The sequence below is a fragment of the Pseudomonas sp. BB438 genome (assembly GCF_057180225.1).
In genome coordinates this window covers 4,878,518-5,776,643 of sequence record NZ_CM170001.1, presented here as the reverse complement: position 1 = coordinate 5,776,643, position 898,126 = coordinate 4,878,518, and the positions used below count along the sequence as shown (strand labels likewise).

839 protein-coding genes, 13 tRNA genes, 3 rRNA genes, 1 other RNA gene, 10 pseudogenes and 2 riboswitches (1 of these 868 only partly in view) are annotated in these 898,126 nt (G+C 65.1%); of the genes and pseudogenes, 480 read left to right on the top strand and 386 right to left on the bottom strand.

The features are described 5' to 3' along the window. The 28 genes from AC1ZV1_RS26675 to AC1ZV1_RS26540 all read right to left on the bottom strand — a co-directional run. Positions 1–240, bottom strand: partial view of an ATP-binding protein gene (locus AC1ZV1_RS26675; RefSeq protein WP_484294374.1) — the 5' portion only. It extends 1,926 nt beyond the left edge of the window; only the first 240 of its 2,166 coding nucleotides appear in the window; its start codon is at positions 238–240; its stop codon lies off the left edge, out of view. Then, positions 237–842, bottom strand: coding sequence for a biliverdin-producing heme oxygenase (locus AC1ZV1_RS26670; RefSeq protein WP_484294373.1), 606 nt, complete (start codon positions 840–842; stop codon positions 237–239). Before AC1ZV1_RS26670 ends, AC1ZV1_RS26675 begins: the two co-directional genes overlap by 4 nt. 226 nt (positions 843–1,068) lie before the next feature. Next, complete coding sequence (locus tag AC1ZV1_RS26665; RefSeq protein WP_484294372.1) at positions 1,069–3,726, bottom strand: autotransporter outer membrane beta-barrel domain-containing protein; 2,658 nt, start codon at positions 3,724–3,726, stop codon at positions 1,069–1,071. A gap of 439 nt (positions 3,727–4,165) precedes the next feature. Beyond that, positions 4,166–5,866, bottom strand: coding sequence for an urease subunit alpha (gene ureC / locus AC1ZV1_RS26660; RefSeq protein WP_484294371.1), 1,701 nt, complete (start codon positions 5,864–5,866; stop codon positions 4,166–4,168). A 201-nt stretch (positions 5,867–6,067) separates the two neighbouring features. Further along, positions 6,068–6,373 carry an urease subunit beta gene (locus AC1ZV1_RS26655; RefSeq protein WP_484294370.1) on the bottom strand — a complete coding sequence of 102 codons (306 nt, stop codon included), beginning with the start codon at positions 6,371–6,373 and terminating at the stop codon, positions 6,068–6,070. After that, positions 6,370–6,876: an N-acetyltransferase family protein gene (locus tag AC1ZV1_RS26650; RefSeq protein WP_484294369.1), complete on the bottom strand. Its 507-nt coding sequence runs from the start codon at positions 6,874–6,876 to the stop codon at positions 6,370–6,372. Before AC1ZV1_RS26650 ends, AC1ZV1_RS26655 begins: the two co-directional genes overlap by 4 nt. A gap of 157 nt (positions 6,877–7,033) precedes the next feature. Further along, positions 7,034–7,336, bottom strand: a complete 303-nt coding sequence (locus AC1ZV1_RS26645) for an urease subunit gamma (protein ID WP_484294368.1) — start codon at positions 7,334–7,336, stop codon at positions 7,034–7,036. A 1-nt stretch (position 7,337) separates the two neighbouring features. Continuing rightward, positions 7,338–8,171 (bottom strand): urease accessory protein UreD, encoded by an 834-nt coding sequence (locus AC1ZV1_RS26640; RefSeq protein WP_484294367.1) that lies wholly within the window; start codon positions 8,169–8,171, stop codon positions 7,338–7,340. Positions 8,172–8,476: 305 nt separating this feature from the next. Further along, the gene (locus tag AC1ZV1_RS26635; RefSeq protein ID WP_484294366.1) at positions 8,477–8,929 is read right to left on the bottom strand and encodes a GNAT family N-acetyltransferase; all 453 of its coding nucleotides are present in this window, start codon (positions 8,927–8,929) and stop codon (positions 8,477–8,479) included. A 77-nt stretch (positions 8,930–9,006) separates the two neighbouring features. After that, on the bottom strand, positions 9,007–9,705 hold the full coding sequence (gene urtE, locus AC1ZV1_RS26630) for an urea ABC transporter ATP-binding subunit UrtE (RefSeq protein WP_484294365.1): 699 nt from the start codon (positions 9,703–9,705) through the stop codon (positions 9,007–9,009). 93 nt (positions 9,706–9,798) lie between these two features. Next, positions 9,799–10,653 carry an urea ABC transporter ATP-binding protein UrtD gene (urtD, locus tag AC1ZV1_RS26625; protein ID WP_484294364.1) on the bottom strand — a complete coding sequence of 285 codons (855 nt, stop codon included), beginning with the start codon at positions 10,651–10,653 and terminating at the stop codon, positions 9,799–9,801. Then, complete coding sequence (urtC, locus tag AC1ZV1_RS26620) at positions 10,650–11,729, bottom strand: urea ABC transporter permease subunit UrtC (protein WP_484294363.1); 1,080 nt, start codon at positions 11,727–11,729, stop codon at positions 10,650–10,652. Before urtC ends, urtD begins: the two co-directional genes overlap by 4 nt. Further along, entirely contained in the window at positions 11,726–13,312 is a 1,587-nt protein-coding gene (urtB, locus tag AC1ZV1_RS26615; protein ID WP_484294362.1) for an urea ABC transporter permease subunit UrtB, read from the bottom strand. Before urtB ends, urtC begins: the two co-directional genes overlap by 4 nt. A gap of 242 nt (positions 13,313–13,554) precedes the next feature. Further along, positions 13,555–14,823, bottom strand: coding sequence for an urea ABC transporter substrate-binding protein (gene urtA / locus AC1ZV1_RS26610; RefSeq protein WP_484294361.1), 1,269 nt, complete (start codon positions 14,821–14,823; stop codon positions 13,555–13,557). 237 nt (positions 14,824–15,060) lie between these two features. Beyond that, on the bottom strand, positions 15,061–15,654 hold the full coding sequence (locus AC1ZV1_RS26605) for a MarC family protein (protein WP_484294360.1): 594 nt from the start codon (positions 15,652–15,654) through the stop codon (positions 15,061–15,063). A gap of 101 nt (positions 15,655–15,755) precedes the next feature. Next, the gene (locus AC1ZV1_RS26600; RefSeq protein WP_484294359.1) at positions 15,756–16,100 is read right to left on the bottom strand and encodes a hypothetical protein; all 345 of its coding nucleotides are present in this window, start codon (positions 16,098–16,100) and stop codon (positions 15,756–15,758) included. 6 nt (positions 16,101–16,106) lie between these two features. Further along, positions 16,107–18,914 (bottom strand): hybrid sensor histidine kinase/response regulator, encoded by a 2,808-nt coding sequence (locus AC1ZV1_RS26595; RefSeq protein ID WP_484294358.1) that lies wholly within the window; start codon positions 18,912–18,914, stop codon positions 16,107–16,109. Between the two features lie 124 nt (positions 18,915–19,038). After that, positions 19,039–20,328: a phosphoribosylamine--glycine ligase gene (purD, locus tag AC1ZV1_RS26590; RefSeq protein WP_484294357.1), complete on the bottom strand. Its 1,290-nt coding sequence runs from the start codon at positions 20,326–20,328 to the stop codon at positions 19,039–19,041. 235 nt (positions 20,329–20,563) lie between these two features. After that, positions 20,564–22,171, bottom strand: a complete 1,608-nt coding sequence (gene purH, locus AC1ZV1_RS26585) for a bifunctional phosphoribosylaminoimidazolecarboxamide formyltransferase/IMP cyclohydrolase (protein ID WP_484294356.1) — start codon at positions 22,169–22,171, stop codon at positions 20,564–20,566. A gap of 87 nt (positions 22,172–22,258) precedes the next feature. Next, entirely contained in the window at positions 22,259–22,579 is a 321-nt protein-coding gene (gene fis, locus AC1ZV1_RS26580; protein ID WP_024766365.1) for a DNA-binding transcriptional regulator Fis, read from the bottom strand. Further along, positions 22,576–23,583 (bottom strand): tRNA dihydrouridine synthase DusB, encoded by a 1,008-nt coding sequence (gene dusB, locus AC1ZV1_RS26575; RefSeq protein ID WP_081515606.1) that lies wholly within the window; start codon positions 23,581–23,583, stop codon positions 22,576–22,578. Before dusB ends, fis begins: the two co-directional genes overlap by 4 nt. Positions 23,584–23,804: 221 nt before the next feature. Beyond that, on the bottom strand, positions 23,805–25,412 hold the full coding sequence (locus AC1ZV1_RS26570; protein ID WP_484294355.1) for a DUF3426 domain-containing protein: 1,608 nt from the start codon (positions 25,410–25,412) through the stop codon (positions 23,805–23,807). Between the two features lie 60 nt (positions 25,413–25,472). Further along, positions 25,473–26,351 (bottom strand): 50S ribosomal protein L11 methyltransferase, encoded by an 879-nt coding sequence (prmA, locus tag AC1ZV1_RS26565; RefSeq protein ID WP_484294354.1) that lies wholly within the window; start codon positions 26,349–26,351, stop codon positions 25,473–25,475. Positions 26,352–26,524: 173 nt separating this feature from the next. Beyond that, positions 26,525–27,874: an acetyl-CoA carboxylase biotin carboxylase subunit gene (gene accC / locus AC1ZV1_RS26560; protein WP_024766369.1), complete on the bottom strand. Its 1,350-nt coding sequence runs from the start codon at positions 27,872–27,874 to the stop codon at positions 26,525–26,527. Positions 27,875–27,891: 17 nt separating this feature from the next. Then, positions 27,892–28,359, bottom strand: a complete 468-nt coding sequence (gene accB, locus AC1ZV1_RS26555; protein WP_017518189.1) for an acetyl-CoA carboxylase biotin carboxyl carrier protein — start codon at positions 28,357–28,359, stop codon at positions 27,892–27,894. Positions 28,360–28,383: 24 nt separating this feature from the next. Then, complete coding sequence (aroQ, locus tag AC1ZV1_RS26550) at positions 28,384–28,827, bottom strand: type II 3-dehydroquinate dehydratase (RefSeq protein ID WP_484294353.1); 444 nt, start codon at positions 28,825–28,827, stop codon at positions 28,384–28,386. Between the two features lie 149 nt (positions 28,828–28,976). Then, positions 28,977–30,827 carry a protein-disulfide reductase DsbD gene (locus tag AC1ZV1_RS26545; protein WP_484297646.1) on the bottom strand — a complete coding sequence of 617 codons (1,851 nt, stop codon included), beginning with the start codon at positions 30,825–30,827 and terminating at the stop codon, positions 28,977–28,979. Positions 30,828–30,988: 161 nt separating this feature from the next. Next, positions 30,989–31,897, bottom strand: coding sequence for a LysR family transcriptional regulator (locus tag AC1ZV1_RS26540; protein ID WP_484294352.1), 909 nt, complete (start codon positions 31,895–31,897; stop codon positions 30,989–30,991). Between the two features lie 115 nt (positions 31,898–32,012). Between AC1ZV1_RS26540 and AC1ZV1_RS26535 the strand changes: the two genes are divergently transcribed. Then, entirely contained in the window at positions 32,013–33,104 is a 1,092-nt protein-coding gene (locus AC1ZV1_RS26535) for a polyamine ABC transporter substrate-binding protein (protein WP_484294351.1), read from the top strand. Positions 33,105–33,400: 296 nt separating this feature from the next. Next, complete coding sequence (gene speB / locus AC1ZV1_RS26530; RefSeq protein WP_484294350.1) at positions 33,401–34,363, top strand: agmatinase; 963 nt, start codon at positions 33,401–33,403, stop codon at positions 34,361–34,363. 105 nt (positions 34,364–34,468) lie between these two features. Here speB and AC1ZV1_RS26525 read toward each other — a convergent pair. Both AC1ZV1_RS26525 and AC1ZV1_RS26520 read right to left on the bottom strand, forming a co-directional pair. After that, positions 34,469–34,984: pseudogene (locus tag AC1ZV1_RS26525) on the bottom strand (methyl-accepting chemotaxis protein); the annotation flags it as partial. Between the two features lie 1,584 nt (positions 34,985–36,568). After that, positions 36,569–38,179 (bottom strand): GGDEF domain-containing response regulator, encoded by a 1,611-nt coding sequence (locus AC1ZV1_RS26520; RefSeq protein ID WP_484294349.1) that lies wholly within the window; start codon positions 38,177–38,179, stop codon positions 36,569–36,571. A 288-nt stretch (positions 38,180–38,467) separates the two neighbouring features. Between AC1ZV1_RS26520 and AC1ZV1_RS26515 the strand changes: the two genes are divergently transcribed. The 4 genes from AC1ZV1_RS26515 (at position 38,468) to speA (ending at position 43,100) form a co-directional block, all read left to right on the top strand. Then, the gene (locus tag AC1ZV1_RS26515; RefSeq protein ID WP_484294348.1) at positions 38,468–39,532 is read left to right on the top strand and encodes a DUF2333 family protein; all 1,065 of its coding nucleotides are present in this window, start codon (positions 38,468–38,470) and stop codon (positions 39,530–39,532) included. A 3-nt stretch (positions 39,533–39,535) separates the two neighbouring features. Further along, a complete protein-coding gene (locus AC1ZV1_RS26510; protein ID WP_484294347.1) occupies positions 39,536–40,075 on the top strand; it encodes an NUDIX hydrolase in 540 nt (179 codons plus the stop codon). A gap of 452 nt (positions 40,076–40,527) precedes the next feature. Then, positions 40,528–40,899, top strand: a complete 372-nt coding sequence (locus tag AC1ZV1_RS26505; protein WP_484294346.1) for a translation initiation factor Sui1 — start codon at positions 40,528–40,530, stop codon at positions 40,897–40,899. Positions 40,900–41,186: 287 nt separating this feature from the next. Continuing rightward, positions 41,187–43,100, top strand: a complete 1,914-nt coding sequence (speA, locus tag AC1ZV1_RS26500; RefSeq protein WP_484294345.1) for an arginine decarboxylase — start codon at positions 41,187–41,189, stop codon at positions 43,098–43,100. 105 nt (positions 43,101–43,205) lie between these two features. Here speA and AC1ZV1_RS26495 read toward each other — a convergent pair whose 3' ends face one another. From AC1ZV1_RS26495 to pdxR, 4 genes are all read right to left on the bottom strand, one after another. Next, the gene (locus AC1ZV1_RS26495; protein WP_484294344.1) at positions 43,206–43,904 is read right to left on the bottom strand and encodes an anaerobic ribonucleoside-triphosphate reductase activating protein; all 699 of its coding nucleotides are present in this window, start codon (positions 43,902–43,904) and stop codon (positions 43,206–43,208) included. Further along, the gene (nrdD, locus tag AC1ZV1_RS26490) at positions 43,901–44,047 is read right to left on the bottom strand and encodes an anaerobic ribonucleoside-triphosphate reductase (RefSeq protein WP_484294343.1); all 147 of its coding nucleotides are present in this window, start codon (positions 44,045–44,047) and stop codon (positions 43,901–43,903) included. The genes AC1ZV1_RS26495 and nrdD overlap by 4 nt, the downstream gene beginning before the upstream one ends. Positions 44,048–44,087: 40 nt before the next feature. Then, positions 44,088–46,112, bottom strand: a complete 2,025-nt coding sequence (locus AC1ZV1_RS26485) for a ribonucleoside triphosphate reductase (RefSeq protein WP_484294342.1) — start codon at positions 46,110–46,112, stop codon at positions 44,088–44,090. A 156-nt stretch (positions 46,113–46,268) separates the two neighbouring features. Beyond that, complete coding sequence (gene pdxR / locus AC1ZV1_RS26480) at positions 46,269–47,699, bottom strand: MocR-like pyridoxine biosynthesis transcription factor PdxR (protein WP_484294341.1); 1,431 nt, start codon at positions 47,697–47,699, stop codon at positions 46,269–46,271. A 263-nt stretch (positions 47,700–47,962) separates the two neighbouring features. Between pdxR and cbpA the strand changes: the two genes are divergently transcribed. Beyond that, on the top strand, positions 47,963–48,919 hold the full coding sequence (cbpA, locus tag AC1ZV1_RS26475; RefSeq protein WP_484294340.1) for a curved DNA-binding protein: 957 nt from the start codon (positions 47,963–47,965) through the stop codon (positions 48,917–48,919). Next, positions 48,916–49,218, top strand: coding sequence for a chaperone modulator CbpM (locus tag AC1ZV1_RS26470; RefSeq protein ID WP_484294339.1), 303 nt, complete (start codon positions 48,916–48,918; stop codon positions 49,216–49,218). The genes cbpA and AC1ZV1_RS26470 overlap by 4 nt, the downstream gene beginning before the upstream one ends. Before the next feature lie 36 nt (positions 49,219–49,254). Here AC1ZV1_RS26470 and AC1ZV1_RS26465 read toward each other — a convergent pair whose 3' ends face one another. Next, positions 49,255–49,815: an NADPH-dependent FMN reductase gene (locus AC1ZV1_RS26465; protein ID WP_484294338.1), complete on the bottom strand. Its 561-nt coding sequence runs from the start codon at positions 49,813–49,815 to the stop codon at positions 49,255–49,257. Between the two features lie 183 nt (positions 49,816–49,998). Between AC1ZV1_RS26465 and AC1ZV1_RS26460 the strand changes: the two genes are divergently transcribed. The 3 genes from AC1ZV1_RS26460 to AC1ZV1_RS26450 are packed head-to-tail and all read left to right on the top strand — an operon-like array spanning position 49,999 to position 52,106. Continuing rightward, entirely contained in the window at positions 49,999–50,739 is a 741-nt protein-coding gene (locus AC1ZV1_RS26460) for an NAD-dependent epimerase/dehydratase family protein (protein ID WP_484294337.1), read from the top strand. After that, positions 50,736–51,230, top strand: coding sequence for a cupin domain-containing protein (locus AC1ZV1_RS26455; RefSeq protein WP_484294336.1), 495 nt, complete (start codon positions 50,736–50,738; stop codon positions 51,228–51,230). Before AC1ZV1_RS26460 ends, AC1ZV1_RS26455 begins: the two co-directional genes overlap by 4 nt. Positions 51,231–51,251: 21 nt before the next feature. Continuing rightward, complete coding sequence (locus AC1ZV1_RS26450; protein ID WP_484294335.1) at positions 51,252–52,106, top strand: arylamine N-acetyltransferase family protein; 855 nt, start codon at positions 51,252–51,254, stop codon at positions 52,104–52,106. Between the two features lie 38 nt (positions 52,107–52,144). On the opposite strand, the gene AC1ZV1_RS26445 is transcribed toward AC1ZV1_RS26450, so the two are convergent. The 6 genes from AC1ZV1_RS26445 to AC1ZV1_RS26420 all read right to left on the bottom strand — a co-directional run bounded on the left by AC1ZV1_RS26445 (position 52,145) and on the right by AC1ZV1_RS26420 (position 56,677). Then, entirely contained in the window at positions 52,145–52,600 is a 456-nt protein-coding gene (locus tag AC1ZV1_RS26445) for a DUF2214 family protein (RefSeq protein WP_484294334.1), read from the bottom strand. 32 nt (positions 52,601–52,632) lie between these two features. After that, positions 52,633–53,676, bottom strand: a complete 1,044-nt coding sequence (locus AC1ZV1_RS26440; RefSeq protein ID WP_484294333.1) for a sensor domain-containing diguanylate cyclase — start codon at positions 53,674–53,676, stop codon at positions 52,633–52,635. Between the two features lie 17 nt (positions 53,677–53,693). Further along, on the bottom strand, positions 53,694–55,043 hold the full coding sequence (locus tag AC1ZV1_RS26435) for an MATE family efflux transporter (protein WP_484294332.1): 1,350 nt from the start codon (positions 55,041–55,043) through the stop codon (positions 53,694–53,696). A 64-nt stretch (positions 55,044–55,107) separates the two neighbouring features. Continuing rightward, entirely contained in the window at positions 55,108–55,509 is a 402-nt protein-coding gene (locus AC1ZV1_RS26430) for a YkgJ family cysteine cluster protein (protein WP_416746037.1), read from the bottom strand. Positions 55,510–55,628: 119 nt separating this feature from the next. Continuing rightward, on the bottom strand, positions 55,629–56,177 hold the full coding sequence (gene idi, locus AC1ZV1_RS26425; RefSeq protein WP_484294331.1) for an isopentenyl-diphosphate Delta-isomerase: 549 nt from the start codon (positions 56,175–56,177) through the stop codon (positions 55,629–55,631). Between the two features lie 50 nt (positions 56,178–56,227). Continuing rightward, on the bottom strand, positions 56,228–56,677 hold the full coding sequence (locus AC1ZV1_RS26420; protein ID WP_081515646.1) for a DMT family transporter: 450 nt from the start codon (positions 56,675–56,677) through the stop codon (positions 56,228–56,230). 126 nt (positions 56,678–56,803) lie between these two features. On the opposite strand from AC1ZV1_RS26420, the gene AC1ZV1_RS26415 reads away from it, so the two are divergent. Continuing rightward, entirely contained in the window at positions 56,804–57,205 is a 402-nt protein-coding gene (locus tag AC1ZV1_RS26415; protein ID WP_484294330.1) for an SRPBCC family protein, read from the top strand. Between the two features lie 138 nt (positions 57,206–57,343). Here the strand turns inward: AC1ZV1_RS26415 and AC1ZV1_RS26410 are convergent, their stop codons facing one another. Continuing rightward, positions 57,344–59,368 (bottom strand): oxidoreductase, encoded by a 2,025-nt coding sequence (locus tag AC1ZV1_RS26410; RefSeq protein ID WP_484294329.1) that lies wholly within the window; start codon positions 59,366–59,368, stop codon positions 57,344–57,346. A 532-nt stretch (positions 59,369–59,900) separates the two neighbouring features. Here AC1ZV1_RS26410 and fdnG point away from each other — a divergent pair. The 6 genes from fdnG to selB all read left to right on the top strand — a co-directional run bounded on the left by fdnG (position 59,901) and on the right by selB (position 69,186). After that, on the top strand, positions 59,901–62,978 hold the full coding sequence (gene fdnG, locus AC1ZV1_RS26405) for a formate dehydrogenase-N subunit alpha (protein ID WP_484294328.1): 3,078 nt from the start codon (positions 59,901–59,903) through the stop codon (positions 62,976–62,978). Between the two features lie 8 nt (positions 62,979–62,986). Next, positions 62,987–63,919, top strand: coding sequence for a formate dehydrogenase subunit beta (gene fdxH, locus AC1ZV1_RS26400; RefSeq protein WP_484294327.1), 933 nt, complete (start codon positions 62,987–62,989; stop codon positions 63,917–63,919). A gap of 93 nt (positions 63,920–64,012) precedes the next feature. After that, positions 64,013–64,639, top strand: coding sequence for a formate dehydrogenase subunit gamma (locus AC1ZV1_RS26395; RefSeq protein ID WP_484294326.1), 627 nt, complete (start codon positions 64,013–64,015; stop codon positions 64,637–64,639). Positions 64,640–64,764: 125 nt separating this feature from the next. Further along, positions 64,765–65,697: a formate dehydrogenase accessory protein FdhE gene (fdhE, locus tag AC1ZV1_RS26390; protein ID WP_484294325.1), complete on the top strand. Its 933-nt coding sequence runs from the start codon at positions 64,765–64,767 to the stop codon at positions 65,695–65,697. A gap of 166 nt (positions 65,698–65,863) precedes the next feature. Further along, positions 65,864–67,270: an L-seryl-tRNA(Sec) selenium transferase gene (selA, locus tag AC1ZV1_RS26385; protein WP_484294324.1), complete on the top strand. Its 1,407-nt coding sequence runs from the start codon at positions 65,864–65,866 to the stop codon at positions 67,268–67,270. Beyond that, positions 67,267–69,186 (top strand): selenocysteine-specific translation elongation factor, encoded by a 1,920-nt coding sequence (gene selB, locus AC1ZV1_RS26380; RefSeq protein ID WP_484294323.1) that lies wholly within the window; start codon positions 67,267–67,269, stop codon positions 69,184–69,186. The genes selA and selB overlap by 4 nt, the downstream gene beginning before the upstream one ends. Positions 69,187–69,312: 126 nt before the next feature. Here the strand turns inward: selB and AC1ZV1_RS26375 are convergent, their stop codons facing one another. Next, positions 69,313–70,767 (bottom strand): alpha/beta hydrolase, encoded by a 1,455-nt coding sequence (locus tag AC1ZV1_RS26375; RefSeq protein WP_484294322.1) that lies wholly within the window; start codon positions 70,765–70,767, stop codon positions 69,313–69,315. Between the two features lie 65 nt (positions 70,768–70,832). Further along, positions 70,833–71,303 (bottom strand): hypothetical protein, encoded by a 471-nt coding sequence (locus AC1ZV1_RS26370; RefSeq protein WP_484294321.1) that lies wholly within the window; start codon positions 71,301–71,303, stop codon positions 70,833–70,835. A 245-nt stretch (positions 71,304–71,548) separates the two neighbouring features. On the opposite strand from AC1ZV1_RS26370, the gene AC1ZV1_RS26365 reads away from it, so the two are divergent. After that, a tRNA-Sec gene (locus AC1ZV1_RS26365) sits at positions 71,549–71,644 on the top strand. An 82-nt stretch (positions 71,645–71,726) separates the two neighbouring features. Further along, entirely contained in the window at positions 71,727–72,143 is a 417-nt protein-coding gene (locus AC1ZV1_RS26360; RefSeq protein ID WP_484294320.1) for a hypothetical protein, read from the top strand. Between the two features lie 16 nt (positions 72,144–72,159). On the opposite strand, the gene AC1ZV1_RS26355 is transcribed toward AC1ZV1_RS26360, so the two are convergent. The 4 genes from AC1ZV1_RS26355 to AC1ZV1_RS26340 form a co-directional block, all read right to left on the bottom strand. Then, a complete protein-coding gene (locus AC1ZV1_RS26355) occupies positions 72,160–72,372 on the bottom strand; it encodes a DUF6434 domain-containing protein (RefSeq protein ID WP_484294319.1) in 213 nt (70 codons plus the stop codon). Positions 72,373–72,452: 80 nt separating this feature from the next. After that, the gene (locus tag AC1ZV1_RS26350) at positions 72,453–72,656 is read right to left on the bottom strand and encodes a hypothetical protein (protein WP_045216516.1); all 204 of its coding nucleotides are present in this window, start codon (positions 72,654–72,656) and stop codon (positions 72,453–72,455) included. Between the two features lie 67 nt (positions 72,657–72,723). Then, positions 72,724–73,353: a GrpB family protein gene (locus AC1ZV1_RS26345; protein ID WP_484294318.1), complete on the bottom strand. Its 630-nt coding sequence runs from the start codon at positions 73,351–73,353 to the stop codon at positions 72,724–72,726. A 125-nt stretch (positions 73,354–73,478) separates the two neighbouring features. After that, positions 73,479–73,895 carry an anti-virulence regulator CigR family protein gene (locus AC1ZV1_RS26340; protein ID WP_484294317.1) on the bottom strand — a complete coding sequence of 139 codons (417 nt, stop codon included), beginning with the start codon at positions 73,893–73,895 and terminating at the stop codon, positions 73,479–73,481. Positions 73,896–74,073: 178 nt separating this feature from the next. Here AC1ZV1_RS26340 and AC1ZV1_RS26335 point away from each other — a divergent pair, with 178 nt between their 5' ends. Next, a complete protein-coding gene (locus AC1ZV1_RS26335; RefSeq protein ID WP_484294316.1) occupies positions 74,074–74,511 on the top strand; it encodes a hypothetical protein in 438 nt (145 codons plus the stop codon). A gap of 30 nt (positions 74,512–74,541) precedes the next feature. Here AC1ZV1_RS26335 and AC1ZV1_RS26330 read toward each other — a convergent pair whose 3' ends face one another. From AC1ZV1_RS26330 to AC1ZV1_RS26290, 9 genes and pseudogenes are all read right to left on the bottom strand, one after another. Then, complete coding sequence (locus AC1ZV1_RS26330) at positions 74,542–75,225, bottom strand: M15 family metallopeptidase (RefSeq protein WP_484294315.1); 684 nt, start codon at positions 75,223–75,225, stop codon at positions 74,542–74,544. Next, positions 75,222–75,704 (bottom strand): glycine cleavage system protein H, encoded by a 483-nt coding sequence (locus tag AC1ZV1_RS26325; RefSeq protein ID WP_484297645.1) that lies wholly within the window; start codon positions 75,702–75,704, stop codon positions 75,222–75,224. The genes AC1ZV1_RS26330 and AC1ZV1_RS26325 overlap by 4 nt, the downstream gene beginning before the upstream one ends. Continuing rightward, a complete protein-coding gene (locus AC1ZV1_RS26320; RefSeq protein WP_484294314.1) occupies positions 75,680–76,054 on the bottom strand; it encodes a DsrE family protein in 375 nt (124 codons plus the stop codon). Before AC1ZV1_RS26320 ends, AC1ZV1_RS26325 begins: the two co-directional genes overlap by 25 nt. Beyond that, positions 76,041–76,534, bottom strand: a pseudogene (locus AC1ZV1_RS26315) (N-acetyltransferase family protein). Before AC1ZV1_RS26315 ends, AC1ZV1_RS26320 begins: the two are co-directional and overlap by 14 nt. Positions 76,535–76,548: 14 nt before the next feature. Further along, on the bottom strand, positions 76,549–77,109 hold the full coding sequence (locus AC1ZV1_RS26310) for a DUF4136 domain-containing protein (RefSeq protein WP_484294313.1): 561 nt from the start codon (positions 77,107–77,109) through the stop codon (positions 76,549–76,551). Between the two features lie 122 nt (positions 77,110–77,231). After that, positions 77,232–77,828: a DUF4136 domain-containing protein gene (locus tag AC1ZV1_RS26305; protein ID WP_484294312.1), complete on the bottom strand. Its 597-nt coding sequence runs from the start codon at positions 77,826–77,828 to the stop codon at positions 77,232–77,234. A gap of 53 nt (positions 77,829–77,881) precedes the next feature. Then, positions 77,882–78,652 (bottom strand): methyltransferase domain-containing protein, encoded by a 771-nt coding sequence (locus AC1ZV1_RS26300; protein ID WP_484294311.1) that lies wholly within the window; start codon positions 78,650–78,652, stop codon positions 77,882–77,884. Then, a complete protein-coding gene (locus AC1ZV1_RS26295) occupies positions 78,649–78,966 on the bottom strand; it encodes a nucleotide pyrophosphohydrolase (RefSeq protein WP_024766201.1) in 318 nt (105 codons plus the stop codon). Before AC1ZV1_RS26295 ends, AC1ZV1_RS26300 begins: the two co-directional genes overlap by 4 nt. A gap of 46 nt (positions 78,967–79,012) precedes the next feature. Next, complete coding sequence (locus AC1ZV1_RS26290; RefSeq protein WP_484294310.1) at positions 79,013–79,870, bottom strand: MaoC family dehydratase; 858 nt, start codon at positions 79,868–79,870, stop codon at positions 79,013–79,015. A gap of 205 nt (positions 79,871–80,075) precedes the next feature. On the opposite strand from AC1ZV1_RS26290, the gene AC1ZV1_RS26285 reads away from it, so the two are divergent. Both AC1ZV1_RS26285 and AC1ZV1_RS26280 read left to right on the top strand, forming a co-directional pair. Beyond that, positions 80,076–81,083, top strand: a complete 1,008-nt coding sequence (locus AC1ZV1_RS26285) for an AraC family transcriptional regulator (RefSeq protein WP_484294309.1) — start codon at positions 80,076–80,078, stop codon at positions 81,081–81,083. A 64-nt stretch (positions 81,084–81,147) separates the two neighbouring features. Further along, complete coding sequence (locus AC1ZV1_RS26280) at positions 81,148–81,552, top strand: EF-hand domain-containing protein (RefSeq protein ID WP_484294308.1); 405 nt, start codon at positions 81,148–81,150, stop codon at positions 81,550–81,552. Positions 81,553–82,165: 613 nt separating this feature from the next. On the opposite strand, the gene AC1ZV1_RS26275 is transcribed toward AC1ZV1_RS26280, so the two are convergent. Continuing rightward, complete coding sequence (locus AC1ZV1_RS26275) at positions 82,166–83,521, bottom strand: 3-oxoacyl-ACP reductase (protein ID WP_484294307.1); 1,356 nt, start codon at positions 83,519–83,521, stop codon at positions 82,166–82,168. Between the two features lie 167 nt (positions 83,522–83,688). On the opposite strand from AC1ZV1_RS26275, the gene AC1ZV1_RS26270 reads away from it, so the two are divergent. Further along, complete coding sequence (locus AC1ZV1_RS26270) at positions 83,689–84,966, top strand: acetyl-CoA C-acetyltransferase (RefSeq protein WP_484294306.1); 1,278 nt, start codon at positions 83,689–83,691, stop codon at positions 84,964–84,966. Positions 84,967–85,209: 243 nt separating this feature from the next. Here the strand turns inward: AC1ZV1_RS26270 and AC1ZV1_RS26265 are convergent, their stop codons facing one another. Then, on the bottom strand, positions 85,210–85,656 hold the full coding sequence (locus AC1ZV1_RS26265) for an Lrp/AsnC family transcriptional regulator (protein WP_484294305.1): 447 nt from the start codon (positions 85,654–85,656) through the stop codon (positions 85,210–85,212). Between the two features lie 166 nt (positions 85,657–85,822). On the opposite strand from AC1ZV1_RS26265, the gene yedA reads away from it, so the two are divergent. From yedA to AC1ZV1_RS26230, 7 genes are all read left to right on the top strand, one after another. Beyond that, on the top strand, positions 85,823–86,710 hold the full coding sequence (gene yedA / locus AC1ZV1_RS26260) for a drug/metabolite exporter YedA (RefSeq protein ID WP_484297644.1): 888 nt from the start codon (positions 85,823–85,825) through the stop codon (positions 86,708–86,710). 159 nt (positions 86,711–86,869) lie between these two features. Continuing rightward, complete coding sequence (locus tag AC1ZV1_RS26255) at positions 86,870–87,772, top strand: acyl-CoA dehydrogenase family protein (protein ID WP_484294304.1); 903 nt, start codon at positions 86,870–86,872, stop codon at positions 87,770–87,772. A 218-nt stretch (positions 87,773–87,990) separates the two neighbouring features. Beyond that, positions 87,991–89,010 (top strand): taurine ABC transporter substrate-binding protein, encoded by a 1,020-nt coding sequence (gene tauA, locus AC1ZV1_RS26250; RefSeq protein ID WP_484294303.1) that lies wholly within the window; start codon positions 87,991–87,993, stop codon positions 89,008–89,010. Between the two features lie 94 nt (positions 89,011–89,104). Then, positions 89,105–89,896: a taurine ABC transporter ATP-binding protein gene (locus AC1ZV1_RS26245; RefSeq protein WP_484294302.1), complete on the top strand. Its 792-nt coding sequence runs from the start codon at positions 89,105–89,107 to the stop codon at positions 89,894–89,896. Continuing rightward, on the top strand, positions 89,886–90,704 hold the full coding sequence (locus AC1ZV1_RS26240) for an ABC transporter permease subunit (RefSeq protein WP_484294301.1): 819 nt from the start codon (positions 89,886–89,888) through the stop codon (positions 90,702–90,704). Before AC1ZV1_RS26245 ends, AC1ZV1_RS26240 begins: the two co-directional genes overlap by 11 nt. Before the next feature lie 219 nt (positions 90,705–90,923). After that, positions 90,924–91,760 carry a taurine dioxygenase gene (gene tauD, locus AC1ZV1_RS26235; RefSeq protein ID WP_484294300.1) on the top strand — a complete coding sequence of 279 codons (837 nt, stop codon included), beginning with the start codon at positions 90,924–90,926 and terminating at the stop codon, positions 91,758–91,760. 283 nt (positions 91,761–92,043) lie between these two features. Then, a complete protein-coding gene (locus tag AC1ZV1_RS26230) occupies positions 92,044–94,083 on the top strand; it encodes an OPT family oligopeptide transporter (RefSeq protein WP_484294298.1) in 2,040 nt (679 codons plus the stop codon). 58 nt (positions 94,084–94,141) lie between these two features. Here AC1ZV1_RS26230 and betT read toward each other — a convergent pair whose 3' ends face one another. Continuing rightward, the gene (gene betT / locus AC1ZV1_RS26225; protein ID WP_484294297.1) at positions 94,142–96,100 is read right to left on the bottom strand and encodes a choline BCCT transporter BetT; all 1,959 of its coding nucleotides are present in this window, start codon (positions 96,098–96,100) and stop codon (positions 94,142–94,144) included. Between the two features lie 774 nt (positions 96,101–96,874). Between betT and AC1ZV1_RS26220 the strand changes: the two genes are divergently transcribed. Continuing rightward, positions 96,875–97,210, top strand: a complete 336-nt coding sequence (locus tag AC1ZV1_RS26220) for a hypothetical protein (protein WP_484294296.1) — start codon at positions 96,875–96,877, stop codon at positions 97,208–97,210. Positions 97,211–97,280: 70 nt separating this feature from the next. Here the strand turns inward: AC1ZV1_RS26220 and AC1ZV1_RS26215 are convergent, their stop codons facing one another. The 3 genes from AC1ZV1_RS26215 to AC1ZV1_RS26205 all read right to left on the bottom strand — a co-directional run bounded on the left by AC1ZV1_RS26215 (position 97,281) and on the right by AC1ZV1_RS26205 (position 100,491). After that, entirely contained in the window at positions 97,281–98,240 is a 960-nt protein-coding gene (locus AC1ZV1_RS26215; RefSeq protein ID WP_484294295.1) for a sigma 54-interacting transcriptional regulator, read from the bottom strand. 19 nt (positions 98,241–98,259) lie between these two features. Beyond that, complete coding sequence (locus tag AC1ZV1_RS26210; RefSeq protein ID WP_484294294.1) at positions 98,260–99,450, bottom strand: trans-sulfuration enzyme family protein; 1,191 nt, start codon at positions 99,448–99,450, stop codon at positions 98,260–98,262. Between the two features lie 261 nt (positions 99,451–99,711). Then, a complete protein-coding gene (locus AC1ZV1_RS26205; RefSeq protein ID WP_484294293.1) occupies positions 99,712–100,491 on the bottom strand; it encodes a MetQ/NlpA family ABC transporter substrate-binding protein in 780 nt (259 codons plus the stop codon). Between the two features lie 475 nt (positions 100,492–100,966). On the opposite strand from AC1ZV1_RS26205, the gene AC1ZV1_RS26200 reads away from it, so the two are divergent. Genes AC1ZV1_RS26200 through AC1ZV1_RS26190 form a run of 3 tightly spaced genes read left to right on the top strand, consistent with a single transcriptional unit; the run spans position 100,967 to position 103,578 of the window. Beyond that, complete coding sequence (locus AC1ZV1_RS26200) at positions 100,967–102,406, top strand: cytochrome ubiquinol oxidase subunit I (protein ID WP_484294292.1); 1,440 nt, start codon at positions 100,967–100,969, stop codon at positions 102,404–102,406. Between the two features lie 3 nt (positions 102,407–102,409). Continuing rightward, on the top strand, positions 102,410–103,417 hold the full coding sequence (gene cydB, locus AC1ZV1_RS26195) for a cytochrome d ubiquinol oxidase subunit II (protein WP_484294291.1): 1,008 nt from the start codon (positions 102,410–102,412) through the stop codon (positions 103,415–103,417). A gap of 11 nt (positions 103,418–103,428) precedes the next feature. Next, positions 103,429–103,578 (top strand): DUF2474 domain-containing protein, encoded by a 150-nt coding sequence (locus tag AC1ZV1_RS26190; protein WP_484294290.1) that lies wholly within the window; start codon positions 103,429–103,431, stop codon positions 103,576–103,578. A 123-nt stretch (positions 103,579–103,701) separates the two neighbouring features. Here the strand turns inward: AC1ZV1_RS26190 and AC1ZV1_RS26185 are convergent, their stop codons facing one another. After that, complete coding sequence (locus AC1ZV1_RS26185) at positions 103,702–104,913, bottom strand: MFS transporter (protein ID WP_484294289.1); 1,212 nt, start codon at positions 104,911–104,913, stop codon at positions 103,702–103,704. Between the two features lie 320 nt (positions 104,914–105,233). Here AC1ZV1_RS26185 and AC1ZV1_RS26180 point away from each other — a divergent pair, with 320 nt between their 5' ends. Genes AC1ZV1_RS26180 through AC1ZV1_RS26160 form a run of 5 tightly spaced genes read left to right on the top strand, consistent with a single transcriptional unit; the run spans position 105,234 to position 111,349 of the window. Then, on the top strand, positions 105,234–108,065 hold the full coding sequence (locus AC1ZV1_RS26180; RefSeq protein WP_484294288.1) for a xanthine dehydrogenase family protein molybdopterin-binding subunit: 2,832 nt from the start codon (positions 105,234–105,236) through the stop codon (positions 108,063–108,065). Further along, positions 108,058–108,597, top strand: a complete 540-nt coding sequence (locus AC1ZV1_RS26175) for a (2Fe-2S)-binding protein (protein WP_192211216.1) — start codon at positions 108,058–108,060, stop codon at positions 108,595–108,597. Before AC1ZV1_RS26180 ends, AC1ZV1_RS26175 begins: the two co-directional genes overlap by 8 nt. Positions 108,598–108,599: 2 nt before the next feature. Beyond that, positions 108,600–109,811 carry a c-type cytochrome gene (locus tag AC1ZV1_RS26170; protein WP_484294287.1) on the top strand — a complete coding sequence of 404 codons (1,212 nt, stop codon included), beginning with the start codon at positions 108,600–108,602 and terminating at the stop codon, positions 109,809–109,811. Positions 109,812–109,814: 3 nt separating this feature from the next. Further along, positions 109,815–110,786 carry an XdhC family protein gene (locus AC1ZV1_RS26165; RefSeq protein WP_484294286.1) on the top strand — a complete coding sequence of 324 codons (972 nt, stop codon included), beginning with the start codon at positions 109,815–109,817 and terminating at the stop codon, positions 110,784–110,786. After that, entirely contained in the window at positions 110,783–111,349 is a 567-nt protein-coding gene (locus AC1ZV1_RS26160) for a nucleotidyltransferase family protein (RefSeq protein ID WP_484294285.1), read from the top strand. The genes AC1ZV1_RS26165 and AC1ZV1_RS26160 overlap by 4 nt, the downstream gene beginning before the upstream one ends. 99 nt (positions 111,350–111,448) lie before the next feature. On the opposite strand, the gene AC1ZV1_RS26155 is transcribed toward AC1ZV1_RS26160, so the two are convergent. After that, on the bottom strand, positions 111,449–112,312 hold the full coding sequence (locus tag AC1ZV1_RS26155) for an alpha/beta fold hydrolase (RefSeq protein WP_484294284.1): 864 nt from the start codon (positions 112,310–112,312) through the stop codon (positions 111,449–111,451). A 65-nt stretch (positions 112,313–112,377) separates the two neighbouring features. After that, positions 112,378–113,502: a methyltransferase gene (locus AC1ZV1_RS26150; protein ID WP_484294283.1), complete on the bottom strand. Its 1,125-nt coding sequence runs from the start codon at positions 113,500–113,502 to the stop codon at positions 112,378–112,380. Positions 113,503–113,839: 337 nt separating this feature from the next. Here AC1ZV1_RS26150 and AC1ZV1_RS26145 point away from each other — a divergent pair, with 337 nt between their 5' ends. From AC1ZV1_RS26145 to AC1ZV1_RS26135, 3 genes are all read left to right on the top strand, one after another. Next, positions 113,840–114,832, top strand: a complete 993-nt coding sequence (locus AC1ZV1_RS26145; protein WP_484294282.1) for a TRAP transporter substrate-binding protein — start codon at positions 113,840–113,842, stop codon at positions 114,830–114,832. A 120-nt stretch (positions 114,833–114,952) separates the two neighbouring features. Then, positions 114,953–115,729 (top strand): ferredoxin--NADP reductase, encoded by a 777-nt coding sequence (locus tag AC1ZV1_RS26140; protein WP_484294281.1) that lies wholly within the window; start codon positions 114,953–114,955, stop codon positions 115,727–115,729. A gap of 229 nt (positions 115,730–115,958) precedes the next feature. After that, positions 115,959–117,509, top strand: coding sequence for a TerC family protein (locus AC1ZV1_RS26135; RefSeq protein WP_484294280.1), 1,551 nt, complete (start codon positions 115,959–115,961; stop codon positions 117,507–117,509). Positions 117,510–117,548: 39 nt separating this feature from the next. Here AC1ZV1_RS26135 and mscL read toward each other — a convergent pair whose 3' ends face one another. Beyond that, complete coding sequence (gene mscL / locus AC1ZV1_RS26130; RefSeq protein ID WP_484294279.1) at positions 117,549–117,965, bottom strand: large-conductance mechanosensitive channel protein MscL; 417 nt, start codon at positions 117,963–117,965, stop codon at positions 117,549–117,551. Positions 117,966–118,135: 170 nt separating this feature from the next. Between mscL and AC1ZV1_RS26125 the strand changes: the two genes are divergently transcribed. The 3 genes from AC1ZV1_RS26125 to radA all read left to right on the top strand — a co-directional run bounded on the left by AC1ZV1_RS26125 (position 118,136) and on the right by radA (position 120,263). Then, the gene (locus AC1ZV1_RS26125; RefSeq protein WP_484294278.1) at positions 118,136–118,378 is read left to right on the top strand and encodes an HP1242/YdcH family protein; all 243 of its coding nucleotides are present in this window, start codon (positions 118,136–118,138) and stop codon (positions 118,376–118,378) included. A 76-nt stretch (positions 118,379–118,454) separates the two neighbouring features. Continuing rightward, positions 118,455–118,697 (top strand): hypothetical protein, encoded by a 243-nt coding sequence (locus AC1ZV1_RS26120; protein WP_484294277.1) that lies wholly within the window; start codon positions 118,455–118,457, stop codon positions 118,695–118,697. A 186-nt stretch (positions 118,698–118,883) separates the two neighbouring features. Further along, positions 118,884–120,263 (top strand): DNA repair protein RadA, encoded by a 1,380-nt coding sequence (gene radA / locus AC1ZV1_RS26115; RefSeq protein WP_037015294.1) that lies wholly within the window; start codon positions 118,884–118,886, stop codon positions 120,261–120,263. 64 nt (positions 120,264–120,327) lie between these two features. Here radA and AC1ZV1_RS26110 read toward each other — a convergent pair whose 3' ends face one another. Further along, positions 120,328–120,696 (bottom strand): PilZ domain-containing protein, encoded by a 369-nt coding sequence (locus tag AC1ZV1_RS26110; RefSeq protein ID WP_484294276.1) that lies wholly within the window; start codon positions 120,694–120,696, stop codon positions 120,328–120,330. Between the two features lie 180 nt (positions 120,697–120,876). On the opposite strand from AC1ZV1_RS26110, the gene AC1ZV1_RS26105 reads away from it, so the two are divergent. The 4 genes from AC1ZV1_RS26105 (at position 120,877) to yjiA (ending at position 124,991) form a co-directional block, all read left to right on the top strand. Further along, the gene (locus tag AC1ZV1_RS26105) at positions 120,877–121,386 is read left to right on the top strand and encodes a DUF3015 domain-containing protein (protein ID WP_484294275.1); all 510 of its coding nucleotides are present in this window, start codon (positions 120,877–120,879) and stop codon (positions 121,384–121,386) included. 186 nt (positions 121,387–121,572) lie between these two features. Then, the gene (locus AC1ZV1_RS26100; RefSeq protein WP_301531436.1) at positions 121,573–123,639 is read left to right on the top strand and encodes a carbon starvation CstA family protein; all 2,067 of its coding nucleotides are present in this window, start codon (positions 121,573–121,575) and stop codon (positions 123,637–123,639) included. A gap of 12 nt (positions 123,640–123,651) precedes the next feature. Beyond that, positions 123,652–123,855 (top strand): YbdD/YjiX family protein, encoded by a 204-nt coding sequence (locus tag AC1ZV1_RS26095; protein ID WP_015478970.1) that lies wholly within the window; start codon positions 123,652–123,654, stop codon positions 123,853–123,855. A 137-nt stretch (positions 123,856–123,992) separates the two neighbouring features. Beyond that, entirely contained in the window at positions 123,993–124,991 is a 999-nt protein-coding gene (gene yjiA, locus AC1ZV1_RS26090; RefSeq protein WP_484294274.1) for a GTPase, read from the top strand. A 305-nt stretch (positions 124,992–125,296) separates the two neighbouring features. Here the strand turns inward: yjiA and AC1ZV1_RS26085 are convergent, their stop codons facing one another. Further along, entirely contained in the window at positions 125,297–125,983 is a 687-nt protein-coding gene (locus AC1ZV1_RS26085; RefSeq protein ID WP_484294273.1) for a GntR family transcriptional regulator, read from the bottom strand. 140 nt (positions 125,984–126,123) lie between these two features. On the opposite strand from AC1ZV1_RS26085, the gene AC1ZV1_RS26080 reads away from it, so the two are divergent. The 7 genes from AC1ZV1_RS26080 (at position 126,124) to AC1ZV1_RS26050 (ending at position 133,595) form a co-directional block, all read left to right on the top strand. Next, the gene (locus AC1ZV1_RS26080; protein WP_484294272.1) at positions 126,124–127,194 is read left to right on the top strand and encodes an ABC transporter ATP-binding protein; all 1,071 of its coding nucleotides are present in this window, start codon (positions 126,124–126,126) and stop codon (positions 127,192–127,194) included. 2 nt (positions 127,195–127,196) lie between these two features. Then, positions 127,197–128,108 carry an ABC transporter permease gene (locus AC1ZV1_RS26075; RefSeq protein WP_484294271.1) on the top strand — a complete coding sequence of 304 codons (912 nt, stop codon included), beginning with the start codon at positions 127,197–127,199 and terminating at the stop codon, positions 128,106–128,108. After that, positions 128,105–128,896: an ABC transporter permease gene (locus tag AC1ZV1_RS26070; protein ID WP_484294270.1), complete on the top strand. Its 792-nt coding sequence runs from the start codon at positions 128,105–128,107 to the stop codon at positions 128,894–128,896. Before AC1ZV1_RS26075 ends, AC1ZV1_RS26070 begins: the two co-directional genes overlap by 4 nt. Before the next feature lie 49 nt (positions 128,897–128,945). Then, positions 128,946–129,998 carry an extracellular solute-binding protein gene (locus AC1ZV1_RS26065; RefSeq protein WP_484294269.1) on the top strand — a complete coding sequence of 351 codons (1,053 nt, stop codon included), beginning with the start codon at positions 128,946–128,948 and terminating at the stop codon, positions 129,996–129,998. Between the two features lie 218 nt (positions 129,999–130,216). Then, positions 130,217–131,416 carry an amidohydrolase family protein gene (locus tag AC1ZV1_RS26060; protein WP_484294268.1) on the top strand — a complete coding sequence of 400 codons (1,200 nt, stop codon included), beginning with the start codon at positions 130,217–130,219 and terminating at the stop codon, positions 131,414–131,416. Further along, positions 131,413–132,912, top strand: coding sequence for an amidohydrolase family protein (locus AC1ZV1_RS26055; RefSeq protein WP_484294267.1), 1,500 nt, complete (start codon positions 131,413–131,415; stop codon positions 132,910–132,912). Before AC1ZV1_RS26060 ends, AC1ZV1_RS26055 begins: the two co-directional genes overlap by 4 nt. Before the next feature lie 11 nt (positions 132,913–132,923). Then, positions 132,924–133,595, top strand: coding sequence for a flavin reductase family protein (locus AC1ZV1_RS26050; protein WP_484294266.1), 672 nt, complete (start codon positions 132,924–132,926; stop codon positions 133,593–133,595). A gap of 77 nt (positions 133,596–133,672) precedes the next feature. Here AC1ZV1_RS26050 and AC1ZV1_RS26045 read toward each other — a convergent pair whose 3' ends face one another. Continuing rightward, the gene (locus AC1ZV1_RS26045; RefSeq protein ID WP_484294265.1) at positions 133,673–135,148 is read right to left on the bottom strand and encodes an APC family permease; all 1,476 of its coding nucleotides are present in this window, start codon (positions 135,146–135,148) and stop codon (positions 133,673–133,675) included. A 131-nt stretch (positions 135,149–135,279) separates the two neighbouring features. Beyond that, positions 135,280–136,773 carry an aldehyde dehydrogenase gene (locus AC1ZV1_RS26040; RefSeq protein WP_484294264.1) on the bottom strand — a complete coding sequence of 498 codons (1,494 nt, stop codon included), beginning with the start codon at positions 136,771–136,773 and terminating at the stop codon, positions 135,280–135,282. A 296-nt stretch (positions 136,774–137,069) separates the two neighbouring features. On the opposite strand from AC1ZV1_RS26040, the gene AC1ZV1_RS26035 reads away from it, so the two are divergent. The 4 genes from AC1ZV1_RS26035 to AC1ZV1_RS26020 all read left to right on the top strand — a co-directional run bounded on the left by AC1ZV1_RS26035 (position 137,070) and on the right by AC1ZV1_RS26020 (position 139,841). Beyond that, positions 137,070–137,819 carry a FadR/GntR family transcriptional regulator gene (locus AC1ZV1_RS26035; RefSeq protein WP_484294263.1) on the top strand — a complete coding sequence of 250 codons (750 nt, stop codon included), beginning with the start codon at positions 137,070–137,072 and terminating at the stop codon, positions 137,817–137,819. Positions 137,820–137,938: 119 nt separating this feature from the next. Next, on the top strand, positions 137,939–138,694 hold the full coding sequence (locus tag AC1ZV1_RS26030; protein ID WP_484294262.1) for a cache domain-containing protein: 756 nt from the start codon (positions 137,939–137,941) through the stop codon (positions 138,692–138,694). A 61-nt stretch (positions 138,695–138,755) separates the two neighbouring features. Next, the gene (locus tag AC1ZV1_RS26025) at positions 138,756–139,427 is read left to right on the top strand and encodes a YceH family protein (protein WP_484294261.1); all 672 of its coding nucleotides are present in this window, start codon (positions 138,756–138,758) and stop codon (positions 139,425–139,427) included. Positions 139,428–139,538: 111 nt separating this feature from the next. After that, the gene (locus AC1ZV1_RS26020; RefSeq protein WP_484294260.1) at positions 139,539–139,841 is read left to right on the top strand and encodes a hypothetical protein; all 303 of its coding nucleotides are present in this window, start codon (positions 139,539–139,541) and stop codon (positions 139,839–139,841) included. Between the two features lie 61 nt (positions 139,842–139,902). Here AC1ZV1_RS26020 and ssrA read toward each other — a convergent pair. From ssrA to AC1ZV1_RS25970, 10 genes are all read right to left on the bottom strand, one after another. After that, positions 139,903–140,260: a transfer-messenger RNA gene (gene ssrA, locus AC1ZV1_RS26015) on the bottom strand. Between the two features lie 74 nt (positions 140,261–140,334). After that, on the bottom strand, positions 140,335–141,012 hold the full coding sequence (locus AC1ZV1_RS26010) for a type 1 glutamine amidotransferase domain-containing protein (protein ID WP_484294259.1): 678 nt from the start codon (positions 141,010–141,012) through the stop codon (positions 140,335–140,337). Positions 141,013–141,098: 86 nt separating this feature from the next. Next, positions 141,099–142,112 carry a sodium:calcium antiporter gene (locus AC1ZV1_RS26005; RefSeq protein ID WP_484294258.1) on the bottom strand — a complete coding sequence of 338 codons (1,014 nt, stop codon included), beginning with the start codon at positions 142,110–142,112 and terminating at the stop codon, positions 141,099–141,101. 400 nt (positions 142,113–142,512) lie between these two features. After that, a complete protein-coding gene (locus AC1ZV1_RS26000) occupies positions 142,513–145,791 on the bottom strand; it encodes a carboxyl transferase domain-containing protein (RefSeq protein ID WP_484294257.1) in 3,279 nt (1,092 codons plus the stop codon). Positions 145,792–145,941: 150 nt separating this feature from the next. Continuing rightward, positions 145,942–146,208 carry a hypothetical protein gene (locus AC1ZV1_RS25995; protein ID WP_484294256.1) on the bottom strand — a complete coding sequence of 89 codons (267 nt, stop codon included), beginning with the start codon at positions 146,206–146,208 and terminating at the stop codon, positions 145,942–145,944. Positions 146,209–146,291: 83 nt separating this feature from the next. After that, positions 146,292–147,695: a sensor histidine kinase gene (locus AC1ZV1_RS25990; protein WP_484294255.1), complete on the bottom strand. Its 1,404-nt coding sequence runs from the start codon at positions 147,693–147,695 to the stop codon at positions 146,292–146,294. Further along, on the bottom strand, positions 147,692–148,369 hold the full coding sequence (locus AC1ZV1_RS25985; protein WP_484294254.1) for a response regulator: 678 nt from the start codon (positions 148,367–148,369) through the stop codon (positions 147,692–147,694). The genes AC1ZV1_RS25990 and AC1ZV1_RS25985 overlap by 4 nt, the downstream gene beginning before the upstream one ends. 181 nt (positions 148,370–148,550) lie before the next feature. Further along, complete coding sequence (locus tag AC1ZV1_RS25980) at positions 148,551–151,370, bottom strand: FAD-binding and (Fe-S)-binding domain-containing protein (RefSeq protein ID WP_484294253.1); 2,820 nt, start codon at positions 151,368–151,370, stop codon at positions 148,551–148,553. Between the two features lie 78 nt (positions 151,371–151,448). Next, positions 151,449–152,594 carry an FMN-dependent L-lactate dehydrogenase LldD gene (lldD, locus tag AC1ZV1_RS25975; RefSeq protein WP_484294252.1) on the bottom strand — a complete coding sequence of 382 codons (1,146 nt, stop codon included), beginning with the start codon at positions 152,592–152,594 and terminating at the stop codon, positions 151,449–151,451. A gap of 115 nt (positions 152,595–152,709) precedes the next feature. Next, entirely contained in the window at positions 152,710–154,386 is a 1,677-nt protein-coding gene (locus tag AC1ZV1_RS25970; RefSeq protein ID WP_484294251.1) for a lactate permease LctP family transporter, read from the bottom strand. Between the two features lie 345 nt (positions 154,387–154,731). Here AC1ZV1_RS25970 and AC1ZV1_RS25965 point away from each other — a divergent pair, with 345 nt between their 5' ends. Further along, positions 154,732–155,508 carry an FCD domain-containing protein gene (locus AC1ZV1_RS25965; protein ID WP_484294250.1) on the top strand — a complete coding sequence of 259 codons (777 nt, stop codon included), beginning with the start codon at positions 154,732–154,734 and terminating at the stop codon, positions 155,506–155,508. Positions 155,509–155,544: 36 nt separating this feature from the next. On the opposite strand, the gene smpB is transcribed toward AC1ZV1_RS25965, so the two are convergent. Continuing rightward, the gene (gene smpB, locus AC1ZV1_RS25960; protein WP_017518965.1) at positions 155,545–156,024 is read right to left on the bottom strand and encodes an SsrA-binding protein SmpB; all 480 of its coding nucleotides are present in this window, start codon (positions 156,022–156,024) and stop codon (positions 155,545–155,547) included. A gap of 154 nt (positions 156,025–156,178) precedes the next feature. On the opposite strand from smpB, the gene AC1ZV1_RS25955 reads away from it, so the two are divergent. Together AC1ZV1_RS25955 and AC1ZV1_RS25950 are read left to right on the top strand one after the other, a co-directional pair. Continuing rightward, positions 156,179–156,613 (top strand): type II toxin-antitoxin system RatA family toxin, encoded by a 435-nt coding sequence (locus AC1ZV1_RS25955; RefSeq protein ID WP_484294249.1) that lies wholly within the window; start codon positions 156,179–156,181, stop codon positions 156,611–156,613. After that, a complete protein-coding gene (locus AC1ZV1_RS25950; RefSeq protein ID WP_484294248.1) occupies positions 156,606–156,914 on the top strand; it encodes an RnfH family protein in 309 nt (102 codons plus the stop codon). Before AC1ZV1_RS25955 ends, AC1ZV1_RS25950 begins: the two co-directional genes overlap by 8 nt. A 70-nt stretch (positions 156,915–156,984) precedes the next feature. Here the strand turns inward: AC1ZV1_RS25950 and AC1ZV1_RS25945 are convergent, their stop codons facing one another. Continuing rightward, positions 156,985–157,521 carry an outer membrane protein assembly factor BamE gene (locus AC1ZV1_RS25945; RefSeq protein ID WP_484294247.1) on the bottom strand — a complete coding sequence of 179 codons (537 nt, stop codon included), beginning with the start codon at positions 157,519–157,521 and terminating at the stop codon, positions 156,985–156,987. Positions 157,522–157,617: 96 nt separating this feature from the next. On the opposite strand from AC1ZV1_RS25945, the gene fur reads away from it, so the two are divergent. Next, positions 157,618–158,022 carry a ferric iron uptake transcriptional regulator gene (gene fur, locus AC1ZV1_RS25940; RefSeq protein WP_003095216.1) on the top strand — a complete coding sequence of 135 codons (405 nt, stop codon included), beginning with the start codon at positions 157,618–157,620 and terminating at the stop codon, positions 158,020–158,022. Between the two features lie 147 nt (positions 158,023–158,169). Here the strand turns inward: fur and recN are convergent, their stop codons facing one another. Beyond that, positions 158,170–159,846 carry a DNA repair protein RecN gene (recN, locus tag AC1ZV1_RS25935; RefSeq protein ID WP_484294246.1) on the bottom strand — a complete coding sequence of 559 codons (1,677 nt, stop codon included), beginning with the start codon at positions 159,844–159,846 and terminating at the stop codon, positions 158,170–158,172. 196 nt (positions 159,847–160,042) lie between these two features. On the opposite strand from recN, the gene grpE reads away from it, so the two are divergent. From grpE to AC1ZV1_RS25890, 9 genes are all read left to right on the top strand, one after another. Then, positions 160,043–160,606 carry a nucleotide exchange factor GrpE gene (gene grpE, locus AC1ZV1_RS25930; RefSeq protein WP_484294245.1) on the top strand — a complete coding sequence of 188 codons (564 nt, stop codon included), beginning with the start codon at positions 160,043–160,045 and terminating at the stop codon, positions 160,604–160,606. Positions 160,607–160,696: 90 nt separating this feature from the next. Further along, positions 160,697–162,613 carry a molecular chaperone DnaK gene (gene dnaK, locus AC1ZV1_RS25925; RefSeq protein ID WP_484294244.1) on the top strand — a complete coding sequence of 639 codons (1,917 nt, stop codon included), beginning with the start codon at positions 160,697–160,699 and terminating at the stop codon, positions 162,611–162,613. Positions 162,614–162,735: 122 nt separating this feature from the next. Continuing rightward, positions 162,736–163,866 carry a molecular chaperone DnaJ gene (dnaJ, locus tag AC1ZV1_RS25920; RefSeq protein WP_088416373.1) on the top strand — a complete coding sequence of 377 codons (1,131 nt, stop codon included), beginning with the start codon at positions 162,736–162,738 and terminating at the stop codon, positions 163,864–163,866. A 57-nt stretch (positions 163,867–163,923) separates the two neighbouring features. Continuing rightward, positions 163,924–164,730 carry a 4-hydroxy-tetrahydrodipicolinate reductase gene (gene dapB, locus AC1ZV1_RS25915; protein ID WP_184592267.1) on the top strand — a complete coding sequence of 269 codons (807 nt, stop codon included), beginning with the start codon at positions 163,924–163,926 and terminating at the stop codon, positions 164,728–164,730. 188 nt (positions 164,731–164,918) lie between these two features. After that, positions 164,919–166,055 carry a glutamine-hydrolyzing carbamoyl-phosphate synthase small subunit gene (gene carA / locus AC1ZV1_RS25910; protein ID WP_296287044.1) on the top strand — a complete coding sequence of 379 codons (1,137 nt, stop codon included), beginning with the start codon at positions 164,919–164,921 and terminating at the stop codon, positions 166,053–166,055. A gap of 29 nt (positions 166,056–166,084) precedes the next feature. Continuing rightward, positions 166,085–166,738, top strand: a complete 654-nt coding sequence (leuE, locus tag AC1ZV1_RS25905; protein ID WP_484297643.1) for a leucine efflux protein LeuE — start codon at positions 166,085–166,087, stop codon at positions 166,736–166,738. A gap of 19 nt (positions 166,739–166,757) precedes the next feature. Further along, positions 166,758–169,979 carry a carbamoyl-phosphate synthase large subunit gene (gene carB / locus AC1ZV1_RS25900; RefSeq protein ID WP_484294243.1) on the top strand — a complete coding sequence of 1,074 codons (3,222 nt, stop codon included), beginning with the start codon at positions 166,758–166,760 and terminating at the stop codon, positions 169,977–169,979. Beyond that, positions 169,976–170,452: a transcription elongation factor GreA gene (gene greA, locus AC1ZV1_RS25895; RefSeq protein ID WP_017518953.1), complete on the top strand. Its 477-nt coding sequence runs from the start codon at positions 169,976–169,978 to the stop codon at positions 170,450–170,452. Before carB ends, greA begins: the two co-directional genes overlap by 4 nt. A gap of 10 nt (positions 170,453–170,462) precedes the next feature. Next, positions 170,463–170,867, top strand: a complete 405-nt coding sequence (locus AC1ZV1_RS25890) for a DUF4149 domain-containing protein (protein ID WP_484297642.1) — start codon at positions 170,463–170,465, stop codon at positions 170,865–170,867. Positions 170,868–170,909: 42 nt separating this feature from the next. On the opposite strand, the gene AC1ZV1_RS25885 is transcribed toward AC1ZV1_RS25890, so the two are convergent. Then, positions 170,910–171,224 (bottom strand): YhbY family RNA-binding protein, encoded by a 315-nt coding sequence (locus AC1ZV1_RS25885; protein ID WP_205337498.1) that lies wholly within the window; start codon positions 171,222–171,224, stop codon positions 170,910–170,912. A 78-nt stretch (positions 171,225–171,302) separates the two neighbouring features. Here AC1ZV1_RS25885 and rlmE point away from each other — a divergent pair, with 78 nt between their 5' ends. The 18 genes from rlmE (at position 171,303) to AC1ZV1_RS25795 (ending at position 188,881) form a co-directional block, all read left to right on the top strand. After that, entirely contained in the window at positions 171,303–171,926 is a 624-nt protein-coding gene (gene rlmE / locus AC1ZV1_RS25880) for a 23S rRNA (uridine(2552)-2'-O)-methyltransferase RlmE (RefSeq protein WP_484294242.1), read from the top strand. A gap of 201 nt (positions 171,927–172,127) precedes the next feature. Further along, a complete protein-coding gene (gene ftsH / locus AC1ZV1_RS25875; RefSeq protein ID WP_192293629.1) occupies positions 172,128–174,044 on the top strand; it encodes an ATP-dependent zinc metalloprotease FtsH in 1,917 nt (638 codons plus the stop codon). Positions 174,045–174,053: 9 nt separating this feature from the next. Then, positions 174,054–174,923, top strand: a complete 870-nt coding sequence (gene folP / locus AC1ZV1_RS25870) for a dihydropteroate synthase (protein ID WP_484294241.1) — start codon at positions 174,054–174,056, stop codon at positions 174,921–174,923. Continuing rightward, positions 174,920–176,260 (top strand): phosphoglucosamine mutase, encoded by a 1,341-nt coding sequence (gene glmM, locus AC1ZV1_RS25865; protein WP_484294240.1) that lies wholly within the window; start codon positions 174,920–174,922, stop codon positions 176,258–176,260. Before folP ends, glmM begins: the two co-directional genes overlap by 4 nt. A gap of 65 nt (positions 176,261–176,325) precedes the next feature. Beyond that, positions 176,326–177,081 (top strand): triose-phosphate isomerase, encoded by a 756-nt coding sequence (gene tpiA / locus AC1ZV1_RS25860; protein WP_484294239.1) that lies wholly within the window; start codon positions 176,326–176,328, stop codon positions 177,079–177,081. 2 nt (positions 177,082–177,083) lie between these two features. Beyond that, on the top strand, positions 177,084–177,476 hold the full coding sequence (gene secG / locus AC1ZV1_RS25855) for a preprotein translocase subunit SecG (RefSeq protein WP_484294238.1): 393 nt from the start codon (positions 177,084–177,086) through the stop codon (positions 177,474–177,476). A gap of 16 nt (positions 177,477–177,492) precedes the next feature. Beyond that, positions 177,493–177,578: transfer RNA gene (locus AC1ZV1_RS25850), tRNA-Leu, on the top strand. A 92-nt stretch (positions 177,579–177,670) separates the two neighbouring features. Beyond that, a tRNA-Met gene (locus tag AC1ZV1_RS25845) sits at positions 177,671–177,747 on the top strand. Positions 177,748–177,874: 127 nt separating this feature from the next. Further along, complete coding sequence (rimP, locus tag AC1ZV1_RS25840) at positions 177,875–178,333, top strand: ribosome maturation factor RimP (RefSeq protein ID WP_024765321.1); 459 nt, start codon at positions 177,875–177,877, stop codon at positions 178,331–178,333. 45 nt (positions 178,334–178,378) lie between these two features. Further along, positions 178,379–179,860: a transcription termination factor NusA gene (gene nusA, locus AC1ZV1_RS25835; protein ID WP_017518943.1), complete on the top strand. Its 1,482-nt coding sequence runs from the start codon at positions 178,379–178,381 to the stop codon at positions 179,858–179,860. A gap of 27 nt (positions 179,861–179,887) precedes the next feature. Then, positions 179,888–182,422, top strand: coding sequence for a translation initiation factor IF-2 (infB, locus tag AC1ZV1_RS25830; RefSeq protein WP_484294237.1), 2,535 nt, complete (start codon positions 179,888–179,890; stop codon positions 182,420–182,422). Between the two features lie 211 nt (positions 182,423–182,633). After that, positions 182,634–183,020 carry a 30S ribosome-binding factor RbfA gene (rbfA, locus tag AC1ZV1_RS25825; RefSeq protein WP_484294236.1) on the top strand — a complete coding sequence of 129 codons (387 nt, stop codon included), beginning with the start codon at positions 182,634–182,636 and terminating at the stop codon, positions 183,018–183,020. A gap of 3 nt (positions 183,021–183,023) precedes the next feature. Continuing rightward, a complete protein-coding gene (gene truB / locus AC1ZV1_RS25820; protein WP_484294235.1) occupies positions 183,024–183,938 on the top strand; it encodes a tRNA pseudouridine(55) synthase TruB in 915 nt (304 codons plus the stop codon). Between the two features lie 98 nt (positions 183,939–184,036). Next, a complete protein-coding gene (gene rpsO, locus AC1ZV1_RS25815) occupies positions 184,037–184,306 on the top strand; it encodes a 30S ribosomal protein S15 (protein WP_017518939.1) in 270 nt (89 codons plus the stop codon). Between the two features lie 169 nt (positions 184,307–184,475). Continuing rightward, on the top strand, positions 184,476–186,581 hold the full coding sequence (pnp, locus tag AC1ZV1_RS25810) for a polyribonucleotide nucleotidyltransferase (RefSeq protein ID WP_484294234.1): 2,106 nt from the start codon (positions 184,476–184,478) through the stop codon (positions 186,579–186,581). A 94-nt stretch (positions 186,582–186,675) separates the two neighbouring features. Further along, on the top strand, positions 186,676–188,094 hold the full coding sequence (locus tag AC1ZV1_RS25805) for a hypothetical protein (protein ID WP_484294233.1): 1,419 nt from the start codon (positions 186,676–186,678) through the stop codon (positions 188,092–188,094). Between the two features lie 195 nt (positions 188,095–188,289). Then, positions 188,290–188,637, top strand: a complete 348-nt coding sequence (locus AC1ZV1_RS25800; RefSeq protein WP_017518936.1) for a BON domain-containing protein — start codon at positions 188,290–188,292, stop codon at positions 188,635–188,637. A gap of 46 nt (positions 188,638–188,683) precedes the next feature. Continuing rightward, positions 188,684–188,881: a CsbD family protein gene (locus tag AC1ZV1_RS25795; RefSeq protein ID WP_017518935.1), complete on the top strand. Its 198-nt coding sequence runs from the start codon at positions 188,684–188,686 to the stop codon at positions 188,879–188,881. A 61-nt stretch (positions 188,882–188,942) separates the two neighbouring features. Here the strand turns inward: AC1ZV1_RS25795 and AC1ZV1_RS25790 are convergent, their stop codons facing one another. From AC1ZV1_RS25790 to AC1ZV1_RS25750, 9 genes are all read right to left on the bottom strand, one after another. Further along, positions 188,943–190,397 (bottom strand): rhomboid family intramembrane serine protease, encoded by a 1,455-nt coding sequence (locus AC1ZV1_RS25790; protein ID WP_484294232.1) that lies wholly within the window; start codon positions 190,395–190,397, stop codon positions 188,943–188,945. A gap of 73 nt (positions 190,398–190,470) precedes the next feature. After that, positions 190,471–190,758, bottom strand: coding sequence for a DUF2845 domain-containing protein (locus AC1ZV1_RS25785; protein ID WP_484297641.1), 288 nt, complete (start codon positions 190,756–190,758; stop codon positions 190,471–190,473). Between the two features lie 32 nt (positions 190,759–190,790). After that, on the bottom strand, positions 190,791–191,081 hold the full coding sequence (locus AC1ZV1_RS25780) for a DUF2845 domain-containing protein (protein ID WP_484294231.1): 291 nt from the start codon (positions 191,079–191,081) through the stop codon (positions 190,791–190,793). A gap of 11 nt (positions 191,082–191,092) precedes the next feature. After that, positions 191,093–194,221 (bottom strand): DUF748 domain-containing protein, encoded by a 3,129-nt coding sequence (locus AC1ZV1_RS25775; protein ID WP_484294230.1) that lies wholly within the window; start codon positions 194,219–194,221, stop codon positions 191,093–191,095. A 100-nt stretch (positions 194,222–194,321) separates the two neighbouring features. Beyond that, positions 194,322–194,936, bottom strand: coding sequence for a response regulator (locus AC1ZV1_RS25770; protein ID WP_484294229.1), 615 nt, complete (start codon positions 194,934–194,936; stop codon positions 194,322–194,324). A gap of 192 nt (positions 194,937–195,128) precedes the next feature. After that, positions 195,129–196,307 (bottom strand): acetyl-CoA C-acetyltransferase, encoded by a 1,179-nt coding sequence (locus tag AC1ZV1_RS25765; protein ID WP_484294228.1) that lies wholly within the window; start codon positions 196,305–196,307, stop codon positions 195,129–195,131. 98 nt (positions 196,308–196,405) lie between these two features. Then, positions 196,406–197,284, bottom strand: coding sequence for an oxygenase MpaB family protein (locus AC1ZV1_RS25760; RefSeq protein WP_484294227.1), 879 nt, complete (start codon positions 197,282–197,284; stop codon positions 196,406–196,408). An 82-nt stretch (positions 197,285–197,366) separates the two neighbouring features. Then, positions 197,367–199,304 (bottom strand): acetate--CoA ligase, encoded by a 1,938-nt coding sequence (gene acs / locus AC1ZV1_RS25755; RefSeq protein ID WP_484294226.1) that lies wholly within the window; start codon positions 199,302–199,304, stop codon positions 197,367–197,369. 62 nt (positions 199,305–199,366) lie between these two features. Further along, positions 199,367–200,458: a DJ-1/PfpI family protein gene (locus tag AC1ZV1_RS25750; RefSeq protein ID WP_484294225.1), complete on the bottom strand. Its 1,092-nt coding sequence runs from the start codon at positions 200,456–200,458 to the stop codon at positions 199,367–199,369. A gap of 103 nt (positions 200,459–200,561) precedes the next feature. Here AC1ZV1_RS25750 and AC1ZV1_RS25745 point away from each other — a divergent pair, with 103 nt between their 5' ends. Then, positions 200,562–201,536 (top strand): GlxA family transcriptional regulator, encoded by a 975-nt coding sequence (locus AC1ZV1_RS25745; protein ID WP_484294224.1) that lies wholly within the window; start codon positions 200,562–200,564, stop codon positions 201,534–201,536. Between the two features lie 43 nt (positions 201,537–201,579). Here the strand turns inward: AC1ZV1_RS25745 and pgi are convergent, their stop codons facing one another. The 11 genes from pgi to dksA all read right to left on the bottom strand — a co-directional run bounded on the left by pgi (position 201,580) and on the right by dksA (position 214,342). Then, complete coding sequence (pgi, locus tag AC1ZV1_RS25740; protein ID WP_484294223.1) at positions 201,580–203,244, bottom strand: glucose-6-phosphate isomerase; 1,665 nt, start codon at positions 203,242–203,244, stop codon at positions 201,580–201,582. 84 nt (positions 203,245–203,328) lie between these two features. Continuing rightward, a complete protein-coding gene (gene panD / locus AC1ZV1_RS25735; RefSeq protein ID WP_169936518.1) occupies positions 203,329–203,709 on the bottom strand; it encodes an aspartate 1-decarboxylase in 381 nt (126 codons plus the stop codon). A gap of 122 nt (positions 203,710–203,831) precedes the next feature. Next, the gene (panC, locus tag AC1ZV1_RS25730; protein WP_484294222.1) at positions 203,832–204,683 is read right to left on the bottom strand and encodes a pantoate--beta-alanine ligase; all 852 of its coding nucleotides are present in this window, start codon (positions 204,681–204,683) and stop codon (positions 203,832–203,834) included. Continuing rightward, complete coding sequence (gene panB, locus AC1ZV1_RS25725) at positions 204,683–205,480, bottom strand: 3-methyl-2-oxobutanoate hydroxymethyltransferase (protein ID WP_484294221.1); 798 nt, start codon at positions 205,478–205,480, stop codon at positions 204,683–204,685. The genes panC and panB overlap by 1 nt, the downstream gene beginning before the upstream one ends. A gap of 141 nt (positions 205,481–205,621) precedes the next feature. Further along, a complete protein-coding gene (gene folK, locus AC1ZV1_RS25720) occupies positions 205,622–206,107 on the bottom strand; it encodes a 2-amino-4-hydroxy-6-hydroxymethyldihydropteridine diphosphokinase (protein ID WP_484294220.1) in 486 nt (161 codons plus the stop codon). Further along, on the bottom strand, positions 206,104–207,507 hold the full coding sequence (locus AC1ZV1_RS25715; RefSeq protein WP_484294219.1) for a polynucleotide adenylyltransferase PcnB: 1,404 nt from the start codon (positions 207,505–207,507) through the stop codon (positions 206,104–206,106). The genes folK and AC1ZV1_RS25715 overlap by 4 nt, the downstream gene beginning before the upstream one ends. Positions 207,508–208,269: 762 nt before the next feature. Further along, positions 208,270–209,706, bottom strand: a complete 1,437-nt coding sequence (locus tag AC1ZV1_RS25710) for a sigma-54-dependent transcriptional regulator (RefSeq protein ID WP_484294218.1) — start codon at positions 209,704–209,706, stop codon at positions 208,270–208,272. A gap of 26 nt (positions 209,707–209,732) precedes the next feature. Then, positions 209,733–212,684: a sensor histidine kinase gene (locus tag AC1ZV1_RS25705; protein ID WP_484294217.1), complete on the bottom strand. Its 2,952-nt coding sequence runs from the start codon at positions 212,682–212,684 to the stop codon at positions 209,733–209,735. Further along, entirely contained in the window at positions 212,668–212,844 is a 177-nt protein-coding gene (locus AC1ZV1_RS25700; protein WP_015478907.1) for a hypothetical protein, read from the bottom strand. Before AC1ZV1_RS25700 ends, AC1ZV1_RS25705 begins: the two co-directional genes overlap by 17 nt. Before the next feature lie 84 nt (positions 212,845–212,928). Continuing rightward, on the bottom strand, positions 212,929–213,816 hold the full coding sequence (gene gluQRS / locus AC1ZV1_RS25695; RefSeq protein ID WP_484294216.1) for a tRNA glutamyl-Q(34) synthetase GluQRS: 888 nt from the start codon (positions 213,814–213,816) through the stop codon (positions 212,929–212,931). A gap of 82 nt (positions 213,817–213,898) precedes the next feature. Further along, entirely contained in the window at positions 213,899–214,342 is a 444-nt protein-coding gene (dksA, locus tag AC1ZV1_RS25690; RefSeq protein ID WP_015478905.1) for an RNA polymerase-binding protein DksA, read from the bottom strand. Positions 214,343–214,677: 335 nt separating this feature from the next. Between dksA and AC1ZV1_RS25685 the strand changes: the two genes are divergently transcribed. After that, a complete protein-coding gene (locus tag AC1ZV1_RS25685) occupies positions 214,678–215,850 on the top strand; it encodes a pyridoxal phosphate-dependent aminotransferase (protein ID WP_484294215.1) in 1,173 nt (390 codons plus the stop codon). Further along, entirely contained in the window at positions 215,850–216,557 is a 708-nt protein-coding gene (gene sfsA, locus AC1ZV1_RS25680; protein ID WP_484294214.1) for a DNA/RNA nuclease SfsA, read from the top strand. The genes AC1ZV1_RS25685 and sfsA overlap by 1 nt, the downstream gene beginning before the upstream one ends. 21 nt (positions 216,558–216,578) lie before the next feature. Here sfsA and AC1ZV1_RS25675 read toward each other — a convergent pair whose 3' ends face one another. Beyond that, positions 216,579–216,896, bottom strand: coding sequence for a Rieske (2Fe-2S) protein (locus AC1ZV1_RS25675; RefSeq protein ID WP_484294213.1), 318 nt, complete (start codon positions 216,894–216,896; stop codon positions 216,579–216,581). 257 nt (positions 216,897–217,153) lie between these two features. Here AC1ZV1_RS25675 and AC1ZV1_RS25670 point away from each other — a divergent pair, with 257 nt between their 5' ends. Genes AC1ZV1_RS25670 through AC1ZV1_RS25650 form a run of 5 tightly spaced genes read left to right on the top strand, consistent with a single transcriptional unit; the run spans position 217,154 to position 221,822 of the window. After that, complete coding sequence (locus tag AC1ZV1_RS25670) at positions 217,154–218,209, top strand: hemin-degrading factor (RefSeq protein ID WP_484294212.1); 1,056 nt, start codon at positions 217,154–217,156, stop codon at positions 218,207–218,209. Between the two features lie 10 nt (positions 218,210–218,219). Next, complete coding sequence (locus AC1ZV1_RS25665) at positions 218,220–219,113, top strand: heme/hemin ABC transporter substrate-binding protein (protein WP_484294211.1); 894 nt, start codon at positions 218,220–218,222, stop codon at positions 219,111–219,113. A gap of 50 nt (positions 219,114–219,163) precedes the next feature. Further along, positions 219,164–220,147: a FecCD family ABC transporter permease gene (locus tag AC1ZV1_RS25660; RefSeq protein WP_484297640.1), complete on the top strand. Its 984-nt coding sequence runs from the start codon at positions 219,164–219,166 to the stop codon at positions 220,145–220,147. Then, a complete protein-coding gene (locus AC1ZV1_RS25655; protein WP_484294210.1) occupies positions 220,147–220,914 on the top strand; it encodes a heme ABC transporter ATP-binding protein in 768 nt (255 codons plus the stop codon). The genes AC1ZV1_RS25660 and AC1ZV1_RS25655 overlap by 1 nt, the downstream gene beginning before the upstream one ends. Before the next feature lie 11 nt (positions 220,915–220,925). Continuing rightward, positions 220,926–221,822, top strand: coding sequence for a ChaN family lipoprotein (locus AC1ZV1_RS25650; protein ID WP_484294209.1), 897 nt, complete (start codon positions 220,926–220,928; stop codon positions 221,820–221,822). Positions 221,823–222,346: 524 nt separating this feature from the next. Here AC1ZV1_RS25650 and AC1ZV1_RS25645 read toward each other — a convergent pair. The 3 genes from AC1ZV1_RS25645 to AC1ZV1_RS25635 form a co-directional block, all read right to left on the bottom strand. After that, complete coding sequence (locus tag AC1ZV1_RS25645; RefSeq protein WP_484294208.1) at positions 222,347–223,147, bottom strand: cyclic nucleotide-binding domain-containing protein; 801 nt, start codon at positions 223,145–223,147, stop codon at positions 222,347–222,349. A 104-nt stretch (positions 223,148–223,251) separates the two neighbouring features. Then, positions 223,252–223,524: a TfoX/Sxy family protein gene (locus AC1ZV1_RS25640; RefSeq protein ID WP_045216847.1), complete on the bottom strand. Its 273-nt coding sequence runs from the start codon at positions 223,522–223,524 to the stop codon at positions 223,252–223,254. 229 nt (positions 223,525–223,753) lie between these two features. Next, positions 223,754–225,316 carry a bifunctional aminoglycoside phosphotransferase/ATP-binding protein gene (locus AC1ZV1_RS25635; protein WP_484294207.1) on the bottom strand — a complete coding sequence of 521 codons (1,563 nt, stop codon included), beginning with the start codon at positions 225,314–225,316 and terminating at the stop codon, positions 223,754–223,756. 214 nt (positions 225,317–225,530) lie between these two features. Between AC1ZV1_RS25635 and mrcB the strand changes: the two genes are divergently transcribed. The 3 genes from mrcB to AC1ZV1_RS25620 are packed head-to-tail and all read left to right on the top strand — an operon-like array spanning position 225,531 to position 229,028. After that, entirely contained in the window at positions 225,531–227,855 is a 2,325-nt protein-coding gene (gene mrcB, locus AC1ZV1_RS25630; RefSeq protein WP_484294206.1) for a penicillin-binding protein 1B, read from the top strand. Positions 227,856–227,871: 16 nt separating this feature from the next. Next, positions 227,872–228,699 carry a tetratricopeptide repeat protein gene (locus AC1ZV1_RS25625; protein ID WP_484294205.1) on the top strand — a complete coding sequence of 276 codons (828 nt, stop codon included), beginning with the start codon at positions 227,872–227,874 and terminating at the stop codon, positions 228,697–228,699. Then, positions 228,699–229,028, top strand: a complete 330-nt coding sequence (locus AC1ZV1_RS25620; RefSeq protein ID WP_484294204.1) for a YqcC family protein — start codon at positions 228,699–228,701, stop codon at positions 229,026–229,028. The genes AC1ZV1_RS25625 and AC1ZV1_RS25620 overlap by 1 nt, the downstream gene beginning before the upstream one ends. 6 nt (positions 229,029–229,034) lie before the next feature. Here the strand turns inward: AC1ZV1_RS25620 and AC1ZV1_RS25615 are convergent, their stop codons facing one another. After that, positions 229,035–229,484: a DUF4124 domain-containing protein gene (locus tag AC1ZV1_RS25615; protein ID WP_484294203.1), complete on the bottom strand. Its 450-nt coding sequence runs from the start codon at positions 229,482–229,484 to the stop codon at positions 229,035–229,037. A 403-nt stretch (positions 229,485–229,887) separates the two neighbouring features. On the opposite strand from AC1ZV1_RS25615, the gene AC1ZV1_RS25610 reads away from it, so the two are divergent. The 14 genes from AC1ZV1_RS25610 to AC1ZV1_RS25545 all read left to right on the top strand — a co-directional run bounded on the left by AC1ZV1_RS25610 (position 229,888) and on the right by AC1ZV1_RS25545 (position 245,294). Then, complete coding sequence (locus tag AC1ZV1_RS25610) at positions 229,888–231,618, top strand: acetolactate synthase 3 large subunit (RefSeq protein WP_026078709.1); 1,731 nt, start codon at positions 229,888–229,890, stop codon at positions 231,616–231,618. A 2-nt stretch (positions 231,619–231,620) separates the two neighbouring features. After that, a complete protein-coding gene (ilvN, locus tag AC1ZV1_RS25605) occupies positions 231,621–232,112 on the top strand; it encodes an acetolactate synthase small subunit (protein WP_017516326.1) in 492 nt (163 codons plus the stop codon). A gap of 44 nt (positions 232,113–232,156) precedes the next feature. Next, complete coding sequence (gene ilvC / locus AC1ZV1_RS25600) at positions 232,157–233,173, top strand: ketol-acid reductoisomerase (protein WP_017516327.1); 1,017 nt, start codon at positions 232,157–232,159, stop codon at positions 233,171–233,173. A gap of 149 nt (positions 233,174–233,322) precedes the next feature. Beyond that, positions 233,323–234,147 carry a CDP-diacylglycerol--serine O-phosphatidyltransferase gene (gene pssA / locus AC1ZV1_RS25595; protein ID WP_484294202.1) on the top strand — a complete coding sequence of 275 codons (825 nt, stop codon included), beginning with the start codon at positions 233,323–233,325 and terminating at the stop codon, positions 234,145–234,147. 57 nt (positions 234,148–234,204) lie between these two features. After that, positions 234,205–235,215: a protein-methionine-sulfoxide reductase catalytic subunit MsrP gene (gene msrP / locus AC1ZV1_RS25590; protein WP_484294201.1), complete on the top strand. Its 1,011-nt coding sequence runs from the start codon at positions 234,205–234,207 to the stop codon at positions 235,213–235,215. Beyond that, positions 235,215–235,823 carry a protein-methionine-sulfoxide reductase heme-binding subunit MsrQ gene (msrQ, locus tag AC1ZV1_RS25585; protein ID WP_484294200.1) on the top strand — a complete coding sequence of 203 codons (609 nt, stop codon included), beginning with the start codon at positions 235,215–235,217 and terminating at the stop codon, positions 235,821–235,823. Before msrP ends, msrQ begins: the two co-directional genes overlap by 1 nt. A 544-nt stretch (positions 235,824–236,367) precedes the next feature. Further along, positions 236,368–237,904, top strand: a 16S ribosomal RNA gene (locus AC1ZV1_RS25580). Between the two features lie 64 nt (positions 237,905–237,968). Next, a tRNA-Ile gene (locus AC1ZV1_RS25575) sits at positions 237,969–238,045 on the top strand. Positions 238,046–238,072: 27 nt separating this feature from the next. Then, positions 238,073–238,148, top strand: a tRNA-Ala gene (locus tag AC1ZV1_RS25570). A 229-nt stretch (positions 238,149–238,377) separates the two neighbouring features. After that, a 23S ribosomal RNA gene (locus AC1ZV1_RS25565) occupies positions 238,378–241,268 on the top strand. Between the two features lie 134 nt (positions 241,269–241,402). Then, positions 241,403–241,518: ribosomal RNA gene (gene rrf, locus AC1ZV1_RS25560) — 5S ribosomal RNA — on the top strand. Together the 16S, 23S and 5S rRNA genes with 2 tRNA genes alongside form the textbook arrangement of a ribosomal RNA operon. 219 nt (positions 241,519–241,737) lie before the next feature. Further along, positions 241,738–242,394: a paraquat-inducible protein A gene (locus AC1ZV1_RS25555; protein ID WP_484294199.1), complete on the top strand. Its 657-nt coding sequence runs from the start codon at positions 241,738–241,740 to the stop codon at positions 242,392–242,394. Next, positions 242,381–243,001 carry a paraquat-inducible protein A gene (locus tag AC1ZV1_RS25550; protein ID WP_484294198.1) on the top strand — a complete coding sequence of 207 codons (621 nt, stop codon included), beginning with the start codon at positions 242,381–242,383 and terminating at the stop codon, positions 242,999–243,001. Before AC1ZV1_RS25555 ends, AC1ZV1_RS25550 begins: the two co-directional genes overlap by 14 nt. Further along, a complete protein-coding gene (locus tag AC1ZV1_RS25545; RefSeq protein WP_484294197.1) occupies positions 242,994–245,294 on the top strand; it encodes a PqiB family protein in 2,301 nt (766 codons plus the stop codon). The genes AC1ZV1_RS25550 and AC1ZV1_RS25545 overlap by 8 nt, the downstream gene beginning before the upstream one ends. A 135-nt stretch (positions 245,295–245,429) precedes the next feature. Here AC1ZV1_RS25545 and mksF read toward each other — a convergent pair whose 3' ends face one another. Genes mksF through mksB form a run of 3 tightly spaced genes read right to left on the bottom strand, consistent with a single transcriptional unit; the run spans position 245,430 to position 250,292 of the window. Continuing rightward, complete coding sequence (gene mksF / locus AC1ZV1_RS25540; protein WP_484294196.1) at positions 245,430–248,264, bottom strand: Mks condensin complex protein MksF; 2,835 nt, start codon at positions 248,262–248,264, stop codon at positions 245,430–245,432. Beyond that, positions 248,261–249,025 carry an Mks condensin complex protein MksE gene (gene mksE, locus AC1ZV1_RS25535; protein ID WP_484294195.1) on the bottom strand — a complete coding sequence of 255 codons (765 nt, stop codon included), beginning with the start codon at positions 249,023–249,025 and terminating at the stop codon, positions 248,261–248,263. The genes mksF and mksE overlap by 4 nt, the downstream gene beginning before the upstream one ends. Continuing rightward, positions 249,015–250,292: an Mks condensin complex protein MksB gene (mksB, locus tag AC1ZV1_RS25530; RefSeq protein WP_484294194.1), complete on the bottom strand. Its 1,278-nt coding sequence runs from the start codon at positions 250,290–250,292 to the stop codon at positions 249,015–249,017. The genes mksE and mksB overlap by 11 nt, the downstream gene beginning before the upstream one ends. A gap of 217 nt (positions 250,293–250,509) precedes the next feature. Here mksB and AC1ZV1_RS25525 point away from each other — a divergent pair, with 217 nt between their 5' ends. From AC1ZV1_RS25525 to AC1ZV1_RS25465, 13 genes and pseudogenes are all read left to right on the top strand, one after another. Continuing rightward, a complete protein-coding gene (locus AC1ZV1_RS25525) occupies positions 250,510–251,115 on the top strand; it encodes a hypothetical protein (RefSeq protein ID WP_484294193.1) in 606 nt (201 codons plus the stop codon). Positions 251,116–251,351: 236 nt separating this feature from the next. Continuing rightward, positions 251,352–252,434, top strand: coding sequence for a hypothetical protein (locus AC1ZV1_RS25520; RefSeq protein ID WP_484294192.1), 1,083 nt, complete (start codon positions 251,352–251,354; stop codon positions 252,432–252,434). Between the two features lies 1 nt (position 252,435). Beyond that, positions 252,436–254,004 carry a hypothetical protein gene (locus AC1ZV1_RS25515; RefSeq protein WP_484294191.1) on the top strand — a complete coding sequence of 523 codons (1,569 nt, stop codon included), beginning with the start codon at positions 252,436–252,438 and terminating at the stop codon, positions 254,002–254,004. Between the two features lie 66 nt (positions 254,005–254,070). Further along, on the top strand, positions 254,071–254,538 hold the full coding sequence (locus tag AC1ZV1_RS25510) for a DUF6160 family protein (RefSeq protein ID WP_484297639.1): 468 nt from the start codon (positions 254,071–254,073) through the stop codon (positions 254,536–254,538). A gap of 114 nt (positions 254,539–254,652) precedes the next feature. Further along, complete coding sequence (locus AC1ZV1_RS25505) at positions 254,653–255,489, top strand: energy transducer TonB (RefSeq protein WP_484294190.1); 837 nt, start codon at positions 254,653–254,655, stop codon at positions 255,487–255,489. Continuing rightward, a complete protein-coding gene (gene rimI / locus AC1ZV1_RS25500; RefSeq protein WP_024766615.1) occupies positions 255,486–255,938 on the top strand; it encodes a ribosomal protein S18-alanine N-acetyltransferase in 453 nt (150 codons plus the stop codon). The genes AC1ZV1_RS25505 and rimI overlap by 4 nt, the downstream gene beginning before the upstream one ends. Positions 255,939–256,157: 219 nt before the next feature. Further along, complete coding sequence (locus AC1ZV1_RS25495; protein ID WP_484294189.1) at positions 256,158–257,546, top strand: flavin monoamine oxidase family protein; 1,389 nt, start codon at positions 256,158–256,160, stop codon at positions 257,544–257,546. Then, entirely contained in the window at positions 257,521–258,765 is a 1,245-nt protein-coding gene (locus tag AC1ZV1_RS25490; RefSeq protein ID WP_484294188.1) for a C69 family dipeptidase, read from the top strand. Before AC1ZV1_RS25495 ends, AC1ZV1_RS25490 begins: the two co-directional genes overlap by 26 nt. 64 nt (positions 258,766–258,829) lie before the next feature. Further along, a complete protein-coding gene (gene can / locus AC1ZV1_RS25485) occupies positions 258,830–259,474 on the top strand; it encodes a carbonate dehydratase (RefSeq protein WP_484294187.1) in 645 nt (214 codons plus the stop codon). Further along, positions 259,471–260,472, top strand: a complete 1,002-nt coding sequence (locus tag AC1ZV1_RS25480) for an isocitrate/isopropylmalate dehydrogenase family protein (protein ID WP_484294186.1) — start codon at positions 259,471–259,473, stop codon at positions 260,470–260,472. The genes can and AC1ZV1_RS25480 overlap by 4 nt, the downstream gene beginning before the upstream one ends. 68 nt (positions 260,473–260,540) lie before the next feature. After that, positions 260,541–260,885, top strand: coding sequence for a hypothetical protein (locus tag AC1ZV1_RS25475; protein WP_484294185.1), 345 nt, complete (start codon positions 260,541–260,543; stop codon positions 260,883–260,885). Positions 260,886–260,944: 59 nt separating this feature from the next. Further along, on the top strand, positions 260,945–261,637 hold the full coding sequence (locus AC1ZV1_RS25470; protein ID WP_484294184.1) for an SOS response-associated peptidase: 693 nt from the start codon (positions 260,945–260,947) through the stop codon (positions 261,635–261,637). Between the two features lie 48 nt (positions 261,638–261,685). Then, positions 261,686–262,354: pseudogene (locus AC1ZV1_RS25465) on the top strand (tyrosine-type recombinase/integrase); the annotation flags it as partial. Positions 262,355–262,550: 196 nt separating this feature from the next. On the opposite strand, the gene AC1ZV1_RS25460 reads toward AC1ZV1_RS25465, so the two are convergent. After that, the gene (locus AC1ZV1_RS25460) at positions 262,551–263,033 is read right to left on the bottom strand and encodes a hypothetical protein (protein ID WP_484294183.1); all 483 of its coding nucleotides are present in this window, start codon (positions 263,031–263,033) and stop codon (positions 262,551–262,553) included. Beyond that, entirely contained in the window at positions 263,024–263,824 is an 801-nt protein-coding gene (locus tag AC1ZV1_RS25455) for an RHS repeat domain-containing protein (RefSeq protein WP_484294182.1), read from the bottom strand. Before AC1ZV1_RS25455 ends, AC1ZV1_RS25460 begins: the two co-directional genes overlap by 10 nt. A 2-nt stretch (positions 263,825–263,826) precedes the next feature. Here AC1ZV1_RS25455 and AC1ZV1_RS25450 point away from each other — a divergent pair, with 2 nt between their 5' ends. From AC1ZV1_RS25450 to AC1ZV1_RS25425, 6 genes and pseudogenes are all read left to right on the top strand, one after another. Further along, positions 263,827–264,888, top strand: a complete 1,062-nt coding sequence (locus tag AC1ZV1_RS25450) for a hypothetical protein (RefSeq protein WP_484294181.1) — start codon at positions 263,827–263,829, stop codon at positions 264,886–264,888. Between the two features lie 5 nt (positions 264,889–264,893). Beyond that, complete coding sequence (locus tag AC1ZV1_RS25445) at positions 264,894–265,250, top strand: DUF2523 family protein (protein WP_081520099.1); 357 nt, start codon at positions 264,894–264,896, stop codon at positions 265,248–265,250. A 3-nt stretch (positions 265,251–265,253) separates the two neighbouring features. Next, positions 265,254–266,537, top strand: a complete 1,284-nt coding sequence (locus AC1ZV1_RS25440; RefSeq protein ID WP_484294180.1) for a zonular occludens toxin domain-containing protein — start codon at positions 265,254–265,256, stop codon at positions 266,535–266,537. Between the two features lie 239 nt (positions 266,538–266,776). Continuing rightward, a pseudogene (locus AC1ZV1_RS25435) lies at positions 266,777–268,059 on the top strand (phage integrase). Between the two features lie 88 nt (positions 268,060–268,147). Next, complete coding sequence (locus AC1ZV1_RS25430) at positions 268,148–268,396, top strand: type II toxin-antitoxin system Phd/YefM family antitoxin (protein WP_484294179.1); 249 nt, start codon at positions 268,148–268,150, stop codon at positions 268,394–268,396. Further along, positions 268,386–268,697, top strand: coding sequence for a type II toxin-antitoxin system RelE family toxin (locus AC1ZV1_RS25425; RefSeq protein ID WP_484294178.1), 312 nt, complete (start codon positions 268,386–268,388; stop codon positions 268,695–268,697). Before AC1ZV1_RS25430 ends, AC1ZV1_RS25425 begins: the two co-directional genes overlap by 11 nt. A gap of 85 nt (positions 268,698–268,782) precedes the next feature. Here AC1ZV1_RS25425 and AC1ZV1_RS25420 read toward each other — a convergent pair. The 10 genes from AC1ZV1_RS25420 to AC1ZV1_RS25375 all read right to left on the bottom strand — a co-directional run bounded on the left by AC1ZV1_RS25420 (position 268,783) and on the right by AC1ZV1_RS25375 (position 276,013). Continuing rightward, positions 268,783–268,859, bottom strand: a tRNA-Met gene (locus tag AC1ZV1_RS25420). Between the two features lie 176 nt (positions 268,860–269,035). Beyond that, entirely contained in the window at positions 269,036–270,136 is a 1,101-nt protein-coding gene (gene ychF / locus AC1ZV1_RS25415) for a redox-regulated ATPase YchF (protein ID WP_484294177.1), read from the bottom strand. A gap of 40 nt (positions 270,137–270,176) precedes the next feature. Further along, positions 270,177–270,761, bottom strand: coding sequence for an aminoacyl-tRNA hydrolase (gene pth / locus AC1ZV1_RS25410; RefSeq protein ID WP_484294176.1), 585 nt, complete (start codon positions 270,759–270,761; stop codon positions 270,177–270,179). A gap of 38 nt (positions 270,762–270,799) precedes the next feature. Then, positions 270,800–271,414, bottom strand: a complete 615-nt coding sequence (locus AC1ZV1_RS25405) for a 50S ribosomal protein L25/general stress protein Ctc (protein ID WP_484294175.1) — start codon at positions 271,412–271,414, stop codon at positions 270,800–270,802. A gap of 112 nt (positions 271,415–271,526) precedes the next feature. Next, positions 271,527–272,468 (bottom strand): ribose-phosphate pyrophosphokinase, encoded by a 942-nt coding sequence (locus tag AC1ZV1_RS25400; RefSeq protein ID WP_015478849.1) that lies wholly within the window; start codon positions 272,466–272,468, stop codon positions 271,527–271,529. A 53-nt stretch (positions 272,469–272,521) separates the two neighbouring features. Then, a tRNA-Gln gene (locus AC1ZV1_RS25395) sits at positions 272,522–272,596 on the bottom strand. A 61-nt stretch (positions 272,597–272,657) separates the two neighbouring features. After that, positions 272,658–272,732: transfer RNA gene (locus AC1ZV1_RS25390), tRNA-Gln, on the bottom strand. 31 nt (positions 272,733–272,763) lie between these two features. Next, positions 272,764–273,612 (bottom strand): 4-(cytidine 5'-diphospho)-2-C-methyl-D-erythritol kinase, encoded by an 849-nt coding sequence (gene ispE / locus AC1ZV1_RS25385; protein ID WP_484294174.1) that lies wholly within the window; start codon positions 273,610–273,612, stop codon positions 272,764–272,766. Between the two features lie 4 nt (positions 273,613–273,616). Next, the gene (lolB, locus tag AC1ZV1_RS25380) at positions 273,617–274,243 is read right to left on the bottom strand and encodes a lipoprotein insertase outer membrane protein LolB (RefSeq protein ID WP_484294173.1); all 627 of its coding nucleotides are present in this window, start codon (positions 274,241–274,243) and stop codon (positions 273,617–273,619) included. A gap of 3 nt (positions 274,244–274,246) precedes the next feature. Then, positions 274,247–276,013, bottom strand: coding sequence for a tetratricopeptide repeat protein (locus AC1ZV1_RS25375; RefSeq protein WP_484294172.1), 1,767 nt, complete (start codon positions 276,011–276,013; stop codon positions 274,247–274,249). 145 nt (positions 276,014–276,158) lie between these two features. Between AC1ZV1_RS25375 and hemA the strand changes: the two genes are divergently transcribed. The 6 genes from hemA (at position 276,159) to AC1ZV1_RS25345 (ending at position 281,557) form a co-directional block, all read left to right on the top strand. Next, on the top strand, positions 276,159–277,427 hold the full coding sequence (gene hemA, locus AC1ZV1_RS25370; protein ID WP_045211202.1) for a glutamyl-tRNA reductase: 1,269 nt from the start codon (positions 276,159–276,161) through the stop codon (positions 277,425–277,427). Further along, positions 277,424–278,506, top strand: coding sequence for a peptide chain release factor 1 (gene prfA, locus AC1ZV1_RS25365; protein ID WP_484294171.1), 1,083 nt, complete (start codon positions 277,424–277,426; stop codon positions 278,504–278,506). The genes hemA and prfA overlap by 4 nt, the downstream gene beginning before the upstream one ends. Positions 278,507–278,552: 46 nt before the next feature. Then, the gene (gene prmC / locus AC1ZV1_RS25360; RefSeq protein WP_484294170.1) at positions 278,553–279,383 is read left to right on the top strand and encodes a peptide chain release factor N(5)-glutamine methyltransferase; all 831 of its coding nucleotides are present in this window, start codon (positions 278,553–278,555) and stop codon (positions 279,381–279,383) included. After that, positions 279,377–280,132, top strand: coding sequence for a molybdopterin-synthase adenylyltransferase MoeB (locus AC1ZV1_RS25355; protein WP_484294169.1), 756 nt, complete (start codon positions 279,377–279,379; stop codon positions 280,130–280,132). Before prmC ends, AC1ZV1_RS25355 begins: the two co-directional genes overlap by 7 nt. Then, entirely contained in the window at positions 280,125–280,919 is a 795-nt protein-coding gene (gene murI, locus AC1ZV1_RS25350; protein WP_484294168.1) for a glutamate racemase, read from the top strand. Before AC1ZV1_RS25355 ends, murI begins: the two co-directional genes overlap by 8 nt. 116 nt (positions 280,920–281,035) lie before the next feature. Further along, positions 281,036–281,557 (top strand): acyloxyacyl hydrolase, encoded by a 522-nt coding sequence (locus AC1ZV1_RS25345; protein ID WP_484294167.1) that lies wholly within the window; start codon positions 281,036–281,038, stop codon positions 281,555–281,557. A gap of 165 nt (positions 281,558–281,722) precedes the next feature. Here AC1ZV1_RS25345 and phrB read toward each other — a convergent pair whose 3' ends face one another. The 4 genes from phrB to AC1ZV1_RS25325 all read right to left on the bottom strand — a co-directional run bounded on the left by phrB (position 281,723) and on the right by AC1ZV1_RS25325 (position 286,223). Then, positions 281,723–283,150, bottom strand: a complete 1,428-nt coding sequence (gene phrB, locus AC1ZV1_RS25340) for a deoxyribodipyrimidine photo-lyase (protein WP_484294166.1) — start codon at positions 283,148–283,150, stop codon at positions 281,723–281,725. Then, positions 283,147–284,097: a MerR family transcriptional regulator gene (locus tag AC1ZV1_RS25335; RefSeq protein ID WP_484294165.1), complete on the bottom strand. Its 951-nt coding sequence runs from the start codon at positions 284,095–284,097 to the stop codon at positions 283,147–283,149. Before AC1ZV1_RS25335 ends, phrB begins: the two co-directional genes overlap by 4 nt. A gap of 18 nt (positions 284,098–284,115) precedes the next feature. Further along, positions 284,116–285,075 carry a YbgA family protein gene (locus AC1ZV1_RS25330; RefSeq protein WP_484294164.1) on the bottom strand — a complete coding sequence of 320 codons (960 nt, stop codon included), beginning with the start codon at positions 285,073–285,075 and terminating at the stop codon, positions 284,116–284,118. Positions 285,076–285,239: 164 nt separating this feature from the next. Continuing rightward, a complete protein-coding gene (locus tag AC1ZV1_RS25325; protein ID WP_484294163.1) occupies positions 285,240–286,223 on the bottom strand; it encodes an NAD(P)/FAD-dependent oxidoreductase in 984 nt (327 codons plus the stop codon). A gap of 275 nt (positions 286,224–286,498) precedes the next feature. Here AC1ZV1_RS25325 and AC1ZV1_RS25320 point away from each other — a divergent pair, with 275 nt between their 5' ends. The 4 genes from AC1ZV1_RS25320 (at position 286,499) to AC1ZV1_RS25305 (ending at position 291,385) form a co-directional block, all read left to right on the top strand. Next, a complete protein-coding gene (locus AC1ZV1_RS25320; RefSeq protein WP_484294162.1) occupies positions 286,499–287,404 on the top strand; it encodes a TIGR01777 family oxidoreductase in 906 nt (301 codons plus the stop codon). 120 nt (positions 287,405–287,524) lie between these two features. Then, positions 287,525–288,547: a ferrochelatase gene (hemH, locus tag AC1ZV1_RS25315; protein WP_484294161.1), complete on the top strand. Its 1,023-nt coding sequence runs from the start codon at positions 287,525–287,527 to the stop codon at positions 288,545–288,547. A gap of 257 nt (positions 288,548–288,804) precedes the next feature. Further along, positions 288,805–290,166 carry a spinster family MFS transporter gene (locus tag AC1ZV1_RS25310; protein WP_484294160.1) on the top strand — a complete coding sequence of 454 codons (1,362 nt, stop codon included), beginning with the start codon at positions 288,805–288,807 and terminating at the stop codon, positions 290,164–290,166. Positions 290,167–290,269: 103 nt separating this feature from the next. After that, the gene (locus AC1ZV1_RS25305) at positions 290,270–291,385 is read left to right on the top strand and encodes a hypothetical protein (protein ID WP_484294159.1); all 1,116 of its coding nucleotides are present in this window, start codon (positions 290,270–290,272) and stop codon (positions 291,383–291,385) included. Between the two features lie 58 nt (positions 291,386–291,443). On the opposite strand, the gene AC1ZV1_RS25300 is transcribed toward AC1ZV1_RS25305, so the two are convergent. From AC1ZV1_RS25300 to AC1ZV1_RS25220, 17 genes are all read right to left on the bottom strand, one after another. Further along, positions 291,444–291,881: a type IV pilin protein gene (locus AC1ZV1_RS25300; protein ID WP_484294157.1), complete on the bottom strand. Its 438-nt coding sequence runs from the start codon at positions 291,879–291,881 to the stop codon at positions 291,444–291,446. Continuing rightward, a complete protein-coding gene (locus AC1ZV1_RS25295; RefSeq protein WP_484294156.1) occupies positions 291,878–295,846 on the bottom strand; it encodes a pilus assembly protein in 3,969 nt (1,322 codons plus the stop codon). The genes AC1ZV1_RS25300 and AC1ZV1_RS25295 overlap by 4 nt, the downstream gene beginning before the upstream one ends. Positions 295,847–295,856: 10 nt before the next feature. Next, entirely contained in the window at positions 295,857–296,435 is a 579-nt protein-coding gene (locus AC1ZV1_RS25290) for a pilus assembly PilX family protein (protein WP_484294155.1), read from the bottom strand. Continuing rightward, positions 296,432–297,202: a PilW family protein gene (locus AC1ZV1_RS25285; protein ID WP_484294154.1), complete on the bottom strand. Its 771-nt coding sequence runs from the start codon at positions 297,200–297,202 to the stop codon at positions 296,432–296,434. The genes AC1ZV1_RS25290 and AC1ZV1_RS25285 overlap by 4 nt, the downstream gene beginning before the upstream one ends. Positions 297,203–297,210: 8 nt before the next feature. Continuing rightward, positions 297,211–297,747: a type IV pilus modification protein PilV gene (gene pilV, locus AC1ZV1_RS25280; protein ID WP_484294153.1), complete on the bottom strand. Its 537-nt coding sequence runs from the start codon at positions 297,745–297,747 to the stop codon at positions 297,211–297,213. Next, positions 297,744–298,220, bottom strand: coding sequence for a GspH/FimT family pseudopilin (locus AC1ZV1_RS25275; protein WP_484294152.1), 477 nt, complete (start codon positions 298,218–298,220; stop codon positions 297,744–297,746). Before AC1ZV1_RS25275 ends, pilV (AC1ZV1_RS25280) begins: the two co-directional genes overlap by 4 nt. A gap of 334 nt (positions 298,221–298,554) precedes the next feature. Beyond that, positions 298,555–301,611: a multidrug efflux RND transporter permease subunit gene (locus AC1ZV1_RS25270; RefSeq protein ID WP_484294151.1), complete on the bottom strand. Its 3,057-nt coding sequence runs from the start codon at positions 301,609–301,611 to the stop codon at positions 298,555–298,557. A gap of 137 nt (positions 301,612–301,748) precedes the next feature. Further along, complete coding sequence (locus tag AC1ZV1_RS25265; RefSeq protein WP_484294150.1) at positions 301,749–302,891, bottom strand: efflux RND transporter periplasmic adaptor subunit; 1,143 nt, start codon at positions 302,889–302,891, stop codon at positions 301,749–301,751. 289 nt (positions 302,892–303,180) lie between these two features. Beyond that, the gene (locus AC1ZV1_RS25260) at positions 303,181–304,269 is read right to left on the bottom strand and encodes a methyl-accepting chemotaxis protein (RefSeq protein WP_484297638.1); all 1,089 of its coding nucleotides are present in this window, start codon (positions 304,267–304,269) and stop codon (positions 303,181–303,183) included. Between the two features lie 768 nt (positions 304,270–305,037). Then, positions 305,038–306,132, bottom strand: a complete 1,095-nt coding sequence (locus AC1ZV1_RS25255; RefSeq protein ID WP_484294149.1) for a DUF1513 domain-containing protein — start codon at positions 306,130–306,132, stop codon at positions 305,038–305,040. A 153-nt stretch (positions 306,133–306,285) separates the two neighbouring features. Further along, positions 306,286–307,347: an imelysin family protein gene (locus AC1ZV1_RS25250; RefSeq protein ID WP_484294148.1), complete on the bottom strand. Its 1,062-nt coding sequence runs from the start codon at positions 307,345–307,347 to the stop codon at positions 306,286–306,288. A 15-nt stretch (positions 307,348–307,362) separates the two neighbouring features. After that, a complete protein-coding gene (locus AC1ZV1_RS25245) occupies positions 307,363–308,787 on the bottom strand; it encodes a di-heme oxidoreductase family protein (protein ID WP_484294147.1) in 1,425 nt (474 codons plus the stop codon). A gap of 198 nt (positions 308,788–308,985) precedes the next feature. Further along, entirely contained in the window at positions 308,986–310,323 is a 1,338-nt protein-coding gene (locus AC1ZV1_RS25240; protein ID WP_484294146.1) for an imelysin family protein, read from the bottom strand. A gap of 360 nt (positions 310,324–310,683) precedes the next feature. Next, complete coding sequence (locus tag AC1ZV1_RS25235; protein ID WP_484294145.1) at positions 310,684–312,765, bottom strand: putative bifunctional diguanylate cyclase/phosphodiesterase; 2,082 nt, start codon at positions 312,763–312,765, stop codon at positions 310,684–310,686. Between the two features lie 192 nt (positions 312,766–312,957). Further along, complete coding sequence (locus AC1ZV1_RS25230; protein WP_045211147.1) at positions 312,958–313,539, bottom strand: superoxide dismutase; 582 nt, start codon at positions 313,537–313,539, stop codon at positions 312,958–312,960. 326 nt (positions 313,540–313,865) lie between these two features. Next, a complete protein-coding gene (locus AC1ZV1_RS25225; RefSeq protein ID WP_484294144.1) occupies positions 313,866–314,468 on the bottom strand; it encodes a LysE/ArgO family amino acid transporter in 603 nt (200 codons plus the stop codon). A gap of 3 nt (positions 314,469–314,471) precedes the next feature. Next, positions 314,472–314,876, bottom strand: a complete 405-nt coding sequence (locus AC1ZV1_RS25220) for an ACT domain-containing protein (RefSeq protein WP_484294143.1) — start codon at positions 314,874–314,876, stop codon at positions 314,472–314,474. A gap of 93 nt (positions 314,877–314,969) precedes the next feature. On the opposite strand from AC1ZV1_RS25220, the gene AC1ZV1_RS25215 reads away from it, so the two are divergent. Next, on the top strand, positions 314,970–315,875 hold the full coding sequence (locus AC1ZV1_RS25215; RefSeq protein ID WP_484297637.1) for a LysR family transcriptional regulator ArgP: 906 nt from the start codon (positions 314,970–314,972) through the stop codon (positions 315,873–315,875). Here the strand turns inward: AC1ZV1_RS25215 and AC1ZV1_RS25210 are convergent. Further along, positions 315,862–316,923, bottom strand: a complete 1,062-nt coding sequence (locus tag AC1ZV1_RS25210; RefSeq protein WP_484294142.1) for a saccharopine dehydrogenase family protein — start codon at positions 316,921–316,923, stop codon at positions 315,862–315,864. The genes AC1ZV1_RS25215 and AC1ZV1_RS25210 overlap by 14 nt on opposite strands. 194 nt (positions 316,924–317,117) lie before the next feature. Here AC1ZV1_RS25210 and AC1ZV1_RS25205 point away from each other — a divergent pair, with 194 nt between their 5' ends. Then, the gene (locus AC1ZV1_RS25205; protein ID WP_484294141.1) at positions 317,118–318,107 is read left to right on the top strand and encodes an NAD-dependent epimerase/dehydratase family protein; all 990 of its coding nucleotides are present in this window, start codon (positions 317,118–317,120) and stop codon (positions 318,105–318,107) included. 106 nt (positions 318,108–318,213) lie between these two features. On the opposite strand, the gene AC1ZV1_RS25200 is transcribed toward AC1ZV1_RS25205, so the two are convergent. Next, a complete protein-coding gene (locus tag AC1ZV1_RS25200; protein WP_484297636.1) occupies positions 318,214–318,504 on the bottom strand; it encodes a hypothetical protein in 291 nt (96 codons plus the stop codon). A gap of 252 nt (positions 318,505–318,756) precedes the next feature. Here AC1ZV1_RS25200 and AC1ZV1_RS25195 point away from each other — a divergent pair, with 252 nt between their 5' ends. From AC1ZV1_RS25195 to AC1ZV1_RS25180, 4 genes are all read left to right on the top strand, one after another. After that, positions 318,757–319,596, top strand: coding sequence for a kinetochore Spc7 family protein (locus tag AC1ZV1_RS25195; protein WP_484294140.1), 840 nt, complete (start codon positions 318,757–318,759; stop codon positions 319,594–319,596). 190 nt (positions 319,597–319,786) lie between these two features. Then, positions 319,787–320,014 carry a ferrous iron transporter A gene (gene feoA, locus AC1ZV1_RS25190; RefSeq protein ID WP_484294139.1) on the top strand — a complete coding sequence of 76 codons (228 nt, stop codon included), beginning with the start codon at positions 319,787–319,789 and terminating at the stop codon, positions 320,012–320,014. Positions 320,015–320,020: 6 nt separating this feature from the next. Then, a complete protein-coding gene (gene feoB, locus AC1ZV1_RS25185; RefSeq protein WP_484294138.1) occupies positions 320,021–322,315 on the top strand; it encodes a Fe(2+) transporter permease subunit FeoB in 2,295 nt (764 codons plus the stop codon). Next, positions 322,315–322,584, top strand: a complete 270-nt coding sequence (locus tag AC1ZV1_RS25180) for a FeoC-like transcriptional regulator (protein ID WP_484294137.1) — start codon at positions 322,315–322,317, stop codon at positions 322,582–322,584. Before feoB ends, AC1ZV1_RS25180 begins: the two co-directional genes overlap by 1 nt. Positions 322,585–322,689: 105 nt before the next feature. Here the strand turns inward: AC1ZV1_RS25180 and AC1ZV1_RS25175 are convergent, their stop codons facing one another. The 3 genes from AC1ZV1_RS25175 to AC1ZV1_RS25165 form a co-directional block, all read right to left on the bottom strand. After that, positions 322,690–323,739, bottom strand: a complete 1,050-nt coding sequence (locus AC1ZV1_RS25175) for an alkene reductase (protein WP_484294136.1) — start codon at positions 323,737–323,739, stop codon at positions 322,690–322,692. A 30-nt stretch (positions 323,740–323,769) separates the two neighbouring features. Next, the gene (locus AC1ZV1_RS25170) at positions 323,770–324,933 is read right to left on the bottom strand and encodes an MFS transporter (protein ID WP_484294135.1); all 1,164 of its coding nucleotides are present in this window, start codon (positions 324,931–324,933) and stop codon (positions 323,770–323,772) included. Between the two features lie 189 nt (positions 324,934–325,122). Then, positions 325,123–325,452: an ArsR/SmtB family transcription factor gene (locus tag AC1ZV1_RS25165; RefSeq protein WP_484294134.1), complete on the bottom strand. Its 330-nt coding sequence runs from the start codon at positions 325,450–325,452 to the stop codon at positions 325,123–325,125. Between the two features lie 129 nt (positions 325,453–325,581). Between AC1ZV1_RS25165 and AC1ZV1_RS25160 the strand changes: the two genes are divergently transcribed. Both AC1ZV1_RS25160 and AC1ZV1_RS25155 read left to right on the top strand, forming a co-directional pair. Next, entirely contained in the window at positions 325,582–326,175 is a 594-nt protein-coding gene (locus tag AC1ZV1_RS25160) for an acyl carrier protein phosphodiesterase (RefSeq protein ID WP_484297635.1), read from the top strand. Between the two features lie 75 nt (positions 326,176–326,250). Then, positions 326,251–327,111 carry a universal stress protein gene (locus AC1ZV1_RS25155; RefSeq protein ID WP_484294133.1) on the top strand — a complete coding sequence of 287 codons (861 nt, stop codon included), beginning with the start codon at positions 326,251–326,253 and terminating at the stop codon, positions 327,109–327,111. Positions 327,112–327,266: 155 nt separating this feature from the next. Here the strand turns inward: AC1ZV1_RS25155 and AC1ZV1_RS25150 are convergent, their stop codons facing one another. Together AC1ZV1_RS25150 and olsB are read right to left on the bottom strand one after the other, a co-directional pair. Further along, positions 327,267–328,034 carry a lysophospholipid acyltransferase family protein gene (locus AC1ZV1_RS25150; protein ID WP_484294132.1) on the bottom strand — a complete coding sequence of 256 codons (768 nt, stop codon included), beginning with the start codon at positions 328,032–328,034 and terminating at the stop codon, positions 327,267–327,269. After that, positions 328,034–328,789, bottom strand: a complete 756-nt coding sequence (gene olsB / locus AC1ZV1_RS25145; RefSeq protein ID WP_484294131.1) for an L-ornithine N(alpha)-acyltransferase — start codon at positions 328,787–328,789, stop codon at positions 328,034–328,036. Before olsB ends, AC1ZV1_RS25150 begins: the two co-directional genes overlap by 1 nt. Before the next feature lie 148 nt (positions 328,790–328,937). Between olsB and AC1ZV1_RS25140 the strand changes: the two genes are divergently transcribed. From AC1ZV1_RS25140 to AC1ZV1_RS25120, 5 genes are all read left to right on the top strand, one after another. Then, positions 328,938–329,834: an acyl-CoA dehydrogenase middle domain-containing protein gene (locus AC1ZV1_RS25140; RefSeq protein ID WP_484294130.1), complete on the top strand. Its 897-nt coding sequence runs from the start codon at positions 328,938–328,940 to the stop codon at positions 329,832–329,834. 105 nt (positions 329,835–329,939) lie between these two features. Then, on the top strand, positions 329,940–330,725 hold the full coding sequence (locus AC1ZV1_RS25135; RefSeq protein WP_484294129.1) for an oxygen-binding di-iron domain-containing protein: 786 nt from the start codon (positions 329,940–329,942) through the stop codon (positions 330,723–330,725). 116 nt (positions 330,726–330,841) lie between these two features. Next, entirely contained in the window at positions 330,842–331,969 is a 1,128-nt protein-coding gene (locus AC1ZV1_RS25130; protein WP_484294128.1) for a serine hydrolase domain-containing protein, read from the top strand. Beyond that, positions 331,966–332,313: an amidase gene (locus AC1ZV1_RS25125; RefSeq protein ID WP_484294127.1), complete on the top strand. Its 348-nt coding sequence runs from the start codon at positions 331,966–331,968 to the stop codon at positions 332,311–332,313. The genes AC1ZV1_RS25130 and AC1ZV1_RS25125 overlap by 4 nt, the downstream gene beginning before the upstream one ends. Positions 332,314–332,499: 186 nt before the next feature. After that, positions 332,500–333,099: a YceI family protein gene (locus AC1ZV1_RS25120; protein WP_484294126.1), complete on the top strand. Its 600-nt coding sequence runs from the start codon at positions 332,500–332,502 to the stop codon at positions 333,097–333,099. A 615-nt stretch (positions 333,100–333,714) separates the two neighbouring features. On the opposite strand, the gene AC1ZV1_RS25115 is transcribed toward AC1ZV1_RS25120, so the two are convergent. Next, positions 333,715–335,229 (bottom strand): MFS transporter, encoded by a 1,515-nt coding sequence (locus AC1ZV1_RS25115; protein WP_484294125.1) that lies wholly within the window; start codon positions 335,227–335,229, stop codon positions 333,715–333,717. A gap of 108 nt (positions 335,230–335,337) precedes the next feature. Between AC1ZV1_RS25115 and AC1ZV1_RS25110 the strand changes: the two genes are divergently transcribed. From AC1ZV1_RS25110 to AC1ZV1_RS25075, 8 genes are all read left to right on the top strand, one after another. Next, positions 335,338–336,243: a LysR family transcriptional regulator gene (locus tag AC1ZV1_RS25110; protein WP_484294124.1), complete on the top strand. Its 906-nt coding sequence runs from the start codon at positions 335,338–335,340 to the stop codon at positions 336,241–336,243. Between the two features lie 112 nt (positions 336,244–336,355). Continuing rightward, positions 336,356–336,931, top strand: coding sequence for a YceI family protein (locus tag AC1ZV1_RS25105; protein ID WP_484294123.1), 576 nt, complete (start codon positions 336,356–336,358; stop codon positions 336,929–336,931). Then, complete coding sequence (locus tag AC1ZV1_RS25100; RefSeq protein WP_484294122.1) at positions 336,928–338,085, top strand: phospholipase D-like domain-containing protein; 1,158 nt, start codon at positions 336,928–336,930, stop codon at positions 338,083–338,085. The genes AC1ZV1_RS25105 and AC1ZV1_RS25100 overlap by 4 nt, the downstream gene beginning before the upstream one ends. A 93-nt stretch (positions 338,086–338,178) precedes the next feature. Beyond that, positions 338,179–339,417: an acyltransferase family protein gene (locus AC1ZV1_RS25095; RefSeq protein WP_484297634.1), complete on the top strand. Its 1,239-nt coding sequence runs from the start codon at positions 338,179–338,181 to the stop codon at positions 339,415–339,417. 177 nt (positions 339,418–339,594) lie between these two features. Further along, entirely contained in the window at positions 339,595–340,188 is a 594-nt protein-coding gene (locus AC1ZV1_RS25090) for an HMG-box domain-containing protein (protein WP_484294121.1), read from the top strand. Between the two features lie 209 nt (positions 340,189–340,397). Then, complete coding sequence (locus AC1ZV1_RS25085; protein ID WP_484294120.1) at positions 340,398–340,976, top strand: DUF2846 domain-containing protein; 579 nt, start codon at positions 340,398–340,400, stop codon at positions 340,974–340,976. Between the two features lie 92 nt (positions 340,977–341,068). Then, entirely contained in the window at positions 341,069–341,650 is a 582-nt protein-coding gene (locus AC1ZV1_RS25080) for a DJ-1/PfpI family protein (protein ID WP_484294118.1), read from the top strand. A gap of 33 nt (positions 341,651–341,683) precedes the next feature. Next, positions 341,684–341,986, top strand: a complete 303-nt coding sequence (locus AC1ZV1_RS25075) for a ribbon-helix-helix domain-containing protein (RefSeq protein ID WP_484294117.1) — start codon at positions 341,684–341,686, stop codon at positions 341,984–341,986. 76 nt (positions 341,987–342,062) lie between these two features. On the opposite strand, the gene AC1ZV1_RS25070 is transcribed toward AC1ZV1_RS25075, so the two are convergent. Further along, positions 342,063–343,586, bottom strand: a complete 1,524-nt coding sequence (locus AC1ZV1_RS25070; protein WP_484294116.1) for a fumarate hydratase — start codon at positions 343,584–343,586, stop codon at positions 342,063–342,065. A 240-nt stretch (positions 343,587–343,826) separates the two neighbouring features. Between AC1ZV1_RS25070 and AC1ZV1_RS25065 the strand changes: the two genes are divergently transcribed. From AC1ZV1_RS25065 to AC1ZV1_RS25055, 3 genes are all read left to right on the top strand, one after another. Then, positions 343,827–344,954 carry a GGDEF domain-containing protein gene (locus AC1ZV1_RS25065; protein ID WP_484294115.1) on the top strand — a complete coding sequence of 376 codons (1,128 nt, stop codon included), beginning with the start codon at positions 343,827–343,829 and terminating at the stop codon, positions 344,952–344,954. After that, on the top strand, positions 344,947–345,885 hold the full coding sequence (locus tag AC1ZV1_RS25060) for an iron-sulfur-binding ferredoxin reductase (protein WP_484294114.1): 939 nt from the start codon (positions 344,947–344,949) through the stop codon (positions 345,883–345,885). Before AC1ZV1_RS25065 ends, AC1ZV1_RS25060 begins: the two co-directional genes overlap by 8 nt. A 182-nt stretch (positions 345,886–346,067) precedes the next feature. Further along, positions 346,068–346,841, top strand: a complete 774-nt coding sequence (locus AC1ZV1_RS25055; protein ID WP_484294113.1) for an enoyl-CoA hydratase-related protein — start codon at positions 346,068–346,070, stop codon at positions 346,839–346,841. 407 nt (positions 346,842–347,248) lie between these two features. Here AC1ZV1_RS25055 and pyk read toward each other — a convergent pair whose 3' ends face one another. The 3 genes from pyk to AC1ZV1_RS25040 form a co-directional block, all read right to left on the bottom strand. Beyond that, positions 347,249–348,700 (bottom strand): pyruvate kinase, encoded by a 1,452-nt coding sequence (gene pyk / locus AC1ZV1_RS25050; RefSeq protein WP_065084446.1) that lies wholly within the window; start codon positions 348,698–348,700, stop codon positions 347,249–347,251. Between the two features lie 106 nt (positions 348,701–348,806). Further along, on the bottom strand, positions 348,807–349,715 hold the full coding sequence (locus tag AC1ZV1_RS25045) for a universal stress protein (RefSeq protein WP_484294112.1): 909 nt from the start codon (positions 349,713–349,715) through the stop codon (positions 348,807–348,809). Between the two features lie 101 nt (positions 349,716–349,816). Then, positions 349,817–350,629, bottom strand: a complete 813-nt coding sequence (locus AC1ZV1_RS25040) for an outer membrane protein assembly factor BamD (protein ID WP_484294111.1) — start codon at positions 350,627–350,629, stop codon at positions 349,817–349,819. A gap of 99 nt (positions 350,630–350,728) precedes the next feature. Here AC1ZV1_RS25040 and AC1ZV1_RS25035 point away from each other — a divergent pair, with 99 nt between their 5' ends. From AC1ZV1_RS25035 to AC1ZV1_RS25025, 3 genes are all read left to right on the top strand, one after another. Then, positions 350,729–351,097 carry a hypothetical protein gene (locus AC1ZV1_RS25035; protein WP_484294110.1) on the top strand — a complete coding sequence of 123 codons (369 nt, stop codon included), beginning with the start codon at positions 350,729–350,731 and terminating at the stop codon, positions 351,095–351,097. An 87-nt stretch (positions 351,098–351,184) separates the two neighbouring features. Beyond that, complete coding sequence (locus AC1ZV1_RS25030; RefSeq protein WP_484294109.1) at positions 351,185–351,607, top strand: DUF4124 domain-containing protein; 423 nt, start codon at positions 351,185–351,187, stop codon at positions 351,605–351,607. A gap of 60 nt (positions 351,608–351,667) precedes the next feature. Next, a complete protein-coding gene (locus AC1ZV1_RS25025; protein ID WP_484294108.1) occupies positions 351,668–352,027 on the top strand; it encodes a PilZ domain-containing protein in 360 nt (119 codons plus the stop codon). A 71-nt stretch (positions 352,028–352,098) separates the two neighbouring features. Here the strand turns inward: AC1ZV1_RS25025 and AC1ZV1_RS25020 are convergent, their stop codons facing one another. The 8 genes from AC1ZV1_RS25020 to AC1ZV1_RS24985 form a co-directional block, all read right to left on the bottom strand. After that, positions 352,099–353,427 (bottom strand): DUF58 domain-containing protein, encoded by a 1,329-nt coding sequence (locus AC1ZV1_RS25020; RefSeq protein ID WP_484294107.1) that lies wholly within the window; start codon positions 353,425–353,427, stop codon positions 352,099–352,101. Beyond that, positions 353,424–354,434 carry an AAA family ATPase gene (locus AC1ZV1_RS25015; protein WP_484294106.1) on the bottom strand — a complete coding sequence of 337 codons (1,011 nt, stop codon included), beginning with the start codon at positions 354,432–354,434 and terminating at the stop codon, positions 353,424–353,426. The genes AC1ZV1_RS25020 and AC1ZV1_RS25015 overlap by 4 nt, the downstream gene beginning before the upstream one ends. Next, entirely contained in the window at positions 354,431–355,717 is a 1,287-nt protein-coding gene (locus tag AC1ZV1_RS25010) for a DUF4350 domain-containing protein (protein ID WP_484294105.1), read from the bottom strand. The genes AC1ZV1_RS25015 and AC1ZV1_RS25010 overlap by 4 nt, the downstream gene beginning before the upstream one ends. After that, positions 355,714–357,294 (bottom strand): DUF4129 domain-containing protein, encoded by a 1,581-nt coding sequence (locus AC1ZV1_RS25005; protein WP_484294104.1) that lies wholly within the window; start codon positions 357,292–357,294, stop codon positions 355,714–355,716. The genes AC1ZV1_RS25010 and AC1ZV1_RS25005 overlap by 4 nt, the downstream gene beginning before the upstream one ends. Continuing rightward, positions 357,281–358,258, bottom strand: a complete 978-nt coding sequence (locus AC1ZV1_RS25000) for a stage II sporulation protein M (RefSeq protein ID WP_484294103.1) — start codon at positions 358,256–358,258, stop codon at positions 357,281–357,283. Before AC1ZV1_RS25000 ends, AC1ZV1_RS25005 begins: the two co-directional genes overlap by 14 nt. Beyond that, on the bottom strand, positions 358,255–358,926 hold the full coding sequence (locus AC1ZV1_RS24995; RefSeq protein ID WP_484297633.1) for an RDD family protein: 672 nt from the start codon (positions 358,924–358,926) through the stop codon (positions 358,255–358,257). The genes AC1ZV1_RS25000 and AC1ZV1_RS24995 overlap by 4 nt, the downstream gene beginning before the upstream one ends. Before the next feature lie 154 nt (positions 358,927–359,080). Beyond that, positions 359,081–359,848 carry a hypothetical protein gene (locus AC1ZV1_RS24990; protein WP_484294102.1) on the bottom strand — a complete coding sequence of 256 codons (768 nt, stop codon included), beginning with the start codon at positions 359,846–359,848 and terminating at the stop codon, positions 359,081–359,083. Between the two features lie 135 nt (positions 359,849–359,983). Beyond that, positions 359,984–360,799: a DUF975 family protein gene (locus AC1ZV1_RS24985; protein WP_484294101.1), complete on the bottom strand. Its 816-nt coding sequence runs from the start codon at positions 360,797–360,799 to the stop codon at positions 359,984–359,986. A 142-nt stretch (positions 360,800–360,941) separates the two neighbouring features. Between AC1ZV1_RS24985 and sbcB the strand changes: the two genes are divergently transcribed. Then, a complete protein-coding gene (sbcB, locus tag AC1ZV1_RS24980) occupies positions 360,942–362,372 on the top strand; it encodes an exodeoxyribonuclease I (RefSeq protein WP_484294100.1) in 1,431 nt (476 codons plus the stop codon). Between the two features lie 68 nt (positions 362,373–362,440). On the opposite strand, the gene mvaT is transcribed toward sbcB, so the two are convergent. Further along, the gene (gene mvaT / locus AC1ZV1_RS24975) at positions 362,441–362,815 is read right to left on the bottom strand and encodes a histone-like nucleoid-structuring protein MvaT (RefSeq protein WP_484294099.1); all 375 of its coding nucleotides are present in this window, start codon (positions 362,813–362,815) and stop codon (positions 362,441–362,443) included. A 256-nt stretch (positions 362,816–363,071) separates the two neighbouring features. On the opposite strand from mvaT, the gene purU reads away from it, so the two are divergent. Next, entirely contained in the window at positions 363,072–363,923 is an 852-nt protein-coding gene (gene purU, locus AC1ZV1_RS24970) for a formyltetrahydrofolate deformylase (RefSeq protein ID WP_017519713.1), read from the top strand. Positions 363,924–364,008: 85 nt separating this feature from the next. Further along, positions 364,009–364,194: a hypothetical protein gene (locus tag AC1ZV1_RS24965; protein ID WP_484294098.1), complete on the top strand. Its 186-nt coding sequence runs from the start codon at positions 364,009–364,011 to the stop codon at positions 364,192–364,194. 3 nt (positions 364,195–364,197) lie between these two features. On the opposite strand, the gene gpgF is transcribed toward AC1ZV1_RS24965, so the two are convergent. The 3 genes from gpgF to upp form a co-directional block, all read right to left on the bottom strand. Then, complete coding sequence (gene gpgF, locus AC1ZV1_RS24960) at positions 364,198–365,196, bottom strand: glucosaminyl phosphatidylglycerol flippase (protein ID WP_484294097.1); 999 nt, start codon at positions 365,194–365,196, stop codon at positions 364,198–364,200. Between the two features lie 162 nt (positions 365,197–365,358). Continuing rightward, complete coding sequence (locus tag AC1ZV1_RS24955; RefSeq protein ID WP_484294096.1) at positions 365,359–366,660, bottom strand: uracil-xanthine permease family protein; 1,302 nt, start codon at positions 366,658–366,660, stop codon at positions 365,359–365,361. Between the two features lie 3 nt (positions 366,661–366,663). Continuing rightward, positions 366,664–367,302, bottom strand: a complete 639-nt coding sequence (upp, locus tag AC1ZV1_RS24950; protein ID WP_277368877.1) for a uracil phosphoribosyltransferase — start codon at positions 367,300–367,302, stop codon at positions 366,664–366,666. Between the two features lie 155 nt (positions 367,303–367,457). On the opposite strand from upp, the gene AC1ZV1_RS24945 reads away from it, so the two are divergent. The 3 genes from AC1ZV1_RS24945 (at position 367,458) to AC1ZV1_RS24935 (ending at position 370,057) form a co-directional block, all read left to right on the top strand. Continuing rightward, a complete protein-coding gene (locus tag AC1ZV1_RS24945) occupies positions 367,458–368,015 on the top strand; it encodes a hypoxanthine-guanine phosphoribosyltransferase (protein ID WP_484294095.1) in 558 nt (185 codons plus the stop codon). 2 nt (positions 368,016–368,017) lie between these two features. Further along, positions 368,018–368,494, top strand: a complete 477-nt coding sequence (locus AC1ZV1_RS24940; RefSeq protein WP_484294094.1) for a WbuC family cupin fold metalloprotein — start codon at positions 368,018–368,020, stop codon at positions 368,492–368,494. A 138-nt stretch (positions 368,495–368,632) separates the two neighbouring features. Next, the gene (locus tag AC1ZV1_RS24935) at positions 368,633–370,057 is read left to right on the top strand and encodes an aldehyde dehydrogenase family protein (RefSeq protein WP_484294093.1); all 1,425 of its coding nucleotides are present in this window, start codon (positions 368,633–368,635) and stop codon (positions 370,055–370,057) included. Here AC1ZV1_RS24935 and AC1ZV1_RS24930 read toward each other — a convergent pair. Further along, positions 370,041–370,958, bottom strand: a complete 918-nt coding sequence (locus AC1ZV1_RS24930; RefSeq protein ID WP_484294092.1) for a LysR family transcriptional regulator — start codon at positions 370,956–370,958, stop codon at positions 370,041–370,043. The two genes, AC1ZV1_RS24935 and AC1ZV1_RS24930, sit on opposite strands and share 17 nt — an antisense overlap. Before the next feature lie 208 nt (positions 370,959–371,166). Here AC1ZV1_RS24930 and AC1ZV1_RS24925 point away from each other — a divergent pair, with 208 nt between their 5' ends. From AC1ZV1_RS24925 to AC1ZV1_RS24915, 3 genes are all read left to right on the top strand, one after another. Continuing rightward, entirely contained in the window at positions 371,167–371,595 is a 429-nt protein-coding gene (locus AC1ZV1_RS24925) for a hypothetical protein (RefSeq protein ID WP_484297632.1), read from the top strand. Positions 371,596–371,693: 98 nt separating this feature from the next. Further along, positions 371,694–371,981 (top strand): PA4642 family protein, encoded by a 288-nt coding sequence (locus tag AC1ZV1_RS24920; protein ID WP_484294091.1) that lies wholly within the window; start codon positions 371,694–371,696, stop codon positions 371,979–371,981. 307 nt (positions 371,982–372,288) lie between these two features. Next, positions 372,289–372,690, top strand: a complete 402-nt coding sequence (locus AC1ZV1_RS24915) for a VOC family protein (RefSeq protein ID WP_484294090.1) — start codon at positions 372,289–372,291, stop codon at positions 372,688–372,690. A gap of 74 nt (positions 372,691–372,764) precedes the next feature. On the opposite strand, the gene mqo is transcribed toward AC1ZV1_RS24915, so the two are convergent. After that, positions 372,765–374,258 (bottom strand): malate dehydrogenase (quinone), encoded by a 1,494-nt coding sequence (gene mqo / locus AC1ZV1_RS24910; RefSeq protein WP_484294089.1) that lies wholly within the window; start codon positions 374,256–374,258, stop codon positions 372,765–372,767. Positions 374,259–375,060: 802 nt separating this feature from the next. Here mqo and AC1ZV1_RS24905 point away from each other — a divergent pair. After that, positions 375,061–375,648, top strand: a complete 588-nt coding sequence (locus AC1ZV1_RS24905) for a YajG family lipoprotein (RefSeq protein ID WP_484294088.1) — start codon at positions 375,061–375,063, stop codon at positions 375,646–375,648. Between the two features lie 69 nt (positions 375,649–375,717). Here AC1ZV1_RS24905 and AC1ZV1_RS24900 read toward each other — a convergent pair whose 3' ends face one another. Then, entirely contained in the window at positions 375,718–375,924 is a 207-nt protein-coding gene (locus tag AC1ZV1_RS24900; RefSeq protein WP_088419297.1) for a hypothetical protein, read from the bottom strand. A 262-nt stretch (positions 375,925–376,186) separates the two neighbouring features. Between AC1ZV1_RS24900 and AC1ZV1_RS24895 the strand changes: the two genes are divergently transcribed. Next, entirely contained in the window at positions 376,187–376,471 is a 285-nt protein-coding gene (locus AC1ZV1_RS24895; RefSeq protein WP_484294087.1) for a hypothetical protein, read from the top strand. Positions 376,472–376,508: 37 nt separating this feature from the next. Here the strand turns inward: AC1ZV1_RS24895 and AC1ZV1_RS24890 are convergent, their stop codons facing one another. Further along, positions 376,509–377,669 (bottom strand): 1-acyl-sn-glycerol-3-phosphate acyltransferase, encoded by a 1,161-nt coding sequence (locus AC1ZV1_RS24890; RefSeq protein ID WP_484294086.1) that lies wholly within the window; start codon positions 377,667–377,669, stop codon positions 376,509–376,511. Positions 377,670–377,799: 130 nt separating this feature from the next. On the opposite strand from AC1ZV1_RS24890, the gene AC1ZV1_RS24885 reads away from it, so the two are divergent. The 3 genes from AC1ZV1_RS24885 to AC1ZV1_RS24875 are packed head-to-tail and all read left to right on the top strand — an operon-like array spanning position 377,800 to position 378,879. Further along, complete coding sequence (locus AC1ZV1_RS24885) at positions 377,800–377,982, top strand: CPXCG motif-containing cysteine-rich protein (protein ID WP_484294085.1); 183 nt, start codon at positions 377,800–377,802, stop codon at positions 377,980–377,982. Then, a complete protein-coding gene (locus AC1ZV1_RS24880; protein ID WP_413350757.1) occupies positions 377,982–378,248 on the top strand; it encodes a putative signal transducing protein in 267 nt (88 codons plus the stop codon). The genes AC1ZV1_RS24885 and AC1ZV1_RS24880 overlap by 1 nt, the downstream gene beginning before the upstream one ends. 19 nt (positions 378,249–378,267) lie before the next feature. Continuing rightward, the gene (locus AC1ZV1_RS24875) at positions 378,268–378,879 is read left to right on the top strand and encodes an SOS response-associated peptidase (protein WP_484294084.1); all 612 of its coding nucleotides are present in this window, start codon (positions 378,268–378,270) and stop codon (positions 378,877–378,879) included. Positions 378,880–379,170: 291 nt separating this feature from the next. Here AC1ZV1_RS24875 and AC1ZV1_RS24870 read toward each other — a convergent pair whose 3' ends face one another. Beyond that, on the bottom strand, positions 379,171–381,303 hold the full coding sequence (locus AC1ZV1_RS24870) for a methyl-accepting chemotaxis protein (protein ID WP_484294083.1): 2,133 nt from the start codon (positions 381,301–381,303) through the stop codon (positions 379,171–379,173). A gap of 431 nt (positions 381,304–381,734) precedes the next feature. Here AC1ZV1_RS24870 and AC1ZV1_RS24865 point away from each other — a divergent pair, with 431 nt between their 5' ends. Continuing rightward, positions 381,735–382,556, top strand: coding sequence for a M48 family metallopeptidase (locus AC1ZV1_RS24865; RefSeq protein ID WP_484294082.1), 822 nt, complete (start codon positions 381,735–381,737; stop codon positions 382,554–382,556). A 93-nt stretch (positions 382,557–382,649) separates the two neighbouring features. Beyond that, positions 382,650–383,633, top strand: a complete 984-nt coding sequence (locus tag AC1ZV1_RS24860) for an NAD-dependent epimerase/dehydratase family protein (protein ID WP_484294081.1) — start codon at positions 382,650–382,652, stop codon at positions 383,631–383,633. Positions 383,634–383,755: 122 nt separating this feature from the next. Here the strand turns inward: AC1ZV1_RS24860 and AC1ZV1_RS24855 are convergent, their stop codons facing one another. From AC1ZV1_RS24855 to AC1ZV1_RS24830, 6 genes are all read right to left on the bottom strand, one after another. Then, positions 383,756–384,199 (bottom strand): ketosteroid isomerase-related protein, encoded by a 444-nt coding sequence (locus AC1ZV1_RS24855; RefSeq protein WP_484294080.1) that lies wholly within the window; start codon positions 384,197–384,199, stop codon positions 383,756–383,758. Positions 384,200–384,299: 100 nt separating this feature from the next. After that, positions 384,300–384,881 carry a TMEM165/GDT1 family protein gene (locus AC1ZV1_RS24850; RefSeq protein ID WP_484294079.1) on the bottom strand — a complete coding sequence of 194 codons (582 nt, stop codon included), beginning with the start codon at positions 384,879–384,881 and terminating at the stop codon, positions 384,300–384,302. A gap of 89 nt (positions 384,882–384,970) precedes the next feature. Further along, a riboswitch (yybP-ykoY riboswitch) is annotated at positions 384,971–385,090 on the bottom strand. Positions 385,091–385,133: 43 nt separating this feature from the next. After that, a complete protein-coding gene (locus tag AC1ZV1_RS24845; RefSeq protein ID WP_484297631.1) occupies positions 385,134–386,591 on the bottom strand; it encodes an amino acid permease in 1,458 nt (485 codons plus the stop codon). Positions 386,592–386,710: 119 nt separating this feature from the next. Continuing rightward, positions 386,711–387,712 carry a methyltransferase gene (locus tag AC1ZV1_RS24840; RefSeq protein ID WP_484294078.1) on the bottom strand — a complete coding sequence of 334 codons (1,002 nt, stop codon included), beginning with the start codon at positions 387,710–387,712 and terminating at the stop codon, positions 386,711–386,713. A 52-nt stretch (positions 387,713–387,764) separates the two neighbouring features. Beyond that, entirely contained in the window at positions 387,765–388,529 is a 765-nt protein-coding gene (locus tag AC1ZV1_RS24835) for a DUF1835 domain-containing protein (RefSeq protein WP_484294077.1), read from the bottom strand. Further along, positions 388,526–389,491, bottom strand: a complete 966-nt coding sequence (locus AC1ZV1_RS24830) for a 2-hydroxyacid dehydrogenase (RefSeq protein WP_484294076.1) — start codon at positions 389,489–389,491, stop codon at positions 388,526–388,528. The genes AC1ZV1_RS24835 and AC1ZV1_RS24830 overlap by 4 nt, the downstream gene beginning before the upstream one ends. An 82-nt stretch (positions 389,492–389,573) precedes the next feature. Between AC1ZV1_RS24830 and AC1ZV1_RS24825 the strand changes: the two genes are divergently transcribed. Further along, positions 389,574–390,203, top strand: a complete 630-nt coding sequence (locus AC1ZV1_RS24825) for a LysE family translocator (RefSeq protein WP_484294075.1) — start codon at positions 389,574–389,576, stop codon at positions 390,201–390,203. A gap of 63 nt (positions 390,204–390,266) precedes the next feature. On the opposite strand, the gene AC1ZV1_RS24820 is transcribed toward AC1ZV1_RS24825, so the two are convergent. Beyond that, complete coding sequence (locus tag AC1ZV1_RS24820; protein WP_484294074.1) at positions 390,267–391,442, bottom strand: thiolase family protein; 1,176 nt, start codon at positions 391,440–391,442, stop codon at positions 390,267–390,269. A 199-nt stretch (positions 391,443–391,641) separates the two neighbouring features. Between AC1ZV1_RS24820 and AC1ZV1_RS24815 the strand changes: the two genes are divergently transcribed. The 4 genes from AC1ZV1_RS24815 to AC1ZV1_RS24800 all read left to right on the top strand — a co-directional run bounded on the left by AC1ZV1_RS24815 (position 391,642) and on the right by AC1ZV1_RS24800 (position 399,904). After that, positions 391,642–393,324 (top strand): fatty acid--CoA ligase, encoded by a 1,683-nt coding sequence (locus AC1ZV1_RS24815; protein ID WP_484294073.1) that lies wholly within the window; start codon positions 391,642–391,644, stop codon positions 393,322–393,324. A 209-nt stretch (positions 393,325–393,533) separates the two neighbouring features. Further along, positions 393,534–395,411, top strand: a complete 1,878-nt coding sequence (locus AC1ZV1_RS24810) for a DUF1302 domain-containing protein (protein ID WP_484294072.1) — start codon at positions 393,534–393,536, stop codon at positions 395,409–395,411. A 166-nt stretch (positions 395,412–395,577) separates the two neighbouring features. Beyond that, the gene (locus AC1ZV1_RS24805) at positions 395,578–396,945 is read left to right on the top strand and encodes a DUF1329 domain-containing protein (RefSeq protein ID WP_484294071.1); all 1,368 of its coding nucleotides are present in this window, start codon (positions 395,578–395,580) and stop codon (positions 396,943–396,945) included. Positions 396,946–397,177: 232 nt separating this feature from the next. Further along, entirely contained in the window at positions 397,178–399,904 is a 2,727-nt protein-coding gene (locus tag AC1ZV1_RS24800) for a winged helix-turn-helix domain-containing protein (RefSeq protein ID WP_484294070.1), read from the top strand. A 286-nt stretch (positions 399,905–400,190) separates the two neighbouring features. On the opposite strand, the gene AC1ZV1_RS24795 is transcribed toward AC1ZV1_RS24800, so the two are convergent. Further along, the gene (locus AC1ZV1_RS24795; RefSeq protein ID WP_484294069.1) at positions 400,191–401,063 is read right to left on the bottom strand and encodes a hypothetical protein; all 873 of its coding nucleotides are present in this window, start codon (positions 401,061–401,063) and stop codon (positions 400,191–400,193) included. 163 nt (positions 401,064–401,226) lie between these two features. Here AC1ZV1_RS24795 and AC1ZV1_RS24790 point away from each other — a divergent pair, with 163 nt between their 5' ends. After that, on the top strand, positions 401,227–402,165 hold the full coding sequence (locus tag AC1ZV1_RS24790; protein ID WP_484294068.1) for an alpha/beta fold hydrolase: 939 nt from the start codon (positions 401,227–401,229) through the stop codon (positions 402,163–402,165). A gap of 144 nt (positions 402,166–402,309) precedes the next feature. Here AC1ZV1_RS24790 and AC1ZV1_RS24785 read toward each other — a convergent pair whose 3' ends face one another. Next, complete coding sequence (locus AC1ZV1_RS24785) at positions 402,310–403,149, bottom strand: metal-dependent hydrolase (protein WP_484297630.1); 840 nt, start codon at positions 403,147–403,149, stop codon at positions 402,310–402,312. A 121-nt stretch (positions 403,150–403,270) separates the two neighbouring features. Here AC1ZV1_RS24785 and AC1ZV1_RS24780 point away from each other — a divergent pair, with 121 nt between their 5' ends. The 3 genes from AC1ZV1_RS24780 to AC1ZV1_RS24770 all read left to right on the top strand — a co-directional run bounded on the left by AC1ZV1_RS24780 (position 403,271) and on the right by AC1ZV1_RS24770 (position 405,810). Next, positions 403,271–404,290, top strand: a complete 1,020-nt coding sequence (locus AC1ZV1_RS24780; protein WP_484297629.1) for an AraC family transcriptional regulator — start codon at positions 403,271–403,273, stop codon at positions 404,288–404,290. Positions 404,291–404,374: 84 nt separating this feature from the next. Next, positions 404,375–405,016, top strand: a complete 642-nt coding sequence (locus AC1ZV1_RS24775) for an MBL fold metallo-hydrolase (protein WP_484294067.1) — start codon at positions 404,375–404,377, stop codon at positions 405,014–405,016. A gap of 83 nt (positions 405,017–405,099) precedes the next feature. Further along, complete coding sequence (locus AC1ZV1_RS24770; protein WP_484294066.1) at positions 405,100–405,810, top strand: YiaD family glycine zipper/OmpA-like lipoprotein; 711 nt, start codon at positions 405,100–405,102, stop codon at positions 405,808–405,810. A gap of 82 nt (positions 405,811–405,892) precedes the next feature. On the opposite strand, the gene AC1ZV1_RS24765 is transcribed toward AC1ZV1_RS24770, so the two are convergent. The 4 genes from AC1ZV1_RS24765 to AC1ZV1_RS24750 form a co-directional block, all read right to left on the bottom strand. Beyond that, positions 405,893–406,804 (bottom strand): acyltransferase, encoded by a 912-nt coding sequence (locus AC1ZV1_RS24765; RefSeq protein WP_484294065.1) that lies wholly within the window; start codon positions 406,802–406,804, stop codon positions 405,893–405,895. Between the two features lie 83 nt (positions 406,805–406,887). Beyond that, entirely contained in the window at positions 406,888–409,014 is a 2,127-nt protein-coding gene (pta, locus tag AC1ZV1_RS24760; RefSeq protein ID WP_484294064.1) for a phosphate acetyltransferase, read from the bottom strand. Between the two features lie 74 nt (positions 409,015–409,088). After that, positions 409,089–410,279, bottom strand: coding sequence for an acetate kinase (locus AC1ZV1_RS24755; RefSeq protein ID WP_484294063.1), 1,191 nt, complete (start codon positions 410,277–410,279; stop codon positions 409,089–409,091). A 2-nt stretch (positions 410,280–410,281) separates the two neighbouring features. Beyond that, positions 410,282–410,614, bottom strand: a complete 333-nt coding sequence (locus tag AC1ZV1_RS24750) for a DUF3565 domain-containing protein (RefSeq protein ID WP_484294062.1) — start codon at positions 410,612–410,614, stop codon at positions 410,282–410,284. Between AC1ZV1_RS24750 and AC1ZV1_RS24745 the strand changes: the two genes are divergently transcribed. The 3 genes from AC1ZV1_RS24745 (at position 410,583) to AC1ZV1_RS24735 (ending at position 412,626) form a co-directional block, all read left to right on the top strand. Then, positions 410,583–411,068, top strand: a complete 486-nt coding sequence (locus tag AC1ZV1_RS24745) for an FKBP-type peptidyl-prolyl cis-trans isomerase (RefSeq protein WP_484294061.1) — start codon at positions 410,583–410,585, stop codon at positions 411,066–411,068. The two genes, AC1ZV1_RS24750 and AC1ZV1_RS24745, sit on opposite strands and share 32 nt — an antisense overlap. A gap of 218 nt (positions 411,069–411,286) precedes the next feature. Next, positions 411,287–411,772: a glutathione peroxidase gene (locus AC1ZV1_RS24740; RefSeq protein ID WP_484294060.1), complete on the top strand. Its 486-nt coding sequence runs from the start codon at positions 411,287–411,289 to the stop codon at positions 411,770–411,772. Between the two features lie 113 nt (positions 411,773–411,885). Beyond that, the gene (locus AC1ZV1_RS24735; protein ID WP_484294059.1) at positions 411,886–412,626 is read left to right on the top strand and encodes a nitroreductase family protein; all 741 of its coding nucleotides are present in this window, start codon (positions 411,886–411,888) and stop codon (positions 412,624–412,626) included. Here the strand turns inward: AC1ZV1_RS24735 and AC1ZV1_RS24730 are convergent. Next, positions 412,613–413,020 (bottom strand): tautomerase family protein, encoded by a 408-nt coding sequence (locus tag AC1ZV1_RS24730; RefSeq protein ID WP_484294058.1) that lies wholly within the window; start codon positions 413,018–413,020, stop codon positions 412,613–412,615. The two genes, AC1ZV1_RS24735 and AC1ZV1_RS24730, sit on opposite strands and share 14 nt — an antisense overlap. A gap of 107 nt (positions 413,021–413,127) precedes the next feature. Between AC1ZV1_RS24730 and AC1ZV1_RS24725 the strand changes: the two genes are divergently transcribed. From AC1ZV1_RS24725 to AC1ZV1_RS24710, 4 genes are all read left to right on the top strand, one after another. Next, positions 413,128–414,018 (top strand): LysR substrate-binding domain-containing protein, encoded by an 891-nt coding sequence (locus tag AC1ZV1_RS24725; protein ID WP_484294057.1) that lies wholly within the window; start codon positions 413,128–413,130, stop codon positions 414,016–414,018. A 73-nt stretch (positions 414,019–414,091) separates the two neighbouring features. Next, positions 414,092–414,682, top strand: a complete 591-nt coding sequence (locus tag AC1ZV1_RS24720; protein ID WP_484294056.1) for a TetR/AcrR family transcriptional regulator — start codon at positions 414,092–414,094, stop codon at positions 414,680–414,682. Between the two features lie 81 nt (positions 414,683–414,763). Then, on the top strand, positions 414,764–415,876 hold the full coding sequence (locus AC1ZV1_RS24715; protein ID WP_484294055.1) for an NADH:flavin oxidoreductase: 1,113 nt from the start codon (positions 414,764–414,766) through the stop codon (positions 415,874–415,876). Between the two features lie 320 nt (positions 415,877–416,196). After that, positions 416,197–417,156 (top strand): DegV family protein, encoded by a 960-nt coding sequence (locus AC1ZV1_RS24710; protein ID WP_484294054.1) that lies wholly within the window; start codon positions 416,197–416,199, stop codon positions 417,154–417,156. Between the two features lie 3 nt (positions 417,157–417,159). Here AC1ZV1_RS24710 and AC1ZV1_RS24705 read toward each other — a convergent pair whose 3' ends face one another. The 3 genes from AC1ZV1_RS24705 to AC1ZV1_RS24695 all read right to left on the bottom strand — a co-directional run bounded on the left by AC1ZV1_RS24705 (position 417,160) and on the right by AC1ZV1_RS24695 (position 421,196). After that, entirely contained in the window at positions 417,160–418,353 is a 1,194-nt protein-coding gene (locus tag AC1ZV1_RS24705) for a glycosyltransferase family 4 protein (RefSeq protein WP_484294053.1), read from the bottom strand. A gap of 83 nt (positions 418,354–418,436) precedes the next feature. Beyond that, positions 418,437–419,177, bottom strand: coding sequence for a sulfate transporter CysZ (gene cysZ / locus AC1ZV1_RS24700; protein ID WP_484294052.1), 741 nt, complete (start codon positions 419,175–419,177; stop codon positions 418,437–418,439). Positions 419,178–419,264: 87 nt separating this feature from the next. Then, the gene (locus AC1ZV1_RS24695; protein WP_484294051.1) at positions 419,265–421,196 is read right to left on the bottom strand and encodes a sensor domain-containing diguanylate cyclase; all 1,932 of its coding nucleotides are present in this window, start codon (positions 421,194–421,196) and stop codon (positions 419,265–419,267) included. A 427-nt stretch (positions 421,197–421,623) separates the two neighbouring features. Between AC1ZV1_RS24695 and trxB the strand changes: the two genes are divergently transcribed. Further along, positions 421,624–422,568 (top strand): thioredoxin-disulfide reductase, encoded by a 945-nt coding sequence (trxB, locus tag AC1ZV1_RS24690; RefSeq protein WP_484294050.1) that lies wholly within the window; start codon positions 421,624–421,626, stop codon positions 422,566–422,568. A gap of 160 nt (positions 422,569–422,728) precedes the next feature. On the opposite strand, the gene AC1ZV1_RS24685 is transcribed toward trxB, so the two are convergent. The 5 genes from AC1ZV1_RS24685 to folM form a co-directional block, all read right to left on the bottom strand. Further along, positions 422,729–423,067, bottom strand: coding sequence for a HopJ type III effector protein (locus tag AC1ZV1_RS24685; protein WP_484294049.1), 339 nt, complete (start codon positions 423,065–423,067; stop codon positions 422,729–422,731). 12 nt (positions 423,068–423,079) lie between these two features. Beyond that, a complete protein-coding gene (locus AC1ZV1_RS24680; protein WP_484294048.1) occupies positions 423,080–423,391 on the bottom strand; it encodes a DUF1244 domain-containing protein in 312 nt (103 codons plus the stop codon). Positions 423,392–423,517: 126 nt separating this feature from the next. After that, positions 423,518–423,889 carry a dihydroneopterin triphosphate 2'-epimerase gene (folX, locus tag AC1ZV1_RS24675; RefSeq protein ID WP_184593726.1) on the bottom strand — a complete coding sequence of 124 codons (372 nt, stop codon included), beginning with the start codon at positions 423,887–423,889 and terminating at the stop codon, positions 423,518–423,520. A 1-nt stretch (position 423,890) separates the two neighbouring features. After that, positions 423,891–424,439, bottom strand: coding sequence for a GTP cyclohydrolase I FolE (gene folE, locus AC1ZV1_RS24670; RefSeq protein WP_484297628.1), 549 nt, complete (start codon positions 424,437–424,439; stop codon positions 423,891–423,893). A 44-nt stretch (positions 424,440–424,483) separates the two neighbouring features. Next, on the bottom strand, positions 424,484–425,209 hold the full coding sequence (gene folM, locus AC1ZV1_RS24665) for a dihydromonapterin reductase (RefSeq protein WP_484294047.1): 726 nt from the start codon (positions 425,207–425,209) through the stop codon (positions 424,484–424,486). A gap of 144 nt (positions 425,210–425,353) precedes the next feature. Here folM and AC1ZV1_RS24660 point away from each other — a divergent pair, with 144 nt between their 5' ends. The 3 genes from AC1ZV1_RS24660 to AC1ZV1_RS24650 are packed head-to-tail and all read left to right on the top strand — an operon-like array spanning position 425,354 to position 427,354. After that, on the top strand, positions 425,354–425,809 hold the full coding sequence (locus AC1ZV1_RS24660; RefSeq protein ID WP_484294046.1) for a flavodoxin: 456 nt from the start codon (positions 425,354–425,356) through the stop codon (positions 425,807–425,809). Further along, entirely contained in the window at positions 425,809–426,279 is a 471-nt protein-coding gene (locus tag AC1ZV1_RS24655; RefSeq protein ID WP_484294045.1) for a cupin domain-containing protein, read from the top strand. The genes AC1ZV1_RS24660 and AC1ZV1_RS24655 overlap by 1 nt, the downstream gene beginning before the upstream one ends. Before the next feature lie 10 nt (positions 426,280–426,289). Next, the gene (locus tag AC1ZV1_RS24650) at positions 426,290–427,354 is read left to right on the top strand and encodes a hypothetical protein (RefSeq protein ID WP_484294044.1); all 1,065 of its coding nucleotides are present in this window, start codon (positions 426,290–426,292) and stop codon (positions 427,352–427,354) included. Between the two features lie 18 nt (positions 427,355–427,372). Here the strand turns inward: AC1ZV1_RS24650 and AC1ZV1_RS24645 are convergent, their stop codons facing one another. After that, positions 427,373–428,290, bottom strand: a complete 918-nt coding sequence (locus AC1ZV1_RS24645) for a LysR family transcriptional regulator (RefSeq protein WP_484294043.1) — start codon at positions 428,288–428,290, stop codon at positions 427,373–427,375. 113 nt (positions 428,291–428,403) lie between these two features. Between AC1ZV1_RS24645 and AC1ZV1_RS24640 the strand changes: the two genes are divergently transcribed. Then, complete coding sequence (locus AC1ZV1_RS24640) at positions 428,404–428,781, top strand: CidA/LrgA family protein (protein ID WP_484297627.1); 378 nt, start codon at positions 428,404–428,406, stop codon at positions 428,779–428,781. Beyond that, complete coding sequence (locus AC1ZV1_RS24635) at positions 428,768–429,454, top strand: LrgB family protein (RefSeq protein ID WP_484294042.1); 687 nt, start codon at positions 428,768–428,770, stop codon at positions 429,452–429,454. The genes AC1ZV1_RS24640 and AC1ZV1_RS24635 overlap by 14 nt, the downstream gene beginning before the upstream one ends. A 7-nt stretch (positions 429,455–429,461) precedes the next feature. On the opposite strand, the gene AC1ZV1_RS24630 is transcribed toward AC1ZV1_RS24635, so the two are convergent. Next, complete coding sequence (locus AC1ZV1_RS24630) at positions 429,462–430,175, bottom strand: WbqC family protein (RefSeq protein WP_484294041.1); 714 nt, start codon at positions 430,173–430,175, stop codon at positions 429,462–429,464. 436 nt (positions 430,176–430,611) lie between these two features. Here AC1ZV1_RS24630 and AC1ZV1_RS24625 point away from each other — a divergent pair, with 436 nt between their 5' ends. From AC1ZV1_RS24625 to AC1ZV1_RS24605, 5 genes are all read left to right on the top strand, one after another. Beyond that, positions 430,612–431,394: a class II aldolase/adducin family protein gene (locus tag AC1ZV1_RS24625; protein ID WP_484294040.1), complete on the top strand. Its 783-nt coding sequence runs from the start codon at positions 430,612–430,614 to the stop codon at positions 431,392–431,394. Further along, a complete protein-coding gene (locus tag AC1ZV1_RS24620; RefSeq protein WP_484294039.1) occupies positions 431,394–432,272 on the top strand; it encodes an alpha/beta fold hydrolase in 879 nt (292 codons plus the stop codon). Before AC1ZV1_RS24625 ends, AC1ZV1_RS24620 begins: the two co-directional genes overlap by 1 nt. Positions 432,273–432,371: 99 nt before the next feature. Beyond that, positions 432,372–432,665, top strand: coding sequence for a hypothetical protein (locus tag AC1ZV1_RS24615; protein WP_484294038.1), 294 nt, complete (start codon positions 432,372–432,374; stop codon positions 432,663–432,665). A gap of 111 nt (positions 432,666–432,776) precedes the next feature. Beyond that, positions 432,777–433,688 (top strand): SDR family oxidoreductase, encoded by a 912-nt coding sequence (locus AC1ZV1_RS24610; RefSeq protein ID WP_484294037.1) that lies wholly within the window; start codon positions 432,777–432,779, stop codon positions 433,686–433,688. 124 nt (positions 433,689–433,812) lie between these two features. Next, on the top strand, positions 433,813–434,580 hold the full coding sequence (locus AC1ZV1_RS24605; protein WP_484294036.1) for a crotonase/enoyl-CoA hydratase family protein: 768 nt from the start codon (positions 433,813–433,815) through the stop codon (positions 434,578–434,580). A gap of 37 nt (positions 434,581–434,617) precedes the next feature. On the opposite strand, the gene AC1ZV1_RS24600 is transcribed toward AC1ZV1_RS24605, so the two are convergent. From AC1ZV1_RS24600 to AC1ZV1_RS24590, 3 genes are all read right to left on the bottom strand, one after another. Continuing rightward, entirely contained in the window at positions 434,618–434,965 is a 348-nt protein-coding gene (locus tag AC1ZV1_RS24600) for a cupin domain-containing protein (protein ID WP_484294035.1), read from the bottom strand. A 51-nt stretch (positions 434,966–435,016) separates the two neighbouring features. Beyond that, entirely contained in the window at positions 435,017–436,438 is a 1,422-nt protein-coding gene (locus AC1ZV1_RS24595; protein WP_484294034.1) for an NAD(P)/FAD-dependent oxidoreductase, read from the bottom strand. 113 nt (positions 436,439–436,551) lie between these two features. Next, entirely contained in the window at positions 436,552–437,304 is a 753-nt protein-coding gene (locus AC1ZV1_RS24590) for an AraC family transcriptional regulator (protein WP_484297626.1), read from the bottom strand. Positions 437,305–437,608: 304 nt separating this feature from the next. On the opposite strand from AC1ZV1_RS24590, the gene AC1ZV1_RS24585 reads away from it, so the two are divergent. The 3 genes from AC1ZV1_RS24585 (at position 437,609) to AC1ZV1_RS24575 (ending at position 443,547) form a co-directional block, all read left to right on the top strand. Beyond that, positions 437,609–439,417: a DUF1302 domain-containing protein gene (locus AC1ZV1_RS24585; RefSeq protein ID WP_484294033.1), complete on the top strand. Its 1,809-nt coding sequence runs from the start codon at positions 437,609–437,611 to the stop codon at positions 439,415–439,417. Between the two features lie 22 nt (positions 439,418–439,439). Next, entirely contained in the window at positions 439,440–440,810 is a 1,371-nt protein-coding gene (locus AC1ZV1_RS24580; RefSeq protein WP_484294032.1) for a DUF1329 domain-containing protein, read from the top strand. 193 nt (positions 440,811–441,003) lie between these two features. After that, complete coding sequence (locus AC1ZV1_RS24575; RefSeq protein ID WP_484294031.1) at positions 441,004–443,547, top strand: LuxR C-terminal-related transcriptional regulator; 2,544 nt, start codon at positions 441,004–441,006, stop codon at positions 443,545–443,547. 21 nt (positions 443,548–443,568) lie between these two features. Here the strand turns inward: AC1ZV1_RS24575 and AC1ZV1_RS24570 are convergent, their stop codons facing one another. Further along, on the bottom strand, positions 443,569–444,378 hold the full coding sequence (locus tag AC1ZV1_RS24570; protein ID WP_484294030.1) for a SirB1 family protein: 810 nt from the start codon (positions 444,376–444,378) through the stop codon (positions 443,569–443,571). Positions 444,379–444,532: 154 nt separating this feature from the next. On the opposite strand from AC1ZV1_RS24570, the gene AC1ZV1_RS24565 reads away from it, so the two are divergent. Further along, entirely contained in the window at positions 444,533–445,567 is a 1,035-nt protein-coding gene (locus tag AC1ZV1_RS24565; protein WP_484294029.1) for a Glu/Leu/Phe/Val dehydrogenase family protein, read from the top strand. Positions 445,568–445,624: 57 nt separating this feature from the next. Here the strand turns inward: AC1ZV1_RS24565 and AC1ZV1_RS24560 are convergent, their stop codons facing one another. Together AC1ZV1_RS24560 and AC1ZV1_RS24555 are read right to left on the bottom strand one after the other, a co-directional pair. Next, on the bottom strand, positions 445,625–445,891 hold the full coding sequence (locus tag AC1ZV1_RS24560; protein WP_484294028.1) for a YebG family protein: 267 nt from the start codon (positions 445,889–445,891) through the stop codon (positions 445,625–445,627). A gap of 268 nt (positions 445,892–446,159) precedes the next feature. After that, positions 446,160–446,441 carry a DUF3509 domain-containing protein gene (locus AC1ZV1_RS24555; protein ID WP_484294027.1) on the bottom strand — a complete coding sequence of 94 codons (282 nt, stop codon included), beginning with the start codon at positions 446,439–446,441 and terminating at the stop codon, positions 446,160–446,162. Positions 446,442–446,610: 169 nt separating this feature from the next. On the opposite strand from AC1ZV1_RS24555, the gene AC1ZV1_RS24550 reads away from it, so the two are divergent. The 7 genes from AC1ZV1_RS24550 (at position 446,611) to AC1ZV1_RS24520 (ending at position 452,936) form a co-directional block, all read left to right on the top strand. Next, positions 446,611–447,090 (top strand): phosphate-starvation-inducible protein PsiE, encoded by a 480-nt coding sequence (locus AC1ZV1_RS24550; RefSeq protein WP_017519063.1) that lies wholly within the window; start codon positions 446,611–446,613, stop codon positions 447,088–447,090. 85 nt (positions 447,091–447,175) lie between these two features. Then, positions 447,176–448,147: an HlyD family secretion protein gene (locus AC1ZV1_RS24545; RefSeq protein WP_484294026.1), complete on the top strand. Its 972-nt coding sequence runs from the start codon at positions 447,176–447,178 to the stop codon at positions 448,145–448,147. After that, positions 448,129–449,301 carry an ABC transporter permease gene (locus AC1ZV1_RS24540; protein WP_484294025.1) on the top strand — a complete coding sequence of 391 codons (1,173 nt, stop codon included), beginning with the start codon at positions 448,129–448,131 and terminating at the stop codon, positions 449,299–449,301. Before AC1ZV1_RS24545 ends, AC1ZV1_RS24540 begins: the two co-directional genes overlap by 19 nt. A 9-nt stretch (positions 449,302–449,310) precedes the next feature. Continuing rightward, positions 449,311–450,444, top strand: coding sequence for an ABC transporter permease (locus AC1ZV1_RS24535; protein ID WP_484294024.1), 1,134 nt, complete (start codon positions 449,311–449,313; stop codon positions 450,442–450,444). A gap of 48 nt (positions 450,445–450,492) precedes the next feature. Beyond that, the gene (locus tag AC1ZV1_RS24530; protein WP_484294023.1) at positions 450,493–451,278 is read left to right on the top strand and encodes a 3-hydroxybutyrate dehydrogenase; all 786 of its coding nucleotides are present in this window, start codon (positions 450,493–450,495) and stop codon (positions 451,276–451,278) included. 147 nt (positions 451,279–451,425) lie between these two features. Next, entirely contained in the window at positions 451,426–451,959 is a 534-nt protein-coding gene (locus tag AC1ZV1_RS24525) for a sigma-70 family RNA polymerase sigma factor (RefSeq protein WP_484294022.1), read from the top strand. After that, the gene (locus tag AC1ZV1_RS24520; protein WP_484294021.1) at positions 451,956–452,936 is read left to right on the top strand and encodes a FecR domain-containing protein; all 981 of its coding nucleotides are present in this window, start codon (positions 451,956–451,958) and stop codon (positions 452,934–452,936) included. Before AC1ZV1_RS24525 ends, AC1ZV1_RS24520 begins: the two co-directional genes overlap by 4 nt. Positions 452,937–452,984: 48 nt before the next feature. On the opposite strand, the gene AC1ZV1_RS24515 is transcribed toward AC1ZV1_RS24520, so the two are convergent. Then, a complete protein-coding gene (locus tag AC1ZV1_RS24515; RefSeq protein WP_484294020.1) occupies positions 452,985–455,366 on the bottom strand; it encodes a DEAD/DEAH box helicase in 2,382 nt (793 codons plus the stop codon). A 90-nt stretch (positions 455,367–455,456) separates the two neighbouring features. Then, on the bottom strand, positions 455,457–456,344 hold the full coding sequence (locus AC1ZV1_RS24510; RefSeq protein WP_484294019.1) for a DMT family transporter: 888 nt from the start codon (positions 456,342–456,344) through the stop codon (positions 455,457–455,459). Positions 456,345–456,472: 128 nt separating this feature from the next. On the opposite strand from AC1ZV1_RS24510, the gene AC1ZV1_RS24505 reads away from it, so the two are divergent. The 5 genes from AC1ZV1_RS24505 (at position 456,473) to AC1ZV1_RS24485 (ending at position 462,811) form a co-directional block, all read left to right on the top strand. Further along, the gene (locus AC1ZV1_RS24505; protein WP_484294018.1) at positions 456,473–457,870 is read left to right on the top strand and encodes an aminotransferase-like domain-containing protein; all 1,398 of its coding nucleotides are present in this window, start codon (positions 456,473–456,475) and stop codon (positions 457,868–457,870) included. Positions 457,871–457,954: 84 nt separating this feature from the next. Next, on the top strand, positions 457,955–460,396 hold the full coding sequence (locus tag AC1ZV1_RS24500) for a TonB-dependent siderophore receptor (protein ID WP_484294017.1): 2,442 nt from the start codon (positions 457,955–457,957) through the stop codon (positions 460,394–460,396). Between the two features lie 281 nt (positions 460,397–460,677). Continuing rightward, on the top strand, positions 460,678–460,965 hold the full coding sequence (locus AC1ZV1_RS24495; RefSeq protein WP_484294016.1) for a DUF3649 domain-containing protein: 288 nt from the start codon (positions 460,678–460,680) through the stop codon (positions 460,963–460,965). Continuing rightward, entirely contained in the window at positions 460,962–462,488 is a 1,527-nt protein-coding gene (locus AC1ZV1_RS24490) for a PepSY-associated TM helix domain-containing protein (protein WP_484294015.1), read from the top strand. The genes AC1ZV1_RS24495 and AC1ZV1_RS24490 overlap by 4 nt, the downstream gene beginning before the upstream one ends. Continuing rightward, complete coding sequence (locus AC1ZV1_RS24485) at positions 462,488–462,811, top strand: DUF3325 domain-containing protein (protein WP_484294014.1); 324 nt, start codon at positions 462,488–462,490, stop codon at positions 462,809–462,811. The genes AC1ZV1_RS24490 and AC1ZV1_RS24485 overlap by 1 nt, the downstream gene beginning before the upstream one ends. A 176-nt stretch (positions 462,812–462,987) precedes the next feature. Here AC1ZV1_RS24485 and AC1ZV1_RS24480 read toward each other — a convergent pair whose 3' ends face one another. Further along, positions 462,988–463,863, bottom strand: coding sequence for a helix-turn-helix domain-containing protein (locus AC1ZV1_RS24480; protein WP_484294013.1), 876 nt, complete (start codon positions 463,861–463,863; stop codon positions 462,988–462,990). A 138-nt stretch (positions 463,864–464,001) separates the two neighbouring features. Between AC1ZV1_RS24480 and AC1ZV1_RS24475 the strand changes: the two genes are divergently transcribed. Continuing rightward, positions 464,002–464,895 carry a DMT family transporter gene (locus AC1ZV1_RS24475; RefSeq protein WP_484294012.1) on the top strand — a complete coding sequence of 298 codons (894 nt, stop codon included), beginning with the start codon at positions 464,002–464,004 and terminating at the stop codon, positions 464,893–464,895. Positions 464,896–464,977: 82 nt separating this feature from the next. Here the strand turns inward: AC1ZV1_RS24475 and AC1ZV1_RS24470 are convergent, their stop codons facing one another. After that, positions 464,978–465,952: a 2-hydroxyacid dehydrogenase gene (locus tag AC1ZV1_RS24470; RefSeq protein WP_484294011.1), complete on the bottom strand. Its 975-nt coding sequence runs from the start codon at positions 465,950–465,952 to the stop codon at positions 464,978–464,980. 224 nt (positions 465,953–466,176) lie between these two features. Then, positions 466,177–467,112, bottom strand: a complete 936-nt coding sequence (locus AC1ZV1_RS24465; RefSeq protein ID WP_017519048.1) for a LysR family transcriptional regulator — start codon at positions 467,110–467,112, stop codon at positions 466,177–466,179. Between the two features lie 310 nt (positions 467,113–467,422). On the opposite strand from AC1ZV1_RS24465, the gene AC1ZV1_RS24460 reads away from it, so the two are divergent. The 4 genes from AC1ZV1_RS24460 to AC1ZV1_RS24445 are packed head-to-tail and all read left to right on the top strand — an operon-like array spanning position 467,423 to position 472,240. After that, on the top strand, positions 467,423–468,916 hold the full coding sequence (locus AC1ZV1_RS24460) for an efflux transporter outer membrane subunit (protein WP_484297625.1): 1,494 nt from the start codon (positions 467,423–467,425) through the stop codon (positions 468,914–468,916). A gap of 1 nt (position 468,917) precedes the next feature. Continuing rightward, positions 468,918–471,119: an FUSC family protein gene (locus tag AC1ZV1_RS24455; protein WP_484294010.1), complete on the top strand. Its 2,202-nt coding sequence runs from the start codon at positions 468,918–468,920 to the stop codon at positions 471,117–471,119. A gap of 1 nt (position 471,120) precedes the next feature. Then, positions 471,121–471,321 carry a DUF1656 domain-containing protein gene (locus AC1ZV1_RS24450; protein ID WP_484297624.1) on the top strand — a complete coding sequence of 67 codons (201 nt, stop codon included), beginning with the start codon at positions 471,121–471,123 and terminating at the stop codon, positions 471,319–471,321. 13 nt (positions 471,322–471,334) lie between these two features. Further along, the gene (locus tag AC1ZV1_RS24445; RefSeq protein ID WP_484294009.1) at positions 471,335–472,240 is read left to right on the top strand and encodes an efflux RND transporter periplasmic adaptor subunit; all 906 of its coding nucleotides are present in this window, start codon (positions 471,335–471,337) and stop codon (positions 472,238–472,240) included. Between the two features lie 246 nt (positions 472,241–472,486). On the opposite strand, the gene AC1ZV1_RS24440 is transcribed toward AC1ZV1_RS24445, so the two are convergent. From AC1ZV1_RS24440 to yaaA, 19 genes are all read right to left on the bottom strand, one after another. Then, entirely contained in the window at positions 472,487–472,738 is a 252-nt protein-coding gene (locus AC1ZV1_RS24440; RefSeq protein ID WP_484294008.1) for a hypothetical protein, read from the bottom strand. A 31-nt stretch (positions 472,739–472,769) separates the two neighbouring features. Next, positions 472,770–473,657 carry a TIGR01459 family HAD-type hydrolase gene (locus AC1ZV1_RS24435; RefSeq protein ID WP_484294007.1) on the bottom strand — a complete coding sequence of 296 codons (888 nt, stop codon included), beginning with the start codon at positions 473,655–473,657 and terminating at the stop codon, positions 472,770–472,772. Positions 473,658–473,731: 74 nt separating this feature from the next. Continuing rightward, positions 473,732–474,388 carry a dual specificity protein phosphatase family protein gene (locus tag AC1ZV1_RS24430; RefSeq protein WP_484294006.1) on the bottom strand — a complete coding sequence of 219 codons (657 nt, stop codon included), beginning with the start codon at positions 474,386–474,388 and terminating at the stop codon, positions 473,732–473,734. An 85-nt stretch (positions 474,389–474,473) separates the two neighbouring features. Further along, entirely contained in the window at positions 474,474–474,860 is a 387-nt protein-coding gene (locus AC1ZV1_RS24425; RefSeq protein ID WP_484294005.1) for a hypothetical protein, read from the bottom strand. Further along, positions 474,860–475,690 (bottom strand): SDR family oxidoreductase, encoded by an 831-nt coding sequence (locus AC1ZV1_RS24420; protein ID WP_484294004.1) that lies wholly within the window; start codon positions 475,688–475,690, stop codon positions 474,860–474,862. The genes AC1ZV1_RS24425 and AC1ZV1_RS24420 overlap by 1 nt, the downstream gene beginning before the upstream one ends. Before the next feature lie 63 nt (positions 475,691–475,753). Further along, positions 475,754–476,218 carry a multidrug transporter gene (locus AC1ZV1_RS24415; RefSeq protein WP_484294003.1) on the bottom strand — a complete coding sequence of 155 codons (465 nt, stop codon included), beginning with the start codon at positions 476,216–476,218 and terminating at the stop codon, positions 475,754–475,756. A 171-nt stretch (positions 476,219–476,389) separates the two neighbouring features. Then, on the bottom strand, positions 476,390–477,832 hold the full coding sequence (locus AC1ZV1_RS24410; protein WP_484294002.1) for a mannose-1-phosphate guanylyltransferase/mannose-6-phosphate isomerase: 1,443 nt from the start codon (positions 477,830–477,832) through the stop codon (positions 476,390–476,392). A gap of 348 nt (positions 477,833–478,180) precedes the next feature. Then, positions 478,181–478,846 carry an alginate O-acetyltransferase AlgF gene (gene algF / locus AC1ZV1_RS24405; RefSeq protein WP_484294001.1) on the bottom strand — a complete coding sequence of 222 codons (666 nt, stop codon included), beginning with the start codon at positions 478,844–478,846 and terminating at the stop codon, positions 478,181–478,183. Positions 478,847–478,924: 78 nt separating this feature from the next. Next, a complete protein-coding gene (locus tag AC1ZV1_RS24400; protein ID WP_484294000.1) occupies positions 478,925–480,118 on the bottom strand; it encodes an alginate O-acetyltransferase in 1,194 nt (397 codons plus the stop codon). 13 nt (positions 480,119–480,131) lie between these two features. Next, a complete protein-coding gene (locus AC1ZV1_RS24395; RefSeq protein WP_484293999.1) occupies positions 480,132–481,694 on the bottom strand; it encodes an MBOAT family O-acyltransferase in 1,563 nt (520 codons plus the stop codon). A 337-nt stretch (positions 481,695–482,031) separates the two neighbouring features. Beyond that, entirely contained in the window at positions 482,032–483,147 is a 1,116-nt protein-coding gene (locus AC1ZV1_RS24390) for a mannuronate-specific alginate lyase (protein ID WP_484297623.1), read from the bottom strand. A gap of 92 nt (positions 483,148–483,239) precedes the next feature. Then, the gene (locus AC1ZV1_RS24385) at positions 483,240–484,652 is read right to left on the bottom strand and encodes an alginate O-acetyltransferase (protein WP_484293998.1); all 1,413 of its coding nucleotides are present in this window, start codon (positions 484,650–484,652) and stop codon (positions 483,240–483,242) included. A gap of 10 nt (positions 484,653–484,662) precedes the next feature. After that, positions 484,663–486,333 carry a mannuronan 5-epimerase AlgG gene (gene algG / locus AC1ZV1_RS24380; protein WP_484293997.1) on the bottom strand — a complete coding sequence of 557 codons (1,671 nt, stop codon included), beginning with the start codon at positions 486,331–486,333 and terminating at the stop codon, positions 484,663–484,665. A 104-nt stretch (positions 486,334–486,437) separates the two neighbouring features. Next, complete coding sequence (locus AC1ZV1_RS24375; protein WP_484297622.1) at positions 486,438–487,871, bottom strand: alginate export family protein; 1,434 nt, start codon at positions 487,869–487,871, stop codon at positions 486,438–486,440. A gap of 101 nt (positions 487,872–487,972) precedes the next feature. Beyond that, complete coding sequence (algK, locus tag AC1ZV1_RS24370) at positions 487,973–489,370, bottom strand: alginate biosynthesis TPR repeat lipoprotein AlgK (RefSeq protein WP_484293996.1); 1,398 nt, start codon at positions 489,368–489,370, stop codon at positions 487,973–487,975. 13 nt (positions 489,371–489,383) lie between these two features. Next, positions 489,384–490,556: a PilZ domain-containing protein gene (locus AC1ZV1_RS24365; RefSeq protein WP_484293995.1), complete on the bottom strand. Its 1,173-nt coding sequence runs from the start codon at positions 490,554–490,556 to the stop codon at positions 489,384–489,386. A gap of 38 nt (positions 490,557–490,594) precedes the next feature. Then, complete coding sequence (alg8, locus tag AC1ZV1_RS24360; RefSeq protein WP_484293994.1) at positions 490,595–492,076, bottom strand: mannuronan synthase; 1,482 nt, start codon at positions 492,074–492,076, stop codon at positions 490,595–490,597. A gap of 213 nt (positions 492,077–492,289) precedes the next feature. Continuing rightward, entirely contained in the window at positions 492,290–493,600 is a 1,311-nt protein-coding gene (gene algD / locus AC1ZV1_RS24355; protein ID WP_484293993.1) for a GDP-mannose 6-dehydrogenase, read from the bottom strand. 1,198 nt (positions 493,601–494,798) lie between these two features. Next, positions 494,799–495,578 (bottom strand): peroxide stress protein YaaA, encoded by a 780-nt coding sequence (yaaA, locus tag AC1ZV1_RS24350; protein ID WP_484293992.1) that lies wholly within the window; start codon positions 495,576–495,578, stop codon positions 494,799–494,801. A gap of 490 nt (positions 495,579–496,068) precedes the next feature. Here yaaA and AC1ZV1_RS24345 point away from each other — a divergent pair, with 490 nt between their 5' ends. From AC1ZV1_RS24345 to ubiT, 9 genes are all read left to right on the top strand, one after another. Further along, positions 496,069–497,460, top strand: a complete 1,392-nt coding sequence (locus AC1ZV1_RS24345; protein WP_484293991.1) for a PhoH family protein — start codon at positions 496,069–496,071, stop codon at positions 497,458–497,460. 255 nt (positions 497,461–497,715) lie between these two features. Then, complete coding sequence (gene moaC, locus AC1ZV1_RS24340; RefSeq protein ID WP_484293990.1) at positions 497,716–498,207, top strand: cyclic pyranopterin monophosphate synthase MoaC; 492 nt, start codon at positions 497,716–497,718, stop codon at positions 498,205–498,207. Further along, on the top strand, positions 498,204–498,452 hold the full coding sequence (locus AC1ZV1_RS24335; protein WP_484293989.1) for a MoaD/ThiS family protein: 249 nt from the start codon (positions 498,204–498,206) through the stop codon (positions 498,450–498,452). Before moaC ends, AC1ZV1_RS24335 begins: the two co-directional genes overlap by 4 nt. 4 nt (positions 498,453–498,456) lie before the next feature. Further along, the gene (gene moaE, locus AC1ZV1_RS24330) at positions 498,457–498,909 is read left to right on the top strand and encodes a molybdopterin synthase catalytic subunit MoaE (protein ID WP_484293988.1); all 453 of its coding nucleotides are present in this window, start codon (positions 498,457–498,459) and stop codon (positions 498,907–498,909) included. 187 nt (positions 498,910–499,096) lie between these two features. Continuing rightward, the gene (gene moaB / locus AC1ZV1_RS24325; RefSeq protein ID WP_484293987.1) at positions 499,097–499,651 is read left to right on the top strand and encodes a molybdenum cofactor biosynthesis protein B; all 555 of its coding nucleotides are present in this window, start codon (positions 499,097–499,099) and stop codon (positions 499,649–499,651) included. Beyond that, entirely contained in the window at positions 499,648–500,880 is a 1,233-nt protein-coding gene (locus AC1ZV1_RS24320) for a molybdopterin molybdotransferase MoeA (RefSeq protein WP_484293986.1), read from the top strand. The genes moaB and AC1ZV1_RS24320 overlap by 4 nt, the downstream gene beginning before the upstream one ends. A 55-nt stretch (positions 500,881–500,935) precedes the next feature. Then, positions 500,936–501,931 carry a ubiquinone anaerobic biosynthesis protein UbiU gene (gene ubiU, locus AC1ZV1_RS24315; protein ID WP_484293985.1) on the top strand — a complete coding sequence of 332 codons (996 nt, stop codon included), beginning with the start codon at positions 500,936–500,938 and terminating at the stop codon, positions 501,929–501,931. A 10-nt stretch (positions 501,932–501,941) separates the two neighbouring features. Then, positions 501,942–502,832 carry a U32 family peptidase gene (locus AC1ZV1_RS24310; RefSeq protein ID WP_484293984.1) on the top strand — a complete coding sequence of 297 codons (891 nt, stop codon included), beginning with the start codon at positions 501,942–501,944 and terminating at the stop codon, positions 502,830–502,832. Continuing rightward, positions 502,826–503,299 (top strand): ubiquinone anaerobic biosynthesis accessory factor UbiT, encoded by a 474-nt coding sequence (gene ubiT, locus AC1ZV1_RS24305; RefSeq protein ID WP_484293983.1) that lies wholly within the window; start codon positions 502,826–502,828, stop codon positions 503,297–503,299. Before AC1ZV1_RS24310 ends, ubiT begins: the two co-directional genes overlap by 7 nt. A 3-nt stretch (positions 503,300–503,302) precedes the next feature. Here ubiT and AC1ZV1_RS24300 read toward each other — a convergent pair whose 3' ends face one another. The 3 genes from AC1ZV1_RS24300 to AC1ZV1_RS24290 all read right to left on the bottom strand — a co-directional run bounded on the left by AC1ZV1_RS24300 (position 503,303) and on the right by AC1ZV1_RS24290 (position 506,322). Next, the gene (locus tag AC1ZV1_RS24300; RefSeq protein ID WP_484293982.1) at positions 503,303–503,671 is read right to left on the bottom strand and encodes a putative zinc-binding protein; all 369 of its coding nucleotides are present in this window, start codon (positions 503,669–503,671) and stop codon (positions 503,303–503,305) included. A gap of 138 nt (positions 503,672–503,809) precedes the next feature. Next, entirely contained in the window at positions 503,810–504,463 is a 654-nt protein-coding gene (gene narL, locus AC1ZV1_RS24295; RefSeq protein ID WP_192435315.1) for a two-component system response regulator NarL, read from the bottom strand. Continuing rightward, on the bottom strand, positions 504,460–506,322 hold the full coding sequence (locus AC1ZV1_RS24290) for a histidine kinase (RefSeq protein ID WP_484293981.1): 1,863 nt from the start codon (positions 506,320–506,322) through the stop codon (positions 504,460–504,462). Before AC1ZV1_RS24290 ends, narL begins: the two co-directional genes overlap by 4 nt. A 173-nt stretch (positions 506,323–506,495) precedes the next feature. On the opposite strand from AC1ZV1_RS24290, the gene AC1ZV1_RS24285 reads away from it, so the two are divergent. From AC1ZV1_RS24285 to AC1ZV1_RS24245, 9 genes are all read left to right on the top strand, one after another. Then, complete coding sequence (locus AC1ZV1_RS24285; protein ID WP_484293980.1) at positions 506,496–507,797, top strand: nitrate/nitrite transporter; 1,302 nt, start codon at positions 506,496–506,498, stop codon at positions 507,795–507,797. 12 nt (positions 507,798–507,809) lie between these two features. Then, positions 507,810–509,213, top strand: coding sequence for a NarK family nitrate/nitrite MFS transporter (locus AC1ZV1_RS24280; RefSeq protein ID WP_484293979.1), 1,404 nt, complete (start codon positions 507,810–507,812; stop codon positions 509,211–509,213). A gap of 96 nt (positions 509,214–509,309) precedes the next feature. Continuing rightward, positions 509,310–513,089, top strand: a complete 3,780-nt coding sequence (locus AC1ZV1_RS24275) for a nitrate reductase subunit alpha (RefSeq protein ID WP_484293978.1) — start codon at positions 509,310–509,312, stop codon at positions 513,087–513,089. A gap of 11 nt (positions 513,090–513,100) precedes the next feature. Further along, positions 513,101–514,648, top strand: a complete 1,548-nt coding sequence (gene narH / locus AC1ZV1_RS24270) for a nitrate reductase subunit beta (RefSeq protein WP_484293977.1) — start codon at positions 513,101–513,103, stop codon at positions 514,646–514,648. 5 nt (positions 514,649–514,653) lie between these two features. Further along, positions 514,654–515,394: a nitrate reductase molybdenum cofactor assembly chaperone gene (gene narJ / locus AC1ZV1_RS24265; protein ID WP_484293976.1), complete on the top strand. Its 741-nt coding sequence runs from the start codon at positions 514,654–514,656 to the stop codon at positions 515,392–515,394. Positions 515,395–515,396: 2 nt separating this feature from the next. Continuing rightward, complete coding sequence (gene narI / locus AC1ZV1_RS24260) at positions 515,397–516,083, top strand: respiratory nitrate reductase subunit gamma (protein WP_045210685.1); 687 nt, start codon at positions 515,397–515,399, stop codon at positions 516,081–516,083. A 103-nt stretch (positions 516,084–516,186) separates the two neighbouring features. After that, on the top strand, positions 516,187–517,005 hold the full coding sequence (locus tag AC1ZV1_RS24255; protein WP_484293975.1) for a peptidylprolyl isomerase: 819 nt from the start codon (positions 516,187–516,189) through the stop codon (positions 517,003–517,005). Positions 517,006–517,167: 162 nt separating this feature from the next. Beyond that, on the top strand, positions 517,168–518,154 hold the full coding sequence (gene moaA, locus AC1ZV1_RS24250; protein WP_484293974.1) for a GTP 3',8-cyclase MoaA: 987 nt from the start codon (positions 517,168–517,170) through the stop codon (positions 518,152–518,154). Positions 518,155–518,783: 629 nt separating this feature from the next. Then, entirely contained in the window at positions 518,784–519,560 is a 777-nt protein-coding gene (locus AC1ZV1_RS24245; protein ID WP_484293973.1) for an ABC transporter substrate-binding protein, read from the top strand. 531 nt (positions 519,561–520,091) lie between these two features. On the opposite strand, the gene AC1ZV1_RS24240 is transcribed toward AC1ZV1_RS24245, so the two are convergent. The 9 genes from AC1ZV1_RS24240 to AC1ZV1_RS24200 all read right to left on the bottom strand — a co-directional run bounded on the left by AC1ZV1_RS24240 (position 520,092) and on the right by AC1ZV1_RS24200 (position 531,939). Continuing rightward, positions 520,092–520,715, bottom strand: a complete 624-nt coding sequence (locus tag AC1ZV1_RS24240; protein WP_484293972.1) for a helix-turn-helix transcriptional regulator — start codon at positions 520,713–520,715, stop codon at positions 520,092–520,094. Between the two features lie 90 nt (positions 520,716–520,805). Continuing rightward, positions 520,806–521,936 (bottom strand): NAD(P)/FAD-dependent oxidoreductase, encoded by a 1,131-nt coding sequence (locus AC1ZV1_RS24235; RefSeq protein ID WP_484293971.1) that lies wholly within the window; start codon positions 521,934–521,936, stop codon positions 520,806–520,808. 13 nt (positions 521,937–521,949) lie between these two features. Continuing rightward, entirely contained in the window at positions 521,950–522,897 is a 948-nt protein-coding gene (locus AC1ZV1_RS24230) for an ornithine cyclodeaminase family protein (RefSeq protein ID WP_484293970.1), read from the bottom strand. Between the two features lie 187 nt (positions 522,898–523,084). Further along, positions 523,085–525,043 (bottom strand): methyl-accepting chemotaxis protein, encoded by a 1,959-nt coding sequence (locus AC1ZV1_RS24225; protein ID WP_484293969.1) that lies wholly within the window; start codon positions 525,041–525,043, stop codon positions 523,085–523,087. Between the two features lie 336 nt (positions 525,044–525,379). Further along, the gene (gene rhlB, locus AC1ZV1_RS24220) at positions 525,380–526,939 is read right to left on the bottom strand and encodes an ATP-dependent RNA helicase RhlB (protein WP_484293968.1); all 1,560 of its coding nucleotides are present in this window, start codon (positions 526,937–526,939) and stop codon (positions 525,380–525,382) included. A gap of 96 nt (positions 526,940–527,035) precedes the next feature. Further along, positions 527,036–528,193 (bottom strand): dipeptidase, encoded by a 1,158-nt coding sequence (locus AC1ZV1_RS24215; protein WP_484293967.1) that lies wholly within the window; start codon positions 528,191–528,193, stop codon positions 527,036–527,038. A gap of 78 nt (positions 528,194–528,271) precedes the next feature. Continuing rightward, positions 528,272–529,210, bottom strand: coding sequence for a GGDEF domain-containing protein (locus tag AC1ZV1_RS24210; RefSeq protein WP_484293966.1), 939 nt, complete (start codon positions 529,208–529,210; stop codon positions 528,272–528,274). A gap of 151 nt (positions 529,211–529,361) precedes the next feature. After that, on the bottom strand, positions 529,362–531,254 hold the full coding sequence (locus AC1ZV1_RS24205) for an acyl-CoA synthetase (RefSeq protein WP_484293965.1): 1,893 nt from the start codon (positions 531,252–531,254) through the stop codon (positions 529,362–529,364). A gap of 31 nt (positions 531,255–531,285) precedes the next feature. Then, positions 531,286–531,939 (bottom strand): alpha/beta hydrolase, encoded by a 654-nt coding sequence (locus AC1ZV1_RS24200; RefSeq protein WP_484293964.1) that lies wholly within the window; start codon positions 531,937–531,939, stop codon positions 531,286–531,288. Positions 531,940–532,450: 511 nt separating this feature from the next. On the opposite strand from AC1ZV1_RS24200, the gene AC1ZV1_RS24195 reads away from it, so the two are divergent. From AC1ZV1_RS24195 to pcsA, 5 genes are all read left to right on the top strand, one after another. After that, positions 532,451–533,479: an amino acid ABC transporter substrate-binding protein gene (locus tag AC1ZV1_RS24195; RefSeq protein ID WP_484293963.1), complete on the top strand. Its 1,029-nt coding sequence runs from the start codon at positions 532,451–532,453 to the stop codon at positions 533,477–533,479. Positions 533,480–533,595: 116 nt separating this feature from the next. After that, entirely contained in the window at positions 533,596–534,780 is a 1,185-nt protein-coding gene (locus tag AC1ZV1_RS24190; protein ID WP_484293962.1) for an amino acid ABC transporter permease, read from the top strand. A 10-nt stretch (positions 534,781–534,790) separates the two neighbouring features. Then, positions 534,791–535,888: an amino acid ABC transporter permease gene (locus AC1ZV1_RS24185; protein WP_484293961.1), complete on the top strand. Its 1,098-nt coding sequence runs from the start codon at positions 534,791–534,793 to the stop codon at positions 535,886–535,888. 12 nt (positions 535,889–535,900) lie between these two features. Further along, a complete protein-coding gene (locus tag AC1ZV1_RS24180; RefSeq protein ID WP_017522365.1) occupies positions 535,901–536,677 on the top strand; it encodes an amino acid ABC transporter ATP-binding protein in 777 nt (258 codons plus the stop codon). 247 nt (positions 536,678–536,924) lie between these two features. Then, positions 536,925–537,641 carry a phosphatidylcholine synthase gene (gene pcsA / locus AC1ZV1_RS24175; RefSeq protein ID WP_484293960.1) on the top strand — a complete coding sequence of 239 codons (717 nt, stop codon included), beginning with the start codon at positions 536,925–536,927 and terminating at the stop codon, positions 537,639–537,641. Between the two features lie 58 nt (positions 537,642–537,699). Here the strand turns inward: pcsA and AC1ZV1_RS24170 are convergent, their stop codons facing one another. Next, a complete protein-coding gene (locus tag AC1ZV1_RS24170; protein WP_484293959.1) occupies positions 537,700–538,656 on the bottom strand; it encodes a GlxA family transcriptional regulator in 957 nt (318 codons plus the stop codon). 123 nt (positions 538,657–538,779) lie between these two features. Here AC1ZV1_RS24170 and AC1ZV1_RS24165 point away from each other — a divergent pair, with 123 nt between their 5' ends. The 4 genes from AC1ZV1_RS24165 to AC1ZV1_RS24150 all read left to right on the top strand — a co-directional run bounded on the left by AC1ZV1_RS24165 (position 538,780) and on the right by AC1ZV1_RS24150 (position 541,338). Continuing rightward, entirely contained in the window at positions 538,780–539,262 is a 483-nt protein-coding gene (locus AC1ZV1_RS24165) for a nuclear transport factor 2 family protein (protein ID WP_484293958.1), read from the top strand. A 73-nt stretch (positions 539,263–539,335) separates the two neighbouring features. Further along, complete coding sequence (locus AC1ZV1_RS24160) at positions 539,336–540,037, top strand: glutathione S-transferase C-terminal domain-containing protein (protein ID WP_484293957.1); 702 nt, start codon at positions 539,336–539,338, stop codon at positions 540,035–540,037. Beyond that, entirely contained in the window at positions 540,034–540,339 is a 306-nt protein-coding gene (locus AC1ZV1_RS24155; protein ID WP_037006437.1) for a GIY-YIG nuclease family protein, read from the top strand. Before AC1ZV1_RS24160 ends, AC1ZV1_RS24155 begins: the two co-directional genes overlap by 4 nt. 63 nt (positions 540,340–540,402) lie before the next feature. Beyond that, entirely contained in the window at positions 540,403–541,338 is a 936-nt protein-coding gene (locus tag AC1ZV1_RS24150; protein WP_484293956.1) for a glutathione S-transferase family protein, read from the top strand. On the opposite strand, the gene AC1ZV1_RS24145 is transcribed toward AC1ZV1_RS24150, so the two are convergent. Then, a complete protein-coding gene (locus AC1ZV1_RS24145) occupies positions 541,319–542,245 on the bottom strand; it encodes a DUF4344 domain-containing metallopeptidase (RefSeq protein ID WP_484293955.1) in 927 nt (308 codons plus the stop codon). The two genes, AC1ZV1_RS24150 and AC1ZV1_RS24145, sit on opposite strands and share 20 nt — an antisense overlap. 171 nt (positions 542,246–542,416) lie before the next feature. Between AC1ZV1_RS24145 and AC1ZV1_RS24140 the strand changes: the two genes are divergently transcribed. Further along, positions 542,417–543,325 carry a hypothetical protein gene (locus tag AC1ZV1_RS24140; RefSeq protein ID WP_484293954.1) on the top strand — a complete coding sequence of 303 codons (909 nt, stop codon included), beginning with the start codon at positions 542,417–542,419 and terminating at the stop codon, positions 543,323–543,325. 162 nt (positions 543,326–543,487) lie between these two features. Here AC1ZV1_RS24140 and yejK read toward each other — a convergent pair whose 3' ends face one another. Beyond that, entirely contained in the window at positions 543,488–544,495 is a 1,008-nt protein-coding gene (yejK, locus tag AC1ZV1_RS24135; protein WP_484293953.1) for a nucleoid-associated protein YejK, read from the bottom strand. A 115-nt stretch (positions 544,496–544,610) separates the two neighbouring features. Continuing rightward, positions 544,611–545,975 (bottom strand): TAXI family TRAP transporter solute-binding subunit, encoded by a 1,365-nt coding sequence (locus tag AC1ZV1_RS24130; protein WP_484293952.1) that lies wholly within the window; start codon positions 545,973–545,975, stop codon positions 544,611–544,613. 134 nt (positions 545,976–546,109) lie between these two features. Between AC1ZV1_RS24130 and sbcD the strand changes: the two genes are divergently transcribed. The 4 genes from sbcD to AC1ZV1_RS24110 all read left to right on the top strand — a co-directional run bounded on the left by sbcD (position 546,110) and on the right by AC1ZV1_RS24110 (position 552,090). Further along, the gene (sbcD, locus tag AC1ZV1_RS24125) at positions 546,110–547,330 is read left to right on the top strand and encodes an exonuclease subunit SbcD (protein ID WP_484293951.1); all 1,221 of its coding nucleotides are present in this window, start codon (positions 546,110–546,112) and stop codon (positions 547,328–547,330) included. Beyond that, complete coding sequence (locus AC1ZV1_RS24120; protein ID WP_484293950.1) at positions 547,327–550,791, top strand: SbcC/MukB-like Walker B domain-containing protein; 3,465 nt, start codon at positions 547,327–547,329, stop codon at positions 550,789–550,791. The genes sbcD and AC1ZV1_RS24120 overlap by 4 nt, the downstream gene beginning before the upstream one ends. Beyond that, positions 550,791–551,246, top strand: a complete 456-nt coding sequence (gene aac(6') / locus AC1ZV1_RS24115; RefSeq protein ID WP_484293949.1) for an aminoglycoside 6'-N-acetyltransferase — start codon at positions 550,791–550,793, stop codon at positions 551,244–551,246. The genes AC1ZV1_RS24120 and aac(6') overlap by 1 nt, the downstream gene beginning before the upstream one ends. Positions 551,247–551,391: 145 nt before the next feature. After that, positions 551,392–552,090, top strand: a complete 699-nt coding sequence (locus AC1ZV1_RS24110) for a Dps family protein (RefSeq protein ID WP_484293948.1) — start codon at positions 551,392–551,394, stop codon at positions 552,088–552,090. A gap of 45 nt (positions 552,091–552,135) precedes the next feature. On the opposite strand, the gene AC1ZV1_RS24105 is transcribed toward AC1ZV1_RS24110, so the two are convergent. After that, positions 552,136–552,954, bottom strand: coding sequence for a PA3715 family protein (locus AC1ZV1_RS24105; protein ID WP_484293947.1), 819 nt, complete (start codon positions 552,952–552,954; stop codon positions 552,136–552,138). 29 nt (positions 552,955–552,983) lie between these two features. Further along, complete coding sequence (locus AC1ZV1_RS24100; protein ID WP_484293946.1) at positions 552,984–554,219, bottom strand: dienelactone hydrolase family protein; 1,236 nt, start codon at positions 554,217–554,219, stop codon at positions 552,984–552,986. 169 nt (positions 554,220–554,388) lie between these two features. On the opposite strand from AC1ZV1_RS24100, the gene AC1ZV1_RS24095 reads away from it, so the two are divergent. Continuing rightward, on the top strand, positions 554,389–554,931 hold the full coding sequence (locus AC1ZV1_RS24095) for a hydrolase (RefSeq protein WP_484297621.1): 543 nt from the start codon (positions 554,389–554,391) through the stop codon (positions 554,929–554,931). Positions 554,932–554,950: 19 nt separating this feature from the next. On the opposite strand, the gene AC1ZV1_RS24090 is transcribed toward AC1ZV1_RS24095, so the two are convergent. After that, positions 554,951–555,841 carry a LysR family transcriptional regulator gene (locus AC1ZV1_RS24090; RefSeq protein WP_484293945.1) on the bottom strand — a complete coding sequence of 297 codons (891 nt, stop codon included), beginning with the start codon at positions 555,839–555,841 and terminating at the stop codon, positions 554,951–554,953. A gap of 158 nt (positions 555,842–555,999) precedes the next feature. On the opposite strand from AC1ZV1_RS24090, the gene AC1ZV1_RS24085 reads away from it, so the two are divergent. After that, positions 556,000–557,523: an MFS transporter gene (locus AC1ZV1_RS24085; protein WP_484293944.1), complete on the top strand. Its 1,524-nt coding sequence runs from the start codon at positions 556,000–556,002 to the stop codon at positions 557,521–557,523. Position 557,524: 1 nt separating this feature from the next. Here the strand turns inward: AC1ZV1_RS24085 and rlmF are convergent, their stop codons facing one another. The 5 genes from rlmF to AC1ZV1_RS24060 all read right to left on the bottom strand — a co-directional run bounded on the left by rlmF (position 557,525) and on the right by AC1ZV1_RS24060 (position 563,107). Continuing rightward, positions 557,525–558,526, bottom strand: coding sequence for a 23S rRNA (adenine(1618)-N(6))-methyltransferase RlmF (rlmF, locus tag AC1ZV1_RS24080; protein WP_484293943.1), 1,002 nt, complete (start codon positions 558,524–558,526; stop codon positions 557,525–557,527). Positions 558,527–558,578: 52 nt separating this feature from the next. Next, positions 558,579–559,157, bottom strand: coding sequence for a VTT domain-containing protein (locus AC1ZV1_RS24075; protein WP_484293942.1), 579 nt, complete (start codon positions 559,155–559,157; stop codon positions 558,579–558,581). Between the two features lie 10 nt (positions 559,158–559,167). Continuing rightward, the gene (locus tag AC1ZV1_RS24070) at positions 559,168–559,464 is read right to left on the bottom strand and encodes a winged helix-turn-helix domain-containing protein (RefSeq protein ID WP_484293941.1); all 297 of its coding nucleotides are present in this window, start codon (positions 559,462–559,464) and stop codon (positions 559,168–559,170) included. A 45-nt stretch (positions 559,465–559,509) separates the two neighbouring features. Beyond that, positions 559,510–561,339, bottom strand: coding sequence for an SLC13 family permease (locus AC1ZV1_RS24065; protein WP_484293940.1), 1,830 nt, complete (start codon positions 561,337–561,339; stop codon positions 559,510–559,512). Positions 561,340–561,451: 112 nt separating this feature from the next. After that, positions 561,452–563,107 carry a thiamine pyrophosphate-binding protein gene (locus AC1ZV1_RS24060; protein WP_484293939.1) on the bottom strand — a complete coding sequence of 552 codons (1,656 nt, stop codon included), beginning with the start codon at positions 563,105–563,107 and terminating at the stop codon, positions 561,452–561,454. 251 nt (positions 563,108–563,358) lie between these two features. On the opposite strand from AC1ZV1_RS24060, the gene AC1ZV1_RS24055 reads away from it, so the two are divergent. Then, positions 563,359–565,266, top strand: a complete 1,908-nt coding sequence (locus AC1ZV1_RS24055) for a M14 family metallopeptidase (RefSeq protein ID WP_484293938.1) — start codon at positions 563,359–563,361, stop codon at positions 565,264–565,266. 51 nt (positions 565,267–565,317) lie between these two features. Here the strand turns inward: AC1ZV1_RS24055 and AC1ZV1_RS24050 are convergent, their stop codons facing one another. The 5 genes from AC1ZV1_RS24050 to AC1ZV1_RS24030 form a co-directional block, all read right to left on the bottom strand. Further along, positions 565,318–565,776 (bottom strand): hypothetical protein, encoded by a 459-nt coding sequence (locus tag AC1ZV1_RS24050; protein ID WP_484293937.1) that lies wholly within the window; start codon positions 565,774–565,776, stop codon positions 565,318–565,320. A gap of 54 nt (positions 565,777–565,830) precedes the next feature. Beyond that, complete coding sequence (locus AC1ZV1_RS24045; RefSeq protein WP_484293936.1) at positions 565,831–568,680, bottom strand: valine--tRNA ligase; 2,850 nt, start codon at positions 568,678–568,680, stop codon at positions 565,831–565,833. Between the two features lie 184 nt (positions 568,681–568,864). Then, complete coding sequence (locus AC1ZV1_RS24040; protein ID WP_484293935.1) at positions 568,865–569,236, bottom strand: DNA polymerase III subunit chi; 372 nt, start codon at positions 569,234–569,236, stop codon at positions 568,865–568,867. A gap of 19 nt (positions 569,237–569,255) precedes the next feature. After that, positions 569,256–569,684 carry a DNA polymerase III subunit chi gene (locus AC1ZV1_RS24035; RefSeq protein WP_024762886.1) on the bottom strand — a complete coding sequence of 143 codons (429 nt, stop codon included), beginning with the start codon at positions 569,682–569,684 and terminating at the stop codon, positions 569,256–569,258. Between the two features lie 160 nt (positions 569,685–569,844). After that, on the bottom strand, positions 569,845–571,332 hold the full coding sequence (locus AC1ZV1_RS24030; RefSeq protein WP_484293934.1) for a leucyl aminopeptidase: 1,488 nt from the start codon (positions 571,330–571,332) through the stop codon (positions 569,845–569,847). A 190-nt stretch (positions 571,333–571,522) separates the two neighbouring features. Between AC1ZV1_RS24030 and lptF the strand changes: the two genes are divergently transcribed. Next, positions 571,523–572,647, top strand: coding sequence for an LPS export ABC transporter permease LptF (gene lptF, locus AC1ZV1_RS24025; RefSeq protein WP_484293933.1), 1,125 nt, complete (start codon positions 571,523–571,525; stop codon positions 572,645–572,647). Then, positions 572,640–573,707, top strand: coding sequence for an LPS export ABC transporter permease LptG (lptG, locus tag AC1ZV1_RS24020; RefSeq protein ID WP_484293932.1), 1,068 nt, complete (start codon positions 572,640–572,642; stop codon positions 573,705–573,707). Before lptF ends, lptG begins: the two co-directional genes overlap by 8 nt. 57 nt (positions 573,708–573,764) lie before the next feature. Here lptG and AC1ZV1_RS24015 read toward each other — a convergent pair whose 3' ends face one another. Further along, a complete protein-coding gene (locus AC1ZV1_RS24015) occupies positions 573,765–574,280 on the bottom strand; it encodes an RDD family protein (protein ID WP_484293931.1) in 516 nt (171 codons plus the stop codon). 161 nt (positions 574,281–574,441) lie between these two features. Here AC1ZV1_RS24015 and AC1ZV1_RS24010 point away from each other — a divergent pair, with 161 nt between their 5' ends. From AC1ZV1_RS24010 to AC1ZV1_RS23980, 7 genes are all read left to right on the top strand, one after another. Beyond that, positions 574,442–575,989 carry an EAL domain-containing protein gene (locus AC1ZV1_RS24010; protein ID WP_484293930.1) on the top strand — a complete coding sequence of 516 codons (1,548 nt, stop codon included), beginning with the start codon at positions 574,442–574,444 and terminating at the stop codon, positions 575,987–575,989. A 544-nt stretch (positions 575,990–576,533) separates the two neighbouring features. Further along, positions 576,534–576,923, top strand: coding sequence for a type IV pilin protein (locus AC1ZV1_RS24005; RefSeq protein WP_484293929.1), 390 nt, complete (start codon positions 576,534–576,536; stop codon positions 576,921–576,923). Between the two features lie 5 nt (positions 576,924–576,928). After that, positions 576,929–577,480 carry a type IV pilus modification protein PilV gene (gene pilV, locus AC1ZV1_RS24000; protein ID WP_484293928.1) on the top strand — a complete coding sequence of 184 codons (552 nt, stop codon included), beginning with the start codon at positions 576,929–576,931 and terminating at the stop codon, positions 577,478–577,480. Then, complete coding sequence (locus AC1ZV1_RS23995) at positions 577,477–578,595, top strand: PilW family protein (RefSeq protein WP_484293927.1); 1,119 nt, start codon at positions 577,477–577,479, stop codon at positions 578,593–578,595. The genes pilV (AC1ZV1_RS24000) and AC1ZV1_RS23995 overlap by 4 nt, the downstream gene beginning before the upstream one ends. Beyond that, positions 578,592–579,080: a hypothetical protein gene (locus AC1ZV1_RS23990; protein ID WP_484293926.1), complete on the top strand. Its 489-nt coding sequence runs from the start codon at positions 578,592–578,594 to the stop codon at positions 579,078–579,080. Before AC1ZV1_RS23995 ends, AC1ZV1_RS23990 begins: the two co-directional genes overlap by 4 nt. A gap of 2 nt (positions 579,081–579,082) precedes the next feature. After that, on the top strand, positions 579,083–582,133 hold the full coding sequence (locus tag AC1ZV1_RS23985; protein WP_484293925.1) for a pilus assembly protein: 3,051 nt from the start codon (positions 579,083–579,085) through the stop codon (positions 582,131–582,133). 11 nt (positions 582,134–582,144) lie between these two features. Next, positions 582,145–582,645 carry a GspH/FimT family pseudopilin gene (locus AC1ZV1_RS23980; protein ID WP_484293924.1) on the top strand — a complete coding sequence of 167 codons (501 nt, stop codon included), beginning with the start codon at positions 582,145–582,147 and terminating at the stop codon, positions 582,643–582,645. Between the two features lie 118 nt (positions 582,646–582,763). On the opposite strand, the gene AC1ZV1_RS23975 is transcribed toward AC1ZV1_RS23980, so the two are convergent. Beyond that, a tRNA-Leu gene (locus AC1ZV1_RS23975) sits at positions 582,764–582,849 on the bottom strand. Positions 582,850–582,954: 105 nt separating this feature from the next. Between AC1ZV1_RS23975 and queA the strand changes: the two genes are divergently transcribed. The 6 genes from queA to AC1ZV1_RS23945 all read left to right on the top strand — a co-directional run bounded on the left by queA (position 582,955) and on the right by AC1ZV1_RS23945 (position 589,060). Next, positions 582,955–583,998: a tRNA preQ1(34) S-adenosylmethionine ribosyltransferase-isomerase QueA gene (gene queA, locus AC1ZV1_RS23970; RefSeq protein ID WP_484293923.1), complete on the top strand. Its 1,044-nt coding sequence runs from the start codon at positions 582,955–582,957 to the stop codon at positions 583,996–583,998. Between the two features lie 12 nt (positions 583,999–584,010). Next, positions 584,011–585,129 (top strand): tRNA guanosine(34) transglycosylase Tgt, encoded by a 1,119-nt coding sequence (gene tgt / locus AC1ZV1_RS23965; protein WP_448683882.1) that lies wholly within the window; start codon positions 584,011–584,013, stop codon positions 585,127–585,129. A 38-nt stretch (positions 585,130–585,167) separates the two neighbouring features. After that, positions 585,168–585,509: a preprotein translocase subunit YajC gene (gene yajC / locus AC1ZV1_RS23960; RefSeq protein ID WP_017522301.1), complete on the top strand. Its 342-nt coding sequence runs from the start codon at positions 585,168–585,170 to the stop codon at positions 585,507–585,509. Between the two features lie 64 nt (positions 585,510–585,573). After that, positions 585,574–587,436, top strand: coding sequence for a protein translocase subunit SecD (gene secD, locus AC1ZV1_RS23955; RefSeq protein WP_484293922.1), 1,863 nt, complete (start codon positions 585,574–585,576; stop codon positions 587,434–587,436). A 10-nt stretch (positions 587,437–587,446) separates the two neighbouring features. Continuing rightward, a complete protein-coding gene (gene secF / locus AC1ZV1_RS23950) occupies positions 587,447–588,364 on the top strand; it encodes a protein translocase subunit SecF (RefSeq protein ID WP_484293921.1) in 918 nt (305 codons plus the stop codon). A 159-nt stretch (positions 588,365–588,523) separates the two neighbouring features. Then, positions 588,524–589,060, top strand: coding sequence for a glycine zipper 2TM domain-containing protein (locus AC1ZV1_RS23945; RefSeq protein ID WP_017522298.1), 537 nt, complete (start codon positions 588,524–588,526; stop codon positions 589,058–589,060). Between the two features lie 205 nt (positions 589,061–589,265). Here the strand turns inward: AC1ZV1_RS23945 and suhB are convergent, their stop codons facing one another. Continuing rightward, positions 589,266–590,081, bottom strand: coding sequence for a type III secretion system regulator SuhB (suhB, locus tag AC1ZV1_RS23940; protein ID WP_484293920.1), 816 nt, complete (start codon positions 590,079–590,081; stop codon positions 589,266–589,268). Between the two features lie 146 nt (positions 590,082–590,227). On the opposite strand from suhB, the gene trmJ reads away from it, so the two are divergent. The 21 genes from trmJ to AC1ZV1_RS23835 all read left to right on the top strand — a co-directional run bounded on the left by trmJ (position 590,228) and on the right by AC1ZV1_RS23835 (position 608,890). Continuing rightward, positions 590,228–591,007, top strand: a complete 780-nt coding sequence (trmJ, locus tag AC1ZV1_RS23935) for a tRNA (cytosine(32)/uridine(32)-2'-O)-methyltransferase TrmJ (protein ID WP_236174186.1) — start codon at positions 590,228–590,230, stop codon at positions 591,005–591,007. After that, on the top strand, positions 591,000–591,779 hold the full coding sequence (cysE, locus tag AC1ZV1_RS23930; RefSeq protein ID WP_484293919.1) for a serine O-acetyltransferase: 780 nt from the start codon (positions 591,000–591,002) through the stop codon (positions 591,777–591,779). Before trmJ ends, cysE begins: the two co-directional genes overlap by 8 nt. A 140-nt stretch (positions 591,780–591,919) precedes the next feature. Then, a complete protein-coding gene (gene iscR / locus AC1ZV1_RS23925; RefSeq protein ID WP_484293918.1) occupies positions 591,920–592,414 on the top strand; it encodes a Fe-S cluster assembly transcriptional regulator IscR in 495 nt (164 codons plus the stop codon). 28 nt (positions 592,415–592,442) lie between these two features. After that, complete coding sequence (locus AC1ZV1_RS23920) at positions 592,443–593,657, top strand: IscS subfamily cysteine desulfurase (protein WP_484293917.1); 1,215 nt, start codon at positions 592,443–592,445, stop codon at positions 593,655–593,657. Between the two features lie 27 nt (positions 593,658–593,684). After that, on the top strand, positions 593,685–594,071 hold the full coding sequence (iscU, locus tag AC1ZV1_RS23915) for a Fe-S cluster assembly scaffold IscU (RefSeq protein WP_015478505.1): 387 nt from the start codon (positions 593,685–593,687) through the stop codon (positions 594,069–594,071). Between the two features lie 26 nt (positions 594,072–594,097). Further along, positions 594,098–594,421, top strand: coding sequence for an iron-sulfur cluster assembly protein IscA (iscA, locus tag AC1ZV1_RS23910; protein ID WP_017522292.1), 324 nt, complete (start codon positions 594,098–594,100; stop codon positions 594,419–594,421). A gap of 8 nt (positions 594,422–594,429) precedes the next feature. After that, a complete protein-coding gene (hscB, locus tag AC1ZV1_RS23905) occupies positions 594,430–594,951 on the top strand; it encodes a co-chaperone HscB (protein WP_253444824.1) in 522 nt (173 codons plus the stop codon). Positions 594,952–594,995: 44 nt separating this feature from the next. Then, positions 594,996–596,855, top strand: coding sequence for a Fe-S protein assembly chaperone HscA (gene hscA / locus AC1ZV1_RS23900; protein WP_484293916.1), 1,860 nt, complete (start codon positions 594,996–594,998; stop codon positions 596,853–596,855). A 6-nt stretch (positions 596,856–596,861) separates the two neighbouring features. Continuing rightward, the gene (fdx, locus tag AC1ZV1_RS23895; RefSeq protein ID WP_081515975.1) at positions 596,862–597,200 is read left to right on the top strand and encodes an ISC system 2Fe-2S type ferredoxin; all 339 of its coding nucleotides are present in this window, start codon (positions 596,862–596,864) and stop codon (positions 597,198–597,200) included. 14 nt (positions 597,201–597,214) lie between these two features. Beyond that, a complete protein-coding gene (gene iscX / locus AC1ZV1_RS23890) occupies positions 597,215–597,415 on the top strand; it encodes a Fe-S cluster assembly protein IscX (protein ID WP_296283592.1) in 201 nt (66 codons plus the stop codon). 250 nt (positions 597,416–597,665) lie between these two features. Further along, the gene (gene ndk, locus AC1ZV1_RS23885) at positions 597,666–598,097 is read left to right on the top strand and encodes a nucleoside-diphosphate kinase (RefSeq protein WP_017522287.1); all 432 of its coding nucleotides are present in this window, start codon (positions 597,666–597,668) and stop codon (positions 598,095–598,097) included. 27 nt (positions 598,098–598,124) lie between these two features. After that, positions 598,125–599,273 (top strand): dual-specificity RNA methyltransferase RlmN, encoded by a 1,149-nt coding sequence (rlmN, locus tag AC1ZV1_RS23880; RefSeq protein ID WP_484293915.1) that lies wholly within the window; start codon positions 598,125–598,127, stop codon positions 599,271–599,273. 16 nt (positions 599,274–599,289) lie between these two features. Continuing rightward, a complete protein-coding gene (pilW, locus tag AC1ZV1_RS23875) occupies positions 599,290–600,048 on the top strand; it encodes a type IV pilus biogenesis/stability protein PilW (RefSeq protein ID WP_484293914.1) in 759 nt (252 codons plus the stop codon). Beyond that, entirely contained in the window at positions 600,048–601,073 is a 1,026-nt protein-coding gene (locus AC1ZV1_RS23870) for a RodZ domain-containing protein (RefSeq protein WP_484293913.1), read from the top strand. The genes pilW and AC1ZV1_RS23870 overlap by 1 nt, the downstream gene beginning before the upstream one ends. A 1-nt stretch (position 601,074) precedes the next feature. Continuing rightward, entirely contained in the window at positions 601,075–602,187 is a 1,113-nt protein-coding gene (gene ispG / locus AC1ZV1_RS23865) for a flavodoxin-dependent (E)-4-hydroxy-3-methylbut-2-enyl-diphosphate synthase (RefSeq protein WP_484293912.1), read from the top strand. Between the two features lie 18 nt (positions 602,188–602,205). Then, the gene (gene hisS / locus AC1ZV1_RS23860) at positions 602,206–603,495 is read left to right on the top strand and encodes a histidine--tRNA ligase (protein WP_484293911.1); all 1,290 of its coding nucleotides are present in this window, start codon (positions 602,206–602,208) and stop codon (positions 603,493–603,495) included. A 23-nt stretch (positions 603,496–603,518) separates the two neighbouring features. Further along, complete coding sequence (locus AC1ZV1_RS23855; RefSeq protein ID WP_484293910.1) at positions 603,519–604,163, top strand: YfgM family protein; 645 nt, start codon at positions 603,519–603,521, stop codon at positions 604,161–604,163. Between the two features lies 1 nt (position 604,164). Then, positions 604,165–605,307, top strand: a complete 1,143-nt coding sequence (bamB, locus tag AC1ZV1_RS23850; protein ID WP_484293909.1) for an outer membrane protein assembly factor BamB — start codon at positions 604,165–604,167, stop codon at positions 605,305–605,307. An 83-nt stretch (positions 605,308–605,390) separates the two neighbouring features. Beyond that, entirely contained in the window at positions 605,391–606,878 is a 1,488-nt protein-coding gene (gene der, locus AC1ZV1_RS23845; protein WP_081515961.1) for a ribosome biogenesis GTPase Der, read from the top strand. An 81-nt stretch (positions 606,879–606,959) separates the two neighbouring features. Continuing rightward, positions 606,960–608,108, top strand: a complete 1,149-nt coding sequence (locus tag AC1ZV1_RS23840; protein WP_484293908.1) for a pyridoxal phosphate-dependent aminotransferase — start codon at positions 606,960–606,962, stop codon at positions 608,106–608,108. Further along, complete coding sequence (locus tag AC1ZV1_RS23835) at positions 608,096–608,890, top strand: amidohydrolase (protein ID WP_484293907.1); 795 nt, start codon at positions 608,096–608,098, stop codon at positions 608,888–608,890. Before AC1ZV1_RS23840 ends, AC1ZV1_RS23835 begins: the two co-directional genes overlap by 13 nt. 50 nt (positions 608,891–608,940) lie before the next feature. On the opposite strand, the gene AC1ZV1_RS23830 is transcribed toward AC1ZV1_RS23835, so the two are convergent. Next, the gene (locus AC1ZV1_RS23830) at positions 608,941–609,894 is read right to left on the bottom strand and encodes an aldo/keto reductase (protein WP_484293906.1); all 954 of its coding nucleotides are present in this window, start codon (positions 609,892–609,894) and stop codon (positions 608,941–608,943) included. A 132-nt stretch (positions 609,895–610,026) separates the two neighbouring features. Between AC1ZV1_RS23830 and AC1ZV1_RS23825 the strand changes: the two genes are divergently transcribed. After that, positions 610,027–610,359: a DUF5629 family protein gene (locus AC1ZV1_RS23825; RefSeq protein ID WP_026079405.1), complete on the top strand. Its 333-nt coding sequence runs from the start codon at positions 610,027–610,029 to the stop codon at positions 610,357–610,359. Positions 610,360–610,413: 54 nt separating this feature from the next. On the opposite strand, the gene AC1ZV1_RS23820 is transcribed toward AC1ZV1_RS23825, so the two are convergent. The 4 genes from AC1ZV1_RS23820 to leuA form a co-directional block, all read right to left on the bottom strand. Beyond that, positions 610,414–611,652 carry an OprD family porin gene (locus tag AC1ZV1_RS23820; RefSeq protein ID WP_484293905.1) on the bottom strand — a complete coding sequence of 413 codons (1,239 nt, stop codon included), beginning with the start codon at positions 611,650–611,652 and terminating at the stop codon, positions 610,414–610,416. Positions 611,653–611,733: 81 nt separating this feature from the next. Beyond that, entirely contained in the window at positions 611,734–613,116 is a 1,383-nt protein-coding gene (locus AC1ZV1_RS23815) for a spinster family MFS transporter (protein WP_484293904.1), read from the bottom strand. A 260-nt stretch (positions 613,117–613,376) separates the two neighbouring features. After that, a complete protein-coding gene (locus tag AC1ZV1_RS23810) occupies positions 613,377–613,859 on the bottom strand; it encodes a hypothetical protein (RefSeq protein WP_484293903.1) in 483 nt (160 codons plus the stop codon). Between the two features lie 74 nt (positions 613,860–613,933). After that, entirely contained in the window at positions 613,934–615,604 is a 1,671-nt protein-coding gene (gene leuA, locus AC1ZV1_RS23805) for a 2-isopropylmalate synthase (protein ID WP_484293902.1), read from the bottom strand. Positions 615,605–616,002: 398 nt separating this feature from the next. Between leuA and AC1ZV1_RS23800 the strand changes: the two genes are divergently transcribed. The 5 genes from AC1ZV1_RS23800 (at position 616,003) to AC1ZV1_RS23780 (ending at position 621,269) form a co-directional block, all read left to right on the top strand. Beyond that, complete coding sequence (locus AC1ZV1_RS23800; RefSeq protein WP_484293901.1) at positions 616,003–616,473, top strand: DUF2946 domain-containing protein; 471 nt, start codon at positions 616,003–616,005, stop codon at positions 616,471–616,473. Between the two features lie 106 nt (positions 616,474–616,579). Next, on the top strand, positions 616,580–618,676 hold the full coding sequence (locus AC1ZV1_RS23795) for a TonB-dependent copper receptor (RefSeq protein WP_484293900.1): 2,097 nt from the start codon (positions 616,580–616,582) through the stop codon (positions 618,674–618,676). A 53-nt stretch (positions 618,677–618,729) separates the two neighbouring features. After that, on the top strand, positions 618,730–620,100 hold the full coding sequence (locus tag AC1ZV1_RS23790) for a PepSY-associated TM helix domain-containing protein (RefSeq protein ID WP_484293899.1): 1,371 nt from the start codon (positions 618,730–618,732) through the stop codon (positions 620,098–620,100). A 138-nt stretch (positions 620,101–620,238) separates the two neighbouring features. Further along, the gene (locus tag AC1ZV1_RS23785; protein WP_484293898.1) at positions 620,239–620,727 is read left to right on the top strand and encodes a copper chaperone PCu(A)C; all 489 of its coding nucleotides are present in this window, start codon (positions 620,239–620,241) and stop codon (positions 620,725–620,727) included. Continuing rightward, positions 620,727–621,269 carry a GNAT family N-acetyltransferase gene (locus AC1ZV1_RS23780; RefSeq protein ID WP_484293897.1) on the top strand — a complete coding sequence of 181 codons (543 nt, stop codon included), beginning with the start codon at positions 620,727–620,729 and terminating at the stop codon, positions 621,267–621,269. Before AC1ZV1_RS23785 ends, AC1ZV1_RS23780 begins: the two co-directional genes overlap by 1 nt. Here the strand turns inward: AC1ZV1_RS23780 and AC1ZV1_RS23775 are convergent. The 4 genes from AC1ZV1_RS23775 to xseA form a co-directional block, all read right to left on the bottom strand. Continuing rightward, positions 621,250–621,639: a ribosomal maturation YjgA family protein gene (locus tag AC1ZV1_RS23775; RefSeq protein ID WP_484293896.1), complete on the bottom strand. Its 390-nt coding sequence runs from the start codon at positions 621,637–621,639 to the stop codon at positions 621,250–621,252. The two genes, AC1ZV1_RS23780 and AC1ZV1_RS23775, sit on opposite strands and share 20 nt — an antisense overlap. Continuing rightward, positions 621,639–622,475, bottom strand: a complete 837-nt coding sequence (locus tag AC1ZV1_RS23770; protein ID WP_484293895.1) for a peptidoglycan DD-metalloendopeptidase family protein — start codon at positions 622,473–622,475, stop codon at positions 621,639–621,641. The genes AC1ZV1_RS23775 and AC1ZV1_RS23770 overlap by 1 nt, the downstream gene beginning before the upstream one ends. Positions 622,476–622,651: 176 nt before the next feature. Next, positions 622,652–623,407 (bottom strand): M15 family metallopeptidase, encoded by a 756-nt coding sequence (locus AC1ZV1_RS23765; protein ID WP_484293894.1) that lies wholly within the window; start codon positions 623,405–623,407, stop codon positions 622,652–622,654. Between the two features lie 6 nt (positions 623,408–623,413). Then, entirely contained in the window at positions 623,414–624,793 is a 1,380-nt protein-coding gene (xseA, locus tag AC1ZV1_RS23760; RefSeq protein WP_484293893.1) for an exodeoxyribonuclease VII large subunit, read from the bottom strand. A gap of 148 nt (positions 624,794–624,941) precedes the next feature. Between xseA and guaB the strand changes: the two genes are divergently transcribed. The 4 genes from guaB to tadA all read left to right on the top strand — a co-directional run bounded on the left by guaB (position 624,942) and on the right by tadA (position 630,371). Continuing rightward, positions 624,942–626,411, top strand: coding sequence for an IMP dehydrogenase (gene guaB / locus AC1ZV1_RS23755; RefSeq protein ID WP_081515933.1), 1,470 nt, complete (start codon positions 624,942–624,944; stop codon positions 626,409–626,411). A 211-nt stretch (positions 626,412–626,622) separates the two neighbouring features. Beyond that, a complete protein-coding gene (guaA, locus tag AC1ZV1_RS23750) occupies positions 626,623–628,200 on the top strand; it encodes a glutamine-hydrolyzing GMP synthase (RefSeq protein WP_484293892.1) in 1,578 nt (525 codons plus the stop codon). Positions 628,201–628,458: 258 nt separating this feature from the next. Further along, positions 628,459–629,862 carry a multicopper oxidase family protein gene (locus AC1ZV1_RS23745; protein WP_484293891.1) on the top strand — a complete coding sequence of 468 codons (1,404 nt, stop codon included), beginning with the start codon at positions 628,459–628,461 and terminating at the stop codon, positions 629,860–629,862. Next, the gene (tadA, locus tag AC1ZV1_RS23740) at positions 629,850–630,371 is read left to right on the top strand and encodes a tRNA adenosine(34) deaminase TadA (protein ID WP_484293890.1); all 522 of its coding nucleotides are present in this window, start codon (positions 629,850–629,852) and stop codon (positions 630,369–630,371) included. Before AC1ZV1_RS23745 ends, tadA begins: the two co-directional genes overlap by 13 nt. An 83-nt stretch (positions 630,372–630,454) precedes the next feature. Here the strand turns inward: tadA and mltF are convergent, their stop codons facing one another. Beyond that, positions 630,455–631,933: a membrane-bound lytic murein transglycosylase MltF gene (gene mltF, locus AC1ZV1_RS23735; protein ID WP_484293889.1), complete on the bottom strand. Its 1,479-nt coding sequence runs from the start codon at positions 631,931–631,933 to the stop codon at positions 630,455–630,457. 290 nt (positions 631,934–632,223) lie between these two features. On the opposite strand from mltF, the gene purL reads away from it, so the two are divergent. The 3 genes from purL to AC1ZV1_RS23720 all read left to right on the top strand — a co-directional run bounded on the left by purL (position 632,224) and on the right by AC1ZV1_RS23720 (position 636,962). Continuing rightward, positions 632,224–636,120 (top strand): phosphoribosylformylglycinamidine synthase, encoded by a 3,897-nt coding sequence (gene purL, locus AC1ZV1_RS23730; RefSeq protein WP_484293888.1) that lies wholly within the window; start codon positions 632,224–632,226, stop codon positions 636,118–636,120. A gap of 80 nt (positions 636,121–636,200) precedes the next feature. Next, on the top strand, positions 636,201–636,461 hold the full coding sequence (locus tag AC1ZV1_RS23725) for a CDGSH iron-sulfur domain-containing protein (RefSeq protein ID WP_484293887.1): 261 nt from the start codon (positions 636,201–636,203) through the stop codon (positions 636,459–636,461). Between the two features lie 183 nt (positions 636,462–636,644). After that, positions 636,645–636,962 (top strand): YqfO family protein, encoded by a 318-nt coding sequence (locus AC1ZV1_RS23720; protein WP_017522254.1) that lies wholly within the window; start codon positions 636,645–636,647, stop codon positions 636,960–636,962. Positions 636,963–637,011: 49 nt separating this feature from the next. On the opposite strand, the gene AC1ZV1_RS23715 is transcribed toward AC1ZV1_RS23720, so the two are convergent. Together AC1ZV1_RS23715 and AC1ZV1_RS23710 are read right to left on the bottom strand one after the other, a co-directional pair. After that, complete coding sequence (locus AC1ZV1_RS23715) at positions 637,012–637,512, bottom strand: L,D-transpeptidase family protein (RefSeq protein ID WP_081515923.1); 501 nt, start codon at positions 637,510–637,512, stop codon at positions 637,012–637,014. Between the two features lie 53 nt (positions 637,513–637,565). Beyond that, positions 637,566–638,117 (bottom strand): NUDIX hydrolase, encoded by a 552-nt coding sequence (locus AC1ZV1_RS23710; protein ID WP_484293886.1) that lies wholly within the window; start codon positions 638,115–638,117, stop codon positions 637,566–637,568. A gap of 135 nt (positions 638,118–638,252) precedes the next feature. Here AC1ZV1_RS23710 and AC1ZV1_RS23705 point away from each other — a divergent pair, with 135 nt between their 5' ends. From AC1ZV1_RS23705 to AC1ZV1_RS23685, 5 genes are all read left to right on the top strand, one after another. Then, a complete protein-coding gene (locus AC1ZV1_RS23705) occupies positions 638,253–638,849 on the top strand; it encodes a CoA pyrophosphatase (RefSeq protein WP_401088184.1) in 597 nt (198 codons plus the stop codon). A 40-nt stretch (positions 638,850–638,889) separates the two neighbouring features. Continuing rightward, the gene (locus AC1ZV1_RS23700; protein WP_205337077.1) at positions 638,890–639,414 is read left to right on the top strand and encodes a gamma carbonic anhydrase family protein; all 525 of its coding nucleotides are present in this window, start codon (positions 638,890–638,892) and stop codon (positions 639,412–639,414) included. Further along, entirely contained in the window at positions 639,411–639,599 is a 189-nt protein-coding gene (locus tag AC1ZV1_RS23695) for a DUF1289 domain-containing protein (protein ID WP_484293885.1), read from the top strand. The genes AC1ZV1_RS23700 and AC1ZV1_RS23695 overlap by 4 nt, the downstream gene beginning before the upstream one ends. 66 nt (positions 639,600–639,665) lie before the next feature. Next, a complete protein-coding gene (gene purT, locus AC1ZV1_RS23690; protein ID WP_484293884.1) occupies positions 639,666–640,847 on the top strand; it encodes a formate-dependent phosphoribosylglycinamide formyltransferase in 1,182 nt (393 codons plus the stop codon). Then, entirely contained in the window at positions 640,844–641,572 is a 729-nt protein-coding gene (locus AC1ZV1_RS23685) for an SGNH/GDSL hydrolase family protein (RefSeq protein ID WP_484293883.1), read from the top strand. The genes purT and AC1ZV1_RS23685 overlap by 4 nt, the downstream gene beginning before the upstream one ends. A gap of 98 nt (positions 641,573–641,670) precedes the next feature. Here the strand turns inward: AC1ZV1_RS23685 and AC1ZV1_RS23680 are convergent, their stop codons facing one another. The 3 genes from AC1ZV1_RS23680 to AC1ZV1_RS23670 form a co-directional block, all read right to left on the bottom strand. After that, positions 641,671–642,984 carry an MFS transporter gene (locus tag AC1ZV1_RS23680; protein ID WP_484293882.1) on the bottom strand — a complete coding sequence of 438 codons (1,314 nt, stop codon included), beginning with the start codon at positions 642,982–642,984 and terminating at the stop codon, positions 641,671–641,673. 285 nt (positions 642,985–643,269) lie between these two features. Further along, positions 643,270–644,565: an HlyC/CorC family transporter gene (locus AC1ZV1_RS23675; protein WP_484293881.1), complete on the bottom strand. Its 1,296-nt coding sequence runs from the start codon at positions 644,563–644,565 to the stop codon at positions 643,270–643,272. A 42-nt stretch (positions 644,566–644,607) separates the two neighbouring features. Continuing rightward, on the bottom strand, positions 644,608–645,408 hold the full coding sequence (locus tag AC1ZV1_RS23670) for a cytochrome C assembly family protein (RefSeq protein ID WP_484293880.1): 801 nt from the start codon (positions 645,406–645,408) through the stop codon (positions 644,608–644,610). A gap of 221 nt (positions 645,409–645,629) precedes the next feature. Here AC1ZV1_RS23670 and ffh point away from each other — a divergent pair, with 221 nt between their 5' ends. The 6 genes from ffh to AC1ZV1_RS23640 all read left to right on the top strand — a co-directional run bounded on the left by ffh (position 645,630) and on the right by AC1ZV1_RS23640 (position 649,674). After that, positions 645,630–647,003 carry a signal recognition particle protein gene (gene ffh / locus AC1ZV1_RS23665; RefSeq protein WP_484293879.1) on the top strand — a complete coding sequence of 458 codons (1,374 nt, stop codon included), beginning with the start codon at positions 645,630–645,632 and terminating at the stop codon, positions 647,001–647,003. 144 nt (positions 647,004–647,147) lie between these two features. Then, positions 647,148–647,396, top strand: a complete 249-nt coding sequence (gene rpsP / locus AC1ZV1_RS23660; protein ID WP_017522237.1) for a 30S ribosomal protein S16 — start codon at positions 647,148–647,150, stop codon at positions 647,394–647,396. A 5-nt stretch (positions 647,397–647,401) separates the two neighbouring features. Then, on the top strand, positions 647,402–647,938 hold the full coding sequence (gene rimM / locus AC1ZV1_RS23655) for a ribosome maturation factor RimM (protein WP_484293878.1): 537 nt from the start codon (positions 647,402–647,404) through the stop codon (positions 647,936–647,938). Between the two features lie 26 nt (positions 647,939–647,964). Beyond that, positions 647,965–648,708 (top strand): tRNA (guanosine(37)-N1)-methyltransferase TrmD, encoded by a 744-nt coding sequence (gene trmD, locus AC1ZV1_RS23650; protein ID WP_024766884.1) that lies wholly within the window; start codon positions 647,965–647,967, stop codon positions 648,706–648,708. 43 nt (positions 648,709–648,751) lie between these two features. Further along, a complete protein-coding gene (gene rplS / locus AC1ZV1_RS23645) occupies positions 648,752–649,102 on the top strand; it encodes a 50S ribosomal protein L19 (protein WP_017522234.1) in 351 nt (116 codons plus the stop codon). A 158-nt stretch (positions 649,103–649,260) separates the two neighbouring features. After that, complete coding sequence (locus tag AC1ZV1_RS23640) at positions 649,261–649,674, top strand: acyl-CoA thioesterase (protein WP_484293877.1); 414 nt, start codon at positions 649,261–649,263, stop codon at positions 649,672–649,674. Between the two features lie 46 nt (positions 649,675–649,720). Here AC1ZV1_RS23640 and AC1ZV1_RS23635 read toward each other — a convergent pair whose 3' ends face one another. Together AC1ZV1_RS23635 and AC1ZV1_RS23630 are read right to left on the bottom strand one after the other, a co-directional pair. After that, a complete protein-coding gene (locus tag AC1ZV1_RS23635) occupies positions 649,721–650,398 on the bottom strand; it encodes a cyclic di-GMP-binding domain-containing protein, MshE-related (protein ID WP_017522232.1) in 678 nt (225 codons plus the stop codon). 98 nt (positions 650,399–650,496) lie between these two features. After that, entirely contained in the window at positions 650,497–652,341 is a 1,845-nt protein-coding gene (locus tag AC1ZV1_RS23630; RefSeq protein ID WP_484293876.1) for a cation:proton antiporter, read from the bottom strand. 89 nt (positions 652,342–652,430) lie between these two features. On the opposite strand from AC1ZV1_RS23630, the gene xerD reads away from it, so the two are divergent. The 5 genes from xerD to AC1ZV1_RS23605 all read left to right on the top strand — a co-directional run bounded on the left by xerD (position 652,431) and on the right by AC1ZV1_RS23605 (position 657,674). Then, positions 652,431–653,327 carry a site-specific tyrosine recombinase XerD gene (xerD, locus tag AC1ZV1_RS23625; protein WP_484293875.1) on the top strand — a complete coding sequence of 299 codons (897 nt, stop codon included), beginning with the start codon at positions 652,431–652,433 and terminating at the stop codon, positions 653,325–653,327. Between the two features lie 226 nt (positions 653,328–653,553). Beyond that, the gene (locus AC1ZV1_RS23620; protein ID WP_484293874.1) at positions 653,554–654,282 is read left to right on the top strand and encodes a disulfide isomerase DsbC N-terminal domain-containing protein; all 729 of its coding nucleotides are present in this window, start codon (positions 653,554–653,556) and stop codon (positions 654,280–654,282) included. A 174-nt stretch (positions 654,283–654,456) separates the two neighbouring features. Then, complete coding sequence (locus AC1ZV1_RS23615) at positions 654,457–655,761, top strand: homoserine dehydrogenase (protein ID WP_484293873.1); 1,305 nt, start codon at positions 654,457–654,459, stop codon at positions 655,759–655,761. 51 nt (positions 655,762–655,812) lie between these two features. After that, the gene (gene thrC / locus AC1ZV1_RS23610; protein ID WP_138215394.1) at positions 655,813–657,222 is read left to right on the top strand and encodes a threonine synthase; all 1,410 of its coding nucleotides are present in this window, start codon (positions 655,813–655,815) and stop codon (positions 657,220–657,222) included. 170 nt (positions 657,223–657,392) lie between these two features. Continuing rightward, entirely contained in the window at positions 657,393–657,674 is a 282-nt protein-coding gene (locus AC1ZV1_RS23605; RefSeq protein WP_484293872.1) for a DUF3509 domain-containing protein, read from the top strand. A 126-nt stretch (positions 657,675–657,800) separates the two neighbouring features. Here AC1ZV1_RS23605 and AC1ZV1_RS23600 read toward each other — a convergent pair whose 3' ends face one another. The 5 genes from AC1ZV1_RS23600 to AC1ZV1_RS23580 all read right to left on the bottom strand — a co-directional run bounded on the left by AC1ZV1_RS23600 (position 657,801) and on the right by AC1ZV1_RS23580 (position 662,684). Beyond that, positions 657,801–658,502, bottom strand: coding sequence for an ABC transporter ATP-binding protein (locus tag AC1ZV1_RS23600; protein WP_017522225.1), 702 nt, complete (start codon positions 658,500–658,502; stop codon positions 657,801–657,803). 3 nt (positions 658,503–658,505) lie between these two features. Beyond that, positions 658,506–659,273, bottom strand: coding sequence for a high-affinity branched-chain amino acid ABC transporter ATP-binding protein LivG (gene livG / locus AC1ZV1_RS23595; protein WP_081515899.1), 768 nt, complete (start codon positions 659,271–659,273; stop codon positions 658,506–658,508). Next, complete coding sequence (locus AC1ZV1_RS23590; RefSeq protein WP_484293871.1) at positions 659,270–660,526, bottom strand: high-affinity branched-chain amino acid ABC transporter permease LivM; 1,257 nt, start codon at positions 660,524–660,526, stop codon at positions 659,270–659,272. The genes livG and AC1ZV1_RS23590 overlap by 4 nt, the downstream gene beginning before the upstream one ends. Further along, complete coding sequence (gene livH / locus AC1ZV1_RS23585; RefSeq protein ID WP_484293870.1) at positions 660,523–661,446, bottom strand: high-affinity branched-chain amino acid ABC transporter permease LivH; 924 nt, start codon at positions 661,444–661,446, stop codon at positions 660,523–660,525. Before livH ends, AC1ZV1_RS23590 begins: the two co-directional genes overlap by 4 nt. 116 nt (positions 661,447–661,562) lie before the next feature. Next, the gene (locus tag AC1ZV1_RS23580; RefSeq protein WP_484293869.1) at positions 661,563–662,684 is read right to left on the bottom strand and encodes a branched-chain amino acid ABC transporter substrate-binding protein; all 1,122 of its coding nucleotides are present in this window, start codon (positions 662,682–662,684) and stop codon (positions 661,563–661,565) included. A 308-nt stretch (positions 662,685–662,992) separates the two neighbouring features. Between AC1ZV1_RS23580 and AC1ZV1_RS23575 the strand changes: the two genes are divergently transcribed. Both AC1ZV1_RS23575 and AC1ZV1_RS23570 read left to right on the top strand, forming a co-directional pair. Further along, positions 662,993–663,310, top strand: coding sequence for a DUF2288 domain-containing protein (locus AC1ZV1_RS23575; RefSeq protein WP_484293868.1), 318 nt, complete (start codon positions 662,993–662,995; stop codon positions 663,308–663,310). 66 nt (positions 663,311–663,376) lie between these two features. Then, complete coding sequence (locus tag AC1ZV1_RS23570; RefSeq protein ID WP_484293867.1) at positions 663,377–663,742, top strand: DUF5064 family protein; 366 nt, start codon at positions 663,377–663,379, stop codon at positions 663,740–663,742. 67 nt (positions 663,743–663,809) lie between these two features. On the opposite strand, the gene phnE is transcribed toward AC1ZV1_RS23570, so the two are convergent. The 4 genes from phnE to AC1ZV1_RS23550 are packed head-to-tail and all read right to left on the bottom strand — an operon-like array spanning position 663,810 to position 667,073. Further along, the gene (phnE, locus tag AC1ZV1_RS23565; protein WP_484293866.1) at positions 663,810–664,580 is read right to left on the bottom strand and encodes a phosphonate ABC transporter, permease protein PhnE; all 771 of its coding nucleotides are present in this window, start codon (positions 664,578–664,580) and stop codon (positions 663,810–663,812) included. Next, complete coding sequence (locus AC1ZV1_RS23560; protein WP_484293865.1) at positions 664,577–665,419, bottom strand: PhnE/PtxC family ABC transporter permease; 843 nt, start codon at positions 665,417–665,419, stop codon at positions 664,577–664,579. The genes phnE and AC1ZV1_RS23560 overlap by 4 nt, the downstream gene beginning before the upstream one ends. Then, the gene (locus tag AC1ZV1_RS23555; protein WP_484293864.1) at positions 665,413–666,219 is read right to left on the bottom strand and encodes a phosphonate ABC transporter ATP-binding protein; all 807 of its coding nucleotides are present in this window, start codon (positions 666,217–666,219) and stop codon (positions 665,413–665,415) included. Before AC1ZV1_RS23555 ends, AC1ZV1_RS23560 begins: the two co-directional genes overlap by 7 nt. Next, positions 666,216–667,073, bottom strand: coding sequence for a putative selenate ABC transporter substrate-binding protein (locus AC1ZV1_RS23550; RefSeq protein WP_484293863.1), 858 nt, complete (start codon positions 667,071–667,073; stop codon positions 666,216–666,218). Before AC1ZV1_RS23550 ends, AC1ZV1_RS23555 begins: the two co-directional genes overlap by 4 nt. 166 nt (positions 667,074–667,239) lie before the next feature. On the opposite strand from AC1ZV1_RS23550, the gene AC1ZV1_RS23545 reads away from it, so the two are divergent. Both AC1ZV1_RS23545 and AC1ZV1_RS23540 read left to right on the top strand, forming a co-directional pair. Beyond that, on the top strand, positions 667,240–668,139 hold the full coding sequence (locus tag AC1ZV1_RS23545; RefSeq protein WP_484293862.1) for an NAD(P)-dependent oxidoreductase: 900 nt from the start codon (positions 667,240–667,242) through the stop codon (positions 668,137–668,139). Continuing rightward, positions 668,136–668,927 (top strand): hydroxypyruvate isomerase family protein, encoded by a 792-nt coding sequence (locus tag AC1ZV1_RS23540; RefSeq protein WP_484293861.1) that lies wholly within the window; start codon positions 668,136–668,138, stop codon positions 668,925–668,927. Before AC1ZV1_RS23545 ends, AC1ZV1_RS23540 begins: the two co-directional genes overlap by 4 nt. Before the next feature lies 1 nt (position 668,928). Here AC1ZV1_RS23540 and AC1ZV1_RS23535 read toward each other — a convergent pair whose 3' ends face one another. Then, the gene (locus tag AC1ZV1_RS23535) at positions 668,929–671,091 is read right to left on the bottom strand and encodes a putative bifunctional diguanylate cyclase/phosphodiesterase (RefSeq protein WP_484293860.1); all 2,163 of its coding nucleotides are present in this window, start codon (positions 671,089–671,091) and stop codon (positions 668,929–668,931) included. 295 nt (positions 671,092–671,386) lie between these two features. On the opposite strand from AC1ZV1_RS23535, the gene AC1ZV1_RS23530 reads away from it, so the two are divergent. Next, entirely contained in the window at positions 671,387–673,045 is a 1,659-nt protein-coding gene (locus tag AC1ZV1_RS23530) for a phosphoethanolamine transferase (protein WP_484293859.1), read from the top strand. Between the two features lie 77 nt (positions 673,046–673,122). Here the strand turns inward: AC1ZV1_RS23530 and AC1ZV1_RS23525 are convergent, their stop codons facing one another. Next, on the bottom strand, positions 673,123–673,575 hold the full coding sequence (locus AC1ZV1_RS23525) for a universal stress protein (RefSeq protein WP_484293858.1): 453 nt from the start codon (positions 673,573–673,575) through the stop codon (positions 673,123–673,125). Positions 673,576–673,813: 238 nt separating this feature from the next. Further along, positions 673,814–676,666, bottom strand: a complete 2,853-nt coding sequence (rapA, locus tag AC1ZV1_RS23520) for an RNA polymerase-associated protein RapA (RefSeq protein WP_484293857.1) — start codon at positions 676,664–676,666, stop codon at positions 673,814–673,816. Between the two features lie 227 nt (positions 676,667–676,893). Between rapA and AC1ZV1_RS23515 the strand changes: the two genes are divergently transcribed. The 7 genes from AC1ZV1_RS23515 (at position 676,894) to AC1ZV1_RS23485 (ending at position 681,553) form a co-directional block, all read left to right on the top strand. Beyond that, positions 676,894–677,199: an aspartate-semialdehyde dehydrogenase gene (locus AC1ZV1_RS23515; protein ID WP_484293856.1), complete on the top strand. Its 306-nt coding sequence runs from the start codon at positions 676,894–676,896 to the stop codon at positions 677,197–677,199. A gap of 48 nt (positions 677,200–677,247) precedes the next feature. After that, the gene (locus AC1ZV1_RS23510; RefSeq protein WP_484293855.1) at positions 677,248–677,847 is read left to right on the top strand and encodes an alpha-ketoglutarate-dependent dioxygenase AlkB family protein; all 600 of its coding nucleotides are present in this window, start codon (positions 677,248–677,250) and stop codon (positions 677,845–677,847) included. Then, positions 677,844–678,005: a hypothetical protein gene (locus AC1ZV1_RS23505; protein WP_088419735.1), complete on the top strand. Its 162-nt coding sequence runs from the start codon at positions 677,844–677,846 to the stop codon at positions 678,003–678,005. The genes AC1ZV1_RS23510 and AC1ZV1_RS23505 overlap by 4 nt, the downstream gene beginning before the upstream one ends. Positions 678,006–678,207: 202 nt before the next feature. Then, the gene (ccoM, locus tag AC1ZV1_RS23500) at positions 678,208–678,318 is read left to right on the top strand and encodes a cytochrome c oxidase subunit CcoM (protein WP_024764625.1); all 111 of its coding nucleotides are present in this window, start codon (positions 678,208–678,210) and stop codon (positions 678,316–678,318) included. A 182-nt stretch (positions 678,319–678,500) separates the two neighbouring features. Beyond that, complete coding sequence (locus AC1ZV1_RS23495; RefSeq protein ID WP_484293854.1) at positions 678,501–680,489, top strand: FUSC family protein; 1,989 nt, start codon at positions 678,501–678,503, stop codon at positions 680,487–680,489. After that, on the top strand, positions 680,476–680,685 hold the full coding sequence (locus AC1ZV1_RS23490) for a DUF1656 domain-containing protein (RefSeq protein WP_484293853.1): 210 nt from the start codon (positions 680,476–680,478) through the stop codon (positions 680,683–680,685). The genes AC1ZV1_RS23495 and AC1ZV1_RS23490 overlap by 14 nt, the downstream gene beginning before the upstream one ends. Positions 680,686–680,698: 13 nt before the next feature. Then, complete coding sequence (locus AC1ZV1_RS23485) at positions 680,699–681,553, top strand: efflux RND transporter periplasmic adaptor subunit (RefSeq protein WP_484293852.1); 855 nt, start codon at positions 680,699–680,701, stop codon at positions 681,551–681,553. On the opposite strand, the gene AC1ZV1_RS23480 is transcribed toward AC1ZV1_RS23485, so the two are convergent. The 3 genes from AC1ZV1_RS23480 to AC1ZV1_RS23470 form a co-directional block, all read right to left on the bottom strand. Then, positions 681,537–682,712 carry an MFS transporter gene (locus AC1ZV1_RS23480; protein ID WP_484293851.1) on the bottom strand — a complete coding sequence of 392 codons (1,176 nt, stop codon included), beginning with the start codon at positions 682,710–682,712 and terminating at the stop codon, positions 681,537–681,539. The genes AC1ZV1_RS23485 and AC1ZV1_RS23480 overlap by 17 nt on opposite strands. Positions 682,713–682,854: 142 nt before the next feature. Beyond that, complete coding sequence (locus AC1ZV1_RS23475) at positions 682,855–683,325, bottom strand: MaoC family dehydratase (protein ID WP_484293850.1); 471 nt, start codon at positions 683,323–683,325, stop codon at positions 682,855–682,857. After that, positions 683,322–684,275, bottom strand: coding sequence for a lysophospholipase (locus AC1ZV1_RS23470; protein WP_484293849.1), 954 nt, complete (start codon positions 684,273–684,275; stop codon positions 683,322–683,324). The genes AC1ZV1_RS23475 and AC1ZV1_RS23470 overlap by 4 nt, the downstream gene beginning before the upstream one ends. 307 nt (positions 684,276–684,582) lie before the next feature. Between AC1ZV1_RS23470 and fadD2 the strand changes: the two genes are divergently transcribed. Continuing rightward, positions 684,583–686,271, top strand: a complete 1,689-nt coding sequence (gene fadD2, locus AC1ZV1_RS23465) for a long-chain-fatty-acid--CoA ligase FadD2 (RefSeq protein ID WP_484293848.1) — start codon at positions 684,583–684,585, stop codon at positions 686,269–686,271. Between the two features lie 160 nt (positions 686,272–686,431). On the opposite strand, the gene AC1ZV1_RS23460 is transcribed toward fadD2, so the two are convergent. After that, complete coding sequence (locus AC1ZV1_RS23460; RefSeq protein WP_484297620.1) at positions 686,432–686,668, bottom strand: HP1242/YdcH family protein; 237 nt, start codon at positions 686,666–686,668, stop codon at positions 686,432–686,434. A gap of 509 nt (positions 686,669–687,177) precedes the next feature. Between AC1ZV1_RS23460 and fadD1 the strand changes: the two genes are divergently transcribed. From fadD1 to AC1ZV1_RS23430, 6 genes and pseudogenes are all read left to right on the top strand, one after another. Beyond that, the gene (fadD1, locus tag AC1ZV1_RS23455) at positions 687,178–688,863 is read left to right on the top strand and encodes a long-chain-fatty-acid--CoA ligase FadD1 (protein ID WP_484293847.1); all 1,686 of its coding nucleotides are present in this window, start codon (positions 687,178–687,180) and stop codon (positions 688,861–688,863) included. A 39-nt stretch (positions 688,864–688,902) separates the two neighbouring features. Then, positions 688,903–689,727 (top strand): annotated as a pseudogene (locus AC1ZV1_RS23450) (cache domain-containing protein); the annotation flags it as partial. A gap of 150 nt (positions 689,728–689,877) precedes the next feature. Next, positions 689,878–690,633 (top strand): methyl-accepting chemotaxis protein, encoded by a 756-nt coding sequence (locus AC1ZV1_RS23445; RefSeq protein ID WP_484297619.1) that lies wholly within the window; start codon positions 689,878–689,880, stop codon positions 690,631–690,633. Positions 690,634–690,796: 163 nt separating this feature from the next. Further along, a complete protein-coding gene (gene hrpA, locus AC1ZV1_RS23440) occupies positions 690,797–694,816 on the top strand; it encodes an ATP-dependent RNA helicase HrpA (protein WP_484293846.1) in 4,020 nt (1,339 codons plus the stop codon). 30 nt (positions 694,817–694,846) lie between these two features. After that, positions 694,847–695,440 carry a nicotinamide riboside transporter PnuC gene (pnuC, locus tag AC1ZV1_RS23435; protein ID WP_484293845.1) on the top strand — a complete coding sequence of 198 codons (594 nt, stop codon included), beginning with the start codon at positions 694,847–694,849 and terminating at the stop codon, positions 695,438–695,440. Continuing rightward, positions 695,440–696,462 (top strand): AAA family ATPase, encoded by a 1,023-nt coding sequence (locus AC1ZV1_RS23430; protein ID WP_484293844.1) that lies wholly within the window; start codon positions 695,440–695,442, stop codon positions 696,460–696,462. Before pnuC ends, AC1ZV1_RS23430 begins: the two co-directional genes overlap by 1 nt. Here AC1ZV1_RS23430 and AC1ZV1_RS23425 read toward each other — a convergent pair. After that, positions 696,459–697,163, bottom strand: coding sequence for a glutathione binding-like protein (locus AC1ZV1_RS23425; protein WP_484293843.1), 705 nt, complete (start codon positions 697,161–697,163; stop codon positions 696,459–696,461). The genes AC1ZV1_RS23430 and AC1ZV1_RS23425 overlap by 4 nt on opposite strands. Positions 697,164–697,299: 136 nt before the next feature. Between AC1ZV1_RS23425 and AC1ZV1_RS23420 the strand changes: the two genes are divergently transcribed. Further along, positions 697,300–697,737, top strand: a complete 438-nt coding sequence (locus AC1ZV1_RS23420) for an HIT family protein (RefSeq protein ID WP_484293842.1) — start codon at positions 697,300–697,302, stop codon at positions 697,735–697,737. 19 nt (positions 697,738–697,756) lie between these two features. On the opposite strand, the gene AC1ZV1_RS23415 is transcribed toward AC1ZV1_RS23420, so the two are convergent. After that, complete coding sequence (locus AC1ZV1_RS23415) at positions 697,757–698,176, bottom strand: 3-isopropylmalate dehydratase (RefSeq protein WP_484293841.1); 420 nt, start codon at positions 698,174–698,176, stop codon at positions 697,757–697,759. A 175-nt stretch (positions 698,177–698,351) separates the two neighbouring features. On the opposite strand from AC1ZV1_RS23415, the gene AC1ZV1_RS23410 reads away from it, so the two are divergent. Continuing rightward, the gene (locus AC1ZV1_RS23410) at positions 698,352–699,416 is read left to right on the top strand and encodes a GGDEF domain-containing protein (RefSeq protein ID WP_484293840.1); all 1,065 of its coding nucleotides are present in this window, start codon (positions 698,352–698,354) and stop codon (positions 699,414–699,416) included. On the opposite strand, the gene AC1ZV1_RS23405 is transcribed toward AC1ZV1_RS23410, so the two are convergent. Together AC1ZV1_RS23405 and AC1ZV1_RS23400 are read right to left on the bottom strand one after the other, a co-directional pair. Beyond that, positions 699,398–700,441: an acyltransferase family protein gene (locus AC1ZV1_RS23405; protein ID WP_484293839.1), complete on the bottom strand. Its 1,044-nt coding sequence runs from the start codon at positions 700,439–700,441 to the stop codon at positions 699,398–699,400. The genes AC1ZV1_RS23410 and AC1ZV1_RS23405 overlap by 19 nt on opposite strands. 87 nt (positions 700,442–700,528) lie before the next feature. Then, positions 700,529–701,713, bottom strand: coding sequence for an MFS transporter (locus AC1ZV1_RS23400; RefSeq protein ID WP_484293838.1), 1,185 nt, complete (start codon positions 701,711–701,713; stop codon positions 700,529–700,531). A gap of 103 nt (positions 701,714–701,816) precedes the next feature. Here AC1ZV1_RS23400 and AC1ZV1_RS23395 point away from each other — a divergent pair, with 103 nt between their 5' ends. After that, entirely contained in the window at positions 701,817–702,719 is a 903-nt protein-coding gene (locus AC1ZV1_RS23395; RefSeq protein ID WP_484293837.1) for a LysR family transcriptional regulator, read from the top strand. Position 702,720: 1 nt separating this feature from the next. On the opposite strand, the gene AC1ZV1_RS23390 is transcribed toward AC1ZV1_RS23395, so the two are convergent. After that, a complete protein-coding gene (locus tag AC1ZV1_RS23390; RefSeq protein ID WP_484293836.1) occupies positions 702,721–703,233 on the bottom strand; it encodes an ankyrin repeat domain-containing protein in 513 nt (170 codons plus the stop codon). A gap of 426 nt (positions 703,234–703,659) precedes the next feature. On the opposite strand from AC1ZV1_RS23390, the gene AC1ZV1_RS23385 reads away from it, so the two are divergent. From AC1ZV1_RS23385 to AC1ZV1_RS23375, 3 genes are read left to right on the top strand one after another with little or no spacing between them, the layout of a single operon-like run. Then, positions 703,660–704,781: a beta-ketoacyl-ACP synthase III gene (locus AC1ZV1_RS23385; RefSeq protein ID WP_484293835.1), complete on the top strand. Its 1,122-nt coding sequence runs from the start codon at positions 703,660–703,662 to the stop codon at positions 704,779–704,781. Then, a complete protein-coding gene (locus tag AC1ZV1_RS23380; RefSeq protein WP_484297618.1) occupies positions 704,781–705,392 on the top strand; it encodes an RNA polymerase sigma factor in 612 nt (203 codons plus the stop codon). Before AC1ZV1_RS23385 ends, AC1ZV1_RS23380 begins: the two co-directional genes overlap by 1 nt. Next, positions 705,386–705,625 carry an anti-sigma factor family protein gene (locus tag AC1ZV1_RS23375; protein ID WP_484293834.1) on the top strand — a complete coding sequence of 80 codons (240 nt, stop codon included), beginning with the start codon at positions 705,386–705,388 and terminating at the stop codon, positions 705,623–705,625. The genes AC1ZV1_RS23380 and AC1ZV1_RS23375 overlap by 7 nt, the downstream gene beginning before the upstream one ends. A 73-nt stretch (positions 705,626–705,698) precedes the next feature. Here AC1ZV1_RS23375 and AC1ZV1_RS23370 read toward each other — a convergent pair whose 3' ends face one another. Then, complete coding sequence (locus tag AC1ZV1_RS23370) at positions 705,699–706,613, bottom strand: DedA family protein/thiosulfate sulfurtransferase GlpE (protein WP_484293833.1); 915 nt, start codon at positions 706,611–706,613, stop codon at positions 705,699–705,701. Positions 706,614–706,913: 300 nt separating this feature from the next. Between AC1ZV1_RS23370 and AC1ZV1_RS23365 the strand changes: the two genes are divergently transcribed. Beyond that, complete coding sequence (locus AC1ZV1_RS23365) at positions 706,914–708,230, top strand: OprO/OprP family phosphate-selective porin (RefSeq protein WP_484293832.1); 1,317 nt, start codon at positions 706,914–706,916, stop codon at positions 708,228–708,230. A gap of 168 nt (positions 708,231–708,398) precedes the next feature. On the opposite strand, the gene AC1ZV1_RS23360 is transcribed toward AC1ZV1_RS23365, so the two are convergent. Next, positions 708,399–708,863 carry an N-acetyltransferase family protein gene (locus AC1ZV1_RS23360; protein WP_484293831.1) on the bottom strand — a complete coding sequence of 155 codons (465 nt, stop codon included), beginning with the start codon at positions 708,861–708,863 and terminating at the stop codon, positions 708,399–708,401. Positions 708,864–709,008: 145 nt separating this feature from the next. Here AC1ZV1_RS23360 and AC1ZV1_RS23355 point away from each other — a divergent pair, with 145 nt between their 5' ends. Continuing rightward, complete coding sequence (locus tag AC1ZV1_RS23355) at positions 709,009–710,148, top strand: acyl-CoA dehydrogenase family protein (RefSeq protein ID WP_484293830.1); 1,140 nt, start codon at positions 709,009–709,011, stop codon at positions 710,146–710,148. A 42-nt stretch (positions 710,149–710,190) separates the two neighbouring features. Next, complete coding sequence (locus AC1ZV1_RS23350; RefSeq protein ID WP_484293829.1) at positions 710,191–711,372, top strand: CaiB/BaiF CoA transferase family protein; 1,182 nt, start codon at positions 710,191–710,193, stop codon at positions 711,370–711,372. 6 nt (positions 711,373–711,378) lie between these two features. On the opposite strand, the gene AC1ZV1_RS23345 is transcribed toward AC1ZV1_RS23350, so the two are convergent. The 3 genes from AC1ZV1_RS23345 to AC1ZV1_RS23335 all read right to left on the bottom strand — a co-directional run bounded on the left by AC1ZV1_RS23345 (position 711,379) and on the right by AC1ZV1_RS23335 (position 713,399). Continuing rightward, complete coding sequence (locus AC1ZV1_RS23345; RefSeq protein ID WP_484293828.1) at positions 711,379–711,876, bottom strand: SprT family zinc-dependent metalloprotease; 498 nt, start codon at positions 711,874–711,876, stop codon at positions 711,379–711,381. A gap of 169 nt (positions 711,877–712,045) precedes the next feature. Further along, positions 712,046–712,642 (bottom strand): Yip1 family protein, encoded by a 597-nt coding sequence (locus tag AC1ZV1_RS23340; protein WP_024764594.1) that lies wholly within the window; start codon positions 712,640–712,642, stop codon positions 712,046–712,048. A 160-nt stretch (positions 712,643–712,802) separates the two neighbouring features. Beyond that, positions 712,803–713,399, bottom strand: coding sequence for a DNA-J related domain-containing protein (locus AC1ZV1_RS23335; protein ID WP_484293827.1), 597 nt, complete (start codon positions 713,397–713,399; stop codon positions 712,803–712,805). 101 nt (positions 713,400–713,500) lie between these two features. Between AC1ZV1_RS23335 and ttcA the strand changes: the two genes are divergently transcribed. The 6 genes and pseudogenes from ttcA (at position 713,501) to AC1ZV1_RS23305 (ending at position 717,777) form a co-directional block, all read left to right on the top strand. Next, entirely contained in the window at positions 713,501–714,328 is an 828-nt protein-coding gene (ttcA, locus tag AC1ZV1_RS23330) for a tRNA 2-thiocytidine(32) synthetase TtcA (protein ID WP_017522174.1), read from the top strand. 19 nt (positions 714,329–714,347) lie between these two features. Further along, positions 714,348–715,019, top strand: coding sequence for a DNA-3-methyladenine glycosylase I (locus AC1ZV1_RS23325; protein ID WP_484293826.1), 672 nt, complete (start codon positions 714,348–714,350; stop codon positions 715,017–715,019). Between the two features lie 28 nt (positions 715,020–715,047). Beyond that, positions 715,048–715,812, top strand: a complete 765-nt coding sequence (locus AC1ZV1_RS23320) for an NAD-dependent protein deacylase (RefSeq protein WP_484293825.1) — start codon at positions 715,048–715,050, stop codon at positions 715,810–715,812. A 69-nt stretch (positions 715,813–715,881) separates the two neighbouring features. After that, a complete protein-coding gene (locus tag AC1ZV1_RS23315; RefSeq protein WP_484293824.1) occupies positions 715,882–716,508 on the top strand; it encodes a C40 family peptidase in 627 nt (208 codons plus the stop codon). Positions 716,509–716,588: 80 nt separating this feature from the next. Next, a complete protein-coding gene (locus AC1ZV1_RS23310) occupies positions 716,589–717,119 on the top strand; it encodes a C40 family peptidase (protein ID WP_484293823.1) in 531 nt (176 codons plus the stop codon). 15 nt (positions 717,120–717,134) lie between these two features. Continuing rightward, positions 717,135–717,777: pseudogene (locus tag AC1ZV1_RS23305) on the top strand (O-methyltransferase). A 39-nt stretch (positions 717,778–717,816) separates the two neighbouring features. On the opposite strand, the gene AC1ZV1_RS23300 reads toward AC1ZV1_RS23305, so the two are convergent. From AC1ZV1_RS23300 to AC1ZV1_RS23290, 3 genes are read right to left on the bottom strand one after another with little or no spacing between them, the layout of a single operon-like run. Further along, a complete protein-coding gene (locus tag AC1ZV1_RS23300; RefSeq protein WP_484293822.1) occupies positions 717,817–718,566 on the bottom strand; it encodes an SDR family NAD(P)-dependent oxidoreductase in 750 nt (249 codons plus the stop codon). 1 nt (position 718,567) lies between these two features. Next, positions 718,568–719,869, bottom strand: coding sequence for an FAD-binding oxidoreductase (locus AC1ZV1_RS23295; protein WP_484293821.1), 1,302 nt, complete (start codon positions 719,867–719,869; stop codon positions 718,568–718,570). Next, positions 719,866–720,267: a GtrA family protein gene (locus AC1ZV1_RS23290; protein WP_484293820.1), complete on the bottom strand. Its 402-nt coding sequence runs from the start codon at positions 720,265–720,267 to the stop codon at positions 719,866–719,868. Before AC1ZV1_RS23290 ends, AC1ZV1_RS23295 begins: the two co-directional genes overlap by 4 nt. A 39-nt stretch (positions 720,268–720,306) precedes the next feature. Between AC1ZV1_RS23290 and AC1ZV1_RS23285 the strand changes: the two genes are divergently transcribed. Together AC1ZV1_RS23285 and AC1ZV1_RS23280 are read left to right on the top strand one after the other, a co-directional pair. Continuing rightward, positions 720,307–721,194 carry a decaprenyl-phosphate phosphoribosyltransferase gene (locus tag AC1ZV1_RS23285; protein ID WP_484293819.1) on the top strand — a complete coding sequence of 296 codons (888 nt, stop codon included), beginning with the start codon at positions 720,307–720,309 and terminating at the stop codon, positions 721,192–721,194. Further along, on the top strand, positions 721,191–721,610 hold the full coding sequence (locus tag AC1ZV1_RS23280; RefSeq protein ID WP_484293818.1) for a divergent PAP2 family protein: 420 nt from the start codon (positions 721,191–721,193) through the stop codon (positions 721,608–721,610). The genes AC1ZV1_RS23285 and AC1ZV1_RS23280 overlap by 4 nt, the downstream gene beginning before the upstream one ends. Before the next feature lie 62 nt (positions 721,611–721,672). On the opposite strand, the gene AC1ZV1_RS23275 is transcribed toward AC1ZV1_RS23280, so the two are convergent. The 5 genes from AC1ZV1_RS23275 to AC1ZV1_RS23255 all read right to left on the bottom strand — a co-directional run bounded on the left by AC1ZV1_RS23275 (position 721,673) and on the right by AC1ZV1_RS23255 (position 725,853). Then, positions 721,673–722,371, bottom strand: a complete 699-nt coding sequence (locus tag AC1ZV1_RS23275; protein ID WP_484293817.1) for a pirin family protein — start codon at positions 722,369–722,371, stop codon at positions 721,673–721,675. A 125-nt stretch (positions 722,372–722,496) separates the two neighbouring features. Then, a complete protein-coding gene (gene tcyN, locus AC1ZV1_RS23270; protein WP_484293816.1) occupies positions 722,497–723,264 on the bottom strand; it encodes an L-cystine ABC transporter ATP-binding protein TcyN in 768 nt (255 codons plus the stop codon). Then, a complete protein-coding gene (gene tcyL / locus AC1ZV1_RS23265; protein WP_484293815.1) occupies positions 723,261–723,935 on the bottom strand; it encodes a cystine ABC transporter permease in 675 nt (224 codons plus the stop codon). The genes tcyN and tcyL overlap by 4 nt, the downstream gene beginning before the upstream one ends. After that, complete coding sequence (gene tcyJ / locus AC1ZV1_RS23260) at positions 723,932–724,732, bottom strand: cystine ABC transporter substrate-binding protein (protein WP_484293814.1); 801 nt, start codon at positions 724,730–724,732, stop codon at positions 723,932–723,934. The genes tcyL and tcyJ overlap by 4 nt, the downstream gene beginning before the upstream one ends. A gap of 110 nt (positions 724,733–724,842) precedes the next feature. After that, on the bottom strand, positions 724,843–725,853 hold the full coding sequence (locus AC1ZV1_RS23255) for a D-cysteine desulfhydrase (protein WP_484293813.1): 1,011 nt from the start codon (positions 725,851–725,853) through the stop codon (positions 724,843–724,845). A gap of 256 nt (positions 725,854–726,109) precedes the next feature. Here AC1ZV1_RS23255 and AC1ZV1_RS23250 point away from each other — a divergent pair, with 256 nt between their 5' ends. The 3 genes from AC1ZV1_RS23250 (at position 726,110) to AC1ZV1_RS23240 (ending at position 727,302) form a co-directional block, all read left to right on the top strand. Then, positions 726,110–726,544: a hypothetical protein gene (locus AC1ZV1_RS23250; RefSeq protein ID WP_484293812.1), complete on the top strand. Its 435-nt coding sequence runs from the start codon at positions 726,110–726,112 to the stop codon at positions 726,542–726,544. 98 nt (positions 726,545–726,642) lie between these two features. Continuing rightward, the gene (locus AC1ZV1_RS23245; RefSeq protein ID WP_484293811.1) at positions 726,643–726,849 is read left to right on the top strand and encodes a hypothetical protein; all 207 of its coding nucleotides are present in this window, start codon (positions 726,643–726,645) and stop codon (positions 726,847–726,849) included. Between the two features lie 201 nt (positions 726,850–727,050). After that, positions 727,051–727,302: a hypothetical protein gene (locus AC1ZV1_RS23240; RefSeq protein WP_484293810.1), complete on the top strand. Its 252-nt coding sequence runs from the start codon at positions 727,051–727,053 to the stop codon at positions 727,300–727,302. A 55-nt stretch (positions 727,303–727,357) separates the two neighbouring features. Here AC1ZV1_RS23240 and AC1ZV1_RS23235 read toward each other — a convergent pair whose 3' ends face one another. From AC1ZV1_RS23235 to AC1ZV1_RS23215, 5 genes are all read right to left on the bottom strand, one after another. Next, positions 727,358–729,358, bottom strand: a complete 2,001-nt coding sequence (locus AC1ZV1_RS23235) for an acyltransferase family protein (RefSeq protein ID WP_484293809.1) — start codon at positions 729,356–729,358, stop codon at positions 727,358–727,360. 262 nt (positions 729,359–729,620) lie between these two features. Continuing rightward, the gene (locus tag AC1ZV1_RS23230; protein WP_484293808.1) at positions 729,621–730,253 is read right to left on the bottom strand and encodes an ABC-type transport auxiliary lipoprotein family protein; all 633 of its coding nucleotides are present in this window, start codon (positions 730,251–730,253) and stop codon (positions 729,621–729,623) included. Then, on the bottom strand, positions 730,250–731,188 hold the full coding sequence (locus AC1ZV1_RS23225; protein WP_484293807.1) for an MlaD family protein: 939 nt from the start codon (positions 731,186–731,188) through the stop codon (positions 730,250–730,252). The genes AC1ZV1_RS23230 and AC1ZV1_RS23225 overlap by 4 nt, the downstream gene beginning before the upstream one ends. Next, complete coding sequence (locus AC1ZV1_RS23220) at positions 731,189–731,974, bottom strand: ABC transporter ATP-binding protein (RefSeq protein WP_484293806.1); 786 nt, start codon at positions 731,972–731,974, stop codon at positions 731,189–731,191. Continuing rightward, positions 731,971–733,116, bottom strand: coding sequence for an ABC transporter permease (locus AC1ZV1_RS23215; protein ID WP_484293805.1), 1,146 nt, complete (start codon positions 733,114–733,116; stop codon positions 731,971–731,973). Before AC1ZV1_RS23215 ends, AC1ZV1_RS23220 begins: the two co-directional genes overlap by 4 nt. A 130-nt stretch (positions 733,117–733,246) precedes the next feature. Further along, positions 733,247–733,468: riboswitch (cobalamin riboswitch) on the top strand. 287 nt (positions 733,469–733,755) lie between these two features. Between AC1ZV1_RS23215 and cobO the strand changes: the two genes are divergently transcribed. The 10 genes from cobO to AC1ZV1_RS23165 all read left to right on the top strand — a co-directional run bounded on the left by cobO (position 733,756) and on the right by AC1ZV1_RS23165 (position 742,785). Beyond that, entirely contained in the window at positions 733,756–734,367 is a 612-nt protein-coding gene (gene cobO, locus AC1ZV1_RS23210; protein WP_484293804.1) for a cob(I)yrinic acid a,c-diamide adenosyltransferase, read from the top strand. A gap of 28 nt (positions 734,368–734,395) precedes the next feature. Next, entirely contained in the window at positions 734,396–735,688 is a 1,293-nt protein-coding gene (locus AC1ZV1_RS23205; protein WP_484293803.1) for a cobyrinic acid a,c-diamide synthase CobB, read from the top strand. Then, positions 735,685–736,335: a 5,6-dimethylbenzimidazole synthase gene (gene bluB, locus AC1ZV1_RS23200; protein ID WP_484293802.1), complete on the top strand. Its 651-nt coding sequence runs from the start codon at positions 735,685–735,687 to the stop codon at positions 736,333–736,335. Before AC1ZV1_RS23205 ends, bluB begins: the two co-directional genes overlap by 4 nt. Next, positions 736,332–737,261: an adenosylcobinamide-phosphate synthase CbiB gene (gene cbiB, locus AC1ZV1_RS23195; protein ID WP_484293801.1), complete on the top strand. Its 930-nt coding sequence runs from the start codon at positions 736,332–736,334 to the stop codon at positions 737,259–737,261. The genes bluB and cbiB overlap by 4 nt, the downstream gene beginning before the upstream one ends. Beyond that, positions 737,261–738,262, top strand: a complete 1,002-nt coding sequence (gene cobD, locus AC1ZV1_RS23190; protein ID WP_484293800.1) for a threonine-phosphate decarboxylase CobD — start codon at positions 737,261–737,263, stop codon at positions 738,260–738,262. The genes cbiB and cobD overlap by 1 nt, the downstream gene beginning before the upstream one ends. Positions 738,263–738,306: 44 nt before the next feature. Next, positions 738,307–739,746 carry a cobyric acid synthase gene (locus AC1ZV1_RS23185; protein WP_484297617.1) on the top strand — a complete coding sequence of 480 codons (1,440 nt, stop codon included), beginning with the start codon at positions 738,307–738,309 and terminating at the stop codon, positions 739,744–739,746. Positions 739,747–739,799: 53 nt separating this feature from the next. After that, positions 739,800–740,321, top strand: coding sequence for a bifunctional adenosylcobinamide kinase/adenosylcobinamide-phosphate guanylyltransferase (gene cobU, locus AC1ZV1_RS23180; RefSeq protein WP_484293799.1), 522 nt, complete (start codon positions 739,800–739,802; stop codon positions 740,319–740,321). Then, positions 740,318–741,373, top strand: a complete 1,056-nt coding sequence (cobT, locus tag AC1ZV1_RS23175) for a nicotinate-nucleotide--dimethylbenzimidazole phosphoribosyltransferase (protein WP_484293798.1) — start codon at positions 740,318–740,320, stop codon at positions 741,371–741,373. The genes cobU and cobT overlap by 4 nt, the downstream gene beginning before the upstream one ends. After that, positions 741,370–741,957: an alpha-ribazole phosphatase family protein gene (cobC, locus tag AC1ZV1_RS23170; protein WP_484293797.1), complete on the top strand. Its 588-nt coding sequence runs from the start codon at positions 741,370–741,372 to the stop codon at positions 741,955–741,957. The genes cobT and cobC overlap by 4 nt, the downstream gene beginning before the upstream one ends. A gap of 105 nt (positions 741,958–742,062) precedes the next feature. Further along, complete coding sequence (locus AC1ZV1_RS23165; RefSeq protein ID WP_484297616.1) at positions 742,063–742,785, top strand: adenosylcobinamide-GDP ribazoletransferase; 723 nt, start codon at positions 742,063–742,065, stop codon at positions 742,783–742,785. Positions 742,786–742,975: 190 nt separating this feature from the next. Here AC1ZV1_RS23165 and AC1ZV1_RS23160 read toward each other — a convergent pair whose 3' ends face one another. Beyond that, the gene (locus AC1ZV1_RS23160) at positions 742,976–744,796 is read right to left on the bottom strand and encodes an acyl-CoA dehydrogenase C-terminal domain-containing protein (protein WP_484293796.1); all 1,821 of its coding nucleotides are present in this window, start codon (positions 744,794–744,796) and stop codon (positions 742,976–742,978) included. A gap of 185 nt (positions 744,797–744,981) precedes the next feature. On the opposite strand from AC1ZV1_RS23160, the gene AC1ZV1_RS23155 reads away from it, so the two are divergent. The 5 genes from AC1ZV1_RS23155 (at position 744,982) to AC1ZV1_RS23135 (ending at position 748,498) form a co-directional block, all read left to right on the top strand. Continuing rightward, positions 744,982–745,398 carry a MarR family winged helix-turn-helix transcriptional regulator gene (locus AC1ZV1_RS23155; protein WP_484293795.1) on the top strand — a complete coding sequence of 139 codons (417 nt, stop codon included), beginning with the start codon at positions 744,982–744,984 and terminating at the stop codon, positions 745,396–745,398. 74 nt (positions 745,399–745,472) lie between these two features. Next, positions 745,473–746,666, top strand: a complete 1,194-nt coding sequence (locus AC1ZV1_RS23150) for an MFS transporter (protein WP_484297615.1) — start codon at positions 745,473–745,475, stop codon at positions 746,664–746,666. Continuing rightward, positions 746,663–746,785: a hypothetical protein gene (locus AC1ZV1_RS23145; protein ID WP_484297687.1), complete on the top strand. Its 123-nt coding sequence runs from the start codon at positions 746,663–746,665 to the stop codon at positions 746,783–746,785. Before AC1ZV1_RS23150 ends, AC1ZV1_RS23145 begins: the two co-directional genes overlap by 4 nt. Before the next feature lie 48 nt (positions 746,786–746,833). After that, positions 746,834–747,391, top strand: coding sequence for a glutathione peroxidase (locus AC1ZV1_RS23140; RefSeq protein WP_484293794.1), 558 nt, complete (start codon positions 746,834–746,836; stop codon positions 747,389–747,391). A gap of 168 nt (positions 747,392–747,559) precedes the next feature. Next, entirely contained in the window at positions 747,560–748,498 is a 939-nt protein-coding gene (locus AC1ZV1_RS23135) for a DUF2167 domain-containing protein (protein ID WP_484293793.1), read from the top strand. Positions 748,499–748,760: 262 nt separating this feature from the next. Here AC1ZV1_RS23135 and AC1ZV1_RS23130 read toward each other — a convergent pair whose 3' ends face one another. Genes AC1ZV1_RS23130 through purM form a run of 3 tightly spaced genes read right to left on the bottom strand, consistent with a single transcriptional unit; the run spans position 748,761 to position 751,199 of the window. After that, entirely contained in the window at positions 748,761–749,477 is a 717-nt protein-coding gene (locus AC1ZV1_RS23130; RefSeq protein WP_081520136.1) for a DUF3108 domain-containing protein, read from the bottom strand. 10 nt (positions 749,478–749,487) lie between these two features. Then, the gene (gene purN, locus AC1ZV1_RS23125; RefSeq protein WP_484293792.1) at positions 749,488–750,138 is read right to left on the bottom strand and encodes a phosphoribosylglycinamide formyltransferase; all 651 of its coding nucleotides are present in this window, start codon (positions 750,136–750,138) and stop codon (positions 749,488–749,490) included. Then, positions 750,138–751,199, bottom strand: coding sequence for a phosphoribosylformylglycinamidine cyclo-ligase (gene purM, locus AC1ZV1_RS23120; RefSeq protein WP_236171633.1), 1,062 nt, complete (start codon positions 751,197–751,199; stop codon positions 750,138–750,140). Before purM ends, purN begins: the two co-directional genes overlap by 1 nt. A 213-nt stretch (positions 751,200–751,412) precedes the next feature. On the opposite strand from purM, the gene AC1ZV1_RS23115 reads away from it, so the two are divergent. Both AC1ZV1_RS23115 and hda read left to right on the top strand, forming a co-directional pair. Then, on the top strand, positions 751,413–752,453 hold the full coding sequence (locus AC1ZV1_RS23115) for a DUF2066 domain-containing protein (RefSeq protein WP_484293791.1): 1,041 nt from the start codon (positions 751,413–751,415) through the stop codon (positions 752,451–752,453). 145 nt (positions 752,454–752,598) lie between these two features. Further along, positions 752,599–753,303 (top strand): DnaA regulatory inactivator Hda, encoded by a 705-nt coding sequence (gene hda, locus AC1ZV1_RS23110; protein WP_024764559.1) that lies wholly within the window; start codon positions 752,599–752,601, stop codon positions 753,301–753,303. Positions 753,304–753,354: 51 nt separating this feature from the next. On the opposite strand, the gene AC1ZV1_RS23105 is transcribed toward hda, so the two are convergent. The 3 genes from AC1ZV1_RS23105 to arsC are packed head-to-tail and all read right to left on the bottom strand — an operon-like array spanning position 753,355 to position 754,724. Further along, positions 753,355–753,777 (bottom strand): DUF2069 domain-containing protein, encoded by a 423-nt coding sequence (locus AC1ZV1_RS23105; RefSeq protein WP_484293790.1) that lies wholly within the window; start codon positions 753,775–753,777, stop codon positions 753,355–753,357. Continuing rightward, the gene (wrbA, locus tag AC1ZV1_RS23100; RefSeq protein ID WP_484293789.1) at positions 753,778–754,374 is read right to left on the bottom strand and encodes an NAD(P)H:quinone oxidoreductase; all 597 of its coding nucleotides are present in this window, start codon (positions 754,372–754,374) and stop codon (positions 753,778–753,780) included. It abuts the gene before it with no gap. After that, complete coding sequence (gene arsC, locus AC1ZV1_RS23095; protein ID WP_484293788.1) at positions 754,371–754,724, bottom strand: arsenate reductase (glutaredoxin); 354 nt, start codon at positions 754,722–754,724, stop codon at positions 754,371–754,373. Before arsC ends, wrbA begins: the two co-directional genes overlap by 4 nt. 125 nt (positions 754,725–754,849) lie before the next feature. On the opposite strand from arsC, the gene AC1ZV1_RS23090 reads away from it, so the two are divergent. Together AC1ZV1_RS23090 and AC1ZV1_RS23085 are read left to right on the top strand one after the other, a co-directional pair. Then, complete coding sequence (locus AC1ZV1_RS23090) at positions 754,850–756,079, top strand: YihY family inner membrane protein (protein WP_484293787.1); 1,230 nt, start codon at positions 754,850–754,852, stop codon at positions 756,077–756,079. A 121-nt stretch (positions 756,080–756,200) separates the two neighbouring features. Then, positions 756,201–756,431 carry a hypothetical protein gene (locus AC1ZV1_RS23085; RefSeq protein ID WP_484293786.1) on the top strand — a complete coding sequence of 77 codons (231 nt, stop codon included), beginning with the start codon at positions 756,201–756,203 and terminating at the stop codon, positions 756,429–756,431. 4 nt (positions 756,432–756,435) lie between these two features. Here AC1ZV1_RS23085 and AC1ZV1_RS23080 read toward each other — a convergent pair whose 3' ends face one another. Beyond that, positions 756,436–756,831, bottom strand: coding sequence for a hypothetical protein (locus AC1ZV1_RS23080; RefSeq protein ID WP_484293785.1), 396 nt, complete (start codon positions 756,829–756,831; stop codon positions 756,436–756,438). Positions 756,832–757,016: 185 nt separating this feature from the next. Continuing rightward, positions 757,017–758,426 carry a PilZ domain-containing protein gene (locus tag AC1ZV1_RS23075; protein WP_484293784.1) on the bottom strand — a complete coding sequence of 470 codons (1,410 nt, stop codon included), beginning with the start codon at positions 758,424–758,426 and terminating at the stop codon, positions 757,017–757,019. 30 nt (positions 758,427–758,456) lie between these two features. Between AC1ZV1_RS23075 and AC1ZV1_RS23070 the strand changes: the two genes are divergently transcribed. Further along, a complete protein-coding gene (locus AC1ZV1_RS23070) occupies positions 758,457–758,927 on the top strand; it encodes a TlpA disulfide reductase family protein (RefSeq protein ID WP_484293783.1) in 471 nt (156 codons plus the stop codon). After that, positions 758,927–759,202, top strand: coding sequence for an acylphosphatase (locus AC1ZV1_RS23065; protein WP_484293782.1), 276 nt, complete (start codon positions 758,927–758,929; stop codon positions 759,200–759,202). Before AC1ZV1_RS23070 ends, AC1ZV1_RS23065 begins: the two co-directional genes overlap by 1 nt. Before the next feature lie 3 nt (positions 759,203–759,205). On the opposite strand, the gene AC1ZV1_RS23060 is transcribed toward AC1ZV1_RS23065, so the two are convergent. Together AC1ZV1_RS23060 and AC1ZV1_RS23055 are read right to left on the bottom strand one after the other, a co-directional pair. After that, positions 759,206–760,162 (bottom strand): hypothetical protein, encoded by a 957-nt coding sequence (locus tag AC1ZV1_RS23060; RefSeq protein ID WP_484293781.1) that lies wholly within the window; start codon positions 760,160–760,162, stop codon positions 759,206–759,208. 8 nt (positions 760,163–760,170) lie between these two features. Beyond that, positions 760,171–761,886 carry a proline--tRNA ligase gene (locus tag AC1ZV1_RS23055; protein ID WP_484293780.1) on the bottom strand — a complete coding sequence of 572 codons (1,716 nt, stop codon included), beginning with the start codon at positions 761,884–761,886 and terminating at the stop codon, positions 760,171–760,173. A gap of 111 nt (positions 761,887–761,997) precedes the next feature. Here AC1ZV1_RS23055 and AC1ZV1_RS23050 point away from each other — a divergent pair, with 111 nt between their 5' ends. After that, on the top strand, positions 761,998–762,405 hold the full coding sequence (locus AC1ZV1_RS23050; protein ID WP_484297614.1) for a PaaI family thioesterase: 408 nt from the start codon (positions 761,998–762,000) through the stop codon (positions 762,403–762,405). Between the two features lie 85 nt (positions 762,406–762,490). Here the strand turns inward: AC1ZV1_RS23050 and AC1ZV1_RS23045 are convergent, their stop codons facing one another. Beyond that, the gene (locus tag AC1ZV1_RS23045; protein WP_484293779.1) at positions 762,491–763,837 is read right to left on the bottom strand and encodes an OprD family porin; all 1,347 of its coding nucleotides are present in this window, start codon (positions 763,835–763,837) and stop codon (positions 762,491–762,493) included. A 715-nt stretch (positions 763,838–764,552) separates the two neighbouring features. On the opposite strand from AC1ZV1_RS23045, the gene AC1ZV1_RS23040 reads away from it, so the two are divergent. The 3 genes and pseudogenes from AC1ZV1_RS23040 to AC1ZV1_RS23030 all read left to right on the top strand — a co-directional run. Next, positions 764,553–764,978 (top strand): HIT family protein, encoded by a 426-nt coding sequence (locus tag AC1ZV1_RS23040; RefSeq protein WP_484293778.1) that lies wholly within the window; start codon positions 764,553–764,555, stop codon positions 764,976–764,978. A 3-nt stretch (positions 764,979–764,981) separates the two neighbouring features. Continuing rightward, positions 764,982–765,188 (top strand): SlyX family protein, encoded by a 207-nt coding sequence (locus tag AC1ZV1_RS23035; protein WP_484293777.1) that lies wholly within the window; start codon positions 764,982–764,984, stop codon positions 765,186–765,188. A 223-nt stretch (positions 765,189–765,411) separates the two neighbouring features. After that, positions 765,412–766,011, top strand: a pseudogene (locus AC1ZV1_RS23030) (POTRA domain-containing protein); the annotation flags it as partial. Between the two features lie 97 nt (positions 766,012–766,108). Here AC1ZV1_RS23030 and AC1ZV1_RS23025 read toward each other — a convergent pair. The 3 genes and pseudogenes from AC1ZV1_RS23025 to AC1ZV1_RS23015 all read right to left on the bottom strand — a co-directional run bounded on the left by AC1ZV1_RS23025 (position 766,109) and on the right by AC1ZV1_RS23015 (position 767,394). Next, the gene (locus AC1ZV1_RS23025) at positions 766,109–766,348 is read right to left on the bottom strand and encodes a cold-shock protein (RefSeq protein ID WP_484297613.1); all 240 of its coding nucleotides are present in this window, start codon (positions 766,346–766,348) and stop codon (positions 766,109–766,111) included. Positions 766,349–766,441: 93 nt separating this feature from the next. Beyond that, positions 766,442–766,705, bottom strand: a pseudogene (locus tag AC1ZV1_RS23020) (cold shock domain-containing protein membrane protein); the annotation flags it as partial. A 218-nt stretch (positions 766,706–766,923) separates the two neighbouring features. Beyond that, positions 766,924–767,394, bottom strand: coding sequence for a Dps family protein (locus AC1ZV1_RS23015; RefSeq protein WP_017522111.1), 471 nt, complete (start codon positions 767,392–767,394; stop codon positions 766,924–766,926). Positions 767,395–767,633: 239 nt separating this feature from the next. Here AC1ZV1_RS23015 and AC1ZV1_RS23010 point away from each other — a divergent pair, with 239 nt between their 5' ends. The 17 genes from AC1ZV1_RS23010 (at position 767,634) to nadA (ending at position 781,254) form a co-directional block, all read left to right on the top strand. Next, positions 767,634–767,903: an FmdB family zinc ribbon protein gene (locus AC1ZV1_RS23010; RefSeq protein WP_017522110.1), complete on the top strand. Its 270-nt coding sequence runs from the start codon at positions 767,634–767,636 to the stop codon at positions 767,901–767,903. 43 nt (positions 767,904–767,946) lie between these two features. Then, positions 767,947–769,725 carry an aspartate--tRNA ligase gene (aspS, locus tag AC1ZV1_RS23005; RefSeq protein ID WP_139092983.1) on the top strand — a complete coding sequence of 593 codons (1,779 nt, stop codon included), beginning with the start codon at positions 767,947–767,949 and terminating at the stop codon, positions 769,723–769,725. 73 nt (positions 769,726–769,798) lie between these two features. Continuing rightward, positions 769,799–770,545 carry a YebC/PmpR family DNA-binding transcriptional regulator gene (locus AC1ZV1_RS23000; protein WP_484293776.1) on the top strand — a complete coding sequence of 249 codons (747 nt, stop codon included), beginning with the start codon at positions 769,799–769,801 and terminating at the stop codon, positions 770,543–770,545. 116 nt (positions 770,546–770,661) lie between these two features. Beyond that, the gene (ruvC, locus tag AC1ZV1_RS22995) at positions 770,662–771,186 is read left to right on the top strand and encodes a crossover junction endodeoxyribonuclease RuvC (RefSeq protein WP_081520158.1); all 525 of its coding nucleotides are present in this window, start codon (positions 770,662–770,664) and stop codon (positions 771,184–771,186) included. Between the two features lie 34 nt (positions 771,187–771,220). Then, on the top strand, positions 771,221–771,826 hold the full coding sequence (gene ruvA / locus AC1ZV1_RS22990; RefSeq protein WP_236171604.1) for a Holliday junction branch migration protein RuvA: 606 nt from the start codon (positions 771,221–771,223) through the stop codon (positions 771,824–771,826). Between the two features lie 10 nt (positions 771,827–771,836). Next, a complete protein-coding gene (ruvB, locus tag AC1ZV1_RS22985) occupies positions 771,837–772,895 on the top strand; it encodes a Holliday junction branch migration DNA helicase RuvB (RefSeq protein ID WP_484293775.1) in 1,059 nt (352 codons plus the stop codon). Between the two features lie 52 nt (positions 772,896–772,947). Beyond that, a complete protein-coding gene (ybgC, locus tag AC1ZV1_RS22980) occupies positions 772,948–773,394 on the top strand; it encodes a tol-pal system-associated acyl-CoA thioesterase (RefSeq protein WP_081520161.1) in 447 nt (148 codons plus the stop codon). 1 nt (position 773,395) lies between these two features. After that, positions 773,396–774,091: a protein TolQ gene (gene tolQ / locus AC1ZV1_RS22975; RefSeq protein ID WP_045210353.1), complete on the top strand. Its 696-nt coding sequence runs from the start codon at positions 773,396–773,398 to the stop codon at positions 774,089–774,091. A 24-nt stretch (positions 774,092–774,115) separates the two neighbouring features. Continuing rightward, on the top strand, positions 774,116–774,580 hold the full coding sequence (tolR, locus tag AC1ZV1_RS22970; RefSeq protein ID WP_081520162.1) for a protein TolR: 465 nt from the start codon (positions 774,116–774,118) through the stop codon (positions 774,578–774,580). Beyond that, positions 774,577–775,632 (top strand): cell envelope integrity protein TolA, encoded by a 1,056-nt coding sequence (gene tolA, locus AC1ZV1_RS22965; protein WP_484293774.1) that lies wholly within the window; start codon positions 774,577–774,579, stop codon positions 775,630–775,632. The genes tolR and tolA overlap by 4 nt, the downstream gene beginning before the upstream one ends. Further along, positions 775,629–776,927, top strand: a complete 1,299-nt coding sequence (gene tolB, locus AC1ZV1_RS22960; RefSeq protein WP_236171599.1) for a Tol-Pal system beta propeller repeat protein TolB — start codon at positions 775,629–775,631, stop codon at positions 776,925–776,927. The genes tolA and tolB overlap by 4 nt, the downstream gene beginning before the upstream one ends. Positions 776,928–776,979: 52 nt before the next feature. Next, positions 776,980–777,486 carry a peptidoglycan-associated lipoprotein Pal gene (pal, locus tag AC1ZV1_RS22955; protein WP_017522099.1) on the top strand — a complete coding sequence of 169 codons (507 nt, stop codon included), beginning with the start codon at positions 776,980–776,982 and terminating at the stop codon, positions 777,484–777,486. Positions 777,487–777,492: 6 nt separating this feature from the next. Further along, positions 777,493–778,341, top strand: coding sequence for a tol-pal system protein YbgF (gene ybgF, locus AC1ZV1_RS22950; RefSeq protein ID WP_484293773.1), 849 nt, complete (start codon positions 777,493–777,495; stop codon positions 778,339–778,341). Between the two features lie 202 nt (positions 778,342–778,543). Continuing rightward, the gene (gene queE, locus AC1ZV1_RS22945) at positions 778,544–779,191 is read left to right on the top strand and encodes a 7-carboxy-7-deazaguanine synthase QueE (RefSeq protein ID WP_484293772.1); all 648 of its coding nucleotides are present in this window, start codon (positions 778,544–778,546) and stop codon (positions 779,189–779,191) included. Between the two features lie 37 nt (positions 779,192–779,228). Then, positions 779,229–779,903: a 7-cyano-7-deazaguanine synthase QueC gene (gene queC / locus AC1ZV1_RS22940; protein WP_484297612.1), complete on the top strand. Its 675-nt coding sequence runs from the start codon at positions 779,229–779,231 to the stop codon at positions 779,901–779,903. A 59-nt stretch (positions 779,904–779,962) separates the two neighbouring features. Further along, a tRNA-Lys gene (locus AC1ZV1_RS22935) sits at positions 779,963–780,038 on the top strand. Between the two features lie 157 nt (positions 780,039–780,195). Next, complete coding sequence (nadA, locus tag AC1ZV1_RS22930) at positions 780,196–781,254, top strand: quinolinate synthase NadA (RefSeq protein WP_484293771.1); 1,059 nt, start codon at positions 780,196–780,198, stop codon at positions 781,252–781,254. Between the two features lie 62 nt (positions 781,255–781,316). Here the strand turns inward: nadA and AC1ZV1_RS22925 are convergent, their stop codons facing one another. Then, positions 781,317–782,753: a M48 family metalloprotease gene (locus AC1ZV1_RS22925; RefSeq protein ID WP_484293770.1), complete on the bottom strand. Its 1,437-nt coding sequence runs from the start codon at positions 782,751–782,753 to the stop codon at positions 781,317–781,319. Between the two features lie 227 nt (positions 782,754–782,980). Between AC1ZV1_RS22925 and AC1ZV1_RS22920 the strand changes: the two genes are divergently transcribed. Both AC1ZV1_RS22920 and AC1ZV1_RS22915 read left to right on the top strand, forming a co-directional pair. Continuing rightward, on the top strand, positions 782,981–783,232 hold the full coding sequence (locus AC1ZV1_RS22920; RefSeq protein ID WP_484293769.1) for a sulfurtransferase TusA family protein: 252 nt from the start codon (positions 782,981–782,983) through the stop codon (positions 783,230–783,232). Positions 783,233–783,284: 52 nt separating this feature from the next. Beyond that, positions 783,285–784,364, top strand: a complete 1,080-nt coding sequence (locus tag AC1ZV1_RS22915) for an AI-2E family transporter (protein WP_484293768.1) — start codon at positions 783,285–783,287, stop codon at positions 784,362–784,364. A gap of 68 nt (positions 784,365–784,432) precedes the next feature. Here the strand turns inward: AC1ZV1_RS22915 and AC1ZV1_RS22910 are convergent, their stop codons facing one another. Continuing rightward, the gene (locus tag AC1ZV1_RS22910) at positions 784,433–784,903 is read right to left on the bottom strand and encodes a peroxiredoxin (protein ID WP_484293767.1); all 471 of its coding nucleotides are present in this window, start codon (positions 784,901–784,903) and stop codon (positions 784,433–784,435) included. Between the two features lie 12 nt (positions 784,904–784,915). Further along, entirely contained in the window at positions 784,916–785,473 is a 558-nt protein-coding gene (locus AC1ZV1_RS22905; RefSeq protein WP_484293766.1) for a glycine cleavage system transcriptional repressor, read from the bottom strand. A gap of 171 nt (positions 785,474–785,644) precedes the next feature. On the opposite strand from AC1ZV1_RS22905, the gene dapA reads away from it, so the two are divergent. The 5 genes from dapA to AC1ZV1_RS22880 all read left to right on the top strand — a co-directional run bounded on the left by dapA (position 785,645) and on the right by AC1ZV1_RS22880 (position 789,348). Beyond that, positions 785,645–786,523 carry a 4-hydroxy-tetrahydrodipicolinate synthase gene (dapA, locus tag AC1ZV1_RS22900; protein WP_484293765.1) on the top strand — a complete coding sequence of 293 codons (879 nt, stop codon included), beginning with the start codon at positions 785,645–785,647 and terminating at the stop codon, positions 786,521–786,523. A 13-nt stretch (positions 786,524–786,536) separates the two neighbouring features. Beyond that, a complete protein-coding gene (gene bamC, locus AC1ZV1_RS22895) occupies positions 786,537–787,727 on the top strand; it encodes an outer membrane protein assembly factor BamC (RefSeq protein WP_484293764.1) in 1,191 nt (396 codons plus the stop codon). Continuing rightward, on the top strand, positions 787,666–788,424 hold the full coding sequence (locus tag AC1ZV1_RS22890; RefSeq protein WP_246084954.1) for an MBL fold metallo-hydrolase: 759 nt from the start codon (positions 787,666–787,668) through the stop codon (positions 788,422–788,424). Before bamC ends, AC1ZV1_RS22890 begins: the two co-directional genes overlap by 62 nt. 29 nt (positions 788,425–788,453) lie before the next feature. Continuing rightward, on the top strand, positions 788,454–789,164 hold the full coding sequence (purC, locus tag AC1ZV1_RS22885) for a phosphoribosylaminoimidazolesuccinocarboxamide synthase (RefSeq protein ID WP_038803299.1): 711 nt from the start codon (positions 788,454–788,456) through the stop codon (positions 789,162–789,164). A 94-nt stretch (positions 789,165–789,258) separates the two neighbouring features. Further along, positions 789,259–789,348: transfer RNA gene (locus tag AC1ZV1_RS22880), tRNA-Ser, on the top strand. Positions 789,349–790,381: 1,033 nt separating this feature from the next. Here AC1ZV1_RS22880 and AC1ZV1_RS22875 read toward each other — a convergent pair. The 3 genes from AC1ZV1_RS22875 to AC1ZV1_RS22865 form a co-directional block, all read right to left on the bottom strand. After that, positions 790,382–790,750, bottom strand: coding sequence for a hypothetical protein (locus AC1ZV1_RS22875; protein ID WP_484293763.1), 369 nt, complete (start codon positions 790,748–790,750; stop codon positions 790,382–790,384). 96 nt (positions 790,751–790,846) lie between these two features. Further along, complete coding sequence (locus AC1ZV1_RS22870) at positions 790,847–791,194, bottom strand: carboxymuconolactone decarboxylase family protein (protein ID WP_017522075.1); 348 nt, start codon at positions 791,192–791,194, stop codon at positions 790,847–790,849. 138 nt (positions 791,195–791,332) lie between these two features. Next, on the bottom strand, positions 791,333–791,815 hold the full coding sequence (locus tag AC1ZV1_RS22865; RefSeq protein ID WP_484293762.1) for a GreA/GreB family elongation factor: 483 nt from the start codon (positions 791,813–791,815) through the stop codon (positions 791,333–791,335). Positions 791,816–791,939: 124 nt separating this feature from the next. On the opposite strand from AC1ZV1_RS22865, the gene AC1ZV1_RS22860 reads away from it, so the two are divergent. Then, positions 791,940–792,377: a hypothetical protein gene (locus AC1ZV1_RS22860; protein ID WP_484293761.1), complete on the top strand. Its 438-nt coding sequence runs from the start codon at positions 791,940–791,942 to the stop codon at positions 792,375–792,377. 6 nt (positions 792,378–792,383) lie between these two features. Here AC1ZV1_RS22860 and AC1ZV1_RS22855 read toward each other — a convergent pair whose 3' ends face one another. After that, positions 792,384–792,836 (bottom strand): RcnB family protein, encoded by a 453-nt coding sequence (locus AC1ZV1_RS22855; protein WP_484293760.1) that lies wholly within the window; start codon positions 792,834–792,836, stop codon positions 792,384–792,386. 264 nt (positions 792,837–793,100) lie between these two features. On the opposite strand from AC1ZV1_RS22855, the gene AC1ZV1_RS22850 reads away from it, so the two are divergent. The 4 genes from AC1ZV1_RS22850 to AC1ZV1_RS22835 all read left to right on the top strand — a co-directional run bounded on the left by AC1ZV1_RS22850 (position 793,101) and on the right by AC1ZV1_RS22835 (position 796,456). Beyond that, positions 793,101–793,469, top strand: a complete 369-nt coding sequence (locus tag AC1ZV1_RS22850) for an MbcA/ParS/Xre antitoxin family protein (RefSeq protein WP_484293759.1) — start codon at positions 793,101–793,103, stop codon at positions 793,467–793,469. Next, positions 793,470–794,234 (top strand): RES family NAD+ phosphorylase, encoded by a 765-nt coding sequence (locus tag AC1ZV1_RS22845; RefSeq protein ID WP_484293758.1) that lies wholly within the window; start codon positions 793,470–793,472, stop codon positions 794,232–794,234. Positions 794,235–794,311: 77 nt separating this feature from the next. Next, positions 794,312–794,521, top strand: coding sequence for a hypothetical protein (locus AC1ZV1_RS22840; RefSeq protein WP_484293757.1), 210 nt, complete (start codon positions 794,312–794,314; stop codon positions 794,519–794,521). 570 nt (positions 794,522–795,091) lie between these two features. Continuing rightward, complete coding sequence (locus AC1ZV1_RS22835; protein ID WP_484297611.1) at positions 795,092–796,456, top strand: DNA recombination protein RmuC; 1,365 nt, start codon at positions 795,092–795,094, stop codon at positions 796,454–796,456. 123 nt (positions 796,457–796,579) lie between these two features. On the opposite strand, the gene AC1ZV1_RS22830 is transcribed toward AC1ZV1_RS22835, so the two are convergent. The 4 genes from AC1ZV1_RS22830 to AC1ZV1_RS22815 form a co-directional block, all read right to left on the bottom strand. Beyond that, positions 796,580–797,926 carry an NAD(P)/FAD-dependent oxidoreductase gene (locus AC1ZV1_RS22830; protein WP_484293756.1) on the bottom strand — a complete coding sequence of 449 codons (1,347 nt, stop codon included), beginning with the start codon at positions 797,924–797,926 and terminating at the stop codon, positions 796,580–796,582. A gap of 88 nt (positions 797,927–798,014) precedes the next feature. Continuing rightward, positions 798,015–798,905 (bottom strand): metal-dependent hydrolase, encoded by an 891-nt coding sequence (locus AC1ZV1_RS22825; RefSeq protein WP_484293755.1) that lies wholly within the window; start codon positions 798,903–798,905, stop codon positions 798,015–798,017. 8 nt (positions 798,906–798,913) lie between these two features. Beyond that, positions 798,914–800,686 carry an SDR family oxidoreductase gene (locus tag AC1ZV1_RS22820; protein ID WP_484293754.1) on the bottom strand — a complete coding sequence of 591 codons (1,773 nt, stop codon included), beginning with the start codon at positions 800,684–800,686 and terminating at the stop codon, positions 798,914–798,916. Next, positions 800,683–801,567: a M24 family metallopeptidase gene (locus AC1ZV1_RS22815; RefSeq protein WP_484293753.1), complete on the bottom strand. Its 885-nt coding sequence runs from the start codon at positions 801,565–801,567 to the stop codon at positions 800,683–800,685. The genes AC1ZV1_RS22820 and AC1ZV1_RS22815 overlap by 4 nt, the downstream gene beginning before the upstream one ends. A gap of 390 nt (positions 801,568–801,957) precedes the next feature. Between AC1ZV1_RS22815 and AC1ZV1_RS22810 the strand changes: the two genes are divergently transcribed. Then, positions 801,958–802,656, top strand: coding sequence for a MerR family transcriptional regulator (locus tag AC1ZV1_RS22810; RefSeq protein ID WP_484297610.1), 699 nt, complete (start codon positions 801,958–801,960; stop codon positions 802,654–802,656). A 3-nt stretch (positions 802,657–802,659) separates the two neighbouring features. Here the strand turns inward: AC1ZV1_RS22810 and AC1ZV1_RS22805 are convergent, their stop codons facing one another. After that, positions 802,660–803,568: a LysR family transcriptional regulator gene (locus AC1ZV1_RS22805; RefSeq protein ID WP_484293752.1), complete on the bottom strand. Its 909-nt coding sequence runs from the start codon at positions 803,566–803,568 to the stop codon at positions 802,660–802,662. Between the two features lie 82 nt (positions 803,569–803,650). Here AC1ZV1_RS22805 and AC1ZV1_RS22800 point away from each other — a divergent pair, with 82 nt between their 5' ends. Further along, positions 803,651–804,109 carry a DMT family transporter gene (locus tag AC1ZV1_RS22800; RefSeq protein WP_484293751.1) on the top strand — a complete coding sequence of 153 codons (459 nt, stop codon included), beginning with the start codon at positions 803,651–803,653 and terminating at the stop codon, positions 804,107–804,109. A 39-nt stretch (positions 804,110–804,148) separates the two neighbouring features. Here AC1ZV1_RS22800 and AC1ZV1_RS22795 read toward each other — a convergent pair whose 3' ends face one another. After that, a complete protein-coding gene (locus AC1ZV1_RS22795; RefSeq protein WP_484293750.1) occupies positions 804,149–807,625 on the bottom strand; it encodes a PAS domain-containing hybrid sensor histidine kinase/response regulator in 3,477 nt (1,158 codons plus the stop codon). 229 nt (positions 807,626–807,854) lie between these two features. Here AC1ZV1_RS22795 and AC1ZV1_RS22790 point away from each other — a divergent pair. The 4 genes and pseudogenes from AC1ZV1_RS22790 to AC1ZV1_RS22775 all read left to right on the top strand — a co-directional run bounded on the left by AC1ZV1_RS22790 (position 807,855) and on the right by AC1ZV1_RS22775 (position 813,790). Next, positions 807,855–808,456: pseudogene (locus AC1ZV1_RS22790) on the top strand (GNAT family N-acetyltransferase). A 66-nt stretch (positions 808,457–808,522) separates the two neighbouring features. Beyond that, the gene (locus AC1ZV1_RS22785; RefSeq protein ID WP_484293749.1) at positions 808,523–809,374 is read left to right on the top strand and encodes an AraC family transcriptional regulator; all 852 of its coding nucleotides are present in this window, start codon (positions 808,523–808,525) and stop codon (positions 809,372–809,374) included. Positions 809,375–809,577: 203 nt separating this feature from the next. After that, positions 809,578–811,749 (top strand): TonB-dependent receptor family protein, encoded by a 2,172-nt coding sequence (locus AC1ZV1_RS22780; protein ID WP_484293748.1) that lies wholly within the window; start codon positions 809,578–809,580, stop codon positions 811,747–811,749. A gap of 166 nt (positions 811,750–811,915) precedes the next feature. Then, a complete protein-coding gene (locus AC1ZV1_RS22775) occupies positions 811,916–813,790 on the top strand; it encodes an MFS transporter (RefSeq protein ID WP_484293747.1) in 1,875 nt (624 codons plus the stop codon). Positions 813,791–813,852: 62 nt separating this feature from the next. On the opposite strand, the gene AC1ZV1_RS22770 is transcribed toward AC1ZV1_RS22775, so the two are convergent. The 4 genes from AC1ZV1_RS22770 to rdgC all read right to left on the bottom strand — a co-directional run bounded on the left by AC1ZV1_RS22770 (position 813,853) and on the right by rdgC (position 816,665). Further along, positions 813,853–814,062 (bottom strand): cold-shock protein, encoded by a 210-nt coding sequence (locus AC1ZV1_RS22770; RefSeq protein ID WP_045210321.1) that lies wholly within the window; start codon positions 814,060–814,062, stop codon positions 813,853–813,855. A 205-nt stretch (positions 814,063–814,267) separates the two neighbouring features. Continuing rightward, entirely contained in the window at positions 814,268–814,582 is a 315-nt protein-coding gene (gene sugE / locus AC1ZV1_RS22765) for a quaternary ammonium compound efflux SMR transporter SugE (RefSeq protein WP_484293746.1), read from the bottom strand. 138 nt (positions 814,583–814,720) lie between these two features. Next, on the bottom strand, positions 814,721–815,674 hold the full coding sequence (locus AC1ZV1_RS22760) for a bile acid:sodium symporter family protein (RefSeq protein ID WP_484293745.1): 954 nt from the start codon (positions 815,672–815,674) through the stop codon (positions 814,721–814,723). Positions 815,675–815,744: 70 nt separating this feature from the next. Continuing rightward, entirely contained in the window at positions 815,745–816,665 is a 921-nt protein-coding gene (gene rdgC / locus AC1ZV1_RS22755) for a recombination-associated protein RdgC (protein WP_017522054.1), read from the bottom strand. Between the two features lie 177 nt (positions 816,666–816,842). Between rdgC and AC1ZV1_RS22750 the strand changes: the two genes are divergently transcribed. The 4 genes from AC1ZV1_RS22750 (at position 816,843) to AC1ZV1_RS22735 (ending at position 818,807) form a co-directional block, all read left to right on the top strand. After that, positions 816,843–816,918 (top strand) — tRNA-Val (locus tag AC1ZV1_RS22750). Positions 816,919–816,931: 13 nt separating this feature from the next. Beyond that, positions 816,932–817,008 (top strand) — tRNA-Asp (locus AC1ZV1_RS22745). 258 nt (positions 817,009–817,266) lie between these two features. Beyond that, a complete protein-coding gene (bamJ, locus tag AC1ZV1_RS22740) occupies positions 817,267–818,007 on the top strand; it encodes a BamJ family beta-barrel-assembly machinery protein (RefSeq protein ID WP_484293744.1) in 741 nt (246 codons plus the stop codon). Between the two features lie 374 nt (positions 818,008–818,381). Next, positions 818,382–818,807, top strand: a complete 426-nt coding sequence (locus AC1ZV1_RS22735; protein ID WP_484293743.1) for a YkvA family protein — start codon at positions 818,382–818,384, stop codon at positions 818,805–818,807. Here the strand turns inward: AC1ZV1_RS22735 and AC1ZV1_RS22730 are convergent. Then, positions 818,795–819,553: a substrate-binding periplasmic protein gene (locus tag AC1ZV1_RS22730; protein ID WP_484297609.1), complete on the bottom strand. Its 759-nt coding sequence runs from the start codon at positions 819,551–819,553 to the stop codon at positions 818,795–818,797. The genes AC1ZV1_RS22735 and AC1ZV1_RS22730 overlap by 13 nt on opposite strands. Before the next feature lie 85 nt (positions 819,554–819,638). On the opposite strand from AC1ZV1_RS22730, the gene AC1ZV1_RS22725 reads away from it, so the two are divergent. The 3 genes from AC1ZV1_RS22725 to AC1ZV1_RS22715 all read left to right on the top strand — a co-directional run bounded on the left by AC1ZV1_RS22725 (position 819,639) and on the right by AC1ZV1_RS22715 (position 820,805). After that, a complete protein-coding gene (locus AC1ZV1_RS22725) occupies positions 819,639–819,956 on the top strand; it encodes a helix-turn-helix domain-containing protein (RefSeq protein WP_484293742.1) in 318 nt (105 codons plus the stop codon). Beyond that, the gene (locus AC1ZV1_RS22720; RefSeq protein WP_484293741.1) at positions 819,953–820,318 is read left to right on the top strand and encodes a hypothetical protein; all 366 of its coding nucleotides are present in this window, start codon (positions 819,953–819,955) and stop codon (positions 820,316–820,318) included. Before AC1ZV1_RS22725 ends, AC1ZV1_RS22720 begins: the two co-directional genes overlap by 4 nt. Positions 820,319–820,388: 70 nt before the next feature. Continuing rightward, positions 820,389–820,805, top strand: a complete 417-nt coding sequence (locus AC1ZV1_RS22715) for a sel1 repeat family protein (protein WP_484297608.1) — start codon at positions 820,389–820,391, stop codon at positions 820,803–820,805. A gap of 1 nt (position 820,806) precedes the next feature. Here AC1ZV1_RS22715 and AC1ZV1_RS22710 read toward each other — a convergent pair whose 3' ends face one another. Both AC1ZV1_RS22710 and AC1ZV1_RS22705 read right to left on the bottom strand, forming a co-directional pair. After that, entirely contained in the window at positions 820,807–822,555 is a 1,749-nt protein-coding gene (locus AC1ZV1_RS22710) for a bifunctional diguanylate cyclase/phosphodiesterase (protein ID WP_484293740.1), read from the bottom strand. An 89-nt stretch (positions 822,556–822,644) separates the two neighbouring features. Continuing rightward, on the bottom strand, positions 822,645–824,723 hold the full coding sequence (locus tag AC1ZV1_RS22705) for a carboxy terminal-processing peptidase (protein WP_484293739.1): 2,079 nt from the start codon (positions 824,721–824,723) through the stop codon (positions 822,645–822,647). A 138-nt stretch (positions 824,724–824,861) separates the two neighbouring features. Here AC1ZV1_RS22705 and AC1ZV1_RS22700 point away from each other — a divergent pair, with 138 nt between their 5' ends. Continuing rightward, positions 824,862–825,824 carry an NAD(P)H-quinone oxidoreductase gene (locus tag AC1ZV1_RS22700; RefSeq protein WP_484293738.1) on the top strand — a complete coding sequence of 321 codons (963 nt, stop codon included), beginning with the start codon at positions 824,862–824,864 and terminating at the stop codon, positions 825,822–825,824. Positions 825,825–825,879: 55 nt separating this feature from the next. Here AC1ZV1_RS22700 and AC1ZV1_RS22695 read toward each other — a convergent pair whose 3' ends face one another. The 6 genes from AC1ZV1_RS22695 to AC1ZV1_RS22670 are packed head-to-tail and all read right to left on the bottom strand — an operon-like array spanning position 825,880 to position 831,065. After that, positions 825,880–826,533 carry an HAD family hydrolase gene (locus tag AC1ZV1_RS22695; RefSeq protein WP_484293737.1) on the bottom strand — a complete coding sequence of 218 codons (654 nt, stop codon included), beginning with the start codon at positions 826,531–826,533 and terminating at the stop codon, positions 825,880–825,882. Then, complete coding sequence (locus tag AC1ZV1_RS22690; RefSeq protein ID WP_484293736.1) at positions 826,533–827,528, bottom strand: ABC transporter ATP-binding protein; 996 nt, start codon at positions 827,526–827,528, stop codon at positions 826,533–826,535. The genes AC1ZV1_RS22695 and AC1ZV1_RS22690 overlap by 1 nt, the downstream gene beginning before the upstream one ends. 1 nt (position 827,529) lies before the next feature. After that, on the bottom strand, positions 827,530–828,318 hold the full coding sequence (locus AC1ZV1_RS22685) for an ABC transporter permease (RefSeq protein WP_484293735.1): 789 nt from the start codon (positions 828,316–828,318) through the stop codon (positions 827,530–827,532). Further along, on the bottom strand, positions 828,302–829,144 hold the full coding sequence (locus tag AC1ZV1_RS22680; protein ID WP_484293734.1) for an ABC transporter permease: 843 nt from the start codon (positions 829,142–829,144) through the stop codon (positions 828,302–828,304). Before AC1ZV1_RS22680 ends, AC1ZV1_RS22685 begins: the two co-directional genes overlap by 17 nt. Beyond that, positions 829,141–829,950, bottom strand: a complete 810-nt coding sequence (locus AC1ZV1_RS22675; RefSeq protein ID WP_484293733.1) for an alkaline phosphatase family protein — start codon at positions 829,948–829,950, stop codon at positions 829,141–829,143. The genes AC1ZV1_RS22680 and AC1ZV1_RS22675 overlap by 4 nt, the downstream gene beginning before the upstream one ends. 56 nt (positions 829,951–830,006) lie before the next feature. Then, positions 830,007–831,065: an ABC transporter substrate-binding protein gene (locus AC1ZV1_RS22670; protein ID WP_484293732.1), complete on the bottom strand. Its 1,059-nt coding sequence runs from the start codon at positions 831,063–831,065 to the stop codon at positions 830,007–830,009. A 331-nt stretch (positions 831,066–831,396) separates the two neighbouring features. On the opposite strand from AC1ZV1_RS22670, the gene AC1ZV1_RS22665 reads away from it, so the two are divergent. Continuing rightward, positions 831,397–832,113 (top strand): UTRA domain-containing protein, encoded by a 717-nt coding sequence (locus AC1ZV1_RS22665; protein WP_054911168.1) that lies wholly within the window; start codon positions 831,397–831,399, stop codon positions 832,111–832,113. Positions 832,114–832,182: 69 nt separating this feature from the next. On the opposite strand, the gene AC1ZV1_RS22660 is transcribed toward AC1ZV1_RS22665, so the two are convergent. From AC1ZV1_RS22660 to minC, 6 genes are all read right to left on the bottom strand, one after another. Continuing rightward, entirely contained in the window at positions 832,183–832,584 is a 402-nt protein-coding gene (locus tag AC1ZV1_RS22660; RefSeq protein WP_484293731.1) for a GFA family protein, read from the bottom strand. Between the two features lie 61 nt (positions 832,585–832,645). Then, positions 832,646–833,935, bottom strand: a complete 1,290-nt coding sequence (locus AC1ZV1_RS22655; RefSeq protein WP_484293730.1) for a M18 family aminopeptidase — start codon at positions 833,933–833,935, stop codon at positions 832,646–832,648. A gap of 132 nt (positions 833,936–834,067) precedes the next feature. Then, positions 834,068–834,703, bottom strand: a complete 636-nt coding sequence (locus AC1ZV1_RS22650; RefSeq protein WP_484293729.1) for an RluA family pseudouridine synthase — start codon at positions 834,701–834,703, stop codon at positions 834,068–834,070. 76 nt (positions 834,704–834,779) lie between these two features. Beyond that, the gene (minE, locus tag AC1ZV1_RS22645) at positions 834,780–835,034 is read right to left on the bottom strand and encodes a cell division topological specificity factor MinE (protein WP_015478210.1); all 255 of its coding nucleotides are present in this window, start codon (positions 835,032–835,034) and stop codon (positions 834,780–834,782) included. Further along, entirely contained in the window at positions 835,031–835,846 is an 816-nt protein-coding gene (minD, locus tag AC1ZV1_RS22640) for a septum site-determining protein MinD (RefSeq protein ID WP_017522034.1), read from the bottom strand. Before minD ends, minE begins: the two co-directional genes overlap by 4 nt. Before the next feature lie 61 nt (positions 835,847–835,907). Further along, positions 835,908–836,861: a septum site-determining protein MinC gene (minC, locus tag AC1ZV1_RS22635; protein WP_484293728.1), complete on the bottom strand. Its 954-nt coding sequence runs from the start codon at positions 836,859–836,861 to the stop codon at positions 835,908–835,910. 144 nt (positions 836,862–837,005) lie between these two features. Here minC and AC1ZV1_RS22630 point away from each other — a divergent pair, with 144 nt between their 5' ends. Then, positions 837,006–837,938, top strand: coding sequence for a lipid A biosynthesis lauroyl acyltransferase (locus AC1ZV1_RS22630; protein ID WP_484293727.1), 933 nt, complete (start codon positions 837,006–837,008; stop codon positions 837,936–837,938). 45 nt (positions 837,939–837,983) lie between these two features. Then, on the top strand, positions 837,984–839,171 hold the full coding sequence (locus AC1ZV1_RS22625) for a patatin-like phospholipase family protein (protein ID WP_484293726.1): 1,188 nt from the start codon (positions 837,984–837,986) through the stop codon (positions 839,169–839,171). Between the two features lie 46 nt (positions 839,172–839,217). On the opposite strand, the gene AC1ZV1_RS22620 is transcribed toward AC1ZV1_RS22625, so the two are convergent. The 5 genes from AC1ZV1_RS22620 to AC1ZV1_RS22600 all read right to left on the bottom strand — a co-directional run bounded on the left by AC1ZV1_RS22620 (position 839,218) and on the right by AC1ZV1_RS22600 (position 843,589). Further along, on the bottom strand, positions 839,218–840,078 hold the full coding sequence (locus AC1ZV1_RS22620) for a pirin family protein (RefSeq protein WP_484293725.1): 861 nt from the start codon (positions 840,076–840,078) through the stop codon (positions 839,218–839,220). A gap of 140 nt (positions 840,079–840,218) precedes the next feature. Continuing rightward, the gene (locus tag AC1ZV1_RS22615; RefSeq protein WP_484293724.1) at positions 840,219–841,031 is read right to left on the bottom strand and encodes an MlaA family lipoprotein; all 813 of its coding nucleotides are present in this window, start codon (positions 841,029–841,031) and stop codon (positions 840,219–840,221) included. A gap of 4 nt (positions 841,032–841,035) precedes the next feature. Next, a complete protein-coding gene (locus tag AC1ZV1_RS22610; RefSeq protein WP_484293723.1) occupies positions 841,036–842,385 on the bottom strand; it encodes an alpha/beta fold hydrolase family protein in 1,350 nt (449 codons plus the stop codon). An 83-nt stretch (positions 842,386–842,468) separates the two neighbouring features. After that, complete coding sequence (locus AC1ZV1_RS22605; protein ID WP_484293722.1) at positions 842,469–842,954, bottom strand: N-acetyltransferase family protein; 486 nt, start codon at positions 842,952–842,954, stop codon at positions 842,469–842,471. Positions 842,955–843,022: 68 nt separating this feature from the next. Continuing rightward, positions 843,023–843,589 (bottom strand): hypothetical protein, encoded by a 567-nt coding sequence (locus AC1ZV1_RS22600; protein WP_484293721.1) that lies wholly within the window; start codon positions 843,587–843,589, stop codon positions 843,023–843,025. Positions 843,590–843,701: 112 nt separating this feature from the next. Between AC1ZV1_RS22600 and AC1ZV1_RS22595 the strand changes: the two genes are divergently transcribed. Continuing rightward, positions 843,702–844,064, top strand: coding sequence for a hypothetical protein (locus tag AC1ZV1_RS22595; RefSeq protein WP_484293720.1), 363 nt, complete (start codon positions 843,702–843,704; stop codon positions 844,062–844,064). Next, positions 843,947–844,396, top strand: a pseudogene (locus tag AC1ZV1_RS22590) (lysozyme inhibitor LprI family protein); the annotation flags it as partial. The gene AC1ZV1_RS22595 and the pseudogene AC1ZV1_RS22590, both read left to right, overlap by 118 nt. Before the next feature lie 34 nt (positions 844,397–844,430). On the opposite strand, the gene AC1ZV1_RS22585 reads toward AC1ZV1_RS22590, so the two are convergent. Beyond that, the gene (locus tag AC1ZV1_RS22585) at positions 844,431–846,029 is read right to left on the bottom strand and encodes a glycoside hydrolase family 17 protein (protein WP_484293719.1); all 1,599 of its coding nucleotides are present in this window, start codon (positions 846,027–846,029) and stop codon (positions 844,431–844,433) included. A gap of 74 nt (positions 846,030–846,103) precedes the next feature. Continuing rightward, entirely contained in the window at positions 846,104–846,325 is a 222-nt protein-coding gene (locus tag AC1ZV1_RS22580) for a DUF2061 domain-containing protein (protein ID WP_484293718.1), read from the bottom strand. 283 nt (positions 846,326–846,608) lie between these two features. Here AC1ZV1_RS22580 and AC1ZV1_RS22575 point away from each other — a divergent pair, with 283 nt between their 5' ends. From AC1ZV1_RS22575 to AC1ZV1_RS22510, 14 genes are all read left to right on the top strand, one after another. Beyond that, the gene (locus tag AC1ZV1_RS22575; RefSeq protein ID WP_484293717.1) at positions 846,609–847,463 is read left to right on the top strand and encodes a glycine betaine ABC transporter substrate-binding protein; all 855 of its coding nucleotides are present in this window, start codon (positions 846,609–846,611) and stop codon (positions 847,461–847,463) included. 438 nt (positions 847,464–847,901) lie between these two features. After that, entirely contained in the window at positions 847,902–848,660 is a 759-nt protein-coding gene (locus AC1ZV1_RS22570) for a hypothetical protein (protein WP_484293716.1), read from the top strand. A gap of 23 nt (positions 848,661–848,683) precedes the next feature. Continuing rightward, entirely contained in the window at positions 848,684–850,798 is a 2,115-nt protein-coding gene (locus AC1ZV1_RS22565) for a lipase family protein (protein ID WP_484293715.1), read from the top strand. Positions 850,799–850,802: 4 nt separating this feature from the next. Next, a complete protein-coding gene (locus AC1ZV1_RS22560) occupies positions 850,803–851,036 on the top strand; it encodes a hypothetical protein (protein ID WP_484293714.1) in 234 nt (77 codons plus the stop codon). 2 nt (positions 851,037–851,038) lie between these two features. Beyond that, entirely contained in the window at positions 851,039–851,815 is a 777-nt protein-coding gene (locus AC1ZV1_RS22555) for a hypothetical protein (RefSeq protein ID WP_484293713.1), read from the top strand. Between the two features lie 248 nt (positions 851,816–852,063). Next, positions 852,064–852,375: a DUF485 domain-containing protein gene (locus AC1ZV1_RS22550; protein WP_024763446.1), complete on the top strand. Its 312-nt coding sequence runs from the start codon at positions 852,064–852,066 to the stop codon at positions 852,373–852,375. Further along, complete coding sequence (locus AC1ZV1_RS22545; protein ID WP_484293712.1) at positions 852,372–854,027, top strand: cation acetate symporter; 1,656 nt, start codon at positions 852,372–852,374, stop codon at positions 854,025–854,027. The genes AC1ZV1_RS22550 and AC1ZV1_RS22545 overlap by 4 nt, the downstream gene beginning before the upstream one ends. A 75-nt stretch (positions 854,028–854,102) precedes the next feature. Then, a complete protein-coding gene (locus AC1ZV1_RS22540; RefSeq protein ID WP_484293711.1) occupies positions 854,103–855,893 on the top strand; it encodes a DUF294 nucleotidyltransferase-like domain-containing protein in 1,791 nt (596 codons plus the stop codon). After that, positions 855,890–856,516: a 3'-5' exonuclease gene (locus tag AC1ZV1_RS22535; protein ID WP_484293710.1), complete on the top strand. Its 627-nt coding sequence runs from the start codon at positions 855,890–855,892 to the stop codon at positions 856,514–856,516. Before AC1ZV1_RS22540 ends, AC1ZV1_RS22535 begins: the two co-directional genes overlap by 4 nt. Positions 856,517–856,637: 121 nt before the next feature. Beyond that, positions 856,638–856,796 carry a DUF3309 family protein gene (locus AC1ZV1_RS22530; RefSeq protein WP_017522017.1) on the top strand — a complete coding sequence of 53 codons (159 nt, stop codon included), beginning with the start codon at positions 856,638–856,640 and terminating at the stop codon, positions 856,794–856,796. 146 nt (positions 856,797–856,942) lie between these two features. Beyond that, positions 856,943–857,242 (top strand): hypothetical protein, encoded by a 300-nt coding sequence (locus AC1ZV1_RS22525; RefSeq protein ID WP_484293709.1) that lies wholly within the window; start codon positions 856,943–856,945, stop codon positions 857,240–857,242. 168 nt (positions 857,243–857,410) lie between these two features. Next, on the top strand, positions 857,411–858,223 hold the full coding sequence (locus AC1ZV1_RS22520) for an SDR family oxidoreductase (RefSeq protein WP_484293708.1): 813 nt from the start codon (positions 857,411–857,413) through the stop codon (positions 858,221–858,223). A gap of 240 nt (positions 858,224–858,463) precedes the next feature. Further along, a complete protein-coding gene (locus tag AC1ZV1_RS22515) occupies positions 858,464–858,889 on the top strand; it encodes a hypothetical protein (RefSeq protein WP_017522014.1) in 426 nt (141 codons plus the stop codon). Between the two features lie 45 nt (positions 858,890–858,934). Then, positions 858,935–859,264, top strand: a complete 330-nt coding sequence (locus AC1ZV1_RS22510; RefSeq protein ID WP_484293707.1) for a YnfA family protein — start codon at positions 858,935–858,937, stop codon at positions 859,262–859,264. Between the two features lie 223 nt (positions 859,265–859,487). Here AC1ZV1_RS22510 and AC1ZV1_RS22505 read toward each other — a convergent pair whose 3' ends face one another. From AC1ZV1_RS22505 to AC1ZV1_RS22490, 4 genes are all read right to left on the bottom strand, one after another. Continuing rightward, the gene (locus tag AC1ZV1_RS22505) at positions 859,488–859,718 is read right to left on the bottom strand and encodes a YheU family protein (RefSeq protein WP_484293706.1); all 231 of its coding nucleotides are present in this window, start codon (positions 859,716–859,718) and stop codon (positions 859,488–859,490) included. A gap of 72 nt (positions 859,719–859,790) precedes the next feature. Then, on the bottom strand, positions 859,791–861,017 hold the full coding sequence (locus AC1ZV1_RS22500) for an osmoprotectant NAGGN system M42 family peptidase (RefSeq protein ID WP_484293705.1): 1,227 nt from the start codon (positions 861,015–861,017) through the stop codon (positions 859,791–859,793). Further along, entirely contained in the window at positions 861,014–862,813 is a 1,800-nt protein-coding gene (gene ngg / locus AC1ZV1_RS22495) for an N-acetylglutaminylglutamine synthetase (protein ID WP_484293704.1), read from the bottom strand. Before ngg ends, AC1ZV1_RS22500 begins: the two co-directional genes overlap by 4 nt. A gap of 69 nt (positions 862,814–862,882) precedes the next feature. After that, the gene (locus tag AC1ZV1_RS22490) at positions 862,883–864,652 is read right to left on the bottom strand and encodes an N-acetylglutaminylglutamine amidotransferase (RefSeq protein WP_484293703.1); all 1,770 of its coding nucleotides are present in this window, start codon (positions 864,650–864,652) and stop codon (positions 862,883–862,885) included. Positions 864,653–864,784: 132 nt separating this feature from the next. Between AC1ZV1_RS22490 and AC1ZV1_RS22485 the strand changes: the two genes are divergently transcribed. Continuing rightward, entirely contained in the window at positions 864,785–865,267 is a 483-nt protein-coding gene (locus AC1ZV1_RS22485; RefSeq protein WP_484293702.1) for a MarR family winged helix-turn-helix transcriptional regulator, read from the top strand. Between the two features lie 17 nt (positions 865,268–865,284). Here the strand turns inward: AC1ZV1_RS22485 and AC1ZV1_RS22480 are convergent, their stop codons facing one another. Both AC1ZV1_RS22480 and mnmC read right to left on the bottom strand, forming a co-directional pair. Beyond that, entirely contained in the window at positions 865,285–866,034 is a 750-nt protein-coding gene (locus AC1ZV1_RS22480; RefSeq protein ID WP_484293701.1) for a sulfite exporter TauE/SafE family protein, read from the bottom strand. A 52-nt stretch (positions 866,035–866,086) separates the two neighbouring features. Then, positions 866,087–868,054: a bifunctional tRNA (5-methylaminomethyl-2-thiouridine)(34)-methyltransferase MnmC2/FAD-dependent 5-carboxymethylaminomethyl-2-thiouridine(34) oxidoreductase MnmC1 gene (gene mnmC, locus AC1ZV1_RS22475; RefSeq protein ID WP_484293700.1), complete on the bottom strand. Its 1,968-nt coding sequence runs from the start codon at positions 868,052–868,054 to the stop codon at positions 866,087–866,089. 106 nt (positions 868,055–868,160) lie between these two features. Between mnmC and pap the strand changes: the two genes are divergently transcribed. Then, entirely contained in the window at positions 868,161–869,666 is a 1,506-nt protein-coding gene (gene pap, locus AC1ZV1_RS22470; protein WP_484293699.1) for a polyphosphate:AMP phosphotransferase, read from the top strand. A 746-nt stretch (positions 869,667–870,412) separates the two neighbouring features. Here pap and lapD read toward each other — a convergent pair. Beyond that, positions 870,413–872,368, bottom strand: coding sequence for a cyclic di-GMP receptor LapD (gene lapD / locus AC1ZV1_RS22465; RefSeq protein WP_484293698.1), 1,956 nt, complete (start codon positions 872,366–872,368; stop codon positions 870,413–870,415). A 12-nt stretch (positions 872,369–872,380) separates the two neighbouring features. Beyond that, complete coding sequence (lapG, locus tag AC1ZV1_RS22460) at positions 872,381–873,082, bottom strand: cysteine protease LapG (protein WP_484293697.1); 702 nt, start codon at positions 873,080–873,082, stop codon at positions 872,381–872,383. 207 nt (positions 873,083–873,289) lie between these two features. Here lapG and AC1ZV1_RS22455 point away from each other — a divergent pair, with 207 nt between their 5' ends. Genes AC1ZV1_RS22455 through AC1ZV1_RS22440 form a run of 4 tightly spaced genes read left to right on the top strand, consistent with a single transcriptional unit; the run spans position 873,290 to position 879,699 of the window. Beyond that, positions 873,290–874,435, top strand: coding sequence for an efflux RND transporter periplasmic adaptor subunit (locus tag AC1ZV1_RS22455; RefSeq protein ID WP_484293696.1), 1,146 nt, complete (start codon positions 873,290–873,292; stop codon positions 874,433–874,435). Next, positions 874,432–877,542 carry a multidrug efflux RND transporter permease subunit gene (locus tag AC1ZV1_RS22450; RefSeq protein WP_484293695.1) on the top strand — a complete coding sequence of 1,037 codons (3,111 nt, stop codon included), beginning with the start codon at positions 874,432–874,434 and terminating at the stop codon, positions 877,540–877,542. The genes AC1ZV1_RS22455 and AC1ZV1_RS22450 overlap by 4 nt, the downstream gene beginning before the upstream one ends. A gap of 52 nt (positions 877,543–877,594) precedes the next feature. Further along, complete coding sequence (locus AC1ZV1_RS22445) at positions 877,595–878,287, top strand: heavy metal response regulator transcription factor (RefSeq protein WP_484293694.1); 693 nt, start codon at positions 877,595–877,597, stop codon at positions 878,285–878,287. A 32-nt stretch (positions 878,288–878,319) separates the two neighbouring features. Further along, a complete protein-coding gene (locus tag AC1ZV1_RS22440) occupies positions 878,320–879,699 on the top strand; it encodes a heavy metal sensor histidine kinase (RefSeq protein ID WP_484297607.1) in 1,380 nt (459 codons plus the stop codon). A gap of 75 nt (positions 879,700–879,774) precedes the next feature. Here AC1ZV1_RS22440 and AC1ZV1_RS22435 read toward each other — a convergent pair whose 3' ends face one another. Further along, positions 879,775–880,173, bottom strand: coding sequence for a YbaN family protein (locus tag AC1ZV1_RS22435; protein WP_484293693.1), 399 nt, complete (start codon positions 880,171–880,173; stop codon positions 879,775–879,777). Between the two features lie 55 nt (positions 880,174–880,228). After that, positions 880,229–880,816 carry a UPF0149 family protein gene (locus AC1ZV1_RS22430; RefSeq protein ID WP_484293692.1) on the bottom strand — a complete coding sequence of 196 codons (588 nt, stop codon included), beginning with the start codon at positions 880,814–880,816 and terminating at the stop codon, positions 880,229–880,231. Positions 880,817–881,012: 196 nt separating this feature from the next. Here AC1ZV1_RS22430 and recQ point away from each other — a divergent pair, with 196 nt between their 5' ends. From recQ to AC1ZV1_RS22400, 6 genes are all read left to right on the top strand, one after another. Beyond that, positions 881,013–883,157: a DNA helicase RecQ gene (gene recQ, locus AC1ZV1_RS22425; protein ID WP_484293691.1), complete on the top strand. Its 2,145-nt coding sequence runs from the start codon at positions 881,013–881,015 to the stop codon at positions 883,155–883,157. A 103-nt stretch (positions 883,158–883,260) separates the two neighbouring features. After that, positions 883,261–883,533 (top strand): hypothetical protein, encoded by a 273-nt coding sequence (locus AC1ZV1_RS22420; RefSeq protein WP_484293690.1) that lies wholly within the window; start codon positions 883,261–883,263, stop codon positions 883,531–883,533. 103 nt (positions 883,534–883,636) lie between these two features. Further along, positions 883,637–884,797, top strand: coding sequence for a GGDEF domain-containing protein (locus AC1ZV1_RS22415; protein ID WP_484293689.1), 1,161 nt, complete (start codon positions 883,637–883,639; stop codon positions 884,795–884,797). Between the two features lie 97 nt (positions 884,798–884,894). Continuing rightward, a complete protein-coding gene (locus AC1ZV1_RS22410; RefSeq protein ID WP_484293688.1) occupies positions 884,895–885,911 on the top strand; it encodes a DUF2804 domain-containing protein in 1,017 nt (338 codons plus the stop codon). 107 nt (positions 885,912–886,018) lie between these two features. Continuing rightward, the gene (slyA, locus tag AC1ZV1_RS22405; protein WP_484293687.1) at positions 886,019–886,453 is read left to right on the top strand and encodes a transcriptional regulator SlyA; all 435 of its coding nucleotides are present in this window, start codon (positions 886,019–886,021) and stop codon (positions 886,451–886,453) included. Between the two features lie 387 nt (positions 886,454–886,840). After that, on the top strand, positions 886,841–889,003 hold the full coding sequence (locus AC1ZV1_RS22400) for a FimV/HubP family polar landmark protein (protein ID WP_484293686.1): 2,163 nt from the start codon (positions 886,841–886,843) through the stop codon (positions 889,001–889,003). A gap of 111 nt (positions 889,004–889,114) precedes the next feature. On the opposite strand, the gene AC1ZV1_RS22395 is transcribed toward AC1ZV1_RS22400, so the two are convergent. After that, complete coding sequence (locus tag AC1ZV1_RS22395; RefSeq protein ID WP_484293685.1) at positions 889,115–891,301, bottom strand: patatin-like phospholipase family protein; 2,187 nt, start codon at positions 891,299–891,301, stop codon at positions 889,115–889,117. A 70-nt stretch (positions 891,302–891,371) separates the two neighbouring features. On the opposite strand from AC1ZV1_RS22395, the gene AC1ZV1_RS22390 reads away from it, so the two are divergent. The 3 genes from AC1ZV1_RS22390 (at position 891,372) to AC1ZV1_RS22380 (ending at position 893,399) form a co-directional block, all read left to right on the top strand. After that, on the top strand, positions 891,372–891,656 hold the full coding sequence (locus AC1ZV1_RS22390; RefSeq protein ID WP_484293684.1) for an Rdx family protein: 285 nt from the start codon (positions 891,372–891,374) through the stop codon (positions 891,654–891,656). Between the two features lie 125 nt (positions 891,657–891,781). Beyond that, positions 891,782–892,774, top strand: a complete 993-nt coding sequence (gene rfaD, locus AC1ZV1_RS22385) for an ADP-glyceromanno-heptose 6-epimerase (RefSeq protein ID WP_484293683.1) — start codon at positions 891,782–891,784, stop codon at positions 892,772–892,774. Between the two features lie 121 nt (positions 892,775–892,895). Beyond that, positions 892,896–893,399 (top strand): hypothetical protein, encoded by a 504-nt coding sequence (locus AC1ZV1_RS22380; protein WP_484293682.1) that lies wholly within the window; start codon positions 892,896–892,898, stop codon positions 893,397–893,399. Between the two features lie 168 nt (positions 893,400–893,567). Here the strand turns inward: AC1ZV1_RS22380 and AC1ZV1_RS22375 are convergent, their stop codons facing one another. The 3 genes from AC1ZV1_RS22375 to AC1ZV1_RS22365 form a co-directional block, all read right to left on the bottom strand. Next, positions 893,568–894,434 (bottom strand): DMT family transporter, encoded by an 867-nt coding sequence (locus AC1ZV1_RS22375; RefSeq protein ID WP_484293681.1) that lies wholly within the window; start codon positions 894,432–894,434, stop codon positions 893,568–893,570. A 102-nt stretch (positions 894,435–894,536) separates the two neighbouring features. After that, positions 894,537–894,878 (bottom strand): tRNA-binding protein, encoded by a 342-nt coding sequence (locus tag AC1ZV1_RS22370; protein ID WP_484293680.1) that lies wholly within the window; start codon positions 894,876–894,878, stop codon positions 894,537–894,539. A 74-nt stretch (positions 894,879–894,952) separates the two neighbouring features. Continuing rightward, positions 894,953–895,717, bottom strand: a complete 765-nt coding sequence (locus AC1ZV1_RS22365; protein ID WP_484293679.1) for an AraC family transcriptional regulator — start codon at positions 895,715–895,717, stop codon at positions 894,953–894,955. 139 nt (positions 895,718–895,856) lie between these two features. On the opposite strand from AC1ZV1_RS22365, the gene AC1ZV1_RS22360 reads away from it, so the two are divergent. Together AC1ZV1_RS22360 and AC1ZV1_RS22355 are read left to right on the top strand one after the other, a co-directional pair. Further along, positions 895,857–896,666 (top strand): UDP-2,3-diacylglucosamine diphosphatase, encoded by an 810-nt coding sequence (locus AC1ZV1_RS22360; protein ID WP_484293678.1) that lies wholly within the window; start codon positions 895,857–895,859, stop codon positions 896,664–896,666. After that, entirely contained in the window at positions 896,663–897,694 is a 1,032-nt protein-coding gene (locus tag AC1ZV1_RS22355; protein WP_484293677.1) for a glycosyltransferase family 4 protein, read from the top strand. The genes AC1ZV1_RS22360 and AC1ZV1_RS22355 overlap by 4 nt, the downstream gene beginning before the upstream one ends. Here the strand turns inward: AC1ZV1_RS22355 and AC1ZV1_RS22350 are convergent, their stop codons facing one another. After that, positions 897,695–897,943, bottom strand: a complete 249-nt coding sequence (locus AC1ZV1_RS22350) for a hypothetical protein (protein WP_484293676.1) — start codon at positions 897,941–897,943, stop codon at positions 897,695–897,697. Between the last annotated feature and the right edge of the window lie 183 nt (positions 897,944–898,126).

The following is an 898,126-nucleotide window of genomic DNA, read 5'->3' as shown; positions in this document are numbered from 1 at the left end:
CGGGCCTTCCTCAGCCAGTCCTTCGCCGAGCATCGCCAGCACGCTGGGGCCGACATCCGCCTCCGCCAGCGGCTCGCCCAGCGTCGGAGCAATACCCAGCAGGGTGCCGAGGTTGTCACTGAAGCCGAGTACGAGACCCTCAGCGTCGACGGCAATCAGGGCGCCGTGGGGCTGGATCGCCCCCGGCACATGGATGGGTTCGTCCTCGCAGTTGGCGAGGGTGACCGTCTGATCGCTCATGCCGGGACTGTCCGCTTGGGAGCAGCCTCGAGCACCCAGTCGCGAAACGAGGTGAAGGCGCGCACGGCGGCGTCCTGGGCGCGGGCGATGTCTTCGTCCGAGGTGACATGCTCGGCCAGCAGGCGCTGGAACGCGCCCCAACGCTCGCCAGTGTGCTCGCCGTAGCCTTGCAGCCAGCGCAGGGGCAGTGGCTCGAGCGGTGCCTTGAGACGTTTGTAGAGCACCCGTCCGCCGAGGGTTGCGCCTTCAGCCACGTAGGCGATGCCAAGGGCTTCGGCGACGCTGTTCGGCACTGGTGCGGTGGGGCAGTCGGGTAGCGCGTCGGTGAAATGCTCGCCGGCCAGCAGGTCGGCTTCCAGCCACTGGCTCTTGCCGCGACGCTGAAGGGCATCCTCGTGGTCCGGCCAGAGCGGCCAGAGCGCCTGCTCCAGCGGGCGCATCCAGCCCAGTACGCGGGCGGCGTGGTTGAGGTAGTCGGTGTGAGTCAGCGCGGTGGTGAGCGGGGAGCGGCTGTCAAGGTCGGCATGCAAGGCCTGGGTGGCGGCGCGCAGTGCGGCCAGAGCGGGCGAGATGCCCGGGCGTTCGTTCGGTTGCGACGTCATCGCCGTCATCGCGGGTCCACCTTTTTCTTTGAGCTGCAGAGCATAGCAGCTCAGGGTGGCTGACCGGTGTGCCAGGGAAAAGTTGATCGAATTGTCAGGCTTTCGGAGGGGCGCAGGCGTCTCCCTGCCGGAGCGGGCCATGCCCCACCTCGCGCGCATGGCGCGCTCCACAGGGACTGCAAAAGGCCGCCGCACAGTGTGTGCGGCGGCCTTGTTCACGGCGAGGTCAGAAGTTGACTTTCAGCCCCAGCGTCACCGCCTGGTCGCGGTAGCCGTTGTCGCCGTATTGCTTGCCCACTTCACCCCAGACGTTGACGCGGCTGTTCACCTTGCTGGTGGCGCCGAGTTTCACTTCGAAGATGTCGCTGGCACCGTCCATCTCGAACTTGGTGTTGCCCATCTTCGCGCCGAAGTCGTCGGTGTTGTGGATCCAGTTGGTTTCCACGTACGGCTCCACGCCGTAGGTGTTGGCGAAGCCACCGGCCTGGTTGCTGCGTACGGCGGCCCGGGCGCCCAGCCGGGTCATGATGTTGCCGTCGCCCTGGCTGGTAACCCTGGTGCCGTTGGCCTCGCGGTGGCTGTCGGCCTTCACGCCCATGTAGACGACCTGCGCCTGGGGCTGTACGTAGTAGGTGGCGCTCTCGGTCTTCGCCATGGTGAAGGTCTTGCCCGCCTCGATGGACGCGGTGATGCCCTTGGCGTCGTATTTCTCCTTGGCCAGTTGCTCGCCTTTCACCTGTGCGTCGAAGTCGTTCCACAGTACCCAGCTGTCGACATAGGCGCCGTTCTCGTCGTCCTTGTTCTCGTACCAGGTGCCATAGACGCCCAGGCTGTAGCCGTCGATCTCGCCCCGCGAGCGGTAGCCGGTGATGCGCGACTTGCTGGTCGAGTTGCCGTTGGCGTAGCCAGCCATCACACCGACGACCCAGTCGCCGTTGTCGGTCTGCTTGCGGTACAGGTCACTGCCCAGTTGCAGTACGTAGCGGTTGGACTCGGTCTTCAGCTGTCCGGTGCTGTCTTCCCAGCGGCTGGAACCATCGACGTTGCGCATCCACAGCATCGAAGTGACTTCCTTGCCGGTGTCCGGATCGACGTAGGTCAGGTTGCCGGTTCGGTCATGCAGGCGGTGCAGGAACATCGTGTTGGCTGCCGCCATGTTGGCGGTATAGCTGGCGCCTTCGGGCTGGCGCACACGGTCGTCGTCGCGAGGAACCGGCGGCACGGGCGTCGGATCGACGGGGCCAGGGCCCGGATCGATGGGATCCGGATCTTCCGGCTCCGGATCGGGGCCAGGACCGGGGCCCGGATCGATCGGGTCCGGATCTTCCGGTTCGGGCTCGGTCGGCTTGTAGGAGGTCAGGTACCAGTCGCTGTTCGCGCCGGTCGAGCCGACGAAGCTGCCGCCACGGCGCAGCACGTACTCGTAGCCGCCCTCGGTCACCCGGTCGGACTTGAACTCGCCGGCCGAAGTGCCGCCGACAGTGATCATCTGGATGCCTTCCAGGGTCTCGTCGCCGGGACCTTCGGTGTTGTTGACGGTGACGCGGGTCTCGCCCGAAGTACTGCCGGTGATGGCGAGCTTGTCGGTTTCCGAGGTGTCGTTGCCCAGGTAGGTGTTCATCACCAGGTGACCGCCACCGGTGAAATCACCGTCCACGGTCAGCGTCTTGTAGGTGTAGGCGCCATGCTCGTCGTGGCGGTCGTACACCAGTTGCGCGCCGTCGGTGAGTGCCAGATTGGTGAGATTGGAGTTGCCGGTCATGAACCAGTGACTGGAGGCGCCGTCCATGGCGAGGTCAATCACCCCGTCAGTGGCGGTGCTGGTGGTGCCGTTGAAGTAGGAACCGGCGGCCATTTTCAGGTCCAGCTTGCCCTGGTTCTGGGCAAAGAGGGCTACGCCCTTGCGGTTGGCTGTGTTCGCGTCAGCGTTGCTGTCGAGGACATAGACCCTGGCGCTGTCGGACGTGACGCTGGAGTCGGCGCCCTTGGCGTAGATCGCGTAGTTGCCGTCCTTGACCGTGACTTGGGTGTCACCCAGCAGATAGACCTGACTGCCCCGCGTCCCATCGCCATAGGCGCCCGCTTCGGCATAGATGCCGTACCCGTTGCCCTTGGTCGCCTCGGTGGCGTTGATGGTGCTGATGGTGGTGCTGCCCAGAGTGATCACACCGCCCTTGTTGGCGAAGACCGCATGAGCGTCCTTGCCAGTCGAGGTAATGACGCTGTTGTCGCCAATGGTCACCGACGCGCCGCCCAGGGCCTTGGTGTTGGTGTTGCCCGCATAGACGGCATAGCCGTCGCCGTATTCATAGACCGTCGATCCCAGGCTGAGCTCGGTGTTGGCGCCGTTGCCTGCACTGGTAATGGTCGCCCCATCGCCGACGACGATGCTGTTGGTATAGCCAGCAGCAGGCGAGGAGTTCGCCCTCACCCCCATGCCCTGAGTGGTAATCACTGCATTGTCGCCGACGGTCACGCTCGATCCATTGGTGTTGCGCGTCACGTTGATGCCGTCGGCGGAGGAGCCGGTCGTGACGATGTTGAGCTGGCCGAAGGTCATATGGTTGGTGCCGTTATTCACCTGAATGGCATCGGCCTTGCTGCCGCCGGTGGTGATGGACGTAGTCGCTTCGCTCAGGTTGAACCGGGTTCCGGAGTTGTTACCGTAGATGCCGAAACCTTGCATAGGTGCCAGCTTGCCCTCGGTAGTGCCGGTATTGATGACCAGGCTGGTCGTCCCGGCAGCCGGAGCGTCGTAGATGGTTGCATCGCAGGAGATGGATGTGTCTGTCGTAGTGCAACCAGCCAGAGCAGCCTGGCTCTGCCCGAAGAGGGCGACGGCCAGTGCCACATGCGTGGCCAGAAGGGTTTTCTTGAAGCGCATTGCAAACCTCCTTGCACCCGCCGCCAGAGGGCGATGCGGGGCGGATTCCCAGCGCCTTGGGCCTTTCCTGGCGGGTCTTCCGGAGGGGAGGTATCCGGATCGTTTCCTGATTCGCTGGACAGTGTGTGGAGGCATGGTCGCGAGCTTGTGCGCCACGCCGGATCCGCGGCCGGTAAGGGCTTTGCTGGATCAGTGGACACATTGTTCAGCGTGCGTTCAGACAGCCGAATAAGACGAATCTCAATCGGCGTAAGGCGGGGTAGGGGATCGGGAAAAGCTTGATTTATGGCAAGTGCGGAAGCCGGACCGGGCATTGCGCGCCGGTCCGCAATGGTGCAGCGGTACTTACTGGTTCAGCTCGCGCGCATCAGCGGAAACGAGAGAACGGGACTGGCAATGCGTCGCGTAGCAGGTGTGGTTCGTGCCGGGACGGAGCCTGTCAGAACAGGAAGTAGCGCTGCGCCATTGGCAGCACGTCAGCCGGTTCGCACCACAGCAGTTGCCCGTCCGCGCGCACCTGGTAGTTTTGCGCATCGACCTCGATGTGCGGCAGGTACGCGTTGTGGATCAGGTCGGTTTTCTGCACGCCGCGGCAGCCCTTCACCACGCCGATGGCCTTGTGCAGGCCCAGTTCGTGGTGCACGCCGAGGTCGAACGCGGCTTGGCTGATGAAGGTCAGGCAGGTGGTATGGCGGCTGCCGCCGAAGCTGGCGAACATCGGCCGGTAGTGCACCGGCTGTGGCGTCGGGATCGAGGCATTGGCGTCGCCCATCAGGCTCGCGGCGATGGCCCCACCCTTCAAGATAAGACTCGGCTTCACGCCGAAGAAGGCCGGGCGCCAGAGCACCAGGTCGGCCAGTTTGCCCACTTCGATGCTGCCCACTTCATGGGCGACGCCATGGGTGATTGCCGGGTTGATGGTGTACTTGGCGATGTAGCGTTTCGCGCGGAAGTTGTCGTTGCGCGCGCCGTCGCCGTCCAGTGCGCCGCGCTGCTTTTTCATCTTGTCGGCGGTCTGCCAGGTTCGCGTGATCACTTCGCCGACGCGGCCCATGGCCTGGCTGTCGGAGCTGATCATGCTGAAGGCACCCAGATCGTGGAGGATGTCCTCGGCGGCGATGGTCTCGCGGCGGATGCGCGACTCGGCGAAGGCCACGTCCTCGGCGATGCTCGGGTCCAGGTGATGGCAGACCATGAGCATGTCCAGGTGCTCGTCGATGGTGTTGCGGGTGAAGGGGCGGGTGGGGTTGGTCGAGCTGGGCAGCACGTTGGCGAAGCCGCAGGCCTTGATGATGTCCGGCGCGTGGCCGCCGCCGGCGCCTTCGGTGTGGTAGGTGTGGATGGTGCGGCCCTTGAAGGCGGCCAGCGTGGTTTCGACGAAGCCTGACTCGTTGAGCGTGTCGGTGTGGATGGCCACCTGGACATCCAGGCGGTCGGCCACCGAGAGGCAGTTGTCGATGGCGGCCGGAGTGGTGCCCCAGTCCTCGTGCAGCTTCAGGCCGATGGCGCCGGCGCGCACCTGCTCTTCCAGGGGCAGCGGCAGGCTGGCGTTGCCCTTGCCGGTGAAGCCGATGTTCATCGGGAAGGCATCGGCCGCCTGTAGCATGCGCGCCATGTGCCACGGACCGGAGGTGCAGGTGGTGGCGTTGGTGCCGGTGGCCGGCCCGGTGCCGCCGCCGATCATGGTGGTCACTCCGCTCATCAGCGCCTCTTCGATCTGTTGTGGGCAGATGAAGTGGATGTGCGTGTCGATGCCGCCGGCGGTGAGGATCATGCCTTCGCCGGCCATCACTTCGGTGCTGGCGCCCAGGGCGATGGTGACGCCGGGCTGGATGTCCGGGTTGCCGGCCTTGCCGATGGCGGCAATGCGCCCGTGCTTGAGGCCCACGTCGGCCTTGACGATGCCCCAGTGGTCGAGGATCAGCGCGTTGGTGATCACCGTGTCGACGACCTCGGCGGCGCAGCGCTGGCCCTGGCCCATGCCGTCACGGATGACCTTGCCGCCGCCGAACTTCACTTCCTCGCCGTAGACGGTGAAGTCCTGCTCCACCTCGATCCACAGGCCGGTATCGGCCAGGCGCACGCGGTCGCCAACGGTGGGGCCGAACATGTCGGCGTAGGCTTGTCTGCTGATCTTCATTGGGGCTCCTTGGCAGCCTGGATCTTTCAGTCTTCCGGGAATTCTGGCTGGGCGTTCAACCGTGCCCTCTCCCCCGCCCTCTCCCTGAAGGGAGAGGGAGCTGTCCGTGCCGGCTGAGGTTAAGGTTTCACCATGCTCCGAACGGTCCCCTCTCCCTTCAGGGAGAGGGTTAGGGAGAGGGGGCTCTAGCTGGCATGGCGGTCACAACGCGCCCATCACTCGCCCCGCAAATCCATAAACCTTCCGCTCGCCCGCCAGTTCGACCAGTTCCACGTCGCGGCTCTGCCCCGGCTCGAAGCGCACCGCGGTGCCTGCCGGGATGTTCAGGCGCATGCCGCGTGCGGCGTCACGGTCGAACAGCAGCGCGTCGTTGGTCTCGAAGAAGTGGTAGTGCGAGCCGACCTGGATCGGCCGGTCACCGCTGTTGGCCACCGTCAGGCTGAGCGTGCGGCGGCCGGCGTTGAGTTCGATCTCGCCGGGCTGGATGTCGTATTCGCCAGGGATCATGGGGAGCTCCGTGGGTCGAGGATCAGTTGCATGAACGTCAGGTCCAGCCAGCGGCCGAACTTCTGGCCCACCTGCGGCATCTGCCCGCTGGTGATGAATCCCAGGCGTTCGTGGAGGCGGATCGACGCCGTGTTGCCGCTCTCGATGGCCGCGACCATCACGTGCAGGCCCTGGGTGCGGGCGCGCTCGATCAGCGCCTGCATCAGCAGTGGGCCGAGGCCCTTGCCGCGCTGGTCGGCGCGCACGTAGACCGAGTGTTCGACTGTCTCGCGGAAGCCGTCGAAGGCGCGCCACGGGCCGTAGCTGGCGTAGCCCACCACCTCGCCGCCGTACTCGGCGACCAGCACCGGGAAGCCCTGCTGGGCGCGCAGTTCCAGCCAGGCGTGACGGTTCTCCAGGTCGATGGCGACCTCGTTCCAGATGGCGGTGGTGTTGAGCACGGCGTCGTTGTAGATGTCGCGCAGACTGCCGAGGTCGGCTTGGCTGGCGTCGCGGATGAGCATGGTGGTTCCTCTCTGTCAGAAATCGCTCAAGGCCGTAGCGAGCGCAGTGCAGGCAAGGCGCTCGTCGACGAGGTCGCGGAGTTTACGACTGTAAATGAGCAGACCGAGTCGGCGAGCAACGTCGCCTGCGCAAGCGCAGTAGGCATTGAGTGATTTCTCAGGCGATGGGCTGGTGAACGGTGACTAACTTGGTGCCGTCCGGGAAGGTGGCTTCCACCTGGATTTCCGGGATCATTTCCGGCACGCCTTCCATCACCTGTTCACGGTTCAGCAACGTGGTGCCGTAGTGCATCAGGTCGGCGACCGTCTGGCCATCCCGCGCGCCTTCGAGCAGCGCGGCGGAGATCAGCGCCACGGCCTCCGGGTAGTTGAGTCTTACACCGCGGGCGAGGCGGCGCTCGGCGACCAGGCCGGCGGTGAAGATCAGCAGCTTGTCCTTCTCGCGAGGGGTCAGGTCCATCTCAGGTGCTCCAGATTCGGGGAGAAACGGCCTCGCGGCCGAGCAGCGCGGGTCGCAGCCGGCGCCAGAGTTCGATGAGCCAGGCGCGGGCGTGCAGCGCCTCCTGGGTGAGGCAGCGGGCGACCACCAGGCCAGGCAGTTGGGTGAGGTTGCCGCGCCCCTGGCAGGGGACGGCACGGCAGGCTTCGAGCAGTGCCGCGTCGATCTGCCCGCTGGCGATCAGCGTCGCCATCACCGGGTGGCTGGCAAGGCCGATGGGCGAGTCGAGCAGGCGGTCGTTGCCCTCCACGCGCTGGCGTTCGTGCCACAGGCGCTGGCCATCGCGGTGGATGTCCAGGGCGGCGGAGAAGTGGCCATCGTTGAAGCGCTCGCCACTGGCCGGGCGGCCGAGAGCGACCACATCCCAGTAGAACAGCCGGGCGTCGGCTTCGAGGTCGATGCGCGTGGCCAGTTCAGTCTGCGCGCCGGAATAGACGATGGTTTCCTGCGGCAGCCATTCCAGCGTGGCACCGGGGCCGACGCGGATGTCCAGGTGCTGTTTCGCCGGGCAGTTGGCGCGGTACCACTTGGCCGCGCCGGGGCTGGTCAGTTGCGCCCAGCTGTCCGCGCCCGCGTGGATATCCAGTGTCAGGGTGTCGCCGCCGGCGATGCCGCCGGGTGGGTGCACGATGATGTGCTGGCAGACTTCAGGGCCTTCGGCATAGAGGTGCTTCTGCACGCGCAGCGGCCCCAGGTGACGGCGGGTCACCGGTCGTGTGCTGTCGCCGATGCGGGCGTAGGCCAGCTCCAGTTCGGCGTGCCAGGCGGGGTGGAAGAGGGTGGCCGGTGCGTTCATGGGCAGCTGCGAAACCAGGGATGCTCAGGACAGAGCAATCAGCGTGCCGGGATGCGCCAGGATAGTGCGCGAGGGCTTCTGATCGCGCTGCAAGGCGCAGCGGGCGGAGGTTTCAAACGAGACGGGGGTTGTCCGATCGGTCAGGTAAGGGCGCAGTTGCGGTGCATCACGGCAGTCTGCGCACTGCATTGGTGCGAAGGTTTGCTGCAGAAGCGAGCCATGCCCGCGATCGCGCGCACGGCGCGCTCCCACAGGGCGTTCATGTTGACTTGGCGCCAGGAGGAAGCGCCAGGCCGCAGGATCCGTCAGCCCAGCTGCTTGCGCATGTACACCCGGCGGAAGCCGTTCTCCAGCCGGCGCGCGTATTCCTGGTAGCCGTTCTTCGCGTACAGCTCGATGTTCTCCACCATGCGTTCGTTGGTGTAGAGGTACAGCGACTGGTAGCCCAGTTGCACGGCAGCTTCCTCGGCCTGCACCAGCAGCACGCGGCCGATGCCTTGGCCTGCGCACTCGGGCAGCACGGCGATGTTGTCGAGCAGGAAGCCCTCGTCAGTCTCGCGCATCACCAGCAGGCCGACCGGCGCGCCGTCCTGCTCGGCGATCAGCACGCGGTCCTCGGCGATGATCGCGTGGTAGTCGTCGAGCATCGGACCCGGCTTGCGGCCCAGCTTGGGAATCCACTGGGCATAGGCTGCCGCCACGCAGACCGCGGCGAATCCGGCGTCGTCGTTGACGGCGGGGCGCAGGGTGATCGGCATGGCAGGCTCCAGGAGAAACGATGACGGGGCCTGCCAGCTTGCCACCCGCCGCCGCCGTCCGCCAGTGACAGGTCGTCTCAGATCGCCACCAACCCCCGCACGCCATCGCGTTCCATGTCTGCGCCCCGGCCCTGCTGGACGATCTCGCCCCGAGACATCACCAGGTACTGGTCGGCCAGGTCGGCGGCGAAATCGTAGAACTGCTCCACCAGCAGGATGGCCATGTCGCCGCGTTCGGCGAGCTTCCTGATGACCGCACCGATCTCCTTGATCACCGAGGGCTGGATGCCTTCGGTGGGCTCGTCGAGGATCAGCAGGCGCGGGCGGCTGGCCAGGGCGCGGCCGATGGCGAGCTGTTGCTGTTGGCCGCCGGAGAGGTCGCCGCCACGACGCTGCTTCATCTCCCGGAGCACCGGGAACAGCTCGTAGATGAACTCGGGCACGGTCCTGGCTTCTTTCGCACTGAAACGCGACAGGCCCATCAGCAGGTTTTCCTCCACCGTCAGGCGCGGAAAGATTTCCCGCCCCTGGGGTACATAGGCAATGCCGGCGTGCACGCGCTGGTGTGGCTTGAAACCGGTGATAGGCTTGCCCTCCCAGCTGACCTTGCCGTCCTTGGCCGGCACCAGGCCCATCAGGCAGCGCAGCAGGGTGGTCTTGCCGACGCCGTTGCGCCCCAGCAGGCAGGTGACCTCGCCGATCTTCGCGTCGAACGACAGGCCACGCAGGATGTGGCTGCCGCCGTAGTACTGGTGGAGCTTGTCGACTTGCAGCATGGATTGGTTCCTCGGCTCTCTGCCGTGAGAGCACCGTTGTAGTCGTCGTGAGCTCGCCGTGTAGAGGCGGGTGCGAGTACGGCCGATTCAGCACTAGCGGCCGAGATAGACTTCGATCACCTGCTCGTTCGCCTGCACGTCTTCCAGCGAGCCTTCGGCCAGAACGTGGCCCTGGTGCAGCACGCTGACGTGGTCAGCGATGCTGCCGACGAAGCCCATGTCGTGCTCCACCACCATCAGTGAGTGTTTCCCGGCGAGAGACTTGAACAGCTCGGCGGTGAACTCGGTCTCGGCGTCGGTCATGCCCGCCACTGGTTCGTCCAGCAACAGCAATTGCGGCTCCTGCACCAGCAGCATGCCGATCTCCAGGAATTGCTTCTGCCCGTGGGAAAGCAGCCCGGCGGGCCGGTTGCGCGACTCGCGCAGGCGGATGGTGGTGAGTACTGCCTCGATGCGGTCCTTCTGCTCGCCGGAGAGCTTCGCGCGAAGGCTGGCCCATACCGACTTGTCGGCCTTCTGCGCGAGCTCCAGGTTCTCGAACACCGAGAGTGCTTCGAACACCGTGGGCTTCTGGAACTTGCGACCGATACCGGCCTGAGCGATCTCCACCTCGCTCATGCGGGTGAGGTCGAGGGTTTCGCCGAAGTAGGCCTTGCCGTTGTCCGGGCGGGTCTTGCCGGTGATCACGTCCATCAGCGTGGTCTTGCCGGCGCCGTTGGGGCCGATGATGCAGCGCAGTTCACCCACGCCGATGTACAGCGTGAGGTCGCGCAGGGCACGGAAGCCGTCGAAGCTGACGTTGATGTCTTCCAAGGTGAGGATGGTGCCGTGGCGCACGTCCAGCGGGCCGCTGGCGCTTGCACCAATGCCGATGGCATCGCGGCTTGCGCCCGGATCGCGGTTGGGGTCGTAAGCCGGTTCCAGCATCAGGTGGGGGACCGCTCTCATTGCTCTTTCTCCCGCTTGATCAGGCCGAGGATGCCGCGCGGCAGGTACAGGGTGACGACGATGAACAGCGCGCCGAGGAAGAACAGCCAGTACTCGGGGAAGGCCACGGTGAACCAGCTCTTCGCGCCGTTCACCACGCCTGCACCGAGCAGCGGGCCGATCAGCGTGCCGCGCCCGCCGAGGGCGACCCACACAGCGGCCTCGATGGAGTTGGTCGGCGACATCTCGCTGGGGTTGATGATGCCTACCAGCGGCACGAACAGGGCGCCGGCCAGGCCGCAGAGCACCGCGGAGAGGGTCCAGACGAACAGCTTGTAGCCGCGCGGGTCGTAGCCGCAGAACATCAGGCGATTCTCGGCATCGCGCAGGGCGGTGAGCACCCGGCCGAACTTGCTGCGCGCCAGGGCGAAGCCGATGGCCAGGCTCGCCGCCAGCAGCAGGACGATGGCGATGAACAGCGCCACGCGGGTGCCCGGTGCGGTGATGGAGAAGCCCAGGATGCTGCGGAAATTGGTGAAGCCGTTGTTGCCGCCGAAGCCCGTCTCGTTGCGGAAGAACAGCAGCATGCCGGCGAAGGTCAGCGCCTGGGTCATGATCGAGAAGTACACGCCCTTGATCCGCGAGCGGAAGGCGAAGAAGCCGAACACCAGGGCCAGCAGGCCGGGCGCCAGCACCACCAGGCACAGCGCCCAGAGGAAGTGCTGGGTGCCGGCCCAGTACCAGGGCAGTTCGGTCCAGGAGAGGAAGGTCATGAACGCGGGCAGCTGGTCGCCGGCCGCTTCGCGCATCAGGTACATGCCCATGGCGTAGCCGCCCAGGGCGAAGAACAGCCCGTGACCCAGCGACAGCAGGCCGGCGTAGCCCCAGACCAGGTCCAGCGCCAGCGCGACGATGGCGTAGCAGAGGATCTTGCCGGTCAGCGTCAGACCGTAGGCGGACAGGTGCAGCGCATGGCTTTCCGGCAGCAGGTGCAGCAGCGGCAGGATCAGCAGGGCGACGAGCGCCATGCCGACGAGGCTGGCGGTGAGTGTCGGGCCGGCCTTCTGCGCGGCCGTCACGGTGAGTGGCTGGTTCAATCGATGACCCTCCCTTTCAGAGCGAAGAGCCCCTGCGGACGTTTCTGGATGAACAGGATGATCAGCGCGAGGATCAGGATCTTGCCCAGCACCGCGCCGATCTGCGGTTCGAGGATCTTGTTCGCCACGCCCAGGCCGAAGGCGGCGAACACGCTGCCGGCGAGCTGCCCGACCCCGCCGAGCACCACCACCAGGAAGGAGTCGATGATGTAGCTCTGGCCCAGGTCGGGGCCGACGTTGCCGACCTGCGACAGCGCCACGCCTCCCAGGCCGGCGATGCCCGAGCCGAGGCCGAAGGCGAGCATGTCCACGCGGCCGGTGGGCACGCCGCAGCAGGCGGCCATGTTGCGGTTCTGGGTGACGGCGCGGACGTTCAGGCCCAGCCGCGTGCGATTGAGCAGCAGCCAGGTGAGGGCCAGCACGAACAGCGCGAAGCCGATGATGACGATGCGGTTCCACGGCAGCACGAGGTTGGGCAGCACCTGGATGCCGCCGGACAGCCACGCCGGGTTGGCGACCTCGACGTTCTGCGCGCCGAACAGCACGCGTACCAGCTGGATCAGCACCAGGCTGATGCCCCAGGTGGCGAGCAGGGTTTCCAGCGGGCGCCCGTAGAGATGGCGGATCACCGTGCGCTCCAGCGCCATGCCGATACACGCGGTGACCAGGAAGGCCACCGGCAACGCGAGCAGCGGGTACAGCTCCAGCAGGCCGGGTGCGAAGCGCTGGCAGAGCGACTGCACCACGTAGGTGGAGTAGGCGCCGAGCATCAGCATTTCGCCGTGGGCCATGTTGATCACCCCGAGCAGGCCGTAGGTGATCGCCAGGCCCAGGGCGGCGAGCAACAGGATCGAGCCCAGCGACAGGCCGCTGAAGGCTTGACCGAACAGGTCGCCCATCAATAGCCGGCGCTTGACCTGACCAAGGCTGGTGGCGGCGGCGGTGCGTACGGCATCGTCCGGCTCGACGGCGGGATCGAGCAGGTTCTCCAGGCGGGTGCGCGCCTGCGGATCGCCGGATTCGCCCAGCAGGCGCACGGCGGAGAGGCGCACCGCTGGAGCCGGGTCGGCCAGTTGCAGGTTGGCCAGGGCCAGTTGCAGGGCGGCCTTGACCTCGTCGTCGGACTCTTCGTTGAGGCGGTATTCGAGCAGTGTGCGTTGCGCCGGGCGAGCGCTCTTCTGCAACTGGCGCGCGGCTTCCAGGCGCACCTCGGCGCTGTCGGCGACCAATTGGTGGCTGGCCATGGCGGTGTTCACCAGGCCGCGCAGTCGGTTGTTCAGGCGCAGCTTGTCGGGCTCGCCGACCGGCGCAGCGCCACCGTCGGCGGGGTGATACTGCCCATCGTCACCGAGCAGGAAGGCGCGACCCTGGGCATCGACCGCGAGGCGGCCGGACTGGATGGCGTCGAGCAGTGGCAGGCGGTCGGCATCAGGCGCCGCGGCCCATTGCTCGAGCAATCTGGCGCGGGCGTCATTGTCGGCGCCGGCGAAGTCCTGCGCGGAGCTGGCGAAGGCGAACTGCGGCAGCAGCATGGCCAGCGCGAGGGCGCAGAGGCGGAGCAGGTGGAGCAAGGCAGTGGGCATGGCGGTTTTCCCTGAGAGGCGGGTGTGGGCGGATGCGCCCTCTCCCCAGCCCTCTCCCTGAAGGGAGAGGGAGCTGTCCGTGCCGCCAGATACGTCTGGCTTCAGCCTGCATCTGACTGCCGTTCTCCCGTCCGGGAGAGAACTGTCCGAGCCGGCTGACGCCTTGGCTTGATCTTGCGCCATACGGTCCCCTCTCCGTTCGGGGAGAGGGTTGGGGAGAGGGGCTTTCGGCCCGCTCCGGATCAGTTACTGCGCACCGCGTAGTCCGGCTTCTTGTCGTTGCCCGGAATGAACGGGCTCCACGGCTGGGCGCGGATCGGCTCGGGGGTCTTCCAGACGACGTTGAACTGACCGTTGTCCTCGATCTCGCCGATCATCACCGGCTTGTGCAGGTGGTGGTTGGTCTTGTCCATGGTCAGGGTGAAGCCCGACGGCGCCTTGAAGGTCTGCCCGCCCATGGCCTCGCGGACCTTGTCGACGTCGGTGGTACCGGCCTTCTGCGCGGCCTGCGCCCACATGTGGATGCCGACGTAGGTGGCCTCCATCGGGTCGTTGGTCACCGCCGTGCTGTAGTTGGGCAGGTTCTTGGCCTTGGCGTAGGCCTTCCAGTCCGCGACGAACTTGGTGTTCTCCGGGTTCTTCACCGATTCGAAGTAGTTCCACGCGGCGAGGTTGCCCACCAGCGGCTTGGTGTCGATACCGCGCAGCTCCTCTTCGCCCACGGAGAAGGCCACCACCGGCACCTCGGTGGCTTCCAGGCCCTGGTTGGCCAGCTCCTTGTAGAAGGGCACGTTGGAGTCGCCGTTGACGGTGGAGATCACCGCGGTCTTGCCGCCTGCGGAGAATTTCTTGATGTCGGCGACGATGGTCTGGTAGTCGCTGTGGCCGAACGGCGTGTAGACCTCCTGGATGTCCTTGTCGGCCACGCCCTTGCTGTGCAGGAAGGCGCGCAGGATCTTGTTGGTGGTGCGCGGGTAGACGTAGTCGGTGCCCAGCAGGAAGAAACGCTTGGCGGCGCCGCCGTCCTCGCTCATCAGGTATTCCACCGCCGGGATCGCCTGCTGGTTCGGCGCGGCGCCGGTGTAGAAGACGTTGGGCGACATTTCCTCACCCTCGTACTGCACCGGGTAGAACAACAGGCCGTTGAGCTCCTCGAATACCGGCAGTACGGACTTGCGCGACACGCTGGTCCAGCAGCCGAAGACCACCGCGACCTTGTCCTGGGTGAGCAGCTGGCGCGCCTTCTCGGCGAACAGCGGCCAGTTGGAGGCCGGGTCGACCACCACCGCCTCGAGTTGCTTGCCGTTCACCCCGCCCTTGGCGTTGATCTCGTCGATGGTCATCAGCGCCATGTCCTTGAGCGAGGTCTCGGAGATCGCCATGGTGCCGGACAGCGAATGCAGGATGCCGACCTTGATGGTCTCGGCGGCCTGGGAGCTGAACGGGAACAGACCGGTGAGCAGCAGGGCGCTCATGGCCAGCGTACTTTTCAACAGCGGACGACGTTTCATCGCGGCAGCCTCCTTGGCTATCCAGGGGCGGGGAGTTGCCGGCGCGGCAGCTTCCCGGGAAATGGGGCGATCCCCGAGCGGGATCGAAGCTGCCATCGCAGCATCCGTGCCAAACAGGCAAAAGCCTTGGCGCAGATGGGCTGCACGCGATTTTCTGTCGTAATGGTGAGGTTTTTCAGTGCGCAGCTTTGGTGCGCCGAACGTCCTTTGGTGCGCGGCGCTCCCCAAAGGAGCGCGTCATTGCGGGAGGAAGTAGCCGCGCACGCCGGTCATGATGATCTGCGCGGCGAGGGCGCAGACGAACAGGCCCATCAGCCGGCTGACGATCATCAGGCCCTGTTCGCCGAGGATCTTCTCGATCTTGTCGGAGAGGTAGAGAGTGATGCCTACCGTCAGGCAGGCCAGGAAGATCGCGGCCAGCGCGAGGAACTTGTGTTCCCAGTCTTGGTTCACGCCCATCACCAGCAGCGCACCGATGGTGCCGGGGCCGACGGTGATGGGAATGGTCAGCGGGACGATGGTGACGTCCTGCTGCACGTTGTCCGCCTGCACCGCCGAACGTCCCTGCGCCATGCCCAGGGCGGAGATGAACAGCACGCTGCCCGCGCCGATACGGAACGCATCGGCGGTGATGCCGAACAGAGTGAAGATGTAGCGTCCGAACAGGTACAGCAGCACGCTGGCGATCAGCGCCGCCAGGGCCACGCGCCAGGCCATGTGCTTGCGGTCGCGGGGAGCGAAGCCGCGGTTCAGGCTGATGAAGCAGGAGAGCACGAAGAACGGGCTGTAGAGCACCAGCATCTTCAGGTACACGCTGAACATCACTTGCATGGGAACGACTCGTCCGGATTGAGAGGGCGCGGCAGGGCAAAGCATAGCGGGTGGGGAAGCCGATGGCATTGCGGCGGGGCAAATGCCAGAACGCATTCGCGTCAGTGCAAGCTATCGGAGCGGGTGCGGAAATTGCCGGAGTAGCGGACCAGGGGCGGATGCTCCGCTGCTTCGAACTTGAAGATGACGGACCCTTCAAGAAACTTGTCAGGGCAGTCTGCCACTTTGGAAACGTAGTACCGCGGATCGTGTTTACGGAAGGCTTCCCGAAGAGGTTCAGGAATTGTCCCGGGGTATCCGTGGCTGATGAGAAACTTCTCGCCGTATTGCGCCTGGAACAGTTTGATTCGCCAGTAGCCGCTCTGGCTGAAGTCGATCATGACGTCGTCGATGTACTCGGCGTGTTCCCTTTCGCCCATGGAGTTGGTGTCGTCCGGATCGCTCATCAAGGCTCAGGAGGGTAAGGCGTCGCTCTGCTGGCGCAGACGGCGATCGCGCTCGCCGACCCAGTAGGCGACCAGCTCACGCAGTTGCGACAGCTCCACCGGCTTGGCCATGTGACCGTCCATGCCGACCAGCCGCGCGCGTTCCTTGTGTTCGCTGAGGATGTGCGCGGTGAGCGCCACCACCGGGGTGTGCGGGCGGTGTTCGCTGGCCTCCCAGGCGCGCAGGCGTTCGGTGGCGGAGAAGCCGTCGAGCACCGGCATCTCGCAGTCCATCAGCACCAGGTCGTACTGGGTGGATTTCATCGCGGCCAGGGCTTCCTCGCCGTTGCTGGCAGTATCGGGCTGCAGGTTGAGCTTGCTCAGCATGCCACGGATGACCTTGGTGGAGATGCTGTTGTCCTCGGCGACGAGAATGCGGAAGTCGCTGGGAGGGACGTTCGAGGCGGGCTCGCTGGCCGGCGAGAGGTAGTTGCTCACGCCGCTGGGGCCGCGCTGCGACAGCTCTTCGGCGAGGGTCGCCTTGAGCGTATAGCCGGCCACCGGCTTGGCGAGGATGCGCTTGATCCCGGCGTTGCGGGCGATGATCTTGCTCGGTGCGTTGCTGATGCCGGTGAGCATGATCAGCAGGATGTCGTGGTTGAGGTTCGGGTCTTCCTGGATCTTGGTGGCCAGCTGCATGCCGGTCATGCCGGGCATGTCCTGGTCCAGCAGGACCACGTCGAAGTACTCGCGCAGGTGCGCCTTGGTGCGCAGCTGGGCCAATGCTTCCTTGCCCGAGGACACCGCGCTGACGTTCATGCCCCAGGCGCTGCACTGCTGCACCACCACCTTGCGGCAGGTCTGGTTGTCGTCCACCACCAGCAGGCGTGCACCCTGCAGCGGGCTGTCGAGGTCGGCGCCGGCCTGGTCGATCTGTTGCGGGTCCAGCGGCAGGCTGAGCCACAGCAGGTTGCCCGCGCCTTCGGTGCTGTTGCCGCTCTCGACCCCGCTTTCTATTCCAAAGTCGCCGGACATCAGGCGGATCAGTTGGCGCGCGATGATCAGGCCGAGGCGGCTGCTCATGCGGGTAGCGGAGAGGAAGTCACGGCTGTGCAGTTCGGCGGTGAGCAGGGCCTGGCGGTCGGCGGCATCCAATGGGCGGCCGCTGTCCTGCACGGCGATGCGCAGGCGCGGGCGATCTGCTGGGCCGTCCAGCGCGACGACGAGGAGGATTTCGCCCTCGTCGGTCTGCTTGAACGCGTTGTCCAGCAGGCTCAGGACGGCCTGGCGCAGGCGCGTCGGGTCGCCGCTGACGATGCGCGGCACCTGCGGCTGGGTGAAGCTGATCAGCTCGACTTTCTGCTGTTCGGCCTTGGCGCGGAAGATCGCCAGGCAGTCCTCGATCAACGCACCGAGATCGAACTGCACCTCGTCCAGCTCGATTTGCCCGGACTCCAGCTTGGAGATGTCGAGGATCTCGTTGATCAGCGAGAGCAACTCGTTGCCCGCGCTGTGGATGGTCTGCACGTAATCGCGCTGCTTGGCCGACAGTGGGGTGCCGAGCAGCAGCTCGGTCATGCCCAGCACGCCGTTCATGGGGGTGCGGATCTCGTGGCTGATCTTCGCCAGGAAGTCGCCCTTGGCCTTCAGTTCGGCGACGTTGGCGGCGCGCTGGCGGCTGGCGGCGAACTGATCGTTCTGGATTTTCCGCTGGCGCTCTGCGAGGGCCAGGCTGAGCAGGAACCCGACCACCGCGGAGAGGCTCAGCAGGCCGCTGCCCAGCCATTCCGCGCGGGTCGCCGCGTAGCCCAGCAGCGATGGCAGGCACAGGCACCAGATCACCACGAAGAGCCCCATGCCGATGGCGAACAGGCGTGCCGGCCGGTAGGCGTGGATCCAGTAGTAGACCGCCACGCCGAGCATGCCCAGAGTCACCAGCGTGATCATCCCGTACACCAGGCTGCTGATCGACAGGCCGAGCACCAGGTTGAGCGCGACGCCCAGCAGCACCAACCCGGCGGTGCCGCCCAGCAACAGGCGCTTGAGCGGCAGGCGCGGGGTGAGGTCACGGAAGAAGCTCGCGGTGTAGCCCAGTGCGCAGAACAGCGTTACGACCAGGCAGGCCAGAGCGGCCATCGGTTGAAGCGACTGGTTGCTGCCGTACCAGGGGCTGAGCAGACCGAACAGGTTAAGGCAGGCCAGCAACAGGCTGACGTGCACGCCGGCCAGCCACAGGCCGCTGGCAACGCGGGTGTAGGCGAAGCGCACGAGGTTGTAGATCAACAGCATGGCCAGGCAGCCGATCAGCACACCGAAGTGCAGCGGGCGCTGGTCATTGCTCGGCTGGCCGGCGGCCTCGATGCTGATGTTCGGCCGCAGCGGCATCGTCGAGGCGAGGCGCAGGTAAAGGTCCAGCGGCTCGGCGGCGGTGCGCAGCGGGATCACCAGGTCGCTACTGAGCAGCGGACGCTGCACCGGGGAGAGGTTGCCGGCGCTCTTCTGCTCGAGCACTTTCTGCCCGTCGAGGATGAACATCTCGAAACTGTCCAGGCTCGGTGCGAACAGGCGCAACTGCTGGGGCTCGTCGTTGGCAGGCAGGCGGAAGTGCAGCCAGGTTGCGCCGGGGCCGGCGGGGGCATGCAGGTCGCTGATGTCGAGGGGGCTGAAGAGGGTGCGGTAGCGGGGGGAAATCACGTCCTGCAGTTGCAGGCGAGCGTCGCTGTCGTGGAGCTGGGACCAGCCGGGATCCTGGCTTGCCGCGTAGGTCGGGAGACAGACCAGAGCGGCCAGCAGCAAGCTGACGAGGAGTCCTGTGGCAGTCCAGAGCCGACGCACGGCGAAGTCCCTTCGGTAGTGAGTGGGCGGATTATAGCCAAGTGTGCTGAAGGCCGTAATCCACCCGGGCACGCCAGGACGGTGGGGAGAAGGCGTCCGGCGGGGGACGCCTCCGCCCGTCGGGTCAGTCCTCGCCGCGTTCGCGAGCGATGGCGCGGTAGCCGATGTCCTTGCGGTAGAAGCTGCCGTTCCAGCGGATCTTCTCTGCCAGACGGTAAGCCTGCTCCTGGGCGGAGGAGACGGTCGGGCCGATGGCCGTGGCGCACAGTACGCGCCCGCCTGCGGTGACGATCTGGCCGTCCTTGAGCGCGGTGCCGGCGTGGAACACCTTGCCGTCGAGCTTGGCGGCATCGTCGAGGCCCTCGATGACGTCCCCCTTGGCGTAGTCGCCCGGGTAGCCGCCAGCGGCGATCACGACGCCCACGGTGGGACGCGGGTCCCAGGTGGCTTCGACCTTGTCCAGGGCCTTGGCCAGGGCGGCCTCGACCAGCAGGACCAGCGACGATTCCAGGCGGACCATGATCGGCTGGGTTTCCGGGTCGCCGAAGCGGCAGTTGAACTCGATGACCTTGGGCGCACCGCTCTTGTCGATCATCAGGCCGGCATAGAGGAAACCGGTGTAGACGTTGCCTTCCTCGGCCATGCCGCGCACGGTCGGATAGATCACTTCGTCCATCACGCGCTGATGCACGTCGGCAGTCACGACCGGAGCGGGCGAGTATGCGCCCATGCCGCCGGTGTTCGGGCCGGTGTCGGCGTCGCCGACGCGCTTGTGGTCCTGGCTGGTGGCCATGGGCAGCACGTTCTGGCCGTCGACCATGACGATGAAGCTGGCTTCCTCGCCGTCGAGGAACTCTTCGATCACCACGCGCGAACCGGCGTCACCGAAGGCGTTGCCGGCGAGCATGTCGCGCACGGCGTCCTCGGCTTCGGCCAGGGTCATGGCGACGATCACGCCCTTGCCCGCGGCCAGGCCGTCGGCCTTGATCACGATGGGCGCGCCTTTCTCTTTCAGGTAGGCCAGCGCCGGCTCGACTTCGGTGAAGTTCTGGTAGTCGGCGGTGGGAATCCTGTGGCGCGCGAGGAAGTCCTTGGTGAAGGCCTTGGAGCCTTCCAGTTGGGCCGCGCCAGCGGTGGGGCCGAAGATGTCCAGGCCGCGCGAGCGGAACAGGTCGACCACGCCTTTGACCAGAGGGGCTTCGGGGCCGACGATGGTCAGCTGCACGTTCTTCGCGGCGAAGTCGGCCAGCGCTTCCAGGGCCAGCACGTCGATGGCGACGTTCTCGCACTTGGCCTCGGTCGCGGTGCCGGCGTTGCCCGGTGCGACGAAGACCTTCTGTACGCGCGAATCCTGCGCGACCTTCCAGGCCAGCGCGTGCTCGCGACCGCCGCTACCGATGATGAGTACGTTCATTGGAGTTCTCCTGAACAGTTCCGGCTTGGCCGGATTGTCGGGTATCGCTTCGCTCCACCCAACCTACGAATTCTCACGATCAGTCCGCTCTTCACGAACCAATCTCAAGGGGCGCAATCAGGCTCGTAGATGCAAGGCGCCCGGCCCTTCACCCAGCGGAGTTGCCTTCTGGCAATGAGCATGGGGGAAGGGCCGGGCAACGCCGCAGATGCGAGTCCGAGTGCGTCCTTACCACTTAGTGGCGGAAGTGGCGCATGCCGGTGAACACCATGGCGATGCCGGCCTCGTCGGCTGCGGCGACCACTTCGTTGTCACGCATCGAACCACCTGGCTGGATCACCGCAGTGATGCCGGCCTTGGCGGCATTGTCGATGCCGTCGCGGAACGGGAAGAAGGCGTCGGAAGCCATCACCGCACCTTTCACTTCCAGGCCGGCATGCTCGGCCTTGATGGCGGCGATGCGCGCGGAGTTCACGCGGCTCATCTGGCCGGCGCCGACACCGACGGTCTGGCGCGCCTTGGCGTAGACGATGGCGTTGGACTTGACGAACTTGGCGACTTTCCAGGCGAAGATCAGGTCGTGGATTTCCTGCTCGCTCGGCGCGCGCTGGGTGACGATCTTCAGGTCATTGGCGGTGATCATGCCGATGTCGCGGCTCTGCACCAGCAGGCCGCCGTTGACGCGCTTGAAGTCCCAGCCCGGCGCACGCTCGGCCGGCCACTCGCCGCACTCCAGCAGGCGTACGTTGGCCTTGGCGGCTACCACGGCACGTGCGGCTTCGGAGATTTTCGGTGCGATGATGACTTCGACGAACTGGCGCTCGACGATGGCCTGGGCGGTTTCGCCGTCCAGCTCACGGTTGAAGGCGATGATGCCGCCGAAGGCCGACTCGGTATCGGTGGCGTAGGCCAGGTCGTAGGCCTTGCGGATGCCGCCTTCGTTTTCCGGAACCACGGCCACGCCGCACGGGTTGGCGTGCTTGACGATGACGCAGGCCGGCTTGACGAAGCTCTTCACGCACTCCAGCGCGGCGTCGGTGTCGGCCACGTTGTTGAACGACAGCTCCTTGCCTTGCAGCTGGATGGCGGTGGAGACGCTGGCCTCGCCTTTCTTCGCCTCGACGTAGAAGGCCGCGCTCTGGTGCGGGTTCTCGCCGTAGCGCATTTCCTGCGCCTTGATGAACTGGCTGTTGAAGGTGCGCGGGAAGGCGCCGCGATCGTCGGTGGACAGGGTGTCGCGCGCCTGGTCGATGGTGCCCAGGTAGTTGGCGATCATGCCGTCGTAGGCCGAGGTGTGCTCGAAGGCCTTCAGGGCCAGGTCGAAGCGCTGGGCGTAGGTCAGGCCGCCGGCTTTCAGGGCGCTGACGATGCTGGCGTAGTCACCGGCGTTGACCACGATGGCAACGTCCTTGTGGTTCTTCGCCGCGCTGCGGACCATGGTCGGGCCGCCGATGTCGATGTTCTCGATGGCGGTCGGCAGGTCGCAGTCGGCCTTGGCCACGGTCGCTTCGAATGGGTACAGGTTGACCGCCACCAGGTCGATCGGCTTGATACCGTGCTCTTCCATGACTGCGCCGTCGAGGTCGCGGCGGCCGAGGATGCCACCATGGATCTTCGGGTGCAGGGTCTTCACGCGGCCGTCCATCATCTCCGGGAAGCCGGTGTAGTCGGCCACTTCCACGGCGGCGATGGCGTTGTCCTTGAGCAGCTTGTAGGTGCCGCCGGTGGAAAGAATCTCCACGCCAAGGGCAGCCAGCTCACGGGCGAAATCGACGACGCCGGTCTTGTCGGAAACGCTGATCAGCGCACGGCGGACGGGCAGGCGGGTGGTTTGGTCGGTCATAACGGCTTCCACAAAGGCTTCGGGCTTTTCGCGTGTCAGGCGTGGGCCCGGCTGACCTTCAGGTCGCGGGCCCGCGCCTGCCACCTGTCAGAGAAGATCGTACTGCTTGAGTTTCTTGCGCAGGGTTCCGCGGTTCAGCCCCAGCAGTTCGGAGGCTTTGGTCTGGTTACCCTTCACGTGGTTCATGACGGTTTCCAGCAGCGGTGCTTCGACTTCGCAGAGCACCATGTTGTACACGTCCGTGACCGGCTGCCCTTCGAGATGGGCGAAATAGTTGTGCAGTGCCTTTTCCACGCTGTCGCGGAGGGTCTGACCCTCCTGCGTCGGAGTGGTCAGGTGCTGTTTAAGGTTGGCGTTGTCGCTCACGGGTGTCATTCCACTCACTAATGTCTCGGTCATCGTTGTCATGCGGCCACCCCTTCTCCGTTATTGTGGCGCTCGGCGAAGAACTGCCTGACGCTGGCGCTCTGTGCATCCGTGTCCTGCAAACGATTGAACTGGGAACGGAACTCCGCCGCTCCCGGTAGGGTTGCGAGGTACCAGCCCACATGCTTGCGGGCAATTCGCACACCCATTTCCTCCCCATAAAACGCATGCAATGCAGCGAGGTGCTCGAGCAGGATGCTCTGTACCTCGTGCAGACTCGGCGCCGGCAACAGCTCGCCGGTGCTCAGGTAATGATCGATCTCGCGGAAGATCCAGGGATTACCCTGGGCGGCGCGGCCGATCAGCAAGGCGTCCACGCCCGTCTGCTCGAACACCTGCCGTGCCTTGCGCGGTGAATCGATATCACCATTGGCGAAGACCGGAATCGAAACCGCCTGCTTGATCGCTGCGATGGTTTCGTACTCCGCCTCGCCGGTGTAGAGGTCGGCACGGGTCCTGCCGTGTACCGCCAGCGCCTGGATGCCCGACTGCTCGGCGATCCGCGCCACCGTCACACCGTTCTTGTTCGACCGGTCCCAACCGGTGCGAATCTTCAGGGTGACGGGAACCTCTACCGCCGCGACCACCGCCTCGAGGATGTCGGCCACCAGCCGTTCATCCTTCATCAGCGCGGAGCCTGCGGCCTTGTTGCACACCTTCTTTGCCGGACACCCCATGTTGATGTCGATGATCTGGGCGCCGAGCTCCACGTTGCACCGTGCGGCTTCCGCGAGCATCTGCGGGTCGCCGCCGGCGATCTGCACCGAGCGTGGCTGATCCTCGTGGTCGTGCTGCAGGCGCAGGCGCGACTTGCGGCTGTTCCACAGGCGAACGTCACTGGTGACCATCTCCGATACCACCATGCCGGCGCCGAGGCGGCGGCACAGCTGGCGGAACGGACGATCGGTGACGCCGGCCATCGGGGCCAGGATCAGTCTGTTGGGCAGTGTGTAGGAGCCGATGCGTACCACCGACTGGTTTTCCATGGTCAATGGGGCGGGAACACCGAGACGCCGCGTGTTACGAGACTCGCGGATGCTGTCGGGGCCTGCCACCGGTGCTAGCAAAAAAGGGAGGGCATGATACCCGCTCTCGATGACCGGATAAAGGCGATTTTGGATAAATTCTGAACAATCCCGGGCTTAGTACCCCAGGTTGGAAGACGAGCGGAACTGGCGTTCTCAGGCGCTTTGAGCTACCGGCCGGGTTATTCCGGCGAGTGGAAGCTCAGGCTGTAGTTCACCGCTTTGGGGCCCGGGTCGAGGATGTCCAGGGAGATGTGGATCGGTGTCTGCGGCGGCATCTCGCTCTGTCCGGCAAGTTCGCCCGAAAGGTACTCGCTGGGCTTGAAGCGGCGGCTGGCGATCAGCTGGCCGTTCAGGTCGGCGAAGCGCATCTCCAGCAGCGGGAAAGGCTGGGAGAAGTTGGCGCGGTTGTAGATGATCGCGTCCACCACCAGTGCGCCGCTGAAGTCCGGGTGGCTGCGCACCACCAGGTTGCTGCTGCGGATCTGCTCCACGTCGACCTTGGAGGGCAGGGTGCAGCCCAGTTCCGGGCAGGCCTGGGCGAACCAGGGGCGGTACTGGTCCTGGCGGGCCAGTTCGTCGAAGTGATAGGCGATGTACTGGCCGGCGAGACCGGCCAGGGCCAGCAGCACCAGCAACAGCCAGAACAGGCGCCGGCCCCAGCGGCTTTTCGGCTTCTGCCAGTCGAGTTGCAGCGGCTCGTCGCTGAGATCGCTCAGGCCGTCGTTGCCCAGGCCAGGTTCCGCGCGGCGACTTTCTCCACGTTGCTCGGTCTGCGGTTCGTCGTCCTCGTCGTCCGTGCCGGGCTCGTCGTCATCGCGGCGTGCGCTGAAGGCGGGGAGCGCTTCGTCATCGGTTTCGGCGCTTAGCGGCGCCGGGTCGAGACGCGGTTCGTGCTCCGGCTCTTCCTCAGTCTCGTCTGGCCCGGATTCCTTGTCGGCCACCCGGCGCGCGCTGGCGGGCGGCGTCTCGCGCTCGTCGGCGGGCAGTTGGCCGAGGCTGGGTTCCTGGCGGGAAGCACGGCTGGCGCCACGTTGTTCCTCTTCCAGCAGGGCTTCGGCCCAGCGCTCGTCGTGCGGGTCGCGCTTCTCTTCCTGGCGGGTCTGCAGGGCTTCGCTGGGGCGCGGCGCGCGCTCGATGCTGAGGAACTCCTGGGACAGCTCGAACTCATCGAGCTTGGCCAGCTCCTCGTCGAGGTTGAGGCTGTCCAGATCGAGATCGTCGTGGATCCACAGCGTCTCGTCCTTTTTCGACGGCGCAGGGGCGGGCTTGGCAGGCTCGCGGGTCACGGTCGCTGCCGGCGCGATCACCGTGGCCGCGGCGATGACCGGGGCGGGCTCGGCAAGCGGCGCGGGTTTCGCTTCCACCTTTGCTTCGGCGATGGCGGGCTTTTCCGCGACATCGCTGGAGTGGCGTGCGGCATGGGGCGCCAGTGGCCAGCCGAGCGTGGCGGTGCCGGGAGCGCTCGGCGTGACGGGCTTTTCAGGCGCAACGGTGTTGACGGTCGGCGCGGGAGCGGGTGCCGCGGCGACCGGCTCCGGGGCTTTCGCCGGTGCGGCTTGAACGACTGGCTCCGGCGCAGGGGGCGTTTGGGGAGCCTCCACGGGCCGTGCCGGAGCGACGGTCGGTGCCGGCGCCTGGGGAGGCTCGTCCACCATGTTCTGCGGCGCGCTGAAGACTTTCAGGCAGGTTCCGCAGCGCACAGCACCGCTGGCCGCGCCCAGTTGCGCCGCGTTGACGCGGAAACGGGTCTGGCAATGGGGGCACTGGGTGATGAAGCTGTCGCTCATGCGGCGGTCCGGCGGAAAAATCTGGCAGTTAGTCTAACTCAAGCCCCGTGCGGCGGGCACTCAGCGGCGGCGGCCGCTGATGCGGATCCAGCCATCGCGCTCGGCGGTCGGGTCGAGGTCGAAGGCGCCTTCGTAGGCTGCACGCACTTCCTCGGCCTGTTCGGCGAGGATGCCCGAGAGGGCCAGCAAGCCGCCGGACTTCACCAGCCCGGTGAGCTGCTCTGCCAATGTGACCAGCGGACCGGCCAGAATGTTCGCCACCAGGACATCCGCCGGTTCTTTCGGCAGATCGGCGGGCAGATAGACAGGGAATTTCGCCGGGTCGATGCCATTGCGCGAGGCATTGTCGCGGGAGGCTTCCAGCGCCTGCGGGTCGATGTCGGTGCCGACCGCCTGCTCCGCGCCCAGCAGCAGCGCGGCGATGGCGAGGATGCCGGAGCCGCAGCCGAAGTCCAGCACCTGCTTGCCGACCAGCGCCTGGCCGTCCAGCCATTCCAGGCACAGGGCGGTGGTCGGGTGGGTGCCGGTGCCGAAGGCCAGGCCCGGGTCAAGCAGCAGGTTGACCGCTTGGGGCTCTGGTGCGTCGTGCCAGCTGGGAACGATCCACAGGCGGCGGCCAAAACGCATCGGCTTGAAGTTGTCCATCCAGCTGCGTTCCCAGTCCTGGTCCTCGATACGCTCGATCTGGTGCTGTGGCAGCTCGCCGCCGGTGAGGAGGGACAAGTGGGCGACCAGCGAGGCTTCGTCGGTGTCGGCCTCGAACAGCGCGAGCAGGTGGGTATGGCTCCACAGTGGCGTGGTGCCCAGGTCCGGCTCGAAGATCGGCTGGTCTTCGGCGTCCATGAAGGTCACGGAAACGGCACCCACTTCCAGCAGCGCATCTTCGTAGGTTTCCGCCTGATCCGGGGTGATGGCGAGTCGGACTTGAAGCCAGGGCATGGGGCGGTACCTCGATCGTGCTGGGATGGCGCTGGAAAAGACAACGGACCGCCTGGGCGGCCCGCCGATAAAGGCGGCAAGCTTACTGCACGGCACCGCGCCGCACCAGCGTGCCACAAAGCACAAGGGCCGCCCGGAGGCAGCCCTTGTGCTGGAGCGAGGCAAGGCAGGACTCAGTGCTTGTCCATGCCCAGCTTCTTCTCCAGGTAGTGGATGTTCACGCCACCCTTGCAGAACTCCTTGTCGCGGACCAGCTCCTTGTGCAGCTCGGTGTTGGTCTTGATGCCATCGACGATCAGCTCGTCCAGCGCATTACGCATGCGCGCCATGGCTTCATCGCGGTCCTTGCCGTAGGTGATGATCTTGCCCACCAGCGAATCGTAGTTCGGCGGTACGGCGTAGCCGCTGTACAGGTGCGAATCCACACGCACGCCGTTGCCGCCCGGTGCGTGGAAGTGCTTCACCTTGCCGGGGCTCGGCATGAAGGTCTTCGGGTCTTCGGCGTTGATCCGGCATTCCAGCGCATGGCCACGGATGACCACGTCTTCCTGCTTGATCGACAGCTTATTGCCCGAGGCGATGCTGAGCATCTCCTTGACGATGTCGATGCCAGTGACCATCTCCGACACCGGATGCTCCACCTGGACGCGGGTGTTCATCTCGATGAAGTAGAAGCGGCCGTTCTCGTAGAGGAACTCGAAGGTGCCGGCGCCACGGTAGCCGATTTCCACGCAGGCCTGGACGCAGCGCGCCAGCACTTCGGCGCGAGCCTTCTCGTCGATGCCCGGTGCTGGTGCTTCTTCCAGGACCTTCTGGTGACGACGCTGCAGGGAGCAGTCGCGGTCGCCCAGGTGGATGGCGTTGCCCTGGCCGTCGGAGAGCACCTGGACTTCCACGTGACGCGGGTTGGTCAGGAATTTCTCCAGGTAGACCATCGAGTTGCCGAAGGCCGCGCCCGCTTCGGTGCGGGTCAGCTTGGCGGACTTGATCAGGTCTTCCTCGTGGTGCACGACGCGCATGCCGCGACCACCACCACCACCGGCGGCCTTGATGATCACCGGGTAGCCGACCTCGCGGGCGATGGCCAGCGCGGTTTCTTCGTCTTCGGGCAGTGGGCCGTCGGAGCCCGGTACGGTCGGCACGCCGGCTTTCTTCATGGCGTCCTTGGCGGACACCTTGTCACCCATCAGGCGGATGACGTCGGCGCTCGGGCCGATGAAGGTGAAGCCCGAGCGCTCGACCTGCTCGGCGAAGTCGGCGTTCTCGGCGAGGAAGCCGTAGCCGGGGTGGATGCCCACGGCACCGGTGACCTCGGCCGCGGCGATGATCGCCGGGATGTGCAGGTAGGACTGCGCAGCCGGGGCCGGACCGATGCAGACCGCTTCGTCGGCCAGCGACAGGTGCATCAGCTCGCGGTCGGCGGTCGAGTGCACGGCCACCGTCTTGATGCCCAGCTCCTTGCACGCGCGCAGGATGCGCAGCGCGATTTCGCCGCGGTTGGCGATCAGTACTTTTTCCAACATCGCAGGTTCCCCGCGGTTTAAACGATGGTGAACAGGGGCTGGTCGAACTCGACCGGCTGGCCGTTCTCCACGAGGATCTGACCGATCACGCCGCTGGTCTCGGCCTCGATGTGGTTCATCATCTTCATGGCTTCGACGATGCAGAGGATGTCGCCTTTCTTCACGCTCTGGCCGACTTCGACGAAGTTGGCGGAGGTCGGCGAGGCAGCGCGGTAGAAGGTGCCAACCATCGGCGAGCGCACGGCGCCAGCGAGGTTCTGGGCAGCCGGGGCGGCTTCAGCGGCCGGCGCGGCAGCGGCTGCGGCGGCGACCGGAGCAGCGGCCGGCGCCGGAGCGTAGGCCGGGGCGGCAGCGTAGATCGGCTGGGCGGCGGTCTTGCTGTGACGGCTGATGCGTACGGATTCTTCGCCCTCTTTGATCTCCAGTTCGTCGATACCGGATTCTTCGAGCAGTTCGATCAGTTTCTTGACTTTACGGATGTCCATCAGTGTTCGCTCTCCCAGGTGAGGTCACGGGCGTTCAAGTTGTTCGAGGGCGGATTCCAGGGCCAGGCGGTAGCCTGTGGCGCCCAGACCGCAGATCACCCCTACCGCCACGTCGGAAAAATAGGAGTGATGCCGGAAAGGTTCACGTTTGTGCACGTTGGAGAGGTGCACTTCGATGAATGGGATGCTCACTGCGAGCAATGCGTCACGTAGCGCGACACTTGTATGCGTGAACGCGGCCGGATTGATCAGGATGAAGTCGACGCCTTCGTTGCGCGCGGCGTGGATCCGGTCGATCAGTTCGTACTCGGCGTTGCTCTGCAGGTACATCAGGTGGTGGCCGGCCTCGCGGGCGCGGCGCTCCAGGTCCTGGTTGATCTGCTCGAGGGTGACGGAGCCGTATTTGTCGGGCTCGCGGGTGCCCAGCAGATTGAGGTTGGGCCCGTGCAGTACCAGTAAGGTCGCCATCTGGATGCGGTAGTCCTTGTTCTTGGCGGGAAAAGATAGGGCGGGACTATGCCGGAAAGCTGGCGTGACTGTCCAGTCATGCCGGTTTTGCCGTAGATGTCAGCATGTTGCCAGCCGATTACGGCAAAACCGTTGCAGTCAATCTGGGGTCAGGAGCGCTTTCCCGCCTGATTGAGGCGGTCGGCGAGGGTGACGGCGTCGGTTTCGCCGATGATGCGCAGGTCGCTCCATTCGTCGCCTTTTGCCGAGAAGAACAGCAGCGCGGGCGGGCCGAACAGGTTGTAGCGATCGAGCAGGGCGCGCTGCTCCTGGGTGCTGGCGGTCATGTCGAAGCGCAGCAGGACGAAGCCGGGCAGCTGCGACTGGACTTCCGGGGCGGGCAGCACCTGGCGCTCAATGATCTTGCAGCTGATGCACCAGTCGGCGTACCAGTCCAGCAGCACCGGGCGACCGGCGGCCTGGGCGCTGGCCAGGGCTGCGTTGAGCTGCGCCGGGGTGGTGATGTTCTGCCAGTCGCCGGGAGTGGTCGTCGGCGGGCCGGCGTGCAGGCCTGGGGTACTGCGACCCAGCGGGTGCAGCGGGTCGGATTCGCCGCGCAGGGCGCCGGTCCAGGCGGCCACGGCGTAGACCAGCAGCATCAGGCCGAACAACTGACCGAGGCGCTGCAGGGGCTTCTTCGGCCCCAGTTCGAGGGTGCCAATGGCCAGGGCGACGCCGCCGGCCAGGGTGCCCCAGAGCGTCAGCGAAACCGGCCCGGAGACGAGGCGGTCGAGCATCCAGATGGCCACGGCCAGCAGCATGACGCCGAAGACGTTGCGCACGCCGTTCATCCAGGCGCCGCTCTTGGGCAGCAAGGCGCCGCCGCCAACGGCGAAGATCACCAGCGGTGTTCCCATGCCCAGGCCCAGGGAGAACAGCAGCAGGCCGCCGCCGACTGCATCACCGGTGCTGCTGATATAGAGCAGCAGGCCGGCCAGCGGGGCGGTGACGCAGGGCGACACCAGCAGGCTGGAGAGCACGCCCAGGGTCGCTGCGCCGGCGATGGAGCCGCCGCGCGTGTTGTTGGCCATGTTGTCCAGGCGCTCGCGCAGGAAGCCCGGCAGGCGCAGCTCGAAGGCGCCGAACATGGCGATGGCGAAGACTACGAAGAAGGCTGCGAAGGGGATCAGCACCCAGGGCGACTGCAGCATCGCCTGCAGGTTGAGCTTGGCGCCGAACAGGCCCATCAGGGTGCCGAGCACCGCGTAGCAGGCCGCCATCGGCAGCACATAGGCGAGCGACAGGGCGAGGCCGCGCATGCCGCCCGGGCGACCGCGCAGCACGACCCCGGAGAGGATCGGCAGCATCGGCAGCACGCACGGCGTGAAGGTCAGCGCCAGGCCCAGCAGGAAGAAGATCACCAGCGCACGGCCGAGCTTCTTGATCTTGCCCGGCTCATGGTCGCCCAGCAGGCTGGCCAGCGGGTTGCCCGAGGCGGCGGACGTGGCAGTGGCGGAGGGTGCGGAGCCGGTCACGACGCTGGCGGCCTGCCCGTCGGCGATCTGCAGGCGGGTGGTTTCCGGCGCGTAGCACAGGCCTTTGTCGGCGCAGCCCTGGTAGCTGACGACGAGGGTGAAGGGCTTGTGCTGCGGGTTGACCAGCGGTACGTCGATGTCGGTGATGGCGTAGTAGACGACGGTGTCGCCGAAGTAATCGTCGTGGTGCTGTTTGCCCGGTGGCAGCTTCACCTCGCCGACGCTCACGCCGCTGTCGGCGGGCTCGACCTTGAAGCTGAAACGGTGCTGGTAAAGGTAGTAGCCGTCGGCATTGATGAAGCGCAGCTTCACTTGCTGGCTGTCGCTGTCCTCGACGCTGACGCGGAAGGCCTCGGCCACCGGCAGGAAGTCGCCCTTGGCCGGTTGCCCGACGGCGAAGCCGCCCTTGTCGGCGGGTTTGTCGAACAGGCCGGCAGAGGCGGGCAGGGCGACGAGGAGCAGGAGCAGAGTGAGCAGGCGGCGCATGGACATCTCGCGGACTACGTAGTGGGCGGGCACACAGGTGGCGGGCATGATAGCGGAAAGCTTCCGGCACGGCCCGAGGCGTTGCCGGATCAGCTGTCACAAGACGTGATAGACGTTGTGGGACTGCGCCCGCGAGTCTCGGTTCCCCCAGCGCCGCTGCGTCAATCGGCCGCGCGCTGGCCAAAGGCGGCCAGCAGGTCGTCGACGAAGGCCTGCTCGGCGTCGCCGGGGTGGCGGCCGCGGTGGCGAGTGAGGCTGAAGTCCACGTCGAAGCCCAGCTCGTCCGCCAGCAGCTCGCGCAGTTGACCGCGCTCGATCCAGGGCTGGGCGACATGCCTGGGCAGGTAGCCGATGTGCGCGCCGGAAAGAATGAATGCCAGGCTGCCGTCCACCTGCTCGCAGCGCGCGCTGCTGCGGCTGGTCTGCAGCGGTTCGTCGGCAGCGATGAAGCGGTAGGGGTGCAGCACCTGGTCGGCGTCGGCGAGGGAGCCGCGGGTCGGTTTCTTTTCCTTGAACGCCGGATGGCCGGCGCCGCAATAGAGCCCCTGCGGCTCGATGAACACGCTAGTGTGCTCCAGCGCGGCCTGGGTGCCAGCGAAGTAGCCGACTGCCAGGTGCAGGCGATCCTGCAGCAACAGGCGTTCCAGTTCGGCGGGCGTGGCGGTGAGCAGGTCCAGGGTGACCGCCTCGTTGCGCTGGCGGAAACGCCGGATGGCGTCGGACAGCCGCGCCAGCACGCTCTCCTCCAGGCTTTCCGACAGGCCAATGCGTACCTCGCCGAGCAGTTTGTCCGCCACGCCGCGCGCTTCGTCACGGAAGTCCTCGATGGACAGGAACAGCCGCCGCGTCGCCTGCAGCAGGTGCTCGCCCTTGGGCGTCAGGCGGAAGCCCCCCTTGCCGCGTTCGCACAATCGATAGCCCAGCCGCGTCTCGAGCTTGGCCATCTGGATGCTGATGCTCGGCTGGCTCAGACCCAGTTCGCCCTGCGCGGCGCTGAAGCCGCCGCATTCCACCACGGTGACGAACAGCCGCAGCAGTTGCAGGTCGAGGTCGCGCAATTGGCTGAGCATGGCCTTCTCCAAACATTGTCATGGGGAAATGCCAAAGTAATTAACTTTGTATTTTTACAAAGTAAAGCCCGCCCCATGCTCGCCCCATAACCACAACAACTCCGAGGCGATGATCATGCGTGTGTTCTTCCGGGCGACTCTCGCGGCGCTGGCCGTGGCGCTGGCTGTGCCCCTGCAGGCGCAGGAGCGGGTGCTCAACCTCTATAACTGGGCGGATTACGTCGGCGCGGACGCCCTGCAGCGGTTTCAGAAGGAAACCGGTATCCGCGTCAAATACGACACCTTCGACAGCGCCGAGGTGCTCGACAGCAAGCTGATGACCGGCCGCAGCGGCTACGACGTTGTGTTCCCCGCCAGCAGCGGACTGGCCCGCGCTATCCAGGCCAAGGCGGTGCAGCCGGTGGACGACGCGCAACTGAAGAACGTCGCCAACCTCGACCCGGAACTGCTGGCCAAGCTGGCCGCCATCGATCCCGGCAACCGTTTCGGCGTGCCCTACACCTGGGGCACCGTGGGCCTGGCGATCAACAAGGACGCGGTGCTCAAACGCCTCCCCAACGCACCGCTGGACAGCCTCGACCTGCTGTTCAAACCCGAGTACGCCAGCCGCCTGGCCGACTGCGGCATCTCGCTGATCGACTCGCCGCAGGAAGTCATCAGCGTGGCACTGAATTACCTGGGCAAGTCGCCCTACAGCACCGACGCGGCCGATCTGGCCGAGGTTCGCCAGTTGCTGGAGAAGCTGCAGCCCAACGTGCGCTACATCGCCAGCGGCAAGCACATCAACGACCTGGCCAACGGCACGCTGTGCGTCGCCCTGACCTACACCGGCGACGCGCTGATGGGCGCCGCCCAGGCCAGGCAGGCGAACAAGCCGTTCGAAGTGATCTACCGGATTCCGAAGGAAGGCACGCTCATCTGGTTCGACACCATGGCCATCCCGGTGGACGCGCCGCACCCGCAGGAAGCGCGCGCCTTCATCGACTTCATGCTGCGCCCGGAGTCCATCGCCGAGCTGACCAACACCCTGTACTTCGCCAACGCCAACCTCAAGGCCACACCGTTGCTGAATGCCGATGTCGCGGGCGACCCGGACATCTACCCGGCGCCGGCCATGCGCCAGAAGCTGTTCGGCGAACAGTTGCTGACCTTGAAGCAGCAGCGCGAGCGCACCCGGCTGTGGTCGGCGTTCCGGACCCGTAGCTAAGGAAACCGCGGGCTTTCGTAGGGCGCATAACGCGCCAGCGTTATCCGCCGAGCCGAGCCAGGGCCGGCGCATAACCTGTTCCAGGTTATGCGCCCTACGTAGTTGAGTGCCTGGGACTCCCTCTCCCCCGCCCTCTCCCTAAAGGGAGAGGGAGCCGCTCGGAGTGGTCGGCAGACACGGCGTTCCGCCTGATGCCGATCAGTCCCCTCTCCCTTCAGGGAGAGGGTTAGGGAGAGGGTGGTCGTGCAGAAACCGAACCATCACGACAACACCACAAAGACATCGATGAGGACACCATGGACATCGCCCAGGACAACGACCAGGCCATTACCCGCGACAGCCTCTATGGCACCGCTGCCGAATCCACCTACGCCGGCGTCACCAGCTTCATGCGCCGCCGCTACAGTCGCGACCTGCGCGGCGTCGACCTGGTGGTCAGCGGCGTGCCCTTCGACACCGCTACCACCAACCGCCCCGGCAGCCGCTTCGGGCCGCGCGCGATCCGCGCCGCCTCGGTGCAGATGGCCTGGGCGCGGCATTTCCCCTGGGAGTTCGATCCCTTCGACCACCTGGCCGTGATCGATTACGGCGATTGCGCCTTCGACCACGGCGTGCCGCAGGGAACCCCGGACGTCATCGAAGCCCACGCCGCGCGTATTCTCGATGCCGGCTGTGCACTGCTGACCCTGGGCGGCGACCACTTCATCAGCTACCCGCTGCTCAAGGCCCACGCGAAGAAGCACGGCCCGCTGTCGCTGATCCACTTCGACGCCCACAGCGACACCTGGCCGGACGAGGATTGCCAGCGTATCGATCACGGCACCATGTTCTACCACGCCGCGCGCGAGGGGCTGGTCGACCCGGCGCGCTCGGTGCAGGTCGGCCTGCGCACCACCAATGATGACGTCATGGGGTTTCAGGTACTGGACGCCCGCGAGGTGCACCGCCAGACGCCGCAGGCCATCGCCGAGCGCATCCGCGCGCGGGTCGGCGACAACCCGGTGTACCTGACCTTCGACATCGACTGCCTCGACCCTGCCTTCGCGCCGGGGACCGGTACGCCGGTCTGCGGCGGGCTGAGTTCGCATCAGGCACTGGAAATCCTCCGCGCGCTGAGGGGCATCAACCTGGTGGGGATGGACGTGGTGGAAGTCGCGCCGCCCTACGACAGCGCGGAGATCACTGCCCTGGCCGGTGCGACCCTGGCGATGGAGATGGTTTGCCTGTACGCCGCGCGGCACAAGCTGGGCGAGCGTTAAGCCTTTCCTGGACGACGTTGGTAGCGGTTGACCGCCGCTGTTCCCCTGCAGGAGCGGGTCATGCCCGTGATCGCGCGCATGGTCCGCTCCTGCAGGTTTGCTCAGTTACACGCGGAAAGCCCTGACGGCGGTGTGCAGCGCGCCGCCCAGTTCCTGCAACTGCTCGCCCTGGCTGCGGCCCTGGCCGATCAGGCGCAGGTTCTCGCTGCCCAGTGCGTGGATGCGTTCGCTGTGGGAGCGGATCTCGCTGACCGCGCCGCTCTGGTGGGCTGAGCTTTCGGCGATACGTTCGGCCATGCTGGCGATGGTGCGGATGGCGCCGACCACTTCGTCCAGTGCGCCCTCGGCGGCGCCGGCCTGGTTGGCAGTGATCTCCGCATGCTCGACCTGGCTGCGCATGGCGTCCACCGACTGCCGGGCGGCCTGTTGCAGGCGGGCGGTGAGCTGCTGGATTTCCTCGGTGGCGCCGGCGGTGCGCAGGGCCAGTGAGCGCACTTCCTCGGCGACCACCGCAAAGCCGCGGCCCTGTTCGCCGGCCCGTGCGGCCTCGATGGCGGCGTTCAGCGCCAGCAGGTTGGTCTGCTCGGCGATGGAGCGGATCACCCCCAGCACATTGGCGATGGTGGCCGACTCTTCCGCCAGGTTCTCGATGGCCTGGGCGTTGCTCTGCACTTCGTCGACCAGGGCGCGCATGCCGTTTAGGCTGTTGCCGATGACCTGCTGGCCCTGCTCGACCGCCATGCCGGCTGCGTGGCTGGCCGAGGCGGCCTGACTGGCGTCGCCGGCCACCTGCTGGATCGCCGCTTCCATGTTGCCCAGCGCGTCGCGGATTTCCCCGGTGTCGCTGGCCTGGCGTTCGGCGCCGGCGTGCAGGCCGCCGCTGAGCTCGGCCAGGGCACGGCTGCTGCCGGCCACCTCCTCGGCCCGCTGGTGGATGGTGCCAACCAGGGTGCCCAGGAAATCGCGCAGACGGTTCAGCGATTCCTGCAGTTCCACCAGGTCGCGGGTGCGCGTGTCCAGGGCGATGGGCTGGGCGAAGTCGCCGCGTGCCCAGGTCGAGAGCGCCGGCACCAGTTGGCCGAGCACGCGCGCCAGGCGACGTTGCAGGGTATCGATGAGCAGCGCGGTGGCGAGGATCAGGGCGATCAGCGCGCCCTGGATGACGCGCACCTGTGCCTGGATCTTCGAGCGCTCCTCGCGGACCTGCGGCTCCAGGGTCGCCAGGGCCTGCTGCACGGCACCCACGCGCTGGGCGGTGGCATTGGCCAGTTCCTGGCGCTGGGCGATCAGCTGGCGGGTGCGGTTCAGTTCGTCGGGGTAGCGGCGCAGCACGCTGGCGAGCTCGCGCTTGAGGGTGACACCGCGGTCCTCGCTCTGTGCCTCGGCAGCCGGCTGGGATTCCAGCCCCATCATCGCGGCGAAGTCGTCGGAAGCGGAGGCCTGCTGCTCCAGTACGCCGAGCAACGGCAGGGCGTCGATGCGTTCGGCCAGTTGGCGCAGGGTGTCCAGCTCGCGCTGGATGTCCTCGGCCAGCGCTGGGTTGCCGCTTTCCACGAGTTTGGCGCGGGCGTGGGCCAGGCGGGTCAGGTGCAGGCCGGCCTGCAGCAGCGGGGTGCGGTATTCGCTGGCGGCGGGGTTCTGGCTGGCGTCGGCATAGGTGCCCAGCTGGTCGAGCGCGGCGAGCAGATCACGCTCGGCCTGCAGCAGCAGACCCTGCGGGTCGCCGGCGAGTTTGCCGGCAGCCAGCAACTGGTTGCCGCTGAACTGGCGCAGTTCGTCGAGGCTCTGGCCGAGCAGTTGGCTGAGGCGGTCCGGCAGTTGCGGCAGCTCCTCGGCCAACTCGTCCAGTCCCTGCTGGGCGGCCTTCTGCTTGAGCGCGTCACCGCTGGCGAGGTACGCCTGGATGTTCTGCGCGACCTTGCGCTCGAAGCCCTGGGAGAGTTCCAGGTAACGGTCCATCAACGTGAAGGGGCGCTCCAGGGCGCGTTGCGACCACCACAGGGTGGCGCCCAGCGCGAGGCACACGAGCAGGAGCAGGAAGGTGTTGAGGTTGGTGAGCAGCTTGAGGCGCATGGCAGGTCTCGACCGACAGCGAAAAACGGCGAGCCCTGAACCTATTGCAGTTTCGTTACTGGCTGATGACACGGTGCCAGCATTCGGTCGGAAAACAGCGCAGCAGAGCGCCGCGCCGGAGCGGCGGAGGAGTTACTTGTAGACCTCGACGCGGTTGCGGCCGCCGTGCTTGGCGGTGTACAGCGCCTCGTCCGCCTGTTTGGCGAGGGTCTTGATGTCCATGTCCTCGCCCAGTTCGGCGATGCCGCAACTGAAGGTGCAGGAGAGGTCGTGGGGTTGCGCGGGGTAGTGAATCTCGGCGAAACGCTGGCGTATCTCCTCCAGCACTTTGCGCGCGGCCACGGCGTCGGTGTCCGGCAGCACCACGGCGAACTCTTCGCCGCCGTAGCGGCCGATGTGATCGGTCTTGCGCAGGCGCTGCTTGAGGAACAGCGCGAGGCTCTTGATCACGCGGTCGCCCATGGGGTGCCCGTAGGTGTCGTTGACCCGCTTGAAGTGGTCGATGTCGAGCATCGCGAAGGTCAGCGGGCGCTCCTCGCGACGGGCACGAAAGCGCGCGTCGTCGAGCAACTGCAGGGTGTGGGTGTGGTTGTACAGGCCGGTCAGGCTGTCGCGGACCATTCGTGCCTTGAGGCTGCGCGCGCGGGCGGCGCGGTTGCGCACGGTAGCGATCAGGTGGCGCGGCTTGATCGGCTTGGTGAGGAAGTCGTCGCCGCCCTCGCTCATGGCGTCGAGCTGCTTGTCCAGATCGTCTTCGGCGGACAGGTAGATGATCGGCACGCTGACATAGCGCTCGTGCTGGCGGATGACCTTGGCCAGCTCGGTGCCCAGGCACTCGGGCATGTACATGTCGAGGATGATCAGGTCCGGCTGGAACTCGGCCAGTTCGGCCATCACCGACAGCGGCGCGGTGAGCGCGCGGGTGACGATGCCGGCGCTGTTGAGGACCATCTCGGTGTGCGCGGCCTGGGCGCGGGAGTCGTCGACGATCAGCACGCGGAACGGCTCGTAGTGCGCCACGCGGGTCAGCGTCTCGATCTTTTCCAGCAGGCCGGAGGCGTCCAGCGCGCCGCTGAAGAAATCCTGGCCGCCAGCCCGGGCAGCCGCCAGTCGGGTCGGCGTATCGGTTTCCTCATGGCTGAAGAACAGCACCGGCAGCTTCTGCTTGAGACCCGCCTGGGCTTCGTCGGCCAGCGCCAGGCCCTGGCCGTTGGCGAAGTCGATTTCCATGACGATGGCGGCCGGATGGCGGTCGGCCATGGCGGCGCGGAAGGCATTGGCGTGCTCGCAGGGCTGCGCGGCCATGCCGAAGAACTCCAGCTGCTGGGCGAGGCGCTCGGCACGCTCCAGGTCCTGCAGGGCCAGGTAGACGGGTTTGCGCAGCGGCGGCAGGTGGGTCTGCTCGAACTGGTCGCCATGGCGCAGGCCGGTGCGCGACAGGCGCTGCATCAGGTGGTTCAGCTCGGTGATCAGTTCGCTGGAGAGACGCCCGCGGTTGCCCTGCACGGCGCGCAGGCACTGGTCGATGGCCTTGGCCAGGTCGGCGTGCTCCGCCTGCTCGAAGCGCTCGGCGTAGCGCTGCAGGCGCAGGCAGGCCTCGGCCAGCTCGGCCATCCCCGCGCTGTTCCACTCCGACCGCGACAGGCGCTGCCAGACTTCCAGCAGGTGACGAGCCTGGTGAATCACCCGCTGGGCGAAGTGATGCTTGAGGCGGTCGAGGGATGGATCGTCGAGCTCGGTCATCGCGCGCTTCTTTATAGAGCCGTACCGGCGGCCTGCGGGGCGAAGTTGTTTCCGCCGTGATACACACTGATGGCCCTATGCTACCAATCCTTGGTGGCAATAACAGTGCCTTCGGTCAAACATCCGAAGCTTTGTAATTCGCACCATTACCTAGCACCATGCGCAGGGTAGGCTGCGCTGACCTGCCGCCGTGCGGCATGCTTGCGCCGGTGGACCTAAAATCCCGGCACCCTGGGGCCGGTTGCGGGTCCAAGCTATCTTCGAATTCGGGACATCAAGGAACTTGCCATGTGGAACTGGAAGAAACGCGGCTCCGTGCGTGATCGCGTGGATGACACGGTAGACAACGCTCGCGCCTATTTCGGCGGCCCCTGGCTGGGTCGCGTACTGGGCGGCCTGCTGGGTGTCTATGTGGTGATCTGCGGGGCGATCGGCTGGTACTGGAGCCAGGAGCCGGACCTCTTCCCCGTGCAGCAGAATGCCCAGGCCGCCGCCGAGCGCGCCGGTCGTCAGATGGTGGTGGGCTACACCACGGTGGAAACCCTCAAGGAAGTGGTTGCCACGCTGCTCAACAAGCCGGGTGGCTACCTGTCCAACGATATCTTCCCGCCGGGTATCTGGCTGGACAACATCCCCAGTTGGGAATACGGCGCGCTGGTCCAGGTGCGCGACCTGTCGCGCGCGCTGCGCAAGGACTTCGCCCGCTCCCAGTCGCAGTCCACTGAGGATGCCGACCTGGCGCGCGCCGAGCCGCGGTTCAACTTCGACAACAAGAGCTGGGCGCTGCCGTCCTCCGAGTCGGAGTACGCCGAGGGTATCAAGTCGCTGGACCGCTACCTCGCCCGTCTCTCCGCCGATCCGGCCGGTGCGCAGTTCTACGCCCGCGCCGACAGCCTGAACAACTGGCTGGGTGATGTCTCCACCCGCCTGGGCTCGCTGTCCCAGCGCCTCTCGGCCAGCGTTGGCCGGGTCAAGCTGAACACCAACATCACCCCGCTCAAACCGGTCACCCCGGGCCAGGCGCCGGAAGTCGAGGAAGTGTTGCAGGAAACCCCCTGGCTGCAGATCGACAACGTGTTCTACGAGGCGCGTGGCCAGGCCTGGGCGCTGTCGCACATCCTGCGTGCCATCGAGGTGGACTTCGCCGACGTGCTGGCGAAGAAGAACGCTACCGTCAGCGTGCGTCAGATCATCCGCGAGCTGGAGGCCGCCGAGGCGCCGCTGTGGAGCCCGATGGTCCTCAACGGCAGCGGCTTCGGCGTGCTGGCCAACCACTCGCTGGTGATGGCCAACTACATCTCCCGCGCCAACGCCGCGATCATCGACTTGCGCCAACTGCTGGCCCAGGGCTGATCGATGACCGGCATCAGCGACAAGGAAGCCGCCCACCGGGCGGCTTCGGACGCCGAGAAGATCGCCTGGGTCGACGAAGACGACCAGTTGCTGGGCAGCCTGCCGCGCGCCGAGCTGCGCGCGCGCGGGCTGATCGGCCGTGGCACCTTCATCCTGCTGTTCAACTCTGCCGGCGAGCTGTGCGTGCACCGCCGCACCCTGAGCAAGGCGGTCTACCCTGGCTACTGGGACCCGGCAGCCGGCGGCATGGTGCAGGCGGACGAGAGCTACGCCGAGTCCGCTGCCCGTGAACTTGAAGAGGAACTGGGCATCGCCGGCGCCCCGCTGCGCGCCCACGGCACCTTCTTCTTCGACCAGCCGGACAATCGCCTGTGGTGCGCGGTGTTTTCCGCCGTATCCGATGCGCCACTGCGGTTGCAGCCGGAAGAGGTGCTGGAAGCGAAATTCATCGACCCGCACCAGGCGCTGGCGGAGGCCAAGACGGGCACGCTGTATTGCCCGGACTCGCTGGCGGCGCTGCGCAAGTACCTGGTCAGTTTCTGACGCTTTAACCCGCGGCGGGCTGCTCTTCGTAGGAGCGAGCTTGCTCGCGAAGGGCTCCGCAGTGGGGCTTTGTTCGCGAGCAAGCTCGCTCCTGCAACAACCCTGCTGCGCCGGCATGTCGCCAAACCGCCGATCAATGACGCATTTTCGCTCTTAGCATTTGCCTTCAATGCTGCTAAATTGCGCGACCTTTCCGGCAGGGTCCTCCACCGGGAATTGCGCAGCCCCTGCCTGAGTGGGGCGTCGCGGTCGGCGCCAGCCGGCCATTCGTTGACCTGGCCCGGAAAGACCGGTTCAGGGGCGGCGAGCTAGAGCGGAACAAGGCGGAAAGCGGCGAGGGCGCGGAGTTTACGTCAGTAAATGAGCACCCCGAGACGGTTTCCATCGCTGGTCCGCCGACGCGCAGCCGACCATGAGCAGTGTCGTAGAGGCCAATCCTGGGGATAAGCCCGGTGGTCAAGAAAGCATCCTCCCTGTCCGCCCTTGGCGGGCTCGTCTACTCCACTGATGCCGGCCGGCACTGCCCGGACTGCAATCAGCCCATTGGCGCGTGCATCTGCAAGCAGGCCGAGATTCCGGCCGGCGATGGCATCGCTCGTGTGCGTCGTGAAACCAAGGGCCGCGGTGGCAAGACCGTGACCACGGTGACCGGCGTGCCGCTGGCGGCCGATGCGCTGAAGGACCTGGCCACCGCGCTGAAGAAGCGTTGCGGCACGGGTGGCGCGTTGAAGGACGGCATCATCGAGATCCAGGGCGACCACGTCGACCTGCTGCTCGAAGAGCTGACCAGACGCGGCCTCAAGGCGAAGAAATCCGGCGGCTGAACCGCCCTGCTGCTTGCCTGAAGGGGCACGCGACTCTCCCCTGTCGAGAACGGGTTCCAGGCGATGTGCGTCCCGCGCATGGCCGGCAAGCCCTTTCCCTAGATGGGAGATTTATCGGTGCGCCCCGGGCGCGTCGTCGGATTTTCCTAAACTTACCGCCAACACCGGCGGTCAACACGGCAACGTCACGAGGTCCGGCTAGGTTTACACCACCGGGCTTTGACGACTCACCCGCATGCCGGGCGGGCGCCAGCACACTTTCGCGCTATTTGAGGAGACCACCACGCATGGCCGCTAGACGGACCCGCAAAGACGACGGCAGCAACTGGACCGTGGCTGACAGCCGCAGCATCTACGGAATTCGCCACTGGGGTGCGGGCTATTACGCCCTCAACGACGCCGGTAACGTGGAAGTTCGCCCGCAGGGCGCCGATGCCCAGCCGATCGATCTGCATGCGCTGGTCGAGCAGCTGCGTGAGGCGGGCCTGTCGCTGCCGCTGCTGGTGCGTTTCCCGGACATCCTCCAGGACCGCGTGCGCAAGCTCACCGGCGCCTTCGACGCCAACATCGAGCGCCTGGAGTACAGCAGCCGCTACACCGCGCTGTATCCGATCAAGGTGAACCAGCAGGAAGCGGTGGTGGAAAGCATCATCGCCACCCAGAACGTCTCCATCGGCCTGGAAGCCGGCTCCAAGCCCGAGCTGATGGCCGTGCTGGCGCTGGCGCCGAAGGGCGGCACCATCGTCTGCAACGGCTACAAGGACCGCGAGTTCATCAAGCTGGCGCTGATGGGGCAGAAGCTCGGCCACAACGTGTTCATCGTGATCGAGAAGGAATCCGAGGTGCAGCTGGTGATCGAGGAGGCCGCCATCGTGGGTGTGCTGCCCCAGGTCGGCCTGCGCGTGCGCCTGTCCTCGCTGGCGTCCTCCAAGTGGGCGGACACTGGTGGCGAAAAGGCCAAGTTCGGCCTGTCCGCCGCGCAGCTGCTGTCGGTGGTCGACCGCTTCCGCGCCGCCGGGCTGGACCAGGGCGTGCGCCTGCTGCACTTCCACATGGGGTCGCAGATCGCCAACCTGGCCGACTACCAGCATGGCTTCAAGGAAGCCATCCGCTACTACGGCGAACTGCGCGCCCTCGGCCTGCCGGTGGACCACGTGGACGTCGGCGGCGGCCTCGGCGTGGACTACGACGGCACCCACTCGCGCAACGCCAGCTCGATCAACTACGACATCGACGACTACGCCGGTGTGGTGGTCGGCATGCTCAAGGAGTTCTGCGACGCGCAGGGCCTGCCGCATCCGCACATCTTCTCCGAGAGTGGCCGTGCGCTGACGGCGCACCATGCCGTGCTGATCACCCAGGTCACCGACGTCGAGCGTCACAACGACGAGGTGCCGACGATCACCGACCTGGCCGAACAGCCGGAAATCGTCCAGTGGCTGGCCGACCTGCTCGGCCCGACCGATGCCGAGATGGTCACCGAGACCTACTGGCGCGCCACCCATTACATGAGCGACGCGGCCTCGCAATACGCCGAGGGCAAGATCAGCCTGGCGCAGAAAGCCCTGGCCGAGCAGTGCTACTTCGCCATCTGCCGTCGCCTGCACAACCAGCTCAAGGCACACCAGCGCTCGCACCGCCAGGTGCTCGACGAGCTGAACGACAAGCTGGCCGACAAGTACATCTGCAACTTCTCGGTGTTCCAGAGCCTGCCCGATACCTGGGCCATCGGCCAGGTGCTGCCGATCCTGCCGATCCACCGCCTGGACGAGGAGCCGACCCGTCGCGCGGTGCTGCAGGACCTGACCTGTGACTCCGACGGCAAGATCACCCAGTACGTCGACGAGCAGAGCATCGAGACCAGCATGCCGGTGCACGATGTGAAGGAAGGCGAGGACTACCTGATCGGCACCTTCCTGGTCGGCGCGTACCAGGAAATCCTCGGCGACATGCACAACCTGTTCGGTGACACCGACTCGGTGAACGTCTACCAGAATGCCGACGGTAGCTACTACCACGCCGGCATCGAGACCCACGACACCATCGAGGACATGCTGCGCTACGTGCACCTGTCGCCCGAGGAGCTGATGACCCACTACCGCGACAAGGTCGCCGGGGCCAAGCTCACCGCACGCGAGCGGACGCAGTTCCTCGACGCGCTGCGCCTGGGCCTGACCCGCTCGGCCTACCTGTCGTCCTGATGGGCTGGCAGTCTGCTTAAATGAAAAGCCCCGCTTCGGCGGGGCTTTTTGCTTTTCGTAGGAGCGAGCGCTTGGGGCGGAGTTGAATAGTAGGAGCGCGGGCGTTCAGGCGTCGCGCAATTCGAAACTCGGGAACAGCGCGTGCAGCTCTCGCCAGAGATCAGGTGCGCCGTGGGGCGCCGGCGTGGCGATCAGCTCGGGATCGAGCTGGCGCCCGCTGCGTGCCAGTTGCACCACGAAGTTGTCCACCCCCATCCCGCGCAATGTCGTGGCCAGTCGGCGCAGGCGCTCCAGGTCGAACAACTGCCAGTGCACGGTGGTGCGGCACTCATGCTCCGCGCCGCTTTCCAGCAACAGCTCCAGGCTGCGCCAGTTGGCCAGGCCGCTGCGCTTCACGCCGGTGATGGCGTCCATGCCCTCGGCCAGCCCCTTCACGTCGAAGCCGACCCAGTCGGCATGGGGCAGTGCGCGGGCGAAGGCTTCCGGGCGGATACCGGCGCTGTGCAGCCCGGCACGGAAACCCAGCTCGCGTACGCCGGCCATGGCCCCCGGCAATGCGTTCTGCAGCGTCGCCTCACCGCCGCTGAACACCACCGCCTGCAGCAGGCCCTGCCGTCGCCGGAGGAATGCCAGGATGACGTCCCAGGGGATCTCCGACTCGCCACGCGGGCGAATCAGCTCCGGGTTGTGGCAGTAGCGACAGCGCCACGCGCAGCCCTGGCAGAACAGCACGCAGGCGAGCAGGCCGGGGTAATCGAGGGTGGTCAGGGGCACCAGGCCCCCGACCCTGAGCCTGGTGCTCATCGCGTCTCGCGGAAGTGACGGCGCTCGCGGTGCTCGGATTGCTTGCCGGCGTTGAACGCCGTCACCGGGCGGTGATAGCCCATCACGCGGGTCCAAACCTCGCAGCGTTGGCGTTGGCTTTCGGGCAGTTGGCTTGCGGACATCGGTCGTGCTCCTTTTGCGTGGATGAAAGTGAAAGGGGAATCAGCCGCCACAGCCACCACAGCTCGTGGGCGCGGCTTTCTGCAGCGCGGCTTCGTCGCATCGGGGGCAGAACTCGTGTTCGCCGGCGAGGTAGCCGTGGACCGGGCAGATGGAGAAGGTCGGCGTCACCGTCAGGTAGGGCAGGCGGAAGCGCCCGAGGGCGGTGCGTACCAGGGTCTTGCAGGCCTCGGCGCTGGAGATGCGCTCGGCCATGTACAGATGCAGCACGGTGCCGCCGGTGTACTTGCACTGCAGGGCGTCCTGCAGTTCCAGCGCCTCGAACGGATCGTCGGTGAGGCCCACCGGCAGTTGCGAGGAGTTGGTGTAGTAGGGTGCGTCCGGCGTGCCGGCCTGGAGCACGTCCGGGTGGCGCTTCCGGTCCTCGCGGGCGAAGCGGTAGGTGGTGCCTTCGGCCGGCGTGGCTTCGAGGTTGTAGAGATGGCCGCTGTCCTCCTGGAAGCGCACCAGCCGCGCCCGTACATGGTCCAGCAGTTCCAGCGCCATCTGCCGGCCGACCTCGGTGTGCAGGCCGTCGCGGTCATCGGTGAAATTGCGCAGCATCTCGTGCAGGCCGTTCACGCCGATGGTGGAGAAGTGGTTGCGCAGGGTGCCCAGGTAGCGCTGGGTGTAGGGGTAGAGCCCGGCGTCCATGTGCTGCTGGATGACCTTGCGCTTGACCTCCAGGCTGTCGAAGGCCAGCTCCAGCAGGTAGTCGAGTCGGGCGTAGAGGGCGGCAGCGTCGCCGCGATGAAGGTAACCCAGGCGCGCGCAGTTGATCGTCACCACGCCCAGCGAACCCGTCTGCTCCGCCGAGCCGAACAGGCCGTTGCCGCGCTTGAGCAACTCGCGCACGTCCAGTTGCAGGCGGCAGCACATGGAGCGCACCTGGTTGGGCTGCATGTCCGAGTTGAGGAAGTTCTGGAAGTAAGGCAGGCCGTAGCACGCGGTCATCTCGAAGAGGCGCGTGGCGTTGTCGCTGTCCCAGGGGAAATCATGGGTGATGTTGTAGGTCGGGATCGGGAAGGTGAACACCCGGCCGTGGGCGTCGCCTGCCTGCATCACCTCGATGTAGGCGCGGTTGATCAGGTCCATCTCGGCCTGCAGCTCGCCGTAGGCGAAGGGCATTTCCACGCCGCCGACGTAGGGGATCTGCTCGCGCAGGTCTTCCGGACAGACCCAGTCGAAGGTCAGGTTGGTGAAGGGCGTCTGGGTGCCCCAGCGCGAGGGCACGTTGAGGTTGTAGATGAACTCCTGCAGCGCCTGGCGTACCTGTTGATAACTCAGGTTGTCCTTGCGTACGTAGGGCGCCAGGTAGGTGTCGAAGGAGCTGAAGGCCTGGGCGCCGGCCCACTCGTTCTGCAGGGTGCCGAGGAAGTTGACCATCTGCCCCAGCGCGCTGGACAGGTGCTTCGGCGGCCCGGCTTCGACCCGGCCCGGCACGCCGTTGAGACCCTCGCTGAGCAGCGTGCGCAGCGACCAGCCGGCGCAGTAGCCGGCGAGCATGTCGAGGTCGTGGATGTGCAGGTCGGCCTCGCGGTGAGCGACGGCGATGCCTTCGCTGTAGACCTCGTCCAGCCAGTAGTTGGCGGTGACCTTGCCGGACACGTTGAGGATCAGCCCGCCCAGGGAGTAGCCCTGGTTGGCATTGGCGCGCACCCGCCAGTCTTCGCGCGACAGGTACTCGTTCATCGACGCGGCGACATCCACCAGCGTCTTGCGCTCGCGGCGCAGGCGGCCGTGGCGTTCGCGGTAGACGATGTAGGCGCGTGCGGTGGGGTAGTGACCGGCTTCCATCAGGGCGCGCTCGACCACGTCCTGCACCTGCTCCACGTCGAGGTTGTTCTGGGCGGGCAGGCGTGCCAGCACGCGGCGGGTCAGCTCCTCGGCGTGGGACGCGGTGAACTCGCCGCTGGCCTCGCCGGCGGCGGCAATGGCGCGCTCGATCTTGCTCGGATCGAAGGCTGCTGCGCTGCCATTTCGCTTGCGCAGGCTGGCGTGAAGGGGGGCGGTGCGTGTCAAGGGCATTGGCTTGATTCCACAACATGCTGTGTCTCGAGTTATTCAAGACAACAAGATGTTGTGGGAATCTAACGGCATCGCCGGTAGGGAAATTGACCTCGGTCAACGATGGGCGCCAGTCAATTTTTGCCATCGGAGGTATTGACCGACCCTGGCCCGATCTCAGCCCAGCAACGGCGCCAGCCGCTGTGCCAGGCGCCTGGCAAGCTGCTCGTCGGTGATATTGGTGAAGCTCATGATCAGCGCCGGCTCGTGCCGGGCTTCCACGCACCAGGCGTTCAGCGCCTGCAGGCCGAGCCCTTCGGCGTGGGCGCGGCGGGCGACGGCGAGGTCATCCTGGTCCAGCGCGCCGATCAGGTGCAGGCCGCCGGGCGTGTCGGCGAAGCGCAGGCGCTCGCCGAGGCGATCCTCCAGTGCACTGCGCAGCCACTGGCGGCGCTGGGCGTAGAGCGTGCGGGTGCGCTTGAGGTGACGGGCGAAATGGCCCTCCTGCATGAAGTCGCAGAGGGTTGCCTGCAGCAGTTCCGCGCAACCGGAAGGGAATACCTGCTGGGCGCGCACGAAGTCTTCCACCAACTCCGCCGGTACGACCAGATAGCCCAGGCGCAGCGCGGGGTAGAGCACCTTGCTGAAGGTGCCGGTGTAGAGCACGCGGCCGGCACGGTCGAGGCTTTTCAGCGCCGGCAGCGGGAAGCCGGCGTAGCGGTACTCGCTGTCGTAGTCGTCCTCGACGATCCACGCGCCGCTGCTGGCCGCCCAGTCGAGCAGGGCCAGGCGGCGCGGCAGGCTGAGGGCGATGCCGGTGGGGCTTTGCTGCGACGGTGTGACCAGGGCGAAGCGTGCATCCGGTGCCCGGGCGATGCCGTTTTCCACGCGCAGGCCATCGGCGTCCACCGCGACGGGCACCGGTACGCCGCCGGCCCGACGCAGTAGTTCGCGGCCGCGCGGATAGCCGGGGTCTTCGTGCCAGAAGCGCTGCCCGGGTTCGAGCAGGGTGCGGCTGATCAGGTCCAGGGCGCCCTGGTAACCGGCGCAGATGAATACCTGCGCCGGGTCGCAGGCGATGCCTCGGGAAATCCCCAGGTAGCCGGCGACGGCTTCGCGCAACGGCCCGTAACCGCAGGGTTCCGGGTAGGCCAGCATGGCGCCGTTCTGCTGGCGCAGGCGACGCGCACACAGGCGTGCCCAGAGAGCGCGGGGAAAGGCATCCAACGCCGGCACGCCGAGCTGGAACGGTCGCAGGGTCGGGCCGTGGGCAATCAGACCGGGCAGGGCGCGCTCCACGGTAGCCGGCGTGGCAACCATGGGTGGGGCGCCGGCGGTGCGCCCGGCCAACTGCGGCGACACCACGGTGCCCGCCGGCCCGCGCGCCAGCAGGTAGCCCTCGCTGGTCAGCAACTGGTAGGCCAGCTCCACGGTCCCGCGCGCCACCCCCAGTTCGCCAGCGAGCCCGCGCACTGGCGGCACCCGCTCGCCTGGGCGCAGTGCGCCGCGGGTGATGGCGTCGCGGATGCGCTCGTACAGCTGGCGGTAGATCGGCAGGCCATGGCTTGGGTCCAGTGGCTGGCGCAACGCATCGAGAGGGAGGTTCATGGCCTGGAGTAATCGCCTGGAAATGCGGAGTCTGACTATGCCATGCCCGGTATCAAGTCGTCGCGCCAGCGCCGATGCAGGATCAGCGTCTAGGCTTGCAGGCAGTGTTGAAAAGCAGGTGTCGCGACTCCATCTGTGTTTCCAGACCCGCTTTTTTCCACCTGTTCGCCTCGCAGTGCGCGCAGCGGCTTCGGCTGCCCGCGCAAATTCCCCGTGTACCAGGCGCCGACAGGTCCAACGCATGTGAGGAGTGACCGTTACCGATGGAATTCAAGGACTACTACGCGGCGCTTGGGGTCGAACCCGACGCCGACGAGAAGGCGATCAAGACCGCCTACCGCAAGCTCGCGCGCAAGTACCATCCGGACGTCAGCAAGGAGCCGGATGCCGAGGCCAAATTCAAGGATGTCTCCGAGGCCTATGAAGTGCTGAAGAGCCCGGAGAAACGCGCCGAGTACGATGAGCTGCGCCGCTACGGCCCGCAGGGGCCGCAGTTCGAGGCGCCGCCCGGCTGGCAGCCGCGCGGCGGTTTCGACGGCCCCCCGCCGGGGCATGAGCAGGACTTCAGCGACTTCTTCGAGCAGATTTTCGGCGGCCGCGCCGGCGGTTTCGGTGGCGCGCGCCAGCCGCAGGCCCACCGTGGCCAGGACGTGGAGATGGAAGTCCCGCTGTTCCTCGAGGAAACCCTGTCCGGGGACAGCCGGCCGATCAGCTTCAGCCTGCCCAGCTACGACGAGTACGGTCGCAAGCTGCCGCCGCAGAACAAGACGTTGAACGTGAAGATCCCCGTAGGCACCGCCGACGGCGAACGCATCCGCCTCAAGGGGCAGGGCGCGCCGGGTATCAACGGTGGGCCGGCGGGCGACCTGTACCTGGCGATCCGCCTGGTGCCGCACCCGGTCTTCGACGTCGATGGCCGCGACCTCATCGTCACCGTGCCGGTGGCCCCCTGGGAAGCCGCGCTCGGCGCCAAGGTGGAAGTGCCCACGCTGGGCGGGCGGATCAACCTCGGAATCCCGGCCAACAGCCAGGCCGGGCAGCGCCTGCGCATCAAGGGCAAGGGCCTGCCGAACAAGGGCGATAGCGCCGCCGGCGATCTCTACGCCGTGCTCAAGGTGGTGATGCCGAAGACGGCGGACGAAGCGACCCGCAAACTCTGGGAAGAACTGGCTGCCAAGGCGGCCTTCGACCCGCGTGCCGATTGGGGTAAACGCGCATGACGACGACAGTGATGCTGGTGGACCTCGACGAGCTCTGCCAGTCGGTGAACCTCCCCCGCGACGTGCTCGTCGAGATCGTCGAGGTGGGTATCGTGGAGCCCCGCGAACAGCGCGCCGGGCATTGGGTCTTCGACTACCAGGCGGTCAGCGTCGTGCGCCGCGCGGTGCGCCTGCGCCGCGAGTTCGAGCTGGACTGGCCGGGCATTGCCCTGGCGCTGCGGCTGCTGGACGAGGTGGACGAGTTGCGGGCGGAGAACCGCTACCTGCGCCAGCGCCTGGCGCGATTGCTCGAGGAGTGATGAACAGGCGCCGGCCGAAGCCGGCGCGTGTGTCGATCAGCGCGGCTGGTTCTGCACGATCCAGGCGGAGAAGGCATCGATGATGCTCTTCAGGAAGGGTTGCGTCTTCTCGGACAGCTTGCCGGCTTCGTCGAAGAAGCTGCCCGCACCGCCCAGGTAGGCTTCAGGCTGCTGCAGCACGGGCATGTTGAGGAATACCAGCGACTGGCGCAGGTGGTGGTTGGCGCCGAAGCCGCCGATGGCACCCGGCGAGGCACTCACCACGGCGCAGGGCTTGGCGTTCCACGCGCTCTTGCCATAAGGGCGCGAGCCGACGTCGATGGCGTTCTTCAGTACGCCGGGAACCGAGCGGTTGTATTCCGGTGTGACGAAGAGCACCGCGTCCGCGCTGGCGATGCGCTCGCGGAAGGCGGTATAGCTCGCGGGCGGCGTGCCCACGTCGAGCTCTTCGTTGTACAGCGGCAGGTCGCCGATCTCCACGATGGTCAGTTTCAGGTTGGCCGGCGCCAGTTCGGCGAATGCCTTGGCGATCTTGCGGTTCAGGGATTCCTTGCGCAGGCTGCCGACGACAACGGCAACATCGAAGACTTGGCTCATGGCGACTCCTCAGGATCGGGGTATTGAGCCGTTTGTTATAGACGATGAGCGTGACATTGCGCGGACATGGATCAAGGTTGGGGCATCATGTCCCAGTCGTTCCGAATGATCTTGGCTCTGTGGGATGGGGCATCGCTTCACTAGTGTGGCGACATGTCCCCACTGCCCGATCTGAGGTCTCCCATGTGCATGAAAGTCTTCTTTGCCGGTGCCAGCGGCGCCATCGGCCAGCGCCTGCTGCCGATGCTGCTGGAGCGCGGCTATCAGGTGCTGGCGATCAGTCGCAGCAAGGAACGTGCGGCCGCTCTCCAGGCAGCCGGGGCCCAGGCGCTGGTGCTGGACGTCTATGACGCGCAGGCCTTGCATGCCGCCGTTCAGGCATTCCAGCCGCGCTGGGTGATCCATCAGCTCACCGACCTGCCCGCCGGCCTCGACCCCGCGTTGATGCCCGCCGCCCTGCCGCGCAACGCCCGTGTCCGCCGTGAGGGCACCGCCAACCTGGTCGCTGCTGCCCGTGCGGCCGGTGTCGAGCGCCTGGTCGCGCAGAGCATTGCCTGGGCCTACGCGCCGGGTGAGTTGCCGCTGCACGAAGAGCAGCCACTGGATCGTGGCGCAGAAGGCCCGCGCGCCGTCAGCGTTGGCGGTGTGGTGGCGCTGGAAGACGCGGTACTCGGCGCGCGGCCGATGGAAGGCATCGTGCTGCGCTACGGCCGGCTCTACGGACCTGGTACCGGCACCGAAACGCCTGACCCGCGCCTGTCGGTACACGTCGATGATGCCGCCCGTGCCGCGCTGCTGGCGCTGGAGTGGGGCGCGCACGGAGCCTACAACGTGACGGAGCAGGACCTTGACGTCAGCTCGGCCAAGGCCCGCCACCGCCTCGGCTGGCAGCCGGGCTTCCGCCTGGCGGGAGCGACAGCGTGAACCTCGTGCTGGGGCGTGACGCGTGCACCGGGCTGGCGGTCGCGGCGGCTATCGCCGCTGGCGCGCTGCTCTGGCAGCCCTGGTCGAGGCCGCTGGTGAGCCTTGCCGACAGCCACGTCGGACATCCGGCCGGCGTGCGGCCGGCCACGCAGGTGACGCGCCTGTCCTGCGAGCCGCTGGCCGACATGCCCGGCAAGGTCGTGACCACGCTGCAGGTGGATTTTCCGCCCAACGGTTTCACCCCGGCGCACCGCCATCCCGGCGCGGTGACCGCCATCGTGCTCAGCGGACAGGTCCGCTCGCAGATGCAGGGCCTGCCGGCACAGACCTACGCTGCGGGCCAGACCTGGTTCGAGCCCAGCCGCGAGCTGCACCTGTTCGCCGAGAATCCCAGTGCCAGCGAACCCGCGCGCCTGCTGGCGGTGATCGTCAGCGACGATAAGTGCGGCCCGCTGGTCATCCCTGAACCGGCTGCCGACCACAGCCATTGAGCTTCGCGAAAGGAGACTCGCATGACCCCGCTCACCCCCTTCAGTGCGACCCAACTCGAGGCGACCCTGGCGCGCCTGGGCCTGTCGGCGGTGCGCCCGGCCCCGACGCTGGAGAACCTCGACCGGCTGATCGTCGCGGCGCTGCATCACCTGCCCTTCGAGAACCTCGATGTGCTGCTGGACAAACCCATCCTGATCGAGCCGGACGCGGTGTTCGCCAAGGTCGTCGAGGGGCGTCGGGGCGGCTACTGCTTCGAGCTGAACAGCCTGTTCGCCCGCCTGCTGAGCAGCCTTGGCTACCGGGTGACGCTGCTGGTGGCGCGGGTGCGCTGGGGGCTGCCGGCGGATGCGCCGCTGACACCGCAGACGCACCTGCTGCTGCGGGTCGATCTGCCCGACGGAGCGCATCTGGTGGACATCGGCTTCGGCGGCCCTGCCTCGCCCAGGGCTCTGCCGCTGCGCGTGAATGAAGCACTGCCCGGCGGCTGGCGCATCGCCGGCGCCCTCGACGATGAACTGGAGATGGCGACACGCTCGGCGTCCGGCTGGCAGACGCTGTACCGCTTCACCCTGGAGCCGCAGCACTGGGCCGACTACGGCATGCGCAACTGGTACACCTCGACCTTTCCGCAGAGTGTGTTCCGTCATTCGCTACGGGTTGCGCTCAGCGAGGAGGGCGCGCGGCTGTCACTGCTCAACGGGCAGTTCACCCGGCGCAGCGTGGAAGGCGAAGTCGAGCAGCGCAGCATTGTCAGCGCGGATGAGCTGCTGTCGGTGCTGCGCGAGCGCTTTCGTCTGTCAGGGCAGGGGCTGGAGGTGGGCGTGCTGCGCAGCCGGCTGGCCCAGTTGCTGGTGCCCAGCGTCCCTGGACAGTGATTGTCGGCCAATAGCGCGGAACGGTATCGCCCGCTCGCTCAGCCGATCATCCCGAAGCCGCGTGCCATCAGGGTCGCCAGAAGCGGCAGGATCATCAGCGCCAGCAGTTCGATGCGGAGGGTCATGATCACCAGCCTGGCTTGGCGCTCGCTCGGCATCGGAACGCGCCCGGCCTTGAGCTCGTTGCGCCAGTTGAGGAAGGTCATGGTTGGCAGGATCGATAGCAGGGCCACCAGCACGAACAGGCCGATCTTGGCGTGGAACAGGCTGTTGTGCAGGTAGTACTCCGGCCCCTTGGCGAACCAGACGACCCGTGCCGCGCCCGTCAGCAGCACCACACCGGCGCAGGTGCCGTAGGCCAGGTCGACGATCACCAGGCTGCGCGCCCGCGACAGGTCCAGCGGCAGGCGGAACAGCTGGTGCTCCAGCACCAGCAGGGCGAACAGGATGAAAATCGACAGGTAGTGCAGGTACGCGGCGATGGCTTGGGCCATGAGTGGGTCCTCTTCTGGGGCCTTTCTTCTGATCAGGCTGGGGCCGGCGGTGCGCTGAAGTTCACTCGGTTGCGCCCGGCCTGCTTGGCACTGTAGAGCGCGATGTCGGCGCGTTCCAGCGCCTGGTCGATGTGTTCTTCTCCCGCCAGCAGGGTACAGCCGATGCTCAGGCTGACCGGCAGCGGTCCGCCGGGGAGCTGTACCGGCTCGTGACCGATCAGCTCGCGCACGCGCTCAGCGACACGCTGCAGTTCCTCGCCATCCTTCACCTTGAGTAGCGCGACGAATTCCTCCCCTCCCTGGCGCACCAGCAGGTCGTCCGGCCGCAGCGCGGCGCGCAGGCGCCGGGCGCATTCGCAGAGCACCTGGTCACCGGCGGCGTGGCCGTGCTGGTCGTTGACTGCCTTGAAGTGGTCGAGGTCCGCGTAGAGCACGCCCAGTTGTGCCTGGCTTTCCCGCGCCAACCGGCATTCGCGGTCCTGGAAGGTGAGCAGTCCGCCACGGTTCCACAGCTGGGTCAGCGGATCGAGCAGGGCCTTGCGCTGTTCGCGGTCCATCTCCACGCGCAGGTCGCGGGTGCTCTGGATCAGACTGCGCAGTTGCAGGTAGCCCTCGGCGAGGGTGGCGAGGTCGCGGAAATTGGCCTGTTGCGCCGCCGTCATGCCGCGCGGGCGCGGGTCGATCATGCACAGGGTGCCGATCGCCTGGCCGTTGCCGGCGCGCAAGGGGCGTCCGGCGTAGAAGCGGATATAGGGTGGGCCGAGGACCAGCGGGTTGTCGGCGAAGCGCTCGTCGAGCGTGGCGTCGGGCACCAGCAGGGTGTCCTCGCCGAGAATCGCGTAGCCGCAGAAGGACACGTCGCGCTTGGTCTCGCTGGCGTCCAGGCCGATGCGGGCCTTGAACCACTGTCGATCCTGATCGATCAGGCTGATCAGCACGGTGTCCACCCGCACCAGGTCCTGGGTCAGCCGGACCAGGGTATCCAGGTAGTGCTCGGCCGGGGTGTCGAGCAGGTTCATCTCATCCAGGGTCTGCTGACGCTGGGATTCGTCAACGGGAATGGGACAAGCCGGCATGGAGTCTCCTCAACAGGTCAGGGGCTGGCAGGCGCCTGCCACGCGTCCTGGCGCGTCAGGCGCCAGGCATAGGCTGCGAGGATCACGCCGCGCAGCAACATGAAGCATAGGAAGGTTAGCCACAAACCGTGATTTCCCCAGCCTTGCAGCGCCAGGCCCAGCGGCAGGCTGGCTGCGCAGGCAAGCAGCATGGCGTTGCGCATCTCGCGGGCGCGCGTGGCGCCGATGAACAGGCCGTCGAGCAGGTAGCTCCACATGCCGATCAGCGGCAGGCAGGCGAGGTAGGGCAGATACCGATCGGCGGTGGCGCGGACGTCCGGGATATCGCTCTGCAGGGCGATGAACAGGTGTCCGAAGACGGTGAAGAAGGCGACGAACAGCAGGCTGGCGATCAGCGACCAGCCGCAGGTGACCACCAGCGAACGGCGCAGGGCGGTGCGGTCGCGGCCGCCAATGGCATGGCCGCACAGCGCCTCGACGGCGTGGGCCAGGCCGTCGAGGGCGTAGGCGGTGACCATGAGTCCGTTGAGCAGCAATGCGTTGGCCGCCACCGTGGCGTCGCCCAGGCGCGTGCCCTGCACCGTGAGCAGGAAGAACACGCCCTGCAGCGCCAGACTACGGATGAAGATGTCACGGTTGACCATCAGCAGCGGCCGCCAGCTGGCCCAGGCGCGCAGGCGCGACCAGTCCGGCATACCGGGGAAGCGCCTGAGCGAGCCACGGGTCAGCGCCAGGCCGAGCAGGGCGCCGCCCCATTCGGCGGTCACCGCAGCCTTCGCCGCGCCGGCCACGCCCCAGCCCAGCCCCAGCACGAACCACAGGCTGAGCACGATGTTGATGAGGTTGGTGGTCAGCAGGATCGCCAGCGGCGCGCGGGCGTTCTGCGTGCCGAGGAACCAGCCGACCAGCGCGTAGGTGGACAGCGCCGCCGGCAGGCCGAACAGGCGGATGTGGAAGAACTCGCGCGCCAGCGCATCCAGCGCGGCGGACGGGCGCATCAACGCCAGCGCCGGGCCGGTCAACGGTACCGCCAGCAGGCCGAGCAGCAGCGCCAGGCCGAGGGCGAGCAGCAGGCCCTGGCCGAGAATCCGCCGCAGGGCCCCGCCATCGTCACGCCCGGCGGCCTGGGCGGCGAATCCCGTGGTGCCCATGCGCAGGAAACCCAGCACACCGACCAGCAGGGTATAGAGCCCGCCGCCGACCGCCACCGCACCCAACTGGTGGGCATGCGGCAGGTGGCCGATCACTGCGCTGTCCACCAGGGTGACCAGTGGCACGGAAACGTTGGAGAGGATCATCGGCGCGGCAAGCGCCCAGACACGATGGTGGGTCGGCGAATGCCGCCAGGCTTCGAGCAGGGAATTCATGAGGGGCTCCTGAGCTGGCGCGCAGTATAGCGAGCCGGGGGCCCCTGGCTTCAGGCGGTGGTGATCAGGCCGTTTTCTTGCGGTAGGCGCAATAACCGGGGCGCGGGCCGACCTGCGGGTGGTTGCGGCAGGTGTCCGGGCGCTTGGTGTAGACGGTGCACAGGCGGGTCTTGCGGTCGAGGAAGTAGCAGTCGCCGTTGCTGGTGCGGGTCAGGGTGAAGATGCCGCTCTTCTGGTTGAAGCGCTCGACGACGCCTTCCTTCAGCAGGCGCTTGGCGATGTTCTTCGCCGGCTCGTCGCGCTCGAATTCGTCGACGACGCCGATACGGATCAGGTCGTTGACGTTCACTTCCGCCGGCATGGTGCAGCAGGTGGCGTTGCAGTCCTTGCACAGGCCCGACGTGTACTTGGCCCAGGTTTCCAGGCGGTCCAGTTCGGCGTTGGCGATCAGTGGTGGTTTTCTCATGGCGGCAAGTCAGTGCGGTGGCGCGAAGGCGCGCATCATAGTGGCCGGCGCGCAGAATTGCGCGGGCTTTCGACGACGACCCGCAGGGAACCGACGAGCTGAGCCGGGAAGGGAAGCGCTCAACGAGCTGCGAGGGCAGCGACTCCACCCTTGGCGTGCAGGTAGTCCTTGAAGGTCGGGTAGCAGATCAGGAACCAGGGTGTGAAACGCTGCGGCTGCGCCGCCATCTCGGCTTCCAGCTCGGCCAGGGCGATGTAGCGGAAGTCGTCGGCTTCAAGCGGGTCGGGCCGCGGCAGTTGTTCGTCGACGGCGCCGAACAGGTGACCGTATTCGTGTTCGGTCATCCCGTTGGCCAGGTCCAGTCGGTAGCTGAACTCGAACAGCTTGTGCAGCGCGCACTCTACACCCATCTCCTCGCGCAGGCGGCGCTCGGCGGCGTGCAGTGCGGACTCGTCCGGGTAGGGATGGCCGCAGCAGGTGTTGCTCCACAGTCCGCCGCAGTGGTACTTGCCCGCCGCGCGGCGCTGCAGCAGCAGTTCGCCGGCGTGGTTGAACAGGTAGACGGAGATGGCGCGGTGGCGCACGCCGAGATGATGGGCCTCGTGCTTCTCCATTGTGCCGGTCGGGTTGTCGTGTTCGTCGACCAGGACCACCTGGATATCAGTCATGAAAATCTCCTGCGGGTGAGCCATCCGTGCTCAGCGTAGACGGACGGGGTTCAGCCCTTGCGGATCATCCAGATGCCAACGGCGATGGCGGCCATGCCGGCGATCTTCAGGGTGCTCACCGGCGCTTCCTTGAAACCGGCCCAGCCAAAGTGGTCGAGCGCCAGCGCCATGCCCAGTTGGCCGGCGAGCACCAGCACCATGAACATCAGCGCGCCGACGCGCGGTGCGGCGAAGGCGGCGATGAAGATGAAGAACATCCCCAGGAATCCCCCGCACCACTGCCACCAGGGCATCCCGCGCATCGCCGCGAGGCTGGGGAATTCCCGGTTGGCCAGGGTCAGCGCGAGCAGACCCAGCATGCCGACGAAGAAGGAAATCAGCGCGGCGGCAAGCACGCTGGACACCTGTTTGGCCAACTGGCCGTTGATGCCGGCTTGCAGCGGCAGGCAGGCGCCGGCGATCAGCGGAAGGACGAACAACCACCAGGGCGGCGTAGGCATGGAAAACTCCGGAAATGCTCAGAAAGCAGGGCAGCGGAGGACTGGCCTGCGGTCGATCGAGAGGGGTTGGCCGCGTAGTATGCACCAGACCGGAGCATCGCTCCTGTCCCGATGGAGGTCCTGATCATGGCCACCCGCGCTTCCCGCGTGCTGAGCGTCCGTATCGAACGGCCGCGCGACGCGGCCTACGACTTCCTCGCCGACCCGAAGAACTTCCCGCGCTGGGCGTCCGGCCTGTGCAGCGCGATCGAGCCGCTGGAGGGGGAACTTTGGCTGGCGCAGACGCCACAGGGCCCGCTGCGCGTGCGCTTCTCGCCACGCAACGCGTTCGGCGTGCTCGACCATGACGTGCTGCCCGAGCAGGCGCCAGCCATCCATATTCCGCTGCGGCTGATCGCCAATGGCGATGGCTGCGAGCTGCAACTCACTCTGTTGCGCCAGCCGCAGATGGACGACGCGACTTTCGAGCGCGATGCGCAGTGGGTGGAACGCGACCTGCAGGCGATCAAGGTGCTGCTGGAGTCGTGATATCGCACTTCTCCTGTGGGAACGGGCCATGCCCGGGATCGCGGCACGGACCGCTCCTAGAGCATGTGCGCCACGTGTTCCGCTGGCACGGACGGAGGAGTGAACTCCGGCCTCGGCGAAACATCATGAATGACGTCGCTACAACCGCGCCGCCAGCTCCGCGCCCTCGCGAATCGCACGCTTGGCATCCAGCTCCCGCGCCACGTTGGCGCCGCCGATGACGTGGTAGCGCAGGTTCTCCGCGGCCAGCGTCGGCTGCAGCTCCAGCAGCGGCTCCTGCCCGGCGCAGATCACCACGTTGTCCACGGCCAGGCATTGCTCCCGGCCATCGATGCGCACATGCAGGCCGTCGTCGTCGATGCGCAGGTACTCCACGCCGCCGAGCATTCGCACGCCGTGGTGCTTGAGATGCGCGCGGTGCACCCAGCCGCTGGTCTTGCCCAGCCCGGCGCCGGGTTGGCCGGCCTTGCGTTGCAGTAGCCAGAGCTGGCGAGGTGGTGCGCTGGCGACCGGGGGGATCAGTCCGCCTGGCGTCGCATTGTCCAGGTCGATGCCCCACTGGCCGAGCCACTCGCCCAACGGTTGCGGGCCGTCGCGCTCGGTCAGCAGGAAGCTGGCGACGTCGAAGCCGATGCCGCCCGCGCCGATCAGCGCGACCTTCCCGCCCACCGGCGCGCCACGCAGCACGTCGAGGTAGCTGAGCACCTTGGCGTGGCCGATTCCGGCAATCGACGGCGTGCGCGGCCGGATGCCGGTGGCGACGATGACCTCGTCGTATTCGCCGCGCAGTTCGCCACGCTGGATGCGACGGCCCAACTGCACCTCGACGCCCAGCTCGCTCAGGCGCACGGCGAAGTAGCGCAGCGTCTCGTGGAACTCCTCCTTGCCCGGCACGCGCTTGGCCAGGTTGAACTGTCCGCCGATTTCCCCGGTGGCTTCGAACAGCGTCACCCGGTGGCCGCGCTCGGCGGCGACGCAGGCGGCGGACAGCCCTGCCGGCCCTGCGCCGATCACCGCGATGCGCTTGTGCACGCGTGCCTTGCGGTAGCGCAGTTCGGTCTCGAATGCCGCACGCGGGTTGACCAGGCAGCTGGCGCGGCGGTTGGCGAAGGCGTGGTCCAGGCAGGCCTGGTTGCAGGCAATGCAGGTGTTGATCGACGCGGCGCGGCCGGTGGCGGCTTTCTCCACGAATTGCGGGTCGGCCAGCAGCGGTCGGGCCATCGAAACGAGATCGGCGTGACCGTCGGCGAGCAGTTGCTCGGCGACCTCCGGCGTGTTGATACGGTTGCTGGCGATCACCGGCACGCGCAGTTCGTGGCGCAGGCGCGCGGTCACGTCGGCGAAGGCCGCCCGCGGTACCGAGGTGACGATGGTCGGCACCCGCGATTCGTGCCAGCCGACGCCGGTGTTGAGCAGATCGATACCGGCGCCTTCGAGGGCTCGGGCAACGGTGCGCACCTCGTCCCAGTCGTTGCCGCCCTCCACCAGGTCGAGCAGCGACAGGCGATAGCTGATGACGAAGCGCTCGCCCAGCGCACGGCGGGTACGGCGAACGATCTCCAGCGGCAGGCGCATGCGGTTGCCCAGGTCGCCGCCCCAGCGGTCTTCACGCTGGTTGGTGCGCGGGCAGAGGAACTGGTTCAGCAGGTAGCCCTCGCTGCCCATGATCTCCACGCCGTCGTAGCCGGCGGCGTGGGCAAGCTTCGCGCAGCGCACGAAGGCAGCAATGGTGCGCAGGATGCCGCGCTCGGACAGCTCGCGCGGGGCGAACCAGCTGATCGGCGACTTCACCGGTGAGGCCGAGACCACCAGGGGGTGATAGCCGTAGCGCCCGGCGTGGAGTATCTGCAGCAGGATGCGCCCGCCTTCGCGGTGTACCGCCTGGGTCAGGCGGCGGTGCGCTGGCACCTGCAGGCCGCTGGTGAGGCTGCTGCCCAGTGGCAGCAACCAGCCCTCGCGGTTGGGCGCAAAACCGCCGGTAATGATCAGCCCGACGCCGCCGCGCGCCCGCTCGCGGTAGTAGGCGGCGAGCTTGCCGAAGTCCCACAGGCGGTCTTCCAGCCCGGTGTGCATCGAGCCCATGACCACGCGGTTGCGCAGCTGGATGGAGCCCAGGTCGAGCGGGGCAAGCAGGTGAGGGTAGGGCGAGGCGGCGGACGACATGGAAGCGCTCTTGGACAATCAGGTCCTGCCACCCTAATGGGGCGGCAGTGGGTCGGTTAACGGCCCGGCTGCCGTGCCGTTCGGGCATTTCGGTCAAGCGCTTCGGTTGACAGGTGCGCCAGAGCTTCCAGACTGAACCTTATGGCAGGGCCTCGTGCCCCGATCGCAGGCTGAAGTGACGGAGGTCGTCATGAAAGCGATAAGAACAAGACATGCGCGCCATTACCTGCTCGCTGTCCTCATCGGCGTGGCCCTGCTCGGGCTGCACGAATCCCTCCAGCCGGATCGACAGCCATCCTCCTGCCGGCCCGACGGCGACAGTATCTCCTGCGCCTACCCGCCTATTGCCCATTTAGGGGTACTCAGCAGTCCGTTCTGAGTGACGGACTGACGCGCGTCAATGCGCCGCTGATTCCCGGCGTGCAAGGTCTGCCCCGCTCAAAGCTGGCGCATTGCGCCCGCTTGGCTATCTTTTAAGCAGCAAGGGTCCGGCCATGCACCGGACGTACGCTGCCTGATCAGGAGACGCACGATGGATATGAACCGTCGGCAATTTTTCAAGGTCTGCGCCGTGGGCCTTGGAGGATCCAGCCTGGCGGCACTCGGGATGGCACCCCCGGATGCATTCGCCGACCAGATCCGCCACTTCAAGCTTGCGCGCACCGTCGAGACCCGAAACACCTGCCCCTATTGCTCGGTAGGCTGCGGCATCCTCATGTACAGCCAGGGTGATGCCGCGAAGAACGTGGCGCAGAACATCATCCATATCGAGGGTGATTCCGATCACCCGGTCAACCGCGGCACGCTCTGCCCCAAAGGCGCCGGCCTGCTGGACTTCGTCCACAGTCCCAACCGCCTGAAGTACCCGCAGGTTCGCGAAGCCGGCTCCTCTGAATGGAAGCGCATCGGCTGGGACGAGGCGCTGGATCGCATCGCCAAGCTGGTGAAGGAAGACCGCGACGCCAACTTCATCGAGAAGAACGCCCAGGGCCAGACGGTGAACCGCTGGCTGACCACCGGCTTCCTGGCCGCGTCGGCGTCCTCCAACGAAGCGGGCTACATCACCCACAAGGTGGTGCGTTCCCTCGGCGTACTGGCGTTCGACAACCAAGCGCGTGTCTGACACGGCCCGACGGTGGCAAGTCTTGCCCCGACGTTCGGCCGTGGAGCCATGACCAACCATTGGACCGACATCAAGAATGCCGATCTGATTCTGATCATGGGCGGAAACGCCGCTGAAGCGCACCCGTGCGGCTTCAAGTGGGTGACCGAAGCCAAGGCGCACAACAAGGCGCGCCTGCTGGTGGTCGACCCGAGATTCACCCGTTCTGCGTCGGTGGCCGACTACTACGCGCCCATCCGCACCGGCACGGATATCGCCTTCCTCGGCGGTCTGATCAACTACCTGCTGGAAAACGACAAGTACCAGAAGGAATACGTGCACAACTACACCGACGTCTCCTTCATCGTGAAGGAAGGCTTCGGCTTCGACGACGGGCTGTTCAACGGCTACGACGCGGAGAAGCGCACCTACCCGGACAAGTCCTCCTGGCAGTACGAGCTGGGCGAGGACGGTTTCGCCAAGGTCGACCCGACCCTGACGCACCCGCGCTGCGTGTTCAACCTGATGAAGCAGCACTACAGCCGCTATACGCCGGACGTGGTGAGCAACATCTGCGGCACGCCCAAGGACATGATGCTCAAGGTGTGGGAGGAGATATCCACCACCGCGGCGCCGACCAAGGTCATGACCATCATGTACGCCCTGGGCTGGACCCAGCACTCGGTGGGCGCGCAGATGATCCGCACCGGCGCGATGGTCCAGCTGCTGCTGGGCAACATCGGCATGCCCGGCGGCGGCATGAACGCCCTGCGCGGTCACTCCAACATCCAGGGCCTGACCGACCTGGGGCTGCTGTCCAACTCGCTGCCCGGCTACCTGACCTTGGGGATGGACGCGGAGCAGGACTACAACGCCTTCATCACCAAGCGCACCAGCAAACCGTTGCGCCCGGGGCAGTTGTCCTACTGGCAGAACTACCCGAAATTCCACGTCAGCCTGATGAAGGCCTGGTTCGGCAAGTCGGCGACCAAGGAAAACAACTGGTGCTACGACTGGCTGCCGAAGCTGGACATGCCGGGCGCCGGCTACGACGTGCTGCGCTACTTCGACATGATGTACCAGGGCAAGGTCAACGGTTACTTCTGCCAGGGCTTCAACCCCATCGCCTCCTTCCCCAACAAGGCCAAGGTCAGCGCTGCGCTGTCCAAGCTGAAGTGGATGGTCGTGATGGACCCGCTGGCCACCGAGACCTCCGAGTTCTGGCGCAATGCCGGCGAGTTCAACGAGGTCGACAGCAAGGCCATCCAGACCACGGTGTTCCGCCTGCCCACCAGCTGCTTCGCCGAGGAGGACGGCTCCATCGTCAACTCCGGGCGCTGGCTGCAATGGCACTGGAAGGGCGCCGAGCCGCCGGGTGAAGCGCGTACCGACATCGCCATCATGAGTGGCCTGCTGCATCGCCTGCAGGCGGCTTATCGCAAGGATGGCGGCGCCTTCCCCGACCCGATCCTGGGGCTCGACTGGCCGTACCTGACGCCTGACGAACCCACGCCGGAAGAGGTGGCCAAGGAGTACAACGGCAAGGCTCTGACCGATCTCGTCGACCCTAACAACGGCATGGTCCTGGCGAAAGCCGGCGAGCAGCTCCCGGCCTTCGCGCTGCTGCGCGACGACGGCAGTACCGCCAGCGGCTGCTGGATCTTCGCCGGCTCCTGGACGCAGACGGGCAACCAGATGGCCCGCCGCGACAACAGCGACCCATACGCCATGGGGCAGACCCTGGGTTGGGCCTGGGCCTGGCCGGCCAACCGGCGCATTCTCTACAACCGCGCCTCGGCTGACGTCAGCGGCAAGCCGTGGGATCCGGTGAAGAAGCGTCTGGTGTGGTGGAACGGCAAGGCCTGGGGCGGCACCGACATCCCTGACTTCAAGGCCGATTCGGCACCGGAGGCCGGGATGAATCCGTTCATCATGAACCCCGAAGGCGTGGCGCGTTTCTTCGCCGTCGACAAGATGGCCGAGGGCCCGTTCCCCGAGCACTATGAACCGTTCGAGACGCCGATTGGCATCAACCCGCTGCACAAGAACCCGCAGGCGATCAGCAGCCCGGCGGCGCGGGTGTTCAAGAACGACATGGAGCTGTTCGGCAAGGCGGACGAGTTCCCCTACGCCGCGACGACCTACCGGCTTACCGAACACTTCCACTTCTGGACCAAGCATTGCCGCCTGAATGCCATCGTCCAGCCGGAACAGTTCGTCGAGATCGGCGAGGCGCTGGCCAAGGAACTCGGCATCAAGGCTGGCGACCGCGTGAAGGTCTCCTCCAACCGCGGATACATCAAGGCGGTGGCGGTGGTGACCAAGCGCATCCGTCCGCTGCAGGTCAACGGCAAGACCGTGCACCACGTGGGCATTCCCCTGCACTGGGGGTTCTCGGGTGTGGCGCGCAACGGCTACCTGACCAACACCCTGACCCCCTTCGTGGGCGATGGGAACACGCAGACGCCGGAGTTCAAGTCCTTCCTCGTCAACGTGGAAAAGGCGTGAGGTGACGCATGAGTAGTCAAGACATCTACGCCCGCTCCGCCACGACCTTGCCGTCACCCTCGGTGCGGCATGAGCAGGAAGTGGCCAAGCTGATCGACGTGTCCAAGTGCATCGGCTGCAAGGCCTGCCAGGTCGCCTGCTCGGAATGGAACGAGCTGCGCGACGAGGTGGGCCACAACCACGGTACCTATGACAACCCGATCGACCTCACGGACCAGTCCTGGACGGTCATGCGCTTCACCGAGCATGAGAATCCGGCCGGCAACCTGGAATGGCTGATCCGCAAGGACGGCTGCATGCACTGCGAGGAACCCGGCTGCCTGAAGGCCTGCCCGAGTCCTGGCGCGATCGTGAAGTACGCCAACGGCATCGTCGACTTCAACCAGGACCACTGCATCGGCTGTGGCTACTGCATCACCGGCTGCCCGTTCAACATCCCGCGCATCTCGCAGAAGGATCACAAGGCGTACAAGTGCACCCTGTGTTCCGACCGCGTGGCGGTAGGCATGGAGCCGGCCTGCGTGAAGACCTGCCCGACCGGCGCCATCGTCTTCGGCACCAAGGAGGACATGAAGGAGCACGCCGCCGAGCGCATCGAAGACCTCAAGTCCCGCGGCTTCGAGAACGCCGGCCTGTATGACCCGCAAGGCGTGGGCGGCACGCACGTGATGTACGTGCTGCACCACAACGACCAGCCCTCGCTGTACGCCGGCCTGCCCGACAAGCCTGCGATCAGCCCGATGGTCAGCCTGTGGAAAGGCCTCACCAAACCGCTGGGCCTGCTGGCCATGGCGGGCGTGGTGCTGGCCGGGTTCTTCCACTACACCCGCATCGGCCCCAACCGGGTCGAGGAGGATGAGGAAGACGGACCTGACCCGCAGGCGCAGGTGCACAAGGTCGACCCTTCGGTGCATGACTATGATCCGCGTACTCCACGCTGACCTTTCTTCCCGAACTGCCCCCTCTCCCTGCGGAGCGGGGCGCGCAGCCAGGGCTGGGGAGAGGGTGCTTGCAAGCTCTCCCAGGAGCCGAGCATGAAAAAAGACATACAACGCTACAACGCCAACGAACGGAGCAACCACTGGATGGTGGCCATTCTGTTCTTCCTTGCCGGCCTCTCAGGGCTGGCGCTGTTCCACCCGGCCATGTTCTGGCTGACCAACCTCTTCGGTGGCGGACCGTGGACGCGCATCCTCCATCCCTTTCTCGGGGTGGCGATGTTCCTGTTCTTCCTCGGCCTGGTGATCCGCTTCGCCCACCACAACCTGGTGGAGAAGCGCGACGTGCAGTGGCTCAAGCAATGGCGCGACGTGGTGATCAACCGCGAGGAAAACCTCCCGGAAGTCGGCCGCTACAACGCTGGACAGAAGCTGCTGTTCTGGACCCTGCTGCTGTGCATGCTGGTGCTGCTGGTGACCGGTTTCGTGATGTGGCGCGCGTACTTCAGCCACTTCTTCGGCATCGACCTCATCCGCATCGCTTCGCTGCTGCATGCCTTCGCTGCCTTTGTGCTCATCTGCAGCATCCTGGTGCACATCTACGCCGGACTCTGGGTGAAGGGCTCGATGGGCGCGATGCTCTACGGCTGGGTCAGCCGCGGCTGGGCGCGCAAGCACCACGCCGCCTGGCTGAAAGACGTGGACAAGGGCAAGGGTCACTGACGCCCGACGTAATCGCCGGCTGACACCTGTGTGTCAGCCGGCACAGACAGTTCCCACTCCCTTCAGGGAGAGGGCCAGGGAGTGGGGCGTTCAGGCCCCGCTCCGAACCCAACAAGGAGTCCTGCGTGTCAGGCCGAATTCTCGAACCCGGGCAGATCGAAGCTGCCGCCAACATCCCCCCGCTGTTCAACCTGCCGTCCCCCGATCTGTTTTCCCGCCGCGCCGCGCGCCTGCGCGAACTGGCGCCGGGCAATCCGCTGCAGGGCTACCTCGAACTGATCGCCGGTGTCTGTGAAACGCAGCAGACGCTGCTCGATCGCAAGCTGTTCCTGCCTTCACCGGACGCCGCCGCGCTGGCGCGCAGCCGCGAGCACCGCATGCCGCCGCTGGCCTATGAAGTGCTGGTGCGTGAGGGGGCGTGGCTGCCGCTGCTGGACGCCTTCCTCGAGGCTTACGAGCTCACCGCCAACCCGGCAGTCGTCGAAGCGCTGAAGACCCTGCGCATCGCCGACTCCGGCCAGCGCAAGGCCTGGGCCCTGGGCCTGCTCAACGGTCAGTTCGATCTGCTGCCGCCGGCGCTGGTGCCCTTTCTCGGCGCCGTGCTCCAGGTCGCCTTCAGCCAGTGGCTGCTGCAACTGCCCGACGACACCCTGGCGGAGACCGACAGCCAGACCCTCTGCCCGGCCTGCGGCGCCCCCCCGGTGGCAGGGATGATCCGCAGCCAGGGCAAGCATGCCGGGCTGCGCTACCTGTCCTGCTCGCTGTGCTCCTGCGAATGGCACTACGTGCGCGTGAAATGCAGCCACTGCACCGAGAGCAAGGGCCTGGCCTACTACTCGCTGCAGCGCGAAGGCGTCGCCAGCGACCAGGCGCCACTCAAGGCCGAAACCTGCCCCGGCTGCCAGTCCTACCTCAAGCAGTTCTACCTGCAGCACGACAAGCACGCCGAGGCCCAGGCGGACGACCTGGCCAGCCTCGCGCTGGATATCCGCCTCGCCGAGGACGGCTACCTGCGCACCGCGCCGAACCTGCTGCTCGCACCCGGCGGCTCTTCGTAGGGTGGGTGGAGTGCAGCGATACCCATGCTGCCGCCGCACAGGGCGTGATGGATATCGCTGCGCTCCACCGCATCCTGCAAAGGCATAGCTTCCACCTGGGCATCGGTCTTCTAGACTGATCCCAGCCATCGCCTCCAGCACATTGTTCCTAGCAGAAGGTTCGTCCATGACCTCGGTACGTTTGCCCTCCGTTGACCGGCTGCTGCGCAGCCCGGCCTGCCAGCCGCTGCAGCAACGCTATGGCCGCGAGGCCCTGCTCAAGACCCTGCGCGACCTGCTCGACGAGTTGCGTGAGCCCGCCCGCCACGGCCAACTGGCCGCTGTCGAGTTGGAGGAGTCCGTGCTCGCCGGCCGCGCGGGAGAACGCCTCGCCGCACACCACGCCAGCCGCGTGCGCCGTGTGTTCAATCTCACCGGCACCGTGCTGCACACCAACCTCGGTCGCGCCTTGCTGCCCGAGGAAGCCATCGAAGCGATCACGCTGGCCGCGCGTTATCCGCTCAACCTCGAGTTCGATCTCGCCACCGGCAAGCGGGGTGACCGTGATGACCTCATCACCGGGCTGATCCGCGAGTTGACTGGCGCCGAAGCCGTCACCGTGGTCAACAACAATGCAGCTGCCGTGCTGCTGGCGCTCAACAGCCTGGGCGCGCGCAAGGAAGGGATCATCTCCCGCGGCGAACTGATCGAGATCGGTGGTGCCTTCCGCATCCCCGACATCATGTCCCGCGCGGGTGTGAAACTGGTCGAAGTCGGCACCACCAACCGCACCCACGCCAAGGATTACGAAGCCGTCATCGGCCCGCGCTCCGGCCTGCTGATGCGGGTGCACACCAGCAACTACAGCGTGCAGGGCTTCACCGCCAGCGTCGCCACCCCGCAACTGGCGCAGATCGCCCACGCCCATGGCTTGCCGCTGCTGGAAGACCTGGGCAGCGGCACCCTGGTCGATCTCACCCGCTGGGGCCTGCCCAAGGAACCGACGGTGCAGGAAGCGCTGCGCGACGGTGCCGATATCGTCACCTTCAGTGGTGACAAATTGCTCGGTGGCCCGCAGGCCGGACTGATCCTCGGCAGCAAGGAACTGATCGGACGGATCAAGAAAAACCCGCTCAAGCGCGCGCTGCGGGTGGACAAGCTGACCCTCGCCGCGCTGGAAGCCGTACTCAATCTCTACCGCGATCCGGATCGCCTCGCCGAACGCCTCACCAGCCTGCGTCTGCTCAGCCGTCCGCAAGCCGATATCCGCGTCCAGGCCCAGTGCCTGGCGCCTGCCCTGGCTGCGCTGCTGGGCAAGGGCTGGAGCGTCAGCGCCGTGGATGCCCTGGGCATGATCGGCAGCGGTGCCCAGCCGGTCGCGCGCCTGCCCAGCGCCGCGCTGTGCCTGCGCCCGAACCAGCCCAAACGCCAGCGTGGCCGCGCGCTGCTGGACCTGGAGGAGCGCCTGCGCTGCCTTCCGATCCCGGTGCTCGGCCGCATCGATGACGATGCCCTCTGGCTCGACCTGCGCCAACTCGACGACGAGCCGGGCTTCGTCGCGCAACTGCCGCTGCTGGCCGAGGACGACGCGTGATCGTCGGAACCGCCGGTCATATCGATCACGGCAAGACGTCGCTGCTGCGTGCCCTTACTGGCATCGAGGGCGACCGACGCCCGGCGGAGCGCGAGCGTGGTATCACCATCGACCTCGGCTATGTCTATGCGGATCTGGGTGACGGCGCGCTCACCGGCTTCATTGACGTGCCGGGCCACGAGCGCTTCATCCACAACATGCTTGCCGGCGCCAGCGGTATCGACCTGGTGCTGCTGGTGGTAGCCGCCGACGACGGCCTGATGCCGCAGACCCGCGAGCACCTCGCCATCGTCCAACTGCTTGGTGTCCGCCGCGCCATCGTTGCGCTGACCAAGGCTGATCGTGTAGCGCGTGAGCGCGTTGAACAGGTCACCACAGACGTTCACGAACTGTTGGCGAGCGGTCCGCTTGCCGGTGCGATGATCCTTCCGGTGTCCAGTGTCAGCGGCGAGGGGATCGAGGCGTTGCGCGGAGCACTTGCCGACGCGGCACGTGACACCCGCGCACGCGCCGCAACCGGTGGCTTCCGCCTGGCGGTGGACCGCGCCTTCAGCGTCAGCGGCGCTGGTGTCGTCGTCACCGGGACGGCCTTTGCCGGCAGCGTGAATGTCGGTGACGAATTGCTGCTCGGCAACGCTGGCCGCCGAATTCGAGTGCGCGGCCTGCACGCACAGAACCGCGAAGCACAGCAGGCCCACGCCGGCCAGCGCGTGGCGGTGAACATCGCTGGCGAACGCCTCAATCTCGACCAGATTCACCGGGGCGACTGGCTGATCGCGGCCGAACTCCATGCGCCTACCACGCGCATCGATATCGACCTGAACCTGCTGCCCGGCGAAACCCGCGCCTTCGCCCACTGGACGCCAGTGCATGTGCACCTCGGCGCGCAGGACGTCACCGGCCGTGTCGCGCTGCTCGAAGGCGAGCGCCTGCAACCCGGTGAGCGAGCCTTCGCGCAACTGGTGCTGAATGCGCCCATTCATGCCGTGCACGGCGACTACCTCGTGCTGCGTGACCAGTCCGCGCAACGAACCCTTGGCGGTGGTCGCGTGCTCGATCCGTTCGCTCCCGCGCGCAACCGGCGCAGTCCGGAGCGCCTGGAGCAGCTGCGCACCCTGCAGGGCGCCGGTCTCGAAAGTGCCTTGCCGACGTTGTTGGCGCATGCCAGCAACGGCCTCGATCCTGCGCTGCTGGCGCGCCAGTTCAATCGCCCGCGTGACGGCTGGCAGTTGCCCGCTGAACTGGTGGAGATCAACACCCGGCTCGGTGCGCGGCTGTTCGCTGCCGAGCGCTGGTCGGCGCTGCAACAGCAATTGCTCGATGCCCTGCGACGCTTCCATGCTGAAGCCCCCGATGAGCTCGGTCCCGACCGCGACCGCCTGCGGCGCTACGCCTTCTCGTCATTGGAGCGACCGGTCTTCATCGCCTTGCTGGAAAGCCTGCTGACGACCGGGCACGTGGACAGCAGCGGTCCCTGGCTGCACGTGCCCGATCACCGCGTGCAGTTGGGCGAAGCTGACGAAATGCTGCGCGAACGCCTGTGGCCGTTGCTGCTGACCGGCGCCTTCGACCCGCCCTGGGTACGTGACCTCGCCCGTGAGCTGGGCGCGGAGGAAGGCGACGTGCGCCTGCTGCTACGCAAGCTCGCGCGCCTGGGTCAGCTGCATCAGGTGGTGAAGGACCTGTTCTATCCCGAACAGACCCTGCGCCAGCTTGCCAGCCACGCCCTGCATCTTCGCGACGAAACCGGCATCATCCGCGCCGCTACCTTCCGTGACCGGATCGGCATTGGCCGCAAGCGCTGCATCCAACTGCTGGAGTACTTCGACCGCATCGGCTTCACCCGGCGCTTCGGCAATGAACGACGGATCAGAGAAGATTCGGCGTTGGCGCAGACCGCTGACGAGAATTTCTGAACTCTACCTCGCTGTGCCCTTCGATAGTCCTGTTCACTACCGGGGAGTGGGTCCAATGAGCTCGTGGCTGATTCTGCTGTTCATCGCGGTCACCCTGATCGCCGTCGTCCTCGATCTGGGCAGGCGTTAGCGTTGCGGTAACACCTGGTCGACCCGTTGCACGAGGTAGTCGTAGAACGGGTTGGACGTCACCCGCTGGAAAAGATCCAGCCCGACGATCAGCACGCCGCGCTCGCCGCGAGGCGTGAGGGTGCCCAGGTGGATGCCGAAGTCTTCGCCCGGCTCCGGCTGTTGGCCATAGAGTGCGTCAGTGGGCGGGAAGGGCAACGCCACGTGGGACAGGGAGAACAGGTCGGGTGGGTAGCTTGCCGTCAGTGGCTGGCTCTCCTGTCGCTCGCTGTGGGCCGGCGTGTGCAGGGCTGAGGTCTGGCTGGAGCGGGGACTGTTGGAGATCACCGTCAGGTCATAGTTGCGCTCGCGCTCCGGCAGCAGACGGTCGCCGAGGCTGGCCATTTCGGGGCGCAGCAACGGTCCGTAGTTCAGCGATCGGTTGAGGTCGAACAGTACCAGTTGGCTGCCATTGTCCGGCAGGCGGTCGTACAGGTTGCTGATGACCGCTGGGGTGCTGACGGTGCTGTCGGCAAGGGACTGGAACGTGAGAACCGGTGGCAGGCGCGCGAGGCTTCCGCTGCGGCTGGCGCTTTCCAGGCTGACTTGCACCGCGTCGGTCAGCTCCACCGTCTGGCGTGCCGCAGCAATGGGGAAGGAGTTGTACTTGAACGGGTTGAACTCCGGCAGCACGCTCAGCCAGGCCGCCTTGGCGAAGGCTGGTAGCAGCGCCGGCAGGCCCGCCAGCCCGGCAAACTGGGCGTAGCGGGTGACGCCGATCATCGGCGAGATCAGCACCACCTGCTTCGGCATTGCGAGGCTCGGGTCGTCCAGCGCGTCCAGGCTGTATTTCATCGCCAGCGCGCCACCATTGGAAAAGCCCACCAGCAAGAGCGGCGCGCCCTTGGGGACTTGCGCAGAGGCTTCGCGCACAGCCAGCCGGGTGGCGGCCATCCAGTCTTCCCAGTCGGCGTCGGTGAGTCCTGCCGGCACCGTGCCGTGGCCCGGCATGCGGATGGCAATGATCACGAATCCCTGTTGGCGAAGGTGTTCGCCCAGGTGGCGCAGGCTGTAGGGCGAATCAGTCAGCCCGTGCAGCAGCACCGCCGCGCCGCGCACCTCTCCGCTTGGGCGCATCGCGTAAGAGCGGTTCCAGTCGGTGGCGAAGTGGCCGGGGTAGACCTCGCTTCGGTCGAAGTAGCGGTTATAGGCGACACGCTCGAAGGGCTGCAGGCTGGCGGCCATCTCCTTGCGCATCGCCTGCATCAGCCTCTCTTCGGCGGCAAGGTAGCCGGCCCAGTCCAGGCGGTCGATCTCGCTGCTGTGCAGATCGTCCGGCACCCAGGTGTGCCAGGGTTCCAGCGGCGGGATGTTGCGCAGCGCGGCGACCCGCAGCCCCAGCGCCAGTACGGCGATGGCGAGGATGATAATGGCGAGCCAGAGCAGCGCCCTGGTGAGTTTTGCGTTCAGCATGGAATTCCCTTGTCAGCGTGCGGGACAAGCATAGAGCGCCCGGCGCGACAAAGTCCGCTCATGGATCAGAGGGCCGAGACGGCCTCGACGTAAGCGGGGTTGCCGATGCCCACCTGAGCCCAGACCGGGCGCATCTCGTTGCCTTGGCGGTCATACTGCTCGTCGGCATCCCACAACGTGATGATCTGCCCCGGAAACAGGTACTCGCTATCGGTGTATTCGTGCGCGCCGGAGTCGTCCGCCGACGCGATCAGCGAGAACAACTCGGCGGCCGCCAGCGCAAAGACATCCACGCCCTGATAACGCGCGAGGTACTGCTCGCTCTGGGACAGCCCGATGAACCAGACGAGGCCCTGCTCGTCGCACTCGGTCTGGATCGCCGCTTGGCCGAAGTAGTCCGTCGGCCCGTTGGACGATTCCAGCGGGAAACCGATGGCGGCGAGCGCATCCCGCGCCACGCAACGCGAGTCGCCAAGACAGACCGGTCCGATTCCCTGGTGTGGGGAAATATCGAGGATGGGTAGAGTGGGCTTCATGCCGTGGAGCTCCCTGAGTCACTGTTAGCGAGGTTAGAGCACAGGCAGCCAGTTCGCCGCCTTTTTATGGCGTTTAAATGGCCTTTTGATGTTGTTTGGCCAAGATGCCATCGTCCAAGCGCGTGAGATCCGCCAGGCGACACGCCGCGCACTGCGGCATCGCTACGCTGGCATCTGGCATGCCAATAGTGGCAACATCCGGGCTCCCGCTTTCGCCGCTGCCCCCGCAGCCGGCTTCTGACCAGGGAAGGCAATCACGCCCGGTGGCGTGGCCGGGCTTCAAACCCGGTGGGGGACGGCAGCCGTTCCTGGGTGAGTTCGACTCTCACTGCCTTCCGCCAATTCCTCTCCTGTCGATATCTCCCCTGACCGTGCCCGCTCGGCTGGCTAAGCTGATCGTGAGGAACCGGCTGGAGGGGCGCCATGGTCAGACTGGACCTGTTTACCGAAGAGCATCTGGAGCTGAGCGACCTGTGGCGCTGGCAGGATGGTATGCGCGAGGACGCTTTTCTGGTGCCGCTGACGACGTCGGCGGAGGTGGCGCCCGGTGACTCTCTGCTGCTGGTGAGGGCGCTGTTCCGGCTGGCGGCTGGCGTCGAGGTGCAGGGGCTGCTGGCCTATGACCCGATCGGGCAGGACGTCTATGCAGTGCAGGTGCTCATCGGTCGCGACAGTTTTTCCATCAACAAGTACCTGCCGGAAGCTTCCTTCGAGGAAGTGCTGTCGCTGGCTGAGCGCCTGAAGGTCAGCACCGGCGGTGTGTTGCCGCTGCGCTACAGCGTGGTGCGGCAGGCGCTGGCGGTGCGGGATGGCCAGTTCACGCTGTGGCTGGGTCGTTGACTCCAGGGCGTTGCCTTCAGGGCTCACCGCGGCGGCGCCGCCACTCATCCACCACCGCCCCCATGTCAGCCGGCGCGCCGTTGCGTATCCAGGCCATGAAGTCGCGGTCGAAGTGGAAGTCGTCGCCGCAGTGCAGGGTCATGAAGCGGCGGACGTTCTGCGTGTTGCGGTAGTGGGCATCGAGCGGGGTCTGCCGGGTGATCGGGTCGCTGTGCCAGTCGAAGGCCATGGCGTCCATTCCTGTGGCTTGGAGAACACCCGTTATAGCGCAATCGGCAGCCGCAGGCGCGGTCTGCCGAGGCTGCGGGGTCACTGGCCCCACATCATCCGCTGTTGCTGCGCCGAGTAGTCGTCGCTCTGCAGGCGCACGCGGGTGGGCTGGCGTTCGAGGTTGTCTTCGCCGAAGGATTCGCGCACGGGGGACTCAATGGCGCTGAAGTGGCTGAAGTGCGGGGAATCGGCGCAGCCGACGAGGGTGAAGCAGGCGAAGGTGACCACGGAGAGCTTGAGCATGGGACTTTCTCCTGAAGGGGAGTCACGAGCTTCGGCCGGGTGGATTAACGACTGATTAACACCTCCCTCAGTGGCTGTCAGGGCCCTGCACTTCGCCGGCGCGGGCTGTGTCGCCTTCGCGGTCGCGATGGTGGTCCGGCGGGTTGAGTGCGCGACCGAGTATCTGCGCGACGACCTGGTCCTTGCCATCGGTATAGGCGTCGCGGTCGGTCGGAAAACGCTTCGCCAGTTCGCGCTTCACCTGCGCGTAGAGTTCGGCGTCTTCAGGGTGGCTGCGCAGCCAGTCGCGGAACAGCAGGCGGCGCGAGGCCTCGCCCAGGCCCATGACGTGGACGTGGTGGGTACGCCCGTTGCCTTGCGGTGGCATGCCTTTGACGAAGAACATCCGCGAGGTGTCGGGGTTTTCTGCCCAGTACTGGTAGCCGAGGCTTTGCAGCGGTTCGATCAACTGGTGTGGGTCGCTCTCCGGCGGCAGCAGCAGGAGGATGTCGATGATCGGCTTGGCGTCCAGCCCCGGCACGGCGGTGCTGCCGATGTGTTCGATGCAGAGGCCGGGGAGGTCGGTGACATGGGCAATGGCGTCGGCTTCCTCGGTGAAGCGTTGGGGCCAGTGGGGATCGGCAGGGACGACGTCGATTCGGTCCTGTTCGGCGTTGCTCCAGCGTTCGCCGTCGAATTCGGGAGCTTGCGGGGGCATGCGGGAACTCCAGCGGTGCGGTGATGGGGGCGAGGGTTGGAGGATGATTCTGACGCCGGAGTTCCGGGTGATCCTGCAGGGGGGCCGTGGGGGCGGGTATGGCCCGCTCCTGCAGGTCGGTCCTGTCAATCCAGTACGTTCTGCAGTACTTCGTAGATGACGCCGGTGGCGATGGTCACCAGCAGCAGGTCGGTGCCGGCTTGCTGCCACTCATAACCGTCGTAGTGGGGAAGTCGGCCCGTCAGGCGGCCGTCGAGCTTCTTGGCGATGCCTGGTGGCAGCGGCTTGCCGCGGGCGAGGTTTTTCCGGATGCCCGGCGGTAGCGCGGCGCCGGGGCTCCAGTAGCTGCGGTTGTCGTTGAGGATAATCTGAACGCCGCCGATGTCGATGCTCGGGCCGCCTTGCCAGTTGTTGCCCTGATTGCCGTGCTGGCCGCCCTTGTCGTGTCCTTTGCTCTTGCCCGGATCGGCCATCAGGAAGGGGCTGCTGCCCAGCACGGTGAAGCCGACGACTACCGCCAGCAGGGTATTGAATCTGGACATATCCGGGTTGCCTCCTCATTAAGCGTCCTGTAGTGCTCAGCGTAGTCCTTAGGGCGGGTGCGCGGCAGCGGCTCAATGGGTACCCGCGTGCGGGTATTTCGTCGGCAGCCCGCGAACAGCGGGCCCTGCCGCAGGGTCATAGGAATATCCTAAGCCCGCCCATGGAGGCGATGACACGATGAAAAAGTCCCTGGTTGTTGCAGTAGCCTGTGCATTCGCGCTCGGCATGACAGCCTTGCTGCCTGCCGACCTCTCGCCGATCGGCTCGGTCTATGCCAAAGGTGACGGCGGTGGTCATGGGGGTGGCAATGGCGGTGGAAACGGCGGCGGCAATGGCAACGGTAGTGGCGGTGGTAATGGCGCGAGCAGCGGGAGCGCTGGCGGCAACCATGGCAGCAACGGCAATGGCGCAAACGATGGCGGCGAGCATGCTGGCAAGGCCACCCGTGATCATGGCCTGAGTGGCAACCACTACGGCACCGAGAAGAATGACAGCAAGGGTCACGGCCAGGCGACCTCCGCCGTGGCGCACTCCAAGGATACCCACGGCAAGGCGAAGGCGACGGCGATCTCCTCGACCAGGCCTGCGCACAAGAACGCCCAGCAGGACAACTGATCCACTACGGCCAGGGACGGCCGCTGTCCTTCATTGCACCGGAAAGTCGAAGTAGGTCGTCGGGTAAGGCTCAGCCTTCAGGGTGTAGTGCCACCACTCGGCGCTGTACGGTTCGAAGCCATGCCGCAACATGGCCTGGCGCAGGGTTTCGCGGTTGCGTGTCTGCTGCACGCTGATCAAGGCGGTGCCGTGATGGGAGATGGGTCCGAAGAAGTCGAACGGGCTGCCCATGTCCAGCTCTTCCCCGGATTTCGAGTCCACCAGCGTGAGGTCGACGGTGCTGCCGCGCGAGTGCCCGGAGTGCTTGGCGATGTAGCCGTCGCGGAAGAGTGCGGGCTTGTCCAGCTGCGGGTAGTAGCGGGCCTTCTGCCGGACATCCTGCGGGTCGGCGGCCCAGCGGCGAAAGTCATTCACCGCACGCTGTGGGCGATAGCCATCGAAGATCTTCAGTGCCAGGCCGCTCAGTGCCACGTCTTTTTCCACTGCAGCCAAGGTGGTGGCAGCCTCGCGGGTGAGGATGATTCGCGCCTTCCGGTAGCCGTCGATGGGCCTGCCGACGAAGTTGTCGACGCCGGCGTAGCGCACGTCATAGCGCGCCGATTTCAGCACCTGGTCGAGGTAGACGAAGCCGTCCTGCGTCGGTTGGTCGGCATGTGCGGATGCGCTGGCAAGCAGGCAGAGCAGGAGTGCGAGGCACCTGCTCGGGTGGTTCACGGGCGCAGTGCCTGGACCCCGTCGTCATCGGGGTCGAAATCGTCCAGCTGCATGCGCCGGGCGAAGGCGTCCAGCGCGGCGTCGCCGTGCAGGAAGCGGCCACGGGCCGCGGACCAGTCGTCCGGCTTCAGGCGCACCATCCAGCCTTCGCCATAGCAGTCCAGGTTGATCAGCCCGGGGCGGCGTACCACGGCTTCGTTGCTGGCGAGGAGGGTGCCGTCCAGCGGGCTTCGCGCCGAGGAGGCGGCCTTGGCGAATTCCACCACGCCGAAGCTGCGGTCGCAGTCGATGTGCCAGCCATCGCGCTTGGGCGTGAAGGCGAAGATCTGCCCGTAGACCGCGCAACCGTAAGCGGTGAGGCCAAGGGTGATGGCGCCGCTGGCTTCCTCGCGGAGCCAGAGGTTGTACTCGGGGGCGTAGAGCAACTCGTCGGGGAACTCCAGGCCGTGCAGCTTCACAGCGTCAGCACCCGGTCGTATTCGAGGATCATGCGCGCCAGCTCGCCACCGCTGGCGATCTCGTCGACCTCCTCTATCAGCCGGCTTTCATCGATGGCCACGCCCGGTGCGCGGCACATCAGCAGGCGTGCGCCGGCTTCCTTGGCCTGCTGGATGAAGTGGCTGACGGGCTCGCCATCGTCGGCGGCGTAGAGCGTGTCGGCGATGTCCTGGAAGGCCAGGCGCGTGCCCTCGCCGCTGAGGAACAGGGTGACCTTCGCATCCATGCATGCCAGCAGTGTGGCGGTGTAGAAGGGCGCGGCGCAGCGTGCCGGGGTACTCGGGCCGCTGCTGACGATGATCAGCACACGCTGGGGCTCAGGCGTGGACAAGGGCTTTCTCCAGTTGGACCAGGGCGACGCGACGGCCCTGCGGATCGACGCGCTCGACGATGCCCTGCGGCGCGTAGCCCAGCCGTGCGTAAAGCAGCAGGCCAGCGGCGTTGGCGTTGAAGCAGGACACTTCATGACCTGCGCCTTGTACTGGTCCCGGGCGAGACTCTCCATGACCGAGATCAGGTATTGCGCCACCCCATGCTGCCGTGCCCAGGGCGCGACCATCATGTTGCCCAGCGCGCAGAACTCGTTGGGCTGCCACTGATAGAAGTTGGCGAAGCCGGCGACGCGGCCATCGAGCAGCGCCACTGTGCTGCCGCGCCGTTCGGCCATGGCGGCGGCCAGTTGGCCGATGCTCAGCGGCCAGCTGGCCTTGGGGTAACAGTAGAAGAGTTCGTCAGCGTCCCGGGGGAAGCTCACCACCTCGCCGAGGTCGTCGGCGAGGGCGGGGCGATGGTGCAGGGCAGGTGGGTTCACGCGTTCATCCGATGTCAGTGCGGCGGGTACTGGGCGATGATCTTCTGCACCGTCTCGCGGATCGCCGCTTCACGTTCGGCGGGCGTCGGCGGGCTGCTGCGCATGATCTGTTCGCCGCTGCCACGCCAGACCAGCTTGCCGTCCTTGCCATCGAACATGTCGACCTGGATGGTCGCGACCTTGTAGGTTACGGTGCGGCTCTCGGCCATGGGCGGCGGGCCCCAGTAGCCACCCCAGTAACCGCCCCAGTAACCGCCGGTGTAGGTGGTGACCTGGTCCTGGCGCTGGTCGACGATCAGGTAGGCGCGCAGCTTCACGTCGCCGGGATTGCCACCCTGCGCCTGGCGCAGGCCGCGTCGGTCGAACTCGCCGGCCACCGCGTCGCTGATGCGCTGTTCAGTAAGGTCGCTCTTGATGCGCGGGTCATCCGGGCGGTACTCGAAGGCCGGCTGTGCCCAGCTCCAGGTCATGTAGCGGGCGAAGTCGCGGGTGGTGTCGTAGTCGCGGCTGACGCTGGTGGTTTCACAGGCGGCCAGGCCAAGCATCAGGCCCAAGAGCAGCAAACGGCGGATCATGGTCGGGTTACTCCTGACAGAGCTTTCATCCAAGCGCAGAGTCCGCGCAAAGGCAAGCGGCAGAAGGGCCGCACAAGGTCGCAGGAGATGTCGAGGCGGCAATATTTCCGGCCAGCCGACGATCAACCCGGCGGGTAGCCGTCCATGGCCTTGCGCGCGGCCTCGCGCAGCGCACGTGCCTGGTCGTTCTGGTTGCTACCGTCTTCGTACTCGGCGCTGCCGCTCCAGATTTGCTGGTGGCTATGGGCGTCGAACAGGGCGATACGCACCACGCTGACGGTGACCACGTAGGTACGGGTGACAGGGTAGGAAGCGCCGTAGCCGCCGTACCACGGATCGTTCCAGCGACCATAGCCGCCGTAGTAACCGCCATTGTAGTAGTCGGTGGTCTGACGGGTGCGCTGCTCGCTGGAGAGGTGGGCGCTGACGGTCAGGTCCGCCGGGGCCGTCGCGCGCGCCGGACGCAGGCCGCGCTGGTCGAGCGCTTCGCTGACGGCGTCCTGCAGTGGGCCACCGAAACCGGTGCCGTCCACCCAACTCCACGAGCGATAGCGCCCGTAATCCAGCGGCGTGGCCGGATAGCTGCCGGGATCGAGGCCCGGGCTGGCCGCCGATGCGGGGGCAGGGGGCATCGGCAGTGAGGCAGCGGTGTAGGGGTTCTGGCTCTGGCACGCAGCCAGGGCGGCGGACAGTGGCAGGATCAACAGGTAACGCGGCATGACGGACTCCCGCACGCTCACTTCAATTGGCGTGCGCTGGCAAGACTATGCACCTAATCCTGTGGTCGGCACAGCCAGTGCAGGTAACGACCCAGCCCGGCGAAGGCGGGATGTCGACGGTATTGCAGTTCCATCTCTACCAGGTCGAGCGGCTCGGCCTTGTGCTGGAACTCTACCGGCATGTAGTCATGGAACACTCGCACGCCGCTGCGTGCCTCGATGTTCCAGTGCCCGGCCATGGCGGCTTCGAGCACGCGCGGGTCGAGCGGTTCCTGTGGCGTCAGGCTCTGCCCTTCGCCGGAGAAGCGGTTCTTGCGCAGTTTGCGGAAATGACCCTTGAGCAGGTTGCGGTAGATCAGCGCATCGCGGTTGTAGAAGGCCAGGGACAGCCAGCCGTCGGCGCGGGTCAGCTGGTGCAGCACAGGCAGGATCGCCAGCGGCTCGGCCAGCCATTCCAGCACGGCGTGGCAGATCACCAGGTCATAAGGCTCGTCGAGCTGTCCGAGCAGGTCCTGCCAGGGCGCCTCGATGAAGGTGGCGTGCAGGCCGGCTTCCTCGAAGCGCTGGCGTGCGCCGTCGAGCATCGGCGCGGCGGGTTCGGCAAGGGTGACGTCATGACCACGCCCGGCCAGCCACAGCGACATGTGGCCCAGGCCGGCGCCGATATCCAGTACGCGCAGCCGGCGGTCGGGGAGGGCTTCGGCGAGGTCGGCCTGGAGCACGGCGAGGCGGATCGCGCCCTTGGCGCCGCCGTAGATCTTCTCGGCAAAGCGCGTGGCCAGTTCGTCGAAATGACGGTCGCCGGTCTTCGGGGAATCGCTCACTTGGCGCCCCCCTCGATGAAGCGACGTTCGCTGTCGGCCAGCTTGGCGAGCACCGCCTGGTTCATGTCGATGCCCAGCTCCGCGCACATCAGCAGCAGGTAGAGGACGATGTCACCGACTTCCTGCCCGGCGTGTGCGAGCTTTTCCGGTGGCAGCTGGCGCGATTCGTCCTCGCGCAGCCACTGGAAGATTTCCACCAGCTCGGCCATTTCCACGCTGGCGGCCATGGCCAGGTTCTTCGGGCTGTGGAAGCGACTCCAGTCGTTGTGGTCGCGGATGGCGTGCAGGCGCGCGGTGATGGCTTCGAGGTTCATGCAGATGGGGCTCCAACGTCAGCCCCATAGCTTCAAGCCTGGCGCCTCAAACGTCCAGTGGACTCCAGTGGCCGGCCATGTGTGGCAGGCCATCCTTGCCGCGCAGGCTGAATTGTCCGGAAGGCGCCGGCTCGCTGGCCAGCAGGTTGACCTGCGACGGCAGCAGCACCGGCTTCTGGAAGCGCACCTCGACCCGGTAGCCGGCCTTCGGCAGGTGCTCGCCCAGCGCGGCCAGGCTGCGCGCCTTGTTCCACAGGCCATGGGCGATGGCGCGGGGGAAGCCGAACAGCTTGGCGCTGGCCGCGGAAAGGTGGATCGGGTTGTAGTCGCCGGCCACCCGGGCGTAGCGCCGGCCGATGTCCGCCGGGCAGTTCCAGACGTCGATCTGCTCCAGCGGCAGCTCGGCCACTTCCTCGCGCGCCGGCGGCGTGCCGTCCAGGCGCATGCCGCGGAACAGGATGCGACTGTCACCCTCCCAGAGCAGCCCGAGTTGGTCGTGCAGCTGGGTGATGATGCTGAAGGTCACGCCCTTTTCGTGGGGCTGGAGGTCGTCCACCCGCACGCTGACGTTGAACGGTCCCAGGCCGCCGAGCGGGCGCAACACGCTGATACGGTTTTCCAGGTGCACCAGGCCCAGCAGCGGGAAGGGGAAGCGTGCGTCGGTCAGCAGGCCCATCTGCAGGCCGAACGCGAGGATGTGCGGGTAAGTGGGCGGAAGCAGGTGGTTGTCGGCGAAGCCGCAGACCTTGCGATAGCGCTCCAGATGCTTCGGGTCGACCGTCACCGGGCAGCGCAGGCCGCGTGTCGGCAGGCTGCGGCCACGCACACCGCGGCGCACGGCGGCGCGGGCAAACAGGCCGGTAAGGGCGGGTGGGGCGGACAGGTCAAGCCAATCGCGGGGCATCGGGTATCTCCTGAGGGGCATTCATTCAGCTTAGCCGCCGATCAGACGCGGGCATTGGCCGTGGCAACGCGGCGCGCGGCAGGCAAGTCAATGTGACCGTCCGATTGCTCGGATATTTCCCCCAGGTTGATTCCTGATTCTCTTGAGAGGCAATAGGAAAGCTGCCTAAGATGGGCCCGCCTCATGGATAACTAGAAAAAACACCATGCGTGATCTGACCGACGATGTGGCGCTGATGCGCCCGGTGATCGACGCCCTGCGCGCCAGCGGAACCGACCCCGACCGCGTGCTGGCTCGCGTTGGCCTGCCTGCCGGCAGCCTGCCTGCCGGGCGATTCCCCCACAGCGCACAGAACCTGTTCTGGAAGGCTGCCGCGCAAGAGTGCGGCGAAGAGCACGTCGGGCTCTACCTGGCCGGCCATCTGCCTGCATTCCACGGCCTGCTGCTGGAATACCTGTTCCTCTCCAGTGCGACTTTCGGCGAGGGCCTGCGCCACGCCCTGCGTTACGTGCGCCTGCTCTCCGACACCCTCAACGCGCGCCTGGAAGTGGAAGGCGACAAGGCCGTATTGCTGCTCGGCCATACCGCCGGGACCAACCGGCATTTCCCCGAGATGCTCGCTGGCGCGGTGGTGCGTCTGTTCCATGCCCTTACCGAGGGCGACTTCAAGCCCCGCGAAGTGCAGCTGATGCACGAGGTAGGCGCGCCCGCCGAGCGTTACCGCGAGGTCTACGGCTGTCCTGCAGTGCTGGGCGCTGATCGCTATGCCCTGGTATTCGACGCTGAGGTGCTGGAAAAACCCTCGCGCCATGCCGCGCCGGAACTGCTGCGCATGCATGAGTCCCTGGCGCGCCGGCAACTGGCGGAAGTGGAGCGGCTGGACCTGGTGCGCAAGGTGCGCGAGCTGATCGGCGTATTGCTGGTGGATGGTGGCGCGACACTGGAGCAGGTTGCCGCCCGACTCGACATGCCGGCCCGCCGCCTGCGCGAACGCCTGGCCATGGCCGGGGTGCGCTTCAACGACCTGGTCACCGACTACCGCTGCCGCCTGGCCAAGGAACTGCTGCTCAAGACCGACGAGCGCATCGAGGTGATCGTCGAGCGCACCGGCTTCTCCGAGCCGAGCACCTTCTACCGCGCCTTCAAGCGCTGGGTCGGCGAGACCCCGGTGGAGTTTCGCCGGCGTGGCCGCCCTCAGCCGCCGGCGGAGTGATCGAACCGTTTCGAGCCCACCTCTGGATAGGCTTTGCCGGTCAATTGCCGCCAAGGTGCGCCCGATGCAAAGCCGAATCCGCCAGACCCTGCTGTTGTCCACCGTCCTGCTGCTGAGCCTTCAGCACGCCGTGGCGGGGGAGATGGGCGAGACGGCGTTCTCCCGCCTGGACCGCGATGGCAGCGGCTTTATCGAAGCCGATGACCTGTCCGCCATGCGCGTACGCATGTTCCACCGCCTGGATCGCAACCAGGATGGTCTGCTCACCCGCGAAGAAGTGACCCCGCCCAACCCCAGCGTGCACGTTTCCCCCACCGCCATCGCCTGGCCGGACCAGGATGGCGACGGCAAGGTCAGCCAGGCGGAGTTCATGACCCAGGAGCCCGCGTTGATCGTGCGGGCGGACCGCGATGGCGATCACCGGGTGAGTGCGGAGGAGTTTCGTGAGCTGGTGGCGGCGCGGGGGTAGTTCATAGCCCTTGGCCAATGGCCGGCCTGCGGCCGGTTTGCGGACATCGTCAGGCGCGCTGCTCACCGCTCGCGCCGGATCGTAGGGCGCATAACGCGCCAGCGTTATCCGCCGCGAGGCAATCGGCGGATAACCCGTTCCGGGTTTTGCGCCCTACGACTGCGCCCGCTAACCCTCTCCCCCGCCCTCTCCCTGAAGGGAGAGGGAGCCGTTCGGCGTTTGCGGCTAGCACGGAAGTTTTCCTGACACTGCACAGTCCTCTCTCCCTTCGGAGCGGAGCGCGCAGCCAGGGTTAGGGAGAGGGGAATCTGAGGCACGGTCTGTCAGAGAAAGACCGTTGCTACTACAGGGGTAACGCCATCAGATCCCCAGATCGTAGGGCGCATAACGCGCCAGCGTTATCTGGCGCGAGGCAATCGGCGCCGGGTTATCCACCCTACGACGCTGGCTGCTCTCCGCTCCGAAGGGGGAGGGGGCCGTTCGGCGTTTTCGGCTAGCACGGAAGTTCGCCTGACACTGCACAAGTCCCCTCTCCCTTCAGGGAGAGGGTTAGGGAGAGGGCGCGCCCAGGTAGGGACTCTCAGAGAGACAGCTTCCCTACCGAGAAACGCGATCACGCCCCCAGCAAACTCTGTCCACAAACCCGCAGCACCTGCCCGCTCACCGCGCCCGAACCCGGCTGGGCGAACCAGGCCACGGTTTCGGCGACGTCCTGCGGCAGGCCGCCCTGGCCCATGGAGTTCATGCGCCGGCCGGCCTCGCGGATGGTCAGCGGGATGGCGGCGGTCATCTGGGTCTCGATGAAGCCCGGTGCCACCGCGTTGATGCTGATGCCCTTCTTGCCCAGTGCCGGCGCCCAGGCCTGCGCCAGGCCGATCAGGCCGGCCTTGCTCACCGCATAGTTGGTCTGGCCCATGTTGCCGGCGATGCCGCTGATGGACGCGAGCAGCACCACGCGGCCGTCATCGTGCAGCTTGCCGGCGTCCAGCAGTGCCTGGGTCAGCACCTGCGGGGCCCTGAGGTTCACGTCGATCACCGAGTTCCAGAAGGCTTCGCTCATCTTGGCGACGGTCTTGTCGCGGGTGATGCCGGCATTGTGCACCACGATGTCGACGCCGTCCGGCAGGGCTGCCACCAGTTGCGCACCGGCATCGGCGGCGCAGATGTCCAGCGCCACGCCACGGCCGCCCAGGCGCGCCGCGAGGGCGTCGAGGGACTCCTTGGCCGGCGGCACGTCCAGCAGCACCACCTCGGCACCGTCACGGGCGAGGGTCTCGGCAATGGCTGCACCGATGCCACGGGCGGCGCCGGTCACCAGCGCGCGCTTGCCCACCAGCGGACGGCTCCAGTCTTGCACCTGCTTGTCATAGGCGGATAGGCGCACCACCTGCCCGGACACATAGGCGCTCTTGGGCGAAAGGAAGAAGCGCAGCGCGCCTTCGAGCTGGTCCTCGGCGCCCTTGCCGACATACACCAGCTGCACGTTGCCGCCGCGGCGGATTTCCTTGCCCAGCGAGCGGCTGAAGCCTTCCAGGCTACGCTGCACGCTGGCGGCGATCGGGTCCTTCACCGATTCCGGCGCGCGGCCGAGGATCACCACGTGCGGGCATTTGTCCAGGCCCTTGAGGGCGCCCTGGAAGAACGTACGCAACTCGAGGGTCTGCTCGAAACGGTTCAGGCCGCTGGCATCGAAGACGATCGCCTTGAGCTTCGGCCCGTGCTCGGCGGTCCAGCGCGGCAGCCCGTACTGGCCTTCGTTGAAGGAGAACACGGCATCGGTCAGGCGCTCGGCGAACGGCAGCACCGCCTCGTTCAGGTTGCCTTCACCACCGAGCAGCAGCGCACCGTCCACCGGCCGCGTGCGCCCGGCGCTCCAGCGCTCCAGGCGAACCGGCGCGGGCAGGCCGAGGGCTCCGACCAGGCGGCGGCCGACATTGGAGTTGGCGAAGGCGATGTAGCGATCGGTCATGGAACGGGCTCCTGCACAGGTTCTCAAAGTGCTGACCACTCTACGCAGCGGCGGGTTCGACGCAATTGACCGCGCTGACCTGCGCAACGGCGGGGCGGCCAATGCGACACAAGCGGCTAAGGTTAGCCTTGACCGCACTTTATCGCTCATCTAACCAGGAGCTCTGCATGACCCAATTGCGCCGGGTCGCCATCGTCGGCGGCAACCGTATTCCCTTCGCCCGCTCCAACACCGTGTATGCCACGGCGAGCAACCAGGAGATGCTGACCTCCGCGCTGGACGGGCTGATCGAGCGCTACAAGCTGCACGGCGAGCGCCTGGGCGAGGTGGTCGCCGGCGCTGTGCTCAAGCATTCGCGCGATTTCAACCTGACCCGCGAGTGCGTGCTGGGCACGCGCCTGGCGCCGGAAACCCCGGCCCACGACATCCAGCAGGCCTGCGGTACCGGCCTGGAAGCGGCAATCCTGGTGGCCAACAAGATCGCCCTCGGGCAGATTGACTGCGGCATCGCCGGTGGCGTGGACACCACCTCCGACGCGCCCATCGGTGTCAACGAAGGGCTGCGCAAGATTTTGCTGGAGGCCAACCGCGGCAAGTCCAACGGCGAGAAGATCAGGAGCCTGCTGAAGATCCGCCCGCGCCACCTGATGCCGCACATCCCGAAGAACGGCGAGCCGCGTACCGGGCTGTCGATGGGCGAACACTGCGAGCTGATGGCGCAGACCTGGGCCATCCCGCGCGACGAGCAGGACAAGCTCGCCTTCGAGAGCCACCACAAGCTGGCGGCCGCGTACGACGAGGGCTGGCAGAACGACCTGATGACGCCGTTCCGCGGCCTGGTGCGCGACCAGAACCTGCGCCCGGACATCAACCTGGAGAAGATCGGCACGCTCAAGCCGGTGTTCGAGCGCGGCTCGCGCGGCACGCTGACGGCAGCCAATTCAACGCCTCTGACCGACGGTGCCTCGGTGGTGCTGCTGGCCAGCGAGGAGTGGGCGAAGGCGCGCGGCCTGCCGATCCTGGCCTACTTCAAGGACGGCGAAGCGGCGGCAGTGGACTTCGTCGGCGGTCACGAGGGGCTGCTGATGGCGCCGGTCTACGCCGTGCCGCGCCTGCTGGCACGCAATGGACTGACCCTGCAGGACTTCGATTTCTACGAAATCCACGAAGCCTTTGCGGCCCAGGTGCTGTGCACCCTCAAGGCATGGGAAGACGCGGAGTACTGCAAGACCCGCCTGGGCCTCGACGCGCCGCTGGGCTCCATCGACCGCAGCAAGCTGAACGTCAAGGGCAGCTCGCTGGCCGCCGGTCACCCGTTTGCCGCCACCGGTGGGCGCATCGTCGCCAACCTGGCCAAGCTGCTGGACGCTGCTGGCAAGGGACGTGGATTGATCTCGGTGTGTGCGGCAGGTGGTCAGGGTGTGACCGCGATCATCGAACGATAATCCAATACACCGGGACCGATGTTTTCGGTTCCACGATGTAGCAACTCCGTGACTTCAGGCGGCACCGCGCGAGCGGCGCCGCCTTTTTTTTCTGCATGACGAACAACTGTTTGTAGGATGGCGTGGAGCGAAGCGATACCCATCGAAGGCAGTCAGGAGTTGCTGATGGGTATCGCAAGCTCCACCCATCCTACGAGAGCGTTGCACCAGCGACGCACCGCAATTTCCTTCTAGATGTGCGCTTCAACCACCCTGCAACATTCCCGGATGCACGCGCCGCGAGAAGGGCGTGGAGAGCACCAGAGAGGTCTTGCTGGTGCCGAACTGGGCGAGTCGGTCGATCAGCTCCTCCAGCTCCTGGGTGCAACTGACTGCCACCTTGAGCATCACGCAGGCCTCGCCGGTGATGCGGTAGCAATCGATGATCTGCGGGATCTCCAGCAGCGGGTCGAGCATGCTCTTGCTGCGGTGGTCGTTCAGGCGCATCTCGATCAGGCACTGGATCGACCGCCCCATCTTCGACAGGTCTACGCTGGCGTGGTAGCCGGTGATCACCCCATCGGCTTCCAGGCGCGCCACGCGGTCGGCGACGGCCGGCGGCGACAGGTTGATCCGCCGGGCCAGTTCGGCAAAGGACATGCGGCCGTCCTCCAGCAGTGCGGCGAGCAGGGCGCGGTCGTATTTGTCCATGGTCTTGCTCCGATTTTGAATCGACGGAATGTGACGAGAAAATCCATCGAATGAAAAGTGTTATGCCCGTAATGGCGTTGTCTGTGCCTTATCCGGGGCGGGCGACCTGCATAAAATGAAGCGCTCTGCCTGCCTTGTCGAGCCCCCGTCCATGACCACGATGCCCATGCCCAGAGCCCGCGTCTCACTGACCCTGATTGCTGCCTTCTTCGCTCTCTACTTCATCTGGGGATCGACCTACCTGGTGATCCGCATCGGTGTCGAGTCCTGGCCGCCGATGCTGATGGCCGGCTGCCGCTTCGTCATCGCCGGGACCATCCTGTTCGTCTGGATGCTGTCGCGCGGAGCGCCGATGCCGACGCTCAAGCAATGGCTGTCGGCGGGCGCCATCGGCATCCTCCTGCTCAGCTGCGGCAACGGCGGGGTGACGGTGGCCGAGCACTGGGGCGTGGCCTCGGGCGTGGCGGCGCTGGCGGTGGCGACCGTGCCGCTGTTCACCCTGGTGTTCGGGCGCTTCTTCGGCAACCGCACCAACGCACTGGAATGGGCCGGTATCGCCCTGGGGCTGTTCGGCATCGTGCTGCTCAACCTCGGCTCGAACCTGCAGGGCAGCCCGGCGGGCGCGGCTCTGATCCTCTTCGCTGCGGCGGCCTGGGCCTTCGGCTCGGTGTGGAGCCGGCGCCTGGACCTGCCCGGCGGCGCCATGGCCAGCGCGGTAGAGATGCTGGTGGGCGGCGGCGTGCTGCTGCTGGGCAGCGTCCTCGGCGGTGAGCGCATGGAGCAGATGCCGACTGCCGCCGGCTGGGGCGCCCTGGCCTACCTGGTGGTGTTCGGTTCGATCATCGCCTTCAGTGCCTACATGTATCTGCTGGCCAACGTGCGTCCGGCAGCTGCCACCAGCTACGCCTACGTGAATCCTGCGGTGGCGGTGATGCTTGGCGTGGTATTCGCTGGCGAGCACATCGGCCTCGCGGAGTCCCTGGCGATGGCGGTGATCATCAGCGCTGTGGTGCTGATCGGCCTGCCGCAGTGGCGACGCAAGGAAGCCGTCTGACTCGCGGCATGAGCTAAGCCCGAAAGGTTATTTCGCGCGCTCCGCGCGATTCGCTAGGGTATGAAACGGCCTCCATTCGGGGGCCGTTCTTCTTTCCTTTCAGTACACCCGCGCGCCATACGCCCAGGCCACTGATCCAGCCTTCGATCCGAGGTGTGCATGAGCCTGGTGGTGCCGCTTTCCTCTCTTTCCCAGCTGCCTCCCATCCAGCGCTGGAGCGACGCCCTGCGCGTGTCCAGCCTGCTCACCCTGTCGGTGCCGCGTGAGTACGGCGGCCGCGGCGCGGGCTGGGACGAGGTGCTGCAGACCCTGCGCGATCTCTCCGAACGTGACGGCACCCTGGCGCGCCTGTTCGCGCTGCATCACCTGCAACTCGCCAGTGTGCTGCTGCTGGGGAGCGCCGAGCAGCGCGAGCGCCTGCTGCCGCTCAGTGTCGAGCGGGAATGGCTATGGGGCGAGGCGGTGGATCACCAGGAGCACCGGCTGCTGGCGCGTGAGCACCGGCGCGGTGGTTTTCTCCTGCAGGGCGGGCGCCACGATTGCTTCGGTGCCGAGGCGGTGGACTGGTTGCTGATTTCCGCGCGCCACGCACAGAGCGAGGGGTTGCTGATCGCTGTGCTGCCGGCGGATCGCAACGGCCTGGACCGTTTCGAGCCCAATGGTGGCGGCCTGCTGCGCTGCCACGAAGTGCGCCTGCACCCCGAAGACATCCTGCTGCCGCCCGGCCTTCCCTGGACGCCTCGTGCTCAATTGCGCGGCAGCCTTTCTGCGCTGCTGCAGGCGAACATTGCCCTGGGCCTTGCCGTGCAGGCCTTCGAGCGCCTGCCGGCGCGGGCGGCAGCAGGGGAGCTGCAGCGTCTGCTGGCACTGGGGCTGCGGCTCTCCGACCAGTCGGCGGTAGCCTTCGAGTCCGCGCTGGCGGCGGGCAATGCGCTGAGTTTCAGTCGCAGCGCCGCGCTGGCCACGCTGGTGGCGGAAACCTCGGCAGTGGCGCAGCAGGCCGTGCAGGTTGGCTTGCGCCAGGAAGGGACGCGCGCCCGTGTGTTCGCCGGAGCGATCTGAGGCGCCGTACCACGGGGCCTGTAGCCGAATCGAGACAAGCGCTGGCGCTCATAAGTTAAGAACTAAAAAGTATTTATTCGAAGTTTTTTATATCGGTAATCTAGCTCTACCGGACCACCGGACCCGATTTCAACACCAGGTTTATCCCCACCGAATCCCGTCCCGTGGTCCGTCCCCTCTGTGAGGCCGGCACCGCCGTTACCTTCAGAGGAAACACCATGAACACACCTCGTTTCGTACGCCGTGCCGTGGCCGGCGTCGCTGTTGCGGCTGCCCTGTCCTTCCAGAGCGCTGCGTTCGCCGACATCGTCCTGGGCTACCAGACCGGCATTGATCCGACCAAGGTTCCGCAGGCCGATGGCACCTACGAGAAGGTCATCGGCGAGAAGCTCGACTGGCGTCGCTTCAACAGCGGCCCGGAAGTTGTCGCCGCCATCGCCTCGGGGGACGTGCAGCTCGGCAACCTCGGCTCCAGCCCGCTGGCCGCCGCCACCTCCCGCGGTCTGCCGATCGTGGCCTTCATCGTCTCCGCTCAGATCAATGCCGCCGAGGCCCTGGTGGTGCGTAACGGCAGCAAGATCGACAAGCCCGAGGACCTGATCGGCAAGACCATCGCCACGCCCTTCGTGTCCACCTCGCACTACAGCCTGCTGGGCGCGCTCAAGCACTGGAAGATCGACCCGGCCAAGGTGAAGATCGTCAACCTCAATCCCACCGAGATCGCCGCCGCCTGGCGCCGTGGCGACATCGATGGCGCCTTCGTCTGGTCGCCTGCGCTGGGCGAGATCAAGAAGTCCGGCAAGGTGCTGACCGATGCTGCTGAAGTCGGCCAGTGGGGCGCGCCGACCTTCGAGGTCTGGGTGGCCCGCAAGGACTTCGCCGAGAAACACCCGGACGTCATCGCCAAGTTCGCCCGCGTGAGCCTGGACTCCTTCGCCGATTACAACGCCCACAAGGCGCAGTGGACCGCCGATTCCGAGCAGGTGAAGAAGATCGCCAAGCTGACCGGCGCCGATCCCAAGGATGTGCCCGAGCTGCTGGCTGGCTCCGCCTTCCCCGAATCTCAGGCGCAGCTGTCGTCAGCCCTGCTGGGTGGCGGCACCGCCAAGGACATCGCCGGCACCGCCGCCTTCCTGAAAGAACAGAAGCGCGTGCCTTCGGTGCTCAAGGACTACTCGCCCTACGTCAGCGCCGAGTACGTGCGCCAGGCGGAGAGCGTGCAGGTCGGGCAGCGCTGAGTCCCGGCTGCTCCGTAGGATGGGTATCGCAGGCTCCACCCATCCTACGGCTGGCACCGATCCGCATTTCTTCTCACCCTACGGAGGGCAGAACATGAGCCGTCTGACGGCCGAGGTGGTCAGCCTCACTTTCCAGCAGCGCGGACGCGAGCGCGTCGTGCTGCAGGACCTCACTCTCAGTCTGGCCAAGGGCGAATCCCTGGTGGTGCTCGGCCCGTCGGGTTGTGGCAAATCCAGCCTGCTCAACGTGCTGGCGGGCTTCCAGGCGCCGGACAGCGGCCGCGTGCAGATCGATGGCCGTACCCTCAGCGGTCCCGGCGGCGAGCGCGGCGTCGTGTTCCAGGACGACGCGCTGATGCCCTGGCTGAGCGCGCTGGACAACGTCGCGCTGGGCCTGCGCATCCGCGGTATCGGGGCTGCCGAGCGCCATGCCCGCGCCCATGAAGTCCTCAAGCTGGTTGGCCTGGGCGAGCATGCGGACTACCGCATTTCGCAGCTTTCCGGTGGCCAGCGACAGCGCCTGGGCCTGGCCCGCGCGCTGGCGGTGGAGCCGGACTTCCTGCTGCTCGACGAACCCTTTGGCGCCCTCGATGCGCTGACCCGCGAGCGCATGCAAGTCCTGACCCTCGACCTGTGGCGCAAGACCGGCAAGGGCCTGTTCCTGATTACCCACAGCGTCGATGAAGCGCTGTTCCTCGCCACCGACCTGGTGGTGATGGACGGCCCGCCGGCGCGCATCGTCAAGCGCCTGCCGCTTGACTTCGCCCGCCGCTACGCCGCCGGCGAGCCGGTACGCTCGATCAAGTCCGACCCGGAATTCGCGCGCCTGCGCCAACTCCTTCTCGATGAGTTTTTGGAAGAACCGGAGGCCGAGCATGCCCACTGATACCCTCGCCGCCAAACTCCCGAGCGCCGTACCGAATGCCCGCAGCATGCCGCGCGATTACCGCCGCTGGGCGGCCGCCGGCAGCGTCGGCTCGATCTTCGTGCTCTGGTGGCTGGCCACGCACCTGGGCTGGGTCGACACCCTGTTCCTGCCTGCGCCGGAGCAACTGGTGGAAGCCTTCCAGCGCCTGCTCGCCGAGGGCTACGTCGATGCGTCGCTGTGGCAGCACGTCGGCACCAGCCTGCTCCGCGTGCTGCTGGCGCTGGGCGCGGCCGTGCTGACGGCCATTCCTCTGGGCATCCTCATGGGCCTCAACCCGCTGGTGGGCGCGGCCTTCGACCCGCTGGTGGAGTTCTACCGCCCGGTACCGCCGCTGGCCTACCTGCCGCTGATCGTCATCTGGTTCGGCATTGGCGAGCTGTCCAAGGTGCTGCTGATCTACCTCGCGCTGTTCGCACCGCTGCTGATCGCCACCGCTGCCGGCGTGCGCCGCGTGGACAAGTCGCGTATCCAGGCCGTGCGCTGCCTGGGCGCCAGCCGCTTGCAGGTGGTGCGCCACGTGATCCTGCCCAGCGCACTGCCGGACGTGCTGACCGGCCTGCGCATCGCCCTGGGCGTGGGCTGGTCGACCCTGGTCGCCGCCGAGCTGATCGCCGCCAACCGAGGCCTGGGCTTCATGGTGCAGTCCGCCGCGCAGTTCCTCGCCACCGACGTGGTGGTGCTGGGGATCCTGCTGATCGCCGCCATCGCGCTGAGCTTCGAGCTGGGGCTGCGCTGGCTGCAGAAGCGCTTCGCTTCCTGGGAGTAATGCAACCGAGAGCCAAAGGCCCCTCTCCCTAACCCTCTCCCGCAAGCGGGAGAGGTGACTGTCCTGAGTGGCTTCGATACCTCTGCCTCATGGATGAGTCTGCGCGGCAGAAGGGGTTGACTGCCCTTTCCGAATACACCGAACAAGCCCCCTCTCCCTTCAGGGAGAGGGTTGGGGAGAGGGCGCCTTTCCCCGTGAACCTCACGAGAGAACACGAACATGACCACCCTGAGCATCGAACCCATCAGCCCGGCCCTCGGCGCCGTCGTGTCCGGCGTGCGCCTGGCCGACCCGCTGGATGACACGGCACAGCGCCAGATCGAGCAGGCCCTGCTCGATCACCAGGTGCTGTTCTTCCGCGACCAGCCACTGACGCCGGGCCAGCAGGCCAACTTCGCCGCGCGCTTCGGCGACCTGCACATCCACCCGATCTACCCCAGCTCGCCCGAACAACGTGAAGTCATCGTCCTCGACACCGCCGTCACCGACGTGCGCGACAACGCCATCTGGCACACCGACGTGACCTTCCTCGAGACACCGGCGCTGGGCGCCGTGCTGGCCGCCAAGCAGCTGCCGCCTTACGGCGGCGACACCCTGTGGGCCAGTGGCATCGCGGCGTTCGAGGCACTGTCGAAACCGTTGCAGCGCTTGCTCGACGGCCTCACCGCAACCCACGACATCAGCAAGTCCTTCCCCCAGGAGCGCTTCGGTGCCACTGACGCGGACCTGGCGCGGCTGGAGGAAGCGCGCAAGAAGAACCCGCCGCGCAGCCATCCGGTGATTCGCACGCACCCGGTCACCGGGCGCAAGGCGCTGTTCGTCAGCGACGGATTCACCACCCGCATCAACGAGCTGGAGCCGGCGGAAAGCCGCGCCATCCTCGACCTGCTGTTCGCCCATTTTGCCCGCCCGGAGTTCACGGTGCGCTGGCGCTGGAAGGAGAACGACGTGGCCTTCTGGGATAACCGTGTGACCCAGCATTACGCGGTGGACGACTACCGTCCGCAGCGCCGGGTGATGCACCGCGCGACCATCCTCGGCGACAAGCCGTTCTGAGGACTCCGCCCTACAGGCCCGAGGAAGGGTGTGTGGGAGCGAGCTTGCTCGCGAACCGCATAACGCCGATTTCATGGGTGAGCGCGTTCGCGAGCAAGAGCTAGGCGCCCCCTCGTTCCTACAGGGATGCCGGGCGCCGGGTTCGGCTCGAAATATCCCGCCATCCCCGTGACTTGCGGCAACAAAGCCGCACCGCAGACCGCATTCGTCGCCATTCTGGGTCGCGGTGGATGGCTCACTGTCCTACGCTTTGGCAGTTTCGCTTCATAAAGAGATTGCCTCCATGCAAGAACGGATTCCCGACGAGTCCAACCTCGCCGAGCTGACGGTTCGCGGCCTGATCCTCGGCGCGCTGATCACCGTGGTGTTCACCGCTTCCAACGTCTATCTCGGCCTCAAGGTCGGCCTGACCTTCGCCTCGTCGATTCCCGCGGCGGTCATTTCCATGGCCGTGCTGCGCTACTTCTCCGGCTCCAACATCCTCGAGAACAACATGGTGCAGACCCAGGCCTCGGCGGCCGGCACCCTGTCCTCGATCATCTTCATCCTGCCCGGCCTGCTGATGATCGGTTACTGGAGCGGTTTCCCGTTCTGGCAGACCGCCGCCATCTGCTCCATCGGCGGCATCCTCGGCGTGCTCTACACCATCCCGCTGCGCCGGGTGATGGTGGTGCAGAGCAATCTGCCGTACCCCGAAGGCGTGGCCGCGGCGGAAATCCTCCGCGTCGGTAGCCAGGATGAGGCAGAGGAAAAGGCCGGCAAGCCGGCGAAAGCGGGCGCTCCGGGCCTGCGTGACATCCTCGCCGGTGGCGTGGTCGCCGCCGCGTTCAGCCTGCTCAGCAGCGGCTTCAAGGTGCTCGCCGAGGGCTTCAGCTTCTGGATCACGGCCGGGCAGGCAGCGTTTCGCCTGTCCACCGGCTTCTCCCTGGCGCTGGTGGGCGCGGGCTACCTGATGGGCATCACCGCCGGCATCGCCATCCTGATCGGCGTGGTCATCGCCTGGGGCGTGGCCGTGCCGTTACTCTCGGTGAACAGCGTGCTGGCCGCCGGACAGAGCCTGCCGGAGCTGGCCACCAAGCTGTGGAGCACCCAGGTGCGCTTTCTCGGCGCCGGCACCATCGGCATTGCCGCCCTGTGGACCCTGGCGACCCTGTTCAAACCCATGGTCCAGGGCGTCTGGTCATCGCTGAGCGCCGTGCGCGGGCGTGGGGAAGTGAGCGACCTGCGCACCGAGCAGGACCTGTCGGCGAAGTGGATCGTCGCCATTGCTGGTGTCCTGCTGGTGGCGCTGTTCGTGGTGTTTTCCTACTTCCTCGGCGAGGCGGCGCCGGACCTGCACGGCGTCGGCTTCTGGGGCCTGGTGGCGGTCTGCGTGATCTTCGCCTTCTTTTTCGGCTTCCTGATCGCCGCGGCCTGCGGCTACATGGCTGGCCTGGTCGGCTCCTCGAGCAGCCCGATCTCCGGCATCGGCATCATCGCGGTGATCCTGGTCTCGCTGCTGATCCTCGGCGTCGGCTCGCTGGAAGCCGGCTTCCTCGATCAGCAGGGCGGCAAGCTGGCCATCGCCCTGGCGCTGTTCACCACCTCGGTGGTGATCGCCATCGCGGCGATTTCCAATGACAACCTGCAGGACCTGAAGACCGGTTACCTGGTCGGCGCGACTCCGTGGCGCCAGCAGGTGGCTCTGATCGTCGGCTGCCTGGTGGGCGCCCTGGTGATCCCGCCGGTGCTGGAACTGCTGTTCAACGCCTACGGCTTCACCGGTGCGCTGCCCCGCGAGGGCATGGACCCGAACGCCGCGCTGGCCGCGCCGCAGGCGACGCTGATGACGGCGATTGCCAGCGGGATTTTCCACAACGCGCTGAACTGGAACATGATCCTGATCGGCGTCGCGCTGGGTATCGCGCTGATCCTGGTCGACGTGCTGCTGCGCCGTACCGGCAAGGCCAGCCTGCCGGTACTCGCCGTGGGCCTGGGCATCTACCTGCCGCCGACCATCGGCATGACCCTGGTGGTCGGCGCGGTGATCGGCTGGCTGCTGGAAACCGCCCTGGCCAAGCGCGCGCTGGCGGCCGGCAAGGACGTGGAGACGTTCTCCGACGAGCCCAAGCGCCGCGGCGTGCTGCTAGCCTCCGGCCTGATCGTCGGGGAGAGCCTGATGGGCATTCTGCTCGCCGCGATCATCGGCGCCACGGGGTCTGCCTCGCCCCTGGCCCTGGTCGGCGGGAGTTTCGAGGAGACCGCGCAGTGGCTGGGCCTGGTGGTCTTCGTGGCGATCTGCGTGCTGTTCTACCGCAAGGTGCTGGGCGGCACCCGCGGCTGATCCTCCGCAGTGATGTGAAAAAGGCGCCTGCAGGCGCCTTTTTCGTCGGTTCACGGACTCAGCGCACCAGGTGCAGGAACTGGAGGTGCCGCTCGTACTGGTCGAGCATGTCGTTGATGATCTGCTCCTTGCTGTAGCCCATCAGGTCGTAGTCCTGGCTGCCTTCGGACAGGTGCACCTCGGCGCGGAAGTACCGGCGATTCTTCAGGTGCAGGCCGCCCATGCCGGCGCGGGCGAAGGACGGGGTGAAGTAGCCGCGCATCGACACCTGGTAGAGGAACGGATGCTGCGCGCCGTGGCCGATCTCCAGGCCGATCTCCAGGTTGCTCAGGTCCAGGTCGGAATCCACCTGCAGGCCCTTCTCGCGGAACACCTCGGACACCTCTGCGATCGCCGGGCTGACCACGTCGACCATGTAGCGGTACACCTCGTCGCGGGTGGGGAAATGCACCGCCTGGGAAATGCGCCGTTTCCAGCCGCCGGGCTTGGCCGAAGGCGGCGGCGCCAGCGAGTGAGTGCGTGCGCGCTGACGCTGGGATTCCAGGTAGAACGCCTTGTGCAGGCCCCACATCATCAGCAGCAGGATCAGCGAGAAGGGCAGCGAGGTCAGTACCACCGCTGACTTCAGCGCATCGATGCTGCCGGCGAACAGCAGGCCGCCGGTGACCAGCGCAGTGGCCACGCCCCAGAACACCCGCAGCCACTTCGGCCCGTCGTCGTCGGCGCTGCCGCCGTGGGCGGAGAGGGTGGAGAGCACCACGGTGCCGGAGTCCGCCGAGGTGACGAAGAACACGAAGCTGACCAGCACCGTCACCGCGATCACCACCCGACTGGCCGGGTAGTTCTGCAGCATCTGGTAGAGCGCCATGGACGGATCGGCGATGGCCACGCGGCCCAGTTCGCTGAAGCCATGGTTGAGCACCTGGTCCAGGGCGCTGTTACCGAAGATCGACATCCACGCCAGCGTGAAGCCCAGGGGGATGAACAGCACGCCGAAGACGAACTCGCGGATTGTCCGCCCGCGGGAAATACGTGCGATGAACAGGCCGACGAAGGGCGCCCAGGCGATCCACCAGGCCCAGTAGAACACCGTCCAGCCACCCAGCCAGTCGCTGCCATCCTTGCCGTAGGCGTAGAGGTCGAAGCTCTTGGTCGGCAGGGCGCCGAGGTAGTCGCCGATGTTCTGCACCAGGGTGTTGAGCAGGTGTTGCGTAGGGCCGGCGAACAGCACGAAGAGCAGCAGCGCGCAGGCCAGCAGCATGTTGATATCGGACAGCAGGCGGATGCCCTTGTCCACGCCGGACACGGCGACCAGGATGGCCGCGCCCATCATCAGCGCGATGAGCGTCATCTGCACCGGATGGCTGTGGGCGACGCCGAACAGGAAGTCCAGGCCGGCGTTGAGTTGGAGTACGCCGAAGCCCATGTCCGCGCCCAGGCCGAACACCGTGGCGATGATGCCGAAGCAGTCCACGGTGTAGCCGATCGGGCCGTTGATGCGCTTGCCGATCAGCGGGTACAGCGCCGAGCGCAGCGCCAGCGGCAGGTTGTGACGGTAGGCGAAGTAGGCCAGCGCCATCGCCACCAGGGCGAACACGCCCCAGCCATGCAGGCCCCAGTGCAGGAACAGCAGCTGCATGGCCTGGCGCGCCGCTTCCGGGGTGCCGGCTTCGCCTTGCGGCGGCTGGGCGAAGTGGGTCAGCGGCTCGGACACGCAGAAGAAGAACAGGGTGATGCTGATGCCGGCGGCGAACAGCATGCCGGCCCAGGACAGGTAGCTGAATTCCGGCTCGTCGTGGTCGGCACCGAGCTTGATCTTTCCGTAGCCGGAAAGCGCGGTGACCACCACGAAGATCAGGTACAGCGTCATCGCCAGCAGGTAGTACCAGCCGACGCTGTCGGCGGCCCAGGACTGTGCGGCGAGCAGCCACTCACCGGCCCGTTGGGGCTGGCTGATGACGATCAGGGCGAAGAGCAGGATCAGCGCGGCCGCACCGTAGAAGACCGGTGGGTTCATGCGCATGGACGGCGAGGGTGTTACGGACGGGGAGGATTGTGCAACGGACAAAACGGGCGGGGTCCCTCGAAATTTTCCTTGAACAAGCATTCAATGAAAACACGATTGAGCCCGAAAAGGCCAATCGGCGGGACCGGTGGTCCCGCCGCCGGCCCAGGTCGAGGGCCGAGCGAAGCGGGTACTGCTTTACTTGCGACGGTTCTTTTTCGCCTCACGGATCTCACGGCGTTCCGGGTCGGCCTTCGCGGGCGCGGTCAGGAAAGCGGTGGCGGCGAAGAAGTTAGCAAGAGCGGCAAAGCTGGTCACGATAGTCTCCAATGGCGCCGGGGAAAATGGGTCCCGACCGCCTGATAGCCATTTTCCCTGAAGATTGTGACGAAAAGAAGTGAATGGTCTTGATGAGCGGTATTGGTCTGGTCGATGAGACTGCTTTGTTTGATATCGCTGGTGAATAGCCCTGATTTTGACTTCTTGCTCAGGATTCCCTCCTGCCGACCTGCAGGTCGGCGAGGCCTTTCACTGCGACCATTCGTCGCCAAAGGTGAAACGGTTCAGCGCGGTTCCTGGCGTTGACGCGATAAACGGCTGTCAGGGACGTGAAACAGGCTCTCGCTTAGCACAATTCCCGGAGTAGAGCGGGTTTGAGCTTGAAAGCTTGAACGAGTGTGCAACTTTTCGTGAAAAACATGTGAAACGACTATGGCGATTGACTTGCTGATTCCGTTAGTCTCCCCCGGCAGGATAAAAAACCACCAATTCAGGGAGCATCTCGAGATGGACTTCAAACGTATCGCCGTTGCCACTGCACTCTTCGCTTCGCTGGCTGGCTGCCAGACCATGACCACCAACCAGGCCATCGTTCCGCTGCAAGCCGCCACCGCCCAGATGATCGGTCTGGCTTCCTCCGACGAGCTGGTCGTCAGCGACGTCAAGGCCGGTCAGCCGGACGCCCTGGGCGCCCAGGAACTCTCCTACGTCGCCACCACCACCAAAGGCCGCGTGTTCAACTGCACCTCGCGCATGATGCCGGGCCTGCTGACCGATCCGGCCAAGCTGACCAATCCGTCGTGCACGCCGGTGGTTGCTCACTCCAACACCGCTACCAAGTAAGACCCCACTTCGTAGCATGCCGTCGCCCGTGCGCGGCCCTTCGGGTCGCACTGGCGACTACAGCGCGGCATCAGCCGCGCTCGTGCTCCAGGCGTTGCAGCAGCGCACGCAGTTGCGCCTCGACGCCGGGCTGGCGCACCAGATGCTCCAGTGACGCTTCGTTCACCTCCGCTTCCCCGCCCGTTCTGGCCACGCTGCCCGGTCCCGTGACACCCCCTGAGAAGTTCAGGTGCTCCGGGCGAATCTCCTCGTCCGGACTGACCAGCAGGGCAAAGTGGATGACGTTCTCCAGCTCGCGGATGTTCCCCGGCCACGAATAGCCTTCCAGTGCTCGCTGGGTGTCGCTGGCGATCTCTGGCACCGGCAGTTCCAGGCGCTGCGCGTGCACGCCGAGGAAGTACTCGGCCAGCGGCTGGATATCGCCGATGCGTTCGCGCAGCGGCGGCAGCGTGAGGTTGCCGTCGTGCAGGTACTGCTGCAGGCCTTCGAGGAATTTCCCGGCCTTCACCGCTTGGCCCAGGTCGATACTGGTGGCAGCGACCAGGCGCACGTCCACCGGCACCGGCTCCCGCGCGCCGACACGCAGCACTTCGCGTTCCTGCAGTACGCGCAACAGTTTCTGCTGCAGCGACAGCGGCAAGTCGGCGATTTCGTCCAGGTACAGGGTGCCGCCGTTGGCCGAGCCGAACCAGCCGGCGCGGCTGCCCACCGGGCCGTTGTGCGCGCCCGGCGCGTAGCCGAACAGCTCGGCGTCGGCGTAGTTGCGGCTCAATGCGCTGCAGCTGACCGCGACGAACAGGCCCGGACGCTCGCTGGCGCGGTGGATGTGGCGGGCCAGCAGCTCCTTGCCGGTGCCGGTCTCGCCGTGGATCAGCACCGGCTGCGGCAACGGCGCCAGGCGCTCCACCTCGTCACGCACTTCGTGGGAGCGCGGGTCGAAGAACACCAGCGCCTTGGCGCGGATGCTCAGCGGGCTCTTGTCGGCGTCGGGGAAGGTCAGCAGCGGAAGCGGCGCGTGGGGTGCATTCATGGTCTTTCTCCTTCTGCTTCTACAGCGCGTCCAGCGCCTGCAGGAAGTCACGGACGATGTCCTCGCTGTCCTCGATGCCCACCGACACACGGATGGTGCCGTCGTGGATGTCCAGCGCGGTCAGGGCCTCGGCGGACAGCGCGCGGTGCGAGGTCTTGCCGGGGTGGGTGATGCTGCTGGCGACGCCGGCCAGCGACGGGGCGAAGGCGGCCAGTTGCAGTGCGCCGATCAATGTGTCGACCTGGTCGAGGCCGCCCTTGAGGGTGAAGCTCAACATGCCCGAATAGCCCTTGCGGAACAGCCGCTGCGCCAGCTCGAAGTCCGGGTGCGAGGACAGGCCGGGGTAGAACACGCGGGCGACCTGCGGATGCGCTTCGAGGGCTTCGGCCAGTGCCTGGGCGTTCTGCGAGTGGGCCTTCATGCGCAGGGCCAGGGTCTTCGCACCGCGAAAGTTGAGCCAGCTCTCGAACGGGCTGGCGCTGCCGCCGGCGTTGATCTGGAAGCGCCTTGCGGCGGCGATCCACTGCGCGTCGCCGACCAGCGCGCCGCCCATGGCGTCGCTGTGGCCATTGAGGTACTTGGTGGTGCTATGGATCACCAGGTCGGCGCCATCGCGCAGCGGCTGGTAGAGCACCGGCGAGAGGAAGGTGTTGTCCACCAGCAGCCGGAGGCCGCGGCGGTGGGCAAGCTCGGCCAGCGCAGGAATGTTGCTGATGCGCACCAGCGGGTTGGAGGCAGTCTCGGTGTAGATCAACCGGGTGCTCGGGGTGATTGCCGCTTCCACCGCGGCCAGGTCGTTGAGGTCGAGCAGAGTGGAGGCGATGCCGAAGCGCGTCAGCTCCTTCTCGATCAGGCTCTGGGTGGTGCCGTACAGCTCGCGGCTGGCGATCAGGTGATCGCCGGCGCTGAGCACACCCAGCAGTGCGGCGGAAATGGCGGCCATGCCGGAGGCGGAGAACAGCGCGTCCTCGCCACCTTCCAGCTCGCGCAGCAGCTCTTCCACGGCGCTGTGGTTGGGGTTGCCGATGCGCGTGTACATGTAGTTGTCGGGGTTGCCGGCGAGGAAGTCGTCGACCTGCTCCAGGGAGTCGTAGACGAACACCGAACTCTGGTAGATCGGCTGGCTCTTGGCGCGGGTGACCATGCGTCGGTCGGCATCGTGGCCGGCATGGACAGCGCGGGTGGAGGGGCCTTTGGCGTGGTCGCTCATGGCAAGTCCTTTGGAGAGAGCCCGTTTACGATCTGCTGCGCGTCGGCATCACAGCGTTAAAGACAGGCTCGGATTGCTCATTTACAACTCGTAAACTGCGCATCCTCGCCTGTTTTTGCCTTGTTCTGCTGTGGCTCGCGAGATCGTAAACACGCTCTAAGAAAAACGCCGGTGGAACCTGCCCACCGGCGTCGAAGCGGGTGCGCACAAGGCGCGCCCAGCGTGGGAGTCGTTGCGCCCGGCCAGCGGCCGGGCGACGGATCAGAAGGCGGGCACCACGGCGCCGTTGTACTTCTTCTCGATGAAGGCTTTGACGTCCGGGCTGGTCAGGGCGGCGGAGAGTTTCTTCAGGGCGTCGCTGTCCTTGTTGTCCGGACGCGCCACCAGGTAGTTCACGTAGGGCGAGTTGCGGTCTTCGAGGATCAGCGCGTCCTTCACCGGGTTGAGCTTGGCCTCCAGCGCGTAGTTGGTGTTGATCAGGTCCAGGTCGACCTGATCCAGCACGCGTGGCAGCAGGGCCGATTCCAGCTCCTTGAACTTCAGGTGCTTGGGGTTCTCGGCGATGTCTTTCGGGGTGGCCAGGGCGTTGCTCGGGTCCTTGAGCTTGATCACGCCGGCCTTCTGCAGCAGGAGCAGGGCGCGGCCGCTGTTGCTGCCTTCGTTGGGGATGGCGACGGTAGCGCCGTCAGGTAGCTGGTCGATGGACTTGTACTTTTTCGAGTAGCCGCCGAAGGGCTCGACGTGCACGCCGGTCACGGTGACCAGGTTGGTGCCCTTGCCCTTGTTGAAGTTGTCCAGGTACGGCTTGGTCTGGAAGTAGTTGGCGTCCAGGCGCTTCTCGGCGACCTGCACGTTGGGCTGCACGTAGTCGGTGAAGACCTTGATCTCCAGGTCCACGCCTTCCTTGGCCAGGGTCGGCTTGATCAGCTCGAGGATCTCGGCGTGGGGGATAGGGGTGGCGGCGACGACCAGCTTTTCGTTGGCGAAGGCGGACGTGGTGAAGGCAGTGGCGAGGGCGGTCAGAAGCAGCAGCTTTTTCATTGCAGTGTCCTTGTGGGGCAGATGACCGCTGACGTCCGGGCCGGCCGGGATGGGGCCTTCGTACGGGCGGTGGATTCTTTTTCCGCGGCTCACTCGGCAGCGGTTGCAGCGAAAGTTACCCGCTCCTTTTATTCCAATAAAATATTAATTTTTCATTTTCATATTCGATTTTGTTCATATGGTGAGGCGGTCCCGGCCTGAGACAAGCTGTCGCGCGACACCCCGTCGCGCGGCAAACCACCACTCCAGTCCGCGCCGGGTGGGCGCGTAAGATCAATACAGTTTCTTGAGCGGCGTCAATGCGGATGGTGGCCCATTCTGATTGAGCGGCGAAAAGAACCCGAACCGACGCCAGATCGGTGGCTCGAAACTGAGTCATGAGAGAGACAGACATCACGCAAGAACGCCCTGCGCATGCGCAAGGCAAGGTGCCTAGCCAGCCGTGTGGCGGGCGTCAGCCTGAAGAGGAATAGCCATGTTCGGATTAGAGGCGCTCGACCTGGCCCGGATCCAGTTCGCCTTTACCGTGTCGTTCCACATCATCTTCCCTGCCATCACCATTGGCCTCGCCAGCTACCTGGCGGTGCTCGAAGGCCTGTGGCTGAAGACCCATGAGGAGGTCTACCGCGACCTCTATCACTTCTGGTCGAAGATCTTCGCCGTCAACTTCGGCATGGGCGTGGTCTCCGGACTCGTCATGGCCTACCAGTTCGGCACCAACTGGAGCGCGTTCTCGGCCTTCGCCGGGAGCGTCACCGGCCCGCTGCTGACCTACGAGGTGCTCACGGCGTTCTTCCTGGAAGCCGGCTTCCTCGGCGTCATGCTCTTCGGCTGGCACCGCGTCGGCCCGGGCCTGCACTTCTTCGCCACGGTGATGGTGGCGATCGGCACGCTGATCTCCACCTTCTGGATCCTCGCCTCCAACAGCTGGATGCAGACGCCACAAGGCCATGAGATCGTCAACGGCGTGGTGGTCCCGGTGAACTGGCTGGCGATCATCTTCAACCCGTCCTTCCCCTATCGCCTGCTGCACATGGCGATCGCCTCGTTCGTCGCCACCGCCTTCTTCGTCGGCGCCTCGGCGGCCTGGCATCTGCTGCGCGGCCGCGACAACCCGGCGATCCGCAAGATGCTCTCGATGGCCATGTGGATGGCGCTGATCGTCGCGCCCATCCAGGCCATGGTGGGTGACGCTCACGGTCTGAACACGCTCAAGCACCAGCCGGCGAAGATCGCCGCCATCGAAGGCCACTGGGACAACAGCGAAGGCGGCCCGACCCCGCTGATCCTGGTCGGCTGGCCGGACATGGAGCGTGAGGAAACCCGCTTCAAGGTCGAGATCCCGGTACTCGGCAGCCTGATCCTGAACCACAGCCTGACCGAGCCGATCCCGGCGCTGAAAGACTTCCCCAAGGCCGACCGGCCCAACTCCACCGTCATCTTCTGGTCGTTCCGGATCATGGTCGGCCTGGGCCTGCTGATGATCCTGGTGGGCTTGTGGAGCGTCTGGCTGCGCTGGCGCAAGCGCCTGTTCGAGAACCGCGCCTTCCTCCATCTGGTGCTGTGGATGGGGCCGTCCGGCCTGATCGCAATTCTCGCCGGCTGGTTCACCACCGAGATTGGTCGCCAGCCCTGGGTCGTGTACGGGCTGATGCGTACCGCCGATGCCGTGTCCAACCACAGCGTCACGCAGATGAGCCTGACCCTGGTGATGTTCGTGCTGGTGTACTTCAGCCTGTTCGGCGTGGGCATCGGCTACATGATGCGCCTGGTGCGCAAGGGCCCGGTCACCCACGAAGGCCGCGAAACCAGCCACGGCGGCGCCGGGCAGAAACGTACTCCGGCACGGCCGCTGTCGGCGGCCGAAGAGGGCCTCGATGACGGCGACAGCGACAGCCTGGAAGGGAGGAACTGAGTCATGGGCATCGATCTTCCGCTGATCTGGGCGATCATCATCATCTTCGGGATCATGATGTACGTGGTGATGGACGGGTTCGACCTGGGCATCGGCATGCTCTATCCGTTCTTCAAGGACGAGGGCGACCGCGACGTGATGATGAACACCGTCGCGCCAGTCTGGGACGGCAACGAGACCTGGCTGGTACTGGGCGGCGCGGCATTGTTCGGCGCCTTCCCGGTGGCCTATTCGGCCGTGTTGTCGGCGCTTTACCTGCCGCTGATCCTGATGCTGGTGGGGCTGATCTTCCGCGGCGTGGCCTTCGAGTTCCGTTTCAAGGCGCGGGCCAACAAACGTCACTTGTGGGACAAGTCGTTCATCGTCGGCTCGCTGGTGGCGACCTTCTTCCAGGGCGTGGCGCTGGGCGCCTTCATCGAGGGCATCCCGGTGGAAAACCGCGCCTTCGCCGGCGGCGCGCTGGACTGGCTGGCGCCGTTCCCGTTGTTCTGTGGCCTCGGCCTGGTGGTCGCCTACAGCCTGCTGGGCTGCACCTGGCTGATCATGAAGACCGAAGGCCGCCTGCAGGAACGCATGCATGACCTGGCCAAGCCGCTGGCGCTGGTCCTGTTGGCGGTGATCGGTATCGTCAGCCTGTGGACCCCGCTGGCCCACGCCGAGATCGCTCAGCGCTGGTTCAGCCTGCCGAACCTGTTCTGGTTCCTGCCGGTGCCGCTGCTGGTGCTGCTGACCTTCTACAGCCTGCTGCGGTCGGTGGCGCGCAACGACCACGTGAAGCCGTTCCTGCTGACCCTGGCGCTGATCTTCCTGGGCTACAGCGGGCTGGGCATCAGTCTGTGGCCGAACATCATCCCGCCGTCGATGTCGATCTGGGACGCCGCGGCACCGCCGCAGAGCCTGGGCTTCATGCTGGTGGGCGCGCTGTTCATCATCCCGTTCATCCTCGTCTACACCGCGTGGAGCTACTACGTGTTCCGCGGCAAGGTGAAGCACGGCGACGGCTACCACTAGAGGTGCGGAGCATGACTCACGAAGCGCAGGAGAAGGCGCCGCTGCGCAAGCGACTGGGCTGGCTGGTGCTGATCTGGGTACTGAGCGTCGCCGGCCTCGGCGTGGCAGCCTGGCTGATGCGCCTGTTCATGAGTGCCGCCGGGCTGGGCACGCCGCACTAGTTTCCCCTATTCGATCCCATCCGGGCGCCGTTCGCGGCGCCCGTTCCCACATCCCTCGCCGGTGCTTCCAGCGGGGGATTTTTTTGTCCGGATTCGGGATTGTTTTTTGTAGCAGCGGGCCAGTCAGTGCAGCTTGTCGCGCCTGGCCAGGGACGGGAACAGCTTCATCCACACGCCGGTGACCACCAGCGTGCCGACCCCGCCGAGCACCACGGCAGGCACGGTGCCGAGCCAGTGGGCGGTGAGCCCGGACTCGAACTCGCCCAACTGGTTCGAGGCACCGATGAACAGGCCGTTCACCGCGCTGACCCGGCCACGCATCTCGTCCGGGGTTTCCAGCTGCACGAAGGCGCCGCGGATGACCATGCTGATCATGTCCGCCGCGCCCAGCACCACCAGCACCGCGAGGGAGAACCAGAACGAGGTCGACAGGCCGAAGGCGATGGTGGCCACGCCGAAGATGCCGACGGCGAGGAACATGATCCGCCCGACGTTGCGCTCGATGGGGAAGCGCGCCAGCCAGAACGACATCAGCAGCGCGCCCACCGCCGGGGCCGAGCGCAGCAGGCCCAGGCCCCAGGGGCCGGTCAGCAGGATGTCCTTGGCGAACACCGGCAGCAGTGCGGTGGCGCCGCCCAGCAGCACGGCGAACAGGTCCAGCGAGATGGCGCCGAAGATGTCCGGGCGACTGCGGATGAAGCGGATGCCGGCGAGCAGCGATTCCAGGGTCGCCTTGCCCTGGGCGGCGGGCGCCTGGCGTTTGGGCAGGGTGAGCACCAGGGTGCAGGCGATGAAGTACAGCACGGCGGTCGGCGTATAGACCCAGAAGGCGCCGAAGGCATAGAGGAAGCCACCGAAGGCCGGCGCCGCGATGGTCGCCGCCTGCATGGCCGAGGCGGACGCCGCCACGGCGCGGGGGAACAGCGCGGTGGGCACGATATTCGGCAGCAGCGCCTGGGTGGTCGGCATCTCGAAGGCTCGTGCGGTGCCGAGCAGGAAGGCCATCACGAAGATCATCTCGCGGGTCACGTTGTCGGTGCTGGCACCGATCACCAGCGCCACGGCGATCAGGCCCTGGCCGATCTGGCAGAGCGAGGCGATGCGCCGCCGGTCGTAGCGGTCGGCGACGTGGCCGGTGTGCAGCATGAACAGTACGCGCGGGGTGAACTCCACCAGTCCGACCAGGCCCAGGTCGAGCACGTTGTGGGTCAGCTCGTAGATGTGCCAGCCGATGGCCACGGTGATCATCTGGAAGGCGCTGGCGGTGCAGACGCGTGCCAGCCAGAAGGCAAGGAAGGGGCGGTGACGCAGCAAGGACGTGGCTTCGGCGGTCATGTTCGGCTGTTCGTTAGGGGGCTAAGCAAGGGTCGCGCAGCGTAGCACGGCGTAACACTTTTCCGCTTGTCGCCGGTGATTGGCGCTATTGGCGAATAGTCGATACCCCTCGACTAAAATTTTCATCTCCGCGACAAGCTGCCCGATTGACTTTGCTTCGCACTATTGAGGTGCGTTAAAGTTGACAGAAGAGTCAGGTTTTACTGCAGGATCCTTCCTCCGGCGCCACCTCCGAGACGCCCGCGATTCCGCGGCCTCCGAACTCTCTCCAGCACCGAAAAAACGACATGGGCGGGCCTTCACCGTCCAGAGGATGAACCATGTCCAACCGTGATATTTCCCGGCGCGCCTTCCTGCAAGGCGGGCTGATTGCCGGTGTCAGCGTGACCATGGCGCCGCTCGGCAGCCGGGCTTTCGCTGCCCTGATGGAAAACACCGTCACCGTCTCCCCCCAGCAGTGGATGGGCCATGACGGCAAGGCGCGTTTCCGTAATGACGCGCTGTCCAAGGTCTGCGGCAACAAGGTGTTCGCCCGCGACATCCGCTCCAGGGACATGCCCGGCTGGCCGCAGCAGCAGGGCCACGCCATGCTGCTCAAGACCATCAAGGCCGACCGCATCTTCGACGGTATCGACCTCGCCTGGCTGGGGGCCGACCTGCAGCCCGACCGCATCGTCACCGCCGAGGACCTGGAGAAGGACGGCATCGTCTTCCCCGAAGCCCACGCCCCGGACCCGCTGCTGCCGCGCGGCAAGGTGCCGATGTTCATCGGCCACCCGGTGGCCATCCTGATCTGGAACGACTTCGAGCGCTTTCGTCAGGCCAAGCTGAAGATGAAGTTCAACGACAAGGCGATCCGCTACGGCGCCCAGGCTCCGTTGTACCAGGGCGATCCCTACGGCAGCTTCCGCTACGTGCGTGTCGGCGGCGCGACCTCGGCCGATCCGGACGAGTTTTCCAGCCTCAAGGACTCGATCCTCTTCCCGATGATCCGAGAGCGCAAACCGGTGTGGAACCAGCAACCCAACCAGCACGGTGACCTCACGGAGCAGGGCCTGTTCTACGCGCAGAAGATCAAGGACCAGATCGACAACCCGCCGGAGAACTGGCTGGTCTTCGACGAGCGCTACAAGACCCCGTCCATCGAGCCGGCCGCCCTGGAGCCGGACAACGGCAACGGCTGGTACGACCCGGCGAGCAAGACCCTGCACTTCGTGGTGGCCACCCAGTGCCCCTTCGAGGCTGCCTACGAGACGGCGCACATGATCGCCCCGTCGCGCTTCGGCCTGGCCAAGCTGAACATGCACCCCGGCTACACCGTGGGTTACGGCTCCAAGGACCACAACATCTTCGTCTACTACGCGGCCCTGGCTGCGCTGTACGGCAACGGTGTGCCGGTGCGCCTGGCCAATGACCGCTACGAGCAGTTCCAGAGCGGCATCAAGCGCCACCCGTTCGACATTCGCTACCAACTGGCGGTGGACAAGAAGGACATGACCTTCAAGATCTTCCGCACCGAGATGAGCGTGGACGGCGGCGGCCGCATCAACTACAGCCCGTCCGTGGCCGCCGTGGGCGCCACCGCCGCGCAGTCGATCTACTACATGCCGCAGAACGACCTGCAGGTGACTGCCTACCACTCCCGCGCCGTCGAGGCCGGTTCCATGCGTGGTTACGGGACCCTGCAGAGCATGGCCGCCACCGAGATGATGGTGGACGAGATCGCCGGCCGCCTGGGCGTCGACGCCATCGAGCTGCGCCGGGTCAACGCGCTGAAATCGGGCATGAAGAACACCCAGGGCGCGATCCCCGCCGGTGCCCTGCGCCTGCACGAGATCCTCGACAAGGCCGCCGCCCACGAATGGTGGAAAACCCGCGACGCGCGCAAGAAAGAGATGGACGCCAAGGACCCGGACCACTGGTACGGCGTTGGCTTCGCCATCTGCCAGAAGGACTTCGGCACCGGCTCCGAAGCGCCCATGGCGAGCATCGAGTTCGATGCGCAGGGCAAGGTGCACATGCGCCATATCGGCATCGAGATCGGCACTGGCATGTCCACGTCCCAGGCACTGGTGGCGGCCGATTTCCTCGGCAAGCCGGCGGACGAGATGAAGACCGCCGAGACCGAGTGGCCGGAGCTTCAGCTGCTCAGCGGCGAAGACCCCTACACCATGAGCCAGCCCACCCAGGACGAGAAGCTGCGCAACCCGCGCTGGGTCGGCAAGTACGCTTCGGCATCGTCGGCGACCAACTCGGCCTACTACTTCAGCCACGCCACCCGTGAAGCGGCGCGCGTGCTGTTCAACCACGGCCTGTGGCCGGCGGCCCTGGAAATCTGGCGTCGTGGCCCGTTCAACGGTGCGGCCAACCCGCTGGTGGTGCGCCGCGAAGACGCCCACTGGGTCGATGGTAAGCTCACCGCCAACGGCCTGGAGCCGCTGTCGTTCGCCGAACTGGCCCAGGTCGCCCACGAGAAGGGCCTGGTCACCGGTGCCACCGTCCACGGCTTCAACCGCTGGAGCTGGGCGGAGTGCGACTTCGTCATCGACGGCGTGCGCGACCGCCTGCCGCTGGACGCCCTGGCCGTGAAATACGGTGACGGCGCGCCGGGTGTGAAGAAAGCGCAGATGAGCAGCGCCGGTTTCCACCTGCTGGATCGCCAGAACGTGGCCTATCCACCGGTGCAGCTGAACAACGCCGCCGTGACCTACTACAGCCCGGTGGCGACCATCGTCGAGCTGAAGGTGAACAAGGGCAACGGCGACGTCACCGTGCTCAACCACCACAGCTGGATCGAGTGCGGCCGCGTGCTGGTGCCGGAACTGGTGAAAGGCCAGATCGAGGGCGGCACCGCCATGGGCATCGGCCATGCGCTGCTGGAAGACATGCCGCTGTACGAGGGTGGCCCGGGCGAGGGCGACTGGAACTTCAACCGCTACCGTCTCCCGAAGGCGAAAGACGTGGCCGTCTGGCAGCAGAGCTCGGAAATCCTTCCGCCGCTCTCGCCCAGCGACCCGTCCAAGGGCATCGCCGAAGTGGTGATGATCCCGGTGGTTGGCGCCATCGGCAACGCCGTGGCCCACGCCATCGGCAAGCGCGTCCGCGACCTGCCCATCACCCCCGCTCGCATCAAGGAGGCCCTCCATGGCTAACCGTCCGCTCAACCTGACCTTGAATGGTCAAACCGTCGGTCCGGTCGAGGTTCCCGAGGACCTGCCGATGATCGACTACCTGCACGAATACCAGAACCTCACCGGTTCGCGCCTGGGCTGCGGCCAGGGCATCTGCCACGCCTGCGTGGTGATCGTCGACAATCCCGACGGCACCAGCGAGGAAGTGCGCACCTGCATCACCGGCGCGCACTACTTCGAAGGCAAGAAAGTGCGCACCATCGAGGGCCACGCCAAGCGCGAGGAAGACGGTTCGGTGAAGGAACTGAACCCGATCCAGCAGAAGTTCGTCGACCGCTTCGCCTTTCAGTGCAGCTACTGCGCACCGGGCTTCGTCAACGCCGCCACCGTGCTGGTGGAGAAGGCCCAGCGCCAGCCGCTGAAGAAGAGCGAACTGGAATCGACCATCGAGGCGAGCCTCGGCCACCACATCTGTCGCTGCACCGGGTACGTGCGTTACTACGACGCCACCCGCGAAGTGCTGACCGATCTCGGCCTGGTCAGGGAGGGCTAAGCATGCAGCGTATTCTTTCCGGCCTCGCGCTGGCTGCCAGCCTTGGCCTTGCGGTCAGCGCCCAGGCGGCCGACCAGGAGCTGATCAAGCGCGGCGAGTACGTCTCCCGCGCCGCCGACTGCATGGCCTGCCACACCGCGGAGGGCGGCGCGCCGTTCGCCGGCGGTCTGCCGATCCAGTCACCGTTCGGCACCATCTACGGCAGCAACATCACCCCGGACAAGGACTTCGGCATCGGCAACTACAGCGCCGATGAGTTCTTCGCCGCGCTCACCGAGGGCAAGCGCAAGGACGGCGCCAACCTCTACCCGGCGATGCCCTATACCTCGTACCACCTCATCAAGCGCGAGGACAGCGATGCCCTCTACGCCTACCTGATGAGCCAGACGCCGGTGCACCGCGCCGCGCCGGAAACCAGCCTGAGCTTCCCGTTCAATGTGCGCCTGGGCCTGAGCGGCTGGAACATGCTCTACGGCAAGAGCGTCCAACTGGAAAACACCGAGGGCAAGAGCGACGCCTACAAGCGCGGGCAGTACCTGGTGGAAGTGCTCGGCCACTGCGGCGAGTGCCACACCCCGCGCAACCAGATCGGTGCTCTGGAGCAGGACAAGCGCCTCACCGGCGGCCTGCTCAACGGCTACAGCGCGCCGAGCCTGCTGGCCCAGGATCTGGCCGAGCGTGGCTGGACCAGCGCCGACCTCACCGGCTTCCTCAAGCACGGCATGAGCCCCCAGGGCAGCATGTTCAACGAGATGTTCCCGGTAATGCACCTGAGCACCCAGCACCTGGGTGACGAGGACCTGGCCGCCATGTCCACCTACCTGCTCGGCGAACAGCCGCCGCAGGCCAAGGTCGTCAAGGCCGTCGCCGAGGACCAGCTCAGCGACAGCGCCAAGCGCGGCCGCCAGCAGTACCTCAACGTCTGCGCCGGCTGTCACGGCAACGACGGCGAGGGCAAGCCGCATATCGCCGTGGCCATGCAGGGCAACACCACCCTGCGCCTGGCCGACTCGCGCAACCTGGCCAAGGTCATCGTCGAGGGCATCCGCGAGCAGCAGTTCACCGGTTTCGAGCGCATGCAGCCGATGCCGGGCTTTGCCGACAAGCTCAATGACGCGCAGCTCACCGACCTGATCAACTACCTGCGCCAGGCCTGGGGTGGCTTGCCGGGCGACATGGGCGTACAACAGGTCGCTCAACTCAAGGCGGAGTGAGTCGTGCAGCATCTCGATCTGCAAGTAGTCCGGCAGGCGCTCCAGTGGTCCAACGCCGGCCAGCGCGTGTGGCTGTGCAGCGTGCTCTTCACTTACGGCTCGGCGCCCCGCGCGCCGGGCTCGCTGCTGGCGGTCAACGCCAGCGGCCAGTGGGTGGGCTCGCTGTCCGGCGGTTGCGTCGAGGATGACTTCCTCGAACGCGTCGCCGAGGGCGAATTCAGCGAGCCGGTCGTCGTCGTACGCTATGGCGACGGAAGCGATACCCGCAGCAACATCCGCCTGCCCTGTGGCGGCATCCTCGACGTGCTGGTGGAGAACCTCGCGCCCGATTGCGACGTACAGGCCCACCTGCGCGAACTGGAATCGGCGCTGCTTGGCCAGCGCCGCCTGCTGCGCGAAGTGAACCTTCAGGACGGCAGCCGCCGCCTGAGCGATGACCACGAGCACGGCCCGCGGGTCGAGCGTGAAGATCACCGCGTGCTGCTGCGCGTCGGTGCTGCGCAGCGCTTGCTGCTGGCGGGCTACTCCAGCGTCGCGCATTTCTGCGCGGAATTCGGCAAGGGCCTGGGCTTCGAGGTGATCCTCTGCGATCCCCGCGAAGAGGCGCTGGATGGCGTGGTGCTGGATGGCATCGAAATCCGTCGCGAGCTGCCGTCGATCTTCATCGCCAACGGGGGCTGCCATGCGGATACCGCTGTGGTCGCTCTGACGCACGACCCGAAGATCGACGACCTGGCGATGCTCGAAGCCGTGCGCACCGACGCCTTCTACATCGGCGTGATGGGCTCGCGCACCACCTCCGAGAAGCGCCGCGAGCGCCTGCACCGCGTCGGTGGACTGGGCGAGACCGAGCTGGCAAGGATCCACGCGCCCATCGGCCTCAACCTGGGCAGCAAGACCCCGGCGGAAATCGCCCTGGCCGTGCTCGCTGACATTCTGCGCACGCGCAGCGGCATCGCCCGCGAGGCGCTGTGACAGTCGTGGCGCTGGTCCTGGCCGCCGGCCAGGGGTCGCGCTTCGGCGCGGACAAGCGCCGCGCGAGCCTGCCGGATGGGCGCAGCCTGCTGGCGCACAGCGTCGAACGTGCGCTGGCGGTGTTCGATGAAGTCCGGGTAGTGCTGCGGGACGGCGAGCGTGCGGAGGAGTTCGGCCTGCCCGCCGGCTGCCGCGTTATCCACAGCCCGGAGGCGGCGCTCGGCATGGGGCACAGCCTGGCGGCCGGCGCGGCTTCGCTGATCGACTCTCCAGCGCAGGCGGTGGCTATCCTGCTGGGCGACATGCCGTGGATCGCTCCTGAGACCCTGCGTGCGCTGAGCGACGCAGCCAGCGCTTCGAGCATTCTTTTTCCGATTTTCGACGGCCAGCGCGGGCACCCCGTGCTGTTCGGCCGCGATTTCTGGCCGGCGCTGACACAACTCACCGGCGATGAAGGCGCACGCGCTGTTGTTCAGGCGAACCGCGATCTTTGCGTCACCCTGGAAGTCGCCGATGCGGGCGTGCTCCGTGATGTCGACACGCCGGACGCCTTGCGCTCCTGACCGGGTCCGCGAGCAAGCTCGCTCCTACAGGGGAAACGCCGGCGCCAAACTGTAGGAGCGAGCTTGCTCGCGAACCTCGGCGGCGCCGGATCATGCGGTTTAGCGCTGCGCCAGCCACTGCGCAATCCGCGGCCAGACTTCCAGACTGGCATTGCGCGACAGCAGCAGTCGGTTGTGGCTGTAATCCTCCCGCGCGCCGGTCGCCAGCCCGAACAGCTCCAGCTTCGCCTCTGCTCCGCCGAAAGCCTTCACCAGCGCCTCGCACCCCGCGACCGGGGCGATGAAGGTATCGCCACTGCCCGCCACACCGAGCACGGGCAGCTTGACGCCGCCCAGCGCGGCCAGATAGTCGAAGCCATCCAGCGAATCGAAACGCCGACGGAAGTTCCACTGGCACCACTGGCGCATCAGGCGTGCGCTCTCCGCCTCGGGCCCGACGCTTTTCGCCCGGCTGGGCGCGATGCGCCGCCAGCGCAGCATCCAGTCGAATGCCTGGAGCATCAGCCAGTGCTGCGGGCTGACGCCGGCTGCAGTCGCCTGCGAACCCATCAGCACCAGCGAGCGCAACCGCCGCTGCGCCAGTTCGGGATGGCGCGCCGCCCACATCGAGACGATCAGCCCGCCACCGGAGTGGCCGATCCAGTGCAGCGCGGTTTGTCCGGTGCGCTGGCTCACGGCATCGAGGATCGCCGGCACGTCCTGCTCGGCCACGTCGTCGAAGCTGTGGCGGAAATCGTTGCGCCCGCTGTCGCCGTGTCCGCGCCAGTCGAACAGCCAGCAGGCGAAGCCCTGGCTACCCAGGTAGTTGGCCAGCCCCAGGCAGCTGCGGTGGTTGGAGAAGGTGCCGTGGGTCAGCACCACCGGCACGCCGTCCGCCGGGCCTGCGCGGCGCAGGGCGAGATCGACGCCGTCGGCGGTGCGGATCAGTTCGGGCGGGAGGAGGGCGGTTTCTTGTGCGGTCATGGCGCGCGTCCGGGAGGGGGCGATCCATGCTGCTCCGGCGCGCCGGCCGGAGCAATCCCGGCAGCTTATTTGGTCGCTTTCAGCACCACGAATTTCGGATTTGCCGCCACTTGGTCGACACCACGGAACAGGCGCTTGAGCTTGGCGTGGTAGCCCAGGTGGCGGTTGCCGACGATCCACAGTTCGCCACCGGTGACCAGCGCGGCGCGGGCCTGCTGGAACATGCGCCAGGCGAGGACGTCGCCGATCACCTGCTGCTGGTGGAAGGGCGGGTTGCACAGGATCAGGTCGAGGGAGTCGGCGGGCTGGCTGGCGAGGCCGTCGTCGGGGTGGATGGTCACCGGGCGGTCGCCCAGGGCGGCCTGCCAGTTTTCCCGCGCGGACTGCACGGCCATGTACGACTCGTCGACCAGCGTCAGCTCGGCCTGCGGGTTGAGCAGGGCGAAGGCTATGCCGAGCACGCCGTTACCGCAGCCCAGGTCCGCCGCGCGCACGGCGTGATGCACTTGCGGCAGGTGCGGGAGGAACGCACGGGTGCCGATGTCCAGGCCTTCACGACAGAACACGTTGGCGTGGTTCAGCAGCGTCAGCGCGGGTTTGTCCAGGCGGTAGCGGCTGGGGTACGGAGAGGCGGTTGCGGGGCGTTCCTCGGCTGTCGCTACCAGCAGACGGGCTTTCTTCACAGCGAGCGAAGCCTGCATCGGGCCGATGTACTTTTCCAGCAGGTCGCCGGCGGCGCGGGGCAGGTGCTTGATCATGCCGGCGGCGACCACCTGGGCGCCGGGCGCGAGCTGGCCGTGCAGACGGATCAGCTGTTCCTCCAGCAGCGCGAGGGTCTTGGGTACGCGCACCAGCACGTGGTCGACCGGACCTTGCGGGATGTCGCTGGCGGGGACAAAGGTCAGTGGCGCGTCGCTCAGACCGTTGCGCTCGAGGTTGCGCTGCAGGGCGATGAAGCCCAGGTGCGAGTCGCCGCTGCTGGTCAGACGCACATGGGGCGCGAGGCTGGCCGCGAGGGCGCCGAAACTGTCATTGAGCACCAGCACGCGGCTGTCCGCGCCGACGCCTTGTTCGTGGAGATGCGTGAGCAGGTACTCGTCGGCCGCATCGAAGGCCAGCAGCGGGTCTTCGCGCTGTTCGGGGTGGCGGACCAGGTCGAGCTGGGCGAAGGGGCTGGCGAGGACGGGCATGGGGCTCTCGAAACGACGGAAATGACTGAGATAGAAGTGCTGCTTCGTTGGCAATGAGATACGGCTGATTGCAACGAGTTTGTCATCAAAATGAGACGTGGTTGACTCGCAACAGCTTGTGCGAGCCAGCGTTATACCGAAAAATTATGACCTATCCGCCCCGCCTTCGTCTGCGTGGCGGCTTCCCAATAATAACCGGGCGGTCCATGCGACCCGGTAGGGCCCGATCCCGGAGCAGCGCTCCGCCGACCGACGGCCACCCTTCCAAGTCTTCACGAATCCTCGACACGCGACAGTCGTTCGCGCGCCGGGCTATTGCCATTGCATAAGGATGTCGATGTACAAGTCGTTGCTCGGGGTGGCTCTGTCCGCCCTTTTCCTCGTGGCTCAACCGGCATTTGCCGACGAGCCGATCGTGATCAAGTTCTCCCACGTTGTCGCCGACGACACGCCCAAGGGCCGTGGCGCGCTGCTGTTCAAGAAGCTGGTGGAAGAGCGCCTGGGCGGCCAGGTGAAGGTCGAGGTGTTCCCCAACTCCACGCTGTTCGGCGATGCCGATGAACTGCAGGCGCTGCAGGACGGCAAGGTACAGATGCTGGCGCCATCGCTGTCGAAGTTCGAGGGCTACACCAAGCAGCTGGAAGTGTTCGACCTGCCGTTCCTGTTCGACGACCTGGAGGCGGTGAAGCGCTTCCAGAAGCGCGACAAGAGCCGCGAGCTGCTGCACTCCATGGCGCGTTCGGGGATCTACGGCCTGGCCTACTGGAACAATGGCATGAAGCAGCTTTCCGCCAACCGCGAGCTGCGTGCCCCGGCCGATGCCAAGGGCCTGGCCTTCCGTATCCAGCCGTCTTCGGTGATCACCGCGCAGTTCGGCCTGCTCGACGCCACCGCGGTGAAGATGCCCTTCGCCGAGACCCTCAAGGCGCTGCAGGATGGCAAGGTGCAGGGCACCGAGAACACCTGGTCGAACATCGGCAGCCAGAAGCTCGACAGCGCCCAGCCGTTCATCACCGAGACTAACCACGGTGTGCTCAGCTACATGGTGATCAGCAACCAGAAGTTCTGGAACAGCATGCCGTACCCGGTGCGCACCCAGCTGGAGAGCATCATCGAAGAAGTCACCGTCGAGGTGAACAAGGACGCCGAGGCGCTGAACCAGAAGGAGCGCGAGCACGTGGTCGCCAACGGCAAGACACGTATCGTCGCCCTGACCCCGGCCGAGCGCGAGGTGTGGCGCACCGCCATGGAGCCGCTGTGGAAGCAGTTCGAAGGCGAGATCGGCACCGACGTGATACGCGCCGCCCAGGTGGTGAACCGCAAGCACTGATCGGCAGAGACTGATCCAGAGCAGGCTTGTGGCGATCTCCCCGGATAGCCACAAGCCTTGCGGGTGTTTCTTGCGCCGGGAATACGGGAAAATGGGCCGTTCTTGAGAAAGGAGCGGACGATGACCGCCAGCGAAGAGAAGTTTACCCGCCAGACCCTGGTGGAGGTGCAGACGCTCACCCCGAGCCTGTTCACCCTGCGCACCACCCGCGACAGCGGCTACCGCTTCCGCGCCGGGCAGTTCGCCCGCCTGGGCGTGTACAAGCCCAGCGGCAGCATCGTCTGGCGCGCCTACTCGATGGTCTCGGCGCCCCATGACGAGTTCCTCGAGTTCTTCTCCATCGTCGTTCCCGGCGGTGAATTCACCAGCGAGCTCAGCCGCCTGCGCGTCGGCGACCAGTTGCTGGTGGATCGCCAGGCCTTCGGCTTCCTCACCCTCGACCGCTTCCCCGACGGCCGCGACCTCTGGTTGCTGGCCACCGGCACCGGGCTCGCGCCCTTCCTGTCGATCCTGCAGGACTTCGACGTATGGGAGCGTTTCGAGACCATCAAGCTGGTCTACAGCGCCCGCGAGGAAAAGGAGCTGGCCTACCGCGAGCTGATCGCCAGCCTGGGGTCGATGGAACACCTGGCCGAGCACTTCCACAAGCTGCAGTTCATCCCGGTGGTCACCCGCGAGCAGGTGCCCGGTTGCCTCAATGCGCGTATCACCACGCTGATCGAGAACGGCGAGCTGGAACGTGCCGCCGGTCTGGAACTCACGCCCGAACATTCGCGGGTGATGCTCTGTGGCAACCCGCAGATGATCGAGGACACCCGTGCCGTGCTGAAGGCCCGTGGCATGAGCCTGGCGCTGACGCGCAAGCCCGGCCAGATCGCCGTGGAAAACTATTGGTAAGCCCGGCTCGATAGATTTTGAAAAGATTGTCCCCTTAGGGCGTCGCGCCTTTGCCCTTAGGATGAGCGTCCGTTTCCCTTTTTTCGGACCTTATGGACAGTCAAAGTACAACGCCGGCCCCGGTTCCTACCTCAGTAGAGCCGGCGTTCGGCGAACCTCCCCCGGCACCCGCGTTCGCGGATAAGCCTTCCCAGCCTGCCCTGTTGCGCGCCCAGCGAGGTGGTTCGACATGGAATGGTTGATGGACCCCACGGCCTGGCTCGGCCTGCTCACCCTGATCCTGCTTGAGCTGGTGCTCGGCATCGATAACCTGGTCTTCATCGCAATCCTCGCGGACAAGCTGCCCCCGCACCTGCGCGACCGCGCGCGGCTGATCGGCCTGTCGCTGGCGCTGCTGATGCGCCTGGGCCTGCTGGCGAGCATTTCCTGGCTGGTCACGCTCACCGAGCCGTTGATCGACGTCTTCGGCAAGACCTTCTCCGGCCGCGACCTGATCATGCTGTTCGGTGGCCTGTTCCTGCTGTTCAAGGCGACGCTGGAGCTGCATGAACGCCTGGAAGGCCGCGTGCATACCTCCAACGGTAAGCGTGTCTACGCTGCCTTCTGGCCGGTGGTCGCGCAGATCGTGGTGCTGGACGCGGTGTTCTCTCTCGACGCGGTGATTACCGCCGTGGGCATGGTCGAGCAGCTGGAAGTGATGATGATCGCGGTCATCTTCTCCATCGGCCTGATGATGGTGGCCAGCAAACCGCTGACCCGCTTCGTCAACGAACACCCGACGGTGATCATGCTGTGCCTGGGCTTCCTGCTGATGATCGGCTTCAGCCTGACCGCCGAAGGCCTGGGCTTCCATATCCCGAAAGGCTACCTGTATGCCGCCATCGGCTTCAGCCTGCTGATCGAGATGGCCAACCAACTGGTGCGCTGGAAGCGCCAGAAGAGCCTGCGCGGCCAGCGTGGCCTGCGTCAGCGCACCGCTCACGCGGTGCTGCGCCTGATGGGCGGCAAGGTGGAGGCCGACGAGGTGGGCGAGGAAATCGCCGACCTGGTGGGCCCGGACGATGGCGGCGAAGCGCCGTTCCACCGCCGCGAGCGCGTAATGATCAGCGGCGTGCTGGGGTTGGCCGAGCGTCCGGTGAAGGCCGTGATGATCGACCGCCAGCGCGTGCACCGCGTGGACGTGGCCGACAACCCGGAGAACATCCGCCGTGCGCTGCTGGAGTCGCCATACTCGCGCCTGCTGGTGATCCGCGACGGAAACATCGACGAGCCGCTGGGCTACGTGCACAAGAAGGAGCTGTTCTCCGCCCTGCTGCAGGGCCGCGAGCTGGACATCCTGCCGCTGCTGCGCGAGCCGCTGAGCCTGCCGGACAGCAGCACGGTGCTGGGCGCGCTGGAGCAGATGCGCGAGGCCTCGACCCACCTGGCGTTCGTGGTCAACGAGTTCGGTGGCTTCGAGGGCATGCTGAGCATGACCGATGTACTGGAGGCCATTGCCGGTGAACTGCCGGACGCCAGCGAGGTGTCCGGTACGGACATCGAAGCCGAGGAGGGCGCCTACCGCGTGGACGGCGCCGTGACGCTGTCGGCGCTGGCCGAACGGGTCGGCTTCCATGCCCGCCCGACGGCGGAGTACCAGACCCTTGGCGGGCTGGCGCTCAAGCACCTTGGCCGATTGCCGGCCAAGGGTGACACGCTGGAACTGGGCGGCTGGCGCCTGGAGGTGACGGAGGTCAGCGAGCGGCGCATCGGCCGAGTGTTGCTGACGCCGCCGGCCTGACGCCAGAAGGGCCGGCGCCCGGACCGATCAGCGATCTGCTCAGGGAACGCGGTTGTTCTGCTGCTTGAGCAGGTCGCGGATTTCGGTCAAAAGGGTTTCTTCAGCGCTAGGTACCGGCGGGGCGCTGGGCTCCACGGCCTCTTCGCGCTTGAGCTTGTTGATGGCCTTCACGCCCATGAAGATGGCGAAGGCGACGATGAGGAAATCCAGGCAGGTCTGAATGAACTTGCCGTAGGCCAGGACCACCGCCGGTGTCTGGCCTTCAGCGGCCTTGAGCGTGATCGCCAGGTCGGAAAAGTCCACGCCACCGATCAGCAGGCCGATGGGCGGCATGATCACGTCGCCGACGAAGGACGAGACGATCTTGCCGAACGCGGCGCCGATGATGATACCCACGGCCATGTCGACCACGTTGCCCTTGACGGCGAAGGCCTTGAATTCGTTGAGCAGACTCATGCACAGACTCCTTGTTACGCAAGATAGAGGGGACAGGCGCAGTTTAGCGGCCCGTCGTCGTCTGAACACCCCGCAGTGGGGCAATTCCACTGGAATGACCGGCGGCGGTGGGCGGTGTCGCGGCGTGGTCTAGGCTTATCGGGCAATCCATCCATAGAAGGAGGCCCGCCATGCCGCTCGAGCATCATCCCCTGTCCCGCGAATTCCCCGACCAGAAGGCCCTGATGGCCCGGTTGCACGGGAAGGACGCGAACTTCACCCGCATGGCTGCCAGCTATGAGGAGCTGGACAGGAAGATCTACGACATCGAGGACGGCCGCCAGGCAATGGACGACCTCGCACTCAACTCCCTCAAACTGCAACGTGTGGCGCTGAAAGACGAGATTTCCGACCTGCTCAAGCGATCCGGTTGAGCTTGACCAGAGTCAAGGGTGTGGGGCGGAGCGAGGCGTAGGCTCCCGTCATCTCTTTCCAACCGGTGCCACCGCCATGCGTAAAGCCATTTCGTCCTTTGGCAAGTCCGTCACCACGCTCTCCAAACGAAACGCCGAAACCCTGCGCGCCCAGGAACGTCTGGTCCGTCTGAAGCTGCAGTACGAGCTGCTGGACCAGCGCATTGGTCGTGTGGAGGAGGGCCTCGAGCGCCCCGACTGCACCCTGGCTTCGCTGCTGATGCGCCGCGAGAGCCTCAAGCACGATATGGAAAGTCAGTACCGCCGCCTGGCGGGCTAAACACCTGTCCACAGCCTGCCGACCGTCGCTGAAATCGATCTCGGGATGTTCATGGGCGGTGTTTAAACACCGTTCCCTCGAACCATTTCGCTGTATGCTGCTCTCGCTCGCGGGACCGTAAATTGGTTCTGAAGCGCCTGGCCTGATTGGCTATGATGCGGACTTTGCATTCGACGGAAGTCCCTCATGGCCAAGGCCAAGCGCATGTACGGCTGCACCGAGTGCGGCGCCACCTACCCGAAATGGGCCGGCCAGTGCCCGGATTGCGGCGCCTGGAACACGCTGGTCGAGACCGTCATCGACACCACGCCCACCGGCGGTTCGGGCAGCAGCTCGTCCGGCCGTGGCGGCTGGGCAGGCCAGCAGGCCAACATCAAGACCCTCGCCGAAGTCAGCGTCGAGGAAATGCCACGCTTCTCCACCGCCTCGGCGGAACTGGACCGCGCTCTGGGCGGCGGCCTGGTCGACGGCTCGGTGGTGCTGATCGGCGGCGATCCCGGTATCGGCAAGTCCACCATCCTCCTGCAGACCCTCTGCAATATCGCCACGCGCCTTCCCGCGCTCTATGTCACCGGCGAGGAATCCCAGCAGCAGGTCGCCATGCGCGCCCGTCGCCTGGGCTTGCCCGAGGACAAGCTCAAGGTCATGACCGAGACCTGCATCGAGACCATCATCGCCACGGCGCGCCAGGAGCAGCCGAAGGTGATGGTGATTGACTCGATCCAGACCATCTTCACGGAACAACTGCAATCGGCCCCTGGCGGTGTCGCCCAGGTGCGCGAGAGCGCGGCGTTGCTGGTGCGTTTCGCCAAGCAGAGCGGCACGGCGATCTTCCTGGTCGGCCACGTCACCAAGGAAGGTTCGCTGGCCGGCCCGCGCGTGCTCGAGCACATGGTCGATACCGTGCTGTATTTCGAGGGCGAATCCGACGGCCGCCTGCGCCTGCTGCGGGCGGTGAAGAACCGCTTCGGCGCGGTGAACGAATTGGGCGTGTTCGCCATGACCGACCGCGGGCTGAAGGAGGTTTCCAACCCGTCGGCGATCTTCCTCACCCGCGCCCAGGAATCGGTGCCGGGCAGCGTGGTCATGGCCACCTGGGAAGGCTCGCGGCCGATGCTCGTAGAGGTGCAGGCGCTGGTGGACACCAGCCACCTGGCCAACCCGCGCCGCGTGACCCTGGGCCTGGACCAGAACCGACTGGCCATGCTGCTGGCGGTACTGCACCGCCACGGCGGCATCCCGACCTACGACCAGGATGTGTTCCTCAACGTCGTCGGTGGTGTGAAGGTTCTGGAAACGGCGTCCGACCTGGCGCTGATGGCGGCCGTGATGTCCAGCCTGCGCAACCGGCCGCTGGATCACCAGTTGCTGGTGTTCGGCGAGGTCGGCCTGTCCGGCGAGGTGCGCCCGGTGCCCAGCGGCCAGGAGCGTCTGAAGGAAGCGGCCAAGCACGGCTTCAAGCGCGCCATCGTGCCCAAGGGCAACGCGCCGAAGGAGTCGCCGCCGGGCCTTCAGGTCATCGCGGTAACGCGCCTGGAGCAGGCGCTGGATGCGTTGTTCGAATGAATCGCGCCCCTGCAGGCGCAGCTCATGCCCGCGGTCGCGCCCATGGGGCGTTCCTGCAGGGGGCTCAGTGTTCGCTGAGTAGGGTCAGTTCCCGCTCCAGCAGTGATTCGTCGCCCAGGTTCAGCTCCACCAGACGCCTCAGGTGACTGATGGAGTCCAGGTCGATGTGCCGGCAGTTGAAACCCAGCAAGCCTTCGCGCTCCCAGGCGAGGTCGGCCTCCATATAGACGTTGACGTCGAAGCCCAGGTAGATGCGTACCTGCACCGGCTCGCCAGCGGCGATGCTCCAGTGTTCCGGTCGCTGCACCAGCAGGCCCTGCAGGGACAGGTCCAGCAGCGTCACCTTCCAGCGCAGGTCGCCCTGGCTGATCTCCGTGCCGGCGTCGAAGGCGATGCGCTGGAAGCGCCGGCGCTCGTCGTGATCGTCAGTCATTGTCGTGGCTCTCCGGCCGTTTCTGCATCGCCTCACTATAGACGCAAGCCATTGTCGACGCGTCGCACGCCAGTCGCCGATGTTTCGTCCGTCAGACACGGCGCGCACCGGTTTGACAGCCTGCGGACCCTCGCCAAAGCTCCATGTGCGTTAAACCACTACAACTGCGGAGTGCAGAGCATGGACAAGAAACTCATCAAGGGTCTGATCTTTGGGGTTATCAGCGCCGCCAGCCTGGCAGCGCACGCGGATGAAGCCGGTCAGAGCGGGAAGGGCTGCGGCTGGGGCAACATGGCCTTCGAAGGGCAGCGCGGCCTGTTCCCGCACCTGCTGGCCACCACCACCAACGGCACCTCGGGCAACGCCACGTTCGGCCTGACCTCCGGCACCAACGGCTGCGACGCCAGCCAGCGCATCTCCTACGGCGGCCGCTCGATCTTCGCCATGAACGGCATGCTCGACAACATCGCCGAGAACATGGCCCAGGGGCACGGCGAGGCACTGGACGCCTACGCCGTACTGCTTGGCATCCCGACCCAGGACCGCGCGCATTTCGCCCAGGTCACCCAGCAGCACTTCAACGAGATCTTCACCTCGCAGGACACCACCGGTGAGCAGGTGCTGAACAACACCCTGGCGGTGATGAGCCGCGACCAGACGCTGGCGCAGTATGCCAAGCAGCCTGCCTGATCGACCGGTACGCCGCAAAAGGCCCGCCTCAGGCGGGCCTTTTCTTTTCCTGACCCGGCGGTCGAGCGCCTTGACCTCCGGCAATAAGCGCGTAACCGCTCTAGACTAAGGTCGTATGAATGGGTCGCTGGAAAAGACTAGAATTTTTCTGCGAATTCTCGCCTTCAAACTGTCGGAAGCCTCGCTATGAACAATAACAACAGCCTGCTACGTCATCTCGCCTGGCTGGCGGTGGCGATAGTCGGTGCATTTGCCTTGGGAGTCGTGGCACTACGTCGCGGCGAAGCCATCAACGCACTGTGGATCGTCGTTGCGGCGGTTGCCATCTACCTGGTCGCCTACCGCTACTACAGCCTGTTCATCGCCACCAAGGTGATGCAGCTGGACCCCAACCGAGCGACCCCCGCGGTCCTCAACAACGACGGCCTGGACTACGTCCCGACCAACAAGCACATCCTCTTCGGTCACCACTTCGCCGCCATCGCCGGCGCCGGCCCACTGGTCGGTCCCGTGCTTGCCGCGCAGATGGGCTACCTGCCCGGCACGCTCTGGCTGATCGCCGGCGTGGTGCTGGCCGGCGCCGTGCAGGATTTCATGGTCCTGTTCATCTCCAGCCGCCGCAACGGGCGTTCCCTGGGTGAACTGGTCCGCGAGGAAATGGGGCAGGTGGCGGGGACCATCGCTCTGTTCGGCGCGTTCCTGATCATGATCATCATCCTCGCAGTGCTTGCGCTCATCGTGGTGAAGGCCCTGGCCGAAAGCCCGTGGGGCATGTTCACCGTGCTGGCGACCATCCCGATCGCGCTGTTCATGGGCGTGTACATGCGCTATATCCGCCCGGGCCGCATCGGCGAGATTTCCGTGGTCGGTATCGTGCTGCTGCTGGGCTCCATCTGGCTCGGCGGGCAGATCGCCGCCAGCCCCGAGTGGGCCCCGGTGTTCACCTTCCATGGCGTGCAGATCGTCTGGATGCTGATCGCCTACGGTGCAATTGCCTCGGTTCTGCCGGTGTGGCTGCTGCTGGCGCCGCGTGACTACCTGTCGACCTTCCTCAAGATCGGCACCATCATCGCCCTGGCCATCGGCATCGTGATCGTCTCGCCGGAGCTGAAGATGCCGGCCCTGACCCAGTTCACCGATGGCACCGGCCCGGTGTGGAAGGGCGGTCTGTTCCCGTTCCTGTTCATCACCATCGCCTGTGGTGCCGTTTCCGGCTTCCACGCGCTGATCTCCTCGGGCACCACGCCCAAGCTGCTCAACCGCGAGCCTGACGCCCGCTACATCGGCTACGGCGGCATGCTGATGGAGTCCTTCGTGGCGATCATGGCGATGGTCGCCGCCTCGGTCATCGAGCCGGGCATCTACTTCGCCATGAACAGCCCGCCGGCCGTGGTCGGTACCGACGTCACCGCAGTGGCCCAGACCGTCAGCAGCTGGGGCTTCACCATCACCCCGGAGATTCTGACCCAGACCGCCAAGGACATCGGCGAGACCACCATCCTGGCCCGTGCCGGTGGTGCACCGACCCTCGCCGTGGGCATCGCGCACATCCTTCACCAGGTGCTGCCGGGTGAGAACACCATGGCCTTCTGGTACCACTTCGCGATTCTCTTCGAGGCGCTGTTCATCCTCACCGCAGTGGACGCCGGCACCCGTGCCGGGCGCTTCATGCTGCAGGACCTGCTGGGCAACTTCGTCCCGGCGCTGAAGAAAACCGAATCCTGGACCGCCAACATCATCGGCACCGGCGGCTGCGTCGCGCTGTGGGGCTGGCTGCTGTACCAGGGCGTGGTCGATCCGCTGGGTGGTATCAACACGCTGTGGCCGCTGTTCGGCATCTCCAACCAGATGCTTGCCGGCATCGCGCTGATGCTCTCCACCGTCGTGCTGATCAAGATGAAGCGCCAGCAGTACGTCTGGGTGACCGCCCTGCCGGCCGCCTGGCTGCTGATCTGCACCACCACTGCCGGCCTGATCAAGCTGTTCGACAGCAACCCGGCCGTGGGCTTCATTGCCCTGGGCAAGAAATACTCCGCCGGCCTGGACGCCGGGCAGATCATCGCCCCGGCCAAGGACATCGGCCAGATGCAGCACGTGATGATGAACGCCTACATCAACGCCGGCCTCACCGTGCTGTTCCTGCTGGTGGTGTTCAGCGTGCTGGTGTACGCGATCAAGGTAGGCGCCAGCGCTTGGACCAAGAAGGAGCGCACCGACAAGGAAGCGCCGTTCCAGCCGATCCCGGACGCCTGACGGAGGAGCATCATGTTCAACGACCTCAGCCGCATGGGTAAGTACCTCGGGCAGGCCGCCCGCATGCTGGTCGGCATGCCCGATTACGACACCTACGTTCAGCACATGCAGAACAAGCACCCGGACAAGACTCCGATGACCTACGAGGAGTTCTTCCGCGAGCGCCAGGAGGCGCGCTACGGTGGCGGCAAGGGGAGGCCGATCCGCTGCTGTTGATGCGATGAAACTGGCTGCGTGGCCGATGCTGCGTGGCCAGCCTCGCCGACGTTTCACAGGCAGTGGTGCGGGCCGCGAGCGATCGCGGCCCGTTTTCATTTCTGCCCGTTTTCCATTCTGATTGCCTGGATGTTTCCATGACCGATTCCGCAAACGCGCCGCAGATTCCGGTGACCGTCCTCACCGGCTTCCTCGGGGCTGGCAAGACCACTCTGCTCAAGCACATTCTCAAGGCCGAACATGGCCTGAAGATCGCCGTAATCGAGAACGAGTTCAGTGAGACGCCCATCGACGCTCAATTGCTCGGCGACGAGGCCGTGCAGGTGACGACGCTGTCCAACGGCTGCGTCTGCTGCACCATCAATAGCGACCTGGAGCGAGCGCTCTACGTGCTGCTGGAGCGCCGCGACAGCGGCGAGCTGGACTTCGACCGCGTGGTGATCGAGTGCACCGGCCTGGCCGATCCGGCTCCAGTGGCGCAGACCTTCTTCGTCGATGAGACGCTGCGCGAGCGCTACCTGCTCGACGGCATCATCACCCTGGTGGATGCCGCCAACGCCGAGCGCCACCTGCAGGAAGCCATCGCCCAGGCCCAGGTCGGTTTCGGCGACCGCATCCTGGTGAGCAAGCGTGACCTCGTATCGCCGGCGCAGTACGAAGCGCTGGTGGAGCGCCTGCAGCGCATCAACCGTCGTGCCGAAATCCATGCGGTCGAGCACGGCGCTATCGAGTTGGAGCGCCTGCTCGACGTGCGCGGCTTCAACCTCAATGCCGATGTTGGCCTGCGCCCGTTGCTGCGCCCCCTACGCCCCGCGTCGGACACCATCGACCGCATCACTACCCTGGTGCTGCGCAGCGACAACCCGCTGGATATCGAACGCCTCAGCGAATTCATGGACGACCTGCTGCAATGGCACGGCAACTCGCTGCTGCGCTACAAGGGCGTGCTGAACATCGCCGGTGAGGAACGCCGCCTGGTGTTCCAGGGCGTGCTGCGCCTGTATGGCTTCGATTGGGATACGCCGTGGAAGGGCAACGAGCAGCGCGAGAGCGTGATCGTCTTCATCGGCGACAACCTGCCGGAGGACGAGATCCGCCAGGGCTTCGATCGCATCACCGGCGGCCCGACTGCCTGAGTGAAAACGCCCGGCCAGTGCCGGGCGTTTTGCTCTCTGTAGGAGCGAGCTTGCTCGCGAACCGTGGCCCCAGGTGACACCGGAATCAGCCGCCACTTCGGACGGCCCCCTCTCCCTTCAGGGAGAGGGTTGGGGAGAGGGCTACGGGGTCAGCGCCAGCTTCGGAGTTTCGGCTGAGTTCCCCCTCCCTAGCCCTCCCCCTGAAGGGAGAGGGGATTGTTCGGCGCAAGCGTTGACAGTTGGCGCAGGCCGGGAACCTCTGTTCGCGAGCAAGCTCGCTCCTACAAAAACCTGCCAGCGCGGCTTCAGCCGCCTATCAGGTGCTTGAGCGGGTGGTAATCCGCCTTCAGGTTCCCCGCCGCCTTGAGAATCGCCTGTTCGATCGCGTTCAGGTGCATGCAGGTCAATTCGATCGCCGCCGCCTGGTTGCCCGACTCGATGTACTCGATCAGCCGCTGGTGTTCGTTGCCGCGGCAGGTCTCGTGCTGGTCGTCGTCCAGGGTGGTGGCGTAGAGCGAGGCGCGCTCGATCAGCTTGCGGAAGAAGTCCAGCAGCACCGGGTTGTTCAGCGCTGCCGCGAGCTTCAGGTGAAACTCGCCCAGCAGGTGGACGAACCGTGCGTGGTCGTGGTCGTGGGTCGCCTCTTCCAGCGCCACATGGTCGCGCAGGTCCTGGATGATCGCGCTGTCCGCGCGGCGGCAGAGTTCGCTGACGATGCCGATCTCGATCAGCCGCCGCGTTTCGAACAGCGAGCGGATCTCCTCGTCGCTGGGCAATGACACCCACGCACCCTTGTTGAGCGCGCTGGATACCAGCCCATCCGCTTCCAGATGTTTCAGCGCCGCGCGCACCGATGTGCGGCTGACCTTGAACAGATCCGCCAAAGCCGCCTCGCCGAGCTTCATGCCCGGGCGCAGGCTGCGCTTGCTGATCGCCTCGTAAACCCCTTGGTAGACGCGTTCCACCGTGGACTCGGGGTGCTTATCCGTCATGAGCGACTCCGCCTCTTGCTTGACCCGTCAAAGGATGCCGCAAAACCGTCCGTGCAAAACCAGTTGCAGAAGAAAAATACATCCGCTATTTCTAGATTGCATTCAAATATTGCATACAAAAACAAGAGGAATGCACCAAAATGAATCACTCGTCGTCAGTCGAGGTGCGTCGGGTCAGCAAGCGCTACACCGATGACCCGAACGTCGCTCCCGCCCTCAACGAAGTGTCGGTCGACATTGCCCATAACGAGTTCTTTACCTTGCTGGGGCCTTCCGGCTGCGGTAAGACCACGCTGCTGCGCAGCATCGCCGGCTTCGAGAACGTCACCTCCGGCGACATCCTCGTCGGCGGCGAGCGGGTCAACGACCTGCCGCCTTACCGCCGCCGCATCAACACCGTGTTCCAGAGCTACGCCCTGTTCCCGCACATGTCGGTGAGCGAGAACATCGCCTTTGGCCTGGAAATGCAGGGCCTGGCGCGCGGCGACATTCCCGGCCGGGTGAAGGAAATGCTCGCGCTGGTGCAGATGGAACACCTGGCACGACGCAAGCCGGCCGAGCTTTCCGGCGGCCAGCAGCAGCGTGTGGCCCTGGCCCGCGCGCTGGCGCCAAAACCCTCGGTACTGCTGCTCGACGAACCGCTGTCCGCGCTGGACCTGAAGCTGCGCAAGGAGATGCAGGTCGAGCTCAAGCGGGTGCAGGAAGAGGCGGGCATCACCTTCATCTTCGTCACCCACGACCAGGAAGAAGCGCTGACCCTGTCCGACCGCATCGCCGTGATGTCCCACGGCAACATCATGCAGATCGGCACGCCCAACGAGATCTACGAACGCCCGACGCATCGCTTCGTCGCGCAGTTCATCGGCGACATCAACTTCCTCCCCGGGCAGATGCGCCAGGGTGGCTTCCACCCCAACGCCATGGCGGCGGAAATCCCCTGCGAACTGCCGGCCGGCCTGAGCAGCGCCAGCGTGCAACTGGCCTTCCGCCCGGAGCGCTCGAAGCTGGTCGACCCGTCGCAGCCGCATCACCTGCGCGCGGTGATCGAGACGGTGATGTACGTCGGCACCGCCACGTTGTACCGCTGCCGCCTGCCCGATGCCTCGCAGATCACCCTGCGCGAGAGCAACGAGGGCGGCCGCGCCCGTGACGTCGGCGAAGCCGTGGCGGTGCACCTGCCGCCCCAGGCCTGCCTGCTGATGGAGGCCTGAGCATGAAGGAGTCGCCCACTACCCGACGCCTGTTGCTGCTCAGCCCCGTGGCGCTGACGCTGCTCGGGCTGATCGCCATCCCGCTGGCGATCATGGGTTACATCAGCCTGCTGCCGCGCAACCTCTACGGCGGTGTCGACTGGCACGCCGACTGGCAGATCCAGAGCTACGTGCAGCTGTTCTTCCAGGAAGACTTCGACGGCAACCTGGAGCTGAACTGGGTCTACGCCCAGGCGCTGTTGCGCTCGCTGTTCCAGGCCGGCGGCACCACGCTGCTGTGCTTCCTGTTCGGCTTCCCGGTGGCACTGTGGATGACCAGCCTGAGCGAGCGTTCGCGCAACCTGATGGTACTGCTGATCACCATCCCGTTCTGGACCAACCTGCTGATCCGCAACTACGCCTGGCTGATCATTCTGCGCGAGCACGGCTGGATCGCCCAGTCGGTCAACGCGCTGTTCCCCCAGGCCGGCGGCATCACCCTGCTGTACAACGATTTCGCGGTCTGCGTTGGCCTGGTCTACAGCTTCCTGCCGTTCATGATCCTGCCGATCTACTCGACCCTGGAGAAACTCGACTGGCGCCTCGTCGAGGCCGCCTACGACCTCGGTGCCAACCGCTGGAAGGCGCTGCAGCGGGTAATCCTGCCGCTGTCCATGCCCGGCGTGATCGCCGGCTCCCTGCTGGTGTTCGTACCGAGCCTGGGCGCCTTCATCACCCCGGCGATCCTCGGTGGCGGCAAGACGCTGATGATCGGCAACCTGATCCAGCAGCAGTTCGGCACCGCGCGCAACTGGCCCCTGGGCGGTTCGCTGTCGTTCCTGCTGCTGGCGATCATGCTGCTCGCACTGATCGCGTTCGCCCTGTATAGCCGCCGCGCCGCCAAGGCCATCCACCTGGGAGGAGCCAACGCATGATCGCCCAGCACCTGAAGAAACTGCCCGGCACCCGCGAAACCAGCCTGCTGGTCCTGGCCTACCTGTACCTGCCGATCTTCGTGCTGATCGGCTACAGCTTCAACGCCAACCGCTCGGCCACGGTGTGGACCGAATTCTCCTTCGCCTGGTACGGCAAGATCGTCGCCAACCCGTCGATCCAGGCGGCGGCCTTCAACTCGCTGGTGGTGGCCGGTTTCGCCACCGTGCTGTCCACGTCGATCGCCCTGGCGGCAGCGCTGGCGACCTCGCGGCCGTTCTATGGGCGACGGCTGGTGGAGGGCGGCATCAACCTGCCGCTGATCCTGCCGGAGATCGTCATCGCGGTGGCCACGCTGCTGCTGTTCATGTCGCTGGGGATCAAACTGGGCCTGATGACGGTGATCGTCGCCCACGTCGGCTTCTGCATTCCATTCGCCTACCTGCCGATCCGCGCGCGCCTGAACGACCTGGACAAGAGCCTGCTGGAAGCCGCCGGCGACCTCTACGCCAGCCCCTACCAGGTGTTCCGCCGGGTGACCCTGCCGCTGCTGTGGCCGGCGGTGCTGTCCGGCGCGGTCCTGGCGTTCGTGGTCAGCCTCGACGACTTCATCATGACCTTCTTCGTCGCCGGCCCTGGCTCGACGACGCTGCCGGTCTACATCTTCTCGGCCATCAAGGCCGGGGTGACACCCGAGATCAACGCTATCTCGACCCTCATGCTGGTGATTTCCATCGTCCTCGTGGTGCTGTCGTACTGGCTCGGCCAGCGCGGCAAGCCGGACGCCTGATCAAGACTGCCGACCTTTCGTTTTCTGACCTTTCGTTTCGGAGCGCAACATGAAGTTGAATGCCCTGCGTCACGGCCTCGCCGGTTTGTCCCTCGCTCTGCTGGCTGCGGGCGCCGCCCAGGCCGAGGAGCCCAAGCAGCTGTTCTTCTACAACTGGACCGACTACTACCCGGTGGAGCTGCTGGCCAAGTTCGAGAAGGAGACCGGCATCAAGGTCACCATGGACGGCTACGACAGCAACGAAACCCTGTTGGCCAAGCTGCAGGCCGGCGGCGCGGCGTACGACGTGATCGTGCCGTCGCACTCGATCATGCAGACGCTGATCCACCAGGACCTGCTGCTGGAGATCGACACGCCCACGCTCGCCAACTTCCAGTTCGTCAAGCCGGCGTTCCGCGATCCGGGCTTCGACCCCGGTCGCAAGTACTCGGCGCCCTACCTGTGGGGCACCACGGGTTTCTCCTACGACAGTGCGCGGGTGCCGGGCGGCAAGCTGGATGACTCCTGGAAGGAGTTCTTCGAACCGCGTCCGGAGCTGCAGGGTCAGGTCGCCGCGCTGGATACCCCGAGCAGCCTGATCAACGCCGCCGCGCACTACCTGAACCTCGACGAGTGCACGGAGAACCCGCAGGACGCCAAGAAGATCCTCGAGTTGCTGCAGAAGCAGAAGCCCTTCCTGAAGATGTACAGCTCGGACAACACCGTGGACCGCATGGCCTCCGGCGAAGTGGTGCTGATGCAGAACTGGAACGGCTCCACCGCGCGCGCCACCCTGCAGAAGAGCACCATCAAGTACGTCTACCCGCGCGAAGGCGTGGCGTCCTTCCAGGACAACTTCGCCGTGCCGAAAAGCGCGCCGCACCCGGAGAACGCCAAGGTGTTCATCAACTGGATGATGAAGCCGGAGAACGCCGCCGCGGTGACCAACGCCATCGCCTATTCCAACGGCATCCAGACCGACCAGTTGCTCGACGCCAAGTGGAAGGTGATGGATGCCATCAACATGCCCGAGGAATACGCGCAGCGCCTGCGCCTGGAAAAGGAATGCAGCAACAAGTCCCGCGAGCTGCAGGACCGCATCTGGTCCAAGCTCAAGGGCTGATGATCTGGCCCGGCTTCGCGCCGGGCTGCTCTTCGTAGGACCGAGGGTGACGCCTAGTCCTTGCTCGCGAACCGCATGACGCCGGCGCTAAGCCGTAATCCGATCGCGAGCAAGCTCGCTCCTACAAGGTTTAGCCCGGAGCTCGCGTCGGCGAGTTCCTCGGCGGATAACTGCAAGCAGTTAATCGCCCTACGTTCTTCTCTGGATTCGAGGTCCCCATGACCGACAGCTACTGGCTGCGCAACATCCGTCCGCTGGGCAATGCGGCGGAAGACTTTCTCATCCGTGACGGTCGCATCGCCGAGCGCCGTCCGGCCAGCAACACCGCGCCGCAGACCGGCGACATCGAGGGCGCCGGCCAGCTCCTGCTGCCGCCGCTGGTGGAAAGCCATTGCCACCTGGACAAGACCCTCTGGGGCCAACCCTGGCGCCCCAACAGTGCAGGCCCCACGCTCAAGGACTACATCGCCAACGAGCGACGCGTGCTGCGCGAGATCGAGGCACCTATTGCCGCCCGTGCCGGCGCGCTGCTGGAACAGTGCATTGCCCGGGGCTCACTGACCTTCCGCTGCCACGTGGACATCGACCCCGAGCTGGGCCTGCGCCACGTGGTCGCCATGCAGGCACTGCGCGAACGCTACGCCGACCTGATCGACATGCAGTTCGTGGTCTTCCCGCAGACCGGCCTGGTCAGCCGTCCCGGCACCGCCGAGCTGATGCGCGAGGCGCTGGCGCTGGGTGTGGAAAACGTCGGTGGTCTCGACCCCTGTGGCATCGACGACGATCCCATCGCCCAGCTCGATATCGTCTTCGGCCTGGCCGTGGAGTTCGGTCGCGGCGTGGATATCCACCTGCATGACAAGGGCGAGCTGGGTCTCTGGCAGATTGCCCGCATCGCCGACTACACCGAGCGCCACGGCCTGCAGGGCAAGGTGATGATCAGCCACGCCTACTGCCTGGGCATGGCGCCCTGGGAGCAGGTCGAGCCGCTGGCCGAGCGGCTCTCCGAACTGGGTATTTCCCTGATGAGCTCCGCCCCGGCCGACACCCCGGTGCCGCCGTTCCTCGCCCTGCGCGAAACTGGTGTGAACCTGTGCCTGGGCAGCGACGGCATCCGTGATGCCTGGTCGCCCATGGGCAACGGCGACATGCTCGAGCGCGCCATGCTCCTCGCTTTCCGCTTCGACCTGTGCAAGGACGATGACCTTGCCGCCGCCTTCGCCGCCGCCACCGACAACGGTGTCCGCGCGTTGGGTCGCGAGCCGGCGCGCATCGAGGTCGGCGCGCCAGCGGACTTCCTACTGCTGCCGGTCGAGACCCTCGGTGAGGCCGTGGTTGCGCGCCCGGCGCAGCGCCAGGTGTTCAAGGCCGGCAAGCTGATCGCCGAGCAGGGCCGCCTCGTGGAGTCGCGTCTGTGAGTGCGCCCCGTATCGGCCTGAAAGCCAGCTTCGTGGTGGGCTTCGACGGCACGCAGCACGTGCTCTGGCGCCACGCCGACGTGGTGTTCGAGGGCGGGAACATTGTCTTTGTCGGTCGGGGTTTCCCTGGCGAAGTCAGCCAGTGGATCGACTATGGCCACGCACTGATCGGCCCCGGCTTCATCGACCTCGACGCCCTCGGCGACCTCGACTCCACGGTGCTTACCCTGGACAACGGCGCCGAATGGAACATGGGCCGCGTCTGGTCCGAAGACTATCTGCGCGCCGGGCCGAACGAGTGCTACAGCCCCGACGAGGAGCTGTTCAAGTACCGCTACGCCTTCACCCAGCTGATCCGCAACGGCATCACCACTGCCATGCCGATCACCTCGATGTATTACCGGCGCTGGGCCGAGCACTACGACGAATTCGCCGGGGTCGCCGCGCTTTCCGGCGAGCTTGGTCTGCGCACCTACCTCGGCCCTTGCTACATGAGCGGCATGACCTACGCGCGCGTCGACGGCAGCCCTGCGCAGCACTGGGACGAAGCCGCCGGACTCGCCGGACTGAAGGAGGCCGAGCGCTTCTTCCGCGACTTCGACGGCGCCCACGGCGGCCTGGTGCGCGGTGCGTTGCTGCCGGATCGCATCGAAACCTGTACGCCCGCGCTGCTGGAGCGCACCGCAGCCGTGCAGCGAGAACTGAACGCACCGCTGCGCCTGCACTGCTGCCAGTCGCGGTACGAGGTGGAACTGGTGCGCCGTCTGCGCGACACCTCCTCGCTGCAGTGGCTCGACCGCTACGGCCTGCTCAACCCGCGCAGCGTGCTGCCCCACGGCATCCTGCACAGCGGCGAGCACGAGCTGCAGCGTCTGGCGGATACCGGCGCGAGCCTGGTGCACTGTCCGGTGGTGTTCGCCCGTGAAGGCGACGCGCTGGATTCGTTCGGCGCCTACCACGCTCGCGGTATCAACCTCGCCATGGGCACCGACACCTTCCCGGCAGACATGCTCGACAACCTGCGCCAGGGTCTGAACATTGCGCGAGTAAAGGAGGGCGATGCCGAACACACGCGCATGCTCGACCTTTACAACGCCGCCACCCTCGGCGGCGCCCAGGCGCTGGGCCGCGACGACCTCGGCCGTCTTGCTGTCGGCGCCCGCGCGGACATCACCGTGTTCCGCCTTGGCGACTTCCACCAGGGCCCGTTCTTCGACCCGCTGAAGAACCTGTTCACCGCCGGCCGTGGCGACGACTGCGTCGCCAGCTTCATCGACGGCCGCAGCGTGATGCAGGGCGGCCAGGTGATCGGTGTCGATTACACCGACCTGCAGCGTCGCGCTGACGCGCTGTTCCAGAAGCAGATGCAGCACCACGCCGAGCGCGCCTTTGGCAATCCGCCGTGGCGCACGCTGTTCCGCTCCGCGATTCCCTTTGCCGATTCGTACAGCGCCGACGCACCGCTGTTCGATACGCACGCACCAACGGCCCCGTGAAGGATCACCGCATGCTCAGCTTCGATTTCCAGCAGCTCTCCGCCCGCGAGAAATACAAGATCCTCATCGGCAGCGTGGTTCCTCGGCCCATCGCCCTGGTCACCACCGTCGACGCGGATGGGCGCGCAAACGCCGCGCCCTTCAGCTTCTTCAACGCCCTCTCGGCCGATCCACCGATTCTCGCCCTGGGCGTGGAGAACTACAGCGACCTCAGCCCCAAGGACACCACGCTGAACATCCGGCAGAACCAGGAATTCACCGTGAACATCGTGTCCGACGTGCTGGTGGAGGCGATGAACGTCTGCGCCGTGCCGTTCGAGCCGGGCTTCGACGAACTGGTCGCTGCCGGGCTCACTGCCATCCCCGGCACCCGCGTCGGCTGCCCGCGCATCGGCGAGGCGCCGGTGGCGCTGGAGTGCCGGCGGATGATGGCACTGTCCATCGGCCAGTCGCGGGAGATCATCCTCGGTGAAGTGCTGATGGCCCACGTGCGCGACGACCTGATCGATCCGGCCACGCTCTACATCGACCAGCTCGGCCTCGACGCCATCGGCCGCATGGGCGGGCATGGTTATGCGCGCACGCGGGAGTATTTCGATCTGCCGACGCGGTCGTTGAAGCAGTGGATGGAGGCGCCGGGTGCGGGCGAACGCCTCTGGGTTCAATCCCAAGAACTGGCCTGATGGGGCCGCTCCTACAAGAGCCTCCAAAGAAAAAGCGCCCGGCATCCTGCCGGGCGTTTTCGTTTCACGTCGAACGCTTATTGCTGATGCAGCTTCCACGCATCCCCGTGGGGCGCGGTGCCCTTGTCGTACGGGCGGAACAGGGTCATGTAGGCCAGGCCCAGGACGATCACGATGCCGCCGACCAGGATGATCCCGTAGTTCAGGTACCAGGGCGCATCCGGCGTGCGTGGCCAGGACATGTTGATGATCGCCAGCACGCCGTAGGTCAGCGCCAGGATGTTCACGATCCAGCCCCAGTTGCCCAGGGTGAAGGCGCCGCTTGGCTTCCAGCCACGCAGGCGGGCGAACAGGGCCCCGGCGACGATCATCTGGAACGACAGATAGATACCGATGGCGGCGAAGCTCACCACCATGGCGATGGCGTTCTGCAGGTAGAAGCCGGCGCAGACGATCACCGACGGGATCACGCCGCAGGCGATCAGCGCGGCCACCGGCACGTGGGTGTTGGGCGACAGGCGCTTGAGCACACCGCTGCCCATCACCATCTCGTCGCGGGCGTAGGAGTACAGCAGGCGGCTGGCGGCAGCCTGCAGGCTGAGTACGCAGGAGATGAAGGAGACGATGATCACCGCCATCACCAGGCGCGCGCCGGTCACGCCGAAGGCGTTGTCGAGGATGGTGGTCATCGGGTCTTTATCTGCGCCGGAGATCACCGCGCCCATGTCCGGTACCGCGAGGATCAGCGCCAGGGCCGCGAAGATGGCCGCGCCGCCGCCGATCCAGATGGTCATGCGCATGGCCTTGGGAATACGACGGCTGGGGTTCGGGGTTTCCTCGGCGACGTCACCGCAGGCCTCGAAGCCGTAATAGAGGAACATGCCGGCCAGCGAGGCGGTAAGGAAGGCTGGCCAGTAGCTGCCGTCGATACGGATGTCGAAGGTGTTGAACAGCACCGAGAACGGCTGGTGACGCTCGAAGATCAGCAGGTAGGTGCCGATCACCAGTGCACCTAGCAGTTCGCAGATGAAGCCGAACATCGCCACGCGCGCCAGCAGCTTGGTGCCGGAGAGGTTGAGCAGGGTGGCGATCACCGTCAGCGCCAGGGCAACGAGGGTGTTGGTCACCGGGGTGGACTCGAAGCCGAGCAGCGTGGCGATGTACGGGCCTGCGCCCAGGGCGACGGCGGCGATGGTCACGCACAGCGACACCGAGTAGATCCAGCCGACCATCCAGGCCCAGCGCTTGCCCACCAGGCGCCGGGCCCAGGGATAGACGCCGCCGGAGATGGGGAACTGCGACACCACTTCGCAGAAGATCAGGCACACCAGCATCTGCCCGATGCCCACCAGCAGGTAGGACCAGAACATCGGCGGGCCGCCGGCGGCCAGGCACAGGCCGAACAGGGTGTACACGCCGACCACCGGCGAGAGGTAGGTGAAGCCCAGGGCGAAGTTCTGCCACAGGGTCATGCTGCGTTCGAAGTTGGAGGTGTAGCCCAGCGCGCGGAGTTGTTCCGCGTCGCGGTCCAGGGGCTGGATCGAGCTGTTCATCGTGGGTGTCCTGTCTGAGGTTTTCGCGTCGGCAGCCAATCGGGTGCAACGGAAAGCGTTGTTGTTATTGTTCGGCGCGCGGGTTCAGCCGCGCGCCGTGTTGCTCCAAACCTCTCGTGTGCCGGATCGGGTTACAGCTTGATCCAGGTCGCCTTCAGCTCTGTGTACTTGTCGAAGGCGTGCAGCGACTTGTCACGGCCGTTGCCCGACTGCTTGAAGCCGCCGAAGGGCGCGGTCATGTCGCCGCCGTCGTACATGTTCACCCACACGCTGCCCGCGCGCAGGGCGCGGGCGGTGAGGTGGGCCTTGGAGATGTCGCGGGTCCAGACCGCCGCCGCCAGCCCGTACGGGGTGTCGTTGGCGATGCGGATGGCTTCCTCGGCGTCTTCGAACTCGATGACCGAGAGCACCGGGCCGAAGATCTCCTCGCGGGCGATCTTCATCGCGTTGCTGACGCCGTCGAACAGGGTCGGCTCGACATAGGTGCCGCCGGTTTCCTCCAGCACGCGTTTGCCGCCGGTGAGGATCTTCGCGCCTTCGTCCTGGCCGGCCTGGATGTAGCCCAGCACCTGCTCCAGCTGGCGCCCGTCGACCAGCGCGCCGACGTTGGTTTCCGGGTCCAGCGGATGGCCGGCTTTCCAGCCCTTGAGGGCCTCGACCACCAGCGGCAGGAATTTCGCCTTGATCGACTTCTGCACCAGCAGGCGCGAGCCGGCGGTGCACACTTCACCCTGGTTGAAGGCGATGGCCGCGGCGGCGGATTCAGCGGCGGCCTGCAGGTCCGGCGCGTCCTCGAAGACAATGTTCGGGCTCTTGCCGCCGGCTTCCAGCCAGACGCGCTTCATGTTCGATTCACCGGCGTAGACCATCAGTTGCTTGGCGATCCTGGTGGAGCCGGTGAACACCGCGGTGTCGACGTCCATGTGCAGCGCCAGGGCCTTGCCGACGGTGTGGCCATAGCCTGGCAGCACGTTCAGCACGCCAGCAGGAATGCCGGCTTCGATGGCCAGCTGGGCGATGCGGATGGCGGTCAGCGGCGAGCGCTCGGAGGGCTTGAGGATCACCGAGTTGCCGGTGGCCAGTGCCGGGCCGAGCTTCCAGGCGGCCATCATCAGCGGGAAGTTCCACGGCACGATGGCGGCGACCACGCCGACCGGCTCGCGGGTAACCAGGCCAAGCTGGTCGTGGGAAGTGGCGGCCACTTCGTCGTAGACCTTGTCGATGGCCTCGCCGCTCCAGCGCAGGGAGTCGGCGGCGCCCGGCAGGTCGACGTTCAGCGAGTCGCCGATGGGCTTGCCCATGTCCAGGGTTTCCAGCAGCGCCAGCTCTTCGGCGTGTTCTTCCAGCAGTCCGGCGAAGCGGATCATCACGGCCTTGCGGGTAGCCGGTGCTTCACGCGACCAGACGCCGGAATCGAAGGTGGTGCGGGCGCTCTGTACGGCGCGCTCGGCATCGGCGGCGTCGCAGCTGGCAACCTTGGCCAGCAGGCGGCCATCGACCGGGCTGATGCAGTCGAAGGTTTCGCCGGAGGCGGCGGCAAGGTACTCGCCCTGGATGAAGGCGCGACCCTCGATTTTCAGGGTCTTGGCGCGGGCTTCCCATTCGGCGCGGGTTGGCTGGCTCATGCGTATCGCTCCTCGTTCTTGCTGTTGTTGGCGGAGACGGCCTGCGGACCGTCGCTGGCAAATACATTTGAAACCATATCTTATGTTTTTGCAGTTGCCAATACAGGTCGAAAAATGAGCCTCTGGAAGGGATTTTCGTGGCAAAAGACCTTGCTGAAAGTCCGGAAAGCGATTTAAAAATATGGAGACATAGTTTTGCGCGGAGCCGCATCCGGGCTTGCCGGTAGACTTCGCCATCAACGCCAGAACAGGAACATTCCGCGCAGGAAGCGTCCGCGCCCCGCGCATTGCTGCCTATGAATGAATTCAGGAAAGTCCGCCCCGCCAGTTTCATGCGCCTGCGTCAGGAAGGGCGCACCGAGGAAGTCGCGCGCCGGCTGGTGGAAATGGTCGACCTCGGCCTCTACGCCGAAGGCGAGCAACTGCCCAGCGAAAGCGAGCTGGCGATGCAGTTCGGCGTCGCCACCGTGACCCTGCGCGATGCCCTGGCGGAGCTGCGCGAACGTGGCGTGATCGAGACCCGGCGCGGGCGTAATGGCGGCAGTTTCGTCTGCTCGCCGCAGCACACCTCCGAGGATGCCCTGTTGGGGCAACTGCGCCAGATGAGTGCGCTGGAGCTGCGCGACCTGGGCGACGAGCACGTCGCCATCGCCGGTGCCGCCGCGCGCCTGGCCGCGCAGCGCTCCACGTCCGATGAGCAGGCGCGCATCGCCCAGTACCTCGATGCGTTGGCGAGTGCCACCACCCGGCAGGAACAGCGCCGCGCCGATGCGCGCTTCCATATTGAGATCGCCGTCGCCGCCCAGTCCGTGCGCCTCACCCATGCGGAAACTCGCCTGCAGGCGGAAATCGGTGAATGGCTGTGGCTGCCGGTGGACGGTTTCCCCGGGGCGGCGGCCATCGAACTGGAGCACCGCGCCATTCTCGAAGCGATCAGCGCAGGTGACGCTAACCTTGCCGGCGCGCTGGCCGAGGCCCACGTCACCCGTGGCATCAAGCGGTTGATCAACCTGCGTCTGAGCCTGCTCGCCGACGACGACGGCTGACTGGCACAGCGCTTGCTGCTTTCCCGACGCGCCTGGAAAGGCGCGCGCAACGACTCACCGTACCGACTCCGCAGATCCCCTCTGGGCTGCGCGATAACAAGAACAGCGAGGCCCCGGTCATGTCCAGCGAACACCCCACGGATGAACTCCAGCGCTGCGCCCAGCGCATCGACGCTTCCATCCGTAACGTTTTCCAGCGCCTCGACGAGCTGGCTGGTGACGTCGTGGCGATCTGGCGCGAGCTGGCGCAGGAGGGCAAGCGCCCATCCTCCAGGGATCTCGGTGCCTTGCGCCCGCGCATCCAGCACGACCTCACTGATGACGGTACGCGCCTGCACGGCACCGGCGTGGTGATCGAGCCGGGTGAGCTGGCCGACCAGGAGATGTACCTGGAGTGGTGGTACCACGGTCGCGGCGACAAGGTCGTGCCCATGAGCCTGAACTTCAACCGGCGCAGCGAGAGTTTCTACAACTACCTCAACATGCCCTGGTTCTCCCGCCCGCGCGCCAGCGGCCAGCCCTCGGTGGTCGGGCCCTTCGTCGACCTCTACGGCACCGACCTGTACATCCTCGCCTTCTCCGTCCCGATCCAGGTGGACGGCCGTTTCATCGGCGTGGCTGCCGCGGATATCGCGCTGCACGAGTTCGAGGGTGTGTTGCTGGGCAGCCTGATGCAGATGGGCCATGAAGCCCTGGTGGTCAACGGCGAAGGGCGCGTTGTCGCAGCCAATACCGCCAACTGGTTCACCGGCGACCTCGCCCGGCGCACGCTGGGACGTGATGCGCAGGGACGCGAGCAGGAGCTGGCGGCGTCGTTCTCGCACTGGGCGGTCATTGAACGACCACTGAACCGCCGTCTTGCCGGCGCTGCCTGAGGCTGCCAAACGCTGCGTAAACGGCTAGGCTAGGGCGGTTCCCTCATCGACGGATACCGCCATGAGCCAGTCGCTCGACACCCTCTCCGACTTCGAACCCCTGAGTGCGGTGGATGCCCGCGTTCTCGGGTGCCTGATCGAAAAGCAGCTCACTACCCCCGAAGCCTACCCGCTGACCCTCAACGCACTGGTCACTGCGTGCAACCAGAAGACCAGTCGCGACCCAGTGATGAACCTCACTCCGGGGCAGGTCGGCCAGTCCCTGCGCCATCTGGAAGGACGCGAGATGACGCGCCTGGTCATGGGCAGCCGTGCCGACCGCTGGGAGCAGCGGCTGGACAAGGCGCTGGAGCTGATCAAGCCGCAGGTCATCCTGCTTGGCCTGTTGTTCCTGCGCGGTCCGCAGACGCTCAATGAACTGCTGACCCGCAGCCAGCGCATGCACGACTTCGACGACACCGAGGAAGTTCGCCACCAGCTCGAACGTCTCGCCGGCCGCGGCATGGCCCTTCAACTGGAGCGCCTGAGCGGCCAGCGTGAAGACCGCTACATGCACCTGCTTGGCACCGAGGAAGACCGTGAAGCCGCCATCGCCGCCAGTGGTAGCCGCGCCTCCAGCGAGCGTGGCGACGGCGGCGGCCACGACGAAGGGCGCCTGGTCGAGCTGGAAGCCCGCATCGCTGCTCTGGAAGAGCGCCTTGCCCTGCTGGAACTGGGAGTCTCCCGCGACTGAATCAGCAGACTCTCCTGACAGATTGACTGGCGTCAGTCTGTCAGGCCGTTAATCCAGCGATAACATTTCCTGCCAATAGTTACGCTTGCCCCCGCTGCGCCCGGAGTACCCATGAGTTTCAAGCCTTCCCAAGCCCAGCTGAACGCTGTGCTAAGCCAACTCACGGAACACGACGTCAAATCCATCGCCGAGCTCACCGGCCCGCGCGAAGCGAACCTCTTCGCCATTCGCGAGCTGTTTCGACAGGGCCTGATCAAGGGGGTGCTGATCGACGACCCTTTCGGCGCCGAGGATGAAGACGGCCCACTGCTGTGCAACGCCGAACGACTGCGCCTGCGCAAGCCTTGCGTGGAAGTGGTGGTGGAGGAACAGGTGGAACCACTGATGCCGCGGCTGGGCTTTCTGACGCTCTAGGCACATCGCGGGCAAGAAAAAAGGCGCTGGGCTTGAGGCTCAGCGCCTTTTTCTTTGGATGTGGTGGAGCCGGGGGGATTTGAACCCCCGTCCGCCAGTTCTCCGCTGTCGGTTCTACATGCTTAGCCATCTCTATTAGGTTAACTCCTCGCGGCCCGAGTGGCAGGGCGCTTGGAGCGAGCTGTATGAGTTTTAGCCGTTACGTCTACAGCGAACTTGGCGGCGATCCTGTTCTATATGACAGACCTAATCGTCGGGTTTACAGGCATCCCCTAGGGTCTGCTAGCGGCACTTAGGCTGCTAGGGCGTAGTTGTCGTCGTTGGCAACTATAAAGTTGTGGCAGCTGATTTACGAGAACTGTCACCTACTCGGCATGCCCCTCGAGTTTTGTTACCGGCGTCGAATCCTAATCGGCCCCAAAACCTTGAAAGGTCGTTGGCCATTCTACGGGAAAGCCGCCCCGATAGCCACCCGGGGCGGCGCAAGGTGTTGTCAGGCCAGGAATTTCAGCACGGCTTCGGCCACGGCCTCGGAGGAAGCGGGGTTCTGCCCGGTGATCAGCCCGCGGTCCACCTCGACGTGGCTCTGCCAGTCCGGGCCTTTGCTGTAGCGGGCACCGTTGGCCTTGAGCATGTCCTGGACGAGGAAGGGCACCACGTCGGTGAGGCCGACGGCGTCTTCCTCGCTGTTGGAGAAACCGGTGACGTGCCGGCCCTGCACCAGTGGCCTGCCGTCGAGCCCGCGCGGGTGACGGAAGACAGCCGGGGCGTGGCAGACGGCGGAGACGGTCTTGCCGCTGGAATGGAAGGCTTCGATCAGCGCCACCGAGGTGCGGTCCTCGGCCAGGTCCCAGAGCGGGCCATGGCCACCGGGGTAGAACACGGCATCGTAGTCGTCAGCCTTCACGTCGCTGAGCTTCACGGTATTGGCCAACGCGGCCTGTGCATCGCTGTCCTGGCGGAAGCGGCGTGTGGCCGGTGTCTGGGCGTCTTCCTCGTCGCTCTTGGGATCGAGCGGCGGCTGGCCGCCCTTGGGCGAGGCCAGGGTCAGGCTGGCACCGGCATCCTTGAACACGTAGTAGGGCGCGGCGAACTCCTCAAGCCAGAAGCCGGTTTTCTTGCCGGTGCTGCCGAGCTGGTCGTGGGAGGTCAGGACTACCAGGATTTTCATGCTCACTCCTTCGGCGTATCGCTAGTCGTGCGGCTGCCGCCGAAACGGCAGCCCGGACTGTCAGTGTAGGCAATGAGCCGTCTGCGTCAGCGCGACAGGGTGATACCCAGATAGGCGGCGTACAGCACGCCGTTGAGCATCAGCACCCAGATCGGCAGGCCGCCGCCGCGCTGGGCGTTGATCCGCAGCCAGAGCGCGGCGCCGAGGGTCACCAGTACGCCGGTGAGCACCTCGATGCGTGGCTGCCAGGGCGTGAGGAGGATGCCGATGGCAGGCAGCAGGGTGCCCTGGAAGACCATGGCGCCGCTGATGTTGCCGAAGGCCAGGGTGTCCTTGCCGCGACGCACCCAGAGGATGCTATTGATCTTCTCGGGCAGTTCGGTGGCGATGGGGATGATCAGCAGCGACAGCAGCAGCGCGGAAATACCGAGAAGGTGCGACAGGCCTTCCACGCCATGGATGAAGCCCTTGGCGCCCAGAATTAGCAACGCGAGGCCCAGCAGGAGTTGCAGCAGGATGGTGGCTAGGTTGGTCGGCAGGCCGATGCGTGACAGGTACATGTGGTGATCGGCTTCGGTGCCGTGGCCGTCTTCCACCAGGCCTTGTGACGCGCGCAGGGTCAGGGTGATGTAGCCAACGTAGGTGAGCACCAGCAGCACGCTGAGGGCGATCCGTACCGATTGCAGTTCGGCAGGCACGAACATGGCGATGGTGGCGAAGCAGAAGGCGACCAGGAAGAAGTTCAGGTCGCGCTGAAGGCCGGTACGTTCGGGGCGGATGCGTCCGAACAGGCCGCGAGCGCGCCAGGCCGCGATCGCCATCAGGCAGGTGGACAGGGTGGAGAGCATCAGCGGTGCGCCGAGAATGGCGCCGACGCCGACTTCCTCGTTGAGGCTGACGTTGCTGGTGCCGGCGAACAGGGCCAGCAGCGGGATCAGCGTTTCCGGCAGGGCCGTACCGATGGCGGCGAACAGCGAGCCGGTGACGCCTTCGGAAATCCCCAGACGTTCGCCGAAGTGTTCCAGCGCATTGGTGAAGAGTTCGGCGGCGATGAGGATCACCAGCAGCATGCCGAGCAGTTCGAGGATGAAAGTCAGCATGCGCGCGGCTCCAGTCGGGTGGAGCGAGGAGTGGGATGGTGCATCACGGTGAAGCTCCCGGCCGGTTTCAGTACCCATGACCACGCATCTCCCCGGCCGTTGCGGAGATCACGTGGTCAAAGGTCTTGCCAGGCTAAGTTGCTGGCGACGCCATGGCCTGAAATCCCTCTACGATCTGCTGCGCGTCGGCAGAACCTCGTTGAGAACGACTGATAACTGCTCATTTACATTCGTAAACTCCGCTTTGTCAGTCTCTCTCGCCTGGTTCTGCTCTAGCTCGCACGATCGTCAATGGATTTGGGCCAAGTGTGTTGACGTCGCCCCCGTTCGTCGAACGGTCGGCTACTCCCCAATGACGCCGCGCATTCTAGCGGATCGGGCGAGCAGCTCAACCCATGGGTTACCAGGTATCGATCAGCGGCCGCTTTTTCCCCTCGCGCGCTGCGGGCTTCGGCGTCGACGCCAGGCCGCGCAGCAGCCAGCGGCGGGTATCGGCAGGGTCGATGACGTCGTCGATCTCCAGGTAGCTCGCCATGTTCAGCCCCTTGCCATTGCGGTAGGCCGCGGCGACCAGCTTGTCGAACAGCTTCTGCCGTTCCGGCGGGTCTTCCACGGCGGCCAGCTCCTTGGCGTAGCCGAGACGGATCGCGCCCTCCAGGCCCATGGCGCCGAACTCGCCGCTGGGCCAGGCCACGGTGAACAGCGCGGCGTGGAAGCTGCCGGCGGCCATGGCCTGCGCGCCCAGGCCGTAGCCCTTGCGCAGCACCACGGTGAAGAAGGGCACGGTGAGGCTGGCGGCAGTGACGAACATGCGCGAGACGTGGCGCACTGTGCCGGTCTTCTCCGCCGCCGGGCCGACCATGAAGCCGGGGGTGTCGCACAGCGAGATGATCGGCAGGTCGAAGGCGTCGCACAGCTGCATGAAGCGCGCAGCCTTGTCGCCGGCCTCTGCGTCGATGGCGCCACCCAGGTGCATGGGGTTGTTGGCGATCAGGCCGAAGGGCTTGCCTTCGATGCGCACCAGCGCGGTGATCATGCCGGCCGCGAAGTGGCGGCGCAGCTCCAATACCGAACCGCTGTCGGCGAGTTGCTCGATGACCTGGCGGATGTCGTAGACGCGCAGGCGGTTCTCCGGCACCGCGTGGCGCAGCAGGCGCTGGTCGGCGCACTGCCAGTCGGCGGTGTCGCCCTGGAAGTAGGCGAGGTACTGGCGGGCGATTCGGGTGGCTTCGGTTTCGTCCTCCACCAGCACGTCGATCACGCCATTGGCGCTCTGTACGTCGCTGGGGCCGACTTCCTCGGGGGCGAACTTGCCCAGGCCACCGCCCTCGATCATTGCCGGCCCCGCCATCCCCAGGCTGGTATCGCGCGTGGCGATGATCACGTCGCAGCAGCCGAGCAGCGCGGCGTTGCCGGCGAAGCAGCGGCCGGAGACCACGCCTACCAGGGGCACCAGCCCGGAGAGCCGCGCCAGGCCGACGAAGCTCATGTTGTCCAGCCCGGCCACGCCGACGAAGTCGGTGTCGCCCGGACGCCCACCGCCGCCCTCCGCGTAGAGCACCAGCGGAATGCGCCATTGCTCGGCGAGGTGCAGCATGCGGTCGGTCTTCTTGTGGTTCATCACGCCCTGGGTGCCGGCGAATACCGTGTAGTCGTAGGCCAGTACCAGGCAGCGGGCTTTCTCGTCGCCGAACTGCGCGGCGTTGACGCTGCCCAGGCCGCTGACCAGACCGTCGGCAGGGCTGCTGGCGATCAGCTCCTCGACGCTGCGCCGGCGACGCTGGGCGGCGATGGCCAGGGCGCCGTATTCGATGAAGCTACCGTCATCGAGCAGGTCGGCGAGGTTCTCGCGGATCGTGCGCTTGCCGATCCTGTGGCGTTTGGCGACGGCATCCGGACGGCGTTCGTCGAGTCCGATGGCGTGGCGTTCCAGGACTTCGGCGAGGTCGGCGCGGATGGCGTCGAGATCGATAGCGGCGCTGTTTTCCCGGTCCTGTGCCTGGATGTCTGCCGGCTCGACGAACAGCAGTGCGTCGCCTTCGCCAAGGCTGACGCCGGGCGTGGCGGCGACGCTGTGGACGAAGCCACTGGCGCTGGCCTTGACCTCGAACTCCATCTTCATCGCCTCGACCACGGCGATGGTCTGGCCCTGGGCGACGGCATCACCCACCGCGACATTCAGGCTGACCAGCACGCCAGCGCTGGGCGTGGCGAGCGGGATGCAGCCGGCGGGTGCTTCGCGGCTGCGCTGGGTTCCCGGCGCGACGCCGACATGGCTGAAGAAGCGGTGCGCGTGCTCCTGCGCGTCGAGCAGGGCGGGCAGGTGCTCTTCGATGTAGCGGGTGGTGACCTGGTTGTCCGCCACCGCGCTCTGGCGTAGCAGGTTGAGCAGCAGCGGGATGTTGCTTGCCACACCTTCGAGACGGAACTCGCAGAGCGCACGGTAGGCACGCTGCACCAGCTGTGGATAACCGCCGTTGCCGTGGACGATCAGCTTGGCCAGCAGCGAGTCGTAGCCGGCGCTGTTGCGGTAGCCGGCGTAGCCGTAGCCGTCCACGCGCAGGCCGGGGCCGCTGGGCGGTTCGTAGGCGCTCAAGGTGCCGCAGGCGAGGTGGGGCGTGCCGTCGCTGGCGAGACTTTCCAGGTTGATCCGCAGTTGCAGGGCGTGGCCGCGCGGCGCGGGAATCTCGGCCTGGGTCAGGTTCAGCTCGGCAAGGCTGGCACCCGCGGCAATGCGTAGCTGGGCCTGCACCAGGTCGATACCGGTCACCGCTTCGGTGATGGTGTGCTCCACCTGCAGGCGCGGATTGGCTTCCATGAAGACGAAGTCGCCGCTGTCCTCGTCCAACAGGAACTCGAAGGTCCCCAGGCCGCGGTAGTGCACGGCTTCGGCCAGGCGCACGGCGGCGGCGAGGATGGCACCGCGCAGGCGTGGGTGCAGGTTGGGGCTCGGAGCGATTTCCAGCAGCTTCTGGTTGCGTCGCTGCAGCGTACAGTCGCGCTCCCACAGGTGGCTGACGACACGGCCGTCGCCGATCACCTGGACTTCGATGTGCCGGGCGCGCTGGATCAGGCGCTCCACGTAGAGCCGGTCATCGCCGAAGGCCGCTCGGGCTTCAGCCTGGCAGCGGGCGTAGGCATCGGCGATGTCCTCGACGCTGCTAACCGCGCGCATGCCGCGCCCGCCACCGCCAGCGAGGGCCTTGATCATCATGCCGGCGCCAGCGGGCAGTTCGCGGAAGAAGCGCTCGGCATCCTCCAGCGACGTGGCGCGATTGCTGCCGGCCGCCAGTGCCACACCGTGGTCACGGGCGAGGTCGCGGGCGCGGGCCTTGTCGCCGAACGCGTCGAGCACCTCTGCCGTGGGGCCGACGAAGGTCAGGCCAGCCGCCTCGCAGCGACGGGCGAACCCGGCGTTCTCGGAAAGAAAGCCATAGCCCGGATGCACTGCATCACAGCCATGAGCCCGGGCGATCTCGACGATCTGCTGCTGATCCAGATAGGCGCTTGCGCCGCGTCCTTTCAGGGCCTGAGCCAGGTCGGCCTGGCGCGTGTGCAGCGAGGTGGCGTCGTCCTCGGCGTAGATGGCCAGCGTCTGGATGCCCAGCTCGGCGGCGGCACGGGCAATGCGAATAGCGATCTCGCCGCGGTTGGCGATAAGCAGGCGGGTGACTGGCATGGCGATTCCGTTGTGATTCTTGTGATCGGGAATCGCACCATCTTAGGCGGGTGAGTGCGTCGGGGCATGAAGTGCGGGGTTGCGAATGGCGATAGCTTCGCGGGCCTTATGAGCGGCAGCCGGCCAGGCGACCGGCCACCGCGAACGGCATCATCCGTTGGCTCCGCCGTCACCGCTGTGTTTCTTCAGCAGTTGCAGGGCCTTCTCGGTCTGCGCGATGCAGGCCTTGGTATTGCCGTCGGTCTGTGCCTGGGCGGCTTTTTCCTGCAGGCGCATGGCCTGCTCCTGCGCCTGGGTGTTGTTGGTGGTGGTTTTCACTGCGTCGTCGATTTTCTGCAGGTTGTCGCTGCACAGGTCGGCGGCGAAAGCCGGCGACGCCAGCAGCGCGGCGGTGATGAGTAGGGCGGCACGTTTCATCGCAGTACTCCTGTCAACTTGACCGTTGTCGCGGACCGATCGAGCGGGCCGTACAGGGTGGACTGCGATGTGTCAGCCGGGGTTCAGAGTATGTGCCCAGTGGTCGTCGGAAGCTCGACGCAGACCCCCAGGCCCGCGCCGTCCAGGCCGTCATGCAGGGAGATGCGTCCGTGGTGGATTTCCACGATGCGCTTGACGATGGGCAGGCCGAGGCCGCTGCCGTTGCTGCTGGAGACGCTGGGGCTGCGGTAGAAGCGGGTGAAGATCGCCGCCTGCTCGGCCGGCGCCACACCGGGGCCGCTGTCGCGTACCCAGAGGGTCAGGTGATCGTCGCTGCTCTCCAGGCTGACAGCCACGCGCCCGCCGTCTGGCGTGTAGCGCAGGGCATTGCCGACCAGGTTGGTGAACATCAGTCCGAGCCATGCGGCGACACCCGGCAGGGTGGCTTCCTGACTATCGAGGGTGAGTTCGATCTGCTTGTCGATGGCCTGCGGCGCGAGGTCGGCGATGGCGTCTTCGGCCAGCAGGCGCAGGTCCACCGGGGCGAAGATTTCGTGCAGCTCTTCGGCGTCCAGTCGGGCCAACAGGAGGATCTGCTCCATCAGCGCGCTGATACGCTCGACGCTGCGGCTGACCTGCTGCAGCCCGTGGGCGTGGGCAGCGGGGTCGGAAGAGCGCAATGCCACCTGGGCATGGGTACGCAGGCTGGCCAAGGGGGTGCGGATCTCGTGGGCGGCGTCGCTGGTCAATCGCCGCTCGGCCTCCATCGCCGAATTCAGGCGCTCCAGCAGCAGGTTCAGCTCGTTGACCAGACTGTGCACTTCCACCGGTGCGCGGCTCAGGGCCAGTGGGTGCAGGCTGTGGGCGCTGCGCTGGTGTACCTGCTCGATCAGGCTGCGCAATGGCGCCAGGCCCTGGCGCACGCCGAACCAGACCAGCACGCCGAACAGCGGGAGGGCCAGCAGCAACGGGAAGAGGGCGCTGAACAGCAGCAGGTGCAGGGTCTTATGGCGGTAATGCAGGTCTTCGAAGACCCAGATGCGCACTTCGTCGGGGCCTGACGTGGCCATCTGCAGTACACGCCAGTTGACCCCGCCGGCGAGCAGGTCGGAGAAGCCCGGCGGCTGCGCTTCGATCCCTTTGGGCGGCCTGTGGGTGGCCAGCAGCGGCTGGCCGCGGTACCAGACGGCATAGCCGAGCGTGGCCTCGCGGCGAATCAGCGGCAGTCCTTCGATGGCCTTGCGGCTGCGCGCGAGGATCTCCATGGCATCGCTGGACTGTGGGTCGATGGCGTCGGCGACATCCACCAGGCTCAGCGCGGCCTGGCCGAAGTCGATCATGTCCTGGTCGTAGAGGCGGTTCACCTGTTCGCGCGTCAGGTGGTAGGTGAACAGGCCGGCGACCAGCCAGAGCAGGGTGACGCCGCCGATCAGTGTCAGCAGCAGGCGGCGGCTGATGGAGCCGGCGCGACGCGCTGTGCTGCTCAAGTGCGGGCAGCGCCGTCGGGGCGGTCGATACCGTAGCCGATGCCGCGCACGGTGCGGATCAGGCTGTTGCCCAGCTTGCGCCGCAGGTGGTGGATGTGGACCTCGATGGCGTTGCTTTCCAGGTCGCCATCCCAACCGTAGAGGGCTTCCACCAGGCGGGCACGGGACAGCACCTTGCCGCGTTGTTCCAGCAGCAGGCGCAGCAGCGCGTATTCGCGCGGGGCGAGATCCACCGGGGAGCCGGACAGGCTGACCTGGTGGGTGGCTGGGTCCAGGGCCAGTTCGCCGTGCTGCAGCAGCGGCGCGGCGCGGCCGGTGTGGCGGCGGGTGAGGGCACGGACGCGGGCGAGCAGTTCGTCGAGGTCGAAGGGTTTGGTCAGGTAGTCGTCGGCGCCCGCGTCGAGGCCGGCCACGCGGTCGGCGACCTTGTCGCGCGCGGTGAGGATCAGTACCGGGGTGAGGTCGCCGCGTCGGCGCAGGCCGCGCAGCACTTCCAGGCCGTCCTTGCGCGGCAGGCCGAGGTCAAGGACCAGCAGGTCGAACTCATCGGTGGCCAGCGCCTGGTCTGCCGCCACGCCATCGCTCACCCAGTCAACGGTGTCGCCTTCCAGGCCGAGCCCCGAGCGGATACCGTCGCCCAGCAGCTGGTCGTCTTCTGCCAACAGGATTCTCATGTCGATCCCCTCGTCCGTCCGTGTGCAGCAGGATAGCTGGCGTGCTCCGGTTAGGGCAGAGGGTGGCAGCGATCGCTTAACGGGGTGTTAAGGCGGCAAGACGGGAGGTGCTCGCGAACGCCTCGACCGGGAGTGGCGGTGTCAGGCGGTTCGCGAGCAAGGCAAGGCCGCTCGCCTGGGCTCAGGACGCGCTGGACGGGCGCGCGCGGGTGACGCGATCCACCAGATAGACCACGCCGCGATAGTCGATGCCGCCATGGGCGGACAGGCCGATTTCGCAGGTGCGGCTGGTCGAGACGCCTTCCTCGCAGTCCTTTACCGCGTCCTTGAGCGTGCGCAGCGAGTGCGCGTTCAGCTCGGGCGTGGTGAAGCCCTTGTCGCCAGCGAAGCCGCAGCAGTGGATGCCCTCGGGAATCACCACGTCGCGGGTGCAGCGTCTGACCAGGTCGATCAGCGCCTGGCTTTCGCCCAGGTGCTGAGTGCTGCAGGTGACGTGGACGGCCACCGGCTTGTCCTGCGGCTGAAAGTCCAGGCGCTCGACCAGGTGCGTGCGAATGAACTTCACCGGGTCGTAGATCTTCAGCCGGTCGTCCGCCAGTTCCTGTACCAGGCGCAGGGTGCAGGGGCTGGTGTCGCAGTAGATCGGGTCGAGACCGCCACGGCTGGCGCGCAGCAGTTCGGCAAGCAGTTCGTCACGCTTGGCGTCGGCTTGCTGCCGGTAGCCCTTGGAGGCGAACGGCTGGCCGCAGCAGAGGTTGTCGGCGTTGTCCGGGAAGACTACCTGGTAGCCGGCTTTCTCCAGCAGTTGGCGGGTCTTGTCGATCAGCGGCATCTGCTCTTCGTCCGCCGCCGCCGGGCCCATGGCGCGGGACACGCAGGCGGTGAGGTAGACGACGCGTGGCTTGCCGTTATCCACCGGCTGCGAGGCGGCAGTGAGGCGCACCGGCTGCGGCATGGCGGGCGTCCACTGTGGCACACGGCCCTTGCTGGCGTGGCTGATGGAGGTGCTGAGGCGAGCCAGGCGCGGTGCGCCGAGCAGCATGCGCGCACCGTTGGCAGCATGCAGCATGAACGTCGCGCCCTTGAGGGCCGTGGCGAAATTGCGCGCCAGCCAGGTGGCGGTGCCGGCGTGGCGCGCTTGTTCGCCGCGCAGCTTCCTGATCAGCTCACCGGTGTTGATGTTCACCGGGCAGCGCTGGGCGCACAGGCCGGTGGCGGCGCAGGTGTCGATACCCTGGTACTGGTAGTCGCGCTCGAGCTGCGTGGTGTCGATGCCGGCGCGGCGCTTGGCCTGGATGTCGCGCCACATGACGATGCGTTGGCGGGGGCTGAGGGTCAGCCCCCTGGACGGGCAGACCGGCTCGCAGAAGCCACATTCGATGCACTTGTCGACGATCTCGTCGGCGGCCGGCAGCGGCTTGAGGTTCTTCAGGTGCAGTTGCGGGTCGTCGGTCAGCACCACGCCAGGGTTGAGGATGCCGGTGGGGTCGAGCAGGCGCTTCAACTGCCACATCAGCTGGTAGGCGTCATGGCCCCATTCCAGCTCGACGAAGGGCGCCATGTTGCGTCCGGTGCCGTGCTCGGCCTTGAGCGAGCCGCCGTATTCCACCGCGACCAGGTGTGCGACGTCGTCCATGAAGGCCGAGTAGCGCGCGATCTGCTCAGGCGATTCGAAGCCCTGGGTGAAGACGAAGTGCAGGTTCCCTTCCAGCGCGTGGCCGAACAGGATGGCCTCGTCGTAGCCGTGCTTGTCGAACAGCGCGATCAGGCGATTGACGCCTTCGGCCAGCTGTTCGACAGGGAAGGTGACGTCCTCGATGATCACCGTGGTGCCGGTCTCGCGCACCGCACCGACAGCCGGGAAGGTGTCCTTGCGGATGCGCCAGAGCTGGTTGTAGACGACCGGGTCTTCGCTGAAGTCGACCTGCTTCTCCACTGGAAAGTCGGCGATGGAGGCGCTGATCTGCGCGAGCTGTTCGTGCAGCAGCGACTGCGTCGCCGCGCGGGATTCGATGAGCAGTGCGCAGGCGCTTTCAGAGAGGCTTTTCACCCACTCCGGCATACCCTGCATGTTCTCCACCGAGCGCAGGCTGCGGCGGTCGAGCAACTCCACGGCGGACACCGGCTGCTGCTTGAGCACGGGCACGGCCTTGCAGCAGGTCTCCACATCAGGGAAAACGATCAGTGCGCTGGCCTTGTGCGGGTGATCGGGCACGGTGTCGTAGGTCACCGCGCTGATGAAGCCCAGGGTGCCCTCGGAGCCGACCATCAGGTGGGTGAGGATATCCAGTGGCTCGTCGTAGTCGACCAGGGCATTCAAGGATAGGCCGGTGGTGTTCTTCAGCCGGTACTTGTGGCGGATCTTCGTGGCCAGGTCGGGGTTGGCACGGGTCTGACGGCCCAGTTCGGCGAGTTGTTCGAGCAGTGCGCCATGGCTGTCGCGGAAGGCGGCGATGCTCTCGGGCAACTCGCTGTCCAGCAGAGTGCCATCGGCCAGCAGCAGGCGCATGCCGGCCAGGGTGTGGTAGCTGTTCTGCGCGGTGCCGCAGCACATGCCGCTGGCGTTGTTAGCGACGATGCCGCCGATCTTGCAGGCGTTGATCGATGCCGGGTCAGGGCCGATCTTGCGGCCGAACGGCGCCAGCCAGGCGTTGGCCTGGGCGCCGATGACGCCGGGCTGCAGGCGGATCTGCGTGCCGCCGTCGCGGATGTCGCGACCGTTCCAGTTGTCACCCAGCACCAGCAGCACCGAGTCGCTCACGGCCTGGCCGGAAAGGCTGGTGCCCGCGGCGCGGAAGGTCACCGCCACCTGGTTGGAGTGGGCGGCCTTGAGCAGGGTGGCAACTTCGTCTTCGCTCTCGACACGGATCACCAGCTTGGGGATCAGTCGGTAGAAGCTGGCGTCGGTACCGAAGGCCAGAGTCGAGAGCGGGTCGTCGAAGCGGCGTTCGCGGGGGATCAGGTGTTCTACCGTGTCCAGGAACGCGGCGGGCAGGCTCATGCAATCTCCTCGCGGGGCCGCGGCGTCTGGCGCGCCGCGTGCCCCGGTCAATCAGGCTGTATTTCGTGTGGGTGCCGGTCAGGCGCCCAGTTCGCGCACCAGCGAGTCACGGGTGATCTCGCCGATGGTCTTGGCGCCGGTGAGCACCATGGCTACGCGCATTTCCTTCTCGAACAGGTCCAGCAGGTTCTTCACGCCAGCTTCGCCGTGAGTCGCCAGGGCGTAGAGGAAGGCGCGGCCGATGAGCACGGTGTCCGCGCCCAGGGCGATCATGCGCACCACGTCCAGGCCGTTGCGGATGCCGGAGTCGGCGAGGATCTTCAGGTCGCCCTTCACCGCGTCGGCAATGGCCGGCAGCGCGCGGGCGCTGGAGAGCACGCCGTCGAGCTGGCGGCCGCCATGGTTGGAGACGACGATGCCGTCGGCGCCGAACTTCACCGCATCCCTGGCGTCTTCCGGATCGAGGATGCCCTTGATGATCATCGGGCCGTCCCAGAATTCGCGGATCCATTCGAGGTCCTTCCAGGAGATCGACGGATCGAAGTTGGCACCCAGCCAGCCAATGTAGTCCGCAAGGCCGGTGGGGTTGCCGCGGTACTTGGAGATGTTGCCCAGGTCGTGGGGTTTACCCAGCAGGCCGACATCGAAGGCCCAGGACGGGTGGGTCATGGCCTGCCAGACGCGACGCAGTGGCGCGTTCGGGCCGCTCATGCCGGAGTGGGCGTCACGGTAGCGCGCGCCGGGCACCGGCATGTCGACGGTGAACACCAGGGTCTTCACGCCCGCTGCCTTGGCGCGCTCGAGGGCATTGCGCATGAAGCCGCGGTCCTTCAGCACATAGAGCTGGAACCACATGGGCCGGTCGATGGCCGGGGCGACTTCCTCGATGGGGCAGACCGACACCGTGGACATAGTGAACGGGATGCCTTTCGCGGCGGCCGCGCGGGCTGCCTGTACTTCGCCGCGCCGGGCGTACATGCCGGTCAGGCCGACGGGGGCCAGGGCGATGGGCATGCTCAACGTCTCGTCGAACAGCTTCGTCTCCAGGCTCAGCTCGGACATGTTCTTCAGCACGCGCTGGCGCAGGGCGATGCTGGCCAGGTCGTCGACGTTGTTGCGCAGGGTGCGCTCGGCGTAGGCGCCGCCGTCGGCATAGTGGAAGAGGAACGGCGGCAGCTTGCGTTGGGCCGCGGCGCGGTAGTCGGTAGAGGCAGAGATGATCATGGGCGTCTCATCGTTGAGGGGCTTGTCGAGGCCGCTGCGCTGGCGCGGGTGACCTCGAAAGACCTTAGCTGCTTTGGACGGATCTCCGCGCCGAGGCGCGGAGTCGGGTCTTGCCTTAGTGCACCAGCATGCCGGTGAAAATGTAGGCCTGGGCCAGGGTGATCAGGCCCACCAGGGCGGCGAACATCAGGCTGTGCTTGAGGGTGAAGCGGAACAGATCGGACTCCTTGCCGACCATGCCGGTCGCGGCGCAGGCCACGGCGATGGACTGCGGCGAGATCATCTTGCCGGTCACGCCGCCGCTGGTGTTGGCGGCCACCAGCAGGGTGTCGTTGACCCCGATCTGGTGCGCGGTAGTGGACTGCAGCGAGCTGAACAGGGCGTTTGAGGAGGTGTCCGAGCCAGTCAGGAACACGCCCAGCCAGCCGAGGAACGGCGAGAAGAACGGGAACGCCGCGCCGGTGCCGGCCAGGACCAGCGCCAGGGTGGTGGACATGCCCGAGTAGTTGGTGACGAAGGCGAAGGCCAGGACCATGCCGATGGAGAGGATCGGCCATTTCAGCTCGACCAGGGTCTCCTTGAAGGTGGTCAGACCAGTTTTCGCGCTGATGCGCAGGACGAACATCGACACCACGGCGGAGAGGAAGATCGCGGTGCCGGTGGCCGAGACCGGGTCCAGCTTGAACACGGCGGCGATCGGCGTCGGGTTGGCGACGATGGGGGCGGTCTTCACAACCAGTTGGTCCAGGTGCGGGATGGCGAAGTTGAATACCAGGCTGTACAGCGCGCCGCCCGGTGCGAAGAGCGCCTTGAATGGCTTCAGGGTCCAGATGGTGACCAGCACGGTCAGCACCAGGAAGGGCGACCAGGCCTTGAGGATCTCGCCGAAGCTGTAAGGCGTCGGTTCGGCGCTGCGCGGGGCATTGCCGCCCAGGACGGCGGCGCCGCCGGCAGTGGCGACCACGTCACGCTCTGCGGCCGGCTGCCAGACCTTGAGGAACAGGGTCAGGGAAATCAGGCTGACCAGGGCGGAGGTGATGTCCGGCAATTCCGGCCCGATGAAGTTGGAGGTGAAGTACTGGGTGATGGCGAAGCTGCCGCCGGCGACCAGTGCGGCCGGCCAGGTTTCCTTCACGCCTTTCACGCCGTCCATCATGAACACCAGCCAGAACGGCACGAGGATGGACAGGAATGGCAGCTGGCGGCCGGTCATCGCGCCGATCTTGAAGGCGTCGATGCCGGTGACCTGGCCCGCCACGATGATCGGAATGCCCAGGGCGCCGAAGGCTACCGGCGCGGTGTTGGCGATCAGGCAGAGGCCTGCCGCATACAGCGGGTTGAAGCCCAGGCCGACCAGCAGGGCGGCGGTGATCGCCACCGGTGCGCCGAAGCCCGCCGCACCTTCGAGGAAGGCGCCGAAGGAGAAGCCGATCAGCAGCACCTGCAGGCGCTGGTCGCCGGTGATCGACAGCACCGAGCTGCGGATCACTTCGAACTGGCCACTCTTGACCGTGAGTTTGTAGAGGAATACCGCCGCCACGATGATCCAGGCGATCGGCCACAGGCCGTAGGCGAAGCCATAGCCGGCGGCGGCGATGGCCATGTCGGCGGGCATGCCGAAGGCGGCGATGGCGATGATGATCGAGAGGGCGAGGGTGATGCTGCCAGCGACGTGGCCCTTGAGACGGAACACAGCGAGGGCGAGGAAGAAGAACACGATCGGAATGACGGCGACCAGCGCGGACAGGCCGAGGCTGCCGAGCGGGGTGTAGATCTGCTGCCAGGTTTGCATCTGATTGGCTCCCTAATTGTTTTTGGGTGGAGGGCCTGGTTGCCGGTCGGGCGATTCCGATGCGCTTGTGGCGCGCTGGGCAGACGGTCGACTGATCGCGGCTTGTTGTTTTTCGTGCACGTGTTGTCGTGCAATCCGGAATCTGGTAAATTGGTATGACCAATTTACACGTCCGAGCGCTCAGGGTAAAAGCCCTGCTGGCGGCGTGTCAATTTGCGGCCTTGCGACTTTTGTCGAGGGTGCATTGGGTGCTGGCCGTTCTTGTTGCCGGCCACCGCACTGGTTAGGCTGCCGCGCGCTGCGCAGATCGCGGCCTTGAGTGCGATATCGAGGGGGTTCACCAGCATGGGTTTTGGTCAGGTCAAGCAACGCCGTCTGTCGGACGACATCGTCGAGCGGCTGGAGGCTATGATTCTCGAGGGCACCCTCAAGGCTGGCGAACGGCTGCCGGCCGAGCGCGTGCTGGCCGAGCAGTTCGGCGTGTCGCGGCCATCACTGCGCGAGGCGATCCAGAAGCTCGGGGCCAAGGGATTGCTGGTCAGTCGCCAGGGCGGCGGCAACTATGTCAGCGAAGGGCTGGGATCGATGTTCAGCGATCCGCTGCTGCACCTGCTGGAAAGTAATCCAGAGGCGCAGCGCGACCTGCTGGAGTTTCGCCACACCCTGGAGGGCTCCTGCGCCTACTACGCCGCGCAGCGCGCGACCGAGGTGGACCACCAGCGCCTGACGCAGGCTTTCGATGCGCTACAGGATTGCTATCAGCGTGTCGGCAAGGTCAGTCGCGCGGAGGAGGGGGCGGCGGATGCAGCCTTCCACCTGGCTATCGCCGAGGCCAGTCACAATGCCGTGCTGCTGCACACCATTCGCGGCCTGTTCGACCTGCTCAAGCGCAACGTGGTGACCAACATCGGCGGGATGTATGCGCAGCGTGACGAAACCCGCGAGCAGCTGATGCGTCAGCACCGCGAGTTGTACGAGGCGATTATCGGCGGGCACGCGGAAGCGGCGCGGGAGATTTCCCAGCGGCATATCGACTACGTGCAGGAAGTGCTGGCCGAGGTGCAGGCGAAAGAGCTGCGCCTGCAACGTGCGCAGCGACGCCAGGGGGCGGTGGACGCCTGATCGGTAACGCGCCCTCGCAGGAGGGCGCGACAGGAGTCAGTCGTCCTTGCCGTGACGGATGGCGCGCTGGATTTCCCGGTCGGAGTCACGCTCCTTCTCGGTGCCGCGCTTGTCGTACTCTTTCTTGCCCTTGGCCAGTGCGATCTCGCACTTGATCAGGTGCTTCTTCCAGTACATCGACAGCGCGACGCAGGCGTAGCCTTTCTGTTGCACGGCACCGAACAGCTTGCCCAGCTCGCGCTTGTGCAGCAGCAACTTGCGCGTGCGCACCGGGTCGGCAATGACGTGGGTGCTGGCAGTGGTCAGTGGCGTGATGTGGCTGCCGAGCAGCCAGGCTTCGCCATCCTTGAGCAGCACGTAGCTGTCCACCAGTTGCGCCTTGCCGGCGCGCAGGCTTTTCACTTCCCAGCCGGCCAGGGCGACGCCCGCCTCGAAGCGCTGCTCGATGAAGTAGTCGTGCAGAGCCTTCTTGTTCTGCGCGATGGTCCCCGAAGGGTGTTTCTTCTGTTTAGCCATAGGCCGCGCATTATAGGGATTCGGTCGTCGCGCCGCTATCGGGACGGTGTGCGACGGCATGCAAGCTTGAGGGTGTGTGGCTAATCTCGGACAATGCGCGCTGTTTTTTTGAGCGGCGGGCGTATGAAATGCCCCACAACCAAGCGAGACGTCTATGAGCACGCATATCCAGCGTTCGGCCCTGCTGCCCTATCCGGCGAAGGCGCTGTACGACCTGGTCAACGATGTGGCGCGCTACCCGGAGTTCCTGCCCTGGTGTTCCGCCTCCACCGTGCTGGAGGAGAGCGATACCGCCATGCGCGCCGAGCTGACCGTGGCCAAGGGCAGCATTACCCAGTGCTTCACCACCCGTAACGTGCTGGTCCCGGGGCAGAGCATCGAGATGAATCTCGTGGAAGGGCCGTTCTCCCAGTTGCACGGCGTGTGGACCTTCAAGGCCCTGGGTGACAAGGCCTGCAAGATTTCCCTCGACCTGACCTTCGACTATGCCGGCGCGCTGGTGAAAGCCACGCTCGGCCCGCTGTTCACCCAGGCGGCAAATACCATGGTCGATGCCTTCTGCCAGCGCGCCAAGCAATTGCATGGCTGAGTCAGCCAGCATCGCCATCGAAGTCGTCTACGCGTTGCCGGACAGGCAGTTGCTGCTGCGCCTGAGCGTTCCCCGCGGTACACGAATGCGCGAGGCAGTGCTGCTGTCGGGTATCGCCACGCAGTTTCCTGGCCTGGAGGTGCAGCGTTGTCCGCTGGGCATCTTCGGCAAGACGGTGGTAAATCCCGAGCAGCGTGTGCTGAATGAGGGTGAACGGGTGGAGATCTACCGGCCGCTGATCGCCGATCCCAAGGAGGTGCGCAAGCAGCGTGCGGCGAGAGCCAAGGCTGCGCGCGGCTGATTCTTCCGGGTGAAATCGCAGGCAACAAAAAGCCCGGCATCGGCCGGGCTTTTTCGTTGGCGCGAATCCCTTACTGCGGATTCTTGTCCAGCGGTTCCGGAGTCGGAATCGGTACGGTTTCGACCTGGTCGACTTCCTTCTGGATCTGCTCTTCCACGGAGCCGGGCTTGGCCGGTTCTTCCTTGGGCTGTTCGGGCTGCTGCTGGGTTGGCTGCGACGGCGTGGTAGCCGGAGTGCCTTCCTTGCCGAGGATGGATTCGTCGCGGCTGACGCCGGGCATGAAGTCACCGTTCAGGCCGATCAACTGATCGTTTTCGCCGAAGTACAGGCTCATGCGCTCCTGCTGGCGCTGACCGCCGCCGGGCTGGATGCTGTAGAGATAGTCCCAGCGATTGGGGTGGAACGTGTCAACGATCAGGGGGTTGCCCATGATAAACCGCACTTGGCGCCGGGTCATTCCGGGCTTCAACTGGTCTATCATGTCCTGCGTTACAACGTTGCCCTGCTGGATGTCGATCTTGTAGACCCCCGGGAACGAGCAACCGGCGAGTGCGGCGAGTCCCAGCCCGAAAGCGAGACTGGTCAGCATGAGCTTGGCGTTTTGCATCAAGGGGTGACTTCCACTATCTTGGCTGAGCGACGAAATCCCGATCATACCTGTATTGAGAGATGCTGCGAAGCATTCCGCGCCGAGAAAGCACACATGGTTGAAAATAGCGAACTGCGCAAAGCCGGACTGAAGGTCACACTGCCGCGCGTCAAGATCCTCCAGATGCTCGATTCCGCCGAGCAGCGCCACATGAGCGCAGAGGATGTTTACAAAGCGCTGATGGAGGCGGGTGAAGACGTCGGTCTGGCCACCGTCTACCGCGTCCTGACCCAGTTCGAAGCCGCCGGCCTGGTGGTGCGCCACAACTTCGACGGCGGCCATGCCGTCTTCGAACTGGCCGATAGCGGTCACCATGACCACATGGTCTGCGTCGATACCGGCGAAGTCATCGAGTTCATGGACGCGGAAATCGAGAAACGCCAGAAGGAGATCGTTCGCGAGCGCGGCTTCGAGCTCGTCGATCACAATCTGGTGCTCTACGTGCGCAAGAAGAAGTAAGCGTACGCAGATGCAGAAACGGCGACCCTCGGGTCGCCGTTTTCGTTTGTGTGGCTTTGGGCTTTTCGTAGGAGCGAGCCTGCTCGCGAAACCGCGCAAATCCGGTGCTGCCGGAAAGCTCCGTTCGCCAGCAAGCTCACTCCAACATCAGCTTTGGACCGCGGAATCCACCATCTTGCGGGCGTGGGCCAGGGATTCCTTGGTCAGGTCTACGCCGCCGAGCATGCGGGCGATTTCCTCGATGCGTTCAGCCTTCTTCAGGTTGGCCACGGCGGTGCGGGTTTCGCTGGTGTCGCGATCCTTGTGCACGAAGAGGTGCTGGTGGCCCTGCGCGGCGACCTGTGGCAGGTGGGTGACGGTCAGCACCTGGCCGCGATCGCCGAGGCGGCGCAGCAATTGGCCGACCACTTCGGCGGTGGGGCCGCCGATGCCGACGTCCACTTCGTCGAAGACCAGGGTCGGGATGCGCGACGTCTGCGCGGTGATCACCTGGATCGCCAGGCTGATACGCGACAGTTCGCCGCCCGAGGCGACCTTCGCCAGGCCCTTCATGGGTTGGCCAGGGTTGGCGCTGACCAGGAACTCCAGCTGCTCCAGGCCATTGACCTGTGGCTCGTCAGGGCTGGACTGGCGTAGTTCGATGGCGAAGCGCCCGCCGGGCATACCCAGGCGCTGCATTTCCACTTCCACGGCCTTGGCGAGCCTGGGGGCGGCGTCCTGGCGGATGCGGCTGAGCTCGCCGGCCTTTTCCTGATAGTGGCGGGCATATGCGGACAGCTCGTCGCCCAGGCGCTCCACGGCTTCGTCATCGGCGTTCAGCGCTTCCAGTTCGTCCAGCAGGCGCTGCTGCAGGTCCTGCAGTTCATGGGGCTGCACGCGGTGCTTGCGCGCGAGGCTATAGATGGCGTCCATGCGTTCTTCCAGTTGTTGAAGCCGCAGGGGGTCGGCGTCGAAGTGGTCGACGAAGCGGTTCAGTTCGCCGATGGCTTCTTCCACCTGGATTTGCGCGCTGGATAGCAGGTTCACCGCTTCGCCCAGTGCGGCTGGCTGGCTCTGGAAGGCAGTGAGCCGGTTGAGGCTGGAGGTCAGCGCCGACAGCACATTGCCGGCATCGCTTTCGCTGCACAGTTCGACGACCTGTCGGCAGGCGGCGATCAGGCTGCCGGCGTTGCTCTGGGTCTTGTGCTCGGCTTCCAGTGACTCCAGCTCGTTGTCGCCGAGGCCAAGGTTTTCCAGCTCTTCCAGCTGGTAGCTGAGCAGTTGGTGGCGGGCCCGCTGTTCGTCGCCATTGCGCGACAGGCGGTCCAGCTCCTGGCGGGTCTGCTTCCAGCGCTGCGCAGCGAGCTGCACTTGGCGCGCCAAGTCCTGGCTGCCGGCGAATTCGTCGAGCAGGCGGCGGTGGGTGTCGGCCTTGAGCAGCGATTGGTGTTCGTGTTGGCTGTGAATGTCGATCAGCAGCTCGCCCAGGTGTTTGAGATCGCCCAGCGGGCAGGGCGTACCGTTGATGTAGGCACGGGAGCGACCTTCGGCGGTGATCACCCGGCGCAGGATGCAGGGGCCGTCTTGTTCCAGGTCGCGCTCGGCGAGCCAGTCGCGGGCCTCGGCAATCGCGCTGACATCGAAGCTGGCGAGAATGTCTGCCTTGTCGGAGCCGGGGCGTACCACGCCGCTATCGGCGCGATCGCCGAGCGCGAGGCCGAGGGCGTCGAGCATGATCGACTTGCCGGCACCGGTTTCGCCGGTGATCACGGTCATGCCGGCGGTGAGCTCGAGATCGAGGTGCTCGACGATGGCGTAGTTGTGCACAGACAGATGAACCAGCATGGGTGGCGGCTCCGCAGAAATGTCTGGTTATTTATACAGTATTTTCGGCCGCTGGCAATTTCCTCTCATCGACCATGCGTGTCCCTGAAGTGGGGCCCTTGAACTCGAGGATTTCCGCCCCATATACACGGCAGAGCCGCGGGCCATTGGGTTCGCTTTGTTTTCAAAGGCTTATTTTCTTTTTTAGGAGAGTGGCATGTCTGACGAACAACAGACTCAGGATTCCCAGTTCAATGAGCAGCCGGAAACCGGCGCTACCGGGGACCTGAACGCCCGCGTGCTGGAGCTGGAAGAACAGGTAGCCGCGGCGAAGGACCAGAGCCTGCGCGCCGTCGCCGAACTGCAGAACGTCCGCCGCCGTGCCGAGCAGGACGTGGAGAAGGCGCACAAATTCGCCCTGGAGAAATTCGCCGGCGACCTGCTGCCGATCGTCGATACCCTCGAGCGCGCGCTGGAGATGTCGAACCCGGAAGATGACGTGATCAAGCCGATGCGCGAAGGCATCGAGCTGACGCTGAAGATGTTCCACGACACCCTGAAGCGCTACAACCTCGAGCCGGTCGACCCGCACGGCGAGCCGTTCAATCCTGAACATCACCAGGCCATGGCCATGGAGGAGAGCATTCGTCTCGAGCCGGGCAGCGTGGTCAAGGTGTTCCAGAAGGGTTACCTGCTCAACGGTCGCCTGCTGCGTCCGGCCATGGTCGTGGTCAGCAAGGCACCGGAACAAACTCCGCCTTCGATCGACGAGAAGGCTTGAAATCCACCACCCGGTCCCCATCTGGGTAATCAACCGAGCCAAAGACCCGCAACAGGGTCAGCGCGGAATCTAATTTCTGGAGAGTGAACTATGGGCAAAATCATTGGTATCGACCTGGGGACCACCAACTCCTGTGTGTCCATCCTGGAGAACGGTAACGTCAAGGTCATCGAGAACGCCGAAGGCGCTCGCACTACCCCGTCGATCATCGGCTATGCCAACGACGGCGAAATCCTGGTCGGTCAGCCGGCGAAGCGCCAGGCCGTGACCAACCCGACCAACACCCTGTACGCGGTGAAGCGCCTGATCGGCCGTCGCTTCGAAGAAGACGTCGTACAGAAAGACATCAAGATGGTGCCTTACAAGATCGTCAAGGCTGACAATGGCGACGCATGGGTCGAAGCCAAGGGCGAGAAGATGGCTCCGCCGCAGGTCTCCGCCGAAGTCCTGAAGAAGATGAAGAAGACCGCCGAGGACTACCTGGGCGAGCCGGTCACCGAAGCGGTCATCACCGTTCCGGCCTACTTCAACGACAGTCAGCGTCAGGCCACCAAGGACGCTGGTCGCATTGCCGGTCTGGACGTCAAGCGCATCATCAACGAGCCGACCGCAGCTGCGCTGGCCTATGGCCTGGACAAGGCCAAGGGCGATCACACCATCATCGTCTACGACCTGGGCGGCGGCACCTTCGACGTTTCCGTGATCGAAATCGCCGAAGTTGATGGCGAGCACCAATTCGAAGTGCTGGCCACCAACGGCGACACCTTCCTGGGTGGTGAAGACTTCGACCTGCGCCTGATCGACTACCTCGTCGAAGAGTTCAAGAAAGAGTCCGGCATGGACCTCAAGGGCGACCCGCTGGCCATGCAGCGCCTGAAGGAGGCTGCCGAGAAGGCCAAGATCGAGCTGTCCTCGACCCAGCAGACCGACGTCAACCTGCCGTACGTCACCGCTGACGCCTCCGGTCCGAAGCACCTGAACGTCAAGGTTTCCCGCGCCAAGCTGGAATCCTTGGTGGAAGACCTGGTCACTCGCACCATCGAGCCGTGCCGCGTGGCGCTGAAAGACGCGGGCCTCGACGTCTCGAAGATCGACGAAGTGATCCTGGTCGGCGGCCAGACCCGTATGCCGCTGGTGCAGAAGACCGTTGCCGAGTTCTTCGGCAAGGAAGCGCGCAAGGACGTCAACCCGGACGAAGCCGTTGCCATGGGGGCTGCCATCCAGGGCGCCGTTCTGGCCGGCGACGTGAAGGACGTGCTGCTGCTCGACGTCACCCCGCTGACCCTGGGTATCGAAACCCTCGGTGGCGTGATGACCGCGCTGATCGATAAGAACACCACCATCCCGACCAAGAAGTCGCAGGTGTTCTCCACTGCCGATGACAACCAGGGCGCCGTGACCATCCATGTGCTGCAGGGCGAGCGCAAGCAAGCCGCGCAGAACAAGTCGCTGGGCAAGTTTGACCTGGCCGACATCCCGCCTGCTCCACGCGGTGTGCCGCAGATCGAAGTGACCTTCGACATCGACGCCAACGGCATCCTGCACGTCGGCGCGAAGGACAAGGCCACCGGCAAGCAGCAGTCCATCGTGATCAAGGCTTCCTCGGGTCTGTCCGAAGACGAGATCCAGCAGATGGTCCGCGATGCCGAGGCGAATGCCGAGGAAGACCGTAAGTTCGAGGAACTGGCCGCTGCCCGCAATCAGGGTGATGCGCTGGTCCACGCGACTCGCAAGATGGTCACCGAGGCTGGCGACAAAGCCACCGCCGAGGAGAAAGCTGCCATCGAGAAAGCGCTGGGCGAACTGGAAGTTGCCGTCAAGGGCGACGACAAGGCTGAGATCGAAGCGAAGATGAACGCGCTGTCCCAGGCCTCCACTCCGCTGGCGCAGAAGATGTACGCCGAACAGCCGCAGCCGGGTGCTGCCGCTCAGGGCGAGGCCGCAGACGACAAGGCTGGCGACGATGTCGTCGACGCCGAGTTCGAAGAGGTCAAGGAGAACAAGTAAGCCGCGTGCTTGCTTCCGCTCCGGCGCACCGACCAGCGTGTCGGTGCGCATGAAACGTCACGCGGGGGCTTGCTCCCGCGTTGGCGTGTCTGGGGGAACGGTTTTTAGAGTGCAGGAAAGTTATGGCCAAACGTGATTTTTACGAGGTACTGGGTGTTGAACGCGGCGCCAGCGAAGCGGACCTGAAGAAGGCCTATCGCCGGCTCGCCATGAAGTTCCACCCGGACCGCAATCCCGGCGACAAGGAGGCCGAGGATAAATTCAAGGAGGCCAACGAGGCGTACGAGGTCCTGTCCGACGCCAGCAAGCGCGCGGCCTATGACCAGTACGGCCATGCCGGTGTGGACCCGCAGATGGGTGGCGGCGGTGCCGGTTTCGGTGGCGCGAGCTTCTCGGACATCTTTGGTGATGTCTTCAGTGACTTCTTCGGTGGCGGCGGTGGTCGCGGCGGCTCCCGCGGCGGCCCGGCGCGCGGTGCGGACCTGCGCTACACCCTCGACCTGGACCTGGAAGACGCGGTACGCGGCACCACCGTGACCATCCGTGTTCCCACCCTGGTCGGCTGCAAGACCTGCAGCGGCAGTGGCGCCAAGCCCGGCACCACACCGGTCACCTGTACCACGTGTGGTGGTATCGGTCAGGTGCGCATGCAGCAGGGCTTCTTCTCGGTGCAGCAGACCTGCCCGCGTTGCCATGGCAGCGGCAAGATGATCACCGACCCCTGTGGCTCCTGCCATGGCCAGGGGCGCGTGGAAGAGCACAAGACCCTGTCGGTGAAGGTGCCGGCCGGTGTCGATACCGGTGACCGCATCCGCTTGACCGGCGAAGGCGAAGCCGGCGCCCATGGTGGCCCGGCGGGCGATTTGTACGTGGTGGTGAACGTGCGCGAGCACGACATCTTCCAGCGCGACGGCAAGCACCTGTATTGCGAAGTGCCGATCAGCTTTGCCGACGCAGCGCTCGGTGGTGAGCTGGAAGTGCCGACCCTGGATGGCCGCGTGAAGTTGAAGATTCCCGAGGGTACTCAGACCGGCAAGCTGTTCCGTCTGCGCGGCAAAGGGGTTGCCCCGGTGCGCGGCGGTGGTGCGGGCGACCTGATGTGCCGCGTTGTCGTGGAAACACCGGTCAACCTGGACAAGCGTCAGCGCGAGCTGCTCGAAGAGTTCCGCAACACCCTGCAGGGCAACTCTTCCCACTCGCCCAAGGCCAGTGGCTGGTTCGAAGGCATGAAGCGCTTCTTCGACGATCTATGATGCAAGGCCCCGGCGGTGCGAATCGTTCGGGGCTTTTTAGCTTTGGAGCTGTTTTATATGCGACGTATAGCCGTAATGGGCGCCGCCGGGCGCATGGGCAAGACCCTGATCGAGGCGGTCCAGCAGACCAACGGCAGTGCGGGTCTGACCGCAGCGGTGGATCGACCGGACAGCACCCTGGTGGGCGCTGACGCAGGCGAGCTGGCCGGCCTGGGCCGCATCGGTGTGCCGCTGTCGGGCGACCTGGCCAAGGTGGTCGACGAATTCGACGTGCTGATCGACTTCACCCACCCCACCGTGACCCTGAAGAACCTTGAAGTCTGCCGCAAGGCTGGCAAGGCCATGGTCATCGGTACCACCGGCTTCTCCGCGGCGGAGAAGGAGCTGTTGAGCGAGGCGGCGAAGGATATCCCGATTGTCTTCGCAGCCAACTACAGCGTTGGCGTGAACCTGTGCCTGAAGCTGCTTGATACCGCCGCCCGTGTGCTGGGTGACGATGTGGACATCGAGATTCTCGAAGCGCACCACCGCCACAAGGTCGACGCGCCGTCCGGTACTGCGCTGCGCATGGGTGAAGTAGTCGCCAATGCGCTGGGTCGTGATCTGGAGAAAGTGGCCGTTTACGGCCGCGAAGGGCAGACCGGTGCGCGTCCGCGCGAGACCATCGGTTTCGCCACCGTGCGTGCGGGCGACGTGGTGGGCGATCACACCGTGCTGTTCGCGGCTGATGGCGAGCGCGTGGAGATCACCCACAAGGCCTCGAGCCGCATGACCTTCGCCCGGGGCGCCGTGCGTGCCGCGCAGTGGCTGGAGGGGCAGGCCAACGGCCTCTACGACATGCAGGACGTTCTCGGCCTGCGCTGAGGGGTATGGCCGTACGTCGTGCAAAAGGTGGACCATGATGTCGCATTTCTGTAAACTACAGCTTTAGTGTGTCCACTAAAAGCAGCGCAGCATGAATCACATAAAAAGCGGGATGACTTCTTCTGATGTCATCCCGCTTTTTTACAATCTGCGCACGCCCAGCCAGGCTTGAACTACGGGAGGTCTTCTTGACTAAGCCAGCCATACTTGCACTTGCCGACGGCAGCGTTTTTCGCGGTGAAGCCATCGGCGCCGACGGCCAGACCGTCGGAGAGGTGGTGTTCAACACCGCCATGACCGGCTACCAGGAAATCCTCACCGATCCTTCCTACGCCCAACAGATCGTCACCCTGACCTACCCGCACATCGGCAACACCGGCACCACGCCGGAAGACGCCGAGTCGAACAAGGTCTGGGCCGCCGGCCTGATCATCCGTGACCTGCCGCTGCTGTCCAGCAGTTGGCGCGACAAGCAGTCCCTGCCGGACTACTTGAAAGAGAACGGCACCGTTGCCATCGCCGGCATCGATACTCGCCGCCTGACCCGCATCCTGCGCGAGAAGGGTTCGCAGAACGGCTGCATCCTGGTGGGCGACGACGCCACCGAGGAAAAAGCCCTCGAACTGGCTCGCGGCTTCCCGGGCCTGAAGGGCATGGACCTGGCGAAAGTCGTTTCCTCGACCGAGCGCTACGAGTGGCGCTCCAGCGTGTGGAATCTGGAAACCGACAGCCACCCGGACATCGCCGCCGCTGACCTGCCGTACCACGTGGTGGCCTACGATTTCGGCGTGAAGCTGAACATCCTGCGCATGCTGGTCGCTCGCGGTTGCCGCCTGACCGTCGTGCCGGCGCAGACGCCGGCCAGCGAAGTGCTTGCCCTGAATCCGGACGGCATCTTCCTTTCCAACGGCCCTGGCGACCCGGAGCCGTGCGACTACGCCATCCAGGCCATCCGCGAGTTCCTCGATACCGAGATCCCGGTATTCGGCATCTGCCTCGGTCACCAACTGCTGGCCCTGGCCTCCGGCGCCAAGACCCTGAAGATGGGCCACGGCCACCACGGTGCCAACCACCCGGTGCAGGACCTGGATTCGGGCGTAGTGATGATCACCAGCCAGAACCATGGCTTCGCGGTCGATGAAGGCAGCATGCCGGCCAATCTGCGCGCCACCCACAAGTCGCTGTTCGATGGCACCCTGCAGGGTATCGAGCGCACTGACAAGGTGGCCTTCAGCTTCCAGGGGCACCCGGAAGCCAGCCCCGGTCCGCACGACGTGGCTCCGCTGTTCGACCGCTTCATCGCGGCGATGGCCGAGCGCCGCTGAGTCCGAGCTGGAAGAGGTAGAAGAAGATGATGCCGACCCTGGGAATCACCGACCTCTGGACCTACGTCCTGGGGACGTTGTTCATCGTCCTGCTGCCGGGGCCGAACTCATTGTTCGTCCTTGCCACTGCCGCCCAGCGCGGTGTGGCCTCGGGCTACCGGGCGGCGAGCGCGGTGTTCCTGGGCGACGCGATCCTGATGTTCCTGTCGGCGCTGGGTATTGCCTCGGTCCTCAAGGCCGAGCCGATGCTGTTCCTGGGCCTGAAGTACGTCGGCGCCGCCTACCTGTTCTATCTGGGTATTGGCATGCTCCGCGGGGGCTGGCAGAAGCTGCGCCACCCGCTGGATGCCGCCGCCGCGCCGGCCAGGGAAGTGGACGTCAACCAGCCGTTCCGCAAGGCGCTGCTGCTGAGCCTGTCCAATCCCAAGGCGATCCTCTTCTTCATTTCCTTCTTCATCCAGTTCGTCGACCCGGGTTACGCCTACCCCGGCCTGTCGTTCCTGGTGCTGGGCACGATCCTCGAGATCATCAGTGCCCTGTACCTGAGTTTCCTGATTTTCTCCGGTGTGCGTCTGGCGGCCTGGTTCCGTCGGCGGCAACGGCTGGCTGCCGGCGCCTCGAGCGGCGTCGGCGCCCTGTTCGTCGGCTTTGGCGTGAAGCTGGCCAGCGCAACCCTTTCCTGAATATTGCAACGAGAGTCCCATGCCCAAGCGTACAGACATCAAGAGCATCCTGATCCTCGGCGCCGGCCCGATCGTCATCGGCCAGGCCTGTGAGTTCGACTACTCCGGCGCACAGGCCTGCAAGGCCCTGAAGGAAGAAGGCTTCCGAGTCATCCTGGTGAACTCCAACCCGGCCACCATCATGACCGACCCGGCCATGGCCGACGCCACCTACATCGAGCCGATCAAGTGGCAGACCGTCGCCAAGATCATCGAGAAGGAGCGCCCTGACGCGCTGCTGCCGACCATGGGTGGCCAGACCGCTCTGAACTGCGCCCTGGACCTGGAGCGCCACGGCGTGCTCGAGCAGTTCGGCGTGGAAATGATCGGCGCCAACGCCGACACCATCGACAAGGCCGAAGACCGTTCGCGCTTCGACAAGGCCATGCGCGACATCGGCCTGGCCTGCCCGCGCTCGGGCATCGCCCACAGCATGGAAGAAGCCTACGGCGTGCTGGAGAAGGTCAACTTCCCGTGCATCATTCGCCCGTCCTTCACCATGGGCGGCACCGGCGGCGGCATCGCCTACAATCGCGAAGAATTCGAGGAAATCTGCACCCGTGGTCTGGACCTGTCGCCGACCAACGAGCTGCTGATCGACGAATCGCTGATCGGCTGGAAGGAATACGAGATGGAGGTTGTCCGCGACAAGAAGGACAACTGCATCATCGTCTGCGCCATCGAGAACTTCGACCCGATGGGCGTGCACACCGGTGACTCGATCACCGTCGCGCCGGCGCAGACCCTGACCGACAAGGAATACCAGATCATGCGCAATGCCTCCCTGGCGGTGCTGCGCGAGATCGGCGTGGAGACCGGCGGCTCGAACGTGCAGTTCGGCATCTGCCCGAACACCGGCCGCATGGTCGTGATCGAGATGAACCCGCGTGTATCGCGTTCCTCGGCGTTGGCTTCCAAGGCGACCGGCTTCCCGATCGCCAAGATCGCCGCCAAGCTGGCCGTCGGCTACACCCTCGACGAGCTGCAGAACGACATCACCGGCGGCCGCACCCCGGCGTCCTTCGAGCCGGCCATCGACTACGTCGTCACCAAGATCCCGCGTTTCGCCTTCGAGAAGTTCCCGAAAGCCGACGCCCGCCTGACCACCCAGATGAAGTCCGTGGGTGAAGTCATGGCCATCGGCCGTACCTTCCAGGAGTCCGTGCAGAAGGCCCTGCGTGGCCTGGAAGTCGGCGCCACCGGTTTCGATCCGAAGCTCGATCTGAGCAACCCGGAAGCCGAGAGCATTCTCAAGCGCGAGCTGACCGTGCCCAATGCCGACCGCATCTGGTACGTCGCCGATGCCTTCCGCGCCGGCAAGAGCATCGCCGAAGTCTTCGACCTGACCCGTATCGACGAGTGGTTCCTGGTGCAGATCGAAGACCTGGTCAAGGACGAAGAGCGGGTCAAGACCCTGGGCCTGTCCGCCATCGACCGCGAGCTGATGTACAAGCTCAAGCGCAAGGGCTTCTCCGACGCCCGCCTGGCCACCCTGCTGGGCGTGACCGAGAAGAACCTGCGCAACCATCGCCACAAGCTCAAGGTGCTGCCGGTGTACAAGCGCGTGGACACCTGCGCCGCCGAATTCGCCACCGACACCGCCTACATGTACTCGACCTACGAGGAAGAGTGCGAAGCCAATCCGTCGTCTCGCGACAAGATCATGATCCTGGGCGGCGGTCCGAACCGCATCGGCCAGGGCATCGAGTTCGACTACTGCTGCGTACACGCCGCGCTGGCCATGCGTGAAGACGGTTACGAGACCATCATGGTCAACTGCAACCCGGAGACCGTCTCCACTGACTACGACACGTCGGATCGCCTGTACTTCGAGCCGGTGACCCTGGAAGACGTGCTGGAAATCGTCCGCGTCGAGCAGCCCAAGGGTGTCATCGTGCAGTACGGCGGCCAGACCCCGCTGAAGCTCTGCCGCGCCCTGGAAGAAGCTGGCGTGCCGATCATCGGGACCAGCCCGGACGCCATCGACCGCGCCGAAGACCGCGAGCGCTTCCAGCAGATGGTCCAGCGCCTGAACCTGCGCCAGCCGGCCAACGCCACCGCGCGTAGCGAAGACCAGGCCCTGGAACTGGCGAAGAACATCGGCTACCCGATGGTGGTGCGCCCGTCCTACGTACTGGGCGGCCGTGCAATGGAAATCGTCTACCAGGAAGAAGAGCTCAAGCGCTACATGCGCGAAGCGGTGAAAGTCTCCAACGACAGCCCGGTGCTGCTGGACCGCTTCCTGAACTGCGCCATCGAAGTCGACATCGATGCGGTGTGCGACGGCGAGACCGTGGTGATTGGCGCGATCATGCAGCACATCGAACAGGCTGGCGTGCACTCCGGTGACTCCGCCTGCTCGCTGCCGCCGTACTCGCTGCCGCAGCACATCCAGGACGAGATCCGCGAGCAGGTCAAGAAGATGGCCCTGGAGCTCGGCGTGGTCGGCCTGATGAACGTGCAGATGGCCGTGCAGGGCGAAGACATCTACGTGATCGAGGTGAACCCGCGCGCGTCCCGTACCGTGCCGTTCGTGTCCAAGTGCATCGGCGAGTCGCTGGCCAAGGTTGCTGCCCGCGTCATGGCTGGCAAGTCCCTGGCCGAAGTCGGCTTCACCGAAGAGGTGATCCCGCCGTACTATAGCGTCAAGGAAGCGGTGTTCCCGTTCGCCAAGTTCCCGGGCGTCGACCCGATCCTCGGCCCAGAGATGAAGTCCACTGGCGAGGTGATGGGTGTCGGCGACAGCTTCGGTGAGGCATTCGCCAAGGCCCAGCTGGGTGCCAGCGAAATCCTGCCGAACGCCGGTTGCGCCTTCATCAGCGTCCGCGAGGATGACAAGCCGCAGGCCGTTCAGGTCGCTCGCGATCTGGTTGCGCTGGGCTTCGAGGTGGTCGCCACTGCCGGTACCGCCAAGGTGATCGAGGCCGCCGGTCTGCCGGTGCGTCGCGTGAACAAGGTGACCGAGGGCCGTCCTCATGTGGTCGACATGATCAAGAATGACGAAGTCACCCTGATCATCAACACCACCGAAGGTCGCCAGTCCATCGCTGACTCTTACTCCATCCGTCGTAACGCCCTGCAGCACAAGATCTACTGCACCACCACCATTGCGGCGGGGCAGGCGATCTGCGAGGCGCTCAAGTTCGGTCCCGAGAAGACCGTTCGCCGTCTGCAGGATCTCCATGCAGGAATCAACGCATGAGCAAATTTCCAATGACCGTCCAGGGCGCCCGCGCCCTGGAAGAAGAACTGAAATACCTGAAGACCGTTCTGCGCCCGCAGATCACCCAGGCCATCGCCGAAGCGCGTGAGCTGGGCGACCTCAAGGAGAACGCCGAGTACCACGCGGCCCGTGAACAGCAGGGCATGTCCGAAGCTCGCATTCGCGACATCGAGGCCAAGCTGTCCAACGCGCAGATCATCGACGTGACCACCATTCCGCATAGCGGCAAGGTGATCTTCGGTACCACCGTCGATATCGCCAACGTCGAGACCGACGAGACCGTGACCTACCAGATCGTCGGTGACGACGAGGCGGACATCAAGAACAGCAAGATCTCGGTCAACTCGCCGATCGCCCGCGCGCTGATCGGCAAGACCGAGGGCGACGCCGTTCTGGTCAAGACCCCGGGCGGCGACGTCGAGTACGAGATCGTTGAAGTCCGCCACGCCTGATCGACAATCCCTGAGCGCAGGCACCATCAGTTGGCTGCTGGCCCAGACATTCTGGGTCGGCGGCCTCTGGCTGCTTCAGTTCGTGGTGTTGCCGGCGCTGGACAAGATCGGTCTGGCCCCGCTCCTGGTGGAGACCGTCGCTGACGGCCTGAAACCGCTGCTCCTGGGGTTTGCCGGGTTCTGCGTGCTGCTCCAGGCCCTGGTGCTCTGGCAGGCGCGCGGGTTCGCTGCCTTCACCCGTGAAACGCGGGGGCAACTGCTGCTCACCGTGCTGGTGATGGCGGCGGCTTATTTCGTTGTGCGCCACCTCGCGCCGGATGCTCAGCGCTGGCTGCTGTTCAATTACCTGGTGGTGGCGCTGTGCGGTCTGCTGCTGGTGCTGCAGCCGGCGCCGAGGCGGGATGAGCGGAGCTGACGCGGCGGAGCCTTGCCGGCTCCGCACTGCCGGTCTTGACTGTCAGAGACCGCTGAAGCGGCTGATGTTCGACAGGTTCTTGTTCGGCTTGGGGTTGCGACGATAGATCAGCGCCATCTTGCCGATGGTCTGAACCAGTTCGCAGCTGCCGTTCTGGCAAAGTTCGTCGATCAGCGCGCGACGGTCGTCGCGTTCGGTGACACGGAACTGCACCTTGATCAGTTCATGATCGTTGAGCGCGCGCTCAAGTTCGGCCATTACACCCTCCGATAGACCGTTTTCAGCAACGGTCAATACGGGTTTCAGGTGATGCCCGATAGATTTGAACTGCTTTTTCTGCTCCTGAGAGAGCGCCATAATCTGACCCCTGGGAAAAAGGCGGATATTCTACCCGAGTTTCGGTTACACCGGGATGCCGCTCAGACGAGGTAATACGTGGCCCGTTCCAAGACTAGCCATCGCTGGCTGAAAGAACATTTCGACGATCCTTACGTGAAGATGGCACAGCGCGACGGCTATCGCTCGCGTGCCAGCTACAAACTGCTGGAAATCCAGGAGAAGGATCGCATCCTGCGTCCCGGCATGACCGTGGTCGACCTCGGCGCGGCGCCGGGCGGCTGGTCGCAGGTCACCAGTCGGGTGATCGGCGACAAGGGCACCCTGATCGCGTCGGATATCCTGCCGATGGACAGCATCCCGGATGTCACCTTTATCCAGGGCGACTTCACCGAGGACGAGGTCTTCGCCCAACTGCTCGAGGCCATCGGAGAAAACCCGGTAGACCTTGTGATTTCCGATATGGCCCCCAATATGAGTGGATTGCCCGCTGTGGACATGCCTCGTGCGATGTTCCTGTGCGAGCTGGCCCTGGATCTGTGCACTCGCGTGCTGCGTCCAGGGGGCGATTTCCTGATCAAGATTTTCCAGGGTGAGGGTTTCGACGCTTACCACAGGATGGTTCGCGAGAACTTCGAGAAGGTGCAGATGCGCAAGCCGCTGTCGTCCCGCGACCGTTCGCGGGAGCAGTATCTGCTCGCGCGAGGCTTTCGCGGCGCCTAGACTGGAATGATTGGGCCGGCTATTGGTCTATGCCTTGCAGGTTTTGCTTGTACCGGTGAAAGCCGGGGTTCATAAAGGGTTACAGACGGCGCCTGCCTGGCGGCGGGCGTTGTGTAGTAATTTTGGCCGGAAGGAGTCTGGCCGTCGTGAGAAGCGGTTTCCAGGGCGGAGCCGGCTTCAGAGGGTAGTCAATTGAACGACATGGCAAAGAACCTGATTCTGTGGCTGATCATCGCGGCGGTACTCGTCACCGTGATGAACAACTTCTCCAGCCCGAGCGAGCCGCAGACGCTCAACTATTCCGACTTCATTCAGCAGGTGAAGGACGGCAAGGTCGAGCGCGTAACCGTCGACGGCTATGTCATCACCGGCAAGCGCCAGGATGGTGACACCTTCAAGACCATCCGCCCCGCGATCCAGGACAACGGTCTGATCGGTGACCTGGTGAATAACAACGTGGTCGTCGAAGGCAAGCAGCCTGAGCAGCAGAGCATCTGGACTCAACTGCTGGTCGCGAGCTTCCCGATCCTGGTGATCATCGCGGTCTTCATGTTCTTCATGCGCCAGATGCAGGGCGGCGGCGGTGGTCGCGGCGGGCCGATGAGCTTCGGCAAGAGCAAGGCCCGCCTGTTGTCGGAAGACCAGGTGAAGACTACCTTCGCCGACGTCGCCGGCTGCGACGAGGCCAAGGAAGAAGTCAGCGAGCTGGTGGAATTCCTCCGCGATCCGGGCAAGTTCCAGCGCCTTGGCGGTCGCATTCCGCGCGGCGTGCTGATGGTTGGCCCGCCTGGTACCGGTAAGACTCTGCTCGCCAAGGCGATCGCCGGCGAAGCCAAGGTGCCGTTCTTCACCATTTCCGGTTCAGACTTCGTGGAAATGTTCGTCGGCGTGGGCGCCTCCCGCGTGCGCGATATGTTCGATCAGGCCAAGAAACACGCACCCTGTATCATCTTCATCGACGAGATCGATGCGGTTGGTCGCCACCGTGGTGCCGGCCTGGGCGGCGGTCACGACGAGCGCGAGCAGACCCTTAACCAGTTGCTGGTGGAGATGGACGGCTTCGAAATGAATGACGGCATCATCGTCATCGCCGCGACCAACCGTCCGGATGTGCTCGACCCCGCACTGCTGCGCCCTGGCCGCTTCGACCGCCAGGTGGTGGTCGGCCTGCCAGACATCCGTGGTCGTGAACAGATTCTGAAAGTGCACATGCGCAAGGTCCCGCTGGGCGACAACGTCGATCCGGCTGTGATCGCGCGCGGTACTCCGGGCTTCTCCGGTGCGGACCTGGCCAACCTGGTCAACGAAGCTTCGCTGTTCGCCGCCCGCGCCAACAAGCGCATCGTCGACATGCGCGAGTTCGAGCTGGCCAAGGACAAGATCATGATGGGCGCCGAGCGCAAGACCATGGTCATGTCCGAGAAGGAGAAGAAGAACACCGCGTTCCACGAAGCCGGCCATGCCATCGTTGGCCGCCTGGTGCCGGAGCACGACCCGGTCTACAAGGTTTCCATCATTCCGCGCGGCCGCGCCTTGGGCGTGACCATGTTCCTGCCGGAAGAAGACCGCTACAGCCTGTCCAAGCGTGCCCTGGAAAGCCAGATCTGCTCGCTCTTCGGCGGCCGTATCGCCGAAGAAATGACTCTGGGCTTCGAGGGTGTTACCACGGGTGCTTCGAACGACATCATGCGTGCCACCCAGTTGGCGCGGAACATGGTGACCAAGTGGGGTCTGTCCGAGAAGCTCGGTCCGCTGATGTACGCGGAAGAGGAGGGCGAGGTGTTCCTCGGTCGTAGCGCCGGTGGCCAGCACTCGAACATCTCGGGTGAGACCGCCAAGCTGATCGACCAGGAAGTTCGCCGGATCATCGACGACTGCTATGGCACCGCCAAGCGCCTGCTGGAAGAGAATCGCGACAAGCTCGACATGATGGCCGACGCACTGATGAAGTACGAAACCATCGACGCCGACCAGATCGATGACATCATGGCTGGCCGTACCCCGCGCGAGCCACGTGACTGGCAGGGTGGCAACTCCGGCTCTTCCGGTAATGCTGCCTCTCCTCGCGACGAAGGTCGCCAGGAAAACCCGATTGGCGGCCCCGCCGGCGAACACTGAGACTACTGAATGAGTTCGTTGTACCACCCGACCCGGTTGCCTTGCGGCAACCGGGTTCTTGATTTACGCCGCCCGCACGTCATGGGCATCCTCAATGTGACTCCCGACTCCTTCTCCGATGGTGGCCGCTTCAACCGGCACGATGCTGCATTGCGCCATGCGGCAGATATGGTCGCGGCCGGCGCCACGCTGATCGATATCGGCGGTGAGTCGACCCGTCCCGGCGCTCGCGTGGTATCGCCCACCGAGGAGCTGGAGCGCGTCGCACCGGTGGTCGAGATCATTGCCCGAGAGCTGGACGTGGTGATCTCCGTGGATACCTCCACCCCGGCCGTGATGCGCGAGACCGCGCGCCTTGGCGCCGGACTGATCAACGATGTGCGTTCCCTTTTGCGTGACGGCGCCCTGGATGCAGCCGTGGATACCGGTCTGCCGGTGTGCCTGATGCACATGCGCGGCGAGCCGGGGAATATGCAGGACGATCCCCGTTACCCGGATATCTTTCAGGAGGTCCGCGGCTTCCTCGAGGAACGCATTGCGGTATGCGAGGCTGCAGGTATCCCAAGGGAACGGGTCGTGATCGATCCCGGTTTCGGTTTTGCCAAGACGCAGGGCCACAACCTGAACCTGTTCCGTCAGATGGAGCGGTTGATGGAAATCGGGTGCCCGCTGTTGGTCGGTGTCTCACGCAAGAGCATGGTCGGGCGTGCGCTCGGCCGTGAGGTGGGTGAGCGTCTCTATGGCAGTCTGGCGCTTGCGGCCCTCGCGGTAGCCAAGGGGGCCAGTATCATCCGCGTCCACGATGTCGCCGAGACGGTGGATGTCGTTCGAATGATTCACGCAGTGCAAAGTGCAACGGAAGAGGAGATGCCCGCATGAGCAGGAAGTATTTTGGTACCGATGGAATCCGCGGGCGCGTCGGCACGCCGCCGATCACGCCGGACTTCGTGCTCAAGCTGGGCTGGGCAGTGGGTATGGCCTTCCGTCAGCAGGGCAAGTGCCGCGTGCTGGTGGGCAAGGACACCCGGATTTCCGGCTACATGTTCGAATCGGCGCTGGAGGCAGGCTTGTCTGCCGCGGGAGCCGACGTGCTGCTGCTCGGCCCGATGCCGACGCCAGGCATTGCCTACCTGACCCGTACCTTCCATGCCGAGGCCGGCATCGTCATCAGTGCTTCGCACAATCCGCACGACGACAATGGCATCAAGTTCTTTTCCGGTCAGGGCACCAAGTTGCCGGACGAAGTGGAGCTGATCATCGAGGAGCTCCTCGATGCGCCGATGACCGTGGTCGAGTCGGCCCGCCTGGGCAAGGTGTCGCGCATCAATGACGCCGCTGGTCGCTACATTGAGTTCTGCAAGAGCAGCGTGCCGTCGAACACCAGTTTCGCAGGTCTGCGTATTGCCTTGGACTGCGCTCACGGTGCGACCTACAAGATCGCTCCCAATGTATTTCGTGAGCTGGGCGCCGAAGTCTTCGTCATTGGCGCCGAGCCCAATGGCCTGAATATCAACGACAAGTGCGGTTCCACCCACATGGGGGCGCTTCAGGAAGCCGTGCTGGCCAATCACGCGGATATCGGTATCGCCTTCGATGGTGATGGCGACCGGGTGATGATGGTCGACCATACCGGTACCATCGTCGATGGTGACGAGATTCTCTATCTCATCGCCCGTGACATGCTGGATCGCGGCAAGCTGCATGGCGGCGTGGTCGGGACACTGATGAGCAACCTTGGCCTCGAGTTGGCGTTGCAGGAGCTGCATATCCCGTTCGCTCGCGCGAAGGTGGGCGATCGCTATGTGATGTCCGAACTGCAGTCGCGCAAGTGGCAGCTAGGTGGTGAGAACTCCGGCCATGTCGTCTGTTACCAGCACACCACCACGGGCGATGCGATTATCGCGGCCCTGCAGGTGCTGATGGCGCTGAAAGCGCGCGGACAGAACCTGGCCGAGGCGCGGATGGGCATACGCAAGTGTCCGCAGGTGCTGATCAACGTGCGTTTTGCCGGCGGTGGGGTCGATCCGCTGGAGCATCCGGCGGTGAAGGAGGCCTGTGCCAAGGTGACCGAGGAAATGGCCGGCCGCGGCCGCGTCCTGTTGCGCAAGTCCGGCACCGAACCCTTGGTGCGGGTCATGGTCGAGGGTGACGAGGAAGCACGCGTACGCGCTTATGCCGAACAGCTGGCAAAAGTCGTTACCGAGGTATGTGCTTGATTTCTCTTGTCAGTTCCAAAAGCGTCGAGTAATATCTGCGCCCACTTTGCTCAGCGAGGTACAGCATGCGTCGACCCTTGGTGGCCGGTAATTGGAAAATGCACGGTACCCGCTCCAGCGTAACGGAGCTGATCAAAGGCCTGCGTCAACTGGCTCTTCCAACGGGTGTCGATGTGGCGGTGTTCCCGCCCTGTCTGTACATCAATCAGGTCGTTCAAGGTCTGGATGGAAAGGCGGTTGCCGTCGGTGCGCAGAATTGCGCGGTTGAGCCGATGCAGGGTGCCCTCACGGGCGAAGTCGCAGCCAGCCAGTTGGCGGATGCGAGCTGCTCCCTGGTGCTGGTGGGTCATTCCGAGCGTCGCCTGATCCTGGGCGAAAGCGATGGGGTGATCAGTCGCAAGTTTGCGGCGGTTCAATCGTGTGGCCTGGTTCCAATCCTGTGCGTGGGCGAGACCCGCGAGCAGCGAGAGGCGGGCAAGACTCTTGAGGTTGTCGGGCGCCAGTTGGGCTCGGTGATCGAGGATCTCGGTGTCGGGGCTTTCTCCCGCGCCGTTGTGGCTTACGAGCCGGTGTGGGCGATTGGGACGGGGCTGACCGCTTCTCCCGAGCAGGCCCAGGAAGTACATGCGGCGATTCGCGCGCAGATCTCGGCGGAAAACGCAGAGGTGGCCCGCAGCCTTCGTCTCCTGTACGGCGGCAGTGTCAAGGCCGCCAACGCTGTCGAACTTTTCGGCATGCCGGATATCGATGGGGGGCTCATTGGTGGAGCTTCCCTGAATGCAGATGAGTTCGGTGCGATCTGTCGCGCCGCAGGAAACTGAAGATGCTGGAAACAGTTGTAATCGTGATTCACCTGCTGATGGCGCTGGGTCTGGTTGTGCTGGTCCTGCTTCAGCAAGGCAAGGGTGCCGACGCTGGTGCGTCGTTTGGTGCTGGCGCTTCGGGTACTGTTTTTGGTAGCCAGGGTTCTGCTACCTTCCTGAGCCGCTTCACCGCGGTGCTGGCTGCAGTTTTTTTTATTACTAGCTTGGGTTTAGCGTATTTTGCTAAAGAAAAAGCTGATATAATTCGTCACGCTGGGCTTCCTGACCCGGCAGTGATGGAGCAAAGGCAGGATCAAGCTCCGGCAGCGAGTGATGTGCCGGGCGCGCAAGGGCAGCCTCAAGCCCCTGCAGGCGGTAACGGCGACGTTCCGGCAGCTCCTGAGCAGAAGTAAGCAGGCAAGAGTTTTTGCCGAGGTGGTGGAATTGGTAGACACGCTACCTTGAGGTGGTAGTGGCCATAGGCTGTAGGGGTTCGAGTCCCCTCCTCGGTACCATATACGAAAAGGCCCGCAATGCGGGCCTTGTCGTTTCGGAGTTTCGGTTGACCTTCAAGGGGCTCGACCGTATAATTTCGCACCAGCTTTGACGCGGGATGGAGCAGTCTGGTAGCTCGTCGGGCTCATAACCCGAAGGTCGTTGGTTCAAATCCAGCTCCCGCAACCAGTTTGGCAGAGCCCCTTTTAAGGGGCTTTTTGCTAGCTGGACAGTCCGCGCCGCCAGATCAGGGCGGTCCTTAAGGGATGGGCGTTTCGCCCATTTTTTGTTTCTACAGCATACGCGAGGCGATCAGGTGTCGAGCAAGCTAGAACAGTTGCAGGCCTTGTTGGCCCCTGTAGTAGAAGCGCTCGGCTATGAGTGCTGGGGCCTGGAGTTCATTTCCCAAGGTCGCCATTCCCTGCTCCGGGTTTATATCGATCGTGCGGAAGGCATCCTGATCGATGACTGTGAAATCGTCAGTCGTCAGGTCAGTGGCATTCTCGACGTGGAAGACCCGATCAGTGGCGAGTACACCCTGGAGGTGTCGTCGCCCGGTATGGATCGGCCGCTCTTCACACTCGAACAGTTCGCCCGCTATGTCGGCGAGCAGGTGAAGATCAAGCTGCGTACGCCCTTCGAACGGCGTCGCAATTTCCAGGGCATTCTCCGTGGTGTGGAGGAGCAGGATGTGGTGGTCCTCGTGGACGACCACGAATACCTGCTGCCGGTCGACTCGATCGACAAGGCCAACATCATTCCCCGATTTGAGTGAGCCGCCAGAGCGCGGATTCCAATGGATTGAAAGGCGAGGCGTACGATGAGCAAAGAAGTACTGCTGGTTGTTGAGTCGGTATCCAACGAGAAGGGTGTACCGCCTGGCGTGATTTTTGAAGCGCTGGAGCTGGCTCTGGCGACTGCGACCAAAAAGCGTTTCGAGGACGAAGTTGACCTGCGCGTGGAAATCAACCGCGCCAACGGCAACTACGAAACCTTCCGTCGCTGGACCATCGTCGAAGACGAGGACTACTCCAACCCGGCATCGGAACTGACCGTCGAAGACGTGCAGGAAGAGCACCCCGGCATGAAGGCCGGCGAGGTCATCGAAGAGAAGATCGAATCCATCGAGTTTGGCCGCATCGCCGCACAGACTGCGAAGCAGGTCATCGTGCAGAAGGTCCGCGAAGCGGAGCGTGCCCAGGTGGTCGATGCCTACCGCGAGAAGGTCAACGAGATCATCTCCGGCACCGTCAAGAAGGTCACCCGCGACAACGTGATCGTGGACCTGGGCAACAACGCCGAAGCGTTGCTGGCCCGCGACCAGATCATCCCGCGTGAAACCTTCCGCGTCGGCACCCGCGTGCGTGCCCTGCTGAAGGAAATCCGCAGCGAGAACCGCGGCCCTCAGCTGATCCTGTCGCGTACTGCGCCGGAAATGCTGATCGAGTTGTTCCGCATCGAAGTACCGGAAATCGCCGAGCAACTGATCGACGTGATGGCCGCCGCCCGTGACCCGGGTTCGCGTGCCAAGATCGCCGTTCGCTCCAAGGACAAGCGTATCGATCCGCAGGGCGCCTGCATCGGTATGCGTGGTTCCCGCGTCCAGGCCGTCTCCGGCGAACTGGGCGGCGAGCGCGTGGACATCGTCCTGTGGGACGACAACCCCGCGCAGTTCGTGATCAACGCCATGGCTCCGGCCGAAGTGGCAGCGATCATCGTCGACGAAGATACCCATACCATGGATATCGCCGTCGCCGAGGACAACCTGGCACAGGCCATCGGCCGCAGTGGTCAGAACGTCCGTCTGGCCAGCCAGCTTACCGGCTGGACCCTGAACGTGATGACCGAGGCCGATATCCAGGCCAAACAGCAGGCTGAAACTGGCGACATCCTGCAGCGCTTCGTCGACGAGCTGGATGTCGATGAAGAACTCGCCCAGGTTCTGGTGGAAGAAGGTTTCACCACCCTGGAAGAGATTGCCTACGTACCGATGGAAGAGATGCTCAGCATCGACGGCTTCGACGAGGACATCGTCAACGAGCTGCGCTCGCGTGCCAAGGATCGCCTGCTGACCAAAGCCATCGCCACTGAAGAGAAACTCGCCGACGCACAACCTGCCGAAGACCTGCTCAGCCTCGATGGTATGACCAAAGAGCTGGCCGTGGACCTGGCACTGCGTGGCGTAACCACCCGTGAAGATCTTGCCGAGCAATCCATTGACGATCTGCTCGACATCGACGGCATGGACGAAGAGCGTGCCGGCAAGTTGATCATGGCCGCCCGGGCCCATTGGTTCGAGTAAGCATTCGCGGCCTGAGGAGAGAAGTGCATGACGCAAGTCACGGTGAAAGAACTGGCCAAGACGGTCGATACGCCGGTAGAGCGCCTGCTGCTGCAGATGCGCGAAGCAGGTCTGCCGCATAACAACGCCGACCAGGTAGTGACCGACAGTGAGAAACAGGCGCTGCTGGCCCACTTGAAAGGCAGTCACGGTGATCGCGCGGATGAGCCGCGCAAGATCACCCTGCAACGCAAGACCACCTCGACCATTCGTGTTGCTGGCAGCAAGACCGTCAGCGTCGAGGTTCGCAAGAAGAAGACCTACGTCAAACGCGATCCTGAAGAGCTCGAGGCCGAGCGCCAGCGCGAGCTGGAAGAGCAGCGTGCCGCTGAAGAAGCTGCGCGTCTGAAGGCCGAGGAAGAAGCTCGTCAGCGCGCCGCTGCGGAAGAGGCTCGCCGTCAGGCGGACGCCGCTCGCCAGGCCACCAGTGCCGCTGCTGCTCCGGCTGCTGCTGCTGCCGAAGCGCCGCGGGCTGCCGCGCCGGTTGCTGCTCCGGCAGCTCCGGCAGCTGCCGCTCCTGCTGCGGACGATCGCAAGAAGGACGAAGTGCGTCGTGCGCCCAAGCGTGATGACGAGGACGAGCGCCGTGATCGCAAGCATGCCCAGCATCGCCCGTCGATCAAGGAAAAGGAAAAGACCACCGCGCCGCGTGTTGTGCGCAGTGGTGGTGGCGACGACGACGACAGCTTTGGCCGTCGTGGCGGTGGCCGCGGCAAGGGCAAGCTGAAGAAGCGTAACCAGCACGGGTTCCAGAGCCCGACAGGACCGATTGTGCGTGAAGTGAATATCGGCGAAACCATCACCGTGGGCGATCTTGCTGCCCAGATGTCGGTGAAGGGAGCCGAGGTCGTCAAGTTCATGTTCAAGATGGGCACCCCGGTGACCATCAACCAGGTACTCGACCAGGAAACCGCGCAGCTGATCGCCGAAGAACTCGGCCACAAAGTCAAGCTGGTCAGCGAGAACGCACTGGAAGAGCAACTGGCCGAATCGCTGAAGTTCGAAGGTGAGGCGGTTTCCCGCGCGCCGGTCGTGACCGTGATGGGTCACGTCGACCACGGCAAGACCTCGCTGCTCGACTACATCCGTCGTGCCAAGGTGGCAGCTGGCGAAGCCGGCGGCATTACCCAGCACATCGGCGCCTATCACGTGGAAACCGACCGCGGCATGGTCACCTTCCTCGATACCCCCGGCCACGCCGCGTTCACCGCGATGCGTGCTCGTGGTGCCCAGGCGACCGACATCGTCATCCTTGTGGTGGCGGCAGATGACGGCGTGATGCCGCAGACCCAGGAAGCTGTTCAGCACGCGAAAGCGGCTGGCGTGCCGATCGTGGTCGCGGTGAACAAGATCGACAAGCCGGACGCCAACCCGGACAACATCAAGAACGGCCTGGCCGCTCTGGATGTGATCCCGGAAGAGTGGGGTGGCGACGCTCCCTTCGTCCACGTATCCGCCAAGATGGGTACCGGTGTCGACGAACTGCTCGAAGCCGTACTGCTGCAGGCTGAAGTACTCGAGCTCAAAGCCACTCCGTCGGCTCCGGGCCGTGGTGTGGTGGTCGAGTCGCGTCTGGACAAGGGCCGCGGCCCGGTAGCCACCGTGCTGGTCCAGGACGGCACCCTGCGTCAGGGCGACATGGTCCTGGTCGGCGTCAACTACGGCCGTGTCCGTGCGATGCTCGACGAGAACGGCAAGCCGATCAAGGAAGCCGGTCCGTCCATTCCGGTCGAGATCCTCGGCCTGGATGGCACCCCGGATGCCGGCGACGAGATGACCGTGGTTGCCGACGAGAAGAAGGCCCGCGAAGTCGCGCTGTTCCGTCAGGGCAAGTTCCGCGAAGTGAAACTGGCCCGTGCCCACGCCGGCAAGCTGGAAAACATCTTCGAGAACATGGGCCAGGAAGAGAAGAAGACCCTCAACATCGTGCTCAAGTCCGATGTCCGTGGTTCGCTGGAGGCCCTGCAGGGCTCGCTCAGCGGCCTGGGCAACGACGAAGTGCAGGTTCGCGTGGTCGGCGGCGGTGTCGGTGGTATCACCGAATCCGATGCCAACCTGGCGCTGGCCTCCAACGCGGTGCTGTTCGGCTTCAACGTCCGTGCCGACGCGGGTGCGCGCAAGATCGTCGAGTCCGAAGGCCTCGACATGCGTTACTACAACGTGATCTACGACATCATCGAAGACGTCAAGAAAGCCCTGACCGGCATGCTCGGCAGCGATGTTCGCGAGAACATCCTGGGTATCGCCGAAGTGCGTGACGTGTTCCGCTCGCCGAAGTTCGGCGCGGTCGCTGGCTGCATGGTCACCGAGGGTCTGGTGCACCGCAACCGCCCGATCCGTGTCCTGCGCGACGACGTGGTCATCTTCGAAGGCGAGCTGGAATCCCTGCGTCGCTTCAAGGATGACGTCTCGGAAGTGCGTGCCGGCATGGAGTGCGGTATCGGCGTGAAGAGCTACAACGACGTCCGCGTCGGCGACAAGATCGAAGTGTTCGAGAAGGTCGAAGTCGCTCGTACTCTGTAAGGGTATTCGAGCGTGAATGCAGCGCCCGGGCCGGCTATTCAGCTGTCCCGGGCGTTTGCCGCTTATACGGATTCGCCTTCAATCGTATGGCGTCGTTGGGAAGCCTTGCCGTGCTGGAGCACTGTCTTCGGCTTCCCGCCCAGCCATCCGGTCGAATTCAAACCCGTAATAGATGCCGGAGCCTCGCGGCTCGGGTAAGCAGGTTAGAAAAATGGCCAAAGACTACAGCCGTACCCAGCGTATCGGCGACCAGATGCAGCGCGAACTGGCGCTGCTGATCCAGCGTGAAATCAAGGACCCGCGTCTCGGCCTGGTGACCATCACCGGTGTCGATGTGGCCCGTGATCTGTCCCATGCCAAGGTGTACGTCACCGTGATGGGGCAGGACGACAACGCCGAGGTGGTGAAGCAGAACACCAGCATCCTCAACGATGCCGCGGGTTTCCTGCGCATGCAGCTGGGCAAGGCGATGAAGCTGCGCACCGTACCGCAACTGCACTTCAGCTACGACGCCAGCATCCGCCGTGGTGCCGAGCTGTCGGCGCTGATCGAGCGTGCTGTAGCTGCCGATCGTCGCGGCGGCGATTCCGAGGAGTAACGCGTGGCCCAGGTGAAACGCATTCGCCGTGCGGTCAACGGTGTGCTGATTCTCGACAAGCCCCGTGGCATGAGCTCCAACCAGGCCCTGCAGAAGGTGCGCTGGCTGCTCAACGCCGAGAAGGCCGGCCACACCGGCAGCCTCGATCCGCTGGCTACCGGCGTGCTGCCGCTGTGCTTCGGCGAGGCGACCAAGTTTTCCCAGTACCTGCTCGATGCCGACAAGGCGTACGAGACCGTGGCCCAACTTGGCGTCACCACCACCACCGGCGATGCCGAGGGTGAGGTGGTCGAGCAGCATGACGTAACCATTGGTCGGGAAGCCATCGAGGCCCTGCTGCCGCGCTTCCGCGGCGACATAGAGCAGGTGCCGCCGATGTACTCGGCGCTGAAGAAGGACGGCCAGCCGCTTTACAAGCTGGCCCGTGCAGGAGAGGTAGTGGAGCGCGAGGCGCGTTCTGTTACTATTGCGCGCCTGGAAATGCTCGCGTTCGAGTCGCCGTGTGCGACGCTGGCCGTTTCCTGCAGCAAGGGTACCTACATTCGCACCCTGGTCGAAGACCTTGGCCGCGAACTCGGATGTGGCGCACACGTCGCCGTCCTGCGCCGGACACAGGCCGGACCGTTCCAGCTGAACCAGTCGGTGACGCTGGAGGAGCTCGAGAAAGCCCACGCCGAGGGTGGCAACGAAGCCCTCGACCGCTTCCTGCTGCCGGTGGATGCCGGCCTGGAGCACTGGCCGCTGCTGCAGTTGTCCGAGCACAGCGCCTATTACTGGCTGCATGGTCAGCCGGTGCGCGCTCCCGAGATGCCGAAGTTCGGCATGCTGCGGGTGCAAGATCACGAAGGCCGTTTCATTGGTATCGGTGAAGTGGTCGAAGACGGGCGCCTGGCGCCGCGTCGACTGATTCGGTCTTAAGGCCGAAACCGAGGGTGGCTGTCAGCAGGCACGGTCACTCCTCTTACTATGAACACAGGGAGAAGTCCCTGGCCTGTTACCTCAGAGGAAGCCCCATCATGGCACTGAGCGTCCAAGAAAAAGCCCAGATCGTTAACGAGTACAAGCAAGCTGAAGGCGACACCGGTTCCCCGGAAGTGCAGGTTGCACTGCTGTCCGCCAACATCAACAAGCTGCAGGACCACTTCAAGGCCAACGGCAAAGACCACCACTCCCGTCGTGGCCTGATCCGTATGGTTAACCAGCGTCGTAAGCTGCTGGACTACCTGAAGAGCAAGGACACCTCTCGTTACAGCGCCCTGATCGGTCGCCTGGGCCTGCGTCGCTAAGACGGCAAGCCTGAAGTGGGAAGCTGGGAGTCCGGAGTCGATGGGCGGTGCAAACCGCTCATCGGCTTCGGCTCCCGGCTTTCTCGCTTTTATAGGGAATGAATTCGGGTCCGACTCCCGGCATTTCCACCATTTCCCCCAAGGCAACTAAAGAGAAGGTAGAGAAACCGTGAACCCGGTAATCAAGAAATTCCAGTTCGGTCAGTCGACCGTAACCCTCGAGACTGGCCGCATCGCCCGCCAGGCCACCGGTGCTGTCCTGGTCACCATGGACGACGTCACCGTGCTCTGCACCGTCGTCGGCGCCAAGCAGGCCGACCCAAGCAAGAGCTTCTTCCCGCTCTCCGTGCACTATCAGGAGAAGACCTACGCAGCAGGTCGCATCCCCGGTGGCTTCTTCAAGCGTGAAGGCCGTCCTTCCGAGAAGGAAACCCTGACCTCGCGCCTGATCGACCGCCCGATCCGCCCGCTGTTCCCGGAAGGCTTCATGAACGAAGTGCAGGTCGTCTGCACCGTCGTTTCCACCAACAAGAAGTCCGATCCGGACATCGCTGCCATGATCGGCACGTCCGCCGCCCTGGCGATCTCCGGCATTCCGTTCGCCGGCCCGATCGGTGCTGCCCGCGTTGGCTTCCACCCGGAAATCGGCTACATCCTCAACCCGACCTACGAGCAGCAGCAGAGCTCCAGCCTCGACATGGTCGTGGCCGGTACCTCCGACGCCGTGCTGATGGTTGAATCCGAAGCCGACGAGCTGACCGAAGACCAGATGCTGGGCGCCGTTCTGTTCGCCCACGAAGAATTCCAGGCCGTCATCCGCGCCGTTGCCGAACTGGCCACCGAAGCCGGCAAGCCGAGCTGGAACTGGACCGCCCCGGTCGAAAACACCGCCCTGGTCAACGCCATCAAGGCTGACTTCGGTGCTTCCATCTCCGAGGCCTACACCGTTACCGTCAAGCAGGACCGTTACGCGGCCCTGGACGCCCTGCGCGAGCAGGTCGTCGCCAAGTTCGCCGGCGAAGGCGAAGGCCAGTTCGCCGCCGGTGAGGTCAAGGAAGCCTTCGGCCTGCTGGAATACCGCACCGTTCGCGAAAACATCGTCAACGGCAAGCCGCGTATCGACGGCCGCGACACCCGCACCGTTCGCCCGCTGAAGATCGAAGTCGGCGTACTGGGCAAGACCCACGGCTCGGCACTCTTCACCCGTGGCGAAACCCAGGCCCTGGTCGTTGCCACCCTCGGCACCGCCCGTGACGCGCAGCTGCTCGACACCCTCGAAGGCGAGCGCAAAGACCCCTTCATGCTGCACTACAACTTCCCGCCGTTCTCGGTAGGCGAGTGTGGCCGCATGGGCAGCGCTGGCCGTCGTGAAATCGGCCACGGCCGTCTGGCCCGTCGCAGCGTCGCTGCCATGCTGCCGACCCAGGACGAGTTCCCCTACACCATCCGCGTCGTTTCCGAGATCACCGAGTCCAACGGTTCCAGCTCCATGGCCTCCGTTTGCGGTGCTTCCCTGGCCCTGATGGACGCCGGTGTTCCGGTCAAGGCGCCGGTTGCCGGTATCGCCATGGGCCTGGTGAAGGAAGGTGACAAGTTCGCCATCCTGACCGACATCCTGGGTGACGAAGACCACCTGGGCGACATGGACTTCAAGGTTGCCGGTACCGACAAGGGCGTTACCGCTCTGCAGATGGACATCAAGATCAACGGCATCACCGAAGAGATCATGGAGATCGCCCTGGGCCAGGCCCTGGAAGCTCGCCTGAACATCCTCGGCCAGATGAACCAGATCATCGCCGCTCCGCGCGCCGAGCTGTCGGAAAATGCTCCGACCATGATCCAGATGAAGATCGACACCGACAAGATCCGCGACGTCATCGGCAAGGGCGGCGCCACCATTCGCAGCATCTGCGAAGAGACCAAGGCCTCGATCGACATCGAGGACGATGGCAGCGTGAAGATCTACGGCGAAACCAAGGAAGCTGCCGAGGCCGCCAAGCAGCGCGTCCTGGGCATCACCGCGGAAGCCGAGATCGGCAAGATCTACGTCGGCAAGGTCGAGCGCATCGTGGACTTCGGCGCCTTCGTCAACATCCTGCCGGGCAAGGATGGTCTGGTGCACATCTCGCAGATCAGCGACAAGCGCATCGACAAGGTCACCGACGTTCTGCAGGAAGGCCAGGAAGTCAAGGTCCTGGTTCTCGACGTGGACAACCGTGGCCGCATCAAGCTGTCCATCAAGGACGTAGCCGCTGCTGAAGCCTCTGGCGTGTAAGCACACGGTGAAATGAAAGAGGGCCCCTTGCGGGCCCTCTTTTTTTGCCTTGAGAATGCGCTATTCGCCGATCTCGCTCCAAGGATGCCTCGAGATGGACAAGCGTTACTGTCATTACCACAGTGCCCAGCCCGCGACCTGGCATTGCCAGCCGTGCGAGCGTCATTACGGCGACTGTTGCATTCCCCTCAATGCCGACGCGCCGGAGTACGCGCCGTCGTGTCCGCTGTGCCGTGGCCATCTGCGCTTTCTTGGCGCGGCCAATACTGCGCAACCCTTCTGGGAGCGCCTGCCGAAATTCTTCGCCTATGGATTCCAGGCTGGGCCGCTGGCTTTCTGCGCGCTGTTGGCGTTGGCCTGCGTGTTCATGCCGGCGATCTTCCTGCTTTGGATTGCGCTGCTCAGCGTGGCGACCAAGTACCTGCACAGCGTGATCGAGGCGGCGAGCTTCGGCGGCCAGGACGCCCCGGGGCTACTGGAGGCTTTCAGCGTCGATAGCCTGAGGACCTTCTTCCAGCAACTCGCGGTGTTTCTGATCGCGTTGATACTGCTCTGGCTCGCGGCCGACTTCCACAGCGAGGCGATCTACTGGGCGGCCAACATCGGCCTGATGCTGGTGTTGCCGGCGAGCATCATCCGCCTGTCCCTGGACAAGAGCCTGGGCGCGGCGCTCAGCCCCGGTGAAGTGGGGCAGGTGATCGCGGCGATGGGCTGGCGTTACCTGATCCTCTGCGTGTTTCTGTTCATCCTCTGGCAGTCGCCGACCTACGTCGGCTGGCTGCTGTCCCACGGCCTGCCGCGGGTGGTGATGGTGCCTGTGGTCGCCGGGCTGACCGGCTACTTCAGCGTGGTGATGTGCGCCATGATGGGCTATGCCGTCTTCCAGTATCAGGGCGAACTGGGCTACGCATCTGCCGGTGACGACGCCCCGGCTGGCTTCGCCGCGCCGGAATGGCACCGCCGCAAGGCGCTGGCCGAGGCGGAGGTGCGGGTCAAGGAAGGACAGACGGGCGCTGCGCTGGAGATCCTTGTCGCCGCGCTGCGTGAAGGTCGACAGGACCTCAAGCTCAATGAACGCTATCACCAGTTGTTGTTTGCCCTGAACGATCGCGCCGAGTGCCTGAATCACCTGCCGCATTACCTGGGCCTGGCAAGCCGCCTCAATCCGCACCTGGCCGCCAGCGCCTTTCTCAATGCGCGGCAGCTGCAGGCCGATTATCTGCCGGAAGACCCGGGCGTCTGCGAACGCATCGCCGAGGTGTTGATCGAGCGCCACAAGGCCCGCGAGGGGCTGAGCCTGCTGCGCAATCTGCACAAGCGCTTCCCGGATTATCCCGGCATTCCGCGCGCCTATCTGATGGCCGCGCGGGCGTTTTCCGAGGAGCTGGGTCAGGTCGACCCGGCGCAGCAGTTGCTGGCTTTCATCCGCCAGCGTTATCCCACCTTCGAGCATATGGGCGAGGTAGTGCAGCTCGAATCCGTCCTGGCGAAGCTGGGCAAGAAATCCGGCTGAAGGTCATGCAGATTGCATGAAGCGCAGCGGCAGTTTATGCAAACTGCAACCGCTCCGCTTTTGCGTGAACTTTGTAAGTTGTTGATTTAGAAGGTTTTTTGTGAGTTGGAAAAACTGGCACAGGGCTTGCGATATTCCTTGTGCAACTGCTGCCAGGCACGGTCGCAGTTTTCCAATAATTCAGGAGAAACCGCCATGAAACGTTTCAACAAACTGGCTCTTGCCGCTGCCACTGCAACCGCCCTGAGCTTCTCGTTCGCCAACTCGGTGTTCGCCCAGCCGACGACCCTGGCCGCCAACGATACAGTTCAGAAGACTGAAGAGGCGGTTTCCGACACCTGGATCACCAGCAAGGTGAAGTCCAGCCTGATCGCTGACAAGGACATCAGCGGTACCAACATCAAGGTCGAAACCAACAAGGGTGTGGTGTCGCTGTCCGGCAACGTCAAATCCGATGCCGAGAAAGAACTCGCCATCAAGACCGCCAAAGGCATCAAGGGCGTGACCGCGGTGTCCGCTGACGGCCTGAAATCGGTCGAATAAGGGCGCGAGTCCTTTCCCCCATCCAATCTTCCAGAGGAGGATCGCCATGAACACTGACGTCATCAAAGGCAAGTGGAAGCAGCTTTCCGGCTCGCTCAAGGAAAAGTGGGGCAAGCTCACTGACGACGACCTGCAGGCGGCAGACGGACATGCCGAGTACCTGGTAGGCAAACTGCAGGAGCGCTACGGCTGGACTCGCGAAAAAGCGGAAGAGGAAGTCCGCGATTTCAGCAGCCGCCTGTAGCGCCCAGACACAGGGATGGTCCAGGCCCCGCCGGTTCGCCGGCGGGGCTTTTGTTTTGGCGTCAGGGCGCGAGGTGCTGCTGGTAGATCGTCAATTGACGCGTCGGATCGGCTTCCGGGTAGTGCTGGCGAAGGAAGCGCGAAAGCTCGCGTACCGCCTGCAGATCACCTTTCTGGCCCATCTGCTTGGCCAGTTGCAGGGTCAGGCCAGGCAGTTGTTCGGGCAGTTGGCCGGAGCGTGTCAGGCGGCGCCAGCTGTGCAGGGCTTGCCCGGTTTCGTTGCGTTGCAGCAGTTTGCGCAGCAGGTGCAACTGGATCGCTGGGTGCCCGAGCAGGCCTGCATCGCTCGCAGCGCTTTCCTCGGCGAGCCGACGCAACAGGGCGTCGGCGGCGGGAGAGGGCGGCAAGGCGAAGAGCTGCTTGAGGGTTTCGCTCATCAGCGCCCGGTCCTGCCGCCCCTTGGCTACCCCGTACAGGCGCTCGACCAGCACGGGACGGCCGGGAAACTGCTGCAGCAGTTGCGGTCCGCGTGCAGCGGCCTGATCCAGGGCAAAGCGGCCAATCAACTCGTCGAGGGCCGCCAGGGCGCGCTTGAACGGCGCATCCGGGTCTTCCTTTGCCAGGTACGCCTCGTCCACCGGCATCCGCCCCAGCTTGCGCGGCAGCCAGACGGCGAGGAAGCCGGACACCAGCCCGCCGATGTGTGCGTAGTAGTTCACATGGTCAGCGGCGCGGATCAGCCCGAACAGTTCCTTGCCCAGCCATAGTGGCAGGATCCACAGCGCCGGCGCCTTGAGGTAGCCGATCAGTGGTCCGAGCCAGTAGAAGAACTGGATGCGGCGCAGACCGTAGACGCCGATGTACATGCCCATCAGGCCGGAGATGGCGCCCGAGGCGCCGATCCCCGGGATCCAGGAGGGGTCGAGCGCCCACCACAGCAGCCCCGAGCACAGGCCGCTGAACAGGTAGAGGCCGAGGTACATGGTGCGCCCCAGCGCCGCCTCCAGGGCGAAGCCGAAGATGAACAGGAACACCATGTTGCCGGCCAGGTGCCAGAAGCTGCCGTGGAGGAACATCGAACCGAACAGGCCCTGGACGGTGAAGCGCTCGGGGATGAAGCCAAAGCGCAGGCTGCTGGTCTGGTCACGGGCCGCTTCGGCCGTCAGGCGTGACGCCTGCCAGGCAGCGTCCTGCTGGAAGGCGGGCAGCGCGCGAAGCTCGTGGCCGAACTCCAGGTCCGAGAGCACCAGCCAGGCCAGTTGCTGGCGGGGCAGGGCTTCGAGTGCCCGCTGCTGGTCGGCCTCCAGCCGGTCGCGGCGCTCCAGCGAAGCGCTGAACAGCGACCGCTCGTGGCTGAGCAGGTCCTGGGCGAGGTAGAGGCGTACGGCGTCTTCGCGACGGGTGCTATCGCCGCCTTGGTAGCCGAAGTAGATCAGTACGTTGAGAGCGATCAGCAGCAGCGTGATGACCGGAGGTTTTTTCCAGTCCAGCGGGTGCTCGGCGGGGACGATGACCATGGCGACCGATCCTTGGCCCTGATGGCGTGAATGCGTGAGTGGCGGCGAGACTAGCACCATGCCGCCAGCCCTGTCAGTTGCCGGCGCGCTTGCTCTGGATGTCGCTCAAACGGTTGCCTTCGAAGCGGACGAAATACAGCATGCCGCTCCAGGGACCGTAGATCCATTCTTCCACGGCGACTTCCATGGACTGGCCGTAACGGGGGCCAGGTACCTGCTTGTAGCCCAGGAACGAACGGCTGACCGGCTCGCCGCAGCGGCCGAGCACATCGCTGGTGGCATCACCGGTGCTGATCAGCTTGCTGTTGCAACGCAGGCTGGCGGCCTGAGCGTCGATGGCGATGAGCGTGAGTGGCAGCATGAACGCCGCCAGGCGCAGTACGAGGGGCGTCTTCAATTGCGTTTGAACTCGATGCTTTTGAGCTTGTTGGCTTCGAAAGTGAGGATGTAGCTGGTGCCATTGCGTGGGCCGTAGACCCATTCTTCGACCCGGTACTCGCGGCGATCATAGCCGCCCAGGGTGTAGCCGACCTCGTCACGGTGATCCGGCGCGCCGCACTTCTGTTCGACTTCCCATGCTCGGTCGCCGGCATTGATCAGCGCGCTGCCGCAACGCATGCTTTCCGCCTGGGCGCCCGCCGCGCAAAGCAGCAGGGCGCAGGACAGCCAGGTCAGGGCTTTCATCGAACGACTCCTTATTCGCTATCAAGGTGCAGCTGAGTGGCCACAGCTCCACCATTCTCCGCTTCGCCGAAGCTGACGTCGATGAGGTAGATGCGGTCGTCACCCAGGCCACCTTTGGCGACCAGGTAGTCCTTGATCTGGGTCGCGCGCTCCTGACCGAGCTTGCGCAGCAGCAGCTGGCTGTCGCTCCAGGAGTCCAGCACCGCCTGGCGCATTTTCGCCGAGCGCTCGTCCTTGCTGAGTTGCTGCCACTCCGCAGGCGGCTGCTTCTTCAGACGTGCGCGGTAGACACCCTCGAGCAGGATCGGCTGCAGGTCTTCCGGAACCTCCAGCTGGCTGGCGTCGCTGGGCACCTTGTCGCCGCGCCGCTGCAACATGCTGTAGTAGTTCTTCTGGTATTCCTGCTTCAGGCGCTTGTCGGCCAGCAACGGACCGTCGCTGGCGGCTGCGGCGACACCCTCGACTTCCAGCTTCAGTGCCGGGCGTTGCTTGAGCGCTTCGGCCAGCTTGTCCAGGTTGCCCTGGGCGGTAGCGTCCAGCTCGCTGGACCCGGCGGCGAAGGTCACGTTGCTCAGGTCCGGGCCGCCGGAGCCGCCAGCCAGGCCGGCAATGAAGTTGAACGGCGCCTGCACCGCGCGCACCACCAGGTTGCGCAGGGTCTGCCAGACGATGGGCATGACGCTGAACTGCGGGTTGTTCAGGTCGCCTTCCACCGGCAACTGGATATCGATGTTGCCATTGGCATCCTTGAGCAGGGCGATCGCCAGTTTCACCGGCAGGTCCACCGCGTCGGGGCTATCGACCTTCTCGCCCAGTTGCAGGTGCTCCACCAGTACCTTGTTGTCGGCTTTGAGCTTGCCCTGAGTGATCTGGTAGTGCAGGTCGAGGTTGAGCCGGCCCTTGCGGATACGGTAGCCGGCGAACTTGCCGGAATAGGGGGTCAGGGTGGTCAGCTCGACGCGCTTGAAGCTGGTGGCGATATCCAGCTTCTCCAGCGGCGAGAAGGGATTGAGGCTGCCCTTGATGGTCACCGGCGCGTACTTGTCGACCTTGCCCTTCACGTCCACCGAAGCGGGCGTCGGGTTGCGGTTGTCGATGGTGCCGATCTCCCCGCCCAGTTGCTGGATCGCGGTGGCGAAGTCCGGTCGCAGGGTCAGGTCGGCGAAATTGGCCGAGCCGTTGTTGATCTTCACGCCGCCGATGCGTATGCCCATGGGCTTGCCGTTGCCCGAATTGCTGCTTTTGCTGGCGGCTGAGGACGCGGACTCCGGCTGCGGGATGATCAGCTCGCTGACGTTGGTGGAGCGGTCTTCGTTGATGATGAAGCGCGCGTAGGGCTCTTCCAGCGACACGGTCTGGATGACCAGGCTGTCGCCGTGTTTGTAGGCCAGGCCGTCGAGGGTCAGCTTGGTCCATTTGACGAAGTCGCGGCTCTTGATGGTGTCCAGGGTATGCAACTGGGTCACCTGGGCGCTGCCATTGACGCTGAAGGCAAGCGGATCGGTGCTCTTGAGGTCGACATCCAGGTCGCTGGAGAGCAGGCCGCTGCGCAGCTCCAGACGGATGAAGGGATCGAGGTAGGCCTGGGCGACTCGCAGGTCGATATCGCGGGTCGAGACCTTCAGCTTCGCGCTGACCGGGTTGGGGATGACCTGGCCGCTGGCTTCGATCTGCCCGCGTGGGCCGAGGCCGGTCTTGAGCTTGAGTTGCAGCGGCGCGGTGAGGCCGCTGTCGAGATTCTGCAGGTCGAGATCCAGCGGGCCGACTTCGAGGTTGACCGGTTTGCCCGGCGCGCGATCCGCCAGGTGGGCCTTGTAGCCGCGCAACTGGGTGTCACGCAGGATGACGTGCCATGTCTTCGCCGGCTCGGCCGGCGCCTGGGCGGCTTCGGCGGTCTGTGTGTTCCTGCTTGTCTCGACCGGTTTTGTCTCGTCCGTGGGCGTGACGTGTGCTGTGGGGGGTTGTGCCTGGGCAGTGCCGTTCGGCTCGGTCGGCTTGGTGGGTGGTGTGTCGGTGGCGGCCTGCTGTTGCTTGGCGGGATCCGCCGAGTTCCCGGAGCTGGAGGTTTCGCCAGGGGCGGGTTCGGGGGCTGCCTGCGCCTGGGGCGAGGGTTCTTCGGGGCGCTTGTAGGGTTTGAAGTTGGCAAAGAGTTTCTGCCAGTCCAGTTGGCCGTCCTTCTCCCGGGCGGCCCAGGCTTCCAGACCCTGGCTGCGGATCTGGCCGACCACCACTTCCTGCTTGACGAGGTCGAGGGTGGTTTCGGCGACATCCAGAGTGGCGAGCTTGGCCAGCGGCTTGCCATCAGGGGAGCTGAGGTCGAAGTCACGTAGCTGGAGGGCTGTCTTGTCCAGCAGCAGTTGTGTCCCCTTCGACAGGTCCAGGTGGTAGTCGGACGCGACGCTGAGGATGCCGTTGTTCAGATTCAGTGGAGCGTTGTCCCGCACATAGGGCCACCAGGCTTTCAGCGGCACACCTTCCAGGGTGAAGCTGCCCCTGGAGGTGAAGGGAACGATGCTCAGGTCGCCCTTCCAGTCGAGCTTTCCGCCATGCGGGCCGGTGGCAACCAGGGTCATTTCAGCGCCATCGTCGGGCAATGTGCTGAGGTTGTGCAGCTCGAAGCCCATGGGGTCGAAGACGAACTCGACCGGCTCGCTCGGGCGACGGTCAAGGAAGTGCAGGCTGCCCTCAGCCAGGCGGATACGGTCGATGCGCAATGGGAAGGGCTTGCTCGGTTCTTCCTGTGCGGGAGCGGGCGCGCTGGGAGGCAGCTTGAACAACTTGGCCAGATTGAGCGTGCCGTTCTCGGCGAAGAGCAGTTCGGTGTGCGGGGCGTCCAGTTCGACATCGGCAAGGTGCAGGCGGCGTTGCCACAGGCTGTCGAGTTCAAGGTTGGCGTACAGGCGACGAAAACGTACCTGCTCCTGTCCATCCTGCCCAAGGTGCAGCCCCCAGAGGGTGAGTTCCAGGCTGAACGGGTTGAATTCGATGCGCTCCAGCCGTGCGGGCACGGTCGAATAGTTGGCCAGTTGCTGGTTGGCGACACGCAGGCCGACACCGGGAATGATCAGGAATCCCAGCAGGCAGTAGAGGAGAACCAGTATCACAACCGCGCCGATGGCGCGCTTCAATCCTTTGGGCATGGCGAGAGTCGTTTCCGTCGTGACGTGCCGCTTCAGTATGGCACGGGTGTGATTCTTCGATTCGAAAGTCGCCTTCGGACGCGGTTTTCAGTGATGTCTGTCAATCGTTCAGGCGGTGGGTGCGGGCGAACTCCACGAGATCCACGAGGCTTTCCAGGTTCAGCTTCTCAAGAATGCGGGTCTTGTAGGTGCTGACGGTCTTCTGGCTGAGGAAGAGCTCTTCGGCGATGTCCTTGTTGCTCATGCCCCTCACCAGGCTGCGCAACACCACCAGTTCGCGGGGGGTCAGGCTGCCCACCGGATCGGTGCTCTTGTCGATGCCCATGACCTTCTCCGGGAAGCAGCGATAACCGGAGATCAGCATGCGTGCGGCGTTGAGGATGGCACTGGTGTCCTTGTTCTTGCTGACGAAGCCATGCGCGCCCGCGGCTTCGACCTTGGCCGAATACAGACGTTCATCCTGTGAGCTCAAGACCAGCAGGCGAATGTTTTCGTCGAACAGGTGAAGGCGTGCCAGCAGGTCGAGACCGTCCATACCCGGCAGGTTGAGGTCCAGCACCACGAGATCCGGGCGCAGCTTGCGCACGGCGTCCAGGCCCCCGTGGCCATCGGCCGCTTCCTGCACGACTTCGAACTGCGTGTCCTGTTCGAGCAGCGAGCGAATGGCGAGGCGCATCGCGGGGTGATCCTCGACCAGCACCACACGCTTCTTCATGGTTGACTCCTGAGTCCAAAAGATTTGCGCGCATTGATCTTGAAGATAGACCAGTTGTTCAAGCGCCTTCGGAATATTCCGATTCGCAGGATTGAAAGCGTGCAGGGAGTCAAATAGGCGGGGAGTTGCTGCGTGAAAGTGGGCGCAGGACTTGCTGCGCAGAATGAGTTCTGCGCAGCAAGTTGGCGGCTATCAGCGCTGCAGTGCTAGTGCCACGCCTTGTCCACCCCCGATGCAGAGCGTCGCGAGGCCTTTTTTCGCATTACGGCGAAGCATCTCGTGGAGCAGGGTGACCAGCACGCGGCAGCCCGACGCGCCGATCGGGTGGCCGAGGGCGATGGCGCCGCCGTTCACGTTCACCTTCGAGGCATCCCAGCCCAACTCCTTGCCCACCGAGAGGGCCTGGGCGGCGAAGGCTTCGTTGGCCTCGATCAGGTCCAGGTCGGCGAGTTGCCAGCCGGCCTTCTCCAGGCAGCGGCGGGTGGCCGAGACCGGGCCAATGCCCATGATGGCTGGGTCGACACCCGCGTTGGCATAGGCGGCGATACGGGCTAGCACGGGCAGACCGAGTTCGGCGGCCTTGGTGGCGCTCATCAGTAATACAGCAGCGGCACCGTCGTTGAGCGTGGAGGCATTGCCCGCAGTAACGCTGCCGTCTTTCTTGAACGCCGGCTTGAGCTTGGCCAGGGACTCGGCGGTTGTGCCGGCGCGCGGTTGCTCATCGGTGTCGAAGCGCAGGGGGTCGCCCTTGCGCTGGGGAATCTCGATAGCGGTGATCTCTGCCTTGAAGCGGCCCGCCTCGATGGCTTCGGTGGCCTTGCGTTGGGATTCGGCAGCAAAGGCGTCCTGCTCTTCGCGGCTGAGGCCGTACTTCTCCACCAGGTTCTCGGCGGTGATGCCCATGTGGTAGTCGTTGAAGGCGTCCCAGAGGCCGTCCTGGATCATGCTGTCGATCAGCTTGGCGTGGCCCATGCGCAGGCCGGTACGGGCGCCGGGCATGACGTAGGGGGCCAGGCTCATGCTTTCCTGGCCGCCGGCGATGATGACGTCGGCGTCGCCGCAGCGGATCGCCTGGGTGGCGAGGTGCAGCGCCTTGAGGCCTGAGCCGCAGACCTTGTTCACGGTCATGGCCGGTACGCTGTTGGGCAGGCCGGCGGCGATCGATGCCTGGCGTGCCGGGTTCTGGCCGGCGCCGGCGGTCAGCGTCTGGCCGAGGATCACTTCGTCGACCCGGGCCGGGTCGAGGCCGGTCTGTTGCAGCAGGCTGCGGATGACCGCGGCGCCCAGCTCATGGGCCGGCAGTGCGGAAAGCGAACCCTGGAAGCTGCCGATAGCGGTACGGGTGGCAGCGACGATGACGACTTCTTGCATGACACGAATCCTCTGACGGGGGCGGCGTGGCCGCAGCGAAGGGCCATGGTTGCACGCTCGCCGCCGGCTCACCACCCTCCGAACCGGGTAGTCACGTTTCAGCGCAGCGGTGGCAGCCCCATTCGGCGGCGTGCGCGGTGCAGTGATCCGTTGCGCACCGCCCAGCGCAGCAACGGCACGCTGCGCCGGACGCTGGAGCGGATCAACTGACGCTGCAGGCTGCCCAGGCTCAGGCCGAGCTGGTCCGCGGCCCAGTCCGGCAGCAGGTCGATGCCGGCGCGCATCATCAGCATGCCGAATGGTTTGGCGAGGAAGCTCGGCGCAGGCGCGTTGAACAGTACGCTAACCACTTCGCGGGTGCGCTCGTCGTAGCGCAGCTGCGGGCGCATGCGTTGCAGGAACTCCGCGACCTCGGCCCGCGAGCGCGGCACGTTGTGTGCTCCGAGACGCTCGGCGATAAGGGCGATCTCGTCGTAGTAACGGTCCTGTTCTTCCCCGGAGAGATTCGGGTTCAGGTAGCGCAGGTGCGAGGCGAGGAAGCAGCTCACTTCAGCGACGTGCACCCAGGTCAGCAGGTCCGGATCGCTGGCGGCGTAGGTCGTGCCATCGGGCAAGGTGCCGTGGACGCTCTCATGGATGCGCCGCACGCGCTCGATCAGCTTCTGGGCATCGCTGCTCGAGCCATAGGTCGTCGCGGAGATGAACTGCCCGGTGCGACGCAGGCGGCCGAGCATGTCGGCGCGGAAGTTGGAGTGATCCCAAACGCCGCCCAGTGCGGCGGGGTGCAACATCTGCAGGAGCAGGGCGCTGATGCCGCCGATGAGCATCGAGCTGAAGTCACCGTGGACTTTCCAACACACGGAGTCGGGCCCGAACAGGCCGGGGTCGCCCTTGGGCGACTCGAAGTCAACCCCGCCCAAGGCGAGGCCGGTCAGGCTGAGTACCTGGCTTTCAATATGACGGCGAACGGTTTCCATTGCGGCGAACAGGCCTCGGGGCAAGGACGACAGGTCTGTTCTCCAAACCTAGCATCTTTGCACCCGTGGCCTGTAGCGCACATCAACGGTTGAGGCGGTTGTCGATCAGCTCCTGAACGACGCTGGGGTCGGCCAGGGTCGAGGTGTCGCCAAGGTTTTCCAGCTCGTTGCAGGCGATCTTGCGGAGGATGCGCCGCATGATCTTGCCCGAGCGGGTCTTGGGCAGGCCGGGTGCCCATTGCAGCATTTCCGGCTTGGCGAAGCTGCCGATTTCCTTGCTCACCAGCGCGAGCAATTCCTGCTTGAGGGTGTCACTGGGCTCGATGCCGTTCATGGGGGTGACGAAGGCGTAGATGCCTTGGCCCTTGAGGTCGTGCGGGTAGCCGACCACCGCGGCCTCGGCGACCGAGTCGTGCAGCACCAGTGCGCTCTCCACCTCGGCGGTGCCGATGCGGTGGCCGGAGACGTTGATCACGTCGTCCACGCGGCCGGTGATCCAGTAGTAGCCGTCCTCGTCGCGGCGAGCGCCGTCACCGGTGAAGTAGTAGCCGGGGTAGGGCTTGAAGTAGGTATCGATCATCCGTTGGTGGTCGCCGTAGACGCTGCGGATCTGGCTCGGCCAGCTGGCCTTGACCGCCAGTACGCCGGAGCCGGGACCGGTGATTTCCTTGCCCTGCTCGTCCAGCAGTACTGGCTGTACGCCGAAGAAAGGACGGGTCGCAGAACCCGGCTTGAGATCGGTGGCGCCGGGCAGCGGGGTGATCAGGATGCTGCCGGTTTCGGTCTGCCACCAGGTATCGACGATCGGGCAGCGCTTCTCGCCCACCACTTCGTAGTACCACTCCCAGGCTTCCGGGTTGATCGGTTCGCCCACCGAACCGAGCAGGCGCAGGCTGCTGCGCTGGGTCTTGCGCACCGGTGCGTCGCCTTCGCGCATCAGTGCGCGGATGGCAGTCGGCGCGGTGTAGAAGATGTTCACCTGGTGCTTGTCGATCACCTGCCAGAAGCGCGAGGCGTCCGGATAGTTCGGCACGCCTTCGAACATCAGGGTGGTCGCGCCATTGGCGAGCGGGCCGTAGACGATGTAGCTGTGGCCGGTGACCCAGCCCACATCCGCCGTGCACCAGTAGATGTCGCCGTCGTGGTAGTCGAACACGTACTTGTGGGTCATCGCCGCGCCCAGCAGGTAGCCGCCGGTGGTGTGCAGCACGCCCTTGGGTTTGCCGGTGGAGCCGGAGGTGTAGAGGATGAACAGCGGGTCCTCGGCATCCATCGGTTCCGGCGCGCAGTCCTCGCTGGCTCCGCGCAGGGCCTCGTGGTACCAGATATCGCGCCCTTCGACCCACGGGATCTCGCCTTGGGTGCGCTCGACGACGACGACGGTGGAGACCTTCGGGCAGTCCGCGAGGGCCTTTTCCACGTTCTTCTTCAGCGGGATGTACTTGCCGCCGCGCACGCCTTCGTCGGCGGTGATCACGGCGCGGCAGTCGGCATCGTTGATGCGGTCGCGCAGGGCGTCTGGGGAGAAGCCGCCAAACACCACCGAGTGGATCGCACCGATCCGCGCGCAGGCCAGCATGGCGTAGGCCGCTTCGGGGATCATCGGCATGTAGATGCAGACCCGGTCGCCTTTCTCCACGCCGCGGCTCTTGAGCACGTTGGCCAGGCGGCAGACGTGGCTGTGCAGCTTGCGGTAGGTGATGTTGGCGGATTCGGCCGGGTTGTCGCCTTCCCAGATGATCGCGACCTGCTCTCCGCGCTGTTCCAGGTGGCGGTCGATACAGTTGTAGGTAACGTTGAGCTGGCCGCCCTTGAACCAGGTCGCCTGGCCTTTGGCGAGGTCGCCGTGGTGCACCGAGTGCCAGGGCTTGAACCAGTCGAGGAAGGCGGTGGCCTGCTCGCCCCAGAAGGCTTCCGGGTCGTCTACCGACTGCTGGTAGAGGCGCTGATAAGCGTCTTTGTCGAGATAGGCACGCTTGCGCACGGCCTCCGGCACGGGGTGAAGGCTGATCTCATGCATGGGGAATCCTTGTTGTTGTTTAGCCGAGATGCCCTCAAGGGTGCATCCAAGGCTTGGCGGGTTCAAGGGTTGTCCATGTTGTTTCGACGTGCCGGGTGGCTGGATCGTTCAGGCTCGGTGTATTCGAGCTGTGCGGCGACCAGTCTCCGGGTCGAGTCGCCGTAGCGCTGGGCGATCGCGTCCAGTGTGCCGTCGAGCCGCTGGATCGCCGTGGCGCCAGGCCCTCCTGGCAGGGGCGGGGCCTCCGTCTGCTCCGGCAGGAACAGCAGGCCCCCGGCGCTGGTAACAGGATGAGCGGCGCTCCCCCGAACGTCGGTACGGAAGGTGCGCGCCCAGGCGTCGACGCTCAGTGCCAGGCTGACTTCGTCGAATCCTGGCTCCAGGGGCGTGCTGAAGGTTTCGTGACCCCAGAGGGCGAGGTAATTGCCGGTGGCGGTCAGGTAACCGCCAGCGCCGAGGGTGAAACGCTGGCTGTCGTGGCGGGGCGACCAATCCTCGACCCCGAATTCCCGGGCCAGGGCTGTGGCGCGGGTCCTCCCCGCGATGGCTTCGACCAGGGCGACTGATACCGGCAGCGCGGCGGTAACACCGGAGGTGGTGATCACCGTACCGTCTGCCACGTAGCGGCGATTCTCCTCCCAGCGGGTGTCGGGATAGTCGTTCAGGCGTTGCTCGCGCGAATACCAGTGGCCGGTGGCGCGCCTCCCGTGCAGCAGCCCGGCGTTGCCCAGCACCAGTACGCCATCGCAGATGCCGACGATGGTTGCGCCCTGTTCAGCTTGCGCCTGAATGAAGGCGAGCAGGGCGGGGTCCTTGCTGTCGTGCACGGCGGGCACGAGCAGGTAGTCCGCGCCCTGTGGATAGCGCTTCGTGAATTGCTCCAGCGTGGCTTGCGGCTGGATGCGCAGGGCCGGCATTAGTTGCGCGGGGCCTGGACTGGTCGCCAGTGCCAACACATCGGCCGCCCCGGAGCGTCGCAGTACGCCCAGGGGAACGATGTAGTCCACCAGTTCGGTCATGCGGTTCTGGGCGACCACGGCAATGACCGGACGCTCGCGACCGAAACGGGGCTGATAGGGCGGGAGGCTCTCTTCGTCGGCCAGGGTGACGCTGCTGGAGAGCAACAGCATGAGGAACAGCAGGAGTGGGCGCATGGGGGGCTCCGGACGGGGATTTCCAGGCTGCCAGCGATAGCGCTGTCGCTTCTGACGCGGATGAATGAATATCTGCCAATCGCCCGCCTCGAACTCATCCTCGATGAATGCTCCCCACCGCGTTTTCCTGCTGGTCTTTCCGGATTTCCAGTTGCTCGATGCCACTGGCCCCGCAGATGTCTTCGCCGCGGTGGACGAGCATCTGCCGCTTGCCTCCAGGCCGGCTTACCGCCTTGAGGCGATCTCGCCGGAGGGCGGGATGGCGCGCTCCAGCTCCGGGCTGGAGCTTGCGACCAGGGTGTTGCCTGATCCTCCGGACGTGGCCGGCTGCACGGTGCTGGTTGCCGGTGGCTTTGGTGTGCAGGCTGCCCTGCAGAAAGGCGACGTCGCGCGCTGGCTGACGCAGGCGGCCCCTCACGCTGCACGCTGTGGATCGGTGTGCACGGGTGCCTTCCTGCTGGCGCAGGCGGGGCTGCTGGACGGGCGCCCGGTGGTGACCCATTGGCGTTACGCCGAGCTGTTGCAGCGCCTGTTCCCGCGACTGCAGGTGTTGCAGGATGCCCTGTTCGTGCGCGACGCGACGCTCTACAGCTCCGCGGGTGTGACCGCCGGCATGGACCTGTGCCTGAGCCTGGTGGAGGACGACCACGGTCGTGACCTGTCGCTGCGGGTCGCCCGTGGGTTGGTGATGTACCTGCGCCGGCCTGGCGGGCAGCGCCAGTTCAGTGCCGAGCTGCTGGCGCAGCAGGCGCCACAGGGCGGGCAGATGGAGCGCCTGGTGGCGTGGCTGCGCGAGCGGCTGGCGCATGCGCTGGATGTGGAGGAAATGGCGGTGCAGATGGCCATGTCCACGCGCACCCTGCACCGGCATTGTCTGGCGGAAATGGGCGTAACGCCGGCGAAGCTGCTGCTGCAGTTACGCCTGGAGAAGGCCAGCCAGTTGCTGGAGGCGGGAGAGTCGTCGCTCAAGCGCGTGGCCCAGCATGCGGGCTTTGGCAACGAGTACAACTTGCGGCGCGCCTTCGTGCAGGCGCTGGGCGTCACCCCTGGGGAATTTCGGCAGCGCTTCTGCCGTTAGGACGCGGACGGATACGCCGGCGCGTATCCGTCCGCTTTCGCCATCAGCCGCGGTGACGACCGCGGAAGAAGTCGATGAGGCCCTGGGTGGAACCGTCCTCGGCAGCGCTCTCCTCGCTGCCGACCAGGCGGCCGTAGACGGCCTTGCCCAGGTCCTTGCCCAGCTCCACGCCCCACTGGTCGAAGGCGTTGATGCCCCAGAGGATGCTCTGCACATAGACCTTGTGCTCGTACATGGCGATCAGCGCGCCCAGGCGGCGAGCGCTGATGCGCTCCAGTACCAGGGTGTTGCTCGGGCGGTTGCCCGGGATCACCTTGTGCGGCGCCAGGCGCTGCACCTCGGCTTCGTCCACGCCCTTGGCGCGCAGCTCGGCCTCGGCCTCGGCGCGGCTCTTGCCGACCATCAGCGCCTGGCTCTGCGACAGGCAGTTGGCGTACAGCCACTGGTGGTGATCGGCGACCGGGTTGTAGCTGGAAACCGGGACGATGAAGTCCGCCGGGATCAGGTGGGTGCCCTGGTGCAGCAGCTGGTGATACGCATGCTGGCCGTTACAGCCCACGCCACCCCAGATCACCGGGCCGGTGCCGGCGGACACCGGCGTGCCGTCCTGGCGCACGCTCTTGCCGTTGGACTCCATGTCCAGCTGCTGCAGGTGATCGGTGATGTTCCGCAAGTAGTAGTCGTACGGCAGGATCGCGTGGCTGCGAGCGCCCCAGAAGTCGCCGTACCACACGCCGAGCAGGCCCAGCAGCACCGGGATGTTCTTCTCGAACGGCGAGGTCAGGAAGTGCTGGTCCATGCTGTAGGCGCCGGACAGCAGCTCCTTGAAGTTGTTGATACCCACCGACATGGCGATCGGCAGGCCGATGGCCGACCACAGGGAATAACGGCCGCCCACCCAATCCCACATGGGGAAGACGTTCTCGGGGCGGATACCGAAGGCCGACGCGGCTTCCTTGTTGCTGGATACGGCGATGAAGTGGCGGTACAGCTCCGCCTCGCTGCCGCCCTGGGCCAGGTACCAGGCGCGGGCGGCCTGGGCATTCTTCAGGGTTTCCAGGGTGCCGAAAGACTTCGACGAGACGATGAACAGCGTGGTCTCGGCATTGAGCTTGGCGGTCATCTCTCGGAATTCGCTGCCGTCGATGTTCGCCAGGTAATGGCAGCGCACGCCTTTCTGGGCGAACGGCAGCAGCGCTTCGGAAACCAGCTGCGGGCCGAGGAAGGAACCACCAATACCGATGTTCACCACGTCGGTGATCGGTTTCTCGGTGTAGCCGCGCCACAGGCCGTTATGCACGGCGGCGACGAGCTCGGTCATCTGGTGCAGTACGCGGTGTACTTCCGGCATCACGTCCTTGCCATCCACCATGACCTTGTCGCCGATCGGGCGGCGCAGGGCGGTGTGCAGCACCGGGCGGCGCTCGGAGGCATTGATCACGTCGCCGCGGAACATCGACTGGATGGCTTCGCCCAACTTCGCCTCTTCCGCGAGTTTCACCAGCAGGTCGAGGGTGTCCTGGCGGATCAGGTTCTTCGAGAAATCGAGGAACAGGCCGCAGGCGCTGAGGGAGAAGCGCTTGAAGCGCTCGGGGTCCTCGGCGAATGCCTCGCGCATGGTGAAGTTCTGCAGTTCCTGGCGGTGGGCTGCCAATGCCTGCCAGCTCGCCAGTTGGGTGGCATCCAGCGGAGTGAGGTGGTGTTCCATGACGTACCTTCGGGTAAGACGTGCGTGGGTGAACGAGGCTTGGAACCTGGGAAGGCCTGGGGAGGGCCGGGCTTTCCCACCGGCTCAGGCGAGCTGAACCGGGATGGCGTTGCTGGTGTGGCTGAGTTCGTTGCCCGGCGCCATGTACAGCATGCGCGGCTTGTAGTCTTCCAGCTCGGCGTCGCTGAACTGAGCGTACGCGCAGATGATCACCCGGTCACCCACCTTGGCCTTGTGGGCGGCGGCGCCGTTGACGGAAATCATCCGCGAACCTTCCTCGCCGCGAATGGCGTAGGTGGTGAAGCGTTCACCATTGTCGACGTTGTAGATCTGGATCTGTTCGTACTCGCGGATGCCGGCGAGATCGAGCCATTCGCCGTCGATGGCGCAGGAGCCCTCGTAGTCGAGCACCGCGTGGGTGACTTCGGCGCGGTGCAGTTTGGCTTTGAGCATGATGCTCTGCATGACGTGGCTCCTGTTTTTCTTCTGGACGAGGAGAGCGGGGCGAGTATGCCGGAGCACCCGAAGTCGCTCAAGGCCACGGTTGGCGCGGTCTTGAGGCGAAGAAACGGGTGTCGGGCGGGGAATCAGTCGACGTGGACCGTGAGGTTGTCGATCAGCCGGGTGGTGCCCAGGAAGGCGGCAACCAGGATGACCAACTGATGGTCCTGTGCGGTGGCCGGGTGAAGACCGGCGGACTCGCGCGCCTCAAGGTAATCGATGCGCAGACCGGCTGCCTCGATCTGCTGGCGGCCCTCGGCCAGGAGCGCGGGGAAGTCGCGTTCGCCCTGGCGGATACGCTCGGCCAACTGCTTCAGGGTGCGCTGCAGGACCGGCGCCACGGAGCGTTGCTCTTGCGTGAGGTAACCGTTGCGCGACGACAGCGCCAGGCCGTCCTCGGCGCGCACGGTGGGCTCGCCGAAGATCTGGATCGGCAGGTTCAGGTCGCGCACCAGCTTGCGAATCACCGCCAACTGCTGGAAGTCCTTCTCGCCGAACAGCGCCATGTCGGGCTGGACCATGTTGAACAGCTTGCAGACCACCGTTGCCACGCCGTCGAAGTGGCCCGGGCGGCTGCCACCACAGAGGCCTTCGGAGACACCGGTAACGTGCAGTTTGGTCTGGCCTTCCATGCCGTCGGGGTACATCTCGTCCACGGTGGGCGCGAACAGCAGGTGGCAGCCGGCGCTGAGCAGCTTTTCCTGGTCCGCCGCAAGGGTGCGCGGGTACTTGTCCAGGTCTTCGCTGGGGCCGAACTGCAGCGGGTTGACGAAGATGCTCGCCACCACGAAGTCGGCGCGCTGGCTGGCTTTGGTCACCAGCGCGGCATGGCCGGCGTGGAGGTTGCCCATGGTCGGCACCAGCGCGATGCGCTTGCCGTCGCTACGGGCGCGGGCCACGGCGGCGCGCAGCTCGCGGACTGTCTTGACTGTATTCATCAGGCGAAACCGTGCTCCGGGCCGGGAAAGGTGCCGTCCTTGACTGCCTTCACGTAGGCGGCGAAGGCGGACTGGATGTCGGGCTGGCCTTCGAGGAAGTTCTTCACGAACTTCGGCGAACGACCGGACAGCGACAGGCCGAGCATGTCGTGCATGACCAGGACCTGGCCGTCGGTGCCTGCACCGGCGCCGATGCCAATGACCGGGATTTTCACCGCTTCGGTGATTTCCTTCGCCAGCGCGGACGGTACGCATTCCAGCAGCAGCACGGCGGCACCGGCCTGTTCCAGGGCGATGGCGTCGGCGCGCAGTTGGCGCGCCTGGGCCTCCTGGCGCCCCTGGACCTTGAAGCCGCCGAACAGGTTGACCGCCTGCGGGGTGAGGCCCAGATGCGCGCATACCGGGATGCCCAGTTGGGCCAGGCGGATAATCGGTTCGGCGAGCCAGGCGCCACCTTCGAGCTTGACCATGTGGGCGCCGGCCTGCATGACCTTCACCGAGTCGCGCAGCAACTGATCCAATGAGGTGCCGGATTCGAACGGCAGGTCGGTGACGATTAGCGCGCCCTTGTTACCGCGCTTCACCGCGGCGGTGTGGTAGGCCATGTCTTCCACGGTCACCGGCAGGGTGCTGTCATGACCTTGCAGCACCATACCCAGGGAGTCACCGATCAGCAGCATTTCGGCACCGGCAAGACTCGCGGTGTGAGCGAAAGTGGCATCGTAGGAGGTCAGCATCGCGATCTTCTCGCCGCTTTGCTTGAGACCTTGCAGGGTGGTCAGGGTGACATCAGGCATGAAAGTGTCCTCGGTTCTGCGCCGGGCAGGGGCAAACGGGGCCCTATAGTCCGGATCGAAAAAGGCTAAGTCAATTGCAGGTGTTACCGGACTGTTACGGCGTTACTGCCAGTGCGCCCTTCGCCTCGGGCGCAGCATGGCTCAGGACAGGCGTTCGAGACCGCTGAACGGACAGGCGGCAAGCAGCTCGGACATCGTGCGCCCATCGGGGAAGCGCAGGTGCGGAGCAAGGTCCGCCAGCGGATAGAGCACAAAGGCGCGGGCGTGCAGGTGGTAATGCGGCACGGTCAGGCGAGGCTCGTCGATCAGGCGCTCGCCGAACAGCAGGATGTCGAGGTCCAGGGTGCGCGGCCCCCAGCGCTCGTCCTTGCGCACGCGGCCCTGCTCCAGCTCGATGGCCTGCAGGGCGTCCAGCAGGGCGAGCGGTTCGAGGTCGGTATCCAGTGCGGCCACGGCGTTGACATAGCGCGGCTGGTCCGGTGGGCCGAGCGGGTCGCTGGCGTAGAGCGGGGAGACTACCGCGACCTTGGTGGAGGGAATCTGCGACAGCGCCTTCAGTGCGGCTTCCAGCTGTTGGCGCGGCTCGGCGAGGTTGCTGCCGAGCCCGATGTACACGCGCTCGCTCATTCGCTGCTGGCGCCTTCGGTGCGCGGGCCGCGGCGACGGCGATTGTTGCCGCCACGACGGCGTTTGCGCGGTGCAGCGCCACCGTCTTCCTGCTGGCTGGAGAGGTTGCGGATCATGCCGCGGCGCTCACCGTCGCTGGCTTCCTGGTAGTCGGTCCACCAGTCGCCCAGACCGCCGGTTTCCTCGCCAGCGCTCTCGCGCAGGAGGAGGAAGTCGTAGCCGGCGCGGAAGCGCGGGTTCTCCAGCAACAGGTCGGCCTTCTTGCCCTGGCGGCGCGGCAGGCGCTCCTGCATGTCCCAGATCTCGCGGATCGGGATGGTGAAGCGCTTGGGCACCGCGGTGCGGCGACACTGCTCGAGGATCAGCTCGTGGGCGGCTTCCTGCATCGCAGGGATCGGCGGCATGCCGCGGTCCTGCAGCTTCATCGCGCGAGCGGGCAGGGCCGGCCAGAGCAGTGCAGCGAACAGGAAGGCCGGGGTGACCGGCTTGCCCAGGCGGATGCGCTCGTCGGTGTTGGCCAGGGCCTGGCGCATCAGCTTGCCGGCGTATTCGGGGTCTTCCTTCAGCGCCTTGGCGCTCGCCGGGAACAGCGGGGCGAACAGGCCGTACTCGTTGAGCAGTTCGAAGGTGCGCTCGGCCTTGCCGCTGAGGAACAGCTTGAGCACTTCGTCGAACAGGCGCGCAGAGGGAATCTCGTTGAGCAGCGGCGCCAGGCGGCGGATCGGTTCGGCGCTGTGCTTCTCGATCTCGAAGTCCAGCTTGGCGGCGAAGCGCACGGCTCGCAGCATGCGCACCGGGTCTTCCTGGTAACGCTGCTCCGGATCGCCGATCAGACGGATCAGGCGGTTGCGGATATCCCGCACGCCGTGGGCGTAATCGAGGATCCGCTCGCCGGTAACGTCGAAATACAGGGCGTTGATGGTGAAGTCGCGGCGCTGGGCGTCGTCTTCTAGGGTGCCGTAGACGTTGTCACGCAGGATGCGGCCAGCCTCGTTGCGGGAGGCGTGGGCGCTGTCGGCATCGTCTTCGCTGACCGGATGGTTGGCACGGAAGGTGGCGACCTCGATGATCTCGCGGCCAAAATGCACATGCACGAGCTTGAAGCGACGGCCAATCACCCGCGCGTTGCGGAATTCGGCGCGCACCTGCTCGGGAGTGGCGCTGGTGGCCACGTCGAAGTCCTTGGGCGGAATGCCCAGCAGCGGATCGCGAACGCCACCGCCGACGATGTAGGCCTGGTAGCCGGCCTTGGTCAGTCGCTCCACGACGTTCACCGCGTTCCTGCTGAACTGTTCCCGCCGCAGCGAGTGCTGATGATTGCCAACGACTTCCGGAGTAGTGCGGACGGCGCGCGGACGGCGCAGTGGGGATCGGATGGACTGGATCAGCTTCTTCAGCATGTGTGCACTATCGGGAATAGGTGTATGGATGGCATTCGCAGGTCTCGGCAAGCCGCGTGTTCTCGGCGTTTCCTGGAGGATAGCGGGTGTCTGCAGTCGCCTGGAAACAATTGGCAGCAAATCGACTGCCGTCTGTGCCGCGGCGATTCTAGCATCGTGGGGTGGGATGATGAAGAAAACTGAAGAATGGGACTTGCGGGGAGAAGGGGAGAGAGTGTAGCGAAAGCTACTGGGGGAGCCGAAGCTCCCCCCCAAATAGGTGCGTGCTTTGTTTTTATTATGATTACCGGGCTTGTTGTTTTTGTTTGTAGACCCGACCCTCGAAGCTATCTGCTTCGGGGAACCTTCCACACATGGAAGGTTTCAATAGCAAACGGATTGCTTTGGTCGCTGAGTGAGCAATGATCTTTCGATCCAACCAGTTTTGCGTGCTGTCTCAAGACAGTTTTATTCTTCTTGACTGGTTGCGGGACTTCTCCCGACGGCTACCCTTCTCCAAAAGAATCAGTTAGCTGCGCCTCCGCGATCTTGTTTTTGTTGTGCTGGAGTCGTTTCGTCTTGTTTTTATTGTGAGTGGTCGTGCTTGTTATTGTTGTTGTGCCAATAACAAAGCAGATGCCGTGCCAACTTTTGCGATTCCTTATTTTTCAAGGGCTTGCGAGGATTTGCCCTCGGGCGGCAGGCACAAAAAAGCCGGGTTTCCGTTACCGATGAACCCGGCTTTTGTTACGGAGCATGTCTCCGGTAACAGTGTGAAGGGTGTTACGAGTCGGCCGATGCGCCGGATTTGCGACGCGGGATGCCCAGGCGCTGGCGGCGTTCCCACAGGCATTTGCGGCTGATCCCCAGCTTGCGGGCCAGCTCGGTCTCGGTCATGTGGTCCTGATGCTCGAGGACGAAGTGCTGGAAGTAATCCTCCAGCGACAGGTCCTCGGTGGGCTCGTGGTTGCTGGCGCTGCCGTTGCTCGAGCGCAGGTCGCCGTCATCGCCGAAGTCGTCTTCCAGGTCATCCAGCTCGATGTCGATGCCCAGCAGGTCGGCGGGGATTTCCTGGCCTTCGCTGAGGATCACGGCGCGCTCGATGGCGTTTTCCAGCTCTCGTACGTTACCCGGCCATGGGTAGTGACGGATGGCCTGTTCGGCTTCGTGGGAGAAGGTCAGTGCCGGGCGCCCCATCTGGGAGCACTGGCGCGCCAGGAAGGAGCGCGCGATTTCCATCACGTCCGCGCCACGCTCGCGCAGCGGCGGCAGTTTCAGCGAGATGACGTGCAGGCGGTAATAGAGGTCTTCGCGGAACTGGCCGGTCTTGGCCAGCATCTTCAGGTCGCGGTGGGTCGCGGCGATCAAGCGTACATCGACCTTCTGCGATTGCACCGAGCCGACGCGGCGGATCTCGCCTTCCTGCAGCACGCGCAGCAGGCGCGCCTGGGCCTCGAGCGGCAGTTCGCCGATCTCGTCGAGGAACAGCGTGCCGCCATCGGCGGCTTCGACCAGCCCCGCACGGCCCGCGCTGGCGCCGGTGAAGGCGCCTTTCTCGTGGCCGAACAGTTCGGATTCGATCAGGGTTTCCGGGATCGCCGCGCAGTTCACCGAGATCAGTGGCGCCTTGGTGCGCCTGGACAGGTTGTGCAGCGCGCGGGCGACCAGTTCCTTGCCAGTGCCGGACTCACCCTGGATCAGCACATTGGAGTCGGTGGGCGCGACCTTGCGGATCTTGGTGTACAGCTCCTGCATCGGCGGGCAGGAACCGATGATGCCGATCTCGCCGTCCGCGGCGGCGGTGTTACCGCTACTGCGCTCCGCAGCCTTGGCGTTACCGCGGGTTTCGGCAGGAGCGTTACGGTTCTCCTGGCGATCCTTGAGGATGCGCGCCACGGCCTGGAGCATTTCGTCATGGTCGAATGGCTTGGCGATGTAGTCCACCGCGCCCATCTTCATCGAGTCCACCGCCGAGCGCAGGCTGGCGTAGCTGGTCATGATCAGCACCGGGGTGCCCTGGGCCAGCTTGATCAGCTCGGTACCGGGCGCGCCGGGCAGGCGCAGGTCGCTGACGATCATGTCGAAGGAGGGGATGCTGTAGCGCTCCTGGGCCTCCTGCACCGAACCGGCCTCGCTGACCTGGTACTGGTTCCGCTCGAGCAATCGTCGCAGGGCGGAACGGATGATGGTTTCGTCTTCGACGATGAGGATATGTGCCATGTATTCAGCTCTCTCGACGTGCTCGTTTACTGCTCGGCCGTCGGGCCAGGATGCCGCGGCAAGGTGACGCTGATGCGGGTTCCGCATTCGCGTTCGGGGTCAGCCGGGCTGTCTATGGTGATTTGCCCATAATGCTCTTCCACGATCGAATAGACCAGAGCGAGCCCCAGGCCGGTTCCTTTGCCCGGGTCCTTGGTGGTGAAGAACGGCTCGAACAGGCGGTCGATGATCGACTTGGGTATTCCGCTGCCTTCGTCCTCGACGATCAGGTCGATGGTCTGCTCGGACGCTTCGGTGCGCACGCGGATCGCGCCATTGGGCGGAGACGCGTCGCGGGCGTTGGACAGCAGGTTGATCAGAACCTGCGCCAGGCGCTGGGAGTCGCCTTCCACCCAGTGTTCCGGATCGCACAGGTTGAAGAACTGCACGTCGACGCTGCGCTTGTTCAGCGACAGCAGGCCGATGGCTTCCTGTGCGACGTCCGCCAGGCACACCGGCTCTGCTGCAACCTGTTTGCCACCGGCGTGGGCGAAGCTCATCAGCGACTGCACGATGCGCGACACCCGCTTGGTCTGCTCGAGGATCTGTCCGCTGATCTCGGTCAGCTCGCCATCGCCTTCGCGTTCTTCCCGCAGGTTCTGCGCCAGGCAGGCAATGCCGGTAATGGGGTTGCCGATCTCGTGGGCGACCCCGGCGGCCAGGCGGCCGATGGAGGCCAGGCGCTCGGAGTGGATCAGCTTGTCTTCCAGCGACTGGGTTTCGGTGAGGTCTTCGACCAGCAACACCAGGCCGCTGTTACCGGGCGCGAGCGGCTCCTCGATCGCCGCCTTGTGCAGGTTCAGCCAGCGGGTCTGGCCTTCGATGGACAGGCGCTGCTTGTGCAGGTGCTCGTCGGGCGCGTCGATGAAGCCTTCCAGCAGCCCGCGCCACGGTTCGGGCAGGGCGGCCAGGCGCGAGCCGACCACGCGCTGTGCGCTGACCCCGGTGAGTTCCTCGATGGCGCGGTTCCACATGAGGATTTCCTGGTCCTTGGCCAGCGAGCAGACGCCCATCGGCAGGTCCTGCAGGGTCTGGCGGTGATAGCGACGCAGGGTATCGAGTTCGGCGGCCAGGCCGGTAAGCCGGGAGTGGTAATCCTCCAGGCGGCTCTCGATGAAGTGGATGTCCTCGGTGACGTAAGCCTCGCTGCTGGCCTTGTAGGGCAGGAAGGTTTCCACCATGTCCTGCGCCACGCTCGGGCCCATCAGGCCGGAGAGGTTCGCCTCGATGCGGTCACGCAGGCGGCGCAGGGCATAGGGGCGGCGCTCGTCGAACGGCAGGTGCAGGTCGCGCAGGGCCTGTTCCACTTCGCGCTGGGCAGTCTTCGCACCCAGCGGCTTGGCCAGCTGACTGGCGAATTCCTGCGGGGACACGGCGATCAGTTCGCGGCGCTGTGGGCGGCGGACGTTATCCACGGCGCAGGCTTCGGCGGCGCCCTTTTCTTCATCGCTGGCTTCGGTGAACAGCGAGACCAGGGTGAACACCAGTACGTTGGCTGCCAGCGAGGCCAGTGCTGCGAGGTGCCACGTGGTGTCGTCGAGCACGTAGAGCGAATTGAACAGCGGCAGGTAAATGCTCTGCATGTTCGCGACCAGCGGGGTGAGCATGGTCGCGCCCCACACCAGCATGCCCGCGACCAGGCCGGCGATGAAGCCGCGGCGGTTGGCGGTCGGCCAGTAGAGCACGGCCAGCGCGCCGGGGAGGAACTGCAGGGTGGCGACGAAGGAGACGATGCCCAGGTTGGACAGGTCCTGCTCGGCGCCCAGCACCAGGTAGAAGGCATAGCCGGCCATGATGATGGCGGCGATCAGCGCGCGACGGGTCCACTTCAGCCAGCGGTAGATGTTGCCTTCGGCCGGCGGCTGGTAGAGCGGCAGCACCAGGTGGTTGAGCACCATGCCGGAGAGCGCCAGGGTCATCACGATGATCAGGCCGCTGGCGGCGGAGATGCCGCCGACGAAGGCGGTCAGCGCCAGCGCCGGGCTGTCCACCGAGATGCCCAGGCCGAGGGTGAAGTATTCCGGGTTGGTCGAGGCGCCCAGGTGCAGGCCGGCCCAGAGGATCGGTGGCACCGCCAGGCTCATCGGCAGGAGGAACAGCGGCAGGCCCCAGCTGGCGCTGAGCAGCGAGCGCGGGTTGAGGTTCTCGGTGAAGGTCATGTGGAACATGTGCGGCATCACGATGGCCGCGGCGAAGAACACCAGCAGCAGCGTGCGCCAGGGCCCTTCGGCCAGCGGAGTGTGCAGGGTGCTCAGGGCTTCCTGGTTCTGCAGCAGCCAGACTTCCAGGCCGTCCGGCCCGCCGAACACGCCGTAGAGGGCGAACAGGCCGATGGAGCAGAGCGCGATAAGCTTTACCAGCGATTCGAAGGCGATCGCCATCACCAGTCCCTCATGTCGCTCGCGGGTGGCGATGTGGCGCGCGCCGAAGAGGATGGCGAACAGCGTGATCAGCGCGCAGAACGCCAGCGCCGCCCGGTTGGGCTCGGATTCGCGGGTGAGGATGCTGATCGAGTCGGTCACCGCCTGGATCTGCAATGCCAGCATCGGCAGCACGCCGATCAGCATGAACAGGGTGGTCAGCGCGCCTGCCCAGGTGCTGCGGAAGCGGAAGGCGAACAGGTCGGCCAGCGAGGACAACTGGTAGGCCCGCGTGATGCGCAGGATCGGGTAGAGCAACACGGGGGCGAGCAGAAAGGCGCCGGAGACACCCAGGTAGATCGCCAGGAAGCCGTAGCCGTACTGGTAGGCCAGCCCGACGGTGCCATAGAAGGCCCAGGCGCTCGCGTACACGCCCAGTGACAGGGTGTAGATGAGTGGGTGGCGCACCAGCCGGCGGGGAATGAAGCCGCGCTCGGTAATCCAGGCGACGCCGAACAGGACCATCAGGTAGGAGGCGCTGATCAGAATCAGCTGGGTGAGGCTAAAGCTCGTCAGCATCGCGCTGGCTCTGCAGGATGAAGGTGACGACGATCAGGATCAGCCACAGCAGATACGGGCGGTACCAGGCGCCGTGGGGATCGATCCACCAGTCCATGATGGCCGGCGAGAACAGGTAGATGCCCACGACCAGGAGCAACACCAGTCGGTAGATGTACATGTCGTCTCTCTCTTGGTTCGGCGGGCAGGCTACCTGTGCGCACAGTCGCCGGCAAGCCGGCCGCCGGTGGGGACGGGTACAAGTCTAGAGCTGCGCGTCTTCCAGCGTCAGGCTGTGGGGGATGGCAGTGGCATCCCAGTGCGCGATGCCCCAGGCGAGCGCCTCGTGTGGCGTGGCCTGCAGCAGGTCGGCGGGAGGCATCTGGCCCAGCGCCTTCAGTGCGCGCACCAGCAGCGGGGCGGCCTGGGCGGCATCCAGCGGCGGCGAGCGGTAGGACTTGCCGAGCTTGTGGCCGTCGGGCTGGATGATCAGCGGCACGTGCAGGTAACGCGGCGCGGCGATGCCCAGCAGTTCCTGCAGGTAGAGCTGGCGAGGCGTGTTGTCGAGCAGGTCGGCGCCGCGAACGATGTCGGTTACACCCTGCCAGGCGTCGTCCAGCACTACAGCCAGTTGATAGGCGAACAGCCCGTCGCGGCGGCGGATGATGAAGTCGCCCACTTCGCGCCCGAGGTGCTGGTGGAACTCGCCCTGCAGGCGGTCGGTGAAGCGGTAGTCCAGCTCCGGCACGCGGATGCGGATGGCGACGTCACCGTGCCAGTCGTGCTGGGCGTTGCGGCAGGTGCCGGGGTAGATGCCGTTGCTGCCTTCGAGTTGCTTGCGCGAGCAGGTGCAGGCATAGGCCAGGCCGCTGCGCAGCCATTGCTCGACCTGGGCTGCGTAGACGTCGCCACGATCGCTCTGGCGTTCCACCGGGCCGTCCCATTCGAAGCCGTAGCGTTCGAGGGTCTCCAGGATGGCGGCCTGGGCGCCGGGCATTTCGCGTGGCGGGTCGAGGTCTTCCATGCGCACCAGCCACGTTCCACCGACGGCGCGCGCATCCAGGTAGGACGCGACGGCCGCTACCAGTGACCCGAAGTGCAGGTAGCCGCTGGGCGTGGGGGCGAAGCGGCCGACGTAGCGGGAGGCGGGCATGGAGGCTCTCTGCTGGAAAACCATCTATAGGGCACGGAAACGAAACGGGGCGCCGCAGCGCCCCGTTCGGGATCAACCAGGCTCAGGAGCCCAGCTGCTTTTCCTTGATTTCCGCCAGGGTCTTGCAGTCGATGCACAGGGTGGCGGTGGGGCGGGCTTCCAGACGGCGGATGCCGATCTCGACGCCGCAGGAATCGCACCAGCCGTAATCGTTGTCTTCGATCAGTTGCAGGGTCTCGTCGATCTTCTTGATCAGCTTGCGCTCGCGGTCGCGGGCGCGCAGCTCGAGGCTGAACTCTTCTTCCTGGCTGGCACGGTCGGCCGGGTCCGGGAAGTTCGCCGCTTCGTCCTGCATGTGGTGCACCGTGCGGTCCACTTCTTCCATCAGCTCAACTTTCCATTTGTTGAGGATGGAGGTGAAGTGCGCGCGCATGCGATCACTCATGTACTCCTCGCCCTTGGTTTCCTGGTAGGGCTCGAAGCCACGAATCAGTTGGCTGCTCTGTTGTTTTGCTTTGGTGGGCATGGATGACCGCCTCTCACTCTCGCTAATCCTCTCGCGGATGGTCCCTCTCCGGCACCGCCGGCCCCGCGCTCGCAAGCGGGCGAACTTACCAGAACGATTACCGGGACGCTACTCCCGGTTGTCGAGCCTGGCAGTGCCCGCACATACCTGATCGCCAGCTTGCCGACCCGCCAGTCACGGCCAGTGGGTTTGCCGGCAAACCGTCGCAGGATCGCTGGCGTTTGCCAGACGAAGCCTGCAAGTTCCCGGGCGCCGCGCCGTCTCTGCGCGGGCGCCCCAGTATTCATCAGTGGCCTGTTAGAATCCCGGCTCTGTCGCAAAGTTCGGAATATTCCATGGCCATCACCTTCAGTGCGCGCAGTCGCGCCATCGAACCCTTCCACGTCATGGCGCTGCTGGCGCGGGCCAACGAGCTGCAGGCCGCGGGCCACGACGTCATCCACCTGGAAATCGGCGAGCCGGACTTCACAACTGCCGCGCCCATTGTCGAGGCTGGGCAGAAGGCCCTGGCAAATGGTCACACGCGCTATACCGCCGCACGTGGCCTGCCGGCCTTGCGCGAGGCCATCGCCGGCTTCTATGCCCAGCGCTATGGCCTGTCGATCGATCCGCAACGCATTCTCGTCACGCCCGGCGGTTCCGGCGCCCTGCTGCTCGCCAGCAGCCTGCTGGTGGACCCGGGCAAGCACTGGCTGCTGGCCGATCCGGGCTACCCGTGCAATCGCCACTTCCTGCGCCTGGTGGAGGGCGCCGCGCAATTGGTGCCGGTTGGCCCGGAGAGCCGCTACCAGCTCACACCGGCGCTCATCGAGCGGCACTGGGATCAAGACAGTGTAGGCGCTCTGGCCGCTTCGCCGGCGAATCCTACGGGCACCCTGTTGCACAAGGATGAACTCGCGGCGCTGTCCTCCACCCTGAAGGCGCGCGGCGGTCATCTGGTGGTGGACGAGATCTACCACGGCCTGACCTATGGCGTGGATGCGCCCAGCGTGCTGGAGGTGGATGACGACGCCTTTGTCCTCAACAGTTTCTCCAAATATTTCGGCATGACCGGCTGGCGCCTGGGCTGGCTGGTGGCGCCGCAGGAAGCGGTGGGCGAGTTGGAGAAGTTGGCGCAGAACCTTTATATCAGTGCGCCGAGCATGGCCCAGCATGCCGCGCTGGCCTGTTTCGAGCCGGCGACTCTGGCGATCCTCGAAGAGCGCCGCGAAGCGTTCCGCCGTCGCCGCGACTACCTGCTGCCGGTGTTGCGCGAGTTGGGCTTCGGAATTGCCGTGGAGCCGGAGGGTGCCTTTTATCTGTACGCGGATATCAGTGCCTTCGGTGGCGACGCCTTCGCCTTCTGCCAGCACTTCATCGAGACCGAGCACGTCGCCTTCACGCCCGGCATTGACTTCGGGCGTTACCAGGCGTCGCACCACGTGCGCTTTGCCTACACCCAGAGCGTCGAACGCCTGCAGCAGGCGGTGGAGCGTATCGCCCGCGGCCTGAAGACCTGGCGGCCCTGATGCGCTTCGAGCCGGCGCTGATCGAGGCGCGCCTGATCAAACGCTACAAGCGCTTCCTGGCGGACATCGCGACCGTCAGCGGCGAGCAACTCACCATCCACTGCCCGAACACGGGCTCGATGCTCAACTGCATGAGCGAAGGTTGCCGCGTCTGGTTCAGCCGCTCCGACGATCCCCAGCGCAAGCTGCCGGGCACCTGGGAACTGGTGGAAACCCCGCAGGGCCGGCTGGCCTGCGTGAACACCGGACGCGCCAACCGGCTGGTGGAGGAGGCGCTGCTGGCTGGCACGGTGACCGAGCTGGCGGGCTTCGACGAACTACGCCGAGAAGTGGCCTACGGGCAGGAGAAGAGTCGCGCGGACTTCCGCCTGATGTACGCCAGCCAGCCGGTGTTCGTGGAGGTGAAGAGCGTGACGCTGGGCTTCGACGGCACCACGGTCGCCGCTTTCCCCGATGCCGTCACCCTGCGTGGGGCCAAGCACCTGCGCGAGCTGGCGACGCTGGCGCGCGAGGGCATGCGTGCGGTGCTGCTGTACGCAGTGAATCTCTCGGATATCGAGGCGGTGCGGCCGGCCATGGAAATCGACCCGGCTTACGCCTCGGCACTCGCTGAGGCACGCAACGCTGGCGTGGAAGTGCTGGCGTATGGAGCGCGGATCGATACCCGGGAGATTCGTCTGGAGCGGCCGTTGAAGGTGTTGTTGTAGGAGTGGCCCACGGGCCCGCTCCTACATTTCCAGCCAGATGCCCTGCTCGTCCTCCCGGCAGGGCAATGCCTCCAGCGCATCCCCCAGGCATGGCCCCTGGATGCACTCACCGGTCTCGATCAGGAACAGGGCGCCATGGTGGCCGCACTGCAACAGGCGGCCGCTGGAATCCAGGTACTGCTCGGCGTCGTAGCCCAACGGGATCTCCCGGTGCGGGCAACGGTTGTGGTAGGCGTAGACGCGGCCCTGGCGGCGCACGGCGAAGAGGTTCAGGCCAGCGGCCTTGAAGCCCCGGCTCTGGCCTTCGGCCAGGTCGTGCGGGGCGCAGAGCAGGATCATCCGGGGTCTTTCCATCCAGGTGCGGTATCAGGAGACAGGCATTATCCGCGCGGGGATGCTGACACCGGAAGAGGGTGCACTTCCGTGTGCTGAAGAGGGTGATCGGCGCTGGCTTGCCGGCGAAATCGGCGCCGACCTTAAGCCTCTCTGCAATCTAATGCAAATAATTATCAAATAGATTTCCTGGATTTCCTGTGGCAAGGTTCGTCCATGCTGCCGCCTAGCGGCTGGCCACCTTTCGAATGAGGAATTCTGCGATGACGACCCTGACTGCGCCGGCCTCCGAGCTGTACCGCGCCTGGCAAGCCCTGCGCGCCGAGAAACCGCGCCTGCGCGCCCGCGATGCCGCGCAACACCTGGCCGTGAGCGAAGCCGCACTGACGGCCAGCCGTCTGGGCGTGGATGCCGTGCGCCTGCGTACCGACTGGGCCGGGCTGCTGCCGGCACTGGGCGAGCTGGGCCAGATCATGGCGCTGACTCGCAACGAACATTGCGTGCACGAGCGCAAGGGGCCGTATCGCGACGTGACCGTGTCCGCCAATGGCCAGATGGGCCTGGTGGTGTCCCCGGACGTCGACCTGCGGCTGTTCCTCGGTGGCTGGGCCAGCGCCTTTGCGATCAGCGAGGAGACCGCCCGCGGCATCCAGCGCAGCATTCAGATTTTCGACCGCCAGGGCACTGCGGTACACAAGGTCTTCCTCACCGAGCACAGCGATCCTGCTGCCTGGGAGCCGCTGGTGCGCCGCTTCACCGCAGTCGAGCAGCGCGCCGAGCTCGATTTGGCCCCGCTGGAGCCCAGGGCCGCCGCGCTGGCCGATGGCGAGATCGATGTAGCCGCATTGCGAGAGGGCTGGGCCGCGTTGAAAGATACCCACCACTTCTTCGCCTTGCTCAAGCAGCACAAGGTCCAGCGTACCCAGGCGCTGCGCCTGGCCGGTCGCGAATGGGCCGAGCCGCTGGCCACCGCGGAACTGCCGCGCCTGCTGGAGGCGGCCGGGGCTACTCAATTGCCGATCATGCTCTTCGTCGGCAATGCCCACTGCATCCAGATCCACACCGGCACCGTGGAGAACCTCACGTGGATGGACGACTGGTTCAACGTCCTCGACCCGCTGTTCAACCTGCACCTGAAGACGCCAGGCGTGGTCGAGCTGTGGCGCGTGCGCAAGCCCAGCAGCGACGGCGTGATCACCAGTTGGGAAGCCTTCGACGCCACTGGCGAGCTGGTACTGCAGGTGTTCGGCGCGCGCAAGCCTGGAGTGCCGGAGCTGCAGGGCTGGCGCGAGCTTGCCGAATCCTTTCCGGCGCTCTGAGGATCGACTCATGAAGACTTCCATGACTGCCCGTGCGCTGCTCGCTGGTCTCTGCCTGACGGCCACCAGCGCGCTGGCCGATTCGCTGCCGCAGCGCTGGGTGAGCGCCGGTGGATCGCTGAGCGAATGGGTCGTCGCCCTGGGCGGCGAAAGCAAACTGGTAGGCGTCGACACCACCAGCCTGCACCCGGCATCCCTTCATGCGCTGCCGAAGATCGGCTACCAGCGGCAACTCGCCGCCGAAGGCATCCTTGCCTTGAGGCCGGACATCCTGCTGGGCAGTGAAGAGATGGGGCCGCCACCGGTGCTGCAACAACTGCGTGCTGCTGGCGTGCGAATCGAGACGCTCTCCGCCAAGGCTGACGAAAAGACCGTGCACGACACCATTCAGCGACTGGGCGAACTGCTCGGTGCGCCGGACAAGGCGAAGCAGGTCGAGGCGGACTTCGACGCACGCCTTGCGGCGCAGGGTGCCTGGGTGACGAGCGCCCAGTCCGCACAGGCTGTGCCCGGCGTCGTCCTGCTGGTCGGGCATGCCGGCGGCAACCTGCTGGTGGCCGGGCAGGACACCTCCGGCGACTGGCTGATCCAGCACGCTGGCGGCCGCAACCTGGCGACGCATACTGGTTACAAGACGTTATCGACCGAAGCGCTCACTGCGCTGAACCCACAGGTGGTGGTGCTCAGCGACCGTGCCCTGGAAGGCGACAAGGCCCGTGCCGCGCTGACCCAGCAGAACCCTGGCCTGGCTGCCACCAGCGCACTGCGTGAGGGCCGCGTGCTGGTGCTCGATCCGACCCTGCTGGTGGGTGGCCTCGGACCGCGAATCCCTGACGGACTGGCTAGCCTCTCCCGAGCCTTTTATCCTTCCGCGCAGGCCCTGAACACGGAAAGTCGTCCTTGACCCGGATCGTTACCGCTCGACCGCTGTTCCTGTCACTCGGTTTCCTTCTGCTGCTGGTCGTCTGGCTCTCACTGGCTCTCGGGCCGGTGAGCCTGCCGCTGGGCGACACCCTGCGCGCGCTGGCGCACATGGCTGGCCTGCCGGTGGCCGCCGATGGCCTTGGCCAGGCCGAACTGATCGTCGGGCAGATTCGTCTGCCGCGTACCTTGCTCGGCCTCGCAACCGGCAGCGTGCTGGCGCTCGCTGGCGTAGCGATGCAGGGGCTGTTCCGCAATCCGCTGGCCGATCCGGGCCTGATCGGCGTCTCCAGTGGTGCCGCGCTGGGCGCCGCGATTGCCATCGTCTTCGGCGCGTCCATCGGTGGACTGCCCGAGGCCTTCGCACCTTATCTGCTGTCCGCGTGCGCCTTTGCCGGCGGGCTGCTGGTCACGGCGCTGGTCTATCGCCTGGGGCGCCACAATGGCCAGACCAGCGTAGCGACCATGCTGCTGGCCGGCATTGCGCTGACGGCGCTGGCGGGCGCGCTGATCGGCCTGTTCACCTACCTCGCCGACGACGCCACGCTGCGCACGCTGACCTTCTGGAACCTCGGCAGCCTCAACGGCGCGAGCTATCCGCGACTGTGGCCGCTGCTGCTGATCACCCTGCTCGTGGCATGTTGGCTGCCGCGCCGGGTGAATGCGTTGAATGCATTGCTGCTGGGCGAATCCGAAGCGCGTCACCTGGGCTTCGATGTCGAGCGGCTGAAAGTCGAACTGATCCTCTGCACCGCGCTGGGCGTGGGGGCCGCCGTGGCTGCCGCCGGGATGATCGGCTTCATCGGCCTGGTGGTGCCGCACCTGCTGCGCCTGATCGTCGGCCCGGATCACCGTGTGCTGCTGCCCGCCTCAATGTTCGGTGGCGCGATTCTCCTGTTGCTCGCCGACCTGATCGCACGGCTGGCGCTGGCGCCGGCGGAGCTGCCGATCGGTATCGTCACCGCGCTGATTGGCGCGCCGTTCTTCCTCTACCTGCTGATCCGGGGGCGTTCCTGATGCTGTGCGCAGACAAGCTGCTGGTGAGGCGCGGCGCCCAGACCGTCCTGCAGGAGGTGAGCCTGACGCTGCAGCCGGGCGAAGTGCTCGGGGTGCTGGGCCCGAACGGTGCGGGCAAGAGCACGCTGCTCGGGGCCATGAACGGCGAGCTGCCGTTGGCCGGTGGTTCGGTAAGCCTCGACGGTCGACCGCTGGCGTCCTGGCAGGGCAACGAACGCGCTCGCCGGCTGGCCGTATTGCCCCAATCGTCTTCGCTGAATTTTGCGTTTCCCGTCGAGGCGGTGGTGGGTTTCGGGCGATTGCCCCACGACAGTGGTCGTCAGCGCGACGAGGAAATCATCCGTGACGCCATGGCTGCCGCCGACGCCTCGCACCTGGCGGGGCGCAGTTACCTCGCGCTGTCCGGCGGCGAACGCCAGCGGGTGCATCTCGCGCGGGTATTGGCACAGCTCTGGCCCGGCGGACCGGAGCAAGTGTTGCTTCTGGACGAGCCGACGTCGGCGCTCGATCCGCTGCACCAGCACACCACTCTGCAGGCCGTGCGTGATTTTGCCGGGCGTGGCGCAGCGGTGCTGGTCATCCTGCACGACCTGAACCTCGCGGCGCGATACTGTGATCGTCTGCTGTTACTGCACGCGTCGCGCGCGCATCTGCTCGGCACGCCCCGCGAGGTGTTACAGGCCGAGCCGCTGCGCACCGTCTTCGGCCTCGATGTGCTGGTGCAGGAGCATCCGGAGCGCGGTCATCCGCTGATCATCGCGCGCTGAAAGGAGTCGCCATGAAAAAAGTCCTGCTCGTTCCGTTTCTGGCATTGCTCGCTGCCTGCCAGAGCCAGGTTGCGGCTCCGACGCTGCCTGTCTGGCAGAGTCCGGAGGGGCGCGACAGCGTCGATCTGGGCGTGATCCGCGACCTGCGCAGCGGCGAACAGCTTTCGCCGGCGCAATTGCTCGACCGTCTCGCCGTCGCGCCGCGGGTGATCGTCGGCGAACAGCACGATAACCCCGATCACCATGCGCTCGAGCTTTGGCTGGTGCGTGCCCTGGCCGAGCGCCGTCCGACTGGCAGCGTGTTGCTGGAGATGCTCAACCCCGACCAGCAGGATGCGGTGACTGCAACCCAGGCTGCTGCGGCTAGTGGCGCGTTGCCTACCGACCTGATCGGCGCGCTGCATTGGCAGGCAGGTTGGGACTGGTCGCAGTACGGCCCGCTGCTGACCTGGCTGCTGAAGCAGCCGGCGCCCTTGTTGGCGGCCAATCTGGATCGCAGCGAGATCATGGACATCTATCGGAGCAAGCCCGAGCTGCAAGGTACGGCCTCGACGGCAGCTGCCGTGCGAGACGCGCTGTTGGAGGATATCCGTGATTCCCACTGTGGCCTGCTGCCGGACAGTCAGCTGCCGGCGATGCTCGCGGTGCAACAGCAACGAGACCGACGCATGGCCGAACGCTTCAAGGCGGCGCCTGAACCTTCGGTGCTGATTGCCGGCGGCTTCCACGCACGGCGAGACCTGGGCGTTCCATTGCACCTGAAGGACATAGGGGGCGCGCAAGGGCTCGAGGTGGTGATGCTGGTGGAGGTCGGCAAGGCTGTCGCGCCGGCTCAGGCCGACTATGCGTGGTACACGCCGGCACAACCACCGACCGATTACTGCGCGCAGATGCGTGGCAAGATGTGAAAGGGCCGAAAGGCCCTTTTTCATTGGCGCACCAGGAGGCTGCAGCAGAAGTCGCGGGCAAAAAAAGACCCGGCAAAGTGCCGGGTCCAAACCGTGATTAGCCTGATGAGGAGATAATCTGAAGAGCCCGACTGCGTGGTCTCTCTAGCTTATCCAACTGGCCTCGCAGCCAGTGGTTGTAATAATAACCATTATCATTTGAGAGTCAACACCTTTTCTTCGAATGAGCCGAAGTTTTTTCGCTGGCCAGGAAAGCGGGGTGCGAAGGAAAAAATCGAGGCAAAAAAAGACCCGGCAAAGTGCCGGGTCGAAACCGTGATTAGCCTGATGAGGAGATAATCTGAAGAGTCCGACTGCGTGGTCTCTTGAGGTTATCGATCTGGCCTCGCGACCAGATGACTCAATAATAATCATTATCATTTGAGAGTCAACCTCTTTTCTGCGAATTTTTTCTCGCCTGCGAAGCACCGTCAGCGCAAACGAAAAAGCCCGGCGCTGGGCCGGGCTTTTCGCGGGAAAGCGGATCAGTCGGCCTGGCGTTGCAGGCGCAGCTGGGTCACTTCCTTGTTCAGCAGGTCGATGCGTCGTGCCATGCCTTCGATGAGGCTGTGGGCGATGCGCGGGTTGCTCTGCATCAGGCTGAGGAACTGGTCCTTCGGGATCACCATCACCGTGCACGGCTCGCTGGCAATCACCGAGGCGCTGCGTTTCTCGCGGGTGAACACGGCCATGGCGCCGAAGATTTCATCCTTCTGCACATCACCGACCTTCTGACCGTCGACGAACGCTTCGGCGTGGCCCTCGATGATGATGAATACGTGCTCGGCGTCGTCACCCTGCTGGATCAGCTGGGCGCCTGCAGCGAAGTGCTGGAAGCCGGTGGCCGGTCGAATCTCCGGTTGCTTGAGGTGCGCCAGGGCATCCGACAACAGCGCGGTGTGCCCGATCAGGTAGTGCAGGAACTGCTCCTGGCGCTGCTCGTTGCTGTGGATATGCCGGAACACTTCGCTGCGCGAATAAGGGATCAGGCACAGCGGCTCTTCGCTGACGTAGCGGCAGGGCGGAAGCTCGATACCCTGGCGCAGGCCGACGAGGTCGCCTTCCTGCAGATAGAACAGCGGGCGCTCGTCCACCAGCGCGTGGACCAGTCCGTTTTCGATGAGGAACAGGTGCTTGCCGGGCAGCTCGCCTTCGAGGTCGTCGGAACGCTCCAGGCGAATGGCTTCGCCGGCGGGTTCCAGGCCGGCAAGCAATTGCGCCGGAATGCCCTGCAGGCGATTGATTAGTCGATCGGCGTAAGCAGGTTGTTCACCGAGTAGGTACATGGCCGTAATTCCTTGATATGGCGACGGTCGAGGGCGCACGAAGGGCCCTGAAACCATAAGCGGACAGGCACCTTGCGTAAACATTTTCACACAGAGCTTGTGAGCTAGCTCTTGTTACGTGCAGGAAATGTCTCAAGCTCGCCAAGAAGAGCGGCCTTATGCGCGGGCGGAAGGTCATTCCAGTGCACATCCAGCAGCGCGCCCTCGATGGCATAGAGCAGCACTTTCGACGCGCGGAAGCCGCGGGCGCGCACGGCCCGGTAGGCGCCAACCGCCCCCAGGCGGCGCAGGTCGCTGGCGCTGTGAATGCCCACGGCATGCAGCCATTGGGCGGAGGTCTTGCCGAGGTTCTTCAGGTGCAGCAGTTCGTCGTTCATCGTCTGTCCTTGCGATGGGCGCGATGGGTGTCAGGTCTTGAAGGGGCCGAGAACTGCTCGTAGCGGCCGGACACTCAGAGGGAAGTGTAGCGGTGACTGGGAAAAACGTGGCTTTGTGACATCGTCGAGAATGCGGGGCAGGACGATGTCGTCGTTTGCGGCGGGCTGTGCGGCCTGACTATCGGCCGGAAGCCGCCGTTTGGGGCGATTTCCGGCCGGCAGGCGGGGATCAGAGGCCCGGCAGGCGCTGGCGGATGCTGGCGACCAGGGCATCGAGGCTGGCGGCGTCCGGCGTATCGACGCGCTTGCTGTGCTGCTGCTCCTCGGCGCTGATGGCATCGCGGTTGGCCTGCTGTGCCTGGAGCACTTCCAGGGTTGCGTCGGAAGGGTCTTTGCCTTCGCTCTGGCGCTGAGCCAGCCAGCCGGCGATCACGGCATCCGGTGCGTGGCAGTCGAGGATCAGGAAGGGCACGCCGGTTTCTTCGGCGATCTCCCAGGCCGCGGCGCGCTGCTCGCGCTTGAGGAAGGTGGCGTCCAGCACGACCGGGTAGCCGGCGCGGAGGATGTCGACCGCCAGTTCGTTCAGGCGCTGGTAGGTGGCGAGGGTGGCGTCGGCGTCATAGATGCCTTCCTTGAGCTGGCCTTGCTGCTCGGGATCCTGCTCGCCGAACAGGCGCTTGCGCTCTACGTCCGAGCGCAGGCGAACGGCGCCGAGCGCTTCCACGAGGCGCAGCGCGACCTGGCTCTTGCCGACGGCGGACACGCCGACGGTGACGGCCAGGAAGCGCGACGGAATGGCGCTGTAGCTTTCCGCCAGGTTGGCGTAATTGCGGTACTGGCGCAGGGTCGCGGCCTTCTGCACGGCATCGGTCTGGTGAGCCAGGCTGAACAGCGCGATCTTGGCGCGGACCAGGGCGCGGTAGGCCTTGTAGAAGTTCAGCAGGGCCAGGGACTGGTAGTCGCCGGTGTATTCCAGGTACTGGCTGACGAAACGTCGCGACAGGCACTTCAGGCCACGGTCTTCCAGGTCCATGGCGAGGAAGGCGTAGTCGGCAGTGACGTCGGTGAAGCGGAACGGTTCGTTGAACTCGATGCAGTCGAAGAGCACGACCGTGCCGTCGATGATCGCGGCATTACCCAGGTGAATGTCACCGTGGCACTCGCGGATGAAGCCGTTCGCCTTGCGTTGCTCGAACACGCTGTGCAGGCGCTCGAAGCTGGACTCGGCCCACGCTTCCAGGGCGTCGAGCTGTTGCAGGTCGGCCTTGTCGGAGAGCATCGGGCGGATCTGCTCGAAGTTCTGACGCACCGGTGCCATGCAGGCTTCCGGTGTGCCCAGCGGGTGCTCGGTGGCGACGACCGGGGTGCGCAGGTGGAAGTCGGCGATCTGCTTGGCCAGGCCGTCGATGTGCTCGGCGCTGAGTTCGCCACGGGCCTGTACTTCGCTGAGCAGCTGGCTCTGCGGGAATTCACGGCACTGGAGCATGTACTCGATGGCCGGGCCCTCGCCGTTGAGCTGCGGAGCGGACTCGCTGCCGGTGATGGCGATCACGTCGAGGTACAGGCCGTCGGTGAGGCGCTGGTTCAGGCGCAGTTCTTCTTCGCAGAAGTGCTTGCGCTTGGCGAGGTCGGTGAAGTCGAGGAAGCCGAAGTTCACCGGCTTCTTGATCTTGTAGACGTAGGAGCCAGTGAGCAGCACCCAGGAAATGTGGGTTTCGATGACCCGGAACCCTTCGACCGGATGGGGGAAGAGGGCGGGATTCTGCAGGGCTGCGAGTAGAGTCTGGCTCACGTGATGTCCTTTCCGATCGAATTTCTGAAGGCAGGCATTATGGCGGCTGGGTCGGCGGGTGCAAACTCCGCAGCCGGCCGGCAACCAAATGGCCATCGTGGGGTCATAGCTCGGCGACTGCCTGATTCGTGAGATGCGCGGCAGTTCGCATCAGCCCGGATGCCGCTGGAGCGGCGTCTGTCTCCTGTGGATAAAGTACGTATAATGCGCCGCCATGACGCGTCCCCGATCTTCCAAATCCCGTAAAAAAAGCGGCAAATCGTCGCCTGCCATGCGCAAGTGGCTGGGCTGGGCTCTCAAGCTCGGTCTGGTTGGCGTGGTGGTGCTGGCCGGTTTTGCCGTGTACCTCGATGCGGTTGTGCAGGAGAAGTTCTCCGGCAAGCGCTGGACCATTCCCGCCAAGGTATACGCCCGGCCGCTGGAACTGTTCGTCGGCCTGAAGCTGGGCAAGGACGACTTCCTGCGCGAGCTGGATGCCCTGGGCTATCGCCGTGAAGCCTCGGTCGCAGGGCCTGGCGCTGTCGCGGTGTCCGGCAATGCCGTCGACCTCAATACCCGCGGTTTCCAGTTCTACGAAGGCGCCGAGCCCGCGCAGCGGATTCGCGTGCGCTTCTCCGGCGACTACGTGGCCGGGCTGAGCCGTGCCAACGGCGGCGACCTGGCTGTTGCGCGCATGGAGCCGCTGCTGATCGGTGGCCTGTACCCGGCGCACAACGAAGACCGCATCCTGATCAAACTCGACCAGGTGCCGCCATACCTGATCGATACCCTGGTCGCCGTGGAAGACCGCGACTTCTGGACTCACCATGGGGTTTCGATCAAGTCGATCGCCCGCGCCGTCTGGGTCAACGCCAGTGCGGGCCAGTTGCGCCAGGGTGGCAGTACCCTGACCCAGCAGTTGGTGAAGAATTTCTTCCTGACCAACGAGCGCAGCCTGTCGCGCAAGCTCACCGAAGCGATGATGGCGGTGTTGCTGGAGCTGCATTACGACAAGCGCGAAATCCTCGAGGGTTACCTCAACGAGGTGTTCCTCGGCCAGGATGGTCAGCGCTCGGTGAACGGTTTCGGCCTCGCCAGCCAGTACTTCTTCAGCCAGCCGCTGTCGGAGCTCAAGCTGCCGCAAGTGGCGCTGCTGGTCGGCATGGTGAAGGGGCCGTCCTATTACAACCCGCGCCGCAACCCGGAGCGCGCACTGGAGCGCCGTAACGTGGTGCTCGACGTGCTCGCCGAGCAGGGCGTGATCACTGCCGATGAAGCGGCGGCCGCCAAACAGGCGCCGCTGGGCGTGACCCGTCAGGGCAGCATGGCCAACAGCTCCTACCCGGCGTTCCTCGACCTGGTGAAGCGCCAGTTGCGCGAGGATTACCGCGACGAGGACCTGACTGAGGAGGGTCTGCGCATTTTTACCAGCTTCGACCCGATCCTGCAGATGAAGGCAGAGTCTGCCGTCAGCGAAACCTTCAAGCGCCTCGAGGGCCGCAAGGGTGTCGCCGAGACCGAAACTGCGATGGTCGTGACCAACCCCGAAACCGGTGAGATCCAGGCGCTGCTCGGCAGCCGTGACCCGCGTTTCGCTGGCTTCAACCGCGCCGTCGATGCGGTGCGTCCGATCGGTTCGCTGGTCAAGCCCGCGGTCTATCTGACAGCGCTGGAGCGTCCAAGCCAGTACACCCTGACCAGCTATATCCAGGACGAGCCGTTCCAGGTGAAGGGCAAGGATGGCCAGGTATGGACGCCGAAGAACTACGAAGGCACGGCCAACGGTACGATCTTCCTCTATCAGGGGCTGGCCCGTTCGCTGAACCTGTCCACGGCCAGGCTGGGCCTCGACCTGGGCGTGCCGAACGTGCTGAAGACCCTGGAGCGCCTGGGTGTGTCGCCGAACTGGCCGGCCTATCCGTCGATGCTGCTGGGTGCGGGTGCGCTGAGCCCGATGCAGGTTGCGACCATGTACCAGACCATCGCCAGCGGCGGCTTCAATACCCCGCTGCGGAGTATCCGCAGTGTACTGGCCGCCGACGGACAGCCGCTCAAGCGTTATCCGTTCCAGGTCGAGCAGCGTTTCGATCCCGGCTCCATCTACCTGCTCCAGAGCGCGATGCAACGCGTAATGCGCGAGGGTACCGGGCGTTCGGTGTACAACCAGCTGCCGGCGTCCCTGACCTTGGCGGGCAAGACTGGCACCACCAACGACTCCCGCGACAGCTGGTTCTCCGGTTTCGGTCAGGACCTGCTGGCGGTGGTCTGGATCGGTCGCGACGATAACGGCAAGACGCCGCTGACCGGCGCGACCGGCGCACTGCAGATCTGGACCAGCTTCATGCGCAAGGCCAATCCCGCGCCGCTGGATATGCCGATGCCGGATAACGTCGTGCAGGCCTGGGTCGATCCGCATACCGGGCAGGGCACTGATGCCAACTGCCCCGGTGCGGTGCAGATGCCTTATATTCGAGGAAGCGAACCTGCGCCCGGCGCGGGTTGCGGAAACCAGACGCCGGCCGGCGAAGTCATGGACTGGGTGCGCGGCTGGTTGAACTGATGCAAGAGGATTGGCAGTGAGAAAAGCTTGGTTTGCAGCGTCGGCGACTCTGGCGCTTCTGTCCGGTTGTGCGTCTCCGCAGCACGGTGCGATTCCCGTGCAGGACTCCGGTACCTCCGTCTCCAACTCGGAGCGTGTCGGCCGCGCCGGCAGCAATACGCAGGCGCCGGTTCGTGCTGGCGCGGGCCAGAGCATCCCGCAGGGTGATTCCGGTGTGACCGTGATGGTCCCGCAGGATGCCGGTATGGCACCGATTCAGACCTTCCCGGCGCAGACGGGCGCCGCGCCGATCAGTACGACGCCGATGACCTCGGCGCCGGGCGCTACCGGCTCGACCTACTCGTCGCAACAGCCGATCTCCACCAGTGGCGGCATCACGTCTAATGGTGGGTTCCAGTCGCAGACCTACCAGCAGCCGGTGTACCAGAACCAGCAGGCCGCCCCGGCGAGCCAGGGCAGTACCTACCAGGGGCCGTCCGGGATTCCGTCGAGCAACGCCGGCCTGTCGGCGGACGAGCAACTGGATGGTCCGGTGCTGGCGCTGCTGACCTCCGCCTCGCAACAGCAGGGTGGCGGTGACCTGAATGGCGCTGCCGCCAGCCTGGAGCGCGCCCAGCGCATCGCTCCGCGCGAGCCGCAGGTGCTCTACAAGCTGGCCCAGGTTCGCCTGGCTCAGGGCGATGCCGCGCAAGCCGAACAGGTGGCGCTGCGCGGCCTGTCGCTGGCCAACGGTCGCCCGACCATGCAGGCCAGCCTGTGGGACCTGATCGCCAAGTGCCGTGACCAGCAGGGCAATGCAGCCGGTGCCGCCGAAGCACGTCAGAAAGCCAAGGTGACCCTGTAATGGACGCACGTGTGCTGGCCGTTGCGGATCAACTGCTGCTGATCGAGCGGGAGATGCGTGCGATCGGACTGTGGGGAAGTGAAAGCCCGTCGACGGACAGGCTTTCCAGCGTCGAGCCGTTCTGCGTGGATACGCTGGCGCTCGAGGAGTGGCTGCAGTGGATCTTCCTGCCACGGATGAAACTGATCATCGAGAGTGGCGCGGACCTGCCCAGTGCCTCGGGCATCCGCGCCATCGCGGAAATGGCTTACGCCAGTGAGGGCGCGCGAGTGACAGCGCTGCTGGATGCCCTTGGCGCCTTCGATCAACTGATCAGCCCGACGCCCTGAGGGGCGTCAGTTGCAGTTTTCGCGCAGGCTCTTCTCGCTGGTGGCGATCCGCCCCTGGCGTTCTTCTTCGGTGATCCGCCGCAGATCGCCATTACCGTCGTCCACCCGGATGCGCGGGTTGTTCTTCAGCTGGGCCAGGTCGGTGCGCAGCTTGTCGCATTGCTGAACGCGCTCGGCCTCCTGCTGCGCCACTTCCTGGCGCACTTTCTCGTCGGCAGCCTTCTGCTTCTCGTCCGTGCTGGGTGGTAGCGCCGGCTTGGCGGCAGCGGGTGGCGGGAAGTTGCTGGCCTTGGGCGGGGCAGTATTGGTGTTGACGGCGGCGGCGTCAGTGCCTTCCGGCGGCTGGGCGCCGAAGTGGGTGATGCCCTGGGCGTCGACCCATTTGTAGACCTGCGCGGCCATCACGGTCGGGGCCAGTGCGAGCAGCAGGCTGCCCATGAAAATCGTCCGTCGCATGCGTTGTCGATCCTTGGGATGCGGAGTCTGTCGGTAACTATAACCAAAACGTGCGCTTATTCACTCTGAGAAAGTTCACATCCCGGCTTCATTCAAAGCCATATATGGCTTGACTTGGCCGCTTCGTTTCAGAAGAATCCAAGGTTCGCTGCAGTGGGCCGGCCGCAAGCTGGTTTTACTCGGCAGACAAGAGGTGCTACCCGCGCCGCAAAGTTTCACCCTGTTTCGCGTTACCTCGCGCTGGGTGGAGGCTCTCCGTAACACAAACAGGAGTGTCTCCAGGTTCTGCTCAATCGGCAGTCGACGTAGCCGGCGATTACATTCGCCCATGTCTGCCGGGCAGCCATCCAAGTCGGTCCCCCACGTTGGGGGTTTCCGTATATAGCGTTCTAGAGGTGACAACGTGGAACTTTTATCCGGCGCTGAAATGGTCGTCCGCTCCCTGCGTGACGAAGGCGTTAAGTACATCTACGGGTACCCGGGCGGTGCCCTCCTGCATATCTACGACGCTCTCTTCAAAGAGAACGAAGTGACCCATATTCTGGTTCGCCACGAGCAGGCCGCTACCCACATGGCCGACGGCTATGCGCGTGCCACCGGCAAACCTGGCGTGGTGCTGGTGACCTCCGGTCCCGGCGCGACCAACGCCGTTACCGGCATCGCCACTGCCTACATGGACTCCATCCCGATGGTGGTGATCTCCGGCCAGGTGGCGAGCAACATGGTCGGCACCGACGCGTTCCAGGAAACCGACATGGTCGGTATCTCCCGCCCGATCGTGAAGCACAGCTTCATCATCAAGCACCCGTCGGAAATCCCAGAGGTCATCAAGAAGGCCTTCTATATCGCCCAGTCCGGGCGTCCTGGCCCGGTGGTGATCGATATCCCGAAGGACATGGGCGATCCGACCCAGAAGTTCGAATACAACTACCCGAAGAAGGTGAAGCTGCGCTCCTACAGCCCGGCGGTCCGTGGCCACTCCGGCCAGATCCGCAAGGCAGCAGAGATGATGCTGGCCGCCAAGCGCCCGATCATCTACGCCGGTGGTGGCGTGATCATGGGCAATGCCGCCGAGCCGCTGACGGAAGTCGCGCGCATGCTCAATGTGCCGGTGACCAATACCCTGATGGGTTTGGGTGGCTATCCGGGTACCGATCGCCAGTTCGTCGGCATGCTCGGCATGCACGGCAGCTACACCGCGAACCTCGCGATGCACCACGCTGACGTGATCTTCGCTGTCGGCGCGCGTTTCGACGATCGCGTGATCAACGGCGAGACCGCCGCCAAGTTCTGCCCGAACGCCAAGATCATCCACGTCGACATCGACCCGGCCTCGATCTCCAAGACCGTGAAGGCTGACATCCCGATCGTTGGCCCGGTGGATAGCGTCCTGACCGAAATGGTCGCGATCCTCAAGGAAATCGGCGAGACCCCGAACAAGGAAGCCCAGGCTGCCTGGTGGAAGCAGATCGAGGAATGGCGAGGCACCCGCGGCCTGTTCCCGTACAACATGGGCGACGGCAGCATCATCAAGCCGCAGACCGTGATCGAGACTCTCTGCGAAGTCACTCACGGTGATGCCTTCGTCGCTTCCGACGTGGGTCAGCACCAGATGTTCGCGGCGCAGTACTACCGCTTCAACAAGCCCAACCGCTGGATCAACTCCGGTGGCCTGGGCACCATGGGTTTTGGCTTCCCGGCCGCCATGGGCGTGAAGCTGAACTTCCCCGAAGCCGACGTCGCCTGCGTGACCGGTGAAGGCAGCATCCAGATGAACATCCAGGAGCTGTCCACCTGCCTGCAGTACGACCTGCCGGTGAAGATCGTCAACCTGAACAACGGTGCGCTGGGCATGGTCCGCCAATGGCAGGACATGCAGTACAACAGCCGCTATTCGCACTCCTACATGGAATCGCTGCCGGACTTCGTCAAGTTGGCTGAAGCGTATGGCCACGTCGGCATGCGCATCACCGACCTGAAGGACCTGAAGCCGATGATGGAAGAAGCCTTCGCGATGAAGAATCGCCTGGTCTTCCTCGACATCCAGGTCGATACCAGCGAGCACGTCTACCCGATGCAGATCCGCGGTGGTGCGATGCGCGACATGTGGCTGAGCAAGACGGAGCGTACCTGATCATGCGACACATCATTTCCCTGCTGCTGGAAAACGAACCCGGCGCGCTCTCCCGCGTTGTCGGCCTGTTCTCCCAGCGCAACTACAACATCGAAAGCCTGACCGTCGCCCCGACCGAGGACCCGACGCTGTCGCGCCTGACCCTGACCACCGCCGGTCAGGATGAAGTCATCGAGCAGATCACCAAGAACCTCAACAAGCTCATCGAGGTGGTAAAACTGGTGAACCTCTCGGAGAGCGCGCACATCGAGCGCGAGTTGATGCTGGTGAAAGTGAAGGCTACCGGCGCCCAGCGCGCCGAGGTCAAGCGCACCACCGACATCTTCCGCGGGCAGATCGTCGACGTCACCAGCAGCGTCTACACCGTGCAGCTGGCCGGCACCAGCGACAAGCTGGACAGCTTCATCCAGGCCATCGGCACCGCGTCGATCCTCGAAGTTGTCCGCAGTGGCGTCACCGGCATTGCCCGTGGCGACAAGACTCTCAGCATCTGATTTGAAATACGGCCCACGAGGCCAACTGACAGGGGATTACCCAAATGCGCGTTTTCTACGATAAAGACTGTGACCTCTCCATCGTTCAGGGCAAGAAAGTTGCCATCATCGGTTACGGTTCCCAGGGTCACGCCCACGCCTGCAACCTGAAAGACTCCGGCGTCGACGTCACCGTCGGCCTGCGTGCGGGTTCTTCTTCCGTTGCCAAGGCTCAGAACCACGGCCTGAAAGTCGCTGAAGTGGCTGAAGCCGTTGCCGCTGCCGACCTGGTCATGATCCTGACCCCGGACGAGTTCCAGGGCCGCCTGTACAAGGACGAGATCGAGCCGAACCTGAAGAAGGGCGCTACCCTGGCCTTCGCTCACGGCTTCTCCATCCACTACAACCAGGTCGTTCCGCGCGCTGACCTCGACGTGATCATGATCGCGCCGAAAGCCCCGGGCCACACCGTGCGCTCCGAGTTCGTCAAGGGCGGCGGCATCCCTGACCTGATCGCCATCTACCAGGACGCTTCGGGCAATGCCAAGAACGTCGCGCTGTCCTACGCCTGCGGCGTCGGCGGCGGCCGTACCGGCATCATTGAAACCACCTTCAAGGACGAAACCGAAACCGACCTGTTCGGCGAGCAGGCTGTTCTGTGCGGCGGTTGTGTCGAGCTGGTGAAGGCCGGTTTCGAAACCCTGGTTGAAGCCGGCTACGCTCCGGAAATGGCCTACTTCGAGTGCCTGCACGAACTGAAGCTGATCGTTGACCTCATGTACGAAGGCGGCATCGCCAACATGAACTACTCGATCTCGAACAACGCCGAATACGGCGAGTACGTGACCGGTCCGGAAGTCATCAACGCGGAATCCCGTCAGGCCATGCGCAATGCTCTGAAGCGCATCCAGGACGGTGAGTACGCCAAGATGTTCATCTCCGAAGGCGCCACCAACTACCCGTCGATGACCGCCAAGCGCCGTAACAACGCCGCTCACGGCATCGAAGTCATCGGCGAGCAGCTGCGCGCCATGATGCCGTGGATCGCTGCCAACAAGATCGTCGACAAGACCAAGAACTAAGGTCATTTCGACGAACGAAGAAACGCGGCGCTTGCCGCGTTTTTTCGTTTAGGGGCGGTGATCTGGTATAAAGCGGGGGCGTCGGGTGAGTCTGCGCAGTAGCGTGCCCCGACGAATCTCAGCCTCAACGAGTTCTCAAGGAATCGTCCATGAGTGAAGGTCACGAGGAGCCCAACAAGGCTTCCGACACCGAAGAAAGTCTGCTGCCCATCGATGAGCACATCGAAGAAGGCCATGATGCCGAAGGTCGCAAGGTTCGACATCGCGGCATCTACCTGCTGCCCAACCTGTTCACCACCGCGGCACTGTTCACCGGCCTCTACGCCATCATCAATGCCATGAACGGCGACTTCTCCAACGCCGCTATCGCCATTTTCGTCGCCATGGTCCTCGACGGCCTCGATGGTCGTGTGGCCCGCCTGACCAATACCCAGAGTGCCTTCGGCGCCGAGTACGACTCGCTGTCCGACATGGTCGCCTTCGGCGTCGCGCCGGCGCTGGTTGCCTTCGAGTGGGCGCTGAGCAGCCTGGGCAAGGTCGGCTGGATGGTTGCCTTCATCTATGTGGCGGGTGCCGCTCTGCGTCTGGCCCGCTTCAATACCCAGGTGGGCAAGGCCGACAAGCGCTACTTCATTGGTCTGGCCAGTCCGGCTGCCGCGGCATTGGTTGCCGGTACGGTGTGGGCGTTCGCCGACTTCGACGTGCAGGGCGCCAAGGTTTCCCTGCTGGTTGCTCTGATGGTCGCTGCCGCCGGCATGCTGATGGTCAGCAACATCAAGTACTACAGCTTCAAGGATCTCGACCTGCGCGGCCGCGTGCCGTTCATGGCGATCCTGGTGGTGGTGCTGGCATTCGCCGTGGTCTTCACCGACCCGCCGCGCATCCTGCTCCTGCTGTTCCTTGCATACGCCACCTCCGGCCCGGTGCAATACTTGTTGCAATTGCGCCGTCGCAAGCAGCCGCCTGTCGTGTAATTTCCAGCGGGCTCCGCAGTCTACTGGCGCATACAGCCAGCCGTTGCGGAGCCCGTCATGCTGATCAAGTCGTCCTGTCTTTCCGATTGCCACGAATCGGAAGTCACTCCTGAATCCCTCTATCTCTCCCGTCGCCACTTCCTCGGCGGTGCGATGGCGGCTGCCGCACTCTCCGGCTTGCCCCGGCTGGGCTTTGCCGAGAGTGGTCGCTATGCCGATGTCGCCGAAGCTGCCGCGCCTTCCTGGTTCGCCGAAAAGCTGTCTGCTACCCGCTGGGATGCGGTGACGGTGAAAGATGAGGCCATCACGCCGTTCAAGGATGCGACCACCTACAACAACTTCTATGAGTTCGGCCCGGACAAAGGGGATCCCGCTGCGAATGCCGGCGCCCTGAAGACCGAGCCGTGGTCAGTGGTAATCGATGGGGAGGTGAGCAAGCCTGGCAAATATGCGCTGGAGGATTTCATCAAACCCTACCAGTTGGAGGAGCGCGTCTACCGGCTGCGTTGTGTTGAGGCCTGGTCGATGGTCATTCCGTGGATCGGCTTTCCGATCTCGGAGTTGATCAAGCGGGTAGAGCCGACCAGCAAGGCGAAGTTCGTGCGCTTCGAAACGCTGGTGGATCGCAAGGCCATGCCGGGTGTGCAATCCAATTTCGCCTTGATTGACTGGCCCTATGTAGAAGGGTTGCGCATGGATGAGGCAATGCACCCATTGGCGATACTGGCAGTCGGCATGTATGGGCGAGTGCTGGCAAACCAGAACGGTGCGCCGCTTCGTCTGGTTGTGCCGTGGAAATATGGCTTCAAAGGCGCCAAATCCATTGTTCGGATCAGCTTCGTCGAGGAGCAGCCGAAGACTACCTGGCAGAGCCTGGCTGCGGATGAGTACGGCTTCTTTGCCAACGTGAATCCGACGGTGGACCACCCTCGCTGGAGCCAGGCGCGTGAGCGTCGACTGCCCAGTGGGCTATTCAGCCCTAATGTTCGTCCTACTCTCATGTTTAACGGCTACGCCGACGAAGTTGCGTCGCTCTATGCAGGCATGGATCTGAGGAAGGATTACTGATGCGCTATCCGCTCTGGCGGGCCGGGGTGTTCCTGGCCGCTTTGGTGTTACCGCTCTATTGGTTGTACCAGGCATGGATCTTTGACCTCGGTCCGGATCCGGGCAAGGCATTGGTTGACCGGTTAGGGCAGGGCGGGCTCGTCCTGCTGCTCATTACCCTGGCGATGACGCCGCTACAGAAGATCACTCGCTGGGGTGGTTGGGTTCAGGTGCGTCGCCAACTGGGGTTGTGGTGCTTCACCTATATAGTGCTGCACCTGAGTGCCTATGCCATGTTCATCCTGGGGCTGGACTGGGCGCAGTTGACTGTCGAGTTGCGAAAGCGGCCCTACATCATTGTCGGGTTCGTTGCCTTCCTTGGCTTGCTCTCACTGGCGATCACGTCCAACCGCTACAGCATGCGCAGGTTGGGGGGCGGCTGGAAGAAACTGCATCGCCTGATATATGTCATCCTCGGTCTGGGATTGCTGCATATGCTGTGGGTCGTGCGGTCCGATCTGGAGCGCTGGGTGATCTATGCCGCCATAGGGCTGCTCCTGATGTTGCTGCGGGCTCCGCCTGTGGCGCGTCGTTTGCCGTTGCTGCGGGGCCGCCTGGCGGCTAACTGAAGAAAGTTTAAATTAGTCGTTGACGGCCGATTTAAACTCCCTATAATGCGCACCACTCCCAGCGACGAAGCGCTGAAAGAACTTGAAAATCAAGTACTTACAGAGGTCTTAAGTTGAGAGTGGTGGTCAGGCAGGTGATTCACTTGTCGCTTTCGTCAGTCGCTTTGGTGGCTCGCTGAAAAGAAGATCACCGAGGTGCTTGACAGTGAGTTCGATCGCTGTAGAATGCGCCTCCCGCTGATGAGAAGGTTTCCTTCGCTGAGGCACAAGCGATTGAGTAGAAAAGAAATTTTCGAAAAATAAAGCTTGACGAAAGATGAGGTTAGCGTAGAATGTGCGCCTCGGTTGAGACGAAAGCCTTAACCAACTGCTCTTTAACAAGTTGAATCAAGCAATTCGTGTGGGTGCTTGTGATGTAAGACTGATGATCGACTGATTATCAGCAACGCAAGTAACACTCGTGAATTCGAGAGTTTTAGCTCTTTAAATAGAGCATGCGATTGCTGAGCCAAGTTTAGGGTTTTCTCAAAACCCAAGCAGTATTGAACTGAAGAGTTTGATCATGGCTCAGATTGAACGCTGGCGGCAGGCCTAACACATGCAAGTCGAGCGGATGAGTGGAGCTTGCTCCATGATTCAGCGGCGGACGGGTGAGTAATGCCTAGGAATCTGCCTGGTAGTGGGGGACAACGTTTCGAAAGGAACGCTAATACCGCATACGTCCTACGGGAGAAAGCAGGGGACCTTCGGGCCTTGCGCTATCAGATGAGCCTAGGTCGGATTAGCTAGTTGGTGGGGTAAAGGCCTACCAAGGCGACGATCCGTAACTGGTCTGAGAGGATGATCAGTCACACTGGAACTGAGACACGGTCCAGACTCCTACGGGAGGCAGCAGTGGGGAATATTGGACAATGGGCGAAAGCCTGATCCAGCCATGCCGCGTGTGTGAAGAAGGTCTTCGGATTGTAAAGCACTTTAAGTTGGGAGGAAGGGCAGTAAGTTAATACCTTGCTGTTTTGACGTTACCAACAGAATAAGCACCGGCTAACTTCGTGCCAGCAGCCGCGGTAATACGAAGGGTGCAAGCGTTAATCGGAATTACTGGGCGTAAAGCGCGCGTAGGTGGTTTGGTAAGATGGATGTGAAATCCCCGGGCTCAACCTGGGAACTGCATCCATAACTGCCTGACTAGAGTACGGTAGAGGGTGGTGGAATTTCCTGTGTAGCGGTGAAATGCGTAGATATAGGAAGGAACACCAGTGGCGAAGGCGACCACCTGGACTGATACTGACACTGAGGTGCGAAAGCGTGGGGAGCAAACAGGATTAGATACCCTGGTAGTCCACGCCGTAAACGATGTCGACTAGCCGTTGGGATCCTTGAGATCTTAGTGGCGCAGCTAACGCGATAAGTCGACCGCCTGGGGAGTACGGCCGCAAGGTTAAAACTCAAATGAATTGACGGGGGCCCGCACAAGCGGTGGAGCATGTGGTTTAATTCGAAGCAACGCGAAGAACCTTACCTGGCCTTGACATGTCCGGAATCTTGCAGAGATGCGAGAGTGCCTTCGGGAATCGGAACACAGGTGCTGCATGGCTGTCGTCAGCTCGTGTCGTGAGATGTTGGGTTAAGTCCCGTAACGAGCGCAACCCTTGTCCTTAGTTACCAGCACGTTATGGTGGGCACTCTAAGGAGACTGCCGGTGACAAACCGGAGGAAGGTGGGGATGACGTCAAGTCATCATGGCCCTTACGGCCAGGGCTACACACGTGCTACAATGGTCGGTACAGAGGGTTGCCAAGCCGCGAGGTGGAGCTAATCCCATAAAACCGATCGTAGTCCGGATCGCAGTCTGCAACTCGACTGCGTGAAGTCGGAATCGCTAGTAATCGTGAATCAGAATGTCACGGTGAATACGTTCCCGGGCCTTGTACACACCGCCCGTCACACCATGGGAGTGGGTTGCTCCAGAAGTAGCTAGTCTAACCGCAAGGGGGACGGTTACCACGGAGTGATTCATGACTGGGGTGAAGTCGTAACAAGGTAGCCGTAGGGGAACCTGCGGCTGGATCACCTCCTTAATCGAAGATCTCAGCTTCTTCATAAGCTCCCACACGAATTGCTTGATTCACTGGTTAGACGATTGGGTCTGTAGCTCAGTTGGTTAGAGCGCACCCCTGATAAGGGTGAGGTCGGCAGTTCGAATCTGCCCAGACCCACCAATTGTTGTGGTGTGCTGCTGATCCGATGGGGCCATAGCTCAGCTGGGAGAGCGCCTGCTTTGCACGCAGGAGGTCAGGAGTTCGATCCTCCTTGGCTCCACCATTAATCGTCGAAAGCTCAGACATGAATGTTCAGGTTGAACGAACATTGATGTCTGGTCTTTGTGCCAGAACTGTTCTTTAAAAATTTGGGTATGTGATAGAAGTAGACTGAATAATCTCTTTCACTGGTGATTATTCAAGTCAAGGTAAAATTTGCGAGTTCAAGCGCGAATTTTCGGCGAATGTCGTCTTCACGTTCGAGACAATAACCAGATTGCTTGGGGTTATATGGTCAAGTGAAGAAGCGCATACGGTGGATGCCTTGGCAGTCAGAGGCGATGAAAGACGTGGTAGCCTGCGATAAGCTTCGGGGAGTCGGCAAACAGACTTTGATCCGGAGATCTCTGAATGGGGAAACCCACCCGAGATAACTCGGGTATCTTGCACTGAATACATAGGTGTAAGAGGCGAACCAGGGGAACTGAAACATCTAAGTACCCTGAGGAAAAGAAATCAACCGAGATTCCCTTAGTAGTGGCGAGCGAACGGGGATTAGCCCTTAAGCTTCTTTGAATCTAACAGAACGCTCTGGAAAGTGCGGCCATAGTGGGTGATAGCCCCGTATGTGAAAGGTTCTTTGAAGTGAAATCGAGTAGGACGGAGCACGAGAAACTTTGTCTGAATATGGGGGGACCATCCTCCAAGGCTAAATACTACTGACTGACCGATAGTGAACCAGTACCGTGAGGGAAAGGCGAAAAGAACCCCGGAGAGGGGAGTGAAATAGAACCTGAAACCGTATGCGTACAAGCAGTGGGAGCCTACTTGTTAGGTGACTGCGTACCTTTTGTATAATGGGTCAGCGACTTATATTCAGTGGCGAGCTTAACCGTATAGGGAAGGCGTAGCGAAAGCGAGTCTTAATAGGGCGTTTTAGTCGCTGGGTATAGACCCGAAACCGGGCGATCTATCCATGAGCAGGTTGAAGGTTAGGTAACACTGACTGGAGGACCGAACCCACTCCCGTTGAAAAGGTAGGGGATGACTTGTGGATCGGAGTGAAAGGCTAATCAAGCTCGGAGATAGCTGGTTCTCCTCGAAAGCTATTTAGGTAGCGCCTCACGTATCACTCCAGGGGGTAGAGCACTGTTTCGGCTAGGGGGTCATCCCGACTTACCAAACCGATGCAAACTCCGAATACCTGGAAGTGTCAGCGTGGGAGACACACGGCGGGTGCTAACGTCCGTCGTGAAAAGGGAAACAACCCAGACCGTCAGCTAAGGTCCCAAAGTTATGGTTAAGTGGTAAACGATGTGGGAAGGCTTAGACAGCTAGGAGGTTGGCTTAGAAGCAGCCACCCTTTAAAGAAAGCGTAATAGCTCACTAGTCGAGTCGGCCTGCGCGGAAGATGTAACGGGGCTCAAACCATACACCGAAGCTACGGGTGCATCGCAAGATGTGCGGTAGAGGAGCGTTCTGTAAGCCTGTGAAGGTGAGTTGAGAAGCTTGCTGGAGGTATCAGAAGTGCGAATGCTGACATGAGTAACGACAATGGGAGTGAAAAACTCCCACGCCGAAAGACCAAGGGTTCCTGCGCAACGTTAATCGACGCAGGGTTAGTCGGTCCCTAAGGCGAGGCTGAAGAGCGTAGTCGATGGGAAACAGGTTAATATTCCTGTACTTCTAGTTACTGCGATGGAGGGACGGAGAAGGCTAGGCCAGCTTGGCGTTGGTTGTCCAAGTTTAAGGTGGTAGGCAGAGATCTTAGGTAAATCCGGGATCTTAATGCCGAGAGCTGATGACGAGTCATCTTTTAGATGATGAAGTGGTTGATGCCATGCTTCCAGGAAAAGCTTCTAAGCTTCAGGTAACTAGGAACCGTACCCCAAACCGACACAGGTGGTTGGGTAGAGAATACCAAGGCGCTTGAGAGAACTCGGGTGAAGGAACTAGGCAAAATGGCACCGTAACTTCGGGAGAAGGTGCGCCGGCGAGGGTTAAGGATTTACTCCGTAAGCCCATGCCGGTCGAAGATACCAGGCCGCTGCGACTGTTTATTAAAAACACAGCACTCTGCAAACACGAAAGTGGACGTATAGGGTGTGACGCCTGCCCGGTGCCGGAAGGTTAATTGATGGGGTTAGCGAAAGCGAAGCTCTTGATCGAAGCCCCGGTAAACGGCGGCCGTAACTATAACGGTCCTAAGGTAGCGAAATTCCTTGTCGGGTAAGTTCCGACCTGCACGAATGGCGTAACGATGGCGGCGCTGTCTCCACCCGAGACTCAGTGAAATTGAAATCGCTGTGAAGATGCAGTGTATCCGCGGCTAGACGGAAAGACCCCGTGAACCTTTACTGTAGCTTTGCACTGGACTTTGAGCCTGCTTGTGTAGGATAGGTGGGAGGCTTTGAAGCGTGGACGCCAGTCTGCGTGGAGCCATCCTTGAAATACCACCCTGGCATGCTTGAGGTTCTAACTCTGGTCCGTTATCCGGATCGAGGACAGTGTATGGTGGGCAGTTTGACTGGGGCGGTCTCCTCCTAAAGAGTAACGGAGGAGTACGAAGGTGCGCTCAGACCGGTCGGAAATCGGTCGTAGAGTATAAAGGCAAAAGCGCGCTTGACTGCGAGACAGACACGTCGAGCAGGTACGAAAGTAGGTCTTAGTGATCCGGTGGTTCTGTATGGAAGGGCCATCGCTCAACGGATAAAAGGTACTCCGGGGATAACAGGCTGATACCGCCCAAGAGTTCATATCGACGGCGGTGTTTGGCACCTCGATGTCGGCTCATCACATCCTGGGGCTGAAGCCGGTCCCAAGGGTATGGCTGTTCGCCATTTAAAGTGGTACGCGAGCTGGGTTTAGAACGTCGTGAGACAGTTCGGTCCCTATCTGCCGTGGACGTTTGAGATTTGAGAGGGGCTGCTCCTAGTACGAGAGGACCGGAGTGGACGAACCTCTGGTGTTCCGGTTGTCACGCCAGTGGCATTGCCGGGTAGCTATGTTCGGAATAGATAACCGCTGAAAGCATCTAAGCGGGAAACTAGCCTCAAGATGAGATCTCACTGGGAACTTGATTCCCCTGAAGGGCCGTCGAAGACTACGACGTTGATAGGTCGGGTGTGTAAGCGCTGTGAGGCGTTGAGCTAACCGATACTAATTGCCCGTGAGGCTTGACCATATAACACCCAAACAATTTGCGTGTTGTACGGTGAAGACGTAACGAACCGAAAGTTCGTGTGAACCGCAAATTACCTGTCACATACCTGAATCTGGATGAGCGTGTGCACCTGCAACGAGCATCCGAAAGAATTGCTTGACGACCATAGAGCGTTGGAACCACCTGATCCCATCCCGAACTCAGTAGTGAAACGACGCATCGCCGATGGTAGTGTGGAGTTTCTCCATGTGAGAGTAGGTCATCGTCAAGCTCCTATCCCAAGACCCCTGGTCAGCTTCGCTGGCCGGGGGTTTTGCTTTTGCGCGCGAAATGTCCCGGCGGCGGCTGCAGTTGAAATTCACCAGGATGTCCGTTCCCGCGGCAAGGGGCATGGCTGACAGGTTTCTCCACGATATTTGAGACGGGCTACGGGCTCCGGACAGGCAGTGGCGTCGTCTACAATAGCTTCAAATTTTTGCTGAGTTCCTACATGTCCGATATCGAAGGACCTGCCTTGCAGGACCTGCCTCTGGACGAGCTGATGGCTTGCCACGAGTGCGACCTGCTGATGCGTCGCGAGCCCGTTCCCCTCGGGCACCGATCCGTCTGTCCGCGTTGCGGATATGAACTGGAGATCCATCGTCCCCACATGGTCCGCCGCGCCCTGGCATTGGTGCTGACGGCGTTGATCCTGTACATCCCTGCAAACTTCCTGCCGATCATGCACATCACCATCCTCGGCCAGACCAGCATGGATACCGTCTGGAGCGGTGTGATCGGGCTGTACCGCTCGAACATGGCGGGCGTCGCTGTCCTGGTGTTCCTCTGCAGCATGGTGATTCCGCTGCTCAAGCTGCTCTGCCAGCTGTTCGTGCTGATATCCATTCGCTACAGGTCGTTGCGTGAGCACGGCATGCTGCTGCTGCGCGGCTACCAGCACCTGCGCGAGTGGGGAATGCTCGAGGTGTACCTGATGGGTATCCTCGTATCCATCGTCAAACTGATTGGCATGGCGGAGTTGCATGTCAGCGTCGGCCTTGCCTGTTTCATCGGCCTCCTGTTCACCCAGGTCTGGCTGGAGGTCACTATGTCCCACCATCAGGTCTGGAGCGAATTGTCAGGGGAGTTCGACGATGCGGGCCATTGACGCGGGAATCCTGGTGTGCGGCGAATGCCACCATCTCAACCGCCGCGAGGACGATGACGAGACCCATTGCAGCCGTTGCGGCGCGGTGGTGCACGAACGCCGGCCCAACAGCATTGTCCGCACCTGGGCGTTGCTGATCACCGCCGCGATTCTCTATATCCCCGCCAACCTGCTGCCGATCATGACAGTGAACTTCCTCGGTAACGGTATGCCGGCGACGATCATGGAGGGCGTGGTCGAGCTCATCAACGCGGACATGATTCCCATCGCTGCCGTCGTGTTCATCGCCAGTATCGTGGTGCCGACCTTCAAGCTGATCGGCATTGCCCTGCTGCTCTATTCGGTTCAGCGGCACCAGCCGCTTTCCGCCCTGCAACGGAACCTGATGTACCGCTTCATCGAGTGGATCGGCCGGTGGTCGATGCTCGACATCTTCGTCATCGCGATCCTGGTGACACTGGTGAATTTCGGCAACCTGGCGAGCATAGAGGCTAACCTCGGTGCGGCGGCCTTCGCCAGTGTGGTGGTCCTCACCATGCTGGCTGCTGTGACTTTCGATCCCCGGCTGATCTGGGATAACACGGACGCGGAAGAAAACGATGAGTGACCTCCCCACACCCAAGATGCGAAAGACCACCAACTGGTCGGCTATCTGGATCCTGCCGCTGATCGCATTGGCGATTGGTGCCTGGCTGGCATGGCGCGCCTACGACCAGGCGGGGATCATGATCCAGATCCAGTTCGAGAGCGGCGAGGGTATCCAGGCCAACAAGACCGAGGTGGTCTTCAAGGGCATCGGTGTCGGCAAGGTCGTCGACCTGCATGTGAACAAGCCCAACATGGGCGTCACGGCGGTGGTCGAGATGCGCAAGGAGGCGGCCGAATACCTGAGCAAAAGCACCCGCTTCTGGCTGGTCAAACCGCGCGTGTCTATCGCGGGCGTGACCGGGCTGGAAACGCTGGTCTCGGGCAACTACATCGCGGTCGACCCGGTGAAGGGTGAGCAACAGCACGAGTTCACCGCCTTGAAGGAGCCGCCGCCGCTCTCGGATAGCCTGCCAGGCCTGCACCTGACCTTGAAGGCCGAACGGCTGGGCTCCCTGGAGCAGGGCAGTCCGATCTATTACCGGCAGATCCAGGTAGGCCAGGTGAAGAGCTACCAATTGGCCGAAGACCAGAAGACCATCGAGGTGAAAGTCCATATCGAGCCGGCCTACGCCAACCTGGTGCGCAAACATACGCGTTTCTGGAATGCCAGCGGCATCACCCTTTCCGGCAGCCTCAGTGGCCTGAAGCTGCGCACCGAGTCCCTGGCGAGTATCGCCGCCGGCGGCATCGCATTCTCCACCCCGGACAACTATCCGGACAGCCCTCCCACCGATCCGACCAAGCCATTCCGCCTGTATGAGGATTTCGACGCCGCGCAGGCCGGGCTCAGCGTCAAGGTGAAGGTCAGCGACGTCAGCGGGCTCACGCCGGGCAGCACGCCGGTGATGTACAACGGCGTCGAGGTCGGCACGGTCAAGAGCATCGACATGGACAAGGACTTCAACGGCGCGACGGCGACGCTGTCCATGGACCCGCGCACCGAAGAGTTCCTCAACAGCAAGACCGAGTTCTGGATGGTCAAGCCGAGTATTTCCCTGGCCGGTATCACGGGCCTTGAGGCGCTGGTGAAGGGCAACTACCTCAACGTGCGTTTCGCCAGTGGTGGCGAACCCACGCGAGACTTTGTTATCCGGCCGAAGGCGCCACCGCTGAATCTGGACTCACCTGGGTTGCACCTGGTGCTGACGACAAACCAGTTGGGCTCGCTGGAGGTCGGCACGCCGATTCTCTACCGCCAGATGAAGGTCGGCAGCGTACAGAGCTACCAGCTGTCTCGTCGCGATCCATCGCGACTGATCATCGGTGTGCACATCGAGCCCGAGTACGCCAATCTGGTGAATACATCGTCGCGGTTCTGGAATATCAGCGGCGTGACCATCAGTGGCGGCCTGGACGGCATCAAGCTGAAGAGCGAGTCGCTGCAGACGCTGCTCGCTGGCGGTATCGCCTTCGACACGCCCGATCCCAAGGCCCCGGCGGTGACCAAGGTGCGCCGCTTCGCACTCTTCGACAGCGAGGACGACGCGCACCTCAAGGGGCAGATGATCGAGTTGCGTGCCGATACTGCCGATGGCCTGAAGGAAGGTACCGTCCTGCGCTACAAGGGCCTGGAAGTCGGTCGCGTCGAACAGGTCGAGCTGAGCAAGGACCTGCAGAGCGTCCAGCTGAAAGCACGCCTCACCCGTGGAGGCGATCGTATCGCCCGCCAGGGCAGCCGCTTCTGGGTCGTGGGACCGCAGGTTGGCCTGTCTGGTGTCAGCAACCTGGGCACCATCGTCAGCGGTCAATACATCGAGGTGCTGCCGGCGCCCAAGCCTGGCCAGGAGCAGACCAGCTTCAGCCTGCTGGACGGCGAGCCCAATCGGCTGCTGGACGCCGACGGCCTGCGCCTGACCCTGAGCGCGGCCCGTCGTGGTTCGCTCAAGACCGGCGTGCCGGTGACCTACCGCGAGGTGCAGGTCGGCAAGGTGACGTCCTTCGAGCTGGGCGAGACGGCTGATCGCGTGCTGATCCACATCCTGATCGAGCCGCGCTACGCAACCCTGGTACGCACGGGTAGCCGCTTCTGGAACACCAGCGGCTTCGGTGTGGATGCCGGCCTGTTCAAGGGGGTGAAGGTACGCACGGAGTCGATGGAGACCATCCTGGCCGGCGGCGTCGCCTTCGCCACGCCGAACAATGCCGAGATGGGCGCGCCGGCCAAGCCAGGTCAGACCTTCGCGCTGTTCGACGAGGCCAACGACGAATGGTTGGACTGGGCGCCGAAGATTCCGCTGGGCAGGGCGCAGTGAGTTAACACCGAATAGAAAAAGGGCTGCGCTGGCGGCCCTTTTTCATTCTCGGGTAGAGCGTGCCCTCTCGGTGGTGTGCCAGCCCGGAAAAGAAAAAGCCCCGCAATGCGGGGCTTTTCTTCAACGCCACAAGCATCACGCCGGCTCGGCGCTGGCCTCCACGTCGTTGTGCGCGGCTTTTTCGGTATCCCGGCGACGGATGTACTTCCAGTCCGCTTCGTCGATGTAGATACCGTTGGGGCCGCTGCCGCCTTCCAGGTCGATGGCCACCTGGGCCGAGACCTGCGGCTTCACGCTCGCCAGGATCGGCACGAAGCCCAGCTGCAGGCTGGTCTCCAGCAGGGCCGACTGGTTGCGTTCGTCGATGTCCGCCGCCTCGTCGAGGTAGTAGGGCAGGCGCACACGGCCGGCCTGCTCGCGGTCCATCAGGTGCAACAACAGGTACATGTTGGTCAGCGCCTTGATGGTCATGGTGGTGCCGTTGGATGCCGCACCGTCGATGTCGGTGTGCATGATCGGCTGGCCGCCCATCTTGGTGATCTCGAACGCCAGCTCGAACAGGTCCTTCAGGCCCAGTTGGTTGTTGTTCGCCGCCACCAGGCGCGACAGGTAGTCCTTGGCTTCTTCGTTCTTCGCATCCTGTTCGGCGCTCTGGGTCAGGTCGAAGACGGAGAGGTTCTCGCCCTCTTCGTACTGGCCGGCGCTGTGGATGATCTGATCGATGTGCTTGAGCGCGTCCTTGTTCGGCGCCAGCACGATGCGGAAGCTTTGCAGGTTCGACACTTGGCGCTTGTTGATCTCGCGGTTGAACAGCGCCAGCTGGTGTTCCAGATTGTCGTAGTCGCTGCGGATGTTGCGCAGGGTACGGGCGATGTCGGTGACCGCCGCACGGCGCGCCTTGGCCAGGGTCATGGCTTCGTCAGTACGGTGCGCGTAGGCGTTGATGAGCAACTGCAGGCGACGCTCCGGATCATCCTCGCTGTCGAACTTGGCGACACCCTTCAGGCGCACCTGGGCGTACAGCGCCTCGATCTGGCCGTCCACGCGCTGCAGCGACTGCCAGGTGTCCTGGTAGTCGTTGAGCAGCGGCAGCAGGTTGTCCATGGAGTCGTCGACCGGATCCATGAACGGGATGCCGAAGGGCAGGTTGGCCGGCAGCAGCTGGCGACGGCGCAGGGCGTCGTCGAGGGTACGCTGCTTGGCTTCCATATCGGCCAGTTGGCGGCCGATCAGTTGCAGCTTGGCGGAGAGCTGCTGGACGCGTTCGGTGAAGGCGTCGGCAGAGCGCTTGAGTTCGTCCTGGGTGGCTTCCAGCTGGGCAAGCTGTTCCAGCTTGCCCGGTTCCTCTGCGTTCAGGGTCTGGCTGCGGCGGAAGTCTTCCAGTGCCTTTTGCGCGTCGAGCACGTCCTGGTACAGCTTGTCCGCCTGCGCCTTGCTGGCGTTGCGGTCAGCGGCGACAGCCTGCTGGGTCTTGAGCTGCTTGAGCTCCTTCTCCAGGCGCTCCTTCTGGTCGCGCAGGGCGGCGCGGTCAGCCAGGGCCTGCAGGGCTGGCGGCTCGATGGTGGAGATATCGATGGACAGGCCGGGCACTTCGAAGCGCTCGCCCTTGAAGGCGTCGAGGATTTTCTCGACGCTGCCGACCCACTGGCCGGCCTCGTCCAGGTCCACGCCTTTCTCGCCCAGCGGCAGGCTGAACAGCGCGCCGTTGAACAGGCGCATCAGGCGCTCCACGTCCTGCTGGGAGAACTCCTCGCGCAGGCGGGCATAGCTGTTGTTGTCGGCGTGCTCGAGCTGCTGGCGAACGCCTTTCAGGCGCTTCTCCAGGTCGCGCAGGCGCTCTTCCAGGTCTTCGCTGGAGAACTGACGGGAATGCGCCAGGGCGCCGGCCAGTTCGTCATGGGCGTCCTTGGCGGCGAGCAGCTGCTGCTCCAGCACCTTGACGTCGTCGACCAGCGCGAAGCGGTTTTTCAGCACGGCCAGTTCGCCCATCCAGCGCTGGATTTCGCTGATCTCGCGCTCCAGGCGCATCAGTTCGGCGGTGCTGCCACGCTGTTCGTTCTGCAGGCCGTCCTGCTCGCGGCGGTAGTGCTCGGCCTGGATGACCAGCTCTTCCTTGCGCGCGCCGGAATAGTCTTCCCAGGTGCCCAGCAGGTTATCCAGCAGCGGCGAGAGGCGGTGCATCTTGCCGCGCAGCAGTTCGCGCTGCTGCACGCCGTTGGCCAGGGCCTCGACCAGCGGGCCTGCAGCGACCAGGGCCTGGTAGTCGCCCTCCATGCGGCGCACATCGCGGAAGGCTTCTTCGCAGGCGGCGATGTAGTCGACGCTGCCCGAGCGCAGGCTGTGCTCGAAGGCATCGAGGAACAGCTGCTTGAGCTTGGCGGCGGTGATCTCGCGCATGTGCAGCAGGTTGATGAACAGCGAGCGGAAGGTCTTCAGACTCTGTTCACTGGTGGAGCGCAGCGGGATCAGCGTGAGGTCCAGCGGGATCGAGGTGTGACCGCCAACCAGCAGGCGACGCAGCTCGTCGGGCTTGAGTTCATAGGACTTGATGCCCTCGCGCTCCAGATTGGCGTACAGCTCGCGCAGGCGCAGGCAGGTGCCGTTCTTCTGGTAGTGCTCCAGGTCCAGCTCGCCCTGATAGGCGAAGAACTGGTGGCCGAAGCCGCCGCCCGGACCGCGGCCGCCGACGCCGATCACATGGCGGCCGTTGGGCAGGTCGAGCTCGACGAGGATGTAGCTGGTGTCGGTGGCGAAGTAGAACTTGCGCGAGGCTTCCAGGCTGTACTTGCCGAAGCTCATGTCGGACATGCGCGCGAGGATCGGGAACTGCAGCGCATTGATCGACGCCGACTTGCCGAGGTTATTCGCGCCGTACACCGACAGCGGCTGTTCCAGCGGGAAGATGCCGAGGCTGTAGCCGGCGGTGTTGAGCAGTGCGAAGCGGCGGATGCCGTAGCGTTCCTGGGTCATGCCTGGGCCTCCTGTTCTTCGGCGATGGCGCGGGCGAGGGCGTCTTCTTCGCTCTCTTCTTCGGCAACCTCAGCTTCCGCATGGGCGACCGGTTCGTCGATCACCACGATGGCCTCTTCGCCGTCGGCAGCCGGTTCGTCGGCGTAGGACTCCAGGATGACCACCGGCTCGTCGTCCTCCTCCATCAGCGTGGGGGCGGTGAACTGCATTTCGCTGGCGTGCAGGTTGCTGGCCAGGTCGCGGTCCTGCTGGACCGACAGGCAGACGTCGAGGAAGCGGTGGATCGGTGGCAGGAAGCGGTACACGCCGTTGTCCTCGGCGGCGAAGCCGAGCTGGGTGAGGCGGCGCATGACCTTCTCTTCCAGCTCTTCCTGGGTCGTTACCTCGGCCTGCAGGAACAGGTCGCGGTACTTCTCCAGCAGCGGCGGCAGTTCGTCGCGGCCGATGCTGCCGCCATCGAGGACTGCCAGCGGATCCCGGCCCTGATCGGCCAGGTGCTCGACGAGAATGAAGGTGAACAGCGCCAGGCGCTGGGCGGTCTTGTTCACCTGGGCGCCGATCTGCTCGGGAACGAAGTAATAGAAGCCGCGGGTATCGCAGACTAGCTCGTAGCCCAGGCTGCGGAACAGCGCGCGGTAGGCGTCCTGCTGGTTGGACAGCTGGCTGTAGAGCTCCGGGTCGCGGCGGCTGATGTGGAAGCCCTTGAACAGCTCGCGGAAGATCGGCGCGAGCTGGGTCATTTCGGTGAGATTAATCTGCATGCGATTCGCTCTTGCTGTCCTTGCCAGCGGTCGGGCCGGCGATCAGGGCGAAGGAGCACAGGCTGACGCTGTGCTGGAGAGTGTCGTATTGGCGGCGATCGAGGCGGTCGCGCTGAAAGCGGGCGTCGCGCGACAGGCGCGAGAACCAGTAGAGCAGCTCATCGGTCGCGCCTTCGGGCTCCTGTTCCAGTAACCACTGCATGAGGTCCGGCAGTGGCAGCGCAGCCTGGCAGCGGTCGAGCATTTCCCGTGCGGTGCGCGGCGAGCGCTGCGGGCCGTCGCTCTTGCGATTGCCGCTGGCCTTGGGGAAGTGCGCCGGTTTGGGCTGGAAGCTGGCGAGGGCGAAGACGTAGCTCTCGACCTGCGACGCGGTGCCGAGGAAGTTGCTCTGCGGCCGGGTGAACATCGGCAGCGCCGCTTGCGGCACGGCGTCGATGCCCTTGCGGCGGATGACCGACAGCGCCAGGGCGGCGCCACGGGTGATCGCGTTGTGCCGACGCGCTTCTTCACGCAGCGGCAGCAGCAGTTCGCGGGCGCGGCGCAGGGTGAGCTGGGCGGTGGTCTGCATTTCCAGGATGCGTGCGTGGGTGCGCAGCAACTGGTCGTCGTCCACCAGCTGGCCGAGGCGCGCCTGTTCGCTGAGCAGGCGCAGCAGCACCTGCTCCACGCGGTGCACGCCCTGTTCGAAGGCGCCGTCGGCGGAGACCAGCTGGATCATCGGCTCGACGTACTCGTCCCAGGTCGCCAGGACTTCCGCGTAGCGCTGGCGAAGCGGAATCTGCCGGTTCTGGGTCTTGGCCCGTTCGGCCACGGCGACCAGCGCCTGTTCGTCGTTGGCGAGCTTCTTCAGCACGTCGCGCACGCGCATGTCGAGCAGGCGCAGCTGGCGGGCCAGGTCGTTGCCGTCGCGCGCCTCGAATGCCTCGCGGATGTAGCCGGCGAGCCGCTCCAGGTGACGCAGGTAGGCTTCGATCTCCAGGCACAGGCCCAGCCGGTGTTCCTGCCGCAGGTAGGCGAGGAAGTCGTGGATCTGCGCATTCAGCTCGAAGCGGTTGGGGCTCTTCGCCACCGGGACGAGGATGTCCAGGCGTACCCACTGGTCGAGCAGGGCGGTGATGTCCACCGGGGTACTGTCGGGCAACTGGCTGGTGAGCTGGATGCGCAGCTCCACCAGGCTCAGGGTGCCGGCGTCGAAGCGCTCGCACAGCGGTTCGAGCAGCACCCAGTGTTCGGCAAGGGCGCGTAGTACGCGTCGTGGGTCGATCATCGGCTTGGTTGGGCCCGGAATGAACAAAGGGAGCGATTGTACTGCAAAGGCCTACCCCAGGCCGACAGGGTGACGAAACGCGTCAGTTTGCGACTGCACCAGCAGCGCCCGTGTGACGCATCTCACGAAAAAACAGGCCTAAATGGCTGAATTTTCTGGCAAGTTTTTTGCCAAAGTCTTTATCAGAGACCTAGATATCAGAGTCTGATTGACACCGATGACCTACGACGCCGCACTCGCCAAAGCCCGCTGGGCCGAACTGGAACGCCAGAACGACCTTGACTGGGACCTGGATGCGATTACCGATCGCAACGAAGCCATTGCCTTCCTGCAGCGCTTCGAGAATCGCTTGTGCATCTACTCGTCGTACGTCGAGAAGCTCTACAGCAACTACAGCTTCGTGATTCCCGAGAACCAGGAAGGCGGCATCACCATCCTCCCGGACGAACAGGCCTGGTTCGACACCTTCCACGACATCCCCGGCGACGCGGTGGAGCCTACCGGCATCCATATCCTGCCCGGCGAGACCATGGGCTACAGCGGGCTGTACCTGAAGATCCCCGGCGAGCACCGCCTGGTGGCGTCGCGCGAAATGCCGTTCCAGGATGGCCTGAAGCTGCTGATCAACCGTTACCGCATGCGGGGGGACATCTTCCTGCCGGTGCTGGTGAAGGGTGACCTGCGCGAGTACGAGGCGCGCATGCCGTCGCTGCACCTGCACCGCCTGAACACCGCCAAGCTGCAGGCTCATTCGCGGCTGAACCTCGACGCCATCAAGGGCGCGATCGCCGAGCACCTGATCGGTCTGTTCCGCCACCAGTGAGCCCCGGGCCGCTCGAAACTGTCACCCGGGTGTGACGATGGGTAACAACCCGGCCCGGACTTTCCTTTCCTCGTCTATCGTTCGGAGCGATTAACTCGACTATGGGTCGGCCCGCCGTCGCGGGTGAGTTCCTATAGTGGCATCACGGCGCCGAGTCTCGACCTGTGTCCTGAACCGATACGCCCGACGAATAACAAAAGGCCCCCGCGAACAGGGAGCCAGGAAAGGAGAGTGCCATGCGTCAGTCCTCCGGTCCGCTCGTGCGTGCCCTTGCCTTGCTCTGTGGCGGCCTGCTGGCTTTCTCCGCCCAGGCGCGCATGCAGTCGATGGACGATGAAGAGCTGTCCGCCATCTCCGGCCAGGGCGCGATGCTCACCGTCGACGCCTCCACCTACCAGAACTACCAGTACACCCGGCTCAATTTCGGCGCTGACGTCAGCCTGCTGACCAACATCGACCAGTTGAGCCTGGGCAACTACAGCCGCACCGGCTCGACCACCGTGTCCGGCCAGCCGGCGGACATCCTGATCAACAACTTCGCCCTGGGCCGGGTGGACAACGCCAACACCCCGGATGCCAAGGTGGTGCCGTTCCAGATCCGCGACCCCTACGTCGAGTTCGCCTTCCAGACCAACAACGGCGTGCGCCAACTGGTGGGCGCGCGGGTCGGCTTCGGCAAGGCACAGGGCGATCTCTCCGGCGACATCCTGTCGATCACCGGCAACCTGCAGGGACAGATCTACGGTCCGGCCTCCATCGCCTACGACTACTACACCCGCAATGGCTGCCCGAACATCATCAACTGCCTGGCACTGGCCGTGGCCGGCGATACCCCGGTTTACGCCGACGTGGTGTTGCTCAAGGCCGGCACCGGCGAGGCCACCATCAACGGCCAGCCGATCAACCGTGCCGAACAGATCGGTATTGCCAAGGGCGATTCGCTGCACTCGGACGCCGGCGGTCTGATCGCCTCGCTGATTCCAACCCTGTCGACCACCAACAACTGCCAGGCGCTGGGCCTGACGACCTGCTTCGATCTGACCAACTACAAGACCATCTACATCGGCAAGCCGGGCTCCACCGACATCAATACCGGTGCGCAGGGCATCTTCTTCTCCCTGCAGAACCAGAATGTGCCCTGGCAGGACCTGGCCAACGCCGGCAATTTCGTCAACACCCAGTCCGGCGCCTTCGCCAACTTTCCCAAGGTGGGCAGCGGCGCGGACGCGGTCTACCCCATCCTGATCAACCTCTACGACGCCCTGCGCGGCCTGCCCCGGCAGTCCACCTGCATGGGTTCGCAAGCGGCGGGTTGCTGACATGGGATGGCGCGCAGCGGTATTTGCCTGCCTCGCCGGTAGCCTGGTGAGTCTGCCGGCGCTGGGCATGAAGGCACTGGATGACGATCAGTTGGAAGAGGTCAGCGGTGCGGGCCTGGGCTTCTTCATCGATGGCTTCAGCTACGACCAGGCGACTGCCACGTCGAAGATCACCGGCGTCAAGAACAGCGCCAACCAGGACGTTCAGGTGGACATCACCGGCGCCTACATCAAAGGTGCGGGCAGCCAGCGCGGTACCCTGGACACCAAGGCTTACCTGGGGACGCCAATGCACCCCTTCACCCTCGGCCCGGTGAAGTACAAGGCGGGGCTGAACATCCCGGCCAACCAGGAAGCGCTGCAACTGATGACGCCGACCTGGACCGACCCGATCAACGACACCCACAAATTCGGCCTCTGGTCCTACTACCAGGGCTGCCTGTATGGCGACGCTGGCTGCACCAACCCGAACCAGGCGACCACCAAGATCAACGGTGAGCTCAGCGCACTGAAGACCCAGCGTGACACGCTGCTGACCACTTATTCGAACAACATGGTGACGCTCAAGAGCGGCATCGACGCCGACATGGTGGTGGTCAACCAGCGCGAGGCGCAGGTAGACACGGCGCAAGCGACGCAGAAGACCAACTACAACAGCATGAACACCCGCTACAACGCCGCACCCGCGCAGGTCTGCGGACTGTGGTGCGTGGATCGCCCGTCGCTGGGGACCAAATACGATTGCGGCATCCTCGCCGCCTGTAACAACAACACCGCGGTGAAGAACTACAACGCCTCGGTGGATACCTACGACTCCAGCACCCAGGATCTCACCGCCGCGCAGCAGAACCTCAGCGCCGCCTGGAACGTCAGTCGCAACGGCGTCACCCTGAGCCAGCGCGCCAGCGACTACGACAAGTTCGTCCAGCTCTGCGGCGCGCAAGGCGGCAGCGCCACCACCTGCGTCAGCGGCACCATTTCTCGAACCGAGAAGAACGTCTCCACCGTTCAACTGGTGGCCGGCGCGATGCAGAATTCCTCCGGCACCCGCATCCAGGGCCTGGATATCGGCATCGCCACCAAGTTCACCTTGCCCAGCACCGCCTACAACAGCAACGGCAGTGCTGGAGCTACCACTACCCGTACCGACTTCTTCTCCATTGCGCTGGAGAACTTCACCCTCAACGGCTCCTACCTCAACCTATGGGGCGACGCCGCCGGGTTGAAGGCGTCCATGAGCCTGCAGATGTACGCTGACAAACTGATCATTGCCGGCTGCGAGAATTGCGCCGACACCAACAAGGTGGTGGCCAAGAACGTCTACTTCGACCTCAACCTGGGCGACGCCAATTACCAGCCGGCGACGCTCTCGGTGGCCAGCAACGGTGACCTGGTGCTCAGCGCGCCGGGCGTCACCTGGGCCAACCACGAGGCCTTCTACCAGAACGTGCAGAAGAGCAATATCAGCATCGGCAACCTGAATATCAGCGGTACCGACGTCGGTTCCCAGGCCATTCGTGGCCTGCGCATCGACTACCTGAACGTTCGCACCGTGAACCTGCCACGCTAGCCCATGAGGAGACTCGCCGTGAACACAACACGTCTTTCGAGCCGACTCCTGGCCCCTCTGTGCCTGATGATTGCTGCCTGCGCCCACGCAGAGATGCGTGGCCTGGACGACAGCGAAATGGCCGACGTCAGCGGCCAGGATGGCGTCAGCCTGAGCGTCAACTTCAACCTCGCCGCCAACACCGCCGATACCCGTTGTACGGGCGGCTGCGGTGCTCGCCTGGCGATCCAGCCGCTCAACAGCACCGGCTACATCGTGCTCGACAACATCAAGGGCAGCTTCAGTTTCGACGGCATGTCCATCGACATGGTGACCATCAACAACGGCTTCAATGGCGATGGCGCATTGTTCAACCGCCAGGCCATGAAGGTCGGCCTGACCAACGCCAGCGCCACCAACCTGCAGTTCACCCTGGGCGGCGCCAACCAGGGCAAGGTCTCGGGCAGCGGCCTGCAACAGACCAACCTGCTCACCTACCAGGCTACGGGCGCGGTCAAGCTCACCGGCAACGTCTACGTCTTCGGTACGCCGTAAGCGAAGCGGCGGGCTCTCCGCCCGCCGGCCTTTCCCCCCGGCGCGTTTCACGCGACAATCCCGCCTCGTCGTGTCGGCCTGCACCAGCAGGCACCACCCACAGGTAAACGCCCCTTGATCGAAGAAGCCCGTCGCCGCGCCTACCTAGGCGCCATGCAGGTCGCCAGTTGGCTGCCGCGCGTGGTGCTGCCGTTCGCCGCCCCGTCGCGCCCTGGGTTGCTGGAAACGCCCGCGCCCGTCGTCGTTGCCGAGCCCGTGACTGCTGCGCCCGCCGCTGCGGCGCGCGAGGCGGCCGCTCCTGCCGCTGTTCCCGCGGCAGCGCCGGTCACGGCCGGGGAGCCCGGTTCCATCGCCGCGCGCCTGCTGCCCAAGGTCGGCACCCAGGCCAAGCCGGCCGCTCCAGTCAAAGCCGACGCGACGGCCGAGGCGGACGCCGAACCGGTCGTTCGAGCGCCCGTCGCCCCACCGCCGCGCTTTGCGCTGCAACTGTTGCGCGCCGGCGAATGCATCCTGCTGGTCGAGCTGCCCACCGGCGAGCCGCTGGCCAGTCGTGATCCGGCCTACCTGCTGCTGAAAGACCTGCTGCGCGCCGCCGGCCTGCCGGACAGCCCGCAACTGATGGGCGAACCGGTGCGCTGGCCGCTGTTCTCCCGCGGCAACATGGACCAGGGCCCGCACGCCGCCCGCGAGTTCGTCCAGGGCTTCGTTGCCGCGCGGCTGGAGGAGGGCGCTCCGTGCGCCTGCCTGTGGCTGGTTGGCATGCCGGCCGTGCGCTTCGCCGGCGAAGGCGATGAAGAATCCCTGCTGCGCGAACTGCAGGTCGAAGGCCTGGGCGTCGCCTGGGCACTGCCGGGCCTGGAGCGCCTGGCCGAAGAACCTACATTGAAAGCCGATCTCTGGCGCGCCATGCGCCGTGTGCGGCAACGCTGGATGAGTCAGACACCTGCATGAGCGACGCCGTTTCTTTCCGCCCGATGACCGAGGCGGACCTCGATGCTGTACTCAAGATCGAATACGCCGCCTTCAGCCACCCCTGGACGCGCGGCACCTTCGCCGACGGCCTGAAGAGCTACGAATGCTGGGTGATGTTCGAAGGCTCCCAGCAGGTCGGCCACGGCGTGATCCAACTGATCCTCGATGAAGCGCACCTGCTCAACATCACCGTCAAGCCGGAAAGCCAGGGGCGCGGCCTGGGCCTGGCGCTGCTGGAGCACCTGATGAAGCGTGCCCACGAACGGGGCGGCGTGGAGTGCTTCCTGGAGGTCCGCGCTTCCAACGGGCCCGCCTATCGCCTCTACGAGCGCTATGGCTTCAACGAAATCGGCCGCCGCCGTGATTACTACCCGGCAGTCGGTGGCCGTGAAGACGCCCTGGTGATGGCCTGCACGCTGGTTGACTGACCAACCTGCCTGACGTCGCCGTCGACGCTAACGTGCAGGAGTAGGCCATGTTCGCAATCGTGGGTATGGCCAGCTCCTACAGGTTTGCTCCTTGCAGGAACTTCTGACGCCTCGATTTCCCCACAAATATTGAGAAATTTCCTGCTGATCGGGTTTTTCCGAGGGCGATTCCTGGCTTACCCTTAAGACCAATAACAACAAGAACATAAGGTCGCAAACATGAATCGCAGCGATGTGATCGTGGTGGGCGCCGGTATTTCGGGGCTGACCGCGGCCTGGCGTCTGGCGCAAGCCGGGCGGCGGGTCAAAGTGATCGAAGCCAACAAACGCGTCGGTGGGCGTACCCTCAACCATCGCTTTGCCAGCGGCGAAGTGGTCGAGGTGGGCGGCCAGTGGGTCGGCCCGACCCAGGAGCGCATTCTGTCCCTGCTGGCCGAGCTCAACCTGTCGACCTACCCGCAATGGAGCCGGGGCGATAACCTCACGCTGTTCGGCGGCAGACTCAGGCCTTATCGCGGCACCATTCCGAAGTTTCCCCCTCACGTTCTGATCGATGTCCTTCAGGCCCATGTTCGCCTGGATCGCATGGCCCGGGAAATTCCCCTGGGCGATCCCAGCCTGCACCCCAAGGCGCCCCAATGGGATAGCCTCACCTTCGCCGAATGGCTGCGGCGCAACGTGCGTACCGCGACCGGGCGCAAAGTCTTCGAGCTGATGTGTGGCGCGGTGTTCGCCGCCAGCCCCCATGACCTCTCGTTCCTCCATGTCCTCTTCTATATCCATGGCGGCACCAACCTCGACACCATTCTCGGCGTCGACGGCGGCGCACAGCAGGACCGCATCCTCGGCGGCTCCCAGCGAATCAGCGAGGCTCTGGCCGAACGCCTGGGGGACGTCCACACCGGCGAGCCAGTGCGCGCCGTGCGCCAGGACGGCAGCCGCGTCGAACTGGTGACCGACCGCGGCACGCACCAGGCCAGTCACGTCATTTTCGCCATCCCGCCGACCCAGCTGCTGCGCATCACCCAGGAACCGCTGCTGCCCAGTTGGCGCGACCAGCTCCTGCAACGGCTGCCCCAAGGCGCGGTGATCAAGTGCATGGCGCTCTACGACACCCCCTTCTGGCGCGACAAGGGCCTTTCCGGCCAGGCCACCAGCGAGACCGGCCCGGTACGCCTGACCTTCGACAACAGCGTCCCCGACTCCGGGCGCGGTGTGCTGCTGGGCTTCATCGAAGGCGACGAGGCGCGGCAATGGAATGCCCGCCCCGCCGGCGACCGCCGCGGCCAGGTACTCGACTGCTTCGCCCGCTATTTCGGTGAACAGGCACTCCAGCCGATGGATTACGTGGACAAGTCCTGGGCCGAGGAACCCTTCGCGCGGGGCTGCTATGCCGCGTTATTCCCGCCGGGGCTGTGGAGCAGCGGCGCGGCGCGCCTGCGTGAACCCTACGGGCGCCTGCACTTCGCCGGCACCGAAACGGCGACGCGCTGGATGGGCTATTTCGACGGGGCCGTGGAGGCTGGGGAGCGCGCCGCGCGGGAAGTGCTCGGTGCGCGGGAAGATCACGGGGAGGAAGACTATGTGCGACACCTTGGTATTGCGTAGCGGTGGGGCCACCTGGTTCGCCAAGAACAGTGACCGCGAGCCCGCCGAAGCGCAACGCCTGATCCGCCTGGACGCCGTGCGTGGCGACAGCGCGGCCTCGGTGCGCACCAGCTACCTGCAGATCCCCCAGACTGCCAACCGCCATGGCGTGATCCTCAGCCAGCCGGCCTGGCTGTGGGGCGCCGAGATGGGCGTCAACGACCAGGGCGTGGCCATCGGCAACGAAGCCGTGTTCACCCGGCTAACCCAGCGCGACGGTGAGGCCCTGCTCGGTATGGACCTGCTGCGCCTGGGGCTGGAGCGCGGCGGCAGCGCCCGTGAGGCCCTGGCTGTGATCACCGAGTTGCTGGAGCGCCACGGCCAGGGCGGCCCGGCCGGCTACCGCAACAAGCGCATGCGCTACGACAACAGCTACCTGATCGCCGATCGCGACGAAGCCTGGGTGCTGGAAACCGCCGGGCGCCTGTGGGCGGCGAAGAAGGTCGGGCGCTGGGCCATCTCCAACGCCCTGAGCCTCGGCCACGAGTACGACCTCGCCAGCCCCAACCTGGAAACCCAGGCGCGCCGCTTCGGTTGCTGGAATGGACGCGGCGACTTCCACTTCGCCCGCGCTTTCGACGGCCGCGTGTTGCCCTGGGTGGCTGGCGCCCACCAGCGCCGCCAGCTCAACGAAGACTTCCTTGCCCACTGCCCGGCCCAGGTCGACTGGCTGGCGCTGGTGGTCGCCCTGCGCAGCCACGGGCATCGAGGTCATCGCTTCAACTTGCATGACAACCGGCAGATCTGCCTGCACGCCGGCAGCTTCTGGCGTCCCTCGCAAACCACCGCCAGCCTCATCGCTCGGCTCGACGGCGGGTCCCCTCGGCTGGCTGCCACGGGGACTTCCGCACCGTGCCTGTCGATATTCCAGCCGCTGGGCTTCGAGGAGCGCGCCGGGGAAGGGCTGCTAAGCCGCGAAAGTGACGCCGTGGAGAATTCGCTCTGGTGGCGCTTCGAAACCGTGCACCAGCGCGCCCTGGCCGATCCCGGGTTTGCCGATGCACTGCGCGCCGGCCACGGTTGGCTGGAAACCGAGTTGCTCAGTGCGCTGGATCGGCGCACGCTGGATTGGTCGCGCCTCGCCGCCGAGGGCCAAGCCTGGCACGACGCCTGGCACCAATTGGCGCTGCAGCAGGCTCCGCGCCCGCCGCGCTGGTGGCGGTTGAACGCTGTGCGCTGATGCGGCTTGTCAGCCGTGCCCGCGCTGCGTAAGGTGCCGCCAGCCAAATGATGAGGAGCCGGACATGAGCGATCTGCAGGAGCTGTTCGACAACAACGCCCGCTGGGCCGAAGCCATCAAGCAGGAAGACCCCGACTTCTTCGCCAAACTGGCCCGCCAGCAGACCCCCGACTACCTGTGGATTGGCTGTTCCGATGCACGCGTGCCGTCCAACCAGATCGTCGGCCTGCTGCCCGGCGATCTGTTCGTCCACCGTAACGTCGCCAACGTCGTACTGCACACCGACCTCAACTGCCTGTCGGTCATCCAGTTCGCCGTCGACGTGCTCAAGGTGAAGCACATCCTGGTCACCGGCCACTACGGCTGCGGTGGCGTGCGTGCCGCCCTGCACCACACCCAGCTCGGCCTGATCGACGGCTGGCTGCGCACCATCCGCGACCTCGCCTACGAATACCGCGACCATCTCGCGCAGTTCGAGAAAGAAGAGGAGCGCGTCGATCGCCTCTGCGAGCTCAACGTCATCCAGCAGGTCGCCAACGTCAGCCACACCAGCATCGTCCAGAACGCCTGGCACCGTGGCCAGAAGATCTCCGTGCACGGCTGCATCTACGGCATCAAGGACGGCATCTGGAAGGACCTCAACGTCACCGTCAGCGGCCTCGACCAACTGCCGCCGCAATACCGCCTGCGCCCGCTCGGCCAGCCTTGAGCCGGCGCCTGTGTGTCATCCCCGGTGATGGCATCGGCCGAGAGGTGGTGCCCGTCGCGGTGGAGGTGCTGCAACGCCTGCTGCCCGACCTGCAGGTAGAGGAAGCCGAAGCCGGTTGGGATTGCTTCCAGCGCCACAGCACTTCCGTTCCCGACGGGACCTTCGAACGCCTGCGCGCCTGTGGTGCCGGGCTGTTCGGCGCGGTTTCCTCGCCCAGCCACAGGGTCGAGGGCTATCGCAGCGCCATCCTCAGCCTGCGCCAGGCGCTGGCGCTGAACCTCAACCTGCGACCCGTGCGCTCGCGCCCGGTGGTCTCGCCCCGCGCCGGCATCGATCTGCTGGTCCTCCGGGAAAACAGCGAAGGCCTGTACAGCGGCCGTGAGCATTGGGAAGCCGAAGGCGTCGCCATCGCGGAGCGAGTCATCAGCCGCCCTGCCTGTGAACGCCTTGCCGCTGGCGCGGCAGAGCTGGCCCGCCTGCGTAGCGCCCGACGCATCACCCTCGTGCACAAGGCCAACGTCCTGCCGCTCACCTGTGGCCTGTTCCGCGACACCTGCCGCGACCGGCTGGCCGAAGATGGCTGGAGCGACGTGCTCGACGAGCGCCTGGTCGACGTTGCCGCCCTGCAACTGGTCGAGCGCCCGGAAGCCTTCGATTTGATCGTCACCACCAACCTCTTCGGCGACATCCTCTCCGACCTCGCCAGCCACTGGGGTGGTGGCCTCGGCCTGGCGCCCTCGATCAACCTCGGCGCCGGCATCGCCCTGGCCGAGCCTGTTCACGGCAGCGCTCCCGATATCGTTGGCAGTGGCCGTGCCAACCCGCTCGCAGCGATCCTCAGCGCCGGAATGCTGTTGCGGCATTACTGGCAACTGCCGGAGCTGGCGGAGCGGATCGATGGGGCGGTGGATGCATTCTTGCACGAGGAGGGAAGTGTGGATTTCGGGAGCGAGACGACGCGCGTGATTGGGCGGGGCGTATTGGAGCGGCTGGGCTAAACATCGCATCGCCAAGTACGCTCAGCGGTGCTAGCGTTCTCTATCCTTCAAGGCATCACTGAGCGCGCATGACGCTGCTGATACTCGCCCTGGCACTCTTCGTTCCGCCGATGCTGCTGTTCAGGCAGGCTTCACGTCTCACCTGGCCAGTGCGTTATCTGTTCGCCGTCGTACCGGCAGCCTATACCGGTGTCGGCTGGCAACTGGGCTCCTGGGGTTATGCCCACGCCAACTGCCAGGGTGGGGCGAAGTACCTGCACGATTGCCTGGCGGCGGGCACGGATATCACCGCCTGGGTCGGCCACGGTCTGTTCCTGATGATTCCTTTCCTGTTCATCGGCGCACCGCTGTCGTTGTGGTTTCTGATCGACATTGCCGCCAAGCACATCGGCCAGTTCCGTTCGGCGCAATGATATTTCCGGGCCTACCGGCGAACTAAGCTCAGAAGACCACTCTCCCCTAGGTGTCCGGCATGTGCGGACGTTACGTCAGCCCTGAAGAGGCTGCCATCGAACGCTATTGGCACCTCGGCGCGCGCACGCCGCCGCGCTGGCTGGAGGCTTGCTACAACGTCGCCCCGACCATGACCGTGCCCATCCTGCGGCAGGATGAAGGTGGCCAGCTCGAACTGCTGCCGGCGCGCTGGGGCCTGATCCCGACCTGGTGGAAGGAGCCCACGCCGCCGCGCCATTCCTTCAACGCCCGCAGTGAGGAGGCTGCTAGTAAACCCCTTTGGCGTCAGGCCCTGGGCAGCACCCGCTGCCTGATGCCCGCGCTGGGCTGGTACGAGTGGAACGAGAAGGAATCCGCGCGCAACCCTGCCGGCCGGCAGGTCCACCAGCCGTACTTCATCCACTGCCCAACCGACCCCATCATTGCCATCGCCGGTCTTTACTCCCTGTGGATAACCCCACAGGGAGACTCCCTTCTTTCCTGCGCCCTGCTAACCAAACCTGCCGCGCCGAGCATCGAGCCAATCCACCATCGCATGCCTGTGGTGCTGGCACCGGAGAACTTCGGGGAATGGTTATCCACCGCTACCCGCAATGATGCGCTGCGCGATTTGATTCACCATGCGCGGCAAGACTTTGCGGGGCATCGAGTGTCGTTGCGGGTGAATGACGCGAGGAATGATTCGATTGAGTTGGTCGAGAAGACCGAATAAAGCGACAAGCCTGTTTTTCGCAGACAGAAGAAAACGGACTGCATTCGGAATAGGTGGCGTGGCTACCTGTCGGTGATCTTCTCCGAGCTGATCCACCTCGGCTCTTGGCACAAGGCCAACCCGCTGGCCAACGTCCGGCAGATCAAGACCGATCAGGTCGAGCTGACCTTCCTCACCCTGGATCAGGTCGCCAAGCTCCTCGAGGAGTGCAAGGCCAGCACGAACAACCACACGTACCCGGTCACTCTCCTGTGTCTCGCTACAGGTGCCCGCTGGGAAGAGGCCGAGAGCATCGCCCGTGGGGCTGTGCATGGGGGAAAGGTCCACTACCACCGAACCAAGAACCGGCAGAGCCGTTCAGTACCGATTCCGGCCGAGCTGGAGCAACTGATGTTCACGGTGGGCATGCCAGGAACCGGCCGCCTATTCATGTCGTGCCGTGCCGCCTTTCGCTGCGCCTATGAGCGCTGTGGATTCGATACACCCGGCCAGCTGACCCACATCCTCCGCCACACCTTCGCGAGTCATTACATGATGGGAGGAGGGGACATCCTCACGCTTCAGCGGATCCTCGGGCATTCTTCGATCACGATCACGATCACGATCACGATCACGATCACGATGCGGTATGCGCACCTATCGCCGGGGCATTTGGAGTCGGCTATGCGACTTTCACCGATTGCACAAGCCAGAATCACGCTAGTAAATGAGCACTAGTTGCGGAACTCATTGCCCCCTCAGCTAGGGACGGAGTAGTACCGCTATCAAGATGTATTGATAAGTCTGAGATTGCTATGCACTTTGGGGGCGGAAACCCAAAGTTGCGATAGATTACACCGCGCGTATCAGGGGTTTCCCCCTGATACGGCTTGGCAGAGCTTTACTCCGAAACATCACTCCATCAATAGTCTGGCTATTCCTCAAGACCCAAGACACGGATAGCCAGGAAGCCTGTCTTGCAGCGTACCAAGAAGCATTTTCCCTTTTGACTTTCTATTTCAAGGTCGCCAACAAAATAATCAGCACTACCTTCGGTCAGTTCGGTGACCGCTTCCATGATATACCAGACTGCTAATCCGACATTGTCTTGACCGTTCTGGTTTGAGACAGGGATGGATTTAGAGAAAAGCTGTTTTAGTGCATCGCTGAGCACAGAGCTATTTTCGCTCTTGATTACGTTTCTGAACGACATCAGCGGGATCTCTGACAATGCTTCATCAGTGGCATTTAGCCTCACAAAGGATCCGGCAAGATCGTTTTCTTCTAGATTGCAAAGCTGCGCATTGGCAGAGTGGCGTTGCGGGTCCGCACCGAATCGAGTCAGCGCGAATAGCATGCCATCGATCCAGCCAGCAGCTTCGCTGTCTCTCACTCCAAAGTCACTTTCTAACGGCATTGCGAGGGATCTCCACACCATTGGCGATAAAGATTTTCAAATTTCTCCAGCTTATCCGACAAAATTTTAATTCGTTTTACGTGGTTCACATAATTGCTCGTGCCGCTTTCTGCGGGATTTAGGTCTCCCTTACGCCACTGGATCGTCTCACGAAGCTTGCGAATAATCTCAGCAAGGACTGCGCAGCGATCATTGCCTGGGGGAGGGGCGTCAGCAGGGATTCGCAAGATTTCTGCTTCTTCCTCATGCGACACCGGGTTTGGTGTAGTTTGCCGACCTCTCTCGGCTCGCTGGCGGGAGGTTTCGTGAAGCTGCTCGCGTGTTAGGCGGGAGCGATCCAGTGTGCCGTTGTTTTCCGCTTCGCTTCCCGATTGGCCTTGGAAAGAAATATAGGCGCCGGAGGAGCCGACAGCAGCACCGATTGCGACAGTGCCGCCGAAGCCCCCAATCGAAGCGCCTCGGAGGCCAAAGAGGTCGATGCGTGTATTGGGATTGGCTGAGACATAGCCGTAGGTGTTCAGGCCTGCGTCGAGGCCAACTGGGTCAGATTCAACGTACCGACCAGTGTCTGGGTCGTAATCTCGGAAATAGTTATAGTGCAGGCCACTTTCTGAGTCGAAGTACTGCCCTGGAAAGCGCAGATTCACTACCGTCTGTTGCCCGCTCCCCAGTGGATCCTGATTCGGCACGCCGTTTCCGAAGGCATCGGACTGCCACTGCCAAACAAGATCCCGAGTCTCTGAGGTCGCCAGTCGCGGGGTATCTAGATGGTCGCTGTGCAGATAAATCACGCGTGCTGCGGCGCTACCCTGCTTTTCAACCTTGGCCAGTCAGTTACTCCGGCTATGTCATGGTGGGTGCAGACAAAGCCTCCTGTAACTTCTCGGTGGCCTGGCCCAGCACAACGGTTGCTGCCTCGCAGGGTTTGACCCGCGTAGGTGATGGCTGCGCTCAGGGCAGTGAGTACAACCCGGCAACCGCTGCCTGCGAGATCCAGCGCCCGAGCGACGCCGAGTGCAAGACCCGCGACAAGTACACCAAAGCCGTGCAGTTCGTCTTCACCGATGGCGGCGCGGTGCTCGACCTCGATCCGGAAATCAAAGACGGCTGCATCTACGAACCCGGCTCGCCAGAGAACTGCAACGACAACGTCTGCACCGTCGATATGAACCCGGTCGGCAACGACGACATGTCGGATAACCCGGACAACCCTGACCAGCAGTTGCAGGACTACCTCGACCAGCTCGCCAAGCAGTTCAAGTGCGAGAAGACCGCCAACGGCACGGTCGGCTGCACTGGCGCGCAAACCACTCCTCCCGATATCGACCCCGACGACAAATGCCCGGATGGCTATTCGTGGTCCGGCACCGCCTGCTTCCCCACCACGGGCGGCGGTAACGAAAACCCCGACAACCCCGGCGGCAATACCGGCGGCGGTGATGGCGGCGACGGCGGCACCGGTCCGGGCACGGGCAACGGCGACGGCGGTGGCTCAACGGGTGGTGGCACGGGCGGCGGGGATGGCGGCACCAACGGCGGCGACGGCCCCAAAGAATCCCTTGTACAGCCCAAGCAAGGTAGCTGGGACGAAGCCCTGGAGACATGGTCCGGCAAGGTCGAGGAAGCCAAAAAGGAGTTCTCCGAGAAGATCAAAGAGAACGCCGACCAGCTGAAGGGTGTGTTCGATCTGAACCTTGGCGAAGGCGGCGGCAAGCTCCCCTGCGACACCTTCGTGGTCTGGAAAAAGACCGTCAGCCTCTGCTTCACCGAGTACGAGGAAAAGCTCTCCTACCTGCGCTACGCGCTGATGTTCATGGCATCGGTGTTGGCGGCGTTCGTCATTCTGAAGGAGTGACCATCATGGAATGGCTATCCAGCTTCTTTGACCAAATCGTCCTGTTCCTCCAGTGGATCTGGGACTTCCTCACGCAAGGGATTTACGACTTCATCAAGGACGGCTTCGTGGTCGCCACCCAGTGGGCCATGTACAGCGCGCTCCAGTCGTTCCTCTTCCTGCTCGATGTCAGCTACACCGTCGCCCGCGAGCTGATCGACAGCCTCGGCGTCTCCAACATGGTCCGCTCCATGTACGCCACGCTCCCCGGTCCGCTGGCGGCGGCGCTGCAGTTCCTCGGCGTACCGCAGGCCCTGAACATCATGTTCTCCGCCCTGGCCACGCGCTTCTGTATGCGCTTCGTTCCGTTCATAGGGAGGTGAGTCATGTCGATCAAGATTCACCACGGCCCGAACGGCTCGTACAAAACCTCCGGCGCGATTCAGGACGATGCCGTCCCTGCGCTCAAGGACGGCCGCGTCATCATCACCAACGTCCGGGGTTTCACCCTGGAACGGGCCTACACCGTGTTCCCCGATCTGCCCAACACCGCGCAGATCATCAACCTCGATCTGGAGTCGCTGGCCGACCTCGAAAAGATGCGCACGTGGTTTCAGTGGGCACCGCGGGGCGCGTTCCTGATCTTCGACGAAACCCAGCTGCTGTTCCCCAAGTCCTGGCGCGAGCGTGACCTAGAGAAGTTCGACTTCCCCGGCGGCCCCGAGGCAGCACACGAAGCGGATCGGCCCATGGGCTGGCTGGATGCCTGGACCCGGCACCGCCACTTCAACTGGGACATCGTCCTGACTACGCCGAACATCAGCTACATCCGCGACGACATCCGTATGACCTGCGAGATGGCCTACAAGCATTCCAACCTCGCCGTCATCGGCATCCCCGGCCGGTACAAGGAGGCCCAGCATGACGCCCAGCTCAACCGACCACCCGCTGACGGCACCATCGTCGAATACAAGCGAATCAAAAAGCAGACCTTCCGCCTCTACCAGTCCACCGCCACCGGCAAGACCCAGGACACCAAAGCCGGCAAGAGTCTCTTCCGGTCGCCTAAGTTGGTTCTTCTACTGGCACTGCTGGCCGGCACTATTGGCTTTGTCAGCTATATGGGACCTCTCAAGGTCGTCGGTGGCGGGGCTCAGCAAAAGCCTGATCCAGCCGATCCTCAGCCGGCTGGCTCGGCTCATCCTCAAGGGCCTGCTGTACCTGCTCAAGCGCCTGTTGCTGCGAATCGCGCTCTTTATGCTGGTGCTGTTCTTGGCCAATCAGGTGTTCCGACTCTTCCACTAGCTGAGCATCCCTTCGCGGGCCGGCAGATCGCCGTGGCGGCCCGCGTGAAAGGGCTGGTGAAGGGCATGCAGCGCGAGATGTACATGTTCGTCATCACTGACTCAGAAGGGCGGCGACTGATGCTCAACTCATGGCAGATGGGCGAGTCCGGCTACGGCGTAAAGGCCCGCTCCGAATGCGTCGCCGAACTCACATACGGCGAGTACCACGAAACCATCGTGTGCGCCGGGGCCTTTCCCAGGCCGGCGCAGATGCCTGCCACAGCGCCCGCAATGGCCGCTACCGCACCCCCAGCCCCTGCACAACCCAACCTCACCATCGTCCCCGACTCCGAATACCCCGCACGCCCCTGGAGGACCCAATGACCCTGCACGGCCTGATCAACGCCCTTGGGCTGCTCGCACTCGCGTATGCGCTCGGCTTTCTCACCGCCCTGCAGGTGATGCAGCCAGTGGCGGCGTTCCCGTTTTGAGTCGGCGAGCCGCGCCGCCGGCCGGGAGCGCCAGGCACGAGCGGTAGGCCGAAGGCGCGGCCGACGACCCTGTAACACGTCGGATAGCTAACGAGTAAGCACCTCAATAAACCTCATTGAAGGTACGAAAGAATGAAAAAGGCAGTTCACCCCCTCCGCCTGATCCTCAAGGAGACCGGGGATTTTTATGAGTCGTCCGAAGGACGGATTTTCATGGACCCGAGCAACGGCAGATTCGCCGACCTGTCGGGTGTGCGCCTGCTGCGCTGTGGCGTCGATACCGTGCGGCAGCTGTACAACGGCATGATTCGCCCGGAAGTGGTGGCGCTGTTCGATGAGCCCGAGGATCTCGTCAACTTCGCCGGCTACAAGTGGGCCAAGGGCCGTATCGGTCGGGACTCGGGCTACCAGTACCGCCTGCAGAATGCCGACATGGGGCTGATCCTGCTGATCAAGAACCACAACGTGAAGCTGGAGAACATCGGCCCGCACCTCAAGATTGAAGTATCGCCACACGCCCTGGATGGTGCCGATCCGAAGATCCTGCAAGGCGTAATGGATGATCTCGCCGCTGGCGTGCTCTCGGCCTGCGAAGTGAACCAGTGCGCCGTCCACATCGCCCTGGACGTGCAGGGCTGGACCCCACCCGTGGACTTCGTGGACCGCATGCATTGTCGGTCCCGGCGTGTTCGCCAGATCAGCGGCAACCACGAGCAACGCTACCTGTCGGCCATCTTCTCCGAGCTTATCCGCCTCGGTTCCTGGCACAAGGCAAACCCACTCGCCAATGTCCGGCAGATCAAGACCGATCAGGTCGAGCTGACGTTCCTCTCCCTGGATCAGGTCGCCCAACTCCTCGAGGAGTGTAAGGCCAGCATGAACAACCACACGTACCCGGTCGCTCTCCTGTGCCTCGCTACAGGTGCCCGCTGGGAAGAGGCCGAGAGCATCGCCCGTGGGGCCGTGCATGGGGGAAAGGTCAACTACCACCGGACCAAAGCCGCTCAGTGCCGATCCCGGCTGAGCTGGAGCAGCTGATGTTCAAGGTGGGCATACCCGGAACTGGCCGCCTTTTCATGTCCTGCCGTGCTGCCTTCCGTTGCGCCTATGAGCGCTGTGGGTTCGATACGCCGGGGCAACTGACCCATATCCTCCGTCACACCTTCGCGAGCCATTACATGATGGGAGGAGGGGACATCCTCACGCTTCAGCGGATCCTGGGGCATTCCTCGATCACGATGACCATGCGGTATGCGCACTTGTCGCCGGGGCATCTGGAGTCGGCTATGCGCCTATCACCGAGAGCGCAGCTCGAAAAGCTGGACTCTTGGGCGAGAGAGTGGGGCGATGGGCTTGGCAGCCGCATTCATGCGCGCTTTGCTGCTGTTGGTGGTATCGACTCCACGGAGAGCTGATAAGAGTCTATTCAAAAGTGTCTTTAAAGGTGCTAATTTGGATGCTCGTTTGTGACAAGAGTGAGCGTTGTAGCGCTCAGGAGTTTATATGGCACACGCCGTTTTAGCGGACGTAGCAGCCTCCATCACCGAGCTGAAGAAAGACCCAATGGGAACCATTGAGGCCGGGCACGGTAAACCCGTCGTGATCCTTAATCGCAACGCGCCGGCATTCTATGCAGTGCCGCCGGATGTGTACGAACAAATGCTGGAAGCATTGGACGATGCCTTCCTGGCAAGAATCGTTAGGGAACGTAGCGACGAGCCATCGCGGGAAATTACGTTGGATGACCTCTAGATCAGCAAGTGAGCCACTGAAGTACAAGCTGAGAATCAAGGACAGCGCGGAGAAGGAGTGGCTGAAGCTACCGATCCCGATCCGCGACTCCTTCAGGAAGAAGCTAGCAGAGCGCCTCATCAACCCCAGGGTTGAGAAGGACAAGCTGTCCGGCATGAAGGACTGCTACAAGATCAAGCTGAAGGACGTCGGCTACCGGCTCGTCTACAGAGTGGACGACGGGCAACTGGTGATCGAAGTGATTGCGGCAGGGAAGAGGGAGCGCGGGGAAGCTTATTCGGCAGCGAAGAAGCGGCTCTGACTTGGCGGTAGACGGGATGTAGTCGGTTTGTAGTCTGCCGGCCAAAACAAAAAAGGGTTAGCTTGCGCTAACCCTTTGTTTTGTATGGTGGCTACACCGGGACTTGAACCTGGGACATCAGCATTATGAATGCTGCGCTCTAACCGACTGAGCTATGTAGCCGAGTGGCGCGCATTTTCCGCAGATCGAGGGGGGGTGTCAACCCCTTTTCTTGAATATTTTTCTGATCTATCAATCGTTTAGCCGGTCGGGCGGGATTTTCGCGATGAGCGGCGGGGTAGGGCGCCCTAGAAAAAAGCCCCGGCGGGTGGCCGGGGCTTTTAGGGTATCGCTGGCGCTTAGACGTTGAAGCGGAAGTGCATCACGTCGCCGTCCTTGACGATGTATTCCTTGCCTTCCAGGCGCCATTTGCCGGCTTCCTTCGCGCCCTGTTCGCCTTTGAACTGGATGAAGTCGTCGTAGGCGACGACTTCGGCGCGGATGAAGCCTTTTTCGAAGTCGGTGTGGATCACGGCGGCGGCCTGCGGGGCGGTGGCGCCGACGCGGACGGTCCAGGCGCGGACTTCCTTCACGCCAGCGGTGAAGTAGGTCTGCAGGTGCAGCAGTTCGTAGCCGGCGCGGATCACACGGTTCAGGCCAGGCTCTTCGAGGCCGAGGGATTCGAGGAACATGTCCTTCTCTTCGCCATCGTCCAGTTCGGCGATCTCGGCTTCGATCTTGTTGCACACCGGTACGACCATGGCGCCTTCTTCTTCGGCGATGGCACGGACGACGTCCAGGTGCGGGTTGCTCTCGAAGCCGTCTTCGGCGACGTTGGCGATGTACATGACCGGCTTGCTGGTCAGCAGGTGGAAGCCGCGCACGACGCGCTTCTCGTCATCGCCCATGTTTTTCATCAGCGAGCGGGCAGGTTTGCCTTCGGTGAAGTGGGGGATGAGCTTTTCCAGCAGGGCTTTCTGGACCAGAGCGTCCTTGTCGCCGCCCTTGGCGTTGCGCGCGACCTTCTGCAGTTGCTTCTCGCAGCTGTCGAGGTCGGCGAAGATCAGCTCAAGGTCGATGATCTCGATGTCACGCTTGGGGTCGACGCTGTTGGAGACGTGGATGACATTCTCGTCTTCGAAACAGCGCACGACATGGGCGATGGCGTCGGTCTCGCGGATGTTGGCGAGGAACTTGTTGCCCAGGCCTTCACCCTTGGACGCGCCTGCGACCAGGCCGGCGATGTCGACAAACTCCATGGTGGTCGGGATCACACGCTCGGGCTTGACGATCTCGGCCAGCGCATCGAGGCGGGCGTCGGGCATCGGTACGATGCCGCTGTTCGGCTCGATGGTGCAGAAGGGGAAGTTTTCCGCCGCGATGCCGGATTTGGTCAGGGCGTTGAACAGGGTGGACTTGCCGACGTTGGGCAGGCCTACGATGCCGCAATTGAATCCCATGCTAGGTCCCTCGCGCCAAGTGGCGGAAATTGAGGTGTGATCAGGCCTTCTGGCTGTGCAGCTTCTGCATCGCGCGGGTCCAGTCCCCGTCGAGCATTTCCGGCAGCACGCCAAGGGCGGAGTCGATGCTGGTGTCGAGCAATTCCTGCTCGGAGCGCGGGGCGCGGCCGAGGACGAAGCCGGAGACCAGGCTGCTGTGCCCCGGATGGCCGATGCCAAGCCGCAGGCGATGGAAATCGTTCTGGTTGCCGAGCTGGGCGATGATGTCGCGCAGTCCGTTGTGCCCGCCGTGTCCGCCGCCCTTCTTGAGCTTGGCGACGCCGGGTGGCATGTCGAGTTCGTCGTGGGCCACCAGGATGGCTTCGACCGGAATGCGGAAGAATCCGGCGAGCGCCGCCACGGCCTGGCCGCTGCGGTTCATGTAGGTGGTGGGGATGAGCAGACGAACGTCGCGGCCCTTGTGGCTGAACTTGCCGACCAGACCGAAGTATTTCTTGTCGAGAGACAGGTTTGCGCGCTGCGCGTCCGCCAGTCGCTCAACGAAAAGGGCCCCCGCGTTATGCCGGGTCTGGTCGTATTCAGGGCCTGGATTTCCCAGGCCAACGATCAGTTGTACGGCAGTCACGACGGGGGCCCCTTCCTTAAAGGCAATGGTGCGCGCGATTACTCGGCAGCAGCTTCGCCTTCACCTTCTTCTTTCACTACGCGGGAAGCGTGGATGTTGGCGACGGCCAGGTCGTTACCATGGGCCAGTTGCACCAGCTCTACGCCTTTCGGCAGTTTCAGGTCGGACAGGTGAACGATCTGGCCCAGTTCGACTTTGGCCAGGTCGACTTCGATGAATTCCGGCAGGTCTTTCGGCAGGCAGGAAACTTCGACTTCAGCGATCACGTGGGAGATCTCGCCGCCACCAACCTTGACGCCAACAGCAGTGGCTTCGTTGATGAAGTGCAGCGGTACGTGAGCGGACAGTTTCTGGCCGGCAACGACGCGCTGGAAGTCAGCGTGCATGACGAAACCCTTGGACGGGTGACGCTGCAGGGCCTTGATCAGTACGGTTTCCTTGGCGGAACCGACGTTCAGGGTAATCACGTGGCTGAAGGCAGCCTCGTTTTCCAGCAGCTTGGAAATTTCACGCAGTTCCAGGGTCAGGGATTGCGGCGCTTTCTCGCCACCGTAGACCACGGCCGGGATCAGGCCGGCGTTACGACGCAGGCGGCGGCTCGCACCTTTCCCCAGGTCGGAACGCTCTTGTGCATTCAGTACAAAATCAACCATTTCACACTCTCCAAAATGACAAGATCGCCCGGACGCTTGCGACCAGCGTTCGGGCGATTTTGCTGATGCCCCGTCGACGTGATGGGGCGCTTTACGTCAGCGCTGTTCCGCCTTAGCGGAACATGGCGCTGATCGATTCTTCATTGCTGATGCGGCGCATGGCCTCGGCGACAACTGGAGCGATGTCCAGCTGGCGGATGCGGCCACAGGCTTGTGCAGCAGCGGACAGCGGGATGGTGTTGGTCACCACCAGCTCGTCCAGTACGGAATTCTCGATGTTCTCGATGGCGCGGCCGGACAGCACCGGGTGGGTGCAGTAGGCGATGACCTTGGCGGCGCCGTGCTCTTTCAGAGCCTTGGCGGCGTGGCCGAGGGTGCCCGCGGTATCGACCATGTCGTCGACCAGCACGCAGGTACGGCCTTCGACATCACCGATGATGTGCATGACTTCGGACTGGTTGGCCTTCGGGCGACGTTTGTCGATGATGGCCAGGTCGACACCCAGGGATTTGGCGACGGCGCGAGCACGCACCACACCGCCGATGTCCGGGGAGACGATCATCAGGTTCTCGAAGCGCTGGTCTTCGATGTCGTCGACCAGTACGGGCGAGCCGTAGATGTTGTCGACGGGGATATCGAAGAAGCCCTGGATCTGGTCGGCGTGCAGGTCAACGGTGAGAACGCGGTTGACGCCTACGACAGTCAGCATGTCGGCAACGACTTTGGCGCTGATGGCCACGCGGGCGGAACGCGGGCGGCGATCCTGGCGGGCATAACCGAAGTAGGGGATGACGGCCGTGATACGAGTCGCCGAGGAGCGGCGGAAGGCATCGGCCATCACTACCAGTTCCATCAGGTTGTCGTTGGTCGGTGCGCAGGTCGGTTGAATCAGGAAGACGTCCTTACCACGAACGTTTTCGTTGATCTCAACGCTGATTTCGCCGTCGGAGAATTTACCGACAGAAACGTCACCGAGGGGGATGTGCAGCTGCCGTACGACACGGCGTGCCAGATCGGGGTTGGCGTTCCCCGTGAAAACCATCATTTTGGACACGCTGCGGTACCTGTGTCGGCTTGAGGGTAGGCCCGGTTGAGCCAGAAGAAAAATGGCAGGGGCGGCTGGATTCGAACCAACGCATGGCAGGATCAAAACCTGCTGCCTTACCGCTTGGCGACGCCCCTGTAGCTTACAACTTGCGGAGCAATGTGTTCGTTGATGCTGTACGTAAACCCTGTGGGTTAATGGCAGGGGCGGCTGGATTCGAACCAACGCATGGCAGGATCAAAACCTGCTGCCTTACCGCTTGGCGACGCCCCTGTATCGTACAACCGATTACATTGCTTTCTTCTCAGTCCAGATTTTGCAGCGTTCGGCGCAACATCGAGATGTTACGCCCCTGTGCAACAAAACTTGGCAGAGTGGCCGGAAGTTGGCGGCGAACTTTATCAGCATCGCCCTTGTTTGGGAAGCTCCCAAATACACAAGCTCCGGTGCCGGTCAATCTCGCTTCGGTAAATTTACCTAGCTGGATCAGTGCGTTACGTACATCCGGGTAACGCTTCTCGACGACCGGCTGGCAGTCGTTATGACCGTCCACCCCGAGAAGGCTGCGAACTTTAATGGGCGGAGTATCCCGTGTCAACTCGGGATCGGAGAAAACTTCTGCTGTGGAGACAAAGACTTGCGGCACGACGACGAGGAACCAGGGTTCGTCGAGTTCCACGGGCGTGAGTCGCTCGCCGACGCCTTCAGCAAAGGCAGCCCGGCCGCGCACGAACACCGGTATGTCCGCACCCAGGCTCAGGCCCAGTGCGGCAAGGCGGTCTTCGTCCCAGCCCAGTTGCCACAGGTGGTTGAGCGCGAGCAGGGTGGTTGCCGCGTCGGAGCTGCCCCCGCCGATCCCGCCGCCCATGGGGAGCCGCTTGTCCAGCCAGATGTCGGCGCCCAGCGTGGCGCCTGATTGTTCCTGCAGGCGGTGTGCCGCTTTGACGATCAGGTTGCTGTCGTGGGGAACGCCGTCAATCTCGGTATTCAGGCGGATATCGCCGTCCTCTCGCACGGCGAATTGCAGCTCGTCGCCGTGGTCGAGGAATTGGAAGAGGGTCTGCAGTTCGTGGTAGCCGTCGGCGCGGCGACCGGTGATGTGCAGGAACAGGTTGAGCTTGGCCGGTGCCGGCAGGGTCAGGCGGTCCTGCATGGCGTCACTGCTGGCCGGCGCCGAGTTGGCGCGGCTGCCAGGATTTCACCACCAGGGTGACGTCCAGGTCCTGGCCGTGCAGCTTCAGGCGTTCGGGCAGCCAGTAGCCGTCCTGCTCGCTGTAGCGGGTATATTCCACGTCCCAGCCGTCCTGTTGCAGCTTGGCCAGATGGCTGTCGCCGTCCAGGGTCAGGCGGCTCTTGCTGTCCGGCGCGGGCAGGCCGCGAATCCACCAGAGCAGATGGGAGACCGGCAGGCGCCAGCCCATCTGCTGTTCCAGCAGTTCTTCGGGGGAGGCGGCTTCGTAGCGGCCTTGCCCGGCGACTTCCAGGGTCACCGCGCCTTCGCGCCCGGTCAGGCGGGCGGCGCCGCGGCCGAGCGGGCCGGACAGGCGGATATCGTAGTAGTCCTGGCGTTGCAGCCAGAACAGGGTGCCGCTGCCGGAGTCCTTGGGGGCGCGGATGCCGACCTTGCCATCGATCTGCCAGCCGTCGAGGGTGGCGATGCGCGCCTTGTGGGCATTCCAGGCGCTGGCGTTGCCCTGGCCTTCCAGGGCTTCGTGGGTGCCGAAGCTGGAGCAGCCGGCGAGCAGGGCAAGCGCGGCGGCGCCGATCAGGTGACGTAAACGCATAAATCAGAGGGTTCCGGAGCCGGTCAGGCGCAGCATGGTGTCGCGCAGGACGGCGCTGTCGGGCTGGCTCTGCAGGGCGGTGGCCCAGACCTTGCGGGCTTCGCTCTGCTTGCCCTGGGCCCAGAGCACTTCGCCCAGGTGCGCGGCCACTTCGTGGTCGGGGAAGCGTTCCAGCGCCTTGCGCAGGTAGGTTTCCGCTTCGCTGAGGTTGCCCAGGCGGTAATTCACCCAGCCCAGGCTGTCGAGGATCGCGGGGTCGTCCGGGTTCAGCGAGTGGGCCTTCTGGATCAGGTCGCGGGCTTCGCTGTAGCGGGTCGTGCGATCGGCCAGGGTGTAGCCCAGCGCGTTGAGCGCCATGGCGTTGTCCGGCTCGCGCTGGATGATCAGCCGCAGGTCCTGTTCCATCTGTGCCAGATCGTTGCGTTTCTCGGCGAGCATGGAGCGGGTGTAGAGCAGGTTGAGATCATCCGGGAACTGCTTGAGGCCCTGCTGGATGACGGCCCAGGCCCGGTCCACCTGGTCGCGGTTGGACAGGCCCTCGGCCTCGATCAGGTACAGCTGGATGGCGTAGTCCGGTTGGCGGTCGCGGGTTTCGGCGAGGCGGCGCGCGGCATCGTCATAGCGCTTCTGGTCCAGCAGGATCTCGGTCGAGCGCAACTGGGCGGGGAGGAAGTCGTTTCCCGGGCCGACCAGGGCGTATTCCTTGAGGGCGGTTTCCGGGTCCTTCTGCTCCTCGGCCAGGCGACCCAGGTTGAAGTGGGCGGAGTCGACATGGCTGTCGCGCTCGACCAGCTCCTGCAGGTAGACCTTGGCCTCGTCCCAGGCCTGGGCTTCGAGGCAGACCAGCGCCAGAGAGAAGCGCAGGTCGTCGTCATCGGGGAACTGCTCGACCAAGGCGGAGAACTCGGCCTTGGCGTCTTCCAGGCGGTTCTGCTCCACCAGCAGGCGGGCGTAGGCGAGGTGGACGCGCTTGTCGTCCGGGTGTTCCTTGATTCCGGCCTTGAGCAGCGGCAACGCCTCATCGCTGCGCTTCATGCTCTGCAGCAGGCGGGCGCGCAGCAGCAGTGGAGCGACATCGTGCTTGCTGGCGGAATTGTCCTCCAGCAGATGCAGGGCTTCCTGCGGGCGGCCGTCCTGTTGCAGCAGCAGGGCCTTGCCGAAGAGCAGCTGGCCGTTGTCCGGGTACTTCTTCAACAGGCGGTCGAAGCTCTGCAGCAGGCCGGCGCGGGTATCGGGGTCGGTCTCGGCGGCGGACAGCGCGAGGAAGTCGAAATGGGTGTCGCCCTGGCCGTTGAGGACTTTCTCCATGTACACCATGGATTCGTCGTACTGGCCGGTACGTGCCAGCTGGATGGCAGCGGCGCGCTGGGCGTCGAGATTGTCCGGCGCGGCCTTGGCCCAGATCAGCGAGGTGTCCAGGGCTTCCTGGTCGGCGCCCAGGTATTCGGCGATGCGGAAGGCGCGTTCGGCGACGCCCGGATCACGGGTCTCCTTGGCCTGCTCGACGTAATTGGCGAGGGCGATGTCGAAGCGGTTGCGCTGCCCGGCAATCTCGGCGGTCAGCAGCGAGAACAGGGTGTCTTCGCTGAAGGAGCCGTACTTCTGATCTTTCTGAGCAGCCGCGGCCTTGTCCTTCTCCACGGAAGCACTGTCGGAATTTTTGTGTGTAAGAGACTGGCAGCCGCCGAGCAGCAGCAGAGCAGTCAGCAGCGCAAGAGACTTGTTCATAGAGGAAGGACGAGGGCCTGACCTGCGAAATGGGACCATCATGACATAAGGAAAGTGCCAATCCCATGGGCAAGCGCCCGTAACGGGCCTGTATACGATTTGCAGTGTGCGATCCGTCGCGGGTGGTTGTCCTTCACAAGGCTAAGTAGGACAATTGCGGGCTTTCCGATCAGCTCAGCGATTCTGCATGGCCTTCATTGCCCTCGGCATCAACCACAAGACCGCGTCCGTGGCCGTCCGCGAGCGCGTGGCTTTTACTCCCGAGCAGATGGTCGAGGCCCTGCAGCTGCTGTGCAGGCTGACTTCCAGCCGTGAAGCCGCGATCCTCTCCACCTGCAACCGCAGCGAACTCTACCTGGAGATCGAGCATCCGGACGCCGGCGACGTGCTGGCCTGGCTGGCCGATTACCACAACCTGGGGATCGATGATCTTCGTGCCTGCGCTTATGTCCATCAGGACGAAGAAGCCGTGCGCCACATGATGCGCGTCGCCGCGGGTCTGGACTCCATGGTGCTGGGCGAACCGCAGATCCTCGGGCAGATGAAGTCCGCGTACGCCGTGGCTCGCGAGGCCGGGACCGTCGGGCCGATGCTGGGGCGCCTGTTCCAGGCCACCTTCAGCACCGCCAAGACCGTGCGCACCGATACCGCCATCGGCGAGAACCCGGTTTCCGTAGCGTTTGCCGCGGTCAGCCTGGCCCGTCAGATATTCAGTGACCTGAGCCGCAGCCAGGCCCTGCTGATCGGCGCCGGCGAGACCATCACCCTGGTCGCCCGCCACCTGCACGAGCAGGGCGTGAAGCGCATCGTGGTCGCCAACCGCACGCTGGAGCGCGCCAGCCTGCTGGCCGAGCAGTTCGGTGCCCGCGCCATCCTGCTGGCGGACATGCCGGACGAGCTGGTCAACAGCGACATCGTCATCAGTTCCACTGCCAGCCAGTTGCCGATCCTCGGCAAGGGGGCGGTGGAGCGAGCGCTGAAGCAGCGGCGGCACAAGCCGATGTTCATGGTCGACATCGCCGTCCCGCGTGATATCGAGCCGGAAGTCGGCGAACTGGAAGACGTCTACCTGTATAGCGTCGACGATCTGCACGAAGTGGTCGCCGAGAACCTCAAGAGCCGCCAGGGCGCTGCCCAGGCCGCCGAGGAGCTGGTGGGCGATGGCGTGCACGAATTCATGCTGCGCCTGCGCGAGCTGGCCGCGGTCGACGTACTGCGTGCCTACCGCCAACAGGCCGAGCGCCTGCGCGATGAGGAAACCCAGAAGGCTCAGCGTCTGCTGGCCAACGGCGCCGACCCGATGGAAGTCATTGCCCAGCTCAGCCGTGGCCTGACCAATAAATTGCTGCATGCGCCCAGCGTGCAGATGAAGAAACTCTCCGCCGAGGGCCGCATCGATGCGCTGGCCGTCGCGCAGGAACTGTTCGCCCTCGAGGAGGGCACTGACAAGCGATGAAAGCGTCCCTCCTGAAAAAGCTGGACATCCTCAGCGACCGCTACGAGGAGCTGACTGCTCTGCTGGGCGACGCCGAGGTCATCAGCGACCAGACCAAGTTCCGCGCTTACTCCCGTGAATATGCGGAGGTGGAGCCGGTCATCCTTGCCTTCCGCGAGTTCCGCAAGGTCCAGTCCGATCTCGAGGGCGCCCAGGCGCTGCTCAAGGACAGCGACCCGGACCTGCGCGCGATGGCCGAGGAGGAGGTGGCCGAGGCGAAGATCGCGCTGGTCGGCCTTGAGGATCGTCTGCAGCGCATGCTGCTGCCCAAGGACCCCAACGACAGCCGCAACGTCTTCCTGGAAATCCGCGCGGGCACTGGCGGCGACGAGGCAGCGATCTTCTCCGGCGACCTGTTCCGCATGTATTCGCGTTATGCCGAGAAGCAGGGCTGGCGCGTGGAAATCATGTCCGAGAACGAGGGCGAGCACGGCGGCTATAAAGAGGTGATCGCCCGGGTCGAGGGCGAGAGCGTCTACGCCAAGCTCAAGTTCGAGTCCGGCGCCCACCGCGTGCAACGTGTGCCGGCCACCGAATCCCAGGGCCGCATCCATACCTCGGCGTGCACCGTGGCAGTGTTGCCCGAGCCGGACGAGCAGGCGGCCATCGAGATCAACCCGGCCGACCTGCGCGTGGACACGTACCGCTCCTCCGGCGCCGGCGGCCAGCACGTGAACAAGACCGACTCGGCGGTGCGCATCACGCACATCCCGTCGGGCATCGTGGTCGAGTGTCAGGAAGAGCGCTCGCAGCACAAGAACCGCGCCAAGGCCATGGCGTGGCTGGCAGCCAAACTCAACGACCAGCAGCAGGCCGCGGCCCAGCAGGCGATCGCCAGCACGCGCAAGCTGCTGGTCGGTTCGGGCGATCGTTCCGAGCGCATCCGCACCTACAATTTTCCCCAGGGCCGGGTGACCGACCACCGCATCAACCTCACCCTCTATTCTCTGGGCGAGGTCATGGAGGGCGCGGTGGAGCAGGTCATCGAGCCGCTACTGCAAGAGTTCCAGGCCGACCAGCTGGCCGCACTGGGTGATTGAAAGTGCGGGTGATTGAACGAGCGGGCGACTGAGAGAGCGACAGACCATGGCAACCATCATGACCCTGCTCAACGAGGCACGACTGCCGGACTCGCCCAGCGCGCGTCTGGATGCCGAGCTGCTGCTCGCCGCCGCGTTGGGCAAACCGCGCAGTTTCCTGCGCACCTGGCCCGAGCGCGTGGTCAGCCGTGAGGCCCACGACCTCTATGACCGCTACCTGGCCCGCCGCGTGGCCGGTGAGCCGGTGGCCTACATCCTCGGCCGTCAGGGCTTCTGGAGCCTGGATCTGGAGGTCGCGCCGCACACGCTGATTCCGCGTCCGGACACCGAGCTGCTGGTGGAGACGGCGCTGGCGCTGCTGCCGGCCTCGCCGTCGCGCGTGCTCGACCTGGGTACTGGCACCGGCGCCATCGCCCTCGCCCTGGCGTGCGAACGCCTGAGCTGGCAGGTGCTGGGCGTCGACCGGATTCCCGAGGCCGTGGCCCTGGCCGAGCGCAACCGCGAGCGCCTGCGCCTGACCAACGTGGCCTTCCAGCCGAGCCACTGGTTCTCTGCGGTGGCCGATGAACGCTTCTCGCTGATCGTCAGCAACCCGCCCTACATTCCCAGCGCCGATCCGCACCTCAGGCAGGGCGACGTGCGCTTCGAGCCGTCGAGCGCGCTGGTCTCCGGGCCGGACGGGCTGGATGACATCCGCCTGATCATCGACCAGGCGCCCAGCCACCTGGAAAACGGCGGCTGGCTGATGCTCGAACACGGCTTCGACCAGCCTGACGCCGTGCGCGACCTGCTGCTCACCCGCGGTTTCAGCGCCGTGGAAAGCCGCCGTGACCTGGGCGGCCACGAGCGCATCAGCCTGGGGCGCTGGACATGCTGAGCGACAACGAACTGCTGCGTTACAGCCGGCAGATCCTCCTGTCGCAGATCGACGTGGACGGGCAACTGCGCCTGAAGGACAGCCGCGTGCTGATCGTCGGCCTCGGTGGCCTCGGTGCCCCGGTGGCGCTGTACCTGGCTGCGGCCGGCGTCGGCGAGCTGCACCTGGCGGACTTCGACACGGTCGACCTGACCAACCTGCAGCGGCAGATCATCCACGGTACCGACAGCGTCGGTGTGGGCAAGGTGGACTCCGCCATCGCCCGCCTGACCGCGCTGAATCCGGACGTGAAGCTGGTCGCCCATCGCCAGGCGCTGGACGCCGATTCCCTCGACGCCGCCGTGGCAGATGTCGACCTGGTGCTGGATTGCTGCGACAACTTCGGCACCCGCGAGGCCGTCAACGCTGCTTGCGTCGCCGCGAGGAAGCCACTGGTGAGTGGGGCTGCCATTCGCCTGGAAGGGCAGCTCTCGGTGTTCGACCCGCGCCGAGCGGAGAGCCCCTGCTACCACTGCCTGTATGGCCACGGTAGCGAAGCTGAACTGACCTGCAGCGAGGCCGGCGTGGTCGGCCCGCTGGTGGGGCTGGTGGGCAGCCTGCAGGCGCTGGAGGCGCTGAAGCTGCTGGCCGGTTTCGGCGAGCCGCTGGTGGGCCGCCTGCTGTTGATCGATGCCCTCGGCACACGCTTCCGTGAGTTGCGGGTCAAGCGCGATCCGCAGTGTGCCGTGTGCGGAGCCGCGCATGGCTGATGCCGCGCCGATCGGCGTATTCGACTCTGGTGTGGGCGGGCTCAGCGTCCTTCACGAAATCCGGGCGCGGCTTCCCCATGAATCCCTGATCTACCTCGCCGACTGCGGCCACGTGCCCTACGGCGAGAAGACCCCCGAATACATCCGCGCGCGTTGCCGTGCCATTGCCGACTTCCTCCTGTCCCGTGGCGCCAAGGCGCTGGTGCTGGCCTGCAACACCGCCACTGCCGCTGCCGCCGCGGACCTGCGCGAACGTTATCCACAGTTGCCCATCGTGGCCATGGAGCCGGCGGTGAAGCCTGCCGCCGAGGCGACTCGCAGCGGTGTGGTCGGCGTGCTCGCCACCACCGGTACCTTGAAAAGCGCTCGGTTCGCCGCGTTGCTGGATCGCTTTGCCAGCGACGTCCGTGTCATCACCCAGCCTTGTCCGGGGCTGGTGGAGCGCATCGAGTTGGGCGACCTGGACGGCCCGCAGACCCGCGAACTGCTGCAAGGCTACGTGGCGCCACTCCTGGCGGAGGGATGTGACACGTTGATCCTGGGTTGCACCCATTACCCGTTCCTGCGCCCGCTGCTGCGTGAGCTGGTGCCGGCGGATGTCTCGCTGATCGATACCGGCGCTGCGGTAGCCCGCCAGCTCGAACGCCTGCTGCAGGCGCGGAGGATGCTGGCAGAAGGGGACGCAAAAAAAACTGATCTCTGGACCAGCGGTGCAGTCGAAGGACTTGAACGCGTACTACCGGTGCTGTGGGGAACCGACGACCCTGTCCGTTTCTTCCCGGGCTGATCGAAAAAATAGCCAGCTATCCACTTTGGTCTGTCAGCAAATACTGACAAACGGCCTTATAATTGCTGGCTATTCGCGGGGATTTTTCATTCAGCTTTCTAATAAAGGATGTTTCGATGAAGAAACTACTCTCGCTCGCCGCCGTGGCAGCTATGACACTGGGGCATCTGGTTTCCGCACAGGCCGCTGGCCTGACCGGCGCCGTCGGCGTAACAGGGCAGAACACCATGACCTACCGCCTGGGCCTGGGTTTCGACTGGGACAAGAGCTGGTGGGAAAGCTCCACCGGGCGCCTGACCGGCTACTGGGACGCCGGCTACACCTACTGGGAAGGTGGTGACGAAGCCAGCGGCCGACACTCGCTCTCCTTCAGTCCGGTCTTCGTCTACGAGTTCTCCGGCGCGCAGGTCAAACCCTTCGTCGAGGCAGGCATCGGTGTCGCCGTCTTCAGCGGTTCCCGCGTCGGCGACCAGAACCTGGGCGGCGCCTTCAACTTCGAGGATCGCCTGGGCGTCGGCCTGCGCTTCGGTGAAGGCCAGGCCCTGGGTGTGCGAGCCATCCACTACTCCAACGCCGGCATCAGCCAGCCGAATGACGGTATCGAATCCTACAGCCTCTATTACACGCATCCGCTGTAACAGATCGCTGACAAGGAAAGCCGGGCCTTGCGCCCGGCTTTTTTGTGCGCGCCTGGATTTGAGGAGGGGCTGCCGTTTCCTGAAGTCCCGTAGCGTCGATTCTCTCCCTGCCCCCCTGAAAGGAGAGGGGGATACGGCACGTCTAGCGCGATATCCAGGAAGGCGTCAGTGCGAGGCGGAAAGGCTCTTGAAGGCCTCCAGCGCGCGCTCGCGAGTTGCGGAGAGATCGCACATCGGCTGTGGATAATCCGCTACGCCGAATAGCCCGAGCCTGGACGGATCGTGCACCGCCTTGCCCTCCACACCGGACAGCTCCGGCACCCAGCGACGAATGAAGCGACCCTCCGGATCGAAGCGTTCGGACTGCGAGATCGGATTGAAGATGCGGAAGTAGGGCGCTGCATCGGTGCCGGTGGAGGCGCTCCATTGCCAGCCGCCGTTGTTCGCCGCCAGGTCGCCGTCGATCAGGTGGCGCATGAACCAACGTTCGCCTTCGCGCCAGTCGATCAGCAGGTTCTTGGTAAGGAACATCGCCACCACCATGCGCAGGCGGTTGTGCATCCAGCCGGTCGCGAGCAGCTGGCGCATGGCGGCGTCGATGATGGGAAAGCCCGTGCGACCCTGCTGCCAGGCCTCCAGGTCCTTCTGGCTACGGCGCCATCGCAGCCTCTCGGTGTCCTCGCGGAAGGCGCGGTGTCGGCTGACGCGGGGGAAGCCCACCAGGATGTGCTTGTAGAACTCGCGCCAGAGCAGCTCGTTGATCCAACTGACCGCGCCGCTGTTGCCGGTCTCGAACTCGCCATGGTTGTTTGCCAGCGCCGCATGCAGGCATTGCCGGGGAGACAGCACGCCGGCGGCCAGGTAGGGCGAGAGGCGGCTGGTGCCGTCGCGCGCAGGAATATCGCGGCTTTCCTGGTAAGTCCTGAGGATTTCGTCGGTGAACAGTTCCAGGCGTTCGCGGGCCGCTTCTTCCCCGGCTGGCCATTCCTTGCGCAGCGAAGTCGGCGGCGTTTCGAACCCTTCCACCTGTCCCGGGACCTCGTCGCTGGCGATATGCAGTTCCTGCTGCGCGCGGGGCGTAGGCACGAGGCTGGGAACGCCGAGGTTCAGGCGTTCGTAGCAGACCTTGCGGAACTGGCTGTAGACCTGGAAGCAGGTGCCGCCCTTGGTGAGGAGGGTGCCGGGAGCGAAGAACAGCTGGTCGAGGTGGCTGCGCAGGTGGATGCCGTCGTCCTCCAGCGCCTGTTCCACGGCCGCGTCGCGGGCGGCTTCGTTGATGCCGTATTCCTCATTGACGTGGACCGTCTCGATGTCCAGTTCCTGGCACAACAGGCTGATGACGTTCGGCGCCTCGTCCCAGTGGTTCGCCGTGCGGATCAGCAGCGGGATGTGCAGCTTGTCCAGGCCTGCGCGCAGCTCGTGCAGGTTGCGTAGCCAGAAGTCGACCTTGCACGGCGCGTCATCGTGGCGCTGCCACTGGTCGGGGCTGAGCAGGAACAGGACGATCACCGGGCCGCGCTCGGCGGCGGCGTGCAGGGCGCTGTTGTCGCGCAGGCGCAGGTCGGTGCGTAGCCAGACGAGTTGGCGCTTCATGGGGCCTCCCCGTTGAGCAGGTGCAGCTCACGCAGCAGTTCGAACGCGGCGACCGGACCGCTGGCCAGGTGCAGCGGTGGCTCGGCGATGGCCAGCTCCTGCAGCGCATCGGGATGGATGGCGGTGGCGGGCCCTGCCAGCAGGCGCGGACAGTCGACGCCGGCGAGCTGCCGGGGCAGTTGCAGCAGGTTCAGCGTGCGGCTGGAGTAGAGCAGCACGGCGCGCGGCTGCAGGCGCTCCACCGCCAGCGCCAGTTCGCCCGGCGGCAAGGGCGAGTCGAAGAGGTCCAGCGGGCAGCCGGCGCTGCTGGCCAGCCAGGCGGTGAGCCATAACCCCGGCTCCAGCGGCAGGCCGGACTGGTTCACCAGCAGCAGGGGGGCACCGCGTTGCTGGCGGTTGTGGTGGTAGAGGCGGGTGCCGAACTTGGTGCGCAGCCAGGTATGGAAGAACACCCGCTCCAGCTGCGCCCCGAACTGGCCCTGCCAGCGCCGCTCCAGCTCGTCCAGCAGGGGCAACATCAGTTGTTCGCAGAGCGTTTGCGCGGGGTAGATCGCCAGCGCGCCATTGAACAGCTCGTCCAGCTGGCGCTCGTTGATTCGGCCGATGGCGGCGATGCACTGCTGGCGCAGGTCGTCCCAGGGCGAGGCGATGGTTTCCACTGCAGCAGGCGTGCCCTCGTCGAGCAGCGCGCGGATCTTGCCTACCGCCACGCCCCGGCCGAGCCAGGTGAGGATGGCCTGGATGCGCGCGATCTGCGCTTCGGAGTAGAGGCGGTGGCCCTTGGGGGTGCGCTGCGGCACGACCAGGCCATAGCGACGCTCCCAGGCGCGCAGGGTGACCGGGTTGACGCCGGTGCGCCGGGAAACTTCGCGGATCGGCAGCCAGCCCTCGGCCAGGGCCTGACGGTAGTCATCGTCCGATTCTCGGTGGGGGTGGTCGGGATTCATGGGCATCCTGTCGGTACGTCAGATGGCATTGCGCAGGCTCAGCTCCTCGGGGTGCGGTTGCAGGTAGGCCTGGGCGTCGATGTAGGGGTGCGGGTGCAGGCGGAAGTAATGCTTGAGCAGTGTCAGCGGCACGACCAGCGGGATCACGCCTTCGCGGTACTGGTCGATCAGCCTTTGCATCTCGGCTTTCTCGGACGATGGCAGGTCACGCTTGAGGTAGCCCGCCAGGTGTTGCAGGACGTTGCTGTGTGTGCCGCGGGTGGCGCAGGTGCCGAGTGCCTGCATGAAGTCGCGGAAGTAGCCCGGGGCGAACGCTTCCAGCGCTTGTTCGCCGATCTTCGCCAGGCGTTGGCCGAGGGCGCCGTACTGGCGCGGGTTATGCGCCATCAACTGGTACTTGTAGCGCGAGTGGAAACCGATCACCGCGTGACGTGTCAGGCCTTCCTCGCAGAGGCGCTGCCAGGCGGCGTAGGCGTACACGCGGGTGAGAAAATTCTCGCGGATCACCGGGTCGTTGAGCCGGCCTTCCTCTTCGGCCGGCAGTTCCGGGCGCGCGGTGCAGAATGTCTCCGCGTAGAGCCCACGCACGCCTGGCGGACGCAACTGGCCGTCTGATCGATACAGCTTTACCCGCTGCAGGCCACAGGAGGGCGATTGTTGCATGAAGATGTAGCCGCAGATGTCCGGCAGCGTCCCGGCCTGCTGCCGACCGTAATCGCGCAGGGCGTCGCTGACGTCACGGCCGCCTTCGCGCAGGATCAGTGCGCGCGGGTCGTCGTGATCGCCGACCAGGCGCAGGGTCGGGCGCGGGATGCCCAGGCCGATGGCGACTTCGGGGCACACCGGGACGAAGTCGAAGTGGCGGCTGAGCACGTCCAGGCACAGACGCGAGGCCTTGTGTCCGCCGTTGTAGCGCACCGGTTCACCGAGTAGACAGGCGCTGATGGCGAGCTTGGGGCGGGGAGAGGAATTGGGCATGACGGCTACCGATTTCTTGTACAAGGGTTGTTATTTTGTACAACTATCGATAAGGATAGGCGCAGGGGTGTACAAGTGCAAAGACTTGTACAGGGTTTCGGCGCAAGACGAAGGACGGCCGCTGCCCTCTCCCGTGGGAAGAGGGCGAGTGATTCAGGCGCGGATCAGAGGTGTTCGAGCAGGCGGCGGGCGGCTTCCAGGCCGCTCAGCCAGGCGCCTTCGACGCGACCGGAAAGGCACCAGTCGCCGCAGGCGTAGATGCCCAGGTCTGCATCGGCGAGGGCGCCGAACTGGTGGGCTTCCATGGGCCGGGCGTAGAGCCAGCGGTGGGCCAGGGCGAAGTCGGGGGCGTGGACGGCGCAACCGATCAGCTCGGCGAAGGCGCCGCGCAGGTGCTCGATCACGCTTTCCTTGGGCAGGTCGATATGCTGCTTGCTCCAGCCGCTGGCGGCATGCAGCACCCAGGTGTCCAGTTGTTCGTCGCGGCCTGGCTTGGAGTGGTTGCTGGCCAGCCAGGACAGCGGGCCTTCATGCACGAAGCAGCCCTGAACCGGCGTATCCAGCGGTTCGCGGAAGGCCAGGGCGACGGCCCAGGTCGGCTCCATGGGAATGCTCGCGGCGGCGGCCGCCAGTTTCGGCGCGCTGGCGAGCAGCGCAGCTGCCTGGGGCGCGGGCGTGGCGACCAGTACGCGGCTGAAGGGGCCGTGGGTCTGACCCTCGGAGTCCTGCAGGTGCCAGTGCTCTTCGCCGCGGTACACCTCGGTGATGCGGCAGGTGAAGGTGACGACCTGGTCCTGCAGCAGCGCGCGGGTGATGGCACTCATGCGCGGGGTGCCGACCCAGCGCGGCTGTTCGTCGGGAGAAGGGCTCAGTTCGCCGTCGCGGTACTGGTAGAGGGCGGGGTCCCATTCGGCGACCCAACCGTGCTCGCGCCACTTCTGGATGGCGTCGAGAAACCGCCGGTCGCGGGCGGTGAAGTACTGCGCGCCGAGGTCCAGGGCGCCGGCTTCGCTGCGCTTGCTGGCCATCCGGCCGCCGCTGCCGTGGCCCTTGTCGAATAGCTGGACGATTTGTCCGGCATCGCGCAGGGCGTGGGCGGCCGAGAGTCCGGCGATTCCGGTGCCGATGATGGCAATGGGGGCGCTCATGACATGCCTCGTAGTCTGTGTCTTTCAGCGTAACGAGCGAGGTATTCTTGTACAAATTAAAATATCTGTACAATTGCCTTTCAGCTGTTCTCGCTCGTCAACGATAGGAGTCCGATCATCGGAACCTTCGGCGCCGCATCGGTTCATTCAGGAATGAGCCCGGCGTTGGTTCCGGCACTTACAGCGTAGACCTCGCTGCAGAGGGAGTGTCAACGCAATCGCCTCCCTCTCGTCCAGACTGATGGAAGGTGGAACAGCCCAACAAGGAGTTCGCCATGCATATTCTCTTGACCGGCGGCACCGGCCTGATCGGCCGCCGCCTCTGCCGTCAGTGGAGCGCCGAAGGGCATCAGCTCACCGTGCTGAGCCGCCAGCCACAGCGCGTCGCGTCGCTGTGCGGCGAGACGGTGCGAGGCATCGGCGACTTCGAGGCCTATGGTGATGGTCCGCTGGATGCGGTGGTCAACCTGGCCGGCGAGCCCATCGCCGACAAGCCCTGGAGTGCCCGGCGCAAGGCTCTGTTGTGGGACAGCCGGGTGCGCCTGACCGAGCGCCTGGTGACCTGGCTGGAGGGGCGTAGCCAGCGCCCGGCAGTGCTGATCAACGGCTCGGCGGTGGGCTGGTACGGCAACGCCGGCGAGCGTCCGCTGGAAGAGAACAGCGCCGCGGCGGGAGAGGATTTCGCCAGCGAACTGTGCCTGGCCTGGGAGCAGATCGCCCGGGAGGCCGAAGCCCTGGGTATCCGCGTGGTACTGGTGCGTACCGGGTTGGTGCTGGCGCCCGAGGGCGGTTTCCTCAAGCGTTTGTTGCCGCCATTCCGCCTGGGTGCCGGCGGGCGGCTGGGGGACGGTCGGCAATGGATGTCCTGGGTCCATATCGACGATCAGATCGTCCTGATCGATTTTCTTTTGCGCAAGGAGGACGCAGCCGGTCCCTATAATGCGTGCGCGCCACAGCCAGTGCGTAACCGCGACTTCACCCAGGAACTGGGCCAGGTGCTGCACCGGCCGACGTTGATGCCCATGCCGGGTTTCGCCCTGCGCCTGCTGCTGGGCGAGATGTCGATCCTGCTGCTGGGGGGCCAGCGCATCGTGCCGCGCCGGCTGCTGGACGCCGGATTCGAATTCCGCTTCCCCGAGCTCAAGGAAGCGTTGGCCGACGTGCTGCAGGAAAGCCACTGAGCCCCTGCGACATCGGCGACAGCCTGGAAACAGGCTCGGGCTGACCTTGATGGCGCGGGCTGCGTGTACACTGCGCAGCCCGCACGACGACCTCCTACCGTACCGGTTTAAGGACACTGCATGACCCAAAACGCCCTCCTGCTGGTCAACCTGGGATCACCGGCCTCCACCCAGGTCGAGGACGTGCGCCGCTACCTCGATCAGTTCCTCATGGACCCTTACGTCATCGACCTGCCCTGGCCGATCCGCCGGTTGCTGGTGTCGCTGGTGCTGCGCAAGCGGCCGGAAGAGTCCGCCCATGCCTATGCATCGATCTGGTGGGACGAGGGTTCGCCGCTGGTCGTGCTGAGCCGTCGTCTGCAGGAGGCTGTCCGGCCGTTCTGGCCGCATGGCCCGGTGGAGCTGGGGATGCGCTATGGCGAGCCGTCCATCGAGAAGGCGCTGCTGCGCCTGAGCCAGCAGGGCATTTCCCAGGTGACCTTTGCGCCGCTGTACCCGCAGTTCGCCGACAGCACCACCACCACCGCCATCGAGGAAGCTCGCCGGGTGATGCGCGAGCATAACCTCGCGCTGGAGCTGAAGGTGCTGCCGCCGTTCTACGCCGAGCCCGAGTACCGCCAGGCGCTGGTGGACAGCGTGAAGCCCTATCTGGAACAACCCTACGATCACCTGCTGCTGAGTTTCCACGGCCTGCCCGAGTCGCACATCCGCAAGCTGGTGAAGGACAAGCGCCACGACCTCACCGCCAGTTCCAGCCGCGGCGTGCACGAGGACGTCATGGCCGTCTGCTACCGCAGCCAGTGCCTGCGCACGGCAGAGGATTTTGCCGCTGGCGCCGGCCTCGAAGATGGACGCTGGTCGGTATCCTTCCAGTCGCGCCTGGGCCGCAACAAGTGGATCGAACCCTACACCGAGGCGCAGCTGGACAAGCTCGGCAGGCAGGGCGTGAAGCGCCTGCTGGTGATGTGCCCGGCCTTCGTCGCCGATTGTATCGAGACACTGGAGGAGATCGGTCAGCGCGGCAACGAGCAGTTCCGCGCAGCGGGTGGCGAGGAACTGGTGCTGGTGCCTTGCCTGAACGACCAGGAACTGTGGGCGCGAGCGCTGGCGAAGCTGTGCGAGCGGACACCCACGGCAATCTGAACGCCGCTCTTCAGGGCGAAAATCACCCCAGGGGTGGTGCGCCCTACCGCGACGCCTGGGGCTTCTTGGGACCGAGCCTGCTCCTGCCGGGGGAACGGCGAAACCTGGCGTCCGATCCCTGACTACCCATTCATCAGCCAACGGCCGACGTGCGCATTCAGAGATTTGATAGTGCGCGCGCGACGCGTTCGCAATGCCTACTCTGCGGACTCTCCCCTTCGCCTTCGCCGCGATTGGCGGCGTTTCAGGAGCCCGGCATGAACAACAATAACGGCTACCCCTCCAGTGCCGTGGCCTGGTCCACGGTTGCGATCCTCATGGTCGCCTACGTGCTTTCCTTCATCGACCGACAGATTCTCAACCTGCTGGTCGGCCCCATCCGCCGCGATCTGGAGATCAGCGACACGCAGATGAGCCTGCTGATGGGCCTGTCCTTCGCACTGTTCTACACCCTGTGTGGCATCCCCCTCGGGCGCATGGCCGACAGCCGAAGCCGCCGCGGGCTGATCACCGTCGGCGTTTTGATCTGGAGCGCCATGACCGCCGCCTGCGGCCTGGCCAAGCAGTACTGGCACTTCCTGCTGTTCCGCGTGGGTGTCGGCGTGGGCGAGGCGGCGTTGTCGCCGGCGGCCTATTCGCTGATCGCCGACAGCTTCCCGGCCCAGCGTCGTGCCACCGCCATCAGCGTTTACTCGATGGGCATCTACCTCGGCTCGGGGCTGGCCTTCCTGCTCGGCGGGCTGGTGATCAAGTTCGCGTCGGCCCAGGGCGATGTGCACCTGCCGGTCCTCGGCGAAGTGCGCCCCTGGCAACTGATCTTCCTGATCCTCGGCGCCGCGGGCGTGCTCTTCACCCTGCTGATGCTCGCGGTGAAGGAACCGACCCGTCGTGGCGTCGGCGCCGGCGTAGTAGTGCCGATGAGCGAGGTGGGCGCCTACCTGCGCGCCAACCGCAAGACCGTGCTGTGCCACAACTTCGGCTTCGCCTGCATCTCCTTCGCCAGCTACGGCAGCGGCGCCTGGGTGCCGACCTTCTTCGTCCGCACCTACGGCTGGGATGCCGGCCATGTGGGCGTGGTGTACGGCAGCATCGTCGCCGTGTTCGGCTGCCTGGGCATCGTCTGCGGTGGCCGCCTGGCCGACTACTGGGCCAAGCGCGGTCGCACCGATGCGAACATGCGCGTGGGCCTGCTGGCCGCCTGCCTGGCGATTCCGCTGAGCCTGGTCTATCCGCTGCTGGACAGCGGCAACGCGGCGGCGGCGATGATGGCGCCCATCGTGTTCTTCCTCAGCATGCCCTTTGGTGTCGCCCCGGCGGCGATCCAGGAAATCATGCCCAACTCCATGCGCGGCCAGGCCTCGGCCATCTATCTGTTCGTGGTCACGCTGCTGGGCCTGGGTATCGGCCCGACCGCCATCGCCCTGGTGACCGACTACGTGTTCGCCGACGACATGGCGCTGCGCTACTCGCTGCTGATCGTCAGCGTCGTGGCGCTGGTCGCTGGCGCGCTGCTGCTGGCCAATGGTCTCAAGCCCTACCGCGCGAGCCTGGAGCACCTCAAGAGCTGGAGCCTGAAGGGCGAGAGCGAAAGCGGTGCGATGCAACGTCAGCCCGCCTGACATCACCTTCGTAAAATCGAGCCCCCGTGCAGCGATGCGCGGGGGCTTTTCTTTGTCCGTGGCACAATGCGGCAGGACACGCATGCGAAGGGAGGTTTCCAGCATGGATGCAAAGGGTTTTGGCCGGGGGCTGGCTGCCGTGGGTCTGCTGGCGCTGAGCGCGACGGCAGCGGCGGAGGAACCCTGGGTGGCGTTCACCCAGAACGACCTCATCGGCTTCAAGGATGTACAGGGCGGCGTGAAGGTCCCGCCGACGCTCAGTCCGATGCTCACCCTGGCTCGGCGCTTCGAACACATCATCGCCACGGGAGAGGAAACGGCCGACGGTTACCGCAGCTATTACCTGTTGCGTGATGGCCGGCAGGTTGCGCCGGACTCGGTGTATTTCTTCGACAATGCACCGATCTGTGAGAGCGAGAACAGCATCCGCTTCCGTGACCGCCAGCGTGACAAGGTCGGCTTCCTCGACGGCAATGGCCAAGTGCTGATCCCGGCCGAGCTGAGCGACGCGACGGCCATGCGCAACGGCATGGTCGTGGCGCTGAAGGGCGCCACGCGCAACTGCGCCGATCCGGGGGTGAGCCTGGAGCAGTGCGAGCACAAGGGCTGGAGCGGTGGTAAGGACGTGCTGCTCGACCGCCACGGCAGGACGCTGGTGGAGAACGTCGAGAGCACCCGTGCCGGATCGCTGGACTGGTTCACGCGACAGGTGAGCGAGCAGCCATCCAGCGATCCGCGCCGCGTTTCCTTCAAGGGGGTTGATGGTCGTTATCTCAGCTTCGTCGACATCGAGAAGGACTTCGCCCTCTGGTTCAGGGACGAGTTCCTGCCGCACCTCGATGAGGCGTCGCTGAAGGCCCACAGCTATCCACGGATCTGGAGCGGGCAGGGGGGCGAGCCACTGGATGACTGGCAGGCGGCTGCAGCGGACGACGTACTGCGTCGACAAGGCGCGACACTGCGCAAGCGGCTCGAAGCCCTGCGCGTTTCCGCGGGCTATGGCGTGCACCAGGACGACATGGGTTGGCCCTTCGAGCCCGAGCGCGACCCGCAGTACTTCGACAACTGCGGTGAGTTCGCCCAGTGGCAGACACCCAGGATGTCAGCCATGGAGCACTGGCAACTGGGATCGTTCGAGCCGGACAAGCACGCCAGCTTCGATTTCATTCGCACGGCGGACGGGTATCGGCTGATGGCGTTTTCTATTCCCGAGCCTTGACGGCCAGATGTCGGAGCGGACTCATCACCGCTCGGACGATCAGGAGACCTGTCGCGCCTCAGCGCCAGCAATCACTCACGCTGCCGGTCCCGCTACTGCCCTTCACCCCCTGGGCCGTCAGGGTGAGGCGGGTACACTTGCTGTCGGTGAAGGTCGGGTTGGCCGTCAGCGTGTAGCCGCCGTCACTGCTGCCTCCGCCGACGGTCAGGGTGTAGAGTCCGGTGGACGAGGTCACGGTGCTGCCGCTGGTGCCGGTCAGGTTCAGTTTTGCTACCGAAGCCTGGTCGGTGATGTAGCCGGACGCCGAATTGAGCGCGTACCAGCGCTCCTCCTGCGAGGCCGCCTGGTTGAGCAGGGCCTGGCCTTCGGCACGTTTGCCGCGCAGTACGTACTCCTGGTAGCCGGGGTAGGCGATGGTGGCGAGGATCGCCACGATCACCGTCACGATCATGACTTCCAGCAGGGTGAAGCCTTCTTGTCGGTACTGCCTGTTCATTCCTGTTCCTTGATGTTCAGCCAGTTCTGCCGTCCGGAACTGGAACCGCTGGTTGCCACGCTCACGCAGCCATCGCTGCCGCAGGCGTTGATGTTGCTGCTGCTGGCGCTGGTGCTGCCGACGGTGAAGCCGCCCTTGAGGCCGGACATCTGTACCGCGGAGACGACACCGCCGTTGTAGAGGTCCTTGTCGTCGACCACGCCGTCGTTGTTCAGGTCCAGCGTGGCGAACTCGGTCGCCCCGCCGCTGTAGGGATCGAGCGCCATCAGCCAGGTGGTGACGCCGTCGGCGCAGGGGTCTTCGTTGGGCGTCAGGGTGCTGGCGAGCAGCACGCCGGAGGTGGCGTAGGGGTTGTTGACGACCATTTCACCGGTGGCTGGCAGGTCCAGGTACCAGCCGTACGTCGACACGTTCCCGCTGCTGTCGTACCAGGTCACGGCGTTGTCGCTGACGGTGCGGACCGTCTGGGTCACCGCCGTGCCGCTGTTGTCGAAGGATGTGGTGACGTCGCTTTGCGTAATGGTCTGCTGCTGCAGCTTGCTGCGGCTGAGCGTCGGTGTGGTGGTGGCCGCCTCGCCGGCAGTCTGCCGGTCCCAGATGCCGTAGAGCCCCATGACCTGCGTGGTGTTGGGATCGGCATCGTCGGACTCGATGTACTTGCCGGTGCCGAAGATCACCAGGTAGCCGGTACCGGAGCTGTGCTTGACCAGGTATGGCGCGCTGGTAATCGGCTGTGCCTGGCCGGCGGTGGTGGTCGCGCTGTACAGCGGCGAGCCACCGAAACCGACGCGGAAGCTGCTGGCGGTGGTGCTGGAGGTCAGGCTGCCTGAGCTGGTCAGGTCGAAGCGCCAGAGGTTGCCATGCAGATCGCCGGCGTAGATGTAGTCGGTGATCAGGTCGCCATTGATGTCGGCGGCGCGCGGAGTGGCCAGGCCATTGGCGGTGGTCTTGCCGTCGCTGGCGGTGAGGGCCTTGATCAGGCTGCCGTCCTTGACGTTCATCAGGTAGAGCACGGCCTTGTCGTTGGCGCCGTTGTAGCCGTTGCCCAGGATCACCGCCCAGGTGCCGTTGTGCAGCAGGCTGATGGTCGGCCGCGAGTAGGTGAAGCCCAGTTCGCTGTAGTCGCTGTCGCTGTAGCTCTTCTCCCAGAGCAGCTTGATGTTGGCCGGGTCGGTGATGTCCAGGGCGAACAGCGCGCGGCCGCCGCCCCGCAGGGTGCCGACCAGCACGGTGTGCCAGGCGTTGTCGTAGTAGACGTCGGCAGTGACCGGCGAGCCGTCCACGTAGTACTGGTGGGTGGCGCTGGTGTAGTCGCTGTCGGTCAGCTTGTAGAGGTTGCTGATCACCGCGCTGGGCATGTAGGCGAAGACCTCCTTACCGTCCGCATCGAAGGCATGCAGCATGCCGTCGTTGGCGCCGACATAGAGCCGCGTGGGGCGTGCGCTCCAGGTGCTCTTGAAGGTGGTGTAGGAGGTATCGGTGCTGCTGATGGTGGCGTTCATCAGCGAGGCCAGGCGGCTGGGCGGGCCGACCAGTACGGGCGAGGAATCGATGATGTCGCCCAGTACGGTGCTGCGGGTGCGGAACAGGGTGCCTTCGTTGCTGCGGTCGCCACGCAGGTAGGCCACGCGCTTCTCGCCATTGCTGTCGGTGACGCTGGCGAGGGTCTTGTTGAGGGTGGTCTGCTGGGCGCTGCTGAGGTTGCTCCAGGTGAAGTCCTTGAGTGTGCCGGCGGTGCTGCCGGCCATCTTCACGGTGCGCGTGGACCAGGCGCTGTTGCCGCTGCCGTAGGTGCTGTCCATCACGTCCTGGGCGCTCCACACAGAAGTCTGGCTGCCGTTGGCGGTGTTCTGCAGGTACTTGATCAGGTCGCCGCTCCAGTCGGTGCTGGCGAACTTCGGGGTGTAGCTGTACAGCTCGCTGTCGGCGGTGCTGCTGTCGGAATTGAGCAGCGGTGAGCTGACCAGTGCCGGCGCGGCGCCGGAGTCTTCGCGTTGGGAGATGCGGTTGACCACGTTCTGCAGGGCCGAGACCAGGTCATCGGGCGAGTCGACGCTGAAGAATTCGCCACGGGAGTCGATCGCCGCGTGCCACAGGTCGTAGACGTTGTTGGCGCTGCCCGAGGAGGCAGCCGGCCAGCTCAGGGTGCCGGCGGCGAGCTTGCTGTAGTCGCCGGAGTAGGTGTCGCCGCCCCAGGCGGGATTGGTCAGGCTGGTGGTCAGGCCCAGGCCGACGAAGTAGCTGACCATGTGCTGCCAGGTCGCCGGATCGTTCTTCGGGTTCCAGTACTGGATGGTGGCGTTGCTGTTGCTCTCGGCGATGTAGGGGCTGACGTTGTTGGCGATGTTCGGCTGGGCGTCGGTGGCCCAGTACTTGAACGCCAGGTCGGCGAGGGTGTTGGAGGCGCTGTCCTTGTATGGAGCGCGTGCACTGTAGGTCTGGCCGTCGGGCAGGGTGCGGCCGGTGCTGTCCCAGTCGCCGTGGCTGCCGGCGGTGTTCCAGATGCCGTCGGTGAGGGTGATGCTGTAGCTCGCCCGGCAGCTGTACAACGGGGTTTCGCTGCTGCCGATGGAGTAGGCGTAGGGACTGTACTTGCCGGTGACGCTGAGCAGCGAGCCGACGCGGTCGACGGCGTCCAGCAGCGGGGTGCCCTGGTTGAAGTAGATGTCCCCCAGCCATTCGAAGAACTTGGCCCGGTGCGCGCCGGAGAAGGTGCCGAGGCGGTTGTCGTAGTAGCTGGTGCTGGTGTTGCTCAGGCCGCGGCAGTTGTAGCTCGTCTGGTAGGCACTGCTGGTGATGCAGGTATCGCTGGTACCCAGGGCCTGCCAACTCAGGCGGGCGTTCTCCGGCAGCGAGACGAAGGCGAGGTTGGCGCCAGACTGGGTCGCCAGTTCGCGGTTGCGGTAGAAGCTGTACCAGTTGGCGAAGTTCTGCCGTTCGTCGCTGCCGTTGACGCCGGAGGTGGAGGACACCGTCACCAGCTTGTAGCAGTTGTCGTCGTTGACGTTGCTGCTGCAGCCGCTGAGCGCGGTGTTGTAGACGTAGTAGTACGCCGGCACTGCCGCCTTGGTGCGGTCCGGGTAGGTAGTGGTGGTGGTCAGGGTGGTGGTCGCGGTGGAGGTCACCGTGTAGGTCTTGTTGCTGCTGGTGTAGACGCAACTGGGGCTCGAGTAGCTGACGGCGGTGGTGGTGCTGGAGGTGCTGCCGTCGCTGTTGGTGGTGGTCGCGCCGGTGCTGGATTTCGGGTTGGTGATGGTCGCGGTGCAGGTACTGCTGGTCTTGGCGGTGACCGTGTAGGTGCCGCCGCCGGTCAGTGACGCCGACTTGCCGGTGGAGGTGGTCGAGCCGCTGACGCTGGTGGAGCTGCTGGAGCTGGAGGTGCTGCTACTCGAACTGAAATCCGAGGAGGGGTTCGCCGCCAGGTAATAGACCTTGTCCGGACTGCTGTAGGACGTGTAGCCGGTGTAGGTCCAGTAGGTGCTGTCAGTGGTCGCCCGCGCGGTGTCGTACTCCCAGGAGACCTTGTACGCCGTGCTCAGGTCGAGGCTGCCCTTGGCGCTCTTGAAGCCGTTCACATAGGCCGCGGTGAAGCTGGTGGTCAGCGGCGTGTAGGTGGTGACGGCGTTGCTGTAGAGGACGTTGTACGGGGCCTGATAGGTGACGTTGGGGTTGTAGTACAGCGGGTTGAAGGTGGACGACTTGGCCCGTCGGCTGGTGCGCACCTGATCGGCGCTGTAGCCGTTGTAGGTGGCGCCGGTGGTGGGGTTCATGCCATCGGGAGCGAAGCTCCAGCGCATGCTGTTGGAGTTGTCGATGGTCACCATGATGTTCGGCGCCACGCCCTCGGTGAGGAACAGCGGCTGCTGGCTCAGGGTCAGTGTCGCGGCATCGGTGGGCAGCGCAGTGGCCAGCAACAGGCCGCCGAACAGGAACAGCAGGAAGGGCTGGGCAGGACGTCGGCTCACGTCGGGCTCCTCAGTAGTAACGGCGGATGGTGACGGTCTGCAGCACGCTCATCAGACGCTGCCCGTCGGCCCGGGCGGCAGCGCTCACCCGGTAGTAGTGAGGCCCGCGCCCCTGGGAGCGCTCGTCGGGGTCGGTGATCTGCACGTTGCCGTTGGAGTCAGCCGGGTCGAAGGCGATGTAGGCGGTGTTCCAGCGCGGCAGCGGGTTGAAGGTGGAGCTGCCGTCCATGCCCAGGTAACTGATGGAGGTGGCGTCGCTGCTCCACCAGTCGGCGCTGGCCTTGCCGTTGGAGGAATACGTGTCGCTGGCCAGGATGCACAGGTTGGCGTGCTGCCCGATGCTGGTGGCGCAGTTCGCCGAACCCTGGTCCAGGCTGGTCTGCGCGGCCAGTCGGCGCTCACCCTCGCGCAGCGCCGATTCGGCGGCAGCACGCGAATGCTGCTGCTCGCTGAGGTTGCCGATGAGGCGTGTCTCGGTGGTGGTGCCGCGCATGCTGCTCAGGGCGATCAGGGTGCCGAGCAGCAGCATCACCAGGGCGATGATCAGGGTGGCGCCGCGTTGCGCGCGGCGGCTGTGTCGTGGGCTCATGGCATCAGGTTCCGCAGCGTCACGCTGCCTTGGGCGATCTGGTAGACGTAGGCGGTGTTTTCACTGAGGGTGGCGCCGCTGAGGGTTTTCCAGCGGCTGGCGATGTCGCTGCTCATGCCGCCGCGGGTCGACGCGCCGGTGGCGAGCAGCGCGGCGTAGCTGACCGCCTGGCTGTCATCGCTGCTGCCGGGCAGGGCGAACAGGACAAACCCCGAGACTCCCTTGATCAGCGCCTGCTCGCTGGCGCCCTGGGCCGTGCAGGTCAGGGTGCCGTCCGCCGGCGTGCTGCCGGCGACATAGCTGATGCGGGTGAGGACGCGCGCGCCGCGCGGGACGAACGCGCCCAGGCAGTCGTACTGGTTGCCGTTGGAGCCGGCGACTTCGGTGGTGCTGTCGCTGGCGCCCTGGTAGCGCAGGCAGATGCCCTTGCCGTCACTGCTGGCCTGGTAGGTCTGGCCGGCCGTGAACGCCGGGCAGCCGTTGCTGCTGGCCAGTGCCGGGAAGGCGACTTGCAGGCTGTCCTGGGGCAGGTAGCGGTAGCCGGTACGGGCCAGTTGCTGGTCCAGCAGCAGGAGCGTAAAGCGCGCGTTTTCCTGATTGCCCAGTTGCCCCTGCTGGAACTGGAAGTGCGCCTTGTTCTTGATGTACAGGTCCGTGGCGCCAAGGATCAGCAGGCTGCCGATGGCCAGGGCGACCATCAGCTCGACCAGTGACAGGCCTGCCTGGCGTGCAGGGCGGCCCTGCGTGGGGAATGTGCTTGCGGACATGCCGGACCTCAGAGTTCGCCGCGCAGGCGGTAGATGCACAGGTTGTTGTCGCACTGGCCGCTGGGATCGCTCCAGGCCAGCTGGATCAGCACGGCAGAACTGGCGTTGTTGCTGCACGCGCCGTCGGCCTGACTGGGACAGATGGTGAAGTTGGCGCTGAGGATCGAGCTGGTCACCGGCAGCGTCGCCTGCACCACTTGCAGCCAGCAGGCGAGGTCGGCCTTGGCCACGTCGCTGCCACCATCGCCGCGTGCTCGGGTGGCGCAATCACTGCGCGAGGTGCTGCTGAACGCAGTGCCGGCGACCTTGTAGTAGGCCGAACTGCTGCTGAACTCGTGGGTGGCGCTCAGGGCATCCTTGGGGTTGCTGCGCATCTGTTCGAGCAGTTGCTGGGCGAGCATGATCGCCTCGTTGCGCTGCACGGCGTCCTGGGTGTAGCGCAGGCTCTTGCCCTGCAGCGCCGCCATGCCCAGGGCGCCAACGCTGACCAGCAGCAGGCTGATCAGCACTTCCAGCAGGCTGAAGCCGCGATGATTGCGTTTCATGAGGAGCACGCCGTGGTGGTGCTGGTGATCTGCCCGCTGGCGGAGATGCTCAGCAGGCGCCCATTGCTGGTGCCACTGACAGGGCACAGGCGGATGGTCTGTGCGGCGCCATTGAGCATGCCGGCGGCGCGGAAGGTGAGGCTGGTGGCGCTGCCGGTCGCGGTGACCGCACTGCCACCCGTGATGCCTTCGCTGCCGTACTTGCGCAGGGTCTCGCTGCTGGTGGCGACGTTCAGCGCGCCGACCCAGTTGCCATCGCTGGGGCTGACCGTCACGGCGCTGGCGCGGGTGATGGCCTCGCTGCGGGCGTACTGCAGCAGGTGGGTCAGCTCGCCGCTGACGGCGTCGACCTTGTTGCGCTGGATGAGGTCGCCAAACATCGGCGCGGCCAGGGTCGAGAGGATGGCCAGGACGGCCAGGGTGACCATCAGTTCGACCAGGGTGAAGCCTGGACTGGGAGTATGTGCCGGCATGGCGGGCCCCGACGTTGAGCCGGAGATTCCCGGCGAATGGCGCGCAGGGATACGCGATGCGTGTATGGGGAATTTAGAGGCTGTGTATCAAGGCTGAGATAAAGGAGTAGGCGGTCGAAATGCGCGTATGAATGGTCTGTCAGGTGACGACAGGTGCTCCCCGGCAAGGGCGTTCGGCAACGGCTGCTTTTGTAGGAGCGAGCTTGCTCGCGAACACGGGTTTGCCTGACGAATGGGCATCAGGCAGTTCGCGAGCAAGCTCGCCGCAACAGAGGGGAAGGGGTTCCAGCACTCCCAGGCAGAAAAAAACCCCGCTGATGCGGGGCTTTTCCGTTCAGTGCGCGGTGGCAGGCGCGCCAGCTTCGGCGGGCTTCTTGTCCGGCCTGGCCAGGAGCGTGTACACGCAGGGCAGCACGAACAGGGTGAACAGCGTGCCCACGCTCATGCCGGTGGCGATCACCACGCCGATGTCGAAGCGGCTCACCGCGCCGGCACCGGTGGCGAGCAGCAGCGGGATCACGCCGAGCACCATGGCCGCGGTGGTCATCAGCACCGGGCGCAGGCGAATCGCGGCAGCTTCTTCCACCGCGTCGCGCACCGACAGCCCGCGCTCATGGCGCAGCTGGTTGGCGAACTCGACGATGAGGATGCCGTGCTTGCTGATCAGCCCGATCAGCGTCACCAGCCCCACCTGCGTATAGATGTTCAGGCTCGACAGGCCGAGGAACAGCGGAATCAGCGCGCCGCAGATCGACAGCGGCACGGTCACCATGATCACCAGCGGATCGCGGAAGCTCTCGAACTGCGCCGCCAGCACCAGGAAGATCACCGCCAGCGCCAGGGCGAAGGTGATCATCAGCGCGCTGCCTTCCTGCACGAACTGCCGCGAGGCGCCGGCGTAGTCGAAGGAGAAGCCGCGCGGCGATTCCTGTTCGGCGATGCCGCGCACGGTGTCGATGGCTTCGCCCATGCTGACCATCGGCACGCCGGAAATGATCGCCGAGTTCAGCTGCTGGAACTGGTTGAGCTGGCGCGGGCGCGCGCGCTCGTGGAAGGTCACCAGGGTGGACAGCGAGATCAGCTGGCCGCTCTGGCTCTTCACGTAGTAGTTGTTCAGCCAGCCCGGGTTGTCGCGGTAGGCGCGCTCGACCTGGGCGATCACCTTGTAGCTGCGCCCGTCGATGGTGAAGCGATTGATCTCGCCTTCGCCCAGCAGCGCGCCGAGGGATACGCCCAGGTCCTGCATGCTGACACCCATCTGCGCCGCCTTGGCGCGGTCGATGTCGACCACCAGTTCGGGCTTGTCGAAGGCCAGGTCGAGGTCGAGGAAGGCGAACTTGCCTGATTCCTCGGCACGCTTCTTCACTCGCTCGGCGACCTGCAGCAGCGACTGGTAGTCGCTGGCGGTATTGATCACGAACTGGAACGGCAGGCCCTCGCCGGTGCCCGGCAGTGACGGCAGGTTGAAGCCGAAGATCTGCAGGCCGGGAATCTTGTCCAGCTCGCCCTGCACCGCGTGCAGCAGTTCCATCTGGCTGCGCTGGCGCTCGTCCCAGGGCTTGAGCAGCATGCCGCCGATGCCGGTCTGCACGCCGTTGTAGCCGTTGATCTGGAACGCCGAATAGTACTCGGGGAATTTACGGAAGATGCCCTCGAACTCCGCGGTGTACTTCGACAGGTAGTCCAGGTTCGCGGTCTGCGGCGCGTTGGCCATGATGAAGACGATCCCCTGGTCTTCCTCCGGCGCCAGTTCCTTGTGGGTGAACATCATCAGCAGCGGGATGATCGCCAGCACCAGCAGGGCGAAGACGATCACTACCGGCCGACTGTTCAGCGTGCCGTGCAGGGCGCGCTGGTAGCGCACCTTCAGGCCTTCGAAGATCAGGTCCAGGCGATGGGCCAGGCCGCTGGGGTTCTCGTCATGGCGCAGCAGGCGCGAGCACATCATCGGCGACAGGGTCAGGGCGACGATGCCGGAAATGATCACCGCGCCGGCCAGGGTGAAGGCGAACTCCTTGAACAGCGCGCCGGTGAGGCCGCTGAGGAAGCCGATGGGGGCGTACACCGCCGCCAGGGTGATGGTCATGGTCACCACCGGCACGGCGATTTCCCGTGCGCCCTCGATGGCGCCCTGGAACGGCGACTTGCCCTCCTCGATGTGGCGATGGATGTTCTCCACCACCACGATGGCGTCGTCCACCACCAGGCCGATGGCGAGCACCATCGCCAGCAGCGTCAGCAGGTTGATCGAGTAGCCCATCATCTGCATGAAGAACAGCACGCCGATCATCGACAGCGGGATGGTCACCACCGGGATGATCACCGAACGGAACGCGCCGAGGAACAGGAACACCACCACGATGACGATCAGGATCGCCTCGCCCAGGGTCTTCACCACTTCGTCGATGGAGGCCTGGATGAAGCGTGTGGCGTCGTAGGCGATGGACACCTTCAGCCCCGGCGGCAGCTGTTCTTCCAGCTCCGGCATCTTGGCGCGGACTTCCTTGATTACGTCCAGCGGGTTGGAACTGGGCGTGCCCTTGATGCCGATGTACACCGACGGGATACCGTTGAACGAGCTGACCGCGTCGTAGCTCGCCGCGCCCAGTTCGATGCGCGCCACGTCGCCCATCAGGACGCGGCGGTCGCCCGCTGTCTTCAGCGGGATGGCGGCGAAGGCTTCCGGGGACTTCAGGTCGGTGGAGGCGTTCACCGAGGTGACCACCAGCTCGCCCTTCACCTCACCGGCGGCGGAGAGGAAGTTGTACTCGCGCACCGCGCTGGCCACGTCGCCGGCAGTGACGCCGTAGGCGGCCATCTTCACCGGGTCGAGCCACAGGCGCATGGCGAAGACCTGGTTGCCAAGGATCTCCGCTTCGGCGATACCCGGCAGGGTGGCGAGCTTGGGCTGGATCACCCGCGACAGATAGTCGGTGATCTGCGGGTTGTTCATCTGCTCGCTGAAGAAGCTGATGTACATCAGCGCCGAGGCGTCGGCCGCTTCCTTGTCCAGCACCGGGTCTTCCGCGTCGGGCGGCAGCTGGGTCTTCACCTCGCCGATCTTCGACAGCAGCTCGGTGACCAGGCGATCGGAGTTGGCGCCGATGTGCGCGTAGATCGAGATCACCGAGTAGTTCTGCCGGCTCACCGAGGTCATGTAGTCGATGCCTTCGGCGCTGGCGAGGCTCTGCTGCAGCGGCTGGGTGATGTAGCCCTGGATGGTTTCGGCGTTGGCGCCGGCATAGAAGGTGGTGACGGTGATCAGCGCGTTTTCCATCTGCGGATATTCGCGGATCACCAGCTTGCTGAAGGCCTGCATGCCGAGCAGGACGATCAGCAGGCTGACCACGGTCGCCAGCACGGGGCGGCGGATGAATGGATCGGTAAACATGCTCTCAATCCTTCCTGGTTGGATCTGCTGCGCGTCGGCCATGCGGCGTTGGAGCGGTATGGCGAGATGCTCGCGAAATCCGGGCAGAGCGGTTGTCTCTGGTTGCCCTCGCCGGGGGCGAGGGCACTGCTATGCGATTACTGCGGGTCCTTGACGATGGCCACGGCGGTGCCGTTGTCCAGCTTGAGCTGGCCGGAGGTCACCACTTCTTCGCCGGCCTTCAGGCCCTCGAGGATCACTACGCTGCCTTCGCGGCGTTCGCCGGTCTTCACGAAGCGGCGTTCGACTTCGAGCTTCTGCTGCGAAGCCTCCGTGACCTTGGTCTGACTGGTGCTGGCCACGTCGGCGTCCTTGTCGTCAGCCTTCTTCTTTTGCGGCACCACGACGTACACCGAGTTGCCATACAGGGTGAAGGCCACGGCGGTCTCGGGGACCACGATGCGCGGCGCGCTGTCCGGCAGTTGCACTTCCAGGTTGGCGAACATGCCCGGCAGCAGCCTGCCGTCGGGGTTGGCCATGCTGGCGCGGACCAGCAGGTTGCGCGTCTGGTTGTCCACGCGGGGGCTGATGGCATCGATCTGCGCGTCGAAGGTCTGGCCCGGATAGGCCGCCACGCGCACCACGACTTTCTGCCCGCGCTTGAGCAGCGGGAAATCCTGCTCGGGCAGGAAGAAATCCACCTGCAGGGTCGAGAGGTCCTGCAGGGTGACGATCTCGGTGCCGGGGGATACGTAATCGCCAACATCCACCTGGCGGATGCCGATGGTGCCGGAGAAGGGCGCGAGGATGCGTTTTTTCGCCAGCGCGGCGCGCAACTGGGCGACGGTGGCGGTGGAGCGGTTCAACTGGGCGGCGAGACGGTCGTACTCGCTCTTGGAGATGGCCTGGCGGCCCACCAGGCTCTTGCCGCGCTCGTACTCCACCTGGGCCAGCCCGAGGTCCGCCTCGGCGGTACGCAGGGTGGCCTGTTCGACGTCGGATTCGAGCTGCACCACCGGCTGGCCGACCTTGACCTTGTCGCCGGAGACGAACTGCACCGCGCTGACGGTCCCGGACACCTCGGCAGTCAGGGTCACGCCCTGGATGGCGCGCAGGGTCCCGATGGCCTGCAGGCGGCTCTGCCAGTCACGCTCCTCGGCCTGTGTTGCGTTCACACTCACCGGCGGACGCGGTGCCGAGAACATGGCGATCTGTTTCTTGATGGAGAGGTATTTCGAGCCGGCGAGCACCGCAACGATGACGGCAACTACGCCCAGCATGATCAGCATGCGGCGCAACATCTTCCTGTTCCTTGGTACGTGCCTGGCAGCAATCGGGCGCGATCGCTCGCCCATGAATTGCCGGGCGGCCTTCCGTTCGCGCAGATATCGATCAGGCGTTGAAGCCGATACGGGGGACGCCCCATTGCGGGGCGGAATTGCGCACCTTATGCCTGAAACGATGGATAGTCAAAGGGCTGCGATTACAAGAGGTTTCGCACGAAAAGTAAGGTTGTTTGCGGAAAATGTGCGCTGAATGGGGGCGGCAGAGGGGCAGTGAAGAGAGCCACATCCGTGTGGCCGACGCGGGTCAGGCGCTGAGCTTGCGGGTGACGTCGGCGAGCTCGCCGGAGAGGCCGTGCAGGTGGCGGCTGGCGCCCTGGGTGCGGACCACGTTTTCCTCGTTGGTGGCGCCGATGGCGGTGATCTCGGTGAGGTTGCGCGAGATGTCCTCGGCGACCGAGGTCTGTTCCTCGGCGGCGGTGGCGATCTGCCGGTTCATGTCGCGGATCGCCTCCACGGCATGGGTGATGCTGCGCAGCACTTCGCCGGCCTGGGTGACGCGCTCCACGCCCTGTTCGCTGCGGGTCTGGCCGCTCTCGATCGCGCGCAGGGCGTTGACCGAACCGGTCTGCACGGTGTCGATGATCTGGTGGATCTCGGCGGTGGACTCGGCGGTGCGCTGCGCCAGGGTGCGGACTTCGTCGGCGACCACGGCGAAACCACGGCCGGCTTCACCGGCACGGGCGGCCTCGATGGCGGCGTTGAGGGCCAGCAGGTTGGTCTGGTCGGCGATGCCACGGATCACTTCGAGCACCTTGCCGATGCGCCCGCTGTCGCTTTCCAGGCGGCGGATGACCTCGGCGGTGTTGGCGATCTCGTTGCTCATCTCGGTGATGGTGACGATGGTGGTCTTCATCACCTCGCCGCCCTCTTGCGCGTGCTGGTCGGCGTCGTCGGCGGCGCGTGCAGCGTCAGAGGCGTGGCGGGCGACTTCCTGGGCGGTGGCGGACATCTCGTGCATCGCCGTGGCCACCTGGTCGGTGCGCGAGAACTGCTCGCGGGTGCCTTCGGCCATCAGGGTGGCAATGGCATTCAATTCGCCGCTGGCGGTGTCCAGTTCGGTGGTGCTGTGCTTGAGACGGGTGAAGGTCTCGGCCAGGAAGTCGCGCAGGGTGTTGGCGGCGCGGGCCAGGCGGCCCAGTTCGTCACGGCGGGTCGCATCCACGCGCTCGCCGAAGTTGCCTTCGCTGAGCTGGGCGATGTGCTCGATCAGGCGGGCGATCGGGCCGATCAGATTGCGGTTGACCAGCCACAGGCTGAGCAGTCCCAGGAAGAGGCCGGAGATCAGCAGGATCAGGCTGCCGCTGATGGCGGTGCTGTTGGCGCTGGCGGAAATGTTCTGGGCTTCTTCCTGGGCGTCGCGGTGCAGGCTGTCCACCAGCGCGGCCATCTGCTCGCTGGCGGCGCGGTCGATGCCTTTCACCGCGGCGTCACCGGCACGCGGGTCGCTGCCGGCGGCCAGGTAGGCGTCGCGGCCCTTGCGGTAGGCCTGGCCGAGCTGGCGGTGTTCGTCGCGCAGGCGGGTGACCTGGGACTTGAGCTGCGGGTCGTCGCTGGCGTTCTGTTCCAGGCGGCCGAGCACCTCCTGCACGGCACGTTCCTGGTCCTCGAACTGGCCCCAGTACTTGTTCAGCTCGGCCGGTTGCTGGCCACGCAGGAGGACGTTCTTCCATTCCTGCACCTGAACCTTGAAGGCCAGGTTGGCCTGGTCGACCAGTTGTGAGGAGCGCAGCGGGCCGTCCAGCAGGCGCTGGTAGGCGCTGACGCTGTCGGAGAGGAAATGGAAGCAGGCCAGGGCGATCAGCAGCACGAGCAGCAGGCTGCCGCCCAGCAGCGAAAGGATCTGGGTACGCAAGGAAGTGTTGGGGGACATCGTGTTTACGCCTCTAAGACGCAGGGTGGGAATCGGTCAGCCTTTGCATCGGCTTCGTGGGTGCGTTCGTGAGCCCGAGCAGACGAGTGGTAGCCGTGAGCAACTGCTCTGGTACGGGCGTTCTGGAGGGGCGGGTGAACGATGGAACAGGCTGCCAGGAGCGGATCATGCGCGCGGTCGCAGGCATGACCCGCTCCTGCAAGGGAAACCGGTGTGCAACCGGCAAATGCCTCAGGCCAGGTGCAGGTGGTTGTCCCAGAAGGCCGGGGGCAGCTCCAGGGGCGTGCCGGTGATGCGCTCGTTGCGGCAGTCGTAGACGCGGCAGCGGCCCTGGCCGGAGGTGACGACAAAGCCGTCCTTCACCGCGCCGACACCGGCGCAGTCGGGCAGGGGGGCGTCCAGGCGCACGGCACCGGTATCCAGGTCCCAGATGAAGAAGCGGTTGCCGCGCGGGGCGGTCAGGGCGACCAGGCGCAGGTCGTTGTGCACGGCGACGCTGGCGGTGTACTGGGTCATCGCCAGGCGTTGCTCGTCGGCCAGCGGGAAGGCCTGGAAGGCTTCGCCGGGACGTTTGATGGCGAGCAGGTCGGCACGGTCGTGGGAATCGCCCATGTACTGCTGGCCCGCGACGATCGTGCCGTCTGCAGCGATGGCCAGGTGGCGCACGCTGTTCATCTGTTGCGGCAGGGTTTCCTTGGAGAGCAACGTGCCGTCGCGCTGCATCAGCACCAGGCTCGGTTCCATGGCGTCGAGGTTCATCTCCACGCGGCTTTCGGCTTCGGTGCGAATGCCACCGTTGGCCACCACCAGGGTTTCGCCATCGGGCATCCAGGACACCTGGTGCGGGCCGAGGCCGTGAGTGGAGACCTCGCCGGTGTGGCTCAGGCGCTCACCGTCGAAGCGGTACACGCCGAGCAGGCCGCGGCCCGGATCGGTGGTGTCGTTCTCGGTGGCGTAGAGCCACTCGCCGTCCTTGTGCCACACGCCGTGGCCGTAGAAATGGCGGTCGGCCTGCGAGTCGAGGGTCTGCAGCAGGCGGCCGTCGTTCAGGTCGATCAGGTAGCTCTGCCGGCCCGGGCGGCGGGCGACGAACAGCGCCAGCGGCAGGCTGGGGTGCTGTACCACGTCGTGGCAGCGCAGGCCGACCTCGGTGGCGAAGGCGCAACTGCCGTCCAGCCGATAGCCCACGGCGTAGTGCTTGCCATCCGCGTCGTCACGGGCAGACAGCACCAGGGGCTCCTTGCCCTTGCGTGACAGCGTCCAGCCGCCGAAGGTCAGGGCGCCGAGCAGCAGGCTGCCCAGGCCGATCACGTGACGTCGCAACATGGCGTTCACCTCTTTCACTTCTTGCTTCCCGTCGATCTTGCGAGCTAGAGCCAGGCTAGGCGGGTAGGTGCGGCGGATGCGGAGTTGGCTCTAGCCAATGAGCAATCCGACGCACCTTTCCAACGACGCATGGCTGACGCGCAGCAGATCGAATCAATCCCCGTCGTTGGCGTTGAACCCCAGCTGCACGCCGAGCGCCTTGGCCAAGTCGCCTTCGTGCAGGCGGTGGACGACGTTGAGGCTGTCGTACAGCTCGTTCAGTTGCTTGAGGCCGGCGTCGTCCTTGAGCAGTTCGCTGAGGGGCTGGTTGATCGCCTTGAGCTTGCCATGGACGTCGGCGTAAGCCGCGTCGATCTTGCCGGCCAGCTCTTTCTGTTCGGCCGGCAGGAGGGCGCGCAGACCCTTCTTGTCGGTGCCGTCCCACAGCGCCTGGGCGCCGGTGAGGCTGGAATCCAGGCTCGCCAGGGAAGCGTCGCTGCGCCAGCCTTCGGCCTGGAACGGCTGCGGGATGCCCTTGCTCTGGCGGCCCAGCGGGGTGCCGAGCTTCTTCTTCAGCATGTCCAGCGCGGTGACCTGTACGCGCAGCAGCTCGGCGATGGCCTCGTGGGCATCGGCGTAGCGCTCGTTGGGGAACTTGGAGAGTTGGGCGAGCATGCCGCCGTCCTGCTTCCACTGCGCCAGGATGTTCTCCGCCAGCGCCTGCTGGTGTGCGCCGATGGCCTCCAGCAGCGGGCAGTAGCGCGCCTTGGTCTCGGCGTTGGCGAGGTCGATCCTGGCGTCGTAGAGGATGTATTCGTAGGCGGTCAGGCCCTGCACCACGACGCTGGACTTATCCAGGGTCGCCGGGGAAATCGCGTTGCCGCTGTTGAGCAACTGCTCGACCTGGCGGGCCACGAGGTTCTTCTTGTCCGGCCAGAACTGTACCTGCCAGGAACGGTTGCCCTCGGCCAGCGGGCCGACCAGCAGTGGTTGCAGCTCGGCCCAGGCCTTCTGCGCGGCCATGAAGTCGGCGCGGGCCTTGGTCAGGTCTTCCTTGCCCTGGCAGTAGGCCAGTGCGCTGGCGGCCAGCGCACGGTCGGCATCGACCCAGCGGCTGTAGGTCGGCAGGATCACCTGCTGGGCCAGCGTGGCGCTGGTGGTGGCCTGCGGGTCGGTGGGCGAGCAGGCGCCCAGGGCGATGGCGAGGCTGGTGATCAGCAGTCGGGGGCGGAACATGGTGGGCTCGGCTCCTTAGAGTGAGTTCAGGAACGCCAGCAGGGCATCGCGCTGCCCGGCGTCGAAATTCAGTACGCGTTGCTTGGCCGCTTCGGCTTCGCCGCCGTGCCAGAGCACGGCTTCGAGCAGGTTGCGGGCGCGGCCGTCGTGCAGGAACTGGGTGTGGCCGTTGACCGTCTCGGTCAGGCCGATGCCCCACAGCGGCGCCGTGCGCCAGTCACGGCCGCTGGCAAGAAATTCCGGGCGATTGTCCGCCAGTCCATCGCCCATGTCATGCAGCAACAGGTCGCTGTAAGGGCGGATGACCTGGTTGGCCAGTTCCGGCTCGGCGGCGTTGGCGCCGGTGGTGAACTTGGGGGTGTGGCAGCTGGCGCAACCGGAATCGAAGAACAGGCCCTTGCCGGTGAGCACCTGCGGATCGTCGACCTTGCGCCGTGCCGGCACCGCGAGGTTGCGGGCGTAGAAGGCGACCTGGTTGAAGATGTGCTGGCTGACTTCCGGCTTGCCGCCGTCAACGGCGTTCAAACAGTCGACCTGTGCCGGGGTGCAGTCGTCGTGGGGCAGCAGATCGCTGGTCAGGCCCATGTCGCCGGAGAAGGCGTGGGCGTTCTGCTGGGCGACATTGGGCTGCCCGGCCTTCCAGCCGAAGCGGCCGAGGACGGTGGCTTGTTTCTCGTCGTCCCAGACGCGATTCGGTCGGCCACGGACGCCATCGCCGCCCTTGGCCTGGCGCTCGGCGTTGGCGAGGATGTCCGACTCGCTGATGGACTCCAGCAGGCCCAGGCCGATCATCGGCGGGGCGATACGGGCGGAGAACATCGTGTCCTTGTGCATCGGGCCGTAGCCCAGGTCGCTGATGCGCAGTTTCGGCTTGCGCAGCTCGATCACGGTGCCGTCCTTGAAGGTCACCGGCACGGCGTCGTACTCCACGCGCACCTTGCCTTCGGGCGCGACGCCGGGGATGGCCGAGTCCTGGAACTGGCCGCCGTACACCGGCTCGGGCACCACGCCCAGGCGCTTGATGGTTTCGACGTCGGCGGAGCCGGCGGGGATCGACAGACGCACCAGCATCGACACGGCGTTGACGTCATTCAGCTCTGGCGGATGGCCGCGGCCGTCCTTGATGTGGCAGTTCTGGCAGGCGTTGGTGTTGAACAGCGGGCCGAGGCCGTCGCGCGCGGTGGTGGTGGTCGGTGCGATCACCCACGGGTTGCGGAAGAAGCTGTTGCCCACGGCGAAGTCCAGGCGACGACTCGGCGTGAGATTGCCCGAGGGCATGGAATAGGCGTTGCGGTCGCTCTGTTTCACCGTGGCTGCGCCGCCGGACAGTGCTTCGCCAGGCTCGGCCACGGCGTGCTGGGAGGTCTCCGGCTTGCACGCGGCAAGGGCGAGGGCAGACAGCAGCGGCACGAGGCGCAGGGCGGTACGGCGGTGGAGCATTGGCGGGGGTTCCAGGGCGGTATATGGCAGCGCGCCATGGTAGCAGGGGTGTCAAATGCAAATATGAAAAATTTGTATTTGCGAACGACTTCTTTTGTCGCCCGGAAATGACAAAGCCCCGCGGTGCGGGGCTTTGCTGGGGCTTGCAGGTGGCTGCGGCGTGGAGCCGCAGCGCCTTCAATCGTCAGGACAGGCTGATCAGAACTGGTGGTCAGCGTTGTCCGGCTTCAGGTCCTGCACGCCGACCGCGGTGGCGGCCTTTTCGATGGCGCCGGTCTGCTTGACCAGCGAAGCGATGGCGTCGCGGATCTTCTGCTGATCGTCCTTGTCGTCCGGGGCGATCATCTGGTCGAAGTGCACACCGTCCTTCTCGGCACGGTCGACGATGACCTGCATCTTGGCTTCGGTGTTGGCCAGATCGGCCTTCAGGTCGGCGTCGGCCGCGGCATCCGCCTTGGCGACCAGGTCGGACAGGCTCGGGCCTTTAACGACGCTGCCGTCGGTGCGCTTGTATTCGCCGGTGTAGATGTTGCGAATGCTCTTGGCGTTGAAGAACAGGGTGTTGTGGGTGTTGTCGCTGAAGCAGTCGTGCTCGTCTTCGGTGGAGTTGGCTTCCAGCGCGACCTTCATGCGCTCGCCGGCCAGCTCGCCCAGGGACAGGGAGCCCATGCCGAAGAACATCTTGCGCAGGTTGTTCTCGGCGGTGTCGGCCTCGACCTTGGCGCGGTAGTTGTTGGCAACGCCGGCCTTGAAGTTGCCGTGCATTTCTTCCAGGTCGGAGACCAGCAGGTCGGTGACGGCCTTCAGGTAGGCGGCGCGGCGGTCGCAGTGACCGTTGGTGCAGTCCTTGCCCTGGGCGTAGTCGGTGTACTTGCGATCGCCAGCGCCCGGGCCGGTGCCGTTCAGGTCCTGGCCCCAGAGCAGGAATTCGATGGCGTGGTAGCCGGTGGCGACGTTGGCTTCGGAACCGCCCAGCTCGTTCAGGCCCTTGAGCTTCTCGCCGGTGATTTCCTTGACGTCGATCTTGTCTTCGCCGACCTGGATCTCGGTATTGGCGATGATGTTGGCGGTGGCGCCGGCGTTGCCTTCGGCGTGCTGGTAGTCCTTGGCGACGTAGTCGATCAGGCCTTCGTCCAGGGGCCAGGCGTTAACCGCGCCTTCCCAGTCGTCGATGATCGAGTTGCCGAAGCGGAAGGCTTCGCTTTGCGAGTAGGACGGGCGGGACGCGATCCAGGCGGCGCGGGCGGCCTTCAGGGTCTCTTCGCTGGGCTTGGCGATCAGCGCGTCGACGGCAGTCTGCAGGGCCTTGGCGGTGGTCAGGGCGTCGCCGTAGGTGGCTTCGGCGATGTCCAGGTAGTTCTTCACCACGGCCTTGACCGCGGCCTCGTCGACCTTGGCGGCCGCTGCCGGGGCCGTGCTCTGGGTGCTGGCAGCCGGAGTGGCGGCGGGGGCTTCGGCTTTCTTGTCATCGCCGCAGCCGGCGAGGGAAATGGCGATGGCGAGCAGGCTGGCAGTGGCCCAGGGCATACGAGTCATGACGGGTTCCTTTGCATGGAGAGGAGGCGCACGTAAAAAGGACTGCGCAAGAAAATCCGCAACATAATGCGAAAGATTTGCATTTTTGAAAAGAGAGATCGCTGGCGTCGGACGATCGCGGGGCCTGCATGGCGCCGGCAGAAGGGATTGGCTGCGAGAGTTACGCTCGTCTTTTGAAAGTCTGTGCCGGGTTTTCCCTCTCCCTGACCCTGGCTACGCGCCCCGCTCGAAGGGAGAGGGGACCGGTCGGTGCAGGATGAAGTGGTGGCGTCAGCCGGCAGGGATAGCGCCCTCTCCCTTCAGGGAGAGGGCGGGGGAGAGGGATAGGACGCGCGAGGGAGTATCCGAAAAGGGCGAAGCTCAATGCCGCTCGACGGACCCGTTGGAATTGCCGCCGGCCGCTTCGGCCAGGCGTCGCGCCTGCTTGAGGTAGAGGGTCAGCTCGCGCGCCGGCAGCGGCTTGCTGTAGAGGTAGCCCTGACCTTCATGGCAGCCCTGGGCGATGATGTAGGCCTCCTGCTCGACCGTCTCCACGCCCTCGGCGATCACCTGCATGCCCAGGCTCTTGCCCAGCTGGATGATGGCGCGAACGATGGTGGCGTCGTCGTCGTCCAGCAGCAGGTCCTGAACGAAGCTCTTGTCGATCTTGATCTTGTCCAGCGGCAGGCTCTTCAGGTAGCTCAGCGAAGAGTAGCCGGTGCCGAAGTCGTCGATGGCGATCAGGGCGCCGGCACGACGCAGGCTGAGCAGGTGCTGGGCGGCGGTGGAAATGTCCTCCATCAGGCCGGTCTCGGTGACTTCCAGTTCCAGCGAGCGCGGTGGCAGGCGGTGCATCTGCAGCAGGTTGCTGACCACCCGCGGCAGGGCGTTGTGGCGTAGCTGCACAGTGGACAGGTTGACCGCCAGGCGCAGGTCGTCGAAGCCCTGGTCGTGCCATTCGCGCAGTTGGCGGCAGGACTGGTCGAGTACCCATTCGCCGATGCTGAAGATACTGCCGTTCTGCTCCGCCAGCGGGATGAAGAGGTCCGGCGCGACCCAGCCCTGGGTCGGGTGCTGCCAGCGCAGCAACGCTTCGACGCCGACCACGCGGTGATCGCGGTAATCCACTTGCGGTTGATAAACCAGGTGCAGCTCGTTGCGCGCCAGGGCTTCGCGCAGGTCTTTCTCCAGCTCGCGGCGTCGACGCATCTCGCTGTCGACGCTGGCGATGTAGAACTGGTAACGGTTGCGCGAGCGGCTCTTGGCCAGAGTCATGGTCTGCTCGGCTTTCTGCAGCAGCTTCTCGGTGGTCTCGCCGTCCTCGGGGAACAGCGTGATGCCGATGGTGGCGCGCAGGTGCACCAGGTGCTGGTCCAGCTCGAAGGGCGCTTCCAGGTCGTCGAGAATCTGCTGGGCCAGTTCCGCCGCTTCGTAGGGCTGCTCGATGTCGGCCTGGACCAGGGCGAACTGGTCGCCGCCCAGCCGCGCCAGGGCACCCAGGTGTGCGCTGCGGGTGCGCAGGCGGTCCGCGAGGGCGATCAGCAATTGGTCGCCGAATTGATAGCTGTACTGCTCGTTGATGCCCTTGAAGTCATCCAGGCCCAGGCAGAGCACGGCGACGCGGCGCTGCAGGCGTGAGGCGCCCTCGAGGATCTGGTCGAGGCGCTGTTGCAGCAGCTTGCGGTTGGGCAGGCCGGTGAGGAAGTCGTACTGCGAGATGCGCAGCAGGCTGTCTTCGGCCTCCCGGCGCAAATGGCCGTTGCGCTCGATGGAGGCCAGCAACTGGTTGGCGGTATTCACCCACAGGCCCAGCTCGTCCTTCTCGTGGCCGTCGGGCATCGGCAGCTTGTGCTGGCTGGGACGGTCCGGGTTGATCGAGGCCAGGTGCTCGATGATCTTCGACAGCGGCTTGGTCAGCAGCCAGTGGTAGACCATGAACAGCACCAGGCTCAGGGCCATGGCGCGCAGGATGCCGGAAATGAAGATGATCACCGAAGTGGCGACGAAGTCGTCGCCGTAGGGGGCGGTGTCGAGGGTGATCTTCAGGTCGCCGTAGTACTCGTTGGAGCCGCCGCGGCCGGCGAGGCGGATGGAGTAGTTCTGCTCGGCGCCGAGGATCGGGTCGGTCATCCAGCGGGTGCCGGACTCCAGCAGCGGGCGGGATTTCTCCGCGAGCATGGGTTCGTCGGGATGGCCAATCGCGGCGTAGCGGACGGCTTCGTGCTGGAACAGGCCTTCGAGGACCTGCATCGCCATGTCGCGGTCGAGGCTGTAGACGGCCTGGGTGGACGGATCGCGGACCATCGCCAGGATGCGCTGGGCATCGTTGTGTACGGCCTGGCGCGCCTTGTGGGCGTCATAGACGATCTGGGCACAGCTGAGTACCACCCCGACCACGAGGGCCGCGAGCAATACCATTCGCAGCAGCTTGAGGGAGAGGCTGTGCCGGGGATCCAGTTTCAAGGGCGTTCCTTGTTTCTCGCCAGGGGCGAACGACTGGGGCTGAGTATTGGCAATTGGCGCAATGACGTCAAAGGGCCATCGTTCTGTTTCGTGACTGTACCGGCCTTTCAGGTTAGCTGACACGAAGGTGTTACGCGCCCCATACGAAAAAACCCGGCGCGAGGCCGGGTTTTCGTATCAAGCAGGGTACATTCAGGCTGCGAACTGCTCAGCCACGAAGTCCCAGTTGACCAGGTTCCAGAACGCCTCGACGTACTTCGGACGCAGGTTGCGGTAGTCGATGTAGTAGGCGTGTTCCCAGACGTCGCAGGTCAGCAGCGGGGTGTCGCCGCTGGTCAGCGGGCAGCCGGCGCCGATGGTGCTGGCCAGGGCCAGGGAACCGTCAGCCTTCTTCACCAGCCAGCCCCAGCCGGAGCCGAAGGTGCCGATGGAGGTCTTGCTGAACTCTTCCTTGAACTTGTCGAAGGAACCGAAGGCAGCGTTGATGGCGTCAGCCAGGGCACCGGTGGGCTGGCCACCGCCGTTGGGGCTCAGGCAGTTCCAGTAGAAGGTGTGGTTCCACACCTGGGCGGCGTTGTTGAAGATGCCGCCGGAAGAGGTCTTGACGATGTCTTCCAGGCTCTTGCCTTCGAACTCGGTACCCGGAACCAGGTTGTTCAGGTTCACGACGTAGGTGTTGTGGTGCTTGTCGTGGTGGAATTCCAGGGTTTCCGCGGAAATGTGCGGCTCAAGGGCGTTCTTCGCGTAAGGCAGCGGCGGCAATTCGAAAGCCATGGTCTCTCTCCTATCTCACTCAGTCTGGGCTAGCGCGACGTGCGCGCGACCGGTACACGGGGCCGGTTCGATGTGTGTCGCGGCATCCGGGCGTAGCTGCAATGCGCCCCATCAAGGGACAGGCAGCGCGCCAGTTGCGTCCGGAAGGCTCAGAGCCTGCCGGCGCCGCGAAGGACCGATCATAGCACCCGACCTGCGGCATATCCACGCAGCAACTGTAAGGGCAAAGGCCCTGCACAGCGGCTTGCGCCGGAGCGCGACGCTCACTATGCACAGACCGGGATGACGGAACGTCGTTCGAAAAGCTTCCGTCGGCGGGCCGGAGATCAGTTGGCGAACACCAGTTGTGCGGCCATACCCAGCATCATCACCGCGACCATCAGGTCCACCAGGCGCCAGGTAGCCGGTCGAGCCAGCCACGGCGCAAGCCACGCGGCGCCGAAGGCCAGGGTGAAGAACCACAGCAGCGAGGCGCTGGCCGCGCCCATGGCATAGGCGCCGGGCGCCGTCTGCTGGGCACCGAGGGAGCCGATCAGCAGCACGGTGTCGAGGTAGACGTGGGGGTTGAGCAGGGTCACCGCCAGCGCGGCCATCAGCACGGTACGGCGTGAACGCGGGCCGGTTTCCTGGGCATCGGCCAGGGCTTCGGGTGCGACTGCACGACGCAGCGCCTTGAGGCCGTACCACACCAGGAAGGTGACGCCGCCCCAGCGGGCGATGGCCAGCAGCGTCGGATTCTCGGCGAGGACCTTGGCCAGTCCGAACACGCCGGCGCTGACCAGGATGGCGTCGCACAGCACACACAGCGCCGCCACCGACAGGTGATGCTCGCGGCGCAGGCTCTGGGCGAGGACGAAGGCGTTCTGCGCGCCAATGGCGATGATCAGGCCGGCGGCGACCAGCACGCCGTTGAGGTAGCTCTGCCACATGGCTCAGGCCTCCGGGTTCAGTGCGAGTGCGCGCAGCGTTTCCAGCGCGTGCGGGCCGTCGGCATGGGCGACGAACAGATGGTCGTGGTACCAGGCGGCGACCACGTTGCAGCTGATCCCGGCCTTGGCCAACGCGCCGGCCACCGCGGCGGTGAGGCCGACCGCCTGCAGCGCCGAGTGCACTTCCAGGGTCAGCCAGGCGGCGACGTAGTCGAAGGACAGCCCGGCCTGTTCGGCTTCGGCGCGCGACAGGATCAGTGTCAGCCCTTCGCGCTCGCGGAAGCTGCCCAGCGGCTGGAGGCCGGCCGGGAGCTGGCCGTCGGGGAGAGTGCAGAACACGTACTCGCCGTCGTTGAGCACCGGGGTCATGTCGCGCAGCAGCGCGGCCAGGGAGGTTTCGCCAGCCATGGTGGGCCGTCCATGAAAAGTGGGAATGCTGGCGATTGTCCGCGGTTGAGCGGTATAAGAAAAACCAATACTGCTGATATCTCATTAGGGAAACTGATCATGTTCGACTACAAGCTGCTCGCTGCCCTGGCCGCCGTGGTGGAGCAGGGTGGTTTCGAACGCGGCGCCCAGGTGCTGGGGCTGTCGCAGTCGGCCATTTCCCAGCGCATCAAGCTGCTTGAAGCGCGGGTCGGCCAGCCGGTGCTGGTACGCGCGGCACGGCCTCAGCCGACCGATCTGGGCCAGCGCCTGCTCAACCATGTGCAGCAGGTGCGCCTGTTGGAGGGCGACCTGCAGCAATGGGTACCCGCACTGGATGACGGCGCGGCGCCCGAGCGTTTGCGCCTGGCGCTAAACGCCGACAGTCTGGCGACCTGGTGGGCGCAGGCGGTCGGCGATTTCTGCGGCGAGCGCCACGTGCTGCTGGACCTGGTGGTCGAGGACCAGGAAGTCGGGCTCAAGCGCATGCGCGCGGGCGAGGTAGCCGGCTGCGTCTGCGCCAGCCCGCGCCCGGTGGCTGGAGGGCGTTGCGAGCCGCTGGGCGCCATGCGCTATCGCGGGCTGGCCAGCCCGGCGTTCATCGCCCGGCACTTTCCCAAAGGCGTGACGCCTGCCGGGCTCGTCCGCGCGCCGGCGATCGTCTACGGCCCGGACGACCAATTGCAGCACCGCTACCTGAAGGAACTGGGCGTCGACGGCCACTTCAGCTACCACCTGTGCCCGTCTTCCGAAGGCTTCGTGCGCATGACCAGCGGCGGCCTCGGCTGGGGCCTGGTGCCCGAGCAGCAGGTGCGCGGTGAACTGGAACGCGGCGAGTTGGTGGACATGCTGCCTGGGCAGGTGATCGACGTGCCGCTTTACTGGCACCACTGGCGCAACGGCGGCGAATTGCTCGCCGCGCTGACCCGGCACCTGCTGGCGAAAGCGCCGGGCCTGATGGTGCCGATCAGTCGCGAATGACGATGCTGCCGCTGCCCGGCAACTGCTCGATGCAGCGCGCGCCGAAGAGTTTCGACGGGGTGAAGTAGCCGACCGTGTTCGGGTTGGCCAGCAGCTGGCGCACCGCGAAGAGCACGCCATGGAGGGTCACGTCGTAGCCGTTGGCAGTTTCCAGCCGTGCGGTGCGGCGCTCGCCGCGGGCGTTGCGCACCTCGCCCCAGACCCAGGTGCGCAGCTTGCTGCGCGCCAGCTCGTCGGGGCCCTGGACGCGCTTGTCGACCTGCTCCTTGAGCCAGTCCTGTACGCGGTCGCGGCCCAGCAGCGGGCGAAAGCTGTCCATCACGCGCATGCCGAGGGCGGCGGCCGGCGGCACTGGCAGGTAGACCTCGATATCGCCGATGCCGGTGGAGTAGTAGGCCGTCGCCACGTCGCCCCAGGGAATGGTCACCGCATGCTTGAGGCCCCGGCCGAAGTCGATGTCACGGCGCTTGTAGCCCAGCGGCACGTCGCGCAGGCGCCCGGCCTCACGCACCTTGCCGCCCAGCTTGAGGCCTTCCACGGTGGTCTTGGCGGTGCCCGGCGAGAGGCCGCTGCCGCTGTCGAAGCCCAGCGCCAGTTGCGTGGCATCGGGCATGGCCTCCTTCAGGCTGGCGGCGACGCAATCGGTGGGGATCACATCGAAGCCGACACCGGGGCAGATCACCACGCCCGCCGTGCGCGCCACTTCGTCCAGGCCATGGGCGTATTCGAAGACGGAGATCTCCCCGGTGATATCCACGTAATGGGCGCCGCTGGCGATGCAGGCTTCGATCATCGGCGCGGCGGTGGCAGAAAAGGGACCGGCGCAGTTGGCGACGACGGCAACATCCTCCAGCGCGGCCAGGGCGGCGGCGCTGTCGGTCAGGTCGAAGACCCGGCATTCCAGCCCCAGTGAGCTGCCCAGTGCATGCAGGTTGGCGGGGTTGCGGCCGCCGAGGATCGGTTTCAGACCCTCGCGCTGCGCCTGTTCGGCCACCAGCCGGCCGGTGTAGCCGTTGGCGCCATAGATCATCCAGTGCGTCTTGCTCATGATGCAGCCTCGAGAGAAAGCGAAGAGTGCATCAAGGGTAGTCGCAACTGCCCGGTGGCTGTCGCCGATCTCAAGTCGTGCAACCCTGGCGCGGCGCTGCGGTCTGCAAGGATTCGTTTCTGGCGTGCAAGGCCAGAGTAGTACGGTGCGGCGCCTGTTAGAGTCGCCGGACTATAAGAACGGGAGTGGCGTGCATGAAGATTCTGGTCACCGGAGCCAGTGGGTTCATTGGCGGGCGATTCGCCCGTTTCGCCCTGGAGCAGGGACTGGCGGTTCGGGTGAACGGACGTCGCGAGCAGGCGCTGCAACCGCTGGTGGCGCGCGGGGCCGAGTTCATGGCCGGCGACCTGTCGGACCCGGCGCTGGTCCGCGCACTGTGCAGCGGCGTCGATGCCGTGGTGCATTGCGCTGGCGCGGTAGGTGTGTGGGGCAGCCAGGCGTATTTCCACCAGGCCAACGTGACCATGACCGAGTCGGTGGTCGAAGCCTGCCTCAAGCAGAGGGTGCGCCGGCTGGTGCACCTGTCGTCGCCGTCGATCTACTTCGATGGCCAGTCGCACGTCGGCATTACCGAGCAGCAGGTGCCCAGGCGTTTCGCCAACCACTACGGCTCGACCAAGTACCAGTCCGAGCTGGTCGCCCTCGGCGCCCAGGAGTTCGGCCTGGAGGTGCTGGCGCTGCGCCCGCGCTTCGTCACCGGCGCCGGCGACACCAGCATCTTCCCGCGGATGATCGCCGCGCACCGCAAGGGACGCCTGCGCATCATCGGCCAGGGCCTGAACAAGGTCGACTTCACCAGCATCCAGAACCTCAACGACGCCCTGTTCGCCAGCCTGATGGCCGGTGAGGAGGCGCTCGGCCAGGCCTACAACATCAGCAACGGCCAGCCGCTGCCGCTGTGGGACGTGGTGAACTACGTGCTGCGCAGGCTGGACATGCCGCCGGTGGAGCGACACATGCCCTACGGGCTGGCCTACAACCTGGCGCTGATCAACGAGGGCGTGTGCAAGCTCCTCCCCGGCCGTCCGGAGCCGACTCTGCACCGCCTGGGGATGGCGGTGATGGCCAAGGACTTCTCCCTGGACATCTCCCGCGCCCGCCAGTACCTCGACTACGACCCGCAGAACAGCCTGTGGGATGCGCTGGACGAGTTCTGCGACTGGTGGCGGTTGCGCGGTGCGTAAAGGCTCTTCGTAGGATCGAGGGGGACGTCTAGTCCTTGCTCGCGAACAGCCCGAGCTCCGCTGCCATGCGGTTCGCGAGCAAGCTCGCTCCTACAAGGGAAACTGTCTAGCGCGGTGCGCGGGCACCGCCCCGCAGCGGGCCGGAGTACTGCTGGTCGCCGCCGCCCTGCATCGGCAGGAAGCTCGGCTCCTGCACCACACGGGGCAGCGTCACGCCGCTCAGCGCGCTGAGACGCTCGCCCAGCTGGCGGGTCTCCTCCCGCGCGGAGTCGGCACAGGCGCGCAGCATTCGCTCGATGGCGTCGCTCTGCTGGTACTGGATTGCCAGTGCCTGTTCTTCACGCAGACGGCGGCGCAGTTCGCGCATGCAATCCAGGATGGCCTTGTTGAGTTCAATCACCCGACTTCCTCCCCGCGAAGGGCGCCAAAGCGGCGCCAAGTAACGGGAGCAGGAGCAAGGGGCGTGCCACGATGTCGCAAAGCCACTATTGGCGGATCGCCTGGGGAACTGCGACCTCCGTCACGTGTCTTCTGTGCGCCGACGAGGTGCGCGACGCCCTGTGATGGCACGCTGCTCTCGGAGTCATGCGAACGGATATACTGCGCCCTGCGCAGGCAACACGCCGCTTTATCCCCACAGGTTCATTCCATGCGTAACGACACGTTCGACGAATTCGATGATGTGCCCCATCTGTCCACCGACGCCGCGGATCGCGACGAGTTCGGTCATCACCCGCGCCGCGTGGTCGAGCCCGATGGCCGTCCTGCGCGCCAGCCGGTCAGGCGCGGCGGCGGTACCGGGGCGCTGTGGGCGCTGGTCGCAGCCATGGCCATCGCGCTGGCCGGCGTGGGCTGGTGGAGCCACCAGCAACTGCTGCTGATGGAGCAGCAACTGATCGCGACCCAGGAAAGCTTCGCCAAGATCAGCGAGGAAGCCGCCGGTCGCCTGGACGATATCCGTGGGAAGTTCGTTGCCAACGAATCCAACGGTCTGAGTGATCGCGAAGCGCTGAAACTGCAGGTCAAGCAGTTGCAGGGACGCCTGGCCGAGCAGGCCAAGATGCAGCAGGCATCCCTGTCGGAGTTCGACGGCGCCCAGGGCAAGCGCCTGGCGCAGGTCAGCGCCGACCTCAAGGCCCAGCAGGAGAGTGCCGCGCTGCTGATGCAGCAGCTCGACGTCAAGCTCAAGTCCATCACTGACGAGCAGGCCAAGTTCAAGAACGTGCAGGCCGACCTCGCCAGCGCCAACCAGCAGATCCAGGCGCTGAACACCGAGATCGCCAACCTGAAGAAACAGGGCAACCAGAGCCAGGCGATCAAGAGCGTCCAGGATGACCTGATGCTGCTGCGCGCCGAGGTCGACGGTCGCCAGGGCCAGGCCAGCAGCGATACCAAGGAGTTCGACGTGTTCCGCATCCAGGTGATGCGCAACATCAATACCCTGCAGCAGCAGGTGCAGAACCTTCAGCAGCAGCTCAGCACCCGCTGATCGTCCTGCAGGCGAAAAGCCCCCGCACCGACAGGTCCGGGGGCTTTTTGTTGGCCATCCCTCTTTCGGGGTAGTCACGGCAATTCTTGTCTTGAATCAGTTTCAGGGGCGGCGTCGAGGCGAATAATCGCTAACAAATGAGAGTCATTCTGATTCTCCCCTTGTTCGATCATTCGCCCGGAGGCTTCCCATGCACGATCTTCAAGCGCAACGCCGTTACCGCATCGCCGGTTACCAGCCCGGGATCGGCGCCGCCTTCCGCCAGCGCCTGTTCTCCATGGGGCTCCTGCCCGGCGCCGAATTGAAGGTGCGCCGCGTGGCACCGCTGGGCGATCCGGTGCAGGTGGATACCCGCCAGTGCAGTCTGGTGCTGCGCCGCCGCGACTTGGCCTTCCTCCAGCTCGAAGCGCAGGACTGATCCACCATGGACGAACTGCGCATCGGCCTGATCGGCAACCCCAACGCGGGCAAGACCACCCTGTTCAACCAGCTCACCGGTTCACGCCAGCGCGTCGGCAACTGGGCCGGGGTTACGGTGGAGCGCAAGGAGGGCAGCTTCCGCACCGCGTGCCACACCGTGCGCCTGGTGGACCTGCCGGGCACCTATTCGCTGACCACGCTGTCGACCCAGGCCTCGCTGGACGAGCAGATCGCCCGGCGCTGCATCGTCGATGGCGAAGTGGACGTACTGGTCAATGTGGTGGACGCCACCAACCTGGAGCGCAACCTCTACCTCACCGTGCAACTGCGCGAGATGGGCCTGCCCTGCGTGGTGGCGCTGAACATGCTCGACATCGCCCGCACCCAGGGCCTGAACATCGACCGCGAGGCGCTGGCGCAGGAGCTGGGTTGCCCGGTGGTGCCGCTGGTGTCGACCCGCGGCGAAGGCATCGATGCGCTGAAGGACGCCATCGACGGCCTGGTCGACCAGTCGCCGCTGCAGGTGCCGTATCCGCCCGCCCTGCGCAATGCCGTCACCCAGTTGTTGCCTGCCGATGCACCGCCGACCCAGGCCTGGATGGCCCTGCTGGCGCTGGAAGGCGACCTGCACAGCGCCCGTCAGCTCAAGCTCGACCCGACAAGTCTGCTGGCCGCGCGCGACGCGATTCGCTGCGCCTGCGGCGAGGACCCGGAGCTGCTGCTGGTGGACGCGCGCTACCGGCTGATCGGCGAACTCTGCGAACGCGCCAGCAACCATCGCGAGGCCGCGCCGCATCGTCTGACGCAGATGCTCGACAGCATCGCGCTGAACCGCTGGCTGGGCATCCCGGTGTTCCTCGTCGTGATGTACCTGATGTTCTTCTTCGCCATCACCCTGGGCGGTGCGCTGCAGCCGATCTTCGACCAGGGCTCGTCGGCCCTTTTCATCGATGGCATCCAGTGGCTGGGCGCCCGCACCGGCGCGCCGGACTGGCTGACCGCACTGCTGGCCCAGGGCCTGGGCGGCGGCATCAACGCGGTGCTGCCGCTGATCCCGCAGATCGGCCTGATGTACCTCTTCCTCGCGTTGCTCGAAGACTCCGGCTACATGGCCCGCGCCGCCTTCGTCATGGACCGACTGATGCAGGCCCTCGGCCTGCCGGGCAAATCCTTCGTTCCGCTGATCGTCGGCTTCGGCTGCAACGTGCCGTCGATCATGGGCACCCGCACCCTGGATAACCCGCGCGAGCGCCTGATGACCTCGATGATGGCGCCGTTCATGTCGTGCGGTGCGCGGCTGGCGATCTTCGCCGTGTTCGCCGCGGCCTTCTTCGGCCAGAACGGCGCGCTGGCGATCTTCTCGCTGTACCTGCTGGGTATCGTCGTCGCGGTGCTCACCGGCCTGCTGCTCAAGCACACGCTGATGCGCGGAGAGGCCTCGCCGTTCGTCATGGAGCTGCCGCTGTACCACGTACCGCACCTGCGCAGCCTGTTGCTGCAGACCTGGATGCGCCTGCGTGCCTTCGTGGTCCGCGCGGGGACTGTGATCATCCTGGTCAGCCTGGTGATCGGCGGTCTCAACAGCGTCACCCTCGACGGCCGTCCGGTGCAGGGCGACATCGCCGACTCGGCGCTGGCCAGCCTCAGCCACCAGGTCACGCCGCTGCTCAAACCCATGGGCGTGCACGAGGACAACTGGCAGGCCACGGTCGGCCTGGTCACCGGCGCACTGGCCAAGGAAGTGGTGGTCGGCACGTTGAACACCCTGTACACCGCCGAGCATATCCAGGGCGAAGCCTTCGATGCCGACGGCTACGACCTCTGGGGCCAGCTGAAACAGGCCGGCGCGGATACGCTGGCTGGCCTGCGCGACGCCTTCAGCCTCAGCGTGCTGGCCAACCCGGTGGCCGCGAGCATGGCCGACGGCGAGATGGAAGAGGGCTCCATGGGTACCTTCGCCGCCAAGTTCGGCAGCCCCCTGGCCGCCTACGCCTACCTGGTCTTCGTGCTGCTCTATGTGCCCTGCGTGGCGACCCTCGGCGCCCTGACCCGCGAGAGCGGTCGCGGCTGGATGACCTTCTCGGTGTTCTGGGGCCTCAACGTGGCCTACTCGCTGGCTACCCTCTGCTACCAGGTCTTCAGCTTCGCCCTGCACCCGCAGTACAGCGCCGTGGCCATCGGTCTGGTGCTGGCGTTCAACCTGGTGCTGTTCCTGATCCTGCGCTGGGTCGGTCGGCGTGGCCTGGAACTGGAGGGCGAGCGTGAACTGCGCCCGGCCCCGGCGGGGAGCTGCCACTGATGGCCACGGCGATCTCTGTACGCAACCTGCTCGGCGAGATGGGCGAGGCGGATGTGCCGACCCTGGCCCTGCGTCTGGGTGCCTCGAAGGCGTTGCTCGAAGCACTGCTGGAACGGCTGCTGGCGATGGGCGTGGTGGAAAAGATCGCGCCCGAACCGGCGGCCTGCGGGAGTTGCAAGGGGTGTACGGAATCGACGCGGTGTGCGACGACAGGGTATCGGTTGTCGTCCAGAAGCACTGTTGCGCCGTTGCGCTGGCTCACGCCCTGACGCCATCCTGCAAAGAGCTCCTACGCAGGGTTGTTGCCGTGCGCGGAAAAGAAAAAGGGCGCCTTCGCAGGACGGCGCCCTTTTCGTTGGCGTGGGTACCGACCCTTACAGGCGCGGGTAGTCCAGGTAACCGACCGGGCCCTTGCCGTAGAAGGTCTCCGGGTGCGGCTCGTTCCAGGCGGCGCCTTTCTGCAGGCGGGTCACCAGGTCCGGGTTGGCGATGAATGGGATGCCGAAGGCGACTGCGTCGGCCTTGCCGCTTTCCAGCCACTCGTTGGCGGTGTCCTTGGTGAAGCGCTCGTTGGCGATGTACACGCCACCGAAGATTTCCTTCAGTTTCGGGCCGATGCTGTCATCGCCGGCCTTCTCGCGGGTGCAGATGAACGCCACGCCGCGCTTGCCCAGCTCGCGGGCTACGTAGCCGAAGGTGGCCAGCGGGTCGGCGTCGCCCATGTCATGGGAGTCCATGCGCGGAGCCAGGTGCACGCCGACGCGGCCGGCACCCCAGACGCCGATCACGGCATCGGTGACTTCCAGCAGCAGACGCGCGCGGTTTTCCACCGAGCCACCGTACTGGTCGGTGCGCTGGTTGGTGCTGCTCTGCAGGAACTGGTCGAGCAGGTAGCCGTTGGCGCCGTGTACTTCCACGCCATCGAAACCGGCGGCCTTGGCGTTCTCGGCACCGACGCGGTAGGCCTCGACGATGTCGGCGATTTCTTCGGTTTCCAGGGCGCGCGGGGTGACGAATTCCTTGATCGGACGCACCAGGCTGACGTGGCCGGCCGGCTTGAGGGCGCTCGGCGCTACCGGCAGTTCACCGTTCAGGTACAGCGGGTCGGAAACGCGGCCCACGTGCCACAGCTGCAGCATGATGCGACCGCCGTTGGCGTGCACGGCCTTGGTGATGTTGGTCCAGCCGCGCACCTGATCGTCGGACCAGATGCCGGGGGTGTCCGGGTAGCCGACGCCCATCGGAGTCACCGAGGTGGCCTCGCTGAGGATCAGGCCGGCGTCGGCGCGCTGGGTGTAGTACTCGGCCATCAGCGCGTTGGGCACGCGGCCTTCGTCAGCGCGGCAGCGGGTCAGCGGGGCCATGATGATGCGGTTGGGCAGTTCCAGGTCACCGATGACGATGGGGTCGAAAAGCGTGGTCATTGCGTTACTCCGGGGCGTGAGGGTGGAGGATCAGTCGAGGACGGTTTGGGTCTGGTTGGGCTTGCCGCTGAAGGCGATCATCACCGCGATCAGCGCGAGTACGGAGAGCACGGCGCCGGCCAGGGGCACGCGGGTCAGGCCCAGGCCGTGGTCGATGACGCTGCCGCCGACCCAGGCGCCGATGGCGTTGCCGACGTTGAAGGCGCCGATGTTCAGGGTGGCGACGAGGTTCGGTGCGGCGCCGCCGACGCGCACCACGTTGACCTGCAGGGCGGGCACTGCGGCGAAGGCCGCGGCGGCCCAGATGAACAGGGTGATCTCGGCGGGGATCAGCGAGGCGCTGGTCCAGCTCAGGACGGTGGAAACCACCGCCATGGTGGCGAACACGCCGGCCAGGGTGGTGCCCAGGCGCCAGTCGGCGAGGCGGCCGCCGAGGATGTTGCCCAGGGTCAGGCCGAGGCCGATCAGCACCAGGCTCCAGGTGATGCCACGCGGAGAGACCTGGGTGATTTCGCCCAGCAGCGGCGCGACGTAGGTGAACAGGGCGAAGACGGCGGCCGAGAACAGCACGGTGGTGCCCAGCGCCAGCCACAGCGGGCCGTTGCGCAGCGCGGCGACTTCCTTGCGCATGTCCACGGCTTCTTCGTCGTGCTTCTTCGGCAGCACGCTCCACAGGCCGATCAACGCGAAGACGCCAATCAGCGTCACTGCCCAGAACGGCGAGCGCCAGCCGGCGATCTGCCCCAGCGCGGTGCCGGCCGGTACGCCGAGCACGTTGGCCAGGGTCAGCCCGGTGAACATCAGGGCGACGGCGGATGCCTTGCGGTTGGCCGGCACGAGGCTGGCGGCGACCACCGAGCCGATGCCGAAGAACGCGCCGTGGCACAGGGCGGTGATGATTCGCGCCAGCATCAGCAGGCCGTAGTTGGCGGCTACCGCACAGAGCAGGTTGCCGAGGATGAAGATGCCCATGAGCATCAGCAACGCGGTCTTGCGCGGCAGGCGGGCGGTGAGCAGGGCCATGATCGGCGCGCCGATGGCGACGCTGAAGGCGTAGCCGCTGACCAGCCAGCCGGCGGCGGGAATGGTCACGGAGAGATCGCCGGCGACCTCGGGCAGCAGGCCCATGATCACGAATTCCGTGGTGCCGATGGCAAACGCGGACAAAGCGAGGACGAGAAGCGAAGTGGGCATGCGCCTGCTCCTGGAAGTAGAAATTGTTCTGGCTGGCAGTAGCCGGTCAAACCCGTCATGAATCTGCTGCGCGTCGGCATCGCTGCGTTGAAAGCAGACTCGGAATGCTCATTTACCGCTTGTAAACTGCGCTTCCTCGTCTGTTTTCGCCTTGCTCTGCTCTAGCTCGCGAGATTCTGAGCGGGTTTGTTACAGCGCTTCGCTCAGGTGGCGAACAAAGGCCTGGATGGTGTCTTCATTGCGTTTGAAGAAGTTCCACTGGCCGACTTTTCGACTGGTCACCAGGCCCGCGCGCTGGAGGGTGGCCAGATGCGCGGAGACGGTGGATTGCGATAGATCGGTGCGCTGGTCGAACTTGCCGGCGCAGACGCCGATCTCGAAGGATTGGTGCTCCTGCTCGACGAAGAACTGCTCAGGGTCCTTGAGCCAGTGCAGCATGTCGCGCCGCACCGGGTGGGCCAGGGCCTTGAAGATTTCGTCGAGGTCGATACCAGGATCGAGAGTGGGTTGTTCAGTCATGGGGCACATCGGTATATCGCGTTGGGACGAACTATATATCGGTCAAAAGCGATATGAATTCGTTTGGGGCGATAGTAATGATCGACACCCGTGATAGTAGCCGCTGACCACCCGCGCTACTCTCTGCCCATGAACTACCTCGCGCACCTTCACCTGGGCGGCGATCGGCCCGCCCAACTGCTCGGCAGCCTCTATGGCGACTTCGTCAAGGGGCCGCTTGCCGGCCAGTGGCCCGCCGAGATCGAAGCCGGCATCCGCCTGCACCGGCGCATCGATGCCTTCACCGACAGTCACGCCTTGATACACAGTGCCAAGGCGCGCTTCCCCAGCGAGCGCCGACGCATGGCTGGCGTGCTTCTCGACGTGTTCTTCGACCACTGCCTGGCCCGCGACTGGGAGCGTTTCTCCGGCGAACCGCTGGAGCACTTCACCCAACGGGTCTACGGTGTACTGGGCCGCACGCCCGGCCTGCCGGAGCGTCTGGCGCGTATTGCACCGCGCATGGCCGCGCAGGACTGGCTCGGCAGTTATCGGGAGTTCGAGGTGCTGCAGGACGTGGTGGTCGGGATGTCCCGTCGCCTGTCCCGGCCGTCCCTGTTGGACGGCGCCTGGGACGAGCTGGATCGGCTGTACGAGCCGTTGAGCAGCGATTTCCGTGAGTTCTATCCCGAACTGCAGGCGTTTGTCAGAAATCTGCCGAATTCGATGGACGGTCCGACCTGACTTGATATGTGTCAACCGCCCGACGGCCCATCGCGTGTGCAATAGACACATCTGAAGGACGACGAGAGGAGCAGCATGATGAAGTCGTTAATGGTCGCAACGGATCTGTCCGGCCGTTCCGAAAAGGCTTTGCACCGTGCGGCAGCGCTCGCCAAGCGCTACGCCTGCCCCTGGACCGTGCTCTACGTGGTCGATGAAGACCAGCCCTCGGCGCTGGTCGAACAGGAAGTCACCCAGGTGCGCCTGATGCTCGAGGCACGGCTGGTGGAACTCACCGAGCTGGGCGGCACCTGCCCGAAACTGTTGGTGGAGCGCGGCGATCCGAATCAGCAGATCCTCGCCGCGGCGAAGAAACTGAACTGCGAAATGCTGGTGATGGGCGCGCACCGCAAGAGCGTGCTGCGCGACATCTTCGTCGGCACCACGGTCGAACGAGTGCTGCGCGCCGGGCAGCTGCCGGTGCTGGTGGTCAACCAGCCGGCCGGCGGCCAGTACCGCGACCTGCTGATCGCCCTCGATACCTCGCCCGCCTCTGCCCACGCGGTGGAAGTGGCCGATGAGCTGGGCCTGCTCGAGGGCGCTGTGCGCCGGGGCGTTTACGCCTTCAGCCCGCTGGCCAAGGGCATGATGCAGTACTCCGGGGTGAGCGAGGAGCGTATCGACGAATTCGTCGGCAGCGAGTCGCGCCAGGCGGTGGATGATCTGAAGAAGTTCCTCCACGAGCACCACCTGGAGGAACGCGTCGACGAACAACTGGTGGCCGTCGGGCTGCCGGGCAACGTGTTGCAGCGGATGGTCGACAAGCATCGGCCCGATCTGCTGGTCATGGGTACTCGGGGTATGGGCGGGATCAAGCGTGCCCTGATCGGCAGTGTTGCCGACTACGCTCTGCGCGAACTGGATTGTGACATCCTGGTCGTGCCGCCGGAGGCGTGAGCCTTCGGCGCCTGGAGACTGTTTTCAGGTTGCGTCGGGCAGCTCGAGGGTGCCGCCCGGCGCAGTTTGAAAGCCGTTTCGTCAGAGTGGGAACCCGTCGGCCGTAGGTTACGGCGGGCTCCAAACCTTCTTCCCTTCCGCTTTCCTGGCAGGCCTCAGGCCGCCACGGCCGACTCTTCCTGAACGTCACACACCACTGCGTGGATCGCGGCATGTGCCTGCCTGGCGAGCAGGTTGCGGTCCTGATGGGCGCTGGAGAGTGCCGGCAGCAGGTGGACTTCCACGACACCCCGATCGTTGTCGAACAGGCGCATCAGATGGCTGACCAGATCATCGTCACCAATGAACGGCGCCAGCTCGCACGCCTGGCCGTTGCGGCGATAACGCAGGGCCACCGGCTGCACCGGCACGCCGGCTTCGATGGCACTGGCCATCAGCCGACCGTGGAAGGTGCGCAGGCCCTGGCCGTCGGTGGTGGTGCCTTCGGGGAAGACCAGCAGCGAACGGCCGCGCGACAGGTGCGTGGCCAACTGCGCATTGATCATCCGCGCGTCGCCCGAGCCACGGCGGATGAACAGCGTCCCGGCTTTCTCTGCCAACCAGCCGGCCACCGGCCATTGGCGCACTTCCGCCTTGGACAGGAAGGTCAGCGGCAGCAGCCCGCCCAGCAGTGGAATATCGACCCAGGACACATGGTTGGAGACCCACAGCATCGGCTGTCGGGGCAATTCGCCGTGCACCTGCAGTTCGAAGGGCAGGGCGGCGGACAGGCGCGCCAGGAACCAGCGCGTCAGGCGCTGGCGCACGGGCATCCGGTCGCCGGGCAGGCGCTCCAGCAGGCTGACGAAGCTGGCCAGCGCGAGGCCCACCAGCAGCAATGACAGCAGGCGGGCGACGCGCAGCCAGGCGCGTAGGCGGCGCATCAGACCGCGGCCTTGAAGTGACGGGCGTAGCGCGGGCAGAGCTCGTCGCGCTTGAGCAGGATGAACACGTCGGCAACGCCGAAGTCCGGGTCCCAGCAGGGCTCGCCGCAGATCTTCGCGCCCAGGCGCATGTAGGCCTTGAGCAGCGGCGGCAGCTCGGCGGTGAGGTTGTCCGGCACGTCCATGGGCGGCAGCGGGGTCTTCGGCTCGGCGCGCAGGTTCTGCTGGCACAGGTAGCGGTCGCGCAGGCGCTGCATCACGGCGCGGGCCTGGATGCCGCCGTCGCGCATGGGGATGCTGGCGCAGCCCATCAGGTAGCGGTAGCCGCCTTCGTTGAGGACTTCGGCCAGCTCGCTCCAGAGCACGGCGATGGTGCCGCCATTGCGGTAGTCCGGGTCGACGCAGGTACGGCCGATCTCCAGCACCGGGCCCTGCAGGTTATCCAGGCCGTCGAGGGCGAATTCCTCTTCGCTGTAGAAGCGGCCCAGTCGCTGTGCGGCGCGGTGGTCGAGCAGGCGGGTGGTGGCCACCAGCGCGCCGGTGTTCAGGTCGCGCACGCCGATGTGAGCGCAATGGCGGTCGTAGTCGTCCATGTCCAGGCCCTGGTCGGCACCGTTGAGCTGGGCGTCGAATTCGCTGCTGAACACGCGGTAACGCAGGGCCTGGGCTTCACGCAGGGCGCGGGCGCCGCGCAGACGCACGGCCTTGAGACGGCGTTCTGCCGGGGTGTCACAGGAGAGGGCGATCTGACTCATGCGAGTGCCTCCGTGAACCGGCCATGCGGGTTGCGGCCGGTCGGCTTTGTTGTGCAAGCTCAGGCTAGGAATGACCGGTGTCACGCCCATGACGGTGCGGTGATGCTTGTATGACAAGAACAACGACCTCGAAGGAAGGAGTGCCGTGATGCCCTGGAAATGCCTGCTCGGCCCGCAGGACCGACTGCCGCCCGGCCTGGCTCTGGACGACTGGTATGCCGAACTGCTCGCTCGCGCAGCGTGCGCCGGCAGCTTCGAACTGGCGGTACTCGGCGGTCGTCTGGCGACGTCGCCGGGGCTGGCGTTCCTCGCCGGTTACCAGGCAGCCCTGCGCGCCCTCTGGCCGGCCGCTCCGCGCAGCCTCGGCGCGCTGTGCGTGACCGAGAAGAAAAGCGTGCGCCCCGCCGACTTGCAGACCCGCCTCGACGGCCTAGTGCTGCACGGCCGCAAGGACTTCGCCACCGCCGCCGACAGCGCCGCCTGGTGGCTGGTCGCCGCACGTGACGAGGAGGAGGGTGAGTCCCCGCGCATCGCCATGACCGTGGTGCAAGCGGGTGCCCCCGGGGCGAAGCTGGAGGCACTGCCGGCCCTGCCGCTGATGCCCGACATCCCCCACGCCCGCCTGCTGCTCGACGGCGCCCACTGCGAGCGCCTGCCCGGCGATGGCTGGGACGCCTACAGCAAACCCTTCCGTACCCTGGAGGACACCCATGTGCTGGCGGCGGTCTGCGCCTGGCTCTACGGACTGGCCGTGGAGCAGCGGTGGTCGGCGGAGCTGAACCTGCGCCTCATCGGCGTACTGGCCGGTTGCGCGGAAGTCAGCCGACAACCTGCCTCGCAGCCGGAAACCCACGTGCTGCTGGCTGGTGTGTTCAGCCAGTTCGAAGGCCTCGCTGCCGCACTGGATGCCGCGTTCGCTACCGGTGCTGCGGAGCTGGCCGCGATGTGGAAACGCGACAAGGGCGTGCTCGCCATCGCTGGCGCCGCACGGGCCAAACGCCTGGAGAAGGCGAGGGTGGCAATGGGCCTTGACCCACGTCAGTGAGGGCGGAGGGAGGGGACGTTAGCCTTACAGAAGCTTCTGAGATACCTAGAAATTTCCGCAGGGCTGCCCACTGTTTTCCCTCCCACTGCTTTAGGAAATCCCCTCATGCGACGCGAACCCATCGTGCTGTTCGACGACGGTAAACACCAATGCCTGTGTTTCGACGATCTGGTCAGTGGCGATGGTGTGCAATCCAACCAGTTCCTCATCGTTGACCACGACAAGCGCCTGTTGCTCGATCCGGGCGGCGACCTGACCTACACCCCGCTGTCCCTGGAACTCTCCAAGCTGTTCCCGCTGCAGGACCTGGACTACATCTTCGCCTCGCACCAGGACCCGGACATCATCGCCGCCCTCGACAAATGGCTGCTGCACACCCGCGCCAAGGTCATCTGCTCCAAGCTCTGGGCGCGCTTCCTGCCGCACCTCACGGCCAGCTACCTGGCGGTCAGCCACGGCATCTCCACCTATGACCGCGTCATCCCGCTGCCGGACCGTGGCGAATCGGTGCAACTGGGTCGTTGCCAGCTGAAGATGATCCCCGCGCACTTCCTCCACTCGGTGGGCAACTTCCAGGTCTACGACCCGGTCAGCAAGATCCTCTTCTCCGGCGACATGGGCGCGTCCCTGGTGGATGACGCCAGCCCGGTGCAGGACTTCGCCGCCCACGTGCCGCACATGGAGGGCTTCCACCGCCGCTACATGGCGTCGAACAAGGTCGGTCGCCTGTGGGCCAACATGGTTCGCCGCCTGGACATCGAGATGATCGTTCCGCAGCACGGCCGGCCGTTCGTGGGCAAGGCCATGATCGGCGCCTTCCTGGACTGGATCGCCGACCTGCAATGTGGCATGGACCTCATGGGGCCGGACGACTATCAGGTGCCTCGCTAACCAGAACCACGCTGACCGATTGCGCCAATCGTCCTTGATTACGGCACGATCGGCGCTTAATCCGTCATCTTCACCGTGCTAGGGTGCGGGCCGACCTGATAACAAGAGGCCCGCCGATGCCCTTTGCCCCCTTCCGCCCAGCGCTGCGCGCGCTGGCGCTGGCCACCTGCCTGCTCAGCAGCCACGCCCACGGTGCCGAAAGCTGGCCCGAGGCCGACTGGCCCCACGGCGCCGCGCCCAGCGGCGCTGCTGTCGAAGCCTTCGAAAACTATGCCTTTCCCACCCGTGATGACGGTACCCGCAAGGGCGTGCGTACTGATGCTGTGGTCGTCATCCGCGATGGCCAGCTGATCTACGAGCGCTACGCCGGTCCGACCCGTGCCGAGACGCCGCACCTGGCCTGGTCGATGAGCAAGAGCGTCATGGCCAGCGTCCTCGGCGTGGCCTTTGGCGAGGGCAAGTTCCAGCTCGACGACCCGGTCGCCACGCATTACCCGGCCTTCGCCGACCACCCCGATATCAGGATGCGCGACCTGCTGCACTGGGCCTCGGGCCTGGCCTGGCAGGAAGAGTACGAGTACGCGCCGGTGCGCTCCTCGGTGGTGGCAATGCTCTATACCCGTGGCCGCGACGACATGGCCAGGTTCACCGCCGGCTTTCCGGCCGACGCCGAGCCGGGCAAGCGCTTCCGCTATTCCAGCGGTGACAGCAACGTGCTCTCCGCCACGCTCAAGCAGATGGTCGGCAAGGACTACGCGAACTACCCCTGGACCGCATTGTTCGAGCCGCTGGGTATCCAGTCCGCCGTGTGGGAGCGCGACGCCAGTGGCACCTTCGTCGGCTCCTCCTACGCCTACATGACTGCTCGTGACCTGGCGCGCATCGGCCTGCTGATGGAGCGTGGCGGGCGCTGGAAGGACCGCCAGTTGCTGCCGCAGGACTGGATGAGGTTCGTCCTGGCGCCGTTCCCGGAGTACCAGCCTGATCCGAAGAAACCCAATGAGGCGGTACCCGGTGGCCAGTGGTGGCTCAACCGCCCGGTAACCGGCGCGCCAGCGCCCTGGCCGGATGCGCCCGAGGACACCTTCGCCGCCCTCGGCCACTGGGGCCAGGCGCTGTACGTGATCCCCGAGCAGAAACTGGTGATCGTCCGCTACGCCGACGACCGTGATGGCAGCTACCAGCACGACACCTTCCTCAAGCTTGCCCAGGCGGCCTTCGCCCATGGGGAGGTGCAGCCATGATTCGTCGCCATCCGATCCTCAGCGTTCTCGCCCTGCTGCTCATCGCGCTGGCCGCGGTGATCTGGCAGAACCGCGTCCACCTTGCCGCCTTCCCCGGCATCATTGGCGCCTATACCGCCAAGGAGTACTGCTCCTGCCGCTACGTTATGGGGAACTCGGCGGACTATTGCCGGGCCTATACCAAGCAGTACGTGCCGACCAGCGCCTTCCTCGACGACGAAGCGCGCAAGCGGGTGACCGCCCGCGGCCTTGGCAGTACGCAGACAGCCGCCTGGCTCGGTGCGCGCGAAGGATGCCAACTGATGCCCCAAGCGGATGAATTGCCCAAATCGGGCAACCACTGAGAACGCGATTACGATCTGCTGCGCGCCGGCAGAACGGCGTTAAAAACAGGCTCGGACTGCTCATTTACCGCTTGTAGACTGCGCATCCTCACCTGTTTTTGCCTTGTTCTGCTCTAGCTCGCGAGATCGTAATCACGTTCTGACGGGCGCGTTCCACGGAGCGGGGCGACCCGCTTCGGAGGACCAATGCATTCTTTTGTAACAGCAGCTGTGTGCGCGTTGCTGGTGCTCGCCAGCCCTCTGGCCTTGGCCGAATGGCAACTGGACGGCGACACCTCGCGGATCAGCTTCGTCTCGGTCAAGCGCGGCAAGATGGCGGAGGTGCAGCGCTTCGACCGCCTCTCCGGGCAGATCGACGACAAGGGCGCGGTCCGCGTGGTGGTGCCGCTGGAGTCCATCGACAGCGGCCTGGCGCTGCGCGACGAGCGCATGCGCAACGCCTTCTTCGAGATCGAACGCTTCCCCGAGGCGATCATCAGCAGCCAGCTGGACCTCAGCCGTTACGACGACCTGCAGGTCGGCCAGTCGCGCCAGGAAACCGTGGACTTCAACCTCGACCTGCACGGCCAGCAGCGCCGCCTCAAGTCCGAGGTGCTGGTCAGCCGCCCCAGCGAGAGCCGCATCGAAGTCACGACCATGGAGCCGCTGGTGCTCAAGCTGATCGACTTCGACCTGGAAGAAAAGCTGGAGCCGCTCAAGGACGTCGCCAACGTCCCCTCCATTACCCCCGAGGTGCCGGTATTCGCGGTGCTGGGGTTCAGTCAGGTGATCAAGCAGGCGCCGTGATGCTTGCGCCATGGACCTGTAGGAGCGGGCTATGCCCGCTATCCGTCGACAGGGTCGACGCGTGCTTCGGCTCCGGTGCTGCGGGCCTGCTGCTTCGGTTGGGGTGTTCCTGCGCCGCTTCGGCGTGCGCGCGGACTCTGTGTTTCGCCCCCTCGGGCGAGTTACTTTCTCAAACGCCAGAAAGTAACCAAAGGGCTTGCCCCGGACATCCGGTTTTTCGCTTAGGCGAAAAATTCCCTCGTTGAAGCGAAGTTTCAGGGGCACGCTGCGAAGGGCCGTCCCTGGCCCATCGCAGCTCTCGCGGCATCCATGCCGCTCGCCCCCTGAAACTCCGCTTCAACGAGGCCTCCTGAACGGGGCCGTTCGGAGTGCGCGGATACTTCTCTGGAAGCCTTCAAATAGCCAGAGCCAGAGCCGTGGGCTCTTCGTAGGAGCGAGCTTGCTCGCGAACCGCACGGCACGCTGTCCACTGCGAAAACGAACGGCTTTACGTACGCACCGCGATGGCGGGCATGTCGGGCTGGAAGCGGAAGCCGGAGCCCACGCTGCAACTGGTGGCGCTGATGAGCACGAAGGTGAGCAGCAGGATGGTTTTCATGGCGACTCTCCTGTCATTCAGGATTGGACAGTCTCCAGTCTAGGTCGCGTCGCGCGATGCGCGCCGAAGGTCAGGAAGCTGCCCGCCGCGAATAGCCAGGCGCTGATCCCGCCGTAGCCGAGCACCCTGCCGAACCCCTGAGCCAGAGCCGCGCGGGCGCCGTCCGGGTCGTCCGCACCCAGCCGGCCGCTGGCGATGCTGGCCGCCAGTTGCAGCTTCTCGCCGCCGTCCACGCCGTGCAGCGCAGCGGCGACGCCGGAGAGCAGGATCAGCCCCATCACCGCGATGTTGATCGCCAGGGAAATCATCCGTGCGCTCATGTCGATGCCCGAGGCCATGCCGGCGCGGGCGGCGGGCACGGCGGCGGTGGAGGTATTGGTTACCGTGGTGTTGGTCAGGCCCAGGCCGATGCCGGCGAGCACACAGCCAGGCAGCAGGGTCAGCCAGCTGGCATGGTCCACGGCGCTTCCCCAGAGCATCAGGAAGAAGCCGGCGCCGATCACGAACATGCCGCCGGGGATCACCCAGCCCGGCTGGAAACGATGCGCCAGTCGCTCGGCAATCGGCGGCACCACCAGTGTCGGCAAGGTGTAGGCGAGCAGCGACCAGCCGGCCTTCACGTCGTCGTAGCCGAGCACGCCGTGGTAGTAGACCGGCAGGTAGATCATCAGTGGCCAGAAGCTCACGTTCATTCCGGCCGAGGCGAACATCGCGCCGGAGAACGCGCGGATACGCAGCACCGAGAAGTCGAACATCGGATGGGCGACGCGGCGCTCGATCAGGACGAAGGCTGCCAGGCTCGCGAGGCTGAGCAGCAGGATCGCCAGCGCCGCCGGACTGGCGAAGCCCATGTCGGCGCCCTGGGTGATGTAGAACACCGTCCCGAGCACTGCCAGCGACAGCGTCAGCATGCCGCCGAGGTCGAGCCGTTCGGCGTCCGGGTCGCGCGACTCCACCGCGCCGTACTGCGCCAGCGCGAGGGTGAGCAGGGCGAGCGGGCCATGCACCAGGAACACCCACTGCCAACTGGCCAACGCGACGATGGCACTGCCGACGATCGGGCCGAAGCCCAGGCCGATGCCGAACACCACGCCCCAGGCGGCGAAGGCGCGTACGCGCTCGGCCGGGTCGCTGAACTGACTGGTCAATACGGCCACCTGGCAGATCAGCATGACGCCGCCCGCCGCGCCTTGCAGGAAACGCCCGGCGATCATGGTCGGCATGTCGGCCGCCAGCCCGCAGAGCAGCGAGGTCAGGCCGAACAGCGCCAGGCTGATCACGAACAGGCGCTTGCGGCCGAAGCGGTCGGCGAGGGTGCCAGCGGCCATCAATACGCTGGTGACGGCGATGGTGTAGGCGTTCATCACCCACTGCAGGTCCTGGAAGTCGCCGTGCAGCACGCGCTCCAGGGCGGGGAGGCTGGCCGGCACGCTGGAGATTTCCAGGCCGAACATCATCGAGGACAGGCACACCGCTGCCAGGGCGATGAGGTTTCTGGGATTGACGCTTGTGGGGCGGTGGAGGGCAGTCATGAGTGGGGCTCCGGGTTCCGAGCGATCATTGTCGAGAAGAACAGGGTTCCCCATTGGCTCCATTTCGTCCCATCATTGAGTCTTTCCAGGATTCAAACGGGCCGCCTAATGGATGACCGACTCGATGGCATCGCCACCTTTGTCCAGGTGGTGGACGCCGGCAGCTTCGCCCTTGCCGCGGAGCGCCTGAACCTCACGCGCTCGGCCGTGGGCAAGGCGATTGCCCGGCTGGAGGCGCGCCTCGGCGTGCGCCTGCTGCAGCGCACCACGCGCAGCCAGAACCTCACCGATGACGGCCAGGTGTTCTACGACAGCTGCGTGCGCGCCTTGGCTGAACTGGATGCCGCACACATCGCGCTGGAGGGCGGGCGGCTGGAGCCACGCGGACGCCTGCGGATCAGCGTGCCGATCTCCTTCGGCCACCTCTGCGTGGTGCCGCTCATGCTGGGGCTCGCGCGGCAGTACCCGTCGCTGAAGATCGATCTGTCCTTCACCGATCGTCGTGTGGACCTCGTGGAAGAGGGCTTCGACCTCGCCGTGCGTATCGGTCCTCTCGGCGACAGCGCCACCCTCGCCGCGCGCAAGCTGGGCGTGCAATACACCAGCATTGGCGCCGCGCCTTCGTACATCGCCGAACACGGCTTGCCCGGGAATCTGGACGACCTTGCCGGCCATTCGGCCATCAGCTACTCGGTTGCGGGGGTCACCTCGCCCTGGGACCTGCGCGACGAGGATGGCCAGGCCAAGCGCATCGACATCGACCCGCAACTGAGCATGGATGACCTGCAGGCCATCACCGCCGCCGCCGTGGCCGGCTTCGGCCTGGCGCGCCTGCCGTCCTGGCTGCTGGCGCGGCACGTCAAGCTGGGCGAACTGGTCGTGGTGACGGGGCGCTGCAACCTGCCGCCGCTGGAAATCCACGCCGTGTGGCCGAAGACCCGTTACATGCCGTCGAAGATCCGCTGCGCCATCGATGCGCTGGTCGGCGGAATTCCCGCGCTGCTGGCCGACTGAACCATTGGCGCCACGGCGTGCCCAATGGGCTCGCCGGTCGGCCGGTTTGCAAGCCGACGGCGGGCCGCTATCGTTGGCCGCTGATCCATCCGTTTTTCATGTAAGGGATTTCATGCGCTCGTTGTTCGCTTTCCTCGTCGCGGCCTGTTTCGCCGCTTCCGCCCAGGCTGCCTGGTACCTCGACTACGAGTCCTCGCGGTTGACCTTCATCACCACCAAGAACGCCGATATCGCCGAGGTGAACCGCTTCCTGGTGATGCACGGCAAGGTGGAGGAGCAGGGGCAGGTGGAGCTGCGCATCGAGATGGATTCGGTGAGCACCGGCATACCGCTGCGCGATGAGCGCCTGCGCGACCAGTTGTTCGACACCGAGAAATTCCCCGAGGCGCGGGTCACGTCGCGCATCGACCTGCGACCCATCACGGATCTCGCCAGCGGCGTGCAGTTGGAGACACGCCTGCCATTGCGTCTGGAACTGAACGGCCAGGCGAAGGACTACCGCACCGACGTGCTGATCACCCGCCTCGATGAGCACCGCTTCCAGGTGGTGACCCTGTCGCCGCTGGTGATCAATGCCGCCGATTTCGGCCTCGCGCCGGGCGTGGCACAGCTGCGCAAACTGGCCGGGCTGAAAAGCATCGGCCTGTCGGTGCCGGTGGGCGCCGTGCTGATCTTCGCCTCGCGGTGAGCGGCCCGATCTTCCCCTGGCGGACGGGTAACCGTTTCGCCCTGCTCTGCGATGGCGTGCGCTTCTTCCCGCGCATGTTCGCCAGCATCGACAGTGCCGAGCGGCAGATCGAACTCGAACTCTACCTGGTCGAAAGCGGCAGCTGTGCCGAGGCACTGCTGGACCGCCTGCTCGCCGCTCTTGGGCGCGGCGTGAAGGTGCGCTGCCTGTTCGACGCGTTCGGCAGCCTGAAGCTGTCCAGCGCCTGGACGCGGCAACTGGTCGAGGCGGGCGGCGAGTTGCGCTACTACAACCCGCTGAACTGGAAGGCCGGCATCCGCAACCTGTACCGCGACCACCGCAAGCTGCTGCTGGTGGACGAGCGCATTGCCTATGTCGGCGGCACCGGCGCGACCGACGAGTTCTGGTCCGCGCGGGAGAATCGCAGCGACTGGCACGAAGTGATGGTGGAGATGACCGGCCACATCGTCGCCGACTGGCAGCGTCTGTTCGAGCGGCAATGGAACGCCTGCCTCGGTGTTCGGGCGTGGAAGCCCCGAGAGGAAGTCCTGCTGACCCGCCTGCCGCCCCTCCCTCATTACGGTGAGGGCCTGGCCCGCGTAGCCTACGCCGACGCCGGCCAGCACCGCGACATCCTCCAGGCGCTGGTGCGTTCGCTGCGCGGCGCGCACCAGCGCGTCTGGCTGGCGACGCCCTACTTCCTGCCGACCTGGAAGGTCCGCCGCGCCCTGCGCAAGGCGGCCCAGCGCGGTGTGGACGTGCGGCTGCTGCTCACCGGACGCCTGACCGATCACGCGCCGGTGCGCTACGCTGGTCAGCGCTATTACCCGAGCCTGTTACGCGCCGGGGTGAAGATCTTCGAGTATCAGCCGCGCTTCCTTCATCTGAAGATGGCGCTGGTGGATGACTGGGTCAGTGTCGGCTCGTGCAACTTCGATCATTGGAACCTTCGCTTCAATCTGGAGGCCAATGTAGAAGCGTTCGATCCGGCATTTACCGCAGCGGTGGCCGACTGCCTGGCCGCTGATTTCGCGCAGAGCCGCGAGATCGACCTGGATTTCTGGCGTGCGCGCCCCTGGTGGAAACGCCTGCGCGAGCGCCTGTGGGGCTCGCTGGACCGGCTGGTGGTGAACTTCCTCGACCGCCGCCGCTGACGTTGCAGTTGTTCGTCTAGTCGGGAGGAGAGAAGCGTGGACACCGTACAAAAAAAGGAGCGTTTCATCGGGCTGGAGTGGCTGCGCTTCCTGATGGGGCTCTACGTGGTGATCTACCACACCCTGCACAGCTATCCGGCGGAACAGAAGTTCGCCGGCCTTGATGACCTGACTGCCCTCGGCTTCTTCGCCACCAGCACCTTCTTCGTGCTGTCCGGCTTCCTGCTCTGCCACGTCTACGTCACCGACGGGCAACTGCGCGAAAGCCCGCGCAGCTTCTTCACCAAGCGCCTGTCCAACCTCTACCCGCTGCACATCTTCTCGATCCTGCTGACCATCGCCGTGCTGCTGGTGGTGAGCGGGCTGGGCATCGGCCCGGACCTGGACCAGGCGACGCCGCGCTTCGTCATCTATGACACCAACGAAGCCATCGGCCGGCTGCAGCCGGAGCTGTTCCACCACTGGATGAGCGACCGCGAGCTGCTGTTCAACAGCATCCTCCAGCTCACCATGCTGCAGGCGTGGAACCCGTATTACCTGACCTTCAATGCACCGCTCTGGTCGTTGTCGACGCTGTTCTTCTTCTACCTCTGCTTCCCCTTCGTCGCGCCGCGCCTGGCGCGTCTGCAGAACAAATGGCGCTGGCTGCTGGCTCTGTGGATTCTCTACCTGATCCCGCCAATCCTGGTGGTCGCCAGCGAGCAGTACGGCATGCCGTGGACCGGCCTGCTGCACCGCAACCCGCTGCTGCGTTTGCCGGAGTTCCTCAGCGGCATCCTCGCCTACGGGCTGTTCCGCGAGTACAAGGACGCCGGTCGCCTGCCGGGCCGCGGGATGCTGGTGGTCATGGGGGCTTTCGTGTTGGCGAACTTCCTCGTCGCCGATTACCTCTACACCCACGGCGCCAAGTACTGGTACTTCCTGCTGCACAACGGGCTGCTGCTGCCGGCGCAGTTGGTGCTGGTGTGCATGAGCGCCTTGCCGCGCGATCCGCAGAACCACCTGGTGCGCCATTGGTCGCCACGCCTGGGGGCGGCTTCGCTGTCGTTGTTCGCGCTGCACGTGCCGTTGTTCACGCTGTTCTCGCGCACCGAGAAACTGATCCGCGCACCGGGCGACTGTCTGGACGACTGGGCCTATTGCGTGGAAGCCGCGACCCACCAGCAGCTGTCGCTGTGGTTGTACCCGCTGTTCCTGCTGTTCATGGTCACCAGTTGCGTGCTGGTGCAGGAACGCTGTGTGGTGCCGGTGCGCAAATGGCTGGTGCGGCATCTGCTGCCGGCGCCGCCATCGCCGCCGACCACGCGGCGGCGGGTGGTGACCGAGTCGTAATCTACCCTTGGGCCGTTCGCGAGCCAGCTCGCTCTTACAGTTCGCGCTCTCCGCAGGAGCGAGCTTGTCCGCGAACCAGATGCTGCGCCGCCCCTCACCCGCTTCTGCCGACCTGCGCTGCCCGTGCTAGGTTTTCTGCAGCGCCGCCGCCGCGGCCCTTTGCGGAAGAAAACCACCATGCCCGTCGAAATCCGCCTACTTAGCGGTGACGCCTTGCGCCCGTTCATCGATGAGCTGGCACGCCTGCGCATCACTGTGTTCCGCGAGTATCCCTACCTCTACGACGGCAGCCCGGAATACGAAGCCGGGTACCTCGACAGCCACGTGCGCTCGGCCTGGAGCCTGTGCGTACTGGTGACCGATGAGGGCCGGGTCGTGGGCGCTTCGACCGGGCTGCCGCTGCTGGACGAGGCCGAGGCTTTCCAGCAGCCGTTCTTGGCGCAGGGCTGGAACCCGGAACGAATCTTCTATTTCGGCGAGTCGATGGTTCTGCCGGAGTACCGCAGCGCCGATCTCGACCGGCGCTTCTTCGAGGAGCGCGAGCGCTTTGCGCGGAGGTTGGGGCGCTTCGATTGGGCGGCTTTCTGCGCTCTTCGGCGGCCGCCGGAGGATGCCGCTCGTCCTACCAGCTACCGTTCGCCGGACGCCTTCTGGCTGCAGTGTGGCTTCACTCCGCAACCCTCCCTGCAGACCGAATACCGTTGGTGCGATATCGGTGCGCAGCGGGAGACGGCCAAATCGATGATGCTTTGGCTCAAGGAGCTGAGCTGACTCGGGTTCAGTAACCGGCTTCGCGCTGGTGGCGGATCGCGAGGATCACCAGGATTTCACCGTCGATGCGGTAGCGAGCGACGTAGCCGCTGTCGAGATGAATGGCAACCACTGGGCGCCTCTGTGAACTCGTCGACCCGGACTTTCGACGGGTGGCAAGCCCTGGCGCGGTGGGTATGCTCCGGGCATAACCATAAGAGGGACTGTCCATGCTCCGATTGGCCCTGTGCGCCTTTCTCCTGATGCTGGCCGGCTGCAGTTCGCCCGGCGCGTTCTTCGGTGCGGTGGACGGGCCCCCGTTCGGCGCGCTGCCGGCAGATTCGCAGCAGGCCACGGTTTACCTCTACCGGCCACAGAACCAGTGGTCCGACGAGGAATTGGAAGCGCCGGGGCTGTTCCTCAACAACGAGCTGATCGGCAGCCTGCCGAGCAATGGCTACTTCGCCCTGCATTTCGCGCCGGGTAGCTATCCCCTGCAGATGCGCCGGCCGCTGCTGGGCAGCTTCTGGACCTTCTTCGCCGGCGGCAGCCTGGACTTCACCCTGATCGCCGGCTTTACCCTGGAAGCCCGCGCCGGCGAGGTCTACTACCTGCGCTACGACGAGACCCACACTCCGCCCAAGTACGAACACACCGCCGGGCAGGGCGCTGGCCCGCTGCAACTGGTGGGCAAGGAACTCGGCTCGCGTGAGATCCCCGCCACGCGGCAGGTGCAGGAGCCGGTGAGCATTGCGGCCAGCGGCAAGGAGGTCGAAGGACCGGGGTTCTGGCAACGGATGGGCATGTAGTAACGGCCTATTACCCGCTTTCTGCGCCGCTGGCTAATCTGACCGGGTCGCCCGCCGTCGTCTGCGGGCCTTAGCCGAAAGGAGCCCGAGAGATGGCCGCGAAGAAGATCCTGATGCTGGTCGGCGACTACGCCGAAGACTACGAAACCATGGTGCCGTTCCAGGCGCTGCTGATGGTCGGGCACACCGTCCATGCTGTCTGCCCGGATAAGAAGGCCGGCCAGAGCATCCGTACCGCCATCCACGATTTCGAAGGCGACCAGACCTACAGCGAGAAGCCCGGTCACAACTTCGCCCTCAACGCCAACTTCGCCGATGTGCGCGCCGAGGACTACGACGCACTGCTGATCCCTGGCGGCCGCGCGCCGGAGTACCTGCGCCTGAATGCCAAGGTGATCGAACTGGTGAAGGCTTTCGACGCTGCGAAGAAGCCCATCGCCGCCGTCTGCCATGGTGCCCAGCTGCTGGCTGCTGCCGGCGTGCTCAAGAGCCGTGCCTGCAGTGCCTATCCGGCCTGCGGCCCGGAAGTGACGCTGGCTGGTGGCGAGTACGTGGATATCCCGGTGGATGCCGCCCATGTCGACGGTAACCTGGTCACCGCCCCCGCCTGGCCGGCGCATCCGGCGTGGCTGGCGAAGTTCCTCGACGTGCTGGGCACCAGGATCAGCTTGTAAACTGGCCCGACCTCGACGCTGGAGAAGCCATCCATGTGCGAACTCTATGTAAAGGCCGACCCGATTCTCTACGAATCGCGCTCCCGCTCGCTGCGCATCCGTGGCGTGGTTACCACCCTGCGTCTGGAAAACCAGTTCTGGGACATCCTGCGCGAGATCGCCGAGGTGGATGGCATGACCACCAACCAGCTGATCGCCAAGCTCTACGACGAGGTGATGGACTACCGCGGGGAGGTGGTGAACTTCGCCTCCTTCCTGCGGGTGAGCTGCACGCGCTTCCTCGCCCAGCGCCGCGACAATGTCGTCGAGCTGAACCGGGTATCGCGCAGCGCCTGATTGGCAGGACCTGAATCGCAGGCATGAAAAAGCCCGGCACATGGCCGGGCTTTTTCAGGGAGCGGTCATGCAGTGATTACTGCACTTCCACCGCCAGGTTCTCGGCGATCTTCTTCTGCCAGATGGCCGGGCCGGTAATGTGCACCGACTCGCCATTGGTGTCGACCGCTACGGTCACCGGCATGTCCTTCACTTCGAACTCGTAGATCGCTTCCATGCCCAGTTCGGCGAAGGCGAGGACCTTGGACTTCTTGATCGCCTGGGCGACCAGGTAGGCAGCGCCGCCGACGGCCATCAGGTAGACGGCCTTGTTGTCCTTGATCGCTTCGATGGCAATGGGGCCGCGTTCGGACTTGCCGATCATGCCCAGCAGACCGGTCTGCTCGAGGATCTGGCGGGTGAATTTGTCCATGCGGGTCGCGGTGGTCGGACCAGCCGGGCCAACCACTTCGTCACCGACCGGATCAACCGGGCCGACGTAGTAGATGAAGCGACCCTTGAGGTCCACCGGCAGCGCTTCGCCCTTGTTCAGCATGTCGACCATGCGCTTGTGCGCAGCGTCGCGGCCGGTGAGCATCTTGCCGTTGAGCAGGATGGTTTCGCCCGGTTTCCAGCTCTGTACTTCTTCCGGAGTGATGCTGTCGAGGTTGACGCGGCGCGCGGACGGGCCGGCTTCCCAGACGATTTCCGGATAGGCGTCCAGGGACGGCGCTTCCAGTTCGGCCGGCCCGGAACCGTCGAGCACGAAGTGTGCGTGACGGGTGGCGGCGCAGTTGGGGATCATGCAGACCGGCAGGGACGCTGCGTGGGTCGGGTAGTCCATGATCTTCACGTCGAGCACGGTGGTCAGACCGCCCAGGCCCTGGGCGCCGATGCCCAGCTGGTTGACCTTCTCGAACAGCTCGAGGCGCATTTCCTCAATCTTGTTCTGCGGGCCGCGGGCCTTCAGTTCGTGGATGTCGATCTCGTCCATCAGGACTTCCTTCGCCATCACTGCGGCCTTCTCCGCGGTACCGCCGATGCCGATGCCGAGCATGCCCGGCGGGCACCAGCCGGCGCCCATGGTCGGAACGGTCTTCAGCACCCAGTCGACGATGGAGTCGGACGGGTTGAGCATGGCCATCTTCGACTTGTTCTCGGAGCCGCCGCCCTTGGCCGCGACGTCCACTTCCACGGTGTTGCCCGGGACGATGGAATAGTGGATCACCGCCGGGGTGTTGTCCTTGGTGTTCTTACGCGCACCGGCCGGGTCGGCCAGGATGGAGGCGCGCAGGACGTTCTCCGGCAGGTTGTAGGCGCGACGTACGCCTTCGTTGATCATGTCGTCGACGCTCATGGTGGCGCCTGCCCAGCTCACGTCCATGCCGACGCGGACGAATACGGTGACGATACCGGTGTCCTGGCAGATCGGGCGGTGGCCGGTGGCGCACATGCGCGAGTTGATCAGGATCTGCGCCATCGAGTCCCGGGCAGCCGGCGATTCTTCGCGCAGGTAGGCCTCATGCATGGCCTGGATGAAATCAACCGGGTGGTAGTAGGAGATGAACTGCAGGGCATCGGCGACGCTCTGGATCAGGTCGTCTTGCTTGATCACGGCCATGGAGCACGGTCCTCTTCAGGCGGGTAGTACAGGCGTGGAGCCTGTCACAACGGGAATTCGCCGACACGGCTGCGGCGAAAAAAGGCGCCGTAGTATACCGCTGCGCCCTCTGGTCGCGCACCCGCCAGCGATCCGACCTTGGTCCCAGATGGTCTGTCATCGCCCACATTCCGATCGGCTAGGCACTGGGGCGCTTTGATAGTAGAGTGAAGGCCAGGTGCCATTACGGGACGGAGCCCCATGAGCACGCTGAAACCACCTCTGAAGCAGCACGCCTTACAAAAACTACTCATCAGGCGATTCGGCATGGCCCTCGGGACCTATGCGCTGGCGCTTCTGTTGTTGTGGTTGGCCGTGTTCGGCGAGTTCTACCGCGCCCCCGTCAGCTTTGCCCTGACCTGCACACTGCTGGTCGCGGGCAGCCAACTGGTGTTCGCCTGGCTGTTCCTCACCGGGCGCAACCAGCGTTTCACCGACCCGAGCATGACCGAGCCGCAGGTACTGGTGGCGGTGGTCTGGCACACCCTGTTCCTGGCCAACGTCGATACCGCGCGCGGCACGCTGATGGTGCTCTACGTGCTGATCCTGCTGTTCGGCGTGTTCCAGTTGCAGCCGCGGGTTTTCGCCCGTTGCGCCGCGTTGGCCTTCATCGCGTTTGCCGGGCTCAACCTCCACGAAGCGTTCCAGCAACGCCTGCAACTGCCGGCCCAGGCCGTGTTGCAGCTGCTGGTGCTGTTCATCGTGCTCACCTGGCTGAGCCTGTTCGCCGGCTATGTGCAGTCGCTGCGCCAACGCATGCGCCAGCGCCGCTACGCGCTGCAGGCACACCAGGACACCCTGCGCGGGATGATGCGTCAACTCGAGGACCTGGTGGCGACCGACGAACTCACTGGGCTGTTCAACCGCCGGCACTTCCTGCGTTTGGCTGGCCGCGCGCTGGAAGAGATGCGCCCGGGACAGCGCCATGGTCTGGCGCTGATCGACCTGGACCACTTCAAGCGCATCAACGATGTCCACGGCCACGCCGCCGGTGACCGGGTCCTGCAGACCTTCGCTGCCGTGGCGCGGGCCTGCCTGCGCGAGGGCGACGTGCTGGCGCGCTACGGTGGCGAGGAGTTCGTCCTGCTGCTGCCCGACGCCGATGCCGACCGCCTGACCACCTGCTGCGAACGCCTGCGGATGGCCTATTCGGCGGCGGAGCCGGTGGGCGTGAATATCGAAACCCTGAGCCTGTCGGCGGGGATGACCCTGCTCGAGGCCAACGACGATCTCGACGAGGCCTTGCAACGGGCTGACCAGGCGCTCTACCGTGCGAAACGCAGCGGACGTAACCGCTGCGATGCCGCATGGGAGTGGACGCGTGCCTGACATACAGGCCGGATCGCAACGCTTTTCGGTAAGCCCCGGAGTCAACCTGCTCGATGCCCTGCGCGGGGCCGGCATCGCCGTGCCCTTCAGCTGCCGCGCCGGCAGCTGTCATGCCTGCCTGGTGCGCTGTACGGGCGGCGAGGTGCAGGACGCCTTGCCCGATGCCCTGGACGCCGAGCGGCGCGCCGAGGGCTGGCGCTTGTCCTGCCAGTGCCGGGTAATCGAAGACCTCCGGGTGGACACCTTCGACCCGCAGCGTGACGGCCTGCCCGCCACCGTGACCGAACTGGACTGGTTGGCAGCGGACGTCCTGCGCCTGCGCCTGACCCCGCAACGTCCATTGCGCTACCGCGCCGGGCAGCACCTGATCCTCTGGAGCACCGAGGGCGTCGCGCGGCCCTATTCCCTGGCCAGTGTGCCGGGTCTCGACCCGTGGCTGGAATTCCATATCGACTGCCGCGAGCGTGGCGCCTTCGTCGATTGCGCCCGCCAACTGAAGGTGGGCGACGGCTTGCGTCTGGGCGAGCTGCGCGGCGGCGCGCTGCACTACGACCCGGAATGGCACGAGCGGCCACTACTGCTGATGGCGTCCGGCACCGGCATGGCGCCACTCTGGGGCGTGCTGCGCGAAGCGCTGCGGCAGCATCACAGCGGGCCGATCCGCGTCATTCACCAGGCCCATGACCACGCTGGCCATTATCTGGCCGACCCCCTGCAATCCCTGGCCGCCAGCCATCCGGAGCTGGACGTGACACTGATGACCGCGGCCGAGTCGGCCGCGGTTTTGGCGCAACTCCGGCTTGTTTCGCGGCGAACCCTCGCCTTACTCTGCGGCCATCCAGCCATCGTCGATGCCTTCGCCCGCCGCCTCTACCTCTGCGGCGTGCCCCGTGGCCAGACGCTGGCCGACTTGTACCTGCCCCACGCCTGAGAGCCCGTTCAACACCTGCTGCGCGTCGGTATAACTGCGTTTGAATCAGGCTGAAAAATGCTCATTTACACGATGTAAACTCCGCTTTTTCAGCCTGCTCCCGCCTTGTTCTGCTCACGCTCGCGAGGTGTTGAAAAGGCTCTGAACCGGTCCTCTCCCTTCAATAAGAACAAGGAATTGCCATGAGCGAACAGATTCTCGTCGAGCGCGAAGAGGGCCTGCTGACCCTGCGCCTGAACCGTCCGGACAAGATGAACGCGCTGACCCGCACCATGTACGCGGGTCTCGCCGATGCCCTGGAGGCGGCGCAGGAGGATCGTTCGGTGCGCGTGGTGCTGATCACCGGCAATGCCGAGTGTTTCACCAGCGGCAATGACATCGTCGACTTCCTCCAGGAGCCACCGAGCGGCCCGGACAGCGCGGTATTCCGCTTCATGCGCGCGCTGATGGAGTTCACCAAGCCGGTGGTTGCTGCCGTCGCCGGCCCCGCCGTGGGCATCGGCACCACGCTGCTGCTGCATTGCGACCAGGTGTTCATCGCCAAGGGTGCCAAGCTGAAGATGCCCTTCGTCAACCTGGGCCTGTGCCCGGAGTTCGGCTCCAGCTTCCTGGTGCCTCGCCTGGTCGGCCCGGTAAAGGCCTCCAGCCTGCTACTGCGTGGCGAAGGGTTCACCGGCGAGCAGGCCGTAGCCTACGGCATCGCCAACGAGGCCCTGGAGGATGGTGCGGCTGCGCTGGAGCGCGCCCGCGAAATCTGCCAGGCGTTCCAGCAGCTGCCGCCGGCCGCCGTGGCCCTGAGCAAGCGACTGCTGAAGGCCCCCTTTATCGAGGAACTGCGTCGCGTGGTGGCGGAGGAGGGCCAGCACTTCGTGCAGCGCCTGCATTCGCCGGAAGCCCACGAAGCGCTGAGCGCCTTCACCCAGCGTCGCCAGCCGGATTTCTCCAAGTTCCTGTAATTCGCGGGTTGTCTTGGTCGGGGCGCGTGCCCTGACGCAATGCTCACTGTAGGAGTGCGCCATGCGCACGGTCGCGGGCACGGCCGCTCCTAGAGGGGAGTCCGATGCCACCGCTCCTGCGCAGAGGTTGCCCACACAATCTGTGGAGCGCGCTGTGGATAACCTCTGGGGCAACCCAGCCGTACCACGCCAGCCGTGGCCTGCAGGGGATTGAACGGTATTTGAGCAATGGTCCGCAGGTTGCCCACATAAGGTGTGGAAGGTGCTGTGGATAAGCTTGGGGCCAAGGTGCCGAAGCCGCATGGCGACAGGCTTTGAGCCGATTGGTTGCCCTTTGAGCAACCGCAAAAGGAAAAGGCCGCCCGAGGGCGGCCTTTCTCGCTCAATAAAGAGCCTTCGCAACAGGATCAGACCAGCAGGTCGCCGACGTGCAGCACCTTCATGGTGTTGGTGCCGCCCTGGGCGGTGTAGCTGTCGCCCTTGGTCAGGATCACCCAGTCACCCTTGGTCACCACGCCACGCTGCAGCAGCGCGTCGACGGCTTCCTGGCTGACGCGCTCCGGTGGCAGGGCTGCCGGGTCGAACGGGATGGTCTCCACGCCACGGAACAGCGCCACGCGGGCCTGGGTTTCGCGGTGCGGGGAGTAGGCGAAGATCGGTACCGAGGAGCGGATGCGCGACATGATCAGCGGGGTGTAGCCGCTTTCGGTCAGGCAGATGATCGCCTTGATGCCGGGGAAGTGGTTCGCGGTGTACATGGCCGCCAGGGCGATGCTCTCGTCGCAGCGCTCGAAGGTCTGGCCGATACGGTGGCTGGACTTCTTGGTGGTCGGGTGCTTCTCGGCGCCGGCGCAGATGCGTGCCATGGCCTTGACCGCTTCCACCGGGTATTCGCCAGCGGCGGATTCGGCCGAGAGCATCACGGCGTCGGTGTAGTCGAGCACGGCGTTGGCCACGTCGGAGACTTCCGCGCGGGTCGGCATCGGGTTGTGGATCATCGACTCCATCATCTGGGTCGCAGTGATCACTGCCTTGTTGTAGCGGCGTGCGTGCAGAATGATCTTCTTCTGGATGCCTACCAGCTCGGCGTCACCGATTTCCACGCCGAGGTCGCCACGGGCCACCATCACGGCGTCGCTGGCGCGGATCAGGCCGTCGAGTGCTTCGTCGTCGGCCACGGCTTCGGCGCGTTCGATCTTGGCCACCAGCCAGGCGGTGCCGCCGGCTTCGGTGAGCAGGCTGCGGGCGTATTCCATGTCCTTGGCGTCACGCGGGAAGGACACGGCGACGTAGTCCAGGTCCATGCTCGCGGCCAGCTTGATGTCGGCCTTGTCCTTCTCGGTCAGGGCCGGCGCAGTGAGGCCGCCACCACGGCGGTTGATGCCCTTGTGGTCGGACAGCGGGCCGCCGATCAGTACTTCGCAGACCAGTTCGTCCGCTTTCACTTCCTTCACGACCATCACCACACGGCCATCGTCCAGCAGCAGCTCGTCACCGATGCCGCAATCCTTGACCAGGTCCGGGTAGTCGATGCCCACGACCTGCTGGTTGCCGTCGGTGCGCGGGTGGCTGGTGGAGAAGCGGAAGGTGTCGCCGACTGCCAGTTCAATGCGCTTGTTGGCGAACTTGGCGATACGGATCTTCGGACCCTGCAGGTCGCCCAGCAGCGCTACGAAGCGACCATGCTTGGCGGCGATGTCGCGCACCAGTTGGGCGCGGGCGCGGTGTTCGTCGGGAGTGCCGTGGGAGAAGTTCAGGCGGGCGACGTCGATCCCGGCGAGGATCAGCTGTTCCAGGACTTCCGGGGAATTGCTGGCTGGGCCGAGGGTGGCGACGATCTTGGTGCGGCGAAGGGACATGCGGGACTCCTAGGGGAAAGCAGCGGTCAGGCGGTCGCCGGAGCGGGTCCGGGACGGCCAGGGCGCCATCTTACTCTCTTTCAGGTGACTCTTTTAGGTGGCTCTCTCAGGCGCGAGGCCGGATCACCAGCAGATCGCATTCGACTTCCTCGAAGACCCGCTCGGCGGTCTGGCCGATCAGCACGTTGTCGATCTGCCCACGGGCGACGGCGCCCATCAGCAGCAGGTCGATGGCGTGCTCCTTCACGTAGGCCGGAATCGCTTCCTCGGCGAAACCCTGGGCCAGCCGGGTACGCTGGCGGTCGATCCCCGGGTAGTGCCCCAGCAGGGCCTCGAAGGCCTCGCGGTGGTGGGCTTCGGTGCGCCGCACGTAGTTATCGTAGTCGGCCAGCAACTCGGCATTGAATGCCAGGGTGTGGGGCAGGGCCATGTAGGCGTGCAGGTAGTGGGCGTCGAGTTGCAGGCGCTGCTCCAGTTCGCGGGCCACCGTGATCAGCCGGTGGTCCAGCGCGGCCGGAGCGTCGCCGGCATGCAGTGGGTCGACGGCAGCCAGCAGGTGCCTGCCGGTCCACTCGCCGTGCTGCACCAGCCACAGCGGCTGCGGGCAGTGGCGGATCAGCTGCCAGTCGTTGTTGGTGAGGAACAGGCGCTTGAGCAGGTTGTGGTGGTGTGCGGACTTGAGGACCAGGTCTGGCGTGGTCTGCTCGCAATGGAGGACGATCTGATGGTGCAGGGATTTACCCCAGCGCACCTGGCAGTCCACATCCAGCCCGGTTTCGCGCAGTGGCTCGGCAAGCTGTTGCAGCCAGCCCAGGCACTCGTCCAGCAGGTTGCGCTGGGCGGCGTCGAGGTCGCCGCGCTCCAGCAGCAGGGCGTTGTCCAGCGCCGCGTTGTACACACAGGCCAGCAGCTCCAGGCGTGCGCCGCAGCGCTGGGCGATCCAGCGGGCGCGGGTGAGCGCGGGCTGGTCCTCGCGGGTCGGGTCGATGATGACGAGCAGGTGCTGCAGCTTCATGGCGGAGTCCTCGATTGCTCTGCGCTCAATGCAGAGCAAGCGTAGACACTGGCGCCCGCCACGCGCCTTGATGTGGCTCAGCGAGAGAGCGGGAGCTGCCGTCAGCTGCGCGGCGAGGTCTGGTTCAGCGCGCGGTCCAGGTGGCGGGCGCCCTTGTCGGCCAGTTCGCCGTTGGGGAATTCGGCGAGCTGGCGGCGCAGGTAGGCGATGGCCTTCTCTCGATCCGGGTGCGGGTTGTCCGGGGCCATGTACATCAGGCCCAGCTGGTACAGCGCTTTCTCGCGGATGTCCGGTGGAATGGCCGGATCGTTGGCGCCCAGCAGGTAGAGTTGCGCGGCCTCGTCGACGCGGTCCTTGAGCACGGCGCGGCGCGACAGCAGGGTCATGTCCGGATCGAGGGTCGGTTTGTTCAGGTCGAGGTTGTATTGCGGTTGCCAGTCAGCCAGCAGTTGCTTGGCGGTCTTCTGCACCGGGTCCTTGGCGCGCTGGCGGATGATCAGCTCGCGGGCGTCGGCGTGCTCGGCGGCCTTGGTGCCGGGGAACTCGCGGTCGATGCGCTGGAAGTAGTCCAGCGCCTTCGCATCGTCGCGCTGGTCGTTGTAGCGACTCATGTAGACCAGGCCGATCTGGTACAGCGCGATGGCGCGCACCTCCGGGCTGTAGCGGGTGTTGTCGTAGCCGGTCAGATAGAGTTTCTCGGCGTCGGCACTCTTGCCGTCGCGGATGGCCTGGGCGCTGTAGGTGAGCAGGTCGCCTTCCTCTTCCACGGCGGCGGTCATGCGCTTGTTCTTGAGCTGCTTGTACTCGGCTACCTCGCCGGTGGTGATCTGCGCGACGAACAGCGGCGTGGTGGGGGCGCAGGCAGCGAGCCAGGGCAGCAGCACGGCGAACGGCAGGACGTAGGCGAAACGCATGGCAGCTCCTTTGCGCCAGGGCGAAGTCCACGTGAGTCTAGTGGCGGGCTACAGTACGGCCAAGACGGGCCGATACACTTCCCAACGGAGGATATGCCCATGCGAACCCTTTTCCTCGCGCTGCTGGCGCTGAGTGTTACCGGCTGCACCAGCTGGTCGATGAACTATCACCTGAACAACGCCTACCGCGCGTACAAGAACGGTGACTGCCAGCGCGTGCAGCTGGAGCTGTCGGAGACCGAGCGCAAGGCCCGCGCGCGCCCCTGGATCCAGCCGGAAGTGTCGATGCTGCGGGGCCAGTGCCTGGAGCGTGAGAAGTTCTACGTCGACGCGGCGCAGACCTACCAGTTCATCATCGCCCGCTACCCCACCAGCGAGTATGCTTACCGGGCCAAGGCGCGGCTGGAAACGCTGCGCTTGAACGGCCGCCTGCCCAACGACCTGCGACTCGACACGCCCACGCCTTGACGGACGCCCTGACCGGCGGTCGCAGGCCGACTTGAGCGCAGCCCATAGCTGGCTAATCTCTTGAGTGCTTCATGCAAGGAGGTACGAATGCGCGCCCTGTGGCTCTGCGCCTGGTGTTTCCCCCTGCTGGCTTCGGCGGATATCTACCGCTGGACCGACGCTCAGGGAAAGGTGCACTTCAGCGAGACACCACCGCCTGGGGCGCAACGCGTCGAGGTCAAGCCGCAGGTAGTCGAGCGTGACGCGGCGACCCGCGAGCGGGAGGAACGTACCCGCCGCTTCTACGACGCGCGTCGAGATGAAAGCGCTGCCGCCCAGAGCCAGGCGGCGGAGCAGCAGGCCAAGCTGGACCAGCAGTGCGCGAAGTGGCGCCATGACCTGGATTCGCTCAGTCATGGCGGGCGGTACTTCACGCAGGGCAGCAGTGGTGAAAGGACTTACTACAGCGATGCACAGCTCGACGCCGCTCGTCAGGCGCTTAGCGCACGGCTGGCGGAAGGTTGTCGTTAGGACTGGCCCTGCCGGGGCGGCATCGTCATACTGGACGATATTTCATAGCGAAACGCCATTATGCGTCATCAACGACATATCGAGCGCCATCAGCTGCCCTACTACCTGAAGGTGTTCAACAGCATCACCGACAAACCGATGGGCTTCCTGGGCAACGTGTCGCTGGACGGGCTGTTGCTGATCAGCCAGCTACCGATGCTGGTGGGTGGCCGTTTCGAAATGCGCCTGAAGATCCCCGGGCATGACGGCAAGCTGCAACTGATCGAGTTTGCCGCCACCTGCCAGTGGTGCCGCGAGGACGTCAATCCGGGCAATTACGACTCGGGTTTCAGCCTGGCGGCGCCGCCGATGGAGTACGTCGAGCTGGTCGACGCGCTGCGCCGTTATTTCAGTTTTCGCCGGCAGGTGGAGTCGGTCTGAAGCGCAGGACGCGCTGACCGATCTGTGCGGTGGGGGACGCCAGGGAGATGGCGTCCGGTTGTGGCGTCAGGTTACAGCGCGCCAGCCTTCTTCCAGCCCAGGTAACGGCTGATCAGTTCCGGCCCCAGCTGGCTCGGCCGCGTGTCGAGCACCGGCACGCCGTGGGCCAGCAGTTTCTCGTGCAAACCGGCGCGCGCGTTCAGGTAATCCACCGCGCCGCAATACGCCAGCGCATCCTCGAAACCTTCCACGGGCGACTGGCGCAGGCGGTCCAGCACTTCCTCGCGCAGGCTCGCGACCAGTACGCGGTGCTGGCGGCCGAGACGCTTCACCGCCGCCACCAGTTCCTCGTCATCCTCGTCGCGCAGGTTGGTCACTATCACCACCAGCGCGCGGCGACGCTGGCGCGTGAGCACGGCCTGCACGGCGGCGGGGAAGTCCGCCGGGCGCTGGCTGCTGCGCAGGTCGTAGACACCGTTGAGCAACGCGGTGAGCTGCGCGCTGCCCTTGGCCGGCGGCAGATGGCGCGGCTGGTCGCCAGCGAAGGTCATCAGGCCTACCGCGTCACCCTGGCGCAGGGCGACATAGGCCAGCAGCAGGCTGGCGTTGAGCGAGTGGTCGAAGTGGGAGAGGTCGCCGTCGTGGCTGCGCATGCGCCGGCCGCAATCGAGCAGGAAGAGAATCTGCTGATCGCGTTCGTCCTGGTACTCGCGGGCAATCGGCGTGCGCTTGCGCGCGGTAGCCTTCCAGTCGATCTGCCGGAGGGTGTCGCCATCGCGGAATTCGCGCAGCTGATGGAAGTCCAGTCCCAACCCGCGCCGTTGACCAGAGCGCACGCCAATGCGGTTGAGCCAGTGGTCCACGGCCATCAGCTCGGCGCCGTAGAGGCGGGCGAAGTCCGGGTAGACGCGGGTTTCGTCGTGCTGCTCCAGGTAGCGCCGGCCCTTCCACAGGCGCAGCGGGCTGGACAGCTCGATCTCGCAGCGCTGGAAAATGAAGTGACCACGGGACAGCGGGCGCACACGGTAGCCCACTTCAGTCTGCTCGCCCGGATGCAGCTCCACGGTCTGCGGCAGGTACTCGAAGTCCATGCCGCTGGGCAGGTGGTCGAATACCGTCATGCGTTGTGGTTGGGGATAGCGATGGTGGAATTGCAGACGCACTTCGCTCCAGCGACCCAGCGGCAGGTTGCCGCTCAGTTGGCGCTTCAGCTCGGGCGAGGGCGTGCGGCGCAGCCAGAGGGCATCGGCCAGCGCCAGCAGGACCAGTGCGCAGAGAGCGCCCCACCAGAGGCGGCCGAGCAGCGCCGAACCCGAGTCCAGTGCCTGCGCCGCGCCCAGTGCGATGGCGATCGCCAGCAGGACGCCGAGCAGCGCGAGGAGCGCGCGCGATGGCTTCATACGCGCGGCGCCGGTACCTGGTCGAGCAGTTGCTGGAGCACCTGGTCCACCGACAGGCCTTCGATTTCCAGTTCCGGCGACAGGCGCACGCGGTGGCGCAGCACCGCCAGGGCGCTGCCTTTCACGTCGTCCGGGACCACGAAGTCACCGCTGCGCAGCAGCGCGCGGGCGCGGGCGCAACGCACCAGGGCGATGGATGCGCGAGGCCCGGCACCCAGCGCCAGGCCCGGCCAGTTGCGGGTGGTGCGGGCGATGCGTACGGCGTAGTCGAGTACCTGGTCATCGATGGGCAGGTCGGCGGCGATCTTCTGCAGGGCCAGCACGTCCTTGTCCTTGAGCAGGGCACGCATCGGCGCTACGTCGAGCATGTCACTGCGTGCGGAGCGGGTGACCTGACGCACCAGGGTCTGCTCCTCGGCCTCCAGCGGATAGTCGATGCGCAGCTTGAGCATGAAGCGATCGAGCTCGGCTTCAGGCAGCGGGTAGGTGCCTTCCTGTTCGATGGGGTTCTGCGTCGCCAGCACCATGAACGGCTGCGGTACTGCCAGGGCACGACCTTCAAGGGTGACCTGGCGCTCCTGCATCACTTCCAGCAGGGCGGCCTGGGTCTTGGCGGGAGCCCGGTTGATCTCGTCCGCCAGCAGCAGGTGGGTGAACACCGGGCCCTTGCGCAGCTTGAACTGCTCGGTGGCCAGGTCGTACACGGCGTGGCCGGTGACGTCGCTGGGCATCAGGTCGGGGGTGAACTGGATGCGCGCGAAGCCACCGTCGAAGCAGCGGGCGAGGGCGCGCACCAGCAGGGTCTTGCCCAGACCGGGAACACCTTCGATGAGCACGTGGCCGCCGGCGAGCAGGGCGGTGAGCACGTCATCGATCACGGCCTGCTGGCCGATCAGGGCTTTCTGCAGTTCGTGGCGCAGCGCCTGGGCCAGCTGGCTGGCGCGCTGGCGCTGGGCGGCGGCGTTGGGGGCGTTGGTGCTGGACGGTTCAGGCGTCTGTTCGCTCATAGGGCATTCCTGAGGCTTTGCAGGTGCGCGACCTGGCGGGTGAATTCGGCGACGGCCATGCGCTGTTGCGGGTAGGGGCGCATGGCCTGGCTGATGGCGCTGACCGACATGCGCGTCATGCGGCCCAGAGCTTGCCATTGTTCGGCGACTGGCAGGCGGTCGAAGCCGGGCTGGCGCTGCCGCGCCCGGCGCATCACGTCACGTTGCAGGCCCTGCAGCAGGGCGAGCTGGCCGCGCTGGCGGAGGATGAAGTCGGCGCTGGCGCGCAGGTGTTCTTCCAGTTGCCGACGGCTGCGGTCCGGATTGGGTTGCAGCGGGCCTTGGCGCAGGCCGTTGCGCCAGAGCACTAGCACCAGCAGCAGGACTGCGGCCAGCAATGCCTGCGGGAAGTATCGCATCAGCAGGGTCATGAGACTGGTGCCGTCGGCACGGTAGACCAGGGTGACGGCGCTGTCCTGGGTCAGGTACCAGAGCAGCCAGGCGTTGTCGTAGGCGTCGAGCTCGCCGTTCTGCCAGATCCAGTTGTCGGTGAGCACGGTGATCAGTCCCTGGCCCTGCTGCAGCTGCAACAGGTGGGTGGAGTCGCCGCTGTTGGCCCAGGCGTAGGCGAGGTTCTTGGAGTCGAACAGGTGGTAGTCGGTGTCGAAGTCGATGTACGCCGGTGCCTTCTCGTTCTCCAGGTAGAGCTTGGTCAGGTTCGGGTAGGGATCGGCCTCTGCCGCGTCGTTGCCGTCGGCGCTGGAGGCCTGGTCCGGGTGGTCCTCCTCCACCTCCGGTCTGGCCGGGGTGTCCTGCGCCTGATCGTCGGAAGGGGCGGCGGCTTCCTTGTCGGACGGGGCGGATTTCTCGTCCTTGTCCTTCAGGTCGGCGGTGAGGAATTGCTGCACGCCGAGTTGATCCAACAGTTGGTCGCCGCTCTTGCCTTCGTCTTCATCCCACAGGCTTTCGGCCGTGACGATGAGATGGCCGCCGCGATTGGCCCAGTCGAGCAGGCGGGCGTTCTGCGCCGGCGTCACGTTCTCGCGGGTGCCCAGCAGGATCAGGGTCTGGCCCTTGCTCGGCAGCTTGTCCAGTACTTCCATGCCGCGGGCGGTGGTGACGTGGATGCCGCGGGCACGCAGGTAGCTCTCGGCAGCGAGATAGGGGTTGGCGCGCGCCTCGGGCGACGGCCCGTGCTCGACGGTTTCGGTGTAGGGCTCGAGATGGCGGTACAGGTAGTAGCCGACGCCGCCGAGTACGAGCAGCACCAGCAGTACCAGCAAGGCGAGGTTGCCGCGCTTCATGCCCGTACCTCGTTGCCGAACAGCTGGCGCCACTCGCCACACAGTTGTTGCTTGAGCTGGGGCTGGGGGGCGCGGTGTCCGTATGCGAGCGCCTGCCACTGTTGGGTCAGGCTGCGGGCGAAGTTGTCCAGCGGCGGATCGTTGAGGTCGGCCACGCGCACCAGAACTTCACCTTCGGTGGTCGATTCGCGCAGCGGCACGCGGAAGTCATGCAGCAGACGGCTGAGCAGGGCGCGATAGAGCAGGCCGAGTGCGGCGCGTGGCTGCTCGTCCCACAGGCGCTCGGCTTCGCTGGCGACGTCGCTGGGCAGGGTTTCCGGCGCCAGCTCCAGTCCGAACAGCACGCTGGGGGCTTCGCGGTGCGGCTTCTGTGGCAGGCCGATGCGGCCGACAAACAGCCGCAGCCATTCGCGGTAGCGCCAGATGACCAGGGCGATGGCGGTGAACAGCAGCCCCCAGAGCAGCACTTCAACGCCCTGTGCGGCGAACTTGAACGCTTTCCAGTCACCCAGCGCGTCGAAGAAGCTCTTCAGGCGCTTGGCTTCGTCCGGGTCCGTTGGCTTGGGGTCTTTCCTGTCTTCGCTCAGACGCCAACCGGTGACTTTCTCACTGTTCCTGAAGGGCGGTGCGGCGAGGATTTTCTCCGCGGCGTTTCGTGAGTCCTCGCTGTTGAGCTTCTGCTGGGTCAGTCGGGCGCCTTCCGGACCATCGGGGTTCTGGTCGGGCAACGGGCAGCTGTGGCTGGCGCCTCCGGCCGCCAGGGCGTTGTCGGCTGGCAGCAGCGCAACGGCGCCGGTGAGCACCAGCAGCAGGGCATAGGCGCTGCCGATCAGGCGCTGGCGCAGGCGGCGGAACACCAGTTCGACGTCCCAGGCTTCCAGTTCGGTGCGACGGTTGAGGTAGAGGGTGAAGCCGCAGGCGACGTACACCGGCTCCCAGACGATCAACAGCAGCGCGTAGATGAAGTTGCTGATGTGCTCCAGCCATGCCCAGTCGCCTTGCGCAGCGCTGATCAGCGACTTCCATTCCCAATCTTCGACCCACTGGGTCGGCAGCATCAGGTACATCAGCGTGGTCAGGCCCAGCCACAGCGCCAGTTCGAAGTGCATGCCGACGATGGTCAGCCAGGTGGCGCCGCCGGCATTGCGCTGGCCGAGCACGACCAGGCGCTGGCTGCGCGCCTGGCCCTTGAGACCTTCCAGTTGCAGCACCGGCAGGTCGAAGCTGCGGGTCGGGCTCAGGCGACGCCAGAGCAGGCTGGGCAGCAGTTGCGACTTGAGCAGGCCAGGGAAGGCCTTCAGCGCTTCCTTGAGCGTCGGTGTGTCGCCGAACAGCGCGCGCGACAGGATGTACAGCGGCAGGCGCTCGAAGGCGGGCTTGAGCCACCAGAAGATGAGGATCGCCCAGCTGGAGTAGTTCCACAGCAGCACGGACAGCAGCACGAACACTGGCAGGGTGACGATTGCCCAGCTGGCCATCAGCACGCCGGCGTGACGCCGCGCGAGGAGGATGCCCAGGTCCAGCGCCTCCCAGGCGCTGCGCGGGCGAATGGTGACGCTGGCGTCAGTCAGGCGCATGGCGGCTCCGTCCAGCCAGGAGGAAGTAGCTTGCCACCAGCAACCACAGGCAGGCGCCGACGATGTACTTCACGTTCGCCGAGAAGTGCGTGACGGAGGACCAATAGCCTTCGACGAAGGCGGCGATCAACAGCATCAGGATCACTCCGCCGATCAATTGCACGGCGCGGGCGGCGGCCTGGCGCAGGGATTCCAGGCGGCTCAGGCGGCCAGGGGAGAGCAGCGCCCAGCCAAGCTTGAGGCCGGCGCCACCGGCGAAGGTGATGGCGGTCAGTTCGAAGGCGCCGTGGCCGATGACGAAGGACCAGAACGTCTCGATGTAGCCGACCTGGGTCAGGTGGCCGGCGACCGTGCCGATGATCACGCCGTTGAACAGCAGGAAGAACAGGCTGCCGACGCAGAACAGCAGGCCACTGGCGAACGTCTGAAAGGCGATGCCGATGTTGTTCATGATGTAGTGGCCGAACATCTGCCAGTCATCGCCGGCATCGCGCGTGCCCAGGCGCGTGGTGTCCGGCGAGTACATCGATTCCATGTCGGAAACCCGCTCCGGCGCCATGACGCTGTAGACCAGGTCGGGGAAGTGATAGACCAGCACGCCCATCAGCAGCAGGCTGCCGTAGAACAGCAGGCTGGCGATCGCGATGCAGCGCCACTCCTCGCGCACCAGGCGCGGGAAGCCGGCGACCAGGAAGCCGAGGATGCGGGCGCCCAGGTGGCTGCGGTGGCGGTAGAACTGCTGGTGCCCGCGCATGGCGAGCTGCTGCAGCTGGTCGATCAGGTGGCTGCTGTAGCCGCGCTCCTGGGCCAGGGCGAGCTGCTGGCAGATGCGCCGGTAATCGGCGGCGAACTCCTCGGGCTTCTCGCTCGGTTCCTGGCGCTTGCCGCTTTCCAGCAGCTCCAGGCGTTTGGCGAAGCGCTTCCAGCTGCTCTGGTGGCGTTGTTCGAAGAAGGCCTGCTTCATGCGTGGCCCGCCCCATTGCCGAGCAGGCCGCTGGCGATGCGGTTCAGGCGTGCCTCTGCGTGATCGGGCGCGATGCCCAGGGGGGGCGCGAGGATGCCGGCCAGCTCCTCTCGGCGCGCGGCCGACAGCTGCGTGCCGCGTTCGGCGAAGCTCATCAGCGCGCGCTGTTCTTCCAGGCTCAGGGGCCAGGGTGCGAGTTCGGGCGTGGTCTCCGGCACCTGCGGGCGGGTCGGTGGCGGATCGCGATAGATCACCAGGGTGCCCGCGGCGAGATCGCCCAGGCGCTTGAACCCGGAGTTGGACAGGCAACTGAGCAGCCCGAGCGTGTAGGCGAAGGGCAGGATGTCAACGAAGCGCAGCAGGTTGCGCAGCAGCGAGGCGGACCAGCCGATCGGCGTGCCGTCGTCGTGCACCACGCGCAGGCCCATCATCTGCTTGCCGGGCGAGCGGCCCTGGTTGAGCACTTCGAAGAGCACCATGTACCACCAGGTCATGACGAAGGTGAGGATCAGCCCCAGCCCGGTTCCCAGCTCGCCGAGAAAGGCCAGCAGCATGAACAGCGCCACCATCAGCAGGATGCGAATCCCCAGGTCGATCAGGTAGGCGAGGGCGCGGGGGACGACACCGGCAGGACGCAGCAGCAGGTCGATGCCTTCCGGGGTCTCCACGTGGTAGCGGGTGTCCAGGACGGGCGCGTGGGGAGACGCGTTGGAATGAGGGGCTGCTGGGCTCAAGGGAAACCGCTGTCGATGACGTAGGAGCCAGATGCTAGCCAGCGCGGTGCGACGAGGCAACCGCGCGGGCAGGCTCAGGCCGATTTGATCACTTGGCCGGCGGCAGCACGCCGAAGATGGTGCGGTACAGCACGCCGATGGCAATGATCGACAGCGGCAGTGTCCAGATCAGGCCGATGCCCAGCGGAATGGCGCTGAGGATCAGGATCACGCCAAGTACCAGGAACAGTCCGAAGACCTTGAACCAGTGCTGGGTGATCGCCTTGCGCGAAGCCTCCAGCGCCTGCCAGGGGCTCAGCTTGCGCTCCACCACCAGCGGGATCGCCAGGATGTAGGCGATGCTCAGGTAGATGCCGGGCAGCACCAGGATCAGCACACCGAGATAGACCAGCAGGGTCATCACCAGGCCGGTGATGAACAGCGGCACGAAGAGGCCGAAGTGGCCGAACATCTCGTTGAACGAGACGGGCTGGTCGGCGGCGCGGCGGATGCCGAGCATGTTGATCCCGGCGAGGAACGGGTAGCCGACCGCGGCCGCCACTATGCCCACTACCAGTTGCAGAATGGCCATGCCGAAGCCGGCTTCGGCGCCGCTGGCGGCAAAGCCGAGGCCCAGCACCAGGCCCAGGACAAAGCTGATGACCTGCACGATGACCATGTAGACGATGAAGCCGAGGATAATCGGCCCCTTGGTGCCGTTGACACGCTGCCAGGCATCCTTGATCAGGCCTTCGATGGAGAAGTCGTAACCGCGTGCGAGCGCCTCCTCGATGCTCGGCACTGTGCCTTTGGCGATGGGGTCCTGCAGCGGGCTGGTGGGTGGTGCGAAGGGATTGGAGGAAGTATCGGTAGTCATGGTTGTGCTCCTTGGGCGCGCATCGGTAACGGCGCGGGAGGGGTAAGGCAGGCTAATGCCGGTGGTGCCGGCGACACTCGATGCAGGTCGCCTCGAAAACCCGGAAGTGGCGCCGGACGCCACTCCCAGCCGATATCACGCCTTGGCGGGCAGCACGCCGAAGATGGTGCGGTACAGCACGCCGATGGCAACGATCAGCCACGGCATCACCCAGATCAGGGCGATGCCGAGGGTCAGGCCGCTGAGCATGAACAGGACGCCGAACACCAGCAGCAGGCCGAAGACCTTGAACCAGTGCTGGGTGATGGCCTTGCGCGAGACTTCCATGGCCGCCCAGGGCGACAGGCCACGCTCGACCACCAGCGGCACGGCGAGCATGTAGGCGATGCTCAGGTAGATACCCGGCAGCACGAAGAGGAAGTAGCCGATGCTGATCAGCACGGTGCTCAGCAGCACGCAAACCACGACCTGGAAGGTGCGGCCGAAGTGGCTGAAGACTTCGTTGAAGCGCAGCGGCTGGTCGGCGGCGCGGCGGATGCCGAGCATGTTCACGCCCGCCAGCAGCGGGTAGCACACGGCGGTGGCGACGAAGCTCAGGACGATGGAGCCGATGAAGAACGCGACCAGCGCCCCGACTGCCATGCCGCCAGCGGCCTCGCTGTCGCCGAGCAGGCCCATTCCGGCAATGCCGGCGACACCGACGACGGTGAGGAACAGGCTGAGCAGATTGACCAGGGCGAAGACCGCCGCATAGAACACCACGAAGCCGCCGATGATCAGGCCTTTGGTGCCTTTGGTGCGACCCCAGGCTTCGCCCAGCAGATCGCCGATGCTGAAGTCGTAGCCGCGGGTCAGTGCTTCGGCGATGGAAGGAACGGTGCCGTGCGAGGCGGCCGGTTCGAGATTGCTCTGGGGAGCGCTGTAGGGGTTTTGTGCAGCGATGTCTTGCATGAGGAAAGTCCTTTCCAGTGGGGTGTCCTTGCGGCGCACATCATAAAGGCGAGGGCTGGCTAGGTGCCAGCGAGGCGTCTTGGAAGTGTGGCAGGCAGCACTGTTAGACTGCGACGCACTCGCTTGCAGGCAAGGAAAAACGATGAACGCCAGCATCTTCTGGTACGACTACGAAACCACCGGCATCAACCCGCGCAGCGACCGTCCGCTGCAGGTGGCCGGCATTCGCACGGACGAGAACCTCAATGAGATCGGCGACTCGCTGAATCTCTATTGCCGGCCCAGTGACGACATTCTTCCGCACCCGGCTGCCTGCCTGGTCACTGGCATCACCCCGCAACGCCTGGAAGAGCGTGGCCTGGGCGAAGCGGAATTCATGACCCGTCTGCATGCCGAGCTGGCTCAGCCGGGCACCTGTGCGGCGGGGTACAACACCCTGCGCTTCGACGACGAAGTGACGCGCTACAGCCTGTATCGCAACTTCTTCGATCCCTACGCCCGCGAATGGCAGGGCGGCAACAGCCGCTGGGACCTGATCGATATGGTGCGCACTGCCTATGCCCTGCGTCCGGAAGGCATCGTCTGGCCGGAGCAGGACGGCGTGGTCAGTCTCAAGCTCGAGCGCCTCACCGCGGCCAACGGCATCGACCATGGCCAGGCTCACGATGCGCTTTCCGACGTGCGCGCCACCATCGCCCTGGCACGACTGGTGCGCGACCGCCAGCCCAAGCTCTACGACTACCTCTACCGCCTGCGTGGCAAGCAGGGCGTGCTCGACCAGGTGCGGGTGCTGCAGCCGATGGTGCACATCTCCGGCATGTTCTCCGGTGCGCGCCACTATCTCTCGGTGGTGCTGCCGCTGGGCTGGCACCCGCGCAATCGCAACGCGCTGATCGTCTGCGACCTGGCGGCCGATGTATCGCCGTTGCTGGAGCTGGATGCGGAAATCCTGCGCAAGCGCCTGTATACGCGCCGTGACGAACTGGCCGAAGGTGAACTGCCGGTGCCGCTGAAGCTGTTGCACATCAACAAATGCCCGGTGGTGGCGCCCTTGTCCGTCTTGCGCCCGCAGGATCGCGAACGCGTCGGGCTGGATCTCAATGCCTGCCTCGCTGCCGCGCAAACGCTGACACAAGCGAAGGCGATCTGGCAGGACAAACTTGCGCCCCTGTATACCGAGGAAAGTTTCGCCGGCAGTGAAGATCCCGAGCAGCAGTTGTATGACGGATTTATCGGCGACCGTGATCGCAGGTTGTGCGAGCAGGTACGCCAGGCCGATCCGGCGCGGCTGGCGAAAGAGCAATGGCCGTTCGACGATGCGCGACTTCCGGAACTTCTCTTCCGTTATCGGGCACGCAATTTCCCGGAAACTTTGAATGCCACGGAACAGCAACAATGGCAGGACTTCTGCCGTGCACGCCTGAGTCGGGCCGAGTGGGGCGCACCGAATACGCTGGATAACTTTGCCGCGGCAATGAACGAACAGTTGGTCAATGCCACGGCAGCCGGACGCCAGGTGCTGCAAGAGTGGGAGAAGTATGCGCAGGTGCTGCGCGCGCGCTATGGCCTGTAGCGCGCCGTACTTTCCCGCAGGCAATAAAAAACGCCAGCATCTGCTGGCGTTTTTTATGTCCGCAAGGCTCAGCCCAGCAGCGTGGCCCAGCCTTCAACGGCTTCGGCGCCCCACTTGGCTTTCCATTCCTTGAGCGTCTTGTGGTTGCCGCCCTTGGTTTCGATGACTTCACCAGTGTGCGGGTTCTTGTATTGCTTGACCTTGCGAGCGCGCTTGCTCACGGTGGCTTTAGCGGCGCGCGGCGATTTGCTCAGCTTCGCGTCCGGATCGAGCAGGGCGATGACGTCGCGCAGGGATTTGCCATAGTTGCCCATCAGCGCGCGAAGTTTCTCTTCGAACTCAAGCTCTTTCTTCAGCTTGTCGTCCTGCTCCAGGGATTTCAGGCGCTCCTGAAGTTCCTTGATGGCTTCTTCGGTAGCGCGGTACTCGTTGATCAGCGACATGTTGGGTACCTTGTTCTGGGTCCAGCGTTGGCGGAAAGTTTGTAGCAGACATAATAGTCAGCGAAGTTGTTCAAGTAAATGCTTGGAGAAAGTTTTGTCGGCTATTGCCGACTTATTTAACTAATTCATTCGGTAGTAATTAAACGATGCACTCGCAGTGCACCGTACTGGCTCTCGTCGGCCTGCCGCGGCAATGGCTGATCTTTTCCCCGGCAGCCGCTAGAATGGCGGCCTTTGCGATATCTGGAGTACACCCATGCGCACTTTCCGATTGGTGATCGCCTGCCCCGACGGGGTCGGCATCGTCGCCAAGGTGAGTAATTTCCTGGCCACTTACAACGGCTGGATCACCGAGGCCAGTCACCATTCCGACAACGACAACGGCTGGTTCTTCATGCGGCACGAGATTCGCGCTGACTCCCTGCCGTTCGACATCGACGGTTTCCGCCAGGCTTTCGCACCGATCGCCCGCGAGTTCTCCATGGAGTGGCGCATCACCGACTCCTCGGTGAAGAAGCGCGTCGTACTGATGGCCAGCCGCGAATCGCACTGCCTGGCCGACCTGCTGCACCGCTGGCACAGCGGCGAGCTGGACTGCGAGATTCCCTGCGTGATCGCCAACCACGATGACCTGCGCAGCATGGTGGAGTGGCACGGCATTCCGTATTTCCATGTCCCGGTGGACCCGAAGAACAAGCAGCCGGCCTTCGAGCAGGTCTCGCGCCTGATCGACGAACACCAGGCCGACAACGTGGTGCTGGCGCGCTACATGCAGATCCTGCCGCCGGACCTGTGCCAGAAGTACCGCCATCAGGTGATCAACATCCACCACAGCTTCCTGCCGTCCTTCGTCGGTGCCAAGCCCTACCACCAGGCATCGCTGCGCGGCGTGAAGCTGATCGGCGCGACCTGCCACTACGTGACCGAGGAACTGGACGCCGGCCCGATCATCGAGCAGGACGTGGTGCGCATCAGCCACCGCGACAACATCGAGGACCTGGTGCGCCTGGGCAAGGACGTGGAGAAGCTGGTGCTGGCCCGCGGCCTGCGCTACCACCTGGAAGACCGCGTGCTGGTGCACGACAACAAGACCGTGGTGTTCGACTGATCCACGCGGTCTCGTTCCCGACTGTGTACTCCGCATGCTCCCGCCGCCAGCTGGTGGCGGGCGCTGCGCCAAACGGAGAGACACCATGAGCGACCCGAAGAATCCCGGCACTGCAAACCCGCCGCCCACCCTGGGCGAAGGCTGTACCAGCCGCTACGACCCCGATGCCTTGAGCGACGAGGACGGCACCGAGTTTCCCGGCGCCGCCGAACTCTGGGATTCGCTCAAGCCCGACGTGCCTTCTGACGACGATACGCCTTCCGGCGACTGATCCTCAGGCGCTTTCCCGCAGCCCCATCAGCTTGCGCAGCAGCGGTCGGCCCGCCATCAGGGCGAATACCGGCGCGCCCATCACCAGGTAGAAGTAGTAGGTCACCACGCGCCAGATCAGGATGGCCGCGGCCGCCGTGGACTTGCCCACCAGTGGGGCGAGCAGAGCGGCGCTGGTCAGCTCCGTACCACCGGCGCCACCGGGCAGCAGCGTGGCGAGGCCGGCGGCCAGCGACAGCAGCTGGATCAGGAAGGCCCAGGCCCAGTGCAGATCCACGCCCAGTGCCTTCAAGGTGATATAGAGCACCGAGAAGCGCAGGATCCAGTGACAGCAGGTGAAGAAGAAGATCAGCAGCAGCCGGCGCTTGGGCTGGCGCAGGCAGCTCACCAGGGTGTCGCGGAAGTGCAGGCATTTGCGCGCCCAGTGCAGGCGTGTGCGCGCTTTCATCCCCAGACGCTCGAGCAGCCGGCCGTTAGCCCTGATCACCCGGCGCTGGAAGCGCGCCAGCAGTACCACGGCAAAGAAGATCCCGCCCAGCAGCGCGCCGCTGGTGATCAGCGACGTCTCCAGGTTCGGGCTGACGCTGTGGGACAGCGCCCACACCAGTACCGCCGCGAGCGCGCAGAGGAAGAACAGCAGGTCGCTCAACTGGTCCACGGCGAAGATCGCGCTGCTGTGCGCCGGGCGCATGCCGTGGCGTGCCAGCAGGGCCATCAGGGTCAGTGGGCCGCCGGTGCCGCCGGGAGTGGCGTAGAAGGCGAACTCCGAGGCCATGATGATGCCCACCGAACGTACCTTGCCGATTTCGCCGGCGCGGCCGTTGAGCAGCACGCGCAGCTTCTGCGCGTTGATCAGCCAGCACAGGCAGATCATGCCGAACATCATCAGCAACTGGTCGAGGGGGAAGGCAAGGACGTGCTCGAGCATCTCCCGGCCGCCCAGGGCGAGCGGGATCAGCGAGGCGCCGATCAGGCCGAGCAGCAACCACGCGGCACGGCTCACGGGCGTACCTGTGCGGGGAGCGGCGAAGTCATCGAGGCGAAACGGATAGGGAATGCCTCCTGTCGGGATCGAACTGTCATGCAGAGTGGACCGTGATCGGCATGCTGCGTTCGCCTGACTTTGTGTGGGCACAGGCGCCGCCGTGAGACGGCGCCTTGGTGCTCACTCGGCGGGCTTGTCGGCCGCGGAGTCGCCGGCGCCTTGTTCCAGCGCCTTGTTTTCCCAGCCTTCCTCGCCGGGCAGGATCAGGTTCAGCAGGATCGCGACGATGGCGCACAGGGCGATGCCCTTCAGGCCGAAGTCATCCGGACCGGTGCCGGTGCCGATCAGTACGCCGCCGATGCCGAATACCAGGGTGACCGAGACGATGCACAGGTTGCGCGCCTGGGACAGGTCGACCTTGTGGCGGATCAGGGTGTTCATGCCCACCGAGGCAATCGTGCCGAACAGCAGGCAGAGGATACCGCCCATGACCGGCACCGGGATGCTCTGCAGGATGGCGCCGAACTTGCCGATGAAGGCCAGACCGATGGCGAACACCGCTGCCCAGGTCATGATCTTCGGGTTGTAGTTCTTGGTCAGCATCACCGCGCCGGTCACCTCCGCGTAGGTGGTGTTCGGCGGCCCGCCGAACAGGCCTGCGGTGGAGGTGGCGATGCCGTCGCCCAGCAGGGTGCGGTGCAGGCCCGGGGTCTTGAGGTAGTTCTTGCCGGTCACACCGCCTACGGCGATGACGCCGCCGATGTGTTCGATGGCCGGGGCCAGCGCCACCGGAACGATGAACAGGATGGCCTGCCAGTTGAATTCCGGGGCGGTGAACTTCGGCAGCTCCAGCCAGGGGGCAGCGACGATCTTCGCCACGTCGACCACGCCGAAGGCAAAGGACAGTCCGTAGCCCACCAGTACGCCGGCGATGATCGGCACGAGGCGCAGCATGCCCTTGCCGAACACGGCGACGATCAGGGTGGTCAGCAGCGCCGGCATGGAGATGAACATGGCGGTCTTGTACGGGATCAGCTCGGCACCGTCACCGGCCTTGCCCATCGCCATGTTGGCGGCGATCGGCGCCATGGCCAGGCCGATCGAGATGATCACCGGGCCAATGACCACCGGCGGCAGCAGGCGGTCGATGAAGCCGGTGCCCTTGACCTTCACCGCCAGGCCCAGGAAGGTGTAGACGAAGCCGGCCGCCACCACGCCGCCCATGGTCGCCGCCAGGCCGAACTGGCCCTTGGCGAGAATGATCGGGGTGATGAAGGCGAAGCTCGAAGCGAGGAACACCGGTACCTGGCGGCCGGTGACGATCTGGAACATCAGGGTGCCGAAGCCGGCGGTGAACAGCGCGACGTTCGGGTCCAGGCCGGTGATCAGCGGCATCAGCACCAGCGCGCCGAAGGCCACGAAGAGCATCTGCGCGCCAGAGATGATCTGGCGCCACAGCGGTTCGTTGAATTCATCGGCCATCTATCAGGTTTCCTTCTGCTTGGTGCCGAAGATCTTGTCACCGGCATCGCCCAGGCCCGGCATGATGTAGCCGTTCTCGTTCAGGCACTGGTCGATGGAGGCGGTATAGATGAGCACGTCCGGATGCGCATCGTTGACTGCCTTGATCCCCTCGGGTGCGGCGACCAGCACCATGGCGCGAATGTCCTTGCTGCCGGCTTTCTTGAGCAGGTTGATGGTGGCGACCATGGAGCCGCCGGTGGCCAGCATCGGGTCGATGATCAGCGAGCGGCGCTCGGCGATGTCCGGCGCGAGCTTTTCCAGGTAGGTGTGCGCTTCGAGGGTTTCCTCGTTGCGCGCCACGCCCACGGCGCTGACCTTGGCGCCCGGGATCAGGCTGAGCACGCCGTCGAGCATGCCGATGCCGGCGCGCAGGATCGGCACCACGGTGATCTTCTTGCCGGCGATCTTCTCGACCTGCACGGGGCCGGCCCAGCCTTCGATCTCGTAATTCTCCAGCGGCAGGTCCTTGGTCGCCTCGTAGGTCAGCAGGGCGCCCACTTCCTGGGCCAGCTCGCGGAAGTTCTTGGTACTGATATCGTGACGGCGCATCAGTCCGATCTTGTGGCGGATCAGGGGATGGCGAATCTCGAGGACGGGCATGGACGGGTTCTCCGGACGGGCTGGCAAAAAAATTGCGGTAGCGTAATGCATCCTAGCTACCTTGGGCCACGATTGTCGGCGACATTCGTCCGTTGACCCTTGCTCCGTGGCACGCCGATAGGTACCTTTGCGCACTTTTTCACGGGAGAACCCCCATGTCCGTCGATCTCGCGCACATCCGCCAAGTCATGGCCGAAGCCGACTGCCTGTACACCAACGCCGAGGTAGAGACCGCCATCGCCCGTGTGGCCGAGGCCATCAACGGCTCCCTGGCCGAGTCCAACCCGGTGGTGTTCTGCGTGATGAACGGCGGCCTGATCTTCTCCGGCAAGCTGCTCCCGCTGCTGAATTTCCCGCTGGAAGCGTCCTACCTGCATGCGACCCGTTACCGCAACGAGACCACCGGTGGCGAGCTGTTCTGGAAGGCCAAGCCGGAAATCTCCTTCATCGACCGCGAAGTGCTGATCATCGACGACATCCTCGACGAAGGGCACACCCTCTCGGCGATCATCGACTTCTGCAAGCATGCCGGCGCCAAGCGCGTGCACACCGCCGTGCTGATCGACAAGGACCACGACCGCAAGGCCCGTCCGGACCTGAAGGCCGACTACGTGGGCCTGTCCTGCATCGACCGCTACATCTTCGGTTACGGCATGGACTACAAGGGCTACTGGCGCAACGCCGCCGGCATCTTCGCCGTAAAAGGTCTCTGACGATGAGCGGGCCGCGTTTTCTCGACAGCGCACTGTTCGACGAGGTCGCGGCCCGTGCCGCCGCCAGCCCACGGCGCCGACAGAACCACAACTTCCATGAGCAGACCGAGCCCTGCCACCGCCTGCTCAATGCGCTGCAGCCCGACAGCTATATCCCGCCGCACTGCCATCGCCACCCGGACAAGGCCGAAAGCCTGCTGGTGGTGAAGGGGGCGCTGGGCCTGCTGATCTTTTCCGACAATGGCGAGCTGCTGTCGACCCGCGTGCTGCGCGCGGGGGGCGAGTGCGTCGGGGCTGACCTGCCACCGGGCACCTTCCACGCCATCGTGGCGCTGGAACCGGACAGCATCATGTTCGAAGCCAAGGCCGGCCCCTTCGTGCCGCTGGACGAGGACGAGCGCGGGCAGTGGGCGCCACGCGAAGGCGAGGCGGGTGCTGCCGAGTACCTGGCCTGGATGCGTTCGCAGTTCCCGGCCTGACTCGTGGTCGCGCCCGATGGGCGCGCCCCGCACCGACACATTGATAGATGTCGATGCATGCATGGGGTGACTCGCATTTTTGCCGATGCATGCCCCGCCTATCCTGCGAGCCTCACACGACAACCGCCTGAGGTTCGCATGTCCCGTCTCCTTTATATCGATGGCCAATGGCAGGCCGCCGACAGCGGCGCCGTCCTGCGCCCGACCGCCCCCGCCACCCGTGAAGCGCTGCCGGAAGTCGCCTGCGCCGGTGTGTCCGACGTGGAGCGCGCCGTCGCTGCCGCCACGCGCGCCTTCGCCGACTGGAAACTGACCAGCGCCGCCCAGCGCGCCGGCTACCTGCGCGCCTTCGCGGAGCAGCTCGACGCTCGCCGTGAAGCGCTGATCACCCTGCAGATGCAGGCCAGCGGCAAGCCGCGCCTGGAAGCGGAAATCGATATCGGCGACGCCATCGCCACCTTCGCCTACTACGCCGAACTGGCCGACCAGCTGGACGCCCGGCAGAACGCCGAAGTGGCCCTGCCGGACGCCGGCTACCGCTCGCAGACCCGCTTCGAGCCCATCGGCGTGGTCGGCCTGATCGTGCCGTGGAACTTCCCGCTGGTGACCAGCGCCTGGAAGGTCGCGCCGGCACTGGCTGCGGGCTGCACCGTGGTGCTCAAGCCATCGGAGATCACTCCGCTGATCGAGCTGGTGCTGGGCGAGATCGCCGACGCCATCGGTCTGCCGGCCGGCGTGCTGAACCTGGTGCCGGGCCTGGCCGATGCGGGCGCCGCACTGTGCAGCCATCCGGGCATCGCCAAGCTGTCCTTCACCGGCAGCAACGTCGTTGGCCGCAAGGTGATGGAAGCCGCTGCGGCGCGCACCTTGCCGGTGGGCCTGGAGCTGGGCGGCAAGTCGCCGATCCTGGTCTTCGCGGATTGCGACCTCGACGAGGCCGTGCAGTGGATCATCGCCGGCATCTACTGGAACGCCGGGCAGATGTGCTCCGCTACCTCCCGCCTGCTGGTGCAGGAATCCATCGCCGAACCGCTGCTGGCGAAGCTGAAGGTTGCGGTGGAAGGCCTGCGCGTCGGTGATTCGCTGCAAGGCGAGACCGACATGGGCCCGATGACCAGCGAAGCGCAGTACCGCAAGGTACTCGACTACTTCGCCGTGGCCCGCGATGAAGGCCTGGCCTGCCTGACGGGCGGCGAAGCGGCCGAGGGCTGGTTCATCCAGCCGACCGTGTACACCGATGTGCCGGCGGACAGCCGCCTGTGGCGGGAGGAGATCTTCGGCCCGGTGCTGTGTGTCCGCACTTTCGGCGACGAAGCAGACGCCCTGCGTCAGGCCAACGACAACGATTTCGCCCTGGCTGCCACGGTGTGCAGCGCCGACCTCGAGCGTGCCCAGCGCGTCGCCGAGCGCCTGGAGGCTGGCAACGTCTGGCTGAACTCGCCGCAAGTGGTGTTCCCGCAGACCTCCTGGGGCGGCGGCAAGCGCAGTGGCATCGGCCGCGAGCTGGGTCCGTGGGGCCTGTCGGCGTTCTTCGACATCAAGCACATCACCGCGCCGCGCTGATTGCTGCCACCCCGTGCTCCAGGCAAAGGTCCTCGACCAGCGCCTGGAGCGCCTCGTTGTGGCCCGGCTCGTCGCGCACCACCAGGCTGTGGGTGATGCCGTAGCCGAGGCTGTCCGGCAGCAGCGCACGCATCTCGCCCCGTTCCACCCAGCGCTCGGCAAAGTGCGTGGGCAGATAGCCCAGGTGCGTGCCGGCGCGCACGGCGTGCAGCACTGCTTCCATGTGCTGGGCGAAGGCCGTGCTGCGTTGCGGGTCGGCCGGCAGCTGCACATCCGCCACCGCGTAACCGTGCTGAATCCAATCGCAGCTTTCCAGTTCGCCAGCGTCCTTCAGCTCCTTGTCGAACAGGGGATGCTCGCGCCCGCAGAACACCGCTACCCGCTCGTGGTACAGCGGCTGGTAGCGCAGGTTCGGCAGGCGCCGGCTGAAGCAGGCGATGGCCAGGTGCAGGCGGCCGCTGAGCACCAGGCGCTCCAGCTCGCTGGACGATTCGATGAGGACGTGCAGACGCACGTCCTGGTCGCGGCGGTTGAAGCGCGCCAGCGTGTGGTGGATGCGGGCATCGGGCAGGGTGGCGATGTTGTCGGCCAGGCCCAGGTGCAACTCGCCGACCAGGCGTCCGGCCAGGGACTGTACCTGATCGCGGAAGTCGCCCAGCGCGGCGAACAGGTTCTGCGCGTAGTCCAATACCCGCTCGCCTTTCTCGGTCAGGCGAAAGCCGCTCTTGCCGCGTTCGCACAGGCGGTAGCCCAGGCGTGTCTCCAGACTGGCGATGTGGGTGCTGATCGTCGACTGACCCATGCCCAGCTCGCCCTGCGCGGCGGAAAAACCGCCGCAGCGCACCACGCAGGCGAAGATGCGCAGCAGGCGAAGGTCGAGGTCGGAGACGTTGTGCAGCATGGCGGTTTTCGATCTGCGAATGACGATGTTTGAGGGGTGTTGTTTCGAAGACTATCAATGTATCGCGGTGCTTGCCATGAGCGCCTGTCGTGGCGCTTCGGGCCCGTGCTAGAGTGCTCGGCCCTGTCCCGCGGAGGTGATGATGTCCGTTCGCATGCCGGGCGCCGTGCTGGCGCTGTTGTTCTGCCTTCCTCTCGGCGCGGCCGGGATGGCCATTGCCGCGCCGATGCACAGCCAGTTCCTGCCACCGGACGACGCCGGCCTGCGCCAGGGCGAGCCGGAGCAGCAGCAACTGCTGCAGGTCACCGAATACAGCGTGGTGTTGGGCAACCAGCGCCAGTCCAACCAGCAGCCGATCCCGATCACTACGCCGTCGCTGCTGCGCCTCAAGGGCAAGCCGCTGAGCAAGGGCGCGCAGATCAGCCAGGTTGTGATCAGTTTCGACGCTGAAGGCAAGAGCCTGAAGAAGCCCGCCTACGACGAGAAGACCCGCGTGCTCAGCCTGTATTACCCGCAGGCGGCTTATCCCCAGCTGCTCGACCTGCTGCGCAATGGCACCGTCTACGTGCAGTTCCTCACCTACGGCAACGGCCATATCTGGGCCGACCTGCACACCGGTGCGGTGCGTGCGCGTTGAGCCTCGCCCTGCGCAGGGTTAAACTGCGCGACCCGTGGTGCCCGGCCTGAGCCGTTGCCGGCCGCGATCCCCGAGACAGCCGTAGAGAGAAGCGAGCGATGCGTAAAGACAAGAAGCAGGTGATTGGCGAAGAGATCAACGACGACGCCATCAAGCTGTTCCTCGACGTGGAACCGGCCGACGACACTCCGGCGTCCCTGCACAAGCTGGTCAAGGCCTACCGCGGCCTGCGCATCGACGACTTCGAGCGCTTCGTTCGCTTCTTCGTCGAAGCCGGCTACGACCTGTCCGCCAAGGACGCCCAGGGCCAGGACTTCGTCGCCCTGATCCAGGATCAGCGCCAGGCCGAGCCGTACATCGACGTGATCAAGGCTGCCCGCGGCTGATCGCCGCGAGTCGCTGAAAAGCCCGCCTTGTGCGGGCTTTTTCGTGCGCGAGTTAAGCAGGGAAACTCGAAGTAGGATGGCGTGGAGCGCAGCGATATCCATCGCTCTCGAGGCGCGGACCGCATGGGTATCGCTGCGCTCCACTCATCCTACGAAACTTTTTCGTTCAGGGCGGTTCGCGAGCAAGTTCGCTCCTACAGGGTGAGCCCGCCTTTCGTAGCAGCGAGCTTGCTCGCGAACAGAGCCCGCTGCGCAATCCCGCCTAGACTTCTCTGCAGAACGATAACGACAAGGCGAGGACGAAGCCGTGCATGTACAGCCCTATCTGTTTTTTCATGGTCGCGCCGATGAGGCCATTGCCTTCTACCAACGCGCGGTGGGCGCCCAGCTCGGGGCATTGATGCGCTACGAGGAGGCGCCTGGACCCGCACCCGTGCCCGATGGCTGGCTGGACAAGGTGATGCACGCCAGCCTGCAGATCGGCGAGACGGAGATCTTCGTGTCCGACGGTCGCGGCGAGCACAATGCTGCATTCAATGGATTCTCCCTGCACCTGACGCTGCGCAGCGTGGTGGCGGCGGAACAGGCGTTCGCCGCCCTGGCAGAGGAAGGGCGGGTGGAGATGCCGCTGGAGAAAACCTTCTGGGCCCAGCGCTTTGGCATGCTCACCGACCGCTTCGGCGTCGGCTGGATGGTCAGCTGCCACTGAGCCCGGCACCTGGAGTGCAAGCAGAAACGAAAAAGCCCGCCGAATGGCGGGCTTTTTCATGAGTGCAGCAGCACTCAGGACGCGGCGACGATCTGCAGACGGTCGGCGGTCATCTGGTTGACTTCGCGGTACACCGCGGCGTCGGTTTCCAGCTGCTTCTCGCGGGCCGGGAAGATCTCCTTGAGCTTCGCGGTCCACTCGGCCGACTGGTAGCGCTCGGGGAAGCAGCGCTCCAGCAGGCCCAGCATGATCGAGACGGTGACCGATGCGCCCGGGGAGGCGCCGAGCAGGGCAGCGATGCTGCCGTCCTGGGCCGCCACCAGTTCGGTACCGAACTGCAGGATGCCGCCTTTCTTCGGGTCCTTCTTGATGATCTGCACGCGCTGGCCAGCGGTTTCGAGGCGCCAGTCGGCCGGGTTCAGTTCCGGGTAGAACTTGCGCAGGGCTTCGATGCGCTGGTCCATCGACTGCATGACTTCCTTCACCAGGTAGCGGGTGAGGTCCATGTTGTCGCGGGCCACGGCGAGCATCGGCAGCAGGTTGCTGGTGCGCACCGAGAGCGGCAGGTCGAGGAACGAACCGTGGCGCAGGAACTTGGTGGAGAAGCCGGCATACGGGCCGAACAGCAGCGAGGTCTTGCCCTCGACCACACGGGTGTCCAGGTGCGGCACGGACATCGGCGGGGCACCCACTTCGGCCTGGCTGTAGACCTTGGCCTGGTGGTGCTTGACCACTTCCGGGTTGTCGCAACGCAGCCATTGGCCGCTCACCGGGAAGCCGCCGAAGCCCTTGCTTTCCGGAATGCCGGACATCTGCAGCAGCGGCAGCGCGCCGCCGCCAGCGCCGAGGAAGACGAACTTCGCCTTCACCTTGCGCGAATCGCCGGTCTGGGTGTTCTTGATGTCCACCAGCCAGCCGTCGCCGGAGCGCTCGAGGCCCACGACCTTCTGGAAGTAGCGGACTTCACTGCCTTCGCGGCTGGAGAGGTAGCCCAGCAGCTGGTTGGTCAGGGCGCCGAAGTTGACGTCGGTACCGCTCTCCACGCGGGTCATCGCGACCTGCTCGTCGGCCGGGCGGCCGGGAATGGTCAGCGGTGCCCACTCGGCGATCTTCGCGCGGTCCTCGGTGTATTCCATCGAGGAAAAGGCGTGGTGCTGGCTGAGCAGCTCATGGCGCTTCTTCAGGAACGGAATGTCCTTGCCACGCACGAAGCTCATGTGCGGAACGGGGTTGATGAAGTTGCGCGGCGCGCCGAAGGCGTCCTTCCCGGTCAGGTAGGCCCAGAACTGCTTGGACACCTCGAACTGGGCGTTGATGTTCACCGCCTTCTTGATGTCGATCGAGCCGTCAGCCGCCTGCGGGGTGTAGTTCAGCTCGCAGAGGCCGGCGTGACCGGTGCCGGCGTTGTTCCATGGGTTGGAACTCTCGATGGCTCCGGATTCCTGCAGTTCGACGATCTCGAGCTTGACGCCCGGGTCGACTTCCTTGAGCAGGACAGCCAGGGTTGCGCTCATGATGCCGGCGCCGACCAGCAGCACGTCCATCGATTCGATTTCGTTCTGCGCCATTAACGCGTCTCCAAAACTATCAGCAGCCAGTTGTGACTTGGGCTCTGCGCTCGTTGCGCGATAGCCGCATGTCCGAATTCTTCTCAGGTCGCAAAGGACCTTTCACGGAATGTCTCGGGCCGGGATCGGAGGAGGGGGAATGCGCACCTTCTCGGCAGTCCACGGCGGACGAATTCATCCGCAAGTGCATCCGAAAGTGGCCCTCAGGCGCGGCTTCCGGTGCCGAAAAAGCGATTCAGTGCTGCGGGGTCAGACGTCAATGGTGCTACCAACGCAAAACTCTTCATTGCTCGCCACACTCTCGTGAAGTAGTGAAAAACCTTCGATCACGCTCTTTTGGAGGCGTGAAGCTCAAAGGGGATCGTCGTCGCGGGCCGGTCCGGTCTCCGTGCGGAGGGGGCGGCTGCATCCTTGCCAAGTTCTGCGCAACGAACGTACAAAGCGCGACGGCCAGTGACCGAGGCGAGTGGCGACTCTCTTTGAGGGGTGGCAGAGGCGAGACACGGTGTGTCGGCATCGTGCGGGGCCCGACCAGGAGGCGTCCTTATAATCGGGGGGCGATTATAACGGCGAAACAGAGAAAAAAGCTCTGCACCTTAGACTTTTTTCCTAGTGTGTACCCCTTGATTCCTCATTTGTGCCCCGTCCCGGCTCGTCTTGCCTTCGGCTGGGTCAAGGCGGCCGATCGACGCGCGTACAGGGAACCCTGAGAACGGGTTCCGCGTCCAATGGCCAAGCGCTATCTGACCGCGCTGCCCGCCGGTATACTGCCGGCCATCGCTTACCCCATGGAGAGATGAGCATGCTGCCTCGCCTGTTGCTCGGCGTTATCGCTGCCGCCAGCCTGACCTTGACCGGCTGCGCACTCAGCCCGCAACAACTCAACCCGACTCCCGAGTTCAAGGGACCGGTCGCCGCCGTTGGCCAGGGCCAGCCGGTGGTGGTGAAAGTCGTCGACGGTCGCCCGAGCACCGCGCTGGGTACCCGCGGTGGCCTGTATTCGGAGACCAGCCAGCTGACCGTGCGCAGCGAGGACGTGATCCCCAAGCTGCAGCTGCAGGCTGAGACCGCCGTGCGCCTGCTGGGCTTCACCCCGTCGGCCAACGCCTACAACGCACCGCAACTGACCCTGACCCTGGCCGAGCTGAAGTACCAGTCGCCCAAGGAGGGCATGTACGTCACCGAGGCCGACATCGGTGCGACCTTCCGCGCCGACGTGCAGAGCGGCACCCGTCGCTACAGCGGCCGCTACGGCGCCTCGACCAACCAGCGTTTCGGCATGGCGCCCAACCAGGCGACCAACACCAAGCTGGTGAGCGATGTGCTCAGCGACGCGCTGACCCGCGTGTTCAAGGACCCGACCATCGGCCAGACGCTGAACCAGCGCTGATCAATCTGTTCGGACATGAAAAAGCCCGGCCAATGCCGGGCTTTTTCATGGGCGCCTGAAGCGCAGCGATCAGGCAGCCTGGCGGTACGGGTCGACCTCGAACGAACGCATGCGCTCGTCGGTTTCCGGCAGGTCCAGGTGCTCGTGGCCGCAGGCCTGGGTGTAGACCAGCCAATGGTCGTCCTGGACGTTGAACGAGAGTTCGACGACCACGGCTTCGATTTCTTCGAGGTGTTCGATCAGGTAGGCATTTTCGTGGGGGATGATGTCGAGCATGGCGAATCTCCTTGGCGAAAGACCGGATTGGCAGAATTCGTTCAAGCCAGCACCGTGCCAGGGCGCGGGAGAGGTCTTAGACCGTTTCTCGATAATTCTTACGCTCGTCGTAAATAAGCGTTGCGCGCTGGCTGCGATGGCGGGCCAGCGGATAAAATGCGCGTCGATTGTTTCTCATCCATGACGGGCCATGCCCGTTCGTCCAGACTGGCCCCGCTTTGCTTCGAAGTCGATGGCGTGCAGTTCTGAAGCGGAGGTTGTGATGTCGCTGCAGGCGCTCTGGAGTCTTTTCCAGGCCCACCCCGGTCGTATCGTGAACGACCTGGCCCTGTTCTTCGCCCTGGCCGGCGGCTGGCTGCTGCTGGCGACCCGTCGCCGCGAACGCCTCGCCCTGGCGCGCCTGGCCGCCGAGAGCGAAATGGCGCCGGTGCCGCTGGACAGCATCGAGCCGACCGCGCGGATGAACCGCTTCTTCTACCGTTTCGGTTTCGCCTGCATGGCGCTCGCCATGGCGGTGAGCTGGTATAGCACGCAGCTCGGCCAGTAACTGACGAGAAGAAAAAGGCGCCCGAGGGCGCCTTTTTTCATGCCGGCTGCTTGAGCCGGTACTGGTTCAGCACCGGGTTGGCGTACTGCAGGATCAGATGGCCGCGCTGCTCGACGGGGCATTCGCCCAGGCGACGCTCCCATTCGGTGCGCGCGCGCTGCAGTTCCTCGGCCTTGAACAGGGTCTCGGCGCGGGGCACGTTCAGCGCGGCGTCGCGCAGCTCGGAGGCCTCGTAGGCGAGGTAGTGCACCGGGAACAGCCGGTAGTTGCCGAGGATCTGCCGGTCCAGCTCGGCGGCGAGCTGCTTGGCGTCGGCGAAGTCGCCGGTGATCTCCTCGCCGAAGTTGATGTGCACCCGGCCCTTGTAGCCGGTGATGCCCTGGACGATGCTGCGGTCGTCCTCGCCCGGCGCCTTCCTGTACTCGCCGGTGGTCGCGCGAGTGAACAGCTCGCGGGCCTTGGCGGCATCGCAGGGGTCGTATTCGTAGCTGATCGACACCGGAATCAGGTGCAACTGGCGGATCACCTCGGCGAACAACTCGTCCTTGCGGCTCATGTGGAACATCTTGAGGATCGCCGAATCGGTGCGGTCGTTACCGTCCTTGGCACGGCCCTCGGCCTGGGCGATCCAGATCGACTGGACGTCCTGGCAGATCGAGTGATTGATGTAGGCGGACAGGTTCTGGTACGCCGCCAGCTTCTCGCGGCGACCGCTGATGGAGCGGTGCACGATGAAGCTCTTGTTCAGGCGCATCAGGTCGCTGACGAATGGCTTCTGCAGCAGGTTGTCGCCGATGGCGATACGCGGCGTCGGCAGCTTCGCGTGGAAGATGGCGTAGTTGCAGAAGGCCGGGTCCATCACGATGTCGCGGTGGTTGGCGATGAACAGGTAGGCACGGCCGGACTTCAGCCGCTCGACGCCCGAGTAGGTGACACCGTCGGTGGCGTGCTCGATGGTCCGGTCGACGTAAGGCTCGAACTTGTCCTGCAGCGCGACGACGCTGCGGATGCCGGTGACTTCGCGGGCCAGCCGATGGGCTATAAGAGGTCTGAGCAGCCAGCCGAACGGACCGGACAGACGCGGGAAACGGTAACGCGCCAGCGCGCCGAGGAAGGCGTCATCGCTCAGCAGGCGCTGCAGGACAGCCGGGACTTCGGCGTCGTTGTACGGTCGGATGGCTTCGAACTCGCCCATCATGCTCTCTATGAATTTTGGGGAAGCGGACCGCGAAGTAGACGGTCCGGAAGGGTATGCCGCCGGCTCACCGGCCAGGCGGGCACCCAAAAAGACCGCGCGATTATAAACGGAAGTCACGGGGGAACCAGCGATGCTCGAAAGTCAGGCCTATTCCTGCCCCTATTGCGGCGAGCCGGCCGAGGCCGTGCTCGACCTCTCCGGGGGCGACCAGAGCTACTATGAAGATTGCCTGGTGTGTTGCCGGCCGATCCTGTTCCAGCTCCACACCGATGGGGTGGAATGGTCTCTGGAAGTCCAGCGCGAGGACGATTGATGCAGCGAATCTACGAACCTGCCGACCTGATCGAAGCCGAACTGTTGGGCGGCATGCTGGCCAACGAAGGCATTTCGTCGCACCTGGGCGGACGCCACTTGGTTGGCGGCATCGGCGAGCTGCCGGGCATGGGCCTGCTGCACCTGTGGGTGGAGGACGACGTGGCCGAGCAGGCGCGCGAGCTGATCGCCGCGTACAATGCCGCGCAACCCCTGCCGGGCGGCGCCGACGATCACGAGGGCGGCCCCGGCGTCCTGCTTTGCTGAATCCCTTCAACGAGTCCCGATGACCAGCCGCTATGCCCTGTTCCGCTGGAACCGCGAGCTTGCCGAGAACGCCGGCTTCCCGGCCGACCTGCAGCCGCAGTGGAGCGTCTCGCCTGGCGCCCGCGTGCTGATGTTGCGCGAGGAGAATGGCATACGCCATGCCGAGCTCGCGCGCTGGGGACTGACGCCGGCCTGGCTGAAGGACCTGTCGCGCACCCCCGCCCATGCCCGCACGGAAACCATCGCCGAACAGCCGATGTTCCGTGATGCCTTTGCCCAGCGTCGCTGCCTGCTGCCGGCCAACGGCTTCTACGAGTGGCGCGGCGTGCGCAAGCGTCCGCACTGGGTTTCCGGTGGCGGACTGATCTGCTTCGCGGGGGTGTGGGAGGCGTATCCGGTGGAAGGCCACACCTATTACAGCGTGGCGATGCTGACCCAGGCGGCGGGCGACATGCGCCGACCGCTGATCCTCGATGCGCAGGAACAGGCGCAGTGGCTGTCGAACGAGACGCCCGCCGCGCGACTGATGGAGCTGCTGCAGTTGCCCCAGGCACGGCTACGGGAACAGGCGCTGGCGAATTTCATCAATGATCCGACCTGCAACGGGCCGGAGTGCCTGACGCCGGCGTGAAATCTGCCTGACGCTCCGAGCCTGGGTTTGCCCTCTCCCTAACCCTCTCCCTGAAGGGAGAGGGGACCGTTCGGCGCAGGATGAAACCTTGGCGTCAGCCGGCTGGATTGCTGCCTCTCCTTTTCAGGGTGAGCGGATAGAACGGTGCCGGATGATCCCGAGTCTTCAGCCGGCACGTACAGCCCCCTCTCCCTTCAGGGAGAGGGCGGGGGAGAGGGAGCCTCCTGCTGCGGGGGTGGTTCGCGAGCAAGCTCGCTTCTACAGGAGCAGGAAGCATCCTGCCGATGTTGCTTACACCTTGAACTGATTCACCAGCCTGCGTTGCTGCTCGGCCAGCTTGGTCAGCTCGGCGCTGGCCTGGGAGGCCTCGTCGGCGCCGCCGGCCACCTGGTTGGCAACCATGCCGATGTTGCTGACGTTGCGGTTGATGTCCTCGGCTACCGCGCTCTGTTCTTCGGCGGCGCTGGCGATCTGGGTGTTCATGTCGTTGATCACCGACACCGCCTGGGTGATCGACTCCAGCGCCTGGGCCGCCTCGCCGGCATGGCGCACGCTGTCCTCGGTCTTGTCCTGGCTCTGCTGCATCACCTGCACCACTTCGCGGGTGCCGTTCTGCAGTTGCTGGATCATCGACTGGATTTCCTCGGTGGCCTGCTGAGTCTTCTGCGCCAGGTTGCGCACTTCGTCGGCGACCACCGCGAAGCCGCGGCCTTGCTCGCCAGCGCGGGCGGCCTCGATGGCGGCGTTGAGCGCCAGCAGGTTGGTCTGTTCGGCGATGCCGCGGATGGCTACCAGGATCGCGTTGATGTTCTCGCTGTCGCGGGCCAGCGACTGCACCACACCCACGGCGCGGCCGATTTCGCTGGCCAGCGCCTGGATCGCCGTGGAGCTGCTCTCGACGATGCGCTTGCCGTGGTGGGCGGCCTGGTCGGCGTGGTTGGCCGCTTCCGCGGCGTGGGTGGCATTGCGCGCCACGTCCTGCGCGGTGGCGGTCATCTCATGGACGGCGGTGGCCACCAGTTCGATTTCCGCCAGTTGCTTCTGTACGCCCTGGTTGGTGCGGATGGCGATATCGGCGGTGTGCTCGGACGAATCGCTGACATGCTGCACCGAGGTCACCACCTGACCGATCATGCCCTGCAGCTTGCCGAGGAAGGTGTTGAAGCCCTTGGCGATGGAGCCCAGTTCGTCGGCGCGGTCGCTGCTCAGGCGGCGGGTCAGGTCGCCTTCGCCCTGGGCGATGTCGTCGAGCATCCCGACCAGTTGGCGCAGCGGGCGAGCGATACCGTGGCCGACCAGCCAGATCACCGCAAGGCCAATGGCGGCGATGATCAGACCGACCAGGGTCATGCCCAGGGTGTCGCTGTCGCGCTGCGCTTTCAGGTCGCTCTGCAATTGGTTCAGGTCGCCGAGTACGGCTTCCTGCGGCAGTTGCAGCATCAGCGTCCAGCGCGCGCCGGAGTCGGCGATGGTGAAGGGCAGGAACAGCTCGATGTGGCCGTGCTCCTTGTCCACCGAGGTCAGCGGCTGGTCGAGGGTGAGCTTGGCCAGGTTGGCCACTTCATTGGCGTCGAGCACGCTGCTGGCGGATTCGCCGAGCTTGGCCGGGTCCTTGGTGTAGGCGACCAGACGGCCGTTGGTGGAGATCAGCGCCATTTCACCGGCACCGTCGTAGAGCTGGCTGTCGGCGGTCTTGAGCAGATCCTGGATGAAGTCCAGCGACAGGTCCACGCCGACAGTGCCCTTGAACTGGCCCTTGACCATGATCGGCGCGTTGAACGAGGACATCAGCACCATCTTGCCGCCCATTTCATAGGGCGCCGGGTCGATGATGCAGGGCTGGTGCTTCTCTTTCGGGCACAGGTAGTACTCGCCTTCGCGCACGCCGGTGGGCTGCATCTTCTGGCTTTCCAGGGTGTCGCCCATGGCCTCTACGGTCAGGTCGCCGTCCTTGCGGTACCACCAGGGCATGAAGCGGCCGCTGGCGTCGTAGCCGGGCAGGCCGGCGTACTGGGAGTCGTTGCCAGCGAAGGCGTTGGGTTCCCAGCCGGCGAAGGCGTCGAGCAGCTTGGGGTTCTGCGCCACGGTCTGGCGCAGCAGGTTGGACATGCCGGCACGGCCAATGCCCAGCAGTGGCTGGCCGTTGGCGTCGGTCTCGTCCAGCAGGGCGTTGGTATTGGCGAGGTCGCGGGCGACGGTCAGGGGGTATTCCAGTTCGCGCTGGATCTGCGCGACCTGCCCCCGCGCCAGGGCGACCAGGCGCTCGTTGATCACCTGTTCGAGCAGTGACTGTGTCCGCTCCTGCACCAGGGCCTGGGTCCGCGAGCCGGCGAACAGCGCGTACAGCACCAGCGCAACGACCACTGCCAGAACGCTGGCACCGGCCAGCGCCACCACGGAAAACTGGATCGACTTGAATTTCATACGGGTACCCGGAATGCGCCAGAGGTCTGCGTGTCTATCTGTATCGGCAGGGCCTGGGAAATTCCTTAGGGCAGCCGTTGTAATGGGTTGTAACGCGGCTGTTGGCCGCTTGTCGCAGGATTGTCGGCGCTGACCGGGAGGTCTAGCATGTGATGTCAAAGTGAAATTATCTGGCCGCGCCGTGCGTTCCCGTGACTGCTTCATTCAGCAGTGTATGGGCGCCTGCTGCGGCTCTGTTGCGGGCGTGGATCGCAGGCGCGATGGCTCGCATCGCCTGCACCACGACACGCGCTCCAGGGCTCCCTTCTGTGAGCCGGGCCGGATTCATAAGTCACTGCTGCACCGGCTGTTTCCTGCCAGTTGCCGGGCACCGGAGGCGGGCCTACCATGCGCGCTGTCCGTGGGAGATTGCATTGTTTCGGGAGAGCAACATGCCCAGAGTTTTCCGTATCGCCGGCCTGGCCGCCGCGCTGATGCTGACCGCTTGCCAGCAGGTGAACACCACCAGTGGCGGCGTTGTCGGTGTTGATCGCAAGCAAAGCATGTTCAGCATGCTGTCCAGCGCCCAGGTCGACCAGATGTACGCGCAGTCCTACCAGCAGACCCTCGGTGAAGCCTCCAAGGCAGGCAAGCTGGACGACAGCAGCAACGACGCCAAGCGCGTGAAGGCCATCGCCGCCCGGCTGATTCCGCAGACCGGCGCCTTCCGTGCCGATGCGCCGTCCTGGCAGTGGGAGGTCAACGTGATCAAGAGCGATGAGCTCAACGCCAACTGCGGTCCGGGCGGCAAGATCATCGTCTACACCGGGCTGATCGATCAGCTCAAGCTCACCGACGACGAACTGGCGGCGGTGATGGGCCACGAGATCGCCCACGCCCTGCGCGAGCACGGTCGTGAAGCCATGTCCCGCGCCTACGCGGAGCAGATGGGGCTGGGCATCGGTGGGGCGCTGCTGGGACTGGGCCAAAGCAGCGTGGACATGGCCCATCAGGTGGTCGAATACAGCCTGACGCTGCCCAACAGTCGGCAGAATGAAAACGAAGCTGACCTGATCGGCCTGGAATTGGCGGCGCGAGCCGGTTATAACCCCAACGCCGCGATGAGCCTGTGGCAGAAGATGGGACAGGCGTCGAACGGTGAAGCCCCGCCGGAAATCCTCAGCACTCACCCGGCGGACAGTACGCGGATGGCCAACCTGCAGGCCGCCATCCCGAAGGTCATGCCGCTCTACGAGCAGGCCAAGACCCATTGAACAGTCGTTTGTGATGCAGTGGTTCGTGATTCTCTCGAACGGCCAGAAGCGGCGTAAGGTTGCGCCGCTTTACCCAGTGAACAGGGAGCACCCGTGAAAATCGCTGTACTCGGAGCCACCGGGCTCCTGGGCCACCATGCCGCCCGTGCGATCAAGGCGGCCGGTCACCAGTTGGTGCTGATCCACCGACCCTCGTCGCAGATCCAGCGCCTGGCCTATCTCGAGCCTGAGTGCCGGGTAGCCGAACTCTTCGATCACCAGGGCATGGCCCGCGCGCTCAGCGGGCTGGACGCGGTGATCTTCAGCGCCGGCTACTACCCGGTGCGCCCGCGTCGCTGGCAGGAGGAGGTCGCCAGCGCGCTGGACCTGACCAATCATTTCTACGCCGCCTGCCTGCAGGCGAAAGTGCCGCGCATCCTCTACGTCGGCTCGGCCTTCGCCATGCCCTCGCACCCGCAAGGGCTGCCGGGGCATGAAGGGTTGTTCTACGAAGGGCTGCCCACCGGCAAGAGCGCCTATGTGATGTGCAAGTGGGCGCTGGACGAACAGGCGCGCGAGCAGGCCCGTGGCGGGCTGCCGGTGGTCATTGGCATTCCCGGCATGGTGCTGGGCGAGCTTGACATCGGTCCGACCACCGGACGGCTGATCACCGCCATCGGCCGTGACGAGATGCTGCATTACGTGCCGGGCCGGCGGAACGTCATCGATGCCTCCGAGGCCGGGCGTGGTCTGCTCATGGCCTTGGAGCGTGGTCGGGTCGGGGAGCGATACCTGCTCACCGGCCACAACATCGAGATGGGCGCACTGACGTCGACCATTGCCAAGCTGCTGGGCAAGCCCGCACCGACACCGATGCCGCTGCACCGCGCTCGCGCGCTGGCGACGCTGGGTCGCTGGCGCTACCGGCTGACGGGCAAGATGCCGCTGCTGGACGACACGGCCATCGAGGTCATGGCGGGCGGACAGTTCCTCGACGGGCGCAAGGCCCGCGAGGAGCTGGGCTTCGAGTCCCACGTGCCGCTGGAAGATACGTTGGAGCGGGCCATTTCCTGGTTCCACGCCAACGATTACCTCTGAGATCTGGCCACTGTCGGGGCCGGCCATGCCCGCGATGGAGCGCCTGGCGCGCTCCGGCAGGTCTCGGGAAAAGGTGACAAGCAGACAGAAAAAAGCCCGGCGGATGCCGGGCTTTTTCGTTGTCAGGGGAGCGCCTTTTCGGCGAAAGGCCGGTTGGGCAACCCCATCTGCGCGCGGAAGCTCTCCATGTCGAACAGCGTGCACAGCTCCTGCAGCTGGCCCTGGCTGTTGAACACCCAGAAGCCCATGGCCGAGATGCTGACTATGCGGTCGCTGACCGGATAACCCAGCACCGGGCGGGCGATGCTGCCCATCAGGGTGCTCCAGGTAAAGACCTTGTTGCCCTCGCGGATGCATTCCTCCACGGCCACCTCGAGGTCCTCCATGCCACCGCGGATCTCTTCCACCAGTGCACGGTAACCGGCGTTGTCCAGCGGCTGCGCGGTGAAGGCGCTCTTGTAGATGAAGTCGGGGCTGTGCAACTGCTCCACCAGCGCCAGGAGTCCCTTGTTCCAGGCGAGATCGATGTGATGGCGGGCGATCTTCTTGAGGTCTTTTTCCGGCATGACGACATCCTTTGTCGGGGGAGGCGGAATCACCACTGTGTATCGCTGGCGAAACACAGGCATTGGCCGGCGCGCCAGCCTCCCCGCGAAAAGCTGCCGGTCAGAATACCCCGGAGAGTTTCAGCGCGTGGTACACGGCAGCCAGGCCGAGGATGGCGAAGGCGGCGGCGGCCAGGCGGCGGATCAGGTTCAGCGGCAGGCGCTCAGCGGCGAAGTTGCCGGCCAGTACCACGGGCACATTGGCGATCAGCATGCCCAGGGTGGTGCCGATGACCACCAGCCAGAAGTGCGGGTACTGCGCGGCCAGCATCACCGTAGCGACCTGGGTCTTGTCGCCCATCTCGGCGAGGAAGAAGGCGATCAGGGTAGTGAGGAACGGGCCGAACTTCTTCAGCGAACCTTCTTCGTCGTCATCGAGCTTGTCCGGGACCAGGGTCCAGGCGGCGACGGCCAGGAAGCACACGGCCAGCACCCAGCTCAGCGTGCTTTCCGAGAAGAACGAGGCGACCCAGCTGCCGACGGCGCCGGCGGCGAAGTGGTTGGCGAGGGTGGCGGCGATGATCCCGGCGATGATCGGCCAGGGCTTGCGGAAACGCGCGGCGAGGACGAGCGCGAGCAGTTGCGTCTTGTCGCCGATTTCCGCGAGGGCAACGATCAGGGTTGGGACGAAGAGGGATTCCATCAGGCTTCCTAAGGGGCGGGTCGACTAATCACCATGACACGCGCCACCTGCCCGCCCCGGGTCAGGTTGCTCGTGTCATAGGTCTTGTCAAACCCCGGCCTGAACGCTGCAGGCCTGGATCGTACGCGCCATGGTCTGCGGACCAAGTGTGTTGACGCGTACCGGGCGAGCCGGTTGCTCGCGGGAGACTACTCCCCTAGGACGGGGCGCATTCTGCCCAAGTCGCAGGACTTGGGCAAGCTGCCCGTAGAGTCAGTCGGTTTTCGGGCGGATATCCATCTCGTCATAGCGGATGAAGCGTGTGCCGTTCTTGAGCCGGTAGCCCAGCCAGATCGCCAGGAACAGCGGAATGGTGATGTAGGTGGCGACCAGCCCGGCCCAGTCCACGTGCTCGCCGACGAAGGCCTGGTAGTTCTGGCCCAGGGTGATGATCAGGCAGAGCACGAAGGCGAACAGCGGGCCCAGGGGGAACCACTTGGCGCGGTAGGGCAGGTCGTTGAGGTTGCCGCCCTGCAGGACGAAGCCCTTGCGGAAGCGGTAGTGCGACACCGCGATGCCCAGCCAGACGATGAAGCCGCACATGCCCGAGGCGTTGAGCAGCCAGGTGTAGACGGTCTTGTCGCCGATGAAGCTGGTGAGGAAGCACAGCGCGCCGATCAGCGTGGTGGCATAGAGGGCGTAGCGCGGTACGCCACTCTCGGAGACCTGGGTGAACAGGCGTGGCGCCTTGCCCTGGGTGGCCATGGTGTAGAGCATCCGGGTCGAGGCGTACATGCCCGAGTTGCCGGCGGAGAGGATCGCCGAGAGGATGACCGCGTTCATCACGCCGGCCGCAGCGGCGAGGCCGGCGCGCTCGAACAGCAGGGTGAAGGGCGAGGTGCTGATGTCGCTGCTGTCGGTCTTGAGCAGGTTCGGATCGGTGTAGGGGATCAGCATGCCGATGACGAAGATCGACAGGATGTAGAACATCAGGATTCGCCAGAACACCTGGCGGATGGCGATGGGAATCGACTTCTGCGGATTCTCCGACTCACCGGCGGCGACGCCGATCAGCTCGGTGCCCTGGAACGAGAACCCGGCGATCATTGCCACCCCGATCATCGCCTGCAAGCCGCCGACGAAGGGGGCATCGCCGGTGGTGAAGTTGCTGAAACCGGGGCTGTCGATGCCATGCATGATGCCGATGATGCTGGCCAGGCCGATGCCGATGAAGACCACCACGGCCACCACCTTGATCAGTGCGAACCAGAACTCGCTCTCGCCGAAGCCCTTCACCGAGAAGAAGTTGAGCATGAACATGATGCCGAGGAAGCCGGCGCTCCAGTACATGCCCGAGACTTCCGGGAACCAGAATTTCATCACCAGTTGCGCCGCTACCAGCTCGGCGGCGATGGTCACCGCCCAGTTGTACCAGTAGTTCCAGCCCATGGCGAAACCGAAGCCATCGTCGATGAAACGGCTGCCATAAGTGCAGAACGAGCCGGAGTCGGGAATATAGGCCGCCAACTCGCCGAGGCTGGTCATGAGGAAGAACACCATCAACCCGATCAGCGCATAGGCCAGCAGCGCGCCGCCGGGGCCGGCGGTGGCGATGGTGCTGCCGGAGGCGACGAACAACCCGGTGCCGATGGAACCGCCGATGGCGATCATGTTCAGGTGGCGTGGTTTCAGAGAGCGCTTGAGGTGATGCGGCTTCTCTTTCGGCCCCATGGCGAAGGTCAGTTCGACGTCATCTTTGATTCTGCGATTCACGGTGTCCTCGATAGTTCAGGGCGAGCGGCGGTGCGCCGATCCGGGCAGGCTCGGTGGAGTGTAGTGCGAGCCTGGGATCAGCGCCGGGCGCTGTAGATACGGAAGCCGTCGGCCTCGGCCAGGGTGCGGCAGGGGCCCAGGTGCTGTTCGATCAGCGGCGGGTATTTCAGGAAGCTGTTGGCCACCAGGCGCAGCTCTCCAGCGGACGACAGGTGGCGTGCCGACTGGCGCAGCAGGTTCTCGGTGGCCGCGTAGCTGGTGTGCACGCCCTGGTGGAAGGGCGGATTGCTGACGATGGCGGCGAGGTCCTGCGGCGCGGCGTCGATGCCGTCGCCGGAGATCACCTCGCCTTCCAGGCCATTGGCGGCCAGGGTCAGGCGGCTGCTTTCGATGGCGAAGGCGTCGACGTCCAGCAGGGTCAGCTGGCTCTGGGGATAACGTCGCTTGAGCGTGGCGCCGAGCACGCCGGCGCCGCAGCCGAAGTCCAGAACATGACCGGTCGGCAGCTTGTCCAGGTGCTCCAGCAACAACGCACTGCCGCGATCCAGGCGGCCGTGGCTGAACACGCCGGGCAGGGTGATGACCTGCAACGGGCCGTCGGCCAGCGGCAGTTCGTAGCGTTGCGCGAGGGTGTGCAAGTCAGGCGCAACCGACGCGCCGTCGATGTGCGTGTGCCACAGCTGGCAGTGGCGGGCGCTGTCCAGCTTGCTGGCGCGGCCGAATTCGTCGAGCTGCTTGCTGGCGCGCTCGACGCCGGCGCGTTTCTCGCCGACCAGGTACAGCTCGCCGTCCGGCACGCAACTGGCCAGCGCGGCGAGCAGGTAATCGGTCAGCTCGCGGGATTTGGGCAGGAACAGCACGGCCGCGTCGAAGACGCCTTCGGGAGGCGTGGCGCCGAAGTGGCAGCGGCCGGGATAGCGGCCTTCGAGCTGGCGAGCTTCGCCCGCGTGCCAGCTCCAGCCCTGGGCCTGTGACAGGTCGCCGAGCAGGGCATCGGCGGGCAGGCCGGCGAGCAGGACGCGGCCCTGGAAGCGCTCGATCTGGCGCAGCAGCACTTCACTGGTGGGGGCGTTGGACATGCGGCCTCCTCGAAAAAAGGGCGCGAGTTTAGCAGGGCTGCCGCGGCCGAGCCTAGGCGAGCCGCACCTCGCCGTTCTTCCAGAAGTCGTCGCCCCGCAATTCCAGCGCTCCCGCCGCCACCTGTTCGCGCAGGCGCCAGGCAGCCAGCAGGTCGCTGACGAACAGGCCGTCGACGTAGGCCATGGTGGGGCCGATCAGCGACTGCACCGGGCGCCAGGATTCGCTGGCGCTGTCCAGCAGGATGCGGTCGATGTGCGCGTAGCCGGTGCCGCTCAGTTGGCCATCCAGCCACAGGCGCAACTCGGTGTTTTCAGCTTGGGCGCGTTGCCAGTCCGCGCCCAGGCGCTGGCGTTCGGCGGCGTCCAGTTCGTGGCTGGCGGCCAGGGCGTTGGCCAGTTCGACGGGTTTGAGCATGGCGATGGCGTGGCGGTCCTCGCTGCGGCACTGGCCGCTACCGGCACCGACACTGCGCAGGGTGACATTGGCCGGCAACAGCGCACAGACCCTGCGCAGCAGCAGTTGCTCGCTGGCACTGTCGCCATGCCAGAGGGTGACGGACGTGACGTCCGGGCTGCGTAGCCAGTTCACCTCGGTGGCCATCTCGATAGCGATTTCCCGTTCCCGCAGGGCCTCGCCACCCAGCGCATGCCAGAACGCGGCGCGTTGCTGGCAGGGCGGATTATCGACATCACTCAGTGGGCCGACTGCGAGGTCGTCCGGCATCACGCGGATCTTCTTCTCGGTCAGCACGCCCTCTTCGACGGCCCGGTGCAGGGCTTCGGCGGCGCCGTCGCCGCAAACCAGATGCAGGCTCATGCTGCGACCACCCGGCGCGGCTCGCCGGCGAAGAAGCCGGTGGCGTTCTCGCTCAACTGGCCGACGATGCGCTGCCGGGCCTCACGTGCGCCCCAGGCGCTGTGCGGGGTAAGAATGAAGCGCGGGATATCGCCGGCCAGCAGCGGGTTACCGTCTTTGGGGGGCTCGACGCTGAGTACGTCGAAGGCCGCGCCGCCCAGATGGCCGCGGCGCAGGGTGTCGGCCAGCGCCTGTTCGTCCACCAGACCACCGCGTGCGGTGTTGATGAGAAAGGCGCCAGGTTTCATCAGGTTCAGTTCGCGCTGGCCGATGAGGTTGCGTGTGGCATCGGTCAGCGGGCAGTGCAGGGTCAGGGCATCGACCTGCGGCAGCAGGTCGTCCAGCGCCAGCCGGTCGGTACGGGCCGGCCGGCCGGGCAGGGCGCCGAGCAGCACGCGCATGCCGAATGCCTCGGCCAGCTTCGCGACGGCGCCACCCAGTTCGCCGTGGCCGAGCAGGCCGAGGGTCTTGCCTTCCAGTTCGACGATGGGGAAGTCCAGCAGGCAGAACTGCGTTGCCTTCTGCCAGCGGCCTTCGCGGATCGCTGCCTGGTAGTCCGGCAGGCGGGTGGCCAGCGCGAGGAGCAGCATCAGGGTGTGCTGGGCCACCGACGGAGTACCGTAGCCCTGGCAGTTGCTCACGGTCACGCCATGCCGGCGCGCGGCGTCGAGGTCGACGTTGTTGGTGCCGGTGGCGGCCACCAGGATCAGCCTGAGGTCCGGGCACTGGTCGAACACGTCGGCGCCGATGCGCACCTTGTTGCTGATCGCCACTTGCGCGCCCTGCAGTCGTTCGGCCACCTGCTGCGTATCGCTGCGCCCGTGCAGGACCAGTTCGCCGAACGGCGCGCGCAGCGGCGCGAGATCAAGGTCCCCGAGGTCGAGTGAGGCGTGGTCGAGGAAGACGGCGCGAGCGCTGTTCATGGGCAGCTGTACCTTTTGCAGTGATTCGGCGTGACGTAAGGTGGTCAGCCTAACTGTTTTTCCAAGGCTCTGCGGAGGCGTGATGTACTGGGCGGAATTTCTCACGGTGGCGTTCATTCACCTGCTGGCGGTGGCCAGCCCTGGCCCGGATTTCGCCGTGGTGGTGCGCGAGAGCGTGACCCACGGTCGCCGCGCCGGCACCTGGACGGCGCTGGGCGTGGGCAGTGCGATCTTCCTGCACGTCACCTATTCGCTGCTCGGTATCGGCCTGATCGTGTCGCAGTCCATCGTGCTGTTCAACGCGCTGAAGTGGCTGGCCGCGGCCTACCTGCTGTACATCGGCTTCAAGGCGCTGCGGGCGCGCCCGGCCGATCCGGCGACGGCTGAAACCATTGCGCCGCCGGCCGCTCGCACGCCACGTGGCGCCTATGTCGCCGGCTTCGTGACCAACGGTCTGAATCCCAAGGCCACGCTGTTCTTCCTCTCGCTGTTCACCGTGGTGATCAACCCGCACACGCCGCTGCTGGTGCAGGCGGGGTATGGCGTGTACCTGGCCTGCGCCACTGCCGCCTGGTTCTGCCTGGTGGCGCTGCTGTTCAGCCAGCAGCGCGTGCGTGCCGGCTTCGCGCGCATGGGCCACTGGTTCGACCGGATGATGGGCGTGGTGCTGGTGGGGCTGGGTATCAAGCTGGCCTTCACCGAGTTGCGCTGAGTCGCGGTTCGAGTGAAATGAAAAGGGGCGCCGAGGCGCCCCTTTTTCCTGCCTGATCGAGGATCAGATCAGCTCGATGGCCACCGCGGTGGCTTCGCCGCCGCCGATGCACAGGGAGGCTACGCCGCGCTTGCCACCCTTCTTCTGCAGGGCGTTGATCAGGGTGACGATGATGCGCGAGCCGGTGGAGCCGACCGGGTGGCCCTGGGCGCAGGCGCCGCCGTAGACGTTGACCTTGGCGTGATCCAGGCCGTGTTCGCGCATGGCGAGCATGGTGACCATGGCGAAGGCTTCGTTGATTTCGAACAGATCAACGTCGTCCTTGCTCCAGCCGGCCTTCTTGAACAGGTTGGTCATGGCGCCGATCGGGGCCAGGGTGAACTCGGCCGGGTCCTGGCTCTGGGTGGCGTGGGCGACGATCTTCGCCAGCGGCTTCAGGCCACGGCGAGCGGCTTCCTCTGCGGTCATCAGGACCAGTGCGGAGGCACCGTCGGAGATGGAGCTGGCGTTGGCGGCGGTGATGGTGCCGTCCTTGCGGAAGGCCGGGCGCAGGCCGGGGATCTTGTCCAGGTTGGCGGTCAGCGGCTGCTCGTCGTCCTTCACCACGGTCTCGCCCTTGCGGGTGGTGACGGTGACCGGAACGATTTCCGAGTCCAGCGAACCGTCCTTGATTGCGGCCTGGGCACGCTTGAGCGACTCGATGGCGTAGGCATCCATCTCTTCGCGGGTGACGTTGTACTGGTCGGCGGTTTCCTGGGCGAAGGAGCCCATCAGGCGGCCGGTGCGGGCATCTTCCAGGCCGTCGAGGAACATGTGGTCCTTGATCTCGCCGTGGCCCATGCGCAGGCCGGTGCGGGCCTTCTCGATGACGTAGGGGGCGTTGGACATGCTTTCCATGCCGCCGGCGACCATCACGCTGTTGCTGCCGGCCTTGAGCAGGTCGTGGGCCAGCATCACGGCCTTCATGCCCGAGCCGCAGAGCTTGTTGATGGTGGTGCAGCCGGTCGCGGCGGGCAGGCCGGCGTTCAACGACGCCTGGCGGGCCGGGCCCTGTTTCAGACCGGCGGGCAGTACGTTGCCCATGATCACTTCCTGCACGTCCTCGGGCTGGATGCCGGCACGGGAAATGGCTTCGCGGATGGCGATGGCGCCCAGCTCGACGGCGGAAACGCCGGACAGGCTGCCCTGGAAGCCGCCCATGGGAGTACGGGCGCCGCTGACGATGACGATCTCGGACATGAATCTAACCTCTTCGCTCTTGTTGTGATGCGCTATCGGGGTACCGGCCGTGAACGACCGGGCGTCAGGATTCTACCGCGTGACCGGATGTCGCCAAAGAGTCATCGGCAAATCACTCTTTTGACTGATGAATGGACACACCGAGCGCTCTAGAGTCGGTCTCATCCTGATGAGATCCAGCCTTGAGAGTGCGTACGCCATGCTGAAAACCCGCGTCATCCCCGCTGCACAGAACGCCTACCAGTACCCGCTGTTGATCAAGAGCCTGCTGCTGTCGGGCAGCCGTTACGAGAAAGGCCGGGAAATCGTCTACCGCGACACCGTGCGTTACAGCTATGCCACCTTCAACGAGCGCGTCGCGCGGCTGGCCAACGTGCTGACCGAGGCCGGCGTGAAGGCCGGTGACACCGTGGCGGTGATGGACTGGGACAGCCACCGTTACCTGGAGTGCATGTTCGCCATCCCGATGATCGGCGCGGTGCTGCACACCATCAATATCCGCCTCTCGCCGGAACAGATCCTCTACACCATGAACCACGCCGACGACCGCTTCGTGCTGGTCAACAGCGAGTTCGCCGCGCTCTACCAGGGCATCGCCGGGCAACTGACCACGGTGGAAAAGACCCTGCTGATCACCGACGGGGCCGACAAGACCTGCACGCTGCCCAGCTGCGTCGGCGAATACGAGACGCTGCTGGCCGCCGCCAGCCCGCGCTACGCCTTCCCCGACTTCGACGAGAACTCGGTGGCAACCACCTTCTACACCACCGGCACCACCGGTAACCCCAAGGGTGTGTACTTCACCCACCGCCAGCTGGTGCTGCACACCCTGGCGATGGCCGCGACCATCGGCAGCCTGGACAGCATCCGCCTGATGGGCACCAACGACGTCTACATGCCGATCACCCCGATGTTCCACGTCCACGCCTGGGGCGTGCCCTACGTGGCGACCATGCTCGGTGTGAAGCAGGTGTATCCGGGGCGTTACGAACCGGAGCTGCTGTGCACGCTGATCCGCGAGGAGAAGGTGACCTTCTCCCACTGCGTGCCGACCATTCTGCAGATGATGCTCAATGCTGCCGGCGCCAAGGACCACGACTTCGGCGGGCTGAAGATCATCATCGGCGGCAGCGCCCTGAACCACGCGCTGTACGACGCCGCCAAGGCGCGCGGCATCCAGCTCACCGCGGCCTACGGCATGTCCGAGACCTGCCCGCTGATCTCCTGTGGCTACCTCAACCAGGAGCTGTGCGCCGGCAGCGAGGACGAGCGCACCACCTACCGCATCAAGGCCGGCGTGCCGGTACCGCTGGTGGAAGCGGCGATCATGGACGAGCACGGCCAGTTCCTCCCGGCCGATGGCGAATCCCAGGGCGAACTCGTGCTGCGCTCGCCCTGGCTGACCCAGGGGTATTTCCAGGAACCGCAAAAGAGCGAGGAGCTCTGGGTCGGCGGCTGGATGCACACCGGAGACGTGGCGACCCTCGACGGCATGGGCTTCATCGATATCCGCGACCGTATCAAGGACGTGATCAAGACCGGCGGCGAGTGGCTGTCGTCCCTGGAGCTGGAAGACCTCATCAGTCGTCATCCGGCAGTGCGCGAGGTGGCGGTAGTCGGCGTACCGGACCCGCAATGGGGTGAACGGCCGTTCGCCCTGCTGGTGCTGCGTGATGGTCTGGCGCTGGATGCCAAGGGATTGAAGGAGCACCTCAAGCCTTTCGTTGAGCAGGGCCACATCAACAAGTGGGCGATTCCCTCGCAGATTGCCATTGTTACTGAAGTTCCCAAGACCAGCGTCGGCAAGCTCGACAAGAAGCGTATCCGGGTAGACATCGCCCAATGGCAGGAAGCCGGCAGCGCTTTCCTCTCCACGGTGTGACCGACGACCGGCAAGTCACGGTTTTCGGGTGGTCGTGCCAAGCAAGCGCTTGGCACGCGCAGCCCAGTGATGGCGCAGGCTGGGGGCCTGCGCAAGCGTCTAGTCAGGGCTTCTGTAGGAGAAATCACACTTTCGAGCGATCAAGCGGTGTAAGCCGCTGGATATATTCGCCACTACTCATAACAAAAAACACACATGGAGTAGCGTCGATGAAAACCATGCAACATATCTGGCGCCTGGCACGGTTGCCGCTGGCGGTCAGCCTGGCCTCTTCACTGGCGGCTCCGGCATCCGCCGTCAGCTTCAACATCGGGGAAATCGAAGGTTCGTTCGACTCGACGCTGTCCGTGGGGGCCAGCTGGTCGACGCAGAATCCAAGCAGCAACCTCATAGGTTCCAACAACGGCGGCAAAGGCCTGTCCCAGACCTCTGACGATGGCCACCTGAACTACAAGGCCGGCAAGACCTTTTCTAAGATCTTCAAGGGCATCCACGACCTCGAGTTGAAGTACCAGGACACCGGTGTGTTCCTGCGCGGCAAATACTGGTACGACTTCGAACAGAAGGACGAGAGCACCGAGTTCAAGCCGCTATCCGACCATAACCGCAAGGAAGCCGCGCAGGCATCCGGCGCTGAGCTGCTCGACGCCTTCATCTACCACAACTACAGCATCGGCGAGCTGCCGGGCACCGTGCGCCTGGGCAAGCAGGTGGTGAACTGGGGCGAGAGCACCTTCATCCAGAACGGCATCAGTGTGATCAACCCGTTCGACGTGACTGCCTTCCGTCGCCCGGGTTCCGAGATCAAGGAAGCCCTGGTGCCGGTGAACATGTTCTATCTGTCGCAGAACCTCACCGAGAATCTCTCCGCCGAAGGCTTCTACCAGCTGGAGTGGGACCAGACGGTCGTCGACAATTGCGGCACCTTCTTCTCCCAACCCGATGTCATTGCCGACGGTTGTAACAACAACCTCCGCGTACTGAGCAGCGCCCAGACTCTGGGGGCAGCCAACGTAGCCCTGGCACGTCAGTTCGGTGTCGACATCGACAACGAAGGCGCACTGGTTCGCCGCGGCCCTGATCGTGATGCTCGCGACAGTGGCCAGTATGGCTTGTCGATGAAGTACTTCGCTGACAGCCTGAACACCGAGTTCGGCGGCTACTACATGAACTACCACAGCCGCCTGCCGATTTTCAGTGGCCGTGGTGCTTCCCAGTCCACTTACAATCTGGCCCGCAGTCTCTCGGGGCCGCTGGCTGCGTTCGCGCCGCTGCTGGTAGCGGGCAACTCGTCCTATTTCGTCGAGTACCCCGAGGACATCCGCCTCTACGGCCTGAGCTTCTCAACCACGCTGCCCACCGGCACCGCCTGGCAGGGAGAGATCAGCTACCGCCCGAACGCACCGGTACAGCTCAACACCACTGACATCCTGTTTGCCGGCGTTGTACCGCTGGGTGGCCTGTATGGCAACGCATCGGTCCTTGAAGGTTCACCGGACACCGATCTGCACGGCTATACCCGCAAGGAAATCACCCAGCTGCAAACCACCTTCACGCACTTCTTCGACCAGGTCATGGGCGCCGAGCGTTTGACCCTGGTGGGCGAGGTGGGCTGGACCCACGTCGGCGGGCTGGAGAGCCAGAGCGACGCGCGCTACGGCCGTGACCCGGTATTCGGCCCCGGCCCCCTGCCGGCCACCGGCGCGCTCAATACCTGCCAGGTGCTCAATAATGCCACCCTGGGTGCCAATGGTCCGAAGAACAACGTCAGCCGCAACTGTGAAAGCGATGGCTTCACCACTGCTGACTCCTGGGGCTATCGCGTTCGCGCCATCTGGGACTACAACGACGTCTTCGCCGGCGTGAATCTCAAGCCCAACGTGGCCTGGTCCCACGACGTCGACGGCTACTCTCCCGGCCCCGGTGGCAACTTCGAGGAAGGCCGCAAGGCCGTCAGCCTCGGTCTGGATGCCGACTACCTGAACACCTACACCGCAAGCCTGGCCTACACCAACTACTTCGACGGCAAGTACTCGACCGTTGAGGATCGTGATTTCGTCAGCCTGAGCTTCGGTGTGACCTTCTAAGCCGGCCGTTCAACCGGCAAGCGGCCCGCCCTCGCGGCGGGCCATCCGCGCGGTCGGGTGACCCGGCCGCGCGAGCAGCAGACAAGACCCGTGAACCGTTCTTTCAGGGCATCCCGGCAAGAGCGGCCATCACGGTGGGCAAAGACTCAACGAGGACGATAAACGAATGAGAACAACAAAGATCCTGCTGCACACGGGTGCCCTGGCGCTCAGCCTCATTGCCTCCCAGGTGATGGCGGCCGTCTCTGCCGACGAAGCGGCCAAGCTGGGCACCAGCCTGACCCCGATGGGCGCGGAGAAGGCCGGCAATGCCGACGGCAGCATCCCGGCCTGGACCGGCGGCCTGCCCAAGAACGCCGGCTCTGCCGACAGCAAGGGCTTTCTCAGCGATCCATTCGCCAGCGAGAAGCCGCTGTTCACCATCACCGCGCAGAACATGGACCAGTACAAGGACAAGCTGACCCCCGGCCAGCAAGCCATGTTCAAACGTTACCCCGACACCTACAAGATGCCGGTGTACCCGTCGCACCGTACTGCCACCGTGCCGGAAAACGTGCTGGAGGCGACCAAGAAGAACGCCACCACCACCAAGCTGCTGCAGGGCGGTAACGGCCTGGAGAACTTCCAGGTAGCCAACCCGTTCCCGATTCCGAAGGATGGCCTGGAGGTCATCTGGAACCACATCACCCGCTACCGCGGCGGCCACGTCCGTCGTCTGGTGACCCAGGCCACGCCGCAGGTCAACGGTTCCTACTCGCTGGTGTACTTCCAGGACGAATTCGTCTTCCGTACCGACCTGAAGGACTACGACGCCAGCAAGCCGAGCAACGTGCTGTTCTACTTCAAGCAGCGTGTGACCGCCCCGGCTCGCCTGGCCGGCAACGTGCTGCTGGTGCACGAGACCCTCGACCAGGTGAAGGAACCGCGCCTGGCGTGGCTCTATAACGCCGGTCAGCGCCGCGTGCGCCGCGCTCCGCAGGTGTCCTACGACGGTCCGGGTACTGCCGCCGACGGCCTGCGTACGTCCGACAACCTGGACATGTACAACGGTGCGCCGGACCGCTACGACTGGAAACTGGTGGGCAAGCAGGAGCTGTACATCCCGTACAACAACTACAAGATGGATGATCCGAAGCTGAAGTACGCGGACATCATCAAGCCCGGCCACCTGAACCAGGACCTGGCGCGCTACGAACTGCACCGCGTCTGGCACGTGGTGGCGACCCTGAAGCCGGGCGAGCGCCATATCTACGCCAAGCGTGACTTCTACATCGACGAGGACACCTGGCAAGCCGTGGCGATCGACCACTACGACGGTCGCGGCACCCTGTGGCGCGTGGCCGAGGCGTTCAACCAGTACTACTACAACTACCAGGTACCGTGGTACACCGCGGAAACCCTGTATGACCTGCTGTCCGGTCGTTACCTGGTGCTGGGTCTGAAGAACGAGGAGAAATCCGCCTACGACTTCAACTACAGCGCTTCGGAAAGCGACTTCACCCCGGCAGCGCTTCGCCAGGAAGGCGTGCGCTGATCCCCCGATCCCCACGGGTGGTTCCGCGGTGAGAAAAGACCGGCCTTCGGGCCGGTTTTTTTATGGCGAATCATCTGTCAGATGAATGGAGGGCGGAATGTCGGATGCCTTCCAGTCATCTTGTGAGCAGAGGTAACAAAATCGGCTTCAATTACCGCCCGCAAGGGGCTAGGCTCCGTCCACAGTGTGACCTTCATTGACCGCTATAAGAGCTAGAGCAAGAGCCAGGCCGATGACCGACTTCTCGACTCTGCCAAGACTGACCGATGTTCCCCCCAGTACGGCCGGAAGTCGCTTTTTCCGGCCGCCGCTGCCGCATGGCCACGTCGCCCGTTCGCGCTTGTGCCAGCGCATGGCGGGAGGGTTGGAGGGTCGGCTGATACTGGTGTCTGCACCGGCCGGGTTCGGCAAGAGCTCGCTGGCCATCGAGTTCTGCCAGACGCTGGAAAGCCAGTGGCGCAGCCTGTGGCTGGGACTCAGTGCAAGGGACAGCGACCCCGGGCGTTTCCTCGAACGCCTCCTCGAAGGTCTGCGCCTGCATTTTCCCACGCTCGGCGAAGAAGCCCTGGCCCTGCTGAAGATGCGCCAGCGCCACCAGCCCTTTGCCTTCGAAGCCTGGCTCGATGACCTGCTCGATGAGCTGGTGGACAGCCTGTCCGTCGACCGTCCGCTCCTGCTGGTACTGGACGACTACCACCTGGCCCAGGGCGCGGTGCTCGACCGCTGCCTGCAGTTCCTCCTCAATCACCAGCCCGCCGGCCTGGTCGTGCTGGTCACCAGCCGCCAGCGGCCAGACTGGCACCTGGCACGCCTGCGCCTGTCGCGGCAACTGCTGGAGTTCACCGAACAGGACCTGCGCCTGACCGTCGAGGAAACCGCGCAACTGGTCAGCGCCAACGGTGCGCAGCTGGATGACAACGCCCTGGACAACCTGGTCGAGCGCAGCGAAGGCTGGATCGCCGGACTGCGCCTTTGGCTGCTGGCCCATGGCGATGAACTGGCAGCCAATGCGCCGGACCTCTCCGTGCATGGTGCCGAGGAACTGATCCGCGACTACTTGCTGGAAGAGGTGATCGACAAGCAGTCGCCGGAGGTCCAGGTGTTCCTGGCCCAGACCGCGCGCTTCGAACGCTTCTCGGCCGAGCTGTGCGACGCGCTGCGCGATGCGCACGACAGCGCCGCCATCCTGCGGCACCTGCAGCAGCACCAGGTCTTCCTGGTGCCGCTGGACGAGCAAGGGCAATGGTTCCGCTATCACCACCTGTTCTCCGACCTGTTGCTGGCGCGGCCGCTGCCCGGTTCCGGTCCATCGGCCGCCGCACTGCACCTGCGGGCCTGCCGCTGGTTCAGCGCCCAGGGGCTGTTCGACGACGCGGTGGAGCAGGCCCTGCGCGCCGGTCACCCGGAAGTTGCGGCGAGCCTGGTGCAGAGCCTGTCCGAAGAACAGCTGCTGGCCGAGCAGAACGTTGCCACGCTGCTGCGCTGGAAGATGGACCTGCCCGACAGCCTGCTGGCCAGCACGCCGCGCCTGATCGTGTTGTACAGCTGGGCGCTGGCGCTGGCCTGCCAGCTGGACGCGGCCGAGGAGCTGGCGGCGCAGCTGTCGCGCTTCCTGCCCGCCGCCGATGCCACCACCCAGCGCGACCTGCTCGCGCAGTGGCAGGCGCTGGCGGGCGTGATCGCCCGTGGCCGTGGCGAGATCGAAGCAGCCGAGCGGCACTGCGAGGAGGCCATGCACGGCCTGGGCCCGGAGCGCTTCGGTCCGCGCCTGCTGTGCCTGTCGACCCTGAGCAACCTGGCCATCGTGCGCGACGATCTGTGGCGTGCTCGCGGGCTCAACCGGGAAGCCCTGGAACTGGCGCAGCGATTCGGCAATCCGCTGTTCGAGGCCATGGTGCATTACGACCGTGCCCGCGTGCTGCAGGCGCGTGGCGAGGTACTGCGTGCGGAAGAAGAAGTGCGCCAGGGGCTGGCGCGGCTGTCCGGCCTGTCCTCCCAGCGTCGCTACGCGGTTCGCGGCCGACTGATGCTCTACCAGGGTTACCTGCGCAGCCTCGCGCTGCAGCCGGACGAGGCGCGCAAATACCTGAAGGCCGGCATCGAGGAAGCCCGCGCCTGCCGCGACATCAGCCTGGTAATCGGCTTCTGTGTGCTGGCCAGCCTGGAAGGGCGGCTGGGCAACTACACTCGCGCCTTCGCCCACCTCGCCGAGGTCGAGCGGATGATGCACGTCTGGGACGTTCCGCCGGTCTACTACCTGTCGGCGATCACCCTGATCAAGTGCGAACTTTGGCTCGGCCAGGGCCAGGTTGAACTGGCCACCGCCTGGCTGGAGCGTCTGCGCGATACCTACACCGGCGACGAGCCGGCCACTCCGCCGGAATGCTCGCCACAGCTGCCGCGCAACGTGGAGATGCTCCAGTCCCAGCTGGAGCGCCGTGAAGGCCGCGTGGCGGACGCCGAGGCGCGGTTGCGTGCGGTGGCCAGCGGCGCCCTGCAAGGTGGCGCGCAGTTGCAGGCTCGATTCGCCCAGGGGCAACTGGTCGCCCTGCTGCTGCAGGATGGGCGCGAGGACGCGGCTTCCTTCGAGCTGGGCGAATGCCTCAATGGGTTGGCCGTCGGGCTGCTGATCCCGCTGCATGAGGTGCTGCTGCAGCATTCGGAGTGGTTGCGCGAGCAATTGGCGGTCCGGGCCTCGTCGCCCGTCATCGAGGCCCTGCGTGAGCGCTTGCCGGCCCCGCCGGAACGCGGTGCGGCACTTACGGATTGCCTGAGCGGCCGGGAACTGGCGGTGCTGGAACTGATCGCCCAGGGCTGCTCGAACCAGGAAATCAGCGAGCGCCTGTTCATCTCCCTGCACACCGTGAAGAGCCACGCCCGGCACATCAACGACAAGCTCGGCGTCGAGCGCCGCACCCAGGCGGTGGCGCGAGCTAAGGAGATGGGGTTGTTGCGCTAGAAAGTATTGGCGCAGGTCTTTGATTTCGGCTTATCGGCCGACCGTGCTCCCCCCTCCCTAGCCCTCCCCCGCAAGCGGGAGAGGGGACTGGTCCGTGGCGAGGGCCGGACCCGGCGTATCAAGGATGCTCCGCACCGCTGCCGGCTGACTCCTGCTATCCGGAATGCACCGAACGGCCCCCTCTCCCTTCGGAGCGGGGCGCGCAGCCAGGGCTGGGGAGATGGCGTCAAACCGCGTACACCGATGCTGCACTGGCATCAGCGTTCCAATTACCCGCTGACGAGCCTCACATCCCCTTCTTCTTCTCCGCCTCCGGCGGTGCACTCAGGTCCAGCCCCCTGGGCGCGGGTTGTCCCTTGGCCGGGGCGGCCAGCTGCTTCTGCACATCCGCCTGGATCGCCTGCAGCACCGGCAGCAGGTCGCGCATGTTTTCGCGGACGTCCGGGTAGGCATGTTTCTGCGCCAGCTCATCCACGCGCATCAGCAATTGCACGCGCACTTCTGGCGGCAGGTGGATGAACAGTTCGGGCAACTGCTTGGCCAGCTCGGCGCTGTAGAGCACCAGGTCCTGGCGGTCGAACTGCGCGGTGAGGCCGAGGTAGTCCAGCGCGCTGCTGGTCAGCATCGAGGCCGCCGCCTTGGCTTCCTGCATGCCCTGCAGGCGTACCGGATTGCGCTGTTCGCTCTGCGCCAGGGTCATCCAGAACTCCACCGTCAGGTTGAACAGGATCGCCTGTTCGCGCAGCGAGTAGCTCATCAGGCCCAGTGCCTCGGCGCCGTAGGGCTGCTTGGCGGCGCGGAAGTTGAAGTACAGGCGCATCAGCTCCTTGAGCTTGAACAGCACCTCGCGTGCCTCGTTCTGCCGCAGCTCCAGTGGCGCGTAGATGTTCAGCTGCGGGCGGAAGTTCTCCTCGCTGACCATGCGCTGGTAAATCGGCCCGGTGAACTCGCCGCTGCGCCGGGGCAGGCCGTTGGCCTGGGTCTCGTCGATCTTCTTCAGCGCGTCGATCAGCACCTGGTAGTCGGCGCTGGTCCAGTTGCGCTGGATGTCGGGAATCTTCTGGCCCAGGTAGTACAGATCGGCGGACAGGGCGGGGCGGCACACGAGCAGCATCAGGACGGCCAGCGGCCACAGCGAACGGCGAGTGAAGATCGGCACGAACGGGCTTTCCTTGCGCGAGGGCGGGTCGGGCTAGGTTAGCGGGGTGAGAGGCCTGCGTCATCCCGTCGCGAGCCTCGACACTACCTAGGTTGGGCGCGGCGACGTGGACGCTGTGGTGTGATTCGGGCTTCAGAACAACAAGCACGGGAGTCACTCGTCCATGACCGCCACATTGTCTGTGCAACCGCCGCTGGCCGAGGGCCTGGCCCGCTACGGTTTCGGCCCGCTGCCGCTGGCCGCGCTGAAGGCACGCTACGCTTCGCCGGAGTCCGGTTCGACGTTCATCCACGTCGATGGTTTCGACATCCACTACCGCGACGAAGGCAATCCGGACAAGCCGGTACTGGTGTTGGTCCATGGGGTGATGGCCTCACTGCACACCTGGGATGGCTGGGTTGCCGAGCTGTCCGAGCACTTCCGCATCATCCGCCTGGATGTGCCCGGCTTCGGCCTCACCGGCGGTGGCCAGGACCGCGAGTACGATGGCGAGCGCCTGGTGAAGGTGTTCGGCATGTTCCTCGACCGCCTGGACCTCAAGCACGTCTCCATCGCCGGTAACTCCCTGGGCGGCTACATCGCCTGGAACTACGCGCTGGTCAACGCCCATCGCGTCGAGCGGCTGATCCTGATCGACCCGGCCGGCTACTACATGCAGAAGGTCCCGCTGATGATCGCCAGCGCGGTGCTGCCCGGTGCCGGCATCATGATGCCGATGTGGATGCCGCGTGCGCTGGTGGCCCAGGGCATCAAGGAAGTCTACGGCGATGCGCGCAAGATCAAGCCGGGCGTGATCGACCGCTACTACGACATTAGCCGCCGACCGGGCAATCGCCGCGCGATGATCGACATCTTCCGCGTGCTGGTGAAGGCCAACCGCGAGGAACTGCCCACCACGCCCAATCGTGTGGCTGCGCTGAAGGTGCCGACACTGCTGATGTGGGGCGAGCGCGACCGCTGGATCTCGCCGCGCCACGTGCCGATGTGGCAGCGTGACGTGCCGGGGATCGAAGTGAAGGTCTATCCGGGGGTGGGGCATATCCCGATGGAAGAGATCCCCGAGGAGTCGGCAGCGGATGCGCTGCGCTTTCTGCACGCCTGACTGTTGATCGCTCAATGAAAAGCCCGGCCATGTGCCGGGCTTTTTCCTTCTGCCCAAGCGCTTTTCCTACGGGGGAGTCCGCGGCCAGCACTGGAAACGACACCGCCCCGGCAAGGCGGGGCGGTGCTCGATGCGCTGGACGAATCAGCCCGCGTGGGCCAGTGGCTGCGCGTCGTACTCCTTGCGCACCTCGTACAGCACGTCGAGGTTGTTGTGCTGCCAGGGGTGGAAGTCGGACTTGAAGAAGTCCATGTATTCGCGCAGCAGCGGGCGGAACACGCCGTGCTTGCCCCAGGTCCACTGGATACCGTCGCGCCAGACGCGCCAGTTCCACAGCAGGCCGTCCACCTTGAGCATGTGCACCAGCCCGCGGAAGGTATCCAGCACGAAGAAGAAGGTCGCCATGCGCATCGCCCGGCGCAGCAGCTTGCGACTGCCGCAGACCTGGTTGTAGACGTCGAAGGCCACTGCCTTGTGCTCGGTTTCCTCCAGCGCGTGCCAGCGCCACAGACGCTGCATCACCGGGTCGGCGCCTTCCATGGTGCGCGGGTCGGTCAGCAGCCCGTTGGCCATGATCGCGGTGATGTGCTCCAGCGCGGCGGTCGCGGCCAGTTGGCGCTTGGCCGGGAATTTCTTCTGGGTAAAGCGAATGCGTGCCTGGGCGCGCTTCTCGATGGCGGTGATGTCGTAGCCCTGGTCGCGCAGGCGCTGGCTGTAGGTCAGGTGCTCGCGGCTGTGGTGGCCTTCCTGGCCGATGAAGCCGCGGATCTGCTCCTTGAGCACCGGGTCGGTGATCTGGTCGCGGAACTGCCGCACCGAGTCGATGAAGAAGCGTTCGCCGTCGGGGAAGAGCACCGACATGGCATCGAACAGGTGGGATTTGAAGGCGTCTCCGCCGTGCCAGTGACGCGGCAGCGGATCGGGCAGATCGAAGTCCATGTGCCGGGGCTTGATCTCCAGTCCTGCGGGGGTGGTGCTGGCCATGGCGGCTCCATTGTTGTGGTTGTCCATGGTCATTACTCTGGGCTTGTAGGGAAAGCGTCACAAGGTTATTGTCTGCCAACTTTCCGGTCATATCCGGCCAGCGGTCACGATAAGAAGAATGATGAAACAACCGCTCAACTTCACCGCCGAACTGGTGCCGGTCGCCTATGCGCAGGCACTTCTCGATCTCGCCGAAGAGCTGGGCGTGCCGCGCACGCGCCTGTTCGAACTGGCTCGCGTGCGCCCCGAGGTGCTGCAGAGCCCCAACGGCCGCCTGTCCTTCATCGACTTCCACCAGCTTTCCAGTACCGCGCTGCTGCACTGCAACGAGCCAGCCTTCGGCCTGCTGCTCGGGCAGCGGCTGAATGTCTCGACCCATGGCATCCTTGGCTATGCGGTGCTGTCCAGCGCCAACCTCGGGCGCGCCATTGCCTTCGCCCTGAAGTACTACCGCGTGCTCGGCCTGGCCTATGACCTGGAGATGGTGGAAGACGGCGGTGTGTCCTACCTGCGCGCCAGCGAGTCGATTCCCCTGGGCCCCACCAGTCGCTTCGCCGCCGAGGGCCTGATGACCAGCCTGCACACCATCGCCCGCTTCCTGGTGGGCGAGTCGTTGCAGGGGGTCAGCGTCGGCTTCGCCCATGCCGAGCCGGCCTATGCCAAGCGCTACGCCGAGGTATTTGGCTGCGAGGTACTGTTCGACCAGCCGTTCCATTTCATCGGCCTGCCCAGCGACTACCTGGCGCGGCCGATGGCCCTGGCCAACCCCGCCACGGTGCAGATGTGCGAGCAGCAGTGCGAGGCGCTGCTGGCCACGCTGGACGTGCAGGAGGGCCTGCTGACCCGCATCCGCCGCTTGCTGCTGGCGCGTCCCGGCGAATTCCCCGACCTGGAAAGCGTGGCCGCCGACCTGCACACCAGCGGCCGGAGTCTGCGTCGACATCTGTCGAACCTGGGGACCACCTACCAGGAAGTCCTCGACGACGTGCGCAAGCGCCTGGCGCTGCAATACCTCACCACGACCCACCTGCCGCTCTACGAGATCGCGCTGCTGCTGGGCTTCAACGACCCGTCGAACTTCCGCCGGGCGTTCCGCAAGTGGACTGGCAAGCTCCCGACGGACTACCGCCAGGGGAGTTGAATCCTGGACCCGTGCGGCTCGCCACCGGGCGGTGGAATGGGCGAAAATGTGCGCCGTGTTCTTCAGCAACCGAGCGAGTCTTCGATGAGCGAACAGCCCGCACTCATCCGCGAAACCTTCCCCGTCGGCCCCTTGCAGTGCAACTGCACCATCATCGGCGACCCGTTGACGAAGAAGGCCATCGTCGTCGACCCGGGCGGCAACCACGAACTCATCCTGCAGCGCCTTGATGCACTGGGGTTGAAGGTGGTGAGCATCATCCATACCCATGCGCACCTGGATCACTTCCTCGCCTCCGGGCAGATGAAGGAGAAGACCGGCGCAACCCTGCACCTGCACAAGGATGACCAGTTCCTCTGGGATAACCTGGAGATGCAGTGCCGCATGTTCGGCGTTCCCTATACGCCTGTGCCCTCGCCGGACCAGTGGCTGGCCGACGACGAGGAATTGGCCTGCGGCTGCGGCGTCGCGCTGCACACACCGGGGCACACGCCGGGTTCGATGAGCTTCTGGTTCCCCAGGGACAAGCTGCTGATCGCCGGCGACACGCTGTTCCGCCGCAGCATCGGCCGCACCGATCTGTGGGGTGGCGATTACGCCACCATTGAGCGTTCGATCCGTGATCGCCTGTATTCGCTGGACGAAGAAGCAACCGTGGTCACGGGCCATGGCCCGGATACCAACCTGGGTGACGAGATGCGGGAGAACCCCTTCATCCGTGCTTAAGGTTGCTACGGAATTATTTGCACGACCTAAGCTCTAATCTGCCGCCCACTAATGGGTGTGTCGCTCTTCGAGGAGTCATCCGCATGTTCACCGCACGTAGTCTGTCCATGGTCGCGGCTGCTACCGCCTTTGCCCTCATGGCCGGTTGCGCCTCCCAGAATCCCTATGATCCCAACACTCAGGCTCCGCCCGAAGGTGGCGTGAGCAAGACCGTCAAGTACGGTGGCCTGGGCGCGCTGGCCGGCGCTGTGGCCGGCGCCGCGATCAACCACAACAACCGTGGCAAGGGCGCGATGATCGGCGCCGCCGCCGTGGGCGCCGCTGCCGCGGGCTACGGCTACTATGCCGACAAGCAGGAAGCCAAGCTGCGTCAACAGATGCAGGGTACCGGTGTGCAGGTCGAGCGCCAGGGCGATGACATCAAGCTGATCATGCCGGGCAACATCACCTTCGCCACCGATTCGGCGAACATCGCGCCGTCCTTCTACACCCCGCTGAACAACCTGGCCAACTCCTTCAAGGAGTTCAACCAGAACAGCATCGAGATCGTTGGCTACACCGACAGCACCGGCAGCCGCCAGCACAACATGGACCTGTCCCAGCGTCGTGCGCAATCGGTGGCCAGCTACCTGACTTCCCAGGGCGTCGATGCATCCCGTGTCAGCACCCGTGGTATGGGGCCGGACCAGCCGGTCGCGTCCAACGCCGACGTCAATGGCCGCGCGCAGAACCGCCGCGTGGAAGTGAACCTGAAGGCGCTGCCGGGCGCTCAGACCCAGCAGTACCAGCAGTAAGCTTCACCCATGAAAAAGCCCGCCAGTCGGCGGGCTTTTTCGTTGCTGCGTCACAGGCACGCCAGGCAGGCCTGCGACGGCGTCAGGACTTGGCGGCGGGGAATTCGCGATGCAACTGGGCCAGCAACTGGTCCTTACGCTCCCACAGCTGGTTGACCCACAACTGGAACTCGGCGCGGTAGCCCTTGTCCTGGTCGTAGCTCTTGCCGACGAACTGGCGAGGGATCTCCATTTCCTCGAAGCGCACCACCACCGAGCGCAGGCGGCCGGACAGCAGGCACCAGAAGGTCGGGCGGCCATCGGGGTAGTGGATGGTGACGTTCACCAGGGTGCGCAATTGCTCGCCCATGGCGTCGAGGACGAAGGCGATGCCGCCGGCCTTGGGCTTGAGCAGGTGCTGGAACGGCGAGGCCTGCTCGTCATGCTTGGCCTGGGTGAAGCGGGTGCCTTCGAGGAAGTTGAAGATCGCCACCGGGATGCGGCTGAACTTGGCGCACGCCTTGCGGGTGGTTTCCAGGTCCTTGCCTTTCTTTTCCGGGTGCTTGGCCAGGTAGGCCTTGGTGTAGCGCTTCATGAAGGGGAAATCGAGCGCCCACCAGCACAGGCCGATCACCGGGACCCAGATCAGCTCCTGCTTGAGGAAGAAGCGCAGCAACGGGATGCGGCGGTTGAGCTGGTACTGCAGGACGAGGATGTCCACCCAGCTCTGGTGGTTGCTGGTCACCAGGTAGGAGTGGTCGTACTCCAGGCCCTGCAGGCCCTGCACGTTCCAGCCGGTGCGGCGGACCAGGTTCATCCAGCCCTTGTTGCAGGCGATCCAGCCTTCGGCGATCAGGCTCATGATCTTGCTGCACACCTGCTGCGCGCCGGCGAAGGGCAGCAGCAGCTTGACGATGGACATGCCCAGCAGCGGAATGCACCAGCACAGCGTGCTGGTCACCAGGATCAGGGTGGCGAGGATGCCGCGCAGCGTGTGCGGGAGGAAACTCAACATCGAGGAATGGTCCTTGTACGTAGGCGCCCGGTCAGCCGGGCGCGTGATGCGTTCGTAGGCACACATCCCTCGTGCCGGGGTTATCAGCCGTCCTTGCCGCTGTCCGCCTGGATCGCCGTCAGCGCGATGGTGTAGACGATGTCGTCCACCAGCGCGCCGCGCGACAGGTCGTTCACCGGTTTGCGCAGGCCCTGCAGCATCGGTCCGATGCTGACGCAGTCTGCGCTGCGCTGGACCGCCTTGTAGGTGGTGTTCCCGGTATTGAGGTCGGGGAACACGAACACATTGGCGCGTCCTGCCACCTGGCTCTCGGGGGCCTTCAGGCGGCCCACGCTGGCGATGGCGGCGGCATCATACTGCAAGGGACCGTCAATCAACAGATCGGGGCGTTTTTCCCGCGCGATGCGCGTAGCTTCGCGGACTTTCTCGACATCTGCGCCGGTTCCGGACTCGCCGGTGGAGTAACTGATCATCGCCACCCGCGGGGTGATGCCGAACGCCTGAGCCGAGGCGGCACTCTGCAGGGCGATTTCCGCCAGGTCACTGGCCGAAGGATCGGGATTCACCGCGCAGTCGCCATAGACCACCACCTGGTCGGGCAGCAGCATGAAGAACACCGAGGACACCAGGTTGTAGCCGGGCGCCGTCTTGATCAGCTGCAGGGCCGGGCGGATGGTGTTGGCCGTGGTGTGGATGGCGCCGGAGACCAGGCCGTCCACCTCGTCCAGGGCGAGCATCATGGTGCCCAGCACCACGTTGTCTTCCAACTGCTGCTCGGCCATCGGTGCGTTCAGGCTCTTGCCCTTGCGCAGTTCGACCATGGGCTCGACGTAGCGGCTGCGCACCAGGTCCGGGTCAACGATCTCCAGATCCTCGGGCAGCACGATGCCCAGCATCTGTGCCACGGCCTGCACGTCGTCGGGCTTGGCCAGGAGCACGCAGCGGGCGATGCCACGGGCGTGGCAGATGGCGGCAGCCTGCACGGTGCGTGGTTCGCTGCCTTCGGGCAGGACGATGCGCTTGTCCGCGCGGTTGGCGCGCTGGGTGAGCTGGTAGCGGAACACCGGTGGCGACAGGCGTAGTTCGTGGGGCGAGCCGCAGCGATCCTTCAGCCATTCGAAATCGATGTGGCCGGCGACGAACTCGGTGACGCGCTCGGCGCGTTCGCGGTCGTCCACCGGGATTTCCTTGTTCATCCGCGACAGGTCGCCGGCGGTGTCGAAGGAGCCGGTCTTCACCGTCAGCACCGGCAGGCCGCTCTGCAGAGCGCTGCGGCACAGTTCCATGATCCGCGCGTCCGGCATCAGGCCCGAGCACAACAGCAGGCCGGCCAGCGGCACGCCGTTCATGGCGGCCAGACAGGCGGCGAGGATGATGTCGTCACGGTCGCCCGGCACCACCACCAGTACGCCGGGCTTGAGCAGGTGCACGGTGTTCGGCGCCGAGGGCGCGCAGAGGATGATCTTCTGCACACGGCGTTGTTCGTAGTCGCCGGCGTTGAGCACGCTGGCGTCGAGCAGGTCGGCCACGTCGCGGGTGCGCGGGGCGTTCATCTCGTCCTGCCAGGGAATGCAGCCGAGCAGGCGCACGTCGCCGTCGCGCAGCAGCGGGGAATGCTCCTTCAGGCGTTTGCCGAACAGGCGAGCAGCCTCGGCGGCGTCGCGCGGCATGTCGTCGCTCTCGCCGCCGCGTACTTTGTTCACGATCAGGCCGGCCAGGTGCGGGTCGCGGGGGCCACCGAACAGCTGGGCGAGGATTTCGATGCGGTCGGACAGCTCACTCACCGTCTCGTTGTCCGGGGCGGAGACAAGGATCACCTCGGCATCGACGCTGCGCGCCAGGTGGCCGTTGATGCGGGCGGCGTAGCTGGCGTGCTTGGTCGGTACCATGCCCTCGACGATCATCACGTCCTTGTCCACCGCGGCGCGGTTGTACAGGCCGACGATGTCCTCGAGCAGTTCGTCGAGCAGGCCGTCGCCGAGCATGCGCTCGACCTTGGCCAGCGACAGTGGGGTGGGGGCGTTGAGGCCATGGGTGCGCGCGACCAGTTCACTGGAGCGCTCCGGGCCGTCGTCTCCGGCGTGGGGTTGGGCGATGGGCTTGAAGAAGCCGACTTTCAAGCCGGCGCGTTGCAGGGCGCGTATCAGGCCCAGGCTGGTGGACGTCAGGCCGACACCGAAACCGGTCGGTGCGAGGAAGAAGGTGTGCATCCGGGCTCCTTAAGCCGTGCGGGAGAAGGCGCCGCCCTTGTGGGGCCGCGCCGTCGATCAGGTTCCATGAATCTTCAGTCGAGCACCGCCAGGGTGTCGAGTGCGATCTGCTTTTCCTCGTTGGTGGGGATCACCAGCACGCGGGGATGGCCGGGCAGGTGGATCGGTCCGCCGACGCCGCGCACGCAGCGGGCGTTGGCCTCGCCATCGAGCTCCAGGTTGAGCACATGCAGGTGCTTGACCGTGAGGTTGCGTACCAGCGCGGAGTTCTCGCCGATGCCCCCGGTGAAGATGATGCCGTCCAGCCGCGGCAGCGCACAGGTCAGGGAGGCGAGGGACTTGGCCAATCGGTAACAGAATACTTCGATGGCCAGCGCCGCATTGGCGTGGCCCTGCTCGCGGGCATGCTCCAGCGTGCGCATGTCGTTGGAGAGCCCTGACAGGCCAAGCAGGCCGCTGTCATGGTTGAGCATGTGGTCGATCTTCTCCAGGCTCCATCCCAGGGTGCGCGCCAGGTGGCTGTGCAGGTTCGGGTCGACGTCGCCGGAGCGGGTGCCCATCATCAGGCCCTCCAGCGGGGTCAGGCCCATGCTGGTGTCGCGGCTCTGTCCGTTGGCGATGGCGCAGGTGGAACTGCCGTTGCCCAGGTGCGCCGACAGCCAGTAGCTGTCACCCACCGCCAGCCCGCTCATCTGGGCTGCCTGGTGGCTGACGTAGCGGTGGCTGGTGCCGTGGAAGCCATAGCGGCGCACGTGCTGCTCGCGGTACAGCGGCTCGGGGATGGCGTAGCGGTAGGCACGCTCGGGCAGGCTCTGGTGGAAGGCGGTGTCGAACACGGCGATATGCGGCAGGTCCGGGTAGAGCGCCATGGCGGCGTCGATGCCCACCAGGTTGGCTGGGTTGTGCAATGGCGCCAGGGGCGAGGTCTCGCGGATGGCGCTGAGCACCTCATCGGTCAGGCGGGAGGCCTGGGTGAAGCGCTCTCCGCCGTGTACCACCCGGTGGCCGATGGCGTGCAGCTCGCCCTGCGCGGCTTGCGCCACCAGCGGCAGCAGGCGGGCCAGGGCGGCCTTGTGGTCGGCGCCGGGCAGCTCGAGGGTCTGCGGCTGGTCGTCGGATTCGCCCTGCCAGCGCAGGCTGGCGCCGTTCGAGCCCAGGCGCTCGGCCAGGCCGTGGAGGATGAAGTCCTCGCGCCCCTCTCGAACCAGGGCGAACTTGATCGAAGAACTGCCGCAGTTGATCACCAGGATATTGCGAGCCGGCATGCCTACTCCTTGTTGCTGTCGGATTCCTTGGCGCACCAGCCGCAGGGGAACAAGCGGCCGATCTGCGCCATGCGCTGCTGTGGGTCCAGCACCCAGGGCCGCGACTGCCAGGGCGGCTGGTGGCGCAGGTGCAGGGTGTGGCCGCAGGACAAGACTGCCACCCAGTGGCCGTCTTCGTCCTGATGAAAGTCAAGCAGGCGCGGCGGGGCCGCGTCACCCCGTCCGTCCGTCTTCGGGTCGCATTCGGGGGCGTCGCCGCGTAAACTGACGCGCTCAACTTCTATATCAGATAGGTTTCGAACCATGCAGATCGCGGCCAACAAGGCGGTTTCCATCGACTATACCCTGACCAACGACGCGGGTGAGGTCATCGACAGCTCCGCCGGCGGCGCCCCGCTGGTCTACCTGCACGGTGCCCACAACATCATCGGCGGCCTGGAAAAGGCCCTGGAAGGCAAGCAGGTCGGTGACGAACTGGACGTGACCGTCGAGCCGGCCGATGCCTACGGCGAGTACAGTGCCGAGCTGGTCGCCACCCTGACCCGCGAAATGTTCGAAGGCGTGGATGAGCTGGAAGTCGGCATGCAGTTCCACGCCTCCGCACCGGACGGCGGCATGCAGATCGTCACCATCCGCGACATCGACGGTGACGACGTGATCGTCGACGGCAACCACCCGCTGGCCGGCCAGCGCCTGAACTTCAAGGTGAAAGTGGTCGACATCCGCGACGCTTCGGCTGAAGAAGTCGCCCATGGCCACGTCCATGGCGAAGGTGGTCACCACCACTGATTGCCGTCATCCGGTCGCCATCGACCGGGTGCAGCCATCATTGAGCTGCTACGCTCAATCGTGAGAGGCGCCTTCGGGCGCCTTTCTCATGCAAGTCGCTGTAACTGCAAAGAATGCCAGGGCATTTTTCCCGTATCGACTGGGATTGCGCAGCACGACGGACGCGTTGTCCGCTCCCTGCGCGGGCACTTCGTGCCTACCTCTTCAAGGAGCAAGCAATGAGCGCTTTTCACGATCTGACGCTGCATGGTCTCGACGGCCAGGATCTGCCGCTGGCCCCGCTCAAGGGCAAGGTCGTGCTGGTGGTCAACGTCGCTTCGAAATGCGGCCTGACTCCGCAGTACGCCGGTCTGGAGAAGCTCTACCAGCAATACAAGGATCAGGGGTTCGTGGTGCTGGGCCTGCCATGCAACCAGTTCGCCGGGCAGGAGCCGGGCAGCGAATCCGAGATCCAGTCGTTCTGCTCGCTCAACTACGGGGTCAGTTTCCCCATGTCGAGCAAGCTCGAGGTCAACGGCAACGAGCGTCATCCCCTGTATCGCCTGCTGGCGGGCGAGGGCGCCGAGTTCCCCGGCGACATCACCTGGAACTTCGAGAAGTTCCTCCTCGGCCCGGATGGCCGCGTGCTCGCCCGATTCAGTCCGCGCACGGCCCCGGATGATCCGGCGCTGATCCACGCTATCGAGAAGGCGCTGGGCGCCTGATCCTTCCCGGCGGGAGAGGGCGCATGCGCCAATCCCGCCGGCATTTCTTCCCGTCGTCTTGCTGCGCGCAGGCGCTGGCGGCTTAATCGGGCGACCTGCTTCCGGAGCCTGCCATGAGCCGTTTCGCCGCCGAGTCCGCCTGCCTGCCCGCTACGCCCGATGCCTTGCGCGCGCTGATCGAACAGCGCCGCGCGGTGCGCCGCTTCCTCGATGAGCCGGTGTCGGATGCCGTATTGCGCGACTGCCTGGAACAGGCGGTGCTGGCGCCCAATGCCTGCAACCTGCAGCCGTGGAGCTTCCAGGTGATCCGCGATGCCGAGCTACGGCGCAAGCTGGCGCCGGTGTGCCTGGGCCAGAACGCAGCGCGCACCGCGCCGGTGCTGATCGCGGTGCTGGCGCGGCCGGACACCTGGCGCGAGTCCTGCTCGGCGATCCTTGAACAGTGGCCCGAGCCGCAGGTGCCGGAGAAGGTGCGCGACTTCTATGAACGCACCGCGCCCTTCCAGTACAACCAGGGCGTGCTCGGCCTGCGCGGGCTGTTCAAGCGCGCGCTCTATGCGGTGGTGGGCCGCCGCCGGGCGTTGATGCGCCAACCCAACAGCCACGCCGAGATGCGCCTGTGGGCGGTGAAGTCCACCGCGCTGGCGGCGCAGAACCTGATGCTCGCGTTGCAGAGCCACGGCTACGCCACCTGCCCCATGGAGGGCTTCGACGAGGTGCGGCTGCGCAAGGTGCTGCCGATTCCCCGTCGCGCGGTGCCGATCATGCTGCTGGCCGCCGGGCGGGCTGCCGACAATGGCGTTTACAACCCGCGCCTGCGCTTCCCGCTGGAGCAGCGCGTCAGCTGGCACTGACTGCGTCCGGGCGCGTCAGCACGCCCATGCGCCCGCCGCCAAAGGACCAGTCATCGGCCTCGCTGGTGGTGATCTGCACCATGACATCCTCGCTGGCGATGCCCAGCCGTTTGCCCAGCAGCACGTTCAAGCGGCGGTAGAGCGCCTGCTTGGTCTGTGCGTCGCGCGGGCGGCCAATGGTGATGGCGACCAGCACGAAGTCATCACTGCGGGGCCCGCCGAGGTAGTGGCGGTTGAAGATGAACTCTTCCGCCTCGTGCTGGTGGATCATCACGAACTGGTCGCCCTCCGGCACGTTGAAGGCCTCGTGCATCGCGTCGTAGACGGTATTGGCGAGCTCACGCAGGTACTCGGGTTGCTTGCCCTTGAGCAGGGAGATGCGGACGGTAGGCATGGCGCCGTTCCTCGGTGAGTGATTGACGTGATCAGGCTAGCTCGGCAAGTTGATCCGGAAAATCGGGAAATATTTGATCGTTAGTTCGATTAAACAGGATGGTTGCCATGGCTCGCATCAACTTCGACCTGGACGTGTTGCGTACCTTCGTCACCGGCATCGAGCTGGGCAGCTTCGCCCGCGCGGCGGATCGCCTGGGACGCTCCACCTCCGCCGTCAGCGCGCAGTTGAAGAAGCTCGAAGAGCAGGCCGGCACGCCGGTGCTGCGCCGTGAAGGGCGTGGCATGGCGCTGACCGAGGCGGGCGAGACGCTGCTGGCCTACGCCCGCCGGCTGCTGGAGCTGAACGACGAAGCCGCCGGTGCCTTGCGCGGCGGCTCGCTGGAAGGCCGGGTTCGCCTCGGCTTGCAGGAGGACTTCGGTGAAACGCTGCTGCCCGCCGTGCTGGCGCGCTTCGCCCGGGCCCATCCCCGGGTCCGTATCGAGGTGCGCACGGCACGCAATCAGCAGCTCATCGAGGGCGTGCGCACCGGCGAACTGGACCTCGCGCTGGCCTGGGAAACCGGCGAACGCACGCCGCACATGGAACGTATCGGCGCGGTGGAGCAGTGCTGGATCGGCGCGCCGGGGGCGGCATTGTCTCACGGTTCGGAGCCGCTGCCGCTGGTGATGCTGGAAGCGCCATGTCTGCTGCGCAGCGCGGCGACGGCCGCGCTGGATCGCGCCGGCATCGCCTGGCGCGTGGCGTTCACCAGCGCCGGGTTGTCCGGCATCTGGGCGGCGGTTGGCGCAGGGCTGGGCGTTGGCCTGCGCACGCCGATCGGTCTGCCGGCCAGCGTGCATCGGCTGGATGCAGAACGCGTCGGGCTGCCGGCGATGGCGCCGCTGGGGTTATGCCTGCACCGCAGCGAGGCTGAACCGGAAGCGGTGGTGGACCGCCTGCGCGGATTGCTGCGGGAGGGCGTGGCGGAGTTGCTGGAAAGCCAGGCAGTTCGCTGACCGCTTTTGACGCAAAATCACTACGATCAATGGTGCTGGAGAAAGCGAGACGACCGGTCATATTCTTGCGCCCATGAACAGTATCCGACTCGACAAGCGCGACCTGATCCTCGCCAAGGGCTCCCTGGCGATGACCCGCAGCGGCTACCACGGCACCGGCGTGCAGGACATCGTCCAGGCCGCCGGCATCCCCAAGGGCTCCTTCTATCACTACTTCGAGAGCAAGGAAGACTTTGCCCTGCAGGCACTGGAGCATCTGTACGCGCCGCGCCTGGCCCGTTACGCCGAGGCGCTGCGCAACCCTGCGCTCGGCCCGCGTGCACGCATCCTCACCTATTACCGCGAACTCCTGGCGCACTTCGCCAGGCAGGAGAAGCTCGAATACCACTGCTTCATCGGCAGCCTGAGCTTCGAGATGGCCGAGCTGTCGCCGGCCATCGCCGAGCGCGTCGACGGCATCCTGCAGCAGTCTATCGACACCCTGGCTGGCTGCCTGGCCGATGCCCAGCGCGCCGGCGAACTGCCCGCATCCGAGAGTGCCGAATCCCTGGCCGAGTTCATCGGCAATGCCTGGCAGGGTGTGCTGGCACGGATGAAAGTCAGCGCCTCGCTCAAGCCGGTGGAACACTTTATCGAACGCCTGGAGCACCTGCTTCAGGCCTGAACTGCCTGAGTCATCACCCCTTCTCTCAACTCTTCACCAAAGAACGAGACGACCGGTCGCCTGGTCGTCATGGAGACTTCAATGACCGCATCCGTAGACACTCTGTTCTCGCCCTTCCGCCTGGGCAGCCTGGAACTGCCCACGCGCATCGTGATGGCGCCGATGACCCGCAACTTCACCCCGGGCGGCGTACCCCACGCCCAGGTGGTCGAGTACTACCGTCGCCGCGCTGCCGCCGGTGTTGGCCTGATCGTCACCGAAGGCACCACGGTCAACCACAAGGCCGCCAACGGCTACCCGAACGTGCCGCGCTTCTACGGCGAAGACGCCCTGGCCGGTTGGAAGCAGGTGGTCGACGCCGTGCACGCCGAAGGCGGCAGGATCGTCCCGCAGCTGTGGCACGTTGGCGCCGTGCGCCGACTGGGCACCGAGCCGGATGCCAGCGTTCCGGGCTACGGCCCCAGCGGCAAGGAAAAGGACGGCACCGTGCTGGTCCATGAGATGACCAAAGAGGACATCCAGGACGTCATCGCTGCCTTTGCCCAGGCTGCTCGCGATGCCAAGGCCATCGGCATGGACGGCGTGGAAATCCACGGCGCCCACGGCTACCTGATCGACCAGTTCTTCTGGAATGGCAGCAACAAGCGCACCGACGAGTACGGTGGCAGCCTGGCCAACCGTTCGCGCTTCGCCATCGAGCTGATCCAGGCCGTGCGCGCGGCCGTTGGCCCCGACTACCCGATCATCTTCCGCTTCTCCCAATGGAAGCAGCAGGACTACAGCGCCCGCCTGGTGGAGACCGCCGAAGAGCTGGAGGCCTTCCTCAAGCCGCTGTCGGATGCCGGCGTGGACATCTTCCACTGCTCGACCCGCCGCTTCTGGATTCCGGAATTCGAAGGCTCCGATCTCAACCTCGCCGGCTGGACCCGCCAGCTCACCGGCAAGCCGACCATCACCGTCGGTAACGTCGGTCTGGATGGCAGCGAGTTCCTGGCCTTCTTCGGCAACACCGAGGAGGTCGCCCAGCCCTCGGGCATCGACGGCCTGCTGGAGCGCCTGAACAAGGATGAGTTCGACCTGGTGGCCGTCGGCCGCGCGCTGCTGGTGGACCCGGAATGGGCGGTGAAAGTCCGTGATGGCCGCCTGGAGGACATCAAGCCCTTCAGCCGCGACGCGCTGACATCGCTGGCCTGATCCGCGAGCAAATGCGAAAAGCCCCTGGCACTCACGGTGCCAGGGGCTTTTTTGCTTTTCACAGGACCAAGGGGGCGCCCAGCTCTTGCTCGCGAATCGACCTCCCCGCGGGCGATGTTCGCGAGCAAGCTCGCTCCTACAGATGCGTCTCGATTATGGTGGAGTATTGATTATCTGAATGGTCTGAAAGCACCGTCCTAGGCGTTTACAAATCTTTTCCGAGACCCACCTTTCCGTATGCTGACTTCCCGGTCTGAAACGGGCAGAGTATGACGGCGTTCACACAACAATAGGCCGGGAGACGGCCATAGGAGTAAGTCATGCGGATCGGCTTGGTAGTCGATGCAACCTGCGACCTTCCCCCCGAATTCCTTGCTGCCCATAACATTCGCGTCCTGCCCATCGGTATCCGCGTGGGCGACCGCCGCATCGTCGATGATCGCGATCCCGACACCACCCTCACATTCTATTCCCAGGACCTGCCCAAGGTCGGCCCCGAGGACGGCAGCGAACCGCTGACGCCGGCGCAGACCCATGACTGGTTCCTGGAAAAGCTGGTCACCGATTTCGACTACGTGATCTGCCTGACCGTGACCAGCCAGCGCAGCCCGATCTTCGAGCACGCGACCCAGGCGTCCTTCAGCCTGCTGCAAAGCTACAAGGAGCGTCGTGCTTCCGCTGGCATCGCCGGCCCGTTCGCGTTGCGGGTGATCGACAGCCAGACCGTGTTCGCCGGCCTCGCCGTGCTCGCCGCCGAAGGCGTGCGCCTGCTCGGCGAAGACCAGCATCCCAATGCCGTGCGCACCCGCCTGGAGCAGCTCAGCCAGCAGATGAACACCTTCCTGGTCGCCAGCGACCTGGGCCACATCCGCCGCCGTGGCTTCCAGAAGGGCGACCGCAGCAGCATCGGCGACCGCCTGCGTGGCGCCTTCCTCGGCCTCGGATCGATGCTCGACATGAAGCCGGTGCTGAGCCTGGTGCAGGGTGAAGACAAGCCGGTATCGGTGTCGCCGAACTACGAGAAGTCCGCCGAACGCCTGCTCAACTTCGCCCGTGCGCGGGTCGAGGCGGGCGAGTTGCTGGCGCCGCAGATGTGCCTGAGCTATGCGGGCGACCCTTCCGCCCTGCGCGACCTGCCCGGTTTCGCGGCGCTGGAGGCCGCCTGCCAGGCCAAGGGCGTGCAGGTGCACCTCGCGATGCTCAGCCCCACCGGCGGCATCAACCTGGGCGCTGGCGCCATGAGCCTGTCCTTCGCTGCCGAGCCCAAGCCCTTCGCCTGATTCCTACTTGTGTACCTCGGCATGGCCCAGCCCGGGATGCTTTCCCGGCAGGGCCGTGCGACAGGCTTCCTGCAGATACCCTTCGAAGCGCTCGACCACCGTGTCCCACGCCTGATGGATGGCGTGGTGACGCGCGTTGAGGCGCACCCGGCGCAGGCGCTCGGGGTCGCTCAGCAGCCAGCTCGCCGCCTCGAAGAAACTCTGGTTCTCGCCCGGTACGCCGAGCACGCCGTTGTGCCCGTGGCGAATGTGCTGGCCGGCCGCCGCCTGGTCGAACGCCACCACTGCCAGCCCTGAAGCCAGCGCTTCGAGCACCACGTTGCCGAAGGTTTCCGACAGGCTGGGGAAGAGGAACAGGTCGCCGCTGGCGTAGTGCCGGGCCAGTTCTTCGCCGCGTTGCAGGCCGCAGAACACCGCTTCGGGCAACTCCTTCTGCAGGTGCGCGCGCTGCGGGCCGTCGCCGACGATCACCAGGCGCAGCTTGAGCTGCGGGTGCGCAGCGCACAGCGCGCGGAAGCTGCTGCCCAGCAATGGCAGGTTTTTCTCCGCCGCCAGCCGGCCGACGTGCAGCACGGCGATGTCGCGCTCACCCAGGCCCCATTCGCGGCGCAAGGCCTCGTCGCGCCGCGCGGGGTTGAACAGTTTGCTGTCGACGCCGCGCGCAAGTTGCGCGAGGCGCTCGAAACCGCGTCGTTGCAGCTCCATGGACTGGCTGGCGCTGGGGACCAGGGTCTGCTGGGTGCGGTTGTGGAACCAGCGCAGGTACAGCGTCACCAGGCGCATCAGCGGGCCGAAGCCATAGTGTGCGCTGTACTGCTGGAAGTTCGTGTGGAAGCCGCTGATCACCGGGATCCGCAACCGCCGCGCGGCGCGAAGCGCGGCAAGGCCAAGCGGGCCTTCGGTGGCGATGTACAGCACATCCGGGCGGATGCTCTTCCAGTGGCGCAGCAGCTTGTGCAGGCACGACTGGCCCCATTGCAGGCCGGGGTAGCCGGGCAGCGGCCAGCCACGAGTCAGCACCAGCTCGCCGTCGCTGTGACGGCCTTCGTCGCCCTGCTGGCGCGGGCGCACGATCTGGATCTGGTGTCCGAGGCGCAACAGCCCCGAAGCCAGCCGGCCCAGGGTGTTGGCGACGCCGTTGATTTCCGGCGGAAAGGTTTCGCTGATCAGCGCAATGCGCAGGGGAGTCGTGGTCATGCTCGCAGTGTCCCGGCGCGCGGTGGCGCGCCGATGACAATGCGATGATCGATAGGTGACAGGTGCCCAGCAGCGGCGAGGTACTAATTCACCAGCGCCTTGTCTCCGCCTTCGCGCACCCAGAACAGCACGGCGCCGGCCACGGCGGCGGGCATGGCGACCAGGTTGACCACCGGGATCAGCAGCGCCAGGTAGGTGATGCCACCGAAGCCCATGCACGCCCAGCGCTTGCTGCGCAGCCAGGCGAGCATCTCGTTCCAGCCCAGCTTGTGGTTGTCCGCCGGGTAGTCGATGTACTGCACGGCCATCATCCAGACGCCGAACAGCAACCACAGCGGGGTGGCGATCAGGTTCAGGCCGGGGATCAGGCTGAGGATGAACAGCGCGATGGCGCGCGGCAGGAAGTAGCCGAGTTTGCGCAGCTCACGGCCGATGGTGCGCGGCACCATGGCCATGAGCTCGGCCCAGCTGAAGGCGGGGAAGTCGTCGGTGCCGCGCACGACCACTTCGACCTTCTCCGCGAGGAAGCCGTTGAAGGGCGCGGCGATCAGGTTGGCGAGCAGGGTGAAGGTGAAGAACACGATCAGCAGTACCAGCGCCACGAACAGTGGCCAGAGGATGAACTGCAGGAAGCTGAGCCAGTCCGGCAGGCTGGGCATCAGCCAGTCGACCCAGTGGCTGAACTGGTTGATGGCGAAGCCGATCAGGCCGACGAACAGCAGGATGTTGATGCTCAGGGGCAGCAGCACGAACAGCCGCAGGCCGGGGCGCATCATCAGTTTCAGGCCTTCGCTGAGGTATTGCGGGCCGCTCAGGGTGGACATTGGCTTCTCCAGGGGTGAACCGCCTGCGACCTTAGCAGACCCGGTAAACGGCCGGCGAGCCGTCTGTTTTGCCGGGTATGTGTTCCGTCAGGCGGCCGTGTAGCGGTAGCAGCGATTGCGCTCCTGCTTGGCCTGGTACATGGCGATATCGGCGGCGCGGGTGAGGGCGTCGGCGTCGGCGGCATCCTGCGGGTAGAAGGCGATGCCGATGCTGGGGGTGACGAAGTCGATCACCTGGCCGCCGACGTGGTACTCCGCGCCGAGCACGGCGAGCAGGCGCATGCCCAGGGCATCGGCCTGTTCCGGTTCGACGTTTTCCAGCAACACGGCGAATTCGTCGCCGCCCAGGCGGAAGGCCTGGTCCGGCTGGCGCAGGCTGCCGCGCATGCGTTCGCCGACGGTGCTGAGCAGGGCATCGCCGGTGGCGTGGCCGAAGCGGTCGTTGACCTGCTTGAAGCGGTCCAGGTCGATGTACAGCAGGGCGGCACGGTTGCAGTGGGCAATGGCTCGCGGCAGTTGTTCGTTGAAGGCCTTGCGGTTGCCCAGGCCGGTGAGGGTGTCGCGGTAAGCCAGGTCGATGAGCTGCTTCTGGTAGGCCACCTGGTCGCTGATGTCGCGCAGGATGCCGCGGAAACCCAGGAACGCACCCTGGGCGTCGCGGATGGCCGAGAGCCGCGTTTCGCAGCTGACCAGGCGGCCGTCCCGGCGCTTGAAGGGCGCGGAGAAGGTGGTTTCCTGTTCATCGTCGCGGGCCTGTCGGTAGAGGCTCTGGGCGCGCTGCAGGTCTTCCTCCAGCAACAGGATGCTGAAGTGCTGGCCGCTGAGCTGATCGGCGTCGTAGCCGAGCATCCGGCACAGTGCCGGGTTGAGGGTGCGGATGATGCCGCGGGTATCCATCTCGAAGAACCCGTCGCGGATCGCGTCGAGGATCGCCCGGTCGCGCGCCTCGCTCTGTTCGAGACGGTCGAGCATGCGGTTCATCTCGCTGGCCAGTTGGCCCAGCTCGTCAGATCCCTGGGGGCTCAGGCGCGACGGCATGGGGTCCTGGCCGATGACCGCGACTTCGCGGTTCATGGTGGTGACGCGGCGGATGATGCGGAACTCCAGGGCCACGTAGGCAAGCACGGTGGCTGTGCCCAGCAGGGCCAGGGTCAGGTAGAGGAACAGGCGCACCGACTGCTGCCCCTGCTGGTACAGCGGCCGTGGGCTCGTCAGTTCCAGGCGCAGTTGCGGCGTGCCGTGTGAGTCGAGGTAGAGCAGCGACATCTGCTGGCTGTTCTCGTCCAGCAGGCGCCGTGGGCTGAGCAATGTGGCGCCGCGGCCGGTGGGGATGTTCAGGGTGCGCCAGTCATTGCCCTGAACCTTGTCCTGAACCAGGCGCAGGCTGGCGCCCATCTGTGTCTGCAGGTTGGACATGCGCGCGTTGTCCAGCAGCACGCCGGCGATGACTGCGCCAGCCGGCTCGGCGGTGCCCGAGGTATTGCTGATCGGATAGCTGAGCAGCAGTTGGGGAATGCCTTCGATCTGCAGTAACTGATCGAGGCTGTGGCGCGGATCGCCTTCGACCTGCAACGCGCCCAGGTCCAGCGCCGTGCGCAGGATGCCCTCGCGCAGCCTGGCAGCGTCGGGGATTGCCTGGCCGGGGAAGCGCGAGGCCAGTTCCTCGAGCTTCCATTGTTGGGCAAGGATGTGCCCGTCGCGGTCGACGTAGAGCACGTAGTCGAAGCCGAGGATGCCGAGCAGGTCCTGGTCCAGGTTGTCCTCGACGAAGCGCGCCTGTGGCAGGCGCATGAACTGGTAGCTGGCGTCCCACCAGGCGTAGCTGTGGACGATGTCGAGGTTGCGCTGTTTTTCGTAGGCGATGCGGTTGTGGACGATGCGGACCTCGTCGGCGAGGCGCTGGCGGTCCCCGCGGTCGAAGCGGTCGAGCAGGATCATGTCCGACAGCAGCCAGACCCCTGCGAGGCTCGCGGTGAACAGGGGCAGGCACAGCCAAAGCAGGCGGGCGCGAAGGTTCATGGTGGTACGGGTGACCTTGGGTTTACTTGAGTCTAGCCATCCAGGCAGCAGGTGCCCGCCACATAGGGGCAGCCTATGAGGGGCATTGATATTGGGCATTTCAGCAGGACGCGGCGGCGGCGGTAAGCTGCGCGCCATGTGTTCTAGAACGAGTTCGAGGGTCGATTCGGGCCTCCCTGACTTATCTCAAGGCGCCAAGGTCGACTGCGGAAATCCCTGACTTATCTCAAGGGTTTCCTGGAGTTCTGCGGGACAATGCGATCCGTGACTCAGGTCACACCGCATAGTCCTCCGTCTCCAGGCCATGCGGTCCGCGCAAGACAATCTTTTACGTGGAGCTGCCGCTCTCCCAACCTTCCCCCTGGTGCTTTGGCAGCTCCCTTTTCTTCTGCCCAACTCACCCCACCTGAGTACTGGAGGCTGTGTCATGTCCGATCGTCACGCGCGCGTCATCATCCTGGGTTCCGGGCCGGCGGGCTATAGCGCTGCGGTCTACGCCGCGCGCGCCAATCTCAAGCCGCTGCTGATCACCGGCATGCAGGCCGGCGGCCAGCTGACCACCACCACCGAGGTCGACAACTGGCCGGGCGATCCCCATGGCCTGACCGGCCCGGCGCTGATGCAGCGCATGCAGGAGCACGCCGAGCGCTTCGAGACCGAGATCGTCTTCGACCATATTCATGCCGTGGACCTGGCTGGCAAGCCGTTCGTGCTCAAGGGCGACAGCGGTACCTACACCGCCGACGCGCTGATCATCGCCACCGGCGCCAGCGCGCGTTACCTGGGTCTCCCCTCGGAGGAGACCTTCATGGGCAAGGGCGTATCCGCCTGCGCTACCTGTGACGGCTTCTTCTACCGCAACCGCGAGGTCGCGGTCGTGGGCGGCGGCAACACCGCCGTCGAAGAGGCGCTGTACCTGGCCAACATCGCTAGCAAGGTGACCCTGGTGCACCGTCGCGAGAATTTCCGCGCCGAGAAGATCCTGCAGGACAAGCTGCGCGCACGGATTGCCGAAGGGAAGATCGAGCTGCGCCTGAATGCCCAGGTGGAAGAGGTGCTCGGCGGCGACATGGGCGTCATCGGTGTGCGCCTGCGCCACAACGATGGCGAGTCGTCCGAGCTTGCGGTGGACGGCCTGTTCGTCGCCATCGGCCACACACCCAACACCTCCCTGTTCGAGGGCCAACTGGCGCTGAAGGACGGTTACCTGGTGGTGAACGGCGGCCGTGACGGCAATGCCACAGCGACTACCATTCCTGGTGTATTCGCCGCCGGCGACGTGGCCGACCACGTCTACCGCCAGGCGATCACCTCCGCCGGTGCCGGCTGCATGGCCGCCCTGGATGTGGAGCGTTACCTGGACTCCCTGTAACGGCCCGAAGAGCCGGCGTGCAGGAAGGGGCCCCGCTTGCGGGGCCTTTTTCTATCCGGAGTCTTTTGGCTGGCGGTTGGCGGACAGGGTCCGCTCCTGCAAACCATTCACCCAAGAAAAAGCCCCGCATCAGCGGGGCTTTTCATCTGGCCGGAGAGCTTCAACCGCGGCGCGACAGCGGCTGGCGCTCGAAGTTGACGCCGGCCAGGCCAGTGCTCTGCAGCGCTCGGATATTGGCGTGGTCGGTGCCTTCAGGGTTCTCACGCACGGCGCGGTAGTGCTCGCCGAACGCCAGCAGCGACTCTTCCTCGCTGAGGCCTTCGAGGATCGCGAAACCCAGGGTCTTGCAGGAACCTTCGTTCTGCCCGGCGGGGTTTTCCACGCTGCCGTTGGTGAAGGCGCTGGGGGTATAGCTGTAGTGCTCGGCGATGTACGCCAGCGTATCGGTGAACAGGTGCTGATCGCTGCGCAGGCGCGAGCGGAAATCGTTGAGGGTCATCAAGGCAAACTCTTAGTGTTTCTTCGCGGTATCGAAGGCCGCCTGTTGATCGGGCGAGGCTTCCGTCTGGTACTTGGCCTTCCATTCGGCGTAAGGCATGCCGTAGATCTCTTCGCGGGCCTGGTCCGGGCTGACTGCCAGGCCCATATCGTCCGCCGCGGCCTTGTACCACTTGGACAGGCAATTGCGGCAGAACCCGGCAAGATTCATCAGATCGATGTTCTGCACATCCTTGCGGGTACGCAGGTGCTGCACCAGGGTGCGGAACGCGGCGGCTTCCAGTTCGGTGCGCTGTTCGTCGGTCAGGTTCATCGGCTCGGTCATGGCGTGTCTCTCAACTAAGGCGCAACAGAGGCGCATGGCGGGGCTGGCGAGATTCTAAGAGGCGGGCGATCTGCCAGCAACGCCCGTTGGCCGACTGGCACGGGCGTGCAATGTAAAGGCGATGATTCAGCGCTGCGCAGCCAGGGCGATGGACACCGACTCGGCGAAGCGCAGGGCGTGGGGCTTGTCGACTTCCACCTCGGCGTAATGCACCGCCGGGTTGGCCATGACCAGGTCGAGCAGTTCCTGGGTCAGGCGCTCGAGCAGGGCGAAGCGGTTCTCCTCGACGTGGGCGATGATCGCCTTGGTGATGGTGCGGTAGTTCAGCGCGTGCTCGATATCGTTGACCTGCACGGCGTCGGCGGCGGGATAGAGGATGGTGAGGTTGATCAGCACATCCTGCTTGTTGAGGATTTCCTCTTCCTTGATGCCGATATAGGTGCGCACGCGCAGGTCCTTGACCCGTATCCGCGCCATGCCCGGCTGCAGTTGTGTCATTTCACTTGCTCCGTCCGATCAGTTGCAGGAATTCCTGGCGGGTATTGGTGGATGCGCGGAAGGCGCCGAGCATGACCGAGGTGTTCATCACCGAGTTCTGCTTCTCCACGCCGCGCATCATCATGCACATGTGCTGCGCTTCGATCACCACTGCAACACCGGCAGCGTGGGTGACCTGCTGGACCGCTTCGGCGATCTGCCGGGTCAGGCTCTCCTGGATCTGCAGGCGGCGCGCGAACATGTCGACGATGCGCGCCACCTTCGACAGGCCCAGCACCTTGCCGGTGGGAATGTACGCCACATGGGCCTTGCCGATGAAGGGCAGCAGGTGATGCTCGCACAGCGAATAGAGCTCGATGTCCTTGACGATGACCATCTCGTCATTGTCCGAGGCGAACAGCGCGCCGTTGACGATCTCGTCCAGCGTCTGGCCGTAGCCGTGGCAGAGGTACTGCATGGCCTTGGCCGCGCGCTTGGGGGTGTCCAGCAGGCCTTCGCGGGTCGGATCTTCGCCGACCCCCAGGAGAATCTCACGGTAGTGGTGAGACATGTCTTCGATCATGGTGGGAGTTCCTCGCGCCCGCGCCGGGCGGGTCATTTGACGTGCCGGCCGCCGTTGACGGTCAGGGTGGTTCCGGTCACGTAGGGGCTGTCGAGCAGGTAGCGCACGCTCTGGTAGATCACGTCCGGGCCGGGCTCGATGCCCATGGCGGATTTCGCCAGGGTGCGGGCGCGGTAGGCGTTGTCGTCGCCTTCGTTGAACAGGATCAGTGCCGGCGCGATGCCGTTGACTTTGATGCGCGGCGCGAGACTGGCGGCGAAGGACAGGGTGAGGTTGTCCAGGCCGGCCTTGCTGGCGCAGTAGGCGATGCGGTTGGCGCTGCCCTTGCGGGCGACGTCGTCGGAGAGGTGGATGATGTCCGCCGGGGCACCCCGCTCGGCGGCGTCGCGCTCGAGCATATCTGCACAACGCAGGTTGATCAGGTAGGGCGCAAGCATGTGCAGGCGGAACAGCGACTCGAAGGCCTGGGCTTCCTCGCCGGGCGTGTCGCCGATCCACGCCGAGGCGTTGTGGAGGATGGCGCGCAGGCGATCGGTATGGGACTTCAGCTCGTCGATGAAGGCAAGGATGCCGGCTTCATCGGCCAGTTCGGCGTGCAGGCAGGTAGCGCCCAGTTCGCGCAGCTCGGTAATGCCGGGCTTTTCCTGGCGATAGGTCACGATGACCGGCTGGCCGTCCTGCAGCAGGCGTTTCGCACAGTGCAGGCCGATGCGCTGGCTGGCGCCGGTGATCAGGATGGGGGCTGGGGTCTGGCCCATGCGCGCCTCGCGAAAGTCCACTGGGGAAGCGCCGCGGCGGACAATGTCCTAGCGGCCGGGTAGGGCAAAACTATACCAGCCCCGGCGCGGTGCGGCACGGATGGGGCATAATGGGCGGCCTTGTCTTGCCTTGTGGGAGTGAACATGAAAGTCGCCATTGTGTCCGGTTCGGTCTACGGCACCGCCGAAGAAGTCGCGCGTCACGCCAAGCGCCTGCTCGAAGCGGCCGGCTTCGACGCCTGGTACGACCCGCGCGCCACCCTGGACGCCATGCTCGAATTCGCTCCCGAGGCCTTCCTGGTGGTCACTGCCACGACCGGCATGGGAGACCTGCCCGACAGCTTCCAGCCGCTGTTCCATGCCATCCGCGACCGCCTGCCTGCGGACTGGCGCGGTCGTCCGGGCGCCGTGCTGGCGCTGGGCGATTCCAGCTATGGCGATACCTACTGCGGCGGTGGCGAGCAGGTGCGCGAACTGTTCCTCGAGCTGGGCGTGCAGGAAGTAGTGCCGATGTTGCGCCTGGACGGCAGCGAGACGGTGGATCAGGAAACCGACGCCGAGCCGTGGCTGGCCGACTTCATCGCCGCGCTGAAGGCCTGATGCATTCCCGCGCCCGCTATCTGATCGACACGCTGGATCTCGCTCCGCATCCCGAGGGCGGTTTCTACCGGCGCGTGTTCGAGTCCAGCTTGACGGGCGCTGATGGCCGGCCGCAGTCGTCGGCCATTCTCTTCCTGCTGCCCGCCGGCACCGTCAGCCGCTGGCATTGCGTTGACGCCGACGAGCTCTGGCATTTCCACGAGGGTAGCGCGCTGGAGTTGCTGGTCGCCGAGCGGCCGGATGCCGACGTGCGTCGTGACCTCCTCGGCCCGGTGGGTGAGGGCAGCCTGCCGCAACGCGCAGTCCCCGCCCACGCCTGGCAGGCCGCGCGTTGCCTGGGGGATTACGTGCTGGTGGGCTGCACGGTGTCCCCCGCATTCGAGTTCGCCGGCTTCCGCCTGCTGTCGGACGATAGGGAGGCGCAGCAGGATTGGCCGCGCCTGAAGGACGAGTTCGCCGATCTGATCTGAGGGGGTTCAGATGATTCCGGTGCCGCTGTTTTCCACGGCCTTCCTGGTCGTGCTGGGTATTTCCTCCCTCGCGGCCCTGGCGCTGCTGCTGTGGCTGCTGGTGCTGGCTATCTTCCGCTCCGCGCGCCAGTGGTGGGGGCAGCATCGTGTCGTCTCCTGGAGCCTGCTGGTCGTGCTGCTGGTGCTGTGTGTTCCACAGGCCTACCTGGCCTACGTCTGGCATGTCGTCGGCGAGGACGTGCAGCAGGAAGAGGCGGCTCGCCACCCGACGCTCACCGAGCCTGCGCGCATCCGTGGCCTCAACCTGCCAGGCGGCACGCGCCTGTCGTTGCCCAGCTCCCACGAACAGCAGGACGCCGAGGAGGCCGAGTTTCCAGTACCGACCGTGATCCACGGGATTCCCGCGCTTTCCGTACGCTTCAGTTCCACCTGGGATGACCAGGCGCCGCCGGGCAGTTCGGTGGAGCTGCCCGTCTTCGAGTTGCGCGTCGCCCAGCCGGTCAGCGTGGACGGCTGGCGCTGCAATGCGGACAAGGCGGTGAGGGTAGCGGTACGGGCGCAGACCCAGAGTGAGCTGCGCGGTTGCCTGCTGGCGGAAGGCAATCGCGTGGCCGGCCTGGACATCCCGCCGGGCAGTGAACTGATGCGCTACACCACCACCTACGGTGACGGCCTGCGTGACGCAAACGTGTGGCGCATCGATGTGCATGCACCGCTGCAACTGGGCCCGCTGCCGCTGTCCGGCGTCACCCTGCTGCTGGACCGCGAGCGCAAGCTGTTCGGCTTCGAGAGCGCCAAGCTGGCACGGGATTTCACCCTGGGCGAGATGCGCTATCCCGCCGGGACCCAATTGCAGTCGGTCAACCGCACCCTGCGCGACCGCTCACCAGGCGCCTGGCTGTTCACGCCGGTAAACGGCAAGGCGGCGCAACGCAAGGGGGGCGAGACGGTGCCCGAGGGCATGACGGTGGTGCAGCAGCCTGACGGGCGTGTCGAGGGCGAGCTGCCCAACGAGCGGGCGGGCGTGTTCGTCTTCGAGATCTTCGATTTCTCGGCGGAGGATTCGGGTTCGTAGGATGGGATTCGCGGCGCTCTAGCCGTCCTGCGAGCGTGCTGCGTTACCGTTTGACGGGTGCAGCGGCATCTCGACCATCAGCGCCAGCCAGGCCTTCGCCGCATTCGACAGGTAGGCCTCGCGGCGCCAGATGAAACTGATGTCCCAGCGCAGGTCCGGCTGGCTCAGCAGCACGCGGACCAGCCCCGGTCGCTCCAGGTCCTTCGCCACCACCCGCGGCAGCAGCACCGCGCCTTGCCCGGCGGCAACCAGTGCGCCGAGGAAGTCCGCCTGGCCGCTGCGGCCGCCTTCCTTCGGTTCGAAGCCGGCCTCGCGGCAGGCACGCAGCAGGCGGTCGTTGAGGGTGAAACTCTGCTGGTAGAGCAGGAAGGGCGTGTCGGAGAGTTCTGCCAGTTCCAGGCTTTCGCGCCCGGCCAGTAGGTGCGCGGCGGGCAGCAGCACGTCCAGCGGTTCGTTGCAGAAGGGCTGCCAGTCGAATCCTGGGTCGTCCGGCGTCAGGCCCCCGCCCAGCTCCAGTTCGCCGCTGTAAACCATCTCCTCCATGGTCTTGCTGCCGCCTTCGATCAGGTGCACGTCGATGTTCGGGTAGCGCCGCCGGTACTCGGCGAAGCGCCCGGCGAACAACGCGTCGGCGCCCAGCAGTGGCAGGCCAAGGCGCAGCTCACCGCGGTGCAGATGGGTGAGATCGTCCAGCTCGGTGTGCAGCTCGCGGCGCAGGCGCAACATGTCTTCGGCACGGCGCAGCACCACCTCGCCGGCGGCGGTGAGGCGAATGTGCGGCCCGCTGCGCTCCAGCAGTTGCACGCGCAGGCTCTGCTCCAGTTGGGCAACCTGCTTGCTTACCGCCGACTGGCTGGCGTTCAGGTATACCGCCGCCTGGGTGAAACTACCGTGGCGCACGACTTCGGCAAAGGTGCGCAGCTGCTTGAATTCCATTCTGGAATGGCTCCGATTCGATCTATTCGCTTTGGGGATGATAGGCGCGGGAGTAGGCTTTGCGCCATTCCCAACCGATTTCTTCATCCGCTCAACGCATCGAGATCGCCGCCATGTTCCGCCGCGCCGCCCGCCTGATTGTCGAACTCGCCGTCCTCGTGGCCTTCTGGTGGATCGGCGGCTGGATTGCCACGCTCACCGGCCTGCCCCTGCCGGGCGGGGTGATCGGGCTGGCCATGCTGCTGGTGCTGTTCGCCTGTGGGGCGATCCGCCCGGCCCTGCTGCAGGGCGGCGCCGGCCTGCTGCTGGCGGAGATGCTGCTGTTCTTCATCCCCGCGCTGATGAGCCTGCTGGACTATGGCCCGCTGCTGCGCAGCGAGGGCTGGAAGATTCTGCTGGTGATCACCGCCAGTACCGTGATGGTGATGCTGTCCACCGCCCTGGCAGTGGAGTGGATGTGCCGCTGGAGATCGCGCCATGAGCCTCGATAAGCAAGCCCTGTTCTGGTTGGTCGTCACCCTCGGCGGCTACCTGCTCAGCCGTACCCTCTACCGCCGTTTCCAGCAGTATTGGCTGTCGCCCATCGTCTTCGTCCCGGTGCTGCTGTTCGCCCTGGCGATCCCGATGCAGGCCCGCTATGCCGACTACGCGCGTGATACCAGTTGGCTGGTGGCGCTGCTCGGCCCGGCCACCGTGGCCTTCGCCATCCCGATCTGGCAGCAGCGCGCCTTGCTCGCCCGCCACTGGCCGGCGCTGCTGACCGGCATGCTGGCCGGATCGACCATGGCGATCGGCAGTTCCTGGGCGCTGGCCCACGCGCTGGCGCTGGACGGGCAGGTGACGCTGTCGCTGATTCCGCGTTCGATCACCACGCCGTTCGCCATGGAAATGTCCCACGACCTGGGGGGCGTGCCGGCGCTGACCGCCGCCTTCGTGATGATTACCGGGGTCTTCGGGGCACTGATCGGTGGTGTGCTGATGAAGATGCTGCACCTGCGCTCCGCCCTGGCCCGCGGCGCGTTGCTGGGCGTCGGTGCCCACGGTGCGGGCACCAGCCGGGCGTACGAGTTCGGTGGCGAGGAGGGCTCGGCGGCTGGTCTGCTGATGGTCCTGACCGGGCTGTTCAACCTGCTGCTGGCGCCGGTCCTGGCCTGGTGCCTGTAAGGGGGGATCAGCTCAGCTCATACGCATCGAGCATGCGCGAGGTGTCGGCGGGGGAGTTGAACATCATCACGTCGATGATCGACAAACCCGCCTCGAAGGTCGGGCGCTTCTGGTCATAGGGTGACAGCCGGGGCTCCTGGAAGCGCAGTGTGAGTCCGGCATCGTTGTACTTGCTGCGATCGAAGAAGCTCTGCCCGCCCGGCGGGTTCCAGTACTCCTCCACGCCGCCCAGGGCCTTGCAGATGTTCAGCGCCCACTCATCGGGCGCGTGCGGTTTTTCGATCGGTAACTCCATGCGCGAGAGCACCGGCATCTTGCGCGGGAAGCCCAGGTAGGCGCAGGTCGCCTCCAGGGTGGTCTTGTTCACCGAGACGATGTCGTCGAAGGGGTGATCCAGCGAAGCGGCGATCATCTCCCGCACGTCGCGGTAGTACGGCGCGATCTTGCGATACACATCCAGTTGCGAGAACAGGCTGCGCCGCCAGTCCTGGCGGTTGTCCAGGCGCACATCCTTGATCAGCGCATGGCGGTGGTGCTTGATCCGCGGCACGCGGATGTACGACCAGCCGCCCTGATGTTTGAGGATTCGGTTGCGCTCGATCCAGCCGTGGTGGATGTACTGCACGGTGTCGAACAGGACGAACAGGTCGGTGTGCTTGATCAGGCTGAAGTAGCCCAGGTACGGAAAGAAATAGGGTTGCATGATGGCGGTTCGTTTCACGTCGGCTGCCTCGTTGGCCGAACTGGAGTCTCCTCCCGACTCCCGGGTACTGCGTGGAAATGGTGCTGGTCAGGAATAGTGCGAAAGATATTGCGAAATGTTTCCAGGTGAAGCGGGACGCCCGAAAGGGCGCTGGGGGCAGGGATGGAAATCGGGCACGCTTCCGCCAGCCCTGACGCGCGAACTGGCTGCCGCACTGTCTGGATAGCGCTTTTGGAGGGGGTCACGGGACGCAGGTTGATTGAGCGCCGCCGGCAGCGACTAACGCCACTATAGGTGGGGAAACTGCTGACGCAAGGCGAATTATCGGCTTGCGCTTATAGGGGAACATTCGCCAGACGTTGCCAGAGGCAACTGTCAGTTCCGTGACAGTCGCTGCGCCGCTGCGCTGACTAGACTGCGCCATCGAACAACAACAACGAAGAGGCTACCGCCCATGCACGCCGCTCACCCGCTGCCCACCGTGAACGTCAAGGACCAGGTCTCCGCCGCCGAATGGCAGACCCGCGTCGACCTCGCTGCCTGCTACCGGCTGATTGCCCTGCAGGGTTGGGACGACCTGATCTTCACCCACATCTCGGCCAAGGTCCCCGGCACCGAGGACTTCCTGATCAACCCCTACGGCATGATGTTCCACGAGATCACCGCGTCGAGCCTGGTGAAAGTGGATGCCTCTGGCAAGAAGCTGATGGACAGCCCCTACGACATCAACCCGGCCGGCTACACCATCCACAGCGCCATCCATGACGTACGCCACGACGTGGCCTGCGTGCTGCACACCCACACCGCCGCCGGCATTGCCGTGTCCGCGCAGAAGCAGGGCCTCCTGCCGATCTCCCAGCAGTCGCTGTTCGTCCTCTCCAGCCTGGCCTATCACGGCTACGAAGGGGTGGCGCTGAACCATGACGAGAAGGCGCGCTTGCAGGCGGACCTGGGCGAAGCCAACTTCATGATCCTGCCCAACCATGGGCTGCTGACCTGCTCCGCGACCATCGCCGACACCTTCCTGATGATGTTCACCCTGCAGCGCGCCTGCGAGATCCAGGTGCTGGCCCAGGGCGGCGGCGCCGAGCTGATCCTGATCCCGCAGCCGATCCTCGATGGCGCCCGCGCCATGGCCGCGGCCGTGACCAAGAGCAAGCAGGGCATGGGTGGCGCGCTGGCGTGGCCGGCGCTGCTGCGCAAGCTGGACCTGCAGAACCCCGGCTACCGCGACTGATGGCGCTGCCCGGCATCGCCCTGCGCGACTGGCGCGCGCAGGGCAGCGACTTCATCTTCCGTGGCCTGCCGATCCGCTACTGGAGCGCCGGCAGTGGCGCTCCGCTGCTGTTGGTCCACGGTTTCCCCACCGCTTCCTGGGACTGGCACACCCTCTGGCAGCCGTTGGCCGAGCGCTACCGGGTCATCGCCTGCGACATGCTCGGCTTCGGCGATTCCGCCAAACCCAAGGGGCATGACTACCGCATCCTCGAGCAGGCCGACCTGCAGCAGGCGCTGCTCCAGCACCTGGGCGTGCACGAGCCTGTGCACCTGCTGGTGCATGACTACGGCAACAGCGTCGGCCAGGAACTGCTGGTGCGGCACGAGGAAGGCGATTTTCCGCTGGTGTCGTTGGTCTTCCTCAATGGCGGGCTATTCCCGGAGACCCACCGCGCGGTGCTCTCGCAGAAGCTCCTGCTCAGCCCGTTCGGCTCGCTGTTCGGCCGGCTGTTCGACCGCAAGCGCCTGGCGCAGAACTTCGCCAAGGTGTTCGGCCCGCACACCCAGCCGTCCGAAGCGGAGCTCGATGCCTTCTGGGAGCTGATCCGCCACAACGACGGGCCGCGCGTCATGCACCGGCTGATCCATTACATTCTCGACCGTCGGGAGCACCGCGAACGCTGGGTCGGTGCGATGCAGCGCACGGCGGTGCCGCTACGGCTGATCGACGGGCCGGAAGACCCCATCTCCGGCGCGCACATGGTGGTTCGCTACCGGGAGCTGATCCCGCAACCGGATACCGTCGAACTGCCCGGCATCGGCCACTACCCGCAGGTTGAGGCACCGGAGCAGGTGCTCCAGCACTACCTGGCGTTCCGGCAGGAGCGCGCGCCGTAGGTACGGACCGATCCGCGTGCAGTTTCGGAACTGCCTGATGGATCGGCCCTGAGTGGCAGCGGTAGCGTCCCCGGTTTTTCCTGGCCGGAGGCCGTCGCCATGTCACTCAGATCCGTCATTCCCGTCCGCCAGCCGCAAGGTTCTTGGCTGTACCGGGCGCTGCTGTACCTGCGCCGGGACTTTGCCGCCGTCGCCATTCTCCTGCTGGTGCTGCTGGCCGGTGTCTTCGCGGCCGGCGGCTATTGCGCCTGGATTACCCAGAGCTGGTTGCCGGCAGCCCTGGGCTCGCTGGCGTTGCTCCCGGCCGTCGGCCTGCTGCTGTTCTGGAGCGAGTACGACTGGTGGCTGTTCAAGCTGGGCCCCCGCGGCGATCTGAACCTGCCGATGCGCTGACGGATCATCCCCTGGCCTTATCGGACACCATTCGCCTCGGTCGTCTTGGTTGTGACCGGATCGTGACTGCCGGACACTCCGGGAAAAACCATCCTGCCTGGAGCCCCAATCATGAGTGATGCCCTGCGTTTCGACGGAAAAGTCGTGATCGTTACCGGAGCCGGTGGCGGTATCGGCCGCGCCCACGCCCTGCTGTTCGCCAAGCACGGCGCCAAGGTGGTGGTGAACGACCTGGGCGGCAGCACCCATGGCGAAGGCGCCAACGCCTCGGCCGCCGACCGCGTGGTCGCGGAAATCCGTGAAGCGGGCGGCACCGCCATCGCCAACCATGACTCGGTGACCGACGGCGAGAAGATCGTCCGCCAGGCCGTCGAGGAATTCGGTCGCATCGATGTGGTGGTGAACAACGCCGGCATCCTGCGCGACAAGACCTTCCACAAGATGGAAGACGCCGATTGGGACCTGGTCTACAAGGTCCATGTCGAGGGCGCCTACAAGGTGACCCGCGCCGCCTGGCCGTTCATGCGCGAGCAGGGCTACGGCCGGGTGATCTTCACCTCGTCCACCTCCGGCATCTACGGCAACTTCGGTCAGAGCAACTACGGCATGGCCAAGCTGGGCCTCTATGGCCTGACCCGCAACCTGGCCATCGAAGGCCGCAAGAACAATATCTTCGTCAACGCCATCGCCCCTACCGGCGGTACCCGCATGACCGAAGGCCTGATTCCGCCGCAGGTGTTCGAGGCACTCAAGCCTGAGCTGGTCAGTCCGCTGGTCGTGTACCTGGGCAGCGAAGCCTGCCAGGAGACGTCGGGCCTGTTCGAGGTGGGCGGCGGCTGGATCGGCAAGGTGCGCTGGGAGCGCAGCCTGGGCGTGGGTTTCGATCCGCGCGAGGGCTTCAGCGTCGAGGACGTGGCCGCCAACTTCGCGCAGATCTGCGATTTCGAGAATGCCGTGCACCCGAAAGACAACGTCGAAGCGCTGCGCGAGATGATGGCGAACCTGCAGAAATACACCGGTTGATCCGGCCAGCCTGACCGGCGGAACAGCCAGCAGGGCTGTTCCGCGGCGGCGAACGCAGTAAGGTGAAAGGGCCGGCTCAATGCCGGCCCTTTGCTTTTCCGCTTCCCGGCCCGAGGAGTTCGCCATGAGCGTGATAATCCAGAAGAACGGCGCGGTGACCACCCTGGTCATTGCCCGCCCTGCGGTACGTAACGCCGTGGACCTGCCGACCGCCCAGGCGCTCGCCGATGCTCTGCGTGACTTCGAGCAGGACGAGGACGCCCGTGTCGCCGTGCTCACCGGCGCCGGCGGGACCTTCTGCGCGGGCGCCGACCTGGCGGCGGTGGCGGAGGATGGGGATCGGCGCAATCGCCTGGAAATGGAAGGGGACGGGCCGATGGGCCCGAGCCGCATGCAACTGTCCAAGCCGCTGATCGCCGCCATCGAAGGCTACGCCGTAGCCGGCGGCCTGGAGCTGGCGCTGCTGGCGGACCTGCGGGTGATGGCCGAGGACGCGGTGTGCGGGGTGTTCTGCCGGCGCTTCGGCGTGCCGCTGATCGATGGCGGCACGGTGCGCTTGCCGCGCATCGTTGGCCAGGGCAGGGCGCTGGACCTGATTCTCACCGGCCGCCCGGTCGGTGCGCAGGAGGCGCTTGCCATGGGGCTGGCCAATCGCATGGTGCCCAGCGGGCAGGCGCTGGAGTCAGCCGAGGAACTGGCGCGGGAGATCGCCGAGTTTCCACAGCGCTGCATGCTGGCCGATCGTGACAGTGTCTTCGCGCAGTGGAACCTGTCGTTCGACGTGGCGCTGGCCAACGAATTCCAGGGCGGGATGGCGGTGATCGAAAGCGGCGAGACGGTGAATGGGGCAAAGCGGTTTGCAGGCGGGGAGGGGCGGCACGGTCGCTTCTAGGCAGAAAGGCGGAGGCTTTTCGCCTCCGCCACCGTCATCAATCGCGTTCGATGATCACGTAGGTCTTGCGCACGGTTTCCTGGATGTCCCAGATGCCCAGGCTGTTCTGCGGCAGCAGGAAGGCGTCGCCGGCCTGGAAGGCGATCGGCTCGCCACCGTCCGGGGTGAAGGTGCCGCGGCCGGAGATGAAGTGGCAGAACTCCTGCTCGACGATCTGGCGGCGCCAGCGACCGGGGGTGCATTCCCAGATGCCGGTTTCCACGCGGTCGGTGCGCTCGATGGCTTCCACGCGGGTCTCGGAGATCGGTTCGCCCAATGGCACGGCTACCGGATTGGCTTCACCGAGCTCGGCGTGCAGGGTGTTCTTCAGGTGGGTCAGTTTCATACGGGGCTCCAGTGGGGGCTCTGTTCTGCTTTCTATCCAGGGGCCGGCGAATCAGCCGACCTTCCAGGTCATCAGGTTTTCCATGCTGGCGGCGACCTTCTCGGCCAACCGACGGCGCCAGGGCGCGCTGTGCGGATTGGCCAGCACATCGTCCTCGTGCACGAAGCTGCGGATGATGGCGTTGTAGCCCAGCCAGCGGCAGGGTTCGGGCTCCCAGCCACGCAGTCCGTCCTGCACGCTGCGGTCATCGATGACCCACGGTTGGCGGGTGAGGGCACTGTCCTGGCCGAGGATCAGGTCGGCGAGGGTGCGGCCGCCCAGGTTGGTGGCACCGACACCTTCGCCGCCGTAGCCGCCGGCCAGGGCGATGCCGTTGCGACGGTCGATCAGCATGTGCGGGTGGAAGCGTCGCGACATGCCCAGGTTGCCGCCCCAGGTGTGGGTGATGCGCACGTCCTTCAGTTGCGGGAACAGTTCGCTGAACAGGTAGCGGCGCAGGCCGACTTCATCCTCGGTCAGGCTGAAGTCGTTACGCAGCTTGCCGCCGAAGCGATAGCCGCCGCGGGCGCCGAAGGCCAGGCGGTTGTCCGGGGTGCGCTGGCCGTAGGTGACCTGGCGGCTGAATTCGCTGAAGGCCTGGCCCTTGTCGAGGCCGATCTCGGCCCATACCGATTCGGGCAGTGGCTCGGTGGCTACCAGCAGGCTCTGTACCGGGAGCTGGTAGTTGCCCAGCGGCGGCAGGTCGGCGGCGTAGCCTTCGATGGCCGGCACGACCCAGTGTGCCTTCAGCTCGCCCTCGCCGGTGCGCAGCAGGCCGGGTGCCCAGTGGGTGACGCGGCTCTTCTCGAAAATCTGCGTGCCCTGGCGTTCCACGGCGCGGGCCAGGCCACGGACCAGCTTGGCCGGATCGATGGTGGCGCAGTGCGGGGTGTGGATGGCGCCCAGCGCGCTGGGAATGCGCAGCTGCTCGTCCAGCTCGCTCTTGCTCAGCCAGCGGTAATCGTCCTCGGTCAGGCCTTCGGCGTGCAGGTGGGCGAGGTACTCGCGCAGGCGGGTTTCCTGCTCCGGGTAGCGTGCGGCGGTGTAGAGCACGCCGGCCTTGCGGTAGTCACAGTCGATGCCTTCGCGATCGAGCACGCGGGCTACTTCATCGGGAATGTCGTGCAGCAGGTCGTAGGACGCGCGGCGCTGCTCGGGCGACAGGCCGGCGAGCAGGCGGTCTTCGCCGAGCATGTTACCCATCAGCCAGCCGCCGTTGCGGCCCGAGGCGCCGAAGCCGGCAGTCTCGGCCTCGACGATGGCGATCTTCAGCTGCGGTGCGCGCAGCTTCAGGTAGTAGGCGGTCCACAGGCCGGTGTAACCGGCGCCGGCGATGGCCACATCGACGTCCAGGGTGCCCTGCAGGGATGGCCGCGGGACGAGATCATCGTCCAGCTGGTTCATCCACAGACTGATATGACGCCATGCCGACATAGACGACTCCAAAAGGAAGAAGGGGGAATGTCGGCAAGCCTAGATTTGGCGCGGGGTTCTGTCGTGCGCGCGGGTACGCGAGGATTGCTCGCGTACCCGCCGGCAGGGGCGCATCAGGTCTCCTGCTGTTCCTCGCGCAGGCGCTTCAGGTACTCGCGGGGAGACTGGCCGGTCTGCTGGCGGAAGCAGCGATAGAAGGCCGAGAGCGAGTTGAAGCCGGCGGAGAAGGCGAGCTCGTCGATGCGTGACGGCAGCGGCGGACGCAGTTGGCTGAGCAGGTGGGTCAGGCGCGTCTGGTTGACGTACTGGTAGAAGCTCAGGCCCATCACCTGGTTGAGCAGGTAGGAAATCTGGTTGCGCGTGTAGCCGGTGGCGGTGGCGACCTGGGTCAGGTCCAGGTCCGGCGCGAGGTACGGCTGGCTCTTGCTGAAATAGTCTTCCAGGTCGCTGGCCAACTGGCTGAGCTGGCGCGGCGAGAGGCCCAGGCGGCTGGTGGCCGGACGCGGGTCGATGGCCTGCGGGCGGTTTTCGCCCCCTTCGCGCACCACCGAGGCGTATTCGTTGATGCGCCAGATCAGGCCGTCACGCACGGTGATGGCCTCGCTGGAATGGAAGGTCGCCAGCCGGCCGCTCAGGGTCACCGCGATGCGGTACTGGATGAAGGCGGTATCGCCATCCACGCGGATGCGGTCGATGTGGTCGAGGAACTCTTCCGGGCGGCTGGGCATGGTGCCCCGCACATAGTCGCGCAGATCGGCGTAACCCAGGGTGCGGTTCTGGAAGAAATCGTTGTACTGCACCTGCGGGTGATACAGCGCGAGCACCGCTTCGAGGTCGCGATGCTTCCAGCACTGGTGATAGCGCAGCACCACCTCGCGGGTCTGCTCGGTCAGGTGACTGTCGGTCGGGCGTTGGTCGATGGCTTGCATAGGCGGCTAAGGATGCCCCAGACCGCGCCGCTGCGGTAGTGGTAATCGTTCTGCCGACCGCTCCGTACTATCCATCGTCTCGATGATCCGTCATCGCCTGCACCAATATCGCGCGCAATGACGCATGCCAGAGGGGGGATTCACTCTTTCGGGCGACACGCCAAATACCACCTTGGAGCGCTTACTCCCCGTCAGGACGCTCAGTAGGGTGTAGCCACCTAGACACCGTCAGGAGAGCCGCATGACAACAAAAACAAGGCGCGGATTCTTCCAACCGCAACTTCTTGCCACCGCTGTCGCCCTGGGATGCGCCACCCAGGCTCAAGCAGTCAATTTCAACATCGGGGAGATTGAAGGGCAGTTCGATTCCAGCCTGTCCGTGGGGGCCAGCTGGAGTACCCAGAGTCCGAAGCAGGATCTGATCGGCGCCGCCAACGGCGGCCACGGCATGACCCAGACCAACGACGATGGCCGGCTGAACTTCCGCAAGGGGGACACCTTCTCGAAGATCTTCAAGGGCATCCACGACCTGGAGCTGAAGTACGGGGACTTCGGCGTGTTCACCCGAGGCAAGTACTGGTACGACTTCCGCCTGAAGGACGAGAGCACCGACTGGAAGCAGATTTCCGACGATGGCCGCAAGGAAGGCGCCAAGTCTTCCGGCGCCCAGTTGCTGGATGCCTTCGGCTACTACAACTATTCCATCGCCGACCTGCCGGGCACCGTGCGCCTGGGCAAACAGGTGGTGAGCTGGGGTGAAAGCACCTTCATCGGCAACAGCATCAACACCATCAACCCCATCGACGTCTCCGCCTTCCGTCGTCCCGGTTCGGAAATCAAGGAAGGCCTGATCCCGGTGAACATGCTCTATCTGTCCCAGAGCGTGACCGATTCGCTGTCCGTGGAAGGCTTCTACCAGCTGGAGTGGGACCAGACGGTACTGGATAACTGCGGCACCTTCTTCTCGACCACCGACGTCGCCGCCGACGGTTGCAAGACCAACTACAACATTCTCGATCCGGCCACCGTCAATGCACTGAACGCACCGGCGACCAAGGCACTGCTCAACTCGCTGAACGTCACTGTCACTCCCGAAGGCCTGATGGTGCCGCGCGGCGCCGACCGCGATGCCCGCGACTCCGGCCAGTGGGGCCTGGCGCTGCGCTGGCTGGGCGACGACGTGGAATATGGCGCCTACGCCATGAACTACCACAGCCGCACGCCCATCGTGAGCATGCAGAACGCCGGCACCGCCGACATCGGCAATGCCCTGCGCGCCATCGGAGCCGGCGCCTCGGCACTGGCCCAGCCGATCCTGCTCGGCCGCGGCAGCTACTTCCTCGAATACCCCGAGGACATCCGCCTGTATGGGCTGAGCTTCTCCACCACCCTGCCCACCGGCACCGCGTGGAACGGCGAGATCAGCTACCGGCCGAACATGCCGCTGCAACTCAACACCACCGACCTGACACCGTTGCTCGCCACCACCGTGGCCGGCGGGTTCGCCACGGGCGGCGTGGCCGGTGCGCTGGCGCAGGCCAACCAGGTCAACCATGGCTACATCCGCAAGGAAGTGACCCAGGCGCAGACCACCTTCACCCACTTCTTCGACCAGACCATGGGCGCAGACCGCCTGACCCTGGTGGGCGAAGTCGGCGTGACCTACGTCGGCGGCATGACCAACAAGGTCGGCGAGCGCTATGGCCGGGACTCGGTCTACGGCGTGCCGGAGAACGCCACGGCGGATGCCGAGTACGGTGACGGTGGCTTCTACACCTCGTCTTCCTGGGGTTACCGCGCCCGCGCCATCTGGGATTACAACAACGTCTTCGCCGGGGTGAACCTCAAGCCGAACGTTGCCTGGTCCCACGACGTGCATGGCTATGGCCCGGTCTTCAACGAAGGCAGCAAGGCCGCCAGCGTCGGTATCGATGCGGACTACCAGAACACCTACACCGCGAGCCTGAACTACACGAACTTCTTCGGCGGCGACTACAACACCATCGTCGATCGTGACTTCGTTTCGCTCAGCTTCGGCGTGAACTTCTGACCTGCCTGCTCAAGGAATCGACATGAGAACGACAAGAATCCTCCAATGCGGCGCACTGGCCCTGAGCCTGCTGTCCTGCGGCGTGATGGCGGCGGTGTCCGCCGACGAAGTGGCCAAGCTGGGTACCAGCCTGACGCCGATGGGCTCGCAGAAGGAAGGCAACGCCGACGGCAGCATCCCGGCCTGGACCGGCGGGATCTCCCGCACCGCCGGCAAGCTGGACGCCAAGGGCTTCCTTTCCAATCCGTTCGCCGACGAGAAGCCGCTGTTCACCATCACCGCGCAGAACGCCGACCAGTACAAGGAAAAGCTCTCCGCCGGCCAGTTGGCGATGTTCAAGCGCTACCCGGATACCTACAAGATCCCGGTGTACAAGACTCACCGCACCTTCGCGCTGCCCGACGACATCTACGCCGCCATCAAGCGTAGCGCCGAGTTCGTCCAGCCGATCAACGACGGCAATGGCCTGGAGAACTTCGAGAAGAGCCGCTACTACGCCTTCCCGTTGCCCAAGAATGGCGTACAGGCGCTGTGGAACCACCTGACCCGCTACCACGGCGGCAACATCTCCCGCTCGGTGGTGCAGGTCGTACCGCAGACCAACGGCAGCTACACGCCGATCCGCTTCGAGGAATCGATCGCGGTGCCGCAGAACATGGGTGACCAGGATGCCAGTAAGACCGGCAACATCCTCACCTACTTCAAGCAGCAGGTAACCGCCCCGGCGCGCCTGGCCGGTAACGTCCTGCTGGTGCACGAGACCCTGGACCAGGTGAAGGAGCCGCGCCTGGCGTGGATCTACAACGCCGGCCAGCGCCGTGTGCGCCGTGCCCCGCAGGTAGCGTACGACGGTCCGGGCACTGCTTCGGACGGCCTGCGGACCTCGGACAACTACGACATGTTCTCCGGCGCCCCGGATCGTTACGACTGGAAACTGGTGGGCAAGCGCGAGATGTACATCCCGTATAACAGTTACCGCCTGAACTCCCCGGAGCTCAAGTACGACGACATCGTCAAGCCGGGCCACATCAACCAGGACCTGACCCGTTACGAACTGCACCGCGTGTGGGAAGTCGTGGGTACCCTGAAGTCCGGCGAGCGCAACATCTACGGCCAGCGCCACTTCTACCTCGACGAGGACAGCTGGCAGATTGCGGTCTCCGAGCTGTACGACGGTCGCGGTCAACTGTGGCGCGTCGGCGAAGGCCACGAGATGACCTTCTATTCCGAACTGGCCACCGGTTACGCTGCCGAGTCGCTGTACGACATCCTCGCAGGCCGCTACGTGACCTTCGGCCTGAACAACGAAGAGAAGCGCGGCTACCAGTTCGGTCAGAAGGCCAGCATGGCTGACTTCACCCCGGCGGCACTGCGCAACACCGGCGTCCGCTGAAGCAACACCCGCTCCTTGGCCCCGGCATCCCTGGTGGATGCCGGATTTCTTTTTTCCCGCCTGCAATGCGTCGCAACCTCTACGCCGGGCCTGAGGGCGGTCTGCGCTATACCGTCCCATGAGTCTGGCTGATGGTCCTTTGCCCGCTCTGCGCACGGGCATAGTCTGGCCTGCAAATGGCCGGAAGAAGCCCATGTCGACAATCGCCCTGCGCAGTCTTACAGAGCACGGTGCGGCGCTGCCTCGCCTGCCCCGCCAGCACCTGCCCCGCGAACGGCTGCACGCCAGCCTGAGCCTCACCGAATGCCGCCTGCGTCTGCTGGTGGCGCCGCCCGGTTGCGGCAAGACGGTGCTGATAAGCGAGTGCGCACGCCTGGCGCCCACCGGTACCCGTGTGGTCTGGCTCGCACTGGGCGGCCGGGCGCTGGAGCCCGAGCAGTTCTGCGAGCGCTTGGGCGAGGCCCTGGGCGTGCCCTGGTCCGGTGAGGCGGCACTGGCGGCCTGGCTGGAGAGTGCCAGCGAGCCGGTCTGGCTGATGCTCGATGACTACCCACGCGCACCCGATCCCGCCCTCGACGACTGCTTCGACCGCCTGCTCGCCGTGGCGTCGCCGCAGATCGGCTGGTGGCTGACCAGCCGTCGCCGCCCGGCCTGCAACCTCACCCGCCTGCTGCTCGAAGGCGAACTGCTGGAACTGGGCGCCAGCACTCTGGCGTTGACCCAGTGCGAGCTCGACGCGTACCTGCAGGCCGCCGGCCTGGAATGGCCGCAAGCCCAGCGCCAGGCGCTGCAGGAGGCGACCCATGGCTGGTTCGCCGGCGTGCGCCTGCGCCTGCTCAGCCTGGGGGCTGAACCCATCGCACCCTGTGCCACCCAGGTCGCCGAGACCGGCAATGGCCTGTTGCAGGACTACCTGCAGCGCGAAGTCCTGGCGAGCCTGCCCGCAGAACTGGCGGAAACACTCTGCGGCCTGGCGCAGATCGCCCGCTTCAATCGCGAGCTCTGCGATTACCTGTTCGACGAACCCGGTCTGGGTCTGGATGGCCTGCAGGCCTGGGGCGTGCTGATCGAGCCGGTGGACAACACCCAGCACTGGTTCCAGGTGGCGCCCATGGTCGCGGCGGCGCTGGCGAGCCTGTCGCGCTGGCCGGCGGCGACCCTGCACCGACGCGCCTGCCAGTGGTTCACCCAGTGCGGGGAAATCCACTCGGCCTTCGAGCACTCGCTGTACGCCGAGCAGCCGGATGTTTCTGCCAGCCTGCTGCAACGCCTGACCGAGGAGCAACTGCTGCACGGGCGCAATGTCGAGCGCGTGCTGCAACTGCGCGAGTCGCTACCCGCCGAACTGCTGTGCAGCACGCCGCGCCTGCTCATCCTCAACGCCTGGACCCTCCTCTTCGTCGGTCGCCTGGACGACGTGGAAGCGCTATTGACCGGTTTCGACCGCTTCCTGCCGATGCCCGGCGAACACCGGCAGCGCGCACTGATCGCCCAGTGGCAAGGCCTCAACGGCATGCTCACCCACGCGCGTGGCCTGCCCGGCGCCCGCGAGCAGTTGCGCGAGGCCTTGCAGTACCTGCCGGAGGAGGCGTGGTCGCAGACGCTGATCTGCCTGTCCGCGCTGACCCAGCAGGCCCAGGCCGAGGGACGCCTGGCCGAAGCCCGACTGATCAACCGTGAGGCGCTTCGGCGCGCGCGTCTGCAAGGCAGCACCACCTTCGAAGCGCTGCTGGAGCTGGACCGTGCGCAGTGGCTTGAACAGCGCGGCGAACTGCAACGCGCCGACGCGCTGCTGGCTCGGGTTCAGGAATACCTCGACGAGATGCGCATCACCTGCAACGCCATGGCCGGACGTGTCGCGCTTCGGCGTGGCTGGCTGTGCCTGCGCCAGGGACGTGACGAGGAGGCTCGTGAGCTGTTCATCGCCGGCCTGAACGAAACCCGCCGCAGCCACGACCCGAGCCTGATCTATGGCTTCACCGGCCTGGCCTGGCTGGACGCGCTGGACGGTGACACCGATGGCGCTTTCAGCCGTCTGCTGGAGGTCGAGCGGCTCATGCAGCTGCAGCACGTGCCGGAGCCGATCTATCGCGGCCCGCTATTGCTCGCCAGCGGTGCCCTTCACCTGCGGCAGCACCGCGCGGGATCGGCGCGGGAAATCCTCCAGCGGGTCGCCTCGCGTTACCGCGCCGACCAGCTCAGCCCGCCCGCCGCGGCGCCTGACCAGATCCTGCGCGTCGAGCACCATCTGGCCCTGGCCGAACTCTATGACGGCGACCTGGACACCGCCGTGCGGCGTCTTCTGGCGATGCTGCCGGACCTGTTGCGAGAGGGACGCAATACCCTGGCCTGCGATGTCTGGCTGGCCCTGGCCGAGGCGCACTTCATCGCCGGCAACCTGGATGACGCGCGCGGTGCGCTGGACGAAGGCGTCGCCCTGGCCCAGCGCTTCAGTCTGCTCTCCACCCTGCGCGAAACCCAGCGCCGCCAGCCCGGCCTGTTCGGCCTGCGTCCCCATGCGGGCGAGATGGCCCCGCACAACCTGCTCAGCCTGCGCGAGCTCTCGGTGCTGGAACTGATTGCCCGCGGCTGCTCGAACCTGGAGATCGGCGAGCGTCTCTACATTTCCCTGCACACGGTGAAGACGCACGCCCGGCGGATCAACGGCAAGCTCGGCGTGGAGCGACGCACCCAGGCGGTGGCCCGAGCGAAGGAGCTGGGGCTGCTGAAGGTCTGAACCTGGAGAAGTCCCGTGGCGCTAGTGCAGCGCCTTGGGCGGCATGGTGATCTCGGCCAGGCGCTGGGCCAGGCGCATCTGCTCGGCAGCATCGTCGCTGAGCAGCATGGCGCGCTCCAGGTCGTAGCGTTCGGCCTGTGGACAATCCAGAACGTGATAGAGATCGGCTCGGGCGAGGTGATCGCTGGCGCTGGGCGGTCCGAGTTCGAGCACGCGTTGGGCATCCCGCAGCGCCGCCAGTGGTTCACCGGCGGCCAGGTGCAACTGACGAAGATTGCGTGACAGCCGCTGCAGCATCTCGGCAGCGCTGGCCACACGCAGGTGCTCGGCGGACAGTTCGACAGTGGCGCCCAGTTGACGTGCCAACAGGTCGCGGCAGTCGCGGGTATAGAGGCGGCGGCCGGTAGCCGGATCGAGCAGGTGGTCGGCGCCGGGTACGCGCAGCAGGAAGCGTCCGGGGAAATTCACCCCCACCAGAACGATGCCGTTGCGCCTTGCCATCTCCAGGGCGATCAGCGCCAGTGACAGCGGCTGGCCGTGGCGGCGCTGCAACACCTGGGGAAGCAGGGCGGCGCGTGGGTGCAGTGGGTATTCATCGTCTTCGGCGAAACCCAGTTCGCTCAGTCGCCGCAGCAGGAACTGTGCACGCTCCGCATCGCCGGTGCCCTGCGGCAGCGCCACTGCAACCTGGTGCGCGAGCGCATCGAACAGCCGCAGCGCCTGATCGGGCGGCAGGTGCGGTTCGTGCTCGACGGCGATCCACAGCGCCGCCTCGAACAGGGCGGGCGGGTCCTGGGCAAGACAGGCAAGGCAGGCTTGACGCGGGTCCATGGCGTTCTCCGGCTGACCCTGCGGTTGTAACCGGAGCGCGAGGCACTCGTCCAGTGGCGCGGTCGTCGCCCGTGAAGGTGATGTGACAGCGGCTGCCTATACTGGAAGAGCACGCTTTCGGAACGCCGTTCATTACCAGCAAGGGAGCGCCGCCATGTTCGACATGATGGAAGCCACCCGGCTCGAGTCGCTGCATCTCTTTCAGGACCCGGCCACGGGACTCAAGGCCATCATCGCCATCCACAACTCCCGGCTCGGGCCTGCACTGGGAGGCTGCCGTTACCTGCCATATCCCAGCGACGATGCTGCACTGCGCGACGCCGCACGCCTGGCCCAGGGCATGAGCTACAAGGCCGCCCTGGCCGGCCTGCGTCAGGGTGGTGGCAAGGCGGTGATCCTGCGTGCCGCGCACGTGAAGAATCGTGGCGAGTTGTTCGAAGCCTTCGGCCGAATGATCGATACGCTTGGCGGTGCCTACGTCACCGCGGTGGACAGCGGCACCTCCAGCGCCGACATGGACTGCATCGCCCAGTTCACCCGTCATGTCACCAGCACCACCAGCGGTGGCGATCCTTCTCCGCACACGGCGCTGGGAGTCTTCGCGGGTATCCGCGCCAGCGCCCAGGCGCGCCTGGGCAGCGATGACCTCGATGGTCTGCGTGTAGCGATTCAGGGGCTGGGTAACGTCGGGTATGCGCTGGCCGAGCATCTGTCGGCGGCGGGCGCTGAACTGTTGGTCAGTGATATCGACGCGGGCAAGGTGCAACTCGCGGTGGAGCAACTGGGTGCCCGGCCGGTGCCCAACGAGGCGCTGCTGACCACGCCGTGCGACATCCTTGCGCCCTGTGGGTTGGGCGGCGTGCTGACGTCACATGTGGTAGGCCATCTGCGCTGTGCCGCCGTGGCCGGGGCGGCGAACAATCAACTGGCGCATGCGGATGTCGCCGACGAGCTGGAGGGGCGGGGCATCCTTTACGCGCCTGATTACGTGATCAATTCCGGCGGGTTGATCTACGTCGCCCTGCAACACCAGGGCGAGACCCTGCCGGTCATCACGGCACATCTGTCACGCATCGCCGAGCGTCTGACCGAAGTCTACGCCCACGCCCAGGCCGATCACCTGTCGCCGGCGCGGGTGGCTGACAAGCTCGCCGAGCGGATCCTCTACGGCGAATATTCAGGCCATTGATCAGACACCGTGCAGGAGTGGGCCTTGTCGGCACGCTCCTGAAGGGCTCACGCCGACTCATTCCTCGGCAGCGGATTCGCTGAAGATCTCGCTCAGTGCGTCGGGCTGGTTCTTGAAGGCGCGAGCGAAGGCGTCGCGGTTCCTGGCCATGAAGATGCCGATCTCCTCGACCTGATCCTCCTTGAGCGAAGGCACCGCCTTCTGCAGCACGTCGGCCAGCGTTTCCGCCAGCTCCAGCATCTTGTCATGCCGGTCGGCTTCTGCCTTATCCATGAACAGGCGCTCCGGATCGCGGCTGCTGCGGTACACCACTTCGACGGCCATTCATCACCTCGTAAGCCTTCTTTTGATTGGGAGTAAGAAATAACTGTTTATTTATACAGTAAAATGATCGCGCAATGCTACTGCGGCTGAGCGAATCATTGCCAGCAGCGTAGACGCAGTCGTAGGAAGTGCCTGTATCTGGCCACTATCGGCGGCGGCCCAAAGCAGTGCGCGCGCCCTTTAGGCGCGCGCGGTGGAGCGAGGTGACGGGCGCAATGAATCGTCAGTCAGATAGCTCTGTAGGAAGGGTTTCTGGCGGGGTGACGCGTCAGGACGCGATCGGCAGGCCGTTTGCGCCACGCGTCATGGCAGCCAGCAACTGTGGCGCCGTGCCGCCTTGCTCGATGGCGATGCCGAAGCGGATGCTCTGGATGAAGCGTTCCAGCTGTTCCGGGTCCTGCAACTGGGTGTTGCGGATCAGGCGGCGCGCGGCCACCCCAGCCTCGGTGGAGAGGGTCAGTACGATGCTACCGTCGGGCCGTTCAAGGCTGAAGTTGACGCGGTACTGTTCCTGGAAGGCGTCGGTCAGCGTCTGAAAGGGACTTTCCATCACTCGTTCCTGCCTGTTCTGTGGCATGCCCCTGAATGGACTCGGGACCGGCCGAAAAAGTTCGCAGTCATATTCGCGCAGCCCATCTGTGCCATGACTGCGCAAGATCAATGGCGTAGCCCTTGCAGGCTTCACGCCAACCAAGCCTTGTATTGCGGAGAAGCGACGAATGAAACAGAACTGGGCCGAGCGCCTGAGCGAGCGGATGCACGGCTGCGCCGAATCCCTGGGCAACCTGCTGGTGGAGGGATTCCACTACCTGGCGCTGTTCGCCATCGGCGGCACGGTGTTCTGGTCGGCGGCGGTGGCGTTCGGCGAAATGGTCGGCAAGGGCCACGCGAGCATCGATGACATCCTGCTGCTGTTCATCTACCTCGAACTGGGTGCCATGGTCGGCATCTACTTCAAGACCAATCACATGCCGGTGCGCTTCCTGATCTACGTGGCGATGACTGCGCTGACCCGCCTGATGATCGCCGACATCCAGCACAACCACGTGCCCGACGACGGCATCATCCTGGTCTCGGTGGCGCTGTTGCTGCTCGCCCTGGCGATCCTGGTGGTGCGTTATGCGTCGTCGCGCTTTCCCTCGCCGAGTTCGCCGCAACGCAGCGGCGAGCGTGACCTGATCAGCGACGACGAGCGCTGATCGCCCATCCGCTTTGATCCAGAGCCGCCGCTTGGCCGGCGGATGCACTACCATCGGTGCATCCGCTGCCTGAGAAGACCGCTCCATGAAGGGATGGAAACTGTTCGCTCCTCTGCTGATCCTGGTGATCATCGCCATCACGCTCTATCTGCGGCTGCACACCCAGCCGCTGCTGCTGCAGGGGGAGGCGGACGCCACCAACGTCATCGTCGCGTCCAAGGCCAAGGGCCGGGTCGAAACGCTGCACGTGCGGCGCGGCGACGACGTGAAACAGGGCCAACTGCTGATCTCGCTCAGCAGCCCGGAACTGCAGGCCCAGCTGGATTCGCTGCGCGCCGCGCGTAACCAGGTGCAGGCCAATCTCGACGAATCCCTCCACGGGACCCGCGAGGAAACCCTGCGCGCTCTGCAAGCCAGCCTGTCCCAGGCCCAGGCCGAGCTGCGCAACGCCGAACTCGAGTACCAGCGCAACGAGGAACTGGCCGGTCGCGGTTTCGTCTCCCAGGCCCAGATGGACCTGTCCCGTCGGGGCCGCGACGTGGCTCGCAACCGCGTCGCCGAGGCCCAGGCCAATCTTGACCAGGGTAACCAGGGCGATCGCGAGGAGCGCCGCCAGGCACTGCAGGCGGCCGTGCGCCGCGCCGATGCTCAGATTCTCGAACTGCAGGCGCAGACCGACGACCTCAACGTGGTCGCGCCGGTGGATGGCGAGGTTGGGCCGATCCCGGCGGAGCAGGGCGAGCTGGTCAATGCCTATAGCCCGTTGCTGACGTTGGTCAGGCTGTCCGACAGCTACTTCGTGTTCAACCTGCGCGAAGACATTCTGGCCGAGGTGAAGAAGGGCGACGAGGTGGCCATCCAGGTTCCGGCGCTCAAGGGGATCGAGGTCAGGTCCCGGGTTGCGTACATTGCACCGCTCGGCGACTTCGCCACCAAGCGCGCGACCCGCGCCACCGGAGACTTCGACCTGAAAACCTTCGAGGTGCGCCTGTATCCGGATCAACCCGTACAAGGCCTGCGTCCTGGTATGAGCGCGCTGTGGCAGTGGAAGCAGTAAGACGCAACCTGCTGCGTTTCGCCCAGGCTTTCGGCAGCGAAACGCGGGTTGCCCTGCGCAGTTGGACCATCCACTGGCTTGGCTGGCTGTGGCCGCTGCTGCTGTTCGTGGTGATCAGTGGCGTGTACCAGGCGGGAACGCTGCTGGACATGCCGGTGGCGGTGGTCGACGCCGACCACAGCAGCCTGTCGAGGCGTATCGTCCGCGAGCTGGACGCCGGCTCCCACGCCAAGGTCGAGGTGCTCGGCGGCGGCCTGCAGGAAGGCCTGCGCCGGCTGCGCATGGCCGACGACTACGCGCTGCTCTACATCCCCCGCGACTTCGAGGCGGACGCGCTGTCCGGACGCCAGCCCGTCGCCGAGCTCTACTACAACTCGCTGTTCTACTCGGCCGGCTTCTACTCGACCCAGGATTTCAGCGGTCTGATGAGTGCGGTCAACACCGAACTGCGCCCGCGCCTGGCCACGGGCATGGACCGTGCGATGCCGGCGCTCGCCAGCGTCGCGGTGTCCTACGAAAGCCTGTTCAATGCCAGCGGCAACTACATCTACTTCCAGCAGTTCGCCGCCATCGTCCACCTGCTGCAATTGTTCGTGATCGTCGCCACGGTGCACGTACTGGCCCGCGAAGCGCCGGAGCTACGGGCGTCCTCGCCGCATATCTTGCGGGCCCAGGCCCTCGGCGCGCGGCTGCTGGGCAAGATGGCGCCCTATACGCTGCTGTTCAGCGCACTGCTGATGGTCGAGCTATTCCTGCTGGTAGAGCTCAATGGGGCGCGGATCAACGGCAACCCCTGGTGGATGCTGGCGATCACCGTCTGCTACGTGGCGGCGGCGCAGAGCGTGGGGCTGATGCTGTTCATCTTCACCGCCAACCGCTTCAGTGCCTACTCGCTGATCGGTCTGTTGATCGGCGTGGCACAGACCTACTCCGGCGTGCTGCTGCCGGAGCTGGCGATGCCACAGATCGCCCGGATCATCTCCGAGGCCGAGCCGCTGACCCACACCCTGCATGGCCTGTTCGACCAGTTCCTGCGCAGAGCCCCGGCCGAGTCCGGCCTGTACACCTGCTGCAAGCTGCTGCTCTACCCACTGATCGCCTACATGATCGCCAAGATGCGCCTGCGTCGGCGCCTCGACCTGAGCCCGGCGTAAGGATTCGTCATGGAGAATTTCTGGAATGTCTTCCGCCAGTCCCTGAAGAACATGCTCGGCAAGCCGCTGTGGCTGCTGATGGTGCTCTCCGTGGCGCTCACCACCTTGCCCTACGTTCACCGCACGATGGACGACCTGCCGGTGGCGGTGATCGACATGGACCACAGCGCGGTGTCCCGCGAACTGGTGCGCCTGCTCGACGCCGCGCCGAAGATCGCCACGGTAGGTTATGACCAGTTGCCCGAGGCACAGCACGACCTGGCCTGGCGCGAGCTGTTCGGCATCGTGGTGATTCCCGTGGACTTCGAGAAGCGTGTGCTGCGTGGCGAGTCGGTTACCGTGCCAATCTTTGGCGATGCCACCAACCGCATGGCCAACGGACAGATTCAGCAGGACATCAATGCCACCTACAACGAACTCACGCTGCGCTACAACCGAGAGCGGCTGATGCGCGGTGGCTTCTCCGAGGTGCAGGCGAATGTCCTGCTGCAACCGGCCATCGGCCAACTGACCGATCTGTTCAACCCCGGCACCAGCTTTGCTGCCATTGTCCTGCCCGGTCTGGTGACGCTGATCCTGCAGCACAGCCTGCTGCTGTCCTGCACACGGGTGAACCTCAACCTGCGCGGCGGCACCCCGCGCTCGCTGCGCCAGCCAACCTCCACGCGCTTTGGCCGCTACGCCGCGCAGTTGTTGATCTGGACGGTGCTGGCAATGCTCTTCTACGTGATCTGGCCATGGATCATGGGTTACCGGCAGACGGCCTCGTTCTTCATGCTGATGGGCCTGGTGCTACCCTTCCTGCTGGCGGTGATCGCCATGAGCGAGTTCATCGCCGAGGTTCTGCCCTCGGAAGAGGCGGTCTACCTGACCATGACCTTCATCACCCTGCCGTTGTTCTACATGGCCGGTTTCACCTGGCCGCCCCAGGCGATGCCCCAGTGGGTGCAATTGCTGGCCGACGCGATCCCGTCCACCTGGGCAATTCGCGCCGTGGTGGAGATGAACCAGATGAACCTGCCACTGTCAGCCGTGGCCGACCGCATCCTCATCCTCTTCGCCATGGCGGCCGCCTACGGGCTGCTGGGCACGCTGATCTACCAGTACCGCAACTGGCGCTGGGATCAGCTCAAGGGCTGGTGACGGCGGACGGTCTAGAGTGAGAGTTCCATCTTTCCCGGGAGCTCTCTGATGAATGCACTCAATGGCAAGGTCGCGCTGGTCACGGGCGCGGCGAGCGGTATCGGCAAGCAGATTGCCCTGACACTGGCCGACGCGGGGGCAGCGGTGGTGATCGCCGACCTGCAGCACGATGCCGCCCAGTCTGTGGTGCAGGAGATCGAAGCAACGGGTGGCAAGGCGCTGGCAGTGGCCATGGATGTCACCGACGAGCAGGCCGTGGACAGCGGTGTCGAGGGAGCGGTTGCCACTTTGGGCAGCCTCGACATCTTGGTCTCCAACGCCGGCATCCAGATCGTCAACCCGCTGCAGGACTTCGCATTCGCCGACTGGAAGAAGATGCTCGCCATCCACCTCGACGGCGCGTTCCTCACGACCCGAGCCGCGTTGCGCCACATGTACCCGGCCGGGCGCGGCGGTGTGGTGATCTACATGGGGTCGGTGCATTCCCATGAGGCCTCGCCTCTCAAGTCCGCATACGTCACCGCCAAGCACGGTCTGCTCGGGTTGGCCCGAACCCTGGCGAAGGAGGGCGGGCCCCATGGCGTGCGCTCTCACGTGGTCTGCCCCGGCTTCGTGCGGACACCGCTGGTGGAGAAACAGATTCCCGAGCAAGCGAAGGAGCTGGGCATCAGCGAGGAAGCGGTGGTGAGGCAGGTCATGCTCGGCGGGACGGTGGACGGCGAATTCACCACGGTGGAGGACGTCGCGCAGACGGTGCTGTTCCTTGCCAGCTTCCCCTCGGCTGCACTCACCGGACAGTCGGTGCTGGTCAGCCATGGCTGGGGGATGCGCTGACCGCTCCTGCCGGTTGCCGATAGCAGGCCGCCGAGCCAGCCCATCGTCACCTCCACGCACACGGCGCTTGCCGTGATGGCGTGCTCGTGGCATCTTTGCGCAAATGATAAGTTTTCGCATTTGAGGTGTTGTTACACTTGCACCTCGATGCTTGGCGTTCGCGCGCAGGGGGCACTCGTGACGTCGGCTACTCACCATTCGCAGATCGGCGAACTCTATGTCGGCCATCACTCCTGGCTGCTTGGCTGGCTCTATCGTCGCCTGGAGTGCCGGCAGCAGGCCGCAGACCTTGCGCAGGATACCTTCGTGCGCTTGCTCGGCCGCCAGGAGCTCAAGGGCCTGCGCGAGCCACGAGCCTTCCTCGCGGCGGTTGCGCGCGGGCTGATGATCGACCATTTCCGTCGCCAGACCCTGGAGCGCGCCTGGCTCGACAGCCTCGCCCAGCAGCCCGAGGCTGAAGCGCCGTCCGCCGAGGAGCGGGCCATCGTGCTGGAGACCCTGATGGAAATCGATCGCCTGCTGGATGGCCTGCGTCCGGTGGTGCGCAGTGCCTTTCTCCTGTCGCAGCTGGACGGCCTGACGTATCCACAGATCGCTGAGCGCCTGGGCGTTTCGCTCAGCTCGGTGCAGCAGTACATGACCCAGGCCTTCGGCCATTGCTACCAGGCGCTCTACGCATGAACCGACTCGGCACGATGGACGCGTCTCAGCGTCTGGACCACGCGGTAGTGGAGCAGGCCATCGGCTGGCGCGTGCGGCTGGCCTCGGGATTGGCCGCTGCCGACGAACTCGCCGCCTGCCAGCAATGGCGTGCGTCCGACCCCAGCCACGAGCAAGCCTGGCAGCGCCTGGAAATCTTCGATGGCCGCCTGGGGGGCATCGCCCCGAACCTCGCCAGTCATTCGCTGCGCCAGGCGGCGACCGATCCCGCGCGGCGTCGCGCACTGAAGAGCCTGCTCCTGCTCGCCGGCACGGCGGCGGTGGTGGGCAGTGGTAGCCTGGGGCTGCGCGATTCGCCCTGGCTGGCGCAGCAGCGCACGTCGGTGGGCGAGCGCCGTCGTATCGCGTTGCCTGATGGCGGCTGGCTGCAACTCAATACCGACAGTGCCGTGGATGTCGCCTACGACACCCACGCACGCCGTGTGCGCCTGTACAGCGGCGAGATGCTCGTACAGACCGCCCCGGACAGCGCCGGCCGCACCTTCTGGGTCGATACGCCGCTGGGGCGTCTGCAGGCGCTGGGCACGCGCTTCGCCGTACGCCTGGATGGCAGTGATGCACGCTTGTCGGTACAGGAGGGTGCGGTAGCCGTGACGCCGGCCCTGCGCACGGAGTCCGCCGGGGTGATCCAGGCTGGCCGCCAGGTGCGTTTCGACCGCAAGGGTCTGTATGGCGAGACGGCGCTGGACGTCGACTCGCTGGCCTGGAGCGAAGGGTACCTGGTGGCACGGCAATGGGCACTCGGCCGCCTGTGCGCCGAGTTGGCGCGCTACCGTTCCGGTGTGCTGCGTTGCGATCCGGCGGTGGCGGACCTGGCCATTTCCGGGGTGTTCCCGCTGGATCAGCCAGAGCAGGCCGTTGCCGCGCTGCAGCGCAGCCTGCCGGTGCGCGCGCAGTACCGCACGCGCTGGTGGGTGACGCTGGTGCCGGCGGCCTGATCCGCTTCCGCGGTCAGCAGGCGCGCTCGCGAGGCCCGTTGGGGCCGCTCAGACTGCCTTGGGCAACGGCGCAAACAGTGCGTCGATATCCGCGTCGTCCAGTTGCCAGTCGGTGCCGGAGCCTTCGAGGATGCCGGCGGCCAGGGCGGCCTTGTCGCGCTGCAGTAACTGGATCTTCTCTTCTACCGTGCCACGGGCGATCAGCTTGTAGACGAACACCGGCTTGTCCTGGCCGATGCGGTAGGCACGGTCGCTGGCCTGGTTCTCGGCGGCCGGGTTCCACCAGGGGTCGTAGTGGATCACGGTGTCGGCGGCGGTGAGGTTCAGTCCGACACCGCCGGCCTTCAGGCTGATCAGGAACAGCGGTACGCGGCCTTCCTGGAAGTCCTTCACCGGTGCACGGCGGTCGCGGGTGTCGCCGGTCAGCAGCGCGTATTCCAGGTTGCGTTCGGCCAGGGCCTCGCCGATCAGCGCGAGCATCGAGGTGAACTGCGAGAACACCAGCACGCGCCGGCCCTCGGCGAGCAGTTCTTCGAGCATGTCGAGCAGGTAGACCAGCTTGCCCGACGTCACCGCGCGCGCGGATTTGCCGGTGGACGGCGGGGCTTCCTTGTTCACCAGGCGGATGTCGCAGCAGACCTGGCGCAGCTTGAGCAGCGCCTCGAGGATGATGATGCGGCTGCGCGCCAGGCCGCGGCGGGCAATCTCGTCGCGGACTTTGCGGTCCAGCGCCAGGCGCACGGTTTCATAGAGGTCGCGCTGCGCCTCGCTGAGTTCGATGTGCTGGATGAATTCGCTCTTGGGCGGCAGCTCCGAGGCCACCTGTTCCTTGGTACGGCGCAACAGGAAGGGGCGAATGCGCGCGGCCAGGTGCGCCAGACGGCCCTGGTCGCCGTGGCGCTCGATGGGCGTGCGGTAGTCGGTGGCGAACTGCCGTGCATCGCCCAGCCAGCCCGGCAGCAGGAAGTGGAACAGCGACCACAGCTCGCCCAGGTGATTTTCCAGCGGCGTGCCGGTCAGGCACAGCCGATGGCGGGCGCGCAAATGACGCGCGGCCTGGGCGGCCTTGGTGCTGGCGTTCTTGATGTTCTGCGCCTCGTCGAGGATCAGCAGGTGGTACTCGTGCTGGCCAAGCTTCTCGGCATCGCGCGGCAACAGGGCGTAGGTGGTGAGGATCAGGTCGTGCTCGGCGATCTTCGCGAATGCCTTGCGCCGCCCGGCGCCGTGCAGGGCGAGCACGCGCAGATCCGGGGTGAAGCGCTCGGCCTCATCCAGCCAGTTGGGGATCAGGCTGGTGGGCATGATCACCAGCGCCGGGCTGGTCAGGCGGCCGGCCTGCTTTTCCAGCAGGACGTGAGCGAGGGATTGCAGCGTCTTGCCCAGGCCCATGTCGTCGGCGAGGATGCCGCTGGCGTCGACTTCGCGCAGGGTCTGCATCCAGCTCAGGCCCTCGTGCTGGTAGGCCCGCAGCTCGGCGTTGAGCCCGCTGGGAATCTGCGCCGGCAGGGCGCGGTAGTCGCGCAGGCGGTGGGCGATCTCGCGCAGCTGCTCGCCGCCCTGCCAGGTCAGCGGCAGCTCTTCCAGCTCGGTGAGGCGCGCGGCATCTGGCGCGCCCATGCGCAGGCGGCGTACCGGCGGCTGTTCGCCGATGTAGAACTCGGACAGCGTGCCCAGCATCGGCTTGAGCTTGCCGAACGGAAGCGAGACACGCAGCGGGCGGTCAGAGGCAGTCTGCCAGGTGTGGATCGGGTTGCGCCCGGCGTCCAGGCGCAACACCAGTTGTTCATCGTCGGCGTGGCGGGCGAGGGCGACCGGGTCGAGCAGCGCCGGCATGCGTCGGATCAACTCGATCAGCGCCGGCAGCAGGCTGATGCGCCGGCCTTCCACCTCGATGCCCAGTTCCAGGTCGAACCACTGGCGGTCGTCGGTTTCCTCGATCTCGGCGTACCAGTTCTCCACCGGCGTGAGGTCGAAGACGAATTCGGGGCGGATGTCGATTTCCCAGCCCTGTTCGCGCAGTTGTGGCAGGCCTTCGCGCATGAACGCCTGCCAGGCGCTGTCGTCGGGCAGTTCGAACATTTCCCCGGCGCTGTCCTCCAGCGCGTCGCTGCGGCGCATCGCCGGCTTGAAGCCCAGCTCGCGCAGGTCCAGGCGCCAGGCGTGTTCCAGTTCCAGCTCGCGGCTGACACGGACGATCTGGTCATCGCGGAATACCCGGATCTCGCGGCCCGAACGTGCAGTCACGCTGCCCGAGACCGGCATGTCGCCATACAGGAACGCCAGCGCGGCGCGGTGCCGGGAGATGTTCTGCATGCGTCCGCTGCGCAGGTCGAAGCCGCTGTGCACGTGGCTGCCCAGGGTCAGCCGGGGCCGGGGCGCGAGTTCGTCGCGCTCCACGGCAGGCAGTGGAGAGTCGGCGGGTGGCTTCATCCGAGTGTCCTTCCGGCAGTCCAGCCGAGTACGCAAACGCCCGATGATACCCCGATTTTTCCCGGGCGGGACGCGGAAGGAAACCGGCGGTCAGCGGGCGAAGCGTTTGGCCCCCGCTACGCACAGCACCACGGCGACGGTGGCGCCGGCCATCAGCGGGCTGATCTGCTCGTGCAGCAGCAGGCCGGCCAGCGCCAGGCCGAAGAACGGCTGCAGCAGTTGCAGCTGACCGACCGCGGCGATGCCGCCGGTGGCCAGGCCGTGGTACCAGAAGAAGAAACCGATCAGCATGCTGAACAGCGACACGTAGCCCAGGCTCAGCCAGGCCGGCCAGCTGGCGCCGCTGAAGGTTGCCGGCTGGGTGTACCAGGCCAGCGGCAGCATCAGCGGCAGGGACAGCACCAGCACCCAGCAGATCACCTGCCAACTGCCCAGGTGCCGTGCAATCCGCCCGCCTTCGGCATAGCCCAGCCCGCAGACCGCCACGGCCGCCAGCATCAGCAGGTCGCCGGTGACGTTGCCCGCGCCGCTCTGCGACAGGGCGAAGCCGGCGACCACGGCGCTGCCCAGCCCGGAGCAGATCCAGAACGCCGGGCGCGGTTGCTCGCCGGCGCGCATCACGCCGAACAGCGCGGTGGCCAGCGGCAGCAAGCCGACGAAGACGATGGCGTGGGCCGAGTTGACGTGCTTGAGCGCCAGCGCGGTGAGCAGCGGGAAGCCCACCACCACGCCACCGGCGACCACCAGCAGGGGGATCAGGTCCTTGCGCGCCGGCAGCTTCTGCCGCAGCAGCAGGAGGATCGCTGCTGCCAGCAGGCCGGCGATGCTGGCGCGGGCCAGGGTGAGAAAGGTCGGGTCAAAGTCGGCCACCGCCACCCGTGTGGCCGGCAGCGAGCCGCTGAAGATGAGCACGCCGAGAAAGCCACTGAGCCAGCCGCTGAGGTTGCTGTTCGTGGTGAGGGTGTGGGTGTTGTTCATGGTGAACATCCGGCAGGAGAGCGAGCGTGCAGGATGCGCGCGGAGCTGCCGGGCGGCCAGTGACAGAAAGGTACAATTTGCGCAAACTGTCCGTAAATTATAGGGGTACAAATCAGGGCGAGGGCAGCATGGGCAGGCCAAGGAGCACGCGGGTCGATTCGGTGATGCAGCACGTGCGCGAGCGTCTGTCTGCGCGGGCGCTGGTTCCGGGGGAGCGGCTGCCGTCGATTCGCCAGCTGGCTGAGCAACTGGAGGTGTCCAAGACCACCGTCGTGGAAGCCTACGACCGGCTGGCGGCCGATGGCGTGATTGCCGCGCGCCGGGGCTCCGGTTTCTACGTCGCCGGCCATGCGCCGCCGTTGTCCTTGGCGGATGTCGGCCCGACGCTGGATCGCAGCATCGATCCGTTGTGGATCTCCCGGCAGTCGCTGGAAGCCGCGGACACCTCGCTCAAGCCCGGCTGCGGCTGGCTGCCTCCGTCCTGGCTGCCCGAGGACGAACTGCGCCGCGCGCTCCGGCAGATCGCCCGCGCGCCACAATCGAGCCTGCTGGAATACGGTCGCCCATACGGCCATGCCGGTCTGCGCGAACAGCTCGCACGCCGACTGGCGGACTACGGCGTGCCGGTCGGCCCGCAACAGGTGGTACTCACCGACAGCGGTACCCAGGCGATCGACCTGATCTGTCGCTTCCTGCTCGAGCCGGGCGATTGCGTGCTGGTGGACGACCCCGGCTACTTCAACTTCCAGGCCCTGCTGCGGGCGCACCGCGTGCAGGTGGTGGGTGTGCCCTATACGCCGACCGGCCCGGACGTGGTCGCCATGGCGAGCCTGCTGGAGCAGCACCGGCCGCGCCTGTACATCACCAACTCGGCCTTCCATAACCCCACTGGCGCAGTGCTCTCGCCGCTGGTTGCGCATCGCCTGCTCAAGCTGGCCGAGGCCCATGACCTGCTGATCGTCGAAGACGACATCTTCGGCGACTTCGAGCACGAGAGCGCGCCGCGCCTGTCGGCGTTCGACGGGCTGGAGCGAGTGATCCAGGTCGGCAGTTTCTCCAAGACGCTGTCGGCTTCGGTGCGCTGCGGCTACATCGCCACGCAGCCGGAGTGGTGCGAACGCCTGGTGGACCTGAAGCTGGCGACCAGTTTCGGCAACAGCCCGTTCAGCGCCGAGATGCTTTTCGAGTTGCTGCGCAAAGGCAGCTACCGGCGCCACCTCGACAGTCTGCGCGGCCGCCTGGCCGATGCCATGGGCGAGACGCTGCTGCGCCTGCGCGGGCTGGATATCCAGCCCTGGCTGGAGCCGCGTGGCGGGGTGTTCGTCTGGGCCCGCCTGCCGGGCGAACTGGATGCGGCCGAGGTGTCGCGGGCGGCCCTGGCGGACAACCTGGTGCTGGCGCCGGGCAACGTTTTCAGCCTGAGCCAGAGCGCCGCCGGCTACCTGCGCTTCAACGTCGCCCAGTGCCTGTCGCCCCGGGTATTCGAAGGGCTGGAGCGGGCAATGGAAGCGGTGCGCAGGCGCTGAAAAAAATAATTACCGATCGGTCTGCAGGTTTTCCTTCGTCGTGCGGCCTCTGTGCAGTCCCGCTTCTTTGCACAAGGAAATGTCATGCCTGCCGTCCCCTCCGCGCGCCTGCGCCCCCTGGCCAGTGCCCTGCGCATCGCCGCTCTCGGCCTGGCCGCGAGCCTGCCGTTGTTGCCGGCTTCCACCGTCATTGCCGCACCGGCCGCGCAGCACTTCAGTGTGCCCGCGGGCAGCCTGGAGGATGCGCTGAATGCCTATGCCCGACAGGCTGGTGTGCTGCTCAGCTTCGATCCGGCGTTGACCCGCGGTCTGAGCAGTGCAGGTATCACCGGAGAATACTCGGTGGCGTCCGGCTTTGCCGTGCTGCTCTCGGGCAGCGGGCTGGCCGCGGAAGCCAGCGATGACGGCAGCTTCCGCCTGCAGCGCAGTGCCACCGAGGGTGCGCTGGAGATGAAGGCGCAGACCATCACCGGGCAGGCCGCCGAAGACCCGAAAGGGCCGGTGCAGGGCTACGTGGCCAAGCGCAGCGTCACCGCGACCAAGACCGACACGCCGATCCACGAGACGCCGCAATCGATCTCGGTGGTGACCCGCGATCGCATGGAGGCCCAGGGCGTGCAATCGGTGAACGAAGCCTTGCGCTACACGCCGGGCGTGTCGTCCTACGGTTCGAACAACCGTTCCGACTGGTACACCGTGATCCGCGGGTTCTCGCCGACCACCTATCAGGATGGCCTGCAACTGCCCAGCACCATCAACCTCGCCAGCTGGATGGTCGACCCCTACATGCTGGAGCGTGTCGAAGTACTCCGTGGCCCGGCTGGCGTGCTCTACGGCCAGGGTGACCCCGGTGGCGTGATCAACCAGGTGTCCAAACGCCCGAGCAGCGTCGCCAGCCACGAAATCCAGGTGCAGTACGGCACGGATGCGCGCAAGCAGCTGGGGCTCGACAGCACGGGCCCGCTGGATGAGGCGGGGGTGTGGAGCTATCGCGTGGTGCTGGTCGGACACGAAGGCGACATCCGCGATACGCCGTGGGAGGACAAGCGCCTCGCCCTGGCGCCGTCGCTCACCTGGCAGCCGGATGAAGACACCCACCTGACGGTCATGGCGAGTTACCTGAAGGATGACACCAACGCCCAGGACAATTTCCTGCCGGCCAATGGCGCCCTGACCCGCAGCGCCTACGGCAAGATCCGTCGCGACTACTTCACCGGTGACGAACACTTCTCCAGGTACGAGAAAACCCAGTACGGCCTGGGCTACGAGTTCGAGACCCGCCTGAACGATGTCTGGCAGGTCCGCCAGAACCTGCGCTATGCCCATCTCGATCTGAACGACAACATGGTCTATGGCGCCGGCACTACCGGCTATTGGGGCATGGAGGGCGGCGATGACCGCACCTTGCTGCGTTTCGCCGGCATCGAGAATCCCACCTACGAGCGCTGGACCCTGGACAACCAGGCCCAGGCCGACTTCAGCACCGGCTGGCTGCGCCACACCCTGCTGCTGGGACTGGACTGGCAGCGGCAGAAAACCGAGGACCCGCAGGCGTACATCATGACCACGCCGCTGGACCTGTACGGCGGCCCGTCCTATGGCCCTGTGGATAAGTCCGCCTTCACGGCCGATGACTGGACCTACACCGACCAGACCCAGCGTCAGACCGGCGTCTACTTGCAGGACCAGTTGCACTTCGATGAACACTGGGTGTTGTCCCTGGGCGGGCGCTATGACTGGGCTGGCTCGACCACCGACAACAGCAGCACGGCAGGCAGCACCCACGCCAGCCAGAAGGATGAAGCCTTCAGCGGACGGGTAGGGCTGGTCTACCTCGCGGATAACGGCCTGGCGCCGTACTTCAGCTACAGCGAGGGCTTCACGCCCAATGCCGGCACTGACTACGAGGGAAAACCGTTCGACCCGACCAAGGCCAAGCAGTACGAGGTCGGCGTCAAGTTCCAGCCCAAGGGCTCGGACAGCTCGGTCACCGCCGCCGTCTTCGAGATCACCCAGCGTGACGTGCTGACCCTTGACCCGGACCCGACCCATCCCAACAGCAGCGTGCAGACCGGCGAGGTGCGCTCGCGTGGCCTGGAACTGGAAGGCGTGGCCAGTCTGAGCGACGAGTTGAACCTCATTGCCACCTATACCTACCAGGACGTGAAGATCACCAAGGCCAATGACGAGAGCGACGGCAAGACGCCGATCAGCATTCCCACGCCGCGCAACCTGGCCTCGCTCTGGGCTGACTACACCTTGCGCGATGGCGAGCTGAAAGGCTTCGGCTTCGGTGGTGGCGTGCGCTACAACGGCCGCAACCCGGGAGCCCCGGACAACTCGCTGAACGTACCCAGCTACACGCTGCTCGATGCCGCCGTGCATTACGAGACCGGTCCCTGGCGTTTCGCAGTCAACGCCAACAACCTCACCGACCGCGAGTACATCGCCGGCTGCTACGACGCCACCCGCTGCATTTACGGCAATGGCCGGATCGTGACCGGCACCGCGACCTACCGCTGGTAAGACCGACCTCCCTGGTGGCCGATCACGTCGGTCCCGCCAGGGAGGCGTTTGCATCGACCGTTGAAGCAGCCGGCGGAGCAGCCGGCGGAGCCCGGCGGGCGCGGCCGTTCAGCGAACGTTCGACACAGATACTCACAAAGGGCGGCACGGGGTTCTTTCAATTGAGAACCAATATCATATAATTCCGCTTTTCAATCGCGTGCCGGGAATGACCTGGGGCGCCTCGCAGGATTCAGTTCGATGTGCGTTTCCCCGCGCCCGTCCCATTCGAGAGCCGACGCATGAGCGCAGCCCAAGCCGGCGCCGTTGCCGCCCGCATCCTCAGTGCCGTGGTCGGCGGCTATGCCCTGGCCTATACCGCCACCGCCTTTCTCAGCGTCTACCTGCCGATGTCGCGGCCTGACCGTGTATCGCTCTCGAGCCTGGCCTGCTTCATCGTCTGGGTCGCGGCGATCCTCTATGCGTTCGGCGCGAAGAGCCCGTGGCGCGCCGTCTGGCTGCCGGTGGCGGTGAGTGTCGTGCTCGGCGCCGCGGCTTTCCTGCCGACCGGCTACGGAGTGCGCCCATGAGCCTGCGTCAGTCGATGTCCGGCCTGCACACCTGGAGCGGGCTGCTGGTCAGCTGGATTCTCTTCGTCGTGCTGTTCTCCGGCACCGTCGCGGTGTTCGACAAGGAACTCACTCGCTGGATGACCCCGCAGCTGCACAAGCTGGAAGAGGTCAAGGTCGGTGCCGACCAGGTGCGCGAGCTGCTCGTCGAACGTGCACCCAAGGCCCACGGCTACTGGATGCACCCGCCTACCGAGCGTATGCCGTACTGGACTGCCGGCTGGGAACCGGCGGACTTCAGCGCATTCCAGTCCTTCCTGGTGGACGCCCAGAGCGGCGAGGTGCTGCCCAAGACCGTCGGCGGCAACTTCTTCCTGGAACTGCACTACGAACTGCACGGTGGAATGATCGGCCTCTACGTGGTCGGCGTGGCTGGCGTGTTCATGCTGGTGGCTCTGGTCAGCGGCGTGATCGTCCACCGGCGCATCTTCAAGGACTTCTTCACCCTCCGCCCGAAGGCCGCCAGGCAGCGTGCCTGGCTGGATGCGCACAACGTGCTGGGGGTGCTCGGCCTGCCGTTTCACCTGTTGATGGCCTACACGGGCCTGGCGATCTTCATCACCTTCTATATGACCGCCGGCATCAAGGTGGCCTACAAGAACGACATGGAGCACTTTTTCCATGACGTGCAGGGCGCGTTCGAGCGCGAGGCGCTGGGCAAGCCGGCCAAGGCGACCAAGTCCATCGACAACATGATCCTCAAGGCTCGCGAAGCCTGGGGCGACGATAGCCAGGTGGGCTGGATCAACATCGAGAATCCGGGCGATGCGGCGGCGATGGTGCAGATCCGCAAGGCGGTGGACAAGAGCATGGTCAACGACCAGCGCACCGTCTCCTTCGACTCCGGCAGCGGCGCGCTGATTCATCTGCAGAAGCCCTACCAGCCGGGCTACAAGACCTACGCGTGGCTGACCGGCCTGCACATGGCGCAGTTCGGCAACGACCTGCTGCGGGTGATGTATTTCATGCTTGGTCTGGTGGGATGCGTGATGGTCTTCGGCGGCCTGCAGGTGTGGGTCAGCAAGCGTGAAGTGCGCGGCCACCGTGGCATTGCGCTGGTGCGCACGCTCAACGGCGCCGTCTGCGGCGGTTTGCCGATTGCCTCGCTTGGCCTGCTGGGTGCGTCGCGTCTGTTGCCGGCCGACCTGCTCCAGCGTACCCGCTGGGAAGCCACCGCCTTCGTGGTGATCTGGCTGCTGGCGCTGGCTCACGCACTGCTGCGCCGTGGCAGTCGCGCCATGGCCCGCGAGCAGTTTGTCGCGCTGGCAGCGCTGGCCCTGCTGCTGCCGGTGTTGAGCCTGTTCGGCCCTGAGCCGGGCCGGGTGACGACGCATTTTGCCCATGGCGACTGGATGATGGTCGGTATCGATCTCGGCCTGCTGCTGATCGGCGGCCTGTGCGCCTTTCTTGGCTGGCGTCTGGGGCAGGAGCGCGCCGAGCCGGCTCGTGTGCGTCGTGCTCGTCACGAGGAGGAGTACGCCTGATGCTGCTGGTGTTCGGTCTCAACCTGCTGGCGCTGGCGGCTGCCTGTCTGTCGCTGTCTCGCCATCACCGTGATCTGTTTGGCAGTGCGCCATCGCAGTCCCGTGTGCGCCTGCTGCGCGTCGTTGCGCTGGTGGATGGCGCGCTGGCGCTGGCCTATTCGATTCACCGCATGGGAGTCGAACTGGGCATCGTCTATTGGGCGTGCCTGCTGATGATCGCGTGCGCCGTGCTCGTCCTGCTGCTGGCCTGGCGGCCACGCTGGGCGTTGCCGACCGCAGCGGCAATGCCGGTGATCGGGGGCGTGCTGGCGGTGCTGGGCTGACACCGGCCTTGCCGGCGAATCGCGGGCATGGCCCGCTCCTACACCAGAGTGCGAGGCTCAATGGATCGCCGGTGTGACACTGGCCCGGCCTCTTCGCTGGCGGGCAGCGCAGGACTCTACCTGTAGGAGCGGGCCTCGCCGGCTAGCCGTGTACCGGCAGGTACACGGTCGGAGGCTTACTCCTCGAACGCCTGCCGATACTCCCCCGGCGTCCCGCCCACCACTGACCTGAAACGGTTGGCGAAATGGCTGGCGCTGGAGAACCCGCAGGCGAGGGCGACCTGGCTGAGCGGTTGGCGGGTATCGCGCAGCAGGCGTTGCGCCAGTGCCACCCGGCGGGCCAGAACGTACTGGTGCGGGGGCATGCCGAAGCTTTCGCGGAACATCCGCGCGAAGTGGTATTCCGACAGCGCCGTCTGCATCGCCAGTTCACCCAGTGACAGCGGCTGGTCCAGGCGCTGCTCGATGTAGTCGGCGATGCGGCGGCGCATGGTCGGGGCCAGCCCGCCCTTGAGCTTCAACCCTTCGCGCAGGCCGACCTGGTTCAGCAGCAGGTGGTCGATCAGGTCATGGGCCAGCGTGCTGGTGCGGATGCGCTCGCCCGGCTCGTGCCAGTCCAGCTTCACCAACTGGCGAAAGCGTGCGGCCTGCTGCGGGTCGTCGAGGAAGGTGCGTTCGTGCAGTTGCAGTTCGCGCGGCTCGCGATCGAGCAGGCGGATGCAGCCGAGGGAGAACTGCTCCTGGCCGATGTAGAGATGCGCGAGGCGGATGTCGCCGTTGACGATCCACGCCGACTCGGCGCCGGCCGGCATCACGCAGAGCTTGTCCGGGGCGCCAGTGGTGCCGGGTGAGCCGCGGCGGAAGGTGCCGGTGCCGTCGTTCAGGTAGCAGGACAGCGTGTGGTGGCTCGGCGCATGGTAGTCGCGGGCGTCGTGGCTGTTGCTCCAGATCGCCGCGGACAGCCCGTCGCCCAGCTCCGCGCAACGCTCCAGGCGGGCGTTGGGCGAGGCGTTCATCGACTGGAAGACTTCGAGCTGCGAAATGGCTGACATGGATGGTCCTCTGTTGCCTTCAACTCTACCCGCGCGTGCGCGCCTTGCCAGCCCGGTTGTCGCAATAAGCGCAAGAATCTGCAAGCCGGCACCGGGGGCGGGCACGAGACTGTTTCCGTAGGATTTTCGGAGACCACCATGAACCTCTCGCTCTACCTGCTCACTGTGCTCATCTGGGGCACGACCTGGATCGCCATCAAGCTGCAGGTCGGCGTGGTCGCCATTCCCCTCTCCATCGCCTACCGCTTCAGCCTGGCGGCGCTGGTGCTGTTTGCCCTGCTGCTGGTGTCGCGGCGGCTGCAGCCGCTGGGACGGCGCGGGCAGGCGATCTGTTTCGCCCAGGGGGTGTGCCTGTTCTGCGTGAACTTCCTGTGCTTCTACACCGCCAGCCAGTGGATCCCCAGCGGGCTGGTCGCCGTGGTGTTCTCCACCGCGACGCTGTGGAATGCGCTGAACGCGCGGATCTTCTTCGGCCAGCGCATCGCGCCCAACGTGCTGGGCGGTGGGGCGTTCGGTTTGGCCGGGCTGGCGCTGCTGTTCTGGCCGGAGCTGTCCGGGCACCAGGCCACGCGGGAAACCTTCTACGGGCTCGGCCTGGCGCTGCTCGGCACACTGTGCTTCTCGGCCGGCAACCTGCTCTCGAGCCTGCAACAGAAGGCCGGGCTGCGGCCGTTGTCGACCAACGCCTGGGGCATGCTCTATGGGTCGCTGATCCTGTTGGCGATCTGTCTGGTTCAGGGTGTGCCGATGACCTTCGACAGCAGCGCGCAGTACGTCGGGTCGCTGCTGTACCTGGCGATCCCGGGCTCGGTGATCGGCTTCACCGCTTACCTGACGCTGGTCGGGCGCATGGGGCCGGAGCGTGCGGCGTACTGCACGGTGCTGTTCCCAGTGGTGGCGCTGAACGTCTCGGCGTTCGCCGAAGGTTACCAGTGGAGCCTGCCGGCGCTGGCCGGGCTGGGCCTGGTGATGGCCGGCAACGTGCTGGTATTTCGCAAGCCCAGGCCGGTGTTGCAGCCGGCGCGGGCGTGACATCGGTCGGCGCAGGAATCCTCCTGTAGGGAGCGGGCCATGCCCGCGATCGCGCGCATGGCACGCTTCTACAGGTTACATATCAGGCCTTCCACACCTGCGGATTGACCAGGTTCTTCGGCCGCTCACCACGCAGGGCGGCTTCGAAGTTGTCCAGCGCGCACTCGGCCATGGCCTGGCGCGTCTCGTGGGTAGCCGAGCCGATGTGCGGCAGGGTCACGGCGCTGGGCAGGGCGAACAGCGGCGATTCGGCCAGCGGTTCCTTCTCGTAGACGTCCAGGCCGGCGGCGAGGATGCGTCTCTCCTGCAGCGCTTCCACCAGCGCGGCTTCGTCGATCACCTGGCCACGGGCGATGTTCACCAGGATGCCGGTGGGCTTCATCAGTTCCAGCTCGCGCTTGCCGATCAGCTTGCGGGTCTTGTCCGACAGCGGCACCACCACGCAGACGAAATCCGCCTCGCCCAGCAGTTCGTCGAAGTCGCAGAAACGCGCGCCGAACTGCTGTTCCAACTCCGGCTTGCGGCTGTTGCCGTGGTAGAGGATGTCCATGTTGAAGCCGAAGTGGCCGCGACGGGCGATGGCTGCGCCGATGCGGCCCAGGCCGAGGATGCCGAGCTTCTTGCCGTGCACGTCGACGCCGAACTGCTGGGCGTCCACGGTGCGCTTCCACTGGCCGGCCTTGGTCCAGGCGTCCAGCTCGGCGGTACGCCGGGCGGCCGCCATGATCAGCGCGAAGCCGAGATCGGCGGTGGTTTCGGTGAGCACGTCCGGGGTGTTGGTCAGCGGGATGCCGCGCTGGTTCAGGTAGCTCAGGTCGTAGTTGTCGTAGCCGACCGAGACGCTGGAGATGACCTCCAGCTGGGTAGCCTGGGCCAGTTGTTTCTCGCCCAGCGGGCGGCCGACGCCGATCATGCCGTGGGTGGTCGGCAGGGCGGCGGCCAGCTGCGCGTCGACGTCGCCCTGCTTGGGGTCGAGGACGGTGACGTTGAACTGGCTGCGCAGGCGGTCGAGGTGTTCCGCGGCTAGGCGGCTGAAGACGAAGACGTTCTTTTTCATGGCTCTCGGACGGCGGGGAAGCGGAGGGGCCTTAACCCTACCATTGCCGCGCCAGAGCGGCGCAAGGCGTGCGTGCGCGCCGGGCGATTATCGAACGTGGCTCGCTCCTACAGGTAAAGGTGAGTCTGGAGCAGGGAAGAAGATGGGTTCGCGGGCAAGCTCACTGAACACCGGGGTAGGGAGTTACACAGTGAGCTTGCCCGCGAAACACGACGAAAGGATCGTCAGGGTCCCACATCGGCGAGCCCGGCGCCATCGGCCTGGAGCACACCGGGGAGATTTTCTCGCAGATACGCTACCCAGGTCTTGATCTTTGCGTCCAGGTATTGGCGCGAGGGATACAGCGCGTAGACGTTGAGGATCTGCAGCTTGTAGTGCGGCAGCACGCGCACCAGCGAGCCGTCGCGCAGGCCGTCGATGGCCGAGTACACGGGCAGGGCGCTGATACCCATGCCTGAGCCGATAGCCTCGGTCATCGCGTCGCCGACGTTCACCTGGAAGGGCGAAGGGCCGAGGGTAATCATTTCCTGGCCGTTGGGGCCGTCGAACAGCCACTTGTCCAGCGGCAGCACCGGGCTGATCAGGCGCAGGCAGTCGTGCTCCATCAGCTCCGTCGGCGTTTTCGGCGTGCCGCGCCGCGCCAGGTAGTCGGGCGATGCGCAGAGAATGCTGTAGGTCTCGCCGATGCGCTGGGACACCAGGCCCGAGTCGGGCAGTTCGGAAGCGACCACGATGGCCACGTCGAACCCCTCGTCGAGGAGGTCCGGCACGCGGTTGGCCATGGTCAGCTCGAAGGTCACGTCCGGGTGCAACTGACGGTAGTTGGCGATGGCACGGATCACATAGTGCTGGCCGATGCCGGTCATCGAGTGCACGCGCAGGCGGCCGGCAGGCCGGGCATGGGCGTCGCTGGCCTCGGCCTCGGCTTCCTCGACATAGGCGAGGATCTGTTCGCAGCGCAGCAGGTAGCGCTGCCCGGCCTCGGTGAGGGCGATCCGACGGGTGGTGCGGTTGAGCAGGCGGGTCCGCAGATGGGACTCCAGATTGGCGACTGCGCGGGAAACGTAGGCGGTGGTGGTGTTCAGCTGCTGTGCGGCGGCGGTGAAACTGCCGGTTTCCGCGACACAGGCGAACGCGCGCATGGTCTGCAGTGTGTCCATTGGGGCCTCGTCAGTGGGGCGTCTGTCCCGGGTGGCGACGCCAATGAAGCGATACGCCGTCGCCGGCGGCATGTCCTTGATGGGGGGCAATGCGCGGAGCAGAGCGGGGGCGGTCTATTGTCACATGGATGGCGACACACATTGTTTCATTATCGGTAATAAACAATCACAAATCAGCCGGCTTATCCGTTCCCTTCCCCATCCCTAGAATTCAATCGCCGCCATTGGCTTTGCCGGCATCTCCACGCTTAAAAGCCCCACGCTGAAAAGCTAGACCACTTCCAGGACCTCCACCGTGTCGCGTCACCTCATGAAAGGACTGACGTTCGTCGGCTCCTTTGTCATTTTTTCAACAATCGCCGGATGTATCAGCACCAACGGCATCGCCCCGCAGGAACAGCGCCTGGGCGATACCGAGCTGGCCACCGACGCCGCCATCGCGCACGCCAACCAGGAAGCTGGCTGGCCAGCCGAGCAGTGGTGGCGCGCCTATGGTGATCCGCAGTTGAATGCCTGGGTGCAGACCGCGCTGGAGGGCAGCCCGACCCTGGCCCAGGCCGAGGCACGGGTGCGCATGGCCATGGCCATGGCCGGCATCGCCGAATCCGCCGAGTCGCCGCAGATCGGCGTGGACGCGTCGCTGACCCGCCATCGCTGGCCGACCGACTACTTCTACGGTCCGGGCGACCTGGCCGACAGCACCACCTTCAACAACAACGCCGCCCTGGGCTTCAGCTACTCGCTGGACCTCTGGGGCCGCGAGCGCAGCAACACCGAGCGCTACGTCAACATCGCCAAGATGACCGCCGCCGAGGCGCGCATGGCCCAGCTGGAGCTGGAGAGCAACATCGTCCGCGCCTATATCCAGCTGTCGCTGCAGTACGCCAAGCTGGACATCGGCAAGGCCATGCTGGCGCAGCAACAGGGCATCCTGGCTCTGGCCCAGCGTCGTCTCGACGGCGGCATCGGCACACATTTCGAAGTCAGCCAGGCGGAAGTCCCGCTGCCGGAAACCGAGCGCAAGATCGAAGCGGTGGACGAGGAAATCCAGCTCACCCGCAACCAGATCGCCGCCCTGGCCGGCAAGGGCCCCGGCGCCGGCGTGTCGATCCAGCGTCCGAGCCTGAAGCTCGCCGAAGGTCCTGGCCTGCCCAGCAAGCTGCCGATGGAACTGCTCGGTCACCGCCCGGACGTGGTCGCCAGCCGCTGGAAGGTCGCTGCGCAAGCCAAGGGCGTGGACGTCGCCCGCGCCGAGTTCTACCCCAACGTCGACCTGGTCGCGAGCATCGGCTACAGCGCTGTCGGTGGCGGCGTGCTGGAATTCCTCAATGCCGAGAAATTCACCTATGGCGTCGGCCCGGCCATCTCCCTGCCGATCTTCGACGGCGGTCGTCGCCGCTCGCAGCTGAGCCAGGAATCCGCCGGCTACGACGCCGCCGTGGCGCAGTACAACCAGACCCTGGTCAACGCCCTCAAGGGCATCTCCGACCAGCTGATCCGCATGCACTCCATGGAGCTGCAGGAAGGCTTCGCCGCCAAGTCCGTGGCCTCGGCCCAGCGCACCTACGACATCGCCACCAAGGCGTACCGCGGCGGCCTGACCGACTACCTCAATGTGCTCAACGCACAGACCCGCCTGTTCCAGCAGCAGCTGGTGGAGCAGCAGGTTCGCGCCGCGCGCCTGGCCACCCATGCCGGCCTCGTCGTCGCCCTGGGCGGCGGCCTGATGGACAAGCAGGAAGGCCCGAAAGAGGCGAAGATGGTTCCCGAGACCGTCGACGTCCGCGCGGCCAGCGAGCGCTGAGATGGCCGGCGATTCCTTCAACGGCAGCACCGCCACCCGCCAGCTGGCGCCGCTCGACGCCCTGCGTCGCGCGCTGCTGGAGTGGGGACGCAGTGACGGCGTCACCTGGATCTATATCGCCAAGGTGCTGCTCGCCGCGCTGCTGACCCTGTGGCTGGCGATGCGCCTGGAACTGCCGCAGCCAAGCACGGCGACCATCACCGTGTTCATCGTCATGCAGCCGCAGAGCGGCCAGGTGTTCGCCAAGAGCTTCTACCGGATTCTCGGCAGCCTGGTCGGGCTCTCCGTGATGGTCGCGCTGATCGCCATCTTCGCCCAGCAGCGCGAGCTGTTCCTGCTCGTCTCGGCACTGTGGATCGGCCTGTGCACCGTGGGTGCCGCGCGCTACCGCGACTTCCGCTCCTACGCCTGCGTGCTGGCCGGTTACACCGCCACGCTGATCGGCCTGCCTGCAACCGTGCACCCGGAAGCCGCGTTCATGTCGGCCATCTGGCGTGTGCTGGAAATCAGCCTCGGCATCCTCTGCTCCATGGTGGTCAGCGCCACGCTGTTCCCGCAGACCTCCAGCACGGCCATGCGCAGCGCGCTGTACCAGCGCTTCGGCGCCTTTGCCGGCTTCGTCCTGGACAACCTGGGCGGCGGCGAGCGGCCGAAATTCGAGGCCGCCAACGTGGCCTTCGCCTCCCAGGCCGTCGGCCTGGAAGCGCTGCGCAGCGTCACCCGTTTCGAAGACCCGCACATGCGCCTGCGTTCCGGCCGCCTGTCGCGCCTGAACAACGAATTCATGGTCCTCACCACCCGCTACCACGCGCTGCACCAGCTGCTCTCGCGCTTGCGTACGCAGGAGGCCGAGGCCGTGCTGCGCGCGCTGCAGCCGTGCCTGGATGAGCTGGCCCAGGTGCTCGCGCCCTGGCGCGGGCAGTCGGTCACCGACCGCGACGCCGAACGCCTCGCCGCGCAGCTGGAAAGCCACCGCACGCGAATGATGCAGCGCATCCGCGCCGGTCGTGCGCAACTGCTGGAGGAGCAGGACGATCCGTCCGCGCTGCTGGACTACAACACCGCCGGCGAGCTGCTCTACCGCCTGGCCGACGACCTGTACAACTACGCCCTGACCCACGCCTCCCTGGCCGCGCACAAGCACGAGCGGGAGAACTGGAAGCACGGCTTCTCGCCCAAGGCCAACCTGGTCGCCTCGCTGGTCGCTGGCGGGCGCACCGCGCTGATGGTGCTGGTGTTCGGCCTCTTCTGGATCGAGACCGCCTGGCCCAGTGGCAGCACCTTCGTGCTCAACGCCGCCGCCGTCGCCGCACTGGTATCGGCCGCGCCGGACCCGGCGAAGATGGCCATGCAGATGGCCGTGGGCACCTTCTTCGCCGCCATCCTGGGCTTCTCCGAAACCTTCTTCGTGTTCCCGCACCTGGACGGTTTCCCGCTGCTGGCCTTCGCCCTGGCGCCGGTGTTCGCGGTGGGCGCGTTCTTCTCGATCAAGCCCAAGTACGCCGGCTACGGCCTGGGCCTGCTGGTGTTCTTCAGCTTCGGCGCGATCCCGGCGAACCTTACCGTCTACGATCCGGGCCGCATGCTCAACGAGTACATCGCCCTGGTGCTGTCGCAGAGCCTGGCCGCCGTGGTCGCCGCGGTGATCATGCCGCCGACCAGCGCCTGGCTGTGGCGCCGCCTGGAGAAGGACCTGCGCCTGCGCGTGGTGGAAGCCATCAGTGGCAAGCTCGACGGTCTCGTCTCGTCCTTCGAGAGCGGCACCCGCGACCTGCTCAACCAGGCCTACGGCGTCGCCGCGCGCAGCCCGCAGATGCAACGCCGCCTGCTGCGCTGGACTTTCGTGGTGCTGGAAATCGGCCATTCGATCATCGAGTTGCGCGTCGAGCAGGACAACCTGCCGAGCGAGCCCTGCTACGCCGAGTCGACGCCCTGGCGGCAGTCTATCCGCGCCATGGGCCGCGCGCTGATCCGCCTGTTCGTCAAGCCCTGCGAAGCCAACCGCGAGCGCGCCCTGGCCGCTGTCGAGCAGGCCATCGACTGCGTGAAGATCACCGACGAACCACGTGCTCCGGACTTCGAAAGCTCGCCGCTGCGCCGCGTGCTCAGCTACCTGCACTTCATCCGCAGCAGCCTGCTTGACCCGCAGTCACCGCTGCGCGATGACGAAACCTCTTCTGGAAGATCGACCCATGTTGCCTGACCTGCCCCGCGAGATCGCGTTCCACGGGGTCTACATGCCGACCCTGACCCTGATGTTCCTCGTTGCCGCGCTGATCTGCTGGGGCATCGACCGCATCTTCGCCTCCATCGGCCTGTACCGCTTCACCTGGCACCCGGCGTTGTTCCGCGTGTGCCTGTTCGCCTGCCTGTTCGGCGGCCTGTCCCTCACCATCTATAAGTAACGAGCGTGCACCCATGACTCTCAAATCCATCATCAGCCTGTTGGCGACCTTGATCATCCTGGCGGTCGCCGCGTTGATCGGCCGCGCCCTCTGGGTGAACTACATGGATACGCCCTGGACCCGCGACGGCCGGGTGCGCGCCGACATCATCAACGTCGCCGCCGATGTCTCCGGCGTGGTGGTCGACGTGCCGGTGCGCGACAACCAGCAGGTGAAGAAGGGCGACCTGCTGATGCAGATCGACCCGGACCACTACCAGATCGCCGTGAAGCAGGCCCAGGCCCTGGTCGATTCGCGCAAGGCTACCCTGCAGATGCGCCTGCTCAACGCCAAGCGCCGCCGCGCCATGGACGAGGAAGTCGTCTCCCGCGAGAGCCTGGACGACGCCAGCAACACCGCCGCCGCGTCCGAGGCCGACTACCAGCAGGCGCTGGCCGCGCTGGACGCCGCCAAGCTGAACCTGGAACGCACCCAGGTACGCGCCTCGGTCGACGGTTACGTGACCAACCTCAACGTGCACCGTGGCGACTACGCCCGTGTGGGCGAAGCGAAAATGGCCGTGGTCGACGAGAACTCCTACTGGATCTATGGCTACTTCGAAGAAACCAAGCTGCCGCACATCCGCGTCGGTGATCCGGCCGAACTGCAACTGATGAGCGGCGAGCGCCTGAAGGGCCACGTCGAGAGCATCGCCCGCGCCATCTACGACCGCGACAACCCGGAAAGCCGCGAACTGGTGGCCGACGTCAACCCGACCTTCAACTGGGTGCGCCTGGCCCAGCGCGTGCCGGTGCGTATCCATATCGATGACGTGCCAGAGGGTGTCCTGCTGGCGGCGGGCATCACTGCAACCGTGATCGTCAATCCGCAGAGCCGCCACGCGGAGCACTCCGACGGTGCAGCCGCCGCGGCGCAGTGATCTGATCCAGTGAATGAAAACGGGAGCTTCGGCTCCCGTTTTCGTTTGCGGATTCGTCGCAGTGGGGCTTTGCCCGCAATCTCGCATCGCGCGCTCCCACGACTGCGTAGGGCGGATAACTCGTTCCGGGTTATGCGCCCGACGAATTACCGGTCGTGCGAGGTGGGTGCCCTGGTAGGAGCGAGCGTGCTCGCGAACCGCCCAGCTCCACTGCCTTGCGGCTCGCGAGAAAGCTCGCTCCTACAGTTATCCTTCGGCCTGCTCCTGTCGGCGGTTCTTGTAGCTGCCGCGGATGTTCATCGCCGCCAGGCACAGCTGCAGCAGCACCAGCGCATAGGCCTTGGCCGGAATCCCCCAGGCGATCCACAGCGCATTGCTGGCGAGGAATACCCAGAAGCCCACCTTGCGCCGTTTGCGGTCGCGCGAGCCCACCAGCCAGGCGGCGAGGACGGTCACCAGCATGGCTGGCCATTGCAGCTGGTCGATCAGTTCGTTCATGGGCGCTCAAGCTCAGGTGGATGTCCTGAACTCAGACCAGCCCTGGCGCGGCAAAGTGCGGACGAATTGGGTAGCCATCGAGCAGTGCGTTGGTCTTCTCCGGGTCCAGTTCGCCGTTGAACGGAACGCCCAGCGCCTGGCGGTGGATGCCGGTGGACGCCAGCCAGAGGGTGTCGATGCGGGCGGCCAGGGCGCCGGGGACATCGGTCACCAGCGAGTCGCCGACGAACAGGATGTGCTTCGCGCCGCGCGCCTCCAGCTGCCGCTGGGCGATGCGGAACGCCGACGGATCGGGCTTGCCGTACCAGTGAACCTTGCCGCCTTCCTCGGCGAAGGCCTCGGCCAGGCGGCCGGCGCCGAATACCGTCTGGCCGCCGGAGACCACCACGCGGTCCGGGTTGGCGCAGAGGAACGGCTTGTCGGTGGCGCCGCGCAGCGGAGCAAAGCGCGCTTCCAGTTCGTCCTGCGGGAAGCTGCCGACACCCAGGATCAGCGACGCGGCATGGATGTCGTCGCAGAAGCGCTCGCGGATTTCCGCTGGCCAGGTGGTCAGTGCGTCGCCCACGCCGACGGTGTAGATGCCGCCGCGCTGGAACTCGCGCTCATGGGTGAAGGCGTCGATGGCCAGTTGGCCGGAGGTGGTGATGCCGGCGAAAAGCTCGCGGGAGACGCCCAGGCGCACCAGGGTGTCGGCCATTTCCGGGACGCTGCGCGAGGCGTTGCTCAGGAACCATACCGGCTTGCCTTCGGCGGCGCGGCGGGCGAGCCAGTCAAGGGCGCCGGGGAAGACGTCCACGCCGTCGATCAGTACGCCCCAGAGATCGAGCAGGAAACCGTCGTAGCTGGCGCAGAAGTCGTCCAGGCCGGCGTGGTCGATGTAGCGGGTATGGGTGACGGCGCTGAAGCGGGAAGCAGTCATGGCGTGCCTGTTGAACGGTGGGAGTGCGCCCACGTTAGCGCACTCTCGCCGTTTCGGTGTGACAGACGCGCCGATCAGTGCGCCGGATGCGGCGGCCGCTCCTCGCCGAAGGTGTCCGCCAGCCAGCCCTTGAGCTGGCAGCCGGCGAAGGCCGAGGTGCTGCATTCGCCGCTGGCCAGGGCCTGTTGCAGCTTGGCGATGTCGGCTTTCTGTACGTAGGCGATGGCGTCGGTCATGTCGTCTTCGGTGCCGTAGCCGCCTTCGACCATTTCCTTGAGCGCGTCTTCCTTGCTCCAGCCCTGAATCACCGTACGGTACATGGCGGCGAACAGGCCGGTGCGGTCACGCCCGTGTTTGCAGTGCATCAGCACCGGGCCGTTCTGCTCGGCGCTCTGCAGGATGCGCAGAACCTTCAGCACATCGGCGTCGTCGACGCGGTCGGCGTGGGTCGGGAAACTCACCGCTTCGATGTTCTGCTGGCCGATCCACTCGCGGTCGTCGTCCTTGATGAAGCTCACCACGGTCTTCACCTGCAGGCGTTGCAGCTCGGACAGGTCATCCTTGCCGGGCAGGGCGCTGCGGTAGAGCGTCGGGGACATCTGGTAGAGGTTGAACGACTTGTCCACCGGTTTGGCCCAGTCGGCCGGGGTCTCGCCGGCGGCCAGGGCAAGCGGGCCGAAGGTCAGCAGGGCGGCGGCGATGGCGCCACGAAGGATGTTGGGCAGGGACATGGGGACTCCTCTAAGGTCCGCGTCACCTTAGACGGAGGCCGGTTGTGCCTGGATGAAAAGCACGTGAAGAAAGCGTGAAGTCTCCTCAGCGGCTGTCGGCAGGGAGGAAGCGCACCAGCACGCCCGGGCGGAAGAACCACCAGACGCAGAGCGGATAGCACAGGTAGTTGAGGGCGTAGATCAGCAGCGCCGCCGGGCTCGGGGTGTTCTTCCACGCGGCCATGCCGACCAGCAGCGCGTAGAGCACCGCCAGCCCACCGCCGTACAGGGCGGTCAGGCGCCAGAGCTCACCGGTTCCGGCCAGGCGCTTGTGCCGGCGGGCGAACCAGAAGGCCATGGCGGCGGCGATCACCGCCGCTACCAGCAACGTCGCCGGCACGCCACCGACCCGCAGCAATCCGCGCGCCACCACGTTGAGGAAGAAGGCCGCGAGGATGCCGGCGAGGGCGAGGTAGCGGACCGGGTATGTCATCAGAGTGGCCCGTCGAGGCCGAAGCGTTTCTTCAGCACCTTGTCCAGCAGTCCGGTGGGCAGCCAGCGCGAGAGCAGGGGCAGGGCACGGCTGCCGTTGCCGATGCGCACCAGGCGTGGACGTGGTGATTTCTGCGCGGCGGCCAGCAGGTCGCGGGCGAACTCGCTGGCTGGGGTGGGCTTGTCCTGGGAGGCGGCGGCGCGTGCCTGGATGAACGTGCGCAGTGGCCACCAGGCGGAATCCTCGCTGACCACCGCCGCCATCTCGCGGGTGGCATTGGCGCCGAATTTGGAGGCGATGGCGCCGGGCTGCACTTCCATCACCTCGATACCGAAGGGCGCCAGCTCCAGGCGCAGGGCATCGTTCAGCGCATGCACGGCGGCTTTCGACGCGCAGTAGGCGCCGGCGAACGGTGTGACCAGTACACCGGACACGCTGCCGATGTTCACCACCAGCCCCCGCCGCGCGCGCAACGCCGGGAACAGGGCGCGGGTAACGCCGACGACCGCGAACACGTTGGTTTCGAACTGCCGGCGTATCGCCTGGCTGCCGCCATCCAGCAGCGGGCCCATGGCGCCGTAGCCGGCGTTGTTGATCAGCACATCCAGGCCGCCGGCCTCGCGCTGCAGCAGTTCGGCGAGGCGCTCGACGGCGGGCTCGTCGTTGACGTCCAGCAGTACGCCACGCAAGCCCGCCTGGCCGAGGGCGGCGACGTCTTCATCGCGGCGCGCGGTGGCCCAGACCTGATAGCCGGCGGATTGGAATGCATCGGCAAGGGCGCGGCCGATACCGCTGGAGCATCCGGTGATGAGGGCGACGGGCTGGGGCATGGTCGGGCAGTCCTTTGGGCTGTTAGCGCGGACTACCGTACCGGAATGTGCGGGGCAGGTGAATCAGTTACCGAAGCGGCCGCTTACCCGCTCGGCGCGGAACTCGAGGGTGCTGGCGCGGTAGCCGGGGCGCAGGGGCGGCAGCGGCAGGCAGTCGCTCCAGCTGTCGCCGGCGAGCAGGGCGCCGGGACCGCGGTAGCGCGGGGCCTCGTAGAGGTTCTCGGCAAGATCGGTGGTGTCGCCTGGGCGGTAGGCGGCGACTTTCCAGCGCAGTTCCAGCAACGGGCGGGAGGCGCCGTTCTTCAGGCTGACGGCCAGCGGGCGGCCGGGTTGGCACTGGTCGGGCTGGTAGGCGATGCGCAGTTCCAGGTGCTGCAGTTGGCGGGCGTCGCTGTTGTCCTGCCAGATGGCGATGGCGATTACCGAGGCCAGCCCGACCAGGCCGGCGCCAGAGATCGGCAGGGCGCGGGAGGGGTAGCGGATCAGCAGGATGATCCAGGTGACGATCAGCAGGATGCCGTACAGCATGGAGCGCTCCGCGGGGATATTGAGCATTACCTTAGCAGGCGGCGGAGTGGGGCGGGTTGATGTGGCGCGGGCGTGGGCGAACTTGCTCGTCAACCTCCCATAAAAAAGCCCCCGCACCGAAAGGTGCGGGGGCATTGGCGCCGATGGGGGGAAAGCGCCAGGTCCCGGGGCTTAGCGAACCACGGCCTGTACTTCCACGTTCTCCGTGGTGCGGCCGTAGACGTCTTCAAGACGCTCGATGTCGTCTTCGCCCAGGTAGCTGCCCGATTGCACTTCGATGATCTCCAGCGGGATCTTGCCCGGGTTGGCCAGGCGGTGGACCGACGCGATCGGGATGTAGGTGGATTGGTTTTCGGTGAGCAGGAAGGTCTTGTCGTCACAGGTCACCTGGGCGGTGCCGGAGACGACGATCCAGTGCTCGGCGCGGTGGTGGTGCATCTGCAGCGACAGGCGCGCGCCGGGTTTGACGGTGATGTGCTTGACCTGGAAGCGGCCACCCATGTCCACCGAGTCGTAGGAGCCCCACGGACGGTAGACCTGGCAGTGGTTCTGCGTCTCGCTGCGGCCGGCGGCGTCGAGTTGGTTGACCACTTTCTTGACGTCCTGCACGCGGTCCTTGTGGGCGATCATCATGGCGTCCTTGGTCTCGACCACCACGATGTCTTCCAGGCCGACCACGGAGACCAGCTTGCCGTTGCCGTGCACCAGGCAGTTGTGGCTGTCGTGGACCACGACATCGCCCATGGTGACGTTGCCGTCGGCGTCCTTGTCGTGGACTTCCCAGATCGACGACCAGCTACCCACGTCGTTCCAGCCGGCGGCCAGGGGGACCACGCAGGCGCGGCGGGTCTTTTCCATCACGGCGTAGTCGATGGAGTTGTCCGGGCAGCACTCGAAGGTGGCGGCGTCGATGTTGATCAGGTCGCCGTCGTGCTGGCTGCGCTCCAGAGCGAGCAGGCAGGTGTCGTAGATGTCGGCGTCGTGCTTTTTCAGCTCTTCCAGGAAGCGGCTGGCGCGGAACAGGAACATGCCGCTGTTCCAGAAGTAGCCGCCTTCCTCGACGAACTGCTGGGCACGGGCCTCATCGGGTTTCTCGACGAAGCGTTCGACGCGGATGACGCCGTCCGGCAGGCCACGCTCGTCACCGGACTTGATGTAGCCGTAGCCGGTTTCCGGGCGGTCGGCGGGGATGCCGAAGAGCACCATCTCGCCCTTCTCGGCGGCGTTGGTGGCCAGTGCCAGGGCGCGCTGGAAGGCGCGTTGGTCGTCGATCACGTGATCGGCCGGGAGGATCAGCAGGAGTTCGTCACGGCCTTCGGACAAGAGCTTCATGGCGGCGATGGCGACTGCCGGGGCGGTGTTGCGGCCGAAGGGTTCGAGGAGGATCGACTGGGTCTTCAGGTTCAGCGCTTCGAGCTGTTCCTGGACGATGAAACGGTGTTCCTGGTTGCTCACCACCACCGGCGGCTCCATGCCTTCGAACACCAGGCGCTCGAGGGTCTGCTGGAACAGGGTGTGTTCGCCGGTCAGGGCCAGGAACTGCTTGGGATACTGTTTGCGCGAAAGAGGCCAGAGTCGCGAGCCGCTACCACCGGAAAGGATTACTGGGATCATCGATTTTCTCCTAAAGCGTTTGCGTTCTGTTGGCCGGACCACGTCATGCGGTCCGGCGTGCGGTTTGGGTGACCTCTCCTGTGCATGCCGTCGTTACGGCGCACGGGTTCTTCTGCCGGTGCGGGGCCGGTCTTGTTGTTTGGCTTGGGAGTGGTTGCACAGCGCCCTCTCCCTAGCCCTCTCCCTGAAGGGAGAGGGGACTGTTCGGAGCGAAGCGGGGCATCCCCGCTCGCCGGGTAGTACTGAGCTTTTCGTTCGCACTGATGGCTCCCTCTCCGTTCAGGGAGAGGGCGGGGGAGAGGGGCGGGATTCGCCCCCAGTACGAAGCGCGCCATCCGCATCAAGACTTCAGTCCGCCTTCACCGGACGCTTGACCCACACCGGGTTCAGCTTGCCGCTGTCGCCGGTGACGTACAGGCAGACCACTTCGCCGCGCTCGAGGGTGACGGGCTTGAGGTCGCTGACCTTCTTCGCGCCGTCGAACAGCGCCAGGTTCACTTTCACCGGGTTGATCTCGCGGTCACCGTGGCTTTGCGGGGCGACGTTGCTGACCACTTCGGTCTTGCCGTCTGCGGTCTTCAGGGTGAGGGCCTTGCCGCTGAGGTTCTGCACGCGGACGAGGGCCTTCTGCTTGTTCTTGAACGGCGGCTCGGGCACCAGGCGCGGCTGGCCGCCGGGCTGGCTGACGAGGGTGTAGTAGGCATCCGGATCGAGTTTCACCGGCAGGCTCTGGGAGCCGACCTTGGCGGTGTAGTTACCCGGCGGCAGGAACTTGAAGTCGCTGGAACCCAGCGGCGAGATGTCGTTGAGGGTGGCATTGCCGACGCTGACGGACAGCTCGCCGCTGCCGGCGTTGTAGGCCCGTACGAAGGTGGAGCCCTTGGGCGCCTGCGGGCCGTACAGTGCGCCTTCACCACCGGCGAAGGCGCCGAAGGAGGCGGCGCCCAGGGCGAGGGCGAGGGCGGACGACTTCAGGGTGCGAATGCTCAGTCGGTTGATGCTCAGTCGGTTCATGGGGTGTACCTCCGTCTTCTCTCTTGTGGGCACGGGTGGTGCCCCGTTCAGCGCTCGGTGCGCCGTGGGTGCTGTGGATCAGTGAGCGGCTGGCTGGTTGGAGGCCAGGCGTTCGTCGCGGTTACCGTCCGCACGCAGCTGCGCCACCCAGTCCGGGTTGAACTGGCTCAGGTCGCTGTGCATCGGCAGGTAGCGTTCGGGGAATTCCCAGACCAGCAGCTTGGCTGGCGCCTTCTTGAAGCCTTCGTCCTGCAGGAGCTCGAGCATCGGCTCCAGGGGACCCTTGCCCTCCTTGGCGTAGTTGATGACATCCGCCGAGAGCGCCTGCTTGAGGGCGCCGGCGAAGTTCCAGCGCGGGTTGGCGCTGTAGCTGGTGCCGACCAGGGCGACCTGCGGCTGGGCGCTGTCGCCGAACAGGTCGCCACCGCCGCTGCTGTCGGCGCTGGCGGCGGCCTCCTCGGCCGGGTGGGTCTGGCGCTGCTGCAACTGGTCTTCTTCGGGCAGCAGGTTGGTGAACAGCGGGTCCAGCGGCAGGAAGGTCAGCAGGTCGCCCTTGTGCGCGCCGCTCTTGCCGGCCTCGGTGACGAAGCTCTGGGTCGGCAGGTCGGCGCCCTGGCCTGCGCGGATGCTTTCGCCCAGGCGCTGGGCCACGGCTTCGGCGCCCAGCGGGGTCCAGTGGGTGTCGGTGCGCAGGAAGACCTGGCCGTTGTCCTTGGCCTTTTCCATCGTCTCCAGCAGCTCGGGCGCGGCCATGCCGGCCTGGCGGGCGCGCTGCAGGAAGTCGGTGTAGAGCGAGGCGTGCAGGGCGGCCGGCTGCTCCTTGCCGATGTATTCGGGATAGAGGCGGGTCTTGGCCGGAATAATGGCCAGCACCAGCTTCACGCCGCGGCGCTCCAGCTCCTGCTGCACGCCACGCACCAGCGCCCAGTTGTCGTCGAGCTGCTGCTGCGTCGGCGCGGGCTTGAACTCTTCATCGGTGAACAGCCAGCCGTCCTTGCCGATCACCACGCCGGGGCGGCCTTCATCAAAGACGGTGTAGTCCAGTGCGGCCCAGAGGTTGGTGCCCAAACGCTTGATGGGGAATTCGTCGTCGTAGTGGCCTTCGAAGGCGTGGGCCAGCTTGCCGTTGAGCACGGTGGTGCCGTCGGCGGCGGAGAAGCTGGGGAAGGCCTTCAGCGACCAGCCGGCCAGGCCCAGCAGCATGCCGCCGAAGGCGGCGATGTAGGCGTACTGCAGGGGTTTGCTGATCTTGGGTTGAGTGGTCGTTTGCATGATCCGGCCTCGTTCAGAACTGGAAGTAGAGGAACGGCGAGTAGCTCTGCGCCGAGAGCTTGAGCACCGAGGCGGCGAACAGCAGGAGCAGGGCGACGCGGGTGGCCAGCACCGGCAGCTGGGTCATCCAGTGCTGCTGGTAGACGGCGGCGCCGCTGGGCGAATAGGCGATGGCCGCCGGGTCCTGCTGGGCCATGGCCGGGGTGCGCGGCTGGGCGCTGGCGGGGCCGTCGGCGTCGACCTGCTCGGTCTTCGCGGCGGCCTTGGGCGCCTTGCTCTGCAGCGGTTGGTTGTAGAACTGGCGCAGGCCGAAGAAGGCGAGCACGAGGTAGGCGATGACCAGGGTGCCGACCTGCAGGCCGGTGAGACTGGCGCGGTTGAGCTCGGACAGTTTCCAGTCACCGAAGCTGAACATGGCTTCGTACATGCGCCAGGCCACGTGCAGGTTCTCGGCGCGGAAGATCACCCAGCCGACGATCACCAGCAGGAAGGTGAATACCCACTTCAGCGGATTGAGCACGCGCGGCGCGGCGTTCACGCCCAGGGCGCGCTCGATGGCCAGCCACACGCCATGCCAGGCGCCCCAGATGATGTAGGTGACGTTGGCGCCGTGCCACAGGCCGCCCAGCAGCATGGTGAGGATCAGGTTGCGGTAGGTCTGGAAGGTGGTGCCGCGGTTGCCGCCCAGGCTGATGTACAGGTAGTCGCGCAGCCAGGTGGACAGGCTGATGTGCCAGCGCCGCCAGAACTCGGTGATGGACTGGCTGATGTAGGGCTGGTTGAAGTTCTCCATGAAGCGGAAGCCCATCATCAGGCCGAGGCCGATGGCCATGTCGCTGTAGCCGGAGAAGTCGAAGTACAGCTGCGCGGTGTAGGCCAGCGCACCGAGCCAGGCGTCGCCCGTGGTCGGGTCCTGCAGGGCGAAACAATGGTCGGCCACCGCCGCCAGGGTGTCGGCGATGAACACCTTCTTGACGAAGCCCTGCATGAAGCGGGTACAGCCTTCGGCGAACTTGTCGACGGTGTGGGTGCGGTGGTTGAACTGGTCGACCAGGTCCTTGAAGCGCAGCACAGGGCCCGCGATCAGGTGCGGAAAGATCGCCACGAACGCTGCGAAGTCGATCAGGTTGTGCGTGGCCGGGGTGTCGCCGCGGTACACGTCGATGATGTAGCTGATCGATTCGAAGGTGTAGAAGCTGATGCCGATCGGCAGCAGGATGTGGGTCAGCACGAAGGGCTGCATGCCCAGCGAGGTGATGATCTCGTTGAGGCTCTCCACACCGAAGTTGGCGTACTTGAAGTAGCCCAGCACGCAGAGGTCGACCACCACGCCGAGGATCAGCCAGCGCTGGGCGGCCCTGGTGCGCACGCCGGCGGCGCCGACGCGCAGGCCGATCCAGTAGTTGAACACGGTGACGCCGGCGAACAGCAGGAGGAAGTCCACCCGCCACCAGGCGTAGAAGATGTAGCTGGCGACCAGCAACAGAAGGTTCCGGTAGCGGTTCCCGCTCAGGTAGTACAGGCCGAGGAAGACCGGCAGGAACAGGAACAGGAACACGTTGGAAGAAAAGACCATTCCGCGTCTCTCTCTGGAGCTTCAAACCTTGAGTGGCTCCGGACCTTCCGGCGTCTTCGCGACGCCCTGAGGAAAGGCCGGGGCAACCCGCCAATTCCTCCCCATGTGGTGCTCAATCTGTTGCGCCCGCCCGCGTCTTTGTTGCGCGGGTCGGGTGGTGTTGCTGTTGCTTTGGAGCGGGGGCATTGCCCTCTCCCCAGCCCTCTCCCTGAAGGGAGAGGGAGCCGTCCGGAGCTGCCGATTGGCTCGGTGTTCCGCTTGCTGCCGCTCAGTCCCCTCTCCCTTCGGAGCGGGGCGCGCAGCCAGGGTCAGGGAGAGGGGCTCTTGCCCGAAGGCCTCAGCTCCCAGCCCCCTGACGGTTGAAAACCTTGGTCACTTCACCCCCCAGGCGGAAGCTGTTGAACGGCTCCATCTTCTTCTTCCAGTCCTGGGTCTTGGGCGCGCAGCTGTAGAGCGCGCAGTAGGGTTCCAGCCAGGCGAACTTGCTGTTCTCCTTCAGGTCGGCCATGTCCTGGTCGTTGCCGGTCTTCTCGTCGAATGCGTCCTGGTCGTCCACGCCTTGCATCACGCGGTTGGCCAGGCGCTGCAGGGCGCCGTTGTTCTCCTGGCGCAGGTCGACGCCGTTCACCTGGGCGAAGGCGGCGATCATGGTCAGCGGCGGCAGCGAGTAGTTGTGGTACGACAGGGCGCGCTGACGGCGCTTGAGTTCGTTGGGCAGGTAACCGTCGTTGTCCACCTGGTTGGCGGCGACCTTGAACTCCTGCACCGACCAGTCGAACAGGTCGCGGCGGTTGGTCACCACGGCGGTGGACATCACTGACCAGGCGGCCCAGTAGGAGTGGTTGTTGATCTTCTTCAGCGGCAGGTCGCTCCAGTCGCGCACCACCTGGCTGCCCAGGGTGCTGAACCAGTTCTCGATCTCTTTCGACTGCTCGCCGTAGGCCGCCAGCGGGCGGCTGCTGGAGAACTTCAGGCGCATGTAGGAGGACGAGAGGCTGCCCAGCGCCCATTTGCGCATCGACTTGCCGGTGTGGTTGAAGTCGCTGCTCTCCAGGGCGCCGGCCTTGGCCCAGCTGTCCAGCCAGTTCATCGCGCAGTCCAGGTCGCCCTTGTTGCCGCTGCGCATGTATTGGGTGATGAGCTTGGTGGCGCCGCGCTCCATGTCGGTGATGTCCTTGATCTGGGTGCGGAACTCTTTTTCCGCGTCCACGTTCAGGGTCGAGCGCGCCGAGTCAGAGCCCTTGTACTTGCTGGTGAACTGCAGGCTGCCGGTGTAGGGCGTGGGCGGCGTCGGGCAGCTGTCGGCGTCCTTCTTGCTGCCCTTGTCGCCGACGGCGGAGAAGTAGCCCGGCGGTGGCATCAGGTCGGCGGCATAGGTGGTGGTCTCGCCACCGAACAGGGCGCCGAGCACCGCGACGGTCAGGCCGATGCGGGCGACCACGGGGGTCTTGATCTTGCGTAGGCTTGGCATGGAATTCACTCCCTCGCGTCTGAGCCTGTTCGATGTCTGCCTGGGCGGTGCCCGGCGAGATCCTGAACAGGCTCCTAGTTGGCGGCCACGTCGGCCGACTTGGCTTTGGGCGTCTGACAGAGCTTGGCCTCGACTTCCAGGCCCGCCGGCATGTCGTCCGGCGCCTCGATTTCCAGGGAGAGGAACTGCTGGTTCGACCAGTCCTCGTCGTTGCGCAGTTCGAAGACGTAGCGTCCGCCGGTATCCACGGCCTTGGACTGCTCGATCTTCAGCTGCTCGCGGCGGCCGTTCATGTACCAGATGGTGTTCTTGAGTTCGTGGATGCCGGGGTCGGAATAGGTGACGTCGGCGGTGTAGCTGCCCGAGCGGATCGGCAGGGCGCCGCTGTTGAGCAGCACTTCGTTGCTGCCGGCGTGCAGCTTGACCTTGCGGCTGATGGCCGGCTTGCCGTCGGCGCAGCCGTTGTCCACCAGCGGCATGGCCTGGCGGTAGAAACTCTTCTGCGCCATGTCGTAGTGGGTGGCGAATTCCCAGATGAGGATCTTTGGCGGCTTGTCGTGGAATTCCTTGCTGGTCATGTAGGCCAGCAGGGAGCTGTCGAAGCCGCCCCCGGACACGGCGTTGTTGAGGATGTCGACCTTGCCGTACTGCTCCAGGAAGCCGGCGAAGTTGTATGCCGGGCCACTGTTGGAGGTGCCCACCAGCGCGACCTGGGCATCGCCGCCTTCACCGAACAGGTCGCCGCCGCCGGAATCGCCCACCGGCTCGGTCTCGAAGCGGTCGACGTACTGCGGCGCATAGCTGCTGCCGCACAGTTGCGCGGCGGCCTTGTGGAAGGTGCCCAGCTTGGACAGCAGGCCCACGCGCTTGCTCTCGAATTCCTTCTTCGGAATGTCGTTGTAGGCGGGGATTTCCTTCAGGGTTTCGGCCACGATCTTCGCGCTGCGCATCGCGCCGTAGGGCGTCCAGTGGTGGTCACCCTTGAAGTAGTACGGGTGCTCTTCCTTCTCGTCGAACAGCGGAGAGAAGTCCGGGGTGTAGATGCCGGCCTTGCGGAACTGGGCGATGGTCGCCTGGTAGTTCTGCTTCGCCAGCTCGTAGTTGAAGCTGGCCTTCTCCTGCGGGTTGAGCTTCTCGCGGTTCACCAGGCCACGCGTGGGCTGATAGACCACGACGAGATCGATGCCCTTGCGCTTGAGCTCGTCGCGCAGTTGCTTGAGCTCGCGCCAGCCTTCGGCGCTGGTGCCGAAGTCGGTGCGCAGGTCGTAGGTGGTACGGAACAGCCAGTCTTCCTGGGCCGGTACCAGGTGGGTGAAGAAACCCAGGTACTTGGTGTTGTAGGCCGCTTCGTTGGAAGCCGTGGGGCACAGCCCGGCGGCCGGCTGCGCGGAGTAGCTCGGCGCGTCGGCGGCGCCGGCCTGGTGAGCGAGCAGCAGGGCGGCGGTGAGGCCCGACAGGCGCAGCAGGTTGGTGGTCAGTTTGTTCATGTGTCGGTCCTCAGTTCTGCAGTTCGGCCTGGCTTTCGACGGGGTCGATCAGCACCGCGCGTTGCTGGCGCACCAGCAGGTCCAGGATCTGGTCCTGCTTCTCGCCGAGCACGCCGTTGAAGGAGATGCCGGAAGATTTGGTCGGGCCGAGCATGGCCACCTTGTAGAGCTCCAGCGATAGCGGCGAATCCACCGACAGCGGGCCGGAGCCGTTGCCGGCCAGCTTGCCGCCGACCACGATCAGCGAGACCTTGGTATCGAAGGGGTCGAGGTCGATGTTGCGGTCGGTGTCGGAGAGGTCCTTGATGTGGCCGTAGACGCCGATCAGCTTGTTGCCGGCCGCGAGGTTCTCGTACAGGCGGATGTTCACGCTGTTGCGCACGCGGATGCCGTGGCGCTGGTTGGCCAGCACCTGGTTGCCGTAGATGAGGTTGTCGCCCGACTCGTAGAGCGTGATGCCGTCGGAGTGGTTGCGGTACACCTCGTTGTAGGCGACCAGGTTGCGCTCGGAATTACGGTCGAGGACGATCCCGGAGAGGTGGTTGTCGTAGGTCTTGTTGTGGATGATCCAGCTGTCGTTGACCTCACGGGAGACGATGATGCCGTGCTTCTTCCTGGTCCCGTAGACGGTGTTCTCGGCGATGATCAGGCGGTGCGAACGGTCGTGCGGGTCGATGCCGTAGATGACGTTGTTCTTGTAGGTGTTGCCGCGCACCACCAGGTCGTCCGCTTCATAGCAGTAGAAGCCGTACCAGGCGTCCTCAAAGGTGGAGTTGAGCACCCAGCCCTGGGGCCGCGGGCGCTTCATGGTCTTGTCCATGCCGGGGCTGTACTGCGAGATGGAGATGCCGTAGGCCTTTGAGGCGTTGTAGCCGAAGCTGGTGAAGTGGCTGTTCACCAGGTAGGCCTCGGCGCCGCCCCAGGAGATCAGGAAGGGGCGGAACTCGTTGGGCTCCCTGAACCAGGCCGGCTGGTTCTTCGCCTCATTCCAGGCGGTGACCTTGGTGTCACGCACGAACAGCTTGCCATCGTTGACCAGGAACGAACCGCGGTCCTGGGACAGGCGCAGTTCCTTGACCTTGCCATCGATCTCCAGGGTCGCGCCTTGGCTGACCACGATGGGCAGACGCGCGATGTAGACGCCCGGCTCGGTCTGTTCCAGCGCGGTTTTCGGCAGCTTGCCGACCAGCTCCGCGAGGTTGACGTAGCCAGCGTCGATGAAGATCGCCTGGGGCATCTGGCGTTGTCGCTTCACCCATTCGGCGAGACGGTTCTTGCCGCCGGTGAATTCCTTCAGCGGCTGCTGTTGGACCATGCGCTCGATATGCACCTTGCCGCGCTTGTTGCGCACGATCTTCTTCTCCACCGCCTCGGGGGTGTAGCCGGAGAGGTCGGGCAGCTTGGGCGGCTCCAGGTGCAGCGGCTCGCTCGGAGCCGCGGTCACGGTGTAATTGCCGGATTCCTTCAGCGTCTGGGTGTGGCCCGGTTCTTCTGTCGGTACCTTTTCGCCCTCGACGGTCTTGCCGGCTGAGGCTTTCGCGGCCTCGGCCTTCTTCGCAAGGGCCGTGCTGACTTCGGCCTTGGCCGCGGGCTGCGCCGCCCAGGCTGGTGCGCCGGCGCTGAGCAGGCCGCCGAGCAGCAGTGCGGTCAGCGGCAGGGCGTGTATCGGGTGGCGGTTCATGGCCGTGTCTCCTTGCGCGCGGGCCTCCACCGGATACCCGGCCACGCAGCGGGGGCGGCGCAAGGCAGGTCTGGGAATCGGGTGGAGGGTCATCGCTACAGTCCTCAGAAGTGCCAGATCACGTCGACGAAGGCGTGGTGCATGGTCGAGTCGACGTGGCTGCCGTAGGCATCGCCGGGCTTGAACACGCCGCCACGGAAGCGGATCAGCGCCGACGGCTCGTCGATCGCCTGGCTCATGGACGCCGGCAGCAGGCCCTGCTTGAAGTACTTGGTGACGACGAGGTCGACTTCCTGGCCGATGTCCTTGGAGTCGTTGACCAGCGGAGCGGTGATGCCGCTGTTGCCGATGTCCGAGTCGCTGTCCACGCGGCGGAACTTGTTGTAGATGACGCTGGCGTCATAGTCGTCGCGCAGCTGCCAGGAGCCGAACAGCGTGGCGGCTTCAAGGTTCGACAGCTCACCGCGGAAGGCTTCGCCGAAACGGTGCGCGCGGGCACGGGTGCCGGTGAAGTTGGAGCGGTTGCTCTCCAGTCCCGTCTGTTCGAACTGGTCTTCGCCGTTCTTGCCGCCGCCACTGCCGCGGGCATAGGCACCGCCGACGCGCCATTGCTCGTCGATGTTCCAGCGCAGGCCCAGGTCGGCGCCGTAGGCGTCCACGTCGCCGCTCTGCTTGCCGGTGGCGATGCGTTCGCCATTCACCGGGGCGGTGGTCAGGCGGTCGCGGTTGCCGGTCAGCCAGGTGGCGCTGGCCCAGTAGTTGATGGGCATCTGCGAGCGCCAGTTGTAGCCGTCGCCGTTGGCCTCGATGCCGACCCAGGTGAGGTCGCCGGTGGAGCGCTTGTCCAACGAGTCGACGGTGTCGCCCGGGTCCGGCAGGCTGCCGCTGTCATCGGAATGGTGCACGCGCAGGCCGACCCAGTGTTGCGGCATCCACTGCGTGGAGATGTCGCCGAAGACGTGGGTGCGGTCCTTGTCTTCCGGTGCCAGGTCGGTGATGTCGGTGCGGTAGTCGGAGAAGCGCTGAGCGGCGCCGAGGTGGGCGCGCAGCAGGGTGGTGTCGAAGGTCCAGTTCAGGGCTTCGATATTGGTGTCCTGCCACATGCCGCTGTCTTCGCGCAGGCGCTGGCGACCGAAGCGCAGGTGCTCGCCGGGGTACTGGGTGAGGCCGGCGTAGTCGACCCAGAACTCGCGCAGGGCGAGGTAGGCGTCGTCGGGCTCGCGCTTGTTGTCGCTGCTGCTGCGGTTGCCGGTGTTGACGTCGTCGTTCTGCAGGGTGTCGGTCTGGATGGTGTCGGTGGCGGCGACCGCCTGGCCCATCACGTAGGCGCTCCAGTCGCCCCATTGGCCGAATGCCCAGGGGCGCAGGTCGAGGCCGATGCCGTTGAGGTCGCCGCCGCGGGCGGTGCCCAGGTCGCGGTCGTCCTCGGATTCGGCGGTCACCTTGATGTCGATGCCGAAGTTCTTCGGCGGCTCTTCGGCGGCGTGGGCGAGGCTGCCGAACAGGGTGCCGGCGAGGCTCAGGCCAACGCCGAGCATGGCGGGGAACAGGCGGGCGCGGCGGACAGCGGAAGCCAGAGCGCGCGGCTGAACTCCATCGACGAGAACAAACAGCGGGGTGGTCATCGGGTCGGTGCGCTTCATAGATTTTCTTGTTCCTGGTTGTTCTGCAGAAGGCTGACGGTGGCTTGCCAGTTGGCGCCGCGAGCCTGTTCTTCACGCTTGAGCAACTGCTGGGCCGCACTGCGGTCGGCCGGCTGGATCTGCGGTTCGATCTGTGCCATCAGGTCGCTGGCGGTGGGCACCTGCTGGCGCTGCGCGAGCTCGCCGAAGACGTAGGCATTGACCAGGTTCGGGCGGATACCGCGACCCTGCGAATAGAGCTGGGCGAGGGCCATGTCGGCGCTGGCCTGGCCGGCGCGGGCGGCGATGATCAGGTGATCCACGGCTTTCTGCGGGTAAACCTGGCCAAGGAAGCCGCGGCGGTAGATCTGGCCGAGGTAGTAATGCGCCTGGGGTTCGGTGGCGGCGGCCTTGAGCAGGTGCTGTTCGGCTTTCTGCGGCTCCTGCGGGGCCCACTTGCCGTCGTAGTAGAGGCGCCCGAGCAGCAGCTCGGCGCGGGGCTGCGCGGCGTCCTGGGCCTTCTTCAGGTAGTCGAGCATCTGGTCCAGGTCGCCCAGGTCGGGGTTGTCGTATTGCAGCTTGGCCAGGCTGACCCAGGCGGCCGGGTAGGTCGGTGCGATTTCGTTGAGCAGCGCCTGCGCGGCCTGCGGGTCGGCGGTGCCGATGTTCGGGTCGGCCAGCACGCCGGCCACCGACTCGACGCGCTCGGAGGGCACGCGGCCGGCCTTCCAGCCTGCCTTGAGCGCTTCGAGGTGGGCTTTCTGCTTCTCTGCGTTGCCCTGCTTCTGGTACACGGTGGCCAGTTCCATCCAGCACACGTCCATGCGGCTCAGCCAGCGCTGGCAGACCTGTTCGACTTCGCCCAGGTGCTGGTCGTAGGTGCCCTGGGTGCGGTACAGGATGATCTGCGCCAGGTCCGCCTGCGGCAGGCCCTGGGTGCGCCACTGGTCGATACGCTGCTGCGGGTTCACGTTCGGCCAGGCTTGCGGGTACTGCAGGTAGAGGACGATCAGCGGCACCAGTGCGCTGTCCTCGCCTTCGTTGAAGGCGCGGGTCAGCAGTTGCTCGGCTTCGCGGTGCTCGGCATCGGTGCCGCCGGGCTTGGCCGCCAGCCACTTGCCCAGGCGAGCGCGGGCGCGCGGCGAACTCTCGGCGGCTTCGCGGTAGAGCTTCTCGGCGCGGGCCTGCTCGTCGGGGTCGCCGGTGGCGGCCTGCATGTCGGCCAGTCCGACCTGTGCGTCGGCGTAACCCATGGTGGCCAGGGCCTGGAAGTTGGCCTGGGCCGTGGCCATGTCGCCGCGCTCCAGGGCCTCCTGGGCCAGGCGCTGATCGGGCAGGCCGGCGCATCCGGCAGCTGCGCCGATGGCCAGCGCCAAGGCTAGGTGAGGGGCAAGTCGTGAGACAGGTCGATTCATGCGGGCGGTCCTCTTAGCGGGCAGTGGCCAGGGCCATCGCCTTGTTCAGCAGGGTGCGGCCCGGCAGGCCGCCGATGCTGACTTCAGTCGGGCGGCCTGCCATCTGGCTGTCGAGCGGCTGGTCGGGGGTGATCTGCACACGGATTTCCGAGGACAGGTCACCGTCCACCGGCGCGGTGCGCAGGATGCGGCCGCCGCGCACTTCGCTGTCGCCGGCGACCTGGAAGTTCACGTGGGTGCCGGGAGAAAGCTCGGCGGCGTTGCGGTAGGGGAAGCGGGCTTCGACGGTGGCGGTGCTGTCGCGCGGGGTCAGGGTGAAGATCACGTCGCCCTTGTTGGCGAACTGGCCGTTGGCGACGCGCTGCTCCACCACGCGGCAGTCGCAGGGGCTGGTGAGGGTGCCCTTCATCTGGTGGCCGAAGAGCTTCTCGATGTTGCTCGGGTTGAGCTGTTCTTCGGTCAGGTTGCCCTTGAGCAGGTCCAGCAGGTTGGCGGAGAAGGAGGCGATCGGTGCGCCCTTGGCGACTTCCGCGCCCGGCTCCACCAGGCTTTCCACGGTGCCTTCGCGGGGCATGGTGATCTGCTGGTTGGCCACGCTGACCACGCCGGAATCGGCATGGGTGACGAAGTACAGGTTGTAGATCTGGTTGAGGATTACCGCGAAGGCGCCGACGCCGACCACGAAGATCGCGGTGCTCACGGTGACCGCGCGGAAGCGGCCGAAGAAGCCCATGCCGCCGGAGCCGGCAGCGTGCTTGCGGGCCTTGGTGAAGTTCTCGCGCTGCAGGGTGTTGAGCATATCGCCGACGCTCACCACTTCACCGGCCAGGTAGGAGGTGATCAGGTAGCGCAGGGCGGCGATCTCGCGCGGCTTCAGGTGCTGGAATTCGCAGCCGACGCGGCTGGTCTCGCGGTCATAGGAGCGCACCTGGAATTCCACTTCCAGCGAGAAGCTGATGCTGTCGATCTGGAACAGCAGCTTGCCCTTGTGCAGGTCGCCGACCTGCACCGGGGAGTTGTTCGCTGAAGTGAACGCGAAGCCGCCGGCGGACAGGTCCAGCAGGCGCGCATCGACGCCTTCGCGGTGGGATCCGATGAAGCGGATACGGGCGGGCAGCTTGACCCGGGCGTGCTGGCGCTGGGCTTCGGATTCATGCACGACATTGACGTTGACGGCGGTATTCATGAGGTCGAGTCCTGTTCGTAGCTAAGTTGGGAGTCGGGTCAGACGATGGTCAGCAGTACGGCGACGAAAACGCTGGCCGCGGAAAAGGTCATGGCGCGCGAGGACCAGGTGTTGAACCAGCGCTGGAAGCTGGCCAGTCCGCGGTCGAGCTTGGTGTTCTGGCGGGTCCACGACTGCTGGTCGAGGCGGAAGAACACGTAGATCTTCACCAGGGCACCGACGATCTGGTTGTAATAAAGGATGGCGGGGTAGGCCGGCCCGATGTGGTGGCCCGACAGCGACAGCAGCAGGGTCAGCACGAGGCGGGTGATACCGATCCACAGCAGGTAGATGAGCAGGAAGGCGATGCTGTACTTGATGCTGGCGATGATCGCGGCGACCAGGCCGAGCAGGCAGGTCCACATCGACAGGCGCTGGTCGAACAGCACCACGCTGGTGAACCATCCCAGGCGTTGCGGACCCAGGGCCAGGGCGCGGGAGTTCTGCCGCAGGTTGTTGCCGTACCAGCGGAACATCAGCTTGCGGCTGGCCTTGATGAAGCTCTTCTCCGGCGGGTGCTCGACCGTGTTGATCGCCGCGTCCGGCACGTAGAAGGTGTCATAGCCCAGGCGCATCAGGCTGTACCAGCTGGACTTGTCGTCACCGGTGAGGAACTGGAAGCGGCCCAGGCGCCAGTGGTCCAGGTGGTCGCTTTCCACGTCGGTGATGAAGTCCGGGTCGGTGACCACGGCGGCGCGGAACACCGACATGCGCCCGGTCATGGTCAACACGCGCTTGGACAGGGCCATGGAGCACATGTTGATGTGGCGCTGGGCGAAGCGCAGCTTGTGCCATTCGCTCATCACGTAGCTGCCCTGCACTTCGCAGAATTCGTTGGTGGTCAGGCCGCCGACGTTGGGGAAGAGCTTGAACCAGGGCACGGTCTTCTTCACCACGCCGGGCTCGAGCACGGTGTCGCCATCGATCACCGCGACCACGGCGTGTTCGTCCGGCAGGTGGCGGGAGATGGCGCGGAAGCCGTGGGCCAGGCCGTCACGCTTGCCGGTACCGGGGATGCGCACGAAGTCGAGTTTCACGTGGTCCGGCGGGTTGAGCTTCTGCCACTGCTGCTTGATCAGCACCTCGTCGGACATCTCGACGATGGAGCACACCACGGTGGTGGGGTAGCCGCAGGCAATGGCTTCTTCGATGACCGAGCGATAGACCATCGAGGTGGTCAGCGCGTCGATGCGGAAACTGGTGACCATCAGGTACACGTGGGACGGGTCTGCCGCCTCGCCGAGCTTGCGCATCTTGCGGCGGTAGTGCGGGTAGACCACGTAGAGGAACAGCATGCCGCGCAGGAAGTGCAGGCCGCCCATGGAATAGCGCCAGATACCGACTGCGCCGATCAGCAGCAGGAAGTCCTTGGATTCGGCGTCGAATACGGTCGGTGGCACGAGCAGCGCCAGCAGCATCAGCAGGCTGAGAAAGACCAGCCAGCCGGTGGCTTCACCGATCACTCGTTTGTAGGTTTCCATCGTCGTCTATCCGTTTGGTGGGGCTTGGTCACCGGCCCGCCTGGGCGGGCCGGTGACCGGCGCATTTGCGGTCTGAAGGCATGGATTCGATTGAGCGAGCTAGAGTCCGGTTAGGCGGAGAGGGACGAGGAAGCGGAGTGCACTGAAGTGAATGAGCATTTCCGGGTTCCTCTCCACCGACACCGGGCCGACGCGCAGCCGATCGAAACCCAGTTACCAGCAGATGCCTTCGGCGCGGTCGTCTGTGGTGCTCGGCATGAAGCCGATCAGGTCGACCACCTTCTTGCCTTGCGGCGCCTGTTTCACCACGTCGACGAACAGCTCGTCACCGTTGCCCAGCACCAGCACGTCGGAGGACTTCACGACCGCATCCAGGTCCGAGACCAGCAGCGAGGAGACATGCGGGATCTTCGATTCGATGTACTCCTTGTTCGCGCCATGGACGCGGGCGTACTCGACGTTGCGGTCGAAGATCTGCAGCTCGTAGCCCTTGCCGATGAGCATCTCGGCCAGTTCCACCAGCGGGCTTTCACGCAGGTCGTCGGTGCCGGACTTGAACGACAGGCCGAGCAGGCCGACCTTGCGGCTGCCATGGGCGGCGATGATGTCGAAGGCCTTCTGCACCTGGTGCTGGTTGCTGCGCATGATCGAGCCGAGCATCGGGTGCTCGATGTCCAGCTGGCTGGCGCGGTAGGTGAGGGCGCGCACGTCCTTGGGCAGGCAGGAGCCGCCGAAGGCGAAGCCGGGTTTCATGTAGTAGCGCGACAGGTTCAGCTTGCGGTCCTGGCAGATCACGTCCATCACCTCGCGGCCATCGACGCCGACGGCCTTGGCGATGTTGCCGATCTCGTTGGCGAAGGTGACCTTGGCGGCGTGCCAGACGTTGCAGGTGTACTTGATCATCTCGGCGACCTCGATGGTCTTGCGGATGATCGGCGCGTCCAGCTCGCGGTAGATCTCTTCCAGCAGGTCGCCGGTCTGGCTGTCCAGCTCGCCGATGACGGTCATCGGCGGGAAGTCGTAGTCCTTGATCGCGGTGGATTCGCGCAGGAACTCCGGGTTGGTGCCCACGCCGAAGTCGGCGCCGGCCTTCTTGCCCGAGCAGTCTTCGATGATCGGGATCACCACGTTGTTCACGGTGCCCGGCAGCACGGTGCTGCGCACGACCACGGTGTGGCGTTCTTTCTTCTCGCGGATGGCGTAGCCGATTTCACGGCAGACGGACTCGATGTAGCCCAGGTCGAGGTCGCCGTTCTTCTTGCTCGGGGTGCCGACGCAGATGAACGACACGTCGGTATCCAGTACGGCCTTCTTGAAGTCGGTGGTGCCCGATAGGCGGCCGGTGCGGATGCCCTGCTCCAGCAGAGGCTCCAGGCCCGGCTCGACGATGGGCGATTTCCCGTTGTTGATCAGGTCGATCTTGGTGGTGGACACGTCCACCCCAACGACTTCATGGCCTCGTGCGGACAGGCAGCCGGCACATACTGCGCCAACATACCCAAGACCAAAGATGCTGATACGCATCGCATTCACCTCTTCAATGGTCGAGCTGTTTAAAGTTGCCCTGTCGGGCGTTTTTAAAGGTTGCAAGAACCCCCGGAGTTCACTGTTGAAGTGATCTCCGTACTTCCTTCCAGGCAGGCATGGGAATCGAGTGCTAAACTTTCGAGCACAGTCTTGGAGCAAACTAAGAATGTTTGCCCTGTTATGTTTCAGGCGGATTGCAAAGTTGGTGCATTCTCCGCCTGGCGTGCTCCAGTCTGGTTAGATGATTGCCTCGTCATCTGAAAAGTTCAGTTATTTCATGTGGTTGCAGTTCTGGTTAAGGATTGGCGAGAGTCAATCGGAATAACCTTGGAACTAAAACTTCCACCGTCCATCACGGCACTGTTGCGTGGCCATCGATGGTCGTTGCGCAAATAGGATTTATCCGAAAGTCGGTTAGTTCCTTCCGCCCATCTCGTCTCTGAAATTATTTGAAATATCCATTTGATATCACCTGATGCTGCAGTGGTGGCAAAAGCTTTGGTGTTTTACCTAATGCAAAGTGCAACGTCGGGGAAAGTTCCATTGAATTTTTCGTTAAAAACGACCGGCTATCGTCGTCAACACATTCGTTCAGCTCCGGTTCAGCTTTCCCTCTTGCAAAGTGCAATCGTGAAATGCATGTCATGGCCAAATGCTGGTAATGGCGAATGGACTACAAGTCGGGTAGCGAATCAGGACGATTTCCATCCATTCGACCTGTCTGGCGGGTCGAAAAAATTTCTCACGATTAATCCTGAAGCAGACGAACGGTCATTTTGACCTTTTTCACTGTAGGGTTTTTAAGGGGTGTTTTGGACAGAAAACGTACAGTTTCGCCCCCTCCGGATGTGCGCTCGTATGGTCAATGGCTTACAGGCCAGTTGGAATCAGGGGCGATTCGGGGGGCGAAATAGAAGGGAAGCGGGGGCGGCAATTTGCGCTGGGCGCCTGCAGTAGGAGCGGGCCATGCCCGCGAACCGTCGGCAGAGCCGGCGGTTGCACCCGCTTCGGTGTTGCAGGTTGACGGAGATGGGCTTCTTCGTAGGCGCGAGCTTGCTCGCGAACTGCCCAACGCGCCCGCTCCCTGTGGGAGCCGGGCATGACCACGATCACGCCCACTGGGCGTTCCTGCAGGTTCTGCGCGCAAATGAAAACGGGAGCCCCAGGGCTCCCGTTTGGTGCAGCAGAACGCGAATCAGTCGTCAGCGTGGTCGCGCAGGAATACCAGTTGATCGGCCTTGGAGTGCTCGGCACTGTACGCATAACCCGCGTAGTTGAAGTCCTTCAGGCCCTCGGGGTGGGTCAGGCGCTCCTTGATCACGTAGCGCGCCATCATCCCGCGGGCCTTCTTGGCGTAGAAGCTGATGATCTTGTACTGGCCGTTCTTCAGGTCCTTGAACTCGGTGTCGATCACCCGTGCGTTCAGGGCCTTGCGCTTTACCGCGCCGAAGTACTCGTTGGAGGCCAGGTTCAGCAGGACGTCGTCGTCCTGCTCGACCAGGGATTCGTTCAGCCAGCCGCTGATGCGCTCGCCCCAGAAGGCGTAGAGGTCCTTGCCACGGGCGTTGGCCAGCCTGGTGCCCATTTCCAGGCGGTACGGCTGCATCAGGTCCAGCGGGCGCAGCACACCGTAAAGGCCGGAGAGCATGCGCAGGTGGCGCTGGGCGAAGTCGAAGTCGTCTTCGCTGAAATCCTCGGCCTGCATGCCGGTGTAGACGTCACCCTTGAAGGCCAGCAGCGCCTGCTTGGCGTTGGCGGGCGTGAAGTCCGGGTGCCAGCTGCCGAAGCGCGCGGCGTTCAGCCCGGCCAGCTTGTCCGACAGGTGCATCAATTCGGCGATCTGTGCCGGGGCCAGTTCCCGCAGGATGCCGATCAGCGCCTGGGCATCGTCCAGGTGCTCGGGCAGGGTGAAGCGCGGCGTCACCGGCGCGGTGTCGTAGTCCAGGGTCTTGGCGGGCGAAATCACCATCAGCATCGTGCGGTCTCCTACAAGCGAGCGGCGATTGTAAGGAGTCGCGGGCGTTGGCTCCACCTATGGAGGCGATTAGTGCCAAGCCAGGTGCGGGATCGACATCGGTAGCGGTTGGCGGAAGAGGGCGGCCTTCGGCGCGGGTGACCGGGGTAGACGCGGTGCGGGTCTAAGGGACTGATCCGTCGAGGGAAAGGCGAGGAATCGCGGGAGGTGGGACCCCTAAAACTAGCGCTGTCCGGGGCCGTCGCCAAGGTATTTCGTCGTACGACGAAAAAAACCTTCTTAGGAAGGAAAAAGACTTTTTATCGTCATGTTTTTTCCTGTATTTGTTGAGACGTAGACCGCCGAACCCTGCAGACAGGTGGCGGCCCCGGCCCGGCCCGTCTCTTGTTGCAGTGCCCTCGAGCCTACGTCTCGAGAGCAGGTGGCTCACCGCACGGCGGAGCGCTGTAAAGGCATTCCGTCGAACGCTCCCACAAGAGGTGACCCGCGTATGGATGACCACGGACGCTCCCGCCCCACCCAGCCTACCCTGTACGTCCTCGACACCAACGTCCTGATCCACGATCCCAACGCCTTGCTGAATTTCCAGGAGCACCACGTCGCGATCCCGATGACGGTGCTGGAGGAACTGGACAAGCTCAAGACCGGCAAACACACCGTGGCTGCGGAATGCCGTCAGGCGATCCGCCTCATCGACCAGGTACTGGGCGAGGCCTCGCCCGAGCAGGTAGAGGATGGCGTGCCCATCCAGCGCGGCAAGAGCGGGCCGTGCGGCAGCCTGTCGATCCTCATGAGCAAGCGCGCCGAGCCGATCACCTGGCTGCCCGAGCACCTCAACGACAACAAGATCATCAACCAGCTGGTGGAGCTGAAGAGTCGCCATAGCAGCAAGCGCGTGGTGCTGGTCACCAAGGACATCAACATGCGCCTGAAGGCGCGTGCCTGTGGGGTATTCGCCGAGGACTACCACACCGACCAGCTGGTCGATGACATCAACCTGCTGTCGCGCGGCTACCACTCGCTGAGCGGATCGTTCTGGGACCGCGTCAGCAAGGTGGAGACCCGCCAGGACCATGGGCGCACCTGGCACCGCGTGCAACTCACCGACAACCTGCCGGCGGTGCACATCAACGAGTTCATCGTCGATGAGCAGGGCTTCGTCGGCTGGATCAAGGGCATCGATCAGGACGAGCTGACCATCCTCGACCTGCACCAGGAGCCGCTGCTGCACCAGGAAGCCTGGGGCCTGCGTCCGCGCGATGTGTACCAGTCGCTGGCGCTGTACGCGTTGCTGGACCCGGACATCCACCTGGTCAACCTGTCCGGCGCCGCTGGCTCGGGCAAGACCATCCTTGCCCTGGCTGCCGCCATCGAGCAGACCATGGTCACCAAGCGCTACAAACGCATCATCGCGACGCGCAGTGTGCAGGGCCTGGACGAGGACATCGGCTTCCTGCCCGGTACCGAGGCGGAGAAGATGGAGCCCTGGCTCGGCGCAATCACCGACAACCTCGAAGCGCTGCATTCGGACGATGAGTGCACCCATGGCAGCGTCGACTACATCCTCAGCAAGGTGCCGCTGCAGTTCAAATCGCTGAACTACATCCGCGGCCGCAGCTTCCAGCAGAGCCTGATCCTGATCGACGAATGCCAGAACCTCACCCCGCACCAGATGAAGACCATCATCACCCGCGCGGGCAACGGTTCGAAGGTGGTCTGCCTGGGCAACCTGGCGCAGATCGACACTCCCTACCTGTCGGCCACCAGCTCCGGCCTGACTTACCTGACTGAACGCTTCAAGGACTTCCCCCACGGCGTACACGTGACCCTGCAAGGGGTGCCGCGCTCGGTGCTGGCGGAGTTCGCCGAAGCCCACATGTAACGCAATCCAGGCCCGCCCCCCGGCGGGCCTGTTCTTTCTGTTCGAGGTTGTTCGCGAGCAGCCAGCAGCACCGATGATCACCTCGAACGCAGAACCTGCAGGAGCGCGCTTGCGCGCGAACCCGGCCAGGCTTCGGGCACACCGCTCGTACCTCTTCTTGTATACAATCCTCCCCCCAACGCGCCGTCCGCAGCTCCGCAGGCCGCGCGTACCGGGAGTACACTGTTCCCCTGATCCACCGGAGAGTTCCCAGCCGTGCTGACCCATCTCGATTCCCAGGGCCGCGCCAACATGGTCGATGTCACCGAAAAAGCCGTGACATCCCGTGAGGCCGTGGCCGAAGCCCGGGTGCGTATGCTCCCGGCCACCCTGCAGCTGATCCAGGACGGCGGTCACCCCAAGGGTGACGTGTTCGCCGTGGCGCGCATCGCCGGTATCCAGGCGGCGAAGAAGACCCATGACCTGATCCCGCTGTGCCACCCGCTGCTGCTCACCAGCGTCAAGGTCGAGCTGGCCGCCGAAGGCGAGGACACCGTGCACATCGTCGCCCGCTGCAAGCTGGCCGGGCAGACCGGTGTGGAGATGGAAGCGCTGACCGCCGCCAGCGTCGCCGCGCTGACCATCTACGACATGTGCAAGGCCGTGGATCGCGGCATGACCATCGACAGCGTGCGCGTGCTGGAGAAGCTCGGCGGCAAGAGCGGTCATTACGTTGCTACCGATGGCGTAGCGGGAGACACCCCATGATCCGCGTGCAGTACTTCGCTCGCTACCGCGAAGCCCTCGGCCTGGACGGCGAGCAGCTTAACTGGAGCCCGTCCCTGGCCAGCCTCGACGACCTGCGGCGCCTGCTGCTGGAGCGCGGCGGCGCCTGGGACGTGCTCGGCGAACAGAACCTGATGTGCGCGCGCAACCAGGAGCTGTGCTCCCTGGGCGAGCCCCTCGCCGACGGCGACGAGGTGGCGTTCTTCCCCACCGTCACCGGAGGCTGAGCCCATGGCGATCCGCGTCCAGCCGGCGGCGTTCGATCCGGGTGCTGAACTCAACGCGATGCACGCCGCCAACGTCGGCGTCGGCGCAGTGGTCGGTTTCGTCGGCTACGTGCGCGACTTCAACGACGGTCGCGAAGTGGGTGGCATGTTCCTCGAGCATTACGCCGGCATGACCGAGAAGGCGCTGGCGAAGATCGAGGTCGAGGCCAATGAGCGCTGGCCACTGCTGCGCCTGGAAATCCTCCACCGCATCGGCCGCCTGGAACCGGGCGAGCCCATCGTCTTCGTCGGCGCCGCCAGCGCCCACCGCCAGGCCGCGTTCGACGCCTGCAACTTCGTCATGGACTACCTGAAGACCCGCGCGCCGTTCTGGAAGAAGGAAGACACCACCGAAGGCCCGCGCTGGGTCGAAGGCCGCTGCAGCGACCAGGCCGCTGCTGACCGCTGGAAGAGCTGATCCGCCTGGCAGCAGAGTTTCCCGGTCGGAGGGCGCCATGCCCGCGATCGCACGCATGGCGCGCTCCTGCAGATTGACTCCGATGCCCCGCTCGCGCCGGGGCAGTACCTCCTAGGAGGAATGGGCGGTAGAGGGGAAGGGGCGCAGGCTGGCGCCAGCCTTTTTGCTCCGTCATGGAGAGCCCCTCATGAGCCATCTCAGCACCCCGGATTTCCTGCCGCTGGAAATCGCGGTCCTCACCGTCAGCGATACCCGCAGCCTGCACAACGACACCTCCGGCCAGGCCCTCGTGACCTCGCTGCAGCGCGCCGGCCACGCCCTCGCCGAGCGCCGGTTGGTGATCGACGACATCTACCAGATCCGCGCCGTGGTTTCCGCCTGGATCGCCGACCCCAAGGTCCAGGTCGGCCTGATCACCGGTGGCACCGGCTTTACCGCCCGCGACAACACCCCGCAAGCCGTCGCGCCGTTGCTCGAGCGCACCGTGGATGGCTTTGGCGAACTGTTCCGGCAGATTTCCCGCGAGGAAATCGGCACCTCCACCCTCCAGTCCCGCGCCATCGCCGGCATCACCAACGGCACGCTGATCTGCTGCCTGCCCGGCTCCACCGGCGCCTGCCTGACCGCCTGGGAAAAGATCCTCGTGCAGCAGCTCGACAGCCGCACCCAACCCTGCAATTTCGTCCCTCATCTCAAGCGCCTGCCCGAGCGCCCGGTGCTGGCCTGCGGTACACGCTCGTGAACGGCTGCGGTTGTTCCGGCTCCGGCCTGCGCCCGGTGGACGAGGCCATCGCTGCGCTGATGGCGTTCGTTCCTGCGGCGCCGCCGACCGTGCGCGTCGACCTGGAGAATGCCCTGGGTCGTATTCTCGCCAAGGACGTTCACTCACCGATCGACCTGCCGCTGTGGGACAACAGCGCGATGGACGGCTTTGCCCTGCGCAGCGCTGATACCGTCGCCGGGGCTCGGTTGACGATTGCCGGCACCATCGCCGCCGGCGAGACCGCCCAGGTCGAATTGCACACCGGCCAGGCCCTGCGCATCTTCACCGGCGCGCCGTTGCCGCCAGGGGCGGACAGCGTGATTGCCCAGGAAGACTGCACGGTCGATGGCGACTGGCTGCAGGTGCCCGCGGTCGCCCATGGCAGCCATGTGCGCCGTCGTGGTGAAGAGCTTCGCGAAGGCGATGCCCTGCTCAGCGCCGGGAAGACACTGCGCGCCCAGGACCTTGGCCTGCTCGCCAGCGTCGGCCTGGACCGCGTCAACGTGTACCGGCCGCTACGCGTCTGCCTGCTGAGCAGCGGCGACGAGTTGCGCGAGCCGGGCGAGCCGCTGGAGCCAGGGCAGATCTACAACGCCAACCGCTTCAGCGTCGGCGCACTGCTGCGTGGCTGGGGCATCGAGGTACACGACTACGGCGTGCTGGCCGACACCCTGTCGGCCAGCCGCGACGCGTTGAGCCTCGCCGCGTCCGAATGGGACGTACTGATCACCAGTGGCGGGGTGTCGGTGGGTGATCGCGACTACCTCAAACAGGCGATTCGCGAGCTGGGCGAGCTGCATCTGTGGAAGCTGAAGATGCAGCCGGGCAAGCCGCTGGCGTTCGGCAGTATCTCGGGCAAGCCGTGGATCGGCCTGCCAGGCAACCCTGCCGCTGCGCTGGTGACCGCACTGGTGGTGGCGCGACCATTCCTCTGGCGTGCCCAGGGGCGCAGCACGGCCGACACCTTGCCGGTCACGTTGCCGGCGGGCTTCGATTGGCCCACGGCCAATTCGCGCCGGCAGTACCTGCGTGCGCGCCTGGAGCTGGACAGCACCGGCGTGGCACGCATCTGCCTGCATCCGCAGCAGGGTTCGGCCATGCTGCGCGCGGCGAGCTCGGCCGATGGCCTGGCGGTGGTGGAGGCCGGGCGCACCCTGCGCGCCGGTGAGCCGCTGCCATTCCTGTCTTTCAGCGAACTCGGCGCCTGACGCCGTTCCCGGCTGCCGGCGGGGGCCGGCAGCCTCCGCATAGCCCGGGGGAAGCATGCAACTGGTCTGCCCGGCGGGGAGTCTGCCCGCCTTGAAATCGGCCCTGCGCGAGGGCGCCGACGCGATCTACGTCGGCTTTCGCGACGACACCAATGCCCGGCACTTCGCCGGCCTCAACCTCGATGACCGCCAGTTGCGCCAGGGTGTGGAACTTATCCACAGCGCCGGCAAGCAGCTGTACGTGGCGGTCAACACCTACCCCGGCGCGGCCGGCTGGGCCCGCTGGCAGCGGGCCGTGGACCACGCCGCCGATCTCGGCGTGGATGCGCTGATCGCCGCCGACTGCGCGGTGCTCGGCTACGCCGCCAGGCGCCACCCGAATCTCGCGCTGCACCTTTCGGTGCAAGGCTCTGCCACCAACGTGGCGGCGCTGTCGTTCTACCACGAGCGCTACGGCATCCGCCGCGCCGTGCTGCCGCGCGTGCTGTCGCTGGCGCAGGTGCGCCAGGTGGCGGCGAACAGTCCGGTGCCCATCGAAGTCTTCGCCTTCGGCAGCCTGTGCATCATGGCCGAGGGGCGCTGCCATCTGTCGTCCTATGTCACCGGCGAGTCGCCGAATCTCTGTGGCGTCTGCTCGCCGGCCAAGGCGGTGCGCTGGACCGAGGAGCCCGAAGGGCTGACCTCGCGCCTGAACGATGTGCTGATCGACCGCTATGCGCCAGATGAGCCGGCCGGCTACCCGACCCTGTGCAAGGGGCGCTTCGTGGTCAACGGCGAGCGCTTCCACGCCCTGGAGGAGCCCACCAGCCTGAATACCCTCGACCTGATCCCGCAGCTGGCCGAAGTCGGCGTGGCGGCGGTGAAGATCGAGGGCCGGCAGCGCAGTCCGGCCTATGTCGAGCAGGTCACCCGGGTCTGGCGGCAGGCGCTGGATGCGTGGCAGCGAGCCCCCGAGAACTACCGCGCGCTGACGCAGTGGCAGGACGCCCTGGACAAGCTTTCCGAAGGCCACCAGACAACCCTGGGTGCCTACCATCGTTCCTGGCAGTGAGGGTGTGGTGATGAAACTCAGCTTAGGCCCGGTGCTGTTCTACTGGGACCGCCGGACACTCCTGGATTTTTACGCGCAGATGGCCGATCAGCCGCTGGACGCGATCACCATCGGCGAGACCGTCTGCTCCAAGCGTCGCGCCCTGTCGCTGGACAACTGGCTGGGCCTGGGGCGCGAGCTGCAGCAGCAGAGCGGGGCGGAAATCCTGATTTCCGGGTTGGCTCTGATCGAGGCGGCTTCCGAGTTGTCGGCGCTGCGCCGGCTGTGTGCGAACGGCGATTTGCGCGTCGAGGCCAGCGACATGGGCGCGGTGCAGATACTTTCCGGTCTTGGCGTCGAATTCGTCGGTGGGTCGGCGCTCAATGTCTACAACGGTCACACGCTGGCGGAGCTGCACGCGGCTGGCCTGCGCCGCTGGGTGCCGCCGGTGGAATGCTCCGGCGAGCAGATTCACGCAGTGATCGAACAAGTCCGCGAGTTGGGCATCAACGATGTGGAAACCGAGGTGTTCGCCTACGGCCATCTGCCGCTGGCCTATTCGGCGCGCTGCTTCACCGCGCGGGCAGAGAACCGGCCCAAGGACGACTGCCAGTTCTGCTGCATGAACTACGCGGAGGGCCTGTCGATGCGCAGCCAGGAAGGGATGCTTCTGTTCACCCTCAACGGCATCCAGACGATGTCCGGCGAGGCCAGCAACCTGCTGGCGGACTATGCCTCGCTGCGTGACTGTGGCGCCGATCTGCTACGCCTGAGCCCCCGCGCCGAAGGCATGGTGGACGTCATTCAGGCGTTCGACCGGGTACGCCAGGGCGCCACGCCGCCGCTGGCGGTGGCGGGTTGCAACGGATACTGGCATGGCCGCCCGGGCATGCTGCGCAGCGATGAGGTGAACCTGTGCTGACACTCGAATCCGGCGCCCTGCGCGCCGCCGACCGTCTCCTGCCGCTGGCCGCGCGCGTCCCGTCGGGGCTGCAGCGCGCGGTGTTGCAGCGCGCCGCCAACCGCCTGTTCGCCGAGCCGCTGGCGGACGGTGCCTTCGATATCCTCGACGGTCACTGGCTGCGCCTGGAAGTGAGCGACCTCGACCTGGGCTGGAGCCTCACGCGCGGCCGTGATGGCCTGCGTTTCGCCGAGGCTTGCAGGCCCAGCGTGATCATCCGCGGCAGCTGGCGCGACTTCCTGTTGCTCGCGGGCCGGCAGGAAGACCCGGATACGCTGTTCTTCCGTCGCCGCCTGGTGATCGAGGGCGATACCGAACTGGGGCTGGCGGTGAAGAACCTGATCGACAGCCTCGACCCGGATAGCCTGCCGACCTGGCTGTGGAGCGCCATGCGCCGGGCCAGCCGGGTGGTGCAGGAGAACGCCTGAGTCTCAGGCCGGGGTGCGCACGAGGAACTGCAGTTCCTCGTAGAGCATCTCGAAGTCCTGCACCGGCGCATCCTGGCCGTAGCGTTTCTTCAGGCCGTATTCAGTCAGGGTGATCTCGTGCTCGGCCTTCACCCCGTGGCGCGCCAGGCAGTTCTGCACGCAGTGCAGGTGGCAGCCGTCCACGGCAACGATCGGGCGCCCGGAGCAGGCCTTCTTCACCAGCGCCGGTACGTCGCCACCCACGCCGGCGATGCAGGACATCTCCGCGAGGCCGTCACGGTCCAGGCGCAGGGCGAGATCATTGGCCAGCTGCGCGAGGTTGGAGCAGCCGGAACACGAGTAGACGAGGGGCAGGTGCGGCGAGGGCGGCATGGGGACCTCCAGGGTGAGTCCTGCAGTGTCCTGCTGCCGTGTGCTGTCGCGACATGATCTGAATCAAGTTGGCGGGTGGACTACTACCTGGTAGGTAGGGCGAATACAGCGGAACGCTTGATTCGCCGTCGCAGGCGATCAGACGAGGTGGTTCTCCACCGCCCAGACCGCCGCCTCGACGCGCGAGCGCATGCCCAGCTTGTGCAGCACGCGCTTCACGTGGACCTTCACGGTGCCTTCGGTGATGTCGAGTTTGCGCGCGATCATCTTGTTGCTGTAACCGTGGGAAAGCTGGCGGAGGATCTGCCGCTCGCGGTCGGTGAGCTCCTCGATGCCCTTGGGGCGGTCGTCGCCGCGCAGGGCCTGGGCCAGCACCTGGGTCAGCTGCGGGCTGATGGTCAGCTGTCCGGTGGCGGCCTGGCGAATGTGTTCCAGCAGGCGTTCGGGTTCCATGTCCTTGAGCAGGTAGCCGTCGGCGCCTGCGCGCAGTACGTTGATCACGTCGTTGCGGTCGTCGGAGACGGTGAACACCACGATGCGCGCGTCCTCGCCGTTTTCGCGCATGGCGCGCAGGGTGTCCAGGCCGGTCATGCCCTTCATGTTGAGGTCGAGCAGGATCATGTCCGGCTCCAGCTCTGCCGCCATGCGCAACGCTTCCTCGCCGCTGCCGGCTTCGCCCACCACCTCCAGGTCGTCCTCGAACTCCAGCAGCTGGACCACACCCTTGCGCATCATCGGGTGGTCGTCGACGAGCAGGATGCGCGCGCGGTCATCGGTGGGGGTGGCCGTCATGGGTGGGTCTCCGGGTACTGCGACAGGGGTTTGTGGGTGAAGCGCACGCTGACCCGTGTGCCCTGCGGCTCGCGCGGGGCGATGGCGAAGGTGGCTTCCAGGGTCTGGCTGCGCTCCCGCATGATGCTAAGTCCATAGTGCCCGTTGCGGCTCTGCGCTGGGTCAAAGCCCACGCCATCGTCGTCCACGGTGATGCACACCTGATCGTCGGCATCCTCGAGCAGGGTGACCTTCGCGTGATGCGCCTGGGCGTGCCGAACCACATTGGACAGCGCCTCGCGGACGATCTGCAGGATGTGGATTTCCTCGTTGGGGTTGAGCGGGATGTGCGCCAGGCGGTTGTCCAGCTCGATGGAAAGATCGCCACGCTCGCCGAACTCTTCCACAGTCTTCACCAGCGCTGCCTCGAGGCTGGACTGCTCCAGGCTCAGGCGGAAGGTCGTGAGCAGTTCGCGCAGCTGGCGGTAGGCGCTGTTGAGACCTTCGCGCAGCTCGCCCAGGGTCTCGTCGATCTTCTCGGGCGGCACGTCGCGCTTGAGCAGGGTGGCCAGGCGGCTGACCTGGATCTTCAGGTAGGACAGCGACTGCGCCAGCGAATCGTGCAGCTCGCGGGCGATGGTGCTGCGCTCGGCGAATAGCGCCAGGCGGTTCTCCTGTTCCTGCTGCAGGGACAGGGCGAAGGTACGCGCGATGTTGTCGCAGAAACCTTCGACGAACTGCTGCTGCCAGTCTTCCAGATGACCATCGGGGGTCTCGATGAACAGCTCGCCGAAGCGGTGTTCGCCGATGGACAGCGGCTGCATCAGCAACGGGTTGATACCGCGGATCGGATTGTTGCAGTGATCGGCCTGGGCGCGGCAGTCACCGCAATTGCCCTGCAGGCAGAAGGCGCCGGTGACGCCGTCGGTGGTCAGCGAGGTATAGGCGCGCTCGACGCCGTCCTTGTTCAGACAGAGGGTCACCTTGCCGGCCTGCAGTACCCGTTCGAGCTGGTTCAGCAGCGGCTGCAGCGAGCGTTCGTCGTAGGGATCCTGGCCAAGGCGGCGGGCGCTGTCGTAGAGCAGTTCCAGGCGTTGGTGGCTGTTGGTCAGGTCGCGTGTCTTGTCTTCCACCCGCGCTTCCAGCTCGCGGTAGCTGGCCTGCAGTTCCTCGGCCATCTGGTTGAAGCGCTCGCCCAGCTGGCTCAGCTCGTCCTCGCCGCTGCTGCTGACCCGCGCATCGAGGTCGCCTTCGCCGAGGCGCCGGGCGGTGGTGGTGAGTTCACGCAGCGGACCGACGACGTGGTAGCTCAGATCGTAGAGGCTGATGAACACCACCAGCAGGCTGAGGAACAGGCACAGGCCCTGCACGGTGCTGAGCATCTGCGAGCGGTACTCGGCATTGCGCTGCAGGGTGCCGACGAAGCCGTCGATGTGCCCGACGAAGGTGTCCAGCGTGCTCAGCGCCGGCGCTTCGGAGAGGTCGAGATTCTGCAACTCCTGACGCAACTGGTCGTGCTGCTGCTGGATGGGCGCGTCGGGGCCCGAGCGACGCAGCAGGCGAGTGATCTCGTCGTTGTCCAGGCGGGCTGCGAGGGTCGCTTGCAGGGCCTGGCGGTTGATCGGCGACGGGTCCAGCGCGAGGCGGTAGGTGAGCATGCGCAGGGAGCCGGCCTGGTTGATCACGGCGGCGTCCTGGTGCGAGTAGTCGGCGAACAGCAGGGCGCTGAACATCCCGGCCAGGGCCAGTGAGACCAGCAGCGTGAGGTAGCAGCCGAAGCGCACGACGATGGATTTGCGCAGCGAAGGGCGTCCGGCGGGTGGGCTACCCACAAAGAGTCGGTCGCTGGAAGAGGGGGCGGCAGGCTGCTGTGCGTTCATTGAAAATGCCTTTAAAAACAATGCGTTAAGCATTCGTTTCAGTGATACCCACTAGGAGGTAGCGGCGCGCATCTGCTCATGAATCGCCCGTTGGCTCATTGATGACGATCAAGAGAAGGCAACTACTCCTTACCTAACGTGCGGGCAAAGGCCGTCTGGAAGTGAGCATAGCCATGTTGTCCCACCGTCAGAAACAGTACTCCGTGCTCGGCATGAGCACACTGGCGTTCGCCGTGAACTTCGCGGTCTGGACGATGTTTTCGATCATCGGTATCCGCATCAAGGAAGAGCTGGGCCTGTCCGAGGCGCAGTTCGGTCTGATGGTCGCCCTGCCGATCCTCACCGGTTCGCTGGTACGCCTGCCCCTGGGGTTGATCACCGACCGCTTCGGCGGGCGCATCGTGTTCTTCATCCACATGCTGCTGGTGGCCATCCCGATCTACGGCCTGGCGTTCGCCACGCTCTACTGGCACTACCTGGTGCTCGGTCTGTTCGTCGGCCTGGCCGGTGGCTCCTTCGCCGTGGGCATCGCCTACACCTCGTCGTGGTTCGAGAAGGAACGCCAGGGCACCGCCATGGGCATCTTCGGCGCCGGCAACGCGGGCGCGGCAATCACCAACCTGGTGGCGCCGATGATCGTGGTCGCCTTCGGCTGGCGGATGGTCCCGCAGATCTACTCGGTGGCCATGCTGGTGACCGCGCTGCTGTTCTGGTTCTGCACCTGGACCGATCCGGCCCACACCCAGGGTGGCGACGCCGCCCCGAGCCGTCCGCGCCCGACCCTGGCCAAGCAGCTGGCGCCGCTGGGCGAGCTGCGTGTATGGCGCTTCGGCCTCTACTACTTCTTCGTCTTCGGCGGCTTTGTCGCCCTGGCCTTGTGGCTGCCCAAGTACTACATCGCCGAGTACGGCCTGGACCTTCGCACCGCGTCCTTCATCACCATGCTGTTCACCCTGCCGTCGGGCCTGATCCGTGCCCTGGGCGGCTGGTTCAGCGACCACTACGGCGCCCGCTCGGTGAACTGGGGCGTGTTCTGGATCTGCCTGGTCTGCCTGTTCTTCCTGTCCTACCCGCCGACCACCATGACCATCCACGGCATCCAGGGTGACGTCAGCCTCGGCATCGGCCTGAACGTCTGGCTGTTCACCTTCCTGGTGTTCGTCGTGGGCATCGCCCAGGGCTTCGGCAAGGCCAGCGTGTACCGGATCATCCACGACTACTACCCGCAGAACATGGGCACCGTCGGCGGCATGGTCGGGGTCATTGGCGGCCTGGGCGGCTTCTGCCTGCCGATCCTGTTCGGCTACGCCGCCGATCACATCGGCGTGCGCTCTTCCTGCTTCATGTTGCTGTTCGGCCTGACCGTGATCTGCATGGTCTGGATGCACTACGCGATCAAGCAGCAACAGCGCCTCGACGGCCAGGCCCGAGCGGCCGATGTCGACGCCTCTCCCTTTCCATCCAGCCATTCCTGAGGTAGTGCCGTCATGGGCATGATCAACACTCAACTCAAAGCCGCCAGCGGTCCGCTGCTGATCGACTGGCGCCCGGAGGACCCGGAGTTCTGGGCCCAGTCGGGCAAGCGCATTGCCGCGCGCAACCTGTGGATCTCGATTCCCGCGTTGCTGCTGGCCTTCGCCGTGTGGATGATCTGGAGCACCGTCACCGTGCGCCTGAACGCTGCCGGTTTCAGCTTCAGCAACGAACAACTGTTCCTGCTCGCCGCGCTGCCGTCGATCTCCGGTGCCACCTTGCGGGTGTTCTACTCCTTCATGGTGCCGGTGTTCGGCGGCCGTCGCTGGACTGCGCTGTCCACCGCCTCCCTGCTGATCCCCTGCCTGTGGCTGGGCTTCGCCGTACAGGACCCGACCACGCCGTACTGGGTGTTCGCCATCATCGCCCTGCTGTGCGGCTTCGGCGGCGGCAACTTCGCCTCCAGCATGTCCAACATCAGCTTCTTCTACCCGAAGAACTCCCAGGGGACTGCGCTGGGCCTGAACGCCGGCCTGGGCAACCTGGGCGTCTCGGTGATGCAGTTCGCCGTACCGCTGGCGGTGGCCGGTGGCCTGTTCGGCGCCTTCGGCGGCGAGCCGGAAACCCTGTCCGACGGCACCCGCCTGTGGCTGCAGAACGCCGGCTGGATCTGGGTGCCCTTCATCGCCGTGGTCTCGGTGGCCGCCTGGTTCGGCATGAACGACATCGCTGATGCCAAGGCCTCGTTCCGCGACCAGTCGGTGATTTTCACGCGCAAGCACAACTGGCTGATGTGCTGGCTGTACGTGGCCACCTTCGGCTCGTTCATCGGCTTCTCCGCCGGCTTCGCCATGCTCAGCAAGACCCAGTTCCCGGACATCAACCCGCTGCAGTACGCCTTCCTCGGCCCGCTGGTGGGTGCCCTGAGTCGGCCACTGGGTGGCTGGCTGGCGGACAAGTTCGGCGGCGCGCGCATCACCCTGTGGAACTACGCAGCGATGATCGCCGGCGTGTTCGCAGTGATCAGCTTCCTGCCCGGCGCGAATGGTGCCGGCAGCTTCTTCGGCTTCCTCGGTTCGTTCATCGCACTGTTCTTCTTCGCCGGCATCGGCAACGGCAGCACCTTCCGCATGATCCCGGTGATCTTCCGCAACGAGTGGGCCGTGCGCCTGAAGCAGGGCGGTCATACCGAAGCCCAGGCCGCCAAGAACGCCAGCATGGAGTCGGCCGCGGTGATCGGTTTCTCCGCCGCCATTGGCGCCTTCGGTGGCTTCTTCATTCCCAAGGCGTTCGGCACCTCGCTGGCCATGACCGGCAGCGCCGAAGGCGCCCTCTATGTGTTCGTCGCGTACTACCTGAGCTGCATCGTCGCCACCTGGTGGTGGTACGCCCGCAAGGGAGCCGAGAGCCCCTGCTGATTGCTGTGGCGGGCGCGCCGTGCGCCCGCCGCCAAACCGTTCCGCGAGCTTGATCAGCGTTTGAACGCCCGGCGCAGACCGGGTGAGGAGATACAGATGAGTTACCTGCTCGACCGCCTGCAATTCTTCAAGAAGAAGCAGGGTGAATTCGCCGATGGTCATGGCGAGGTCACCAACGAAAGCCGTGCCTGGGAAAACAGCTACCGGCAGCGCTGGCAGCACGACAAGATCGTTCGCTCTACCCACGGGGTGAACTGCACCGGTTCGTGCTCCTGGAAGATCTACGTGAAGAACGGCCTGATCACCTGGGAAACCCAGCAGACCGACTACCCGCGCACCCGTCCCGACCTGCCCAACCACGAGCCGCGCGGCTGCCCCCGTGGCGCCAGCTACTCCTGGTACATGTACAGCGCCAACCGCCTGAAGTACCCCAAGGTGCGCAAGCCGCTGCTCAAGCTCTGGCGTGAAGCCCGCGCCACCCACAACGATCCGGTGGACGCCTGGGCCAGCATCGTCGAAGACTCGGCCAAGGCGAAGAGCTACAAGAGCGAGCGCGGCCTGGGCGGCTTCATCCGCTCGAGCTGGAACGAAGTCACCGAGATCATCGCCGCCGCCAACGTCTACACCGCCAAGACCTACGGCCCGGACCGCGTCATCGGCTTCTCGCCGATCCCGGCCATGTCCATGGTCAGCTATGCCGCCGGTGCCCGTTACCTGTCGCTGATCGGCGGCGTGTGCCTGTCCTTCTACGACTGGTACTGCGACCTGCCGCCGGCCAGCCCGCAAATCTGGGGCGAGCAGACCGACGTGCCGGAATCGGCCGATTGGTACAACTCCAGCTACATCATCGCCTGGGGCTCCAACGTCCCGCAGACCCGTACCCCTGATGCGCACTTCTTCACCGAAGTTCGCTACAAGGGCACCAAGACCGTGGCCGTCACCCCGGACTACTCCGAAGTGGCCAAGCTCACCGACCTCTGGCTCAACCCCAAGCAGGGCACCGACGCCGCGCTGGGCATGGCTTTTGGTCACGTCATCCTCAAGGAATTCCACCTCGAGAAGCCCAGCGCCTACTTCGTCGACTACTGCCGCCAGTACACCGACATGCCGATGCTGGTGCTGCTCGAGCCGCACACCGACGGCGTGCTCAAGCCGACCCGCTACCTGCGCGCGGCGGACCTGGCGAACAACCTCGGGCAGGACAACAACCCCGAGTGGAAGACCATCGGCCTGGACGAAATCTCCGGCGAGCTGGTGTCGCCCACCGGCGCCATCGGCTACCGCTGGGGCGAGTCGGGCAAGTGGAACATCGAGGAAACCGAAGGCGGCGAGAAGCGTGAAACCCGCCTGGCCCTGTCCCTGATCGACGGTCCGGAAAAGGCCTGCGACGTGGGCTTCCCGTACTTCGCCGGCCAGGACCACCCGCACTTCAAGGGCGTGGACAACGACGAGGTGCTGGTGCGCCGCGTGCCGTTCCGCGAAGTGACCGGCGCCGATGGCCAGACCCTGCGCGTCGCCACCGTGTATGACCTGCAGATGGCCAACTACAGCGTCGACCGTGGCCTGGGCGGCGGCAACGTGGCCGCTTCCTACACTGACGCCGACGTGCCCTACACCCCGGCCTGGCAGGCCCGCATCACCGGCGTACCGGCCGCCCGCGCCATCCAGGTGGCCCGCGAGTTCGCCGACAGCGCCGACAAGACCCACGGCAAGGCCATGGTCATCATCGGCGCCGCGATGAACCACTGGTACCACATGGACATGAACTACCGCGCGGTCATCAACATGCTGATGATGTGCGGCTGCATCGGCCAGAGCGGTGGCGGCTGGGCACACTACGTCGGCCAGGAGAAACTCCGTCCGCAGACCGGCTGGGTCCCGCTGGCGTTCGGCACCGACTGGAGCCGTCCGCCGCGGCAGATGAACGGCACCAGCTTCTTCTACCTGCACAGCTCGCAGTGGCGCCACGAGAAGATCTCGATGCACGAAGTCCTCTCGCCGCTGGCCGACACCAGGCAGTTCCCCGAGCACGCGCTGGACTACAACATCCGCGCCGAACGCATGGGCTGGCTGCCGTCCGCCCCGCAGCTCAACCGCAACCCGCTGCACATCGCCGCCGATGCAGAACGTGCTGGCATCCCGGTGCAGGACTACGTGGTCCGCGAACTCAAGGCCGGCAACCTGCGCATCGCCAGCGAGCAGCCGGATGATCCGCAGAACTTCCCGCGCAACCTGTTCATCTGGCGCTCCAACCTGCTCGGCTCCTCGGGCAAGGGCCACGAGTACATGCTCAAGTACCTGCTGGGCGCGAAGAACGGCGTGATGAACGACGACCTCGGCAAGGCCGGCGGTCCCTGCCCGGGCGAAGTCGACTGGGTCGACGAAGGCGCCGAAGGCAAGCTGGACCTGGTCACCACCCTCGACTTCCGCATGTCTTCCACCTGCATGTACTCGGACATCGTCCTGCCGACCGCTACCTGGTACGAGAAGGACGACCTCAACACCTCCGACATGCACCCCTTCATCCACCCGCTGTCGGCCGCCACCGACCCGGCCTGGGAAGCCAAGAGCGACTGGGAGATCTACAAGGCGATCGCCAGGAAGTTCTCCGAGGTCTCCGTCGGTCACCTGGGCGTGGAGAAGGACCTGGTCACCGTGCCGCTGCTGCACGACACCGCCAACGAACTCGCGCAGCCGTTCGGCGGCAGCGACTGGAAGAAGGGCGAGTGCGAACCGGTTCCCGGCCGGACCATGCCGACCCTGCACGTGGTCGAGCGTGACTATCCGAACACCTACAAGAAGTTCACCTCCCTCGGCCCGCTGCTGGACAAGCTCGGCAACGGTGGCAAGGGAATCGGCTGGAACACCGACAAGGAGATCAAGCTGCTGGGCGAGCTCAACCACAAGGTCACCGAGACCGGTATCAGCCAAGGCCGTCCGCGCATCGAGAGCGCCATCGACGCCGCCGAGGTGATCCTCGCGCTGGCGCCGGAAACCAACGGCCAGGTCGCCGTGAAGGCCTGGGAAGCGCTGTCGAAGTTCACCGGCCGCGACCACACCCACCTGGCGCTGCCCAAGGAAGAAGAAAAGATCCGCTTCCGCGACGTCCAGGCGCAGCCGCGCAAGATCATTTCCAGCCCCACCTGGTCGGGCCTGGAAGACGAACACGTGAGCTACAACGCCGGCTACACCAACGTCCACGAGATGATCCCGTGGCGCACCCTCACCGGTCGCCAGCAGTTCTATCAGGATCACCCCTGGATGCAGGCCTTCGGCGAAGGCTTCGTCAGCTACCGGCCGCCGGTCAACACCCGCAGCACCGACAAGCTGTTCAACAAGAAGCCCAACGGCCACACCGAAATCACCCTGAACTGGATCACCCCGCACCAGAAGTGGGGCATCCACTCCACCTACAGCGACAACCTGCTGATGCTCACCCTGTCGCGCGGTGGCCCGATCATCTGGATGAGCGAGAACGACGCGAAACGCGCCGGCATCGAGGACAACGACTGGTGCGAAGTCTTCAACGCCAACGGCGCCGCGACCTGCCGCGCAGTGGTCAGCCAGCGCGTGAAGGACGGCATGGTGATGATGTACCACGCCCAGGAGCGCATCGTGAACCTGCCGGGCAGCGAGACCACCGGCACCCGCGGCGGCCACCACAACTCGGTGACCCGTGTGGTCCTCAAGCCCACCCACATGATCGGCGGCTACGCCCAGCAGGCGTGGGGCTTCAACTACTACGGCACGGTCGGCTGCAACCGCGACGAGTTCGTCGTGGTGCGCAAGATGAACAAGGTCGACTGGCTCGACGAGCCGGAGCAGGGCGGACTGGGCGGTGACGCTCTGCCGCAACCGCTGCCCCAGGACATTTGAGGATTACTGCCATGAAAATTCGTTCGCAAGTCGGCATGGTGCTGAACCTCGACAAATGCATCGGCTGCCACACCTGCTCGATCACCTGCAAGAACGTCTGGACCAGCCGCGAAGGCGTCGAGTACGCCTGGTTCAACAACGTCGAAACCAAGCCCGGCATCGGTTACCCGAAAGAGTGGGAGAACCAGGAGAAGTGGAAGGGCGGCTGGAAGCGTAACGCCGACGGCTCCATCGTCCCGCGCATCGGCGGCAAGTTCCGCGTGCTGGCGAACATCTTCGCCAACCCGGACCTGCCGGAAATCGATGACTACTACGAGCCCTTCGATTTCGACTACCAGCACCTGCACACCGCGCCCAAGGCCCAGCATCAGCCGGTCGCCCGCCCGCGCTCGCTGGTCTCCGGCCAGCGCATGCAGAAGATCGAGTGGGGCCCGAACTGGGAAGAAATCCTCGGCACCGAATTCGCCAAGCGTCGCAAGGACAAGAACTTCGACCAGGTCCAGGCGGACATCTACGGCGAGTACGAAAACACCTTCATGATGTACCTGCCGCGCCTGTGCGAGCACTGTCTGAACCCGGCGTGCGTGGCCTCGTGCCCGAGCGGCGCGATCTACAAGCGCGAGGAAGACGGCATCGTCCTGATCGACCAGGACAAGTGCCGTGGCTGGCGCATGTGCATCAGCGGCTGCCCGTACAAGAAGATCTACTTCAACTGGAAGAGCGGCAAATCCGAGAAGTGCATCTTCTGCTATCCGCGCATCGAGGCCGGCCAGCCGACCGTCTGCTCGGAAACCTGTGTGGGCCGTATCCGCTACCTCGGCGTGCTGCTGTATGACGCCGACCGCATCCACGAAGTGGCCACCTGCGAGAACGAGCGCGAGCTGTACCAGAAGCAGCTGGAGATCTTCCTCGATCCGTTCGACCCGAAAGTGATCGAGCAGGCCCGCAAGGACGGCGTACCGGACAGCGTCATCGAGTCCGCACAGAAGTCGCCGGTGTACAAGCTGGCCATGGACTGGAAGCTGGCCCTGCCGCTGCACCCGGAATACCGCACGTTGCCGATGGTCTGGTACGTGCCGCCGCTGTCGCCGATCCAGAACGCCGCCTCCGAAGGCCACATCGGCAGCGACGGGGTGATCCCGGATGTCGAGTCCCTGCGCATTCCCGTGCAGTACCTGGCCAACCTGCTGACCGCCGGCGACACCGCGCCAGTATTGCTGGCTCTCAAGCGCCTGCTGGCGATGCGCGCCTACAAGCGTGCCGAGCACGTGGAAGGCAAGCAGGACCTGGAGGTGCTGAAAAAGGTCGGCCTGACCGTGAACCAGGTGGAAGAGATGTACCGCTACCTGGCGATCGCCAACTACGAAGACCGCTTCGTCATCCCCACCGCGCACCGCGAGGAGGCGCTGTCGGATGCCTTCGCCGAGCGCTCGGGTTGCGGCTTCAGCTTCGGTAACGGTTGCTCCGGCAGCTCTGGCAGCAATTCTGGCGTCAACCTGTTCGGCGGCAAGGCCGTGGACAAGCGCAACGTCATCCAGACCGTGCAGATACAGGAGTGACAGCGATGGACACTCACAGCCAACTGCTCAAGCTCAGTGCGCTGATGCTGGATTACCCGCGCGTCGAACTGCGCGAGGAAAGCCTGGCGCTGCACGCCCTGATCCGTACCTGCGACCTCTCGGAAAAACAGCGCGACGGCCTCGCCGCGCTGCTCAACGAGCTGTGCAAGGGCGACATCCTCGATGTCCAGGCCCGTTACGACGGGCTGTTCGAGCGTGGTCGCTCGGTCTCGCTGCTGCTGTTCGAACACGTGCACGGCGAAAGCCGTGACCGTGGCCAGGCGATGGTCGACCTGATGGCCCGCTACACCCAGGCGGGCCTGGTCATCGACGTCAACGAGCTGCCGGACTACCTGCCGCTGTACCTGGAGTTCCTTGCCCTGCAGGACGCCGAGTCCGCCCGCGCCGGCCTGGCCGACGTCGCGCACATCCTCGCGCTGATCGCCCTGCGCCTGGAAGAGCGCGGCAGCAGCTACGCGGCGATCTTCAATAGCCTGCTGGAGCTGTCCGGCGAGCAGCCTGACCTCGGCACGCTCAAGCGCGACCGCGAGCAGGAAGTGCGCGACGACAGCCTGGAAGCCATCGACAAGGCCTGGGAGGAAACCCCGGTGAGTTTTACCGAGCCCGCCGTCGGTTGCCCGTCCACCAGCGCCCGGCGCGTCTCCAACGCCGCCGAACAACCCATGCAGTGGGTCGCCCAGCCGGTGCCGCAGATGCAGTACCGGGCGGCCAGAGAAGGAGTCTGAACATGTCCCTCGATCTTCTAGCGTTCGGGATCTACCCCTACGTCGCGCTCGCTATCTGCCTGATCGGCAGCTGGGCGCGCTTCGACCTCTCGCAATACACCTGGAAAGCCGGCTCCAGCCAGATGCTGAGCAAGAAGGGCATGCGCGTGTACAGCAACCTGTTCCATGTCGGTGTGCTGTTCATCCTCGCCGGTCACTTCGTTGGCCTGCTGACCCCGCATGCGGTCTACGAGCATCTGATCAGCACCGAGCAGAAGCAACTGCTGGCAATGGTCTCCGGCGGCTTCTTCGGCATCCTCTGCTTCATCGGCCTGACCGGCCTGATCCTGCGCCGCCTGACCAATGAGCGCGTGCGGGCCACCGGCAACGCGTCGGACCTGATGATCCTGCTGGTGCTCTACGTCCAGTTGATCCTCGGCCTGTCCACCATCGTCGCCTCCACCCATCACTTGGACGGTTCGGTGATGGTCATGCTCGCCAACTGGGCGCAGTCCATCGTCACCTTCCAGCCGCTGGCCGCCGCCGAAGCCATCGCCCCGGTATCGCTGGTCTACAAGCTGCACGTGACCCTCGGCCTGACCCTGTTCGTGCTGTTCCCCTTCACCCGTCTGGTGCACATCGTCAGCGCTCCGGTGTGGTACTTCGGCCGCCGTTACCAGGTCGTCCGTACCAAGCGTCGCGCAGCGTGAAGAAGCGGCGGATGACGCTGGCGCGCCGTCCGCCCCACCTGAAGCTCTTCCCCCTCTCCCTTCAGGGAGCGGGCAGGGGAGAGGGTTACCGGAGGTAAGCGAAATGAGTTGCTCCCACTACGAAGCCAAGGTCGAACACGTCGACCTGCCTGCCATCTCCGTCAATGGCGTCGCCATCGACGAGGACGAACTGGCCCGCGAGCTGCAATACCACCCCGCCGCCAGCCATGCCGAAGCCCTGTACTCCGCCTGCCGCGCGCTGGTGGTGCGGCAACTGCTGGTGCAGCGCGCCGACGCGCTGGGCCTTGAAGCCGACGCGGAAGAGGGCGAGGCACTGGAAGAGGCGCGCATCCGTGCCCTGATCGACCGCGAAGTCGGCGTACCCGAAGCCGATGAGGCCAGTTGCCGCCAATGGTACGCAGCCAACCCCACCCGTTTGACCGCGCCCTGGCGCATGCACCTGCGCCACGTGCTGCTGGGTTGCGCGCCGGACGACCTGGAAGGCCGCGCCAAGGCCCGCGAACAGGCCGAGGAACTGCTGGCCGAGCTGCGTGAACATCCCGAGCGTTTCGCCGAGAAGGCCATGCGCTTCTCCGACTGCCCGTCCAAGGATGACGGCGGTGATCTGGGCTGGATCGAACCGGGGCAGACCGTCCCCGAGTTCGAGAAACGCCTGCTGCAACAGCAACCCGGCCTGCTCGGCCATCCGCTGGAAAGTCGCTACGGCCTGCATGTGGTCGAGCTGATCGAGCGCGATGGCGGCGAGCCGCTGGACTTCACCGAGGCGCGCCCGCGCATCGCCGCCTACCTGCGCGCCCAGGTGCTGCAGCGTGCGGTCAGCCAGTACATCAGCGTATTGGCCGGTGAAGCGCGGATCGATGGCTTTGTCTTCGACGGAGCAGAGTCGCCGCTGGTGCAGTAGAGCCAGAGCCCCTCTCCCTAACCCTCTCCCTAAAGGGAGAGGGGACCGTCCGGTGCAGGATGAAATATTGGTGTCAGCCGGCACGGACAGCTCCCTCTCCCTTCAGGGAGAGGGCGGGGGAGAGGGAACGCCCAACTCCGATCTGCCATGGAGCACTATCAGATGTCCGAATGGATCGACGGCCAGGGTCGCAAGATCGACTACCTGCGCCTGTCCGTAACCGACCGCTGCGACTTCCGCTGCGTCTACTGCATGTCGGAGAACATGCGCTTCCTGCCACGCCAGCAGGTGCTCACCCTGGAAGAGATCGAGCGCGTGGCGCGGCTCTTCGTCGAACGCGGCGTGAAGAAGCTGCGCCTCACCGGCGGCGAACCGCTGGTACGGCCCGGCATCGTCCACCTCTGCGAACGCCTCGCGGCGCTGCCCGGCCTGCGCGAACTGTGCATGACCAGCAACGGCTCGCAGCTCGCCCGGCTGGCTGGCGATCTGAAGGCGGCTGGCCTTTCCCGCCTCAACATCAGCCTCGACACCCTGGATGCGCAACGCTTCGCCGCCATCACCCGCACCGGGCGCCTGGATCAGGTGCTGCGTGGTATCGACGCCGCCCAGCAAGCCGGTTTCGAGCACATCAAGTTGAATTGTGTGGTGATGAAGGGCCGCAACGCCGACGAAGTACCGGCACTGGTGGACTACGCTATTGCCCATGGGCTGGACATCAGCTTCATCGAGGAAATGCCCCTGGGCCAGGTCGGTCGCGAGCGCGAGGAAAGCTTCTGTTCCAGCGACGAGGTTCGCGCACTGATCGCCGAGCACCACGAACTGCTGGACAGCGCCGAACACAGCGGCGGCCCGGCGCGCTATGTACGCCTGGCGCAGCATCCGGGCACGCGGATCGGCTTCATCTCGCCGCATTCGCACAACTTCTGCGCCACCTGCAATCGCCTGCGCCTGACTGCCGAGGGCCGCCTGCTGCTGTGCCTGGGCCACGAGAACTCCCTGGACCTGCGCGGCCTGCTGCGTCGTCATCCGATCCACGATGAACCCATCCTTGACGCCCTGCGCGGCGCCTTGCAGCGCAAGCCGGCGCGCCACGAGTTCACCGTCGGCGACGTGCAGGTGCTGCGCTTCATGAACCTCAGCGGCGGCTGAAACCGACCTCCCTCGGCGGGCCTTGTGCCCGCCTCTTGCCTTGCGTTCCTGAACATTCCCCGGAGCGAACAAGAGACTCCGAGCGCCCACTTGCAGGAGCGGGCCATGCCCGCGATCGCGCGCATGGCGCGCTCCTGCAGGTCGGTCGCGGGTTGCTTGGGCACAACACTAGTCAGGCATAAAAAAGCCCCTGCGACATGAGCGTTTCGCGGGGGCTTCGGGCATCTGCCAAAGGTATAACCGTGGAAGCTACGGTGCATCCTGCGAAAGAGTCGTTTCGAATCCTCCCTGGATTGCTTCGGAACGCTTCCAGACTAAGGCGCGAGCCCGGCAGGCGACATTCCTCCGAAGGAGTGGCGAGAGGGGCGCGGAGGGGAGTGTGCCGCGCGGTCGCAGGGCGATTGACGTTGTGTACTTTTTAGTCCAGATTGGATTTTATGTTTACGCGCGCCCGCGCGTGGACGGACCAGAACAAGCCAGAACAAGAAGTCGTTCGCCTGGGTCAGGGCAAGGCAATGCCGCTGCGAGCTTCCGCGTCGCGCCCCTGGACGAACCAAGACACGCCGTACTCACTGCCCAGACGTACCGGCCGGCGCTCGCCCCCGGCGACCACACAATGGAGTTCATCGATGAATCGCAAAGCCCTGCTGGGCAGCCTGATGCTGGCTGCCTTCGCCACCTTCTCCCATGCCGACGACAAGCCGCTGCGCATCGGCATCGAGGCGGCCTACCCGCCCTTCGCCTACAAGACCCCGGAAGGCGGCATCGCCGGCTTCGACTACGACATCGGCAACGCGCTGTGCGAAGAGATGAAGCGCAAGTGCCAGTGGGTCGAGCAGGAGTACGACGGCCTGATCCCCTCGCTGAAGGTGCGCAAGATCGACGCCGCGTTGTCCTCCATCACCATCACCGAAGAGCGCAAGCACTCGGTGGACTTCACCCACAAGTACTACTTCACCCCGGGTCGCCTGGTGATGAAGGAAGGCTCGCCGCTGGACGAGCAATTCAGCCAGCTCAAGGGCAGGAACATCGGCGTGCAGCGCGGCTCCACTGCCGACCGTTTCGCCACCGAGGTACTGGGCAAGGCCGGCGCCAACGTGGTGCGCTACACCAGCCAGGACGAAATCTACCTGGACCTGCTGGCGGGTCGCCTGGACGGTACCTTCGCCGACTCCATCCCGCTGGAGATCGGCTTCCTGGAAACCCCGCGCGGCAAGGGCTTCGCCTTTATCGGTCCGGAGTTCAAGGATCCGAAATACTTCGGCGAGGGCGCCGGTATCGCGGTGCGCAAGGGCAATACCGAGCTGGTCGGCCAGCTCAACGCCGCCATCGACGCACTGCGCGCCAATGGCAAGTACAAGGCAATCGAAGGCAAGTACTTCAAGAGCGATATCTACGGCGATTGATCCTCCGCCGAGCCATGGAAAAGGCCGCCTTCGGGCGGCCTTTTTGCTTTTCGTAGGAGCGAGCTTGCTCGCGAACTGCACTCTGCCGTCCCTACCGATGAATGCTTGCGCAGGATGGGGCGGGCGGCGTTCCGCGAGCTTGCGATACCCATGCTGGCTATGCGCTGGTTGGCTTGGGCATTTTTGCGCCGCTTTGGCGTGTTCAGTTACTTCTTGTTTCGCCCCCTCGGGCGAGTCACTTTCTCAAACGCCAGAAAGTAACCAAAGGGCTTGCCCCGGACATCCGGTTTTTCGCTTGGGGCGAAAAATACCCTCGTTGAATCGAAGTTTCAGGGGCACGCGGCGAAGGGCCATCCCTGGCCCATCGCCGCTCTCGCGACATCCATGTCGCTCAACCCCTGAAACTCCGCTTCAACGAGGCCTCCTGAACGGGGCATTCGGCGTGTGCGGACGTTTCTCTGGAAGGTTTTTAAAAGCCAAAGCCAAAGCCAAAGTGAGGTTCGCGAGCGAAAAACGCGGGAAGGAGCCGGCTCAGACCTCTTCCTTCAACTCCTTCAGGTGCTTGTACACCGTCGCCCGGCCCATGTTCAGCACGTTGGCCACATAGTTTGCTGCGCTCTTGCCCTTGAACGCGCCCTCGGCATGCAGCGCCAGGACCAGCTCGCGCTTGTGGTCGCGGCTGAGGGTGGAGAGGCTCAGCTGGCGCTGTTGCAGCCAGCCATGCAGGAAGGTGTTGATGCGTTCCTGCCAGTCGTCGCGGAACAGCGCGTCCGGTTGCGGGATGACCTTGCTGGAGGAGAGGAACAGGTCGAGCGCCGCCTTGGCGGTCTCGAACAGGGTGATGTTGAGGTTGATGCACAGTACCGCCAGCGGCTCGCCCTTGCCGTCGCGCAGCACGGTGCTGATGGAGCGGATCTTCTGGCCGTCCCAGTTGAGCTTCTCGTAGGGGCCGATGTTGCGTTCGTCATGGCCGCCTTCGAGCATGTCCTCCAGCGCCGAGTCGTCGCCGATCTCGCGCTTGGAGATGTTGTTCGCCAGATAGGCCACGCGCTGGTTGCGCAGGTCGTGGATGACCACTTCGGCGTGGGGGAAGAACAGCGCGGCGATGGCGTCGGCGATGGCCTTGTAGTTGTCCAGCGGATCAGCGGCGGTCATGGGCAAGGCTCTCGAAGGCAAGGAGGCGGGCGATGGAGCGGGCGCTGGCGAGTGTGCCGCAAGCGCCCGCGGGCTGTCACGGTCGGCGGCTCACTTGGCCAGCAGGCGCGCCGGCGAGAGCATCTCGGCAGTCAGGCCGTGGCGGGCCAGGTGCTCGGGCAGCGCTTCATGGCGGATCAGCGCGGCGCTGGCCTCGCCCATTGCCGCCGAGGTCTGGATGCCATAGCCGCCCTGGCCGGCGACCCAGTACAGGCCGGGTGTGGTCGGGTCATAGCCGGACACCAGGTCACCGTCGGCGAAGAACGAGCGCAGGCCTGCCCACGTGTGGCTCGGGCGGCGGATGCTCAGCGTGGTGTGTTCCTCGATCTGGTAGATGCCCATCGCGATATCCAGCTCTTCGGGCTGCACGTCGTGGGGCTCCACCGGGTCGGCGTTGGCCGGCGAGCCGAGCAGCATGCCGGCGTCGGGTTTGAAGTAGAAGGATTCGTCCAGGCTCACCAGCACCGGCCAGACGTGGCTGTCCACGCCCTCCGGCGGGCTGAACAGGAAGGCGGCGCGGCGCTTGGGCGTCAGGCCCAGGGGCGCGGCGCCGGCCCGTTCGGCGACCTTGTCGGCCCAGCTGCCGGCGGCATTGACCAGCACCGGTGCGCGGAACGTCTGCTGCGCGCAGCGGACTTCCCAGGCACCGTCGATGCGCTTGATTTCCAGGGCTTCGCTGTCCAGCTGGACGCTGCCGCCGTTGCGCCGGATGCCGCGCAGGTAGCCCTGCAGCAAGCCGTCGGTGTCGATGTCGGCGGCGCTGGGGTCGAGCATCGCGCCATGGACTTTCTCGCGGCGCAGCACCGGCACGATGGCGCAGGCTTCGTCAGCATCGAGCAGGCGCATGTCCGGCACGCTGGCGAGGGCGCTGTCGTACTGGCGCCGGAGTTCTTCCGGGTTGCCTTCGAAGTCCACGGTCATTTCGCCGCGCGGGGTGAGGATCGGGTGTTCGACGAAGCCCTCGGGCGGGTTGTCGAAGAAGTCGCGGCTGGCAGCGGTCAGCGCCCGCACCTGCGGCGTGCCGTAGGCGACGGTGTAGAGCGCCGCCGAGCGGCCGGTGGAGTGGTAGCCGGCGTGGGACTCGCGCTCCAGCACGGCGACCTTGCCGTGGCGGGAGAGGAAGTAACCGGTGGAAGCGCCGGCGATACCGCCGCCGATGATGAGGAAGTCGACTTCGATCATGTTCGTCTCCGGCTCAGGCGTGCTTGCGTTGGAGATGGTAGAGCGCATTGGCCAGCGCGACGTCTTCCAGGCCCAGGCCGATGGAGCGGAAGAAGGCGTGGCGCTGGTAGTCCGGTTTGGCGGCCTGGCCGCTGACCAGCTCCGGCAGGTCGCCGCGCAGGGTGCCGTCCCAGCCGTGCTCCTCGCGGGCCAGACGCATCTCGCCGGCGGCAGCCGGCGTGGTGGCGCGGTAATCGCAGTACACGTCCATCTGCGCCAGCGATTGCGGCGGCACTTCGTGAGCGCGGGCGACGTTGGTGCTGATGGAGGTGATCAGCGCGGGCTTGCCGAGGATCGCCGGATCGAGCACCGGGGTGCCCGAGGAGGTGCACAGCAGCACCACGTCGGCGTCGGCCACGGCGGCTTCGACACTGGTGGCGGGTTCCGCGCGGGCATCGATGGCACCGAACTGGGCCAGCACGCCGGCATTCAGGTTCGGCGAGTAGACGCGGATGCTCTGCCAGTCGCGCAGGCCGGCGACGTAGCGCAGGTGCGCACGGGCGACCGGGCCGCTGCCGACGATGGCCAGGCGCTTGGCGTCCGGGCGGGCCAGCTCCTGAACGGCCAGGGCGGTGGTGGCGGCGGTGCGCGCGGTGGTCAGGCTGCCGGCGTCGCACAGCAGCAGCGGCTGGCCGCTCTCCATGGACATCAGCAGGCTCCAGGCGGTGACCAGCGACTTGGGTTGGCGCACGATGTACGGCGAGGTCTTCACGCCGTAGACCTTCTGCGAGGCCAGTACGCCGAGGTAGTTGATGAAGTCGCCGCCGCCGTTGGGGAATTCCACCAGTTGCTGCGCGGGCTGCACGGCGCTGCCGCTCGCCAGCTCGACGAACATGTCGCGCATCGCCTGGAGTACGTCGACCTGTTCCAGCAGGCGTTCGGCGTCGGCCTGGTTGAGGGTGAGAGGCGTGGCGGCGGACATGGCGAGACTCCAGATGTGGATTTATTTTTCCATTCTGGACTCAGTTGTCTTGATCGGCAAGGGCACGCGGTCGGGTGGGCGGTTGTCGCAGGAGCGAGCTGGCTCGCGAACCGCATGGTACCGGAATGACCGGCGGACCGCGTTCGCGAGCAAGCCCGCTCCTACAGGGTGAACCCCGACTGAAGGCTCACAGCTTGAATTGCGCCACCAGTTCTTCCTGGCTGCCGGCCACGCGGCGCAGGTGCTCGCCGCAATCGCGGGTGTGCGCGGCGGTCTTGCGGTTCTCCACGGTCATGTCGCTGAGGCGGTGCATGTGCTGGTTCACCTCCTGGGTCGTGGCGGCCTGCTGTTCGGCGGCGGCGGCGATCTGGAAGGCCATGGCGTGCACGCCCTGTAGCGAGTCGTCCAGCGCGCCGAGGGCTTCCAGCACGGCCTGGGTATCCTGCTCCAGAGTGTGCGCCTGTTCGCTGGCGCCGCTCATGCTCGACTGCGCCTGGACGGACGAGTCGCCCAGGCTGCCGACGATGGCGACGATCTCGTCGGTGGCGCTGCGGGTGCGCTGGGCGAGGCTGCGCACCTCGTCGGCGACCACGGCGAAACCACGGCCCGCTTCGCCGGCGCGGGCGGCTTCGATGGCGGCGTTGAGGGCGAGCAGGTTGGTCTGTTCGGCGATCGAGCGGATCACGTCCAGCACCGAGCCGATCTGCTGGCTCTCGCCGGCCAGGGTCTGCACCACGCCGTCGGCCTGGCGCAAGCCGACCAGCAGTTGGTCCTGGCGACCGATCATGTGCTGCAGGGTGCCCTGCATGGCGACGAACGCCTCGCGCGCGGCGGCGCTGCCGTCGGCGCTGCGGCTGGCGCTGCCGGCGATCTCCTGCACGGTGGCGGCCATCTGGTCGACGGCGCTGACGACCATCTCCAGTGCTTCCTGTTGCTGGTCGAGGTGGTTACTGGTACGTCCGGCGGCATCGAGGATGTCGCCGCTGGCGTCGCCCACGGCCTCACTGGCCTGTCGCAGGCGCTCGACCACCTGGCGCCAGGCCGTGGTCATCTCGCGCAGGGCCTGCATCAGGCCGCTGCTGGCACTGGCGTCGTCACTCAGGCGCAGCTCGCCGCTGGCCAGGCGCTGGGCCAGTGCGGCCATGCTGGCCGGCTCGCCGCCCAGCGGACGCATCACGCTGCGGCTGACCAGCCAGGTGCCGGCGGCGACGCCGACCAGGGTCAGCAGCCCGAGCACGAGGATCTGCCACATCAGCTTGCGCACCGGGGCGAAGGCCTGGGCCTGGTCCATCTCCGCCACGAGCGCCCAGTGCAGGCCGTCCAGGTTCAGCGGGACGAACGACTTGAGCGCCGGCTCGTTGCTCAGGCCCGCCTCGGAAAGACGACCCTGTTCGCCGGCCAGGGCTTTCTCGATGGCTTGGCCTGGCAGGGCGACGGGGCTTTCCTTGTCGCGGCGCACGTGATGATCGGCAAAACGCACCGAATCCGAGCGCAGGCTGCCGTCACCGCCGACCAGGTAGGTCTCGCCGTCGTCACCCAGGCCCTGGCGGTTCTGCATCACTTCGTTGAGCGCTGCCAGCGGCAATTCCAGCACCAGCAACAGTTGCAGCTTGCCGTTGTCCTTGATCGGGGCGGCCAGCCATTGCACCGGTTGCTGGTCGTTTGGCGCCTGCTCCAGGTCGCTGATGCTGGCCTTGCCGCTGTCCAGCGCAGTGCGGATGAAGGTGCCGAACGGCGTGTCGCGCCATTGCGGATCACCGATGTTCTGCTGGTAGTCGACGCCACGGCCGAGGCTGAACACGACCTTGCCGTCACCGGCGACCAGGCGCAGTTCGCGGTAGCCAAAGGTCTTGATGAAGTTCTCGAACACCGGACGGTCGTAGTTGGCGGTGGTCACCAGGGACTCGCTGTCCAGCCCGGCGTAGTTGCTGCCCAGGTTGGTGGCAAGGCTGCTGAGCTGGTCGTTACGGGCTTTCCAGGCATCCATCAGTTGCCGCTGCTTGATACTGGCGACCGCCTCCAGGGCGTTCAGGCTTTGTTCTTCGAGGGCTCGGCTGGCCTGGAGGTAGACCACGACGGCCATCACCAGCACAGGAATGAGGCCGACCGAGAGGAAACTCAGAGCAAGTTTGGCGCGCAAGGGCATGGGAGGATTCCGACGAGTTCTTGGAATTGTTCTCGCGTGCTTTGCAAGAAGCGTGCGAATTTTTTTACGTCTGTAAATAAATCTGAGCGGAAATGGCCGGGGCGGGGCTGATTTCGCTAGGAGATGGCGCGGTGCCATTGTTTGCGCGGAATGCCGTACGGTCGTCCCAGCGGGTCCGGCGGGAAAAACGCGGCGCTCTGGCATGGGGATAAGCGCGGGTTTTCAGGAGGGAGGGGCGGGGGCGTCACCGGACGTAACGCTCACGGGAAACATTCCGGCAGAAATAAAAAAAGGCGAAGCCGGGTGGCTTCGCCTTTTTCTGGTGCAGACCGGCGATCAGTGCTTGCGCGGGACCGGCTTGAGCAGTTCGGTCGGCGGCATTTCGCAGTTGATCTTGCGGCCCAGCAATTCTTCGATCGGCGGCAGGGCGAAGGCATCGTCCTCGCCGGCGAAGCTGATCGAGGTGCCGGTGGTGCCGGCGCGACCGGTGCGGCCGATGCGGTGCACGTAGTCGTCCGGATCTTCGGGCAGGGTGAAATTGATCACATGGCTGATGCCGTCGACGTGGATGCCGCGGCCGGCAACGTCGGTGGCGACCAGCACGCGGATCTTGCCTTCACGGAAGCCTTCCAGAACCTTGATGCGCTTGTGCTGCGGCACGTCGCCGGACATCTGGGCGGCGCTGATGCCGTCCTTGGTCAGGCGTTCCTCGATGCGGCGTACCTCGTCCTTGCGGTTGGCGAAGACCATCACGCGTTCCCAGTTGTTCTGCGCGATCAGGTTGTACAGCAGCTTGTACTTGTCGCTGCCGGCAACGGCATAGACGTGCTGCTCGACGGTATCGCTGGCGACGTTCTCGGGCTCGATCTCGACGATGGCCGGGTCGACGGTCCACTGCTTGGCCAGGTTCATCACGTCGTCGGTGAAGGTGGCGGAGAACAGCAGGGTCTGACGCTCGCCCTTGTACGGGGTCTGGCGGATGATCTGGCGGACCTGCGGGATGAAGCCCATGTCGAGCATGCGGTCGGCTTCGTCCAGGACCATCACCTCGACCATGTCCAGGTGCACCTCGCCGCGCTGGTTGAAGTCCAGCAGGCGGCCCGGGGTGGCGACCAGGATGTCGCAGAAGCGCGATTCCAGGGTCTTGAGCTGCTTGTCGAAGTCCATGCCGCCGACGAAGCTCATGACGTTCAGGCCGGTGTACTTGGCCAGGCCGACGGCGTCCTTGGCGATCTGCACCACCAGCTCGCGGGTCGGCGCGATGATCAGCGCACGCGGCTCGCCCATGTAGCGCTCTTTCGGCGGCGGGGTCTGCAGCAGCTGGGTGATGATCGAGATAAGGAACGCCGCAGTCTTGCCGGTGCCGGTCTGGGCGCGGCCGATGGCATCCTGGCCGCGGAGCGTGAAGCCGAGCACCTGCGCCTGGATCGGTGTGCAGTAGGGGAAGCCCAGGTCATGGATGGCATGCATCAGACGCGGGTCGAGGTTGAAGTCGTGGAAACGGGTCTTGCCTTCGGCCGGCTCGACCACGAAGTCTTCCAGCTTCCAGTTGTCCACCACCGGCGGACGCGGCTTGCGCTCACGGCGGGGCTTGTCGGCACGGGGCTCGCGGGGCTTGTCGGTGCCTTCGGCCTTGGCGTGCTCCTGCTTCGGAGTGTGCTCGCGTTTCTCGCCGCGTTCGCCTTTGTCGGAACGCTCTGCGCGGGGTTTGTCGCTCTTCGGACCGCGGGCCGGCTTCTCGGAGGCGTCGCCTTCGGAGCGCGGATTGCGCGGTTTGCGCGGACGCTTTTCACCGCTCTGGGCGGGCTGGGGGGCAGCGGGAGCGGGGGCTGCCGGCGTGGCGACGGGCTGCTCGCCATCACCCTTGCTGAAGATTTTCTTGAGTGCTTTGAGCACGTTGGTCTCGTACTGGTTAAGGAATGAACGGCCGCCAGTGTAATGCAAGATGCCCGCAGGGCGAAGTGCCACGGGCATTCTGCCTATTGACGTGGGCTACGGAAGGTTCTCCAGCAGCAGCCGGCGCACGTTGCCGCCCATGATCGCGGCGATGTCCCGGTCGCTGAAGCCGGCCTTGGCCAGGCCCTGGGTCAGTTGCGCCAGGCCGGTGGTGTCGAAGGGCGCGTTCACCGCGCCGTCGAAGTCCGAGCCCAGCGCCAGGTGCTCGACGCCAACCTTGTCGGCGGCGTAACGCATGGCCTTGACGATGGCGTCCACGGATGTCTCGCAGACGGCGCCGTCCCAGTAGCCGATGCCGATCACCCCGCCGGTACGGGCGATGCCGCGCAGGTGGGCGTCGGTCAGGTTGCGCGGGCCGGGGCAGGTGCCGGCGACGCCGGTGTGGGAGACGATCACCGGCCGTTTGGCGATGGCCAGCACGTCGTCGATCAGCGGACGCGAGGCATGGGCCAGGTCGATCAGCATCTTCCGCTCTTCCAGGCGCGGGATGACCTCGCGGCCGAACTCGGTCAGCCCGCCTTTCTTCAGACCATGGGCGGAGCCGCCGACTTCGTTATCGAAGAAGTGGGTCAGGCCCATGATGCGGAAGCCGGCGTCATACATGCGGTCGATGTTTTCCAGCTTGCCTTCCAGCGGATGCAGGCCTTCGGTGGCGAGCACGCCGGCGAGGCGGTTCGGATCCTTCTGCCAGGCGGCGAGGTAGCGGGTGAGATCGTCGCGGCTGCGGATCAGGGTGAGCTTGCCCTGGCTGTCGGCGGCGGCCTTGTCCAGCAGCTCGCCCTGGTAGAGCGCGCGTTCGAGCAGGCTGTTCCAGGTGCGCGCCGGCCAGCGCTGGGCGATGACCAGCGGGGTGATGTTGTCACTGTCGGCGGCGTTGCTTTCGTAGTTCAGGCCGCGCGGGGTCTTGGTGACGGTGGAGAACACCTGCAGGCCGACGTGGCCTTCGAGCAGGCGCGGCACGTCGGTGTGGCCGTGGTCGTGGCGATCCAGCAGGTTGCGGTCCCAGAGCAGGGCGTCGTCGTGCAGGTCGGCGACGAACAGGGTCCGGTGCAGCGCCTGGGCTTCGGGCGAGGCGGGGTAGGGCGGCGGGCTGACCACGGTGTTCATCTTCCGGTCCATATAGCCCGGAAGATTGAAGAAGATCCCCAGGCCAACGGCCAGCAGGACGAGCAGGACGATCAGCAGTTTGCGCATGTCAGCTTCCCAGCTTTGTTGTTATTCGTTCTTTAGCGGGGCGCAATCTAACAGAAGGGACGGTGAAGGGAAGCGGGCTCAGCCGCAGAGGCAATTGCGGCCCTTCTGCTTGGCCTGGTAGAGGGCGCCGTCGGCGCGCAGAATCAGGCTGGGCAGGTTTTCCTGAATGTCCATCTCGGCGAGTCCGAGAGACACCGTGACGCCGGGCAACACGCCCACCGGTGAATAGAAGGAGGTGACCTGCTCCAGGCTCTGGCGCAGGCGGTTGCCGATGCGCCGGGCCTCCTCGATGGCGATCTCCGGCAGGAGGATGACGAACTCCTCGCCGCCATATCGCGCCATGCTGTCCTTGGGCCGCAGCTGGCTGCGCAGGGTGTGCGCGACCAGGCACAGCGCGTAGTCGCCAGCCAGGTGGCCGTGCTCGTCGTTGTAATTCTTGAAGTGGTCGACATCGAGCATGAGCATGCACATGGGCTGTCCGTTGAAGGCGCAACGCGTGCTCTCGCGGTCGTAGATGTGCTCCAGCCAGCGACGGTTGAACAGACCGGTGAGGGTGTCGATGTTGGCGTTCTGCTCGGTGTCGAGAATGATCCGGTTACCTTCGCGAACCTTTTCACAAAGCACCGTCAGAAGGTTCTGCATGACCTGCGGGGAATGCTCGAACAGGCCGATCAGCGCTTCGCGGTGCAGGCGCAGCACGGTGGTCGGCTCACTGGCGACGACGTAAGCCGAAGGGTGGTCGCTGTCGATGAAGCTGATCTCGCCCGCGCAGTCGCCCGGGTGCAGCGTGCTCACTGGCTGGTTGTCCAGCGAGCCCAGGTACACCGTCAGGTGCCCGGACAGAACCATATAAAGGAAGTGGTTGCGGTTGAACGGCGACAGCAGGATTTCCCCGCGCTCCAGTTCGCAGGCGCGGAAATCCTTGAGCAATTGCTGCAGGTTGGCCGCGGCCACGTTCTGGAATAGCCGCAGATGCTGAAGCTGACGAATGTCCTCGTTCCACTGCGCCGCTTTCATGGCGCAGCGAGGATTGAGTGGCGACTGATGATGTGCACGACTGACTCTCCCTGTAGTCCTCTTCGCACATTGAGCCATCAGTATTAGTCAGATTTGACTACTGGCAATTCGGTCCCTGGCCCGGCCGACCGGCGGTCGGCCGGGTGTTTCATCAGCTTTCCAGTAGCTCCACGTGCACCGCATAACCGCCCAGGCGATCGGCCAGTGCGGCGCGCGAGTCTAGGTCGAGGCCGCCGACGAAAAGACGTGCCTTTTGCCCGTGGCGGTCATCGGCGATCACCTCGATGCGCGGCGCTGGGGACAGGTGCCGGGTCTCGTCTTCGAACACGCGACGAATGGCGTCCAGTCGCAATGCCGGTTTGAAGGTCTTGCCCACCGCGGTGACCGGGATGGCGTCCAGTAGCCAGACATCCTTGGGTACCGCTGCGCGCTCGGGGACATGCTGCGCGGCGTGCGCCAGCAGTTCTGCCTCGCTCGCCTGCATGCCCGGCTTGAGCTGGATGTACACCACCGGCAACTCGCCGGCCTTCAGGCACGGCTTGCCGACGGCGGCGGCCATGGCCACGGCGGGATGGCGGTGCAGGGCTTCCTCGATCATCTGCGGGTCGATGTTGTGGCCGCCGCGGATGATCAGGTCCTTGCTGCGGCCGGTGAGCCAGATGTAGCCGTCAGCGTCGATGCGGCCGAGGTCGCCGGTGTTGAACCAGTCGCCGTCGACCCAGATGTCCTTGTTCTTGCTGGCCTGCAGGTAACCCTTGAACACGGTCGGGCCGCGCAGGCAGATGTTGCCGATCTCGTCCACCGCGGCATCGCGCAGGTACTGGCCGTCACCGCCCAGGATCACTGACTTGAGCTCGCAATAGGGCAGGCGCAGGCCGATGGAGCCGGGCCGGCGTTCGCCGCCGCGGGGGTTGCAACTGGTGCCGCAGGTGCCTTCGGTCATGCCGTAGCCTTCGATGACCGTCAGACCGGTCTTCGCCTCGAACTGGCGAATCAGCTCCACCGGCATCGGCGCGGCGCCGCACAGGGCGAAACGCAGGCTGGAGAGGTCGCGGCCCTCGCTGGGCACCTGCAGCAGGGCGGCGTAGATGGTCGGCACGCCGCTGAAGCTGGTGACCTTGTAGCGCTCCACCAGTTTCCAGAAGTCCTGGATCAGCGTCGGATTGCGATAGCCCTGCGGGCCGGCCAGCAACACTTCGCCGCCGCGCATGAAGGGCGCAAGCCCGGTGACCATCACGCCGTTGACGTGGAACAGCGGCAGGCCGCAGAGCAGCACGTCGTGGCCGTCGTAGTCGGCGTTCAGCCCCATGATCTCGGCCATCGCCACTTCGTTGAAATGGCTGTGCGGGGCGAGCTTGGGCGTGCCGGTGGTGCCGCCGGTGTGGAAGTAGGAGGCGACTTCGTCCGGGCCGATCACCCGGCCGCTTTCCAGGTGGTCCGCCGGGCACCGGGCGAGCAGCTCGTCGAAGTCCAGCACGCCCTCGGGCAGCGCGCCGCGAGCGGCCTGGATCGCCGAGCGCTGCGGTTCGGGCAGCAGGTTGGCGATATCGACGGTGACGATGGCATTGAGGTCCGGCAGGTGCTCGCGCAGGCCGGCGACCTTGTCCCACTGGTCGGTACCGGGGAAGGGGGCCAGCGTCACCAGCACGCGCGAGTCGGCGGCGCGTACCAGCTCGGCGATGTGCTCGGGGTCGAGCAGCGGGTTGATCGCGTTGACGATTCCCGCCGCCTCGCCGCCCCAGATCACATAGTGGGTCTGCGGCAGGTTGGGAAGCAGGAACGACACCGCGGTGCCCGGTCGCACGCCCAGGCGGTGGAAGGCGTTGGCTGCCTGGGTGACGCGGGCGAACAGCTCCGCGTAACTCACCCGTATCGGCTCCTCCGCCGCCGAGCCCTGCAGCAGGCAGCTCAGGGCGGTGGACGGGCCGAACTGCTGGGCCGAGCGGCGCAGCAGTTCATAGGTGTTGGGTGGCAGGTCGCGGTCCTGCAGGGGGACCTGTTCCAGGGCTTCGACGTCACGCAGGCTGCTGATCGGGGCGTTCATGCTTCTTCTTGTTCTCCGCAGGGTCAGGGGATCACAGGCGCTCCCGCAGCCAGGCGCCGATATCGCCAAGTTCCTCGTTGCTCACTTCGTGGCTCATCGGGTAGGTGCGCCACTGGGCGGGCACCTCGTTGGCCTGCAGGAAGTCGTACGCGGCGCGGCCCATGGCGGGCAGCACCACGTCATCGAAAGTGCCATGCAGGCAAAGTGCGGACAGTTGTCTTTTTGTAGCCGGCAGGCTTATGTCGTCGCTGAATGTCGGGCCATAGGTGGAGAGCGCCATGACCCCGCCCAGCTCACCGTCCCAGCGCAGGTAGCCGGTGTGCAGCACCACGGCGCCGCCCTGGGAGAAACCGGCCAGGATGATGCGCCGAGGGGCGATGCCCTGGGCGATCTGTCCCTGGATCAGCGCGATCACGCTGTCGGCCGAGGCGTCCAGCTGCGCTTCGTCGATGGCGCGGGCCGGGGCCATGGCGAGGATGTCGTACCAGCTGGGCGCGGGCATGCCGTTGAACACGGTGACCGGGCGGGTCGGCGCCTGGGGCAGGATGAAGCGCGTCGAGGTGAAGCTGCGCTGCAGCATCTGTGCTACCGGCTCGAAGTCGTAACGGTCGGCGCCCAGGCCGTGCAACCAAATGACGCAGGAATCGACGCTCTGGCTGGGTTCGAGGATCAGGGGCTGGGTCATGGAGGCTCCAGGATGGGGCAGGCGCTCTAGGAAGGGGCGCCGCGGGTCGGATGGTGTGGGTTGGGCATGCAAGAAGATGTCGCATGGCCATAACTTGTGGGACTTGACTGCACAAAATTGCACGAAGGTCCACAGGCTGGTACGCGCCTTGCTATCGCTACTGGCAGGCTGTGCGGCCCCACTTCCGGTAACACTCTACCGACCCCATCCGGAAAGCTGTACCGGAAGTGGCGCCGCGAAAGCCTTGGGCTGCTTCAGGGCCCGCCGCGTCGGCTGCGGTCAACAGTCGGCACGGCGGGCCTTCGCCTTCACGCAATGATCCCTTGATGACCCGTTCCAGCGCGCACCACCTGCGCGCTCGAAGGTGTGTTCGCGGCTTCCGAAGGTTTTTCGCAAGCCGTCTAGACTCACCTTCAGGTCTCCATCCCGTTTGTTGTCTTGCTGGTGCCTCACGAGGGTACGGCGGTGGAACCGGGACTCCAAAACACTAAAAAAGCAACGGAGAAGATCGATGAAGATGGTGAAATCCACCCTGGCAGTGCTGACCACCGCCGCTGTGTTTGGCATCAGCGGGCTCGCCCACGCTGGCGCCACCCTGGATGCAGTGAAGAAGAAAGGCTACGTGCAGTGCGGTATCAGTGACGGTCTTCCCGGCTTCTCGTATGCCGACGCCAAGGGCCAGTACAAGGGCATCGACGTGGACGTCTGCCGCGCCGTGGCGGCGGCCGTGTTCGGCGACTCGACCAAGGTCAAGTACAGCCCGCTGACCGCCAAGGAGCGCTTCACCGCGCTGCAGTCCGGCGAGATCGACATCCTCTCGCGCAACACCACCTGGACCAGTTCCCGCGACAGCGCGATGGGCCTGAACTTCATCGGCGTGACCTACTACGACGGCCAGGGCTTCCTGGTGAACAAGAAGCTCGGCGTCTCCAGCGCCAAGGAACTCGATGGCGCCACCGTGTGCATCCAGGCCGGCACCACCACCGAGCTCAACCTGTCCGACTACTTCCGCTCCAACAACCTCAAGTACACCCCGATCACCTACGACACCTCCGACGAGAGCGCCAAGTCCCTGGAGTCCGGCCGTTGCGACGTGCTGACCTCCGACCAGTCGCAGCTCTACGCCCAGCGCATCAAGCTGGCCGCGCCGGACGACTACGTGGTACTGCCCGAAGTGATCTCCAAGGAACCCCTTGGCCCGGCCGTGCGCCAGGGTGACGAGGAGTGGTTCGACATCGCTCGCTGGACGCTCTTCGCGATGCTCAACGCCGAGGAACTGGGCATCAACTCGAAGAACGTCGAGGAACAGGCCAAGAGCACCAAGAACCCGGACGTCGCGCGTCTGCTCGGCGCCGAGGGTGACTACGGCAAGGACCTCAAGCTGCCCAAGGACTGGGCGGTGCAGATCGTCAAGCAAGTGGGTAACTACGGCGAGATCTTCGACCGCAACGTCGGCGACGGCAGCGACCTGAAGATCAAGCGTGGCCTCAACGCCCAGTGGAACAAGGGTGGTCTGCAGTACGCACCGCCGGTGCGCTGACCTGACCCGCTCCGGCGCCCGGAGTGTGGGCGCCGGACTGTTTCGAACGACGTGAAGCCTCCGGGTGGTCACGGGCTTGGCCCGTGGGCGCCCGGCGCGCTTCCGAGAGGGCTTACATGCAGAATTCCGTCAAGGCCCAGCGTCCGCGGGGGGTATCGCTCAACGATCCCGTCGTGCGCGGCTGGGCATTCCAGGTCATCGCCGTCGTCGTCGTCGTGGCGGTCGGCTGGTTCCTCTTCGACAACACCCAGACCAACCTCGCCCACCGCGGCATCCAGTCCGGTTTCGGCTTCCTCGACCACAGCGCCGGCTTCGGCATCTCCCAGCACCTGATCGACTACAGCGAAAGCGACACTTACGGACGGGTGTTCCTGGTCGGCCTGCTGAACACGCTGCTGGTCACGGTGGTGGGCATCTTCTTCGCCACCGTTCTGGGCTTCATCCTCGGGGTGGCGCGGCTGTCGCCCAACTGGCTGATCCGCAAGCTGGCGACCTTGTACATCGAGACCTTCCGCAACATCCCGCCGCTGCTGCAGATCTTCTTCTGGTACTTCGCCGTGCTCGGCCCGCTGCCGAACCCGCGGCAGAGCCTCAGCTTCGGCGACCTGTTCTTCATCAACAACCGCGGCCTGCAGATGCCCGCGCCGATCGCCGCCGACGGCCTCGGCCCGTTCATCGTCGCGGTGATCCTGGCGCTGGTCGGCTGGGCGGTGATCTGGAAGTGGGCCAAGGCCCGCCGCCATGCCACCGGCAAGGCCTTCCCGGTGTTCCTCAGTGGCCTGGCATTGCTGGTGGTGCTGCCGGGGCTGGTGTCGCTGGTGGCCGGCGCGCCGTTCCACTGGGACGTGCCGGTGCTGCAGGGCTTCAACTTCCGCGGCGGCTGGGTGGTGATCCCGGAGCTGGTGTCCATCGTCCTCGCGCTGTCGGTCTACACCGCCGCCTTCATCGGCGAGACGGTGCGCGCCGGCATCCAGGCCGTCAGCCACGGCCAGACCGAGGCTGCCGGGTCCCTGGGCCTGCGTCCGGGGCAGACCCTGCGCCTGGTGATCATTCCGCAGGCACTGCGGGTGATCATTCCGCCGCTGACCAGCCAGTACCTGAACCTGGCGAAGAACTCTTCGCTGGCCGCCGCCATCGGCTACCCGGACATGGTCTCGCTGTTCGCCGGCACGGTGCTCAACCAGACCGGCCAGGCCATCGAGACCATGGCTATCACCATGAGCGTGTACCTGGCCATCAGCATCAGCATTTCGCTGCTGATGAACTGGTACAACAAGCACATCGCGCTGGTCGAGCGGTGAGGGGACTGTCATGACTACTCATACCTTCAAGCCCGACCTGCCGCCACCGGCGCGCAGCGTGGGCGTGCTCGCCTGGCTGCGCGGCAACCTGTTCTCCAGCTGGTTCAACACCGTGCTGACGCTGGTTGGCATCTACCTGGTCTGGCTGATCCTGCCGCCGCTGCTGGAGTGGGCGATCATCAAGGCCGACTGGACCGGCACCACCCGCGCCGACTGCTCCCGCGAGGGCGCCTGCTGGGTGTTCATCGGCTCGCGCTTCGGCCAGTTCATGTACGGCTTCTACCCCGAGGAACTGCGCTGGCGCGTGGACCTCACCGTGCTGTTCGTGGTGTTCGGCGCGGCGCCGCTGTTCCTCAAGCGCTTCGCCTACAAGGTGAAGTACGGTTTGTGCTTCCTCGTCGCGCTGCCGATCGTGGCCTACTGGCTGCTGCATGGCGGCTTCCTCGGCCTGGAAACCGTGCCGACCAGCGCCTGGGGCGGCCTGATGCTCACCGTGGTGATCGCCGCGGTCGGCATCTGCGGGGCGATGCCGCTGGGGATCCTGCTGGCGCTCGGGCGGCGTTCGAAAATGCCGGCGATCAAGGTCATCTGCGTCACCACCATCGAGTTCTGGCGTGGTGTACCGCTGATCACCGTGCTGTTCATGTCCTCGGTGATGCTGCCGCTGTTCCTGCCCGAGGGGATGAACCTCGACAAGCTGCTGCGCGCGATGGTGATGGTGGTGCTGTTCGAGGCCGCCTACATCGCCGAGGTGGTGCGCGGTGGCATGCAGGCCATTCCCAAGGGCCAGTACGAAGCCGCAGCCGCCATGGGCCTGGGCTACTGGCGGACCATGGGCCTGGTGATCCTGCCGCAGGCGCTCAAGCTGGTCATCCCCGGCATCGTCAACACCTTCATCGCGCTGTTCAAGGACACCAGCCTGGTGATCATCATCGGCCTGTTCGACTTCCTGAACAGCATCAAGCGCGCCACCGCAGACCCGGCCTGGCTGGGCATGGCCACCGAAGGCTATGTGTTCGCCGCGGTCGTCTACTGGATCTTCTGTTTCGGCATGTCCCGCTACTCCATGCACCTGGAGCACAAGCTGGACACCGGCCACAAGCGTTAGGAGTGAATCGTCATGTCTGAAGCCACCCAAAAGACCGCACAGCCGGCCATCGGCGATCACGTGATGATCACCATGAAGGGCGTGAACAAGTGGTACGGCCAGTTCCACGTGCTCAAGGACATCAACCTGGAGGTCAAGCAGGGCGAGCGCATCGTGCTCTGCGGGCCATCCGGTTCGGGCAAGTCCACCACCATCCGCTGCATCAACCGCCTGGAGGAACACCAGCAGGGCAGCATCGTGGTCGACGGCACCGAACTGACCAACGACCTCAAGCAGATCGAGGCGATCCGCAGCGAAGTCGGCATGGTGTTCCAGCACTTCAACCTGTTCCCGCACCTGACCGTGCTGCAGAACTGCATCCTGGCGCCGATGTGGGTACGCAAGATGCCCAAGCGCCAGGCCGAGGAAGTCGCCATGCATTACCTGGAGCGCGTGCGCATCCCGGAGCAGGCGAACAAGTTCCCCGGCCAGCTCTCCGGCGGCCAGCAGCAGCGCGTGGCGATCGCCCGTGCGCTGTGCATGAAGCCCAAGATCATGCTGTTCGATGAGCCCACCTCGGCACTCGACCCGGAAATGGTCAAGGAAGTGCTCGACACCATGATCGGCCTGGCGCAGAGCGGCATGACGATGCTCTGCGTGACCCACGAGATGGGCTTTGCCCGCACCGTGGCGAACCGGGTGATCTTCATGGACAAGGGTGAGATCGTCGAACAGGCGCCGCCGGACCAGTTCTTCGACAACCCGCAATCGGACCGCACCAAGCTGTTCCTCAGCCAGATCCTGCACTGATGTCCCACCCCGGCCTTCTCCATCGGGAGAGGGCCGTGGCCATCGCCTGCAACGCTCGTCTCCCTCGATGGCAAGCGCACGCCGCAACGGCGTATGCTGGCGCTTCCACCGCAACACGGTGCGACTCTCGACAAACCGGCTGAACTCGGCCGTCGGGTCGGTGTTCCCATGTGCAGTGGTTTGTCAGGGATGGGCTACCGTTTGAAGTAGCTCCCCTGCATCCGCCGTCCAAAGGAAGAGAGCCGACGTGAACCTGATCCTATCGCCATTGAACCTCAGCAAAGCCAAGGCCTGGGGCGCCCACGCGGTGACCTCGAGCGGTGTCATTCTCGCGCTGCTGGCGCTCCTCGCGCTGGTCGACAACAGGCCCCAGGCCTGCCTGCTTTGGCTGGGTGTGGCGCTGCTGGTGGATGGTCTCGACGGCACCCTGGCGCGCAAGTTCGACGTCAAGGCGGTGCTGCCGCACTTCGATGGTTCGACCCTCGACCTGGTGATCGACTACCTCACCTACGTCTTCATCCCCGCGATCTTCATCTACCGCTACGTGCCGCTGCCGGTGCATACCGAGCTGCTGGCGGTGGGCGTGATCCTGGTGTCCTCGCTGTTCTGTTTCTGCAACGTCAACATGAAGAGCAAGGACAACTACTTCGTCGGCTTCCCGGCCGCCTGGAACGTGGTGGCAGTGTACTTCTTCGTGCTCGACCCGCATCCCTGGGTGAGCTTCGTCACCGTGCTGGTACTGGCCGCGCTGACCCTCACCCGCATGAAGTTCCTGCACCCCTTCCGCGTGCGCCAGTTCATGCCGCTGAACATCGCCGTGACCTTCGTCTGGCTGCTCAGCAGCGCGTTGCTGATCCTCCAGCATCCGGTGGACCAGCCCTGGCTGCTTGGCCTCTGGTTCGTGGCGTCGGCCTACTTCGTCGGTGTCTGCGTGTGGCGCACGGCGATGGAGTGGTTCAACTAGCCCACTTCGCAGGAACGGGTCTGCCCGTTCCTGCCGGTATTCCGTCATCTGCCTGGCGTCAGGCCTGACGCCCCATCAGCCGCTGCCGATATGCCCCCGGCGTCTCTCCGCACACCTGCTTGAACAATCGCGCGAAGCTCGCCCGGTCGGCGTAGCCGACATCGCTGGCGATGCGCTCCAGCGAGCGTCCCGGATCGCCCAGTGCCTCCTGTGCCGAGGCGATGCGCAGGCGTTGCACGTAATCGTTCGGCGACATCCCCACCTGCTCGCGAAAGCGCCGCAACAGCGTGCGCGTGGAGCAGTGCACGCGCTGTGCGAGCGTGGCGAGGTCGAAGGGCTGCGCGTAGTTGTCTTCCAGCCAGGCCAGCAGCGGCTCCAGGGGGGAGCCGGCGGGCAGCGGGTCGGGCAGCAGCGGCGTGAAGCGCCGCTGGCGGCCGCGCCCGTGCTCGAACACCAGGGTCGCCGCCGCGCGTCGCGCGAGTGCCGCGCCCGCATGGCGCTCGATCAGGTACAGGCACAGGTCCAGCCCGGCCTGGGCGCCGCCGGAGCAGAGCCGGCCGTTGTCGTCGGTGCACAGGGCGTCGATATCCAGCCGTACCTGGGGATAGCGTTTGCGGAATGCAGTTTCCAGCGCCCAGTGCGTGGTGGCGCGGTGGCCGTCCAGCACGCCGGCTTCCGCCAGCAGGAACGCGCTGCTGCACAGACTGCCGAGCTGCACGTTGGCTGGCGCATGGCGCAGCCAGGCAAGCAGGGGCTGGTTGGCGGCGAAGGTGGCGTCGATGTCGGCGCCGGTGGCGGGAATGAGCAGCAGGTTGCAGCGCGCGGCAAGATCGAGCCCGCCTTCCACTTCCACGCGGCCGAAGGGGAGTGCCACTGGCGCGCCGTCGGCGCTGACCCGCAGCACCTCGAAGCGCCGTTCGCCGGCCAGGCGATTGGCGAGGTGGAAACTGTCCATGGCCAGACCAAGACTGGAACACAGGGTTTGCGGGCAGACGAACAGGGCTATCCTGAACATGGCGTCTCGCTTTGCTCTGTCGATAGAGGTGGCGCTATTGATCATAATGTTGTCGATATTGCCAATCGTGTCCAGTCGAACCCACCCCGATACTGCCTGCATTCTCTCGACACGAGTCCCGCCATGGCCCACCCCAACGCCCAACTGATCGAACGTTTCTACCAGGCCTTCCAGCGCCGCGACGGCGAGGCCATGGCCGCCTGCTACAGCGCCGATGTGCAGTTCAGCGACCCGGTCTTCACCGACCTGCGTGGTGCCGAGGCTGGCGACATGTGGCGCATGCTCACCGCTCGCGCCCAGGATTTCTCGCTGACCTATGAAGGCGTCGAGGCCGACGAGACGCGGGGTTCGGTGCGCTGGGTGGCGTCCTACACCTTCACCCAGACGGGACGCAAAGTGATCAATCACATCCAGGCACACTTCCATTTCCACGATGGATTGATCAGCCGGCACGTGGACAGCTTCGACCTGTGGACGTGGTCGCGCCAGGCGCTCGGCGCCAAGGGAACCCTGCTGGGCTGGGCACCGCCGGTGCAGGGTGCGATCCGCGCGCAGGCCGCCAAGGGCCTTGCCGCGTACCGTGCACAACGGGCGGGAAAGGCCTGAGAGCAGGCTTCCGGGCTCGCCCGCGGCGGCTGGATAGGCTTAAATGACAGGCGACTGAGAGCCGGACGCCGCCATGATCACACTTTTCCAGTTCCCGCCCGCCTTCAACGTACCCAACGTCAGCCCCTTCTGCCTGAAGCTGGAGACCTTCCTCCGCCTTGCCGGGCTGGAGTATCAGGTCAAGCCTGTGACGGACCCGCGCAAGGGGCCCAAGGGCAAGCTGCCGTTCATTACGCTGGATGGCAAACCCATCGCCGACACGGCGATCATCATGCGCACCCTGCAGCAGTACTACGAGTTCGATCTCGATGCCGGCCTCGACGCGCGTGGCCGTGGCTGGGCGGTGTCGATCACCCGCCTGTGCGATGAGCACCTGGTGCCGCTGCTGGTGTACTTCCGCTGGCTCGACGAGCAGGGCTTCCAGCAGGTGAAGGACGTGATGTTCCGCGGTATTCCCGCACCGCTGCGGCCAGTGGTGGGCGTGATGCTGCAGCGCAAGATTCGTGGCGACCTCAAGGGCCGCGGCCTGCTGCGTCACAGCCGCGAGGAGCTGCTGAGCTTCGCCCGCGACGACCTCGAAGCCCTGGACGGCATGCTTGGCGACCTGCCGTACTTCGGCGGCGCCCAGCCGTGCAGTGCCGACGCCGCCACCTATGGCGTGCTGGCCAACCTGATCCTCAGCACCCTGGAAACACCGCTCAACGACATGGCGCGCAGCTACGAGCGCCTGGTCGCATACTGCGATCGCATGCAGGCGCGAGTCTGGGCGTCGTGACCGCCGCCGAGCCCAAACCCTGGTTCGTCTACCTGGTGCGCGCCGAGAACGGCGCGCTCTACTGTGGCATCAGCGATGACGCGCAACGGCGTTTCGAGACCCACCGTACGGGCAAGGGCGCGCGCTTCTTCCATTCCAGCCCGGCCCAGGCGCTGGTCTATGTCGAGGCCTGCCCCGGCAAGGGCGATGCGTTGCGCCGGGAGCGCGCGATCAAGGCGCTGACCAAGAAAGCCAAGGAACGCCTGGTGCTGGCCAACCCCTTCACTATCAGCGCCGTGGATGTCGTCCCATCCGAGGGATGAGGTAGGACTCGTCCTACGTACGGGTTAAGCTGCCGGACCACCTTCCGGCCGCTGGAGCCCCCCATGTCCGAGCTGATCCTGCACCACTACCCGACTTCGCCCTTCGCCGAGAAGGCGCGTCTGATGCTGGGCTTCAAGCAGCTGTCCTGGCATTCGGTGACCATCCCGCCACTGATGCCCAAGCCGGACCTCATGGCCCTCACCGGCGGCTACCGCAAGACTCCTGTGCTGCAGGTCGGTGCCGACATCTACTGCGACACCGCATTGATCGCCCGCCGCCTGGAACAGGAAAAGGCCGTACCGGCGCTGTTTCCCGAAGGCCACGAATTCACCTCGTCGAGTTTCGCCCTGTGGGTCGACTCGGTGATCTTCCAGCACGCCGTCAGCCTGGTGTTCCAGCCTGAATCCATCGCCATGCGCTTCGGCAAGCTGCCGCCGCAGTTCCTCCAGGCCTTTGTCGCCGACCGCAGCCAGCTGTTCAGCGGCGGCACCGCCAGCAAGCTGCCGGCCGAGCAGGCCAAGCACCAGTGGCCTGCCTTCATGGCCCGCGTCGAGGAACAACTGGCCCGCGAGGACGGCGACTTCCTGTTCGGCGAGCCGTCCATTGCCGATTTCTCCCTGGCTCACTGCCTGTGGTTCCTCAAGGGCACGCCGGTCACTGCACCACTGGTGGACGATTACCCCTCGGTTGCCGCCTGGCTCGGCCGCGTGCTGGGCTTCGGCCACGGCGCGCCCAGCGAGATGAGCGCGGAGCAGGCCATCGCCGTGGCCCACGACAGCCAGCCGGCCGCACTGCCCGAGGAGAGCTTCGTCGACCCCAATGGCTTCAAGGGCGGACAGCGCGTGGTGATCGCCGCCACCGACTACGGCTGCGACCCGGTGGAAGGCGAGCTGCTGCACGCCGGGCTGGAAAGCCTGATCCTGCGTCGCGAAGACCCGCGCGCCGGGACCGTCCACGTGCACTTCCCGCGCATCGGCTTCAGCATCCGCCCGGCCTGAGTCCGGCCGGGCCAGGGCACTGCCGCGTCACCGGAGTACGCAGGCGTGGCAGGTCCTCGGCCATTTCACGGAAGTGCTGCAGGCGCTCATAGCACAGCGCCAGTTCCCCGCTGTTGCTGTTGTACCAGGCGTCCGGCGCGCCACAACTGACCATCCGCAGGTTCAGCGGGCGCGGCAGGCGGAACAGTCGAAAGACGTCGTTGACCATCCGTTGCAGGTGGTCGCCGTCGCGCAGCAGGGCGATCAGCGGCTCCGCCGCTTCGCGGTTCACCGAGGGCGTGTCCCAGGTCAGGTGCCAGGCCGCGTGGTGCTGGATCGAGGCCGTGTGTCGCTGGTGGCGAATCCACTCCACGGCCTTGCTTGCCTGGCGAAACTCCTGGTCGCAGTAGATCGCCCGCTCGTAGGGCAGGCCAGTGAGCGGCGGCAGCCAGTCCAGGCGCGTCATGTCGCTGCCGTAGAGCAGGCAGGCGATGTTGTAGTAGCGCTGTTCGTCCAGCGGGTGACTGTCCCAGGCCAGCACCTGGTCCGGCGCCGGCTTGGGCGTCTGCCACTCCAGCCGCCAGTAGTCGGCGATGTCCAGCAGGCGCGCGTCCACTTCGTCACGCGGCAGCCGGGCATAGAGGCGGAACAGCAGGATGAAGCCGATCTGGTCCGCGGCGTCCTCCTCGCGCCCGAGCACCGGCAGGTCGTACTCCGCGATCAGGACATGTCCCATCTCGTGCATCACGCTGAATTCCGCGTTGGCCAACACGAAGCGCGCGACATTTTGCGTGAGTGGCGGGGGCGTGGGGTCGGCGCAGGCGAGGCGGGCGCAGAGCAGCAACAGCAGCGCGAAGCACGAGCAGTGCACCCGGGAATGCCCGGAGAGCGCGAACACAGCAGCAGTGACGGTGTGCAAGGCGGACATGGCGGCCACCGCGAGCGAGAGGCGCCTGATCTGACTCTAGCAGCCGCGCCACGCCGGCTCCGTGGCGCTTTGTCGGAAGACTGTGCGGCGGTCGCTTGAGGCGTCTGGCTCGGGGGGCTATCGTCCACAGCTCGTCGCACGACCCTCATTGCATGACACAGGACGCCGCGCATGCACGCCTACGATATCGAACTGCTGAAACATGCCACGCCTGCCGCCGGGGAGGAGCTCCAGGGTTGGTGCTTCGGCCTGCCGCCGGGCATCACGCCCGAGCAGTGGCCGCTGGACCCGGACACCGGCTACCCGCTGATGCACGGCTTCACCCTGCGCCTGCCCGAGGATTATCGGGTGCATGGTCCGGAGATCGTCGCGCTGAGCTTCTTCTCGCTGTCGCCGGACCAGAACGACGGTGGTCCGAGCACGGTGGACGGCATCGCCGAACAGGTCGTTTCGCCGGGCGAGCAGCCGCCGGCCGACCCGCACCTGCTGCCGTTCTGGCAGGCTGGCCGCGCCAGTCACCCGCGCCTGCATCGCATGGAAGACATCCTGGGTGGCGCCTATGCGGTAATCCTGCTGACCGACGCCGAATTCAACGGCGCAGCCTGCCTGCCGCCGCAACTGCCGGCCGGTAATCCGCTGCTGGCGCAGACTGCCGCACCCCAATGGCTGGGGGCGGGCTCGGCCAGCACTTTCGATACCACCCTGAAGGAAGGTGACTACCTGTTCGGCCTGTTCGGCGGGATTCCCCAGCCGGGGCTGGACGTGCGCTACCTGCTGCGTTGGACGCCGCGCGCCAGTGACCCTAACGCCGGGATCACACCCGACGAGTACGGCGAGACCGACTACCAGCCGTTCTACTACTGGGAAAACAACGACATCCATCGCGACAATTACCGCGAACACCCTTGGAGCCAGGGCCACCAGCCCAACCACATCGGCGGCACCATGCGCCCGGTGCAGGGCATGCCGGACGTCAGCGCGTACTACATCGGCTTCGAGGAATACCTGGGCGGCTACAACTTTGGCAGCGGCAACGCCCAGTTGGATTTCCGCGACATGAAGATCGACTGGGCCTGCTGAGTCCTCTGCAATGGGGGCGCGCGAGCAAGCTCGCTCCGACGGATTGCCGGCCGACTCGATGCGCTTTTCCTAGGAGCGAGCTTGCTCGCGAACAGCCCGGGGGAAAATCTACAGGCACAAAAAAGCCCATCGCGAGATGGGCTTTTTCGTCAGCGGCGGACTTCAGTCCTTGCGGCGCTTGAGCTGGTCCTGCAACTGCGTGGGCAAGCCGCGGATGATCAGCATGTCGCGCGCCTCGTCGTACTCCACCTTGCTGCCCAGCAGGTGCGCCTCGAAGCTGATCGACAGCCCCTCGGCACGGCCGGTGAAGCGGCGGAACTGGTTGAGGGTACGCTTGTCCGCCGGGATTTCCGGCGACAGGCCGTAGTCCTTGTTGCGGATGTAGTCGTAGAAGGCGCGCGGCGCCTGGTCGTCCATCAGCTCGGAGAGTGCGTCCAGGGCCATCGGCTCGCCGATCTTGGCCTGGCTGGTGGCGTAGTCCACCAGCACGTCGGTCTTCTCGCGGGCCTGTTCTTCGGGCAGGTCTTCGCTTTCCACGAAGTCGCTGAAGGCCTTGAGCAGGGTGCGGGTCTCGCTCGGGCCGTCGACGCCCTCGGTGCAGCCGATGAAGTCGCGGAAGTAGTCCGAGACCTTCTTGCCGCCCTTGCCCTTGATGAACGAGATGTACTGCTTGGACGTCTTGTTGTTCTGCCACTCGGAGATGTTGATCCGCGCGGCCATGTGCAGCTGGCCCAGGTCCAGGTGGCGCGACGGGGTGACTTCCAGTGCCTCGGTGACCGCCACACCTTCGCTGTGGTGCAGCAGGGCAATGGACAGGTAGTCGGTCATGCCCTGCTGGTAATGGCAGAACAGCACGTGGCCACCGGTGGAGAGATTGGACTCTTCCATCAGCGTCTTCAGGTGCTCCACCGCCTGCTTGGAGAAGCCGACGAAATCCTTGCCGCCGTCCAGGTACTCGGTCAGCCAGCCGCTGAACGGATACGCGCCGGACTCGCCCTGGAACAGGCCCCAGGCCTTGTTCGGCTTGGCGTTGTAGCTTTCGTTGAGGTCGGCCATCAGGTTCTCGATGGCCTGGGAGTCGCCCAGCTCGGCGTCGCGCGCGTGCAGCGTCGCGGGGTTGCCGTCGGGCTTCTTGTCGATCAGGTGGACGATGGCGTGACGAATCGGCATGGCGGACCCGGAAATTCAGTGCCGGCGGCGCCGCGCGCATCGATGCGGCGGCGGGGCGGGCGGATTGGAAAACGCCAGAGTTTACCCGACCCGGCGCCGGGATGCGCGACGCCGATCAGTCCGCGGACGGCACCAGCCCTTCGTCGCGCTCGCGGCGGTTGCGGCGCAGCTGGCGGAGGCGGCGGATCACGTAGTTCAGGTGCAGGTGCAGCTCGTACAGCTCGTTGTAGTAGGACAGTGGCACCTCGACCTTGGCCAGCTCGGCCTCCAGTTGCTCCAGGCGCTCGATCTCCGTGCTCAGCTCGGCGCTGCCGGTGCGCTCGTCCAGGCGACGGTCGATCTCGCGCAGGTAGCGGTACCAGCGGTAGATGCGTGCACGGATGCGCCAGCGGTACAGCGGGCCGATGGACTTGAGCAACGGGATGAGGATGGCGATGAAGGGGATCAGCAGGATGATGTAGCGATCCGCCAGCGACGCGATGCGGAATGGCAGGAAGCGCTGCAGCAGCGGCGGGCCGCTCTTGTAGTAGCGCTCGGCGTCTTCCTGCAGGGCCAGGGTGCGCGGCTCGGCGCTGGGGAAGGCGCCGGCCGCATCGAGCAGGGTGCCGCTCTTCATCACCGTGCGCGCGGCCTCGAGGATCAGCGGGGTGAGCGCCGGGTGGAAGTCGCCGTTGACCACCAGGGTGGCGACCGGCGAGAGGGTGGCCAGGTCCTGGTTCGGCACGTTCTGCACCAGGTTCAGCAGGCCCTCGCTGACCTCCACGCGCTTGAGGAAGGGAATCCGCGCCTCGTAGGCGTGGGCGCGGCGAAACCCGGTGAGCGTGAGGTCGGGGCTGGCAGCCAGGCGCTGGATCAGCGGGTTCTCCGCCGGCCCGACGAAGAAGGCGGCGTCCAGCTCGCCGGCCAGCAGTTCGTTGGCCACCGCGTTGCCGCCGCGCGCCTGCCAGCCGGCCGGCAGTGGCTCGGTGGCGATCTCGTTGGCCTTGAGGATGGCCTCGGTCACCGCCTCGGTACCGCTGCCGGCACCGCCAATGGCCACGCGCAGAGCGAGCAGGTCGGCCAGGCGGTCGATCTTCGCCTCGCGACGCTGGAATAGCCACAGCGGCTCCTGGAAGACGGCGCCGAGGGTTTGCAGATGCTCGCGCTGCTTGGGAGCCAGTTGCTGTTCCTGGCCGCTCTGCACCAGCGCCAGGTCCACGCCGCTCTTGCCGTCCAGCAGCTTGCCGAGGTTGTCCCGGGAGCCGGCGGTGCGCACCAGTTGCAGGTCGAAGCCCTGCTTGGCCAGTTCCTCTTTCAGTCGCTGGCCGAACACCGCGTAGCCGCCCCCCGGCGCGCCAGTGGCCAGGGTCGCGCTCATCGGCGGCGGCGGAGCGACGAAATAGAAGACCGCAGCGACCAGCGCGGCCAGCACCGGCACCAGCCAGAGGTTGGCGCGCACCAGGATGGCGAGGTCCTTGAGCATGTTCAGAAGGCGTTGCATGGGGAATCCTTGTGGCGAGGTGCTGTCCTGAAAAGATAGCCAGCCTGGGCGAGGGCAGCCGGCGAATCCGCCATCGCGAAGGCGGAAGCCGCTATCATCCGAAACCTTCGAAACACGGCTGCGGACTTCACGGCATGCGCATTCTCCATACCTCCGACTGGCACCTGGGCCAGCATTTCATGGGCAAGAGCCGCGAGGCCGAACACCAGGCGTTCTGTGCCTGGCTGGTCGAACAGGTGCGCGAGCAGGCCGTGGACGCGGTGATCATCGCCGGCGACGTGTTCGACACCGGCGCGCCGCCCAGCTATGCCCGCGAGCAGTACAACCGCTTCATCGTCGAGCTGCGCGACACCGGCGCGCGCCTGGTGGTGCTGGGTGGCAACCACGACTCGGTGGCGATGCTGGAGGAGTCCCGCGACCTGCTGGCCTGCCTCGATACCCAGGTGATCGCCGCCGTCGGCACCGACCTCGACCGCCAGTTGCTGGTGCTGCCGCAACGTGACGGCCAACCCGGTGCCATCCTCTGCGCGATCCCCTTCATCCGCCCGCGCGACGTGCTCACCAGCCAGGCCGGACAGAGCGCGCAGGACAAGCAACTGGCCCTGCAGCAGGCGATCCAGGCGCATTATCGCGAGCTGTTCGAGCGCGCCGAGGCGCAGCGCGAAGTTCTCGGCCGGCACCTGCCGATCATCGCCACGGGCCATCTCACCACCGTCGGTGCGAGCGCCAGCGAGTCGGTTCGGGAAATCTACGTCGGCACCCTGGAGGCCTTTCCCACCAGCGCTTTCCCGGCCGCGGACTACATCGCCCTCGGTCATATCCACCGGCCGCAGAAGGTCGGCGGCCTGGCGCACATCCGCTACTGCGGTTCGCCCATCGCGCTGAGCTTCGACGAAGCGACCCAGGGCAAGGAGGTGCTGCTGGTGGACCTGGACGACAGCGGTCTGCGCAGCGTCACGGCGCTGCCGGTGCCGCGCTTCCAGCCGTTGAAATCGGTGTCCGGCAGCCTCGCCGAGCTGCCCGCCGAACTGGCCCGCGTCGCCCGCGAAGGCAGCGTGGAACAGCCAGTCTGGCTGGAAGTGATGGTGCATACCGACGACTACCTGACCGACATCCAACTGCGCGTCGAGAAGCTCTGCGAGGCGCTGCCGGTGCTCGTCCTGCGTACCCGCCGCGAGCGCGGCACTGCGCAGGCGGCGCTGTTCAATGAGAGCAAGGAAACCCTCGACGAACTCAGCCCCGAGGACGTGTTCCGCCAGCGCCTGGATGCCGAGGACCTGGAGGCGCCGCTGCGCGAGCGCCTGACCGGGCTCTACCGGGAAGTCGTCGCCGAGCTGCAGGAGGAGCGCCCATGAGAATCCTCAGCCTGCGCCTGAAGAACCTCAACTCGCTCAAGGGCGAGTGGAAGATAGACTTTACTGCCGAACCCTTCGCCGGCAACGGCCTGTTCGCCATTACCGGGCCCACCGGGGCGGGCAAGACCACGCTGCTCGATGCCATCTGCCTGGCGCTGTACCACCGCACGCCGCGCATGAGCGTGTTGTCGCAGAGCGGCAACGAGCTGATGACTCGGCACACTGCAGACTGCTTGGCCGAGGTGGAGTTCGAGGTGAAGGGCCAGGCCTACCGTGCCTTCTGGAGCCAGCGCCGCGCTCGCGACAAGGCCGAGGGGGCGTTGCAGGCGCCGAAGGTGGAGCTGGTGCGTATCGACCGCACCACCGGCGAGGGGGAAATTCTCACCGACAAGATCAACGACAAGCTCAAGCAGACCGAGACGCTAACGGGCCTCGACTTCGAACGTTTCACCAAATCCATGCTGCTGGCTCAGGGGGGCTTTGCAGCCTTCCTCGAAGCCAACGCCAACCAGCGCGCGGAGCTGCTGGAGGAACTCACCGGCACGGAAATCTACGGACTGATTTCCCAGCGCGTATTCGAGCGCACCCGCGACGTGCGTGGCGTGCTGGACCAGTTGCGCGCCCGTGCCGATGGCGTCGAACTACTCAGCGCTGAACAGCGCGGCGAACTGGAACAGCAGGGCCGCGATGCCTCCGTGCAGGAAACGGCCTTGCAGGCACAGCACGCGGCCGTTCAGGCGCAGCGCCGCTGGCGCGAGGACCTGACCCGTGCGCAGCAGCAGGTCGAGCAGGCCGCTGTGAAAGAGTCCGATGCACGGCAGGGGCTGGAACAGGCGCAACCCGACCTCAAACGCCTGGCGGAGAGTGAGCCCGCTGCTCGCCTGCAACCGTTGTTCCAGACCTGGCGCGGCAGTCACGAGAGTGTCGAACAGGGCCGTGCAGCGCTGGAGGATAATCGCAGGCAGCAGGTATCCAGCCGTGATGAGGTCGCCCAGGCTCTGTGGGCGGCGAACCAGTACGCTCAGCAGGCGCAGGCTGCACGCGAGCGCGAGCGCAAGGCCGTCAGCGACCAGCAGCAGGAGTTGCAGGCTCGCCTTGCGCAGCATCCGCAGCGAGCGAAGCTGGGCGAACTGCTCGGTGGCTGGCGCGCGCAGTTTGCCCAGCGCTCGCGGCTTGCCCAGTCCATTGCCGACCTGCAGCGGCAGGCGCAGGTGGCCGATCAGGCGTTGCAGGCCGCGACGGCGCAGCGGCAGACCCTGCAGGGCAACGTCGCCTTCATGCAGCAGCAATTCGATTCGGCGGGCACGCAGGAGAAACAGCATCAGCAACAGCTCGATGCGTTGCTGGGTGGCGCTACCGAGGGTGAGCTGCGCGAGCGCCTGCAGCAGGCGCAACGGCACAGCCGCGGGCTCGACCGTCTGGAACAACTGGCCCAGGTCCGCGCCCAGGCTGCCGCACAACTGGCGCGCTGGCAGCCGGAGCTGAACTCGTTGCGCCAGCGCAGGGCCGAGCGCGACACGGCCATCGTCGCGCTGCGCGAGCGCTATCAGGCGACCAAGCAACAGGTCGCCGACAAGGAAAGACTCCTGCAGCAGGAGCAGCGCATCCACCAGTTGGAGCACCTGCGTGCGCAGTTGCAGCCCGGCGAGGCCTGCCCGCTGTGCGGCTCGCCGGAGCACCCGGCTATCGCGGCTTACCAGGCACTGGATGTGTCTTCCACGCAGACGGCGCTGGAGCAGGCGCGCCAGCAATTGGCCGAGCTGGAAAGCCAGGGTATTGCCCTGCGCGGCGAGCTGGCTGAGCTCGATGCGCAACTGCAGCAGGGGCAGCGTCAGCTGGACGAAGCCCAGGCCGCAGAAGTGCAGCATCAGCAGGCGTGGCAGCAACAGTGTGAAGCGCAGGGCGTCGCGCTGGAGGATGAGCAGCAGCTCGCCGCCGAGCGCGATCGCCATGAGACGTCGCTGGCCGCCTTGCAGCAGCAACTCAAGGCACTGGACGAACACAGGGCCCAGCTCGAGCAGGCGCAACAGCAACGTCAACGCGCCGAACGCGACCATGCCGAGGCCGCTCAGCAACTGGCGCTGTTCGACCAGCAGCAGACCCATGAGCGCCAACGCCAGGAAGAGCGTGCGCAGCAACTCGCCACTCAGCGCGCAGACCTGCAGCAGCAGGATCAGGCGCTGGCCACTGCGCTGGGCGAGCTGGGTTACGAGATGCCGGAAGACGGCGAGCACTGGCTGGCCGAGCGCACCGCAGAGTGGCAGCAATGGCAGCAGGACCAGCAGCGCAGCCAGGAACTGGCAGCGGCCGAGCGAGATGCCGAACAGGCTGCTCGTGCGGCGCAGCAAATCGCCGCGCAATGGCAGCAGCGCTGGCAGGTTGCCGGTTTTGATACGCGTCAGGCGCTGCTTATTCATGCGGCACCGCAACAGGCGTTGGCGCAGGCCGAGGAACAACTGGCTGCCGCCCAACGCCAAGCCGATGCCTTGCAAGGCCGCGAGCAATCGCTGGTGGAGCGCCTGGAACAGGAGCAGGCACGCCTCGCGGAGCATCTGGGGAGCTGGCAGCAGGCGCTGGCGGCGAGCCCCTTCGCCGATGAGGCGACTTACCTCGCTGCGCTGCTGGACGATGCCCAGCGCACCGAACTCAGCCAGCTGCGCCAGCGCCTGGAAACGGCCATCACCGAAGCCGTTACCTTGCGCACGGCCGCGGCTCAGGATGTCGAGCGCTTGCAGGCCGAGCCCCACGACGAGCAAGCCTTGGAAGAACTCGACCAGCAGTTGCAGGTGCTCGCCACGCAACTGCGCGAACTTGGTCAGCGCCAGGGCGAGATCCGCGCCCAACTGCAGGGCGACGACAACCGTCGTGCGAGCCAGCAGAGCCTGTTCGCGGAAATCGCCCGGCAAGAGGAAGAACACGACCTCTGGCAGCGTCTCAACAGCCTGATCGGCGCCTCCGATGGCGCGCGCTACCGACGCTTCGCCCAGGGGCTGACCCTCGATCACCTGGTGCACCTCGCCAACCGCCAGTTGCAGCGCCTGCATGGGCGCTACCAGCTGGCGCGACGCAGCAACGGCGAGCTGGAGCTGGAAGTGGTGGATACCTGGCAGGGCGACACCGCGCGCGACTGCAAGACGCTGTCGGGCGGCGAGAGCTTCCTGGTCAGCCTGGCGCTCGCGCTGGCGCTGTCGGACCTGGTCAGCCACAAGACCAGCATCGACTCGCTGTTCCTCGACGAAGGTTTCGGCACCCTCGATGGCGAGACCCTGGAGGTCGCGCTCGATGCCCTCGACAGCCTCAATGCCACGGGCAAGACCATCGGCGTGATCAGCCACGTCGAGGCGCTGAAGGAGCGCATTCCCGTGCAGCTCAAGGTGCACAAGGGCGTTGGCATGGGTTACAGCCAGCTCGACGCGCGCTTCCGTTTCAACCCTGAGCGTGTCGAGCCGGAGAAAGCCTGATGGACATGTCGGTACTGCATTGCGTCGAGAGCGATCTGGCCGACTGGGTCGACCTGCGCCTGCAACTCTGGCCTGGCGATCACGCCGAAGAGTTCTTCGAGGAGGCGCGCGACATTCTCGCGCACCCGCAACGCTTCGGTGCGTGGTTGGCCCGTGATGAGCAGGGCAGGGCGCTGGGCCTCGCGGAAGCCTCGGTGCGCAGCGACTACGTGAATGGCACGCGAGGGTCGCCCGTGCTGTTTCTCGAAGGCATCTACGTGCGTGGGGGCGCCCGTCGGCGAGGCGTGGCGCGGGCTCTGGTGCGCGCGCTACAGGCCTGGGGCCGTGCGCGTGGCTGCGTGGATTTCGCCTCCGATGCCGCGCTCGACAACACTGTCAGCCACGCCTTGCATCGCGCCCTGGGATTCGTCGAAACCGAGCGTGTCGTGTTCTTCCGCAAGCCCCTCGACGATTGACCCACATCAGTCGGAACGTGAGTGCGGTACTGCGGTCAACTTGCAATCGACGTCAGGCGAGATAGGCTCAAGACCGCGTAAGTCAGCCGTTCCCGCCTGGGTCGGCATCCACAGGTATCGTGATCTTTCGTAGAGGTGATTTGTGATGAAGCAATCCGCATCGGCTCCGAAGAAACCCGCAGCGGCTAAACCCGCCGCGAAGCCGGCTGCGAAAGCGGCCAGCAAACCTGCCGCAAAACCTGCCGCGGCCAGCAAACCCGCAGTCGCCAAAACGGCAGCGGCAAAGCCCGCCGCAAAGGCTTCCGCTGCCAAACCGGCCGCCGCCAAGGCCGCGCCGCGCCGCGCCCCCGCCCTGGCCACGCCGTCGGACCTGAGCAAGAACGCCACCCGTGATCTGTCGGCCGCGCTCAATCGCCTGCTGGCGGATGTCTTCGCGCTGTACCTGAAGACCAAGAACTTCCACTGGCACGTGAGCGGTCCGCACTTCCGCGACTACCACTTGCTGCTGGACGACCATGCCACCGAAATCTTTGCGATGACCGACGCGATTGCTGAACGCACCCGCAAGATCGGTGGCAACACCATCCGCTCCATCGGCCACATTGCTCGTGACAAACGCATCCTCGACAACGATGCCGAGTTCGTCCAGCCGCTGGACATGCTGGCCGAGTTGCAGGAGGACAACAAATCGCTGACCTCCTACATGCGCGAGGTCCATGATCTGTGCGACGAGTACCACGACATCGCCACCGCCAGCCTGATCGAGAACTGGATCGACGAAACCGAGCAGCGCACCTGGTTCCTCTTCGAGACCAGCCGCCGCGGTGACAACACCGGCCACTGATTCGGGTGCCGGAAATCAAAAAGGCCCCGCGAGGGGCCTTTTTCATTACTGCGCGCCGGGCGGTTGGCTTTGCCAGAAGGTGGAGAACTCCTCGAACGGATAGCGTGTGCCGTCATAGCTGACCGTGGTGCGCACAGTCTTCGGTGCACCGACGTTGTCGCCTTCATGCTCGCGCTGCACCGTCGAGCTGACGATCAGGTCCGCGAAGCCATGGTGAGTGTCCTTGCCCATCGCCAGGGTGAGCTGCGAACGCTCGATGACCAGCTTGTCGGCGCCGCCGCAGACCACGCCTTCCAGCGTCGTCCACTGCCGCAGGTAGGTGCGGAACACCTGCTTGAGCTGGTCGCCCTGCGGCGCGTAGAGGCTGAAGTCGTCATAGGACCAGGCATCCGGGCAGCTCGCGCCACGCGCCACGCTGCCGATGATCAGGCCGAAGCCGCGCACACCAGGTGCCAGGCGATAGCGGGCGGTGTCGAGCCACAGGCTGGAGCTGGCGATCTCCACCATGGCGTCCTCGCCGATGCTGTCATCCGTGCGCGTCACCAGTTTGCCGCTGCCGGTGTCGAGCTGGCCGACCAGCAGGTTGAGGTTGCGCTCGCCCGGCTCCGCCTGGTCGCCCGCTGCGCTGTAGGCGACGGCGACCACCTGCAGCGTCGGGTCGTCCGGCCAGGGCTTGCAGGCAGCGGCCACCACGGGCGTTGCGGCCCCGGACTCCGGTGTCTGCCAGCCTTGCTGGCCGAGCAGTCCGGCCAGTGTTTGCATGGTGGCGTCAGTGCACGGCTGTGCGGCTCGTTCCGCTGCGCCGCCGCCGCCGGCCAGCAAGGCCAGCAGCGCCACGCAGGTCCATTTCCCTATGGGGTACATCGGGTGCTCCTTGGGTTGAGCGGGGCCGATCAGCGGCCTTCGCTGTCCTTCCATTTGTTCATCAGGGTGTTGGAGACCAGGCTCTCGTCGAGCAGCTTCTTCGCCGTCTCCACGCCGGCCACCGGCAGCCCGGCCGGGTCGAGCAGGCCGATCTGCACCAGCACGCTCGCCTGGTCCCAGTAGATGTGTTCGTGGCACAGCTTGTCGCCACGGAAGCGGATCACGCCGAGCATGGGGATCTCCACGTACTTGCCGGTGGGCGGCACGCCGGGGAGCATCCAGTCGATCTCGCTGGTGTGGGTGAAGCACATGACGAACTCGTCCACCACCTGCAGCGCACCGACGGTGCGGGAGATCGGCACCAGCTTCATGTCCGGCGGGTTGCCATGGACGAAGTGGTTGCGATAGAAGCGTGCCAGTTCGTCCTGGCCGACGCCGCCGGTCATGGTCGGGATGTGGTTGACGTAGGGCTGGGCGACCATGGTCGCCATGGTGGCGGGCACGTCGCGGGCGGCGAACTCGTGATGGATGTGGTCTTCCCACAGCTGCGACAGGTCGAACTCCGGGCCGATCTCGCGTTTGAGCGCGCCGATGCTGCGCTCGTGGGCCATCAGCGCCGCCGGTTTGTCGAAGTGCATGCCGTTGGGGCGGGCAAAGGCGTGGTCGACGCCGGGATAGGTGTAGATCTCCGCCTTCGGCAGCTTGCCGAGGACCTCGCCGATGGCGGCGCGGGCGTTGGCGTCGCAGTACACGTCCTGTTCGGCGAAGTGCAGCACCAGGCGGCCCTTGATGTTCGGTGCCTCGTCCAGCAACTGTTCGATGCCCATGCCGTAGTAGCCGATCGAGCAGGCGGCGTCGGTGCGCGCGGCGGTGAGATAGGCGAGCTTGCCGCCCAGGCAGAAGCCGACGTAGCCGATGCCGCGGTCCTCGACCTCCGGCAGAGCGCGCAGGGCATCCAGGGCAGCGGCGATGTCATCCACGCCCTTGTCCACGTCGAAGCGCTGGAACAGGCCGATGGCCTGGCCGAACTCGGCCTCGCTGTAGCCCAGTTCCAGGTTCGGCTGCAGGCGCCAGAACAGGTCGGGCACCAGGGCGACGTAGCCTTCCTCGGCGTAGCTGTCGGCGATGCTGCGCATGTTGGCGTTGACGCCGAAGATCTCCTGGCCGATCACCACGCCAGGGCCGTGCCCGCTGGCCGGTACCGCGAGATAACCGCTGAAGCTGCCACTGCCGTCACGCGCGGCGATGCTGATGCTCTTGCCCATGTTCCCTGTCTCCCAGGCTCGTTGTTGTGTTGTTCTGGCGACGCATAGGGTGCGTGCTGGCGCGCCGCCTGCCAAGTGGCCAATGGTGCGATGGCGGTTGACAGTGCGCCGCCGCGGGACCACAACTCGGGCTTGAATTTCCATGTTCGAACGCAAGGAGGACTTCCCGATGCTGCTGCGCGCCCAGGCCTCGACCCTGCTGATCATCGACATCCAGGAACGCCTGTTCCCGGCCATTCACGACAACGAGGCGGTGCTCGAGCATAGCGCCTGGCTGCTGGCTATCGCACGTCGGCTGGGCGTTCCGGTGCTGGCCACCGAGCAGTATCCGAAGGGGCTCGGCCCGACGCTGCCGGTGCTGCGCGATGAACTGGCCGAAGGCGAGGTGCTGGAGAAGATCGCCTTCTCTGCCGTCACCGATCCCGGGCTGCTGCAGATGCCCGGTGGGGATCGCCGGCAGGTCGTGGTCTGCGGCACCGAGGCGCATGTCTGCGTACTGCAGACAGTGCTCGGCCTGCTGGCGGAGGATCGCGAGGTGTTCGTGGTGGAGGACGCCGTCGGCTCGCGACGCCAACAGGACAAGGCGCTGGCGCTGGCGAGGATGCGTCAGGCCGGCGCGGTGATCGTTTCGCGGGAGATGGTCGCCTTCGAGTGGATGGCGCGCGCGGGGACGGACGTCTTCCGCGAGATCAGCATGCAGTTCATCCGCTGAGTAATCTCCAAGCCCGCTCTCAACGGGTGACGAACAGGCGGTCGCCGAGGAAATCGAGGAATACCCGCAGCTTCAGCGGCATGCGCCGGCCCGCGGGCCACAGTGCGTGGAAGCTGCCCTGGTGCACGGTGTGCTCAGCCAGTACCTGCACCAACCTGCCATCGCTCAGCGCACCGCGCACGGCGAAATCCGGCAGGCAGGCGATGCCCATGCCCTGGCTGGCGACATTGATCAGCATGTCGGCGGTGTTGCAGATCAGCCCGCCGTCCAGGCGTGGCTCTGCTTCGCCGGGGGCAAGCTTCAGCGGCCAGCGCTGCACCAGCCCGCTGCTGGGGTAGCGATAGTGCAGGCACAGGTGCTGGCTGAGGTCTGCCGGTCGCCGCGGCGCGCCGTACTGGCGCAGGTAGCCGGGGGCGGCCACCAGCAGCAGGCTGAAGTCGCCCAGCTTGCGCGCCTTGAGCCGCGAGTCGCGCAGCTCGCCGCCGCGTACCACGAGGTCGAAACCTTCCTCGATGACGTCCACCAGGCGGTCGGTGAAGTCGATGTCCAGCTGAATGCGCGGGTAGCAGCGGAGGAACTCCGGCAGCACCTGCGGCAGGAGTCCGGCCACCAGCGGCATGCTGATCTTCAGGCGGCCGCGCGCCTGTTGAGTGGACAGCGCCAGCTCCTGCTCCGCCGCCTCCAGCTCGTCGAGAATGCGTCGGCAGCGTTCGAGGAACAGCTGGCCTTCGTTGGAGAGGCTGAGGCTGCGGGTACTGCGGTGGAACAGGCGCACCCCCAGGCGCTCTTCCAGGCGGGCGATGCTCTTGCCCACCGCGGAGGCGGAGAGACCGAGCAGGCGCGCGGCCTGGGCGAAGCTCAGGGAGTCGGCGACCTGGAGGAAGACGCGCAGGCCGTTGAGGCTGTCCATGGTGGGGGTTCCGTGCGTGCGGGCCGCTATTGTGCCGCGCGGTCGGTGATCGATTGCGGACATCGATGTCCGTTTTGTTCGGAATCCTAGCCTGTTTTTCCGTAATGCCGGGTTGATTAGCGTGCGGTGGGTCTTCTTCGACTCCTTGCGGACCCACCATGACCCTTTCCCACGACACTCCCGAAAACCGGCCTGACGTCTCGCGCTGGCTCCTGTTGCTGGCGGCCAGCCTGACCGCCGTGCTGATTCCCCTGTGCTTCACCGGCCCGGCCGTGGTGTTGCCGGCCATCGCCCACGAGCTGGGCGGCTCGGCGGTGGCGCTGAACTGGATCGTCAACGGCTACGTGCTGGCCTACGGCGCGGCGATGATGGCAGCCGGCAGCCTGGCGGACGTGTATGGCCGCAAGCGCATCTGGCTGGTCGGCCTGGCGCTGTTCTGCGTGACCACCCTGGCGATTCCGCTGGCCGGCTCGGTCGCAGCCATCGACGTGCTGCGCCTGCTGCAGGGCGCGGGTGGCTCGGCTGCGTTCGCCGCCGCCATGGCGGCGCTGGCGCAGGAGTTCGACGGGCCCATCCGCACGCGGGTGTTCAGCTTGCTGGGAACAACTTTCGGCGTCGGCCTGGCATTCGGCCCGTTGCTCGCTGGTTGGCTGACCGACGGGCCGGGTTGGCGCTGGGTGTTCCTGGTGCCGGCGGTGTGCGCGCTGGCCTCGGTGCCGGTAGTCGTGCGCTTCTGCCGCGAGACCCGCGACCCGCAGGCGCGCGGCCTGGACTGGCCCGGCGCGTTGAGCTTCACCGCCGCCCTCAGCCTGTTCACCTATGGCCTGCTGCTGGCGCCGGAGCAGGGCTGGGCGAGCGTTGTGGTCGTCGCCGTGCTGGGGCTGAGCGTCGTCTTGCTGGGGGTGTTCGTTGCGGTCGAGCGCCGTGTCGAGCGGCCATTGCTGGACCTGTCGCTGTTCAGCCAGTGGCGCTTCGTCGGCGTGCAGCTGCTGGGGGCGTCGCCGGCGTTCGCCTATGTGGTGCTGATCGTGCTGTTGCCGGGGCGCTTCATCGGCATCGAGGGACAGGGCGCGCTGCAGGCCGGTTGGACCATGCTGGCGCTATCGGCACCGCTGCTGGTGGTGCCCTTCCTGGCGGCCATGCTGGCGAAGCATGTCAGCGCCGGCAGTCTCTCGGCGATCGGCCTGCTGATCGTGGCGGGCGGGCTGCTCTGGCTGGCGCGCAACCTGGAGACCGGCATAGCGCCAGATGTACCGCTGCTGGTGATCGGTATCGGCATTGGCCTGCCATGGGGGTTGATGGATGGCCTGGCGGTCAGCGTGGTGGAGCGCGAGCGTGCAGGCATGGCGACGGGCATTTTCAACACGGTGCGGGTGTCCGCCGATGCGGTGGCCATCGCCGTGGTCGGGGCGTTGCTGGCGACGCTGATCGCCGCGCAGCTGGAGCCGGTGGGGCTGGCCACAGCGGATCGCCTGATGAGCGCCAACCAGCTCGCCATCGGCAACCTGGCGGCAGTGGTCGAGCAGTTGCCGCAGCTGGCGCCGGTGCAACTGCGCAGCGATTACGTGGCGGTGTTCAGCCGGGTACTGGAGCTATTGGCCGGGGTGACGTTCGTGGTCGCCGGCCTGGTGTTCCTGCTGCTGGGCCGGGAACGGGCGCCGGTGCTCGCCGCCGAGGCCTGAGTCAGCGGCGACGGTGTTCCGGCTCGAGGAAGGTCCAGGCGACGAAGCGACTCTGCTTCTGCCCCTGGGCCATGTCCACGGTGCGGATGGAAATGGCGCCGGCCTTCTTCAGGGCGCGACGGAAGTCGTCGAGGTTGCCGGCCTTGGACACCAGCGAGCTGAACCAGCGCACCTGCTGGCCGACGTCCGCGCTTTCCGCCGCGAGCTTGCGCAGGAAGGCGATCTCGCCGCCTTCGCACCACAGCTCGTTGCTCTGCCCGCCGAAATTCAGCGTGGGCAGCTGGCGCGACGGGTCGAGCTTGCCGAGATTTTTCCATTTGCGCCGGCTGCCGCTGCTGGCTTCCTCGGGCGATGAATGGAAGGGCGGGTTGCACAGCGTCGCGTCGAAGCGCTCATCGGCGCCGAGCAGGCCGCGGAAAATGTGCTTCGGATCGTGCTGCTGGCGCAATTCAATGGCGTCGCCCAGGCCCGGATTGCCATGGACGATGGCGTGGGCGGAGGCCAGGGCGGCCGGCTCGATGTCCGAGCCGAGGAAGCGCCAGCCGTAGTCGCGGTGACCGATCAGCGGATAGATGCAGTTGGCGCCGACACCGATGTCCAGCACGCGCACTTCAGGCCCGCGGGGCACGCTGCCAGCGTTCTCTTCGGCGAGCAGATCGGCCAGGTAATGCACGTAGTCCGCCCGGCCGGGTATTGGCGGGCAGAGAAAGCCGTCGGGAATGTCCCACTGGCCGATGCCGTACTGCGCTTTCAGCAGCGCGCGGTTGAACACGCGCACCGCCTCGGGGCTGGCGAAGTCGATGCTCGGCTTGCCATAGGGATTGGTGATGACGAAACGGCCCAGCTCCGGGCAGCCCTCGATCAGCGCCGGGAAGTCGTAGTGCCCCTGGTGGCGGTTGCGCGGGTGCAGCAGGTTCGGCCGCTTGGCGGCAGGATCGCGCAGGGGGTGGGCAGGCTTTGCCTGGGCGGCGGGGCGTTTGGGCGGTCTGGGGGCTTTCGACATGAGGGCGCGCGGGGCTGGGAGGCGGTGGGCGATTTTCCCACAGTTGCGCGCTTCAGCCGAGCAGCACGTTGCCCAGGCGGTCGAACAGCAGGCAGCAGAGCAGCAGCGGAACCGGCAGGCCGAGCAGGGTGCCGAGCATGTAGGGCCAGAAACCGATGCCCGACAGCGCGAGGCTGTAGTTCAGCGTCGGCGAGGTGATGAAGGCGTGGCGCAGCAGGAATACGCTGCTGCTCGGGCGCTGGTCGAGGTGGCTGAACACCGCGCGGGTCAGCCGGTTATTCAGCAGGCGCAGGCCATTGCCGCCGACGGCGCGCACGACCAGGAAGGTAAAGCCGCAGGAGAAGACCGCCGCGCAATAGGTGATCAGCCCGCCCCACAGTTTGCCCATGGCCAGCACGGCGGCGGCGAGGAACAGCAGGCCGGGGATGTGCAGCAGGTTGCCCAGGGCGAACAGGCCGACGAACAGCAGCAGGCCGCGCAGGCGGTTGTCGGTCAGCTCGCGGCGCAGGTAGTCGAGGCTGAACTCCTCGTGCAGCCCGCTGGCGCGGTAGAGCAGCACCAGCACCACGGCGAAGGCGAGTAGCAGGATCAGTCGGCGAAAGCGCCAGAGGGCAGGTGGGACGGCAAGCATACGGGCGGGCTCAGGGGTACTGCAGGATATCCTTGATCGTCCGCAGGTGCGCGGCAATCCAGCGCGGATCGATGGCGCCCCAGTCGCGGATGCGGTAGTGGCCGGCGTTGTTGCGCTCGCCATCGTGCTGCTCGAAGGCGCAGTCGATGTCCAGGTCGGCCAGCGCGGCGAGGGTGTCCTGGGCGGTGCGCCGGGGCATGCCGGTGGCCTCCATCAGCGCCGGGACGCTGGTGGCGGTGCCGCTGTCGATCAGCCAGGCCACATAGAGACGGCGGTAGAAACTGCTTTTGGTCTTGCTCACTTCCATCGAGATGTTTCCTTGGTGATCCTGTGGTGATCGTGTCGTGGCTGGCTACAACGGCAGCAGCCAGGGTACCAGCACAACGCTGACGATCATCACCAGAATCGTGAAGGGTACGCCAACCTTGACGAAATCGGCGAAGCGATAGCGCCCCGGGCCCAGCACCAGGGTGTTCACCGGCGAGGAAATCGGCGTCATGAAGGCGGCCGAGGCAGCCAGCGCGACGATCATCGCGAAGGCTTCGGGGGAGGCGCCAAGGGCCTTGGCCGTGGCGATGGCCACCGGTGCCATGAGCACGGCGGTGGCGGTGTTGGAGATGAACAGGCCGATCACCGCGGTCAGCACGAACAGGCTGGCAAGGATGGCGTAGGGCCCGGCCCCGCCCAGGGCGCCGACCAGGCCGTTGACCGCCAGGGTGATGCCGCCGGTCTTCTGCAGCGCGAGGGCGAAGGGCAGCATGCCGACGATCAGCAGCAGGCTCTGCCAGTGGATGGAGCGGTAGGCGCTGTCCATGTCGATACAGCGGAACGAGCCCATCAGCAGGCAGGCGATCAGGGCGGCCATGACGTTGGGCACCAGGCCGCTGACCATCAGGATCACCATCACCGCCAGGCTGAACAGCGCGTGGGGTGCCTGGCTGGCGGCGGGAGCGGCCTCGTCCACCTCGGCGGGCAGGCTCAGTACGAGGAAGTCGCGGGCGCGCGCCTGCAGCTGGCGGATCTCCTTCCAGCCGCCGATCACCAGCAGGGTGTCGCCGACCTTCAGCTTGGCCTCCAGCAGACCTTCCACCATCGCCTCGCGGTTGCGTCGCAGGCCGACCACGTTGAGGCCGAACTGGCTGCGGAACTCCAGGTCCAGCACGCTCTTGCCGAGCAGGGCGGATTCCGGCGGCAGGGTCACTTCGGCCATGCCGACTTCGTGGGCGCGTTCGGTGAAGTAGTCGCCCTGCAGGCTCAGCGGCTCCAGGCCGAACTCGTGGTACATGCCCAGCAGGTCGCTGCGCTCGCCGTAGATATCCACCAGCAGCACATCGCCGGCGTGCAGGACGATGTTGGCGCTGGGGCTGAGTATCTTCAGGCGGAAGTGCACCATGCGCTCGATCGCCACCACGTTGGTACCGGCGCGGGCGCGCAGTTCGATGTCACCCAGACTCCTGCCCACCAGCTGCGAGTCGGGGCGGATACGCAGGCGGCGTTCACGGCCGGCGAGCTGGTAATCGCGGATCAGGTCGCCCAGGGTGCGGCGCTTGACGCTCTGTCCCTCGTCACCATCGTCATCCCCCAGCCAGCGGCGCGCTGCCAACATGTAGCCAACGCCGAGCACCAGCACGACCAGGCCAAATGGCGTGAAGCTGAAGAAACCGAAGCCCTTCGAACCCTCGCGCACCAGTTCGCTGTGAATCACCACGTTGGGCGCGGTGGCGACCAGGGTGAGCATGCCGCTGATCAGCCCGGCGAAGCTCAGCGGCATCATCAGCCGGCGCGGTGATACGTGCAGGCGCGCGGCGATGCTCAGCACCACGGGAATGAAGATGGCGACCACGCCGGTGGAGCTCATCACCGAGCCGAGCCCGGCTACGGCCAGCATCAGCAGCACCAGCAGGCGCGTCTCGCTGGCCCCGGCGCGGCGCGTCAGCCATTCGCCGATGCGGTAGGCCACGCCGGTGCGCACCAGGCCTTCGCCGATGACGAACAGCGCGGCAATCAGGATGACGTTGGGATCGGCGAAGCCGGCCAGCGATTCCTGCACGCTGAGCACGCCCGACAGCGGCAGGGCGACCATCACCAGCAGGGCGACCACGTCCATGCGCGGACGGTTGATGACGAACAGCCCGACGGCAGTGGCGAGCAGGGCGAGGACCCAGATCAGTTGCAGACTCATGCGCTTCCCTAGCGAATTCCCGGGCGCCATTGTGCCCGCTCGTGCGGGCGCAATGCCTTGACCCGGTGCAGCTTAGCGAAGCCTGCCATGCCGCGTGTGAAGCAAAAGGTCGTCAGGTCAGCCGCGCGGCCGGGGTGATCTGCAGTGGGTCGGTGCGCAGTTCGATCAGTGCGGGCCTGCCGCTGGCCTGGGCACGCTCGAAGGCGGCGGCGAAATCCTCGGTGCGCTCGACCCGCTCGCCATGGGCGCCGAAGGCTTGGGCGAGGGCGACGAAGTCCGGGTTGCGCAGCTCGGTCCCACTGATGCGCCCTGGGTATTCGCGCTCCTGGTGCATGCGGATGGTGCCGAGCATGCCGTTGTTGACCACGATGACGGTCAGCGCCGCGCCGTACTGCACGGCGGTCGCCAGCTCCTGCGGGTACATCATGAAGCAGCCGTCGCCGGCGAAGCACACCACGCTGCGCTGCGGATCGCGCAGCTTGGCGGCGATGGCGGCAGGGAAGCCGTAGCCCATCGCGCCGTTGGTGGGGGCGAGTTGGCTGCGCGGCGAGCGATAGCGGTAGAAGCGGTGCACCCAGACGGCATAGTTGCCGGCGCCATTGCTGATCACGGCGTCGTCGGGCAGCGTTTCGTTCAGGTACTGGACGACCTGCGCGAGATCCACGCCCTGCAGCGGTTCTGCGTGTTTCGGCGGCGCGATGTAGCCCAGGTAATCGGCGCGGGCAGCGGCGGTCCATTCGGCCCAGGGTGTCTCGGCGAGCGGCGCGAGGCCCGCAAGGGCAGCGGCGATTTCCGGCATGCCGGCCAGGATGCTCTGGTCCGCCTGGTAGACGCGGCCCAGCTCGCTGGCGTCGGCGTAGACGTGGATCATGTCCTGCAGCGGGCGCGGGCTCTGGATCAGGCTGTAGCCGGCGGTGGGCGTTTCGCTCAGGCGCGAGCCGAGTACCAGCAGCAGGTCGGCTTCCTGCACGCGTGCCGTGAGCTTGGGCGAGGCGCCGAAGCCGAGCTGGCCGGCGTACTGCTCGTCACGGTTATCGATCAGGTCCTGGCGGCGGAACGAGGCCACCAGCGGCAGGCGGTTGGTGCGGGCGAAGGCGCGCACTTGCGCGCAGGCCTCCGGCGTCCAGCCGGTGCCGCCGACGATCAGCAGCGGACGTTTCGCCCGGGCGAGGCGCTCGCGCAGTTCGGCCAGTGCGTCGGCGCTCGGAGCGGCGCGGGTAATCGGCGCCGGCTGCACGTCAGCGACTTGCGCCGTGCCAAACAGCACTTCCTCCGGCAGGCCGATGACTACTGGGCCGGGGCGCCCGGACTGGGCGACGCGGAAGGCGCGGGCAATGATCTCGGGCAGGCGGCGGATGTCGTCGACCTCGGTGGCCCACTTGGCCAGGCCGCCGAACATCTGCCGGTAGTCCACTTCCTGGAAGGCTTCGCGGCCCTTGAACGCACTCTCCACCTGGCCGATGAAGAGGATCATCGGCGTCGAATCCTGCATCGCCGTGTGCACGCCGTTGGCCGCGTGGGTCGCGCCCGGTCCGCGGGTGACGAAGCAGATGCCGGGGCGGCCGGTGAGCTTGCCGTAGGCGTCGGCCATGTTCGAGGCGGCGCCTTCGTGGCGGGTGACGAGGGTCTGGATGCTGGTCGCATCGTGCAGGGCGTCGAGTACCGGCAGGTAACTTTCGCCGGGGATGCAGTAGACGGTATCCACCGCGTGGTGCAACAGGGTATCGACGAGGATCTGGCCGCCGTTGCGGGCCGGAGTATCGGACATGGGCGTGGGGTTCCTTGGCAGGGGAGCAGGGCGCAGCGGTGCGCTGATCTTCGGTGAACTGCCGCGGTGATCCAAGCGAGCATTCTTCGCAAGGTCATTCCTCCCTGGAATGCATCGCATCCGGATCGAATGACGCACGCCAGAGCGGGCGCGACGACGAACCGCGCTGGCATTTTCCAGCGGTTGACTATGGTTGATGCACGGGCGCCCCCGCGCCCGCAGGACGTTTTGCTGCAGAAGGAGAGCCTCCCATGTACCACCTCTCGTCCGCCCGAGCCCTGCTCGCCGGCCTGTTCGCCACCTCCAGCCTGCCCCTGTATGCCGCCCTGCCGTCGGCGCCGGGGTATATCGACGCCAGCGGCTATGGCGCCGCCGCCAAGACCCGCATCCTGCCCGCGATGTTCGAGCAGAAGCTGACCAGTACGAGGTACATCGCCAAATCGGACAACCCGTTGATCACCCTGGCCGAATCCAGCGGCTTCAAGGAAACCTCCGATTACCATCAGACCCGCGCCTGGCTGCAGAAGCTGGCGGATGCCTCCGGCGGCGCCATTACCCTGAGCGACCTGCCTGAGAACAGCGCCACCGGCGAGCCGATGCTGCTGGTGACCGCCAGCCGCGAGGCGGACAAGTCGCCGGCCGGGCTGAACCAGTCCGGCAGGCCGACGATCTTCGTCGAGGCCGAAATCCACCCCGGCGAGGCCAACGGCAAGGACGCCATGTTCATGCTGCTGCGCGACATGACCACTGGCGACAAGCCGCTGGCGGGGCTGCTGGACAAGGTCAACATCCTCTTCATCCCCACCGTGAACATCGACGGTGACCTGCGCCGCAGCCCCTACGGGCGGATCAACCAGAACGGCCCGGAGGTCACCGGCTGGCGTGTGAACGGCCTGAACTACAACCTCAACCGCGACTTCACCAAGCTCGACAGCGCGGAAATCCGCAACGTCGCCTCGGTATTCAACCAGTACGACCTGAGCTTCTTTGCCGACACCCACTCCACCGACGGCGCCATGTATCCCTACGACAGCTCGTATTGCCATAACGGCAACGGCTGGTCGCCGGCCTCCAGCGAGTGGATGGACAAGGTCATGCGGCCGCCGGTCTACAAGGAGCTGGAAGGCGACGGGCACGTGGTCCACGAGTGCATCAGCTTCAACGACAACCAGGACCCGACCCAGGGCTACTACCCGTACCGCACCGACCTGGCGCGTTTCTCCAACCAGTACGGCGATATCCGCAATGTGCCGTCGATCCTCATCGAGCAGCACGCGCTGCATCCGTATGAAACCCAGGTGCTGGGCAATTATGTGATGCTCAAGGCGATGTTCCAGGTGATCGGCGACAACGCCGATTCGCTGAAGCAGGCGATTGGCAAGGATCGCGAGCGGCTGGCGGCGCAGAAGGAGGTGATCCTCACCTGGAAGCCGGGCGATCCGCAGCACACGCCGTTCACCGTGGGTGATTATCGCTATGAGGAGTCGCCGATCACCGGCAAGAAAACCATCGTCTGGAGCAACAAGCCCAAGCAACTGAACGTGCCGATCACCGACAACTCGGTGCCCGACCTGGTGGTGAAGCGGCCGAAGCAGTACGTGGTGCCGGTGCAGTGGAGTGAGGTGATCGCGCGCCTGAAGTCTCACGGCATTCAGATGAAGACGCTGGACAAGGCCACGCCCATCGAGGTCACGCTGTACCGCATGGACGACATCAAGCTGGCCGGTGGATTCGAGCCGGACCGCGCTGCCAGCAACGAGATTCCCGGGTACGAGGGGCACCTGCTGGTCAGCGGCGTCGGCAAGCCGTTCCAGCGCCTGCAGACCTACCCGGCGGGCTCGGTGGTGATCGACACCAACCAGCCGCTGGGCGTTTTGGCGGTCAACCTGCTGACGGCGGAGAGCCCGGACTCGTTCTGGTCCTGGGGCTTCTTCAACTCGACCCTGGTGGTGGCCGAGGAGCCGGAGGAGTACGTGATGGAGCCGATGGCGCGCAAGATGCTCGCCGAGGACCCGAAGCTTGCGGCCGAGTTCGAGAAGAAGCTCAAGGATGACAAGGCCTTCGCCAAGGACGCCCACGCGCGCCTGCAGTGGTTCTACCAGCGCACGCCGTTCTATGACGTGAACGCCTACGTCTATCCGGTGGGTACGGTGTACTGAGTCGTAGTGGCGGGTGGCGCAGGCGCGCCATCCGCCCCTGCCTCCGCCGCCTTACGGCAGTCGGGCCGCGCGACGGCGCAGGGCGCGATGACGTCCGGCGAAGAACAGGCGCAGGAAGAGTTTCACCAGCGGGGCGCCAAACAGCGGTTCGACGGTGAGCTGGTCCACTACCCGGGTGCCCTGGGCGCAGGGTTCCAGGGTGCGCTCGTGGCGCCACAGGCGCATGCCGGTCATGGGTGATTCCTCGATGAAGCCTTCGCCGCTGCGCAGTTCACGCAGGGTGAGGCGCGAGGTGCCCAGCGGAATCACGCCCAGCAGCCAGAGCCAGCTGGTGAACAGCGGCTGGCCAGGCACGATCTGCAGGTCTTCAAGGTTGTTGATGCCGCGGGGGATGCTCATCCACAGCAGCGGGCGCATCTCGTCGCGCAGGCAGCGCACGTCGGTGATCCAGCGCCAGGCCAGTTCGGCATCGGCGCGCAGGGTGGATTCGAAGCGCAGCGAGAGGGTCATGGTCCTTCCCTGAAAATGCACAAGGCCCGCACGGGGCGGGCCTTGTGGTGACGCTTACAGACTGGCGATCTTCTCGCGCTGCTGGATCAGGTTGGTCACGGCCTGCTCGGCCTCGGCCAGCTTGGCGCGTTCCTTCTCGATCACTTCCGGCGGGGCCTTGGCGACGAAGCCTTCGTTGGACAGCTTGCCGCCCACGCGTTTGACTTCGCCTTCCAGGCGCTGGATTTCCTTGTCCAGGCGCGCCATCTCGGCGGCCTTGTCGATCAGGCCGGCCATCGGCACCAGCACCTGCAGGTCGCCGACCAGCGCGGTGGCGGACATCGGCGGCTCTTCGCCTTCGTCCAGCACGCGGATGGTCTCGAGCTTGGCGAGCTTCATCAGCAGCGGCTCGTTGTCGGCCAGGCGACGGTGGTCTTCAGGCGAGGCGTTGTTCAGCACCAGGTCGATGCGCTTGGCCATGGAGATGTTCATCTCGCCTCGGATCTGGCGGATGCCCAGCATCAGCGCCTTGACCCACTCGATGTCGCCTTCGGCGGCGTCGTCGATCTTCGCCTCGTCGGCGATCGGCCAGGGTTGCAGCATCAGGGTGTCACCGCTCTTGCCAGCGGCGGTCTTGATGCGCTGCCAGATTTCCTCGGTGATGAACGGCATGAACGGGTGCGCCAGGCGCAGTGCGGTTTCCAGCACGCGAGCCAGGGTGCGACGGGTGCCGCGCTGACGCTCGATCGGCGCGTTCTCGTCCCACAGCACCGGCTTGACCAGTTCCAGGTACCAGGCGCAGTACTCGTCCCAGATGAACTCGTAGAGAGCCTGGGTGGCCAGGTCGAAGCGGAAGGCGTCCAGCTGGCGCGCGACTTCGATCTCGGTGCGCTGCAGGGCGGAGATGATCCAGCGGTCCACCGAGGACAGCTCGACCGGCTCGCCGTTCACGCCGGTGTCCTTGCCATCGGTGTTCTCGATGACGAAATTGGCGGCGTTCCACAGCTTGTTGCAGAAGTTGCGGTAGCCCTCGACGCGGCCCATGTCGAACTTGATGTCACGACCGGTGGATGCCAGCGAGCAGAAGGTGAAGCGCAGGGCGTCGGTGCCGTAGCTGGCGATGCCTTCGGGGAACTCGGCCTTGGTCTGCTTGGCGATCTTCTCGGCGAGCTTGGGCTGCATCATGCCGCTGGTGCGTTTCTCCAGCAGCTCGTCGAGGGTGATGCCGTCGACGATATCCAGCGGGTCGAGCACGTTGCCCTTGGACTTGGACATCTTCTGGCCCTGGCCATCGCGCACCAGACCATGGACGTAGACGGTCTTGAACGGGATCTGCGCGGTGCCATCGCCATTCTTGATCAGGTGCATGGTCAGCATGATCATGCGCGCCACCCAGAAGAAGATGATGTCGAAGCCGGTCACCAGCACGTCGGTGGGGTGGAAGGTCTTCAGGTATTCGGTCTGTTCCGGCCAGCCGAGGGTGGAGAAGGTCCACAGGCCCGAGCTGAACCAGGTGTCCAGTACGTCTTCGTCCTGGCGCAGGTTGGCGTCGCCCAGGTTGTGCTTGGCGCGCACTTCGGCCTCGTTGCGGCCGACGTAGACGTTGCCGGCATCGTCGTACCAGGCCGGGATGCGGTGGCCCCACCACAGCTGACGGCTGATGCACCAGTCCTGGATGTCGCGCATCCAGCTGAAGTACATGTTTTCGTACTGCTTGGGCACGAACTGGATGCGGCCGTCTTCCACGGCGGCGATGGCGGGCTCGGCCAGCGGCTTGGTGGAGACGTACCACTGGTCGGTCAGCCACGGCTCGATGACGGTGCCGGAGCGGTCGCCCTTGGGCACTTTCAGCGCGTGGTCGTCGATCTTCTCCAGCAGGCCGGCGGCCTCGAAGTCGGCGACGATCTGCTTGCGCGCGACGAAGCGGTCGAGACCGGCGTACGCGGCAGGCAGGCTGGCGTCGAGGTCGGGGTTGACGCTGCCGTCGAGCTTGAACACCTGGGCGGTGGCGAGGATCGCGGCGTCCTTGTCGAAGATGTTGATCAGCGGCAGGTCGTGGCGCTTGCCGACTTCATAGTCGTTGAAGTCGTGGGCAGGGGTGATCTTCACGCAGCCGGTGCCGAACTCGCGGTCGACGTAGTCGTCGGCGATGATCGGGATGCGCCGGCCCACCAGCGGCAGGTCGATGAAGGTGCCGATCAGCGCGGCGTAGCGCTCGTCTTCCGGGTGTACGGCGACGGCGCTGTCACCCAGCACGGTTTCCGGACGGGTGGTGGCGACGACCAGGTGGTCCTTGCCGTCGGCGGTCTTGTTGCCGTCGGCGAGCGGGTAGCGCAGGTGCCAGAGGTGGCCCTTCTCGTCGTGGTTCTCCACTTCGAGGTCGGAAATGGCGGTGTGGAACTTGGTGTCCCAGTTGACCAGGCGCTTGCCGCGGTAGATCAGGCCATCCTCGTGCAGGCGCACGAAGGCTTCCTTCACGGCATTGGACAGGCCATCGTCCATGGTGAAGCGCTCGCGCGACCAGTCCACCGAGGAGCCGAGGCGGCGAATCTGGCGGGTGATGGTGCCGCCGGACTGGTCTTTCCATTCCCAGACCTTCTCCAGGAACTTCTCGCGACCCAGGTCATGACGGGCGATGCCCTGCGCGGCCAGCTGGCGCTCCACCACCATCTGGGTGGCGATGCCGGCGTGGTCGGTGCCCGGCTGCCACAGGGTGTTGCGGCCCTGCATGCGGCGGTAGCGGATCAGCGCGTCCATGATGGCGTTGTTGAAGCCGTGGCCCATGTGCAGGCTGCCGGTGACGTTCGGCGGCGGGATCATGATGGTGTAAGGCTCGCCGGAACCTTGCGGGGCGAAGTAGTTCTCTTTCTCCCACAGGGGGTACCAGTGGGATTCGATGGCGTGGGGCTGGTAGGTCTTGTCCATGAGCGCGGCGGGACCCTGATAAGGCTAGACGGAAAACCGCTGAGTATAACGGGAGGCGGGGAGTTCAGGCCACCGGGGGCTTGCTGATGGTGGTCGCGCTGATGCTCACCCGCAGGAGCGCGCCATGCCCGCGATTGCGCGCATGGCGTTGACGCCGGCGTTCCTGTGTACGCAGGACGCGAAATCAGGTCTTGCGCTGGGCCAGCAGGCGCTGCATCCGTGCTTCGAGGCGGCGTTGCAGTTCGGCTTCGATCTGCGGGGCGAAGTCGTCCAGCACGTCCTGCAGGATCAGCTGGGCCGCGGCGCGCAGTTCCAGGTCCAGGCGGTTCAGTTCGCTGGCCGCTGGGGAGACCTGGGGCGCCGAGGACTGGGCGACGGAAGGCGCCGGCGGCTGATGGGCTGGCGCAACGACATCGGAGAGCAGCGGGATGTTGTCCGGCTCGAAGGATTCGGTCAGCAGGGGCGGCTCGGCGCCCGACTCGTCCAGCAGGTCCTGGATGGTCTTCAGGTCTTCCAGCAGGTGGTCGGGGTCGTGCGGGGGCTTGCGGTTGTCCATGGTCTTGGCTGAGACGCTCTCAAGGGCGCGGCAGGCGGTGGTCCTGCAAAGGATAGCCCTGCTCGCGGTAGCGACGGAAATTCTCCCGCGCGGCCTGACGAATCGCCGGTTCCTCGATCACCAGCTCGGCGACCCGGTTGAAGCGGTCGACGAAGGCGGGAATGGCCAGGGTCAGGTTGATCAGCAGGTCCCGGTGGCTTTCCGGCGGCTCACCGAGGGCCAGCACGATCGGCGAGTCGGCGTCTTCTTCCACCGCGTTGTGTGGGATGAAGGTTTCGCCGCGGAAGTTCCACAGCCGGGCGTCCAGCGCATCGCGCTGGGCCTCGTCGCTGCACAGCACGAAGATGCGCATGCCTTGCCGCCAGGCCTTTTCGGCGAGGCGGCAGGCGATGGTCAGGCGTGCGTCGGGATCGGCGCTGGGGATAACGTAGAAATCCACGCGCGTCATTTTTTGGCCCCAAAGCTGCTGCGTTTGCTCATGCTGCGTTGAAAACCTGCGCAAATTGCTCATTTACAAAACGTAAACTGCGCCTTTGCGCAGGCATTCGCCTTGCCCGAGCGGCACTCGCGACGCTTTGGGTTCCAAAAAACATGGCTGTCTTACTCCGTTACTTCACGCGGTCCAGCAGGTACTGGGTCAGCAGCGGAACCGGGCGGCCGGTGGCGCCCTTGTCCTTGCCACCGCTGATCCAGGCGGTGCCGGCGATGTCCAGGTGCGCCCAGTGGAATTTCTTGGCGAAGCGCGACAGGAAGCAGCCGGCGGTGATGGTGCCGGCCTTCGGTCCGCCGATGTTGGCGATGTCGGCGAAGGGGCTGTCGAGCTGCTCCTGGTATTCGTCGAACAGCGGCAGCTGCCAGGCGCGGTCGTCGGCGACTTCACCGGCCTTGAGCAGTTGCTTGATCAGCGCGTCGTTGTTGCCCATCAGACCCGAGGTGTTGGAGCCCAGGGCGACGATGCAGGCGCCGGTCAGGGTGGCGATGTCCACCACGGACTGCGGCTTGAAGCGCTCGACGTAGGTCAGTGCATCACACAGCACCAGGCGGCCCTCGGCGTCGGTGTTGAGGATCTCGACGGTCTGGCCGCTCATGGTGGTGACGATGTCGCCCGGACGGGTGGCGCCGCCGCTGGGCATGTTCTCGGCGCAGGCCATGACGCCCACCAGGTTGATCGGCAGTTGCAGCTCCAGCACGGCGCGGAAGGTGCCGAACACCGAGGCGGCGCCGCACATGTCGAACTTCATCTCGTCCATGCCCAGGCCGGGCTTCAGGCTGATGCCGCCGGTGTCGAAGGTGATGCCCTTGCCGACCAGGACGTGCGGGGCTTCGTCCTTCTTCGCGCCGTTGTATTGCAGCACGATCAGGCGCGGCGGCTGGTCGCTGCCCTGGGCGACGGCGAGGAAGGAACCCATGCCCAGCTCGCGCAGTTTCTTCTCGTCGAGGACTTCGACCTTCAGGCCCTTGTATTCCTTGCCCAGCGCCTTGGCCTGTTCGCCGAGGAAGGTCGGGTGGCAGAGGTTCGGCGGCAGGTTGCCCAGGTCGCGGGTCAGGGCCATGCCGTTGGCAATGGCCTGGGCTTCTTTGGCGCCTTGCTCGACGGCGGTGGCGTCGGCCTTGTCGGCGAGCAGGGTGATTTTCTTCAGCTTCGGCGCTTCGGCCTTCTGGCTCTTGAAGCGATCGAAGACGTAGGTGCCGTCGGCGAGGGTTTCCACTTGCAGGCGAGCCTTGCCGTGGGCGTTGCGGCCTTTCACGGCCAGGTCGCCCAGGGCCAGGACGGCGTCGGCGCCACCCAGGCTCTTCAGATTGCCCAGGACGGCGGAAACCAGTTTGCGGTAGGCGCGGTCGGAAAGTTCACGTTCTTTGCCGGCACCGACCAGCAGGACGCGCTCGGCCTTAATGTTGGGTAAATCTTGCAGCAGTAGAGTCTGGCCCACCTTGCCTGCCAGATCGCCGCGCTTGAGCAGGTTGGCGATGGCACCGCCGGTGGCTTCGTCGACGGCCTTGGCGGTGGCGCCAAGCTTGCGGCCTTCGCCCACGGCGATGACCAGGGTGGCGGTCTTGAGAGTTTCCGGACGTACGCTTTTTACAAGGAATTCCATGGCTGAGTGTCCCCGGGACAAAGAGCAGAAGGGTCTGCGAATGAAGGTGGACTGCGCAGTGACAGGCCTGGCGAATCGCAGGATAATGCCGGCTATTTGCGCTGGGTCGCGTCCGCGCGTACCCGGCAATGCTTCACGGCGGCTAGTTTGAGCGTAGCCGCCTGAGCGTGACAACCCTGGAGTGTCCGGTTTGATTGTCTTCCGTTACCTGTCCCGTGAAGTGCTGATCACCATGAGCGCGGTGAGCGCCGTGCTGCTGGTCATCATCATGAGCGGCCGTTTCATCAAGTACCTGGCGCAGGCGGCCCAAGGCCTGCTCGATCCGGGTTCGCTGTTCATGATCATGGGCGTGCGCCTGCCGGGCTTCCTGCAACTGATCCTGCCGCTGGGTCTGTTCCTCGGCATCCTGCTGGCCTATGGCCGCCTGTACCTGGACAGCGAGATGACCGTGCTCACGGCCACCGGCATGAGCCAGCAGCGTCTGCTGGCCATCACCCTCGCGCCGGCGCTGTTCATCGCCCTGCTGGTGGCGTGGCTGAGCCTGTGGCTGGCGCCCCAGGGCATCACCCAGATGCAGCTGCTGCTGAACAAGCAGGACGCGATGACCGAATTCGATACCCTGGCACCGGGGCGCTTCCAGTCGATGCGCGACGGTACGCGGGTGACCTACACCGAAACCCTGGCCAACGAGCGTACCCAGCTCGGCGGGGTGTTCATCTCCGACAAGAACCGCCCGCGCAACGGCAAGGACGGCGGCACCTCGGTGCTGGTCGGCAATACCGGCGTGCAGGAAATCCATGCCGACGGCAGCCGCTACCTGATCCTCAAGGACGGCTATCGCTATGACGGTACGCCGGGCCAGGCCGACTACCGCGAGATCAAGTACGACACCTACGCGGCGCTTCTGCCCAAGCCGGAAGTGAGCAGCGAGATCGACGACCGCGATGCCATCCCGACCTCCGACCTGCTGGGCAGCGACGATCCACGCATGAAGTCCGAGCTGCAGTGGCGCCTGTCCATTCCGCTGCTGGTGTTCGTGGTGACTGTGCTGGCGGTGCCGCTGTCGCGTGTCAACCCGCGCCAGGGCCGCTTCCTCAAGCTGCTGCCGGCCGTGCTGCTGTACATGGCCTACCTGGCGCTGCTGATCGCCGGACGCGGCATGCTCGACAAGGGCAAGATCCCCATGGCCCTGGGCCTGTGGTGGATCCACGGGATATTCCTGGCCATCGGCCTGTTGTTGTTGTACTGGGAGCCGTTGCGCCTGAAGCTGGCCGCCAAGCGAGCGAAGTCGGGCGGGGAGCTGAAGCATGCGTAAGCTGGATCGCTACATCGGCACGACCGTCTTCGTCTCCATTCTCGCGGTACTCGGGGTTATCCTCGGTCTGGCGGAGCTGTTCGCCTTCGTCGACCAGCTGGGACAGATCGACGAAAGCTACACCCTGAGCGAAGCGCTCAAGTTCGTGCTGCTCACGGCGCCGAGCCGGGGCTACGACATGCTGCCGATGGCCGCGCTGATCGGCTGCCTGGTGGGCCTGGGTACCCTGGCCAGCAACAGCGAACTGACCATCATGCGTGCCGCTGGCGTGTCGCTGCAGCGCATTGTCTGGGCGGTAATGAAGCCGATGCTGGTCCTGATGTTCGCCGGCATCCTGATCGGCGAGTACGTGATTCCCTACACCGAAACCGCCGCGCAGAGCGGTCGTGCCCTGGCGCAGAGCGGCAACGGCTCGCAGAGCTCGAAATCGGGTCTGTGGCACCGTCAGGGTCATGAGTTCATCCACATCAACGTGGTGCGCCCGGATGGCGTGCTGCTGGGCGTGACGCGCTACAACTTCGACGACAACCGTCGTCTGCAGACGGCGAGCTTCGCCCGCCAGGCAGTGTTCGAAAACGACCAGTGGCAACTGCAGGACGTGAGCACCACCGTGCTGCACGCCGCGGAAAAGCGCAGCGAAGTCGTGAGCAAACCGAGCGAGACCTGGAACATCCAGCTCAGCCCGCAACTGCTCAACACGGTGGTGATGGAGCCGGAAGCGCTGTCGATCACCGGCCTGTGGAGCTATATCCACTACCTGCAGGACCAGGGCCTGAGCTCCAACCGCTACTGGCTGGCGTTCTGGACCAAGATCCTGCAGCCGCTGGTGACAGCCGCCCTGGTGCTGATGGCGATTTCCTTCATCTTCGGCCCGCTGCGTAGCGTGACCCTCGGCCAGCGCGTGTTCACCGGCGTGCTGGTGGGCTTCACCTTCCGCATTGCGCAGGACCTGCTTGGCCCGTCCAGCCAGGTATTCAACTTCCCGCCGTTGCTGGCGGTGCTGGTGCCGGCGGCGATCTGCGCCTTCCTCGGCACCCTGTTGCTGAAGCGGGCCGGCTAAGGCTGGTTCCTGTAGAAAGCAAAAAGCCGGCAATCGCCGGCTTTTTTGTGTCCGGGATCAGCCCCGGCCCTGGGTTGCCTTGCGCACTGCCTTGGGAATCTGGATCACCACACTTTCCGAGTAGCGGTCCTGCCAGGTGCGCTTGTCCTTGTCCCAGAGCATCCAGAGAAAGCCCAGGCCGGCGCAGCCCCAGGAGCCGATGGCGATGACGAAGCGCAGCAGCGCCTGTATCAGGGAGATGCGCGTGCCGTCGGCGTTCTGCACGCGGACGCCCCATACCTGCATGCCCAGGGTCTGGCCACTGTGGGTCCAGAACTTGGCGAAGAAGGCGAACACGGCGATGAACAGCAGGCTGGACAACAGTGGATCGCCGATCAGGCCGCCCTGGTCCGCCAGTTGCCGCAGCTTCTCACTGCCGTAGATCAGGCGCAGCAGGCCCTGCTGATAAACCAGCGTCACCACCATCAGCAAGGCTACGCAAAGCAGAAAGTCGTAGAACATCGCGGCGAAGCGACGGAGGAGCGTGGCGGGCGGGAAGTTTCCCGCGGGCTGGAGCTGCTGCGGCTTGGGCATGAGCGTCTTCTGTGGCGATCAGGATGGATGGGGCCGGGATTATACGGATTCCGTCGCGCGGCGCCCGACGGCGGTGGCTGTTCTAAGCTCAAACCACGCCGCTGCCCATGGGGGAGTGGCAATGCGTCGCAGGTCGCGGCGCCGTCGAGCAAGGATCAAGGATGCCGCTACGCAGCTATACCCGGCGCAGGCTGCTGCCCCGTCTGGTCTTCTCCCTATCCATGGCGCTGCTGCCGCTGTTGCTGGGCAGCGGCATCATCTACTGGCAGACCTTGCGGACCCTGTCTGTGGAGGCCCGTACCGCCTCGAACGAGGCGGTACGCCTGTTCGACGTGATGCTCGGCAATGCCACGGGCGCGGCTCGGGTTGCGCTGCTGCATGAGGATGAGGCTTGCGATGACGCTACCCAGGTTCTCAGGGAGCAGGTCGCCGTTGTGCCGTTCGTCCGCTCGTTGAATCTGACCCGAGACGACGACATCTATTGCACGTCGCTCTTTGGTGAGTTCGATGAGCGAATCGACCCCGGCCGTTATGTGGATGGCATGTTGCGCTTGATGGCCGGGAACCGGGTAACGCCGCTCTATGCGCTGCTGATTCTGCGCCGTCCGGAAGGGCGTCATGCGGCCCTTGCGACCGTGGACGGCCGCTACCTGAGCAACACGCTGCAACTGGTCGATCAGCGTAGCGATCTGCAGTTGCAGGTCGGTGGGCAATGGATGGACGAGGCGGGCCTCGTTCGGGACGGTGTGCCAACGCCACTTCCGCTGGGCCATGTCGTCCAGTACTCGGAGCGTTTCCCCTACGCGGTGATCGGCGGCTTTCCTGAGGGGGCGCAGTGGCAACACATCCGAGAGGACTCGCTACCGCTGGTGACGCTGATGTGCATGCTTGGCGGGATATCGGGGTTTGTCTGCTTCTGGCTCTGGGGACGCTCGGCTACACCGAGCCTCGAGTTGGAACGGGCCCTGTTGGCAGGAGAGTTCGTGCCCTATCTGCAACCGTTGGTGGATGCCCGGGACGGTCGCTGGGTGGGGGCGGAGGTGCTGATGCGCTGGATCCACCCGCGGGAGGGCATGGTCGGCCCTGACCTGTTCATCCCCATGGCGGAGCGATCAGGTCTCATCGTGGCGATGACCCGAGAGTTGATGCATCAGGTCGCCGATGGGCTGTCGCCCCACGGGCAACTGCTGGGGCAGGGCTTCCACCTGAGCTTCAACATCAGCGCGCGCCACTGCACTGAGCCGGGGCTGTCCGGCGACTGCCGTGACTTTCAGGCGCGCTTCCTGCCTCACCGTCCTGAACTGACTCTGGAGCTCACCGAGCGCGAGCTGATCGTTTCCAGCGAGGTGACGGACGAACTTTTCGACAATCTCCACGCGCTGGGCGTCAAGCTGGCGATCGATGACTTCGGCACTGGCAATTCCAGCCTGGCCTACCTGCACCGCTTCAAGGTGGACGCGCTGAAGATCGACAAGAGCTTTGTGGCGATGATCGGTGTGGATGCGCTGTCGTCCCATGTCCTCGACAGCATCGTCGAGCTATGCGGGAAGCTGGACCTGATGATCATCGCCGAAGGCGTGGAAACGCCGGAGCAGCAGGCATACCTCGCCCTGCGCGGTGTGGAGGTGCTGCAAGGGTACCTTTTCGATCGACCCATGCCGTTGACGGCATTCGTCCAGGCGCTTCAGGAGCGGCGGGCTCACATCTGAAGCCTACCTTGTGGTCCGGGATTCGGCACGAGCGCCTGCCTCAGCAAGATATTCAAATCAGGACGGCAGTGAGTTGACTCGGTAGTTGGCTCATGAATAGCCGAACACATTAATGTCGAGGATGAAAGAGGTTCTCGTTAACGGTTGGTGTGGGTTATTTAAAAGTTATCAGTGCATTTTCTTACGGTTTATTAAGTGATAAGGAAAGTATGCCTTGACGCTTTCTTCACCAATTATTGATGCATATTTAATAGTTGGTACGGATGTGCCTAAGTCTCCTTTCGATAACTTTAAAGTGTTTCGTTTTTGATACATGGCGTATCGCTATATGCCCCATGATGCTTATTTGTGGTTTCGCTCTAATGCCGCGTGGTTGCCGGCTTTCCGGATTTTTCACCAATTCTGAACATCTTTTTCGCTAGCTATTTTTATATATGTCGAAACGCCGGCGACGACTGGTATTGAATTGTCGCGTGGGTGGAGTGGCGAATCGCCATTTAACTAATAGAGTCTGTTGAAAGACCTTTTGAAGTGAGTCTGGATAATGTCTCAAGATTCCCGCGGTTTTACCCTGATCGAATTGATGGTGGCGGTGGCGATAGTTGCGATCCTGGCGATCATTGCTTATCCCAGCTACCAGCAGTACGTCATTCGCGGAAAGCGGTCTGCGGCCCAGGCGCAAATGATGGACATCGCCAATCGCCAGCAGCAGTACCTGCTGGCCAACCGCGCCTATGCCACCAAGTCTGCGCTGGAAAGCGGGGGGTACGCGCTGCCCAGCGATGTGTCCGGTAATTACAGCTACGACATTGCCCTGGGCAGCGGCAACCCGCCGACCTTCACCATCACCTTTACCCCCAGCGGCGCGCAGGCCAGCGATGGCAACCTGACTCTGGGCAGTGATGGCACCAAGACGCCAGCGGCCAAGTGGTGACCGACATGCTGACTTCCCGGCAACGCGGCTTCACCTTGATCGAGCTGCTCGTCAGCATCCTCATCATTTCCCTGGGACTGCTCGGACTGGCCAAGCTGCAAACACGTATGCAGCTGTCGGACATGGAGTCCTATCAGCGCGCCCAGGCGCTGCTGCTGCTCAATGACATGTCCAGCCGGATGAACGCCAACGCGAAGAACTCCGCCAGCTATGTCACCGGCAGTTCTTCGCCGGTGGGCTCGGGCATGACCTGTCCGACCAGCAGCGGAACCCGCCAGCAGTCGGATCTGGCGGATTGGTGCAACAGCCTGCAAGGGGCCTCGGAAGTGGGGGGCGGCAGCGTGAAGGCCGGCGCCATGCTGGGCGGCCGAGGCTGCATCGAGTCGTTGGGCAGCAATCAGTATCTGATCACCGTGGCCTGGCAGGGCATGACGCCGATCTCGGCGCCGCCTTCGAGTGTGGCCTGCGGCAGTGGTAGTTATGACGGGGCCTCGGGCTGCAGTAGCGATCTCTGCAGGCGCGTGGTCACGACCATCGTGCGGGTAGCCTCGCTATGAGTGGCCCAGCGCGCCACAGGGGCTTCACCCTGGTCGAGATGATGATCGCCGTGACTATCAGCTTGCTGATCATGACGGCGGTGCTGACGCTCTACCTGAACCTGCGTCGAACCAGTGATGACATGGCCAAGACCAATGCGCTGATCGAGAACGGTCGTTTTGCCGTTGGCCTGCTGCAGGAAGACCTCGCCCATGCCGGTTTCTGGAATGGCTACGTGCCGCAGTTCGACGACCTGACCGCCACTGTTCCGCCTGCCGACTACCCGAAGGCGCTGCCGCCGGTGTGCTCCGCCTTTTCCACCTGGACGCAGCAGGACAGGATCAACGCTGTCGGCATCGTGGTACAGACCTATTCCGCCGTGCCACCCGGCTGCTCGGGGATCGTCACCAACCTGGCAAGCAACTCCGATGTGCTGGTAGTACGGCATGCCGATACCTGTTCGCCCGGCGTAGGTAATTGCGAAGCTCTGACGGCCGGCAAGGTGTACTTCCAGTCGTCCTTCTGCAAGACCGAGACCCTTGGGGCCTTTGTGCTGGATACGACCGGTTTCACCCTGCACAACCTTGACTGCCTGACTATCGCCGAGCGCCGCAAGTTCGTTACTGACCTGTATTACGTGCGCGACTACGCCGCCACGGTCGGCGATGGCATCCCGACCCTGGTGCGCTCCACCTTCGACAGCTCCGGTGGCGCTACCCCGGCCAACGCACTGCAGGCTGCAGTGCCGCTGATCGACGGGATCGAGGCGTTCAGGGTCGAACTGGGGCTCGACAGCCTCAGCAAGAGCAATCAGGCCACGGACTACACCGCGGCACCGTCGTGGGCTGATGCAACCACCAAGGTCACCGTGACGAACCGTGGCGATGGTTCGCCGGATGGTGCCTTCGTCCATTGCGGCGCTGGCTCCTGCACCGTGGACCAGTTGGTGAACGTAGTGGAAGCCCGTCTCTACATCCTCGCCCGTACTCGTGCGCCGGCGGCGGGCTACAGCTCGGACAAGACCTACGCCCTGGGCAGTACCACCCTGGGGCCGTTCACTGACGGCTACAAACGGCACCTGTTCACTTCCAGCGCGACGCTGGTGAACGTTTCCCGACGGAGGCAGACGCCATGAGTCACGAACTACACGTGTCCAGTCAGCGTGGAGCGACCCTGCTGATCACCCTGGTGATGCTGTTGATGCTGATGCTTATGGTCGGCAGTGCCTACACGCTCAGCGGCACCAACCTGAAGGCGGTGGGCAACATGCAGTCACGCGACGAAGCCATCGCCGCGGCCGATGTCGGCATCCAGCGCGTCATCGGCTCGGCGTTCACCTCGGCCCCGACGGCTGAGCAGCTCAGTGTTGATATCAATAACGACGGCACCACCGATTACCAGGTGTCGATGGCGGCGCCGGTGTGCATGAGCGCCAGGCCGAGCGCAACCGCTGACGTCTGCGGTGGGGAGCTTTCAGGGATGTGTTCGAGTGGTTGGGACACCGTGTGGGCGCTCAACGCCAGCGTCGTCGATGCCGTGACCGGCACGTCGGTGAAAGTGCGTTCCGGCGTGCGCGTACACCTGACCGATACGCAGAAGATTGCCGCATGCGGAGCATGACCATGAACAAGAACAACAGCGCCGGAATGCTCCGGTGGGTATTTGCCATTTGCCTTCTGTGCATCGCCCAGTCGGCCGTCCGCGCCGACGACATCGACCTGTTCGTGGGGACTCCCGCGGGCGTCACCGATGCGCCCAATGTCCTGATCATCCTGGACAACACGGCCAACTGGACGACGCCGTTCAGCAACGAGATCACTGCGCTGTCGTCCGTGATCAATGGGTTGCAGGTGAACAAGTTCCGCGTCGGCCTGATGCTCTTCACCGAGTCGGGTGGCGGCAACAAGGGGGATGACGGCGGCTACGTGCGCGCCGCCATGCGCCTGCTCGACAGTTCGACCAAGACCAAGTACCAGGCGCTGGTCAACAGTCTGGACGTGAAGAATGACAAGTCCAACAACGGCAAGGCATCCAAGGCGATGGAGGAGGCCTGGCTGTACTACTCGGCGGGCACGCCCAACTCCGGCAACCAGAAGGCCAAGACGGACTTTACCGGCAATACCGGCGGTACCACGGCATCCAACGCCATCTATGCCCTGAACGGCAACGCCCTGTCGTCGGTCGCCGCTACCACCTACAACAATCCCATCGTTGCCGGCTGCGCGAAAAACTTCATCATCTATATCAGCAACGGCGCCGCGCAGGACAACACCAACGACCTCTCCCAGGCCACTGCGGCTCTGGCTGCGGCAGGCGGCAACACCACGGCGATCCCCATCTCTCCCAGCGGCTCGCAGGACAACATGGCCGATGAATGGGCGCGCTGGATGAAGAAAAGCCCCCAATCCATTACCACTTACACCGTGGACATCAACAAGGTCACCACTGGCCAGGGTCCGGGTTGGACGGCGCTGCTGAAAAGCATGGCCAACGCCAGCAGCGGCAAGTACTTCGACGTCAGCGCCAGTGGCACCCAGATTTCCGATGCGCTCAACGCCATCTTTTCCGAGATCCAGGCGACCAACAGCGTATTCGCGTCGGTTACCCTGCCGATCAGCGTGAGCTCACAGAGCACCTACCTGAACCAGCTGTTCATCGGCATGTTTCGCCCGGATGCGAATTCGTTCCCCCGCTGGCCCGGCAACCTCAAACAGTACAAGGTAGGCGTCGTCAGTGGCCAGCTGACCACGGTAGACGCCGATGGCGCCAGTGCAATCAACAGCGCCACTGGCTTCATCACCGAGTGCGCCAGGAGTTTCTGGACGCCTACCTCGCTGGACAATTACTGGGCCTTCAAGCCCCAGGGCAATTGTCAGACAGTGACCGGATCGGACGTGTCCAACTATCCTGACGGCAACATTGTCGAAAAAGGCGCACAGGCCTATGTATTGCGGCAGGCCAGTTCGCGGACAATGAAGACCTGCAGCCCAACGACCTGCACTACCCTCACCAACTTCAACGCCGCGAATACGGCGATCACTCAGGCCCTGCTGGGCGCAGCGGATGCCACCGAACGCAGCAACCTGATCGGTTGGGCCCTGGGCGCTGACAATCAGGACGAGAATACCAACGGCAACCTCACCGAGATGCGCCCATCGATACATGGTGACGTGGTGCACTCGCGCCCGGCTGCCATCAATTATGGCACCTCGACTTCACCCTTGGTGGTGGTCTACTACGGGGCCAACGACGGGTTGCTGCATGCCATCAACGGCAATCGCACCGGCACTGTTGCCGGTGTCGCCGCTGGCAATGAAATCTGGTCGTTCATGCCGCCGGAGTTCTACCCGCGCATCAAGCGCCTGCGGGACAACGCCATCACGATCAGCTTCCCAGGCCATACCACTGGTACACCGACACCTCAGCCCAAGGACTACGGCATGGATGGTTCGGTCGCAGCGGTCCAGCAGGGCACCAGCACCTGGATCTACTCCGCCATGCGTCGCGGCGGCCGTTCGATCTACGCCTTCGATGTCACCACCCCGGCCAGCCCGACCCTGAAGTGGAAGATTGGCTGCCCCAACCTGACCAATGACACTGGCTGCAGCACGGGCTTCACCGGCATGGGGCAGACCTGGGCGACGCCTGTTCCCGTCCTGAGCCAGGGTTACGGCAGCGGCACGTCGAATATCCTGATCATGGGCGGTGGCTACGATACCTGTGAGGACGCTGACCCCAATAGCTGTACGTCATCCTCCAAGGGCAATCACATCTACCTGATGGATGCGGACACCGGTGCCTTGCTCAAGACCTTCGACACCGCTCGCGGGGTGGTTGGCAACGTTGCCGTGGTTACTGACAGCAGTGGCATGATGGTCTATGGCTATGCCGCCGACACGGGAGGGAACGTCTACCGGATTTCCGGTGTGGACGCCTACAGCGCCATTGGCAACACCGCGCCGGCCAGCTGGACCATGACCAAGATCGCGTCCCTGGGGTGTGCGACGGCGACCACCTGCTCGGCCAACCGAAAGTTCCTGTACGGTCCAGAAGTCGGCTATGTCAGTGGCCAGTATGTGATTCTCCTGGGTTCCGGCGACCGCGAGAAACCACTGCTCAGCTACACTTCCGCCGCCAGTGTGGCGAACCGCTTCTATGTCCTGCGTGACAAGCCCAGCGATGCCAACTGGCTGACGCTGGAAAACGCCACCTGCGCCGCCAACCTGATCTGCAACAACTCCCTGCTGCCGATTACGACCAGTACCACGCCCAGCAATGCGCAACTGGCGGCGTATCCCAAGGGGTGGTACCTGGGGTTGCAATCCACCGAGCAGGTCGTGACGTCGGCGTTGCTGCTGTACAACACCATTACCTTCAGTACGCACCAGCCCGCCGTTCCCAGTGCTACCAGTTGCTCCAGCCTGGGGACCGCGCGCGTCTACAACATCAGCTACCTGAACGCCGCAGGCACCGGTGATCAGCGTTTCGGGGTCATTGCTGGCGGCGGGTTGCCGCCGTCGCCGGTAGCGGGCCGGGTGCAACTCGACGATGGAACCCTTAAGGACTTCGTCATCGGCAGCTCTGCCGATTCGCCCGAGAGAGTCATTGAGCCCGGCGGACCTGGCACGAGTTCTCAGCCAAAATCCTGGGTCTTCTGGGATATCGAGCGATAGGAGGGCGGGCCATGAGCGCAGTTTCCCGGCGTGCAGTCAGCGGGTTTACCTTGCTGGAGCTGATGATAACCGTGGTGGTCCTGGCGATCCTGGTCGGTATCGCGGTGCCCTCGCTCGGTGATGCCACCCTGGCCGGCAAGCTCGCCGCCAGCGCCAACGATCTGGTGGCCGGCGTGGCGATGGGGCGCAGCGAGGCGATCAAGCGCAACGCGGTGACCAGCCTATGCGTGTCCAGTGATGGCGCCAGTTGCGGATCGGGCGGGTGGGATCAAGGCTGGATCGTCATTTCCGGTTCCACCGTGATTCAGAAGCACTCCGCCGCGCCAACGGGCTTCAAGGTCACTTCCAGTGTCGCCAAGATCGACTTCCAGCCGACCGGCGTGGGCAATACCCAGGCAAACATCACCGTGTGCCGCTCCGCTCCCAAGGTGGGATCCCAGGAGCGAGTCGTGAACGTCAGCGCGACGGGGCGCGCCTACGTCAGCACGACGACGACAGGCGTCTGCTCCTGATGCGCTGACCTTTCCCTGCATGCGCCTGCAGGGGCAAATCGCAGCCAACAAAAAACCGGCCCGAGGGCCGGTTCTTCGTGAGTTTCGACAGTTCATCGGAACTGTCGAAACAATGTGGTGGTGCCCCGGGAGAGACTCGAACTCTCACTCTGTCGCCAGAAACGGATTTTGAATCCGCCGCGTCTACCATTCCGCCACCGAGGCAATGGCGCGGCAGTATAGGGAGACGCTCTGCGTCGGTCAATCGGCTCGCATGGTCAGAAATCGGCATATCCAGTAAGATGTGCGCCCCTTCGAGAATGCTCCCCCATGCGCGTCGCTGACTTTCATTTCGACCTGCCCGAGGCGCTGATCGCCCGCCATCCGCTACCTGAACGCCGCTCCAGCCGTCTGCTGGTGCTGGACGGTCCGAGCGGCGAGCTCAGCCACCGGCAATTCGCTGACATCCTCGGCTTCCTCAAGCCGGGTGACCTGATGGTGTTCAACAACACCCGGGTAATCCCTGCCCGCCTGTTCGGCCAGAAGGCCTCCGGCGGCAAACTGGAAATCCTCGTGGAGCGCGTGTTGGACAGCCACCGCGTGCTGGCCCACGTGCGTTCCAGCAAATCGCCCAAGCCGGGATCGAAGATCCTCATCGACGGCGGTGGTGAAGCCGAGATGCTGCAGCGCCATGACGCGCTGTTCGAGCTGGGCTTCAGCGAGGATGTGCTGCCGTTGCTGGAGCGCGTCGGTCACATGCCGCTACCGCCTTATATAGACCGCCCGGATGAAGACGCCGACCGCGAGCGTTACCAGACTGTCTATGCCGAGCGCGCGGGTGCCGTTGCTGCCCCGACGGCCGGCCTGCACTTCGACGAGGCACTGCTGGAGTCGATCCGCGCCAAGGGTGTGGACACCGCGTTCGTTACTCTGCACGTCGGTGCTGGCACCTTCCAGCCGGTGCGCGTCGAGCGCATCGAAGACCACCATATGCACAACGAATGGCTGGAAGTCAGTCAGGACGTGGTCGATGCCGTGGCCGCGTGCAAGGCGCGCGGTGGTCGGGTGGTCGCTGTCGGCACCACCAGCGTACGCTCGCTGGAAAGTGCCGCCCGCGACGGCGTGCTCAAGCCTTTCAGCGGCGACACCGATATCTTCATCTTCCCCGGGCGGCCGTTCCATGTGGTCGACGCCCTGGTCACCAACTTCCACCTGCCGGAATCCACCCTGCTGATGCTGGTCTCCGCCTTCGCCGGTTACCCAGAGACCATGGCTGCCTACGCGGCGGCGGTGGAGCGGGGCTATCGCTTCTTCAGCTACGGCGATGCCATGTTCATCACACGCAACCCGGCACCGCGCGGCCCCGAGGACTGATCCATGAGCTTCATGACATTCGAACTGCTGGCCACCGAGGGCAAGGCCCGTCGCGGCCGCCTGACCTTCCCCCGCGGCGTGGTGGAAACCCCGGCGTTCATGCCGGTGGGCACCTATGGCACCGTGAAGGGCATGCTCCCGCACGACATCGAGGGCATCGGCGCGCAGATCATCCTCGGCAATACCTTCCACCTGTGGCTGCGCCCCGGCACCGAGGTGATCCAGAAGCACGGCGACCTGCATGACTTCATGCAGTGGAAGGGGCCGATTCTCACCGACTCGGGCGGTTTCCAGGTGTTCAGCCTGGGCGCGCTGCGCAAGATCAAGGAAGAGGGCGTGTACTTCGCGTCGCCCGTGGATGGCGCCAAGGTCTTCATGGGGCCGGAAGAGTCCATGGCCGTGCAGCGCGCGCTGGGCTCGGACATCGTGATGATCTTCGACGAATGCACCCCGTACCCGGCCGAGTTCGACGTGGCCAAGCGCTCGATGGAGCTGTCGCTGCGCTGGGCCAAACGCTCGAAAACCGCACACGGCGACAGCCCTTCGGCCCTGTTCGGCATCGTCCAGGGTGGCATGCACGAAGAGCTGCGCATGCGCTCGCTCGAAGGCCTGCAGGAAATCGGCTTCGACGGCCTGGCCATCGGTGGCCTGTCGGTGGGCGAACCCAAGGAAGAGATGATCCGCGTGCTGGACTTCCTGCCGCCGCACATGCCCGCTGACAAACCTCGTTACCTGATGGGAGTGGGCAAACCCGAAGACCTCGTGGAAGGTGTGCGCCGCGGCGTCGACATGTTCGACTGCGTCATGCCCACCCGCAACGCGCGCAATGGCCACCTTTTCGTTGACACCGGGGTGATCAAGATCCGCAACGCGGTGCACAAGCACGATGAGTCTCCGCTGGACCCGACCTGCGATTGCTACACCTGCAAGCACTTCTCCCGCGCCTACCTCTACCACCTGGACAAGTGCGGCGAAATGCTCGGCAGCATGCTCAATACCATCCACAACTTGCGGCATTATCAGCGGCTTATGGCTGGTTTGCGCGAGGCAATCCAACAGGGTACATTGGCGAACTTTGTCGACGCCTTCTACGCCAAGCGCGGCCTTCCCGTGCCACCGCTGGCGGACTGACCTTATTCATCGAAAAAGCTTTGAGACAGGAGTTTCCAATGAGTTTTCTGATTCCCGCTGCCTACGCTGACGCCGCAGCTCCCGCCGCTGCTGCAGGCCCGGCCGGCACTGGCTTCGAGTGGATTTTCCTGGTCGGTTTCCTGGTCATCTTCTACCTGATGATCTGGCGTCCCCAGGCCAAGCGCTCCAAGGAGCACAAGAACCTGCTGTCCGGCCTGCAGAAGGGCGATGAAGTCGTCACTTCCGCCGGTATCGCCGGCAAGGTGACCAAGGTCGCCGAGGACTTCGTCGTCGTCGAGGTTTCCGACAACGTCGAGCTGAAGTTCCAGAAGGCCGCGATCGCCGCCACCCTGCCGAAAGGCACCCTGAAGGCGATCTGATCCTCCACCTAGAAACCCAACCGACGGGGCGCAAGATGCGCCCCGCGTCATAACGGGCGGTGTCATGCTCAACAAGTATCCCCTGTGGAAGTATCTGCTGATCCTGGCGGTCCTGGCCGTCGGTTTCATCTATTCCGCACCCAACCTCTATCCTGACGATCCGGCCGTCCAGATCAGTGGCGCGAGCACCGCGCTGCAGGTCACCCAGGCCGACGTCGACAAGGCCAGCAAGGCGCTCGCCGATGCAGGCATCGCCGTCAAGGCTGGCTCGCTGGGCAAGAACAGTGGCCTGATTCGTCTGGTCAAGCAGGAAGATCAGCTGCCGGCGAAGGACATCGTCCGCCGCGCGCTGGGTGACGACTACGTAGTCGCCCTGAACCTGGCCCAGACCACCCCGAACTGGCTGCGCAGCATTGCCGCCCACCCGATGAAGCTGGGTCTGGACCTGTCCGGCGGTGTGCACTTCCTGCTGGAAGTGGACATGGAGAAGGCCGTCGACGCTCGTATGAAGGTGTACGAGAACGAGGTCAAGAGCGCCCTGCGTAAGGAGCGCGTGCGCTACCGCAGCCTGCCCGTGCAGGACGGCGGCATCCAGTTGGGCTTCACCGAAGACGCCGACCTGGACAAGGCCAAGTCGATCATTGCCAAGGATTTCCGCGACTTCGAGGCCACCCAGAGCGAGCGCAATGGCATGCAGGTCCTGCGCCTGGCCATGACCGCCACCAAGCTGGCTGAAATCCGCGAATACTCGATCAAGCAGAACCTCACCACCGTCCGCAATCGCGTGAACGAGCTGGGCGTGTCCGAGCCGCTGGTTCAGCGCCAGGGTGCCAACCGCATCGTCGTCGAGCTGCCGGGCGTGCAGGACACCGCCGAAGCCAAGCGTATTCTCGGCAAGACCGCCAACCTGGAGTTCCGCCTGGCCGCCGAGCCGGATGCGATCAAGTCCTCCACCGAGACCTTCGAGTTCCGCGAGCCGCGTCGCCCGCCGGCGACCCTGGAGCGTGGCGTGATCATCACCGGTGACCAGGTCACCGACGCCAGCGCCAGCTTCGACGAGAACGGCCGTCCGCAGGTGAACATCCGTCTGGATGGCCACGGCGGCGAGCTGATGAACCGTGCGACCCGCAACAACGTCGGCCGCAGCATGGCCGTGGTGTTCATCGAGCAGAAGCCGATCATCCGCTACACCAAGCAGGTCGTCGATGGCGTCGAGCAGGAAGTCGCTGTTCCAGCGTTCAAGGAAGAGAAGCAGATCATCAGCCTGGCGACCATCCAGTCGCCCCTGGGCAATCAATTCCGCATCACCGGTCTGGACGCTCCGGGCGAATCCTCGGAACTGGCCCTGCTGCTGCGTGCCGGCGGCCTGGCTGCGCCGATGTACTTCGCCGAAGAACGTACCATCGGCCCGAGCCTGGGAGCGGACAACATCGCCAAGGGTATCGACGCGTCCCTGTGGGGCATGGTCTTCGTTTCCCTGTTCATCATCGTCATCTACCGCTTCTTCGGCGTGATCGCCACCGTCGCCCTGGCCTTCAACATGGTCATGCTGGTGGCGCTGATGTCGATCCTCGGTGCGACCCTCACCCTGCCGGGTATCGCAGGTATCGTGCTGACCATGGGTATGGCGGTGGACGCCAACGTGCTGATCTTCTCGCGGATACGAGAAGAGCTGGCGGCGGGTATGTCGACACAGCGGGCGATCCATGAAGGCTTCAACCGTGCCTTCACCGCGATCATCGACGCCAACCTGACCTCGCTGCTGGTCGGCGGCATCCTCTACGCCATGGGCACCGGCCCGGTGAAGGGCTTCGCCGTGACCATGTCCCTGGGTATTCTCACCTCGATGTTCACTGCCATCATGGTCACCCGCGCAATGGTGAACCTGATCTACGGCGGCCGCGACGTTAAGAAGCTGTGGATCTAAGGGGCCAGAGATGAATATCAAGATCGGTACTATCAACTTCATGGGCGTGCGCAACATTGCGTTCGCCGCGACCCTGATCCTGACCCTGATCGCCCTCGGCAGCTGGGTCTTCAAAGGCATTAACTTTGGCCTGGACTTCACCGGCGGTACGTCGATCAAGCTGACCTACGAGCAGCCGGCCGACCTCTCCAAGGTGCGTGAACAGCTGGTTGCCGCGGGTTACAGCGAAGCCGTGGTGCAGAGCTTCGGCGACACCCGCGACGTCCTGGTGCGCATGCCCAGTGAAGACCCGGAACTGGGCAAGAAGGTCGCCACTGCCCTGCAGAAGGCTGATGCTTCCAACCCGGCCAAGGTCAATGGTGTCGAGTACGTCGGTCCGCAGGTGGGTGAAGAGCTGCGCGACCAGGGCGGGCTCGGCATGCTCCTGGCGCTGGGCGGCATCCTGCTGTACGTGGGTTTCCGCTTCCAGTGGAAATTCGCCCTGGGGGCGATCCTCTCGCTGATCCACGACGCCATCATCGTGATGGGCGTGCTGTCGTTCTTCCAGATCACCTTCGACCTGACCGTGCTCGCCGCGGTGCTGGCGGTCGTGGGCTACTCGCTGAACGACACCATCGTGATCTTCGACCGGGTGCGCGAGAACTTCCGCGTTCTGCGTAAGGCCAGCCTGATCGACAACATCAACATCTCGACCAGCCAGACTCTGCTGCGGACCATCGCCACCTCGGTGTCGACCCTGCTGGCGATCGCTGCCCTGCTGTTCTTTGGCGGCGACAACCTGTTCGGCTTCTCCATCGCCCTGTTCGTCGGCGTGATGGCGGGTACCTACTCGTCGATCTACATCGCCAACGTGGTGCTGATCTGGCTGAATCTGTCCAGCGAGGACCTGATTCCTCCGCCGAGCAAGGAAGCTGACGAGCGCCCGTAATAGAGCGTTTCCGGCCTTCGACAGAAAGCTCCCGCCTCGGCGGGAGCTTTTGTTTGTGGGCTGCGTCCCGCGGGTTTGTTGGAACTTTCTTACAATTGCGCGGCTCCAAGGCAGGGTAAAGGGCAAGGCCCGAATGAGAAGAAAGACCAGGAGAACCCTATGAACAAGTCGTTGCTAATCGGTACCGTGCTGGGCGCTGTGGGCGTGACTGCCGGTGGTGCCGTGGCTACCTACAGTCTGGTGGACCGCGCACCGCAATACGCCGAGGTGCTCGCCGTTCAACCGGTCAAGGAAACCATCAAGAATCCGCGCCAGGTCTGCAAGGACGTGGCGGTGACCCACCAGCGTCCGGTCAAGGACACCCACCAGATCGCCGGTACGGCGATCGGCGCCATCGCCGGCGGCCTGCTGGGCAACCAGATCGGCGGCGGCAACGGCAAGAAGATCGCTACCGTGGCGGGCGCCATCGGCGGCGGCTACGCGGGCAACAAGGTGCAGGAAGGCATGCAGGAGCGTGACACCTACACCACCACCGAAACCCGTTGCAGCACTGTCAACGATACCAGCGAGAAGGTCGTCGGCTATGACGTGAAGTACCTGCTCGACGGCAAGGCCGGTCAGGTGCGCATGGACCGCGATCCGGGCTCGCAGATTCCGGTCGACAAGAGCGGCCGACTGATCCTGGGTCAGCAATAAGCAGTCGCCAGGTGTGGAACGAAAAAGGCGCCCGATAGGCGCCTTTTTCTTTTGGTGCATTGCGTGGGCGCGATGGGTTGTCTGATTGTTTCTGGCGTGCCGCTTCAAGCGCTGGTGTCGGGGGAGAGATGCCCCTACGGTGTTGGCATTCTTGCGGTGTAAAAAAGCCCGGCGGTGCCGGGCTTTTTTATTGCGTCGATCAGGCTCAGCGCTTGAGAGAGGCTGGCAGGTGCGGCTGGATGCTGGTCAGCAGCGCCTTGAAGCACTTGGTGTTGCCGGCGACGATCTGGCCTTTCTCGAGGAATTCGTGACCGCCGGTGAAGTCGCTCACCAGGCCGCCTGCTTCCTGGATCAGCAGGGCGCCAGCTGCCATGTCCCACTCGGACAGGCCGAATTCCCAGAAGGCGTCGTAACGTCCGGCGGCGACGTAGGCCAGGTCCAGGCTGGCAGCGCCGGCGCGGCGGATGCCGGCAGTCTGGCCGACCAGGCTGCGGAACATGCCCAGGTAGGCGTCCAGGTTGTCCATCTGGCTGTCACGGAACGGGAAGCCGGTGCCGAGCAGGGCGCCTTCCAGGCTCTTGCGGTTGCTGACGCGCAGGCGGCGGCCGTTGAGGGCGGCGCCACGGCCACGGCTGGCGGTGAATTCTTCCTGGCGGACCGGGTCGAGGACCACGGCGTGCTCGAGGCGGCCGCGGTATTTGCAGGCGATGCTGACGGCGTAGTGCGGGACGCCGTGGATGAAGTTGGTGGTGCCGTCCAGTGGATCGATGATCCACAGGTAGTCGGCGCCTTCGCCGCTGCCTTCGAGCACGCCGCCTTCTTCGCCCATGATCCCGTGGTTCGGGTAGGCCTTGCGCAGGGCGGTGACGATGGAGAGCTCGGCCGCGCGGTCGACTTCGGTGACGTAGTCGTTGGCTTCTTTCTCGTTGACCGACAGGGTATCCAGGCGTTCGATGGAGCGGAAGATCAGTTCACCGGCGCTGCGAGCGGCGCGCAGGGCGATATTCAGCATAGGCTGCATGGAGAGGTCACCTGGGTCGTTAAAGAAAGCCGAACATTCTAGCAGAAAGCCATGGAGTTCATAGAGCGACCTGTCGCCTGCGTGGCGCAAGACCCACTGCTGCGGTAGGATTCCCTCCCTTTTTCGCTTTTGTGTGGAGTCGCGCGTTGCTCGACAAAATTCGCGTGGTGCTGGTCAACACCAGCCATCCCGGCAATATCGGCGGTACGGCCCGTGCGATGAAGAACATGGGCCTGTCGCGCCTGGTGCTGGTCGATCCGATGGATTTTCCAAGCGGCGAAGCGCGTGCCCGTGCCTCCGGTGCCGATGACATCCTCGATGCAGCGGTGGTCGTGCCCACTCTGGAAGATGCCCTGGCGGGCTGCAGCCTGGTGCTCGGCACCAGTGCGCGCGATCGCCGCATTCCCTGGCCGCTGCTCGACCCCCGTGAGTGCGCCACCACCAGCTTGGAGCACGTCCAGCAGGGGGGTGAGGTTGCGCTGGTGTTCGGCCGTGAGTACGCCGGCCTGACCAACGAGGAGCTGCAGCGATGTCAGTTCCACGTGCACATCCCGGCCAATCCAGAGTTCAGCTCGCTGAACCTGGCGACGGCGGTGCAGGTGCTGGTCTATGAGGTGCGCATGGCCTGGCTGGCCGTTCAGGGGCAGCCGACCAAGCAGGAGAAGGTCGAGTCCACCGCGATGCTCAACAGTGTCCCGGTGACGTCGGATGAGCTGGAGCGCTTCTATGCGCATCTGGAGTCGACCCTGGTGGATATCCAGTTCCTCGATCCGCAGAAGCCGCGCCACCTGATGTCCCGCCTGCGTCGTCTCTATGGCCGCAGCGGTGTCAGCAAGCTGGAGATGAATATCCTGAGGGGTATTCTCACCGAGACTCAGAAGGCTGCCCGTGGGGAGCTTTCCAAGCGGAGTGATGAAGATGTTTGAGCGTGTACGCGAAGACATTCAAAGCGTATTCCATCGTGACCCGGCAGCGCGCAACGCCTTCGAGGTGCTCACCTGCTACCCGGGCCTGCATGCCGTCTGGCTGCATCGCCTGGCCCATGGCCTGTGGACGTCCGGCTGGAAGTGGCTGGCGCGCATGGTGTCGAACTTCGGTCGCTGGATGACCGGCATCGAGATCCATCCGGGTGCGAAGATCGGTCGCCGCTTCTTTATCGACCACGGCCTGGGCATCGTGATTGGTGAAACCGCCGAGATCGGTGACGACGTGACCATTTACCAGGGTGTGACCCTGGGCGGTACCAGCTGGAACAAGGGCAAGCGTCATCCGACGCTGGCTGACGGCGTGGTGGTGGGGGCGGGCGCCAAGGTGCTCGGTCCGTTCACCGTCGGTGCCGGCGCCAAGGTCGGCTCCAATGCGGTGGTGACCAAGGAAGTACCGCCGGGCGCAACCGTTGTGGGGATTCCGGGTCGCATCATCGTCAAGGATGACGCGGATCAGGCAGCCAAGCGCCAGGCCATGGCAGAAAAGCTCGGGTTCGATGCGTACGGTGTCAGCCAGGACATGCCCGACCCGGTGGCGCGTGCCATTGGTCAGTTGCTTGACCACCTGCAGGCGGTCGATGGGCGCCTCGAGGGCATGTGCAAGGCCCTGACAGCGCTGGGTAGTGATTACTGCGCGAAAGATCTTCCCGTCTTGCGGGAAGAAGACTTCGCCGGGGTGAAGGACGAAGAGGGTAGCAAGTCGGCGCAGTGATGCGCCGGCCCTTGCATTACTGCTAGAATACGTCGCCGTTCGCTGGCTAAATCCGACTAAAGTAATAGGTCTTATAGTTGACTTAAATAGTCGGATAAGAGCATACTTCCGCCATACCAGCGATTCTTCCGGAATTTCCCATGCGATTGACCACCAAAGGCCGCTATGCCGTCACCGCCATGCTCGATCTGGCGTTGCACGCCCAGCGTGGCCCGGTTTCTCTCGCCGATATCTCCGAGCGCCAGGGTATCTCCCTGTCCTACCTGGAACAGCTGTTCGCCAAGTTGCGCCGTGGCAACCTGGTGATCAGTGTGCGCGGTCCGGGCGGCGGCTATCAGTTGTCCCGTGACATGAACGGCATCCACGTCGCCCAGGTGATCGATGCGGTCAACGAGTCGGTCGACGCCACCCGTTGCCAGGGTCAGGGCGATTGCCACTCCGGCGATACCTGCCTGACCCACCACCTGTGGTGCGACCTCAGCCAGCAGATTCATGAGTTCCTCAGCGGCATCAGCCTGGCCGACCTGGTCGAGCGCCGCGAAGTTCAAGAGGTCGCCCAGCGCCAGGACGAGCGTCGCTGCTCGGGCACCAAGCCGCCGCGCCTCGACAAGATTGAAGCGTCCGCCATCGATTGAGCGAACGCCCGCCTGTAGGAGTTACCTGATGAGATTGCCGATTTACCTCGACTACTCCGCCACCACCCCGGTGGATCCGCGTGTCGCTCAGAAAATGGCCGACTGCCTGCTGGTTGACGGCAACTTCGGCAACCCGGCCTCGCGTTCGCATCTCTTCGGCTGGAAAGCCGAGGAAGCGGCTGAGAACGCCCGTCGCCAGGTCGCCGAGCTGGTCAATGCCGACCCCCGCGAGATCGTCTGGACGTCCGGTGCCACCGAGTCCGACAACCTCGCCATCAAGGGTGTCGCGCACTTCTACGCGACCAAGGGCAAGCACATCATCACCTCGAAGATCGAGCACAAGGCGGTGCTGGATACCTGCCGCCAGTTGGAGCGCGAAGGCTTCGAGGTAACGTATCTGGAACCGACCCCCGAGGGCATCATCACCCCGGCAATGGTCGAGGCTGCCCTGCGTGACGACACCATCCTGGTCTCGGTCATGCACGTGAACAACGAAGTCGGCAGCATCAACGACATCGCCGCCATCGGCGAGCTGACCCGTGCCCGCGGCATCCTGCTGCACGTCGACGCTGCTCAATCGGCCGGCAAGGTGGACATTGATCTGGAGAAGCTCAAGGTCGACCTGATGTCCTTCTCCGCCCACAAGGTGTATGGCCCCAAAGGCATGGGCGCGCTGTACGTGCGCCGCAAGCCGCGCGTGCGCCTGGAAGCCCAGATGCACGGTGGCGGTCACGAGCGCGGCATGCGTTCGGGCACCCTGGCGACCCACCAGATCGTCGGCATGGGCGAGGCCTTCCGCATCGCCAAGGAAGAAATGCACCAGGAAATGGCTCGCATCGAAGGTCTGCGCAAGCGCTTCTTCGATCAGGTGCAGGACCTGGAAGAGCTCTACCTCAATGGCAGCCCGACGTCCTATGCGCCGAACATCCTCAACGTCAGCTTCAACTACGTCGAGGGCGAGTCGCTGATGATGTCGCTCAAGGATCTGGCCGTTTCGTCCGGTTCCGCGTGCACCTCGGCATCGCTGGAGCCGTCCTACGTGCTCCGCGCCCTGGGCCGCAACGACGAACTGGCACACAGCTCCATCCGTTTCAGCTTCGGCCGCTTCACCACTGAGGAAGAGGTCGATTACGCCGCCAAGAAGGTGGTGGAAGCCGTTTCCAAGCTGCGTGAACTCTCGCCGCTGTGGGATATGTTCAAAGAGGGTGTCGACCTGTCCAAGGTCGAATGGCAGGCCCACTGACCCGCCCCGTAGAAGTGAGGATTAGCCATGGCTTACAGTGACAAGGTCATCGACCACTACGAAAACCCGCGCAACGTCGGCAAGCTCAACGCCGAAGACCCGGACGTCGGCACCGGCATGGTCGGTGCGCCGGCCTGCGGCGACGTGATGCGCCTGCAGATCAAGGTCAACGAGCAGGGCGTCATCGAAGATGCCAAGTTCAAGACCTACGGCTGCGGTTCGGCCATCGCCTCCAGCTCCCTCGCCACCGAGTGGATGAAGGGCAAGACCCTGGACGAAGCCGAATCCATCAAGAACACCACCATCGCTGAAGAACTGGCCCTGCCGCCGGTGAAGATCCACTGCTCGGTACTCGCCGAGGACGCCATCAAGGCGGCCGTGCGCGACTACAAGCAGAAGAAAGGTCTGCTCTGAAGCGATACGTTGAGTAAGGAGTTCCCATGGCCATCAGCATGACCGAATCCGCCGCCAACCACGTTCGCCGCTCCCTCGAAGGGCGCGGCAAGGGTGAGGGCATTCGTCTTGGTGTGCGCACCACCGGGTGTTCCGGTCTGGCCTACGTGCTGGAGTTCGTCGACGAGCTGGCAGCCGAGGATCAGGTCTTCGAGAGCCACGGCGTGAAGGTCATCATCGACCCGAAAAGCCTGGTGTATCTCGATGGCACCGAGTTGGACTTCACCAAGGAAGGCCTCAACGAGGGCTTCAAGTTCAACAACCCGAACGTGCGCGGTGAGTGTGGCTGCGGCGAAAGCTTCAACGTCTGAGGCTGGGTGTGGGTAGTCCCTGTCACTTCGCGCTGTTCGACCTGCAGCCAGGCTTCCGGATCGACCTGGAAGCCCTCGGCAATCGCTATCGCGAGCTGGTGCGTACCGTCCATCCGGACCGATTCGCCGATGCCTCCGAGCGCGAGCAGCGACTGGCGCAGGCCAAGGCCGCCGAACTCAACGATGCCTACCAGACGCTGAAAAGCGTTCCGCGTCGCGCCCTGTACCTGCTGGCCCTGCGCGGTGATGCGCTGCCGCTGGAAGCCACGGTGCAGGATCCGGAGTTTCTCCTGCAGCAGATGCAGTTGCGCGAGGATCTGGAAGACCTGCAGGACAGTGCCGATCTCGATGGCGTGGCGCAGTTCAAGCGTCAGCTGAAGTCTGCCCAGCAACGGCTGGAAGAGGATTTCGCTGATTGCTGGGATGACGCGGCCCGTCGTGACCTGGCTGAGCGCCTGGTGCGTCGCATGCAGTTCCTCGACAAGCTGGCGCAAGAAGTGCGGCAGCTGGAAGAGCGACTCGACGATTAATCCGCGCGGCCCGTGCCGCGCCCGATAGCCTGATTAGAAACCGCATGGCCCTACTGCAGATCGCCGAGCCCGGACAAACCCCCCAGCCACACCAGCGTCGTCTGGCCGTGGGGATCGACCTGGGCACCACGAATTCCCTGGTCGCTGCCGTGCGCAGCGGCGTCGCGGCTCCGCTGCCGGACGACCGCGGCGAAGTCATCCTGCCGTCGGCGGTGCGTTACCATGCCGATCGCATCGAGGTGGGCGAGAGCGTTCGTGCCGCCGCTTCGCAAGACCCGCTGAACTCCATCATCTCGGTCAAGCGCTTCATGGGGCGCGGCCTGGAAGACGTGAAACAGCTGGGCGGCCAATTGCCGTACCGCTTCACCCAGGGCGAATCGCACATGCCCTTCATCGAGACCGTCCAGGGCGCCAAGAGTCCGGTGGAAGTCTCGGCAGAAATTCTCCGTGTCCTGCGTCAGCGTGCCGAAGCCACCCTGGGGGGCGAGCTCGTGGGTGCGGTGATCACCGTTCCCGCCTATTTCGACGACGCCCAGCGCCAGGCCACCAAGGATGCTGCGCGCCTGGCCGGCCTGCACGTGCTGCGCCTGCTCAATGAGCCGACCGCTGCTGCTGTGGCCTACGGTCTGGACAAGAATGCCGAAGGCCTGGTCGCCATCTACGATCTCGGCGGCGGGACTTTTGATATTTCCATCCTGCGCCTGACCCGTGGCGTCTTCGAAGTCCTCGCCACCGGTGGCGATACCGCCCTGGGTGGTGACGATTTTGACCACGCCATCGCCGGCTGGATCATCGAGCAGGCCTGTATCTCGGCTGATCTCGATCCAGGCGCCCAGCGCCGCCTGCTGCAGACCGCCTGCGCAGCCAAGGAAGCCCTGACCGATAGCGCCAGCGTTGCCGTTGCCTACGACAGCTGGACCGGCGTATTGACCCGCGTCCAGCTGGAAGCCCTGATCGACCCGCTGATCCAGCGCAGTCTCAAATCCTGCCGTCGTGCGGTGCGTGACTCCGGCGTCGAGCTGGAAGAGGTGAGCGCCGTGGTCATGGTCGGTGGTTCCACTCGCGTGCCGCGCGTTCGCGAACTCGTGGGCGAGCTGTTCGGTCGTGAGCCGCTGACCGATATCGACCCGGATCAGGTGGTTGCCATTGGTGCCGCCATCCAGGCCGATGCCCTGGCGGGTAACAAGCGTGGCGAAGAGCTGCTGCTGCTGGATGTGATCCCTCTGTCGCTCGGCCTGGAAACCATGGGCGGGTTGATGGAGAAGGTGATTCCGCGCAACACCACCATTCCGGTGGCGCGTGCTCAGGAATTCACCACCTACAAGGATGGCCAGACGGCCATGATGATTCACGTGCTGCAAGGCGAGCGTGAGCTGGTCAAGGACTGCCGGTCCCTGGCGCGCTTCGAGCTGCGTGGCATTCCGCCGATGGTGGCGGGCGCGGCGAAGATTCGCGTCAGCTTCCAGGTCGACGCCGACGGCCTGCTGGGCGTTTCTGCCCGCGAGTTGTCCTCCGGCGTCGAGGCGAGCATCCAGGTCAAGCCGTCCTACGGCCTGACCGATGGCGAAATCGCCCGCATGCTGCAGGATTCCTTCCAGTATGCCGGCGACGACATGGCTGCCCGCGCCCTGCGCGAGCAGCAGGTCGAGGCCCAGCGCCTGCTGGAAGCCGTGCAGTCCGCGCTGGACGCCGACGGGGAGCGCCTGCTCGACGCCGACGAGCGCCTGGTCATCGACGCCGGCATGGACTCGCTGCGCGAGCTGGCCACTGGCAGCGATGCCACGGCCATCGAACTACAGATCAAGCGTCTGTCCCAGCTGACCGACGCCTTTGCCGCGCGCCGTATGGACGCTACCGTCAAAGCCGCACTGGCCGGTCGCCGGCTCAACGAAATCGAGGAATAAGCGAAGATGCCGCAGATCGTCTTTCTGCCCCACGCCGAACACTGCCCCGAGGGTGCGGTGATCGAAGCCCAGCCGGGCGAAACCATCATGAAGGCGGCCCTGCGCAACGGCATCGAGATCGAGCACGCCTGCGAGATGTCCTGCGCCTGCACCACCTGTCACGTGGTCGTGCGTGAAGGCTTCAACTCGATGGAAGCCTCCGATGAGCTGGAGGACGACATGCTGGACAAGGCCTGGGGCCTGGAGCCGGATTCGCGCCTGTCCTGCCAGGCGGTGGTCGGTGAGACTGATCTCGTGGTGGAAATTCCGAAGTACACCATCAACCAGGTGTCCGAAGGTCACTGAGGCGGAGCGTACGCATGAGTCTGAAATGGGTTGATGTGCTCGAAATCGCCATCCAACTGACCGAAACCAAGCCGGACGTCGATCCGCGCTACGTGAATTTCGTCGATCTGCACCGCTGGGTGCTGGCATTGCCGGAGTTCAGCGACGATCCTTCCCGTGGTGGGGAAAAGGTCCTGGAGGCCATTCAGGCCGCCTGGATCGAAGAAGCCGACTGAGGGTGCGGCTCACCAGAGCCGCGTACCCATTTGTCATGAACCCGCGTATAATTCGCGGGTTTTATCTTTAGGTGAGCTGTTGAAAATTTCCCCGAGGGAATTTTCCAGCCGCCGGCCCTGTCGCAGTCGGGCCGGCTTCGCGGCTGCCGCCCATCGGGCGCGGCGCGCGGCAAACCCTAGAATCGCAGGAGCTCCTGGCCACGCCAGGGGCTTCTTGGCATTACCAACCTTGCTTTTCGGAGTTATTTCCATGGCCCTGCAACGTACCTTCTCCATCATCAAGCCCGACGCCGTTTCCAAGAACGTCATCGGCGAAATCCTGACCCGCTTCGAGAAAGCCGGCCTGCGCGTTGTCGCTTCCAAGATGGTTCAGCTGTCCGAGCGCGAAGCGGGCGGTTTCTACGCCGAGCACAAAGAGCGTCCCTTCTTCAAGGATCTGGTTGCCTTCATGACCTCCGGTCCGGTCGTTGTTCAGGTTCTGGAAGGCGAAGACGCCATCCTGCGCAACCGTGAACTGATGGGCGCCACCGATCCGAAGAAAGCCGACGCTGGCACCATCCGCGCCGACTTCGCCGTTTCCATCGACGAGAACGCCGTACACGGTTCCGACTCGGAAGCTTCCGCGGCTCGCGAAATCGCTTACTTCTTCTCCAGCACCGAGGTGTGCGAGCGCATTCGCTGATCCAGGCGAATGAGCGAGGGTGAATCCATGACTGATACCGCTGTAAAGGCCAACCTGCTGGGCATGACCAAGCCCCAGCTCGAGGAATTCTTCGAGTCCATCGGTGAAAAGCGCTTCCGCGCTGGCCAGGTGATGCAATGGATTCACCACTTTGGCGCCCTGGAATTCAGCGCCATGACGAACGTCGGCAAGGCCTTGCGCGAAAAGCTCGAGGCCGTTGCCGAAATTCGTCCCCCGGAGATCGTCAGCCAGGACATTTCCGCTGACGGTACCCGCAAGTGGGTGGTGCGCGTGGCCTCGGGCAGTTGCGTCGAGACCGTGTACATCCCGCAAGGCGGCCGCGGCACCCTGTGCGTGTCGTCCCAGGCCGGTTGCGCCCTGGACTGCAGCTTCTGCTCCACGGGCAAGCAAGGCTTCAACAGCGACCTGACCTCTGCCGAGATCATCGGCCAGGTGTGGATCGCCAACCAGTCGTTCGGGACCATCCCGGGCAAGATCGACCGTGCCATCACCAATGTGGTGATGATGGGCATGGGCGAGCCGCTGCTGAACTTCGACAACGTCGTGACCGCCATGAGCATCATGATGGAAGACCTCGGCTACGGTATTTCCAAGCGCAAGGTGACCCTGTCCACCTCCGGCGTGGTGCCGATGATCGACAAGCTCGCCGAGGTGACCGACGTGTCCCTGGCCCTGTCGCTGCACGCACCCAACGACGAACTGCGCAACAAGCTGGTACCAATCAACAAGAAGTACCCGCTCGAAATGCTCCTCGACTCCTGCTACCGCTACATCACGCGTCTGGGCAAGGAGCGCGTGCTGACCGTCGAGTACACCCTGCTGGCCGGTGTCAACGACCAGCCCGAGCACGCTGAGCAACTGATCGCACTGCTCAAGGATTTTCCTTGCAAGATCAACCTGATTCCGTTTAATCCGTTCCCGCACTCCGGCTACGAGCGTCCGAGCAACAATGCCATTCGCCGTTTCCAGGACATGCTGCACAAGAGCGGCTTCAACGTGACTGTGCGGACTACTCGCGGCGACGATATCGATGCCGCCTGCGGCCAGCTGGTAGGCCAGGTGATGGACCGCACCCGCCGCAGCGAACGCTATATTGCGGTGCGTCAGCTGGCAGCCGAGGCCGAGCAGGCCGCGCCCGCCACCAACCGAAACTGAACTAGGGAGGATTCCAATGACCCTGCGCGCCGCGCTGTGCTTACTGTTGGCAACCGTGCTGACGGGTTGCGTGACGACTGGTAAACAGGATCCTCTGAAGACCGAGAAGGGCCGGGACGAGGCGCGGGACGCCTACATCCAGCTCGGCATCGGTTACCTGCAGATGGGCAATACCGAACAGGCCAAGGTGCCGCTGCGCCAGGCTCTGGATATCGACTCTTCCAGCGCTGACGCCCATGCCGCCCTGGCCGTGGTCTATCAGGTGGAGAAGGAGCCCAAGCTCGCCGAGAGCGAATTCCGCAAGGCACTGTCCTCGCGTTCGGGCGATGCGCGCATCCTGAACAACTATGCGGGCTTCCTGTTCGAGCAGAAGCGCTACCAGGAAGCCTACGATACCTACATGAAGGCCACCGAAGACGGGCTCTATTCCGAGCGCTCGCGCATCTTCGAGAACCTCGGCCTGGTCAGCATGAAGCTCAACAACCGCGCACAGGCCAAGGAGTTCTTCGAGAAGGCCATCCGCCTGAATCGCAATTCGACGGGGGCGTTGCTCGAACTGGCTGATCTCAGCTACCAGGATCGCGAGTACGTGCCGGCTCGCTCCTTCTACGAGGAATACCTCAAGCGGGGCCCGCAGACCGCGCGCAGCCTGCTGCTGGGGATTCGACTGGCAAAGATCTACGACGACCGGGATACCGCTGCCAGCTACGGGCTGCAACTCAAGCGCCTGTATCCCGCTTCTCCTGAATACCAGGCATACCAGGCGGATAAATAATGAATACGTCGCAGTCCGATGTCATCGGCACGACCCGCGCCAACCCTGGCGAAACCCTGCGTCAGGCGCGTGAGAGCAAGGGCTGGAGCACCGCTCAGGTCGCTGGCCAGCTGAACCTGACCGAAAACGCCCTGCGCCAGCTGGAACAGGGCTCGTTCGACCAGTTGCCGGGCCACACCTTTGCCCGCGGCTATATCCGCGCCTACGCCAAGCTGCTGGGCATGGATCAGGCCCAGATGGTCACCGCCTTCGATCAGTACACCGGCACCGACGCCACTGGCAGCAATGTCCAGGCGCTCGGTCGCGTGGTCGAGCCTGTACGCCTGTCACGCAACCTGCTGCGCCTGTTCAGCCTGGTCCTGCTCGCCGTGCTGATCGGCTTCGGCTATTTCTGGTGGCAGGAGCGCTCTGCACGCCCGGCCGAGACCGGTAGCCTGAACATGGAGCACGTCGAGGTCGAAAGCGCTGACGGCACTACCGAGATTCACACCCTCGACGAGCCGGAAGACCAGGCTGTCACCGAGGACCAGGCCAACACACCGGCAGTTCCGAGCGAACCGGTTGGCGATAACGGCAGCACCGAGGGCCCGGCGGAGGCCGCTCCGTCGACCGCCACTGCCCCGACCGCTCCGGGCGTTCCTGCTGCGGCCGAAACTGCGCCGGCCCAGGCCCCGATCGTCCCGGCTCAGCAGCCGGCCGCCCAGCAGCCCGTCGCTCCGGCTGTTCCGGTCGAGCCCGCTGCCCAGCCCTCCGTACCCGCCGCTCCGGTGGTCGCTGCGGCCGGCCAGGGCGTAGTCAAGGTTCAATTCACCGCCGATTGCTGGACCCAGGTGACCGACGCCGATGGCAAGGTCGTCCTCGAGGGCCTCAAGCGCAAGGGTGATTCGCTGGAGGTTGCTGCCAAGGCGCCGGTCCAGCTGCGCCTGGGCTATGCCCAGGGTGCCCAGGTCAGCTACAACGGCCAGCCTGTCGAAGTCACACCGGCGCGCGGTGGCACCGCACGCCTGAAGTTGGGTGGACAGTAAGATGCATTGCGAGTCTCCGATCAAACGTCGCCTGTCCCGCAAGATCTGGGTAGGTAACGTGCCGGTAGGTGGGGATGCCCCCATCGCCGTGCAGAGCATGACCAACACCGATACCCTCGATGTGGCCGCTACCGTGGCCCAGATCCGGCGTCTGGAAGACGCGGGCGCGGACATTGTCCGCGTCTCCGTGCCGGACATGGATGCCGCCGAGGCCTTCGGCAAGATCAAGCAGCAGGTCAAGGTGCCGCTGGTTGCCGATATCCACTTCGACTACAAGATCGCCCTGCGCGTCGCCGAACTGGGCGTCGATTGCCTGCGCATCAACCCCGGCAACATCGGCCGTGAAGACCGGGTCAAGGCTGTGGTGGATGCCGCCCGCGAGCGCAACATCCCGATCCGTATCGGCGTCAACGCCGGTTCGCTGGAGAAGGACCTGCAGAAGAAGTACGGCGAGCCGACTCCCGAGGCGTTGCTGGAATCGGCCATGCGCCACGTCGATCACCTCGACCGCCTGGACTTCCAGAACTTCAAGGTCAGCGTGAAGGCCTCCGACGTGTTCATGGCCGTCGCTGCCTACCGCCTGCTGGCCAAGCAGATCGACCAACCCCTGCACCTGGGCATCACCGAAGCCGGTGGCCTGCGTTCGGGCACCGTGAAGTCGGCCGTCGGCCTGGGCATGCTGCTCGCCGAAGGCATTGGCGACACCATCCGCATCTCGCTGGCCGCCGACCCGGTGGAAGAGATCAAGGTCGGCTTCGACATCCTCAAGTCGCTGCGCCTGCGCTCCCGTGGCATCAACTTCATCGCCTGCCCGAGCTGCTCGCGGCAGAACTTCGATGTGGTGAAGACCATGAACGAGCTGGAAGGCCGCCTGGAGGACCTGCTGGTCCCGCTGGACGTCGCCGTGATCGGCTGCGTAGTCAACGGCCCGGGCGAAGCCAAGGAAGCTCATATCGGTCTCACCGGCGGTACCCCGAGCAACCTGATCTACATCGACGGCAAGCCGGCGCAGAAACTGCAGAACGATAACCTGGTGGATGAGCTGGAACGGCTGATCCGCGAAAAAGCGGCCGAGAAGGCCGAGGCCGACGCCGCACTCATCGTGCGCGGCTGACCGCAACAAGGATCCTAAGTGAGCAAGTCCCTGCAAGCCATCCGTGGCATGAACGACATCCTGCCGGACCAGACGCCGGCCTGGCGCTATCTGGAACGTACCTTCGCCGGCCTGCTGGACCGCTACGGCTACAGCGAGATCCGCCTGCCGATCCTCGAGTTCACCGAGCTCTTCGCCCGCGGCATCGGCGAAGGTACCGACGTGGTCGACAAGGAGATGTACACCTTCCTCGACCGCAACGGTGAGTCCCTGACCATGCGTCCGGAAGGCACTGCGGGTTGCGTCCGCGCCGTGCTCGAGCATGGCCTGTCGGGCGGCGGCCAGGTGCAGAAACTGTGGTACACCGGCCCGATGTTCCGCTACGAGAAGCCGCAGAAAGGCCGCTACCGCCAGTTCCACCAGATCGGCGTGGAAGTCTTCAACCTGCCCGGCCCGGACATCGACGCCGAGCTGATCATCCTCACCTGGCGCCTGTGGCAGAAGCTGGGCATGGCCGATGCCGTGACCCTGCAACTGAATACCCTGGGCTCCAGCGAGGCGCGTGCTCGCTACCGCGACGACCTGGTGGCCTATCTGCAGGAACGTTTCGACCAACTGGACGAAGACAGCCAGCGCCGCATGACCACCAATCCGCTGCGCATCCTCGACAGCAAGGTCGAGAGCACCCAGGCCCTGCTGGTCGGTGCGCCGAGCCTGCATGATTACCTGGACGACGAGTCGATCGCCCACTTCGAGGGCCTGAAGGCTCGCCTGGACGCGGTTGGCCTGCGCTACGAGATCAACCAGAAGCTGGTTCGCGGCCTGGACTACTACTGCCGCACCGCATTCGAATGGGTCACCGACAAGCTCGGCGCCCAGGGCACAGTCTGCGGCGGGGGCCGCTACGACGGCCTGGTCAGCCAGTTCGGTGGCAAGCCGACTCCGGGCGTTGGCTTCGCCATGGGTGTGGAGCGCCTGGTGCTGCTGCTGGAAACCCTGGGCGTGGTCCCGGCCGAGCTGAATCGCCCTGCCGACCTCTACGTCTGTGCCTTCGGCGAACCGGCGGAGCTGGCTGCACTGACCCTGGCCGAACAACTGCGGGAGGCCATTCCGGGCCTGCGCCTGCTGGTCAACGCCGGTGCCGGCAGCTTCAAGAGCCAGTTCAAGAAGGCCGACAAGAGCGGCGCGCAATTCGCCATGATTCTGGGTGACGACGAACTGGCCAACCGCGTGGTAGGTTTCAAGCCCCTGCGTGGCGAGGGCGAACAACAGAATATCGCCTGGGATGCTCTGCCCGAGCACCTGGCTGCCTGCCTCAAGCAGGCCTGAATCGAGCGGATAGGAGTATTGGGGTGAGTAACCGTACCGAAGAAGAACAGATCGCTGACATCAAGGACTGGTGGCAGCGTAACGGCATGCCCCTGCTGACCGGTGCCGCTCTGGCGCTGATCGTGGTGTTCGGCTGGCAGGCCTGGAAGAAGTATCAGACCAACCAGTCCCAGGGCGCTTCCATGATCTACCAGGCCCTGCTGGAAACTGCACTGAACCCGACCGGCAAGCCCGACACCGCCAAGGTTGCCGAGCTCGCTGGCAAGCTGACCAGCGAATACGCCGGCACCCCGTACGCCCAGTACGGCCGCCTGTTCGTCGCCAAGGTTGCGGTGGACAACGGCAAGCTGGACGACGCTGTCCTCGAGCTCAAGTCCGTGGTCGACAAGCCGGTCGACGCGACCCTGGGCGAGCTGGCTCGCCAGCGCCTTGCCCGTGTCCTGGCTGCCCAGGGCAAGGCCGAAGACGGTCTGAAGCTGCTCGACGGCAACGTCGACAAGGCGTACGTGGCTACCCGCGAAGAGCTGCGCGGTGACCTGCTGCTCCAGCTCAAGCGCATTGACGATGCTCGCGTCGCCTACGAAAAGGCCAAGGCTGCCCTGCCGGAAGACGCTGCCGTTGGCGCTCTGCAGATGAAACTCGACGACCTGGCCAAGGGAGACGCCTGAGATGTTGCGTTGGAAACACGTTGCACTGCTGGCACTGACCCTGATGGCTGTGGGTTGCAGCAGCAATAGCAAGAAAGAACTGCCGCCGGCCGAACTGACCGATTTCAAGGAAGAGGTTCGCCTGGAGAAACAGTGGAGCCGCTCGGTCGGTGACGGCCAGGGCGACCTGTACAACCTGCTCGAACCTGCCGTGGATGGCCAGACCATCTACGCCGCGTCTGCCGAAGGCCGCGTCATGGCCATCCAGCGCGAAACCGGCGACGTGCTGTGGAAGAAAGACCTCGACCTGCCGGTCTCCGGCGCTGTCGGCGTAGGCAACGGCATGGTCCTGCTGGGCACCCTGCGCGGCGACGTGATCGCCCTGGACGCAGGTTCGGGTGAGCAGAAGTGGCGCGCCAAGGTCACCAGCGAAGTGCTGGCCGCCCCGGCTACCAACGGTGACGTGGTGGTGGTGCAGACCCAGGATGACAAGCTGATCGGCTTCGACGCCGCTACCGGCAACCAGCGCTGGATCTACGAAGGCACCGTACCGGTGCTGACCCTGCGTGGGACTGGCGCTCCGCTGATCGCCGGCCGCCTGGCCCTGGCAGGTCTTGCCAGCGGCAAGGTCGTCGCTGTGGATGTGGAGCGCGGCCTGCCGGTGTGGGAAGCGCGTGTCGCCATTCCGCAAGGCCGTTCCGAACTGGACCGCGTCGTCGACATCGACGGCGGCCTGTTGCTGGTCGACAACGTTCTCTATGTGGCCAGCTACCAGGGCCGTGCCGCGGCGCTGGACGTCGGCACCGGTCGCGTACTCTGGCAGCGTGAAGCTTCCAGCTACGTGGGCGTCGCCGAAGGCACTGGCAGCGTGTTCATCAGCCAGGCCAGCGGCACTGTGGAAAGCCTCGATTCCCGTGGTTCGTCCTCGCTGTGGAGCAACGACGCGCTGGCTCGTCGCCAGTTGTCCGCTCCGGCCGTGCTGTCGAGCAACGTGGTCGTTGGTGACCTGGAAGGTTACGTGCACCTGCTGAGCCAGGTGGACGGTCGTTTCGTGGGCCGCGAGAAGGTCGACGGTGACGGCGTGCGGGTTCGCCCGCTGGTAGTCGGCAGCTGGATGTACGTGTTCGGCAACAGCGGCAAGCTGGTCGCCTACACGATTCGCTAAGCTGAGTGTTACTGCCGGCCGCTGCCGTGAAAAACGGCAGCGGCCGTCGTGTTTTCTGAAAATCAAATTTCCTGGAGAGCCGCATGGTTCCCGTAATAGCCCTGGTGGGCCGCCCGAACGTCGGCAAGTCCACCCTGTTCAACCGCCTGACCCGCACCCGTGACGCCATCGTCGCCGAGTACGCAGGGCTGACCCGAGACCGCCAGTACGGCGAGGCCAAGTGGCAGGGCAAGAAATTCATCGTCATCGATACCGGCGGTATCTCCGGTGACGAAGAGGGTATCGACGCCAAGATGGCCGAGCAGTCGCTGCAGGCCATCGAAGAGGCCGATGCCGTCCTGTTCATGGTCGACTCCCGCGCCGGTCTTACCGCCGCGGACGAGATGATCGGCGAACACCTGCGCAAGAAGAACAAGCGCACTTACCTGGTGGCCAACAAGGTCGACACCGTCGATCCGGACATCGCTCGCGCCGAGTTCAGCCCGCTGGCCCTGGGGCATGCGATCCCGATCGCCGCCGCCCACGGCCGCGGCATCACCCAGATGCTGCAGGAAGCCCTGGGCGAGATGTTCGCGCCCGAGCCCGAGGCGCCGGAAGACAACGACCTGCCCGGCGAGATGGAAGAAGTCGCCGAAGGCGAGGAAGCCAAGCGCATCCCCGGCCCGAGCGAGAAGGATGGCATCAAGATCGCCATCATCGGTCGCCCCAACGTCGGCAAGTCCACGCTCGTGAACCGCATGCTCGGTGAAGAGCGGGTGATCGTGTACGACCAGGCCGGCACCACCCGCGACAGCATCTACATCCCCTTCGAGCGCAACGAAGAAAAGTACACCCTGATCGACACCGCGGGCGTGCGCCGCCGCGGCAAGATCTTCGAGGCGGTGGAAAAGTTCTCCGTGGTGAAGACCCTGCAGGCGATCCAGGACGCCAACGTGGTCATCTTCGTCATGGACGCCCGCGAAGGCGTGGTCGAGCACGACCTCAACCTGCTCGGCTTCGTGCTGGAGACCGGCCGTGCGCTGGTCATTGCGCTGAACAAGTGGGACGGCATGGAGTCGGCCGAGCGCGACTACGTGAAGACCGAACTCGAGCGCCGGCTGATGTTCGCCGACTTCGCCGACATCCACTTCATCTCCGCGCTGCACGGCACTGGCGTCGGCCACCTGTACAAGTCGGTGCAGGACTCCTTCCGTTCCGCCGTGACGCGCTGGCCCACCAGCAAGCTCACGCAGATCCTGGAAGACGCCATCCAGGTCCACCAGCCGCCGATGGTCAATGGCCGTCGCATCAAGCTGCGCTATGCGCACCTGGGTGGCGCCAACCCGCCGCTGATCGTGATCCACGGCAACCAGGTGGACGCGGTGCCCAAGGCCTACACGCGCTACCTCGAGAAGACCTTCCGCCGCGTGCTGAAGCTGGTCGGTACGCCGATCCGCATCGAGTACAAGGGCGGTGACAACCCGTTCGAGGGCAAGAAGACCCAGCTCACCGATCGCCAGGTCAACAAGAAGCGCCGCCTGATGTCGCACCACAAGAAGGCGGAGAAGAAGAAGAAGGACAAACGTAAATAACGTCTGTCAGGCTTTAGACCGCAAGCCGCAGGCGATAGAGTAGGGACTTCCCTCTCATCGCCTGCAGCCTGTAGTCACGCCATGCTCACCAGCAAACTGCCGAATGTCGGCACCACCATCTTTACCCGCATGTCCCAGCTCGCCGCCGAAAGCGGGGCGCTGAATCTCTCTCAGGGCTTCCCGGACTTCCCCGGCCCCGCGCCGCTGCTCGAAGCGGTCACCCGCCACGTCATGGCCGGGCACAACCAGTACAGCCCGATGACCGGCCTGCCGGCGCTGCGCGAACAGGTCGCGCTCAAGGTTGCGAACCTCTATGGCCGCAACGTCAGCGCCGACGCCGAGGTGACCATCGTCCCCGGTGCGACCGAAGGAATCTTCTGTGCCGTGCAGGCGCTGATCCGCACCGGCGACGAAGCGATCGTCCTCGATCCCTGCTACGACAGCTACGAGCCTTCCGTGGAACTGGCCGGCGGCCGCTGCGTGCACGTCGCGCTGACCCAGCCCGGTTTCCGCATCGACTGGCAGCGCCTGGCGGATGCCATCACCCCGCGCACGCGCCTGATCTTCCTCAACAGCCCGCACAACCCCAGTGGTGCGCTGATCGACCGCGCCGACCTGGATCGCCTGGCCGAGCTGATTCGCGACCGCGAGATCTACGTGATCAGCGACGAAGTCTACGAGCACCTGATCTACGACGGCGTGCCGCACGCCAGTGTGCTGGCTCACGACGAGCTGTATCCGCGTGCCTTTGTCATCAGCTCGTTTGGCAAGACCTACCATGTCACCGGCTGGAAGACTGGCTACGTGGTGGCACCGCCGGCGCTGTCGGCGGAGATGCGCAAGATCCACCAGTACGTGAACTTCTGTGGCGTGACCCCGCTGCAGTGGGCGCTGGCCGACTTCATGGCGGCGCACCCCGAACACCTGCGCGAACTGCCGGGCTTCTACCAGGCCAAGCGCGACCTGTTCTGCGACCTGCTGGAAGGTTCTCGCTTCACCTTCCAGCGTGCCGCCGGCACCTACTTCCAGGTCGTCGACTACTCGGCGATCCGCCCGGACCTCGATGACGTCGCGATGTCCGAATGGCTGACCCGTGAGCACGGCGTGGCGGCCATTCCAGTCTCGGTGTTCTACCAGCAGGCCCCGGCGGACATGCGCCTGGTGCGCTTCTGCTTCGCCAAGAAAGAGGAGACGCTGCGCCAGGCAGCGGAACGACTATGCGCGATCTGACCCAACTGGCCGACCTCAAGCTGGCGCTGGTGCAGACCACCCTGGTCTGGCACGACGCCAAGGCCAACCGCGAACGCTTCGAAGGACTGCTGGAAAGCGCCCGCGGCGCGGACGTAGTGATTCTCCCTGAGATGTTCACCACCGGCTTCTCCATGGACTCCGAGGTATTGGCCGAAGCGGAAGAGGGTGAAACCTACGCTTGGCTCCGTGTGCAGGCGGGCAAGCTCGATGCCGTGGTCTGCGGCAGCGTGATCATCCGTGCGGCCGACGGCAGCCACCGCAACCGCCTGCTGTGGGCGCGCCCGGACGGTGTGGTGCAGCACTACGACAAGCGTCACCTGTTCCGCATGGCTGGCGAGCACAAACACTACACCCCGGGCGAGCAGCAGGTGTTGCTGGAATGGAAAGGCTGGCGGATTCGCCCGCTGGTCTGCTACGACCTGCGCTTCCCGGTGTGGAGTCGCGATGCCCAGGATACCGACCTGCTGCTCTACACGGCCAACTGGCCAGCCGCGCGCCGGCAGCACTGGAACCGCCTGCTGCCGGCGCGGGCCATCGAAAACCTCTGCTACGTCGCAGCGGTCAACCGCGTCGGTGAAGACGGCAAGGGCCACGCCTATTCCGGCGACAGCCAGGTGCTCGACTTCCAGGGTGACAACCTGCTGGCCGCCGGCAATGCCGACGGGGTGTTCCAGATTGCGCTGAGCGCGACGGAGCTGGCGGCGTACCGCGAGCGCTTCCCGGCCAATCTCGATGCGGACGAGTTTGATATTCGGACGTAACGAATCTTGCCGGAGGGAGCGGGCCACGCCCGCTCCCTCCGGGTGCTGTTTCAATACGCGCTGGCAGTATTCAACCGCTGGATCGCCTCGTCACTGAGCGTCAGGTCGACCGCTGCGATCAGGTCCGGCAACTGCTCCAGCTTCGATGCACTGGCAATTGGCGCCGTGATGCTGGGGCGGGCCATCAACCAGGCCAGCGCGACCTGTGTCGGGGTGGCCTTGAGGTCGCCGGCAACGTCCTCCAGGGCATCGAGAATGGCGAAGCCGCGCTCGTTCATGAAGTTCTTCACCTTGTAGCCGCGCACGCTGCTCTTGCCCAGGTCCGCTTCGCTGCGGTACTTGCCGGTGAGGAAGCCGGCGGCCAGTGAATAGAAACTGATCACTCCGAGCCCCAACTGCTGCACCGTGGGTTCCAACTGGGTCTCGTAGTTGGCACGGTCGTAGAGGTTGTAGTTGGGTTGCAGGCTCTGGTAGTTCGGCAGCTTCAGGCGATCACAGACCTCGCGTGCTTCGCGCAGGCGCCTGGCCTCCAGGTTCGATGCGCCGATCACCCGCACCTTGCCCATCTCCACCGCTTCGGCGAAGGCGCCCATGGTTTCCTCCATGGAGGTGTGTGGGTCATCGCAATGGGACTGGTAGAGGTCGATGTAGTCGGTCTGCAGGCGCTTGAGCGAACGCCCCAGCGCCTGCTCGATGTACACCGCCGACAGGCCCTTGTGGCCGTTGCCCATGTCCATGCCGACCTTGGTGGCGATCTGTACCTGGTTGCGCTTGCCGGTCTTCTTCAGCCATTTGCCGATCAGGATTTCCGACTCGCCGCCCTCGTGGCCGGGCACCCAGCGCGAATAGACGTCGGCGGTATCGATACAGTTGAGCCCGGCGTCCACCAGCGCATCCAGCAGACGGAACGAGGTCGCCTCGTCGGCGGCCCAGCCAAATACGTTGCCGCCAAATACCAGCGCGGGAATCTTCAGGCCCGATTGGCCGAGTTCGCGAGTACGCATCTGCTTTGGCTCCAGAGGATTTGCGGGAACCCTCAGTGTAGACGCCGCCCATCCCTTCGCCGGGGCGAATGGCCGGCAGTGCCGCGCCGGCTGGTCTATCATGGCGGCCAGTCCAACTGCCGAGTGCCGAACATGACCACGACTCCCTACCTGCTGGACCAGCTGGAAACCGCCGACATGCTGTTGATCGACGGTCTGCACGCCTGGCAGTTCGAGCTCAACGAGGCATTGCTGGATCAGGCCGACGCCGCTGCCCACGCCGACCAGCCGTTCGCCAGCGAAGACGTGGTGCTGCAGATCGAGTCCATCGACGGCCGCGATCGCCGCGAATGGCGTTTCAGCTACAACCAGGTGATGGAGGCCAGCTACCAGGCCGAAGACGAGACCTGGCTGCTGCAATCGGGCGACCAGCAACACCGACTCTGCTGCCTCGGTGCCGTCGCTGCCAGCGGCGACGACGAGTAGGTGTCCCGGTAAACATGATGAAGGCCCCGTGAGGGGCCTTCTTCGTTCCAGGACTCAGAACGCCAGCGGGTAGCTGGTGATGAAGCGCACTTCGTCGTAGTCGCTGGCGTAGCGGCTGCGGACCGTGGAGGTGCGCATCAGGAAGGACAGGGTTCTCAGCGGCCCGCTCTGGATCGTGTAGCCAATGTCGGTGTCGCGCTCGTACTCATGACCATCGCTCTTGGCCGGGCGCACGATATCGGTGCCCTTGGTGTAGCGCGTCATCAGGGTCAGGCCGGGCAGGCCGAGGCTGGTGAAGTCATAGTCGTAGCGCAGTTGGTACGAACGCTCCTGTGCCCAGAAGAAGCCGCCGTTGGTGACCCAGTTGACCAGGTAGGGTTGCGGCGTGTTGCCCAGCAGCATGGGGAACATGTCCTCGCCCAGCATGCGCTGGTAGGTCGCCGACAGCGTGTGGCTGCCGTGCTTCACACCGAGCCGCGCACCGTAGGCGCGGTTGTCGATGCGCCCGGACAGCGCCTGCCCGGATTCCTCGTTGTGGAAGTAGCTCAGCGTGCCCAGCAGCGTGGTGTTTTCGCCGACCGGCTGCTTGAAGTTGGCGCCGACGTAGTGCTGGGCGTAGATGTCTTCCAGCAGGGCGAAGTAGTAGCTGGTGGACAGGCCGGGGGTCCATCGCGTGTCGACGCCGCCGAGGTTCAGCGTGTTGCTGTCCTGGCTGGCGGGGTGGGTGGCCAGGTAGAACGACTCGCGGTCGCTGGAGGCGCGGGTGCTGGTGTTCCAGAGCTGCGCGGCGGTGAACGTGAACCGATCCGACTCCTTCGACTCCAGCATCACGCCCTGGAAGGTCTGCGGCAGCACGCGCACATCGTCCTGGAAGATCACCGGCAGGCGTGGTTCCAGCAGGCCGACCTTCAGCGTGGTCTTCGAATAGCGCAGCTTGAGCGTCGCGCCGCCACGGCTGAAGTCATCCACCGGCTCGCCGGTGCTGCGGTTGTAAGGAAGGTTGCTGTCGTTGCTGGTGCCGGCGCCGCCGTCGAGCTTCAGGGCGTAGAAACCGGTGAAGTCCACGCCGACACCGATGCTGCCTTCGGTGAATCCTGAACTGAATCTCGCCAGTACGGCCTGGGACCAGCTGCCGGCCTGGGATTGCGGGGCGCTGTCCTGGCGGTAGTCGCGCAGCATGTAGACGTTGCGCAGGGTGGTGTCCAGGCGGCTGTCATCGATCAGCTCGGCCTGGGCGCAGAGGGGCATCAGCGCGCTGCACAGCAGCGCACCGGCAAAGTGATTACGGAACATCGTCATCTCCTGGGCGCCACTCGCCGGGGCGCAGGGCGCCACGCCGGCGAACGGGCGTACGTCGTGTCGAGGCGGGCGCGATCAGTTCGCGGCGGCGGTGTTGCTGTTCAGCGGCGCAACTGCATCGGTCTGGCCGGCGACGTGTTGCTCATCGCCCAGGCTGCGACGGAAGTGCTTGCGCCCGCTGCCCAGCAGCCACAGGCAAAGCAGCCCGGCCAGGGTGACGATGATGCCGAGGGACGAGCCGACGGCCTTCGGGTCCTTGAAGTACTGGTCGGTGAGTAACGCCACCAGGGTGGTGCCGATGCCCAGGCCGATCAGGTTGGAGACCAGCAGGAACAGCGCCGAGACCTGCGCGCGCAAGCGGTTGGGCGTGAGCACCTGCATGGCGGCCGCCGAGGTGGAGATGCAGAAGGCACAGAAGAACATCGCCGGGCCCATCAGCAGCACCGACAACTGCAGGCTCCCGGCCGTCACCGAGCCGATGACAAAGGGAATGGTGCAGGCCACGCCGAGCATGCCGCTGATCATCGCGGCGTCGCTGCGCCCGCGCTTCTGCAGCACGTCCACCAACCAGCCGGCGCAGAACACTCCGGCAGTGTTGAGCACCAGCAGGATGCCGCCGAGGATGTAGCCCACCTCCAGCGGCGTCAGGCCGTATTGGCGGATGTACAGGGCCGGCGCCCAGCCCATCAGCGCGTACTGGCACATGGCGAAGAAGGAGAAGCCGAGATAGTGGCAGGTGAAGGTTGCGCGATGGAGACGCAGGAAGCGCAGGCCATCGCCGAGGGTCGCCTTGTGCTCCGGGTTCGCCAGCTTGCGCGCCGGGTCACGGATGGTCAGTGCGATCAGCAGCGCCACCAGCACGCCGGGCAGGCCGACGATGAAGAATGCGATCTGCCAGGAACGCACCTGGCCCAGCCAGCCCAGGTCGATGGCCGGGACGTCGCGCAGCGCCTCGATCACGTAGCCGCCGACGAGGAAGGCCAGGCCGCCACCGAGGAAGGCGCCCATGGAGTACAGCCCCAGCGCGCGGCCGAGTTTCTCCTTGGGGAACAGGTCGGCGAGCATCGAGTAGGTCGCCGGTGTCAGCGCGGCTTCGCCGACGCCGACGCTCATGCGCGCCAGGAACATCTGCAGGAAGTTCTTCGACAGCCCGCACGCGGCGGTGGCGATGCTCCAGAAGGCCACGCCGATGGCGATGATCTTCACCCGCGAGGAGCGGTCGGCGAGATAGGCGATGGGCAGGCCCATGAAGGCATAGAACAGCGAGAAGGCCAGCCCGCTGAGCAGGCTGAACTGGGTATCGCTGATCTGCAGGTCGGCTTTGATCGGTTCGATCATCAGCGAGAGGATCTGCCAGTCAACGAAGGAGAAGATGTACGCCACCATGCACAGCACGACGACATACCAGGAATAGCGCGAAGCGCTGGCGGATTTCGGGTGTGGGGATTGCGGGTTCACGGTTACTGGCTCCTGAAGCGGGTGAAGGCAGATGGCCAAGCACGTCGAGCTCGTTGTTGTTGTAGGTAACCAGGCGCCTCTGTACGCAAGGCAGGGGCGGCCGAACGTGTCTGATTGCGTGACACGGTTTTTTGTTTGCCTGCCGCTTTGGCGGCAGTGCACGCAAGACTAGGGAAGGGGAGAGGCAGCGGTAATCGGGGCGAGTACCAGCATTGCGAAGACTTCCCCCTAGGGGACTAGGGGGAATCTTTAGGCGGGAATCAGAGCTCTACGCCGAAGATGTAGACCAGGAAGAACGAGACGACGAGGATCACCGCGATGACGGCGAGCAGGAACAGCAGGCTGATGCCGAAGGCGCGCCAGTTCGATCGCCACTGGCCGCCGCCGGCGAGGTGCTGCTCCAGCGCAGCGCCAAAGGACTGCTTGGCGAACTGGTACATCCCGACGACCGAGGCCACGGCGATGGGTGTTCCGGAGATGTTGTCCGGCAGGAAGTAACCAAGGATGAAGATGCCGAGGGTAAAGCCGAGCCCCATCAGCCAGGCGTTGCGGACATCGCTGTCGCGACCCAGTGCCTTGAGGTTCTGTACGACGACCCAGGCCCCTGCGATGGGCGTGCCGAAGAAGGTGGCGATGCCGACGGCGGCGAGGCGATAGAGCGGTTCGCCGGTGGCGGTGGTCGCTGCGTCCTGGAGAACGGCGGTCGGCGTCTGGAAGGGATTGTCCTGAGGGGTATCCGTCATGTTTTCGCTCCTTCGAAAACAGCCCCGGACGCACGCGGCGTCCGGGGCAAAGGGACTTTCAGGTTAGCAGAGGCTTACGCGGCTTTCGCGTGGCCCAGCGTCACGGCGCGGTTCAGGGCGCTGAACAGCGCACGGAAGCTCGCGGTGGTGATGTTTTCATCGATGCCGATGCCGTGCAGCGAGCGACCACCCTCGACGCGCAGCTCGATGTAGGCGGCCGCGCGGGCGTTGGTGCCGGCGCCGATGGCGTGCTCGTTGTAGTCCATGATCTCGACGTCCACCGGCAGCGAGGCGACCAGGGCTTCCAAGGTGCCCTTGCCCTTGCCGTGCCAGCGGTGCTGCTCGCCCTTGTGGGTCACGTCGATGTCGATGGCACAGATACCGTTCTCTTCCTGCAGGCGGTAGTTCTTCAGGCCGAACGGGGAAACAGCCTGAAGGTACTCGGTCTGCAGCAGGGTGTAGATCTGCTCGGCAGTCATCTCCAGGCCCAGGCGATCGGTCTCGTTCTGCACGACCTGGCTGAACTCGATCTGCATGCGGCGCGGCAGGCTGATGCCATATTCCTGTTCGAGCAGGAAGGTGATGCCGCCCTTGCCGGACTGGCTGTTCACGCGGATCACTGCCTCGTAACTGCGGCCGATGTCCGCCGGGTCGATCGGCAGGTACGGCACTTCCCACACGGCATCCGGCTGTTGCTGGGCGAAGCCCTTGCGGATGGCGTCCTGGTGGGAGCCGGAGAAGGCGGTGTGGACCAGGTCGCCGACGTACGGGTGACGCGGGTGCACTGGGATCTGGTTGCACTCTTCCACCACTTTGCGCACAGCGTCGATGTCGGAGAAGTCCAGTTCGGGGTCGATGCCCTGGGTGTACATGTTCAGCGCCATGGTCACCAGGCAGAGGTTGCCGGTGCGCTCGCCGTTGCCGAACAGGCAGCCTTCGACGCGGTCGGCGCCGGCCATCAGGGCCAGTTCCGACGCGGCAACGCCAGTGCCACGGTCGTTGTGGGTGTGCAGGCTGATCAGCACGCTGTCGCGCTTGTTGATCTGGCGGCCGAACCACTCGATCTGGTCGGCGTAGTTGTTCGGGGTGGCGCACTCGACGGTGGCGGGCAGGTTGAGGATCAGGCGGTTCGCCGGGGTCGGCTGGAACACCTCGATCACCGCGTTGCACACCTCGACGGCGAAGTCGGTCTCGGTGGAGCTGAACACCTCCGGCGAGTACTCGAAGCCCCACTGGGTTTCCGGCGCGGCTTCGGCCAGGCGCTTGATGGTCTGACCGGCGGCCACGGCGATGGCTTTCACCCCCGCCTTGTCCTGGTTGAAGACGATCTTCCGGAAGCTCGGTGCGCAGGCGTTGTAGTAGTGGACGATGGCTTTCTTCGCGCCCTTGAGGGACTCGAAGGTGCGCTCGATGAGGTCGTCGCGGGCCTGGGTCAGCACCTGGATGGTGACGTCATCGGGAATGTGGTCATTCTCGATCAGCTCGCGCACGAAGTCGAAGTCGGTCTGCGAGGCGGACGGGAAGCCCACTTCGATTTCCTTGAGGCCCACCTGAACCAGGCACTTGAAGAAGCGCATCTTCTTCTCGGCGTCCATCGGCTCGATCAGGGACTGGTTACCATCGCGCAGGTCGGTCGACAGCCAGATCGGCGCCTTGTCGATGATCTTGTCCGGCCAGGTACGGTCGGGCAGGGTGATCTGGGTGAAGGCGCGGTACTTCTTCGATGGGTCTTTCAACATGCTCATGAGCGGAATCCTTGTTCTCTGCGGCCTGCGGGCCTGCGCATAAAAATCTGAATGAGGCGAAACCGGGGGAGGGGGCTCAGCCACGCAGTCGCGGACTGACCAGGCGCAGGCAGGCGTGTTGGCGAAGCAGGATGAGGGTGTGTGCGGTTTTCATGACTGCCAAGCTAAAGGCCCGGGAGACCAATGGCAAGCATTTGGGAAAATTTGGTAGGAAAAGTCTTTAGGATCTATTGAGCGATAAATAATTGTCGAAAAAACGGTTTTTAAGCAATTTATTCTGAGTCTTATCGCTGTGCTTAACTGAATCTGCGTCCACGTGCCGCAGCGGAGCTTTGTAACTCCGTGCGATCATTGCGCACCCGCCTCAGGCGGGGGCCTTCCATCCGCAAGGACATTTCGTGATCCGTCGCACCCGACAAGGCGTAGGCACCTGGCTGGCGTTGTTCGCCATGCTGATGATCTATGTCGGCCCGCTGGTCTCCCAGTCGATGCCGATGGATCACGCCATGCCCATGGATCACGTCATGCCGATGGAGCATGGCGCTGCCATGGACCACGGCAAGGCCATGTCCCATGACATGGCCGGGCTGGACGAATTGGCCTGCTCGGACAGCCAGCGCTCCGAGGCCCATCACGCCGCGCCGGTATCCCACGGCGAGCAGCCGCTCACCGCCGATGCGTTCATGGAGAAGTGCGGCTACTGCAGCCTGCTGATCCACAGCCCGCCGCTGACGCCGCCACCGGTCGTGCTCGACCACGGCCTTCCCGCTGTCGGCGCACCTGTCGCCCTGTTCGTTTCCTCCCGCATTCCCGCCTCGCCGGTCTTCCCCGGCGCCCGCTCCCGCGCACCCCCGTTCCTGATCGGCTGACCCGCCATCCCGACTCCCCCGACCCCGGCGCGCCTGCCTGCATTGGCCTGCGTGCCGTGCGAGTACGCGTGGAGCCGGCGTCATTACCGATCATGGAATTCATGGAATGTCCCGCATCCCTATGCGCCGTCGGCAGAGTGCCGTCGGCCTGCGCGCCCTGTGCGCGCTGACCGCCCTTGGCGGTTTCACTGCCGTCCCTGTGCTGGCCGAGGAAGACGATCACTCGGCCCACGTCACCGAGCTGGCTCCCAGCGTTATCACCGCCGTGGCGCAGAGTTCGCCACTGACGGTGGTCACCGATCCCAAGCAGCCGCGCCAGCCGATCCCCGCCAGCGACGGTGCCGATTACCTCAAGACCATCCCCGGCTTCTCCGCCATCCGCAACGGCGGCACCAATGGTGATCCGGTGCTGCGCGGCATGTTCGGTTCGCGCCTGAACATCCTCACCAACGGCAGCACCATGCTCGGCGCCTGCCCGGCGCGGATGGACGCTCCCACCTCCTATATCTCGCCGGAAACCTACGACAAGCTGACCGTGGTGAAAGGCCCGGAGACCGTGATCTGGGGCCCTGGCGCGTCGGCCGGGACGATCCGTTTCGACCGTGAGCCGGAGCGCTTCGGCGCGCTGGGCATGCGCGTCAACGGCAGCCTCACCGCCGGCTCCAATGGCCGCTTCGACCGCGTGCTGGACGCTGCCGCCGGTGGCCCCGAAGGCTACCTGCGCTTCACCGGCAACAAATCGCAGTCCGACGACTACGAAGACGGCGGCGGCAACACCGTGCCCTCGCGCTGGAACAAGTGGAACGGTGACGTGGCGGTGGGCTGGACACCGGACGCCGATACCCTGGTCGAACTCACCGCCGGTAAGGGCGATGGCGAGGCCCGCTACGCCGGACGCAGCATGGACGGCTCGCAGTTCAAGCGCGAAAGCCTTGGCCTGCGCTTCGTGAAGTCCAACATCGGCGAGGTCCTCGACACGCTGGAGGCGCAGGTCTACTACAACTACGCCGACCACGTGATGGACAACTACAGCCTGCGCACGCCCTCGGGCACCGGCATGATGGCCGGCCCCATGGCCGCCAACGTCGATCGTCGCACCCTCGGCGGGCGCCTGGCCGCCACCTGGCGCTGGGATGACTTCAAGCTGATCACCGGGGTCGACGCGCAGACCAACGAACACCGCCAACGCAGCGGCATGGGCATCAACACCTATGACGAACAACCGTGGGACAAGGACGCCGTGTTCCACAATTACGGCGCTTTTGGCGAGCTGACCTGGTACGCCGCTGAGCGCGACCGCGTGATCACTGGCGCCCGCCTGGATCGCGCCTCGGTCAAGGATTACCGGCAGAGCAGCGGCTCGGGGATGATGGCAATGCCCAATCCCACCGCCGACGACACCCGCGCCGACACCCTGCCCAGCGGCTTCGCGCGCTACGAGCATGACCTGGCAGATACACCGACAACTCTCTATGTCGGTCTCGGCCACGTGCAGCGCTTTCCCGACTACTGGGAATTGTTCTCCCCGGACAAGGGACCGAGCGGTTCGGTCAACGCCTTCGACAGTATCAAGCCGGAGAAGACCACCCAGCTGGACTTCGGCGCGCAGTATGAGGACGAGAAACTCAAGGCCTGGGCGTCGGGCTATGTCGGGGTGATCCGCGACTACATCCTGTTCGATTACCAGACCGGCGGCATGATGGGGCGCACCTCCCAGGCGCGGAATGTCGATGCGCGCATCATGGGGGGCGAACTGGGTGCGGCCTACGCGCTGACCCGCCACTGGACCGCCGACGGTACCCTGGCCTACGCCTGGGGCAAGAACACCACCGACGGCAATGCACTGCCGCAGATGCCGCCGCTGGAGGCGCGTTTCGGCCTGACCTACGAGGAAGGCGACTGGAGCGCCGGCGGACTCTGGCGCGTCGTTGCGCACCAGGGCCGGATCGCCCAGGACCAGGGCAACGTGGTCGGCTACGACTTCGACGAAAGCCCCGGCTTCGCCGTGTTCTCGCTCAATGGCGCGTACAAGCTGAGCAAGAACCTCAAGGTCAGTACCGGCGTCGACAACCTGTTCGACAAGGACTACGCCGAGCACCTGAACCTGGCGGGCAACGCCGGCTTCGGCTACCCGGCCAACGACCCCGAATCGATCCACGAGCCGGGACGCACGTTCTGGACCAAAGTGGACTTCTCGTTCTGAAGCCCGACCGGCCCCCGCTGGTCGGGGGCCTCCTTGCGTGAGGAGATCAACGAATGCAGAAGAAGACATTCGACTTCTACAACCTGGCCTGGCGCTGGCACTTCTATGCCGGGCTGTTCGTCGCACCCTTCATGATCCTGCTGTCGATCACCGGGATCATCTACCTGTTCAAGCCGCAGCTCGACCCGCTGATGTACAGCGATCTGCTGCAGGTGAAGCCGGGCGAGGTGCGGTTGTCCGCCGACGAGCAACTGATGCACCTGCATCACCAGAACCCGCAGCTGCAGGTCAGCCAGTACCTGCCGGCGCCGGCCGCCGACCGCAGCGCGCAGTTCGTCGCCCAACTGGATGGGCGCGAGGTGAACGCCTTCGTCGACCCCTACAGTGGCAAACTGCTGGGCCTGCAGGACGGCAAGTCCAACCTGCAGGCGATGGCCCGTGCGCTGCACGGCGAGCTGATGATCGGCATTGTCGGAGACCGACTGATCGAACTGGCTGCCGGCTGGGGCATCGTGCTGGTGGTATCCGGCCTCTACCTGTGGTGGCCGCGCAAGCGTTCGCTGCGGGTGTTGCTGTGGCCAGACCTGTCGCGTCGTGGCCGTGCGCTCTGGCGTGATGTGCACATGGTGGTCGGTTTCTGGGGCTCGCTGCTGATGCTGTTCATGCTGCTCACCGGGATGACCTGGACCGGCTTCTGGGGCAAGACCTTCGCCGACGTGTGGAACCGCTTCCCGGCGCCCATGTGGAACGAGGTGCCCACGTCGGACCTGGAGGCGCGCACGCTCAATGACGCGCACCGCCAGACCATCCCCTGGGCGATGGAAAACACGCCGATGCCGATGTCCGGCGGTGCCCACGCCGAGCACATGGCCCACGGGTCCGGTGGCATGGCGATGCCGCAGATCAGCCTGCAGCAGGTGGTCGATACCGCCGACCAGGCCGGCGTTACGCCGGGCTACGCCATCGCCCTGCCCAAGGGCGAGCAGGGCGTGTTCACCGTCTCGGTGTTCGCCGATGACTCGCGCAACGACGCCACCCTGCACATCGATCAGTACACCGGCAAGGTGCTCGCCGACGTGCGCTGGAAGGACTATGGGCTGGTCGCGAAAGGCGTCGAGTCCGGCGTGATGCTGCACGAAGGCAAGATGTTCGGCCTGTTCAACCAACTGCTCATGTTCGCCGTCTGCCTGATGATCCTGCTCAGCGCGGTCAGCGGTCTGTGGATCTGGTGGAAGCGCCGCCCGCAGGGCCGCCTCGGTGTGCCGCCGATGCCCCATGCGCTGCCGGTGTGGAAGGGCGGCGTGGCGATCATGATCATCCTCGGCGTTGCCTTCCCGCTGGTGGGGGCGTCGCTGCTGCTGGTGTGGGTGCTGGACTGGGCCGTGCTGTCGCGGATCAAGCCGCGCAACCCGGCCTTGAGTTGAGGGTTGCGGGTGGAACCTGCTTCCACCCTGACGCCTGCCACAAGGCAGGCTATGCTGCGGCGCGATCGTTGCGCCCGCGGCCCGATGAATTCCCGCCGCTGTGGCGGACCTGATCACAAGCCAACTGGAGTCTCGAACATGCGTAAAACCCTGCTCGCTTTCGCTGTCCTGCTGGGCTTCTCCGGCGCCGCCATGGCCCACGAATACGAGGCCGGCAACCTGCATATCGACCACCCGTGGTCGCTGCTGCTGCCGGCCAACTCGGTGAACGGTGCCGCCTACTTCATCGTGCAGAACCACGGCAAGGAAGCGGACCGCCTGCTCGGCGCCGACACCGACCGCGCGGCCAGCGCCGAGGTCCACCAGCACGTGGAGAAGGACGGCATGATGAAGATGCAGAAGGTCGAGGGCGTGGACGTCCCCGCCGGCGGCAAGGTCGTCTTCGCCCCCGGCCAGTACCACCTGATGCTGTTTGGCCTGAAGAAGCCGCTCACCGACGGCGAGCGCTTCCCGCTGACCCTGCACTTCCAGAAAGCCGGCGATGTGAAGGTCGAGGTTGCAGTGCAGAAAGATGCACCGAAAGGCACCGACATGGGCCACGACATGCACGGCATGAAGATGGACTGATGAGCGACCGGCTCCTGCGCCCACTGGTCTGGGCGCAAGACGGCGAGTGGCTGCTGGGTTTCGACGGCAGCTACTCGAGCGACTCGATCCTGCGCATCGAGAGCGCTGCCGATGGCTTCATCCTGCGCGAGGAGCGTCTGGCCGAGACGCAGACCAAGCGCTATCCCTTTGCCGACCTGAAGGATGACGTCACGGCGGCCGATTGGACCGCCGTGGTCGTCGACGAGGAAGGCAACCGCCTGGGCTTCGCGATCGCTCGGTACGAAATCTGGAATCGCCGCGCGGTGCTGGACGACCTGTTCGTCCTCGCCGATGTGCGCGGCCAGGGCGTCGGCCGGCAACTGCTGGACGGCTGCCTGGACTGGGCGCGCGGCACCGAGGCGCGCCATCTGTGGCTGGAAACTCAGAACCTCAACCTGCCGGCAGTGGGCTTCTACCGCGCCCGTGGCTTCACTCTCAGCGGGCTGTCCACCGATCTCTACGACCCGGCGCAGGTGTTGCCCGGGGAGATGGCGCTGTTCTTCAGCTACCCGCTGGCCTGAGGGCCAGGCGCGTCTGCCGCGCCGCGAGGATCAGCACGAAGCCGATGCAGTAGGCCAGCACGTCCAGCCAGTCCGGCGTGGCGCCCAGCACGATGCGCAGCGCGCGGTTGCCGATCTGCCAGTGAAAGGACGCGGCGAGGTACTGGCCGAATTCGATGATCAGCCCGCACGCCAAGGCCGCGCCAGCCAGCCAGTGCGCGGGTGCGTCGAGTGCAGCGCGCAGCAGGCAGTACAGCCAGATGACCGCCAGCACATCGCCACCGAAACCGCGTAGCCAGCCAAGGTGTGCTCCGGCCGTGGCCAGCCAGACGAGCACGGTGAACCAGAGCAGCGCGAAGATCGCACTGTGTCCATCGAAACGAATGCGCATCAGGGCTTGAACGCGCCGATGAAGATCGCCGGATCGACGCGGGCATCGTTCAGGCTGACGTTCCAGTGCATGTGCGGCCCGGTGGCGCGGCCGGTGGCGCCGACACGGCCGACCACGCCGCCGCGCGGGACCTGATCGCCCAGCTTCACGTCGATCTTCGACATGTGGCAGAACATGCTGATGAAGCCCTGGCCGTGGTCGACGAATACGGTGTTGCCGTTGAAGAAGTAGTTGCCGATCAGGATCACCTTGCCGGCGGCTGGCGACTTGATCGGGGTGCCGGCAGGGACGGCGAAGTCCAGCCCGGAGTGCGGATTGCGCTCCTCGCCGTTGAAGAAGCGGCGCAGGCCGAAGGGGCTGGAGAGCGGGCCGTTGACCGGCTTGTCCAGTACCAGGTTGCTCGGCGTGCCGGGGCTGAAGCTGCGGTAGGCGGCAGTCTGCTCGGCCAACTCGCGGTTGATGCGCTTGAGGTCTTCCGGCAGCGGATTCACCTGGCGGGTGTTCTTCAGGGTGATGTGCTGCTCTTTATAGTGCTTGCTGCCCACGCTGAAGCCGAGGTGGCGGCTGGCGCCAGCCTGCTTCACGACGATCTGCTGGTTGCCGGCCCTGGTGGTCAGCGGGATGCCGACGATGGCGATCCAGTCGCGGCCTTCCTCGCGTACCACCAGTACCGGTTTGCCCTGGTAGCTGGCGCTGGGCACGGCGGCATCCTGGCCCAGTTGCACCACGGCAACACCGCCGGGAACCGGCTTGTTCAGCGTGCGGCTGATGAAGCCTTCGGCCTGGGCGGTCAGGGTGAGAAGAGTGGCGATGAGCAGGCAGGAGAGTCGGAGCATTTCGCTATCCGTGGACGTGTCGGCGGATGAAGCGGGCAGTCTACACGGGCGGCTCCGGCGGGCGGGGCGATTTAGTCGAAAGCGGAATGTCTGGGCGGGTTTCTCTTCGCAGGAGCGAGCTTGCTCGCGAATCAGTCTCTGCAGTGGGGCCTGCTTTTGCAGGAGCGGCGCGGCCCCTAGTGACGCAGTCCTTCGAGCTGCTGGCGCCACAATTGCTCCAGCGACAGTACCTGCGCCGGACCATAGATGGCGTGGGGCTTGCCCAGGTGCGCGGCCCACAGCTGATCACCATAGTCGTAGTGCCACCACTCGCTGGAGAGGTTGCTGAAGCCAGACGCACGCATGGCGTTGAACAGCATCCTGCGGTTGTCGCGCACGCGGCGCTGGGCTTCGTCGGGCTGGGCGATCGCTTCGTAGTGACGGGTATAGGAGCGTGGCGTCGCTTCGTCGAACAGGCTGCCCATGTCCAGCCAGCGGCCTTCGCTGTCGCACAGGGTCAGGTCGATGGCGCCGCCGGTGAGGTGCGGGCTCGGCGCTTCGGCGCGGGTGCTGGGTGGCGCGACGAATTCGCGGGTGCGCCGGGTCAGCTCGGTCGGGGCTGCGTCCGGCTCGTGTTGGCGGAGGATGTCGTACAGCGTGTCGTACAGGTGCTGCTGCACCGCGAACGGCCGCCAGGCATCGAGGATCACCAGGCGAATGCCGTCGGGCAGCAGGCTCGCGGCGCGCAGCAGGCGCTCGAAGACTTCTGTGCGTGCATAGCACTCCGGCTGCGCGTTGGGCACGCCCAGGCGATGATACGCCGGCCACACCGTGAAGCCGGTGGCGATGCCCAGCGCCTGCAGCGGCTGGTCGCATTCGACGATGGGCATGCGGAAGGCTTCGGCCCAGTCCGGATCGGGTTGCGGCAGGATCGGTGCGAGCAGGTCGGTCATCGTCCGTCAGTCCAGGAGGGAAAGAGTGACGGGCGCCTGGTGGTTGTCCTCCACCCGCACTTCCAGTTCGCCGTCGCCTAGTCTGGCCTTGAGGCGCTGGCCGTTGTTTGTCTGCGCGGCGCTGCGGATGGCCTGGCCCTTGTCGTCCAGCAGGATGCTGTAGCCACGGCCGAGGGTCGCCAGCGGGCTGACGATGTGCAGCGTCTGCATCAGGCTGTCGAGGCGCTGGCGCTGCTCGCGCAGGATCGCGTGGGTGGCGCGTGGCAGGCGGGCGCTGAGGTTCTCCAGGCGCTGGCGCAACAGAGCCAGGTTGCGGCCGGGGTGCTGTGCGGCGAGGCGGGTGTCCAGCCGTGCGATGCGTTCGTGGCGGATCTGCAACTGGCGCTCGAAGGCGCGGCGCAGGCGCATGTCCAGGTCGTCCAGGCGCTGGGACTGCTGGCGCAGGCGCTCACCGGGATGGCGCAGGCGCCGGGCGGTGCCTTCCAGGCGCAGGCGTTCACGGGTCAGGCGGTCCTGGATGCGCAGGATCAACCGGCGGCGCAGGCTGTCCAGGCGCTGCTGAAGGTCGCCGCTGTGGGGCGCCAGCAGCTCGGCGGCGGCCGAGGGCGTGGGGGCGCGCACGTCGGCGACGAAGTCGCTGATGGACACGTCGGTCTCGTGGCCAACGGCACTGACGATGGGCGTCACGCAGGCGGCGATGGCGCGGGCCACCGGTTCTTCGTTGAAGCACCAGAGGTCTTCCAGCGAGCCGCCGCCACGGGCCAGGATCAGCGCGTCGAAGCCTTGCGCGTCGGCCAGCTTCAGCGCGCGGACGATCTGCCCGATGGCTTCGCGGCCCTGCACGGCGGTGGGAATCAGGGTCAGCTCGACTTGCGGCGCGCGGCGGCGGAACACGCTGATAATGTCGCGGATCACTGCACCGGTGGGCGAGCTGACGATGCCGATGCGCCGTGGGTGCGCGGGAAGTTCCTGCTTGCGTTCGGCGGCGAACAGGCCCTCGGCGGCGAGCTTTTCCTTCAATGCCTCGAAGGCCAGGCGCAGTGCGCCGTCACCGGCCGGTTCGACGGTGTCGGCGATCAGCTGGTAGTCGCCACGCCCCTCGAACAGCGAAACCTTGCCACGCACCCGCACGGCGAGGCCGTCGCGCAGGGCCTGGCGCACGCGCAGGGCGTTCTGCCGGAACAGCGCGCAGCGCACCTGGGCGTTGCTGTCCTTGAGGGTGAAGTACATATGCCCGGACGCGGGCCGCGCGAGGTTGGAAATCTCGCCCTCGACCCAGACCTGCGGGAACACGTCCTCGAGCAGGTGGCGGGCGCGCTGGTTGAGCTGGCTGACGGTCAGAACCTCGCGGTCGAGGCCCAGCCGTTGGAAGGGATCTTTCTGCATGGCGAAGGATGATAAGCGGGCCTGCGGACAGGAGCCAGCGCGCAAGGCCTGCAAAGGCTTCATTCAGATCGTCCGGTTGCGTTGAGCCGGACGCCCTGACTGAGATATAATGCCGCGCTTCCATTTTTCCCGATCGGGAGCCCCCGCCATGCTGCGCATCAGCCAAGAAGCCCTCACTTTCGACGACGTCCTCCTGATTCCAGGTTATTCGGAAGTCCTGCCCAAGGACGTAAGTCTCAAGACTCGCCTGACCCGTGGCATCGAACTGAACATCCCGCTGGTGTCCGCCGCGATGGATACCGTGACCGAAGCCCGCCTGGCCATTGCCATGGCGCAGGAAGGCGGCATCGGCATCATCCACAAGAACATGAGCATCGAGCAGCAGGCTGCCGAGGTTCGCAAGGTCAAGAAGCACGAGACCGCCATCGTTCGCGATCCGGTCACCGTCACACCGTCTACCAAAATCATCGAGCTGCTGCAGATCGCCCGCGAATACGGCTTCTCCGGCTTCCCGGTCGTGGAAGAAGGTGAGTTGGTCGGTATCGTCACCGGTCGCGACTTGCGCGTGAAGCCGAACGTCGGCGACAGCGTCTCGGCGATCATGACCCCGAAAGAAAAGCTGGTCACTGCCCGCGAAGGCACCGCGCTGGAAGAGATCAAGGCTGCTCTCTACGAGAACCGCATCGAGAAGATGCTGGTGGTCGACGAGAAGTTCCGCCTGACCGGTCTGGTGACCTTCCGTGACATCGAGAAGGCCAAGACCTACCCGCTGGCGTCCAAGGACGATGAAGGCCGCCTGCGCGTCGGCGCGGCCGTCGGCACTGGCGCCGATACCGGCGAGCGTGTCTCCGCTCTGGTTGCCGCCGGCGTTGACGTCGTCGTCGTCGACACCGCCCACGGCCACTCCAAAGGTGTGATCGACCGCGTGCGCTGGGTGAAGGAAACCTTCCCGCAGGTACAGGTCATCGGCGGCAACATCGCCACCGGCGAAGCCGCCAAGGCACTGGCTGACGCCGGCGCTGACGCCGTCAAGGTCGGCATTGGCCCGGGCTCCATCTGCACCACCCGTATCGTCGCTGGCGTCGGCGTACCGCAGATTTCCGCCATCGCCAACGTCGCCGCAGCCCTCGAAGGCACCGGCGTTCCGCTGATCGCCGACGGTGGCATCCGCTTCTCCGGCGACCTGGCCAAGGCCATGGTGGCTGGCGCCTACTGCGTGATGATGGGTTCGATGTTCGCTGGTACCGAAGAGGCTCCGGGCGAGATCGAGCTGTTCCAGGGCCGTTCCTACAAGTCCTACCGTGGCATGGGTTCCCTGGGCGCCATGGCCGGTTCCACCGGTTCCTCCGACCGCTACTTCCAGGACGCCTCCGCTGGCGCCGAGAAGCTGGTACCCGAAGGCATCGAAGGTCGCGTGCCCTATAAAGGCCAGCTGACCGCTATCGTCCACCAGCTGATGGGTGGCCTGCGCGCGGCCATGGGCTACACCGGCAGCGCCGATATCCAGGACATGCGCACCAAGCCGCAGTTCGTACGCATCACCGGCGCCGGCATGGCCGAGTCCCATGTGCATGATGTGCAGATCACCAAGGAAGCGCCGAATTACCGCGTAGGTTAAAAAATGGCTTTGACGCTGCTGCGCTTGGACATGCTGCGTTGGGAAAACAGTCGAAATGCTCATTTGCTTCAGCAAACTCCGCTTTCTCCTGTTTTCCCGCCTTGCCTGTCCGGCGCTCGCGACGCGGCAAAGCCATTATTAAAAGGTGCAGGACACGGGGCTGGTTGATACAGCCCCGTGTCGTTTAAGAATTTCGCTACGAGAGATGGCCATGGCCCAAGACATTCACGCTCACCGGATCCTGATCCTCGATTTCGGCTCCCAGTACACCCAGCTGATTGCCCGCCGCGTTCGCGAGATCGGCGTGTACTGCGAAATCCATCCGTTCGATATGAGCGACGACGAGGTTCGCGCCTTTGCCCCGCGCGGCATCATCCTGGCCGGCGGCCCGGAGTCGGTGCATGAAGCCAACAGCCCGCGCGCGCCGCAGGCCGTGTTCGACCTGAAGGTGCCGCTGTTCGGCATCTGCTACGGCATGCAGACCATGGCCGAGCAGATGGGCGGCAAGGTGCTGGGCTCTGACCTGCGCGAATTCGGTTATGCCCGCGTCGATGTGGTCGGCAAGGCCCGCCTGCTGGACGGCATCGAAGATTGCGTCAGCGAAGACGGCGTCTTCGGCCTCGACGTGTGGATGAGCCACGGCGACAAGGTCACCGAGATTCCGGAAGGCTTCCACATCCTCGCCAGCACCCCGAGCTGCCCGATCGCCGCCATGGCCGACGATGCCCGTGGCTACTACGGTGTGCAGTTCCACCCGGAAGTGACCCACACCAAGCAGGGCGGTCGCATCCTCTCCCGCTTCGTACTGGACATCTGTGGCTGCGAAGCCTTGTGGACCCCGTCCAACATCGTCAACGACGCCATCGCCACCGTTCGCGCCCAGGTCGGCAACGCCAAAGTGCTGCTGGGCCTGTCCGGCGGCGTGGATTCTTCGGTGGTCGCGGCACTGCTGCACAAGGCCATCGGCGACCAACTGACGTGTGTCTTCGTCGACAACGGCCTGCTGCGCCTGCACGAGGGTGACCAGGTAATGGCCATGTTCGCCGAGAACATGGGCGTCAAGGTGATCCGTGCCAACGCCGAAGAGCTGTTCCTCGGTCGCCTGGCCGGCGTCAGCGATCCGGAGCAGAAGCGCAAGATCATCGGTGGTAGCTTCATCGAGGTCTTTGATCAGGAAGCCACCAAGCTGCAGGACGTGAAATTCCTCGCCCAGGGCACCATCTATCCCGACGTGATCGAGTCGGCTGGCGCCAAGACCGGCAAGGCCCACGTGATCAAGTCGCACCACAACGTCGGCGGCCTGCCCGAAGACATGCAGTTCGAGTTGGTCGAGCCGCTGCGCGAACTGTTCAAGGATGAAGTCCGCAAGATCGGCCTGGAGCTGGGCCTGCCCTACGACATGGTCTACCGCCACCCGTTCCCGGGGCCGGGTCTGGGCGTGCGTATCCTCGGCGAAGTGAAGAAGGAATATGCCGACCTGCTGCGTCGTGCGGACCACATCTTCATCGAAGAACTGCGCAACTTCGACTGGTACCACAAGACCAGCCAGGCCTTCGTGGTCTTCCAGCCGGTGAAGTCCGTCGGCGTGGTCGGTGACGGCCGTCGCTACGCCTGGGTCGTTGCCCTGCGTGCCGTGGAAACCATCGACTTCATGACCGCTCGCTGGGCGCACCTGCCGTACGAGCTGCTGGAGAAGGTCTCGAACCGCATCATCAACGAGATCGAAGGCATCTCCCGCGTCACCTACGACGTGTCGAGCAAGCCGCCGGCAACCATCGAGTGGGAATGAGAAGGGCGATTTAACATCCCCTTAACAAAGAGGGCGGCATGCTCGCCGCCTTCTTTGACAGGCGAGGGCGGGAATGCCAGCCCTTGACCTGGCGCATGAGAGGCGTTTGCCTCTTCATGCACAGTTGCTTGCTGTTTCTGTGTCAGAGGAAACAGGGCCATGCAGCCGGCCGCAAGAGCCTGGCGCCAGGCGCGAAACGCGCCAACCTCCGTGAAAGCCGATGGGGTCGCAAGTCCCTTGTTTGAGGAGTCTGGACCCATGTCGTTTACCCGTAGACAAGTACTCGGCGGCATCGCCGGCCTGGCCGTGCTCGGCCTGGGCGCCGGTGGCGCACGTATCTGGCTGGCGCGCCCGGAAGTCGCCGCCGAGCACGATTACGAACTGATCGCCGCCCCGTTGGATCTGGAGCTGGTGCCTGGCCACAAGACCCCCGGCCTGGGCTATGGCGGCCAAGCTCCCGGTGTGGAGATTCGCGCGCGCCAGGGCGACTGGCTGCGGGTGCGCTTCACCAACAAGCTCGATGAGCCGACCACCATCCACTGGCACGGTATCCGCCTGCCCATCGAGATGGATGGCGTGCCCTACATCTCGCAGCCGCCGGTGCAGCCGGGCGAGAGCTTCATCTACCAGTTCAAGACGCCGGATGCCGGCAGCTACTGGTACCACCCGCACCTGATGAGCAGCGAGCAACTGGGCCGTGGCCTGGTCGGGCCGCTGATCATCGACGAGCGCGAGCCGAGCGAATTCGCCAGCGAGAAGATCCTCTGTCTGAAAACCTGGCACGTGGATGAGGAAGGCAACTTCACCGCCTTCAGCGTGCCGCGCGAAGCGGCCCGCGAAGGCACCCGCGGGCGCCTGTCGACCATCAACGGCGAACGCACGCCGGTGATCGAGCTGCCGGCCGGCGAGATCGTCCGGGTGCGCATTCTCAACGTTGACAACACCGTGACCTACCGTCTCAACCTGCCGGATGCCGAGGCGAAGATCTACGCCATCGACGGACATCCGGTGGTGCCGCGCGATTTTGGCAAGGGTCCCAACGACCAGTACTGGATCGGCCCGGGCATGCGCCTGGAACTGGGCATCCGTGGACCGGCGGAAGGCACCGAACTCTCGCTGCGCAATGGCCCGGTACGCCTGGCGACCATCCGTGGTGTGGCCAATCCGAAAGCGCCCACGGCCAAGTGGCCTGCGCCGCTGCCGCACAACCCGGTGGCCGAGCCAGACTTGAAGAACGCCGAGACCATCAACTTCAAGTTCGAGTGGGTCGGTGCCATGTCCGACTACTCCAAGGGCCAGTCGGCACCGTCCCTGTGGCAGATCAACGGCGTGGCCTGGCAGGGCGGCGAGGAGCACAAGCACAATGCGCCGCCGCTGGCCAAGCTCAAGGAAGGCAACAGCTACATCTTCGTACTGCGCAACATGACCCAGTACCAGCACCCGATCCACCTGCACGGCATGGCCTTCAAGGTGCTGGACTCCGATCGTCGGGAGATCATCCCGTATTTCACCGACACCTACCTGCTGGGCAAGAATGAGACGGCACGTGTGGCGCTGGTGGCGGATAACCCCGGCCTGTGGATGTTCCACTGCCACGTGATCGATCACATGGAGACCGGGTTGATGGGGACCATCGCGGTGGGCGAGGCATGGTGCGGCTGACCAACAGCAAGGGACATCCGACAGTGAAGGGGCTGGTGCCGGTCATCGACCGCAGCCAGGACATCCCCTTCATGCGCGAAGCCATTGCGCTTGCCGAACAGGGCGCGGCCCTGGGCGAGGTGCCGGTGGGTGCCGTGCTGGTGCTGGACGGCAAGGTGATCGGCCGTGGTTTCAACCAGCCGATCACCTCCCACGATCCCAGTGCCCACGCCGAGATGGTCGCCATCCGCGAGGCCTCTGCGGTCGCGCAGAACTATCGTCTGCCCGGCAGCACGCTCTACGTTACCCTCGAGCCCTGCAGCATGTGCGCGGGCCTGCTGGTTCACTCGCGCATCCAGCGCGTGGTGTTCGGCGCCACCGAGCCGAAATCCGGCGTGGTGGTCAGCCGTGGCAACTTCTTCGAACAGGACTTCCTCAACCACCGGGTGCTGGTGGAAGGTGGAGTGCTGGGGGAGGAGTGCAGTGCGATGCTCTCGGCGTTCTTCAAGGCGCGGCGTAGCAAAAGCTGAAGGTTGCAGGAGCGAGCCATGCTCGCGATCGCGGGCAAGGCTCGCTCCTGCAATGAAATGCCGATTTCAATCCGCGCTGGACGTCAGAGCTTCTGATCCCGCCCGTCGTCGTCATCGTTGGGCTTGGTCTTGTTCACGCCCGGCAGGTGCAGGCCGCTTTCGGCGAGTTGGCCGCCTTCCATCTGCGGCTGGGTCACCCAGGTGAGGATGTCGTAGTAGCGGCGCACGTTCTGCACGAAGTGCACGGTCTCGCCACCGCGCGCGTAGCCGTAGCGCGTCTTGCGGTAGTACTGCTTCTGCGCCAGGCGCGGCAGCATCTTCTTTACGTCGAGCCACTTGTTCGGGTTCAGGCCTTCCTGCTCGGCCATCTTGCGCGCGTCATCAAGGTGAGCGCCGCCGATGTTGTAGGCGGCCAGGGCGAACCAGGTGCGATCCGGGTCCTTGATGCTGTCAGGCAGCTCATCCTTGATCTGGATGTAGTACTTGCTGCCGCCCTGAATGCTCTGCTTCGGGTCCAGGCGGTTGGCTACGCCCATGGCCTGGGCGGTGCGGTTGGTCAGCATCATCAGGCCGCGCACGCCGGTCTTGGAGGTCGCGTCGGGCTGCCACATGGATTCCTGGTAGCCGATGGCGGCCAGCAGTCGCCAGTCGGCCTCGAGCTTGGTGCCGCTCTGGCGGAAATGCGGTTCGTACTTGGGCAGGCGCTGTTGCAGGTGTTGGGCGAAGGTGTAGGCGCCGACGTAACCCAGAACGTCCACGTGGCCGTAGTACCGATCCTTCAGGCGTTGTAGCAGGCCGTCCTGCCTGGCCTTGTCGAGGAAGGCGTTGACCTTCTCGATCAGGCTGTTGTCATCGCCGGCCGGCAGTGCCCAGGCCAGGCCCTTGGAGTCGCCAAGGTCAAAGGCGACGCGCACGTTGGGGAAGTACACCTGGTTCATCGCCAGTTCGTTGGAGTCGACCAGGGTCAGGTCGATCTCGCCGACGTCCACCATGCGCAACAGGTCGACCATTTCGTCGGCGTCGGATTCGCGGTACTCCAGCGTGGGGTACTGCTTCTTCAGTTCGGCCAGTTGTGCCGCATGGCTGCTGCCTTTCAAGACGACGATGCGCTTGCCGACGAGGTCTTCCGGGCGGGTAGGGCGCTGCGCGCCGTTGCGGAAGACAACCTGAGGGGTGACGTCCAGGTAGGAGTGTGAGTAGCGCACCTGGGTGTCGCGCTCGCCGCCCGGGGTCAGGCCGGCGGCCGCGAGACTCGGCCCGCCATCGCGGCCGATGCGGTCATAAAGGTCGTCGATGTTGTCGGCGGTTTCGATCTGCAGCTGTACGCCCAGGCTGTCGGCGAAGCGCTTGGCCAGTTCGTACTCGAAACCGGTATCGCCGTTGCGGTCCTGGAAGTAGGTGGCCGGACTGTTGCGGGTGATCACGCGCAGCACGCCGTCCTTCTGCACGCGCTCGAGGGCCGTCGGGGCTTTCGCCTCGCTACAGCCGGAAAGCAGCAGAAAGATACAGGTCGCCAAGATCCAGGCGGTGCAGCGCACACGGGATACAGTCAGGGCAAGCATCAGGGCAGTATACGCAAAGGCCGCTTGGCGCCATATCTCGACAGCTCGAAGCTTCTCTGCTAGCTGGGGCGCCGTTCGTCGGCATTCTTCGTGCAGAACGGCGCTGGGCGGGGCTTTTCCCCAGGCTGCTCGAAGGCCTTCGAAGATGAATGGCGATTTCCGCCGGAGCAGTGGCAAGGAGGGTGCGTGAAAGGTGCCGCCAGCCAACGCTTTACGGTAGAATGCACGGCCTCTGTGGGCCGGCCCGTCCGGCCCCACACACTTCCCCGTCTCCAGAGGCTGTTCCGACAATGCTGATCCTGCGCGGTGCTCCCGCCCTTTCCGCTTTCCGCCACGGCAAACTGCTCGACCTGCTGACCCAGCATGTGCCCGCCGTCACCGGGCTGTATGCCGAGTTTGCGCACTTCGCCGAGGTCACCGGAGCCCTCAACGCCGAGGAAGAACAAGTCCTGGCGCGCCTGCTGAAATACGGCCCGAGCGTCCCCGTGCAGGAACCCGCCGGTCGCCTGTTCCTGGTTCTCCCGCGCTTCGGCACCATCTCGCCCTGGTCGAGCAAGGCCTCTGATATCGCCCGCAACTGCGGCCTGGCCAAGATCGAGCGCATCGAGCGCGGCATCGCCTACTACGTCACTGGCGAGCTGAGCGAGGCCGACGCACAAGCCGTCGCCGCCCGCCTGCACGACCGCATGACCCAATTGGTCCTGAACCAGCTCGAAGACGCTTCGGCCCTGTTCAGCCACGCCCAGCCCAAGCCGCTGACCGTCGTGGACATCCTCGCCGGCGGTCGCGCCGCGCTGGAGAAGGCCAACCTCGACCTGGGCCTGGCCCTGGCCGACGACGAGATCGACTACCTGGTGAAGAGCTTCGTCGAGATGGGCCGCAACCCGCACGACGTCGAGCTGATGATGTTCGCCCAGGCCAACTCCGAACACTGCCGCCACAAGATCTTCAACGCCAGTTGGGATATCGACGGCCAGGCTCAGGACAAGAGCCTGTTCGGCATGATCAAGAACACCTATGAAATGCACCGCGAAGGCGTGCTGTCCGCGTACAAGGACAACGCCGCGGTCATGAAAGGCTATGTTGCCGGTCGCTTCTACCCGAACGCGGAAACCCGCCAGTACGGCGCCAGCGAAGAGCCGGTGCACATCCTGATGAAGGTGGAGACCCACAACCACCCGACGGCCATCGCCCCGTTCCCCGGTGCCTCCACCGGCTCCGGCGGCGAGATCCGCGACGAAGGTGCGACCGGTCGTGGTGCCAAGCCCAAGGCCGGCCTGGTCGGCTTCACCGTCTCCAACCTGAACATCCCCGGTTTCGAGCAGCCCTGGGAAGTGCCCTACGGCAAGCCCGAGCGCATCGTCACCCCGCTGGACATCATGATCGAAGGCCCGCTGGGCGGCGCCGCGTTCAACAACGAATTCGGCCGTCCGAACCTCGCCGGCTACTTCCGTACCTTCGAGCAGGCCATCGCCACCCCGCGCGGCGAAGAAGTTCGTGGCTACCATAAGCCGATCATGATCGCCGGCGGTATGGGCAACATCCGCGAAGACCACGTGCAGAAGGGCGAGATCTCGGTCGGCGCCAAGCTGATCGTGCTCGGTGGCCCGGCCATGCTGATCGGCCTGGGCGGCGGCGCTGCCTCCTCCATGGCCACCGGCGCCTCTGCCGCTGACCTGGACTTCGCCTCGGTACAGCGCGAGAACCCGGAAATGGAACGCCGTTGCCAGGAGGTCATCGACCGCTGCTGGCAGATGGGCGAGAACAACCCGATCAAGTTCATCCACGACGTGGGCGCGGGCGGCATCTCCAATGCCCTGCCGGAGCTGATCAACGACGGCGGCCGTGGCGGCCGGTTCGAACTGCGCAACGTGCCCAACGACGAGCCGGGCATGAGCCCGCTGGAAATCTGGTGCAACGAGTCGCAGGAGCGCTACGTGATGTCGGTGGACGCCGCTGACTTCGAGACCTTCAAGGCCATCTGCGAGCGCGAGCGTTGCCCGTTCGCCGTGGTCGGTGAAGCCACCGAAGAGAAGCAGCTCACCGTCGCCGACAGCCACTTCGGCAACAACCCGGTGGACATGCCGCTGGAAGTACTGCTTGGCAAGCCGCCGCGCATGCACCGCTCGGTCACTCGCGAAGCGGAGCTGGGCGATGACTTCGCCGCTGCCAGCCTGGACCTGACCGAGTCCACCGAGCGCGTGCTGCGTCACCCTGCCGTGGCCAGCAAGAACTTCCTGATCACCATCGGCGACCGCACGATCACAGGCCTGGTGGCCCGCGACCAGCTGGTCGGCCCGTGGCAGGTGCCAGTGGCCGACTGCGCCGTCACCGCCACCAGCTTCGACGTCTACACCGGTGAAGCCATGGCGATGGGCGAGCGCACCCCGCTGGCCCTGATCGACGCCCCGGCCTCCGGCCGCATGGCGATCGGCGAGACCATCACCAACCTGGCCGCCGCCAGTATCGACAAGATCTCCGAGATCAAGCTCTCCGCCAACTGGATGGCCGCTGCCGGCCACCCGGGCGAGGACGCGCGCCTGTACGACACCGTCAAGGCCGTCGGCATGGAACTGTGCCCGGCGCTGGGTATTACCATTCCGGTGGGCAAGGACTCCATGTCCATGAAGACCCGCTGGCAGGATGGCGATGCCGAGAAGAGCGTCACCTCGCCGATGTCGCTGATCATCTCCGGCTTCGCCCCGGTCAATGACGTGCGCAAGACCCTGACCCCGCAGCTGCGCCTGGACAAGGGAGAGAGCGACCTGATCGTCATCGATCTTGGCCGTGGCAAGAACCGCATGGGTGGCTCCATCCTCGCCCAGGTCAATGGCCAGATCGGCCGTGCCGCGCCGGACGTCGACGATGCCGAAGACCTGAAAGCCTTCTTCGCCGTGATCCAGGGCCTGAACGCCGATGGCCACCTGCTGGCCTACCACGACCGTTCCGACGGCGGCCTGATGGCCACCGTGGTGGAAATGGCCTTCGCCGGTCATTGCGGACTCGACCTGAACCTCGATGCACTGGCGGACAGCCATGACGAACTGACTGCCGCCCTGTTCAACGAAGAACTGGGTGCGGTGATCCAGGTTCGCTCTGCCGCCACCCCGGAAGTGCTGGCCCAGTTCAGCGCCGCCGGCCTGGAAGACTGCGTCGCGGTCATCGGCCAGCCGGCCAATGGCGCCGAGATCGAGCTGTCCTTCTGCGGCGAGCGCGTCTTCAGTGCCCAGCGCCGCAACCTGCAGCGCATCTGGAGCGAGACCAGCTACCGCATCCAGCGCATGCGCGACAACGCCGACTGCGCCGACCAGGAATTCGATGGCCTGCTGGAAGAAGACAATCCCGGGCTGTCGGTGAAGCTGAGCTTCGACGTCAACGACAACATCGCCGCGCCCTACATCAAGAAGGGCGTGCGTCCGCAGATCGCCATCCTGCGCGAGCAGGGCGTGAACGGTCAGGTGGAAATGGCCGCGGCCTTCGATCGCGCCGGTTTTGCTGCCGTCGACGTGCACATGAGCGACATCCTCTCCGGCCGCGTCAGCCTGGAGCAGTTCAAGGGCCTCGTGGCCTGCGGCGGCTTCTCCTATGGCGACGTACTGGGCGCTGGTGAAGGCTGGGCCAAGTCGATCCTGTTCAACGCCCGTGCCCGCGATGGCTTCCAGGCCTTCTTCGAGCGCAAGGACAGCTTTGCCCTTGGCGTGTGCAACGGTTGCCAGATGATGTCCAACCTGCACGAGCTGATTCCCGGCACCGAGTTCTGGCCGCACTTCGTGCGTAACCGCTCCGAGCAGTTCGAAGCGCGCGTGGCAATGGTCCAGGTTCAGGAGTCGCAGTCGATCTTCCTGCAGGGCATGGCCGGTTCGCGCATGCCCATCGCCATCGCCCACGGCGAAGGCCATGCGGAGTTCGAGAGCGAGGAAGCGCTGCTGGAAGCTGACCTGTCCGGTACCGTGGCCCTGCGTTTCGTCGACAACCTGGGCAAGGTTACCGAGAGCTACCCGGCCAACCCGAACGGTTCGCCGCGTGGCATCACCGGCCTGACCAGTCGCGACGGCCGCGTCACCATCATGATGCCGCACCCGGAACGCGTGTTCCGTGCCGTGCAGAACTCCTGGCGCCCGGAAGAGTGGGAAGAGGACGGCGGCTGGATGCGCATGTTCCGCAATGCCCGCGTCTGGGTCGGCTGAGTCCGGTCTGATGCAAGACGACAAAGGGGAACGCTTCGGCTTTCCCCTTTTTCTTTGCCCGGCCGGTGGAGGTGAGCGTTGTGGCTGATGAAGAACGGCTGCCGGAGGTCCGCGCAGTCGAACCGGGGCAGGTTCTGCACTTGTGCCGCTGTGGACAGTGCACCTGCCTGCCCGATGCCGCCGCCGATTGCGCGGATATGCTGGAGTTCAGGGTCGGACGCGAGCGCCATCTGCTGCTGTGTCGCTGCGGCCGGTCGGCGAAGCTGCCGCATTGCGACGGTTCCCATGCTCCTGCGGCAGCCGGTCTGAAAGAGCGCTGGAGACGCTTCACCAGCAAGTGAGCTCGAAGTCCGTCACAGATTTCGGACAAAGTCGCTCGCGGGCGAACGCGCGTGGAACCGGGCGGTCGAACTTCCACGATGACCCGCAAGTCACAAGAGGCAAAGTGCCACTATTTGTGGCAGCATTTGTCACCCGTGTCGCTCTTTGTCACGGCTGTGTCCCTGTTTCGATCGGAGTCTCCGATGTACAAACTGTGTTTCTACGTTCCGGAAAGCCATCTGGAACCGGTCAAGAAAGCGGTGTTCGCCGCCGGTGCAGGACGCATCGGTGCCTATGACAGCTGTTGCTGGCAGGCGCTCGGACAGGGACAGTTCCGCCCGTTGCAGGGCAGCAATCCCTTCATCGGCCAGGCGGGCAGCGTCGAGCAGGTCGCCGAGTGGAAGGTGGAGATGGTGGTCGCCGACGAGTTGATCCACGACTCGGTGAAGGCCCTCAAGCAGGCTCATCCCTACGAGACGCCAGCCTTCGAGGTCTGGCGGCTGTCGGACATGGTGTTTTGAGCCGACACGAAAAAGGCGCCCTCGGGCGCCTTTTTTCTTTCCATCCCGCTTACGGGCGGATCTCGATCAGCGTGCCGTCCTTGACCAGGCTCCAGACCTCGCGCATGTCGGCGTTGGTCATGGCGATGCAGCCGTTGGTCCAGTCCAGGGTCGAGAAGTACCATTCCGGGTAATCGTCATCCATGGGGGTACCGTGGATCATGATCATGCCGCCGGGTGACAGGCTCTTTTCCCGCGCCTTGGCCACGTCGCGGGCATTGGGATAGGAAATGTGCATGGACAGGTTGTACTTGTCGCTGGTCTTGCGCCAGTCGACCCAGTAGAAACCTTCTGGCGTGCGATTGTCGCCCTCGGCCAGCTTCGGGCCTTGCGGGCGCTTGCCCAGGGACACGCGATAGCTCTTGAGAACCTTGCCGTTGCTGATGAGGTTCAGTTTGCGCTCGGACTTGAGCACGAGAATCTTGTCGATACGACCGTCGAGCGTGGGCATCGCGTTGGCATGCGAGAACGCTGCGAAGGTCAGACAAAGTACGGCAATCAACCAGCGCATCGAGTGGTGTTCCCCGGTAGTTCCTAAAGCCTTAGAGGCGGTAAATGAGCTTATTAGTTCTTTTTCTGTGCAAGCATTGGGAGAATTCCCTCATTGCGTATCGGGAAGTTCTGAACGATCCGATCCGCTAGGAAATATTCTAAGGTACGGCCCACGGTGGGGAAAGCCAGCTCGCCCCACGGAATGTCGGATTCTTCGAAGAGTCGCACTTCCAGGCTTTCGTCGCCGGCGGAGAACTCCAGGTCCGCCAGTTCGGCGCGGAAGAAGATATAAACCTGGCTGATATGCGGCAGATCAAAGACTGTATAAAGCTGCAGGCCGTTGACGCGGGCGTTGGCCTCTTCGAGAGTCTCGCGGGCGGCGGCCTGTTCCAGCGTCTCGCCGTTCTCCATGAAGCCCGCCGGTAGTGTCCAGTAGCCCTGGCGTGGCTGAATGGCGCGGCGGCAGAGGAGGATGCGCCCCTCCCAGACCGGCAGGCAGCCCGCGACGATGCGTGGGTTCTGGTAGTGCACGGTCTGACACTGGTCGCAGACGAAGCGCGGGCGGTTGTCACCGCTGGGGATGCGCAGGCTCACGCTGGCGCCGCACTGGCTGCAGAATTTCATGCCGCTTCCTTGTTATTCGTTGAGGCAATCTTGCGCGCTGCGCGGGGCGCCCAGCAAGGGGCGGGGCTTGGGCAGGGACATCTTTCGTGCCATGATCCTTCAATTAGAAGAATCGGCCCCCGCAGGATGTTCGGCATGCTGGACCAGCTGCGCCAACGCATACAGACGCACACGCCAAGCGACCTTGAAACGGACCACAGCTTCCCGGAAGCGGCGGTCCTGCTCCCCATCACTCCCCAGGAAGAGCTCGTGCTCACCTTGCGGGCGACCGGGCTATCGACCCATAGCGGCGAAGTGGCCTTCCCCGGTGGTCGCCGCGACCCGGAGGATGTCGACCTGATCCACACCGCCCTGCGCGAGGCTCAGGAGGAGATCGCCCTGCCACCGGGCCTGGTGGAGGTCGTTGGGCCGTTGAGTACCCTGGTGTCGCGACACGGTATCCTGGTCAAGCCGTTCGTCGGCTTCGTCCCCGATTTCGTGGAGTACCGCCCCAACGACGGCGAGATCGACGCCGTGTTCAAGGTGCCGCTGGAATTCTTCCGTGGGGACCCGCGGGAGACTACTCATCGTATCGACTACTTCGGCCGCAGCTGGTATGTCCCGAGCTACCTGTTCGAGGGCTACAAGATCTGGGGCCTGTCCGCGATCATGCTGGTCGAGCTGCTGAACCTGCTCTACGACGCCCGTATCGACCTGCACCAGCCGCCGTCGACGTTCATCAAGCTGAGCTGAGACCCGATAATAAAGAGCGGCCCCCGCCTGAGGAGAAACCATGAAGTACCGCCTGGGCTCGTCCCGAGTCGAAACCCATCCGGAAAGCTGGATCGCCCCCAACGCCACCGTGGTCGGCAAGGTGCGGCTCGACGCTGGCGCCAGTGTGTGGTTCAACGCCGTGCTGCGCGGTGACAACGAGCTGATCCACATCGGCGAGCACAGCAATGTGCAGGACGGCACCGTCATGCACACCGACATGGGCTTCCCGCTGACCCTGGGCAAGGGCGTGACCATCGGCCACAACGCCATGCTGCATGGCTGCCAGGTGGGCGACTACAGCCTCATCGGCATCAACGCGGTGATCCTCAACGGCGCGAAGATCGGCAAGTACTGCATCATCGGCGCCAACGCGCTGATTCCCGAAGGCAAGGAGATCCCCGATGGCTCCCTGGTCATGGGCTCGCCCGGCAAGGTGGTGCGCGAGCTGACCGAGCCGCAGAAGAAGATGCTCGAAGCCAGCGCCGCCCATTACGTGCACAACGCCCAGCGTTACGCCCGCGACCTGGCCGAGCAGGAAGAATGACCGAAGAACGTCCCGTCGCCTCGCCCTGCGTGCACGTCTGCGCGCTGGACGATGCCGATATCTGTCTGGGCTGCCAGCGCAGTGCGGCCGAAATCACCCGCTGGGGCCTGATGGACAACACCGAGCGCCGCGAGGTGCTCACGCGTTGCGCGCAGCGTGCCCGCGAACAGGGTGTGTTGGTCTAGCACACCGCTAGCTTTCGCTTCACGAGCTATCCCGTTTCGAACTTTCTTTTCCCGAGGTTTCCCGCAATGCCCCGTATTGGAACTCCCCTGTCGCCGAGCGCGACCCGCGTACTGCTCTGTGGCTCCGGCGAGCTGGGCAAGGAAGTGGCGATCGAGCTGCAGCGCCTGGGCTGCGAAGTCATCGCCGTCGACCGTTACGCGGACGCACCGGCCATGCAGGTCGCGCACCGCAGCCACGTGATCAGCATGCTCGACGGTGTTGCGCTGCGGGCGGTGATCGAGCAGGAGAAGCCGCACTACATCGTGCCGGAGATCGAAGCCATTGCCACTGCGACCCTGGTCGAGCTGGAGAACGAAGGCTACACCGTGATCCCCACCGCTCGTGCCGCGCAGCTGACCATGAACCGCGAGGGCATCCGTCGTCTGGCTGCTGAAGAACTGGGCCTGCCGACCTCGCCCTACCATTTCGCCGACACCTACGAAGACTACGCCGCCGGCGTCGCCGCCGTGGGCTATCCGTGCGTGGTGAAGCCGATCATGAGTTCCTCGGGCAAGGGGCAGAGCGTGCTCAAGTCCGACGCCGATCTGAAGGCTGCCTGGGATTACGCCCAGGAAGGTGGCCGTGCCGGCAAGGGCCGCGTCATCGTCGAGGGCTTCATCGACTTCGACTACGAAATCACCCTGCTGACCGTGCGCCACATCGGCGGCACCACCTTCTGCGCGCCCATCGGCCACCGTCAGGTGAAGGGCGACTACCACGAATCCTGGCAGCCCCAGGCGATGAGCCCGAAGGCACTGACCGAGTCCGAGCGTGTGGCCAAGGCGGTCACCGAGGCGCTGGGCGGCCGCGGCCTGTTCGGCGTGGAGCTGTTCGTGAAGGGCGATGAAGTGTGGTTCAGCGAAGTCTCGCCGCGCCCCCACGACACCGGCCTGGTCACCCTGATTTCCCAGGACCTCTCCGAATTCGCCCTGCATGCCCGCGCCATCCTCGGCCTGCCGATCCCGGTGATCCGCCAGCTGGGCGACTCCGCCTCGGCGGTGATCCTGGTGGAAGGCACGTCGCAGCAGGTGTCCTTCGGCAACCTCGGCGCTGCTCTGAGCGAGCCGGACACCGCGCTGCGCCTGTTCGGCAAGCCGGAAGTGGACGGCCAGCGCCGCATGGGCGTGGCCCTGGCGCGCGACGAGTCGATCGACGCCGCACGCGCCAAGGCCACCCGTTCGGCCCAGGCGGTCAACGTCGAGCTGTGAGCCGCTGGGCGGGGCTGATGTGGTGGGCAGCAGCGTTGCCGTTGCTGCCACTGGCCCTGCCCATGGCCGTGCGCACCCGGCGTACGGCCTTGCGCCTGGCGCCGGCCGCAGGCGTCCGTGAGGGCGTCGCGGGGCCGGATTTGCTTGGTGAACCCTTTCGTCTTCTGCTGCTGGGCGAGTCCACCGTGGCCGGTGTTGGGGCGTCCTGCCTGGACTTCGCGCTGGCTGGGCGACTGGCCTCGGCGCTGTCCACTCGCCTCCAGCAGCCCGTTGCGTGGCGTGCGGCGGGGGAGAACGGCATTACTGCCAGTGAAGCCTGCGAGCGCCTGCTGCCTCTTCTGGCCGAGCAGAACTACGATCTGGTGGCGCTGGTCTTCGGTGTCAACGACACCACTCATTTCAGTTCACGCCAGCGCTGGCTGGGCGCTCTCGAACATCTGATCGAACATTTCCGGGGCCGTGGCGCGCAGGTGGTCTGCACGGCAGTACCGCCGTTGCAGCACTTCACAGCCTTGCCCTGGCTATTGCGGCAGCTTCTGGGCTGGCGAGCGGCCCTGCTGGATCGCCAACTCAGTGCGCTGGCGTTGAAGCGGGGGGCCGGCTATTGCGGAGTGAGCCTGGCGATGCAGCCGCAGTTCCTCGCCATCGATGGCTATCACCCGTCGGCGCTGGGCTACCAGGTGTGGGGTGAGCATCTGGCGCAGTGGCTGGTGAGCCAGCGCTGACCCTCTTTTGTAGAAGCGAACTTGCTCGCGAACCTGCCTCACGCCGGGTCTGACGGGGCAATGCGTTCGCGAGCAAGCTCGCTCCTGCGGTTTCGACGTCAGCGGATGTCGTTGAGGTCGTCCCCGCGGGTTTCGCGCAGGCACAGCACGGCCAGCAGGCTCAGCGTCGCCGCGACCGAGACGTAGCCACCCACCCAGCTCAGGCCACCCATGCCCACCAGCTTCTGCGCGATGTACGGGGCGACCGAGGCGCCGAGGATGCCGCCCAGGTTGTAGGCCGCCGAAGCACCGGTGTAGCGCACGTGGGTGGGGAAGAGTTCCGGCAGCAGTGCGCCCATGGGGGCGAAGGTCACTCCCATGAGGAACAGTTCCAACGACAGGAACACCGCCACTTCCACCGACGAGCCCTGGCTCAGCAGGGGCTCCATGGCGAAACCCGAGGCGATGGCGGCGATGCAGCCGACGATCAGTACCGGCTTGCGCCCGAAGCGGTCGCTCAACCAGGCGGAGACCGGCGTGGCGGCGGCCATGAACAGCACGGCGATGCACAGCAGGCCGAGGAAGTCTTCGCGGCTGTAGCCCAGGCTGCTGACGCCATGGCTCAGCGAGAACACCGTGGAGATATAGAAGAGGGCGTAGCACACCACCATCGCCAGGGCGCCCAGCAGCGTCGGCCGCCGGTGCCTGGCGAACAGTTCGGCGATGGGCAGGCTGGCGCGCTCGTGGCGCTCCATGGCCCTGGCGAATACTGGGGTCTCCACCAGCTTCAGGCGGACGTAGAGGCCGACGATGACCAGCACGGCGCTGAGCACGAAGGGAATGCGCCAGCCCCAGGCGCGGAACTGTTCTTCGCTGAGCAGCATGGCCAGGCAGAGGAACAGGCCGTTGGCGGCGAGGAAGCCGATCGATGGCCCCATCTGCGGGAACATGCCGAACCAGGCGCGGCGGCCTTTGGGCGCGTTTTCCGTGGCGAGTAGCGCGGCGCCTCCCCATTCGCCACCCAGCCCGAGGCCCTGGCCGAAGCGCAGCACGCAGAGCAGGACCGGCGCCCAGGCGCCGATGCTGTCGTAGCCCGGCAGCAGGCCGATCAGGGTGGTGGAGATGCCCATCAGCAGCAGCGAGGCCACCAGGGTCGATTTGCGTCCAATGCGATCACCGAAGTGGCCAAAGAGCGCCGAGCCCAGCGGACGGGCAAGGAAGGCGATGCCGAAGGTAATGAAGGCGCTGAGCGCCTGGGCGGTGCCGGAGGTCTGCGGGAAGAACACCGGGCCGATCACCAGCGCAGCGGCGGTGGCATACACGTAGAAGTCGTAGAATTCGATGGCCGTGCCGATGAAGCTGGCCACCGCGACGCGGGTGGTGGAGTTGGTCTGTTCGGCCGGTTGTGCGGCTTCGAGGGTGGTGCTGGTCATACGGGAATATCCCTGGCAGTCAGGCGCGGCGACGACTCTGGCGGTCGTGTCCGACGTTTCTTGAGGCATCGCCATGGCGCGAGAGCGAGCGCGGCCCGGGATCGGGGCAGGATGGGCGCGGCTCGCGGCGGGTCGGGGCGAGTCCGGCTGCTTCGCAAGGCAACGACGCGGTGTCGAGGCTCGGCGGGGCGTGCGATTGACTGGCCGGCGCAGCGTCGCGGGTAACGACGGGCATCGGCGGGAGGCTGGGTAAGCCGTCCGGATTATAGGGGCGGGCGGGGCGGCTCAGGCAAGCTCGTCGCTGTAGGGGGCTTCCCTGGGCGGCGCGCCGGGCAGCCAGGCGCGCACGCTTTTCACCCGGTTTTCGCCGGACTGGAGGATTTCCAGGCGGTAGCGGCCGATCTTCAGGCAGACCGCACAGTCGGGAATCTGCTCCAGTGCTTCCGTGACCAGGCCGTTGAGGGTCTTGGGCCCGTCGCTGGGCAGTTGCCAGCCCAGGGCTCGGTTGACGTCACGCAGGTTGGCCGAGCCGTCGATGACGTAGGTGCCGTCTGCCTGGGGATGGATGTCGGGATTGCGCAGGGTGTTCTGGTTGCTGAACTCGCCGACGATCTCCTCGAGGATGTCTTCGAGGGTGATGATGCCGATCACTTCGCCGTACTCGTCGACGACGATGCCGATGCGCCGCTTCTGCTTCTGGAAGTTGACCAGTTGGGTCGACAGCGGCGTGCTCTCGGGGACGAAGTAAGGCTCCAGGCACGCGGCCTTGAGGCTTTCCTTGGTCAGCTGGTTATGGGTCAGCAGGCGGGCGACCTGGCGCATGTGTACGACGCCCTCCACCTGGTTGATGTCGTTGCGGAACACCGGCAGGCGGGTGTGCGTGGTGTTGCGCAACTGGCCGATGATGCTTTCCAGTTCGTCGTCCAGGTCGATGCCCTGGACTTCGTTGCGCGGCACCATCAGGTCGTTCACCGTGATCTTTTCCAGGTCGAGGATGCTCAGCAGCATGTCCTGGCGGTTGTGGGTGAGCTTCTCGCTGGAGTCGGTGACGACGCTGCGCAGCTCGTCGTTGCTCAGCGGCTTGTTGCCGCGCTGGGTCGGATCGAGGCCGCCCAGGCGCAGCAGCAGGTTGCTGATGCCGGTCATTAGCCAGAGCAGCGGGCTGAACAGCTTCTGCATCCAGATCAAAGGCAGACTGGCAGGGAAGGCCACGCGCTCGGGGCGCAGGGCGGCGTAAGTCTTGGGGGTGATTTCGCCGAAGATCAGCAGGATCAGCGTCAGCGCCACGGTGGTGATCGCCACGCCGGCTTCGCCCCACAGGCGCAGGGCCAGCAGGGTCGCCAGGGACGAGGCGATGATGTTGACGAAGTTGTTGCCGATCAGGATGGTGCCGAGCAGTCGGTCGGTGCGCAGCAGCAGCCAACTGGTGCGCCGTGCGCCGCGGTTGCCCTTCTTGGAGAGGTGGCGCAGGCGGTAGCGGTCGAGGCTGAGCATGCCGGTCTCGACGCTGGAGAAGAACGCCGAGCAGAGGATCAGGAAGACGAGCAGGCCGATCAGGTAGCCGGGGTGGATCTCTTCCATGCGCGCAGGTCCTTCAGCGGCGCTCGGGCGCCGCCGTAAGCGTCAGATGTGCAGGATGAATTCCTTGACCAGCTTGCTGCCGAAGTAGGCCAGCATCAGCAGGCAGAAACCCGCGAGGGTCCAGCGGATCGCCTTGTGGCCGCGCCAGCCGAGCTGGTGGCGGCCCCACAGCAGCACGCCGAACACCACCCAGGCGAAGCAGGAGAGGATGGTCTTGTGCGCCAGGTGCTGGGCGAACAGGTTGTCGACGAACAGCCAGCCGGAGATCAGCGACAGCGAGAGCAGCGACCAGCCGCCCCAGAGGAAGCCGAACAGCAGGCTTTCCATGGTCTGCAGCGGCGGGAAGTTGCGGATCAGGCCCGACGGGTGCTTGTGCTTGAGCTGATGGTCCTGCACCAGCAGGAGCAGCGCCTGGACCACGGCGATGGTCAGCAGGCCGTAGGCCAGGATCGACAGCAGGATGTGGGCGAGGATGCCGGGCTGCTCGTTGATCGGCTCGATGGTGCCGTGGGGCACCAGCACGGCCAGCAGCGTGGTCAGTGCACCGAGCGGATAAAGGACGATCAGCAGGTTGTGCACCGGGATGCGCAGGCACGCCAGCAGGGTCAGGGCGGTGACCGCGGCGGAAATCAGGCTGGCGGCATTGAAGAAGTCCAGCGCCAGGCCGGCCGGCGTCAGCAACTCCTTGCTCAGGCTGAACGCCTGGCAGAGCAGGGCGACCAGGCCCAGCAGGAGGAGCAGCGGTTTCTGCGGCGGGGTGCGGCGGGCCAGGCTTGCGCCCTGGTAGGCGGTGGTGCCGATATAAAGGACGGCGGCGATCAGGCTGGGCAGCAGAGGTTGCATAAGTCCTTGGAACAGTCCTTGGAAAGGGGACCCGAAAGGTCGTGAGTTTGGCACAGATCGCCCGCGCCGAGAAAGCCGTTGCGAACAGTTCGCTTCTGGCCCGCGAAGCGCTCTGTCACATCGGGATCATCGGCGGTGTTGGCGGTGGCCGCACTTCGCTATAATCGCCGGCTTGCTGACAAGCCAAACCTTGGCCCGACCGGGCCCGATTAGGATCGCGCATGTTCGAAAACCTTACAGATCGCCTCTCGCAAACGCTGCGCCATGTCACCGGCAAGGCCAAGCTGACCGAGGACAACATCAAGGACACGCTCCGCGAAGTGCGGATGGCCCTGCTGGAGGCCGACGTGGCCCTGCCGGTGGTCAAGGACTTCGTCGCCAAGATCAAGGATCGCGCGGTCGGCACCGAGGTTTCCAAGAGCCTGACTCCGGGCCAGGCCTTCGTGAAGATCGTCCAGGCCGAGCTGGTCGAACTGATGGGTGCGGCCAACGAGGACCTCGACCTCAACGCCGCTCCGCCTGCGGTCATCCTGATGGCCGGCCTGCAGGGCGCGGGCAAGACCACCACCGCCGGCAAGCTGGCGCGCTTCCTTAAAGAGCGCAAGAAGAAGTCCGTGCTGGTGGTGTCCGCCGACGTCTATCGTCCGGCGGCGATCAAGCAGCTTGAAACCCTGGCCAGCGACATCGGTGTGACCTTCTTCCCGTCCGATACCAGCCAGAAGCCGGTGGCCATCGCCGAAGCGGCGATCCGCGAGGCCAAGCTGAAGTTCATCGACGTGGTGATCGTCGATACCGCCGGCCGTCTGCACGTCGACGCCGACATGATGGACGAGATCAAGCAGGTCCATGCGGCGATCAAGCCGGTGGAGACCCTGTTCGTGGTCGACGCCATGACCGGCCAGGACGCGGCCAACACCGCCAAGGCCTTCAATGACGCGCTGCCGCTGACCGGCGTGGTGCTGACCAAGGTCGACGGCGACGCCCGTGGCGGTGCCGCGCTGTCCGTGCGCGCCATCACCGGCAAGCCGATCAAGTTCCTCGGCATGGGCGAGAAGAGCGAAGCGCTCGATCCGTTCCACCCTGATCGCGTGGCCTCGCGGATCCTCGGCATGGGCGACGTGCTCAGCCTGATCGAGCAGGCCGAGCAGAGCATGGACCGCGAGAAGGCCGAGAAGCTCGCGAAGAAGATCAAGAAGGGCAAGGGTTTCGACCTGGAAGACTTCCGCGATCAGCTGCAACAGATGAAGAACATGGGCGGCTTGGGCAGCCTGATGGACAAGCTGCCGATGCTCGGTGGCGTCAACCTGTCGCAGATGGGCAACGCGCAGAACGCGGCGGAGAAGCAGTTCAAGCAGATGGAGGCGATCATCAACTCCATGACCCCTGCCGAACGCCGCGATCCGGAAGTCATCAGCGGTTCGCGCAAGCGCCGTATCGCCATGGGGTCGGGTACCCAGGTGCAGGACGTCGGTCGCCTCATCAAGCAGCACAAGCAGATGCAGAAGATGATGAAGAAGGTCACCGCCAAGGGCGGCATGGCCAAGATGATGCGCGGCATGGGGAGCATGTTCCCCGGCGGCATGCCCAAGATGTAAGCCCGGACGGCTCGCCGCCCGGCGGGCCGGACGCGCTGCGGCTTGCGGCGCGGGGCTTTAGCTCATAGAATATGCGGCCTTTCGGGCTATGTGCCCGAGGGCTGCATTTCTTTTTTGCAAGCAAACCATAGGAACAACGTACGCATGGTAACCATTCGTCTGGCTCGTGGCGGCTCCAAGAAGCGCCCGTTCTATCACCTGACCGTGACCAACAGCCGCAACGCTCGTGACGGCCGTTTCGTCGAGCGCGTCGGCTTCTTCAACCCTGTCGCCACTGGCGCCGAAGTCAAGTTCTCGGTCAACCAGGAGCGTCTGAACTACTGGCTGAGCCAAGGCGCTCAACCGTCTGAGCGTGTTGCTCAGCTGATCAAGGACGCCGCCAAGGCAGCCTGAGATCAATGAACACGAATCCTGCTCCCGCCGAGGAGATGGTTGTTCTCGGCAAGATCGTATCGGTGCACGGTATTCGTGGTGAGGTGAAGGTGTACTCCTTTACCGATCCGTTGGACAACCTGCTGGACTATCGGCGCTGGACGCTCAAGCGTGGCAACGAGGTTCGACAGGCTGAACTGATCCAAGGTCGCGTGCAGGGCAATGTCCTGGTCGCGAAGCTGAAGGGATTGGATGATCGCGAGATCGCCCGCACCTTCGCTGAATTCGAAATCCTGGTCCCGCGCAGCGAGCTGCCGGTGCTGGACGATGGCGAGTTCTACTGGAGTCAGTTGGAAGGTCTCAAGGTGATCGACCAGAACGGGCAACTGTTCGGGATTCTCGACCACATGCTGGAGACCGGCGCCAACGATGTGATGGTAGTCAAGCCCTGCGCAGGCAGCCTGGACGACCGTGAACGCCTGCTCCCGTATACGGATCAGTGCGTGCAATCGGTGGACCTGGAAGCTGGCGAGATGCGGGTGGACTGGGACGCGGACTTCTAACCCATGTGGATGAGAGCCCTCAGCCGATGTGGATAGGAGTGATCAGCATCTTTCCGGAGATGTTTCGCGCCATCAGCGACTATGGCATCACGAGTCGCGCGGTCAAGCAGGAGCTGATTCAGCTTCAGTGCTTCAACCCGCGAAGCAACACCGAGGACCGTCACCAGACGGTGGATGACCGGCCTTTCGGCGGTGGTCCCGGCATGGTGATGAAAATCAAGCCGCTTGAAGGCGCCCTGGGCGATGCCCGGCAAGCTGCAGGCGGGCCGGTGAAGGTGATCTACCTCTCGCCGCAAGGTCGCAAGCTGACGCAGGCGGCCGTGAAAGAACTGGCGAACGAGGAACGACTGATCCTGATCGCCGGGCGTTACGAAGGCATCGACGAGCGCTTCATTGAAGAGCATGTCGATGAGGAATGGTCAGTTGGCGATTACGTCCTGTCCGGGGGTGAGCTTCCGGCCATGGTGCTGATTGACGCGGTCACGCGGTTGTTGCCCGGTGCATTGGGCCACGTGGACTCCGCCGAGGAGGACTCCTTCACGGATGGCCTGCTCGACTGTCCGCACTACACCCGCCCTGAGGTGTACGCAGACAAACGTGTTCCTGAGGTGCTGCTCAGCGGCAACCACGAACACATCCGGCGCTGGCGTTTGCAGCAGTCCTTAGGCAGGACCTGGGAACGACGTGCCGATCTTCTGGATTGCCGCTCGCTTTCTGGAGAAGAGAAAAAGCTGCTGGAGGAATACATCCGCCAGCGGAACGATAGTTAACGTATCGATGGCGAGCGCCGAGCGCTTGTCTTAGGAGCACGAAATGACCAACAAGATCATTCAGCAGATCGAAGCTGAACAGATGAGCAAAGAGATTCCGGCGTTCGCCCCCGGCGACACCGTAATCGTCCAGGTTAAAGTGAAGGAAGGCGACCGTCAGCGTCTGCAGGCCTTCGAAGGCGTTGTCATTGGCAAGCGTAACCGCGGCCTGAACAGTGCTTTCACCGTTCGCAAGATCTCCAACGGCGTAGGCGTAGAGCGTACCTTCCAGACCTACAGCCCGCTGGTTGACAGCATCAGCGTCAAGCGCCGCGGCGACGTGCGCAAGGCCAAGCTGTACTACCTCCGCGAACTGTCCGGCAAGGCAGCGCGCATCAAGGAAAAACTGGCCTAAGCGCCGGTTGTTCCCGAAAAAAGCAGCCCACGGGCTGCTTTTTTCTTGCCTGGCGTTTTTGACCTTTGGTCCGGCGCCTTCATCTGCCCCGGCAGCGCATCAGAAATACAACACCCGCAGCACCGGCAGCCACCCTCATTGCATCAGGTAGCAGTGGCATGAGCCCCAGAGAGCAGGAAATCCTCCGCCGTACGGAGCTTTCCGAAACCCGCGTGACCAAGGCGATCTTTCCGCCCACCACCAACCATCACAACACATTGTTCGGCGGTACCGCGCTGGCCTGGATGGACGAAGTCTCGTTCATCGCGGCGACGCGCTTCTGTCGACTGCCGCTGGTAACGGTGTCCACCGACCGCATCGATTTCAAGCATCCGATTGCCGCCGGCTCCATCGTCGAGCTGATCGGCCGGGTAGTGAAGGTCGGCAACACCAGTCTCAAGGTCGAGGTGGAAGTGTTCGTCGAGAGCATGTCCGCCGACGGTCGCGAGAAGGCCATCCACGGGCTGTTCAGCTTCGTTGCCATCGATGACGAGAAGCGCCCGGTGCCGGTCCTGCCCGGCTTCGACGCCTGAAACGCAAGAAGGCGCCCAATGCGCCTTCTTTCATGGCAAGCCGGCCTCAGTGGCGCAGGCTGATCTTCAGCGAAGCCTGGGACAGGTCGATGTTCTGCAGACTCAGGCTGCCCATGCTCTGGGTTTTGGGCGCGCCGGCAACCCGGATATTGTCGAAGCGCACCTCGCCGATGGAGCTGGGCAGGCGCACGTTGATCGAGCCGTCCGGGTTCAGGGACGAGGAGGCGTGCGCCGTGTCGTACTGCACGTCGTGCAGCGAGGTCTCCGCATCGAGACTGTCGACCACCGGCATCACCAGGCGCGACAACTGCTTGATGGCACCGACGCCATCGCCGCTTTCGGCGCTGACCAGCAGGCCCTGCAGGGTGTCATCGAAGCCCTGGGCGCTGACGTCGCTCATCTCGCGGTCGCTCAGCGGCTTGAGGCCCTTGGGTGCTTCATGGCGGGTGATGCTCGTCGGCGCCTGACGTTGCACGTCGGCGCTGGCCAGCTGGAACGGGCTGAGCAGGGCTGCTACCAGCGTCGCGGCCAGGCGCAGGTTGTTCTGCTTCTTCAGCGCGCGGCCAAGCTGTCGCTCGCTGATCCAGCCCTGCTGGATCAGGGTCTCGCCCAGACGCAGTCCGTTGGTGAGCTGGAGCTGGATGGCCTTGTCCAACTGATGGGAAGTAATCAGGCCCTTGCTGACAAGGATCTGGCCGAGGCGGGAGTTCTGTTGACTGGGCATGGCGTGGGCTTCGTGGGGCGCTATGATGGCGTGGTGCAATCATCGTTCTTCGCATATTTCCTGTCACCAGCCTAAAGATAGGCTGACATGCCCGGTCGTCAGGTTGCCACGACGCGCGCGGTTTCATTTGTACCCACTGGCGTATCCGGCGCCTCTTCGACCAGGGCGATCACCGTCCAGCCGCTAGCAGGGGCCAGCGGGCGATCGGGGCTGGCGATGTGCAAGCGGCCATTCGGATCACGGGCGAAGAGGAGCAGCGCGCGCTGGCCGTGCTGTGCCTGGTATTCGTTCCAGCCGAAGTTGTCGCTGAGCAGGGTCGAGCGGACTTCCGCACCGCGGGCAATCAGCCCGGCCATCTGCGGGTAGGTGACAAGACTCTGGCCCAGCGGATGGCCTCGGTGGCGGTCACTGACCCGATGCTTTTCGCTGCGCCGGCTGTCCTGGCTGGTGGGCAGGATGAAGCGGTGGCGCGGGCTGAACTCGTGGCGGAAGCTCATGCACATCAGGGCGTTCAGTTCGGCGTTGGGCGACAGTGCCAGCAGATGGCCCAGGCCGATCAGGTCCAGATGGGCTTCAGCGTGCTGCGAGGCCGGGTTGCCGAAGTAGGTTGGTAAGTGCTCCATGCGTGCCGCGCGCGTGTTCTCCCAACTGGAGTCGGTGAGCAGGACCTTCACCCCGGCGTTCTGCAGACCAATGCCGACAGCGCGGGCGACGGGGTTGGCGCCGATGATGAGAAAGCCGGTGGGCACGGGTTCGGCGACTTTCAGCAGTCGAGCCAGGGGGCGAGCAGTGGCGCTTTGCAGGATCACTGTGCCGATGATGACCAGGAAGGTCAGGGGCACCAGCACGCCGGCCTGGACGTGCCCGGCTTCCTGCAGGCGAATCGCGAAGATCGCCGAGACAGCGGCCGCGACGATGCCGCGCGGGGCTATCCAGCTGAGCAGCGCACGCTCGCGCCAGTTCAGCGAGGACCCGGCTGTGGACGTCAGCACGTTCAGCGGACGGGCGACGAATTGGATCAGTGCCAGCACCAGCAGGGCGATCGGTCCCAAGCCGAGCAACGCCGCGAGGTCCAGTCGGGCCGCGAGCAGGACGAAGAGTCCGGAGATCAGCAGGACGCTGAGGTTTTCCTTGAAGTGCAGGATCTGCCGCACGTCGACGCCTTGCATGTTGGCCAGGCGCAGGCCCATGACAGTCACAGCCAGCAGGCCCGACTCGGACATCAGTGTGTTGGACAACACGAACAGGCCCAGGACCACGGAAAGCGAGGCCAGATTGTGCAGGTAATCCGGGAGCCAATGACGGCGGAGCGCCACTCCCAGTGCCTGGCCTCCGAGCAGGCCGGCGAGGATGCCGGTGCCTATCACGCTGAAGAATGTCAGCAGGCTATCGGTCCAGCCTGATCCACTGTCGCTGGCGGCGATGAAGGTGTAGACCACCACGGCGAGCAGGGCGCCAATGGGGTCAATGACGATGCCTTCCCAGCGCAGGATGTTGGCGATGGTGGCGTTGGGGCGAACGACTCGCAGCATCGGCACGATCACCGTGGGACCGGTGACCAGGGTGAGGGTGCCGAACAGCAAGGCCATCTCCCAGGTGAAGTCGAGCAGGTAGTGGGTCGCCAGGGCGATGACGCCCCAGGTCAGCAGGGCGCCGATGGTGACCATGCGCCGCACCACCGTGCCGATCTCCTTCCATTCATCCAGATGCAGGGTCAGGCTGCCCTCGAACAGCACCAGAGCGACCGCCAGTGACACCAGGGGGAACAGCAGCGGGCCGAACAACGCTTCCGGCGAAAGCAGATGGAGGACCGGGCCGACCAAGATGCCGGTCAGCAGCAGGAACAGAATCGCAGGCAAGCGCAGGCGCCAGGCAAGCCACTGGCTGACGAGCGAGGCGGCGCCGATGCCGGCGAGGGCGTAGTAGGTGCTGTGTTCATCCATGGGGCGGCGACATCCTGCGCGAGAGTGGTGAGGGCGATGGGGGATATGAAAGACTACTCGTGCCGTAATTTCCTTCGCCCTGGCCTGAAATGACCCCAGTTCCGCATATTTTGATCGATCGCTTCCTTGACGCCCTGTGGCTGGAAAAGGGCCTGTCCGACAACACCCGCAGCGCTTATGGCAGCGACCTGTCCCTGTTCAACGGCTGGCTGGAAGAGCGTGGTGTCGCGCTGCAGTCCGCCGGGCGCGATGTGATCCTGGATCATCTGGCCTGGCGCCTGGGTGAGGGGTACAAGGCCCGATCCACCGCGCGACTGCTTTCCGGGCTGCGCGGTTTCTACCGCTACTGCCTGCGCGAGGGGCTGATTGCCGAGGATCCGACCCTGCTGGTGGAGCTGCCGCAGTTGGGCAAGCCGCTGCCCAAGTCGCTCTCCGAGTCGGACGTGGAAGCCCTGCTGGCGGCGCCGGAGACCGACGATCCGCTCGGCCTGCGAGACCGCACCATGCTGGAGGTTCTGTATGCCTGCGGACTGCGTGTCAGCGAGTTGGTCGGGCTGACCCTGGAGCAGGTGAATCTGCGCCAGGGCGTGGTGCGCGTGCTCGGCAAGGGCAGCAAGGAGCGCCTGGTGCCGCTGGGGGAGGAGGCGATCCGCTGGATCGAGCGCTACGTGCGAGAGGGGCGCGGAGACCTGCTGGCCGGTCGGCCGAGTGACGTGCTGTTCCCCAGTCTGCGCGGTGAGCAGATGACCCGTCAGACCTTCTGGCACCGGATCAAGCTCCACGCGAAAGTGGCCGGTATCGGCAAGAGCCTGTCGCCGCACACCCTGCGGCATGCCTTCGCCACCCACCTGCTCAACCACGGCGCGGACCTGCGTGTGGTGCAGATGTTGCTGGGCCACAGCGATCTCTCCACCACGCAGATCTACACCCATATCGCCCGTGCTCGTCTGCAGGACCTGCATGCGCAGCATCATCCCAGGGGGTGAGCGCGGCTCCAGCGATGCACGCGTTGTCCCGCAATCGAGCTGGCGTGGATGGCCGGGGCGGGATCGTGGTTGGGCAGGTGGTCTCGACCGGGATGTCTACACCTTGTTCGATCTTTGCCGGCGTGGCCTTGGTCGCTACTCCTGCCGAAGCTTCCGGCTACAGCCTTTGGCTCGGTCTTGCCGGCCTGGTGTGGTAGTCTTCGCCGACCGACATCAGGAGTTTTCCATGCGTTTGTCTCGACTTCTGGCTGCCGCGGCCCTTGGCCTCGTCAGCACCCTCGCCCTGGCCGCCGAACCGGACCAGGCGATCCGCACCACGCTGCAGTCCCTGCAGCCCGACCTGCCCATCGAAAACATCTCCAAAGGGCCTCTGGAAGGTATCTACGAGGTGCAGCTCAAGGGCGGCCGCGTGCTCTACGCCAGCGCCGACGGCCAGTTCGTCGTGCAAGGCAATATCTACCAGGTGAAGGACGGCAAGCCGACCAACCTGACCGAGAAAGCCGAGAGCGCTGGCGTGGCCAAGACCATCAACGCCATCGCTGCCAAGGACATGGTGGTGTTCCCGGCCAAGGGTGAAACCAAGGCGCACATCACGGTCTTCACCGACACCACCTGCCCGTACTGCCAGAAGCTGCATGCCGAAGTACCCGAGTTGCAGAAGCGCGGCATCGAGGTGCGTTACCTGGCCTTCCCGCGTCAGGGTCCGAACTCGCCGGGCGATGCGCAGTTGCAGGCCGTGTGGTGCTCCAAGGACCGCCAGTCGGCCATGAGCGACATGTTCCACGAGAAGGAAGTGAAGGCCGCCAAGTGCGAGAACCCGGTGGACGCGCAGTTCGCCCTGGGGCAGATGGTCGGTGTGCAGGGCACTCCGGCGATCATCCTGGCTGACGGCACCATGCTGCCGGGCTACCAGCCGGCCGGCCAGATCGCCAAGCTGGCCCTGGAAGCCAAGTAGGCCGAGGCTTGCGCGTAGATTGACTAATGCGGAACCGCTTCGTAATGTTCGGTTCCTTTTGACTAGGGAACAGGCAGTCCGCCTGTTCTGATTTGGTGCCTGCCGCCGTGCCCGCCTCGTTGCGGGCATCGGCGTCTCTGGCGCCTCGATGCTGTAATCATGGGGAGTTTCAGCGTGAATCCGGTGAAAGTGGGAATCTGTGGGTTGGGGACCGTCGGTGGCGGTACCTTCAATGTACTCAAACGCAACGCCGAGGAGATTGCCCGCCGTGCCGGGCGTGGTATCGAGGTTGCGCAGATTGCCGCCCGTCGCCCCAATCCGAAGTGTGAAACCGGCAGTACCCCCATTACTGCCGACATCTTCGACGTGGCGAACAACCCGGAAATCGACGTGGTCATCGAACTGATCGGTGGCTATACCCTGGCCCACGAGCTGGTGCTCAAGGCCATCGAGAACGGCAAGCATGTGGTCACCGCCAACAAGGCGCTGATCGCCGTACATGGTAACGAGATCTTCGCCAAGGCCCGCGAGAAGGGCGTCATCGTCGCCTTCGAAGCTGCCGTGGCTGGTGGCATCCCGGTGATCAAGGCGATCCGCGAGGGCCTGGCTGCCAACCGCATCAACTGGCTGGCCGGCATCATCAACGGCACCGGCAACTTCATCCTCACCGAAATGCGTGAGAAAGGCCGTGCCTTCGCCGACGTGCTGAAGGAAGCCCAGGCGCTGGGATACGCCGAAGCTGATCCGACCTTCGACGTCGAGGGCATCGACGCCGCGCACAAGCTGACCATCCTGGCGTCCATCGCCTTCGGCATCCCACTGCAGTTCGACAAGGCCTACACCGAAGGCATCACCCAGCTGACGACCGCTGATGTGAACTACGCCGAGGCCCTTGGCTATCGCATCAAGCATCTGGGCGTCGCCCGCCGTACCGACAAGGGTATCGAGCTGCGCGTCCACCCGACCCTGATCCCGGCCGACCGCCTGATCGCCAACGTGAATGGTGTGATGAACGCCGTCATGGTCAATGGCGACGCTGCGGGCTCCACGCTGTTCTACGGCGCTGGCGCCGGGATGGAGCCCACCGCTTCCTCGGTGGTCGCCGACCTGGTGGACGTGGTTCGCGCCATGACTGCCGACCCGGAGAACCGCGTGCCGCACCTGGCCTTCCAGCCGGACTCGCTCTCCGACCACCCGATCCTGCCGATCGACGCCTGCGAAAGCGCCTACTACCTGCGCATCCAGGCCAAGGACCATCCGGGCGTACTGGCCCAGGTGGCGACCATCCTCTCCGAGCGCGGCATCAACATCGAATCGATCATGCAGATGGAAGTCGAAGAGCATGACGGTCTGGTGCCGATGATCCTGGTTACCCACCGCGTGCTCGAGTCCCGCATCATCGAAGCCATCACCGCGCTGGAAGCGCTGGATGACGTCGTCGGCAATGTCGTACGCATCCGCGTCGAACAACTGAACTGAATCGAACGCGGCGGCGCCTGAGCGCCGCCGCCAACCCGAAGGTTTCACACCATGCGTTACATCAGTACCCGCGGCCAGGCGCCCGCGCTGAACTTCGAAGACGTGCTGCTGGCTGGCCTGGCCAGCGACGGCGGCCTGTACGTGCCGGAAAACCTGCCGCGCTTCACCGTCGAGGAGATCGCCTCCTGGGCCGGCCTGCCGTACCACGAGCTGGCCTTCCGCGTGATGCGCCCGTTCGTTGCCGGCAGCATCTCCGACGCCGACTTCAAGAAGATCCTCGAAGAGACCTACGGTGTCTTCGCCCACAACGCCGTGGCGCCGCTGCGCCAGCTCAACGGCAATGAGTGGGTCCTGGAGCTGTTCCATGGTCCGACCCTGGCCTTCAAGGACTTCGCCCTGCAGCTGCTCGGCCGCCTGCTCGACCACGTGCTGACCAAGCGCGGCGAGCGCGTGGTGATCATGGGCGCCACCTCCGGCGACACCGGCTCGGCCGCCATCGAAGGCTGCAAGGCCTGCGAAAACGTCGACATCTTCATCATGCACCCACACAACCGTGTGTCCGAGGTGCAGCGCCGTCAGATGACCACCATCCTCGGCGAGAACATCCACAACATCGCCATCGAAGGCAACTTCGATGACTGCCAGGAGATGGTCAAGGCCAGCTTCGCCGACCAGGGCTTCCTGAAGGGCACTCGTCTGGTCGCCGTGAACTCGATCAACTGGGCGCGGATCATGGCCCAGATCGTCTACTACTTCCACGCCGCCCTGCAGCTCGGCGCACCGGCCCGCTCGGTGGCCTTCTCGGTGCCCACCGGCAACTTCGGCGACATCTTCGCCGGCTACCTGGCGCGCAACATGGGCCTGCCGATCAGCCAGCTGATCGTCGCGACCAACCGCAACGACATCCTGCACCGCTTCATGTCCGGTAACCGCTACGACAAGGACACCCTGCACGCGTCCCTGTCGCCGTCGATGGACATCATGGTCTCGTCCAACTTCGAGCGCCTGCTGTTCGACCTGCATGGCCGCAACGGCAAGGCAGTCGCCGAGCTGATGGACAACTTCAAGGCTACCGGCAAGCTGGCCGTCGAGGATGACCGCTGGACTGAAGCCCGCCGCCTGTTCGATTCCCTGGCGGTGAGTGACGAGGAAACCTGCGAGACCATCGCCCAGGTCTTCGCCGAGTCCGGCGAGCTGCTGGACCCGCACACTGCCATCGGCGTGCGCGCCGCTCGCGAGTGCCGCCGCAGCCTGTCCGTGCCCATGGTCACCCTGGGTACCGCGCATCCGGTCAAGTTCCCGGAAGCGGTGGAGAAGGCCGGTATCGAGGCTGTTCCGGCACTGCCGGCGCACCTGACCGACCTGTTCCAGCGTGAAGAGCGTTGCACCGTGCTGCCGAACGAACTGGCCAAGGTCCAGGCCTTCGTCAGCGCCCACGGCAACCGCGGCAAGCCGCTCTAAGTCGTGGTTCACCGTTCGAAGGAGCCCGCCCCATGGCGGGCTTTTTCATGCGTGCAAGTTGGGTTCTGTCACATGGCGTCATGACCAACGGTACTGAAACTGGCGAACTTTATCGCCGATCGTGCGGTCTTCTTCTGCGTGTTTTTCATTTCGCAACAAGGAGATACGACATGGACCGGCTGAGCGCCCTGCTGACCGAGACCTTCGCTCCCTACGCTCCCTTCCTGGGCCCGGCACGCCCCGACGGCGGCCGTATTCTGACCCTCACCAACGACGATGGAGATGTAGTGCTGCGGCGGGTCATCGAGGGCCAGCACCTGGCCGACCATGCACAGAGCGAAGAGGCGGTGCAGACCATCCGCCGTGATCTGCTGATTTCCGAAGGCCGTATGGAAGACGACGTGGTTTCCCAGTTGCGCCAGCGCGCACAGGTGCTGACTTACGGAACCTGATTCTCCGGTAATGAAAACGCCGCCCACCGGGCGGCGTTTTCATATTCAGGGGCTTCAGGAAAGGTATTGAGGAGCAGTTCATGAAAAACGGCCCCGAAGGGCCGTTTTCCATCGCAGCAAAGCGGATCAGCCGCCGAGATACGCGTCGCGCACCTTGGGGTTGACCAGCAGGTTGGCACCGGTGTCCTGCATGACGATGCGCCCGTTCTCCAGCACGTAGCCGCGGTCGGCGAGCTTGAGCGCCTGGTTGGCGTTCTGCTCGACGAGGAAGACGGTCACACCCTCCTGGCGCAGTTGTTCGACGATGTCGAAGATCTGCTGGATGATGATCGGCGCCAGGCCCAGCGAGGGCTCGTCGAGCAGCAGCAGCTTGGGCTTGCTCATCAGCGCACGGCCGATGGCGAGCATCTGCTGTTCGCCGCCGGACATGGTGCCGCCGCGCTGGTTGAAGCGCTCCTTCAGGCGCGGGAAGAGTGCCAGGACCTTGTCCATCTGCTCCTGGTAGTCGCCCTTGCTGGTGAAGAAACCGCCCATGGCGAGGTTTTCTTCCACGGTCAGGCGGGCGAACACGCGACGGCCTTCGGGCACGACGGCGATGCTCTTGCGCATGATCACGGAGGATTCCTTGCCGACCAGCTCCTCGCCCATGTAGGTGATGCTGCCGGAGGCGGCGCGCGGCGATCCGCACAGGGTCATCAGCAGGGTCGACTTGCCGGCGCCGTTGGCGCCGATCAGGGTGACGATCTCACCCTGCTGGACTTCCATGCTGACGTCGTGCAGTGCCTGGATCTTGCCGTAGAAGGTGGAAACCTTGTCGAACTTCAACATGACTCAGGACTCCCCCAGATAGGCTTTGATCACATCCGGGTTGCCGCGGATTTCCTCCGGGGTGCCGTCCGCCAGGGGAGTGCCCTGGTTGATCACGTAGATGTGGTCGGAAATGCTCATCACCAGCTTCATGTCGTGCTCGATGAGCAGGACAGTGACGCCGTGCTCGGAGCGCAGCATGGCGATGAGCGCCTTGAGGTCCTCGGTTTCCCGCGGGTTCAGGCCCGCCGCCGGTTCGTCCAGCATCAGCAGTTGCGGACGGGTCATCATGCAGCGGGCGATTTCCAGGCGGCGCTGCTGGCCGTAGGCGAGGGTGCCGGCCGGGCGGTTGGCGATGTCCTTGAGGTTGACGATTTCCAGCCAGTGCGAGGCGTAGTCCAGGGCCTCGGCTTCCGCGCGGCGGAAGGCCGGGGTCTTGAGCAGGCCGGCGAGGAAGTTGGTGTTGATGTGCCGGTGTTGCGCCACCAGCAGGTTCTCCACCGCGGTCATCTCCTTGAACAGGCGCACGTTCTGGAAAGTCCGCACCACGCCCTTGTGGGCGATCTTGTGGCCCGGCAGGCCCTGGATGGGCTCGCCGCGCAGCAGGATCTCGCCGCCGGTGGGTGCGTAGAAGCCGGTCAGGCAGTTGAACACGGTGGTCTTGCCGGCGCCGTTGGGGCCGATCATCGAGATCACCTGTTTTTCCTGGACCTTCAGGGCCACGTTGTTGACGGCCAGCAGCCCGCCGAAGCGCATGGTGAGGCCGGCTACTTCAAGAATCGGTCGGCTCATTTTCGCAACTCCAGGTGCGGGCGCTGCATGGGCAGAAGCCCCTGCGGACGCCAGATCATCATCAGCACCATGAGGGCGCCGAACATCAGCATGCGGTACTCGCTGAACTCACGCATCAGTTCGGGCAGCAGGATCATCACCACGGCCGCCAGGATGACGCCGAGCTGTGAACCCATGCCGCCCAGCACCACGATGGCGAGGATGATGGCCGATTCGATGAAGGTGAACGATTCCGGCGTAACCAGGCCCTGGCGCGCGGCGAAGAAGCTGCCGGCGAAACCGGCGAAGCAGGCGCCGAGGGTGAAGGCCGAGAGCTTGATCAGCGTCGGGTTCAGACCCAGCGCGCGGCAGGCGATCTCGTCTTCGCGCAGGGCTTCCCAGGCGCGGCCCAGGGGCATGCGCAGCAGACGGTTGATCACGAACAGCACCAGCAGCACCAGCAGCAGTGCGACCAGGTAGAGGAACACGACCTTGTAGTTCGAGTTGTAGGCAATGCCGAAGAACTCGTGGAAGGTCTGCATCCCCTCGGGGGCGCGGCGCTCGAAGGTGAGGCCGAACAGGGTCGGCTTCTCGATGTTGCTGATGCCGTTGGGACCACCGGTCAGCCAGGTCATGTTGCGCAGCAGGATGCGGATGATCTCGCCGAAGCCCAGGGTCACGATCGCGAGGTAGTCACCGCGCAATCGGAGCACCGGGAAGCCGAGGATGAAGCCGAAGAACGCGGCCATCAGGCCGGCGATCGGCAGGCACACCCAGAAGCCCAGGCCGAAATAGTGCGACAGCAGCGCGTAGCTGTAGGCGCCCACGGCGTAGAAGCCCACATAGCCCAGGTCGAGCAGGCCAGCCAGGCCCACCACGATGTTCAGGCCCAGGCCCAGCAGTACATAGATCAGGATCAGGGTGGCGATATCCACCGCACCGCGCGATCCGAAGAACGGCCAGGCGAGGGCGACGAGGATCAGCACCATGATGATCTTGCGTTGCACGGACGCATGGGTCAGGCGCTCGGCCAGCCTGGTGTGTGGGTGTGACAGGGCCTGTTTCACGCTACCGCCGAAGGCGAAGCGGTCACGCACCAGTTGCCAGACGAACATCAGCACGGCACAGGCGGCGATGGTCCACAGGCGCGCGGGGCTGACATTTTCCAGTTGCAGGCCGATGCCGATCACGCTGAGCTTCACACCCAGCACGGGGTAGGCGACGGCCATCACCAGCAGGGCGCTGAAGAATGCAGTCTTGAGTTTCTGGCTCATACCTTTTCCACCTCCGGGCGACCGAGCAGGCCAGTGGGGCGGAAGAGCAGCACGAGTACCAGCAGGGTGAAGGCCACCACGTCCTTGTACTGGTCACCGAATACGTCGGCGCCAAAGGCTTCGGCCACGCCCAGCACCAGGCCACCGAGCATGGCGCCCGGAATACTGCCGATGCCGCCCAGCACGGCGGCGGTGAACGCCTTGATGCCGGCGAGGAAGCCGATGTGTGGGTTGATCACGCCATACTGCAGTCCCAGCAGTACCGCGGCCACGGCGGCCAGGGTGGCGCCGATGACGAAGGTCAGGGCGATGATGTTGTTGGTGTTGATACCCAGCAGGTTGGCCATCTTCAGGTCTTCCGCGCAGGCGCGACAGGCGCGACCCAGGCGGGAGCGGGAGATGAACATGGACAGGCCGTACATGGTCAGCAGGGTGATGATGAAGATCAGCACCTGCATGTACGAGATGGTGACGCCACTCATTTCGTCCGGGCCGATGATGAAGTTGCCCGGCAGCAGGTTGGGGATGGCCTTGTCCTTGGAATCCTGGGCGAGCAGGACCTCGTTCTGCAGGAAGATCGACATGCCGATCGCGGAGATCAGCGGAATCAGCCGGTTGCTTCCGCGCAGGGGCCGATAGGCGATCCGTTCGATGCTGTAGCCGTAGGCGCTGGTGACGATGATCGCCGCGGCGAAGGTGCAGATGATAACGACAGGGAGACTCACGATCCCCATCATGGCCAGCCCCGTGATCACGATGAAGGCTACGTACGAGCCAATCATGTACACCTCGCCATGGGCGAAGTTGATCATGCCGATGATGCCGTAGACCATGGTGTAGCCGATGGCGATCAGGGCATAGGTGCTGCCGACGGTGAGGCCGTTGATCAGCTGTTGCAGGTAGTGGTAGAGATCAGGCATTACCTAACTCCTCGGGCGTCGCGTGAAGCGGCGCTTGTGGCGCGACGGACCCCCGGAATACTCGGATAAACAAAGCCCACTGCGTGGGCAGTGGGCTTTGTGTGGAGGCGGGTGGCTTACTTGGCTTCGGTCTTGGTGCCGTCCTTGTGCCACTGGTAAACCACGAAGTTGAAGTTCTTCAGGTCGCCCTTCTCGTCGAAGGCCAGGGTACCGGTCGGGGTCTCGAAGTTGTTGGAGCGCAGCGCCGCTGCCACCTTGTCGGTGTCTTCGCTGCCGGCTTTCTTGATGCCGTCGGCGATGACCTGGACGGCCGCGTAGGCCGGGAACACGAACGGACCGCTCGGGTCTTCGTTCTTGGCCTTGAAGGCGTCGACCAGGGCCTGGTTCTTCGGATCCTGGTCGAAGGACTTCGGCAGGGTCACGTAGAGGCCTTCGGAAGCCGGGCCGGCGATAGCGGAGATCTCTTTGTTACCCACGCCTTCCGGGCCCATGAAGCCGACTTTCAGGCCTTTCTCGGCAGCCTGGCGCAGGATCAGGCCCAGCTCCGGGTGGTAGCCGCCGTAGTAGACGAAGTCGACCTTGGCTTGCTTGAGCTTGGCGATCATCGCGGAGAAGTCCTTGTCGCCGGCGTTGATGCCTTCGAACAGGGCGACCTTGATGCCGGCGCCTTCCAGGGTCTTCTTCACGGCAGTGGCGATGCCTTCGCCGTACTGCTGCTTGTCGTGGATAACCGCCACGGTCTTGGGCTTGATGTGTTCGGCGATGAACTTGCCGGCGGTCGGGCCCTGCAGGCTGTCCAGACCGATGGTGCGGAAGATCAGCTTATAGCCGCGGGAGGTGATGTCCGGGCTGGTGGAGGCGGCGGTGATCATCATCACGCCTTCGTCTTCGTAGATGTCCGAAGCCGGTTGAGTGGAGCTGGAGCACAGGTGGCCAACGACGAACTTGACGCCATCGTTGACGATCTTGTTGGCAACGGCCACGGCTTGTTTCGGATCGCAAGCGTCGTCGTAGACCACGCCTTCGAGTTGCTTGCCGTCGACGCCGCCGGCCTTGTTGATCTGCTCAATGGCCATTTTCGCGCCAATGAACTGCATCTCCCCATACTGGGCGACTGCGCCGGTCACCGGGCCGGCCAGAGCAATCTTGATGGTGTCGGCGGCCATGGAGAAGCTGGCAACGCCGGCCAGGGCCATGGCGGTGAACAGCTGGGAAAGACGCTGAGTACCCTTTTTCATAATGCTCCACTCTTCTTGTGTTTTCGTTTTTGTAGTCCTGGTGGCCGAGGGGCTACCGGACCGGGATTGCCCCGGACAGGCCCACCGGCAACTGTACCGGTACAGTGTAGAGTGCCGCCGGACCGCTTGAAAAGCGGGGTGCGGCCAGCCGATCGTGGGCATGTCGCAAGATTGAAACAAACGTACAGAAAAACGGCGCCTTCCGATTTCTCCCCGTGGGTATTCCGTCACCGGGAAAACGCCGTCGGAACCTTGCCTGGCGCGGTCCCGGCGCTATCATGGCGCCGTTCGTTTACCAGGTGAGATCCATGACAGAACAAGCTAGCACCCTCTATGCCAAGTTGCTTGGCGAAACCGCGAAGATTTCCTGGCAGGAGCTCGCGCCTTTCTTTGCCCGCGGCAGCCTCCTCAAGGTCGCGGGTTCTGCCGATCTGGTGGAGGTCGCGATGGGCGTGGCCGACGACGACAAGGCGAAGGTGGCCGCCTGGCTGGCCAGCGGTGACCTGATCAAGGTCGACGAAACCCTGGCGCAGGATTTCCACGACCGCGACCCGGAACTGTGGGCCGTGGTAATAGCCCCCTGGGTGCTGGTGCAAGAAAGAGTTCGAAAAGAGTCCGTGCACTGACCCGGGGCGATTTCCAATTCGAAAAGGCCGACTAGACTGTCGGGATTCCATCGAAGGAGATTCGCCATGTTCGAACCGGGCCATCTGCACCTCCAGTCCCTGCCGGGGCTGGGGCAGCAGGAGATCGACGCTCACATCAACTATGAAGTTCGCCGGGATGCGGATAAGGGCTTGCTGGTCCACTTCATCATGAAGGGTGAGATCGACGGCAACGCCTTCACTGAAGAATGGGACATGCCCAAGGAGCAGGCCTTCAACTTCGCCAGCGATGCCACCCGCATTGCGCAGAAGCATGGCTTGCACCCGCGGTTCGGCTCGATGGTGCGCAACCACAAGGAATACGATGCGATGTTCGAGGACATCCGTCAGAAGCTCGGCACCCAACCGGGCGACCCGATCGACCTGGACAAGGTGATCCACGGCGATTCGTAAGCGACGCATTCAAAAAGAAGCCCGGCCATGTGCCGGGCTTTTTATTGCGTACCGTTCGATGCAGCACTCAGTGGCTCACCCAGCGCTGCCGCGCCCAGGCGCTCAAACTATCGACGCACAGAACCAGAAGCAGCATGGCGATGATCACCGTCGCCGCCTGGGCCTGCTGGAACAGGCTGAGGCTGAAATACAGCATCTGCCCCAGGCCACCCGCGCCGACAAAGCCGAGCACGCTGGCCATGCGGATGTTGTTCTCCCAGCGGTAGAGCATGTACGCCACCAGTTGCGGCCAGACGGCCGGAAGCGTGCCATAGGCGAAGGCAGCGACGCGCCCGCCGCCGGCCAGGCGCACGGCCTCGGCCGGGGCGGTCGGGGTGTTCTCCAGCGCTTCGGCGAACAATCGGCCGAGCACGCCGCCGGTGTGCAGTGCCAGCGCGAGCGTGCCGGCGTTCGGGCCGAGCCCGGCGGCCAGCACCATCAGAGCGCCCCAGACCAACTCCGGCACCGCGCGCAGGGCGTTGAGCAGCAGCCGCGAGAAGCTCTGCGCGATGTGTCCGAAGCGCCCGGCGGCCGGCAGCGCCAGCAACAGGCCCAGCAGTGCCGCGAGCAGGGTGCCCATGGCAGACATGGCCAGGGTTTCCAGCGCGCCGTGGCCAACAGCGGTCAAGTGTGCGGCGGTCAGGTCCGGCGAGAGGAAGTCGCGGCCGTAGTCGAGCATTTGGCCGAGGCCCCGCGCATCGAACAGCCCGCCAGTATCCATTTCCAGGTAGGCGAAGGACGCGCCGATGGCGAACAGGATCAGCAGCAGCCAGCCCAGGCTGCGCAGCAGGCCGGTCATTCGAGCCTCCCGCGCAGGAAGCGGCTGAGCAGGTCGGCAACCAGCACCAGCACCAGGAAGGTCAGCAGGATGCTCGCCACCTCGCCACCGGCGAACATGCGCAGCGACAGGTCGATCTGCTGGCCCAGGCCGCCGGCGCCGACGAAGCCCATCACCACCGAGGCGCGGATCGCGCATTCCCAGCGGTAGACTGTGTAGGAGATCAGTTCCGGCGCGGCCGAGGGCAGCACGCCGTAGGCGAAGGCCTGCAGCCGTGAACCGCCGCCCAGTAGCAGCGCGCGGGTCGGGCGTGGGTCCACCGATTCGAAGATTTCCGCGTAGACCTTGCCGAGCATCCCGCCATAGGTGATGGCGATGGCCAGCACGCCAGCGGTGGGGCCCAGGCCCACGGCGCGGACGAACAGCAGCGCCCAGACGATCTCCGGCACGCTGCGCAGGACGATCAGCAGGCCGCGCACCGGCCAGCGCAGCGCACGCGCCCACCAGGCCGGCAGGCCGCCGCGGGGTAGGGCGGAGATCGACAGGGCGCGCGTCGCCAGCAGGGCGGCGGGGAAGGCGATCAGCCAGGCCAGCGCCATGCCGGCGGTGGCTATGGCCAGGGTTTCCAGGGTGGCGCGGCCGAGCAGGGCGAGGAATTCGTCGTCATGGGCCGGCGGCCAGAAGCCGCCGAGGAAGTTGGCCATGGTCCGCGCGTTGTCGCCGCTGAACAGGCTGGCAATATCCAGCTCGGACAGGCGCAGGCCCGGCCACAGTAAAGCCAGGGCGAGCAGGGTGAGCAACAGGCGCGGCAGCGCCGCCGGGTCGCGGGGCGGGTTCTTGGAAGGTGCCGGGTTCAGCATCGCGGAATCTGCACCACCAGCGGTTTGCCCACCGGCGAGGAAGCTTCCTCCTGGCCGAGCTGCTCGTTGGCGTAGAGGGCGCGCAGGTCCTCGGGCGTGACGTTCTCCGCTGCCTTGTCGAAGGCGATGCGGCCATCGCGCACGCCGACGATGCGCGGGAAGTGCTCCAGCGCCAGGTCCACCGCGTGCAGGCTGGCGAGCAGCGTCACGCCGCGGTTCTGCACTTCGCGGGTGAGCACGCCGAGGGTGTGGCCGGCGAGCACCGGGTCCATGGCCGAGACGGGTTCGTCCGCCAGCAGCACTTCGGCCTGCTGGTACAGGGCGCGGGCGATGCCGACGCGCTGCAACTGACCGCCGGAAAGCTGGTCGCAGCGCTCGAAGAGCTTGTCGGAGAGGTCCAGGCGCTGCAGCTCGCTGCGGGCGCCGGCGCTGTCGACGGGATAGAGCAGGCTGGCCAGGCTTTTCCACAGTGGCCACTGGCCGAGGCGGCCGGCGAGCACGGCGGTGACCACTCGCTGGCGCGGCGGCAGCGGCGGCGCCTGGTGCACCAGGGCAATGCGCGAGCGCAGGCGCTGGCGCGCGGAGCCACTCAGCGTCCAGGGTTGAGTGCCGAGCAGGTCGAATCTGCCGGAAGCGGGTTTCAATGCGGTGGCGAGGATGCGCAGCAAGGTCGTCTTGCCGGCCCCCGACGGGCCGATGATCGCCACCCGTTCACCGGCAGCGACGCTGAGGTCGATACCGGCGAGCGAGCGCTGGCCGTTGGCGTGGATGTGCTCCACGCCGGTCAGTTTCAGGGTCACTTCAGCAGGCCGGCCGCGCGCGCCGATTCCTCGATGCCGGTGTAGTTCTCAGGCTTGGTCTCGATGAAGCGGCTGGCCGCCTGCAGGTCGAGGATTTCCTTGTCGCGCGGCTTGCTCGGGTCGAGGGCGAGGAAGGCTTTCTTGATCTTCTCGGCCAGCGCGGGATCGAGGTTGCCGCGCACGGTCCAGTTGTAGTCGTAGTAGGTCGGGGTGGTGGCGAAGACCTTCACCTTGTTGGTGTCGACCTTGCCGCTATCCACCAGCTTCTGCCAGACGGAGGCGTTCAGCACGCCGGCGTCGACCTTGCCGGCCTGGACCCAGGCGGCGGTGGCGTCGTGGGCGCCGGAATAGGCCACGCGGGAGAAGAACTGCTCGGGCACCACGCCGTCCTTCTGCATGAAGTAGCGCGGCATCAGGCTGCCGGAGGTGGACGATACCGAACCAAAGGCGAAGGTCTTGCCCTTGAGGTCCTGGATCGATTTCACGGCCGGGTCGGCAGTAATGAATTTGCTGGTGAACTGCTGGTCCTGCTCGCGCTGTACCAGCGGGATGGCGTTGCCGGTCTTCAGGCGCGCCTGGACGAAGGTGAATCCACCCAGCCAGGCCATGTCCAGGCGATCCGAAGCCAGGGCTTCGACCACGCCGGCATAGTCGGACACCGGGATGAACTTCACCGGCATGCCCAGTTGCTCTTCCAGATAGGCACCCAGCGGCTTGAACTTGCGCAGCAGTTCGGTGGGGGCTTCATCGGGAATGGCCGAGACCTTGAGCTCTTTCGGGGTGTCGGCGTGGGCGAAGACGGCGGACAGGGACAGGGCAAAACCGGCGGCGAGCGCCAGGGAGCGTTTCAGCATGGGGAGAGTTCTCCGGTTCAATGGCGGAAAAAACCCCGGGAGTATAGTGGCGGCGCGTCTGTTTGGCAGCCGTCCTGCAGCGACAGGGTCGTCCGCCGGGGCAACTTCGCGCCTGCTAGAATGCCGCTCCCCGTGCCTGTCCTGCTGTCGAACTGGAGATCATCCCATGTCGTCCCCTTTGCCATCCCTCGCGTTCGCCGGTCTCGGCCTGATGGGCGTGCCCATGACGCGCCGTCTGCTCGCTGCCGGTTACCCGCTGACCGTGTGGAATCGCTCCGCCGGCAAGCGCGACCTGCTGGCCGCTGAAGGTGCGCGGGCTGTGGAAACCGCCGGCCAGCTGTGCGCCGATGCCGAGGTGGTGATGCTCTGCCTGGCCGATACTGCTGCCGTGCGTGACGTGGTGTTCGGCGCCGGCGGCATTGTCGAGAACGCCCGCGCGGGCCAGGTGCTGGTGGACTTCTCCAGCCTGGAGCCGGCCGCGACCCGCGAGATGGCGGCCGAGCTGGAAGCGCGCAGCGGCATGCGCTGGGTCGATGCTCCGGTCTCTGGCGGCACGCCCGGTGCCGAAGCCGGAACCCTGGCAATCATGGCCGGGGGCCGTATCGAAGACATCGAGCGCGTGCGGCCGATCCTGGCCCACCTGGGGCAGCGCCTGACGCGCATGGGAGATGTCGGCGCGGGGCAGGTCACCAAGGTGTGCAACCAGATGATCGTCGCCTGCAATGCCCTGGTGATCGCCGAGGTCGTGGCGCTGGCGGAGCAGTCTGGCGTCGATGCCAGCCTCATCGCCCCGGCGCTGGCCGGCGGCTTCGCCGACTCCAAGCCCTTGCAGATCCTTGCCCCGCAGATGGCGCAGAGCCAGTTCGAACCGGTGAAGTGGCATGTGCGCACGCTGCTCAAGGACCTGGATACCGCGATCAAGCTGTCCCGCGAGGCAGGCTCTGCCACGCCCATGAGCGGCCTCGCTGCGCAGTTGATGCGCCTGCATGGCAGCCAGGGCAATCTTGAACGCGACCCGGCAACCCTGGTCGAGCAATACCGTCAGACGAAGGAATTCCCCGCATGAAACTCTGCGCCAACCTGTCCCTGCTGTTCACCGAAGTCCCGCTGCTGCAGCGTATCGACGCCGCCGCCAAGGCCGGCTTCGAGGGCGTGGAGATCCAGTTTCCCTACGACGTGCCCGCGCAGGACCTGAAGGCGGCACTGGACGCCGCCGGCCTGCCGCTGGTGCTGATCAACCTGCCGGCCGGCGATCTGATGCAGGGTGGCCCGGGCCTCGCTGCCGTGCCGGAGCGCGGGGCGGAATTCGACGCCGCGCTGGCCAAGGCGCTGGACTATGCGCGCATCGTCAAGCCGCAGCACATCAACGTGCTGGCGGGGCGGCTGGTCGAGGGGCAGGAGCGCGAGGTCGCGTTGCGGACACTGGCCGAACGTCTGCGCGCGACCTGCGATGCCTTCGCCGGCAGCGGCACCGACGTACTCATGGAAGCCATCAACTGCCACGACATGAAGGACTTCCTGCTCAACACCCCCGAGCACCTGCAGGACATGCTCGAGCGTGTGGCGCGGGAAAACCTGCGTGCGCAACTGGACCTCTACCACATGGCGCGGATGGGCCTGGAACTGGTGGATTGCATCTACGCGCTGATGGGACAGATCGGCCACGTGCAGTTCGCCGACTATCCCGAGCGCGGCGAACCGGGTTCGGGAGAAATGGAGTTCGAGGTCCCGCTGCAGGTGCTCGACGATGTCGGCTATGACGGCTGGCTGGGGGCAGAGTACCGCCCGACCGGTACCACCGCCGACTCCCTGCGCTGGCTGCCGCGCTGGCGCGCGGGCAAGTTCGACTACTGATTCAGGCCTGGCTGCGCAGCAGCGCCGAATCGCTGTCCTCGCGGTAGGCGCCGAGGAACTCCACCAGCGCGCTGAGGGGCAAGGGGCGACTGAACAGGTAGCCCTGGGCCAGCTCACAATGGTTGTCGCGCAGGAATGCCAGTTGCTGCGCGTGCTCCACGCCCTCGGCGATCACCTTCAGGTGCAGCTTCTGCGCCATGGCGATGATGGCCTGGGCGATCTCGCTGTCACGGCGCGACTGGGGGACGTCGCGGATGAAGGAACGGTCCACCTTCAGCGCATCCAGCGGTAGCTGGCGCAGGTAGGACAGCGACGAGTAGCCGGTACCGAAATCGTCGATGGACAGGCTGACGCCGAGGTCGCGCAGGCGATTGAGCAGCGGGATGGCCTGGCTGATGTTGGACATCACGGCGTTCTCGGTCACCTCCATCTCCAGGAAGCGCGCAGCAAGACCGGTGTCCTCGAGGGTCTGCTGGATCTCATCGACCAATCCCTCGCGGCCAAGGTTACTGGCGCAGCAGTTCACCGCTACCCGCAGCTCCACGTAACCCAGGTCGTGCAGGTGACGCAGGTCCTGGCAGGCGCGACGCAGCACCCAGGCGTCCAGCGCGCCGATCAGACCATTGGCGGTCGCCAGGCCGATGAACCGGTCCGGCGCGAGCAGGCCATGGGTGGGATGCTTCCAGCGCACCAGCGCCTCGAGCTGTTCTACGTCGCCGTGATCGATGCGCAGGATGGGCTGGTAATAGAGCACCAGTTCGTCGTCCCACAGCGCCTTGCGCAGTTCTTCTTCCAGCTGCAGTTCCTGGGTCGCCTTGGTCTTCAGGTGCGGGCTGAAGAAGTGCGTGGCGTTGCGGCCGTTGCCCTTGGACTGGTAGAGCGCCAGGTCCGCGTGCTTGAGCAGTTCCTCGGGCTGTTCGCTGTCGTTGGGGTACAGGCTGATGCCGACGCTCATGGTCATCACCAGGCTGCGCCCGGCGATGCTGATCGGCTCCTTCATGCGCTGCATCAGACGCTGGGCAAGGATGCGCGCCTCGTGGTCCTCGCCGAGGTCGGCGAGGATGCAGAACTCGTCACCGCCGAAGCGCGCCAGCAGGTCGCTGCTGCGCAGCGCGCTGCGAATACGCTCGGACACGATGCACAGCAGCTCGTCGCCAGCGGGATGGCCCAGGGAGTCGTTGACCCGCTTGAAGTGATCCAGGTCCAGCAGGATCACCGCCATGCCCTGGCCCTTCTGCCGGTTGCGCTGCAGGCGGCTGGCGAACTCTTCGTTCAACGCGTTGCGGTTGTGCAAGCCGGTCAGCCCGTCGAAGCGCGCCAGCTTCTGCAGCGAGGCGTTGGCGTGGTCGAGCTGGTTGAGCAGGGCGTTGACCCGACTCAGCTCGCTCTCCTTGCTTTCCAGGCTGTCTTCGATCCAGGCCGCCCAGAGCCCGGCCAGTACCACGGCCAGGGCCAGCAGGCCGACCATCAGGCCGAGCTGGATGGCGTTGTTGCGCCCGAGGTCCGCCACCGGCGCAACCCAGCTGGGCAGGGTCAATGTCATCGCGGCCATGCCGGTGAAGTGCATCCCGGAGATCGCCGCGCCCAGAACCAGGCTGCCAATCACCTGGTAGATCCACTGACGGCCCGCTGGCTGGCGATTCAGCACCGGCGCCAGGACCAGCGCGACGAAGGCCACCAGTGCCGCCATGAGCACCGACAGGGCGACCAGCAGCGGGTCATAGTGCTGCATCGGTGGCGCCTCGATGGCAGCCATGCCGGTGTAGTGCATGCCGGCAATGCTGGCGCCGATGCAGCAGGCCGCGAGCAGGTACTGCAGCGGGCTGAGTCCGGCATGGGCCAGCAGGCGCATGGCGACCACGCTGATGCCGATGGCGATGACCAGCGACAGCAGGGTCTGGGCGCCGGCAAAGTGCAGCGGCACCGAGGCGTGGAAGGCCAGCATGGCGACGAAGTGCATCGACCAGATGCCGCTACCCAGGCAGATGCCGCCGACCCACTGCCAGCGATGGGCGTGCTGCGGCGCGCGGACCATCCGTGCGGCGATGCTTAGCGCAACGAAGCTGGCGACGCAGGCGATCAGGATGGCCAGCAGGACCAGTCCGGGATTGTGGGAACACTCCAGCAGCACAGCATCGGGTACGGCGTCCTGGTGCCAGTCCATGGGCGGGAGCTCCGGATGTCGGGAGGGGGAGAGGGCAGATTGATATCACTTTGTTGTGAGTCTAGGAAGCCGGCATGACGCTGCAAGGAGTGCGCTGATTTTTCCCCACAAGGTCGAACGGAGAACGACGTACGGTAGTCCCAACTGCACATGCGATCATCCAATCGACCACTGGCCGAACGCGTGTAGCCAACTTGACACTTTTTTGACTTACTGCCCGCTAGAGTTGCGCCGCCGGCCGGCAGCGTCGGCCATTCCATTTTCTATCCGTCTCTCGATGTAAGGAGTGCGCTCGATGTCCGAGGGCAAGCGCCGCCTCTTCCCCCTGGTCAGCCCCGTGCGGCTGGTCCTGCTGTTCTCGCTGGCACTGGTGCTGTTCTACAACTTCGCCACCTGGCGGGCGCTGAACAGCCTGGTTCCCATGGAAGGTCTCTGGGGCGCAGCGTTCTTCGCTTCGTTTGCCTTGTTCCTCTGGGCCGCCTTCACGCTGCTGCTGACCCTGGTATCCTTCCGTCCGCTGCTCAAGCCGGCCCTCACCCTGGTGGCGCTGGTCTCGGCTGCGGCGGCGTACTTCATGAATACCTATGGTGTCGTGATCGATACCGTGATGGTGCAGAACGTCATCGAGACCAACCCCGGCGAAGCCGCCGCGCTGTTCAGTGCGCGCATGCTCGGCTACCTGCTGGTGCTGGGCGTGCTGCCGGCGGCGATCATCTGGCTGATGCCGGTGCGTTACAGCTCGTTCTTCCGTGGCCTGCTGAATAAGGTGTTGGTGATCTTCGGTTGCCTGGTGGTGATTGCCGTCTGCGTCGGCGCGTTCTATTCCACCTACGCCCCGGTGTTTCGTCAGGAAGAGAAGCTCACCCACTTCATCAACCCGACCAACTACATCTACGCGGTCAGCAAATTCACCAAGCAGCGCCTGGGCATCAAGGAACACCTGGTGGTACAGCCCATCGGTGAGGATGCGGTGATGCCGCAGAAGGTACGCGCCGACGGCAAGAAATCGCTGATGATCTTCGTGGTCGGTGAAACCGCCCGTGCGGACCACTTCTCCCTCAACGGTTACGCCCGCGACACCAACCCGGAGCTGAAGAAGCTCGACATCCTCAATTTCACCAATGTCAGCTCGTGCGGCACATCCACGGCGGTGTCGGTGCCCTGCATGTTCTCCAAGTTCCCCCGCGAGGACTACAGCGACAAGAAGGGCAAGACCAACCAGGGGCTGCTGGACATCCTCCAGCGCGTCGGCGTGTCGGTGCTCTGGCTGGACAACAACAGCGACTGCAAGGGCACCTGCCTGCGCGTGCCCAATCGCGATATTCCGAAAGATCAGCCCGGTCCGTTCTGCGACGGCAAGAACTGCCTGGATGAAGCCCTGCTACAGAACCTGCAGGCCTACATCGACGGCCTGAAGGACAACGCGATCATCGTCCTGCATGCCGACGGCAGCCACGGCCCGGAATACTACGACCGTTATCCCAAGGCGCTGGAACGCTTCACCCCGGTCTGCCGCACCAACCAGCTGGGCAGTTGCAGCAGCGAGGAGTTGGTGAACGTCTACGACAATACCATCCTCTACACCGACCATTTCCTGTCCAAGGTGGTGGAACTGCTCAAGCAGAACGAGGAGCGCTTCGATACCTCGATGCTCTACGTTTCCGACCACGGCGAGTCGCTGGGTGAGAACGGCGTCTACCTGCATGCGGCGCCTTATGCCATCGCGCCGGCCGCGCAGACCCACGTGCCCATGGTGATGTGGTTCGGCAACGGTTCGCTGGGCGGCATGGGCGTGGATCGCGGCTGTCTGGAGAAGAAGGCCGGCGGCGCCGAGCTCAGCCACGACAACCTGTTCCACACGGTGCTTGGCCTGTACGGCGTGCACACCAGCCTGTACCAGCCGGAGCTGGATATCTTCCACTCCTGCAAACGCGACATGACCGCCGCCCAGTGATCCCGCGACGGCCTGGACGACGGCCATGAAAAAGGCCCTGCGGCGCTAACCGCAGGGCCTTTTGTTTTCTCGCGCTGTTACTTGTCGCGAACCAGCAGTACCGGGCGGTTGCTGACGCGCAGCAGGCCTTCCGCGACACTGCCGAGCATCAGGCGGCGCACGCCACGGCGGCCGTGGGTGCCCATGACGATGATGTCGGACTTGGAGGCTTCGGCTTCGATCTCGATGCGCTCTGCGATTTCTTCGCTGGCGCGTTCCTGGCAGACCCGCTCGAAGCTGGTTTTCACCGAGAACTCGGCAACCTTGTCCTTCGCCTTGGCGAGGATGTCATCGGCGGCCTTCAGTGCGGCTTCGCGCAGCGGCTCGGGGTTGTAGTACACGGCGTAGTCGGGCAGATGACGCAATGGGCTGTCGACGATGGTGATGACACGCAGCTCACCGCCGCTCAGCTTGGCCAGCTTGGCCGCTTCGACCAGGGCTCGGTCGGAAACCGGGCTGCCGTCCACCGCTACCAGAATGCGCTCGTACATGATGTGTTCCCTCAATGAGTGGCTTGGTAAGGAAACTCTATCCCCCCATGGGCGAGAATCCCTTGCGCAGCGTCAATGGTAGTCGGTGTGTCCGATCGTGCCGGGAGTAGAGCGGCGGATTCGTTGCTTTTCGACTGCTGCCATTGGCTCGCGAGTCGGTTCGTGGGCAGAGGCAGTCGCATGAAAAAAGCCGCCACCGGTTGCCCGGCGGCGGCTTCGTCGTGGCGCAATGGCGGGATCAGCCGGCGACCAGCACGCGGATCGCTTCCAGACGCAGGGAGGCCTTGTCCAGCATGGCCAGGCTGTCGTCACGCTGCTTGCGCAGGGCTTCCAGTTCGCTGTCGCGCACGCTCGGGTTGACGGCCTTGAGTGCGGTCAGACGCGCCAGTTCCTCGTCCAGTGTCGCGGTCAGTTGCTGGCGAGCGGCTTCAACGCGCTCGGCATGGCGCGGGGTGATCTTGGTCTCGGCCTGGGCGAACTGCTTGGCCAGCACGTCACGCTGGGCCTGCACGAACTTGTTGGCGCTGGCGCGCGGCACGCTTTCCAACTGGTCGTTCAGGGTGTCGAAGGACACGCGTGCGGAGAGATCATTGCCGTTGGCGTCCATCAGGCAGCGCAGCGCCACCGGCGGCAGGAAGCGCCCCAGTTGCAGCTTGCGCGGCGCCACGGCTTCACTGACGAACAACAGCTCCAGCAGCACGGTACCCGGCTTGAGCGCCTTGTTCTTGATCAGCGCCACCGAGGTGTTGCCCAGCGAGCCGGACAGCACCAGGTCCATGCCGCCCTGCACCATGGGGTGTTCCCAGGTGAGGAATTGCATGTCTTCGCGGGCCAGGGCCTGGGCGCGGTCGTAGGTGACGGTCACGCCTTCGTCGTCGCCCAGCGGGAAGCTGGCGTCGAGCATCTTCTCGCTCGGGCGCAGGATCAGCGCATTCTCGGAGTGGTCCTCGCTGTCGATGCCGTAAGTATCGAACAGACGCTCCATGTAGATCGGCAGGGCGAACTGGTCATCCTGTTCCTCGATCTCGGCGACCAGTGCCTCGCCTTCGCCAGCGCCGCCGGAGTTCAGTTCCAGCAGGCGGTCGCGGCCGTTGTGCATCTCCGCTTCCAGCGCTTCGCGGGCAGCGGTGCCTTCGGCCAGCAGGGCGTCGAAGGCGTCGTCATCACCGCCGTCGAGCAGCTCCACCAGGCGCGGGCCGAAGCGGTGCTGCAGGGCGTTTCCGGTGGGGCAGGTGTTGAGGAAGGCGTTCAGCGCCTGGTGGTACCACTGGAACAGGCGTTCCTGCGGGCTGTTCTCCAGGTGCGGCACGTGGATCTGGATGGTGTGCTTCTGGCCGATCCGGTCCAGGCGGCCGATGCGCTGTTCCAGTTGGTCCGGGTGGGCCGGCAGATCGAACAGCACCAGGTGATGGGCGAACTGGAAGTTGCGGCCTTCGCTGCCGATTTCCGAGCAGATCAGCACCTGGGCGCCGAACTCTTCGTCGGCGAAGTAGGCGGCGGCGCGGTCGCGCTCGAGGATGCTCATGCCCTCGTGGAATACCGTGGCCGGGATGCCGGACTTCAGGCGCAGGGCATCGCCCAGGTCCATGGCGGTCTCGGCGTGGGCGCAGATCACCAGCACCTTGTACTGCTTGAGCATCTTCAGGGTGTCGATCAGCCACTCGACGCGGGGGTCGAAACGCCACCAGCGGTTGTTCTCGTCGCCGTCCTCGGCCTGGGCCTGGTAGCTGACTTCCGGGTAGAGGTCCGGGTGCTCGCCCAGCGGCAGCTCCATGTACTCGATCGGATTGGTCAGCACGTAGGGGTGCAACTGGCGTTCCGGGAAGCCCTGCACGGCGGCGCGGGTGTTGCGGAACAGGACGCGGCCGGTGCCGTGGCGGTCGAGCAGCTCGCGTACCAGGCGGGCGCGGGCTTCTTCATTGCCGGCCTCGACGCTGGCCAGCAGCTCGTCGCCCTCGCTGCCGAGGAAGCCGTGGATGGCCTGGCGGGCGGCAGGCGAGAGGCTGCCCTGGTCGATCAGTTCCTGCACCGCCTCGGCGACCGGGCGGTACTGGGTGCTTTCGGTGCGGAAGGCTTCCAGGTCGTGGAAGCGATCCGGGTCGAGCAGGCGCAGACGGGCGAAGTGGCTGTCCAGGCCGAGCTGTTCCGGGGTCGCGGTGAGCAGCAGCACGCCGGGAATGACCTGGGAGAGTTGCTCTACCAGCTGGTATTCCGCGCTGGCCTGCTCCGGGTGCCACACGAGGTGGTGGGCTTCGTCGACCACCAGCATGTCCCACTCGGCGGCGAACAGGGCGTCCTGTGCCTTCTCGTCCTCGCGCAGCCACTCCAGCGCCACGAGGGCCAGCTGGGTGTCTTCGAAGGGGTTGCTGGCATCGCTCTCGACGAAGCGCTCGCGGTCGAACAGGGCGACTTCCAGGTTGAAGCGCCGGCGCATTTCCACCAGCCACTGGTGCTGCAGGTTTTCCGGCACCAGGATCAGCACGCGGCTGGCGCGGCCGGAGAGCAGTTGGCGATGGATCACCAGGCCTGCTTCGATGGTCTTGCCCAGGCCCACTTCGTCGGCCAGCAGGACGCGCGGGGCCATGCGGTCGGCGACTTCGCGGGCGATGTGCAGCTGGTGCGCAATGGGTTGCGCGCGGGCGCCACCCAGGCCCCAGAGCGAGGACTGCAGCAGGCGGGTACGGTGTTCCAGGGTGTGGTAGCGCAGGCCGAACCAGGACATCGGGTCGATCTGCCCGGCGAACAGGCGATCGCTGGCGAGGCGGAACTGGATGAAGTTCGACAGCTGGGTTTCCGGCACGGTGCGCTGGTCGTTCTGCGCGGTGAGGCCGTGATAGATCAGCAGGCCGTCGATCTCGTCCACTTCGCGGACGGTCATCTTCCAGCCTTCGAAATGGGTGATCTCGTCGCCGGGGGCGAAACGCACGCGGGTCAGGGGCGCATTGCGCTCGGCGTACTGGCGGGTATCACCGGTGGCCGGATAGAGCACCGTGAGCATGCGGCCGTCCAGCGCCAGGATGGTCCCCAGCCCGAGTTCCGCTTCACTGTCGCTGATCCAGCGTTGACCGGGTTGATACTGCGCCATGGACACCTCCCAAAAAAAGCCGGCTATGGTACCGGAACGCGCAGCGTTCAGCGATGGCCGTCAGCGCCTCCGGTCGTCCGAATCTTCGGCGAAACCTGTGACGAGTGCGCACTCATCGCGAATCGTGGAAAGTGTAGCGAGGCGCACTCAAGTCTGTGGCCGCTGCGCCGATAGCCTGACCAGAGGACTTCCCACCGTGCTTCTCGCAAGGGCTGGCGCCCAGGACTCGCACCATGCTGCCGCCGATTCCCCATAGTCTGGCACCCGTCACTGCCCAGCAGGACGTGCCCAAGCCGCGACCGGATGTCACCCCGGTGACGCCGCCTGCGCCCAGCGCGGGCAATGCCGGCGTCGAACTGGAGCGTCGCCCGGACGAGCAGGCGCTGCGCGAGGAGTACCAGCGCCGGCGCAAGCGTCGCCAGCTCGCCGATGGTACGCCGGAGGGCGAGGCGCTGGAGGAACTGGAGGAAGTCGAGGAGCTGGGCGAGGACGTGCAGGCCGCCCAGCGCAAGGGGCTGTGGATCGATGTCGAGGTCTGACGTCGCGGGGGAGTAGACTGGCCCCATCGCTGAGTACCCGAGCTTTCCATGCTGTTCGACGACGCCCCGATCCTTCTCCCCGATGCCGAGCTGCGCCTGATCCCCAATTGGTGCCCGCCGTCGCGCGCCGCACAGTGGTTGGAGCAACTGCTCGAGCAGACGCCCTGGGAACAGACTGTCGTGCACCTGCACGGGCGTGACTATCCGGTGCCGCGCCTGGTCAACTGGTACGGCGATCCGGAGGCTTTCTACACCTATTCCGGGCAGACCCACGCGCCGCTGCCCTGGACGCGGCTGCTGATGGAAATCCGCTCGGCGGTGGAGCAGGCCGCCGGCCAGCGCTTCAACGGCGTGCTGCTCAACTACTACCGCGACGGCCAGGACTCCATGGGCTGGCACAGTGATGACGAGCCCGAGTTGGGGCGCAATCCGGTGGTGGCGTCGTTGAACCTGGGCGGCACGCGGCGCTTCGATCTGCGGCGCAAGGGGCGTAACACAATCGAACACTCCATCGAGCTGTCCGGCGGTTCGCTGCTGGTCATGTCCGGCGCGACACAGCATTATTGGCAACATCAGGTCGCCAAGACGCGCCGTCCGGTTGCGCCGCGCCTGAATCTGACTTTCCGCCTGGTGCACGCCCTGCCATGAGCAACGACGACAAGCTGATCGATTTCACCGCCGAGCGCGACAAGCGCATCCACGACGTGCACGAAAAGCGCCTGCAGGACGTGCGCAAGGCCTTCGAGCAGGCCTTGCCGCTGGGCAAGCCGCGCAAGAAGGGCAAGAGCAAGCCCAAGAAGCGCTGATTTCCCTCACCCTGGGCCGCAAGGCCCCGCTCTGCGCGGCTTCCCGCCGCACCCGCCCCCCTCCGAAACTTGACCTGCGTCAGTGCTCCAGCCCTCCTCGGAACGCGCCTTGTCGACCATTGATCCAGGTCAATTTGTCGTGCCCGGCCGCCGGTAATCTGCACACATCCCCAGACGATGTAGGCAACAGGAGGCCAGCATCATGTTCATCGACGAAGTGGTTCTCGCAGGCATCCTTACCGTCGGACTGATGGTTGTTTTCTTCGGCGGGGTTGGAATTTTCATCTGGAAGGACAGCCACAAGAAGAGCTGATCCTTACAGAGACACAGAGCACGCAAGGCACTTCGGGCGACTTAGGTCGCCCGTTTTTTTTGCCTCGACGAAAGTGGGGATGACATATTGTTAGCCTGCTAATAATATGATTGGCAACTATCCCGTCATCCTGTTTGCCGACTATCTTTAAGCGATAGTTTCAGACCCTTTCGAGAGACCGCGTGCGACCTACGCTACAGGCATTCCTCGCGCCGGATACGCTGGCGCTGAAATTCGCGATCAAGACCCTCCTGGCCGGTGGCCTGGCGCTCTGGTGCGCGTTTCGTTTCGATCTGGAACAGCCGCAGTGGGCGCTGATGACCGTGTTCATCGTGTCCCAACCGTTGTCGGGCATGGTGGTGGCCAAGGGGCTCTTCCGCCTGATCGGCACGCTGGTCGGTACCATCATGTCGGTGGTGATGATCGCGTTGTTCGCCCAGACACCCTGGCTGTTCCTGCTGGCCATTTCGCTGTGGCTCGGCCTCTGCACCGCCGCCTCGACCACGCTTCGCAACCATGTGTCCTACGCCTTCGTACTGTCCGGCTACACCGTGGCGATCATCGGCCTGCCGGCGATCAGCCAGCCGCTGGGCGTCTTCGACCAGGCCGTGGCGCGCAGTACGGAAATCTGCCTCGGGATCCTCTGCGCCTCGGCAGTCAGCGCGATTCTCTGGCCGCGCCGGGTCGAGGCCAATCTGGACAAGCAGGCCCACGCCACCTGGCTCACCGGCATGCAGGCCGCACGCAGCGAGATCGACGCGGATGCCCGGCAGATCAAGGGCCTGTTGCAGGCGCTGGGCAAGATCGTCGAAGTCGATGTGCAGCGCGACCATGCCTGGTTCGAGGGCTATCGCGGACGGATGCGCTCGCGGGCGCTGCGGATTCTCTCCCGCGACCTGCTCAGCCTGCTGCGCACCGCGCGCGGCGTGGCCCGGCAGCGCAGCGTGCTGGACGCCGAGGACCGCGCGCGCCTGCAACCCTGGTTCGAAGAGTTGCGTGCCACACTGGAAGACCCGCAGGTGGACGCCATGCGTTCGCTGCAGGAGCGGCTGCAGCAGGCCGGCACCGACGAGCGCTACTCCAACGACCTGCGCTACTGCCTGACCCGTTGCGCCTTGCTGCTGCTCAAGGCGCTGAACTCGGAGAAGACCATGCGCGCGGTTTCGGACGGGCGCGTGGACGATGTCGCCACCGGCACCCTGTCCTGGCACCGTGACTGGCTGATGGCGTTGTTCTACGGCCTGCGCAGTGCGCTGGCGCTGCTGGGTATGTCGGCCTTCTGGATGGCCACCGCCTGGCCGGCAGCCACCGGTGGCATGCTGCTGGCGGCGGTGATCTGCAGTCTGTTCGCCAACCGCGACAACGCCGTCACCATCGGCCTGGGCTTCCTGCGCGGTATTCTCTATGCGATCCCGGCGGCCGCCGTTGTCAGCCAGTGGTTGCTGCCGCAGTGGAACGGTTTCCCGTTGCTCTGCCTGGCGCTGGGCGTGCCGCTGTTCTTCGCGCTTCTGGGCATGGCTACGCCGGCGCTGGCGGGTACGGCGACGTCCTTCTCGATCCATTTCATCACCCTGGTGGCACCGAGCAACGTGATGAAGTACGACTTGGCCAACCTGCTCAATTCGGCCCAGGGCATCGTCATCGGCGTGGGCTTCGCGGTGCTGATCTTCCGCCTGCTCACCCTGCCGGCGGACTGGCTCAACCGACGGTTGATCCAGGCCACCTGCGAAGACCTCGGACGCCTGACCCGGCGGCCGCTGGCCGAAGCCGAGAGCTGGTTCGGCGGGCGCATGGCCGATCGCCTGATTCGCCTGGCGCGTCACTACACGCTGTTGCCCAAGGAGGAGCAGCGGCGCTGGCAGGACGGCCTGCTCGCCCTCGATCTGGGCAACGAGCTGATCCACATGCGCGCCTGCCTCAATGGGGCGCAGGGCCAGTTGCGCAAGCGTCGCGACCAGTTCCTCGGAGCCCTGGGCAGCGTCCTGGAAAAGGGTCCCGGGGCGGGGCGCGAGCTGCGTCTGGACAGCCTGTGCCCACCGTTGGAGGAAGCCCTTGCGCACGACCTGCAGGGCGACAACGAACCCAACCGCCTGGCCCGTGCCGCGCTGGCGCAACTGCGTCACACCTGGCGCCAGTGGTGCCTTCTGGAGGACGCCAATGGGACTGCATGAGTTCGGCTGGGGCGGTGTGTTCCTGAGCCCGCTGTTCATCTATGCCGTGCTCGCCCTGGGCCTGACCGTCGTTCTGCGCCTGCTGCTGCAGGCCACCCCCTTCGGACGCTGGATCTGGCACGAGGCGCTGTTCGACTGCGCCTTGTTCGTGCTGATTCTCTGCGCCATCACCTGGGCGCTCAGCGGAGCACCTTGAGAGGAGAAGCTGTATGCGCGGATACCTTCGCGTAGCGGTCACCATCATCCTGGTCATCGCCGCCGTCATGGCGGGCACCTGGTTGTGGCGCTATTACATGTTGTCGCCCTGGACCCGTGATGCGCGGGTGCGCGCCGACGTGGTGGTGATCGCCCCGGACGTTTCCGGCTGGGTCACCGACCTAGCCGTACAGGACAACCAGCAGATCAAGGCCGGTGACCTGATCATGCGCATCGACCACGAACGCTACGCGGCGAACCTGGAGCAGGCCAAGGCGCTGGCCGAGACCCGGCACCAGCAGTACCTGCTGCGCGTGAGCGAGGCAACCCGACGCAACAAGCTCGGCATCGCGGCGATCAGTGCCGAGGACAAGGAAACCGCGCAGATCAACGCCGCCATCGCCAAGAGCGAGTACGACGAGGCGCAGGCCCAGGTGCGCCTGGCGCAGCTGAACCTGACCCGTAGCGAAATGCGCGCCCCGCGCGACGGACAGATCACCAACCTGCGCCTGGCCCAGGGCAACTACGTCCAGGCAGGTCAGGCGATGATGGCGCTGGTGGACCAGAAGTCCTTCTACGTCACCGCCTACTTCGAGGAAACCAAGCTACCCGGCATCCGTGTCGGCCAGCCCGCCCAGGTGGTGCTGATGAGCGGCGACATCGCCATCGATGGCACCGTGGAGAGCATCAGCAGTGGCATCACCGACCGCAACGCCATCCCCGACAGCCAGTTGCTGGCTAACGTCGAGCCGACTTTCAACTGGGTGCGCCTGGCCCAGCGCATCCCGGTGCGCATTCACCTCGACAAGGTGCCCGACGGCGTCCACCTGAGCGCCGGGATGACCGCCAGCGTTACCGTGAAGCCGTGAGTGGCGCCTCTGTCCGCTCGCGTTGAAGCCAGCAGGATAGCGCTGCGCAAAGGATGGACGTGGTGACCAGCGCCAGGCCGATCCAGGGCGTCCAGGCGATCCCGGCCAGGCTGATCACTGCGCCGCCCACTCCTGCACCGAGTGCCACGCCCAGGTGCATCGCCGAGGTGTTCAGGGCCACCCCGGCGGCGGCGCTGGCCGGGTCGCTGGCCAGCAGATAGCTCTGTACGGCTGGCGAGATCATCCAACTGATGGTGCTCCAGACCATCAGCGCGCCGAGCAGGCGCCACGGATGGCCGATACTCAATGGGATTGCCAGCATCGCCAGGCCGAACAGCATCGGCACCACGACCAGCGCACGACGATGGCCGAGGTGGTCGCTCAGCCAGCCGCCCAGGTAGCCACCGCCGATGGCCGCCAGGCCTATCAGTAGCAAGGTCAGGGCGATGCCTTCGCTATCGGTGATCCCGGCGATCTGCTGGAACCACGGCGTGATGTAGGCGAACAGGGTGAAATGCCCGCCCAGCAGCAGGATCGACACCAGTTGTGCCAGATTCAGCGCGGGATTACGCAGTTGGCGTTGGTAGGCCGCACCGTTGGCCGGGCTGTCCAGCGCGCGGCGCGGCAGGGCCACCCGCAGGAGGGCCGCCAGTGGCAGCGAGTACAGCGCGATGGCAGCGAAGATCCAGCGCCAGCCGAACCAGTCGTTGACCAGCACGCCGACCGGCACGCCGAATACCAGCGAACCGCTGATGCCCATGAAGATCAGGCCGATGGCCCGGCCGCGCTGGGTTGGCGGCGCCAGCTCCACTGCCAGCAGGCTGGCTTGCATGATCAGCAACCCGCAGCAGGCGGCCATGCCGATGCGCATCAGCAGCAGTGATGCATAGCCGGGACTCAGCGCCGCGCCGGCGTTGAACGCGGCAAACACCAACAGGGTGATGACCAGCAGTCGGCGGCAGTCGGCACCACGGGTGAGCCAGCCGAGCAAGGGCGCGGCGACGGCGAAACTCAGGGAGAACAGACTGGTGAGTTGCCCGGCGAGGCTGAGGGACACGTGCAGGTCAACAGCGAGCGAAGGCAGGATGCCGGTGAGGATGGCCTCGGCGAGGCCGGCGGCAAAGGTACAGAGGGACAGCAACAGCAGTCGAAGGTCCATGGCGGCTCCGATTCCCGGTGAGGGGTTTCGGGCACGAAGCCTTCGGTTATCCCGGATGGATGTGAGGTGGCGGGGGCAGGGTAGTCGAGCGGGAAACTGTATACAAGTTTTCGGGGCCGGATAGCCGGCCCCGAAACGCGCCTCAGCCGATGGTAATCGGCGGCAGGGCGGGCAGTTCGATGTTGAGTTTCTCAGTCGGCGCCATGACTTCGGCCTCGCCCTTGACCACGGCCTTGCCGTCCTGGTTGAGCACGATGGTGCTGATGCGTACGCGGTTCTTCGGCAGCTTCTCCAGCACTTCCAGTTCGACGGTCAGCTCGTCACCGAGTTTCACCGGGCGGGTGAAGCTCAGGTTCTGGCCGAGGTAGATGGTGCCCGGGCCGGGCAGGGTGGTGGCGATCGCCGCGCTGATCAGCGCGCCGGTGAGCATGCCGTGGGCGATGCGCTCCTTGAACTGGGTGGTGGCGGCGTACTCGGCGTCCAGGTGCACCGGGTTGCGGTCGCCGGAGACCTCGGCGAACAGCTGGATGTCGCGCTCGGTGACGCTGCTCTGGAAGTTGGCCTTCTGGCCGACTTCGAGTTCTTCGTAGGGTACGTTCTGTACGGAAGTCATAGGGGCTCCTCGGATTTCTCGACCTGCGGGACGGGGCAGTGCGCCGCCAGCCAGTCGATCAGGTTGCGGGTGACCTCGTCGCGGTTGCTCTCGTTGAACAACTCGTGGCGAGCGTCGGGATAAATCTTCAGTTGGACGTCACGAACCCCCGCCCGGGTCATCGCCTGGGCGAGATCGCGCAAGCGGCTGCCCTGGCTGACCGGGTCGCGCTCGCCGCCGATTACCATCACCGGCAGATCGTTACGGATCTGCGAGAGGTGCTCCACCGGGGTGATGTCGGCGAGACCGCCGAGCAGGTCGACCCACAGCTGGTTGCTGCAGCGGAAACCGCAGAGCGGGTCGGCAACATACTTGTCGACTTCGACGGGGTCGCGGCTGAGCCAGTCGAAGGCGGTGCGATTGGGTTTGAAGGCCTTGTTGAACGAGCCGAAGGACAGGAAGTCGATCAGCGCGCTGTGGCCCAGCGGACCCTGGCGCCAGCGCTCGAAACGGGCAATGACGCGGGCGCTCTTGTACAGCGCCACTGGCTGGTAATTGGAGCCGGACAGCACCGCCGCCTGCACGCTGGCGCTGTGCTGCATCAGGTAGGCGCTGCCGATGTAGCTGCCCATGCTGTGGCCGAGCAGGATGATCGGCAGGTCCGGGTGTTCCTCGCGCACATGCTGGTTCAGGGTGTGCAGGTCGCCGATCACCTTGCCCCAGCCGCCGCGGTCGGCGTAGTGGCCCAGTTCGCCGTTCTCGGCGGTGCGGCCGTGGCCGCGCTGGTCGATGGCGTAGAGGTGGTAGCCGGCGGCGTTCAGCGAGAGGGCCAGGCGCTCGTAGCGGCCGGCGTGCTCGGCCATGCCGTGGGACAGCATCAGGGCCCCGCGGGACGAGCCTTCCGGCGCCCAGTGGCGGGTGTAGAGCGGTGTCTCGTCGCTGGCGGCAAGCCAGTAGGCGGCGTAGGGCATGGGGTCCATCCTGCTTCTTGTTCGTCGATTCTTATTCGAATGGTGGCCATGGAACGGGCCGACCGGGGCGATTCTGCCACGCCGGGACATCTTCTGTATGGATTGCCAGTCGCACCCGATCGTCGCCGGGCGAGTGGCGCCCAGGGCGGCCGTCGGCTCTACCGCGCGCCGTGCCGGGTTGGTGGCGCAAGATTCACGCAGTCTATGACGCTCGCCCGAGTCTTTGCGATGACCAAAGGAACTGCTAGCTTCCGTCGAATGACCGCAATGACGGTTCGGTTTCGCTCAGGTATGAGGACAAGAATAAATGCAACCTGATTTCTGGAACGACAAACGCCCGGCCGGCGTGCCCAGCGACATTGACCTGACCGCCTACAAGTCGGTGGTGGAAGTCTTCGAGCGCTCCTGCAAGAAGTTCGCCGACCGTCCGGCCTTCAGCAACATGGGCGTGACCCTGACCTACGCCGAGCTGGACCGCCTGTCCGCCGCCTTCGGCGCCTACCTGCAGAAGCACACCGACCTGAAGCCCGGCGACCGCATCGCCGTGCAGATGCCCAACATCCTGCAATATCCCATCGCCGTGTTCGGCGCCCTGCGTGCCGGCCTCATCGTGGTCAACACCAACCCGCTCTACACCGCCCGCGAGATGCGCCATCAGTTCAAGGACTCCGGCGCCCGCGCGCTGGTCTACGTGAACCTGTTCGGCAAATTGGTGCAGGAAGTGCTGCCCGATACCGGGATCGAATACCTGATCGAGGCGCAGATGGGCGACCTGCAGCCTGCGCTCAAGGGCCTGCTGGTCAACACCGTGGTCAAGCACGTGAAGAAGATGGTGCCGGAGTACAATCTGCCCCAGGCCGTCTCCTTCAAGGCCGCGCTGCGCCAGGGCCGTGGCCATGGCCTGCAGCCGGTCAAGGTCGGCCTGGAAGACATCGCGGTGCTGCAGTACACCGGCGGCACTACCGGCGTGGCCAAAGGCGCCATGCTGACCCACGGCAACCTGGTCGCCAACATGCAGCAGGTGCACGCTTGCCTGCAGCAGCACGGCCCGGACGGCAAGCCGCTGATGCAGGTCGGCAATGAGGTGATGATCGCGCCGCTGCCGCTGTACCACATCTATGCCTTCACCGCGAACTGCATGTGCATGATGGTCAACGGCAACCACAACGTGCTGATCAGCAACCCGCGCGACATCCCCGGCTTCATCAAGGAGCTGAAGAAGTGGCGCTTCTCCGCGCTGCTGGGCCTGAACACCCTGTTCGTCGCGCTGATGGATCGCCCGGAATTCAAGGAACTGGACTTCTCCAACCTGAAGGTCACCAACTCCGGTGGCACCGCGCTGGTCACTGCCACCGCCGAGCGCTGGAAGGCCATGACCGGCTGCACCGTGGTGGAAGGCTATGGCCTGACCGAAACCTCCCCGGTGGTCAGCACCAACCCCTACGGTGACGCAGCGCGCCTGGGCACCGTCGGCCTGCCGGTGCCGGGCACCGCGCTGAAGGTGATCGATGACGACGGCAATGACGTTGGCCTGGGCGAGCGCGGCGAGCTCTGCGTGAAGGGCCCGCAGGTCATGAAAGGCTACTGGCAGCGCCCGGACGCCACCGCCGAGGTGCTGGACGCCGAGGGCTGGCTGCGTACCGGCGACATCGCGGTGATCGACCCGGACGGCTTCACCCGCATCGTCGACCGCAAGAAGGACCTGATCATCGTCTCCGGCTTCAACGTCTATCCGAACGAGATCGAGGATGTGGTGATGGCCCACCCGAAAGTCGCCAACTGCGCGGCCGTCGGCGTGCCGGACGAGAAGTCCGGCGAGGCGGTGAAGCTGTTCGTGGTGCCCCGCGAAGGTGGCGTGACCGTCGAAGAGCTCAAGGCCTACTGCAAGGAAAACTTCACCGGCTACAAGGTGCCCAAGCACATTGTGCTCAAGGATGCCTTGCCGATGACGCCGGTGGGCAAGATCCTGCGCCGGGAGCTGCGCGAAACGGCTTGAGGTCGGCGTGAACGGCAAAGGGGGGCTGATTCTGAATCAGCCCCCCTTTTTTATCTCGGCAGCGCTCCCTTGAATGAATAACCCCAGCCGCTGGCTGGGGTTATTCACTAACGGCGAGCGGGTTGGCTAGCAAGGAGGCCACGCTCTCTTCCAGAATCCGTCAACCACCGCAGCGGCCACAGCAACCATCTTTCTTGCGAAGGATTTCGTAGAGGTCGTCCTTGAGCTGCAACTTCTGCTTTTTCAGCGCTTCGATGGTGTCGTGCGAGGCGGGGGTGATGCCGGCTTCCATGTTCTTGATCTCCTGGTCGAGATCGTTGTGGCTATGGAAGAGCTTGGCGAAATGCGGGTCTTCGGCTTTGAGGCGGGTAATCTTTTCGCGGTATTCGGGAAACATGAGGGTTCTCCAGGAGAGTGCAAAAACACTCTGCGTGATCCGCAGCGGGCCGGTGTTGAGGTAGATCATTCCCGGAGGCTGATTTTGCCGGCCTGGCAGCGATGACGCAGGCTCCTGTTTGGCTCGGACGGGGCGGATTCTGCGTCGGGAGTCGCGCGAAACCGACGGATCGAAGTCCAACGATTTACCGGCGCAACGAAGGCTGGCCTGAGTGCCTGTCTCCGTTCTTTTTTCCGGTTTCATCGCCCTGAAATCCACTTTGTCAGACAATCCAACAAGGCTGCGAGCCTTCTGGGACGGGCTTTTCCGACGAACGGAGAGTTGGTGACCGAAAAGCCTGTCTCCGGTCATTTTTCTTACGGACGAGGCTGTGTTTGGTGCTGGTCGCTGTTTCTCAAAGCTGATAATCTCGGCCCGCTTTCGCTCCCCCAGCCAGGGGAAAGCGACATAAACACAACAAAGAACCGCGAACGCGGTAAAGATGAGCTGTTGCTTAGGAGTGGGCTTCCATGACCGACAATTTCTGGAAGGACAAATACCCAGTGGGGATCGCTGCCGAGATCAACGCTGACCAGTACCCGAACATCCTCGCGGTACTCAAAGAATCCTGCCAACGTTTTGCAAACAAGCCTGCCTTCAGCAACCTGGGCAAGACCCTGACCTACGGCGAGATGTACAAGCTCTCCGGGGACTTCGCGGCCTACCTGCAGCAACACACCGATCTCAAGCCCGGCGACCGCATCGCCGTGCAACTGCCCAACGTCCTCCAGTACCCGGTCGTGGTCTTCGGCGCCATGCGCGCTGGCCTGGTCGTCGTCAACACCAACCCGCTCTACACCGCGCGGGAAATGGAGCACCAGTTCAACGATTCCGGCGCCAAGGCGCTGGTGTGCCTGGCGAACATGGCGCACCTGGCCGAGGAAGTGCTGCCCAGGACCGGCATCCGCAACGTCATCGTCACCGAAGTGGGTGACATGCTGCCGCCGCTCAAGCGCTTCATCGTCAATTTCGTGGTCAAGAACATCAAGAAGATGGTTCCGGCCTACCACATTGCCAACGCGCAGAAGCTCACCGACGTCCTGGCCAAGGGCCGCGGCAAGGCGGTGCAGGAAGTCTCGCCGCACAACGATGACGTCGCCGTGCTGCAGTACACCGGTGGCACCACCGGCGTGGCCAAGGGCGCGATGCTGACCCACCGCAACCTGGTCGCCAACATGCTGCAGTGCAAGGCACTGATGGGCGCCAATCTCAACGAAGGTTGCGAGATCCTCATCACCCCGCTGCCGCTTTACCACATCTACGCCTTCACCTTCCATTGCATGGCGATGATGCTCACCGGCAACCACAACATCCTGGTGACCAACCCGCGCGACCTGGCCAGCATGGTCAAGGAGCTGTCGCAGTGGAAATTCACCGGCTTCGTCGGCCTGAACACCCTGTTCGTCGGCCTGTGCAACAACGAAGGCTTCCGCAAGCTGGACTTCTCCGCCCTGAAGCTGACCCTCTCCGGCGGCATGGCCCTGCAACAGGCCAGCGCCGAACGCTGGAAGGACGTCACCGGCTGCGCCATCTGCGAAGGCTACGGCATGACCGAGACCAGCCCGGTGGTGTCTGTGAACCCGTTCCAGAACATCCAGATCGGCACTATCGGCATCCCGGTTCCGTCGACCCTGTGCAAGGTCATCAGCGATGACGGCCAGGACCTGCCGCTGGGCGAGCGTGGCGAGTTGTGCGTCAAGGGCCCGCAGGTCATGAAGGGCTACTGGCAGCGCCAGGAAGCCACCGACGAGATCCTCGACAAGGACGGCTGGCTGCGTACCGGCGACATCGCGATCATCCAGGAAGACGGCTACATGCGTATCGTCGACCGCAAGAAGGACATGATCCTGGTGTCGGGCTTCAACGTGTACCCCAACGAGCTGGAAGACGTGCTCGCCACCCTGCCGGGCGTGCTTCAGTGCGCCGCCATCGGCATCCCGGACGAGAAGTCCGGCGAGGCGATCAAGGTGTTTGTGGTGTCCAAGCCGGGCGTCACCCTGACCAAGGAGCAAGTCATGCAGCACATGCACGACAACCTCACTGGCTACAAGCGTCCCAAGTCCGTGGAATTCCGCGACAGCCTGCCGACCACCAACGTCGGCAAGATCCTGCGACGCGAATTGCGCGACGAAGAGCTCAAGAAGATCAGGGCTTAAGCCGATAAACAAGGAACCCGCCGCAAGGCGGGTTTTTTGATGGGGCACGGAAGCCATGTCCTTTATCTGCCTGAGGTGAACGCCTTGAACACTGCCCTCCGTTTGCGCGCCAAGGTCCTGCTCCTGGCCATCGTGCCGATCCTCCTCCTCACCCTGTTGTTGTGCGCCATTTCGACCGTTGCGTTGCGGCAACTGGCGACCCAGCAGGAAGCGCAGATCCGCGAGAACCTCACGCAGGACCGCGAAGCCCAGCTGAAGAACTTCGTCGACGTGGCCCTGGCCGCTGTCGGCCCGGTCTACCAGGCCGCCGCCGAGGGCGATGCCCAGGCGCGCGAACAGGGCATCGCGATCCTCAAACGACTCGAGTACGGCAAGGGCGGCTACTTCTGGGGTTACGACACCCGCTCCGTGCGCGTCTTCCAGGGCACCAGCGATGAGCGCCTGGGCGAAGACTTCAGCACCTACCGCGATCCCAACGGCGTCTACGCCATTCGCGAGCTGGTGGCAGCGGGGCAGAGCGGCCAGCACTATGTGCGCTACAGCTTCACCCTGCCGGGCGGCAACGCCATCGTGCCGAAGATCGGCTATGCCCACTTCCTGCCCAAGTGGAACCTGGTGTTCGGCACCTCGCTGAACCTCGACGACGTCGAGCGTGAAGTGAAGGAAGCCGGTGCCGCCTTCGACGCCAAGATCGACAACCTGCTGCTGCTCATGGGCGGTGCGGCGCTGGCGCTGCTGGTGGTGATCGGCCTGCTCGCCGGTCTGTTCAGCCGCACCATCGTCCAGCCCATCGTGCAGGTGCGCGACAACCTCGACGACATGGCCGCCGGCGACGGCAACCTGACCCATCGCCTGAACCTGGGCCGCAGCGACGAACTGGGCGAGCTGGCCGGCTCGTTCAACCGCTTCGTCGAGAAGATCCACGTGCTGGTGCAGCAGGTAGCCGGTACCACTCAGCAGTTGTCCGGGCTGGTGGGCGACGTGGCTCAGCAGGCGCAGCGCTCCGAACGTGCGATGGATGGCCAGCGCCACGAGACCGATCAGGTCGCCACCGCCATCAACGAGATGACCGCTGCCGCCCAGGAAGTGGCGCGTAGCGCGCAACAGGCTGCCGACGCGGCACAGCAGACCGACCGCGAAGGCCAGGCAGCCAAGCGCGAAGTGGACCTGTGCGTCTCGCAGATCAACGATCTGGTGGGCGAAGTGCGCACCAGCAGCGACTCCCTCGACACCCTGCGCCAGGACGTGCAGGGCATCGTCGGCGTGCTGGAAGTGATCCGCTCCATCGCCGAACAGACCAACCTGCTGGCGCTCAACGCCGCCATCGAAGCGGCCCGTGCCGGCGAGGCCGGGCGCGGTTTCGCCGTGGTTGCCGACGAAGTCCGCGCCCTGGCCAGCCGCACCCAGCAGAGCACCGGGGAAATCCAGCAGATGATAGACCGCCTGCGCGGTACCACGGAAGGCTCGGTGAGCGCCATGCAGCGCGCCAGCGACATGGCCGAGCGCACCCGCGGCCAGGCCAACCAGGCCGGCCAGTCGCTGGATGCCATCGCCCAGCTGATCGGCACCATCAACTCGATGAACGCGCAGATCGCCAGCGCCGCCGAGGAACAGACCGCGGTGGCCGAGGAGATCAACCGCAGCGTGCATCAGATCGCCGGCGGCGTGGACAGCGTGGCGGATGATGCGGCCAAGGGCGCGCGCACCGCGACCGAACTGAACGGCCTCGGGGAGCGCCTGCGCCAGCTCGTGGGTCAGTTCCGCATCTGATCCGGCGGGGCGCAACGCCCCGCCAATCCGGGTCGCCAAGTATTCGGCATGGCGGCCCGTGCCGGTCTTTTGCGACAATTCACGAATTGTCGCCATGACAGCCCATTCCAGGGACCGGCTCCGCACCTGCTCGCGCCGCTCCCGCCTGATGCCCGCGAAGCCGATGACCACAGACAGTACGCCGACCCCCGAACAGCTCCTGCAGCGTATGGATCACGCGATGATCCGCGACCGCCATCGCCTGCGTCGGCAGCTCCACGAACTGCGCAAGCACCCTGACCACGCCAGGCTCGCCCAGTGGGCCGAGCGCTTCCAGGCCTCCTGCGCCAAGGCCGAGGCGCGCCGCGCGAGCATCCCGGCGATCCGCTACGACGACAGCCTGCCCATCGCCGCCAAGCGCGACGAGATCAAGGCCGCGCTGGAAAAGAGCCAGGTGGTGGTGATTGCCGGCGAGACCGGTTCGGGCAAGACCACCCAGTTGCCGAAGATCTGCTTGGAGCTGGGTCGCGGCACCCACGGCCTGATCGGCCATACCCAGCCGCGCCGGCTGGCCGCGCGCAGCGTAGCCACCCGCGTTGCCGAGGAAATCGGCACGCCGCTGGGTTCGCTGGTCGGCTATCAGGTGCGCTTCGAGGACCAGAGCGACGACAGCACGCTGATCAAGCTGATGACCGACGGTATCCTGCTGGCCGAGACCCAGCATGACCGTTACCTCGAGCGCTACGACACGATCATCGTCGACGAAGCCCACGAACGCAGCCTGAACATCGACTTCCTGCTCGGCTTCCTCAAGACGCTGCTGCCGCGCCGGCCGGACCTGAAGCTGATCATCACCTCGGCGACCATCGACCTGGAGCGCTTCTCCAAGCACTTTGGTGACGCCCCCATCGTGGAAGTCTCGGGCCGCACTTACCCGGTGGAAACCTGGTACCGCCCGCTGGCGGCGGAAGTGGACGAGGACGGCGAAGCGCTGTTCGACGACCTTTCCGTGGACCAGGGCATCCTCCGCGCGCTGGACGAGATCGCCGCCCACGAGCGCGACGTCGGCAAGCGTCCCGGCGACGTGCTGGTGTTCCTCCCTGGCGAGCGCGAGATTCGCGACGCCGCCGACATGCTGCGCAAGGCCAACCTGCGTCACACCGAGGTATTGCCGCTTTACGCACGCCTGACGCCAGCCGAACAACAGAAGATCTTCGCGCCCATGCCGGGACGCAAGATCGTGCTCGCCACCAACGTCGCCGAAACCTCGCTGACCGTGCCGGGCATCCGCTACGTGATCGACAGCGGCACCGCGCGCATCAGCCGCTACAGCTACCGCGCCAAGGTCCAGCGCCTGCCCATCGAGGCCGTCTCGCAAGCCAGCGCCAACCAGCGCAAGGGCCGTTGCGGCCGGGTCGAACCGGGCATCTGCGTGCGCCTGTACAGCGAGGAAGACTTCAACGGCCGCCCCGCCTTCACCGATCCGGAAATCCTGCGCACCAACCTCGCGGCGGTGATCCTGCAGATGCTCCACCTGCGCCTGGGCGACATCGAGGCATTCCCCTTTATCGAACCGCCGGATGGCAAGGCGATCAACGACGGCTTCACCCTGCTGCAGGAGCTCTCGGCGGTGAACCGTGAGGGGCAACTGACGCCGCTGGGTCGCCAGCTCGCACGCTTGCCGATCGACCCGCGCCTGGGCCGCATGCTGCTGGAAGCGGCGCAACTGGGCAGCCTGCCGGAAGTGCTCACCGTGGCCAGCGCGCTGTCGGTGCAGGACCCGCGCGAGCGGCCGATGGACCGCCAGCAGGCCGCCGACCAGGCCCACGCGCAGTGGAAGGACCCGGATTCGGACTTCGCCGCGCTGATCAACCTCTGGCGCGGCTTTGAGGAGCAGCGCCAGGCGCTGGGCTCCAACCCGCTGCGCGCCTGGTGCCGGAAGAATTTCCTCAACTATCTCCGTTTGCGCGAGTGGCGCGATGCGCACCGCCAGCTGACGCTGATCTGCAAGGACTTGCAGTTGCCCTTCGGCTCGAAGCCGGACGGCGCCCCGCGCAAGAGCGACCCCGCCCGCGAACAGGCCAGGCAGCACGACAACCGTGGCCGCCAGCCGGTCGCCAAGGCGGATGAGCCGAAGGCCCGCGACATCGACTACGCCGCCGTGCACAAGGCGATCCTCTCTGGCCTGCTCAGCCAGATCGGCCAGAAGGCGGAGGAGGGCGACTACCTCGGTGCCCGCCAGCGACGCTTCTGGATTCATCCCTCCAGCGTGATCGGCCGCAAGAAACCGCAATGGATCATGGCCGCCGAACTGGTGGAGACGACCAAGCTGTTCGCCCGCATGGTCGCGAAGATCGAACCGGACTGGCTCGAGCCGCTGGCTGGGCACCTGGTGAAGAAGAACTACCTGGAGCCGCACTGGGAGAAACGCCGTGGCCAGGTGGTGGCCTACGAGCAGGTCACCCTCTACGGCCTGATCATCATTGGCCGCCGCGCGGTGCACTACGGCCCGATCGATGCACCGGTGTGCCGCGAGATGTTCATCCGCGAGGCCCTGGTACGCGGCGAGATCAACAGCCGCGCCAAGTGCCTGTCGGCCAACCGCCAGTTGCTGGAGAAGCTCGACGAGCTCGAAGCCAAGGCGCGCCGGCGCGACATCCTCGCCGACGAGGAAACCCTGTTCGCCTACTACGACGAGCGCCTGCCGGCGGACATCTACCAGTCCGCCAGCTTCGAGAAGTGGTACGAGCGCGAGCACAAGCAGCAGCCGGACCTGCTGATCATGCGCGAGGAGGACGTCCTCGCCCGTGACGCCAGCGAAGTGACTGCCGGCCTCTACCCGGACCGCCTGCGCCTGGGTGACTTGCAACTGCCGCTCAGCTATCACTTCGAGCCCGGCCACGTGCGCGACGGCGTGACCGTGCGCGTGCCGGCGCCGCTGCTGCCGCAGTTGCCCGCCGAACGCCTGGAATGGCTGGTGCCGGGGCTACTGGAGGCCAAGTGCATCGAGCTGGTGCGCAGCTTGCCCAAGGCCATCCGCAAGAACTTCGTGCCGGTGCCGGACTTCGTCCGCGCCGCGCTGGGCAAGATGGTGTTCGCCGAAGGGGCGCTGTCCGAATCCCTTGGCCGCGAGCTGCAGCGCATGACCGGCAGTCGCGTGCCGGAAGAGGCCTGGGCGGAAGCCGAGACCCAGGTGGAAAGCCACCTGCGGATGAACATCGAAGTCGTCGACGCCCGTGGCAAGTTCCTGGGTGAAGGCCGCGATCTGGCCGAGCTCACCGCACGCTTCGCCGAGGCCAGCCAGGCCGCGCTGGCGATCCCGCAGGCGGACAAGCCGCAGAAACCGGTGGAAGCCAAGGGCTTTGGCGAGGTCGCCGAGAAGGTCCAGCAGAAGGTCGCCGGACTGTCGATGACGGTCTACCCGGCATTGGTGGAAGAGGCCGGCGTGGTGAAGGAAAACCGTTTCCCGACCCAGGCCGAGGCCGACTACCAGCACCGCCGCGCCCTGCAGCGCCTGCTCCTGCAGCAGCTCGCGGAGCCGGCCAAGTTCCTGCGCAGCAAGCTGCCGGGGCAGACCGACATGGGCCTGCTCTACCGTGAGCTGGGCCGGGTCGAGTCGCTGGTGGAAGACATCCTGCTGGCCAGCCTGGACAGCGCCATTCTCGACGGCGAAAGCAGCCTGCCGCGTGATGGCGCCGGGCTCGCCTCCCTGGCCGAGAAGAAGCGCGGCGCCTGGACCGAACACGCCGAACGCATCGCCCGCCTGACCCTGGAAATCCTCAAGCTCTGGCACGGCCTGCAGAAGCGCTTCAAGGGCAAGGTCGACCTCGCCATGACGGTGCCGCTGAACGATGTGAAGGGGCAGTTGGCGAAGCTGGTCTACCCCGGCTTTGTGCGCGACACGCCGCTGGAGTGGCTGAAGGAATACCCGCGCTACCTCAAGGCGGTCGAGCAGCGCCTGGACAAGGTCGCCGGTCAGGTCCAGCGTGACCGTGTGTGGAGCGGCGAGATGGCCGGCTACTGGGAGCAGTACTCGGCGCGCCTGGCCAAGCATGCCCAGGAAGGCAAGCGCGACCCGGAACTCGTGATGTACCGCTGGATGCTGGAGGAGTACCGCGTCTCGCTGTTCGCCCAGCAGCTGGGGACGAAGGTGCCGGTGTCGGACAAACGCCTGTCGAAACAGTGGAGCCAGGTCGAGGCCTGATGCTCCCAGCCCTGGCGCAAGGATGAAGCCATGCCGTCGAATCTCGAGATAGCCGCGAACCTGGTCAACCTGCTGGCGGTGCTGCTGGCAGCCCGTAACAGTGTCCACACCTGGACCCTGGGTGTGGTCGGTTGCCTGCTGTTCGGCTGGATGTTCTACACCGTGCAGTTGTACGCCGACGTGCTGCTCCAGGGATTCTTCATCGTCACCAGCCTGATGGGCTGCTGGGCCTGGTTGCGGGGTGACGCCGGGACGGCGCTGCCGATCAGCCGTACCGCCCCGCGCGACCTGCTGGCGATGTCGGCGCTGGCTGTCCTGGTGGCGTCGGGCTACGCGCTGCTGCTGCACCATTTCACCGACGCCTACGCGCCGTGGATCGATTCGCTGGTGCTGGCCTTCAGTGTGCTGGCGCAGTTCCTGCTCATGCGCCGGCGCTTGGAAAACTGGGTCATCTGGCTGCTGGTGAACACGCTCGCGGTGCCCTTGTACGCGTCCCGGGGACTCCATCTCACGGCCGCGCTGTACCTGCTGTTCTGGTTCAACGCCTGGTATGGCCTGTACCGCTGGCGCGCCGAATTGCGTTCGCAGGCCCAGGCTGGCGTGCCGGCGGGAGCGCCGGCCTGATGGTTGAAGCCGGGCTGGTCGTCGGCAAATTCTCGCCGCTGCACCTGGGGCACGAACACCTGATTCGACAGGCGCAGCAGCACTGCCGCCGACTTTACCTGTTGTGCTATTCGCTGCCGGAAATGCCCGGCTGCCCGGCTTCGCTTCGGGAGAAGTGGCTGCACGAACGCTTCGCCGATCTGCCCAGTTGGGTCATCACTCCCGCGCACGTTGAGGCCTGGCGCGCAGCGGGCAAAGCGCTGCCCCTATTGCCGCTGAATGACGCGGCGGAGGACCTGCACCGGCAGTTCGTCGCCGACTTCTGCCGCGAAGTGATCGGCGAGACCGTGCAGGCGGTGTTCACCAGCGAAGATTACGGCGATGGCTTTGCGGCGCATCTGGCGACGAGCTTTGGCCATCCGGTCCGGCATGTCAGCGTGGATCGCCTGCGGGTTACGGTGCCGGTCTCGGGCACGGCGCTGCGCGATGACGTACACGCTCTGCGCGATTTCCTCGCACCGTCGGTCTACGCGGATTTCGTCGAACGGGTGGTATTGCTCGGTGGCGAGTCCACCGGCAAGTCCACCCTCAGCCGACGGTTGGCGGAGCGCACCGGCACAGGGTTCGTGGCCGAATATGGTCGGGAGCTGTGGGAAGAGAAGGGCGGGGCGCTGGTCTACGACGACCTGCTGCACATCGCCGAAACGCAGGTGGCGCGGGAGGAGCAGGCGTGCGCGACGGCGTCACGCTACCTGTTCTGCGATACGTCGCCGCTGACCACGCTGCTCTACTGCCAGTCGATGTTCGGCCGCGCCGAAGAGGCGTTGCAGCAGTTGGCCGAACGACCCTACGCGCACGTCTTCCTCTGCGCCGATGATTTCCCCTTCGTGCAGGACGGCACTCGTCGCGAAGAGGATTTTCGTCGCTGGCAGCAGGCCTGGTATGTCGCCGAGCTGCAACGGCGGGGCGTGGCCTACGAGGTGTTGAGCGGGACGCTGGAACAGCGCACGGAGCAGGTGCTCCGCGCGCTGGCGGCGGACTAGTCGCGCTTGGGGATGTTCAGCCCGCGCTGCACGGCCGGGCGCGCGAGGAAGCGCTCGAGCACGCGCTTCACGTTCTTGAAGTTGTCGAACCCGACCAGTTCGCCGGCCTCGTAGAAGCCGACCAGGTTGCGGATCCACGGGAAGGTGGCGATGTCGGCAATGGTATAGCGCTCGCCCATGATCCAGTCGCGGCCTTCCAGATGGCGGTCGAGCACGCTCAGCAGGCGCCTGGATTCGTCGACGTAACGCTGCAGTGGGCGCTTGTCCTCGTAGTCCTTGCCGGCGAATTTGTTGAAGAAGCCGATCTGCCCGAACATCGGGCCGATCCCGCCCATCTGGAACATCAGCCACTGCAGGGTTTCGTAGCGGCCGCTGGCGCCGGGGGCGATCAGCGAGTCGGTCTTGTCGGCGAGGTAGACCAGGATCGCGCCGGATTCGAACAGCGCCAGCGGCTTGCCGTCCGGGCCATTGGGATCGAGGATCGCCGGGATCTTGTTGTTCGGGTTCAGCGAGAGGAACTCCGGTGACATCTGGTCGTTGCGTTCGAAGCTGACCAGGTGCGGCTCGTAGGGCAGGCCGAGCTCTTCCAGCATGATCGACACCTTCACCCCGTTGGGCGTGGGCAGCGAGTACAGCTGCAGGCGGTCAGGATGTTCGGCGGGCCATTTGCGGGTGATGGGGAACGCGGAAAGGTCTGACATGCATACTCCGGTCAGGTCACTGAAGAAAAGCAGCGGAAGGCTCAGGATAGCCCTCCGCGCGCTGTCGGTCATGACCCGCGCGCGACAAACCGGTATGGTGCGGCCCCATACCCAGTCACTGGAAAAGGAGTCGGCCATGAGCCTGCAAGGCACTTACGATCCGCAGAACATCTTCGCCCAGATCATTCGTGGCGAAGCACCCTGCTACAAGCTGTACGAGGACGACGACGTGCTCGCCTTCCTCGACCTGTTCCCGCAGTCCTACGGTCACGCGCTGGTGATCCCGAAGAACTCCCCGGCACGCAACATCCTCGACGTCGACCCCGACGCCTTGGCCAAGGTGATGCGCGTAGTGCAGCGCCTGACCGGCGTGATCGTCGCGGAGCTGAATCCCGATGGCGTGCAGGTCGCCCAGTTCAACGGCGCGCCGGCCGGGCAGACGGTGTTCCACATCCACGTGCACATCGTCCCGCGTTATGCCGGTGAGGGCCTGGGTATCCATGCGGCGAACAAGGCCGAGGCGGCGGAACTGGAGAAGCTGCAGGCGCGTCTCGTTGCCCGTCTGAACGGCTGAGGCGCACCCGCGCCGGCGGTTACTCGACCGCCGGCTTGATGTCGAAGCCGGTGCGGTTGTCGCTGACGATGCGGAACGCGTTGTTGCCGCCCGGTTCGAGCGGCACCAGCAGCTCGCGGCGCAGCATGGCCTTGCTGCACAGGCCTTCACCATCCTTGTCACCGATGATGCCGACCACGTGCTTGCCCACCGGCACGTGGAAGCTGGCCGACTCGCCCTTGCCGATGCGCGCGGCGATTTCATGGTCGATGGTGAGGGCGACGTAGCAGCCGCCGCCGATGTAGCCTACGTCACGGGACACGTCGACCTTAACGCTGTCCTTGCCCGGCTGCTGGTAGGCCAGCAGGCGGTCGGCGGGGACAGGTTGGGTTTCATCGCTCTGGTACGAGGCACAGCCGGAAAGCGCGAGCAGGGACAGGACGGCAAGGATCGAACGCATACACTTCCTCCATGGACAATGCAGCCAAGGCTAGCCCATCCGCCCGGATTCCGTCGGGTTGACGACGCAGCGTGAGAAATTGGAGTAGTCTTCAGCAAACGTGAATCGGGCTGGAGTGCCCGGACGCCGCCATTTCGGCCGACCCGCCGGGCGGTCGCGCCAAGGAGCAGGGCTGATGCACCGCAACAGCGACCCCGACCACCTGTTCGAGTCCAACGCCGGACCGACCGGCCTGGAGGAAGCCGATCACCGCTTGCTGATGCGGCTGATCTTCGGTTGCACCGGGGCGACCCTCGGGGTGTTCTCGATCCTGCAGTACCTGGCCGGCAATCTCTGGCTGGCCGGTGCCGAGCTTGCGACCTGCGGGCTGCTGCTGTGGGCCGCACACCGTCTGAAACGCGTCCGCAAGCTGGTGCCCTGGATCGTCGCCTACCTGCTGCCGACCTTCTGTTTCATCCTCTACATCATCGTCATGCCCAACGCCTCGGCCACGGCCTTCGTCTGGGTCTACCTGATGCCGGTGATGGCCTACCTGCTGCTGGGCAAGTGGCGCGGGTTCCTGCTCGCCGTACCGTTCATGCTCATGGCCACGGTGATGTACCTGCACGCCAACCGCCTGCGCCTGGATGCCCCGGGGCTGATCGACATTGGCAATGGCATCTTCTGCGGCGTGCTGGTGATTGCCTTCATGCATGTCTACGAGGAGCGCCGTGCCGCTGCCTACAAGCAACTGCGGCACCTGGCGCTGACCGATGCGCTGACCGGTGTGGCCAGCCGCGAGAGTTTCCAGCGCACGCTGCGCCGCTGCATCCAGGAATCGGCGCGTTACGAGACGCGCCTGGTGCTGGTGGTGCTGGACGTCGACCACTTCAAGAACATCAACGACCAGTGGGGCCACGATGCCGGCGACAAGGCGCTGCAGCACCTGTGCAATCGCCTGCGCCATCGGCTGCGTGCGACCGATCTGATCGGCCGGCTGGGCGGCGAGGAGTTTGGCCTGCTGCTGCCCTTCACCGACCGCTTCGATGCTACGCCGCTGGTGGAGTCCCTGCGGCGTGAGATCGACGAGGCGCCGCTGATGTACCAGGGTGAGCGCATCGCGATATCCGCCACCTTCGGCCTTGCCGAGTGGCCGGGCGATGGGCTGGATGCCGATGAGCTCTACCGCTGTACCGACCGCCGCCTGTACCGCGGCAAGGCCGAGGGGCGCAACCGGCTGGTCTACAGCGACCCGGCCTGAACTCGCTTCGCGACCAGGGGCTCGGCGATGCGCGCATAGACCGTGCGCACCTGGCGCGCCATCTTAAGCTCTACCCATTCGTAGCTCAGCCAGGACAGGAGCAGGATCGCCGGCACGCTGAGGCCCAGCGTCTGGTAGGGCGTCAGGCCTAGCCGCTCATGCAGCCAGTACGCGGCCAGCCAGAGCACGATCACGTGCAGCAGATACACCGAGTAGGACCAGTCACCCAGCGCGTGCAGCACTTTGCTGCGCTCGAACAGTGGCTCCAGCGCCACACACGCGGCGAGCAGCGCGGCGGCGGGAAGGCCCCAGGTCAGCAGGCGCCAGGGGTGGTCGGCAGGGAACAGCGCGATGGTCGCGATCGCCATGGCGGCTGTCAGCAGTGCCAGTGGGCGCGCCCAGTTCAGCCAGCCGCGACGGTACAGCGCCGCCAGACCCAGGCCGAGAAGGAACTCGAAGATGATCGGATTGCGGTAGAAGTGGCTGATCCACGGCTCGCGTGCCAGTACCTGGGCGACCAGCAGCACCAGTGCAGTCACCAGCCACGGACGCCAGCGTTCGGCCACCAGAAAGGAGAGTGCGAAGAGGCCGTAGAAAAGCATCTCGAAGTTCAGCGTCCAGCCCACCGGCAGCACCGGGTACAGGCCGAAGCCGCCAGGGTTTTCGCTGGGGATGAAGAGCAGCGACAGCAGCAGTGATTTGCCGCCGACGCCGTAGATCGGCATCACGTCGGCGAAGGCGTAGAGGATCAGCGCGGTGAGCGCCGTATAGAGCCAGTAGGCCGGGGCGACGCGGGCCAGGCGCTGGACCAGGAAGGTCACCGGGGACATCGGCCGGCCGGCACTGGAGAGGTGGATCACGAAGCCGCTGAGGACGAAGAAGATATCCACCCCGACCTGGCCGCGGGTGGAGAGGAGCTTGCCGCCGAGGCTGTCGGCGCGAAAGTCGAAGAACACCTGCATGAAGTGATGGAACACCACCAGCCAGGCGGCCAGTGCCCGCAGTGCCTGAAGCGAAACCAGCATGGGTGGGCGAGTCCTCCGTCTGTGGATAAAAGAAAGGGGCGCGAATTTGCGCGCCCCTTTCCTCGACAGTACGGTTTCGCCGATCGTTCACCGGGCCTGCTGGACGGTCGCTGCCGACAGCGCCGGTTCACGTTCCAGGCGCAGGCACAGCAGTGCGGTGGCGATGGCCGCGACCGGTAGCACGGCGCCGACCCAGGGCAGCGCGGCGAGCCCCGGGCCGTGGTCGATGGTCATGCCGCCCAGCCAGGCGCCCAGGGCATTGCCCAGGTTGAAGGCGGCGATGTTGAAGCTGGCGGCAACGCTCTGGCCGGCGCCATGGGCCTTCTCCAGCACCCACATCTGCAGTGGCGGCACGGTGGCGAAACCGGCGGCCCCGAGCAGCGCGATGAAGATGACCACGGCGACCTGGTTCTGCAACGCGAAGCTCATCAGGCCCATGACCACCGCCAGTGCCACCAGGCTGCCCAGCAGGGCCGGAACCAGTTTGCGATCGGCGAGCTTGCCGCCGAGCAGGTTGCCCAGCACCAGGCCGCCGCCGAACACCAGCAGCACGGGCGACACGGCGCTTTCGGAGAAACCGGAGAGACGGGTCAACAACGGCGACACATAGCTGAACACGGTGAACACCCCGCCGAAGCCGAGCACGGTGGTCAGCAGGCCGAGCAGCACGGCCGGGCGCTTCAGTACTCGGAAGTCGTCGCGCAGGTTGCCGGCGGCGGGCGGTGCGCCGTGGCGCGGCAAGTAGATCGCCAGGATCGCCAGGGCAAGCAGGCCGATGCCGGTCACCACCCAGAAGGCTGCGCGCCAGCCGTAGAGTTGGCCGAGCCAGGTGCCCAGCGGCACGCCGAGGATGGTCGCGACGGTGAGGCCGGTGAACATCAGGGCGATGGCCGAGGCGCGGCGCTCGGCCGGCACCAGGCTGGTGGCGACCACCGATCCGACGCCGAAGAAGGTGCCGTGGGCGAAGGAGGTCAGCACCCGCGCCGCCATCAGCGTGGTGTAGTCCGGGGCCAGGGCACAGGCCAGGTTGCCGAGGGTGAAGATCAGCATCAGCCCGAGCAGGGTTCGGCGTTGCGGCCAGCGCGCGGTGAGGGCGGTGAGCAGCGGAGCGCCGAGCACCACGCCCAATGCGTAGCCGGAGATCAGCAGGCCGGCGGCGGAGATGGAAACGCCGAAGTCATGACCGACTTCCAGCAGCAATCCCATGATCACGAATTCGGTAACGCCGATGCCAAAGGCACCGGCGGTCAAGGCGTACAAGGCAATGGGCACGTGGGCTCTCCCGGACGATTCGAAGAATGCTCGCCACCTTATCCCCGTGCGTATTGCTGATATAGACTGCCTATAAGCAAATCACCTGTGAATTGAATTCAAGATGGCCCGCCCCGACGTCAATCGCTTTGGCGAAATGGAAGTCTTCATCCGTGTGGTGGAAACCGGCGGCTTCACCGCCGCTGCGCAGCAGTGTGGGATGACGCCCTCGGCGGTGAGCAAGCTGGTGGCGCGCCTGGAGGATCGTCTCGGCGCGCGGCTGTTCAACCGCTCCACGCGGCGCCAGCAGCTCACCGCCGAAGGTGCGGCGTTCCACGAACGTAGCCTGCGCATCCTCGCCGACCTGGACGAAGCCGAGCGCGAGGCGTCGGCCAGCGCAGAGCCGCAGGGCAGGGTGCGCATCAGCTGCAACCTGCCGGTGGGCCGGCAGTTCCTCATCCCGGCGCTGCCGCTGTTCTTCGAGCGCTACCCCGGCGTCAAGCTCGACCTGCAACTGACCGATGAAGTGGTGGACCTGCTGGAGGTGCGCGCCGACGTGGCCGTACGCAGCGGCCCGCTGCGGGACTCGCGACTGGTGGCGCGTTCGCTGGGAGAGTCCGGGCACAAGATAGTCGCCGCGCCCGCGTATCTGGCGCGGCACGGTGCGCCGCAGCATCCCCGTGACCTGGGCGAGTACAACTGCGTGGGCTTCAGCTACCGGCGGGTCGAGCCGGACTGGCCGTTTCTGGGCAAGGCGCCGGATGCCCCCGAGCCCAGCGGCAACCTGCTGGCCAGCGATGGCGACAGTGTGCGTCACCTGGCACTGGCGGGGCTGGGGTTGGCGCGGCTGGCAGAATTTCAGGTACGTGAGGATATTGCTGCCGGACGGCTGGTGGCGGTGCTGGAGGACTTCAATCCTGGCGACCGCAAACCCATGCACGCGCTCTACCTGGGCAAGCCGGGGCACCTGCCCGCGCGGGTGCGCGCGGTGCTCGACTTCCTCGCCGAGCACGTGCGCATCGACTGACTCAGGCGGCTTCGAGCAACGCCAGGGTATCGGCCGCGCCCATCATCTTCGCCGCCGCCAATGCGGTCAGACCGCTCGCATCGCGGGCTTCTCGATTGGCGCCGTGTTCCAGCAGGCAGCGCACAATCTCCGGGCGATTGAACATGGCCGCCATCATCAGCGCGGTCTTGCCGTCGGGCGATGCCCCTTCGACCTGTGCGCCCCGGCCGAGAAGCAGGCGCACCATCTCCAGGTCGCCCTTGAAGGCGGCACCGGCCAGCGGTGTCTGCCCGGCGTTGTTGCGCAGGTCCGGGTCGGCGCCGTGGTCGAGCAGCACGCCAACGGTGTCGTGGTGGCCGTAGTAGCTGGCCAGCATCAGCAGGCTGTCGCCCTTGTGGTTGCGCAGGTTGGCAGGCAGGCCCTGGTGCAGCAGTTCCGTCAGGCGCTCGGTGTCACCCTGGCGGGCGAGGTCGATGACCTGATTGGCAAATTCCAGGGTCTGTTCGTCCATTTCCGGGCGGTTTTCGGCACTCATCCTGAAGTCTCCTTGGCAAATTCGGGAATGCGCTGAAGGATAAGGAGCTGCGCATCCGGGTGCGCCAATATTGCGCCTATGGTGCCGGTGGAAAATTTCAATCCATTGCTTCAGGGCAGGCGCAGCGTGATTCGCGTCCATCATCTTGCGCAAATGACGCCCTCGCACGGCGGCTTTTCGGCGAAAATTGCAGCATAATCGGCGGTCAGTGGTTGCACCTGCGGTATCACCGCGAGCCGCTGGGCGGCCAGAAGTGCCGCTCGCCGTGCGGAATGGCAAACTGCCCGGTTGCAGGGGACGCCATCCCGCAGCCTTCGCGCCGAGCGTGAAAGCCCAAGAATATTCAGTGCCGGCCAGTGTGCGGGCACCTTGATGCCTAACCCAGCCGCCCGGCCCGGCGGCTTTGAGAATTGAAGAGGATTGACCGTGCATAAAGTCGTGATCAGCGGAACCGGCCTGTATACCCCGCCGTTCAGCATCTCCAACGATGAACTGGTGGAATCCTTCAACGCCTACGTCCGCAGCTACAACGACCAGCACGCTGACGCTATCGCCAAGGGCGAAGTGGAAGCTCTCTCCGAGTCCAGCTCGGCGTTCATCGAGAAGGCCTCCGGCATCAAGAGCCGCTTCGTGGTGAACAAGGAAGGCATCCTTGACCCGCAACGCATGGCGCCACGCATCCCAGAGCGTTCCAACGAAGACTGGGGCATCCTCTGCGAGATGGCCGCCGCCGCCGCCAAGCAGGCCCTGCAGCGCGCCGGCCGCACGCCCGAAGACATCGACGGCGTGATCGTCGCCTGTTCCAACCTGCAGCGCGCCTACCCCGCCGTGGCCATCGAAGTGCAGGCCGCCCTCGGCATTCAGGGCTTCGGCTATGACATGAACGTCGCCTGCTCGTCGGCCACCTTCGGCATCCAGGCCGCGGTGAACAGCGTGCAACTGGGCCAGGCCCGCGCGATCCTCATGGTCAACCCGGAGATCTGCACCGGCCACCTGAACTTCCGCGATCGCGACAGCCACTTCATCTTCGGCGACGCCGCTACCGCCGTGGTCATCGAGCGCGCCGATCAGGCCACCAGCGAGCACCAGTTCGAGGTGGTCAGCACCAAGCTGCTGACCCAGTTCTCCAACAACATCCGCAACAACTTCGGCTTCCTCAACCGCGCGGCGGAAGAGGGCATCGGCGCCCGTGACAAGCTGTTCGTGCAGGAAGGCCGCAAGGTGTTCAAGGACGTCTGCCCGATGGTGGCCGAGCTGATCGGCGAGCACCTGGCGCAGAACGACATCCCGGTCAGCGACGTGAAGCGTTTCTGGCTGCACCAGGCCAACCTGAACATGAACCTGCTGATCACCCGCAAGCTGATCGGCCGCGACGCCGAGGCCCACGAAGCGCCGGTGATCCTCGACACCTACGCCAACACCAGCTCGGCCGGTTCGGTCATCGCCTTCCACAAGTACCAGGACGACCTGCCCGCCGGCTCCATCGGCGTGCTGAGCTCCTTTGGCGCCGGCTATTCCATCGGCAGCGTGATCCTGCGCAAGCGCTGATCGTGCCCGCCGACGACAGCGAGCTGTTGTCGCGCCTGCTGGCCGGTGACCAGCAGGCCTTTCGCACCCTGGTGGCGACCTACCAGGGTGCGATGCGCGCCGTGGCCATTGCCATTGTCGGCGCCGCCCATGCCGATGAAGTGGTGCAGGATGCCTGGCTCGCCGCCGTGCGCAACCTGGACGGCTTTCAGGGGCGCTCCAGCCTCAAGACGTGGCTGCTGACCATCACCGCCAATACCGCCAAATCCCGCCTGCGCAAGGTCCGCCGCGACGTCTCGCTGGACGAACTGCCCGCGCCTCACGGCAGCATCGACGATACCCGCTTCGCCGCTGATGGCCACTGGAGCCCGGCGCCGTTCGCCTGGCACGAGGACTCGCCCGAAGCCCTGCTGGCCGAGGACGAGCTGCGCCAGTGCCTGGAGAAGACCCTGGACAGCCTCTCCGAGCTGCAGCGCAGTGTGTTGCTCCTGCGAGAGCGCCAGGGGCTGGAACTCGAAGCGATCTGTAACCTGCTGGAGATTTCGCTCTCCAATGTCCGGGTGCTGCTGCACCGTGCCCGCCTGAAGGTGTTTGCCACCGTGGAGCATTTCGAGGAGACCGGGGAATGCTGACCTGCAAGGAACTGGTGGCTCGCTCCAGCGACCTGCTGGACGAACAGCTGGGCTGGCGCGAGAAGCTTGCGCTACGCCGGCACCTGCTGCTGTGCCGCAACTGCCGACGCTACCTGCGGCAAATGCGCCTGACGCAGGCGACCCTGCGCCTGCTGCCGGATCCGCCACGCCCGGACGCGGAGCGCCTGGCCGACCACCTCGCCGAATTGCGTCGGGACAGCGCGCGGCGCTGATCCTGCGCCAACCTCCCCTGTGGGAACAGGCCCTGCCCGCGACAGCGCGCGACGCGCTCTTTCAGGCGACTCCTCAGCGCGGGCTTTGCGCTCGCCACGCATCCAACCCACCCGACAGCGCCCACGTCCGTGGGTGTCCGAATGCCTGTAGCCGCTCCGCCAGCATCGCTGCGGACAGCTCGTGGGGGCAAGCGCAGTAGATCACCACGTCCTTGTCCGTCAGGCTGTCGCCCAGCTGGTCCAGCGCGCCGTCCAGGCTGAAGGCGATGGAGCCGGGAATCGCTTCGTCATCGAACTGCGCACGCACATCGAGAATCAGCGGCGGCTCGCCAGCGTCCAGGCGCGCGCGCAGCTCGTCGACGCTGATACGCGGAATCCGCGCGGTGCGCTTGAGCAGGCTGAAGCGCTGCCAGAGCTTCCAGGCGATGAACAGCGTGAAGGCGCCCAGCAATGCCGACACGCCGATGCTGGCGTACTCGGTGAGCCAGTCGAGGAGGCGGTCGACCGCGCTGCTGAAGATGCTCCCGAGCATCAGCGCGGAACCTGCCCAGAGCGCCGCGCCAGCGCAGTCGTAGGCGAGGAAGCGCGGCAGCGGCGTGCGTGTCATGCCGGCCATGGTCGTGGTCAGCGCGCTGGCGCCGGGGAGGAAGCGCGAGATCAGCAAGGCGCGTGGGCCGATGCGCAGGTAGAGGCTCTGGCTCTGGCGGATACAGCTGTCCGGGGACAGCGAGACCTTGCACACGCTGCGCAGCATGAAGCCTCCGTAGCGCCGCCCGGCGAAGAACCAGATCAGGTCGGCGGTCAGGCAGGCGCAGACGGCCACTGCCAGTGCCTGGCCCAGCGGAACACCACTGCCCTGCAGGGCCAGGGCGCCAGCGACAATCAGTGCCGGATAGGCCGGAATCGGCAGGCCCAGCTGTTCCAGCAGGACGTTGAAGAACAGCAGGGTGAGGCCGTGTTGCTGGATCAGGGGTTGCAGTTCGTGCATGGGAAAGCCTGAGCGGGAACGTCTTTCAGGAGAGGCTGACAGCATACCGGCAAAGTAGACGACAGAAATCGTCTGCAAGCCTAGTCAGGCGCGGCCTAGGACCTTTATGCCATAACGAAATCAAAAGTTCCGCTGTAATAAAAGTTTTATCTACGAGCAACTGATCTGAAATAACCCCTCGCCAAGATTCCCAGCAACACAAACGGGGGCCGCCAGAACGGCCTGTGCGAGTCCTTGGGGGGCGCGCAGCAGCCAGGCACTCGGCGTGTTCAACGCAAATACCATTAAGGGGAATCTTCGATGATCCGTAAGCACTTCGCCGGTTACGCCGCCACTGCCCTGGCACTGGCCGTTTCCGCCCAGGCTTTCGCAGGCACAGTCACCACCGATGGCGCCGATATCGTTATCAAGACCAAAGGCGGTCTTGAAGTCGGCACCACCGACAAGGAATTCAGCTTCAAGCTCGGTGGCCGTCTGCAAGCGGATTACAGCCGCTTCGATGGTTTCTACACCAAGAACGGCAACAACGGTGACGGCGCCTACTTCCGTCGCGCCTACCTGGAACTGGGCGGCACTGTCTACAAAGACTGGAAATACCAGATCAACTACGACATGTCCCACAACTCCGGTAACGCTGACAACGGTTACTTCGACGAAGCTTCCTTCAGCTACACCGGCTTCGCCCCGGTTACCCTGAAGTTCGGCCGCTTCGACCCGGACTTCGGTCTGGAAAAAGCCACCAGCTCCAAGTGGGTGACCGCTACCGAGCGTACCTCCGCTTACGAACTGGCGGACTGGATCAACACCCACCAGGACGGCATGGGTGCCCAGGTTGGCGGCGTCGTCGCCAACATGGCTTACCTGGACGCCGGCATCTATGCCAAGGACGCCGACGACACCGACGGCGACAGCGTCAAGCAGTTCAACTTCCGCGGCGTGTTCGCTCCGATGAACACCGATGGCAACGTCCTGCACGTCGGCCTGGATTACGCCTACCGTGACCTGAACGACACTGCCTTCGACTCCCGCATCCGTCCGCGTCTGGGCATGCGTGGCATCGCCACCAACGGCGGTAACGATGCTGGCGACAACGGCAACCGCGCTACCTTCGGCGGCGCTACCCTGAGCCCGGCCGGTTCCTACAAGGACGACTCCACCTGGGGTGCTGAATTCGCCTACGCCATCGGCCCGTTCTCCGCTCAGGCCGAATACCTCAAGCGCAAGCTGAAGGCTGATGCTTCCGCGTATGAAGACATCAAGGCTGACGGTTACTACGGCCAGCTGGCCTATACCATCACCGGTGAATCCCGCGTGTACAAGCTCGATGGCGCCAAGTTCGACACCATCAAGCCGTCCAACAAGGAAATCGGTGCCTGGGAAGTCTTCTACCGTTACGACCACATCAAGGTTGATGACCCGAACGTGGTCGTGGCTACCGCCACCCGCGACGTGGGCGACACCAAGGCCAGCACCAACACCATCGGTGTGAACTGGTACGCCAACGAGGCCGTGAAGGTCTCCCTCGACTACGTTCACGTCAGCACCGACGGCATTCGCAATGCCAACGGCGACGACGACGGCAACGGTGTCGTGACCCGTCTGCAGTACGTGTTCTAAGAACTACAGCACTACCGTTTGACTCCTTTGTGTGAACCCCCGCCTCGGCGGGGGTTTTTTTATGGGGGTTGGCATCGCTTTTCGTTGGAGCGAGCCTTCTCGTGAATAGGCCCAGCGCCGAAGTGGCCGGAAGCAGTCTTCGCGAGCAAGCTCGCTCCTGCCGCGGGCTCAGCGAAGCAGGGGCCCTGCTGGCCGCCGATGGAATTCGAATTCGAGCAGTTCATCGAACGGATTGCCCATTTCCAGCCGTGTCCAACCGAGCTTGAGAAGGAAAGCCAGCGCCCCCGGGTTGTCCGGCCGCACGCTGGCCCGCCAGAGCGGGCTGCTCTGCAATTCGGGGCGATTCATCACCAGCCCCATGACCGCACGTCCGATGCCGGAGCCGCGTAAATCCGGGCGCACGGCGAGGTCGGTGACGAAGTAATAGGGGTGAGCCGGGTCGGGCAGGCTGATCCCCACCACCGCCGCCAATCGTTCACCACGCAGGATGCTGTACAGCGCCCTGTCCGGATCGATCAACCCCTGTTCCATCCAGGCGCGGTCCATGGGACCCAGCTGCGCATCGAGCAGCGGGTCGGCGAACCAGCTTTCGTACGGCGGAAGGTCCTTTGCCTGGAAAGGTCGGATCTGCATGCGGGCGCTCTCCGGTGCACCTTTGGGATGTTTCACACTGGCATCCACTGGGCGATTGCGTCAATCGACCCTGAGCGCTCGCGTCATTGAGGCCGCGCGCAGCCAGCACCTACCCTGCGGGCACTCAACCCACCGGGAGTCGACCATGCTGCGCAATCACTTCGAGACCGAGCACAACCTGTTCCGCGATGCGTTCCGATCGTTCCTCAACAAGGAAGTGGTGCCTCACCAGGAGGAGTGGGAAGAAGCCGGTGTGGTGGACCGCAGCGTCTGGCGCAAGGCCGGGGAGATGGGCTTTTTGCTGCCCTGGGCGGAAGAGGAGTACGGCGGCACCGCGCTGAAGGACTTCCGCTACGAACAGATCATGTGTGAGGAACTGGCTGCCATCAACGAGCCGGGCTTCATGATTCCGCTGCACTCGGCGCTGTGCGGCCCCTACATTGCCGAGTACGGCAACGCTGAGCAGAAAGCGCGCTGGCTGCCGGGGATCATTCGCGGCGAAAGCATCCTGGCGGTGGCGATGACTGAGCCGTCGGCCGGCTCCGACCTGGCGGGCATGCGCACCACGGCGGTGGACAAGGGCGATCACTTCGTCCTCAACGGCTCCAAGGTGTTCATTTCCAACGGCCTGCTGGCGGACCTGGTGATCGTCGCGGCGAAGACCGATCCTTCGAACAAGCATGCGATGGGCCTGTTCGTGGTCGAGCGCGGCATGGAAGGCTTCGAGCGCGGGCGCAACCTGAAGAAGCTGGGCATGAAGAGCCAGGACACCGCCGAGCTGTTCTTCAACAACGTGAAGGTGCCGAAGGAAAACCTGCTGGGCGACGCCAAGGGCGGCTTCTTCTACCTGATGAACATGCTGGCGCAGGAGCGCCTGACCAACGCCTGCGGCGCGGTAGCCGGTGCCGAGGCGGCGCTGAACGCGACCATCGACTACGTGAAGGAGCGCAAGGCGTTCGACCGCCCGGTAGCGCACTTCCAGAACACCCGCTTCAAGCTCGCCGAGATGCGCACGCAGATCGACGTCGCGCAGGTCTTCACCGACCGCTGCGTGATGGACCACAACCAGAAGAAGCTCACCCCCGAAGTGGCCGCCGAGGCCAAGCTGTTCACCACCGAGTTGCTGTGCAAGGTGGTCGATGAAGGCGTGCAACTGCACGGCGGCTGGGGTTACATGTGGGAGTATCCGATCTGCAAGATGTACGCGAACGCGCGCATCCAGCGCATCTTCGCCGGTACCTCGGAGATCATGAAAGAGATCATCAGCCGCGGCATGAAGCTTTGAGGCGCGGCGCCCACGCATCGATTGAGCGAAACAGGAGTGCCCATGAACGGCCCGCTCGCCTCACTGAAGATCCTCGATTTCTCCACCCTGCTGCCGGGCCCGTTCGCCTCGCTGCTGCTGGCCGACATGGGCGCCCAGGTGCTGCGCGTGGAGTCGCCCACGCGCATGGATCTGGTGCGCGTGCTGCCACCGCATGTGGATGGTACGTCCGCCAGTCACGCCTACCTGAACCGCAACAAGCGCTGCATCGCGCTGGACCTGAAGCAGGCGCAGGCGGTGGAGGTGGTGAAGCAACTGGTGCAGGAGTACGACATCGTGCTCGAACAGTTCCGCCCCGGCGTGATGGACAAACTGGGCGTTGGCTACGAGGCGCTCAAGGCGATCAACCCGAAGCTGATCTACGTGTCGATCACCGGCTACGGCCAGACCGGGCCTCTGCGCGACCGCGCCGGGCATGACATCAACTACCTGGCCCTGGCCGGCGTCGCCAGTTACACCGGTCGCCGCGAGAGCGGCCCATTGCCGCTGGGCGTGCAACTGGCGGACATCGGCGGCGGTTCGCTGCATGGCGTGATGGGGTTGCTGGCGGCGGTCATCCATCGGCAGCAGACGGGGGAGGGGCAGCAGGTCGACGTCAGCATGACCGACTGCGCCTTTAGCCTGCATGGCATGGCGGGTGCGGGTTATCTGGCGGCCGGCGTGGAGCCGGAGATGGAAGGTCTCGCCCTCAACGGCGGCAGTTTCTACGACTACTACCGGACCCGCGATGGCCGCTGGTTCTCGGTCGGCAGCCTGGAGCCGCAGTTCATGCAGCAGTTCTGTGCTGCCATCGACCGCCCGGAGCTGGCTTCGCGCGGGCTTTCGCCGAAGCCGGAAGACCAGCAGGCGCTGAAGCGCGAGATCGCCATCGAGTTCGAGAAGCACGACTTCAGCGAATGGCAGGAACGTTTCGCGGCGTTGGACGCCTGTGTCGAGCCGATGCTATCGCTGGCCGAGGCGGTGGAGCACCCGCAATTGGTCGAGCGCGGAGTAGTGACGCGGGTCCCCAATGGCAAGGGCGGCGAGCAGCGGCAGATGGCCTGTCCGATTCGCTTCTCTGCCGGGCTGCCCGAGCCGCGCCATATTGGCGCTGCGTTGGGTGCGCACACGGCGGATGTGATGGCGGAGTTGGGTTATACCGACGAGCAGGTGGCAGCGCTCAAGGCCGCCAGGGTCATCGCCTGACCGGCGTCACTCTCGGCGGGTTTCGCCGGTGAAGATCAGCGTCGCGCGGCAGCGCCGGCAATAGTAGCGGCGGCCCTGGGCGACCAGGTTATGACGCTGGGATGAGAAGGGGAATTCATTGCCTGCGCCGCAGTGGCAGCGGTACAGGTAGCGCGTGGTGCGCCGGCGCTTGATCTCATAGGTGTGGCAGCGATCGGGTGGCAGGCCGTAGATGCCGCGCATGATCAACTGCCACTCTTCACCATGCGGACGAATGCGCGGACCGAACATCTGGTGGGCGATCAGGTGGGCCACTTCATGGGCCACGGTCTGCTGCAGGAAGTGGTCGTGGTTTTCCCGGTACAGCTGCGGGTTGAAGCGCAGCAGGTTCTCATCCAGGTGGGCGACGCCGGCCTTCTGGCCGCGTAGCCGGAAGCTCACTTCCGGGCGGGGAAAGCGCCGCTGGAAGAAGGCTTCGGCCTGCTGGTAGCAGGCTTCGACGCGAGCGTTGAGCTGTTCAGGCATACAGTGGTTCTCCGACGGGGGCAGATTATGCCGCAGTCGGAGCGTCGATGGAGGATTTCTCGCGCCCGCTCGTCCGGGGTGCAGGTTCAGGCAAGTTGGGCGAGTTTCAGGCAAGCACGCAAAACAAAACCGGGCCGCTGGGGCCCGGTTTTTCGGTCATGTCGCGCAATCAGGTGTATTCCGGGCCGACGCCGCTGCCCCAGAGGATGACCGAGAGGGCCATCATCGCCACCAGCACCACCAGTCCTACCGCCAGGACCGAACTGGAGAACAGGAAGCCTTCATCCTTGGGGATGTTCATGAAGGTCGGGATGCCGACGTAGAGCAGGTAGACGGTGTAGCAGATCGCGGCGGTGCCGATGATCATGCCCAGCCACAGGTGTGGGTAGAGCGCCGCCAGGCCGCCGATGAACAGCGGGGTGGCGGTGTACGCGGCGAACACTATGCATTGGGTCAGCGATGGCGATGCGTCGTAGGTGCGGGCCATCCAGTGGATGAAGGCGCCCATGACGGCGACGCCGGCGAGCATGGCGATGTAAGTCATGATGGTCAGCTGTATCGCGCTGGCGGCCGTCAGCTTCACCGGTCCCGCATTGCCCAATACCCAGCCGACCTGCGTGGTGCCGATGTAGGCGGAAATGACCGGGATGGCAGCGAGGATCAGGACGTGGGTCAGGTACATGTGGCTGATGGATTCTTCCTCGCCGCGGATGTCCTGCCATTCCTGATCGGGATGGGTGAAGAGCCCCCACACATGATGGATCATGTCAGCATTCTCCTCTTCTTATAGAAGGTCGCCCCCCAGCGAGGCGCCCGATACGCGTAGCCAGCGTCATCCGGCGCCCGGCCGACCTATGCGACCTTAAGTCGCAGTATAGGAATGGCTGCAAGCCACGTCGTCCGTGGGGTTAGAGCAAATGGAAGTTTCACGGCCGGCTGTAATAGCGCTCCAGAATTTCCATGGCCTTGTTGATCGATTGCAGGCGGGTGGTGCTGCCGCCCCTATCAGGGTGGTGCTGGCTGACCAGTTGGCGGTAGCGGAGCTTGATCAGCGCGTAGTCCACCGGGCCGTCTTCCAATTCGAACAGGGCCAGTGCGGCCGCCTTCTCCTCGCTGCCCTGCATGCGCGTCCAGAAGCTCCTCAGCAGCTTCTCCACGTCGCGCTCGGTGGTTTCCTTCAGATGCTTCTCATCCAGGTAGTAGGCACGTAGCGCATCCTGCTCCCCAAGTGCCTGCACGCCACTCCTATAAGAAGAGAGACGAATCTGCAGCGGGCCGATCTCCAGATGCGCCGCGCGCGCTTCCCAAAGCCGGTCGCGTAGGCGGTACAGCGCGTTGAACACCAGGAAATGGGTGCGAAACAGCACCAGCTTGTCGGTCAACGGCAGGTTGGGTACATGGGTGGAGTGCCGAGCCTTGAGCTGCTGGATCAACTGGAACTCGGAAATTCCTTCAGGCGCTTCCTGCAGCAACTGCAGGAGCTGCTCCGTGAGGTCGAGAGAAGAATCGAGATCGGGCGTCATGTTGTGAGATTAGCAGTAGCCCGATGGAGGGGCTGGGGTATGCGTCGCTTTGCGCGTAAAATGATCGGCTTTTCGTCTTGCCCTTCGGATTCCAGAGCACCATGGCCAGCACCCTTTCGGTCAACCAGAACAAACTGCAGAAACGCCTGCGCCGCCAGGTTGGCGAAGCGGTCACCGACTTCAACATGATCGAGGACGGCGACAAGGTGATGGTCTGCCTGTCCGGCGGCAAGGACAGCTATACCCTGCTGGACATCCTGCTGTACCTGCAGAAGGTGGCGCCGATCCAGTTCGAGATTGTCGCGGTAAACATGGACCAGAAGCAGCCGGGCTTCCCCGAGCACGTGCTGCCGGCTTACCTGGAGTCCATCGGTGTGCAGTACCACATCATCGAGAAGGACACCTACTCGGTGGTGAAGGAGAAGATCCCGGAGGGCAAGACCACCTGCTCGCTGTGTTCACGCCTGCGTCGTGGCACCCTCTACACCTACGCCGACGAGATCGGCGCGACCAAGATGGCGCTGGGACACCACCGCGATGACATCCTGGAAACCTTCTTCCTTAATATGTTCTATGGCGGCACCCTCAAGGCCATGCCGCCCAAGTTGCTGTCCGACGACGGCCGCAACGTTGTAATCCGCCCGTTGGCGTACTGCAACGAGAAGGACATCGAGGCCTACTCGGTGCTCAAGGAGTTCCCGATCATCCCGTGCAACCTGTGCGGCTCGCAGGAAAACCTGCAGCGCCAGGTGGTCAAGGAGATGTTGCTGGACTGGGAGCGCAAGTCGCCGGGCCGTACCGAAATCATGTTCCGCGCCCTGCAGAACGTGGTGCCGTCGCAGTTGGCCGATCGCAACCTGTTCGACTTCAACAGCCTGCGCATCGACGAGACCGCCACCCCGCGCTTCCTCGACGTGATGAACCTGTAAGACCTCGCAAGGACGCCCGATGCGCGATTACCAGTGGCTGTACGAATACTGCCTGAACCGCTTCGGCTCGATCGAGGCGCTGGAGGCTCGCCTGCCGCGCGCCAAGTCGTCAGCCGAATTGTTGGCGGTTGGCGATGATCGCTACCTGTCGCTGATCAGCCTGCGCATCTTCCGTGCGGGCCTCAAGCACAGCCTGGTGGACGCCAAGTGGCCGGCCTTCGAGGAAGTCTTCTTCGGCTTCGCCCCCGAGAAGGTCGTGCTGATGGGCGGCGAGCGCCTGGAGAACCTGATGCAGGACACCCGGCTGATCCGCCACCTGGGCAAGCTCAAGAGCGTGCCGCGCAATGCCCAGTTCGTCCTCGACATTGCCCGCGAATACGGCAGCTTCGGTGCGTTGCTGGCGGATTGGCCGTCCAGCGACATCGTCGGTCTCTGGAAGCTTCTGGCCAAGCGCGGCAACCAGCTGGGCGGGATGTCCGCGCCGCGTTTCCTGCGCATGGCCGGCAAGGATACCTTTGTCCTGAGCGATGATGTGGTCGCGGCGCTCAAGGCCCAGGAAATCGTCGACAAGACGCCGACCAGCCTGAAGGACCTGGCGCTGGTACAAACGGCGTTCAACACCTGGCAGGAACAAAGTGGACGTCCGCTGTGCCATATCTCGATGATGCTGTCGTACACGGTCAACCACTGACGCGCGGCCCGGCCGCGGAGGAGGGCGCATGGATTCGGCCATCGAACGCAGCGGCGCGGCACTGGCTCGCGCCGAACGCATCCTGGTGATCACCGGTGCCGGGCTCTCCGCCGATTCGGGCATGCCGACTTATCGTGGCCTGGGTGGCCTGTACAACGGCCGGACGGCTGAGGGAATACCCATTGAGGCTGCCATCTCCGGTCCGATGCTGCAGAAGGATCCCGCGCTGTGCTGGAAGTACCTGGCAGAACTGGGCAAGGCCTGCCTGAGTGCACAACCCAACGCTGGCCATGACGCCATCGCCGAACTGCAACGGCTCAAGCCGGAGTGTTGGGTGCTGACGCAGAACATCGATGGCTTCCACCGTCGCGCCGGTTCGCCGGCGGATCGGCTGATCGAGATCCATGGCGAACTGGCCCCGCTTTACTGCCAATCGTGCGGGCTCGAAAGTGCCGAACTGGCAGGTCATCTGGATGGTCCGATGCCACCGAGATGCGCACGTTGCGCAGGCGTCCTGCGCCCGTCGGTAGTGCTGTTCGAGGAGATGTTGCCGGAGGCGGCGATCGACACGCTCTACGCGCAACTGCGCAAGGGATTCGATGCCGTTCTGCTGGTCGGGACCACTGCGAGCTTTCCCTATATCATCGAGCCGGTACTGCGCACGCGGGACGCGGGAGGCTTTACCGCGGAGGTGGATCCGGGGCTGACCGACCTGAGTTCGGTGGTCAAAGAAAGAATGGTGGGTCGAGCCTTAGACATTATGCCGCGTCTGCTGAGTCACATTCCGCGATAAAAAACTTGCATTAGCCCCATTGAGCGGGCAAATTAGCCCGCTAATAAATGGAGCTAATGAGACACGGTCGTGCCCATGCTTAAACGCTTAGCACCCCTCGTGCCCATGAGTTTCGTTCTGCTGCTGGCAGCTTGTGCCAGCCATTCGCCGGAATCGCAGCCGAACCAGGTCGCTTCAGTGCCTGCTACTCGAGCAGCGTTCCAGGTAAACCAGCACAACATAGTGCTGGGGAATGAGTCGCAGGACGAGGGGGCCAAAAACGATAACGGCAGTTCGACTGCCCATGTATCCGACATCCTGGACCGCGCGTTCTCGCTGATCGGTACCCCGTACCGCTTTGGTGGAAAATCGGAGCGTACTGGTTTCGACTGCAGCGGTTTCGTGGGCTATTTGTTCCGCGAAGAAGCGGGCATCAGCCTGCCGCGCTCCACGCGTGAGATGATCAATATGGATGTCCCGCTGGTCTCGAAAGAGGACCTGCAGCCGGGCGACCTGATCTTCTTTAACAACCGTGGTCGCGGTCGGGTCAGCCATGCCGGCATCTATATCGGTGACGGACAATTTATCCACTCCGCCAGCCGCCGCGGCGGTGGTGTGCGGGTGGACAGCCTGGACGAGAGCTACTGGCGCCTGAGCTACATGGAAGCCAAGCGCGTACTCGAGCCCGGCTACGAGCCGAAGACGGTGACTCGCTAAACTTAAAGTTTTACTTTAAGTATTGCGCTCAACTCACTGTTGGTACAAAGTGATGGCACTCCTTGACGGGATGCCATCACATGCTCATTCCTCAGCGCATCATATTCCTCGCTCTCATCGTTTCGCTGGCCGCCTGCGCCAGTCGTACTCCGCCGTCGCCGCCTCCCGTGGTGAACGCGCCCGCTGCTCCCGTCTACAACACCCAGGCTGCTGACGATGTCCTGATCCGTGCCATTGGCCTGGTCGGTACGCCTTATCGCTGGGGCGGCAACACGCCCGACGGCGGTTTCGATTGCAGCGGCCTGATCGGCTACGTCTACCACGATGCCACCGGCCTGATGCTGCCGCGCTCCACCCGCGAGATGATCTCCATGCGCGCGCCTACCGTTGGGCGCGAGTCCCTGCAGAGCGGAGACCTGGTGTTCTTCGCTACCAGCGGTGGACGCGGAGTCAGCCATGCGGGTATCTATGTCGGGGAAGGGCGTTTCGTTCATGCGCCCCGAACGGGCGGAACCGTGCGCCTGGACAGCCTCGACAGCGCCTATTGGCAGAAAGCCTTCCTGGAAGCCAAGCGCGTCCTCGCTGTACAGAATCTCGCCCTCCACCCCTGATCCTCAGGAGGGCCCATGACCACCCGCACGCTGAACCTGGACGACTCGCTCTACCAGTACCTCCTCGACGTCTCCCTGCGCGATTCCCCTGTCAAGGCTCGACTGCGTGCCGAGACGGCCAGCCTGCCGATGTCCCGCTGGCAGATGCCCCGGAGCAGGGGCAGTTTCTCGCCCTGCTGGTCAGGCTGATCGGTGCGAAGCGAATCCTCGAGATCGGTACCTTCACCGGCTACAGTGCACTGTGTATGGCTGAGGCCTTGCCTGTTGCGACCTCCCCGGCGAATACCACGATATCGCCCGCCGCCACTGGCGTGAGGCGGGTGTCGACTCGCGGATCGAGCTGTGTCTCGGGCCGGCGCTGGAGACGTTGGAGGGCTTGGTCACGGGCAACCAGCGGGGTGGTTTTGATCTGGTATTCGTCGACGCGGACAAGGCCAATTATCCCACCTATCTCGAATACGCTCTGAGCCTGCTGCGTGAGGGCGGCCTGGTTGTCTTCGACAATGTGCTGTGGAGCGGGCGCGTGCTGGAGGCGGGGCCGGAGAGCCCGGACACGCGGGCGATTCAGCAGCTCAACCTCGCTTTGCAGAGAGATGAGCGGGTGGATTATTCGCTGGTGCCCATAGGCGATGGGATGAGTCTTTGCCGCAAGCGCTAGAGCTTGGATAACCTCGCCGTACGGCGAGGCTATGCCGGGTCAGATATTGAGCTTGTTGAAGATCGCTGCCGGCATGTGCCGGATGACCCACATGATCAATTGCCACTTCCTCGGGGTGTACAGCGTCGCTACTCCCTTGGCGTTAGCCTGGACGATGTCGCTGGCCACGTCTTCCACGGGAGCCAGGCGTGCACCTTCGCCCTTGAGATGCGCCGTCATGGGGGTGTCGGTGGGGCCGGGCTTCACCAGCAGTACCTTGACGTTGCTGCCGGCAAAGCGGTGCTGCAGGCCTTCCGCGTAACGGCTGACCAGGCCCTTGGCGGCACCATAGACATAGTTCGACTTGCGTCCACGGTCACCTGCTACCGAGCCGATGATGATCAGCGAGCCGCGATTGCTTCGCTCCATCTGTGCCGCGAAAGCTTCCGCAAACAGCACGGGTGAAATGCCGTTGATCGCCAGGGCTTCCTGCGCGATCGAGAGATCGCCCTGGCAGGCCTGTTGCTCGGGAAGCGAGCCGTGAGCGATCAGCACGATATCGGCAGGACCTTTGGCCAGCAGTTCATCGACCTGCCGCTGGATGGACTGCGGATCGATGAAGTCTGCGGTTGCGCAGCGGATCTCGCCGCTCGGGCTGCGGACCCTGAGGTCGGTGGCGATGCGCTCCAGCCTCGGAAGGTCGCGACCGACGAGTGTCATGTCGACATCCTGTCCTTGCGCCCAGAGGCGGGCGCAGTGCTCAGCGATGGCGGAGGTCGCTCCGATGATGATGATGCGTTTCCTGTTCACTTCAGCTTCCTAGCAGGCGGCGGGACAGACCGGAGCTGATGCCCGGGTCGCGGTAAGGCAAGAATTCATTCAGCAGGGGGTAGCCGGACTCGAAGAGGTCACGCGGCATGCGTGCGTCCTTGGCCGGATAGAGGCGTCCGCCGGCTTCACGGACGATGGCGTCAAGCCGCTCGAGCAGGCGCAGGGTTCTCTCGCCTCGGTTCGGGAAGTCGAGGGCCAGGGTGACCCCGGGCTGCGGGAAGCCGAGCATGCCCGTCGAGCTGCGGGAGCCGAAGGTCTTGAGTACCGCCAGGAAGGAGCCTTCGCCCGAAGACGAAATGGCATCCAGCATGGCCTGCACGGCGTCTTGTCCCACGCTCCGTGGTACGACGCTCTGGTACTGGTAGAACCCGCGGGGGCCGTACATGCGGTTCCAGTCCTGCACATTATCCAGCGGGTAGGAAAACGGCTCGTAATGGGCGAAACCCCTGCCGGCTTTGAGCTGATTGAGGCGGTAATAGGCGGCGTTGAAGGGGTGCAGAGACAAGCCGTTGACCAGCGAAAGAGGAGGAACCAGTGGTACGCTCAATTTGCGGCCGCGAGGTGGCGCGAGTGAGCAACTCGGCGCCGGATTCGCACGCATGAAGATGCCGCGGCTGGCGCCGCGTGAGAGGCAGTCGATCCAGGAGACCGTTTGCTCCCAATTGGCTTCCGAGCTGTCGGCTAGGGCGAAGAACTCGGTCAGGTTGCCGTAGGGAATGGTCTCTGTGTCGAGCCAGGGGCCGGCCACGCGGCGCAATTGCAGCTGCGCTTCGACGATTAGCCCAGTCAGCCCGAGCCCACCCACCGTCGCGCGGAACCAGTCGGGTTCGGATTGCGGGCCGCAGTCCAGCGTCGAGCCGTCGGTTCGCAGCAGACGGATACGCTGCACATGATCGCCAAAGGAGCCGAGCACATGGTGGTTCTTGCCGTGCACGTCATTAGCGATAGCGCCGCCCACCGTTACCAGTTGAGTGCCAGGGGTCACTGGCAGCATCCACCCTCGAGGCACCAGCAATTGTTGTATGTCGCGCAGTAGTACTCCCGCCTCGCACGTCAGAAGCCCGTTGTCTTCGTCGAAGTGGATCAGGTGGTCCATGCCAGTGGTTAGCCAGAGTGTGCCGCCAGGGTTGAGGCAGCTGTCCCCATAGCTTCTGCCCATGCCGTGGGCAAGACCCGGTTGTTTGCTGGCCCCTATGAGCTGTGAGGCTTGGTTTGGTGAAACAATCGGAACGACATCATGAAGCGGCGCACCTAGGCGGCCCCAGGAGTTGACGGGTCTCATGCGGTCTCCATGCGGAACACGTAGCGCTTGTCCAGGTGGTACTTGGTGATATACCCGATCGCTAAGCCGATCGCGCCGCCCAGATAGCGCATGCCATCGGACTGGAAGAGATGCTGGAACGTGAGCTCGAAGCCCCAAAAAATGACTGTCGTTACCAGTCCCATGACGGTATAGAGGATGAAGGTCTGTCCGTCGTGGGCAGGGCTCTGGGCGCGAAAGCCGAAAATATATCGCTTGTCGAGAATGTACTTAACCACCAAGCCCACCCCAGTCCCCATTGCCACCGACAGGAGGATGGCGAAGGGGCCGTTGTACATTCGGACGACAATATCCTGCGAACCTATGTTTGCTGCGGTGGCGATTAATGCAAGAATTGTGTAGGTAAGCACCAGCTTCATGAAAAATCTTCTGATTTAGCTTCTCAAGGTAGGAATTTGATGCAGGAGTCGGCGATCACCCGTGCGTCGGGAGCTCAGTTGCGTGGCTTGATCAAACTGATGCGTCCCAAACAATGGGTCAAGAATGGATTCGTTCTCGCACCCCTGATTTTCTCAGGCGAGTTTCTCAGTTCCGCTGCGCTGAGTCACGCGTTGCTGGCTGTGCTGCTGTTCTGCATAGCGTCATCGGCGACATATGTTATCAATGATATGCACGACATCGAGCGAGATCGCTTGCACCCGGTCAAGGCGAAGTCTCGTCCACTTGCCGCAGGTGTTGTTTCGGTTTCGGCGGCAACGGTGTTGTTGGTGTTGCTGTATGGTTTGCTCGCAGTGGGATGGTTCCTAGCGCCCAAGGTGGTCGCAGTCATCGTGGCTTACATGCTGCTTAACCTGGCCTATACCTTCGTGCTCAAACACCAACCCGTGGTCGATATCTTCACTATCGCCATCGGCTTCGTATTGCGGGTATTCGCAGGCGCAGTGGCACTGAGCGTCCCGGTGTCGTCCTGGATGTTCGTCACCACGCTTTGCCTGGCCCTCTACCTGGCGGCGGTCAAGCGTCGCCAGGAGCTGAGCAAGAGCGGCGCCGGCGCTCGCGAAGTGCTTGGCAAGTACACCCTGTCGCTGGTCGATCGCTACGCGGAAATCTCCGCCACCGGTGCCCTGCTGTTCTACAGCATGTTCGTGATGTCGGCGAAGCCTGAGCTGGTGATCACGGTGCCGTTGGTGCTGTTCGGCTTGTTCCGCTACTGGTATGTGGTCGAGGCGCTCGATGGTGGCGAGTCACCCACTGACGCATTGCTGGCGGACTGGCAGTTGCTGCTGACGGTCATTGCCTGGGGAGGTGTCTGCATGTGGGCGCTCTGGCCGGGAATGCCGGCATGAGCACCTATGCGTACGTACTAACGCCGTTCCTGGCGTGGCTGGTCGCAGGCTGCAGCAAGTTCGCCATCAACAGCATCAGGGCCGGCAAGCCGGCCTTTGGGCTAATCGGTTACGGTGGCTTGCCGAGCAACCACAGTTCAATCGTCAGCAGCATGACGGCACTGGTTGCCTTCAAGCAGGGGCTGGATCAACCGGCATTTGGCGTTGCATTGACGCTGGCGTTCATCGTGATGCTGGATGCCAATAGCCTGCGCCAGCAGGTTGGGCGACAGGCCGCGGCTATCAACAGGCTTGCGCTGGATGCGGCCAGCCACAAGCCACTGCGCGAACGCATGGGGCATACCCGTGTCGAGATCGTGGCCGGGATTCTGGTCGGCATCCTGGTGGCCTGGGGTGTCGCGGCAAGCGGAATCTGAGTGTGGCCCCGTCATGAAAAGGCACGCCAAGCGGCGTGCCTTTTTCGTTACTGCCTCCAAGGTCAGGCGATATCCACCAGAATCACTTCGCTGTCCTCCAGCGCAGTGACCTTCACCACCGCCTCGTCGGCAATGGCGGCGCCATCGCGGGCCAGCAACTCGACGCCATTGACCTCGACCTTGCCGGTTGCAGGCACCAGATAGGCGCGGCGATCGCTGCCCAACTCATATTCGGCGGTCTGGCCGGCCTTCAGCGTGGCGGCGACCATACGGCCTTCGGCTCGGATGCGCAGGGCGTCGGTGTCGTTTTCGTAGCCACTGGCCAGCGTCACGAAGCGCCCGGCGCGGTCGCCCTTCGGGAAGGGTTTGGCGCCCCAGGACGGCGTGCCGCCGCGTACCGAGGGGATGATCCAGATCTGGAAGATCTTGGTGACATCCTTCTCCAGGTTGTACTCGGAGTGCACGATACCGGAGCCCGCACTCATCACCTGTACGTCGCCCGCTTCCGTGCGTCCCTTGTTGCCCAGGCTGTCCTGGTGGGTGATCGCGCCTTGGCGGACGTAGGTGATGATTTCCATCTCGCGGTGCGGATGCGGCGGGAAGCCTGTGCCGGCGGCGATTTCGTCATCGTTCCAGACGCGGAGGTTGCCCCAGTCCATACGCTCGGCGTCGTAGTACTCGGCGAAGGAAAAGTGGTGCTTGGCGTTGAGCCAGCCGTGGTTGGCGCCGCCGAGTTGCTGGAAGGGTCTGCGTTCGATCATGACTTAGTCCTCGTGGGGCGCGGCTGGCCGGTGGGCCAGTCCGCGCGGTTCATGGGACTATCTTCTCTCGCACGCGATCGATAAAAAAGCGCAAATATCGGCGGATATTGATCTATTAATTAGATCTAATTGGCGGCGCGTGTCTCGCCCTGATCGAGGAACTTGCTGAGGAACTGGCGGGTTCGCTCTTCCTTCGGATGGGCGAACAGCGCCTTGGCTTCACCCTGTTCGACGATCACGCCCTTGTCGATGAAGATCGCCCGGTTCGCGACGTCGCGGGCGAAGCTCATCTCGTGGGTGACGATGACCATGGTGCGCTTTTCCTGGGCCAGGCCGCGGATGGTCGACAGGACCTCGCCGACCAGTTCCGGGTCCAGCGCCGAGGTGGGCTCATCGAACAGGATCACGTCCGGCTGCATGGCCAGGGCGCGGGCGATGGCGACGCGTTGCTGCTGGCCGCCTGAGAGACGCTTGGGGTACGAGTCCTCCTTGCCGGCCAGCCCGACCTTCGCCAGCAACTGGCGGGCGCGCTCGATGGCCTGGGCGCGCGGCTCCTTCTTCACGATGATCGGACCTTCCACCACGTTCTCCAGCGCGGTGCGGTGGGGGAACAGGTTGAAGTTCTGGAAGACGAAGCCCACATGCTGGCGCAACTTGCGGATCAGCCCCTGCTGGCCGCTGAGTGGCCTGGAGGCGTCGATGAGGATGTCGCCGACCTGGATGGTCCCGCCGTTAGGGACTTCGAGGAGGTTCAGGCAGCGCAGCAGGGTGGTCTTGCCCGAGCCACTGGGGCCGATGATCGCGACCACTTCGCCGGCCTCGACGGTCAGGTCGATGCCTTTGAGCACCTCCTGGCCGCGGAACTGCTTGGTCAACTGGCGTACTTCGATCATGCGTCGTGCTCCTGGTCATGGCGGTTGACCCGGTCTTCCAGGCGGTTCTGCAGGTGCGACAGGATGCTGGCGAGTATCCAGTAGATCAGCGCGGCAGCGAGGTACATGGTGAAGACTTCGAAGGTGCGCGCAGTGATCAGTTGGGCCTGGCGGAACAGTTCCGGCACCTGGATGGTGGCGGCCAGGGCGGTGTCCTTGACCAGCGAGATGAAGCTGTTGCCCAGCGGCGGCAGGGCAGTGCGCGCGGCCTGCGGCAGGATCACCCGGCGCAGGGTCTCGGCGCGGGTCATGCCAATACTGGCGGCCGCTTCCCACTGCCCCTTGTCGATGGAGCCGATGGCGGCGCGAAGGATTTCGCAGACGTAGGCGGCCATGTTCAGCGAGAAGCCGATCAGCGCCGCCGGCAGCGGGTCGAGTTCGATGCCGGCCTGGGGCAGGCCGTAATAGATCATGAAGAGCTGGACCAGCAACGGCGTGCCGCGGAAGAACGACACGTAGATGCGCGCGATCCAGCGCACGGGAGTGAATCCGTACAGGCGCATCAGCGCCAGTGCGAATCCGAGCAGTAGTCCGAAGAACATACCGCCTACGCTGAGGACTACCGTGAAGACCGCGCCCTTCAGCAGGAAGGGCGCGGAAGCCAGCGCAAGCTGCAGGCTTGCGTCGATCATTGGGTCACGTCAGCCTTGAACCACTTTTCCGACAGCTGTTTCAGGGTGCCGTCTGCGCGCAGCTTCTCGATGGCCTTGTTCAGCGCCGCGAGCAGCTCCGGGTTGCCCTTGCGCAGGGCGATGCCGGCTTCCTGGCGAGCGAAGGGCGCTCCGGTGAGGGCCATGGCGCCATTGGTCTTGTTGACCATGTCGAAGGCGGCCAGGCGGTCGACAAGAATCACGTCGATGCGGCCGCTGCGCAGGTCCTGGAACTTGGTCGGGTCGTCTTCGTAGGTGCGTACGTCAGCCTGCGGCACGTGCTCCCGCAACCACTGCTCGTAGTTGGTGCCCAGGCCCACGCCGACCTTCACGCCAGCCAGCTTCTCCGGCGCGTCGTACTTGCCTTCGTCGCCCTTGCGCACCAGCGCCTGGATGCCCGAAACGGTGTACGGCTCGGAGAAATCGTACTTCTTCTTGCGCTCCTCGGAGATGGTTACCTGGTTGATCACTAGGTCCAGGCGCTTGGATTCCAGCGCCGCGAGGATGCCGTCCCATTTGGTCGGCTGCAGCTTGGCGGTGGCGCCCAGTTCCTTGGCGATCAGGTTGGAGAAGTCCACTTCGAAGCCGGCGAGTTTGCCGTTCTCGTCCTGGAAACTGAAAGGTGGGTAGGTACCCTCGAGACCGACGCGGACTTCACCCTTGGACTTGATCTGGGCGAGGAGGTCGTCGGCGGCCTGCGCCTGGCCAAAAAGGCTGGCGCCGAGGGTGAGGGTCAGGCTGGCGAGCAGGAAATGACGTCGCAGTGCGGAGAAGGTCATGGTGGTCCCCGTTTTTGGTGTTTTAAGCAGGTTAGTCAACGCGTGGCGACTATATGGGCAGAATTGTTATGCAATAAAATAATAAAAAATTACATACCTAGTTCTGAGTGTTAGGTAGGCCAATTCGCCGAATGGTAGGCAAACAGCGCCGGTGAACCACCGGTGTGCAAGAACAGGATAGGTCCGGGTTTCACGAAGCGATCGCGGCGGATGCCGTCGAGCAATCCGGCCATGGCCTTGCCGGTGTACACCGGATCCAGCAGCAGCCCTTCCTGGCTCGCCAGCAGGCGCAAGGCCTCCAGCGTGCCCGCATTGGGTTCGCCGTAGCGCGGGGCGAAATACTCGTCCCACAGTTGTATTTTCGGCACTACCGGGGCGTCGTGACCAAGCAACTCCAGCGTGCGCTCGACCAGTCCCTCGACCTTCGGTCGCTGCGCCGCATCGCTGCGCGAGACGGTGACGCCAATGACATCCAGTTTTGGCAGCGACTCGGCCAGCGCGATGGCCAGGCCCGCATGAGTGCCGGCGCTGCCGGAGGCGAGCACCACGGCAGAAAACTCCTGGCCGCTACCATGAATCTGCTCCGCCAGTTCCAGCCCGGCGCGTACGTAGCCGAGGGCGCCCAGCGCATTGGAACCGCCAATGGGCACGATGTAGGGCTTGCGGCCTTCGCGGCGCAGGCGTTCGCCGGTTTGCGAAAGCAGTTCGTCCGCGGTATCGAGGTTGGGCACGAGTTCGACGTCGGTGCCGAACAGGTCCAGCAGCAGGCGGTTGCCGTTGCTCAGATAATTGCGGTCATCGGTGCCGATGGGATTTTCCAGCAGCGCCACGCAACGCAGGCCGAGCTTCGCCGCGACGGCGGCGGTCTGGCGCACATGGTTGGACTGGATCGCGCCGGCGGTTACCAGCGTATCGGCGCCGGCCTGCAGGGCGTCGGCGGCGAGGAATTCCAGCTTGCGCACCTTGTTGCCGCCCAGGGCGAAGGGCGTGGTGTCGTCACGCTTAACGTACAGCTCGCGACCCAGGTGTGCGGAGAGTCGCTCCTGCTTGTCCAGCAGCGTCGGGCCGCCAGTCAGGTCGAGGCGGGAAAAGCGGGCGAGGGCTTGGCGCAGGGCGCTCATGGCGGGTACTCGGAGTGGCGGCGGGAAGCCTCACCATAGAGTGCGGACCAGCACGCCGCAATGTGGCCGGCGGACGCGTGACGCGGGGCTGCACGGGAATGTCGCGCGGTGATCCGCGTTCGTGCCGCGGAAATCTCCAGGGGCTGTGAATCAATGTGCGGACAGCGGCGCGACGAACCGCTACGCTCCACGCTCAGATCCGGGCTTTTTTTAACCGGGCGATAACGAAAACAGGAAAACCAGGGCGGGAAATCCGATGACTTCAGCAGTACCTTCACGCGCCTCGCTGCAACGCTGGACACTCCAGTTGCTCGGCGCATTGGCCCTGATGCTGGGGCTGAGCAGTCCGGCGCTGGCGGACCGGGTGATACCCTCGGGAATGATGGTGGGCTTCGTCGACAGCGCGGTGTATCCGGTAATCACCCTGAAACGGCCGAAGCCCAGCCTGCTGCGCCAGGTCGTCACGCTTGGGCTGTACAACAAGACCGTGAGCTATCCGCTGTCGGTCTCCATCCGCATCCGCGATGAGAATAACCGCTTCATGGTCTATGGCATGCTGCCGAAGATCAGCGGCAAGTTCGTCGGCCTGAAGATGGGCCTGGACAGTCGGATCAGCCAGATCTGGGTGATGACTGAAGCAGAAGCGACCGAGTACGTCACCCGTCCGGACACGCTCTTCCCGCCGACCTGACAGATGCTGCCCGTGCCGCTCGCGCGGACGGGCAGCCGGAGCAGGGCGAGTTCGGCTATCATGTGCGCCGTTTCATACCTTTCAGAACCGGTCTACCCATGACGTCCTCTCAGCAGCCGCCCCGCGACGAAAGCGCCGACAACGCGCAAGAACACCCCACGCTCTCCCTGGCCGAGCTGGCCAAGGCCGCCCTTGCTGCGCAGCAGCAGGCCAATGGCGCCTACCAGCACCGCAAGACGCACGACAAGGCAGAGTACCGTCCGCCACACCCGCGCGGCTCGCGTCGCTCCATGGGCAAGCGCTGAGATAACCTCTCATCTGAAACACCGTCAACCAGCGCGCTTGCGGGGAGCGCTGGCTGAACTGCGACGACCGTTTCAGGTCGTATTCGCATCCGCCGGGCCAGGTCGGCTGGCAACTTCCCGCTCTCGCGAATACGTCAAGGATCGACAGCTGCGTCCCCCGTTGCCATGGCTGCAGGGGCGCCTCGCGTCAAAGGAGAATCAATGAAAGTCCTCGTTCCCATCTTCTCGCTGCTGACGCTCGCCGGCTGCATCACCATGACCGGCAACTACGAGGTCACCGCTCACGACGAGTCGGGCAAGGAGCTGAGCAAGGGCAAGTTCCTCGCCCACGGCAGCGGCATCTACACCGTGCGCAATTCGCTCTGCTCGGTTTACCCGAAGGCCATCGTTACCATCAGGGACGTGGAATCGGAACAGGAACTGGAAGGCGAAAGCCCCTATCACTGCCATTGAAGCCAAAGCCCGGCGAATGCCGGACTCTGATCGATTGCGATGCGGCTGGTGCCGGTCAGAGCGGCGATTGCTCTGTCTTCCTGGGCGAAGCGGCATGACCCTCACCGGCGAGACGCTCAACGAAGATCGGCTGGAACATCGGTACCAGCAGGCGATTGCCGAATTCGCTCAGGTGATCGTCGTCGTAGTACAGCGGACGGCCGTCGCGGCTGGCCGAGCATTGCTGGCCGTCGCACAGGTAAGGGGTCGGGTCCAGAAGGTGGGCACCGCACTGCTGGCTGGCAACATCCTGCACCTGGCTGACGAAGGCGTTGCGCTGACGGTAGGTCTGCTGGCTCACGGACAGCTTGCGCTCGCGCTGGAGCAGCATGGCTCGGCCCATGGCCTCCGGCACGCGCACGCCCATTTCCGGGGTTGGACGGACCAGGTACAGCGGATGATTCATTGCCAGCGCGCAGGCAGTGGCCACATAGTGCTCGCGGTATTCGGCCAGTAGTGCCTTGCTGGCGGTGTCCTCGGGCTCGTCGAAATACAGTTTCGGTTTGTTCGGTGTCTCGTCCGCCTCGCCTGGCAGGCCACCGAAGAGGTAATAGGACGCCCGGTTGATCACGATCACCGGGGTGCCCGGCAGGAGACTGGCCTGGCGTTGTTGCAGGTGGCCGAGAATCTTCTGGCAGATTTCCTGCTTGGGCGTGTCCAGTTGGGCGCCGAAGATGATCGGGCAGCCGCTGGTGCCGATGAACAGGACGCCGTCGTTGGGGGAGGGCAGGCTGGCGACGATAGCATTCACGATGGCCTGGGCATGGCTGTCGCCCAGCACGATGGCACGGGTGTGCGGGCCGCCGTACTGGCATTCGGTCCTGGCGTCGCATTCGTCCAGGCGCGGGTTGCGGTTATCGCGCTCGTCATCCACGCGTTGCACGGCCTCGGGCAGACGATTCGCAAAGTCCGCCTTGCGCACCACCTTTGCCGGCCCCATCACCACCAGCATGGCTGCGACCGCAGCGGCAGTCGCTGCCATTGGCCGCAGGTTGCCAAGGCGGTGGCCGCTGGGCTGCTCCACCCAGTGGTAGGACAGGTGCCCCAGCACCAGCGTCAGCGCCAGGCCGACGGCGATTGCCAGTGGCTGTCGGGACAGCTCCAGGTAGGCCAGGGCCACTACGACCGGCCAGTGCCAGAGATAGATCGAGTAGGAGCGGATTCCCAGCCATTGCGCGAGGCCATTGGCGGTCAGGCTGGCATCGTCACGCCGTGCCAGCAGCACCAGCGCGGCACCGCCGACCGGGATCAGACTCAGCAGGCCCGGCCAGCTCATCTCCGGTGTGATGAGCAGCAGCGAGCCGATGATCAATCCCATGCCGGCTCGCTCTATCCAGACGCTCTGGCGTGCGCTGGGTTGCCAGCGTGCCTGGATCAGGAAGATGACGCCGCCGGCCAGCAGTTCCCAGGCACGGGCGGGGAAGAAGTAGAACGCCTGTGAAGGGGCCTTGTCGGCCAGCAGGATGCAATAGCCCAGGGAGGCCAGCGCCACGGAACCGAGCAGCGCCAGCATCCAGCGGTGCCCGCCGAGCCAGCGCCACGCGGCCACCAGCAGCAGTGGGAAGAGCAGGTAGAACTGCCACTCCACGGACAGTGACCAGGTGTGCAGCAGCCACTTGTCATGGGAGGCCACGTCGAAATAGCCGGCTTCCTTCATGAACATGCGGTTGGAGGTGAACAGCACGCTGCCCCACACATGCTTGCCCAGCCGCTGGTAATCCGATGGCAGCAGGAAGAACCAGCCCAGGGCCAGCAGCACCGCGCAGAGCACCAGCAGTGCCGGCAGGATGCGGCGCGCACGGGCGAGGTAGAAGTTCCAGAAGGAGAAACCGGCTGGGGCAGCCAGGGCACCCAGGATGATGCCGGTCATCAGGTAGCCGGAGATGACGAAGAAGACATCCACGCCGACGAAGCCGCCGGTAAAGCCGCTGATACCGAAGTGATACAAAACCACCGCGACAACCGCCCAGGCCCGCAGGCCGTTGATGTCGTGGCGGAAACTGCCTGGACTGCGCAACGAAGGTTCCTCGAACTGCAAATCGGGCGCTGCAAGCCGGGACAGCACCATGCGAGAAAATTGGACGCCGCCGGTTGGCCCGGCGGGGCGCGGAAATGTATCTCGCCTGATACGTAAATGCTATCAGCGGGGCACTGATGCTCCGACAGATGTTGTGCAGATTTTGTACAAAATATGAGCAGATTCCGTGAAGGAAGGTTCCGTCGGATTCGGCTATCCCTGGGCGCCCATGAAAAAGGCCGGCGAAAGCCGGCCTTTTTCATCAGGGCGTGGAGGGTGGTGTGGTGTGTTGTCGCTGCCCTTGCTGCAGCGTCCACTGCACTACCTGGTCGGATAACTGGTCGGCCGCCTTGCCGAAGGCGCTGACCACGTCGGGCACCTGTTTGCCATCCACCGGCTGGCTGACCTCGAAGGTGCGCGAGGCGATGATGCGTTGCCCGAGGGTGCGGACCAGGCGGGCGTCGTAACGGATGTGGATCACCGGCTTGCCGTTCTGGTATTCGCTCTGGAAGGCGCGCAGCTCGCCCGTCAGGTCGAAGTCGGCCTGCAGGCTGGTCTCGTCACTGCTCAGGGCAGCGATGCTGCCGCTGGCGGTGAAGGCGTCGAGCAGGCGATCACGCAGCAGGCCCGGGGCGCGGTTGCTCCAGCGCGCGCCCTGGTAGCTGCTCAGTTGGTTGCCCTGTGGCACCACGGCGATGCGGTTGCTATCCAGCGCCAGGCTGGCGGTGGGGGCGCTGACGCGCAGGGACCAGTTCACCGCGGCGTTGCTGCGCGCGGGTTGCTGGGTTGCCGGCAGCAGGTAGAAGTCCGGGCTTTCCGCTTCCGGGAGGATCGAGCAGGCGCCCAGCAGGCTGATCAGGGCGACGGCGCCGAGCACGCGGGGAAGGGCGGTCATGGCTGGAACTCCTTGTTGCGCTCGCGGCCGAGCAGGTAGCCGGTGGGGTTTTCCTGCAGGCGGCGGGTGACGCCACGCAGGTCTTCCAGGGTGGAGCGCAGTTCGCGGACCGCCGGGCCTATCTCGCCCAGGCCATTGAGGCCGCCATTCACCGAGTCGTAGTTGCTGTTCAGCAACTGCTCCACGCGTTCACTGCTGGTGCGCAGGGAGGCGAGGGTCTTCTGGGTGTCGTCGAGGATGTCCTGGCCCTTGCCGCCCAGCGTCTGGTTGGCGCGTTCGAGCAACTGGCTGGCGTTGGCCAGGGTGATGCGCGCCTGCTCGCTGGCGGCGGCCAGTTCCTTGAAGGTCTGGCGGATGTCGTCGCGCTGCTCGGCGACCACGCCGGTGGCCTGGTCGATGTGGTCGAGGGTGCGGCTGATGCGGTCGACGTTTTCCTGGGAGAACATGCGATTCACGTTGTTGATCAGGTTGTTGATGTTGGTGGCGATGTCCTCGCCGTTGGCCAGCAACTTGGCGAAGGGCGAGGGGATGGTCTTGATCACCGGCACCTCGCCGTCCTTGCCGGTCAGCGGCGGGCTGTCCTGGGCGGCGCTGGAGAGCTGGATGATGGCCTGGCCGGTCACGCCGGTGAGGGCCAGCTTGGCGCGTGTGTCTTCGCGGATCGGGGTGCTGTCGTAGACGCGGATGCGCGCGCGGACTTTGCGCGGGTCGTTCGGGTCCAGGCGCAGGGACACTACGTCACCCACGCGGATGCCGCTGTACTGCACCGTGCCCCCTTCGGACAGGCCGGTCACCGCCTCGTTGAAGATCACGTCGTAGACCTTGTACTTCTGGTCGTTGCTCGACTGCGCCAGCCAGAGAGCGAAGAGCAGCGCGCCGATCGACACGACCAGGGTGAACAGGCCGATCAGCACGTGATGGGCACGGGTTTCCATTCAGCTTTCCTCCCGCAGGTGTTCGGTGGCCTGCAGCGCGGCACGGCCGCGCGGGCCGTGGAAGTAGTCCTGCACCCAGGCGTCGTCGGTCTGGGCGACCTGGTCCAGCGGCCCCACCACCAGCACGCGTTTCTGCGAGAGCACGGCGACGCGGTCGCAGATGGTGTAGAGGGTGTCCAGGTCGTGGGTGACCAGGAACACGGTGAGGCCGAAGGCGTCGCGCAGGGTCAGGATGAGTTGGTCGAAGGCCGCCGCGCCAATCGGATCGAGGCCGGCAGTGGGTTCGTCGAGAAACAGGATATCCGGGTCCAGCGCCAGGGCGCGGGCCAGCGCGGCGCGCTTGACCATGCCACCGGAGAGCTCGGCCGGGTACTTGGCGCCGGCGTCCGGCGGCAGGCCGGCGAGGGAGATCTTCACCTTGGCGATGAATTGCGCATCGGCGCGGGATAGCCCGGCGTGCTCGATCAGCGGCAGGCAGATGTTCTCGCTCACCGTCAGCGAGGAGAACAGCGCGCCATTCTGGAACAGCACGCCGAAGCGTCGTTCGAGCTTCGAGCGCTCCAGCGGTGGCAGCGCCGGCAGGTTCTGCCCGAACACGTGCACGCTGCCCTCGCTGGGTTGGCGCAGGCCGATGATGCTGCGCAGCAGGACCGACTTGCCGGTACCCGAACCGCCGACCACGCCGAGGATCTCGCCTTTCAGTACGTCGAGGTCCAGGTGCTCGTGCACGGCGTGGGTGCCGAAGCGGTTGGCCAGGTCGCGGACGACGATGATTGGCTCGCTCACCAGCCCATCTCCATGAAGAACAGCGCGAACATCGCATCCAGCAGGATCACCACGAAGATCGACTGGACCACGCTGGACGTGGTGTGCTCGCCCACCGACTGCGCGCTGCCGCTGACGCGGAAGCCTTCCAGGCAGCCGATCACGGCGATGATGAAGGCGAACACCGGGGCTTTGACGATGCCGACCAGGAAGTGCTGCACGGCGATGTCGTTCTGCAGCATGTAGAGGAACATGCGCGGCGAGATGTCCAGGCTCAGTGCGCAGACCACGCCGCCACCGAAGATGCCGGAGATCATCGCCAGGAAAGTCAGCATCGGCAGGGTCAGCAGCAGGGCAAGTACACGCGGCAGTACCAGCAGCTCGACGGGATCCAGCCCCAGGGCCTGGATGGCGTCGATTTCCTGATTGGCCTTCATCGAGCCGATCTGCGCGGTGAAGGCACTGGCGGTGCGGCCGGCGAGCAGGATCGCCGTGAGCAATACACCGAACTCGCGGAGGAAGGAGAACCCCACCAGGTCGACCGTGTAGATCGCCGCACCGAACTTCTGCAGCACCGTGGCGCCGAGGAAGGCCACCACGGCGCCGACCATGAACGTCAGCAGGGCGACGATCGGCACCGCGTCCAGCCCGGTTTCTTCCATGTGTGCGGCCAGCGAGGTCAGTCGCCAGCGACGCGGACGCAGCAGGTTGCGCAGCAGCGTCTGCAGAGTCAGGCCGATGAAACCCAGCACGCCGATCAGATGGTCCTTGAACGTGAGCGAGGCGATGCCGATGCGCTCCAGCACATCGACCAGCGCATTGCCGGGCGGCGGGGCCTTTTCGTCGAGCCGGCACTGGGTGATCGCGCTGCCGACGGTTCGCAGCAGCGCCTGGCGTTCGGCGGGCAGGTTGCGGGCGATCTGCTCCAGCTGGCTCATGCGCGCGCCGCCGATGATCTCGGCGAGCAGGGCGGCGCCGGCGGTGTCCAGCGCCCCAAGACCGGTGAAGTCCAGCGCGCCGGGCGATTCGGCACTGCGCTGTGCGGCCACCTGAGCCTCGAGCGTGGCAAAGTGCGCGAGCGTCCAGTCACCGCTGACATGCATCAACGGCGGGGTGGCGGACGTGTCGTACTGAAGCTGGCCGGGTTGGGCGGTCGTCGTCATGACTCGCATTCTAGCGAACTTACGCGGCCTGACCACTTGACTTGTGTGAGGCTTTCTAGAGCCCTTGCCGCCTCGCGCAAGGAGCCCAGCGGCAGTCTGTTCAATTGACGCCCCAGGCCGCCAGCCACTAAGCTGCGCGCCTGCTTCAGGTGCTCTCGGCGCAAGCCGCGAGTGAAACAGGGAAGCCGGTGAAGTCGATGCGTTCGACCATTCCGGCGCTGCCCCCGCAACGGTAAGCGAGCTTCGAACCGCAAACTGCCACTGTGCCTCGGCATGGGAAGGCGCGGTTCTTCGGAAACGCCAGACGCTTCCTCTCGCAAGCCCGGAGACCGGCCTGCTGCATCGCATGGCATCGCGGGAGGCGCTGCCGACGCCGGCCCTGCGCCGCGCGTTGCCGTCCTCCGCCTGCCCCGACTGGTCAGTGCCGCGCGGGTGAGAGCGGCGGAGAATCCTTCAGGTGAATTCCCTATTCCTCAGGTCGACAGCCCTCGTGCTGGGCGACCACTGCTGCATGGCGCTTCTGCGTGCCTGCGGTGCATCCCTGCCCATTCCATCCCCCGTTCGCTGCCACCCGGCTGGCAGCCTGACGGCTGTGCCATCCCGTTCATCCGTACAAGCCGTTTCAGAAGGAACCTTGCCATGACTGAATCCCCGGAAAAGGACGAGCGCCATCGCTCGCGCATGCAGCGCAAGAAGGCGGTAGTCGACGAGAAGATCGCCCAGGCCCAGGGCGAGCGCGGCGTGTTTCTGGTCAACAGCGGCAACGGCAAGGGCAAGAGCAGCTCCGCCTTTGGCATGGTCGCCCGCGCGCTGGGGCACGGCATGAAGGTGGGCGTGGTGCAGTTCATCAAGGGCGCCGCCACCACGGGCGAGGAGGCGTTCTTCCGCCGTTTCCCCGAGGAAGTCAGCTTCCACGTGATGGGTGAAGGCTTCACCTGGGAAACCCAGGACCGCCAGCGCGACATCGCCAAGGCGCAATTCGCCTGGGACGTGGCGCGCCAGTTGCTGGCCGACCCCGAGGTCGGCCTGGTAGTCCTGGATGAGGTGAACATCGCGCTCAAGCACGGCTACCTGGAACTGGACACGGTGCTGGCCGATATCGCCGCCCGGCCGCCGATGCAGCACGTGGTCGCCACCGGGCGCGGTGCGCAGCCGGCGATGCTCGACGCCGCCGACACCGTGACCGAGATGGGCCTGGTGAAGCATGCCTTCAAGGCCGGTATCAAGGCGCAGAAAGGGGTGGAGTTCTGATGCCGTTCGTTGTGGCGGAGCGTGCCCGATGACCTCGCGCCAATGCCCCGCACTGTTGATTGCTGCCCCTGCATCCGGCCAGGGCAAGACCACCGTGACCGCCGCCCTGGCGCGCCTGCACACCCGCCTCGGGCGCAAGGTGCGGGTGTTCAAGTGCGGCCCGGATTTCCTCGATCCGATGATCCTCGCCCGCGCCAGCGACGCGCCGGTCTACCAGCTGGACCTGTGGATGGTCGGTGAGGACGACAGTCGTCGCCTGCTCTGGGAAGCGGCCGGCGAGGCCGACCTGATCCTCATCGAAGGCGTGATGGGCCTGTTCGACGGCTCGCCCTCGGCGGCCGACCTGGCGCGTCGCTTCGATGTGCCGGTGATGGCCGTGATCAACGGCCAGTCCATGGCGCAGACCTTCGGCGCCATGGCCGTTGGCATGGCGACCTACCAGAGCGACCTGCCGTTCTCCGGCGTGCTTGCCAACCGCATCGGTAGCCAGCGTCACCGCGACCTGGTGCGCGACAGCCTGCCGGAGTGGATTCGCTGGTATGGCGCGCTGCCGCGCGATACCGACGTGGAACTGCCCAGCCGCCACCTCGGCCTGGTGCAGGCTGATGAGCTGGCCGACCTCGACGTCCGCCTGGACGCCGCTGCCGATGCCCTGGCCGCCAGCGCGAGCACCGAACTGCCGCTGCCGGTGAGCTTTGCCGCGCCCGAACCGCGCAGCGAGTCTTCCCGCCTCGATGGCGTGCGCATCGGCGTGGCGCGGGACAACGCCTTCGCCTTCCTCTACCAGGCCAACCTCGACCTGCTGCGTGAGCTGGGCGCCGAGCTGGTGTTCTTCTCGCCGCTGCGCGATGAAGCGCTGCCGGACGTGGACAGCCTCTACCTGCCGGGCGGCTACCCGGAACTGCACCTGCAGGCGCTGGCCGAGAACCGCGCTATGGCCCAGGCGATCCACGCCCACCATGAGATGGGCAAGCCGATCCTCGCCGAATGCGGCGGCATGCTCTATCTGCTCGACGCGCTGACCGACGTGGCCGGCGAGCGTGCCGAATTGCTCGGTCTGCTGCCGGGCGAAGCACGCATGCAGAAACGTCTCGCCGCGCTGGCGCTGCAGGCGGTGGCGCTGCCCGAAGGCACCCTGCGCGGACACACCTTCCACCACTCGCTGCTGACCAGCAGCGAAGCGCCGTTGGCTCGTGGTGTCTGTCCCAACGACAAGCCCGTGGCCGAAGCGGTGTTCCGCCGTGGCCGGCTTACCGCCTCCTACATCCACTTCTACCTGCCGTCCGATCCGGATGCCGCAGTCGCCCTGCTGAAACCATGACCGAGCACGCCTACAGCCTTGAAGAGCGCGCCGCGCTCTACCGCGTCATCGCCGAGCGCCGCGACATGCGCCACTTCAGTGGGGGCGAAGTGGCGCCCGAACTGCTCGCGCGCCTGCTCGAAGCGGCGCACCAGGCGCCCAGCGTCGGGCTGATGCAACCGTGGCGGTTCATCCGCGTCACCTCGCGGGCGCTGCGTCAGGCAATCCACGGTCTGGTGGAGGAGGAGCGCGTGCGCACCGCCGAGGCACTGGGCGAGCGTTCCGACGCGTTCATGCGGCTCAAGGTCGAGGGCGTGCTCGATTGCGCCGAAGTGCTGGTGGCCGCGCTGATGGATGGCCGCGAGGCGCACGTCTTCGGCCGCCGCACCTTGCCGCACATGGACCTGGCCTCGCTGTCCTGCGCGATCCAGAACCTGTGGCTGGCCTCGCGCGCCGAAGGCCTGGGCATGGGGTGGGTATCGCTGTTCGACCCGGCTGCGCTGGGCGACTTGCTTGGCCTGCCGGTCGGTGCCGAGGCGGTGGCGGTGATCTGCCTCGGACCGGTCAGCGAGTTCTACCCGGCGCCCATGCTGGCCCTGGAAGGCTGGCGCCAACCGCGCGCACTCGGTGAACTGCTGTACGAGAACCACTGGGGAGAACAGCCATGAGCCTGGCCCTGCTGAGCGTCCTCGGCGTTGCGCTGGATGCCCTGTTCGGTGAGCCGAAGCGCTGGCATCCGCTGGTGGCCTTCGGGCGCCTGGCGGATCGGCTGGAGCGGCGGTTCAATCGTTCCCGCGCCGACGCCGGCAAGGACACTCCCGGCCTCGGCTGGCGCAGCCACGGCGTCACCGCCTGGATCATCGCCGTCATCCCGCTGACCCTGATCGCGCTGCTGCTCAGCCTGCTGCCCTATGTCGGCTGGGTCGTGCAGGTGCTGGCGCTTTACGCCGCGCTGGGCCTGCGCAGCCTGGGCGAGCACGCCGAGCCGGTAGCGCTGGCCCTGCGCGCCGGTGACCTGAACGAAGCACGCCTGCGCGTGGGCTACGTGGTCAGCCGCGAAACCGCCGAGCTGGACGACACCGCCGTGGCCCGCGCCGCCACCGAATCGGTATTGGAGAACGGCAGTGATGCGGTGTACGCCGCGTTGTTCTGGTTCGTCGTCGCCGGCGCGCCGGGCGTGGTGCTCTATCGCCTGAGCAACACCCTCGACGCCATGTGGGGCTACCGCAACGCGCGCTTCGAACGCTTCGGCTGGGCCGCGGCGAAGATCGACGATGTACTCAACTACCTTCCGGCGCGCCTGGTGGCATTCACCTACGCGTTGCTCGGCCACACCCGTCTTGCCCTGCGCTGCTGGCGCACGCAGGCACCGCAGTGGGACAGCCCCAACGCCGGCCCGGTGATGGCGACTGGCGCGGGTGCGCTGGGCGTATCGCTCGGTGGGTCCGCCCGCTACCACGGCGAACTCCATGAGCGCCCGCAGCTGGGCGAAGGCCCGGCGCCGACCGCCGTGGACATCTGGCGCGCGCTGGCCCTGGTGCGCCAGGGCGTGCTGCTGTGGCTGGTGGTCATCCTCATTCTGGGAGTGCTCTGATGCTCGAACATGGCGGTCGGTTGCGCAAAGCGGCGCAGCAATACGGCATTCCGCTCGCCGAGTGGCTGGACCTGTCCACCGGCATTTCGCCCTGGCCCTGGGCGCTACCCAGCGTGCCGACAGCAGCATGGATGCGCCTGCCCGAGGACAGCGACGGCCTGGAAGCTGCCGCGCGCCGTTACTACGGCGCCGAGAAGCTGCTGCCGCTGCCCGGCAGCCAGGCGGCGATCCAGTTGCTGCCGCGCCTGCGTCGCCCGGGCAAGGTCGGCGTGGTTTCGCCCTGTTATGCCGAGCACGCCGAATCCTGGCGTGCCGCCGGGCACATCCTGCGCGAAGTCAGCGACCAGGAAGTTCCCCATCACCTGGAGCGCTTCGACGTGCTGGTGGTGGTCAACCCGAACAACCCCACCGGCCGGCGCATCGAGGCCGGCGTGCTGCTGGAATGGCATGCGCGCCTGCAGGAGCGCGGCGGCTGGCTGGTGGTGGACGAAGCCTTCATGGACTGCACGCCCGAGCACAGCCTGGCACCGAGCTGCGCGAGCCGTCCGGGTCTGATCGTATTGCGCTCCTTCGGCAAGTTCTTCGGCCTGGCGGGTGCCCGCCTGGGCTTCGCCTTCGCCGAACAGCGCCTGCTGGACAGCCTGGCGAAACTGCTCGGTCCCTGGGCGGTGAGCGGACCGACGCGCTGGGTCGCGCAGGCGGTGCTGGGCGAGCTCCAGGAACAGATCCAGCGCCGCCGTGACCTGCATGACGCCAGCCGGCGCATGGCCGGGCTGCTCGGCGAGCATGGCTTCGCCCCGCAGGGCGGCACGGCATTGTTCCAATGGGTGGTGTCGATGCGCGCCCATGCGCTGCGCGATCACCTGGCGCGTCAGGGCATTCTCGTGCGGCTGTTCGAGACGCCCGCCAGCCTCCGCTTCGGCCTGCCGCCCGACGAGAAGGGCTGGGAGCGCCTGGAGCATGGCCTGCGCACCTTCAATCAGATGGAGAGCCTGCGGTGAGCGGCGAGCAGCGCGCGACCCTGAGGGGGCAGGGCACGACTCTGATGGTGCAAGGCACCACCTCGGATGCTGGCAAGAGCACGCTGGTGACCGCGCTGTGCCGCTGGCTGCGCCGACAGGGCGTGGCGGTCGTGCCGTTCAAACCGCAGAACATGGCGCTGAACAGCGCGGTGACCGCCGACGGCGGCGAGATCGGCCGCGCCCAGGCGGTGCAGGCGCAGGCCTGCCACCTGGCGCCGCACACCGACATGAACCCGGTGCTGCTCAAGCCCAACAGCGACACCGGCGCCCAGGTGATCATCCATGGTCGCGCGGTGACGAGCATGAACGCCGTGGCCTACCACGACTACAAGCGCGTGGCGATGCAGGCGGTACTCGAGTCCCACCAGCGCCTGTGTGCGCAGTATCCGGTGGTCATGGTGGAGGGAGCGGGGTCGCCGGCGGAGATCAACCTGCGCGCCAACGACATCGCCAACATGGGCTTCGCCGAGGCGGTGGACTGCCCGGTGATCCTGATTGCCGACATCGACCGAGGCGGCGTGTTCGCCCACCTGGTCGGCACGCTGGAGTTGCTCAGCGAGAGCGAGCGGGCGCGGGTAAAGGGCTTCGTCATCAACCGTTTCCGCGGTGACATCGCGCTGCTGCAGAACGGCCTCGACTGGCTGGAGGAGCGTACCGGCGTGCCGGTGCTCGGCGTGCTGCCGTACCTGATGGACTTCCACCTGGAAGCCGAGGACGCCATCGACACCCGCCAGTCTGCCAAGACCGGCGAGCGCCTGCGCGTGGTGGTGCCGGTGCTGCCGCGCATCAGCAATCACACCGACTTCGATCCGCTGCGCCTGCACCCGCAGGTGGAGCTGACCTTCGTCGGCCCCGGCCAGCCGATCCCGCCGGCGGACCTGATCATCCTGCCCGGCTCCAAGAGCGTGCGCCCGGACCTGGCGTTCCTCCGTGCGCAGGGCTGGGAAGAGGCGATCCGTCGTCACCTGCGCTACGGTGGCAAGCTGCTGGGTATCTGCGGCGGCTTGCAGATGCTCGGTCGTACCCTGGCCGACCCGCATGGCCTGGAAGGCGCGGCGGGGGAGAGTGACGGTTTCGGCCTGCTGGATTTCCGCACGGTGCTGGCGCCGGAGAAACAACTGCGCAACGTCAGCGGCCAGCTGGCGTTGGAGAACGCTGCGGTGAGCGGCTACGAGATTCATGCTGGCGTCACCGAAGGCCCCGCGCTGGCGAGTCCTGCCGTGTGCCTGAGCGATGGCCGCACGGATGGCGCGTTGAGTGCCGACGGCCAGGTGATGGGGACGTATCTGCACGGGCTGTTCGAGTCCACCACCTCCTGCTCGGCGCTACTGCGCTGGGCCGGGCTGCGCGACGTGCAGCGCATCGATTACCACGCCCTGCGTGAACGTGACATCGAGCGCCTGGCCGACCAGATCGAGGCGCACCTGGATACCGCGCGGCTGAAGTCGCTGTGCGGGCTGTAGCTTTTCGCAGGAGCACGCTGGCTCCTGCAGGTCGACGTTTGCGTGGAGGCAACATGCTTGAACTGATCCTCGGCGGCGCCCGTTCGGGCAAGAGCCGCCTGGCCGAGCGCCTGGCGCTGGAAAGCGGCTGGCCGGTCACCTATGTCGCCACGGCGCAGGCCGGCGACGGTGAGATGTCCACGCGCATCCTCCAGCACCGCGAGCGTCGCCCTGATCACTGGGGGCTGGTAGAGGAGCCGCTGGCCCTGGCCGATGCGCTGGAGCGCCTGGCGGCGCCGCAGCATTGCGTGCTGGTGGACTGCCTGACCCTGTGGGTCACCAACCTGCTGATCCATGAAGACGGCTGGCGTCTGCGCGGCGAGATCGATGCGCTGCTGGACGTGCTGCCGCAACTGCCCGGGAGAATCCTCCTGGTCAGCAACGAAACCGGGCTGGGCGTGGTGCCGATGGGTGAGCTCAGCCGCCGATATGTCGACGAGGCCGGCTGGCTGCACCAGTCCCTGGCCGAGGTCAGCGAGCGCGTGGTGTTCACCGTTGCCGGCCTGCCCATGGTGCTGAAGGGGGAAGCGTTATGAGTCTGCAATGGTGGCTGCAAGGCACCCAGCCGATCGACCGCGTGGCGCAGGACAAGGCCGCCGCACGCCAGGACCAGTTGACCAAGCCGCGTGGTGCGCTGGGCCGGCTGGAAGAGGAGACCATTCGCCTGGCTGGCCTGCAGGGCCGCGAGCGACCGGGCCTGGAACACCTCTGGATCGCGCTGTTTGCCGGTGACCACGGCGTGGTTGCCGAAGGCGTGTCGGCCTACCCGCAGGCGGTGACCGTCGAGATGCTGCGCAACTTCGTGCGCGGTGGTGCGGCGATCAGCGTGCTGGCCCGTGACCTCGATGCGCGCCTGGAAGTGATCGACCTGGGCACCGCGACGCCGCTGGAACCGCTGCCGGGGGTGCTGCACGTGATGGTCGGTGCCGGCACCGCGAACTTCACCAAAGAGCCGGCGATGACTGCTGCCCAGTGCCTGATTGCGCTGGAAGCCGGCCGTGAATCCGTGCGCCGCGCGCAGCAGGCGGGTGCCGAGTTGTTCATCGGTGGCGAGATGGGCATCGGCAATACCAGTTCCGCCGCGGCCCTGGCCTGTGCCCTGCTGGATGAGCCGGCTCAGGCGCTGGTCGGCCCCGGCACCGGGTTGGACGCCCAGGGCGTGGCGCGCAAGGTCGGGGTGATCGACCGCGCGCTGGCGCTGCACCGCGTCCATTGCGACGAGCCCTTCGAGGCACTGTGCCGCCTGGGCGGCTTCGAGATCGCCGCGCTGGCGGGCGCTTATCTCGCCTGCGCGCAGAAAGGCATCCCGGCGCTGGTGGACGGTTTCATCTGCACCACGGCGGCGCTGTGCGCCACGCACCTCAATCCCGGTTGCCGCGACTGGCTGCTGTTCGCCCACGCCGGTGCCGAGCCGGGGCATAACCGTGTCCTGGCCGCGCTCGACGCGCAGCCGTTGCTGGACCTCGGCCTGCGCCTGGGCGAGGGCAGCGGCGCGGCGCTGGCGGTGCCGCTGCTGCGTCAGGCATGTCGCCTGCACTCGGGCATGGCGACCTTCGCCGAGGCCGCGGTGTCGGACCGCCCTGCATGACGTTGCGCCTGGAACTGCTGCGCCACGGCGAGACCGAGCGCGGCGGTGGTTTTCGCGGCCGCCTGGACGATGCGCTGACCGAAACCGGCTGGGCGCAGATGCGTGGAGCACTGGGCGATGAGTGCCGCTGGTCGGCGCTGGTCAGCTCGCCTCTGCAGCGTTGCGCGGCGTTTGCCGAGGAGCTGGCGGTGCGTCACGGCCTGCCGCTGGGTTTCGAACCCGGCCTGCAGGAGCTGGATTTCGGCGAATGGGAAGGCATTTCGCCAGCTAAGCTGATGGAGAGCGATCCTGTGGCTCTGGAGCGTTTCTGGACCGATCCCTACACCTTTCCGCCGCCGGGTGGCGAGGCTATGGGCGACTTCGAGTCCCGCGTCTTCGCGGCGCTGGAGCGGGTCTACCGGGCGCATGCCGGATCGTCCGTGCTGGTCGTCACCCACGGCGGTGTGATGCGCCTGTTCGGCGCCCTGGCCAGCGGCCTGCCAGCGAAACGCTTGCTGGAAGTGGTGGTAGCCCACGGCGAACGCATGGCGCTGGACGTGACGCGCACGGGCGACGGCTGGCATATCCACACGGCGCAACCCTGAGTCGAGCCCCTGATGACCACTCCACACCCGGAACGCGAGCAAGCGGCAACCGAGCCCGTCGAGCAGAGCGGGGCGGACGCGCGCGCCGCCCAACTCAGCGACTGGCTGCTGCCGCTGGTGGCGGTGCAGTTCCTCACCCGGTTGCCGGTGCGCTTCGCCCACATGCCGACGCCGGAGCAGTTCGGCCGCGCCACGCTGTACTACCCGCTGGTGGGCCTGCTGATCGGTGCCGTGCTGTTCGCCATGGGCGAACTGCTCAGCGGCGTGCACCTGCTGTTGCAGGCCGCGCTGATCCTGCTGGTGTGGGTGGCCTTCACCGGCGCGTTGCACCTCGACGGCCTGGCTGATACCGCGGATGCCTGGATCGGTGGGCTGGGTGATCGCGAACGCACCCTGGCGATCATGAAGGACCCGCGTTGCGGCCCGGCAGCGGTCGTTGCGCTGGTGCTGTTGCTGCTGCTGAAGTTCGCGGCGATCACCGCCATTCTTGGCAATCACCAGCACTGGGGCCTGCTGCTGGCGCCCTGGCTGGGGCGCTGTGCGCTGCCGCTGCTGTTCTTCACCACCGACTATGCGCGCAAGGGCGGGCTGGGCCAGGCGCTGGCCGATCACCTGCCGCGCGTCGCGATGCCGTGGATGCTGGCAGCCAACGCTGCGTTGATGGTGCTGGCGGGGCTTACCGGCATGCTGGCGCTGGTGGTCGCGCTGGTGGTGTTCGTCTGGCTGCGCAGCCGCTTCATTTCCCGCCTGGGCGGCACCACCGGAGATACCGCCGGGGCGATGCTGGAAATGATCGAGTGCGTGGTGCTGGTGGCACTGGCGCTCTAAAAAGCACGCCGGCATTACGCGGGAATTTCGTCGCGGCGCTTGAGTTTTTTCCCTCTCCCTAACCCTCTCCCTGAAGGGAGAGGGGACTGTACGGCATCAAGCGACACACTTTCCTCGCCGGCAACTCCGAACGGCTCCCTCTCCCTTCAGGGAGAGGGCGGGGGAGAGGGTTGCACTTCGCATCGAACGTTCAATCGAAGGCGAAATGCTCCGTCTTCAGGCCCATGATCGACCGCACCGGCTTCGCCATCGCTGCCGCATGGCTCTTGGCGCGCGGCAGCAGGCGAGCGAAGTAGAAGTCGCTGGTGGCGATCTTCGCCTTGTAGAAGTCGCTCGACTCGCTGCCACCCTGGCGCAGGCGCCTGCGCGCGGCGGCTTCCTGCAGCGCCCAGGAATACGCCAGCGCGGCATAGCCAGAGAACATCAGGTAGTCGTGGCTGGCGGTGCTCACCAGGTCGAGCTGCTTGCGGGCGGTGAGGGCGATGCGCATCGTCAGCAGGTTCCATTGCGCGCAGAGTTTCAGCAGCGTCAGCGCCCGGCCGCGCATGGCCGGCTCCTGCTTGAGCAGCTCCACGGCGAACGTCGCTACCTGCCGGGTGAAGTCGCGCACGGCCTTGCCCTGGGTCATCAGCAGCACCTTGCGGCCGAGCAGGTCCAGCGCCTGGATGCCGGTGGTGCCTTCATAGAGCGTGGCGATCCGCGCGTCGCGGACGATCTGCTCCATGCCATGCTCCTTGATGTAGCCGTGGCCGCCGAACACCTGCATGCCGAGGTTGGCGCTCTCCAGCCCCAGTTCGGTCAGGCAGCCCTTGAGGATCGGCGTAAGGAATCCGAGCTTGTCGTCCCAGCGGTCGTACTCGGCGTTGTCGTTTGTCAGCAGGCCCTGGATCATCTTGTCGGCGTACTGGGTGGCCAGGTAGATCAACGCGCGGCCGCCCTCGGCCACGGCCTTCTGGGTCAGCAACATGCGACGCACGTCGCCGTGGTGCATCAGGCTGTCGGCGATCTCGCCCGGCTCCTTGGTGCCGGAGAGGGCGCGCATGGAGCGGCGCTCACGGGCGTAGGCGAGGGCTCCCTGGTAGGCCAGCTCGGCGGTGGCGACACCTTGGATGGCGGTGCCGATGCGCGCGCTGTTCATGAAGGTGAACATGCACTCCAGGCCCTTGTTCGGCTCGCCGATCAGGTAGCCGGTGGCGCCGTCGAAGTTCATCACGCAGGTGGCCGAGGCCTTGATGCCCATCTTCTTTTCCAGCGCGCCGCAGGTCACGCCGTTGCGCGGGCCGAGGCTGCCGCCCTCACCCGGCAGGAACTTCGGCACAATGAACAGCGAGATGCCGCGCGTGCCCTTGGGCGCGTCGGGCAGGCGCGCGAGAACGATGTGCACGATGTTCTCGGTGAGATCGTGCTCGCCGGAGGAGATGAAAATCTTGGTGCCGGTGATCGCGTAGCTGCCGTCGGCGTTGGTTTCCGCGCGGGTCTTCACCTGGCCCAGGTCGGTGCCGCACTGCGGCTCGGTCAGGCACATGGTGCCGCCCCAGCGGCCTTCGGTGAGCGGAGTGAGGTAGGTCTGTTTCTGTTCCTCTGTGCCGTGCTGCATCACGGTGTTCATCGCGCCCAGCGACAGCCCCGGGTACATCGAGAAGGGCCAGTTGGCGGTGCCCATCATTTCCTGCTTGAGCGCGCCGAGGCTCATCGGCAGGCCCTGGCCGCCGTATTCCACCGGGTGCGACAGGCCCTGCCAGCCGCCGGCGACGTAGGCGTCGTAGGCTTCCTTGAAGCCCTTTGGCGTGCGCACTTCGCCGTTTTCCAGGTGGCAGCCTTCCTCGTCGCCGCTGTGGTAGAGCGGGGCGATCACTTCCTCGCAGAGCTTGGCGCACTCGCCGAGGATGGCGTCGACCATGTCCGGCGTGGCTTCGCCGCCGTTGACCAGGTTCTGGTAGTGGCTGGGGAAATCGAAGACTTCGTTGAGCAGGAAGCGGGTGTCGCGCAGCGGAGCTTTGTAGACGGGCATCGGGGACCTCGGACCGTGATGCGCCCCGCCGAAAGCGCGGGGCTGGATGGCCGCAGTTATACGACCGGTGCCCGGTGATGCCCTTGGCTGCGTCAACGCCACCCGCTGGCAGATGGGACAATCGGTCGCGCCGGCCAATGACCGTCGCTTGACCGAGCTGGAGTTGCGGGTATATACACGTATCCATGCTGACCACCCAATGCCTCTGCACCAAACTGCGCCGCTCCGCCCGCGCCGTGACCCGCGTCTATGACGATGCCTTGAAGGGTGTCGGGCTGACTACTGCGCAATTCTCCCTGCTGCGGCACCTGTCGCGCCTGGAGCAGCCGAGCATCTCCGACCTGGCCGATGCCATGGGCCTGGATCGCAGCACGCTGGGGCGCAACCTCAAGCCGCTGGAGGCCGATGGCCTGGTGAAGCTGGAAGAGGGCGAGGATCAGCGCAACCGGATCGTGGTACTGACGCCGACGGGGCTCGAACGTATCGTGCGGGGTCGGGATGCCTGGGACGCCGCGCAGCAGGACGTGGCTTCGCACCTGGGCGACGAGAAGCGCCGTCAGCTGGAAGCCTTGCTGGATGAACTGGCCGCGCTGGAGAGCTAGCGGCGGCCTGCGTGCAAAGTAGAAGAACGAATAAAAGCGGGTATATACCCGTGCAGGAGCAAACGATGTCGAAGCTGTCGCGCACGGGGTTCTGGATACTGGTATCCGGCGCCCTGATCCTCGCCCTGTCCCTGGGCATCCGCCATGGCTTCGGCCTGTTCCTCGCGCCGATGAGTGCCGAATTCGGCTGGGGGCGCGAGACCTTCGCCTTCGCCATCGCCCTGCAGAACCTGATCTGGGGCATCGCCCAGCCGTTCACCGGCGCGGTCGCCGACCGCTTCGGCGCCATGCGCACCGTGCTGGTGGGCGGCATCCTCTATGCCGTCGGCCTGGTGCTGATGGGCTATTCCGACTCGGCTTTCAGTCTGTCGATGAGCGCTGGTCTGCTGATCGGCATCGGCCTGTCGGGCACCTCTTTCTCGGTGATTCTCGGCGCGGTCGGCCGCGCGGTACCGCTGGAGCGCCGCAGCATGGCCATGGGCATCTCGGCCGCCGCCGGCTCGTTCGGCCAGTTCGCCATGCTGCCGGGCACCCTCGGATTGATCGGCTGGCTGGGCTGGTCCGCCGCCTTGCTGGCGCTGGGCCTGCTGGTGGCCTTCATCGTGCCGCTGGCGGTGCTGATGCGCGACAAGCCGCTGCCCATGCAGGGCCATGAACAGACGCTCGGCGAGGCGTTGCGCGAGGCGGCCGGGCACTCCGGTTTCTGGCTGCTGTCGCTGGGCTTCTTCGTCTGTGGTTTCCAGGTGGTGTTCATCGGCGTGCACCTGCCGGCCTACCTGGTGGACCGACATCTGCCCGCCACCGTCGGTACCACGGTGCTGGCGCTGGTGGGGCTGTTCAACGTGTTCGGCACCTACTTCGCCGGCTGGCTCGGCGGGCGGATGAGCAAGCCCCGGCTGCTCACCGGCCTGTACCTGCTGCGCGCCGTGGTGATCGTTGCCTTCATCTGGGCGCCGCTGAGCGTCTGGACGGCCTACGCCTTCGGCATCGCCATGGGCCTGCTCTGGCTGTCCACCGTGCCGCTGACCAACGGCACGGTCGCCACGCTGTTCGGCGTGCGCAACCTGTCGATGCTCGGCGGCATCACCTTCCTGTTCCACCAGATCGGCGCCTTCCTCGGCGGCTGGCTGGGTGGCTACGTGTATGACCACACGGGCAACTACGACCTGGTCTGGCAGATTTCCATTCTTCTCAGCCTGCTGGCCGGCCTGCTCAACTGGCCGGTACGCGAGCGCCCGGTAGAGCGTGCCGCGCTGGGGGCTGCGTGAATCGGCCCGTGATGGCCGCGCTGGTGCTGGGTCTCGGCCTGGCAATCGCCGGCCTCGCCTGGTGGGGCTGGCAGCGTGGTGGGCTGGCGTTGATGCAACTGGGCATGGGCAGTTGCTGAGCCCCGGCGCGCGGGGTAGCGTTGCCTGATCACCGGAGGATTCCCACGATGCATTCACGCCTTTCCCTGCTCGCCCTGGCTCTGCTGCTGCCGATGGCCGCCCAGGCTGCCGATTGTCCGGCACTGCTCAAGACCCAGGGCGAACTGCCCAAGCTACGCTCCAAGGACGTCCTCGACCTGTGCGAGCTGTATGCCGGCAAGCCGCTGGTGGTGGTGAACACGGCCAGCCATTGTGGCTTCACCCCTCAGTTCAAGGGGCTGGAAGCGATTTACCAGCAGTACAAGGGGCAAGGCCTGGAAGTGCTCGGCGTGCCTTCCGACGACTTCAAGCAGGAGGACGCCGACGCCGCCGAGACGGCGAAGATCTGTTACGGCAACTACGGCGTGACGTTCAACATGACCTCGGTGCAGCACGTGCGTGGCGACGAGGCCATTCCGCTGTTCAAGGACCTCGCCGCCCAGGCCGACCAGGCGCCGCGCTGGAACTTCTTCAAGTACGTGGTGGACCGTCAGGGTAAGGTCGTGGCGGAATTTTCCAGCCTGACCAAGCCGGATGATCCCGAGCTGAAAGCGGCGATCGAGAAGGCCATCGCCAGCCAGCCCTGAGTCGCCGAACGCTTGCGATAGCCGGGCGAGGCCCGGCTTTTCTGTGCGCCACATCAGGCGGTAGAGAAATTTCCTGTTACAGCATCGGCGTGGGAGTGCGACAATTCGCGCCCGGCGGCACAGCAATTGGCCGTCGATGTCATGGATACGATTCAGGAGATTCACCCTATGGATGGCAAAGCCCTCTTCCTGGCTGCCTTGCTCGCGCAGGCAGTCGCCGCCCCGGCGTTCGCCGCTCCTACTACCTCAAGCCAGAGCGAAGCCCCCGCGTCCGCTGCTGTACCTGCTCCCGCCGCCGAGTCGGACGAGGAGATGTCGCCGGAGACCTTCGTCGCCAGCCTGCATTTCCAGAAGGGCAAGGTCGTGGTCGGCGATAACCTCGCCACCTTCGATCTGCCGGACAATTTCGTCTTCCTCGACGGCAAGGATGCCGAGCGCGTACTGGAAGCCTGGGGCAATCCGCCCAGCTCCGAGCCGCCGCTGGGCATGCTGATGCCGGCCGGCGTGTCGCCCTTCGCTGCCGAGTCCTGGGCGGTGACCGTGGAGTACGAGGAGAGCGGCTACGTCTCTGACGAGGACGCGGCGAAGATCGATTACGCCGAGATGCTCAAGGACATGCAGGACGATCTCAAGGAGGCCAACCCGCAGCGCGAGCAGCAGGGCTTCGAGAAGATCCAGCTGATCGGCTGGGCCGCCCCGCCGCACTACGATGCCGCCGAGAAGAAGCTCTACTGGGCCAAGGAACTGCAGTTCGGTGATGCCAAGGAGCACACGCTGAACTACAACATCCGCGCGCTGGGCCGCAAGGGCGTGCTGGTGCTGAACTTCGTCGCGGGTATGGAGCAGTTGCCGGAGATCGAGCAGAACGTCGGCAAGGTGCTGGCGATGACCGAGTTCAACCCGGGCAGCCGCTACGTCGACTTCAACCCCAGCGTCGACAAGGTCGCTGCCTATGGCCTGGGCGCGCTGATCGCCGGCAAGGTCGCCGCCAAAGTTGGCCTGTTCGCCACCCTGCTGGTCCTGCTGAAGAAGCTGTGGATCGTCCCGGCCCTGGCCATCGGCTGGATCGCTCGCCGCTTCAAGCGCAAGCCGTCGAGCGAAGGCTGATACGCAGCCTGATCCTGCAGGCAAGGAAAAGCCGGGCTGATGCCCGGCTTTTTCGTTTCTGCACCACTCGTGGCGGAGGACCTGTAGGAGCGAGGGGTGCCATGTTATTGCTTGCGAACCGCCCAGCACCGATGTCGCTGGGAGACGCTGTTCGCGAGCAAGGACTGAGGCGTCCCCCTCCGTCCTGCGAAGAGCTGTACGCCACAGTGAGCGGCCAATAAAAAAGCCGGGCATCGCCCGGCTTTTCTTGTGCGCTGAAGGATCAGCCTTTCTCGCCCTGGACAGCCTTGCCGCCCACGGTGCCTTCCTTGAGCATGATCTGGTATTCCTTGCCGTCGGACTCCTGCTGGTACAGGCGCACGAGGAGGAAGTCCCAATCCTTGGCGAACCAGAGGATGGTCTTGCGGTTGCTCTTGGTGGGGTCGCGCACGCGCTCCACCTTGATCGCGGTGATCAGGCCGGCCTGGGTGCGGACCTTCTCCTCGCCAAGCACGCGGAAGTCGTAGGTATCGGTATCGGTACCCTCGATCACCTGGTAGCTCATGGCCTTCTTGCCGACGGCCACGTCATGCTGCAGCGCAAGCTGGTAGGTGGACTTGTCCAGCTGGCCCTTGTTCAGCGGCTGGCGCACCTGGTCGCCACGGTCGCTGCCCAGCACCTGCTTCTCGGCCCAATCGAAATCGAGCTCGGTCTGCTTGTTCTTGCCCAGGCCTTCGCGGGCCCAGCGATAAGTCAGCGGCAGGTACGTGTCGTTCTCGACCTTGAAGGTGCTGGTCTCGGTGAGGCTGGCGAGCAGCATGGACGCTTTGAAATCCAGTTCCCAGCGGCCGCCGTCGCCTTGCTTGAGGCTGCGGGAGGCGGTCCCGCTGATCGGCATCTGTTTCCAGTCGGCGGTGTAGCTGGCCTCGAACGGCTTCAGCTCGAAAGCCTGTGCCGGCAGAGTCAGTACAGCCATCAGGAACAGCAGGGCTCTACGCATCGCGAATCTCCTAGGTTCGGTACGAATAGCCGGATGCGGGCAGAAGCTCCCCATCCAGCGTGGCGCCTTGTTCACCCAGCCGTACCCGGCCTTCGGCGAACCAGCGCATGGCCAGCGGATAGATCACATGTTCCTGCACGTGAACGCGCTGCGCCAGCGTTTCCGGCGTGTCGTCAGACTCTACCGGGATTGCCGCCTGTACGACCAGAGGACCGCCATCAAGTTCCTCGGTGACGAAGTGCACGCTGCAGCCGTGCTCGGCGTCGCCCGCCTCCAGCGCGCGCTGGTGGGTGTGGAGGCCCTTGTACTTGGGCAGCAGGGACGGATGGATGTTCAGCAGGCGACCCTGGTAGTGACGTACGAAGTCCGCGCTGAGGATGCGCATGAACCCGGCAAGCAGCACGAGGTCGGCGTCGAAGCCGTCGATGGCCTGGATCAGCGCCGCATCGAAGCTTTCGCGGTCGGCATAGGACTTGTGGTCGAGGAAGCAGGTCTCGATGCCGGCCTGGCGCGCACGCTCCAGGCCGTAAGCGTCCGCGCGGTTGGAGATCACCGCGCGGATCGCTGCCGGCGTGTCACCGCCAGCGAGACTGTCGATCAGGGCTTGCAGGTTGCTGCCGGAGCCGGAAATCAGCACCACGACATTGCAAGGTGTGGACATCAGTGGCCTTTCAGGTTGTTCAGGACCACGCGCTCGGCGTCGGCGGCGCACGCATCGATTCGGCCGATGACCCACGGCTGCTCGCCGGCGTCACGCAGGGCTTTCAGCGACGCTTCGACCTGATCCTGGGCGACGCAGATGACCATGCCCACGCCGCAGTTCAGCACGCGGTGCATTTCGGTCTCGTCGACATTGCCTTTCTCCTGCAGCCAGTCGAAGACCGCCGGGCGCTGCCAGCTGGCCACGTCAACCACGGCCTGGGCGTTGTCCGGCAGGACGCGCGGGATGTTGTCCAGCAGGCCGCCGCCGGTGATGTGGGCCATGGCCTTGACCGCGCCGGTCTGTTTGATCAGCTGCAGCAGCGGCTTCACGTAGATGCGGGTCGGGGCCATCAGCAGATCGGCCAGGGGCTTGCCGTTCAGCTGGGTGGACTCGATGTCGGCACCGGAGACTTCGATGATCTTGCGGATCAGCGAGTAGCCGTTGGAGTGCGGGCCGGAGGAGGGCAGGGCGATCAGGGCGTCGCCAGCGACCACTTTCGAACCGTCGATGATCTCGGACTTTTCCACCACGCCGACGCAGAAGCCGGCCAGGTCGTAGTCTTCACCTTCGTACATGCCCGGCATTTCGGCGGTTTCACCACCGACCAGGGAGCAACCGGCCAGCTCGCAACCGGCGCCAATGCCGGTGACCACGGTGGCGGCCACGTCGACGTTCAGCTTGCCGGTGGCGTAGTAGTCGAGGAAGAACAGCGGCTCGGCGCCGCAGACGACCAGGTCGTTCACGCACATGGCGACCAGGTCCTGGCCGATGCTGTCGTGCTTGTTCAGGTTCAGCGCCAGGCGCAGCTTGGTGCCGACGCCATCGGTACCGGAGACCAGTACGGGCTGCTTGTAACCGGCCGGGATTTCGCACAGAGCGCCAAAGCCACCCAGGCCGCCCATGACTTCCGGACGCGCGGTGCGCTTGGCGACGCCTTTGATGCGTTCGACCAGGGCTTCGCCGGCGTCGATGTCCACACCGGCGTCCTTGTAGCTCAACGAGGGTTGCTTGTTGCTCATAAATCCAGGCCTATAGAAGGGATGATTCGTCTTGCCGCCGGGTGCGCCGTTCGCGCTTCCCGGCCTGCGCGGGAGGCGCGGGATTTTATCAGGCTTGCCCGGCAGCGGCCATCTCGCGCTGTTGCCGCTGGCCGGACGGCTGTTTAAGGTATAGGCCTTTCCTTGCCAGCTCGTTGCGCGCTGGCATCTTCGTTTTCGCCGCGAGAGCCCGCCATGCGCCTGACCGCCCGCCTGTTGATCCTCTGCCTGTCGTTGTTCAGCCTGCCGTCCTTTGCTGAAACGCTGGGCAACCTGTACCAGGTGCACGAACCGGTCGCTTCCCAGCAGCCGGATGAACGCAATGCCGGCCTGACCCGCGCCCTGCAGACCCTGGTGCTGCGCCTGACCGGCAACGCCAGCGCTGCACAGAACCCGGCGTTGGCCGGGTACTTTAAGGACCCGCAGCAGTTGATCAGCCAGTACGGCTTCGAGAACGGTCCGCCCATGGCGCTGGTGGTGGACTTCGATCCGACCGCCACCGACAACGCCCTGCGCCAGGCCGGCTTGCCGGTCTGGGGCGCCAGTCGCCCGAGCGTGCTGGCCTGGTGGCTGAACGAAAGCGCCAACGGCAGCAGCCTGGTCGGCGACAGCCAGGAAGCCTCCGCGCCGCTGAACCGCGCCGCCCAGCGTCGCGGCCTGCCGCTGCGCCTGCCGATGGCCGATCTCGGCGAACAGCAGGTCGGCACGGCCGAGAACCTCAACGCCGCCCAGCCTGACGCGCTGAAGGCCGCTTCCGAGCGCTACGGCGCCGACGCGCTGCTGGCGGTGGATGCCAAGGAAACCGACGGCAAGTGGACCGCCACCTGGCGCGTCTGGATGGGCGACAGCCGTGAACAGGGCCAGGCCCAGGGCGACACCCCGGACGCACTGGCCGATGCGGTGATGCTGGGCGTCTCCCAGCGCCTGTCGCAGCGCTTCGTCGCTTCCGCAGGCTCGGCGTCGGCCCAGGTCCTGCAGATCGAAGGCGCCGACCTGGCCCGCTATGCGGAAGTCTCGCGCCTGCTGGAGCCGATGGGAGCCAAGCTGGTCGAGGTTCAGGGTGGCAATCTGATCTATCAGGTCACTGCCAGCGCCGAGCAACTGCGTGCGCAACTGGCCCTGGCCCGCCTGCAGGAAGCCCCGGCCGAGCCGGTGCAGCCCGCGGTCGACGCCAATGGCCAGCCGGTGCCGAATGCGGCCGTGCCGAAGCAGAACACCCTGCGCTTCCACTGGTGACGAGCCACCTGGAGGTGGGCAAAGCCCCGCTTCCAGGCGCCAGTGGCGCTGAGTCGCACGTGGTAGCTGCGTTATCCTTCTGATTTGGATAAACTTTCGGTCACCAAGGCCCACCCCAAGCGATTGAAGAAACGCCCGGCCCGGCATGACTCCTATGCAGCTCCCACTCAGCGTACGACTGCGCGATGACGCAACGTTCGCCAACTACTACCCCGGCGCCAATGCCGCGGCGCTCGGCTATGTCGAGCGCCTGTGCGAGCCCGAGGCGGGGTGGACTGAAAGCCTGATCTATCTCTGGGGTGCCGAGGGCGTGGGCCGCAGTCACCTGTTGCAGGCCGCCTGCATTCGTTCCGAGCAGCTGGGTGAGCCGTCGGTCTACCTGCCGATGGCGGACCTGGTGGCCTACGGTCCGGAAATCTTCGACAACCTCGAGCAGCGCGAACTGGTCTGCCTGGACGATCTCGACGCCCTGGCCGGCAAGCGCGAGTGGGAAGAAGCGCTGTTCCACCTGTTCAATCGCCTGCGCGATTCCGGTCGCAAGCTGCTGCTGTCGGCCTCGGTGTCGCCGCGGGAGCTGGGGGTAAAGCTGCCGGACCTGAAATCCCGCCTGACCCTCTCGCTGATCTTCCAGCTGCACCCGCTGACCGACGACGAGAAGCTGCGCGCCCTTCAATTGCGCGCTTCGCGCCGTGGCCTGCACCTGACCGACGAAGTGGGGCGCTTCATCCTCACCCGCGGCGCGCGCAGCATGCAGTTCCTCTTCGACCTGCTCGACGAGCTCGACAAGGCCTCGCTGCAGGCCCAGCGCAAGCTGACCATCCCCTTCCTCAAGGAAACCATGGGCTGGTAGGCCCCGGCTTCCCTGAATCCCGGATCAGGCGCTCGTCGCTTCCCGCTGCATTTACTGACCTTCGCCCGCCAGCTTGCGGTCGTACTGGAAGCGCCAGCGCGTGTACATCAGCGCCGAACAGAACAGCGACACGCTGAGGATGATCTCCGCCCAGCCGAAGATGGCGTGGTTGGGATCGAAGGCGTTGAGCACGCCGAGGATGAAGTACAGGTTGATCACGTAGCACGCCCAGGCGTGGCCGCGCGCGCTGCCGATCAGAATGCCCGGCGCCACCACCAGCAGTGGCAGCAGCTTGAAGCCCAGGAACACCCAGGGCACCCAGTGCGCGCCACCATGGGCGTCGGCGAACAGTAGGTCCCAGATGACGATGAGCAGGATCAGCCCGATGAAGCTGCCCAGGGCCACCGCGCGGCTGGCGGCCAGCCGGGGTTTGAGCCACTCCATGGGTGGCAGCGGTTTGTTCTTGCGGGCCATTCAGCTCTCCAGTTTGCGGGCGACGTCGGCCAGGCGCTTTCCGAGCGCGCGGCACAGGATGATTTCGTGTTCGTCCAGGCTGCGCTTGCCATCGGCGGTGGCGAAGTGGCTGGCGCCATAGGGCGTGCCGCCGCCGCGGGTTTCCAGCAGGGCCGGTTCGCTGTACGGAATGCCGGTGATGAGCATGCCGTGGTGCAGCAGCGGCAGCATCATCGACAGCTGGGTGGTCTCCTGGCCGCCGTGCAGGCTCGCGGTGGAGGTGAACACCGCGGCCGGCTTGCCCACCAGGCCACCGGTCAGCCACAGGCTGCTGGTGCCGTCGAGGAAGTACTTGAGGGGCGCCGCCATGTTGCCGAAGCGCGTCGGGCTGCCGAGGGCGAGGCCGGAGCAGTCCTTCAGGTCATCGAGGGTGGCGTAGAGCGCGCCTTCTGCCGGGATATCCGGGGCGACGGCTTCGCACTCGGTGGAAACGGCTGGTACCGTGCGCACGCGGGCTTCCAGTCCGCCCTGCTCGACACCACGGGCGATCTGTCGCGCCATTTCGGCAGTGGCGCCGTGACGGCTGTAGTACAGGACCAGGATGTAGGGCGCGCTCAAGGCAGGATCTCCAGCACCTTCTCCGGCGGACGGCCGATCACGGCCTTGTCGCCGACGATGACGATCGGCCGCTCGATCAGCTTGGGATGCTGGGTCATTGCCGCGATCAACTGGTCATCGCTCAGCGCCGGGTTGGCGAGGTCGAGTTCCTTGTATTCGTCTTCGCCGGTACGCAGCAGCTGGCGCGCGCCAATGCCCAGCTTGCCGAGCAGTGCCTTGAGTTCGGTGGCATTGGGCGGGGTTTCCAGGTAGCGCACGATGGTCGGCTGGATGCCGCGCTCTTCGAGCAATTCGAGAGCGCTTCGGGATTTGGAACAGCGCGGATTGTGGAAAATAGAAATCTGGCTCATGTGCCGGGACTCGCAAGGCCGATGAAGTGGCGGCTATTCTAACCGCCTCCTCGGACTGGACTGAACCGCTGTCGTTCGCCGCGATCTACGAGGACGGTTTTTTCAGTGCAGCCAAAGGACACTTCATGCACGAACGCTTGCAGGGCCTGGTCGAATTCGGCCGCTATCTGGTCCAGCGCTTCCTGGCCGACAAGGCGCCCAACAGCGCCGCGGCCCTGACCTACACCACGCTGTTCGCGGTCGTCCCGATGATGACCGTGACCTTCGCCATGCTCTCTGCCGTGCCGGCCTTCGAGGGCATGGGCGAGCGCATTCAACTGTTCGTGTTCCGCAACTTCGTACCCTCCACGGGTGAGGCGGTGGAGGCCTATCTGCGCAATTTCACCGTGCAGGCGCGTCACCTGACCTGGCTGGGCGTGGCGTTCCTGGCGGTCACCGCGTTCACCATGCTGGTGACCATCGAGAAGGCCTTCAATGCGATCTGGCGCGTGCGTCAGCCGCGCCGAGGCGTAACCCGCTTCCTGCTGTACTGGGCGATCCTCAGCCTGGGGCCGCTGTTGCTGGGGACCGGTTTTGCCGTCTCCACCTATGTCACCTCGCTGTCGTTGCTCTCCGGCCCCCATGCGTTGCCGGGAGCGGCGATGCTGCTGAAGTTCATGCCGCTCCTGGCCAGTGTGGCGGCCTTCACCCTGATCTATGCCGCGGTGCCCAATGCCCGAGTGCCGGTGCTGCACGCGCTCGCTGGCGGAGTATTTACCGCGATCCTGTTCGAGGCGGCCAAGTCGCTCTTCGGCTTCTATGTGAGCTTCTTTCCCGGTTACAAGCTGATCTATGGCGCGTTCGCCACGGTGCCGCTGTTTCTGCTGTGGATCTGGCTGTCCTGGCTGATCGTGCTGTTCGGTGCGGAGCTGGTCTGCAACCTGTCCTCGACCCGTCTCTGGCGCCATCGCGCGATGCCGCGCCTGCTGGTGGTCTTGGGTGTGCTGCGGGTGTTCTTCGACCGTCAGCGCCATGGCTTGCCGACGCGCCTGGCGCATTTGCACCGCGCTGGCTGGCTGCTGCCGGAGGATGAATGGGAGGAAGTGCTGGATTTCCTCGAGGGCGAGCAACTGGTCTGTCGCGCGGGTTCGACCACTGCCGCCTGGGTGCTGTGCCGTGACCTGGGCAGCTACAGCCTGCATCACCTGCTCAACCGCAGCCCCTGGCCGCTGCCGTGCCTGGAGGCTCTGCCGTCCGAGTTGGACGAGCCATGGTATCCCGAACTGCGGGAGACGCTGGCGCGCTACCAGGCGGATCGCCAGGAGCTGTTCGGTGACAGTCTGGCGAAATGGTTGAAGCCGTCACATTCCGAGTGACACAAAACGTCAGTTTGCGGCGAATCTGATGCTTTCGCCGCTTTGTACCACTTCGGAAATGCGCCAATTCTCGCTATTTCAGAATTGGCACAGTTCTGGCTTTGGAGGTTTCAGGACACAGATGTCCTTCAGAAGTTCCTCCAAGGCCAGTGAATCCATGAAAAAAGACCAGAACAACGTAGTGCACCTGCATCAGCGCGATCTGACGAGCGCCCTGGAGCGGTTGAATAGAATCACTGGTCTGCAGTTCAGCAGCTGGCCCGAATCGCTGCTGCCGTCCGTCTCGAAGGACGCCTCCGAGCCTGTTGCGTCCGAGGATTCGGACGAGACCCTGGTACGCCAGCTGGGTTGATCCCTCAGAGGCTGGTGGCCACCGGGCGCGCTGCGCCTGACTGCTGCTCCACCGCCTGCATGAAGACCTCTTCGGCGATTACCCGCGACAGGGTAATAGCCGTGCGCAGTTTGATCTGCGCATCCTCGATCCGCTGGGAGAACGGTAGCCGTGCTACCCCTGACAGCAGGATGCGGCTCTGCGTGTTGACCGTGCCATGGTCGATCACCACTTCCCGGCTGCGTTCACCATCGCGGTAGCTCAGCAACAACGTCACCGGCAGCTCCGCCACGCCGGGCAAATGTAGCCAGACTGCGACATTGAAGTCAGCCAGCCGTCCTCCGTTGGCCGCATTGGCCGGCCTTGCGCTGGCGACAATGTGGCTGGGAACCTTGCTGACAAGCTGGTCTGTAGGCTGCATCTGGCTGTCCTGTCGATGAGGGCTGGCGTACTTGGCGCCAGTCGCATTCTGAAGGCCGCTGAATGATCGGCGAGCGAAGGTCGTCCCGGGAGTCAGAACGAACGTTCGAATTATAGAGAGGCGAGCCCCGGACATTTCGGGCTTACTGCCGATCTTGCCTGTGACATCTCTCCCAAAATCGACAATCAGGCCAGGCGCAGCGGGTGGCGAGCTACCAGGGGGGGGCTGAGGTTGGCGACGGGCAGCGGCAGGATGGTCTGGTTGTCGAAGCTGGCCAGTTGCAGCCAGAGATTCTCGCCTTCGACGAACTGCCCCTGGGGGACCCAGAGTCCGTGGTACCAGCCGTTGCCTGGCTCAGGTGTGCTCTGCAGGACGCCGGGGTGCCGCTGCGCGTCAGGTGCACGGCGCAGCCAGACCGGGCGGGGAAGGCCTTTCAGGTAGCGCAGGCCCAGGTGCAGGCCGTCACTGTTGAGGTGCCGCCAGCGCACCACTGCTAGGGTGGGCGTGCCGCCGTTGCTGGGGATCAGCAGCAACTGCCCAACCGGTAGCTGTCCTGCGTGCTGGCCGGCACAGAGGATGCGGGCGCCTCCGGCACTGGCATCCATCAGGGCTGCCTCTCGGCACGGGCTGGCGGAGCTGTCCAGCAGGTGCTGCTGGATGGCTGGGAGGCCAACCACGATACGGCAACTGCCGTGCTGTTCGGCGCGCTCATGGCGACGCGTCTGGTGCCCCAGCCAGTGGTGACGGACGCGCTCGAGCAGCGCGGACTGGTCCAGGCGACGCAGGGGTGCCGGATCATGCAGTGCGATCAGCAGTGCGCCCAGCTCCAGACGACGCAGCTGATCGGCGGGGGCGCCGGCGATCTGGTCGGCGGCCAGGCAGGGCTGGTCCGAACCGAGGTCGAGGACGAATCCTTCCTGCTCCTCATCGTCCCAGGGCAGCAGCCTGCCCAGCGCGGACAGCGGCGCGAGGGCGATGAACAACTGCGGTGCCTCGCCTTCGGTCAGGTGGAATGGGTTGCTCAGGGCCAGCAGCAGGATCTGTTGGTAGAGGCCACGCAGAGTACCGGCCGGGATCGGATCGAAAGCCGCCGCGACCGGTTCGTCCAGGCATTCCTGATGCTCGCCGATCCAGTAGAGCAGGTGGCTGTCACGCCACAGGCTGCCCGGCGGCTGCTGGTACTGCTGGTAGTGGCGCAGCAGGGCCTGGGCAAGGAAATGCTGGGCCATGTAGAGGCACCAGGCCATGTGCGGCCGCGATGGCTTGCGGCCGTGCAGGATTTGCAGGAGCAGGCGCTTGAAGCCGGCGGCAAGCTCACTGCAGAAGTGCACGAAGAGCGCCGGCGGCGTCTTTTCCTGGCGGATCAGTCGTTCGTAATACCGGTATTCTTCGCTGAGGCTTTGCAGGGCGCGTTGCCTTTCCAGTAAGGTCAGCGCGCATCGGTTGAGGCGGAACAGCGTGCCCAGAGCCTTCTGCAAACCTTCCTGCAGTGGCTGTTGCCGCGATTCCTGGAGCCTGACCGCCAGATTGCTCATTGCCTCGGCATCTTCTTCGAGGATGTCCGGCACCTCCAGGCGCAGGGCATCGAGCATCATGACCACCCCGCATACACGAGGATTGAAGGCATGGGAGTGCGGCTCCGTATTGTGATGGGCTTGATGGCCGGCCTGATCCTGGCCGGCTGCTCGGCGGACTATGGCACCGATCAGCATGGACAGAAAGTACCCGCTGCGAAGATAGATGGCCAGCGGCTAGTTATTAATTACTGGGCCGAATGGTGTGCGCCGTGTCGCAAGGAAATTCCCGAGCTGAACCAACTGGCGGAGGAGGGCAAGACGAAAGGCTTTCGAGTGCTGGGTGTGAACTTCGACGGCCTGCGCGATGCGGATCTGGAGAAGGCATCTCAGGCGCTGGGGGTGCAGTACACCGTGTTGGCCGATGACCCTGCACCGCGTTTTAGCCTGCCGCGCAGCGAAGCGCTGCCTGTCACCTATATCGTCGACTCTGAGGGCAAGATGCGCGAGCAGTTGCTCGGCGAGCAGACGGCCGCCGGCCTTCAGGCGCGCTTGAGTGCATTGCGTGAGGAGAAGCAGTGATGGCCAGGATCTGTCTGCACGGCTACATCAGTGGCAAGGTACAGGGCGTCTACTACCGCCAGAGCACCCAGGAGCAGGCCGAACGCCTGGATATCGATGGCTGGGTGCGCAATCTCGAGGACGGTCGCGTAGAGCTTCTGCTCGAAGGCGAGGACGATGCAGTGCGCGAGCTGGAGAAGTGGCTGGCGCGCGGCCCGGTGAAGGCCAAGGTGGTGTCGGTGGAACTGAAGCCGATGACGCCCCAGGGCATCACCGGCTTCATCGTTCGCCGCTAATCGTCAGTCGCTGACGCCGGGGTCCGCTGCCAGGCGACCGGCGTCGGTCATCAGGCTGTGGAGGAATTCCTTCTGCAGCTCCGGATCGTTGCGGGTCAGCTCGATCAGGCTCTGTTCCAGTTCGCTCGCTTCCTCTTCCAGGCCGAGGTCTGAGAGGCGCTTCACCCGGTGTACCCAGTGGTGCACGTCATCGCCTTCCAGGTCATCGTAGATCAGTGCGTGGGCTTCCTGCAGCTTGCCGCGCAGGGAGCGGCTGACCAGCAGGCTGGCATCGGCGCGGGTGTCATCCGAAGGATCCTGGACGCTGAACTGCAGGCGGCCGATACGGCTGACTTCGTCGTCGCTGAAGGGGCCTTCCAGCAGGTTCAGGCGCAGTACGCCGTGGCGATCGGTTAGCAGCTCCTGGGAGTTCTTGCCGGCGGTAACGGTGACCGGGCGCTCCGACCAAGGCAGGCTGGAGTATTCGGTGCGCTTGTCGCGCTGCTTTTCGTCGATGGCTGCCAGGTTCTGCTCGGCGCGGCCGTTGGACTCGACGTTCATGAACGGGTTCATGCCGTCGATACCGTAGCGAATCCAGCCGCGGGTGACGCTTTCGGGCAGGTTGCCGAGGGCGAAGACATTCACCACATTCGCACCGATGCCGCCGACGAAGGCCACGACGCCCAGTGGCATCTCGTACACCTTGCGCCAGCCCTGGTAGGGTGTGTAGCGGTCGTAGCGGCGCGTGACCTCGTACTCGGTGACTTCGAAGGTCTTCTGTTCCTGCACGCGGATACGGCGCTGCGGCAGTTCCAGGGTGCCCGGCGTGCCCACATCGATCTGCAGGCTGTGGTCGAGCAGTTTTCGCTCGACGCGCTCTTCATGCTCGCTGCGTTGCGGCAGCGGGTTGGCGCAGCCGCTCAGCAGAAGGCTGCCGCACAGGGCGGCAGTCGCGAGGCTCGTGGTACTTCCGGTGGACATCGCTCTGCTCAGTTGCGGATCTTGGCCGTGATGAAGGCTTGCAGGTCGGAGAGGGCGACAGGCTGCGACTCGGCGTCTCGGCGCCCCTTGTACTCAAGGGTGCCTTCGTCCAGGCCGCGCTCGCTGACCACGATGCGGTGAGGGATACCGATCAGTTCCATGTCGGCGAACTTCACGCCGGGGCTGGTCTTCTTGTCGCGGTCATCCAGCAGCACTTCGAAGCCGGCAGCGGTGAGTTCCGCGTAGAGCTTGTCGGTGGCGGCGCGCACGGCGTCGTTCTCGTACTTCATCGGCACGATGGCGATCTGGAAGGGCGCCAGGGCGGCCGGCCAGAGGATGCCGCGGTCGTCGTAGTTCTGTTCGATGGCAGCAGCGACCACACGGGATACGCCGATGCCGTAGCAGCCCATGATCAGGGTGACGGGCTTGCCGCTCTCGCCCAGTACGGAGAGCTTCATCGCTTCGCTGTACTTGGTGCCGAGCTGGAAGATGTGGCCGACTTCGATGCCGCGGCGGATCACCAGAGTGCCTTTGCCGTCCGGGCTCGGGTCGCCTTCAACGACATTGCGCAGGTCGGCGACTTCCGGTACCGGCAGGTCGCGCTCCCAGTTCACGCCGAAGTAGTGCTTGTCGTCGACGTTGGCGCCGGCAGCGAAGTCGCTCATCAGCGCAACGGAGCGGTCGATGATGCAGGGCAGCGGCAGGTTCAGCGGGCCGAGGGAGCCGGGGGCGGCGCCGATGGCGGCCTTGATGTCCGCTTCGCTGGCCATCTGCAGAGGGCTGGCAACCAGTGGGTGGTTGCCGGCCTTGATTTCGTTGAGTTCGTGATCGCCACGAACGACCAGGGCGATCAGCTTGCCTTCCTCGGCAGCATGGACGACCAGGGTCTTGATGGTCTTCTCGATCGGCAGGCCGAACTTCTCCACCAGGGCGGCGATGGTCTTGGTCTCGGGGGTATCAACCAGGCGCAGTTCCTCAGTGGCGGCACCGCGAGCGGTTTCGCGAGGCAGGGCTTCTGCCTTCTCGATGTTGGCGGCGTAGTCGGTGGACTCACCGAAGACGATGTCGTCCTCGCCTGAGCCTGCCAGGACGTGGAACTCGTGGGAGCCGCTGCCGCCGATGGAGCCGTTGTCAGCCTGTACGGCACGGAAGTCCAGGCCCAGACGGGTGAAGATCTTGCTGTACGCGCCGTACATGACGTCGTAGGTTGCCTGCAGCGAGTCCTGGCTGGTGTGGAAGGAGTAAGCGTCCTTCATGATGAACTCGCGTCCGCGCATCAGACCGAAGCGCGGACGGATTTCGTCACGGAACTTGGTCTGGATCTGGTACATGTTGATCGGCAGCTGCTTGTAGCTGTTGAGCTCGTTGCGCGCCAGGTCGGTGATCACTTCCTCGTGGGTCGGACCGACGCAGAAGTCGCGGTCATGGCGGTCCTTCAAGCGCAGCAGCTCGGGGCCGTATTGCTGCCAGCGGCCGGACTCCTGCCAGAGTTCGGCGGGCTGGATGGCGGGCATCAGCACTTCCAGGGCGCCGGCGGCATTCATTTCTTCGCGAACGATGGTCTCCACCTTTCGCAGTACCCGCAGACCCATTGGCAGCCAGGTGTAAAGACCGGACGCCAGCTTGCGGATCATGCCGGCGCGCAGCATCAGCTGGTGGCTGATGACGACCGCATCGGAAGGGGTTTCTTTCAGGGTGGACAGCAGGTACTGACTGGTACGCATCTTTGGCCGTTTTGTCGGTTGCGAAGGGGAATATAGGCTGGGCATTGTACGGTGCAGGTCTGGCTGCGTACAGGGCGCGGCGGGCGGAGACGGAGGAGTGGCGTGAGTCGTTTGAATGCAGCGCAGGTACAGGCGTTCATCCGCGCGGGATTGCCCATGGCGGACGACATGGATTTCCGCATCGATGCACTGGAAGGGCGCAGCGCATTCGCGCGGATTCCCTTCCATGGAAAGTTGGTGCGACCTGGTGGCACCGTCTCCGGGCCGACCATCATGGCGCTGGCGGATGCGGCGATGTACGCGGTGATCCTGGCACAGTTGGATAATGTCGAGATGGCCGTGACGTCCAACCTCAATATCAACTTTCTCAGCAAGCCGAAGCCGGAAGACCTGTTGGCGGAAGCGAAGATATTGAAGCTGGGGCGCCGGCAGGTGGTGTGCGAAGTAGCTGTCTACTCGGTCAGTAATCCGCAGCAGTTGGTTGCCCATGTAACCGGCACTTATGTATTGCCGATGTAACAGATACGTTCAAAGTTGTAGGTAAGTTGCAATAAAAAAGCCCGGCAGAAGCCGGGCTTTTTAGTTACCTGCGGTTCGTTCCGTATTACAGAACAGACAGCGGGTAGTCGACGATCAGGCGGAACTCGTCGACATTGCCTTCGCCTTGGTCGGCGTTGGCACGGTGCCACGCTTGGCGAACACGGAACGACAGGTCCTTGGCTGGGCCGCTCTGCACTACGTACTTGGCCTCGACGTTGGTTTCGCGGTGACGGCCATCTTCGCCGTAGAGCGGAACGATTTCGCCGCCAACTTCTTTCACGTAGGCGCTGGTGCCCAGATTCACGCCGGTGCCATCGATGTCATAACCGTAGATGTAGCGGGTCATGAAGGTCAGGCCTGGAACGCCGTACTCGGCCATGTTCAGGTCGTAACGAGCCTGCCAGGATTTTTCGCCTGGGCCGTTGAAGTCGGAGTACTGAACGGAGTTGGCGAGGAAGATCGAGTCACCACCAGCGTTGTTGTCGCCGATACCGATGTAGTCAAACGGAGTGTCACCGTTCACTTTCTGGAAGGCCAGGGTGAAGGTGTGGGCGCTCAGGGTGTAAGCGGCAGCCAGCGAGAAGGTGTTGTTGCTGATGTCACCAGCCTTCGCTTTGCCTTCGTCGCGGGTGTTGTAATAGTTGAAGTCCAGTCCGAGGGACTGGTTATCAGCGATCGGCAGGGTGTAGTTCAGGTTGGTGTAGTACTGGTTCCAGATGTCTTCCAGCTTGGCGCCGTACAGCGAGGCGCTGAAATGCTCACCGAACGCGTACTTGCCACCAACGAAGTCAGCGGTCTTGGCGGTCTGGCCGGCGTAGGTGGCGAAGATTTCGCCATCACGGTTGGTGGTGTCCTGGCCGGTACCGGAGTAGAAGTGGCCGCCTTCCAGATCCAGACCTTCGATTTCGCTGCTCATCAGGCTGAAGCCGCTGGCGGTTTGAGGCAGCAGGCGGGTGCCGCCTACAGCGAATACCGGTGCGGTCGGCTGCATGTCACCGAATTTCAGTTCGGTCTTGGAGATGCGAACCTTGACAGCTGCGCCAGCTTTGCCGAAGTCGTCGGCCTTGTCGCCATCATCGTGAACCGGCAGGTTGCCGGTACCGCCGTAGCCACTGCCACCGTCGAGTTTCAGACCCAGGTAGCCGAAGGCGTCAACGCCAAAACCAACGGTGCCTTGGGTGAAGCCGGAGTTGTAATTGGCCCAGAAACCTTGGGTCCAGTCACGGGCGTCGGTGGCGCCGTCTTTCTTGTTGCGATTGAAGTAGTAGTTGCGAACCAGGAAGTTCAGGCTGCTGTCTTCGACGAAGCCTTTTGCGTCAGCCTGATTGCCTACGAAGGGCTCGGCCATTGCCAGTTGCGTGGTGCCTGCAGAAACCGCCAGGGCGATGGCGCTCCACTTCATCACTTTCATTGTGATTGCTCCTTTGGTTTTGAAATTATTCGCCATCACTAATACCGCGGTGACGGCTCTTTCTTTTTTGTCGGCGCTAACTTATAGCACGCGTGTTCAGTTGGCGATAGTTGCCCAAATGAACGCACAAATTCTTTACGGGACTGTCGCAAAGCTGCATGACGCATGTCGCATTCAAGCAGTTCCCATGTTGCAAAAAGAGATTGCCCCCTGATTGCTTCATTGATGCTTCAGTCCTTGTGGCTCTCTATTCCATTGACCACTTCTTGGTTCCTCTCGCCTCCGCGTCCACTTCTCCAACTGGGGTGGTCGTCGGTGCGCTGTCCTTGCATCTAGCAACAACCGTGCACAAATACCCGGAGCTGCCTTCACAGTGTTCGTCTTGCGACGTGTTGACGCATTTCACGGCTTCCGTTGGTGATTTGCAACATCTGCGCGCGCGCATGTCGTTTTCTGGCATCCCGTAGTTGCAGGTGTTTAAACGATTTTTCGCTGCTGATTGCCGTTATTGCCGTGCAGATTCCTGCACGCGCCTGCCGTCGGGATATGCCAATGCGCGCCATGCGCGATCGTGGTGCGAGGCCTGGAGAGGTGTGCTCCGGGAGGAGGCGTCGGTCGGGCATGTTCTCCAGATGGGCTCTCTAGTATTCTTCGCGCCCTTCGGTTCCCTCGTGGAGCTAGGCTTAAACAAGGTTCGTCGAACAGGAGATGTCTTATGTTCGCTCTGGATTCCCGTCTCCAGCAGGACACCATTGCGGTGGGTGATTTTCCGCTGAGCAGTCTGCTGCTGATGAACGACTCGCAGTATCCGTGGTTCATCCTGGTTCCGCGTCGCGAAGACGTCAGCGAAATCTTCCAGCTGGACTCCGCCGATCAGCAGCAGTTGTGGCGCGAAGCGACTCAACTGGCGGAAGTGCTCAAGGATACGTTCGATGCGGACAAGATGAACGTGGCCAATCTCGGCAACGTCGTCAGTCAGTTGCATGTGCATGTGATCGTGCGCAAGCAGGATGATGTCGCCTGGCCGGGACCGGTCTGGGGCAAACACCCGGCGGTTCCCTATAAAGAAGAAGAGCTGTCTCGAGTGCGCGAGAAGCTGCGCATGGCGCTGGGCGATGGTTTTCGCTTCGGTCAGGAGTGAATGATGGATCTGGAAAGTCGGGTGACCGATCTGGAAAGCCGGTTGGCCTTTCAGGATGACATGCTGCAGACCCTGAGCGATGTGGTCTACGAGCAGGAGCGTGTGATCGAGCGCCTGCGCCTGCAGATGCAGGCGCTGCTCAAGCGCCTGGAAGACCTCCAGGGGCAGGTGGGTGTGGCGGACGATGAAGCGCCGCCGCCCCATTATTGAGTAATGGGCTTGTTGGGATGCTCGGCTGCCGCTGCGAGCGCACCGAGCCGGTGGCCTGGCGTAATTTCTCGTTCAAAAATGGGAAATAGCCTGCATTTCGTTGGGGTAATGGCCTAAAGGCATCACTCATCCAATATGATCCAATCCGCTTTTTTTTCGGATGAACTGGCCGTGCGGCCAGATGACAGGGATCGTAAGGATGCATGCTCTCCACCGTGGCTGGATGCCCGACGTGGCATTCTGCTGTGCCTCGGCAAGCTTTGCCGCACCACTGCCCTCGCCGGGTGACAACGACCTTCAACGACAGCGCCAGGAGCAACTCCTGCGCGAGCAGCAGAAGCGTCTGGAGGAACTCCAGCAGCTCCCCGGCAAATCGACGACCGAAGCACCGCCGACCACCGCGCCGGACACCCGTTGCTTCACTGTCCGCCGCATCACCTTCGAAGGCGCCGAGCATCTCGATGCGCGCTCGCGCGAGACGCTGCTGGCGTCCTATCGGGAGAAATGCCTGGGGGTGAACCAGCTCAACGAGCTGCTCGACCACTACCTCTCCCGCGGTTTCGTCAACACCCGCGCCTACCTGCCGCAGCAGGACCTCTCCCGCGGCGAGCTGACGATCATCGTGGTCGAAGGCCGCTTCGAAGGCTTCGACCAGTCGGAGCTGGCCAGCGAGCGCGAGCTGGGGATGACCTTTCCCGGCGCCTCCGGCCACGTCCTGAACCTGCGCGATATGGAGCAGCTGGTCGACCAGATCAACCGCCTGCCCTCGCGCCAGGCGCAGATGGAGCTGGTGCCGGGCCAGGAAGTCGGCGGTAGCAGCGTGTCCGTTTTTAAGCTGGAGTGAGGCACTCCAGTTACGGTGCTGACCGCTGCATTGAAAAAAGCCCGCCAATCGGCGGGCTTTTTCATGGGCGTAACACTCAGCGCCGATTAGGCAACGCAGCAATCACATCTTCCGCCTGCAACCCCTTGTCACGCTGGACAACGGAGAACTCCACGCGCTGCCCTTCGATCAGAATGCGGTGGCCTTCGCCGCGGATGGCGCGGAAGTGGACGAAGATGTCTTCGCCCGAGTCGCGGGAGATGAAGCCGAAGCCCTTGGAGGTGTTGAACCACTTCACGGTGCCGGTTTCCCGGTCGACGCCGGTGAAGGTTTCGATGGCAACGCTGGCGCTCGGTTTGTTGAGGCTGGCGATCCATTGCAGGACGACGGCGCCGGCCAGGCTCAGTAGCGGCAGCACGATGGCCGGTTGATCGCCAATGAAAGGCAGCGGGGCGAGCAGGATCAGTATCTGCAGGACCACGGCCAGCACGACCAGGGCGGTGGCGAGGCTCTGCAGGGCGGAGGGGTGTTTCAGTTGGCTGCTCGGGGCGAGCAGGAGGCTGGTCAGACCGAGCAGGGCCAGGTAGATGGCATCGCTCTGTTGCAGGTAGGGCAGGGCATCACTACGCAGACTCGGGATCAAGGACAGCAAGAGTGCGGCGACGCCCGTCACGAGATGGACGATCTTCAACATGGCTACGGATTCACCTTGAGCGGGTAACGAGATAAAGAAGCAGCCAGCCCCGGGTGCGACGCTAGAAAGGAAAAATGAAAGCGTGCCGGGCGGCCTATGCGAGAAACGCACGGCGGGTATTTAACCGCAATCCAGTTACCTTCTCAAATCAACCGCTTAGGCCATTCGTAGGGGGAGGCAGCCGGCTTTCTGGCCGGCTGCTTATAAAGGGAAGGGGGTTATTCGGCGAGCAGGCTGCGCAGCATCCAGGCGGTCTTTTCGTGGACCTGCATGCGCTGGGTCAGCAGGTCGGCGGTGGGCTCATCCGCCACCTTGTCGGCCAGCGGGAAGATGCTGCGAGCAGTACGCACCACGGCTTCCTGACCCTGCACCAGTAGGCGGATCATTTCCTGGGCGTCCGGTACGCCTTCTTCTTCCTTGATGGAGGACAGGCGGGCGTAGGCGGCGTAGGTGCCGGGCGCCGGGAAGCCGAGGGCGCGGATGCGTTCGGCGATGCTGTCCACGGCCAGCGCCAGTTCGTTGTACTGCCCCTCGAACATCAGGTGCAGGGTGTTGAACATCGGTCCGGTGACGTTCCAGTGGAAGTTGTGGGTCTTCAGGTACAGCGTGTAGGTGTCGGCCAGCAGGCGCGACAGGCCGTCGGCGATGGCGGCCCGATCCTGTTTGGCGATTCCGATATCGATGTCCATGGCGATCTCCTCATCGTGCATGAATGATTTAAAACGCTGGATTCGAGGCTATCACCGGGGAAGGTGCGAAGCTCTTGGTCTATATCAAGGCAATCGATTGAGTATCTCTATTAAAAGGTGTGCGCTCGGCTGGCTTTTCCGCCACCGGAGCCCGGCTGCAACCTGCGGATTTTTCAGGCTATAATCGGTCTCTTTGCCGCGGGACGCGGACCCGTGGCGTTACACAGCCAAGGTGTTCCATGCCGATTTACGAGTACCAGTGCCAGTCCTGCGCGCATCAGCTGGAATCGCTGCAGAAGATCAGCGATGCGCCGTTGGTCGATTGTCCGGCCTGCAAGGCTCCCGAATTGAAGAAGATGTTGTCGGCTCCGGGCTTCCGCCTGGGCGGCAGTGGTTGGTACGAGACCGACTTCAAGACCGGAGCGAAGAAGAACCTGGCCTCCGGCGATGCCCCAGCGGCCTGTCCGGCCACCGGTTGCGGTGCCGGCGCCTGCTCCGCCAGCGAATGAGCGGTTCCCTAGAATTCAAGACTTTCGAGAAGCGAAACACACCATGATGCGCAGCCACTATTGCGGCCAGTTGAACGAGAGCCTGGACGGCCAGGTAGTCACTCTTTGCGGTTGGGTACACCGTCGCCGCGACCACGGCGGGGTGATCTTCCTCGACGTGCGTGATCGTGAAGGTCTGGCCCAGGTGGTGTTCGACCCGGATCGCGTCGAGACCTTCGCCAAGGCCGACCGCGTGCGCAGCGAGTACGTGGTGAAGATCACCGGCAAGGTACGCCTGCGTCCTGAAGGCGCGCGCAACTCGAACATGGCTTCCGGCGCCATCGAAGTGCTCGGCCACGAGCTGGAAGTGCTGAACCAGGCCGAAACCCCGCCGTTCCCGCTGGACGAATACTCCGACGTGGGCGAGGAAACCCGCCTGCGCTACCGCTTCATCGACCTGCGTCGCCCGGAGATGGCCGCCAAGCTGAAGCTGCGCGCGCGCATCACCAGCAGCATCCGTCGCTACCTGGACGACAACGGTTTCCTCGACGTGGAAACCCCGATCCTCGGTCGCCCGACGCCGGAAGGCGCGCGTGACTACCTGGTGCCGAGCCGCACCTACCCGGGCCACTTCTTTGCTCTGCCGCAGTCGCCCCAACTATTCAAACAGCTGCTGATGGTGGCCGGCTTCGACCGTTACTACCAGATCGCCAAGTGCTTCCGCGACGAAGACCTGCGTGCCGACCGCCAGCCGGAATTCACCCAGATCGACATCGAGACCAGCTTCCTCGAAGAAAGCGACATCATCGAGATCACCGAGAAGATGGTCCGCCAACTGTTCAAGGAAGTGCTGAACGTCGAGTTCGACGAGTTCCCGCACATGCCGTTCGAAGAAGCCATGCGCCGCTACGGTTCCGACAAGCCTGACCTGCGCATCCCACTGGAACTGGTCGACGTGGCCGATCAGCTCAAGGACGTCGAGTTCAAGGTCTTCTCCGGCCCGGCCAACGATCCCAAGGGCCGCGTTGCCGCGCTGCGCGTTCCGGGCGGTGCGAGCATGCCGCGCAAGCAGATCGATGACTACACCAAGTTCGTCGGCATCTACGGCGCCAAGGGTCTGGCTTACATCAAGGTCAACGAGCGCGCCAAGGGCGTGGAAGGCCTGCAGTCGCCGATCGTGAAAAACATCGCCGAGCCGAACCTGAACGAGATCCTCGATCGCGTCGGTGCGGTCGATGGCGACATCGTGTTCTTCGGCGCCGACAAGGCCAAGATCGTCTGCGACGCCCTGGGCGCGCTGCGCATCAAGGTCGGCCATGACCTCAACCTGCTCACCAAGGAGTGGGCGCCGATGTGGGTCGTGGACTTCCCGATGTTCGAAGAGAACGACGACGGCAGCCTGACTTCCCTGCACCACCCGTTCACCGCGCCCAAGTGCACCCCGGAAGAGCTGGAGGCCAACCCGGCCGGCAAGCTGTCTCGTGCCTACGACATGGTGCTCAACGGCACCGAACTGGGCGGCGGTTCCATCCGTATCCACGACAAGGCCATGCAGCAGGCGGTGTTCCGCGTGCTGGGCATCGACGATGCGGAGCAGGAAGAGAAGTTCGGCTTCCTGCTGGACGCCCTGAAGTACGGCGCACCGCCGCACGGTGGCCTGGCCTTCGGCCTGGACCGTCTGGTGATGCTGATGACCGGCGCGGCGTCGATCCGCGAAGTCATCGCCTTCCCGAAAACCCAGAGTGCCGGCGACGTCATGACCCAGGCTCCGGGCACCGTGGATGCCAAGGCTCTGCGTGAGCTGAACATCCGCCTGCGCGAGCAGCAGAAGGCCGCCGAGTAAGTCGATTCGGATTGCAGCGGCGCCCGCAAACCGGGCGCCGCGTGCGAAGCAAACAAGCGATACGGAGTGAGTTATGGCTGGTCATTCCAAATGGGCCAACATCAAGCACCGCAAGGAACGTCAGGACGCCAAGAAGGGCAAGATATTCACCAAGCTCATTCGTGAGCTGACCGTTGCTGCCAAGCAGGGCGGCGGGGTGCCGGCGGACAATCCGCGCCTGCGCCTGGCCGTGGACAAGGCGCTGACTGCCAACATGACCCGCGACACCATCGACCGTGCCATCCAGCGCGGCGTGGGTTCCAGCGAAGCGGACAACATGGCCGAGCTGACCTACGAAGGTTACGCGCCCAGCGGCGTGGCGATCATCGTCGAGGCCATGACCGACAACCGCAACCGCACCGCGGCCGAAGTGCGCCATGCCTTCAGCAAGTGCGGCGGCAATCTGGGTACCGATGGTTCGGTGGCCTACATGTTCGAGCGCAAGGGGCAGATCAGCTATGCGCCGGGCGTGAACGAAGAGGCCCTGATGGATGCCGCGCTGGAAGCTGGCGCCGACGATGTAGTGGTCAACGACGACGGCTCCATCGACGTCTTTACCACCTTCGCCGATTTCATTTCGGTCAACGAAGCGCTGACCGAAGCGGGCTTCAAGGGCGAGGAAGCGGAGATCACCATGATCCCGTCGACCGTGGCGACCCTGGATCTGGACACCGCGCAGAAGGTTCTCAAGCTGATCGACATGCTCGAAGACCTGGACGACGTGCAGAACGTCTACTCCAATGCGGACATCCCGGACGAGGTGATGGCCCAGCTGGGCTGATCCCACCACCGGCGATGTGCTGAAGCCGGAAGCGGGAGTGGTCGTCAGCGGCGTCTCCCGCTTCCGGTTTTTGTTATCTGAAATGCGCGTTGCAGACTAGGTGTGATCGAACGGACATGACCCTGATTCTCGGCATCGACCCAGGTTCACGGATTACCGGCTTCGGCGTGGTGCGCGACACCGGCCGTGGCTGCGAGTACGTGGCGTCGGGCTGTATCCGTACCGGCAATGGCGAGCTGTTCGAGCGCCTGCAGATCGTCTTCCGTGGTGTGCGCGAGGTCATCCAGACGTACCAGCCGACCATGATGGGCATCGAGCAGGTGTTCATGGCGCGCAACGCCGATTCGGCGCTGAAGCTGGGGCAGGCGCGCGGCGCGGCCATCGTCGCGGCGGCGGAAGAGGGATTGCAGATCGCCGAGTACACCGCCAGCCAGGTCAAGCAGGCGATTGCCGGCACCGGCGGCGCGGACAAGCAGCAGGTGCAGATGATGGTGATGCACCTGCTCAAGCTGGTACAGAAGCCACAGATCGACGCCTCCGACGCCCTGGCCATCGCCCTGTGCCACGCACACACCCGACAGAGCCTGGTGCCGCATGGTCTGGTAGGCGCCCGTCGTCGCGGCGGACGTTTGCGCCTGTGATATCCGGAAAAACATTGAGCAAGGACAAACACCCGTGATTGGACGCCTGCGTGGCACCCTGGCGGAAAAGCAGCCGCCGCACCTGATCGTCGACGTGAATGGCGTGGGCTACGAACTCGAAGTGCCGATGACTACCCTGTACCGCCTGCCGAGCCTGGGCGAGCCGGTGACCCTGCACACCCACCTGGTGGTGCGCGAGGATGCTCATCTGCTTTACGGTTTTGCCGAGAAGCGCGAACGCGAGCTGTTCCGCGAGCTGATCCGTCTCAACGGCGTGGGGCCGAAACTGGCGCTGGCGCTGATGTCGGGGCTGGAGGTCGATGAGCTGGTGCGTTGCGTGCAGGCGCAGGATACTTCCACCCTGGTGAAGATTCCGGGTGTCGGCAAGAAAACTGCAGAGCGCCTATTGGTGGAGCTGAAGGATCGCTTCAAGGCGTGGGAGAATATTCCTTCCATCGCGCCGTTGGTGGTGGAACCCCTGCGGGTTGCCGCAGTCTCAAGCGCCGAGTCCGATGCGGTCAGCGCGCTGATCGCCCTGGGCTTCAAGCCCCAGGAGGCGAGTCGTGCCGTCGCCGCCGTGCAGGAGGAAGGCTTGTCCAGCGAAGAACTCATCCGCCGTTCCCTCAAGGGCATGGTCTAGGTAGATAGTGATGATCGAAGCCGATCGCCTGATTTCCTCAGCGTCCAGTCGCGACCGCGAAGAGCAGTTCGACCGTGCCATCCGCCCCCTCAAGCTGGCGGACTACGTCGGCCAGCCCGTGGTGCGCGAGCAGATGGAGCTGTTCATCCAGGCGGCCCGCGGGCGTCAGGAAGCGCTGGATCACACGCTGATCTTCGGCCCGCCCGGCCTGGGCAAGACCACCCTGGCGAACATCATCGCCCAGGAGATGGGGGTTTCGATCAAGAGCACCTCCGGCCCGGTGCTGGAACGCCCAGGCGACCTGGCGGCGATCCTGACCAACCTCGAGCCCAACGACGTGCTGTTCGTGGATGAGATCCATCGCCTGTCGCCCATCGTCGAGGAAGTGCTGTACCCGGCCATGGAAGACTTCCAGCTGGACATCATGATTGGTGAAGGCCCGGCCGCGCGCTCGATCAAGCTCGACCTGCCGCCCTTTACCCTGGTCGGCGCAACCACCCGCGCCGGCATGCTGACCAATCCGCTGCGTGACCGCTTCGGTATCGTGCAGCGTCTTGAGTTCTACGGTGTGGACGACCTGTCCAGCATCGTCGCCCGCTCGGCGGGCATCCTCGGTCTGGAAATCGAACCGGCGGGCGCCTACGAGATTGCCCGGCGCGCGCGCGGTACGCCGCGGATCGCCAACCGCCTGCTGCGTCGGGTGCGAGATTTCGCCGAGGTGCGCGGTACCGGGCATATCAGCCGCGACATCGCCGACAAGGCGCTGAACCTGCTGGACGTGGATGAACGAGGCTTCGACCACCAGGATCGCCGCCTGCTGCTGACCATGATCGACAAGTTCGACGGTGGTCCGGTAGGCGTCGACAACCTGGCGGCGGCCATCAGCGAAGAAAGACACACGATTGAGGATGTGCTGGAGCCCTATCTGATCCAGCAAGGCTATATCATGCGCACACCGCGCGGCCGCGTCGTGACCCGGCATGCGTACCTGCATTTCGGCCTGAATGTGCCGAAGCGGATGGGGGAGGGGGCGACATCGGATCTGTTTGCCCCTGAAGATGGTAATTAATTGCATTTGTAGACGATTGCCGATTGGCAAAGTCTTTACTTGGTTCTAGAGTATGCGCGCGCAACACGGGGGTCAGCCGTTCCAGCAGCGGTATCGGGTCTATTACGAGGACACCGATGCCGGCGGCATCGTCTACTACGTCAACTACCTCAAGTTCATGGAGCGGGCTCGTACCGAGCGGCTGCGTGATCTGGGCTTTGCCCAGTCACAGCTGGCGGGGGAGAACCTGCTTTTTGTCGTTCACTCGGCCGAGGCGCGCTATCACGCGCCGGCCCGCCTGGATGACGAGCTGCTTGTCAGCGTTGAGGTGGAGGAGTTGAACCGTGCGAGCCTGAAGTTTCGTCAACAGGTTCGACGGGCGTCGGATTCGACCTTGCTCTGCGAGGGGCGATTCCTGGTGGCGTGCGTGCGGGCAGATAACCTGAAACCCCGCGCTATCCCAGATGTGTTGCGTGCGGCATTTGCCGGCAGTCCGGACACCCTTTCAGCAGGAGATTAACGTGGAACCGAACGTCGTCGACCATACTTCCATGTGGAGCTTGATCAGTAACGCCAGCGTTGTAGTACAACTGGTGATGCTGACCCTGGTGGCCGCATCGGTCACTTCCTGGATCATGATTTTCCAGCGCAGCAACATGATGCGCTCGGCGAAGAAGGCCCTGGAAACTTTCGAAGAGCGCTTCTGGTCGGGCATCGACCTGTCCAAGCTCTATCGCCAGGCGGGCAGCAACCCCGATCCGGATTCGGGGGTCGAGCAGATCTTCCGTGCCGGCTTCAAGGAATTCTCCCGTCTGCGCCAGCAGGCCGGCGTCGATCCGGATGCGGTGATGGAAGGCGTTTCCCGCGCGATGCGCGTCGCCATTTCCCGTGAGGAAGAGAAGCTGGAAACCAGCCTGCCGTTCCTCGCTACCGTCGGCTCCACCAGCCCGTACATCGGCCTGTTCGGCACCGTGTGGGGCATCATGAACTCCTTCCGCGGCCTGGCCACCGTGCAGCAAGCCACTCTCGCCACCGTGGCGCCGGGTATCGCCGAAGCGCTGATCGCCACCGCCATCGGCCTGTTCGCGGCCATCCCCGCGGTCATCGCCTACAACCGTTTCGCCGCCCGCTCGGAAATGCTCATCGGCCGCTACTACACCTTCGCCGACGAATTCCAGGCGATCCTGCACCGCAAAGTGCACACCAGCGACGATTGATCGACGACCAAGAGGTAAGCCGTCATGGCAAGAGTTCGTCACAAGCGCAAGCCGGTCGCGGAAATGAACGTGGTGCCCTACATCGACGTGATGTTGGTACTGCTGGTCATTTTCATGGTGACCGCGCCCATGCTCAACCAGGGCGTCAAGGTCGACCTGCCCAAGGTTTCCAGCGAAGCGCTGCCGCAGGATAACGATTCCCGCGTGCTCACCATCTCCATCAAGGCCGACAAGACCTACTACTGGAACATGGGCTCCGAAGTGGACCCGGATCAGGGCAAGGCCAGCCAGACTGCCGTTGACCTCGATCAGCTGGTGACTGCAGCTACCGCAATCATGGCGCAGAACAGCAGTCAGGGTAAGAAAGTCCAGGTCTTCGTCCGTGGGGACAAGGCAGTCGACTACGGCTCTGTCATGGCCGTCATGGGCGGCCTGCAGAAAGCCGGAGTCGGCAACGTCGGTCTGATTACCGAGGCGCCAGGTTCTTGATGCACCAGCTCGAACGCTCTCAATCGGAAGGCTACTTCTGGCCGACGGTCCTGGCCGTGGCGCTGCATGTCCTGATCTTTGCCATGCTGTTTGTCAGCTGGGCCAGTACGCCTGAACTGCCGCCTTCGCGGCCGATCGTTCAGGCTACCCTCTACCAGCTCAAATCCAAGAGCCAGGCGACCCAGCAGACCAACCAGAAGATAGCCGGCGAGGCGAAGAAGACGGCGGCCAAGCAATACGAGCAGGAGCAGCTCGAGCAGAAGAAGGCTGAGCAGCAGGCATTGGCTGCTGCGAAAGCCGAGGAACAAAAGAAGGCTGACGCGGCTCAAAAGGCTGCAGATGCCGCTGAGAAAGCAGCGGAAGCCAAGAAGGCAGACGAGGCCAAGAAAGCGGCCGATGCAGCTGCAGCTGCGAAGAAAGCGGCTGAGGCCAAGGCTGCCGAGCAGAAGCAGCAGGCGGACATCGCCAAGAAGAAAGCCGAGGAAGAGGCCAAGAAAGAGGCCGCTGAAGAGGCGAAGAAGAAAGCTGCCGAGGAAGCCAAGAAGAAGGCGGCCGAGGACGCGAAGAAGAAAGCCGCCGCGGACGAAGCCAAGAAGAAGGCAGCCGCAGTCGAAGCTGCGAAGAAGAAGGCTGCCGCTGCAGCCGCTGCCGCAGCCCGCAAGGCGACGGAAGACAAGAAGGCGCAGGCCTTGGCCGATCTGCTGTCCAACGACACGCAACGGCAACAGGCCCTGGCCGACGAGCAGGGTGATGAGGTGGCGGGCAACTTCGACGATCTGATCGTCAGCCTGGTGAGCCAGCAGTGGAGCCGTCCTCCTTCAGCTCGTAACGGAATGAGCGTAGAAGTGCTGATTCAGATGCTGCCGAGTGGCGCCATCACTAGCGTGAGCGTGACCCGCTCCAGTGGTGACAAGCCGTTCGACGATTCGGCGGTGGCTGCGGTCAAAAACGTGGGCCGTATTCCCGAACTGCAAAAACTGGATCGCGCCACTTTCGATAGCCTGTATCGTCAGCGCCGAATGGTCTTCAAACCGGAGGATTTAGATCTGTGAGTACCCTGATTCGCTTCGCGCTCTTCGCTCTGGCCCTGGTGGCCGGCGCAGCGCAGGCCGCCGACCCGCTGGTGATCTCCAGCGGTCGTGACTCGGCCGTTCCGATCGCCGTGGTTCCGTTCGGCTGGCAGGGCGGCAATGTCCTGCCCGAAGACATGTCGAACATCATCGGCAACGACCTGCGCAATTCCGGTTACTTCGAGCCGATTCCGCGCCAGAACATGATCAGCCAGCCGGCCCAGGCCAGCGAGGTGATCTATCGCGACTGGCAGGCCCTCGGCGCGCAGTACGTGCTGGTTGGTAGCATCGTGCCCAACGGTGGTCGTCTGCAGATCCAGTACGCTCTCCTCAACGTGGCGACCCAGGAGCAGGTCCTGACCGGCAGCGTGGGCGGCACTACCGACCAGTTGCGCGACATGTCGCACTACATCGCCGATCAGTCGTTCGAGAAGCTCACCGGCATCAAGGGTGCGTTCTCCACCAAACTGCTCTACGTGACCGCGGAGCGCTTCTCGGTGGATAACACCCGCTACACCCTGCAGCGCTCGGACTATGACGGCGCGCGTCCGGTGACCCTGCTGCAGTCGCGCGAGCCGATCCTCTCGCCGCGCTTCTCCCCCGATGGTCGCCGTATTGCCTACGTGTCCTTCGAGCAGAAGCGCCCTCGCATCTTCATGCAGTACGTCGATACCGGCCGCCGCGAGCAGATCTCCAACTTCGAGGGTCTCAATGGCGCCCCGGCGTTCTCGCCGGACGGCAACCGCCTGGCCTTCGTGCTGTCGCGCGACGGCAACCCGGAGATCTACGTGATGGACCTGGGCAGCCGCCAGCTGCGTCGCCTGACCAATAACTCGGCAATCGACACCGAACCCTTCTGGGGTGCTGATGGTTCGACGCTGTACTTTACCTCGGACCGTGGTGGCAAACCGCAGATCTACAAGATGAACGTGAACTCGGGTGCTACCGACCGCGTGACCTTCATCGGCAACTACAACGCCAACCCGAAACTCTCGGCGGATGAGAAGACTCTCGTCATGGTTCACCGCCAGGATGGTTTCACCAACTTCCAGATCGCGGCGCAGGACCTTCAGCGCGGTAATCTCCGGGTACTTTCCAACACCAATCTGGACGATTCGCCCACTGTTGCGCCAAATGGCACGATGCTAATATACGCCACCCGCCAGCAGGACCGGGGCGTGTTGATGCTCGTGAGTATCAACGGACGTGTTCGGTTACCGCTACCCACCGCTCAAGGCGACGTGCGCGAGCCTTCCTGGTCCCCTTACCTGAACTGACGGTTGCCAACTGTTTCAAATTTATACACTGGGGTTCATTAGGAGTTACATGATGGAAATGCTGAAATTCGGCAAATTTGCCGTTATCGCCCTCGCCATGGCCGTAGCCGTTGGTTGCTCGTCCAAGAAAGGCGATGCAACTGGTGAAGGCGCCAATGGCGGCGTTGACCCGAACGCTGGCTACGGCGCCAACAGCGGTGCCGTTGACGGCTCCCTGAGCGACGAAGCCGCTCTGCGCGCTATCACCACCTTCTACTTCGAGTACGACAGCTCCGACCTGAAGCCGGAAGCCATGCGTGCCCTGGACGTACACGCCAAGGATCTGAAAGGTTCCGGCCAGCGCGTAGTCCTGGAAGGTCACACTGACGAGCGCGGCACCCGCGAGTACAACATGGCTCTGGGCGAGCGTCGTGCCAAGGCCGTTCAGCGTTACCTGGTACTGCAGGGCGTTTCCCCGGCTCAGCTGGAACTGGTTTCCTACGGCAAAGAGCGTCCGGTTGCCACTGGCCACGACGAGCAGTCCTGGGCCCAGAACCGTCGCGTTGAGCTGAAGAAGTAAGACCTGATGCCGATGCGCCTGCGTTTTCTGACCTTGATCGCATGCGGACTGCCCCTGATGGCGGCAGCCGCGGTTCCGGTACAGGACGGTAATGGTGGCTATGCCAGCACACCGCCCTCGGGTTATGGCACCGCAGGCGCTGATGGCGCCTACGCCGGAGGCGGGATGACAACTCCCGTCTCCGGTCAGGCTCAGCTGTTCATGCAGCTGCAGCAGATGCAGGACGAAATGTCCCGTCTGCGCGGCATGCTTGAAGAGCAGCAGAACCAGATCCAGCAGATGAAGCAGGAAAACCAGGAGCGCTTCCAGGACATCGACAGCCGCCTTTCCAGCGGTGCAGGTGCTGGTGCGGGCGCGGCCGGTGCTGCTGTTCAACCCAATTCCCCCGCTGCCGGCGCCAGTGCCGGAGCTGCCACCGGAGCTGGCGCCGCCGCTGCCCAGCAACAGCAGCCTGCCGCCAGCAACGAGCCGGGCGATCCGGCAAAAGAAAAGCTGTATTACGACGCCTCCTTCGACCTGATCAAGGCCAAGGACTTCGATAAGGCCAGCCAGGCCTTCGGCGCCTTCCTGCGCAAGTACCCGAACAGCCAGTACGCTGGCAACGCGCAGTACTGGCTGGGCGAGGTGAACCTCGCCAAAGGCGACCTGCAGGGCGCCGGCCAGGCCTTTGCCCGCGTCAGTCAGGCCTACCCGAGTAGCGCCAAGGTGCCGGATTCGCTGTACAAGCTCGCCGATGTCGAGCGCCGCCTGGGCAATACCGACAAGGCCCGAGGCATCCTGCAGCAGGTCGTGGCCCAGTACCCGGGCACTTCTGCCGCCCAACTGTCCCAGCGTGACCTGAAGAATCTCAAGTAAGGCTCCGTACCGCAGCATCCCGAAAACCCGCGCTCGCCGCGGGTTTTTTCGTTAGAATTGCTGCCCCTCGGGAGGTACCAGTGGTTTCAGCTCGGCTGATGTCTGCTGTGCTCCGAGACATTCCGGGTGCGCTTCGAGCGTGCCCACGATTCCAACGCAACGGAGGCGTATGGCCTGTATAGCCGTCACGCCCGTGGCTGATATGCAACAGACCCTGCGTATAACCGAGATCTTTTACTCGTTGCAGGGGGAAACGCGCACTGCCGGCTTGCCGACCGTGTTCGTACGCCTGACCGGCTGTCCCCTGCGCTGCAACTACTGTGATACCGCCTATGCCTTCAGTGGCGGCGACATCCAGACCCTGGATGCCATCCTTGACCAGGTTGCCCGGTACCGCCCGCGCTATGTCTGCGTGACCGGCGGCGAGCCGCTGGCCCAGCCCAACTGTATTCCGCTGCTGCAGCGCCTGTGCGATGCCGGCTATGACGTGTCGCTGGAAACCAGCGGGGCGCTGGATATCTCGGCCGCCGACCGCCGTGTCAGTCGTGTCCTTGACCTGAAGACGCCGGGCTCAGGCGAAGTGGCGCGTAACCGCTACGAGAACATTGGCGAGCTGACGTTCAATGATCAGGTGAAGTTCGTCATCTGCTCGCGCGAAGACTATGACTGGGCCGTATCCAAGCTGATCGAGTTCCGCCTGGATCAACGTGCCGGTGAGGTGCTGTTTTCGCCCAGCCACCGCGAAGTTAGTGCGCGTGCGTTGGCCGACTGGATCGTCAGCGACAACCTGCCGGTGCGCCTGCAACTGCAGTTGCACAAGATTCTCTGGAACGATGAGCCGGGCCATTGAGCGCGGAGGAGACACTGTTATGTCCATCAAGAACGCCATGAATGGCAAGAAGGCTGTGATCCTGCTCTCAGGCGGCCTGGACTCCGCAACCGTGGTCGCCATGGCCAAGGCCAATGGCTACGACTGCTACACCATGAGCTTCGACTACGGCCAGCGTCACCGCGCCGAGCTACGGGCGGCCGAGCTTGTTGCTCGCCAGCAGGGCGTGATCGAGCACAAGGTCATCGGCCTTAGCCTGAACGGCATCGGCGGCTCGGCCCTGACCGACAGCCGCATCGAGGTGCCCGAAGCGCCAAGCGACGGCATCCCGGTCACCTATGTGCCGGCGCGAAACACCGTATTCCTGTCGCTTGCCCTGGGGTGGGCGGAGGTGCTCGGTGCGCGAGATATCTTCATCGGCGTGAATGCCGTGGATTACTCCGGTTATCCCGATTGCCGGCCTGAGTTCGTCGAGGCTTTTGAGCGCATGGCTAACCTGGCGACCAAGGCGGGTGTGGAAGGCGATGGATTCCGTATCCAAGCCCCGCTGCAGTTCCTCTCCAAGGCGCAAATCATTGAAGCGGGAGTCGCCCAGGGGGTGGACTACAGCCTGACCGTGTCCTGCTATCAGGCTGATGATGACGGGCGTGCGTGTGGCAAATGCGACAGCTGCCGACTGCGTTCCGACGGCTTTTCCGCCGCCGGAATTTCGGACCCTACGCGATATTTCTGAAAAAAGTTTTCACGGGGTGTTGTTTTTACGTTAGAAATCAGTATTATACGCACCACGTCGGGTCGTTAGCTCAGTCGGTAGAGCAGTTGGCTTTTAACCAATTGGTCGTAGGTTCGAATCCTACACGACCCACCATCAAATCCTGTGAAAGCCCCGTGATCGAAAGATCACGGGGCTTTTGCCATGTGCCGGAAAAAGTCCGCCGTACGGCCATCGACGCCGCATCGCATGCAGGACGGTGGTGATAAAATCGCCGGCATAATCAGACCGTGCCTGTTGAGGTTTCCACACGATGTCCCAGATTTCCGAACGCCTGTTGGTCCAGGCCCATCTGGCGGCGAAGCAGCCGCGGGTGCTGAGCGCGCAGGAAGAGGCTGACTACCGTGCCGCCATCGCCGCCGAGCTGAAGGCGCAGAACGCCGTGCTCGTCGCGCACTACTACTGCGATCCGGTAATCCAGGCGCTGGCCGAAGAGACCGGCGGCTGCGTTTCCGATTCGCTGGAAATGGCCCGCTTCGGCAACCAGCATTCGGCGCAGACCGTGGTGGTCGCCGGTGTTCGCTTCATGGGCGAGACGGCGAAGATCCTCAACCCGGAAAAGCGGGTGCTGATGCCCACTCTGGAGGCGACCTGCTCGCTGGACCTGGGTTGCCCGGTGGAGGAATTTTCCGCCTTCTGCGACAAGCATCCCGAGCGCACCGTGGTGGTCTATGCGAACACGTCGGCTGCGGTGAAGGCGCGAGCCGACTGGGTCGTGACCTCCAGTTGCGCCGTGGAAATCGTCGAGCACCTGATGGACAACGGCGAGCCGATCCTCTGGGCGCCGGACCAGCACCTGGGCCGCTACATCCAGCGTGAGACCGGTGCCGACATGCTGCTCTGGGACGGCGCCTGCATCGTCCACGAGGAGTTCAAGGCCAAGCAACTGGAAGATCTCAAGGCAGTCTACCCGGATGCGGCGATCCTGGTGCATCCGGAGTCGCCGGAAGCGGTCGTCGAGCTTGCCGATGCCGTGGGCTCCACCAGTCAGCTGATCAAGGCGGCGCAGACGATGCCGAACAAGCGCTTCATCGTCGCGACCGACCGCGGGATCTTCTACAAGATGCAGCAGCTCTGCCCGGACAAGGAGTTCATCGAGGCGCCTACCGCAGGCAACGGCGCGGCCTGCCGCAGTTGCGCGCACTGCCCATGGATGGCCATGAACACCCTGGAGCGCACGCTGGCGTGCTTGAAGGAAGGAACGGGCGAAATCTTCGTCGACCCGGCTCTGATTCCCAAGGCGATCAAGCCGCTCAAGCGCATGCTCGACTTTACCCAGGCGGCGAAGCTGAAGCTGGCGGGCAACGCCTGATTCGATGTTCTGAATGAAAAAGCCCGGCAGATACCGGGCTTTTTCATGGGCGGGAGAAAGGCTCAGCGCCCCATCATTTCCTTGAGGATGCGCTGCTGGTCGCGGAACTCCTGCTGGCGAGCGTCCAGGCGCGCGGCCAGGGTGAAGTTGCCGCCGGCGCGCCGTTTGGCGAAGTCCAGCTGCTCGATCGCCTGCTTGTAGTCGCCGGTTAGGGCGTAGTACTCCGCGCGGGCCTGGTACACGCCGATGGCGTTGCCGCTCAGGGTGCAGGCGTCGGCCAGGCGGTTCCATACGTCCGGGTCCAGCGGGCGGCGCTGGGAGAGCTTGAACAGGGTTTTCTCGGCATCGGCTGCGCGATTGGTCTTCATCATCAGGTCGGCGTTGGCCTGGATCAGCGGGTAGCTGTCCGGGTACTGGCTGAGCATCTTCTGCACTCGCGCCTGAGCATCGGGCAATTTGTTGGCAGTGATGTCCACATCGGACATGGCCAGGTTGTAGCTGATGTCGTTGGGCGCCTTGGCCAGCAGTTGCTGGAGGTTGCTGCGGGCTTCGTTGAGCTGGCCGATCTTGGTCTGCGACAGCGCCAGGCCGTAGCGCGCGGCGTCGTTCTTCGGGTTTTCGTCGAGCTGCGCGCGGAACTGCTTGCTGGCCATGCCTGGCGTGTCCTCGAACATCTGCTGGACGCGGGCGCGCATCAGTTCGTAGCGCAGCGAGTCCTCCTTGCCGCCCTTGGGGTACTGCTCGGCACGGTTACGGGTGTCGGCGATACGCGATTCGGTCACCGGGTGGGTCAGCAGGAATTCCGGCGGCTTGCCCTCGTAGCGGTACTGGCGGGCCAGGCGTTCGAACATATTGGGCATGGAGCGCGGGTCGTAGCCGGCGCGGACCATGGTGGCGACGCCGACACGGTCGGCTTCCTGCTCGTTCTGCCGGGAGAAGCGCAACTGGTTCTGGATCGCCGCGGCCTGGGTGCCGGCGATGGCAGCAATACCGGCGTCTCCAGCGCCCGCTGCGGCGGCGACGATACCTGCCAGCATGGCGGCCATCACCGGGATCTGCATGCGTTGCTGCGCCTCGATGCCGCGGGCGAAGTGGCGTTGGCTCAGGTGGCCGAGTTCGTGCGCCAGTACGGCGATGTATTCCCCTTCGGTCTGGGCGTAGATGAACAGGCCGCCGTTGACGCCGACCACGCCGCCGGGGGCGGCGAAGGCGTTGATCTGCTTGTCGCGGATCAGGATGAACGCCAGGCGATGGTCCTGCAGCTCGCTGGACTCGGCCAGACGATAGACGCTGGACTCGACGTAGTCCTTGAGCTGGGGATCGTTGAGCGTGTCGACCTGGTTGCGCAGCATGCTCAGCCAGGCGCGGCCGAGCTGGAACTCCTGCTCCGGGGAGACGATGGACGAGCTGGCGTCCCCCAGGGAAGGAAGGTCGTCCGCCAGGGCCGGCATGGCGAAGGCGATGGCGAGCGACAGCAGGGCAGGGCGGAGTACTTTCATGTACACGAGGCTCGTTCCGAGAAAGGCTCTACTTTAGCCGCAGGCTAACGACTATGCCTAGTTTGCAGGGTAGAAGTGCGGCGCAATTCGAAATGGGTATTTTCGACGCCGTTGCCCTTGTAAGGCCTGAGGCTGATGGCTTGATTAACGAATCTGCGAGTCGCCGGGCCTGGTTACTTTTCCAATGCTTTCGGTATTCTTGGGCGCCCTGACCGGAGTTCGTCTCGATGTCCGATTCCACGCCGTCCGTCCCCGCTTGTGACGCGGAGCTGGACGCCAGCGGTCTCAATTGTCCGTTGCCGCTGCTCAAGGCCAAGCTCGAACTGAATCGCCTGCCGAGCGGCGCGGTGCTCAAGGTGATCGCCACCGACGCCGGTTCCCAGCGTGACTTCCGCGTTTTCGCCGACCTGGCCGGGCACTCGCTGCTACATGAAGAGGCCGAGTCCGGCGTCTATCGCTACTGGCTGCGCAAGAAGTAGCCCTGATCCCGGGTAACGCGATGTTGCCCCTTTCGTTTCGCAGGTTTCGTTGATGCTCAAGGTTTTGCAGGACTGGATGCAGCGCTATTTCTCCGATGAGGAAGCGATAGTGCTGGCGGTCATTCTCGGGTTGGGATTCACCGTCATTCTCGCCTTTGGCGGGATGCTCGCCCCGGTGCTGGCGGCGATGGTCATCGCCTTCCTGATCCAGGGCATGGTCGGCGTACTGGAGCGCCTGCGCATGCCGCACCTGTTCGCGGTGTGGTTGGTGTATTCGCTTTTCCTTGGTCTGCTGGCGGTGTTCCTGCTGGTGCTGGTGCCGCTGCTGTGGAAGCAGCTGTTCACCCTGTTCAACGAGCTGCCCGGCATGCTCGGAGAATGGCAGGCGACGCTGCTGATGCTGCCCGAGCGCTATCCGGACATGGTCACCGAGGAGCAGGTACTGCACACCGTCGAGGCGGCGCGCAATGAACTGGGCCAGCTCGGCCAGTGGGCGCTGACCTTCTCCCTGTCGGGCCTGCCGGTGGTGGTCAACATCATGATCTACCTGGTGCTGGTGCCGATCCTGGTGTTCTTCTTCCTCAAGGATCGTCGGCGCTTCTACCACTGGTTCCGCCGCTACCTGCCGCGCGAGCGCGGTCTGATGAAGCAGGTGTGGAACGAGATGAACCAGCAGATCGCCAACTACATTCGCGGCAAGGTCATCGAGATCTTCATTACAGGCGTGGCGACCTACATCGCCTTCGCGGTGCTGGGCCTGAACTATGCAGCGCTGCTCGCCCTGCTGGTCGGCCTGTCCGTGGTGGTGCCCTACATTGGCGCGGTCGTGGTGACCGTGCCGGTGGCGATGATCGCGCTGTTCCAGTGGGGCTGGAGCGACCAGTTCATTTACCTGATGGCGGCCCACGCGATCATCCAGGCGCTGGATGGCAACGTCCTGGTGCCGTTGTTGTTCTCCGAGGCAGTGAACCTGCATCCGGTGGCGATCATCTGCGCGGTTCTGCTGTTCGGCGGGTTGTGGGGCTTCTGGGGCGTATTCTTCGCGATCCCGCTGGCGACCTTGGTGAAGGCGGTGCTGGACGCCTGGCCGCGGCAGCCGCCCGTGGAGCCACAAGTCAGTCCGATGATGTAAACGAAAAAAGGCCGCTGATCAGCGGCCTTTTTCATGTGTGTGGTGTAGCTCAGACCTTGTTCAGGCGCTCAGGTGTTCAGCGCCTGGGCGGCGGCGAGTACGGCATCCACGTGGCCGGGCACTTTCACGCCGCGCCATTCCTGGCGCAGCACGCCCTGGGCGTCGATCAGGAAGGTGCTGCGGTCAACGCCCATGTATTCCTTGCCGTAGAGCTTCTTCAGCTTGATCACGTCGAACAGCTGGCAAACGGCTTCGTCCTTGTCGCTGATCAGCTCGAAGGGGAAGCATTGCTTGGCCTTGAAGTTCTCGTGGGACTTGATGCTATCGCGGGAAACGCCGAACACCAGGGTGTTTGCGTTGGCGAAGTCCTCGATTTTGTCGCGGAAACCCTGGCCTTCAGTGGTGCAGCCGGGGGTGCTGTCCTTGGGATAGAAATACAGGACGACCTGCTTGCCCTTGAGCTCGGACAGGCGGAATTCGATGCCGCCGGTGGCCGGGGCCTGGAAATCGGCGACGGGCTTGTTCAGTTCGACTGCCATTTGGCTCTCTCCTTACGGATGCTGCGGACGCCAGGGTTCGATCAGCGCGTCCAGGTTCAGCGCATCGGCGAAGTCGAGGAACTGATCGCGCAGCCAACTGATCTGGGTGCCGGCCGGCAGGGTCACGGTGATGGTGGCGTTGAGCATGCTGGTGTTGGTGTGCGGTGCCTGGTAGGTGTCGCAGGTGAGGTTCTCCAGCTCGATGTTGTGATCGATGAAGAACTGGCACAGCTCGTTGAGGATGTCCGGCCGATAGACGGCGCTGACGTAGGCCACGTAGGGCAGGGCCTGGGCACGGGTAACGTGGACATTGCTGCGGGTGACGCTGAGGGTGAAGCCGTGGCGCTTGGCGAGGGGCGGCAGGCCGCCTTCGAGGCGGGCCAGGGCATCCCAGCTGCCGGAGACCTGCAGGACCAGCGCGCTGAACTCGCCGTGGCGGGTCAGGCGGCTGCTGACCACCGAGCAACGGTTGTCGACACAGGTGCGGCACAGCACGCTGGTCAACTCCATCGGGTTCGGGCCCAGAGCACTGATCAGAAGGAATTGTTCACGAGGGTGGGAGGTGGACATGCAGCGTTCCTGGGAGTGGCGGCCAAGCGGGCCGCATCGACAAAGGGGAAAGGGTAGCGAAAAGCGCCGATGAGGGGAATGTCTGGCCGCTCGCGGGTCGCTGCGTCACCTTGTGCGTGGCCGGTGGCGACAGTACCATTACGGCTTTCTTTTTCCGGCAGGAGCGGTTGCATGATTGCGGGCAGTATGGTGGCGCTGGTCACCCCCTTCGATGCTCAGGGTCGACTGGATTGGGACAGCCTCGCTAAGCTGGTGGACTTCCACCTGCAGGAAGGCACCAACGCCATCGTAGCGGTCGGCACCACGGGTGAATCGGCCACTCTGGACGTGAACGAACACCTGGACGTGATCCGTCGCGTGGTCGACCAGGTCAATGGCCGCATCCCGGTCATCGCCGGTACCGGCGCCAACTCCACCCGCGAAGCCGTCGAGCTGACCGAGGCTGCCAAGTCCGGCGGCGCCGATGCCTGCCTGCTGGTGACCCCGTACTACAACAAGCCGACCCAGGAAGGCCTGTACCAGCACTTCCGCCACATCGCCGAAGCTGTGGCCATCCCGCAGATTCTCTACAACGTGCCGGGCCGTACTGCCTGCGACATGTTGCCGGAGACCGTCGAACGCCTGTCCAAGGTGGCGAACATTGTCGGCATCAAGGAAGCCACTGGCGACCTGCAGCGCGGCAAGGAAGTACTGGACCGCGTCGGCAAGGATTTCCTTGTCTACTCCGGTGACGACGCCACCGCCGTCGAGCTGATGCTGATGGGCGGCAAGGGCAATATCTCGGTGACCGCCAACGTCGCCCCGCGCGCCATGAGCGACCTGTGCGCCGCCGCCATGCGCGGTGATGCCGCCGCTGCCCGCGCCATCAACGATCGCCTGATGCCGCTGCACAAGACGCTGTTCATCGAATCCAACCCCATCCCGGTCAAGTTTGCCCTGCACGAAATGGGGCTGATTCCAGAGGGCATCCGCCTGCCTCTGACCTGGCTCAGCCCGCGTTGCCACGAACCGCTGCGTCAGGCCATGCGCCAGACCGGCGTCCTGGCTTAAGGAGCCCCCTCGCATGAAGCGACTGGCAGGACTGACTGCGCTCGCCCTGGTTATTGGCAACACCTCCGGCTGCGGCTGGCTGTGGGGCCCGGAAGGCTACTTCCGCGACCGTGGCGACGATTACCTCAATGCCCGTGAAACCGCGCCGATGAAAGTGCCCGAGGGCATGCAGAGCAAACAGCTCGACCCGCTGCTGCCGATCCCGATGAACGTTGCCACCAGCACCGAGAAGGAAGGCGAATACGAAGTACCGCGTCCGCAGCCGCTGTCTGGCGCCGGCGAAGTCAGCGACTTCAGCTTGCAGAAGAGCGGCGACTCGCGTTGGCTGGTCGCCCAGCGTCCGCCGGCAGAAGTCTGGCCGGTCGCCCATCAGTTCTTCCAGGACAACGGCTTCGCCATCGCCAACGAGCGCCCGCAGACTGGCGAATTCAGTACCAACTGGCAGCCTCTGTCGCAGCTCTCCGCTCCGCTGGCCCGCCGTCTGAGCAGCCGTGTGTCGGGCGTCGAGCCTGACAGCGAAGCGCGCGTTCGCGTGCGCATCGAACCGGGCGTGCAGACCAACACCAGTGAAGTCTACGTGCTGAGCGAAACCCGCCCGGCCGGCAGCACCGCCACTGGCGATTGGCCGACCAAGCCGGCTGTGCCGAGCCTGGATGCCGCGCTGCTCGATGAAATGATTGCCAGCATGGCCACCAGCGCCGAGAAGGGCGGTTCCGTTTCCCTGCTCGCCGCGCATTCAGACTACGACACCCCCGGTGCCGTCCAGCTGAACAAGGATGGCAGCGGCAACCCGGTGCTGACCGTCGACTCCGACTTCGACCGCGCCTGGGTCAGCGTGGGTCGCGCCCTGGATCGTGCCGACATCCGTGTCGACGACCTCAACCGCAGTCTGGGCGTGTACTACGTCAACATCGCCGAAGGCGCGAAGAAGAAGGACGAAGACAAGCCTGGATTCTTCAGCCGCCTGTTCGGCGGTGGCGAGAAGACCAAGGAAGAAGAGGACGCCAAGGCCCAGCGCTACCAGGTTCGCCTGACCAGCGTGAGCAACACTGTCCAGATCACCGTTGACAAAGACATCAACACCTCCGCACCGGCTGATGTGGCGCAGGGCGTGTTGGAGAAACTCCAGGAGAGTATGCGGAATGCACTTCGCGGTCCTGGGGAGCGGAAGCCGGGGCAATTCGGCCTTGGTGAGCAGTTCTGACACCCGAATACTGATCGATTGCGGCTTTCCGCTGCGTGAAACCATCCGCCGTCTGGCGCGCCTGGGCTTAGAGCCCGGGCAGCTGGACGCGGTACTGGTCACGCACGAGCACTCCGATCACATCAACGGCGTCGAACTGCTGGCCCGGCACCATCGAATACCCGTGTACCTCAGCGCCGGCACCCTGCAGGGAATGCGCAAGCCGGTGACACCAGCGGGGCTGCTCAAGTGCGGCGACCGCCTGGTACTGAAAGACCTGGAAGTCACTGCGGTGAGCGTCTCCCATGATGCGCGGGAGCCCCTGCAGTACGTGTTTTCCGATGGCCGGAAGCGCTTTGGCCAGCTCACCGATCTGGGAGCCGCCACGGCGCAGGTGCTGGAATGCTATCGTGGCCTCGATGCGTTGATCATCGAAGCGAATCACGACACCGACATGCTGGCCCGCGGTCCGTATCCCTACCCACTCAAGGTCCGTGTAGGCGGCCAGTGGGGACATTTGAACAACCGGCAGGCCGCCGAACTCGTGGCCCAGCTGGGCTGGGAAAGCCTGCAGCACCTGGTGCTGGCGCATCTCAGCGAAAAGAACAACTCGCCGCAACTGGCCCGGCAAAGCTTCGTCGACACCCTCGGGTGCGACCCGGACTGGCTGCAGGTAGCCGATCAGCATTCTGGACTCGACTGGCGCACCATCGCCTGAGCCCACCCCTTAAGCAAGCGGAGCCCATCATGGAAAAACGCGAAGAACTCTATCGCGGCAAGGCCAAGTCGGTTTACACCACCGATGACGCCGACCGCCTCGTCCTGCTGTTCCGCAACGACACCTCGGCGTTCGACGGCAAGCGCATCGAGCAGCTTGATCGCAAAGGCATGGTGAACAACAAGTTCAACGCCTTCATCATGCAGAAGCTCGAAGCCGCCGGCATTCCGACCCAGTTCGACGCCCTGCTGTCGGATAACGAAGTGCTGGTCAAGAAGCTCGCCATGATTCCGGTCGAGTGCGTCGTGCGTAACTACGCCGCCGGCAGCCTGGTGCGGCGCCTGGGCGTCGAGGAGGGCCTGCAGCTCACTCCGCCGACGTTCGAACTGTTCCTGAAGAACGACGCCCTGGGCGACCCGTTCATCAACGAATCCCACGTGCAGGCCTTCGGCTGGGCGACCCTGGAGCAATTGGCCGAAATGAAGGCCTACTCCTTCAAGGTGAATGAAGTACTCAGCAAGCTGTTCGATGATGCTGGCCTGCTGCTGGTGGACTTCAAGCTCGAGTTCGGCCTGTTCCACGGCAAGATCGTCCTGGGCGACGAATTCAGCCCGGACGGCTGCCGCCTGTGGGACAAGGAAACGCGCAAGAAGATGGACAAGGACCGCTTCCGCCAGGGGCTGGGCGATGTCATCGAGGCCTACGAAGAAGTGGCCCACCGTCTCGGCGTACCGCTCTGATCCGACGAGCGCACGCAAGCGCCTGATACCACGAAAAAAATCCGAAAACAAAGCTTCGCGTTCGGACTTCAAGCTGGTATCATGCGCGCCGCACGGAGAGATGCCGGAGTGGTCGAACGGGACGGATTCGAAATCCGTTGAACCAGCAATGGTTCCTAGGGTTCAAATCCCTATCTCTCCGCCATTACATATGGCCAAAACCCCTGAAATGCCTAGCGTTTCAGGGGGTTTGTCTTTTCTGCGTCCTGCGAATCTCGAAGACCTCTTGAAAGGAGCCGGCGGCGTGCCGGTCGCGGGAGACTTATGGAGTTCTTCGGCATCGCATCCTGCGGGTGATCTGACGAGGACGATGCCAGTCTTGATGGTCTGACAGGCGGTGTTGTGGCAGTTCGCGACAGGCTCATGCTCTGAGTACTGTGCGGCAAGACGTCTTCCGGGCGTTCTCTGCAGCCGCGGACCGAATATCCCCCTCAGCCCCAAAAAAAACGCCCGATGCACTGCATCGGGCGTTTTGTTATCGGCGATTCTCGAAGCCGGGACCTCCGCCGTGGCCGCCACCGCCGGGGCCACCGTTACCGCCATGGCCACCGCCACCTGGGCCACCGAATGGCGGGAAGAACGGCCAGCAGCCGGAGAGCAGAACGAGAGAAGTCAGAAGAGCGGCCTTGGTCAGCTTGGACAACATCGAGACACCATGGAAGCGTGGAAAAATCGGCGCTGAGTAGACCCTTCGGCGGCGATGGTGTCTCGAACAATTTGGTATCGGCAAGGTAAGTATTGTGTCGGTGCTGATGCTTTCTACACGAGTCGCCATGAAATGGATGTTTGCCGGGCTGGTCCTCTCGCTGTTCGCGCTGAATGCGCGAGCCGGAGATGGCCGTTAGGCCTGACCAGCGCGGCAGAAGGCGCGATGCTGGCGCGGTAGAAGGGGATGGCGCTCGAGGAGGTTGGCAGGCTGATCGACCGGAGTGATTTCGAGCCGAAGCAGAAAGGGCTGTACAAGGATATCGCCCAATGGGCTCGCCAGCGCCCGAGGGTGGTCGGGGACGAAGCCAGGAGAAGGCGGTCCGGGATTATGCTGATGAGGTCAGGGCAGCCTGCCCGCGGATCATGAGCAATCTGTCGATGCGATGAGTGGCTGCCGTGGAGTGCGCCTCGGCGGCACTCCAGGGCGCGTCAGGATATTGCGGGATCTATTGCTTTCCCGTTATCCCGCCTTACCCGCAATACCCATCCATCTTCTGCCGGTTCCCTTCCGTGGGATTCGCCTGGTACTGCTGTCGCCAGAACTGGCACGGCGCACTGTTGAAGCGTCTTTCCTGCTCCGACTTCTCGATCTGTCGATTCTGCTGCTCCTGCACGGCCTGCTGACGCTGCTGATATTGCTGGAACATTGCTTCGTTACTGCGGGGTGGCGGAGGAGCCGCAGGTGCTGTCGAGGCGGGCGCACCGAGGTGGGTGACGAGCGCGGCCGGGGCGTCGCGCCAGACCAGCCAGGCTGTGGCGGCGACGGCCAGGCAACCAAGCCAGATGCCGGCGGCGATAGCGATGGTGAGTTTCCAGAAACCGAGGGCGGGCTGTGACATGAGTTGAGGCTTTGCAGGACTGAACCGCACTGATAACCCATCAGGCCCTGCAGGGGAAGTGGTTACCCGCGGCGCCGGGGCGTCGCGGGCGAGGGGTTACTTCGGTGCCGCGGCAGACTCGTAGGCTTCGAGGGCGCGCAGGGAATAGATGTAGGCGGCGCCGGCGTTGAGGGAGATAGCGGTGGCCAGGGTCTGGGCGATCTCCGCTTCGGTGGCGCCAGCCTTGCGTGCGGCTTCGGCGTGGACGCCGATGCAGCCGTCGCAGCGGGTGGTGATGGCGACGGCGATGGCGATCAGTTCTCGGGTCTTGGCATCCAGGGCGTCGCCATCAGCGGCGGCGGCTTCCAGCGCCTGGTAGGCGGCGATCATCTTCGGATGCTTCTTGCCCAGGGCGCCGAAGGCTTTTTTCACGGCGGGGACGTATTCGGACCAGTTGAACAGCATGATGCTTCTCCTTGAGGCCGGGAGGGGTGTGGCCTTGAAGCTTAGTCTGCGTCAGCCGGCGTGCCGCGTATTGTCTGTTCCGCTCAGATTTTTCATCGATGCGCTCGACCGTCGCTGCTTGCCGAGGCGCTCGCTGGTTCAGCGGGCGTCGAGGATTTCGTAGCGCTGGCGCGCGCTGCCGGTGCCCACTTCGACTTCGTCACCGGGGTGGCGATGGAGCAGGGCATTGCCCAGCGGCGCGCGGGTGGTGATGACGAGAATCTCGGTGCCTTCGTACTGCACCTTGAGCCCGGCGCCGTCCGGACCGATGAAGACCCAGCGCTGCTGGTCCTGCTCGTTGACCAGTTGCACCAGGGCGCTGGTCTGGATGCCCAGTTCTTCGTCGAAATCGCGCAGTTGCAGGTTCTCGAACAGCGACAGCGCCTGGCGGATTTCCTCCACGCGGCGCGACTGGCCGGCCGCGAGATAGGCCGCCTCCAGGCCAAGGGTGTCGTACTTGTTCTCGGCGATGTTCTCCTCGTGCGTCGCGGTCTCGTGGGCTGTCTGGGCGGCACGCACGGCGACGTCCAGGTCTTCGGAGAGACGGGCGAGGATCAGTTGGTAGGCGCGTTTCTTGTCCATGGCGACAGGCTGGAAATAAAGGCGTCTATCCTAGGGGCTTTGCGGGATTCTGCGAAGGCGCTGTCAAGATTTTCCCGTGTCGGCCGATAGAGCGGCTGAATTCCCGGAACAAAGGACATCCGGCATGAGCCTTTCCATTACTCCAGCCATACAGACATTTGCCAACCAGCTGCGCGTGGCGAGCGACACCGGCACAACGACAGGTACTGCTGCCGAGAACACCGGTACCGACAGCCCCCGCCTGCAGGCTGGCGGTACGGCTTCCAGCGGCAAGGGCAGCAAGAGTTCCTCAAGTTCCGGCAGCTCCAGCACGGCAGTCGAGCAGCTGCAGAAGCGCCTTAAGGAACTGCAGAAGCAGTTGCAGCAGGAACAACGTGAGCTGGCCGAGGCGCAGCGGCGCCGCTACTCCTCGGATGCCGAGCGGACAGCCGCGCTGATGGCGCTGCAAAGTCGCATTGCCAGCACCAGTGCGGCCATGCAACAGACCGCTGCGGCGCTCGCCGAGGCGATCCGCAAGGCCGGTGGCAGTGGCGCTGGCTCGATGGTCAGCGCCAGCGCCTGAGGTCGATCAATAGCCGGTGAGGATGTTGACAATCACGCCGGTGGCGATGGCCACCAGGATGTAGTCGCCGTTGACGTACAGCCAGCGATGGTCGCGCGGCGGTGCGTACAGGTGGCGGGCATGCCAGTCGGTGACCCAGTAGCGGTCGCCGCGATAGTTCGGCTCCACGACCACGCCGCGGCGCCAGTCGCGATGGGGAACCGGCATGCCGGCCTGGGGGCGGTAGTCCGGGTTGCGATAGGCGTGGGCGTTGTTCTGGCCTGGGCGTGCCTGCTGGTTGTGGCCGCCCTGGGGCGCGCGTTGCGGTTGTTGCTGGGGCGGTTGGCGCTGCTGCTGTTGCGGCCCGCGGTTGTCCTGCCGGTTCGGGCCGTTGTCCGGACCGGGGCCGGGCTGGGCGAAACTGGCCAGCGGGCTGCCGAGCATCAGGGCGGCACAGAGCAGGGCGACGGACTTCTTCATGGTGTTCTCCTGGTGCAACCGGCAAAAACGGTGCGTATTTCCACTTCATCTCCCGGACGATCCGGGTACGTCATCAGACCGCAGGTCTGCGTCAATGAATGCCAAGGCTAAGTAAAAGTCTGGTAAAGAGTTTTTCCGGTTTGTCAGCGAGCGGATACAAAGCGCCGCCTGGCCGCGCCCTGCGTCCGAACAAGTCTGTTCGCTTTGTGCGGTTGCAGCATTTGATGGTATGTTTGCAGCAAATGCACTGGATGGAGTTCTGCCATGAGCGCCCTGCTGAAGGAAAATCCGACTGCCGATGCCGTGCTGGCAAAGGCGGTACTGACGGCTCGCGAACATCTGGCGATGACCCAGCAGGAGCTGGCGGCCATCGTCGGCGTGGACCGCAGCGCAGTGAGTCGCTGGAAGCAGAACGGCTTGCGCGTGGACAGCAAGACCGGCGAGCTGGCCCTGCTGCTGGTGCGTATCTACCGTGCACTGTTCGCCCTGTTTGGCGGCAACCATGAAGACATGCGTCACTTCTTGCGCACCGAGAACCGTCACCTGGGCGGCGTGCCGTTGCAGTTGATGGAGCAGGTGCAGGGGCTGGTCGCGGTGGTCGAGTACCTGGACGCCATCCGGGGCAAGGTCTGAATGTCCGTTGCAGCCGGCGCCCGTCTCTGGGCGAAGTATGAGGACTCGGTCGTCGCGCCCATTCGTGGACGCCTGGTACGACTGGTGGAGAGCCAGGGCCAGGTGGCGACGCTGCAACTCGTCGATACTCTGGAAGAGCAGGCGCTGCTCGAAGAGCTGCTGGAAACCAGCAAGCCGCGCATGCCGGCGCCCGCCGAACCCTTGCACTATCTGTTGAAGACGCCGTTCCGCTACCCGCCGCTGCGCTGGGGCTCGCGCTTTGGTCGACGCCACGAGCCGAGCCTGTTCTACGGCGCGCTCAAGCTGGAAACCGCGATGGCAGAGTCGGCCTTCTACCGCTTCGTGCTGTGGGAAGGGATGGTCTCGCCGCCGCCCAGCGGGCGGATTCTGTCCGAGCATGCTTCCTTTGAGGCGCGCTTCCAGGTGCAGAAAGGGGTGCGCCTGCACCTGCCGCCGTTCCGTGAGCACGAGGCGCTGCTCGATCCGCAGGATTACAGCGTCACCCAGGGGCTGGGCAGCGCCATGCGCGACGCCGGTGTGGAAGCGTTCGAGTATCGTTCGGCGCGTTGCCCGCAGGGCGGTATCAATGTGGCGTTGTTCGTTCCCGCGGCCTTCACCGAGAAGCGCCCGCGCAACCTGATGCCCTGGCTGTGCGAGACCACCTCGGAGTATGTCGCCTTCAAGCATGCCCAGGTGCCCGACAGCCCGCGACTCTACCGGCGTGACCACTACCTGGTGGACGGCAGGCTGCCGCATCCGGCCTGACCGTTCATCGTTTTGCCACTGTCGCGTCATGTTGGGCGGTGTATGTTGCGGGATGGCCAAGCAGGGAGCGCCAGACCATGGATATACGGATAGCCGTCCATCCCAGCGACGATCGTCGCTGGCGCGTGTACCTCAACCAGTTCTTCTACGACTGCAATAGCCGCAGCGCGGCCGAGCGCATTTGTGCGCGGGTCAGTGCCGCCGAGCAGCAGGCGATTCAGCTTCCCGAACCACCTCGTATCGTCCGGCCGCAGCGTGTGCCGCGGCGTCAGGTTCAGATCGCATGAAATTCTCCGGGTATCGGCGCCGGACGACGGAGCTTCCGGCGCGCGCGTCGCCCGGCTGAATGCACTGTCTACCTGAGAACACTTCCTATCCGCTGCCCTGAAACGGGGCGGTCGGCCGTTGCGTGGCGCGCACTTGTGCACAATGCTGACGCACTCTGTCAAGCCCCCGAAACATTGCATGCAGCCACCCCGTGAATTTCCTTGCGTTTTTTAACTTGTTGAAAAATAAAGGAAATTTTGATTGGTGAAAAAATCACCAATCTGTCACACGGCCCCAGTTCACTGGGGGTATGGACTGTTTTCAGCAAGTTCTCCACTGAGTTATCCACAGCTTCTGTGGATTGTCCCGAGCGCTTGCTCAGGAGCCCTGTTCCAGGGCCATTACAGAGGACCAAGGCTCAGCGGGCGGGTGACTGTTAGACTGGCGCGATCCATCGCCACACCCCGGAGTCCCGCATGCCCCTCGATCTGTCTGCCCTGTTGCTTGGCGTGCTCGCCGGACTGTTGCCCATGGCGGCACTCGCCTGGCGACTGCAGGCACGCAGGGTAGAAGTGGAGCAGGAAGCAACCTTGCTGCGCGAGCGCCTGGCCACTGCGCAATTGGCGCAGGACGGGCTGTCCGCCCAGGCCGATGCGGATCGCGATGCCTTTCAGCGCCTGAGCAGCCGTCACGCCGAGGTTTCCGCCGAGGCTGCGGCGTTGCGCCGTGAGGTCGAGCTGGGCAAGGCGGAGCGCGCGCGTCTGGGGAGTGCCGAGCAGGACTGGCAGGCCGAGCGTGCCGACAAGGAAGTGGAGCTGCGTCGCCTGTCGGCCGAGCATGCGGCGCTGGCCGCCGAGCTTCGCGAGCAGCAGGAAAACCATCAGCAGCGACTGGGAGACCTGCAAGCCGCGAAGGATGATCTGCGTGCCCAGTTTGCCGAACTGGCGGGGAAGATCTTCGATGAGCGCGAGCAGCGCTTTGCCGAATCCAGCCAGCAGCGCCTCGGGCAATTGCTCGACCCGCTCAAGGAGCGCATCCAGTCTTTCGAGAAACGGGTGGAGGAGAGCTACCAGGCCGAGGCCCGCGAGCGTTTCTCGCTGACCAGGGAGCTGGAGCGCCTGCAGCAGTTGAACCTGCGCCTGGGTGAGGAAGCCACCAACCTGACCCGCGCGCTGAAGGGCCAGAAGACCCAGGGCAACTGGGGGGAATTGGTACTGGAGCGGGTGCTCGAGCATGCCGGCCTGGAGAAGGGCCGCGAGTACGAAACCCAGGTCAGCCTGCGCGCGCCGGATGGCGAGCGCTTCCAGCCGGACGTGCTGATCCGCCTGCCTGGTGACAAACAGGTGGTGGTGGACGCCAAGGTCAGTCTGACCGCCTACCAGCAGTTCATCGCCGCCGACGACGAGGTGATCCGCCAGCAGGCGCTGAAGGCCCATGTGCTGTCGTTGCGCAGCCACGTGAAGGGGCTGTCCGACAAGGACTACCGCCGCCTTGAAGGCCTGCACAGCCTCGATTTCGTGCTGTTGTTCATGCCGATCGAGGCCGCGTTCTCGGCGGCCCTGCAGGCCGAACCGAACCTGTTCCAGGAGGCCTTTGAGCGCAACATCGTGATCGTCAGCCCGACCACCCTGCTGGCGACCCTGCGGGTGATCGACAGCCTCTGGCGCCAGGAGCGGCAGAACCAGAACGCCCGCGAGATCGCCGAGCGCGCCGGGGCGCTGTACGACAAGTTCGTGCTCTTCGTGCAGGATCTGGACGAGATGGGAACCCGCCTGCAGCAGCTGGACAAGACTTACGCGGCGGCGCGCAACAAGCTTTGCGAAGGGCGCGGCAACCTGATCAGCCGGGCTGAGCAGGTGAAACTGCTGGGCGCGCGGGCCAGCAAGAACCTGCCGGCGGACTGGCTGGAGCGCGCGCTGAGCGATGATTCACCGGTGGTGGAAGAGGGCGAGTAACGCAGGTCTGCGTTATCGCCTGAACACCTGACTCCCTGGCAGGAGCAGGCCATGTGGGCGACCACGTGCATAGCGCGCTCCCAGAGGGAAAGCCTGCAGCGAATTGCCCCCGCAAGTGGTCCTTCAGAACAGCGAATAGGGCTTGCCCGCCGACCCATCGGCGAAGCGCCGCAGCCGGAAGGCGTGCAGGTCCATGCCGGACTCGCCGGTGTGAATCCACTGACTCATCAACTGACCGACGATTGGCCCCATGGCGAAGCCGTGGCCGCAGAAACCGGTGGCGATCAGCAGGCCAGGGACTTCCGGCGGGGCGTCGAGCACCGGGATGCCGTCGGGTAGCACGTCGATCAGGCCGGCCCAGCTTTCCACCACTTTCACATCGCGCAACGCGGGGAATGCCCGGGCGAGGTGGGTCTGCGCCTGGAAAACGCGCGAGGTGTTTGCCTTCACCTGAGGATCACGTTCGCCGAGGATCGGGCCATTCGCGCTGCGCTCCGAGCCGGGCAGGCGCTGGCGCAGGTCGTGGAACAGGGCGCCGTTGAGCTTGAAGGAGAAGCCCGCACGGTGCTCCGGCAGGTGCGGCAGGTAGTGCCTGGCGCCACGCAGGTAGTCGAGGTTCAGATCGATGTCGGCCTGGGTTTCGTCAGCAAGATTAATGCTGCCGTCGGCACGCTGGCGGAAGCCGATGCCGTGGCCGATGAAGCATTGCGCGCCGACATCCGCACCGGGGCTGGTGCGCGAGACGGTACAGCGCACGGCCTGTTGCGGCAGTGTCAGTCCGAGGCTCTGCACCAGGCGCCAGCTGCTGGCGCCGGCGCAGACCAGCAATTGCCGGGTCTTCACGTAGCCGCGCTCGGTCTGCACGCCGCAGATGGCGCCGGCGGCGCGGTCGATGCCGGTAACGCCGCAGCCTTCGACGAACACGGCGCCGCGTTCGATGGCGCGCAGCGCATAACCCGGCGCGACACGGCGTGGCTCGGCCTGGCCGTCGTTGGCGGTGTAGAGGCCGCCGAGTGCGGGATCGCTCAGGGCCGGCATCAATTGCGCAACGTCCGCGCGGCCCAGCAGGCGGGTGCCGAGGCCGAAGTTGGCCGCGACCTTCAGCCAGTCTTCGTACTTCTGCTGTTGCTCCGGCGTTTCGGCCAGGTACAGGCAGCCGCCCTGGCGCCATTCCAGCGGCAGTTGCAGCGTTTCTTCCAGGCGCTCCCACAGCGGGATCGCCGCCATCATCAGCGGCACTTCGGCCGGGTCGCGCGCCTGTTGGCGAACGAAGCCCCAGGCGCGGGTGGATTGCTGGCTGGCGAGGCCGGCCTTGTCCAGCACCAGTACGCTCAGGCCAAGCCCGGCGAGCTGCCAGGCGGTGGCGCAACCCATGATGCCGCTGCCGGCGATGACCACGTCCACCTGCTCCGGCAGGCGCTCCACGCGGGAGGAAAGGGCGGGGTGAAGCGGGTAGGTTCCCATCGGCATTCGGCGGCATCCCTGAATCGAGTAACGGATGCCGCAGTATGCGATCGGCGTGCGCCGCGCATCCACTGCGCGGGCGCGCCGGCAGGCGTTACGAGGCGCGCATGGCCCGGCTGGCGGCCGGCGAGCGAGCCAGGTAGTCCAGCGCTTCCTGGGTGTTGGCCTCGTGGTCCGGGTGGTACCAGGGCTTGAAGTAGCGCAGGAAGCTGGTGGCCAGCGAGCTGATCTTCGGCAGCACGCCAGACTTCGAACCATCGCGCCAGATGGCAGCGAAGGAGCGTGGCCTGGCGATGCTCGGGTCCTGGCGCGACAGGGTGCGGGTGCCGAACGCGAAGAGGTATATGATCAGCGGCCACACCACGAACATCCACAACTGCCGGCTGACAAAGGTGCCGCCCAGGTGCACGTGCAGGTCATGGGCAACGTTGCGGTGCTCCACTTCCTCGGCGCCGTGCCAGCGGAACAGGTCGAGCAGCACCGGGTCAGCCTTGGCGCGGTCCAGCGCGTCGGCTTCGAGAATCCATTTGCCGAGGATGCAGGTGAAATGCTCCACCGCGGCGACGATGGCGCAGCGCTGGCCGATCCACCAGCGCTTGAGCCAGGGGGTGCGATTGAACAGTTCGATGCCCAGCGGCGTGTCGCAGAGCAATTGTTCGAACAGGTAGTCCATGACTGTCTGGTAGCGCGTGGAGTCGATGCCGTGGTGGCTCAGGTAGCGTTCCAGCGCGCCGGAGTGGGCGCGGGCATGCATCGCTTCCTGGCGGATGAAGCCCTGCACGTCCTCGCGCAGCCGGCCTTCCTTAACGAAGGGCAACGCCTTGTTGTACAGCCGGCAGAACCAGAGCTCGCCGGCCGGCAGCATCATATGGATGACATTGATTGCGTGGGACGCCTCGGGCTCGCCGGGAATCCAGTGCAGCGGCGAGTCGGTGTAGTCGAACTGCACCTTGCGTTGTACGAGCTTGTGATGAGGGGCGTTCATGGCAGTTCTCAGGCAGTCAGGTTGAGTCGGGCGAACAGGCGCGACAGCCAGGGCATGAAGCGCCATTGCAGGGCGCCCAGATGCACTTCGCTGCCGACCTTCACCACCGGCTGGTTGCGTTCCACGGCGCGGGTGATGCGCTCGCCGACGGTGTCCGGGCTGAGCCGGCGACGACGGTAGAAGCGCTGCACTCTGGCGCGGTGTTTCGTCTGTTGTTCGTCGTTCATGCCGGCGAAACGTGTGGCCTGGACGATGCCGGTATCGACGAAGCCCGGGCATGCCGCGCTCACGCCGATTCCGTGGCCAGCCAGCTCTGCACGCAGGCATTCGCTGAGCATCAGCACCGCCGCCTTGCTCGTGGCGTAGGCCGGGTAATTGCGCGACGGCGCGAACGCCACGCCGGAGGCGACGTTGACCAGATGCCCTGGCTTGCCGCTCTCGACCATCTGCTGGCCGAACAGCCGGCAGCCGTCGATCACGCTCCACAGGTTGATGCGCAACAGGCGCTCCCATTCCCGCGGAGTGGTCTTGAGCATCGGTCCGGCCATGCCGATGCCGGCATTGCTGACCACCACGTCGGGGACGCCGAGGCTGGACTTCACCCACTGGGCGAAGCGCTCCATGGCAGCACTGTCGCCGACGTCCACGCAATAGCTGTAGGCGCTGGCGCCGACCGCTCGGGCCAGCTCTGCGCTGCGTTCGGCGGCGGCCGGGTCGATGTCCGCGGCGAGCACGCTGGCGCCGCGTTCAGCAAAGCTCAGCAGGGTCGAGCGGCCGATGCCGCCGCCCGCGCCGGTGACCACCACCAGCTTGCCGGCGAACGGGCCTGCACCCGGTTTCAGCGCGGCGCGGTGCAGCTCCGGCGTGGCCTCGTGTCCCTCGATATGGCTGACGAATTCATCGATCCAGTTGCCCAGCCGGGCCGGTTCGGCAAGCAGTTGCCAGTGTCCGGCGGTGACATCGCGGCGCCACAGGCGCGGCGCCCACAGCGAGAGTTGCTGGAACAGTTGCTGGCCGACGTAGCGGTCGCGGGTCGGCACGATGAGTTGCACCGGCACCTCGGTATGCCGTTTGCGCGGCTTGAGGATCGAGGTGATGAAGTTGGCCCGATAGAGCTTCACGCCGTGCTCGCCGTCGCTGGCCTGGTGCGGGTTGCGCGCCGGGTTGCGGATGCCCTCGACCTTGCGCAGGTACTGCGGCCAGGCTTTCGCCGCGCCAAAGCGCCAGGACAGCGACGGCAGCAGCGGCAGGTGAAAGTAGTAGATGTACCAGGAGTGCAGCAGCTGGCTGGCCATCTGCAGCAGCGCGCGCGGTGTCTTGCGGCGCAGGCGGTCGCGCATCCAGAAGCCGACATGGTCCAGGCACGGCCCGGAGACGCTGGTGTAGGAAGCGATGCGCGCGCGCAACTGCGGATCGGTGACGCTCTCCCAGGTCTGGATCGAGCCCCAGTCGTGGGCCACCAGATGCACCGCGCGCTGTGGGCTGACGGCGTCGAGCACGGCCTTGAGGTCCTGGCTGAGCAGCTCCAGGCGGTAGTCGCGGGTCTTGCGCGGCTTGTCCGATTCGCCGGCGCCGCGGACGTCGTAGGCGACCAGTTGATAGCGCCCGGACAAGTGGCGGATCAGCGGCAGCCAGGTTTCATGGTTGTCCGGGTAGCCGTGGACGAACAGCACCATCGGCAGGTGCGGTTCACCCCAACGCCAGACCGCCAGGCGCACGTCGCCGGACTGCACGTCCAGCCGTTCCGGTGCCGGCAGGGATTTTTCCAGCATGGCGTTCATGCCACCTCCCGCTGCGCCGGTGCGCTGATCAGGCCGCGGGCGAGCCAGCGGCGCACGTGGGGCAGGTCGTCGTCCAGCCAGTAGGCGTCATCTTCGGTGACCACCAGCAGCTCCTCGAACTTGGCGCCCACGCCGCGCAGGCCCAGGTGCGGCTCGACGGCCCAGAGGCCGGGCGTCGGTGCGTGTTGTGAACGGTCGTTGCTCGACCACAGCGGCGACCAGCCTTCGCGGCGGCCGGTGATCAGGGCGTTCTTCATCAGCGTGGCGATGTTGCGCACGCCGAAGCGCGCCAGCGATGGGCCGCTGTTCCGCGCGCCGAGTTTTTCCACGCGGTGGGCCAGCACTTCGAAGGGATAGGCCTTGTGCCGGGGCAGGGTGCCCTGGCGCTGGCAGAGGCGATCCACCGACTGGCTGACCTCGGCCAGTGGCAGGCGCTGACGCACCTGCTCGACGATCAGGTTGCGGTGCGCCAGCAGGTCGTCCATCAGACGCTCCACCAGCAGATTGTGGCCCAGCGCGCCGGAGTAGCCGACGTCGGCGGTGTAGGCACCCAGGGTCGGCGCGCAGTCGAGGATGAAGGGCATGCCTTCCTCAAGGCGCTGCTTGCCCGGGTAGAAGGCCAGGTTGAAGCCGCCCAGGTGGCGCAGACCGTCGAAGCCCTTGAATGAAGTGCGCGGGCCGAACCAGGCAAAAGGCTGGTGGAACCAGTCACGCACGCCGTGATCGAGCAGCCAGGTCTTCATCAGCGCGGCGGTCTCGCGTTCGCTGATGCCCGGACGCAGTTCGCCGGCAATGGTTTCGCAGCAGCGGTAGGCCAGTTGCTGAATCTCGCGGAAATGCCGCAGGTCTTCGTGGGTGGGCACCCAGGCGCCTTGGGACATGACTTTCTCCAGGCTGGTTGTTGTTATCGTTACATCGTTCGATGTCACGATTGATGCTGACCCATCGGGCGCCGTTGTGCCATGCGTGCATGGCGGGCCTGGAGTGTTACCGGAGCGGGGAGCCTCTGGCGGCGCGGGTTGCGGCTGGCGAGGAGAAATCGGACGGATGCAGTTCCCGTCTTTGGTTGGGCCGCCGGGCTGTGCGGCGGATCACTTTGGAACGCGTGCTTTCGATTGTTCCGAGGGCGCACGGTGACTATCATCCGCGCCATGAGCACACCCCTGAACCTCCTGCAGCGTTTGCTGCAACGCCCGGACGACGCCCCCTCCGCGATGGAGGACGCGCGCGAGTACTCGGTGGATGAGCTGGCCCGCGAGGGTGGCACCACGGTGCGCAACCTGCGCGCGTACCAGGACCGCGGCCTGCTGCCGCCGCCAGAGCGCCGTGGCCGCGCCGGGGTGTACTTCGCCAGCCACCTGCGCCGCCTGCGACTGATCAACCGCCTGCTGGAGCGCGGCTACAACATCGCCAACATCAAGGAACTGCTGGAGAGCTGGGAGCGTGGCCACGATCTGGACCATGTGCTGGGCCTCGACGAAGCCATCGTCGGCCCGTGGAACCTGGAGTCTCCCGGCAGCATCGCGTTCAGCGACCTGCAGGCGCTGTTCGGTGGCGAGCTGAATGACGCGGTGATCGACCAGGCACTGGCACAGGGGCTGCTTGCCTTCGACGGCGAGCGCATCAGCATTCCCAGCCCGCGCCTGTTCAATGCCGGCGTCGAGCTGTACCGCGCCGGTATTCCACTGGCTGCTCTGCTCGATCATCTGGCGGTGCTTCGCACCGACACCGAACACCTCGCCGCCGGGATCGTGAGGCTGGTGGTAACGCACCTGGTGGACAAGCCCGGTGCCGACCTTCTGCCCGGCGCTGCCGACCTCGAACGCCTTGCCGACGTCTTCCAGCGCCTGCGGCCGGTGGCCGAGCAGGTGGTGCTGGTGGAGCTGGCGCGCGGCCTGAAGCGCTCGGCCAATGAAATGCTCGGCGAGCGCGTCGGGGAGATCCTCCGGCGTCTGGAAACCCCAGAGTAGGGATCAGCTGGCTGCCTGGGCCAGTTTTCCGCGCAGCCAGCGCCGCGCCGGGTCCTCATCGCTGGCTTGCGACCAGATCTGCACGAAGTCGAACGGCGCCAGTTTCAGCGGTGGCTCGAAGCTGGCCAGGCCATGGCGTTCGAGATCGTCCGGGAGCATTCGCGCAGCAATCGTCAGGACCATGCCGGTACCCGCCAGCAGGCTCGGCGCCACGCTGAAGTGCGGCACGGTAGCGGCCACCAGGCGGCGCCGGCCGAGCTTCTCCAGGTGGCTGTCGATTTCTTCCGCGGGGCTTTGCTGCAGGGCCACCCGCAGGTGCGGGGCGGCCAGGTAGTCGTCCAGGTCCAGGCGCTTTCTGTCGCCCAGGGTTTCCATCGAGCAGAGGCAGATGAAGCGCTCCTCGAATAGCGGCTGTACGCGCAGCCCTTCGGGCAGCATCGGGAATACGCCGACGGCACCATCCAGCTCGCCGCTCGCCACCTGCTCGGCCATCCCGATCCGCGAATCCTGGCGAACGTCCAGGTGGATGCCCGGTGCTTCGCGGCGCAGCATCGGCAGCAGGGTCGGCAGCACCACCCAGGTGCCGTAATCGGACATGCCCAGGCGCAGGTCCAGCTCGGCGCTGGCCGGGTCGAAGTCGTCGCCCAGTACCAGCCGGCGCACGCCGCCGAGGATTTCCCGCAGCGGCCCGGCCAGTTCGAAACCACGACGAGTCAATTGCATCTGGTTGCCGGCGCGCACCAGCAACGGGTCATCGAGCAGGTCGCGCAGGCGGTTGAGCGCATGGCTCACGGCGGGCTGGGTCATGGCCAGTCGGTCGGCTGCGCGGGAAACGTGGCGTTCGTCCAGCAGGGCATCGAGGATCACCAGCAGGTTGAGGTCGATGCGGCGCAAGTCATGAATCGAGTGCATTAAGGGTGTGCCGATCATTCATTTCCATGCGCGAGATGGATAGCAGAGGCTGACGGTGTCGACAAGACCCGGAGGACAATCGATGTCGAAACTGCTTCTTCTGCTGCCCGCTATTGGCGTGGGGGCTCTGGTCGCCCTGCAGGCCGGCAGCAATTCGCTGCTTGGCCGCCAGCTGGGCCATCCGCTGAGCGCCAGCCTGACGTCCCTGGGCGTCAGCCTGGCAGCGGTGATCATCGCGCTGCTGGCCTTTCGCGTGCCGCTTCCGGCCGCCGCCGGCATTGCCACCACGCCGTGGTGGGGCTGGCTGGGTGGCCTGTTCGGCGCGGCGTACCTGACGGTGGCGGTGATGCTGGCGCCGCAGTTGGGCGCGGCAACGTTCCTGGCTTGCGTGGTCGCCGGGCAGATGCTGATGTCGGCGCTGTGCGATCAGTTTGGCTGGGCGGGATTTGCGGTACGGCGGCTATCGCCCGAAGGCTATCTGGCCATCGGGCTGATCATTGCCGGGGTGGTGCTGTTGCAGTGGCGTGGGAGGCTGGCATGAGATCCCCAGGCTGGCGCGGTTGCCACGCCGGGACCTCTTTCAGCGCAGGCTCAGATGCCGACTCAACAACGCCCGCAGTGCCGCCGGCTTCACCGGCTTGGGCAGGAAATCGAGCCCGGCGGCGTGGATCTGCGCCACCAGCTCGGGGCGGGCGTCCGCGCTGATCACCACGCCAGGCACCGGCTCGCCGAGGCGGGTACGCAGCCAGGCCATGAGGTCGGTGCCCAGTTCGCCGTCGTCCAGGTGGTAGTCGATCAGCGCCAGTTGCGGTCGCGCGTCCTCCTCCAGCAGCGCCTGGCATTCCTCGCGGCTGCGCGCGGTAAGCACGCGGCAGCCCCAGCGAGTCAGCAGGCTGTTCATGCCGGTGAGGATGCTGTCTTCGTTGTCGACGCAAAGAACCTGCGCACCGTTGAGCTGTTCGGGGGTTTCCGCCTTGTGCCCGTTGAGTGGTGCCGGGGCGGGCTGGCGAGCGAGCGGCACGCTGACGCTGAACACGCTGCCCTTGCCCGGCCAGGAGCGCACTTCCAGGCGGTGGCCAAGCACCTTGCACAGCCGGTCGGCAATCGCCAGGCCCAGACCCAGGCCTTTCTCGGCGCGGGTCTGATGACTGTCCAGGCGTTTGAATTCCTCGAAGATCACCTGCAGCTTGTCCGGCGGAATGCCCGGACCATGATCCCAGACCTCCAGGCGCAGGTGTCCGGCTTCGCGGCGCACGCCCAGCAGCACGTGGCCCTTGGCGTAGCGGAAGGCGTTGGTAAGGAAGTTCTGCAGGACGCGGCGCAGCAGCTTGATGTCGCTCTCCACACGCAGCTTGCTGCCGCGTACATGGAAGTCGATGCCGTGCTCCTGGGCCAGCACCCGGAACTCCACGCCGAGGGTGTCGTACAGGTTGCTCAGCGGGAAGGCTGCGACGTCGGCGCTCACGCGGCCTCCCTCGAGACGCGAGATGTCCAGCAGGTCGGTGATCAGGTCTTCGGCCGAGCGCAGGGACGAGTCGAGGTGGCGCACCAGTTCGGTAGCTTCCTCGGGCAGTTTTTCCTGGTGGGCGAGGGCGGCAGAGAACAGCCGTGCGGCGTTCAGCGGCTGCATCAGGTCATGGCTGACCGCAGCGAGGAAGCGTGACTTCGACTGGTTCGCCGCTTCGGCCGTGCCTTTGGCTTCAGTAAGCGCGTGGTTGAGTTGCGACAGTTCGAACGTCCGCTCCTGTACCCGCTGTTCCAGACTCTCGTTGGCATCCTTGAGGCCCTGCTCGGCGTCGCGGTAGTTGGTGATGTCGGTGAAGCTCATGACGAAGCCGCCGCCGGGCATCGGATTGCCGATCAGCTCGATCACCCGGCCATTGGGGAACAGACGCTCGGAGGTGTGCGGCGTGCCCTGGCGCATCCAGTACAGGCGCTTGGCGACGTGCAGGTCGGGGTCACCCGGCCCGCACAGGCCGCGTTCGGCGTTGTAGCGGATGATGTCGGCAATCGGGCGGCCAACGTAGATCAGTCCGTCCGGGTACTCGAACAGCTCGATGTAGCGATGGTTCCAGGCCACCAGGCGCAGCGACTGGTCGACCACGCTGATGCCCTGGGTGATGTTTTCGATCGCGCCCTGCAGCAGCGCGCGGTTGAACTGCAGCACCTCGGACGCCTCGTCGGCGATCTTCACCACGTCCTCCACCTGCATCTCGCGGCCTTCGATGGCGGCCTTCACCACGGCGCGCGCGGAGGAGGCACCGAGTACGCCGGCGAGCAGGCGCTCGGTGTGGGCGATCCACTCGTCGTTGGCGTTCTGGCTGGGGGTAAACCCCTTGCCCTGGCGATAGGCGAAGCGGATGAAGCTCTGCCGTGCGCGCTCCTCGCCGACGAAGCGGGCGGCGAGCATCAGCAGGTCTTCCAGCTGCACCGCGAGCATCGAGCGCGAGCTGAGCTTCTGGGAGATTTCCTGGCCGATGAAGCGACTGGCCTGCCAGTGCTCGGAGACGCGGGTGCGAGAGAATACCGAGACCAGCCCGAACAGCGCGAAGTTGCCGATCAGCGAGAGCAGCACGCCGAGGGTCAGTGGTTCGATGGACAGGCCGAATGGCCGCCCGGCCAGCCAGGCCAGGCCGGGGAAGGTTTCCAGTGGCCAGCCCAGGCCCTTGGCGACTACCGGCAGGACCAGGGTGTACGCCCAGAGGAAGGAACCAGCGGCCAGGCCGGCAAACACGCCACGGCGGTTGGCCTGCTTCCAGTACAACGCGCCGATCATCGCCGGGCCCAGCTGGGCGATAGCGGCGAAGGCGATCTGGCCGATGGTGGCGAGGCTCGCGGTGGAGCCCAGCAGGCGATAGCTGACATAGGCCAGCAGGAGGATCAGCGCGATGCTCACCCGGCGCACGGTCAGCAGCCAGTGGCGGAACACCTCGAACGGTTGCTCGGCCTCGCCTTTGCGGCGCAGCAGCCAGGGCAGCAGCATGTCGTTGGAAACCATGGTGGAGAGCGCCACGCTGGCGACGATCACCATGCCGGTGGCTGCCGAGGCGCCACCGATGAACGCCAGCAGGGCCAGCGCAGGATGCGCTTCGGCCAGTGGCAGGCTGATCACGAAGGAGTCCGGCATCACGCCTGCCGGCAATTGCATCTGCCCGGCCAGGGCGATCGGCACCACGAACAGCGCGGCCAGCACCAGGTAGATCGGGAAGACCCAGCGCGCGAGGTTGAGGTCGCGCGGTTCGATGTTCTCCACCACCAGTACATGGAACTGGCGCGGCAGGCACATGATGGCGGTCATCGCCACGCCGGTCTGCAGCAGCATGGCCGGCCAGTGCACGGTCTCCTTCCAGTACTCGGTGAGCTGCGGGGCGACGCGGGCCTTGTCCACCAGGTCGTCGAAGCCGTCGTAGAGGCCGTAGGTGACGAAGATGCCGACGGCGAGAAAGGCGGTGAGCTTGACCAGCGACTCGAAGGCGATCGCCAGCACCATGCCGCGGTGGTGTTCGGTGACGTCCAGGTTGCGGGTGCCGAAGACGATGGTGAACAGCGCGAGGATCAGCGACACGATCAGCGCCGTGTCCTGGGCGCGGATGCCGGTGGAGTCGGGGCCGGCGCCGATCAGCAGGTTCACGCCGAGGACGATGCCCTTGAGCTGCAGGGCGATGTAGGGCAGCACGCAGACTACGCAGATCAGCGCCACCACGACGGCCAGTGCCTGCGACTTGCCATAGCGCGCGGCGATGAAGTCGGCGATGGAGGTGATGTTCTCCTGCTTGCTGATCATGATCATCTTCTGCAGCACCCAGGGCGCGAAGAGCATGAGCAGCACGGGACCGACATAGATCGGCAGGAATGACCAGAGCTGGTCGGCGGCCTGGCCGACGGCGCCGAAGAAGGTCCAGCTGGTGCAGTAAACGGCCAGCGAGAGGCTGTAGACCCAGGCGCGGACACGCGGCGAAAGAGGGGCGCGACGGCGGTCGCCATAGAACGCGATGGCGAACAGGACCGCCATGTAGAGCAGGGCGACCGTTGCGATCAACCCACTGGACAACGACATGCTGACTCCGGAAATGAACGGGCTCCCCCGCAGGAGCACTGGCAGCAGTTTCGCACCAAAGTCCGGAACTGTCAGACGCCTGCTACCAATGTCTCAGTGGCGCTGTGTCACGCCTCACACTTGAGGGCGAGCCGCCGGACTGGTAGCTTGCCGGCCTTTTCGCGGTCCGTCCGTCGCGCCCGTTTGGGGACGCGGCACTTCGCCGGGCCGCTACGCTCTGATGTGAGCGATGATTTCGCGTCGTGTTTCGAGGAGGGCGCCATGTTCAGACCGTTACCCATCACCTTGCAGCGCGGGGCCCTGCGCCTGGAGCCGATGGTGGAGGCCGACGTGCCGGATCTGGTGACGCTGGCGGAGCAGAACCGCGACGTCCTGCAGTTCATGAGTGCGCCGGGGCGTCCGGACTGGTACCGCCAGGGGCTGGCCGACCAGCGCGAGGGCCGCGCGTTGCCGCTGGTGGTGCGCCTGGGCAACCAGATCGTCGGCACCACGCGCTTCATGGACTTCCTTCCGGCATTGCCGGCCTGCGAGATCGGCGCCACCTGGCTGGACCAGACCCAGCACGGCAGCGGCCTCAACGCCACGATGAAGTACCTGATGCTGCGCCACGCCTTCGACAGCTGGAAGATGGTCCGCGTGCAGTTCAAGACCGCCGCCAGCAATGAGCGCTCCCAGCGCGCCATCGAGAAGCTCGGCGCGGTGCGCGAAGGCGTGCTGCGCAACCACCGTCGCCTGGCGGGGGGGCGGCTCGACGACACCATCCTGTACAGCGTCACCGACCAGGAATGGCCGCAGGTGAAGGCCGCGCTGGAAGCCGGTTTCAACGGCTGATGGGGCGGTGTAAGGTGACCGCCCCGCTCGTTCTCCAGAACAGCGGTGCGACATCGAGGCAGGACCATGGCAGAACACGACGCGAGCGGCGAACGTACCCGCTTCTGGCGGGCCCAGGAGCTGGGCGGCGTCGAGCTGCTGCACGCGCGCTACATCGAGCAGGTATTCTCGCCTCACGTCCATGAAGGCTTTGCCTTCGTCATGATCGAGCAGGGTGCACAGCGCTTTCACCATCGCGGCGCCGAGCACTTCGCTCCAGCCGGCAGCGTGGTGCTGATCAACCCTGACGAAGTCCACACTGGTTCCAAGGCCGACGAGGCCGGCTGGCGCTACCGCGGCTTCTATCCGGAGCTGGCGCAGGTTTCCGGCGTGCTGGAGGAACTGGAGCTGGGTGGAGGCGGCACGCCGTCGTTCGACGCCAGCGTGGTGTTCGACCCGGAGCTGGTGCAGGCGCTGTTCGCCGCCCATCGCCTGGTGGATTCCGACGCCACTGTGCTGCAGCGCCAGACTGGCTGGCGCGAGGCGCTCCTGTTGCTGTTCCAGCGTCACGCGCGGATTCCCGAGGCGCCACCTGCCGGCAACGAGCCTGTGGCTGTGGCACGGGCCCGCGAACTGCTCGGTTCGCGGTTGATGGAGCCGCCGTCGCTGGAGGAGCTGGCCGCTGCAGTCGGGCTGTCGCCCTTCCACTTCGCCCGCGTGTTCCGCAAGGCGACTGGCTTGCCACCTCACGCCTGGCTCAAGCAGCGCCGCCTGGAGCAGGCGAGGGCGCTGCTCAAGCAGGGCTGCATGCCGGTGAATGTGGCAACGCAATTGGGCTTCGCCGACCAGAGCCACCTCAGCCGGCAGTTCAAGCAGGCCTATGGCGTCGGCCCTGGCGAGTATCGCCAGGCTTGTGCGCGATCCTTCCGTCCCGCCTGATTCTCCCTTGCCATTGGCGGTCAGGCCCCGTCAGTGAAGAGCGACTGAGCTATTGCCTTTGTTGATAAGCAGTCGTTCGGAATGCCGAAAAGAGAATCTGAGTCAACCGGAATATTTTTTCATTTGCGATACATTTGCATTTACAAAATTTACAATCAGTTCTAATTTCCCGTCCCTTCACGAAGTACCCGGGGAGGGAAAGCATGTCATCCGTTCGTTCGTGGTCGCGCCTGGCGATTGCCATAGCCCTGGCCACGCCGCTCCTGCCAGCGCAGGCCGAGGAAGAGACCAAGGAATTGGAGACCGTCACCGTGGTTGGTGACTGGCTCGGCGAGGCCGACCAGCAGGTGGTGCAGAACCATCCCGGCGCGCGCACCGTGGTCCGCCGCGAGCAGATGATCGAAGAGGGTGCGCAGAACGTGCGCGACGTGCTGCGTGGCATTCCCGGCGTGCAGGTGCAGGACAACAACGGCACCGGCGGCAGCGATGTCTCCCTCAATGTCGGCGTGCGCGGCCTGACCTCGCGCCTGTCGCCGCGCTCCACCGTGCTCATCGATGGCGTCCCGGCCGCCGTCGCGCCGTACGGCCAGCCGCAACTGTCGATGTTCCCGCTGTCGGTAGGCAACCTCGACAGCGTCGACGTCGTGCGCGGCGCCGGTTCCGTGCGCTATGGACCGCAGAACGTCGGCGGGGTGATCAACTTCGTCACCCGTGCGATTCCCAAGGAATTCTCCGGCGACGTCGGCAGCACCGTGGAAACCGCTTCCCACGGTGGCTGGAAGAAACTCTACAACGCCTTCCTCGGCGGCACCGCCGATAACGGGATGGGTGCCGCGCTGCTGTATTCGGGCGTGAAAGGTGCGGGCTACCGTGACAGCAACGATGCCACCGACATCGACGACGTGATGTTCAAGACCCACTGGGCGCCGACCGACGCCGACGAGTTTTCCGCCAACTTCCATTATTACGACGGTGGCGCCGACATGCCCGGCGGCCTGACCCAGGCGCAGTTCGACAAGGACCCGTACCAGTCGGTGCGCGACTACGACAACTTCACCGGCCGTCGCAAGGACGTCTCGCTCAAGTACAAGCGGCAAATCGACGACCTCACCCAGGTCGAGGTGCTGACCTACTACAGCGACAGCTTCCGCGGCAGCACCATCGCCAACCGCGACCTCAAGACCCTGGCATCCTACCCGCGCGACTACCACACCTTCGGTATCGAGCCGCGCGTGTCGAAGATCTTCATGATCGGCCCGACCACCCAGGAGGCCAGCATCGGCTACCGCTACCTGAAGGAAGCGATGCACGAGCGCGCCAGCCAGGTGGCCCTGATCAACAATATTCCGACCACGCTGCCGACGCCGGGCGGCGACGGCCACACCTACCAGGACCGCACCGGTGGTACCGAGGCGAACTCGATCTATCTCGACGACAAGATCGACGTGGGCAACTGGACCGTTACCCCGGGCATCCGCTTCGAGCGCATCTCCACCGACTGGCACGAGCGCCCGGTGATCGACAACAAGGGCAAGCCGGTCCAGGAGAAGAACCGCAGCAAGGACTACAACGAGCCGCTGCCGGCGCTGGCGGTGATGTATCACCTGTCGGACGAGTGGAAGCTGTTCGCCAACTACGAGACGTCCTTCGGCAGTCTGCAGTACTTCCAGCTCGGCCAGGGCGGCAGCGGCAACGACACCGCCAGCGGTTTGCAGCCGGAGAAGGCGAAGACCTACGAAGTGGGGACCCGCTACGACAACGGCACCTGGGGTGGCGAAGTCACGCTGTTCTACATCGACTTCGACGACGAGCTGCAGTACATCAGCAACGACGTGGGCTGGACCAACCTGGGCGCCACCAAGCACCAGGGCATCGAGACGTCGGCACACTACGACATGGCTGCGCTGGACCCGATCCTCGCCGGCCTGACCGCCTACGGCACCCTGACCTACACCCGTGCGACCTACGAGGGAGATATCCCGGCGTTCAAGGGGCGCGACCTGCCGCTCTACTCGCGCCAGGTGGCGACCATCGGCCTGCGCTACGAGCACGACCGCTGGACCTACAACGTCGACGGTTTCGCCCAGTCCAAGCAGCGCGCGCCCGGCCCGACCACCAACGCCAACGGCAGCTTCACCGGCAACTACATCACCGAGCCGAGTGCCGATGGCCAGTACGGCGATATCCCCGGCTACATGCTGTGGAACGCTCGCGTGGGCTACGACTTCGGCCCGCAGGCGTCGAACCTGAAGGTCGCCGCCGGGGTGAAGAACCTCTTCGACCAGATGAACTACACCCGTTCCAGCGACAACAACGCCGGCATCTACCTCGGCGAGCCACGCACCTTCTACGTGCAGGGCAGCGTCGGCTTCTGACGTCGACCCGGCCCGGAACAGCCCGTCCTTCGCGACGGGCTTTTTCGTGGATGGATTGCCCGGTTGCAATGGATTTGTGCAGAAAATGTGGCTTTTCTTCACGCTATTGCCGTCATATCCGTGCTGTCATTCCGGCCCAAGGCCGCTACGCAGGTATACAAGGACGATGTCTCAACACTCGCAATTCGCCCTGCTGGGCACCAAGCGATTCCTGCCCTTCTTCATCACCCAGCTGCTGGGTGCGTTCAACGACAACATCTTCAAGCAGTCGTTGATCCTCGCAATCCTCTATCACCTCACCGTCGGCGGTGACCGCAACCTGCTGGTCAACCTCTGCGCGCTGTTGTTCATCCTGCCGTTCTTCCTGTTCTCCGCCCTGGGCGGCCAGTTCGGCGAGAAGTTCAACAAGGACGCGCTGATGCGCGCGCTGAAGCTGGCCGAGATCGTCATCATGGCGGTGGGCGCCGCGGGCTTCGTGTTCGGCAGCCTTCCGCTGCTGTTCCTCGCTCTGTTCGCCATGGGGACCCACTCGGCGCTGTTCGGCCCGGTGAAGTACTCGATCCTGCCGCAGCATCTGCGCGAAGACGAACTGGTCGGCGGCAACGCCCTGGTGGAAATGGGCACCTTCCTCGCCATCCTCTGCGGCACCATCGGCGCCGGTGTGCTGATGTCGCGGCAGGACTACGCCGCCGGTGTCGGTGTCGCCGTGGTGCTGGTGGCGGTCTGTGGTTTCCTTGCCAGCCGCAACATTCCCCGCGCGGCCGCGGCACTTCCGGACCTGGCCATCGACTGGAACATCTTCCGCCAGTCCTGGGCCATTCTCATGCTCGGCCTTCGCCAGCGCCCGGCGGTGTCGCGCTCGTTGGTGGGCAACTCCTGGTTCTGGTTCCTCGGCGCGGTCTACCTGACGCAGATCCCGACCTACGCCAAGGAGCTGCTGCACGGCGACGAGAGCGTGGTGACGCTGATCCTCACCGTGTTCTCGGTGGGCATCGCGCTGGGCTCGATGCTGTGTGAAAAGCTCTCGGGCAAGAAGGTGGAGATCGGCCTGGTGCCCTTCGGCTCCATCGGCCTCAGCCTGTTCGGCATCCTGCTCTGGTGGCATTCGGGCGGCTTCCCGCAGGGCGAGCAGCCGTATAACTGGCTGGCAGTGCTCGAGCACTCGCAATCCTGGGCGGTGCTGGCGGATATCCTCGGCATCGGCATCTTCGGCGGCTTCTACATCGTGCCGCTGTATGCGCTGATCCAGGCGCGTACCGAGGAGGACAAGCGCGCACGGGTGATCGCCGCCAACAACATCCTCAATGCGCTGTTCATGGTGGTCGCGGCGGTCGTCTCGATCCTGCTGCTGTCGGTGGCGAAGCTGTCGATCCCCGAGCTGTTCCTCGTGCTCTCGTTGATGAACGTCGCGGTGAACGTGTACATCTTCAAGATCGTGCCCGAGTTCACCATGCGCTTCCTGGTGTGGCTGCTGACCCACTCGATGTACCGGGTCGACCATCGCAATCTCGACGCCATCCCCGATGAGGGGCCGGCCGTCCTGGTGTGCAACCACGTGTCCTTCGTCGACGCGCTGCTGATTGCGGGGTCGGTGCGGCGCCCGGTGCGTTTCGTCATGTACTACAAGATCTTCCGCATCCCGGTACTCAACTTCATCTTCCGTACGGCGGGGGCCGTGCCCATCGCCGGGCGCAACGAAGATGCCGAGACCTACGAAAAAGCGTTCGCCAAGGTCGCCGAGTACCTGCGCGAAGGGGAGTTGGTGTGCATCTTCCCCGAAGGCATGCTGACCCTGGACGGCGAGATGAACGAATTCCGCGGTGGCGTGGAGCGCATCATCGAGGAGACTCCGGTGCCGGTGATCCCGATGGCGCTGCAGGGGCTGTGGGGCAGCTTCTTCAGCCGCGATCCGCAGAAGGGCTTCTTCCGCCGCCTGTGGTCGCGGGTCTGCCTGGTGGCCGGTCAGCCGGTGGCGCCGGAAGCGGCCAAGCGCCTGGCGCTGCAGGAGCAGGTCGCGGCGCTGCGTGGTGCGGCTCGCTGAGTTTCACGCGGCAAAGAAAAAGCCCCGGCAGTGCCGGGGCTTTTTCATGGGCGTGTCGCGGTTCAGATAACCTGAACTTCGTCAGCCTGCAGGCCCTTCTGGCCTTCAACCACAACGAAGGAGACCTTCTGGCCTTCCTGCAGCGATTTGAAGCCGGTGCCCTGGATGGAGCGGAAGTGCACGAAGACATCGTTGCCGCTTTCCGGAGTGATGAAGCCGAAGCCCTTGGCGTCATTGAACCACTTGACGGTGCCGGTCTGACGATTCGACATGGAAATACACCTTGAACAATTGAATATTGTTTTGCGGAAAAGTCCGCGCTCGTCCTGAGTTGCAAGGTGCAGTCGATGCCGGTTGGCGGGGCGTGGCCCCGCCTGGTCACGAGCCACAGTGACCCAAGCAAACACAGTGGCCCGCAGCATACCGACAAATTTTCGGGAAAGCGACAGCCCGCCGGTATCGAGAACCGATACAGCGTCAGTGGCTCAATTTCAGGCCGACCAGTCCGCACAGGATCAGCGCAACGCTGAGCAGGCGTACCGGCGCCATGGACTCGCCGAACAGCACGATACCGACGATGACGGTGCCTACTGCGCCGACGCCGGTCCAGATGGCGTAGGCAGTACCCAGCGGCAGATTGCGCATCGCCAGGCCAAGCAGGCCCATGCTGGTGATGATCGCCAGCACGGTCAGAGCGGTGGGTATCGGACGGGTGAAACCTTCGGTGTACTTCAAGCCGACGGCCCAGGCGACTTCGAACAGGCCGGCGACGAACAGAATGACCCAGGACATGGAGTTCTCCAGACGGTGAATGGATACGAAGGGCCGTCCCCGCTGGAGCACCGGAAGGTGGTGAGGTCGTCCTCACAATGTGCATTATTTTGCACAAAATCAGTGCGCCGGGCAACCCGGCGCCGGAGTTTTGCCCTATTACGGCGCGTGCTGCTGGGGCGCGGGCTCGTCGGTCATGCGCCGGAACCAGGTGGACAACGTGGCGCCGGAGATGTTGTGCCAGACACTGAACAGCGCGCTGGGCACGGCTGCGAGCGGCGAGAAGTGCGCGCTGGCCAGGGCCGCTCCGAGACCGGAGTTCTGCATGCCGACTTCCAGCGCCAGCGACTTGCGCTGCGCCAATGGCAGGCCGAAGACCTTGGCGGTGAAGTAGCCCAGCAGGAAACCGAAGCCGTTGTGCAGGATCACCACGGCCATGATCAGCAGACCGGATTCGGCGATCTTCGCCTGGCTGGCAGCGACCACGGCGGCCACGATGATCACGATGGATATCACCGAAATCAGCGGCAGCACCTCCACCACATGGCGCACCCGCGCGCCGAGCATGCGCTGGGCAATGAGGCCGAGGACGATGGGCACCACGACCACCTGCAGTATCGACCAGAACAGTGCGCCGAAGGACACCGGCAGCCAGGCGGAGGCCAGCAGCCAGATCAGCGCGGGAGTAAGCAGCGGGGCGAGGAGGGTGGTTACGCCGGCAATCGCCACCGACAGTGCCAGGTCGCCACGCGAGAGCCAGGTCATCACATTGGATGCGGTACCGCTGGGGCAACAGCCGACCAGGATGACGCCGACGGCGATTTCCGGCGGCAGGTGCATCAGTTGGCAGAGCAGCCAGGCCATGCCGGGCATGATGACGAAGTGGGCGATCACGCCGAGGGTGACGCGCCAGGGATGCCGTGCGACTTCGGCGAAGTCCTCGACCTTGAGCGTCAGGCCCATGCCGAACATCACCACGCCGAGCATGGGCACGATGGCGACGGTGAGCGGGGTGAAGAGGGTCGGAATGCAGAACGCCAGGATGGCGAAGAGCAGCACCCAGAGGGCGAAGGTATTGCCCATGAAGCGGCTGAGCAGGATGAGCGCACGCATGGGCCGTCCTTCTTTAATGTGGGCCTTCTATTGTGTCAGGCGCCGCGCGGACGCGGCACCTGTCGGGGCATCAGATGCCCTCGGGCATCGCCTCGCCACCGAGTGCCTCGATCAGCGCCGGAATGAATTCGGCGAAGGTCAGCATCATCAGGGTGAAGCTGGCGTCGAGCTGGCCGAGGGCGTCTTCGCCGCCGTCCTGCTCCGCCTTCTCCTGCAGCATGTCTTCGAAACGCAGGCGCTTGATCGCGACCTTGTCGTCGAGGACGAAGGACAGCTTGTCCGACCAGGCCAGGGACAGCTGGGTGACCAGCTTGCCGGAGGTCAGGTGCAGCTGGATTTCCTCGCTGGTGAGGTCCTGGCGCTTGCAGCGCACGACGCCGCCGTCTTCGTGGGTATCACGCAGCTCGCACTCGTCGAGGACGAAGAAGTCGCCGGCGGCTTCCTGGGTCTTCACCCAGTCGGTCAGGGTGGCGGTCGGCGCGGTCTTCACGGTCAGCGGACGCACCGGCAGCGAGCCCAGGGCTTCGCGCAGGGTGGACAACAGGTCCTCGGCCTTCTTCGCGCTGGAAGTGTCGACCAGGATCAGGCCGAGGCTCGGGGCAATCGCGGCGAAGGTCACCGAACGGCGGATGAAGGCGCGCGGCAGCAGGGTCTGGACGATCTCGTCCTTGAGCTGGTCGCGTTCCTTCTTGTAGACCTTGCGCATCTGCGCGGCTTCGATCTCGTCGACTTTCTCCTTGAGCGCGTCACGCACCACGCTGCCGGGAAGAATGCGCTCCTCCTTGCGTGCACTGACCAGGAAGAAGCCTTCGCTGGCATGCACCAGCGGAGCATCCGGGCCCTTGCCGAACGGCGCGGAGAAACCGTAGGTCGTCAGTTCCTGGCTGGCGCAGGAGCGCGCCGGCTTGCTGGCCAGGGCCTTCTCCAGGGCATCGGCGTCGATCTGCAGATCCTGAGTGAGGCGGTATACGAGCAGGTTGCGGAACCACATGAGGGGCTAACTCCTGGACACAAAGGATGCATTATTCCGTTCGGCGCGGTTCAGGCCAACCCCGTTTCGTCATTCGCGCACTTCATCTAAGCCTTTGGAACATCTGAAAATTTTTTTCATCCGGGGGCTTGCCAGGCTCAAATGTCCTCCGTAGAATGCGCCCCACTTCGAGACGAAGGGTGATTAGCTCAGCCGGGAGAGCATCTGCCTTACAAGCAGAGGGTCGGCGGTTCGATCCCGTCATCACCCACCACTCGAGGTCCGACGCAGCGGTAGTTCAGTCGGTTAGAATACCGGCCTGTCACGCCGGGGGTCGCGGGTTCGAGTCCCGTCCGCTGCGCCACAATTCGAAAAGCCCTCAGGTAGCAATGCCTGAGGGCTTTTTTCTTCGCCCGCGTTTTTCCCTTCGAAAGTTGTCACGCGGGATCACAGTGATTCCGTGCTGGCCGTCTGACTTATCTTGTTAATTTTCTTATAAGTTTGCTGTGGGAACTTCTCCCTCGGTAGTGGTTCCTATTGCCCATAGCCACTGGCCACGAGCGCCTGATAAGCTCGCGGCTTCATTACTTCAGCCATGACGGCGCACAGACAAGGATTCAGCATGAAACAACATCGGTTGGCGGCAGCGATCGCGCTGGTCGGCCTGGTTCTCGCGGGCTGCGACAAACAGGCCGCCGAGGTGGAACTCAAGACTCCTGCGCAGAAAGCTTCCTACGGCATCGGCCTGAACATGGGCAAGAGCCTCGCCCAGGAAGGCATGAGTGACCTGGATTCCAAAGCCGTCGCCCTGGGTATCGAAGACGCCGTTGGCAAGCAGAAGCAGAAGCTGACCGACGAAGAGCTGACCGAAGCTTTCTCCGCCCTGCAGAAGCGCGCGGAAGAACAGGTGGCCAAGAAGAATGCCGAGGCCCTGGAAGCCGGCAAGAAATTCCTCGAGGAAAACGGCAAGCGTGAGGGCGTGGTCACCACCAAGTCCGGCCTGCAGTACGAAGTCGTGAAGAAAGCCGACGGTGCTCAGCCCAAGGCCACCGACGTCGTTACCGTTCATTACGAAGGCAAGCTGGTCGATGGTACGGTCTTCGACAGCTCCATCCAGCGCGGCAGCCCGATCGACCTGCCGGTTGGCGGCGTGATCCCGGGTTGGGTCGAAGCCCTGCAACTGATGCACGTTGGCGAGAAGATCAAGCTTTTCATCCCGAGCGAGCTGGCTTATGGCGCCCAGAGCCCGAGCCCGACCATCCCGGCCAACTCGGTCCTGGTGTTCGACCTGGAACTGCTGGCCATCAAGGACCCGAACCAGCCCGAAGCGGCTGAGGCTCCGGCCGAGCAGCCCAAGCAGTAACTGAGTACCTTCGTACCAGTGAAAACGCCCCGTCACCCACGGGGCGTTTTCGTTTGTGCGGCAAGCGCTCTGGAACGGCGTGCTGACCGTCGGGTCTGAAAGGGAGTAACCTTGCGCCCGGTGTTACCCTTATGCACATATTTGACGCAGCTGAAACAATGTCCTCCCCTTGACATTGACGCGCCCTTCGCCTAGCCGCAACTGCATGATTTTTAACGCATTTGTAGGGGTGAACAAAAAATCGCCGATCTGTCTGCAGCCCTCATGGATCGGGCGTTTGGGCGATATCGAGGGTGACTTTCAACAGAGTTATCCACAGGAAAGGTGGATAACCTGAATCCACCCTGTACGAATCTTCCTATCGAGGTGAATCGATGAAAATGCCTCCGGGATTTGATCGCTTCCTGAAGCTCGCCAGCCGCTTCATCGCCGGCGGCCGAGTGCCCGCCCTACTGTTCGCCGTGGCACGCAAGAGCGGGCGGGTGAAGCTGGCCAAGACCGATCTGAAGCTGCTGCAGGAACTGCTGGTGGCCTGGGTGCGCGGCGACTACCGTGGTATCAGCTCACAGGCACTGGTTTCCGTCGTGGCGGCGCTGCTGTATTTCCTCTCGCCGGTGGACCTGATACCTGACTGGCTGCTGGGAGTCGGCTTCCTCGATGACCTGGCGGTACTGGCGTGGGTGATCCGCCGCTGGCAATCGGAGATCGATGCCTTCAAGGTCTGGCGTGACGCGCAGGGCGTGGAGACCCGCGAAGCCCTGAAGCAGCTGCCGCCGCCGGAAGCGATTCAACGTCTCTGACGCAGGCGCGCATTCTGCTCGCCGAGCAGGCGCTGGATGGAGCCGTCATCCACCATGGCCTGCAGCACGGCATCCAGCCGTTCGGCGGGCAGCGGTAGCGCCGGTCCGTACGAGCAATAGATCGAGTAGCGCTGCACGCTGCGTTGGCTTATCGCTATGGGCAGGTTGCTGTGCTGCGCAAGGAGAAACTCCAGCGGCCGGCGCATGTCGATCAGCGCGCCGAGGCGGCCGGCTTCGAGCATGTGCAGGCGGGTATCCAGATCGCGCACGTCGGCCCGCTTCACGCGACCTTCAGCAAATGCCTGCATGAGCGGGGCTGGGTAGACATAGCCCAGGCTGGTGCCGATACGGACATCGTGCAACAGCGCAAGGTCCTGCACCGGCGGCGCATCCGCCCGCTGGGCGAGGGCGTCTTCTTCTTCGAACAGGCTCGGCGACCAGTGCAACTTCTCCGGCGCTTTCATCCACTGCGGATTGTTGATGCACAGCAGGTGAATCGCCCCCTGGGCGAGCGCGGGTTCGGCACGCTTGTCCGGCGTTTCGACGAAGCGAACATCGAGCCCCAGGCGCTGTCCGACGCTTTCGCCCAGATCGCGAATGAAGCCAGGTGCCAATTCATGGTCGATACTTTCTGCGTAGGGCATGCCGTTGCTTGGCGAATAGCCCCAGCGCAGTTCCTCGGCGCCGCACAGGGCGCTGGCCAGGCATAGGCAGAACGGAAGGAAGCGCTGCAAGTCGGTCCCCATGTCTGGTGGCGAGAGGCGGTGCGCAGTATAGCCGGCACAGGCGCGCATCAGGCTGTTAAGATGGCCGCCTGCAAGGAGTGTTGTCATGAACGTTCAAGTCATCATGCGTGACGGCGAAGCGGAGTACGCCGTGGTTCCATGGGCCGACTATCAGGCCCTGCTGGCAGCCGCCGGCCGGGGTGTCGCCCAGGTCGTCAAACCCGCCGCCGCCCCGGCACTCGATGAGAAGCCGGATTGGAAAGCACTGCGCGAAGCCCGTGGCTTGTCCCTCGAAACGCTGGCGCGTTCGGTGGGAATCAGCCCGTCCTACCTGGAACTGATCGAGAACGGCGAACGCGAAGCCAGCGACGCCATCCAGCATGGCCTGCGTCGTGCCCTGGGCACTGGGGAGTCCGCTTCTTGAGCGTGCAGATCAGTCGCAAGCATTGGGAAGGCCTGCTCGGCGAGCTGGAAGACGCCCGCCGCCAGCGCCATCTGCTCACCTATCGGGCGCTGATCGAGCGCCTGCAATTGCCGACCCCGGCCATGACCGTGCTGACCGCCGCGCTGGAGCACCTGGCGGCGCTGGATGCCCGTGCTGGCCGACCGCTGCGCAGCTCCCTGGTGATCAGCCAGGGCGCCAGCCGCCTGCCGCGAACTGGTTTCTTCGAGCACGTCGAGCGCCTGGGCCGCTTCTCCGGTGCGCCGGACGGCCCTGCCGCCGCCGGTTGGCATGCCGCGGAAGTGGTGCGTGTGTTCGAGTTCGAGTACCCCGAGGAGCTCTGACGTGGCAACGCCCCGCGAGGTGTTCTGGCGCTTGCGTGCGCGTCTGAGTTACGCCGTGGCGCGGCGCCTGATGGGCTGGCCGTGGATGGTGCGCCAACCGCGCTCCTGGGCTTGGATGCAGGGCCAGTTCTCGCGCATGGCAGCGCTTGGCGATGTGGAGGCGCAGGGCTTCTACGGGCACCTTCTGCTGTTTCGCGGACAGGGTTTCGGCGCCCGCGAGGAAGGCCTGCGTTTGTTGCGTCTCGCCGCCGCGGCCGGTGATCACAAGGCGGCTTACCAGCTAGGCGTGCAAGCGCTGAAGGGGGATACCCGCCACGCCGGAGATGCGCAGGAAGCGGCGCGTTATTGGGCGCAAGCCGCCGAGGCGGGGCATCCGCTGGCGGCGCGCAAACTGAGTGAGCTGTATCGCAGTGGCGGGCCCGGTCTCGAGCCCGATGAAGCCCAGGCCGAGCGTTACGAAACGCGCGCCCGACAGCTGGGCCTCTGATTCACTCCGCGGTGAGGATGTGCAGGCTGTAGCCGGGCATGTTCTTCGCGTGTCGCTTGGCCTCCGACGCCAGCCCCGCCAGTTGGCTGGCATCCAGGCGCTGCCCGGCGCCGCTCTTCACGTGCACCACGCCGATCGACAGTGACAGCAGCGGATATTCCTCGCGCCGGCCCTGGCGGTTATGCGCGACGAAGCACCCTGCATCCAGGTGTTCTCTGCTGTAGAAACGCCGGCATTGGCCCTGGAAATCCTCCAGCAGGTGATTGAGCCGTTCGCGCCAATCCTGCGTCCCCAGCACCAGCATGAAGTCGTCCCCGCCGATGTGGCCGACGAAGTCCCGCGTCGGGTCCACGCGCTCGCCCAGGCACTGAGCCAGGCACAGCAGGACTTCATCGCCACGCGCATAGCCGTAGAGATCATTGAAGGGCTTGAAGCTGTCGATGTCGACGTAGCACACCACCGCTTCGCGCCCCTGTTGCAGCAGCCGCGCCAGGCACTGCTGGATAGGCACGTTGCCCGGTAGCAGGGTCAGCGGATTCGCATGGCGGGCCTGGCGGATCTTCTGTTCGGTGATCAGCTTGAGTACGTCGATCACCCGGCCCAACCCCAGATAGCGGCCGTTCAGGGTGATGATGAAGTCTTCCTCGATACGCTGCCGTGCGCGGCTGGTCAGCAGGCGGCTGACCTGCTGCAGCGACTGGCTGCGCTCCACCGCGAGGAAATCGTCGCTCATCAGCCGGCTGATCGGCTTGCGCGCATACAGCTCCGGCGCGAACGGCTTGAGCAGGGCATCGGACAAGGCATGTCGATGGACGATGCCCACCGGCTGGTCGTTGCGGTCGAGCACTGCGAGGGAGTTCAGGTTCGCCTGGGCGCGGAAAGCCTCCAGCACATCGCCGATGGGGGTACTGTCGCGCACCGCAGGTTGTTCCAGGAGCAGCGGTTCGAGGTCGGATTGTTCTTCCGCGAGCAGTGCGCCGGCACTGTCCACTTCCGGCAGCAGGGCGCGGGCGTCGCGCGGCGGTATTTCGTTTGGGCGCCCGAGCAGGTAGCCCTGCACCAGGTCCACGCCCATCTCCGAGAGCACGGCCAGCTCTTCCGGAATCTCGATGCCTTCGGCGATCACCTGGGCGCGGGAAGCATGGGCCATCTTCAGTATTGACCCGACGAACTCGCGCTTCACCGCATCCAGGTGGATGCCCTCGATGAAGTGGCGGTCGATCTTCACGTAGTCGGGGCGCAGTTCGGACCACAGGCGCAGGCTGGAATAACCGGCGCCCAGGTCGTCCAGGGCGATGGAGAAGCCCATGGCGCGGTAGTGGTGCAGCGCCGTGTCGAGCAGGGTGAAGTCCTCGATGGGGGTCTGCTCCGTCAGTTCGATCACCACGTCGCTGGGCGAGATACCGAAGGTCTGCAGCAACTGCAGGGTCCGGCCGGGCTGGTGGGTCGGCTCCAGCAGGGATTCCGGCGACACGTTGAGGAACAGTTTGCCCTCCAGTTTCAAGTCGCGGAAGCGTGCGCAGGCCTTGCGGCGGCACAGCAGCTCCAGCTGGCTGAGGCGGCCGCTGCTGCGAGCGATGCTGAACAGTGGCAGGGGGGAGTGCAGGGGGCCGTTGGACGGTCCGCGGGTGAGGGCTTCGTAGCCCACCAGGCGCCTTTCCGAAAGCGACAGGATGGGCTGGAACAGGCAGTGCAGGTCGCCGTGAGCGAGGATCTGGTCCAGGGCGCTCAACTGCTCGGTGACGGTCATGACGGTTCTCGGTGGCTGTAAACGCAAAGGGCCGGTTTCCCGGCCCTGTGCATTTCACGACAGCGTCATGACTGTTTGATTACACCTGATCAGTGTTTCGCGACCTGGGAGTCCAGATTCAGATAATCAATCAGGATATGCCCGGACTCGGTAAGGTAGGCGTCGTCCTGCGGTTTGGTCTTGTCCTCTTCCGGCAGGGCGTTCTCGTCTTCCTTCTTCAGCTCCTTGAGCGGCTCCTGGCCCTTGGATTTGCGCAGGGCATTCTCCATCGCCAGTTGACGGTTCTCGATGCTGGTCTGTTGGGCGCGACGCTTGGCTTCGTTGAGGCTGACGGTCTTCTCCTTCATCAATTCCTGAGCCAGTGCGAGACGTTCGCGGGCATAGACGAAGTCCGCGTTGTGCTCGGTGCGCACGTCGTGGCGGGTGCGCAGTTGGTCGAGGAACGGTTTGAACGGATCGGCCTGGGCCTTCAGGGCAGGCTTGATGGTGTCCCACGGCATGGAGTCGGGCAGGGCGCTCTCGCCGATTTCCTTGTCGTCGACGATGGACGGGTAGCTGATGTCCGGGATCACGCCCTGGTGCTGGGTGCTCTGGCCGGAGACGCGGTAGAACTTGGCCAGGGTCAGCTTCAGCTCGCCATGGTTCAGCGGCTGGATGGTCTGCACGGTACCCTTGCCGAAGGTCTGGCCGCCGACGATGAGCGCGCGGTGGTAGTCCTGCATGGCGCCGGCGAAAATCTCCGATGCCGAGGCGGACAGGCGGTTGACCAGCACGGTCATCGGGCCGGTGTAGAAGGCCTTGCCTTCGTCATCGTTGAGGACGTCGACACGGCCGTCGCTGTTGCGTACCAGCACGGTCGGACCCTGGTCGATGAACAGGCCGGTCAGCTCGGTGGCTTCCTGCAGGGAGCCGCCGCCGTTGTTGCGCAGGTCGATGACGATGCCGTCGACCTTGTCCTTCTGCAACTCGGCGATGAGTTTCTTCACGTCGCGGGTAGTGGACTTGTAGTCCGGATCGCCTGCGCGGTAGGCCTTGAAGTCGAGGTAGAACGCGGGCACGTCGATGATGCCCAGCTTGTAGTTCTTGCCTTCGTGGTCGATGGTGATTACCGACTTCTTCGCCGCCTGATCTTCCAGCTTCACCGCCTCACGGGTGATGGTGACGATCTTGCTGGTCTGGTCGTTCGGCGCATTGGTGGAAGGAATCACTTCCAGGCGGACCTGCGAGCCTTTCGGGCCGCGGATCAGCTTGACCACTTCATCCAGGCGCCAGCCGACCACGTCGACCATCTCGCCCTTGCCCTGGGCGACGCCGATGATCTTGTCGGAGGTGGCGATCTGCTTGCTCTTCTCGGCGGGGCCGGCCGGTACCAGGCGCACGACTTTCACGTAGTCGTTGTCGCTCTGCAGTACGGCGCCGATACCCTCCAGCGAGAGGCTCATGTTGATGTCGAAGTTTTCCGCGCTGTCCGGCGACAGGTACTGGGTGTGCGGATCGTAGGTCTGGGCGAAGGCGTTGATGTAGGCCTGGAAGATGTCTTCGCTGCGGGTCTGTTCCAGGCGCATCAGCTGGTTCTTGTAGCGCTTGGTCAGTTGTTCCTGGATGGCCTTGTTGTCCTTGCCGGCAATCTTCAGGCGCAGGACCTCGTCCTTCACCTTCTTGCGCCACAGGTCGTCCAGCGCGGCGCTGTCCTTGGCCCAGGGCGACTTCTCACGGTCGATTTCAAGCGACTCGTCGGTGGTGAAATCCATCTTGTCGACACCCTTGTTCAGGGTCGCCAGGGCGAAGTCCAGGCGCTCCTTCAGGCGGTCGAGGTGACGCTTGTAGATGGTGAAGCCGGGCTCCAGTTCGCCGCTCTTCAGGAAGTCGTCGAACTGGGTGCGCCAGGGGGCGAACTGGTCGATGTCGGCCTGGGTGAAGTACATGCGCGCCGGATCGAGAGTCTTCAGGTAGCTGTCATAGATCTTTGCCGAGCGCTCGTCGTTCAGCGGCGGCTTGTTGTAGTGGTGACGCTTGAGCAGCTCAACGATGTTGAGACTGGCGATCACCTGGTCCCGGTCGGGTTGCAGGCCGTCCCAGACATTCGGGCTGCTGGTCGCCGCGAACGAGGAAAAGGCAGTTGCGCCAAGGATGAACAACAGGGCGGTACGGGGCAAAAATCGCTTCATGCTGATTCGACTGATCGCGGAGTTATGACGCATATTAGGCCTTCTTTGGCGGCGCCGGGTTCAATCGCAGGTGAATTCGGCGCGAAGAAAGGGCCCGACCTTACGGATCGGGCCCTGCAAGGTCACTATGGAGGCACCGTGAACGCATTGCAAGGCATCGAAGGGCGAGTGGAGTGGGGCGAACGCCCGAAGCCGACTTGTGCACAAGGACAGATCCGTATCCAGGTCGCCGCCGCGGGACTCAACCGCGCTGACCTCCTCCAGGTGGCCGGCCTCTACCCGCCGCCGCCGGGGGCGAGCGACATCATCGGCCTGGAATGTTCCGGCGTGGTGAGCGAGGTTGGCGCGGGCAGTACCTGGCAGGTTGGCGACCGCGTCTGCGCGCTGCTGGCCGGTGGCGGTATGGCCGAGGAAGTGGTGGTGGACGAGCGCCATGCGCTGCCGGTTCCCGCCGGCCTCAGCCTGGCCGAGGCCGCTGCGCTGCCCGAGGTGTACGCCACCGCCTGGTTGAATCTGTTCATGCTCGGCGCGCTGCAACCCGGCGAAAAAGTACTGCTGCACGCGGGCGCCAGCGGCGTCGGTTCGGCCGGCATCCAGCTGTGCAAGGCCTTCGGCAGCCCGTGCTGGGTCAGTGTCGGCTCTGCCGATCGTCTGGCTTATTGCGAGGCGCTCGGCGCCGAGGGCGGCGTGTTGCGGGGGGAGAGCCTCGAATCCCTTCGGGATTTCGCGCCGTTCGACGTGATTCTCGATCCGGTGGGCGCCAACTACGCCAAGCTTGATCTGGAAATCCTCGGCCGTGACGGTCGATGGGTGGTCATCGGTCTGATGGGTGGTCGCAAGGCCGAGCTGGACCTGGCCCTGCTACTGGGCAAACGTATCCAGCTGATTGGTTCGACCCTGCGCTCGCGCGATGCCGACTTCAAGGCACAACTGATCGCCGAGCTGGGGCAGAGGGTCTGGCCGCTGTTCGAGTCCGGCAAGCTGAGTCCGCAACTGGAGCGCACCTTCCCGGTACGCGACGCGCAAGGAGCGTTCGATGCCCTGGCAAGCAACCAGGTGCAGGGCAAGGTAGTGGTGCTGATCGACGAGAGCCTGAGCTGACCCGCTTGCGCCATGGAAAAGGGCCGCATCTGCGGCCCTTTTTTCAGGTGAAACGTCACTTCCAGTTCAGGACGTCCCAGCCCATCTTCTGCGCATGTTCCAGCAGCACCGGATCGGCGTTCACCACGTGCGGCTTGCCCACCAGTTTGAGCAGCGGCAGGTCATTGCGCGAGTCGGAGTAGAAGTGCGCCTCGGCCAGCGGGCTGTCGTCACCCTCGAGCAGGTCGAGCAGGCGCAGGACCTTGCCCTCGCGGTAGGTGAGCACGCCCACGGTGCGGCCGGTGTAGTGGCCGTCGACCACTTCCAGGTCGATCGCCAGCACTTCGTCGATGCCGATGCGCTCGGCGATGGGCTGGACCAGGTGCACGCCCGAAGCGGAGATCACCAGCGGGCGATCGCCGGCCTCGCGGTGGCGGGCGAGCGTGCTGCAGGCGTCGCTGTGGATCAGCGGCTCGATCACGTCTTCGACGAAGGTGCCGACTTCCCGCTCGATCTCATCCACGCTGCGCCCGGCCATCGGCTCCAGAGCGAAGGCCATGTAGTCCTCCATGGGCAGCTTGCCCTGCGCGTACAGCGCCATCAGCTCGGCGTCGCGCTTGAGGAACGACTCCGCGTCCACCCAGCCCAGATCGGCCATGCGCTGGCTCCACAGGCTCGCGCAGTCGCCGTCGATCAGGGTGTCGTCGAGGTCGAATATCACCAGGGCCATCAGGCCACCTCCCGAATGCTTTCAATGTCGATGTGCAAGCCGAGCTCGGTGCCGGCCGGGTACAGGCGCTCGGCGCTGCGGTTGAGGACGTCCACGGTCAGCTCGACGCCGCTGGCGTCGACCCGGTAGCGGATCACGTTGCCCAGCAGGCTGTGGGAGAGTACCCGAACCGGGATGCCTTCGCCCGGCTCCACGCTCAGGCGCAGGGACTCGGGGCGGATCGCTACCTGTTGGCGGAACGGTCGGTCCAGCAGTTGGGTGGCCTGGCCCGCGTCGAGCAGGTTGTAGTTGCCGATGAAGCCGGCGGCGAAGGCGTTTTCCGGTGCGGTGTAGAGGGTCTCGGCGTCACCACTCTGGACAATGCGCCCGGCGTTCATCAGTACGATGCGGTCGGACAGCGTCAGTGCTTCTTCCTGGTCGTGGGTGACGAACACCGTGGTCAGTTTCAGCTCCTGCTGGATGCGCCGGATCTGTTCGCGCAGGTGTTTGCGGATGCGTGCGTCCAGCGCCGACAGCGGCTCGTCGAGCAGCAGCAGGCGCGGGCGAGTGACCAGCGAGCGGGCCAGGGCGACACGTTGGCACTGGCCGCCGGACAGCTGGTGCGGATAGCGCGCCGCCAGCGGGCCGAGCTCGACCATCTCCAGCGCCTCGCGCACGCGCTGGGTGGATTCTGCCGCCGGCACCTTCTGCATGCGCAGGCCGAAGGCGACGTTCTGCTCCACCGTCATGTTGGGGAACAGCGCGTAGCTCTGGAACACCATGGCGATGCCGCGCTTCTGCGGGCTTTTCGGCACGATGTCCTCGCCGTCCAGCAGGATGCGCCCGCTGTCCACCGCGGTGAGGCCGGCGATGCAGCGCAACAGCGTGGATTTGCCGCAGCCGCTGGGGCCGAGCAGGGTAACGAACTCACCGCGCTCGGCGGCGAAGTCGATGTCCTGGAATACCGTGGTGGTGCCGTAGCTCTTGTTCAGTGTCTCGACGCTGAGGAAGCTCATGTCAGGTCTTGTCCTTGTTCAGGCGATTTGCCGCCCAGGTGAGCAGCAGGACGAAGAGGAAGTAGGAGACCACCACCGCGCTGGTGTAGTGGCCGCTGCTGTTGCGCATGTTGTTGAGGAACACCTGCAGCGTCTCGTAGCGGGTGCCCACCAGCAGGTTGGCGAAGACGAACTCGCCGATGAGGAAGCTGAAGGACAGGAACAGCGCCACCATCAGGCCTTTGCGCAGGTTCGGCAGCACCACCAGCAGGGCGGCCTGCCAGGTGCTGGCGCCGAGCAGGTGGGCGGCGTCCATCAGGTCGTGCAGGTTGATTGCCTGCAGGTTGTTGCTGATCGCCCGGTACATGAAGGGCAGGGCGATGGTGAAGTAGCAGCCGATCAGGATCCATGGCGTGCCGACGATGGGCACCGGACCCGAAGCATAGAGTTGCAGCAGGCCGACCGACGACACCACCGGCGGCACCGCGAAGGGCAGCAGGATCAGCACGTTCATCAGCGCGTCCAGGCGCGGGAAGTAGTAATGGATGACGAACATCAGCGGCAGCACCAGCACCACGCTCAGGATCAGCGCGCCGAAGCACACCAGCAGCGACTGGCCGAAGGCGACGAGGAAGCGCGGGTCGCTCCAGAGCGTCAGGAGCCATTTCAGGGTCAGCCCGTCCGGCAGCACGCTGGCGCTCCACGAGGTGGCCAGCGAATAGAGCAGGGTGGCCGCCAGCGGCACCAGCAGGATCAGGAACAGCGCATAGACCACCACGCGGTGGTACAGCGGACTAGCGTTTCTGGACATGGTAGCTCCGGCGCAGCAGCCACTGGTGGGCCAGGGTAATGATGCTCATCAGGCCGACCAGCACCATCGCCAGCGCGCTGGCCATGTTCGGGTCGAGGAACACGTCGCCCGAGACCAGCCCGGCAATGCGGATCGGCACCACGTTGAAGTTGCCGGTGGTCAGCGAGTACACCGTGGCGTAGGCGCCCAGGGCGTTGGCCAGCAGGATGACGAAAGTGCCGAGCAGCGCCGGCGTCAGCACCGGGATGCCGATGTGTCGCCAGAATGCCCACTGGCTGGCGCCCAGCAGCGCCGCGGATTCGCGCCAGTCCTCGCGCAAGGCGTCGAATGCCGGGTAGAGCAGCATCACGCCCAGGGGAATCTGGAAGTAGGTGTAGAGGATGATCAGGCCGGTCTTCGAGTAGAGGTTGAAGTCCTGGATGATCCCCGCCTGCTTCAGCAGCAGCGTGATCGCGCCGTTGAAGCCCAGGATGATGATGAACGCGAAGGCCAGCGGTACCCCGGCGAAGTTGCTGGTCATGTTGGCGAAGGCCATCACGAAGTCGCGCAGCTTGCTGTCCACCTGGCGCAGCGAGTAGCTGCCGAGGATGGCGATGAACAGGCCGATCAGGCTCGACCACAGCGAGATTTCCAGGCTGTAGCGGATCGCCTGGAGGTAGAAGGGCGAGCCGAATATCTCGCTGAAGTTGGCCAGGCCCCAGCCGTCGCCGGTGCGCACGCTGTTGATCATCACCCACAGCAGCGGCGCGAGCTGAAAGGCGAAGAAGAACAGCGCGAAGGGCAGCAGGCAGAGCAGGGCGAAGAGTTTTCCGGTGTTCGATCTCATGCCTTGAGCAACTCCCGGCAGACCGGTTTGTCGTGGGCGACGCCGAGCATTTCGCAGAGCGTGCCGCAGAGTTCGACCTGGCGCGGGCGCGCCTGGCCATCGAGGCTGAACGCTTCGCCGAAGACGAACAGCGGTACCTCGCGCTCCTCGGCGAGGATGCCGCCGTGGCTGCGGTCGTCGTTCATGCCGTGGTCGGCGGTAACCATCACCTGGTAGCCGGCGGACAGCCACTGGTGCAGGTACTCGGAAAGGATGATGTCGACGTGCCGCGCGCTGTTGCGGTACTGCGGCGTGCCCAGGCCGTGCTTGTGGCCGGCGTCGTCGATGTTCATCGGGTGCACCAGCAGGCAGTTCGGTGCATGCCGGCGGCGCAGCGACTCGGCATCGGTGAACAGGTGCGAGTCGGGGTAATGGTCGGTCCAGTAGAAGTGGCCGTGCTGGATCGGCAGGGATTGGTCGTCGGTATGACGGTCGCGCGCGGGATCGAACGGCGTGCGGTTATACAGCTCGCTGACCCAGTGGTAGGCCGCCGCCGCAGTCGTCAGGCCGGCGTCGCGGGCGTAGTGGAACAGGCTGCGCTGGTTGGACAGCCGCGACACGTCGTTGTGCAGGATGCCGCTGTCGATGGGGCGCACGCCGGTGAGGATGCATTCGTAGAGTGGACGGGACAGCGAGGGCAGCTCGCATTCGAGCCGGTAGAGCTGGCCGCGGCCGGCGTTGCACAGGGCCTGCAGGTGGCCCATGCAGTCGTGGGCGACGCTGTAGTTGAGGCCGTCGAGGACGACCAGGATGACGTCGTGGCGCATGGGGCGGGGCCTTCGTCAAACGCGGCCGCCCCGGCGCGAACCGGGGCGGCTGGGCGTCATTGCATGTTGATGATGACGTTTTCCTGCCACATGCGCGGCAGACGCTTGGAGGTCTCTTCCCAGGCCTTGGCGTCCTTGATCGGTTGGGCCTTGGCGTACTGCTCGTTGGGCAGCAGCTTGGCCTTCACGTCGGCCGGCAGGGTGAGGTGCTCGGCGCGGATCGGCCGGGCGTTGCCCTTGGCCAGGTTGATCTGGCCGGCGTCGCTGAAGATGTACTCGCGGGCCAGCTTGGCGGCGTTCGGGTTCTTCGCGTACTTGTTGATGATGGTGGTGTAGCCGGAGATCACCGAGCCGTCGGAGGGGATCAGCACCTCGAAGCGGGCCGGGTCGATCTGGTCGCGGTAGCTCAGGCCGTTGAAGTCCCAGACGATGCCGACTTCCACTTCACCCTTCTCCAGGGTGTTGATCACCGGGTTGGTCAGCGACAGGCGGCCCTGCTTGGCCAGCTGGGCGAAGAACTCCAGGCCCGGCTTGATGTTCTTCTCGTCACCGCCGTTGGCGATGCTCGCGGCCAGTACGCCGTTGACCGCCTGGGCCGCGGCGCTGACGTCACCGATGGTGACCTTGTACTTGCCCTTGAGCAGATCGGCCCAGCTGTGCGGGACGTCCTTCACCAGCTGCTTGTTGACGATGAAGGCAATGGTGCCGGTGTAGGCGAGCGCCCAGTGGCCGTCCTTGTCCTTGGCCCATTCCGGGACCTGGTCCCAGGTGCTGGGCTTGTAGGGCTGGCTGACGTCCATCTGCAGGGCGATGGGGCCGAAGGCAGCGCCCACGTCACCGATGTCGGCGCTGGCGTTTTCCTTCTCGGCCTTGAACTTGGCCAGCTCCTGCGCCGAGCTCATGTCGGTGTCCATGTGCTTGAGGCCGTACTTGCTTTCCAGGTCCTTCCAGGTGTCCTTCCAGTTCGCCCAGCTGTCGGGCATGCCCACGCTGTTGACCTGGCCTTCCTTGCGGGCGGCGGCTTCCAGCGATTGCAGATCGGCGTTGGCCGCCATCGCGAGGCCACTGCCAATGGCAATGGCCGATCCCAGCAGTGAAGCAAGCAAGCGTTTCATTCGGTGCTCCTTCGGATGAAGTTCAGTGTTTTCAAGCGTGGTCTAGATCAGCAAGACGCAGGCCAATCTAAGCGGGGCGGATGACAGTTTGATGTAAGCCCCAGGCGCGCCGGCCTTTCCGTGAGCGGCCGGCGGGTCGTCGCAGAAAAGCGTAGACCATCGGCAATGCCCTGATCCGCCTGGTCTACGCTGGTGTCGTTAACTGGCATGGGCGGTGCTTGAAAGATCATTGTCACCGGACGGTCATCGGGCTTTCCTAGGATGGCCGCACCCCGTCGGGGGAAAGAAATGCCCTGTTCTGGGGCTGGACTAGTCCAAAAGAGGGAATCGAATGCGCGATACAGCGCTACCCACGGTCACCGCGATCTGCCGCGCACTCATCGAGCAGATCGACAGCGGCCTGCTCAGCGCCGGCGGCAAGCTGCCGGCCGAGCGCAAGCTGAGCGAGCTGTTCGACACGACGCGGATCACCCTGCGCGAGGCGCTGGGGCAACTGGAGGCGCAGGGGCTGATCTACCGCGAGGAGCGTCGCGGCTGGTTCGTCTCGCCGCCGCGCCTGCTGTACAACCCGCTGGTACGCAGCCACTACCACGCCATGGTGGAAGGGCAGGGCCGGGTGCCGGCGACCGAGGTGCTGTCGGCTCGGCAGGTTCCCGCCAGTGCGGCGATCTGCGAGCTGCTGGAATTGCCGGCGCTGTCCAGCGTCTACCAGATCCGCCGGGTGCGGCGGGTGGACGGGAGGCTGGTGCTCTACGTCGAGCACTACCTCAACCCGGCCTACTTCCCGGGCATTCTCGACAGTGACCTGACCTGCTCACTCACCGAGCTGTATGCCAGTCGCTACGACATCCGCTACGGCCGCGTGCGCTTCGACATGGTGCCTACCGCGCTGCACGGCGAGGCGGCCAGCGTGCTGCGGGTCGCCGAGGGCAGCCCCGCGCTGCGCATCACCCGCATCAACGGCGACCAGCACGGTCGCATCATCGATTGCGACCTGGAGTTCTGGCGGCACGATGCCATCCACGTCAGTGTGGAAGTGCCGGACTGAATCGGTAATCAGCTGCAGGAGCGCGCCATGTGCGCGATCACGGACATGGCCCGCTCCTGCAGGGGGAAATCAGCGATCCGGGTTCCACTCGGGATAGGCGGGAATCCCGTCCTGCGCCAGCCAGGATCGGTCGTGGGAGACCCAGATATGCCGCGCCGGTCGCGTGCCCGGATCGTCGTCCAGGCTGGCCACGCGCACGATGACGTGAGGCTGGCCGGCGCGCTCGGCGATCAGCTGCGTCCCGCAGCGCGGGCAGAACTTGCGCAGTTTGCCCGGGGACGATTCGTAGGCTGTCACCTTGTCCTCGCCGCGGGTCCAGCGAAAGTGCTCGCGCATTACCCCCGCGGTGCTGGCGAAGGCCGCCGAGTGCGCCTTCTGGCACGTCCGGCAGTGACAGTGGCCGATGGGCATGTCCAGGCCGTCGATCTCATAGCCGATGTCGCCGCACAGGCAGCTTCCGTTGAACGGCATGGCGGGCTCTCCTCGAAGACGCTTCAGAATAAAAAACGCCCGGCGGGGCCGGGCGTTCGGGTCAGGGCAGGTCGGCGCTGTCGTAGAAGGCGCTGAGTACCTTGGCCAGGTAGTGCAGGTCCTGGCTGCCGGCCAGCTCGCGGATGGAATGCATGGCGAACGTTGGCAGGCCGATGTCTACGGTGCGCACGCCGATCTGGCTGGCGGTGATCGGGCCGATGGTGGAGCCGCACCCCATGTCGCTGCGGGTGACGAAGCTCTGCACCGGCACTTCGTTTTCCAGGCACAAGTGGCGGAAGAAACCGGCGGTCTCGCTGTTGGTGGCGTAACGCTGGTTGCTATTGATCTTGATCACCGGGCCGCCATTGAGCTTCGGGCCGTGGTTGCCGTCGTGCTTGTCGGCGTAGTTCGGGTGCACGCCGTGGGCGTTGTCGGCGGAGACCAGCAGCGAGCGCTGCACGGTGCGGGTGAAGGCGTCGCCCTCGGGCAGCAGGCGGCGCAGCACCTGCTCCAGGAATGGGCCGTCGGCGCCACAGGCGGAGCAGGAGCCCACTTCCTCGTGGTCGGTGCAGACCAGCACGCCGCTCTGCTCGTCGCTGCTGCCCAGCAGGGCCTGCAGGCCGGCGAAGCAGGACAGCAGGTTGTCCAGGCGGGCGCCAGCGATGAAGGCCTGGTCCAGGCCGATCACGGCGGCGCGCTGGGTGTCGTAGAAGCTCAGTTCGTAGTCGAGGATGGCGTCGGCGGTGATGCCGTGCTCCAGCTGAAGCTGTTCGCCGAGCAGGTCGCGGAAGTCACGAGTCTCGCCGGCGGCGACCTGGGCGAGGATCGGCGGCAGTTCGGTCTGCGCGTTGATCGACCAGCCGAGGTTGGCCTCGCGGTTGAGGTGGATCGCCAGGTTCGGGATCACCGCGATGGGCGCCTTGAAGTCGATCAGCTTGCTCTCGACCTTGCCGGCCAGGCGGAAGGTGACGCGCCCGGCCAGGGACAGGTCGCGGTCGAACCAGGGGGCGAACAGCGCGCCGCCGTAGACTTCGACACCCAGCTGCCAGTACCCGCTGCGTACCAGCTCGGGGTTCGGCTTGACGCGCAGGCAGGGGCTGTCGGTGTGCGCACCGACCAGGCGCAGGCCGTTCTCCAGCAGCGGCGCGGTGCCAAGCTTGAAGGCGATCAGCGAGGAGTCGTTACGGGTGACGTAATAGCGACCACCGCCTTCGGTGCGCCAGGCGTCGCGCTCGTCCAGGCGCTGGTAGCCGGCTTCTTCGAGACGAAGGGCGAGGGCCTGGGTGGCGTGGAAGGGGGTGGGGGAGGCCGCGAGGAAATCGATCAGGCCCTGGTTGAGTTCTGCACGCATGGGTAACTCCGGACAGCGAATGGCCGGAAGTTTAACGTAAATGCGGGAATCTGCGGCCAGGGTAGCACCACTGCAGGAGCGCCTCATGGGCGCGATCGCGGGCGTGGCCCGCTCCTGCAGGAACGTGCGCGGTCAGAACGGCGCAGGCGACGCGAAGCGCAGGCGCTCGCCGGTCTGCGGGTGGGTCAGTGCCAGCATGCTGGCATGCAGGCACAGGCGATCGCGCTGGGCCAGGGCCTCGCCTTCGGCGTACAGGCGGTCGCCCAGCAGCGGATGGCCGATGCTCAGCATGTGCACGCGAAGCTGGTGCGAGCGGCCGGTGATCGGGGTCAGTTCGACGCGGCTCCAGTTGCCGTGGCGTTCCATTACGCGCCAGAAGGTCAGCGCATGCCGGCCCTGCTCGAAGTCCACCACGTGGCGCGGCTTGGTCGGCGGGTCGTAGCGCAGCGGTGCCTCGATGCGGCCGCTGTCCAACTCGGGTTCGCCCCAGCACAGCGCGGTGTAGGCCTTCTCGGTCTCGCGGTCGTGGAACTGGCGGGACAGCTCGCGGTGGCTGTCGGCGTCGCGGGCCAGCACGATCAGGCCGGAGGTTTCCCAGTCCAGGCGGTGGACGATGCGCGCCTCCGGGTAGCCGTTCTCCTGCAGGCGGGTGATCAGGCAGTCCTTGTTGTCGTCCGCGCGGCCGGGCACGGAGAGCAGCAAGGTGGGCTTGTTCACCACCAGCAGGGCGGCGTCCTCATGGACGAATTCGATCTGGGAAAGCGGCATGGAAGCTCGTACGCGAAATAAGTGAGACAGAAACGACTGCGGCGGCCGAGGCCGCCGCAGGTTCACCCGGGTCGGATCAACGCTCCGGCAGGGTGATGTTGAGTTCCAGGATCGAACAGCTGCCCTGGTTGGCCAGCTCGACCTGGACTTGTTCCTGGTCGATGGGCACGTATTTGCGGATCACTTCCAGCAGGTCTTTCTGCAGCTGCGGGAGGTAGTCCGGTTGCGAACGGTTGCCGCGCTCATGGGCGACGATGATCTGGAGTCTTTCTTTCGCGATGGATGCGCTGTTTTGCGACTTCCGGCTGCGGAAGAAATCTAAAAGGCTCATTCACGTCCTCCGAACAGTCGTTGCAGGAATCCTTTCTTCTGCACGTCGAGGAAACGGTGGGGCATTTCTTTGCCCAGCAGTCGCTCGACGGCGTCGCTGTACGCCTGGCCGGCATCGCTTTCTTCGTCGAGGATGACCGGTACGCCCTGGTTGGATGCCTTGAGCACCGCCTGGGATTCCGGGATCACGCCGAGCAGACGGATGGCCAGGATTTCCTCGACGTCTTCGACGCCAAGCATTTCGCCCTTGGTGACGCGCTCGGGGTTGTAGCGGGTCAGCAGCAGGTGTTCCTTGATCGCGTCCTCGCCTTTCTCGGCGCGGGCGGATTTGCTGGCCAGCAGGCCCAGCATGCGGTCGGAGTCACGGACCGAGGACACTTCCGGGTTGGTCACGACGATCGCCTCGTCGGCGTAGTACATGGCCAGGTGGGCACCTTTCTCGATGCCGGCCGGGGAGTCGCAGATCACGTAGTCGAAGGACTGCTTGAGCTCTTCGATGACCTTGCCGACGCCTTCCTGGGTGAGTGCGTCCTTGTCGCGGGTCTGGCTGGCGGCGAGCACGAACAGGTTCTCGAGGCGCTTGTCCTTGATCAGGGCCTGGGTCAGGGTCGCTTCGCCGTTGATGACGTTGACGAAGTCGTACACCACGCGGCGTTCGCAGCCCATGATCAGGTCGAGGTTACGCAGGCCCACGTCGAAGTCGACGATGACGGTCTTGTGGCCGCGCAGGGCCAGGCCGGTGCCGATGGCTGCGCTGGTGGTGGTTTTACCGACGCCACCCTTACCGGAAGTGACTACGAGGATCTTGGCCAAGGTGATTCACCCCAAAGAAAAAACGAAGAATTCTGGTCCCTGAAAGTCGCGGCAGTATCCGTTAAAGGCGGGTGATGTTCAACACGTCACCCGACAGGCTGACGTGCACCGCCTGGCCCCATTGCGGACTGCGTCGCAGGTCTTCGGCGACCTTGTAATTACCAGCGATGGACACCAGTTCGGCGGCCAGTTGCTGACAGAAAATACGTGCGCTCGTATCGCCCTTGACGCCGGCCAGGGCGCGTCCGCGCATCGGACCGTACACATGGATATTGCCGTCGGCGAGAAGTTCCGCACCCGGGCTGACGGGGGCGAGGACGATCAGGTCACCGCCGGCGGCATAAATCTGCACGCCACCGCGTACCGGGGTCGTCACCAGCTTGGTCGGGCGAACCACCGGCGCCGGCGGCTCGGCCGGTTTCTCGGGGGCGGCTTCGGCTTCCTTGGCCGCTTCCGGCGTTTCGGGGGTTGCCCCAGCCGCCACGTCGGTCGGTTTCCCGGCGTTGGCCTCGGTGGGCTGCTCGGCCGGCTTCTCTGTCGTTTTCTCGGCTTGCACGCCAGCGCCGGCGGCCTGCTCGACCACCTTCTCGGAAAGTTTCTCGCCACGCGGCCGTCGTACCGGGGCTGCACCGGTCACCTGCGGGAGCGTGTCCTTGGGCTCGACTGCACGTTCGCGGGCGGAGCCGGACGGTGGAAGCACGGGGATATCGAACATGGTGGCCAGGCGGATGTCTTCCTCGCGGCTGGCGCGGATGGCCAGGGTGCGCAGGCCGTGGCGGCGGCAGATGTCCAGCACGCCTTGCAGGTCGAGCTGGCCTTCGCCGTCGGGCAGCTTGTCCAGTGCCAGCACGAGCGGGGTGTCGCGGAAGAAGTTGGGCGCCTGGGCGACCTTGTCCGCGAGCTGGCGCTCCAGACGCGGCAGGTCATTGTGGGCCAGTTCCAGAACGGTGACGGCCAGCATGCTGCCCTTGAGCTGGAATACGGGATCGTGGTCGAGAAGGTCGGCTTGGCTCATGGTCAGGCTGCATCACTAAATGGTGTGGACTTATAACGGAGCGCCCCGGCAGCCGCAAGCGTGGCTGAACGCCAGGGCGCGAAGGCGGGCACGGCATGCGCCGGCAAGGTAGAATGTCGGGCTTTGACGTTGCCGGAAAGTTCCATGGACCGCCCCACCTTTCGCCGTGAGTTCCTTCATCCCCGCCACTGGCCGCTCTGGCTCGGCCTCGGTGTGCTCTGGTTGGTGGTGCAGTTGCCGTACCCGGCACTTCTGGGCCTGGGGCGCCTCCTGGGTGCGCTGATGTACCGCGTGGTCGGCAGCCGCCGAGCGATTGCCGCGCGCAACCTGGAACTGTGCTTCCCGGAACTCTCCGCCGCCGAGCGCAAGCGTCTGCTCAAGGAAAACTTTGCGTCCACCGGCATCGCCTTCTTCGAGATGGCCATGAGCTGGTGGTGGCCGAAGGCGCGACTGGCCAAGCTCGCCCATATCGAAGGCATCGAGCACCTGAAAAAGGCCGAGGCCGAAGGCAAGGGCGTGATCCTCATGGCCATGCACTTCACCACCCTGGAGATCGGCGCGGCGCTGCTCGGCCAGGTGCAGACCATCGACGGCATGTACCGCGAGCACGACAATCCGGTGTTCGACTTCGTCCAGCGTACCGGTCGCGAGCGCCACAACGCCGACGCCACCGCCATCGAGCGTGAGGACGTGCGCGCCATGCTCAAGGTGCTGCGCGCCGGCCGCGCCATCTGGTATGCGCCGGACCAGGACTACGGCATCAAGCAGAGCCTGTTCGTGCCGCTGTTCGGCATCCAGGCCGCCACCGTCACCGCCACCACCAAGTTCGCCCGGCTGGGCCGCGCGCTGGTGCTGCCCTTTACCCAGTCACGGCTGGCGGACGGTTCCGGCTACCGCCTGACCATCCATCCGCCGCTGGAAGACTTCCCCGGCGAGAGCGAGGAGGCCGACTGCCTGCGCATCAACCAGTGGGTGGAAAGCGAGATTCGCCGCCAGCCCGAGCAGTACCTCTGGGCACACCGCCGCTTCAAGAGTCGCCCCGAGGGCGAGCCGAAGCTCTACGAGAAGAAAAAGTAGGTCGGGGCGGACTACTCTGGAAACGACGCGACAAGGACTTCTGCCGTGACCGACTCCGCCACTCCAGCGCAGCTATCACCAGCCGTTACAGGCCTGATCCTCTCCGGCGGCGGTGCACGGGCGGCCTACCAGGTCGGCGTGCTGGCCGCCATTGCCGAATTGCTGCCCGAGGGCGCCGAGAACCCCTTTCCAGTGATCGTCGGCACCTCTGCCGGCGCCATCAACGCCGTCGGGCTGGCCTGTGGGGCGTTGTCCTTCACCGGGGCGGTGGAGCGATTGACCAAGGTCTGGAAGGGCTTCCGCACTGGCCAGGTATACCGCGCCGACTGGCCCGGCGTGTTCAGCCAGGCCTTCAAGTTCCTCGGCCACAGCCTGCTCGGGCTGGGCAAGCGCGAGCCGGTGGCACTGCTGGACAGCACACCGCTGCGCTATCTCCTCGAGCGTGAGCTGGACCTGTCCGGCATTGCTGCCGCCGTGCGTCGTCGCAACCTGCGTGCGGTCGCCGTGACCGCCTTCGGTTACGAGTCCGGCCAGGCGGTGACCTTCTACCAGGGGCGCGCCACCATCGATCCCTGGCTGCGCCACCGGCGCATCGGCGTGCCGACGCGCTTGCAGATCGAGCACCTGCTCGCCAGCTCGGCCATCCCACTGCTGTTTCGCCCGGTGAAGATTCTCCGCGAGTTCTTCGGCGACGGCGCGGTGCGCCAGCAGGCGCCGATCAGCCCGGCGCTGCACCTGGGCGCCAACCGTGTCCTGGTGATCGGTGTCAGCGGCAACCCGACACTGGGCAGTGCCAACGAGCAGGTGGCCAACTACCGCACGGGCCAGCCGCCGAGCCTGGCGCAGGTGGGCATCCATCTCTTGAACAGCACCTTCATCGACAGCCTCGAAGGCGATATCGAACTGCTGCACCGCATCAACTTCCTCAGCTCCCTGGTGCCCGAAGAGGCGCGCCGGGCGACGCTGGGGCTGGCGCCGGTCGACGTGCTGCTGATTTCGCCGAGCAGGCCGCTGGACGAGATTGCCGCGCAGTACCGCCATGAGCTGCCGAAGGCGCTGCGCCTGTTCCTGCGCGGGCCCGGGGCGACCAAGGCGAGCGGAGCGGGGGTGCTCAGCTATCTGCTGTTCGAGCCCGGCTACTGCAATGCGCTGATCGAACTGGGTTATCGCGATGCCATGGAAAAGCGCGCGGAGATCGCGCGCTTTCTGGGGATGGAAGACTGGTCGCTGTAATCTGGGTGACTGGCTCCCGGATGAAAAGCAGGGAGCTGGCGGGGACTCAGACGGCGAAGACGCCGTCGCGGTAGTCACGCAGGGCCTGCTCGATTTCCTCGCGGCTATTCATCACGAACGGACCGTACTGCACGATCGGCTCATCGAGCGGCCTGCCGGCCAGCAGCAGGACGCGTGCCCCCTTGTCGCTGGAGAGCTGGATCTCGTCGCCCTGACCCAGGCGCACCAGGCGGTTGGTGGCGACGGTTTCGTCGCCGCGCTCGCCCGGCACCTGCAGCGAACCTTCGTAGACGTACAGCATCACCCGATGGCCTGCCGGAATGCGCGGCGCCACGAAGGCGCCTGCCGGCAGCACCAGGTCGTAGTAGTGCGGCTCGGTGCCGGGGCGCTGCACGGCGCCGTCGATGGCGGTCTCGCCGTCATCGAAGCGACCGGCGATCACGGTCACGTCCACGCCTTGGCTGGTCGTCACGCGGGGCACGTCTTCCGGTTCGATGTCGCGGTAGCCGGCCGGGGACAGCTTGTCCTTCGCCGGCAGGTTCAGCCACAGCTGGAAGCCGCGCATGGTGCCCTCCACCTGCTCGGGCATCTCGCTGTGAATGATGCCGTGGGCCGCGGTCATCCACTGCACGCCACCGGGCTTGAGCAGGCCGGTATTGCCCAGGTGGTCCTCGTGGCGCATGCGCCCTTCGAGCATGTAGGTCACGGTCTCGAAGCCGCGGTGCGGGTGCGCCGGGAAGCCGGCGATGTAGTCATCGGGATTCTGCGTGTCGAACTGGTCGAGCATCAGGAATGGATCGAAGCGTTCGATGCCGGGGCCGCCGATCACGCGCGTCAGGCGCACGCCGGCGCCGTCGGAGGCCGGGTGGCCGATGTGCTGGTCGATCACGGTACGTAGACGGGTCATGGGGACCTCCTTGATCTGTGAATGGAGATCATCCTAGTCCCAAATGATGGATAAATGGTTGCGAGTTTTTCAGTCTAGCTATCGATTAAATCGATTGGTTAATGAAGGAAAAACCGCCGCCCGAAGGTGGCGGTTCCGGGTCACTCCTGGATCTGCAGGCGCCGGGCTTCGGTGTAGAAATAGCGCAGTTTTTCGTACTCGAAGGGCGTGTTCATCTGCCCGTAGCGGAAGCTGTTGCTGTAGCGCTTGTCGATGATTTCCAGGACCGGCAGCTCCCAGTAGTCGCTGCTCAGGTCCGAGTAGTCCAGGTAGTTCACTTCGCGGGCGGCGACGAAGTCGGTGACCAGCCCGCCAGTGTCGCGCAGGTTGGACGGGCCGAGGATCGGCAGCATCAGGTAGGGACCTTCCGGTACGCCCCAGTAGCCCAGGGTCTGGCCGAAGTCCTCGCTGACCTTCGGCAAGCCCATGGCGGTCGCCGGGTCCCACAGGCCACCGACGCCGAGAATTGTGTTGAACAGCAGCCGCGCGGTGCTGTTCGCCGCGCGCTCGACCTTGAGCTGGCCGACGCTGTTGAGCAGGGTTGTGACTTCCCCCAGGTTGCCGAAGAAGTTGCTCACGCCCATGCGTACGAAGCGCGGGGTGACGTACTCGTAGCCGTGCACCACGGGCAGGAACACCCATTCGTCGAAGCGGTAGTTGAAGTGGTAGACGCGGCGGTTCCACGACTCCCAGGGGTCGTAGACGTTGAGGGCGTCGAAGGTGGCGCGCTCGAACTCGCGCTGGTCGAGGCCGGGGTTGAATTTCAGCGCATCCAGCGGGTGCTTGAAGCCGTCTTCGTCCGGTGCCATGTCGAAGGCAGTGGAGGTCGGCGTGTGTACCGGGCGCGGTTCCTCGGCCTGGGCGAGGCCGCAGGCCAGCAGCAGGGCGAGGGTCCAGGAGTGGCGAAGTGGCATGGAGTCAGTTCCCTGTCTGCGCGGTGGCGATGCCTGTGGCCGAGGCATTCTGTCCCTTGAAGAAGTCCAGCATGTCCTGGGCGTTCACGCGGTAGTTGAGGTTGCCGCAGTGGCCGCCGCGCGGGTAGAGCGTCAGGCGGTCGCCGAAGGTGCGGCGCAGGAAGCCGATGTCGCCCGGGCCGAGGATGACGTCGTCGGCGTTGTGCATGACGGCGACCTTCGGGCTCTCCTTCAGGTAGTCCTGGACACCGTAAAGGCTCACCTGGTCGATGAGCTGCGGCAGGCTGCCGCCGTCGTACTTGGCGCGCCACAGCGGCATCAGCTGCTCCGTCATGTAGCACTCGAAATCGCACTGCATGGCGCGCTTGAAGAAGGGCGTCAGGCTGGTGCCTTCGGTGATCGGGTACTTGGGCGGAGTGATCAGGCCGCGGCGGTTGATCAGGTCCGAGGTGAAGGCGATGTCGGCGGAGGAGAAGCGGAACACCGCGCCGATCAGCATGGCCATCTCCTCGTTGGAGAGGTGCTGCTTGGATTGCTGCAGGTCGAAGAGGAAGGCGTCGTTGAGGTCGACGTAGCCTTTCTGCTCGAAGTAGCGGGTCAGCTTGGCCAGCACCACCTGGTAGAAGGTGTTGGTGTCGTTGATGCCCTTGACCTGGGTCTGCACCAGCTTGTCGAGGTTGCTCACCGAGGTGTAGAGGTTCACCGGTGGGTTGAGCAGCAGCACGCGCTTGAAGTTGAAGCTGCGACGGGTTTCATCGAGCTTGCTGACGAAGGCGGCGTGCAACGCGCCGAGGCTGTAGCCGGTCAGGTAATAGTCGGTGACGGGCAGGTCCGGGTGCTGCGCGCGCACGGCTTGCATCACGCGGTACAGGTCATCGGCGTCGTCCGGCGTGTAGCCGGGGGTGGCGATATGGGAGGCGCCGACCATGAAGTCCCAGCTGGTCGGTGAGGACAGTTGCACCACGTGGTAGCCGGCGTTGTAGAACAGGCGCTTGAGATACTCCGGGGTACTGCTGGCGTAGTTGGCGCCGGTACCGGCGATGATGAAGACCAGCGGCGCTGCATGCCGCTGCCAGGCGAGGCGGTAGTGCAGCTTCTTCACCGGCCAGAAATTGCTCGGTAGCTCGTATTCGCGCTCGGGGCGCAGCTTGAGCGCGTAGTCGGACTGACGGATGTTGTCGTCCGACGGCAGTTGCGGGCGCAACTCCGGCGGGGTGGTGGCGATGGTGGCTTCGAACGGGTTGACCAATGGGTAGCCATAGTTGGCCTGATCCACGTCGCGGGCGGAAGCGGGCCCGGCGAGTCCCAGTGCGAGGAAGCCCAGCAGGGCCGCCGCGCGGCAAAGAAATGTCATCGTATGAAGTCCTTTCAGGAGAGGCCAACTCTAGGGTGACCGCCGGATAAGACCAGCGCATTTCCGACAAGTGCGATTGATGTTCAGCCCTTGCGTGCCAGGTCTTTCAGCGCGTCACCGGTTAGACGATAGACGGTCCATTCGTCCTGTGGGCGCGCGCCCAGGCTGCGGTAGAAGCCGATCGCAGGCTCGTTCCAGTCGAGCACCGACCATTCCAGTCGTCCACAGTCGCGCTCGACTGCCAGTCGTGCCAGTTCCGTGAGCAGTGCCTTGCCCAGCCCGGCGCCGCGGGCGGCGGGGCGTACGTAGAGGTCTTCGAGGTAGATGCCGGGCTGGCTCAGCCAGGTCGAGTAGTTGTGGAAGAACAGCGCGAACCCCTCGGGAGTGCCGTCCACTTCGCCGATCAGCACTTCGGCGTACGGACGCGGACCGAACAGATGGTCGTGCATACGCTGGGCGTCGGCCTTGACTTCATGGACAAGCTTTTCGTAGTCGGCCAGTTCACGGATCAGCTCGAGGATCAGCGGGATGTCGTCAGGGATGGCGGGGCGCAAGGTGACGCGAGGCATGGGCAATTCCTTGTGGAGCGAAATCCGTCGAGCATGCCCGGCCCTTCGCGTTGCTGGCAACTGGAGCGTCAGTAGCGCTCCAGGCTCTCGACCCAGACCAGTTCACAGGCGCCTGCTCCGGTGTCTTCGCGGGTCAGCGAGCTGACCCAGCGCCAGCCGTCGTCGCCTTCCACGCGCACCAGCTTGCCGGACAGGCGGATGTGCTCGCCGGCGCTGACCCCGGCCAGGGTGCGCGCCACGCTGTCGTTCGCCGGGATCATGTGCATGTTGGCGGCGTGAGTTTCCAGCTCGCGGCGGGGGATCGGCAGTGTATCGGCATGCCAGTAGAACCAGCGGTTGCCCTGGCTGATGCGGATACTGGCCAGCACGCGCGGATCGTCCATCGGGCCCCAGCCGAGGGCCAGGTCGGTGGGAGAGAGCTCGGCCTCACGGCCCAGGCGGTAGTCCTCGCGGCTGAGCACCCGCGCCTCGATGCTGAACTCCTGCAGCGGGTAGATCGAGTAGCGCTCGACGCGGAAGCCGCCATTGGACAGGGTCTGGCTCTGCGGCTGCGGCGCGTGGGGGTGTTCGGTCGGCCACAGCCACCAGAAGCCGGTCGCCAGGCAGGCCAGCAGGAACAGGGTCGATCGCTTCATCGAAGGCTCCGTGGATGAGCGAATTCTAGGTCGGAATCGACCCCTCTTGCATCGGCTCCCGCGCTGGTTATGCTGGGCGCCGATTTCCCCGCCTGCCCGGAGTAGTGGCGCCATGTCCCGTCGTTTGCCCGTGATCCTCCTGCTGCTCGCCCTGGCGCTCTGGCTGGCCGCCAGCTATGGCGTGCGTTTCGGGCTGATGGAGGACAGCCGCTGGGTCGGCCTCTGCGCCGACGAGGCCACGCGCTGGGAGTGTGGCGTGCGTTCGCAGCTCGGCTGGGCGATCCACTTCGGCGTGTTCGGCAAGCTGGCGCTGGGGCTTTCGCTGCTGGCCTTCTTCGTCCCGCGCCGGGCGGGCTGGTGGCTGGCCGTGCTGGCGATGCTGGTCACGCTGCCGGCGCTGGTCTTGTACAACGCCGGTCTCGCCGTGTTCGCGGTGGTACTGGCCGGGTTGCGCCTGGTCCGGGCGACGTCGTGATCCGACGCAGCGCGCTGCTTCTGCTGGCGCTGCCGGTACTGGCAGTGGGGCGGGATTTCCCCGCGGAAGGCGAGGCGTGCATCGCGGCCAATTCCGGTGCGGACTCGGTGTACTGCCTCACGCAGCTGTACTACCAGAGCAACCACGAGCTTCGCCGCCTGGAAGACCGTCTCGTCGCGCAGTCCACGCAGCGCCTGCGGGAGGACCGGATCACCCGCACTCACCACGAGCAGGCTGTTTCCTCGCTGCGCGACGCCGCCCGGCGCTACGCGACATTCAGCGAGCGCCAGTGCGATTTCGAGGTGGGCTATTCCGGCGCCGCCGCTTCAGGTGCGCAGCAGGTCTTCTATCGCTGCTTGCTGCGGCTCAACCAGGGACGGCGGGATTATCTGCAGGGTGCGCTGAACGGCGCGGACTCGCCGTCAGGCGCACACCGCGCAGCAGGGCGCCGACCAGCAGCAGGCTCACGGCCGCCCAGCCCAGTGCCTGCAGGTTGCTCAAGCCTTCCAGGGCCAGCTGCGCGGGCATTCCGACCGCGATGACCAGCGCCAGCAGCAGCGCTTCACGCCGTGGTACCGCGACCGGTCGGCACAGGTAGACAAGCGCCGGGAACAGCAGCGCCGCGCTGGGGAAGCTGCGATAGCGCGCATCGAAGACCATTCCGAGCATCAGCACTGCGCCGGCGAAACCGGCGATTGCCAGCCATAGGCCGGCGCGGCCCTGCAGCCACTCATAAGCCTTCGATCGCCAGCCCGTGCGGGCCGAGAGGGCCAGGCAGGCATGCAGCAGCACCAACAGGTTGAGGCTGACCAGCGCCGCCGCCCAGAGCCATTCGCCCCAGAAGCGGCTGGTGATCACCGACAGCTCCAGCCACAGGCCGATGCAGCCTGCGCCCAGCGCGGCGGCCAGGGGCAGGAGAAAGGCGTGGCGGGGAGAGGCGGGACGCCCGCCGGCCAGCAGCCCACCGAGCAGGACGACACCGCAAAGTCCCAGCCACAGCGGCCAGCCGGGCAGGTTGCTGACCGGGCCGGCGAGCACGCCTTTTTCCTCGCGGTCGGCGCTGAACAGGCCCCAGTAGCCACCCACCGCGCCTTCGCTCTGGCGCTTCCAGGGCTGGTCAAAGGCCTCGATCAGGTTGTAGTGCCAGCCTTTCTCCTCGGCCATGTGCACGAACCCGCGGATGAAGCGCGCCTCGTTGACGCGACTGGGCAGGGCGGTCTCGCGCTGGCGGCCTTCGCTGGGCCAGCCGGTCTCGCCGATCAGGATGTCCTTGGGCGCGAACTCGCGGCCGAAATCCTCGCGGATCTTCGCCACGTGGGCGAGGGCGTCGTCGATGCCGCTGGGGTTGTCTTCCCAGTACGGCAGCAGGTGGATGGTAACGAAGTCCACCGCCGGAGCGATTTCCGGGTGCTGGTGCCAGAACTCCCAGACATCGGCGTAGGTCACCGGCTGGTGCACCTGGGCTTTCACCTGGTGGATAAGTCCGGCCAGGTAGCGTCCGGTGACTTCCTTGCGCAGCAGGGTTTCGTTGCCGACGATCACCGCCTGCACCACGTCCGGATACTGGTTCGCGGCCTTGATCAGCGCCTCGATCTCACGCGCGGTGTCCACCGGGTTGCCGTTGACCCAGGCACCGAGCATCAGCTTCAGCCCGTGCTTGCGGGCCAGCGCGGGAATGCCTTCCAGACCGGTCATGGAGTAGGTGCGCACGCAATCGAAGCGTGTTGCCAGCAGCGCCAGGTCGGCGTCCATCTGCTCCGGGCGCAGGACGAAGGGCTGGTCGAAGGGCGATTGGTCCTTGGCGAATGGACTGTAGGACGCGCATTGCAGCTTGTGCGTAGGCGTCGCGGCGTCCGGCAGGATCACCGGTTTACCCAGGCCGTACCAGAGCCCGACAAGGGCGAGCAGGGCCAGCAGCAGGGCGAGGCAATAGGGGAGGAGCGGAAAGCGCGGGGAGTTGGGCATGTGGGCACGCGAACCGTGGCGAGGCGCGCATCTTAGCAATGCCGCCGGCCGCCGTCAGTGCCCGCACGGAGCACTCAGGCGTGGCGATGATTCCACGGGTGCGCCGGCACCGATTCGCTCGCGGTATTGCCCTCGATGCGCTTCCAGAATTTCTCGTGGAAGTGGAAACCCACGGCGTTGCACAGCGGCTCGACCACCGCGACCAGGCCGCCCACGGTGATGCTGCCGGTCAACGCGTAGGCGAAGCTGAAGGCGATGATGAAGTGCATCAGGGTGAAGGTGACGGTCTTGAGCATGGCGGTGATCCTCCAGTCGAGAATGATTCTCCGTTGCTGAAAGACTACTGCGGGGGAACTCCGCCGGGTAATCGAGCCTCTGCATGGAGGCGATAGGCCGGCAGCGCGGTCGTGGTTGGAATGGCGCGGTCGCGGATGGACGAGTTCTGTCGCGGATCGGACCGTTTGGCGTCGCTCTCAGAGCAGTTCGCCATCAGGGGGCGCCGATCATGATGGGGCGGCCAAGACCGCGAAATGCGCCGGGTTCGCCCGGACGCGCCGATAAAATCACGGGGAGAAAACCATGCGAATGATGCGACGCCTGTTGGGCCTGGGCGCAGGGCTGGTGCTGTCGGCGGCAGCCGGGCTGGCCGGTGCGGCGGCCAAGCCGGAAATCACCATCGGTTACGTGGACGGCTGGTCGGACAGCGTGGCGACCACGCACGTTGCCGCCGAGATCATGCGCGAGAAGCTCGGCTACCAGGTCAAGCTGATGCCGGTCGCCGCCGGGATCATGTGGCAGGGTGTGGCGCGCGGCAAGCTCGACGCCATGCTCTCGGCCTGGCTGCCGGTCACCCACGGTGCCTACTACGAGAAGATGAAGGACAAGGTCACCAACCTGGGCGTGAACTACCCGGGCGCGAAGATCGGCCTGATCGTGCCCGAGTACGTGAAAGCCAACAGCATTGCCGACCTGCAGGCGCAGAAGGATGACTTCGGTGGCCGCATCGTCGGCATCGACGCCGGTGCCGGGGTGATGCTCAAGACTGACCAGGCGATCAAGGACTACGGCCTGGACTACAAGTTGGTGGCCAGTTCCGGCAGCGGCATGATCGCCGAACTGACCCGCGCGGAGAACGACAAGAAGGCCATCGCCGTCACTGGCTGGATTCCGCACTGGATGTTCGCCAAGTGGAAGCTGAAGTTCCTTGAAGACCCGAAAAAGGTCTACGGCGACGAGGAGCACGTCGACAGCGTCGCCAACCCGGCGCTGGAGAAGAAGGCGCCGGAAGTCTGGGCCTTCCTGAAGAAATTCCAGTGGAAGGATGGCCAGGAAATCGGCGAAGTCATGCTCGCGGTGCAGAACGGCGAGAAGCCGGAAGTGGCCGCCAAGAAGTGGGTGGAAGCGCATCCGGATCGCGTGAAGGAATGGCTGTAAGCAGCTAGACTGCGCTTACACGCAACACAGAAAAATCCCCCGCGAACCCAAGATTCGCGGGGGATTTTTTCATGGCTACAAAAGCAGCATGCTATTCGACGTGGCTGTAAGCACAGGCTGACGCCGATTCGCCAATGAAATTCAGACAGGGCCTATAGCGCACCATATTCTGGAGGAGGTAAAAGCGGACTTCTCATGACATGGATGCCTGCACAATGAACCTTTGGTTCCCTCCCGCTATCTCTACTGGCCGCTCCGCCCCACCGAACAAAATTTCACCAACTCGCTCGACTGTAAGTCTTATCAAGATTTCAGCAACGGAACTGTGCCCTCCGCGCCTGGAGTGAAGAAGCTCTCTCGCCATGCCCGCGCGACTTCGATTGATTACGCATCGAATATAGATAAACCATTCAAGCCAATCTGGATCAAAAATATTAAATGAACACGCCGAAATTTATCCCCTCATCAGCAGCGTTACTTTTATTCAGTCTCAGTGGTTGTGCGCAAACCGCTGTTTTTTCTCCGCCGCCCAATAGTGAACAAGTCACAGTCACGGTCAAAGTTCCCAAGGACTTGGCAGCGGACACCCTGCGGGTGATGTATCGCTCCGCCAAATGCCCCAGCAAGGAATCCGCCGACGGACGCCCCTACGAGATAGACGGCTTCTATCCCATCGACGTGGAGCCAAAGCAGGTGGGGCAAAGCGATCTGTATGAAGCCAAGTTGGCCAGGGACGGTGGTGGTGCCTGCCAGTGGAAATTGAGCAATGTGACTTTTGGGGTGCGTTACGCAAGCACGGTGCAATTTGGGACGAATGTGAAATACGGATGGGGCGGAGGAGTAATCGTCATCTTTGATGAAAACTTGCCGCAAGAAAGATCAATGGAGCGTATCAGAGACGTCAAGGGCGACATAGAAATCAGCAGCGATTACTACCCCTGGATTTTAGAAAGCCATCTTGGAGGTTATGAGAAGACAATTTCAATACTTGGGCTTCAAGATGTCATTACCTATAGGTCTTTTGACGCAAGAAACATTATTTTCACTCCAAATTTTCACGAAAACCAGATAGTACGAACTGAAGGTGTAAAAAAGAAAGGAGAGCAAGCCAGAAATATATACCCAGACGGATCAGTAGTGACTACCAACTCAAGACCCAGCATAAGAAGACTGCAAACCTCCAGCACTAACAAATAAATCATACTCAAGGATGACCTCTTATGTCTGAATACTCCCATCGCACCGATACACTCTGCCCCGTAAAAATTGTAAATGTTCGCGGCAAGCAGATTCTTCACTGGCTGGAGTTCCAGTTGCTTGATGAGCAGGGCGATCCGCTGCCCCACCAGCCTTACCGCGCCATCAACGACGCGGTGCGTTGTGGAGAAATCCCCGAATTCAGCGGGCAAAGCGATGCACAGGGGATTGTTCGCCTGGAGGGCCTCAAACCCATTGCCGTGACATTATGGCTGACAGCCGAGCCGCTGGCTGAGGTGATGCAGACCCGCCGCTTGCGTGCGGAGCGCCGCGAGCAGCAGCGAGAACTGGTGTATGCCTATACCTACGACGGCCAACCACCAAAGTCTCCGGTTGAAAAGCGGGCGAGGGAAGCAGGGCACGTCTACCACTACTTGCGAATTGGCCACCTGTGCGACCGCCTGCCTAAGATCGATCCGGAGTGGACCGATGATCAGCCGCCAGCCTTCCACTTCCCCGACCCCGAGTGCAGCGGATTTACCGTTAACGCCGAGGCGCTGGACCGTCGCCACCTGTTGGAAATCTGCCCGTTCCGAGCCTGGAACCTGGTGCTGCACCACCAGCCCGAGTACAGCATGGCCAATGCCTATAACCTGGGCCTGATGGCGGACCTCACCTACACCGAGGTGACTTACAAGGAGAGCAAGAAAAAGCAGCCGCGGGCATCCATCGAACTGACCGGCTCAGTCGAAGAGTTCTTCTTCCGTCAATGCCTGGACCTATCTCGCACCCCCTCCTTTCCGCCGCCAACGCCCGGCGGCGAATGGATGCCGGCCCTGGTGGTGGATGTACCCTTCAGCGAGCGCTACACCACGGCCGTGATGCTGGATGCTCGCACGGCTTCGGTACCCAAGGGCGAACCGAACATTCCATTCCACATCATCAAGAACACCCAACTGTTCTATGCCAGTAACCAGTCCCAGCTCATGGTGGCCTGGCGTGGAACTCTGGAGTTCCATGACTGGTTGACCGACATCCTGTACCAACCTGTAGAGGCCAATGGCACGCACTGCGAAACCAAGGCGCCCTGCACTCAGCTGACCAACAAAGGCAAGGTGCATTTCGGCTTCCTACAAGGGTTTGAAGTAGCTAAACGCCTATTTGCTAATGACTTCATCAGCATTGAACGTCTGCTAATAGGAAAGCGATTATTCATCTGCGGTCATAGCCTCGGCGGTGCACTAGGCCTGATCCACTCAGCCGAACTGAAGGACCGTGAGCCCTTGCTCTACACCTACGGCATGCCACGCACGTTCACCGCCATGGCGATGCAGAACCTGCGCTTCCCGCACTTCCGCCATATCAACGACGCCGACCCGATCCCCTGCGTGCCACCTGAAGCGGCGCTGGATAACTGGCTGTATGACGCACTCGGCCCGCTGGGCCCAGACCTGGGTTACCTGTGGTCTCTTGCGCAGCTGCCCGTCAGCAAGATCGCGGAATTCGGCGACCCATTCTGGCACCACGGCAACTCAGTCCTGTTCTTCAGGGCCCAGCAAAGCCGGCAGGCCAAGGAGGCGCAGTCCTCCGGCCAGCGAGGCAGTGATGGCTCTCGCCTGCCACAACAGCGCGTGCTCACCATGCCCCTGCCGGCCACGGCCAAGCTCTACCTGGTGCCCAGTCTGAGCGATGAGAAGAGCCAGTATGCCAACGAACAACAGAAGGCTTTCATCCAGTCGCTATCGCGGGACAGCCTGAAAAAACACTTTCCGCCCTACAGCAACCCGAAGACCGGCATCCACAGCATCAATCCGGCTGATCACTTCATGAGCTCGCGCTATCTGCCCTTCCTGCACAACCAGCTGCTGGAACTCTGCGCACCGGATAAGAAGATGCGTCGCAAGGAAGAGCGGGCGCAATTCAAAAAACAAATGGACGAAAGATCCGTGAACAGCCCCGAAGAGGAACGCACGCGCAACGAGCTATTCCTCGCCCTGCAGGACCTGTTGCCCATGGCCATGGGCATGACCAGGCAGCTCGAAGGAGGTGCCGATGCGATCCAGCGTTTCGCCGCCCTGGAGCGGGAATCCGGCGAGCCCATCGAGCATATCTACAAGAAGCGTCCCCCTCAGGAGTGACGGCATGAACAACATTCTGATCCACCCCGGCCAGTTCCCGCTGCAGCAGGTGACCTACCGCGTCAGCCAATACGATGGCAGCCCACATTCCTTCGTGCTCTATCGGGTCACCACCCGCGAACGCAAGGTCTACGAGGGCGTCACCGATCGCCACGGCATCACTCAGCCCATTCCCACCCGCTATCCGGACGAGATGAACATCGTATTTCCCAATAGCGTCAACGAAGAGGAACGGTAAGCATGAAAGCCCCCATCCATGGTGCCAGCAGCGCCCTGCTGATGTTCGTCAGTCTCACGGGCTGCGCCCAACAACCCTCCTTTGCTCCTGTTCCCGGCGGCGAGCAGGTGACCATTAGTATCAGAGTGCCGCAGGACTTGGCGGCGGACAGCATGCGAGTGATGTATCGCTCCGCCAAATGCACGAGCAAGGAGTCGGCCGATGGAGTGCCCTATGAGATAGACGGTTTCTATCCCATCGACGTTGACCCCAAGCAGGTGGGGCAGAGTGACGTCTATGAAGCCAAGCTGGCCAGAGACGGTGGCGGTACCTGCCAGTGGACATTGAGCAATGTGACCTTTGGGGTTCATTACGCTAATACAACGCAATTTGGCGAGAGTGTTACTGCTGGAGGGGGGGGGGGCATAATCGTGGCCTTCGATAACAACCCTCCACAACGAAGATCAATGTACTCACCAACTGTTGTAAATGGAGATTTATTGATCAACGAAGAATATTTTCCTTGGGTAGATCAACAGTTCAGAGGACATTACGAAACGCAGGTCTGGCTTGCAGGAAAAGGAGAAATCTATCGTTCTTACCGAGCCCCAAGAGCTAAGGAGGTGAAATTTGAACCCATACTTCACGCTAACACTGTCGTTCACTCCATCTGGCCAAAAGATCACGTTATCGGGAAATACATTGAGTTCTCCTACCCCGATGGCAGCGTCATCGCCGACGGCAGCAGTGAGCCTGACTTCGACAAGCTCCAAGCCATCCGCCTCAAGCAATCACAATGATTCCTTGTCGGTGGATTCTCGCTATTGACGCCAGCCTGCGCGGGAAAATCTTCGCGTGCTACGGCACACGACGATTTTCCGAGGCTCGCCCCGTGCGGGCCTTTTTTCCTGCCGAAGCGTCTATTCCGGGCTTGTTCGCACATCGTGGCGCAACGCTACGACTAAAGTCGTCTGGAGCCCTTGCAGCGCTCAAATAAATTAGGGATCGACGACATCCGCGTCATCCCCGCTGTGAGGACAAGAACAAAATGAACGACAGCATCTACCAGCGGATTGATACCAATCCGCGCTTCAAAGAGCTGGTGGCCAAGCGCGAGCGATTCGCCTGGCTGCTCTCCCTGATCATGTTGGGCCTGTACGTGGTCTTCATCCTGCTCATCGCCTTCCAGCCGCAGCTGCTCGGCGCGAAGATCAGTGCCGATTCGTCCGTCACCTGGGGCATCCCCATGGGCGTCGGGCTGATCCTTTCGGCCTTCGTGCTCACCGGCATCTACGTGCGTCGGGCGAACGGTGAATTCGACCGCCTCAACCAGGAAATCCTCAAGGAGGCCCAGCAATGAAAGGCCGAATTTCTGCGGCGCTCGTGCTGGCCGCTTTCGCACCGTCACTCTGGGCTGACGCCCTTACCGGCGAGGTACAGCGCCAGCCGCTGAACGTCTCCGCCATCGTCATGTTCGTCGCCTTCGTTGGCCTGACCCTGTGCATCACCTACTGGGCCTCCAAACGCAGCAAGTCCGCCGCTGACTTCTACACCGCCGGCGGCAGCATCACCGGCTTCCAGAACGGCCTGGCAATCGCCGGCGACTACATGTCCGCCGCGTCCTTCCTCGGCATTTCCGCGCTGGTGTTCACCTCCGGCTACGACGGCCTGATCTACTCCATCGGCTTCCTCGTCGGCTGGCCGATCATCCTCTTCCTGATCGCCGAACGCCTGCGCAACCTGGGCAAGTACACCTTCGCCGACGTGGCCTCCTACCGCCTCAAGCAGAAGGACATCCGCACCCTGTCCGCCTGCGGCTCGCTGGTGGTCGTGGCCTTCTACCTGATTGCGCAGATGGTCGGCGCCGGCAAGCTCATCGAGCTGCTGTTCGGCCTGAACTACCACGTCGCTGTGGTGCTGGTCGGCATCCTGATGGTCCTCTACGTGCTGTTCGGCGGCATGCTCGCCACCACCTGGGTCCAGATCATCAAGGCCGTGTTGCTGCTCTCGGGCGCCACCTTCATGGCGATCATGGTGCTCAAGCACGTCAACTTCGACATCAGCACCCTGTTCTCCGAAGCCATCAAGGTGCATCCGAAGGGCGAGTCGATCATGAGCCCCGGCGGCTTGGTGAAGGACCCGATCTCTGCGTTTTCCCTGGGCTTTGCGCTGATGTTCGGCACCGCCGGCCTGCCGCATATCCTGATGCGCTTCTTCACCGTCAGTGACGCCAAGGAGGCCCGCAAGTCGGTGTTCTTCGCCACTGGCTTCATCGGCTACTTCTACATCCTGACCTTCATTATCGGCTTCGGCGCGATCCTGCTGGTCAGCACCAATCCTGATTTCAAGGACGCCACCGGCGCGCTGCTGGGCGGCAACAACATGGCAGCGGTGCACCTGGCCGATGCCGTGGGCGGCAGCCTGTTCCTGGGCTTCATCTCCGCCGTGGCCTTCGCCACCATCCTGGCGGTGGTTGCCGGCCTGACCCTGGCCGGCGCCTCGGCCGTGTCCCATGACCTGTACGCCAGTGTGCTGAAAGGTGGCAAGGCCAACGAGAAGGACGAGCTGCGCGTGTCGAAGATCACCACCGTGTGCCTCGGCGTGGTCGCGATCATCCTCGGCATCCTGTTCGAGAAGCAGAACATTGCCTTCATGGTCGGCCTGGCCTTCTCCATCGCCGCCAGCTGCAACTTCCCGGTGCTGCTGCTCTCCATGTACTGGAAGAAGCTGACCACGCGCGGCGCGAAGATCGGCGGCTGGATGGGCCTGATCACGGCCGTCGTGCTGATGATCCTCGGCCCGACTATCTGGGTGCAGATCCTCGGCCACGAGAAGCCCATCTACCCGTTCGAATACCCGGCGCTGTTCTCCATGGCCGTGGCCTTCATTGGTATCTGGTTCTTCTCCATCACCGACAAGTCCACTGCGGCCGACGAAGAGCGCGCGCGTTTCTTCCCGCAGTTCATCCGCTCGCAGACCGGCCTGGGTGCCACGGGCGCCGTTGCCCACTGACAGTCTGAGCTAACCTGCCGGGGCCGGGGGTGGTGACACCTCCGGCCCCGCTTTTTTGACAGGGACGGATGACGGATGTCCGACGATTTCAACTTCGCTTCGCCCCCCTTCGACCAGCTCCGCCCGCTGGAGCGCGAGCAGCTGCGCGACGCGCTGAGCGTGGGCTATTACACGGTCGACGAGGTGTTGCTGGAGGCCGGTGCGCCGGTGCCGTGCCTGTTCGTCCTGATGAAGGGCGTGATCGAGGAGCGCGGCGAGGACGGCAAGCTGTTCGCCCAGTACGGTGCCGAGGACCTGTTCGATGTGCGCGGACTGTTCTCCGGCAGCAGCAAGCACCGTTACCAGGCGGTGGAAGAGAGCATCGTCTACGAACTGCCTGCTGCGGTCTTCCACCAGCTCTGCACGGACAACCCGCAGTTCGCCCGCTTCTTCCGCGCCGACCTGGCCAGCAAGCGTCAGCTGGAACGCCGTGACGGACAGAATCTCGCCGAATTCATCCTCACCCGCATCGCCCCGGAACACTTGTTGCCCGCCATCGAAGTCGAGCCGACTTTACCGCTGGGCGATGCGGCGCGCCTGCAACTCGGCCGTGGCGCGGACGCACTGCTGGTACGCGAGGACGGCGCGCTGGGCATCGTCACCCGCACCGACCTGATGACCGCGCATTTCCGCGACGGCTTCAGCGAGGCACAGCCCATCGGCCCCTTGGCACACCGTCCGTTGAGCCACGTCGAACTGGGCGACTTCCTCTTCGACGCGATGATCCTCATGACCCGCCAGCGCATCGAACGCGTGGCGGTGTGTGACGAGGGCAGGGTGGTCGGCCTGCTGCACCTGACCCAGGTGCTCAGCCTGTTCTCCACCCATTCCCACGTGCTGGCGCTGCGCATCGCCCGGGCTGAGAGCGAGGCCGAGCTGCGTGCCGCGGCGGAGACCCTGCACGCGTTGATCGCGACCCTGGCGGGCAATGGCATCCGCCTGCGCTTCATCATGCAACTGGTCAGCGCCCTCAACGAACAGCTGCTCGAGCGCCTCTTCGAGCTGCAGGTGCCACCCGTACTGCGCGGTCGCTGCTGCCTGCTGGTGATGGGCAGCGAAGGGCGCGCGGAGCAACTGCTCAAGACCGACCAGGACAACGCACTGATCCTCGACGACGGCCTGCCGGTGGAGCAGGGCCTGCTGTTGATGCAGCGCTTCTCCGCTGCGCTGCTGGAGTTCGGTTATCCCCCGTGCCCCGGTGGCGTGATGGCCAGCCGTCCGGACTGGTGCAAGCCGCTGTCGGAATGGCAGCGCGAGTTGCGCGAGCTGCCGCTGCAAGGGCGCCCCGAACAGCTGATGCGCCTGTCGATTCTCGCCGACGCCTGGCCGGTAGCGGGCAACCGGCGTCTGTTCGATGGCCTGCGTGAATGCCTGTGCGCGCTGGCTGGTGACAGCAGTCGCTGGATGAGCGACCTGGCGCTGCCAGCCCTGCAGTTCGACACGCCGTTGACCTTCCTCGGCCAGCTCAAGACCCAGGACGCGCACCTGGATGTGAAGCGTGGCGGCCTCTTCCCCATCGTCCATGGCGCCCGCGTGCTGGCCGTGCGCGAAGGGCTGGAGGAGCGCGGTACCCTCGGTCGCCTCGCCACCCTGAAAGGGCTCGGTGTGCTGGATGGATCGCTGGTCGACAACCTGGTCGAATCCTTCGAGCTGTTCCTTCAACTGCGCCTGCGCCAGCAACTGGACGGCCAGCGCGACGGGCGCGAGCAGGGCCTCGATGTGTCCCGCCTGAGCCGCCACGAGCGTGACCTGCTGCGCTTCGGGCTGCACACGGTGAAGAAGTTCAAGCAGAGCCTGACCCGCCAATTCCACCTGGAGACCCGATGAGCGCCTGCGTTGTTGCACCCGATCCGCACTGGTCGGCCTGGCGTCGCCGTCTCTACTGGTGGCGGCACGATCCGGCGGACGCCGAGGAACTGGTCTCGCTGGATCTGGAGACCACCAGTCTCGATCCGCGCAAGGCCGACATCCTCAGCATCGGTGCGGTGGTGATCCGACGCGGCAAGCTGATTCTCGGCGAACGCCTGGAGCTGCTGGTGGAGCCGCCACCGTCACTGGATGGCGACTCGATCCGCATTCACAAGCTGCGCCGTGCCGACCTTGAAGGCCAGTTGCCGCTGGTGGAGGCGCTGCGTCGGGTGCAGGCGTTCATCGGCGATCGGCCGTTGCTGGGCTATTACCTGTCCTTCGATGTTGCCGTACTGCGCCGGCACCTGCGCGAGCAGCTCGACGCGCGACTGGAAAACCCCCGTGTCGAGGTCTCCGAGATCTACCACCGCAAGATGAGCCGACGCTTCCCCGACCTGCACCTGGACCTGCGTTTCGACACCCTGGCGCGCAACCTGGACATCCCCGTTGAAGGTCGCCACACCGCCATCGGCGACGCGCGCACCGCCGCACTGATGTTCCTGCGCCTGCGCAAGGGCTCGCTGCCCCGCGACCTGAGCTGAGCCCGAGCGCGCGCAGATTCTTTGAATCTTCCGCGCCCCGTCCCGGTCGGAAATTACAAGCGCTGGCCTATCGCACCTCCGCGAGCCATCGCCCCTCGTCGACTGAAAGAGGAGAGACGATATGGGACTCGGGACCATCCTGTTGATCATTCTGATCTTGATGCTGATCGGCGGCCTGCCGGTCTTCCCCCACTCGCGCAACTGGGGTTACGGCCCTTCCGGTGTGATCGGCGTGGTGCTGGTCGTGCTGCTGGTATTGCTGCTGCTCGGAAGGATCTGAGTCGGATCCCCTGGCGCGTGACGGGCCGCTCCTGTGTCCGTGCGGTTTCGTCACAGCGCCGATACGCCACAGGGTGATTCGTCGCACAGCCCGGCGGCAGTGCCTGTACTAAGATGCTGGGCCTTTGCCGTCAGGGAGTTGTAGGGATGCTGGGCGTTGTACTGGTTGTGCTGGGCGTGGTGTGGTTGCTCGTCCAGTGCGGGCTGGGCCTGCCACCGCTGGCCGAAGCCATGACCCTGGACCCGGTGGTCAACCCGGACCGCTACTGGCAGTTCGCCTTCCTCGGCCCGGCCATTCCCGTCGCCCTGGGCGTCTTCCTCCTGCGCTACCGCATCAGGCGCTTCGCCCAGCTCAAGCGCGAGCGCGTCAACTGCGCCGCCCACCTGCTCGTCTCTGCCGGTATCGCCCTGGTGCTGGGCAAGCTCTGCGTGCTCCTGCAGGCCTGACCGGCCTCCCTCGAAGCGCTAGTGCGCCGGCGGTTTGCCAGGGGCATTCAGCGCCCTGATTTCGCCGCTGAAAGCGGAAAGCCTTGGTTACACTTCGGGCCACAGTCGTCGACAAAACCGTTGTCGAGCATCCGTCCTGAACACGACAAGAAAAGGCAGACCTCCCCTATGCAAAATCGCATCATGATTACCGGCGCCGGTTCCGGCCTCGGTCGCGAAATCGCCCTGCGCTGGGCCCGCGAGGGCTGGAAGCTGGCGCTGGCCGACGTCAACGAAGCAGGCCTGCAGGAAACCCTGAAACTCGTGCGCGAAGCCGGCGGTGACGGTTTCGTCCAGCGCTGCGACGTGCGTGACTACAGCCAGCTGACCCAGCTGGCGCAGTCCTGTGAAGAGAAATTCGGTGGCATCGACATCATCGTCAACAATGCCGGCGTCGCTTCCGGCGGCTTCTTCAGCGAACTGTCGCTGGAAGACTGGGACTGGCAGATCTCGATCAACCTGATGGGCGTGGTCAAAGGCTGCAAGGCTTTCCTGCCGCTGCTGGAGAAGAGCAAGGGGCGCATCATCAACATTGCTTCCATGGCGGCGCTGATGCAGGGCCCGGCGATGAGCAACTACAACGTGGCGAAGGCCGGTGTGGTCGCCCTCTCGGAAAGCCTGCTGGCCGACCTCAGCCTGGTGGACGTGAAGGTCCACGTGGTCTGCCCGTCGTTCTTCCAGACCAACCTGCTGGACTCCTTCCGCGGCCCGAGCCCGGAGATGAAGACCCAGGTCGGCAAGCTGCTGGAAAGCTCGCCGATCAGTGCCGCCGATATTGCCGACTACATCCATCAGGAAGTGGCCCGCGACGTCTTCATGATCCTGCCCCACGAGCAGGGCCGCATGGCTTGGCAGATCAAGCAGCAGAACCCGCAGGCGATCTACGACGAGATGGCGAAGATGGCGGAGAAGATGCAGGCCAAGCGCCGCAGTCTTTCGTGATCGAAGGGCGTTTTTGCCCCCTTTCGGTGCAGCGAAAGACGGGGCTTGCCCAGGCCGGTGCAAAGGGTTAGTTTTAGTCACCGGCCTGCCTGGCTGATGTACGTTGGACCCCGGTGAAAGCCCCGCACATTTCGCGGGGCTTTTGCTTTTTCGGGCTACTGCGCAGCTGTGGGGATTCGCGCTTTGCGCCATGACAGGCCTGTGTTAGAAGGCTCCGGTGTCATTGAAGGAAGAACCCGCTTGCACTCCGAATCCATCGTCTATGGCTGCATCCGCGACTGGCCCGGCGACTCGATGGAGCGCCGCCTGCGCCGCGCCGCCAATCGCAAGGTGCTCGACAGCCTGCCCATGGGCGAAGCCTGGCCGTTCCTCGGCCGCGAAATGTTCAGCCGCTGCGAGACTGAAGGCGCTGGTCTGTACCAGTCCCAGGTGATCCATTTCGGCGCCAGCTATCAGACCATCGAATACGAGTGGAAGCTCTGGGTCGAACAGTTCGAAGCCCTGCTGCGTCGCCTGTACTGGGCCAGCGCGGTGGTCCACCTGGAAACCGAGGTCAACGGCAGCCACACCTTCCGCTGGGAGTCCGAGAACGGCTTCCACAGCCCGCGCGAAGGCGAACTGAAAGTGCGCTGCGCCTGGGAACGTGAGGGCGGCCTGCGCGGCTGAGCCCAACGGCTGTCTTCAAGACGGCGCTGAAAAGGAAAGACCGCTGTGATCAACTACCTCTGGTTCGTCCTCGCCGCATTCTGCGAGATCGCGGGCTGCTACGCCTTCTACCTCTGGCTGCGCCTGGACAAGAGCGTCCTGTGGATAATTCCCGGTCTGCTCAGCCTGACGGTCTTCGCGCTGCTGCTGACCCGCGTCGAGGCGAACTATGCCGGGCGCGCCTATGCCGCGTACGGTGGCATCTACGTCGCCGCGTCGCTGTTCTGGCTGGCTTTCGTGGAGAAGAGTCGCCCGCTGTGGAGCGACTGGGTCGGTGTCGCGCTGTGCGTGATCGGCGCCAGCGTCGTGCTGCTCGGGCCGCGTCTCGCGCCCTGAACTGCCCAGCTTCTGGCGCATAACGCCGTTCGCGTTATGCGCTCTGCGCCGTACTTCCATCTTGCCGCTGAGTTTCTTCGCAGGATGGGGGAGCTTGCGATACCCATGCTGTGGACGCGCTCCAAAGCCCTTGGTTTTCGGCGCGCCCCGGGAGCGGGCCAAGCCCGCGATCGCGCTCATGGGGCGCTCCAGGAGGGAGGCGGTGCAACGCTTTAACCCCGGCTCAGTCCTCCAGCCACTCCTTCGGCACTTCGCTTTTCAGCATCAGTTGGCACTGCTGGCTGTCCGGCTCGAAGACGATCACCGCCTCGCCGCGCTTGAGTGCATGGCGCGCGCGCTCCACGCGTACGTCCAGCGGCGTGTCGTCGCCGTTGTCGGTGCCTTCGCGGGTGACGAAGTCTTCCAGCAGGTTGTTGAGGGTGTCGGCTTCGATGAGCTCGAAGGGAATCAGCATGGCGGGCTACTCATGAATCGCACTCGAAATCGCAGCGCGGGATTGTAGTCCCGCGCTGCGCCGAGTGCAGCCTTACTTCTTGCTCTTGTCCACGTCCTTGCCACTGCTCCTCTCAGAGGCGTCGCCGCTGTCGATCAGGTGGTCCACCGGCGGCACATGGGTGGTGCTTTCCATGTGAACCGGATGTTCCAGCTGCTTGCTGAAGCGCTCCAGCGTGCCCTCGCTGGGTTCCGCGTCGCTGTCGAAGACCGGTGGGCTGAGCATGTAGGCAGTCAGCAGTTTCGCCAGGGCGGCGAGGCTGTCGATGTGCGTGCGCTCGTAGCCGTGGGTGGCATCGCAGCCGAAGGCCAGCAGGGCGGTGCGGATGTCGTGGCCGGCGGTGATCGCCGACTGCGCGTCGCTGTGGTAGTAGCGGAACAGGTCCCGTCGCACGGCGACCTCGTGGCGTTCGCCCAGGCGCAGCAGGTGGCGCGAGAGATGAAAATCGTAGGGGCCACCGGAGTCCTGCAGCGCCACGCTCACCGCGTGCTCGCTGGAGTTCTGTCCCTCTGCCACCGGGGCGATGTCGATGCCGACGAACTCGCTCACGTCCCAGGGCAATGCGCCGGCTGCGCCGGAGCCGATTTCCTCGGTGATGGTAAACAGCGGGTGGCAGTCGATGGGCGGCACCTGGCCGCTTTCCACGATGGCCTTCAGTGCGGCCAGCAGCGCGGCGACGCCAGCCTTGTCGTCGAGATGGCGGGCACTGATGTGGCCGCTTTCGGTGAATTCCGGCAGGGGGTCAAAGGCGACGAAATCGCCGATGGCGATACCCAGGGACTCGCTGTCGGCGCGGCTGGCGGTGTAGGTGTCCAGGCGCAGCTCGACGTGATCCCAGCTGATCGGCAGGGTATCCACGGCGGTATTGAAGGCGTGTCCGGACGCCAGCAGCGGCAGCACGCTGCCACGGAACACGCCGTTCTCGCAGAATACCGTGACCCGGCTGCCCTCGGCGAAGCGGCTCGACCAGCAGCCCACCGGCGCCAGGGCCAGACGACCGTTGGGCTTGATCTCGCGGACGATGGCGCCAATGGTGTCCAGGTGTGCCGAGACGGCGCGGTCCGGGCTCTTGCGCCGGCCCAGCAGGGTCGCGCGGATGGTCCCGCGGCGGGTCATCTCGAAGGGCACGCCGATTTCCTCCAGCCGCTCGGCGACATAGCGCACGATGGTGTCGGTAAAACCGGTGGGGCTGGGGATGGCGAGCATTTCCAGCAGCACGCGCTGCAGGTAGTTCAGGTCCGGTTGTGGCAATGGGGTCATGCCGGGGCCTCCACGTTGGAATGCGGCTGGTCACGGTTGTCGCGGTGCAGCAGTTCGCGGCTCAGCGGGAAGAGCAGGTCGACGAAGCGCTCGGCGGTGGGCTGTGGTTCATGGTTGGCCAGCCCGGGCCGCTCGTTGGCTTCGATGATCACGTAGTCCGGCTGGTCGGCCTCGGTGACCAGCAGATCGAGGCCGGTGACCGGAATCTCCAGCGCTCGCGCGGCACGGATGGCGGCGTCGGCCAGCGTCGGGTGCAAGCGCTCGGTGACGTCTTCCAGGGTGCCGCCGGTGTGCAGGTTGGCGGTGCGCCGCACGGCCAGGCGCTGGCCGCTGGGCAGTACGTCGTCGTAGCTGAAGCCGGCGGCGCTCAGGGTGCGTTCGGTTTCGCCGTCCAGTGGAATGCGGCTTTCGCCACCGGTGGCGGCCTGGCGGCGGCGGCTCTGTGCTTCGATCAGCTTGCGGATGCTGTGCCGGCCATCGCCGATCACTTCGGCGGGGCGGCGGATGGCGGCGGCCACCACTTCATAGCCGATCACCACGATGCGCAGGTCCTGCCCGGGGTGGTAGCTCTCGAGGATCACCCGGGTGTCGAACTGCTTCGCGTGGGCAATGGCGTTTTCCACGTCCTCTGGCGTGCGCAGGTCCACGGCGACGCCCTGGCCCTGTTCGCCGTCTACCGGTTTGACCACCAGGGCGCCGTGCTCGTCGAGGAAGGCGGCGTTTTCTTCCGCGCTGCCCGCCAGGCGCTGTTGCGGTTGACGCAGGCCGGCCCGGTCGAGGGCGCGGTGGGTGAGGGTCTTGTCCTGGCACAGACTCATGCTCACGGCGCTGGTGAGGTCGCACAGCGATTCGCGGCAGCGGATACGCCGACCGCCCTGGGTCAGGGTGAAAAGACCAGCGTCGGCGTCCTGCACCTGCACCTCGATACCGCGCCGATGGGATTCGTCGACGATGATCCTCGCGTAGGGGTTGAGGCCTTCCTCCGGGCCGGGGCCGAGGAACAGCGACTGGTTGATGCCGTTCTTGCATTTCACCGCGAAGGTCGGCAGCTCGCGGAAGCGCAGCTTGCGGTACAGCGACTTGGCCTGCTGGTTGCCGTGCAGCACCGACAGGTCGAGATACGCCAGGCCTCGGCTCATGAAGTGCTCGATCAGGTGGCGCACCAACGCCTCGCCGACGCCGGGCCGGCTGGATTGTGGGTCCACCGCCAGGCACCACAGGCTGGAGCCGCCCTCCGGGTCGCGGAAAGCCTTGGCGTGGTTGATACCCATGACCGTGCCGATCACCGTACCGGTCTCGGCGTCTTCCGCCAGCCAGTAGGCCGGGCCGCCCTGGTGGCGCGGGGTGACGTTGGATGGATCGACCGGCAGCATGCCGCGCGACAGGTACAGGCGGTTGATCGCCGCCCAGTCGTCGTCGCTGTGCACGCGGCGGATACGGAAGCCGCGGAAGGGCCGGCGCGCTGGGCGATACTCTGTGAACCACAGGCGCAGCGCGTCGGACGGATCGAGAAACAGTTGCTGCGGGGCGTGGGCCAGGACCTGTTGCGGTGCGGCCACGTAGAGGGCGATGTCGCGTTCACCCGGTTGTTCGTTGAGCAGCTCGGCGGCGAGCTTGTCGGGGCTGGAGAAGGTGTGGCCGATCAGCAGGCGCCCCCAGCCGCACTGCAGGATCAACGGGCCGTGGCTTTCCGCGTGGTCACCGGCGAAGCGCGCCTGCAGCCGCTCGTAGGTCGGCGTCTGGCCGCGCAGCAGCCGCTGGTTGTGGGGATGGGGCAGGTTGGAATGAGGTTTCATCGTGCGCTCCCTGATAAGCATCTGTCCTGGGCTGAAGGGAAAGGCGGCGCCAATTGGCGCCGCCGGGCTCTAGAGGCCTTGCTCCGTCAGCCAGAGGTTGAGGGCCGCCAACTGCCACAACTTGGATCCACGCAGTGGGGTGAGGTCGCTCGCCGGGTCGCTGAGCAGGCGATCGAACATCGCCGTCTCGAACAACCCACGGTCCTGGCTCGGGTCCAGCAGCAGTTCGCTGACCCAGGCGCGGGTATTGCCTTGCAGGTGCTTCAGGCCCGGCACCGGGAAGTAGCCCTTGGGCCGGTCGATCACCTCGCTGGGAATGACCTTGCGCGCGGCGGCCTTGAGCACTTGCTTGCCGCCATCGCCGAGCTTGAAGCGCGACGGGATGCGTGCCGACAGTTCCGCGACGCGGTAGTCGAGGAACGGCACGCGGGCCTCCAGGCCCCAGGCCATGGTCATGTTGTCCACCCGCTTGACCGGGTCGTCGACCAGCATGATGGTGCTGTCCAGGCGCAGCGCCTTGTCCACCGGGTCTTCCGCGCCCGGCTGGGCGAAGTGCTCGCGGACGAACTCGCTGGCCACGTCCTCCACCCGCAGGGCTTCGCGCACGGTGTCCCGGTACTCGCCGTGCGTGCGGTCGAAGAAGGCGGCACGATAGGCCTGCAGCGGGTCTTTCGCGCCCGCGACCTTCGGGTACCAGTGGTAGCCGGCGAACAGCTCGTCGGCGCCCTGGCCGCTCTGCACCACCTTGCAGTGCTTCGAGACTTCCCGCGAGAGGAGGTAGAAGGCGATGCAGTCGTGGCTGACCATCGGCTCGCTCATGGCGCGGAAGGCCGCCGGCAACTGCGAGATGACTTCGTTCTCGTCGATGCGCAGCTGGTGGTGGCGGGTCCCGTAGCGCCGGGCGATCAGGTCGGAGTACTGGAACTCGTCGCCGCGCTCGCCGCCGGCATCCTCGAAGCCGATGGAGAAGGTCAGCAGGTCCTCGACCCCGGCCTCGTGCAGCAGGCCGACCAGCAGGCTGGAGTCCACCCCGCCGGAGAGCAGCACACCGACTTCGCGGGCGGCGCGCTGACGCACGCTCACGGCATCGCGCAGGCTGGTGAGCAGGTGGTCTTCCCAGTCGTCCAGGGTCAGTTCGCGCTCATCGGGCAGCGGGCCGTAGTCCAGGGCCCACCAGCGCTGGCGCTCGGTGTGGCCGTCGGCGTCGATGGTCATCCAGGTGGCTGGCGGCAGCTTCTGCACCTCGGCCAGCAGGGTACGCGGCGCGGGTACCACGGCGTGGAAGTTGAGGTAGTGGTTGAGCGCCACCGGGTCCAGCGCCGGGTCGATATCGCCGCCCTTGAGCAGCGCTGGCAGGCTGGAGGCGAAGCGCAGGCGCTTGCCGGTCTGCGACAGGTACAGGGGCTTGATGCCGAGGCGGTCGCGAGCGATGAACAGGCGCCGTTTGTCGCGTTCCCAGATGGCGAAGGCGAACATGCCATTGAGGCGTGGCAATAGTTGTTCACCCCAGGCGTGGTATCCCTTGAGAAGTACTTCGGTGTCGCCTCCGGAAAAGAAGCGGTACCCAAGGGCTTCCAGCTCGCCGCGCAGTTCGGGGTAGTTGTAGATTGCCCCGTTGAACACCAGCGACAGGCCCAGCGCGGTGTCGATCATCGGCTGACCGGAGGCTTCGGCCAGGTCCATGATCTTCAGCCGTCGGTGTCCCAGAGCCACCGGCCCCTCGCTATGGAAGCCCCACGCGTCGGGACCTCGCGGGGCAAGGTGATGGGTGATGCGTTCGACCGCGGCAAGGTCCGCAGCCTGTTTATCGAAACGTAACTCTCCTGCTATTCCGCACATGTCCTTACCGGATCTCCGTTGGGGATGAAGTGGGTGGCGCCTCAGGGACGCCTTAGGGGATGACCCATCGATCCAGCGAGAGTTCTATTTGATTTCATTGAGGAAAAATGACGGAGCAGCAGGTGGACTGAGATGGCCGACAGCAAGACTTCGATGCGCAACGCCCACGCACTCGCCATGCTGCAAGCCCTGAGACGGCTACAGCAGGCAGCTGAAGTGCACTCCAAGAGCCTGGGCCGCGATGGCGAACTGACACCGCTGCAGCTGCTGATCCTGCAGGTGGTGGAGCTGGAAGGAGAGATGACCGCTGGTCAGTTGGCACGGCAGGTGGCGTTGTCGCAGTCGTCCATCTCCAGTGCGCTGACCCGCCTGGAGTGCAAGGGGCTGCTGAGCCGCCGGCGCGATGAGGATGATCGGCGCAAGCAGTGGCTGAGCCTCGATTCGGGCGGGCGCAAGGCGCTCAAGCACGGCCCGGCCCTGTTGCCCGAACATGCCCTGGAGCGTTTTGCCGGGCTGCCGGAGTGGGAGCAGCACGCAATCCTTGCCGGGCTGCTACGCGCCGCGGAGCTGTTCGAGACGCCGGGAACCGGCGTCGAGGAAGAAGAGGAGTTCTGAGGCTGGCTTGAGCGCTATCAGCTCATCAGCTTCTGCGCCGCCAGCGACAGGCTGACGGCTACCAGCATCAGCGCGAACAGGCGTTGCAACGTTGCGCCGCCCAGGCGTACCGCCAGGCGATTGCCGAACAGCACGCCGAGCGCGCCGCCTGCCGCCAGGCAGGCCAGCAATGACAGTGGTGGCTGTGCGTGGGTCAGGTAGAGCAGGAAACCGCCACCGGAGACCAGCGCGATCACCGCCATGGAGGTCGCCGTCGCCGCCAGCATCGACAGTGGCGTGAACCACAGCAGACCGGGCACGATCAGGAAGCCGCCGCCCACGCCCATCAGGCCGGACAGCAATCCCACCGCCAGGCCGACGCCCAGCAGCGGGCCATTGCGCGTCGCCTGGCCGCCCTGGCGCTCCTGCTGCGAGCCTTTCCACATGCGCCACGCCGACCACAGCACCAGCAGGCAGAAACCGACGATCAGCCAGCCATCGGGCACGAACTTGCCCAGCCACTGACCGACGGCGTTGCCCGGCCAGCCGGTGATGACCAGCCAGAACAGGGGCTTCCAGGCCACCTGGCCTTGCCGCGCGCGTGGGATGGCTCCGATGGCCGCCGACAGCGCCACGGCGCCGAGGCTGACGCCGATGGCGTCGTGCAGCGGCAGGTGCAGGCTGAGCAGCAGGGGCAGCGCCACCAGCGAGCCGCCGGCGCCGGTCAGGCCCAGCAGCAGCCCGAGGATCAGGCCGATAGCGGAGGATTCAAGCAGCAGTGCATCCATGTCGGTGGTCCGCTCTGGAAGCTGGCGCGACTTTCGAGAGGCCGCGCGGTGATCAGGCGTTCTTCTGGCCGCGCACCACGTCGCGCAGGAAGAAACGGTTCGGGTGGCATGCCTCGGCGACGGCGCGAGGCACTGGCAGTGGCTCGTCATCGATCCAGGCCGCCAGCAATTCGCCGGCCAGCGGGGCGGTGACCAGTCCGCGCGAGCCGTGGGCGCTGTTCAGGTACAGGCCGTCGAGCCAGGGACAGGGGGTCTCCGGGACCTGGCGCGCATCCTTGCCGAGCACGGCGTAAGCCTGGGCAAACGCGTCGCGATCCGCCAGCGGGCCCACCAGCGGCAGGTAATCAGGCGTGGTGCAGCGGAAGGCGGCACGGCCCTGCAACGTCGCCGGGTCGAGCTGGGCGATGTGCAGGCGCTCGCTCAGGTCTGTGGATATCTCCGCCAGCAGGTCGAGGTTGCCCAAGTGTTCTTCCAATGATGGCTCAGTGTCGTCTCGCTTGAATTCGAAACTGGCGCCCAGTGTGTGCTCGCCGTGACGCGGCGGGGCGACGTAGCCTTCGGCGCAGACCACGGTGCTCAGTGCGGCGCTCTCGGCGGTGGCGGGTACACGGGTGATCTGCCCGCGAATGCGCTTCATCGGCAGCGTCTCGGCGCCGGCGAAGCGGCGCACTTCGGCGGCGGTGGCGAGGATGGCGATCGGCGCGCTGGCGAGCTTCTGCTCGCCGCTCCAGGCACTCCAGCCATCGGCATCGCGTTGCAGGCGGACTTCCTCGCCGGTCAGCACACGGATGTTGGGATGCTGCGCGAGATGCCGGCACAGCGCGGGGGGATGTACCCAGCCGCCTTCGGGATAGTACAGCCCGCCGGCAGGCAGGCCGATACCGGCGATGGATTCGGCCGCGGGCTTGTCCAGCGGATGCAGCAGGGTGGCCGGGAAGGCGTCGGCCAGCTTGGCCTGGCGCTGGATCTCGGCGTCGTCGAAGCCCAGTTGCAGCACACCGCAATCGGACCATTGCTCACCCTTCTGCAGGCGCTGGATCAGTCGCCGCGTGTGGCCGAAACCACTGATGATCAGCCGTGAGAGCGCAGTGCCGTGGGCGGACAGCTTGAGGTAGAGCACGCCTTGCGGATTGCCGGACGCCTCCTCGGCGAGGCCCGCATGGCGTTCGATCAGCGTCACCTGCCAGCCCCGTGCGGCAAGGCTGGCGGCGCTGGCGCATCCGGCCATGCCGCCGCCGATCACCAGCGCCTCGCGCGGGCCTTTCGGTCGCGTGGGTCGGCTGTACCACGGCTTGCCGGCCGGCTGTTCGGTGCCGATGAATTCGCCTTGGGACATCTCCCATTTCTTGCCGAAGCCCAGGGTGCGACGGATCTTGAAGCCGGCGGCGCCCAGGCCGCGGCGGACGACGCCGGCGCTGGTGAAGGTGGCGAGGGTCGTGCCTGGCCCCGAAAGGCGGGCGAGCTGGGCGTAGAGCGCGTCGTTCCACATCTCCGGGTTCTTCGCCGGGGAAAAGCCGTCGAGGAACCAGGCGTCGATACGTGCGTCCAGCTCGGGCAGGGTGTCCAGCACGTCGCCCACCAGCAGGGTCAGCACCACGCGGCCGCCAGCGAAGACGAAACGCTGGAAGCCGGGGTTGATCGCCACGTACTGCTCCAGCAACGGCCCCGACAGGTGCGCCAGCTCCGGCCAGAGGGCGAAGGCGCGGCGCAGGTCCTGCTGCGTCACCGGGTACTTCTCGGTACTGACGAAGTGCAGCCGAGCGTCGCACGGGGCCTGCGCCTCGAACAGCTGCCAGGCGCAGAGGAAATTCAGCCCGGTGCCGAAGCCGGTTTCGCCGATGCACAGGCGCCCGCCGGCCGGCAGCGCGGCGAAGCGTTCGGGGAGGCGGTTGCCGTCGATGAACACGTGGTGCGTCTCGGCGATGCCGGAGTCGCGGGAGAAGTACACGTCGCCATAGACGCGGGACGTGGGCTGGCCGTTTTCGTCCCAGTCGATCTGGGCGCTGCTGATGTCGGGCATGTGAGGGCAGGCAGGGAAGCGAAGGCGGCAGTTTAGCCGATTCGGCGCGCAGACAGCCTGCGTCACTTCCGCTACCTTTTATGCACGTCGAGACAAGGAGAGGTGCATGTTCGAATCCGCCGAGATCGGTCATTCCATTGACAAGGAAACCTACGAGAAGGAGGTCGCGGTGCTGCGCGAAGCCCTGCTCGAAGCGCAGTACGAACTCAAGCAGCAGGCACGCTTCCCGGTGATCATTCTGATCAATGGCATCGAGGGCGCCGGCAAGGGCGAGACGGTGAAGCTGCTCAACGAGTGGATGGACCCGCGCCTGATTCGTGTCGAGAGCTTCATGCTGCCTTCCGACGAGGAACTCTCTCGCCCGCCGCAGTGGCGCTTCTGGCGCCGCCTGCCACCCAAGGGCACGACCGGCATCTTCTTCGGCAACTGGTACAGCCAGATGCTCTACGCGCGGGTCACCGGCGAGATCAAGGACAGCCAGCTCGATGGCCTGATCAACGATGCCGAGCGTTTCGAGCGGATGTACTCCGATGAAGGTGCGCTGATCTTCAAGTTCTGGTTCCACCTCTCCAAGAAGCAGCTCAAGGAGCGCCTCAAGGCATTGGAGAACGATCCGACGCGCAGCTGGCAACTGAGCGAGATCGACTGGAAGCAGAGCGAGGTCTACGACAAGTTCGTCCGCTATGGCGAACGCGTGTTGCGCCGCACCAGCCGTGACTATGCGCCCTGGTATGTGGTGGAGGGCTCCGACGAGCGCTATCGCAGTCTGACGGTCGGCCGCACCATCCTCGAGAGCCTGCAGGCCGCGCTCAAGCGCAAGGACCGCCCGACGCCGCAGCCCCATGCCGCGCCGCTGGTTTCCAGCCTGGACAACAAGGGCCTGCTGGACGCGCTGGACCTGGGCCTGCAACTGGACAAGGACCAGTACAAGGAACAGCTGGCCAAGGAGCAGGCGCGACTGGCCACGCTGATGCGCGACAAGCGCTTGCGCAGCCACTCGCTGATCGCCGTGTTCGAGGGCAACGACGCTGCCGGCAAGGGCGGCGCGATCCGTCGCGTGACCGATGCGCTGGACCCGCGCCAGTACCGCATCGTGCCGATCGCCGCACCTACCGAAGAGGAGCGCGCGCAGCCGTATCTGTGGCGCTTCTGGCGGCACATCCCGGCACGCCGGCAGTTCACCATCTTCGACCGCTCCTGGTACGGCCGCGTGCTGGTGGAGCGGGTCGAGGGCTTCGCCTCCGATGCCGACTGGCTGCGCGCCTATGCCGAGATCAACGACTTCGAGGAGCAGCTGGCGAAGTACAACATCGTGCTGGTGAAATTCTGGCTGTCGATCGACCAGGACACCCAGCTGGAGCGCTTCAAGGAGCGCGAGTCGATTCCCTTCAAGCGCTTCAAGATCACCGAGGAGGACTGGCGCAACCGGGACAAGTGGGACCAGTACGTGGATGCGGTGGGCGATATGGTCGATCGCACCAGCACCGAGATCGCGCCCTGGACGCTGGTGGAGGCCAACGACAAGCGCTATGCGCGGGTGAAGGTTCTGAAGACCATCAACGACGCGCTGGAGGCGGCTTACGCCAGTGCGAAGAAGGGCAAGAAGGACTGAGGCGTCCGGTCCTGGGGAGGAGCGCGCTGGCTCGCAAACTGGTATCGCGGCGGCTGGCGGATTATCCAGGTAACCACGAATTCCGACGCGATGGATTTCGCGGACAAGGTCCGCTCCTACAGTGATACTCCTGCGCTCGGGCCTGCCCTCACCCTAACCCTCTCCCTGAGGGAGAGGGGACCGTTCGGTGCAGGATGAAACTACAGCGTCAGCCGGCACAATCTGCTCCCTCTCGCTCTGGGAGAGGGCTGGGGTGAGGGGGGAAAGTTGGCACGAAGTGAACCGGCACAAAGACAGTTGCTCCTACAAGGACCTCTCATCTCGCAGCTCGCGCTGTGCGATTTGCTCTTGAAGTTTTCCAGAGAGACAACCGAGCGCTCCGACGGCCCCGTTCAGGAGGCCTCGTTGAATCGGAGTTTCAGGGGTTGAGCGACATGGATGTCGCGAGAGCTGCGATGGGCCAGGGATGGCCCTTCGCAGCGTGCCCCTGAAACTTCGATTCAACGAGGGAATTTTTCGCCCCAAGCGAAAAACCGGATGTCCGGGGCAAGACTTTTTGGTTCCTTTTGTGGCGTTTGACAAAAGGGACTCGCCCGAGGGGGCGAAACAAAAAGCTTGCGCGCACGTCGAAGCGGCGCAGAAACATCCAATCTGAAGCAAACACATCGCGGACAAAGTCCGCTCCTACGCAAACTGAGGCGCTGGAGCTGACGTGAAGCCGTGGGCCACGCCCGCAATCTGTTGATCTACTCCCCATTCCTCTGCGAAGGTTTCGGTGCCCCGACCAGCCGCCCCATCGCACCGGCAATCCCCATCTCGCGCAGCACCTGCAACTCGCCCTCGGTCTCGACCATCTCCGCGATCAGCGGCAGGTCGATGCTGTTGGAGGCGCGGTACATGGCCTCGATGAACAGGCGCTTGTCGTTGTCCTGGTCGATGGCGCGGATGTAGCTGCCGTCGATCTTCAGGTACGCAAGACCGAGGCGGGTCAGGTTGCCGATCAGGCTGAAGCGTCCGCCGAAGTGCTGCAGACCCAGCTTGGCGCCGATCTCCTGCACCGACTGGGCGAGTTTTTCCAGTTCGGCGGGCGGCGGCAGGTAGCGTTCGTCCACTTCCAGGGTCATCAGTTGCGCTTCCTGCGGGTGTGCGCGGAGGATCTCGAACAGCTGGCGCAGGGGCTCGGCGCTGCGCACGGTTTCCGCCGACAGCGACAGGGCCAGCGGTGCCGGTTGCTCGGCGAGGTGGGCGAGGGCGTGTTCGAGCATCGCCAGGTCGAAGCGTGCGGACCAGCCGAAGCGCTCGATCCAGGGCAGGAACTGCCCGGCTGCGACGGCGTCGCCCTTGGGATCGAGCAGCCGCGCGAGGACCTTCTGGTGCAGCAGCTCGCCGCTCTCGGCGCAGGCGCGCACGGGTTGGAACCACAGCTGCAGCTTGCCCTTCTGCAGGGCGTCGTCGAGCCATTCGCGCCAGGCGCGGGAGTCCTGCGCGGGCTGGCCGCCGGAGCTGTCCAGGCGCTGCCAGGGGCGGTCCGGCGAGGACTGCGATTGCGCCAGTGCCTGGTCCGCGCGGGACAGCACGCTGGCTGCAGATTCTCCGGGGCGGAAGGCCGCCAGGCCAAGGTGCGCCACCGGCGTGCAGTCGCTGGCGCCGGTACCGCGCAGGTTCTCCAGGGCGGCGCTGAGCTGATCGGCCAGCCGTTCTGCGCTGGCGCTGTCGACGCCGGGGGCGAGCAGGGTGAACTCACCGCCTCGGCTGCGCGCGGCCAGCCAGTCCGGCGTGCCGTGAGTCTCCCGCTCACGTTCCAGCAGTTCGGCCACGTCGCGGATCAGCGCGTCGGTGCGCTGTCCGCCCAGGCGCTGGTTGAGCCCGGCCAGGTCGTTCAGGCGCAGCAGCAACAGGTAGCCCGCAGCGTTCTGTTCGCTGGGGGACAGCTGCGCATCCAGCCGTGCGTCGAACAGGCGGCGGTTGGCCAGGCCCGAGAGGCTGTCCTGGTAGGCCTCTTCGCGCAGCTTTTCGCTGCGGGTGGCCTCCTCGGCGAACAGTGCCTTGAGCTTGTCCACCATCTGGTTCATCGCCTGTACCACACGCTTGAGTTCCGGCGTGCGTGGCTCCTTGGGCAGGGTGAGGAATTCGCGGCGGGTGATGGCGTGGGCCTGCTGGACCATCTGGTCCAGCGGCTTGAGCTGGGTGCGCAGCAGCCAGCCGCCGAGGATCGCGCTGACCAGCCCGCAGGCCAGCAGCCAGGCGAGGCTGCCGAGGGCGCCGTCCCACAGCTTGGCCAGGGCGAACTGCGGATGGCTGACCACTTCGACCCGCGCGGCCTGCTCCCAGCCGCGCATGATCAGCGCGTCGCCGCCCTGGGCCTTGAGGTTGACCAGTTTGGCGAACCAGGCCGGCACCTGCTGGTTCTGCGTGTCGCTGTCGCGTTCGACGATCACCTTGCCCTCGGGGATGCTCACCACCCGGATGGTGGCGAAGTAGCCGGAATCGAAGATCGAGCTGACCATCAGCTCGATCATCGCCGGATCGTCCACGTGCGGGGTGAGCGACAGGCCCAGCGCGGTGGCGGCGTCCTGGGCATGGGAGCGCAACTGGCCGATCAGCTGCTCGCGGGAGCTTTCCAGGCTGGCGGCGAAGCTGCCGGCGAAGGCCACCACGAGGAACAGGCAGATCGCCAGGAACAGTTGCTTGAGCAATGACATGCCGGGGTTCTCCTATCGCGTCTCGTCGAGGTCCAGGCCCTCGGCGCGCATCTTGGTCAACAGGTCCTGCCAGCGCGACAGCTTCTTGCTGTCGCCGGTGCGCTTGCCGCCGTTGGGGCCGGGCAGCCACAGCCCCTCGGCGTTGAAGGCGTAGACGGGCAGGAGGTCCTTGCGCTGGGAGGCGGGCTTGATCTGCGGGATCAGGTTGTCCAGCACCAGCGGCTCGGCAGTGGGGGTGGCGTAGTAGGTGAGCACCATGTGCGCCTGGTTCTGCACCAGGGCCTTGACGTAAGTGATGCGCAGCTTGTCGCTGGCGACGCCCAGCCGGCGCAGGGTGACGTACTTGGCGATGGCGTAGTCCTCGCAATCGCCGGCGCCCTTGTAGAGGGCTTCCACGGGCGTTGCCCAGTAGTCGTCCTGGTGCCAGACGGTGCGGTCATCGGTGAAGACGATGGCGCCGTTGAAGAAAGCATTGACCGCCTTGAGCTTGGCGCTCTCGTCAAGGTTCTCGCTGTCGTCGATCAGCCGGCCCCAGGATTCGATACGGGTCTTGCCGGCGCCGAGATCGCTGTAGCGTTGTTCGGCATTCTTCAGGATGGTGTCGAAGTTCCAGGCGGCGCCGGCGGTCAGTGCGAGGAGCGCGAGCAGCAGCGCGCCGGCCCGCAGACGCAGCGGGCTGGCGAACAGCCGGGGGGCTCCTCGGGGTGGCTGCATCGCCAGCGCTCCATGTGGGATGTGTGGAGTCTAGGCGGTCTTCGAAAACTTGCCCTGGCGTATCGCCAGTGAGCGCAAGGCCTCGTCGTACGGGCCTTTCAGGCGAAACTGACAGGATTGTCATGTAAGGGTCAGCGTCCGGTCCCGAGGGCTGGCTTATAACCCAGGATGCGGCCGCTGTGGCCGAACCAGACGCAGGAGAGCGGAATGCAGGGGCAACGGCGGGTTTGGCTGGCGGCCATCTTGTTGGGATCGACAGGGCTGGTGGCGGGCATCTGGGGTTTTGCCGGCCGGCACGAGGCCCCGCAGGCGGCGGCCCAGCCAGCGGGTGTGCCGGTGACCCTGGCGCGCGTGGCCCGCGAGGACCTGACGCAGAACATCGACGGCGTCGGCACCGTCACGTCGCTGCACAGCGTGCTGGTCCGCCCGCAGGTAGAAGGCCAGCTCACCGCGTTGCTGGTGGAGGAGGGGCAGATGGTCAGGCAGGGCGAGTTGCTGGCGACCATCGACGACCGCGCCATCAACGCCGCGCTGGAGCAGGCCGAGGCGACCAGGCAGAGCAACCAGGCGCAACTGCGCCTCGTCGAACAGGACCTGGTGCGCTACCAGACGCTGAGCCAGCGCGGCTCGATTTCCCGCCAGACCCTGGAGCAGACCGAAGCCGAGGCGGCCCGCCTGCGCGCCACCCTGCGCGGCAACCAGGCCACCATCGACGCCGAGCGCGTGCGCCTGTCCTACACCCGCATCACCTCGCCGGTGGCCGGTCGCGTCGGCATCCGCAACGTCGACGTCGGCAACCTGCTGCGCACCAACGACAGCAACGGCCTGTTCACCGTGACACAGATGTCACCGACCTCCGTGGTCTTCGCCCTGCCGCAGGAACGTCTGCCGCAGCTGCAACCGCTGATGAATGGCGATTCCCCGGTGGTCGCGCGCAGTCGCGACGGCGGCCAACTGCTGGGCGAAGGCCACTTGCGCAGCATCGACAACCAGGTCGCCAGCAGCACCGGCACCATCCGCGTGCGTGCGGTGTTCGATAACAAGGATGGCAAACTCTGGCCGGGCCAGTTCGTCGCCATCGACCTGCAGTCCAGCGTGTTGCACAACGGCCTGGTGCTCGATAGCCGCGCGGTGCGCCGTGGCCTGGACGGTGCCTTCGTGTTCCGCGTCGAGGACGGCAGGGCGCAGAAGGTGCCGGTGCGCATCGTCCAGGAAGTGGATGGCCGCACTCTGGTCGAAGGCCTCGCAGCGGACGATGAAGTGGTGCTCGATGGCCACTCGCGCCTGACGCCCGGCGCGGCTGTCGACGTGCAAGGTGACGTGCAGACACTCGCCCGCCGGAGCGAGCCATGAGTGTGCGCGCCGGCATGTCCGGCTGGTGCGTGCGCCATCCCATCGCCACTTGCCTGCTGACCGTCGCCTCGCTGCTGCTCGGTCTGCTGGCGTTCTTCCGCCTTGGCGTGGCGCCGCTGCCGCAGGTGGATTTCCCCACCATCCAGGTACAGGCGCTGCTGCCAGGCGGCAGCCCGGAAACCATGGCGTCCTCGGTGGCGACACCGCTGGAAGTGCAGTTCAGCGCCATTCCCGGCATCACCCAGATGCTCTCCACCAGTGCGCTGGGATCGACCACCCTGACGCTGCAATTCGACCTGGAAAAGAACATCGACGTCGCCGCCCAGGAGGTCACCGCCGCGATCAACGCTGCCGCTGGGCGCTTGCCGGCGGACATGCCGAACCTGCCGACCTGGCGCAAGATCAACCCGGCGGACAGCCCGATCATGATCGTCCGGGTGAACTCCGAATTGATGCCGCTGATCGAGTTGAGCGACCTCGCCGAAGTGCTGCTGTCACGCCAGCTCAGCCAGATCAGCGGGGTCGGGCAGATCTTCGTGGTCGGCCAGCAGCGCCCGGCGATCCGCATCCAGGCGCAGCCGGAGAAGCTCGCCGCCTACCGACTGACCCTGGCCGACCTGCGCCAGTCGCTGCAGTCGGCGAGCATCAACCAGGCCAAGGGCGCGTTGTTCGGCGACGGTCGCGTCTCTACCCTGGCGGCCAACGATCAGTTGTTCAGCCCCAGCGAATACGGCGACCTCGTCGTGGCCTACCGCGCAGGGGCGCCGGTGTTCCTGCGCGATCTCGCGAAGGTGGTGAAGGCGCCGGAAGACGACTATGTGCAGGCCTGGCCGGACGGCCGCCCTGGCGTGGCGCTGGTCATCCTGCGCCAGCCCGGCGCGAACATCGTCGAGACCTCCGACGCGATCCAGGCGGAGCTGCCGCGCCTGCGCGACATGCTGCCCGCGGGGGTCGAGGTCGAAGTGCTCAACGACCGCACCCGCACCATCCGCGCCTCGCTGCATGAGGTGGAGCTGACCCTGCTGCTGACGATGGGCCTGGTGGTGCTGGTGATGGGCCTGTTCCTGCGCCAGCTGTCGGCGACCCTGATCGTCGCCACGGTGCTGGCGGTCTCGCTCAGTGCCAGCTTCGCCGCCATGTACGTGCTGGGCTTTACCCTGAACAACCTGACGCTGGTGGCGCTGATCATCGCCGTGGGCTTCATCGTCGACGACGCCATCGTGGTGGTGGAGAACATCCACCGCCACCTGGAGCAGGGCAAGGACCGGGTGCAGGCAGCGCTGGCCGGCGCTGCGGAGATCAGCTTCACGGTGGTATCGATCAGCTTCTCGCTGATCGCCGCGTTCATCCCGCTGCTGTTCATGGGCGGCATCGTCGGGCGGCTGTTCCGCGAATTTGCGGTCAGCGTCACGGCGGCCATCCTGATTTCGGTGGTCGCCTCGCTGACCATTGCGCCGATGCTCGCCTCGCGCTTCATGGGTGCGCCCCATCATCATAAGAACGGACATGGGCACGATCAGGGCGGAATATCGGAGTGGCTGCTGGCGCGCTACGCGAAGGGCCTGGACTGGTCGCTGCATCACCAGCGCAGCGTGCTCGTCGGCTTCGTGGTCTGCGTGGCCATCGCGGTGGGCGGCTACGTCGGCATTCCCAAGGGCTTCTTCCCGTCCCAGGACACGGCCTTCGTCTTCGGCACGACGCAGGCCGCCGAGGACATCTCCTATGCCGACATGGCCCAGAAGCACAAGCAGCTCGCCGACATCGTCGCCGCCGATCCGGCGGTGCAGAGCTACAACCATGCCATTGGCATTACCGGCGGCAGCCAGAGCCTGGCCAACGGGCGCTTCTGGATCGTGCTCAAGGACCGTGGCGACCGCGACGTCTCGGTGGACGAGTTCATCAACCGCATCCGGCCCAAGCTGGCCAAGGTGCCGGGCATCGTCCTCTACCTGCGTTCGGCGCAGGACATCAACCTCGCCACCGGGCCGGTGCGCACCCAGTACCAGTACGCCCTGCGCAGCAACGACAGCGCGGCACTGGCACAGTGGGCGGATCGCCTGACCCAGCGGCTGAAGGAGGAGGGCGGCCTGCAGGACGTGTCCAACGACCTGCAGATGGGCGCCAGCGTCACCTCGCTGGACATCGACCGGGTGGCGGCGGCGCGCTTCGGGCTGTCCGCCGAGGACGTCAGCCAGACCCTCTACGACGCCTTCGGCCAGCGCCAGGTCGGCGAATTCCAGACCGAGGTCAACCAGTACAAGGTCATCCTCGAACTGGACTCGCGGCAACGTGGCCGGGCGGAAAGCCTGGCGTGGTTCCACCTGCGCTCGCCGCTGAGCGGCGAGATGGTGCCGCTGGCTGCGGTGGCGCGGATCACGCCGGCCAGGTCGGGGCCGCTGCAGATCAACCACAACGGCATGTTCCCGGCGGTGACGCTGTCCTTCAACCTGTCGCCGGGCGTGGCCCTGGGCGATGCGGTGGGCCTGGTGCAGCGCGCCCAGGAGGAGATCGGCATGCCATCGAGCATCAGCGGCGAGTTCCAGGGCGCTGCGGCAGCCTTCCAGAGTTCCCTGGCGAGCCAGCCGTTGCTGATCCTCGCGGCGCTGTTCGCGGTCTACGTGATCCTCGGCGTGCTCTACGAGAGTTTCGTGCACCCGCTGACCATCCTTTCCACATTGCCTTCTGCGGGTATTGGCGCGGTGTTCCTGCTCTGGGGCTGGGGGCTGGAGTTCTCGGTGATGGCATTGATCGGCCTGGTGCTGCTGATCGGCATCGTCAAGAAGAACGGCATCCTGATGGTCGACTTCGCCCTGGCGGCGCAACGCCAGCGCGGGCTGTCGCCCCATGACGCGATCCGCGAGGCATGCCTGGCGCGCTTCCGGCCGATCATGATGACCACGCTGGCCGCGCTGCTGGGCGCGATTCCGCTGATGATCGGCTTCGGCACCGGCTCGGAGCTGCGCCAGCCGCTGGGCGTGGCTGTGGTCGGTGGGCTGATCGTCAGCCAGGCGCTGACCCTGTTCAGTACACCAGTGGTGTACCTGGCGCTGGACCGGCTGTTTCATCGCCAGCAGGTGGCCCCGGCTGCCGTGGGAGGTGCGGTATGAGAAGCGGCTGGGTAGCATGCCGGTTGGCGGGCGTCACGAACGGAGGGCTGGCATGCGCGTACTGATTGTCGAAGACGAGAGCAAGACCGCCGACTACCTGCAGCGCGGGCTGAGCGAGCAGGGCTTCACCGTGGATGTCGCCAGTAATGGCATCGATGGCCGGCACCTGGCGCTCAACGGCGAATACGACGTCATTGTCCTCGACGTGATGCTCCCCGGCATCGACGGCTACGGCGTTTTGCGTGCCCTGCGCGAGCAACGGCAGACCCCGGTGATCATGCTGACCGCCCGCGAGCGGGTCGAAGACCGCGTGCGTGGCTTGCGCGAAGGCGCCGATGACTACCTGATCAAGCCGTTCTCCTTCCTCGAACTGGTGGCGCGCCTGCAGGCCCTGACCCGCCGTGGCGCGCACCTGGAAAGCGCGACGCAGATGCGCATCGCCGACCTGGCCATCGACCTGGTCAGCCGCCGCGTACAGCGAGGCGGGACGCGGCTGGAGCTGACCGCCAAGGAGTATTCGCTGCTCTGCGTGCTGGCCCAGCGTAGCGGGGAAATCCTTTCCAAGACGGCCATCGCCGAGCTGGTCTGGGACATCAATTTCGACACCGACACCAACGTTGTCGAGGTCGCCATCAAACGCCTGCGCGCCAAGCTCGACGGGCCCTTCGATACCAAGCTGCTGCACACCATCCGCGGCATGGGCTACGTGCTGGAAAGCCGCGCTGCCCAGGAGCTCGGAGCGTGAGAGGGCTGTCGCTTTCCACGCGCCTGGCCGGCATGTTCGCTGTCGCCGCGCTGGGCATCTTCCTGCTCATCGGCTCGGCCCTCTACTGCGTGCTGGACGGGCAGATCGAGCGCCTGCAGCGCTCGGAGCTGGACACCCGCTTCAACATGGTCGCGCGCATGCTCGACAAGCCCGACCTTGCCGAGCGCTGGCCGCACATGCAGCTCAAGCTCAACACCCTGAGCCAGGAGTATCAGCTGATCCGTTTCTGGATCGACAGTGACGACTCGCGCTTCCGCTATGGCCAACCCAACGACACGGTGCGGCGGATGCTTGGCAGCGGCAATGGTTACGCCGAACTGGAACTGCCCGAGCACGATTCGCTGCTCAGCGCCCGCGTCGGCGTGCTGCCGGCCAGCGGTGGGCGCCCGGCCCTGGTGCTGCTGGCGGCGATCGACAGCGTGGCCTTCCAGCAAGCGCGGCATGCCACGCTGATCACGCTGTTCGTGCTCTCCGCGCTGGGTATCGCGCTGGCGACGCTATGCGGGCACTGGATCGCCCGGGTGGGCCTGCGACCGGTGCACGAGCTTTCCGCCGAAGCGCGGCAGATCAGCCCGAAGCAGTTGTCTCAGCGCCTGCGCCTGGAAGGCCTGCCGACGGAGCTGTCGGCGCTGGCCGGCGCCCTCAACGAAGCACTGGACCGCCTGGAGCAGGCCTACCTGCGCCTGGAGTCGTTCAATGCCGATGTCGCCCACGAGTTGCGTACACCGCTGGCCAACCTGATCGGCCAGAGCCAGGTGGCGCTGTCCCGCGAGCGCAGCGCGTCGGACTACGAGGAAGTCCTGCAATCCAACCTCGAAGAGCTGGAGCGTCTGCGCGCCATCGTCAACGACATGCTGTTCCTCGCCCGCGTCGACCAGGGCGGACTGGCGGCCGAACGGGTGGAGACCTCGCTGGCGGCTGACGTGGCGACGACCCTGGATTTCCTCGAGGTGATCTTCGACGAGCAGGGCGTGCAGGTGAACCTGCGTGGTGACGCGCGGGCCTGCGTGGAGCGCGCCCTGTTCCAGCGCGCGGTGACCAACCTGCTGTACAACGCCGCCCAGCATACCGCTCCGGGCGGTCGCATCGAGGTGCGCCTGAGTGGTGAGCGCGGCGCGGCGCGGGTGGAGGTCAGCAACCCCGGCGAGCCGATCAACGCCGAGCAGCGCGCGCGGCTGTTCGAGCGCTTCTATCGCGCGGACGTCGCTCGTGCCAACAGCCAGAGCAGTCATGGCCTGGGGCTGTCCATCGTCAAGGCGGTGGCGAGCATGCACGGCGGCTCGGTATTTGTGCGTAGTGAGGGGGGCGTCAACACCTTTGGGTTTACGGTGGATGCGGTGGTGAGCCACCAGGATGGGGATGAGATGGTGGGAGACGTGGTGCCAGTCTGAGGGATCGGTGCCGGGCGTTTTCCCTCTCCCTTCAAGGAGAGGGTTGGGGGGAGGGTGCTTGCCCAGGCAGAGAACTCAATCCAACCGACGCGTCTTCATCCGAACGAGATAGATCGTCACCAACGTGGCACTGGTCAGCATGAACGCCCAGGCCCAGGGCCGTTGCACCAGGAAACCGGAAATCAGGATGCTGCTCCACATCAGGCCGATGGCGTAGACCTTGCCCTTGAGCGGAATGCCTTCGCCGTCGAGGTAGTCGCGGATCCACGGGCCCAGCTTCGGATGGTTCACCAGCCAGTCGTAGAAGCGCTGCGAGCTGCGCATGAAGCAGGCAGCGGCGAGCAGGAGGAAGGGCGTGGTGGGCAGGACCGGCAGGAAGATGCCGATCACGCCCAGTGCCACGCTGAGCCAGCCGACGCCGAGCAGGCAGTAGCGAACCCAGGCGTGGCGGCTCTGGCGGATTTCTCGTGGCATCGATCGACGGACGCGAAGCGAACCCGGAGCCGCGTTGCGCGGCTCCGGCGGCGGATCAGTGGGTCCGGGGCTTGAGCAGGGCCGGCTTTTCTTCCGGCGCCTGGCACAGCAGGAACAGGTTGGTCAGCAGCTCGGGGATCTGCGCGACCATGTCGTCCACCAATCCGCGGTCACTGGCGATCTCGTCGAACTCGGGCTGTTCGTCGAACAGGCCGGAACCGACCATGATCGGCAGCAGCAGCTCGCTGACTTCTTCCTCGGCCTGCTCGAACCAGATGGCCTCGCGCAGGAACACGCCTTCCATGAAGCCGATGCACCAGCCGCGAATGTCGGAGTCGTCGGGCTCGTCGCCCAGGTAGGGCTCGCAGGGCAGCTCCAGCTCCTCGTCACCGGCCATCTGGCGGATGATGTGCGCCTTGAGCTGGACCAGGGTGGATTCGATCTCGCTGCGCTCTTCCTCGCTGCGGTAGTGTGGCGGCTCGGCGAACAGGGCGTCGATCCACTCGCGCTCCGGCACGTCCTCCGGGCAGATCGCCAGGGCGGTCAGGTAGCCGTGTGCCGCCACGTAGTCCAAGGCTTCCTCGTGCAGGTCATCGGCATCGAGAAAGGCTTGCAGGCGGGACAATTGGTCGGCGAAGGACATCGGGTACTACCTCGGAGGTGATCGGTCCCGAATTGTAGTCTTTCCGCAGGCCCGCGGCAAAAGCCAAATGCCCGTCCGGCCTGAGCCTGCGCGGGGTCCGGACGCATGTGGCGGATTTTTCCGCAGTTTCCCGGACAAGGTGCCGGCCGCGGGCGGATCGCTTGCGTATAATGCGCGGCTTCATTCGGAGTCCCCCATGCTCGATCAGGCCCTGCGCATCCTCAAAGACGTTTTCGGTTACGACGCCTTCCGCGGCAATCAGGCGCGGATCATCGAGCGCGTGGCCGGCGGCGGCGATGCGCTGGTGCTGATGCCCACCGGCGGCGGCAAGTCGCTGTGCTTCCAGGTCCCGGCGCTGCTGCGTGAAGGGCTGACGGTGGTGGTTTCGCCGCTGATCGCGCTGATGGAAGACCAGGTCGCCACGCTGGACGAACTGGGCGTGCCGGTGGCAGCGCTGAACTCCTCGCTGAGCCCTGACGCCCAGCGCGAGATCGCCGACCGCCTGCAGCGCGGCGAGATCAAGCTGCTCTACCTCGCCCCGGAACGCCTGGTGCAGCCGCGCATGCTGGCCTTCCTGCAACGCCTGGAGATCGGCCTGTTCGCCATCGACGAAGCGCACTGTGTGTCGCAATGGGGCCACGACTTCCGTCCCGAATACCTGCAACTGGGCCAGCTCGCCGAGCTGTTCCCGCACGTGCCGCGCATCGCCCTGACTGCGACGGCAGACATGCGTACCCGCGAGGAGATGATCCAGCGCCTGCACCTGCAGAACGCTGAGCAGTTCCTCTCCAGCTTCGACCGGCCGAACATCTTCTACCGCATCGTGCCCAAGGAGCAGCCGCGCAAGCAGCTGCTGGGCTTCCTTGCCGAGCGTCGCGGTGATGCGGGCATCGTCTATTGCATGTCGCGCAAGAAGGTCGAGGAGGTCGCCGAGTTCCTCTCCAATCAAGGCTTCCCGGCGCTGCCGTACCACGCCGGTCTGTCCAATGACCTGCGCGCGTATCACCAGAAGCGCTTCCTCAACGAGGAAGGGCTGATCATGGTCGCGACCATTGCCTTCGGCATGGGCATCGACAAACCCAACGTGCGCTTCGTTGCGCACCTGGACCTGCCCAAGAGCCTGGAGGCGTACTACCAGGAAACCGGCCGCGCCGGCCGTGACGGTCTGCCTGCCGATGCCTGGATGGCCTACGGCCTGCAGGACGTGTTGCTGCTGCGGCAGATGATGCAGAACTCCGAGGGCGACGAGCGCCACAAGCGCGTCGAGCGGCACAAGCTCGAAGCCATGCTGGCGCTGTGCGAGGAAACCCGCTGCCGCCGCCAGGCGCTGCTGGCCTATTTCGACGAGGTGATGCCCAACCCCTGCGGGCACTGCGACATCTGTGTCGATGGCGTTGAAACCTGGGATGCCACCGAGCCCGCGCGCCAAGCCTTGTCGGCCATCTACCGCAGCGGGCAGCGCTACGGCGTCGGTCATCTGGTGGACGTGCTGCTGGGCAAGGACACCGAGAAGGTGCGCAGTGTCGGCCACCAGCACCTGGCGGTGTTCGGCATCGGCAAGTCCCGTGCCGAGGAGGAATGGCGCACGCTGTTCCGCCAATTGGTCGCCCGGGGTTTCGCCGATGTGGACGTCGACGGCTTCAACGGCCTGCGCCTCACCGAAGCCTGCCGCCCGCTGCTGCGCGGCGAGGAGACGCTGGCCCTGCGCCGCGATCCCAAGCCGCAGCGCAGCAAGTCGTCCGCCTCCGGGGGCTCCAGCCCGGCCAGCCAACTGGTGCGCCAGGAAGAGCGCGAGATGTGGGAAGCCCTGCGTACCCTGCGGCGCAAGCTGGCCGAGGAGCACTCGGTGCCGCCCTACGTCATCTTCCCCGATGCGACCCTGCTGGAAATGCTGCGCAGCCAGCCCACCACGCTGTCCGCCATGGCCCAGGTCAGCGGCGTCGGCGCACGCAAGCTGGAACGCTACGGCCAGGCCTTCCTCGATGTACTCACCGAGTCGGACAAGGCGCCGGACGCCCCGGCCCCGGTCACGGACCTGCGCCACGAACTGGTGACCCTGGCCCGCGCCGGCATGACGCCGGCGCAGATCGCCCGCCAGCTCGATTGCAGCGAGAAGAACGTCTACAGCCTGCTGGCCGAAGCCATCGGTCGTCAGCAACTGACCCTGGAACAGGCACTGGACCTGCCCGAGGAATTGCTCGGCGAAGTCCAGGACGCCTTCCTCGACGAGGACGGCGAGCTGCCGCCGGTGAGCGCCATCGCCGAGCTGTTCGAAGGCCGTGTTCCGCTGGGCGTCCTGCACTGCGTGCGCGCCGCCCTGCTGGCCGAGCTGGAAGTCTGATCGCGCCGAAACACGGCGTTACAGATGAAATATCAATGTGCCAGCAACGGCGCACTTTCCCGCCAGTCATATCCGGCAGTACGGATCACTTGCGGAGTGCGAGATGTCGAGTTGGTTGCGGGTAGTGGCGGGGCTGCTGGTCGTAGGGCAACTCAGTGGGTGCGCCAGTGGAGGCGGGCTGACCGAAGGCGGCAAGAATGCGTTGATCGGTGTTGCCGCGGTCGCGCTGGTGGCGGGGTTGGTCATCATGTCCAAGGACGATGACGACGATGATCGCGACTGCCGCACGCATCGCAGCCGCTCCGAGCGTCGCTACTGCAATGACTCCTACTACGGCCACGATCGCTACCGGAATTCCCGCGACGACCGCTGGTGAGTGCCGTGATCCGTCATTTTCGTGACGGGGCAAAACGACAAACTTGTGACGCACGTCCCGAACGGCTATGGTGGCACTTAGACCTCCACGAGAAGAGGTGAACATGCCACAACAACAGAGCTGGCTGGACGACGTCCGTTCCAATGCCTATGCCGAACAGCTCTCCCGGGGCTTTCGCCGCCTGCGTTTCGAACCCGACCTCGAGACCCAGTACCGTCATTACCTGCTGGAAGACAGCTTCGATCTCAAGCTCACCGCGCTGACCATCGGCGTGCTGATCTGGCTGGCGCTGGCGGCCATCGATTTTCTCCTCATCCGGACAGCGGAACACTGGGACATGCTCGCGGTGCGCATCGGCGTGCTGGTGCTGCTGACCGTCTGTGGCGGCCTGATCCTGCAGCGCCGGCATATCCACCTGCTGGTGCCGCTGAGCCTGGCCTGCATCCTCAGTGTCGGCATCGGCGCGGCGGCCGTGGCGGGCATCGCGCACACCGTGGACCAGAGCTATCCCTACGAAGGCCTGCTGCTGGTCAGCATGGCCGCGTACTTCCTGATTGGCCTGCGCTTCGCCGAAGCGGTGGGTTGTGCGTCCGTGATCCTGCTGGTCTACGTAGGTTTCGAGTTGTATGCAGGGTTGCCGCTGCCGACGCTGGTCAGCAACGTGGTGTTCCTGCTGCTCGGCAACCTGGTCGGTGGGGTGGGCTGCTACCTGCTGGACTACAAGTCCCGCCAGCACTTCCTGATCAGCCGCCTGCTGAAAGTGATGGCCGAGCACGACGCCCTGACCGGCCTGCACAACCGCCGCAGTTTCAATCGCCAGTTGGAACGCCTGTGGCGCCAGGCTCAGCGTGAAAGCGTCGGCCTGGCGCTGCTGCTTTGCGACGTCGATCACTTCAAGGCCTACAACGACCGCTACGGGCATCAGGCCGGCGACGGCGTGCTGCAACGTATCGGCGAGGTGCTGGCGGCCAGTGCGCGGCGTCCGCTGGACATGGCCGTGCGCCTGGGCGGCGAGGAATTTGCCGTGCTGCTCTACGGCGCCAGCGAGCGCGAAGCCAAGGAGCGCGCGGAGGTAGTGCGTGAGTCGGTGCAGGCCCTGGGTATCGTCCATGAGGGGTCGCTGACAGCGGACGAGGTGACGCTCTCCATTGGCGTCTCCTGTCTGTGGCCGGAGACCGGGAACCCGCTGCGCAGCATCTACGAACATGCCGATCGCGCGCTGTACGAGGCCAAGGCATTCGGGCGCAACCAGGTGGTTGCCTGATGGCCCATTCGGTCCCCCGAGCTGGCGCCGTGCGTGACTGCGGCGTGCGCGGGCCCGGTGCTAGCATGCGTCGGACCTTGCCACCGAGCCCGCGCCCATGCAGCAGCTGATCCAGCCCAACGGCCAACCGCACTACGGCATCTTTTCCGGCACCCCGGCGACCATCAACCACCGTGACTTCGACTTCCGCTCGCCCATGGGCCGTCGCCTCGGTGCGCTGAGCAAGTGGCGCAGCTTCCACCAGTTCCAGTACTTCGGCCTGATCAGCCCGACGCTGATCGGCGGCTGTGCGCTGGCCGATGTCAGCCTGCTCACCATCGGTTTCGTCTACCTCTACCACCCCGAGAGCGGGCGGATGATCGAGCGCCAGTTCAAGTGCCCGCTGGGCATGGGCGCAAACTTCTCGCAGACGCCCAACGACGGCGTCTGCGAACTGCGCCAGGGACGCAACCTGCTGCGCCTGGAAAACCGCGCTTCGCCTTTCGAGAAGCGCCTGCTGGTCGAGCTCGACGACGGCACGCGCATCGAGGCGCATTTCAGCGAAGATCAGCCCGCGTTCGAGCCCATGAGCCTCTGCACGCCGACGGCGGTGAACGGTTGGGTCTACGCGCGGAAGGTGGCGGGCGTGCACTGCCATGGCGAGGTGTGCAGCGCGCTGGGCAACTACGACCTGCGGGCACTGGATGCCTACGCCCACCACGACTGGTCTGCCGGTTACATGCGCCGCGAGACCTTCTGGAACTGGGCCTGCCTGTCCGGCGAGGCGCAGGGCCGGCGGCTGGGCCTGAACCTCTCGTGCGGCGTCAACGAGACCAGCTTCACCGAGAACTGCTACTGGCTCGACGGCAAGCTGGTGAAGGTCGACACCGTGCGCTTCGAGTTCGACCGTGACCATCCGCTGCAACCCTGGACCATCCGCTCCTACGACGGCCAGGTCGAACTGCATTTCGAGGCCCACGGCCTGCACCAGGAGCGCCTGAATCTCGGTGTACTGGCAAGCAACTTCAAACAGATATTCGGGCGCTTCAGCGGTGTCCTGAGACCGGCGGGAGAGCCGGAGGTGCACATCGACAACCTGTGGGGATTCGTCGAAGACCAATACGCGAAATGGTGAAGCAGGGATTTACACCCTGCGACAATCTGTCATTGTACGGGCTTGATTAGCTGGCTAATAATTAGTCAAATCAATTAGCCGTCCAATTTCCTACCGTACGCAGCACAATGTCAGACAACGATAAGCACTATTTCGGTACCCAACTGGCCCAGGCGTCGCGTGCATGGCGGGCCGAACTCGACCGCCGTCTCAGCCATCTCGGCCTGTCCCAGGCGCGCTGGCTGGTGCTGTTGCACCTGGCCCGCCACGCTGCCGCTCCCACCCAGCGCGAGCTGGCTCAATCGGTCGGTGTCGAAGGTCCGACGCTGGCCCGTCTGCTTGATGGCCTTGAGGCCCAGGGCTTGGTTCGCCGCCAGGCTGTTGCCGAGGACCGCCGCGCCAAGCGCATCGCCCTGACCCCCAAGGCAGACGTCCTGATCGCCGATATCGAGAGCATCGCCGCCGCCGTGCGCAACGAAGTGCTGACGGGGATTTCCGAGGAGGAAATCGCGGTGTGCCAGAAAATACTCAGCCGGATTCTCGGCAATCTCGAGCGAAACTGAGCAATTCATCACGTTATTCGGGTAAAGTAGCCATTTTTCTGGCGGTCCCAGGCGGGGCCGCTGGCCATTCGCTATCCATCCCTTAACCATTCGCCGGTTTTTCGACGATTTATCTTGACCAAACCCCGTGCAACACCTAATCCGTGATATCAGACGGCCTGTACCCTGCAAGGTACAGAGGGTGGTGCGTGACGGTCTGCAGTCCGGCATGGCTTCAAGTGTGTGGACAGGTTCAGCCTGCTGCTTTCGAGTGGTCAGGGAATGGCGTGCAGACCCGGACAATGGGATGGGGTTATGGCTCGAATAAATAGAATTCCGCTGACGCTTGCCGCACTTTCGGTTTTTGTTTCCGCTCATGCGAATGCCCTTGGTCTAGGGGATATCACGTTGCATTCGGCGCTGAACCAGCCGCTGGACGCCGAGATCGCCCTGCTTGAGACCGGCGACATGACGTCCGACGAGTTGATCGCGAAGCTCGCGAGTCCCCAGGACTACGAGAACGCCGGTGTCGATCGCTTCGTGTTCTTGCAGAACCTGCGCTTCACCCCGGTTATCCGTAACGGTCGTGGTTACATCAAGGTGGTGTCCACGCAGCCGGTGCACGAGCCCTACCTGAACTTCCTGATCGCCGTGGAGCGCCCTAACGGCCGCCTGCTGCGCGAATACACCGTGCTCATCGATCCGCCGGAGTACAGCGCCAATCGCAGCATGGCCGCCAATGTTCGGATGAGCGAAGCCGCTCCTTCGCGCGCCGCCAGCTCGTCGCGCGCGGAACCCGTGCGCAGAACGCCGGCGCAACCGCCGCTGCCGGCGGGCGACGGCCGCTATACCACGGTGCGCAATGACACCCTGTGGAAGATCAGTTCGCGCCTGACCGGCAGCGGCGCTTCCCGTGCCCAGCTGATGGACAGCATCGTCGCGCTGAACCCGCAGGCCTTCGTCAACGGCGATCCACATCGCCTGAAAGTGGGCCAGACGCTGATCCTGCCGCAGGGCCAGCAGGTTGCCGGCGGCGAGCACAACGCAGCGCCTGCTCCGCAATCCATGGCCGCTGCGCCTTCGACGAGCGCCGAGCAACCGACCAGCGCGCCGCAGGCGTCCGCGTCCGCTGCGGCCAGCGCTCAGGTGCCGGCTCAGGGCAGTGCTCTCGCTGCATCGGGCGGTGACGCCACCGTCGCGAAGGTCGAAGCCGATCTGCTCGTGGCCAACGCCCAGCGCGATCAGATGAACCAGCGCATGGACGACCTGCAGAAGCAGCTGGTGTCCCTCCAGCAGGCCCTGCAGAGCCGCGACCAGCAGGTTCAGTCGTTGCAGGCCGAACTGGATCGCCGCCAGCGCGCGGATGCTTCCGGCAATGCCCCGGCAGCCAGCGCCCCGGGAAGCGATGCGGCGACCGCCAACGCACCGACCAACGCCGTTCCCGCCGCACCCAATGCCGTACCGGTGCCGCAGGCCGCGCCTGCGGCGAGCGTCGCCCAGCCGGTAACGCCGGCACAGGACGCACAAGGCTCCGGTTTCAACTACTGGCCCTGGCTGGGCGCAGGCGCCCTGGGTGCCTTGCTGGTCGGCCTGTTGTTCGCCCGTCGCAAGCGCGAAGAGAAGCCGGTCCAGATGCCGCCCCTGCGTGCGGCCGTAGCGCCCGAACCGGTTGCACCGCTGCCGGCCGCCAAGCCGCTGGCGGCAGCGGTCGTGGCTCCGGTGCCGGTGCCGCATCCGGTGGTGATCGCCACGCCGGAGCCAGGCGTCGCTCGCCTGCCGGCCGCCAGCGCAGACAGCCTGGAAGGCGCGGATATCTACATCGCCTATGGCCGCTTTACGCAGGCTCGCGACATGCTGCGCAAGGCGGTCAACGCCGAGCCGAGCCGCCGCGAGCTGCGCATGAAGCTGCTGCTGGTTCTCGCCGAACTGGGTGATGTGGCTGGCTTCCATGAGGAAGAGCGCGGCCTGGTGGCCGTCGGTGGCGACCAGAAACAGATCGACCAGCTCAAGTCGCGCTACCCGGCAATGCTGATCCGCCCCGAAGACACTCTGCAGGCGCCCACCGGCGAGACGCTCACCGACTGGGACGATCTGCAGTTGGGCGAGCCTGAGGCCGCGCCCACCGTGCAGTCTCATGCCGCACAGGATCAGCCCGACTTCGCCATGAACCTCAGCGACCTGTCGCTGGACCTGGACTGGGACAAGCTTGATAACCCCTTCGATTCGTCCAAGCCGGGCAAGGCCGCACCCAAGGCCTCCCAGGAAGTACCGTCGGACTTCCGCAGCAACCTTCACGAGCTGCCGGAAATCACCGAGCTGGACCTGGGCGAGCACGGCGAGATGTTTGGCCATGGCAGCAAAGCCATGGGTGTGGAAGAGGAACTGAGCTTCGACCTGCCGGACGATATCGGTCACGAGCACGACGAACTGCTGGCCAGCCTCGACCGCGCTCGCAAATGCATCGACCAGGGCAACCTGGAGGAGGCCTATGGCATCCTCAAGCAGGTGATCGCCAGCGGCGACTCCAAGGCCAAGGCCGAAGCGCGCGAACTGCTGGCGCTGATTGCCTGAGCCTCACCGCGAACGAAAAAGCCCGGCCAATGCCGGGCTTTTTCTTGGGTGTGGGGTGACGGCTCCGCCCTGCACGGGAAGCGCTCCTACAGGGGGCGGTTTCTCCTGGCCTCAGAAATTGCGCCCCAGGTTGATATACACCGCCTGCTCGCTGGCATCGTTCAGGCCGTAGCTGAAGGACAGCGGTCCCAGCGGCGTCTCGAAGCCCATGAGAATGCTGCCGGCGTTGACGTAGCCGGTGTCGTAGCTGTTGTCGTTGTTCCACACGCGACCGCGCTCCAGGCTGCCGCCCAGGTAGAAGGGGAAGTCCAGCGGCAGGAAGGAGCGCTCGGTCATGAGCCGGTAGTAGATGACCCGGCCGAGGCTGTAGTTCTGCCCGGCCAGGGCGTCCTGGCGGTAGCCGGAGAGCTGTCGCGCGCCACCGAGCAGGAAGCTCGATACCACCACGTCGGCGTCATCGATGGTGCGCCCGTAGCCGCCGCCCAGCACCCAGGTGTTCGGCCCGCTGCTCAGCGCCTTGTCCAGGCGGAATTCCCACTGGCGGTAGCGATCGTCGTCGCCCAGGGATGGCGTGTGCTCGCGGAAAGAGGTCTGGATGTTCTCGCCTTCGCGCGGGAAGTCGACGTTGTCCATGGTGTCGAAGGAGTACTGCAGCTGGGCATAGCCTTCGTTGAAGTGGTAGTCGGGCAGGTCCTGATCGCCCACCCGCACATCGGCCTTGCCGAAGGCCTGGGCTACGCCGAGGCGGAACTCGCCGTTGTTGGCGATCTGCCGACCCAGGTTCAGCCCGTAGCCGTAGCGCTCCAGGCGGTACTCGGCGATGGGGTCGTCGTTGTCGGTGGCCTCGACGTTCTGCGCCTGGTTGAACAGGTACGGCGCGACGAAGTACCGCGAGCCCACGTCCAGCGGTTGGTAGAACTCGCTGTAGAGCTCCTGGCGGTCGCCGATCTGCAGGCGCGTCAGCCATTCTGCACCGAGACGGTTGATGCCGTTCATGCGGTAGCTGCCGCCGACATTGAAGGTACTGTCGCCACGCAGGTCGTCGGAGAGGTTCAGGCCCAGGCGTAGATAGTCGGTGCCGCTGCGCTTGCCGTAGGCGTGGATTACCAGCGCGTTGCCATCGGGGTGGTGGACGACGCGGTACTGCACCTGGTCGAAGTAGTCCAGGCCATAGAGGGTGCTCATGTCGCGTTGCAGACGCTCCAGGTCCAGGTGCTCGCCCAGTGGCTGGCGGATGTAGTGGCGGATGACGTCGTCGCTGACCTTGGAGCTGTTCTCTACCTCGATGCGGTTGATCACCGGCTGGCGCTCGCCCGGCGCGCGCGCCTCGTCCAGTGCCACGGCCTCGGCGTCGGCAGGCTTGCGCAGCTCCGCCAGGCGCGGGGCGAGGATGCTGGTGGCGCGGTAGCCGGCGTCGATCAGCTGTGGCACGCGGCCGAAGTCGGTGGAGCTGTAGCCGCTGAGCGGCGGCTGCACGAGGACATCGCTGGACTTCAGGGTCGCCAGTTGCGCCTCGGAGTTCTTGCGGGTCATCAGGGTGACGGACTGGTTGAGCATGTCGACCACCGTGGTCAACTGCTTGCGGTCCAGCAACGGGTTGCCGATGTCGACCACGATGACCACGTCGACGCCCATCTGCCGCGCTACGTCCACCGGGATGTTGTCGACCATGCCGCCGTCCACCAGCAGCTTGCCGTTGACCTCCACCGGGGCGAACACCGCGGGGATCGACATGCTCGCGCGGATCGCCTGGGGCAGGTGGCCCTTGCTGAAGACCACCTTCTCACCGGTGGAGATGTCGGTGGCCACCGCGCGGAAGGGGATGGCCAGGCGGTCGAAGTCGCGGGTGTCGCTGGTGTGCACCAGCAGGCTCTCCAGCAGCATCGACAGGTTCTGCCCCTGGATCGCACCGAGCGGCAGACCGAGGGTGCCGTCATCGCGGAAGCTGAGTTTCTGCTTCACCAGGAAGTCGCGGTCGTCCTGCTTGCGGCGGAAGGGCACGTCGACCCGTGGCGGGGAGTCGGACAGCGCCTGCTTCCAGTCCAGCGTCAGCGCCAGTTGCTCCAGTTCCCTGGGCGTGTAGCCCGCCGCATAGAGGCCGCCGATCACCGCGCCCATGCTCGTGCCGGCGATGGCGTCGACGTGGATACCCTGTTCGTCCAGCGCCTTCAGCACGCCGATGTGTGCCAGGCCGCGCGCCGCGCCACCGGAAAGGACCAGGCCGATCTTCGGCGGGGTCGTGGACGCCAGGGTGCCGAGGGGAAGGAGCAGAAGGAGGGCGAACAGCAATCGGCGCATGAAGGGAAGAGTCCGGTAGGGCGTTCCAGAGCGGTATTATAGGTTCGCATCCCCTTGCAGAGTCTGATTCATGTCCGAAGCCAAAGCCGAAATCGTCATCACCTATTGCACCCAGTGCCAGTGGCTGCTGCGCGCGGCCTGGCTGGCCCAGGAACTGCTGAGTACTTTCGGCGACGACCTGGGCAAGGTCAGCCTGGTGCCGGGCACCGGTGGGATCTTCCACATCACTTGTGACGGCGAGTCGATCTGGGAGCGCAAGGCCGATGGCGGCTTCCCCGAGGCCAAGGTGCTCAAGCAGCGAGTCCGCGACCGCATCGACCCGCAGCGCGACCTGGGCCACAACGATCGCTCCTGAACCCGCGCTGTACCGCTGGGCAGGGTGGATAGATAGCTGGCTAACTTCTTTGCTTCATATCAACGGGGTACGCGCGTACCACTCTTAGTCTGAGGGCATCCATTCTCCGCAGGGGATGCCCCACCATGAGCATCATCATCACTGGCGCTGCCGGGTTCATCGGCAGCAACCTCGTCAAGGCGCTGAACCAGCGCGGCGAAACCGACATCATTGCGGTCGACGATCTGACGGAAGGCGACAAGTTCGCCAACCTCGCCGACTGCGACATCAGCGACTATCTCGACAAGCGCGACTTCATCGAGCGCTACGCCCGCGGCGACTTCGGTGTGGTACGTGCGTTGCTGCACCAGGGCGCCTGCTCCAGCACCATGGAGCGCGACGGGCGCTACATGATGGACAACAACTACCGCTACAGCTGCGAATTGCTGGATGCCAGCCTGTCGCTGGGCGTGCCGTTCCTTTATGCCTCGTCGGCGGCGGTGTACGGCGGCGGCCACGAGTTCCGCGAGATGCGCTCCTGCGAGCGGCCGCTGAACGTCTATGGCTATTCGAAGTTCCTCTTCGACCAGCGCGTGCGCAAGGTGCTGCCTACCGCGAGGACCCAGGTGGCCGGCTTCCGCTATTTCAACGTCTACGGCCCGCGCGAGCAGCACAAGGGGCGAATGGCCTCGGTGGCCTTCCACTGCTTCAACCAGTTCCGCGAGACCGGCAAGGTGCAACTGTTCGGCGAGTACGGCGACTACCCGGCCGGCGGCCACCTGCGCGATTTCGTCTCGGTGGAGGATGTGGCGAAGGTCAACCTGCACTTCCTCGACAACCCCGAGCGCAGCGGCATCTTCAACCTCGGCAGCGGCCGTGCCCAGCCGTTCAACGACGTGGCGCTGGCGGTGATCAACACCCTGCGCGAGCAGCAGGACCTGCAGCCGCTGACCCTGGATGCGGCGATTCGCGCCGGGCTGCTGGAGTACACCGAATTTCCGGATACGCTGCGTGGCAAGTACCAGTGCTACACCTGCGCTGATATCGCCTTCCTCCGCGAAGCGGGTTACCGCGCGCCGATGATGGGTGTGGAAGAGGGCGTCAAGCGCTATTGCCAGGGGTTGCTGCAGCGGGACTGATACCGCGTGTATCGGGCTTTTTACCCAGTCTTTACGCAGTGCTGACACTCCGTGGGGGGCGGGCGCGAGACAATTCGCACCATGAACGGCGGGCGGTGGATCGCCCGTGGCTGGAGGTGAAATGAAGCTGTCCTCGCGCATTGCGCTGAAATCCATCGCCACACTGCTGGCTCTGAGCCTGTCGGCTGCCGCCGCGGCCGGGCCCCATGGCGGACCCGGTGGTCCGGGCGGCCCGGGACCTGGCCCCTACCATGGCTGGGGTCCAGGCCACGGCTATGGCCTGCCGGATTACGCACGGGAAGTCTGGATCGGCAGCATGCTCTACTTCGTCGCCGCCGGGACCTACTACCTGTGGAATGCCGATCGCCGCCAGTACGTCGCGGTGGAGACACCGCCGGCCGTACAGGTCGCGCCGACCACCAGCTACGAAGTGATCGCCTATCCCGCCAGCGGCCAGTCGCCGGAGCAGCAGAGCCGTGACCGCTACGAGTGCCACACCTGGGCCGTTGGCCAGAGCGGTTTCGATCCGGCTGCCGCCAATCAGGCGCCGCCGGCCGGCATGTCCGATACCTACCGCCGCGCGCTGGGTGCTTGCCTCAGTGGGCGCGGCTACAGCATCAACTGAGTCCTCGACGTCTTGGCCAGGCGTCACACCGAACAGGCCGCCTCGCAGGCTGTCGTGCGATGAATCCTTGGCATTCCCTCCCCGGGGCAAGGTTCGAGTTTCGCGCGCTGCGGGGCGGCCTTCTTTTTCAGCGCAGCCACTACCCGGCCAGCTCGCTCCTGCATGCCGTCAGTGCGAGCCGCGAGCGCTGAGGAAGGTGGCGAAGATGATCAGCACGCCGCCCACCAGCATCCGCAAGCTGGGCGCCTCACCGAACAGCACGGCGGCGAAGGCGATGCCGTAGACCGGCTCGAGGGCGAAGATCACCGCCGCCGTGCGCGCCTTGATCAAGCGCAGGCTGGCGACGAACAGGCTGTGGGCCACGCCGGTACAGAGCACGCCCAGCGCCACCAGCCACAGCCAGTCCATGCCACGAACCGAGGGCAGGTCGAGCAGCACCAGCGGCAGCAGGCAGGCGATGATCGTCAGGTTCTGGCACAGCGCCGCCTGGATCGGGTCGATGCCGCGTACGCTGACCCGGTTGGCCAGCGACAGCAGCGCGAACAACAGGCCGGAGAGCGTGCCCCAGAGCAGGCCGGCGGTGGCGCCGTCGCGAAGGTCCAGGGTCGGCGTGACCATCACCAGGCCCAGGCACACCAGCACGACCACCAGGTACTCGCCCTTGCGGATGCGCTCACGGAACAGCAGGCCCTCGAGCAATACGGTGAAGGCCGGGAAGCTGGCGAAGCCGAGGGTGGCGACGGCGACGTTGCCGACTTTCACCGCGAGGAAGAAGGTCAGCCAGTGCGTGCACAGCAGCACGCCGCCGCCGAGCAGCATGGCGGCCTGCTTCAGCGTGGGGCGTTTCTGTGCGCGCAGATGCCCGGCGAACACCGCCGCCAGCGACAGCGAACCGAACAGCGCGCGGCCGAAGACGATGATCAGGGGGCCGGCGAGGATGAGTTTGCCGAAGATGCCGGAGAGCCCGAACATCAGGGCGCCGATGTGCAGGCCGATCAGGGCGCCGCGGGGAGTGAGTTCAGTAACGCGCTTCATGCCTGCGCTCCCGCCGACTGCCGTGGCGGGGCCTTATCTGGAAAGAGAAAATCTGGAAAGAGGAAAGCGCGCCGGGCCAGCCGGCACGGGGTGAAGGGATGGTCAGGCCAGCCGCGCGCCATTGGGCAACGGCTTGTCGAATCCGGCCAGCACCACCTTCTCGTCGCTGTCGTAGGCGCCGGTGACCAGCACCTCGGACCGCACGCCGGCGATGGACTTGGGCTCGAAGTTGCACACGCACAGCACCTGGCGGCCGATCAGCTCGTTGACGTCGTAGTGTGCGGTGATCTGCGCGCTGGAGGTCTTGATTCCCAGCGGGCCGAGGTCGACCTGAAGGATGTAGGCAGGCTTGCGCGCCTTCACGTTGGGCTCGGCCTGGACGATGGTGCCCACGCGCAGTTCAATGCGCTCGAAATCCTGCCACTCGATGGTGTCTGCCGACATCGCTGCTCCCGGTTGGTCATACGGTTCGATGGCGGGCAGTCTAGGTCCTGGGCGCGCGGCTGTCTGTCGCGTGGCTAGCGGAAATTGTCGCGCGCCTCCTGGCGCAGCTGGCGCGGGGTGGTGCCGAACTGGCGCACCAGGGCGGCGGTGAAGGCGCTCTGCGACGCGTAACCCACCTGTGCGGCGATCTCGCCGACCGACTGGTGCGTGCCGCGCAGCAGATCGCGGCCCAGTTGCAGGCGGCGCTGGCGCACGTATTCCATGGGCGTCTGGCCGGTTTCGGCGAGGAATCGGGCATGAAAGCGCGCAGCGGACAACCCGGCGAGGCGTGCCAGGTCGGCCACCTGCAGCGGGTGCGCGGCGTGGCGATCGATGTAGCTGTCGAGGCTGGCCAGCGGCAGTTGTGCCGGCTCCTCGACGCGCTGCTGGCCAGCGGCAAGGCTCGCCAGGAGCAGGATTGCGCCCTGGCGGGCGAGTATCGGGTCATGCAGCGAGCTGCCAGCGAGCCAATGGACCAGTTGTGCCTGGTCATTGCTCAGCAGGCGCTGGCCGGGGGTTTCCAGCAGGCGGCGACCGGCATCGCTGTGCAGGCCGAGACCGCCGAGCAGGTCGTCCTCGTCTTCCAGGTCCACCACCAGGCAGCGGCTGCCATCGGGGCTGGCACAGGCGTGGTGCTCCTCGCGCGGCACCACGGCGAAGGTCTGCCGGGTCACCAGGCTGCCGCGTCCGCCCACTTCGAAATCGAGGCTGCCGGACAGCCCCAGCACCAGCTGCGCATGGCTGTGGCTGTGGGCGAGGTGGTCATGGCTGTAGTGGCGCAGGGAGAGGATCGGGTTCATGCGAAGCGGCTATCCGGAGCTGGCAGGCAAGCTGACAGTCTAGCGCGCCGTGGGCTGTAACGGGACTGTCGCCAGTCGGTCATGTGGACTTCACCGCGCGCGCCGACACTCGGAGAAACCCCACTGGAGGTCGCCGACGATGAGTAGCGCGCAACGTATGACGCCGACGAAGAAACAACGGGTGCGGACCCTGTGGATATCCGATGTCCACCTGGGCACTCGCGATTGCCAGGCCGAACACCTGGCGGGCTTCCTCAAGCGCTACCACGCCGACCGTATCTACCTGGTGGGTGACATCATCGATGGCTGGAAGCTGCGCGGCGGCATCTACTGGCCGCAGGCACACACCAACGTGATCCGCCGCCTGCTGACCATGAGCAAGCGCGGCACCGAGGTGATCTACGTCACCGGCAACCACGACGAATTCCTGCGCCGCTATTCCTCGCTGCTGCTGGGCAACATCCGCCTGGTCGACGAAATCGTCCACACCACCGCCGATGGCCGTCAGTTGCTGGTGATCCACGGCGACCAGTTCGACGTGATCACCCGCTACCACAAGTGGCTGGCCTTCCTCGGCGACTCCGCCTATGAGTTCACCCTGACCCTGAATCGCTGGCTCAACCACTGGCGCAGCCGCTATGGCTACGGCTACTGGTCGCTGTCGGCTTATCTCAAGCACAAGGTGAAGACCGCGGTGAACTTCATCAGCGACTTCGAGGAGGCCATCGCCCACGAGGTGCACAAGCGCGGGCTCAATGGCGTGGTCTGCGGCCACATCCACCATGCGGAAATCCGCCAGATCGGCACGGTGGAATACCTCAACTGTGGCGACTGGGTGGAGTCCTGCTCGGCGCTGATCGAGCACTGGGACGGCAGCATCCAGCTCTACCGGCTGGCCGAGGAGCAGGCGCGCGTCGAGGAACCTGCGGTGGTCGAGTCGGCCGCATGAGGCTGCTGATCGTTACCGATGCCTGGCTGCCGCAGGTCAATGGCGTGGTCACCAGCCTGAAGGCGCTGGTGGCCGAGCTCGAAGGGTTGGGCCATGTGGTCGGCCTGGTCACTCCGCAGGACTTTCGTCACCGACCGTGCCCGAGCTACCCGGAGATCCCGCTGGCGTGGGACCTGTGGAAGGTCGGGGAGACGATCAGTCGATTCGCTCCCGACTGCGTCCACCTCGCCACCGAAGGCCCGCTGGGTTGGGCGGCAAGACGTTGGCTGATGCGCCGGGGGCTGAAGTTCAGCAGCGCCATCCACACACGCTTCCCGGAGTATGTGAACACCCGCTGGCCGTGGCTGCCGCTGGGCTGGGGCTATGCCTTCCTGCGGCGTTTCCATGCACCCAGCGCAGCCGTGCTGGTCAGCAGCGAGCGCATGCGCAGCACATTCGCCGATCAGGCTTTCGGCAATCTCGCGCTGTGGCGCAAGGGTGTGGATATCCAGCGCTTCCAGCCAGGGGAGGGCGCACCGTCGGATGAGCCGGTGTTCCTCTACGTTGGCCGGCTGGCGCGGGAAAAGAATCTTGAAGCCTTCCTCGCTCTCGACCTGCCGGGATGCAAGCGCGTGGTGGGTGATGGCCCGCAGCGCGCCGAGCTGCAAGCGGCTTATCCACAGGTGGAGTTCCTCGGCTATCGCCACGGCGCCGCTCTCGCGGAGGTCTACCGCAGCGCCAGTGTGCTGGCCTTCCCGTCGCTGACCGACACTCTCGGCCTGGTGATGATCGAGGCACTGGCCTGTGGCACGCCGGTAGCGGCGTTCCCGGTCGCCGGGCCACTGGACGTGCTGCTGGAGGGCGTTACCGGGGCGATGGACGCGGACCTGCGCAGCGCCTGCCTGCGGGCACTGGCGCTGAATCGCCAGGCCTGCGCGCAGTGGGCACGCGGGCAGGCCTGGCGGGCATCGGCGCAGGAGTTCCTGGCGCTGCAGGTACGCCTGACGGATATGCCGGTCAGCGAGGGACCGGGCTACGCAAGCGGCTGATCAGAACAGCTGGCGGTCGTGGTCCAGGCTCTGGTCCACCAGCCACTTACCGTGGGCGATGGAGGCGTGCTGGGCCTTCTCCAGGTCCGACATGAAGGCGTACTCCACCGGCAGCGTCTTTCGCCGGGTGGTGTGCCCATCCGGGCTGGTGATGTGGCAGCCGGCGGCCCAGGGGGTCGGCAGGCCGGGGTGTTCGACGACATCGGCGGTGATGGTGTACGTGCGGTACTCGCATTGCATCAGGCTCATGGGGCGTCCTCCTGGCGGTTCGCCAACGGCCCGCGCAGGGCGGGTGGCGAGCGGAACGGTGCCGGCGTCATGCGCGGGCAAGCCTCGTTAACCCCCAACATAGACCACCGCGGCAGGTCCTTCGCCGTACACCGACGAACGCGAATGTCATCTTCACCGGAGATTTCCCACTCGAATCTTCCC

Coding starts and splice junctions, on each gene's coding strand:
- AC1ZV1_RS26670 (WP_484294373.1), bottom strand. CDS start 842: ATGACGTCGCAACCGAACGAACGCCCGGGCATCTCGCCCGCTCTGGCC.
- AC1ZV1_RS26665 (WP_484294372.1), bottom strand. CDS start 3,726: ATGCGCTTCAAGAAAACCCTTCTGGCCACGCATGTGGCACTGGCCGTC.
- ureC (WP_484294371.1), bottom strand. CDS start 5,866: ATGAAGATCAGCAGACAAGCCTACGCCGACATGTTCGGCCCCACCGTT.
- AC1ZV1_RS26655 (WP_484294370.1), bottom strand. CDS start 6,373: ATGATCCCTGGCGAATACGACATCCAGCCCGGCGAGATCGAACTCAAC.
- AC1ZV1_RS26650 (WP_484294369.1), bottom strand. CDS start 6,876: ATGCTCATCCGCGACGCCAGCCAAGCCGACCTCGGCAGTCTGCGCGAC.
- AC1ZV1_RS26645 (WP_484294368.1), bottom strand. CDS start 7,336: ATGGACCTGACCCCTCGCGAGAAGGACAAGCTGCTGATCTTCACCGCC.
- AC1ZV1_RS26640 (WP_484294367.1), bottom strand. CDS start 8,171: ATGAACGCACCGGCCACCCTCTTCCACCCCGCCTGGCACGCCGAACTG.
- AC1ZV1_RS26635 (WP_484294366.1), bottom strand. CDS start 8,929: ATGCCGATCACCCTGCGCCCCGCCGTCAACGACGACGCCGGATTCGCC.
- urtE (WP_484294365.1), bottom strand. CDS start 9,705: ATGCTGCAAGTCGACAAGCTCCACCAGTACTACGGCGGCAGCCACATC.
- urtD (WP_484294364.1), bottom strand. CDS start 10,653: ATGAGAGCGGTCCCCCACCTGATGCTGGAACCGGCTTACGACCCCAAC.
- urtB (WP_484294362.1), bottom strand. CDS start 13,312: ATGCCCACTGCCTTGCTCCACCTGCTCCGCCTCTGCGCCCTCGCGCTG.
- urtA (WP_484294361.1), bottom strand. CDS start 14,823: ATGAAACGTCGTCCGCTGTTGAAAAGTACGCTGGCCATGAGCGCCCTG.
- AC1ZV1_RS26605 (WP_484294360.1), bottom strand. CDS start 15,654: ATGCAAGTGATGTTCAGCGTGTACCTGAAGATGCTGGTGCTCTACAGC.
- AC1ZV1_RS26600 (WP_484294359.1), bottom strand. CDS start 16,100: ATGAGCGATCCGGACGACACCAACTCCATGGGCGAAAGGGAACACGCC.
- purD (WP_484294357.1), bottom strand. CDS start 20,328: ATGAACGTACTCATCATCGGTAGCGGCGGTCGCGAGCACGCGCTGGCC.
- purH (WP_484294356.1), bottom strand. CDS start 22,171: ATGACCGACCAAACCACCCGCCTGCCCGTCCGCCGTGCGCTGATCAGC.
- fis (WP_024766365.1), bottom strand. CDS start 22,579: ATGACAACGATGACCGAGACATTAGTGAGTGGAATGACACCCGTGAGC.
- dusB (WP_081515606.1), bottom strand. CDS start 23,583: ATGGAAAACCAGTCGGTGGTACGCATCGGCTCCTACACACTGCCCAAC.
- AC1ZV1_RS26570 (WP_484294355.1), bottom strand. CDS start 25,412: ATGAGCGACAGCTTCATCACCCAGTGCCCCCATTGCCAGACCCGTTTC.
- prmA (WP_484294354.1), bottom strand. CDS start 26,351: ATGCCCTGGCTTCAAGTCCGACTCGCCATCACCCCGGATCAGGCGGAA.
- accC (WP_024766369.1), bottom strand. CDS start 27,874: ATGTTGGAAAAAGTACTGATCGCCAACCGCGGCGAAATCGCGCTGCGC.
- accB (WP_017518189.1), bottom strand. CDS start 28,359: ATGGACATCCGTAAAGTCAAGAAACTGATCGAACTGCTCGAAGAATCC.
- aroQ (WP_484294353.1), bottom strand. CDS start 28,827: ATGGCGACCTTACTGGTACTGCACGGGCCCAACCTCAATCTGCTGGGC.
- AC1ZV1_RS26545 (WP_484297646.1), bottom strand. CDS start 30,827: ATGCGCCGCCTGCTCACTCTGCTCCTGCTCCTCGTCGCCCTGCCCGCC.
- AC1ZV1_RS26540 (WP_484294352.1), bottom strand. CDS start 31,897: ATGCTCAGCCAATTGCGCGACCTCGACCTGCAACTGCTGCGGCTGTTC.
- AC1ZV1_RS26535 (WP_484294351.1), top strand. CDS start 32,013: ATGCGTGTGTTCTTCCGGGCGACTCTCGCGGCGCTGGCCGTGGCGCTG.
- speB (WP_484294350.1), top strand. CDS start 33,401: ATGGACATCGCCCAGGACAACGACCAGGCCATTACCCGCGACAGCCTC.
- AC1ZV1_RS26520 (WP_484294349.1), bottom strand. CDS start 38,179: ATGACCGAGCTCGACGATCCATCCCTCGACCGCCTCAAGCATCACTTC.
- AC1ZV1_RS26515 (WP_484294348.1), top strand. CDS start 38,468: ATGTGGAACTGGAAGAAACGCGGCTCCGTGCGTGATCGCGTGGATGAC.
- AC1ZV1_RS26510 (WP_484294347.1), top strand. CDS start 39,536: ATGACCGGCATCAGCGACAAGGAAGCCGCCCACCGGGCGGCTTCGGAC.
- speA (WP_484294345.1), top strand. CDS start 41,187: ATGGCCGCTAGACGGACCCGCAAAGACGACGGCAGCAACTGGACCGTG.
- AC1ZV1_RS26495 (WP_484294344.1), bottom strand. CDS start 43,904: ATGAGCACCAGGCTCAGGGTCGGGGGCCTGGTGCCCCTGACCACCCTC.
- nrdD (WP_484294343.1), bottom strand. CDS start 44,047: ATGTCCGCAAGCCAACTGCCCGAAAGCCAACGCCAACGCTGCGAGGTT.
- AC1ZV1_RS26485 (WP_484294342.1), bottom strand. CDS start 46,112: ATGCCCTTGACACGCACCGCCCCCCTTCACGCCAGCCTGCGCAAGCGA.
- pdxR (WP_484294341.1), bottom strand. CDS start 47,699: ATGAACCTCCCTCTCGATGCGTTGCGCCAGCCACTGGACCCAAGCCAT.
- cbpA (WP_484294340.1), top strand. CDS start 47,963: ATGGAATTCAAGGACTACTACGCGGCGCTTGGGGTCGAACCCGACGCC.
- AC1ZV1_RS26470 (WP_484294339.1), top strand. CDS start 48,916: ATGACGACGACAGTGATGCTGGTGGACCTCGACGAGCTCTGCCAGTCG.
- AC1ZV1_RS26465 (WP_484294338.1), bottom strand. CDS start 49,815: ATGAGCCAAGTCTTCGATGTTGCCGTTGTCGTCGGCAGCCTGCGCAAG.
- AC1ZV1_RS26460 (WP_484294337.1), top strand. CDS start 49,999: ATGTGCATGAAAGTCTTCTTTGCCGGTGCCAGCGGCGCCATCGGCCAG.
- AC1ZV1_RS26450 (WP_484294335.1), top strand. CDS start 51,252: ATGACCCCGCTCACCCCCTTCAGTGCGACCCAACTCGAGGCGACCCTG.
- AC1ZV1_RS26445 (WP_484294334.1), bottom strand. CDS start 52,600: ATGGCCCAAGCCATCGCCGCGTACCTGCACTACCTGTCGATTTTCATC.
- AC1ZV1_RS26440 (WP_484294333.1), bottom strand. CDS start 53,676: ATGCCGGCTTGTCCCATTCCCGTTGACGAATCCCAGCGTCAGCAGACC.
- AC1ZV1_RS26435 (WP_484294332.1), bottom strand. CDS start 55,043: ATGAATTCCCTGCTCGAAGCCTGGCGGCATTCGCCGACCCACCATCGT.
- AC1ZV1_RS26430 (WP_416746037.1), bottom strand. CDS start 55,509: ATGAGAAAACCACCACTGATCGCCAACGCCGAACTGGACCGCCTGGAA.
- idi (WP_484294331.1), bottom strand. CDS start 56,177: ATGACTGATATCCAGGTGGTCCTGGTCGACGAACACGACAACCCGACC.
- AC1ZV1_RS26420 (WP_081515646.1), bottom strand. CDS start 56,677: ATGCCTACGCCGCCCTGGTGGTTGTTCGTCCTTCCGCTGATCGCCGGC.
- AC1ZV1_RS26415 (WP_484294330.1), top strand. CDS start 56,804: ATGGCCACCCGCGCTTCCCGCGTGCTGAGCGTCCGTATCGAACGGCCG.
- AC1ZV1_RS26410 (WP_484294329.1), bottom strand. CDS start 59,368: ATGTCGTCCGCCGCCTCGCCCTACCCTCACCTGCTTGCCCCGCTCGAC.
- fdxH (WP_484294327.1), top strand. CDS start 62,987: ATGAGTAGTCAAGACATCTACGCCCGCTCCGCCACGACCTTGCCGTCA.
- AC1ZV1_RS26395 (WP_484294326.1), top strand. CDS start 64,013: ATGAAAAAAGACATACAACGCTACAACGCCAACGAACGGAGCAACCAC.
- selA (WP_484294324.1), top strand. CDS start 65,864: ATGACCTCGGTACGTTTGCCCTCCGTTGACCGGCTGCTGCGCAGCCCG.
- AC1ZV1_RS26375 (WP_484294322.1), bottom strand. CDS start 70,767: ATGCTGAACGCAAAACTCACCAGGGCGCTGCTCTGGCTCGCCATTATC.
- AC1ZV1_RS26370 (WP_484294321.1), bottom strand. CDS start 71,303: ATGAAGCCCACTCTACCCATCCTCGATATTTCCCCACACCAGGGAATC.
- AC1ZV1_RS26360 (WP_484294320.1), top strand. CDS start 71,727: ATGGTCAGACTGGACCTGTTTACCGAAGAGCATCTGGAGCTGAGCGAC.
- AC1ZV1_RS26355 (WP_484294319.1), bottom strand. CDS start 72,372: ATGGCCTTCGACTGGCACAGCGACCCGATCACCCGGCAGACCCCGCTC.
- AC1ZV1_RS26350 (WP_045216516.1), bottom strand. CDS start 72,656: ATGCTCAAGCTCTCCGTGGTCACCTTCGCCTGCTTCACCCTCGTCGGC.
- AC1ZV1_RS26345 (WP_484294318.1), bottom strand. CDS start 73,353: ATGCCCCCGCAAGCTCCCGAATTCGACGGCGAACGCTGGAGCAACGCC.
- AC1ZV1_RS26340 (WP_484294317.1), bottom strand. CDS start 73,895: ATGTCCAGATTCAATACCCTGCTGGCGGTAGTCGTCGGCTTCACCGTG.
- AC1ZV1_RS26335 (WP_484294316.1), top strand. CDS start 74,074: ATGAAAAAGTCCCTGGTTGTTGCAGTAGCCTGTGCATTCGCGCTCGGC.
- AC1ZV1_RS26310 (WP_484294313.1), bottom strand. CDS start 77,109: ATGATCCGCCGTTTGCTGCTCTTGGGCCTGATGCTTGGCCTGGCCGCC.
- AC1ZV1_RS26305 (WP_484294312.1), bottom strand. CDS start 77,828: ATGCCGCGTTACCTGTTGATCCTGCCACTGTCCGCCGCCCTGGCTGCG.
- AC1ZV1_RS26295 (WP_024766201.1), bottom strand. CDS start 78,966: ATGAACCTCGAAGCCATCACCGCGCGCCTGCACGCCATCCGCGACCAC.
- AC1ZV1_RS26290 (WP_484294310.1), bottom strand. CDS start 79,870: ATGCCCCGCGATTGGCTTGACCTGTCCGCCCCACCCGCCCTTACCGGC.
- AC1ZV1_RS26285 (WP_484294309.1), top strand. CDS start 80,076: ATGCGTGATCTGACCGACGATGTGGCGCTGATGCGCCCGGTGATCGAC.
- AC1ZV1_RS26280 (WP_484294308.1), top strand. CDS start 81,148: ATGCAAAGCCGAATCCGCCAGACCCTGCTGTTGTCCACCGTCCTGCTG.
- AC1ZV1_RS26275 (WP_484294307.1), bottom strand. CDS start 83,521: ATGACCGATCGCTACATCGCCTTCGCCAACTCCAATGTCGGCCGCCGC.
- AC1ZV1_RS26270 (WP_484294306.1), top strand. CDS start 83,689: ATGACCCAATTGCGCCGGGTCGCCATCGTCGGCGGCAACCGTATTCCC.
- AC1ZV1_RS26265 (WP_484294305.1), bottom strand. CDS start 85,656: ATGGACAAATACGACCGCGCCCTGCTCGCCGCACTGCTGGAGGACGGC.
- yedA (WP_484297644.1), top strand. CDS start 85,823: ATGCCCAGAGCCCGCGTCTCACTGACCCTGATTGCTGCCTTCTTCGCT.
- AC1ZV1_RS26255 (WP_484294304.1), top strand. CDS start 86,870: ATGAGCCTGGTGGTGCCGCTTTCCTCTCTTTCCCAGCTGCCTCCCATC.
- tauA (WP_484294303.1), top strand. CDS start 87,991: ATGAACACACCTCGTTTCGTACGCCGTGCCGTGGCCGGCGTCGCTGTT.
- AC1ZV1_RS26245 (WP_484294302.1), top strand. CDS start 89,105: ATGAGCCGTCTGACGGCCGAGGTGGTCAGCCTCACTTTCCAGCAGCGC.
- AC1ZV1_RS26240 (WP_484294301.1), top strand. CDS start 89,886: ATGCCCACTGATACCCTCGCCGCCAAACTCCCGAGCGCCGTACCGAAT.
- tauD (WP_484294300.1), top strand. CDS start 90,924: ATGACCACCCTGAGCATCGAACCCATCAGCCCGGCCCTCGGCGCCGTC.
- AC1ZV1_RS26230 (WP_484294298.1), top strand. CDS start 92,044: ATGCAAGAACGGATTCCCGACGAGTCCAACCTCGCCGAGCTGACGGTT.
- betT (WP_484294297.1), bottom strand. CDS start 96,100: ATGAACCCACCGGTCTTCTACGGTGCGGCCGCGCTGATCCTGCTCTTC.
- AC1ZV1_RS26220 (WP_484294296.1), top strand. CDS start 96,875: ATGGACTTCAAACGTATCGCCGTTGCCACTGCACTCTTCGCTTCGCTG.
- AC1ZV1_RS26215 (WP_484294295.1), bottom strand. CDS start 98,240: ATGAATGCACCCCACGCGCCGCTTCCGCTGCTGACCTTCCCCGACGCC.
- AC1ZV1_RS26210 (WP_484294294.1), bottom strand. CDS start 99,450: ATGAGCGACCACGCCAAAGGCCCCTCCACCCGCGCTGTCCATGCCGGC.
- AC1ZV1_RS26205 (WP_484294293.1), bottom strand. CDS start 100,491: ATGAAAAAGCTGCTGCTTCTGACCGCCCTCGCCACTGCCTTCACCACG.
- AC1ZV1_RS26200 (WP_484294292.1), top strand. CDS start 100,967: ATGTTCGGATTAGAGGCGCTCGACCTGGCCCGGATCCAGTTCGCCTTT.
- cydB (WP_484294291.1), top strand. CDS start 102,410: ATGGGCATCGATCTTCCGCTGATCTGGGCGATCATCATCATCTTCGGG.
- AC1ZV1_RS26190 (WP_484294290.1), top strand. CDS start 103,429: ATGACTCACGAAGCGCAGGAGAAGGCGCCGCTGCGCAAGCGACTGGGC.
- AC1ZV1_RS26185 (WP_484294289.1), bottom strand. CDS start 104,913: ATGACCGCCGAAGCCACGTCCTTGCTGCGTCACCGCCCCTTCCTTGCC.
- AC1ZV1_RS26180 (WP_484294288.1), top strand. CDS start 105,234: ATGTCCAACCGTGATATTTCCCGGCGCGCCTTCCTGCAAGGCGGGCTG.
- AC1ZV1_RS26175 (WP_192211216.1), top strand. CDS start 108,058: ATGGCTAACCGTCCGCTCAACCTGACCTTGAATGGTCAAACCGTCGGT.
- AC1ZV1_RS26170 (WP_484294287.1), top strand. CDS start 108,600: ATGCAGCGTATTCTTTCCGGCCTCGCGCTGGCTGCCAGCCTTGGCCTT.
- AC1ZV1_RS26155 (WP_484294284.1), bottom strand. CDS start 112,312: ATGACCGCACAAGAAACCGCCCTCCTCCCGCCCGAACTGATCCGCACC.
- AC1ZV1_RS26150 (WP_484294283.1), bottom strand. CDS start 113,502: ATGCCCGTCCTCGCCAGCCCCTTCGCCCAGCTCGACCTGGTCCGCCAC.
- AC1ZV1_RS26145 (WP_484294282.1), top strand. CDS start 113,840: ATGTACAAGTCGTTGCTCGGGGTGGCTCTGTCCGCCCTTTTCCTCGTG.
- AC1ZV1_RS26140 (WP_484294281.1), top strand. CDS start 114,953: ATGACCGCCAGCGAAGAGAAGTTTACCCGCCAGACCCTGGTGGAGGTG.
- AC1ZV1_RS26135 (WP_484294280.1), top strand. CDS start 115,959: ATGGAATGGTTGATGGACCCCACGGCCTGGCTCGGCCTGCTCACCCTG.
- mscL (WP_484294279.1), bottom strand. CDS start 117,965: ATGAGTCTGCTCAACGAATTCAAGGCCTTCGCCGTCAAGGGCAACGTG.
- AC1ZV1_RS26125 (WP_484294278.1), top strand. CDS start 118,136: ATGCCGCTCGAGCATCATCCCCTGTCCCGCGAATTCCCCGACCAGAAG.
- AC1ZV1_RS26120 (WP_484294277.1), top strand. CDS start 118,455: ATGCGTAAAGCCATTTCGTCCTTTGGCAAGTCCGTCACCACGCTCTCC.
- radA (WP_037015294.1), top strand. CDS start 118,884: ATGGCCAAGGCCAAGCGCATGTACGGCTGCACCGAGTGCGGCGCCACC.
- AC1ZV1_RS26110 (WP_484294276.1), bottom strand. CDS start 120,696: ATGACTGACGATCACGACGAGCGCCGGCGCTTCCAGCGCATCGCCTTC.
- AC1ZV1_RS26105 (WP_484294275.1), top strand. CDS start 120,877: ATGGACAAGAAACTCATCAAGGGTCTGATCTTTGGGGTTATCAGCGCC.
- AC1ZV1_RS26100 (WP_301531436.1), top strand. CDS start 121,573: ATGAACAATAACAACAGCCTGCTACGTCATCTCGCCTGGCTGGCGGTG.
- AC1ZV1_RS26095 (WP_015478970.1), top strand. CDS start 123,652: ATGTTCAACGACCTCAGCCGCATGGGTAAGTACCTCGGGCAGGCCGCC.
- yjiA (WP_484294274.1), top strand. CDS start 123,993: ATGACCGATTCCGCAAACGCGCCGCAGATTCCGGTGACCGTCCTCACC.
- AC1ZV1_RS26085 (WP_484294273.1), bottom strand. CDS start 125,983: ATGACGGATAAGCACCCCGAGTCCACGGTGGAACGCGTCTACCAAGGG.
- AC1ZV1_RS26080 (WP_484294272.1), top strand. CDS start 126,124: ATGAATCACTCGTCGTCAGTCGAGGTGCGTCGGGTCAGCAAGCGCTAC.
- AC1ZV1_RS26075 (WP_484294271.1), top strand. CDS start 127,197: ATGAAGGAGTCGCCCACTACCCGACGCCTGTTGCTGCTCAGCCCCGTG.
- AC1ZV1_RS26070 (WP_484294270.1), top strand. CDS start 128,105: ATGATCGCCCAGCACCTGAAGAAACTGCCCGGCACCCGCGAAACCAGC.
- AC1ZV1_RS26065 (WP_484294269.1), top strand. CDS start 128,946: ATGAAGTTGAATGCCCTGCGTCACGGCCTCGCCGGTTTGTCCCTCGCT.
- AC1ZV1_RS26060 (WP_484294268.1), top strand. CDS start 130,217: ATGACCGACAGCTACTGGCTGCGCAACATCCGTCCGCTGGGCAATGCG.
- AC1ZV1_RS26050 (WP_484294266.1), top strand. CDS start 132,924: ATGCTCAGCTTCGATTTCCAGCAGCTCTCCGCCCGCGAGAAATACAAG.
- AC1ZV1_RS26045 (WP_484294265.1), bottom strand. CDS start 135,148: ATGAACAGCTCGATCCAGCCCCTGGACCGCGACGCGGAACAACTCCGC.
- AC1ZV1_RS26040 (WP_484294264.1), bottom strand. CDS start 136,773: ATGAGCCAGCCAACCCGCGCCGAATGGGAAGCCCGCGCCAAGACCCTG.
- AC1ZV1_RS26035 (WP_484294263.1), top strand. CDS start 137,070: ATGAATGAATTCAGGAAAGTCCGCCCCGCCAGTTTCATGCGCCTGCGT.
- AC1ZV1_RS26030 (WP_484294262.1), top strand. CDS start 137,939: ATGTCCAGCGAACACCCCACGGATGAACTCCAGCGCTGCGCCCAGCGC.
- AC1ZV1_RS26025 (WP_484294261.1), top strand. CDS start 138,756: ATGAGCCAGTCGCTCGACACCCTCTCCGACTTCGAACCCCTGAGTGCG.
- AC1ZV1_RS26020 (WP_484294260.1), top strand. CDS start 139,539: ATGAGTTTCAAGCCTTCCCAAGCCCAGCTGAACGCTGTGCTAAGCCAA.
- AC1ZV1_RS26010 (WP_484294259.1), bottom strand. CDS start 141,012: ATGAAAATCCTGGTAGTCCTGACCTCCCACGACCAGCTCGGCAGCACC.
- AC1ZV1_RS26005 (WP_484294258.1), bottom strand. CDS start 142,112: ATGCTGACTTTCATCCTCGAACTGCTCGGCATGCTGCTGGTGATCCTC.
- AC1ZV1_RS26000 (WP_484294257.1), bottom strand. CDS start 145,791: ATGCCAGTCACCCGCCTGCTTATCGCCAACCGCGGCGAGATCGCTATT.
- AC1ZV1_RS25995 (WP_484294256.1), bottom strand. CDS start 146,208: ATGAAACGTGCCGCCCTACTCATCACCGCCGCGCTGCTGGCGTCGCCG.
- AC1ZV1_RS25985 (WP_484294254.1), bottom strand. CDS start 148,369: ATGAGAATCCTGTTGGCAGAAGACGACCAGCTGCTGGGCGACGGTATC.
- AC1ZV1_RS25980 (WP_484294253.1), bottom strand. CDS start 151,370: ATGAGCCTGCCCGCCGCGTTCCTGGACACGGTAGAACACCTGATCCCC.
- lldD (WP_484294252.1), bottom strand. CDS start 152,594: ATGATCATCTCTGCCTCTACCGACTACCGCGCCGCGGCCCAACGCAAG.
- AC1ZV1_RS25970 (WP_484294251.1), bottom strand. CDS start 154,386: ATGCAAACCTGGCAGCAGATCTACACCCCGCTCGGCAGCCTCGGCCTG.
- AC1ZV1_RS25965 (WP_484294250.1), top strand. CDS start 154,732: ATGGGTTTTGGTCAGGTCAAGCAACGCCGTCTGTCGGACGACATCGTC.
- smpB (WP_017518965.1), bottom strand. CDS start 156,024: ATGGCTAAACAGAAGAAACACCCTTCGGGGACCATCGCGCAGAACAAG.
- AC1ZV1_RS25955 (WP_484294249.1), top strand. CDS start 156,179: ATGAGCACGCATATCCAGCGTTCGGCCCTGCTGCCCTATCCGGCGAAG.
- AC1ZV1_RS25950 (WP_484294248.1), top strand. CDS start 156,606: ATGGCTGAGTCAGCCAGCATCGCCATCGAAGTCGTCTACGCGTTGCCG.
- AC1ZV1_RS25945 (WP_484294247.1), bottom strand. CDS start 157,521: ATGCAAAACGCCAAGCTCATGCTGACCAGTCTCGCTTTCGGGCTGGGA.
- fur (WP_003095216.1), top strand. CDS start 157,618: ATGGTTGAAAATAGCGAACTGCGCAAAGCCGGACTGAAGGTCACACTG.
- recN (WP_484294246.1), bottom strand. CDS start 159,846: ATGCTGGTTCATCTGTCTGTGCACAACTACGCCATCGTCGAGCACCTC.
- grpE (WP_484294245.1), top strand. CDS start 160,043: ATGTCTGACGAACAACAGACTCAGGATTCCCAGTTCAATGAGCAGCCG.
- dnaK (WP_484294244.1), top strand. CDS start 160,697: ATGGGCAAAATCATTGGTATCGACCTGGGGACCACCAACTCCTGTGTG.
- dnaJ (WP_088416373.1), top strand. CDS start 162,736: ATGGCCAAACGTGATTTTTACGAGGTACTGGGTGTTGAACGCGGCGCC.
- dapB (WP_184592267.1), top strand. CDS start 163,924: ATGCGACGTATAGCCGTAATGGGCGCCGCCGGGCGCATGGGCAAGACC.
- leuE (WP_484297643.1), top strand. CDS start 166,085: ATGCCGACCCTGGGAATCACCGACCTCTGGACCTACGTCCTGGGGACG.
- carB (WP_484294243.1), top strand. CDS start 166,758: ATGCCCAAGCGTACAGACATCAAGAGCATCCTGATCCTCGGCGCCGGC.
- greA (WP_017518953.1), top strand. CDS start 169,976: ATGAGCAAATTTCCAATGACCGTCCAGGGCGCCCGCGCCCTGGAAGAA.
- AC1ZV1_RS25885 (WP_205337498.1), bottom strand. CDS start 171,224: ATGGCGCTCTCTCAGGAGCAGAAAAAGCAGTTCAAATCTATCGGGCAT.
- ftsH (WP_192293629.1), top strand. CDS start 172,128: ATGGCAAAGAACCTGATTCTGTGGCTGATCATCGCGGCGGTACTCGTC.
- folP (WP_484294241.1), top strand. CDS start 174,054: ATGAGTTCGTTGTACCACCCGACCCGGTTGCCTTGCGGCAACCGGGTT.
- glmM (WP_484294240.1), top strand. CDS start 174,920: ATGAGCAGGAAGTATTTTGGTACCGATGGAATCCGCGGGCGCGTCGGC.
- tpiA (WP_484294239.1), top strand. CDS start 176,326: ATGCGTCGACCCTTGGTGGCCGGTAATTGGAAAATGCACGGTACCCGC.
- secG (WP_484294238.1), top strand. CDS start 177,084: ATGCTGGAAACAGTTGTAATCGTGATTCACCTGCTGATGGCGCTGGGT.
- nusA (WP_017518943.1), top strand. CDS start 178,379: ATGAGCAAAGAAGTACTGCTGGTTGTTGAGTCGGTATCCAACGAGAAG.
- infB (WP_484294237.1), top strand. CDS start 179,888: ATGACGCAAGTCACGGTGAAAGAACTGGCCAAGACGGTCGATACGCCG.
- rbfA (WP_484294236.1), top strand. CDS start 182,634: ATGGCCAAAGACTACAGCCGTACCCAGCGTATCGGCGACCAGATGCAG.
- rpsO (WP_017518939.1), top strand. CDS start 184,037: ATGGCACTGAGCGTCCAAGAAAAAGCCCAGATCGTTAACGAGTACAAG.
- AC1ZV1_RS25805 (WP_484294233.1), top strand. CDS start 186,676: ATGGACAAGCGTTACTGTCATTACCACAGTGCCCAGCCCGCGACCTGG.
- AC1ZV1_RS25800 (WP_017518936.1), top strand. CDS start 188,290: ATGAAACGTTTCAACAAACTGGCTCTTGCCGCTGCCACTGCAACCGCC.
- AC1ZV1_RS25795 (WP_017518935.1), top strand. CDS start 188,684: ATGAACACTGACGTCATCAAAGGCAAGTGGAAGCAGCTTTCCGGCTCG.
- AC1ZV1_RS25790 (WP_484294232.1), bottom strand. CDS start 190,397: ATGGTCATCGTCCCCGCCGAGCACCCGCTGGACTGGAAAAAACCTCCG.
- AC1ZV1_RS25785 (WP_484297641.1), bottom strand. CDS start 190,758: ATGCTGCCACTCACGCTCATCGCCATCGACGCTCAGGCCGCCAGCCTG.
- AC1ZV1_RS25780 (WP_484294231.1), bottom strand. CDS start 191,081: ATGAAAGCCCTGACCTGGCTGTCCTGCGCCCTGCTGCTTTGCGCGGCG.
- AC1ZV1_RS25775 (WP_484294230.1), bottom strand. CDS start 194,221: ATGCCCAAAGGATTGAAGCGCGCCATCGGCGCGGTTGTGATACTGGTT.
- AC1ZV1_RS25770 (WP_484294229.1), bottom strand. CDS start 194,936: ATGAAGAAGCGTGTGGTGCTGGTCGAGGATCACCCCGCGATGCGCCTC.
- AC1ZV1_RS25765 (WP_484294228.1), bottom strand. CDS start 196,307: ATGCAAGAAGTCGTCATCGTCGCTGCCACCCGTACCGCTATCGGCAGC.
- AC1ZV1_RS25760 (WP_484294227.1), bottom strand. CDS start 197,284: ATGGAAACCGTTCGCCGTCATATTGAAAGCCAGGTACTCAGCCTGACC.
- acs (WP_484294226.1), bottom strand. CDS start 199,304: ATGCATGAGATCAGCCTTCACCCCGTGCCGGAGGCCGTGCGCAAGCGT.
- AC1ZV1_RS25750 (WP_484294225.1), bottom strand. CDS start 200,458: ATGCGCCCACTCCTGCTGTTCCTCATGCTGTTGCTCTCCAGCAGCGTC.
- AC1ZV1_RS25745 (WP_484294224.1), top strand. CDS start 200,562: ATGAATGCTCCCCACCGCGTTTTCCTGCTGGTCTTTCCGGATTTCCAG.
- pgi (WP_484294223.1), bottom strand. CDS start 203,244: ATGGAACACCACCTCACTCCGCTGGATGCCACCCAACTGGCGAGCTGG.
- panD (WP_169936518.1), bottom strand. CDS start 203,709: ATGCAGAGCATCATGCTCAAAGCCAAACTGCACCGCGCCGAAGTCACC.
- panC (WP_484294222.1), bottom strand. CDS start 204,683: ATGAATACAGTCAAGACAGTCCGCGAGCTGCGCGCCGCCGTGGCCCGC.
- panB (WP_484294221.1), bottom strand. CDS start 205,480: ATGCCTGATGTCACCCTGACCACCCTGCAAGGTCTCAAGCAAAGCGGC.
- folK (WP_484294220.1), bottom strand. CDS start 206,107: ATGAGCGAGCGCGTGTACATCGGGCTCGGCAGCAACCTCGCCGAGCCG.
- AC1ZV1_RS25715 (WP_484294219.1), bottom strand. CDS start 207,507: ATGCTGAAGAAGCTGATCCAGTCCATCCGATCCCCACTGCGCCGTCCG.
- AC1ZV1_RS25710 (WP_484294218.1), bottom strand. CDS start 209,706: ATGGCACATATCCTCATCGTCGAAGACGAAACCATCATCCGTTCCGCC.
- AC1ZV1_RS25705 (WP_484294217.1), bottom strand. CDS start 212,684: ATGCTGACGAGCTTTAGCCTCACCCAGCTGATTCTGATCAGCGCCTCC.
- AC1ZV1_RS25700 (WP_015478907.1), bottom strand. CDS start 212,844: ATGTACATCTACCGACTGGTGTTGCTCCTGGTCGTGGGCATCTACCTG.
- gluQRS (WP_484294216.1), bottom strand. CDS start 213,816: ATGCCCGCCTCCCGCTACGTCGGCCGCTTCGCCCCCACGCCCAGCGGC.
- dksA (WP_015478905.1), bottom strand. CDS start 214,342: ATGCCCACCAAAGCAAAACAACAGAGCAGCCAACTGATTCGTGGCTTC.
- AC1ZV1_RS25685 (WP_484294215.1), top strand. CDS start 214,678: ATGGCCATCACCTTCAGTGCGCGCAGTCGCGCCATCGAACCCTTCCAC.
- sfsA (WP_484294214.1), top strand. CDS start 215,850: ATGCGCTTCGAGCCGGCGCTGATCGAGGCGCGCCTGATCAAACGCTAC.
- AC1ZV1_RS25675 (WP_484294213.1), bottom strand. CDS start 216,896: ATGATCCTGCTCTGCGCCCCGCACGACCTGGCCGAAGGCCAGAGCCGG.
- AC1ZV1_RS25670 (WP_484294212.1), top strand. CDS start 217,154: ATGACGACCCTGACTGCGCCGGCCTCCGAGCTGTACCGCGCCTGGCAA.
- AC1ZV1_RS25665 (WP_484294211.1), top strand. CDS start 218,220: ATGAAGACTTCCATGACTGCCCGTGCGCTGCTCGCTGGTCTCTGCCTG.
- AC1ZV1_RS25655 (WP_484294210.1), top strand. CDS start 220,147: ATGCTGTGCGCAGACAAGCTGCTGGTGAGGCGCGGCGCCCAGACCGTC.
- AC1ZV1_RS25650 (WP_484294209.1), top strand. CDS start 220,926: ATGAAAAAAGTCCTGCTCGTTCCGTTTCTGGCATTGCTCGCTGCCTGC.
- AC1ZV1_RS25645 (WP_484294208.1), bottom strand. CDS start 223,147: ATGTACCTACTCGGTGAACAACCTGCTTACGCCGATCGACTAATCAAT.
- AC1ZV1_RS25640 (WP_045216847.1), bottom strand. CDS start 223,524: ATGAACGACGAACTGCTGCACCTGAAGAACCTCGGCAAGACCTCCGCC.
- mrcB (WP_484294206.1), top strand. CDS start 225,531: ATGACGCGTCCCCGATCTTCCAAATCCCGTAAAAAAAGCGGCAAATCG.
- AC1ZV1_RS25620 (WP_484294204.1), top strand. CDS start 228,699: ATGGACGCACGTGTGCTGGCCGTTGCGGATCAACTGCTGCTGATCGAG.
- AC1ZV1_RS25615 (WP_484294203.1), bottom strand. CDS start 229,484: ATGCGACGGACGATTTTCATGGGCAGCCTGCTGCTCGCACTGGCCCCG.
- ilvN (WP_017516326.1), top strand. CDS start 231,621: ATGCGACACATCATTTCCCTGCTGCTGGAAAACGAACCCGGCGCGCTC.
- ilvC (WP_017516327.1), top strand. CDS start 232,157: ATGCGCGTTTTCTACGATAAAGACTGTGACCTCTCCATCGTTCAGGGC.
- pssA (WP_484294202.1), top strand. CDS start 233,323: ATGAGTGAAGGTCACGAGGAGCCCAACAAGGCTTCCGACACCGAAGAA.
- msrP (WP_484294201.1), top strand. CDS start 234,205: ATGCTGATCAAGTCGTCCTGTCTTTCCGATTGCCACGAATCGGAAGTC.
- msrQ (WP_484294200.1), top strand. CDS start 235,215: ATGCGCTATCCGCTCTGGCGGGCCGGGGTGTTCCTGGCCGCTTTGGTG.
- AC1ZV1_RS25555 (WP_484294199.1), top strand. CDS start 241,738: ATGTCCGATATCGAAGGACCTGCCTTGCAGGACCTGCCTCTGGACGAG.
- AC1ZV1_RS25550 (WP_484294198.1), top strand. CDS start 242,381: ATGCGGGCCATTGACGCGGGAATCCTGGTGTGCGGCGAATGCCACCAT.
- AC1ZV1_RS25545 (WP_484294197.1), top strand. CDS start 242,994: ATGAGTGACCTCCCCACACCCAAGATGCGAAAGACCACCAACTGGTCG.
- mksF (WP_484294196.1), bottom strand. CDS start 248,264: ATGACCCAGGAACGCTACGGCATCCGCCGCTTCGCACTGCTCAACACC.
- mksE (WP_484294195.1), bottom strand. CDS start 249,025: ATGCAGATTAATCTCACCGAAATGACCCAGCTCGCGCCGATCTTCCGC.
- mksB (WP_484294194.1), bottom strand. CDS start 250,292: ATGATCGACCCACGACGCGTACTACGCGCCCTTGCCGAACACTGGGTG.
- AC1ZV1_RS25525 (WP_484294193.1), top strand. CDS start 250,510: ATGACCTACGACGCCGCACTCGCCAAAGCCCGCTGGGCCGAACTGGAA.
- AC1ZV1_RS25520 (WP_484294192.1), top strand. CDS start 251,352: ATGCGTCAGTCCTCCGGTCCGCTCGTGCGTGCCCTTGCCTTGCTCTGT.
- AC1ZV1_RS25515 (WP_484294191.1), top strand. CDS start 252,436: ATGGGATGGCGCGCAGCGGTATTTGCCTGCCTCGCCGGTAGCCTGGTG.
- AC1ZV1_RS25510 (WP_484297639.1), top strand. CDS start 254,071: ATGATTGCTGCCTGCGCCCACGCAGAGATGCGTGGCCTGGACGACAGC.
- rimI (WP_024766615.1), top strand. CDS start 255,486: ATGAGCGACGCCGTTTCTTTCCGCCCGATGACCGAGGCGGACCTCGAT.
- AC1ZV1_RS25495 (WP_484294189.1), top strand. CDS start 256,158: ATGAATCGCAGCGATGTGATCGTGGTGGGCGCCGGTATTTCGGGGCTG.
- AC1ZV1_RS25490 (WP_484294188.1), top strand. CDS start 257,521: ATGTGCGACACCTTGGTATTGCGTAGCGGTGGGGCCACCTGGTTCGCC.
- can (WP_484294187.1), top strand. CDS start 258,830: ATGAGCGATCTGCAGGAGCTGTTCGACAACAACGCCCGCTGGGCCGAA.
- AC1ZV1_RS25475 (WP_484294185.1), top strand. CDS start 260,541: ATGACGCTGCTGATACTCGCCCTGGCACTCTTCGTTCCGCCGATGCTG.
- AC1ZV1_RS25470 (WP_484294184.1), top strand. CDS start 260,945: ATGTGCGGACGTTACGTCAGCCCTGAAGAGGCTGCCATCGAACGCTAT.
- AC1ZV1_RS25460 (WP_484294183.1), bottom strand. CDS start 263,033: ATGCCGTTAGAAAGTGACTTTGGAGTGAGAGACAGCGAAGCTGCTGGC.
- AC1ZV1_RS25445 (WP_081520099.1), top strand. CDS start 264,894: ATGGAATGGCTATCCAGCTTCTTTGACCAAATCGTCCTGTTCCTCCAG.
- AC1ZV1_RS25440 (WP_484294180.1), top strand. CDS start 265,254: ATGTCGATCAAGATTCACCACGGCCCGAACGGCTCGTACAAAACCTCC.
- AC1ZV1_RS25430 (WP_484294179.1), top strand. CDS start 268,148: ATGGCACACGCCGTTTTAGCGGACGTAGCAGCCTCCATCACCGAGCTG.
- AC1ZV1_RS25425 (WP_484294178.1), top strand. CDS start 268,386: ATGACCTCTAGATCAGCAAGTGAGCCACTGAAGTACAAGCTGAGAATC.
- ychF (WP_484294177.1), bottom strand. CDS start 270,136: ATGGGATTCAATTGCGGCATCGTAGGCCTGCCCAACGTCGGCAAGTCC.
- AC1ZV1_RS25405 (WP_484294175.1), bottom strand. CDS start 271,414: ATGGTTGATTTTGTACTGAATGCACAAGAGCGTTCCGACCTGGGGAAA.
- ispE (WP_484294174.1), bottom strand. CDS start 273,612: ATGCAGGACCGCCTGACCCTGCCGGCACCGGCCAAGCTCAACCTGTTC.
- lolB (WP_484294173.1), bottom strand. CDS start 274,243: ATGCGTTTACGTCACCTGATCGGCGCCGCCGCGCTTGCCCTGCTCGCC.
- AC1ZV1_RS25375 (WP_484294172.1), bottom strand. CDS start 276,013: ATGATGGTCCCATTTCGCAGGTCAGGCCCTCGTCCTTCCTCTATGAAC.
- hemA (WP_045211202.1), top strand. CDS start 276,159: ATGGCCTTCATTGCCCTCGGCATCAACCACAAGACCGCGTCCGTGGCC.
- prfA (WP_484294171.1), top strand. CDS start 277,424: ATGAAAGCGTCCCTCCTGAAAAAGCTGGACATCCTCAGCGACCGCTAC.
- prmC (WP_484294170.1), top strand. CDS start 278,553: ATGGCAACCATCATGACCCTGCTCAACGAGGCACGACTGCCGGACTCG.
- AC1ZV1_RS25355 (WP_484294169.1), top strand. CDS start 279,377: ATGCTGAGCGACAACGAACTGCTGCGTTACAGCCGGCAGATCCTCCTG.
- murI (WP_484294168.1), top strand. CDS start 280,125: ATGGCTGATGCCGCGCCGATCGGCGTATTCGACTCTGGTGTGGGCGGG.
- AC1ZV1_RS25345 (WP_484294167.1), top strand. CDS start 281,036: ATGAAGAAACTACTCTCGCTCGCCGCCGTGGCAGCTATGACACTGGGG.
- phrB (WP_484294166.1), bottom strand. CDS start 283,150: ATGAAGCGCCAACTCGTCTGGCTACGCACCGACCTGCGCCTGCGCGAC.
- AC1ZV1_RS25335 (WP_484294165.1), bottom strand. CDS start 284,097: ATGAATCCCGACCACCCCCACCGAGAATCGGACGATGACTACCGTCAG.
- AC1ZV1_RS25330 (WP_484294164.1), bottom strand. CDS start 285,075: ATGCCCAATTCCTCTCCCCGCCCCAAGCTCGCCATCAGCGCCTGTCTA.
- AC1ZV1_RS25325 (WP_484294163.1), bottom strand. CDS start 286,223: ATGAGCGCCCCCATTGCCATCATCGGCACCGGAATCGCCGGACTCTCG.
- AC1ZV1_RS25320 (WP_484294162.1), top strand. CDS start 286,499: ATGCATATTCTCTTGACCGGCGGCACCGGCCTGATCGGCCGCCGCCTC.
- hemH (WP_484294161.1), top strand. CDS start 287,525: ATGACCCAAAACGCCCTCCTGCTGGTCAACCTGGGATCACCGGCCTCC.
- AC1ZV1_RS25310 (WP_484294160.1), top strand. CDS start 288,805: ATGAACAACAATAACGGCTACCCCTCCAGTGCCGTGGCCTGGTCCACG.
- AC1ZV1_RS25305 (WP_484294159.1), top strand. CDS start 290,270: ATGGATGCAAAGGGTTTTGGCCGGGGGCTGGCTGCCGTGGGTCTGCTG.
- AC1ZV1_RS25300 (WP_484294157.1), bottom strand. CDS start 291,881: ATGAACAGGCAGTACCGACAAGAAGGCTTCACCCTGCTGGAAGTCATG.
- AC1ZV1_RS25290 (WP_484294155.1), bottom strand. CDS start 296,435: ATGAGCCCACGACACAGCCGCCGCGCGCAACGCGGCGCCACCCTGATC.
- AC1ZV1_RS25285 (WP_484294154.1), bottom strand. CDS start 297,202: ATGTCCGCAAGCACATTCCCCACGCAGGGCCGCCCTGCACGCCAGGCA.
- pilV (WP_484294153.1), bottom strand. CDS start 297,747: ATGAAACGCAATCATCGCGGCTTCAGCCTGCTGGAAGTGCTGATCAGC.
- AC1ZV1_RS25275 (WP_484294152.1), bottom strand. CDS start 298,220: ATGCCGGCACATACTCCCAGTCCAGGCTTCACCCTGGTCGAACTGATG.
- AC1ZV1_RS25270 (WP_484294151.1), bottom strand. CDS start 301,611: ATGTTTACCGATCCATTCATCCGCCGCCCCGTGCTGGCGACCGTGGTC.
- AC1ZV1_RS25265 (WP_484294150.1), bottom strand. CDS start 302,891: ATGTTGCGCCGCATGCTGATCATGCTGGGCGTAGTTGCCGTCATCGTT.
- AC1ZV1_RS25255 (WP_484294149.1), bottom strand. CDS start 306,132: ATGTTGCGACGTCACGTGATCGGCCTGGGCAGCCTGCTGCTCGGCGCC.
- AC1ZV1_RS25250 (WP_484294148.1), bottom strand. CDS start 307,347: ATGTTCCGCCCCCGACTGCTGATCACCAGCCTCGCCATCGCCCTGGGC.
- AC1ZV1_RS25245 (WP_484294147.1), bottom strand. CDS start 308,787: ATGCTCCACCGCCGTACCGCCCTGCGCCTCGTGCCGCTGCTGTCTGCC.
- AC1ZV1_RS25240 (WP_484294146.1), bottom strand. CDS start 310,323: ATGACTCGTATGCCCTGGGCCACTGCCAGCCTGCTCGCCATCGCCATT.
- AC1ZV1_RS25230 (WP_045211147.1), bottom strand. CDS start 313,539: ATGGCTTTCGAATTGCCGCCGCTGCCTTACGCGAAGAACGCCCTTGAG.
- AC1ZV1_RS25225 (WP_484294144.1), bottom strand. CDS start 314,468: ATGTGGCAGAGCTACCTCAACGGCGTGCTGGTCGCCGCCGGCCTGATC.
- AC1ZV1_RS25220 (WP_484294143.1), bottom strand. CDS start 314,876: ATGGCTGGCGAAACCTCCCTGGCCGCGCTGCTGCGCGACATGACCCCG.
- AC1ZV1_RS25210 (WP_484294142.1), bottom strand. CDS start 316,923: ATGAGCAAGACGCACTGGATGATCTATGGCGCCAACGGCTACACCGGC.
- AC1ZV1_RS25205 (WP_484294141.1), top strand. CDS start 317,118: ATGAAGATTCTGGTCACCGGAGCCAGTGGGTTCATTGGCGGGCGATTC.
- AC1ZV1_RS25195 (WP_484294140.1), top strand. CDS start 318,757: ATGCGTAACGACACGTTCGACGAATTCGATGATGTGCCCCATCTGTCC.
- feoA (WP_484294139.1), top strand. CDS start 319,787: ATGCACGATCTTCAAGCGCAACGCCGTTACCGCATCGCCGGTTACCAG.
- feoB (WP_484294138.1), top strand. CDS start 320,021: ATGGACGAACTGCGCATCGGCCTGATCGGCAACCCCAACGCGGGCAAG.
- AC1ZV1_RS25180 (WP_484294137.1), top strand. CDS start 322,315: ATGGCCACGGCGATCTCTGTACGCAACCTGCTCGGCGAGATGGGCGAG.
- AC1ZV1_RS25175 (WP_484294136.1), bottom strand. CDS start 323,739: ATGACCACGCTTTTCGACCCCATCGTCATCGGTGACCTGGAACTGCCC.
- AC1ZV1_RS25170 (WP_484294135.1), bottom strand. CDS start 324,933: ATGCCCACTTCGCTTCTCGTCCTCGCTTTGTCCGCGTTTGCCATCGGC.
- AC1ZV1_RS25165 (WP_484294134.1), bottom strand. CDS start 325,452: ATGACTGAACAACCCACTCTCGATCCTGGTATCGACCTCGACGAAATC.
- AC1ZV1_RS25160 (WP_484297635.1), top strand. CDS start 325,582: ATGAACTACCTCGCGCACCTTCACCTGGGCGGCGATCGGCCCGCCCAA.
- AC1ZV1_RS25155 (WP_484294133.1), top strand. CDS start 326,251: ATGATGAAGTCGTTAATGGTCGCAACGGATCTGTCCGGCCGTTCCGAA.
- AC1ZV1_RS25150 (WP_484294132.1), bottom strand. CDS start 328,034: ATGCGCCGCCTACGCGCCTGGCTGCGCGTCGCCCGCCTGCTGTCATTG.
- olsB (WP_484294131.1), bottom strand. CDS start 328,789: ATGAGTCAGATCGCCCTCTCCTGTGACACCCCGGCAGAACGCCGTCTC.
- AC1ZV1_RS25140 (WP_484294130.1), top strand. CDS start 328,938: ATGCCCTGGAAATGCCTGCTCGGCCCGCAGGACCGACTGCCGCCCGGC.
- AC1ZV1_RS25135 (WP_484294129.1), top strand. CDS start 329,940: ATGCGACGCGAACCCATCGTGCTGTTCGACGACGGTAAACACCAATGC.
- AC1ZV1_RS25130 (WP_484294128.1), top strand. CDS start 330,842: ATGCCCTTTGCCCCCTTCCGCCCAGCGCTGCGCGCGCTGGCGCTGGCC.
- AC1ZV1_RS25125 (WP_484294127.1), top strand. CDS start 331,966: ATGATTCGTCGCCATCCGATCCTCAGCGTTCTCGCCCTGCTGCTCATC.
- AC1ZV1_RS25120 (WP_484294126.1), top strand. CDS start 332,500: ATGCATTCTTTTGTAACAGCAGCTGTGTGCGCGTTGCTGGTGCTCGCC.
- AC1ZV1_RS25115 (WP_484294125.1), bottom strand. CDS start 335,229: ATGACTGCCCTCCACCGCCCCACAAGCGTCAATCCCAGAAACCTCATC.
- AC1ZV1_RS25110 (WP_484294124.1), top strand. CDS start 335,338: ATGGATGACCGACTCGATGGCATCGCCACCTTTGTCCAGGTGGTGGAC.
- AC1ZV1_RS25105 (WP_484294123.1), top strand. CDS start 336,356: ATGCGCTCGTTGTTCGCTTTCCTCGTCGCGGCCTGTTTCGCCGCTTCC.
- AC1ZV1_RS25095 (WP_484297634.1), top strand. CDS start 338,179: ATGGGGCTCTACGTGGTGATCTACCACACCCTGCACAGCTATCCGGCG.
- AC1ZV1_RS25090 (WP_484294121.1), top strand. CDS start 339,595: ATGCCCGTCGAAATCCGCCTACTTAGCGGTGACGCCTTGCGCCCGTTC.
- AC1ZV1_RS25085 (WP_484294120.1), top strand. CDS start 340,398: ATGCTCCGATTGGCCCTGTGCGCCTTTCTCCTGATGCTGGCCGGCTGC.
- AC1ZV1_RS25080 (WP_484294118.1), top strand. CDS start 341,069: ATGGCCGCGAAGAAGATCCTGATGCTGGTCGGCGACTACGCCGAAGAC.
- AC1ZV1_RS25075 (WP_484294117.1), top strand. CDS start 341,684: ATGTGCGAACTCTATGTAAAGGCCGACCCGATTCTCTACGAATCGCGC.
- AC1ZV1_RS25070 (WP_484294116.1), bottom strand. CDS start 343,586: ATGGCCGTGATCAAGCAAGACGACCTGATCCAGAGCGTCGCCGATGCC.
- AC1ZV1_RS25065 (WP_484294115.1), top strand. CDS start 343,827: ATGAGCACGCTGAAACCACCTCTGAAGCAGCACGCCTTACAAAAACTA.
- AC1ZV1_RS25055 (WP_484294113.1), top strand. CDS start 346,068: ATGAGCGAACAGATTCTCGTCGAGCGCGAAGAGGGCCTGCTGACCCTG.
- pyk (WP_065084446.1), bottom strand. CDS start 348,700: ATGTCCCTTCGCCGCACCAAGATCGTCGCCACCCTCGGCCCAGCCAGC.
- AC1ZV1_RS25045 (WP_484294112.1), bottom strand. CDS start 349,715: ATGAAGCTGCAGCACCTGCTCGTCATCATCGACCCGACCCGCGAGGAC.
- AC1ZV1_RS25040 (WP_484294111.1), bottom strand. CDS start 350,629: ATGCGTTTCGCCTACGTCCTGCCGTTCGCCGTGCTGCTGCCCTGGCTC.
- AC1ZV1_RS25035 (WP_484294110.1), top strand. CDS start 350,729: ATGCGAACCCTTTTCCTCGCGCTGCTGGCGCTGAGTGTTACCGGCTGC.
- AC1ZV1_RS25030 (WP_484294109.1), top strand. CDS start 351,185: ATGCGCGCCCTGTGGCTCTGCGCCTGGTGTTTCCCCCTGCTGGCTTCG.
- AC1ZV1_RS25025 (WP_484294108.1), top strand. CDS start 351,668: ATGCGTCATCAACGACATATCGAGCGCCATCAGCTGCCCTACTACCTG.
- AC1ZV1_RS25020 (WP_484294107.1), bottom strand. CDS start 353,427: ATGAAGCCATCGCGCGCGCTCCTCGCGCTGCTCGGCGTCCTGCTGGCG.
- AC1ZV1_RS25015 (WP_484294106.1), bottom strand. CDS start 354,434: ATGAGCGAACAGACGCCTGAACCGTCCAGCACCAACGCCCCCAACGCC.
- AC1ZV1_RS25010 (WP_484294105.1), bottom strand. CDS start 355,717: ATGAAGCGCGGCAACCTCGCCTTGCTGGTACTGCTGGTGCTGCTCGTA.
- AC1ZV1_RS25005 (WP_484294104.1), bottom strand. CDS start 357,294: ATGCGCCTGACTGACGCCAGCGTCACCATTCGCCCGCGCAGCGCCTGG.
- AC1ZV1_RS25000 (WP_484294103.1), bottom strand. CDS start 358,258: ATGAAGCAGGCCTTCTTCGAACAACGCCACCAGAGCAGCTGGAAGCGC.
- AC1ZV1_RS24990 (WP_484294102.1), bottom strand. CDS start 359,848: ATGACTACCGATACTTCCTCCAATCCCTTCGCACCACCCACCAGCCCG.
- AC1ZV1_RS24985 (WP_484294101.1), bottom strand. CDS start 360,799: ATGCAAGACATCGCTGCACAAAACCCCTACAGCGCTCCCCAGAGCAAT.
- sbcB (WP_484294100.1), top strand. CDS start 360,942: ATGAACGCCAGCATCTTCTGGTACGACTACGAAACCACCGGCATCAAC.
- mvaT (WP_484294099.1), bottom strand. CDS start 362,815: ATGTCGCTGATCAACGAGTACCGCGCTACCGAAGAAGCCATCAAGGAA.
- purU (WP_017519713.1), top strand. CDS start 363,072: ATGCGCACTTTCCGATTGGTGATCGCCTGCCCCGACGGGGTCGGCATC.
- AC1ZV1_RS24965 (WP_484294098.1), top strand. CDS start 364,009: ATGAGCGACCCGAAGAATCCCGGCACTGCAAACCCGCCGCCCACCCTG.
- AC1ZV1_RS24955 (WP_484294096.1), bottom strand. CDS start 366,660: ATGGCCGATGAATTCAACGAACCGCTGTGGCGCCAGATCATCTCTGGC.
- upp (WP_277368877.1), bottom strand. CDS start 367,302: ATGCCCGTCCTCGAGATTCGCCATCCCCTGATCCGCCACAAGATCGGA.
- AC1ZV1_RS24945 (WP_484294095.1), top strand. CDS start 367,458: ATGTCCGTCGATCTCGCGCACATCCGCCAAGTCATGGCCGAAGCCGAC.
- AC1ZV1_RS24940 (WP_484294094.1), top strand. CDS start 368,018: ATGAGCGGGCCGCGTTTTCTCGACAGCGCACTGTTCGACGAGGTCGCG.
- AC1ZV1_RS24935 (WP_484294093.1), top strand. CDS start 368,633: ATGTCCCGTCTCCTTTATATCGATGGCCAATGGCAGGCCGCCGACAGC.
- AC1ZV1_RS24930 (WP_484294092.1), bottom strand. CDS start 370,958: ATGCTGCACAACGTCTCCGACCTCGACCTTCGCCTGCTGCGCATCTTC.
- AC1ZV1_RS24925 (WP_484297632.1), top strand. CDS start 371,167: ATGGCCATTGCCGCGCCGATGCACAGCCAGTTCCTGCCACCGGACGAC.
- AC1ZV1_RS24920 (WP_484294091.1), top strand. CDS start 371,694: ATGCGTAAAGACAAGAAGCAGGTGATTGGCGAAGAGATCAACGACGAC.
- mqo (WP_484294089.1), bottom strand. CDS start 374,258: ATGGCGCAGAACGAAATCGAATCGATGGACGTGCTGCTGGTCGGCGCC.
- AC1ZV1_RS24905 (WP_484294088.1), top strand. CDS start 375,061: ATGCTGCCTCGCCTGTTGCTCGGCGTTATCGCTGCCGCCAGCCTGACC.
- AC1ZV1_RS24900 (WP_088419297.1), bottom strand. CDS start 375,924: ATGCTCGACATCATCCCCCACGAAAATGCCTACCTGATCGAACACCTC.
- AC1ZV1_RS24895 (WP_484294087.1), top strand. CDS start 376,187: ATGTCGCTGCAGGCGCTCTGGAGTCTTTTCCAGGCCCACCCCGGTCGT.
- AC1ZV1_RS24890 (WP_484294086.1), bottom strand. CDS start 377,669: ATGATGGGCGAGTTCGAAGCCATCCGACCGTACAACGACGCCGAAGTC.
- AC1ZV1_RS24885 (WP_484294085.1), top strand. CDS start 377,800: ATGCTCGAAAGTCAGGCCTATTCCTGCCCCTATTGCGGCGAGCCGGCC.
- AC1ZV1_RS24880 (WP_413350757.1), top strand. CDS start 377,982: ATGCAGCGAATCTACGAACCTGCCGACCTGATCGAAGCCGAACTGTTG.
- AC1ZV1_RS24875 (WP_484294084.1), top strand. CDS start 378,268: ATGACCAGCCGCTATGCCCTGTTCCGCTGGAACCGCGAGCTTGCCGAG.
- AC1ZV1_RS24870 (WP_484294083.1), bottom strand. CDS start 381,303: ATGAAATTCAAGTCGATCCAGTTTTCCGTGGTGGCGCTGGCCGGTGCC.
- AC1ZV1_RS24865 (WP_484294082.1), top strand. CDS start 381,735: ATGCCCAGAGTTTTCCGTATCGCCGGCCTGGCCGCCGCGCTGATGCTG.
- AC1ZV1_RS24855 (WP_484294080.1), bottom strand. CDS start 384,199: ATGCCGGAAAAAGACCTCAAGAAGATCGCCCGCCATCACATCGATCTC.
- AC1ZV1_RS24850 (WP_484294079.1), bottom strand. CDS start 384,881: ATGGAATCCCTCTTCGTCCCAACCCTGATCGTTGCCCTCGCGGAAATC.
- AC1ZV1_RS24845 (WP_484297631.1), bottom strand. CDS start 386,591: ATGGGGCCGAAAGAGAAGCCGCATCACCTCAAGCGCTCTCTGAAACCA.
- AC1ZV1_RS24840 (WP_484294078.1), bottom strand. CDS start 387,712: ATGTCCAACGCCCCCACCAGTGAAGTGCTGCTGCGCCAGATCGAGCGC.
- AC1ZV1_RS24835 (WP_484294077.1), bottom strand. CDS start 388,529: ATGAGCCTGCATCTGGTTTGCGGCGACGGCGCCGCCGAAGCCCTGCAC.
- AC1ZV1_RS24830 (WP_484294076.1), bottom strand. CDS start 389,491: ATGAACAGCGCTCGCGCCGTCTTCCTCGACCACGCCTCACTCGACCTC.
- AC1ZV1_RS24825 (WP_484294075.1), top strand. CDS start 389,574: ATGTACTGGGCGGAATTTCTCACGGTGGCGTTCATTCACCTGCTGGCG.
- AC1ZV1_RS24820 (WP_484294074.1), bottom strand. CDS start 391,442: ATGTCCGAGATCGTCATCGTCAGCGGCGCCCGTACTCCCATGGGCGGC.
- AC1ZV1_RS24815 (WP_484294073.1), top strand. CDS start 391,642: ATGCTGAAAACCCGCGTCATCCCCGCTGCACAGAACGCCTACCAGTAC.
- AC1ZV1_RS24810 (WP_484294072.1), top strand. CDS start 393,534: ATGAAAACCATGCAACATATCTGGCGCCTGGCACGGTTGCCGCTGGCG.
- AC1ZV1_RS24805 (WP_484294071.1), top strand. CDS start 395,578: ATGAGAACAACAAAGATCCTGCTGCACACGGGTGCCCTGGCGCTCAGC.
- AC1ZV1_RS24800 (WP_484294070.1), top strand. CDS start 397,178: ATGACCGACTTCTCGACTCTGCCAAGACTGACCGATGTTCCCCCCAGT.
- AC1ZV1_RS24790 (WP_484294068.1), top strand. CDS start 401,227: ATGACCGCCACATTGTCTGTGCAACCGCCGCTGGCCGAGGGCCTGGCC.
- AC1ZV1_RS24785 (WP_484297630.1), bottom strand. CDS start 403,149: ATGGCCAGCACCACCCCCGCAGGACTGGAGATCAAGCCCCGGCACATG.
- AC1ZV1_RS24780 (WP_484297629.1), top strand. CDS start 403,271: ATGAAACAACCGCTCAACTTCACCGCCGAACTGGTGCCGGTCGCCTAT.
- AC1ZV1_RS24775 (WP_484294067.1), top strand. CDS start 404,375: ATGAGCGAACAGCCCGCACTCATCCGCGAAACCTTCCCCGTCGGCCCC.
- AC1ZV1_RS24770 (WP_484294066.1), top strand. CDS start 405,100: ATGTTCACCGCACGTAGTCTGTCCATGGTCGCGGCTGCTACCGCCTTT.
- AC1ZV1_RS24765 (WP_484294065.1), bottom strand. CDS start 406,804: ATGTTGAGTTTCCTCCCGCACACGCTGCGCGGCATCCTCGCCACCCTG.
- pta (WP_484294064.1), bottom strand. CDS start 409,014: ATGCACACCTTCTTCCTCGCACCGACCGGTTTCGGTGTCGGCCTGACG.
- AC1ZV1_RS24755 (WP_484294063.1), bottom strand. CDS start 410,279: ATGCCGGCTCGCAATATCCTGGTGATCAACTGCGGCAGTTCTTCGATC.
- AC1ZV1_RS24745 (WP_484294061.1), top strand. CDS start 410,583: ATGCAGATCGCGGCCAACAAGGCGGTTTCCATCGACTATACCCTGACC.
- AC1ZV1_RS24750 (WP_484294062.1), bottom strand. CDS start 410,614: ATGGAAACCGCCTTGTTGGCCGCGATCTGCATGGTTCGAAACCTATCT.
- AC1ZV1_RS24740 (WP_484294060.1), top strand. CDS start 411,287: ATGAGCGCTTTTCACGATCTGACGCTGCATGGTCTCGACGGCCAGGAT.
- AC1ZV1_RS24735 (WP_484294059.1), top strand. CDS start 411,886: ATGAGCCGTTTCGCCGCCGAGTCCGCCTGCCTGCCCGCTACGCCCGAT.
- AC1ZV1_RS24730 (WP_484294058.1), bottom strand. CDS start 413,020: ATGCCTACCGTCCGCATCTCCCTGCTCAAGGGCAAGCAACCCGAGTAC.
- AC1ZV1_RS24725 (WP_484294057.1), top strand. CDS start 413,128: ATGGCTCGCATCAACTTCGACCTGGACGTGTTGCGTACCTTCGTCACC.
- AC1ZV1_RS24720 (WP_484294056.1), top strand. CDS start 414,092: ATGAACAGTATCCGACTCGACAAGCGCGACCTGATCCTCGCCAAGGGC.
- AC1ZV1_RS24715 (WP_484294055.1), top strand. CDS start 414,764: ATGACCGCATCCGTAGACACTCTGTTCTCGCCCTTCCGCCTGGGCAGC.
- AC1ZV1_RS24710 (WP_484294054.1), top strand. CDS start 416,197: ATGCGGATCGGCTTGGTAGTCGATGCAACCTGCGACCTTCCCCCCGAA.
- AC1ZV1_RS24705 (WP_484294053.1), bottom strand. CDS start 418,353: ATGACCACGACTCCCCTGCGCATTGCGCTGATCAGCGAAACCTTTCCG.
- cysZ (WP_484294052.1), bottom strand. CDS start 419,177: ATGTCCACCCTGAGCGGCCCGCAATACCTCAGCGAAGGCCTGAAACTG.
- AC1ZV1_RS24695 (WP_484294051.1), bottom strand. CDS start 421,196: ATGAACCTTCGCGCCCGCCTGCTTTGGCTGTGCCTGCCCCTGTTCACC.
- trxB (WP_484294050.1), top strand. CDS start 421,624: ATGTCCGATCGTCACGCGCGCGTCATCATCCTGGGTTCCGGGCCGGCG.
- AC1ZV1_RS24685 (WP_484294049.1), bottom strand. CDS start 423,067: ATGACCCTCAACGATTTCCGCTCGCGCCTGCGCAGCGATCAGCACCTG.
- AC1ZV1_RS24680 (WP_484294048.1), bottom strand. CDS start 423,391: ATGACCGAGCCGATGAACCTGACCGACGAACAGCGCACCGAACTGGAA.
- folX (WP_184593726.1), bottom strand. CDS start 423,889: ATGACACAACTGCAGCCGGGCATGGCGCGGATACGGGTCAAGGACCTG.
- folE (WP_484297628.1), bottom strand. CDS start 424,439: ATGTCTCACCACTACCGTGAGATTCTCCTGGGGGTCGGCGAAGATCCG.
- folM (WP_484294047.1), bottom strand. CDS start 425,209: ATGGGCCAGACCCCAGCCCCCATCCTGATCACCGGCGCCAGCCAGCGC.
- AC1ZV1_RS24660 (WP_484294046.1), top strand. CDS start 425,354: ATGAAAGTCGCCATTGTGTCCGGTTCGGTCTACGGCACCGCCGAAGAA.
- AC1ZV1_RS24655 (WP_484294045.1), top strand. CDS start 425,809: ATGCATTCCCGCGCCCGCTATCTGATCGACACGCTGGATCTCGCTCCG.
- AC1ZV1_RS24650 (WP_484294044.1), top strand. CDS start 426,290: ATGATTCCGGTGCCGCTGTTTTCCACGGCCTTCCTGGTCGTGCTGGGT.
- AC1ZV1_RS24645 (WP_484294043.1), bottom strand. CDS start 428,290: ATGGAATTCAAGCAGCTGCGCACCTTTGCCGAAGTCGTGCGCCACGGT.
- AC1ZV1_RS24640 (WP_484297627.1), top strand. CDS start 428,404: ATGTTCCGCCGCGCCGCCCGCCTGATTGTCGAACTCGCCGTCCTCGTG.
- AC1ZV1_RS24635 (WP_484294042.1), top strand. CDS start 428,768: ATGAGCCTCGATAAGCAAGCCCTGTTCTGGTTGGTCGTCACCCTCGGC.
- AC1ZV1_RS24625 (WP_484294040.1), top strand. CDS start 430,612: ATGCACGCCGCTCACCCGCTGCCCACCGTGAACGTCAAGGACCAGGTC.
- AC1ZV1_RS24620 (WP_484294039.1), top strand. CDS start 431,394: ATGGCGCTGCCCGGCATCGCCCTGCGCGACTGGCGCGCGCAGGGCAGC.
- AC1ZV1_RS24615 (WP_484294038.1), top strand. CDS start 432,372: ATGTCACTCAGATCCGTCATTCCCGTCCGCCAGCCGCAAGGTTCTTGG.
- AC1ZV1_RS24610 (WP_484294037.1), top strand. CDS start 432,777: ATGAGTGATGCCCTGCGTTTCGACGGAAAAGTCGTGATCGTTACCGGA.
- AC1ZV1_RS24605 (WP_484294036.1), top strand. CDS start 433,813: ATGAGCGTGATAATCCAGAAGAACGGCGCGGTGACCACCCTGGTCATT.
- AC1ZV1_RS24600 (WP_484294035.1), bottom strand. CDS start 434,965: ATGAAACTGACCCACCTGAAGAACACCCTGCACGCCGAGCTCGGTGAA.
- AC1ZV1_RS24595 (WP_484294034.1), bottom strand. CDS start 436,438: ATGTCGGCATGGCGTCATATCAGTCTGTGGATGAACCAGCTGGACGAT.
- AC1ZV1_RS24585 (WP_484294033.1), top strand. CDS start 437,609: ATGACAACAAAAACAAGGCGCGGATTCTTCCAACCGCAACTTCTTGCC.
- AC1ZV1_RS24580 (WP_484294032.1), top strand. CDS start 439,440: ATGAGAACGACAAGAATCCTCCAATGCGGCGCACTGGCCCTGAGCCTG.
- AC1ZV1_RS24575 (WP_484294031.1), top strand. CDS start 441,004: ATGTCGACAATCGCCCTGCGCAGTCTTACAGAGCACGGTGCGGCGCTG.
- AC1ZV1_RS24570 (WP_484294030.1), bottom strand. CDS start 444,378: ATGGACCCGCGTCAAGCCTGCCTTGCCTGTCTTGCCCAGGACCCGCCC.
- AC1ZV1_RS24565 (WP_484294029.1), top strand. CDS start 444,533: ATGTTCGACATGATGGAAGCCACCCGGCTCGAGTCGCTGCATCTCTTT.
- AC1ZV1_RS24560 (WP_484294028.1), bottom strand. CDS start 445,891: ATGGCCGTCGAAGTGGTGTACCGCAGCAGCCGCGATCCGGAGCGCCTG.
- AC1ZV1_RS24555 (WP_484294027.1), bottom strand. CDS start 446,441: ATGGAAAGTCCCTTTCAGACGCTGACCGACGCCTTCCAGGAACAGTAC.
- AC1ZV1_RS24550 (WP_017519063.1), top strand. CDS start 446,611: ATGAAACAGAACTGGGCCGAGCGCCTGAGCGAGCGGATGCACGGCTGC.
- AC1ZV1_RS24545 (WP_484294026.1), top strand. CDS start 447,176: ATGAAGGGATGGAAACTGTTCGCTCCTCTGCTGATCCTGGTGATCATC.
- AC1ZV1_RS24535 (WP_484294024.1), top strand. CDS start 449,311: ATGGAGAATTTCTGGAATGTCTTCCGCCAGTCCCTGAAGAACATGCTC.
- AC1ZV1_RS24530 (WP_484294023.1), top strand. CDS start 450,493: ATGAATGCACTCAATGGCAAGGTCGCGCTGGTCACGGGCGCGGCGAGC.
- AC1ZV1_RS24525 (WP_484294022.1), top strand. CDS start 451,426: ATGCTTGGCGTTCGCGCGCAGGGGGCACTCGTGACGTCGGCTACTCAC.
- AC1ZV1_RS24520 (WP_484294021.1), top strand. CDS start 451,956: ATGAACCGACTCGGCACGATGGACGCGTCTCAGCGTCTGGACCACGCG.
- AC1ZV1_RS24515 (WP_484294020.1), bottom strand. CDS start 455,366: ATGAAGCCACCCGCCGACTCTCCACTGCCTGCCGTGGAGCGCGACGAA.
- AC1ZV1_RS24510 (WP_484294019.1), bottom strand. CDS start 456,344: ATGAACAACACCCACACCCTCACCACGAACAGCAACCTCAGCGGCTGG.
- AC1ZV1_RS24505 (WP_484294018.1), top strand. CDS start 456,473: ATGGGCAGGCCAAGGAGCACGCGGGTCGATTCGGTGATGCAGCACGTG.
- AC1ZV1_RS24500 (WP_484294017.1), top strand. CDS start 457,955: ATGCCTGCCGTCCCCTCCGCGCGCCTGCGCCCCCTGGCCAGTGCCCTG.
- AC1ZV1_RS24495 (WP_484294016.1), top strand. CDS start 460,678: ATGAGCGCAGCCCAAGCCGGCGCCGTTGCCGCCCGCATCCTCAGTGCC.
- AC1ZV1_RS24490 (WP_484294015.1), top strand. CDS start 460,962: ATGAGCCTGCGTCAGTCGATGTCCGGCCTGCACACCTGGAGCGGGCTG.
- AC1ZV1_RS24485 (WP_484294014.1), top strand. CDS start 462,488: ATGCTGCTGGTGTTCGGTCTCAACCTGCTGGCGCTGGCGGCTGCCTGT.
- AC1ZV1_RS24480 (WP_484294013.1), bottom strand. CDS start 463,863: ATGTCAGCCATTTCGCAGCTCGAAGTCTTCCAGTCGATGAACGCCTCG.
- AC1ZV1_RS24475 (WP_484294012.1), top strand. CDS start 464,002: ATGAACCTCTCGCTCTACCTGCTCACTGTGCTCATCTGGGGCACGACC.
- AC1ZV1_RS24470 (WP_484294011.1), bottom strand. CDS start 465,952: ATGAAAAAGAACGTCTTCGTCTTCAGCCGCCTAGCCGCGGAACACCTC.
- AC1ZV1_RS24465 (WP_017519048.1), bottom strand. CDS start 467,112: ATGGACACACTGCAGACCATGCGCGCGTTCGCCTGTGTCGCGGAAACC.
- AC1ZV1_RS24460 (WP_484297625.1), top strand. CDS start 467,423: ATGAAAGGACTGACGTTCGTCGGCTCCTTTGTCATTTTTTCAACAATC.
- AC1ZV1_RS24455 (WP_484294010.1), top strand. CDS start 468,918: ATGGCCGGCGATTCCTTCAACGGCAGCACCGCCACCCGCCAGCTGGCG.
- AC1ZV1_RS24445 (WP_484294009.1), top strand. CDS start 471,335: ATGACTCTCAAATCCATCATCAGCCTGTTGGCGACCTTGATCATCCTG.
- AC1ZV1_RS24440 (WP_484294008.1), bottom strand. CDS start 472,738: ATGAACGAACTGATCGACCAGCTGCAATGGCCAGCCATGCTGGTGACC.
- AC1ZV1_RS24435 (WP_484294007.1), bottom strand. CDS start 473,657: ATGACTGCTTCCCGCTTCAGCGCCGTCACCCATACCCGCTACATCGAC.
- AC1ZV1_RS24430 (WP_484294006.1), bottom strand. CDS start 474,388: ATGTCCCTGCCCAACATCCTTCGTGGCGCCATCGCCGCCGCCCTGCTG.
- AC1ZV1_RS24425 (WP_484294005.1), bottom strand. CDS start 474,860: ATGACATACCCGGTCCGCTACCTCGCCCTCGCCGGCATCCTCGCGGCC.
- AC1ZV1_RS24420 (WP_484294004.1), bottom strand. CDS start 475,690: ATGCCCCAGCCCGTCGCCCTCATCACCGGATGCTCCAGCGGTATCGGC.
- AC1ZV1_RS24415 (WP_484294003.1), bottom strand. CDS start 476,218: ATGCTGTACGGCATCCTGCTGATCGTCACCTGGATCATCCTGCTGATC.
- AC1ZV1_RS24410 (WP_484294002.1), bottom strand. CDS start 477,832: ATGATCCCAGTAATCCTTTCCGGTGGTAGCGGCTCGCGACTCTGGCCT.
- algF (WP_484294001.1), bottom strand. CDS start 478,846: ATGAACCGACTGAGCATCAACCGACTGAGCATTCGCACCCTGAAGTCG.
- AC1ZV1_RS24400 (WP_484294000.1), bottom strand. CDS start 480,118: ATGCAAACGACCACTCAACCCAAGATCAGCAAACCCCTGCAGTACGCC.
- AC1ZV1_RS24395 (WP_484293999.1), bottom strand. CDS start 481,694: ATGGTCTTTTCTTCCAACGTGTTCCTGTTCCTGTTCCTGCCGGTCTTC.
- AC1ZV1_RS24385 (WP_484293998.1), bottom strand. CDS start 484,652: ATGAACAAACTGACCACCAACCTGCTGCGCCTGTCGGGCCTCACCGCC.
- algG (WP_484293997.1), bottom strand. CDS start 486,333: ATGAACCGCCACCCGATACACGCCCTGCCGCTGACCGCACTGCTGCTC.
- AC1ZV1_RS24375 (WP_484297622.1), bottom strand. CDS start 487,871: ATGCTCGGCGTTGGCCTGAGCCTCGCCGGCACCCTGTTCGGCAGCCTC.
- algK (WP_484293996.1), bottom strand. CDS start 489,370: ATGAATCGACCTGTCTCACGACTTGCCCCTCACCTAGCCTTGGCGCTG.
- AC1ZV1_RS24365 (WP_484293995.1), bottom strand. CDS start 490,556: ATGAATACCGCCGTCAACGTCAATGTCGTGCATGAATCCGAAGCCCAG.
- alg8 (WP_484293994.1), bottom strand. CDS start 492,076: ATGGAAACCTACAAACGAGTGATCGGTGAAGCCACCGGCTGGCTGGTC.
- algD (WP_484293993.1), bottom strand. CDS start 493,600: ATGCGTATCAGCATCTTTGGTCTTGGGTATGTTGGCGCAGTATGTGCC.
- yaaA (WP_484293992.1), bottom strand. CDS start 495,578: ATGCTGATGGTGATTTCGCCCGCCAAGACCCTGGACTACGACACCGCG.
- AC1ZV1_RS24345 (WP_484293991.1), top strand. CDS start 496,069: ATGGATGACCACGGACGCTCCCGCCCCACCCAGCCTACCCTGTACGTC.
- AC1ZV1_RS24335 (WP_484293989.1), top strand. CDS start 498,204: ATGATCCGCGTGCAGTACTTCGCTCGCTACCGCGAAGCCCTCGGCCTG.
- moaE (WP_484293988.1), top strand. CDS start 498,457: ATGGCGATCCGCGTCCAGCCGGCGGCGTTCGATCCGGGTGCTGAACTC.
- moaB (WP_484293987.1), top strand. CDS start 499,097: ATGAGCCATCTCAGCACCCCGGATTTCCTGCCGCTGGAAATCGCGGTC.
- ubiU (WP_484293985.1), top strand. CDS start 500,936: ATGCAACTGGTCTGCCCGGCGGGGAGTCTGCCCGCCTTGAAATCGGCC.
- AC1ZV1_RS24310 (WP_484293984.1), top strand. CDS start 501,942: ATGAAACTCAGCTTAGGCCCGGTGCTGTTCTACTGGGACCGCCGGACA.
- AC1ZV1_RS24300 (WP_484293982.1), bottom strand. CDS start 503,671: ATGCCGCCCTCGCCGCACCTGCCCCTCGTCTACTCGTGTTCCGGCTGC.
- narL (WP_192435315.1), bottom strand. CDS start 504,463: ATGACGGCCACCCCCACCGATGACCGCGCGCGCATCCTGCTCGTCGAC.
- AC1ZV1_RS24290 (WP_484293981.1), bottom strand. CDS start 506,322: ATGAACGCACAGCAGCCTGCCGCCCCCTCTTCCAGCGACCGACTCTTT.
- AC1ZV1_RS24285 (WP_484293980.1), top strand. CDS start 506,496: ATGTTGTCCCACCGTCAGAAACAGTACTCCGTGCTCGGCATGAGCACA.
- AC1ZV1_RS24280 (WP_484293979.1), top strand. CDS start 507,810: ATGGGCATGATCAACACTCAACTCAAAGCCGCCAGCGGTCCGCTGCTG.
- AC1ZV1_RS24275 (WP_484293978.1), top strand. CDS start 509,310: ATGAGTTACCTGCTCGACCGCCTGCAATTCTTCAAGAAGAAGCAGGGT.
- narH (WP_484293977.1), top strand. CDS start 513,101: ATGAAAATTCGTTCGCAAGTCGGCATGGTGCTGAACCTCGACAAATGC.
- narJ (WP_484293976.1), top strand. CDS start 514,654: ATGGACACTCACAGCCAACTGCTCAAGCTCAGTGCGCTGATGCTGGAT.
- narI (WP_045210685.1), top strand. CDS start 515,397: ATGTCCCTCGATCTTCTAGCGTTCGGGATCTACCCCTACGTCGCGCTC.
- AC1ZV1_RS24255 (WP_484293975.1), top strand. CDS start 516,187: ATGAGTTGCTCCCACTACGAAGCCAAGGTCGAACACGTCGACCTGCCT.
- moaA (WP_484293974.1), top strand. CDS start 517,168: ATGTCCGAATGGATCGACGGCCAGGGTCGCAAGATCGACTACCTGCGC.
- AC1ZV1_RS24245 (WP_484293973.1), top strand. CDS start 518,784: ATGAATCGCAAAGCCCTGCTGGGCAGCCTGATGCTGGCTGCCTTCGCC.
- AC1ZV1_RS24240 (WP_484293972.1), bottom strand. CDS start 520,715: ATGACCGCCGCTGATCCGCTGGACAACTACAAGGCCATCGCCGACGCC.
- AC1ZV1_RS24235 (WP_484293971.1), bottom strand. CDS start 521,936: ATGATCGAAGTCGACTTCCTCATCATCGGCGGCGGTATCGCCGGCGCT.
- AC1ZV1_RS24230 (WP_484293970.1), bottom strand. CDS start 522,897: ATGTCCGCCGCCACGCCTCTCACCCTCAACCAGGCCGACGCCGAACGC.
- AC1ZV1_RS24225 (WP_484293969.1), bottom strand. CDS start 525,043: ATGCCCTTGCGCGCCAAACTTGCTCTGAGTTTCCTCTCGGTCGGCCTC.
- AC1ZV1_RS24215 (WP_484293967.1), bottom strand. CDS start 528,193: ATGCGCAAACTGCTGATCGTCCTGCTCGTCCTGCTGGCCGTTGGCCTG.
- AC1ZV1_RS24210 (WP_484293966.1), bottom strand. CDS start 529,210: ATGAAAGCGGCGCAGTGGAACGAGGACATTCGTCAGCTTCAGCATCTG.
- AC1ZV1_RS24205 (WP_484293965.1), bottom strand. CDS start 531,254: ATGAACGCCCCGATCAGCAGCCTGCGTGACGTCGAAGCCCTGGAACAG.
- AC1ZV1_RS24200 (WP_484293964.1), bottom strand. CDS start 531,939: ATGACCCAGCCCCTGATCCTCGAACCCAGCCAGAGCGTCGATTCCTGC.
- AC1ZV1_RS24195 (WP_484293963.1), top strand. CDS start 532,451: ATGAAGATGGTGAAATCCACCCTGGCAGTGCTGACCACCGCCGCTGTG.
- AC1ZV1_RS24190 (WP_484293962.1), top strand. CDS start 533,596: ATGCAGAATTCCGTCAAGGCCCAGCGTCCGCGGGGGGTATCGCTCAAC.
- AC1ZV1_RS24185 (WP_484293961.1), top strand. CDS start 534,791: ATGACTACTCATACCTTCAAGCCCGACCTGCCGCCACCGGCGCGCAGC.
- AC1ZV1_RS24180 (WP_017522365.1), top strand. CDS start 535,901: ATGTCTGAAGCCACCCAAAAGACCGCACAGCCGGCCATCGGCGATCAC.
- AC1ZV1_RS24170 (WP_484293959.1), bottom strand. CDS start 538,656: ATGTTCAGGATAGCCCTGTTCGTCTGCCCGCAAACCCTGTGTTCCAGT.
- AC1ZV1_RS24165 (WP_484293958.1), top strand. CDS start 538,780: ATGGCCCACCCCAACGCCCAACTGATCGAACGTTTCTACCAGGCCTTC.
- AC1ZV1_RS24160 (WP_484293957.1), top strand. CDS start 539,336: ATGATCACACTTTTCCAGTTCCCGCCCGCCTTCAACGTACCCAACGTC.
- AC1ZV1_RS24150 (WP_484293956.1), top strand. CDS start 540,403: ATGTCCGAGCTGATCCTGCACCACTACCCGACTTCGCCCTTCGCCGAG.
- AC1ZV1_RS24145 (WP_484293955.1), bottom strand. CDS start 542,245: ATGTCCGCCTTGCACACCGTCACTGCTGCTGTGTTCGCGCTCTCCGGG.
- AC1ZV1_RS24140 (WP_484293954.1), top strand. CDS start 542,417: ATGCACGCCTACGATATCGAACTGCTGAAACATGCCACGCCTGCCGCC.
- yejK (WP_484293953.1), bottom strand. CDS start 544,495: ATGCCGATTCGTCACGCCATCGTCCACCTGATCGACAAGAAGCCCGAC.
- AC1ZV1_RS24130 (WP_484293952.1), bottom strand. CDS start 545,975: ATGCAACGCCTTCTGAACATGCTCAAGGACCTCGCCATCCTGGTGCGC.
- sbcD (WP_484293951.1), top strand. CDS start 546,110: ATGCGCATTCTCCATACCTCCGACTGGCACCTGGGCCAGCATTTCATG.
- AC1ZV1_RS24120 (WP_484293950.1), top strand. CDS start 547,327: ATGAGAATCCTCAGCCTGCGCCTGAAGAACCTCAACTCGCTCAAGGGC.
- AC1ZV1_RS24110 (WP_484293948.1), top strand. CDS start 551,392: ATGAAGCAATCCGCATCGGCTCCGAAGAAACCCGCAGCGGCTAAACCC.
- AC1ZV1_RS24105 (WP_484293947.1), bottom strand. CDS start 552,954: ATGTACCCCATAGGGAAATGGACCTGCGTGGCGCTGCTGGCCTTGCTG.
- AC1ZV1_RS24100 (WP_484293946.1), bottom strand. CDS start 554,219: ATGGGCAAGAGCATCAGCATCGCCGCGCGTGACGGCAGTGGCAGCTTC.
- AC1ZV1_RS24095 (WP_484297621.1), top strand. CDS start 554,389: ATGCTGCTGCGCGCCCAGGCCTCGACCCTGCTGATCATCGACATCCAG.
- AC1ZV1_RS24090 (WP_484293945.1), bottom strand. CDS start 555,841: ATGGACAGCCTCAACGGCCTGCGCGTCTTCCTCCAGGTCGCCGACTCC.
- AC1ZV1_RS24085 (WP_484293944.1), top strand. CDS start 556,000: ATGACCCTTTCCCACGACACTCCCGAAAACCGGCCTGACGTCTCGCGC.
- rlmF (WP_484293943.1), bottom strand. CDS start 558,526: ATGTCGAAAGCCCCCAGACCGCCCAAACGCCCCGCCGCCCAGGCAAAG.
- AC1ZV1_RS24075 (WP_484293942.1), bottom strand. CDS start 559,157: ATGCTTGCCGTCCCACCTGCCCTCTGGCGCTTTCGCCGACTGATCCTG.
- AC1ZV1_RS24070 (WP_484293941.1), bottom strand. CDS start 559,464: ATGGAAGTGAGCAAGACCAAAAGCAGTTTCTACCGCCGTCTCTATGTG.
- AC1ZV1_RS24065 (WP_484293940.1), bottom strand. CDS start 561,339: ATGAGTCTGCAACTGATCTGGGTCCTCGCCCTGCTCGCCACTGCCGTC.
- AC1ZV1_RS24060 (WP_484293939.1), bottom strand. CDS start 563,107: ATGTCCGATACTCCGGCCCGCAACGGCGGCCAGATCCTCGTCGATACC.
- AC1ZV1_RS24055 (WP_484293938.1), top strand. CDS start 563,359: ATGTACCACCTCTCGTCCGCCCGAGCCCTGCTCGCCGGCCTGTTCGCC.
- AC1ZV1_RS24050 (WP_484293937.1), bottom strand. CDS start 565,776: ATGACCCTCTCGCTGCGCTTCGAATCCACCCTGCGCGCCGATGCCGAA.
- AC1ZV1_RS24045 (WP_484293936.1), bottom strand. CDS start 568,680: ATGGACAAGACCTACCAGCCCCACGCCATCGAATCCCACTGGTACCCC.
- AC1ZV1_RS24040 (WP_484293935.1), bottom strand. CDS start 569,236: ATGGACAACCGCAAGCCCCCGCACGACCCCGACCACCTGCTGGAAGAC.
- AC1ZV1_RS24035 (WP_024762886.1), bottom strand. CDS start 569,684: ATGACGCGCGTGGATTTCTACGTTATCCCCAGCGCCGATCCCGACGCA.
- AC1ZV1_RS24030 (WP_484293934.1), bottom strand. CDS start 571,332: ATGGAATTCCTTGTAAAAAGCGTACGTCCGGAAACTCTCAAGACCGCC.
- lptG (WP_484293932.1), top strand. CDS start 572,640: ATGCGTAAGCTGGATCGCTACATCGGCACGACCGTCTTCGTCTCCATT.
- AC1ZV1_RS24015 (WP_484293931.1), bottom strand. CDS start 574,280: ATGCCCAAGCCGCAGCAGCTCCAGCCCGCGGGAAACTTCCCGCCCGCC.
- AC1ZV1_RS24010 (WP_484293930.1), top strand. CDS start 574,442: ATGCCGCTACGCAGCTATACCCGGCGCAGGCTGCTGCCCCGTCTGGTC.
- AC1ZV1_RS24005 (WP_484293929.1), top strand. CDS start 576,534: ATGTCTCAAGATTCCCGCGGTTTTACCCTGATCGAATTGATGGTGGCG.
- pilV (WP_484293928.1), top strand. CDS start 576,929: ATGCTGACTTCCCGGCAACGCGGCTTCACCTTGATCGAGCTGCTCGTC.
- AC1ZV1_RS23995 (WP_484293927.1), top strand. CDS start 577,477: ATGAGTGGCCCAGCGCGCCACAGGGGCTTCACCCTGGTCGAGATGATG.
- AC1ZV1_RS23990 (WP_484293926.1), top strand. CDS start 578,592: ATGAGTCACGAACTACACGTGTCCAGTCAGCGTGGAGCGACCCTGCTG.
- AC1ZV1_RS23985 (WP_484293925.1), top strand. CDS start 579,083: ATGAACAAGAACAACAGCGCCGGAATGCTCCGGTGGGTATTTGCCATT.
- AC1ZV1_RS23980 (WP_484293924.1), top strand. CDS start 582,145: ATGAGCGCAGTTTCCCGGCGTGCAGTCAGCGGGTTTACCTTGCTGGAG.
- queA (WP_484293923.1), top strand. CDS start 582,955: ATGCGCGTCGCTGACTTTCATTTCGACCTGCCCGAGGCGCTGATCGCC.
- tgt (WP_448683882.1), top strand. CDS start 584,011: ATGACATTCGAACTGCTGGCCACCGAGGGCAAGGCCCGTCGCGGCCGC.
- yajC (WP_017522301.1), top strand. CDS start 585,168: ATGAGTTTTCTGATTCCCGCTGCCTACGCTGACGCCGCAGCTCCCGCC.
- secD (WP_484293922.1), top strand. CDS start 585,574: ATGCTCAACAAGTATCCCCTGTGGAAGTATCTGCTGATCCTGGCGGTC.
- secF (WP_484293921.1), top strand. CDS start 587,447: ATGAATATCAAGATCGGTACTATCAACTTCATGGGCGTGCGCAACATT.
- AC1ZV1_RS23945 (WP_017522298.1), top strand. CDS start 588,524: ATGAACAAGTCGTTGCTAATCGGTACCGTGCTGGGCGCTGTGGGCGTG.
- suhB (WP_484293920.1), bottom strand. CDS start 590,081: ATGCAGCCTATGCTGAATATCGCCCTGCGCGCCGCTCGCAGCGCCGGT.
- cysE (WP_484293919.1), top strand. CDS start 591,000: ATGTTTGAGCGTGTACGCGAAGACATTCAAAGCGTATTCCATCGTGAC.
- iscR (WP_484293918.1), top strand. CDS start 591,920: ATGCGATTGACCACCAAAGGCCGCTATGCCGTCACCGCCATGCTCGAT.
- AC1ZV1_RS23920 (WP_484293917.1), top strand. CDS start 592,443: ATGAGATTGCCGATTTACCTCGACTACTCCGCCACCACCCCGGTGGAT.
- iscU (WP_015478505.1), top strand. CDS start 593,685: ATGGCTTACAGTGACAAGGTCATCGACCACTACGAAAACCCGCGCAAC.
- iscA (WP_017522292.1), top strand. CDS start 594,098: ATGGCCATCAGCATGACCGAATCCGCCGCCAACCACGTTCGCCGCTCC.
- hscA (WP_484293916.1), top strand. CDS start 594,996: ATGGCCCTACTGCAGATCGCCGAGCCCGGACAAACCCCCCAGCCACAC.
- fdx (WP_081515975.1), top strand. CDS start 596,862: ATGCCGCAGATCGTCTTTCTGCCCCACGCCGAACACTGCCCCGAGGGT.
- iscX (WP_296283592.1), top strand. CDS start 597,215: ATGAGTCTGAAATGGGTTGATGTGCTCGAAATCGCCATCCAACTGACC.
- ndk (WP_017522287.1), top strand. CDS start 597,666: ATGGCCCTGCAACGTACCTTCTCCATCATCAAGCCCGACGCCGTTTCC.
- rlmN (WP_484293915.1), top strand. CDS start 598,125: ATGACTGATACCGCTGTAAAGGCCAACCTGCTGGGCATGACCAAGCCC.
- pilW (WP_484293914.1), top strand. CDS start 599,290: ATGACCCTGCGCGCCGCGCTGTGCTTACTGTTGGCAACCGTGCTGACG.
- AC1ZV1_RS23870 (WP_484293913.1), top strand. CDS start 600,048: ATGAATACGTCGCAGTCCGATGTCATCGGCACGACCCGCGCCAACCCT.
- ispG (WP_484293912.1), top strand. CDS start 601,075: ATGCATTGCGAGTCTCCGATCAAACGTCGCCTGTCCCGCAAGATCTGG.
- bamB (WP_484293909.1), top strand. CDS start 604,165: ATGTTGCGTTGGAAACACGTTGCACTGCTGGCACTGACCCTGATGGCT.
- der (WP_081515961.1), top strand. CDS start 605,391: ATGGTTCCCGTAATAGCCCTGGTGGGCCGCCCGAACGTCGGCAAGTCC.
- AC1ZV1_RS23840 (WP_484293908.1), top strand. CDS start 606,960: ATGCTCACCAGCAAACTGCCGAATGTCGGCACCACCATCTTTACCCGC.
- AC1ZV1_RS23835 (WP_484293907.1), top strand. CDS start 608,096: ATGCGCGATCTGACCCAACTGGCCGACCTCAAGCTGGCGCTGGTGCAG.
- AC1ZV1_RS23830 (WP_484293906.1), bottom strand. CDS start 609,894: ATGCGTACTCGCGAACTCGGCCAATCGGGCCTGAAGATTCCCGCGCTG.
- AC1ZV1_RS23825 (WP_026079405.1), top strand. CDS start 610,027: ATGACCACGACTCCCTACCTGCTGGACCAGCTGGAAACCGCCGACATG.
- AC1ZV1_RS23820 (WP_484293905.1), bottom strand. CDS start 611,652: ATGTTCCGTAATCACTTTGCCGGTGCGCTGCTGTGCAGCGCGCTGATG.
- AC1ZV1_RS23810 (WP_484293903.1), bottom strand. CDS start 613,859: ATGACGGATACCCCTCAGGACAATCCCTTCCAGACGCCGACCGCCGTT.
- leuA (WP_484293902.1), bottom strand. CDS start 615,604: ATGAGCATGTTGAAAGACCCATCGAAGAAGTACCGCGCCTTCACCCAG.
- AC1ZV1_RS23795 (WP_484293900.1), top strand. CDS start 616,580: ATGTCCCGCATCCCTATGCGCCGTCGGCAGAGTGCCGTCGGCCTGCGC.
- AC1ZV1_RS23790 (WP_484293899.1), top strand. CDS start 618,730: ATGCAGAAGAAGACATTCGACTTCTACAACCTGGCCTGGCGCTGGCAC.
- AC1ZV1_RS23785 (WP_484293898.1), top strand. CDS start 620,239: ATGCGTAAAACCCTGCTCGCTTTCGCTGTCCTGCTGGGCTTCTCCGGC.
- AC1ZV1_RS23780 (WP_484293897.1), top strand. CDS start 620,727: ATGAGCGACCGGCTCCTGCGCCCACTGGTCTGGGCGCAAGACGGCGAG.
- AC1ZV1_RS23775 (WP_484293896.1), bottom strand. CDS start 621,639: ATGCGCATTCGTTTCGATGGACACAGTGCGATCTTCGCGCTGCTCTGG.
- AC1ZV1_RS23770 (WP_484293895.1), bottom strand. CDS start 622,475: ATGCTCCGACTCTCCTGCCTGCTCATCGCCACTCTTCTCACCCTGACC.
- AC1ZV1_RS23765 (WP_484293894.1), bottom strand. CDS start 623,407: ATGACCGACCTGCTCGCACCGATCCTGCCGCAACCCGATCCGGACTGG.
- xseA (WP_484293893.1), bottom strand. CDS start 624,793: ATGCAGAAAGATCCCTTCCAACGGCTGGGCCTCGACCGCGAGGTTCTG.
- guaB (WP_081515933.1), top strand. CDS start 624,942: ATGCTGCGCATCAGCCAAGAAGCCCTCACTTTCGACGACGTCCTCCTG.
- guaA (WP_484293892.1), top strand. CDS start 626,623: ATGGCCCAAGACATTCACGCTCACCGGATCCTGATCCTCGATTTCGGC.
- AC1ZV1_RS23745 (WP_484293891.1), top strand. CDS start 628,459: ATGTCGTTTACCCGTAGACAAGTACTCGGCGGCATCGCCGGCCTGGCC.
- tadA (WP_484293890.1), top strand. CDS start 629,850: ATGGTGCGGCTGACCAACAGCAAGGGACATCCGACAGTGAAGGGGCTG.
- mltF (WP_484293889.1), bottom strand. CDS start 631,933: ATGCTTGCCCTGACTGTATCCCGTGTGCGCTGCACCGCCTGGATCTTG.
- purL (WP_484293888.1), top strand. CDS start 632,224: ATGCTGATCCTGCGCGGTGCTCCCGCCCTTTCCGCTTTCCGCCACGGC.
- AC1ZV1_RS23720 (WP_017522254.1), top strand. CDS start 636,645: ATGTACAAACTGTGTTTCTACGTTCCGGAAAGCCATCTGGAACCGGTC.
- AC1ZV1_RS23715 (WP_081515923.1), bottom strand. CDS start 637,512: ATGCGCTGGTTGATTGCCGTACTTTGTCTGACCTTCGCAGCGTTCTCG.
- AC1ZV1_RS23710 (WP_484293886.1), bottom strand. CDS start 638,117: ATGAAATTCTGCAGCCAGTGCGGCGCCAGCGTGAGCCTGCGCATCCCC.
- AC1ZV1_RS23705 (WP_401088184.1), top strand. CDS start 638,253: ATGCTGGACCAGCTGCGCCAACGCATACAGACGCACACGCCAAGCGAC.
- AC1ZV1_RS23700 (WP_205337077.1), top strand. CDS start 638,890: ATGAAGTACCGCCTGGGCTCGTCCCGAGTCGAAACCCATCCGGAAAGC.
- AC1ZV1_RS23695 (WP_484293885.1), top strand. CDS start 639,411: ATGACCGAAGAACGTCCCGTCGCCTCGCCCTGCGTGCACGTCTGCGCG.
- purT (WP_484293884.1), top strand. CDS start 639,666: ATGCCCCGTATTGGAACTCCCCTGTCGCCGAGCGCGACCCGCGTACTG.
- AC1ZV1_RS23680 (WP_484293882.1), bottom strand. CDS start 642,984: ATGACCAGCACCACCCTCGAAGCCGCACAACCGGCCGAACAGACCAAC.
- AC1ZV1_RS23675 (WP_484293881.1), bottom strand. CDS start 644,565: ATGGAAGAGATCCACCCCGGCTACCTGATCGGCCTGCTCGTCTTCCTG.
- AC1ZV1_RS23670 (WP_484293880.1), bottom strand. CDS start 645,408: ATGCAACCTCTGCTGCCCAGCCTGATCGCCGCCGTCCTTTATATCGGC.
- ffh (WP_484293879.1), top strand. CDS start 645,630: ATGTTCGAAAACCTTACAGATCGCCTCTCGCAAACGCTGCGCCATGTC.
- rpsP (WP_017522237.1), top strand. CDS start 647,148: ATGGTAACCATTCGTCTGGCTCGTGGCGGCTCCAAGAAGCGCCCGTTC.
- rimM (WP_484293878.1), top strand. CDS start 647,402: ATGAACACGAATCCTGCTCCCGCCGAGGAGATGGTTGTTCTCGGCAAG.
- trmD (WP_024766884.1), top strand. CDS start 647,965: ATGTGGATAGGAGTGATCAGCATCTTTCCGGAGATGTTTCGCGCCATC.
- rplS (WP_017522234.1), top strand. CDS start 648,752: ATGACCAACAAGATCATTCAGCAGATCGAAGCTGAACAGATGAGCAAA.
- AC1ZV1_RS23640 (WP_484293877.1), top strand. CDS start 649,261: ATGAGCCCCAGAGAGCAGGAAATCCTCCGCCGTACGGAGCTTTCCGAA.
- AC1ZV1_RS23635 (WP_017522232.1), bottom strand. CDS start 650,398: ATGCCCAGTCAACAGAACTCCCGCCTCGGCCAGATCCTTGTCAGCAAG.
- AC1ZV1_RS23630 (WP_484293876.1), bottom strand. CDS start 652,341: ATGGATGAACACAGCACCTACTACGCCCTCGCCGGCATCGGCGCCGCC.
- xerD (WP_484293875.1), top strand. CDS start 652,431: ATGACCCCAGTTCCGCATATTTTGATCGATCGCTTCCTTGACGCCCTG.
- AC1ZV1_RS23620 (WP_484293874.1), top strand. CDS start 653,554: ATGCGTTTGTCTCGACTTCTGGCTGCCGCGGCCCTTGGCCTCGTCAGC.
- thrC (WP_138215394.1), top strand. CDS start 655,813: ATGCGTTACATCAGTACCCGCGGCCAGGCGCCCGCGCTGAACTTCGAA.
- AC1ZV1_RS23605 (WP_484293872.1), top strand. CDS start 657,393: ATGGACCGGCTGAGCGCCCTGCTGACCGAGACCTTCGCTCCCTACGCT.
- AC1ZV1_RS23600 (WP_017522225.1), bottom strand. CDS start 658,502: ATGTTGAAGTTCGACAAGGTTTCCACCTTCTACGGCAAGATCCAGGCA.
- livG (WP_081515899.1), bottom strand. CDS start 659,273: ATGAGCCGACCGATTCTTGAAGTAGCCGGCCTCACCATGCGCTTCGGC.
- AC1ZV1_RS23590 (WP_484293871.1), bottom strand. CDS start 660,526: ATGAGCCAGAAACTCAAGACTGCATTCTTCAGCGCCCTGCTGGTGATG.
- livH (WP_484293870.1), bottom strand. CDS start 661,446: ATGCCTGATCTCTACCACTACCTGCAACAGCTGATCAACGGCCTCACC.
- AC1ZV1_RS23580 (WP_484293869.1), bottom strand. CDS start 662,684: ATGAAAAAGGGTACTCAGCGTCTTTCCCAGCTGTTCACCGCCATGGCC.
- AC1ZV1_RS23575 (WP_484293868.1), top strand. CDS start 662,993: ATGACAGAACAAGCTAGCACCCTCTATGCCAAGTTGCTTGGCGAAACC.
- AC1ZV1_RS23570 (WP_484293867.1), top strand. CDS start 663,377: ATGTTCGAACCGGGCCATCTGCACCTCCAGTCCCTGCCGGGGCTGGGG.
- phnE (WP_484293866.1), bottom strand. CDS start 664,580: ATGACCGGCCTGCTGCGCAGCCTGGGCTGGCTGCTGCTGATCCTGTTC.
- AC1ZV1_RS23560 (WP_484293865.1), bottom strand. CDS start 665,419: ATGCTGAACCCGGCACCTTCCAAGAACCCGCCCCGCGACCCGGCGGCG.
- AC1ZV1_RS23550 (WP_484293863.1), bottom strand. CDS start 667,073: ATGCTGAAACGCTCCCTGGCGCTCGCCGCCGGTTTTGCCCTGTCCCTG.
- AC1ZV1_RS23545 (WP_484293862.1), top strand. CDS start 667,240: ATGTCGTCCCCTTTGCCATCCCTCGCGTTCGCCGGTCTCGGCCTGATG.
- AC1ZV1_RS23540 (WP_484293861.1), top strand. CDS start 668,136: ATGAAACTCTGCGCCAACCTGTCCCTGCTGTTCACCGAAGTCCCGCTG.
- AC1ZV1_RS23535 (WP_484293860.1), bottom strand. CDS start 671,091: ATGGACTGGCACCAGGACGCCGTACCCGATGCTGTGCTGCTGGAGTGT.
- AC1ZV1_RS23530 (WP_484293859.1), top strand. CDS start 671,387: ATGTCCGAGGGCAAGCGCCGCCTCTTCCCCCTGGTCAGCCCCGTGCGG.
- AC1ZV1_RS23525 (WP_484293858.1), bottom strand. CDS start 673,575: ATGTACGAGCGCATTCTGGTAGCGGTGGACGGCAGCCCGGTTTCCGAC.
- AC1ZV1_RS23515 (WP_484293856.1), top strand. CDS start 676,894: ATGCTGCCGCCGATTCCCCATAGTCTGGCACCCGTCACTGCCCAGCAG.
- AC1ZV1_RS23510 (WP_484293855.1), top strand. CDS start 677,248: ATGCTGTTCGACGACGCCCCGATCCTTCTCCCCGATGCCGAGCTGCGC.
- AC1ZV1_RS23505 (WP_088419735.1), top strand. CDS start 677,844: ATGAGCAACGACGACAAGCTGATCGATTTCACCGCCGAGCGCGACAAG.
- ccoM (WP_024764625.1), top strand. CDS start 678,208: ATGTTCATCGACGAAGTGGTTCTCGCAGGCATCCTTACCGTCGGACTG.
- AC1ZV1_RS23490 (WP_484293853.1), top strand. CDS start 680,476: ATGGGACTGCATGAGTTCGGCTGGGGCGGTGTGTTCCTGAGCCCGCTG.
- AC1ZV1_RS23485 (WP_484293852.1), top strand. CDS start 680,699: ATGCGCGGATACCTTCGCGTAGCGGTCACCATCATCCTGGTCATCGCC.
- AC1ZV1_RS23480 (WP_484293851.1), bottom strand. CDS start 682,712: ATGGACCTTCGACTGCTGTTGCTGTCCCTCTGTACCTTTGCCGCCGGC.
- AC1ZV1_RS23475 (WP_484293850.1), bottom strand. CDS start 683,325: ATGACTTCCGTACAGAACGTACCCTACGAAGAACTCGAAGTCGGCCAG.
- AC1ZV1_RS23470 (WP_484293849.1), bottom strand. CDS start 684,275: ATGCCCTACGCCGCCTACTGGCTTGCCGCCAGCGACGAGACACCGCTC.
- fadD2 (WP_484293848.1), top strand. CDS start 684,583: ATGCAACCTGATTTCTGGAACGACAAACGCCCGGCCGGCGTGCCCAGC.
- AC1ZV1_RS23460 (WP_484297620.1), bottom strand. CDS start 686,668: ATGTTTCCCGAATACCGCGAAAAGATTACCCGCCTCAAAGCCGAAGAC.
- fadD1 (WP_484293847.1), top strand. CDS start 687,178: ATGACCGACAATTTCTGGAAGGACAAATACCCAGTGGGGATCGCTGCC.
- AC1ZV1_RS23445 (WP_484297619.1), top strand. CDS start 689,878: ATGGATGGCCAGCGCCACGAGACCGATCAGGTCGCCACCGCCATCAAC.
- hrpA (WP_484293846.1), top strand. CDS start 690,797: ATGACCACAGACAGTACGCCGACCCCCGAACAGCTCCTGCAGCGTATG.
- pnuC (WP_484293845.1), top strand. CDS start 694,847: ATGCCGTCGAATCTCGAGATAGCCGCGAACCTGGTCAACCTGCTGGCG.
- AC1ZV1_RS23430 (WP_484293844.1), top strand. CDS start 695,440: ATGGTTGAAGCCGGGCTGGTCGTCGGCAAATTCTCGCCGCTGCACCTG.
- AC1ZV1_RS23425 (WP_484293843.1), bottom strand. CDS start 697,163: ATGTCAGACCTTTCCGCGTTCCCCATCACCCGCAAATGGCCCGCCGAA.
- AC1ZV1_RS23420 (WP_484293842.1), top strand. CDS start 697,300: ATGAGCCTGCAAGGCACTTACGATCCGCAGAACATCTTCGCCCAGATC.
- AC1ZV1_RS23415 (WP_484293841.1), bottom strand. CDS start 698,176: ATGCGTTCGATCCTTGCCGTCCTGTCCCTGCTCGCGCTTTCCGGCTGT.
- AC1ZV1_RS23410 (WP_484293840.1), top strand. CDS start 698,352: ATGCACCGCAACAGCGACCCCGACCACCTGTTCGAGTCCAACGCCGGA.
- AC1ZV1_RS23405 (WP_484293839.1), bottom strand. CDS start 700,441: ATGCTGGTTTCGCTTCAGGCACTGCGGGCACTGGCCGCCTGGCTGGTG.
- AC1ZV1_RS23395 (WP_484293837.1), top strand. CDS start 701,817: ATGGCCCGCCCCGACGTCAATCGCTTTGGCGAAATGGAAGTCTTCATC.
- AC1ZV1_RS23390 (WP_484293836.1), bottom strand. CDS start 703,233: ATGAGTGCCGAAAACCGCCCGGAAATGGACGAACAGACCCTGGAATTT.
- AC1ZV1_RS23375 (WP_484293834.1), top strand. CDS start 705,386: ATGCTGACCTGCAAGGAACTGGTGGCTCGCTCCAGCGACCTGCTGGAC.
- AC1ZV1_RS23370 (WP_484293833.1), bottom strand. CDS start 706,613: ATGCACGAACTGCAACCCCTGATCCAGCAACACGGCCTCACCCTGCTG.
- AC1ZV1_RS23365 (WP_484293832.1), top strand. CDS start 706,914: ATGATCCGTAAGCACTTCGCCGGTTACGCCGCCACTGCCCTGGCACTG.
- AC1ZV1_RS23360 (WP_484293831.1), bottom strand. CDS start 708,863: ATGCAGATCCGACCTTTCCAGGCAAAGGACCTTCCGCCGTACGAAAGC.
- AC1ZV1_RS23355 (WP_484293830.1), top strand. CDS start 709,009: ATGCTGCGCAATCACTTCGAGACCGAGCACAACCTGTTCCGCGATGCG.
- AC1ZV1_RS23350 (WP_484293829.1), top strand. CDS start 710,191: ATGAACGGCCCGCTCGCCTCACTGAAGATCCTCGATTTCTCCACCCTG.
- AC1ZV1_RS23345 (WP_484293828.1), bottom strand. CDS start 711,876: ATGCCTGAACAGCTCAACGCTCGCGTCGAAGCCTGCTACCAGCAGGCC.
- AC1ZV1_RS23340 (WP_024764594.1), bottom strand. CDS start 712,642: ATGATCCATCATGTGTGGGGGCTCTTCACCCATCCCGATCAGGAATGG.
- AC1ZV1_RS23335 (WP_484293827.1), bottom strand. CDS start 713,399: ATGACGCCCGATCTCGATTCTTCTCTCGACCTCACGGAGCAGCTCCTG.
- ttcA (WP_017522174.1), top strand. CDS start 713,501: ATGGCCAGCACCCTTTCGGTCAACCAGAACAAACTGCAGAAACGCCTG.
- AC1ZV1_RS23325 (WP_484293826.1), top strand. CDS start 714,348: ATGCGCGATTACCAGTGGCTGTACGAATACTGCCTGAACCGCTTCGGC.
- AC1ZV1_RS23320 (WP_484293825.1), top strand. CDS start 715,048: ATGGATTCGGCCATCGAACGCAGCGGCGCGGCACTGGCTCGCGCCGAA.
- AC1ZV1_RS23310 (WP_484293823.1), top strand. CDS start 716,589: ATGCTCATTCCTCAGCGCATCATATTCCTCGCTCTCATCGTTTCGCTG.
- AC1ZV1_RS23295 (WP_484293821.1), bottom strand. CDS start 719,869: ATGAGACCCGTCAACTCCTGGGGCCGCCTAGGTGCGCCGCTTCATGAT.
- AC1ZV1_RS23290 (WP_484293820.1), bottom strand. CDS start 720,267: ATGAAGCTGGTGCTTACCTACACAATTCTTGCATTAATCGCCACCGCA.
- AC1ZV1_RS23285 (WP_484293819.1), top strand. CDS start 720,307: ATGCAGGAGTCGGCGATCACCCGTGCGTCGGGAGCTCAGTTGCGTGGC.
- AC1ZV1_RS23280 (WP_484293818.1), top strand. CDS start 721,191: ATGAGCACCTATGCGTACGTACTAACGCCGTTCCTGGCGTGGCTGGTC.
- AC1ZV1_RS23275 (WP_484293817.1), bottom strand. CDS start 722,371: ATGATCGAACGCAGACCCTTCCAGCAACTCGGCGGCGCCAACCACGGC.
- tcyN (WP_484293816.1), bottom strand. CDS start 723,264: ATGATCGAAGTACGCCAGTTGACCAAGCAGTTCCGCGGCCAGGAGGTG.
- tcyL (WP_484293815.1), bottom strand. CDS start 723,935: ATGATCGACGCAAGCCTGCAGCTTGCGCTGGCTTCCGCGCCCTTCCTG.
- tcyJ (WP_484293814.1), bottom strand. CDS start 724,732: ATGACCTTCTCCGCACTGCGACGTCATTTCCTGCTCGCCAGCCTGACC.
- AC1ZV1_RS23255 (WP_484293813.1), bottom strand. CDS start 725,853: ATGAGCGCCCTGCGCCAAGCCCTCGCCCGCTTTTCCCGCCTCGACCTG.
- AC1ZV1_RS23250 (WP_484293812.1), top strand. CDS start 726,110: ATGACTTCAGCAGTACCTTCACGCGCCTCGCTGCAACGCTGGACACTC.
- AC1ZV1_RS23245 (WP_484293811.1), top strand. CDS start 726,643: ATGACGTCCTCTCAGCAGCCGCCCCGCGACGAAAGCGCCGACAACGCG.
- AC1ZV1_RS23240 (WP_484293810.1), top strand. CDS start 727,051: ATGAAAGTCCTCGTTCCCATCTTCTCGCTGCTGACGCTCGCCGGCTGC.
- AC1ZV1_RS23230 (WP_484293808.1), bottom strand. CDS start 730,253: ATGACCGCCCTTCCCCGCGTGCTCGGCGCCGTCGCCCTGATCAGCCTG.
- AC1ZV1_RS23225 (WP_484293807.1), bottom strand. CDS start 731,188: ATGGAAACCCGTGCCCATCACGTGCTGATCGGCCTGTTCACCCTGGTC.
- AC1ZV1_RS23215 (WP_484293805.1), bottom strand. CDS start 733,116: ATGACGACGACCGCCCAACCCGGCCAGCTTCAGTACGACACGTCCGCC.
- cobO (WP_484293804.1), top strand. CDS start 733,756: ATGACTGAATCCCCGGAAAAGGACGAGCGCCATCGCTCGCGCATGCAG.
- AC1ZV1_RS23205 (WP_484293803.1), top strand. CDS start 734,396: ATGACCTCGCGCCAATGCCCCGCACTGTTGATTGCTGCCCCTGCATCC.
- bluB (WP_484293802.1), top strand. CDS start 735,685: ATGACCGAGCACGCCTACAGCCTTGAAGAGCGCGCCGCGCTCTACCGC.
- cbiB (WP_484293801.1), top strand. CDS start 736,332: ATGAGCCTGGCCCTGCTGAGCGTCCTCGGCGTTGCGCTGGATGCCCTG.
- cobD (WP_484293800.1), top strand. CDS start 737,261: ATGCTCGAACATGGCGGTCGGTTGCGCAAAGCGGCGCAGCAATACGGC.
- AC1ZV1_RS23185 (WP_484297617.1), top strand. CDS start 738,307: ATGGTGCAAGGCACCACCTCGGATGCTGGCAAGAGCACGCTGGTGACC.
- cobU (WP_484293799.1), top strand. CDS start 739,800: ATGCTTGAACTGATCCTCGGCGGCGCCCGTTCGGGCAAGAGCCGCCTG.
- cobT (WP_484293798.1), top strand. CDS start 740,318: ATGAGTCTGCAATGGTGGCTGCAAGGCACCCAGCCGATCGACCGCGTG.
- cobC (WP_484293797.1), top strand. CDS start 741,370: ATGACGTTGCGCCTGGAACTGCTGCGCCACGGCGAGACCGAGCGCGGC.
- AC1ZV1_RS23160 (WP_484293796.1), bottom strand. CDS start 744,796: ATGCCCGTCTACAAAGCTCCGCTGCGCGACACCCGCTTCCTGCTCAAC.
- AC1ZV1_RS23155 (WP_484293795.1), top strand. CDS start 744,982: ATGCTGACCACCCAATGCCTCTGCACCAAACTGCGCCGCTCCGCCCGC.
- AC1ZV1_RS23140 (WP_484293794.1), top strand. CDS start 746,834: ATGCATTCACGCCTTTCCCTGCTCGCCCTGGCTCTGCTGCTGCCGATG.
- AC1ZV1_RS23135 (WP_484293793.1), top strand. CDS start 747,560: ATGGATGGCAAAGCCCTCTTCCTGGCTGCCTTGCTCGCGCAGGCAGTC.
- AC1ZV1_RS23130 (WP_081520136.1), bottom strand. CDS start 749,477: ATGCGTAGAGCCCTGCTGTTCCTGATGGCTGTACTGACTCTGCCGGCA.
- purN (WP_484293792.1), bottom strand. CDS start 750,138: ATGTCCACACCTTGCAATGTCGTGGTGCTGATTTCCGGCTCCGGCAGC.
- purM (WP_236171633.1), bottom strand. CDS start 751,199: ATGAGCAACAAGCAACCCTCGTTGAGCTACAAGGACGCCGGTGTGGAC.
- AC1ZV1_RS23115 (WP_484293791.1), top strand. CDS start 751,413: ATGCGCCTGACCGCCCGCCTGTTGATCCTCTGCCTGTCGTTGTTCAGC.
- hda (WP_024764559.1), top strand. CDS start 752,599: ATGACTCCTATGCAGCTCCCACTCAGCGTACGACTGCGCGATGACGCA.
- AC1ZV1_RS23105 (WP_484293790.1), bottom strand. CDS start 753,777: ATGGCCCGCAAGAACAAACCGCTGCCACCCATGGAGTGGCTCAAACCC.
- arsC (WP_484293788.1), bottom strand. CDS start 754,724: ATGAGCCAGATTTCTATTTTCCACAATCCGCGCTGTTCCAAATCCCGA.
- AC1ZV1_RS23090 (WP_484293787.1), top strand. CDS start 754,850: ATGCACGAACGCTTGCAGGGCCTGGTCGAATTCGGCCGCTATCTGGTC.
- AC1ZV1_RS23085 (WP_484293786.1), top strand. CDS start 756,201: ATGTCCTTCAGAAGTTCCTCCAAGGCCAGTGAATCCATGAAAAAAGAC.
- AC1ZV1_RS23080 (WP_484293785.1), bottom strand. CDS start 756,831: ATGCAGCCTACAGACCAGCTTGTCAGCAAGGTTCCCAGCCACATTGTC.
- AC1ZV1_RS23075 (WP_484293784.1), bottom strand. CDS start 758,426: ATGATGCTCGATGCCCTGCGCCTGGAGGTGCCGGACATCCTCGAAGAA.
- AC1ZV1_RS23070 (WP_484293783.1), top strand. CDS start 758,457: ATGGGAGTGCGGCTCCGTATTGTGATGGGCTTGATGGCCGGCCTGATC.
- AC1ZV1_RS23065 (WP_484293782.1), top strand. CDS start 758,927: ATGGCCAGGATCTGTCTGCACGGCTACATCAGTGGCAAGGTACAGGGC.
- AC1ZV1_RS23060 (WP_484293781.1), bottom strand. CDS start 760,162: ATGTCCACCGGAAGTACCACGAGCCTCGCGACTGCCGCCCTGTGCGGC.
- AC1ZV1_RS23055 (WP_484293780.1), bottom strand. CDS start 761,886: ATGCGTACCAGTCAGTACCTGCTGTCCACCCTGAAAGAAACCCCTTCC.
- AC1ZV1_RS23045 (WP_484293779.1), bottom strand. CDS start 763,837: ATGAAAGTGATGAAGTGGAGCGCCATCGCCCTGGCGGTTTCTGCAGGC.
- AC1ZV1_RS23040 (WP_484293778.1), top strand. CDS start 764,553: ATGTTCGCTCTGGATTCCCGTCTCCAGCAGGACACCATTGCGGTGGGT.
- AC1ZV1_RS23035 (WP_484293777.1), top strand. CDS start 764,982: ATGGATCTGGAAAGTCGGGTGACCGATCTGGAAAGCCGGTTGGCCTTT.
- AC1ZV1_RS23015 (WP_017522111.1), bottom strand. CDS start 767,394: ATGGACATCGATATCGGAATCGCCAAACAGGATCGGGCCGCCATCGCC.
- AC1ZV1_RS23010 (WP_017522110.1), top strand. CDS start 767,634: ATGCCGATTTACGAGTACCAGTGCCAGTCCTGCGCGCATCAGCTGGAA.
- aspS (WP_139092983.1), top strand. CDS start 767,947: ATGATGCGCAGCCACTATTGCGGCCAGTTGAACGAGAGCCTGGACGGC.
- AC1ZV1_RS23000 (WP_484293776.1), top strand. CDS start 769,799: ATGGCTGGTCATTCCAAATGGGCCAACATCAAGCACCGCAAGGAACGT.
- ruvC (WP_081520158.1), top strand. CDS start 770,662: ATGACCCTGATTCTCGGCATCGACCCAGGTTCACGGATTACCGGCTTC.
- ruvB (WP_484293775.1), top strand. CDS start 771,837: ATGATCGAAGCCGATCGCCTGATTTCCTCAGCGTCCAGTCGCGACCGC.
- ybgC (WP_081520161.1), top strand. CDS start 772,948: ATGCGCGCGCAACACGGGGGTCAGCCGTTCCAGCAGCGGTATCGGGTC.
- tolR (WP_081520162.1), top strand. CDS start 774,116: ATGGCAAGAGTTCGTCACAAGCGCAAGCCGGTCGCGGAAATGAACGTG.
- pal (WP_017522099.1), top strand. CDS start 776,980: ATGGAAATGCTGAAATTCGGCAAATTTGCCGTTATCGCCCTCGCCATG.
- ybgF (WP_484293773.1), top strand. CDS start 777,493: ATGCCGATGCGCCTGCGTTTTCTGACCTTGATCGCATGCGGACTGCCC.
- queE (WP_484293772.1), top strand. CDS start 778,544: ATGCAACAGACCCTGCGTATAACCGAGATCTTTTACTCGTTGCAGGGG.
- queC (WP_484297612.1), top strand. CDS start 779,229: ATGAATGGCAAGAAGGCTGTGATCCTGCTCTCAGGCGGCCTGGACTCC.
- nadA (WP_484293771.1), top strand. CDS start 780,196: ATGTCCCAGATTTCCGAACGCCTGTTGGTCCAGGCCCATCTGGCGGCG.
- AC1ZV1_RS22925 (WP_484293770.1), bottom strand. CDS start 782,753: ATGAAAGTACTCCGCCCTGCCCTGCTGTCGCTCGCCATCGCCTTCGCC.
- AC1ZV1_RS22920 (WP_484293769.1), top strand. CDS start 782,981: ATGTCCGATTCCACGCCGTCCGTCCCCGCTTGTGACGCGGAGCTGGAC.
- AC1ZV1_RS22915 (WP_484293768.1), top strand. CDS start 783,285: ATGCTCAAGGTTTTGCAGGACTGGATGCAGCGCTATTTCTCCGATGAG.
- AC1ZV1_RS22910 (WP_484293767.1), bottom strand. CDS start 784,903: ATGGCAGTCGAACTGAACAAGCCCGTCGCCGATTTCCAGGCCCCGGCC.
- AC1ZV1_RS22905 (WP_484293766.1), bottom strand. CDS start 785,473: ATGTCCACCTCCCACCCTCGTGAACAATTCCTTCTGATCAGTGCTCTG.
- dapA (WP_484293765.1), top strand. CDS start 785,645: ATGATTGCGGGCAGTATGGTGGCGCTGGTCACCCCCTTCGATGCTCAG.
- bamC (WP_484293764.1), top strand. CDS start 786,537: ATGAAGCGACTGGCAGGACTGACTGCGCTCGCCCTGGTTATTGGCAAC.
- AC1ZV1_RS22890 (WP_246084954.1), top strand. CDS start 787,666: ATGCACTTCGCGGTCCTGGGGAGCGGAAGCCGGGGCAATTCGGCCTTG.
- purC (WP_038803299.1), top strand. CDS start 788,454: ATGGAAAAACGCGAAGAACTCTATCGCGGCAAGGCCAAGTCGGTTTAC.
- AC1ZV1_RS22875 (WP_484293763.1), bottom strand. CDS start 790,750: ATGTCACAGCCCGCCCTCGGTTTCTGGAAACTCACCATCGCTATCGCC.
- AC1ZV1_RS22870 (WP_017522075.1), bottom strand. CDS start 791,194: ATGCTGTTCAACTGGTCCGAATACGTCCCCGCCGTGAAAAAAGCCTTC.
- AC1ZV1_RS22865 (WP_484293762.1), bottom strand. CDS start 791,815: ATGGACAAGAAACGCGCCTACCAACTGATCCTCGCCCGTCTCTCCGAA.
- AC1ZV1_RS22860 (WP_484293761.1), top strand. CDS start 791,940: ATGAGCCTTTCCATTACTCCAGCCATACAGACATTTGCCAACCAGCTG.
- AC1ZV1_RS22855 (WP_484293760.1), bottom strand. CDS start 792,836: ATGAAGAAGTCCGTCGCCCTGCTCTGTGCCGCCCTGATGCTCGGCAGC.
- AC1ZV1_RS22850 (WP_484293759.1), top strand. CDS start 793,101: ATGAGCGCCCTGCTGAAGGAAAATCCGACTGCCGATGCCGTGCTGGCA.
- AC1ZV1_RS22845 (WP_484293758.1), top strand. CDS start 793,470: ATGTCCGTTGCAGCCGGCGCCCGTCTCTGGGCGAAGTATGAGGACTCG.
- AC1ZV1_RS22840 (WP_484293757.1), top strand. CDS start 794,312: ATGGATATACGGATAGCCGTCCATCCCAGCGACGATCGTCGCTGGCGC.
- AC1ZV1_RS22830 (WP_484293756.1), bottom strand. CDS start 797,926: ATGCCGATGGGAACCTACCCGCTTCACCCCGCCCTTTCCTCCCGCGTG.
- AC1ZV1_RS22825 (WP_484293755.1), bottom strand. CDS start 798,905: ATGAACGCCCCTCATCACAAGCTCGTACAACGCAAGGTGCAGTTCGAC.
- AC1ZV1_RS22820 (WP_484293754.1), bottom strand. CDS start 800,686: ATGAACGCCATGCTGGAAAAATCCCTGCCGGCACCGGAACGGCTGGAC.
- AC1ZV1_RS22815 (WP_484293753.1), bottom strand. CDS start 801,567: ATGTCCCAAGGCGCCTGGGTGCCCACCCACGAAGACCTGCGGCATTTC.
- AC1ZV1_RS22805 (WP_484293752.1), bottom strand. CDS start 803,568: ATGCACTCGATTCATGACTTGCGCCGCATCGACCTCAACCTGCTGGTG.
- AC1ZV1_RS22800 (WP_484293751.1), top strand. CDS start 803,651: ATGTCGAAACTGCTTCTTCTGCTGCCCGCTATTGGCGTGGGGGCTCTG.
- AC1ZV1_RS22795 (WP_484293750.1), bottom strand. CDS start 807,625: ATGTCGTTGTCCAGTGGGTTGATCGCAACGGTCGCCCTGCTCTACATG.
- AC1ZV1_RS22785 (WP_484293749.1), top strand. CDS start 808,523: ATGGCAGAACACGACGCGAGCGGCGAACGTACCCGCTTCTGGCGGGCC.
- AC1ZV1_RS22780 (WP_484293748.1), top strand. CDS start 809,578: ATGTCATCCGTTCGTTCGTGGTCGCGCCTGGCGATTGCCATAGCCCTG.
- AC1ZV1_RS22775 (WP_484293747.1), top strand. CDS start 811,916: ATGTCTCAACACTCGCAATTCGCCCTGCTGGGCACCAAGCGATTCCTG.
- AC1ZV1_RS22770 (WP_045210321.1), bottom strand. CDS start 814,062: ATGTCGAATCGTCAGACCGGCACCGTCAAGTGGTTCAATGACGCCAAG.
- sugE (WP_484293746.1), bottom strand. CDS start 814,582: ATGTCCTGGGTCATTCTGTTCGTCGCCGGCCTGTTCGAAGTCGCCTGG.
- AC1ZV1_RS22760 (WP_484293745.1), bottom strand. CDS start 815,674: ATGCGTGCGCTCATCCTGCTCAGCCGCTTCATGGGCAATACCTTCGCC.
- rdgC (WP_017522054.1), bottom strand. CDS start 816,665: ATGTGGTTCCGCAACCTGCTCGTATACCGCCTCACTCAGGATCTGCAG.
- bamJ (WP_484293744.1), top strand. CDS start 817,267: ATGAAACAACATCGGTTGGCGGCAGCGATCGCGCTGGTCGGCCTGGTT.
- AC1ZV1_RS22735 (WP_484293743.1), top strand. CDS start 818,382: ATGAAAATGCCTCCGGGATTTGATCGCTTCCTGAAGCTCGCCAGCCGC.
- AC1ZV1_RS22730 (WP_484297609.1), bottom strand. CDS start 819,553: ATGGGGACCGACTTGCAGCGCTTCCTTCCGTTCTGCCTATGCCTGGCC.
- AC1ZV1_RS22725 (WP_484293742.1), top strand. CDS start 819,639: ATGAACGTTCAAGTCATCATGCGTGACGGCGAAGCGGAGTACGCCGTG.
- AC1ZV1_RS22715 (WP_484297608.1), top strand. CDS start 820,389: ATGGGCTGGCCGTGGATGGTGCGCCAACCGCGCTCCTGGGCTTGGATG.
- AC1ZV1_RS22710 (WP_484293740.1), bottom strand. CDS start 822,555: ATGACCGTCACCGAGCAGTTGAGCGCCCTGGACCAGATCCTCGCTCAC.
- AC1ZV1_RS22705 (WP_484293739.1), bottom strand. CDS start 824,723: ATGAAGCGATTTTTGCCCCGTACCGCCCTGTTGTTCATCCTTGGCGCA.
- AC1ZV1_RS22695 (WP_484293737.1), bottom strand. CDS start 826,533: ATGGCCCTGGTGATATTCGACCTCGACGACACCCTGATCGACGGCGAC.
- AC1ZV1_RS22690 (WP_484293736.1), bottom strand. CDS start 827,528: ATGAGCTTCCTCAGCGTCGAGACACTGAACAAGAGCTACGGCACCACC.
- AC1ZV1_RS22685 (WP_484293735.1), bottom strand. CDS start 828,318: ATGTCCAGAAACGCTAGTCCGCTGTACCACCGCGTGGTGGTCTATGCG.
- AC1ZV1_RS22680 (WP_484293734.1), bottom strand. CDS start 829,144: ATGAGATCGAACACCGGAAAACTCTTCGCCCTGCTCTGCCTGCTGCCC.
- AC1ZV1_RS22675 (WP_484293733.1), bottom strand. CDS start 829,950: ATGCGCCACGACGTCATCCTGGTCGTCCTCGACGGCCTCAACTACAGC.
- AC1ZV1_RS22670 (WP_484293732.1), bottom strand. CDS start 831,065: ATGAAACGCTTGCTTGCTTCACTGCTGGGATCGGCCATTGCCATTGGC.
- AC1ZV1_RS22665 (WP_054911168.1), top strand. CDS start 831,397: ATGCGCGATACAGCGCTACCCACGGTCACCGCGATCTGCCGCGCACTC.
- AC1ZV1_RS22660 (WP_484293731.1), bottom strand. CDS start 832,584: ATGCCGTTCAACGGAAGCTGCCTGTGCGGCGACATCGGCTATGAGATC.
- AC1ZV1_RS22655 (WP_484293730.1), bottom strand. CDS start 833,935: ATGCGTGCAGAACTCAACCAGGGCCTGATCGATTTCCTCGCGGCCTCC.
- AC1ZV1_RS22650 (WP_484293729.1), bottom strand. CDS start 834,703: ATGCCGCTTTCCCAGATCGAATTCGTCCATGAGGACGCCGCCCTGCTG.
- minE (WP_015478210.1), bottom strand. CDS start 835,034: ATGAGCCTTTTAGATTTCTTCCGCAGCCGGAAGTCGCAAAACAGCGCA.
- minC (WP_484293728.1), bottom strand. CDS start 836,861: ATGAGCCAAGCCGACCTTCTCGACCACGATCCCGTATTCCAGCTCAAG.
- AC1ZV1_RS22630 (WP_484293727.1), top strand. CDS start 837,006: ATGGACCGCCCCACCTTTCGCCGTGAGTTCCTTCATCCCCGCCACTGG.
- AC1ZV1_RS22620 (WP_484293725.1), bottom strand. CDS start 840,078: ATGACCCGTCTACGTACCGTGATCGACCAGCACATCGGCCACCCGGCC.
- AC1ZV1_RS22615 (WP_484293724.1), bottom strand. CDS start 841,031: ATGCCACTTCGCCACTCCTGGACCCTCGCCCTGCTGCTGGCCTGCGGC.
- AC1ZV1_RS22610 (WP_484293723.1), bottom strand. CDS start 842,385: ATGACATTTCTTTGCCGCGCGGCGGCCCTGCTGGGCTTCCTCGCACTG.
- AC1ZV1_RS22605 (WP_484293722.1), bottom strand. CDS start 842,954: ATGCCTCGCGTCACCTTGCGCCCCGCCATCCCTGACGACATCCCGCTG.
- AC1ZV1_RS22600 (WP_484293721.1), bottom strand. CDS start 843,589: ATGAAGCGATCGACCCTGTTCCTGCTGGCCTGCCTGGCGACCGGCTTC.
- AC1ZV1_RS22595 (WP_484293720.1), top strand. CDS start 843,702: ATGTCCCGTCGTTTGCCCGTGATCCTCCTGCTGCTCGCCCTGGCGCTC.
- AC1ZV1_RS22585 (WP_484293719.1), bottom strand. CDS start 846,029: ATGCCCAACTCCCCGCGCTTTCCGCTCCTCCCCTATTGCCTCGCCCTG.
- AC1ZV1_RS22580 (WP_484293718.1), bottom strand. CDS start 846,325: ATGCTCAAGACCGTCACCTTCACCCTGATGCACTTCATCATCGCCTTC.
- AC1ZV1_RS22575 (WP_484293717.1), top strand. CDS start 846,609: ATGCGAATGATGCGACGCCTGTTGGGCCTGGGCGCAGGGCTGGTGCTG.
- AC1ZV1_RS22570 (WP_484293716.1), top strand. CDS start 847,902: ATGAACACGCCGAAATTTATCCCCTCATCAGCAGCGTTACTTTTATTC.
- AC1ZV1_RS22565 (WP_484293715.1), top strand. CDS start 848,684: ATGTCTGAATACTCCCATCGCACCGATACACTCTGCCCCGTAAAAATT.
- AC1ZV1_RS22560 (WP_484293714.1), top strand. CDS start 850,803: ATGAACAACATTCTGATCCACCCCGGCCAGTTCCCGCTGCAGCAGGTG.
- AC1ZV1_RS22555 (WP_484293713.1), top strand. CDS start 851,039: ATGAAAGCCCCCATCCATGGTGCCAGCAGCGCCCTGCTGATGTTCGTC.
- AC1ZV1_RS22550 (WP_024763446.1), top strand. CDS start 852,064: ATGAACGACAGCATCTACCAGCGGATTGATACCAATCCGCGCTTCAAA.
- AC1ZV1_RS22545 (WP_484293712.1), top strand. CDS start 852,372: ATGAAAGGCCGAATTTCTGCGGCGCTCGTGCTGGCCGCTTTCGCACCG.
- AC1ZV1_RS22540 (WP_484293711.1), top strand. CDS start 854,103: ATGTCCGACGATTTCAACTTCGCTTCGCCCCCCTTCGACCAGCTCCGC.
- AC1ZV1_RS22535 (WP_484293710.1), top strand. CDS start 855,890: ATGAGCGCCTGCGTTGTTGCACCCGATCCGCACTGGTCGGCCTGGCGT.
- AC1ZV1_RS22530 (WP_017522017.1), top strand. CDS start 856,638: ATGGGACTCGGGACCATCCTGTTGATCATTCTGATCTTGATGCTGATC.
- AC1ZV1_RS22525 (WP_484293709.1), top strand. CDS start 856,943: ATGCTGGGCGTTGTACTGGTTGTGCTGGGCGTGGTGTGGTTGCTCGTC.
- AC1ZV1_RS22520 (WP_484293708.1), top strand. CDS start 857,411: ATGCAAAATCGCATCATGATTACCGGCGCCGGTTCCGGCCTCGGTCGC.
- AC1ZV1_RS22505 (WP_484293706.1), bottom strand. CDS start 859,718: ATGCTGATTCCCTTCGAGCTCATCGAAGCCGACACCCTCAACAACCTG.
- AC1ZV1_RS22500 (WP_484293705.1), bottom strand. CDS start 861,017: ATGACCCCATTGCCACAACCGGACCTGAACTACCTGCAGCGCGTGCTG.
- ngg (WP_484293704.1), bottom strand. CDS start 862,813: ATGAAACCTCATTCCAACCTGCCCCATCCCCACAACCAGCGGCTGCTG.
- AC1ZV1_RS22490 (WP_484293703.1), bottom strand. CDS start 864,652: ATGTGCGGAATAGCAGGAGAGTTACGTTTCGATAAACAGGCTGCGGAC.
- AC1ZV1_RS22485 (WP_484293702.1), top strand. CDS start 864,785: ATGGCCGACAGCAAGACTTCGATGCGCAACGCCCACGCACTCGCCATG.
- AC1ZV1_RS22480 (WP_484293701.1), bottom strand. CDS start 866,034: ATGGATGCACTGCTGCTTGAATCCTCCGCTATCGGCCTGATCCTCGGG.
- mnmC (WP_484293700.1), bottom strand. CDS start 868,054: ATGCCCGACATCAGCAGCGCCCAGATCGACTGGGACGAAAACGGCCAG.
- pap (WP_484293699.1), top strand. CDS start 868,161: ATGTTCGAATCCGCCGAGATCGGTCATTCCATTGACAAGGAAACCTAC.
- lapD (WP_484293698.1), bottom strand. CDS start 872,368: ATGTCATTGCTCAAGCAACTGTTCCTGGCGATCTGCCTGTTCCTCGTG.
- lapG (WP_484293697.1), bottom strand. CDS start 873,082: ATGCAGCCACCCCGAGGAGCCCCCCGGCTGTTCGCCAGCCCGCTGCGT.
- AC1ZV1_RS22455 (WP_484293696.1), top strand. CDS start 873,290: ATGCAGGGGCAACGGCGGGTTTGGCTGGCGGCCATCTTGTTGGGATCG.
- AC1ZV1_RS22450 (WP_484293695.1), top strand. CDS start 874,432: ATGAGTGTGCGCGCCGGCATGTCCGGCTGGTGCGTGCGCCATCCCATC.
- AC1ZV1_RS22445 (WP_484293694.1), top strand. CDS start 877,595: ATGCGCGTACTGATTGTCGAAGACGAGAGCAAGACCGCCGACTACCTG.
- AC1ZV1_RS22440 (WP_484297607.1), top strand. CDS start 878,320: ATGTTCGCTGTCGCCGCGCTGGGCATCTTCCTGCTCATCGGCTCGGCC.
- AC1ZV1_RS22435 (WP_484293693.1), bottom strand. CDS start 880,173: ATGCCACGAGAAATCCGCCAGAGCCGCCACGCCTGGGTTCGCTACTGC.
- AC1ZV1_RS22430 (WP_484293692.1), bottom strand. CDS start 880,816: ATGTCCTTCGCCGACCAATTGTCCCGCCTGCAAGCCTTTCTCGATGCC.
- recQ (WP_484293691.1), top strand. CDS start 881,013: ATGCTCGATCAGGCCCTGCGCATCCTCAAAGACGTTTTCGGTTACGAC.
- AC1ZV1_RS22420 (WP_484293690.1), top strand. CDS start 883,261: ATGTCGAGTTGGTTGCGGGTAGTGGCGGGGCTGCTGGTCGTAGGGCAA.
- AC1ZV1_RS22415 (WP_484293689.1), top strand. CDS start 883,637: ATGCCACAACAACAGAGCTGGCTGGACGACGTCCGTTCCAATGCCTAT.
- AC1ZV1_RS22410 (WP_484293688.1), top strand. CDS start 884,895: ATGCAGCAGCTGATCCAGCCCAACGGCCAACCGCACTACGGCATCTTT.
- slyA (WP_484293687.1), top strand. CDS start 886,019: ATGTCAGACAACGATAAGCACTATTTCGGTACCCAACTGGCCCAGGCG.
- AC1ZV1_RS22395 (WP_484293685.1), bottom strand. CDS start 891,301: ATGCGCCGATTGCTGTTCGCCCTCCTTCTGCTCCTTCCCCTCGGCACC.
- AC1ZV1_RS22390 (WP_484293684.1), top strand. CDS start 891,372: ATGTCCGAAGCCAAAGCCGAAATCGTCATCACCTATTGCACCCAGTGC.
- rfaD (WP_484293683.1), top strand. CDS start 891,782: ATGAGCATCATCATCACTGGCGCTGCCGGGTTCATCGGCAGCAACCTC.
- AC1ZV1_RS22380 (WP_484293682.1), top strand. CDS start 892,896: ATGAAGCTGTCCTCGCGCATTGCGCTGAAATCCATCGCCACACTGCTG.
- AC1ZV1_RS22375 (WP_484293681.1), bottom strand. CDS start 894,434: ATGAAGCGCGTTACTGAACTCACTCCCCGCGGCGCCCTGATCGGCCTG.
- AC1ZV1_RS22370 (WP_484293680.1), bottom strand. CDS start 894,878: ATGTCGGCAGACACCATCGAGTGGCAGGATTTCGAGCGCATTGAACTG.
- AC1ZV1_RS22365 (WP_484293679.1), bottom strand. CDS start 895,717: ATGAACCCGATCCTCTCCCTGCGCCACTACAGCCATGACCACCTCGCC.
- AC1ZV1_RS22360 (WP_484293678.1), top strand. CDS start 895,857: ATGAGTAGCGCGCAACGTATGACGCCGACGAAGAAACAACGGGTGCGG.
- AC1ZV1_RS22355 (WP_484293677.1), top strand. CDS start 896,663: ATGAGGCTGCTGATCGTTACCGATGCCTGGCTGCCGCAGGTCAATGGC.
- AC1ZV1_RS22350 (WP_484293676.1), bottom strand. CDS start 897,943: ATGAGCCTGATGCAATGCGAGTACCGCACGTACACCATCACCGCCGAT.